This window comes from Fulvivirga ulvae (genome assembly GCF_021389975.1).
GTDB classification, from domain to species: Bacteria; Bacteroidota; Bacteroidia; order Cytophagales; family Cyclobacteriaceae; genus Fulvivirga; species Fulvivirga ulvae.
The window spans coordinates 2,444,902-3,367,647 of the sequence record NZ_CP089981.1 but is presented as its reverse complement, the minus strand read 5'-3'; the positions used below and the strand labels follow the sequence as shown (position 1 = coordinate 3,367,647).

817 protein-coding genes, 1 tRNA gene and 5 pseudogenes (2 of these 823 cut by a window edge) are annotated in these 922,746 nt (G+C 41.6%); 316 read left to right on the top strand and 507 right to left on the bottom strand.

Going from position 1 to position 922,746, the window contains the following annotated elements; translation table 11 throughout:
• The 8 genes from LVD17_RS14220 to LVD17_RS14185 all read left to right on the top strand — a co-directional run.
• Positions 1 to 163: the final stretch of a serine hydrolase domain-containing protein gene (locus LVD17_RS14220; protein WP_233767762.1), read on the top strand. Its footprint begins 2,750 nt before the window's first position; 163 of the gene's 2,913 nt are visible here — the last part of the coding sequence; its start codon lies beyond the left edge, outside the window; the stop codon is at positions 161 to 163.
• 12 nt (positions 164 to 175) lie between these two features.
• Positions 176 to 1,318 carry an N-acetyl-alpha-D-glucosaminyl L-malate synthase BshA gene (bshA, locus tag LVD17_RS14215; protein ID WP_233767761.1) on the top strand — a complete coding sequence of 381 codons (1,143 nt, stop codon included), beginning with the start codon at positions 176 to 178 and terminating at the stop codon, positions 1,316 to 1,318.
• 91 nt (positions 1,319 to 1,409) lie between these two features.
• Entirely contained in the window at positions 1,410 to 2,039 is a 630-nt protein-coding gene (locus LVD17_RS14210) for a sterol desaturase family protein (RefSeq protein ID WP_233767759.1), read from the top strand.
• Between the two features lie 463 nt (positions 2,040 to 2,502).
• On the top strand, positions 2,503 to 3,600 hold the full coding sequence (locus LVD17_RS14205; RefSeq protein WP_233767757.1) for a vWA domain-containing protein: 1,098 nt from the start codon (positions 2,503 to 2,505) through the stop codon (positions 3,598 to 3,600).
• Between the two features lie 22 nt (positions 3,601 to 3,622).
• On the top strand, positions 3,623 to 5,128 hold the full coding sequence (locus LVD17_RS14200) for a sigma 54-interacting transcriptional regulator (protein ID WP_233767755.1): 1,506 nt from the start codon (positions 3,623 to 3,625) through the stop codon (positions 5,126 to 5,128).
• A 5-nt stretch (positions 5,129 to 5,133) separates the two neighbouring features.
• Entirely contained in the window at positions 5,134 to 5,781 is a 648-nt protein-coding gene (locus LVD17_RS14195; protein ID WP_233767753.1) for an AlbA family DNA-binding domain-containing protein, read from the top strand.
• 141 nt (positions 5,782 to 5,922) lie between these two features.
• Positions 5,923 to 7,263, top strand: a complete 1,341-nt coding sequence (locus LVD17_RS14190) for a PhoH family protein (protein ID WP_233767752.1) — start codon at positions 5,923 to 5,925, stop codon at positions 7,261 to 7,263.
• A gap of 142 nt (positions 7,264 to 7,405) precedes the next feature.
• On the top strand, positions 7,406 to 8,230 hold the full coding sequence (locus tag LVD17_RS14185) for a DUF3298 and DUF4163 domain-containing protein (RefSeq protein WP_233767750.1): 825 nt from the start codon (positions 7,406 to 7,408) through the stop codon (positions 8,228 to 8,230).
• A gap of 901 nt (positions 8,231 to 9,131) precedes the next feature.
• Here the strand turns inward: LVD17_RS14185 and sucD are convergent.
• From sucD to LVD17_RS14165, 4 genes are all read right to left on the bottom strand, one after another.
• Positions 9,132 to 10,007: a succinate--CoA ligase subunit alpha gene (gene sucD, locus LVD17_RS14180; protein WP_233767748.1), complete on the bottom strand. Its 876-nt coding sequence runs from the start codon at positions 10,005 to 10,007 to the stop codon at positions 9,132 to 9,134.
• Positions 10,008 to 10,364: 357 nt separating this feature from the next.
• Positions 10,365 to 10,970, bottom strand: a complete 606-nt coding sequence (locus LVD17_RS14175; RefSeq protein ID WP_155174124.1) for a superoxide dismutase — start codon at positions 10,968 to 10,970, stop codon at positions 10,365 to 10,367.
• Positions 10,971 to 11,095: 125 nt separating this feature from the next.
• On the bottom strand, positions 11,096 to 11,545 hold the full coding sequence (locus LVD17_RS14170) for a nucleoside deaminase (protein WP_155174123.1): 450 nt from the start codon (positions 11,543 to 11,545) through the stop codon (positions 11,096 to 11,098).
• Positions 11,545 to 12,102, bottom strand: coding sequence for a hypothetical protein (locus tag LVD17_RS14165; protein WP_233767746.1), 558 nt, complete (start codon positions 12,100 to 12,102; stop codon positions 11,545 to 11,547). The genes LVD17_RS14170 and LVD17_RS14165 overlap by 1 nt, the downstream gene beginning before the upstream one ends.
• Before the next feature lie 84 nt (positions 12,103 to 12,186).
• Between LVD17_RS14165 and aspS the strand changes: the two genes are divergently transcribed.
• Complete coding sequence (gene aspS / locus LVD17_RS14160; RefSeq protein ID WP_233767744.1) at positions 12,187 to 13,932, top strand: aspartate--tRNA ligase; 1,746 nt, start codon at positions 12,187 to 12,189, stop codon at positions 13,930 to 13,932.
• Positions 13,933 to 14,015: 83 nt separating this feature from the next.
• Here the strand turns inward: aspS and LVD17_RS14155 are convergent, their stop codons facing one another.
• Together LVD17_RS14155 and LVD17_RS14150 are read right to left on the bottom strand one after the other, a co-directional pair.
• Positions 14,016 to 15,116, bottom strand: coding sequence for a fatty acid desaturase family protein (locus tag LVD17_RS14155; protein ID WP_233767743.1), 1,101 nt, complete (start codon positions 15,114 to 15,116; stop codon positions 14,016 to 14,018).
• A gap of 421 nt (positions 15,117 to 15,537) precedes the next feature.
• Positions 15,538 to 16,266, bottom strand: a complete 729-nt coding sequence (locus tag LVD17_RS14150; RefSeq protein WP_233767741.1) for a pyridoxamine 5'-phosphate oxidase family protein — start codon at positions 16,264 to 16,266, stop codon at positions 15,538 to 15,540.
• 85 nt (positions 16,267 to 16,351) lie between these two features.
• Here LVD17_RS14150 and pdxR point away from each other — a divergent pair, with 85 nt between their 5' ends.
• On the top strand, positions 16,352 to 17,818 hold the full coding sequence (gene pdxR / locus LVD17_RS14145) for a MocR-like pyridoxine biosynthesis transcription factor PdxR (RefSeq protein ID WP_233767739.1): 1,467 nt from the start codon (positions 16,352 to 16,354) through the stop codon (positions 17,816 to 17,818).
• Here the strand turns inward: pdxR and dnaA are convergent.
• On the bottom strand, positions 17,799 to 19,217 hold the full coding sequence (gene dnaA / locus LVD17_RS14140) for a chromosomal replication initiator protein DnaA (RefSeq protein WP_233767737.1): 1,419 nt from the start codon (positions 19,215 to 19,217) through the stop codon (positions 17,799 to 17,801). The genes pdxR and dnaA overlap by 20 nt on opposite strands.
• 267 nt (positions 19,218 to 19,484) lie before the next feature.
• Here dnaA and LVD17_RS14135 point away from each other — a divergent pair, with 267 nt between their 5' ends.
• The 4 genes from LVD17_RS14135 (at position 19,485) to LVD17_RS14120 (ending at position 28,023) form a co-directional block, all read left to right on the top strand.
• Complete coding sequence (locus LVD17_RS14135; RefSeq protein WP_233767735.1) at positions 19,485 to 20,645, top strand: methylmalonyl-CoA mutase family protein; 1,161 nt, start codon at positions 19,485 to 19,487, stop codon at positions 20,643 to 20,645.
• Positions 20,646 to 20,651: 6 nt separating this feature from the next.
• Complete coding sequence (scpA, locus tag LVD17_RS14130; RefSeq protein ID WP_233767733.1) at positions 20,652 to 22,778, top strand: methylmalonyl-CoA mutase; 2,127 nt, start codon at positions 20,652 to 20,654, stop codon at positions 22,776 to 22,778.
• A 67-nt stretch (positions 22,779 to 22,845) separates the two neighbouring features.
• On the top strand, positions 22,846 to 27,081 hold the full coding sequence (locus LVD17_RS14125) for a CHAT domain-containing protein (protein ID WP_233767731.1): 4,236 nt from the start codon (positions 22,846 to 22,848) through the stop codon (positions 27,079 to 27,081).
• Between the two features lie 114 nt (positions 27,082 to 27,195).
• Positions 27,196 to 28,023: an ion transporter gene (locus LVD17_RS14120; RefSeq protein WP_233767730.1), complete on the top strand. Its 828-nt coding sequence runs from the start codon at positions 27,196 to 27,198 to the stop codon at positions 28,021 to 28,023.
• Here LVD17_RS14120 and LVD17_RS14115 read toward each other — a convergent pair.
• From LVD17_RS14115 to LVD17_RS14105, 3 genes are all read right to left on the bottom strand, one after another.
• Complete coding sequence (locus tag LVD17_RS14115; RefSeq protein ID WP_233767729.1) at positions 28,018 to 28,863, bottom strand: hypothetical protein; 846 nt, start codon at positions 28,861 to 28,863, stop codon at positions 28,018 to 28,020. The two genes, LVD17_RS14120 and LVD17_RS14115, sit on opposite strands and share 6 nt — an antisense overlap.
• Positions 28,850 to 32,872: a DEAD/DEAH box helicase gene (locus tag LVD17_RS14110; RefSeq protein ID WP_233767727.1), complete on the bottom strand. Its 4,023-nt coding sequence runs from the start codon at positions 32,870 to 32,872 to the stop codon at positions 28,850 to 28,852. The genes LVD17_RS14115 and LVD17_RS14110 overlap by 14 nt, the downstream gene beginning before the upstream one ends.
• 112 nt (positions 32,873 to 32,984) lie before the next feature.
• Positions 32,985 to 33,908, bottom strand: coding sequence for a ComEA family DNA-binding protein (locus LVD17_RS14105; RefSeq protein WP_233767725.1), 924 nt, complete (start codon positions 33,906 to 33,908; stop codon positions 32,985 to 32,987).
• A gap of 234 nt (positions 33,909 to 34,142) precedes the next feature.
• Here LVD17_RS14105 and hemA point away from each other — a divergent pair, with 234 nt between their 5' ends.
• Together hemA and LVD17_RS14095 are read left to right on the top strand one after the other, a co-directional pair.
• A complete protein-coding gene (gene hemA / locus LVD17_RS14100) occupies positions 34,143 to 35,408 on the top strand; it encodes a glutamyl-tRNA reductase (RefSeq protein WP_233767723.1) in 1,266 nt (421 codons plus the stop codon).
• 82 nt (positions 35,409 to 35,490) lie between these two features.
• A complete protein-coding gene (locus LVD17_RS14095) occupies positions 35,491 to 36,255 on the top strand; it encodes a S1/P1 nuclease (RefSeq protein ID WP_233767721.1) in 765 nt (254 codons plus the stop codon).
• A gap of 42 nt (positions 36,256 to 36,297) precedes the next feature.
• On the opposite strand, the gene LVD17_RS14090 is transcribed toward LVD17_RS14095, so the two are convergent.
• From LVD17_RS14090 to LVD17_RS14065, 6 genes are all read right to left on the bottom strand, one after another.
• Entirely contained in the window at positions 36,298 to 37,263 is a 966-nt protein-coding gene (locus tag LVD17_RS14090) for a hypothetical protein (RefSeq protein ID WP_233767720.1), read from the bottom strand.
• Between the two features lie 219 nt (positions 37,264 to 37,482).
• Complete coding sequence (locus LVD17_RS14085) at positions 37,483 to 38,232, bottom strand: SDR family oxidoreductase (protein WP_233767719.1); 750 nt, start codon at positions 38,230 to 38,232, stop codon at positions 37,483 to 37,485.
• Positions 38,233 to 38,310: 78 nt separating this feature from the next.
• Positions 38,311 to 38,892 carry a TetR/AcrR family transcriptional regulator gene (locus LVD17_RS14080; RefSeq protein WP_233767717.1) on the bottom strand — a complete coding sequence of 194 codons (582 nt, stop codon included), beginning with the start codon at positions 38,890 to 38,892 and terminating at the stop codon, positions 38,311 to 38,313.
• A 397-nt stretch (positions 38,893 to 39,289) separates the two neighbouring features.
• The gene (locus LVD17_RS14075; protein ID WP_233767716.1) at positions 39,290 to 40,111 is read right to left on the bottom strand and encodes a M57 family metalloprotease; all 822 of its coding nucleotides are present in this window, start codon (positions 40,109 to 40,111) and stop codon (positions 39,290 to 39,292) included.
• Positions 40,112 to 40,278: 167 nt separating this feature from the next.
• Positions 40,279 to 41,061, bottom strand: a complete 783-nt coding sequence (locus LVD17_RS14070) for an exodeoxyribonuclease III (protein ID WP_233767714.1) — start codon at positions 41,059 to 41,061, stop codon at positions 40,279 to 40,281.
• A gap of 54 nt (positions 41,062 to 41,115) precedes the next feature.
• Entirely contained in the window at positions 41,116 to 41,949 is an 834-nt protein-coding gene (locus LVD17_RS14065) for an aminotransferase class IV (RefSeq protein WP_233767713.1), read from the bottom strand.
• Between the two features lie 139 nt (positions 41,950 to 42,088).
• Here LVD17_RS14065 and LVD17_RS14060 point away from each other — a divergent pair, with 139 nt between their 5' ends.
• Both LVD17_RS14060 and hpf read left to right on the top strand, forming a co-directional pair.
• Positions 42,089 to 42,235: a lmo0937 family membrane protein gene (locus LVD17_RS14060; protein ID WP_155173790.1), complete on the top strand. Its 147-nt coding sequence runs from the start codon at positions 42,089 to 42,091 to the stop codon at positions 42,233 to 42,235.
• A 27-nt stretch (positions 42,236 to 42,262) separates the two neighbouring features.
• On the top strand, positions 42,263 to 42,568 hold the full coding sequence (gene hpf / locus LVD17_RS14055) for a ribosome hibernation-promoting factor, HPF/YfiA family (RefSeq protein WP_155173791.1): 306 nt from the start codon (positions 42,263 to 42,265) through the stop codon (positions 42,566 to 42,568).
• A 173-nt stretch (positions 42,569 to 42,741) separates the two neighbouring features.
• On the opposite strand, the gene LVD17_RS14050 is transcribed toward hpf, so the two are convergent.
• From LVD17_RS14050 to LVD17_RS14035, 4 genes are read right to left on the bottom strand one after another with little or no spacing between them, the layout of a single operon-like run.
• Positions 42,742 to 45,126 (bottom strand): ABC transporter permease, encoded by a 2,385-nt coding sequence (locus LVD17_RS14050; protein ID WP_233767712.1) that lies wholly within the window; start codon positions 45,124 to 45,126, stop codon positions 42,742 to 42,744.
• A 37-nt stretch (positions 45,127 to 45,163) separates the two neighbouring features.
• Positions 45,164 to 47,590, bottom strand: a complete 2,427-nt coding sequence (locus LVD17_RS14045; protein ID WP_233767711.1) for an ABC transporter permease — start codon at positions 47,588 to 47,590, stop codon at positions 45,164 to 45,166.
• A gap of 20 nt (positions 47,591 to 47,610) precedes the next feature.
• Positions 47,611 to 50,001: an ABC transporter permease gene (locus LVD17_RS14040; protein WP_233767709.1), complete on the bottom strand. Its 2,391-nt coding sequence runs from the start codon at positions 49,999 to 50,001 to the stop codon at positions 47,611 to 47,613.
• A 36-nt stretch (positions 50,002 to 50,037) separates the two neighbouring features.
• Positions 50,038 to 52,470, bottom strand: coding sequence for an ABC transporter permease (locus tag LVD17_RS14035; protein ID WP_233767708.1), 2,433 nt, complete (start codon positions 52,468 to 52,470; stop codon positions 50,038 to 50,040).
• Positions 52,471 to 53,478: 1,008 nt separating this feature from the next.
• Here LVD17_RS14035 and LVD17_RS14030 point away from each other — a divergent pair.
• From LVD17_RS14030 to LVD17_RS14015, 4 genes are all read left to right on the top strand, one after another.
• Positions 53,479 to 54,072, top strand: coding sequence for a transposase (locus LVD17_RS14030; RefSeq protein WP_233767706.1), 594 nt, complete (start codon positions 53,479 to 53,481; stop codon positions 54,070 to 54,072).
• A 168-nt stretch (positions 54,073 to 54,240) separates the two neighbouring features.
• Positions 54,241 to 54,423, top strand: a complete 183-nt coding sequence (locus LVD17_RS14025) for a hypothetical protein (protein WP_233767705.1) — start codon at positions 54,241 to 54,243, stop codon at positions 54,421 to 54,423.
• Positions 54,424 to 54,783: 360 nt separating this feature from the next.
• Positions 54,784 to 56,157 carry a sigma-54-dependent transcriptional regulator gene (locus LVD17_RS14020; RefSeq protein WP_233767703.1) on the top strand — a complete coding sequence of 458 codons (1,374 nt, stop codon included), beginning with the start codon at positions 54,784 to 54,786 and terminating at the stop codon, positions 56,155 to 56,157.
• A 21-nt stretch (positions 56,158 to 56,178) separates the two neighbouring features.
• The gene (locus tag LVD17_RS14015) at positions 56,179 to 57,507 is read left to right on the top strand and encodes a sensor histidine kinase (protein WP_233767702.1); all 1,329 of its coding nucleotides are present in this window, start codon (positions 56,179 to 56,181) and stop codon (positions 57,505 to 57,507) included.
• Between the two features lie 148 nt (positions 57,508 to 57,655).
• Here the strand turns inward: LVD17_RS14015 and LVD17_RS14010 are convergent, their stop codons facing one another.
• A complete protein-coding gene (locus LVD17_RS14010) occupies positions 57,656 to 58,276 on the bottom strand; it encodes a CGNR zinc finger domain-containing protein (RefSeq protein ID WP_233767701.1) in 621 nt (206 codons plus the stop codon).
• 116 nt (positions 58,277 to 58,392) lie between these two features.
• On the opposite strand from LVD17_RS14010, the gene LVD17_RS14005 reads away from it, so the two are divergent.
• The 3 genes from LVD17_RS14005 (at position 58,393) to LVD17_RS13995 (ending at position 61,110) form a co-directional block, all read left to right on the top strand.
• Positions 58,393 to 58,644 carry a hypothetical protein gene (locus LVD17_RS14005; protein ID WP_233767699.1) on the top strand — a complete coding sequence of 84 codons (252 nt, stop codon included), beginning with the start codon at positions 58,393 to 58,395 and terminating at the stop codon, positions 58,642 to 58,644.
• 155 nt (positions 58,645 to 58,799) lie between these two features.
• Positions 58,800 to 59,282: a DinB family protein gene (locus LVD17_RS14000; protein WP_233767697.1), complete on the top strand. Its 483-nt coding sequence runs from the start codon at positions 58,800 to 58,802 to the stop codon at positions 59,280 to 59,282.
• Between the two features lie 76 nt (positions 59,283 to 59,358).
• On the top strand, positions 59,359 to 61,110 hold the full coding sequence (locus tag LVD17_RS13995) for an MASE1 domain-containing protein (RefSeq protein WP_233767695.1): 1,752 nt from the start codon (positions 59,359 to 59,361) through the stop codon (positions 61,108 to 61,110).
• On the opposite strand, the gene LVD17_RS13990 is transcribed toward LVD17_RS13995, so the two are convergent.
• The 5 genes from LVD17_RS13990 to tilS form a co-directional block, all read right to left on the bottom strand.
• The gene (locus LVD17_RS13990) at positions 61,107 to 61,751 is read right to left on the bottom strand and encodes a hypothetical protein (protein ID WP_233767694.1); all 645 of its coding nucleotides are present in this window, start codon (positions 61,749 to 61,751) and stop codon (positions 61,107 to 61,109) included. The two genes, LVD17_RS13995 and LVD17_RS13990, sit on opposite strands and share 4 nt — an antisense overlap.
• Complete coding sequence (locus LVD17_RS13985) at positions 61,748 to 62,158, bottom strand: DUF3052 domain-containing protein (protein WP_233767693.1); 411 nt, start codon at positions 62,156 to 62,158, stop codon at positions 61,748 to 61,750. The genes LVD17_RS13990 and LVD17_RS13985 overlap by 4 nt, the downstream gene beginning before the upstream one ends.
• A gap of 130 nt (positions 62,159 to 62,288) precedes the next feature.
• Positions 62,289 to 63,227, bottom strand: coding sequence for a malate dehydrogenase (gene mdh, locus LVD17_RS13980; protein ID WP_233767962.1), 939 nt, complete (start codon positions 63,225 to 63,227; stop codon positions 62,289 to 62,291).
• 187 nt (positions 63,228 to 63,414) lie between these two features.
• Complete coding sequence (locus LVD17_RS13975) at positions 63,415 to 63,933, bottom strand: Crp/Fnr family transcriptional regulator (RefSeq protein WP_233767691.1); 519 nt, start codon at positions 63,931 to 63,933, stop codon at positions 63,415 to 63,417.
• Positions 63,926 to 65,311 carry a tRNA lysidine(34) synthetase TilS gene (tilS, locus tag LVD17_RS13970; protein ID WP_233767689.1) on the bottom strand — a complete coding sequence of 462 codons (1,386 nt, stop codon included), beginning with the start codon at positions 65,309 to 65,311 and terminating at the stop codon, positions 63,926 to 63,928. The genes LVD17_RS13975 and tilS overlap by 8 nt, the downstream gene beginning before the upstream one ends.
• A 61-nt stretch (positions 65,312 to 65,372) precedes the next feature.
• Here tilS and LVD17_RS13965 point away from each other — a divergent pair, with 61 nt between their 5' ends.
• The 10 genes from LVD17_RS13965 to LVD17_RS13920 all read left to right on the top strand — a co-directional run bounded on the left by LVD17_RS13965 (position 65,373) and on the right by LVD17_RS13920 (position 75,247).
• A complete protein-coding gene (locus LVD17_RS13965; RefSeq protein WP_233767687.1) occupies positions 65,373 to 66,986 on the top strand; it encodes an OstA-like protein in 1,614 nt (537 codons plus the stop codon).
• 122 nt (positions 66,987 to 67,108) lie between these two features.
• Positions 67,109 to 67,819: a T9SS type A sorting domain-containing protein gene (locus LVD17_RS13960; protein ID WP_233767685.1), complete on the top strand. Its 711-nt coding sequence runs from the start codon at positions 67,109 to 67,111 to the stop codon at positions 67,817 to 67,819.
• Positions 67,820 to 67,927: 108 nt separating this feature from the next.
• Positions 67,928 to 68,740 (top strand): outer membrane protein assembly factor BamD, encoded by an 813-nt coding sequence (locus LVD17_RS13955; RefSeq protein WP_233767684.1) that lies wholly within the window; start codon positions 67,928 to 67,930, stop codon positions 68,738 to 68,740.
• Between the two features lie 21 nt (positions 68,741 to 68,761).
• Positions 68,762 to 69,085 (top strand): DNA-directed RNA polymerase subunit omega, encoded by a 324-nt coding sequence (locus LVD17_RS13950; RefSeq protein WP_233767682.1) that lies wholly within the window; start codon positions 68,762 to 68,764, stop codon positions 69,083 to 69,085.
• Between the two features lie 11 nt (positions 69,086 to 69,096).
• Positions 69,097 to 70,299, top strand: coding sequence for a bifunctional phosphopantothenoylcysteine decarboxylase/phosphopantothenate--cysteine ligase CoaBC (coaBC, locus tag LVD17_RS13945; RefSeq protein WP_233767680.1), 1,203 nt, complete (start codon positions 69,097 to 69,099; stop codon positions 70,297 to 70,299).
• Positions 70,292 to 71,185: a type IX secretion system protein PorD gene (gene porD / locus LVD17_RS13940; protein ID WP_233767679.1), complete on the top strand. Its 894-nt coding sequence runs from the start codon at positions 70,292 to 70,294 to the stop codon at positions 71,183 to 71,185. Before coaBC ends, porD begins: the two co-directional genes overlap by 8 nt.
• A 2-nt stretch (positions 71,186 to 71,187) precedes the next feature.
• Positions 71,188 to 71,403: a hypothetical protein gene (locus LVD17_RS13935; protein ID WP_233767677.1), complete on the top strand. Its 216-nt coding sequence runs from the start codon at positions 71,188 to 71,190 to the stop codon at positions 71,401 to 71,403.
• A 6-nt stretch (positions 71,404 to 71,409) separates the two neighbouring features.
• Complete coding sequence (gene recN / locus LVD17_RS13930; protein ID WP_233767676.1) at positions 71,410 to 73,065, top strand: DNA repair protein RecN; 1,656 nt, start codon at positions 71,410 to 71,412, stop codon at positions 73,063 to 73,065.
• 20 nt (positions 73,066 to 73,085) lie between these two features.
• Entirely contained in the window at positions 73,086 to 73,676 is a 591-nt protein-coding gene (locus LVD17_RS13925) for a hypothetical protein (RefSeq protein ID WP_233767674.1), read from the top strand.
• Between the two features lie 134 nt (positions 73,677 to 73,810).
• Positions 73,811 to 75,247 carry an SLC13 family permease gene (locus LVD17_RS13920; protein ID WP_233767672.1) on the top strand — a complete coding sequence of 479 codons (1,437 nt, stop codon included), beginning with the start codon at positions 73,811 to 73,813 and terminating at the stop codon, positions 75,245 to 75,247.
• Here the strand turns inward: LVD17_RS13920 and LVD17_RS13915 are convergent.
• Entirely contained in the window at positions 75,240 to 75,593 is a 354-nt protein-coding gene (locus LVD17_RS13915; RefSeq protein ID WP_233767670.1) for a DUF6249 domain-containing protein, read from the bottom strand. The genes LVD17_RS13920 and LVD17_RS13915 overlap by 8 nt on opposite strands.
• Before the next feature lie 830 nt (positions 75,594 to 76,423).
• Between LVD17_RS13915 and LVD17_RS13910 the strand changes: the two genes are divergently transcribed.
• Positions 76,424 to 76,981, top strand: a complete 558-nt coding sequence (locus tag LVD17_RS13910) for an RNA polymerase sigma factor (protein WP_233767668.1) — start codon at positions 76,424 to 76,426, stop codon at positions 76,979 to 76,981.
• A 2-nt stretch (positions 76,982 to 76,983) separates the two neighbouring features.
• Entirely contained in the window at positions 76,984 to 77,517 is a 534-nt protein-coding gene (locus tag LVD17_RS13905; protein WP_233767667.1) for an anti-sigma factor family protein, read from the top strand.
• A 78-nt stretch (positions 77,518 to 77,595) separates the two neighbouring features.
• On the opposite strand, the gene ahcY is transcribed toward LVD17_RS13905, so the two are convergent.
• Positions 77,596 to 78,897: an adenosylhomocysteinase gene (ahcY, locus tag LVD17_RS13900; protein WP_233767665.1), complete on the bottom strand. Its 1,302-nt coding sequence runs from the start codon at positions 78,895 to 78,897 to the stop codon at positions 77,596 to 77,598.
• Positions 78,898 to 79,183: 286 nt separating this feature from the next.
• Here ahcY and nhaD point away from each other — a divergent pair, with 286 nt between their 5' ends.
• From nhaD to LVD17_RS13885, 3 genes are all read left to right on the top strand, one after another.
• Positions 79,184 to 80,464 carry a sodium:proton antiporter NhaD gene (gene nhaD, locus LVD17_RS13895; protein ID WP_233767663.1) on the top strand — a complete coding sequence of 427 codons (1,281 nt, stop codon included), beginning with the start codon at positions 79,184 to 79,186 and terminating at the stop codon, positions 80,462 to 80,464.
• Between the two features lie 131 nt (positions 80,465 to 80,595).
• Positions 80,596 to 81,750 (top strand): hypothetical protein, encoded by a 1,155-nt coding sequence (locus tag LVD17_RS13890; RefSeq protein WP_233767661.1) that lies wholly within the window; start codon positions 80,596 to 80,598, stop codon positions 81,748 to 81,750.
• 25 nt (positions 81,751 to 81,775) lie between these two features.
• Positions 81,776 to 82,855, top strand: coding sequence for a trypsin-like peptidase domain-containing protein (locus LVD17_RS13885; protein ID WP_233767659.1), 1,080 nt, complete (start codon positions 81,776 to 81,778; stop codon positions 82,853 to 82,855).
• Between the two features lie 123 nt (positions 82,856 to 82,978).
• Here the strand turns inward: LVD17_RS13885 and LVD17_RS13880 are convergent, their stop codons facing one another.
• The 8 genes from LVD17_RS13880 to LVD17_RS13845 form a co-directional block, all read right to left on the bottom strand.
• Positions 82,979 to 84,049, bottom strand: coding sequence for a hypothetical protein (locus LVD17_RS13880; protein ID WP_233767658.1), 1,071 nt, complete (start codon positions 84,047 to 84,049; stop codon positions 82,979 to 82,981).
• Between the two features lie 220 nt (positions 84,050 to 84,269).
• Positions 84,270 to 84,608, bottom strand: coding sequence for a ribonuclease E inhibitor RraB (locus tag LVD17_RS13875; protein WP_233767656.1), 339 nt, complete (start codon positions 84,606 to 84,608; stop codon positions 84,270 to 84,272).
• A 230-nt stretch (positions 84,609 to 84,838) separates the two neighbouring features.
• Entirely contained in the window at positions 84,839 to 85,270 is a 432-nt protein-coding gene (locus tag LVD17_RS13870) for a DUF4262 domain-containing protein (RefSeq protein ID WP_233767655.1), read from the bottom strand.
• A gap of 182 nt (positions 85,271 to 85,452) precedes the next feature.
• Positions 85,453 to 85,938 carry a hypothetical protein gene (locus LVD17_RS13865; protein WP_233767653.1) on the bottom strand — a complete coding sequence of 162 codons (486 nt, stop codon included), beginning with the start codon at positions 85,936 to 85,938 and terminating at the stop codon, positions 85,453 to 85,455.
• Between the two features lie 538 nt (positions 85,939 to 86,476).
• Entirely contained in the window at positions 86,477 to 86,893 is a 417-nt protein-coding gene (locus LVD17_RS13860; RefSeq protein ID WP_233767651.1) for a hypothetical protein, read from the bottom strand.
• A 104-nt stretch (positions 86,894 to 86,997) separates the two neighbouring features.
• Positions 86,998 to 87,765, bottom strand: a complete 768-nt coding sequence (locus LVD17_RS13855; protein WP_233767649.1) for a hypothetical protein — start codon at positions 87,763 to 87,765, stop codon at positions 86,998 to 87,000.
• An 86-nt stretch (positions 87,766 to 87,851) separates the two neighbouring features.
• On the bottom strand, positions 87,852 to 88,145 hold the full coding sequence (locus LVD17_RS13850; RefSeq protein WP_233767647.1) for a hypothetical protein: 294 nt from the start codon (positions 88,143 to 88,145) through the stop codon (positions 87,852 to 87,854).
• 367 nt (positions 88,146 to 88,512) lie between these two features.
• The gene (locus LVD17_RS13845; RefSeq protein ID WP_233767645.1) at positions 88,513 to 89,196 is read right to left on the bottom strand and encodes an RHS repeat-associated core domain-containing protein; all 684 of its coding nucleotides are present in this window, start codon (positions 89,194 to 89,196) and stop codon (positions 88,513 to 88,515) included.
• 102 nt (positions 89,197 to 89,298) lie between these two features.
• On the opposite strand from LVD17_RS13845, the gene LVD17_RS13840 reads away from it, so the two are divergent.
• The gene (locus tag LVD17_RS13840) at positions 89,299 to 89,547 is read left to right on the top strand and encodes a hypothetical protein (protein WP_233767643.1); all 249 of its coding nucleotides are present in this window, start codon (positions 89,299 to 89,301) and stop codon (positions 89,545 to 89,547) included.
• Between the two features lie 103 nt (positions 89,548 to 89,650).
• Here LVD17_RS13840 and LVD17_RS13835 read toward each other — a convergent pair whose 3' ends face one another.
• The 5 genes from LVD17_RS13835 to LVD17_RS13815 all read right to left on the bottom strand — a co-directional run bounded on the left by LVD17_RS13835 (position 89,651) and on the right by LVD17_RS13815 (position 102,197).
• Positions 89,651 to 90,133 carry a hypothetical protein gene (locus LVD17_RS13835; protein WP_233767641.1) on the bottom strand — a complete coding sequence of 161 codons (483 nt, stop codon included), beginning with the start codon at positions 90,131 to 90,133 and terminating at the stop codon, positions 89,651 to 89,653.
• A 9-nt stretch (positions 90,134 to 90,142) separates the two neighbouring features.
• Positions 90,143 to 94,099: an RHS repeat-associated core domain-containing protein gene (locus LVD17_RS13830; protein WP_233767639.1), complete on the bottom strand. Its 3,957-nt coding sequence runs from the start codon at positions 94,097 to 94,099 to the stop codon at positions 90,143 to 90,145.
• A gap of 10 nt (positions 94,100 to 94,109) precedes the next feature.
• Positions 94,110 to 97,937 carry a DUF6443 domain-containing protein gene (locus LVD17_RS13825; protein ID WP_233767637.1) on the bottom strand — a complete coding sequence of 1,276 codons (3,828 nt, stop codon included), beginning with the start codon at positions 97,935 to 97,937 and terminating at the stop codon, positions 94,110 to 94,112.
• The gene (locus tag LVD17_RS13820; RefSeq protein ID WP_233767635.1) at positions 97,888 to 101,421 is read right to left on the bottom strand and encodes a hypothetical protein; all 3,534 of its coding nucleotides are present in this window, start codon (positions 101,419 to 101,421) and stop codon (positions 97,888 to 97,890) included. Before LVD17_RS13820 ends, LVD17_RS13825 begins: the two co-directional genes overlap by 50 nt.
• Before the next feature lie 470 nt (positions 101,422 to 101,891).
• A complete protein-coding gene (locus tag LVD17_RS13815; protein ID WP_233767633.1) occupies positions 101,892 to 102,197 on the bottom strand; it encodes a hypothetical protein in 306 nt (101 codons plus the stop codon).
• Positions 102,198 to 102,423: 226 nt separating this feature from the next.
• Between LVD17_RS13815 and LVD17_RS13810 the strand changes: the two genes are divergently transcribed.
• A complete protein-coding gene (locus LVD17_RS13810; protein WP_233767631.1) occupies positions 102,424 to 102,921 on the top strand; it encodes a helix-turn-helix transcriptional regulator in 498 nt (165 codons plus the stop codon).
• Positions 102,922 to 103,703: 782 nt separating this feature from the next.
• Here the strand turns inward: LVD17_RS13810 and LVD17_RS13805 are convergent.
• Positions 103,704 to 105,095 (bottom strand): tetratricopeptide repeat protein, encoded by a 1,392-nt coding sequence (locus LVD17_RS13805; RefSeq protein ID WP_233767630.1) that lies wholly within the window; start codon positions 105,093 to 105,095, stop codon positions 103,704 to 103,706.
• Between the two features lie 104 nt (positions 105,096 to 105,199).
• Positions 105,200 to 105,361: a hypothetical protein gene (locus LVD17_RS13800; RefSeq protein WP_233767629.1), complete on the bottom strand. Its 162-nt coding sequence runs from the start codon at positions 105,359 to 105,361 to the stop codon at positions 105,200 to 105,202.
• A 558-nt stretch (positions 105,362 to 105,919) separates the two neighbouring features.
• Here LVD17_RS13800 and LVD17_RS13795 point away from each other — a divergent pair.
• The gene (locus tag LVD17_RS13795) at positions 105,920 to 106,537 is read left to right on the top strand and encodes an SET domain-containing protein (RefSeq protein WP_233767627.1); all 618 of its coding nucleotides are present in this window, start codon (positions 105,920 to 105,922) and stop codon (positions 106,535 to 106,537) included.
• 113 nt (positions 106,538 to 106,650) lie between these two features.
• Here LVD17_RS13795 and LVD17_RS13790 read toward each other — a convergent pair whose 3' ends face one another.
• From LVD17_RS13790 to LVD17_RS13775, 4 genes are read right to left on the bottom strand one after another with little or no spacing between them, the layout of a single operon-like run.
• A complete protein-coding gene (locus LVD17_RS13790; protein WP_233767625.1) occupies positions 106,651 to 108,066 on the bottom strand; it encodes an aminopeptidase P family protein in 1,416 nt (471 codons plus the stop codon).
• A 19-nt stretch (positions 108,067 to 108,085) separates the two neighbouring features.
• Positions 108,086 to 109,090: a WD40/YVTN/BNR-like repeat-containing protein gene (locus tag LVD17_RS13785; protein ID WP_233767623.1), complete on the bottom strand. Its 1,005-nt coding sequence runs from the start codon at positions 109,088 to 109,090 to the stop codon at positions 108,086 to 108,088.
• Between the two features lie 2 nt (positions 109,091 to 109,092).
• Positions 109,093 to 111,315: a S9 family peptidase gene (locus tag LVD17_RS13780; protein ID WP_233767622.1), complete on the bottom strand. Its 2,223-nt coding sequence runs from the start codon at positions 111,313 to 111,315 to the stop codon at positions 109,093 to 109,095.
• 45 nt (positions 111,316 to 111,360) lie between these two features.
• Entirely contained in the window at positions 111,361 to 113,697 is a 2,337-nt protein-coding gene (locus tag LVD17_RS13775; protein WP_233767620.1) for a cache domain-containing protein, read from the bottom strand.
• Between the two features lie 250 nt (positions 113,698 to 113,947).
• On the opposite strand from LVD17_RS13775, the gene LVD17_RS13770 reads away from it, so the two are divergent.
• The 6 genes from LVD17_RS13770 (at position 113,948) to LVD17_RS13745 (ending at position 120,611) form a co-directional block, all read left to right on the top strand.
• Positions 113,948 to 114,505, top strand: a complete 558-nt coding sequence (locus LVD17_RS13770; RefSeq protein WP_233767618.1) for an acyl-CoA thioesterase — start codon at positions 113,948 to 113,950, stop codon at positions 114,503 to 114,505.
• Between the two features lie 113 nt (positions 114,506 to 114,618).
• Positions 114,619 to 115,350, top strand: coding sequence for a lysophospholipid acyltransferase family protein (locus LVD17_RS13765; RefSeq protein WP_233767616.1), 732 nt, complete (start codon positions 114,619 to 114,621; stop codon positions 115,348 to 115,350).
• Positions 115,340 to 115,627, top strand: coding sequence for an Asp-tRNA(Asn)/Glu-tRNA(Gln) amidotransferase subunit GatC (gatC, locus tag LVD17_RS13760; protein ID WP_233767614.1), 288 nt, complete (start codon positions 115,340 to 115,342; stop codon positions 115,625 to 115,627). Before LVD17_RS13765 ends, gatC begins: the two co-directional genes overlap by 11 nt.
• Before the next feature lie 5 nt (positions 115,628 to 115,632).
• On the top strand, positions 115,633 to 118,653 hold the full coding sequence (locus LVD17_RS13755; RefSeq protein WP_233767611.1) for a tetratricopeptide repeat protein: 3,021 nt from the start codon (positions 115,633 to 115,635) through the stop codon (positions 118,651 to 118,653).
• A 72-nt stretch (positions 118,654 to 118,725) separates the two neighbouring features.
• Positions 118,726 to 119,808 carry a glycine cleavage system aminomethyltransferase GcvT gene (gcvT, locus tag LVD17_RS13750; protein WP_233767609.1) on the top strand — a complete coding sequence of 361 codons (1,083 nt, stop codon included), beginning with the start codon at positions 118,726 to 118,728 and terminating at the stop codon, positions 119,806 to 119,808.
• 80 nt (positions 119,809 to 119,888) lie between these two features.
• The gene (locus LVD17_RS13745; protein WP_233767607.1) at positions 119,889 to 120,611 is read left to right on the top strand and encodes a 2-phosphosulfolactate phosphatase; all 723 of its coding nucleotides are present in this window, start codon (positions 119,889 to 119,891) and stop codon (positions 120,609 to 120,611) included.
• Between the two features lie 13 nt (positions 120,612 to 120,624).
• Here LVD17_RS13745 and LVD17_RS13740 read toward each other — a convergent pair whose 3' ends face one another.
• The 5 genes from LVD17_RS13740 to LVD17_RS13720 are packed head-to-tail and all read right to left on the bottom strand — an operon-like array spanning position 120,625 to position 123,110.
• Positions 120,625 to 120,951 carry a nucleotide pyrophosphohydrolase gene (locus LVD17_RS13740; protein ID WP_233767605.1) on the bottom strand — a complete coding sequence of 109 codons (327 nt, stop codon included), beginning with the start codon at positions 120,949 to 120,951 and terminating at the stop codon, positions 120,625 to 120,627.
• 22 nt (positions 120,952 to 120,973) lie between these two features.
• A complete protein-coding gene (dtd, locus tag LVD17_RS13735) occupies positions 120,974 to 121,426 on the bottom strand; it encodes a D-aminoacyl-tRNA deacylase (RefSeq protein WP_233767604.1) in 453 nt (150 codons plus the stop codon).
• Between the two features lie 12 nt (positions 121,427 to 121,438).
• On the bottom strand, positions 121,439 to 122,092 hold the full coding sequence (locus LVD17_RS13730) for an oxidoreductase (protein WP_233767603.1): 654 nt from the start codon (positions 122,090 to 122,092) through the stop codon (positions 121,439 to 121,441).
• Between the two features lie 41 nt (positions 122,093 to 122,133).
• Positions 122,134 to 122,547, bottom strand: a complete 414-nt coding sequence (locus LVD17_RS13725; protein WP_233767601.1) for a YkvA family protein — start codon at positions 122,545 to 122,547, stop codon at positions 122,134 to 122,136.
• Between the two features lie 41 nt (positions 122,548 to 122,588).
• Positions 122,589 to 123,110, bottom strand: a complete 522-nt coding sequence (locus LVD17_RS13720; protein WP_233767600.1) for a DUF7935 family protein — start codon at positions 123,108 to 123,110, stop codon at positions 122,589 to 122,591.
• A 136-nt stretch (positions 123,111 to 123,246) separates the two neighbouring features.
• Here LVD17_RS13720 and LVD17_RS13715 point away from each other — a divergent pair, with 136 nt between their 5' ends.
• The 7 genes and pseudogenes from LVD17_RS13715 to LVD17_RS13690 all read left to right on the top strand — a co-directional run bounded on the left by LVD17_RS13715 (position 123,247) and on the right by LVD17_RS13690 (position 129,688).
• Positions 123,247 to 123,825 (top strand): RNA polymerase sigma factor, encoded by a 579-nt coding sequence (locus LVD17_RS13715; RefSeq protein WP_233767599.1) that lies wholly within the window; start codon positions 123,247 to 123,249, stop codon positions 123,823 to 123,825.
• A 2-nt stretch (positions 123,826 to 123,827) separates the two neighbouring features.
• Positions 123,828 to 124,550 carry a tetratricopeptide repeat protein gene (locus LVD17_RS13710; RefSeq protein ID WP_233767598.1) on the top strand — a complete coding sequence of 241 codons (723 nt, stop codon included), beginning with the start codon at positions 123,828 to 123,830 and terminating at the stop codon, positions 124,548 to 124,550.
• Between the two features lie 533 nt (positions 124,551 to 125,083).
• Complete coding sequence (locus tag LVD17_RS13705) at positions 125,084 to 125,860, top strand: protein kinase domain-containing protein (protein ID WP_233767595.1); 777 nt, start codon at positions 125,084 to 125,086, stop codon at positions 125,858 to 125,860.
• A 114-nt stretch (positions 125,861 to 125,974) separates the two neighbouring features.
• Positions 125,975 to 126,589 carry a tetratricopeptide repeat protein gene (locus LVD17_RS13700; RefSeq protein ID WP_233767593.1) on the top strand — a complete coding sequence of 205 codons (615 nt, stop codon included), beginning with the start codon at positions 125,975 to 125,977 and terminating at the stop codon, positions 126,587 to 126,589.
• Positions 126,505 to 127,344 (top strand): annotated as a pseudogene (locus LVD17_RS28695) (tetratricopeptide repeat protein); the annotation flags it as partial. The gene LVD17_RS13700 and the pseudogene LVD17_RS28695, both read left to right, overlap by 85 nt.
• 42 nt (positions 127,345 to 127,386) lie before the next feature.
• On the top strand, positions 127,387 to 129,300 hold the full coding sequence (locus tag LVD17_RS13695; protein WP_233767592.1) for a CHAT domain-containing protein: 1,914 nt from the start codon (positions 127,387 to 127,389) through the stop codon (positions 129,298 to 129,300).
• Positions 129,301 to 129,367: 67 nt separating this feature from the next.
• Positions 129,368 to 129,688 carry a HesB/IscA family protein gene (locus LVD17_RS13690; RefSeq protein ID WP_233767590.1) on the top strand — a complete coding sequence of 107 codons (321 nt, stop codon included), beginning with the start codon at positions 129,368 to 129,370 and terminating at the stop codon, positions 129,686 to 129,688.
• Positions 129,689 to 129,690: 2 nt separating this feature from the next.
• Here LVD17_RS13690 and folB read toward each other — a convergent pair whose 3' ends face one another.
• Genes folB through LVD17_RS13675 form a run of 3 tightly spaced genes read right to left on the bottom strand, consistent with a single transcriptional unit; the run spans position 129,691 to position 131,784 of the window.
• Complete coding sequence (folB, locus tag LVD17_RS13685) at positions 129,691 to 130,047, bottom strand: dihydroneopterin aldolase (protein WP_233767588.1); 357 nt, start codon at positions 130,045 to 130,047, stop codon at positions 129,691 to 129,693.
• The gene (locus tag LVD17_RS13680) at positions 130,047 to 130,841 is read right to left on the bottom strand and encodes a DivIVA domain-containing protein (RefSeq protein WP_233767587.1); all 795 of its coding nucleotides are present in this window, start codon (positions 130,839 to 130,841) and stop codon (positions 130,047 to 130,049) included. Before LVD17_RS13680 ends, folB begins: the two co-directional genes overlap by 1 nt.
• Positions 130,842 to 130,866: 25 nt before the next feature.
• Complete coding sequence (locus LVD17_RS13675) at positions 130,867 to 131,784, bottom strand: WD40 repeat domain-containing protein (protein ID WP_233767585.1); 918 nt, start codon at positions 131,782 to 131,784, stop codon at positions 130,867 to 130,869.
• Between the two features lie 67 nt (positions 131,785 to 131,851).
• On the opposite strand from LVD17_RS13675, the gene LVD17_RS13670 reads away from it, so the two are divergent.
• Together LVD17_RS13670 and LVD17_RS13665 are read left to right on the top strand one after the other, a co-directional pair.
• The gene (locus tag LVD17_RS13670) at positions 131,852 to 132,484 is read left to right on the top strand and encodes a 4'-phosphopantetheinyl transferase family protein (RefSeq protein WP_233767584.1); all 633 of its coding nucleotides are present in this window, start codon (positions 131,852 to 131,854) and stop codon (positions 132,482 to 132,484) included.
• A 14-nt stretch (positions 132,485 to 132,498) separates the two neighbouring features.
• Positions 132,499 to 133,065: a redoxin domain-containing protein gene (locus LVD17_RS13665; RefSeq protein ID WP_233767582.1), complete on the top strand. Its 567-nt coding sequence runs from the start codon at positions 132,499 to 132,501 to the stop codon at positions 133,063 to 133,065.
• Here LVD17_RS13665 and LVD17_RS13660 read toward each other — a convergent pair.
• The 4 genes from LVD17_RS13660 to LVD17_RS13645 all read right to left on the bottom strand — a co-directional run bounded on the left by LVD17_RS13660 (position 133,062) and on the right by LVD17_RS13645 (position 137,549).
• Positions 133,062 to 133,922: a transglutaminase-like domain-containing protein gene (locus LVD17_RS13660; RefSeq protein WP_233767580.1), complete on the bottom strand. Its 861-nt coding sequence runs from the start codon at positions 133,920 to 133,922 to the stop codon at positions 133,062 to 133,064. The two genes, LVD17_RS13665 and LVD17_RS13660, sit on opposite strands and share 4 nt — an antisense overlap.
• A gap of 129 nt (positions 133,923 to 134,051) precedes the next feature.
• The gene (locus LVD17_RS13655; protein ID WP_233767578.1) at positions 134,052 to 135,677 is read right to left on the bottom strand and encodes an acyl-CoA carboxylase subunit beta; all 1,626 of its coding nucleotides are present in this window, start codon (positions 135,675 to 135,677) and stop codon (positions 134,052 to 134,054) included.
• 68 nt (positions 135,678 to 135,745) lie between these two features.
• On the bottom strand, positions 135,746 to 136,714 hold the full coding sequence (locus LVD17_RS13650; protein WP_233767576.1) for an MlaD family protein: 969 nt from the start codon (positions 136,712 to 136,714) through the stop codon (positions 135,746 to 135,748).
• A gap of 10 nt (positions 136,715 to 136,724) precedes the next feature.
• Positions 136,725 to 137,549 carry an N-acetylmuramoyl-L-alanine amidase family protein gene (locus LVD17_RS13645; protein WP_233767575.1) on the bottom strand — a complete coding sequence of 275 codons (825 nt, stop codon included), beginning with the start codon at positions 137,547 to 137,549 and terminating at the stop codon, positions 136,725 to 136,727.
• A 43-nt stretch (positions 137,550 to 137,592) separates the two neighbouring features.
• On the opposite strand from LVD17_RS13645, the gene LVD17_RS13640 reads away from it, so the two are divergent.
• Complete coding sequence (locus LVD17_RS13640; RefSeq protein ID WP_233767574.1) at positions 137,593 to 140,331, top strand: putative LPS assembly protein LptD; 2,739 nt, start codon at positions 137,593 to 137,595, stop codon at positions 140,329 to 140,331.
• Between the two features lie 92 nt (positions 140,332 to 140,423).
• On the opposite strand, the gene lysS is transcribed toward LVD17_RS13640, so the two are convergent.
• Together lysS and LVD17_RS13630 are read right to left on the bottom strand one after the other, a co-directional pair.
• A complete protein-coding gene (gene lysS, locus LVD17_RS13635) occupies positions 140,424 to 142,157 on the bottom strand; it encodes a lysine--tRNA ligase (protein ID WP_233767572.1) in 1,734 nt (577 codons plus the stop codon).
• 137 nt (positions 142,158 to 142,294) lie between these two features.
• Complete coding sequence (locus LVD17_RS13630) at positions 142,295 to 143,473, bottom strand: proline dehydrogenase family protein (protein ID WP_233767570.1); 1,179 nt, start codon at positions 143,471 to 143,473, stop codon at positions 142,295 to 142,297.
• Positions 143,474 to 143,659: 186 nt separating this feature from the next.
• Here LVD17_RS13630 and LVD17_RS13625 point away from each other — a divergent pair, with 186 nt between their 5' ends.
• Complete coding sequence (locus LVD17_RS13625) at positions 143,660 to 144,733, top strand: bifunctional 3-deoxy-7-phosphoheptulonate synthase/chorismate mutase type II (protein ID WP_233767568.1); 1,074 nt, start codon at positions 143,660 to 143,662, stop codon at positions 144,731 to 144,733.
• Complete coding sequence (aroB, locus tag LVD17_RS13620; protein WP_233767566.1) at positions 144,730 to 145,767, top strand: 3-dehydroquinate synthase; 1,038 nt, start codon at positions 144,730 to 144,732, stop codon at positions 145,765 to 145,767. The genes LVD17_RS13625 and aroB overlap by 4 nt, the downstream gene beginning before the upstream one ends.
• On the opposite strand, the gene LVD17_RS13615 is transcribed toward aroB, so the two are convergent.
• On the bottom strand, positions 145,764 to 145,940 hold the full coding sequence (locus LVD17_RS13615) for a hypothetical protein (RefSeq protein WP_233767564.1): 177 nt from the start codon (positions 145,938 to 145,940) through the stop codon (positions 145,764 to 145,766). The two genes, aroB and LVD17_RS13615, sit on opposite strands and share 4 nt — an antisense overlap.
• Positions 145,941 to 146,033: 93 nt before the next feature.
• On the opposite strand from LVD17_RS13615, the gene LVD17_RS13610 reads away from it, so the two are divergent.
• Positions 146,034 to 147,269: a 3-phosphoshikimate 1-carboxyvinyltransferase gene (locus LVD17_RS13610; protein WP_233767562.1), complete on the top strand. Its 1,236-nt coding sequence runs from the start codon at positions 146,034 to 146,036 to the stop codon at positions 147,267 to 147,269.
• Here LVD17_RS13610 and LVD17_RS13605 read toward each other — a convergent pair.
• The 7 genes from LVD17_RS13605 to LVD17_RS13575 all read right to left on the bottom strand — a co-directional run bounded on the left by LVD17_RS13605 (position 147,258) and on the right by LVD17_RS13575 (position 153,760).
• On the bottom strand, positions 147,258 to 148,043 hold the full coding sequence (locus tag LVD17_RS13605; RefSeq protein ID WP_233767560.1) for a helical backbone metal receptor: 786 nt from the start codon (positions 148,041 to 148,043) through the stop codon (positions 147,258 to 147,260). The genes LVD17_RS13610 and LVD17_RS13605 overlap by 12 nt on opposite strands.
• Positions 148,044 to 148,296: 253 nt before the next feature.
• Positions 148,297 to 148,821 carry a YfiR family protein gene (locus LVD17_RS13600; RefSeq protein WP_233767559.1) on the bottom strand — a complete coding sequence of 175 codons (525 nt, stop codon included), beginning with the start codon at positions 148,819 to 148,821 and terminating at the stop codon, positions 148,297 to 148,299.
• Positions 148,822 to 149,042: 221 nt separating this feature from the next.
• Entirely contained in the window at positions 149,043 to 149,567 is a 525-nt protein-coding gene (locus LVD17_RS13595) for a YfiR family protein (RefSeq protein WP_233767557.1), read from the bottom strand.
• Positions 149,568 to 149,776: 209 nt separating this feature from the next.
• A complete protein-coding gene (locus LVD17_RS13590; protein WP_233767555.1) occupies positions 149,777 to 150,301 on the bottom strand; it encodes a YfiR family protein in 525 nt (174 codons plus the stop codon).
• An 83-nt stretch (positions 150,302 to 150,384) separates the two neighbouring features.
• Positions 150,385 to 151,455, bottom strand: coding sequence for a M42 family metallopeptidase (locus tag LVD17_RS13585; RefSeq protein ID WP_233767553.1), 1,071 nt, complete (start codon positions 151,453 to 151,455; stop codon positions 150,385 to 150,387).
• A gap of 12 nt (positions 151,456 to 151,467) precedes the next feature.
• The gene (locus tag LVD17_RS13580) at positions 151,468 to 152,166 is read right to left on the bottom strand and encodes an SDR family oxidoreductase (protein WP_255702586.1); all 699 of its coding nucleotides are present in this window, start codon (positions 152,164 to 152,166) and stop codon (positions 151,468 to 151,470) included.
• Between the two features lie 4 nt (positions 152,167 to 152,170).
• A complete protein-coding gene (locus tag LVD17_RS13575; RefSeq protein WP_233767552.1) occupies positions 152,171 to 153,760 on the bottom strand; it encodes an acyl-CoA carboxylase subunit beta in 1,590 nt (529 codons plus the stop codon).
• Between the two features lie 168 nt (positions 153,761 to 153,928).
• Between LVD17_RS13575 and LVD17_RS13570 the strand changes: the two genes are divergently transcribed.
• On the top strand, positions 153,929 to 154,861 hold the full coding sequence (locus LVD17_RS13570) for a Ppx/GppA phosphatase family protein (protein WP_233767551.1): 933 nt from the start codon (positions 153,929 to 153,931) through the stop codon (positions 154,859 to 154,861).
• Positions 154,862 to 154,907: 46 nt separating this feature from the next.
• On the top strand, positions 154,908 to 155,984 hold the full coding sequence (locus LVD17_RS13565) for an Ldh family oxidoreductase (protein ID WP_233767549.1): 1,077 nt from the start codon (positions 154,908 to 154,910) through the stop codon (positions 155,982 to 155,984).
• Here LVD17_RS13565 and LVD17_RS13560 read toward each other — a convergent pair.
• From LVD17_RS13560 to flxA, 55 genes and pseudogenes are all read right to left on the bottom strand, one after another.
• Positions 155,981 to 156,505, bottom strand: a complete 525-nt coding sequence (locus LVD17_RS13560; protein WP_233767548.1) for a hypothetical protein — start codon at positions 156,503 to 156,505, stop codon at positions 155,981 to 155,983. The two genes, LVD17_RS13565 and LVD17_RS13560, sit on opposite strands and share 4 nt — an antisense overlap.
• Positions 156,502 to 156,792: an FtsB family cell division protein gene (locus LVD17_RS13555; RefSeq protein ID WP_233767546.1), complete on the bottom strand. Its 291-nt coding sequence runs from the start codon at positions 156,790 to 156,792 to the stop codon at positions 156,502 to 156,504. The genes LVD17_RS13560 and LVD17_RS13555 overlap by 4 nt, the downstream gene beginning before the upstream one ends.
• A 119-nt stretch (positions 156,793 to 156,911) precedes the next feature.
• Positions 156,912 to 158,186 (bottom strand): phosphopyruvate hydratase, encoded by a 1,275-nt coding sequence (gene eno / locus LVD17_RS13550; RefSeq protein WP_233767545.1) that lies wholly within the window; start codon positions 158,184 to 158,186, stop codon positions 156,912 to 156,914.
• A 6-nt stretch (positions 158,187 to 158,192) separates the two neighbouring features.
• A pseudogene (carA, locus tag LVD17_RS13545) lies at positions 158,193 to 159,294 on the bottom strand (glutamine-hydrolyzing carbamoyl-phosphate synthase small subunit).
• 126 nt (positions 159,295 to 159,420) lie between these two features.
• Complete coding sequence (gene rplQ / locus LVD17_RS13540; protein ID WP_233767543.1) at positions 159,421 to 159,999, bottom strand: 50S ribosomal protein L17; 579 nt, start codon at positions 159,997 to 159,999, stop codon at positions 159,421 to 159,423.
• A gap of 5 nt (positions 160,000 to 160,004) precedes the next feature.
• Positions 160,005 to 160,994, bottom strand: coding sequence for a DNA-directed RNA polymerase subunit alpha (locus LVD17_RS13535; protein WP_233767541.1), 990 nt, complete (start codon positions 160,992 to 160,994; stop codon positions 160,005 to 160,007).
• Between the two features lie 67 nt (positions 160,995 to 161,061).
• Positions 161,062 to 161,667: a 30S ribosomal protein S4 gene (gene rpsD, locus LVD17_RS13530; RefSeq protein ID WP_233767540.1), complete on the bottom strand. Its 606-nt coding sequence runs from the start codon at positions 161,665 to 161,667 to the stop codon at positions 161,062 to 161,064.
• Positions 161,668 to 161,692: 25 nt separating this feature from the next.
• Positions 161,693 to 162,085, bottom strand: coding sequence for a 30S ribosomal protein S11 (rpsK, locus tag LVD17_RS13525; RefSeq protein ID WP_155173961.1), 393 nt, complete (start codon positions 162,083 to 162,085; stop codon positions 161,693 to 161,695).
• A gap of 21 nt (positions 162,086 to 162,106) precedes the next feature.
• Positions 162,107 to 162,484, bottom strand: coding sequence for a 30S ribosomal protein S13 (gene rpsM, locus LVD17_RS13520; RefSeq protein WP_233767539.1), 378 nt, complete (start codon positions 162,482 to 162,484; stop codon positions 162,107 to 162,109).
• A gap of 5 nt (positions 162,485 to 162,489) precedes the next feature.
• Positions 162,490 to 162,606 (bottom strand): type B 50S ribosomal protein L36, encoded by a 117-nt coding sequence (gene ykgO, locus LVD17_RS13515; protein WP_002695078.1) that lies wholly within the window; start codon positions 162,604 to 162,606, stop codon positions 162,490 to 162,492.
• Positions 162,607 to 162,614: 8 nt separating this feature from the next.
• Positions 162,615 to 162,833: a translation initiation factor IF-1 gene (infA, locus tag LVD17_RS13510; RefSeq protein ID WP_009578730.1), complete on the bottom strand. Its 219-nt coding sequence runs from the start codon at positions 162,831 to 162,833 to the stop codon at positions 162,615 to 162,617.
• A 1-nt stretch (position 162,834) separates the two neighbouring features.
• On the bottom strand, positions 162,835 to 163,608 hold the full coding sequence (gene map / locus LVD17_RS13505; protein ID WP_233767538.1) for a type I methionyl aminopeptidase: 774 nt from the start codon (positions 163,606 to 163,608) through the stop codon (positions 162,835 to 162,837).
• Positions 163,609 to 163,614: 6 nt separating this feature from the next.
• Complete coding sequence (gene secY / locus LVD17_RS13500) at positions 163,615 to 164,928, bottom strand: preprotein translocase subunit SecY (RefSeq protein WP_233767537.1); 1,314 nt, start codon at positions 164,926 to 164,928, stop codon at positions 163,615 to 163,617.
• A gap of 2 nt (positions 164,929 to 164,930) precedes the next feature.
• Positions 164,931 to 165,377 (bottom strand): 50S ribosomal protein L15, encoded by a 447-nt coding sequence (rplO, locus tag LVD17_RS13495; protein ID WP_233767535.1) that lies wholly within the window; start codon positions 165,375 to 165,377, stop codon positions 164,931 to 164,933.
• 49 nt (positions 165,378 to 165,426) lie between these two features.
• Positions 165,427 to 165,606 carry a 50S ribosomal protein L30 gene (gene rpmD / locus LVD17_RS13490; RefSeq protein WP_305039634.1) on the bottom strand — a complete coding sequence of 60 codons (180 nt, stop codon included), beginning with the start codon at positions 165,604 to 165,606 and terminating at the stop codon, positions 165,427 to 165,429.
• 4 nt (positions 165,607 to 165,610) lie between these two features.
• Positions 165,611 to 166,129: a 30S ribosomal protein S5 gene (gene rpsE / locus LVD17_RS13485; RefSeq protein ID WP_155173956.1), complete on the bottom strand. Its 519-nt coding sequence runs from the start codon at positions 166,127 to 166,129 to the stop codon at positions 165,611 to 165,613.
• Between the two features lie 6 nt (positions 166,130 to 166,135).
• The gene (rplR, locus tag LVD17_RS13480) at positions 166,136 to 166,483 is read right to left on the bottom strand and encodes a 50S ribosomal protein L18 (protein ID WP_233767532.1); all 348 of its coding nucleotides are present in this window, start codon (positions 166,481 to 166,483) and stop codon (positions 166,136 to 166,138) included.
• Positions 166,484 to 166,491: 8 nt separating this feature from the next.
• A complete protein-coding gene (gene rplF / locus LVD17_RS13475; protein ID WP_233767530.1) occupies positions 166,492 to 167,049 on the bottom strand; it encodes a 50S ribosomal protein L6 in 558 nt (185 codons plus the stop codon).
• 12 nt (positions 167,050 to 167,061) lie between these two features.
• Positions 167,062 to 167,460: a 30S ribosomal protein S8 gene (rpsH, locus tag LVD17_RS13470; RefSeq protein WP_233767529.1), complete on the bottom strand. Its 399-nt coding sequence runs from the start codon at positions 167,458 to 167,460 to the stop codon at positions 167,062 to 167,064.
• A gap of 95 nt (positions 167,461 to 167,555) precedes the next feature.
• Positions 167,556 to 167,825 carry a 30S ribosomal protein S14 gene (rpsN, locus tag LVD17_RS13465; RefSeq protein ID WP_233767527.1) on the bottom strand — a complete coding sequence of 90 codons (270 nt, stop codon included), beginning with the start codon at positions 167,823 to 167,825 and terminating at the stop codon, positions 167,556 to 167,558.
• Between the two features lie 6 nt (positions 167,826 to 167,831).
• Entirely contained in the window at positions 167,832 to 168,392 is a 561-nt protein-coding gene (gene rplE, locus LVD17_RS13460) for a 50S ribosomal protein L5 (protein ID WP_233767960.1), read from the bottom strand.
• On the bottom strand, positions 168,385 to 168,732 hold the full coding sequence (gene rplX / locus LVD17_RS13455) for a 50S ribosomal protein L24 (RefSeq protein ID WP_233767526.1): 348 nt from the start codon (positions 168,730 to 168,732) through the stop codon (positions 168,385 to 168,387). Before rplX ends, rplE begins: the two co-directional genes overlap by 8 nt.
• Positions 168,733 to 168,734: 2 nt before the next feature.
• A complete protein-coding gene (gene rplN, locus LVD17_RS13450; RefSeq protein ID WP_155173949.1) occupies positions 168,735 to 169,103 on the bottom strand; it encodes a 50S ribosomal protein L14 in 369 nt (122 codons plus the stop codon).
• 1 nt (position 169,104) lies between these two features.
• Positions 169,105 to 169,362 (bottom strand): 30S ribosomal protein S17, encoded by a 258-nt coding sequence (gene rpsQ, locus LVD17_RS13445; RefSeq protein WP_155173948.1) that lies wholly within the window; start codon positions 169,360 to 169,362, stop codon positions 169,105 to 169,107.
• A gap of 7 nt (positions 169,363 to 169,369) precedes the next feature.
• Positions 169,370 to 169,564: a 50S ribosomal protein L29 gene (rpmC, locus tag LVD17_RS13440; protein ID WP_155173947.1), complete on the bottom strand. Its 195-nt coding sequence runs from the start codon at positions 169,562 to 169,564 to the stop codon at positions 169,370 to 169,372.
• Between the two features lie 5 nt (positions 169,565 to 169,569).
• Positions 169,570 to 169,992, bottom strand: a complete 423-nt coding sequence (rplP, locus tag LVD17_RS13435) for a 50S ribosomal protein L16 (RefSeq protein WP_233767524.1) — start codon at positions 169,990 to 169,992, stop codon at positions 169,570 to 169,572.
• Between the two features lie 50 nt (positions 169,993 to 170,042).
• On the bottom strand, positions 170,043 to 170,789 hold the full coding sequence (rpsC, locus tag LVD17_RS13430; RefSeq protein ID WP_233767523.1) for a 30S ribosomal protein S3: 747 nt from the start codon (positions 170,787 to 170,789) through the stop codon (positions 170,043 to 170,045).
• A complete protein-coding gene (rplV, locus tag LVD17_RS13425; RefSeq protein ID WP_233767521.1) occupies positions 170,789 to 171,184 on the bottom strand; it encodes a 50S ribosomal protein L22 in 396 nt (131 codons plus the stop codon). Before rplV ends, rpsC begins: the two co-directional genes overlap by 1 nt.
• A gap of 2 nt (positions 171,185 to 171,186) precedes the next feature.
• The gene (gene rpsS / locus LVD17_RS13420) at positions 171,187 to 171,465 is read right to left on the bottom strand and encodes a 30S ribosomal protein S19 (RefSeq protein WP_155173943.1); all 279 of its coding nucleotides are present in this window, start codon (positions 171,463 to 171,465) and stop codon (positions 171,187 to 171,189) included.
• Entirely contained in the window at positions 171,465 to 172,292 is an 828-nt protein-coding gene (gene rplB / locus LVD17_RS13415; RefSeq protein WP_233767519.1) for a 50S ribosomal protein L2, read from the bottom strand. Before rplB ends, rpsS begins: the two co-directional genes overlap by 1 nt.
• A gap of 13 nt (positions 172,293 to 172,305) precedes the next feature.
• Positions 172,306 to 172,593 (bottom strand): 50S ribosomal protein L23, encoded by a 288-nt coding sequence (gene rplW / locus LVD17_RS13410; protein WP_233767518.1) that lies wholly within the window; start codon positions 172,591 to 172,593, stop codon positions 172,306 to 172,308.
• A gap of 2 nt (positions 172,594 to 172,595) precedes the next feature.
• Positions 172,596 to 173,225: a 50S ribosomal protein L4 gene (gene rplD / locus LVD17_RS13405; protein WP_233767516.1), complete on the bottom strand. Its 630-nt coding sequence runs from the start codon at positions 173,223 to 173,225 to the stop codon at positions 172,596 to 172,598.
• Complete coding sequence (gene rplC / locus LVD17_RS13400) at positions 173,225 to 173,857, bottom strand: 50S ribosomal protein L3 (RefSeq protein WP_233767515.1); 633 nt, start codon at positions 173,855 to 173,857, stop codon at positions 173,225 to 173,227. The genes rplD and rplC overlap by 1 nt, the downstream gene beginning before the upstream one ends.
• A gap of 255 nt (positions 173,858 to 174,112) precedes the next feature.
• Positions 174,113 to 175,399 carry a flexirubin biosynthesis putative acyl-CoA ligase FlxY gene (flxY, locus tag LVD17_RS13395; protein ID WP_233767513.1) on the bottom strand — a complete coding sequence of 429 codons (1,287 nt, stop codon included), beginning with the start codon at positions 175,397 to 175,399 and terminating at the stop codon, positions 174,113 to 174,115.
• 21 nt (positions 175,400 to 175,420) lie between these two features.
• Complete coding sequence (locus LVD17_RS13390; RefSeq protein ID WP_233767511.1) at positions 175,421 to 177,091, bottom strand: C45 family autoproteolytic acyltransferase/hydrolase; 1,671 nt, start codon at positions 177,089 to 177,091, stop codon at positions 175,421 to 175,423.
• 18 nt (positions 177,092 to 177,109) lie between these two features.
• Positions 177,110 to 177,790, bottom strand: a complete 681-nt coding sequence (locus LVD17_RS13385) for a YdcF family protein (protein ID WP_233767509.1) — start codon at positions 177,788 to 177,790, stop codon at positions 177,110 to 177,112.
• Positions 177,787 to 179,307 carry a phytoene desaturase family protein gene (locus tag LVD17_RS13380; protein ID WP_233767507.1) on the bottom strand — a complete coding sequence of 507 codons (1,521 nt, stop codon included), beginning with the start codon at positions 179,305 to 179,307 and terminating at the stop codon, positions 177,787 to 177,789. The genes LVD17_RS13385 and LVD17_RS13380 overlap by 4 nt, the downstream gene beginning before the upstream one ends.
• Position 179,308: 1 nt before the next feature.
• Entirely contained in the window at positions 179,309 to 183,157 is a 3,849-nt protein-coding gene (locus LVD17_RS13375; protein WP_233767505.1) for a trifunctional MMPL family transporter/lysophospholipid acyltransferase/class I SAM-dependent methyltransferase, read from the bottom strand.
• A gap of 50 nt (positions 183,158 to 183,207) precedes the next feature.
• Positions 183,208 to 184,410, bottom strand: coding sequence for a DUF2062 domain-containing protein (locus LVD17_RS13370; RefSeq protein ID WP_233767503.1), 1,203 nt, complete (start codon positions 184,408 to 184,410; stop codon positions 183,208 to 183,210).
• A 5-nt stretch (positions 184,411 to 184,415) separates the two neighbouring features.
• Positions 184,416 to 184,787, bottom strand: coding sequence for an ApeI family dehydratase (locus LVD17_RS13365; protein WP_233767502.1), 372 nt, complete (start codon positions 184,785 to 184,787; stop codon positions 184,416 to 184,418).
• Position 184,788: 1 nt separating this feature from the next.
• Positions 184,789 to 185,382 (bottom strand): flexirubin biosynthesis protein LolB2, encoded by a 594-nt coding sequence (lolB2, locus tag LVD17_RS13360; RefSeq protein ID WP_502798396.1) that lies wholly within the window; start codon positions 185,380 to 185,382, stop codon positions 184,789 to 184,791.
• A 32-nt stretch (positions 185,383 to 185,414) separates the two neighbouring features.
• Positions 185,415 to 186,044: a flexirubin biosynthesis/transport protein LolA2 gene (gene lolA2 / locus LVD17_RS13355; protein ID WP_233767499.1), complete on the bottom strand. Its 630-nt coding sequence runs from the start codon at positions 186,042 to 186,044 to the stop codon at positions 185,415 to 185,417.
• On the bottom strand, positions 186,041 to 186,808 hold the full coding sequence (locus tag LVD17_RS13350) for a polysaccharide deacetylase family protein (RefSeq protein ID WP_233767497.1): 768 nt from the start codon (positions 186,806 to 186,808) through the stop codon (positions 186,041 to 186,043). The genes lolA2 and LVD17_RS13350 overlap by 4 nt, the downstream gene beginning before the upstream one ends.
• Entirely contained in the window at positions 186,805 to 187,809 is a 1,005-nt protein-coding gene (locus LVD17_RS13345) for a beta-ketoacyl synthase chain length factor (protein ID WP_233767496.1), read from the bottom strand. Before LVD17_RS13345 ends, LVD17_RS13350 begins: the two co-directional genes overlap by 4 nt.
• Complete coding sequence (locus tag LVD17_RS13340) at positions 187,806 to 189,002, bottom strand: beta-ketoacyl-[acyl-carrier-protein] synthase family protein (RefSeq protein WP_233767494.1); 1,197 nt, start codon at positions 189,000 to 189,002, stop codon at positions 187,806 to 187,808. The genes LVD17_RS13345 and LVD17_RS13340 overlap by 4 nt, the downstream gene beginning before the upstream one ends.
• A 5-nt stretch (positions 189,003 to 189,007) precedes the next feature.
• A complete protein-coding gene (locus LVD17_RS13335; RefSeq protein WP_233767493.1) occupies positions 189,008 to 189,262 on the bottom strand; it encodes a phosphopantetheine-binding protein in 255 nt (84 codons plus the stop codon).
• Positions 189,263 to 189,266: 4 nt separating this feature from the next.
• Positions 189,267 to 189,887 (bottom strand): beta-ketoacyl-[acyl-carrier-protein] synthase family protein, encoded by a 621-nt coding sequence (locus tag LVD17_RS13330; protein WP_233767491.1) that lies wholly within the window; start codon positions 189,885 to 189,887, stop codon positions 189,267 to 189,269.
• Between the two features lie 19 nt (positions 189,888 to 189,906).
• Positions 189,907 to 191,055: a beta-ketoacyl synthase N-terminal-like domain-containing protein gene (locus LVD17_RS13325; RefSeq protein WP_233767468.1), complete on the bottom strand. Its 1,149-nt coding sequence runs from the start codon at positions 191,053 to 191,055 to the stop codon at positions 189,907 to 189,909.
• 2 nt (positions 191,056 to 191,057) lie between these two features.
• Positions 191,058 to 191,483 (bottom strand): acyl-CoA thioesterase, encoded by a 426-nt coding sequence (locus LVD17_RS13320; protein WP_233767466.1) that lies wholly within the window; start codon positions 191,481 to 191,483, stop codon positions 191,058 to 191,060.
• The gene (locus LVD17_RS13315) at positions 191,483 to 191,926 is read right to left on the bottom strand and encodes a hotdog family protein (RefSeq protein WP_233767465.1); all 444 of its coding nucleotides are present in this window, start codon (positions 191,924 to 191,926) and stop codon (positions 191,483 to 191,485) included. Before LVD17_RS13315 ends, LVD17_RS13320 begins: the two co-directional genes overlap by 1 nt.
• A 58-nt stretch (positions 191,927 to 191,984) precedes the next feature.
• Positions 191,985 to 192,869, bottom strand: a complete 885-nt coding sequence (locus LVD17_RS13310; protein WP_233767464.1) for a lysophospholipid acyltransferase family protein — start codon at positions 192,867 to 192,869, stop codon at positions 191,985 to 191,987.
• Positions 192,869 to 193,117, bottom strand: coding sequence for an acyl carrier protein (locus LVD17_RS13305; RefSeq protein ID WP_233767463.1), 249 nt, complete (start codon positions 193,115 to 193,117; stop codon positions 192,869 to 192,871). Before LVD17_RS13305 ends, LVD17_RS13310 begins: the two co-directional genes overlap by 1 nt.
• Positions 193,118 to 193,134: 17 nt before the next feature.
• Entirely contained in the window at positions 193,135 to 194,355 is a 1,221-nt protein-coding gene (locus LVD17_RS13300) for a beta-ketoacyl-[acyl-carrier-protein] synthase family protein (RefSeq protein ID WP_233767461.1), read from the bottom strand.
• 15 nt (positions 194,356 to 194,370) lie between these two features.
• On the bottom strand, positions 194,371 to 195,096 hold the full coding sequence (flxB, locus tag LVD17_RS13295; RefSeq protein WP_233767460.1) for a flexirubin biosynthesis SDR family reductase FlxB: 726 nt from the start codon (positions 195,094 to 195,096) through the stop codon (positions 194,371 to 194,373).
• Positions 195,097 to 195,173: 77 nt separating this feature from the next.
• Positions 195,174 to 196,712 (bottom strand): flexirubin biosynthesis tyrosine ammonia-lyase FlxA, encoded by a 1,539-nt coding sequence (flxA, locus tag LVD17_RS13290; RefSeq protein ID WP_233767959.1) that lies wholly within the window; start codon positions 196,710 to 196,712, stop codon positions 195,174 to 195,176.
• A gap of 160 nt (positions 196,713 to 196,872) precedes the next feature.
• Between flxA and LVD17_RS13285 the strand changes: the two genes are divergently transcribed.
• Positions 196,873 to 198,108 carry an NAD(P)/FAD-dependent oxidoreductase gene (locus LVD17_RS13285; RefSeq protein ID WP_233767459.1) on the top strand — a complete coding sequence of 412 codons (1,236 nt, stop codon included), beginning with the start codon at positions 196,873 to 196,875 and terminating at the stop codon, positions 198,106 to 198,108.
• Between the two features lie 63 nt (positions 198,109 to 198,171).
• On the opposite strand, the gene LVD17_RS13280 is transcribed toward LVD17_RS13285, so the two are convergent.
• The 5 genes from LVD17_RS13280 to LVD17_RS13260 all read right to left on the bottom strand — a co-directional run bounded on the left by LVD17_RS13280 (position 198,172) and on the right by LVD17_RS13260 (position 202,987).
• Positions 198,172 to 198,771, bottom strand: a complete 600-nt coding sequence (locus LVD17_RS13280; protein WP_233767457.1) for a hypothetical protein — start codon at positions 198,769 to 198,771, stop codon at positions 198,172 to 198,174.
• A 129-nt stretch (positions 198,772 to 198,900) separates the two neighbouring features.
• Positions 198,901 to 199,557 (bottom strand): DNA repair protein RecO, encoded by a 657-nt coding sequence (recO, locus tag LVD17_RS13275; protein ID WP_233767455.1) that lies wholly within the window; start codon positions 199,555 to 199,557, stop codon positions 198,901 to 198,903.
• Positions 199,557 to 201,812, bottom strand: coding sequence for a type IX secretion system anionic LPS delivery protein PorZ (gene porZ, locus LVD17_RS13270; protein ID WP_441712287.1), 2,256 nt, complete (start codon positions 201,810 to 201,812; stop codon positions 199,557 to 199,559). Before porZ ends, recO begins: the two co-directional genes overlap by 1 nt.
• Positions 201,809 to 202,402: a thymidine kinase gene (locus LVD17_RS13265; protein WP_233767451.1), complete on the bottom strand. Its 594-nt coding sequence runs from the start codon at positions 202,400 to 202,402 to the stop codon at positions 201,809 to 201,811. The genes porZ and LVD17_RS13265 overlap by 4 nt, the downstream gene beginning before the upstream one ends.
• 258 nt (positions 202,403 to 202,660) lie before the next feature.
• Positions 202,661 to 202,987 (bottom strand): 2Fe-2S iron-sulfur cluster-binding protein, encoded by a 327-nt coding sequence (locus LVD17_RS13260; protein ID WP_233767449.1) that lies wholly within the window; start codon positions 202,985 to 202,987, stop codon positions 202,661 to 202,663.
• Positions 202,988 to 203,058: 71 nt separating this feature from the next.
• Here LVD17_RS13260 and LVD17_RS13255 point away from each other — a divergent pair, with 71 nt between their 5' ends.
• Entirely contained in the window at positions 203,059 to 204,069 is a 1,011-nt protein-coding gene (locus LVD17_RS13255) for a DUF8457 domain-containing protein (RefSeq protein WP_233767447.1), read from the top strand.
• A gap of 5 nt (positions 204,070 to 204,074) precedes the next feature.
• On the opposite strand, the gene rodA is transcribed toward LVD17_RS13255, so the two are convergent.
• The 9 genes from rodA to LVD17_RS13210 form a co-directional block, all read right to left on the bottom strand.
• On the bottom strand, positions 204,075 to 205,346 hold the full coding sequence (gene rodA / locus LVD17_RS13250) for a rod shape-determining protein RodA (RefSeq protein ID WP_233767445.1): 1,272 nt from the start codon (positions 205,344 to 205,346) through the stop codon (positions 204,075 to 204,077).
• Complete coding sequence (gene mrdA / locus LVD17_RS13245; RefSeq protein ID WP_233767444.1) at positions 205,346 to 207,157, bottom strand: penicillin-binding protein 2; 1,812 nt, start codon at positions 207,155 to 207,157, stop codon at positions 205,346 to 205,348. The genes rodA and mrdA overlap by 1 nt, the downstream gene beginning before the upstream one ends.
• Positions 207,154 to 207,675 carry a Rod shape-determining protein MreD gene (locus LVD17_RS13240; protein WP_233767443.1) on the bottom strand — a complete coding sequence of 174 codons (522 nt, stop codon included), beginning with the start codon at positions 207,673 to 207,675 and terminating at the stop codon, positions 207,154 to 207,156. The genes mrdA and LVD17_RS13240 overlap by 4 nt, the downstream gene beginning before the upstream one ends.
• Positions 207,675 to 208,553, bottom strand: a complete 879-nt coding sequence (mreC, locus tag LVD17_RS13235) for a rod shape-determining protein MreC (RefSeq protein WP_233767442.1) — start codon at positions 208,551 to 208,553, stop codon at positions 207,675 to 207,677. Before mreC ends, LVD17_RS13240 begins: the two co-directional genes overlap by 1 nt.
• A gap of 62 nt (positions 208,554 to 208,615) precedes the next feature.
• Positions 208,616 to 209,641 carry a rod shape-determining protein gene (locus tag LVD17_RS13230; RefSeq protein WP_155171317.1) on the bottom strand — a complete coding sequence of 342 codons (1,026 nt, stop codon included), beginning with the start codon at positions 209,639 to 209,641 and terminating at the stop codon, positions 208,616 to 208,618.
• Between the two features lie 82 nt (positions 209,642 to 209,723).
• Positions 209,724 to 211,247, bottom strand: a complete 1,524-nt coding sequence (purH, locus tag LVD17_RS13225; protein WP_233767440.1) for a bifunctional phosphoribosylaminoimidazolecarboxamide formyltransferase/IMP cyclohydrolase — start codon at positions 211,245 to 211,247, stop codon at positions 209,724 to 209,726.
• Between the two features lie 88 nt (positions 211,248 to 211,335).
• Positions 211,336 to 211,917, bottom strand: a complete 582-nt coding sequence (gene purN, locus LVD17_RS13220; protein WP_233767438.1) for a phosphoribosylglycinamide formyltransferase — start codon at positions 211,915 to 211,917, stop codon at positions 211,336 to 211,338.
• A 5-nt stretch (positions 211,918 to 211,922) separates the two neighbouring features.
• The gene (locus LVD17_RS13215) at positions 211,923 to 212,804 is read right to left on the bottom strand and encodes a geranylgeranylglycerol-phosphate geranylgeranyltransferase (RefSeq protein WP_233767436.1); all 882 of its coding nucleotides are present in this window, start codon (positions 212,802 to 212,804) and stop codon (positions 211,923 to 211,925) included.
• A 144-nt stretch (positions 212,805 to 212,948) separates the two neighbouring features.
• Complete coding sequence (locus tag LVD17_RS13210; RefSeq protein ID WP_233767434.1) at positions 212,949 to 215,393, bottom strand: TonB-dependent receptor; 2,445 nt, start codon at positions 215,391 to 215,393, stop codon at positions 212,949 to 212,951.
• Between the two features lie 259 nt (positions 215,394 to 215,652).
• On the opposite strand from LVD17_RS13210, the gene LVD17_RS13205 reads away from it, so the two are divergent.
• The 3 genes from LVD17_RS13205 to frr all read left to right on the top strand — a co-directional run bounded on the left by LVD17_RS13205 (position 215,653) and on the right by frr (position 217,534).
• A complete protein-coding gene (locus tag LVD17_RS13205; RefSeq protein ID WP_233767432.1) occupies positions 215,653 to 216,147 on the top strand; it encodes an acyl-CoA carboxylase biotin carboxyl carrier protein subunit in 495 nt (164 codons plus the stop codon).
• A gap of 75 nt (positions 216,148 to 216,222) precedes the next feature.
• Positions 216,223 to 216,927: a UMP kinase gene (pyrH, locus tag LVD17_RS13200; RefSeq protein ID WP_155170827.1), complete on the top strand. Its 705-nt coding sequence runs from the start codon at positions 216,223 to 216,225 to the stop codon at positions 216,925 to 216,927.
• 46 nt (positions 216,928 to 216,973) lie between these two features.
• The gene (gene frr, locus LVD17_RS13195) at positions 216,974 to 217,534 is read left to right on the top strand and encodes a ribosome recycling factor (protein ID WP_233767430.1); all 561 of its coding nucleotides are present in this window, start codon (positions 216,974 to 216,976) and stop codon (positions 217,532 to 217,534) included.
• 83 nt (positions 217,535 to 217,617) lie between these two features.
• On the opposite strand, the gene LVD17_RS13190 is transcribed toward frr, so the two are convergent.
• The 5 genes from LVD17_RS13190 to LVD17_RS13170 are packed head-to-tail and all read right to left on the bottom strand — an operon-like array spanning position 217,618 to position 222,380.
• The gene (locus LVD17_RS13190; protein WP_233767428.1) at positions 217,618 to 220,239 is read right to left on the bottom strand and encodes a DUF5686 and carboxypeptidase regulatory-like domain-containing protein; all 2,622 of its coding nucleotides are present in this window, start codon (positions 220,237 to 220,239) and stop codon (positions 217,618 to 217,620) included.
• 55 nt (positions 220,240 to 220,294) lie between these two features.
• On the bottom strand, positions 220,295 to 220,867 hold the full coding sequence (gene nadD / locus LVD17_RS13185; protein WP_233767426.1) for a nicotinate (nicotinamide) nucleotide adenylyltransferase: 573 nt from the start codon (positions 220,865 to 220,867) through the stop codon (positions 220,295 to 220,297).
• A gap of 40 nt (positions 220,868 to 220,907) precedes the next feature.
• Positions 220,908 to 221,495: a guanylate kinase gene (gmk, locus tag LVD17_RS13180; protein ID WP_233767424.1), complete on the bottom strand. Its 588-nt coding sequence runs from the start codon at positions 221,493 to 221,495 to the stop codon at positions 220,908 to 220,910.
• Positions 221,495 to 221,791 carry an anti-sigma factor gene (locus tag LVD17_RS13175; RefSeq protein ID WP_233767423.1) on the bottom strand — a complete coding sequence of 99 codons (297 nt, stop codon included), beginning with the start codon at positions 221,789 to 221,791 and terminating at the stop codon, positions 221,495 to 221,497. The genes gmk and LVD17_RS13175 overlap by 1 nt, the downstream gene beginning before the upstream one ends.
• 7 nt (positions 221,792 to 221,798) lie before the next feature.
• The gene (locus LVD17_RS13170) at positions 221,799 to 222,380 is read right to left on the bottom strand and encodes a sigma-70 family RNA polymerase sigma factor (RefSeq protein ID WP_233767422.1); all 582 of its coding nucleotides are present in this window, start codon (positions 222,378 to 222,380) and stop codon (positions 221,799 to 221,801) included.
• A gap of 243 nt (positions 222,381 to 222,623) precedes the next feature.
• Here LVD17_RS13170 and LVD17_RS13165 point away from each other — a divergent pair, with 243 nt between their 5' ends.
• Positions 222,624 to 223,346, top strand: a complete 723-nt coding sequence (locus LVD17_RS13165) for a lipopolysaccharide core heptose(II) kinase RfaY (protein WP_233767420.1) — start codon at positions 222,624 to 222,626, stop codon at positions 223,344 to 223,346.
• Here LVD17_RS13165 and LVD17_RS13160 read toward each other — a convergent pair.
• Entirely contained in the window at positions 223,326 to 224,813 is a 1,488-nt protein-coding gene (locus LVD17_RS13160; protein WP_233767418.1) for an ArnT family glycosyltransferase, read from the bottom strand. The genes LVD17_RS13165 and LVD17_RS13160 overlap by 21 nt on opposite strands.
• A 678-nt stretch (positions 224,814 to 225,491) precedes the next feature.
• Entirely contained in the window at positions 225,492 to 227,342 is a 1,851-nt protein-coding gene (locus LVD17_RS13155; protein WP_233767416.1) for a vWA domain-containing protein, read from the bottom strand.
• Positions 227,343 to 227,448: 106 nt separating this feature from the next.
• On the opposite strand from LVD17_RS13155, the gene LVD17_RS13150 reads away from it, so the two are divergent.
• Positions 227,449 to 228,021, top strand: a complete 573-nt coding sequence (locus tag LVD17_RS13150) for an RNA polymerase sigma factor (protein WP_233767414.1) — start codon at positions 227,449 to 227,451, stop codon at positions 228,019 to 228,021.
• Positions 228,014 to 229,465: an energy transducer TonB gene (locus LVD17_RS13145; RefSeq protein ID WP_233767413.1), complete on the top strand. Its 1,452-nt coding sequence runs from the start codon at positions 228,014 to 228,016 to the stop codon at positions 229,463 to 229,465. Before LVD17_RS13150 ends, LVD17_RS13145 begins: the two co-directional genes overlap by 8 nt.
• 27 nt (positions 229,466 to 229,492) lie before the next feature.
• Here the strand turns inward: LVD17_RS13145 and LVD17_RS13140 are convergent, their stop codons facing one another.
• Complete coding sequence (locus tag LVD17_RS13140; RefSeq protein ID WP_233767412.1) at positions 229,493 to 231,196, bottom strand: alanine/glycine:cation symporter family protein; 1,704 nt, start codon at positions 231,194 to 231,196, stop codon at positions 229,493 to 229,495.
• A gap of 202 nt (positions 231,197 to 231,398) precedes the next feature.
• On the opposite strand from LVD17_RS13140, the gene LVD17_RS13135 reads away from it, so the two are divergent.
• Positions 231,399 to 231,941 (top strand): hypothetical protein, encoded by a 543-nt coding sequence (locus tag LVD17_RS13135; RefSeq protein WP_233767410.1) that lies wholly within the window; start codon positions 231,399 to 231,401, stop codon positions 231,939 to 231,941.
• On the opposite strand, the gene LVD17_RS13130 is transcribed toward LVD17_RS13135, so the two are convergent.
• Both LVD17_RS13130 and LVD17_RS13125 read right to left on the bottom strand, forming a co-directional pair.
• Positions 231,938 to 232,684: a LytR/AlgR family response regulator transcription factor gene (locus LVD17_RS13130; protein ID WP_233767408.1), complete on the bottom strand. Its 747-nt coding sequence runs from the start codon at positions 232,682 to 232,684 to the stop codon at positions 231,938 to 231,940. The genes LVD17_RS13135 and LVD17_RS13130 overlap by 4 nt on opposite strands.
• 142 nt (positions 232,685 to 232,826) lie before the next feature.
• A complete protein-coding gene (locus LVD17_RS13125) occupies positions 232,827 to 233,948 on the bottom strand; it encodes a sensor histidine kinase (RefSeq protein ID WP_233767406.1) in 1,122 nt (373 codons plus the stop codon).
• 236 nt (positions 233,949 to 234,184) lie between these two features.
• On the opposite strand from LVD17_RS13125, the gene LVD17_RS13120 reads away from it, so the two are divergent.
• Positions 234,185 to 235,399: a carboxypeptidase-like regulatory domain-containing protein gene (locus LVD17_RS13120; protein ID WP_233767405.1), complete on the top strand. Its 1,215-nt coding sequence runs from the start codon at positions 234,185 to 234,187 to the stop codon at positions 235,397 to 235,399.
• A 295-nt stretch (positions 235,400 to 235,694) separates the two neighbouring features.
• On the opposite strand, the gene LVD17_RS13115 is transcribed toward LVD17_RS13120, so the two are convergent.
• From LVD17_RS13115 to LVD17_RS13100, 4 genes are all read right to left on the bottom strand, one after another.
• Complete coding sequence (locus tag LVD17_RS13115) at positions 235,695 to 236,687, bottom strand: bifunctional heptose 7-phosphate kinase/heptose 1-phosphate adenyltransferase (protein ID WP_233767403.1); 993 nt, start codon at positions 236,685 to 236,687, stop codon at positions 235,695 to 235,697.
• Complete coding sequence (locus tag LVD17_RS13110) at positions 236,687 to 237,898, bottom strand: pyridoxal phosphate-dependent aminotransferase (RefSeq protein WP_370688821.1); 1,212 nt, start codon at positions 237,896 to 237,898, stop codon at positions 236,687 to 236,689. Before LVD17_RS13110 ends, LVD17_RS13115 begins: the two co-directional genes overlap by 1 nt.
• A 195-nt stretch (positions 237,899 to 238,093) precedes the next feature.
• Positions 238,094 to 238,708, bottom strand: coding sequence for a recombination mediator RecR (gene recR, locus LVD17_RS13105; protein WP_233767401.1), 615 nt, complete (start codon positions 238,706 to 238,708; stop codon positions 238,094 to 238,096).
• A 134-nt stretch (positions 238,709 to 238,842) separates the two neighbouring features.
• Positions 238,843 to 239,118, bottom strand: a complete 276-nt coding sequence (locus LVD17_RS13100) for an ATP-dependent Clp protease adaptor ClpS (RefSeq protein ID WP_155168934.1) — start codon at positions 239,116 to 239,118, stop codon at positions 238,843 to 238,845.
• A 67-nt stretch (positions 239,119 to 239,185) separates the two neighbouring features.
• Here LVD17_RS13100 and LVD17_RS13095 point away from each other — a divergent pair, with 67 nt between their 5' ends.
• Entirely contained in the window at positions 239,186 to 240,649 is a 1,464-nt protein-coding gene (locus LVD17_RS13095; protein ID WP_233767399.1) for a sodium:solute symporter, read from the top strand.
• A 1,989-nt stretch (positions 240,650 to 242,638) separates the two neighbouring features.
• Here the strand turns inward: LVD17_RS13095 and LVD17_RS13090 are convergent.
• A complete protein-coding gene (locus LVD17_RS13090) occupies positions 242,639 to 242,977 on the bottom strand; it encodes an MGMT family protein (RefSeq protein WP_233767397.1) in 339 nt (112 codons plus the stop codon).
• A gap of 121 nt (positions 242,978 to 243,098) precedes the next feature.
• Here LVD17_RS13090 and LVD17_RS13085 point away from each other — a divergent pair, with 121 nt between their 5' ends.
• The 3 genes from LVD17_RS13085 (at position 243,099) to LVD17_RS13075 (ending at position 245,815) form a co-directional block, all read left to right on the top strand.
• Positions 243,099 to 243,941, top strand: a complete 843-nt coding sequence (locus LVD17_RS13085; RefSeq protein ID WP_233767396.1) for a universal stress protein — start codon at positions 243,099 to 243,101, stop codon at positions 243,939 to 243,941.
• Positions 243,942 to 245,207, top strand: coding sequence for a cation:proton antiporter (locus tag LVD17_RS13080; protein WP_233767394.1), 1,266 nt, complete (start codon positions 243,942 to 243,944; stop codon positions 245,205 to 245,207).
• Positions 245,208 to 245,380: 173 nt separating this feature from the next.
• A complete protein-coding gene (locus LVD17_RS13075) occupies positions 245,381 to 245,815 on the top strand; it encodes a bactofilin family protein (RefSeq protein WP_233767393.1) in 435 nt (144 codons plus the stop codon).
• Positions 245,816 to 246,007: 192 nt separating this feature from the next.
• Here LVD17_RS13075 and LVD17_RS13070 read toward each other — a convergent pair whose 3' ends face one another.
• From LVD17_RS13070 to LVD17_RS13060, 3 genes are all read right to left on the bottom strand, one after another.
• Entirely contained in the window at positions 246,008 to 248,149 is a 2,142-nt protein-coding gene (locus tag LVD17_RS13070; protein WP_233767391.1) for a T9SS type A sorting domain-containing protein, read from the bottom strand.
• Between the two features lie 406 nt (positions 248,150 to 248,555).
• Entirely contained in the window at positions 248,556 to 248,936 is a 381-nt protein-coding gene (locus LVD17_RS13065) for a hypothetical protein (RefSeq protein WP_233767389.1), read from the bottom strand.
• 130 nt (positions 248,937 to 249,066) lie between these two features.
• Entirely contained in the window at positions 249,067 to 250,539 is a 1,473-nt protein-coding gene (locus LVD17_RS13060) for an eCIS core domain-containing protein (RefSeq protein WP_233767387.1), read from the bottom strand.
• Between the two features lie 500 nt (positions 250,540 to 251,039).
• Here LVD17_RS13060 and LVD17_RS13055 point away from each other — a divergent pair, with 500 nt between their 5' ends.
• Together LVD17_RS13055 and LVD17_RS13050 are read left to right on the top strand one after the other, a co-directional pair.
• On the top strand, positions 251,040 to 251,261 hold the full coding sequence (locus LVD17_RS13055; protein WP_233767385.1) for a hypothetical protein: 222 nt from the start codon (positions 251,040 to 251,042) through the stop codon (positions 251,259 to 251,261).
• A gap of 10 nt (positions 251,262 to 251,271) precedes the next feature.
• Entirely contained in the window at positions 251,272 to 251,937 is a 666-nt protein-coding gene (locus LVD17_RS13050; RefSeq protein ID WP_233767383.1) for a hypothetical protein, read from the top strand.
• Between the two features lie 116 nt (positions 251,938 to 252,053).
• On the opposite strand, the gene LVD17_RS13045 is transcribed toward LVD17_RS13050, so the two are convergent.
• The 8 genes from LVD17_RS13045 to LVD17_RS13010 form a co-directional block, all read right to left on the bottom strand.
• Positions 252,054 to 252,674 (bottom strand): porin family protein, encoded by a 621-nt coding sequence (locus tag LVD17_RS13045; RefSeq protein WP_233767382.1) that lies wholly within the window; start codon positions 252,672 to 252,674, stop codon positions 252,054 to 252,056.
• A gap of 164 nt (positions 252,675 to 252,838) precedes the next feature.
• Entirely contained in the window at positions 252,839 to 254,620 is a 1,782-nt protein-coding gene (locus LVD17_RS13040) for a sodium:solute symporter family protein (RefSeq protein WP_233767380.1), read from the bottom strand.
• A gap of 12 nt (positions 254,621 to 254,632) precedes the next feature.
• On the bottom strand, positions 254,633 to 255,742 hold the full coding sequence (locus tag LVD17_RS13035; RefSeq protein ID WP_233767378.1) for an acyltransferase family protein: 1,110 nt from the start codon (positions 255,740 to 255,742) through the stop codon (positions 254,633 to 254,635).
• The gene (locus LVD17_RS13030) at positions 255,729 to 258,416 is read right to left on the bottom strand and encodes a family 20 glycosylhydrolase (RefSeq protein ID WP_233767957.1); all 2,688 of its coding nucleotides are present in this window, start codon (positions 258,414 to 258,416) and stop codon (positions 255,729 to 255,731) included. The genes LVD17_RS13035 and LVD17_RS13030 overlap by 14 nt, the downstream gene beginning before the upstream one ends.
• A gap of 45 nt (positions 258,417 to 258,461) precedes the next feature.
• Entirely contained in the window at positions 258,462 to 260,414 is a 1,953-nt protein-coding gene (gene nagB / locus LVD17_RS13025) for a glucosamine-6-phosphate deaminase (protein WP_233767377.1), read from the bottom strand.
• A gap of 14 nt (positions 260,415 to 260,428) precedes the next feature.
• On the bottom strand, positions 260,429 to 261,403 hold the full coding sequence (locus tag LVD17_RS13020) for an ROK family protein (protein ID WP_233767376.1): 975 nt from the start codon (positions 261,401 to 261,403) through the stop codon (positions 260,429 to 260,431).
• Positions 261,404 to 261,568: 165 nt separating this feature from the next.
• Complete coding sequence (locus LVD17_RS13015) at positions 261,569 to 263,104, bottom strand: SusD/RagB family nutrient-binding outer membrane lipoprotein (protein ID WP_233767375.1); 1,536 nt, start codon at positions 263,102 to 263,104, stop codon at positions 261,569 to 261,571.
• A 26-nt stretch (positions 263,105 to 263,130) separates the two neighbouring features.
• Complete coding sequence (locus LVD17_RS13010) at positions 263,131 to 266,310, bottom strand: SusC/RagA family TonB-linked outer membrane protein (protein ID WP_233767373.1); 3,180 nt, start codon at positions 266,308 to 266,310, stop codon at positions 263,131 to 263,133.
• 219 nt (positions 266,311 to 266,529) lie between these two features.
• On the opposite strand from LVD17_RS13010, the gene LVD17_RS13005 reads away from it, so the two are divergent.
• From LVD17_RS13005 to LVD17_RS12940, 14 genes are all read left to right on the top strand, one after another.
• Complete coding sequence (locus LVD17_RS13005; protein ID WP_233767371.1) at positions 266,530 to 267,636, top strand: sensor histidine kinase; 1,107 nt, start codon at positions 266,530 to 266,532, stop codon at positions 267,634 to 267,636.
• Positions 267,626 to 268,342, top strand: a complete 717-nt coding sequence (locus LVD17_RS13000) for a LytR/AlgR family response regulator transcription factor (protein ID WP_233767369.1) — start codon at positions 267,626 to 267,628, stop codon at positions 268,340 to 268,342. The genes LVD17_RS13005 and LVD17_RS13000 overlap by 11 nt, the downstream gene beginning before the upstream one ends.
• Positions 268,343 to 268,464: 122 nt before the next feature.
• On the top strand, positions 268,465 to 270,015 hold the full coding sequence (locus LVD17_RS12995; protein ID WP_233767368.1) for a hypothetical protein: 1,551 nt from the start codon (positions 268,465 to 268,467) through the stop codon (positions 270,013 to 270,015).
• A gap of 169 nt (positions 270,016 to 270,184) precedes the next feature.
• Complete coding sequence (locus LVD17_RS12990) at positions 270,185 to 270,571, top strand: tellurite resistance TerB family protein (RefSeq protein ID WP_233767367.1); 387 nt, start codon at positions 270,185 to 270,187, stop codon at positions 270,569 to 270,571.
• A gap of 66 nt (positions 270,572 to 270,637) precedes the next feature.
• Entirely contained in the window at positions 270,638 to 271,465 is an 828-nt protein-coding gene (locus LVD17_RS12985; RefSeq protein WP_233767365.1) for an alpha/beta hydrolase, read from the top strand.
• Positions 271,462 to 272,043, top strand: a complete 582-nt coding sequence (locus tag LVD17_RS12980; RefSeq protein WP_233767363.1) for a DJ-1/PfpI family protein — start codon at positions 271,462 to 271,464, stop codon at positions 272,041 to 272,043. Before LVD17_RS12985 ends, LVD17_RS12980 begins: the two co-directional genes overlap by 4 nt.
• An 11-nt stretch (positions 272,044 to 272,054) precedes the next feature.
• On the top strand, positions 272,055 to 272,567 hold the full coding sequence (locus tag LVD17_RS12975; protein WP_233767362.1) for a GNAT family N-acetyltransferase: 513 nt from the start codon (positions 272,055 to 272,057) through the stop codon (positions 272,565 to 272,567).
• A 101-nt stretch (positions 272,568 to 272,668) separates the two neighbouring features.
• Positions 272,669 to 273,256, top strand: a complete 588-nt coding sequence (locus LVD17_RS12970; protein WP_233767361.1) for a hypothetical protein — start codon at positions 272,669 to 272,671, stop codon at positions 273,254 to 273,256.
• A 163-nt stretch (positions 273,257 to 273,419) separates the two neighbouring features.
• Entirely contained in the window at positions 273,420 to 275,015 is a 1,596-nt protein-coding gene (locus LVD17_RS12965) for a class I SAM-dependent methyltransferase (protein ID WP_233767359.1), read from the top strand.
• A gap of 247 nt (positions 275,016 to 275,262) precedes the next feature.
• Complete coding sequence (locus tag LVD17_RS12960) at positions 275,263 to 275,448, top strand: hypothetical protein (RefSeq protein ID WP_233767357.1); 186 nt, start codon at positions 275,263 to 275,265, stop codon at positions 275,446 to 275,448.
• Positions 275,390 to 275,674 (top strand): hypothetical protein, encoded by a 285-nt coding sequence (locus tag LVD17_RS12955; protein WP_233767355.1) that lies wholly within the window; start codon positions 275,390 to 275,392, stop codon positions 275,672 to 275,674. Before LVD17_RS12960 ends, LVD17_RS12955 begins: the two co-directional genes overlap by 59 nt.
• 49 nt (positions 275,675 to 275,723) lie before the next feature.
• The gene (locus LVD17_RS12950) at positions 275,724 to 276,251 is read left to right on the top strand and encodes a GNAT family N-acetyltransferase (protein ID WP_233767353.1); all 528 of its coding nucleotides are present in this window, start codon (positions 275,724 to 275,726) and stop codon (positions 276,249 to 276,251) included.
• Positions 276,252 to 276,627: 376 nt separating this feature from the next.
• Positions 276,628 to 277,437, top strand: a complete 810-nt coding sequence (locus tag LVD17_RS12945) for a hypothetical protein (protein ID WP_233767352.1) — start codon at positions 276,628 to 276,630, stop codon at positions 277,435 to 277,437.
• A 6-nt stretch (positions 277,438 to 277,443) separates the two neighbouring features.
• A complete protein-coding gene (locus tag LVD17_RS12940) occupies positions 277,444 to 278,343 on the top strand; it encodes a patatin-like phospholipase family protein (RefSeq protein WP_233767350.1) in 900 nt (299 codons plus the stop codon).
• 156 nt (positions 278,344 to 278,499) lie between these two features.
• On the opposite strand, the gene LVD17_RS12935 is transcribed toward LVD17_RS12940, so the two are convergent.
• Both LVD17_RS12935 and LVD17_RS12930 read right to left on the bottom strand, forming a co-directional pair.
• Entirely contained in the window at positions 278,500 to 278,673 is a 174-nt protein-coding gene (locus LVD17_RS12935) for a pinensin family lanthipeptide (protein WP_233767348.1), read from the bottom strand.
• Positions 278,674 to 278,907: 234 nt separating this feature from the next.
• The gene (locus LVD17_RS12930; RefSeq protein ID WP_233767346.1) at positions 278,908 to 280,803 is read right to left on the bottom strand and encodes a sulfite exporter TauE/SafE family protein; all 1,896 of its coding nucleotides are present in this window, start codon (positions 280,801 to 280,803) and stop codon (positions 278,908 to 278,910) included.
• Between the two features lie 121 nt (positions 280,804 to 280,924).
• On the opposite strand from LVD17_RS12930, the gene LVD17_RS12925 reads away from it, so the two are divergent.
• A complete protein-coding gene (locus tag LVD17_RS12925; protein WP_233767344.1) occupies positions 280,925 to 282,160 on the top strand; it encodes a winged helix-turn-helix domain-containing protein in 1,236 nt (411 codons plus the stop codon).
• Between the two features lie 33 nt (positions 282,161 to 282,193).
• Here LVD17_RS12925 and LVD17_RS12920 read toward each other — a convergent pair whose 3' ends face one another.
• From LVD17_RS12920 to LVD17_RS12870, 11 genes are all read right to left on the bottom strand, one after another.
• The gene (locus LVD17_RS12920) at positions 282,194 to 282,637 is read right to left on the bottom strand and encodes a DMT family transporter (protein ID WP_233767342.1); all 444 of its coding nucleotides are present in this window, start codon (positions 282,635 to 282,637) and stop codon (positions 282,194 to 282,196) included.
• A 111-nt stretch (positions 282,638 to 282,748) separates the two neighbouring features.
• On the bottom strand, positions 282,749 to 283,291 hold the full coding sequence (locus LVD17_RS12915) for a YceI family protein (protein WP_233767340.1): 543 nt from the start codon (positions 283,289 to 283,291) through the stop codon (positions 282,749 to 282,751).
• 56 nt (positions 283,292 to 283,347) lie between these two features.
• Positions 283,348 to 284,064, bottom strand: a complete 717-nt coding sequence (locus LVD17_RS12910; protein ID WP_233767956.1) for a pirin family protein — start codon at positions 284,062 to 284,064, stop codon at positions 283,348 to 283,350.
• 833 nt (positions 284,065 to 284,897) lie between these two features.
• Positions 284,898 to 285,773: an AraC family transcriptional regulator gene (locus LVD17_RS12905; protein WP_233767338.1), complete on the bottom strand. Its 876-nt coding sequence runs from the start codon at positions 285,771 to 285,773 to the stop codon at positions 284,898 to 284,900.
• A gap of 133 nt (positions 285,774 to 285,906) precedes the next feature.
• Positions 285,907 to 286,074 (bottom strand): pinensin family lanthipeptide, encoded by a 168-nt coding sequence (locus LVD17_RS12900; protein ID WP_233767337.1) that lies wholly within the window; start codon positions 286,072 to 286,074, stop codon positions 285,907 to 285,909.
• A gap of 837 nt (positions 286,075 to 286,911) precedes the next feature.
• Positions 286,912 to 288,192 (bottom strand): acetyl-CoA C-acetyltransferase, encoded by a 1,281-nt coding sequence (locus LVD17_RS12895; protein ID WP_233767335.1) that lies wholly within the window; start codon positions 288,190 to 288,192, stop codon positions 286,912 to 286,914.
• 3 nt (positions 288,193 to 288,195) lie between these two features.
• Entirely contained in the window at positions 288,196 to 288,948 is a 753-nt protein-coding gene (locus LVD17_RS12890; protein ID WP_233767333.1) for an SDR family oxidoreductase, read from the bottom strand.
• Between the two features lie 44 nt (positions 288,949 to 288,992).
• Entirely contained in the window at positions 288,993 to 289,583 is a 591-nt protein-coding gene (locus tag LVD17_RS12885; protein ID WP_233767332.1) for a TetR/AcrR family transcriptional regulator, read from the bottom strand.
• Positions 289,584 to 289,693: 110 nt separating this feature from the next.
• A complete protein-coding gene (locus LVD17_RS12880) occupies positions 289,694 to 290,074 on the bottom strand; it encodes a VOC family protein (RefSeq protein ID WP_233767330.1) in 381 nt (126 codons plus the stop codon).
• Positions 290,075 to 290,086: 12 nt separating this feature from the next.
• A complete protein-coding gene (locus LVD17_RS12875) occupies positions 290,087 to 291,028 on the bottom strand; it encodes an SRPBCC domain-containing protein (RefSeq protein WP_233767329.1) in 942 nt (313 codons plus the stop codon).
• A gap of 2 nt (positions 291,029 to 291,030) precedes the next feature.
• On the bottom strand, positions 291,031 to 291,384 hold the full coding sequence (locus tag LVD17_RS12870) for an ArsR/SmtB family transcription factor (RefSeq protein WP_233767327.1): 354 nt from the start codon (positions 291,382 to 291,384) through the stop codon (positions 291,031 to 291,033).
• A 206-nt stretch (positions 291,385 to 291,590) separates the two neighbouring features.
• Here LVD17_RS12870 and LVD17_RS12865 point away from each other — a divergent pair, with 206 nt between their 5' ends.
• The 3 genes from LVD17_RS12865 to LVD17_RS12855 all read left to right on the top strand — a co-directional run bounded on the left by LVD17_RS12865 (position 291,591) and on the right by LVD17_RS12855 (position 293,725).
• Positions 291,591 to 292,178 (top strand): Crp/Fnr family transcriptional regulator, encoded by a 588-nt coding sequence (locus LVD17_RS12865; RefSeq protein ID WP_233767325.1) that lies wholly within the window; start codon positions 291,591 to 291,593, stop codon positions 292,176 to 292,178.
• 422 nt (positions 292,179 to 292,600) lie between these two features.
• Positions 292,601 to 293,338: an SDR family oxidoreductase gene (locus LVD17_RS12860; RefSeq protein ID WP_233767324.1), complete on the top strand. Its 738-nt coding sequence runs from the start codon at positions 292,601 to 292,603 to the stop codon at positions 293,336 to 293,338.
• 66 nt (positions 293,339 to 293,404) lie between these two features.
• Entirely contained in the window at positions 293,405 to 293,725 is a 321-nt protein-coding gene (locus tag LVD17_RS12855; RefSeq protein ID WP_233767322.1) for an MmcQ/YjbR family DNA-binding protein, read from the top strand.
• A 45-nt stretch (positions 293,726 to 293,770) separates the two neighbouring features.
• Here the strand turns inward: LVD17_RS12855 and LVD17_RS12850 are convergent, their stop codons facing one another.
• On the bottom strand, positions 293,771 to 294,217 hold the full coding sequence (locus LVD17_RS12850; RefSeq protein WP_233767320.1) for a pre-peptidase C-terminal domain-containing protein: 447 nt from the start codon (positions 294,215 to 294,217) through the stop codon (positions 293,771 to 293,773).
• A 26-nt stretch (positions 294,218 to 294,243) separates the two neighbouring features.
• Positions 294,244 to 295,287, bottom strand: coding sequence for a hypothetical protein (locus LVD17_RS12845; protein ID WP_233767318.1), 1,044 nt, complete (start codon positions 295,285 to 295,287; stop codon positions 294,244 to 294,246).
• A 276-nt stretch (positions 295,288 to 295,563) separates the two neighbouring features.
• Between LVD17_RS12845 and LVD17_RS12840 the strand changes: the two genes are divergently transcribed.
• The 3 genes from LVD17_RS12840 to LVD17_RS12830 all read left to right on the top strand — a co-directional run bounded on the left by LVD17_RS12840 (position 295,564) and on the right by LVD17_RS12830 (position 297,216).
• Complete coding sequence (locus LVD17_RS12840; protein WP_233767316.1) at positions 295,564 to 296,091, top strand: GNAT family N-acetyltransferase; 528 nt, start codon at positions 295,564 to 295,566, stop codon at positions 296,089 to 296,091.
• Between the two features lie 141 nt (positions 296,092 to 296,232).
• Positions 296,233 to 296,430, top strand: coding sequence for a pinensin family lanthipeptide (locus tag LVD17_RS12835; protein ID WP_233767315.1), 198 nt, complete (start codon positions 296,233 to 296,235; stop codon positions 296,428 to 296,430).
• Positions 296,431 to 296,817: 387 nt separating this feature from the next.
• Positions 296,818 to 297,216 carry a hypothetical protein gene (locus tag LVD17_RS12830; RefSeq protein ID WP_233767313.1) on the top strand — a complete coding sequence of 133 codons (399 nt, stop codon included), beginning with the start codon at positions 296,818 to 296,820 and terminating at the stop codon, positions 297,214 to 297,216.
• Positions 297,217 to 297,227: 11 nt separating this feature from the next.
• On the opposite strand, the gene LVD17_RS12825 is transcribed toward LVD17_RS12830, so the two are convergent.
• The 11 genes from LVD17_RS12825 to LVD17_RS12775 all read right to left on the bottom strand — a co-directional run bounded on the left by LVD17_RS12825 (position 297,228) and on the right by LVD17_RS12775 (position 309,034).
• The gene (locus LVD17_RS12825; RefSeq protein ID WP_233767312.1) at positions 297,228 to 297,914 is read right to left on the bottom strand and encodes a 3'-5' exonuclease; all 687 of its coding nucleotides are present in this window, start codon (positions 297,912 to 297,914) and stop codon (positions 297,228 to 297,230) included.
• On the bottom strand, positions 297,914 to 299,830 hold the full coding sequence (locus LVD17_RS12820) for a DUF294 nucleotidyltransferase-like domain-containing protein (protein ID WP_233767311.1): 1,917 nt from the start codon (positions 299,828 to 299,830) through the stop codon (positions 297,914 to 297,916). The genes LVD17_RS12825 and LVD17_RS12820 overlap by 1 nt, the downstream gene beginning before the upstream one ends.
• 27 nt (positions 299,831 to 299,857) lie before the next feature.
• Positions 299,858 to 301,753: an acetate--CoA ligase gene (gene acs / locus LVD17_RS12815; protein WP_233767309.1), complete on the bottom strand. Its 1,896-nt coding sequence runs from the start codon at positions 301,751 to 301,753 to the stop codon at positions 299,858 to 299,860.
• A gap of 21 nt (positions 301,754 to 301,774) precedes the next feature.
• Complete coding sequence (locus LVD17_RS12810) at positions 301,775 to 302,134, bottom strand: response regulator transcription factor (protein WP_233767308.1); 360 nt, start codon at positions 302,132 to 302,134, stop codon at positions 301,775 to 301,777.
• Positions 302,109 to 304,847: an ATP-binding protein gene (locus tag LVD17_RS12805; RefSeq protein WP_233767307.1), complete on the bottom strand. Its 2,739-nt coding sequence runs from the start codon at positions 304,845 to 304,847 to the stop codon at positions 302,109 to 302,111. Before LVD17_RS12805 ends, LVD17_RS12810 begins: the two co-directional genes overlap by 26 nt.
• Entirely contained in the window at positions 304,837 to 305,049 is a 213-nt protein-coding gene (locus LVD17_RS12800) for a hypothetical protein (RefSeq protein ID WP_233767306.1), read from the bottom strand. Before LVD17_RS12800 ends, LVD17_RS12805 begins: the two co-directional genes overlap by 11 nt.
• A gap of 3 nt (positions 305,050 to 305,052) precedes the next feature.
• Positions 305,053 to 305,238, bottom strand: a complete 186-nt coding sequence (locus LVD17_RS12795; protein WP_233767304.1) for a hypothetical protein — start codon at positions 305,236 to 305,238, stop codon at positions 305,053 to 305,055.
• A gap of 10 nt (positions 305,239 to 305,248) precedes the next feature.
• A complete protein-coding gene (locus LVD17_RS12790; RefSeq protein WP_233767302.1) occupies positions 305,249 to 306,940 on the bottom strand; it encodes a sodium:solute symporter family protein in 1,692 nt (563 codons plus the stop codon).
• Positions 306,941 to 306,945: 5 nt separating this feature from the next.
• The gene (locus LVD17_RS12785; RefSeq protein WP_233767300.1) at positions 306,946 to 307,206 is read right to left on the bottom strand and encodes a DUF4212 domain-containing protein; all 261 of its coding nucleotides are present in this window, start codon (positions 307,204 to 307,206) and stop codon (positions 306,946 to 306,948) included.
• A gap of 11 nt (positions 307,207 to 307,217) precedes the next feature.
• Positions 307,218 to 308,486 (bottom strand): porin, encoded by a 1,269-nt coding sequence (locus LVD17_RS12780; RefSeq protein ID WP_233767299.1) that lies wholly within the window; start codon positions 308,484 to 308,486, stop codon positions 307,218 to 307,220.
• 128 nt (positions 308,487 to 308,614) lie between these two features.
• On the bottom strand, positions 308,615 to 309,034 hold the full coding sequence (locus tag LVD17_RS12775; protein WP_233767297.1) for an IS1/IS1595 family N-terminal zinc-binding domain-containing protein: 420 nt from the start codon (positions 309,032 to 309,034) through the stop codon (positions 308,615 to 308,617).
• A gap of 472 nt (positions 309,035 to 309,506) precedes the next feature.
• Between LVD17_RS12775 and LVD17_RS12770 the strand changes: the two genes are divergently transcribed.
• A complete protein-coding gene (locus tag LVD17_RS12770; RefSeq protein ID WP_233767295.1) occupies positions 309,507 to 311,900 on the top strand; it encodes an ABC transporter permease in 2,394 nt (797 codons plus the stop codon).
• A gap of 1,293 nt (positions 311,901 to 313,193) precedes the next feature.
• On the opposite strand, the gene LVD17_RS12765 is transcribed toward LVD17_RS12770, so the two are convergent.
• The 3 genes from LVD17_RS12765 to LVD17_RS12755 form a co-directional block, all read right to left on the bottom strand.
• Positions 313,194 to 315,101, bottom strand: coding sequence for an adenylate/guanylate cyclase domain-containing protein (locus LVD17_RS12765; RefSeq protein ID WP_233767294.1), 1,908 nt, complete (start codon positions 315,099 to 315,101; stop codon positions 313,194 to 313,196).
• Positions 315,102 to 315,285: 184 nt separating this feature from the next.
• Complete coding sequence (locus LVD17_RS12760; RefSeq protein WP_233767292.1) at positions 315,286 to 316,176, bottom strand: cyclase family protein; 891 nt, start codon at positions 316,174 to 316,176, stop codon at positions 315,286 to 315,288.
• A gap of 58 nt (positions 316,177 to 316,234) precedes the next feature.
• On the bottom strand, positions 316,235 to 316,819 hold the full coding sequence (locus tag LVD17_RS12755) for a Crp/Fnr family transcriptional regulator (protein WP_233767290.1): 585 nt from the start codon (positions 316,817 to 316,819) through the stop codon (positions 316,235 to 316,237).
• A 577-nt stretch (positions 316,820 to 317,396) separates the two neighbouring features.
• Between LVD17_RS12755 and LVD17_RS12750 the strand changes: the two genes are divergently transcribed.
• Positions 317,397 to 319,730: an AAA family ATPase gene (locus LVD17_RS12750; RefSeq protein WP_233767288.1), complete on the top strand. Its 2,334-nt coding sequence runs from the start codon at positions 317,397 to 317,399 to the stop codon at positions 319,728 to 319,730.
• Between the two features lie 132 nt (positions 319,731 to 319,862).
• Here the strand turns inward: LVD17_RS12750 and LVD17_RS12745 are convergent, their stop codons facing one another.
• The 9 genes from LVD17_RS12745 to fabG (LVD17_RS12705) form a co-directional block, all read right to left on the bottom strand.
• Positions 319,863 to 320,138: a hypothetical protein gene (locus LVD17_RS12745; RefSeq protein ID WP_233767287.1), complete on the bottom strand. Its 276-nt coding sequence runs from the start codon at positions 320,136 to 320,138 to the stop codon at positions 319,863 to 319,865.
• Positions 320,135 to 320,350, bottom strand: coding sequence for a helix-turn-helix transcriptional regulator (locus LVD17_RS12740; protein WP_155172838.1), 216 nt, complete (start codon positions 320,348 to 320,350; stop codon positions 320,135 to 320,137). The genes LVD17_RS12745 and LVD17_RS12740 overlap by 4 nt, the downstream gene beginning before the upstream one ends.
• 929 nt (positions 320,351 to 321,279) lie before the next feature.
• Positions 321,280 to 323,739, bottom strand: a complete 2,460-nt coding sequence (locus LVD17_RS12735; protein WP_233767285.1) for a TonB-dependent receptor — start codon at positions 323,737 to 323,739, stop codon at positions 321,280 to 321,282.
• Positions 323,740 to 324,235: 496 nt separating this feature from the next.
• Positions 324,236 to 325,672 (bottom strand): hypothetical protein, encoded by a 1,437-nt coding sequence (locus LVD17_RS12730; protein ID WP_233767283.1) that lies wholly within the window; start codon positions 325,670 to 325,672, stop codon positions 324,236 to 324,238.
• Between the two features lie 3 nt (positions 325,673 to 325,675).
• Entirely contained in the window at positions 325,676 to 326,623 is a 948-nt protein-coding gene (locus LVD17_RS12725) for an alpha/beta fold hydrolase (protein WP_233767281.1), read from the bottom strand.
• A complete protein-coding gene (locus LVD17_RS12720; protein ID WP_233767280.1) occupies positions 326,620 to 328,116 on the bottom strand; it encodes an acyl-CoA synthetase in 1,497 nt (498 codons plus the stop codon). The genes LVD17_RS12725 and LVD17_RS12720 overlap by 4 nt, the downstream gene beginning before the upstream one ends.
• Positions 328,109 to 329,635 (bottom strand): sodium:solute symporter family transporter, encoded by a 1,527-nt coding sequence (locus LVD17_RS12715; protein ID WP_233767279.1) that lies wholly within the window; start codon positions 329,633 to 329,635, stop codon positions 328,109 to 328,111. Before LVD17_RS12715 ends, LVD17_RS12720 begins: the two co-directional genes overlap by 8 nt.
• A gap of 6 nt (positions 329,636 to 329,641) precedes the next feature.
• A complete protein-coding gene (locus tag LVD17_RS12710; RefSeq protein ID WP_233767277.1) occupies positions 329,642 to 330,634 on the bottom strand; it encodes a 3-oxoacyl-ACP synthase III family protein in 993 nt (330 codons plus the stop codon).
• 11 nt (positions 330,635 to 330,645) lie between these two features.
• The gene (fabG, locus tag LVD17_RS12705) at positions 330,646 to 331,389 is read right to left on the bottom strand and encodes a 3-oxoacyl-ACP reductase FabG (protein ID WP_233767275.1); all 744 of its coding nucleotides are present in this window, start codon (positions 331,387 to 331,389) and stop codon (positions 330,646 to 330,648) included.
• Between the two features lie 835 nt (positions 331,390 to 332,224).
• On the opposite strand from fabG (LVD17_RS12705), the gene LVD17_RS12700 reads away from it, so the two are divergent.
• The 5 genes from LVD17_RS12700 (at position 332,225) to LVD17_RS12680 (ending at position 335,658) form a co-directional block, all read left to right on the top strand.
• Complete coding sequence (locus LVD17_RS12700; RefSeq protein ID WP_233767274.1) at positions 332,225 to 332,791, top strand: imm11 family protein; 567 nt, start codon at positions 332,225 to 332,227, stop codon at positions 332,789 to 332,791.
• A 345-nt stretch (positions 332,792 to 333,136) separates the two neighbouring features.
• Positions 333,137 to 333,916, top strand: a complete 780-nt coding sequence (locus tag LVD17_RS12695) for an MlaE family ABC transporter permease (protein ID WP_233767273.1) — start codon at positions 333,137 to 333,139, stop codon at positions 333,914 to 333,916.
• Between the two features lie 3 nt (positions 333,917 to 333,919).
• The gene (locus LVD17_RS12690) at positions 333,920 to 334,705 is read left to right on the top strand and encodes an ABC transporter ATP-binding protein (protein WP_233767271.1); all 786 of its coding nucleotides are present in this window, start codon (positions 333,920 to 333,922) and stop codon (positions 334,703 to 334,705) included.
• On the top strand, positions 334,686 to 335,030 hold the full coding sequence (locus LVD17_RS12685) for an MlaD family protein (RefSeq protein ID WP_233767269.1): 345 nt from the start codon (positions 334,686 to 334,688) through the stop codon (positions 335,028 to 335,030). Before LVD17_RS12690 ends, LVD17_RS12685 begins: the two co-directional genes overlap by 20 nt.
• On the top strand, positions 334,978 to 335,658 hold the full coding sequence (locus tag LVD17_RS12680; protein WP_233767267.1) for an MlaD family protein: 681 nt from the start codon (positions 334,978 to 334,980) through the stop codon (positions 335,656 to 335,658). Before LVD17_RS12685 ends, LVD17_RS12680 begins: the two co-directional genes overlap by 53 nt.
• Before the next feature lie 2 nt (positions 335,659 to 335,660).
• Here LVD17_RS12680 and LVD17_RS12675 read toward each other — a convergent pair whose 3' ends face one another.
• The 5 genes from LVD17_RS12675 to LVD17_RS12655 form a co-directional block, all read right to left on the bottom strand.
• Positions 335,661 to 336,116 carry a pyridoxamine 5'-phosphate oxidase family protein gene (locus LVD17_RS12675; RefSeq protein WP_233767265.1) on the bottom strand — a complete coding sequence of 152 codons (456 nt, stop codon included), beginning with the start codon at positions 336,114 to 336,116 and terminating at the stop codon, positions 335,661 to 335,663.
• 4 nt (positions 336,117 to 336,120) lie between these two features.
• Complete coding sequence (locus tag LVD17_RS12670; RefSeq protein ID WP_233767263.1) at positions 336,121 to 336,633, bottom strand: YciE/YciF ferroxidase family protein; 513 nt, start codon at positions 336,631 to 336,633, stop codon at positions 336,121 to 336,123.
• Between the two features lie 197 nt (positions 336,634 to 336,830).
• Entirely contained in the window at positions 336,831 to 337,922 is a 1,092-nt protein-coding gene (locus tag LVD17_RS12665; RefSeq protein ID WP_233767261.1) for an adenylate/guanylate cyclase domain-containing protein, read from the bottom strand.
• Positions 337,923 to 337,993: 71 nt separating this feature from the next.
• Complete coding sequence (locus LVD17_RS12660) at positions 337,994 to 338,392, bottom strand: hypothetical protein (protein ID WP_233767259.1); 399 nt, start codon at positions 338,390 to 338,392, stop codon at positions 337,994 to 337,996.
• Between the two features lie 163 nt (positions 338,393 to 338,555).
• Positions 338,556 to 338,792 carry a hypothetical protein gene (locus tag LVD17_RS12655; protein WP_233767257.1) on the bottom strand — a complete coding sequence of 79 codons (237 nt, stop codon included), beginning with the start codon at positions 338,790 to 338,792 and terminating at the stop codon, positions 338,556 to 338,558.
• 269 nt (positions 338,793 to 339,061) lie between these two features.
• Between LVD17_RS12655 and LVD17_RS12650 the strand changes: the two genes are divergently transcribed.
• Together LVD17_RS12650 and LVD17_RS12645 are read left to right on the top strand one after the other, a co-directional pair.
• Positions 339,062 to 339,895 (top strand): universal stress protein, encoded by an 834-nt coding sequence (locus LVD17_RS12650; RefSeq protein ID WP_233767255.1) that lies wholly within the window; start codon positions 339,062 to 339,064, stop codon positions 339,893 to 339,895.
• Between the two features lie 142 nt (positions 339,896 to 340,037).
• Positions 340,038 to 340,517 (top strand): DUF1203 domain-containing protein, encoded by a 480-nt coding sequence (locus tag LVD17_RS12645; protein WP_233767253.1) that lies wholly within the window; start codon positions 340,038 to 340,040, stop codon positions 340,515 to 340,517.
• A gap of 271 nt (positions 340,518 to 340,788) precedes the next feature.
• On the opposite strand, the gene LVD17_RS12640 is transcribed toward LVD17_RS12645, so the two are convergent.
• From LVD17_RS12640 to LVD17_RS12630, 3 genes are all read right to left on the bottom strand, one after another.
• The gene (locus LVD17_RS12640; RefSeq protein WP_233767252.1) at positions 340,789 to 341,220 is read right to left on the bottom strand and encodes an SRPBCC family protein; all 432 of its coding nucleotides are present in this window, start codon (positions 341,218 to 341,220) and stop codon (positions 340,789 to 340,791) included.
• Positions 341,221 to 341,422: 202 nt separating this feature from the next.
• Positions 341,423 to 341,884, bottom strand: a complete 462-nt coding sequence (locus LVD17_RS12635) for a hypothetical protein (protein WP_233767250.1) — start codon at positions 341,882 to 341,884, stop codon at positions 341,423 to 341,425.
• A 375-nt stretch (positions 341,885 to 342,259) separates the two neighbouring features.
• Complete coding sequence (locus LVD17_RS12630; RefSeq protein ID WP_233767248.1) at positions 342,260 to 343,321, bottom strand: proline racemase family protein; 1,062 nt, start codon at positions 343,319 to 343,321, stop codon at positions 342,260 to 342,262.
• A 303-nt stretch (positions 343,322 to 343,624) separates the two neighbouring features.
• On the opposite strand from LVD17_RS12630, the gene LVD17_RS12625 reads away from it, so the two are divergent.
• Together LVD17_RS12625 and LVD17_RS12620 are read left to right on the top strand one after the other, a co-directional pair.
• Positions 343,625 to 344,386, top strand: a complete 762-nt coding sequence (locus tag LVD17_RS12625; protein ID WP_233767247.1) for a hypothetical protein — start codon at positions 343,625 to 343,627, stop codon at positions 344,384 to 344,386.
• Between the two features lie 59 nt (positions 344,387 to 344,445).
• Positions 344,446 to 345,282: a helix-turn-helix transcriptional regulator gene (locus tag LVD17_RS12620; protein WP_233767246.1), complete on the top strand. Its 837-nt coding sequence runs from the start codon at positions 344,446 to 344,448 to the stop codon at positions 345,280 to 345,282.
• Here LVD17_RS12620 and LVD17_RS12615 read toward each other — a convergent pair.
• From LVD17_RS12615 to LVD17_RS12575, 9 genes are all read right to left on the bottom strand, one after another.
• Entirely contained in the window at positions 345,268 to 346,302 is a 1,035-nt protein-coding gene (locus LVD17_RS12615; protein ID WP_233767244.1) for a UDP-glucose--hexose-1-phosphate uridylyltransferase, read from the bottom strand. The genes LVD17_RS12620 and LVD17_RS12615 overlap by 15 nt on opposite strands.
• Positions 346,299 to 347,483 (bottom strand): galactokinase, encoded by a 1,185-nt coding sequence (galK, locus tag LVD17_RS12610; RefSeq protein WP_233767243.1) that lies wholly within the window; start codon positions 347,481 to 347,483, stop codon positions 346,299 to 346,301. Before galK ends, LVD17_RS12615 begins: the two co-directional genes overlap by 4 nt.
• Positions 347,483 to 349,048 carry a sodium/sugar symporter gene (locus tag LVD17_RS12605; protein WP_233767242.1) on the bottom strand — a complete coding sequence of 522 codons (1,566 nt, stop codon included), beginning with the start codon at positions 349,046 to 349,048 and terminating at the stop codon, positions 347,483 to 347,485. Before LVD17_RS12605 ends, galK begins: the two co-directional genes overlap by 1 nt.
• A 15-nt stretch (positions 349,049 to 349,063) precedes the next feature.
• Positions 349,064 to 350,053 (bottom strand): aldose 1-epimerase, encoded by a 990-nt coding sequence (locus LVD17_RS12600; RefSeq protein ID WP_233767240.1) that lies wholly within the window; start codon positions 350,051 to 350,053, stop codon positions 349,064 to 349,066.
• A 14-nt stretch (positions 350,054 to 350,067) separates the two neighbouring features.
• The gene (lacZ, locus tag LVD17_RS12595) at positions 350,068 to 353,208 is read right to left on the bottom strand and encodes a beta-galactosidase, LacZ type (RefSeq protein WP_233767238.1); all 3,141 of its coding nucleotides are present in this window, start codon (positions 353,206 to 353,208) and stop codon (positions 350,068 to 350,070) included.
• A gap of 2 nt (positions 353,209 to 353,210) precedes the next feature.
• The gene (locus tag LVD17_RS12590) at positions 353,211 to 356,198 is read right to left on the bottom strand and encodes an aminotransferase class III-fold pyridoxal phosphate-dependent enzyme (protein ID WP_233767236.1); all 2,988 of its coding nucleotides are present in this window, start codon (positions 356,196 to 356,198) and stop codon (positions 353,211 to 353,213) included.
• A 2-nt stretch (positions 356,199 to 356,200) separates the two neighbouring features.
• Positions 356,201 to 358,210 (bottom strand): MGH1-like glycoside hydrolase domain-containing protein, encoded by a 2,010-nt coding sequence (locus tag LVD17_RS12585; protein WP_233767234.1) that lies wholly within the window; start codon positions 358,208 to 358,210, stop codon positions 356,201 to 356,203.
• Between the two features lie 109 nt (positions 358,211 to 358,319).
• Complete coding sequence (locus LVD17_RS12580) at positions 358,320 to 359,870, bottom strand: RagB/SusD family nutrient uptake outer membrane protein (RefSeq protein WP_233767232.1); 1,551 nt, start codon at positions 359,868 to 359,870, stop codon at positions 358,320 to 358,322.
• Positions 359,871 to 359,891: 21 nt separating this feature from the next.
• Positions 359,892 to 362,969, bottom strand: a complete 3,078-nt coding sequence (locus tag LVD17_RS12575; protein WP_233767231.1) for a SusC/RagA family TonB-linked outer membrane protein — start codon at positions 362,967 to 362,969, stop codon at positions 359,892 to 359,894.
• A gap of 277 nt (positions 362,970 to 363,246) precedes the next feature.
• Here LVD17_RS12575 and LVD17_RS12570 point away from each other — a divergent pair, with 277 nt between their 5' ends.
• The 4 genes from LVD17_RS12570 (at position 363,247) to LVD17_RS12555 (ending at position 369,288) form a co-directional block, all read left to right on the top strand.
• Positions 363,247 to 364,272 carry a LacI family DNA-binding transcriptional regulator gene (locus LVD17_RS12570; RefSeq protein ID WP_233767229.1) on the top strand — a complete coding sequence of 342 codons (1,026 nt, stop codon included), beginning with the start codon at positions 363,247 to 363,249 and terminating at the stop codon, positions 364,270 to 364,272.
• A 177-nt stretch (positions 364,273 to 364,449) separates the two neighbouring features.
• Positions 364,450 to 365,487, top strand: a complete 1,038-nt coding sequence (locus LVD17_RS12565; protein WP_233767228.1) for an aldo/keto reductase — start codon at positions 364,450 to 364,452, stop codon at positions 365,485 to 365,487.
• Positions 365,488 to 365,639: 152 nt separating this feature from the next.
• The gene (locus LVD17_RS12560; RefSeq protein WP_233767227.1) at positions 365,640 to 366,551 is read left to right on the top strand and encodes a helix-turn-helix domain-containing protein; all 912 of its coding nucleotides are present in this window, start codon (positions 365,640 to 365,642) and stop codon (positions 366,549 to 366,551) included.
• Between the two features lie 466 nt (positions 366,552 to 367,017).
• Positions 367,018 to 369,288, top strand: coding sequence for a zinc-dependent metalloprotease (locus LVD17_RS12555; protein WP_233767225.1), 2,271 nt, complete (start codon positions 367,018 to 367,020; stop codon positions 369,286 to 369,288).
• 118 nt (positions 369,289 to 369,406) lie between these two features.
• Here LVD17_RS12555 and LVD17_RS12550 read toward each other — a convergent pair whose 3' ends face one another.
• Positions 369,407 to 369,667, bottom strand: a complete 261-nt coding sequence (locus LVD17_RS12550) for a hypothetical protein (RefSeq protein WP_233767224.1) — start codon at positions 369,665 to 369,667, stop codon at positions 369,407 to 369,409.
• A gap of 469 nt (positions 369,668 to 370,136) precedes the next feature.
• Here LVD17_RS12550 and LVD17_RS12545 point away from each other — a divergent pair, with 469 nt between their 5' ends.
• Positions 370,137 to 370,763 carry an MCP four helix bundle domain-containing protein gene (locus tag LVD17_RS12545; RefSeq protein ID WP_233767222.1) on the top strand — a complete coding sequence of 209 codons (627 nt, stop codon included), beginning with the start codon at positions 370,137 to 370,139 and terminating at the stop codon, positions 370,761 to 370,763.
• 16 nt (positions 370,764 to 370,779) lie between these two features.
• Here LVD17_RS12545 and LVD17_RS12540 read toward each other — a convergent pair whose 3' ends face one another.
• From LVD17_RS12540 to LVD17_RS12510, 7 genes are all read right to left on the bottom strand, one after another.
• On the bottom strand, positions 370,780 to 371,463 hold the full coding sequence (locus LVD17_RS12540) for a hypothetical protein (RefSeq protein WP_233767220.1): 684 nt from the start codon (positions 371,461 to 371,463) through the stop codon (positions 370,780 to 370,782).
• A gap of 3 nt (positions 371,464 to 371,466) precedes the next feature.
• Entirely contained in the window at positions 371,467 to 371,907 is a 441-nt protein-coding gene (locus LVD17_RS12535) for a hypothetical protein (protein ID WP_233767218.1), read from the bottom strand.
• A gap of 46 nt (positions 371,908 to 371,953) precedes the next feature.
• Positions 371,954 to 373,927: a hypothetical protein gene (locus tag LVD17_RS12530; RefSeq protein WP_233767216.1), complete on the bottom strand. Its 1,974-nt coding sequence runs from the start codon at positions 373,925 to 373,927 to the stop codon at positions 371,954 to 371,956.
• 24 nt (positions 373,928 to 373,951) lie between these two features.
• Positions 373,952 to 374,521 carry a hypothetical protein gene (locus tag LVD17_RS12525; protein WP_233767214.1) on the bottom strand — a complete coding sequence of 190 codons (570 nt, stop codon included), beginning with the start codon at positions 374,519 to 374,521 and terminating at the stop codon, positions 373,952 to 373,954.
• Positions 374,522 to 374,614: 93 nt separating this feature from the next.
• Entirely contained in the window at positions 374,615 to 375,007 is a 393-nt protein-coding gene (locus LVD17_RS12520; RefSeq protein WP_233767213.1) for a hypothetical protein, read from the bottom strand.
• Positions 375,008 to 375,185: 178 nt separating this feature from the next.
• Complete coding sequence (lhpI, locus tag LVD17_RS12515) at positions 375,186 to 376,139, bottom strand: bifunctional Delta(1)-pyrroline-2-carboxylate/Delta(1)-piperideine-2-carboxylate reductase (RefSeq protein ID WP_233767211.1); 954 nt, start codon at positions 376,137 to 376,139, stop codon at positions 375,186 to 375,188.
• A gap of 445 nt (positions 376,140 to 376,584) precedes the next feature.
• Positions 376,585 to 377,895, bottom strand: a complete 1,311-nt coding sequence (locus LVD17_RS12510; RefSeq protein ID WP_233767209.1) for a discoidin domain-containing protein — start codon at positions 377,893 to 377,895, stop codon at positions 376,585 to 376,587.
• 314 nt (positions 377,896 to 378,209) lie between these two features.
• Between LVD17_RS12510 and LVD17_RS12505 the strand changes: the two genes are divergently transcribed.
• The gene (locus LVD17_RS12505; RefSeq protein WP_233767207.1) at positions 378,210 to 379,919 is read left to right on the top strand and encodes a tetratricopeptide repeat protein; all 1,710 of its coding nucleotides are present in this window, start codon (positions 378,210 to 378,212) and stop codon (positions 379,917 to 379,919) included.
• A gap of 123 nt (positions 379,920 to 380,042) precedes the next feature.
• Here the strand turns inward: LVD17_RS12505 and LVD17_RS12500 are convergent, their stop codons facing one another.
• The 3 genes from LVD17_RS12500 to LVD17_RS12490 all read right to left on the bottom strand — a co-directional run bounded on the left by LVD17_RS12500 (position 380,043) and on the right by LVD17_RS12490 (position 383,996).
• A complete protein-coding gene (locus tag LVD17_RS12500) occupies positions 380,043 to 381,710 on the bottom strand; it encodes a tetratricopeptide repeat protein (RefSeq protein WP_233767206.1) in 1,668 nt (555 codons plus the stop codon).
• Positions 381,711 to 382,045: 335 nt separating this feature from the next.
• Positions 382,046 to 383,713 (bottom strand): tetratricopeptide repeat protein, encoded by a 1,668-nt coding sequence (locus LVD17_RS12495; protein WP_233767204.1) that lies wholly within the window; start codon positions 383,711 to 383,713, stop codon positions 382,046 to 382,048.
• Positions 383,714 to 383,720: 7 nt separating this feature from the next.
• On the bottom strand, positions 383,721 to 383,996 hold the full coding sequence (locus LVD17_RS12490) for a hypothetical protein (RefSeq protein ID WP_233767203.1): 276 nt from the start codon (positions 383,994 to 383,996) through the stop codon (positions 383,721 to 383,723).
• Positions 383,997 to 384,007: 11 nt separating this feature from the next.
• Here LVD17_RS12490 and LVD17_RS12485 point away from each other — a divergent pair, with 11 nt between their 5' ends.
• Positions 384,008 to 384,418 carry a hypothetical protein gene (locus LVD17_RS12485; RefSeq protein ID WP_233767201.1) on the top strand — a complete coding sequence of 137 codons (411 nt, stop codon included), beginning with the start codon at positions 384,008 to 384,010 and terminating at the stop codon, positions 384,416 to 384,418.
• A gap of 190 nt (positions 384,419 to 384,608) precedes the next feature.
• Here the strand turns inward: LVD17_RS12485 and LVD17_RS12480 are convergent, their stop codons facing one another.
• Positions 384,609 to 385,145, bottom strand: coding sequence for a DUF4199 domain-containing protein (locus LVD17_RS12480; RefSeq protein WP_233767200.1), 537 nt, complete (start codon positions 385,143 to 385,145; stop codon positions 384,609 to 384,611).
• 144 nt (positions 385,146 to 385,289) lie between these two features.
• Positions 385,290 to 385,769, bottom strand: coding sequence for a response regulator transcription factor (locus LVD17_RS12475; RefSeq protein ID WP_233767199.1), 480 nt, complete (start codon positions 385,767 to 385,769; stop codon positions 385,290 to 385,292).
• A gap of 479 nt (positions 385,770 to 386,248) precedes the next feature.
• Between LVD17_RS12475 and LVD17_RS12470 the strand changes: the two genes are divergently transcribed.
• Entirely contained in the window at positions 386,249 to 386,488 is a 240-nt protein-coding gene (locus LVD17_RS12470) for a hypothetical protein (RefSeq protein ID WP_233767197.1), read from the top strand.
• A 47-nt stretch (positions 386,489 to 386,535) separates the two neighbouring features.
• Here the strand turns inward: LVD17_RS12470 and LVD17_RS12465 are convergent, their stop codons facing one another.
• The 6 genes from LVD17_RS12465 to LVD17_RS12440 all read right to left on the bottom strand — a co-directional run bounded on the left by LVD17_RS12465 (position 386,536) and on the right by LVD17_RS12440 (position 394,345).
• Entirely contained in the window at positions 386,536 to 387,264 is a 729-nt protein-coding gene (locus tag LVD17_RS12465) for an ankyrin repeat domain-containing protein (protein WP_233767195.1), read from the bottom strand.
• Positions 387,265 to 387,383: 119 nt separating this feature from the next.
• On the bottom strand, positions 387,384 to 388,085 hold the full coding sequence (locus tag LVD17_RS12460) for an ABC transporter ATP-binding protein (protein ID WP_233767194.1): 702 nt from the start codon (positions 388,083 to 388,085) through the stop codon (positions 387,384 to 387,386).
• Between the two features lie 23 nt (positions 388,086 to 388,108).
• Positions 388,109 to 389,476 (bottom strand): DUF3526 domain-containing protein, encoded by a 1,368-nt coding sequence (locus tag LVD17_RS12455; RefSeq protein ID WP_233767193.1) that lies wholly within the window; start codon positions 389,474 to 389,476, stop codon positions 388,109 to 388,111.
• 2 nt (positions 389,477 to 389,478) lie between these two features.
• The gene (locus tag LVD17_RS12450) at positions 389,479 to 390,924 is read right to left on the bottom strand and encodes an ABC transporter permease (protein ID WP_233767191.1); all 1,446 of its coding nucleotides are present in this window, start codon (positions 390,922 to 390,924) and stop codon (positions 389,479 to 389,481) included.
• A gap of 5 nt (positions 390,925 to 390,929) precedes the next feature.
• Positions 390,930 to 393,434 carry a TonB-dependent receptor gene (locus LVD17_RS12445; protein WP_233767189.1) on the bottom strand — a complete coding sequence of 835 codons (2,505 nt, stop codon included), beginning with the start codon at positions 393,432 to 393,434 and terminating at the stop codon, positions 390,930 to 390,932.
• Positions 393,435 to 394,066: 632 nt separating this feature from the next.
• Positions 394,067 to 394,345: a hypothetical protein gene (locus tag LVD17_RS12440; protein WP_233767187.1), complete on the bottom strand. Its 279-nt coding sequence runs from the start codon at positions 394,343 to 394,345 to the stop codon at positions 394,067 to 394,069.
• A 116-nt stretch (positions 394,346 to 394,461) separates the two neighbouring features.
• Between LVD17_RS12440 and LVD17_RS12435 the strand changes: the two genes are divergently transcribed.
• The gene (locus tag LVD17_RS12435) at positions 394,462 to 394,698 is read left to right on the top strand and encodes a helix-turn-helix domain-containing protein (protein ID WP_233767185.1); all 237 of its coding nucleotides are present in this window, start codon (positions 394,462 to 394,464) and stop codon (positions 394,696 to 394,698) included.
• Positions 394,699 to 394,924: 226 nt separating this feature from the next.
• On the opposite strand, the gene LVD17_RS12430 is transcribed toward LVD17_RS12435, so the two are convergent.
• Both LVD17_RS12430 and LVD17_RS12425 read right to left on the bottom strand, forming a co-directional pair.
• Positions 394,925 to 395,413 (bottom strand): STM3941 family protein, encoded by a 489-nt coding sequence (locus tag LVD17_RS12430; protein ID WP_233767183.1) that lies wholly within the window; start codon positions 395,411 to 395,413, stop codon positions 394,925 to 394,927.
• Positions 395,414 to 395,465: 52 nt separating this feature from the next.
• Positions 395,466 to 395,879 carry a hypothetical protein gene (locus tag LVD17_RS12425; protein ID WP_233767181.1) on the bottom strand — a complete coding sequence of 138 codons (414 nt, stop codon included), beginning with the start codon at positions 395,877 to 395,879 and terminating at the stop codon, positions 395,466 to 395,468.
• Between the two features lie 304 nt (positions 395,880 to 396,183).
• Here LVD17_RS12425 and LVD17_RS12420 point away from each other — a divergent pair, with 304 nt between their 5' ends.
• Both LVD17_RS12420 and LVD17_RS12415 read left to right on the top strand, forming a co-directional pair.
• Positions 396,184 to 396,747, top strand: coding sequence for a Crp/Fnr family transcriptional regulator (locus tag LVD17_RS12420; protein ID WP_233767179.1), 564 nt, complete (start codon positions 396,184 to 396,186; stop codon positions 396,745 to 396,747).
• Positions 396,748 to 396,996: 249 nt separating this feature from the next.
• Positions 396,997 to 397,386 (top strand): RidA family protein, encoded by a 390-nt coding sequence (locus LVD17_RS12415; RefSeq protein ID WP_233767178.1) that lies wholly within the window; start codon positions 396,997 to 396,999, stop codon positions 397,384 to 397,386.
• A gap of 44 nt (positions 397,387 to 397,430) precedes the next feature.
• On the opposite strand, the gene LVD17_RS12410 is transcribed toward LVD17_RS12415, so the two are convergent.
• The 3 genes from LVD17_RS12410 to LVD17_RS12400 all read right to left on the bottom strand — a co-directional run bounded on the left by LVD17_RS12410 (position 397,431) and on the right by LVD17_RS12400 (position 399,817).
• Complete coding sequence (locus tag LVD17_RS12410) at positions 397,431 to 397,946, bottom strand: RNA polymerase sigma factor (protein ID WP_233767177.1); 516 nt, start codon at positions 397,944 to 397,946, stop codon at positions 397,431 to 397,433.
• A gap of 132 nt (positions 397,947 to 398,078) precedes the next feature.
• Positions 398,079 to 398,942: an SDR family oxidoreductase gene (locus LVD17_RS12405; protein ID WP_233767175.1), complete on the bottom strand. Its 864-nt coding sequence runs from the start codon at positions 398,940 to 398,942 to the stop codon at positions 398,079 to 398,081.
• 152 nt (positions 398,943 to 399,094) lie between these two features.
• Entirely contained in the window at positions 399,095 to 399,817 is a 723-nt protein-coding gene (locus tag LVD17_RS12400; RefSeq protein ID WP_233767174.1) for a DsbA family oxidoreductase, read from the bottom strand.
• 294 nt (positions 399,818 to 400,111) lie between these two features.
• Between LVD17_RS12400 and LVD17_RS12395 the strand changes: the two genes are divergently transcribed.
• A complete protein-coding gene (locus LVD17_RS12395) occupies positions 400,112 to 400,471 on the top strand; it encodes a winged helix-turn-helix transcriptional regulator (RefSeq protein WP_233767172.1) in 360 nt (119 codons plus the stop codon).
• Between the two features lie 413 nt (positions 400,472 to 400,884).
• Here the strand turns inward: LVD17_RS12395 and LVD17_RS12390 are convergent, their stop codons facing one another.
• The 14 genes from LVD17_RS12390 to LVD17_RS12325 form a co-directional block, all read right to left on the bottom strand.
• The gene (locus tag LVD17_RS12390) at positions 400,885 to 401,688 is read right to left on the bottom strand and encodes an alpha/beta hydrolase (RefSeq protein ID WP_233767171.1); all 804 of its coding nucleotides are present in this window, start codon (positions 401,686 to 401,688) and stop codon (positions 400,885 to 400,887) included.
• Positions 401,685 to 402,746 (bottom strand): oxidoreductase, encoded by a 1,062-nt coding sequence (locus tag LVD17_RS12385; RefSeq protein WP_233767170.1) that lies wholly within the window; start codon positions 402,744 to 402,746, stop codon positions 401,685 to 401,687. Before LVD17_RS12385 ends, LVD17_RS12390 begins: the two co-directional genes overlap by 4 nt.
• 71 nt (positions 402,747 to 402,817) lie before the next feature.
• The gene (locus LVD17_RS12380) at positions 402,818 to 405,304 is read right to left on the bottom strand and encodes a glycoside hydrolase family 95 protein (RefSeq protein ID WP_306416003.1); all 2,487 of its coding nucleotides are present in this window, start codon (positions 405,302 to 405,304) and stop codon (positions 402,818 to 402,820) included.
• 1 nt (position 405,305) lies between these two features.
• Positions 405,306 to 406,109 carry a rhamnogalacturonan acetylesterase gene (locus tag LVD17_RS12375; protein ID WP_233767169.1) on the bottom strand — a complete coding sequence of 268 codons (804 nt, stop codon included), beginning with the start codon at positions 406,107 to 406,109 and terminating at the stop codon, positions 405,306 to 405,308.
• 5 nt (positions 406,110 to 406,114) lie between these two features.
• Complete coding sequence (locus LVD17_RS12370) at positions 406,115 to 406,855, bottom strand: rhamnogalacturonan acetylesterase (RefSeq protein ID WP_233767167.1); 741 nt, start codon at positions 406,853 to 406,855, stop codon at positions 406,115 to 406,117.
• A 36-nt stretch (positions 406,856 to 406,891) separates the two neighbouring features.
• Entirely contained in the window at positions 406,892 to 408,556 is a 1,665-nt protein-coding gene (locus tag LVD17_RS12365) for a glycoside hydrolase family 28 protein (protein WP_233767166.1), read from the bottom strand.
• 52 nt (positions 408,557 to 408,608) lie between these two features.
• A complete protein-coding gene (locus tag LVD17_RS12360) occupies positions 408,609 to 410,276 on the bottom strand; it encodes a glycoside hydrolase family 43 protein (protein ID WP_233767164.1) in 1,668 nt (555 codons plus the stop codon).
• Positions 410,263 to 411,237 (bottom strand): pectinesterase family protein, encoded by a 975-nt coding sequence (locus tag LVD17_RS12355; protein ID WP_233767163.1) that lies wholly within the window; start codon positions 411,235 to 411,237, stop codon positions 410,263 to 410,265. The genes LVD17_RS12360 and LVD17_RS12355 overlap by 14 nt, the downstream gene beginning before the upstream one ends.
• Positions 411,234 to 412,586 carry a glycoside hydrolase family 88/105 protein gene (locus LVD17_RS12350; RefSeq protein WP_233767161.1) on the bottom strand — a complete coding sequence of 451 codons (1,353 nt, stop codon included), beginning with the start codon at positions 412,584 to 412,586 and terminating at the stop codon, positions 411,234 to 411,236. Before LVD17_RS12350 ends, LVD17_RS12355 begins: the two co-directional genes overlap by 4 nt.
• Positions 412,583 to 413,908, bottom strand: coding sequence for a pectate lyase family protein (locus tag LVD17_RS12345; protein ID WP_233767159.1), 1,326 nt, complete (start codon positions 413,906 to 413,908; stop codon positions 412,583 to 412,585). The genes LVD17_RS12350 and LVD17_RS12345 overlap by 4 nt, the downstream gene beginning before the upstream one ends.
• 64 nt (positions 413,909 to 413,972) lie before the next feature.
• A complete protein-coding gene (locus LVD17_RS12340) occupies positions 413,973 to 415,505 on the bottom strand; it encodes a pectate lyase family protein (protein WP_233767158.1) in 1,533 nt (510 codons plus the stop codon).
• Between the two features lie 107 nt (positions 415,506 to 415,612).
• On the bottom strand, positions 415,613 to 417,253 hold the full coding sequence (locus LVD17_RS12335; protein WP_233767157.1) for a DUF5123 domain-containing protein: 1,641 nt from the start codon (positions 417,251 to 417,253) through the stop codon (positions 415,613 to 415,615).
• A gap of 22 nt (positions 417,254 to 417,275) precedes the next feature.
• Positions 417,276 to 419,075, bottom strand: a complete 1,800-nt coding sequence (locus LVD17_RS12330) for a RagB/SusD family nutrient uptake outer membrane protein (RefSeq protein ID WP_233767155.1) — start codon at positions 419,073 to 419,075, stop codon at positions 417,276 to 417,278.
• 23 nt (positions 419,076 to 419,098) lie between these two features.
• A complete protein-coding gene (locus LVD17_RS12325; protein ID WP_233767153.1) occupies positions 419,099 to 422,389 on the bottom strand; it encodes a SusC/RagA family TonB-linked outer membrane protein in 3,291 nt (1,096 codons plus the stop codon).
• 339 nt (positions 422,390 to 422,728) lie between these two features.
• Here LVD17_RS12325 and LVD17_RS12320 point away from each other — a divergent pair, with 339 nt between their 5' ends.
• The gene (locus LVD17_RS12320) at positions 422,729 to 423,772 is read left to right on the top strand and encodes a LacI family DNA-binding transcriptional regulator (protein WP_233767152.1); all 1,044 of its coding nucleotides are present in this window, start codon (positions 422,729 to 422,731) and stop codon (positions 423,770 to 423,772) included.
• A 30-nt stretch (positions 423,773 to 423,802) separates the two neighbouring features.
• Here LVD17_RS12320 and LVD17_RS12315 read toward each other — a convergent pair whose 3' ends face one another.
• Together LVD17_RS12315 and LVD17_RS12310 are read right to left on the bottom strand one after the other, a co-directional pair.
• The gene (locus tag LVD17_RS12315; RefSeq protein WP_233767151.1) at positions 423,803 to 424,096 is read right to left on the bottom strand and encodes a DUF3861 domain-containing protein; all 294 of its coding nucleotides are present in this window, start codon (positions 424,094 to 424,096) and stop codon (positions 423,803 to 423,805) included.
• Positions 424,097 to 424,169: 73 nt separating this feature from the next.
• Positions 424,170 to 425,477, bottom strand: coding sequence for a TAXI family TRAP transporter solute-binding subunit (locus LVD17_RS12310; protein ID WP_233767149.1), 1,308 nt, complete (start codon positions 425,475 to 425,477; stop codon positions 424,170 to 424,172).
• Positions 425,478 to 425,733: 256 nt separating this feature from the next.
• Between LVD17_RS12310 and LVD17_RS12305 the strand changes: the two genes are divergently transcribed.
• From LVD17_RS12305 to LVD17_RS12270, 8 genes are all read left to right on the top strand, one after another.
• The gene (locus tag LVD17_RS12305) at positions 425,734 to 426,396 is read left to right on the top strand and encodes a hypothetical protein (RefSeq protein WP_233767147.1); all 663 of its coding nucleotides are present in this window, start codon (positions 425,734 to 425,736) and stop codon (positions 426,394 to 426,396) included.
• A 127-nt stretch (positions 426,397 to 426,523) separates the two neighbouring features.
• Positions 426,524 to 427,033 (top strand): YfiR family protein, encoded by a 510-nt coding sequence (locus LVD17_RS12300; RefSeq protein WP_233767145.1) that lies wholly within the window; start codon positions 426,524 to 426,526, stop codon positions 427,031 to 427,033.
• 103 nt (positions 427,034 to 427,136) lie between these two features.
• Positions 427,137 to 427,529, top strand: coding sequence for a hypothetical protein (locus tag LVD17_RS12295; protein WP_233767143.1), 393 nt, complete (start codon positions 427,137 to 427,139; stop codon positions 427,527 to 427,529).
• A gap of 194 nt (positions 427,530 to 427,723) precedes the next feature.
• Positions 427,724 to 428,449, top strand: a complete 726-nt coding sequence (locus LVD17_RS12290) for a DUF2490 domain-containing protein (protein ID WP_233767141.1) — start codon at positions 427,724 to 427,726, stop codon at positions 428,447 to 428,449.
• Positions 428,450 to 428,487: 38 nt separating this feature from the next.
• Entirely contained in the window at positions 428,488 to 429,252 is a 765-nt protein-coding gene (locus LVD17_RS12285) for a carbonic anhydrase (RefSeq protein ID WP_233767139.1), read from the top strand.
• Between the two features lie 90 nt (positions 429,253 to 429,342).
• Positions 429,343 to 430,143 carry a carbonic anhydrase gene (locus tag LVD17_RS12280; RefSeq protein ID WP_233767137.1) on the top strand — a complete coding sequence of 267 codons (801 nt, stop codon included), beginning with the start codon at positions 429,343 to 429,345 and terminating at the stop codon, positions 430,141 to 430,143.
• 152 nt (positions 430,144 to 430,295) lie between these two features.
• Entirely contained in the window at positions 430,296 to 430,970 is a 675-nt protein-coding gene (locus LVD17_RS12275; RefSeq protein WP_233767135.1) for a response regulator transcription factor, read from the top strand.
• On the top strand, positions 430,967 to 432,235 hold the full coding sequence (locus LVD17_RS12270) for a sensor histidine kinase (RefSeq protein WP_233767133.1): 1,269 nt from the start codon (positions 430,967 to 430,969) through the stop codon (positions 432,233 to 432,235). The genes LVD17_RS12275 and LVD17_RS12270 overlap by 4 nt, the downstream gene beginning before the upstream one ends.
• A gap of 34 nt (positions 432,236 to 432,269) precedes the next feature.
• Here the strand turns inward: LVD17_RS12270 and LVD17_RS12265 are convergent, their stop codons facing one another.
• The 4 genes from LVD17_RS12265 to LVD17_RS12250 form a co-directional block, all read right to left on the bottom strand.
• Entirely contained in the window at positions 432,270 to 432,866 is a 597-nt protein-coding gene (locus LVD17_RS12265) for a hypothetical protein (RefSeq protein WP_233767132.1), read from the bottom strand.
• A gap of 171 nt (positions 432,867 to 433,037) precedes the next feature.
• Positions 433,038 to 436,373 (bottom strand): two-component regulator propeller domain-containing protein, encoded by a 3,336-nt coding sequence (locus LVD17_RS12260; protein WP_233767130.1) that lies wholly within the window; start codon positions 436,371 to 436,373, stop codon positions 433,038 to 433,040.
• 346 nt (positions 436,374 to 436,719) lie between these two features.
• Positions 436,720 to 437,373, bottom strand: a complete 654-nt coding sequence (locus LVD17_RS12255; RefSeq protein ID WP_233767128.1) for a hypothetical protein — start codon at positions 437,371 to 437,373, stop codon at positions 436,720 to 436,722.
• Positions 437,374 to 438,520: 1,147 nt separating this feature from the next.
• Positions 438,521 to 440,890 carry a T9SS type A sorting domain-containing protein gene (locus tag LVD17_RS12250; RefSeq protein WP_233767126.1) on the bottom strand — a complete coding sequence of 790 codons (2,370 nt, stop codon included), beginning with the start codon at positions 440,888 to 440,890 and terminating at the stop codon, positions 438,521 to 438,523.
• A 636-nt stretch (positions 440,891 to 441,526) separates the two neighbouring features.
• Between LVD17_RS12250 and LVD17_RS12245 the strand changes: the two genes are divergently transcribed.
• Entirely contained in the window at positions 441,527 to 444,895 is a 3,369-nt protein-coding gene (locus LVD17_RS12245; protein ID WP_233767125.1) for a ligand-binding sensor domain-containing protein, read from the top strand.
• Between the two features lie 243 nt (positions 444,896 to 445,138).
• Here the strand turns inward: LVD17_RS12245 and LVD17_RS12240 are convergent, their stop codons facing one another.
• Together LVD17_RS12240 and LVD17_RS12235 are read right to left on the bottom strand one after the other, a co-directional pair.
• Positions 445,139 to 445,486 (bottom strand): hypothetical protein, encoded by a 348-nt coding sequence (locus tag LVD17_RS12240; RefSeq protein WP_233767124.1) that lies wholly within the window; start codon positions 445,484 to 445,486, stop codon positions 445,139 to 445,141.
• Between the two features lie 252 nt (positions 445,487 to 445,738).
• Positions 445,739 to 446,749, bottom strand: a complete 1,011-nt coding sequence (locus LVD17_RS12235; protein WP_233767123.1) for a LacI family DNA-binding transcriptional regulator — start codon at positions 446,747 to 446,749, stop codon at positions 445,739 to 445,741.
• Between the two features lie 117 nt (positions 446,750 to 446,866).
• Between LVD17_RS12235 and LVD17_RS12230 the strand changes: the two genes are divergently transcribed.
• The 9 genes from LVD17_RS12230 to LVD17_RS12190 all read left to right on the top strand — a co-directional run bounded on the left by LVD17_RS12230 (position 446,867) and on the right by LVD17_RS12190 (position 456,558).
• Positions 446,867 to 448,474, top strand: a complete 1,608-nt coding sequence (locus LVD17_RS12230) for a UxaA family hydrolase (protein WP_233767122.1) — start codon at positions 446,867 to 446,869, stop codon at positions 448,472 to 448,474.
• A 36-nt stretch (positions 448,475 to 448,510) separates the two neighbouring features.
• Positions 448,511 to 449,290 carry an SDR family NAD(P)-dependent oxidoreductase gene (locus tag LVD17_RS12225; RefSeq protein ID WP_233767120.1) on the top strand — a complete coding sequence of 260 codons (780 nt, stop codon included), beginning with the start codon at positions 448,511 to 448,513 and terminating at the stop codon, positions 449,288 to 449,290.
• A 71-nt stretch (positions 449,291 to 449,361) separates the two neighbouring features.
• A complete protein-coding gene (locus LVD17_RS12220) occupies positions 449,362 to 450,210 on the top strand; it encodes a fumarylacetoacetate hydrolase family protein (RefSeq protein WP_233767118.1) in 849 nt (282 codons plus the stop codon).
• Positions 450,207 to 451,034 carry an amidohydrolase family protein gene (locus LVD17_RS12215; RefSeq protein WP_233767116.1) on the top strand — a complete coding sequence of 276 codons (828 nt, stop codon included), beginning with the start codon at positions 450,207 to 450,209 and terminating at the stop codon, positions 451,032 to 451,034. The genes LVD17_RS12220 and LVD17_RS12215 overlap by 4 nt, the downstream gene beginning before the upstream one ends.
• A 2-nt stretch (positions 451,035 to 451,036) precedes the next feature.
• Positions 451,037 to 451,819: an L-fucose dehydrogenase gene (locus LVD17_RS12210; RefSeq protein WP_233767114.1), complete on the top strand. Its 783-nt coding sequence runs from the start codon at positions 451,037 to 451,039 to the stop codon at positions 451,817 to 451,819.
• A 10-nt stretch (positions 451,820 to 451,829) separates the two neighbouring features.
• Positions 451,830 to 453,128, top strand: a complete 1,299-nt coding sequence (gene fucP / locus LVD17_RS12205) for an L-fucose:H+ symporter permease (protein ID WP_233767113.1) — start codon at positions 451,830 to 451,832, stop codon at positions 453,126 to 453,128.
• On the top strand, positions 453,125 to 453,454 hold the full coding sequence (locus tag LVD17_RS12200) for an L-rhamnose mutarotase (protein ID WP_233767111.1): 330 nt from the start codon (positions 453,125 to 453,127) through the stop codon (positions 453,452 to 453,454). The genes fucP and LVD17_RS12200 overlap by 4 nt, the downstream gene beginning before the upstream one ends.
• The gene (locus LVD17_RS12195) at positions 453,451 to 454,593 is read left to right on the top strand and encodes an alpha-hydroxy acid oxidase (RefSeq protein WP_233767110.1); all 1,143 of its coding nucleotides are present in this window, start codon (positions 453,451 to 453,453) and stop codon (positions 454,591 to 454,593) included. Before LVD17_RS12200 ends, LVD17_RS12195 begins: the two co-directional genes overlap by 4 nt.
• Before the next feature lie 156 nt (positions 454,594 to 454,749).
• Entirely contained in the window at positions 454,750 to 456,558 is a 1,809-nt protein-coding gene (locus LVD17_RS12190; protein ID WP_233767109.1) for a DUF2341 domain-containing protein, read from the top strand.
• A gap of 2 nt (positions 456,559 to 456,560) precedes the next feature.
• Here the strand turns inward: LVD17_RS12190 and LVD17_RS28690 are convergent, their stop codons facing one another.
• The 3 genes from LVD17_RS28690 to LVD17_RS12175 all read right to left on the bottom strand — a co-directional run bounded on the left by LVD17_RS28690 (position 456,561) and on the right by LVD17_RS12175 (position 458,428).
• Positions 456,561 to 456,878 carry an alcohol dehydrogenase catalytic domain-containing protein gene (locus LVD17_RS28690; protein WP_370688816.1) on the bottom strand — a complete coding sequence of 106 codons (318 nt, stop codon included), beginning with the start codon at positions 456,876 to 456,878 and terminating at the stop codon, positions 456,561 to 456,563.
• Between the two features lie 660 nt (positions 456,879 to 457,538).
• A complete protein-coding gene (locus LVD17_RS12180; RefSeq protein WP_233767105.1) occupies positions 457,539 to 457,961 on the bottom strand; it encodes a VOC family protein in 423 nt (140 codons plus the stop codon).
• 29 nt (positions 457,962 to 457,990) lie between these two features.
• The gene (locus tag LVD17_RS12175) at positions 457,991 to 458,428 is read right to left on the bottom strand and encodes a nuclear transport factor 2 family protein (RefSeq protein ID WP_233767103.1); all 438 of its coding nucleotides are present in this window, start codon (positions 458,426 to 458,428) and stop codon (positions 457,991 to 457,993) included.
• A gap of 188 nt (positions 458,429 to 458,616) precedes the next feature.
• On the opposite strand from LVD17_RS12175, the gene LVD17_RS12170 reads away from it, so the two are divergent.
• The 3 genes from LVD17_RS12170 to LVD17_RS12160 all read left to right on the top strand — a co-directional run bounded on the left by LVD17_RS12170 (position 458,617) and on the right by LVD17_RS12160 (position 460,328).
• A complete protein-coding gene (locus LVD17_RS12170; protein ID WP_233767101.1) occupies positions 458,617 to 458,994 on the top strand; it encodes a DoxX family protein in 378 nt (125 codons plus the stop codon).
• Between the two features lie 286 nt (positions 458,995 to 459,280).
• Positions 459,281 to 459,877: a superoxide dismutase gene (locus tag LVD17_RS12165; protein WP_305039607.1), complete on the top strand. Its 597-nt coding sequence runs from the start codon at positions 459,281 to 459,283 to the stop codon at positions 459,875 to 459,877.
• Position 459,878: 1 nt separating this feature from the next.
• A complete protein-coding gene (locus tag LVD17_RS12160) occupies positions 459,879 to 460,328 on the top strand; it encodes a tetratricopeptide repeat protein (protein WP_233767099.1) in 450 nt (149 codons plus the stop codon).
• A gap of 113 nt (positions 460,329 to 460,441) precedes the next feature.
• Here the strand turns inward: LVD17_RS12160 and LVD17_RS12155 are convergent, their stop codons facing one another.
• Together LVD17_RS12155 and LVD17_RS12150 are read right to left on the bottom strand one after the other, a co-directional pair.
• On the bottom strand, positions 460,442 to 460,939 hold the full coding sequence (locus LVD17_RS12155; RefSeq protein WP_233767097.1) for a heme-binding beta-barrel domain-containing protein: 498 nt from the start codon (positions 460,937 to 460,939) through the stop codon (positions 460,442 to 460,444).
• Positions 460,936 to 461,694, bottom strand: coding sequence for an SDR family NAD(P)-dependent oxidoreductase (locus LVD17_RS12150; RefSeq protein ID WP_233767095.1), 759 nt, complete (start codon positions 461,692 to 461,694; stop codon positions 460,936 to 460,938). Before LVD17_RS12150 ends, LVD17_RS12155 begins: the two co-directional genes overlap by 4 nt.
• A gap of 86 nt (positions 461,695 to 461,780) precedes the next feature.
• On the opposite strand from LVD17_RS12150, the gene LVD17_RS12145 reads away from it, so the two are divergent.
• Positions 461,781 to 463,211: an aminotransferase-like domain-containing protein gene (locus LVD17_RS12145; protein ID WP_233767093.1), complete on the top strand. Its 1,431-nt coding sequence runs from the start codon at positions 461,781 to 461,783 to the stop codon at positions 463,209 to 463,211.
• Positions 463,212 to 463,389: 178 nt separating this feature from the next.
• Here LVD17_RS12145 and LVD17_RS12140 read toward each other — a convergent pair whose 3' ends face one another.
• The 7 genes from LVD17_RS12140 to LVD17_RS12110 all read right to left on the bottom strand — a co-directional run bounded on the left by LVD17_RS12140 (position 463,390) and on the right by LVD17_RS12110 (position 468,180).
• Positions 463,390 to 464,388, bottom strand: a complete 999-nt coding sequence (locus LVD17_RS12140; RefSeq protein ID WP_233767091.1) for an aldo/keto reductase — start codon at positions 464,386 to 464,388, stop codon at positions 463,390 to 463,392.
• An 89-nt stretch (positions 464,389 to 464,477) separates the two neighbouring features.
• Positions 464,478 to 465,149, bottom strand: a complete 672-nt coding sequence (locus LVD17_RS12135) for a Crp/Fnr family transcriptional regulator (RefSeq protein ID WP_233767090.1) — start codon at positions 465,147 to 465,149, stop codon at positions 464,478 to 464,480.
• Positions 465,150 to 465,376: 227 nt separating this feature from the next.
• A complete protein-coding gene (locus LVD17_RS12130; protein WP_233767089.1) occupies positions 465,377 to 465,874 on the bottom strand; it encodes a GNAT family N-acetyltransferase in 498 nt (165 codons plus the stop codon).
• 164 nt (positions 465,875 to 466,038) lie between these two features.
• Entirely contained in the window at positions 466,039 to 466,695 is a 657-nt protein-coding gene (locus tag LVD17_RS12125; RefSeq protein WP_233767088.1) for a ClpP family protease, read from the bottom strand.
• A 5-nt stretch (positions 466,696 to 466,700) separates the two neighbouring features.
• Complete coding sequence (locus tag LVD17_RS12120; RefSeq protein WP_233767087.1) at positions 466,701 to 466,970, bottom strand: anti-sigma factor; 270 nt, start codon at positions 466,968 to 466,970, stop codon at positions 466,701 to 466,703.
• Complete coding sequence (locus LVD17_RS12115; protein WP_233767086.1) at positions 466,954 to 467,511, bottom strand: RNA polymerase sigma factor; 558 nt, start codon at positions 467,509 to 467,511, stop codon at positions 466,954 to 466,956. Before LVD17_RS12115 ends, LVD17_RS12120 begins: the two co-directional genes overlap by 17 nt.
• Positions 467,512 to 467,796: 285 nt before the next feature.
• On the bottom strand, positions 467,797 to 468,180 hold the full coding sequence (locus tag LVD17_RS12110) for a winged helix-turn-helix transcriptional regulator (RefSeq protein ID WP_233767084.1): 384 nt from the start codon (positions 468,178 to 468,180) through the stop codon (positions 467,797 to 467,799).
• Between the two features lie 102 nt (positions 468,181 to 468,282).
• Between LVD17_RS12110 and LVD17_RS12105 the strand changes: the two genes are divergently transcribed.
• Complete coding sequence (locus LVD17_RS12105; RefSeq protein WP_233767082.1) at positions 468,283 to 468,813, top strand: NAD(P)H-dependent oxidoreductase; 531 nt, start codon at positions 468,283 to 468,285, stop codon at positions 468,811 to 468,813.
• Positions 468,814 to 469,148: 335 nt separating this feature from the next.
• Here the strand turns inward: LVD17_RS12105 and LVD17_RS12100 are convergent, their stop codons facing one another.
• Together LVD17_RS12100 and greB are read right to left on the bottom strand one after the other, a co-directional pair.
• The gene (locus LVD17_RS12100) at positions 469,149 to 469,970 is read right to left on the bottom strand and encodes a hypothetical protein (protein ID WP_233767081.1); all 822 of its coding nucleotides are present in this window, start codon (positions 469,968 to 469,970) and stop codon (positions 469,149 to 469,151) included.
• Positions 469,971 to 470,137: 167 nt separating this feature from the next.
• Positions 470,138 to 470,614 carry a transcription elongation factor GreB gene (greB, locus tag LVD17_RS12095; protein WP_233767079.1) on the bottom strand — a complete coding sequence of 159 codons (477 nt, stop codon included), beginning with the start codon at positions 470,612 to 470,614 and terminating at the stop codon, positions 470,138 to 470,140.
• 681 nt (positions 470,615 to 471,295) lie between these two features.
• On the opposite strand from greB, the gene LVD17_RS12090 reads away from it, so the two are divergent.
• Complete coding sequence (locus LVD17_RS12090; protein WP_233767077.1) at positions 471,296 to 471,721, top strand: Fur family transcriptional regulator; 426 nt, start codon at positions 471,296 to 471,298, stop codon at positions 471,719 to 471,721.
• A 3-nt stretch (positions 471,722 to 471,724) separates the two neighbouring features.
• Positions 471,725 to 472,330 carry a class I SAM-dependent methyltransferase gene (locus LVD17_RS12085; protein ID WP_233767075.1) on the top strand — a complete coding sequence of 202 codons (606 nt, stop codon included), beginning with the start codon at positions 471,725 to 471,727 and terminating at the stop codon, positions 472,328 to 472,330.
• 2 nt (positions 472,331 to 472,332) lie between these two features.
• Here the strand turns inward: LVD17_RS12085 and LVD17_RS12080 are convergent, their stop codons facing one another.
• The 10 genes from LVD17_RS12080 to LVD17_RS12035 all read right to left on the bottom strand — a co-directional run bounded on the left by LVD17_RS12080 (position 472,333) and on the right by LVD17_RS12035 (position 485,661).
• Entirely contained in the window at positions 472,333 to 473,688 is a 1,356-nt protein-coding gene (locus LVD17_RS12080; RefSeq protein ID WP_233767073.1) for an MATE family efflux transporter, read from the bottom strand.
• Entirely contained in the window at positions 473,689 to 475,896 is a 2,208-nt protein-coding gene (locus LVD17_RS12075; RefSeq protein WP_233767072.1) for a DUF5916 domain-containing protein, read from the bottom strand.
• Between the two features lie 58 nt (positions 475,897 to 475,954).
• Positions 475,955 to 477,004, bottom strand: coding sequence for a succinylglutamate desuccinylase/aspartoacylase family protein (locus LVD17_RS12070; RefSeq protein ID WP_233767070.1), 1,050 nt, complete (start codon positions 477,002 to 477,004; stop codon positions 475,955 to 475,957).
• Positions 477,001 to 478,440, bottom strand: a complete 1,440-nt coding sequence (locus LVD17_RS12065; RefSeq protein WP_233767068.1) for a DUF3526 domain-containing protein — start codon at positions 478,438 to 478,440, stop codon at positions 477,001 to 477,003. The genes LVD17_RS12070 and LVD17_RS12065 overlap by 4 nt, the downstream gene beginning before the upstream one ends.
• Positions 478,433 to 479,869: an ABC transporter permease gene (locus tag LVD17_RS12060; protein WP_233767066.1), complete on the bottom strand. Its 1,437-nt coding sequence runs from the start codon at positions 479,867 to 479,869 to the stop codon at positions 478,433 to 478,435. The genes LVD17_RS12065 and LVD17_RS12060 overlap by 8 nt, the downstream gene beginning before the upstream one ends.
• 6 nt (positions 479,870 to 479,875) lie before the next feature.
• Positions 479,876 to 480,574: an ABC transporter ATP-binding protein gene (locus tag LVD17_RS12055; RefSeq protein ID WP_155173990.1), complete on the bottom strand. Its 699-nt coding sequence runs from the start codon at positions 480,572 to 480,574 to the stop codon at positions 479,876 to 479,878.
• 1 nt (position 480,575) lies between these two features.
• Entirely contained in the window at positions 480,576 to 481,784 is a 1,209-nt protein-coding gene (locus LVD17_RS12050) for a DUF4374 domain-containing protein (protein ID WP_233767064.1), read from the bottom strand.
• Positions 481,781 to 484,138: a TonB-dependent receptor gene (locus tag LVD17_RS12045; RefSeq protein WP_233767062.1), complete on the bottom strand. Its 2,358-nt coding sequence runs from the start codon at positions 484,136 to 484,138 to the stop codon at positions 481,781 to 481,783. The genes LVD17_RS12050 and LVD17_RS12045 overlap by 4 nt, the downstream gene beginning before the upstream one ends.
• A 122-nt stretch (positions 484,139 to 484,260) precedes the next feature.
• Complete coding sequence (locus tag LVD17_RS12040) at positions 484,261 to 485,178, bottom strand: hypothetical protein (protein WP_233767060.1); 918 nt, start codon at positions 485,176 to 485,178, stop codon at positions 484,261 to 484,263.
• Positions 485,179 to 485,184: 6 nt separating this feature from the next.
• Positions 485,185 to 485,661: a UCP032817 domain-containing protein gene (locus LVD17_RS12035; RefSeq protein WP_233767058.1), complete on the bottom strand. Its 477-nt coding sequence runs from the start codon at positions 485,659 to 485,661 to the stop codon at positions 485,185 to 485,187.
• 633 nt (positions 485,662 to 486,294) lie between these two features.
• On the opposite strand from LVD17_RS12035, the gene LVD17_RS12030 reads away from it, so the two are divergent.
• Complete coding sequence (locus LVD17_RS12030) at positions 486,295 to 486,780, top strand: hypothetical protein (protein ID WP_233767056.1); 486 nt, start codon at positions 486,295 to 486,297, stop codon at positions 486,778 to 486,780.
• A gap of 163 nt (positions 486,781 to 486,943) precedes the next feature.
• On the opposite strand, the gene LVD17_RS12025 is transcribed toward LVD17_RS12030, so the two are convergent.
• The 12 genes from LVD17_RS12025 to LVD17_RS11970 all read right to left on the bottom strand — a co-directional run bounded on the left by LVD17_RS12025 (position 486,944) and on the right by LVD17_RS11970 (position 498,021).
• Positions 486,944 to 487,102, bottom strand: a complete 159-nt coding sequence (locus tag LVD17_RS12025) for a nucleotidyltransferase domain-containing protein (RefSeq protein WP_233767054.1) — start codon at positions 487,100 to 487,102, stop codon at positions 486,944 to 486,946.
• A gap of 232 nt (positions 487,103 to 487,334) precedes the next feature.
• On the bottom strand, positions 487,335 to 487,565 hold the full coding sequence (locus LVD17_RS12020; protein WP_233767053.1) for a hypothetical protein: 231 nt from the start codon (positions 487,563 to 487,565) through the stop codon (positions 487,335 to 487,337).
• Between the two features lie 49 nt (positions 487,566 to 487,614).
• Positions 487,615 to 488,316, bottom strand: a complete 702-nt coding sequence (locus tag LVD17_RS12015; RefSeq protein ID WP_233767052.1) for a formylglycine-generating enzyme family protein — start codon at positions 488,314 to 488,316, stop codon at positions 487,615 to 487,617.
• A gap of 55 nt (positions 488,317 to 488,371) precedes the next feature.
• The gene (locus tag LVD17_RS12010; protein ID WP_233767051.1) at positions 488,372 to 489,862 is read right to left on the bottom strand and encodes a S41 family peptidase; all 1,491 of its coding nucleotides are present in this window, start codon (positions 489,860 to 489,862) and stop codon (positions 488,372 to 488,374) included.
• A gap of 118 nt (positions 489,863 to 489,980) precedes the next feature.
• The gene (locus LVD17_RS12005) at positions 489,981 to 490,223 is read right to left on the bottom strand and encodes a hypothetical protein (RefSeq protein ID WP_233767050.1); all 243 of its coding nucleotides are present in this window, start codon (positions 490,221 to 490,223) and stop codon (positions 489,981 to 489,983) included.
• A 142-nt stretch (positions 490,224 to 490,365) separates the two neighbouring features.
• Positions 490,366 to 491,526, bottom strand: coding sequence for a hypothetical protein (locus LVD17_RS12000; RefSeq protein ID WP_233767048.1), 1,161 nt, complete (start codon positions 491,524 to 491,526; stop codon positions 490,366 to 490,368).
• Between the two features lie 33 nt (positions 491,527 to 491,559).
• Positions 491,560 to 492,378 (bottom strand): ABC transporter ATP-binding protein, encoded by an 819-nt coding sequence (locus LVD17_RS11995; protein WP_233767046.1) that lies wholly within the window; start codon positions 492,376 to 492,378, stop codon positions 491,560 to 491,562.
• A 12-nt stretch (positions 492,379 to 492,390) separates the two neighbouring features.
• Complete coding sequence (locus LVD17_RS11990) at positions 492,391 to 493,275, bottom strand: ABC transporter ATP-binding protein (RefSeq protein WP_233767044.1); 885 nt, start codon at positions 493,273 to 493,275, stop codon at positions 492,391 to 492,393.
• Positions 493,275 to 494,372: an ABC transporter permease gene (locus tag LVD17_RS11985; RefSeq protein ID WP_233767042.1), complete on the bottom strand. Its 1,098-nt coding sequence runs from the start codon at positions 494,370 to 494,372 to the stop codon at positions 493,275 to 493,277. The genes LVD17_RS11990 and LVD17_RS11985 overlap by 1 nt, the downstream gene beginning before the upstream one ends.
• A 91-nt stretch (positions 494,373 to 494,463) precedes the next feature.
• Positions 494,464 to 495,846 (bottom strand): CmpA/NrtA family ABC transporter substrate-binding protein, encoded by a 1,383-nt coding sequence (locus tag LVD17_RS11980; protein WP_233767040.1) that lies wholly within the window; start codon positions 495,844 to 495,846, stop codon positions 494,464 to 494,466.
• A gap of 27 nt (positions 495,847 to 495,873) precedes the next feature.
• A complete protein-coding gene (locus LVD17_RS11975; protein WP_233767038.1) occupies positions 495,874 to 497,139 on the bottom strand; it encodes an alginate export family protein in 1,266 nt (421 codons plus the stop codon).
• Between the two features lie 186 nt (positions 497,140 to 497,325).
• Positions 497,326 to 498,021, bottom strand: coding sequence for a Crp/Fnr family transcriptional regulator (locus LVD17_RS11970; protein WP_233767037.1), 696 nt, complete (start codon positions 498,019 to 498,021; stop codon positions 497,326 to 497,328).
• A gap of 281 nt (positions 498,022 to 498,302) precedes the next feature.
• Here LVD17_RS11970 and LVD17_RS11965 point away from each other — a divergent pair.
• A pseudogene (locus LVD17_RS11965) lies at positions 498,303 to 499,610 on the top strand (S8 family serine peptidase).
• A 49-nt stretch (positions 499,611 to 499,659) separates the two neighbouring features.
• Here the strand turns inward: LVD17_RS11965 and LVD17_RS11960 are convergent.
• The 8 genes and pseudogenes from LVD17_RS11960 to LVD17_RS11925 all read right to left on the bottom strand — a co-directional run bounded on the left by LVD17_RS11960 (position 499,660) and on the right by LVD17_RS11925 (position 506,453).
• Complete coding sequence (locus LVD17_RS11960) at positions 499,660 to 500,241, bottom strand: dihydrofolate reductase family protein (protein ID WP_233767035.1); 582 nt, start codon at positions 500,239 to 500,241, stop codon at positions 499,660 to 499,662.
• Between the two features lie 56 nt (positions 500,242 to 500,297).
• Complete coding sequence (locus LVD17_RS11955; protein ID WP_233767034.1) at positions 500,298 to 500,780, bottom strand: SRPBCC domain-containing protein; 483 nt, start codon at positions 500,778 to 500,780, stop codon at positions 500,298 to 500,300.
• Positions 500,749 to 501,075 carry an ArsR/SmtB family transcription factor gene (locus LVD17_RS11950; RefSeq protein ID WP_233767032.1) on the bottom strand — a complete coding sequence of 109 codons (327 nt, stop codon included), beginning with the start codon at positions 501,073 to 501,075 and terminating at the stop codon, positions 500,749 to 500,751. The genes LVD17_RS11955 and LVD17_RS11950 overlap by 32 nt, the downstream gene beginning before the upstream one ends.
• A gap of 380 nt (positions 501,076 to 501,455) precedes the next feature.
• On the bottom strand, positions 501,456 to 502,088 hold the full coding sequence (locus LVD17_RS11945) for a LysE family translocator (RefSeq protein WP_233767030.1): 633 nt from the start codon (positions 502,086 to 502,088) through the stop codon (positions 501,456 to 501,458).
• A gap of 39 nt (positions 502,089 to 502,127) precedes the next feature.
• Entirely contained in the window at positions 502,128 to 503,000 is an 873-nt protein-coding gene (locus tag LVD17_RS11940) for a HEPN domain-containing protein (protein WP_233767029.1), read from the bottom strand.
• A 274-nt stretch (positions 503,001 to 503,274) separates the two neighbouring features.
• A pseudogene (locus tag LVD17_RS11935) lies at positions 503,275 to 504,405 on the bottom strand (IS3 family transposase).
• A 374-nt stretch (positions 504,406 to 504,779) separates the two neighbouring features.
• Positions 504,780 to 505,310, bottom strand: a complete 531-nt coding sequence (locus LVD17_RS11930) for an REP-associated tyrosine transposase (RefSeq protein ID WP_233767028.1) — start codon at positions 505,308 to 505,310, stop codon at positions 504,780 to 504,782.
• Positions 505,311 to 505,607: 297 nt separating this feature from the next.
• A complete protein-coding gene (locus tag LVD17_RS11925; protein ID WP_233767026.1) occupies positions 505,608 to 506,453 on the bottom strand; it encodes a hypothetical protein in 846 nt (281 codons plus the stop codon).
• A gap of 500 nt (positions 506,454 to 506,953) precedes the next feature.
• On the opposite strand from LVD17_RS11925, the gene LVD17_RS11920 reads away from it, so the two are divergent.
• On the top strand, positions 506,954 to 507,142 hold the full coding sequence (locus LVD17_RS11920) for a hypothetical protein (protein WP_233767024.1): 189 nt from the start codon (positions 506,954 to 506,956) through the stop codon (positions 507,140 to 507,142).
• A gap of 45 nt (positions 507,143 to 507,187) precedes the next feature.
• Here the strand turns inward: LVD17_RS11920 and LVD17_RS11915 are convergent, their stop codons facing one another.
• The 4 genes from LVD17_RS11915 to LVD17_RS11900 form a co-directional block, all read right to left on the bottom strand.
• Positions 507,188 to 507,652 carry a GNAT family N-acetyltransferase gene (locus LVD17_RS11915; protein WP_233767023.1) on the bottom strand — a complete coding sequence of 155 codons (465 nt, stop codon included), beginning with the start codon at positions 507,650 to 507,652 and terminating at the stop codon, positions 507,188 to 507,190.
• A gap of 169 nt (positions 507,653 to 507,821) precedes the next feature.
• A complete protein-coding gene (locus LVD17_RS11910; RefSeq protein WP_233767022.1) occupies positions 507,822 to 508,289 on the bottom strand; it encodes an REP-associated tyrosine transposase in 468 nt (155 codons plus the stop codon).
• A gap of 378 nt (positions 508,290 to 508,667) precedes the next feature.
• Complete coding sequence (locus LVD17_RS11905) at positions 508,668 to 508,901, bottom strand: hypothetical protein (RefSeq protein WP_233767020.1); 234 nt, start codon at positions 508,899 to 508,901, stop codon at positions 508,668 to 508,670.
• A gap of 252 nt (positions 508,902 to 509,153) precedes the next feature.
• A tRNA-Met gene (locus tag LVD17_RS11900) sits at positions 509,154 to 509,226 on the bottom strand.
• Positions 509,227 to 509,378: 152 nt separating this feature from the next.
• On the opposite strand from LVD17_RS11900, the gene era reads away from it, so the two are divergent.
• From era to LVD17_RS11880, 4 genes are all read left to right on the top strand, one after another.
• The gene (gene era, locus LVD17_RS11895) at positions 509,379 to 510,263 is read left to right on the top strand and encodes a GTPase Era (RefSeq protein WP_233767018.1); all 885 of its coding nucleotides are present in this window, start codon (positions 509,379 to 509,381) and stop codon (positions 510,261 to 510,263) included.
• Positions 510,264 to 510,292: 29 nt separating this feature from the next.
• Positions 510,293 to 512,941, top strand: coding sequence for a vWA domain-containing protein (locus LVD17_RS11890; protein WP_233767017.1), 2,649 nt, complete (start codon positions 510,293 to 510,295; stop codon positions 512,939 to 512,941).
• Between the two features lie 120 nt (positions 512,942 to 513,061).
• The gene (gene der, locus LVD17_RS11885) at positions 513,062 to 514,366 is read left to right on the top strand and encodes a ribosome biogenesis GTPase Der (protein WP_233767016.1); all 1,305 of its coding nucleotides are present in this window, start codon (positions 513,062 to 513,064) and stop codon (positions 514,364 to 514,366) included.
• A gap of 66 nt (positions 514,367 to 514,432) precedes the next feature.
• Entirely contained in the window at positions 514,433 to 514,669 is a 237-nt protein-coding gene (locus LVD17_RS11880; RefSeq protein ID WP_233767015.1) for a hypothetical protein, read from the top strand.
• A 241-nt stretch (positions 514,670 to 514,910) separates the two neighbouring features.
• On the opposite strand, the gene LVD17_RS11875 is transcribed toward LVD17_RS11880, so the two are convergent.
• Complete coding sequence (locus tag LVD17_RS11875) at positions 514,911 to 516,869, bottom strand: sialate O-acetylesterase (protein WP_233767014.1); 1,959 nt, start codon at positions 516,867 to 516,869, stop codon at positions 514,911 to 514,913.
• A gap of 112 nt (positions 516,870 to 516,981) precedes the next feature.
• A complete protein-coding gene (locus LVD17_RS11870; RefSeq protein ID WP_233767013.1) occupies positions 516,982 to 519,084 on the bottom strand; it encodes a cellulase family glycosylhydrolase in 2,103 nt (700 codons plus the stop codon).
• Between the two features lie 461 nt (positions 519,085 to 519,545).
• Between LVD17_RS11870 and LVD17_RS11865 the strand changes: the two genes are divergently transcribed.
• Complete coding sequence (locus LVD17_RS11865; protein WP_233767012.1) at positions 519,546 to 520,157, top strand: SprT-like domain-containing protein; 612 nt, start codon at positions 519,546 to 519,548, stop codon at positions 520,155 to 520,157.
• A 206-nt stretch (positions 520,158 to 520,363) separates the two neighbouring features.
• Here the strand turns inward: LVD17_RS11865 and LVD17_RS11860 are convergent, their stop codons facing one another.
• Genes LVD17_RS11860 through LVD17_RS11845 form a run of 4 tightly spaced genes read right to left on the bottom strand, consistent with a single transcriptional unit; the run spans position 520,364 to position 523,813 of the window.
• Entirely contained in the window at positions 520,364 to 521,578 is a 1,215-nt protein-coding gene (locus LVD17_RS11860) for an alpha/beta hydrolase family protein (RefSeq protein ID WP_233767011.1), read from the bottom strand.
• Positions 521,579 to 521,587: 9 nt separating this feature from the next.
• Positions 521,588 to 522,160: a hypothetical protein gene (locus LVD17_RS11855; protein WP_233767009.1), complete on the bottom strand. Its 573-nt coding sequence runs from the start codon at positions 522,158 to 522,160 to the stop codon at positions 521,588 to 521,590.
• Positions 522,147 to 522,968: an N-acetylmuramic acid 6-phosphate etherase gene (gene murQ / locus LVD17_RS11850; RefSeq protein ID WP_233767007.1), complete on the bottom strand. Its 822-nt coding sequence runs from the start codon at positions 522,966 to 522,968 to the stop codon at positions 522,147 to 522,149. The genes LVD17_RS11855 and murQ overlap by 14 nt, the downstream gene beginning before the upstream one ends.
• Positions 522,965 to 523,813 (bottom strand): N-acetylglucosamine kinase, encoded by an 849-nt coding sequence (locus LVD17_RS11845; RefSeq protein WP_233767005.1) that lies wholly within the window; start codon positions 523,811 to 523,813, stop codon positions 522,965 to 522,967. Before LVD17_RS11845 ends, murQ begins: the two co-directional genes overlap by 4 nt.
• A gap of 68 nt (positions 523,814 to 523,881) precedes the next feature.
• Between LVD17_RS11845 and LVD17_RS11840 the strand changes: the two genes are divergently transcribed.
• A complete protein-coding gene (locus tag LVD17_RS11840; RefSeq protein WP_233767003.1) occupies positions 523,882 to 524,658 on the top strand; it encodes a peptidase in 777 nt (258 codons plus the stop codon).
• A 201-nt stretch (positions 524,659 to 524,859) separates the two neighbouring features.
• On the opposite strand, the gene LVD17_RS11835 is transcribed toward LVD17_RS11840, so the two are convergent.
• On the bottom strand, positions 524,860 to 525,114 hold the full coding sequence (locus LVD17_RS11835; RefSeq protein ID WP_233767002.1) for a cytochrome b5 domain-containing protein: 255 nt from the start codon (positions 525,112 to 525,114) through the stop codon (positions 524,860 to 524,862).
• A gap of 71 nt (positions 525,115 to 525,185) precedes the next feature.
• Between LVD17_RS11835 and LVD17_RS11830 the strand changes: the two genes are divergently transcribed.
• Positions 525,186 to 526,412 (top strand): dipeptidase, encoded by a 1,227-nt coding sequence (locus tag LVD17_RS11830; protein WP_233767001.1) that lies wholly within the window; start codon positions 525,186 to 525,188, stop codon positions 526,410 to 526,412.
• Between the two features lie 179 nt (positions 526,413 to 526,591).
• Here the strand turns inward: LVD17_RS11830 and LVD17_RS11825 are convergent, their stop codons facing one another.
• Positions 526,592 to 527,266, bottom strand: a complete 675-nt coding sequence (locus tag LVD17_RS11825) for a hypothetical protein (protein WP_233766999.1) — start codon at positions 527,264 to 527,266, stop codon at positions 526,592 to 526,594.
• Positions 527,267 to 527,527: 261 nt separating this feature from the next.
• Positions 527,528 to 527,695, bottom strand: coding sequence for a hypothetical protein (locus LVD17_RS11820; RefSeq protein ID WP_233766997.1), 168 nt, complete (start codon positions 527,693 to 527,695; stop codon positions 527,528 to 527,530).
• A gap of 91 nt (positions 527,696 to 527,786) precedes the next feature.
• On the opposite strand from LVD17_RS11820, the gene LVD17_RS11815 reads away from it, so the two are divergent.
• The 7 genes from LVD17_RS11815 (at position 527,787) to LVD17_RS11785 (ending at position 537,303) form a co-directional block, all read left to right on the top strand.
• Positions 527,787 to 528,029, top strand: a complete 243-nt coding sequence (locus tag LVD17_RS11815) for a hypothetical protein (RefSeq protein WP_233766995.1) — start codon at positions 527,787 to 527,789, stop codon at positions 528,027 to 528,029.
• A 190-nt stretch (positions 528,030 to 528,219) separates the two neighbouring features.
• Positions 528,220 to 531,033: a carbamoyl-phosphate synthase large subunit gene (carB, locus tag LVD17_RS11810; RefSeq protein ID WP_233766993.1), complete on the top strand. Its 2,814-nt coding sequence runs from the start codon at positions 528,220 to 528,222 to the stop codon at positions 531,031 to 531,033.
• 25 nt (positions 531,034 to 531,058) lie between these two features.
• Positions 531,059 to 531,313 (top strand): DUF4834 family protein, encoded by a 255-nt coding sequence (locus LVD17_RS11805; protein ID WP_233766992.1) that lies wholly within the window; start codon positions 531,059 to 531,061, stop codon positions 531,311 to 531,313.
• Positions 531,314 to 531,402: 89 nt separating this feature from the next.
• Entirely contained in the window at positions 531,403 to 532,185 is a 783-nt protein-coding gene (dapF, locus tag LVD17_RS11800; protein WP_233766991.1) for a diaminopimelate epimerase, read from the top strand.
• A gap of 65 nt (positions 532,186 to 532,250) precedes the next feature.
• On the top strand, positions 532,251 to 535,595 hold the full coding sequence (gene secA, locus LVD17_RS11795; protein WP_233766989.1) for a preprotein translocase subunit SecA: 3,345 nt from the start codon (positions 532,251 to 532,253) through the stop codon (positions 535,593 to 535,595).
• 4 nt (positions 535,596 to 535,599) lie between these two features.
• Positions 535,600 to 536,109 (top strand): hypothetical protein, encoded by a 510-nt coding sequence (locus tag LVD17_RS11790; protein ID WP_233766988.1) that lies wholly within the window; start codon positions 535,600 to 535,602, stop codon positions 536,107 to 536,109.
• Positions 536,110 to 537,303: a M20 metallopeptidase family protein gene (locus tag LVD17_RS11785; protein ID WP_233766986.1), complete on the top strand. Its 1,194-nt coding sequence runs from the start codon at positions 536,110 to 536,112 to the stop codon at positions 537,301 to 537,303.
• Positions 537,304 to 537,362: 59 nt separating this feature from the next.
• Here the strand turns inward: LVD17_RS11785 and LVD17_RS11780 are convergent, their stop codons facing one another.
• On the bottom strand, positions 537,363 to 539,078 hold the full coding sequence (locus LVD17_RS11780; protein WP_233766984.1) for a Na/Pi cotransporter family protein: 1,716 nt from the start codon (positions 539,076 to 539,078) through the stop codon (positions 537,363 to 537,365).
• 216 nt (positions 539,079 to 539,294) lie between these two features.
• Between LVD17_RS11780 and LVD17_RS11775 the strand changes: the two genes are divergently transcribed.
• The 10 genes from LVD17_RS11775 to LVD17_RS11730 all read left to right on the top strand — a co-directional run bounded on the left by LVD17_RS11775 (position 539,295) and on the right by LVD17_RS11730 (position 547,601).
• Entirely contained in the window at positions 539,295 to 540,254 is a 960-nt protein-coding gene (locus LVD17_RS11775; RefSeq protein WP_233766982.1) for a PstS family phosphate ABC transporter substrate-binding protein, read from the top strand.
• 52 nt (positions 540,255 to 540,306) lie between these two features.
• Entirely contained in the window at positions 540,307 to 541,185 is an 879-nt protein-coding gene (gene pstC, locus LVD17_RS11770) for a phosphate ABC transporter permease subunit PstC (RefSeq protein WP_233766980.1), read from the top strand.
• A complete protein-coding gene (pstA, locus tag LVD17_RS11765) occupies positions 541,178 to 542,035 on the top strand; it encodes a phosphate ABC transporter permease PstA (RefSeq protein ID WP_233766978.1) in 858 nt (285 codons plus the stop codon). The genes pstC and pstA overlap by 8 nt, the downstream gene beginning before the upstream one ends.
• Before the next feature lie 15 nt (positions 542,036 to 542,050).
• Positions 542,051 to 542,803, top strand: coding sequence for a phosphate ABC transporter ATP-binding protein PstB (gene pstB / locus LVD17_RS11760; protein WP_233766976.1), 753 nt, complete (start codon positions 542,051 to 542,053; stop codon positions 542,801 to 542,803).
• A 57-nt stretch (positions 542,804 to 542,860) separates the two neighbouring features.
• Positions 542,861 to 543,538 carry a phosphate signaling complex protein PhoU gene (gene phoU, locus LVD17_RS11755; RefSeq protein ID WP_233766974.1) on the top strand — a complete coding sequence of 226 codons (678 nt, stop codon included), beginning with the start codon at positions 542,861 to 542,863 and terminating at the stop codon, positions 543,536 to 543,538.
• Between the two features lie 210 nt (positions 543,539 to 543,748).
• The gene (locus LVD17_RS11750) at positions 543,749 to 544,837 is read left to right on the top strand and encodes a Na/Pi symporter (RefSeq protein ID WP_233766972.1); all 1,089 of its coding nucleotides are present in this window, start codon (positions 543,749 to 543,751) and stop codon (positions 544,835 to 544,837) included.
• Between the two features lie 53 nt (positions 544,838 to 544,890).
• Positions 544,891 to 546,042, top strand: a complete 1,152-nt coding sequence (locus LVD17_RS11745) for a porin (protein WP_233766971.1) — start codon at positions 544,891 to 544,893, stop codon at positions 546,040 to 546,042.
• Between the two features lie 75 nt (positions 546,043 to 546,117).
• Complete coding sequence (locus tag LVD17_RS11740; RefSeq protein ID WP_233766969.1) at positions 546,118 to 546,462, top strand: phage holin family protein; 345 nt, start codon at positions 546,118 to 546,120, stop codon at positions 546,460 to 546,462.
• A 1-nt stretch (position 546,463) separates the two neighbouring features.
• Positions 546,464 to 546,862, top strand: a complete 399-nt coding sequence (locus LVD17_RS11735) for a hypothetical protein (protein WP_233766968.1) — start codon at positions 546,464 to 546,466, stop codon at positions 546,860 to 546,862.
• Entirely contained in the window at positions 546,840 to 547,601 is a 762-nt protein-coding gene (locus LVD17_RS11730) for a phosphoglycerol geranylgeranyltransferase (protein WP_233766966.1), read from the top strand. The genes LVD17_RS11735 and LVD17_RS11730 overlap by 23 nt, the downstream gene beginning before the upstream one ends.
• On the opposite strand, the gene LVD17_RS11725 is transcribed toward LVD17_RS11730, so the two are convergent.
• The 7 genes from LVD17_RS11725 to panC all read right to left on the bottom strand — a co-directional run bounded on the left by LVD17_RS11725 (position 547,587) and on the right by panC (position 553,286).
• Positions 547,587 to 548,510: an AraC family transcriptional regulator gene (locus LVD17_RS11725; protein ID WP_233766964.1), complete on the bottom strand. Its 924-nt coding sequence runs from the start codon at positions 548,508 to 548,510 to the stop codon at positions 547,587 to 547,589. The two genes, LVD17_RS11730 and LVD17_RS11725, sit on opposite strands and share 15 nt — an antisense overlap.
• A gap of 102 nt (positions 548,511 to 548,612) precedes the next feature.
• Positions 548,613 to 549,755 (bottom strand): acyl-CoA dehydrogenase, encoded by a 1,143-nt coding sequence (locus LVD17_RS11720; protein ID WP_233766963.1) that lies wholly within the window; start codon positions 549,753 to 549,755, stop codon positions 548,613 to 548,615.
• 90 nt (positions 549,756 to 549,845) lie between these two features.
• A complete protein-coding gene (locus LVD17_RS11715) occupies positions 549,846 to 550,541 on the bottom strand; it encodes a zinc metallopeptidase (protein ID WP_233766962.1) in 696 nt (231 codons plus the stop codon).
• A 15-nt stretch (positions 550,542 to 550,556) separates the two neighbouring features.
• The gene (gene rfaE2, locus LVD17_RS11710; RefSeq protein ID WP_233766961.1) at positions 550,557 to 551,042 is read right to left on the bottom strand and encodes a D-glycero-beta-D-manno-heptose 1-phosphate adenylyltransferase; all 486 of its coding nucleotides are present in this window, start codon (positions 551,040 to 551,042) and stop codon (positions 550,557 to 550,559) included.
• The gene (locus LVD17_RS11705) at positions 551,023 to 552,027 is read right to left on the bottom strand and encodes a lysylphosphatidylglycerol synthase transmembrane domain-containing protein (protein WP_233766959.1); all 1,005 of its coding nucleotides are present in this window, start codon (positions 552,025 to 552,027) and stop codon (positions 551,023 to 551,025) included. The genes rfaE2 and LVD17_RS11705 overlap by 20 nt, the downstream gene beginning before the upstream one ends.
• A 45-nt stretch (positions 552,028 to 552,072) precedes the next feature.
• Positions 552,073 to 552,423: an aspartate 1-decarboxylase gene (gene panD / locus LVD17_RS11700; protein WP_233766957.1), complete on the bottom strand. Its 351-nt coding sequence runs from the start codon at positions 552,421 to 552,423 to the stop codon at positions 552,073 to 552,075.
• A gap of 11 nt (positions 552,424 to 552,434) precedes the next feature.
• The gene (gene panC / locus LVD17_RS11695; RefSeq protein ID WP_233766955.1) at positions 552,435 to 553,286 is read right to left on the bottom strand and encodes a pantoate--beta-alanine ligase; all 852 of its coding nucleotides are present in this window, start codon (positions 553,284 to 553,286) and stop codon (positions 552,435 to 552,437) included.
• A 114-nt stretch (positions 553,287 to 553,400) separates the two neighbouring features.
• Between panC and LVD17_RS11690 the strand changes: the two genes are divergently transcribed.
• The 5 genes from LVD17_RS11690 to LVD17_RS11670 all read left to right on the top strand — a co-directional run bounded on the left by LVD17_RS11690 (position 553,401) and on the right by LVD17_RS11670 (position 558,524).
• Positions 553,401 to 554,207 (top strand): glycogen/starch synthase, encoded by an 807-nt coding sequence (locus LVD17_RS11690; protein ID WP_233766953.1) that lies wholly within the window; start codon positions 553,401 to 553,403, stop codon positions 554,205 to 554,207.
• Positions 554,191 to 555,612 (top strand): DUF4270 family protein, encoded by a 1,422-nt coding sequence (locus LVD17_RS11685; RefSeq protein ID WP_233766951.1) that lies wholly within the window; start codon positions 554,191 to 554,193, stop codon positions 555,610 to 555,612. The genes LVD17_RS11690 and LVD17_RS11685 overlap by 17 nt, the downstream gene beginning before the upstream one ends.
• 12 nt (positions 555,613 to 555,624) lie before the next feature.
• Positions 555,625 to 557,460 (top strand): glutamine--fructose-6-phosphate transaminase (isomerizing), encoded by a 1,836-nt coding sequence (gene glmS / locus LVD17_RS11680; protein ID WP_233766949.1) that lies wholly within the window; start codon positions 555,625 to 555,627, stop codon positions 557,458 to 557,460.
• Positions 557,461 to 557,578: 118 nt separating this feature from the next.
• The gene (locus LVD17_RS11675) at positions 557,579 to 558,151 is read left to right on the top strand and encodes a vitamin K epoxide reductase family protein (RefSeq protein WP_233766948.1); all 573 of its coding nucleotides are present in this window, start codon (positions 557,579 to 557,581) and stop codon (positions 558,149 to 558,151) included.
• 1 nt (position 558,152) lies between these two features.
• Positions 558,153 to 558,524 carry an SPW repeat protein gene (locus tag LVD17_RS11670; RefSeq protein ID WP_233766945.1) on the top strand — a complete coding sequence of 124 codons (372 nt, stop codon included), beginning with the start codon at positions 558,153 to 558,155 and terminating at the stop codon, positions 558,522 to 558,524.
• Position 558,525: 1 nt separating this feature from the next.
• Here LVD17_RS11670 and LVD17_RS11665 read toward each other — a convergent pair whose 3' ends face one another.
• The gene (locus tag LVD17_RS11665; protein ID WP_233766943.1) at positions 558,526 to 559,188 is read right to left on the bottom strand and encodes a 3-hydroxyacyl-CoA dehydrogenase family protein; all 663 of its coding nucleotides are present in this window, start codon (positions 559,186 to 559,188) and stop codon (positions 558,526 to 558,528) included.
• 49 nt (positions 559,189 to 559,237) lie between these two features.
• On the opposite strand from LVD17_RS11665, the gene LVD17_RS11660 reads away from it, so the two are divergent.
• From LVD17_RS11660 to LVD17_RS11630, 7 genes are all read left to right on the top strand, one after another.
• Positions 559,238 to 559,618, top strand: coding sequence for a RidA family protein (locus tag LVD17_RS11660; RefSeq protein ID WP_233766941.1), 381 nt, complete (start codon positions 559,238 to 559,240; stop codon positions 559,616 to 559,618).
• On the top strand, positions 559,615 to 560,088 hold the full coding sequence (locus LVD17_RS11655) for a hypothetical protein (RefSeq protein WP_233766940.1): 474 nt from the start codon (positions 559,615 to 559,617) through the stop codon (positions 560,086 to 560,088). The genes LVD17_RS11660 and LVD17_RS11655 overlap by 4 nt, the downstream gene beginning before the upstream one ends.
• Before the next feature lie 55 nt (positions 560,089 to 560,143).
• Positions 560,144 to 561,694, top strand: coding sequence for a glutamate--tRNA ligase (gltX, locus tag LVD17_RS11650; RefSeq protein ID WP_233766938.1), 1,551 nt, complete (start codon positions 560,144 to 560,146; stop codon positions 561,692 to 561,694).
• A 12-nt stretch (positions 561,695 to 561,706) separates the two neighbouring features.
• Positions 561,707 to 561,958 (top strand): hypothetical protein, encoded by a 252-nt coding sequence (locus LVD17_RS11645; protein WP_233766936.1) that lies wholly within the window; start codon positions 561,707 to 561,709, stop codon positions 561,956 to 561,958.
• A 2-nt stretch (positions 561,959 to 561,960) separates the two neighbouring features.
• Positions 561,961 to 562,731 (top strand): TIGR00266 family protein, encoded by a 771-nt coding sequence (locus LVD17_RS11640; protein WP_233766935.1) that lies wholly within the window; start codon positions 561,961 to 561,963, stop codon positions 562,729 to 562,731.
• A 959-nt stretch (positions 562,732 to 563,690) separates the two neighbouring features.
• Positions 563,691 to 564,923, top strand: coding sequence for an NAD(P)-dependent oxidoreductase (locus LVD17_RS11635; protein WP_233766934.1), 1,233 nt, complete (start codon positions 563,691 to 563,693; stop codon positions 564,921 to 564,923).
• A 44-nt stretch (positions 564,924 to 564,967) separates the two neighbouring features.
• On the top strand, positions 564,968 to 566,176 hold the full coding sequence (locus tag LVD17_RS11630; protein ID WP_233766933.1) for a Pycsar system effector family protein: 1,209 nt from the start codon (positions 564,968 to 564,970) through the stop codon (positions 566,174 to 566,176).
• Here the strand turns inward: LVD17_RS11630 and ppk1 are convergent.
• From ppk1 to LVD17_RS11615, 3 genes are all read right to left on the bottom strand, one after another.
• Entirely contained in the window at positions 566,145 to 568,235 is a 2,091-nt protein-coding gene (gene ppk1 / locus LVD17_RS11625; protein ID WP_233766931.1) for a polyphosphate kinase 1, read from the bottom strand. The two genes, LVD17_RS11630 and ppk1, sit on opposite strands and share 32 nt — an antisense overlap.
• Before the next feature lie 102 nt (positions 568,236 to 568,337).
• Positions 568,338 to 569,507, bottom strand: a complete 1,170-nt coding sequence (locus LVD17_RS11620; protein WP_233766929.1) for a hypothetical protein — start codon at positions 569,505 to 569,507, stop codon at positions 568,338 to 568,340.
• Between the two features lie 19 nt (positions 569,508 to 569,526).
• The gene (locus LVD17_RS11615) at positions 569,527 to 572,067 is read right to left on the bottom strand and encodes a TonB-dependent receptor (protein ID WP_233766928.1); all 2,541 of its coding nucleotides are present in this window, start codon (positions 572,065 to 572,067) and stop codon (positions 569,527 to 569,529) included.
• A 247-nt stretch (positions 572,068 to 572,314) separates the two neighbouring features.
• Between LVD17_RS11615 and LVD17_RS11610 the strand changes: the two genes are divergently transcribed.
• The 9 genes from LVD17_RS11610 (at position 572,315) to LVD17_RS11570 (ending at position 580,289) form a co-directional block, all read left to right on the top strand.
• Positions 572,315 to 574,885: a M14 metallopeptidase family protein gene (locus LVD17_RS11610; protein WP_233766926.1), complete on the top strand. Its 2,571-nt coding sequence runs from the start codon at positions 572,315 to 572,317 to the stop codon at positions 574,883 to 574,885.
• A gap of 139 nt (positions 574,886 to 575,024) precedes the next feature.
• Positions 575,025 to 575,426, top strand: coding sequence for a DUF4783 domain-containing protein (locus LVD17_RS11605; protein WP_233766924.1), 402 nt, complete (start codon positions 575,025 to 575,027; stop codon positions 575,424 to 575,426).
• A gap of 65 nt (positions 575,427 to 575,491) precedes the next feature.
• Positions 575,492 to 576,349, top strand: coding sequence for a carboxylating nicotinate-nucleotide diphosphorylase (nadC, locus tag LVD17_RS11600; protein WP_233766923.1), 858 nt, complete (start codon positions 575,492 to 575,494; stop codon positions 576,347 to 576,349).
• 109 nt (positions 576,350 to 576,458) lie between these two features.
• Positions 576,459 to 576,935, top strand: coding sequence for a YcxB family protein (locus LVD17_RS11595; protein WP_233766922.1), 477 nt, complete (start codon positions 576,459 to 576,461; stop codon positions 576,933 to 576,935).
• 67 nt (positions 576,936 to 577,002) lie between these two features.
• Positions 577,003 to 577,470, top strand: a complete 468-nt coding sequence (locus LVD17_RS11590) for a regulatory protein RecX (protein WP_233766921.1) — start codon at positions 577,003 to 577,005, stop codon at positions 577,468 to 577,470.
• Between the two features lie 80 nt (positions 577,471 to 577,550).
• The gene (locus LVD17_RS11585) at positions 577,551 to 577,997 is read left to right on the top strand and encodes a YHS domain-containing (seleno)protein (protein WP_233766920.1); all 447 of its coding nucleotides are present in this window, start codon (positions 577,551 to 577,553) and stop codon (positions 577,995 to 577,997) included.
• A gap of 86 nt (positions 577,998 to 578,083) precedes the next feature.
• Entirely contained in the window at positions 578,084 to 578,608 is a 525-nt protein-coding gene (locus LVD17_RS11580; protein ID WP_233766919.1) for a DinB family protein, read from the top strand.
• 146 nt (positions 578,609 to 578,754) lie between these two features.
• A complete protein-coding gene (locus LVD17_RS11575; RefSeq protein ID WP_233766918.1) occupies positions 578,755 to 579,663 on the top strand; it encodes an ATP-grasp domain-containing protein in 909 nt (302 codons plus the stop codon).
• A gap of 11 nt (positions 579,664 to 579,674) precedes the next feature.
• Positions 579,675 to 580,289, top strand: coding sequence for a LysE family transporter (locus LVD17_RS11570; RefSeq protein WP_233766917.1), 615 nt, complete (start codon positions 579,675 to 579,677; stop codon positions 580,287 to 580,289).
• Here the strand turns inward: LVD17_RS11570 and LVD17_RS11565 are convergent.
• Positions 580,281 to 580,895, bottom strand: a complete 615-nt coding sequence (locus LVD17_RS11565) for a DUF4230 domain-containing protein (protein ID WP_233766915.1) — start codon at positions 580,893 to 580,895, stop codon at positions 580,281 to 580,283. The genes LVD17_RS11570 and LVD17_RS11565 overlap by 9 nt on opposite strands.
• 92 nt (positions 580,896 to 580,987) lie before the next feature.
• Between LVD17_RS11565 and LVD17_RS11560 the strand changes: the two genes are divergently transcribed.
• A complete protein-coding gene (locus LVD17_RS11560; RefSeq protein ID WP_233766914.1) occupies positions 580,988 to 584,734 on the top strand; it encodes a hydantoinase B/oxoprolinase family protein in 3,747 nt (1,248 codons plus the stop codon).
• Here LVD17_RS11560 and LVD17_RS11555 read toward each other — a convergent pair.
• The 8 genes from LVD17_RS11555 to nirB all read right to left on the bottom strand — a co-directional run bounded on the left by LVD17_RS11555 (position 584,731) and on the right by nirB (position 597,343).
• Positions 584,731 to 586,158 carry a rubredoxin gene (locus LVD17_RS11555; protein ID WP_233766912.1) on the bottom strand — a complete coding sequence of 476 codons (1,428 nt, stop codon included), beginning with the start codon at positions 586,156 to 586,158 and terminating at the stop codon, positions 584,731 to 584,733. The genes LVD17_RS11560 and LVD17_RS11555 overlap by 4 nt on opposite strands.
• 70 nt (positions 586,159 to 586,228) lie before the next feature.
• Positions 586,229 to 589,744, bottom strand: coding sequence for a nitrate reductase (locus LVD17_RS11550; RefSeq protein ID WP_233766910.1), 3,516 nt, complete (start codon positions 589,742 to 589,744; stop codon positions 586,229 to 586,231).
• Between the two features lie 41 nt (positions 589,745 to 589,785).
• Complete coding sequence (locus tag LVD17_RS11545) at positions 589,786 to 591,138, bottom strand: NarK family nitrate/nitrite MFS transporter (protein ID WP_233766909.1); 1,353 nt, start codon at positions 591,136 to 591,138, stop codon at positions 589,786 to 589,788.
• A 127-nt stretch (positions 591,139 to 591,265) separates the two neighbouring features.
• Positions 591,266 to 591,610: a hypothetical protein gene (locus LVD17_RS11540; RefSeq protein WP_233766908.1), complete on the bottom strand. Its 345-nt coding sequence runs from the start codon at positions 591,608 to 591,610 to the stop codon at positions 591,266 to 591,268.
• A gap of 249 nt (positions 591,611 to 591,859) precedes the next feature.
• Positions 591,860 to 592,543, bottom strand: a complete 684-nt coding sequence (locus tag LVD17_RS11535) for a response regulator transcription factor (RefSeq protein ID WP_233766907.1) — start codon at positions 592,541 to 592,543, stop codon at positions 591,860 to 591,862.
• A gap of 1 nt (position 592,544) precedes the next feature.
• On the bottom strand, positions 592,545 to 594,341 hold the full coding sequence (locus LVD17_RS11530) for an ATP-binding protein (RefSeq protein ID WP_233766905.1): 1,797 nt from the start codon (positions 594,339 to 594,341) through the stop codon (positions 592,545 to 592,547).
• A gap of 105 nt (positions 594,342 to 594,446) precedes the next feature.
• Positions 594,447 to 594,824, bottom strand: a complete 378-nt coding sequence (gene nirD / locus LVD17_RS11525) for a nitrite reductase small subunit NirD (protein WP_233766904.1) — start codon at positions 594,822 to 594,824, stop codon at positions 594,447 to 594,449.
• Between the two features lie 23 nt (positions 594,825 to 594,847).
• Complete coding sequence (nirB, locus tag LVD17_RS11520) at positions 594,848 to 597,343, bottom strand: nitrite reductase large subunit NirB (RefSeq protein WP_233766903.1); 2,496 nt, start codon at positions 597,341 to 597,343, stop codon at positions 594,848 to 594,850.
• 194 nt (positions 597,344 to 597,537) lie between these two features.
• On the opposite strand from nirB, the gene cobA reads away from it, so the two are divergent.
• Together cobA and LVD17_RS11510 are read left to right on the top strand one after the other, a co-directional pair.
• On the top strand, positions 597,538 to 598,296 hold the full coding sequence (gene cobA / locus LVD17_RS11515) for a uroporphyrinogen-III C-methyltransferase (RefSeq protein ID WP_233766901.1): 759 nt from the start codon (positions 597,538 to 597,540) through the stop codon (positions 598,294 to 598,296).
• Between the two features lie 11 nt (positions 598,297 to 598,307).
• Positions 598,308 to 598,895 carry a DUF4202 domain-containing protein gene (locus LVD17_RS11510; protein WP_233766899.1) on the top strand — a complete coding sequence of 196 codons (588 nt, stop codon included), beginning with the start codon at positions 598,308 to 598,310 and terminating at the stop codon, positions 598,893 to 598,895.
• On the opposite strand, the gene LVD17_RS11505 is transcribed toward LVD17_RS11510, so the two are convergent.
• The 13 genes from LVD17_RS11505 to LVD17_RS11445 all read right to left on the bottom strand — a co-directional run bounded on the left by LVD17_RS11505 (position 598,892) and on the right by LVD17_RS11445 (position 610,246).
• Entirely contained in the window at positions 598,892 to 599,845 is a 954-nt protein-coding gene (locus LVD17_RS11505) for a S66 peptidase family protein (RefSeq protein ID WP_233766898.1), read from the bottom strand. The genes LVD17_RS11510 and LVD17_RS11505 overlap by 4 nt on opposite strands.
• Positions 599,846 to 599,860: 15 nt before the next feature.
• The gene (locus tag LVD17_RS11500; protein WP_233766897.1) at positions 599,861 to 600,397 is read right to left on the bottom strand and encodes an OmpH/Skp family outer membrane protein; all 537 of its coding nucleotides are present in this window, start codon (positions 600,395 to 600,397) and stop codon (positions 599,861 to 599,863) included.
• Positions 600,398 to 600,418: 21 nt separating this feature from the next.
• Positions 600,419 to 600,949: an OmpH/Skp family outer membrane protein gene (locus LVD17_RS11495; protein ID WP_233766896.1), complete on the bottom strand. Its 531-nt coding sequence runs from the start codon at positions 600,947 to 600,949 to the stop codon at positions 600,419 to 600,421.
• A 3-nt stretch (positions 600,950 to 600,952) separates the two neighbouring features.
• Positions 600,953 to 603,649 (bottom strand): BamA/OMP85 family outer membrane protein, encoded by a 2,697-nt coding sequence (locus LVD17_RS11490; protein WP_233766895.1) that lies wholly within the window; start codon positions 603,647 to 603,649, stop codon positions 600,953 to 600,955.
• A gap of 3 nt (positions 603,650 to 603,652) precedes the next feature.
• Positions 603,653 to 604,399, bottom strand: a complete 747-nt coding sequence (uppS, locus tag LVD17_RS11485) for an undecaprenyl pyrophosphate synthase (RefSeq protein ID WP_255702583.1) — start codon at positions 604,397 to 604,399, stop codon at positions 603,653 to 603,655.
• A 54-nt stretch (positions 604,400 to 604,453) separates the two neighbouring features.
• A complete protein-coding gene (gene porG / locus LVD17_RS11480; RefSeq protein ID WP_233766894.1) occupies positions 604,454 to 605,191 on the bottom strand; it encodes a type IX secretion system protein PorG in 738 nt (245 codons plus the stop codon).
• Position 605,192: 1 nt separating this feature from the next.
• Positions 605,193 to 606,278, bottom strand: a complete 1,086-nt coding sequence (locus LVD17_RS11475) for a DUF6089 family protein (RefSeq protein WP_233766892.1) — start codon at positions 606,276 to 606,278, stop codon at positions 605,193 to 605,195.
• 79 nt (positions 606,279 to 606,357) lie between these two features.
• Positions 606,358 to 607,230, bottom strand: coding sequence for an NAD kinase (locus LVD17_RS11470; RefSeq protein ID WP_233766890.1), 873 nt, complete (start codon positions 607,228 to 607,230; stop codon positions 606,358 to 606,360).
• A gap of 3 nt (positions 607,231 to 607,233) precedes the next feature.
• Positions 607,234 to 607,911: a CBS domain-containing protein gene (locus tag LVD17_RS11465; RefSeq protein ID WP_233766889.1), complete on the bottom strand. Its 678-nt coding sequence runs from the start codon at positions 607,909 to 607,911 to the stop codon at positions 607,234 to 607,236.
• Positions 607,889 to 608,656, bottom strand: coding sequence for an alpha/beta fold hydrolase (locus tag LVD17_RS11460; RefSeq protein ID WP_233766887.1), 768 nt, complete (start codon positions 608,654 to 608,656; stop codon positions 607,889 to 607,891). Before LVD17_RS11460 ends, LVD17_RS11465 begins: the two co-directional genes overlap by 23 nt.
• A gap of 44 nt (positions 608,657 to 608,700) precedes the next feature.
• Positions 608,701 to 609,273: an anthranilate synthase component II gene (locus tag LVD17_RS11455; protein WP_233766886.1), complete on the bottom strand. Its 573-nt coding sequence runs from the start codon at positions 609,271 to 609,273 to the stop codon at positions 608,701 to 608,703.
• Complete coding sequence (locus tag LVD17_RS11450) at positions 609,257 to 609,793, bottom strand: CvpA family protein (RefSeq protein ID WP_233766885.1); 537 nt, start codon at positions 609,791 to 609,793, stop codon at positions 609,257 to 609,259. The genes LVD17_RS11455 and LVD17_RS11450 overlap by 17 nt, the downstream gene beginning before the upstream one ends.
• Positions 609,794 to 610,246: a GatB/YqeY domain-containing protein gene (locus LVD17_RS11445; RefSeq protein ID WP_233766883.1), complete on the bottom strand. Its 453-nt coding sequence runs from the start codon at positions 610,244 to 610,246 to the stop codon at positions 609,794 to 609,796.
• 73 nt (positions 610,247 to 610,319) lie between these two features.
• Here LVD17_RS11445 and LVD17_RS11440 point away from each other — a divergent pair, with 73 nt between their 5' ends.
• Entirely contained in the window at positions 610,320 to 611,042 is a 723-nt protein-coding gene (locus LVD17_RS11440) for a pyridoxine 5'-phosphate synthase (RefSeq protein ID WP_233766881.1), read from the top strand.
• A gap of 203 nt (positions 611,043 to 611,245) precedes the next feature.
• Here the strand turns inward: LVD17_RS11440 and LVD17_RS11435 are convergent, their stop codons facing one another.
• Positions 611,246 to 611,983, bottom strand: a complete 738-nt coding sequence (locus LVD17_RS11435) for a head GIN domain-containing protein (RefSeq protein ID WP_233766879.1) — start codon at positions 611,981 to 611,983, stop codon at positions 611,246 to 611,248.
• A 128-nt stretch (positions 611,984 to 612,111) separates the two neighbouring features.
• On the opposite strand from LVD17_RS11435, the gene glyA reads away from it, so the two are divergent.
• From glyA to rpiB, 3 genes are read left to right on the top strand one after another with little or no spacing between them, the layout of a single operon-like run.
• Complete coding sequence (gene glyA / locus LVD17_RS11430; RefSeq protein WP_233766877.1) at positions 612,112 to 613,401, top strand: serine hydroxymethyltransferase; 1,290 nt, start codon at positions 612,112 to 612,114, stop codon at positions 613,399 to 613,401.
• A 39-nt stretch (positions 613,402 to 613,440) separates the two neighbouring features.
• A complete protein-coding gene (gene tatC, locus LVD17_RS11425; protein WP_233767952.1) occupies positions 613,441 to 614,256 on the top strand; it encodes a twin-arginine translocase subunit TatC in 816 nt (271 codons plus the stop codon).
• Positions 614,253 to 614,684: a ribose 5-phosphate isomerase B gene (gene rpiB, locus LVD17_RS11420; RefSeq protein ID WP_233766876.1), complete on the top strand. Its 432-nt coding sequence runs from the start codon at positions 614,253 to 614,255 to the stop codon at positions 614,682 to 614,684. Before tatC ends, rpiB begins: the two co-directional genes overlap by 4 nt.
• Positions 614,685 to 614,686: 2 nt before the next feature.
• Here the strand turns inward: rpiB and LVD17_RS11415 are convergent, their stop codons facing one another.
• Positions 614,687 to 616,084 (bottom strand): hypothetical protein, encoded by a 1,398-nt coding sequence (locus tag LVD17_RS11415; protein ID WP_233766875.1) that lies wholly within the window; start codon positions 616,082 to 616,084, stop codon positions 614,687 to 614,689.
• A gap of 217 nt (positions 616,085 to 616,301) precedes the next feature.
• On the opposite strand from LVD17_RS11415, the gene rbfA reads away from it, so the two are divergent.
• The 3 genes from rbfA (at position 616,302) to LVD17_RS11400 (ending at position 621,027) form a co-directional block, all read left to right on the top strand.
• Entirely contained in the window at positions 616,302 to 616,682 is a 381-nt protein-coding gene (gene rbfA / locus LVD17_RS11410) for a 30S ribosome-binding factor RbfA (RefSeq protein WP_233766873.1), read from the top strand.
• Between the two features lie 3 nt (positions 616,683 to 616,685).
• Positions 616,686 to 617,909: an FtsX-like permease family protein gene (locus tag LVD17_RS11405; protein WP_233766871.1), complete on the top strand. Its 1,224-nt coding sequence runs from the start codon at positions 616,686 to 616,688 to the stop codon at positions 617,907 to 617,909.
• A gap of 187 nt (positions 617,910 to 618,096) precedes the next feature.
• Entirely contained in the window at positions 618,097 to 621,027 is a 2,931-nt protein-coding gene (locus tag LVD17_RS11400; protein ID WP_233766870.1) for a DEAD/DEAH box helicase, read from the top strand.
• Here the strand turns inward: LVD17_RS11400 and LVD17_RS11395 are convergent.
• Positions 621,016 to 621,498 carry an Lrp/AsnC family transcriptional regulator gene (locus LVD17_RS11395; protein ID WP_233766868.1) on the bottom strand — a complete coding sequence of 161 codons (483 nt, stop codon included), beginning with the start codon at positions 621,496 to 621,498 and terminating at the stop codon, positions 621,016 to 621,018. The genes LVD17_RS11400 and LVD17_RS11395 overlap by 12 nt on opposite strands.
• Before the next feature lie 133 nt (positions 621,499 to 621,631).
• Here LVD17_RS11395 and LVD17_RS11390 point away from each other — a divergent pair, with 133 nt between their 5' ends.
• A complete protein-coding gene (locus tag LVD17_RS11390) occupies positions 621,632 to 622,882 on the top strand; it encodes a cystathionine gamma-synthase family protein (RefSeq protein ID WP_233766866.1) in 1,251 nt (416 codons plus the stop codon).
• Between the two features lie 84 nt (positions 622,883 to 622,966).
• On the opposite strand, the gene LVD17_RS11385 is transcribed toward LVD17_RS11390, so the two are convergent.
• Positions 622,967 to 623,836, bottom strand: coding sequence for a lysophospholipid acyltransferase family protein (locus LVD17_RS11385; RefSeq protein ID WP_255702592.1), 870 nt, complete (start codon positions 623,834 to 623,836; stop codon positions 622,967 to 622,969).
• A gap of 130 nt (positions 623,837 to 623,966) precedes the next feature.
• On the opposite strand from LVD17_RS11385, the gene LVD17_RS11380 reads away from it, so the two are divergent.
• Positions 623,967 to 624,773 carry an SDR family oxidoreductase gene (locus LVD17_RS11380; RefSeq protein ID WP_233766862.1) on the top strand — a complete coding sequence of 269 codons (807 nt, stop codon included), beginning with the start codon at positions 623,967 to 623,969 and terminating at the stop codon, positions 624,771 to 624,773.
• Position 624,774: 1 nt separating this feature from the next.
• Here LVD17_RS11380 and bla read toward each other — a convergent pair whose 3' ends face one another.
• Positions 624,775 to 625,491, bottom strand: coding sequence for a subclass B1 metallo-beta-lactamase (gene bla / locus LVD17_RS11375; protein WP_233766860.1), 717 nt, complete (start codon positions 625,489 to 625,491; stop codon positions 624,775 to 624,777).
• Positions 625,492 to 625,640: 149 nt separating this feature from the next.
• Between bla and LVD17_RS11370 the strand changes: the two genes are divergently transcribed.
• The gene (locus tag LVD17_RS11370; protein WP_233766859.1) at positions 625,641 to 626,144 is read left to right on the top strand and encodes a hypothetical protein; all 504 of its coding nucleotides are present in this window, start codon (positions 625,641 to 625,643) and stop codon (positions 626,142 to 626,144) included.
• A 29-nt stretch (positions 626,145 to 626,173) separates the two neighbouring features.
• Here LVD17_RS11370 and LVD17_RS11365 read toward each other — a convergent pair whose 3' ends face one another.
• The 5 genes from LVD17_RS11365 to LVD17_RS11345 all read right to left on the bottom strand — a co-directional run bounded on the left by LVD17_RS11365 (position 626,174) and on the right by LVD17_RS11345 (position 633,196).
• Positions 626,174 to 626,446: an acylphosphatase gene (locus LVD17_RS11365; protein ID WP_233766858.1), complete on the bottom strand. Its 273-nt coding sequence runs from the start codon at positions 626,444 to 626,446 to the stop codon at positions 626,174 to 626,176.
• Positions 626,447 to 626,456: 10 nt separating this feature from the next.
• Positions 626,457 to 627,110, bottom strand: a complete 654-nt coding sequence (gene deoC, locus LVD17_RS11360; protein WP_233766857.1) for a deoxyribose-phosphate aldolase — start codon at positions 627,108 to 627,110, stop codon at positions 626,457 to 626,459.
• 82 nt (positions 627,111 to 627,192) lie between these two features.
• Complete coding sequence (locus LVD17_RS11355) at positions 627,193 to 627,579, bottom strand: hypothetical protein (RefSeq protein ID WP_233766856.1); 387 nt, start codon at positions 627,577 to 627,579, stop codon at positions 627,193 to 627,195.
• Positions 627,580 to 627,682: 103 nt separating this feature from the next.
• Entirely contained in the window at positions 627,683 to 628,162 is a 480-nt protein-coding gene (locus tag LVD17_RS11350) for a thermonuclease family protein (RefSeq protein WP_233766855.1), read from the bottom strand.
• A 123-nt stretch (positions 628,163 to 628,285) separates the two neighbouring features.
• The gene (locus tag LVD17_RS11345; protein ID WP_233766854.1) at positions 628,286 to 633,196 is read right to left on the bottom strand and encodes a tetratricopeptide repeat protein; all 4,911 of its coding nucleotides are present in this window, start codon (positions 633,194 to 633,196) and stop codon (positions 628,286 to 628,288) included.
• Positions 633,197 to 633,595: 399 nt separating this feature from the next.
• Between LVD17_RS11345 and LVD17_RS11340 the strand changes: the two genes are divergently transcribed.
• Both LVD17_RS11340 and LVD17_RS11335 read left to right on the top strand, forming a co-directional pair.
• Complete coding sequence (locus LVD17_RS11340) at positions 633,596 to 633,964, top strand: hypothetical protein (RefSeq protein WP_233766852.1); 369 nt, start codon at positions 633,596 to 633,598, stop codon at positions 633,962 to 633,964.
• Between the two features lie 101 nt (positions 633,965 to 634,065).
• Positions 634,066 to 636,315 (top strand): TonB-dependent receptor, encoded by a 2,250-nt coding sequence (locus LVD17_RS11335; RefSeq protein ID WP_233766850.1) that lies wholly within the window; start codon positions 634,066 to 634,068, stop codon positions 636,313 to 636,315.
• Positions 636,316 to 636,386: 71 nt separating this feature from the next.
• On the opposite strand, the gene LVD17_RS11330 is transcribed toward LVD17_RS11335, so the two are convergent.
• A complete protein-coding gene (locus tag LVD17_RS11330) occupies positions 636,387 to 637,181 on the bottom strand; it encodes a LamG domain-containing protein (protein ID WP_233766849.1) in 795 nt (264 codons plus the stop codon).
• Positions 637,182 to 637,707: 526 nt separating this feature from the next.
• On the bottom strand, positions 637,708 to 639,102 hold the full coding sequence (gene lpdA, locus LVD17_RS11325) for a dihydrolipoyl dehydrogenase (RefSeq protein ID WP_233766847.1): 1,395 nt from the start codon (positions 639,100 to 639,102) through the stop codon (positions 637,708 to 637,710).
• Between the two features lie 267 nt (positions 639,103 to 639,369).
• Between lpdA (LVD17_RS11325) and LVD17_RS11320 the strand changes: the two genes are divergently transcribed.
• Entirely contained in the window at positions 639,370 to 639,705 is a 336-nt protein-coding gene (locus LVD17_RS11320; RefSeq protein WP_233766845.1) for a hypothetical protein, read from the top strand.
• A 146-nt stretch (positions 639,706 to 639,851) separates the two neighbouring features.
• Positions 639,852 to 641,198, top strand: coding sequence for a sigma-54-dependent transcriptional regulator (locus LVD17_RS11315; RefSeq protein WP_233766843.1), 1,347 nt, complete (start codon positions 639,852 to 639,854; stop codon positions 641,196 to 641,198).
• Here LVD17_RS11315 and LVD17_RS11310 read toward each other — a convergent pair.
• The gene (locus LVD17_RS11310) at positions 641,173 to 641,883 is read right to left on the bottom strand and encodes a response regulator (RefSeq protein WP_233766842.1); all 711 of its coding nucleotides are present in this window, start codon (positions 641,881 to 641,883) and stop codon (positions 641,173 to 641,175) included. The two genes, LVD17_RS11315 and LVD17_RS11310, sit on opposite strands and share 26 nt — an antisense overlap.
• Before the next feature lie 219 nt (positions 641,884 to 642,102).
• On the opposite strand from LVD17_RS11310, the gene fabG (LVD17_RS11305) reads away from it, so the two are divergent.
• The 4 genes from fabG (LVD17_RS11305) (at position 642,103) to LVD17_RS11290 (ending at position 645,515) form a co-directional block, all read left to right on the top strand.
• Positions 642,103 to 642,849, top strand: a complete 747-nt coding sequence (fabG, locus tag LVD17_RS11305) for a 3-oxoacyl-[acyl-carrier-protein] reductase (protein ID WP_233766841.1) — start codon at positions 642,103 to 642,105, stop codon at positions 642,847 to 642,849.
• A 240-nt stretch (positions 642,850 to 643,089) separates the two neighbouring features.
• Positions 643,090 to 644,067 (top strand): radical SAM protein, encoded by a 978-nt coding sequence (locus LVD17_RS11300; RefSeq protein WP_233766840.1) that lies wholly within the window; start codon positions 643,090 to 643,092, stop codon positions 644,065 to 644,067.
• A 110-nt stretch (positions 644,068 to 644,177) separates the two neighbouring features.
• Positions 644,178 to 645,140 (top strand): GyrI-like domain-containing protein, encoded by a 963-nt coding sequence (locus tag LVD17_RS11295; RefSeq protein WP_233766839.1) that lies wholly within the window; start codon positions 644,178 to 644,180, stop codon positions 645,138 to 645,140.
• 168 nt (positions 645,141 to 645,308) lie between these two features.
• A complete protein-coding gene (locus tag LVD17_RS11290) occupies positions 645,309 to 645,515 on the top strand; it encodes a hypothetical protein (protein WP_233766838.1) in 207 nt (68 codons plus the stop codon).
• Positions 645,516 to 645,541: 26 nt separating this feature from the next.
• Here LVD17_RS11290 and LVD17_RS11285 read toward each other — a convergent pair whose 3' ends face one another.
• Both LVD17_RS11285 and LVD17_RS11280 read right to left on the bottom strand, forming a co-directional pair.
• Positions 645,542 to 649,267 carry a metallophosphoesterase gene (locus LVD17_RS11285; RefSeq protein WP_233766837.1) on the bottom strand — a complete coding sequence of 1,242 codons (3,726 nt, stop codon included), beginning with the start codon at positions 649,265 to 649,267 and terminating at the stop codon, positions 645,542 to 645,544.
• 45 nt (positions 649,268 to 649,312) lie between these two features.
• The gene (locus tag LVD17_RS11280; RefSeq protein ID WP_233766836.1) at positions 649,313 to 650,203 is read right to left on the bottom strand and encodes an SdiA-regulated domain-containing protein; all 891 of its coding nucleotides are present in this window, start codon (positions 650,201 to 650,203) and stop codon (positions 649,313 to 649,315) included.
• Positions 650,204 to 650,300: 97 nt separating this feature from the next.
• Between LVD17_RS11280 and hemE the strand changes: the two genes are divergently transcribed.
• Positions 650,301 to 651,335, top strand: a complete 1,035-nt coding sequence (gene hemE / locus LVD17_RS11275) for a uroporphyrinogen decarboxylase (RefSeq protein ID WP_233766834.1) — start codon at positions 650,301 to 650,303, stop codon at positions 651,333 to 651,335.
• A 70-nt stretch (positions 651,336 to 651,405) separates the two neighbouring features.
• Positions 651,406 to 651,903 (top strand): hypothetical protein, encoded by a 498-nt coding sequence (locus LVD17_RS11270; protein ID WP_233766833.1) that lies wholly within the window; start codon positions 651,406 to 651,408, stop codon positions 651,901 to 651,903.
• Between the two features lie 41 nt (positions 651,904 to 651,944).
• On the opposite strand, the gene LVD17_RS11265 is transcribed toward LVD17_RS11270, so the two are convergent.
• On the bottom strand, positions 651,945 to 654,380 hold the full coding sequence (locus tag LVD17_RS11265) for an ABC transporter permease (RefSeq protein ID WP_233766832.1): 2,436 nt from the start codon (positions 654,378 to 654,380) through the stop codon (positions 651,945 to 651,947).
• 187 nt (positions 654,381 to 654,567) lie between these two features.
• A complete protein-coding gene (gene accD, locus LVD17_RS11260; protein ID WP_233766831.1) occupies positions 654,568 to 655,407 on the bottom strand; it encodes an acetyl-CoA carboxylase, carboxyltransferase subunit beta in 840 nt (279 codons plus the stop codon).
• 195 nt (positions 655,408 to 655,602) lie between these two features.
• Between accD and fbaA the strand changes: the two genes are divergently transcribed.
• Positions 655,603 to 656,676, top strand: a complete 1,074-nt coding sequence (fbaA, locus tag LVD17_RS11255; protein ID WP_233766829.1) for a class II fructose-bisphosphate aldolase — start codon at positions 655,603 to 655,605, stop codon at positions 656,674 to 656,676.
• Positions 656,677 to 656,753: 77 nt separating this feature from the next.
• On the opposite strand, the gene rplS is transcribed toward fbaA, so the two are convergent.
• The 4 genes from rplS to LVD17_RS11235 all read right to left on the bottom strand — a co-directional run bounded on the left by rplS (position 656,754) and on the right by LVD17_RS11235 (position 659,266).
• Complete coding sequence (gene rplS / locus LVD17_RS11250; protein WP_233766828.1) at positions 656,754 to 657,107, bottom strand: 50S ribosomal protein L19; 354 nt, start codon at positions 657,105 to 657,107, stop codon at positions 656,754 to 656,756.
• 386 nt (positions 657,108 to 657,493) lie between these two features.
• Entirely contained in the window at positions 657,494 to 658,168 is a 675-nt protein-coding gene (trmD, locus tag LVD17_RS11245; RefSeq protein ID WP_233766826.1) for a tRNA (guanosine(37)-N1)-methyltransferase TrmD, read from the bottom strand.
• Position 658,169: 1 nt separating this feature from the next.
• Entirely contained in the window at positions 658,170 to 658,694 is a 525-nt protein-coding gene (gene rimM / locus LVD17_RS11240) for a ribosome maturation factor RimM (protein WP_233766824.1), read from the bottom strand.
• A 5-nt stretch (positions 658,695 to 658,699) separates the two neighbouring features.
• The gene (locus tag LVD17_RS11235; RefSeq protein WP_233766822.1) at positions 658,700 to 659,266 is read right to left on the bottom strand and encodes a 30S ribosomal protein S16; all 567 of its coding nucleotides are present in this window, start codon (positions 659,264 to 659,266) and stop codon (positions 658,700 to 658,702) included.
• 314 nt (positions 659,267 to 659,580) lie between these two features.
• On the opposite strand from LVD17_RS11235, the gene LVD17_RS11230 reads away from it, so the two are divergent.
• Genes LVD17_RS11230 through LVD17_RS11215 form a run of 4 tightly spaced genes read left to right on the top strand, consistent with a single transcriptional unit; the run spans position 659,581 to position 665,962 of the window.
• Entirely contained in the window at positions 659,581 to 662,298 is a 2,718-nt protein-coding gene (locus LVD17_RS11230) for a 2-oxoglutarate dehydrogenase E1 component (protein ID WP_233766820.1), read from the top strand.
• Positions 662,299 to 662,322: 24 nt separating this feature from the next.
• Entirely contained in the window at positions 662,323 to 663,864 is a 1,542-nt protein-coding gene (gene odhB / locus LVD17_RS11225) for a 2-oxoglutarate dehydrogenase complex dihydrolipoyllysine-residue succinyltransferase (RefSeq protein WP_233766818.1), read from the top strand.
• 28 nt (positions 663,865 to 663,892) lie between these two features.
• On the top strand, positions 663,893 to 665,293 hold the full coding sequence (gene lpdA / locus LVD17_RS11220; RefSeq protein ID WP_233766817.1) for a dihydrolipoyl dehydrogenase: 1,401 nt from the start codon (positions 663,893 to 663,895) through the stop codon (positions 665,291 to 665,293).
• A 48-nt stretch (positions 665,294 to 665,341) separates the two neighbouring features.
• Positions 665,342 to 665,962 carry a rhomboid family intramembrane serine protease gene (locus LVD17_RS11215; RefSeq protein WP_233766816.1) on the top strand — a complete coding sequence of 207 codons (621 nt, stop codon included), beginning with the start codon at positions 665,342 to 665,344 and terminating at the stop codon, positions 665,960 to 665,962.
• Positions 665,963 to 665,991: 29 nt separating this feature from the next.
• On the opposite strand, the gene LVD17_RS11210 is transcribed toward LVD17_RS11215, so the two are convergent.
• The 8 genes from LVD17_RS11210 to rplU all read right to left on the bottom strand — a co-directional run bounded on the left by LVD17_RS11210 (position 665,992) and on the right by rplU (position 677,859).
• Positions 665,992 to 667,095, bottom strand: a complete 1,104-nt coding sequence (locus tag LVD17_RS11210) for a DUF4249 domain-containing protein (RefSeq protein WP_233766814.1) — start codon at positions 667,093 to 667,095, stop codon at positions 665,992 to 665,994.
• Positions 667,096 to 667,124: 29 nt separating this feature from the next.
• Positions 667,125 to 668,183: a DUF4249 domain-containing protein gene (locus LVD17_RS11205; protein ID WP_233766813.1), complete on the bottom strand. Its 1,059-nt coding sequence runs from the start codon at positions 668,181 to 668,183 to the stop codon at positions 667,125 to 667,127.
• 31 nt (positions 668,184 to 668,214) lie between these two features.
• Positions 668,215 to 670,875 carry a TonB-dependent receptor gene (locus tag LVD17_RS11200; protein WP_233766811.1) on the bottom strand — a complete coding sequence of 887 codons (2,661 nt, stop codon included), beginning with the start codon at positions 670,873 to 670,875 and terminating at the stop codon, positions 668,215 to 668,217.
• A 95-nt stretch (positions 670,876 to 670,970) separates the two neighbouring features.
• A complete protein-coding gene (locus tag LVD17_RS11195) occupies positions 670,971 to 672,260 on the bottom strand; it encodes a PKD-like domain-containing protein (protein WP_233766809.1) in 1,290 nt (429 codons plus the stop codon).
• 26 nt (positions 672,261 to 672,286) lie between these two features.
• Positions 672,287 to 673,744 (bottom strand): SusD/RagB family nutrient-binding outer membrane lipoprotein, encoded by a 1,458-nt coding sequence (locus LVD17_RS11190; protein ID WP_233766808.1) that lies wholly within the window; start codon positions 673,742 to 673,744, stop codon positions 672,287 to 672,289.
• A 19-nt stretch (positions 673,745 to 673,763) separates the two neighbouring features.
• On the bottom strand, positions 673,764 to 676,997 hold the full coding sequence (locus LVD17_RS11185) for a SusC/RagA family TonB-linked outer membrane protein (RefSeq protein ID WP_233766807.1): 3,234 nt from the start codon (positions 676,995 to 676,997) through the stop codon (positions 673,764 to 673,766).
• A gap of 283 nt (positions 676,998 to 677,280) precedes the next feature.
• A complete protein-coding gene (gene rpmA, locus LVD17_RS11180) occupies positions 677,281 to 677,538 on the bottom strand; it encodes a 50S ribosomal protein L27 (RefSeq protein ID WP_233766806.1) in 258 nt (85 codons plus the stop codon).
• Between the two features lie 9 nt (positions 677,539 to 677,547).
• Positions 677,548 to 677,859, bottom strand: a complete 312-nt coding sequence (rplU, locus tag LVD17_RS11175; RefSeq protein ID WP_155170314.1) for a 50S ribosomal protein L21 — start codon at positions 677,857 to 677,859, stop codon at positions 677,548 to 677,550.
• A gap of 256 nt (positions 677,860 to 678,115) precedes the next feature.
• Between rplU and LVD17_RS11170 the strand changes: the two genes are divergently transcribed.
• From LVD17_RS11170 to LVD17_RS11095, 16 genes are all read left to right on the top strand, one after another.
• Complete coding sequence (locus LVD17_RS11170) at positions 678,116 to 678,619, top strand: hypothetical protein (RefSeq protein ID WP_233766804.1); 504 nt, start codon at positions 678,116 to 678,118, stop codon at positions 678,617 to 678,619.
• A gap of 399 nt (positions 678,620 to 679,018) precedes the next feature.
• Entirely contained in the window at positions 679,019 to 680,014 is a 996-nt protein-coding gene (locus tag LVD17_RS11165; RefSeq protein ID WP_233766802.1) for a ribonucleoside-diphosphate reductase small subunit, read from the top strand.
• A gap of 39 nt (positions 680,015 to 680,053) precedes the next feature.
• Positions 680,054 to 682,435, top strand: coding sequence for a ribonucleoside-diphosphate reductase subunit alpha (locus tag LVD17_RS11160; RefSeq protein ID WP_233766800.1), 2,382 nt, complete (start codon positions 680,054 to 680,056; stop codon positions 682,433 to 682,435).
• Between the two features lie 179 nt (positions 682,436 to 682,614).
• Positions 682,615 to 683,883: an oligosaccharide flippase family protein gene (locus tag LVD17_RS11155; RefSeq protein WP_233766798.1), complete on the top strand. Its 1,269-nt coding sequence runs from the start codon at positions 682,615 to 682,617 to the stop codon at positions 683,881 to 683,883.
• A 4-nt stretch (positions 683,884 to 683,887) separates the two neighbouring features.
• Positions 683,888 to 684,739 carry a glycosyltransferase gene (locus LVD17_RS11150; protein WP_233766796.1) on the top strand — a complete coding sequence of 284 codons (852 nt, stop codon included), beginning with the start codon at positions 683,888 to 683,890 and terminating at the stop codon, positions 684,737 to 684,739.
• 1 nt (position 684,740) lies between these two features.
• The gene (locus LVD17_RS11145) at positions 684,741 to 685,958 is read left to right on the top strand and encodes an O-antigen ligase family protein (RefSeq protein ID WP_233766794.1); all 1,218 of its coding nucleotides are present in this window, start codon (positions 684,741 to 684,743) and stop codon (positions 685,956 to 685,958) included.
• Positions 685,951 to 686,655 carry a glycosyltransferase family 2 protein gene (locus LVD17_RS11140; protein WP_233766792.1) on the top strand — a complete coding sequence of 235 codons (705 nt, stop codon included), beginning with the start codon at positions 685,951 to 685,953 and terminating at the stop codon, positions 686,653 to 686,655. Before LVD17_RS11145 ends, LVD17_RS11140 begins: the two co-directional genes overlap by 8 nt.
• Positions 686,652 to 687,476, top strand: coding sequence for a glycosyltransferase family 2 protein (locus LVD17_RS11135; RefSeq protein WP_233766791.1), 825 nt, complete (start codon positions 686,652 to 686,654; stop codon positions 687,474 to 687,476). Before LVD17_RS11140 ends, LVD17_RS11135 begins: the two co-directional genes overlap by 4 nt.
• Positions 687,463 to 688,782, top strand: coding sequence for an O-antigen ligase family protein (locus LVD17_RS11130; protein ID WP_233766790.1), 1,320 nt, complete (start codon positions 687,463 to 687,465; stop codon positions 688,780 to 688,782). Before LVD17_RS11135 ends, LVD17_RS11130 begins: the two co-directional genes overlap by 14 nt.
• Positions 688,775 to 689,734: a nucleotidyltransferase domain-containing protein gene (locus tag LVD17_RS11125; protein ID WP_233766789.1), complete on the top strand. Its 960-nt coding sequence runs from the start codon at positions 688,775 to 688,777 to the stop codon at positions 689,732 to 689,734. The genes LVD17_RS11130 and LVD17_RS11125 overlap by 8 nt, the downstream gene beginning before the upstream one ends.
• Complete coding sequence (locus LVD17_RS11120) at positions 689,731 to 691,209, top strand: B12-binding domain-containing radical SAM protein (RefSeq protein ID WP_233766788.1); 1,479 nt, start codon at positions 689,731 to 689,733, stop codon at positions 691,207 to 691,209. The genes LVD17_RS11125 and LVD17_RS11120 overlap by 4 nt, the downstream gene beginning before the upstream one ends.
• Positions 691,193 to 692,002 carry a class I SAM-dependent DNA methyltransferase gene (locus LVD17_RS11115; RefSeq protein WP_233766786.1) on the top strand — a complete coding sequence of 270 codons (810 nt, stop codon included), beginning with the start codon at positions 691,193 to 691,195 and terminating at the stop codon, positions 692,000 to 692,002. Before LVD17_RS11120 ends, LVD17_RS11115 begins: the two co-directional genes overlap by 17 nt.
• A complete protein-coding gene (locus LVD17_RS11110) occupies positions 691,999 to 693,402 on the top strand; it encodes a B12-binding domain-containing radical SAM protein (RefSeq protein WP_233766784.1) in 1,404 nt (467 codons plus the stop codon). The genes LVD17_RS11115 and LVD17_RS11110 overlap by 4 nt, the downstream gene beginning before the upstream one ends.
• Entirely contained in the window at positions 693,395 to 695,128 is a 1,734-nt protein-coding gene (locus tag LVD17_RS11105) for an ATP-binding cassette domain-containing protein (protein ID WP_233766782.1), read from the top strand. Before LVD17_RS11110 ends, LVD17_RS11105 begins: the two co-directional genes overlap by 8 nt.
• On the top strand, positions 695,125 to 695,961 hold the full coding sequence (locus LVD17_RS11100) for a sulfotransferase domain-containing protein (protein WP_233766781.1): 837 nt from the start codon (positions 695,125 to 695,127) through the stop codon (positions 695,959 to 695,961). Before LVD17_RS11105 ends, LVD17_RS11100 begins: the two co-directional genes overlap by 4 nt.
• Before the next feature lie 185 nt (positions 695,962 to 696,146).
• Positions 696,147 to 696,590 carry an RDD family protein gene (locus LVD17_RS11095; RefSeq protein WP_233766780.1) on the top strand — a complete coding sequence of 148 codons (444 nt, stop codon included), beginning with the start codon at positions 696,147 to 696,149 and terminating at the stop codon, positions 696,588 to 696,590.
• A 54-nt stretch (positions 696,591 to 696,644) separates the two neighbouring features.
• Here LVD17_RS11095 and LVD17_RS11090 read toward each other — a convergent pair whose 3' ends face one another.
• From LVD17_RS11090 to LVD17_RS11075, 4 genes are all read right to left on the bottom strand, one after another.
• On the bottom strand, positions 696,645 to 697,043 hold the full coding sequence (locus tag LVD17_RS11090) for a YciI family protein (RefSeq protein WP_233766778.1): 399 nt from the start codon (positions 697,041 to 697,043) through the stop codon (positions 696,645 to 696,647).
• Between the two features lie 84 nt (positions 697,044 to 697,127).
• Complete coding sequence (locus LVD17_RS11085) at positions 697,128 to 698,150, bottom strand: glycosyltransferase family 2 protein (RefSeq protein WP_233766776.1); 1,023 nt, start codon at positions 698,148 to 698,150, stop codon at positions 697,128 to 697,130.
• Between the two features lie 212 nt (positions 698,151 to 698,362).
• Positions 698,363 to 699,475, bottom strand: a complete 1,113-nt coding sequence (locus tag LVD17_RS11080) for a glycosyltransferase family 4 protein (RefSeq protein ID WP_233766774.1) — start codon at positions 699,473 to 699,475, stop codon at positions 698,363 to 698,365.
• Positions 699,468 to 700,493 carry a glycosyltransferase family 9 protein gene (locus LVD17_RS11075; RefSeq protein WP_233766772.1) on the bottom strand — a complete coding sequence of 342 codons (1,026 nt, stop codon included), beginning with the start codon at positions 700,491 to 700,493 and terminating at the stop codon, positions 699,468 to 699,470. The genes LVD17_RS11080 and LVD17_RS11075 overlap by 8 nt, the downstream gene beginning before the upstream one ends.
• 395 nt (positions 700,494 to 700,888) lie before the next feature.
• On the opposite strand from LVD17_RS11075, the gene thrA reads away from it, so the two are divergent.
• The 3 genes from thrA to thrC all read left to right on the top strand — a co-directional run bounded on the left by thrA (position 700,889) and on the right by thrC (position 705,659).
• Positions 700,889 to 703,342, top strand: coding sequence for a bifunctional aspartate kinase/homoserine dehydrogenase I (thrA, locus tag LVD17_RS11070; RefSeq protein ID WP_233766770.1), 2,454 nt, complete (start codon positions 700,889 to 700,891; stop codon positions 703,340 to 703,342).
• Between the two features lie 10 nt (positions 703,343 to 703,352).
• Positions 703,353 to 704,300, top strand: a complete 948-nt coding sequence (locus tag LVD17_RS11065) for a homoserine kinase (protein ID WP_233766769.1) — start codon at positions 703,353 to 703,355, stop codon at positions 704,298 to 704,300.
• 72 nt (positions 704,301 to 704,372) lie between these two features.
• Complete coding sequence (gene thrC / locus LVD17_RS11060; RefSeq protein ID WP_233766768.1) at positions 704,373 to 705,659, top strand: threonine synthase; 1,287 nt, start codon at positions 704,373 to 704,375, stop codon at positions 705,657 to 705,659.
• A gap of 56 nt (positions 705,660 to 705,715) precedes the next feature.
• Here thrC and LVD17_RS11055 read toward each other — a convergent pair whose 3' ends face one another.
• The 4 genes from LVD17_RS11055 to LVD17_RS11040 all read right to left on the bottom strand — a co-directional run bounded on the left by LVD17_RS11055 (position 705,716) and on the right by LVD17_RS11040 (position 710,538).
• Positions 705,716 to 706,147, bottom strand: a complete 432-nt coding sequence (locus LVD17_RS11055) for a hypothetical protein (protein ID WP_233766767.1) — start codon at positions 706,145 to 706,147, stop codon at positions 705,716 to 705,718.
• Between the two features lie 325 nt (positions 706,148 to 706,472).
• Positions 706,473 to 706,937, bottom strand: coding sequence for a nuclear transport factor 2 family protein (locus LVD17_RS11050; protein ID WP_233766766.1), 465 nt, complete (start codon positions 706,935 to 706,937; stop codon positions 706,473 to 706,475).
• Between the two features lie 117 nt (positions 706,938 to 707,054).
• Positions 707,055 to 708,938 carry a mucoidy inhibitor MuiA family protein gene (locus tag LVD17_RS11045; protein ID WP_233766765.1) on the bottom strand — a complete coding sequence of 628 codons (1,884 nt, stop codon included), beginning with the start codon at positions 708,936 to 708,938 and terminating at the stop codon, positions 707,055 to 707,057.
• Between the two features lie 112 nt (positions 708,939 to 709,050).
• Entirely contained in the window at positions 709,051 to 710,538 is a 1,488-nt protein-coding gene (locus LVD17_RS11040) for a helix-turn-helix domain-containing protein (RefSeq protein WP_233766764.1), read from the bottom strand.
• Positions 710,539 to 710,645: 107 nt separating this feature from the next.
• On the opposite strand from LVD17_RS11040, the gene aceB reads away from it, so the two are divergent.
• Complete coding sequence (gene aceB, locus LVD17_RS11035; RefSeq protein WP_233766762.1) at positions 710,646 to 712,262, top strand: malate synthase A; 1,617 nt, start codon at positions 710,646 to 710,648, stop codon at positions 712,260 to 712,262.
• Between the two features lie 20 nt (positions 712,263 to 712,282).
• The gene (gene aceA / locus LVD17_RS11030; protein ID WP_233766760.1) at positions 712,283 to 713,578 is read left to right on the top strand and encodes an isocitrate lyase; all 1,296 of its coding nucleotides are present in this window, start codon (positions 712,283 to 712,285) and stop codon (positions 713,576 to 713,578) included.
• Positions 713,579 to 713,698: 120 nt separating this feature from the next.
• Here aceA and acs (LVD17_RS11025) read toward each other — a convergent pair.
• From acs (LVD17_RS11025) to LVD17_RS11010, 4 genes and pseudogenes are all read right to left on the bottom strand, one after another.
• Positions 713,699 to 715,607: pseudogene (gene acs / locus LVD17_RS11025) on the bottom strand (acetate--CoA ligase).
• Between the two features lie 153 nt (positions 715,608 to 715,760).
• Positions 715,761 to 716,504, bottom strand: a complete 744-nt coding sequence (locus LVD17_RS11020; RefSeq protein ID WP_233766758.1) for a ZIP family metal transporter — start codon at positions 716,502 to 716,504, stop codon at positions 715,761 to 715,763.
• A 62-nt stretch (positions 716,505 to 716,566) separates the two neighbouring features.
• Entirely contained in the window at positions 716,567 to 717,304 is a 738-nt protein-coding gene (locus LVD17_RS11015) for a class I SAM-dependent methyltransferase (RefSeq protein ID WP_233766756.1), read from the bottom strand.
• Positions 717,304 to 718,335, bottom strand: a complete 1,032-nt coding sequence (locus tag LVD17_RS11010; protein WP_233766754.1) for an FAD:protein FMN transferase — start codon at positions 718,333 to 718,335, stop codon at positions 717,304 to 717,306. Before LVD17_RS11010 ends, LVD17_RS11015 begins: the two co-directional genes overlap by 1 nt.
• A gap of 119 nt (positions 718,336 to 718,454) precedes the next feature.
• Between LVD17_RS11010 and ruvB the strand changes: the two genes are divergently transcribed.
• Positions 718,455 to 719,483, top strand: coding sequence for a Holliday junction branch migration DNA helicase RuvB (gene ruvB, locus LVD17_RS11005; RefSeq protein WP_233766752.1), 1,029 nt, complete (start codon positions 718,455 to 718,457; stop codon positions 719,481 to 719,483).
• Between the two features lie 102 nt (positions 719,484 to 719,585).
• Positions 719,586 to 720,527: a tRNA epoxyqueuosine(34) reductase QueG gene (gene queG / locus LVD17_RS11000; protein WP_233766751.1), complete on the top strand. Its 942-nt coding sequence runs from the start codon at positions 719,586 to 719,588 to the stop codon at positions 720,525 to 720,527.
• A 95-nt stretch (positions 720,528 to 720,622) separates the two neighbouring features.
• On the opposite strand, the gene LVD17_RS10995 is transcribed toward queG, so the two are convergent.
• Positions 720,623 to 720,808 carry a hypothetical protein gene (locus tag LVD17_RS10995; RefSeq protein ID WP_233766750.1) on the bottom strand — a complete coding sequence of 62 codons (186 nt, stop codon included), beginning with the start codon at positions 720,806 to 720,808 and terminating at the stop codon, positions 720,623 to 720,625.
• A 138-nt stretch (positions 720,809 to 720,946) separates the two neighbouring features.
• On the opposite strand from LVD17_RS10995, the gene LVD17_RS10990 reads away from it, so the two are divergent.
• The 5 genes from LVD17_RS10990 to LVD17_RS10970 all read left to right on the top strand — a co-directional run bounded on the left by LVD17_RS10990 (position 720,947) and on the right by LVD17_RS10970 (position 728,016).
• Positions 720,947 to 722,410 carry a BatD family protein gene (locus LVD17_RS10990; RefSeq protein WP_233766748.1) on the top strand — a complete coding sequence of 488 codons (1,464 nt, stop codon included), beginning with the start codon at positions 720,947 to 720,949 and terminating at the stop codon, positions 722,408 to 722,410.
• A 22-nt stretch (positions 722,411 to 722,432) separates the two neighbouring features.
• On the top strand, positions 722,433 to 723,512 hold the full coding sequence (gene aroC / locus LVD17_RS10985; protein ID WP_233766747.1) for a chorismate synthase: 1,080 nt from the start codon (positions 722,433 to 722,435) through the stop codon (positions 723,510 to 723,512).
• Positions 723,513 to 723,527: 15 nt separating this feature from the next.
• Positions 723,528 to 724,949, top strand: coding sequence for a dicarboxylate/amino acid:cation symporter (locus LVD17_RS10980; RefSeq protein WP_233766745.1), 1,422 nt, complete (start codon positions 723,528 to 723,530; stop codon positions 724,947 to 724,949).
• 62 nt (positions 724,950 to 725,011) lie between these two features.
• The gene (locus LVD17_RS10975; protein ID WP_233766744.1) at positions 725,012 to 725,596 is read left to right on the top strand and encodes a NifU family protein; all 585 of its coding nucleotides are present in this window, start codon (positions 725,012 to 725,014) and stop codon (positions 725,594 to 725,596) included.
• A 257-nt stretch (positions 725,597 to 725,853) separates the two neighbouring features.
• Positions 725,854 to 728,016, top strand: a complete 2,163-nt coding sequence (locus tag LVD17_RS10970; RefSeq protein ID WP_233766743.1) for a PAS domain-containing protein — start codon at positions 725,854 to 725,856, stop codon at positions 728,014 to 728,016.
• Here LVD17_RS10970 and LVD17_RS10965 read toward each other — a convergent pair.
• The 5 genes from LVD17_RS10965 to LVD17_RS10945 form a co-directional block, all read right to left on the bottom strand.
• A complete protein-coding gene (locus LVD17_RS10965) occupies positions 728,000 to 729,280 on the bottom strand; it encodes an RNA polymerase sigma factor (protein ID WP_233766742.1) in 1,281 nt (426 codons plus the stop codon). The two genes, LVD17_RS10970 and LVD17_RS10965, sit on opposite strands and share 17 nt — an antisense overlap.
• 77 nt (positions 729,281 to 729,357) lie before the next feature.
• Complete coding sequence (locus LVD17_RS10960; RefSeq protein WP_233766740.1) at positions 729,358 to 729,699, bottom strand: YciI family protein; 342 nt, start codon at positions 729,697 to 729,699, stop codon at positions 729,358 to 729,360.
• Between the two features lie 293 nt (positions 729,700 to 729,992).
• Complete coding sequence (locus LVD17_RS10955; protein ID WP_233766738.1) at positions 729,993 to 731,414, bottom strand: alpha/beta hydrolase family protein; 1,422 nt, start codon at positions 731,412 to 731,414, stop codon at positions 729,993 to 729,995.
• A 53-nt stretch (positions 731,415 to 731,467) separates the two neighbouring features.
• On the bottom strand, positions 731,468 to 732,838 hold the full coding sequence (locus LVD17_RS10950; RefSeq protein ID WP_233766737.1) for a SusD/RagB family nutrient-binding outer membrane lipoprotein: 1,371 nt from the start codon (positions 732,836 to 732,838) through the stop codon (positions 731,468 to 731,470).
• A gap of 12 nt (positions 732,839 to 732,850) precedes the next feature.
• Positions 732,851 to 736,063 carry a SusC/RagA family TonB-linked outer membrane protein gene (locus LVD17_RS10945; RefSeq protein WP_233766736.1) on the bottom strand — a complete coding sequence of 1,071 codons (3,213 nt, stop codon included), beginning with the start codon at positions 736,061 to 736,063 and terminating at the stop codon, positions 732,851 to 732,853.
• A gap of 25 nt (positions 736,064 to 736,088) precedes the next feature.
• Between LVD17_RS10945 and LVD17_RS10940 the strand changes: the two genes are divergently transcribed.
• Positions 736,089 to 736,274 carry a hypothetical protein gene (locus LVD17_RS10940; RefSeq protein WP_233766734.1) on the top strand — a complete coding sequence of 62 codons (186 nt, stop codon included), beginning with the start codon at positions 736,089 to 736,091 and terminating at the stop codon, positions 736,272 to 736,274.
• A gap of 38 nt (positions 736,275 to 736,312) precedes the next feature.
• Here the strand turns inward: LVD17_RS10940 and LVD17_RS10935 are convergent, their stop codons facing one another.
• Positions 736,313 to 737,233 carry a DMT family transporter gene (locus LVD17_RS10935; RefSeq protein ID WP_233766733.1) on the bottom strand — a complete coding sequence of 307 codons (921 nt, stop codon included), beginning with the start codon at positions 737,231 to 737,233 and terminating at the stop codon, positions 736,313 to 736,315.
• Positions 737,234 to 737,320: 87 nt separating this feature from the next.
• Positions 737,321 to 738,310, bottom strand: a complete 990-nt coding sequence (dusB, locus tag LVD17_RS10930) for a tRNA dihydrouridine synthase DusB (protein ID WP_233766732.1) — start codon at positions 738,308 to 738,310, stop codon at positions 737,321 to 737,323.
• Between the two features lie 125 nt (positions 738,311 to 738,435).
• On the opposite strand from dusB, the gene LVD17_RS10925 reads away from it, so the two are divergent.
• The 5 genes from LVD17_RS10925 to LVD17_RS10905 all read left to right on the top strand — a co-directional run bounded on the left by LVD17_RS10925 (position 738,436) and on the right by LVD17_RS10905 (position 742,415).
• Complete coding sequence (locus LVD17_RS10925; RefSeq protein WP_233766731.1) at positions 738,436 to 739,371, top strand: CPBP family intramembrane glutamic endopeptidase; 936 nt, start codon at positions 738,436 to 738,438, stop codon at positions 739,369 to 739,371.
• Positions 739,368 to 739,577 (top strand): putative signal transducing protein, encoded by a 210-nt coding sequence (locus LVD17_RS10920; RefSeq protein ID WP_233766730.1) that lies wholly within the window; start codon positions 739,368 to 739,370, stop codon positions 739,575 to 739,577. Before LVD17_RS10925 ends, LVD17_RS10920 begins: the two co-directional genes overlap by 4 nt.
• The gene (locus tag LVD17_RS10915; RefSeq protein WP_233766729.1) at positions 739,558 to 740,388 is read left to right on the top strand and encodes a phosphatidate cytidylyltransferase; all 831 of its coding nucleotides are present in this window, start codon (positions 739,558 to 739,560) and stop codon (positions 740,386 to 740,388) included. Before LVD17_RS10920 ends, LVD17_RS10915 begins: the two co-directional genes overlap by 20 nt.
• 71 nt (positions 740,389 to 740,459) lie before the next feature.
• Positions 740,460 to 741,734: a Glu/Leu/Phe/Val family dehydrogenase gene (locus LVD17_RS10910; protein WP_233766728.1), complete on the top strand. Its 1,275-nt coding sequence runs from the start codon at positions 740,460 to 740,462 to the stop codon at positions 741,732 to 741,734.
• A gap of 21 nt (positions 741,735 to 741,755) precedes the next feature.
• Positions 741,756 to 742,415: a phosphatidylserine decarboxylase family protein gene (locus LVD17_RS10905; RefSeq protein ID WP_233766726.1), complete on the top strand. Its 660-nt coding sequence runs from the start codon at positions 741,756 to 741,758 to the stop codon at positions 742,413 to 742,415.
• On the opposite strand, the gene msrC is transcribed toward LVD17_RS10905, so the two are convergent.
• Together msrC and ribD are read right to left on the bottom strand one after the other, a co-directional pair.
• Positions 742,412 to 742,894 (bottom strand): free L-methionine (R)-S-oxide reductase MsrC, encoded by a 483-nt coding sequence (gene msrC / locus LVD17_RS10900; RefSeq protein ID WP_233766724.1) that lies wholly within the window; start codon positions 742,892 to 742,894, stop codon positions 742,412 to 742,414. The two genes, LVD17_RS10905 and msrC, sit on opposite strands and share 4 nt — an antisense overlap.
• A gap of 5 nt (positions 742,895 to 742,899) precedes the next feature.
• The gene (ribD, locus tag LVD17_RS10895) at positions 742,900 to 743,919 is read right to left on the bottom strand and encodes a bifunctional diaminohydroxyphosphoribosylaminopyrimidine deaminase/5-amino-6-(5-phosphoribosylamino)uracil reductase RibD (protein WP_233766722.1); all 1,020 of its coding nucleotides are present in this window, start codon (positions 743,917 to 743,919) and stop codon (positions 742,900 to 742,902) included.
• A 131-nt stretch (positions 743,920 to 744,050) separates the two neighbouring features.
• Between ribD and prmC the strand changes: the two genes are divergently transcribed.
• Positions 744,051 to 744,929, top strand: coding sequence for a peptide chain release factor N(5)-glutamine methyltransferase (gene prmC, locus LVD17_RS10890; protein WP_233766720.1), 879 nt, complete (start codon positions 744,051 to 744,053; stop codon positions 744,927 to 744,929).
• Here prmC and LVD17_RS10885 read toward each other — a convergent pair.
• Positions 744,909 to 745,520: a hypothetical protein gene (locus LVD17_RS10885; protein WP_233766718.1), complete on the bottom strand. Its 612-nt coding sequence runs from the start codon at positions 745,518 to 745,520 to the stop codon at positions 744,909 to 744,911. The genes prmC and LVD17_RS10885 overlap by 21 nt on opposite strands.
• A gap of 114 nt (positions 745,521 to 745,634) precedes the next feature.
• Between LVD17_RS10885 and LVD17_RS10880 the strand changes: the two genes are divergently transcribed.
• A complete protein-coding gene (locus LVD17_RS10880) occupies positions 745,635 to 747,929 on the top strand; it encodes a TonB-dependent receptor (protein ID WP_233766716.1) in 2,295 nt (764 codons plus the stop codon).
• Here the strand turns inward: LVD17_RS10880 and LVD17_RS10875 are convergent.
• The 7 genes from LVD17_RS10875 to LVD17_RS10845 are packed head-to-tail and all read right to left on the bottom strand — an operon-like array spanning position 747,926 to position 754,177.
• On the bottom strand, positions 747,926 to 748,720 hold the full coding sequence (locus LVD17_RS10875; RefSeq protein ID WP_233766714.1) for a Rossmann-like and DUF2520 domain-containing protein: 795 nt from the start codon (positions 748,718 to 748,720) through the stop codon (positions 747,926 to 747,928). The genes LVD17_RS10880 and LVD17_RS10875 overlap by 4 nt on opposite strands.
• 18 nt (positions 748,721 to 748,738) lie before the next feature.
• Positions 748,739 to 751,276: a cytochrome c biogenesis protein CcsA gene (ccsA, locus tag LVD17_RS10870; RefSeq protein WP_233766712.1), complete on the bottom strand. Its 2,538-nt coding sequence runs from the start codon at positions 751,274 to 751,276 to the stop codon at positions 748,739 to 748,741.
• 22 nt (positions 751,277 to 751,298) lie between these two features.
• Positions 751,299 to 751,706, bottom strand: coding sequence for a cytochrome c maturation protein CcmE domain-containing protein (locus LVD17_RS10865; protein ID WP_233766710.1), 408 nt, complete (start codon positions 751,704 to 751,706; stop codon positions 751,299 to 751,301).
• Between the two features lie 51 nt (positions 751,707 to 751,757).
• Complete coding sequence (locus LVD17_RS10860) at positions 751,758 to 752,012, bottom strand: CcmD family protein (RefSeq protein ID WP_233766708.1); 255 nt, start codon at positions 752,010 to 752,012, stop codon at positions 751,758 to 751,760.
• Positions 752,012 to 752,668 (bottom strand): cytochrome c biogenesis protein CcsA, encoded by a 657-nt coding sequence (ccsA, locus tag LVD17_RS10855; protein WP_233766706.1) that lies wholly within the window; start codon positions 752,666 to 752,668, stop codon positions 752,012 to 752,014. Before ccsA (LVD17_RS10855) ends, LVD17_RS10860 begins: the two co-directional genes overlap by 1 nt.
• Before the next feature lie 13 nt (positions 752,669 to 752,681).
• Positions 752,682 to 753,344 (bottom strand): heme exporter protein CcmB, encoded by a 663-nt coding sequence (locus LVD17_RS10850; protein WP_233766704.1) that lies wholly within the window; start codon positions 753,342 to 753,344, stop codon positions 752,682 to 752,684.
• A complete protein-coding gene (locus tag LVD17_RS10845; RefSeq protein ID WP_233766703.1) occupies positions 753,341 to 754,177 on the bottom strand; it encodes a GNVR domain-containing protein in 837 nt (278 codons plus the stop codon). Before LVD17_RS10845 ends, LVD17_RS10850 begins: the two co-directional genes overlap by 4 nt.
• Before the next feature lie 154 nt (positions 754,178 to 754,331).
• Between LVD17_RS10845 and LVD17_RS10840 the strand changes: the two genes are divergently transcribed.
• From LVD17_RS10840 to LVD17_RS10785, 12 genes are all read left to right on the top strand, one after another.
• The gene (locus tag LVD17_RS10840) at positions 754,332 to 755,354 is read left to right on the top strand and encodes an NAD-dependent epimerase (RefSeq protein ID WP_305039606.1); all 1,023 of its coding nucleotides are present in this window, start codon (positions 754,332 to 754,334) and stop codon (positions 755,352 to 755,354) included.
• Positions 755,355 to 756,602: a nucleotide sugar dehydrogenase gene (locus LVD17_RS10835; RefSeq protein ID WP_233766701.1), complete on the top strand. Its 1,248-nt coding sequence runs from the start codon at positions 755,355 to 755,357 to the stop codon at positions 756,600 to 756,602.
• Positions 756,602 to 757,639, top strand: coding sequence for a UDP-glucose 4-epimerase GalE (gene galE / locus LVD17_RS10830; RefSeq protein WP_233766700.1), 1,038 nt, complete (start codon positions 756,602 to 756,604; stop codon positions 757,637 to 757,639). The genes LVD17_RS10835 and galE overlap by 1 nt, the downstream gene beginning before the upstream one ends.
• 12 nt (positions 757,640 to 757,651) lie before the next feature.
• Positions 757,652 to 758,524, top strand: coding sequence for a glucose-1-phosphate thymidylyltransferase RfbA (gene rfbA, locus LVD17_RS10825; protein ID WP_233766698.1), 873 nt, complete (start codon positions 757,652 to 757,654; stop codon positions 758,522 to 758,524).
• Positions 758,521 to 759,540 (top strand): dTDP-glucose 4,6-dehydratase, encoded by a 1,020-nt coding sequence (rfbB, locus tag LVD17_RS10820; RefSeq protein ID WP_233766696.1) that lies wholly within the window; start codon positions 758,521 to 758,523, stop codon positions 759,538 to 759,540. Before rfbA ends, rfbB begins: the two co-directional genes overlap by 4 nt.
• 111 nt (positions 759,541 to 759,651) lie before the next feature.
• The gene (locus LVD17_RS10815) at positions 759,652 to 761,187 is read left to right on the top strand and encodes an aldolase catalytic domain-containing protein (protein WP_233766694.1); all 1,536 of its coding nucleotides are present in this window, start codon (positions 759,652 to 759,654) and stop codon (positions 761,185 to 761,187) included.
• 184 nt (positions 761,188 to 761,371) lie between these two features.
• Entirely contained in the window at positions 761,372 to 762,607 is a 1,236-nt protein-coding gene (locus LVD17_RS10810; protein WP_233766692.1) for a sialidase family protein, read from the top strand.
• Positions 762,604 to 764,037 (top strand): hypothetical protein, encoded by a 1,434-nt coding sequence (locus LVD17_RS10805; RefSeq protein WP_233766690.1) that lies wholly within the window; start codon positions 762,604 to 762,606, stop codon positions 764,035 to 764,037. The genes LVD17_RS10810 and LVD17_RS10805 overlap by 4 nt, the downstream gene beginning before the upstream one ends.
• Positions 764,037 to 765,341, top strand: coding sequence for a glycosyltransferase family protein (locus LVD17_RS10800; RefSeq protein ID WP_233766689.1), 1,305 nt, complete (start codon positions 764,037 to 764,039; stop codon positions 765,339 to 765,341). Before LVD17_RS10805 ends, LVD17_RS10800 begins: the two co-directional genes overlap by 1 nt.
• Entirely contained in the window at positions 765,341 to 766,210 is an 870-nt protein-coding gene (locus LVD17_RS10795; protein ID WP_233766688.1) for a glycosyltransferase family 2 protein, read from the top strand. The genes LVD17_RS10800 and LVD17_RS10795 overlap by 1 nt, the downstream gene beginning before the upstream one ends.
• A 1,146-nt stretch (positions 766,211 to 767,356) precedes the next feature.
• Positions 767,357 to 769,705 carry a DUF1972 domain-containing protein gene (locus tag LVD17_RS10790; RefSeq protein WP_233766687.1) on the top strand — a complete coding sequence of 783 codons (2,349 nt, stop codon included), beginning with the start codon at positions 767,357 to 767,359 and terminating at the stop codon, positions 769,703 to 769,705.
• Positions 769,706 to 769,788: 83 nt separating this feature from the next.
• Positions 769,789 to 770,844, top strand: a complete 1,056-nt coding sequence (locus LVD17_RS10785; RefSeq protein ID WP_233766686.1) for an MraY family glycosyltransferase — start codon at positions 769,789 to 769,791, stop codon at positions 770,842 to 770,844.
• A 13-nt stretch (positions 770,845 to 770,857) separates the two neighbouring features.
• Here LVD17_RS10785 and cysQ read toward each other — a convergent pair whose 3' ends face one another.
• Positions 770,858 to 771,625 (bottom strand): 3'(2'),5'-bisphosphate nucleotidase CysQ, encoded by a 768-nt coding sequence (gene cysQ / locus LVD17_RS10780; protein WP_233766685.1) that lies wholly within the window; start codon positions 771,623 to 771,625, stop codon positions 770,858 to 770,860.
• Positions 771,626 to 771,706: 81 nt separating this feature from the next.
• On the opposite strand from cysQ, the gene cysC reads away from it, so the two are divergent.
• The 6 genes from cysC to LVD17_RS10750 all read left to right on the top strand — a co-directional run bounded on the left by cysC (position 771,707) and on the right by LVD17_RS10750 (position 776,885).
• Positions 771,707 to 772,309 (top strand): adenylyl-sulfate kinase, encoded by a 603-nt coding sequence (gene cysC / locus LVD17_RS10775; RefSeq protein ID WP_233766683.1) that lies wholly within the window; start codon positions 771,707 to 771,709, stop codon positions 772,307 to 772,309.
• 1 nt (position 772,310) lies between these two features.
• Positions 772,311 to 773,216 (top strand): sulfate adenylyltransferase subunit CysD, encoded by a 906-nt coding sequence (gene cysD / locus LVD17_RS10770; protein WP_233766681.1) that lies wholly within the window; start codon positions 772,311 to 772,313, stop codon positions 773,214 to 773,216.
• 61 nt (positions 773,217 to 773,277) lie between these two features.
• Positions 773,278 to 774,558 (top strand): sulfate adenylyltransferase subunit CysN, encoded by a 1,281-nt coding sequence (cysN, locus tag LVD17_RS10765; RefSeq protein WP_233766680.1) that lies wholly within the window; start codon positions 773,278 to 773,280, stop codon positions 774,556 to 774,558.
• 8 nt (positions 774,559 to 774,566) lie between these two features.
• Complete coding sequence (gene pheS / locus LVD17_RS10760; RefSeq protein WP_233766679.1) at positions 774,567 to 775,592, top strand: phenylalanine--tRNA ligase subunit alpha; 1,026 nt, start codon at positions 774,567 to 774,569, stop codon at positions 775,590 to 775,592.
• 2 nt (positions 775,593 to 775,594) lie between these two features.
• Positions 775,595 to 776,455: a 3-hydroxyacyl-CoA dehydrogenase NAD-binding domain-containing protein gene (locus LVD17_RS10755; protein ID WP_233766677.1), complete on the top strand. Its 861-nt coding sequence runs from the start codon at positions 775,595 to 775,597 to the stop codon at positions 776,453 to 776,455.
• Positions 776,448 to 776,885, top strand: coding sequence for a Rieske (2Fe-2S) protein (locus tag LVD17_RS10750; RefSeq protein ID WP_233766674.1), 438 nt, complete (start codon positions 776,448 to 776,450; stop codon positions 776,883 to 776,885). Before LVD17_RS10755 ends, LVD17_RS10750 begins: the two co-directional genes overlap by 8 nt.
• Here LVD17_RS10750 and LVD17_RS10745 read toward each other — a convergent pair.
• From LVD17_RS10745 to guaB, 11 genes are all read right to left on the bottom strand, one after another.
• Positions 776,882 to 777,856, bottom strand: a complete 975-nt coding sequence (locus LVD17_RS10745; RefSeq protein WP_233766672.1) for an AAA family ATPase — start codon at positions 777,854 to 777,856, stop codon at positions 776,882 to 776,884. The genes LVD17_RS10750 and LVD17_RS10745 overlap by 4 nt on opposite strands.
• A 44-nt stretch (positions 777,857 to 777,900) precedes the next feature.
• Complete coding sequence (locus tag LVD17_RS10740) at positions 777,901 to 779,244, bottom strand: peptidylprolyl isomerase (protein ID WP_233766670.1); 1,344 nt, start codon at positions 779,242 to 779,244, stop codon at positions 777,901 to 777,903.
• On the bottom strand, positions 779,228 to 780,112 hold the full coding sequence (locus LVD17_RS10735) for a peptidylprolyl isomerase (RefSeq protein WP_233766668.1): 885 nt from the start codon (positions 780,110 to 780,112) through the stop codon (positions 779,228 to 779,230). Before LVD17_RS10735 ends, LVD17_RS10740 begins: the two co-directional genes overlap by 17 nt.
• Positions 780,093 to 782,081, bottom strand: coding sequence for a peptidylprolyl isomerase (locus LVD17_RS10730; protein ID WP_233766666.1), 1,989 nt, complete (start codon positions 782,079 to 782,081; stop codon positions 780,093 to 780,095). The genes LVD17_RS10735 and LVD17_RS10730 overlap by 20 nt, the downstream gene beginning before the upstream one ends.
• Before the next feature lie 83 nt (positions 782,082 to 782,164).
• A complete protein-coding gene (locus LVD17_RS10725; RefSeq protein WP_155172556.1) occupies positions 782,165 to 782,584 on the bottom strand; it encodes an ATP-binding protein in 420 nt (139 codons plus the stop codon).
• The gene (locus LVD17_RS10720; RefSeq protein ID WP_233766664.1) at positions 782,581 to 782,919 is read right to left on the bottom strand and encodes an STAS domain-containing protein; all 339 of its coding nucleotides are present in this window, start codon (positions 782,917 to 782,919) and stop codon (positions 782,581 to 782,583) included. The genes LVD17_RS10725 and LVD17_RS10720 overlap by 4 nt, the downstream gene beginning before the upstream one ends.
• Positions 782,920 to 782,962: 43 nt before the next feature.
• Complete coding sequence (locus LVD17_RS10715) at positions 782,963 to 785,026, bottom strand: GAF domain-containing SpoIIE family protein phosphatase (RefSeq protein WP_233766663.1); 2,064 nt, start codon at positions 785,024 to 785,026, stop codon at positions 782,963 to 782,965.
• Positions 785,027 to 785,126: 100 nt separating this feature from the next.
• Positions 785,127 to 787,187, bottom strand: a complete 2,061-nt coding sequence (locus LVD17_RS10710) for a T9SS type A sorting domain-containing protein (protein ID WP_233766662.1) — start codon at positions 787,185 to 787,187, stop codon at positions 785,127 to 785,129.
• Between the two features lie 815 nt (positions 787,188 to 788,002).
• The gene (gene lnt, locus LVD17_RS10705; RefSeq protein ID WP_233766661.1) at positions 788,003 to 789,601 is read right to left on the bottom strand and encodes an apolipoprotein N-acyltransferase; all 1,599 of its coding nucleotides are present in this window, start codon (positions 789,599 to 789,601) and stop codon (positions 788,003 to 788,005) included.
• Positions 789,602 to 789,697: 96 nt separating this feature from the next.
• Positions 789,698 to 792,271: a T9SS type A sorting domain-containing protein gene (locus LVD17_RS10700; RefSeq protein ID WP_233766660.1), complete on the bottom strand. Its 2,574-nt coding sequence runs from the start codon at positions 792,269 to 792,271 to the stop codon at positions 789,698 to 789,700.
• Positions 792,272 to 792,451: 180 nt separating this feature from the next.
• Positions 792,452 to 793,921: an IMP dehydrogenase gene (gene guaB, locus LVD17_RS10695; protein WP_233766658.1), complete on the bottom strand. Its 1,470-nt coding sequence runs from the start codon at positions 793,919 to 793,921 to the stop codon at positions 792,452 to 792,454.
• Positions 793,922 to 794,061: 140 nt separating this feature from the next.
• On the opposite strand from guaB, the gene LVD17_RS10690 reads away from it, so the two are divergent.
• Positions 794,062 to 794,736, top strand: coding sequence for a septal ring lytic transglycosylase RlpA family protein (locus LVD17_RS10690; protein ID WP_233766656.1), 675 nt, complete (start codon positions 794,062 to 794,064; stop codon positions 794,734 to 794,736).
• A 229-nt stretch (positions 794,737 to 794,965) separates the two neighbouring features.
• Complete coding sequence (locus tag LVD17_RS10685) at positions 794,966 to 796,513, top strand: tetratricopeptide repeat protein (RefSeq protein WP_233766655.1); 1,548 nt, start codon at positions 794,966 to 794,968, stop codon at positions 796,511 to 796,513.
• A 7-nt stretch (positions 796,514 to 796,520) separates the two neighbouring features.
• On the opposite strand, the gene LVD17_RS10680 is transcribed toward LVD17_RS10685, so the two are convergent.
• Both LVD17_RS10680 and LVD17_RS10675 read right to left on the bottom strand, forming a co-directional pair.
• On the bottom strand, positions 796,521 to 797,267 hold the full coding sequence (locus tag LVD17_RS10680; protein ID WP_233766653.1) for a toxin-antitoxin system YwqK family antitoxin: 747 nt from the start codon (positions 797,265 to 797,267) through the stop codon (positions 796,521 to 796,523).
• 35 nt (positions 797,268 to 797,302) lie between these two features.
• A complete protein-coding gene (locus tag LVD17_RS10675; protein ID WP_233766651.1) occupies positions 797,303 to 798,697 on the bottom strand; it encodes a flavin monoamine oxidase family protein in 1,395 nt (464 codons plus the stop codon).
• 81 nt (positions 798,698 to 798,778) lie between these two features.
• Between LVD17_RS10675 and pnuC the strand changes: the two genes are divergently transcribed.
• Together pnuC and LVD17_RS10665 are read left to right on the top strand one after the other, a co-directional pair.
• Positions 798,779 to 799,435: a nicotinamide riboside transporter PnuC gene (pnuC, locus tag LVD17_RS10670; protein WP_233766650.1), complete on the top strand. Its 657-nt coding sequence runs from the start codon at positions 798,779 to 798,781 to the stop codon at positions 799,433 to 799,435.
• Complete coding sequence (locus LVD17_RS10665) at positions 799,399 to 799,971, top strand: AAA family ATPase (protein WP_233766649.1); 573 nt, start codon at positions 799,399 to 799,401, stop codon at positions 799,969 to 799,971. Before pnuC ends, LVD17_RS10665 begins: the two co-directional genes overlap by 37 nt.
• On the opposite strand, the gene LVD17_RS10660 is transcribed toward LVD17_RS10665, so the two are convergent.
• The 8 genes from LVD17_RS10660 to mazG form a co-directional block, all read right to left on the bottom strand.
• Entirely contained in the window at positions 799,958 to 800,617 is a 660-nt protein-coding gene (locus LVD17_RS10660; protein ID WP_233766648.1) for a lipoprotein signal peptidase, read from the bottom strand. The two genes, LVD17_RS10665 and LVD17_RS10660, sit on opposite strands and share 14 nt — an antisense overlap.
• Positions 800,617 to 803,916 (bottom strand): isoleucine--tRNA ligase, encoded by a 3,300-nt coding sequence (gene ileS / locus LVD17_RS10655; RefSeq protein ID WP_233766647.1) that lies wholly within the window; start codon positions 803,914 to 803,916, stop codon positions 800,617 to 800,619. The genes LVD17_RS10660 and ileS overlap by 1 nt, the downstream gene beginning before the upstream one ends.
• 20 nt (positions 803,917 to 803,936) lie before the next feature.
• Entirely contained in the window at positions 803,937 to 806,399 is a 2,463-nt protein-coding gene (locus LVD17_RS10650) for an efflux RND transporter permease subunit (RefSeq protein WP_306416001.1), read from the bottom strand.
• Between the two features lie 57 nt (positions 806,400 to 806,456).
• On the bottom strand, positions 806,457 to 807,800 hold the full coding sequence (locus LVD17_RS10645; RefSeq protein WP_306416000.1) for a deoxyguanosinetriphosphate triphosphohydrolase: 1,344 nt from the start codon (positions 807,798 to 807,800) through the stop codon (positions 806,457 to 806,459).
• Positions 807,801 to 807,810: 10 nt separating this feature from the next.
• A complete protein-coding gene (locus LVD17_RS10640) occupies positions 807,811 to 808,557 on the bottom strand; it encodes a zinc-dependent peptidase (RefSeq protein WP_233766646.1) in 747 nt (248 codons plus the stop codon).
• Between the two features lie 73 nt (positions 808,558 to 808,630).
• Positions 808,631 to 810,178: a glycine--tRNA ligase gene (locus LVD17_RS10635; RefSeq protein ID WP_233766645.1), complete on the bottom strand. Its 1,548-nt coding sequence runs from the start codon at positions 810,176 to 810,178 to the stop codon at positions 808,631 to 808,633.
• A 25-nt stretch (positions 810,179 to 810,203) separates the two neighbouring features.
• Positions 810,204 to 811,946, bottom strand: coding sequence for a sensor histidine kinase (locus LVD17_RS10630; RefSeq protein WP_233766644.1), 1,743 nt, complete (start codon positions 811,944 to 811,946; stop codon positions 810,204 to 810,206).
• A gap of 126 nt (positions 811,947 to 812,072) precedes the next feature.
• A complete protein-coding gene (mazG, locus tag LVD17_RS10625; protein WP_233766642.1) occupies positions 812,073 to 812,894 on the bottom strand; it encodes a nucleoside triphosphate pyrophosphohydrolase in 822 nt (273 codons plus the stop codon).
• Between the two features lie 83 nt (positions 812,895 to 812,977).
• Between mazG and LVD17_RS10620 the strand changes: the two genes are divergently transcribed.
• Complete coding sequence (locus tag LVD17_RS10620) at positions 812,978 to 813,208, top strand: hypothetical protein (RefSeq protein ID WP_233766641.1); 231 nt, start codon at positions 812,978 to 812,980, stop codon at positions 813,206 to 813,208.
• A 62-nt stretch (positions 813,209 to 813,270) separates the two neighbouring features.
• Here LVD17_RS10620 and LVD17_RS10615 read toward each other — a convergent pair whose 3' ends face one another.
• Both LVD17_RS10615 and LVD17_RS10610 read right to left on the bottom strand, forming a co-directional pair.
• Positions 813,271 to 813,732 carry a hypothetical protein gene (locus tag LVD17_RS10615; RefSeq protein WP_233766639.1) on the bottom strand — a complete coding sequence of 154 codons (462 nt, stop codon included), beginning with the start codon at positions 813,730 to 813,732 and terminating at the stop codon, positions 813,271 to 813,273.
• A 91-nt stretch (positions 813,733 to 813,823) separates the two neighbouring features.
• Positions 813,824 to 814,789 carry a calcium/sodium antiporter gene (locus LVD17_RS10610; protein ID WP_233766637.1) on the bottom strand — a complete coding sequence of 322 codons (966 nt, stop codon included), beginning with the start codon at positions 814,787 to 814,789 and terminating at the stop codon, positions 813,824 to 813,826.
• 185 nt (positions 814,790 to 814,974) lie between these two features.
• On the opposite strand from LVD17_RS10610, the gene glmM reads away from it, so the two are divergent.
• The 3 genes from glmM to LVD17_RS10595 are packed head-to-tail and all read left to right on the top strand — an operon-like array spanning position 814,975 to position 818,462.
• Positions 814,975 to 816,366 (top strand): phosphoglucosamine mutase, encoded by a 1,392-nt coding sequence (gene glmM, locus LVD17_RS10605; RefSeq protein ID WP_233766636.1) that lies wholly within the window; start codon positions 814,975 to 814,977, stop codon positions 816,364 to 816,366.
• A 7-nt stretch (positions 816,367 to 816,373) separates the two neighbouring features.
• Complete coding sequence (locus tag LVD17_RS10600; RefSeq protein ID WP_233766635.1) at positions 816,374 to 817,516, top strand: cysteine desulfurase family protein; 1,143 nt, start codon at positions 816,374 to 816,376, stop codon at positions 817,514 to 817,516.
• Position 817,517: 1 nt separating this feature from the next.
• Complete coding sequence (locus LVD17_RS10595) at positions 817,518 to 818,462, top strand: polysaccharide deacetylase family protein (protein ID WP_233766634.1); 945 nt, start codon at positions 817,518 to 817,520, stop codon at positions 818,460 to 818,462.
• A 72-nt stretch (positions 818,463 to 818,534) separates the two neighbouring features.
• Here the strand turns inward: LVD17_RS10595 and LVD17_RS10590 are convergent, their stop codons facing one another.
• The 6 genes from LVD17_RS10590 to LVD17_RS10565 all read right to left on the bottom strand — a co-directional run bounded on the left by LVD17_RS10590 (position 818,535) and on the right by LVD17_RS10565 (position 824,585).
• A complete protein-coding gene (locus LVD17_RS10590) occupies positions 818,535 to 819,494 on the bottom strand; it encodes an XdhC family protein (RefSeq protein ID WP_233766632.1) in 960 nt (319 codons plus the stop codon).
• On the bottom strand, positions 819,494 to 820,003 hold the full coding sequence (locus tag LVD17_RS10585; protein WP_233766631.1) for a hypothetical protein: 510 nt from the start codon (positions 820,001 to 820,003) through the stop codon (positions 819,494 to 819,496). Before LVD17_RS10585 ends, LVD17_RS10590 begins: the two co-directional genes overlap by 1 nt.
• Complete coding sequence (locus tag LVD17_RS10580) at positions 819,969 to 822,245, bottom strand: xanthine dehydrogenase molybdopterin binding subunit (protein WP_233766630.1); 2,277 nt, start codon at positions 822,243 to 822,245, stop codon at positions 819,969 to 819,971. Before LVD17_RS10580 ends, LVD17_RS10585 begins: the two co-directional genes overlap by 35 nt.
• Complete coding sequence (locus LVD17_RS10575) at positions 822,242 to 823,651, bottom strand: FAD binding domain-containing protein (protein WP_233766628.1); 1,410 nt, start codon at positions 823,649 to 823,651, stop codon at positions 822,242 to 822,244. The genes LVD17_RS10580 and LVD17_RS10575 overlap by 4 nt, the downstream gene beginning before the upstream one ends.
• A 9-nt stretch (positions 823,652 to 823,660) precedes the next feature.
• The gene (locus LVD17_RS10570) at positions 823,661 to 824,140 is read right to left on the bottom strand and encodes a nucleoside deaminase (RefSeq protein ID WP_233766626.1); all 480 of its coding nucleotides are present in this window, start codon (positions 824,138 to 824,140) and stop codon (positions 823,661 to 823,663) included.
• A gap of 184 nt (positions 824,141 to 824,324) precedes the next feature.
• Positions 824,325 to 824,585 (bottom strand): HTH domain-containing protein, encoded by a 261-nt coding sequence (locus tag LVD17_RS10565; protein ID WP_233766624.1) that lies wholly within the window; start codon positions 824,583 to 824,585, stop codon positions 824,325 to 824,327.
• Positions 824,586 to 825,175: 590 nt separating this feature from the next.
• On the opposite strand from LVD17_RS10565, the gene LVD17_RS10560 reads away from it, so the two are divergent.
• Positions 825,176 to 825,574, top strand: a complete 399-nt coding sequence (locus LVD17_RS10560) for a helix-turn-helix domain-containing protein (RefSeq protein WP_233766622.1) — start codon at positions 825,176 to 825,178, stop codon at positions 825,572 to 825,574.
• A gap of 112 nt (positions 825,575 to 825,686) precedes the next feature.
• On the opposite strand, the gene hemH is transcribed toward LVD17_RS10560, so the two are convergent.
• The 4 genes from hemH to LVD17_RS10540 are packed head-to-tail and all read right to left on the bottom strand — an operon-like array spanning position 825,687 to position 831,157.
• The gene (gene hemH, locus LVD17_RS10555; RefSeq protein WP_233766621.1) at positions 825,687 to 826,706 is read right to left on the bottom strand and encodes a ferrochelatase; all 1,020 of its coding nucleotides are present in this window, start codon (positions 826,704 to 826,706) and stop codon (positions 825,687 to 825,689) included.
• Positions 826,707 to 826,756: 50 nt separating this feature from the next.
• Complete coding sequence (locus LVD17_RS10550) at positions 826,757 to 827,278, bottom strand: YqaA family protein (protein ID WP_233766620.1); 522 nt, start codon at positions 827,276 to 827,278, stop codon at positions 826,757 to 826,759.
• 52 nt (positions 827,279 to 827,330) lie between these two features.
• A complete protein-coding gene (locus LVD17_RS10545) occupies positions 827,331 to 828,497 on the bottom strand; it encodes a hypothetical protein (RefSeq protein WP_233767948.1) in 1,167 nt (388 codons plus the stop codon).
• Between the two features lie 20 nt (positions 828,498 to 828,517).
• Positions 828,518 to 831,157: a PAS domain S-box protein gene (locus LVD17_RS10540; protein WP_233766619.1), complete on the bottom strand. Its 2,640-nt coding sequence runs from the start codon at positions 831,155 to 831,157 to the stop codon at positions 828,518 to 828,520.
• A gap of 161 nt (positions 831,158 to 831,318) precedes the next feature.
• On the opposite strand from LVD17_RS10540, the gene LVD17_RS10535 reads away from it, so the two are divergent.
• The 3 genes from LVD17_RS10535 to LVD17_RS10525 are packed head-to-tail and all read left to right on the top strand — an operon-like array spanning position 831,319 to position 834,095.
• Positions 831,319 to 832,527, top strand: a complete 1,209-nt coding sequence (locus LVD17_RS10535; protein ID WP_233766617.1) for a bifunctional alpha/beta hydrolase/OsmC family protein — start codon at positions 831,319 to 831,321, stop codon at positions 832,525 to 832,527.
• A gap of 51 nt (positions 832,528 to 832,578) precedes the next feature.
• On the top strand, positions 832,579 to 833,436 hold the full coding sequence (locus LVD17_RS10530; RefSeq protein ID WP_233766615.1) for a YdeI/OmpD-associated family protein: 858 nt from the start codon (positions 832,579 to 832,581) through the stop codon (positions 833,434 to 833,436).
• A complete protein-coding gene (locus tag LVD17_RS10525; protein WP_233766613.1) occupies positions 833,433 to 834,095 on the top strand; it encodes a DNA alkylation repair protein in 663 nt (220 codons plus the stop codon). The genes LVD17_RS10530 and LVD17_RS10525 overlap by 4 nt, the downstream gene beginning before the upstream one ends.
• Here LVD17_RS10525 and LVD17_RS10520 read toward each other — a convergent pair.
• The 12 genes from LVD17_RS10520 to LVD17_RS10465 form a co-directional block, all read right to left on the bottom strand.
• On the bottom strand, positions 834,064 to 834,720 hold the full coding sequence (locus LVD17_RS10520; RefSeq protein WP_233766611.1) for a class I SAM-dependent methyltransferase: 657 nt from the start codon (positions 834,718 to 834,720) through the stop codon (positions 834,064 to 834,066). The genes LVD17_RS10525 and LVD17_RS10520 overlap by 32 nt on opposite strands.
• Before the next feature lie 19 nt (positions 834,721 to 834,739).
• Positions 834,740 to 835,552, bottom strand: a complete 813-nt coding sequence (locus tag LVD17_RS10515; protein ID WP_233766609.1) for a hypothetical protein — start codon at positions 835,550 to 835,552, stop codon at positions 834,740 to 834,742.
• Positions 835,553 to 835,632: 80 nt separating this feature from the next.
• The gene (atpG, locus tag LVD17_RS10510; RefSeq protein WP_233766607.1) at positions 835,633 to 836,511 is read right to left on the bottom strand and encodes an ATP synthase F1 subunit gamma; all 879 of its coding nucleotides are present in this window, start codon (positions 836,509 to 836,511) and stop codon (positions 835,633 to 835,635) included.
• A 66-nt stretch (positions 836,512 to 836,577) separates the two neighbouring features.
• A complete protein-coding gene (gene atpA, locus LVD17_RS10505; RefSeq protein WP_233766606.1) occupies positions 836,578 to 838,158 on the bottom strand; it encodes a F0F1 ATP synthase subunit alpha in 1,581 nt (526 codons plus the stop codon).
• Positions 838,159 to 838,175: 17 nt separating this feature from the next.
• On the bottom strand, positions 838,176 to 838,736 hold the full coding sequence (gene atpH / locus LVD17_RS10500) for an ATP synthase F1 subunit delta (RefSeq protein WP_233766604.1): 561 nt from the start codon (positions 838,734 to 838,736) through the stop codon (positions 838,176 to 838,178).
• A gap of 1 nt (position 838,737) precedes the next feature.
• Entirely contained in the window at positions 838,738 to 839,238 is a 501-nt protein-coding gene (locus LVD17_RS10495) for a F0F1 ATP synthase subunit B (RefSeq protein WP_233766602.1), read from the bottom strand.
• A gap of 90 nt (positions 839,239 to 839,328) precedes the next feature.
• Positions 839,329 to 839,517, bottom strand: coding sequence for an ATP synthase F0 subunit C (atpE, locus tag LVD17_RS10490; protein ID WP_155171773.1), 189 nt, complete (start codon positions 839,515 to 839,517; stop codon positions 839,329 to 839,331).
• A 36-nt stretch (positions 839,518 to 839,553) separates the two neighbouring features.
• Positions 839,554 to 840,645: a F0F1 ATP synthase subunit A gene (gene atpB / locus LVD17_RS10485; RefSeq protein WP_233766601.1), complete on the bottom strand. Its 1,092-nt coding sequence runs from the start codon at positions 840,643 to 840,645 to the stop codon at positions 839,554 to 839,556.
• A gap of 112 nt (positions 840,646 to 840,757) precedes the next feature.
• Positions 840,758 to 841,144 (bottom strand): DUF6168 family protein, encoded by a 387-nt coding sequence (locus LVD17_RS10480; RefSeq protein WP_255702579.1) that lies wholly within the window; start codon positions 841,142 to 841,144, stop codon positions 840,758 to 840,760.
• 7 nt (positions 841,145 to 841,151) lie between these two features.
• Positions 841,152 to 841,394: an AtpZ/AtpI family protein gene (locus LVD17_RS10475; RefSeq protein WP_233766598.1), complete on the bottom strand. Its 243-nt coding sequence runs from the start codon at positions 841,392 to 841,394 to the stop codon at positions 841,152 to 841,154.
• Entirely contained in the window at positions 841,348 to 841,779 is a 432-nt protein-coding gene (locus LVD17_RS10470) for a bactofilin family protein (RefSeq protein WP_233766595.1), read from the bottom strand. Before LVD17_RS10470 ends, LVD17_RS10475 begins: the two co-directional genes overlap by 47 nt.
• 11 nt (positions 841,780 to 841,790) lie before the next feature.
• Positions 841,791 to 842,669, bottom strand: coding sequence for a M23 family metallopeptidase (locus LVD17_RS10465; RefSeq protein ID WP_233766593.1), 879 nt, complete (start codon positions 842,667 to 842,669; stop codon positions 841,791 to 841,793).
• Between the two features lie 203 nt (positions 842,670 to 842,872).
• On the opposite strand from LVD17_RS10465, the gene porW reads away from it, so the two are divergent.
• The 3 genes from porW to uvrC are packed head-to-tail and all read left to right on the top strand — an operon-like array spanning position 842,873 to position 849,553.
• Positions 842,873 to 845,449 (top strand): type IX secretion system periplasmic lipoprotein PorW/SprE, encoded by a 2,577-nt coding sequence (porW, locus tag LVD17_RS10460; RefSeq protein ID WP_233766591.1) that lies wholly within the window; start codon positions 842,873 to 842,875, stop codon positions 845,447 to 845,449.
• Positions 845,439 to 847,748 (top strand): penicillin-binding protein 1A, encoded by a 2,310-nt coding sequence (locus LVD17_RS10455; protein ID WP_233766589.1) that lies wholly within the window; start codon positions 845,439 to 845,441, stop codon positions 847,746 to 847,748. The genes porW and LVD17_RS10455 overlap by 11 nt, the downstream gene beginning before the upstream one ends.
• Before the next feature lie 20 nt (positions 847,749 to 847,768).
• The gene (gene uvrC / locus LVD17_RS10450) at positions 847,769 to 849,553 is read left to right on the top strand and encodes an excinuclease ABC subunit UvrC (protein WP_233766588.1); all 1,785 of its coding nucleotides are present in this window, start codon (positions 847,769 to 847,771) and stop codon (positions 849,551 to 849,553) included.
• Positions 849,554 to 849,605: 52 nt separating this feature from the next.
• On the opposite strand, the gene porN is transcribed toward uvrC, so the two are convergent.
• The 8 genes from porN to LVD17_RS10410 form a co-directional block, all read right to left on the bottom strand.
• The gene (gene porN, locus LVD17_RS10445) at positions 849,606 to 850,511 is read right to left on the bottom strand and encodes a type IX secretion system ring subunit PorN/GldN (protein ID WP_233766587.1); all 906 of its coding nucleotides are present in this window, start codon (positions 850,509 to 850,511) and stop codon (positions 849,606 to 849,608) included.
• A 17-nt stretch (positions 850,512 to 850,528) separates the two neighbouring features.
• Positions 850,529 to 852,115 carry a type IX secretion system motor protein PorM/GldM gene (gene porM / locus LVD17_RS10440; protein ID WP_233766585.1) on the bottom strand — a complete coding sequence of 529 codons (1,587 nt, stop codon included), beginning with the start codon at positions 852,113 to 852,115 and terminating at the stop codon, positions 850,529 to 850,531.
• A 53-nt stretch (positions 852,116 to 852,168) separates the two neighbouring features.
• Entirely contained in the window at positions 852,169 to 852,993 is an 825-nt protein-coding gene (gene porL / locus LVD17_RS10435) for a type IX secretion system motor protein PorL/GldL (protein WP_233766583.1), read from the bottom strand.
• 62 nt (positions 852,994 to 853,055) lie between these two features.
• The gene (gene porK / locus LVD17_RS10430; protein WP_233766582.1) at positions 853,056 to 854,129 is read right to left on the bottom strand and encodes a T9SS ring complex lipoprotein PorK/GldK; all 1,074 of its coding nucleotides are present in this window, start codon (positions 854,127 to 854,129) and stop codon (positions 853,056 to 853,058) included.
• 193 nt (positions 854,130 to 854,322) lie between these two features.
• Positions 854,323 to 855,279 carry a PorP/SprF family type IX secretion system membrane protein gene (locus LVD17_RS10425; protein WP_233766581.1) on the bottom strand — a complete coding sequence of 319 codons (957 nt, stop codon included), beginning with the start codon at positions 855,277 to 855,279 and terminating at the stop codon, positions 854,323 to 854,325.
• Positions 855,280 to 855,395: 116 nt separating this feature from the next.
• Positions 855,396 to 856,172 carry a uroporphyrinogen-III synthase gene (locus LVD17_RS10420; RefSeq protein WP_233766580.1) on the bottom strand — a complete coding sequence of 259 codons (777 nt, stop codon included), beginning with the start codon at positions 856,170 to 856,172 and terminating at the stop codon, positions 855,396 to 855,398.
• Positions 856,173 to 856,208: 36 nt separating this feature from the next.
• Entirely contained in the window at positions 856,209 to 857,357 is a 1,149-nt protein-coding gene (locus LVD17_RS10415) for a DUF4271 domain-containing protein (protein WP_233766579.1), read from the bottom strand.
• Between the two features lie 26 nt (positions 857,358 to 857,383).
• A complete protein-coding gene (locus LVD17_RS10410; protein WP_233766578.1) occupies positions 857,384 to 859,123 on the bottom strand; it encodes a BamA/TamA family outer membrane protein in 1,740 nt (579 codons plus the stop codon).
• A gap of 41 nt (positions 859,124 to 859,164) precedes the next feature.
• On the opposite strand from LVD17_RS10410, the gene hemW reads away from it, so the two are divergent.
• From hemW to LVD17_RS10395, 3 genes are read left to right on the top strand one after another with little or no spacing between them, the layout of a single operon-like run.
• A complete protein-coding gene (hemW, locus tag LVD17_RS10405; RefSeq protein WP_233766577.1) occupies positions 859,165 to 860,292 on the top strand; it encodes a radical SAM family heme chaperone HemW in 1,128 nt (375 codons plus the stop codon).
• A 2-nt stretch (positions 860,293 to 860,294) separates the two neighbouring features.
• Complete coding sequence (locus LVD17_RS10400) at positions 860,295 to 861,050, top strand: cyclase family protein (RefSeq protein ID WP_233766575.1); 756 nt, start codon at positions 860,295 to 860,297, stop codon at positions 861,048 to 861,050.
• Positions 861,051 to 861,080: 30 nt separating this feature from the next.
• A complete protein-coding gene (locus tag LVD17_RS10395) occupies positions 861,081 to 861,476 on the top strand; it encodes a hypothetical protein (protein ID WP_233766573.1) in 396 nt (131 codons plus the stop codon).
• Here LVD17_RS10395 and LVD17_RS10390 read toward each other — a convergent pair.
• The 15 genes from LVD17_RS10390 to LVD17_RS10320 all read right to left on the bottom strand — a co-directional run bounded on the left by LVD17_RS10390 (position 861,471) and on the right by LVD17_RS10320 (position 877,582).
• Positions 861,471 to 862,193, bottom strand: coding sequence for a LytR/AlgR family response regulator transcription factor (locus tag LVD17_RS10390; protein WP_233766571.1), 723 nt, complete (start codon positions 862,191 to 862,193; stop codon positions 861,471 to 861,473). The two genes, LVD17_RS10395 and LVD17_RS10390, sit on opposite strands and share 6 nt — an antisense overlap.
• Before the next feature lie 46 nt (positions 862,194 to 862,239).
• On the bottom strand, positions 862,240 to 863,280 hold the full coding sequence (locus LVD17_RS10385; protein WP_233766570.1) for a sensor histidine kinase: 1,041 nt from the start codon (positions 863,278 to 863,280) through the stop codon (positions 862,240 to 862,242).
• 95 nt (positions 863,281 to 863,375) lie between these two features.
• On the bottom strand, positions 863,376 to 863,621 hold the full coding sequence (locus LVD17_RS10380) for a hypothetical protein (protein ID WP_233766569.1): 246 nt from the start codon (positions 863,619 to 863,621) through the stop codon (positions 863,376 to 863,378).
• Positions 863,621 to 864,919, bottom strand: a complete 1,299-nt coding sequence (locus LVD17_RS10375; RefSeq protein WP_233766568.1) for an NAD(P)/FAD-dependent oxidoreductase — start codon at positions 864,917 to 864,919, stop codon at positions 863,621 to 863,623. Before LVD17_RS10375 ends, LVD17_RS10380 begins: the two co-directional genes overlap by 1 nt.
• Before the next feature lie 248 nt (positions 864,920 to 865,167).
• On the bottom strand, positions 865,168 to 866,040 hold the full coding sequence (locus LVD17_RS10370) for a substrate-binding periplasmic protein (protein WP_233766566.1): 873 nt from the start codon (positions 866,038 to 866,040) through the stop codon (positions 865,168 to 865,170).
• A 157-nt stretch (positions 866,041 to 866,197) separates the two neighbouring features.
• Positions 866,198 to 867,058 carry a substrate-binding periplasmic protein gene (locus LVD17_RS10365; RefSeq protein WP_233766564.1) on the bottom strand — a complete coding sequence of 287 codons (861 nt, stop codon included), beginning with the start codon at positions 867,056 to 867,058 and terminating at the stop codon, positions 866,198 to 866,200.
• A gap of 67 nt (positions 867,059 to 867,125) precedes the next feature.
• On the bottom strand, positions 867,126 to 869,984 hold the full coding sequence (gene uvrA, locus LVD17_RS10360; RefSeq protein ID WP_370688811.1) for an excinuclease ABC subunit UvrA: 2,859 nt from the start codon (positions 869,982 to 869,984) through the stop codon (positions 867,126 to 867,128).
• Positions 869,985 to 870,077: 93 nt separating this feature from the next.
• Positions 870,078 to 870,962: an aldo/keto reductase gene (locus LVD17_RS10355; protein ID WP_233766562.1), complete on the bottom strand. Its 885-nt coding sequence runs from the start codon at positions 870,960 to 870,962 to the stop codon at positions 870,078 to 870,080.
• A 45-nt stretch (positions 870,963 to 871,007) separates the two neighbouring features.
• Complete coding sequence (arsM, locus tag LVD17_RS10350; RefSeq protein ID WP_233766560.1) at positions 871,008 to 871,979, bottom strand: arsenosugar biosynthesis arsenite methyltransferase ArsM; 972 nt, start codon at positions 871,977 to 871,979, stop codon at positions 871,008 to 871,010.
• On the bottom strand, positions 871,979 to 872,797 hold the full coding sequence (locus tag LVD17_RS10345; protein ID WP_233766558.1) for a purine-nucleoside phosphorylase: 819 nt from the start codon (positions 872,795 to 872,797) through the stop codon (positions 871,979 to 871,981). The genes arsM and LVD17_RS10345 overlap by 1 nt, the downstream gene beginning before the upstream one ends.
• Positions 872,798 to 872,864: 67 nt before the next feature.
• Complete coding sequence (gene arsS / locus LVD17_RS10340) at positions 872,865 to 873,920, bottom strand: arsenosugar biosynthesis radical SAM (seleno)protein ArsS (protein ID WP_233766557.1); 1,056 nt, start codon at positions 873,918 to 873,920, stop codon at positions 872,865 to 872,867.
• A gap of 11 nt (positions 873,921 to 873,931) precedes the next feature.
• Entirely contained in the window at positions 873,932 to 874,267 is a 336-nt protein-coding gene (locus LVD17_RS10335) for an arsenosugar biosynthesis-associated peroxidase-like protein (RefSeq protein WP_233766555.1), read from the bottom strand.
• A gap of 134 nt (positions 874,268 to 874,401) precedes the next feature.
• Positions 874,402 to 875,370, bottom strand: coding sequence for a lytic transglycosylase domain-containing protein (locus tag LVD17_RS10330; RefSeq protein ID WP_233766553.1), 969 nt, complete (start codon positions 875,368 to 875,370; stop codon positions 874,402 to 874,404).
• A gap of 176 nt (positions 875,371 to 875,546) precedes the next feature.
• Positions 875,547 to 876,305, bottom strand: a complete 759-nt coding sequence (locus LVD17_RS10325; protein WP_370688832.1) for an LOG family protein — start codon at positions 876,303 to 876,305, stop codon at positions 875,547 to 875,549.
• Between the two features lie 365 nt (positions 876,306 to 876,670).
• Complete coding sequence (locus tag LVD17_RS10320) at positions 876,671 to 877,582, bottom strand: TIGR01777 family oxidoreductase (RefSeq protein ID WP_233766549.1); 912 nt, start codon at positions 877,580 to 877,582, stop codon at positions 876,671 to 876,673.
• Positions 877,583 to 877,810: 228 nt separating this feature from the next.
• Here LVD17_RS10320 and LVD17_RS10315 point away from each other — a divergent pair, with 228 nt between their 5' ends.
• Entirely contained in the window at positions 877,811 to 878,683 is an 873-nt protein-coding gene (locus LVD17_RS10315) for a DUF6340 family protein (RefSeq protein WP_233766548.1), read from the top strand.
• Between the two features lie 83 nt (positions 878,684 to 878,766).
• Here the strand turns inward: LVD17_RS10315 and LVD17_RS10310 are convergent, their stop codons facing one another.
• The 3 genes from LVD17_RS10310 to LVD17_RS10300 all read right to left on the bottom strand — a co-directional run bounded on the left by LVD17_RS10310 (position 878,767) and on the right by LVD17_RS10300 (position 884,556).
• Entirely contained in the window at positions 878,767 to 881,607 is a 2,841-nt protein-coding gene (locus tag LVD17_RS10310; protein ID WP_233766546.1) for a TonB-dependent receptor, read from the bottom strand.
• 185 nt (positions 881,608 to 881,792) lie between these two features.
• Positions 881,793 to 883,346 (bottom strand): beta-helix domain-containing protein, encoded by a 1,554-nt coding sequence (locus LVD17_RS10305; protein ID WP_233766544.1) that lies wholly within the window; start codon positions 883,344 to 883,346, stop codon positions 881,793 to 881,795.
• 217 nt (positions 883,347 to 883,563) lie between these two features.
• Positions 883,564 to 884,556, bottom strand: a complete 993-nt coding sequence (locus LVD17_RS10300) for an AAA family ATPase (RefSeq protein WP_233766543.1) — start codon at positions 884,554 to 884,556, stop codon at positions 883,564 to 883,566.
• Between the two features lie 212 nt (positions 884,557 to 884,768).
• On the opposite strand from LVD17_RS10300, the gene LVD17_RS10295 reads away from it, so the two are divergent.
• The gene (locus LVD17_RS10295) at positions 884,769 to 885,455 is read left to right on the top strand and encodes a metallophosphoesterase (RefSeq protein WP_233766542.1); all 687 of its coding nucleotides are present in this window, start codon (positions 884,769 to 884,771) and stop codon (positions 885,453 to 885,455) included.
• Between the two features lie 252 nt (positions 885,456 to 885,707).
• Here LVD17_RS10295 and LVD17_RS10290 read toward each other — a convergent pair whose 3' ends face one another.
• Entirely contained in the window at positions 885,708 to 886,253 is a 546-nt protein-coding gene (locus LVD17_RS10290; protein WP_233766541.1) for a TlpA family protein disulfide reductase, read from the bottom strand.
• Between the two features lie 233 nt (positions 886,254 to 886,486).
• On the opposite strand from LVD17_RS10290, the gene LVD17_RS10285 reads away from it, so the two are divergent.
• Positions 886,487 to 887,881 (top strand): ATP-binding protein, encoded by a 1,395-nt coding sequence (locus LVD17_RS10285; protein ID WP_233766540.1) that lies wholly within the window; start codon positions 886,487 to 886,489, stop codon positions 887,879 to 887,881.
• Positions 887,882 to 887,945: 64 nt separating this feature from the next.
• Positions 887,946 to 889,607, top strand: coding sequence for a response regulator (locus LVD17_RS10280; RefSeq protein WP_233766539.1), 1,662 nt, complete (start codon positions 887,946 to 887,948; stop codon positions 889,605 to 889,607).
• A 57-nt stretch (positions 889,608 to 889,664) separates the two neighbouring features.
• On the opposite strand, the gene LVD17_RS10275 is transcribed toward LVD17_RS10280, so the two are convergent.
• Both LVD17_RS10275 and LVD17_RS10270 read right to left on the bottom strand, forming a co-directional pair.
• A complete protein-coding gene (locus tag LVD17_RS10275) occupies positions 889,665 to 891,230 on the bottom strand; it encodes an alkaline phosphatase D family protein (RefSeq protein ID WP_233766538.1) in 1,566 nt (521 codons plus the stop codon).
• Between the two features lie 136 nt (positions 891,231 to 891,366).
• Positions 891,367 to 892,365: a DUF6268 family outer membrane beta-barrel protein gene (locus LVD17_RS10270; RefSeq protein ID WP_233766536.1), complete on the bottom strand. Its 999-nt coding sequence runs from the start codon at positions 892,363 to 892,365 to the stop codon at positions 891,367 to 891,369.
• Between the two features lie 145 nt (positions 892,366 to 892,510).
• Between LVD17_RS10270 and LVD17_RS10265 the strand changes: the two genes are divergently transcribed.
• The 4 genes from LVD17_RS10265 (at position 892,511) to LVD17_RS10250 (ending at position 896,362) form a co-directional block, all read left to right on the top strand.
• Positions 892,511 to 892,939, top strand: coding sequence for an RDD family protein (locus LVD17_RS10265; RefSeq protein WP_233766534.1), 429 nt, complete (start codon positions 892,511 to 892,513; stop codon positions 892,937 to 892,939).
• Complete coding sequence (locus LVD17_RS10260) at positions 892,939 to 893,241, top strand: hypothetical protein (protein WP_233766533.1); 303 nt, start codon at positions 892,939 to 892,941, stop codon at positions 893,239 to 893,241. Before LVD17_RS10265 ends, LVD17_RS10260 begins: the two co-directional genes overlap by 1 nt.
• 45 nt (positions 893,242 to 893,286) lie before the next feature.
• Positions 893,287 to 894,120, top strand: coding sequence for a DUF4846 domain-containing protein (locus LVD17_RS10255; RefSeq protein ID WP_233766532.1), 834 nt, complete (start codon positions 893,287 to 893,289; stop codon positions 894,118 to 894,120).
• Positions 894,121 to 894,220: 100 nt separating this feature from the next.
• Positions 894,221 to 896,362, top strand: a complete 2,142-nt coding sequence (locus tag LVD17_RS10250) for a PrsW family intramembrane metalloprotease (protein WP_233766531.1) — start codon at positions 894,221 to 894,223, stop codon at positions 896,360 to 896,362.
• 77 nt (positions 896,363 to 896,439) lie between these two features.
• Here the strand turns inward: LVD17_RS10250 and LVD17_RS10245 are convergent, their stop codons facing one another.
• Complete coding sequence (locus tag LVD17_RS10245) at positions 896,440 to 896,868, bottom strand: DUF4890 domain-containing protein (RefSeq protein ID WP_233766530.1); 429 nt, start codon at positions 896,866 to 896,868, stop codon at positions 896,440 to 896,442.
• Between the two features lie 240 nt (positions 896,869 to 897,108).
• On the opposite strand from LVD17_RS10245, the gene LVD17_RS10240 reads away from it, so the two are divergent.
• Positions 897,109 to 898,158, top strand: coding sequence for a sensor histidine kinase (locus LVD17_RS10240; RefSeq protein WP_233766529.1), 1,050 nt, complete (start codon positions 897,109 to 897,111; stop codon positions 898,156 to 898,158).
• The gene (locus LVD17_RS10235; protein ID WP_233766528.1) at positions 898,155 to 898,826 is read left to right on the top strand and encodes a LytR/AlgR family response regulator transcription factor; all 672 of its coding nucleotides are present in this window, start codon (positions 898,155 to 898,157) and stop codon (positions 898,824 to 898,826) included. The genes LVD17_RS10240 and LVD17_RS10235 overlap by 4 nt, the downstream gene beginning before the upstream one ends.
• 22 nt (positions 898,827 to 898,848) lie before the next feature.
• On the opposite strand, the gene LVD17_RS10230 is transcribed toward LVD17_RS10235, so the two are convergent.
• A complete protein-coding gene (locus LVD17_RS10230; protein WP_233766527.1) occupies positions 898,849 to 899,454 on the bottom strand; it encodes a hypothetical protein in 606 nt (201 codons plus the stop codon).
• On the bottom strand, positions 899,451 to 899,789 hold the full coding sequence (locus tag LVD17_RS10225; RefSeq protein WP_233766526.1) for a PadR family transcriptional regulator: 339 nt from the start codon (positions 899,787 to 899,789) through the stop codon (positions 899,451 to 899,453). The genes LVD17_RS10230 and LVD17_RS10225 overlap by 4 nt, the downstream gene beginning before the upstream one ends.
• A 215-nt stretch (positions 899,790 to 900,004) precedes the next feature.
• On the opposite strand from LVD17_RS10225, the gene LVD17_RS10220 reads away from it, so the two are divergent.
• The 5 genes from LVD17_RS10220 to LVD17_RS10200 all read left to right on the top strand — a co-directional run bounded on the left by LVD17_RS10220 (position 900,005) and on the right by LVD17_RS10200 (position 905,423).
• Complete coding sequence (locus tag LVD17_RS10220) at positions 900,005 to 901,831, top strand: fasciclin domain-containing protein (protein WP_233766525.1); 1,827 nt, start codon at positions 900,005 to 900,007, stop codon at positions 901,829 to 901,831.
• A gap of 75 nt (positions 901,832 to 901,906) precedes the next feature.
• Positions 901,907 to 902,917, top strand: coding sequence for a sensor histidine kinase (locus tag LVD17_RS10215; RefSeq protein ID WP_233766523.1), 1,011 nt, complete (start codon positions 901,907 to 901,909; stop codon positions 902,915 to 902,917).
• Positions 902,914 to 903,684 (top strand): LytR/AlgR family response regulator transcription factor, encoded by a 771-nt coding sequence (locus LVD17_RS10210; RefSeq protein WP_233766521.1) that lies wholly within the window; start codon positions 902,914 to 902,916, stop codon positions 903,682 to 903,684. The genes LVD17_RS10215 and LVD17_RS10210 overlap by 4 nt, the downstream gene beginning before the upstream one ends.
• Before the next feature lie 57 nt (positions 903,685 to 903,741).
• Positions 903,742 to 904,092: a hypothetical protein gene (locus LVD17_RS10205; RefSeq protein WP_233766519.1), complete on the top strand. Its 351-nt coding sequence runs from the start codon at positions 903,742 to 903,744 to the stop codon at positions 904,090 to 904,092.
• A 116-nt stretch (positions 904,093 to 904,208) separates the two neighbouring features.
• Entirely contained in the window at positions 904,209 to 905,423 is a 1,215-nt protein-coding gene (locus LVD17_RS10200) for an MDR family MFS transporter (protein ID WP_233766518.1), read from the top strand.
• 4 nt (positions 905,424 to 905,427) lie between these two features.
• Here LVD17_RS10200 and LVD17_RS10195 read toward each other — a convergent pair whose 3' ends face one another.
• A complete protein-coding gene (locus LVD17_RS10195; RefSeq protein ID WP_233766516.1) occupies positions 905,428 to 905,706 on the bottom strand; it encodes a DUF427 domain-containing protein in 279 nt (92 codons plus the stop codon).
• A gap of 101 nt (positions 905,707 to 905,807) precedes the next feature.
• Here LVD17_RS10195 and LVD17_RS10190 point away from each other — a divergent pair, with 101 nt between their 5' ends.
• On the top strand, positions 905,808 to 906,713 hold the full coding sequence (locus LVD17_RS10190; RefSeq protein WP_233766515.1) for a diacylglycerol/lipid kinase family protein: 906 nt from the start codon (positions 905,808 to 905,810) through the stop codon (positions 906,711 to 906,713).
• Between the two features lie 40 nt (positions 906,714 to 906,753).
• Here LVD17_RS10190 and LVD17_RS10185 read toward each other — a convergent pair whose 3' ends face one another.
• From LVD17_RS10185 to LVD17_RS10175, 3 genes are all read right to left on the bottom strand, one after another.
• On the bottom strand, positions 906,754 to 907,263 hold the full coding sequence (locus tag LVD17_RS10185; protein WP_233766514.1) for an RDD family protein: 510 nt from the start codon (positions 907,261 to 907,263) through the stop codon (positions 906,754 to 906,756).
• Between the two features lie 65 nt (positions 907,264 to 907,328).
• On the bottom strand, positions 907,329 to 907,898 hold the full coding sequence (locus LVD17_RS10180) for a class I SAM-dependent methyltransferase (RefSeq protein WP_233766513.1): 570 nt from the start codon (positions 907,896 to 907,898) through the stop codon (positions 907,329 to 907,331).
• Positions 907,879 to 908,748: a patatin-like phospholipase family protein gene (locus LVD17_RS10175; RefSeq protein ID WP_233766512.1), complete on the bottom strand. Its 870-nt coding sequence runs from the start codon at positions 908,746 to 908,748 to the stop codon at positions 907,879 to 907,881. The genes LVD17_RS10180 and LVD17_RS10175 overlap by 20 nt, the downstream gene beginning before the upstream one ends.
• A gap of 107 nt (positions 908,749 to 908,855) precedes the next feature.
• On the opposite strand from LVD17_RS10175, the gene LVD17_RS10170 reads away from it, so the two are divergent.
• Positions 908,856 to 909,389, top strand: a complete 534-nt coding sequence (locus tag LVD17_RS10170) for a DinB family protein (protein ID WP_233766511.1) — start codon at positions 908,856 to 908,858, stop codon at positions 909,387 to 909,389.
• A gap of 320 nt (positions 909,390 to 909,709) precedes the next feature.
• A complete protein-coding gene (locus LVD17_RS10165; protein ID WP_233766510.1) occupies positions 909,710 to 912,232 on the top strand; it encodes a M14 family metallopeptidase in 2,523 nt (840 codons plus the stop codon).
• Between the two features lie 21 nt (positions 912,233 to 912,253).
• On the opposite strand, the gene LVD17_RS10160 is transcribed toward LVD17_RS10165, so the two are convergent.
• The 10 genes from LVD17_RS10160 to LVD17_RS10120 all read right to left on the bottom strand — a co-directional run.
• Positions 912,254 to 912,520, bottom strand: a complete 267-nt coding sequence (locus LVD17_RS10160; protein WP_155174436.1) for an acyl carrier protein — start codon at positions 912,518 to 912,520, stop codon at positions 912,254 to 912,256.
• On the bottom strand, positions 912,504 to 913,136 hold the full coding sequence (locus tag LVD17_RS10155) for a TetR/AcrR family transcriptional regulator (RefSeq protein ID WP_233766509.1): 633 nt from the start codon (positions 913,134 to 913,136) through the stop codon (positions 912,504 to 912,506). The genes LVD17_RS10160 and LVD17_RS10155 overlap by 17 nt, the downstream gene beginning before the upstream one ends.
• A gap of 61 nt (positions 913,137 to 913,197) precedes the next feature.
• Positions 913,198 to 914,607 (bottom strand): efflux transporter outer membrane subunit, encoded by a 1,410-nt coding sequence (locus tag LVD17_RS10150; RefSeq protein ID WP_233766507.1) that lies wholly within the window; start codon positions 914,605 to 914,607, stop codon positions 913,198 to 913,200.
• Positions 914,608 to 914,626: 19 nt separating this feature from the next.
• Entirely contained in the window at positions 914,627 to 916,981 is a 2,355-nt protein-coding gene (locus tag LVD17_RS10145) for an efflux RND transporter permease subunit (protein WP_306415999.1), read from the bottom strand.
• A 47-nt stretch (positions 916,982 to 917,028) separates the two neighbouring features.
• Positions 917,029 to 917,646: an efflux RND transporter permease subunit gene (locus LVD17_RS28570; protein ID WP_306415998.1), complete on the bottom strand. Its 618-nt coding sequence runs from the start codon at positions 917,644 to 917,646 to the stop codon at positions 917,029 to 917,031.
• A 32-nt stretch (positions 917,647 to 917,678) separates the two neighbouring features.
• Positions 917,679 to 918,848: an efflux RND transporter periplasmic adaptor subunit gene (locus tag LVD17_RS10140; RefSeq protein ID WP_233766505.1), complete on the bottom strand. Its 1,170-nt coding sequence runs from the start codon at positions 918,846 to 918,848 to the stop codon at positions 917,679 to 917,681.
• A gap of 83 nt (positions 918,849 to 918,931) precedes the next feature.
• Positions 918,932 to 919,390 carry a GbsR/MarR family transcriptional regulator gene (locus LVD17_RS10135; RefSeq protein ID WP_233766503.1) on the bottom strand — a complete coding sequence of 153 codons (459 nt, stop codon included), beginning with the start codon at positions 919,388 to 919,390 and terminating at the stop codon, positions 918,932 to 918,934.
• A 174-nt stretch (positions 919,391 to 919,564) separates the two neighbouring features.
• A complete protein-coding gene (gene tpx / locus LVD17_RS10130; RefSeq protein ID WP_233766502.1) occupies positions 919,565 to 920,059 on the bottom strand; it encodes a thiol peroxidase in 495 nt (164 codons plus the stop codon).
• Entirely contained in the window at positions 920,059 to 921,969 is a 1,911-nt protein-coding gene (locus LVD17_RS10125; RefSeq protein WP_233766501.1) for a M1 family metallopeptidase, read from the bottom strand. Before LVD17_RS10125 ends, tpx begins: the two co-directional genes overlap by 1 nt.
• A 5-nt stretch (positions 921,970 to 921,974) precedes the next feature.
• On the bottom strand, positions 921,975 to 922,746 hold the 3' portion of the coding sequence (locus LVD17_RS10120; protein WP_233766499.1) for an AIR synthase-related protein. Its footprint extends 395 nt past the window's final position; 772 of the gene's 1,167 nt are visible here — the last part of the coding sequence; its start codon lies off the right edge, out of view — the gene reads right to left on this strand; it ends in the stop codon at positions 921,975 to 921,977.

Genomic DNA, 922,746 nt, shown 5'->3' with positions numbered 1-922,746 from the left:
CTGGGCGGATCCCGAGTTCAACCTGATTTTTGTTTTCTTGTCTAACAGAATTCACCCTGACGCAAATAATTCCAAACTAATCAAAAACAATATTCGTACAAGGATACAGGATGTGATTTACGAGTCAATATGGAGCTATGAGCAGCGATTTGATTCATATTAAAACCAAAAACAGATGAAAATAGGAATCGTATGCTACCCTACTTTCGGGGGTAGCGGTGTGGTGGCCACAGAGTTGGGAAAAGCTTTGGCCAAGGCGGGTCATAAGATCCACTTCATAACATATTCTCAGCCTACAAGGCTTGATTTTTTTAATGAGAACCTTTTTTACCACGAAGTAGACATCCGGTCTTACCCGCTTTTTGAATACCCGCCATATGAATTGGCACTCGCCAGTAAAATGGTAGATGTAGTAAAATATGAAAAACTCGATTTACTTCATGTGCACTATGCCATACCGCATGCCTCGGCAGCCTATATGGCCAAGCAGATATTAAAAACGGAAGGCATAAATATACCCATAGTCACTACACTTCACGGCACGGATATAACACTTGTAGGCAAAGACCCGTCATATGCACCGGTGGTAACCTTCAGCATCAATGCCTCTGATGGTGTAACTGCTGTTTCGGAAGATTTGAAAAAAGACACCTACCTGCACTTCAAAATACTCAAAGACATTGCCGTGATACCTAACTTTATAGACCTTGAACGCTTTAAGAAACAAAAGAAGGAGCACTTTAAAAGGGCCATATGCCCCAACAATGAGAAGTTAATCGTGCATACCTCTAATTTTCGTAAGGTAAAACGAGTTGATGATGTAGTGAGGATTTTCAACAAAATGAGACAACAAATACCTGCAAAACTATTGCTGGTAGGCGATGGTCCTGAACGAAGCAATATAGAGGCCTTGTGTCGTGAGCTCGGCACATGCGATGATATCAGATTTTTAGGTAAGCTGGAGGCAGTGGAAGAAGTATTGTCTGTAGCTGACCTCTTTATCATGCCTTCAGAAAAAGAAAGCTTTGGCCTAGCCGCCCTTGAAGCTATGGCGTGTGAAGTACCTGTGATCTCAACCAATGCAGGGGGTTTACCCGAGTTGAACATAAACGGTAAAACAGGGTTTCTAAGTAAAGTAGGCGATATTGATGATATGACAAAAAACGCTTTACATATTTTAAAAGACGATAATTTACCTACTTTTAAACATAATGCTCTGGAAAGAGCCAAAGAGTTTGACATTACTAATATAATGCCGATGTATGAAGATTTTTACAGGGACATACTCGAAGCTCAAAATGAGCCTCAGACGATATAATGAGCAACCTCAGTTATAAATTACCCTGTAAACTCTATTAAAAAAGATTTCTATAATTTAATTTTGACTAAAATTTAGATCTTAAAAAAAGATGGCTCAACCAGCAACTAAAAATAAACCAAGCAACAAGGGAACTACCACTTTATTTAAAAACCCAATCATAGAACGGTTATCCCGGACACACATATCAATACCGATTACATTATTTATATTATATTCCGGAGGGCTGCTTTACTGGAGTGTAATTAACACAGACCTTGCTGCAGGCACTACCATATCATTATTTTGTATAGGACTGCTGGCTTTCACATTGGTTGAATACCTTATGCACCGTTATTTATTTCATATGGCAACCTATACTAAACTGAGAGAAAAAATCCAATACAACTTTCACGGTGTTCACCACGATTTCCCAAGGGACAAAGACAGGCTGGCTATGCCTCCGCTGGTAAGTATTACTATTGCGACTTTGCTGCTATTCTTGTTCCGCCTTTTAATGGGTGATTTAGTTTTTGGCTTTTTACCGGGTTTCCTGATCGGCTATGCAGGTTATTTATTCGTTCACTATATAGTTCATGCGTATCAGCCGCCAAAAAATATATTTAAAACCCTGTGGGTGCACCACGGTATACATCACTACAAAGATTCGGAAAGAGCATTCGGAGTATCATCACCGTTATGGGATTATATATTTCGCACCATGCCTTTGAAAGGGAAGTAAATACAGGAGAAAAAATAAAAAAGCGGCTTCAATTCATATTGAAGCCGCTTTTTTATGCCTGAAATTAGGCTGGCATAAAACATTTTTATTTTAAGTCATCTAAAAAACATCAGAAGTTACGCTCGCAGAAAATTTATATCCTCTCCTCAACTCTTTCCGTTTTCTTTTCATTTTCCGGAGCCTTAGTATAAGTAGGACATGTAAAGGTAGAACACGCTGTAGACAATAAACCAGACACCACAATAAGTAATAAACATTTTCTCATATAAAATTCCATTTAGTCAGTTAATTCCTTCTCTCGCAAGTATAAAATAATTTTACAAAAACTGTGCTAAAGTATCCAAAGCTAATTTTCTTCGTTATATGAATAGGGTGACATTTTAAATAAAAAATGAGTACTGAAACAGAACGGACACCAATTTGGTTTTAATCCTGAGGTTTATTAATTATTTTCCCGCAACTCATGTTAGGACATCGATTTACAAATTATATTCCCAATCCGGAACAAGACGGATCAGATTTCGACAAACTGTTGGATATTTTTCTACAGCTAATTGTCATTACCGCAGGAGATGTTTCCGAAGCCCTTGCCTGGCTTAATAATCTTATCAATCAATACAACCTGACAAGTGATGGTTACGGAATGGGTGACTTCCTGGAAGACCTCAAAGACAAAGGATATATAAGTGACCAGACTCCTGACGGTAAATTTGAGATTACGGCAAGAAGTGAACAGAAAATACGCGCCAGTGCACTGGAAGAAATTTTCGGGAAATTAAAAAAGTCAGGAAAAGGAGACCACCGTACAAACTTTGGTGGTTTAGGAGATGAAACAACCACGGATAAACGTGAGTACCAGTTTGGAGATACCCTTGAGCAGCTTTCCGTTACAGATTCTTTGCGAAATGCTCAGATCAACCACGGTCTTGACAACTTCATGATGACCGAGCATGACCTGGAGGTTGTTGAAAATGAGTATAAAACCCAGACCTCAACGGTTTTAATGATCGATATTTCCCATTCGATGATCCTCTATGGAGAAGACCGGATAACACCGGCCAAAAAGGTGGCCATGGCTCTGGCGGAGCTGATTACAAAGAAATATCCTAAAGACACACTTGACATAATTGTATTTGGTAATGACGCCTGGCAAATTGAGATCAAAGACCTGCCTTACCTGCAGGTAGGCCCATATCACACCAACACAGTTGCAGGGCTGGAGCTTTCTATGGACCTGCTCAGAAGAAGGAAAAATACCAATAAGCAGATTTTTATGATTACGGATGGAAAACCAACCTGTCTGAAGCAGGGAATAAAATATTATAAGAACAGTTTCGGACTCGATCCTAAGATTATTAATAAAACCCTGAACCTTGCCAAACAATGCCATAAATTAAAAATACCTGTTACCACCTTCATGATCGCCTCAGATCCGTATTTAAAACAATTTGTGAGAGAGTTCACCCAGGTTAACCACGGTAATGCATATTACAGCAGCCTTAAAGGGTTGGGTGACCTTGTTTTTGAAGACTACCGAAGGAACAGAAGAAAGAAATTTTAACACGTTATAGCCGACTGATAAAATGACGCAACCCAATGACATTAAAACACTTGGAGCCTTAAAAAGCGCCGGGTATCGAAGCCGCTCCGTAAAACAGGAGCTGCGGGATAATCTTATTGAAAAAATCAGAGCAAAAGAAAAGGTATTCTCAGGTATATGGGGTTACGAAGAAACCGTGATCCCCGATCTTGAGCGCGCCATTCTTTCTATGCACGATATTAACCTGCTGGGCCTCAGAGGTCAGGCAAAAACCAGGATGGCCAGGATGATGGTAACCCTTCTGGATGAATACATACCAATAATTGCGGATTCAGAACTTAATGACGATCCCTTCCACCCTATTTCCAGGTACGGAAGAGATATCATTGCAGAAATGGGTGATGATACGCCGATAGACTGGCTGCACCGCGAAGATCGCTACTCCGAAAAGCTGGCCACTCCTGATGTATCCATTGCCGATCTGATCGGAGATGTCGACCCTATTAAAGCTGCTACACTAAAACTTCCTTACTCCGATGAGCGGGTTATACATTTCGGACTCATCCCCCGTTCGCACAGGGGGATATTCGTGATCAATGAACTCCCTGACCTGCAGGCAAGGATTCAGGTAGCACTTTTCAATATACTTCAGGAAGGTGATATTCAGATCAGAGGCTTCAAAGTGCGTATGCCTCTCGACATCCAGTTTGTATTTACGGCCAACCCTGAAGACTATACCAACCGGGGAAGTATTGTAACGCCGCTCAAAGACCGGATCGACAGCCAGATTATCACACATTACCCTAAGGACCTGAAGGTATCAAGAATGATCACTGAACAGGAAGCGCGGATAAAGCCTGAGCAAAAGGAAGCCGTGGAGGTAAACGACATTGCCAAAGATCTTATTGAGCAGATTGCTTTTGAAGCCAGAAACAGTGAGTATGTAGACGCTAAAAGTGGTGTATCTGCCAGACTTACCATATCAGCCTATGAAAACCTGGTAAGCGGAGCTGAAAGGCGTGCGCTGTACAATGGTGGGAAAACCAGTGTACGCATCTCTGATTTATATGGGGTAATACCATCCATAACGGGAAAAGTAGAGCTGGTATATGAGGGGGAACAGGAAGGGCCGGGGATAGTGGCCAACAACCTCGTAGGCAAGGCCATCAGAACCCAGTTTATTCACTTCTTCCCCAACCCTGAAAAAATAAGAAAGCAAAAGGAAGAAAACCCCTACAAACAGATCACTGACTGGTTTGGAGAGGAGCATACCCTGGACCTTTTGAATGACTTTAATAACCAGGACTATGAAAAGAAGCTAAACGAAGTACCCGGTTTAAAAAAGCTGATAGATACTTTTCACAAAGATGTTGATAATGGCACCAGGCTTTTCCTGATGGAATTTGCCCTGCACGGGCTCGCTGAATACAGCATGCTAAGTAAACATCAGCTTACGCGCGGATTGCAATTCAAAGATCTGCTTAGTGGCATGTTTACTATGTCTGGACCTGATGATGATGACGACTCTTCTCCTGATGATCAATATTAATATGGATGGAATTCAATGATATAAAAAGATTGGTAGCCGGAGGTGAATCAGAAACCGTAGAGTTTAAAAGAAAGGCTGCGCACCCTGATAAAATAGTAAAAGAGCTTGTAGCCTTTGCTAATACAAAAGGGGGCTATTTGTTGGTAGGTGTAAATGACGACGGCTCTATTCCCGGGCTGAAATTTCCGGAAGATGATGCTTATGCCCTTGATCAGGCTATAAACAAGTACTGCAAACCTTCCTTAAAAGTAAGGCAGGAAATAGTCCCTATTTCTGAAAAGCGTGCGGTGGTGCTTTACCATGTATCTCCGGGCAAAAAAAAACCTTACTATGTAATTACAGATTTTGAAACGAAGTGGGGACAAGCCTTTGTGAGAATAGATGACAAGAGCATAAAAGCCAGCAAAGAGGTACGCGAAATATTAAAAAGAGGTAATAAAAACAAGGGTGTCAAATTCAATTATGGAGAAAAAGAAAAAATACTCATTGACTACCTGGACAAGAACAAAAGTATAACCCTCAATGAATTTAAGAAGCTCGCACACCTGACTACCTACAGCGCTTCAAGAACACTGATATTGCTTGTACTGGCAAATGTCCTGTCAATTGAACCCAGTGATAAAGATGACTTGTATAGCTTAAAAGCAATATAAGATTCGCACTAAAATGATTGGAAAAAATAAGATAAAATATACCTTTATAAGAAGCTAAAAACTTTTAAAAAGCGATCTTCTCTTCTGTTAATAAAAGTTGGCTATTTTTAATTAGTATGATTCTCTAAATTTCTTTGGTGTATGGCTCAAGCGCAGAAAAATGAAAAGAAAATTTTTGTTCTGGATACCTCGGTAATCATTTTCGAACACAACTCAATCATGAACTTTGCCGAACATGATGTTGGCATTCCGATCACTGTTCTCGAAGAACTCGATCAGTTTAAGAAGGGAAATGACACCAAAAACTTTGAAGCAAGGGAGTTCATCAGGCTAATCGACAAGTTGGCCCAGGGGCAAATGCTACAAAACTGGAATCCTCTTAATGGCAAGGGTAAAGGTAATTTTAAAGTACTGATGCATGCCAGAAGTAAAGTTGATGCCAATGAGGTTTTCGATGAGGAAAAAGCCGATCACCGGATATTAAACTCCGCCCTTCAACTTCAGCAAGAGGCTAAGGGCAGAAAAGTAATACTGGTATCAAAGGATATTAACCTACGGCTAAAAGCTAAATCCCTGGGGCTACCCGCCGAAGACTACAATACCGGAAAAGTAAAAAACGTAAACTCTCTTTTCACAGGTAAAATGGTCTATGAAAGGATCAACCCCGAGAGGATCAATGAGCTTTACGAAAAAGGAAATTGTGAGGCCACTGATATATTGGGCTCACGAAAAATCCACAAAAACGGTTATTACATTTTAAAGAGTGGAAAGAAATCTGTTTTATCTTATTATAACCCGGTGCTGGACCGCATAGAACATGTTGAAAAGAGATCGGCTTATGGTATAAAGCCTCGAAATGCGGAACAGACTTTTGCCATTCATGCCATTCTTAACCCAAACATCAAGCTGGTTACTATGCAGGGAGTTGCAGGTACGGGCAAGACTTTAATAGCCTTGGCCGCAGCACTTGAACAGAAGCGCGACTTTAAGCAGATCTATCTTGCCAGACCCATTGTACCACTAAGTAATAAGGACATTGGCTATTTACCCGGCGATATTAAATCAAAGCTAAACCCCTACATGGAGCCGCTTTGGGATAACCTCAAGTTCATTCAAAATCAGTACCATGAATCTGACAAGGAGTACTCCAAGCTCACTGAAATGGTAAATCTGGAGAAACTGGTAATCACGCCACTGGCATACATCAGAGGAAGGAGCTTGTCCAACATTTGCTTTATTGTGGATGAAGCCCAGAACCTTACCCCTCATGAGGTTAAGACTATTATTACAAGGGCAGGTGAAAACACCAAGATCATTTTTACAGGTGATATCTATCAGATTGACACCCCATACCTTGACTCTCAAAGTAACGGGCTTTCGTACCTGATTGACAGGGTTAAAAACCACGATCTTTATGCACACATAACACTGGAAAAAGGTGAAAGATCGGAACTGGCTAACCTGGCCAATGAGCTTTTGTAAGCCAAAAGAATATTCCACGGTTTTACAAGTAAGTCTTCGGGCTTACTTTTTTATTTTATATCTTCCATTAAAAAAGAGTGAAAGCTCAAATTAACCAGCCCCAGTCTACTTAGCAAAACCGATAAATACAACTTTCTAATTTATGAAAACCACTTATTTGATACTTCTATTAGCATTGGCTGTCTTTTTAACAAATTGTGAAATCAAAAATGAACAACAAACCTCCGCAACTCAGGATACAGTTGAAGAAAAGTCATCGTTATATTATGAATTCACTTCATTCACAAAAAAATATGGTGATTGTAAAACCGATACTTCCGCATATTGCACCCGTATTAACTTAGACTATCCCATATTTAAATCAGAAGAATACCCTGAGCTTACTGACCAAATTAACCACGAAATACAGCAGGGTGTAACAGAGCTGGTTTTCCCTGACACAGCAGAAAATAAAAGCCTGGAACTCTTTGCCGACAGGTTTATAAGTGACTATAAAGAGATAAAGGAAGCCTTTGGAGACGCCTTTGGCTGGTATGCCTACCTGGACGGCAAAGTACTGAGAAATGACAGCATGGTAATATCAATAGAGCTGGCCGCTGATATGTATACAGGAGGTGCCCACGGCAGCTACTATTTACAGTACCTAAACTTTGATGCAGAAACGGGTAATAAAATAACCTTTGAATCACTGTTCATGCCCGGATTTGAAACCAGACTTAACGAGATTGCCGAACAGAAATTCAGACAGAAATACAACCTGAAGCCTGGCCAGGATCTGAGTGATGAAGGTTATCAATTCGAAGACGGAAAGTATTACAATGACAAGAATTTCGCCCTGCTTCCAAAAGGCATAAAATTTTACTACAACAGTTATGAAATAGCGCCATACTCTAAAGGTCCGTCAGAAGTGTTTGTAAGCTATGAAGCCCTGAAAGGCCTGCTAAAAGAAGATTTGTTGATGATGTGATCAGGTCTGAAAATTCCTGGCTTTTAATATCACATAATCTTTCTATTATCCCCATGTATCTGCTGCCCATCAATACTGGCAGCAGATAATTTGATACCGTAAGAAAAAGTACCTGTCAGGGGACAGGCACGGGGATAGAGGATAAGCATGGGGATAGGACATACAACGGGACGGAGAACAACCAACAAGACTATAACACGGCTTTACTAAACTTCCGAAAGTTTGGGAAAGCTTAACTGTTCAGTAGCACCGGCAGATGGATAATGACTGCGAACAGAGACAATTACCCGTGTTACCTCACCCTGCAGTATAGCTTGGACCTGAATTCCCTCGCCAACACGGAAATGGAATTTTATTACTACAACAACTTCAATTTTCACCCCATGATCTGTCCCATGCCAGATCATCTGCCACCCGTTCAATACTGCGAACAGATAATTTGATGCCAGAAGAAGGAGCCTGTCAGGGGACAGGCTGGGGTGGCAATTAACTTCTAGGGGCTGCTACTGCAATAATCCCGTAGGTATAAAATATTTGTAGAATAACCATTTAGACCAGATTGCCCCGTAGGGACAAAATAAACAAACCTTTATATCAATTCGCATGTGGGGAGCCTCCGCAGCTCCTCCCCTATTGATATTAGACCCTATAAGGCCGTTTTGAAGCACTTTCTATTGGCTCATGCCCCCTTTCCCATGATCTGTCCCCCGACAGATCATCTGCTGCCCGTCCACTACTGCAACAAACATTTGGTGTCGTAAAGAAAGTGCCTGGCAGAGAACAAACACTGGGGTAGAAAGTGCTGTCAGAGGACAGGCACTCTGGTAGAAATAACCTTCAATCCCTAAAACATAAAAAGCCGGACATTGCCGGCTTTTTATATGATCTATAATAATGTTATCTATTTATTCAGTGCTTTTAGCATGGTCTCTCCAATGTTTGCAGGAGATTCTACCACGTGAATGCCACACTCTCTCATGATCTTCATTTTGGCAGCAGCAGTATCATCAGCTCCACCGATAATAGCACCGGCGTGGCCCATTCTCTTGCCTTTGGGAGCAGTTTGTCCTGCGATGAAACCTACTACAGGCTTAGGGTTACCTTGCGCTTTAATCCACCTGGCAGCTTCTGCTTCGTAGTTACCACCGATTTCACCAATCATTACGATAGCATCAGTATCAGGGTCATTCATAAGCATTTCAACAGCCTGCTTAGTAGATGTACCGATGATAGGGTCACCACCAATACCAATAGCTGTAGAGATACCCAATCCTGCTTTCACTACCTGGTCAGCAGCCTCGTAAGTCAATGTACCCGATTTTGAGACTACACCAATTTTACCTGACTTGAACACAAAGCCTGGCATGATACCAACCTTAGCTTCTCCCGGAGTAATAACACCCGGACAGTTAGGCCCAACAAGTACCACATCTTTATCCTTGATGTATTCTTTTGCCATCATCATATCCTTGGTCGGAATACCTTCAGTAATGGCAATAATAACTTTAATACCTGCATCAGCAGCTTCCATAATAGCATCAGCCGCAAAAGCCGGTGGCACGAATATGATAGAAACGTCAGCACCTGCTTTTTCAACAGCCTCTCTTACGGTGTTGAATACCGGTTTGTCAAGATGGGTCTGACCTCCCTTTCCAGGAGTAACTCCACCAACTACATTTGTGCCGTACTCTATCATTTGCCCGGCATGAAAAGTACCTTCAGAACCTGTAAAACCCTGAACTATTACTTTTGAATCTTTATTTACTAGAACGCTCATGAATCGTGGATTAAAATTTGTGCAAAAATATAATATTATATGGCTTTACCAAAGTTAAAAGCGCCTGTGACATGCATTTAACATTCCGGCCGTAGTGCAGGAACGTACGCATAGTGTACGGTTTCGTTACACACAAGGCAATTATAATATTATAAAATACTGAAAATGAGACAATTATATATTTGGCATCACAATTGGAATAACTATAACCAAAGGTCAAAGCCTGCTTTATGAACCCCATAAGGCGGGCGCTCAAAATAAAGCAACAAATAGTTTTTTTAGATTTCAAGTCAATGCATAAAAAAGGAGCCGTCTCAAATTGAAGCGGCTCCTTTTTGGCGTTTCACTTAAAGAAACTTATTTCGCGTTAGCGTATCTTTTTGCTACTTCGTCCCAATTCACTACATTCCAGAATGCAGCTATGTAATCAGGTCTCTTGTTTTGGTAGTTCAGGTAGTAAGCATGCTCCCAAACATCAAGTCCTAAAACAGGTGTTCCGCCACATCCTACAGATGGCATCAGGGGATTGTCCTGGTTAGGTGATGAGCATACTTCCACTTTGCCACCTTTGTGCACACATAGCCATGCCCATCCGGAACCAAACCTGGTAGCGGCAGCGTTTGAAAACTCCTCTTTAAATTTATCAAAAGAACCGTAAGCGGCATCAATTGCCTCTGCCAATTCCCCTGAAGGCTTGCCTCCACCATTTGGAGACATCACAGTCCAGAAAAGGTTGTGATTGTAATAACCACCACCATTATTTCTAACCGCTCCGTTGTCTGAGTGATTAGCCAATATATCCTCAATGGATTTACCCTCCATTTCAGTACCTTTAATAGCATCATTTAATTTGCTGGTATAGGCAGCATGGTGTTTCCCATGGTGGATTTCCATGGTACGGGCATCGATATGTGGTTCTAATGCATCATGTGCATAGGGTAAATCAGGTAATTCGAAAGCCATAATTTTATTGGTTTTTTAGTTAAACATTTCTTTTTACTAAGTCTTATGACCAAAGATACACACCACGGGGTAACTACAAAATCGAATCGGTTAACTTCTGTTTATCATTACATTCGATTTATCTATCACCCTCTTAAACCTTTAAAGAAATCTGTCACCAGCAGGCCTGCCTCCTCAGCGTATGGCCCTCTGATAACCTTTGTTTTCGGGTGGATCATGGCCGGATTGATTACGGTGTACCCTCTCTTTTCATCAGCAGCAGCATAGATCAGTTTACCCAACTGCGCCCAATACAGAGCCCCGGCACACATACCGCAGGGCTCAAGCGTAACGTATAGGGAACAATCGGAAAGGTATTTTGTTCCAAGGTAATTTCCGGCAGCCGTCAAAGCCAGCATTTCGGCATGTGCCGTAGGGTCATTGAGTCGCTCGGTCTGATTATAAGCCCTGGCAATGATCCGGTTATCGGCCACTACCACAGCACCCACCGGGATTTCGCCCTCCTCTTTGGCCATCATCGCCTGTTTGAGGGCCTCTTTCATAAAATGCTCATCACTATGGATCGAAAGCCCCATCAAATTCCTCCTTTAACTTTGATACTGTTCATAATTTCCGGAGCTACAGGCTGCCATTTCTCTTTCAGTTTTATCGGACAGTTGAAGCTGAAAACAATGGTTTTACCATTCATAATAAGGTATTGAATATAAGTGTAGGTTCTCACAGGATCTTTTTTGTCCAGCGAGAACTGATCACCATTGATCCTTGATTCAAATTCAAAAACGATATACTGTTTTTTGTTAATGGTTTTGATATCCTCCTGGATCAGGTCAACCTTGTCATACAGGTTAAAAAGGCTTGCTTTAAAAAAGCCTTTGGCCATTTCAACATCCTGCTCTCTCCAGCGAGTGGCAGAAATATTGACACTTAGGTCAACCAACCTGGCACTGTTGGTGTAAGCTCCTATAGGGCTACGTACTGACGGGTAACGCTGTGCAATATCTTCGGGAGACATTGCGTAAAAATCCTCGGGCAGGGACATAGTTATATTCTCGGTTACCTTGGTTTTAACCATTTTATCCTGCACCGGAGCTGTCCAAAGGATAAAGGACAAAAATATCATCAGTTTTGACATATCTGTTATTGAAATTTATACCGTATCGTTTTCACTCAAAATTAATACCATTAACTTTGCGCCTCAAAATTAAAATAAATTAGCATGCTTCGAACACATACCTGCGGTGAATTAAGAATAAACGATGTTAATAATGAAGTAGTTTTATGCGGATGGGTGCAACGCGTAAGAGACAAAGGCAGTGTACTTTGGGTAGACCTCAGAGATAAATATGGCATTACCCAGCTTATTTTTGAAGAAGGAAAAACGGCTGATGATGTTTTTAAAATTGCTGCTTCATTAGGCCGTGAATTCGTAATAAAAGCTACCGGAACCGTAGTGGAGCGTCTTTCGAAGAATGACAGGATCACTACCGGAGACATAGAAGTAAGGATTTCAAATCTGGAGATACTCAACAAATCCAAGGTACCTCCATTTACCATAGAAGATGATACTGACGGAGGTGAAGACCTGCGCATGAAATACCGCTACCTTGACTTGAGAAGAAGTGTGGTTCGAAACAACATGCTCCTGCGCCACCGCATGATGCAGGAAACCAGGGCTTACCTGGACGGACAGAATTTTACGGAGGTAGAAACTCCGGTATTGATAAAATCAACTCCGGAAGGTGCACGTGATTTCGTTGTCCCTTCAAGAATGAACCAGGGAGAATTTTATGCCTTGCCTCAGTCACCACAGACCTTTAAGCAGCTTTTGATGGTATCAGGCTTTGATCGCTATTTCCAGATCGTGAAGTGCTTCAGGGATGAAGACCTGCGAGCTGACCGCCAGCCAGAGTTTACTCAAATAGACTGCGAGATGTCATTTGTAGAAAGAGAGGATATTTTGAGCACTTTCGAGGGGCTGGTGAGACACCTGTTTAAAAGTGTAAAGGGCATAGAGATCGGAGAGATAGACCGCATGAGCTACGACGATGCTATGAGACTTTATGGTTCCGACAAACCGGACACACGTTTCGACATGCAGTTCGTTGAGCTTAATGACCTTGCACAAAACAAGGGCTTCAACGTATTTGACAGTGCCGAACTGGTTGTGGGTATATGCGCCAAAGGTTGCTCCGAATACACCAGAAAACAGCTTGACGCACTAACCGACTATGTTAAAAGACCACAGATAGGCGCCAAAGGCCTGGTTTATGTAAAATGCAACGCTGATGGCAGCTTCAAATCTTCGGTAGATAAATTCTACGGACAGGATGATCTGCAAGAATGGGCCAATAAAATGGACGCCAAGCCCGGTGACCTGATGCTAGTGCTAAGTGGTGATAAAGACCATACCAGAAAAGCACTCAATGAGCTACGACTGCATATGGGCAATGAACTTGGTTTGCGTAACAAAAATGAATATAAAGTACTTTGGGTATTGAATTTCCCTCTGCTGGAGTGGGATGAGGACACAAAACGCTATCATGCCATGCACCATCCGTTCACCTCACCGGTACCGGAAGACCTGAATAAACTGGAGAGTGATCCGGGCGTGGTTAAAGCCAACGCTTACGACATGGTTGTCAATGGTGTGGAAGTTGGCGGAGGATCGATCAGAATACATGATAAGGCGCTGCAACAGCGTATGTTCAAGCAGCTTGGCTTCAGCGATGAAGAAGCAAAAGCCCAGTTTGGCTTCTTAATGGATGCTTTTGAATATGGAGCCCCTCCTCACGGTGGTATTGCTTATGGTTTTGACAGGCTGTGCTCGCTCTTCGGAGGGTCAGATTCCATCAGGGATTTTATAGCCTTCCCTAAGAACAATGCAGGACGCGATGTAATGATAGACTCACCGAGTACTATAAGCGAGGAACAGTTGAAAGAGTTGGGGATTGGCTTGAGATAGATTTGAAAAATCAGGTTATAAGAAAGCCCGGCAAAATAATTTACCGGGCTTTCTTATAAGAGATTAAACTATTAACCACTACTTCATGCCTTTACAGGCTGCATGACCATCTCACCCCTGCCAAACTTTTTAAGCGTTTTATAATGTGAAGCCAAGGCTCCTAAAAACGTGGGGTTTACATGATAAGGCACATCATATTTCCGGGCAATTCGCGCCACGATCTTTGAGATCTCCGGATAATGGATATGGCAAACATTGGCAAACAGATGATGCTCAACCTGAAAGTTCAATCCGCCACACAGAAATGTAGCAATAGGGCTTTTAGTTGAAAAGTTAGCCGTTGTTTGCATCTGATGTACTGCCCAGGACTCGTCTACTCTGCCTTGAGGGTCCGGCTCAGGGAATGAAGTGCCCTCCACCACATGTGCAAGTTGAAATACAAGTCCCAAAACAAAGCCCTCAGCCATGTGCATGATCAGGAAGCCAATCAAAAATTGCCACCAGGTTATATCCAGCACTATCAGAGGTATTACTATAAAAAGTGCATAATACAATGCCTTAAAGAAAAACAGGTTAAAATATTCAATCCTCGGGTGATTGGTATTATCGGTCTGTCCTATTTTTTTTTGAAAGAACTTGACGTAATCCTTTCTAAATACCCATGAAAGTGAAGCAAATCCATATAGAAAGAAAGCATAAAAATGCTGATACTTCATGATTGGTTTATGGTCATCCTGAGGAGACACCCTTACTAATCCCGGCGCTACATCCAGATCTTCGTCATGGCCGGGTATATTGGTAAAAGTATGGTGCACCTGGTTATGTGTGATCGTCCACACATAGGGATTTGCACCAATAATATAAAAGCTGCCACTCATTAACTTATTTATTCTGCGGCTCGATGAGTAAGAACCATGAATGGCATCGTGAGAAACGTTAAATCCTATGAAAGCCTGAACCATACCTATAAGAATTGCCAGGATCAACATTATGGACAGACTGAATCCTCCAAATAAGATTAACAGGTATAACCCTACTAAAGCCCCAAGGAAAAAAATTGATTTAGACACCATAGCTGTATTGGCATTTTTACTAATGTTGTTAGTCTTGAAATACTCTTCAACCTCCTGTTTTACTTCAGCATAAAATCCGGGTTGTTTTCTTCCGTTGAATTTAACTTTCATATAAATCTTTTAATGTAATTTTTTGACTCTCAACAGAACCTATTTTGGTTCCATCCCAAAAATTCGGCAATGACTCCAAACCATAAATCTAACTTTAAACCAACTGCAAACGAAGTAATTGTTCAACTTTCACACTAAGCAGTACGTCCAAGGTTCCTTTATAGTGTTTAACTGATTAATTTAGGTATTATTCTAATTTAATCATAAATAAGATTTGCATCGCCAGATCTTAGGAGGCAGTCGCTTAAGAATTGCTTTGAAAAGCCTGATCAATTTTAGCGGATGCGTATGCTATGTGCCAACAGCCTCTGTCAAAAAAACGTTCGTATTAATCCCTGTTGGATGAGCTAAAGAGATGAAAAGCAAAAAAAATCCCCACCAGACATATCTCTGGTGGGGACAGGTTTGATCAGGCATCTTTCTATTTGTACCATGACGCATTACTCAATGTATGTCCATTATCATTTCTGAAATAATCTGCCAGACTGAAGCCCTGATCGTTTGTAGAAACATATTTCCGTACTGAATCAGAAATTTTAACGTTCGGTTTTAGCAAATCATCTTTAACAGGACTCCCAATACCCATACCTAACGGAACCACACCGGCCCATATATCCAGGTCATAATCTTCCTTATCATCTTTAGGTGGGCCTGTTCTAATCTTTGCAGAAGCCTGCTCCATTTCAATAGCCAACACAGTGGTAGCTTTTAACTCGTTGGCATTTGGAGGCCTTACTTCTTGCCACCGGCCCTCGATCAGGTGTTCGGACATCACGTACAGGGCATGATCTTTATCCTCGTCAGCCACTACCCGGGCTGTACCAAACACCACAACAGATCTGTAGTTCATAGAATGGTGAAAGGCAGAGCGGGCCAGTACTAACCCGTCCACATGGCTTACAGCAAGGGTCATGGGCACACCCTCTTTAAGGTTTTTGATCATTCTGCTGGTAGTGGCTCCATGTATATACAGTTGATTTCCTTCCCTTCCATAAAATGTGGGGATAATCATCGGGCGCCCATCAACCACGAAGCTGATGTGACACAAAAAGCCTGCATCAAGTATTTCATAGACGGTTGACTTGTCATAATGGCCTCTTTCCGGGACTCTCTTTACCTTATTTCTGGTTGTTACTTCAAATTGCTCCATAAGAAATTGTGTTTAACTTTTGTAAAACTAACGACCAAACGGAGTATCTTTGGGTTCCATTTTTAAGTTATCAATGGGTCCGGTTATGTTTCCATGGAAAACAGTTATCAGGTTAGACGGCAGCTCAGGCACTCCCTTGTACCTGCAAATAACAAATGCCATAGTACGCGAGATCACCAGTGGTCGCCTGGCTAAAAGCACCAAAATGCCCGGCACCAGGGCTATGTCTGATACTTTAGTAGTAAACAGAAAAACCGTGGTACAGGCTTATGACGAGCTAATGGCACAGGGGTGGCTTGAGTCCTTTCCATCGCGTGGAACTTTTGTATCAGGGAAGCTCCCCATAGTTAAGCCTCATGTACTGAATGCCGATGAAAATACGACAGGCTCTGAAACATTGCGTATAAAATCGACCGGTTTTGCTAATTATAAGGTTAAGCCCAAACATACAATAGAAATCAACTCGGGCACACCCGACCCCCGGCTTGCTCCTATCGACTGGATATATAAGGAGTGTCGCTCATTATCCGGCAGCAGTTATGGTAAGCATTTTCTGAAGTATGGCGATGCCCGGGGCGACGAAAAGTTGCGAACCTCTCTAAGCCAATATCTCTCCGAAACCCGTGGCATGAATATCAGTAAGGATAATATCCTGATCACACGAGGGAGCCAGATGGGCATCTATATGATCTTAAATGTGCTCCTCAATGAAAACGACGTGGTGGTAGTAGGCCATAGCAGTTATGATTCGGCAGATTGGAGTATTGAGCATCTCGGGGGCAAATTGAAACGCATTGATGTAGATGAATACGGGCTCGATATTGGTGCATTGGAAAACCTTTTAAAAACTACAAAAGTGAGTGTGGTATACATTACCCCACACCATCATTATCCCACTACAGTTACCCTGTCTGCCAATCGGAGGATACAGCTGCTCGAATTAGCCTTGAAATACAATTTTGCCATTATAGAAGATGATTACGATTATGATTTCCACTACAGTAGCAGTCCGCTGCTTCCTCTTGCAAGCCTCAATCACCATGAACATGTCATCTATATTGGCTCTTTCAGCAAGATATTCGCTCCGGCCATCCGGATTGGCTATGTGGTGTCATCCCGTAGGATCATAGACGAGCTCAGCAAGATCAGGGGCATCATTGACAGACAAGGCGACCCGGTGATGGAGCATGTGCTGGCCCTGGCCATTGAAAACGGGGAACTTCAACGGCACCTAAAGAAAACTCTTAAAATATACCTTTTGAGAAGGAATCTGATTTGCAGGCTCCTAACAGAAAGGCTCGGTGACCATATTGAATTTAAAGTACCGGAAGGAGGCATGGCAGTTTGGGTGAAATTCCGTAATGGACTAAAACCTGATGCCAGAACTTTGATAGATGATTGTTTAAAAAAGGGAGTTTACCTCAATGTAAATCATGATTTTATTGATAACCTCAATGCCATGCGGCTGGGGTTTGCGTCTATAAATGAAGAAGAGATAAATGCGGCTATAGACATTCTGGCCGGGGCCATTATTACACCGCCCGCATCTTGAGCTTTTTCTTCAATTCTTCTACGGAGGCCTTAAATGAAGCATTGGTATCCATCATATCATTGACAGACTGTACAGCATGTATAACTGTACTATGATCGCGACCTCCAAAATGATAGCCGATGGCTTTTAAGGAATGGTTAGTGTATTCCTTTGAGAAATACATAGCTACCTGCCGCGCTATCACAATTTCCTTTTTACGGATCTTGTCTTTTAAGGAGGCTATTTCAACTTTAAAAAATTCTGCAACAGTCTTTTGTATGTAGTCAATACCTACTTCTGTTTCTATATCATGAACGATATTCTTCAGGGTTTGCTTGGCAAGTTCCAGGTCAATATCCACACGATTTAAAGAAGCATGTGCTATCAAAGAGATCAGTACGCCTTCCAACTCTCTGATATTGGTATCAACACTGTAAGCCAGGTATTCTATCACGTTTTCAGGTATGTATATACCATCCGACTGCATCTTACGCTGGATAATTGCCACCCGTGTTTCATAATCGGGCTGTTGCAAATCTGCGGTCAGCCCCCATTTAAACCTGGACAGCAGCCTTTCCTGCAAGCCTTTCAGGTCACGGGGAGGACAGTCGCTGGTCATCACGATCTGCTTACCAGCCTGGTGCAGGTGATTGAAGATATGAAAGAATATTTCCTGAGTTCTTTCCTTACCAGCAAGAAACTGTACATCATCTATAATGAGTATATCCACCTGCATGTAAAAGTTCTGAAACTCCTGCGCCTTATTGTTCCTCAGGGCGTCAATAAACTGATTGGTAAATTTTTCTGATGAAACATATAAGACAAAGCGATCAGAAAGATTATTCTTGATCTCATTACCAATAGCCTGTACCAGATGTGTCTTACCAAGGCCAACACCGCCGTAAAGCATAAGCGGGTTAAAGGAAGTTACCCCCGGCTTTTGAGCCACGGCATAACCCGCCGACCTCGCCAGCCTGTTACAATCACCCTCAATATATGAATCGAATGTATTATTGGGATTTAGCTGAGACTCCTGATACAGAGAGTCTACCGACTTCAACTGAAAAGGAGAAATATACTCGTCTTTACCATTACTGGCATTGTAATTTCTTGAAGGTGTGCGGTTTGGCAGGCTAACAGATAAAGGTGAGGATTTGCTGTTCCCCCTATCTACTATAACCGAATATTCCAGACGAGCTTTCGGCCCCATAACTGCTATAATAGCTTTTTTCAGTACATGCACATAATGTTCTTCAAGCCATTCGTAGAAAAACTGACTCGGAACCTGAATAGTCAAAATATCGTCCGCGCATTTTAAAGGCACGATTGGCTGAAACCAAGTGTTGAAACTTTGCTCCGCCACGTTATCCTTGATTACCCGCAGACAATCACTCCAAACCGTTTCGCAATCAATGTGCATGTATTGTAATTCTATAAGATTGGTAAATCTCCAAACCCTCTAAGAGAAAAGGGTAACAAATTTGTGAAAAAAATCACGAACATGAAAGCGCTCTATAGCTCTATTTTTCAAAGATTTTACACTTATTTTTCCCAAACCAATAAAAGAATACGAATTCTTTAAAATGTATAATTGAATTACCTACGCGGGTAATAATATTATCTTCGCTCACTTCTCATAAGTAATCCAAAACAATTAACTTTACCTTATAACCTTACATATATATTAATGAGTGAACGACAAGAAAATTTATTTATTGACTTTAAAAACTCTCCAAAAGAGGACTGGATAAAAAAAGCCACCTCTGACCTGAAAGGGGAAGATGTTTTTGAAAAATATAACTGGAATTTTAACGACAAAATCACCCTTGAGCCCTACTATGACGAAAGCGATCTGAAATCCATTAAAGGAATTGAAAAATTTCAGAACAGGCTTATTTTAAAAGAAAACCCTACGGGTGAGAACCGGTACTGGGAGAACCTCCAAAAAATAATTGTAAACGACTCTAAAGCAGCAAATAAGCAAGCACTGGAAGCCCTCAATAACGGTGCTGACGGCCTCATTTTTGACCTGACTCATACACAAAATGTCTTACTTACCGATTTGCTTTATGACATTTTATTAGACTATTGCAGTGTTTCCTTCGTAGTGGGAGCCGACTTTAAACAGCATTTATATAACTACACTGACTTAATTGACGATAGGGGCATCGATCACCAAAGTATATCGGGCATTATTTTTTTAAATGAGCCCAACCGGACCACTGGTAATTATCTCGAAGTATTCAAAGCTATCATTAATTTTCCCGGGCTGTCTCTGAACATTAGTTCCGGGGAAAAAGACATTTCAACCGCCATTGCCGACTTACTTCATACGGCTGTTTCGGTAATCAACACTTTGGATGCTGCTGAATTCGATATTCGTCAGATCACTTCAAAGATCTCTTTCAGTTCCCTGGTATCAAAAGACTACTTTGGTGAGATAGCTAAAACAAGGGCATTGAGGAGTCTGTATTTCCAGCTGAGCCACGCTTATAAAGCTGACGACTTTAACCCTGAAGACCTGCACATACATTGTGTTTCGCCTGCATGGGCAGAAGAAAAATATCAGCCTCATGCCAACATGCTAAAATCAACCACCGCGGCCATGTCTGCAATATTAGGAGGGTGCGACAGTCTGTTGACCGAGCCGGAAGACTATGGCAATACGCTCATGGTAAGGATCGCCCGTAATGTAAGTTCTATTCTAAAAGAAGAGTCTTATTTTAATAAAACCACTGATCCTGCCGCAGGGTCTTACTACCTGGAAGTACTTACCGATAAGCTGGCCCGGGAAGCCTGGCTTAAGTTTCAACAAAAAGTAAAACAGGAAAAAGAAAAGATACAATAACTCCATATGCAACCAGATTTTACCCATATAAAATATAATGAATTTACTCCAAAAAAGGAAAATTCACATCAGTCTACTACTACAGCATCTGCCGAAAAAATAGATATACAGTCATATTACTCAAAGAAAGATTTTGAAAAGCTTGAACATACCGGTTTCTCAGCGGGCATACCGCCTTACCTGAGAGGACCGTATTCAACCATGTATGCCGGCAGACCCTGGACTATACGCCAATATGCAGGTTTCTCTACAGCAGAAGAGTCCAATGCGTTTTACAGAAGAAACCTGGCAGCGGGCCAGAAAGGACTTTCTGTAGCATTTGATCTGGCTACACACCGTGGCTATGATTCTGACCATCCAAGGGTAGCCGGTGATGTCGGCAAAGCCGGGGTAGCCATAGATTCGGTGCTGGATATGAAGGTGCTCTTCGATCAGATCCCTCTCGATAAAATGTCTGTTTCCATGACTATGAATGGTGCCGTGCTGCCGGTGATGGCATTTTACATAGCTGCTGCCGAAGAGCAGGGTGTAAAACCTGAGCAGCTTAGCGGAACCATACAAAATGACATTCTAAAGGAGTTTATGGTAAGGAATACATACATATATCCTCCACTCCCATCCATGAAGATCATTGCCGACATTTTTGAATACACCTCCAGAAACATGCCCCGGTTCAACTCCATAAGCATTAGCGGGTACCATATGCAGGAGGCTGGTGCTACCGCGGACATAGAGCTTGCCTATACGCTGGCCGACGGAATGGAGTACCTCAGAACGGGAATTAATGCCGGTATGGACATCGATGTATTTGCTCCGCGCCTGTCATTCTTCTGGGCCATCGGCATGAACCATTTTATGGAAATTGCCAAAATGAGAGCGGGGAGGTTGCTCTGGGCAAAAATTGTGAAACAGTTTAACCCAAAAGATCCGAAATCAATGGCCTTAAGGACGCACTGCCAGACTTCTGGCTGGAGTTTAACGGAACAGGATCCTTATAATAATGTAACCCGCACCTGCGTTGAGGCTCTGGCAGCAGCATTAGGTCATACGCAATCATTGCATACCAATGCCCTGGATGAAGCCATAGCTCTGCCAACTGACTTTTCAGCCCGTATAGCTCGTAATACACAACTCTACCTTCAAAATGAAACCGGTATTACCCGCGTAGTCGACCCCTGGGGAGGCTCCTACTATGTTGAAAGCCTTACCGCCGAGCTTGTAGATAAAGCCTGGGCGTTGATTGAGGAGGTGGAAGAACTGGGAGGTATGGCCAAGGCCATAGAAAGCGGTGTACCCAAAATGAGGATTGAAGAAGCTGCAGCCCGAAAACAGGCCAGGATTGATTCCGGAAAAGATATTATTGTGGGTGTGAATAAATATCAAACTGATGAAGAACCGGACTTTGATATTCTGGAAGTGGATAACACCCGTGTGAGGAACCAACAAATAGAACGATTAAATAAACTTAAGGCTGAGCGTAATCAGGAAGAAGTTCAGGAATCACTTCGGGCTATAACAGAAACTGCGAAATCCGGCAATGGCAACCTGTTAGAGCTGGCGGTGGATGCTGCAAGAAAAAGAGCAACGCTGGGCGAGATTTCTGACGCCATGGAGGAGGTTTATGGTCGTCATAAAGCTACTATAAGATCAATATCAGGTGTATATTCAGGAGAAGCGAAAATGGACAACAACTTTAAAGAAGCTAAAGTACTCTCGGACAAATTTGCAGAAGAAGAAGGCAGAAGACCGCGAATAATGGTGGCCAAAATGGGTCAGGATGGCCATGACAGGGGGGCAAAAGTTATTGCTACCAGTTTTGCAGACCTTGGCTTCGATGTGGATATCGGACCATTGTTTCAAACTCCGGAAGAGGTGGCCCAGCAAGCCGCAGAAAATGATGTACACGTAATCGGAGCCTCCAGCCTTGCTGCAGGCCATAAAACACTGGTGCCTGAGTTGATCAATGCACTAAAAAAACTCGGCAGGGAAGATATCATGGTTATTGCGGGAGGTGTTATTCCTCCAAAAGACTATGACTATCTCTACAAAGCCGGAGTGAGCGGAATATTTGGGCCGGGAACAGTAATTGCCGAAGCAGCTAAGGACATCCTGAACAAATTATTGAAAAGCTAAAAAATTAATAATCTAAATCATTATATTTATATAGGAAAAACCTACCCTAAACTTAAATACACGTGTCATGGATTTTAATTTCAAAAGCTTGAAGACATGTATCGCCCTTGCACTTCTATTATCATTTTCTGTGGGTTATGCCCAGAATTGGGACAAATATCTCAACAAAGCTGATGCCCAATATGAAGAAGGCGACTATGTAAAAGCGAAGAAGACCTTAGCCAAATTCAAGAAAAAATTATCAAAAAAACTCGGCACCAATAACGAATACATGCCGCAATACTACCTTAGAGAAGCCCGGTTTAATTTGGCTGTGGGGGTACTTGTAGAGTTTGATAACAGCATTCAGCAGGCGCTGCAGGTCAGTATGGCTGTTAATGGAGAACATAGTGTAAAACATGCCAGAAACCAACTGGAAATAGCTGAGATCCTGGCACATTATGGCAACTATGTTAGTGCCCAGGAGCATGTAGAGGCAGCGGAGAAAACATTAAAATCGTCTGACCAGTTAGATGATAAAATGCAGGCACAAATAAATCTGACGCGTGCTGAAGTGCTCTCCGGGCAGGGTTATTACAGGCAGGCACTTTCGTTTATTAATAATCAGCTGGATTACTTCCAAAGCAGAGCGGTGCTGAAGGAGACTTATGTAGATGAATCAGGAAAACTAAAGACCAGGAGGCTTTCTGAAGAAGAGATAGGTGAGCGACTGGGTGACTACGCCACCTTACTGACCCTAAAAGCCAATACATTTCGAAAAAAAGGCAACTACAACAGTGCTGACAGCGCGTTTGTAAGGGCAGAAGAATGGATCAGTTCGAATCTGGGTAATACCAGTGTTTACTATATCAACAACCAGTTTTTACATGGCAAACTTCTGGTTGAAAATGGTATAGACGTAGAAAAGATGCCCAACAACATTAAGTTTGAAAAATCCTTATCAAACCTCAAAAGACAACACGAAGAATCGCATTACCTTGCTTTTGAACTTTTTGAGGCACTTTTAAAACAGTATTTGCTTAATGACAACAAAGCCAAATACCGTAATCTGAAGGTGGAGTATGAGAAGGCCATAAAGAGAAATTTCTCCAAAAGCAGCCTGCATTATCTCAACCTTGAAACCCTTGAATTTGACTCCAAGCTTGTTAAAGAAAGAACCAAAAATCTCGAAAACCAGGCCAATGCCATACTTGCCTCCACGCGGGCTCTCCCCAGAAACCACAAAAAGACCATTGATATACTGGATTTTCTGTACCGGCTGGCCAGACAAAACCAGAACTTTCTGGCGGCAGAAAAAAACCTCACTGATATCATAGAAATCAAGAAAGCATTGTATGGAGAAAACTCACCGGAATACCACCTGGCAAAAATTGAACTGGCGAATTACTACCTCGACTTTACCGACAAGATCAAAGAGGCCGAGAATATCTATAATGAAAGCTTCTTTAAAATCGTAAGCAAGGAGATCGACCCATGGCATAAAGATTATGTCAACATACTCAACCATATCTCTACTTTCTATGAAAATACTGATCAATATGCCAAAGCTTCTGCCACTCTTGACAAGGCTCTTGACGCTGCCCGCTCCAAATACGACGATCAGGATCCCGATTATGGTGTTGAGCTTAATGAAATAGCCAGGTTACAGATCAAACTGGGAGAGTACGACAAGGCACAGGAAAATATCAGCAAATCCACAGAAATACTGGAAAGGGAAAGACGTAATGAGAAGCGTGTAGCTGACTATGTCAACGCTATGGAAACAAGCGCCAAATTAAAAGCCATCCAGGGATTGTTTGATGATGCTGAAGAAACACTGGAACGATCCCAGAAGCTACTGACCAGGGCTGAATCTACTGTAAATTATAATGAGCTCAATGCTACCGAGGAACTGGCGAGTCTGTACATTACCCTTGGAAGGTATACCGAGACTGAAAGGCTTTTACAAAAGCTTATTACTACTTACGAAGTACGATATGGCCGCCAATCAAGAAAACTTGTTGCTCCTTTGGTTAACAAAGGCAGGTTAAAATTAATATCAGGTGAATACCCTGAGGCTGAAAAAACAGCCCAACGCTCACTGGCTATCGCGGAAAGTATTTTCGGAAGCAATTCTTCCAAAATGGCCCCTTCGCTTCTGCTGCTTTCGGAAATATATACAAGCATTGGTGATTACGATAAAGCCCAGGCCAACGTGGAGCGTGCAATTAAGATCCAGGAAGCACAATTTGGACGTCAACATGTAGATGTAGGTAATTCTATTACACAGCTTGCTCTCATTCGTTTTTATAAAGGTGACAACCTGAGAGAAGTGGAGAAACTGATGGACGAAGCCAAAAATATAATTGCCGGCAAATTGGGAAACCGAAACCCTCAGTACGCCAACATTTTAACAGAGCTCTCCAAAGTCTATATTTCCCAAAGAAGGTTCGATGAAGCCTTTAATGCCCTTACACTGGCTGAAAACATATGGGTATCAAAAGTTGGCCGTAGAAATAACATCAATGCAGCAAGTATTTATACTCTTACCGGTGATATCTATTACCTGCAACGCAAATTTGATCTTGCTGAAGAGAACTATGAGAAAGCCAAAAAGCTTTACGAAAAATTCTTTAATAACAACCATCCTGAATATGTGAAGATACTTTCCAAGCTAAGCAAAGTATACTATATGGAGGGTGACAGCCGCAATGCAAAAAAATTCATTGAAGAGGCACTGGTAAATTATGGAAACTTTATCCGTGATTTCTTCCCGGCACTGAGTGAAAGGGAAAAAGCCAAATACTGGAATACTATCAGGCCTGATTTCGAGTTTTACAACACGCTGGCCTTTAACCTGAAGGATACTGATAAAAAGGTTATTGGCTCAGTATATAACAACGCATTACTGACAAAAGCTATTTTGTTAAACTCTTCGATTAAGATCAGAGAAAGAATACTAACCAGCAGCGACGAAGAGCTTAAAAGTAAATATAATGACTGGCTGGCCAAAAAGGAGCACCTCACAAATGTACTTTCAATGAGCGTGGAACAGCTCACTGAAAATCAGATCGACCCTGTCGCACTTGCTCATGAGGTAGAGCAACTGGAAAAAGACCTGAGCCAAAAATCAGAGCTGTTTAGCTCAAGTTTCGAAGACAAAACTATCGTATGGCAAAATGTACAAAAGGCCCTCAAGCCTAACGAGATAGCCATTGAGATGGTAAGATATCGCTATTTCGACCATGTATTTACAGATTCAGTGGTGTATGCAGCCATTTACATCAAGCATGAAAAAGAGCAACCCGAGCCGGAAGTGGTGCTGATCAAAAATGGCCATGACCTGGAGAATAAATTATTTAAGTTTTACCGAAACAGCATCACTTTTAAGGTAAAGGACAGGTACTCTTATGACAATTACTGGGCACCGTTAAAAAACATTGCCGGTGCCTATCCTACCATTTACCTCTCTGCCGACGGTGTCTACAACCAGATTAACCTGGAGGCTATACCTGTCAGCGATGAGAAATATGTTATAGACAATTCGAATATCATACTGGTAAGCAACACAAAAGATATTTATCTCAGACAGGTAAAGACACAATTGGTCCAGGAAGAAAAAAGGGCCTCTATGTTTGGAAATCCGGCTTTTTATATGGCCTCTAATTCGGGTGATATAAATGCTCTGCCCGGCACAGAGCGCGAAGTGCGCGAGCTTAGAGACCTGCTAAGCAACAAAGGCTGGACCACAACCTCCTATATGGAGCAGGAAGCCAATGAAGAGCAAATCAAAAGGTTGGATAATCCAAAAGTCTTCCACATTGCCACGCATGGTTTTTTCACACCTGTTAAGGAATTGGAAACCTCGCAGGAGATCATGCAAAGTGAATCGGAGGCAGCTCAAAATCCATTACTTCGGACGGGTCTTTTGCTAACCGGTGCAGGAGATCTTTTGAATAAGACAGCCTACAACTATAATCTTGAAAATGGGATACTTACAGCCTATGAAGCTATGAACCTCAACCTTGATCAGACCGAGCTGGTTGTATTGAGCGCCTGCGAAACAGGACTGGGGGAACTGGCGGTAGGAGAAGGTGTATACGGCCTGCAACGTGCCTTTTTGGTAGCGGGTGCCAAAACCCTGATCATGAGTATGTTTAAAGTCGATGACCGGGCAACTCAATTGCTAATGACCAAATTCTACAAAAAATGGCTGGAGACTGGTAAAAAAAGGCAATCATTCATCGAAGCAAAAAAGGAACTAAGAACGGAATACCCTGACCCTATTTATTGGGGATCGTTTATCATGATAGGCCTGGATTAGCAGGTTTCTTTGCAAACAAGAAAAGCTGTTTCATGTTGATAGTACAGAGACAGCTTTTTTTATTTCTCCTGATTACATTGACTTTAACACCCTAAAAAAGCATTTTAGCACTCCATGGAACAGTCCAAAAATACATCAAAGCAAGGCTGGAAAGAATATCTTCATGAAGTAATTTTTGAAGCCGACACGTCCGAAGGCAAAGCTTTTGATGTCATATTGCTCGTAGCCATCCTGCTGAGTGTGATAGCCGTAATGCTGGAAAGTGTTTCCAGTATCAAAGCAGAGTATGGGGATATCCTTTATATTATAGAGTGGTTTTTTACAGCACTTTTCACCATTGAGTATATAGCCAGATTAGTGGTAATTACTAAACCGGGAAAATATGCCGTTAGCTTTTTTGGTATAGTTGATCTTTTGTCCATTCTACCTACATTTCTAAGCCTTATTTTTGTGGGGGCACAATCGCTTCTGGTCATTAGAAGTATCAGGCTTCTAAGGGTGTTCAGGGTGTTCAAATTAGCCCGCTTCCTGGGAGAAGCATCGCAACTGGCTTCAGCTCTAAAAGCCAGTCGGCCAAAGATCATTGTATTTATTGGAGCTGTCTTTGCCATGACAGTAGTGCTGGGTACTTCTATGTACCTCATAGAAGGTGGTGAAAATGGTTTTACCAGTATCCCCAAAAGTATATACTGGGCAGTAGTAACCCTGACCACCGTGGGCTATGGTGATATTGCTCCGCAAACTGTACTCGGTCAGGCACTCGCAACCCTGATCATGATACTGGGATATGGTATCATAGCGGTCCCAACAGGTATTGTTTCAGCAGAAATGAATAAAGTAAAAGACCTCCACCCGATCACAACACAAGCATGCCAACATTGCGGAGCCGAAGGCCACGACAGTGATGCAGCTTATTGTAAAAAATGTGGTGGAAGATTATAAATTATAATCCTTCTTAGAGAAATAGAAAAGCTTGCCCGTCTCATTTGAAGTCACAAAATCAGTGTCTGAGACAAAAACCAGTCCTTCCATTTGAGCACCACGTACAAACCTTAATGCTTTGTATCTACCTTTGAAGAACGTATTATCCTCAGATATTTTAAATAAATAGATGCGTCCATAACTCGCGAGGGCCAGAAGGTTACCCGACCTGTTGATGTCTGCTCCTGTTATAAGATTAGGCAGGTATAAGCTTTCTTCAGGGCTCACACGATATTCTCCCGGCTGGTCTGGTAAAATGTAGTGATTCACCAGCTTCTTACCTCTGTTCTTTGTAAATAAATGCAATTTACCGGCATGCCAGCACATGGCTTCTACATCATAATTCATCTGCTGCTTTTCGGGCGGGAATTGCTCCTGATCGCTGTAACTAAAGTGTATTTCTGAAGCCTGTTTATCGACAATATTGTATTTATAAATCACCAGGTTCCTTCGTCTGTTTGAATTATTTCCGAAATCACCAATATAATAGTTCCCTTTATCATCCTGTGTTATATCTTCCCAGTCCCGATTTCCGACTGCCACATAAAGGGTGTCTATAATGTTTCCGTTAAGGTTCAACACAAAAAGTGCGCTTTGGCCTCCACTGTCGTTATGGGTAATCAGTAAACTGTCCTGATAGGTTTCTAACCCGGAGCTCTCCGGGAAATTTTCAATAACACACAAGGCTCCCTTACTATATTCACCCCTATTGCCTTGAAACTCATCTGGTGCAGGATTAAATGTATTGACCAACAGCGATTTCAGCACTACCGCAAAACCGATCAACTTAAATTTCAACATTATGATGCGCTACGAATTTTAGTATTGCCTCCTCAACCTGCTCACGGTTATGCCAATATTCACGACTATAAAGACCTTTGAAATTCCAGTTTTTCTTGCTCAGGGTAAAGGGCGTATAAACATGCAGATCTTTGACCGAAATACTTTGGTAATAAAGATCATCATCAGTGATAAGCAAGCCGAGGTAATGGTTGCCATTTTTCACCGTAAGATCTCCAAAGGGCAACTCCTCTACCAACTGAAAGCCTTTGGGAACCGATTTACTCCACTCTTCAAGCTTTTTCTTCAGATACCATTCCGTGTGATGGTTCTTCTCCGGATAAGGAACGGCCTTAAAATTACCTTCGGAGACATCCCATGCATATTCAAGGTATGCCTTCAATAGTTTAGGGCCTTCATTCTTAGCGCCTTCTACTTTCAACTGGCCAGGCATGATGCTACTTACTATAATAATTTTTTCACGTGCCCTGGTAACAGCTACATTCAATCTGTTTTCTCCACTTACAGCATTAAGGTTACCAAACTGCATCATCATACGGCCACTGCTGTCAGGCGCATAAGCAGTTGAAAAGATAATAATATCTTTCTCATCACCCTGTACATTTTCAATATTCTTTACGAACCAGGTCGCAGGAATTACAATCTGCTCATCCATACACTTTTGATCCAGAATATCTATAATATGTTGCTGCTGACGTGCATTGAAAGTCACCACACCTACCTGCCTGGATGCATCGGTTTTTAAAACATCCACGAGTATATCAACCACCTTTACCGCTTCTTCATGATTGATGTTGTTATCCCATACTCCGTCGACCTTAATATACTTTATGGCCGGTTCATTCTTATTGACAACCTGATGATCAGGAAGTAACTTCAGATTGCCATCGTAAAAATGACGGTTTGAAAAATCTATCAGATCGAGGGATTTACTGCGGTAGTGCCCTTTTAGTTGCACGTTCATCAGATGGTGGCCGGCCAGCTCCAGCAATGAGTCCACTTCCAGTGCCGGATCATCATCTGTTTCTTCTTCGTAGCGCGCCTGATAAAGGTCATTGGGCCTTAGCTGCTTGTTATCTCCTGCTACCATCACCTGCCTGCCACGATACATTGCCGGGATACCGCGCTCAACAAAACACTGCGATGCCTCATCGAAAATTACCAGATCAAATATTTCCGTCATAGGAAAAATTGCAGAAACCGACTCGGGTGATGCCATCCAGCAGGGTATCAGCTGAAACAGTTCTTCATAATAATTTGCAATAATCTTTCTTAATGGCCATACCCTTCGTTTCTTGGTAGCCTGGTGGTAAAGATCACGGTAAGTGACCATATTATTGAGCCTGTTATATTCTACATTTTCATAAGTCCTCTCCCGAGCCCTGAGTAGCAGCATATCATTACTCACCATCAGTTTTTCCCTTACAAGGTTCTGCAGCTCGGCCTCCAGCTGTTGGAATTTGAGTGAAGAAACGGACCTCAAAACAGGATATTTTGTTTCTATATGTTCGATCCAGGATATTCGCAAACTATTCTGAAACAGCTTTTCAATGGAGTCCGGGCTATAGTCTTCAGCCGCTTCGATCACTTTATCGATAACCTGTATTTCCTGCCCTGTTAACTTTGTCCTTATCTTATCATATTCGCATAAAGCGTCAAAGTCCTTTCTCAGTATAGCCTTAAGTTTTTCCGCGAGCTCAGTATTCTGTGTTATATTGGTTATCTGGCTGTTTGTAAGGTATATCAGCCATTCTGCCTTTTTCAGTGGTATCTCCTTTATTACCGTGTAAAGCTCCTCAAGCTTATGTTTCAGTTCTTCATAGGTCAGCTTCTGCACGTTGAAGTACTCTTTAAAATTGCGAAGAGAGCTAAATATAAGCTTTGCCTTCACAGACAGTTTTTGCAGGTGGAACCAGTTTTGCAAATGTACTTTCTCATAGCTTTTTGGTACATCGGTCAGCCATTCTCTCTTCCTGATTTTGGTGAGATTATGTTCCAGGTTCAACCGGTTGTCAATTTTTTCCACCATGGTGTTAAACCCTTCCCGACTTCTCTTAAGGTTATTTTCCACCAATACACGCTTGATATAAAACTTGTCTTTAGAAAACAGCCTCCATTGAACAAGCCTAAGGAGACTTTTGCGTGCCACCATATTTCGTTGAAGCACTTCCTGAAACTTGCCTAACTGATCAGAAGGCAGACTTGTCTCAGGGCCGGTTCCCTTATAGCATTCCATCAGCACCCGCTCTGTATTGGATAGCCAAAGGTTGCTGGTTTCACTATCGGAGAAAGACATCATATGCTGGAAATACTCATATGTTTTCTTATTCTTCAATATTCCCAACATCTCCACCACATATTCCCTCTTATTCAATATGGTTTCACAGTCATCAAGTGTGAGCCTCGAGCCGGTGATTTGCTCCAGTTGATCAGCTATTTCTTCCTGATACATTGGTATTTCATCCAGTATTTGATTGAATCGCTGTAAATCGGCTACGGTAAAATTTTCAAAAGATTTTCTGTCGAGCCACTCATAGCCTGACCTGTTAAAAAGCTGGGCATAACCAGCGTAGTTTCTCAGACGGGTGATGAAAGACGCGAGCTCATCAAACTTAAAATGGGTATACTCCTGCTTCAGGTTTACGGTAGGCTCATCAATATAAGAGGTAAGGTAAAGCTCTTTTACAGCCACACCACATTCACTTTCATCGAATAGAGCGAATTTAAACTCCTCCATCTCTTCGGTGATCTGGTCGATCCTCCTGCTCACCTGCAGGAATTTTCGTTCCAGTTGAATGGCATCCAGGCCATTGTTCTTCATTTTATACTCGTCAAGACGCTCAATCTGGCGAGCTATTTTATGATAGATCTCTTTCCTGTCATTTCTGAAGTCATGGACCAGGCCCAGAAAATCTATCATTCCCTTTTCATCCATCCTGTCGTAAACCACATCAAGTGCAGCACGCTTCTGGCAAACCACCAACACTTTTTTTCCTATCGCTACATGATCCGCCACGAGGTTGCATATCAGCTGGGATTTACCGGTACCCGGAGGCCCTTGCACTACTATAGAGTTTCCTTTTTTAATGGCCTTGAGTGCATTCTCCTGGTAAGCATCCATTTTAAAAGGTGTAAAGGTCTTTTCTTCATCCACACTCTTTAAAAAGTAGTAGTCCGGCCCCTGCCCTTTTGATTCTTCATAAACAGACCGTGCCTGAAAAAACTCTTCAATATCTTTTACATGATTGTTTTCGATCAGATGCATATAGTCAGGCACCAGGTATGACCCTGCTTGCGGAAATATACCCAACACAGCTTCAGGGTACATCTTCAGCTCACCATCTTTTTCGTTCTTCTCAAAGTCAGGTTTCTTAAATTCCGTAAACCCGGTAAGCTCATCCCTGAAATTCTCCTGGTTGAAGTTTACTTCAATAAGACTATCCTTAAACAGTTGGTATAAAGATGTTCTGAAAATGGTACTATCCGTGTCAAAATCTTCCAGGTTACGATCCAACAGATCATCGGAAACAGGTACTTTGTTATAATGTGCGTAAGCAAGTAAGAACGATTTGTTCAGCGTAACCCCTGCATCGCGGCGCTGCTTGAGCTTCCATTGTTTATCAACTGCAGCCACTTCCACAGGAAAAAACAACACCGGACAGCGGATAAGCGTACCATCAGAAAGTTTTCCTCTCACAAATGGCCAGCCAATATATAAGTCTTTAGAGCCCCTTTCTTCATAAATGAATTGATCCAGTCGGGAAAGTTTCTTCAGTTTTCTGCTCATTCGGTTGGCATCCTCATCGCGGCTGTCCATTTGCGGGCCAAGGGTTACTGTCTTACCAGCAATCATGGATTCGATAATACTAAAAGAGCCCCCTTTGGTAATGAAATTGAAGTCATGCACATCAATAAACTGCTCCGCAGGCAAACGCAACAGAAGCAGAGATCTGTTGTTACCGGAAAGATTGGTAAGCCGCTTAAGATATGATTTTAGCAGTTCGTGCATTTGTTAGCTGTTATAGAATGAAAAATATAACAATTTCTATCGATTTTTAGAATCGCAAATTTATGAAATAAACCCAACACACATTCTGCCTAAACAGCGAAGTGATGAGTTTTTAAAATTCCAGGTAAGGAGAAATTTTAGCAATTACTAACGAGTCCAGCCTATGGATATTGTATAAGTCATTGACCGTGCGAAACTTACCGTGCTGATACCTGTAAGCAACAATAGCTGCAGCCTGTTTGTTCGATAGGTAGGGATGCGAAGCCAGTTGTTGCTCCGTAACATCATTTACAGGTAGGAGGCGAATACCCGTCAATGGGTCATTAATATAAGCCAGTGTGTCCAGTTGCTTAAGTATGGCATCGTTCAACCCCCAAACTTCTTTCAATTGATCTTTGCTCACAAAACCTCCCAGACTTTCCCTGTATCTGACTATTCTTCCTGAATAAACAGACCCAATGCCTTTTAATTGTTTAAGGGTGATGGTATCTGCCTCGTTCAGGTCAAAAGGATGATTTTTTTCTTTATTATCCCGTGTATGGGCAACTACCGGCAACCCACTTTCCTCTTTGGGTTTTTTCTTGTATACCGGTGGCAATTCCCTGTCTGCTGGCTGCCTAATGTTGACATAGTCCCTGATTCTGTCAAACGTCCTGGTGCTTAAACCATAAACTTTTTTAATGTCACCGACCTTATTAAACCTGCCACCACTGGCCAGGTACCTTTCCCAGTTATTTGCTGCTGCTTTGCTCACTCCCATCTGCTCCAGCTCCTGGGTGGAAACATAATTAGGGTCAAACATTTTATATCTGAACTCCTCCTTATCAGGTATAGCTGTATCAACCTCCATTTGCTCAATCAGCTCGTTTAGCCGATGCTCTTCCTCACTAAGATCCACCCTGTCACCAAGCAACCTCTTTATGGCTGAAGGTGCAAACACAAGGAAAAAAGCCAAAGGCAATAAAATAAGTAGTCCTGTGGATTCAGATTTTGATATACCGAATACACTACGTAACCACAGTTGAAACTTTATCATTATTATAACAGTTGAGCAGGTTATAATGATATTCTTTTATTTGACTAAAAGCCAACCCAATGCAAATTATTTGCGTAGGGGTGAGGAAAATAAGTTATAAAACTGATCATGGTCATATTTTCGACTCAAAAGTCATAATATATTTGTGGTTACTATTTGAAAACAATATAAATAGCAAGACTAATTTTCAAAGTAATTCTATACTAATTAAATTTGCAGGCGTAAATTATAGTGATGCAGGAAACATTTAAGGTACTCGGTTTATCATTTAAGAATACCCCACTTGAGATCAGGGAGAAGTTGGCACTGGATGAGGCACATGCCAAGCGATTAATGAAGTTCATGAATGAGTTTACACAGGCAACGGATGTCCTGGTGTTATCAACATGCAACCGCACCGAAATTTACTATAGCTGTAAGAAAGAGCTTACCAAAGAGATCTTACAGGGCATTAGCCTGATCAAAGGTATAGACACACCTATATCAGAATACTTTATTTCTTATAAGAAGCATAACGTTGCAGTAGAGCGACTGTTTAAAGTTTCCATGGGGCTTGAAGCTCAGGTTGTAGGAGACCTGCAGATATCAAACCAGGTAAAGAAGGCCTATCAATGGACTGCAGATGAAGACATGGCAGGGCCATTTCTACACAGGTTAATGCACACTATATTTTTTACGAATAAAAGAGTAGTGCAGGAAACTTCGTTCCGTGACGGGGCGGCCAGTGTTTCTTATGCCACCAAAGAATTAATAGAAGACATCACTTCCGAAATTAAAGACCCACGGGTATTGATATTAGGCTTAGGCGAAATTGGCAGGGATGTATGTCGTAACCTGGTTGACTCTAAGATCAGCCATGTTACCATTACCAACCGTACAGAAGAAAAAGCTATAGCCCTTGCAGGTGAATGTGGTTTCAAAACTGTTCCTTTTAGTACTGCCCTTGATGCTATTCAGAATGCTGACGTAGTCGTATCGTCGATCGCTACAGAAAGTCCTTTCATCACCAAAGAGGTAGCTGAAAAGCTTGAGATCCTGTCATTCAAATTTTTTATTGACCTGTCAGTGCCAAGAAGTATAGAGGTGTCTATTGAAGACATACCCGGTGCACTGGTCTATAACATAGATAACATTCAAAGCAAGGCTTCCGAGGCATTGGAGAAACGTACTGCGGCCATACCGGAAGTTGAGAAAATAATAGCTGAAGCTATACTGGAATTCAACGATTGGTCGAAGGAAATGATTGTTTCCCCCACAATCAAAAAGTTGAAAAATGCTCTCGAGGAAATCAGAAAAGAGGAGCTTGCCCGCTATTTAAAGAATGCCGACGCCAGAGAGGCAAAAATTGTAGACAAAGTAACCAAAAGCATGATGCAAAAAGTGATGAAGTTACCCGTGCTACAATTAAAAGCTGCATGCAAAAGAGGAGAGGCTGAAACACTTATTGACATACTCAACGACCTGTTTGACCTGGAAAAACAGCCAAACCAGGTTAAATAATCTTTATTATTTGGAATAAATGCGTTCTTCATGTGTTCAGGGTGAAGTATTTTACTTTCCTTTGCACCCTAACTTCTAAAACATGATAAGAAAAATCGCAATAATTTTATGTACCTTCTTGTCTCTCAACGTTTTCGGATGGGGCATGATAGGGCACCGCACTGTTGGACAAATTGCAGAAAACCATCTCAGTAAAAGAGCCAAGAAAAAAATTAATGAAATACTGGGCGGAGAATCTCTGGCCGTAGTGAGCAACTGGATGGACGATATCAAGTCTGATAATTCATATGACCACACACACGCCTGGCACTGGGTAACCATTCCTGATGGACAAACCTATGAGGAGAGCGAAAAAAATCCGGAAGGCGATGTGATCGCAACCATTGAAAGGCTGATCTCTGAATTAAAACAAGGCAACCTGCAAAAAAAAGAAGAAGCCGAAAAACTCAAGATGCTGGTACACCTTATCGGTGATATTCACCAACCTTTACACGTAGGTTATGGTGAAGATATGGGAGGCAATAAAGTGAAACTGGAATGGTTCTGGAACAGCTCCAACCTTCATCGAGTATGGGACAGCGACATGATAGATTCGAAAATGTACAGCTATACCGAATTGGCCAGCATTGTAGATAATGTAAGCAATGAGCAGGTTAAAACATGGCAATCTTCCAGTGTCCGGGACTGGGCAAATGAATCAATAGCTCTTAGAAAGCAGGTTTATGACATTCCGGAACACAAAAACCTTAATTACGAATACCGATACCATAACTGGCCAACCGTAAAGTTAAGATTAGCGCAGGCCGGCGTACGCCTGGCAGGAGTGCTCAATGAAATATATGGATAAAGGCAGAAGGCGGCTGATAAAATGCCCCCTTCTCACCCTGCTTTAAGTCACTATCCGCTTATAGTAAAATTTCTGATTGACATAATCCAGCACTATAACAAAATCCTGCAGGAAACCGGAGCCAATGGTACCGGATGCATCCTGCAACTCACGATTAGAGAACTCCCGCCTTAAAAGGAAAGACTCCACATCGTCAAAATTTTTGTCTGGCATTATCAGCCTCAGGCCCTTGCCTTTATAGCCCCGGATGGTTCCGTTTAGTCCACGGCCCACTTGACATCTATAACCTTTAGAGTCTTCCAGCTGCTGGTCTCCTTCCTTTAAAAATAGTATCATCTGGCGGGATGAACCTGTATCTACGTGAAGGAAAGCATCGCGTTCTACTTCGCCGACTCCCAGCCTGACTTTAATGTACGGCTTGGTATCTTTTATAATAAGATCGGTGGAGTAAAATCCTTCATTGACCTGGGGCCTGACAAAAGGTTCCGTTAAAGTTATAACCCTGTTAGGGTAATCAATTTTAACAATAAAGCGACTAAATATCTGATAGCCGATAATGCCATTGATAGACATACCATCTACATAGGGAAAAAAGTGCTTATCGTTAGTAACTACAATACCAATGCCCAGCCCCTGTATGTCTGAAACACATATTTTATTGTCCGGCGATAATTTGCCCGGCCTGTATTCCCGATGCCCATACCCGTTGAGCTTAACCTCCTTATCTGGCAACACCGTGAGCAATTTATTGTATCCCTCACCAAAAAGAATAAGTGACCGCCCTCCTGTATCAAGAACAAGGTTTACTTTTAAGTTATCATTGACCATTACCGGTATTACCACAAGATTTTCGATGAGCTTAAACCTGATAGTGGTTTGTTGCTTGTTGTTGATAAAGTTGAAGCCCGGATTGGAGGCAAATGCAAAGGAGGTAAAGATCAGAAAGGCGCAGGTAATGGCATGCCGCCTTAACCCGATGCCGGGTTTGTTTTTTGTTGTTTTGTACATGATTTTGTTGTTTTTGACCAATAGTCAAAGTACAAAATCTAATCGTTAAAAAAATCCCGCAAACAGGTGGGTTTTTAGTATTAAATCATCACCGGAAAGTGAATTGAACGGATGTAAGTTATGTCTATTGTTTCCTATAAATTTTTGAAAAAAATACCCGGAAGGTGATAACAGCCAACCGGGTAGTAGAAATACAGAAATACGCTTGAGACCTTTGTGTTAAACCATACTTAGACCGCCATCCACAACCAGCTCGGTACCATTGACAAAAGAGGCTTCGGATGAGGCCAGAAAAAGAACTGTTTTTGCCACCTCGTCGGCAGAACCGAACCTACCCAAAGGCACAAGTGAGGCAAAGGCTGTACCCATTTCTTCCACTTCTGCCTCAGATTTGCCCAGTTTACTGTAAATAGGAGTCTCTATTGGGCCGGGACTCACCGCCACAGAACGAATGCCCTTCTCTTTTAGCTCAGTAGTGAGTATACGTACCAAAGACCTCAAACCGGCTTTGGAGGCAACATATGCTCCTGTGTGTGCAAAACCTTTGGTTTGTGCAATGGTGGTATTGAAAATAACCACACCATCCTGATTAAGGTAAGGCAAAGCCTCTTTTACCAAAAAGAACGGGCCCTTCAGGTTGATGCCAATAACCTCATCAAATAGTTCTTCCGAAGTATGCTCTATAGGTTGAAATGGCGCTATACCTGCATTTGGAAATAAAATATCAATGTTTCCGAACTTTGCTAATGTGGTGCTGATCACCTTTTTGATGTCATCAAGTTTGCCCGCATCAGCATGTATGGGCAGCACTTCTCCTTCAATCTCTGACGCTGCCAGTTGCAGGGCATCTTCTCTCCGGCCCGTGATCACCACTTTTGCTCCCTCTTTAGCAAATAATTTGGCCGTTGCGAGTCCGATACCGCTATTAGCCCCGGTAATGATGGCTACTTTTCCTTTTAATTTTGTCATGATATAGATTTTTATTTGAAACGATTATTCCAGTATACGACATATTGATATGATCGTTTCAAATAAAATTAAAAAAAATTAGTTTAATGAAGTAATCACCTGATCCACAACACTATTGAGATCTTCTTTGGAGGTGGTTAGCATGCCGGTCAGGCGTAATCCTTGCAGACTTGTAAACAAATAGAGCGCGAGTTGATGGGCATTTTTATGTGCAGATATCTCTCCTTTTTCTTGTCCGGCCCTGATCAGGTCTGCAAAAGTACAGAGCAGAACCTGTTGATTGTTCAAAAGAAATTCCTGCACTTTTTTCTCTGTAGCAGAAAGCTCAGCTGTACAGTTGATCAGGTAGCAGCCCTTCCGGTCCTGGTCGTTTTCAATACCATCTACCAAAGCCGTAAAAAAAGAACGGATAGAGGCAATAGCTGAATTTTCTTTAAAGAGGTTGGCAAAAGCGAGTGTTTGCTCACGATCCTGGTAAAATTTCAGGGATTCAAGAAACAGCGAAAATTTATCGCCAAAGGAATTGTAAAGGCTCGATCGGTTCAAACCAGTCGCATCTACCAAATCCTGCATAGATGTACCGTGATAGCCCTTTTTCCAGAAAAGGTCAGTCACTTTGCGGATAATTTCATCCCTATCGAATGTAACGTTCTTCGGCATTGATCTTAATACATCTATTTTGGAATAATCGTTCCTTTATTCTATGCGCTTAAATTTACAACTAAAAAAGTCATTGGAAAACTCCAATTGGCCCTTCATGTCTGATAAACCATTTCCCGGCAGTCTGTTGGAGAAGACTCAGCGTGATTCTAAGGCAGAAATCTAATTATTTGCTGTATTTGAAACCAATTAGAAGACGCTTCATCAGTTCACGTAGAACGCCCTCCGACCTACAGCCGCGTCATCAAGAGAGAGTTCGTTTCGATGAACAATTCATTATCTATATCTAAATGAGGTATAATATGTTTTTAATACTCCAGGGTCGATACTACGCATAAAAAACTGCCTAAAACAGTTCAGTTGAACCATTTTAGGCAGTTAATATTGTTACTATCGATTAATATAGGTAATCCAAAGCAGTTTTGTCAGCGTTTGTGAAAGGCCTGCTTGAACCGTCAGTACAAGCCAACATCCATGATCCCTTCCCTGAAAGGTCCGCACCGGTTGGAGTACCAGGGATGTGGTTTGCACCTACACCACCGTCACCTTCGTTAGCAGCAGAACCTCCGCAGCTTATGCTTCTGTCAAAGAAGTCAGTATGCCGAAAACCGATGCAATGCCCCATTTCGTGAGCCATAATAGTAGCGATACCATCTACGCTAAGTCCGTACTGAGACTCAAGGATACCACTCATGTTGATAGTTCCGTAAGGATCTCCTGATGCTGTTGGGAAACCGGCAGAACCGAGAACACCTCTGCGCTCATCTCTTTTGCTCAATCTTTTGAACACGATGTCAGCATTGCTGCTTGAAGAAACTCTCTGGAAAGAGATAGTCAGGTTTTCGGCATTGTATCTTCTCATAGCTTCATCCAGACCAGCCTGCTCACCAGAGCTAAATCCTTTACTACCTGTAGGCATGTAAACATTGATCATTCTTGGCCCATTTACAAGATTATCAGTGCTGTACTGCTCTACGGCAGGAATGCTTGCTCCGGGACTCATTCTTTCAAGGTCGGCTGCAGTAAGATAGATATCGTTTTCTACAAGAAAACCATCTTCAAAATGCGAAACCCCATCAATGCTAAAGCCTAACTGAGTCAGCTTAGCAAGCACTTCTTCAGGTACATCATCACCAGGAGCTACACTTTCATTTTCACATGAGAAAAACACGCCGCTGGCCAACACTGCCAGTACCAGAAGAGAATTTAATCTTTTCATAATTATTTGGTTTAGGTTATTAATTCAAATCGGTCGCAATGTTGAAAAATCGTGTTTAAACTCAAAATATAATTTCAAAATTATTTTAAAAGTCAAAATATTATCTTGAAAAGATTAAAAACATAAAACAATAATCTTGTAATCAAAACTCTTCTTAACCAATGCTTTTAATATGTTGATTCTATTACCAATTCCACCGGGCAATGGTCTGAGCCTTCATACTCATTGTGAATCGCCGCACTCTTTACCTGATCAAGCAAACCACTCCCGACCAGAAAATAATCAATCCTCCACCCCACATTCCTCGCTCGTGCATTGAACATATAATTCCAGTATGAATATTTAATTTCTTCCGGGTAGAAATGACGGAAAGTATCCACAAAACCGTTGCTGATATAGCTGCTAAATCCATCGATCTCTTGCTGGGTGTAGCCGGCTGATTTGTTATAATTCTGTTTGGCCCTGGCGATGTCTATCTCCTGATGTGCAACGTTAAGGTCGCCACACAGAATAACTGGTTTCTTTTCTTCCAGAGCTTTGAGGTACTCCAGAAAAACCTCGTCCCACGTTTGCCTGTAATCCAGTCTGTTGAGACCCTGCCCGGAGTTGGGGGTGTAAACGTTCACCAGGAAGAAATCCTGATACTCCGCCGTAATCACCCTACCTTCCTGGTCGTGGTCATCATGACCAAGGTCATATACTACACTTAGCGGCTTCTTTTTGGAGAATATGGCCGTTCCGGAATAGCCCTTTCTTGCCTTGGAAGAATTAATGTAGGCATGGTACTCCGGCAGAAGCTGAGCAGCCGTTTTCACATCTTCGACCTGCGCTTTTGTTTCCTGCAGGCAGAATATATCCGGGTTCATCTTTTTAATATTTTCAATAAAGTCTTTCTTCAAAATGGCCCTGATGCCGTTGATATTCCAGGACACGAGTTTTAGATTACTCATAAAGTCTCTTTAGTATTTAGTTCAAAAAAATTGATACTATGAAATCCAAAGCAATCAGCCCTGCTTTATAAACTGCTCTTCAAACAGGCTGAATTGCTGCATAAGTTCTTTGGTGACGGCCCCCACTTTCCCATCACCGATAGTAAAGTCGTCTATGAGGGTAACGGGTAAAACTTTCTTTGTAGTACCTGTCAGAAAAGCTTCTTTGGCTGTACGCAGGTCATCTACAGATACAGGAGCCTCATGCACTTTGAATTTCTGCCGTGCCAGATCCAGCACCTTCCTTCGGGTTACCCCTTTTAATATGCTCCGGTCAGGTGTTATGATCTCATTTTGCTGATTTACGATGAAGAAATTACTCCTGGTAAGCTCGCAAACAAGCCCGTTGTGGTGGTACAGCACATCAAAGGCCCCCGCTTTGGCGATTTCCTTTTTCAGCCAGATACCAGTCATATAATTTATGGTTTTCACCTCAGGCAGCTCCCTTAAATAAGAATAGGTAATCAGCTTAATTCCTGTCCTGTAGCTTTCGTCAGGTGGAAATTTTATATGCTCCTGCGTGATGATAAGGTTGGGCGATCCTATACTATAACCATCAGGGGTATAGCCCCCGGTCAGTACAATCCTGATACCCGAAACCGGCATTTTGTTCGTCTCTATAAGCTGCCTGATTTTGACCTCCAGATCATGTTTATCAAAGGGTACTTCATCAAATACTTTTTTAGCAGAAAGAAAGAACCTCTCAAGGTGGTCGTCCATAAAAAGTGGGACATTGTCTTTAAGCCTGAAGAAATCAAAGATACCGTAGCCCCTGATAATACTGAGGTCAGATATACCGATTTTGGCATCCTCCCGCTTGATAAGGTCATTATTTACAAAGCAAAACATGACTGAAAATTAATGCTAATTGTAGAAATATTTATTACTCAGGGACTTTATTTCCACAACAAACCTACAGCCGTAGCCTGCTATATCTTCAATAAGCCCTATGGCATGAATCTGGCAATATCAACTAAAAGCTAATATTATGAGAAGCTGTTTAATTGTAATTATTATAGTCTTAGTAGTTGGATGGCTATTCGGGTTCTTTGCCTTCGACCTGGGTTGGTTCATCCACTTTCTGCTGGTAGCAGCAGTAATATTGCTTCTCTTAAGACTGATAGGAGGGCGCTAAATAACCACAAGATAAATTTTTTTTGACATGAAGACAGATATCCAAACCGTGGGATTTGATGCGAATCAGGAACTTTTAGATTTTGTAAATGACCGCATAAAGCATTTGAGAAAGTTTGAAACTCAAATAACAGGTATAGATGTATACCTTAAAAATGTTAAAAATGACCAAGATGAAACCAAAGTGGCTGAGATGAAGCTGTTTCTGCCGGGACCTACGCTATATGCGGAATATCAATCCGATAGTTTCAGGGAAAGCATCATGGAAACAGTAGATAAATTGAAAAAACAGATGAGGAAGCGTAAAGAGCTTCAAAACGAAAAGAGACCGTAAAAAAAAGGCTGTATCAAACCAGCAGGATCATAAGGTTGATAACCTATTCTGAATTTGATGCAGCCTTTTTTCAAAATTTATATTTCAAGCTTCTGCTTTTATATTTAAAGCTGAAAACAGTGAAGCAAAAGAATTGAAAATAAAGCCTGCCAACTGCTTCTGCCGATTGCTATTTATTCTGTCCTCAGCGTATTAACCGGATTAAGCAGCGCTGCCTTGACTACCCTGTAGCTCACTGACAATATCGCGATTATAACAGCCACCAAACCTGCTGTCAAAAATTCCTTTGCTCCCATTTCGAACCTGAAAGCAAAGTTATTGAGCCAGTCGTCCATCAGATACCATGATACCGGAATGGCAATAATGAAAGCCAGCAACACCTGAAGAACAAATGTTTTTGCAAGCAGCAAAAACAGGTCTCCAACTGATGCCCCAAGTACCTTTCTCACTCCTATTTCTTTCGTTCGCTTTTGGATGATAAATGAAGCGAGTCCAAATAATCCCAGGCAAGCTATGAATATGGTGATGCCTGCACCTATGGTGAATATATTACCGGCACGCTTGTCATTTTTATAAAATTGCTCCCACTGCTCGTCCAGGAAGTGGTACTCTATAGGGGTACCCTCATCGAAGCTATTATGTACCTCTGAGGCATGAGCTATAGCCTTTTCAACATGCCCGGGATCAAATTTTAGAGAAAAATAATCGATCTGCTGAAATGCGTTAGCTCTGTATCCCAGTACAAGCGGGGCAATTTCATTGTGCAACGACTCAAAATTAAAATCCTGTACTACACCTATAACCTTATACTGACCGTTATCAATTTTAATATACTTTCCCAGCGGGTCCTTCAACCCAAGGGCCTCCACGGCAGTTTCGTTAACCAGTACATGAAGGGAATCTTCTTTTACATTGCCCGTAAAATTGCTTCCCAAGGTCAGCGTCATTTCATAAACATCCAGCATATGCTCATCGAAGCCTATATAATTGGAGAACAGGGAATCTTCACTGTTATCGGGGGATTTAAGATATACTTCCCTCAGGTTTTTCCATTCTCCGGGTACTCGGGAAGATACAGCCACCTTGGTGATATAAGGAGATTTTGCAAATTCGTTTTTCATTGCGTCAAAGCGTTTTCTTACATCTCCGCTATTGATATCCACAACCAATAATTGCTCTTTGTTGAAACCAAGTGAACGGTTTTGGATGTAGTCCATCTGGTTGGATGCTACTATGGTGGCGATGATCATGATAATGGATAATGTGAATTGCGTGACTACGAGAATTTTCCTTAAGGCTACACTTCCCTTACCCGTGCTCATGCTGCCTTTCAATATATTGGCCGGTCTCAACCTCGACATCACAAGGGCAGGATAAATACCTGAAAGTAAACCGATAACCAGAGTGATGAAGAACAGCAACGCCAAAATGTTACCAAATGTCTCTGTATCGAACACAAAGCTTTTATCGGTAAGTACATTGAAATATGGGAGTAAAAGGTCAACAAGACCGATAGATAACGCCAGTGCTATTAGGGCAATGAAGGTGGACTCACTAAGGAACTGGATGATGAGCTGATACCGCTGCGCACCCGATACTTTCCTCATACCGATTTCCTTTCCTCTGTGGAGTGATTTTGCTGTAGCCAGGTTCATGTAATTGATGCAGGCAATCAGCAACATAAATATCCCAATACCTATAAAGATATAGATATAGGCTTTTTGGCCTTTTGTAGCTTCGCTGCTATATTCAATGGCCTGGGAACCGAAGTGTATATCATTGAGTGACTGTAAGTAGAAATTGCGGTTAGCCTCAGGCTCGAAGTACTTCTTTACAAATCCAGGTATGTTTGCAGCGAACTTCTCAGGAGAAGCCTTTTCGTCAAATACTACATAGGTATAGGCACCATACCTATTCCAGTCTGACTGGTATTCCCTGAAGAAATCATGAGAATAAGGCAGGGACGTTAATATTTTAACCTGTAAATGAGAATTCTGCGGCGCATTTTTCATTACTCCTGTAATGACATAGGCATCTTCCTGATCCAAGACAATCTCTTTTCCAAGAGGATCTTCATTTCCAAACAGCCGGCGAGCCCAGTCTTCATCGATCACCATGGAATTAGCCTTTGAGAGTGCTGTATTTCTGTCTCCTTTTACCAGTTGAAAATCAAAGACATCAAAAAAGGTAGAATCTGCAAAGAAATATGCCCGCTCTGCAAACTTGGTATCACCAATAGAAAAGTTGATGTGCCCCCCAAATTTGAATAACCTGGCAAACTGCCCTATTTCCTCATAATCAGTGGCCAGTGTTGGGCCTGTCGGTGGGCTGGTTTGCCCAAAATACCTGGCTTCTCCTCCTTCATCACCTATCTCCACCACACGGTATATCCTGTCCCGCTTGATGTGCATGGAATCATAGGCCATTTCGTCCATCACAAAAAGAAACAGCAGGCTACAGCAGGTAATCCCCAGGGTAAGCCCGGCTATGTTGATGAAGGAATAGGCCTTGTTTCTCACAATATTCCTTACGGCTATTTTAAAGTAGTTTTTAAGCATGTTGTTGTAAATTTATTTTGATTTAAGTTGACTGCTGTTATTCATTTCTGAGTACATCTACCGGATTGGCCAGTGCCACCTTCACTGACTGATAACTAACCGTAAGGATAGCAATGATAAAGGCAATAGCCCCGGACATTATAAATGCTTCGGCACCAATTTCCACGCGGTAGACAAAACCGGCCAACCATTGCCCCATACCATAGTAAATGACCGGAATGGCAATAAAAAGAGATATAAGTACCATAGTAAAAAAGCTCTTGTATTGTATGCGCATTAACTGCCTTACTGAAGCCCCGAAGACTTTTCTTATGCTGATCTCCTTTTGTCTTTTCTGTGCCGTGAACAAGGAAAGCCCAAACAGCCCTAAGCAAGCAATAATGATAGCAATAATAGCTGCGGAGAATATAAGTACTATGGCCTTTTGATCTGCTTCATATTTTGACCTCAGGCTCTGATCAAGCTCGGTATACTCCCAAGGGGTATCCTGCACCAACTCATGCCACAGATCTTCCATTCGATCAACCACTGCCTTGAAGCTTCCCGGCGACACGGTGACCATCATATATTCATAATTTTCTTCCTTCCGGTGCTGTAACATCAGGGGTTCAATGCCATAATGCAGAGACCGCTGGTTGAAATCTTCGATTACACCAATGACCCTAAAGCTAAAACGCTCTCCTGAAAAAGAATCGGTAAACACTTCCCTGCCTATGATTTCCTCGGGAGTATAGCCATAATCTGACACCGCCTTTCGGTTAAGGATCACATCGCTTTCATTTCCGGTAATGTCCCGTGAAAAGCTTCGGCCCGTAATCACCTGTAGTTTAAGGGTTTCCAGGTAGTCATAGTCCACACGATTGATGCCGGTAAGCACACCGTCACTGATGCTTTGCCCTTCGGCATAGACTCTCATATCGTTAAAAACCTGATCTCCAGGCAGGTAGCTGGCGGCGGTCACCTGGTTTACACCTGCAATGTTGCTCAGTTGCCGACGCATATTTTCATAATTGGCCTTGGCCGTAGAGGTGTTCAGTGGTACTATTATTTTTGAACCTGACGAAAAGCCTTTCTCATAGCTATTCATGTAATTCATTTGTTGTAACATAATGGTCACTGCCCCTATCAGCACAATGGAGATCACAAATTGAAAGACTACCAGGGCCTTTCTGAACATCTGTGCACCGCTACCTGCAGCTTCCTTTTGCTTTAGTACTTTGGCTGGTTGGTAAGCTGAAAGCAGCAGGGCTGGATAACTTCCCGAAACAATAGCGGTAAGGCCAAGTACAGCACCTATGGCAACTAATATATCCGGAGTAAGCACTGTAGACAGTACCAGCTCCTGCCCCATGAGGTAGTTGAAGAAGGGAAGCAATATATCCATCAACAAAAAACCAAGGACTGTTGCCAGGAGTATAAAAAGCACCACTTCCATAAAAAACTGAATGATGAGGGATGTGCGTTGGGCGCCAAGGGTTTTTCTAATGCCGATCTCAAGCGCCCTTTTCCCAGCTTTGGCAGTAGCAAGGTTCACAAAATTGACGCAGGCGATCACCAGGATGAAAAAACCGATCAATGAAATAATGCTAACCTGCTCTATACTGCCGTTGGTGCCCAGATCAAGATCAAACCCGGAATGCAGGTGGATATCAGGCACGGCGCTCATTCTAAGTTCTTTTGACCTGCCCATAGCCTTGAAATGCTCCGCACCACGCTTTTGAAGCACATCGTTTATTTTAGACTGCAACTGTGCGGGGTCAGTACCTTCTTTTATTTTGATATAAGAAAATATAAAGTTTTGACCTGCCCAGGTAGTTATGCCATTAATAAATTCACCCCAGCCGGGGCTGTTCATTGTCATGAAGAAGTTGGCATCAATGTGTGAGTTTGGTTGCCTGTCGGCTATTACACCTGTAACTTCATATTCATAAGGATCATCACCATTGATAATGGTTATCAACTGCCCTATGGCCGAGCTTTCTGCAAACAGCTTTTTGGCTATAGACTCTTTTATTACTACCGTACTTGGCCTATCCAGGGCAGTTTCCGGTGAACCTTCAACAAAATCATAGCTAAAGACATCAAAGAAAGTAGAGTCAACTATAAAGCCCCTGGTCTCATAAAACATCCTATCCCTAAAACGAAGCAGGTTCTTTTCTACCTGAGGCGGATTAACTACCCTCACCGCATTTTCGATTTCGGGCAGCTCTTCCTTCATCGCCCATACGATTGGTGGTGAACCTGTAGGCATGCCATCTCCGTCAGAACCGGGAAATACAGTATTTAGCCGGTAAAGGTTCTCCGCATTGTCATGGTGCTTGTCGTGGCTGAACTCATTATTGATGTAAAGGATCAATATCAGCGCACAGCTAATTCCCACTGACAGACCTGCTATATTTAAAAATGAGAAGGTCTTTTCTCTCCAGATATTTCTTAAGGCAATGATAATATGGTTTCGTAACATCTCTTTAAATTCTTTGGGTTCTACTCATTCCTCAATGTCTGCACCGGGTCTAGCATAGCAGCCTTTATGGTTTTATAGCTTACCGTGATAAAGGTCATTCCCAGGGTAATGACGAAAGTGATAATGAAAATATCAGGCTGGAGTGTCATCCGATAGGCAAAGCCTTCCAACCAGTAATTGCCGGCGTACCATATCAAGGGGATGGCTATAAAGTTGGAGGCTATCACCAATACAAGAAATTCTTTTGACAGCATACCTGCAATATTCCAGACACCTGCACCAAGTACTTTTCTCACACCTATTTCCTTGGTTTTGGAAATAATCATAAAAGAGATCAGCCCCAAAAGGCCAATTCCGGCAATAACAATGGTGAGCACAGCAAAAATGACCAAAACCTTCATAAGCCTTTGCTCAGCCCGATACTGTCTGTCAAACTCCTGGTCAAGGAAGAAATATTCGAAATTGTCGCCCGGAAAATGATTGCTCCAGCTATTTTTAATATCCGACACCATATCAGCAGTGTTTCCGGTATTAAAATATATGGCAAAGTACCTGCTTGCATCAGGGTTATAATCCATCACCTTAGGAGATATTTTGGTTTGAAGGCCAAGTCCGTGATAGTCTTTCACCACACCAATTACTGTTCCCTCAGGATACCCCGAGGGTGAAGTGATGCGTTTGCCTATGGCTTTATCGGGCGTTTCCCATCGCATTTCCTTCACAGCAGTCTCATTAATGATCACTCCTTCATCAAGCTCTGCCTTGCTGTCTTTACTGAAATTCCTGCCAGCAATCAGTTCCAACCTAAGGGTTGAAATATAATCCTCATCGATGGACATATATTCGGTCACCACATTTTCTCCTTCCGGAAACCCTTCCGGAAAAGCAACCTGCCCTGCCCAACCGGGCTTGCCCGGAAGTGCGTTGGCATAGGTAACCTGCTCTACAAAAGCATTTGAGCTAACGGAATGCTTAAATGACTCAAAAGTGTTCGCAGATGAAGCCTGGGTGCCATCTACTACCAGCACTTGTTCTTTGTTGAATCCCAGATCCTGATCCTGCATATAATCTAATTGACGCAGCACGATCAAAGTGCCTAATACCAGCCCTGCTGAAATTACGAATTGGAAAACCACAAGCATTCGCCTAAGCCTCACTCCTTTCCTGCCTGTTTGAAGTTTGCCTTTCAATACCTGGGCAGGCTTATAACCAGACATCACCCAGGCAGGGTAATAGCCTGACAATATTGAAACCGTCAGCACCAATACCAGCATGCACAAAAGATTAGCTGCACTAAAAAAGTCGGAGAAATCATATGACTTTGACATTAGACTGTTAAAAAGTGGCAGAGCCATATCTGCAATCAACATGGCCAGCAAAAAGGCACCAACCGTAAGGATAAATGACTCACTCAGAAACTGCCAGAACACTAACGACCGGGATGATCCCACAACCTTTCTCAATCCCACTTCTTTGGCCCTGTAAACAGCACGTGCAGTAGTCAGATTTACGAAGTTGGTGCAAGCCAGCAATATCACAAATATGGCAATGGCAGCAACCAGGTAAACCTGCGAAATGGAACCTTGGGGGCCAAAACCGTTTGGAACCTCAGACTTTAGGTAGACATCGTTTAACGGTTCGAGTTCAACATATAGTATCATCCCCATTTTCTGCAGCCACTCCCCCACATTGTCCATATAAATATTGCGCACCTTGGCGCTAAGAGATGCAAAATTAGCACCCTCCTTTAGCAGCACATAGTTATGCACATTGATGTTGCCCCAGCCACCACTATAAGTAAAGTTAGGATTGAGCTTCTCATAAGTAGAAAAGGATAGCAACATATCAAACTGAATATGTGACTGGGAGGGCACATCGGCGACCACGCCGGTAACAACAAAGTCGATACTATCTCCTATCGTAAGTACTTTGCCTACCACGTTTTCAGTATCAAAGTACCTGTTGCGTGTACTTTCCGTAATTACCACTGAGTATGGCGCCTCCAGTGCACGTTCCGGACTGCCCTGAATCATTTCGAAAGAAAAAACCCTGAAAAACTCCTCACTGGCAAAATGCATATTTTCATCATACTTTTTCCCATTGTGATTTACCTGTAATGCGTAGGCATTTCTGGTGTAAACCACTGCCTCCACCTCAGGAAATTCGGTTCTCAACTTATGTCCAATCGCCCAACCGTTCTGATCCATACTTTTCTCTCCCATATGCGTTACCACACGATAGATGTTATTCCTCTTGCTATGGAACTTGTCAAAAGAGAGTTCATCCATAACGAATATCAGGATCAAAATCCCAATACTCAGGCCCATCACCATGCCGGCAAGATTAATTGCTGTATAGGTTTTGAATCTTAACAGGTTTCGGACGGCTATTTTCAGGTAATTCTTTATCATGATTTAGTTTTTTAATTCGACAGCAACTTTTTATTCCTATTCGTCTTTTAGCACGTGAACAGGGTTAGTTCTGGCCGCCCTAATAGATTGATAACTAATCGTGACCCAGCCTATGAAGATTGATATGCAACCGGCCAGCAGGTAGGTGCCAACTCCGGGTGTTATCCGGTAGGCAAAAGTTTCCAGCCACAAGTTCATGCCGTAAATACTTATCGGCACAGAGAGTACAAAAGCTATAATGATCAACTTGGAAAGGTCTCCGGAAACCATAAAAAGGATGTCCTTCACCTCAGCTCCCAGTGCCTTGCGCACACCGATTTCTTTAAACCTTCGCTCTGCAAAAAACATCGATAAAGCATAAAGTCCGAGGCAACTTATGATCACGGAGATCACTGCGAAGTATTTGATCAGGTCAAAAGTATTGCTGTCAGCAGCGTATTGTCTGTCCAGATGGTCTTCCAGGGTAGAATATTCAAAGGGCGTATCAGGTAAGACCTGTTTCCAATCACTCTCCAGAGTTGAAAGCAATTGCTGATAGTTGTCAGTATTAACATCAAGCACAATGTTCGATGTTCTGCTTCCATAAGACAATTGAAATATCATAGGGTAAATCTCATCATGAAGGGACACCTGATGGATATCGTGTACTACTCCAACAATACGATATTGAAACTCCATATCACGAAAGTCGAAATAAAGCATTTCACCAATGGCCTCTTCAGGGGTATAACCCAACCTGTCTGCTGCTGTTTTGTTAAGTATGACTTTGGAAACAACTGTATCTCTTTCAGGGCCGTCGAAATATTTACCTGCAAGTAGCTCAATATCAAAAAGCTGAAAGTAATTGTGCTCAACAGGATTTCTATAGACCCTTACCGCATCGTCCATAGTCTGTCCTTTTTTGTAGACCAAAATATCGGAGAGTATTGGAGAACCGGGCACTGATTCTGCACCTGTAGCATTACTGACCTGAGCGTTTTTAGTAAACTTTTGTTTTAAAACCTGGTAACTGGAGGCAGCCTCATCAGTCGAGAGCGGAATTACTACTTTAGTATTTCTATCAAACCCCAGATCTTTACTTTGAATAAAATCAACCTGCTCTGAAATAACTATTATGGAGCTGATGAGGGCTATGGAGATCACAAACTGAAAAACAACCAATCCTTTCCTGAGCAATGCTGCGGTGCCTTTGTCTTTATTTTTGCCTTTCAGTACCTGGGCAGGTTTAAACGAAGCCAGGTAGAAGGCCGGGTAAAGACCTGCCAGCAAACCTGTAACCACTAAAAACATAAGGAGGTATTTGCCAATAGTCCATAAACTAGCTGACGTCAGGGCTATGGGATCGTTTACCAATTGGTTAAATACGGGCAGAGCCATTTCGGCAAAGAGGATGCTAAACAATAATGAGACGAACACGATGATAAACGACTCTCCTAAAAACTGGAGAATAAGTCCTTTGGAGGTCACTCCCATCACCTTACGGATACCAACTTCCAGCGCCCTGTTTCCAGCCTGGGCCGTTGCCAGATTGATGTAATTGACACACGCCAAAACAAGGATTAACACCCCGATCGTCATTAATACCTGTATAAAAACAAGGCTTTTCCCCTGAACAATGTCCATCTCAAAACCGGTCGATGTATGTACATCTTCAATAGGCTGGAGATGCATTTCCTTTGAAAAGCCAAGCTCTTTCATCTCGGCTCCACCGTTTTTCGTAAATATTTCGTGGATTTTTCCTTCAACAGCGGTAGCATCTGCCCTTGTATCGAGCTCCAGGTAAGTATAAACCAAGTTATTACCAACCCAATTGACATCAAACCGCTTAATGAATGGTTTCCATATTGTATTTTCCATTGAGATCACATAGGTGGGTTTCAAATGAGTGGGATAAGCTTCAGCGTCAAATACTGCCGTAACTTCATAGTCATGAACCCCGGTCAGGCTGTTCAGTTTGATCATCTTACCTACCGGCTCTTCACTACCAAATATCCTTTCAGCAGTCTTCTGTTCCAGCACTATAGCATTATGATGTGGAAATGATTGTGAGGCATTGCCCTTGACAAATTTATACTTCAGTACATCAAAGAAATCAGAATCCGTAACCACGCCTCCTTCAATATAAAAAGCCTCACCTTCATACTTAATAAGATCCTTACTGCCGAAAATAGCCGGGAGCAATACCCTGATCGAATTTTTTATTTCAGGTATTTCCGCATCAATAACAGGAGCGATAGGCACGGAGGATGAGCCCATATCAATTTTTTGTCCGCCTTTTTGAGACATGTGCGAAGTTATCCTCACCAATCTTTTGCCATGATGCTGATCATAGCTGAGTTGCTCCGATGTATAGAGGAATAAAAGCAGACAACAAGCCAGACTTACGGAAAGTCCTAAAATATTTATAGCTGCGAAAAGCTTGTTTCGCATAATATTTCTAAAGGTGATCTTAAGGTAATTTTTTATCATAGCTCCATTGTTTTCAAGAATCAGCTTTCCAACGATTATGCCATATACAAAAAAGCTAAAAAACAGTCATTTACAATGAAAATCATATCACAAAACCGCACAAGTGCCCACTCATAGAACATAAAAGTGCCCACTGATGGACACTTGTTTAAGTATTTTTTATCTTTTGTGATAGATTTGAGGAGAAGTGCGTGGTGGACTATAGGGCATGGCTTATCGCCTGATGGTAAGGTTGAAGGTTGGGAACGGCAAGCTTTACTAGTCCTTAAAGGCTTAGTAAAGCGCACAGGAAAATTCTGATATTTAAAATCTAAGGCTGCTTTACTAAACTTCTGAGAATTTGGTAAAGCTGGATGCTCAGAAGCACGATCGATGAATGGAGAGAAAGCAGGTGTGACTAAAGTTTGGTAAAGCTGGAATGTTCGGGGGCATGGGTTGAAGATCGAGAGGGTGAGCAGGTGTGGCTAAAGCTGGATGGCTACTGGGGAGCGGTCTTCTCCGAATGGTTAGGGCTAGTGGTTAAGAACGGTAAGCTTTATTAGTCCTTAAAGGCTTAGTAAAGCGCGCAGGGAAGCTCTGACAGTTAAAATCCAAGGCTGCTTTACTAAACTTCTGAGAGATTGGCAAAGCTGGATGCTCAGAAGCACGGTTGATAAATGGAGAGAAGGCAGATGGGAGCGAAAGTTTGGTAAAGCTTGAATGTTCAGGAGTACCGCACGAAGATCGAGAGAAGTGAACAGCTGCGTGGCTAGAGCTGGATGGTTACTGGGAGCGGTTTATCGCCTGATGGTAAGGTTGGAGGTTGTGAATGGTCAACTTTACTAATCCTTGGAGGCTTATTAAAGCGCACAAGGAAGTTCTGATATATAAAACCCGGAGGTGCTTTAACTAAACTTCTGAGAGATTGGTAAAGCTGGATGTTAAGAAACATTGATTGATAATTTAAGAGCCTAAAACATCAAATAGAAACTGAAATCCCTATTCACCTAATGATTAAAAAAAATAAAAATGAGAGATTATCACTCAAAGTTTGAGGAGGAAAAATACTATCACATCTATAACAGAGGTAATAACGGAGAGAACATATTTGTGAGTGATGATAACTATAAATATTTTCTTCGGAAATGGGGACAATATATAGCTCCTTTTACTCAGACACTGGCATATTGCCTGATGCCAAACCACTTCCATTTTTTTGTAAAAGTTAATCCTCAGGGATCTGGAAACGAAACTGAGGTTGATATTAATTTAGTACTTGAAAGTCAGTTTAAAAAGCTGTTTAGCAGTTATGCGCTTTCATATAACAAGCAACAAAACCGGCACGGAAGCCTTTTCGAAAAACGTTTTAAAAGGATTCAGGTCAATTCTGATGACTATTTTTCAAAAATCGTTCACTATATACATAACAACCCAATCCATCACCACTTTGTATCTGATTATAATGTTTGGAAATACTCCTCATTTAAGGCAATAACCTCTGACCGGCCGTCTTTACTGTCTAAGGATGAGGCAATTGATTGGTTTGGAGGTAAAGAAGAATTCTCTAAATTCCATGAGGTACAACTTGATTATGGAGAGATAAAGGATTTGATGGTAGATTAATGTGATATAGGATGGTTATTGTGAGCAGTTTTCTCCTAATGGTTAGGTCTGGAGGTTGGGAACGGCAAGCTTTACTAGTCCTTAAAGGACTAGTAAAGCGCGCAAGGAAGTTCTGTTAGTTAAAATCCGGGGTGCTTTACTAAACTTCTGAGAGATTGGTAAAGCTGGATGCTCAGAAGCACGATCGATAAATGGAGAGAAGGCAGATGGGGCGAAAGTTTAGTAAAGCTTGAATGTTCGGGGGTTGAAGATCGAGAGGGTGAGCAGGTGTGGCTAAAGCTGGATGGCTACTGGGGAGCGGTCTTCTCCGAATGGTTAGGGCTAGTGGTTAAGAACGGTAAGCTTTACTAGCCCTTTAAGGACTAGTAAAGCGCGCAGGAAAATTCTGATATTTAAAATCTAGGGGTGCTTTACTAAACTTCTGAGAATTTGGTAAAGCTGGATGCTCAGAAGCACGATTGATGAATGGAGAGAAGGCAGATGGGGCGAAAGTTTGGTAAAGCTTGAATGTTCAGGAGTACCGCACGAAGATCGAGAGAAGTGAACAGCTGTGTGGCTAGAGTTGGATGGCTATTGGGAGCGGTTTATCGCCTGATGGTTAGGTCTGGAGGTTGTGAATGGTCAGCTTTACTAGTCCTTAAAGGCTTAGTAAAGCGCGCAGGGAAATTCTGGCTTTAAGGTACTGGTAAAGAAAATAAGGAACTAAAAATTATGACGAAACAACAAGGGCGCATATTAATTGTTGATGATGATGAGATCATTTTGCTGACGGCGAAAATGTTCCTGGAGCAATATTTCTCGGAGGTAAATACCTTAGGTATTCCGAATAACATACCTGATGAACTACGCAAGCAAACCTATGATGTGGTACTGCTGGATATGAATTTTAAGCAGGGCGAGACCTCCGGAAAAGAAGGTTTGAAATGGCTGAAAGAAATCCTTGAGATAGCACCGGAAACCAGCGTACTACTCATGACAGCATACGGCGAAGTCAATCTGGCTGTGGAGGCAATGAAGGAAGGTGCCGTGGACTTTATTGTTAAACCCTGGCAAAACGAACGGCTTTTGGCTACTGTACAAACTGCTTTAAAGCTATCTGAACAGCAAAAGCAGGTGCGCCATCTCAAGTCGCAGCAGGAGATACTTTCCTCTTCGGCTGATCATCAGGCTGGTGACATTATCGGCAATTCCAAAGCTATAAGAGAGGTATTCACTATTATTAACAAGGTGGCAAAAACCGATGCAGACGTTCTTATTCTTGGTGAGAATGGTACTGGAAAAGAGGTAGCCGCAAGGGCCATCCACCGCCAGTCTAACAGGGCAGACCAGGTGTTTATCAGCGTTGACCTGGGTTCTATTTCTGAGAACCTTTTTGAAAGCGAACTTTTTGGCCATAAAAAAGGTGCCTTTACCGATGCCAAAGAAGACCGGACAGGACGATTCGAAGCAGCATCTGGGGGAACCTTGTTTCTGGATGAAATCGGCAATCTTTCACCGGCACTACAGGCCAAACTACTCACTGTGCTACAAAGCAGAAAGATCATAAAAGTCGGCACAAACCACCCTATAGAAGTTGATGTAAGGGTGATTTGCGCTACCAACAGCAACCTGCATAATATGGTCAACGAGGGTACTTTCAGAGAGGACTTGCTTTACCGCATCAATACTGTTGAATGTACAATCCCACCTTTAAGGAAACGAACCGAAGACATTCCATTACTTACCAAATACTTTTTAGAAATATATTGCAAAAAGTATAACAAGCAAAAGCTCTATATGCCGGAAGGTGTCATCAAAAGACTGCAGAAGTATAACTGGCCAGGCAACATCCGGGAACTGCAACATGCCATAGAGCGGGCAGTGATCATGAGCGATGGCAACGAACTGCAAAGCCGGGACTTTTCCCTTCCCGGAGATGTCCAAAAGGAGGAACAGTTGTTTGAAAACTATAATCTGGAAAATCTTGAGGCCTGGGCAATCAAAAACGCGATCAAAAAGTACAATGGCAACATCAGCCATGCTGCCAAAGAACTGGGGCTCTCTCGGGGTGCCATGTATAGAAGAATGGAAAAATATGGAATATAAATTGGCAAACCGGCAAGAGCTATGAGAAAAAGTTTCAGATACAATGTCATTTTCAGGGTACTGCTTATTACGGCGCTACTGGCTATGCTGATCTACTTCTTCCTTGTCAGCAAAAACTATCTCAGGAGCACATATTTTGCAATATTCCTGATAATAGCTATCGTTGAATTCATTTGGTATGTAGACCGTACCAACAGGGATTTTGCTGCATTTTTACTCGCCCTGCTTCAAAACGATTTTACCACTACTTTCTCAGAAACCGCCAAAGGAAAGTCATTCAACGAGTTACATTCGGCTTTCAATCAGATCACGCAAAAGTTTAAAACTATAAGCTCTGAAAAAGAAGTGCAGCATATTTACCTTGAATCACTCGTCGATCATGTCCGGGTAGGTATACTGAGCTATGATGAACAGGAGAAGATACATCTGATGAATGGCGCACTTAAAAGCCTCCTCCACAAGCCACAATTGCTCTACCTCAAAGGACTTGAGGGAACAGACAAGAAACTGCTTAAGGCCATACGCCATATAAAACCCCGGGAAAACAAGCTGGTTAAAATTAAAATAGCCAACCAGTTGCTGCAGTTGAGCCTCCATGCTTCTGAATTTAAGCTCCACGGACAATACTTTAAACTGGTATCTTTTCAGAATATAAAAAATGAGCTCGATGCCAACGAAATGGATGCATGGCAAAAACTAATCAGGGTGCTGACGCATGAAATTATGAATTCCGTTACACCTATTTCTTCTTTAAGCAGCACCCTATACGAGATTATTGAGAAAGAAAACAGAAACGGGTCACTTGACCAGGATACTATTCAAAAAGTACTGACAGGTTTGGATGCTGTAAAAAGCCGGAGTGCCGGTCTCCAGTCATTTACCGAAGCATACAGGAACCTTACCAGAATACCTCCCCCACACTTTAAAGAAGTACGTGTTAAGGATATGCTGGAAAGGATTGAAACACTTCTTAAACCTGACCTCAGAAACATTGATTTTCAAATAACCTATACGAAAGAAGACATCAAGATAATCGCCGACACTGACCTGCTGGACCAAGTACTCATCAACATCTTAAAAAACGCCCTGGAAGCTTTGGAGGAATCTGAAAATCCACGAATACAGATTGCCATCGATGGCCGTGACAAAGTTAAGATAACGATAGCCGATAATGGGCCGGGTATTGACGAAGATAAGATTGATCAGGTTTTTGTGCCTTTCTTCACAACCAAAAAAGGGGGATCAGGAATAGGCCTGGCTTTATCCAAACAAATCGTGAGGCTGCATAACGGCACTTTGCAGGTAGAATCCGTGCCCGGCCAGGGCACCTCTTTCATTATTGAACTATAACCAATCCCAGGTCCATCTGAAACACATAGGAAAATAAAGCTTGCAAGATGATAATTCAGCAAACCATGTTTTGTAGCTTGCCAGTAAATGCTGCCTGTCAAGCACAGAGGTGAAAAACTAAAGGTCTCCCTAAAATTCTGCCAGCCCTCTAATTCTGCTCTTCCTGCTTTTTCTTTCTGTAATATCTTTTGGCTTTTACTGCACTGCCACAGGCCTGCATATCGCACCAGCGCCTGCTGTTGTTCTTACTTTTATCAAGAAATACCCACCCACAGGCTCCACACTCCTTTACGCGGTTTAGCTTCCCTGACATTAACAGATCATAGGCTGACTTGATAACCGGATATAAAGGTTTTTTCAACTCCTTACCTTCCCAGTAATAGGAAGGCTCCTCGCCTGCACCGACATCAACACTTAATTTTGACAACGCCTCAGATAGCAGCTTATTAAATTTATCCTGCATGTCTCCCATAACCTGCTGCTGACGGATGATAGATATAAAGAGCTTATATAAAACCTCCCGTCCCTCTATGAAAGGCCTTAGAAGCTTATACTCTTTATCATTGTATCGAAGGTACGCTTCCCTTAACTGGTTTATATCCTCCGACGGTAAAGCACCCAGTTTACTGCACCATCTCAATACATCCTCATAGGTGCCTAAGTAATCTTCAGGGTCAGCAACAGTCCATTCATGCACGGTATTGATAAAATCCAGGCAAAGCCAGCCACCATGCAGGCTGATATTGTCGACGCTTCGTTCTTGTGTCATCACAACAAAGATAGCTACTATTGGGAAGAAATATTTATCACCGCCTAAACAGCTTTTGATAGTAATATTAAATTTTCTAATTTTATACCATCAAAACGAACTTTACCAGTAACACCATGATAACCAGAACATGGCACGGCATAGTGCCCACCACTAAAAAGGACAATTATCTCAACTACCTTCAACGTACCGGTCTACATGACTACTCCGGTACAAAGGGCAACCTGGGCCTGCAGGTATTGCAGAGGATTGAAGGCGACATCACCCACTTCTTATTGATAACCTTTTGGGATACAACGGACTCTATCAGAGCCTTTGCCGGAGAACAATATGAAAAGGCAAGGTACTACCCGGAAGACGCCGACTAATCTGCTGGAAATGGAGCCTTTTGTACAGCATTATGAAGTAATGGAAATGAGATGTTCATCACCTGATAAAGACTCATTAAAGCAACCTGCGACAGGATAAGGCATTGCTGCCACTTTTTATGACTTCAACATAGGGGAACTAAATCCGATCCACAATGAAAGAGATTATCAACAAAACCCTGATCCATGCGCTTGATGGCTATAACAGTCACCTCCCGGCCAAAGCTGTGCTGGAAGGCCTGACAGCAAAAATGGCCGGAGCCTCTTTGCCAGGTGCTCCTTATACCATATGGCAGCTCATCGGACACATAAACTTTTGGCAGGTACGCTTTATTGCACACCTCAAAGGTCAAAAGCTGACAGATGTACCCCTGCTAGAAGACGGATGGCCATGTGACAAATCGCCTGCGGATGAGGATGAGCTATGGGCAGCCATCCAGGCCCTGCTTGACGGAATCGAAGAGGCCAGGCAGTTACTTGAAGGCGGCGCAGACCTGAAACATCCGCCCAATTATGACAGCGGTTATGATGTAATCATCTCTATGGCCTCCCACCTTTCCTACCACCTGGGGCAGGTCATGACTCTGAGGAGAATGCTGGGTGATTACCCCCCTCCATCAGGTGGCTATATATGGTAGAGACAGGTGAGTAATACGCTGTTTACTTGAATAGTACAAAATTATTACTATATTTACCAGTTGTTGTACTATAGCTTTGGCAAATAACACTACCATGAATGCCATTTCATTAAAACCTTTTGCCACGCTGAAAAAAAGCAATGACCTAAAGATTGTCGTTGTTTCAGTTCTTTATTACGCATCTGCCCAGTTTGGTTTGTGGCTATCCTTTGGTGAGACCAAAACCATTCCCCTATGGCCTCCGGCAGGCCTGGCCTTAGCGCTGCTTATCATTCTTAAGCACCGAACCTGGCCTGCAATAACGATAGGGTCGCTTATTGCCGTTGCTATGGTGTTTCTCCATCTCGGTATTACTTTTTCATTTTCTGTGGTTATGGCGATGGTCATTATAGCTATAGGAAATACCCTGGAAGCACTTTTTGGCCATTTCCTTATCCGAAAGCTGATCAGGGTCCGCAACCCTTTTTTAAAAACGACACATGTATTTATCTTCCTTTTAGTCGCGTTGCTCATGTGTACATTGGGTTCAGGAATATCCATGCTTAGCATGTGGTCTAACCATATTATTACCTCAGAAGCAACCATCTCTACATTCTCCAGCCTGTGGCTAAGCAATGTGGTCAGTGTACTGATTATCACCCCATTTGTAATTTCATGGACTGCCAATTTTAAGATAGAGATCAACTGGCAGCGTATTGTTGAGGGTATAATTTTCATTGGTGCCCTGGCCCTGATAGTTATGTGCCTTCAATTAGACACTATCTCATCAACCATAGAAAAGTCCGTTCCGTTTTTAATTATGCCTTTCTTGCTTTGGTTAGGTTTCAGGTTTAACCTCCAAACCACCATGACCGGTATATTGATAGCCTCCCTTCTGGCCATATATTTCACCCTTCACAACGAAGGGCCTTTTGTGCTGAACACAGAAGCCAATTCCAGATTGATCCTTCAGGTGTTTATAGGGGTAATCAGTATCTCCACTATCATTCTTTATGCTACGGTGAACGAAAGAACCGTTGCCCAAAAGGCCATAGAGAAGTTCAACGAACAACTGGAAACAAAGGTAAAAGAGCGTACCCAGGAGCTGCATGACGAGATCCAGATGCGTAAAAAAATTGAGGAAAAAACAAGGATTTCAAACAGCAAGTTACGCAAGGCCAATATTGAACTCGACAATTTTGTCTACAGTGTTTCCCACGATTTACGCGCACCTATTGCTTCCGTACTCGGGCTGGTCAACTTGGCGAAAAAGGAAGAAGATATCACCATGATGAAAAAATACCTCGCCATGGTGGCCGAAAGTGCCGAACGTCAGGACACATTTATTAAAGATATACTTGACCTCTCGAGAAACGCAAGGCTTGAAGTAGATAGTGAAAGAATTGAGTTTGAAGAAATGATCAATGAAATTTTTGATCAACTAAAATACAGCTCGGGAGAAAAGCAAATACTAAAGGATATTGACATCAGGCAGGACGTGCCTTTCAGCTCTGATAAAAAACGGCTAAAAGTCATCTTCAACAATCTTATTTCCAACGCCATCAGATACAGTAACCACACTGACCCCTACATTAAAATAGATATTGCTGTGGATAATGTAACGGCAAGGATCAATATTAATGACAATGGCCGAGGCATACCCAAAGACCACCTGAAAAATGTTTTCAAAATGTTTTATCGTGCCACGGATGACAATGCCGGGTCGGGTTTAGGGCTTTATATTGTTAAGGAGACAGTTGACAAGCTCCGGGGTAACGTGGCACTAAATTCGGTTGAGAAAAAAGGTACTACTGTAAACCTGGAAATACCGAACCTGTCAGACAACTAATCGATGTAAGTATTCCGGTCAACAGCGTTGTAGAGCTGCTCCATTTCCCGGATTTTGGAGTCGTAACCATCTATTTCGTGGTAAAAGAAGCAGGTCATCAATGAATCCGTTGCCCTGTTACTTACCCTGAAACGAGACACTGTATTTCCTTCACGCCAAACGAGTTCATAATTTTCAAGTTTTTTGTTAAGCTCATAATATCCGCCATACCGCTGAACAATACTCCCACTGTCGAGTTGCTGCATGCTGTACTCATCGAGAGGTTTAAACCGTGAAAGTCCAAGGGAATCCAACAGAAAGTCAGAGACATCTCCTCTCACTTTGTACCGTAACTTAACCAAAGCCGAATCCATAAAGTAAAAAACAAGCTCCTCCACACTCGAACGCCCGATAGACATGGCAGGGTAATCTACTTTGTAAAAAATCAACCTGTGGTCAAAAAACTCACCGATGTTACGTGCTCCGCCTAAACTGAGGGCAGACATTTTTTCTTTCAACCCTACCTCTTTAAAGTTACCTTGTACCGGGTCATTGTTTTTCTTAAAATTATCCTTAGTGATTTCTAACCTGGCCTCTGTTGGCCGGTATTGGTTGCAGCCTGCTGTAACAAATACCATAATTAAAAGCAAAACTCTGTTCATCTGTCTTTTATTCGGTACATAAACTTGAGCCCTGACCATACCTCATCCACCGCACATATTTTAACATCTACCAGACCTGTATCCAGTCCGATGGCTCTCACTAAACTTTCATCAACTGTTGTGGGTACCTTGGATGCTTTTTTGGGCCACGAAATCCATAGGGTTCCATTCTTCTTCATCCGGCTTTTCAATACGGGGAGCCGACCCTTTAGCTCTTCGATGTCTTTCGTAAAAAAGTGGAGAAAATCGGCCTGCTCGTTTTCATCTGCCAGTTGTACATCTGGTAAATCGTCCAAAAGATTGAAGTAATAATCAGGCTGATTGATCAGCACCAACTTGTACCCTTCTTTTAGACCGAGCTTCTTTACAAGAGGGGTTTGGGAGTATCCGGCCATTGATTTGGGCATATTCTGTCTATTAATATAGCCTTATCAGACCAAATATAAAAGTAAGTAGTAAAAAAGGCCGCTTGAGAGTTACCCCAAGCGGCCTTCGAAGTTTTCATATGGAGAAATTACACACTCCATATGCTGTTAATTATTTTGAATTAAGCTTATCCAAAACCTCCATTACCTCTTTTACGTGGTCTCTGGAAGTGTTAAGAAGCGCCTTTTCTTCATCGTTAAGATCCAGTTCGATAATCTTTTCGATACCATTTTTACCCAGGATAACAGGCACACCAAGGTAGCAGTTATCTATGCCATACTCACCTTCGAGTTTCACACACACAGGGAATACCCTTCTCTGATCTTTTACAATAGCCTCAGCCATTTGAGCAGCAGCAGAACCCGGTGCATACCATGCAGAAGTTCCCATCAGTTTTACCAATTCACCACCACCGGTCTTGGTTCTTTCGATGATCGCATCCAGTTTATCTTTTTCGATAAGCTCTGTTACAGGGATACCACCTACTGTAGTATATCTTGGAAGAGGAACCATAGTATCACCATGACCGCCCATCAGCACTGCCTGAATATCTTTAGGAGAAACATTTAATGCTTCAGCAAGGAAAGCTCTGTAGCGGGCAGTATCCAATATACCGGCCATACCCATTACTTTTGTTCTTGGCAGTTTAGAGCTCAGGTGAGCCTGGTAAGTCATTACATCAAGTGGGTTAGAAACCACAATGATGATAGCCTCGGGAGAGTGCTTGACAACATTATCAGTCACTGACTTTACAATACCCGCATTGGTTTCGATAAGGTCATCACGGGTCATACCAGGTTTTCTCGGAAGACCCGAGGTAATCACAACCACATCAGAACCGGCTGTTTTTGAATAGTCATTTGTTGATCCGACAGTCCTTGTATCATAAAGGTTGATAGGTGCCTTCTGCCAGATATCCAGCGCTTTGCCTTCGGCAACACCTTCTTTAATATCTACAAGTACTACTTCATTGGCAATTTCTCTGTAGGCTAGTACATCAGCACAGGTAGCGCCCACATTACCTGCCCCAACTACGGTTATCTTCATAATTTTTTATATGATTTTGTATAAATGAATTGAATTATCACGGTGGGCAAATTTAATTAATCAATGTGACAAATTAAACTGTTCTTAAACTGTTCACAGTCGGAGCGTCCATAGTTCACGGTTAAGAAATGGAAACCATACCGAAATGACAAAATAATGAACTAAAAAACCATGAACGGAAAACGGAAAATCATCCCCGGTAAACCTGGCTCAGGTTAAAGAAGCCCAAGGAAGACTTGTATGCCTTGAAGAGATTAGAGTTGTATTCGTTATATATTTCGGCGAGTGATTCCAGCATTTTCACCTTAACCTTGGTATTGTTTTCAAATATATCGAAGATGTTGTCCTGGGGTATAACATAGAACTCAGCGGTTTCCGAACTCACAAATGCATTGAGCAGCCTTTTCGCGTCTTTTAAAAGGCAACTTTCGCCTAATGCCACACCGGCCTGTACCCGGGTGAGGCTTTCAAAGTCTTCGTTTACGTCTATATTAAGAGAGACTTCCCCTTTCTTGAGTAAATAAAGTGCATGGCTTGGATCATTTCTAAAGAAAACCACCTCATCCTGCACATATTTTCTCTCATGCATAAAAGGAAGGAAGAGTGACATCTGCTTATAATTCAGATTGGAGAACAACCTGATCTTTGCGAGAAATACGAACATGTTATGCTCCTGGGCCGTGAAAGTTTTTTTGAAGGGATTAATCATTCTGCAACATTACCATATTGAATATCCTTTTTGTGTCCGGGCGAACTTTGAACCGGTCATCTACACGGTGCCCGACTACCCATACCACCTCCCCTGCCGACTCAATAACACATACTCGTTCTTTCAAGTTTAAAGGAATTTTCTCATCTATCATAAAATCACTCACCTTTTTTTTACCTCTCATTCCTAACGGGCAAAAGGTATCTCCTATCTTCCATTTGCGCAGTTTAAGTGGGAAATTCAGCCTGTCAAAATCCAAACTGGCCTCATTTTTCTTCCTTAGCAAATGGTTAACATCATCTGACCGATAACACCTCAATTTAATCACTTTATTGCCGGCATACTCATCATGGGATTCAATATACTCCTCGCCAACCTCCCCTTTCAGAGGACTAATGATCAGGTGGGACCTGTCTATATTAAGCTGGTGACTCGCCGAAAGGAACACTTTACCCGCAAGTCCGTCCAGCCCGCCCAACACCTCCTGTACCTGCTGCCAGTTAAACCCATACGGTTTCAAAAGCTCCTCCACAACTGTCGCAGGCTGCCCGCCTATGGCTTCCTTAGGCACATATACATCTTCACCCTGAAAGGACAAGCCCTCGTTTCTCACCTGATGTACTTTCTGTATCAGCACCTTCTCTGCATCCTCCAGTCGCTGGCGGGTTTGAATGAAAGTAGATATTAATGAAGGGTTTATCTTTTTCAGCACAGGTATTACCTCATGTCGGATCAGGTTCCTGCTGTATTTCGTTGATTCGTTACTACTGTCTTCCCTCCATTGTAAGCGGTTATTTCTGGCGTAACTTAGAATATCATCTTTGGAGGCAAACAGCAAAGGGCGGATCAGATTATTCTGCTTGGGCAGAATACCCCGAACGCCTGAAATACCAGTTCCTTTGGTCAGGTTAAATAATACGGTTTCAAGGCTATCGTCCAAATGATGTGCTGTAGCGATATATTTGATACCATGCTCTGCTACCAAATCGGCAAACCATGCATAGCGCAAATCGCGGGCAGCCATTTGTGTAGAAACACTATGCATTGCGGCATAATTTTTGGTATCAAAAGATCGAACAAAACATGACACATTATTTAACCGGGCCAGTTCCCTCACAAAGGCTTCATCACTGTCGGATTCGATCCCACGAAGTTGGAAGTTGCAGTGGGCAATGGCAAAATTAAAACCAGCATCCTTGAATAGCCTAACCAAAACTATAGAATCCACTCCACCGCTTACTGTCAAAAGGACTTTATCACCTGTATCGCATAAATTATTGGTGGAGATGAAATCTAAAAAATCTTTAACCATCGGTGCACGGGCTTTTTTATTTAATTTTGAGGCTGCTAATGCAAATTGAAGAATGCCTACTGACAAACATATTAATTTTATATGATTAAGCATTCCGGCTGTTTGCTAAAATACCAGGATATAATAAATGAAAATAACACTTAAAATAGCACTAGTTATAGGATTGGCCATACTTTCCGGAAGCACAGGCTTTGCTCAAAAGAAGGTAAAAATGAAGCAGGCCGATAAACTATTTGGTGGTATCAATAAAGAAGGTGAGCGCTTCGACCGGTTCGTTGGTGATGTGATCTTCGAACAAAACGAGACTACTATATATAGCGACTCCGTGCATTTTTATAGCAAAAGAAACTACATGGAAGCTTTTGGCCATGTAAAAATTACTGAGGGCGACTCGGTGGTGATCACTGCAAAAAAGCTGATCTATGAGGGGGATAAAAAGGAAGCCAAACTCCGTGAAAATGTAGTATTTGTAAAAAAGGGCCGGGTTACACTATATACCGATTTCCTTGATTACTACAGAAACCAACAGGAAGCACGGTATTACAATGGAGGAAGGCTTGTAGACAGCACCAATGTACTAACCAGTAAAAAAGGGTACTATCAGGTCAATACCAATATGGCATCATTTAAATCAGATGTGGTGGGCAAAAATCCTGATTACACCCTGATGTCTGATACACTTCAGTATAACACTAAAACCAACATTGTGTACTTCCGGGCACCAACGGAGTTAACAGATGTGGAGGGCAATGTTTTTAACTACGAGGAAGGCCAGTATGATACCAAAATTAAAAAATCTGACCTGAACATCGGGCAAATCGAAACGAGGTCATACTTCCTAGAGGGGGACAACCTGTTCCTCGACGATCTTAGAAAATACTACAGGGCAGTAGGTAATGTGGAGATGATATCCAAAGAGCAGGATATAATAATAACCGGGGACCGAAGTTTCTATCAAAAAGATAAAGGAATAGCCAAAGTCTTTGGCCGGGCACTCATGAAAAAAATAATGGAACAGGATACCATGTACCTGACAGCAGATACATTGGTAGCCATCGAAAGCGACGATCCTTCTAAAAAAAGATTGCTTGCTTACAACAATGTGAAAATTTTCAAATCGGATCTGCAAGGCCGTGCAGATTCCCTGGCTTATGTAACTGCAGACTCTATTATCTATTTCTATAATGATCCCGTGTTATGGTCTTCCGGAAATCAGATGACAGCAGACTCGATCAATGTGGAGATTGCCAACAACTCCATTGACAAGTTAAATATGTCGGTTAATTCCTTCGTCATATCCAAAGATAGTATAAGTAACTTCAACCAGATCAAAGGGCGCACTATGGTGGCTCATTTTAACAAAGGCAACATTCAGAAGGTTGATGTCAATGGAAACGGGGAAAGTCTTTTTTATGCACTGGATGAAACGGAATCATACCTTGTGGGGCTCAATAAAATAATCTGCAGCTATATGTTGATCAAGTTTAAGGAAAACAAGGCAGATAACATTTCATTCTATATTAAACCTGAGGCCTCATTTATACCTCCACATGAAATCCGGGAGCCTCAGAAAAAACTGAAAGATTTTAATTGGCGTGAAGAAGAAAAGCCAGTAAAACAAGAAATGCTGGAAAGTACTATTCTGGCACAACAAAAACCTCAACAAACGATTGAAAAAGCTCCAAGGCAAACATTTGATGAAACCGGAATTTTAAAACCAGATAATAACGATAATGAGTAATTGCCAGATTCAAAAAAAGGTTACCAAAAACGTAAAACTTCGTATCTATTATAAATATTTTTACGTATCTTAAGTAATTACACGGCTACAACGCATTGCTATAAAAATTATTATGTGCTAATATGAAAATATTCCTACCAATGATATTAAGTTTTGTGATGATGTGCTTTGCGCACGCACAAAATTTTGAAGTCATTGATCAGTCTGGCACATTGAAAGGCAGTATCGGAGATGTAATTAAAGTTCCCATTAAAATAAAGAATAACTCCAACCGGCCTATCCAAATAATAGTTAAAAGACTGGAGCAGGTGATCGGGACCAGCCAGTCGAGCTACTTCTGCTGGGGCAGCGAATGTTATGCTGCTGAAACAAACCAGATGCCCCTCTCCAAAAAGCTGGAACCCGGCGAAACCTCTTCGAAATTCAAAACCGTACTTGAAACAGGACTGGTAGCAGGTTTCAGCACCGTAAAATATTTAATATATGACCGTGATAATCCTTCTGATGCCGTAGAATATGAGGTGACGTACACTGTCGAAGACCTGAATAACAAAAAGGCAATTTTCAGTTCTGATGAAGTCCATATCAACGACGTTTATCCAAACCCTGTAGTAGATTTTGCCATCATTGATTACAACCTGCTTCATGAAGATACCCATGCCAAAATTGTCATACACAATGTACTTGGAAGTATTATTGGCGAACATGAACTGGCATATTTGGAAACCAAGCTTAAAATTAACACCGAAGAGTTTAACCCCGGCGTTTATTTTTATACCTTATACATAGACAATGACGGGGTGATGACCAGAAAGCTTGTCGTCAGAAAATAAAACCTCTTAATTAAAACTACCTGTAAAAATCTTTCGTTATATACCCTGATTTTCGGGCAATGTCATTTTATTGCTTATTAACAATTACTAACCTATATTTGCACCCTTATGTTGAAACGGGTATTTTTTAAGCATTTTTTAGCTGCTTTTCTCATCTTTTCTCTGGTCTCTTGCAGCAAGTTCAGAAAAATAGAAAAAAGTGAAGACTGGCGTGTGAAGTACGACGCGGCCTTGAACTACTATGAAAACAAGGACTATTACAGGGCCGGAGCGCTTTTTGAGCAGATTTTACCTATTGTAAGAGGTTTGCCGGAGGGTGAGAAGGTTCAGTTCTATTTTGCTTATACTCAATATCACGAACAATTCTATTTACTGGCTTCGCATCATTTTAAAGTGTTTTATCAGACATACGCCAGAAGTGAGTTTGCCCAGGAGGCTCAGTTTATGCATGCCTATTCTTTATATGCCAACTCTCCGGCCTACAACCTGGATCAAACCAGCAGCATTGAAGCTGTGGTGGCTATGCAGAATTTCCTGAATAAATATCCTGAAAGCAAGTTCAGGGATGATGCCTCAAGAGTAATTAATGAAATACAGGAAAAACTGGAGCGAAAAGGTTACGAAAACGCAAAACAATATTATAAATTAGAACGTCATAAAGCTGCAGTTGTAGCCTTTGAAACTTTCAAAAATGACTTCCCCGATTCGAAATACAATGAGGAGATCGCATTTTTGAAATTCATGGCGCAATACAATCTTGCAACTAAAAGTATACTTTCCAAGCAACTGGAGAGGTACCGTCAGGCAAACGAGTATTATCTGGAGTTTATCGACCTGTATCCGGGTAGTGAATATCTGCGTGACGCTGAAAAAAAATATAATGACAGCCTGGAAAAAGTAACAGAGCTGGCTAAAAGATAAAATAACTTAATAAATATAACTATGGCTATTCAAGCATCTATTGTTACAAGAGATATGGACAAACTTTCGGCTCCAACCGGAAATGTGTATGAAAGTGTAGCAATCATTTCAAAAAGAGCAAGGCAAATAGCAGTAAACGTAAAAGAAGAGTTAAACTCCAAATTAGCCGAGTTTGCGTCTACTGTGGATAATCTTGAAGAGATTTTTGAAAACAGAGAGCAGATAGAGATCTCTAAGTTTTATGAAAGAATGCCAAAAGCGACCAATGTAGCTATCGAAGAGTTCGCCGAAGGAAAAGTTCTGTTCAGACGCAGAGAAGAGGAAGAAGGCGGCTTGCAACTTTAATCTGCTTCGGCATGCTCCAGGGGAAAAAAATTATATTGGGAGTATGTGGTAGCATTGCTGCTTATAAATCCGCTTTTCTGGTAAGATTACTAGTCAAAGAAGGTGCAGAGGTAAAAGTTATTATGACTGCCTCTGCATCTGACTTTATAACTCCTCTTACATTATCCACCTTATCAAAACATCCGGTTTATTCCCGTTTTATTAAAGACGATACCGGTCAATGGAATAATCATGTTGATCTGGGGCTTTGGGCCGACTTGATGGTAATAGCCCCGGCAAGTGCAAACACGCTGGCAAAAATGGCTCATGGCCTGTGTGACAATTTGTTGCTGGCCACTTATCTTTCTGCAAAATGCCCCGTATATGTAGCGCCTGCCATGGACCTGGATATGTATACACACCCCTCTACTCTGGGCAACCTTTCAATCCTTCGAGGATACGGCAACACAGTAGTAGATGCCGGACATGGCGAACTAGCCAGTGGCCTGGTAGGTCAGGGACGTATGGCCGAGCCTGAGGAAATTTTGAAGGAGATAAAGAGATTCTTCAATAAAAAAAAAGCACTGGCAGGTAAAAAAGTTCTGATAACCGCCGGCCCAACCTATGAAGCCATAGACCCGGTCAGGTTTATTGGCAACCATTCCAGTGGTAAAATGGGTTATGCACTGGCACATCATATGGCACTAAATGGCGCACAGGTTATATTGGTTAGTGGTCCTTCTCAACAATCTGTTAACCATGAAAACATTGAATTAGTTAAGGTCACTTCTGCACAGGAAATGTATGATACATGCGTGCGATACTTCCCCGATACAGACATTGCTGTGCTCTCCGCCGCGGTTGCCGATTATAAACCTGCACACACCGCCGATCAAAAGATCAAGAAAAAAACCAACTCATTAACATTGGAGTTGGTAAAGACGCAAGACATTGCAGCTTCACTGGGAAAATTGAAAAAAAATGGGCAGTTTACTGTAGGTTTTGCTTTGGAAACAGAAAACGAGCTGGACAACGCCCAAAACAAGATAAAGTCGAAGAACTTTGACCTTATCGTGTTAAATTCGCTCAATGATAAAGGTGCCGGATTTGGACATGACACCAACAAAATATCTATTATTGATAAACAAAATAATGTCCGCAATTTCGAGTTAAAAAGTAAAGCTGATGTAGCTAAAGACATTATTAACACAATTATAGAGGTAATACATGCGTAAATTAACCTTTACCGTACTATTTGTTTTCTCGCTTCTTCACTCAAAGGCCCAGGAACTCAACTGCAGGGTAACGATTAATGCAGACCAGGTTCAGTCATCTGACCGAAGAGTGTTTGAAGACATGGAAAATGCCTTCTCCCAGTTTTTGAACAATCAAAAATGGACAGATGACCAGTTCGAAAGCTTCGAGAGGATTAAATGCAACCTGATCATTACCTTGCAAGACCCAAAGAGTATTGGAAACTATGAGGCCACCGTACAAGTACAATCTGCTCGACCAGTCTATAACTCCAACTACGAATCCATACTTGTTAACTTTGCAGATCGGGACTGGCAGTTTGAATATGTGGAATCGCAGCCGCTGAATTTCAACCTTAATACTTTTAATTCAAACCTGACATCGATGTTGGCATTTTATGCTTATCTGATCTTAGGCATGGACTATGATTCGTTCAGTGAAATGGGCGGCTCTCCTTACTTTCAGAGAGCCCTGACCGTGGTAAACAATGCACAACAGGCCAATCGTCCGGGATGGAATGCTTTGGGAAACACCAGAAACCGTTACTGGCTGATAGAAAACCTCACCAATCAGCAGATGCAGGATATCCGCAAAGGCCTTTATAAATATCACAGGCTGGCCTTAGATACTTATGAGCAAGACAGGGACAAGAGCCGACAGCAAATACTTGAGGTATTGAAGAGTATCAAAAAGATAAGGGACATATACCCCAGTTCAATACTTATTATTAGTTTTCTGGATGCCAAATCAGATGAGCTGATCAACTTATTTTCGGAAGGCAATATCCAGGTAAGAAGAGAGGCTTTTGACATTCTTTCTACCATTGACCCTTCAAAAAGAAGTGAATACGAAAAAATAATAAAGTAATCGTGGCTAAACGTCAGTTAAGAATCTCCACTCATAACATACCTCAAAAGTGGCCGGAAATTTCGGGTAAAAAAGCTAATATTGTGCTTGGTAACGGGAGTGTTCTCATGGTAACACTTCTCAACCTGCAGGGCGACAGTCTGGAAGTTAAAAACATGAGACTTACCAAACAGGTTGTAGCACTGGACGGAATTTCTGAAATCATCATAGATTATTAAATCAGGATGCTAAAACATCTTCTAATCAAGAATTATGCGCTAATCCAACACCTGGAAATCACTCCATCAGCTAACCTGAATATCATCACAGGAGAAACGGGTGCGGGTAAGTCTATTATGCTTGGAGCAGTCGGATTACTGCTCGGTAACCGCGCCGACACCAAAACGCTGTTTGATGAAGAAAGCAAATGTATCATAGAAGGTCAGTTTGATGTTAGAAACTACAATCTGCAAAAGGCTTTTGATGAAGAAGAACTTGATTATGCAGAGGTATCTATTTTCAGAAGAGAAATAAGCCCCACCGGTAAGTCGCGTGCTTTTATAAATGATACGCCTGTAACATTAGATATACTCAAAAGGCTTGGCACCCGACTGATGGATGTGCATTCGCAACATGAGACGCTGAACCTCGGCAAACAAAATTACCAACTTGCTTTTGTGGATGCCTTCGCCGGCACTACCTCCCTGAGGCATGCATACAAAAAGGATTATGATGCTTATAAAAAAGCTCAGAAACACCTGGAGAAGCTCAAAGCCGAAAATGCGGAGATAAGCAAGGAAGCTGATTACAATACTTTCCTGCTTAATGAACTGGTAAAGGCTGACCTGAAAGCTGACGAACAGGCAGAACTTGAAGCATCCCTTGAAGTAATGGAGCATGCTGAGGAAATAAAAACAAAACTCAACGGCTCACTGGATGTCCTCTCCAACAGTGAATTCTCAGCCATTGACAGTTTACAACAGGCTAAGGTTTTCCTTGGTCAGTTGAGCAAGTATGGCAAAGGCTATTCATCACTTTTTGAACGTCTGGAAAGTTCCTTCATAGAGCTTCAGGATATCATCAGGGAGCTGGAAAAAGAGGAAGAACAGGTTGAGTTCAACCCCGAACAAACCCAGTTGATTCAGGAGCGGCTCAGCATGATCTATCAGCTTCAGCAGAAGCACCATGCAGGCTCTGTCGAAGAATTGATCAGCATACGGGAAGATCTTACCCTCAAAACTGACCGCTTCAACAGTATGGATGCAGAGATACAAAAGGCTGAGGCAGAAGTGGCTAAGTTAAAGGACGCTGCGGAGAAAAAGGCACTGGAGCTAAGTCAGAAACGTAATGCCGTATTCGTCAAACTTGAAAAAGATCTAGGCGAACTTCTGGCCCAGGTAGGCATACCGGATGCCACCGTAAAGATCACCAGCACCAAAAGTGAACTGACTGATAAAGGAATTGACCTGATCAACATTCTTTTCAGTGCTAATAAAGGTATAGCACCTCAGGAGCTTTCCAAAGTAGCTTCCGGCGGTGAGTTTTCAAGGTTTATGTTCTGTGTAAAGTACATACTGGCTCAAAAGATATCTCTGCCAACTATCATTTTCGACGAAATAGATACTGGTGTTTCCGGAGAAATCGCCCTGAAACTGGGTTCAATGATGAAGCGCATGGCACAGAACCATCAGCTTATTACGATCAGCCATCTGCCTCAGGTTGCTGCTAAAGGGGACAAACATTATTTCGTTTATAAGGACAGCTCATCAATAAAGGCAGAAAGTAAGATCAAAGCATTAGAAGAGCAGGAACGAGTCGAGGAAATAGCTAAAATGATCGGAGGAGATAAACCTTCAAGCGTTGCTTTTGAAAGTGCAAAGGAACTTATCAGCTCTAATTAATTTTTGTATATTTATTCCTTATGCAGGAAAAAGTCCCCGATATTATCGAAGGGTTCACCCATACGGAGTATCTCACGGTATTCAGTGCCATTATCTTTGGCTATGTGGGTGCAGAATATTTTCAGGGATGGGGTTCTATTATCAAAAATCGTAACCATATCCGTATTTATTGGCAGCACCTTCTATGGACTATTTTTGCCTTCATCATGTTTATTCAGAACTGGTGGGGTATATGGCCCAGAACAGCTGCCATTAACGAAAGCATATTCTTCTTCATTTATTCGCTGATCCCCATTTTCCTTTTCTACCTGATCAGTGTTATCCTCTTTCCTGATTTTAAAAAGAACGAAGAAGTGGACCTGAAAGAATACTTCTATAAGAATACCAGGTGGCTCTTCTCACTATTTGCAGTATATTTTATACTAACCATTATCAGCTCCTTTGTTTACAATGACATAGGGAATGTCTTCATTCAGAACGTCATTCGCTCTGGTGGTGTGATGTTGGCTGCAACTGCGGCATATTTTAATAGGAAGGTATGGTTACATGCCATATTTCTTGCCCTCGGCTATTTTATGCTGATACAGTTTTTTCTGGCATTGCCTACCTAAAAGAAAACAAGGCGCCAGGCAACTCTCTGGCTTCAATATCAATGACTTAAGTACATTCCATGGTTATGGAAAGTATCCGCCTTTTGCGCAAAACCATTTTTATAGTTAATTATGTCTTCTAAACCTGCTAAAAAATGAAAAGGCTTAATTGGCTATTAATTCTTCTCGGCCCCCTTATTTTCATTATTGTCTTACACTTTCAAGATTCTCAATACCTTACTCCTGAAATCTGGCGTGTTTTGGCCCTGACGGCCTGGATGGTCACCTGGTGGATAACGGAAGCGGTACCTATCCCTGTAACCGCCCTTCTTCCTATGATCATGCTGCCGCTGCTCCAGATCTTTAAAATTGCCGAGGCCACGGCTCCATATGCCAGCCCGATCATTTTCCTTTTTATGGGAGGTTTTATGATAGCCATTGCGCTGGAAAAGCACAACCTGCATTTACGTATAGCACTCAATCTCATCAAAATAACCGGCACCAGTGGCAACGGCATTATCCTTGGGTTCATGCTTTCCACGGCTTTGCTGAGCATGTGGATAAGCAATACAGCCACTGCAGTAATGATGCTGCCTGTTGCTACTTCTGTGATCAGCCTTCTTCTGGAGGGCATCAACCCTGATAAGGCTCACAAAAATTTTGCACTCAGTCTCATGCTCAGTATTGCTTATGCAGCCAATATTGGTGGAACAATAACCCTGATAGGTACTCCTCCGAATATTGTAATGGCAGGATACCTGAGGCAAATGCTTGGCTACGAAATGCAATTCAGCCAATGGCTGCTGATGGGCATACCTACGGGATTTTTGCTGTTATTAACTTGTTATTTCCTGCTTACCAGGGTGTTGTTTCCTAACCGGATGAAAAATATTGAAGGTTCCGAGCAGGTGATCATGAATAAGCTACATCAACTTGGTGCTGTTTCCAGGGAGGAAATGCTGGTGATGGGCATATTTGCTATAACTGCCATAGGCTGGATATTCAAATCGCAAATGAACCAGATTATAGGAAGTAACCTTCTTTCAGACACCACTATTGCTATGGCCGGTGGGGCACTTATGTTCATCGTTCCGGTCAATTTTAGCCGATCGAGCTCACTGCTGCAATGGGAAGATACCACAAAACTCCCATTGGGGATACTGATCCTGTTCGGAGGGGGTATGTGCCTTGCCAAAAGCCTTGAGGAGGTTGGGATTATCCAACTTATTGGCAATGCAGTAAGCGATTATCATGGCACAAGCCTGTTGGCACTTACTCTTGTAGTAACAGCAATTGTGTTGCTCATGACTGAGTTAATGAGTAACGTAGCTTTGGTCGCTATTTTTATTCCCGTGGTAATTGGTGTAGCCAATGGTTTGGATGTCAACCCTCTGATATTGGTGATCCCGGCTACACTGGCTTCGAGCTGTGCCTTTATGATGCCTATTTCCACACCTCCAAATGCTATCGTTTTTGCAAGCGGTCATATCCGTATGCGGGATATGATGAAAGCGGGGATCTGGCTAAACATTGTGGCCATCATCATACTGACAATGGCCACAAATTGGTTGGTAAACCTGATATTTATCTAGTCAGCCCCTCTTCACGGGCCTTTTTCTCTTCAATGATGTACGATAACCCCAGACCTATACCTCCAAATATGAAGAGCATGGAGAAATAGCTGAGTTCATTCATGTTGGTATTGGCATCTATAAAATACCCCACAATGAACCCCAGGCCTATCCCGATCAACAGCAGGGAGAACCTGAGCGGCCCGCTGGTATTTGCCCTGGATTTAGGCAGGTCTCCCGGAGACATTCCCTTTTCAATCATTGCGAGACGTTCTACATTGGTATATCTTCTTAAGTAAATGATCATAATTACCACACCTATGATGGCTATGATCGGAATAAAAATTGCAATAAATTCGATTTCCATTTTTTTGACCTTTTGTTAAACATTTGCCCCTTTGACGCGCCGGCTCCGATGCAGGTTACAACAATAAAAAAAAAAATTTGTCTATTAGCTCAACCCCACTCTATGACACATTAAAATGCACGGATCCTTTTCAAGAGATACCCGCAGGGAAGTAATGACGGGCGTGTTGCAAGATCCGTTACAGCCTAACATCTACCAAGTCATTCCACACGCAGCACAACGGAGATCAGGAATCCTCTTATTAGGTTTGCTGCAGAAATTTCGGTACTGCCTCTATCAGGGGATACTGAATATTTTCCATGAAGTTTGACGCCACAATTAAAGATTGTGCCTGCGAATGCCGTAGAGTCCTCTTCGAGAGACTCTACTGGGCGGTAAGACCCTAATGGGAAGTAGCTGCGGCTGAGAAGAGTTAAAACCAGCTGGCCTACTGTCACATTGAGGGACTACAAGGTGTTTAAGCATCCTGAAAAGAAACACCCGGAATTATTTGAAAGCACGGAACATCCTCCATTCTAATTTTTTCAAACTTTTGGAAGTTTAGTAAAGTTGCGATTCAGCTCTGTTAGCAGCTATTTTAAAGTTGAATTACCCATCAGAAAAGTAAATGTACAAATGTAGTTTAGCGCCTTAACAGCATTGAGGAGGAAGTTAGTAGTACACATCAGCCTGTTAGTGGAATTGCTTTAACAGGTATGCTTTTAGCTGAGGTTCAGATATCTTCTCCACTACTCAGTGAAAATTCAGGATGACAATGGGCCTGCCACGTATCCATTGAAAAAATTTAAAAATAGCTGTAACTTAAGTTGATTAACCTGCGTCAAAGCGGCGTGAAGAATTTGGATGATCTCATCATAATAGACAAGGTGCTGGGAGGCAAACGTGAACTCTATAATCAGCTTATAGAGAAGCATAAGAACTATGCTTTTACTATTGCCCTGAACATCCTGAACAACCGGGAAGATGCCGAGGAGGTCGCTCATGATAGTTTCATCAAAGCTTATCAAAACCTTGCCGGCTTTAACCGACAATCAAAATTCTCCACCTGGCTTTACAGGATAGTCTTTAATACGGCCATTACCTGTAAGAGAAAACAAAAAATAAAGAAAGAAAGCCTGGATACGGTGAAGTATACCTACTATGACAGCTCTGCTCCCGAGGTGGAGCTGCAGGATCAAAAAAGGTTTATTAAACAGGCGCTGGGAAAGCTCCCGGAAATAGATCGAAGTATACTTACGCTGTTTTATTTAAAAGATTTTTCGCTTGACGAAATCGCAGAAATAACCAATATGAGTTTTAATACGGCTAAAGTGAGGCTGCACAGGGCCCGAAAAAAATTAGCCGACGAAATGAAAACAATATTAAAGGAAGAGGCATTAAATTTATAGTTATGGAAAAGCCATTAAAAATAACAGACGAGCTGCTGCTGGATTATATAGACGGGTTATTGAGCAGAGAAGAAGCTGCCAGGGTCGAAAAGGCATGTGATCAGCCTCAGGTTGCTTCCCGGCTGGAGGAGCTCAAAAAGACCGACCAGCTACTGCTAATGACTGCGGCTCTGCAAACACCTTCAAAGAATTTCAGCAGTAAGGTAATGGCCAACCTGGATAAGCCCATAGCCAAAAGCGTAACTTATTCCAGAAAAAACGGGTTGATCATTCTTATCCTGGCTCTGCTAACCGTAATCGCCGGTTCATTGTACATGACAGAGAGCATGCTTAGTCTGGATATGTTTGATGCTGTCGACCTGCCTCAGATAGGGAACCTAATGGAAATGCCGGATGTTCAGCTTCCTGATAGTGTTAATTTAAAGATCATTACGGACGGGCTGCTGTTTACAGTATTGATACTTGCCCTGCTTCTGCTGGATAAGGTTGTTCTCAGACCATTTTTCAAAGGTAGAAGAACTGAAATGCAATATTGATTGAAATTCTGAGCAAAAACTAAAAAGGCTGCCCTTCAACAAGGCAGCCTTTATTTTTATCATCAGGAGAGTTCCCTATTAATACCTGTAGTAATCAGGTTTAAAAGGACCTTCTACGGTAACTCCGATGTATTTCGCCTGGTCTTCGCTAAGCTCTTCCAGCTCAACACCAATTTTTTGAAGGTGGAGTCTGGCTACTTTCTCATCCAGATGCTTTGGCAAAGTGTAAACTTTGTTTTCGTAATTCTCAGTATTGTTCCAGAGTTCAATCTGAGCCAATGTCTGGTTAGTAAATGAGTTAGACATTACGAAGGAAGGGTGACCGGTAGCACATCCAAGGTTTACTAATCTTCCTTCAGCCAAAAGAATTATATCATTACCATTTGATAATCTGTATTTGTCAACCTGAGGCTTGATCTCATCTTTTTCAGCATTTTTGTTCAACCAGGCAACATCAATCTCGTTATCGAAGTGGCCAATGTTACAAACGATGGTTTTATCTTTCATACTTTCAAAGTGACGTCCCACGATGATGTCTTTGTTACCTGTGGCGGTAACTACAATATCAGCTTCTTTCACCGCGTCATCCATTCTCTTCACTTCAAAACCGTCCATGGCAGCCTGAAGTGCACAGATAGGGTCAATTTCAGTAACGATAACCCTGGCCCCTGCTCCTCTCAATGAAGCAGCAGAACCTTTACCAACATCACCATAACCACCTACAACAGCTACTTTTCCGGCCATCATCACATCGGTTGCTCTTCTGATAGCATCTACGAGTGATTCTTTACAACCATACTTGTTATCAAATTTAGACTTGGTTACCGAGTCGTTCACATTGATAGCCGGCATAACCAAAGTACCGTTCTTCTCTCTTTCGATAAGTCTGTGAACTCCGGTGGTTGTTTCTTCAGAAAGCCCTTTGATACCCTGAACGTATTGAGGGTATTTATCAAAAACCATATTGGTAAGGTCACCACCATCATCCAATATCATATTGAGAGGCTGACCATCAGGAAAAATAAGGGTCTGCTCAATACACCAGTCAAATTCCTCAGCGTTCATTCCTTTCCATGCATAAACAGGAATACCTGCGGCCGCAATGGCAGCAGCAGCATGATCCTGAGTAGAGAATATGTTGCATGAAGACCAGGTAACGTCGGCACCAAGGTCCACCAAAGTCTCTATTAAAACTGCGGTCTGGATAGTCATATGCAAACAGCCTGCAATTCTGGCTCCTTTCAGAGGTTTCTCTTTTCCGTACTCTTCACGAAGTGCCATCAGTCCGGGCATTTCCGCCTCTGCAAGTTCAATTTCCTTACGGCCCCATGCTGCCAAAGAAATATCTTTGACCTTGTATTTTAATTTTTCCTCGATCATTATATTAGGTGTTTTATTTCTGTTTTACCAAATACAAAGGTACGATAAAGGTTCCAAAAGGACAATTTCGTAAAGGTCTAAGAAAGGCGATGCATTTCAGTTTAACAGCATACAAATAGTAACATTCTCACCCTCTTCGCATTAATCTCAAAAGCCACCCCGTTATTTTAACATATGATTAAACATCATAACACTTAGGTAACGGCGATTGTTACCTTTTAAGCCAATTCATCTAAGGTTACGGTAAGTGCCGTGCCTTCATTATCGTTTATAACAAGTTACCACTATGTACGATAGCGAATCAGTCCTCCTTATTAGCATTTTCATTATTGGTTTCACTGCCATTGCGTTCGAGCACAATCTCCAGGTCAACAAGAGCTGGATAGCCCTTTTCACCGGGTCCATCATGTGGATAGTTGTAGCTATTGGTGAAGACGAGGATCTGCTTAGGGAAGCCATGCTACATGAGTCTGCCGAAATATTTGCCCTCATTGTATTCCTTATGGGGGCCATGACGCTCGTAGAAATGATGGCACATTTCCGTTTTTTCACCTGGGTAGAATCCAAGTTGCTGATATTAAAAATATCTGACAGGCAGCTCTTCTGGCTGATGGGGCTTACTACTTTTATAGCATCGGCACTGTTGGATAACCTCACCAGCACACTGATCATGATCCAGATCGGCCGGCACCTTTATATCAGGAAACGGAACTTTGTGGTATATGTTATTAATATTGTGATTGCAGCCAATGCCGGGGGTGCCATGTCGCCGGTCGGAGATGTAACTACTATTATGCTATGGCTGGCCAGTAAGTTTACTGCCTGGCAAATTCTTTTTTATGGATTCATACCCTCAGTTATAGCATGGATAGTACCGCAGGCTATGTTAACTTTAAAAATAACCAATGAGGACCGCAAAAGCAGGGAAACTGAAGAAGTACTGCCCCTGCAGTGGAGTATTATATTTATTGGCCTTTTCACCTTTGGGTTTGCAGTGGTTGTTAACCTATTCCACCTTCCCCCTTTTATAGGTATTTTGCTTGGCCTTGGAGCCTGCGCAATTGTAATTGACTACCGCCTGAAAAAAGGAACACTTAAGAAAAGGGCGGGCCACATAGTAAACATCATCAAAACCATAGATATGGCCACCCTTAACTTCTTCATTGGTATACTGCTGGCAGTAGGCGCGCTCAACTACCACGGTGTATTGCGGGACGTTGCACTGTTAATTTTCGGAGATAACCCGGCCGCAAACCCTATGGCAATTATTATCGGACATACTTCACTGGGTCTGCTATCTGCTGTTGTGGATAATGTGCCGCTAACCGCTGCGGTTATTAAGATGCTTCCCGAAGGCATCACATTTACTTATTGGGTTTTATTAGCCATTACTGCCGGTACGGGAGGCAGCATACTCATTATCGGATCGGCTGCAGGAGTAGCGGCTATGGGCCAGGTAAAAGAGCTGACCATTGTCAGGTATGTGAAATTAGGCACATTACCCGCTTTCATAGGATATATGGCCTCAGTTGCATCGTGGTATTTGCTGTTTGGAGTTCATCTTTAACACTATATTTCATCAAATGCAATTATCACTATCACACATTTTTTTCAAAAAATCTTTATATTGGTGCGAGATAAATGGGAATTATATTTAAAAAATGATTCCTGATTTAAAATTTACAACAAACTAAACCAATGAACACATCTCCATCTTTTTATCATTCAGCCCTTGGAAAGACGGCTAATAAAATGAATGTAGGCTATTGGCCGAAAGTGCTGGAAGCTTATGACAACGGAAACTTTAAGGAAGCAATTACAGGTATCCTGAAATATATAGATCCTGACCTGGCCGGCAAAACAGGAAATGCCGATCAAACGGAATTTAATATTCCTCATGGGTCTGTTGTCGTAAATATTAAAATACAAAATGACCGGCTTCATGTCGAGGCACCTTTCATTAAACTTCAAAATGGCCCGGCAGTTCCCTTACTGCGTCAGGTGGCGGAGTTGAACTTCCACCCGCTTATGATGACAAGGATTATTCTGGACAACGACGATCAGCTTACCTTTCATTTTAGTTCGCCTCTTGGCATGTGTGAACCTTATAAAGTATATGATGCGCTTCGGGAGATCTGTGTCAATGCTGATAAATATGATGATCTGTTTATTGAGAAATTTCAGGCTGCCCGAATGCGGGAGCCTCAGATACAGCGATTTACCACCGATCAGTTAGATAAAACATGGCAGACCATCCAGGAGTATATCAAGGAGGCTGAAGACTATATTACCTACTTTGAAGGAAAGCGTTGGGATGCATTCCTTTATGATGTATTTCAAATACTGCTTATGAAAATTGATTTCTATGTCTCTCCTCAAGGTTACCTGAGGACTGAGCTTGAAAATGCCATCGCCGATCTGATGGGTCGCGACCCATACCCTGATCGTATCCACAGGGCCAAGACATTCCTCCAGAAACTTAAAAATTATGACAAGGACGAGTTCCTGGGCGATATTTATGTTATAGAGACGTTTGTGCCTTATAAATATACGTTTAACCTGCAAACGACAAGAAATAACTTTAAAAGAGGCTATGAAACTGCGCAGGACGAAATTAAGAAAGCGGACTACCTTGGCGCCACACTCACCCTTCTTAAAGATTTTTATAGTCTTTTCTATTACAATATGGTAGACGAGACGCCTAAAAACCTGATCACTTCTGCTTTGGAAAGGGCCGGAGGAACCTCATGGAATGATGCAGCTGCCATTTTAATGGAGGCTATGGAAACCATTATGAATGAGCAAAAGTATAATGCCCTTGCCGGAACTGATTCCGTGGCAACAGCCAGCTAATTGTCAAACCATTATTTAGATAACCATGAGTATAGAAAATATAAAATCAAACGTATATAAAATAATTACCTCCAAAGGAAGCGGAACGGGTTTCATATTGAAGGATAGAAATATATGGGTAACTAACTATCATGTTATAGCCGGAAACAGGCAGGTTACACTAGAAGACCACAAAATGAACCGCTATCTGGCCGATGTGATCTTCATTAACCCTGATGTTGACATCGCTTTTCTGGTGTCCGGACATGAAGCTCCTGATGCACAGCCCCTGGTTTACCAGACAGACAGAACAGTCAGCCACAGTGAATCTGTTTATGTGCTTGGCTTTCCGTATGGCATGCCGTATACCATTACTGAAGGAATAGTTTCTGCCCCCAGGCAACTGATGTCCGGCAAGCATTACATTCAAACCGATGCTGCTGTCAACCCGGGCAACAGCGGAGGCCCGGTGGTAGCAGCTGACGGAACTTTGATAGGTATAGCTACTTCAAAATTTCAAAATGCTGACAATATGGGGTTTGCCATTCCTGCAGCAGTGTTACATGAAGAGTTGGATTCCGTGAGTTCGCATACTGAAAAATCGATGGCATTGAAGTGCAGCTCATGTGCTGAGCTGATCACCACTCCTACGGAGTACTGTGCAAGCTGCGGTGTGAATATTGACCTCAAGTACTTTGACGAAATACCACTTACCGACCTGGCGCAGTTTGTAGAAGGAGCCATTTCCGGCCTTGGTATCAATCCCGTGCTGGCAAGATCAGGGGTTGAAGCCTGGGAGTTCCATCAGGGCAGCTCGCAGATCAGGATATTTACCTATAACAAAAACTACCTGTATGCAACCTCTCCGTTAAACAAACTGCCTAAAGGAAACCTGGAAGCTCTTTTGAAGTACTTGCTGAGCAATCCTGTTGAGCCGTATCAGCTTGGCATTTATCAAAACCAGATCTTTATTTCCTACAGGGTAGCCATTTCAGATCTTTATACTTCTTTCAGGGAAGAGATCAAAAAGAACCTGACGCAATTATCGCTCAAGGCGGATGAAATGGATGATTTCTTTATCAAGAATTACAATTGTGAGATGACGAATTTCTCTAAGGTAGAGTAGCGGAAAGAAAAAAGGTTACCTCAACAAAGTAAGCATATTCGGTACCTACCTGAGATAACTCCTAAACAAAAAGCTGAGGCCGCTGCTTTTGAAGCGGCCTCTTTTCTTTAGTTTTTGTTAAACTCACCACGCACTCTCTCCAATGTCATACCTGAAGCCAAAGCTGTAGTTTAGCGGCAGTGCATCCATCTGAAAAACGTGGTTCAGTTCACCATATAGTCCGAATCGGGAGCCCGTTTTGAGCTCAAAGCCCATACCCGGACTTAACCTTGGGTGAACTGTAAAGCCATCATCAATAAAACGATTGTCCCCACTGGTGGTGACATGCGAAACATCAATAAGATGCATCAGAAAATATAAAGTGCATTTTTCTTTCCTTACTGCATCAAGCTGGTAGTATAGATTCATGCTTGATACATTGGCTTTTTCTTCATCGTTGTACTTGTATTGGGAATGGTTAAAACCAAACTTAAGGGAGCTGCGCTTCTCTTTGGCAAAATAAAACTGAAAGCCGGCCATACCGCCTCCACCGACTACATCATCCAGCAGGAAAGTACCATAGTGTGAGTACTGCATAAAATACAACCAGTTAGGCTGGCGGCTCAAGGAGTTATCTGACTCCATAAAATATGAAACATCACCACGATTGTAGGCCTGGATCACCCTGATCAGGTCGGCTTCCTTTAATTTAATGTCTTTCAGCTTGCTAACCAGCTCCGGCCTGTCCGACATCAAAATAGTCAGCTGGCCAATGTACTTTTTATCATCCCGGTGATACGGAACATTGTCTCTTACTACTTTTACTTTGTTATTGGTCAGCAGGTGCATTTCGCCCTCCTTCTCTGCATAATACCTAAGCACATCCGACTTTTCCTCGCTGTATAAACTGATGCCTGTAGATTCAATGATCGATTGAAGGATCAAAGCTTGCCCAGAGGCTTTATCATAAACTTTAGAGACCAGCCTTCGTCCATTTTCCAGCACAATGTTCTCAACATCATTTGGAGAGTAGGTTTGCTTTCCTTGCCCGGCCTCCACTATAACTTTACCGGCTTCATCATAACTGTAGCGGATCAGCCCCTCTACCTTTTCACCATTTTTAAGAGTAACAGTTCCCCTGTCATTTTGCACCTGAGCCTCCGCCACATGAATACAGAAAAGCAAGACCATCAGAGCCAACACATTTAATTTCATAGTTCGATAAATTGAATTTTATTTAAGTATAAAAATTAACTAAAAAGTGATATTTGAATATTTTGCAAATAACGCCTTTTCAGCAATAGTAGTAACTTCGATTAAACATTTGTAAACAATAGATTTCACATTAATAGAGACCGACCGTTAATTGATGGTGAGTAACTTCCACGCTATTGAGATTATGGACAGTTGGCAAGCTCAATCTATTCGCATCAATTTATGGCTTCCATGTATCAAAGCCATCATAAAACATGCCCTTTTGAGTAATAGCCAGCTCATAAAATTCATTATTTCTTCTCATTAGGCTATTCACATTATGTTTCTCTACTTTTTCTACTTGTAAATAGTACTCTTGAACATTACTTCCTTCTTCCATTTCTGCTTTAAAAATATCTACAAAATCATAGCCCTTTGACTTTAATACTTCGGCAAAGGATTGGAGTTTTTTAAAGTCAAAGTCTATAAAAATGATATTCCCATAGTAATTAAAGCCGCTAGGCTTAGGGCCCTGTAAAGTAAAAAAGCCTCGTATTGCGACAAGGCTTCTATATTTCAATTCATCTTGGAAGTAAATTCCTAGGTTTCTAGTTTGCCGTGTCACAGACACTTTATTTCATTTACAAGTTCTTAGCCACCCTACCGGAAGACTAAGGACAGCTGGGAACATTTCCTGAGTGCATTTTCAAGGTTCTTGCATCCTGTAGCCACTGGTATCCCTTCTTTCCTTCCCTGACTGAGTCTGTTCTTGCCTCCATGTCCAAACAAAAAAATAATTTCACAAGCACTCTAATTATTGAATAAAATATCCTGATTAATAACCATTTCCGCTTCCCACGGAAAGAGGTTATCTCTATTAGGCCATGCACATTGTAGCATTGGAAAGTTATTACCCTTATAATACCAAAGAGCCTTCCCAAAGTACTCTGCATACTTTGATTTATCTACCAAACCAAAGTAACAGCTGTATCCTTCTATATAATCTACTGACTTCATATTGGAACTCATTCTTTTACCATTCTTTATATCTTCAACAATATGACTCAGGATCGGACAACTTATCTCTCGAGGCAAACCTGATATAACCAATTCGGGTACATTATATGTTCTATATAATCCGATTGTATAGGAAAATTGGTAGCTCTCACTTCCTTCAAACACATTGATAATGTGCCAACCATAAGATTTTATATCACTGACTATTTTTTCTTCGCTTGTCATTTTTTGCTTTTTTATGTACAATCACTTCTTTTCACGCAATCACTAAACTCCTCATTAGCATTTTCTTTTTGTTCTTCTTCATGCTGGATCAGTTGGAGTCTATAGTCATAAATGATAAAAACCCTGCATCTCTGCAAGGCTTTTCATGTAATTCCTCTAGGCAAAACCATTGCAAACTGAAACTACCTAACACCCATAATAAACGCGCTATCAGGTACCCAGTCTCCTTTTAATCTACTTAAACTGCCATAAGCAATAGCTCCTGAAATATCAAATTCCACATATATATAAGCAGAATCGCCAACAATATTTACTTCTTTAAACTCATAAATTGGTATGTTCATCGTATTCACTGAATCCTTTTCACTCTTAATTTCTAAAGTATCACCGCCTTGAATGTAAGGAGGTAACTTGCAATCATCATAATCACTATTAAAATCTATAAGAATAACCGCAAATACTTTTTTTACGTTTTTCAACCTTGAATATCTAATAAGATCAGGATTATTTAAAACTGTTTCAATCAACTTTTTCTTGTCTAAACATATTGAATCAAATTCTATATTAACCATCGCTATTGGCTTTTTCGAATTGATGTCTTTCTTATCATGAGTACAACATAAAAAAACAGAAAGTACTACTATAAAAATTAGACTGATATTTTTCATATATAAAATTAATCTACCTTATTAAAATCATCTCCATCCCATTCATACGTCCCTTCTTCCAGAGAATCAAAATTGTTAATAAATTAATTAACGGTTTTAGGTTTTTCTTAGCTTCCTCCTTTTTTCTTGCTCACTTTTATTTCTCAACCCAATTGTTGAGAAATTCCTTTAAATCAGCTTTCGAAATTACCTTACCATAAACCTCTCTCAAAAGTATTGTCACCGCAAGGAAAAAATAATGCCTAATCCCTATTCAGATAAGCTGCCGGGACAGTGCTTCCCGCATTGTTACCTGCTACCATCATACTATTATCATCCGCTCTGCTAAAAGCATTATACGTCGATTACTCGTAGGTATTTCCACTATTGGCTTCGCCAAAAAGCCCCAGCAACAGCCTTAGTAATGATGGGGATTGAATATCTCTACAGAATAAAGTAAAATATTAGTCTTACTTCTCCCGATGCTCATAGAAAAAAGCCCTGCATTTACTGCAAGGCTTTCTATATTTTATACTTTGAACCAGAATGGGCATACGTATCAGTAATTATGGGTAGTTAAGTAAAATACCCTTTCCATATATTTTTTATCCTCGACTTGAAATGGGAGTTTTTTTGGCGAAACAGTTATGTTATTCGCAATTATATTTATTAACTTTTCCATAAGTTGGTCATTAACTTTTACCGAATCTGATGAATAAAGTCTAATAATTGCATGTTCTTCTATGTCAATGACGGCATTGACCGAGATCAGCCTTGCATCTCTTAATTTTTTTCTTTCATTTTTCGTGAAATACTTTCTTAAATTTTTATTAACGAAGTCGTTTGGGTTCGGGTCAAAATAAACCAAATAATGATGATGATCAACAGAGTCTGATGCTGAAGAATCTTCTCTCTGCGCATAAACAACAGAGGAACTAATTAAGAATAGTAACAATAACGCTATAAAAAATCTCATTTCTTTACTGCTTCATAAATTTATCCCATACCAATGGTATGAAAAGATATTGGCCACCTCACAGAAAACGACCGACTGAAAGAGCTAATATAATAGCCTTAAAATCAATTTTTATATATATTAAACAGATCTGGATGTATTCTACTATTACTTAACTCATTTTCATAAATACCTTGAAATAACCAGAGATACGCAAAATAATCATGATTAACGTGAGGAATTCGAGGAGAGATTGCACGAAGAGGTACTTTTCCTCTAGTTAAATCTGTAAACCCATCTAAAATATTAAACTCTAAGTCCAATTTTCTGATATCTGCTGAAGTTCCGGCAAATATCGCATTCACCCTTCCTTCCTCATTATAAAATAGTTTGTCAACAAACAAGGCCTTTCCTGCCTCATAATATACGATACACTTAGTCTTTAGATTCTTATCTAGCACCATTACTGAGTGGATTTCGTTAAAGTCACCATTCCTAATTAAGTCAATTTCCGCATACGGCAGAAAATCACTTCTCGATCCTTTTAGCTTAAAACCAACGTATAAAATAATGCTATCATTTTCAATAAAAACCCCACGATTATCATAGACCTCATTACTTGAACCTATTTGCTCCTTCATAAAAAAAAAATTAGTTTCTCCTGACACTACACTATTAAAAATATAAGTGCTTCCATTATAGCCAATAGCGAAATTACCAGATTGGACTTTGGTCAGATCAAAATCAGTGGATAGCGAATCAACAAACCCGTTCTCTATAACTATAAAATTCTCACTCTCAGATAGAATATTCGGAAATTTAAGTTGCGAATATGCATTAGATTGACACATCATAAAAACGGCAATAGTTGCAATTATTCTTATAACTCTCATTATATACTCTATTTATTGGTAACACGTCATGGGTAAGTAAAAAGCCCTGCACATTGCAAGACTTTCCATTTTAAATTATTCCGGTGCTAGCTAGAGCCTCCCTCTTTCGATGGCTGTTTACAAATATTTTCTTCAAACCATTTGATCCACGCTTGAATATCTTTCAACATCTCATCTTTGGTCGAATAGACAGGTATTTCATAACTATTTACATTACTTTTTATTCCCGTAACTTCTTCAAGATATGTAATTGCCTCTTGTACTTTGTATAGTGATATAGGGTAGTTATCATAAGACAGTTGTACTTCTATTAATGCGTCTTGAAACTTTTCACATGTCTCTATATCACAGTTATCATCAAAGATACTGCATTCGTTCATGAGTAATCGATTGGAATGACACCCTAACAATAGGATGAACATTAAAATTGTAACAAGATATTTAATCCTATAATTTCTCATCCTTATTTATTTTTGGGCAGTCCTTTAGGTCTTCTCTGTTGAACCTTAATCACACCGCTAGTATGTTTATATATAACCGAAGTTTTGGAGCCATCTTTTTCTCTAAAAAACTGCCTTATGTTACTAGTCCCTTGATAAAATTCAGAATCCGTAATCTTTCCATTTGCCGCTCGCTTACCCATTCTAGTATTACCATTTACATCATTTTCTGCACTTACAGCTTTTCTATGAGAAGCATCATATCCTCTGCCTTTTGATTTTTCATGTTGTTCGGCTAACTCATGGATTAGCTTACCTTGGTAGGTTTACTATAATCAATTCCACTACCACCTTCATTAAACTGATCAATATCTGCTATATCTATTTGACTTTTATCAAAATCACCTACCTTAATATCAGCTTCACCAAAAACGACACCTACTTCAGTGTTATTTTCTTTATCGCTAATCCCATCACTTAAATGATTATAAAAAGCTTTGCCTTCATCAGTCATTTTACTAATATCTCCACCACCTTTTGTGGCCACAAGCGACAAACTTAATGTGCCCTTTTTTCCTTTAACATTTGAGAAACGGGCCTTAAACTGTCCCTGCAAGCCTTGATTTATAATACCCTCTAGCAGTTTAAGTTCCTTTTGAGTTACCCCCGAAAATATTTTGTCTCTTCCATCAGGATCAACAAACAAAATAGGATTGTTCAGTGTATAGTTATAAGGACTAACTACATCGTATTTATGAGCCATTGGATCTATCGCATTCCATTTACCAATCTCTGGCATATATATTCTGGCTCCAAAGTCATCCCATCCAAGTCCAAGATCATCTATTCGTTCTTTTCCTGAATATTTATAAACATTATCTTTCGCTGTCACCCTTTGATAGCTATTGAAAGTCAGCCCAAAAGGCCTATAATCATCCTTCTGCACTACATTACTCTCCGTCAGCACCACATTCATATCATCAAAGAACACTTAGTATGCACCTGCACAACTTTTGCCACTTCAAAAACTCCATCAGGGCAATTTAGCACTGCCCTAAGATATATTAATTTTTCTTTCAGTTGAAGTTTTCAGTTGAAGAAAGAAGCCTGGCAAGACCCTACCCAGGTGCTTTCTAAACTGGCCAACGCCCTGGATATAACTACCGATTATTTAATGAGTGGATCTGCCGATGAAGTGGCCGAAGGTAATATTTCTGATAAGGAACTTTTGTCCCTGTATAAAAAGGTAAATAACCTCTCCAATGAAAAGAAAAAGCTTGTTAAAGAGTTCCTGGGTGCCTTTGTCCTGCAATCTGACCTTCAGGAAAAACTAGCGCATTAAAAAAGCCTCGCATTCCTGCAAGGCTTTCTATTTCAGTTTATCACGGAAGTGACTTCCGCGCTAGAGGGGCTTTCAACTCATCATTAATTTGACTTATTAATACCTATGTCTCATAGATAACCTCTCCCTTATCATCAATGGATAGTAAAGTTACTTTCCTAATATCAACATCTATTTGGGTTCGACTAATGATACTTTTAACTTCCTCAGGCAAAACATCTATTGACAAAAGTTGCTTAGGGTAACTAACCAAATGATAGTCTCTATTTAAAAAGTCACCTGGGTAACTTTTATCAAAGGAATACACTCCTCGTTTTGACATCGAGAGAAAATCAGCTAAATACCTTTCTTTATCTTCATTTGTAAGCTTCACAAATTCATGCAACCTAGCATTTACCTGTACTGATTGATCAATTAAGGGTAAGCTTCTAAAATAAGAAGATAGCATATCCGTATCTTCTTTGTATGAAGATACGGAAACAGGAAGCAATCCCCCTCCAGATGCAAAATGAATGATTATACCATTGCTATCAATAGCAAACCAGTCTATATCTATGCTAGGTTGAATTTCTCTTGTATATTCCATAATAATGTTTTACTGCTTAATATTAAATATATCTTGACAATTTTGACAAGGAGTAATAACCTGACCTGTTCGTGGTCTAATAGCAGGAGTAAATTGAATATCTGAAGGCTTATAATATGGATTTTCTAGCAACAATTCATTTCCCGCACGAAATTCCCCACAACAACCAATAGTATTTCCGGCTCTTTTGGTTCCAACTCCACCAAGCTCATTTGCAGCTTTTTCCAATGAAGGAGCTATAATTGTAGGAGGCCCCGCACTTCTTGCTATTTTTGTTGCTCCATTAGGCAAACTAGCTCCAACAACTGTAGCAGGTGCCTGACCTGTTTTTTGCATCGCTGATGCAGTTGTGTTTACTTCCGTTTGTAGACCCTTCATTACATCATCTCCAAACCCAAGTTGACGAGCTAAGCCATCAGTAGCTACTATCAATGCTACATCAAAAACTAATTCACCTGCCTTTTCCGGATCATTAGAAGCTTCTACGAGTGTGTTTTCAACACCACTGGCAACTCCATCCAGAGTTCCTTTCGGATCCTTAAGAAAGCCCTTCACTGCTGCTTCGGCTTGATCAAGTACAGCTACAGGGTCGTCTAAGAACTTTTCAAATGCCTCCCCAGTTCTAACCAAACCGTTACCTATACCATCTGCAAATTTTTGTCCCGCACGCCTGTTATCCTCTGGACAAGGCTTATCACCACATGGCCCTTTTCCTGTTTCTTCCGGCAACATTCCATCAGGATCAATAAACCTAATCGGATTATCAAAGGCATAGTTGTAAGGCGAGTGCCGTCTCATCAGATCAGCCGCAGGATCAACATTTAAAAAGCGGCCTAACACTGGATCATAATGTCTGGCTTTATAATCGTAAACACCCCAATCAAGCCCCGTCTGTAATTCAAATCCGTTAAATTTGAACCTGTTTTCCTTGGCAGTAACTCTCTTAAAGCCTCCGGCTATTTGTAATCCATACGGGTAATAATCACTGGTTTCCAATACGTTGGACTCCGTGACCACCACCTTCATATCGTCAAAGAACACCGGCAATGGACTGTCGCTCTCATTGCTTAGGTAAATATAGGCAAAGCCTGCCTTGTCTACAACTACATCATTCAAGGCCACTAGCTCATGGCTATTGGCAGTTCCTTCTATTTGGGCATGCCCAAATTTGTAAGGGTTCATCTGTTCATCAAACAGGATGTAGTTCAGGTAGGCCGCTGGCCTCGCATCACCTGCATCGTTTCCGCTTACCAACATACCTGCTCCATCTGCCCTGCTAAAGGCATCATAAGTCGATTGCTCGTAAGTATTGCCACCATTTGCGCCTCCAAAAGCCCCGGCTACGGCCATCAGTACAGCATTGCCAGTCTGTAAGCCTCCATAATCTCCGGCTTCATAGTAGCCATACACCTGCATGTCCAGCTCATCGCCCGGGCCTACGGGTATGCTCAAGGCAGCCCCGGCGGAGATTTGGTTGTTTAACCCTATCACTTCATCGTCTCCCGCCACGTTGATGTCGCTATTGGCGGCATCGGCACTGGGAAACTTGACCCGTGTGTTATTTATACCACTGTATAGTTGCTCTTCCTCTGCAGAGGTCTCTGTTTCAAATCGGGCTGGGAAGTCTATTACTTTAGGCTTGGTGGTAAAGGTCAGCCTTGTATTTCCCAAATGGTCGCGCAAATGGTACTGATACTCAAACCCGCCTGTAATCTCATCGATCACCACCCTTCCTTCTTCATGTTGGATCATCGTCAGCTCACCGTCTTCATAGATCAGCTCTCCGAAATATCGGGTGCTTTTTGGTTCTTTGCCTTCCTCATAGACGACCTGTTCCTGTTTTACTCCCGTGGCATCGTAGCGGTAGAGGATGTAGTTATTGGCATCTTTCTCTACCCTTACCGGCAGGTTTAGGTGGTTGTAGGTGATGGTGACGCCTTTGTTCTTGTCCCTGGTCATATTGCCATTGGCATCGTATTCATAGTCGTCGCCCACAGTGTTTTTATCGGCAAAGCCTTCCCAGCCTGCGGCATCACTGACGGCCGTGAGCTGATTGCCGCCTTTGGCATAGCTGTAAGTCAAAGCATCTATAGTGCGCAGGTCTTCTTCTATCGATTGCCGGTTGAGGCTTTGGATGTTGCCGTTCAGGTCATAGTTGATATTATTTACACTATAGCCCCCTTGTGCCGACCCGGTAACCCAGCTTTTGTTGGTCTGGGTATGCCCCTGGGCATATTGAGCCGTTTTGATTCTGTTCATGGCATCGTAGCTGTAGGTGTACAGCTTTTCTTCCGCATCCCCATGGGCTTTCCACTTAATGGCCGATATGTTGCCATTATATTGCGGTTTGTGCGCCAGTGTGTTTTCAGTGGCTACAGCAGTTTTGGTTGTGGATGACACCACATTGCTGTAGGCTGAAAATTCCTGCCCGTTAGTGGCCCTTACGCGATAGTAATAGGTAGTGCCTCCGGTAAGTTTGCTGTCTTTATACTGACCTGCCCCACGAACGGTGGCAGCTACCCTGGCAAAGCCACCGGTTTCGCTTAGCGATCTTTCTATCTCATAGCTTATGGCGGGGTCCTGCGCTGCCCAGGTGATGAGGTTCTTGTCAAAGTCGGTGGCTATGGCCTGTACACCGGCAGGTATTTCAGGAGCCACCATTGCCTCAAAAGATATGGCCGATCCCCTGATCTCCCCGGAAGTATGGTAAATACTTACATCGACCATCAGCGGGCCGGCTGAAGGAACCTCCGAAGTATAGTAGGTAGTATCATTCTTTATGTATTCAATCGAAGTACCTGCCCTTTTGATCCTAAGTATGTCCCCGTCTTTAATATGACCTAGCCCCCTTTGGTTCTGGCCTTTCTCGGCCGCTACCAGACCATTAGTGCTACTGATTTTAAAGGCATAATCGATATTGCTGGTGGCATCGGTACTGTTTCCGGTGAGGCCGAAATAGCGCTCATGGCCGGTGGCATAGACGATAAACTCTGCCCACCCGTCTGTACCAGCCGGCAGTATTTCCACGGAAGTGGCCCCGCCATTGTCCGTGCCCCAGCCTGCGATTTTGCGCAAAGTATTATCCGCCAGTATCTCTACACCTGTAAGGTCGGTCCAGGTCACCGGAAAGCCTTCCCTTGCTGTGCTGCTTGTGGTCACGGTCAGGGCATTGCTGTAGGAGGAGTTGCCTCCTGGGTTATAGGCGTACACTCGATAAGTATAGCTGACAGCTCCTGCCACGGTGCCATCAGTGTAGCTGGTGGTGTTGGAAGGCAGGTTGGCTACCTGCTCGTAAGTGCCGGTGCCACTTTGTCTTTCTATTATAAACCCTGTTTCATCACTGGCATTATCTGCCCATTGCAGGCCTGCACTGTTTGATGTTACCGTTGTGCTTTGCAGGGCCGTTGGGGCATTGGGTGCTTCCACATGGGCTGCTCCAAAGTTGAGCGTCCCGTTCCTGATCTCACCATTGCTATGGTAGAGGGATACATCCACCCTCAGGGTGGTGGTAGATGGCACCTGGGAGGTATGGAAGGTGGAGCCGTCCCTTTTATATTCAATGGTGGTACCGGTACGCTCCACCCTTAATACTTCTCCGGCGCTTATGCTCCCGAAGCCTCCGCGGGAGACCCCGCTCTCCTGGACCACTATAGTGTTGATGCTGCTGATCTTGATGGCATAATCCATGTTTTTGGCGGCATCCACATTATTTTGGGTCAGGCCGAAGTAGCGTTCGTAGCCGGTGGGATAGACGGTAAACTCCGCCCATCCATCAGTGCCTGCCTGGAGTATTTCTGCGGAGGCTGCGCCACCATTATCGGTTCCCCAGCCAGCGGTTTTGAGCAGCGTGTTGTCAGGCTGAATCTCTACACCCACCAGGTCGGTCCAGGTGATGGGGTTCTGGCCATAGCTGTTATAACCGGTGAACAGCAGGAATATAAGTATGTATTTATTAAGGTTGTTCATGTCTTATTTTTTAATTCTCTACAGATACGCCATCAAGCAGATTGTTATACATCAGTTCCATACCAAACAGGTCTGTATTGGCATCATTAACGTTCACCCCGGCCTCTTCCAGCAGGGTGCTGTTGTTTACGCTTTGCAGCCATCCGCGGATGTTGTACCGGTAGTCTATGGACTGGTGAGGTGTACTGTTCTCGACGTGCAGGTTCTTCTCAATCAGTTCGCCCAACTCGTTGTATTGATTTTCGGCCAGCAGTACTTCCTCCTGTTCCTCATTGTTTTTGGTAAGCTTATGATACCCCCTCAGCAACCGGCCTGCATGGTCGTATTCATACCGCCTGTCTATCCGCAATGATTCATTTTGCCCTTTTGGATAGTAAGCCGATGTTGATAATACCCTTCCTGCAAAATCATAGGTGGTGGCATGGTTACTCAAAAGGTCTTCCGATTTGGTAACTGACAGGGTCACCCGGTATTTGTTGTCGTAGTAGGTGGCGGTAAGTACCCAGGGAGCATTGACACCAGTACCTTTTATTTTGCTGCCGGTAACCAGGCCCTTTACCCGTTTAAAGTAGGCTGAGGATGCCCTGTAGTCAAACTCCCCGCCGAACTCCGCCAGGTCCACAAATGAATAGTCGTCATAGTAGGTTGCCGTAAGGTAGGCATGGTTTTCCGCTACTGCCGGGTATGTGTTATTGGTATACCCGTGTACGGCAGTGCCGCGTTGCTCATACAGCACGTTCATGGCAGCCACTTCGGTCCGAAGCTGACCTGTCGTTTTTGCGCCCATATCTGTAATACCGGTCAAAACGGGCCGGTCGAGCTGGTCGTATTTGGTAAAAGCCCATTCATTCTTCCCGTCTGCACGTTGCTCTCCATCCTGCGTAAGCACCAGCCTGTCGCGAACATCGTAAACCATGTACACCCAATCGGCACCGGGCACCCTTTTCGCGATCATGCGTTGGCGGGCATCATATTTATACTGGAAAGCCCACTGGATCAGAAGGTCGTCATTGAGCGCACTACCTTCACTGATCGCTTTGCAGGCCATAGGTGGCAAAACAAATCTCAGATTGCCAAAGTCATCATAGATGTAGTAGGTATCCGCCCATGCTTCGGTCTGACCATTTTCATGGGCCTGTACCTTTTTCAGGATGGTTTTACCTTCCTTATCTGTATACTCGATCACCTTGTGTTTTTGCTCATCGGTGGTAACAATCTTGAAGAGCATGTTTTCGGCGTAGTATACTTTGGCTCCATTGATGTCTTTATACACCGGCTCATCATTCACAACGCGCCAGAGCAGCACTTCACCTGCCGCATTGCTCCATCTTGCGTTATGGATGCCTTTGTTACTGATCGTACCGGCCTCTCCTGTCCAGCTTTCTCCGGGCGCATGCTGCGTATTGGCACGTTGGGTAGGTGCCCGCTCTATTTCCGTAAATGCAAAAGGATAATATGAGCCTGCTACCGTCGCGGGCGAACCTGCATTGTAAAAGTCATGCTGGTCTGTATAAGGCAGGTTTTTTACATTACCGTCATTTGCCGAAGATTTGTAGGGCAGGTACGCCCGTGGCATATTGCCTGCGGCGTCATACTCCTGGGGCATTACAAGGTCAGTTTTCTGCGGTGTCGCCTGCTTATCCACCACTTGGATAGTCCGCCCCAGTCCGTCAAGGTACTGGGTGTTTTCTGCCACCTGGGCTATGTCATTTACATCGGTTACATTCTCCTTCAGGTAGGTGAAAGTCCTCACATAGTTGGGGTTGGTGATGGTTTTGCTGAGGTGCGGCTGGAGGTCGTATACTTCTACTGAGCTGCTGCCCACTTCACAGTTGTCGGAGTTGAGCGCCTTCAGTATGTATTTTCCCGGTTCGGTAACTGTTCTCGTTCCAGCTTCATTGTCGATCCCCTGATCCAGCCAGTAGTAATAAAATCCCGATAAACTATTGTTGGGCATCAGCCTGTATTCTGTATTAGAGATCTTGTCTACCAGGGGTACATTGGGCTGATAATAGTCTACAGGATAAGTCTGTATGGTAACGCTGCTTTCGTTGGTGCAGTTGTCGTCTGAGCGGGTATGCAAGGTAAATGTTTCTGTTTCCTGAATATTAACGGTCAATTCAGGCTCGCTGCCCACCGTTTCATTGGAGCTGTTTTCCCAATATACAACACTTGCCCCGGCAACATTGGCATTTAACGTAACCTGGCTACCCGGACATGCATATTGAGGGGCATCAATTATCTCAGCAGCAGGCACCACTTTGGGATTGGCTGTAACCAGTCTGGTATTTTCATCGAGGTTCCAGCAAAGGGTAAGGTTGTGTCGTGCCCTGAGGTAGTATTGCTTTCTGGCATCTGATTCCAGTACGGTGATCTGCTCACGGGTATCCGTGGTTTCAGTTCCCGTAGCAGATGTTTGCCAGTAGTAGGTATATTTTCCTGAAGACTGGGGCATACTTATTACAGACTGCCCGCATTGATTGTCAACCGTAGCACTGGCGACTTCCGGTCTGTCGTATACGTTGAAGGATACCGGGGATGCTGATAGCCTAAGTATTTGACCATTACAGCTTCCCGTATATTTTATCTTTCTAATAAATGATATACTCTTGTTTTCAGCATCCACGGGTAAATTCGCCGGCACATACAGATCAGGATTCGTTTGTCCTGAAATAATATAAGTTCCCGAATTGGTCGATATATACCATTCGTATCCCTCAAGGATACCTATACCACTGGTTATTCTGGCTGCACTTATGCTCTCAATATGACGGCCATTCGCCATGAACTCATTTAAGGAGCAGTAATTTCCACCACCACTTATTTCCCCGGGATCAACCGATGGGATAGTTGGGGCATGCACCGGCACAGTAGGAGTTTTCTCTTCAAAACACCTATATGGGTATTTGGTAGTGATTTTAGCATAGTAACTTCCTGGAGGAACAGCAATAGATCTCCCCGTACCGACCTTGTCATTCGTACTTGCATTATACCACTCTGCCTGAAACAAAAACTTATCGGCATCTTCAGCCGACATTAGATATAGCGTATATGTACCTCCGCATGCAGTACCTCCACGTAGTCCGGATATATCCGGGTAATATCTTTGTGCAGTCCTTCCAGTTGAGCGGGCACTCCACAGTCCGGTTTCAGTATCGTATGCCTGAAGATAAAATGTATTGGTAATATTGGATGGAGTAATCTCAATTTGAGTCTCAAAACCTCTGTTTATATTCTTATTTTCCGTACCTATTTGCCAGTACCAACGGATAGTGGATGATTCCGGAGAGCCATATCCGCGCTTCATATAATGCTTCATATCACCATTGCACTGCTCTAACTGCTCAGGCTGATACGGCACCTTCGGAGGTTGTATAATATCTATTTCCTTTTGCCCGGAGGCAATTCCTCCATTCAAATAACCCGTAGCAATAATCTTTCCTTTATCTCCCGTCCCCCATTTAACTGTTACCTCTTTACTATTTTGTGAAATTTTGGTACCACCGGTAACGTCCCATGTTCCAACAGTTCCATCGTGAACCCAGTATCTGGCAGTTGTGCCCGGCATCAGCTTCCATGATTTATCAGAATAAATCGCAAAGGTATAGGTCTCTCCACCTCCGCCTCCGGGGTCTCCTCCACCTCCGTCGTCAATAGGTGGGGCGGCTGTTTCCTGTGCATGGGCGAGTGTACACATTACTAACAGGGAGCATACAAGGCAATATTTTATATAGCTTAATATTTTCATGATTATTTCAGAATTCACATTAATGGTAGAGATCGATAATTTACTGGCCGGCATAGTGGTATTCATACTTCTGTATTGGCCTGTGTTCATGATCGGCAACACCAATCAGCCTTCCCAGGCCATCGTATGTGTAGTAAGAGGAGAGGTTATTGGCATCCGTTTTGGATAGAAGGCCTACACCCAGGTCGTAGGTATAGGTGGTCATTAAAGCTCCCGCCGGGTATACCCTGATCTCATCCAGGCGTGTTCCCGCACTGCTGATACTTCTGCTAAAATCGAGCTCACCACTAAATATCCAGGCCGAGCCATCCCAGTACCAGTAGCTCATTTTCAGGTTGCCCGTGCTGGCAGGGTTAAATGAAGCCGGTATGGAAAAACTTCCGCTGTTATGGTAGCGCTGTCCTGTTTTGGCATTTGCAGCATCAAGAAAGCCTGTTTCCTCAAAACTGGTATGGTATACCTGCTCTGCAGTAGCGTTCTTCACCTCTGCAATAGGCTCGGTCTGGTTATATCCCCAAAGGTATGCGGCCTCCCTGTCTCCCTTTTGCTCGATTTGCTCTATGCGGTGCGTCTGAGGGTTGTAAATAATTGAAGTTTCCAGTTCATGATCTGTCAGGTCAATCTGCGCAGGGTGATGGGTCAATGGCGGCTTCAGGGTATTGGACTGGTATCGGTGTACTTCCTGAGGCTGTCCGTAATCATTATAGTCAATAACCTGGCCTTCTACCTGGTTACCGTTAATCACCTTCTCTGTTTTTACAGGAACCCCTACTATATGTTTGTCCTTAAGGGTCTGCAACCCCGGAACAGTATAGTCATCCGGATACCTAATGTAGGTCTCACTGATATCCTTCTGCTCACCTATCTCACCTGATCTTTCTGTTTTTGTGTAGGTCAGTTGTAAATGCTCGGGATTATCATACTGGTAGTAGGTAATCTTTACGATCGGGTTGGCCCCGTTATCATCATAAAACGTCTCGGTGGAATAATCAAGGTAATGCCACCATGAAATATTGCCGTATTCCATGGCATTGATATTGTCAAGCTGGTAATGTAATACAATGGTCTGTCCTGCCGGAACATCGTGACAGGGAGAGGTCCATACCCGCCTCCACCTATTGTCAGAGTTAAAGGCTATACATCGCCACCCTCTTGTTCCTGTATGCAGCATATGATCATGATTGGTTATACACACATATCCATATATGCTTCTATCTGTACCATCACATGTAATGGTTAACTCCTTTTCGTGGCATATACCTTCTACTTTCTTCTTTGCTATTAACGCCGGAACTTCTACATAATGCCTGCTATCCTGCTCATAGTTGTTATGTTTCTCATAGAGTATCACAGGAATTTGATCACCGATCATTTTAAACTTCCTTGAAATCTTCAGAAGGCCGTGGTTCCACCCTATATTGGTATAGGGAGTACCCATAATGATATCTCCTTTCACCCTCCTGTTCTGGTTATTATGCTGGATGATAAACTTCTGTTCCTCACCGCCATACTCAAAATTCTCCCCATGGCTTACCGTAACATATTCGTAGGCAATATGCCCTGTACCGTTGGCATACAGGTCCTTCAGGCTGTTTGAATAAAGCATGGCCCCTCTACAGGTAACCTCGCAGGGATATTCATCGCACACAACACTTTCAGTAGCGGTGTAATAGGTGTTTTTAGGGTCAACGGATAGTTCGCCGGATGATTCACTTAATGAAGCTAAGGCCGCGTAATGAAATACCTTTACTTCTTCATGATTGGCACCAGGATCATAATTTGTGATCTTTTTTACCCGAAGCCCGCCTACGTTAATATTAGCCTCTACCTCATAAGATTTTTGGTCATTATAGGTCAGTGTAATACCTCCCGCAGTACATTCGCCAACTACCGTTACTTTTAATTCGTACTTTTTATTCGGAAGAAAAATCAGGTATTTATCAAACCCTTTACAAGGGATGCCGATAATAGGGTGCCCATCAGCATCAATCATGGGCGTATTATTCGTAACATTAGTAATCCAAAACAGGGCCTTGGCTTTCAAAGTATCACAACCTAGGTTAGGGTCTGCGAGACGCGGATCATAACTGGCTCCTCCTACAACGCGAATTCTCTGCTGATTGGGCATGAATATAGTTTCCGTAACCGTGTTTTTCCCTATTTCTCCCGGGCCCCCCATGGTTTTCAGTTCGATATTTACCGGAGTTTCATCAGTTACGGTTTTCTTGCTGTAAACTGTGTTTTGTTCATAGCTATACTCCGTGTAGCCTCCGGTCGGATAAGTGATTTTCTTAAGGATGCCTTTCTGGGTGGCAGCAGGGTTCACACCGCGGTCTCCTCCCCGGTCATCAAACAGGTCAGGCCTTAGGTTATCTTTCGGGAACAGGTACTCATTATCTGCTCCGTTAAAATACCCCCAATGGTCCTGGGAGTATGACAAACGGGCCGGCAAAGCATCTTTATCATGGTACTCAAAAGTGTACCGTTTGACCTGATCAAGCGGGTTCGGGCTTACCTCATCCACCCCCATCAAAAACAATCTCGGGTTAATGGAATATTCATAGTCAAATTTAAAAGTCTTTAGCAGTGCCCCTCCGGGCTTGTTCACCTCGATGCGATCAAGCTCGTAGTCCCCTGCAAGGTCAGCTCTTGGATTGGGAGAGTAAAAATTAACACTTCCATAGTTTGGCGAAGAAATACCCGATAGCCTCACCGCCTTCATCAGAAAACGCGATTCACAACGGTTGATAGATTCTCCGGGACAATGGCCCTGGGTACATCCCTCTATGCCGGTATTAATCCTAAGGGTTTGTGTTACACCCCCGGTGTAGCTGTATCCATAGGAGGTATATGTAAAGTTGATTTCCTCGCCGGTGGGATGAAGGATCCTGGTAAGGTAGAAAGCTGTCTCTTCCGGCAGGCTATACTCTTTTCCACAACCTGGACTGTTGGCTGAGGTTATGGTCAGTTCTGTTGCATTGGCCCCTCCGAAAAAGTATTGCACGCCATCAGTGGTAGTTACCTTAAACTCACCAGCTTCTTCATTGGGGTTTATTGTCCTTTCGATTTTTATGTTTTGATGGGGCATAACATGTACCACCCCCTCCCGGTCATAAATAAATTTTCCTGTATACCCCATAAAGTTGAATGCAAACAGATCGGGTTCGGTATCTATTTCACCATCCATGGCCTGCCTGAGATACTCAACCGTTTGTACATTGTTCTGAGCAATGTTGTCGGGGTAAGCCGGTGGTGCACTATCATCTGCCCGGCCTTTTACAATCCGGGTGATTACGCCGCCTGCGTTTAGCGACCAGCTGAGACCCACCCAGGAAGCTACCTGATCTACCTTGATACCATCAGAGTGGTAGCTCAGGGAAATGGGCACATTGATGTAGGTAGTGGAGTAATTATAAAGGGGCACATCAATACCTGGCACTCCGCTGGAAGCCACCGGGGGCATAAGGCCATACTTTCCAAGCTCCGCTGCTGTAGGTGCGGGAGGCAGGAATTCGGTATAAGCTGTTTCCTCCTGGGCCCTTAACGAACCACAAAAGGCAACAGATAAAGCCATAATACAGACTAAAATTCGAACCATAGACATGTTAATTGGATAAAAATAAATTGATTTATTCACAAAAATACGCATCAAGAATAATATAATTATTTTATAAATAAAAATTTAACATAAATAAATTAGATTACAATTTATTCATGATCAATTAGATAATCCCGGGTATGCAAAAAGACACCTCAACTTTTGTGTATTGCATAACAGGGGTCTTACGGTAACAGTAGTAACTTTTGTAAGAACTTGTAAACAAAAGCGTTAAAAACAGGCCGGTGGGGCTCCGACACGGTGCTGGAATAAAAAGGCTTTCTGCTATTGAGCAGAAAGCCTGATAAGCCAACAATATATTATTTTTAAGAAAACTACTAGTCCAAAACTATTGGAGAGGATAACAGAAGCATCATCTGGGAGATATGTATGTGCATATCCCCCACGATGACTTCAACCTAAACCCACTTTAGGGTTGCCTTTTTCTATATTAAAGAAGTGCTTTCGTCTGCTGTGAGCAGACTTTTCCGGAACTGGAGATTGATTTTCTCCCGCTTCAAAAGCCTGTTTTCGTTCTCAAGTTCCTCTAATAAATCTTTGAACCGCCTGTCGTAGTACGAAAGGCGTGCGTCTTCTGAAAGTCCGTCTCTCAACCGGGCATCGCCCAGTTTACTTATAAAATCTACGTTTGCCTCAAAGTACTCCTGGGCGATGGCATCCATTTTGGATGTCAGTTCTTCCATACTGTCAATAATCTTCTGGTAGTGCTCTGATTTGTCCTGCTTCTTCACGTTGTTGGTATTTGTAAGTTTAAGGTTAAAAGTTAAAATGCTGATTGCCTACACTTATCCTGAAGCGGATATAAACGAACCTGATTTTTCATGCTTTTTTAATTTCAACAGGCTCATAATCACCTGATTTTTAAGTTCTTTTTTTATATCTTTGACACTTCTTAAATGTGTAAAAAATCATAAACTTGATTTTTTTATCAAGTTGATATGCTAAAATAATCATATATTGACAAAAAAGTCAACTTTTGCCAGAAATTTTAGGTACTTCAGAGAAAAGGCGCACCTCGGTCAGGAAGCTCTTGCAGAAAAGATTGGCGTAAATGTGAGGACTATATCTGTTTATGAAACCGGAAAAGGATACCCAAAAGTTGACCTGCTCATTAAAATCAGCAGTATACTGAGTGTTCCGGTAGAGCACTTCTTTGCAGATAATCCGGAGCATGCAGGTCGCCCCGTAAAATCTTCATCCGCCGGTCTGTCTTTACCCGAAGGGAGCGATGCTTTTGAGACAGTGCAGCGGTATAGAAATGCCATTAAGGCATGTCAGCACTTAATTGAAAACGGAAATACAGAAGCTTGCCAGAGCCTGATCAACTCATTTATGTCGGCGGTTGACGAGTTGGAAACTACCTATATGAGAAACAAAGAAATAGAAGCCAAACTGCGGTATGCCACGGAACTGATCAGCTCCATAGCCAATGGTGGCAAGCCATTTAATAAGTAGACGAAAAGACTTTTGTTTTAAGAAATAATAAATCCGTATCCGCGAGATTTCTCCCGGATCAGAGATAGCGCATGAGCCGTTGACTACACTTTACTCGTGGCACCCAAAAATTGAGAAGTATCTACAGCACCTGACTTGTATGATATCATATGTGTGCACGCTGAATGTCGCAGAGTTCTCTCAATAGACACCCGCAAGAAAGTGCATGGGAATTGAAATAATGTATTGGCGAAAGCACGGATCAGGCGGAATTTCTGGGGAGACACGAACTTTTTGCTTCTGTATTTGACAGAAAGTGGTTAATAGCAATCGGCAAAAGCAGTAAGCAAATCTTGTTTCACGGGTAAGCTTTGCGTGGAGAGTTCTTGGTTTTCCGATTCACTCACTCCACTGTTTTAAGCATGATCCGAAAGTACGGCCGTATATCCCGGATGGAAAGGATTCCTGATACTTTCAACTAAAGTAGTAATAAAATCAACTTTCAATCATGAAAATTTAGGGAGGAGGAGGTTTAAAAACCATTATTATGACACAGATTATCTTCGTTTCAAAACACACAAAACGTAAGGGCCTTTCTGGATTCTACTCAGGCAAGCAATGTTATAATGGCAAATGTTTAGTAAAAATAAATGACCAATGGCAATCACAGCAAATCAATGCTTTGTACGCGCACGTCATAAACAATAGAAGGGAGCTACCGAAGTCATCCACCTCCCTATGAGCACTTTTAGAACAAGTGTAATGAAGGGTAATGAATAGTTTGATGTTTTATCTTAGGACGATTAATTAGGAATACTTTCAAGAACGTCCCTTACCTCAAGGCATACGTCCTTCCACTCGTCCCTGTTCTTTTTGGTCCTTCTGTAGTTGATGGTATAAACAAACCCAAGAATGGCGGCTATAATAAGTAGTATACCCAAAGACAAAGCAATGTTGCTGATCAGCTCTCTTTGCTCAACTTCCGCTTTCTTTTCTCTAATTTGATTGTCCAGTTCCAGAGAAAGCCCCAGGGCGGCCTGCAGCGATTTAAAGTTGGCCTTTTCCAAAAGCTCTTCTTCAAGCGAATCCTGCATACCGTCTACACTAAATGCCGTCTCGTACCTGGCAACACTTACCGGTTTACCTGAGTTTTGTAAAAACTTGTAGGACACTCTAATAAGGTCTATAGTCTCCTGAAGCGACTCATTAATTACATCTTTGTCGGCTATTTCAATAGCTTTTTCCAGATAAGCAACAGCCTCACTATGCATGCCCTGCACCTGGTAAAGCTTGGCTGTCATGTTATGGATATCAACTTTAACCAGATTGTTTTGAACATGTGATGATAATTCCAGGGATTTTTCCAGCCATCTCTCCGCTTCTGCATGATTACCCTGATCCATATAGGCCTCACCAATGTTAGCATAGGCTATAGCTTGCTTTTCTTCTACTCCCTCTCCGATCCCTATGTACTCCAATGAAAGCTGATAATTATGTATAGCTGCATTATAATCCGCCAGTTTATATTTTACTACACCAATCTGGTTATAAATTCTATTAAAATAGTAGTCCTGCCTTTCCCCTAACCCGCCTGTTAGTTCCAACGCTCTTTGAAAGTATTTATTCGCACCTTCGAAATCAGGATCTTGCTTAGAAAAACTACTAATACCCAAGTTAATATCAACCATAACCAGAAAGCGAGTATTTTTAGCCATCAAATAATTTTCTCTCGCCTTAGTTAAAAACTTGATTGCATATTCATAGTTACCCGTCTCCATAAAAACAACGCCGATATTGTTCAAAGCATCTGCTCTGTATATGGGGTCATCAAGGCTTGCGAAAAAGTCGATAGCCTCTAAATAATGAGCTACTGCATCCACATAATCACCGTCTCTATATGAGATAAGACCATTGGCATGAGAAACCCTACCTTGAAACAAATTATTGCCTGTTCGATTGGCTAAGATGGAAATATCTTCTAAATAAAGTTTAGCCTGATCAAAATTGCTTTGCCTGTCTATTTTATACAGCTCCCAATATGCAGCTAACTTTTGATCATCGTCATTATTGGAATTAATAACTTGCTCCAGACCTGCTTTATCAGTGGGTAACTCTAAATTATCTGGTTTTACACTTTCTTTTTCAGAACAGGATAGTAAAACAAAACTGAGTATTAGGGTATAGGTTAATTTCATTGCATTGGTTTTACGAAGTTTAAAGGTCGTAATTTATGGGCATTAAGGCGCAGTCTATTCGTCTCAATATCTTACATCCAAAAGTTTACTCACTTAATTATAGATTAGTTTCCTTGACTGTTTTCTCCTCCACTCCCCGTTGTGGCCTGACCCTCACTTCCATTTAATGGTTGTGGGATTATCTCTTCAGATTCGTCAGTACATGCAGAAAATCCTAAGCCAGTGAAAGTTATGGCGAATATGATTAGTAAGTTTCTAAGTCTCATAGTATTTGTGTTTTTTAATTAAAGCAAAAATAAACCTAAAATTGTTTAGATAATAAATGTTTATGGTCTCCAAAGTACTTCTGTAAAGTCTTAATGGCAGATTATGCAGTTTAATGAAACAAAGCCATTAAGCACAAAACTAGTCAGGAAAACAAATCACAATATGAGGAAAAAATGTGGTAAGAAGAAGTGGTTTAGGCGAAAAAAGAGTTAAAAACTTGCAAATCACCAATAAACCTTACATCAAAATTGATACAATGTAAAATTTAATTGATCAATTTATTAAGAAACCATGATATCTGACTCCCGAAACACCGGTGCTGATGGTGCTTTTTAAGAACGCTCAAATAAAGTGAATTTATTTCTCAACGCCAATTTAGCAAGGCTAAATTATTGTCACTTTTTTCAGCGGGACCAGCCCATTCCTTACTCATTTCCGCTTTTTAAATAACAAAACACCTTCTCTGCACCTTTAATAGTAAATAAGCAGCCCGGGGAACGGATATTAATTATTGGTCTCCCCTATTTGATAACTCAACCTTTTTCGTATTTTCAACTATGATACATCCGCATACTGAACTGAAATTTATCAGCAAAGAGATTGGCTACGGGGTTGTAGCCACGTCTTTCATTCCGGCCGGCACCATTACCTGGGTGCTCGACAGGCTGGATCGCGAATTTACTCCTTCGGAAGTTTCTGAAATGGAGGAATTCTACAAAAACATCCTGGATGTTTATGCTTACCGCAATGGTGAGGGCAACTTTATTTTATGCTGGGACAACGGGCGATTTGTCAATCACAGCTTCAACTCCAATTGTTTTACTACTCCTTATGATTTCGAAATTGCTGTCAGGGACATTCACCCCGGGGAGCAGTTAACGGATGATTATGGCTATCTCAACCTTTCCGAGCCGTTTCGTCCCTTTCCTGAGGGCACCCAAAGAAAGATTGTTTACCCTGACGACCTCCCCAGGTATGCCAAAGTATGGGATAAGAAGCTCATCAAGCCATTCCGGCTCATCCCTAAACTGGAGCAGCCTCTGCGTGAGCTCATCAGCAACGAGCTTTGGAACAAGATCAATAACATTGCCAGCGGCAAGGAGGAAATGGAGTCACTATTGACGATTTATTATACGGGAGAAGAAAGACTAAATGGTGTACAAAGCGCCGGTTAAAGCCTGAAGGGCCTGCTACTACATTTGCAGAGAAAGTTCTGATAGAATTTCTCTGCAAATGTAGCAGGCTCCCCGGCTCTCCCTTTTTGTAAATATGCCCTACCTTTGCCTGACTATACTTTAGCTATAACTTTTCCATTATTTACAGCTTCCTTTCTTACTTCTTCCACATCTCCTGATGATCTTACCAGTGGTTTGCCCAAAAGGTCACTTCCCGAATCCGTAATCACATAGTCATCTTCAATACGTATGCCCCCGAAATGTCTGTAGCTTTCAAGCTCGTTGTAGTTGATAAATTCTGCAAACTTGTTTTCAGCTTTATACATATCTATAAGTTCCGGAATGATATAGATACCCGGCTCAATGGTAACAACGTATCCTTTCTCAACGGCCTTACCCAATCTCAGCGATTTAAGGCCAAATTCTTTACTCTTCACGAGAGTATCGGTGTAGCCAATGTACTGCTCACCATAGTTTTCCATATCATGCACATCCAGGCCCATCAAATGGCCCAGCCCGCACTGGAAGAACATGGTGTGCGCACCAGCATTCACGGCTTCTTCTGCATTTCCTTTCATAATGCCTGCTTCCGTAAGTCCTTCCACCAGCTTCTTAGCGGCCAGCAAATGAATATCTTTAAAAACTGCTCCCGGCTTCAAAGCCTCCACAGCTGCCGAATGTGAGCTGTGTACAATATCATATAAAGCCTTTTGCCTTGCATCGAAACTGCCACCCACAGGAAAAGTCCTTGTCATATCCCCGGCATAGTTTCTTGGCGATTCGGTCCCTCCGTCAAACAGGAGCATCTGTCCTTCCTCAAGCTTATTGCCATAGTAGTGGTTGTGCAGGATGCTTCCGTTAATGGTCATGATTGGAGGAAAAGAAAGACTGACGTTATGCTCAGCCGCCGTTCTCATAGCTACTCCAACAAGTTCGTGTTCCTTCATGCCGGGTCTTGCGGCTTTCATTACTGCCAGGTGCATTTCGCTGGTAATGGTAGCCGCCTTGCCGATTTCTTCCAGCTCTTCAGCAGACTTTACGGATCTTTGCTGCGCTATGGCCTTAATTAATTCAACAGAGTAGGCCGATGAAGCTTCTGCAACACTTTTCGTAGTCCAGTTACTCAGTTTCACGGAGTGTTCCGGGCGATACGGAGGCAGGTACAACGTGGAAGTACTTACGTGCTCAGCTATACGGGATGTGGGCAGCACATCGGTAACGGCCACTTTTTCGGCAAGCTCGGCCAGCGAAGGCTGAGGACCTGTCCATACGATGTCATCAATACTTAATTCATTTCCAAATATAATCTCCCGATCATTGTCGATGTCTATGATTGCTGTAAGCCCGGGCAGGTTGAGCCCAAAGTAATATAGAAATGTACTGTCCTGACGAAAAGGATACCAATTATCCTTGAAGTTTATGCTACTTTCATCGTTACCTAATATCAGCACCACGCCTTGGCCCAGCTTTTTCTTCAGTGCATTTCGGCGATCTTTATACGTTTGTGAAGCAAATAGATTTATTTCCATAATTAAAACCCTTTTTTATTTAATCAATTTTCATTTTTCCAATTCGTCCTCCTGATCCGGCGGCCCAGACCACACCGTTGTTTCCGACGTCTAAGGTATGAAATCCCATACCATTTACCTTCATCCAGCTGCGACCGTTGTCCCCGGAATATTCGGAACCCGACGGTCCGGTTATCAGGATCATATCATTTACAAATCGCACGGCAGACCTAAATGGCATGCTGTGTCCTTCATAAACATTCCATGTGCTGCCATTGTCCTGAGAGTATATTAAATTTTTGTCTCCCATTCCTTCTTCGTCAGTGTAATCACCACCTACTGCTAACCCCATTCCGCTATGGGAAACGGCCATAGAGAAAATACCCAGCGATGGCTCACCCTGTAACATTGGCGTGTTGACTACTTCCCAGTTAGCCCCTTTATCAGCAGAATGAAATATACGTGCCACGGTTCCCCCGGTACCAATCCACACGTGATCTCCCTGTACCGTAATGTGGCTGCCACTGGCGGCAAAGCCATACTCGTTTTCCACCACATCAGGAAGGTTCGTAACCCGCTGCCAGGACTCTCCCGCGTCTGCAGTGGTCATCACAAACAATTTACCGTCTATAGGATCACCGGTCAAAATACCCTCCCGGGAATTCCAGAATGCTATACCATTAAAAAATCCTTTCGGAAATTTGTTTTCCAAAACCGTCCTCCATGTATTTCCCCCGTCCGTGGTTTTGAAAATTTTAGACTTATCGCCTTCTCCGGCACTCATTACAATCACCGTATCCGGGCCAAAGGCCTGAATGTCACGAAATTCGGCATCAGGAGCCTTGACAAGATCATAATACTGCCAGCTGCTGCCGCCATCTGTCGTTTTGGCCAGCACACTGTTGCTACCACCAACCCAGCAAACATTTTCGTCCACGGCAGCTATACCTCTGAGGGACGCTTCTTTTTCAAGAGTATATAACTGCCATGTAACACCGCTCCCGGCACTGAAGATCAAGGTGAGTATAAGTTGAAAGTAACTCATGTTTATTTAGGGCCGGCCGGCAAATGTGTTTTCAAATAATGAGTCAGGGTTTCTCGCAAATGCCGAGAGGTATTTTCCCCCTCGTATATGCCGTGCGAGCGATTCGGGTATGACATCAGCGAGAATAATTTATTGTATTTTACCAACTCATTGATTAACATCTCTGTGTGCTGATAATGTACATTATCATCGCCGGTGCCATGTACCAGTAGCAGGTCTCCTTTCAGGTTTTTGGCAAAGTTAATGGGTGATCCTTTTTCATACCCTTCCGGATTCACTGATGGTATACCTGAGTATCGTTCCTGGTAAATGTTGTCATATAATAATTGGTTGGTCACAGGCGCAACGGACATACCTACTTTATATATCTCCGGATATCTGAACATGGCATTTAAGGTCATGGCTCCACCTCCGCTCCACCCCCAGATGCCAATGCGGTCAGGGTCAACAAAGCTGTAATTATTAATTATTTTTTTTACCGCAGCTGCCTGGTCAGCTGATGAGAGTACACCTATCTGGCCGTATACGCTTTTTCTGAATTCCCTGCCTTTCGGCCCCGGCGTTCCCCGGTTATCGACGCTCATCACAATATAGCCTTGCTGTGTCAGCATCAAATGCCACAAATAGGTAGAGCCTCCCCAGCTATCTAACACTGTCTGGCTCCATGGCTCGCCATATACATAGAAGAGGACAGGATACTTTTTGGCGGGGTCAAAATCCACGGGCTTGATCATATAAGCATCCAGAGAAACTCCTTCACCAATATCAACAGTGAAAAACTCCATAGGCTTTTTATCAAGTGCATCTACTTTTTCCTTCAGTTTTTCATTTGAGATGAGGTTGCGAATAACTTTATGATCCGGCAGGGAAATAAGATTGGTTACCGGCGGCACCCCCGCTTTGGAAAAGGTATGTACGGCATATTTGCCATTAGGAGTTATATCGTACTCATGTGTACCTGCCTGAGCTTCGGGAGATATCCTTTGCTGTTTTGATTTGCCGGAAAGCTTTGTTCTGTACAAATAACGCTGAGTGGCGTTGGCAGGTGAAGCCATATAGTAGAGCCATCCACCTTTTTCATCTATCAGCATGATCTCTGTCATATCCTGCCCAGCCGGAGTGATGCGCTGTTCTTTCTTTCCATCGGCCGATATGATATATGCTGCTTTCCAGCCACTCTTTTCACTAACCCATGTGAAGTCCTGCCCCTTGTTCAGGTATTGAAAATCGTTGACCACATCAAGCCATGCAGTTTCCTTATCCTCATATATCACCTTTGTATTACCCATTTTTACATCTCCCCTGGTCACTCGGTTATGGTTCTGGGCTCTGTTCAGGTGCTGAACCAGAACTGATTCCGAATCGGGCGTCCAGATCATACGGGGAATATAATTTTGCCTGGGGTCACCCGACACGTGCATCCAGGTGGTAGGGCCTCCGGTCGCATTTACTATTCCTACTTTACATTCGGAAGGTGTTTCCCCCGCTTTTGGATATTGCACCGGTATGATCTGCGAATAGGCCGAATCGGTATTGTTGATCATATAAAAGTTGCGGATAGAGGTGGCATCAATACGCCAGTAGGCAATTGACTTACTATCAGGGCTCCACCTGAAACCATCCCGGCAGTCAAATTCTTCTTCGTAGGCCCAGTCAAAAGTACCATTGATGACCCTTTCACTGCCATCAGATGTTAGCTGAACGATTTCGTCTGAAGCCAAAGGTTCTACATAGATATTATGCTCTCTTACATAGGCCACTTTTTGACCGTCGGGAGAAAATTTGGCAAACATCAGTGATGAAGATTTTGCGTCCTTACCACCCAGCTTCCTGAGTGTCTTATTTTGTAAATTATACACCCAATAATCTCCCTTGGTATTATATCTCCATACTCTCTGCGAATTGGTAAATATCAACAGCCTGGATTTATCCGGGGACCAGTAGTAGTTCTCTACAAAAAGGGGTTGCCCGCTTCCCTCAGGAATAAGGGCAGAAGCTGGTATCAGTATGGTTTTCTCACCACTCACTGTATTGTATTTTACCAGATCCCGAGCTTCAGGGTGTGCAGCGGACTTTTCCAGCCTGATGTAACTATCACCATCATCAAACCAGCGTACTGGCCCCAGCCACTCAGGGCTGAATTCATACGCGGTAAATATCCTGTCCAGATCAAGTGTGGACTGAGACTGAGCTGATAAAGGTAAGATGATGGCTAGTATAGCCATACTGACAATGTTTCTGAAACGTGACATTAAATTGTAAATTGGTTGTTATAAAGACTCAAACTGTTCCTGGGTCAGCACATTGCTGTACTGGTCAATATTGGCATCCCGGGTTATTACGCTTACGTACCTGACTTCGCCGTGTGTATCCCTGATCGGGCTCATAAAATAGAACCTGAAGTTTTCACTATCCTTAAGCTGGCTCTTAATAGTAAACTGAAGTTGCTGCCCGCCAAGAACTTTCTCATAGTGCTTCTGCCACATATCTTTGTGACTTCCCAACTTCTCCAAAAGGTTATCTCCAACCCCCATTTCAAATTGGGTACCTTTGTAGCGGGCTTTCAATACATCGTTAATCAGCACAATACTATAATGCTTATCAAAAACCAGTACAGAGTCACCGGCCTGGTTGAGAATTACCTCCATGAGCATTTGATTTTGCTCTACCAGCTTCTGGGTACGCTTCATCTCTTCCTGGGTAGCTTCCATTTCTTCCATGTTTTGGCGCATTTCCTCTTCCTGCGCCCGCAACTCCTCTGACTGCTGCTGAGACTGCTCCAGCAGTATTCTGGTCCGCTGGTTGGTTTTTAAGGTGGAGATGGTTGAGGCAAGGCTTTCTGCAAGTTTCTCGACAAACTCTATTTTATATTCCGGCACTACTTCAAATGAAGCAAACTCCATAACTCCGAGAACATCTTCTTCCAACCTGATCGGCACAAGAAATACATGTGTAGGTGGCGCAATGCCCAGCCCGGAGGTAATATGTATGTAATCTGCCGGCAATTCTGTAAGGGAAATACGCTGCTTCTCTTTATAGCATTGCCCTACCAGCCCCTCGTCCAGGTCTACTCTTTTTTCGATGAATTTTCTTCTTTCATAAGCGTATGCAGCTACTAACTCAAGGTAGGTATTGTCTTCTTCGTCATTATTTATCACAAAAAGGCCCGCCTGGTTTACTCCTATATATTTGACCATCTCACTCACCACCTTGATATAGAACTCCTCCATTTCTCCCTCATTCAGCCTGAGTATTTCCGTAAATTTCGCAAGTCCGCGGTTCACCCAGCTTCGTCGTTCATCATCTATCTTGGATTCTTTGAGACTTTCACGCATAGCAATCAGCGATTTGCCCAAAATATCCTGCTCCCCCGCAGTTTCGTGCTCCATATCCAGGTTACCAGAGCCTATACTTTTAGCAAACTCTACTTTATTATTCAGGTCGTCTATCAGGGCATTGGCCGAAAGGCTTATTTCCCCCACCTCATCATCCGTAGGGTTAGGTACTTTTTTTGACAGATCTATATCACCCTGGGCAATCTCTTTGATCAGGGCATTAACCTTGTTTAGTGGCTTGGTTATATTATCGGATATCTTCCAGAGTACAAATGCAATGATAGCGATACCGAATATGGCAATCAGCAGAGACCTTAGCAGGCTGTTGTTCACATCTTTAAGTATCACATCTCTGGGCACAATTATACCAATAGTCCAGGGATAATATGAGTTACCTAGTTCTATTGGAGCAAAAGCAAGCAGATAGAGCTCACCGTCTTTGGCTATCTCAGTGTCTACCATGAATGATTGCCCATGGCTTATTTTGGCATCCAGCTCATGCCGGTCTACAATTTCCGGCGAAATCATTTCATCCAGTTTCTTGCCTATTAACTCTTGGTTGGGATGAGACACAAAAGTACCATTATTGGAGATCAGAAATATCTGGGATTGGTCAAAGGGCTTAAAGTCGGAGACATACTGAAAGTGCTCCAAAGAGATATCCACACCGCCGACACCTCCAAACTCTCCGTTAATAAGAACAGGCGCACATATAGAAGTTCCCAATACATCATTACGCTCGTCCCCGGCATCACTGTATTTTGTGTAATAATACGGGTCATTCACCTCTTCCCGTTTTTCCTGTTTGAGCCGCAAGTAGCTACTACCCCTTAAGTCGCCTTTGAGGTTTGCCGAATCAATAGCCGGCGGCCCCTGATGATAAAAGGTATATCGTTTTCTGCCATAGGGCAGGTTCCAGGTTGGCTCAAAGTGGCTTAGCTCTATACTCAGCCATGCACTATGATAGCTATCTTCGCCTTCAACAACACCTGACAGCATTCCTTTAATAAAATTTTCCCTTACTATGCCTAACGAATCTTTATAAACGGCTGCTGCATTGGCTATAGCACGCGATAGCCCGATATCTTCATTCATTCTTGCCTTCACTTCATTGGCCACTTCTTCTACATAGCTAAAAGCCAGCTTTTCATTATCCTCAATGGCCTGCTGTCTAAGACTAAAAATGATATATCCGATACATGCAAGAAAAATCACCGTCACTACCGGCATAATTTGCAGCAGTAGTTTGTATTTCAGTCCTCTTAATTTCACTTAGTATAAATTCTTTTAATCAGAAAATACGGTAATATAACTCTCAACTCCTTACATTCAAAACGATTTGCATTTTTCGTAATGAAGTTAGTTTGCATTACATCAGTGGAGTGAAATTAAAATGCTTGTCAGGTAATTTCACAGTAAACGGGACATGAATATGTTTAAATATTTTATGAAGGGGCAGGTGGCTGTGTAAAAGGTATAAAATAAAGTACCAGAATAAAAAAACTTATTCTATCTTCAAAACATGGAACATCCCGGACGTACTGTAAAGTATTCGAAAACAACCATTACAGAATTAATGATCCCCTCATATGCCAACTTCGGAGGCAAAATACATGGGGGCATTTTACTGTCACTTATAGATAAGGTAGCTTACGCATGTGCCTCAAAGCACGCGGGGAATTATTGTGTAACCGTCTCGGTGGATGATGTTGAATTTTTGCAGCCTGTAGAAGTCGGTGACCTGGTGTCTTTGCATGCATCAGTAAATTATGCCGGCAGAACATCCATGGTGGTTGGGATAAAGGTAATTGCTGAAAATGTAAAGCTTGGCAGTGTAAAGCACACCAACACTTCTTATGTAACCATGGTAGCCAAGGACGATGACAACAACCCGACAAAGGTGCCTCCCCTAGTACTCGAAGATAAGGAAGAGGTAAGAAGGTTTGTAGAGGCCCTGAAGAGAAAGGAGCTGAAGTTTTCGTTTAATGAAAAAATGGACGAAACTAAATCCTCGCTTAACCTTGACCAGGCACTCGATATTTTAAAAGATCAGCGCTGTGTCGTTAAGCTCAATAATTAGCATGATGGTTTAGCCCTCAAATGATATTAAACTCTTGTTAAATTTGCTTATCCTTACATTCCTTCATGTTTTTGGCAAAACGAATTATTAAAAAACAGAATCACTTTGGTTTAATGAAAATTATCAGAGGTCTACATGCGGCCTATGCTGTAGTTATATTCTCTCTAACTTTTTTAGTTTTTTTTCCTTTGTTATTGATCCCTGTAATATTTCCGGGACAGTTTCACCTGGTAGGTGTATTTAACCGGTGGTGGGCACGGGTATTTCTATCGCTTATCTTTATTCCCTATAAAAATGAATACCGGGCTGATCTCGATAAAAACAAATCTTACATTTTTTGTCCTAACCACTTTTCGTACCTGGATATACCGGCTATGGGCTTAAACCGGGTCAACAGCATTTTTGTAGGAAAAAGTGATATGGAGAAGATCCCTCTTTTTGGGTTCATGTATAAAAAATTGCATATTACGGTGAATCGTGACAGTCTGAAAAGCAGGTATGGCACTTTTCTAAGGAGTTGCCTGGCCATTGATGAAGGCAAAAGCCTGATGATTTTCCCTGAAGGTGGCATTTTCACTACTAACCCTCCTGAAATGACCCGTTTTAAAGATGGCCCGTTCAGAACTGCCATAGAAAAACAAATTGCTATTATACCCGTCACTATTCCTTATAATTGGATAATTTTGCCCGATTCGAGTTTTTTGCCCCGAAGGCATAAAATGAAAATAGTCTACCACGAGCCTATAGAAACTCAGGGGCTGACATTAGCAGATATGCCTGCATTAAAGCAAAAAACCTATGAAGTCATTAACTCAGAACTTAAAAGGTACCTGAATGAATATTGATAAAGATCTCTTGAATAAAATTGCGCATTTGGCAAGATTGGAGTTTGACGAAAATACTGCGGAGGAGATGATGGCGGATATGAGTAAGATCATTACCTGGGTGGAAAAGCTTAATGAGGTGGATACTGAAGGTGTTGAGCCTCTTACTACAATGTCACATGAAGTAAATGCTTTGAGAGAGGATGAACCAAAACCACACCTTAGCCACGAAAGGGCCTTAAAAAATGCCCCTCAGAAAGACTCCGATTATTTCAGGGTACCTAAGGTTATGGAGTAATAATTATGCAATCAATTTTTTTCTGGAAACAGTGGCCTGCCCCGTATAAACAGCTATACGTTGGGTTAATCCTACTTGCCTTTATTTGCCTGGGTTGGTTTGGCTATAATTACCTTTCAGGGCCCGACACCATACTTGGCTGGGACGTAATAGCCAAAACAGAGTATGTGAACGTACTAATAGACTCGTTTAAGACAGGTCCCTTCAGCCTGAACACCTCAGCAGACAATGCACTTTTTATTCAGCAATACAGCGGAAGCATACCAGATATAAACATCACTTCTTACTATGCAATGCTGATTATCAGTACAATTTGTATAGTCCTTTTACTAACGGTGGTAACCACACTCCCAAGATTCTGGTATTTTGCCGGTATCGCTTTATTTGCAGTGGTACTGGTCAATTTTAAATTTGAGTTGCTACTGCTTTTTGGGAGTGAAAAAAAATCGGGTCTTATTCTTGCCCTGGTGCTGTTTCTTCCGGCATCATATTTCTTCAACAGTATAAAGCCAAATACAAGCTTCCTGGTCAGATTAGCGTCTTTTACCGTTATCACTATTATTCTGGCCCTGGCTATCGCCCTGTTTGCCGGGGTTGAAACGCCTTTTCTCTATCTCGCTACTTATGGTGTGGCCAACCCGCTCATCATCAGCCTTATTTTTATACTTATTGTTGCTCATGAGATTGTAGCGGCTTTTATCTATCTGCTTACCAGTTCAGGTACCGGCACCAACAAAAATGCAATTTCTCATTTCTACATTATTACTACAATTTATCTGGCTAACCTGGTATTGGCATATCTGCATGAAACGCATGTCATAGACTGGAACTTCATTTATGTAAATCTTTTTTTGCTGCTCCTGATCTCTTCCGTTCTTGGAATATGGGGTTTTCGCCAGCGCGAAGAGCAGTATAAATATCTATTCAATTTCTATCCCTTTGGCGCCATAGCATTTATCGCCATGGCTATTTGCTGCTTTATTACCTTAAGCCATTTTATGGCTACATTCAATGACCCGGCCATAGAGGTGTTCAGGGATTTTATCATTTATTCTCATCTCGGCTATGGGGCTATTTTTGTGATATACATTACCAGCAATTTTCTTGATCCCCTCAAAAGAAATATGCAGGTATACAAGGTATTATACCGCCCGACGGCCATGCCTTATTTCACTTTCAGGCTGGCAGGGCTTATTGCCTTTATAGCTTTTGTGGCCAAGTCCAACTGGGAGGTTCCGGTAAACCAAAGCATAGCTGCCTACTACAATGGCATAGCCGACCTGCATCTGTATAACCGGGAAAAAAGCTTGGCTGAGACTTATTATGAGGAGGCTTCGATCTTTGGGTATAATAACCATAAATCGCATTATATGCTTGGCCAGCTTACCCTGAAACGCAACGATGACGTAAAGGCGGCTGTACACTATAAAGCAGCTATTGCCAAAAACCCTACACCCCAAAGCTATGTTAACCTGAGCAATATTTATATGGAGCAATCGCGGTTCTTTGATGCTCTTTTTGCGCTTAACCGGGGATTGGAGTTGTCACCAGACAATGGGGCTATACTCAACAATATAGGGCTGGCGTATGCAAAAACAAATATCATCGACACTGCTGCTTATTACCTCAATGAGGCTTATGAGCAGAGGAATACCCGACAGGCAGCAGGCTGCAATCTTTTAGCGCTCATCGCACAAAACGACATTAATATAAATCCTGATTCCGTGCTTAGCGGTTTTGATATTTCGAATGATAAAATATCTGTAAATAACAGCTTTGTACTAAAAAGCAAGGCCAGGCAACACTTTGAAAGGAATTTTCTTCCTGAAGATTCTTCGCTGACATTTCTTGATGCCTCTATAGTATATAACGGCGCATTTAATCAGCTTTTTGGTAGTGACTCTCTGCAAGTTGCCTTGCTTAATAAATATATCAGCCACGCTGGCAATCAGCACTTCAGCGAAAAACTTAAACTGGCACAGTACCTGAATCTTTATAAAAACCATCAGGTCTCGGAGGCTTTCAGAGAATTAAATTGGGTTGCCAATACCAGCACTTTCAATGCGGGCGAATATTTTAACCTGATCGGCTTATGGGCGCTGGAGCAGCAAGTGCCTTATGTAGCGGCAGATTATTTTAAATGGGCAGCAGACCGCAATTACAATAATGCAAAGTTTAATCTTGCAATTGCTTTAACAGAAGACCGGAGAATTAACGAAGCAAAGGCTGCCTGGGCAGAATTACTTCAAACAGGAGACAGCAAAGCAAAAGAGATCTCCCAAAATATGCTTGCTATACTTTCCACGACAGAAGAAGCTTATACCAATGCCTCCGACCAGCATAAGTACCTCTATCTCAGGTATCTGCTAGACTACGCTGATACCACAAAGTTTAATCGGCTAATAGACCAGGTGGAGAATACCAACTATAAAGGCCAGGCAATTCTTGATATGTCAGGTAAACTCCGAAGAAAGGACCTCGACGCTGAAGCTATAATTTATTATGCCAGGCTGGCAGGCATGGAAATCACTGACCCCACATTATTTGACAAGATTCAGTGGTATGAACTTAAAATGCTTGCTGCCCAGGGCAATATCCGGGGTTTATCCACTAAAATTAACCAGGGTGTGGAGTTTGACCGGGCACATACGCTTGAGAAACTTTATTTCACTGCATTGATCAATGAAGCTAACGGAGATACTACAAAAGCAACGCAAAATTATAAAGCCATTGCTTATAGGAACCCTTTTATGGAGGAGATGACAATAGCTGCAGCCAATTACCTGGGAATCAAAGACAAGTTTGAGGCATATAGCATTCTGCTGAACGGAATAGAAATTAACCCTAAATCAGTTAAGCTCCTAAAAGCTTATATTTTGCAATGTGCCCGGGTGCAACTCAATAATTATGCAGAGTTAAGCCTGGAGGACCTCAGACCTTTAATTCCTGATGAAGCGTACCGCATATTCGTCAATGAATACCAAACATTGGTTAAGAAAGTAGAAGAAGCCGAGCAAAATTTTTAGAAATTTGCAACCGATTTAATCAGTAGTTACAGAATTACTACCTTTGACACTTTAAAACACGACGATAGACTTATGGAATTAAAGAAAATCCAGCTTAATGATCTTCATGCAGGCCTTGGCGCTAAAATGGTACCTTTTGCGGGTTACAATATGCCGGTAAGATATTCATCCGACATTGAGGAGCACATGACCGTGCGCAACGGTGTGGGCATGTTTGATGTTTCCCATATGGGCGAGTTTATGGTTAAGGGACCAAAAGCTCTGGACCTGATCCAGAAGGTTACCAGCAATGATGCCTCAAAACTTGAAGACGGTAAAGCTCAATACTCATGCCTTCCTAATGACAAAGGGGGAGTTGTGGATGATCTGCTGGTTTATAAGCTAAAAGATGAGGAATATATGCTGGTTGTAAATGCTTCCAACATCGAAAAGGACTGGAATTGGATCAGCCAGCATAATACTGAAGGTGCAGAGATGGAAAATATCTCGGACAGCATCTCTTTGTTTGCCGTACAAGGGCCAAAGGCAACTGAGGTACTTCAAAAGTTAACCGAAACCGACCTCTCAGAGGTTAAATTCTATACATTTACTTATGGCGAGTTTGCCGGAGTAAAAGATGTGATCATGTCTGCCACAGGGTATACCGGTGCAGGAGGCTTTGAATTATATGTGAAGAATGAGGACGCTGAGGAGGTTTGGAACAGGATCATGGATGCCGGCAAGGCAGAAGGCATCAAGCCTATAGGCCTGGGTGCACGCGATACGCTGAGGCTCGAAATGGGATACTGCCTCTACGGCAACGATATTGATGACACTACTTCTCCTCTTGAGGCTGGCCTTGGCTGGATCACTAAATTCACTAAGGACTTCATCAATGCTGAAAACCTCAAAAAACAAAAAGAGGAAGGTGTTAGCAGAAAACTCGTTGGATTTAAAATGATTGACAAGGGTATTCCTCGTCATGATTATATTATCGAGGATGCTAATGGAAATGAAATAGGGAAAGTAACCTCCGGTACTATGTCTCCGGTACTTAACCAGGGCATCGGCCTTGGCTATGTAACAAAAGAATTTTCAACTCCGGGCAGTGAAATTTATATTGCAGTAAGAAACAGAAAACTTAAAGCTGAAGTTAACAAACTTCCGTTAATATAGAATAATATACCTTTCGATAGCATACCATGATAAGGCTGCATCCCCTACAGCTTTATCATGGTTAAAATAAATGTACCCATATGAAAACCATAGATGTCTGTCTTAGCCCTGACCTCATTCACCTGTTTGACGTCAAAAATAAAGTGGTAGTTGTAGTAGATATTTTAAGAGCAACCTCATGCATGACCACCGGCATGGCTTATGGCGTTAAAAGTATAAAACCATTCTCCTCACTGAACGAATGTGAGCAAATGAAGAGTAAAGGCTACTACATTGCCGGAGAACGCAATGGCGAAAAGGTTGAGCATTTTGACCTTGGCAACTCTCCCTTCGACTACATGAACCCAGAACTAAAGGGTAAAAGTGTAGCTGTAACCACTACCAACGGTACAGTGGCCATAGAAAAATCCCGGGAAGCCGATGAAATCGTTATAGGGGCTTTCCTGAATATCTCAGCTGTAGCCCGGTATCTGCGGGATCAGGAAAAGGATGTACTTATCTTCTGTGCAGGCTGGAAAGGCAAAGTCAATATGGAAGATTCACTTTTTGCCGGAGCTTTGGTTGAAAAGCTACAAAATGACTTCGCTAACGAGTGCGATGCTCCCTTAATAGTACAAGCTGCCTACCAGGATATGAGTCATAATTTACTGGCCCTGGTCCAAAGCTCATCGCATGCTAAAAGACTCCAGAAGCTCAACATCTATGAAGATATCGAATACTGTCTGAAACTGGATGAGTATGATGTGGTACCTGTGATCAGGAATGACGAAATTGTGCTTTTGAGGGAGCCTAGCGTTTCCTAATACACCTAACCGCTTATCTGAGCTTTTCATTGTTCTTATGGCGGTCTTTATCTCTGATATTCTTTTTCTCGAGGTTCTTTTTGAAGGCCTCGGTTAAGTCTATTCCTGTTTGATTGGCAAGACAGATCAATACCCATAAGACATCAGCCATTTCATCGCCCAGGTCTTTATGCTTATCTGAGTCTTTTTCCGACTGCTCTCCGTAGCGGCGGGCCATTATGCGAGCCACTTCCCCTACCTCCTCGGTCAGAATTGCGGTATTGGTAAGCTCGTTAAAATACCTTACTCCGGTAGTATTGATCCAGCGATCAACTATATCCTGTGCTTCTTTAATTGTCATATGCCGTTCTGTTCAATAGCACTTATTTCTTATCCTTTGTATCAATTATAATAGTTACAGGTCCGTCATTAACCAGTCCCACTTTCATGTCAGCTCCGAACTCACCGGTAGCGATGGTTTTTCCCATTTCTTCCTCTATCCTTTTAATAAACTTTTCATAAAGTGGTATGGCCACATCCGGTTTGGCAGCTTTGATATACGATGGTCTGTTTCCTTTCTTAGTGCTGGCGTGCAGGGTAAACTGACTAATTAACAACACATCTCCTCCCACATCCAGCAAACTTTTGTTCATAACTTCATTTTCATCTTCAAAAATCCTCATGTTGGCTATCTTGCGGCTAAGCCACTGAATATCCCCCTCATTATCCTCATCCTCAATGCCTAAAAATACCAATAAGCCTGTACCTATTTCTCCGTTTATCTTACCATTAATTTTTACTGAGGATTCCGATACCCTTTGTATAACTGCAATCATAAAAAGTATGTGTTAATATTTTTGAAGTTCCTTTGATTCATGAATAAACCTGCCTGTTTTATTTTGCCTGGCCATAGCAAACATTGCTCTTGCCACCTTCACAGAATCTATGGCTTTATACTTCTTAAGAGGCCCGACAAAGAAGAATCCAAATATGCTGAAGAAGACTTTCCCCAGTCCCTCACCCAACCTCATTTCGTTACGCTGCCCTATCAATAATGACGGTCTGAAAATATGATAGCATTTGAAACCCATAGAAGTTATGGCTTCCTCCACTTCGCCCTTAACCTTATTATAAAAAACAGACGATTTTGGATCAGCTCCCAAAGCGGAAATCAGCAAGAATTGTTGTGCTCCCCCGGCATGCGCAAGTTTAGCTATCTGATAAGTGTAATTAAAGTCAACCTGCCTGAATTTGGCCTTACTACCTGCTTTTTTCATGGTGGTTCCCAGGCAGCAATATACATCATCGGCCTTTATTTGAGAAGCATAGGTATCGAGGTTCTCAAAGTCAGCCAGAAGGTTTGTAAGTTTGTCACTTTTCTTTTCTACAGGCCTGCGGGCAAGCACGATCACCTTGTCATAATAGGATACTTCAAGGACCAGATCTAAAAGCTGATCACCAATCAGCCCTGTTGCTCCGGCCACCAATGCTGTTTTGCTCATTTAGTATTCTGATTTTGATGTGGTAACCAGGTCATCAGATGCTATTTACGTTCTGCTACCTTGTCTTCTTCCCAAAGGATGTACCTTTCTATTTCTTCCTTAAGGTTACTATAGACCCATACGATCACGGAAAAGTCATCGACCAAACCGGTTATTGGAATAAAGTCGGGAATAAGATCAATAGGAGTAACAAAGTAAACCAGTGCGGCTACCAAAAGTAATACGCTCTGCCACCGGATGTCGCGGTACTCTCCGCTTTTATAAGCCTTCACCATTCTGATGATCACTTTTATCCTGTCAATAAACTTGTTGTCTTTGAGCTTCTCAACGTCAATTTCTTTCAATTTTGCTCCTGAAGCTTTCATCAGGTTCAGCAGCCTTTCCTGGTTCTTTAATATGTTTGCTGCCCGTTGTTTAGCACTGTCAAAAAATTTATTACTATTTACATTTTCCATAAAATCAATTACATATTTAAGTGGTCAACGCAGGCCAGTGTTTAAAAAGTTTGTCTGATCTCATTTTTTACCTGTGTCAGCGCATGCTGGATGGGATCGAAATCCTTTTCTACAGCCATTTCAAAGATTTGCCTGGCTAAATCAATATTGGTAGCTTTTTCAGGCATTCTGTTGGTTGCTTCATTTACCATCACGATCAGGTCTTCCTTCGCCGATTTCACAAGTTCCCAGGCCTCTTCGCTCATATAAAGCTGTTGAGATACATTATGGTTATATTCTTCACGTATTTCATTGAGCAGTATTTGCTGAAATTCCCGTGCTGTATATTGCCCGTTATTCAGTCTTATAACAAGGTTATTTGGGGTGATCCGCTCAAGGAAAAGACACACCCTTTCATAGGCATGCAGTCGGTTTGGCAACACCGTTTCTATGCTCTTGCTTCTGATCTCCATGCGCTGTTTTTCAAGTTCCTTATCCAGAAATGACTTTACTACAAGGTACATGGCATAAAGCACCACTGCGGCAGGTATCAAAAGCTTTCCAAATTCTATTACAACTTCCATATATTCGTGTTCATTATTTGACTCTAAATTAATAAATTTAACCGCTGTTAAAACAATAATGACCAAATTGGCTTTGACAGCTTACAATTTTTTAACGTGTTTGTTGTTTACCTTTTTAAACTATCTGCACTAATAAGTGATCCATCTTGACAATGACCGTATAATTCAAAGACTTAAACAGGATGACTCGTCTTGCCTTGAGGATCTGGTGATTGCTTATAAAAGCTATTGTGTCAATGGTTTGAAGAAGAAAACCAGGTGCTCAGGTGAAGAGGCTGAAGACCTGTTTATTGATGCCTTGCTGGAATTGAGAGATAAAGTTCATGCCGGCAAACTGGATCATTTAATAAACGCCAAAAGCTATATCTTCGGTATCTGCTATAATATTTGGTTATCTGCACAACGGGAAAAAAGCAAAACGATCATTAGCTCAATTGATGCAGAAGGCTACTACGAACAGTACCTGAAAGATGATGAGCTCTCAGACCTGGACGATATGGAATATAAAGCTGAGCTCCTTAGCATCACCAACCGGGCACTGGAAACTATAGGTGAGAAATGTTACAGGATCATTAAATATTTTTATATTGAAAAAAGGAGTATGGATGATATAGCAGGCATCATGGGATTTGCAAGTGCAGATGTAGCCAAGACTTCTAAATCAAGGTGTTTTAAAAAGCTTGTAGAAAAAACAAAAGAGCTCGAAAAACTATAAGTATGCAAGAAGAAACCCATAGAGTACTTATAGATAAGTATCTGACCAATTCGCTTACCGAAAGTGAAAAGGGCAGCTTTATTCTTCTTCTGGAAGATCCTGAATTTAAAGAGGCGGTGCTTCATGAAAAGCGTGTGGTGGCCGCAATAAAAGCAAGTGAAAAGGCAAAATTAAAAGCCTACCTGAAAGGTATTTCCGCAAACACTCCCATATCTGAAAATCAAAACACCCGCTACTTTAAGAAATTATGGATAGCCGCCGCTTCTGTCCTTTTGATAGCCTCCATCGGATACTTTTTTTATATTTCCAATCAGCCCATCAGCAGCCAATTTGAAGAGTTCTACGAACTTTATCCAGCAGTGACCATCCAACGGGGAGAAGGTGAAGCAATATCCAATGCGCTGCAGTTATATAGTGAAGGAAAATATCAGGAGGCTGCAACTGAACTGGCTGTTTTCGCCAATCCCGATCAACCGGTCTACTACCTTTATCTAGGCAATTGCTACCTCCAGCTTGAAGAATCTCAAAAGGCCATTGCAGCTTTTGAAGCCCTAATAGAAGTAAGCAATGACTCTATTTTAACACAACATAGCCAGTGGTATCTGGTGATGGCATACCTCCAAAGCAATGAACCTGAGCCATTGAAGGCATTGCTGCATAAGATCATTGACCAACAGGGTATGTATACCGAACTCGCCAGTAAACTTTTAAATAAAATCGATTAGAAAAAATACCGGAAACCTTTACCTGACCAGTTTACCTTTCCTCATCAGAAGCACTACTGTAAAAACGTAAGTTCCTCTATAACAGTATGGCTATTAAATTTGAACAATATCTTTACAACATTGAAAGGTTGGACCAATTGATCAGGTTAAAATGTACCGGCTCACCTGAAGTATTATCCTCAAAATTAAGCATATCCCGAAGCACACTATACCGCCATCTCGAAATCATGCGGTTGATAGGCGCACCCATAACCTACTGCACAAAACATGAAAGTTTTGTATATGAATACCCGGTAGAATTCAACCTTGGTTTCTCTCCCAAATACCGGCCTCCGTTCAGGCGCACTTGCTACTCTTCTAAATGAATAAATACTCCTGTTGAGAGTCTCACATTTTGAGACTCTCAGGCATTATTCTTGCTAAAGAGCAACTCAAAAACTACATCAAGAAGCATGTTTACTTTTTGAAATCTTAGACACTACATTACAAATAACAGTAAGGCAATTAAACGGTTAATCAGTCACTAGTGGACAATGACAAGAAATATTCGGTTGAAGGACAATGCCCCATCCCTCTGCGGGCTTAGCAGGAACAAAATATACCAGATAGAGCCCATTCCATTTCAGCATACCTTAAACAGCTCTTATCTCACCCTTGCCAACCAAACTTTAGACAGCCCTTACATAATAAAATACTACAAAATAAAACATTTGCAGAAACAAGACCTGGTATATAGTATTCAGGAAAAGACAAAAGGTACAACTATGGATCAGTTAATGAGACACGGCTGCCCCTCCTATGAAGTTATAAAAGAAATGATCTTTAAGATATTGAAAGGGTTTGAGGTCATTCATGATGGCGGGATTTTACATAGGGATATCTGTATGAACAACATCTTTGTAGAGTTTACTTTCCCCTTTTTCACTCCAAAAATTACCAGCTTTAATTTATTCCGGCCCGTCTACAACAAAAGCCTCATGCTGGTCTCCAACCTAAAATACATGGCACCAGAGATTAAAAACTATGCTGATTATGACATTCGTTCTGAAATCTGGTCAATTGGCGCACTGGTTTACGATATATTGTGTACTAAATTCCAACCCGGCTTTGATACCGGGCTGAACCGGATATTTTCAGACAGCCCCCAAGAAATTAACCTGAAGATCATACCTTACTGTTTTAGAAACTTTATACAAGTTGCCATGGAAGATAATCCCTCCAAAAGGCCAGAAAGCCTAACCGAGCTTATTGAGGTTTTGCACCAATGTCTGGATGCCAGGGAAAAGGCGATATATAATGCGATTGGATAATTTTTAACTCTGGAAACCTTACATCAGGAACTAATATTAAGGGCATTAGTTAAATTTGCTACTATACATTTTACAGCTCTTTTAACCGATTGAGTTCACTGGTTCTCCTCTAACATGCTAAAAAACTATTTCCTCCCCGTAGTATTTTCTGTAGTTTCCCTTTATGCAACCACATCTTACGGGCAGGATGAATACACCGAAACCCTTCAATACCACTATAGTCACGCGCAATTCGATTCGTGTATTCAACTCATTAATAACCTTCTTCCAAAATATAAAAAAGACCTGCCTCAGAGAATAAAACTGCTAAACCTGCTAGGCAAAAGCTATGTACGCAATTATCAATATGATGAAGGACAGGAAGCTTATACTAAGGCTGCCGAACTTAATAAAGGAAGTATAAATGACTTGATTTCTAAAGATGATTATATAGCCAGTTTATTAGGAGTTTGTGATGTTTATGCTGCGGATTATAGATCTGATTTAATGGAGCCAATTATATCGGAACTAAAGTTATTTCTAAGTGATATGCTAGGTAGCACATATTATGGACACTATCTTTTCATCCTAGGAAAATATTATCGCCCAAATAACAGACCATTAGCGCAAAAGTTATACAGGCAATCTATTTCGTACATTCCAAAATGGAACGAATTATCGGTAATTGCTCGGTTATCCTTAGCAAATCTTTACATTTGGGCAGGAAACGATTCATCTTTTTTTTGTTAAATGAAAGCCATGGATTGATTACCCAGTTCTTTTCAGAGGATAATTTTCTTAAAGCAACATATTACAACTTTACAGGAGAGTTACTTAACGCCAAAGGCCACTATTATGAAGCAATAAAAGTGTTAAATGATAGTGCCTTAACTAATCTTAATTCAGCTAACACTGGAAATAAATATCTAGAAAGCGAAGCATATTATCACTTAGCTCAATCACACCGACTGCTTGATGACTATACTGAGTCCTTTCATTTTAATAAACAAAATTTAAAATTAAAAGAACAGCTTTTGCCCTCCAGACATTTTAAGATTGGGACAGCAAAGTTAGAACAGGCAATCTTATTCTATAGGATGCTTATGTTTGATAGATCAACTGAATCTATCTTTCAAGCAAGCCAGATTCTTAATTCATCATTATTTTTTGATTATTTAGGGCAATGCTATCTACTCAGAGCATTCATCGAAACAACTCAAAAAAACCATTTAACCGCTATTTCATACTACGATAGCGCAACGTTTTTGGTAAAGCCTTTTAATAACTTATCCATTATCCCTCATACTTCAAATCAAGCTAAGGCAGGTATCTATATGGAAATGAACAAGCCAGATACTGCAAAATATTTAATCAAGAAAAGTATAATGGGCCTCCATAAATACTGTACATCATGTTTATCTCTAATTACGGCTTATAGAATACAAGGTAAGATTTACCATCAAATAGGAGATTACGACTCTGCGAAAATGTTCTACGAAAAAGCTCTTAATATTTTAAATAATAATCGAGTTAAGCGAACTCATACCATGAGCAGACTTATTAACGCATATACAGACCTCGCACTAGATTTGAAGGAATTAAATCTTGCAGATAGTCTTCTTGCGCTTAATTTAGAAACCCCATCCATTAATAACTTATTTGACGATCACCAACAACGGATGTATGGTATGTCTGATATTGAAAGCTTTTACCGAGTTGGGAAACTCTTTTATTCTAAATATCAAAATGACAATGATTTGTTGAATCTAATAAAATCAAAAAAAGCTTTAGAACAGGCATTGAGTTTAGTTTATAACAAAAAAAGATTACGCTTCCAAGTTAATGATGAAATAGTAAAAAATCATCATTACTTCAAAGTAGCATCTCATTGCATTAAAACAACGTACTTTCTTTATAATAAAACCAATGAGACTTCCTATGTAAAAGACGCATTTATAATGTATGAACATATAAAGGGAGACAATATTCATTATGCTAAATGGAATTCTTCAGCTATAAAATTTGGTGAAATACAAGATAGTATTCGAATACAGGATGCACTGATTAGTAGACAAATTAATTATCTCCAATCCAAACTGGTTTCCTCTAAGATCAAATTCAGCCATAAAGAGATAATGAATCTTCAAAACAAACTGATTTCACTTAAGGATAAATATGATAGCCTAATCACTCACCTGGAACAAAACTACCCCGAATACTACAATCTCAAATACAACTTCAATGTACTGTCTATAGAAGAAGTACAGCAAAAATTAAAATCCAATGAAGCACTAATTGAATATTTTAATGGAGAAGACCAAACCTACGTCTTCACTATTACCAAATACACTGCCTCTTTCCAATCTATACCTTTGGTTGACAATAAAGAGATAGAAGAATTCAGAAAAGCATTAACACCAAATTTTGAGCAAAAAAATCCCTCACAAGCATATCGTGATTACACGAACTTGGCATATGAGCTCTTCAAAAAAATTCTGGCTACCCCTCTTAAAAATATTGACACTACAAAAGTAAATACGCTCAGGATCATACCCGATGGCTTGCTTGGTCTTGTTCCTTTCGAAACATTGATTACCCAGCCTGTCAATACTAAGGTAGATGACTACGGCAACCTGCCATACCTCTTCAAAAAGTATAACATTAGCTACGGCTATTCAGCTACTTCCATGTTCATGTTTAAGGATCAAAATCGGAAAATGAGTGCTTCGCAAGTTTTAGCTTTTGCTCCCTCTGAGGCCACTTCTTCCCCTTCAGCTAAAATAGCCAGCCTGGCTCCATTAAAATGGAACCTTCAGGAAGTACTTAATCTCAACAACTACTTCAACCACTATACTTCAACAGGAGATAAGGCTACAGAAGCTGCATTTAAAGAAAAAATCAAAGATTATCCTATTGCTCACCTGGCTATGCATGCCATTATTGATGATGAAGACCCTATGTACTCCAAGTTACTGTTTGCACCTTCGAAAGATACCCTGGAAGATGGTATGCTTCACACTTTTGAACTCTACAATATGCGGCTTAATACACTAATGGTAGTATTAAGCGCCTGCAATACCGGAAGTGGGAAACTTCAAAAAGGCGAAGGTGTTATGAGCCTCGCCCGTGCTTTTGCCTATGCAGGAAGCCCGTCGGTGGTGATGAGCCACTGGGCAGTAGATGATAAGTCTACCGCTGAGCTCATGAAGTACTTTTACAAACACCTAAGCAAGGGTGAGTCCAAAGATGCAGCACTACGACTGGCCAAATTAGACTTTCTGAAAAACTCTTCTCCCATCTACCACCACCCCTATTACTGGAACAACTTCGTAGTAATGGGTGACCCGGTTCCGGTGGTAGATGCTCCCTACTGGTGGAAAGTCATAACGTTTCTGTTCATCATCACGTTCTTTGCCATAATTTTAGGCATTTCAGACCGCCACAAAATACTAAAGCGCTGAAATTAATTTTAAGTTTTTTAAGTTTACAGAGTGGAAGTCAGAATAGAATTTTCTTACCGAAAGAGATATGATAGATAGCATTCAGCCTGTTACCCTTACAGACAAAGCCATAGATGAGGTTCGTAATATAATGACAACCAAAAAAATACCGGAAGGTTATTCCCTGCGCATTGGCATAAAAGGCAGCGGAGGATGCTCCGGCTTTAACTATCTGTTGGGCTTTGATAAAAAGAAGGATACTGACCTGGAATATGAGGTTGATGGAATCCCTGTAGTTGTCGAAAAAAAGCACACCATGTACCTATTGGGATTGGAGGTAGATTTTTATGAAGGTTCTGATGCCCGGGGCTTTACTTTTGTAAAACCTGAAGAAGAACAGGCAGGGTAATTTTACCTTTTCTTTTTTACCGTTATTGTGGCAGCTCTGCACAGTCCTCCAATGGGCGGGTCAAATTTTGAGAGGCTTATCTTTACTTTTTTTACCGCCGGAATTTCATCCAGCACCCTGTTTATCATCCTGTTTACCACGTGCTCAAGGAGCTTGGAAGGTTGCTCCATTTCATCCTTTACTATAGCATATAGGCGTTCGTAATCAACTGTCCCTTCCAGCTCGTCTTTTTTAGAGGCATGGTTAAAGTCAGTTTTTACGGTTATATTAACTTCGAATTTATTTCCTTTTTGTCTCTCTTCATCATAGTAGCCATGGTAGGCTTTGAAAAGTAAACCTTCGAGGGAGATCTTACCCATTACTCAATATCATCAAAAAATGAAGTGCTTTCTTTATTTTCTTTAGATTTCCGGGGCTTTTGGGGTTCTTCAACCGTATTTACTGCTACAGACTCCTCCTGTTCCGGTTCGTGCTGCTCTTGCTCATATGGGAGCTCATCCACTTTCTGTTCAACCTCAGGAGCCTTTTCAGGAGCTATGGCTTTATAGCTATTTTGTAATTTTACAGAAGTCTTGGCCGCTTTATCGACTGCTTCCCTTTTTACACGCAATAATTCAGCCTCCACATCAAATTTCTTGATCTGAGACTTTACCCTATCAACCTTTTGCAGGGCATCATTGGCAAAACTCTTGATATCAGAGATGAGATCGTCCTTAACGTTCTCCAACAGCCTGTATACCTGAGCCATACTACGAATCTGATCTTCCATTTCATCAATGGTGTTTTTAGACTTGATCTCCGCTTCCTCGATCATATCCTTAGCCTTACCTTTGGCGTCATTCAGAATGGCCTCGGCCTTCATTTGAGTTTCTCGCATATGCAGCTCTGCCGTCTTGGTGGCCTGATCTATCATACTGGCACCGGTATCTTCAGCTGTCTTCAGCGTTTTAAATAAAGAATTTTCAACTTCTCTTAGCTTTTCTACCTCTCTTTCAGAGGTTTGAAGTTTTATTTTAAGTTCCTTGTTTTCATCGATCAGCTTCTCCCACTCCTGAGACATTGTGACCAAAAACGCATTGACCTCATCTTTATCCAACCCGCGAAAAGCCTTTTCAAATGTTTTTTGGCGTATTTCTAATGGTGTAATCTTCATAATGTCATAATATTAAACCAACTTTTCAACTATTAAACTCAATATCCCAGACCGATATTGCCCTGTCATCACTGGCGCTCACCAATAAATCGTTGTACGAGGACCAGAGCAGTTTGTTTACAGAAGTCCCGTGCCCGGCATGCCTCGCTTTATCTATAACTTTCAACAACTTAAAAGCATGAGTATCCCAGATTTTTATGGACTTATCCATGCTACAAGTTACAAAATGTTTACCATCCGGACTAAAATCAAGGTTATTAATCGTATACATATGTGCCACAATGTCTTCCAACTCTATGTAACCCGCCTTGGCATCCCATATCTTCAGGTGTGCATCACGACCGGCGGTTACCAGGAGTTGACCATCAGGGGAATATTTAACAGTGAACACTGAATTTTTATGACCTTCAAGTTCTTTGATAAGCTGGTAATCTTCTAAATTGAATATCCGGACTTTATTATCGCTATACCCCACGGCCATTTCTCCATTTTGCTCATTAATAGCAATGGCTCTTGCACTTTTTGACGGGCCTTCAATCTTATAAATCACCCTCAAACTCGTCAAATCCACCACGGTAACCGTACCAGATGCATCACCCACATACAGGTGATCTCCGAAAGAGTTTACATCAAAAATAGCCTGATCAGTCATTTTCAATGATCCTACTTCCTTTTTGTTCTCCCAGTCTAACAAGTGTATTCCTTCATAGTTATGCCCGGCAATAAGAAGGTTCCTGCTTTTTAAGTAGTGAAGGGCATATACCGAATTGGGTAACTTGGCTATGAGCTGACCATTCTCTGATTCTTTCAGGTTCCAGAATACCACCATACCATCACCTGCTCCGGAAAAAAACAAATGATCATGCCCTGTTCTTTCCAGGGTATAAACACAATCATTATGACCAGTGAAGGTTTTGAGTTTGGAAACGTTAACTTTGCCCATCAATCGTTGTTTGCAAGTTAAAATCTGATTATAAAGCAAAGAAGCAAGTTTTCCAGTCAGTTATCAAATGCCGATACATAAAATAGAAGAAATAAATACAACCCGATACCTAGCGATATGGCATATTGAAGAGAGTATCGAAGAACTCACCATGCTGCTGGATCCGGCAGATACTGATAAAACTATCCTTGACAGCTTCCGAAGTGAGAAAAAGAAGTTTGAATGGCTGGCAGGCAGAGTCTGTATTAAAAGCCTTTGTAAGGTAATGGGCATCTATTACAAAGGGCTGACAAAAAATGCTAACGGCAAACCATTTCTTATAGAAAGCACAGCAGAGGTATCCATGTCCCATTCATACCCTTATGTGGCTGCCATAATTGACAGCATTGAAGATGTGGGCATTGATTTGGAACAGCCAAAAGAAAAACTTCGTAAAGTAGCTCATAAATTCTTGTCTGACCAGGAAGTGGCAGCAGCCAAAAATGATATCAATGCGCTTTGCATCTACTGGTGCGCAAAAGAAACCTTGTATAAAATTTGTGACCAACACATCAGTTTCAGAGAACAAATGGCGGTAAAGGATTTTGAATTGGATAGCCAAGGGTATACGGTTGGCAAAGTAATTGTAAATGATATCGTAAAAAGCTATAAATTAGAATTTAGAATAGAAAAAGATTATATTCTTACTTTCAATCTATAGTGAACCGGAATGTTATGAAAAATTTAATACTCGCAGGTCTTATTGCACTAACGGCTACTTCAGTCCTGGGGCAAAAAATTGACAACTTTACTTTAACTGATGTTAAAACAAAAAAGCAGGTTTCTCTGGCTGATTTTAAAAGTTCTAAGGGTGTTGCAGTCATTTTCACAAGCAATATTTGTCCGTATTCAGTTTATTATGAAGGACGTATTACACAACTAATTTCTGAATTTAAAAGCAAGGGAATACAATTCGTACTTATAAACTCGCATACTGAAGCCAAGGAATCAGAAGCAGAAATGGCCAATAAAATATCAGCCTGGGGTCTGGATGTACCTTACCTGGCAGATAAAGACCAAAAAGTACTTTCCCAGTTTGGTGCCCGTAAAAGTCCGGAAGTTTATTTATTAAAAAACAACGGTAGTTTTTCCGTTTTTTATAATGGAGCAATAGATAACAATCCCCAGGTAGCGACGGATGTTAAAGAGCAACACCTGAAAGAAAATATAAACATGCTTTTACAGGGAAAGCCGGCTAAGCCCGGAGGCCGTCCGATCGGATGTATGGTTAAGAAGGATTAAAGGCCAAGGTCATTACCTTTCGAAACCAACTGCAAAAGTGTTTTAATCTCTTCAGATTTAGAATGATCACCAATCTTGTCGAAAGAATTAACAAGATTTCTCAATGATCTGAGTACAATATCCTGGTTACTACAGGGCTGATAAAAGGTATCCTGCGGATTTATTCTAAGCTCGGCAATGTAGTTATCAATATCTTCCCTGGAGAAAATCAGTCCTCTGTTAAATGCATTGATATAGAACTGGCTGTAGTTCTCATTCTCCGGCTTAAAAGTAAGTATGAAAAGATTCGGCAAATTCACACCATATACAGGCATTTTTAACTTTTGCGCCACAAGCATATAAAGTACGCACAAAGAGATGGGGTTACCTTTTCTACCCTCAAGCACAACATTGATCATTGAATTTCCCGGTGAATGGAAATTTTTAGTATTTGCCCCAAATTTTAATTTGTTAAACAATACACTATTCAGAAGCTTTACCTGATCATATGGATGTATATCGGTTTTAAACTCCAGCCAGGCCTCATAGTAGATTTGCTCCAGGTCCTGCCTCAACTTCTGTAGTTCAAGATCCGGATACTGATAGGTAGCTACAAGCCACATTCCTTCCAGCAGGTCACCTTCCTCATCTTCAAACCACGCTGTAAGCTTACTTTTGAGAATGTCAAACTGGAGCACATGAATCAGGTCTTCTATCCTGCTCTGAACTAACGGATTAAGGTTACTCTCCCACTCTGTTTCGAGAAACGGAATGATCTCTTCTCCCAGTGAAATTATCTTTTCTTCAACATGAGAAATAATCTGAGCATCTTCATCATCCAGCAAAGATACCAAGGCTTTTAGTTCGCTTTCCTGCATATAGTATAATGAATGAAAGGGTTAAAGAATTAGCAATAATCTGCGTTCCTTAACCCGCCATTCCAAAATTTACTAATTTATTCTTTATTAAGTAATTTTTCCTCCCGGAACAATTCACCGTATCCTGCATCAGGTTTGAATTACTCCTACATTAAATTTCTCAACCGGAGCATGATTCGCTGCTTCAATTCCTGTAGAGATCACTTTCCTGGTCTCCAACGGATCAATAATACCGTCGACCCAAAGGCGTGCTGCCGCATAATAAGGACTTAGCTCCTCATTATATTTATCTGTTATTTCTTTTAGCAGGTTATCTTCTTCCTCCTTGGTAATCTCTTTGCCCTGCGCTTTTAAGGTTGCCACTTTAATCTGTAAAAGTGTCTTGGCTGCCGAGGCTCCACTCATTACTGCTATTTGGGCAGTTGGCCAGGCATATATCAGTCGTGGGTCGTAAGCTTTACCGCACATGGCATAATTACCGGCCCCATATGAGTTACCCATTACAATGGTAAATTTCGGTACTGTTGAATTAGCCATGGCATTCACCATTTTAGCTCCATCTTTAATAATTCCGCCATGCTCAGCCTTGCTACCCACCATAAAGCCACTAACATCCTGCAAGAACACTAGTGGTATTTTTCTTTGATTGCAGTTCATAATAAATCTCGCAGCCTTATCTGCAGAATCAGAATAGATCACTCCCCCCATCTGCATCTCTCCTTTTTTCGATTTAACCACTTTACGCTGGTTAGCTACAATACCAACAGCCCATCCATCAATCCGGCCATATCCACAAACTATGGTTTTGCCATATAACTCCTTATATTCATCAAACTCAGAGTTATCAACAAGCCTTTTGATGATCTCAACTGTATCATAAGGTTTTACACGGTCAGCAGGCAAAATACCATAGATCTCTTCCTGACTCTCCTTTGGTAAAGCAGCCTCTATACGATCAAAGCCCGCAATATCAGGATTACCTATTTTATTGAAAATTGATTTTATATAATCCAGACAGGCTTCATCGCTTTCAAACTTATTATCCGTAACCCCGGATATTTCGCAATGTGTGGTAGCTCCTCCGAGAGTTTCATTATCTATATCCTCTCCAACAGCAGCTTTTACCAGGTAAGAGCCTGCCAAAAAAATTGAGCCTGTCTTGTCAACTATCATTGCTTCGTCAGACATAATTGGAAGATAGGCTCCACCAGCCACACAACTTCCCATGATGGCCGCTATCTGCACAATGCCCATGGCAGACATTTTTGCATTATTTCTAAACTGCCTTCCAAAGTGCTCCTTATCAGGAAAAATCTCATTTTGCATGGGGAGAAATACGCCGGCACTATCTACAAGGTAGATAACAGGCAAACGATTCTCCATAGCAATCTCCTGCGCCCTGAGGTTCTTTTTGGCAGTAATAGGAAACCAGGCTCCGGCTTTCACAGTAGCATCATTGGCTACTATCATACATTGCCTGCCCTGAACATGACCAATACCCGTGACAACTCCCGCTGACGGACAGCCCCCTACTTCCTGGTACATACCTTCACCGGCGAGCACGCCCACTTCAAGGAACTCGCTCCCTTTATCAATCAAATAATCAATGCGTTCCCTGGCGGTGAGTTTTCCTTTCTTGTGGTGAGATTCTATCTTCTTCTCTCCACCACCCATTTGAGTTTTTTGAACTTTGGTTTTTAGCTGATATAATAGCTGTTTAAGACTATCTTCGTTTTTATTGAATTCTAAATCCATTCAATTTATGGGGTTTAAATTTTCTGCAATTTAGGTCATCAGGAAAAAAAATCAGCCTCTTACAGCACTTAGTTTTCTTTCTCTTCTTTTCTGGCTGCCTTTCTCCTGTCCCTGGCTATTTTCTCCTTACTCTTACCTAAAGGAGAGAAGAAGTGCTTCGGTTGAGTATCCATATGGATGAGCAGTTTATCCAGGTTCTCAACGGCTTTGTTAAGATTAACATACAGAGAGTCATTGTTAATGAGCTTGCCTAATGTACCATCATTATTTGCAAGCCGTTCAATAGCCTGATTCAATTTAGTCAAAGTAGCATTGGCTTCATTCACAGTCCGGTTGAGCTCGAGGCGTTTCAGAGAATCACTGAAAACAGTAAGGTTGTTTAGCATCGGACGGGTTAACTGCAAAGTAGTATTAAGCTCTTTACCCACCTGATCAAAAGTAGCAGTAATTTCATCAAGGTTTTCCTTTGTACCAGCTATGGTAGAATTTAATAGTATAGGTGTCTTTTGAAAGCCATCCATCATGCGGTTAAGTTTATCGCTGTTACCTGTAAGGTTATCAAGTATCGCATTGATCTTTTTAATAGTAACCTCCAGGCTATTGGCCACGGGCTGGGCGCTTTCTGCCAAAATATCAGCAATACCTCTGTCTAAAACAGCAATTATAGTGTCGCCGGGCTTATGTGGTTCCGTAATGTCGCCGGTACTTAAAAGGATAGATTTGTTACCCAGAAAGTCACCTGTAAGCGTAGCCATGGCCGAATCGCCAAGAATAACATCACCGCTAAGATCAAGCTCGACCAGAATTTGATTCTGTCTGTCCTGAAGAAGGGATATCCTACTTACCCTTCCCACCACAAAGCCATTGACAAAAACAGGATTGGAAACATTGAGACCGTCTACATTTTCATAGATAGCGTAGTACTTATCATTGGATGTAAAAAAATCTATGCCTTTAAGGTAGTTAAACCCTAAATAAAGGATGGCAATGCTAAATACCATAAACAAGCCAACCTTGAGTTCCTTTGATACCGTCACCTATTCGTTTTTAGTTTAATGATTCTATATCGTTTTTGTAATCTCTGAATGCCCTGAATATTCCTGAGGCTATATTTGCTTTAACTGATGAATTATTAAGTTCCTTTTCTTCTGCAGGGTTTGTTAGATAACCAATCTCTACCAATACACTTGGCATGGCTGTTCTCCACAATACCCAAAAACCTGCCTGTTTCACTCCCCTGCTTTTTCTTCCGGCCCTCGTACCGAACTGCTCTTCGATCTTGCTGGCCAGATACAAGCTATTTTCAATATATGCACTTTGAGTCAGTGAAAACAATATATGAGATTCGGGAGAGTTAGGATCAAAACCCTCATACTTTTCTTCATAGCCCTCTTCATAAAGTATTACGGAGTTTTCCCGTTTGGCTACATCAAGATTACCTTCTGTTTTATGAGGCCCCATAACGTAAGTTTCCGTACCATAGATACTGCTCCTGCTTACGGCATTGACATGAACAGATATAAATACATCTGCGTGATTTTTATTAGCTATGTGAGCCCTCTGTTCCAGCTCGACAAATTTATCATCCTTTCTGGTATAAATAACCTTTACATCGGGCAGATACTCCTGTATATACTTCCCTAACTGCAGGGAAACATCGAGCGCTATGTCTTTTTCTTCACTGAAAACACCGTGGGTACCAGGATCATGCCCTCCATGACCAGCGTCTATAACAACCGTCTTCACCGTAAAATCTGATCGTCTTTGCCCGCTTGAAGAAGTTAGCAAGGTTATTGCTAGGAGAAGGAATACAATGGCAATATTCTTCACAATCTTTCGCTTCTTAAAAGTTATTCCGATAACTTTACGCAAAATTGTAAATTTTTCTCTAAAACCGAAAAATAGGTTATATAAATTGGAATCATGCGGCTTTTCGAAGTATAGTTTACTTTGTTTTTTTTGGTTTTTCATCTCCATAGGTTACGCTCAAAATCCTGAACAAAAAATAAATTCCAGTAAGGAACTATTAGGCAAACAAACCTTAGCTGCTGACACTACCATTAACAGTGATAGCACAGCAATAGTTGCAGATTCTTTAGCTGCCGACTCAGTTGCTACTGCACAAGCTCCAGACAGTGACATTGAGACGACCATCAATTATTCTGCCAGAGATTCCATTAACTTTTCAGTTGATTCAAAGATCGTGAAGTTATATGGAGATGCCAAAATTGATTACGGAGCAATTAAGCTGGAAGCCAATCATATTGTAATTGATTACAACAAAAACACATTAACCGCTACGGGCCGCGTAGATTCTTTAGGGAGAAAAATCGGTTACCCTATATTCAAAAATGGTGCAGAGGTCTATGAAACTAAAGACATTACGTATAACTTTAAAACAGGCAGGGCAAGGATAACCGAGGTTGTAACCCAGCAGGGTGAAGGATATCTCCACGGCGAAACAGTATTTAAAAACTCTGAGAACGAGCTGTTTAGCATCGACAATTCATATACTACATGCGACCTGGCCCACCCTCACTACCGCATTAGGGCAAAAAGAACCAAAGCAATACCTGATGATAAGATAGTTTCTGGCCCTTTCCATTTAGAAATCAACGATGTACCAACGCCTTTAGGCTTTTTCTTTGGAATGTTTCCAGCCAAAAACGAAGCTTCATCAGGGATTATTATCCCGTCTTATGGTGAAGAAAGAAGACGCGGATTTTTCCTTAGAGGTGGGGGGTATTTCTTTGATATCAATGAGTATGTAAAGGCGACACTTCGCGGGGACATCTACTCCAAAGGAGGACACGGACTGGACCTGAACACTGTCTATAAAAAAAGGTATGCTTACAACGGTAATTTTAATTTTACTTACACAAAGCTCAAAACCTCGGACAATATTGAAGATAACAGTTCAGCAAACGACTACCGCCTTACCTGGAGCCACTCCCCTGAGTCCAAAGGTACCAGCAGGTTTTCTGCTTCAGTAAATGCAGCTACCTCTACCTATAACCAAAATAATTACCTGGGCTTTGAGGTTGACCAGGCCGATCAAAGGTTAAATAACTTCACCAGAAAATTAAGTTCCAATGTTTCCTACTCCAAAACCTTTCAGGGAACCCCGTTTTCATTGGGACTTAGCATGCGCCACAATCAGGACGTTTCCACAAGACAGGTTGATTTATTATTGCCTTCATTAAGCTTTAATATGGCTAACGTCTACCCTTTTAGGGGGAAATCAGGTGGGGCCAACACCTGGGTTGATAAGATCAACATAAGATACTCTCTGGCCGGAACCAATGAAGTAACGAACAATCTGGGAAGAATAGGATCTGATGCTTCACAAGACAGTATAGCGCCGTTTAATTTTGATACCTTTGGCACGTTTCTTAAAAACTCTGAGAAAGGACTTAAGCATACCATACCATTAAGCACTTCATTTAAAGTATTAAAGTACTTCACTGCTACCCCTTCAATCAGCTACGAAGAAAAGTGGTATTTTGAAAAGTTGCTTTGGGGGCTAGACCCGGACAACCCAAACAATGCCATAGTTGCAGACACCCTTGATGGTTTTAACAGGGTTTACACCTATAGTCTCAGCACTGGCTTTAATACAAGGCTTTACGGCACATATTTTTTCAAAAAAGGTCGTGTGAAGGCCATTCGACATGTAATGAACCCCAGCCTGTCTTTCTCATATCAGCCCGATTTTAGTGACAAGAGTTATGGATACTTTGACAGGGTAATAATTCAGGAAGGCGAAAGAGCCGGAGAGGAGATAGTGAAGTCAAAGTATCAGGGGTTTGTTTATGGCGGCCCCTCTACGGGTGAAAGCGGAACAATTGGCCTTTCCATTAACAACACATTGGAGATGAAAGTCGATTCCAAAAAAGATACCTTGGACCAGGCGGTCAAGGTGCCTATCCTTAACAATTTCGGGCTAAGCACATCATATAATATAGTTGCAGATTCCTTCAAACTATCCAGTATCAGCCTTCGCGCAAACACTTCGGTTTTTAACAAAAAACTTAACATTAACGTCAATGGTACTATCGATCCCTATGTTTACATTTTAGACAGTACTGGGATTAGTTCCAGTGACCAGTCTACTATATATTATCAGCACCGGATAGACCGGTATACCTGGAATAACGGACAGGGTATAGGTCAGCTTTCCAGTGCATCTATAGCCCTAAGTACAAATTTAAGTGCAAAAGGAAGGGAAAGTGATGCCAAAACAACAGACAGAATTAACGATTCGGCGCTCAACGAAGAAGACAAAAGGTTTCTGCTTAATGATCCGGGCAACTATATAGATTTTAGTATACCATGGAATTTACGTGTAAACTATAGCCTGAATTATTCGAAGCAAGGTTTTAAAGAGGCCTCCATTACCCAAACCCTAAGGCTATCCGGTGATTTTTCCCTAACAGATAAATGGAAAGTAACCTTTAATACGGGATATGACTTTGAAAAGAAAGATGTAACACCTACCACCCTGGGAATTTCCAGAGACCTGCATTGTTGGGAGATGAACCTCAACTGGACACCTTTCGGTGTTTATACAAACTATAACTTTGTGATTAGGGTCAAGTCATCCTTACTCCAGGATCTAAAGCTTAACAGGACAAGAAGCTTCTACGATAACTAGTAGGTACGGTCTGATAATGGCGAACACGGACAGCCATAAAAAAGAGCAGCTCTCTAAGAAAGCTGCTCTTTTAGACATATTCTTTAACAGATTCAGGCTTCAACCCATCCTTTCACCTCTTCGATATCAGGATTTTTAACATCATTTAGCTTCATTTTCTTTCTCATCCCGCAAACATCGTTAAAGAGTTTATTAGGATTTGACTCTTTTAGCTGCTTAATCGTAGTGATGCCTAATTTCTGAACGATCGGAATCAATTCTTCTCTAACACCAGCCTTCTTATAATCTTCAGTTGTTGCTACTTTAGCCTTCTTCTCAGGTCGTAACTGAGGGAAGAAGAGCACATCCTGAATAGAATTTGAGTTGGTCATTATCATGCTCAACCTGTCAATGCCTACCCCTAAGCCAGCCGTAGGAGGCATACCATACTCCAGAGCACGTAAAAAGTCCTCATCAAGTGTCATTGCTTCTTCATCTCCACGCTTACCTAGCTCCAGTTGCTCCTCAAATCTCTTCCTCTGATCAATGGGGTCATTCAACTCTGAGAACGAATTGCAAATTTCTTTACCATTGGCGATAGCTTCAAAACGCTCAACCAAACCTTCCTTAGTACGGTGCTTCTTTGCCAGAGGTGACATCTCCACAGGATAGTCAGTAATAAATGTGGGTTGGATCAACTGCCCTTCACACTTCTCCCCAAAAATCTCATCGATTAGCTTCCCCTTGCCCATTGTTTCATCCACAGGTACATTCAACTCCTTAGCGGTCTTCCGAAGCTCAGTTTCATCCATTTCAGAAATATCTATGCCGGTAAAATGCTCTATGGCCTCAAACATCGTAAAGCGCTTCCATGGTCTCTTGAAATCAAGCACATTGCTACCAACCTGTACCTTAGTGGTACCATGAAGATCCATAGCCACCTTCTCAATCATCTCCTCTACAAGGTCCATCATCCAGTTATAATCTTTATAGGCCACATACAGTTCCACCTGAGTAAATTCCGGATTATGAAACCTCGACATGCCCTCATTCCTGAAGTCCTTCGAAAATTCATAAACCCCATCAAAACCACCCACAATCAATCTTTTGAGGTATAACTCATTGGCAATACGCAGATACAAGGTCATGTCAAGCGTATTGTGGTGGGTCTTAAAGGGCTTGGCTGCGGCTCCTCCGTAAAGCGGTTGGAGTATCGGGGTCTCCACCTCAAGATAACCTCGTTCATTAAGGTACTCCCTCATGGAATTGACAAGCTTAGTCCTTTTAATAAAAGTATCTTTCACTTGTGAGTTGACAATTAAATCAACATAACGCTGCCTATATCTTAACTCAGGATCTGAAAATGCATCATGCTTTACAATATTTCCGTCCTCATCTTTTGTCTCTTTTACTATAGGGAGTGGTCTTAAAGACTTTGACAGTACTTTGAGTTCAGTAACATGAATAGATATCTCGCCTGTCTGCGTGGTAAAGACATAACCCTTCACACCAATAATATCACCAATATCGAGAAGCTTTTTAAATACTGTATTATAAAGATTTTTATCTTCACCCGGGCAAATATCATCTCGTCTTACATATATCTGAACCCGACCGGTGGAATCCTGGATTTCGGCAAAAGCAGCGGACCCCATAATTCTCCTGCTCATTAAGCGACCTGCAATGGAAATGTTCTTATAGTCAATCTTCTGCTTTTCATAATTTTCATGAATTTCCTTAGCTGAAACATTGACATGATATAACTCTGACGGATACGGATCTATACCCAGCTCTTCCAGTTTTTTTCTGGCATCTCGTCTTACGATTTCCTGTTCGCTTAACTGCATAGTATTATTAATTACCTTTAAAACTTAATAAGCCGCAAAGATAGATGAAAGATATCAGAAATGATATTGTTTTGTCCAATTGCACCTGTTCAGGGCATATAAAACGACCTGAAAGGTTGGGAAAGAATTCCTGTTTATCAGTCCTCTCTCCTTCTGAGTTCCTTTCTGATCAGAGATAATTCACGGCTGCTTTGACCTGCTACAGAAGTATTTTCTTCTGCACGCCTAAATAAATAAGGCATTACCGAATTTACCGGGCCATAAGGAACATACTTGGCAACATTATACCCTGCCTTAGCAAGGTTAAAAGATATGTTGTCACTCATTCCGTAAAGTTGAGCAAAGCACACTCTTGGATCATCATTATTCATGCTATGCTTCTCCATGAGCAGAGCCAGGTAGTAGTTGCTATATTCATTGTGAGAGCCACAAACCAGGCTTATTCTTTGTTTGTTATCAATACAAAAAACCAATGCCTGATTGAACTGGTTATCGGTAGCCTCCTTAGTTGGTTGGATCGGGCTTGGATATCCCATATCTTCCGCTCTCTCTCGTTCTTTTTCCATGTAAGCACCTCTTACCAATTTAGCACCCAGGTAGTAGTTATGCATGGCAGCATAATGGAAAGCCTTACGTAAATTGTCCAGCATATTTACGCGATACATTTGAAAAGTATTATAAACAATTGCTTTTTGCTGGTTATACCTCGCCATCATATCATACGCAAGCACATCAATGGCGTCCTGTATCCAGGAATCTTCTGCATCTATTAGAACAGGAACATCTGATTCATAAGCATATTTACAAACTTCATCTATACGATTTTTGATTCGTTCATAGGCGGCTTTCTCTCCTTCACTAAGTGCTGTGCCTTCCTGAATTTTTTGAAAAAGTGCTGAGCTACCTAGCCCTGTAGGTTTAAAAACGCAAAATGGAATATGTCTTGATTCTTTTGCTTTGGTGATAGTCCTTATAACCTCTTCTTTCGTATCATCGAAACAATGCTCATTCTCCTCCCCTTCTACCGAATAATCCAGTATAGTACCTATCCCATAGGTAGCGAGTTCATTGATCGTCTCCTGACTTTCTTCGATATTTTCTCCTCCACAAAAGTGATCAAAGACAGTATTCTTTATAATTCCTTTTATGGGGAGATGTAGTTTGAGTGCGAACTTCACCGAACCTGTAGCAATCTTAGACATAAAAGGATTATTAACTACAGAAAACATGAGGTTAGCTTTTCTTAGGGCTTTATTTGACTTGGCTTCAAAAGCTACTGAAGTATCGTCAAAAGAGATGTTAGATTTTAACTGCATAGGGGATTTTAAATTCTCGGCTACAAATATATAAATTAACCATTTACGTCCTGTTTTTTTATTTTTTAAATATCTTTAATCCATCAAAAAAGCGCTGGATTATACTAGTCTGACCCCGAACCGGACCAGGTCTGTCGAAACCGATTGCGGATCCGTACAGAAGGCCATAAATCGTACAGAAAAAAGATGAAAAAAGATGAATGGATAGGCAGGTTTCAGAAGCCGTGGATCATCGCAGGGCCTTGCAGTGCTGAATCTGAAGAGCAACTGCTAAAGACGGTGAAGGCGGTAGCTGCTCTGGGCATTGAAGTAATACGTGCCGGCGTATGGAAGCCGAGAACACGCCCAAACTCTTTCGAAGGGATCGGAATAAAAGCGCTGGAATGGATCCAAAGAATCAAAAAGGAGTGCAAGGTCAAATTCATTACTGAAGTTGCCAGTGCTCAGCATGTGGAACTTGCCCTAAAGTATGATCTGGATATGGTATGGATTGGAGCCAGAACAACAGTCAATCCATTTACGGTACAGGAGATAGCTGACGCACTAAAAGGAAGTACCCTTCCTGTTTTAGTTAAAAACCCGGTTAATCCCGATCTGGCCTTATGGATGGGAGCGATTGAAAGAATAGCAAATACAGGCCTTACTGAAATTGGAGCGATCCACCGAGGATTTTCTTCTTTCAGGAAGTCTAAATACCGCAACGAACCAGTCTGGCAGATCCCTGTTGAACTGAAAGCCAGCATCCCGCACATACCTCTTATCTGCGATCCAAGTCATATAGGAGGCAGCCGTAGTATGATCTATGATATTTCTCAAAAAGCACTTGATATGGGATATGATGGCTTAATGATAGAAACCCACCCGGACCCCGACAATGCTTTAAGCGACTCTAAACAACAGATAACGCCCGAGCAATTAAAAGATATAAAACACAAACTGAGAATAAGGCAGACTACTTCTGATAATGTATTATTCAAAACAAAACTTGAAGAATTAAGGAATAAAATTGACAGTGTAGATCACGATCTCATTGAAACATTATCGATCCGAATGAAACTGATAGAACAGATTGGTGAATATAAAAAAGAAAATAATGTAACTATATTTCAACTGGAAAGATGGAACGAGATCATTAAAACCCGGCCTCAATGGGCGGAAGCCCTCGATCTGCGCAAAGAATTTATTGAAGAAATTTATAAACAGATCCATTCCGAATCGTTAAGAAACCAAACAGAAATACTGAACAAACAAAAACCGTGACTTTAAACCATATTATTATTACCAGCAACACTCCGGAGACTATTAACAACATCCTTAAGCAGGAGAATTATAGTAAAATTGCAGTTTTAGTGGATGAGAATACATTTGCGCATTGTTATCCCACACTCAGAGACAACTTACCGGAACATACACTGATACAAATAAAAAGTGGCGAGATAAACAAAACGTTAGACACATGTACCCATGTATGGCAGGAATTGACAGATCAAAGTTTTGACAGAAAATCATTGTTGATTAACCTGGGTGGCGGGGTAATAGGAGATCTGGGTGGCTTCTGCGCCGGAACCTATAAGAGAGGTGTCGATTTCATAAATATTCCCACTACGCTACTCTCTCAGGTTGATGCCAGCGTTGGTGGTAAGTTAGGAATAGACTTTAATGGTTTAAAAAATCATATTGGCTTGTTTAGAGAACCTAAAAATATATTGATAGACCTGAACTTTCTGAGCACACTCCCAAAAAGAGAGATAAGGTCTGGTTTTGCTGAAATTATAAAGCATCATTTAATATCAGATAAAGCCGGATGGAATAATTTAAAAAGTAATAGTTTCGATAACCTGAACTGGTCTGCATTGGTACCACATTCAGTTCAAATCAAATATAAGATAGTGGCAGAAGATCCTTATGAAGGTGGTCTAAGAAAAGCTTTAAATTTTGGACATACCATTGGTCATGCAGTAGAAAGCTATTTGTTGAACAACGATAGAGCAATCCTGCACGGTGAGGCAGTCGCGGTGGGTATGATTTGTGAAACATACCTAAGTTTTAAGAGAAAACTAATTTCGAAAGCGGAATTACATGATATTACAGATTACATCCGTAGCATCTATGACAAAGTTCAATTATCAGACAAGGACAGAGAGCACATATGCGGCTACCTGATGCAGGACAAAAAAAACAGGGGCAGCAACGTTCTGGCTGCACTTCTTAATGGAGTTGGCAATGTGGAATGGGACCAGTCTCTTAGCAAAGAAGAATCATTGGACTCACTGGCCTTTTATGACAAGTTCTAAATATAAAATGCATCTGATTCGTCGTATTGATCGGTGATATTTGTATTTGGTTTTTCGTATTTTCTGGAAATGTATTGTCTGGTCTTTTTGCCAGTACGTCCCGTCGCTACCACTGCAAACACAGCTCCTGCGGCTAATCCAAGCGCTAAAGCCAACTTTCTTCTTATTCTCATTTTTTAGACAATTTTCAACAACTACTACATAAAGTGTACCAACTTATGTTTTTAAGCGATTTTCAATTAATATTGTTCTAAACAAATCTGCAAATGTCATTCAGAAATCATACACTTCAAATAGAGAAAAAAAGCACTATAGCTTCAACTGTTATTGAACTACCCGCATCAAAAAGCATTGCTAACAGAGCTTTAATATTAGACGCTCTGGCCGGAAGAAAGTCACACCTTACAAACATTTCAGAAGCACGCGATACTGAGACAATGCAAAGATTGCTGGGATCAGACACCCCAATCTGGGATGTACTTGACGCCGGTACTACCATGAGGTTTTTAACGGCTTATACAGCAGTTACCGAATCAAAAACACTTACTGGCACGAAACGCATGCAAGAGCGTCCCATCAAAATATTAGGTGACTCGCTAAGAGAATTAGGTGCTGACATTGAATATCTGGCAAAGGATGGTTACCCTCCTCTTAAAATAAATCCAATAAAAAGTCAACTGACAAATAAAATAGTCATAAGAGGAGATATTAGCAGCCAATATATCTCAGCACTTATGATGATAGCGTCAGCTCTTCCCAATGGCCTTGAAATTGAACTAACCGGGCACATCGGCAGTAAGCCATACATAACTATGACTTTGGCCGTAATGAAAGCATTTGGTATTGAGGCCAACTGGCATGACCATATCATACAAATTCCTCATCAGAAATACAAGGCCACTGACTATCAGATTGAACCTGACTGGTCTGCGGCCAGCTATTGGTACAGCTTTGTAGCGCTGAGCAGCGATGCCTATATTACACTTAAAGACCTGAAGGACAACTCCATACAGGGAGACCGAAAAATAGCCGATTATATGATACAACTTGGTGTGAACACTACGTTCACACATGAGGGCGCGGAGCTAACCAAATGTGAGCATCAACAGGACGTTGCATTTGACTTTACTGATTGTCCTGATATGGCGCAAACTGTTGCTGTTGTTTGCGCTGCCAAAGGAATAGCATGTGAAATGACCGGACTTGAGAGTTTACGCATAAAGGAAACTGACCGCATTCTGGCCTTGCAAAATGAACTCGCAAAATTTGGAGCTGAATTAAGGGAAGAAGCTGGCACATGGACAGTGGTACCATCCACTCATGAAATAAAGTCAGCTTTATTGGAATTTGACACCTATCACGACCATCGCATGGCTATGGCTTTCGCACCTTTAAGTACACTTACCTCCATAAGAATTAAAGATCCGGAAGTTGTCAAGAAGTCGTATCCCGGCTACTGGCGAGATATGACAAAAGCAGGATTTAAAATATCAGAGTTGTAACTGGTTAAAATATCCTACAGCCTCTATTAACCGGCTGCCATACCAGGAAAACATTTCACCATCTACTATGCGAATCTCAGCAGAAGGGCATATACTCTGAAATTTATTAATATGCTTGTCTTTGAAAGGGAAAGGCTCTGAAGATAAAAGGATGAGATCTGGCTGAAGTGATGCTATCTCATCCCAGGTTAACTCCGGATAACGATCCAGTCCTGCAGCCAGGTTTCTTAAGCCCAGCTTCACTATCATTTCATTGATAAAGGTATTGCCTCCAACAACTATATATGGGTTTTGCCAGATAAAATAAAGTACCTTTTTCGGCGTTTGTTTTTTCAGCTCTCTAAACCCATCAACAATTCTGCCTTGGATTTCAACTGCTTTGCTTTCAGTTCCGGTGATCTTCCCTAAGGATACTATCATTTCCAGCGCATCCTCAAAGGTGGCAATATCGCTCATCCAAACAGGATATTTCTCTCTGAGCTTTTCTATACCCTCCTTATAATTCTCCTCTTTGTTGCCGATAATGAGATCAGGTTGGAGGTTATCAATTTTAGCAAAATTAAATTTCTTGGTTCCTCCTATTTTTATTTTCTCCTTTACCAAAGAAGAGGGGTGAACACAGAATTTGGTAACACCAATGATCTGTTCATTCAAGCCAAGATCAAATAATAATTCTGTTTGAGATGGAACCAGGGATATGATCCTGGGATTGCGAGGTATTGTTACCTCGCAGCCCATTTGATCATAAGTCGTTTGAGATGGGACACCTTGCATAGCGCAAAGGTATCTCTTAGATAGGAATATTAAAAAATACCATAAAAGACTCGTTATGGTGTCCTACAAAAAGTAGGTATCGCAAATGGTAAAGGACTTGCCCTTACCATATTTAGTCAATCTCTTTATTTTTTCCACCTAGTTGTTTCCGACCTTCCACTAATGTTAAACCTAATCACCGAACCTTTTGCATTATCGGTAATATGAAAACATCGAAAACATAGAGATTAGCTAATCGATACCTGTTGTCCTTTTAAATCAGGATAGCCATGCTTGAAAGCTGACCTGATACCTTTAATCTTGAAGCTTCAATAGCTTTCTGATTAAGTTCAAATGCCAATTTATCATTGACCGTTCTGAAGTTGATGCCACTTCCTTTTTCTCCTAAGCCCGCTTTATCAGTGATCAGTAAAGTAGACGCTGAGGATACTTTGGATTTAATCGCATCAAATTCTTTGCTACTCCCTTTGGCTACATAGAGAATCTCACAATTGGAGATCTCAGCCAAAGAATTAAATTTCTTTACGGTAAACTTTTTGTTACCTCTAAGCTTTCCTCCATACCAAGAGTTCAAAGTCGCATACACCTCATCATCACCAATTACTCCGATAACAAAGGCGTCTCCTCCATTAGCTTCCGGCCACTGGATGTACTTGATAAAATTGTAAATCATCATCGAGTGGATTTCATGAATAGGTCGTTCCTGTGCCTGTACTGGCAAAACAAGAATAGCTGCTAAAAAAACAGGAAGTAAAACTTTAGTTGTAAACTTCATCATAAAAATAGTTTGTTTTATTACAACTACAACTTACAAACCCAGTGCCAAAATATTTCAGTCCAAAAAATAGCGTTAGAAGCCACCAAAACAGGTTTTATTGAAACACTGCAGTTTTGAACACCACTCAATTCATCCCAATCTGATAAAAATTTTACCACATTGGGAAAGAAAACTAAAGATTTGCATAAGTTAATGTAAAAAACTTACATACGTATAAAGCACTAAATTAACTTAGCAATAGAGGTAAGCTGACTTGACACTTTCAAATTAGCTGCATCAAGAGCTGACTGGTTCAACTCAATGGAAAGTTTATTTCCTTCTGTGACGAAGTTAATGCCACTGCCTTCTTTCCCAAGTCCTGGCTTGTCGGTGATCAACAAGGTAGAGGCCCCTCCAAGCTTGGCTTTGATATCATCGAACTGCTTACTGTTTCCCTTACCCACATACAGTATGTGACAATTCTGAATATCTGATGGTGAGCTGAATTTTTTAATAACAAATTTCTTATTCCCCCTCTCCTGTCCACCATACCATGTATTTAAGGTATTATAGACATCATCACTCCCTATAACTGCAACTATAAAATCCTGAGAAGGCTGATAACCGGGCCATTGGATATACTTCGTAAAGTTATAGATCATCATGGCATGAATTTCATGTATCGGACGATTTTGCGAGTATCCAAATAGTGGCACTAATAAAAATGCAAATAGCATTGCGCATGTAATAAATATTGATCGTTTCATACATTTAAAAAATTAAAAGATTCGCAAAATATCTATCAAAATAATAATGGTGAATCAAAAAATAGGCCGAAAAATATCTATAAGGTAATCATTTAAAATGACATTAACCAATTCTCATTTACACAAGCGTTTCCTAAAACTATTGATTTTCTAAAATAAAAAAGCCCAATAATAGATATTATTGGGCTTCACATAAGTATTATGATTTTCTAAATCAAAATCGCCATAGAAGTTAATTGACTCGAAATTTTCAAATTTGATTTCTGTATAGCCGCTTGATTTAATTCAAACTTTAACCTGTTATCTACTACTTTAAAGTTTATGCAACTTCCTTTTGCTCCTAATCCATTTTTATCAGTAACAGTGAGCGTTGATTGGTCTTGCACCCTGGCCTGCACTTCATCAAATTGATTACTAGCAGACTTGCCAATATATAGAAGTTGACAACCACTAATTTCCGATGGAGAGGTAAACTTTTTAATGGTAAATGTTTTATCTCCCCTGGTTTTGTTTCCATACCATGCATTTAGGGTGTTAAAAACATTGTCATCCCCCATAACTCCAATTACAAAATCACCAGAGTTCTGGTCACCAGGCCACTGGACATACTTTAAGAAATTGTATATCATCATAGAGTGCAGCTCATGCTCAGGCCTGTCTTGAGCATAAGTCCCTGCCGACATAGACATACCTATGATTACTAATAAAACATAGATGTTAAAAATCCTTCTCATTGATTTTAGGGCGTTTATATTTAAAAAAATGATCCACAAAGATAGTCAAAATCATAATTCGTAATGCCGAAATCAGCTTTTTCTCACATGATATACCTGAAGTCATGCCCGCTTTTTAGCTTTAACAGGAAGTGATACATGAGTTTTATTACGTTTTCAATATCATCTTTATGTGCAGTTTCTACAGTAGTATGCATATACTTTAAGGGTAATGATATTAACGCTGAAGCCACCCCGTCATTGGAATAAGCAAAAGCATCTGTATCTGTGCCGGTAGCTCTGGAGGCAGCTGCCCTCTGGAAAGGTATTTTGCTGTCATTAGCAACCTCTATTATCATCTTAAGCAAATTATTTTGTACTGCAGGCCCATAAGTAAGAACTGGCCCCTTGCCAGCCTTCTGCAAACCACTCTCAATCTTACTGTACATAGGAGAAGAGGTCTCATGACACACGTCTGTAACGATCGCAAGGTTAGGCTTTATTCTTTCTGCTATCATTTCTGCACCTCTCAAACCAACTTCCTCCTGGACAGCATTTACTATATATAACCCAAATGGGAGTTCTTTTTTCTCCTCCTTCAGCCTTCTGGCTACTTCAGCGATCATAAATCCTCCAATTCGGTTATCCAGGGCACGACCAACCAGAAACTTCTGATTTAATTCCATTAATTCGTCATCAAAAGTCATGACACAACCGACATGCACGCCAAGTTCTTCAACTTCGGTTTTACTTTGACATCCAACATCTACGAAAATGTTCTTCATCGATGGCTTCTCTTCATTTTCTTTATTCCTCACATGAATTGCCGGCCAACCGAAAACACCCTTCACAATGCCTTTATCTGTATAAATGTTAACTCTTTTTGAAGGAGCTATCTGGTGATCTGACCCACCATTTCTGGTCACATAAATATACCCCTCATCCGTAATGTAGTTAACAAACCATGAGATTTCATCTGCATGTGCTTCAATCACCACCTTATATTCAGCCTCAGGGTTGATTACACCAACAACAGACCCATAGGTATCCGTAAAATAACTATCAATATATGGTCTGATATATTCCAACCATATTTTTTGCCCTGATGACTCAAAACCTGTAGGTGATGAGTTGTTCAAATATTCTTCTAAAAATTCTTGACTCTTCTTATCCATTATCTAAATCTGTTAAACTGACCGTGTTAATCCTCCATCAATTTTGATATTCTGCCCAGTGATATAAGCTGCTTCATCTGATGCTAAAAAAGCTACAGTCTTTGCTACTTCTTTTACAGTACCTGCTCTCTTCAAAGGAATACTTTGAAGGATCTTGTCATCAACATCATAGCTATCAATAAACCCAGGAAGTAGATTATTCATTCTTATATTATCTCCAGCATACTTATCGGCATATAACTTCATATAGCTGCCAAGACCAGCCCTTAATACCGAAGAAATAGGAAAACTGGCGGACGGTTCAAAAGCAGCAAAAGTAGAAATATTTACAAAAACTCCCCCTCCCTGTCGTTGCATTATGGGCGTAACAAGCTTAGCCATTTTGGAGACATTCAAAAGCACTAGGTTCAGCCCATGATGCCAGTCCTCTTCAGATAATTCCAATAAGTCTCCCTTTGCAGGGTGGCCTGTATTGTTAATAACAACATCTATTCTACCAAACTCACCCAGTGTTGTATTTACCAGTTTCTTTAAATCTTCTTTCTCCGTCACCGAACCTTGCAAGCCCAATCCCCCGAGTTCGGCAGCCAGATCAATGGCACCCTGAGATCGTGACATTAGGACAACACTATAACCCTGATGAGAAAGTTCGCGGGCGCATGCCGCTCCCATGCCTTTTCCTGCAGCTGTTATTATTGCAACTTTACTCACTATATTAAAGGGGAATGTTACCGTGTTTCTTTTTTGGTAACGTTGCTACTTTATTCTCGAGCATTTTAAACGCCTTCATAAGCTTGGCCCTGGTTTCTTCGGGCATAATCACCTCATCAATATACCCACGATGCGCTGCTCTATATGGATTTGCAAATTTTTCCGTATAGTCATCGACTTTTTCCTGGAGTTTAGCCTCCGGATCTCCGGCCTCAGCTATCTCTCTTTTGAATATTATTTCAGCAGCTCCCTTAGCACCCATAACGGCAATTTCGGCCGTGGGCCAGGCATAATTCATATCTGCCCCAATGTGCTTGGAGTTCATCACATCATAGGCCCCACCATAAGCCTTGCGGGTGATAACAGTAATCCTTGGAACGGTTGCCTCACTAAAGGCATAAAGGAGTTTTGCACCATTTGTTATAATGCCGTTCCACTCCTGATCAGTTCCCGGCAAAAATCCAGGTACATCTTCAAGAACCAATAAAGGAATATTAAAACAATCACAGAACCTGACAAACCTTGCTCCTTTTGTACTGGCATCAATATCCAATACACCAGCCAGGGAGGCCGGCTGATTCCCTACGACTCCAATACTTCTGCCTCCAATTCTGGCAAAACCAACAACAATATTCTCAGCAAAATTCTTATGAACCTCCATGAAGCTATCAGTATCTACCAAGGCTTCTATCACTTCTCTCATATCATAAGGCTGGTTAGGATTATCAGGTATGATATCATTAAGCGCCTGTACAATCTCGTCCGAATCACTCTCATAAGCATCTACCGGAGCATCATCCTCACAATTTTGAGGCATGTAACTAAGAAGTTTCTTAATATCGTTAATACAGGCTACTTCATTGGGGCATGCAAAGTGAGTAACACCGCTTTTAGAGCTATGAGCACTGGCTCCACCCAGTTCTTCCGCTGTAACCGTCTCCTGAGTTACTGTTTTAACAACATTAGGCCCGGTAACAAACATGTAAGATGTATTTTCTACCATAAGTATAAAGTCCGTAATTGCCGGAGAATATACAGCTCCACCTGCACAAGGCCCCATAATAGCCGATATTTGTGGTACTACTCCGGATGCCAGCGTATTTCTGTAAAAAATATCTGCATAACCTCCAAGAGAAACTACTCCTTCCTGAATACGTGCTCCGCCAGAGTCATTCAACCCGATTACCGGAGCTCCATTTTTCATGGCCAAGTCCATGATTTTCACAATCTTCTCCGCGTGAGTCTCAGAAAGAGACCCTCCAAAAACGGTAAAATCCTGAGAAAACACATATACCAACCGGCCATTTACAGTACCGTAACCGGTAACCACGCCATCACCCGGGTAATATTCTTTATCCAGACCAAAGTCCTTACAGCGGTGCATCACAAACTTTCCTATCTCTTCAAACGAACCTTCATCAAGAAGCAAATGCACACGCTCACGAGCGGTTAATTTGCCCTTTTTGTGTTGAGATTCTATTCTTTTCTCTCCACCTCCAAGTAAGGCTTCTTTATTTTTATCCTTCAAAAGAGTAAACTTCTCTTTTTTGGTTGGTAATGTGTAGATAGGCTTTTTCTGTTTGTTATTCTCCATTCCTTGATGTTTTTATGAGAATTTCAAAGATAAATAAATTGGAACGGATTCAAGTGTTTATCAACTTTTTTCAACCAGCTATAAGTGTTTGGAAAAATATCTTCGTAGCATATTTGCTATGCCACCTGATTACTATTCATTTCTTTATATTTGGCTAATTTTTTTATTATGGAAGAAAACATTGGAATTATTGATTGCGGGACAAACACTTTCCATTTACTCATAGTCAGGCAAGATGACTCGCAGTTTCAGATGCTTCATAAAGAAAAAGTTTCCGTAAGGATTGGAAAAGGTGGCATCAATCAAAATCAAATACTGCCGGATGCCATTGAACGGGCGACAAATACAATCAGGCATTTTAGTGACATCCTGGATAAGTTTGCAACTGACCGGATATTTGCTTTCGCAACGAGTGCATTCCGCAATGCTGCTAATGGAGAAGAGGCCAGAAAGGCTATTTTGGATAAAACAGGCATCGATATTAAAATAATCTCCGGTGTAGAAGAGGCGGAGCTAATTTTCAGAGGTGTTAATTTTGCTTTGGACATTGGAGATAAGCCTGCACTAATTATGGACATCGGAGGAGGAAGTGTTGAATTCATTATCGGCCAACGTAATAAAATATTTTGGAAGCAAAGCTTTGAGATCGGAGCTCAGCGGCTCCTTGACCTGTTCCATACAACAGACCCAATACAATCTGAAGAAATAACGGGACTGGAAAATTACCTCAGATCAAACCTGGGTGAGCTTCTTGAACATATTAAAAAATATCAAACAGATACACTAATTGGTTCTTCCGGCACCTTCGATACACTAAGCGATATTTACTGCGAGCAAAGGAGTATTATAAAAGATGAAGATGCCAGTGAGGTCCCGCTGTCATTAGAAGGATACTTCAGGATACACCATGATCTGCTCACAATGACCAGAGATGAGAGAATGGCCATACCTGGTATGATAGAGATGCGGGTGGATATGATTGTTGTGGCTTCATGCCTGATCAATTTTCTGCTTAAGCAACACCACTTCCGTGAAATAAGAGTATCTACATATGCATTAAAAGAAGGTGTACTGGATCAGGTACTTGATGGGCATTTTTAAATTATACACTCGCATATTCAGATTATAATACTAATTTTGCCGCCTTATGGAGGAAATATTTTTAGTTGACGAACTCAGGGATTTTACCATCAACACCTTTCTGGCTATTGGCTGTTCACAAGAAGATGCAGAACTGGCCAGCGATGTACTTATTAAGGCGGATCTCAGGGGCATTGACTCACATGGCATTGCAAGGTTAATAGGTTATGTAAGGCTATGGGAGGCAGGCAGGATAAATCCCACACCAAAAATCAAAGTAGTCCATGAAACCCCAAGTACAGCTGTAATTGATGGTGACAGCGGGCTGGGATTGGTAGTGGCACCACAGGCAATGACCATTGCTATGGATAAAGCTGATAAAGTAGGTACCGGTTGGGTTTCCGTTAAAAATTCGAATCACTTTGGTATCGCTGGATATCATGCTATGATGGCGCTGGATAGGAACATGGTCGGCATGGCAATGACCAATGCCAGTCCATTGGTGGCACCAACTTTTGCCAAAGAGCGTATGTTGGGAACGAATCCAATTGCCGTATCAATCCCTTCAAAAGAGCAGCCGCCATTTGTAGCTGACCTGGCAACCACGACAGCGGCTAATGGAAAATTGGAAATCCTGCAAAGAAAGAATAGTGAGGCTCCCTATGGCTGGATACAGGACAAGGAAGGGAATCCCTCAAAGGATCCGCATGAATTGAAAAATGGCGGCGCTTTACTGCCTTTGGGAGGAGACAGGGAACATGGTAGCCACAAAGGCTATGCCCTTGGTTCCATTGTGGATATATTCTCCGCAGTATTTTCAGGGGCAAATTACGGCCCTTGGGCCCCTCCATTTGTAAGTTTCCTGCCATTATCAGACAATCCGGTGGGTGAAGGGTTGGGACATTTTCTTGGTGCTATGCGCATAGATGCTTTCAGACCAGCCAATGAGTTTAAATCTCATATGGATAACTGGATAGCCCGTTTCAGGGCAACGGAAGCCATAGAGGGAAAAAAAGTATTGATACCAGGAGATCCAGAAAGAGAAATGGAGGCTATTAGGTTAAAAGATGGTATTCCGTTGAATATTAATGTTGTGAAAGACCTTAAATCTGTAGCAAGCAAGCTGAAGCTCAAACAACTTTAGAAGGAGAAATAAACTCTGAATACCCAAGGTGAGTCATACGGACTGTCATTGCCGTATGTAAGATCATACATAGCTAATAAATTGATTGCACCTCTGTTACCTATGGGTTGCGATATACCACCTCCCAGTAAAAATCTGGTAGCACTATCCCTGTCATCCTGATCATCAAGAAGATTTGAATCAAAATTTATATAGTCGTACTCCGCTTGTGCAAAAAATTGATTAATACTGTAACGTGTGAAAACATTCCCTCCCCAAAGGTTATCCGATATATCGTAGTTTTTGAGTTTGATATACTGATAAGTAACTCCAACACCAGCGGACCATTGCTGGGTAATCATGTAACCTACAATTGGAGACAAAGAGATATTTGTTTGCTGATTACTCCCTGAAAAACCCAAGCCTCCTCCAAAGAATATACGTTCACTAAAGCTGGGGCTATTATCAAAATCCACATCTTTCTGAGCCAATGCCAAAGTAGCAAAGCCGCAAAACAGTATCAGGGTAATGAGTTTTTTCATTTTTCTTCTTCGACAACTACAAACAAATCTTCGGACTCTTTTTTCATATAATACTTCTCCCGGGCAAATTTTTCAAGCAACTGATCATTACTAAGCAATTCCTCCCGATCCTTTTTAACTTCCTCGATTTTCTGCAAATAATATGCCTTTTCATCCTCCAGGGTTTCCAGCTGATTCTTCAACTTTATTTGAGAAACCAGATCATTGGCGTCAATGAAGAGCATCCATATCAGGAAGAAAAAACTAAATAAAAAAAAGAAGTTCTTTGTGATTTTAGGGAGTTTCATAGCCACTGTAGTTAAAAAAATATATATCCTTAAGTTAAGAAGATTTTTTTGAAATATTAAAATAGAAAAAGGCTTCCTGTACACTATAACGTAACAAGAAGCCTTTAGTCTAATTATATTTAGAAATTTCTCCCAGGAAAAATAGCAGTTTCTCCCAGTTCTTCTTCGATTCTCAATAGTTGGTTATACTTAGCCATTCTATCTGATCTTGAAGCTGAACCGGTTTTAATTTGTCCGGTGTTTAAAGCTACCGCGAGATCAGCAATAGTATTATCTTCAGTTTCTCCAGAACGATGAGACATTACACTCTTGTAAGAATTCTGTTTTGCAAGATTTACCGTATTGATTGTCTCTGTTAATGATCCAATTTGATTAACCTTTACAAGAATTGAATTGGCAACTCCCTGATTGATACCCTCTTGAAGTTTTTTAACGTTGGTAACAAAAAGATCATCTCCAACCAACTGTACCTTTTTCCCTATTTTTTCAGTTAATTTCTTCCAGCCATTCCAATCATCTTCCTCCATACCATCTTCAATTGAAATAATAGGATATTTGCTTACCCATGACGCCCAATAATCAACCATTTCATCCGAAGATAGTTTTTGACCAGTTGAAGCAAAGTTGTAAACCTTGTTTTTAGTATCGTAAAACTCCGAAGATGCTGCATCCATAGCGATAAAAATATCTTCACCAGGTTTATATCCAGCCTTTTCGATGGCTTTCAAAACTACCTCAATGGCTTCTTCATTAGATGTAATATTAGGAGCAAAACCACCTTCATCGCCTACATTAGTAGATAAGCCTTTACCTGACAAAACTTTTTTCAGATGATGAAACACTTCTGTCCCCATTCTTAACGATTCAGAAAAGGTATCAGCTTTTACAGGCATCACCATAAACTCCTGAAAATCGATCGCATTATCAGCATGGCTTCCTCCGTTTAAAATATTCATCATAGGAACAGGAAGTGTATTTGCATTCACTCCTCCTATATATCTGAAAAGTGACTGGCCCGACTCTTGCGCTGCCGCTTTAGCAATTGCCAACGAAGTACCGAGGATAGCATTAGCTCCCAGTTTAGCTTTATTTTCAGTACCATCTGCTTCAAGCATGATCTTGTCCAGCAGATTCTGGTCATAAACTGAAAAACCAATCAGCTCTTCGGCTAAGATACTATTTACATTATCAACGGCCTTTAAAACGCCCTTGCCCATGTAAATCTTTTTATTACCATCTCTCAATTCTACAGCTTCATATTTACCAGTAGATGCCCCTGACGGTACAGCTGCTCTTCCCAGAATACCATTTTCTGTTACTACATCTACTTCTACTGTTGGGTTTCCCCGGGAGTCAAGGATTTGCCTTGCGTGGATACTTTCGATTAAACTCATGATCTATTATTTAGATTTTATTAATTCAACAAATTCATCAAAAAGATAACGTGAATCATGAGGACCAGGGGGAAGCCTCAGGATGATATTGTACAGAAAATGCCTTCCTACCCTTCACCTTAATGCCTGCTACTGTATGGTCATTCAAATGTATATGTGTTGCCTCAACTATTTCAGATGCTTTTACATCTTCCTCTGAAATAGAGAACCCATGATTTTGTGATGTCACTTCACAAAGCCCGATTGTCAAATTCTTAATTGGATGGTTCAGTCCTCGATGGCCGTGGTGCATTTTATAAGTAGATACTCCACAAGCCAGAGCTAATATCTGATGGCCTAGACATATGCCAAATAATGGTTGATTATCCGCCAGTATATCCTTTACTGTATCCACTGCGTATTGCATGGCCGCAGGGTCTCCCGGACCATTTGAAATAAAATAGCCATCCGGAGCCCAGGTTCTCATTTCTTCATAAGAACTTCGCGCCGGAAAAACTTTACAATAAACTCCTCTGGATGCAAGGTTACTCAATATGCTTGTTTTGACTCCTAAATCCAACACGGCCACCTTAATCGGGGACTTCTCGTCCCCAATAAAGTAACTTTCCTTCGTAGAAACGAGTGATGACAACTCAAGCCCCGCCATTGACGGAACTTTTTCCAATTCAGCCTGAAGATCCTCTCCCTTTAATTCAGATGAGATTATAGCATTCATCGCACCCTTACTCCTGATGTGCCTAACTAACATTCTAGTATCAATATCAGCAATACCCACAACTTCATTTCTCTCCAGATAGTCCTGCAAACTCTCCGTAGCTAATTTTCTACTGTATATATAAGAGTAGTCATTTACAACCAGTCCACTAATCTTTGGAGTGTCTGACTCCTGCTCCACATCAATAATTCCGTAATTGCCTATATGGCTATTGGTATTTACAATGATCTGCCCATAATATGAAGGATCGGTATAAATTTCCTGATATCCGGTCATACCGGTGTTAAAACAAATCTCGCCCCCACGGGTGCCGCGCTTCCCTATTGCACTCCCTTCAAATATTGAACCGTCCTCTAACAATAAGTATGCTTTGTCCTTATGTTGTAACTTCATTTGCATAATTTATAACTCCTATAGCCTTGGTATTTTTATTATAAGCTCTTAAAATTTGTTGTACAAAAATAAAAAAAGGGATCAGATATAAATCCAATCCCTTCAATTTTATAACAATTTTCAATCTCACTTTTCAGTTTTGCTTTCTTCAGTGTTCTCAGTATCTGACTCGTCAGTTTTAGTATCAGCCTTCTTCTCTTTCTTCGCTTCAGCTTTAGGTGCTTTAGCCTTTTTTTCCTCAACAGCACTTTCGCCAGCTTCCGCCTTAGCATCAGCAGATTTTTTACCCCCTCTACGACTTCTACGAGTCTTGGACTTTTCGACTTTCTCTCCACCAAGCAACAACTCATTATAATCTACAAGTTCGATGATGCACATATCTGCGTTATCGCCTAGTCTGTTACCTGTTTTTAAAATCCTGGTGTACCCACCCGGTCTGTCAGTTATCTTTTCTGCTACCTCATCAAATAAAGTCTTTACTGACTCCTTATCATTAAGATATGAGAAAACAACCCTTCTTGAATGAGTGGTGTCTTCTTTTGCCTTAGTCAATAAAGGCTCAACGTATTTTCTTAGAGCTTTTGCTTTAGCTACTGTTGTTGTAATCCTTTTATTAAGGATCAAAGATGTAGCCATATTAGATAGCATGGCTTTCCTATGAGGAGCTGTTCTGCTTAAATGATTAATTTTTTTCCCGTGTCTCATTTTTACTATTCTTCATCAAGTTTATACTTGGACAAGTCCATACCAAATGTCAAATTCTTGTCCTGAACCAACTGCTCAAGCTCAGCCAAAGACTTCTTACCGAAGTTTCTGAATTTCATCATATCGGATATTTCCAACCTCACCAAATCACCCAGTGTTTTAACATCCGCTGCTTTCAAACAGTTATATGCCCTTACCGAAAGATCCAGATCATTCAGAGAAGTTTTCAACAACTTCCTCATGTGTAACATCTCCTCATCCACTTGCTCGATTTCTCCACCCTTATCAGTCTCTAGTTCAATTGACTTATCTGAGAACAGCATAAAATGCTGGATCAAGATATGAGCAGCACCCTCTAGTGCCTTTTCCGGATGAATTGATCCGTCTGTTTCAATATCAAGTACCAGTTGTTCGTAGTCAGTTTTTTGCTCTACCCTGGTATTTTCTATACTATATTTTACATTCTTTATTGGAGTAAATATTGCGTCTATCGGAATATACCCAAATACTTGCTCAGATGGCTTATTTTCCTCCGCAGGTACATATCCTCTCCCTTTCTCGATCGTCAACTCAACTTCAAGGTCCACAGACTCATCAAGGTTGCAGATAACCAAATCCGGGTTTAGTATTTCAAAAGCCGACGTACCTTTCGCAATATCTCCCGCTTTCAATTCCTTCTGATTCTTTACCGAAATAGAAATCTTATTATCAAAAGACTCACCCACTTTCTTGAATCTAACCATCTTAAGATTTAAGATGATTTCGGACACATCTTCTACCACACCTTCAATTGTCGAGAATTCATGCAAAACACCTGGTATCTTAACACCAGTTATAGCATATCCTTCCAAAGAAGACAATAATATTCTCCTTAAAGCATTACCAATAGTAACACCGTAACCCTTTTCAAGCGGTTTAAAAGTGAACAAGCCGTGAAAATCATCCGCTTTTTCCATCACGACTTTGTCAGGCATTTGAAATGCTAAAATTGACATAGGTTTTTAACTTTTATAGTTATAGCCCGATACTTGTATAAGTACCAGGCTAATAATATTTTAATGATTACTTCGAGTAAAGCTCGACAATCAGCTGCTCATTAATATTCTCAGGAATTTCATCTCTCTGAGGCATAGCAACTAACTTTCCTACCATTTCACTTCCATCCCATTCTAACCATGGGTATTTCTTCACCCCATGTGTAGCCAGACTATCTGTAATTGTCTCTAAAGACTTTGATCTTTCCCGTACAGCTACAGTATCACCAGGTTTCAATGAATAAGAAGGAATATTTACTATTGATCCATTAACCACTATATGCTTGTGAAGTACCAGTTGTCGTGCCGCTCTTCTTGAAGGAGCGATTCCAAGTCTGAATACTGTATTATCCAATCTAGACTCAAGAAGTTGTAAAAGGATCTCACCTGTAATACCTGATTTTCTGGAAGCTTTATCAAAAAGATTAGCAAATTGCTTCTCCAAAACGCCATAAGTATATTTGGCCTTCTGCTTTTCCATTAACTGAATAGCATATTCAGACTGCTTCTTTCTTCTACCCCTACCATGTTGTCCTGGAGGATAGCTTTTCTTTTGCAGTGCTTTACTAGGGCCAAAAATCGGCTCATTAAATCTTCTAGCTACTTTTGCTTTCGGACCTCTATATCTTGCCATTATAAAATTCTTTTCTCTTTATAAATTATACTCTACGTCTCTTAGGTGGTCTACAACCATTGTGAGGTAACGGAGTCACATCCTTTATGGTTGTGATTTCTATACCTGTATTCTGGATTGTTCGAATAGCAGATTCCCTACCTGCACCGGGGCCCTTCACATATACCTCTACTTTTCTTAATCCCTGATCATATGCTCTCTGAGCACAGTCCTGAGCCGCCATTTGGGCAGCATAAGGTGTGTTCTTCTTAGACCCTTTGAAACCCATTTTACCAGCAGAAGCCCAAGATATTACCTGCCCTGAAGTATTAGTCAGCGAAATGATAATATTATTGAACGAAGCTTTTATATGAGCCTGACCAATAGCCTCAACAGCTACTACGCGCTTTTTTGCTTTATCTTTTCTTTTTTGTGCCATTTTGCGTTACGCTATTTTATCTTATTTCGTTGCTTTCTTTTTATTGGCAACAGTTTTCCTCTTACCTTTTCTGGTCCTAGAATTATTCTTTGTTCTTTGACCTCTAACCGGAAGGCTCTTTCTATGTCTCAAACCACGGTAGCACCCAATATCCATTAATCGCTTTATACTCATTTGTATTTCCGATTTCAGGACACCTTCTACTTTGAAGTTCTCGCTGATAATATTACGGATTGCCGTAGATTCATCATCTGTCCAATCCTGTACTTTTTTATCCCAGTCAACACCTGCTTCAGTTAAAATTCTCTGAGCTGTGCTTCTGCCTATACCAAATATGTAGGTAAGGGCAATTTCACCTCTTTTGTTATCCGGGATATCTACTCCTGCAATTCTTGCCATAGTGCTTAGCCTTGTCTTTGTTTAAATCTAGGATTCTTTTTATTAATCACGTAAACCTTTCCTTTTCTTCTGATTATCTTACAATCAGCGCTACGCTTCTTTACTGACGCTTTAACTTTCATTTTTTCAATTACTTATATCGATAAACAATTCGTCCTTTAGTCAAATCATATGGTGACATTTCCAGCTTAACCTTGTCACCAGGTAAAATTTTAATATAGTTCATTCTCATCTTACCAGAAATATGCGCTATTACTTCATGACCGTTTTCTAATTCAACTCTAAACATAGCATTAGAAAGCGCTTCGGTAATAGTACCATCCTGTTCAATAGATTTTTGCTTAGCCATATTAAAATTTAAAATTCTCTTCTATAAATTTATGTGTCGTTAGGATCTCCGTTCCGGTCTCAAATATAGCAACAGTATGCTCATAATGCGCTGAGGGTCTTCTGTCTGCTGTTCGAATTGTCCAGCCATCTGCCTCTTGCACTACATTCTTGGTTCCCAGGTTTATCATAGGTTCTATAGCTATAACCAACCCTTCTTTAAGCTTTGCCCCTTTACCTCGTTTACCATAATTCGGCACTTCCGGACCCTCATGAAGATCTCTCCCTATCCCATGACCAACTAACTCTCTTACAACTCCATACCCATACTGTTCGACATGATTTTGAATAGCATAGGCCAAATCTCCAATTCTATTGCCATAAACGGCCATTTCAATTCCTTTGTATAGTGACTCTTTTGTCACTTTCAACAATTGCATAACTTCCCTCGATACTTCCCCAACGGGATAAGTATAAGCCGAGTCACTGTGAAAGCTTTTATAATACACTCCACAGTCAACAGAAATTATATCTCCCTCCTTTAACTCATACTCACTCGGAAAACCATGAACAACATTTTCGTTCAGGGATATACATAATGATGAGGGAAACCCGTTATAATTCTTAAAGGAGGGAACCCCACCATGATCTCTTATAAATTCCTCCGCAATCTGATCAAGCTCTATGGTTTTCACACCCGGCTTAACCATTTTAGCCACTTCTCCGTGTGCCTTGCCAAGTATTAAAGCACTTTCCTTTATAAGTTCTACCTCTTCTCTGGACTTGTAATGAATCATTCCAGATTAAGCTGCAGCAATTTGAGAACGTCCTTTCACCTTACCAGACTTCATCATACCTTCATAGTGCCTCATTAGCAGGTAACTTTCTATCTGCTGGAGTGTATCCAGAATAACACCTACCATAATCAATAAAGAGGTGCCCCCGTAAAACTGAGCAAAGTTAGGACTAATTCCTGCCTTTACCGCAAATGCAGGCAAAATAGCTACAAGTGCAAGGAAAATTGACCCCGGCAACGTTATTTTTGTCAATACCTGATCTATAAACTCGGATGTCTGCTTACCTGGTTTAATTCCCGGGATAAATCCTCCGTTACGCTTAAGATTATCAGCAATATCATTAGGATTAACTGTAATAGCTGTATAAAAGAAAGTAAATAGCAATATCAATATGCCAAACACTAAGTTATACTGCCACGAGTAAGGATCAGAAAAGGTTGAACCTATATAAGATCCAACTTCGCTTTCTTTCCAGATTCCGGCTATTAAAGGAGGAATAAACATTAATGCCTGTGCAAATATAATAGGCATCACACCAGACGCATTAATTTTTAAAGGAATATAATCTCTTTTTCCTCCATACAATTTATTACCAATAACCTGTTTTGCATATTGTATTGGTATTCTTCTTACAGCTTGTGTGAGCATTACAACTGCCATTACAACAAAGAATAATGCCACAATTTCTAAAACAAACATCAAGGCTCCGCTCATTCCCCTTGACATTGCCTCACTTACCAGTGAGCCAGGGAATCTGGAGATAATACCAATCATAATCAGCATTGAAATTCCGTTACCAATTCCCTTATCAGTAATCTTCTCACCAATCCACATACAGAACATCGTTCCTGATACCAAGATAATCATAGATGATATCTGGAAAAAGGCCGGATCATACATAATTGCCTCAGCAGGAATAGTCGCTGCAAGATAGCCCGCTGATTGAGCAAGCGTAATAGCAATTGTAAGTACTCTCGTAATCTGTGTCAGGCGCTTCCTTCCAGACTCACCTTCCTTTTGAAGCTTCTGGAAGTATGGCACTGCCACGGTCAATAACTGAATAACGATTGAAGCCGATATATAAGGCATTATACCCAACGCGAATATGGAGGCTCTACTGAAAGACCCCCCCAAGAAAGTATTTAATAAATCAAATATTCCTCCTTGCGCTCCGCTGCCTAATGCATCCGGATCCACGCCTGGTAATACAATAAAAGACCCTAACCTAAAGATGATAAGGAACCCTAATGTATTCAGGATCCTTATCCGTAGATCTTCGATTGAAAATATGTTCTTTATGGTAGTGAAAAACTTCTTCATAATTATAGTTGAGTCACTTTTCCACCAGCAGCCTCTATGGCTTTAGAAGCCGATGCGGAAAAAGCATGAGCGGTAACATCTACTTTCGATTTTAACTCTCCTTTTCCTAATATCTTTATTAAGTCTTTCTTTGCAGCCAAACCATTTTCTACAATCAAATTAACATCCACCGCCGTTGCCTTAGTATCATCAACGAGTTTTTGAATTGTATCCAGATTGATCGCTTTATACTCAACCCTATTAGGATTAGTGAACCCAAACTTAGGAACCCTCCTTTGAAGTGGCATTTGCCCACCTTCAAAGCCGATCTTTTTTGAGTAACCAGATCTTGATTTGGCACCCTTATGTCCTCTTGTAGAGGTTCCACCTTTGCCAGATCCCTGACCACGGCCAACTCTTTTTCTTGTTTTAACAGAACCTTCAGCAGGTTTTAATGTATTTAATTTCATCTGTTATATTTTTTGCCTAGCGCCTGATTATCAGACTCGGAATATATTTTTAAACTTCAGTTACAGTAACCAAATGGTTTACCTTATTAATCATGCCGCTAATTTGCGGAGTTAATTCTACCTCTACAGACTTATCAATCTTACCTAAACCCAGCGCCTTAATGGTACGTTTTTGTCTTTCAGGCCTTCCAATTGTACTTCTAACTTGAGAAATTCTAACTTTTGCCATCATCTTAACCGTTAAAAACTTTAGATAAAGAAACCCCTCTGTCCTGTGCTACAGTGAATGCGTCTCTCATATTTGTTAGCGCATCAAAAGTAGCCTTCACCACATTGTGCGGATTTGAAGAACCCTTAGACTTTGCAAGTACATTATGTACGCCAGCACTTTCCAATACGGCACGCATAGCACCACCGGCGATAACACCTGTACCAGCTGATGCAGGCTTAAGAAGAACGAATCCCCCTCCGAACTTACCTATTGCTTCATGCGGCACGGTTCCTTTTATTACAGGTACTTTTACCAGGTTCTTTTTCGCGTCATCTATGCCTTTAGTTATTGCATCTGTAACTTCATTGGCTTTACCAAGACCGTATCCAACCACTCCGTTACCATCTCCTACAACCACAATGGCAGAGAAACTAAATCTTCTACCACCTTTAACAACCTTAGCCACACGTTTAATTGCAACAACCTTTTCTTTAAGGTCTATTTCGCTAGCTTTTACTGATCTTATATTACTTTGAGACATAATGCTTTAAAATTTTAGACCTCCTTCTCTGGCACCTTCGGCTAAAGCTTTTACTTTTCCGTGATATAGGTAACCATTACGATCAAATACTACATGTTCTATACCACCCGACTTTGCTTTTTCAGCAAGCTTAGTTCCTACAGATTTAGAAATATCTATACTATTTTTAGTCTCACCTAGTTCTCTTGAAGAAACTGCTAACAGCGTATGACCCTTAGTGTCATCAATAATCTGTGCGTAGATACCTTTATTACTTTTAAAAACAGAAAGTCTTGGTTTCTCAGAAGTACCAGAAATTTTATTTCTGATACCCTTCTTAATTCTAAGTCTTCTTTTGTATTTGTTAAATGCCATCTCCTTAATTATTTAGCAGCTTGTTTACCAGCTTTACGTCTAACTTGCTCTCCTACGAATCTTACACCTTTACCTTTGTAAGGCTCTACAGATCTCAGGCTTTTAATCTTTGCCGCCACCTGTCCAATCAGTTGTTTGTCACTTCCTTCAAGTGTAACAACCGGATTCTTTCCTTTTTCAGTTTCTGCCGAAACCTTTAATTCAGAAGGAACAGCTAGAAATATATTATGAGAATAGCCTAAACTCAACTCCAGAACGTTATTCTGAGCTGAAGCTTTATATCCAACCCCTACCAATTCTAATTTCCTGGTAAATCCAGAGCTAACTCCTTCTACCATATTGTTGATCAAAGAGCGATAGAGACCATGAAGAGCTTTATGCCTCTTCTGATCAGTTGGCCTTTCAACGGTCAACTCGCCTTCGTCTTCAACCAATTTGAAGGCAGGGTCTATTTTCTGTGTAAGCTCACCTTTCGGTCCCTTCACAACAATGTTTCCAACTTTCTCGTCAAAAGTGTAAGAAACACCGCTTGCAAGCTTTATTGGTTTTTTCCCTATTCTTGACATTGATGTTTATAATTAATATATGTAACACAAAACTTCACCACCCACATTCATATCTCGCGCTTCTTTATCTGTGATAACACCTCGAGATGTCGAAAGGATAGCCACACCCAGACCATTCAATACACGAGGTAATGAATCGGCTGAAGCATATTTTCTTAAACCTGGCTTACTAACTCTTTCAAGATGGAAGATAGCTGGTTTTTTTGAGTCAGGATTGTACTTCAAAGCTATTTTGATATTACCCTGATGGTTCGTTGTCTCTTCGAACTTATAGTTCAGAATATACCCTTTATCATGAAGTACTTTCGTCATTTCCTTCTTGATATTAGACGCAGGAATATCAACGACCCTATGCTTGGCCTTGATAGCATTCCTCAAACGGGTTAAATAATCTGCTATTGGATCTGTCATTTTCTTCTTTATCTAACGTAAAATTGCCGCCCGTATGAAACAGGCCTGCAAAGATACAGAACTATTTTCTTGAATAAAACAAAAAGAGAAACTTTTTACCAGCTGGCTTTAGTTACACCTGGAATCTTTCCATCTGAAGCCATTTCTCTAAAAGTAACCCTGGAGATACCAAACTTTCTCATGTATCCTTTAGGTCTACCCGTTAGCTTACATCTATTGTGTAATCTAACCGGTGAGGCATTTCGAGGTAATTTATCCAGTCCCTCGTAATCTCCTGCCTCTTTAAGAGCCGTGCGCTTAGCAGCAAACTTTGCTACTAATCTTTCTCTCTTTTTTTCTCTTGCTATAACAGCTTTTCTTGCCATAATATTTTATGATTTACTTGCGTTACTTGCGAAAGGCATACCAAACGCTTTCAACAGTTCGAAACTTTCCTCATCTGATTCAGCAGTTGTAACAAAAGTAATGTCCATTCCACTGATCTTATTTACTTTATCTATACTAATCTCAGGAAAGATAATTTGCTCCTTTACTCCTAAGGTATAATTGCCTCTACCGTCAAAACCTTTGTCATTAATACCCCTAAAGTCCCTAACACGTGGAAGTGCAATAGACATAAGTCTATCCATAAATTCGTACATTTTATCTCCCCTCAGGGTAACTCTTGCTCCAATAGGCATTCCGTCTCTTAACTTAAAGTTAGAGATTGATTTTTTAGCTTTGGTAGCCACGGCTTTTTGTCCAGTAATAGTGGTTAACTCCTCTATACCTGTATCAATTAACTTTTTGTCTGCCACTGCAGCACCTATACCCTTATTGATACACACTTTAACCACTTTAGGAACCTGCATTATAGACTTGTACTGAAACTTATCTTTAAGAGCAGGTACTATTTCCTTTTGGTATTTTTCTTTTAATCTCGGATTAGCCATTTTTAATAATTTCTCCAGTTTTCTTAGAATATCTTTGCAGCTTACCTTTGTCATCTGCTTTTCTTCCAGTTCTGGTGGCCTCACCAGTAGCTGGATCCTTCAACATTAAATTGCTAATGTGAATTGCAGCTTCTGTCTTCTCTATTCCACCCTCAGGATTTGTAGCGGAAGGTTTAACATGTTTGGTAACAATATTGACTCCTTCTACAACCGCTCGTAACTTAGAGGGAACCACCTCCAGTACCACACCCTCTTTACCTTTTGAATTTCCGGCGATAACTTTAACAGTATCTCCTTTTCTAATGTGTAGTTTGGGTTGTTTATTCTTCTTTCTTTCCATGATTATAATACTTCAGGTGCCAGTGAAACAATTTTCATGAATTGCTTTTCGCGCAACTCTCTAGCTACAGGTCCAAAAATACGTGTACCTCTCGGCTCATCATTCGCTGTTAATAATACAGCAGCATTATCCTCGAATCTGATGTAAGATCCATCTTTTCTTCTCACTTCCTTTTTCGTTCTTACGATTACCGCTCTGGATACCGTACCTTTCTTAAGGTTACTGGATGATAGTGCCGACTTCACTGATACAACAATTTTGTCACCAACTGAAGCATACTTTTTACCAGTACCTCCCAATACACGAATACAAAGAACTTCCTTTGCACCGCTATTATCTGCCACGTTTAATCTTGACTCTTGTTGTATCATCTTATTTAGCCTTTTCTATGATTTCAACTAATCTCCACCTTTTGTTCTTACTCAAAGGACGAGTTTCCATAATTCTTACGGTATCTCCAATACCACACTCGTTCTGTTCATCGTGAGCCGTAAACTTGGTAGTTTTCTTAACAAACTTACCATAGATAGGGTGTTTCTCTTTTCTAAGTACAGAAACAGTAATGGACTTCTCCATTTTGTTGCTGACAACCTGCCCTATTCTTTCTTTTCTTAATTTTCTTGACTCCATTTAAATGTTATTTAGCAAGTTCTTTAGCCCGAATTTCTGTTTTCAACCTGGCTATCAATTTGCGAGTTTCCTTTATCTTCATAGGATTCTCAATTGGAGAAATCTCATGAGCAAATCTCATCTTTCTGTATGCTTCCTGCTCACCCGCCAGTTTTTGCTTCAGTTCTTCTATGCCTAATGCTTTAATCTCTGAATTTTTCATCTTTATTATGATTCAACGTAATCTCTACGTACTGCAAACTTAGTTTTAATAGGAAGCTTCATTTGCGCTAATCTTAGCGCTTCCTGTGCCAATTCTTTTTTTACACCTCCGGCTTCAAAAAGAATTGTACCTGGCTTTACAACTGCTACCCAATATTCAGGAGCACCTTTACCTTTACCCATCCTTACCTCAGCAGGCTTTTTAGTAATCGGTTTATCAGGAAATATACGAATCCAAACTTGTCCTTCCCTCTTCATTGCTCTGGTCATTGCAATCCTTGCTGCCTCTATCTGTCTAGAAGTGATCCATCCTGGTTCTAGGGCTTTAATTCCAAACGCTCCGAAGGCAATTCTGTGACCACGCTGCGCTAATCCTTTTACCCTGCCTTTCTGTTGTTTCCTGAACTTAGTTCTTTTCGGCTGTAACATAATTTTATGACTTTAGATATGCGCAACAAGGTGCGCAATCACCTTATGACTTATTTATTTCTTCTACGTTTAGGACCACTATCTCCTCCGGCTCTTTTTCTTCCGCCTCTTCCGCCACCGCTACCACTACCACCAGTGTTAGCTACTCCTACATTCGGAGAAAGATCTCTCTTTCCATAAACTTCACCTTTGAATATCCATACTTTGATGCCTATCTTACCATAGACTGTATTGGCTTCACTTACGGCATAATCAATATCAGCTCTCAGAGTGTGCAATGGAATTCTTCCATCCTTATACTGCTCGGTACGCGCCATTTCAGCACCGCCAAGTCGACCTGATACCTTAATTTTTATACCCTGAGCTCCTACTCTCATAGCTGAAGCAATAGCCTGCTTCATTGCTCTTCTGTAAGAGATTCTAGCCTGTAATTGCTGGGCTACCGAATCCCCTACAAGTTTAGCGTCAAGCTCGGGTCTCTTTATTTCAAAGATATTGATCTGGACATCTTTACCTGTTAGCTTTTTCAGTTCTTCCTTGATCTTGTCAACTTCAGCACCGCCTTTACCAATCACTACACCAGGACGTGCAGTATGTACTGTTAAAGTAATTCTTTTTAAAGTTCTCTCAATGATAACTTTAGAAATACCACCTTTTGGGATACGAGCAGCCATATATTTTCTGATATTATGGTCTTCGATCAATTTATCAGAAAAAGTATTTCCACCGTACCAGCTGGAATCCCATCCTCTTACGATGCCAAGTCTTAAAGCAATAGGGTTAACTTTCTGTCCCATTATTTATCTTCTTTTTCTTTTTTCTTAGTATTCTTTTCTGCTTCTACTACAGGTGCCTTGCTGTCCAAAATCAGCGTCACATGGTTTGATCTCTTTCTGATTCTATGTGCTCTACCCTGCGGCGCAGGTCTTAATCTTTTAAGGATTCTTCCGCTATCGACATAAATCGACTTTACGTATAGGTCAGCATCCTCAAGGTCAGCATCCTGATTACTTTGTTGCCAGTTAGATATAGCTGATAGCAATAATTTCTCTAACCTGGCAGCACCTTGCTTAGGCTCAAATTTCAATATGTTTAATGCCTTATTCACTCTTTCACCACGGATAAGATCTGCAACAAGTCTCATCTTTCGGGGAGAGGTAGGTACATTTTTTAATTTAGCTACTGCCTCCATAATTATCTTTTACCTTTATCTTTTTTACCTACGTGTCCTCTGAAGTTTCTGGTTGGAGCAAATTCACCGAATTTGTGACCTACCATATTTTCAGTTACATACACTGGGATAAACTTATTTCCGTTATGCACAGCGAACGTGTGTCCTACAAAATCAGGAGAGATCATTGACCTTCTTGACCAGGTCTTGATCACAGATTTTTTTCCTGAATCATTCATGACATCGACCTTTTTCTCGAGTCTGAAATCTATATACGGTCCTTTTTTAAGTGATCTAGCCATTATTTCTTCTTACCTCTACTGATGATTAGATTATTTGAATATTTCTTAGGCGTTCTGGTCTTCTTACCCTTAGCATACAGACCTTTTCTTGATCTAGGGTGTCCTCCTGAAGACTTACCTTCACCACCACCCATTGGGTGATCAACAGGGTTCATAGCCACACCTCTGGTTCTGGGTCTCTTACCCATCCAACGGTTTCTTCCTGCCTTACCAAGTCTGACATTCATGTGATCGGAGTTAGAAACTGACCCGATAGTAGCCAAACATGTAACTAATATTTTTCTTGTTTCACCAGAAGGTAATTTGATAGTAGCGTATTTTCCTTCTCTAGCAGTAAGTTGAGCATAAGAACCGGCACTTCTGGCCATGGCTCCGCCTTTACCAGGCTTCAACTCTATATTGTGAATGATTGTACCTAAAGGAATCTTAGAAAGGGGTAGTGCATTTCCCACTTCCGGAGCCACCGACTCTCCTGATTTAACCTCTTGTCCTACCTGAATGCCTTCGGGAGCCAAAATATATGTCTTTGCCCCATCAGCATAGAACAATAATGCCAAACGAGCTGATCTGGTAGGGTCGTATTCAACAGCCTTTACAGTAGCAGGCACATCAAATTTATTTCTCTTAAAATCTACGATCCTGGTTTTTCTCTTATGACCGCCACCTATATAGCGCATGGTCATCTTTCCAGAATTATTCCTACCTCCGGATCTTTTGTTGGTTACAACAAGTGACTTTTCAGGCTCAGACTTAGTAATCTCAGTAAAGGCAGGAGCGATCCTGTATCTTTGTCCTGGAGTAACCGGTCTTAATTTCTTAATTGCCATCTCTTCTTAATGATTAAATTTCGCTGTAAAAATCTATTACTTCACCATCTGCTACGGTTACAATAGCTTTTTTGTATGATGGAGTTCTACCAGAAACTACTCTTGACTTAGTATACCTGGATTTCGATTTACCAAGATAGTTCATGGTATTCACGTCCTCCACGGTAACTCCATACATTTTTTCTACAGCCTTTTTAATCTCCACTTTATTAGCTTTGCGATTTACTACGAAACCATACTTGCCTTTTTCATTCAAAGCAGAAACTTTCTCTGTAACCAATGGCTTTATTAAAACACTCATTTCTATTTCTTCAATAAGTTATCAATCTTCTCTACCGAGCTCTCGCTTAGTATTAAATTATCAGCATGCAACACATCATAAGTGTTCAGACTATCTGCTGTCACTACTTTAGTGTTTTGTATATTTCTTCCTGACAATACAACATTTTTGTTGTTATCACCAAGTACCAAAAGTGTCTTTTTATCTCCTAAGGATAGAGCACCAAGCATTTTAAGATACTCCTTTGTTTTAGGAGACTCCAGAGTAAAATCCTCTATTATTGCAATGCTTTGATCTTTTGCCTTGTATGTCAACGCTGACTTTCTGGCCAGTTCTTTCAACTTTTTATTCAACTTGAAAGTGTAGTCTCTTGGTGTAGGACCAAATACGCGCCCTCCACCTCTGAAAACAGGTGACTTAATACTACCTGCTCTGGCCGTACCAGTACCTTTTTGCTTTTTGATCTTTTTAGTAGAACCACTAATTTCGGCTCTTTCTTTTGACTTGTGTGTACCTTGTCTTTGATTGGCAAGATATTGTTTTACATCAAGATAGATCGCGTGATCGTTTGGCTCGATACCGAATACTTCTTTAGAAAGGCTTATCTTCCTTCCCGTATCTTCACCGCTATATTTTACTACTGAAATGTCCATTACTTCTCGAGAATTACAGTTGAATTATTTGCCCCTGGTACAGAACCACTCACAAGAATTAAGTTCTTCTCAGGTATGATTTTCATTACTTGAAGGTTGATAGCCTTAACTCTGCTACCTCCAGTTCTTCCAGCCATTCTCATACCTTTAAATACTCTGGCAGGATAAGAAGCACCACCAATAGAACCCGGAGCCCTTAATCTGTTGTGCTGACCGTGAGTACTTTGTCCGACACCACCAAAACCGTGTCTTTTAACAACACCTTGGAAACCTTTACCTTTAGATGTACCTATTGCATCAACGAAGTCGCCTTCAACAAACACATCCCCAACTTTAATTTCCTGTCCAAGCTGCACACCTCCCTCGAACTCAACCCTGAAGTCCCTAAACTCCACAAGATCTGTTTTAGGTGTAGTGTTAGCATTCTTAAAATGCCCTAACAATGCCTTTGGAGTACTTTTCTCCTTACGTTCTCCAAAGCCCAACTGAACAGCTTTGTACCCATCAGTCTCCTCATTTTTTACTTGTGTAACAACACAAGGACCAGCCTCTATCACCGTGCATGGGACATTTTTCCCAGAGGCACTGTAAATGCTAGTCATTCCGATTTTCTTTCCTATAATACCAGACATTTTAAAATCTTTATAAGCGTACTTTAGCTATAGCTCTCACGGTTTTTCCGCAAAAGGACTGCAAAGATAGTAACTTAAAGCGAGTTACCAAATACTAGTTATTAAATTTTTTAAAGAATAATATTTGGGCGTGGTATGGCCTGCCTTACTTTACTACGAGGGTGCAAAGATGCGATAAATGTTTAAATATGGCAAGTGTTATTTTCGAAGCATCTTAAATAATTAGTTTAAGCGTTAAAGCCAGTAGGGAAGTATTTAACGCCGGTTATCAATAAATTTAACAGGCTTTCGACTGGTCCTGGTGTAAATGAGCTCAAGAATTTTAGACTCAGGCATCTCTACAAGCTCAGGAGTCACTCTCAACAGGGCCTTAAATTTATCTGCAAGCCCCCTGCGTTCATAATTAATTGACGCACTATATCGAATAGTAAGTACATCATTTCCATATTGATCAGCCGATGCCAGCACCTGGTAGTAACTAATACCGGTATCGTTATCAAGCAGATCAAATATAGCGGGAGGATAGCATGTAGTACCTTTGTATTTTATCAATTGGTTTTTTCTACCTACTACAGGGCTTACCCGTGAAGTATTGCGCCCACATGAACATGACTCTTCCAACAACGCACACATGTCTCCTGTCTTAAATCTTAGTAAGGGCATCGCCTCCACCCCTAAGGTTGTAACCGTGAGTTCTCCTACGGTACCGGCTGGAACAGGTTGATTCCTATCATCAAGAATTTCAGCTATCAACAATTCCGGATGTAAATGCCCACCTTTGCCTGCTGAACATTCAGTAAAGGCAGCTGCCATTTCTGTAGAGGCATAGGTAGAGTAAAGCTCTATATCCCATTTGGAGGTAATCTTTTCACCGAGTGCATTAAAGAAAAGATCATTTTTCCTAATGGGCTCTCCTATACATATAGCTTTTTTGACTGAACTGTTTCTAAAATCTATACCCTCTGCTTCTGCATATTCGATCAGTTTGATCAGAAAGGATGGCACTACAATAAGTGCAGTTGGTTTAACTTCCAGAATGGTTTTCCACTGCAACTGCGGCAAACCGGGCCCTACTCTTATCATCCCTGCCCCCAGTTCTCTTGCTCCAAGTGCGTAGGCAAGGCCCGCCATAAACTGACGATCCAACGTAGTGGTCAGTTGATATATCTCATTTTTATCTCCCCCAGTACAAGCAAGTGATATGGCCTCGTTGTAGCTGAGCCTTCTAAGGTCCCCGTCGGTCAAAGGAATCGTTACTGCAGCTCCTTCTGTTCCTGAAGTGTTGCAATACTCCACAATTTCGGCTGGTTCCACACACCAGAAATCCCGTTGATAAGCTTGCAGGTGGCTTTTATCCGTTGGCGGAATATTTCTTAGAGCCTCAATAGAGTTAATAGATTCAATATCGATATTATACTTCTCAAAATGGCGCTTATAAAACGGAGAGTTCTTGCTTACATGCAGGAGCAATTTTTTAAGCTCTTTCAACTGGTGATTGGTTATCTCTTCCTTTCCCCTGCTTTCTAATGGAGGTATACTCATAGCATAATTACCTTTAACGAATTATAAGTGTTGCATACATTCCTTTAAACCTTCCTCAATATGCTTTCGCTCACTTTGTTTCGCGATCTCCAGATCCAGCGCAATATTATAATATTTTTCAGCCTCTTGCCAAGACCCAATACTTTTAAAGTAATCTCCCAAATAGTAATATGTTAAAAAACCTTTTGGATTGCTCTTTATAAAACCATCTATTTCCTTCTCTTGTAGTTTAGTACCTTCTCCTTTTGCAAGGTACTTTTGAATCCTGTCTTTTATATTTACAAAGCTGGTATACCTCCTATAGCCTTGTGAATCTAAAAAAGGATCTGCTGCAATGCTTAGAGAATCAGTATAAGTAAAAAAATCTCCTTCTGAGGTTTTAAAAATCTCATTGAGATCATAGGCCACATACTCTCCCAATTGATAAGGCGGCGCAGATACCCATACTATCATTTCCTCCGGGGAAAAGATAACTGAATGGTGTGCGATAAGTTGATTAACTGCTTTTTCATTGGCCAGACCAATGTCCTCTCCATCTAAACCTTTTTTATCCCTCAATAAATGAACTGCCCTTGTCGGGGTAAGGGGCTCTAGTGAATCTATTAGTTGGTGAACGCGCTCATACCGGTAATCAGATACTCCTTCCTGCAAATAGTCCTGGTTAAGAGGATCATTTTTAAGTTCATCACTTTGAAAATGATTCGTAACGATCATTTCGCTGTCATCCTCTTCATAAAGTACTGTTACCTCCGGGGTTTTCTCAATCAGTGCGGCTCTTCTGTCCTTCTTCGAGCCTATCAGGAAAGTCTCAGCCACGAATGAGTCATAGGATTTTGCAATAGCATAGGCCTCATCAATCGTTGATGCATATTGTAATATTTGCCTGGCAATAATAGAAACCGGCGTTTTCCCCTTTGAAGGAATAGCCGATTTGGCCGAGTTTAATGTTACAGTTAGTCCCTTTTCATTGATTCCTGAAACAACACCACTAAAACAAGCCCATGTAACTGACATGAATTGATAGCCTTGGTCCGGGTTATAAAAAGCTACCATTCTATCTTTTGCGAACTCTTCCCCAAAATAAAAATCGAAATTACGACCTATTAGCAACTTACCATTCTCAGATTTATCACCTTTGACTACAAAAGAGGTACATCCGACGAGATTCATATTTTGCAAGGCATGGCCGATATCATGAGCGGCATGATAGCTAAGCCCCCTGTGATATTTTGGGGAGATATAATCGAAAGAGTCGGCCATGTACTGCGATGACCCATAAATTTCTTTCAGGTATTCATCCGGAACGTACTCATCAAGGTCTCGATGAAACCATCCTACGACATATTTAAGGAAATTAAGATATGAAGATGATGGCACTCTGTTTTCAATTTCCGAAATAAAGGAACTTTCTTTTTCTGCCAGCAACCGTTGCGCTAAGGCTCCAAAAGCAAGCCCACGTGCATAGGGTTCTCCATGAACATAGAGTTCCCAAACTCCTTTATCATTTTTACGTAGCCAGCTTCCGTCACTGGTACCGAAATGATTTTCCCCTATTTCTTGAACCCTAATATAATCTTTCTCCTGTCCCTCTGCCAATGGTGACGACATACGAACATTTAATACATACGTAACCACCGCCGCCAACAGCAGTAACACAGGTATAATGAGTAGTATCTTAATTCTTTTCTTCATCAACAATATTGATCCGTTCTAATCTTCATATTGGTCTTCAATATTCCCTCCCAAGGTGCCCCTAAATCTTTGCCAGAAACTTTCCCGCTCCGGGAGAGCCTTAAAATTATGCTTAAGTGCAACTTCGGGATCGATCTTTACATCCGCAAGATCCATTTGCTTAAGCACTGTATACTGTATGGGAAGATATTTCATTTTAAAATGCTTGTCCTCTGCATACTGTTGCAGTAAGAATGACTGAACAGGGTCTGTAGCCAGAGCTATTTTTTTAAAGCCCTTAGCACTTGCAAGCTTATATGAATAAAATAAATTTTCAGTGCTGTGCTCGGCTTTTGTCTCAGCAAAAATCATGCTTTCCGGCACACCTAATTTAATGGCATACTGCTTCATGATCAGGCTTTCTATATAGGGTGAGTACACTGCACTTCCAGAATAAATGATATGTTTTACATACCCTTGCTCCCACAGATACTTTGACCAATAGATCCGTGTTTTCATGATATCATGCCACTGATCTTCATAGGGATAGCCCGGGACTATAATCGCATCATAAGGAGCCTGAGCCACAGCATCGTTATATTCATCTTTTGTGGCTTTTCTTAGGTAGAAAAAAAGTATAACAATAACTATGAGGACGACCAGGTGAAGCGCCAGAATGACTTTAGTTATTTTATTTTTAAAAAAACGTTTTATCATCATTCTTCCTTGGTAGATTCAATAACCTTGTTCATCAGGTAGTGGTGTCCTAGTATCTCAGAACATGTAGTAATAGCTCCAATGGTAACACCAAGTACTCCGTGCATATTAAGGTTCTGGCCTGTAAGTAAAAGATTTGGAACCTTTGTTTTAGGCGAAATAAACGATTTCAAAGGATTTTTGTAATCTTTTTTCACCCCGTAAAGCGACCCGTCTTTGGTACCTATATAGTCTCTGTAAGTGAGTGGTGTAGAGGTATAGTATGCTTCCGTGTTCTCCCGTATATTTGGAAACTTCTTCTCCAGTTCATTAAACAGTATCTGTGCTTTCTCTTCTTTAAACGTTTCATATTCTTCTCCGCGATCAGATTTTTGCGATACAGTGTTGAAAGTATCGGCCCATTTGCTGGTTTCTTCGAAGTGCATGTATGCCATCATAATAATACTATCGGCATATTTATCAGCTTTACTCGAAGCACTGCTAAAAATGGCATAACCAGTAGGCCAGTTATCTTCATATTTGGCTCCTATCCAGACATCTGGGTCTATAAAATGATAGTAATTACAATTAAAGTTAGGAACAGTCCCTTGTTTGGGGACTATGTACAAAATGAATACAGAAATGGAGTTCTCAAGGCTGTTAATTCTCTTCCGGTAAGCTTTTCTTATCTTCCCTTCTTCTACCATATCAAGTGTAAGCGACGGATGAATATTGGAGATAAAAGTTTTTCCGCCGAATTTCCGTCCATCGGCAAGAACAACATGATCTACTTCATCTCCATCAAAGACAAAATCAACAACTTCTGCATTTTTCAGCACTCTCCCTCCATTTTGACGAATATTTCGCGACAGGAGTATGGCTATCTGCGAACCACCATCCACACACTTCCAGGAGCTTTCAATATATGAGTTGACCACTAAGGCATGAACATATAGTGGAGTTTTATCTCCTTCTCCTGCGTACAACAAGTTAGTACCTGCCAATATCATTTGCAACCGCTCGTTAGAAGTACATGAAGCTATGAAATCACGGGCATTGGTATCGAGAAAAGGGGCATCATTAAGTTGCCCGTTCATAGGGCGGACATCATACATGGGAAACTTACTGCACACTTCCCTTATCTTATCACAATATTTGACTATTCCTTCTCTTTCATCCGGAAAGTAGCTGCTCATGGTTTCTATAAAGTTATCGTATCCCTGGGCATATCTGTATTCAGTATTATCACCTTCAAAGGTCACTACATCGAAGCCATTCATATCCATGCGTTTAAGCTTCAGGTCATCCATGATATTCAGAAATTTGAAATACCTATAAAGGTTCTGACCTTTACCCAAGCCTCCTATATAATGTATACCCGTATCGAAAATGCGTTTGTTCCTGGAAAATATCTGAAGGTTTCCGCCCAGCTGCTTATTCTTTTCCAGGACCAGTACGCTATACCCTTCCCGACTCAGTATGGTACCACATTCCAACCCTCCCAAACCACTTCCTATGATGACTATATCAAAATTTTCCATTTCAATTCTGGGTTAACACAAAAATTGTGTTCGATGTTCGCCTGGTATGATCAATTACCTCAAGCTTAAAATTATTTCTTTGCGCAAATTTTTCTATCATATCTGATGAGATGAAATTCAGATCATTTCTTGTCTTATTGAAACCGCTACCTGTTGAAAAGATCTCGGTCAGCTCAGTTCCTTTATGGCGATTTTTTTTATTCGAATCTCCATCTCTTATAATCAGTTTGCCCCCTGCATTCAGGTTAGCTACCATTTTATCCAGGAGTATTCCCTGTTCTTTCACGGTCAGATAGTGCAGTACATCACTAACGATAAATACGTCAGCATGTCCAAAATCAATATTAAGTACATCTCCATGTACAAAGTTTATGTTTGATGGCTTTGCAGGCCCGTTTTGTGCAACAGATATTTTTTCCTGATCGTAATCGACTCCAAGTATCTGGCGTTCTTCGCTACTGTAGCCCAATGCGTATGCCATCGGACCATAACCACAGCCGAGGTCTACGATCAGTGCGTGCTTTGGCACAAGATCATGAAATACTCTATATCCACCTTCAAGCTTATATTTAATTTTAATATACCATTCAAGAACAGGACCTTTAAATATGTAGTTTTTAAAAATAGCTTCCCTGAAAAAATCCGGAGACTCCTGCTGCTCTCGCAGCATTCTATACTCAGTCTTAAAATACGCGCTAATCTTCTTGGTTCTTTCCCGATAGCCTAAGCCAAAGTTTTCATCGTAATGGTCAATTCTAGGAAGAAATTTCACCGTTATATCCGTATTCTTAAGATAGAAGTCATCACCACGAGGCATGGCAAAGCTGGTACCATGCAAAATTACAGGCTGAATATCGAGCTTAAAGTGTTCGGCCAGAAAAAAGGCTCCTTTATGGAAGCGCCCTACATCGGCTGTTCTGGATCTGGTGCCTTCGGGATAAACAATGATTGAATAACCGTCATCCAATATTTTTTTAATCTTGTCAAGCTGATTTTCCAATCCTTTTGAAGCCTGTATAAAATCTGCATACTGAACTGCTTTACCAAATAATGGAGAATTATACACCCAATCATTTGTAACCATTACCACTTTGGGGTTAAACATCAGCAACAGCAGGATATCCATAAATGAATGGTGATTGCTGATTATGACGGATGGCTTGTCAAAATTTATATTATCCCTGTCGATAATACTTTTGCGAATATTGACCATTACATTTATTACCAGTGAGCAGAAGAAACGAATTAGTTTATGAAAGTAGTAATTACGTTTTCTTTCCTGGGGCCAGGAAACTTTACAAACTCCACGGGCAACATAAAGCATAAGGCACCCAAAAACGAAACATAAAAATGCCATGGTGGTTCGAAAAAAGGATGCGAGCGTAAAGGGTATTACATGCTTCCGCTTTCTACGAAGAATGAACAGGTCATAGAGCATATGCTCAACCGTAAAGGTGATAAACACTACAGAAAAAATACCGATAATAGCCAGGAAGGCAATTGACTTCAGTGCAGGATGTTGTGCAAATGCCAGAACTCCTATACCCAGTAAAGTCGTTACCATTGACAGGATGATTGATTTTTTATATGAGGTAAGGTTATCAATGCCATAAGCATATTGCTGAGTTAGGCCACGCATAACGAATATGCTGTAATCTATGCCCAAACCAAATATAAAAGTGCAAATGATGATGTTAACGATATTGAAGGTAAGTCCCAGCCACCCCATTAACCCCAAAACCCAAAGCCAGCTCAACAAAATTGGCAGAAAAGCGATAAGTGTCAACTCCAACCTGCCATAACTAATAAGTATGACCAGAAAAACGACTATCAGGGAAATATTGACGAGATTGCTAAAATCTTCTTTGAGAAGTTCTACCAGTTTATTAGTGAGGTAGGTTTTGTCGAGTATAATGATATCAGGGAGCTTTGAGAGGGTTTTTAAAACCGCGGGTTTGTTGTTCTCTGATAAGGCAATAGTAGATAACACGGATACACTACTATCAGCATTTTTTATAATAAGGTCGCTACCTGTCACTGATAGAATGGTTTCGATATCTTCCTGAGATATTTCCGTGTAGCTTTTATCCAGCACATTGGCGAATGCAGAAAATGTACCTTGTCGAAAACCATAAACTTCTGATGCTTTATTCAGGTTTCTGACTACGCTGTCTGCATCATGCTTTTCCCAAAATTGCTGCCAATTTCCCAGGCCTTCTTTCTGACGTTCTGGTGAGGGTATGATGTTGTTCAGTGTATAGAAATCAAAAATGGAATCCTGCTCCTTCAGACGCTCCATTTCTTCCAAAAGCACCGTATTGGCTTGTAAGGCTTCACTGAGGTCATTCCCATTAAAAGCTACATAGATGTTGTTCTCTGAGAAGTTAGAAATGGCGTTGATCTTTTCCTGGTAGCTATCCAGATGGTCTGGCATATAATTAAGTTTGAGCATATTATTCTCAAAGGACACCTGCCTCCAGGTGAAGAGGCTTACTACTGACAGCATCACAAGAATTACTACAGCCCAGGTCTTTTTATAAAGCTGGTATCCTGCCAACCAGCTAACAGCCTGCTCAACAAAATTTTTGGTTTTCCGGTCTATTCCCTTCTGGCTTGGTCTGATCATGTGAGGAAGGAAAACCAGCGTATAAAAAACTGCCCCTAAAACACTGACTCCGGCAAAAATGCCAAGGTCCTGCAAAGCAGTCGACCTGATGAACACTAATGACAGAAAAGCACACGCTGTGGTAACACTACTCATCAGTAGTGGAATGGACAAGTCCTTAAACAGAGCCTGAACGTCCTTCTCTTTTTTATAGTGTGTAAAAAAATGCAATGCATAATCAATAGTAATACCGAGTAAAACCGACCCTACTCCCAATGAAATAGCTGAAACCCTATCTCTGGTCACTGCTAAAAATGCAATGGCCACTATTGCACCGAATACTCCGGGCGTAACCACTATTAAAAAGGTACCGGCGGTTCTGTAAAATAAGGAGATAAACACAAATAACGCCGCCAGTGCGAGACTCACGGTAATGTATATATCAGTCTTTATCCTGTGGGCATTTGCCACGGCCACTGCTGCGGGCCCAAAATATTCAACTTTAATTAATTCATGGGTTGTCTCGAACTGTTGCTTCAACTGGTTAATCCCTTCAATCAGCCGGCTATTGTTAGAGGTTTCATTTGGCGGATTATTTAGAGCTATAAAGAATACCAGGTGGAGGTTATCGGTGGTAACTATATGGTTTTGGTAAAGGGTAAAGTTGTTATCCAGTTGCTGATCGCGCATTCTTTGCAGAGGAAATGACGCCAATCCCAGAGGATCTTTGATCAGCATTTTTGTCACTATTCCCACCGGCGACAGCAGTTGTTTATAGGTACGTCTGACAGACTCCTCAATAGCCTCCTTTCCGATCCTGTTTTCTATTTGTCTATAATCTTCGCCCTGCAAATAAAAGGGAAGGTTGCTATAGTAATAGTCATACATTTTCTGCATCTGCTCATCAGGTACTTCTCTGATAATTTCGGAGATGAACTCTGAATAACCAATATTCAGGGAATCAGAAAATGCTTTTGCCAACAACACCAATTGATCCGGATCAGCCAAAGACGAATCATTGTAATACAAATGCACAACCAACCGGTTATTAATCTCAAGGCCTTCAAAAACTTTATTGACTTCGGTGACCTGCTCATCCCGGGGAATTATATTAGCTATATTTTCTTCAAGACGTATGGTGGTAGCCAGATAAGTAGCTCCTGACAGAAACAAAGTCAAAAAAATAAAGGACCCGACCTTATAAGCTCTAACGAATTTATATATCTGATAAAACAACTTTGACATTCAGTAAAATGGAGGCTATTTAGTCTGGCGACAAATGTAATCAGATTTTCTTACAGGCTGGTAAAGCTGTCGCCTGCTTCGCTTTTAAAAGGTCTTCTTACCATAAAGTACAGAAGGGTAAGCAGCCATGCCAGTATTCCCATGGCTAGTGCCAGCACGATTGCTCCTACAACGTATTGCACCAGATTGGCTTTGATCATATCATATGTTATGCCTGAGTGAAACAAAAGGTCATCTCTTGGGTTATCAACAAAAAAAGCACCCAACTTATAGCTGGCATAAATCACCACCGGAATCATCGGGGGAATGCTTATGTTCGCCGCAACTATAAATAGCGCCTTGTTAAGCTTCATTAAATGAGATAATGCCAGACCAACTATCATTTGGTACCCCCAGATGGGGAAGATGCCCATAAAAACCCCGAAACCGATTGAAAGGGCCTTTACCCTAATGGGCTCATCTTTGTTAAACAGGTTCTTTTGTGCAAATTTCCTAATATTTTCCCTGGTCAATGATTTTATAAACCGGAAGGGTATGTAATAAAGCACCGCTAATATGAAAAACCATGTATTTAGGATACTAATCCTTGTAAAGTCTGTAAAAGGCCTGAAATGGGATATCCGTTTTTTACCTGGTTCGTAGTGCACCCGAACAGGTATATTTTTGACTGTTATGCCCTTCCAGGCTGCTTTAACGATCACTTCGACTTCAAATTCAAAGCGGGAGGTCATATACCTGATCCCCTGCATCTTTCTTATGGGGTAAAGCCTGTAGCCGGATTGTGTATCTGTTAATTTTAATCCGGTATCGACATAAAACCAAAAATTGGAGAATTTATTACCAAAACTACTTTTACCAGGTACATTTTCCTGGTCCATATTCCTGGCACCGATTACCAGGCTGTTTGGCTCTTTCTCTATTTGCTCCAGAAATCCAGGCAGATCGTCAACAAAGTGCTGCCCATCGCTATCGATAGTAATGGCATAGTGATAACCTTTACTTAGGGCATATTTAAAAGCATTTTTTAAGGCTGCCCCTTTTCCCTGATTTTTACTGTGGTTTATTACCTGTATGCGGTTATTAAATGATCTTAGGATTTCTGGTGTATCATCGGTGGCTCCATCATTAACAACAATTACATTGGAAGAGTATTTAAGCACACCGGTTATTACCTGAGACAGTGTACCGGCATTGTTGTATGTAGGTATTACAACACAACATTTGTGTAACTGAAACAATGATTGGTAATTCATAATAATCACTTCAGTTCAAACAGGCCCTTGAATTTAAAATTGGCTTCTCCGTTTTCTAAAAATGTACTGGCCGTAACTATTAGTCCTTTTGGATCTGCTTTGGTAATTATATCAAATTTTAGCCGGTTATCCAGCGTCGGATCTACCAGTTTTACATATTTAATATTTGTTCCTTCCGATAAGAAGTATGATCTACCTGTTTCCTGATTCAAAATTTCCTTGAGCATTTCAAGAAGGCAAACACCCGGCAGCACGGGCTGCCCTGGAAAGTGACCTTTAAAAATATTATGATCAACATTTAACTCCGCATTTACAGTGTAGTGACCTTCCCGGTTACGTTCCACTTTATCAAGTGTATATAAATTTCCTTTGAGCATATTATCTTTCCAGTAATTTCATTTCTATCTTCATTTTAATATGGCGGTGGTTCACACATATTTCATCCGGAACAGGATCACTATTTATATAGAAAAATGAAGCTTGGGTCTTTAAAAATGTAAAGGCATTCTTGGTTTCAGCTTCTCTTACCTTATTATCATTGGTTAGTTTAACCTTTATCGTATTAGGCCCTTTTATTTTATAGCCATCATTTATTTCTTTTACTTTTTCAGGATCTTGTAAGTCTGTCAACAGCATAATACTAAAGTCTCTGGCCATTATTTTTTTGATAACGGCACGTTCCATCCCTTTTGGCACTTTGTTCCACGTCAGTTCTCCATCCGTTAGCAAAAAATCCATTATTGAAGGCCCCAATTTCGATAAAAGCACTACCCTATATGCTTCTCCTTCCTTTTTCACTACCATTAAACCACTGAAACTGTGCTCTTTATAGGAGAAAGCAGTGTTATAGATCAGGCCGTTTTCTGCATGGTTAATGTAGGGCTTCGGCAATTGACCTTTCTGGGCCTGAGCCTTTACCATAATATGTAAACATACAATTGTAAGAAATAGAAAATGCTTATTTAAAACCATGACTATAGATCGTGAGAAGCTTCTGCTGACACTCACTGGAATGAAAACTCACTATCGGGAATTGACGAATTTATTGTTTTACTGTGGAAGGTTATTAGTGTGTAATCCCCTTCATGCTCAAAAAGCTGAATTTTATTAACAGTATAATCGCTTTTTTCAAAATACACATCAATCTGTTTTATATAACTTTTCAGCTGTTCTTCCTTAGGGCTGAGCCTGGCTAAATATAACTTATTATTCTCCAGATAAGAAATATTGAAGCGTTCTTCCTGTAAAACATTACCCTGAACACTATTTATAATAAGATCATTTAATTCTTTGAAGATTTTGCTATTCTTTATGTCAAACGAATTCACCTTACCTTCGTCATTGATCTTGATCTTCTCTCCGTTAAGAAGGATGGCGTAGTTGTATGGACTGGTGTATGACCATTTCAAAAGATCAGGCTTTTTGAAGTGCATTGTGCCTGACGATTCTACCGTATTAGATAAAATGCTCAGGTACTTGGACTGATCAAATGAAGCCTTTATTGACTTCGTGTTTGCTGCCATTTGCTCTATTCCCTTTCTGAATTCTTCAATATCTTCCATGCGTTGAAAGTTGTCGTTCTGAAGCAACAGAGAGAATGGAGCTATCAGCAAGTATATTAGCAGTTTACTCATTGTCTGTCAAATTTAAATATTTCGTCAATAGTGACGCATTTATAGTTTTTCTTTTTAGCATGTAGCAAAATTGCTTCCAGAATTTCCGGAGTTTGTTCCCTGTTATCATGTAGCAGTATGACTGATCCGGGCTTTATTTTTGGGATAACCCGTTTAATAATCTTTTCATGATCAGCGCCCGAGGTATCAAACGACCGTAAATTCCAGCCTATCACCTTCATGCCAGTAGCTTTTACAGCAGCAGCTATTGCGGGATTGGTAACTCCATAAGGAGGCCTGAAGTAATCTATGGTTCTGCCGGTAGTATCCGTGATCAATGCGTTTGTCTTTTCAATCTCGGCAGCAATGCACTTCTTACTAAAGAGGCTAAAAAATTTGTGATGAGAGTATGAATGATTTCCAACCACATGTCCCTCATCAACTATTCTTTGAGCTATTTTCGGATTTTTTTCCAGATGTTTACCAATTAAGAAAAAAGAGGCTTTCGACTTGTATTTTCTTAATATATCCAGAACACTTTCGGTAAACTGGTGTGGCCCATCGTCAAAGGTTATGGCAATTTTATTTTCAACATCTTCCGGCGAAGTGAAAGCAGGTATAAATATATTATACCGCATAACAGAGGAACCGATAACCAGAAATGCAACAAACGCTATGGAGGTGATAACATAAAATACCCAGTGTACAGGCAGGAAATAGTCCAGTAAAAAGATACTGGCTATTATCACCATGAATACTGTTCGCGCTAGTGCAAAGGGCATCATAAAGACAATAGGGATATGGTGTGGTTCTCTCCTTTGTAATGGTTGTATATCAGCACTTTGCTTAATGTACCTTGGTGAGTGCCTGACATCAGCGTATCTGAAAAAACACATTGCTTGCGGAGCATCTCAGCGCCTAAATTATAGGCATATGCCGAGGCAGTAAAGTATTCCCCTGTAACCTTTTTAAATCCCACTACCGGTATATCTTCAGCAAATGCAGAGATTAAATTTTCATAATAGGCATCCGGGCTATTTTCATCAAAACCAAGTACCAGAGCACCTATTTCATTTTTATAGAGACTATTTCTGGTCAAAAAGTCATCCAGCACTTCTGTCACCTCCTCAGGAGAGAGGTCTCTGAAGTTAGCCATATTTTCAATGCAAACAGAATTCTCCCGCCCGGAGGCTGAGATCATAAAAAAACAGGCTCCCTCCCCGAAAGGAATTTTATTGTCGCACCCCATCTTTTGCAGTATATGGTGTACTTGCGGGGTCATTTCGTCAGCTCCACCTAGCAAAATATGGTTAGCCCCCTCATGGATACGCAATATGGCATCGAACAGAGCATTTTCAAATGAGTGTCCTCTGTTAACATAGGTAAAATTGTCGTTAGAGCACTGCAGCATCAGTGCCAGCTGTCCTGCAATGGTGTTATGCGTAGACTGAATAAAGGCTGTTGGCGATAGCAAACCTTCCCTTTCATTAATTATTTCACTAAGAAATTTTTCGGTATCCTTTATACACCCCAGGCCAGTGCCCACCACTATGGCATTGGGCTGTTCTATACCTGCTTCTGTAAGTACACGATTTCCGGCAGCTACACTCATTTTTATGATCCGGCTCATGCGACGTGCAAGCTTTGGGTCTATTACATGTTTATAATCAGGTTCCAGCGCAACCAGGTAAGGCATCTCTGAGGATTGCCAGTTGACCAGATACTTTTCCAAATCAAAAGTATCCTGTGGTGTAATGGCCGATGATGCTGTGATATAAACCTTCATGAAATATTTGCAAAAATAAGTGATGAGCAATTGCCTCCAAATCCGAATGAGTTGGAAAGCACATATTGTATCTTCATAGAAGCGAGTGAAGTAACAGGAGGGTTTATCACATTCATTGCCTTAGAAAGGTTCAGGTTTGGGAATGCCATCTGATGTTGGATGGCCAGCAAAGAAAAAACCGCTTCAATGGCTCCTGCTGCCCCAAGGGCATGTCCTGTAAATGCTTTTGTTGAGCTATAGACAGGTATACCCTCTTTAAAAACTTCCTTAATGGCACGGCTCTCCGAAAGATCATTATTGGCAGTGCCGGTACCATGGGCATTAATATAGTCTATTTTCCCTGGTGCCATGTCAGCCATTTTAAGTGCTTTTTTCATTGCCAGCAAGGCTCCTTTTCCTTCCGGTGAAGAGGCCGTCTGATGGTAGGCATCATTAGCATTGCCATACCCCGTAAGCTGTGCAACAGCCCTGCCTCCCCTGTTCCGGAGAGATTGCTCAGATTCCAGTACGAGAAAGGCTGCTCCTTCACCCAGGTTAAGACCCTGTCTTTCTTCATCGAATGGCTTACAATGGGTTTGATCCAATATTTTCAGACTATTGAACCCATTTAATGTGAACAATGACAATGCATCTGAACCTCCTGCTATTACACAATCTGCCATACCTGACCTGATCATCCTTCCGGCATTCATAATAGTATTGGCAGAGGATGAGCACGCCGTACTAATGGTTTGCAATGGCCCTTTTAAACCTAGAGTATCGGCAATTTTGGCTGTTGAATAGCCACAATCATGCCCCTGAAAGGATGATTTGAAATCTATATTTCTGCCTTGTTGCAAATCACGGCAGGCAAGCTCTGATATGTCCATACCTCCCACGCTGGTGCCGTTGATCAATGAGGCACTCCTCAACTTCGCCGGCGTCAGGCCGGCCATTTCCAATGCTTCCCGGGCTGCCAGTACCCCCATCAATGCAGTTCTGGATAGGTTTTTATGCTTTAAGCCAGCCAGCTCAGTCAATTCTGCATTTGATACTTTCAGTTCTCCAACCGGCATATCCTTATGGGAGGTATCCAGAAGTGAGGGTGCGCTTATACCACTATTCGAAGATTGCAGGGCACTTAAATTGCTGCCCACCCCTACTCCAAGAGCCGAAATAATCCCATATCCGCTGACGTAGACCTTTGCGTGCACTTTGTTTATTTTTTATTTTTCTCTATATAAGCTGCTATGGTATTGATAGATTGAAAAACCTCTCTGCCATCTTCCGGATTCTCTATTTTAACGCCATAATTTTTTTCAAGTAACACAATCAGTTCTAGAGCATCAATAGAATCAAGTCCCAGACCATCCCCAAACAGCGGCTCATTGTCATTAATGTCTGCTACATTCACATCTTCCAGGTTCAAAGCTTCTATTATAGCTGTCTTTAGATTTTCTTTCAGTTCTTCCATTTAATTAGAATATAATTTGATTGAAATTTTTATCAAAGCCACGGGACAGTGGTGCATTTGTATTCTTTTGGCTACTCACAAGATATAATTCTCCAACATAGGCATCATCCGAGTAGTTTACAAAGCCTGTAATGCAATAATGGTACTGCTCCTCTTCAAACAGTTGCCGTACATAGGTATACAAAAAAACAGCATCCATCCGATCCATCATAAAGCATGTATTCTCTCCTGTAATCTTATACCGTATGCACATTTCGCCAAGCATAATGTTGGGAAGTGTATAGACAAACACTGCCGGACTGGGAAAATAGTTGTCCCTGTCAGCAATAGATTGATAATGCCGTTTATCAGAGCTGAGGGAAGCCGATCTATTTCCCAAAACAATGGCCACCTTATCGCCGTTCCAGTTTTCGATATGCGTGGTTAGCAGCTCGGTGCCCAAAAATGCAAGCTGGCACAATTCATCCATTTTGAAGAATTTCGGATATTGAATTGAAAGATACCTGTACAGTTCCTTACCAAAAAGATTAAAAGGATGTTTTCTGTCATTACTCAAAACAAGCTCTCCATTGGCCTGAGCTGAAGCCGGTGTAATTATGCTATGAGCCTGTATTTGAAGTTTCATCTGACTTTTAGTTACTGTTTTAAATACTTTTGTATACTACCGCAGCATTGCACCCTCCAAAACCTGACGTGGTTTTTAAGATGTATTCACATCCCCCAATTGCGTTCATTTCAGTAATTACGTTCAGATCTTTAGAGGTTCCCGCTGCCTGAAATCCTTTTGACGCAATCAGTTCGTTTTCTCTCATTTGTTTAATAGCTATGATGGATTCAATTACTCCGGCTGCTCCCAATGTATGTCCGAAGTAGCCTTTTAAGCTATTTAATGGTATGTTGCTCATGCCAAGCGCATCAAACGCTATAGCTTCCATTTCGTCATTAAATACAGTAGCAGTACCATGCGCACTGATATAGTCGATATCTCGTGCAGTAATATCTGCCTGGTTCAATGCACGTTGTACAGCTAATTTTAGTCCTTCACCGGTTCTTGAAGGTCCCGAAATATGGTTGGCATCATTGGATTGCGATCCTGATAAAATTCTGCTGACCTGTTTTTTCTCTTTAGCAAGTTCAGCATCACGCGTTATAATCATAGTTCCGCAAGCTTCTCCAAGCGAGATGCCTTTCCTCCGGGTATCGTATGGTCTGCAAGGCTCGTCACTAATGGCTTTAAGGGATTGAAAACCGCTCACAACAAATTCACTAAGCATATCGCCACCTGATACAATAGCGTGATCATATTGCCCGAGCTCTATGAGTTTTTTAGCAGTAATAATGGCGGACAATCCTGAAATACATGCATTTGAAACAACAATGGGTGAATGTGGCAGCTCAAATTGAGAAGCAATTGTCCGGGCCATAGTCATCAATTCTGACCGTTTTTTATCTACCAGTCCTTTATAGTTATCTGACAACAGGTCTATATTCCCTTTTGTGGTAGAGACTACCAGCAGTGTTCGTTTCTTGTCGAGATCATGAGTATGGCTGAGTGCATCGGATATAGAGTGGATAAACAATTGTTCCAGAAAGGTAAAGTCACTTTCCTCGGAGATATGGATTGTTTTCTTCTGATCTGCATTCAGGGCAGCACCGTAAAATGGTTCAGGGTAATAGGTACTGTCGTCAACCTTGGCAATACCTGAAATACCTCCTCTGCATGCCTTATAGTTTGCAGCTGTGTCCGCGCCTAAGGGACTGACAATATTATCCGCGACTGAATAAACTTCCATAATTACTTCAGGCTAAGCACATCCCAGCGCTCTTTCCAGTGTTGAAAAAAATCCGGGACCGTTAACTGCAACTGATGTTGTTTATTTAAAAAAACCTGCTCAGATCTACCTGTAGCATATACTTCTTTGCTGTCGGCATGGTAAAGTTTATACTCAAAAATAATCTTCGCTGCGGGAGAGTTTACAAAAGTAGTCTCAAGCATAACAGGATCATTGTATTTTACGGGCCTCTTGTAATTACAATCTATTTTCACAATCGGTATTAAAAAGCCGTGGTCTTCATATACATCCAGGTAACCGAGGTTATAGGCTCTCCCAAAGCTTTCCCGTCCGTCTTCAAAATATTTAATATAATGACCATGCCACAGGATGCCCATACTATCAATTTCATTAAACCGTACTCTTATTTCGGTTGTATCTTTTAGCATTAATTCTTGTCTTCTTCGGGTTTAATAAAAATTCTAAGTTCGCATTCAGCTATGGTAATTTCATTTCTATCATAGACCCGCGCCATGGCTATCTGCATATTCATTACTTCGTTCACAATCTCTATCGAGGTACAGATATTGGTTCCTATAGCTGGTAATCTATAAATTTTGAGACCTTTAACCGAAGCTATAAACCCCACAGGGGCCATTTTTTGTAATGAATGAGCCTGAATGCCTGCAAACAACGCCGCTGTCTGCGCCATATTTTCAACAAGTCCACCTTCCTGCAAACAGCCTTCGCTAACTAATAAGTTATCTTCTGTAACTTTCAATCCTGACACCAGCGATTTTTTATCATAGCTGTAAAGGGAAGATACCATTACAAACGGTGGACGCTGTGGTATGTATTTAAAAAGCTCGTTTCCTTCTTCCAGTGCTGTCATATTTTTTAAAATTTCAGCTTGCAGAGTTATCAAGCTACGGCTTACAATTTAGAGATTATTATTCAACCACTGCACCTTTTACATCATCACTCCAAAAGTCATAGTAATTAAACCACTGTAAAGGTGACTGCCTTAGCTTTACTTCCAGATTTTCCACGTACTGATCGAGCAGTTGCTCAGCCGTGCACTCTGCCCTTTGGATTGGAGTAGCTGAAAGATGGTATGTTTTACCTTGACCACGTACGGCATAGGCAAATGAATAAGGCACTTTAAGCTTGGTCGCAATGGTAAACGGGCCAAGCGGGAAAAAAGCACTTTTATTCATAAACACCTTTTGAGCCACTCGCGCCCCGGAGGTAAACCTATCTCCATGCATACAAATAACCTCTTTATTACGCAAAGCCGTATTAATCTTGAAAATGTGTGACAGGTCATTCTTTATGGCAATAATGTTCACTTTCCTGTCTCTCATGACCTGGTCAAGATATTTTTTGATCTTTTCGTGTTCAGCTTCATAGATCAAAATATTGGTTGTAAGCTTTATTTTATCAAGCAAAAAGCCGGCGATCTCCCAGTTTCCAAGGTGTGCACTGATCACTACACCTCCTGTTTCCTTCAATGTTTCGAGGTGCTCCACACCGTCAAAAGTATAATTAAATTCACCTGATTTACCTGAGCCAATGGCTACTTTATCAATGAGGGTCTGTCCAAAAATGTAGTAACTTTTGTAAACAGCCAGACAGGCTTTCAACCTGGTGAAGCCCACAATATGCCTGAAATAGCTATAGATAGCTGACGTTGATTTGGGAGCAAACATCACGTAGTAACATGCCACTATTCTCAAAAGAACATATGCGGCACCTACCCCTGACTTTTTAAGAATATAAATGAAAATCTGATAACCCAGAAGGCCACCACGCGTTTTGCCCTTCCAAGACGCCATTACGCAGCCTCGGCTTTCTGAATTACGTATTCGTAGAAATCCTGAAAAGTATTAATACCTACAAAGTCCTCGGGATTTACCTTAAAACCAAAATTGCTTTCAATCTCCACCACAAGATCAACATAGTCAAGGCTATCCAGATCTAATGTTTCTTTCAAATTAGCTTCAGGTTCTATTACTTCAGGTTCAACCTCAAACTCATCCACCAGGAATCCATTTATTTTCTCAATGATCTCTTCTCTATTCATCGCCGTTTCGTAAATATTTAGTCAAATTTTTTGATGATTAAGCTGGAATTTGTGCCTCCAAATCCAAAAGAATTCGACAAAAATAAATCAAAATCCTTTTCCACAACATCAAAAGCAAAGTTTAAATCTTTTAGTTCATCATCAGGATCGTGAAGGTTGATGTTTGGAGCAATAAAACCATTTTGCATCATAAGCAGCGAGTAAACCACTTCACTGGCTCCGGCCATCCACATTTCATGGCCAGTCATAGACTTGGTCGAGCTCAGGTAAGGCTGCTTATCTCCAAAAACCTGCAGTATTGCTTTCCCCTCGTTCAAATCACCGGCCAGAGTAGATGTAGCATGGGCATTTATGTATGCAATATCAGCGGCCCTAATGTTAGCCTGCTGCATAGCCATTTCCAGTGAGCGCGCCGGACCCTCTACGTTTGGATGTGAAATATGATCTCCATTGGAGGAAAAGCCATATCCTATGATCTCTCCTAATATTTTTGCACCTCTCTTTTTGGCTGACTCCAGGCTTTCGATAATTATGGTTGCCGCCCCTCCGCTAGGCACCAGCCCATCCCTTTTCTTATCAAAGGGCCTTGAAGATGCCGAAGGATCCGTTTCTTGCACTGAGAAAGTGCCCAAACCATCAAAACTTCCCATAGAATGGTAGTTTACTTCCTGGGCGCCTCCGCATATAACTTTATCCTGCATACCGCTTTTTACCATCATATATCCCAGCCCTATGGAGTGAGAGCCACTTGCACATGCTGCGCTTACAGTAAAGTTTATTCCTTTTAATTTGAAAATGGTGGCCAGATTCATAGTTACAGTACTATTCATAGACTGAAATATTGATCCACTGCCAATTAAGGTAGTATCTTTTTTTACCCGAAGCGTGTCTACCGCCTCAATACATGGTTTGGCAGAACTGTCATTTCCGAAGATGATCCCAACGTTTTCATTAGCCAAAAACTCCTCATCCATGTTGGCCAGCTTCATTGCTTCTATGGTTGACATGTAAGCATATTCACCCTGTTCAGCCAGGCCAATGCGCTGTCTGCGGTTGAGCATTTCCTTTAGTACTGGTCGTTCAACGATACCAGTTAGAGAAGACCTAAACCCTAAATCTTTTCGTTCGGGGTCTGTTCCTATACCGGACTTGCCCTTATATAAAGAGTCTCTAACCTCTTCAAGATTTTTCCCTATACACGAATAAATACCTATACCGGTAATAACTACCCTGTTCATTTAAACTGAATCTGATTAATACAGACCTCCATTAATTGATATTGTTTCTCCTGTGATATATGAGGAGGCATCTGATGCTAAAAATCCTACTACTTTTGCTACTTCCTCCGCTGTTCCAAACCGACGCATAGGAATCATAGATTTATATTCCTTTTCGTCAATACCCTCAGTCATTTCTGTCTTAATAAAGCCCGGCGCTACTGCATTAACAGTAATGTTTCTTCTGGCAACTTCCTGGGCCAGGGCCTTTGTAGCTCCAATTACCGCCGCCTTGGCTGCCGAATAGTTTGTCTGCCCGGGTAAACCTTTAAGACCTGATAATGACACTACATTGATAATCTTACCATTTTTGGTCTTAACCATTTCCTGTAAAACACTTTTGGTAACATTATAAAAGCCTCCCAAACTGGTATCAACCACATCATCCCACTCTTCATCCTTCATCCAGATCATAAGGTTGTCCTTCTTGATACCGGCATTGTTCACCAGCACTTCAATTTTTTTGTCAGCGTTGTTCTTTTGCCACTGTCCCAGCACTTCATTGGTTTCTTTTCTATCCGCTACATTAAAAGGTATAAGTTCAGCTACTCTGCCTGCTTCTTCCACTGCTGCTTTCACTTGTTCTGCCGCCTTTTTATTTGAGGCGTAGTTGATCAAAATGTTATACCCCTGCTCTGCCAACTGAATGCAAATTGCTTTGCCGATACCACGGGAGCCGCCCGTAACCAATGCATATTTCATAGACGTGATTAATTCAAAATCGTCTTTTTCAAACGATTTGCAATTTATTCATATAATTTTTCACTTCCAATAATGAATTAAACCTTCAGTAAAGAATTTTCCATCATAAACTCTTTCACTTTTCTCAGGTCATTATAAATAGGATAATCACCGCTAAACTCAGGTATTATCTCTCTTATCTCGCTATATATCTGCTTGCTTTGCATAGACAATCCCCCAGTCTTTTTCAAATAATCCAGGGCCTGCACTATGGATATAACCTCAATGGCCAATACCTCAAATGTGTTTTCAATGACTTTTTTAGCACACAAGGCAGCATTTGCTCCCATGCTTACAATATCCTGATTGTCATTATTGTTGGGTATACTATGTACATACATTGGGTTAGATAGCATCTGGTTTTCTGCTGTTGTGGAGGTTGCTGTAAACTGTACTCCCTGCATCCCAAAATTAAAACCGAGTTTGCCCAAATTCACAAACGGACTAAGCACGCCGTTTAACTGGGGATTCATCAGGAAATTCAATTGTCTTTCGGCAAGCATAGAAAGTTTGGTTATGGCAATTTTCAGTTTATCCATTTCAAACGACACATAGTCTCCATGAAAGTTACCACCATGAAATACATTGCCGCTTTTCGCATCCACAATTGGGTTATCGTTGGCTGAATTAATTTCTTCCACCAACAACTTCTGTGCCTCAATAATAGTTTCGTAGATAGCTCCTAATATCTGAGGTACACAGCGCAATGAATAGTACTCCTGAACTTTGTTACTGATTATCTCTTCCTCAATGTGCGTATTATAAAGTTGCTTTTCACGTTTTCTGATATATTTACTATCAGCCATACCTTCTCGCATCAGCCTGGCGATATGTTGCTGCCCCGAATGCTTCTTTGTATTGTTCAGTTCGGCCGAAAAATAATCATCGTAAGAGTCGACCATTTCGCATATCATGGCAGATATGCCCACTGACCACTCAATAGCTCTCTGCGCATAGATGGCATTGATTATACCTATACCTGTCATTACACTGGTACCATTCATCACTGCCAGTCCTTCCCTGAGCTTAATACTCATCGGTGTGATACCAAGCTCGTCAAACACCTCCGAAGTGGATCTGCGCTGGTTATTATATACGACCTCTCCTTCTCCTATCATGACCAGGGCAAGGTGTGCCAGTTGAACAAGGTCTCCGCTGGCCCCAACGCCTCCATGTTCAAAAATAACAGGAGAAATATGGTTGTTCAATAAGTCTATCAGTATTTGAGTAGCCGAAATATTTACTCCGGAATACCCAAGGGACAGGGTGTTGAGCCTGGCAAGCATTGAGGCCCTTACATAAACAGGATCAAGGATATCACCTAAACCGGAGGCATGACTGCGAATAAGGTTAAATTGAAGGTCTTTTTGCTCCCCTTCGCTTATTTTGTATTGCGCCATAGGACCAAAACCTGTATTAATCCCATAAATCACCTTGTTTTTCGAAAATTCGCTAAGGAATGCGTAGCTGTCGTTGACAATGTTTCGTGCCTCCTCTGACAGTTCGACTTTTTCCGTTTTAAAAACTGCTTTTTCTATATCAGCGAGCGTTAATGCTCCCAAACCTATTTTTACCATCACTCTGAAACTAAATTTTTACAGTTTTAAAACTTATTGAGAAACTAATATTTTCTTTGTGCAAGAAATCACAAAACAAATTATTAAGCTATTATTAAACAAAGTTTTATATTGGTTTTTTATGATTGGTCAAGGCCTTTAGGATTAAAGTATTACTGGTATGAATGATTTGGAAACAGAGGAAAAAGTAGATGTGCTTGTAATAGGGGCCGGGCCTTCAGGTACCGTAGCTGCAGCTATCCTGCAAAAGAAAGGGCTCCATGTGAAAATAGTAGAAAAGCAGAAATTTCCTCGTTTTGTAATTGGTGAAAGCCTGCTCCCACGTTCTATGCACAACTTTGAAAAAGCAGATTTTATAGATGTTATTGAGCAGGCCGGTTTTCAGAAAAAATACGGAGCCAAATTTGCCGATAAGCATGAGATCTGCGACTTTGATTTTGCCAGCCAGTTTTCAGATGGCTGGACGTGGACGTGGCAGGTAAAACGTGACCGGTTTGACCATATACTAGCCGAAGAAGTGATGAGAAGAGGCATCTGCCTTGATTACGAAGCAGAAGTGACTGCTGTCAGATTTAATCAGGACGGATCTTCCGTAACTACAGTTGAAAAAGCAGGCTGCACATCTGATATCCGGGCGCGGATCATTGTGGACTCCAGTGGTTATGGCAGGGTGCTACCACGGCTATTAGATCTGGATCAGCCTTCCGGGCTGCCAGAGCGAAGTTCTTTTTTCTGCCACGTAAAGCCGAAAGAGGTTTCCGATGACAAAGAAAGAATGCGTATTATCATCATTGTCTATACCAATGATGTATGGGGCTGGGTAATTCCTTTTGCCGATGGCACTTCATCGATAGGTATTGTAGGTTCCCCTGAAGGCGTTCACCGGTATGAGGGCTCAAAAGAAAAGCAGATGAGAAAATGGATAGCTGAGATCCCGGCACTTAAAGAACGCTTCACTGACTGTGAAATGGTATTTGAACCCCGAACCATTACAGGTTATGCATCGGCAGTAAAACAACTTTATGGTAACGGTTATGTATTAACAGGCAATGCTTCCGGCTTTGTTGATCCTATTTTCTCATCGGGTGTAACACTGGCAACTGAATCGGCAGCTCTGGCGGCAGAGCTGATCTCTGAGCAACTGGCCGGGAAAACCATAAACTGGGAAAAGGATTATGCTCAATACATTCTGGGTGGTGTTGATGTCTTCAAAACTTTTATTGAAGCCTGGTATGCCGGTGACCTGCAAAAGATATTTTTCAGTAACAGCCCTAATGAAAAAATTAAGCAACAGATCTGCTCCGTACTTGCCGGCTACGTATGGGACTCTGGCAACCCGTTTGTAAAAAAACACGACCGGGCACTAAGTAACTTGGTAAAGGTCGTTTCCTATTAAAACCTCTCTCACATAGTTTCGGTGAGAGGGTGGTCCTTTAACAATTAAAATATCAAACAGCACCTATTTATCTCTTTTATAGGGCTTTTGATCAGCTTTAAAGTCTTCGCCGCTCTCATTCATGGTATTGTAGATTGTGCGTGCCCAGTAGTTTCTAAAGCCAAACCCCCGGGCATCTGTAGTGTAACTTTTATTCCAAAGGATTTCTTTACTGGCAATATCAAAAAACACCACATAGATGACAGCTGTTTGCCTGTATTTATTCAGTGACTCAACAACGTAAACTAACCCAAGACCTTCATCAGATTTCTCCAGATCATAATCTTTTATGATTTCCTGAAGCTTGCCTTTTTCAAATTGGTAGCTATCATTAATTACCAGTTTATCTACATCAGGTATATCGTTTCTTCTGTCAACAACACTTAGGTCGGTAATCTGCCTCGATTTGTAATAAGCTTCTTGCAGGTCATATTTATCAGCTTCTGCCAGTACCAGCTCATTCCATGCATCAAAGTACTTATGTTTCACTTCGTAAGGTTCATTGAAGCCATCGCGGCCAATGCACTTTACATGGGAGTAGTCAAGGCCGCACCATACAAATTCAGAGCTTTCGTATAAAAGCGCTTTGCCAGACTGGGCCTGAACAACTACAGAAAGGAGCAAAAAGAAGTATATAATAAAACTTTTTTCATGACATGTATAATTTTATAAATTAAATACATCAAAAATATACACAATATTACATATACATATCCACTCCTATATGAAATTTAATTTAATGAATTCGGTTTGTTACAGAACTTCCTGAAGAACTTTGATAGAATTGATCTCTTTCAAAGAATCGACATTAGTCTGAAAAAACTTAATAATGTGATCCAGCATTTTTCTTCTTGAGCTGTTATTGAGCCTGGCAGAATCTTCATAAGAATTATCCATCAATTCATTGACTAAAAATGCTTCCTCTGCATAAAAGACATCAAGAAAATCTGAGCTTTCAATGCCAAACCCTAGGTATTTGGAAAGCTTAAGCATGAATTGAAGGTGAAAATTCTGATAATTGGTTTCCAGGTGATCCAATATTTCTATAGAGCGATAAATAAACTCAAAAAGATCATGCACTTCGCCTTCTTCCTTCACGCACTTATAGAGTATCTCTGCTATAAACATGGCAATGGCAGTTTTTCTAACATCGGTCTGTATGGTCTGAAAAGGGCTACCACATTTTACTTCTGAAATTCTATTAATATCGGCCGTCTCTTTGTAATATACTACAAGGTCCAGCAATGTCAGTGGCTGATAGAGGGCTATCCTGCCTTTGGAAGATTTGCTTCTGACACCATTAACAATATAGGTTTGCAACCCAAACTCTTCTGTAAATACCTTGGCAATGATCGATGTATCGCGATACTTGAAATATTTGAATACTATACCCCGAGTCTTGTGAAGCATCAGTTAATTACTGCTATTTTGCCTACAAAAGTATCTTCACCATCTTCGGAAGCACTAAATACAAGGTAGATGCCCGATTCGGCCCTGTTACCATTGTAGTCTGAAACATTCCACGTAGCCGTACCTCCATTGGCTTGCATTTGCCAGATCAGCTTACCAGATATATCCGTGATCTTTACTACTGCATCTGAGGCCAGACCCGATATACCCACTGTACCATTAAAATCTTCCGTTACAGGGTTAGGAAATATTTTAACATCAGAGTGCTCCTCCCTCGCCTCCGTAGCAGTGCCTCGGTACGACACTATACCCTTGTTTGTAGCAAAGAAGACCTCTCCCGTTTCTGTATTTATCTCTATATCAAAAACCCTATTGTCAGGAAGTGGGCTATTGCTCTGGTCAAAATGTAATATCTGCTCATCAGCGGCATCGTTAAACAGCCACGCTCCTTTGGTTGTCCCTATCCATTTGCGATTGCCACCGTCAATTTCTATACAGAGTACATCCTCATTTCTGAACAGCAAACCATTTTCAAAAATGGGCTCAACAGCATCAACATTTCCCTCAAGCACTTCTGAAGGCAACGTAAATACTGATACGCCGTCATTGGTACCTACCCAAACCAACCCCTCTTTGTCTAATGCAAAATCATAAACCCGGTCTCCTTTTAAACCACCATTGTTGGTAACGTCCGACAGGAATCTATATTCATTTGTTTCAGGTTCGAAAACCAGTATACCCCCTTCAACAGTTGGGTCAATGATCATCCAAACCTGATGATTTACTATCATTATCTTTATAGGATAACTGGCGGCTGTAAGGTTCAAGTTATAGGAGGCCCAATTGCCATCTTTATCAAGGAAATGCAGTGGGTAAGCTGCGCCATAGTTAAGTACCCATAAGCCTCCATTGGCTTTTGTCAAAGCAGGAATGATAACGCGCCGTTCAGCGACGCTAAGGTTTTCCAGAGGGCTGTTTATCTCATCAATAATGGTACTTTCTCCATTATTTGTAAGTTTCAAAAGTCCGTAACCTGCAGAAGCGAGGAACAGGCTACCAGAGCTTTCCTGATATGCTCCGTCTACTATATCCTTAAACTCAGGTATTGTATAATCAATGCCAGCGATGTTATAGTTTTGCCAGGAATTCCCGCTGAAAATGTAAAAGCCAGCATCACTTCCCATCGGATTCATGCCGGAAGCATATCCTCCGGGAAAAGCATAAATGGAATTGTTAAACTGCCCAAAACGAAAAATTTCGTTCTTATAAGGGCCATTTAATTCAAGGGACTGAAACGCTCCGGTATAATCGGTGATAAGTCCGTTTTGAGCATCAGCAATCCATAGGTGCCCCTCCTGATCGTTAATAGCCATGCTTACAACCGACAATAAGTCGCTCTGAACAGAGGTTTGCTGAAGTGACAGAGAAATGCCTGTAAGGGCTCCGCTATGAACAATCAATGCCTGCTGATCATTAGATGAAGCTTCACTAAAATCGGCACCCATCAGCAAGCCGGTAGCCTGCCAAATATCCTCGTACTTGTATAGCTGGTCTTCGTCTATACCTGCCAATACAATATTATTCAAAGAAACAATGATTTGGATCGGGGAAGCAGGTATACCCTCTGCAATGTCAAATCTTTTCCAGTTTTGGTAATCCAGCAAATTGGTACCATCAATAAGATTAGCCGCAAGCACTCCTTCCTCCGTAGCCAGAAAAAGACTGTCATTCAAAACAGTACTTTGGTTGATCTTCAAAGGTTCTGCACCTGCACCTAACTCTCTATAGGTCTCCGTAACCTCAAGTCTGCTCAGGTCAAATTTTAACACACCATAATCAGTGGCTATGTAGGCAAATGACTGAAAGCTGGTAATATGATTGATTCTTTTTGAACCTATAATCTGTGACGTGGAAGTAAGATCAAGGCTAAATATTTCATTGCCCCGGATCACATCAAGGTTACCCGAACCATAGCCTATTAAAAGCTGCGATGTGGAGTGATCAAAATACAGCGCTGTAATATCCTCAGCCTGCAAGCCATCGATCTTTGATAGTTTTGTAATACTATTATCGTCTTTATCAAAATAGAAAAGACCGCTCTCAGCAGAAGCAAATATTCTGTTTTCTGCCTCAACAACATGTTTTAAATTATAGTACGCGTAATGGGTGCGCCAGGTACCAATGGGAATATCATTTTGACCCAACCCCATGCGCCAAATTATAACACAGAAAATAAATAATACTATCCTGCTCACTGGTTAGATTTACGGTCTTTCATTCCTTCGAAAAAGCTCCTTCTGCTTCTGGCTTCATACTGTTGTTTTTCGCCTAATAAAACTTTGCCCTGATCGTCTGTCAACCTGAATGAAAAAGATGCAATCTCACCAGACCGGGCACATATGGCATGTACCTTGGTAACAAATTCTGCTACAGCAAGCAAGTTGGGCATAGGGCCAAAAGGTTTCCCTTCAAAGTCCATGTCCAACCCAGCTACGATAACACGTTTGCCGCTGTTTGCCAGTTTATTACATACTGTAACGATCTCTTCATCGAAAAACTGAGCCTCGTCAATGCCTACTACGTCGCAATCGCCGGCCATGAGTATAATGTCATCGGCAAAATCGACAGGCGTGGACCTGATCGCATTTTCGTTATGGGATACTACATCACTTTTGTGATACCTGACGTCAACGGCAGGTTTAAATATTTCAACCTTCTGCTTTGCTATAAGCGATCGGTTTAATCTTCTTATCAATTCTTCGGTTTTCCCGGAAAACATACACCCGCAGATCACCTCAATCCACCCCGTTTTCTTGGCTTTACCAAAATTAGGCTCTACAAACATTCTTCAAAAATAGTAATTAGATACGAGACTTGGGATATGGGGCCGGGGTTTTGATGCGAGAGCCGGGATTTGCATGTTGGTTAGGTGGGAAGACCGGAGTATTGTGACAGACATGGTTAGCAGTGAGCGGTGTTTGGTAATCGGTGTGATTTGCGGGTTGGCTATTGGGAGGAAGACGGGAGTAATGGTGACCTGAGGGTTGGTAAACTGAATGATGAAGAGAAAGCAGTTAATGGCAAACAGGAAATGGTAAACAGACTAGTCTGAGTATTTCATATGGGGTAGTTTGCTGGTTTCGGGGACTTTAATAACAATCTCCCCTTTTTCGACTATGCACTGGCAGGTTAATCTTTCGTTGGGTTTTAGTGCGTTCATATCTGCAAAGCGTTTTTCGTGTGTAGTGAGGGGGCCGAGGTTTTCTTCGCCTTCCAGGATTATGGCTTTACAGGTAGTGCACCTGCCTTTGCCACCGCAGGCATGCATCCAGTCGACAAAATTATCCTGCAGTATATTCAATATTGATTCAGGCGCTTCGTTGCCTGAAATGATTTTGTTATCGAGATTTTTGATAACGATCTTGGGCATATTTGCTAACTTTATAAATGTATTTGCCAGACAAAGGTAAAAACGATAATTGATTAGGGTAATTGAAAAGTATGGAAAATAATCTCAATAATAAGGGAATCGAGGACTATTGTAACCGGTTCTGTGAAATTGTAGTCAGTCAACATTTTAATAATAACCAAACAATCTCCGGTAAGGAAATACTGGAACTTCAGGAAATAAGGCAAATTAATTTATTCGTAATCAAATACTTACTTTCTGAGTGGACAAAGGAAGTCGCCAGACTCAAAAGTCCGTACTTCAATTACGATGCCCCCGAGGCCAAGGTAGCCCTCAAAGAATTTATGAACATCCTCTCCAGGCATATTTCAGTTGAAAAGAAATATTTTATGCCTTTGCTAAAGCAAGCTACAAGGGATACACTGCTACTGATATTTTCTCCGTACGATTATTATATGCATCTCATTCATGACCCTGAGCAGCAGGAATTATCCCTTAAGGAGCTAAAAAGGATGTCGAAATATGTGAAGATCAACAACAATTTGCTTCAGGCTCTTATAGGGAAAATAGAAGATCAGGGTTATCAGCGAATCTCTGAAGAGAAAGCCGGCAAACTCCTTAATGAGGTGTTTCAAAACATTCAGGAAAGCCCTGCGGATACGGATGAGTATATTGAAATCTTCTCCAGAACTTTGCCTCTTTCAGAAGCTATTGTCTACGGCGAATCTTCTAAAGTAAATGCTCCTGCTCAAACTACCAATTCCCTGTCGAGGGAAAGGCCTGTAAATGAAATAACGGAAGGTACTGTATCCACTATTAATGACAAGCACTCTGCCGAACAAAAACCTACTATCGCCGACAGCCACCGTAACCAGAAGATTGAAAGCATCAGAAGACATATCAGCATAAATCAACGGTTTATGTTTATCAACACACTGTTCTACGGTGATGAGGAGACTTATAACCGGGCCATTGATTATCTGGACAACTGTGAAGACAAAAGATCTGCCTCATTATATCTTGCTTCGGAATACCCGGAATGGGACAAAGAAAGCGAAGAGGTAGGCGAATTTATGGAGCTTCTGGAAAAGCGGCTTTCATAGCCGCCTTACCTTACCAGCACCTGCATTCTGTGTGCATCAAGTTTCAGAAAGATAAAAATGAGTATGGTAAATCCAATGAGTGATGACCCTCCGTAACTAAACATAGGCAGGGGAATACCAATAACCGGGAATAAACCTATAGTCATACCAATGTTTACTGCAAAGTGAAAGAATAAAATACATACTACGCTATATCCATACACTCTGGCAAATCGCCATTTTTGTCTTTCTGCTATAAAAATGAGTCGCAACAGCAAGGTCACAAACAGCGAAATCAATATAAAGCTGCCAATCCAGCCGTGTTCCTCACCAATCGTACAGAAGATAAAATCGGTACTTTGCTCTGGCACAAAATCGAACTTCGTCTGGGTACCTCTCAGGAATCCCTTACCTGAAAAACCTCCACTGCCTATAGCAATTTTTGACTGAGTTACGTTCCAGCCATATCCCAAAGGATCAGCATCTGGATTGATCAGCGCTTTGATCCTGTTCTGTTGATGTGGTTTCAATACATCTGAAATAACGTAATCAACACTTTTTATAACACCTGTCACTAACAAAGCTCCGGCGACAACAAGTGTTATTCTTTTCGGTGTTCTTTTACCGAAGAAAATAATAAGCAAAGCAATAGATACAATGCCTATATATAAATACAAATGATTTGGAACAAGTAGGGTCAGAATAAAGATAATACCAGCGGCCGTTCCCAACAAAAGCAACATGGGAGACATACCCTCTCTAAAAAAAACAAAAAGAAAAATGGAATAGACCATAGCGGTACCTGTATCCCCTTGCAACATAATCAATACTACAGGAAAACCAATGATACCAAACAGGATGGCCTGATTTTTCAGATGATCCATTCGAAAGCCACTCGTACCTATAAATTTAGCGACCGCCAATGCTGTAGCAAACTTGGCAAACTCAGAAGGCTGAAGTCTGAAAGCACCGATCTCGAACCACGACTTGGACCCTGCCACTTCCCGGCCAAACACCAGAACGAAGATGAGTAAAAACATTACTCCTCCAAAAATGAAGTAGCCGAAGGTATCATAAAATTTAAAGTCAACTACTAAAATAGCTATGATCAACACCACTGAAGCAGCAATAAACATCAACTGCCTTCCACTATTCAGGGTAGTGCTAAAAATATTCTGAACGGCTGTTTCATCATAGACTGCCGCATATATGTTCAACCAACCCAGTATCACGATCAGGAAGAACAATAAAACAGTTGCCCAATCCAGCTTACTTACTATACTATCCGATCTTCTCACTATAAAAATTCTCCTTTCTTCACGTATTCCTCTATATGAGGCCGCTTGGTTTCACCCAACAGGTATTTTTCTATCATCAGGCTGGCAATTGAGGCTGCTGCCCTGGCACCCTGCCCGGCGTCTTCTACATACACCGAAACGGCTATTTTGGGATTATCTTTGGGCGCAAAGGCTATAAAAACCGAATGATCTGGCAACGGATCATTTTGAACTGTTCCTGTTTTTCCGCATACTACAATATCCCGTAACTGTGCCCGGTATTGGCCGGTCCCTGATTCTACCACCTTGGCCATGGCCTCAACGGCTATTTCAAAATGCTCAGGAGAAACTGATGTATAGTGCTTTTTTGCATACTTCGGAAGGGGTTGACCTGTCTCCCCAACAGATCTTACAAGGTGCGGGATATAGTAGTAACCTCTGTTTGCGACTGTTGCCGCAAAATTTGCCATTTGCAGCGGCACTACAAGGTTTTCTCCCTCTCCAATAGCGATGGAGTAAATATTTGAATATTTCCAGGGCCTGTTATTGTAGGCACGGTCATAATAAGAAACACTAGGTACCATTCCTGACTTCTCGTTGGGCAAGTCTATTCCCAAAGGCGCACCCAAACCGAAACTTTCGATGTGCTTGTGCCATTTGGCTAATCCAATACGTGTATCTTCATATGTATCCTGCGAAAGCTCTTGATTAACAACGCGTTTCATTACAGTATAAAAATACGGGTTACAGGAGTGTTTAATGGCTCCCACCAGATCTTCGTACGAATGTGGCCCATGGCAGCCAATTATGCCCCTGTTACAGGCTATCCTGGTGTGTCTGTTTACTACGCCTTCCTCTAATGCCACCATAGCCTGAACTATTTTGAAAATCGAACCGGGACGGTATTGCGCCATTAAAGGACGGTTAAACAAGGGCTTCATTGTATCCGCACTGATGGAAGCGAAATTCTCACTGTAATTTTTACCCGTAAGCTGCTTAGGATCATATGATGGCCCGGACACAATCGACAATATCTCTCCTGTAGCAGGCTCAATGGCCACTATACTTCCTGCTTTGCCCTCCATCAGTTTCTCTCCATATCGCTGCAGGTCGATATCCACGGTAGTTATCAGGTTTTCTCCAGGGATGGCAAGAGTATCATATTTACCACCTTCAAAATCGCCCTTCTCTATACCCCTTACATTCCTGATCTTAAACTTCACACCCCTCTTGCCCCTGAGTTGCTTTTCATAGTAAGCTTCTATGCCGCTTTGGCCAATATAATCGCCCTGCCGGTAGTAATTAAGTGTATCTCTGTCCAACTGCCGCTGGTTGATCTCGCTGACATACCCTAATGCGTTGGCCATTACGGGATATGCGTATGCCCTGGTCGTTCTTGCCTGAATATCGAATCCTGGAAAATCAACCAGGTAGTCTTCCACACGGGCCAAATCGGTATTCGAGAGCTGCTTAATAAAGATATTGGGCTTAACATACGAGAAGCCTTTTGTTTTGGACATCTTCTCGTACTTACTTTTGAATTCTTCGGGAGTAATATTAAAAAGTTCGCAAAACTGTAATGTATCCAGTTTGGCAACTTCCTTGGGGGTAATGGTCAGATCGTATTGGGGAGTGTTATAGACTATAAGCTTGCCGTTCCGGTCATAGATCAAACCTCTGTAAGGGTACTCTACTATACGGTGAATAATATTACTGGTAGCAGCCTGCGCATATTTATCGTCCAACACCTGAATGGAAAACAGTTTGATCAGAAAGATTATCGCAACGACAATCACTATCAACTGTATTACATTCTTACGTGAATCGTTCATAGTCCTCTCCTCTTATTATAAAACAGGTATTGTGTAATCAGAATTACGGCGAAAGTAAACCATGTACTAAAAAAAGCTTTGGATAGTGTAAAGCCAAACAATCCAAAACCTGCAGACTCAATAAAAAACAACACACAGTGGTGGAGAAAAATTAGTGGCAAAGCGTAAAAACTAAACCATTGCCAGCCATTCAACCGGACTGTAGGCATCGAGCCTGTGTCATAGCCTCCCTGCGGTGTAAGCAGGTTGAGCCAGTAGTTCCTTATAAACATTATAAACACGCACGATGCTGCATGAATTCCCAGACTATCATAAAAAATATCAACTGATATACCAAGAATAAAACCCAGGGTCATTAAGGTTAGTACACCGGTCTCCACAGGCAATACAAGTAAAAAGGCCACATACAAGAAGCAAAAAGACTTATCAAAAAGCACAAGGTTTTGAAGCAGAAGAACCTGTACTAATACATACAGAAAGAAAGAAATGATTTGTAATATAAGTCTCCTGTTAAGCATTAAAATATTTCCGCGTTAGTTTCCAAAGAATCTTGTTCCGTTTTAAGGCTATTTTTGATGAGGTACACATAGGATAGCTCATTCAAGTCGCTGGCCAATGATATGGTGATGTCGTAAAAAAGAGCATCTTCACGAACCTCTACTTCTTTTATTAAACCTATAGGTATACCCTCGGGGAATATTGCATTGTAACCAGAAGTAACTATAGTATCATTCACCTGAGGTTTTACATGACGGGGAACATACATAAGCTGCGCAATATAGGGATCTATTCCACCCCACTTTACTGTAGCCAGATCACCGGTCCTTTTTACTTTGGCCGAAACCAGCACATCTCCATGCAGAATAGAGGTAATCACAGAAAAGTGTTTCGAAACAATCTTTACTTTGCCAACCACACCATCGTTACCAATAACGCCAAATCCCGGCTCTACACCATCAACTGCCCCTTTGTTTATGGTAATATAGTTATTAAACCTCCGCGTTGAGTTGTTAATGACTTTAGCACTAAAGTACTCATATTTTCTAATGACAATGCTGTCTGTTTCAGGGATGGTAACGCTATCTGCTTCAGACAGGGTGCTGTCGTTTACCTGGCTTATCTGAACCTCAACAAGCTTTTGATTAAGCTGCTCAAGCCTCTCTTTTAAATCTGCATTCTCCCGGGCAAGGTCAGTATTAACCTTTGCCAGACTGAAGTAGTCCGATATATTACCTGACGACTGAAGTAGCCCTGCCGCCAGCCTGTTTGAAGAATTAAAGAATTTAGCTCCCTGATAATTGTTGTTTTGTATAATAAACCAACTACAAAGTATCTCTAGGAAAAGAAATGTCAAGAACGCTCTGTATTGATAAAGAAACAGAAATAATCTTTGCATTTACCCCGTGTTGATCAAAAGTCAAAAAATTTTAGTTAGCCTAACTACCAAACAAACAACAATTATGTCATTAGTACTGCTTTGAAAGAATTCAGATTCTTAAGTGCGTGCCCTGTACCTCTTACCACAGCTCTTAACGGATCTTCAGCAACGTGAATAGGCAATTTTGTTTTCAAGGCAAGTCGTTTATCCAACCCTCGAAGCAACGCGCCACCACCTGTTAGATGGATACCGTTATCATAAATATCTGCTGATAACTCGGGTGGAGAGATCTCCAAAGCTTTCAGAACAGCCTCTTCAATTTTAGACACCGACTTGTCAAGGGCAAATGCTATTTCAGAGTAAGAGATCTTTATTACTTTAGGAATACCCGTCATCAGGTCACGGCCTCTTATTTCATAATCTTCAGGGCCGTCGTCAAGCTCAGTAAGTGCAGAACCTACTTCTATCTTCACTTTCTCTGCAGATCTTTCACCGATCAGCAGGTTGTGTTGTCTACGCATGTAGTCAAGAATGTCGCGGTTAAACGTATCACCCGCTACACGGATAGACTGGTCGCAAACAATCCCTGAAAGTGCTATTACAGCAATCTCAGTTGTTCCTCCTCCGATGTCAACAATCATGGAACCTACAGGCTGTTCGATGTCGATACCTATACCTATGGCTGCTGCAATAGGCTCATGGATCATATAAACTTCTTTGGCTCCGGCATGTTCCGCCGAGTCACGCACAGCTCTTTTTTCAACCTCAGTAATACCTGATGGTATACAGATCACCATACGGTGCGAAGAAGGAAATAATTTCTTACCGCTATCGATCATTTTGATCATTCCTCTGATCATATGCTCGGCAGCATGGAAGTCAGCGATCACGCCATCCTTTAACGGACGAATGGTCTTGATATTCTCATGTGTCTTCTCATGCATCTGCATAGCTTCCCTGCCAATAGCCAATACTTTGTTTGTATTTTTATCGATGGCTATTATGGAGGGCTCATCTACTACTATTTTGTCTTTATGTATGATTAGGGTGTTAGCTGTACCGAGGTCAATGGCTATATCACTAGAAAAAAAATCGAACAATCCCATGTTATGTTGTCAAATGGTTAGGCTTATCAATAAGTGGAAATTTACAAATTAGTTTCTTTTTAACTTGCAAAATTACATTTTTTTAATGTTTGAAATGGCGTATTCCGGTAAATACCATAGCCATGTTGTTTTTATCACAAAAATCAATGGAATCCTGATCTTTAATAGAACCTCCTGGCTGAATCACCGACCTTACCCCCTCACTGTAAGCGATCTCCACACAGTCCGGGAAAGGAAAGAAAGCATCAGAAGCCATAACGGCACCATTAAGATCAAAACCAAAAGTTTTGGCTTTGTGAATGGCCTGCTTCAGGGCATCTACACGTGAGGTCTGGCCTACACCGCTTGCCAGTAGCTGACCATCCTTTGCCAACACTATAGTATTGGACTTGGTATGTTTGGCCACTTTACTGGCAAAGATCAGGGCTGATTTCTCTTCTTCAGCAGGAGCTTTCTTTGTCACTACCTTAAGGTCCTCCAGTGCATCTGTTTTCAAGTCCCTGTCTTGTTCTATTACTCCGTTTAGCAGGCTTTTATATTGTTTTTTTGTATTCAGTTTATATTGTTGTTTCAGCAATATCCTGTTTTTCTTTTGCTTAAGTACCTCCAGGGCATCTTCTGTAAAATCTGGAGCAATCAAGATCTCAAAGAACAACGAATGCATAGCTTCCGCCGCATCTTTATCCATAGTTTTGTTGGTGATCAATACTCCTCCAAAAGCCGAAACGGTATCAGCTGCGAATGCTCTTTCATAAGCCTCCTTCACTGTGCTGCCTGTAGCCACACCGCATGCATTGGTATGTTTAAGTATAGCAAAAGCAGTATCGTCAAACTCTTCAATTAACGAAACTGCCGCGTCAATATCAACAAGATTATTGTAAGAAAGTTCTTTGCCATTGAGTTTCTCCAGCATTGAATCAAGGTCACCGTAATATGCGCCCTCCTGGTGTGGGTTTTCGCCATACCGAAGTACTTTTTTATCTCTCAGGCTTTGCTTAAAGCTACCTACCTCACCGTTGCCATTGAAATAGTTGAAAATGGCTGAATCATAATGAGAGCTCATATCGAAGGCTTTAGCCGCGAACAGCTTCCGGTCAGTCAGTTCGGTAGCTCCTTCTTTTGCTCTTAGCAATTGCTCAACATCAGTATATTGTTCCCGTGAAGATACGATGAGTACGTCCTTAAAATTTTTAGCTGCTGCTCTGATCAAAGAAATACCCCCAATATCAATTTTTTCTATAATATCCTGTTCAGATGCACCAGAAGCTACGGTTTCTTCAAAAGGATACAGGTCAACAATCACTAAGTCTATACTGGGTATTTCAAACTCATCGGCCTGTTTCTGATCATCATCCAGCTCTCTTCTGTACAAGATACCTCCAAACACTTTAGGGTGTAATGTTTTTACCCTTCCTCCAAAAATTGAAGGATAGCTGGTTAAGTCCTCCACAGCTGTTACTTCCACGCCAAGGTCTTCAATGAATTTCTGAGTACCTCCGGTTGAAAAAATCTGAACATTGTTTTTCGCAAGTAGCCTGACTATCGGCTCAAGATTGTCCTTGTAATAAACTGATATTAAGGCCGATTTGATCTTCTTCAAAGACATGAGTTATATTTAGTGATTGAGAGTTGATAGATACCCCTGATCTATCTCTGTAATATATCCGGGCATCCGAAATTTTCAAGCTGCAAAATTATAAATTTTTAATTGAATTATTAATCACTGATTCTATTACCTGCGGATAATGTTGGTATTCTAACTGATGCACCTTATCAGCGACCGTTTCGGCAGTATCCTCTTCGGTGACAGGGCATTTAGCCTGAAAGATAATTTCGCCTTCATCATACTTATTATTAACATAGTGAATACTGATACCGGTCTCTCTCTCTCCTGCAGATTTTACAGCCTGATGAACATTATCTCCGTACATCCCTTTACCTCCGAACTTCGGAAGAAGGGCGGGGTGAATATTGATGATCCTGCCAGGATATGTCTCTACCAAATTTTCAGGAACCAGCAGAAGGAACCCGGCCAGCACCACGAAATCTATCTGATATTCTCTCAGTATGTCAAGCACTTTATTAGTATTCCTCAGATCATCTCTGCTGAAGGCTACAGCGGGTACCCGAAGCTTCTTTGCTCTTTCCAGCACATAGGCTTTGGGGTTATTTGTGAGTATAAGGCTAACCGTAATTTGATTGTTGCTCCTAAAATATTCGGTGATTTTCTCGGCATTGGAGCCGCTACCTGAAGCAAAAATGGCGATTCTCGTCATATTATTTATTTAAACACAACCATGCTTAATATCCCAAGGAACATGATTAATTTACAATAGTTACTCAAATAACTGAAGTCCTTTATTGTGTCGGCCCTGGAGAGCTTGTAGGCCATAAAACCTAAGGGAACAATTAGTAGTAAGCAAAAAAGTGTCATTTCTTCTCCCACAAATATATAAGCTAAAAAGCTAAGGCCTGATAAAAAAGCCAGAGATAGCACATATATAACATTTTTTGTTTTCCTGAGCCCATAAACCACCGGCAAAGTCCTGCAGCCGAAAGTGGCATCTCCTTTCAGATCTTCCATGTCCTTTATTATCTCCCGGATAAGCGTAAACACAAAGGAAAAAAGCGCATAGGCCACCACCAGCAGGTTACCCGACTGAAAAAGTATTTCCACAATGTAGATAGACAGGCCCGTTAATATAGCTACTACAAAATTTCCTATAAAGGGCATCCTTTTTAACTGGTTGGAATAAAGCCAAAGAAGGAGTGCCGACGCAAAATTTATTGCACCTATTTGCCATGAAAGCAGAAAGCCTAAGCCGATGCCTGTAAAATTAAGTACCGTATGGGCAGCCATTGCCACCCGTCTCTTTAAAACCTTGCCTACTACTACACGATGGGGCTTATTGATAAGGTCGATCTTAACATCATAATAGTCATTGATAATATATCCGGCTGCTGCTATCAGTACTGAAGATAACGAAAGTAAAAACAGCTCGTGATGCAATAAATAATAGCTTATATTTTTAGAAGAATCAATTAAAAACGAGGCTGTAAAATACTGGGCGAATACTATGATCAACAAATTCCAGAAGCGGGTAAGCTGGATGAACCCTGATAAGGAGAAGTTATTTGGTTTATAACGTGAGGATGGTACCATCAGGATCAGTTTAGCATGGCAAAGGTAAATCCTGATCAGTACTATTACAATAGATGGGATTTGTATTTAACGTTTCTGTGTTTATCGTTCACAAAGCATGCTTCCGAAGTCTCGCGACTTCGGAAGCATGCTTTGTCCCAATGATTAAAACCTCAAAGCTACAGAAGCCAGGAAGTTTCTCGTGGCTTGTGGATAATAGTAATTCTCCCTTACTACATAATCCGGTCCGCCCTGATAGCCAAAAGTATAACCGTTTGAAGCATAAAGCTCATCAAATATATTATTCACCTGGAACGTAAAGGCCATATCCCTTATAAAATCTGTATGTAAAGTGTACATCAACCTCAAATCATTCACAAAATAAGCATCTATGGCCCGGTTATCGTTTGATGTATTATCGAGATATTGCTTACCCACGTACTTAGAGAGTAAGGACAGCTCAAGTCCTTTTACAGGGAGAAGAGTGATTTGCGATCCGGCTATAATATCAGGTGAAAAGGCAACATCTGTATCTTCATATTCATTTTCTATAATATTGTACTCATCAAAACCGGCCCCATAGTCGTATATGATCTCATTGAACGAACCTACCTTGTTTTGACTAAAAGTGGCATTTGCCATCACCCTGAATCGCTTTGATATATAAAACTGCCCCTGGATCTCTACACCTGTTCTGTAGCTGTTCTTAACATTAGTTCGCAGGGCGCTACCTACATCGTTTAGCTCTCCGGTAAGTACCAGTTGATTTTTATAATCCATCAAGTAGTAATTGGCCTGGAGTTGATAATTAGCAGCCCTTTTTCTAAATCCTGCTTCAAGATTTCTCAAGGTTTCGTACTCAGGCCTTGTTGGAGCATCAATAAAATCGCTACGTACCGGCTCCCTGTTTGCAATGCTGTAAGAAGCGTAGAAATTACTGTTTGCATCAAGTGAGTACACCAATCCAAACTTCGGATTGAAAAAATCATAATTTGCAGAAATGCCCAGCAAGCGTTGATCATTGTCAATCCCGGCTATGTCATATCTTACATTGCGGTATTGCAGGTCTCCGAAAGCGCTTAAGCTGTTTGTTATCTGATAGTTGACTTTTAGAAAAGTGTTAAAATCATTCTTATCACCGGTATTATCGTAGTACCTCTCTTCGATAGAGGTGCCTGCTGCAAATTCCGCCCATATGATCTCGCCAAAGTGATCACCTTCATAAATGTTGTATGCACCTCCCAAAACAGCATTCCATCGCTCCTTCTGATACTCAAATGAATAGGTAAAACCATAGAAGTCATTGTCAAGCCACCTTCTTCTGATCAGATCAGTTGATGTAATGGTGGTATCACCAACAGTAACATTGGGCAAACTATAGTCTTCAAAATCGGCATCCTCTCTGAACTGCTCGTAATACCCACGGCCATAAGTATAATGCAGAGATACATTGGCTGTAAAATCCGGCATTAATAGCTGAGATACATGCAGTTGATAATGGTCTTGCTGGTAATCGTCCACCTCGTCCTCATACATGTACCAGTTAAAGGTTCTCCCTGCTGTTCTAAGGTTTTCAGCCAGTGCATCGCTAACTCCATTGTTGGCAATCACGGCCTCTATTCCTTCGGCATCATTTTCAAGAACTGCCTCTGGCGTACCATACCACGATTGATACGTACGTTCCTTTCCTCCGAATATTATGGCTTTCACCAGAATTTTTTTACCATAAAACCCTCCTGATAAGTAGTAAGAATTCAGGTCAGAAGTGGCTCTGTCTATGTAACCGTCAGAAGTGATCTTGGACAGCCTGCCGTTAAATGTCCATTTATCATCAATAAGACCTGTACCAAAACCCAGTGTATGCCTCCACGTGTCAAATGATCCAAAAGAGTTGATCACTTCCCCATAAGGTTTTTCCTGTTTGGTGTTGGTTTGCAGATTTATCGTTCCTCCAAAAGCTCCTGCTCCATTGGTAGATGTACCTACACCTCGCTGTATCTGTATATTTTCTGTAGAAGAGGCAATATCAGGGATGTCTACCCAGAACACCCCTTGAGACTCGCTGTCGTTTAGCGGCACACCATTGATTGTTACGTTGATCCTGGTGGCATCACTTCCCCTGATCCTCAAACCCGTGTAGCCTACTCCAGCCCCTGCATCAGATGTAGTGACTAGTGAAGGCGTCCAGTTAAGCACAAATGGCAGATCCTGACCGAGGTTATTTTCTTCTATTTCTTCCCTGTTTACCACTGTAAAAGTCGTGGGTGTTTTATCATTGGCCCTGGTAGCTGAAACTATCACTTCGTCAGTCATGTAAACATCTGGCGTTAAAACAACCTCCAGGTCCTGATCGTCGGTAACATCCAGTTCCTGCTCATAGGGATCATAGCCAATGAATGTAACCTTCAGCAAGTATTGCCCTTCCTTAACCTCACCAAACGTAAACCTCCCCTGTCCATCTGCCGGCACTGCTTTTTCCTCTAAGAACACATTAGCCGCAGGAAGTACTTCACCGGTATCAGCATCCTTAATGGTACCCTTAACCACAAACTGTCCATGCGACACATAGGACGACAACAGCAATAACGCTGCAATAATCAAAACCCTCATTTCTCAAATTAATTATATCGTTAAACAAGTCCGGAACAGGGGATTCCCGGATCATTTTAACATACCTCCCTACGCCAGCATTACCTGGATCAGGTTTCGACCCATATTTTCAGGTCTTGGGTATAATCTCAGCCCGTGTGTTTGGGCACCCCTATTTAAATGCAAAGTTACCAAAAAGTGGTTATTATCTCAAATAATGATAAATTCGTCAGGTAAAACCGCAGAGCCCTTTTATCTTTGAGCCATAGCCTTATAAATTATGTATAAAGTAAACGTTAACGATAATAGTTTTGAAGTAACACTTAAGGATGGCCAAATAGATATTGACGGTCAGCCTTTTGAGTGGGACATTGCCAGGATCAACGACCAGTCGTACCACATCATTAAAGACAGTAAGTCATACCGTGCTGAAGTAGTAAATGCTGACTTTAAGAAAAAGAGCATTACACTTAAGATCAATGGCAGCAAATATGACATAGAGCTCAAAGACAAATTTGACCTGCTTCTGGAAAAGCTGGGAATGGATGTTGCTGCATCAGCTCAGATGAATGATGTAAAGGCTCCGATGCCGGGGTTGATCTTTGAAATCCAGGTGGCTGAAGGAGACGAAGTAAAGAAAGGCGATCCAATAATGATCCTTGAAGCCATGAAAATGGAGAATGTGATCAAGGCAGACGGTGATGGTGTGGTAAAGTCAGTAAAGGTTAAAAAAGGAGATAGCGTAGAAAAAAATCAGGTGTTGGTCCAATTTTAATATTCACGCCTAAAATATTCATTTATCCCTGTTATATTTGCAGCAATTTAAACCAAAATAATCTTCCTATTTTCAATGAGATATAAACGGATATTACTGAAGCTAAGTGGTGAGTCTTTAATGGGGTCAGGGCAATATGGCATAGATCCTAACCGATTGTTGCAATATGCAAATGAAATTAAAGCAGTAAAAGAAAAAGGGGTTGAAATTGCTATTGTGATTGGCGGCGGCAACATCTTTAGGGGTGTAATGGCAGAAGCTGCAGGTATCGAAAGGGTACAGGGAGATTATATGGGCATGTTGGCTACAGTTATTAATGGCATGGCCCTGCAAAGTGCGCTTGAAGGTGTAGGTCTTTACACAAGGCTTATGTCCGGAATAAAGATGGAGCAGGTTTGTGAGCCGTTCATCAGAAGGAGAGCCATAAGACACCTGGAAAAGGGTAGAATTGTGATCTTCGGTGCCGGCATTGGTAACCCTTACTTCACTACTGACTCAACAGCCAGTCTCAGGGCCATAGAAATTCAGGCCGATGTGGTGCTAAAAGGAACTCGGGTAGATGGTGTTTACACCGCAGATCCAGAAAAGGATCCTACCGCTGAAAGGTACTCAGAACTATCGTTTCAGGAGGCATATGAGAGGAACCTAAACATTATGGACATGACCGCCTTTACTTTATGCCAGGAAAACAACCTGCCCATTATTGTGTTTGATATGAATAAACCGGACAATCTGCTGAATATTCTTCATGGAGAAAATGCCGGGACTTTGATAACCTAACTTTGACCCATTTCTTATACTTAGAAAGATAATCTAGACAAAAACCATGGAAGAAATTAACATGTACCTTGACGAGGCCAAGGATTTGATGAATAAAGCCATTAAGCATGTAAGCAGCGAACTTGTAAAGATCAGGGCCGGAAAGGCTGCCCCGAATATGCTGGAAGGTCTAATGGTTGCATATTATGGAAACCCTACTCCGATCAATCAGGTAGCCTCTATTACCACTCCGGACGCCCGGACTCTTATGATCAAGCCCTGGGAAAAAAATGTAATACCTGAAATTGAAAAGGCTATCATCAACAGCGATCTCGGACTTAACCCTCAAAATGACGGAGAGCAGGTAATCATCAATGTACCTCAACTTACTGAAGAAAGAAGGGTCACGCTTGTAAAACAAGCTAAGCATGAAGGTGAACAGGGCAAAATCAGTATCAGAAATATAAGAAAAGAAACAAATGACAACCTTAAGCAACTTCAAAAAGAGGGTGTATCTGAAGATGAGGTTAAAAGAGCTGAGGACAAAGTTCAGACTTTGACAGATGAGTTCAACAAGAAAATCGACGAGATACTAACCAAGAAGGAAGCTGAGATCATGACAGTTTAGATTAGTATTGAGATATCAGATATGAGTATTGAGATTAGAGCCGCTTTTAGCGGCTTTTTTCGTTATCGGAGTGCACTCCTTTGCTAAAAAATATCCTCAAAATTTGTGGCAATACCAATCCTCACTCCAAAATCCTGATATTTTCCATCATAAAAGGAGGTGACCGCTTCCAGCCTGAAGACCCGCAGAATGTAGTTAATACCATAACCCAATTCCGTATACCCGGAGCTGGTGGTAACATCATTGATGAGGTAATTGGTAAAAAAGCTTTCCCTGACACCTGATAATCTTACCAAAGGCATCCGCGTGATCAGAAACTTGCGAAATTGGTAGTGAAGGCTGCCTGCAAAATACTCTTCATTGGTACTAAAAGTGTAATAATCCAACATTCTGAAGCTACCAACAGGATCTGTCGTTACAAATGGTGTCCTGTTGCCAAGAAAATGCTTATAATCCATGAAATACATTTTATCATTATTAAGAAATGTACCGGCCTTGAGCATAACATCCACCTGACCCCTTATACCAATATCAAAGTCATATTTAAAGCCCAGTTCAAGCATATCATAATCAACATCGCTATCAAAAGCTCCGGAAATTCCCTTTTTATAGTTTAACTGAAAGATAGGTGACGACTTTTCAATTGCGGATTTCTTTCCGTTATATATCCTGTATTTCACAAATGGTTTATACTCAAAATTCACCCCTGCTGTTAATGCTCGGTGCTCAGGGAAAGACGTAACCGGCATGGACAAACTAAACGGAGCGTTAGGAGTAAAACCCTCTCCATCAATATCAAAAAACCTGTAATCCGTATTATTGTATAATTCACTACGCTCGGCTAATTGTGCATTTAGCCTCATAGCAAGCCTACTATTGAGCTTCTTTTTATAGGTTAATTCCAGAAAATCCTTCTCATAGATCTTCATATAATTACGTTCCAGAAACAACGTCATGAGGGAGTTAACATACCTGTTGATAGGTTCATCGTCATTATACTGGTTGATATATCTACCAAAGGAAAATAAAATATCACTTCGCGTGTCAAATTCACCGAAACCGTATTGCATATCAAACTTTCCAGAAAGCTGTTCTCTTGCAAACGCATAACGCGCAGTAGGTTTCAGGCTTATCCAGCTTTTATTATCAAAGGTCTTAGTGAAAGAAATCGCATAATCAATGTTAAAACCTTCCACCGTATTGTAATTGGTACCTAAAAGCGGTGTATGAATTTGCAAATGTGTTTTATCTGCCAGTTTATAGGTATTTCCGACAATTATATCCTGCAAATGAAATCCTTTTCGCTTACCGGTTTTAAGTGTATCGCCTTCACGCTCCATCCTTTCTACATTAGCGAGGCTGTCAGCAGTTGCATAGCCCTTCTTCTCAGCCTGAGTCAACGGTACTGGTCTGATACCAGCCCAAAATACAGAATCCTGCTTATACGCCATAGAATCTACTTTGAAAGTCCTGTTTGAAATCACCTCAGGCTCCCTCTGCCGTTTAAGCTCCATTTTTTCATACTCCTTCATTACTTTTCGGAGCTGTTTCCTAGTTACCTCCTGGCCTGAGGTAAGCATTTCCTGTATTTCACTCGTCTCTTCCTCTTTTACCTGCTGCTCCAGCTTTTCAGCCAGTTCTTCCTCTACATTCTCATCTATGACCTCTATTTCCATATCCAGGTCGGGGTTAATTTCTACCTTGTAATCACTAACTGTAGCCAGATAATCACCCATAAACTCGAAACCCAACACTTTGCCCTTAACATGAAACTTATGAGTTACGGGCAGCCACACACTCTTCTCTACAGGCTCGTAAAATTGCTCGATACGAAAATTAACACCAAGCTTTGTTACTTTTAGATCCAGGCTATAAATACTCCAGTAACCCTCCACAATGTTGATGTACCCTTCAAAAACATTGTCACCTCTTGACCGTGGTATAACTTTTATTTTACTCACCTCAAACCCCTGGTCGCGGTAGGTACCATCATACACAAAACGGTAATAGGAGAAGGCTTTTGGTGATAATGGGGAAACCGACTTCGCCACTTCCGGTTCATAAAAAGATCCGTTGACATAGGCATTCGGGTCAGTATCGTTATTATCGCCCTGTGTGTATATTGAGATTACTTTTTCGTTGTAGATATTGGGTCTGATATATTCAATATCACTAACCGACTCTGTAATAAAAACCCTATCCGGGTCAAACCCCTCTTTTTCAAGCGTCCCTTTCATGAAAAAAGGGTAGTCAGTTAATTGTCCTGTGCCCTTGATATAAACACGCGCAGTATACTTGTCTACCTGCTGCGTATGAAATTTACTTTTGGCAATAGCTTTCCGCATGATGGTATATGCCGGATCCTCCTTCCCCGCAAGAATTTCAATGTCCCTGAGCAGCATTACCTGGGTTCGTAACTCAACATCAAGCTCTATAAAGTCATTTTTAACCTTGACTTCTTTCAGCAATGACTCGTAGCCAACATATTGAAATATTATCTGATAGTTACCAGGGGGCAGCTGTATCTCGTATCGCGCATCGGCATTGGTAGTGGTACCCGTCCCAAGTTCTTTCACATAAATTGTAGCGAACGACAACAACTCTCCGTCATCACCTTTTACAGTACCTTTTACACCTCCCGCATGAACCAAAACCGCATTTAAAAGACATAATACAAGCAGGGCAAGTAAGGATTTACACTTCATGAACTTTATTTTGATATCAGAAACACTAACCAATGACGAGATAAAGGTAATAATGTTACAAATAAAACTTTTTCCCCCGAATCATCTCTTCAACGCTGTCCGGCACAAGATATTTAATAGATTGTCCTTTTTTTACACAATTTCTGATAAAAGTTGCAGATATATCCAGCATGGGCGCTTCAACCATTTTTACATTTGGATGATCATTAACTTCCGAAGGCTTCGAATCTGGCCTGGGGTAAACATACAGACCATATTGATCTAGGATTTTATCATGGTTTTTCCATTTGGGGAAGCGTCTGAGATTATCCTCCCCTATGATTAGCTTAAATGAATAGTCAGGGTGTTTTTCAGTGAGATATACCAGGGTGTCGATGGTATAGCTGGGCTTGGGCATGTTAAACTCAATATCTGTAGCCCTGAGGCTATAATTGTCAAATATGGCTGAATTCACCATATCAAAGCGATCAAACTCGTGTAGAAGTGATTTTCTTTTTTTAAATGGATTTTGAGGCGATACAACAAACCATACCTGGTCAATGTCCGTTGTTTCCACCATTACATTAGCAATGATGAGATGCCCTATATGAACCGGATTAAATGATCCAAAAAACAAACCAATCTTCATGTAAAGGGTTTTCTTTGACGAAAATAAAGCTTATTGAAGCTTAAATGGCTTCTACGTCTGAATTAATAAAATTACTGACTAATTCTTCTGCTTTTTTCAACGATTCTTCAAGATCCTCATTGACGAGGGTAACATCGAATTTATTTTCAAATGTCATCTCAAATTTTGCTTTAAATATTCTTTGAGACAGGCTGTTTTCCGTCTCGGTCTGTCGATCCATAAGACGCTCTTTAAGCTCATCAATTGAAGGAACCTTAACAAAAACTGCCAGAGCTTTATCTCCAAAATACTGTTTTAAATGTAAGCCTCCTTTAACATCAACATCAAAGATCACATGCCTGCCTTCCTTCCAGATTCTTTCAACCTCCGACTTCAGGGTACCATAGAAGTTTCCGGCATATACCTCTTCCCATTCTATAAACTCATCGTTGTCAATCTTGTGCTTAAAATCCTCGGGGGTGAGGAAGTAGTAATCTTTACCATTTTCTTCATTTCTCCCGCGCTTATCCCTGGTGCAGGCGGATATAGAAAATCCTAACTTAGGGTTGGTGGCCAGTAAATGTTTTACAATAGTAGTTTTACCCGATCCGGACGGAGCGGAAAAGATAATAGCTTTACCGTTATGCATTATTCTTCAGCGCCTTGAAATACTTTAGACTTAATTTGGTCTACAAGGTCACTGGGAACCTCTTTATCGTAACATTTTTGCCTGATCAGATCTTTTATAGCCTTATCAACATTGTAAATCTCATAGTAAGGCATGCAATTTTCAATATGTTTTTTGAAATATTCCTGCTCTTTAGGACCGGCTTCTTCATCAAGAACCAGATTGAGGATTTTCAGACACTCCTGATGGTCTGGTCGAACGTCCTGTGCGTTCTTTGATGGACTTTCGTCAAATGAATCTGTAGAGGATAATCCCATAAACTATTTAATTTTTGTATCCCATTTTTTTCGCGTAATCACTGAGTCTCTCTTTCAAGAGGTTTCTCGCTCTGTGAAGTCTGGATCTTACTGTACCAATGGGAATATCCAATATCTTGGCCATCTCATCGTACTTAAACCCTTCCAGGTCACAAAGAATTATCACTGTCCTAAAATCGACATCCAGGGAATTCAACGCATTGGAGATTTCATCTCCAATCATATCCTGCACTGTCTCAATGCGTAAATCCGTGGTTATAGATTGATCAACATCTTCGGAGTTATAAAAAGTTTCAACCTCCTGATAATCTACTTTGGAAGGTTGCTTACTTTTCTTCCTAAAGTCGTTAATAAAGCTGTTTTTCAGTATTCGAAACAACCACGCTTTGGCATTAGTTCCTTTTTCAAACGATTCAATAAACCTGTAAGCCTTAAGATATGTATCCTGTACAAGGTCTTTAGCATCGTCTTCATCAAAAGTTAATCTGTAGGCAAAGTTATACATTGAGTCAATGTGCGGAAGAAACTCCTTTTCAAAGGTTTTTTCCTTTTCCATTTGCGAATAACTTTGTCTTCTAGTCTCGGACATTGGGTCAAAAATAATAATTATGAATTAATTATGGTCTAATATCTTTTATTACTTTCCTATACGTAAACTATTTCTTTTTGTGTCTTATATATACGTAATTAAATATGAAAAGGGATGCCTCATGTCACGTTTCAGACACTTTGTCCATAATGAGAACAATAAAAGAACTATTTAGTTAGATGTACCCCGAAATTAGAAAGTATTACGGGAACTGAAAATGACCAGAATCATTAGCTTTGCCCGATGAAAATCACGTCACATATTTATGATAATGACCAGTGGAGAATCCTCAGTTCATCTGAAAATCTATCTCTCTTTGAGGTCATTGCTCAAAAAAAATATGTACTGATAACCGTTCTGAAACAACACCACAGAAGTCTGGTCTATCATATTGAGGCCCGCAACAAAGCATATGTACTGAAAGTACCTTTGGAAAAAAACAAAAAGTGGTGGATCAGGTTCACCACACTGTTTCGCGATGGTGAAGCTTTCAAAAATATTAAAGGGATGCTCAAGTATGAAAAACTCGGGCTGCATACCACAAAGCCCGTTATGGCTGCTGAAAAACGTAAATCAGGGATGGTAACGGACTCATGGCTGCTGTATGAATACCTGGATGGAGAGCCCTGCCTTGACCATGAAGAATATTATCCTTTGGTTATAAATGAGTTAAAACTGATCCATCAACGTGGCTACCTGCACGGAGATCCTCAGATACGTAATTTCTTGTACAAAGAAGGAAAGATCTTTGTAATCGACAGCAACCCGAAACCTGTTGGACCTACGGGTTTTTCCCGTGCCTATGAATTCGCTTATCTTAGAAAAAGTGCTCCGGGTATAGAAAAGTACTTCGGTGAAATCAATTACTGGTGGCTTTACCGGATGGCTTTTTGGTATGACATCTATGAGAGAAAATTTGTACGGACCCGACGAAAAATAAAGAAATTACTTCTTCTTAAGGATTAGGTACTCTTCTGTTCTAAAGTATTCTTTGAAGTAAGGGTTGTCATTTATTTTCCAATCTTTAAACCAAGGAAAGTTCTTGTCATTTTTTCTTTTGGTACTTATGATAATATATTCCATTCCGAAGTCTGAGGCCATCATCATTACTTCTTCCTGCAAAAGTTTACGCTTCTCCTGATCTTCAATATACTCATATGTTTTAAAAGAGTGTATTTTATAATCGTCTATACCATTATAAATAAATTCCCACGGTGCAAGTATCATAGAACCTGACTCAATTTTGGCAAGTATCTGCTCATGCGAAGCAACGAAATCATTATTTTTCTTAAAAATCGTGGCAAATGCTAGCCCCGCGAAAACTAAGTGCGCAATAAAGGCCAACATAATTATAACTTTCGCAAACCCTCTTTTTGAATCGTGTAATTGATAAATAACCAGCCCAATAACCATAACCATAAATGGCATGAGGTACACCAGGTATCGCGGGCTATGACCGCTCGTAAACACACCGATGGTGATTATCAGAGTAATTGTATATGCCAATAACCTGTAATATTGTTGCCTTAACTGCCTAAACCCCACAATGAGTGTCAATATGAAAAGTCCGCTGATACCCCATACATCCTGATCCCAAAAGTATCGCTTGTGCTCATTAAGCAATCGCAGTATGTTATTCCAGATTACACCTAAAATTCCTCCTTCGATTTTCTCTCCAAAAGTATCCTGGTGAGTTGGCCAATGCTGCATTTGATATCTATACGTCTCAATATTATCTATGCTCCATAGGCCTATGGAATAGATAGAGCACACAAGTGCAGTTATTATTGAATAAGCAATCAACCCCTTCCATTGTCTGAAAAACAATAAAAATAAAAACCCGGCGATAGGAAAAACGACCGCATTAAGGTGAGTAAGAAAAGCCAGTCCGGAGAAAAGCCCTCCAAGAGCATAGAAGGATACCTTTTTGTTATCGAATGACTTATACAAAAAAACAAATGACAAGAATCCCAATGTCATAACCATCACTTCAGGCCTGAACATAAAACTCCTATGGATCAACTCTGGTATGGCTAAAAACAGCAAGAGTATCAATAGCACTGATTGATTTGATTTCTGAAGGTAATGTTGTACGAAGCGATAAATGAAATAAATACAGCTTAAAAAGAGTATGAATATAAAGGTTTTAAATACATAAACATTCCAACCGAAGAGTAAGATAAGTAGAGCTCCGACCCAAACGAATAGCTTATGAAAGATGAGCATGTTACTGGTCCAGTTAAACACTCCCGGCATGCTCTTCAATTTCACATTTCCTTCTTTCACGAGCCAATAAGCCTGCTCTCCGAACCACGGCTCATCTTGCTGAAGATACCTGTGGTAAAGACTTATTAAATACAGAATTGCGAGCAAGCTTATTATACTTATCAGGAACTTCCTTGAAAAAAAAGTATTGTAAAATCTTTCGATCATAGGAAAGTAATACATTTAGGCTCTTATTTTTTGATTAATTCATATTATGTGGATTTTGCAATTATGAGAAATTATTTCGCAAAACCCTTTGCCTGGGGAACGGTTTTATTTTTAGTAATTGTGTTGATACAGCTTATGCTGTCACTTGATAAAAATGACGGCCTGCGGATTTACCCAATTGACGACACATATATACGTATGGCTATTACCAGAACTTCGTCGAATTCGGGCAATGGGGAATAAGCAAATACGAGTCCTCCTCCACATCTTCCTCTCTTTTATTGCCTGGTGATGTAAAGGTAAATGAGTGGTAATAAACAAGGCGGTGTTCCTACCGGTGTGACCTTCATCTAATAATCGGAATATCCTAAATCCATTTCCGCGCACTATATGTTCATATATGAACAAATTCAATTAATGATATTGCCAATATCACTGATTAGCCCACAAAAACCAGACTTTTTATTTCTGGCACGCTAATAGTAGATAGATCAATGAAACAAGTCAAAAACTGAATTTTATTTAGGTTAATTTCAAAATTTATCACACAACAAAAGAGCGCTAAAAAGTTAGCGCTCTTTTGTTTTAGATATGTCCCTGGCTTATTTACACCCATTAAACTCTTAGTTTACACGGAGTTGAAATATCAGTGTCCTCCGGAAATTTGACTTGGTCCGTTTATTTTCTCGCCAACAACAGTCCGGATTTCACCAGGTTGATAAATTCTACCCTGTAGCCTTCGGGATCCTTTCCTTTGGCAGATTGGGCCATTTTAATTACATCATCGTAAGTCAGATTGCCTTTGAACTCAGAATCGCGGAGTAGCATACCGAAGCCGGCAACTGCGGCAGACCAGCGGAAATTGTCAGAAGTTTTATCAATGGCCATATGACTATCCATTAAAGCATGTGTAATTAATTTACTTTGGTCACCATCAGGCTGCTTATACCTCAGCTTTATGGTCATCAATTCCTTTGACTTCATGGCTTCTGTAGAAATTTTACTTTCCTGGTATTTCAGATCATCTATAGGGTCAAATTGGCTGTCGACACCTACCGGGATAATCTCATATAAAGCGGTTACCGTATGACCGGCCCCTAACTCACCGGCGTCTTTCTTGTCATTATTAAAATCTTCGTTTTTCAATGCCCTGTTTTCATAGCCGATCAGGCGATAAGCCTTCACTTTTGCAGGATTAAACTCTACCTGGATCTTCACATCTTTTGCTATAGTAAATAGTGTTCCTCCAAACTCATTGACGAGTACTTTCTTAGCTTCCAGGATGTTGTCGATGTAAGCATAATTGCCATTACCCTTGTCCGCTATGGTCTCCATTTTGGAATCTTTGTAATTGCCCATTCCAAAACCAAGCACTGTGAGAAAGATGCCGTCATTACGTTTTTCTTCAATCAGTCTTTCCATTTCGGCATTGCTTGAGGCTCCTATGTTAAAGTCTCCATCCGTTGCCAGAATGACCCTGTTATTTCCCCCCTTCTTGAGTTGCTCCTTAGCCACTTTATAGGCCAGTTGAATACCGGCACCCCCTGCAGTAGAGCCACCGGCCTCTAAATTATTGAGTGCATTGAGTATGGTTTCTTTATTGTTGCCGTCGGTGGATGGCAGCACCAGCCCTGCAGCCCCGGCGTAGACCACGATGGCTACATTATCCTGAGGTCTAAGCTCATCAATAAGTAACTTGAATGCAGATTTCAGTAATGGCAATTTATTGGCAGCATTCATAGACCCTGACACGTCGAGCAGGAATACCAGATTTGAAGGAGGCAGGTTCTTAGTAGGTATTTTTCGGCCCTGCAAGCCTATATGTACCAACTTATGCTGACTGTTCCAGGGTGCAGATGATATTTCAGTGTTTATGGAAAAGGGATCGGTGCTTTCCGGTTGTTTGTAATCATAATTAAAATAATTAACCATCTCTTCGATGCGAACTGCATCCTTAGGGGGAAGCTGGCCATTATTTAAAAATCTTCTCATATTACTATATGATGCCGCATCTACATCTATCGAAAAGGTTGACAAAGGATTTTTCAAGGCTCCGTGAAAAATATTTTCATGTATGGCATCATATTCCTCAGTGTTATGAACCGGGTAGTTTTCTGCCTTGTACATCATAGGCGCCGCACTCATGTCCTCCGAACGACTGATGGCATACCCCAAAGCCTTCTTTTCTCTTTCTGCCTTTCTCTTGTTTATTACTACTACCTCTTCAAGTTTCCTTACATCAGCCTCCAGCGTCACATTTATCTCAGTCTTTGAGCCTACCTTAATTTCTTCCGTTACATAACCTATCATAGAAAAAACCAGTGTCGGGACAGCATCTGCCACCTTTAAACTGTAGTATCCATTTATGTTTGTTATGGTTCCTGTAGTTGATCCTTTGGCCACTACATTAACACCTGGCAGGGGGTTTCCATCTTCGGCAGCAGTCACTGTCCCTGTTATAATCCTGTCCTGAGCACACATCACCGACGACACGATGAGCAACATGATAAATATTCCGATCCTTTTCATAATTTTTAAATTTTGGTAAAAACTTCACTATCATGATGCAGGCATTTTCCGAATTCCATAAACTGTTATGATTTTTTTTTAGATTAGGATCTTAGTCACTGTTTAGATGTCACATTCCCCGGCCTCACATACCGAAGAGCAAAAACTCATACGCCTGTATAAGCAGACGGGAAATATGGAATATGCCGGAAAGCTTTTCAACAATTATATGCACCTGGTCTATGGTGTCTGCCTGAAATATCTAAAGAACAGAGAAGAAAGCCAGGATGCCGTAATGCAGGTTTTTGAGAAACTTACGGAAAGCCTTAAGAAACACGAAGTAGAGAATTTTAAAAGCTGGTTATATGTTCTGAGCAAAAATCACTGTCTGATGAAACTCAGATCTAAAAAATACCAGAGTGAAAGAACTTCTATGGATATTTCGGAAGTGAATATGGAAAACACTCTGATGATGCATCATAATAATGAGCCGCCCCTGGAAGATGACCTGAGCCGGCTGGAAAAATGTATAGAAGAGTTACATATTGAACAGAAGCAGTGTGTTCAGTTGTTTTATCTTGAGAGTAAATCTTACAAGGAAATAGAGCTGCTTACCCGGTTTGAACTAAAAAAGGTGAAAAGCTATATTCAGAATGGCAAGAGAAATTTAAAGAACTGCATGGAAAGAAAAAGTGAGTAATAGAAAAAACGATATTGGAAGCACCCTGTCCCCGGAGATCATTGAAAAATATCTTAACGGAGAGTTAAGTCACAAGGAAATGCATGAGGTAGAAAAGCTCATGCTCAACTCCGACTTTGATGCAGAAGCTATGGAAGGTTTTGAAGAGACAGGCACATCGACCATGCAGGGGGATCTAAACTTAATCAGGGAGAGACTGAATAAGCAAGTTAAACCAGAGCAAAACACTATACCATGGCTCAAAATAGCGGCTTCAGTGGCTTTGCTAGCCATTACTACTATGGTGCTATTCAATACAGAGCTCTTTAAATCTGAGCAACAATTAGCCAAAGAGGAAGCAAGTCCGACCTCTAAAGCTAATGAAGGTGAAGGTGAAGGTGAAGCCGAATCCCAACCCGTTGAGGATAGCCTGGTTGCGCTCAACCAACAAGAAAAAATGCCTGAAGAAAACAAAACAAGTACACCCTTCTCAGCAAATAAAGACAAACCTATTGAACAACCTGTAATGGACATGGCTTCCGAACCATTGGCCGAAGCAAAAGAAGAGCAGGCTGTTGGACTGGCAGGCGCTGAAGATGATCAGGACATAGCTGAAGAGATTGATGCCATAGTTTACGAAGAGTTGGAAACTGAAATACCAGAGGAAGTGATCATAGATAAAGCACCCGCTTCTGACATTGAAGACCTGCAGGGTAAAGTGGCGGGTGTGCAGGTTACTGAAAATGCAAGAGCCATGTCAAAAGCCAAAAAAGCTGAGACAAAGGAGATCGAAGCTGAAAGCAGAATGACCCTTCGCGGTGCTTCGAGTGAGAGAACAGCCTCCCGGAACATAAAAGGCCAGATAACTTCATCTGAAGATGGAACCGGATTGCCTGGTGTAAACGTGATGGTGAAAGGTACTACAACAGGCACTATAACCGACTTTGAAGGGAATTACACCCTCAACCTTCCGCAAGGTATAGACCCTACGTTAGTAGTTTCTTTCATTGGGTTAAGCCCCAAAGAAGTTGACGTTTCTGGTAAAAATATAGTAAACATTGAACTGGAGCCGGATATTGCCCAACTTTCAGAAGTAGTGGTAACAGCTATGGATGTGGAGAGGGAACAAAGATCATTGTCTCATTCAATGCAGACAATTGAATTGGACAAAGATAAAGATGAGAGGGCCGATATTGTGCCTGCCAGCCCTGACGGAGGCAAATCATCATTCAAAGATTATCTGCAGGCTAATGCCAAACCTATTGACGGACAAGATGGCAAAGTTGTCGTTGAGTTTGTGGTTACCACTGCGGGTAAGCTTGACAACTTCAGAATAGTAAAAGGCCAGAATGAAACTCTGAACAATGAAGCCATTCGCTTAATCAAAGAAGGCCCCAAATGGAGCCCTGCTTTGCGTAACGGTATCCCTGACCAGGATAAGGTCAGGGTTAAAGTTAAGTTCTAGTTTCTTAAAGCCTGACGGCCCAACCCCTTATTCCGGAGTTTTTTCACCTGGCCAATCCTTTTTGAAGTCGATCCAGTATTCTTTCACAGTGCGCTTCATTTCCCCATGTAATAATAGAATACCGGCCAGGTTTGGCAGGGTCATCAGTGCTATGGTTATACCTGACAAAGTCCAGATAATAGTGGTATCGGCAAATGATGCAAGGAAAAATCCTATCACATATAGCAAGCGGTAATAAATAATGTATTTGCTGCCAAAAAGATAAGTCGTTGCCCTATCTCCATAGTACGACCAGGAAATGGCTGTAGAAAAGGCAAATAGTACCAGCCCCAGCGATACAATATACTGTCCCCAGTCACCCAGGAAACTTCGCTTAAAGGCCTCAATGGTAAGTGGTGCACTATGTACAAGTGACTCCCCTTCAAAAACAACGGCACGGTTCGGGTCAATAACGTCTCCATTTACCACCTCAAGTGTACCGGTATAAGGTCCGGCGGCATTATACACTTTTACATTATCAGCTATTGAGCGTGCATGTACCAGGGTAACATCACTCACAACCACACCATTCTCAATCACCAGATCTCCGGTATACTGGGTCATCGCCTCTCCTTCAACAAGATATTCATATAGCCGCTGTCTGTCTTCCGGCTTAGTTTCATCAAATCTTGAGGTAAGGACATCAAGTTCAGTGTATTCGAACTGGTTTGGCATCTTATCCTTCCATGCTCCCGAAGACAGCAGTACCAAACCGGTAAGTGTACAGATAATAATGGTATCGATAAAAGGCTCAAGTATAGCTACCATACCTTCGGATACCGGTTCATGAGCTTTTGCTGCCGCGTGTGCAATAGGAGCAGATCCCTGACCAGCTTCATTGGAAAACAATCCTCTGTTTACACCTCTGTTAAAGGCAAAGGCAAGGTTAGCCCCGAGGAATCCTCCGACAGCCGCCGATCCTGTAAATACATCAGAGAAAATAGATACTACTGACGGCCAAATGTTCTCATAATTTGTTGCAATAACAGCAACAGCTCCAATGAAATATATAATTGCCATTGAAGGCACCAGCTTTTCTGTCACTTTTACAATACGGGTTATACCGCCAAGAATTACCAGTGCCAAAATCACGGCCAGAATAGCTCCGGTAATCCATTGTTCTATACCAAAAGAAGTAAATACCGAACTCGCAATCTGATTAATCTGAGGCAGGTTACCGGTACCAAATGAAGATAAAATGGTGGCAAACGCAAATATAGCTCCCAGCCAGGCAAGATTGAGTTTCTTTCCAAAAAGCTTAAACTCGGCATTCTTCATATAGTACATCGGACCACCCGCGATAAGTCCGGTTTCGTCCTTTTCTCTGTACTTATGTGAAAGAGTAACCTCTACAAATTTTGTTGTCATACCCAAAAAGGCCGTTACCAGCATCCAAAACAATGCTGCCGGGCCTCCAAGATGTATTGCCAGTGCAACCCCACCTATATTACCGGTCCCTACCGTTCCCGACAAAGCTGTGGCAAGTGCCTGAAAGTGAGACGCATCACCCTCGTCACCTTTTCTGTCAAACTTACCTTTTACTATCTTTAAAGCATGACCAAAATATCGAAGCTGAGGGAAGCCGAGATACACTGTGAAGAATAATCCTGTTCCTAAAAGGGCATATGGGAACCAAGCGGCGCTACCAATGTAGCTGTCAATAAGAACAAGAATATCGTTGAGGGTCTGCATAGTTTATTTATTTCGTTTTTTTACACGGATGGCAAATCTAATAAATTAATTATGACGGCAAAACCGTTTTTATTTGGCGATTTGCAATCCGGCCCAAACGACAGGACAAAAGTTTTAAATTCAAAAAGCAAAAAAAATCGCTCCTAAGCTTAACTTTGCAAAATTTTAATCGTTTGTAGAATTTATCTACTCAGTATTATTAGTGAAAAATCTAGCCTTAATTATTTTTATATTTTTTGTCGGTGGAGCTTCGTTAACGGGCAGCGCTCAGTCATTAGATGAAATCAAAAACATCAGAAATGAGTTATTTTATACCGATTTCAACTTTGACAAGTGTCAGAAGTATTATAATTATATCGTGAGCCTAAAAGACAAATCACCACTTGTTCAGGCTTACCAGGCAGCGGCAGAATCGCTTATGGCAAAGCACTCCTGGAATCCACTCAGTAAATTTTCGTATTTAAAAAATGCCCAGGAACTGCTTAACGATGCTGTTGATGCAGATGAGGAGAACCCTGAAATTCGCTTTTTACGATTGTATATTCAACGAAGCATACCATCATATATGGGCATGAGCAATGACATTGCAGAAGATAAGGCTGCCATACTTACACACCTGGACAAACTGAACGTAGAGGAGTTGGGGCGTGATATAGCCAATTATATTGCCTTGTATATGACAGCCCCTGATCTTACCACAGCAGTTGAAGCCAGTCTGATCAAAAAGAAACTGGAAGTTAACTAAACTACTTTTTTGCGGATTTGCTTGGCGTAGGTCCTGCTTACAGGGAAGCTTTTTCCATTCTCCATTTTCACGATCAAACCTCCGTTAAAGTGTTTTTCTATTTCCTTCAAATAGTTAAGGTTGATGATTGTAGAACGGTGTACTCTGATGAACACATCCGGATTAAGTTTTTCTTCCAGCTTTCCTATACCAGATGAGCTTAAATACTGATCGTTCTTGGTTGTTAATATGGTGTAATCACCCGAGGCCTCAAGATGTACAATATCTTTCACTTCAAGATTAAGTAGTTTTTCTGATTTCTGCACAAACAGATGGCTTGAGTACTTGCTCTCCTCTCCACTTGATTTAATATTCATCAGGAGGTCTTCAACATTGGTCTGTTCGGCTTTTATACGCTCCGTTGCTCTTTTGATGGCCAACTTAAAGCGCTCCTCATCAAGAGGTTTAAGTACATAATCTACTGCATTTTTATCAAAAGCCTGAATAGCATACTGATCATAGGCCGTTGTGAAAATGACATAGGGTTTATGAGTGATTGCCTCTAAAACGTCAAACCCATCCATTCCCGGCATCTGCACGTCAAGAAAAATCAATTTTGGCTTCAGCTTATCAATTTTCTCAACGGCATCTTTCCCTTTTGAGCACTGGCCAATAACCTCAACCTCAGGGTAGGGTTCCAGAAATTCTACCAGCAGGTCACGGGCTAATTTCTCATCATCTATAATCAGGCAATCTATTTTCATGGTGTTATTTTTTTTCTTCAATGGGTTTATTCAGGGTCAAATTGGTAAGAATATTCTCTTTTCAAATCAGAATCTGTCAGTTATTTGAATATTCAATAATAGTCGTTAGGTTATAAATTTGTTAGTAAATCTCTTAAAGTAATCAGGCCGACACTGCTTCAAATTCTCTCTTAGGTTCCACTCTCTGCTCCTCCTGTTCAGGGGGTAAAATGAAGCTAACCGTATAGCCATCCTGGCGTGCATTAATGTGCAAACCTGCATATTTTCCATAAATACTTCTCAATCTTTTATCAGAATTTTTGAGTCCCACACCGGTAGATTTGCCATCCAAAACTTTCTTGGCATTTACTCCCAGGCCATCGTCCTTTATTTCAAAATATATCCCCCCGCTTATCCTTCTCACCATAAGCTTAATCGTACCACCATCATCTTTAGGCGCTATGCCATATTTCACTGAGTTCTCTACGAGCGGCTGTAATACCATTGGAGGAATACCTACGCTAAGACAGGTGGGCTCCACATCCAGTTCAAATTTCAAACGGTCGCCAAATCTCACTTGCTGAATTTTGATATAATTTTCTATAAAGTCAAGTTCGTGGATCAATCTTACTTTATCTCCCGAGTGGGAATCAAGCGCATACCTGAATACATCAGATAATTGAGTAATTACTTTACGGGCTTTTTCCTTGCTGGTGCTAATCAGCGTACTGATAGAGTTCAGGGTATTGAAAAGAAAATGGGGATTGATCTGAGACCTGAGCAAGGAAAGTTCCATTTCCTTATTTTTAAGTGCCAGTTCACTCTTTTCCTGCTCTTCCTGTCTCAGGCTCTCAAAATATTTGATGATATAATAGACGGCAACCGTTATCAGGTACTGATCATAAATCCTCATGGCATCCCAGCTAAGCAGGTCCAGCATGTACTCCTTCCAATCATCGAAATACACCAACCCATCCAGGTAATAATCAAAATAGTAGGACAAGTAGCTGATGCACATAAAGTAAACGAACACGCCAAACAGGTGTCCAACAACCTGGACCGGAACTTTGAATTTAAACAGCCAGTTGGTATAAATGAAAGTAAGACCAACAAGTATACATACAGTTTCGAAGAGATAGAAACCATTCCATAAAACAGAGGTAGTATAAGGCCTGAAAGCCTGCCACTCAATAATGGAACTTACGGCGTAGTTGATGGCATACCACCCACAGATAAGCAAATAAGCTATCTTCCAAATCTTCGGTATCTTCTCAATTATAGTCAAAGGCTACTGCTTTTATTTTACTAATTTAAGCATTCAAACTTATATTAGAGATGATTTAAAAATTTCTTTGAGTATACATTTTAAGAAAAAGACACGTTAATTAAGAATAATTTTAAATTAAAAACGTATTATTCCTCTTTGAAAAGGTTATCATAACAACAAATATTGACAAAGTGCGGTTTCGTTCACATCTTTGATCTTTAAAGTCCGTCACGGCTTACAAACAAATCAACTATATGCGGCTTTTATGTCTCACATTATTTTTATGCGTTATATATTTTTTTGCGCATGCCCAGTCTACGATTACAATTTCGGGGAAAATTGTTGACAGGGAAACAAGTGAGCCATTAACTTTTGCCTCTATAGGTATAAGAGGCAAACCCATTGGTACAGTCTCAAACGCTATTGGCGAATTTGACTTCCACATACCCTCCAATCTCAAAAACGAAGTGCTTGTCATAAGTATGCTGGGCTACGAAAACATGGAGGCACCAATAAGGAACCTCCTTCGAAAGGATACTGTAATATTCGGGCTCAACAAGGCTGTTCAGATGCTGGATGAAGTAGTTATTCATGACTCCCTCAATGGTGGAGATATTGTGAGTATAGCACTCACCAGAATAGAAGAAAACTACCCGATGACTCCGTTCTTGCTGGATGGCTTTTACAGGGATTTGAAAAAAGTAGGCGGAATATATTTTTCCCTGCTGGAAGCCGCTGTAAAAATATATGACGAAGATTATAAAGAGCCACGTAATAAAAACCGGTTAAGGGAGCGTGTAGCGCTGATGGAAGTACGCAAAAGTCTTGGTTACAATAACAAGTTCACTAAATATTTTGATCAGAGCAATCTGCTTGAAGAATTGTTGTTGCATAACAATGTCAGGTACAGACAGTTTCCTTCTGAACAGGTATTTTTTGACAGCTTCAAAAGGTTAAGAACCTCTTACTATAATGGTCATAGAGTTTTTGTTGTCTCAATTGATGCTGATTATCACTTAAAGCTTTACATAGCTACTCAGAACTATGCTATTATAAGAATGGAGTTTGAAAGAAACTATAATGATGCGGTCATCAGGAGAAAGAAAAACCTCGTGAGTAAATACATAAGTGATAAAAAGGTAATCGATTTTAAAGAGTATGGTGGCAAAATGTACCTGAACTATATGAACCTCACCTCGAAGATCAACTGGTATGATGAAAATACGAATAAATTGAAATTCGAAACTGAACTATACCAGGAACTACTGATTAACAAGGTACATCCGGATCCGACAGAAAGAATAGGAAGTACGCAGAAGATGAAAAGATACGGACTTCAATACCAGGATGAAAAGTATAATAAAGAGTTTTGGAATAACTATAATGTCATAAAAGACACTCCACTGGACAAGGAAATAGTCAGGGACCTTGAAAAACTGGGGAATCTTGAGGAGCAATTTGAATATTAATCTTAAAATCCGACAGCTCGTCGCCGTTTATTGCCAACTGTCGCATCCACCTTTCCATTCCCGATCAAAATGGCGTACTTAACATCAATTAAAGCCAACTATAGACACGAAAATACCCCAAAGGCCCAGGTGCTTTTGGGGTATTTTTTTATTCACTGTTTATAATCCACTCATGGCCAAACAACTATTTGTCAAACACTGAGGCAAAAGCTGGTGACTCCCGGAAATTCCGCCTGATCCCTGCTCCGTTTACAGTTCACTGATTCACAGCTTACCGGTTTTACCAATATTATTATTACAACCAGTTATGTTTTTTGGCTTCTTCTAACAGGGCTTGTTTTTCTATGGGCACCACACCTATATGCTCACACACCAGTCCGCCTCCAAGATTGGACAGCGCGGCAATGAGAAAAGGTGATAAATTTAAAGCAACGGCTATGGCGGCAATACTGATCACTGTATCTCCTGCACCTGACACATCTGAAATCTCCCGCACATGCGCAGGTATCAGGTGCTTCTGTCCTCCATACTGAATGTATACACCTCTTTCTGAAAGCGTTATCAGGCTTCCCTCACTACTGAGTTTCGTCGTCAACATCTCAACCGAACGTTCTATTTCAGCCTGGTCATTCTTTTCAAAGTCGACTTTTAAGCCTTCTTTCAACTCCTTCAGGTTGGGCTTAAATAATGTTACCCCTTTGTAGCTAAGAAAGTTGCGTTTCTTCGGATCTACCACTACAGGTATACTGCTATTTCTTGCGAGATCTACCGTTTTTTTGATAAGATTTTTGCTGATAACGCCTTTGTCGTAATCTTCGAAAATAACTACATCGGCAGTTGGAAGCACTTTTTTGATCTGCTTCCATACATTTTCCTCTTCCTGTTTACTTAGTAGTTTGTCTGTTTCTTCATCTACGCGCACCACATGCTGATGAGTCGTCATGATACGGGTTTTAACCGTTGTAGGGCGCTCACTGCTTATCACGATACATTCTGAAGAAATATTTTTTTCCTGCAGTCTTTCAATGAAGCGTTTACCATTGTCATCATCTCCTACCACGGCACATAGGATCGGCTTTGCCCCAAGTGACTGGATATTGAGAGCAACATTGGCGGCCCCACCTAATCTGAAGTCCCGTTTCGTGGCCCTTACCACAGGAACGGGAGCTTCAGGAGATATTCGCTCTACAGCCCCCCAGATGTAGGCATCCACCATCACATCACCTATAATCAGCACCTTTAGCTGATCGAAGGCCACAAATATCTCATCAATGGATTTAAATTGCATTAAGACAGTTCACTTAAGGCTTCTTTTATTCGTTTCAACGCCTCTCTCAGTTCCTGCTCTGATGCGGCGTATGATAACCTTACACAGTCAGGGTCTCCAAAAGCCTCTCCGGTAACCAGCGAAACATGAGCCTTCTCAAGAATATACATACACAGGTCACTGCCATTGTTGATTTTCAGCTCTCCGGCAGATTTACCAAAATAAGCACTCACATCAGGAAAGAAATAGAATGCTCCCTTAGGCATATTAGTTTTGATACCCGGGATATCCTGTAGAAGTTCATATACTAATTGTCTTCTTTCGTCGTAAGCCCTGGTCATCTCCCTGGTCGGGCCAAGATCACTGGTTAATGCTGTAAGTGCAGCCCTTTGAGCAATGGAGCAGTTAGCAGATGTGATCTGTCCCTGCACTTTATTACAGCCCTTAGCCAGCCATAGTGGCGCACCGATATAACCAACTCTCCACCCTGTCATGGCAAAGCCTTTTGCAAAGCCATTCACGGTTACGGTACGATCTACCATCCCAGGGAGTGAAGCTATGCTCACTTTATCTTCGGTATAGTTGATATGCTCATATATTTCATCGGCAATAATTATGAGATTATCATGTTGCTTAATCACTTCGGCAATATCTTCCAATTCTTTTCTGGTAAATACAGAACCTGTAGGATTACAGGGGGAAGAATATATTACAGCTTTTGTTTTATCGGTAATAGCGTCTTTCAATTGTTGGGCCGTCGCCTTGAAGTCATTTTCTATACCTCCTTTGATAAATACCGGCTTTCCTTCTGCCAGCTCAATAAGCGCTGAATAACTCACCCAGTAAGGAGAAAAAACTACAACCTCATCTCCGGGGTTAAGCAAAGCCAACATCACATTGGCAATAGATTGCTTCGCTCCATTGGAAACTACAATGTTCTCAGCTTTGTAGTCTATATTATTTTCATCCTTTAGCTTCCTGGCTATTGCTTCCCTTAAATCCTGATAACCCGGCACCGGAGGGTAGGCAAAATATTTACCTTCATCAATAGCCCGTTTGGCTCCCTCTTGTATATGTTTAGGGGTCTTAAAATCGGGTTCTCCGAGGCTAAGACTTATAACATCAATACCCTGGGCCTTAAATTCACGGGCCTTTGCCGCCATCGCGAGTGTGGCGGACTCTTCCAGATTCATAATACGATCTGATAATTGGAAGGTCAATAATTCACTCATTTTTTCTTTTATTTTGAAAACGAGCCAAAATTATAGATTATACTATTCACTTACCACAAAATTGAAATACTTTTAATATCAGGACATTTATATGTACATCATTCAAAATCAAGCGGTTTGAACATGTTATGGTTGCGAGAAGTACAATTTTATTTGAAAAATACCAAAAACAGCAACGCAGAACACCGATTGCAATCAATCCTGCTGGTAGGCCGTCCTGCTCAGGATACTCCTCCCAAGGGTAATTTCATCGGTATACTCCAACTCTCCTCCAATAGGTATACCTCGTGCAATGGTGCTTATTTTTATACCAAATTCTTTAAGCTTTTTGGTAAGGTAAAAGGCCGTGGTGTCACCTTCCATGGTAGGGCTAAGCGCAAATATAACTTCTTTAACCTCTGGCCTGCTACTTTCTATACGTTGCAGGAGTTGCTCTATATTAAGCTCTGAAGGACCTATACCCTCAATGGGAGAGATCACTCCTCCTAAAATATGGTAAAGCCCGCTGTACTGAGCGGTATTTTCAATGGCTAAAACATCCCGTGTATCCTCCACAACACATATGAGCGACCGGTCTCTTCTATGGCTCGCGCATATATTACATATCTCCTCATCTGAAATATTGTGACAATCTTTGCAGTACTTGATCTTGGTTCGCAGCTCAGTAAGGGCCTCAGAAAGCTCCATGGTAGTGGCTTCGGGCTCTTTCAACAAATGTAAAACAAGTCTTAAAGCAGTCTTCTTCCCTATCCCAGGTAGTTTCGAGATCTCTCCAACCGCATTTTCAATTAATCTAGAGGGGTATTCCATATCTTACCTCAAAGATATGTAACAAGGGGATAAACAAAAAGATTATCACAGTCCTGAATTATAAACAAAAATGTTACCGACCTCGGGAGAGGCCTCAAAGAAAAAAATGATTGCTACACTTCTGTTGTAGGTAATTACACTACGCGGGCATCGATACCTTCATCGCAAATAGCCTCCTGCATGGGCTTGAGCGTTTTCAGAAGGCCTCGCTTCACTGAACATTTGCCTCTAAAATGAATTATGTAAGCACATTGCTCAGCCTGCTCCACAGAATGATTACATACACGAACCAAAGTATCAATCACATGATCAAATGTATTCACATCGTCATTGAACACCATAAGGTCCTTGATATCTGCAACATCATCTAAAACTTCAACAAGTTCTTCTTCTTTATATCCGAAATCCATATAGAGCCTTAGTTTGTTGTCAAAAGTAAAAAAAAATTACAACTTTAGCCGGAATATTCCACGATTTATGACTCCTACTTTAGTAATAACTGTAATTGCTGTCTATTTTGCTCTGCTAATCACCATTTCTTTCACTACTACACGAAGAAGCGACTCGAGCACTTTCTTTACGGCCAACCGCCAGTCGCCCTGGTACTTAGTAGCATTTGGTATGATTGGCGCCTCATTGTCTGGTGTCACGTTCATCTCCGTACCGGGATGGGTTGCTGACACTCAATTTTCCTATATGCAAATGGTATTGGGATACCTGCTTGGCTATTTGGTGATTGCCACAGTATTGATGCCGCTGTACTACAGGTTAAATCTGATCTCTATTTACGGGTATCTTGAGCAACGTTTTGGGTTTTGGTCTTACAAAACAGGCGCATTCTATTTTCTACTTTCAAGGGTGATCGGATCTTCCTTCAGGCTTTTCCTCGTCGCTGGTGTTTTACAGATTTTCTTATTTGATGCCTGGAATGTGGATTTTTCCGTAACCGTACTGGTAACTATCGTGCTCATATGGCTTTATACTTTCCGCGGTGGCATAAAAACCATTGTATGGACAGATACGCTTCAGACTTTGTTTATGCTATCTGCAGTGGGCATAGTGATTTACCTCATCAGCCAGGATCTTAAACTGTCTCTTGGCGACATCCCGGCAGTGATCAGTGAAAGTGAGTATTCTCAAATATTCTTCTGGGACTGGCAAACAGGTAAAAACTTCTTTAAGCAATTTTTTGCCGGTGCTTTTATAGCCATTGTAATGACGGGACTGGATCAGGACATGATGCAAAAGAACCTGACTTGTAAAAATCTTGGGGAAGCCCAGAAAAATATGTTCTGGTTTTCGGTGATCCTGGTATTCGCCAACCTGTTTTTCCTGTCAATGGGGGCACTACTGTATATGTATGCCAACAGCAATGGCATACCTCTCCCTGAAAGAACAGATGACCTTTTCCCTATGTTGGCACGCGATCATTTCAATGTTATTGCCGGTATAGTCTTTCTATTGGGAATAATCGCGGCCGCTTATTCAAGCGCAGACTCAGCCCTCACAGCACTTACCACTTCATTTTGTGTAGACTTTCTTAATTTCAAAGAGCATGAAACTACTCTGGAGCTTCAGCATAAACAAAGAAACACAAGACTGATGGTACACCTGGGATTTTCAGTGGTTATGTTCCTGGTCATTATACTTTTTAAAGAAATAAATAATGAAGCTGTAATAAAAGCCGTATTTACCGCTGCCGGATATACCTACGGACCATTATTAGGGTTATATTCGTTTGGCTTATTTACAAAGCTTCAGGTCAGGGACTATGGTGTACCTGTTGTATGCCTTCTCTCTCCCGCTCTTTCTTACTGGATCAGTGAAAACTCGGAGGAACTTCTGAACGGTTATAAATTTGGCTTCGAAATCCTGATCGTGAACGGTGGGATCACCTTCCTTGGGTTATTGATGCTATATAAAAAAAGAAGCCGTCCCTAACCAGGGGACGGCCATAGACTGCTCTCGTTAAACCAACTAAAAACGAGTATTACAGCTTTCTTTTTCAACCTAACCAATTTAGCAGTTGCAACGCATATGCCAGAAGCAAAAGCTCCATTCAACAGGCAAAAACAAGGGTTATAACCAGTTTTTACATCCCAAAAGGAGAAAATTGTCCCGAAATGACGTCGCTCAATTAAATATCCTGATGATCATATTTGCAGCATTCTTAATCTAAATACTCCGAAAATTGAGACAATAAAAAAGCCGCCCTTTACCAGAGAGCGGCTTTCGACTGTTTGCTCGTTAAAACCAACTAAAAACGAGTATTACAGCTTGTTCAACCTAACCGATAAATTTGATTACAACACCTGTGCCAGTCATAGTTTCCTCCCTAAATGCCCTTGAACGAGCTTTCCGGGGCTTCACACGATCCAATAAGAGAAAATTGTCCCGGGATGGGTCTTGATAGTGCAGGTTTTCGATCTCTGTAACTGCTTTGTCCATAAAAAGATCAGGTTCTTGGGAGAAAGTAATTTTTCGACTCCCTTGTTTGAGTGGTAGCTGCTAACAGCAATAGACAAAAGCAGAGGGCCCGCCAGTATAAAATAGTAGTAGACACGATTTACTGATTTTCAGCGATCAACTTGACGAGTCAAGATTTTCACTTTCAGATTCGCTTACCCGACAGGCTTTTAGCTTGGCCCATAAAGATCTGGAATAATCAGGGGGGCTTTCCAAAAACAAAAAATCCTCTGGAGACCTGGCTCCAGAGGATAATTCGTTGTCTATAGTTGGCTTTAATTATCACTAAGGTAACAGGTGAGAACAAATATTGAAAGTGCCCATCGACCAAGCACATATTATACTGTTAAACTACTGATGATGAAGGTAGATTAACTACTGCTGATTAAACTGAGTATAGGGATTACACATTAACTCAAGTTTTAAGTACTATATGATCAGTACATTTTGAACCAGCGTTTGAGGGATATCTTGCTTATTTGTAATCAACAAGCAGATTGTAAACCAGGATTAAAAACTATAGGTGTGGGTTGCCGATTTCTGCGAGCTTATGTAGCAAGCCACATTTCCGATCCGTTACATTGACAGGTTCGACTGAATCCAATACGGCAATAAAAAGAAGGGCCATCCCTAACCAGAGGACGGCCCAGCCGTACATGCTAAAACCAACTAAAACGATTGTACAGCTTTACTTTTCAACCTAACCGAACAGGTGTTATTCAACCGGCATGCCAATCAAATAAACGGCCTGTATTATAAGGTCAGGGGCTTCTAATATATTCGTTGCTCTCTCAATTAGAGAAGTAATTCCCAAAACAAGGCATATGCCTGCGGTTGCTCTATCCCAGGGCAAATCAACTAATTAGACCTATTCATTAAATGCAACAACCTCAAAACTAATAATTTATAACCGGTAAATCATCAGGCAAGCCAAACAAAAGTTAAAAAACAGGGATATAGGATCAAGTCGGAATTTCTAGGGAGACACTAACTTCTTGCCTCTTTGACAGGCAATTGTTAATAGCAATCGGCAAATCAAGATAAAATAGCAAAGTGCAATTTTATCTTGTTTCACTGGTAAGCTTACGATGAGAGTTCTTGTTTTTCCGGTTGACCCGTGAATACCCTAAAAAAAAGAAGCCGTCCCTAACCAGGGGACGGCCTAGCTGTACATGCTAAAACCAACTAAAAACGAATTTATACAGCTTTACTTTTCAACCTAACCATTCACTTTGAAAACAAGTAATATGCCAAACTTATCTTTCTAATAAAATATGTCTTAACATGCATGTTTAAACATATTTTAGCAATTTATGATTCCCTCTACGGGATTTTCGTCTCCTGCAAGGAACATATCCTTTGCAATAAAATGTGCTTTTAAAGCTGGATTGACTTGCCGCCTGGCTTCATGAATAAGTTACAAAAAAATAAATTATTGTGCTATCAAAAACAGGCTAAAATTACTCAGATAGCCAGCTCTACTGAGGGATCCCAAAATTTGGTATTGAAATCTACCACTTTGTCATTTTCGATCTTAATATCTTCAGATTCCAGCAGTCGCTGCATTTTACCAGGGTCACTAAAATGGCTCTTTCCTGTAAGCAGACCTTCACGGTTGACCACCCTGTGTGCCGGCACGTCCTCCATGTTGTGTGCGGCATTCATGGCCCAACCTACCATACGCGCACTACCTTTTACGCCCAGGTATTTGGCAATGGCTCCATAGCTGGTTACTCTTCCTTCAGGTATAAGTTTTACAACCTCATACACGTTTGAAAAAAAATCCTTATTCCCGGGCTCCATATGCGCAAATGAAATTAAATATTTTGACGACCATTATTTTTAGACTATTTTAAAAAGCCAAAAGTCCTGCTAAACTTAGCATAGCTTATTGCAATAATAAATTCATTTTAATAAAACCGCAATGTTCCACAAAATAGCCATAGCGATAGCTTTCTCTCCGAGGCTTCAGACCTTGCTCGCCGAGGCAAAGCGAACCCAGGAGCTATTTAACGCTGAATTGCTGCTTATCCACGTGGGGACACATACGGATAAGGACGATCAGTTTATGCAGGAAAGCCTGCGCCAGGCCGAACTGAACAACGATCGTGTGCATGTGGTATGGGAGTCGGGAAACCCTGCAACGGAAATACTTGCCGCCTGCCGCCGTGAACAGGTAGACCTCCTGGTGGCCGGTGCACTTAAAAAGGAAGACTTCATTACCTACTACCTGGGATCAGTTGCCAGAAAAATACTACGAAAAGCTGACTGCTCGGTGTTAATGATAACCGAACCTTCCGCTGAAAGCAACCCCTTTGAAAGGATTGTAGTACATGCTGAAAACAGTCCTTATGCCATAGATGCCATAAAGGCCGGTGTGTATGTTGGAAAATTGCAGAAAGCTAAGCAGCTACATATAGTCCGCGAAATAAAGCTTTATGGTTTGGCAATGTCGGTAAGTGGCGAATTAACCGAGAATGAGCTATCGGAAACACGTAGAAATATGGTTAACGATGAGATACAAAACGTTGAAAAAATATTGGCTGATATGGACACTGAGGGGCTAAAAATCAATGTCAAGGTTATGTCTGGCAAATCTGGGTTTGAACTGGCCAAATTCTGTGCCCGGGTGGATGCCGATCTCCTGGTGGTTGGCTCTCCGCACCGTAAGCTGGGAATTTTTGACCGGATGTTCCCCCATGACCTTGAATATATATTCGCAGACCTGCCCTGCGATTTACTCATTTTACACCCAAGAAAAAAATAAATGGATAAGCTTAACCATAGCGAAGTTATCAATTTACTTATACAACTAGGGGTCATACTTAGTTTTGCAAGGCTTATGGCTGAGCTTGCGCGTAAGTTTAACCAGCCCGCTGTAGTTGGTGAGATCCTTGCCGGAATTATACTGGGCCCCACCATACTGGGCAATGTAAATCCTGAAATTTTTGCTATGCTTTTCCCTACCACCGGCGCATCGGCGGTCGTTTTGGATGGCTTTGTACAAATCGCAGTGGTACTGTTGTTATTCATAGCCGGCCTGGAAGTTGATCTCCATATCGTCTGGCAACAGGGTAAGCAAGCTCTTTCGGTGAGCATGATGTCGCTGATAGTGCCGTTTGTAGCCGGTTTTATTATTACCTGGTTCTTTCCTGATCTTTTTGGCTACACGGAAGAAGGAAAAAAGCTGGTTTTTGCCATGTTTATCGGCACCATGATGGCTATTACAGCTTTGCCGGTGGTAGCAAGGGTTTTGATGGATTTGGAAATATTTAAAACCCGTATGGGCATGCTCATTATTGCTTCGGCTATGATCATCGACCTTCTTGGCTGGATCATTTTTACGGTTATTCTAAATATGATGGGCAATGCTTCGGAAACACTCAGCCTTGGACGCACTATCTGGATCTCCATTGGTTTTACTATATTAATGCTTACAGCCGGTAAGGGGTTAATCAACAAAGCATTACCCTGGATTAATAAAAGACTGGCATGGCCCGGTGGACTTCTCTCCCTTTCCCTGGCTCTGTGCTTTCTCGCCGCAGCCTTCACGGAGTACGTAGGTATACATAGTATTTTCGGCGCATTTATTATGGGTGTAGCCCTTGGAGACTCCAAGCATCTGTCGGAACGGGCCAAAGAGATTATCCATCAGTTTATCAACAACATTTTCGCTCCTCTATTTTTTGTATCCATAGGCCTTGGTATTGATTTTATATCCAGCTTTAACTTACAAATTGTACTGGTACTGCTGGTCTCTGCGTTCATTTTTAAAATCTTCGGGGCCACACTTGGAGCCAGAATGGGTGGCCTTTCTAAATACGATGCTTTTGCGGTTGGCTTTGGTATGAATACACATGGAACACTGGAAGTAATACTGGCAGCAATTGCCTTACAGGCCGGTTTAATTACTGATGAAATATTTGTCGCCATACTGGTGCTGGTTGTGGCTTCAATACTGGCCTCGGCTCCTTTGATGAAATATTGCCTGCAGCTTGATACCTCAAAGAAAAAGGATTCGCTTAACGGCTAATAATGAACATATGCCGAGTATAAAATGTTACTCAATTAGTATCACTAAAACATTTTACTCAGTTAAATATCTTTATCATCTGCCATTTAAACATGAATAATGTTATTGACAGAGTAGAGCTGGATTAAGGTTACCCCATTAAATACATTTGTAAATATTTAAAAAGCATGTCTATGTTTAAGAATCAGAAAGATGATAAAGTGACCCAGGAACTTGTTAATTCCAACAACATTATTGGCAAGGGGAGCACTTTTAACGGAAATATAGATACCTACGGCAATCTCAGGGTAGAGGGACGGATAATAGGCAATGTTCGCTCAAAATCTAAAATAGCCGTGGGGCAGTCAGCTGTTATTGATGGTAATATTCTGGCTCAGGTTGCCGAACTGGAGGGTGAGGTGAAAGGATCAGTGGAAGTAACTGATGTTCTTATTTTAAAGCCAACTTGTAGTATCTCGGGTGATATTATTGCTAACAAATTAGTGGTAGAAGCCGGGGCCAAATTTGACGGGCAATGTAAAATGGGAACAGCAAAAAATAAAGTTGATTTTGAAAACAAGCCTGATGATGACAGGAAACCGCCATTAAAAGCTGCAGGAAACGGCTAATCAAAATTTAAAATAATCACACGTTTAGCAATGAGGCTGCCTTTCGACAGCCTCATTTTTTTGGATCAAGCTGAAACCTGCAGAGTAAACGGTTCCGAAAAGCCGGCAACGCAATCACTCAAATTAGCACCCTCATTGCTATTTTATCCGGATTTGTCAACCGCTTTTGCCGATTGCCATTTTAACAGGTGCTTACTTTACTACCATTCGTCTAACCACCTTCTGGTTCCTGGTACTTACTTCATACAAATAAATGCCCGGCTTCAAATCATCTATACCGACTTGCAGGGCATAAATGCCTGCTGCTTGCCTGCTTCCGGCCAAAACATCCTTTACTGCATTGCCCTGAAGGTCTACAATTGACACATTAACCTCTGACTCTTCTGCCAACACATAGTGGATTGTAGTTTGTCCATCAGCCGGATTTGGATAGTTTCCAATCAGTAAAACAGGCTGCTTTTTAACTGATGTAGAAAATGCCTGCTCAGGAGCACTTTCTCCGTACCCATTCGTTGCCGACATGGGGGATGAGGCTTTGTTTAGACGGGTATCCCCACTCTTAACATACCAGCTTTCGCCGTTTTTCTGCCCTGTAGTAATAGTCTTAACATCATCTACATAATACCAGTCTGCCTGGGCTTTGTTGCTATTTACGGTAAGCACAAAGTAACCATGCTGTTTCAGGTCGGTGTTTTTGATGTGAGGGTTAAACAAACCTACGAGCCACGTCAGGAAACCTTCTGAGATGCCGATAAACTCATCGAGATTGCTTGAGGTAATACTGGGAGTAACAAACTCCACTGCCGCAGAATTTTTCTTGTTGAAGGTATAGCTAAAGAAAGATGTGGGCAGGTCAGAAGCCAGCGTCATATGGATATCGCCGGTTAAAAACACAACGTTCTGCAGCTTTTGATCTTTAATATAACTCAACAGACGCTCACGTGAGTCTTCATATCCGTCCCAGGTGTCAGTCAAAGGTATACCTTTCAGAGGCATGAGCAGCACCTGGTTGGCTACAACCTTCCATTTGGCATTGGAAGTTTTCAGGTTGTTTTCAAGCCACGAAAACTGCTCTTCGCCCAAAAGCTGACGATCAGCCGCCGTTCTCTGGTCAGCCTTTGGCTTTTCCTCTTCGGCTTTGTATGATTTGATCACCAGATCCTGAACCTGCTGAAACTCTTCTCTCGTCTCAAGCTTTTTGATATCAGCAACTGACAAGTTTTCAGCCGCCCATTTAGAAAGTGTTTCTATCAGATAATTGTACTCTTCATCTGTGAGGTTCTTCCTGATGGAAGCAGGTAAAACATCAGAGAGATATTCTTCGTAATCCCTGGCGGTTTGCAGGTCCCTGTTTTTAGTGGCTTCCCTTTTTATACCCAGCAGGCTGTCTTTTTGCTTCTCTCTGCCTTCGATTCTGGTATCCAGTAAAATCAGGTCTACAAGGTTGCCATAGTTGATCTTTCTGTAGACCCTGTTAGGTGCTGATGACCGCTCTCTGATGGGCATCCACTCAAAGTAGGCCTGGTAGGCATTGTTTTTTCGGGTTTCCCAGTCACCTTCTTCTTCCTGGTGGTTTTCTGCGCCACCCACCCAGGCATTATTAGCAAACTCGTGATCGTCCCAAATGGTGATGAAGGGCAGTTGTTTATGGACCTTTCTGAGCTGAGGGTCCAGGCGGTAGTATGAATACCTGATCCTGTAGTCCATCAGGGTTACAATTTCATTATCGGGCATATGCCCTCTGCCTAACTCATCCTGACCAAAGCCACCGGTTTCATACTCATAGATGTAGTCGCCAAGGTGAATTACCGCATCAATGTCATTGCGCTCAGAGATACGTTCGTAGGCATTGAAATAGCCATCCTGGTAATTAGAGCAGGAGACTACTGCAAAGCGCAACTGATCTGCATTGCCGGAAGGCGCAGTACGTGTGCGGCCTACGGTTGAGTTGGCTCCCAGAGCGGTGAAATAGTAGTAATAGGTGGTAGCCGGTGCCAGCCCGGAAACGTCCACCTTCACGGTGTAGTCCCTGGACACATCTGTGGTTACTGATCCGGAACCCACGATGTCTGTCATGCCGGGTGTTGAAGACACGAGCCAGTTTACTGTAACCGGACCCTCCTCATCAGGGGTCACACGCGTCCAGATGATCACCCGGTCCTGTAGTGGATCGCCTGATGCCACTCCGTGATAGAACGGTTTCAGGGCTGGATCAAGGTAGTCCTCGATACCGGTAGCTGATTGGCGTGTAATGGGGATCAACTTGCTTCCTGACTGGGCATAAAGGCCTGCCGCAAAAAGGGCAAGCCAGAAGATTAATAGAATTTTTTTCATGGTTTTAGGTTTGTTTGAAAATTCGTTTACACCATGAAAGTAGAGGTTAGCGAGTAACTCTATTGCAAGCCTATGTTTTGTTTAAATGAAGGAATTGTGAACAGAATGGGAGGGATTGATGGTGAGTGGATTTGGTTTTTTTAGGGGTATTGACTTACGGTTATAGGGGCTAGTTTACAATTTAACTTTTGCTTTTATTGGCCGTGTCACAAACACTAGAGTTCATTTAAAAGTCAGCAGTCACCCTACGGAAGACTACTGACAGGAAAGTGCTTTCTAAAACTAGCTAATCGAGCGGACACTCTATTTCATGATAGGTCTTAGGATCGCTGCGCTAAACCTAAGACCAGGTTAGGATGCTCTATTTTATTTGGGGCTTAGAATTGTTGCGCTAAACTTATAGCTTTTATCGAGCAACTCCCGAATCCTCACCCTCTACGAAAACTGTATCAACAGGGTGTATGCAAGCGCCTCCAAATGTAACGGCAAAATCGGGGGCATCTGGCTGGGGTGGCTGCTCTTGATGATAAATGCCGCGGACATGTACTAGTTTCCCTTCATACTTCTTCATTTCTTCTGCAGATCTTTTGGATTGCTCATGCCAAAATGCACCAAGGAAAGGCCCATCTTCCTCTTCACCTTCCATCACTATTCTAACCAAAACATTTCCTCCGGCAGCCTTTTTATTGGGGTACGGGTTATATAGCTGGTACTTGCCCACAATCTCTACTTTCTGTCCATCCTTCTGCTCAAGTTCCTTGATCGTGGTATATGTTTTACTTTCCATGTTCTGTGTATTTATATTACAACCTGATAATAGGATGATAAGAAAAATTACCTGTAGCCTACTCAAGGATTGATATATCAAACTCAATGTCATAGCAATTGTTTATGAAATTTGTTCCTTATACTCCTACCTACTGAGTTGAGGCAGCCATAGTTGTGTTGTTTTTTCCTGCCTCGCCCACACTTCCTTCGTTTTTCTCATGAAAGGTCTGCCCTTTTTTGGAAGCAGGTCCATAAGTCTCAAAATACCAGTCCTCATCCTTTGTATCGTAGGTAGTGCCACTTTTCGCAAAATTTTCCAAGGTGATCCTATCGTGGCCGGCCACCATGATCACTCCGCCCCAATGAAAATTAAAGCCTTTCGTTGTAGATTTATCGTCTCTTCTCGAAACAAAAGCCTCCCCTACACCAGGGGCTGCATATTTATTGATACCATATTTTTTATCAAACGCCTCTCTGGCCTTATCACTCTTTTTGAGGTAAGCCTTTCTAGCCTCATCCGGAGTACTCCCCAAGCCTGCCTTTACCAGAATTTCATCCCTGAATACCGCAGGGTTTTTACTGCGTGAGGTTTTCCCCTTACCTCCCGTTGACTTATTGTACAGACCATAAGGGGAGGTGTCAGTGCCTGTCTTCCCCATGACTTCCCGGGAAGACCGACCGCAATCTGCCCAAAAATTCTGGGTTCCGGAGACCGAGTCCGACGCCTTAATTTTTGGTTTGACGTTGTGCAAGGTTTTAATAGTTCCTCCTTCCGGCGGGGTACCTTTAATCGTCTTTGTACCGGCTGATATCTCAATGCCCGAGCCTTTAGCCTTTAAAATATTATTGGACCTATCAATCAAGCTTTTGTGGGCATAGGCCTCGTGTGAATAATCATTGCTGGTTACCGCCATACCATTGTCACTCACCCTTGCGCTGGATCCCAGGTTCCATTCTCCGCTCTTTTGTTTGCTTTTGGGGATATCAGTATACCTTTGGACAATATTGCTTCCCTTACTGTTTGCACTTTGGGTAAACGTACCCACTGACTTGCCACTTGCAGCCTTGTTGCCCATCACATCTGCCTCCCGCTCTAACTGAGGGTCATCGTTCACCATCACGCCTTTGGCCTGGACGGTAGGACTAACCCTACCCTGCTTCTGTTGTACTACATGTGTTAATTCATGCCCAATCAACTCTAGTCCCGACTTGCTGTCCGGATTAAACTGTCCCGGAGCAAAATGCACATCAGTACCTTGCGTATAGGCTAATGCACCAAGATCAGAAGCCTTGGACGAATTTTGATGAACTTTCACATCAGAAAAACTCTGTCCAAATGATCTTTCCATGGGAGTTTTGATGTTATCAGGCAAATTCCCTGTAGTGATGGGGTTGGCATTAACATCAGAGGTGGCTCCTGCTTTTCTTTGCACACTGTGATCATCATCCTTCTCCTCATCTCCTGTTTTCTGTTGAACAGGGTGAGCCGATGAATTAAAAGCAGCCGTCCCTCCCACATTCCACTGCCTGGAATCAGGAAAATGGTTATCCTTATTCCGGTTATCCTGATTAAGTTTTGAAGTTTGCCCAAACTGTTGGTTCTGCGAAAGGTTATCTCTCATATCGAATACTTGGAAACGAATATAACATATGAATTATGACATAAAAGTTTTTTGGCCATTAAAATACAATGCACCTCCTCGATAAATTCCTCTTCAAACATTTTCTGCTGGCATTTTAAACTCCCGAGGGTATACACCCCCTTTCTCTAGCCGAAAAACTAATCTGCAATTGAGTTTAAAGGTAGCCCGGCCCTAGTTATGTTGTCAATACCCAACCTTGGGTATTTTAAATGAAAATCAGCAGAATTTCACTTTCATTGGCCGTGTCACAGACGTGGATTGGTTTGGGAACAAAAGCAATTGAATGATCAAGATTTAGAATTTTACTTCTGTCCGTAGTCATTGTCTACTAAGGAAGCTTTTTATGTGGGCTAATTTGAGGAACTCTGTTCTTTCACTTTGACCGGAACACATAAAAAAACTATTCTCAAGTAATTATCAGCCCGACGCAACCGTTTTATATAAAATTTTGTTTATTTTGAAGTACAAAGTTTTTTAATATGAAAATTGTTGAGCCATTATCTTTAACGATTGCCAAAACTCTTGCAGACTTGCTGGAGGATAGCGTTTCAAGCATAAGCCTGGATGTACTGGCCTATAAACTTAATGCAGCGTCGGGAGATGTACGGAAGGTGGTTGAAAACTTTTCCCAGAAAGGACTGGTTCGGTTAGTGGACAATCAAATTTACCTTACCGAAGAAGGCCAGTCTAAAGTGGCATAGTCATCTTCCCATGATATTCGAAAACCCTTATCTACCTTACCTACTTACCTTTATTGCCGCCTACCCCATCTCAATGCTTGAGTATGGGCACCGCAAGTTTAGAAAAAATTACCTGCTCTTATTTAAAATATCCATTCCCTTTCACCTGTATGGTATAGCACATGGACTGCTGGCGACATTCATTTATTGGGTGCTATTCAAAAAGAATTTACTTCCTGAGGGAGATGTGGCAGCTATACTTAACCCGCTGACCATCGGCTTAGGGATAAAAGGTATTACCAACCTCAACTTTTACAATATTGTATCTTCCAAAGGTAAGGAGCAGCCTGATGAAAAGGTTCAGATCATACCTGTCGGCCCAAAACTGGTGATGGATTCTATCGAAAAGTATTGTGAAACTTTGATTGAGGATAATCATGACCACTACCTCGATGCCTATATTCACAAGTCTATTGAATCATTAAAGCAAATCCCTTCTGCCACCATTAGCCAGGAAATTCAGAAATATCTGCCGCATAGCCTGCCTAAAATTGTGAGGGAAACCTTTATGGAAGAGGTGAGGCAAAGCATCGGGGATAATAAGGGTGACTTATATTTTGCCATGAGGCTCTTTGCCAATCAATATGGTCTTAACCGCTATAAAAAGTTTGTGACCCACATTACCAGAAAAAGGTAATGAGGAGCAGGGCAGAAATTTGGCGATCCGATCAAAAACCATTAACCTCGTGTTACTGAAGTTTCTCTGCACCAGCCCCTCATTTAGATTCTCAATGCTCCTGAACTAAGCCTTCACTAACGCATGTTAAAGGCCAGAAAAACCTGGGCGACAGAGTTTTTAGCATCACCTATCAGGTTTTCCGCTTCATCACTGTCGGCAATTTTGTTCAGTCCGTAGTTATACCTCAGCCCGATACTAATGGGGTTAAAGTTCAGGGCCAGACCACCGGCAAGTCCGTAGTCCCACTTCTTGTAGTCATCGCGGTCAAGCTCTTCATATCCATCGCCAAAGTCTCCCTCCGTGGAAGTGCTTACACCCACGAGGTAGCCAAAGTATGGTCCGAAGTGAATATCGGCATCATCACCTAACTTAAATGTAGCCAATACGGGGATATCAAGATATCCGAGGTTAAATTTATTCTCTCCTTCAAAGCCAAGTACATCATACTCTGCTTTTGCTCCTTTGGTGGAATAATTAAGCTCAGGCTGAATTCCAAACGCAGGGGTAATCATGAGTTGTGTGTAAATACCAGCGTGAAAGCCTGTTCTTACATTCTCATCTTCCACATCATCTATATAAAGGTTACTTAAATTCAAACCTCCTTTTATACCTCCGCGTGGAGTCTGGGCCTGCGCAAACGATAAGCCTGCTAAAACCAGTGCCATTGAAAGTATTGTAATTTTAAATTGGTTCATAGTTATTAATATTTGATTTCCGGAAAAACTCAATGAAACAACTATGCCATATCTCCAAGACTTATTCGTAATCAGCAATTAGCCGTATTTTTATCATCTCGGAGCAAAATATGTTTTGAAAAATGAGTAAACGTTTACCCATGATGTGGGTCTAATCTACAGCTTCAACCTGAAAGTTTTTTCCACATCACCACCAGCCACACGGCACCTGCAACGCTGACCACACTCAGTACCATGGCAGGCATGATGTTCTGGTAGATCCAATACCCAGAGGCAAAGAGGGCACAGAATACGGTAATACTTCCTATGAACACACTCAGTATTTGCAAGCTCAGATTATGCTTCACCTCGGGAATGCTGATGTTGTCACTTTTGGCTTTTTTCACTACCGACTCCCAGCCGGGGCCTGCAGGTCTGACTTTCAAATAAAATTCCCTCAATTTCTCCTTGCTGGTAGGCCGGGTCATCAGCGTGGCGATAAGCCATATTATAGTAGTAATGATGATCCCGAGTAGCAGGCGGTAATGATTAGGAATAGGTTCAAATCCCAGCCCTTCATGGATGAACTCAAAATATATGGCGATGAAAAATGATGCCACCATACCGGCCAGCTCCGTGTAGGCATTGATCCTCCACCAGAACCAGCGCAAGATAAAGATCAACCCTGTACCTGCACCGATGGTGAGAAGTATCCTGAAAGCCTGAATGGCGTTTTCCAGATATAAAGCCAGAATTGCGGCAAAAACCATAAGCAAAACCGTGGAAAGCCGCCCCAGATTTACCATTTCTTTATCCGATGCTTCGGGATTGATAAACCTCCTGTACACATCATTGACCACGTAAGAAGAGCCCCAGTTTAGGTGCGTGGAAATAGTTGACATAAAGGCTGCAATCAATGAAGCGATAACCACACCTAACAGGCCGTGTGGCAAATAGGTAAGCATAGCCGGATAGGCCAGGTCATGCTGCACAATGCCCGGCTCAAGGTGAGGGAAGGCAGCCTGAATGGATTCCAGCGTAGGAAATACCACTATAGAGGCCAGAGCGATGATGATCCACGGCCAGGGTCGCAGGGCATAGTGTGCGATATTGAAGAATAAAGTTGCCCCGATCGCATGCTGCTCATTTTTGGCAGACAGCATTCTTTGTGCGATATATCCACCTCCTCCCGGTTCAGCACCGGGATACCATACGCTCCACCACTGCACAGCAAGCGGTATGATAAACAAGGGGATCAGGGTTTCAGTATCATTAAAATCTGGGAGGATATTCAGCTTGGGGATTACTGCCTCGTGGGAGAGCATATTGGCCATACCGCCTACTTCAGGCAGGTTTACAATAACGTACGATGCCCACACAGAGCCGATCATAGCAATGATAAACTGTACAAAGTCGGTGATCAGAACCCCTTTAAGCCCACCCAAAGAACTGTAAATCACCGTAACCACGGAAGCAATCAGCAGGGTCTGGACCGGTGAAAGGTTAAGCAGCACCCCTCCTATCTTGATGGCTGCAAGGCAAACTGTAGCCATGATCATGATGTTGAAAAACACGCCAAGGTAAACGGCACGGAACCCCCGAAGGAAAGCTGCGGCACGACCGCTGTACCTGAGCTCATAAAACTCAAGATCGGTGAGCACTTCGGACCTTCGCCAAAGTTTGGAGTAAACAAATACGGTAAGCATACCGGTGAGCAGAAATGCCCACCACTCCCAGTTGCCGGAAACACCATTCTGACGGACAATGTCAGTGACCAGGTTTGGGGTATCGGCAGAAAATGTGGTAGCCACCATGGATACACCCAATAACCACCAGGGCATGTTCCGCCCCGATAAAAAGAATTCGGATACACTGGAGCCGGCCTGGCGGGCAACTACTATTCCTATTACCAACGAGATTACAAAAAATGCAACTACGGAGATCCAGTCAATGGTTTCTAAAATCATGAATAGGGGATATTAAACTTTGATAATAATATTTCTTTTGTACAAAACCCATGTAGGGACAAACATCAATAAGGTAAAGAGCAGGGCATAAATGAAAGAGGAAAAATAGGCATCACCAAAAATGGAAGTCACCCCACCGTAGAGCCACTCCTGGAGGCTTCGGCCTTCTGATACCGGTATGGCGACCAGTAAGCTGGCCAGCAGCATAGACAGTACATAGACGAAGATGGCATTCATCCCAAAAGCTTTAAAGGGCTCCCAATATTTACTTCGGTGCATTTTTACGTCGAGCAACCAGTACAGGAATGCCAGAAAATGTATGGCTATACCTCCTGTATACAGCACATAGGAGCTGGTCCACAGGCTTTTGTTGATAGGAAACAACAGGCTCCAGAAAAGGGCTGCCACTATCAGCAGGTTTGCTGAAACAAATAGCCTGATGAGCTTCTCTTCCCTGCTCAGATCTGCTCTGCTGATCAATTGACCGGTGAGCATGCCTGTTATTCCTGTAACAATAGCCGGAAGTGTGCTTAATACTCCTTCGGGGTCCCACGTTTTGGTCACTGCCCACATATGCCCTTGCAGGAGCAGCGAATCTACCCATGCCGCAAGGTTGGCACCCTGTTCGAGGCTGCCGGTACTTACTCCCGGTACAGGTATAATAAGGAACATGAGCCAATAAACAACTAAAATAATACCTCCGATTGCTATCTGTGTCCTGCGGTTGGTTTTCAGGAATATAATGGCACAAACGAGGAATACTACGGCGATTCTCTGGAGTACTCCGGGGATTCGCAGTTCATACAGGTCAAAGTATGGGAACGCATTCAGGAAAAGCCCTATGAGAAAGAGGACGATGCTCCTCCTGACCACGTTCAGGATTACTTTCTTATGGTTTTCTGGCTGACTTGCCACACGGCCTAATGAGAGGCAAATGGCAACACCTACTATGAACAGGAAAAATGGAAATACCAGGTCAGTAAGTGTACAGCCATGCCAGGTCGCGTGTAGCAATGGGGGATATACCGCAGACCATGACCCCGGATTGTTGACCACGATCATGGCTGCTATGGTTATTCCCCGGAACACGTCCAAAGAAAGTAATCTGCTACTCTTGCTCAAATGAAGTCCGCTCCTTAAAATTTTTGTCTACAAGTACCAATTTGGCAAACCCGGCCGGCATATGAAAAACGGGAAGATTCATATAGTCAAAATAGCGGTACTGCTGATATACATCGTCCCTGTCATTTACACAAAGGTCAATGCCCATCACCAGCTCATCCTTTGGTGCTTTGCCTATCTCTTTCCAGCTTATGGCCACTTCTACCTGATAGCCCTGGTCTTTATCGGAAGGGTCGTTTACCGTACCCGATACTTTTACTGCGGTTTTGGCATTGCCATTCCAGCCGTTGTTGTACTCACCATTTTTTAAACTTCCACGGTCATCTATGATGGCATTCAACACGTTGACATGGTATGCCAGATCATCATCTTTCCACTCTTTACTTCGGTCAAAGTCTGTATCGAGTAGGAACTCTATACCGTCGTCCATATGCAGGCCTTCTTTGTCCCGTGAATTGGCCAAAGCCTGCAAATTAGAATTATCAACTTTAAAGGCAAAATACAGGTTCTTTTTATCCCATTTGATAGCGAAGTGACAGGTATCGTTCCAGTTCAGGTGTTTGGCAGGAACGAAATAGTTCCAGGTTACATCGTTCCAGTCAGAAAAATCACCGTCTACGGTAACATTGTTTTCTGCCCGGTATGCCGCCAACACACCAGCCTTGCTCTTAACCAATTGCGTGATGGAATTCACCACCTGCAGGTCAGTTCTTCCTCCCTGCTCCCGGCTTTGCTCCAGTTTGGCCAGGGCACTATGATAGCTATTGAGCTGGCTCATGATATCTCCTTCCTGCAAGTCGCCTTCCAGGGCATCCAGGCCGATTTTGGCTATGGCAGACAAGTTGGCGGAAAGATCTTTGATAGACCAGAGTACAGGAGATTTGGCAATCACAGGCGCTAATTTCTCATGGTTTGCACTCCATAACTGAAGCCATACTTTAATTTCTGCTTTGGCTTCGTTATTGCCATTCAGATAGTCTGTTACTGACTGGTTGAATACCCTTGCGTCCGGTGCATCGGCAATGGCCGCATCAGCAAAAAGCACAAACGGAGAATAAGTTTTATATACTGCGCCTCCGGGGTTTCTTCGGTAGCCTTTCAATGGTTCCACCACATTAGAGAGTACTTTCAGGGCTTCTATATCAGCCTGACGTGCAAGGTTTCGCAGTATTACATCGCGGTTCCTGATGTGGGTAAGTCCATGCTCCTCAAGCAAAAAGCTGATCTCTCCCATTCTTTCATACATGCTTTCAACATCCCTTAGCTCAGCCGGTGACCATAACCGCTCTGCAATGGCAGCAGTCCTTGGCCAGATCCGGGAGTCCACCGTGGTAGGTGTTACCAATTCGCTCCACATGGTAGCCTCACCGCCCAGCACATTCTGCTTTTGCTCGTCTGTAAGCGCTGAATTTGCGGGTATGGGATCATTGAGATAGTGCTTGTAGGCAGGCTTCATCAGGTCAATATAGTATCCGTTGGAGAGGATGGTTTTGTAGCCCTGGCTTGCCGCCTTGGCAAGTCCTTCCTGACCTCTCCATGAATGGATGATCGCTGTTTTTGGCAGATCAGGTTGTAAAATTTCGTCCCAACCGACCATTTTTTTATTCTGCTTGTCCAGCACTTTCAATAAGCGTTTATTGAAGTAGGTCTGCAGCTCATGGTTGTCCTTTATGCCATGCTTTTTCATGAACTTCTGAATGTCCTGGTTCTGGTCCCAGTGATGCCCTTCGTTCTCATCTCCACCGATATGAAAATAAGGATCAGGGAACAGGTTGGACATCTCGGCAAAGAGATTGCCAAGCACCTCATAGGTCTTTTCAATTGTCGGGTTGAGGGTTGGATCAAAGATACCTGAGTTCCTTTCTATGGAATACGGGCCGGGCGCACTGGCCAGCTCGGGAAATGCCACCAGCCAGCTTGTGGCATGGCCGGGCACATCAAATTCCGGATAGACTCTGATGCCCAGTTCATCCGCATATCGAATAATCTCCCTGATCTCCTGCTGTGTAAAATATTTACCATCAGAGGCTTTTTCATGAAATTGAGGATAGACTTTACTCTCTACTCTAAATCCCTGATCATCAACTAGGTGCAGATGAAGTACATTCATTTTAACTGCTGCCATGCCGTCAAGATTTCGTTTGATAACGTCCATAGGGTGAAAATGCCGGGCAACATCAATCATCAATCCTCTCCATGGGAAGCGTGGCTGGTCTTTGATTTCAACAGCCGGGAAGTAATATCCATCATCATCAGCTTTAAGCAGTTGAAGAAGTGTTTCCATACCGCGTATAGCTCCTATGTCATTAGCTGCGGAGAGTATGATCTGATTATCACCCACAGTTAATTCGTAAGACTCATCTTCCCCAAACCTGACCTCACCGGGGCGTTGTGTTTTGATTACCAGGCCTGCTCCTTTTTTTGGCTCCGGGGTTACGAATTCCTGCGTAAAGAAAAAGCCTGTTTTCCTGTCCAGCCTCCGCAACATCCGGGTTGCCTGGGCAAACAACCTTTCATGAGCTTTACCCTCATGAGCAATGGTAAAATCTTTATTTAACCTGAACTTACCCTCCCTGATCTCCACACTGGCCGGGTAGGGCATAAGCACCAGGTCATTTTGGGTGACGCTATCTGTGCCCGAGAAACCTAACCCAGAACCCAGACACAGTAACATCACGATTAAACTCCGTTTTATTTTCATCAATCCTTCAGTCTACATTTAAAATTTATACCTCTTAAAGCCTTCTATCGCCTCATACTCCGGCAGGCCGAGCTTGTCGTAAAGCGTTGCCGTAGCATGGTTTCTGTCCTCTGCACGCATCCAGAACTCCCTGGGGTCGGAGCCTGGAAAGAGGGCTGTATCTTTTTGCGACTGGTGCTTAAATATCGCTTTGCGTTTTCTGGTTAGTTCGCCTGGGCTCAGGGGCACTGCCATTTCTATATCGTTGGTATCCCACTCCTGCCATGCACCTCTGTAGAGCCACACCCAGCAGTCTTTCATCCACTCTTCTTCTTTCAGTCTCTCTATGGCCTCAAAAATTGCGGTGAGACAAACGCGGTGCGTACCGTGCGGATCGGAAAGGTCTCCGGCGGCATATACCTGGTGAGGCTTTATTTCTCTCATCAGGTCCATGATGATAGAGATATCTTCTTCACTCAAAGGTTTCTTTTTAACCAAACCGGTTTCGTAGAAAGGCATATCCAGAAAATGTGCCTTGTCATCAGTCAGCCCTACGTATCGGCAGCCGGCTTTGGCCTCACCTCTACGGATCAGGCCTTTGATAGCCTGTACCATTTTACTGTCCACATCGCCTGGCTTTTTATTTTTAATCGTCTCAACGATGTTTTGATAAATGCTTTTTCCGTCCTGATTGCTGATATCATATTCATCATTAAAATCCCGGAAGAAATCTGCAAAACGGATTACATCTTCATCAAAAACAGCAATGTTTCCTGAAGTTTGGTATGCCACGTGCACGTCATGTCCCTGATCTACCAGCCTTATGAAAGTACCTCCCATGGAGATCACATCATCATCGGGGTGAGGGCTAAAGATCAATACACGTTTTTTAGCAGGGTTGGCTCTTTCAGGTCTGTGGGTATCATCTGCATTGGGCTTACCTCCGGGCCAGCCGGTAATGGTATGCTGTAACTCATTAAAGATCTGAATATTGATATTGTAAGCCGGGCCATGCTCTGCTACAAGGTCACTCATACCATGGTCATTATAATCACGGTCAGTGAGCTTGAGTATAGGCTTTTCCAGCTTAAGACCCAGCCATATTACAGCTTTTTTGGCCAGGTAATTGTCCCATTTGCAGGTTTTCACCAGCCAGGGTGTTTTTACGCGGACAAGCTCGGCTGCTGATCCGTCATCAAGTATGAGGGTGGTATTGGGGTGGCTTTGCAGATAGGTTGCGGGTACTGTATCGGTAACTTCGCCTTCTACGGTACGACCGATAATTTTAGCCTTACCCTCTCCCCAGGCCATGAGGATGATTCGCTTTGCATTCATGATCGTGCCTACTCCCATGGTAATAGCCCTTCTGGGCACATTTTCTTCGCCGAAGAAATCGCTGGCAGCATCCAGACGGGTGATGTGGTCAAGGGTGATCAGCCTGGTTTTGGAATTGATATGCGACCCCGGTTCGTTAAAACCTATGTGCCCTGTTCTACCGATTCCAAGGATCTGCAAATCTATTCCTCCCAGGTCTTTGATCATTTGTTCGTATTGCTGACAGAAAGACTCCACAAGCTCATATGGGAGCGTTCCGTCAGGTATATGTATATTTTCTCTGTCAATATCGATATGGTCAAATAAATATTCATTCATGAACCTCACGTAGCTCTGTAATGCATCGGGCTCCATGGGAAAATATTCGTCCAGATTAAAAGTTATGACATTTTTAAAACTTAAACCATCCTCTTTATGCAACCTTACCAGCTCGTTGTACACTGAAGTAGGTGAAGAGCCGGTAGCAAGTCCTAATACACAATGCTCTCCGGCAGCCTGCTTTTTTCTGATCAGCTCAGCTATTTCATGCGCTATCGCTAATGAAGCCTGAGTAGAGTTATCAAAAATCTCCGTATGTATTTTTTCAAACTTTGTTTTTTCTGTTAATCCGACAGGTTGATGTGCCAGATTTCTATGTTCTTCCAGTGTTTTTGCCATTTCTTCTAGTTTTATTAATTTACGATTGCCATCTGATCTTCAAGGTGCTCCCATACCAGTGCCCCTCCTCCCAATACAGCCATTTCATCATCTTTCAGTGCCGAAGGAAGCAGTACAACCGGATCAGGGTATGTGTTATAGAGATATTTTTTGATACTTTCGAGTGTTGGTTCGAGCAACAAGGAGCCTGCATTGGCCACACCTCCTGCAAGAAAAATTGCTTCAGGGTTAAACATAGCCACCATATCGGCAAGCTTATAACCAAGAATATCACCGGTAAACTCCAGTACCAGCGAAGCCATTTTATCTCCGTTAAGAGCTTCCTGACCAATAACTGTAGGAGTTAGCTGACCGGAAGGTATGGACCTTAACGAGGAGTCTTCCTCATATTTGGACAGGAGTTTCATGGCCGTACGTACTATGCCTTTGGCGGAGACGTACGCTTCCAGACAACCTTTTTTACCGCACTGACATTCCCGTCCTCCAATTTTTGCTGAGGTATGCCCCAGCTCACCGGCTACATCATTCTGTCCATGCATTAGAGCTCCTGACATATAAATACCACACCCCAGGCCAGTACCTATAGTGACTGAAAGGAAATTGTTCATATGTTTGGCTGCTCCAAACTCCTTCTCTCCGACGGCAGCCAGGTTGGCATCGTTGGTAACGATTACCGGTATATTAAAATAGTTTTGCAAATAACCACGAAGGTCTACAGGACTTTTCCAAAGCAGATTGACTGCGCCTTCAACAAGCCCTGTAAAGTAGTTGGCTTTTGGTGCTCCTATGCCAATGCCCAAAATTTCTCCCTGCTGCCCAAGGTCAGCCACCAATTGATTGATATTACTACTCAACGCCTCAAGAAAAGCATCTTCATCCGGAAAATCCCGTGTGGAGAACCTCGACTTGGTCAGAATCTGACCATCACGGGTTACTGCTCCCAGTTTAGTACTTGTGCCGCCTACATCTATACCTACTGCTATGGCCATTTGACTTTGTTTTTCTTTGTTTATTTTTTGATCCAGATTCACTCGCCTCCGGGCAAAATTTACCCTACCCAATTTTTGGGTTACACTGAGTGGCTGAATAGAATCTTTACAGATATCTATTCAGCTTACTCAATGCGACAAGGAATATTTTTGATTACCGGGTTATCAGTCTACGTCCCACCACACGCCGGTTGTCATCAAGTCTGGCTTGCCTCCATTTGCTGCTGCCACATTATCGGCATTCAGCGTTAGTTCGGAAGTAGGGTACACCAGCCTGGAAGGCACGCTGCCATCAGTTAAGTTAGACAGGTATTGTGCGCCAACCTGGTCAGGGATCAAATTGGTCCTTCTTACCAGTGCCCATGCTTCATAACCATTGTTGAGCAAGGCCAGCCAACGCTGTCTCCACACTTTTTCAAGATTTTCTTCTGTAGTTCCTGCCAATGCAGCTATTGGTTCTGTTGTTATAAAATTATCCGCATCAGTACCATCAACACCAGCGTAGCTCATATGTGCTTTTATACCTGACTGATAGAGGCTTTCCGCATCTCCGGCAAACCCAAGCAAAGCCGCTTCAGCCTGCAGGAAGTACGACTCTGCTGCAGTGATGATATAAGCAGGTACAGGGTCGTTCTTTTCTTCACCTCTTAGCAGTCCTGTTGGTTTCGATACGTAACCGTATTTGGGAGGTGCTACCAGATTAGGTTCAAGTCCCACATATACTCCCGGTACGCTATCTGTTACCATAGCTATTTGCTCAAGCCTGGGGTCATTGTTGTCTTGCAGGATGTTTACAACCTTATCACTCAATACCCAGCGGGCCTGATTGTATTCAAATGAATACCATACATCTTCGTGCCCACCCATCAACTCGTTAGGATCGCTCAGGAAAAGTCCTTCCTGGGCTCTATGGAAAACCGCTTCGTTACTTTCATCAATTAAAGGATTAGCCAAAGCATCGGTGATCACACCATTTATGAAAGCACCTTCACCGGCGGCCTCAAATGCATCTCTGGAACGCAGTGCCATCCTGAGTCTCAGGGTATTGGCAAATGCTATCCAGTTGGCAGGGCTGCTTTGATAGAGAAAATCACCTGTTGCAAATGAAAGTTCAGATGCTCCCTGTAACACATCCATCTGAGCACCAAGGTCTTCTATGATAGCTTTGTATATATCCTTTTGAGCATCATAGGTTGGTTTGTATGCTACCTCTGATCGAGGTTTGATCACATCAGTATAGGGTATGTCTCCGTACATATCGGTCATTTTCTGATAGAACCATCCTGAGATAATCTTCACTACAGCCACTTCCTCTTTGTCCTCTTCAGGGTCCAAAAGTTCACGAAGGGCATTAAGGTGACCGGCTACTTTTATGTTGGATGATTCCCAAACGTTATCTGTCCAACCCTGGTTATTGGTGTAGGCTGTACCGGGAAACCATGCCATATCTGCAAAGTTGTACACGTAGTGGTGAGCAAACTGAGAGGAATAAATGATATTTCCCCTCCAGGTGATGAACCGTGGCTCACCAAATGCATAGATCTGAACCGTAGCCATCACACGTCTGGGTGATGCAGTATTCGGGTCGATTCCATTAGGGTTTGAATTGATCTCCTCAAAGTTTTTGTCACATGATGTGATCAGGAAAAGTGAGAAGAAGAATACAGCTCCTTTTATGATATTAATATTTAATCGTTTCATAACTTTCTAATTTTTAGGTTCCTCACTTAAAATTCCACTGTTAACTGAAATCCATGACTTCTCGTTGGAGGAAGGCCATAACTATCAATCCCTTGCAGGTTACCACTGCTAAAACTTGATTCGGGATCGATATTGTCTGTTTTCTTATGAAGGATTGCCAGGTTTCTGGCCACATAGCCTATTTTCACTCTGTTGATGAAAGTGTTGCTCAACAGGTTTGAAGGCAAAGTATAGCTTAGTGACAGCTGTCGTAGTTTCACATAGTCAGCATCATAAACCCATGCTTCGGAAATACCACCCAGTCTGCCCCAGTAAACGTTAGGGTCTACACCTCTTGCCGCTACGGTAGGGTCAAGGGTTCCTCCTTCGTTGCCATCTGCATCTACTACAGTTGCGCCTGCAGGCACCATAATACCGTTGCCTCCGGAGTAGTACTCTCTACCCTCAAGTGTTTCCTCAAGTACACCAAGGCTGTGCATGTCATTTTCAGTCAGTGAATAAAGCTGACCACCTGCACGGATGTCGATAAGGAAGCCCAGGTTGAAATTTTTATACGTGAAGCTGTTGTTGATACCTGCCAGGAAGTCGGGGTTGGAGTTACCAATTACACCTACTTCACCGATTACTGGCAATCCATCCTGCCCATAAACTATGTTGCCATTGTCATCGCGGGTATAGGTAGAACCTACCAGGTCTCCATAAGGCCTGCCAGTGCTGGCAAACACCTGGATGCGGTTATTGAAATCACCGCCCAAACGCAGGTCTTCCAGATCATACTCCGGCGCCAGGCTCAGCACTTCAGACTCATTTTTAGAGTACGAGATCCTGACATCCCAGGTGAAGTCTCCTTTTTTAATGGGCTGACCGCTCAAAGCAAGCTCAATACCTTTATTCTGGATTTCACCACTGTTAACCACTACAGTCTCACTTCCGGTGGTTTTGGAAATACCCACATTAAAGATCTGATCTTTGGATTTAGAGTTGTAATAAGTCAGGTCAAGACGTAACCTGTTGTTAAGGAAGCCGAGCTCTGTACCAAATTCCACGGAAGTGGTTTGCTCAGGCTTCAGGTTCGGGTTTTTCAGGGAAATACCATACTGGCTGCCTTCATATGGAGTAGAGCTGCTTTCATTTCCATAATAAAGGAATACTTCTCCATTGTAAGTGTCCTGGGAAATGATGTAGGCATTGTACAGGTTGTACGGCGTGGTACCATTACCTACCTGTGCCCAACCTGCTCTCAGCTTCGCAAAAGAAAGGAAACCCCCATCAAGGTTCAACATGTCGCTAAGTATGGCCGTGGCGGTAACAGATGGGTAAAAGAATGAGTTATTATCAGAAGGAAGCGTTGAAGACCAGTCGTTACGGCCGGTAGCTTCGATAAATACCACATCCTTGAACCCAAGCTGAAGTGAACCAAAAACAGAGTTTACTTTTTCATCGCTCTTGAGGGTGCTTCCCACTTTGTTCTCAAAGTTGTTGATCGACTTTAAGCCGGGTGCCACCTGGTCGTTGGCGATGATAAATGTGCGGTCACCAAAAATACGGTTCTGGCTCACGCCTATGTTTGCCCCCAATGAGAACTGCTCACTAAGGTCTTTGCTTATGTTTATGATCGCATCGTAAGTACGTCTGGTTTGTTTTGAGTTCTGCACCGTCATGGTACCATCATAAGCCTGTGGGTTCGCACCGATAGGGCTGATATCCTCTACATCAAAGACCGAGTAGTCCTGAGAAGCTCTTAGCTGTAAGTTAAGCCAATCAGTAAAATCATATTTCAGCGTAATAAGCCCAAGGTAATGGTCACGGGTATCCATGTTCAGCTCCCTGTCTGCCAGGTAGAACGGGTTGATACCGTAACCCCAGTTGTTGGACTCGTAGGCTCCGGGAAGACCCGGAATTGGCGATGCAGCATACTTTTCTGCCACATCGGCACTGATACTTCTTGGCTTGAGCAAAAACCCCTGCATAGGGTTGAACCTGGACTCACCAAACTCAAGGCGGTTAATTGCGTCGGTTTTGGTGTAAGTCACCTTGCTGTCTACATAGAGCTTGTCGGTGATGTTTGATCCCAGTCTCAGGTTAAATGAATTTCTTTTGAATTCAGAGCCGGGGTTAATGCCTTTATTGTCCAGGTTGGTGTAGCCAAGTCTGAAAGTTGCTTTGTCATTTCCTCCACTTATGGCCACAGAGTTGGTAGCCGTGACTCCGGTGCGGAAAAAGTTATCGAAATCATCTCCGGCTGCGGCGTAAGGAACCGTACCTTCGCCGTCAAACCTGGGTACCTGAATTGAGGGGTTGATCGCCGGCCCCCAGCTTCCTACGGCGTCGATATCATGGACGGCCTGTTGCTGGGCACCATCATAGCGACCCTGGCCATACTCATTCTGAAAGTCAGGATCGATCAGCGGACTTTCGAAAGTCAGGTTTGAGTTCAGTGTTACGCCTATTCCTTTTCTGCTGATCCCTCTTTTGGTAGTGATCAGGATTACACCATTTGCACCCCGGGAACCATACAGGGCAGCGGCATTCGGCCCTCTAAGTACAGAGATAGACTCTATATCTTCAGGGTTGATGTCCTGAATTGGAGAACCATAATCTTTGTTACCAGAGAAGTCGGCTCCTTCGCCTTCGCCACTGTTGAGCACCGGCACACCATCTACTACGAACAGCGCCTGGTTATCGCCAAGTAGTGATGAGTTACCACGGATAACCACACGGGTAGATGACCCGGGACCTCCATTGGTCTGTGAGATCTGCAAACCGGGCACTTTACCCGAAAGAGAGTTAACGAAGTTTACTTCCTTAGCCTGGTTAAGCTCCTCTCCTTCTACTTCTGAGACTGCATATCCCAGTGATTTCTGTTCACGTTCGATACCCAGAGCGGTAACCACAACTTCTCCAAGCTGGGTAACGTCCTGCGCAAGTGTAACATCGACCACCGAGCGATTGCCTATATTAACTTCCACGGTTTTATAACCAATGAAAGAAAATATCAACTCGGAATTTTCTTCCGGAACTTCAAGGCTGTACGCCCCGTTTACGTCACTTGTGGTACCAATGCTGGTACCTTTCACGATGATATTCACTCCTGGTAGCGGAGAGTTTTCTGCTTCATCGACGATCTTACCGGAGACCTGTCGCTGAGCCATTACGTTTAATGTAAGCAGCGGCACCAGTAAGCCAATTAGTAAAAACTTTTTCATAAATATTAGGGGTTGATTCTGAACCTCAATTTGACACCGAATCGACGAAAAATAAAGTTTAAGACCCTTTATTAGCTGAATGGCAGTAGTTTATAGCTGTTTGGTAGTAATTGGTATACGGAGAGAAATGCTGCCTGCAGGCTATCGGCAAAGGCGTGGGATTAATACCGAAAAAATTAGTATGTTTATTTATAAGACATCACAAAAGTACTGAAACTGATGGAGGCATTTACCATATCATCGAGCGAAAAGGAGGGCACTGCGGACATAAAGAAGGCTGTGATCAGGTTTGTAAAAAAGCCTTTGGTATACCACCTGGTTTTCTGGATCGGATATTTCCTGTTCAATACTTTACGATGGGGAAGCTACTTCGATGATTATTGGTATTCGCTACGTTCAAACCTGGTCGAGTTTCCCATTCACATCATACTTGTATATATTAACCTTTACTACCTGCTGCCACGGTACATCCCCAACAGGCTTCCTAAATACCTTGTATTACTATTCTTTGCCATATTGGTAATGTCACTGGTGCGTATAGTACTCAATTACCAGTTTGTGACTACGGAGGTGTGGCGCGAGTCGGTGATCAAGGAGCAATCACTGTTTGGCTTTAATTACATTATCGCTGTTTTTATCGGGGAGCTGTATGTGGTAGGGCTCACCACCGCCATAAAGCTTATCATTGACTGGGTGAGGACCCAAAGACGGGCCAGGGAACTTGAACGAAGAAATCATGAAACGGAGCTTTCATTCCTCAGGTCGCAGGTACAGCCGCATTTCTTTTTCAACACTTTAAACAACCTTTATTCACTTACACTGGATAAGTCAGACAAAGCACCGGAAACGGTATTGAAGCTTTCTGACCTGATGAGTTATGTTATTTATAAAGGTAAAAATAATAAGGTCAGCCTTCCCGAAGAGGTCACTCACATCCAGAATTACATCGATCTCGAACGGCTGAGATATGGCGATAACCTGATCGCTGAGATAAATATATCGGGAAACATCCAGGGTAAGTTTATTCCGCCACTTATTCTTATGCCTTTTGTGGAAAACAGCTTTAAGCATGGGGCAAATTATAAAAATGGCGCCATACCCATAAGCATTAACCTTAGCCTTAATGGCAATGTGCTTTATTTTAAAGTAAAAAACAGCAAAGGCAGAAGCAAATCGAGCCATGAGCAAAGTAGCAATTCGGGTATTGGCATTCAAAACACCCTGAGAAGATTGGAATTACTATATGATAAAAACTTCAATCTTGATATCATTGAGGACGAGCGAACTTACCAGATTTCACTAAAAATAACACTTGATGAAGATTAAATGCCTTATAGTGGATGACGAGCCTCTGGGTATCAATGTGATAAAAAGGCACCTGAAAGGCTTTGATGATTTTGAAATTGTAGCCTGCTGTAATGATGCCATGGAGGCTTTCCAGGTATTGAAGAGCAATAGCAAGATCCACCTCATGTTTCTTGATATCAACATGCCTGAGCTGAGTGGCATAGACTTCATCAAGAGCCTTGACACCAAACCGCTGGTAGTGATCACTACGGCTTACCGTGAATATGCGGTGGAGAGTTTCGAACTTGACGTATTTGATTACCTGGTAAAACCCATTGCTCTCTCACGCTTTGTGAAGACAATAGATAAAGTCACTGAGTATTATCGCGCCCTCAATCCTTCGAAAGGCAGGGTACAGGAAGAAAACGACTTCATATTTTTAAAAGTCGACAAGAAGATCGTCAAGGTGTTCTTTTCGGAGATTCTCTATATTGAGAGCCTCAAAGACTACGTGAGGGTTGTCACCCAGTATGAAAACCTGATCACTCACCACAACCTGCGGAGTATTACTAAAGCACTCCCTGCCAATAAATTTTTACGTATCCACCGCTCTTATACTGTAGCTATGGATAAGATCAGATCGCTCGAAGGCAACAATGTGGAGGTGCAGGATAAAAAGCTACCTATTGGCAGAAATTATCAGAAAAAAATCAAGAAGAAAATACTTAATGAGGGGAATTATTGACCGTTCATATTATTCATTCATCTATCACTTCTACAGATAATCTAAAACTCATATATTAGGGCTCCCCTTAGAAACAATTCATTTCTAAATTTGTAGTTATCAGAAGGAAACAGTCTATTTTGATGAGAAATATTTTAATTCTGTTTATGCTTGGCGGCTTCCATTTGGCTAGTGGGCAAACCACGCCTTACTTCGTATTTCCGGACGATTTTGCCTGGAACGTGATCGAAGAGGGTGATACCCTGGCTTTTGATCTGGCAATAGAACCGGGAGGCACAAAGAGCTATCTCTATTCTATCTATGGAGATCGCGGGCTGTCATTGCATTTTGATTCGCTCGGCAGCTTCTTCTGGTCTCCGCCCTATGACCTTGTGGACAGGGTGCGTGAAAAGGAAGAGTTCAGTGTGATCTTCGAGGCTGTATCCAAAGACGGTAAGAAAATAAGGAAGGAAGTGCCATTTACCGTTCTTCACAAAAACAGGCCTCCGGTTGTAGATGAGTTGCCCGTTTTCTATGTAAAGCAATATGCTGTTAATGAATTCAACCTTAACCAACTCAACCAAATCAAAGATCCTGATGAAGACCCTATTGTGTTTAAGCCGATATTATCTGAAATGCCTGAGGGAGCGGAACTGACAGAGCTGGGTACATTCAGCTGGAAGCCATCGAGGAACCAGTTCAGGGCTTTGCGGCAAAAACCTTTAAGAGTACATTTTATTGTGCAGGACCAACCTGAGAAATCCGAGGTTACAGGTACATTGGTAATTGCTCCCACACAGCTGGACCTTCCCCCTGAAATTTCCATGGTGCCCAATGATACACTTATTACTATTGATGAAGATGAAGTACTAAACCTGAATTTCTATGTTTCTGACCCGAACGGTGATGATAATATCAAAGATGTAGGCTTTGTCTCTAACGATATGCGTGTACCTAAAACTTCGCTCAAACGAAATACCACAACTCAATGGGAATTTACCTGGGTCCCAAACTATGATTTTGTAGGGGAAGCAGAAAACAGCAGCATCGTAGAGCTGATCTTTTATGTAATCGACGAGTCAAATAAAAGAGCAGAAAGGGCACTGAATGTCAAAGTAATGGATACGGAGAACCTGGAGCAAAAAGATCAGAGGCTATACAGCAAATACAGGAGTATGCTCTTACAAACTATGGACCTCATTGATCAGCTGGATGAAAACCAGAAAAGGCTAAACAAGCAACTGAGGCAGGCAAAGAAAGGGAAAAGGAAACGATCTATATTAAATGCCTCGCTTGGTGCCATTACCGGGGTGTCTCCTGTATTTATGGAGGATGACAGCAAAGACTATGTTACAGGTGTTGGAGGCACCGCTGTAATGACCCTTGGTACGCTGGAAGCTACAGAGGTATTGGGACGTTCCAAAGATGATATCATGGACAAGCTCAAGCTGAATATCGACATCAGGAACCAGTTACAGGCAGAGGGTGACCAATTCGCACGACAATACGCACTTAAATCACAGCGCAGAGACAAGAATTTTTATGTCGATATTGATAAGTTAAAAGCACAGCTCAATAACAAGAAAATGATATTGCTGGAACTGGACGCCGGGTGGGAAAATCCAAATAAACCTACGGACAAAAATATCCGCAAGAAGTTTCCTGACTTTAACAACGAGGGTTTTGAGGAATAGAGATTAAGGGGCAAATCCAAATCATTGGCAGGAACACAACTTTTCGATATTACTATTAGGCTACAAAATACTCAAAGTTGAAACTTTTATTTTTTATTGGGGTTACTAAAATAACATAAACCTGATATAGATCAGAAACATTGTAGTTGAACCCCTAAACATACTTATAATGAGCCTTTTGAGTATTTTTGAGTCAGATAAAGATGGTCGAAGGAAAAGCCATATTAAAAACCTGATCACTGTAGCTATGGCAGATGGTCATCTGGCTGATGAAGAATGGGCACTGCTCTCCCGCGTGGCACATCATTTAGGCATGAGCAGCGAAGCAATTCAAAATATTAAAAATAATCCGGAAGAAGTAAAATTTATAGCTCCTAAAAAATACGAAGAAAAGCTTCAGCAAGTGACTGACCTTGTGGCCGTAATGATGGTCGACGGTGATGTGGACAAAAAGGAGCTGGAGTTATGCAAAAAAATAGCACTGAAACTTGACCTTCTACCCCGTGTGATCAGCGATATGATCGATAATGCTTATAACGAAATCAAGGCTGGCTAAAATTCCAAAGCCAGCTTACCTGTCAAATTCATTTTTCTAATACAAAGCTTAAAGTTATATTGCTTCATGACCGAAGCAATAACTTTAAAAACCAATGATAAGCTCCGGTTGCAGGGACAGTTATGGTATCCTGCAACAAAACCAAACGGTGTAATATGCCTTGTTCACGGATTTGGAGAACACATTCTTCGATACAACCATGTTGCTCAGGCTTTTAACGCAGCAGGTTATGCCTTTGCCGGCATCGACCTGCGAGGCCATGGAAAGTCCGGAGGCAAGCGGGGCCATACCCCTTCCTATGATTACTTACTAAGTGATCTTCAGCTATTTGTTGATACCATTAAAGAGAAATTTACCAATCTTCCGCTATTCCTTTATGGACATAGTATGGGTGGTAATATAGCTGTCAACCTGCTGCTTAGGAGTAATAGCCAGCCGTTTGAAGCAGCGGTGATTACTTCCCCCTGGCTCAGGCTCAGGTTTGATCCCCCAAAAATAAAGGTAGCCATGGGCAGGCTGGTACGCAAGATCTACCCCGGATATTCCGAACACAACGAGTTAAATCCTGATCACCTGTCTCGGGATACAGCCGTGGGCAAGGCCTATGAGGAAGACCCGCTTGTAAACCATAAAATAACCACAGAAACCTATTTCTCGATAGTAGAAGCCGGAGAATGGGCGCTCCAAAATGCAACTCCAATACCCATCCCAGTGTTAATTATGCATGGTTCGGATGATCCTATTACCTCGCCGGAAGCTTCTGAAAAGTTTGCCGGAAAAATGAATGCAGAGTTCAGGCTCTGGAAAGGTATGTATCATGAAACTCATAATGAAATAGGGAAAGAAGAGGTAATCGATACTATTGTGCAATGGACTAAAGGCCGCTCACTATGAAAGTAGGTATACTGATATTCAACGAAGTTGAGGTTCTTGATTTTGCGGGCCCTTTTGAAGTTTTTTCACTGGCCGAGGCCCTGGACAGGACAAAGATATTTGATGTAAAACTTGTAGGACAAACATTGCAAACCATAAAAGCCCGTAATGGTATGCAAGTGGTGCCCGATTGCAGTTTTGAGGATCATCCGCGGTTTGATATCATTATCATTTCAGGAGGCTATGGAGCCGAAGAGATCGAAATCAACAACCCGGTAATGATCGAATGGATCTCAAAACAATACAGTAATGTTAAAATTATGGCTTCAGTTTGTACGGGAGCATTTTTGCTGGCCAAGGCCGGCTTGCTTCAAAACAGAAAAGCTACCACTCACTGGATGGATCTCGATCGGCTGGAAAATGATTTTGAAAATATCGAAGTGATCAGAGGCGTTAAATATGTGGACCAGGGTAAGGTGATAACGTCGGGGGGTATATCTGCTGGAATTAATATGTCTTTTTATCTTATCAAAAAGCTGGCAGGTGCTGATATTGCCAACAATACAGCCAGGAGAATGGAGTATGACATTATTATTTAACAAATATGGAGATGCAAACACCAGTAATAGAATCTGAAAAAATAGCGCTGATCGGCACTGTTGAAACCGATCTGGATTTTGTCACTGCTCTTGAAACTCACCCTCAAAACAGGAGCTATGTAATGATCTATACTAAGGAGCAGCATCTTGAGGTAATTGCAAGTGCTAATGAGCAGCACCTGATTATCATAGAAAAGGGAACTAATGAAAAAGTCGGATTTGTTATACTGGGAGGACTAAACAACCAACATAATTCCCTCGAACTCAGACGTATAATAATTGACAAAAAGGGTAAAGGACTGGGAAAAGAGACATTGCAACTGATCAAAAAATACTGTTTCGAAATACTTCAGATGAACAGGCTTTGGCTGGATGTTGTGGATGACAATCAGAAGGCCATTTACATCTACGCATCGGCCGGATTTAAAAATGAAGGACTTCTCAGGGAAGCCGTTATTTTTGATGACAAGTATAAGAATCTGAAAATCATGGCAATACTAAAAAGCGAATATTCGACAGAATAAAAAGATGGCTCAAATTTTGTCTTGGTCAGGTTACAATCAGAGAACTTATTGAATCCATACTGAATTTACAAAACTATTAACAAGCTTATAACCAACTCAATATGAAATTGAACAAGCATTTAAAACCTGGTTTAACCAATGCTATATTTATCACCCTATTTTTGTCATCATTCACGCTTTCGTTTGGCCAGACAGTAAATAGCAACTGGCAACAGGAATTGTCGCAATCCCTGGAAGCGTTTATTGGCTGTGAGAGCTCAGGGGGTAACAACCAGTGCTACAAGTATCTCGGGCAATCGGTCAATACTGTTTACAAAGTCAATGACTTTTATTCGAAAGAAAGCGGAAGATATATGTTCCCCAATGAAATTGCCGACTTTGTTAGCAATGGTGGCAAATGGGAAATTATCGGACATGCCTATGACAAAGATGCACTTAATAAGGCCCAGGATTATGCTAACTCAAAAAAAGCAACCATTGCTGTTTACAAGGCAGCCGACGGCCAGGGCCACGTGGCTTTGATCCTGCCCGGCGACCTTCAGGCTTCAGGTTCATGGGGTATAAAAGTGCCCAATTCTGCTTCATTTTTTTTAAGCGACTACCAGAAATCCTATATCGGTAAAGGCCTTTCTTATGCCTTCACTAAAGACATGCTGAAAGATGTAGTGGTTTACGGCAGAAAGTACTAATAAAAAAATTCAACGCCTCTCCTTATTCTATTAAGGCTTTGCGATAAGCTGTATGAATAACGGGAGGTATTTTTTATTCTTTTACCAAAGAAAGCCTCACCATATTTAAAGGTCTGTATATTCTAATGCTTATATTCGGCGGAAATATAAGCTGAATATCATTATGTACCTTTTCATACCCGGTCGCCACCACATACTTACCGATTTCCAATTTAAGTACCTGTACAAACTGGTCAACACTGGCCTCCACGCTGTAAAAGATGTAAATGGCGAAACGCTTCATTACAATGAACCGGTGGAAGCCATCATATTTGCAGTTACCTCTGCCAACCACGCCGGCACCAAACGAAATCCCATTCCCTTTTACCTGCGGGCTATGATGATCCAGGAGTTTTCAAAAGACCTGCCTGTACCCTGCTATGTCTATGGCATTGATGATGTGGGGATACTCGAAAATTTTGCTGCCTACACCCTAAAACAGGTAAAGCACCAAAGGGATCAGGCACTCCAGCTCACCCCTGAAAACACGCTGATCGTCTGCTCCACGCCCGTGATGAACATGTACGAAGCAATAGGCTTCAAAATACTACCCGCCGAACTTCAAGACAGGAAGACCCAGAAATTTCATGCGCCTTTGCCCTGGGATGTTGTAGATCTGATCGTTGCCAATAACACATGGGAATCTGACGATGAAATTATTGATAAGCTGCACATATCCAGCTACAAGCTCTGGAAGAACTACAAACTGGGACAAAAAGTACAGATCATACTCAACGACCCGATCATCGGTGACGATGGGGACATCACAGAATCACGCGACTATGGCAGCTATGTGCGCCAGATGGATGAAATAGCAGAAATAAAGTACAAGGATACTGCTGCTTACATCCAGCCCGGTAAAATTGGTGACATCGGTTGCGCTGTGGGTTCATGGCTAAAGCAGGCCAGTGAAGATCCCAAACTGCGGGAGTCTGATTTCTATGGCATTGAGGTAGCCCGGCAGCTTTTTGACATCTGCAACCAAAGAAAGCATAATGGCGAGTTTGGCAACCCCAATGTGTTCTTTGCCCAAAAGAATGCCGTAACCTCTCTGGTATTTGAAGACAGCTCTATGAACACCATTCACACCTCCTCACTCACCCATGAAATAGAATCATACGGTAGCCGGGCCGACCTGCTCAGCTTTATCAAAAACAGGTACAAAGAACTTGAAATGGGCGGCGTATGGATCAACCGTGATGTAATCGGCCCTGAGGATGGTGACACCATGGTTTATATGCTGCTCAACCAAACCGATGGCCGTAACGACAATTTTGAAAAGGAGTTTGACAACACTACCGACCTCTGCGATTACCTGAATGGACTCTCAACGTTTGCCCGCTTTAAGCGGTTTGCCAAAGATTTCAGAAAACATGAGAACGACCAGATCCCGTACGAAACCAAAACCATAGCCGGGGAAACGTACATCTACCTCAAACTAAAAGATGCCGCCGAATACATGCTCACCAAAGACTACACCGACAACTGGCAAAGCGAAATGCACGAGCGCTTCTGCTTCTGGAGCATCACCGACTGGAAACAAAACCTCGAAGAAGCCGGATTCAGAATAGAAGAAAGCTCAAACGCCTATACCAACCCCTGGATAGCCCAAAACAGGTTTGAAGGCAGGGTGACGTTGTTTACCAAGGAAGATGATAATTTGAAGGAACGGCCTCACCCACCGACTAATGCGTTGATTGTGGCGAGGAAGGTTGGGTAGGTTTTGGAATATTGGGATTAGTTATATCAAGACCTGTGTAGATATACCAAGTAGTGTAGGTTGAGGATATCATACCATTGTACTATATTCAATAATTGAACGGACGCTCAAGAACATAATGGATCCGTAGCGGACACTACGACCAAGGTGGGGTAACTGGCACGGCGTTACCACTACTACACCAATAACTACACCTCCTCTCTCCCCGCCAGAGTATACCTACGATACCCACGGTAACATAACTTCTATGCCCCACCTCGCCTCCATGAGCTGGGACTATGCCGACAGGCTACAAAGCGCCAACCTTGGGGAAGGTGGAACGGCCTACTACACCAATGACGCCGGGGGCAACCGGGCCAGGAAAGTCATTGAAAATGGCAGCATTAAAGAGGAACAGATTAACCAAATCGCTTTCAAGATTAGGCTTGGATGATGGTGGATTATATGATCTTGATATTTTAACTATAATATCCCAATTAATGGGCATTCAAGATGATAAGCTATCTGATACATTTTCAGATATTTACATTCATTTTATAAATGAGGGTGATCAGGTTACTACCTTTGAATTGGAGGGTAAAATTTCTCTCATTGCCACTCAATGCTATGAGATGTTGAAAACCTTAGTGGAAATAGAGATTCTTCTTGGACGTATTTAAAAGTACTACCTTCGTTTATGCTGAGCAGTAATTCACCAAATAAAAGGAAATGGCTCGATTTCAGGAAATAGAAACCGACAGGTTATTTTTACGGCGATTAAAGACCTCTGATTGGGAAATGGTTTCTTATCTCCGGTCAGACGAGGCGGTCAATAAGTTTATAAGCAGGCCAAGTGCCAGGTCAAAGGCAGAAGCACTTGAGTTTATTTCAAAAATTACTGGTGGAAGTAATGGTCAGGAGTCTTATTACTGGGTGCTCACTGAGAAAGGTTCCGATACCATGATAGGCAGCATCTGCCTATGGAACTTATCTGAGGATGGGGCAACTGCTGAAGTGGGGTATGATCTGAGTCCTCAGTTTCAAAATAAGGGCTTCATGAGTGAGTCTATTCGGGCTATTTTAAAGTTCGGATTTAACACGTTAAATCTGGATGCGATAGAAGCCTATACTCATGAAAAAAATGAAAGTTCAGTCAAACTACTTAAGCGAAACCGGTTTATCCTCCTTAAGGATAGAAAAGATGAGCATAACGCAAACAATATAATTTTTAGAATTGAGAAAATTAGCCGGTTATAGTTACCAACACGTCATATTCTACAACCTCAATATATAATTGACAACTTTAGCTATCCGCGTAAACCTATTCAAGTTTCGTAGGTTTTCATTCTCATTACCCACCCTATAAAAATTGATTTACACAAGCAGGAGCGTAATACCCGGCCGCAGGAAGATGTAGACAACAGACAATCAGTAGATTATATCAATTAAATGAATTAAAAATGATAGTCTTGGTTTCAAACCTACTACCAAAACAGGTTGACAACCCCAAACAAATACATCTAAAAAATCTGGCACATAACTTAAAACATTCTATATTAACTAAACCAGGAAGAAATTCACTTTGAATTAAGTATGGAAAGGCGATAATGCTGATTTCATTTACATTTTAAGCATGACACTCTCAACCATTAGAAATACCTTATTTATCTCATTTACTCTTTCCTTTGGAGTGCTCAATGCCCAAAACTGCAACAAGCTCTCCGCGGAGGAATGGACCGAAGTACAGAGCTATGCGAGCAGCATTGTGCCCGTGGTTTTGTATAAGCTGTACCCTGCCCCGGCCAATGATGCCGAAAGAAAAGTAAGGCTGGATTCTCTGAAAACCCGTGATTATACAGCCTATGTGCAACTGGTCAATGGCATCAAAAGCTTTATAGCCAGCACCACGCCGGATCAGCAAACCTGCTTTTACAGTGTGGCGGGTAACGAGGCTGTGCTGGAATGGGTAGGCTACATTTATCGCAATGATGCTCCTGAAACCCAATCGCTTTCCCCGGAATTTCAAAAGGGCTGGGGCATACTGGCCGAGTGGAACCAGGGAGCGCTTAACCCGTTTCAGGATGATGAGGCCTACCTCCTCACCCTCAAAGGGCTGGTGGGCTATACATTTGCCAAAGAGCGATCGGGTGGGCATCTGCGTCTGCTTGCGGGGCCTTCCATGTACTACTCGGGACAGGACACACAATTTTTACTGACAACGCGGGCTGAGATACGCTTAAAGGATCTTCAGGCTGCCCCCGTTTCCCTTGGCGCTATAAAATTCATTGCTGAGGGCAGCAATGACATAAATGGCCTTTGGGTATTCGGGCCTGGTGTGGGTGTTGAACTTCCCAGTTTCGGTGTTCAGTTTTTGCACCTGTGGCACACTGATGCGGTTAACAACCATCTTGAAATCGGGATTTCATATCGATTTATAAACTGATAAAAAATGAGAAGAGTTTTAATTACAAGTGGTGGTGGAGCCAAAGGTGCCTTTACCGTAGGAGCACTGTCTCACATGTTTGACAACAACATCGCCAATTTCGACCTCATCAGCGGTACCAGCACGGGTTCGCTTATTGCTGCTTTTGCTGCGGCCGGGGATATCGACACTTTAAAGGATGTGTACACTAATGTAACCGATAATGATATCATCGCCACAACCAACCTCGTAAGGCAGCTTCAACAAGGCAACCCATATCTGCTGGACAGCTACCCTTTGGTCAAACTGATCAATGAAAAGGTGACGGATGCTGTTTACCAAAAGATCATGGCCGGCAATACTACTTTATGCCTTACTGCCGTAAGCCTGCAAACAGGCATCCCGACTATTTTTGCCACTAAAAACATAACCGTCCCTCCGGGCTATCAGCTCAAGCTCATTCAAAATATCCAGCAACTGAAAAATGCCATGCTCGCCAGCAGCAGCCAGGGAGGCTTTTTGCCACCGGTAAGCATCGACGGACAGCAAATGATAGATGGCGGGCACAGAACGGTGATCCCAACTGCGGCAGCTATAGCCCAAAACCCGGATGAGGTGGTGGTACTCAGCAACAATCCCCGAAATATATTTCCTGGCAATCCCGACTATACCAGTGTTATCGATACCATTCTCAGGGTGATATCAATCTTCATCCAGGGTGTGCGTGAAAATGACTATAAGCTGCTGGATGATTATATAGCCAGAAGCCAGAAGAAGGTTTTCTACATTGAACCTGATACCGACCTGGATGAGCAAAATCCTACCGGCCTGAGGTTCGACAGGTTTTTAATGACCTTGTGGAGAAGTCAGGGTGAGCAAAAGGCCAGACAGATACTGGCTGCAGGTGGTAATCCGGGTGGGGTTTGATGAAGTTTATGGTATTCTGTTGGGGAAAGAACATGGCTGGGGTGCTCCTAGGGGCAAATTTCTAATATTCTGTCAGGGGACAGAACAAGGGGGTAGGGACAGAACATACCTGCTCCCCGTGCTGTTCCCGACAGAACACGCTTGACAAAGCGTCCCCTACTCACAGTAGAAAAACGAACAACCTCTTTTTGTTAACTCAGGTGGAGTACACTGTGGCGTACAGGTATTAATTCCCGATCCTCCTTTAACGGTATGTACATTGTCATCCTTTATGTTGGTGACAAAGCTTTTCACATTTAACGCTTTCAGGTTTAACTTTTTGTTTTTCATAGTTAGGTTGGTTATGGTCAACATTGATTTACTTGATTGAAGAGTTCTTATAGTTCGGATCATAAAACCTGTGGAGTGAGTAAATCGGAAAACAAGCTTACCGGTAAACAAGATAAAACTGCGGTTATTGCTATTTCACCCAGATTTGCCTACTGCTTTTGCCAATTGCTATTAACAACTGTCCTTTCAAACACAGAAGAGAAGTTAGTGTCTTCCCGTAAATTCCTCCTGACCCTATATCTCTGCTTCCTGGGGTGATCCTGATTTACTGATGCCCAACTTTTTCAGCACAAAATTGATCGAACCTACACCCAGATAACCTCCTATAAGGCTGATCACAAAAACACTGAAAGCATTGAGCAGAAAGTCCGGGGCATAATCGATAATATCAAAAACTATAAAAGCCCAGTAGAGCACCATGCCGGTAAACAACCCGGTGAAAATCCTCCATTTCTTGGTTTTATCACCTTCGTGAAAATAAGATATAAACCCACCTACCAGCCCACCGGCTATGCTGGCAATGATGATGAGGATGGGCCACGTAACTACCACCGTATTGTTGTTGGTATACAGGTTACTGGAAACAGCCCGCACCTTTGCCGTACCAATAAAGCTTTTAGGAGCAAACTCCGCTTTGCTTTCAAAGTGGTTGGGTTGAATGGTAAAGCTCTGCGGGGTAACCTCACCTCCACCCTCACTGATCTCAAGGCTGACCTGCCACGGTGTTTTTACCGTTAGCGCGGCACTGTCTTCATCCAGCAGTCTGACCAGTATGTCTGATTTTTCAAGGAAGTGGATCGATGGCGGGCTGCTAATGCATTGTATATAAGTCACAGGTGGTACAAACCGGATTTTAACGGTATTTACTACTTCAATGTCCGGGGTGGCCACAATTTGAAGCTCCACATCTTCCTGATCTTTACTCACCAGCTTCACAATGCCCGGCTCCTCTCCTTTCACAACCAGTTGTTGAGGGTAAACCCGTCCATAACTGGGAATAATATTGAGCCTGACGCCATTAGGGTACATCCCGGCATCATCGAAAAGAAACAGACTCACTTCGGCGCTGTCCTTGCCATTGGCTTTGAAGCTGCGGCTTTGGGCCAGCACCTTTATGAATGACTGATTTTCCGGCTGAAACATGGCCAGCCTTACCTGATATTCGTCGTATTTGTTAATGATCAGGCTGCCAAACCTAGGGGTGACCTTAAGGAACAATGACCCCGAATAAAGCTCGGGGTGTACCGCTTCCAATTCAAATATGCCCTCTTCCTTTAAAATAACCGAGGTTTTCACTATGGACTGACCTTTATTAAAGTGCACAGTTTTAATCCTGGAGTTCTTCTTCACGCTGTTAAAAAGCTCTACGTCCAGCTCTTTGGGGGCACCAGCCGGATCATTATTATCATTGACAAGCCCAATTGAAATGTGGAGGGTGTCCCCTACCTGAGCTATGCGCTTCTGCCTTTGGAGATGTACTACAATTTTGGTAGGTATACGCTTTCTGATGCTCATTAGCGAATCCTGCCTTACTTTGATCTTTTCCGGCAGCACAATTTCCTCTGCTTTTATGGCCTGCTGCTGAACCTGTTGCTGGGTGAGGTTATTATTTTCAATATCGGCTATGATGTGAAATCCTAATGCAGGTTCATTTTCAGAGGTTTTATCACCCGGCTTGCTGGTCATCACCATCTGATTTTGCTCATAATTCATGGTTACGGGCAGGCGCACTTCTTTACTGGAAATAGAATCATCATATTCAAAACGCCCCAGTAAAGTATGGGTAGTGCCTTGCTCCGGGTTTTCCGATTCTTCTACACGCTCTATCTTAAATTTATTTGGCAGCTTTTGGGCAGCCACCTGTGAAGTGCTCTGGAACTGCAACGTATCTACCTTCGACAGGTTCAGGTTGATATATCCTCCGGAAAGTTTTCCTTCCCTGAAATTGAAGCTTCCGTCTTCAACACCTATCACTCCGTAGCTGGCAGAGTCCTTTCCAAACCAGATACCTTCACTGGCTTGTTGATCAATTTTTACGTTTACCTCATCATTTGCTTGTTCAGGGCTGCCACATCCTGCCATCAACATCAATATGATGATAAAAATATGGGTTGGGGCATTGGTTTTCATAGCATAAGCGTATGGTTCTGAATACAAGCTAATGAATTATCCTTTTAATTTAAAATCAATCATTGAGGTAAAATTACATCATGAATAAAATGAGCAATATTTTGTATGGTCAAATTTATTTATGGAGAAATCATACTCAGCCGCAAACAATATCACCTGCTTTTCGTATTTTGCTGGTATGAAACCAGTTAAAACAATTACAAAGACAGAAGCCAGAAACCTTGTTATTGATGCACAGCTCTTCCCTCACAATGGAATAAGTTCGCTCGACGTTATCCGCAAACTCGGCTATGTGCAGATAGACACGCTGGCTGTTGCTGAAAGGTCTCATCACCATATATTTCATACGAGGAATACTGCATACAAACAGGATGAACTGATGCAAATGGTAAGGGAAAAGCAGGTTTTCGAGTACTGGAGCCATGCAGCATCCTTCCTGCCCATGGAGGACTATCGCTACAGCCTGCTAAAAAAGCAGGAATACGCCCGGGGCAAATCTCACTGGTTTCGCCAGAATAAGAAAATGACTTCGTACGTGCTCGACAGAATAAAAGCGGAAGGGCCACTGCAATCTAAGGACTTTAAAGACAGCAATCATACCTCTGGTGCCTGGTACAACTGGAAACCTGCCAAAGTAGCCCTTGAGCAACTTTTTATGGAAGGCAGGCTCATGGTGGCAGAACGGATCAACTTTCAGAAGGTCTATGATCTTGCGGAACGGGTCCTACCTGCTAACCTGGACATATCCATGCCTGCCAAAGAGGAGTTTCATGAGTATCTGATCCAAAGGGCTCTTTCAGCTCAGGGAATTGCTTCGCTACCGGAGATCACCTACCTGAGGAAAGGGCTTAAAACCCACGTTGAGAAAGCCTTGAATAAAATGATCAGGAAAGGTATAGTGCAGGCTGTTAGTGTAGAAGGCAGCAACCAAATCTACTTTACCTTAACTGATCTGCCTGATCATAAAACCAACGATACGGCACATATTTTATCACCCTTCGACAACCTGATCATTCAGAGAAAACGCACACTCGAGCTTTTTGACTTCGACTATCAGTTGGAGTGCTATGTGCCGGAGAAGAAACGGAAGTTTGGCTACTACTGCCTGCCCATACTTTATCATGACCAACTGGTTGGCAAGTTTGATCCTAAGGCAGACAGAGCCACTGGGGTATTTACTGTTAAATCTTTTTGGTTTGAAAATGGTTTTGAGCCAGACGAACGTTTTATAGACGCCTTTTCTCAGAGCCTTGCCCGCTTTGTTGCTTTCTGTGGTTGCAAAAAACTGAAGATACTCAAGTCGCGGAATCATCCGGTTTTAAAGGAGATACAACGGCTGGTAAATGGATTGCTTTAGCCTGAACTGTAAACGCCTTGTGACTCCAATCCTTTAAAAATTCCTGATCAATACAACGCCTGAAACAATGAGCAAAATACCAACGATCCGTTGCCAGTTGATGGTGTGAACAGGGATACCCAGCAAGCCAAAATGGTCCATAGCAAGGGAAATGCCTAATTGGCCGGCAACTATCAAACCGAAAGTAAGTGCTACTCCTAACTTGGGAGCCAGAATAATGACACTGGCGACGTAAAACGCTCCCAACAGTCCTGCAACCCAGACACTCCAGCTCACCTGCCGTGCATAGGTTATACCGGACAGGTCTGTTCTCGCAAACATGATGTAAGCAAAAAGGCCAACAGAACCTACCACAAAGGATATAAATGTTGCATAAACCGGGTCGCCTACAGCTTTTCCCATTTTACCATTTAGAGCAGCTTGTATTGGCAGTACCGTACCGGCGATCACTGCAGAGAACATAAGGAGTAATTTCATCGGGATAATTTTTGAAAATACAAATTAAAGAAAGGGTGCGGACAAGTACTTAGAACTAACGTTAAATCTACATCAAACAAATTTACGGCGTCCGCACCCTATGCTTTTAAACTAGTTAAGGATGAGTTGTACATTCAGATCAAGCCTGATCTGGTCGCCCACCACTATGCTTCCTGCCTCTGTTACTGCACTCCATTTCAGTCCAAAATCTTTCCTGTTTATTTTTCCGGTGATCTCAAAACCTGCTTTGGTATTTCCGTAAGGATCAACCGCCTGGCCATTGAATAACACATCCAGCTCTACTTCTTTAGTGATATCCCTGATGGTCAGGTAGCCCTTCAGCTTGTACTCATCTTCACCTTCTGTGGTAAGTGATGATGAAATGAATTTAAGCTCAGGATATGCTGCCGCATTAAAGAAATCATCAGATTTTAAGTGACCGTCCCTGTCACTGTTTTTAGTATTGATGCTATCAATTTTGGCACTAAATTCTATTTCAGCATCCTTGAAATCATCATTTTCTGATTTTACCGTACCGGAAAACTCATCGAATGAACCGGTAACGGTAGACACCATCATGTGCTTTACTTTAAAGTGAACTTCTGAATGGGCAGGATCTATAGCCCAGGTTTTAACTAATTGTGTTGTTTCCATTTTAATAATATTATGCAAGTGAATATTGATTGTCTGTTTATAATTATTTATGCTCCTTATTCATCGATCATCGGCACTTCCATAAGCAATACCCTGGCATCACTATCGGCTGTTACAGTCAGTTGATCAAGCTCTGTAAGACCATAACCATCACGCCTGTTTAGTACCTGGCCATTGATAGTTACATCGCCTTCAATTACAAAGGCATAAACTCCATTGCCAGGCTTTTTGATGGTGTAGGTGTCTTGCGTACCGGCCTCAAAATCACCCAGATGAAACCATGCATCCTGATGTATCCACACGCCCTGGTCATCAGGGTTTGGCGATAATATCTGATAAAACTCGTTTTTCTTTTTCAGGTCAGCAATGGAGATCTGGTCATAGCGCGGTTTTACATCTTCCTGGTTTGGGAATACCCAGATCTGAAATAATTTTACCGCTTTGTCTTCATTCTTATTGTACTCACTATGAAGGATACCGGTTCCGGCACTCATCACCTGTACATCTCCCTCTTTGATCACTGTACCATTGCCCATGCTGTCTTTGTGCTCCAAATCTCCTTCAAGAGGGATGGTTATTATCTCCATATTTTCATGAGGGTGTGATCCAAAACCTCTCCCTCCGGCAATTTGATCATCATTCAAAACCCTGAGGGCTCCAAATTGAATGCGTGTGGGATCAAAATAATTAGCAAAGCTGAAGGTATGTCGCGCCAATAACCATCCGTGGTTGGCGTATCCTCTGGTATCTGCTTTGTGTAATACGGTTTTCATTGTTTTCTCCTTCTTGTTTGGTAAATGATTGAAGCCAACTTGCTTTGTGAGCCGGTCTTCTTTAGATGACATCGAAAAAGCTTTGGTGAAGCCAAGTGACATTAAACCTAAAGCCAGCATCGATATAAACTTTTTCCTTTTCATCTTTTTTGTTTTGTTCTAATAGAGAAAACGGCAAGAGGCCTAAGGAGGGTATTACAAAAATGTCGGGTTGGACTATAGAAATGTCGGAAGTTTGTGTAGTTTACTATTTACGAGTTCATGGTTTACCGGTTGAAAACACCCCTATAATCCCCCCAATGCTGTTAAGTTAAGGCCGGATTATATTTATGCATGGTTTCGATTAAGTAAATATGCAAATTAAAAAAACGTACATTCCTATCCCAAAATGCCTGCATGTGTGCCGAAATAGAGCTGTATTCTATGGTCAGGCTCTCCTATGGCACATATTTGCTTTTCCTTTTTCTATAAATACTATGACCTTGCAGGACACCAGGCCGTATTGTCGTTAAAATTAATTAGGAATCCCTTCTGCGGCGATAATCCCGTAGGGGTAAAATATTTGTAGGAACAGCCATTTAGATCAGATTGTCCTGTAGCGACAAAACAAGCAGGCCTTTGAATAACCATTGCAACCCCTCAAGGGATAGTAGTGTCGTAGAAATATTCAAAATTCCAATTCTTTTACAAATCCCCTTTTACCGTTTACTATTTACTGTTCACTATTCACCACCTACCAAACACTCCCATCTTCCGACTTCGGTCTTCCGTCCTCCAACCTAACCACACTACAAATCAACCGATTACCGATTACTGCTTACCAAAAAACCCATCTAAACCTCATGCTGCTTCCTGAACTCAAGCGGGGTGAGGCCAGACTTTTTCTTGAAGAAGGTGTTGAAGTGCAGTGGCTCTTTAAAACCTAGCGAAAAGGCAATTTGCTTCACGGTCTCATGGGTATGGATGAGCAGCCGCTTGGCCTCGCTGATGATGCGGTCGATGATGTATTCCTTGGCTGTACAACCGATAGTGTCCTTTACCACCTGATTTAAATGTTTTGGAGTAAGGAAAAGCAGGCCTGCATATTCTGAAACCTTATGAAGGTTTCGAAAGTTTTCTTCAACCATCTTCCTGAAATCAATGAGCACGCAGGAGGTAGCCGAGGTTTCAGGCGGCCTGCTTTTTTCGCACAGGTTCACACATTCTATTAAAAACAGCTTGAGCCAGGAACCTACGGCCTCTTCTTTGTAGTTATTCTCCTCTTTGAATGAGGCATAGAGTGCATCAATGATTATCCCCAACGAAGCCTTGGTCTTTTCATCCAGATAGACAGGCGGACTGTCGCTGTAGCTTTTAAACAGGTTGATCTTCAGAATAAAGTCCTGCGATATACTACTGGCACTAAGAAAATCAGCAGAAAAGGAGATCACCCAGCCTTGTGGACGCTTCGGTGTATCAATCTGATGGATTTGACCCGGACTAATGAAGAACACCTGATCATCTTCAATATCATAAGTATTAAAATCGATCAGGTGATGTCCGCGGCCGCGCTGTACCCAAACGATAGTATAAAAGTCATGACGGTGTGGCTCTACAGTTTTTCCGCTGATATTATCATAGATGGCCTCCATCTTCTCGATATTGAAAAACCGGTTAGGGTGCTCTTCATTTTGGAGGTGGTAGACTTTTATTAAGGGGTTTTCTTTCATTAGCTATGTTCCAGGATCATGGTATTTAATTATACTAAAGTAATCGATGAGAGAATACTATTAAACAGCAAAACTAAAAAAGCCCGGCATTGACCAATCCCGGGCTCGTGATTATGTTAAACATCGTTTGTTGCTATAAAGAACAAATATCTACAGAAAAGCATGGCTCATTGGAGTCAGGGCACACATTACTTTTGGGTACTTTTTGCCCACCAACTATAGTCTGCCTGGATGGTTTTTCCAGATTTGTAACAAAACTTTTAACTCTCAGGTCGCTCAGGTTGATTTTTTTGGTTTTCATAAAATATTGGTTTTTGTTCCGGCCCTGCATTTTTTAAGACCTGCAGGACATAAGTCTGTATGATTGAGCTTAAATTTTAGTTACGATTCTTGTCGGAGGGGTATTCAGCACTTGCTTTTGAGAAACCGTATCTTTACCCCCTGAGTGCCTTATGTAATTGTTATTAGCAATTTCATTACCTACAATATAAGAAATTCAGAACCAAAGATCTGATTTTCACCCTGAAAGGCTATAATAAAGATCTTATGAATCATGCTCTATTTCTGGCAATACACTACTTTTCGGAAGGTGCATATCACTGATTCCCACAAGTTCAAAACACCCTATAATCCCTCCAATGCTATTACGTTAAGGCCGGATTATATATTACTTTCCCAGTGTAGAGTCTCTCGAAGAGGACTCTACGGCCTTCGGAGGCACAATCTTTCATTACGGCAGGAGACAGAGAGGCGATGCGTAGAAAGGTAGCAATCTCTGCTTTAAGGTATAACCCTCAGCCGGTGTTGCCGAACAGTAAAGCTTTAGCAAACTTTCAAAGTTTAGTAAAGCCGCAATTTAGCTCTGTAAGCTGTCAGTAAATTTTATCAACCAAAAAGTGCGCATTGCCGTGGCCTACGTCTTAACCTAACAGCATTGATAGTCCCCTCAAGAGGATAGGAGTACCGTAGAATGTTGAAAATCCCGATTCTTTTAAAACCGTTTCAGTTTTACCGATGTACACACTTCAATTCCACCAATTACCAAACACTGATCACCGGTTACCGAGCCCACTCCGGTCTTCCGTCTTCCGACTTCTAACACACCCCGTTGAAATTTACCGATTACCTGATTATTATTTTACTTCTCCATAATCATAGTCACTCCCTGACCTCCGGAGGCACAAACGGAGATAAAGCCGCGGCCTGAGCCTTTTTGGTTCAGCAGTTTGGCCATGGTAGCTATTAACCGGCCTCCGGTAGCAGCAAAGGGATGCGCAGCAGCGAGGCTGCTTCCTTTCGTGTTTAGCTTGTTTCTGTCAATGCTTCCCAAAGGTTTGTCATAGCCAAACTTCTTCATGAATTCTGGACTTTCCCATATTTTGAGGGTGGTCAATACCTGTGCGGCAAACGCTTCGTGGATTTCATAGAAGTCAAAATCCTGGAGGTTTAAATTCGCCTTTTGCAGCATCCTGGTGGCCGCATGTACGGGAGCCATCAACAGGTTATGCCGCTCATTGACAAATTCAATGGCTGCCACTTCCGCAAATGAAATATATGCCAATACAGGCAAGTTGTGCTCCTTTGCCCACTGCTCGCTGGCAAGCAAAACGCATGAAGCACCATCGGAGAATGGTGTTGAATTTCCGGCAGTAAGTGTACCGTTGAGCGGATCAAATGCAGGCTTTAAACGTGCCAGCTTCTCCATGCTGGTGTCCCTTCTCATGTTATTGTCGTGATCCAGGCCCAGGTAAGGAGTGAGCATATCATTGAAAAAACCTTCATCGTAAGCTTTCGCCATCTTTTGGTGGCTCTCCAGCGCAAATTTGTCCTGGTCTTCCCGGCTTATATCATAGTGCTTTGCAGAAATTTCTGTATGGCCCCCCATGGACAATTTGGAGCGTCTCTCATCGATGCCTGGCGCAACAGGCACCAGATGCTTTGGCCGAATTTTCAGAAATTGCTTCAGCTTACCGCCAAAAGACTTTGCTTTACGTGCTTCAAGCAATATTTTACGCAAAGGTTCGCTGACCACTACGGGGACATTACTGGCTGAGTCCACACCTCCGGCAATGCCCACATCAATCTGTCCCAGGGCTATTTTATTGGCTATATAAATGGCGGCTTCCATTCCGGTAGCACATGCCTGCTGTATATCGCATGCAGGTGTAGCCGGGTCAAGTGATGTACCCATTACACTCTCGCGCATCAGGTTAAACTCACGGGTATGCTTGATTACAGCTCCACCGGCCACTTCTCCCAACCGCTGGCCCTGGAGCTCATATTTATTGATCAGGCCTTCCAGTGAGGCTGTCATCATCTCTATGTTGCCAACATGTGCATAAGCAGTATTGTGCCGGGCAAAGGGTATCCGGTTATACCCGACAACAGCTACTTTTCGGGGTTCTTTATGTATTAGCATATTTTATTTATTTAAAAATGACTGATTCATCGCCATTAAGGCCTCCTGAGGTGATTTACGGCTCAACGCGCTGATCTGGGCAGTAGCTCCCACATGTATTTCGTACTGCTCATTTTTAAAGGCATTCAGCAGATCCTCTGCTACAAGTTCAGGAGAAATACCGTTTTCACCTCCTATTTCTTTGGAGAAATCTGTATTGACCAAAGGAGGCATCAGTTCAAATACTTTGACAGAAGTATCCCTGGATAGAGCTAGTCGCAGTGACTGGGTGTATGAATGCAGGGCCGACTTACTTGCAGCGTAAGTTGACATTATGGCAGAAGGAGCAAAGGCAACCACCGAAGATACGTTTACAATAGCTGCCTCTTTTTGCCTTTTAAGTAAAGGCAACAACTGCTCATTTAGCCTAATTACAGAAAGGTAGTTGGTGAGAATTTCCTCACTGGCAATTTCAAAATTGTTTGTACTTTCAGACAAATTATGCAGAGCTGCTTTCCCTGCATTATTAACCACAACATTAAGTTCGGGAAACTCATCATTAAGCCTTTTTACGAGCTGCTCAACCTGATGTGCATCAGTAACATCAAAAGGTATCGCTACTACATTGTCAAGCTGTTTTGATGCCTGCTCAAGTCGTTCCTTATTCCTTCCGGTAATAATTACTTTATTCCCGCCAGACACAAAAAGTTTGGCAATTTCGAAGCCGATCCCTGCGCTACCGCCGGTTATCAGCACTGTGTTATTCGTTGTTTTCATAAATATGATTTTATACCGATCGGTATATTTTTGTTTAAAATTTTTTATTCCAGGTCGTAGATCATTTTTCGGACTGATCCCATGATCATGTTCAGATACTCGACTTTGCCCGTTACTTTAGATATCATGACAGCGCCCTCCACCGTAGCAAAAATGGTAAGTGCCGCCTGCTCTACATTTATATACTGTCTGAATTCCCCATCTGACACTCCCTTTCGGATGAGAAAGGAAATTCTATTTTTCCAGTCGATAATTGCCTCTGCCGCTCTCTCACGTAGCTCAGGGTGTGTATCATCAGCTTCTACTGCTGTATTGAGCATGGGGCATCCGCCATGGGGGAAGGAACGTTGAAGCACATTGTCCAAATAAACCTCTGTATAAGCGAGTAACTGCTCCCTGGCTGTACTATATTTGTCCATTTCAGACTCAATAAGTTTGTTGGCCAATTGCAGGTTGTGGTCAAATACGGCCAGGGCCACCGCATCTTTATTCTTGAAGTTATTGTAGATACTTCCCTTGGTAAGACCAGTGGCCTTTTCCATATCACTCAAACTGGTTCCGATAAAACCCTTGGTATTAAATATGCCGGCCGTTTTTTCGATGATATGCGCCTTGGTTCGCTCTGTCTTTGACATTTCTTAAATAAACTTATCCTTAATATATACCGATCGGTATATATCAGACAAACGTATCAACTTATGATAAAGTTACAAAGCGATTGAGGTAGATAATTTGCCTAATGCTTTCAGGGCATTTGATGTAGTTGAATATAATTGCCGCAAGTATCGTCAAATATGGCCTCCGTTCCCCATTCTGTTTTGGTTGGCTCCTTTGTAAACGCCACTCCTAACTCCTTTAAGCGCTGGTATTCGTTCTGAATATCATCTGTCTTAAAAACGATGCACGGCAGCCCGGCTTTGCGAAGTTCCGTCTGGTAGTTTTGGGCTATCGGGCTATCGTTGGGCTCAAGAAGCAATGTAGTTCCTTCCGGATCTTCAGCTGATGCCACAATAGCCAGATAATGCTCGGGCATATACATTATTTTCACAAAGCCCAATATCTCAGTATAGAACTTAAAGGCTTCTATGGGATTATTTACAAAAACACTGGTCATTCCAATTTTCATAAGCAATAATGTTTAAAGATTTTCAAGATATTGTTTCAGCGATCTGCCAATGATGTCTTCCCAGCCACCCACAAAGTTCTCTCTGGCAAGATCAGGATTGCTTTCGGGGAAGGTTCCTAGTCCAGTATGCGTAAGTTTCAGCTTCGTCTGGCCCTCGAGGTCGAAGAGTTCAAAGGTCACAAAGGAGTTACCCGCATACCCGTCGTATTTCCAGCTATACTGTAGTTTCTTGCCGGGTACTACTTCAGTAACCTCACAAAGATGCAGGTAGCACTTTTCTTCAGTACCTCCTTCAAATTGAAACTTAAATCCCACCTGAGGTTTAAAGTCCTCTAGGTCAAAATACCATTCCTTCATCTTTTCTTTGTCAGTGATAGCGCTCCAGACTCTATCTATAGGAGCATTGTAAGTCCGTTCGATCACCACCGGCTTATACCTTTTCAGTTCAGGAAAATCATCATAGGCTATCCGGCCATAGGCTTCCTGAATTCTTAAGTGCGCAGGGTCATTCTCTTCAGTTCCGAATGGGTAGAACTTATCGTTTCCTCCCAACATATCTTCCAGTCTGTCAAGCAGGGAGTGAAATCCTGCCGGTGCATTTATGGCGTATTCACTGCTCAATTTACTGTAAGTGAGAACCAGTCTGCATCGGTGATCACCTATTGGTTCCAGCTCCCATACGGCCAGCTCTCCTTCCCAGGTATACTCGAAGCGTCGTGGCGGCTCTACCTTAATTATTTTGCCAAAGGTCTTCGTTGCTGCTTCATCCCTGAATTTAATGGTGATATCAGCGCCTTCCGTTAGCTCCATTTCAAAATCAGTAAACCATATTTTGAGTTTTTCCGGGTTGGTTATGGCATCCCAAACCGCATCTATGCTATAATTAAGCTCTCTTTCGAACCTTACCTGAAAGCCATCAGACTTTTTTGTTATTTTACCCTGATCTCTATTCATTATTATTTTGATTTTCGTTTTGAGTTCGTCTTTGCTTTCTGTTCTCCATGGGCCTCACGTTCCAGAAAGTTTTCCAAAGCATCCAGCTTCTGCGTCCAGAAAATTTTAAATTTCTCCGTCCATTCGTGGACTTCACTCAGCTTATCCAGCCGTGCCTGACAATATCGCTCCCTACCTTGCCGCTTAATAGAGATCAACCCACATTCCTCCAAAATCTTGACATGTTTGGATATGGCCGGGCGACTCACATCAAACTTCTCCGCGACCGCATTCAAGTTGAGCGGTTTGTGGGCCAGTATATTTATTATCTCCCGTCGTGTGGGGTCAGCAATTGCCTGAAATACATCTCTTCTCATCCCTTTCGTAACCATTTGGTTACAAATATAAAAATGTAACCGAATGGTTACAAATTTTTACGGTTCTTTTTTATTGATCCCTGTAAAGAAGCCTCAAGCTAACTTTACCATAACAGGTGCTTCAACGAACCGATTTTCGGCCTGATTGAGAGGGTGCATTTCAGGGTTAAGCCAAAGTTTGTTATCTTTCCTCAAGCGAGTATTTTATGAAAGAACTTCTCCTCCAAACCGTCCGTACATTAACAGAACTGCCTCCGGAGCAGGAAGAAAAGCTTTTGGTTATGGCGAGAAACTTATCGGTTACTAGAGGAGAGCATTTTATTCGTGAAGGACAGGTTCCGCGTCAGTTTGGCTTTATTGGCAATGGTTTATTCCGTTATTACTATGTAGACGATAACGGTAATGAGTTTACGAAGGGTTTTTTCCCCGAAGGCAGGTTTTTAAGCTCTTATAGTGCCATGACCCTAAACAGGCCTTCTTATTTCAATATTGAAGCGCTCGAAGATTCAGAGATTATCACTTTCGATTTTCAGCAATGGAAAAGCCTCTCAGCCGGACACCCCTGCTGGAGCACTTTCCTTGTGGCTATTTTGGAAAAAGCTTTTATAAAAAAAGAAAATCGTGAAAGGGAGTTCCTTTTACTTGATGCAGAAGCTCGCTATCGTTCCTTTCTGAAAGAATACCCCGACCTTTCCGACCGAGTGAGGCAGCACATGATAGCCTCCTACCTGGGCATTACGCCGGTAGCACTAAGCCGGGTTCGGAGGAAGATGGGTATGGCGCATGCCACTTAGAATATCCTTTCTTACGGCTTCAGACAAAAGTTTCGACCGTCAGCAGGAACATAGGTGGCTTAGGACGACCCTCAAACCTTATCTAACTTGCAATGTTCATGGACTCCGATCTATAGAATTATAAAAACTAATGCTTCCGGATTTAAGAAAAGCTTTTAGTCTTCAGTTTTTCAACGTGTAAGTACTTGCAATTCCAGTCCTGAAAGGAAGAAATCTTGCAATAGGTTTTACCAAACTTTCGGAAGTTTAGTAAAGCTGCCACTTAGTTCGGTTCGCTACTGGTTGGGTCAGCTTATCATAATCTCACCAATGAATGTCGCTTTTTACACAAATCACTAAGACTTCCATATTTTTTGGTTGTGTTAACACAGGTTAATGACATTGGTGTATTTCATGCTCTATTTTGAAGAAAAAAGAGCGATATGAAATTAAAGAATAACACTATTCTGATTACCGGGGGCAGCTCCGGCATTGGCCTTGAACTTACCAGAAGGCTTCACGAAAATGGTAATACGGTATTGATATGTGGCCGCTCAGTGGAGAAGCTTGAGCTTGTAAAAAAAGAAATGCCCGCCGTTCAGGTCTATCCGTGTGACCTCTCCGATCCAATCCAAAGACAGGGGTTGTACAACTGGGTGGCAAATAATCATTCTTCCTGCAATATATTGATCAATAATGCAGCTACTGTACACAAAACAAACTTTTTGGCAGATGGAGAAATGATAGAAAAGACCGAAACCGAAGTGCAAACAAATTTCATTGCTCCTATTGTACTCATCAAGTTGTTTTTGCCCTTGCTGATGAAAAACAGGAACGCAACCATCATCAATATTACGACCGGGCTTATTTACGCTCCCAGGGCCATTTACCCTATTTACAATGCAACAAAGTCTGCCTTACATGCTTTTACCCGGGTACTCAGGCATCAATTAAGGGCCGAACCCGTTAAGGTTTTTGAAGTCATGATGTCGGCAGTGGATACGCCATGGCACCAGGGAGACCCGCCAAAGATGGCGATTTCTCCTCAAAAGGCTGTGGATGAAATGTTGCGTAAACTGGAAAAAGGGAAAGAGGAAATCAAGATTGGTGGTGTTAAAATACTCTACATGCTCTCCAGGATTGCTCCTTCATTTGCTTTTAAAAAGATCAATCAATTGTAGCATGTCGTAAATTTCCAAGCATGTCCCGATACTGCTTAGTATCTTAGTTTTAAACTTGAAGAGTGTATGGTTACAATAGATATTTTCAGGGAAATGGCTTTAGCTTTTCCCGGTACGGAAGAAGCCCCTCACTTCGACAGGGCTGCATTTAAGGTCATAAAAAGGAGAATTTTTGCGACGCTTCATGAACCAAGCCATACGGCGAACATTAAGCTAAATGAGGTAGATCAATCGGTGTTTTGTGAGTTTGATGCGAAGGCTGTATATCCCGTGCCCAACAAATGGGGCCTGCAGGGCTGGACTACCTTTGAGCTTGGCAAAGTCCCCCGGGAATTGCTGCTGGATGCGCTGGATACGGCCTATAAGGATGTGGTGAATAAAAAATAAATACCGGGCTTTCACCCGGCATCCAAATGCTATTATGCTTACTTATCAAAGATCAGTGATAGTATATGTATCTCCTGCTTTGTTGATCTTAAGATATCGAACTACAAGTCCCTTATCTGAAGCTAACAATGAACTTTCGTATAGCTTGTTTTCCGAAGATCCTGCACTGCTCACGTAAAGTGAGTAGTCCAAAGCAGCCGAGCCGGCATAATATTCCACTTCAACATAGTAATCTCCGTCGGCAAAAAAATCCTCTATCCTGACGGTTTCAAAAGATGAACCTTCCGAAGAATCTACCTCGCCATTATCCTTTAAAAGAAACAGGTCCAGGTCTGCATCTGCCTGAGCCTGTGTAGAAGAGCCTCCGGTTGACCATTCCAGCGTAATTATCAACCCGTTAGAGCTTTCAACTACATTTTCGGGCAATTTTTCTTCGTCAGAACCACATGCCGCAAGTCCGATAAAAACTAAAAATAAGTATAAGTATTTCATTATATTAAAAAGTCAAAATGCATCAATTAGATTGAGTTAGGAATACGTCCTGCATTGATTTCAAAACGCTCTTTACGTCCTTCAAGGAAAGACTCAGCATAGTTATCAATAGCCCTTTTATTTATTTTCTCCTCAGCCATAGCTTTTACCTGCTCTGCTTTCTCAAAATCCGACATCATGGCATAAGCCAGGAAAATATTGTTATACAGCGCCTCAGTAACTTTTTTGTTAATTCTGGTCTTTTTGCTCTCCAGATCACTTTCGGCAATGGCTTTTTTCCAGATCACAATGGCTTCTTCCATTTTAGCATTAAACGCATCGCTAAACACTATATCGTTCTCAGATATTTCTTCTAAAGCCAATTTTGCTTTTCCCCAGGCTTCATCGATATCATCATACTCAAATGATTTGAATTTCTTCACTGTCAGAAATTCTGTATATAAGGTATTCGTCCTATAGGAGAAAAATTTATCAAGGGTAAATCTCAGGTCACTTACGTTTTTATTTAACAGGTCCGTTCTTAACTTACCTTGTACAGACTTGTAATTTGAGTTCCACCACTTGCTAAGCTCTGAAGAGGTTCTGTACTCACTACTTTTATATCTTGACATCTGATTTGAGTTATTTGAAAACTCAGAATAGAATTTATCAACTTCCCCGGGAAGGGTCAGCTCAAAATACAGTGGATACTTATATTCAAAAGTGAGATAGTGATAAGTAACAGAAACTTCCTTGTCGTCTCTTTTTTCTTTTTTCACAACTGTCTCAAAATTTACTTCACTTTTATAATAGGTCTCCAAACGGACCAATAGTTTCGCTCCCTGATCAGTGGTCTTTTCCAAATGACCAATGTTTGCCGCCGACCCTATTTTATTCAGGGTTTCGGTCTTGCTGTCGCCACTATAGATATAACCCAGGTCTGTTTCTACATAATACTGAGTGATTTCTTCCGGAAGCGGCTTCAACGGTAATTGAGTGTAAGTTACTTTTGTTTTTTGCTTGTCCAGGTTCTGCGCATTTGACAGGCCTGCAACGAATACCATTAGAAATAAAAGGATGGTGGACTTCATGATTAATTAATTAAAAGGTTTTAAAAAATGGGCGGGTAATATGTTATATATTTTTTAATATCACAATAAAAAATTACAATATCAGTCAATTATTTATACGTTATATGCGATAAGACTCAATATTCTGAAAGGATATCTAGATTAATCAATACTTTTAAAAGTGCACTTAAAGTGCATTATTGTGCTTTTTTTGGACTTTTTTAGCTTTGATGCATTTCATCTGTCAGGTTAAAAGTTTAATTTAAAACCTGATTCCCTTAATAACCTCAAATCATCATGAACTCCAGTGATATAACCATCCGACCTGTTGAAACAGCCGATGTAAAAGCACTTCGGGAGATAGGCCGGACTACCTTCACAGAAGCTTTCGGGCCTGCCAATTCTCCTGAAAATCTGCAAAGATACCTTGACAGCAAGTTTAGCCAGGAAGCGTTAGCAGAAGAGATTAAGACTTCTGATTCAATGTTCTTTTTTGCTGAATACGACAGTCAGGCGATTGGTTATTTAAAGGTCAATTTCGGGAATGCCCAAACCGAAAGCATGCCGGAGCACACGATGGAAATCGAAAGGATCTATGTGCTGGCAAAATATTATGGAAAGGGTGTGGCAAAACTACTGTTTGATAAGGCCATGAGTTTAGCGAGGGAGAGAAACAGTGCCACTGTGTGGTTGGGGGTATGGGAAGAAAACCCAAGAGCCATTAAATTCTACGAAAAGAATGGCTTTGTGGAGTTTGACACGCACTCCTTCATTCTCGGAGATGATGTGCAGACGGACATTTTAATGAAACTGGAACTCACATGACCGTTTAAAAAAAAATCTCTTTTTCATGGGTAACAAAAGTGAAGAGGCATTGATCTAGCCTTGATTGCCGGGTAAAACCGGTCATATCAAGCGGAAGCCGAAAAGCTATCAGAGTAGGCAACATTAAAAACCCTATTAAACATGAAAAAGTTAAGTTTAAACCAACTGAAAGTGAAAAGTTTTGTTACCGCTGTTAATGATGGTAACAACCCTCAAACAATTAAAGGAGGAATTTCCGGAGGAGCTTGTGTACCTGTGGAGGCTTACCCTATTGATATTGAATGGGCCCTCGGCACCCGGGGTGGCTGTACGCACTGGGAGAACATGTGCAACGGTTAAACTTTTGCCCGACCTGTTTTGCAGGTCGGGTTTTTAATTTAATGAGGTCAATTTTAAATAGCCGCTTTTATTATTGTTATTTTTTTAATAAAAAATTAAACAAAAAATACCCTTATTTAAGTTTCTTTAAATAGCCTAACCCCATTTCAACAATTGTTACCGCTATAGTGTAGGCATTTTTTTACCATCCTTGCAACCCCTGATAAGCTTAGCGTTTAGAAGCATCGATCAAAGGCCCAGCTTTCCTAGTCCTTAAAGGCTTAGGAAAACTTCTGTAGATTGCAATTGCCATTATTTCGAACTATTTCAGGGAAATGAATATATTGTTATTAATGGATCCGTTCCAAACTTTATTCTTTACTGAAATCACTTAACATAGTTATAAGATTGAGTAAGCTCAATGAAAAAAAAGCATTTAGTCATAAGCATTGGATACCTGCTGTAATAGTATTAATTACTGGATATAGCATTTATTTTTTCATTTCCGACAACCGAAAATCATCTCAATGGACTTACGAAGATGGTCAGGTTATTATAAACCAATGTCTGAAAGATGCAGGGGAAATGACCAGTAATTACCCTGAGTTAACTGAAAATTACTGTCGCTGTTCAATGGTTAAAATAAGAAATAAATTTTCAAGAGAGGAGTATATTGAGATTGTTGCGTTATCATTAAAAGATCAATCCAAACTACTGTCTCCCGTTTTTGAAGATTGTTTAAATGATTACAAGAAAAAAATTGAAGAAATCCGCAGACATGGTACTATTGGAGTGTTTAGGCCTTAAGAGTTTGAACGCTACCTTATAAAATCCCCCACCCTCTTCAATCCCCGCCGTCTTAGTTTAGGGAGTAGTCTGATCAATAACTCTGCTGTAGAGTAGGCATCGCCCAGGGCGGTGTGGCGCTCTAACGGATCAATGCCATACCTGCCCATCAGCGCATCAAGGGTGTAGTCTTTCGGATTGGTGGCTGTGCTGCTCATGCGGGGTTGCTCCAGTCTGATGGCCAGTTGTGCTGTATCGAGTAAAAGGTTTTTTATTTTCAGGCCGGGATAATACTTATTCAAAACATTATTGACCATGGATATATCAAAATCGATGTGGTGCGCCACGAGCACGGCATCTTTGATGTAATCCAGGAAAACTTCTATCACCTCCTCCGGTTGCAGGCCTGTATCGCTTTGCCGTTTGGTGATGCCATGGATTGCTATGTTTTCCGGTCTCACATCATCGCCCCAGGCCACGTAGCAGTCCAGGGCTGAGCTGACTTCTATTTGGTTATGGGTACAACTTACAGCGCTTATAGAAAGTAGTCTGGCTTCTTTGACCTCCAATGACGTAGTTTCCGTATCAAAAACCACAAACCTGGCTTTCTCGATAGGTACTTTCTGATCGATATCCCTGCAAGCTTCCATGTATGACCTTGCAAATGGAGGCAGATCACCTGAGGGAGTTTTTCCAAATATTTTAGAAAGCAGGCCCATCAGTTAAAATAGCTGAGCTGATAACGCAATTCAAGCATTTGCTGGAGCTGGTAAATAGGTTCGAAGGTATTTCTTAAGATTTGTCTGTCAAGCTTACCCAGATTTTCTATGGAAATGAACCGCCCCGAATCATGGTGTGTAAAACCATTGAGTGCCCTAATCCTCATCAGGTATTCGTATGAGTCTGCCGCAGCGTGATATAGCTCCTTTCTCTTAGGTTCCTCTCTGGCCAAAAGGTGGTAGCGGGCCACGGTATTCATTTCATCAAGCTGGCCAATATCCAATGAAAGTACTCTTGCAATATCCACAAACGGCATCATCGCCCGCGCCTTAATGTCAAACTCATCCTGATGCTCTCCTGACCTTTCAACAACCAAATTTTTAAAGAAACTCAGCGGTGGCGGATTTTTAAGGGCATTTTTTGCGAGGAAATTAAGAAAGATGCTTTCTTCCAGGACTTCCTTTTTCACGTGGTCTTTCAGTTGCACCAGTAATGCCTCCGAACCATAAACCCGGCGGTAGTCAAAGAAAATGGTCGATAGCATCAGTGCTTTTTCCTGAGGTTGTCTGATCCATCCGGAAAAGTACTGCTTCCATTCACTTAAAGGCTGGCACCATTGGGGGTTGCCCGCCATCATATCAGCCGGGCAGTATTCAAATCCAGCCTCTGCCAACATATCATTGGCCTTGCTGCCCAATTGCAGGAAGTACTGCTTCACCTTTTCTTTATCCTCAGTACTGCCATTTACATCTTCATAAATGATGGCATTGTCCTGATCAGTGCGGATCAGTTGCTCTGAACGGCCTTCGCTCCCCAGGCTGATCCATGCGAAATCAACCGAAGGAGTACCTGATGTTTTCTGCACTTCCTGTAGCGCTATATCAATCACTCTACGGATCAGCGCATCGTTGATATGTGTGGCCAGGGATGCGGTTAAGCTTATGGATACCTGCTGTTCCAGGTAAAACCGGATCAGGTCATCTGCCTGGTTGCGCAGGTCAATTAGCTTTTGCAGGGTTGGCGCCTCCTCTATCGCATAAACCAGTGCAACAGGATGGTTTTGATGTGCCGCCATCAGGTCACGCTCACTGAGCATGCCTATTGGTTTGCCATCAGTAGTTATGCATATATGCCTGATCTTATGGCGAAGCATTTTTAACAAATAGTTAGAAAGGGGCTGCCCCAAAGGCATGGTCACAACGTCGGTCGACATGATATCACTTACAGATGCGTCAATGCTTGCTTTGCCCGTACTTACTTTTTCCCGAAAGTCAGTGTCGGTAACAATGCCTGCAAGCTCACCATTGACATGGCACAGTACCATCGATCCTATCTTCTTATCGGTCATGGCAGTGGCCACTTCCTTTATGGTCTTGTCTGGAGACATCCACACCAGTTCTCCGTGAGTCTTTTCCAGTGGGCGATTCCAATTGAGCAGCGATCCGGAATCCTGATAAGGAAATCTTTTTGTGGTATGGGTATCCAACAATCCGGCCTGACCACCGGCAAGTCCGGCAGCGAAGAACATGGCTATCTGACTGTGGTTTTCGATCAGTGGCTTAAAAAGGGCTACAGGAAGGGCATAAACAAGGCTCTCTTCGGCACTTCTGGCACGAAAAACATAGGGGTTGCCACTCAGCATGGCCCTGACCCCGAAAAGGTCGCCTTCATCACAAATATCTACCAGCACTAAAGCATCATCCTCCTGCCTCTCCAGGTGGATCACACCTTCTTTGACTACAAAAAGATTTCCCGAGCCTGCTTCTCCCTGCCTGAACACGTAGTCTCCCGATTCAAAATGGCATACCACTGCTTCCGAGGAAATACGGTAAAGCTCCTCCTTAGACAGTGATGTAAAAGGAGGATACTTTTTCAGAAAATCAGCTATCCTGGAGGCAATGGTGTTAGCAGCCATTTCTTTCGGGATTTTAACCCTCAATACTTACCGGGCACCTTCGATAATCTCTTCTACAATCTCAGGGTTGAGCAATGTTGAGGTATCGCCCATATTGGCTGTTTCACCCGTGGCAATTTTTCGCAATATCCTGCGCATGATCTTACCTGAACGCGTTTTGGGAAGTCCCGGCACAATCTGTATTTTATCGGGTTTCGCAATAGGCCCGATAATTTTGGTTACGGTCTGCCTGATCTCCTCGATAAGGTTAGCCTCGGAGCGGCCTTCCATGTCGCAGATCACGTAGGCATAAATACCCTGCCCTTTAATATCATGCGGGTACCCGACAACTGCAGACTCGATCACTTTAGGGTGTTCGTTGATTGCATTTTCTACTTCGGCGGTTCCCATTCTGTGGCCTGAAACGTTGATCACATCGTCTACACGGCCTAAGATCCTGTAGTAGCCGTCCTCATCGCGCTTCACGCCATCACCGGTGAAGTAGTAGCCCTTAAATGATGAAAAATAAGTTTGTCTGCACCTTTCATGATCCCCATAGGTAGTCCTTAGCATGGATGGCCATGGAAATTTAATGCATAGGTTCCCTTCCACACTGTTGCCGGTGAGTTCCTTGCCATCGTTATCAAGGATAGCCAGTTGGATGCCCGGTAAAGGTAGCGTGGCGTAGGATGGTTTTGTAGGCGTAACACCGGCTATGGGTGAAATCATAATACCACCAGTCTCCGTTTGCCACCAGGTGTCGACGATCGGGCATTTACCTTTACCTATGTGATCATGGTACCAGTGCCAGGCTTCTTCATTGATAGGCTCACCCACAGTACCTATTACTCTCAAAGAATCCAGCTTATAAGGTTCGATGGGTTCTGTACCATAGGCCTGCAATGCCCTGATGGCCGTAGGAGCAGTGTAAAACTGGTTCACTTTGTGCTTATCACAAATGGCCCAGAAGCGCCCGGCATCAGGATAGGTGGGCACGCCTTCAAACATTAAAGTGGTGGCTCCCGCCAGCAACGGTCCATAGACGATATAGCTATGGCCGGTTATCCAGCCGACATCAGCGGTACACCAGTAAACATCTCCCTGGGAGTATTGAAAAACATTCTGGAAGGTGTAGGTAGTATAAACCATATATCCTCCACAGGTATGTACCACTCCTTTGGGCTTGCCCGTAGACCCTGAGGTGTAGAGGATGAAAAGCATATCCTCCGAATCTACAATTTCTGCTTTATTCTCTGTACTCACTCCTTCAACTGCCTCATGCCACCAGATATCCCTGCCTGATTTCATGTTCACATCCTGTCCTGTTCTCCTGAGCACTATCACCTTTTCAATACTTTCGGTTCGCTCTACGGCTTCATCAACCACTTCTTTTACAGCTATTTTTTTTGCCCCTCTGAAATTGCCATCAGAGGTCAGCACCATTTTGGCTTTACAATCACTGATACGGTCGGCAAGGGAGGTAGCTGAAAAGCCGGCAAAAACTACAGAGTGTACCGCTCCGATCCTCGCACACGCCAACATGGCCACGGCTGCTTCTGGCACCATCGGCATATAAATGATCACCCGGTCACCTTTTTCTACTCCTCTGGCTTTGAGCACATTAGCAAACTGACAGACCTGCGCGAACAGTTCTTTGTAAGTGATTGTTCTCACCTCCTCATCAGGATTGTTGGGTTCCCAGATAATGGCCGGCTTGTCTCCAAGGGTATAGAGGTGGCGCTCGAAAATGTTTTCTGTAATGTTGAGTTTGGCATTGGTAAACCACTTTACATCCGGACCTTTGAAATTCCACTCAACTATGCTGTCCCATCTTTTTTGCCAGTGAAAAGAGTCTGCTATGCGAGACCAGAAGTGCTCAGGGTCTTGCACACTTTTAGCATATTCGTGAATATATCCGCTGAGGGTTTGTATCTTATTGCTCATAATTTGAAAATTTTAATTTATTCAGCCTGCCAGTTCATTGACTTTATCCACCAGTTTTTTGGTAGAAAAGGGTTTGGTCATATAGAAATCCGCACCGGATTCGTATCCTTTCAAGACATCCTTTTCCTTGCCCTTGGCAGATAAAAATATCACTTTGGCTCCAGGCTGTTTTTTATTTTTAATATAACTGCATACCTCATAGCCATCTACCTGAGGCATCATAATATCCAGCACCACTATGTCCGGTTCCTCCTGGTCAACAATTACAAGGGCTTCTGCGCCGTCTCTCGCTATAAATACCTCATAACCGTTCTTTTTCATCAAAAACTCCAATGACATAATGATATTTGGCTCGTCATCCACTATTAGTACTTTCTTCATCTAACTGCATTATTCCTGGTATTTTAAAGGTAAATACGGCTCCGTGCAGCCCGTCGTTTTTTACCCATATTTTACCATCGTGTTTTTCAATTATTTTCTGACAGATGGTTAAGCCAAGACCACTACCCTCTTGTTTTTTCAGTGTCTGGTTTTTATCCTGATAAAAGGCCTGGAAAATGAGCTCTTTACTTTCTTCAGTTACTCCGGGGCCGTTATCCATTACCGCTAACTCAACCGATCCGCCATCTTCACTCGTTAAAATAGTAATTTCTCCGGCTTCCTGGTCACAAAACTTGATTGCATTTGATACCAGGTTAAGAATAACCTGGATCAATCTGTCTTTGTTTCCTTTGATTAGTGGCAGTTCAGCCTGTAGTTCAGTCTTTAAGACAATTCTTCGTCCAAGGATGAGCTGCTGGATCGAATTTAAAGATTCTTTGACTACATCATTAAGACTTAGTGTGGAAAGGGACAACTCCAGCTGTCCGCTCTCCATTTTTTCCAGATCCAGTACCTGATTGATCAGCCTTTCCATGCGCTGGGTCTCCTCTACAATGATGGAGAGGAACTGGCTGCGCTCTTCCTGGTCAAGGTCACTGTTATCATGGAGTATCTCTGACAAAGCCCTGATAGAAGTGATGGGCGTGCGCATTTCATGGGTTACAGTGGAAATGAACTCATCTTTCAACTGATCTAACTGTCTGAGCTTTTCGTTGGCCTCCCTGAGCTTTTCCGTAGCCTCCTGCAATTGCCGTGACTTTATGGTAAGTTCCTTATTGTCAGAAATATATTGCTGAGATTCTCTGAGTATGCTAAACACTTCCGATATGTCCACCGCTTTTTCTTCCTTTACCACGGAAGAGATCAAAACACGGGCTGAGGTAGAACCAACCACTCCTGAAAGCAGGTTTTCAGCGTAGTTAACCGTTCTGTAATCGGCTTCCAGCAGCTCTTCATTGATATCATTTCTGAACATGAACCGCTTGAAGGCCCTTTCGGTACGTTCGATCCCCAGAAACTGGGCCAGCAGGTTTTTGATATCTGCCAGGAAGGCCTTTCCTTTCCAGACCACTGAACTCTCATAGGAGGAGGAGTACTTAAAGATATCGACAAATATCTCAGCCTGATTGATCTCCTGGGAAGTCCTTTTGGTGGTCGCTGACACAATCAGGTAGGTGAACAGGTTGAACATAAGACTCCAAAACAGCCCTCTTACAATGTAGCTCATGGATGATAACCCAAGGAAATCCTGCGGACTGAGCCACTGAAGACCAAAAATACCTTTAACAACAAAGTCGGGCGGCACAACTCCTGTATTAACTATAGTAGGTATTACCAGGGTATAAAACCAGATTACAAAACCCACAATCAGGCCGCTGAACGCCCCTTTGCTATTGCCGGCTTTCCAAAATATGCCTCCAAGAATGGCCGGGGTAAACTGGGCCACGGCCACAAATGAGATCAACCCAATGGATACGAGGGAGAACTGCTCACCAACATACTTAAAATACAGGTAGGCCAGCAGTAGCATCAACAAGATCATGTATTGCCTTCCTCTCAGTACCACAAGGTTTAGTTTACCCTCAAATGACCGGGACAACCTCCTGCTTTTGATAATCGTAGGGGTAATAATGTGGTTACTGATCATGATGCTCAATGCCGAAGTGGAAACGATGATCATGCTGGTGGCAGCTGAGAACCCTCCGAGGTAAATAAAAATGGCCAGAAATTGCTGATCATAAGCCAGCGGAATGGCCAGCACATAGGTATCGGCATCAATGGACTGCCCTGCAAATATCATTTTACCTCCCAGGGCAATGGGTAGCACAAACAGGTTGATAAACAGCAGGTAAAGAGGGAAAAGCCACATGGTTTTTCTTAGGTGACTTTCATCCCTGTTTTCCTTAACTGCCACATGAAACTGTCGCGGCAAAAAGAGAAAAGCCATAGCCGATAACATATTCAGCCACATCCAGTCACCATATTCGCTCTGGTTAATAGTGGTTAGCTGATCATAATCCGGCAAAGTAGCAGCAGCAGTAAATACATCCTCAAAGCCATCAAATATACCATAGGTAACAAAAATACCTACAGCCAGAAAAGCCACCAGCTTAAAGGTAGACTCAAAGGCTATGGTGGTGATCAGACCAATATTTTTCTGATTGGCATCAATGTTCCTCACCCCGAAAATAATGGTAAAGGCTGCCAGCGCTATGGTAATGTAGAAGGCAGTATCCTGAAAAAACCACAGTGATACACTATGAGCCATTTGCTCGTTGGCTAATATGGCAAAGCTGTTTGAAATGGCTTTGATCTGTATTGATATGTAAGGCAATACACCTAAAAGGCAGAATATAGTTACAAATGCGCCTAAGGAAGCTCTTTTTCCATACCGGGAAGTAATAAAATCAGCCAGGTTGGTAATGCGGTGTATTTTACTGATCCTGATGATCTTTCTCAGAATGATCCAGAAAACCGGAGCAAGCAAAATTGGGCCTACATAAGTGGTGAGAAAATCCAGTCCCTGGTTGGACGCACGCCCTACGCTACCATAATAAGTCCAGGCTGTGCAATATACGGCCAGCGACAATGCATAGATGTAAGGAGACTTTAGCCACCTCTTCTCTGCATTTTTTTCCGCCCAGGCAGCTATTAAAAACAGCAGAACAAGGTACATGAATGATAGTATAATTACCAGCCACTTAATCTCCATCTTCCTTATCTCTGAGGTATTTCGTGCTTACCCTGAACGAAACAATTATAAGTAACAACCAGACGATGAGAAAATAAAAAAGTAGCATCGGCACTCCTGAGACGGCCTGCCGGGTATTAAATATTTCTATCAATGGGTAGTGGAACAATAGAAAAAATAATACAAACATGATAACAAGTACCGATGCTGCTTTTCCCTTCATGTATTACTCCTTTAAAGTAAGAAACCCGATCTTAAACAGGCCCCATAGCAATGCCAGTGAAAAAATTCCCAGCCCGATGGAGGCCATAAAGCCCACATTGTAGGCAGATTCAAAATAGAATCTGCCTATCAAGGTAAGGGTTCCGTAAATACTAATGAAAAGTATGGATATATTTTTGTTGAGTCTCATGATCCGTCAATTAATGGTTCTGGGCCTCTCCTGCACCCCTGGGGAACCTTATATGGTCTACAAGTTCCTGCACCTCCTGAGGTGGAGCCTTGGTCAGGCTGCTAACGGTAATGGATACAGCAAAATTTACCAGCATACCTATGGTACCAAAACCTTCAGGAGATACGCCAAACCACCAGTCGGCAGACGTGGTGTCACCGAACAGGTTAAATTTAAAGATCAGCATGTACAATAGGGTAATTCCCAATCCGGAGATCATACCTGCAATGGCGCCTTCCTTGTTCATCCGCTGATAGAATATGCCAAGGATAATGGCCGGGAAGAAGGAAGCTGCCGCCAACCCAAATGCCAGCGCCACCACCGCTGCCACAAAGCCCGGGGGATTGATACCGAAATAGCCGGCAATAACCACTGCCACCACGGCAGAACCACGTGCTACCCACAGCTCGTTCGAATCCGAGATGTCCGGTGCAAATTGTTTCTTTATCAGGTCATGAGAGACGGAAGTCGATATTACCAGCAGCAAGCCCGCTGCAGTTGATAAGGCTGCTGCCAGTCCTCCGGCTGCTACCAGAGCCACCACCCAGTTGGGCAGGTTGGCTATTTCAGGGTTAGCCAGTACCATAATGTCTCTGTCTATTACAAGCTCGTTTTTCTCAGCATCAGCCACATACTGTATTACACCATCCTCATTCTTATCTGTAAAAGTCAGCAGGCCGGTCTTTTCCCAGTTACTAAACCAACCTGGCATAGAAGCATATTTTTCATTGCTTACGGTCTGGATCAGGTTAGTGCGGGCAAAGGCTGCCACTGCAGGTGCTGTAGTGTATAAAATAGCAATAAATACTAATGCATACCCTGCCGAGATTCTTGCGTCACTCACTTTAGGCACGGTAAAGAATCTCACAATTACATGAGGCAGCCCTGCAGTACCTACCATAAGGGCAAATGTTATAAAAAAAACATCTATCAGAGCTTTGCTTCCATCAGTGTAAGCTGCAAATCCGAGTTCCTCATGCAGACCGTTCAATTTGTCAAGCAAGTAGGTTTCACTGCCATTGATGGTACCTCCAAAACCCAATTGTGGTATAGGGTTATTGGTAAGCTGGATGGAAATAAAGATAGCCGGCACCATAAAGGCAAAGATGAGAATGACGTATTGTGCTACCTGAGTATAAGTAATGCCCTTCATCCCGCCCAGCACGGCATATATGAACACGATGAACATACCAATATAAACACCGTTATTAATATCAACCTCAAGGAAGCGGCTAAACACAACACCAACTCCTCTCATTTGTCCGGCTACATAGGTAAATGAAACGAAGAGTGCGCACACTACTGCCACTGTTCTGGCTGTATTGGAATAATACCGGTCACCTATAAAATCAGGTACGGTAAATTTTCCGAACTTCCTTAAATACGGGGCCAGCAACAAGGCCAGGAGCACGTAGCCTCCCGTCCAGCCCATGAGGTAAACGGCTCCATCATAACCGGCAAAGGAAATAATACCTGCCATAGATATAAATGAGGCCGCCGACATCCAGTCTGCTGCTGTAGCCATACCATTAGCCAATGGAGGTACACCGCCACCGGCAACGTAAAAATCTTTGGTAGAACCGGCCCTTGACCAGATTGCTATTCCAATGTAAATCGCGAAGGTTGTCCCCACGATAATATATGTCCAGGTTTGTACATCCATGATTATTATTCTTTTTCGTCTACATCAAACTTTTTATCCAGTTTGTTCATCAGCGATACATACACAAATATCAAGATGACAAACACATAAATGGAGCCTTGCTGGGCAAACCAGAAGCCAAGAGGAAAGCCGCCAATCCTGATACTGTTTAATGCATCGGCGAATAAAATTCCTGCCCCGTAGGAAACTAAAAACCAGATAATTAGCAGCACCACAAGGTAAAGAAGGTTGCGCTGCCAATACGCTTTCATTTTTTCTTTGTTCATAGGTTTAAATTTTAGAGGAAAATATGAGTTTGGAGCACGAGGCCATTTATCCGGTCCGGCTCGGCTCCGGTATAATTTGATAATGTAGAACTATATTCAAGAGTGATTTTGGCGCTATGACCATTGAGGAAAAAATTAGCTCCCAGCTGGAAAGTATTCCCTGCCTCTTCGAAAGCTTCAAAATCACGAGTACTATAGGCCAAATAAGGCATTAATCTGAATTTTTCCGAAAATTCCGGAAAAAGATAGCCTGCATGAGCATATACCGATGACCCGGTACCATAGGTAGTACCGAGATTATAATTTTCACCATAATCAAAATTGTAATAGGCGGCATAGGCATTGATAGCACCTTCTCCAAGAGGAGCATCGTAAAATGCATCGACCGAAAAGTGCGTTACATCATTACCAGAGAGGTTACCTGACGCATCGGCAGTTACGGTACCATCGGTGTGGTTGAAAAATCCCGCCCCTATATTGAAGACGGTTTTCTTACCCAGATAAGAGCCTACACGGTAGGGAAGCTTGTTAGACTCCTGGTCGAGAAACTGATAGTCAAAATAACCAGTGACGATCATGCCGGCATCTTTACCCAGCAGCTGCCTTCCCGAATAGGTGATGGTGTTAGGTGCAGGCTCTGTTGTAGACCCCAGGGCATTTACAATAGGCTCATTGACGGCTACGGAATAGTTTAATGCGCCAAACCGGCCTTTTGCATAAACTCCCAGGTGCCGTGCAAACTGATCGGAAAGACCAAGCTGAGCCCAGGCCTGACGATAGTTGTCCAGAGTCATAAAGTTTAGCGTACTCGCACTGGTAAGTCTGCTCAGTCCGTTCCAGTAGTGCAGGCCTGCTCCCACATACAGCGATTCGTTTGTGGAAACTTTAAATTCCGTCCAGGCACCATGCAAAAATAGTTGTGGTCCGTCACTGGCCCGTGAGTCACCGATGGGGTCAGCATTGCTTCCGGTAAGCGAGTTAAGCCCAAAATGGGTCAGAATAAGAAATCTTGGAGAAATTTGTGCATAGGCCAGGAAACGTGATCTCCTTATTCTCATGGTAAAACCCTGACTGTCATCATCAAGGTTTCCATCTTCGGCCCATATCTGATGCCAGGTGATGAACCTGATGTACTTTTGACCACTCTCATCCAGCTTAAGCGTCATGGGTTTATAGGAGTGGTCTGTTTCATTTTTCTCTTCTTCCTGAGCATATGCTATTACTGGTAAGAGTAAGGATAATAGCATCCACCAGAAGGTTAGGTCATTAATCTTCTTCATAGGGTGAAATTTTAGTTTCGTTTTTAGTAAGGGTTAAAGACGGCCGTCTAAAATTTCATTGAAGATTAATTTTGGAATTTTTACGGGTAAAACTGTAAAAAGGAATATAGTTTTGGTAACTACTATAGTTAATCTTTAAAACGCTCCCATTTAATAAGCATAAATTTATCTCCAAGCTCTGTAATTAACATGCCAGAACCTCCTATATTAGACGGTTTGGAGATAAATTCCTGTAGTTCCTGATGGTTAAGTATCTGGTAGGCAGGCCTATAGTCATAGCGTTCCGGAGCCTTGATATTATACTTTCTGACCCAATTCATTACAGAGACGTGGCTGACCCCAAGCAACCTCTCTATCTCTCTGAGACTGACCCCTTCCAGGTACAACTGCAATGCCTTGATGACATAGTAATCGTCAATTTTCTTCCCTAATTTATTGATAGTAAAGTAGTAAGAGCATTTTTTACAATGGAAGCGCTGGCGGTTATTTACCACACCACTTTTGATGATCTTTTGCGATCCACATTTGGGACATTGCGGGATATGCATAACTATATCAAGTTAGCATAAATATATTTATTTAGCAAGAAATTAAGTTTTTGCCAGAATCGTCTTCAAAAGTAAACGGTGTAATGATAAACTATAAAAAGCGAATGGCCTCAGTCCCAGGATGTCCTGAACCAACTTTATTTCGGATTTGACAAGCTAAATACTTCCCCCAATTAAACCTCTGCCCCGTATTGTACTTCCTTTGTGAGGGACATCTGCCCTGAACTTTAAAAGGCCCTGATGATCAGTTAACAGTAAATGGTGATCTGGTTTATACAATCTCACCGGAGCTTGATTCCGTGCAACCTTCTGATCCAGATTATTTGTTAAAGACTTCAGAAAACAGAACTACTGACCTCGTTTTATATTAATCACCAGCCTTAAATACCTTTAGCCGTTTACATAATTTGCTTTGTCACTTACTTGATTTTGATGTAAATAGTCATAGTCAAAACTCAAAAAACAACACGCAATGTTTAAAAATTATTTTCTCACGGCTTTGCGCTCTCTGCGCAAGAGCAAAGTATTTACATTTATTAATGTTATCGGATTGGCCATAGGTATGGCTTGTTGCCTGGTCATTTTCATCTATGTGAAAAATGAGCTGAGCTACGATGATTTCCATTCCAAATCAGACAGGATATTCAGGTTTTATACCATTGACGAAGCCCTTGGGGTTACCAGCAACAATGTCGGGATCACCGAACCGGTAATGCCTGCCGCAGCCAAAAAGGAGATACCAGAGATTGAAAACACGACCCGTATTCTTACTCAGGGCAGGCTTCGTGTGGAAGTGGGAGATGATTTCGTCTACACGGAAGATGCTAAATCCGTAGAATCATCATTCTTTGAAATATTTGATTATAAGCTTTTAGACCCCGCTGCCGCAGAAGCATTTAAAGAACCAAGAAAAGCCATCCTTACGCAGGCTATGTCGAAGAAGATATTTGGTGATGAGGCGGCTTTGGGCAAGGTACTCCAAATCAATGACCAGGACTGGGAGGTGGTCGGTCTTATGGAAGATAACAGGCAAAACAGCCATTTGAAGCTGGATTTGCTGCTCTCACTCTATCCTTCACTGGCCGACAGCAGCCTCGCGCAGTACCTCGATTCATGGCAAGGCCTGGGTATGGTTGGTTATGCGGTACTCAATGACGCTTCTTCCGAAGAAACAGTTGAAGCCAAACTAAAAGACCTGGCACTGAAAAATGATGCACCGGAGTTTTGGGTTCCCCAACTACAGCCGCTGGAAGATGTTCACCTTGACTCCTCGGGCATTTTGTTTGATGGCTACAACGAGGCCAAAGGAGATATCACCTATGTTTATTCATTATCCGCAGTGGCCTTTTTCGTACTGCTTATAGCGGCATTTAACTTTATGAACCTGGCTACAGCTCAGTCGTCTTCCCGCGCAAAAGAAGTTGGTGTACGAAAGGTACTTGGGGCTTTCAGGTACAATCTTATCTGGCAGCACCTGGGCGAGTCTTTGCTCATCTGCTCAATGGCCGCAGTATTGGCCGTTTTGCTTGTGCTACTGTTGGCCCCGTATATTGACCTGAACATTAACACGAGCCTCACAGACTTTATTTTCGGCAGACCCGATGTTTATCTGACCATAGCAGGAGCTACTTTAGCCATTGGCATTTTGGCCGGCCTCTACCCCGCTTTTGTGCTTTCGAAATTTGAGCCCGTGAAAATCTTGAGAGGGCGGTTTCAAACCAGCAGGAGTGGCATTCTTTTAAGAAAAGTGCTGGTTGTAGCACAGTTTGCAGCTTCCATTACCATGATCATAGGCACCTTATTGATCTACCAGCAATTACAATTTATTAAAAACAAGAGCCTGGGATTTGACAAAGAGCAAATTGTCAATTTTCAGATGAATGACCCCGGCATGGAGCAGAGTATGCCTGCGTTCAGGGAGCGGTTAATGCAGTTCGATAATGTGGAGGCGGTAAGCACGTCATCCAATATGCCCGGCAGAACTTTCGGGCGTACTGGCATTACTCCCGAAGGCGCTGCTGATGATGAGCAAAACTGGATAGTAAGTGCCCTTTCGTTTGACGAGCATTACCTTAATGTAATGGGAATGTCGGTAGTAGAAGGACGTAATTATTCCCCGGAGTCAGGCACTGACCAGCAGGAAGCCATTATCGTCAACGAAGCATTGATAGAGCAGATTGGCTGGGAAGACCCAATAGGTAAAAAGCTTAGGTTTGGCAATAATTCGGAAAGAACCATCATAGGAGTGGTCAAAAACTTTCATTTTGCTTCTATGAAACATAGCATAGAGCCGCTGATCATGTTTTATAACCCCAATGCCAATAGCAACCTCTCTGTTAGGATCAAGGGTGATGTGAGGGAAGCTATGAATACCATTGAGAAAGAATGGAGTACTACTTATGCCCAGTACCCTTTTGAGTATCAGTTCTTTGATGAAGAATTTGATAACCTCTTCAAGAATGATGAAAACTTCTCCGAGTTAATTACCGGCTTTACCTGGCTGGCTATTTTTATTGCCTGTCTGGGGCTCTTTGGCCTTTCTGCATACATGGCAGAGCAACGCACAAAAGAAATCGGGGTACGAAAAGTGATGGGATCAAGCATTTCCCAGATCGTGCAGTTGCTTTCCAAAGAATTTGTACTGCTGATCATTCTTGCTATGGTAGTAGCCTGGCCCGTGGCCTTCTTCGCCATCAAAAGCTGGCTGGGTGATTTTCAGTACAGGATCGACCTGTTTGCCTTTGAGAATATAGCCATTTTCCTGCTTTCAGGAGCCATTGCCCTGGGTATAGGCCTGCTTACGGTGAGCTACCAATCTATAGTGGCCGCCATGGTAAACCCGGTGAAATCACTGAGGAGCGAGTAGGAGAAATTACTATACGGATGATTATTTTGATGCTGCCTCGGTGGGCAGCATCATTATTTTTTATTTATATCACAATGCCTTCTCAAGTAGCAGGATACAGCAAATACGCACTTTTTTGGTTGATACATTTAATCGCTGCTTACAGAGCTAAATTGCGGCTTTACTAAACTTTGAAAGTTTGGTAAAGCTTTACTGGTCGGTAACAATGGCTGAGGGTAATAGCCTTAAAACAAAGGTTGATACCTTTCTGAGCATTGCCTCTCCCGGTAATGGTCGCCTGCCATAATTAAAGATTGTACCTCCGAATGCCGTAGAGTCCTCTGAGAGAGACTCTACTGGGAAGTATTTGGTTGATAAATTTAATGATAGTGTACAGAGCTAAATTGCGGCTTTACTAAACTTTGAAAGTTTGGTAAAGCTTTACTGGTCGGTAACAATGGCTGAGGGTAATGGCCTTAAAACAAAGGTTGATACCTTTCTGAGCATTGCCTCTCCCGGTAATGGTCGCCTGCCATAATTAAAGATTATACCTCCGAATGCCGTAGAGTCCTCTGAGAGAGACTCTACTGGGAAGTATTTGGTTGATAAATTTAATGATAGTGTACAGAGCTAAATTGCGGCTTTACTAAACTTTGAAAGTTTGGTAAAGCTTTACTGGTCGGTAACAACGGCTGAAGGTAATGGCCTTAAAGCTGAGGTTGATACCTTTCTGAGCATCGCCTCTCCCGGTAATGGTCGCCTGCCATAATTAAAGATTGTACCTCCGAATGCCGTAGAGTCCTCTGAGAGAGACTCTACTGGGAAGTATTTGGTTGATAAATTTAATGATAGTGTACAGAGCTAAATTGCGGCTTTACTAAACTTTGAAAGTTTGGTAAAGCTTTACTGGTCGGTAACAATGGCTGAAGGTAATGGCCTTAAAGCTGAGGTTGATACCTTTCTGAGCATTGCCTCTCCCGGTAATGGTCGCCTGCCATAATTAAAGATTATACCTCCGAATGCCGTAGAGTCCTCTGAGAGAGACTCCACTGGGAAGTAGATCTTTTCCTACCTTGATAAAGGAGATTATCTCTTTAAATTGATCTACCTGTTCTCCGTTTATCGCTTTAAACTCCCCTATAATCCCCTCAAGGGGATAGTAGTGTTGTAGAAACATTCAAAATTCTAATTCTTTACAAACCCGTTCACCATTCACTGGTTCACCACCTACCAAACGCTTCCGTCTTCCGGCTCCAGACTCCTGACTCCGGTCTTCCGACTTCGGTCTTCCGTCTTCCAACCGATCACCAACAACTAAATCACACTCCACGTCTCCACAGGCTCAAACCGGCCTTTGATATGGACAGCCTTGAAATCAGGAAGTACATCGGGTTTGGAGGTGAGGTTTTCATACACTTCGCGGGAAACCAGAAGCTGCACGCCAAACTCTTTGGTGAGCTGCTCTATTCTTGCGGCGGTGATAACCGGGTTACCGGTAATGGAATATTGCTTACGGCGGGCGTTGCCCACATTGCCAACTACCACATCTCCGGCATGTAAACCAATGCCTACCCTGATGGGAGGAAGGATGTTTTGAGCAGCGCGGCTTTCCAGTTCATTGATAATGCTTTTGGCCGACTCAAAGGCATTGTCGCAGTCATGTTCAGTAGAAACGGGTGCGCCGAATGTGGCCATGAAACCATCCCCGAGCAACTGGTTGATCACGCCATTATGCCGCTCTATGATATCAATCATGAACCCGAAGACATCATTTTGGAATTGGATGATCTCTTCCGGAGTCTTGTTCTCCACAAACGGAGTAAAATTTCTGATGTCCAGGAACATAACGCAGACAAACCGCTTGTCGATCCTGTCGTTTTCTGCCGTGGTGATCAGTGCATTGGCCACCGCTCCGGATACCTGCTGTCCCAGGAGGTTGCGGATATTCTTTTCGGCTTCGGAAAGCTGGTTTTGGGTGGTTTCCAGGTCATGGTAAGCACTTTGAAGGCGTCTGTGGTTGCGGCGTTTCATATTGTACATCAGCCAGAGCGCAATGGCCAATGCAGCCAATAGTGAGGCACCGATGATCAGCATATTGCGAAACTCTGCCTCCTGCTCCATGGCAGCCTCGTTTTCAGAAAGCCTCATGCGCTGGATCTCTTTTTCCTGTTGCAGCAGCTTTATTTCCCGTTCCTTGTTCTCATTATAGTTGATCTGCTCCAGCAGGGCCAGCTCCTTTTCCTGTTGCTGTTTTTCATAAGCCCGTTGCAAGGCCACATACTCCTTATAGTACTCCAACGACTTTTTAAAATCCTTCTGAGCTTCCATTTGATCAGCCAGACGTTTGAATTTATCCTGCGGAAGTTCGGGGGAAGCGAAGTGGGTAATGTTCGTTTTTTTATCCAGGGCAGAAGGAGAGAGCTTGGATACTTCCTTTTCGATGGTCTCCAGTTGGGCGATGCGTTTCTTGTTCATCATCACCTGCAGCGTATCCTCTTTGATGCCTGCCTGGTCATTGATCTTTTCGTAATAGTTGATAGCCGTTTGGTACTGGCCACTTTTTTCATAGAGAGAGGCCACATGGTTCATGTAAAAGTAAACCTCTTCACTGTCACCCTGGTCTTTGTACAGGTTGATGGCCTTTTCATATTGCTCAATAGCTTTGATGAAGTTCTCGTTTTTTTCATGGTAACGGGCCAGTTTGAGTGTAGTGGAAAGGCCCATGTTTTCCGTGACGGATGACACCTTGCCACTAAGGTCCATATTGTCCAGGCTCTTTTTAAGAAAGACACCTACCGCTGAGCGTTCGGCTGTTTTATCCTCAAGTTCTTCCAGATAAATCAGCGTTTGCCCCGCTTTTTCGTTGTCTATCAGGTCAATATCTGACAGCACTTTGTCTAAGTATTCCCTGGCTTTGGCGTATTGCTCCCGTTTAAAATAAGCCCGTCCCAGGTAGTAGTATGAGACCGGCTTCAGGTAAAGTTCGTCTTTGGTTATGAGCCTGTTGTTGCTATGAATGATGTTTTCGGCCAGATCACTGGCCTCCCTCGCATACTTAAGCTCCTTTTTATCATTTGTGTTGTGCAGTTGCTCTATTAGCAGGTGCAAAGTGATCAGTTTTTCCTTTCCATATTGGCCTGATAATACCGATTCCAGCGAGTCCCTTTGAGCGAAAAGGGATAATGATAAGGTAAGGCAGATCAGGGTAAGGATGGCTTTCATGTAAGAGACTTTTTACGAGGAAAAGGCCTGTTTAGTTCTGAGGAAAGTATTTTATCTCACCGAATGATCAATTCGCGAATCGCGAATTGACATTAAAACTTTTGACCATATTCCATATTCCGATAGGGAATAATATCAAAACCAGCAGTGATCAGATGACTCCAAAGCCATCCGATCACTTCCCTTATCGCTTAAGCTTCGCCATTGCCCTCACCGGGAAGGTGCCCACTCCTTTAAACTTTGGAGGAATGGCGCTAAAGGTAAAACCATCATCCGGCAACAACTCCAGGTTGCAAAGGTGTTCTACGATCAGGATTTCTGCACCCAACAGAGCGGTATGAACAGGTCGGCTTTTGCCGCGGGTATCATCAATGTTGAGAGAGTCGATACCAACGAGTTTTACATTACAGCTTACCAGGTATTCAGCGGCTTCCTGGGTGAGGTAGGGGTTGTATTCGTAGTAGCTTTCGGTATTCCAGTGCTTGTCCCAGCCGGTGTGAATGAGCACGGCCCGGTTTCTCACCTCATAGTTTTGCAGGTGCTCCCGGGTTATGGCTTTTGACTTGTCGTGCGGCACCCTGATTACTATGCCATCAAGGTCAGTGAAGGCTTCTAATGATACTTCCGAAAGATCTTTGCCGTGTTCGTAGCGGTGAAAAGGACAGTCAATGTACGTGCCGGTGTTTGAGACCATTTCTATTTTACCGATCTGGAATTCCGTGCCTTCTTCATAGATATCTTTGGATGCCTCCCGGCTGAGGTAGTCGCAGATAACCGGGGCGGGAAGGCCTTTGTAAGTCACTAACCCGTCTTCGATGGTATGGCTGAGGTCGATGAGTAGCGGCTTGCCTGTGTTTTGGTCGATGGGTTTTCTTTTGTGAGGTTCGGTGATGATCTCCTTGTTGAGTATGCGGGTTTCACCCACCATAAGCAGGCGCATATCTTCGATGATATAATCTGCCAGTTCCTTGTCACTGATATCATTGCCAGCAATATCCAGCCTGAAATCTTCGCCTTTGATGCTGCCGCCATTGGTGAAGAAAAATTCAAAATCAAATTTTACTCTTTTGTCCATCGTTTTTTGGTTTAAAGTAAAGCTGTGTGAAGCAATATAGTCATTGATCTATGTTAATCTATGCCAGCTTCCCTGACCTGATCCGGCTCAAGGATTCGGCTTGAATACCCAGGAAAGAAGCAATGTGATACCCGGCAATGCGATCCTCTACTTGTGGGTATTGATCGATCAGGTTCAGGTACCTTTCCCTGGCGGAAAGCTGTAGAAACTCACTTTCGCGCCGGCATTTTTTGATGAATTCCTGTTCGAAAATATGTTTGCCCAAAGCATACCAGCAAGGGTTGGTTTTGCAATACCCTTCCAGCAGCGTTTTGGGAATAACTGTAACCATGGCCGGCTCTAACGCCTGGATGTTGAGCGAAGTTGGGGTCTCCAGCAAAAAGCTTGTAAAAGCCCCTGCAAAGCTGTTTTCAAAGAAGAACTCTGTATTCATCTCCCGATCCTCAACCTCCAGAAACGTACGGAAGATCCCTTCATTTACAAAATAGATATTCGGGCACCTATCGCCCGCTTTGATCAGAAAATCGGATTTAGCCACCTGCGTGACCGACAGACTTTTAACGAAAGCATCGATCTCAGCCGTGTTGCCAACGATGTTTTGCAGGGCTTCCTTTAATTGCCAGTTCAGTTCACTTTGGGTCATGGTCAAATGTACTTTACTTGCGTAAGAATATCGCAGTTTACAGTAGCATCAGTAATAATATTAATGCGCTAACACATCAGCTTAAGCACTAAGAGTAGACTCTGTTTACGAGTGTGACCATTAAACTGACTTGCTGCTATTAGGTATTTTTACTCAATTTTATAGGTAAAAATACCTAACGGCTGATAATGGTAAAGCTCCATTCCGCACCATCAACCCTGTTTTCTACTTCCACCCCTCACATGAGCCTCAAAATGTTATCTGCCCATTCACTATTTTGAACAAACTGCCAAAGTGCAGATGGTGCAAAATTTTCGGATTGATGGTCTTTCGGAAAGTAATTTGTGCTGTTGGGAAAGTTTATTGGGGTGGGGGTAGTGGAGGTGGTTTATTTGTTTTTGAATGTTTTAAAGTTTTGTGTAAATGGAAGTTACGTGGTAATTAGGGGTTTTAAACATGCGTGCAGTGCGGGTATATCCTATAGATGACGGTGTTTTTGGTTGTTATAGGCAATGATAAAAATCGCCACCATAATCTGATAATGCAATGATTACAAAGTTAAAGTCAATAAATAACCTTGCGGTTTTTCAAAACTTCAGTTGGGACACAAATATTCGAGACGAGGGTTTTATTTAAACCCATAAATATTCTTTACGGACGTAATTATTCTGGCAAAACGACTTTATCAAGAATCGTCAGGGCATTAGAAACAGGTATTATTTCCGAGAAATATGAAAATCCTCAATTTGAAGTTTGCATTAAAGGCTTAGCAGATGCAACACAGGATAATTTAGCAACGTACGGCAAGAAAATCAGGGTATTTAACGAGGATTTTGTAAAAGAGAATCTTCGATTTATTGTTAATTCAGATGATAGTATTACCCCATTTGCAATAATTGGAGGAAATGCAACTATTGAAAGTGAAATTCACAAACTTAGGGATGACTTAGGGAATAATGAAGATGGTGAGGAAAGTGGATTTTATCTTGAACTAAAAAATGCTGCTTCAATAGCAAGTACAGCGCTACAAACTTATCATGCTGAAAACAATCAATTAGAACAGCAACTAACTTCTAAAGCACTGGATAGAAGCACAGGTATAAAATACAGGTCAGAGAGGTTTGGTGACCAAAACTACACAAAAGCAAAACTTACGATTGATATAGAATCTGTTTTAAAAGGCTCATTTCAACCTCTTACAGATGATGAAGTGACAATAAAATCTAACTTACTGTATGAAAGAGCGAATCCTGATATTAGAGCAATTGCTAAACCGAATTTAGATTTATATACCATAAATACAAAGGCTAAAGTCTTAGTCACCAAATCAATTAGTAGCTCTAACAAAATTGAACAACTTCTAAAAGATGCAATTTTAAATCGTTGGGTTAAAGAAGGTCGAGCATTACACAAAGATAAGCTTGAACAATGTTCTTTTTGTGGTAATGATATATCAGAAGAGAGGTGGAAAGAACTTGAAAGTCATTTTGATGAAGAATCTGAGAAACTGGAAAAGGATATTGAAGTGTTGATTGCTGAAATAGTAACTATAAAACATAACGTTGATACTCAATTACAGTTTAATAAAGATACTTTTTATTCAAAGTTTCATTCAGACTTAGAAAGGCTTATTGTCCTAAGAAACAACATTTCTGATAGAATAAAATCCGAATTAAATCGAATTATGAAGGCCTTAGAAAGCAGAAAAAATGACCTTCTTAATCCAAACCCATATATTGACATAATTGATAATAGCAAACGTCTTGAGTGGTGTTGGATAATTTTTGAAAGTTTTAGAACTCAAGCGAATGATTATAGCAATTCATTAGAAAATGAACAAAGTGAAGCAAAAAAATTATTGAGATTACGAGAAGTAAGCGACTTTGTTAAAATAATACAATTCACAAATGTGAAGGCAAGAATTCAAGACTTAAAAGAGACTTCCGATAAAGAAAGTCGAAATAAACAAGCAATAGAACAAAAGATCCATCAACAGATTGCACAAATCGAAGATAAAGAACGCTTAATGAATGACGAAGAAAAAGGAGCACTAAAAGTAAATGAATACCTAAACAACTTCTTTGGTCACGACTTTCTAACTTTACAAGCGTTAGAAGAAGCCGATAAAAAAATACGATTTGAAATTGTTAGAGACGGGAAAAAAGCCCATCATTTAAGTGAAGGGGAATGCAGTTTAATAGCATTTTGCTATTTTATGGCTAAACTAGAAGACGTTGAAACAAAAGGCAGTAAACCAATTATTTGGATTGACGATCCAATTTCAAGTTTAGATAGTAATCATATTTTTTTTGTTTATAGTCTTATCAATGCTGAAATTATAGCAAAGGAAGAATTCGAACAAATTTTTATTTCTACACACAATCTTGATTTTCTAAAATACTTGAAGCGATTACCGAGTGCGTTAAATAAAAATAAATCAGCATACTTTTTAATTTCAAGAGAAAATGAAAATAGTATAATACGTATTATGCCTCGATATTTAAAAGAGTATGTTACTGAATTTAATTTTCTATTTCATCAAATTCATTTATGTGCAACAGCTGATGCAGATGATGAAAGGCGACACAATTTGTTCTATAATTTTGCCAACAACACACGGAAATTTTTAGAAGCGTTTCTTTATTATAAATACCCAAATGCTACAGACCAAATTGAAAAGCTGACAAAATTTTTTGGAGACAATAGACAGGCTTCAGCAATGACTGACAGAATAAATAATGAATTTTCTCATTTAGAAGGACTATTTGAAAGAAGCATGACACCAATTGACATACCTGAAATGAAAAAAACAGCTAAGTTTATATTAGATAAAATAAAAGATAAAGACAACGAACAATATGAAGCATTACTTTTGAGCATAGGTGTTGAAATTGAGACAGAACAAGAATAAGCAACACCCATAATAGCACCTTTCCCTGATACGCTACGGGCCCAGCATATACTAGAGCGTCCGCTCAAGTATTCGACAATGTGTTGACCTCTGTTAAATGGAGCACTGCTAAAAAACAGCCCTCCCTAAATTTTATGACTCTAGCTCAATCCGGTCAAAGACTTCCCACAAGATTTTTAAATCAAAAAGAGCAGACTTTTCTTCCCCATTGAAAGGTATATCAGAATGGTAGAGTGCCAGATCATGGATCAATCGCAAAGATTTTGAGAACTCTGAAACACCATGAAACATGATGTAATCCAGAAATTCAGCCTGAGAGGGCAATAGAGACTTTTGAATTTTTGATACTTGTCGGGCATCAACCGCTGTGTCTGCCGAATTACCTTTCAGGTCAGTTGGATAAATCACTTTTGCTTTGTAGGGTATAAAAGCTCCCTGACATCAACATTCAGTACGGCGGCAATTTTGATAAGGGTTTCAAGGGAAGGTTGCATGTCATTGGTGCACCAGCGAGAAACAGTCGTTCTGTTTTTCTTAACTTTTTCAGCCAGCCATTTGTTGGTCCTGTCTTGCTCAGCCAAGACTACTCGTATTCTATTGATTTGCTTTTTAGAGGTCATTTGAATCGTATTACTATATTTTAATAGCGATACAGTCAAATTTAGTTCATTTCAATGTTGTTGATAATTCATATAATTAAGCTATATTTGAATCGTATTACACAACTTATGATTCGTATTAAATTGCATTAATACTAAAATACGTATTGAATAATTAATTTAATTTTTTTGAAATGGACAGAAAATATTCTCAGGAGGAGGTAAATCAGCTTCTTTCTTTACAGCTTGATAACCTGAATGCTATGCACAATTTACTGGGTTTAATAAAGCATCAAAACGAACTCCTAATTCAGGTAATTTCCAGATTGAATCAATTGGATAGTTAAAAGATATCTTTGTTAGTGTAGCATTATATATTCTTGAGTGTTTGCTTCCTTGGCTGTAGCCTTTGTTATTAGGAAGTTGTAAACGGGCAACTCTCTGGTTTTGAAGAGCCAGAAATTGACGTTGTCTTATTAGGTTCTGTATCTATGATAAGGGGACCGCTTCCTCCCCGAAAGCTTTCGGGGCATGCTGTGGCTCGTCGCGGTGACGATCGTAGGTACAGCCTGCCTTGAAAGCTTTCCAAGGGACAAAGTGGTCTCCCTATTACCCTAGTCTATTGTCTATTATACAGACACCATAGATCGATCCATTTTCCTGCAGGCCTATCGTTTTGGACATGAGATCCCAATAAAAAGTATTGTGCTATGCCCTGAATAATGTTTAACTGGCCCTTATCATTCTTATCATACCGCTGAGCTTTTACGCTACACTCTATAGGCATCAGGCTTTACCTCCAAAAAAGTAATATTGAAGATTTGCCCCGGCTGAAGGCAGCGTGTGCTACTTATTCTTGTTTTTGTTTTCAAAAGTAAAGCCCGGCATCACCCGGGCTTTTAACTCCAATGTCAGTCAGAGTGCAACAACAAATTATGAATTTATCTTCGTCAGAAACTTGCCTTTACCTCAAGGGAATATAGCCTGCCAATGAACGGTGAGGCAGTGAACTCTCTGAATTCCGCATCAAAAAGGTTAGTTACCTGTCCGGAGACTGTAAACACTTTGTTGATCCTGTAACCGAGGCCGAGGTCTACATTGACAAAACCTCCCAGCGGGCCATAATTCCAGGTGTCGGCGCTTCGGGCATTTTCCTTTATCGGCACACCGCGGTACACGAGGTCCTGGGTTTTGGCAGCGATCTGGAAGCTGGAGAAATAGTCGTACTCCTGTACCCAGCGGGTAAATAAGGTGCCAAACCACTTTTCTGAGCTGTAGTTAAAACCAATGCTGGCTTTGTTTTTTGGCGTATTGACCAGCACATCAAGCTTATTTACTTCACCATCTTTATTGAAATCGTTTGCAGCCAAATCATCTTTATCAACACTGTAATCGAAGTAAGAATAGTTAACTGTAGCGCTTAATTGATCAGTAATGGCATAGGTAAGGCCGAGGTCGGCGCCGTAGGTATTTACTTTTCCGAAATTCACGTAAGTGGCTACCAAACCACCATACACGCCATAGCCACTTTGTACCTGGCTTATCGGCATGCCACCCCTTTCGGTAGCCACGCCCACAACCGTTACAGGGCTGAGGAAATCCTCGGAAATGTTGTAGTATGCATTGACGTCGATAAACAATTTTTTAGGAGCGAGCTGGCCTTTGTAGCCCAGTTCAAAAGTCTGGATCTTCTCTACTTTCTGCTTCTCTACCGTGGTGCCATCGGCCAGCGTAAAGCCTTCTGCATTGCCCAGTATCAAACCGCTAAAAAGGTCGCCGTACATATTGAGTATGGTAGGTGCGGCAATACCCTGGCCGTAAGTCAGGCGCCATGAGCCCAAAGTGCCTGTCCTTACGATTCCCGCTTTAGGGATGAAGTTAAACCCATAAATTTCATGGTTGTCGCCCCGGAAGGCAACCACCGTTTTTAAGGTTCCTCCAAATTTTTTCTCCACCTGACCGTAAAAGCCAATCTGGTCAACCTGGATGTAGTCATCCTCATTTTGATCGAGGAGGTAAGTGCCTTCGCTGTTGGCCAGGTCGCGCTGCCATTGGCTGCCTGCCACAATTTCGAACTCGCCAAAGGTGTTGTTATATTGCAGTTCGGCATTATAGCGCTGAGAATCATCGATAAACAATGCCCCGGTGGAGTAGGAGTGCTCTCCTCTTGCCTCTGCATCGGAAAGCCCGGCATCGAGACCTGAATAATAGGCTTTGGTCCGGTCATCGATGGAGTAGGTGTCCTGCGTTTTACTGGTGCTCATGTATGCCTGGGCAAACCACCTTGGCGAGGTATAGCGCAGGTGGAACTGGTTGATCTTCCAGTCTATGATCTGGTTGCGGCCCACATTGGTAGGGGCAAGGTAAGTGCTGTTGCTTCCGCTGTAGCTGAGTATGAGGTCAGCGTCTTCTTTTACGCTGTAGTACAAGGCGGCTTCTCCTCTCAAAAAGCTGAAATCATTGTCCAGCTCCAGCTCTTCGTAACCTTCCTTGACACCGTCCGGGCCGGGATTACCGTTGGCATCCAGCCTGTCGATGTAGACAGAATCCACGAAGTCAAACTCCTCACCACGGGTATATTCGCCAGTTATTTTAAAAGCAAATTTATCGTTGATCACCTGGGCATGCCTGGCCCTGGAGGTGAACATGCTCTGGTTCCCGGCCCCGAGCGCTATGGTTGTGCCTTCCGATGTTCTGGGGTCTTTGGTGATGGTGTGTACCAGTCCGTTGTGGGCATTGGGGCCATAGAGTGCAGCGTTGGGACCAAGGATTACCTCTACACGCTCTACGTCTTCTTTCACCTGCGTAGTTAGTGGCCCGAAAGGCAGGCCTGTAGCTACCAGGGTGGCATAGCGGCCATCGTTGAGTTGCAGGTTTTTAGCATTGAAGTTGCTGTTAAAGCCGCGAATATTGACCCCGGTGCCTACTACCCCGGAGCGGATGAAGTCAACACCTTTTACCCTGGCAAGTAGCTCGCCGGGGTTAAACGAGGGCAGTTCTTCAATTTGCTTTGAGGTGATAAGCTCTACAGTAGCTGGGGATTCGGTGATTTTTTCTGCCCGCCGGGTGCCGGAGATCACTATCTGGTTGTTGAGCATGAGGAGTGACTGGCTTAAAGTGATCTTACCAATATCTGTCATGCCGCTGCCCACTTCTACCTGTTGCTCGTAGTTCTCATAGCCGATGTATGAGATCTGCAGGGTATAAGTTTGAGGTGAAAGGTTGCTGATCGTAAAAGAGCCATCTACATCAGTAGTAGCGCCTGTGGTAGTGCCTTCGATAATAATGCTTGCACCGACCAGGGGATCGCCGGTAACATCTGTTATTTTTCCTGTGATACCGCCTTGTTGCGCCAAAGCCGGGAGTACCGCCTGTAAGGTTATGAACGCAATGATCACTAATTTCTTCATAGTTGTAAGGGTTTTTAATGACTTAGTAATTAAACCTAGTCAAATACCTATATCCCTGACATTTTGCATGAAAGATACCATGGGCTGACTTAAAAGGGTTAATGAAGTATAAATATTTTTAACTATTTGATAATCAATTTTTTATATTGTAAAAAAGTACCTTCGACTTTCTTAATCATACAGGTCAATATTTGAATTATCCGAAGAATATTAATTTCCGCATCCAGTAAGTTACAAACCACCGGACAAGATAAAGCCTGACGGGTTCAGGTACAAACAATGGGCTATCCTTCATTTTTCTGATGGGATAATTTGTTTAGAACAGTAATGAGCAGAACGAAATGGCGGCTTTACTAAGCTTCCAGAAGTTTGGTAAACAACCCATCACATCCCCTACCCCGGTGGCTCGTCCCCCGACAGCCACCTTTAAGCTCGTACGATGGCGTCTTACGAGGGCTGGTGTTAAGGTTGTGAAAAAAGGGTAACCAGATGACAGTCAGTTTGATGGTGCCTCAAAAAAAATTTGTGATTTTATTTTATCAATAAGGTGAGGAATGTGATTTTTTAAGTCTTTGAAAAGGTCTTTGACAATGGCGGACTTGTGCCTGTTATTGGAAAATGAATCTACGGTAGAGTTCATAGATTCGATCAGGGATTCATCGCTCATGCGGCCCTCCATATAGCGCGATACATCATAATACCACTTTACTGTGGGCAGGTAGGTAAGCTTGCGTTTGTCGGCCTCGTCCCTTTGAAGGAGCTGGTAGCGTTTGCATACCGTAATTACTTTTTCATACTTCTGCTGCAACATCAGGGCCCGCAGGTAAGCGGTGAAGAAAATGTACCACCTTTTATGGAGCACATGGTCTTTGTTCATACGCAAAAAGCTTTCGGCAAAAGCTTCACTATCTGAAGGTTGACCGTTGAGATTGAGGCACTTCATGTAGAAGGCCACGAAACCAATCTTGCTATGAAAGTTATTGGAGCTCCTCATCTCCGTCATCGACTCCCGCATCAGGTTCAGCGCTTCATCAATCTTGCCCTGGCGTAAGAGTATAGCGCTGAAATTGTTTAAATACTGTAAATGGTCGCTGTTTTTTTGGCGGATGGAGAGGTAGCCATATTCTTCGGCCTGCTGCGACACATCAAACTTAGAGTGCAGCATGAGCCTGTTGGCGTAATAGTTAAATAGTATTCTGCGTGTGTAAAATTTGCCATCCTTCAGCATTTCGTCCAGGTCATCATAGACGGTTTTCAGCTTGTCGAATTCCCGGTAATTAAAATACATGAAAGTGAGGCGGATCACGGCCAGGAAACGGCTGTTGCCATCAAGCTCCTGATTGTAGAATACGGATTTGAGCCAGTCTTCCCAGCAGTTGGATTCCGTGCGGTTAGAGGCGTAGTGGTCGATAATATCTTCCGTGGCCTGGTGCAGCCTTTCATTGATGTCACGGGCTTCTTCATACGCTGCTTTATATTTTTTCACAAATTCATTGACTGCTTTGTGGCTGTCGTAGCTCAGCCGGATCAGCAGAAAATGCCTGAAATTAAGTGCCAGCTCATAGAACTTCATGAAATTGTAAACGGGATGCTCGTAGTTGCTGATCTTTCGAAGTAGCTCTCGTTCTTCTTTCGGAGTGATGGCATCCGTCACTACCTTCCTGTTGATCTCATTGATCCACTCAAAGTCAATGTCCACATCTATAGCCTCAAGCTTTGCCAGAATCCATTTTTTGATGTTTGAGTACTTTCTTTTGTCAATGGAGGGGTCGAAAGGCAGCGCTTTGGTACTGTCGCTACTATTTTCAGCAATCAGTTTTAAGATGGAGAGCTTTTCGGGGTCTTCAAAATTCTGTACTTTCAGCAGGTATGAAGCCTCATGCGGCAGTACGTTTTCGGCAAATTCGGTAAACTTTTTCAGTTTCGGTTTCACGGCTCACTCCTTCAGAAATTGATTGATGATATTACTCAAATTTATCGGTTTTTCAAAGGGTGCCATATGGCCGCATTCGGGAACCATAGCCAGTTGGCTGTCCGGGATTTTTTCTGCAGCAGTCCTGGCTATCTCTTTTGTGGTCAAATCCTTATGCAGTATCCGGTTCGGGATGAGGTTGTCGTTTTCACCGTAAACAATAAGGGTTTGTTGCCGGATATTTCCAAGCCGGTCAAAAACAGGTTCGTTCAACATACCCTGCACACCTCCGGCCACAGTGTTGCAATAATCCATGAAGTCAGTCGCTGTAGCCATTTTCAGCCTGTCTTCAATCATAAATTCTGTATCAGGCGGAACTTCATAAAAATTAAGTCCATAATTATACCTGACCTGTTGCTCGTTGGCCGATGCTACAGCCCGGGCAGTAAAGAAATTACCAAACCACTGCTTATGCTGTTCATTAAAAGTTTCTATTCCGGCAGGAGCAATTAAAATGAGCTTATCACCATAATCGGGATACTTCAGGGCATATGTCATAGCGATCTGGCCGCCCATGGAATGGCCGCAAAGCACCGGGTCATCCAGTTTGAGTTGAGAAGTGAACTTTTGCAAAACAGTGGCATAAAATGACATGGTAGAAGGGTAATCACCCTTGGAAGAGCGTCCGTAGCCCGGCAGGTCTATAGCTATGCATCTGTACTTTTCTTTTAGCTCTTCAATCAGCTTGTCCCACGAAGGCAGGTATGTGGCCAGGCCATGAACGAACAGCAGGGTTTCATCGCCTGCACCTTCATCCACATAGGCAATCTTCAGGCTGTCAATATCCATGTAGTGGGTTTTGTATTTGTAAGGGCTGATCAGTTCGCTGATCTTTTTAGCAGGTTCCGTTTGCGCATGCAAGCCAATAGCCATAAGCATAAGTAGGTTTATAAAGAGCGTGAACTTTATCATAATACTAAGCTTTTGAGGGCTTTTTTGTTAATTTTTCCTGTATCGTTTTTAGGCAGGTCTGCAATGAACTCAAAGTACCTGGGCACCTTGTATTTGGCTAAATGCTCTATGCAGAAATCCCGGATTTCGGTTTCTGTAGGTGTTTTCCCAGGTTTGATGGCAATAAAAGCCTTGCCTACTTCGCCCCATTTTTCATCTTTCACACCAATCACGGCAGCTTCATTGATGGCGGGGTGCGACAGCAGTACCCTTTCTACTTCGGCCGGGTATACATTTTCACCCCCGGAGATAAACATGCTTTTGCGCCGGTCTACCACATAGAGGTAGCCCTCCTCATCCCGTTTCATCAGGTCGCCGGTATGGAACCAGCCGTCACTGATGGCATCCCGTGTTGCTTCGGGGTTATTCCAGTAGCCCGGAGTCACCAGGTTGCCTCCGAGGCAAAACTCACCGATCTCGCCGGGCTTTACCTCATCACCACTTTCATTCACAAGTTTGGATTCCACATAAAAGTTAGGCCTGCCGATTGACCCGATCTTCCTTTCGGCGTCGTTGTGGTGCAGTGAAGTAATGTTCGGGCCAACCTCCGTAAGCCCATAACCCTGTCGTATTTTAATACCCTTTTTGTGCCACTGATGAATCGACTCTAAGGGCAGCGCTTCACCACCGGATAGAAAATACCTGATGGCTGAAAGGTCAGCTTGCTCAAATAAAGGCGATTGCAGCATCATTTTGAGGGTAGTAGGTACCCCCCAATAGATAGTGGCCCGTTCGCTTTCCAAAAGGCTCAGCACCTGGTCAGCATCAAACTTGTTCATCATGCCGATGGTAGCCCCTTTATGCAGCAGCGGTGTGATCAGTACATTCCACCCTCCGGTATGGAAGGCGGGCATGCAGTTGATCGTAAGGTCGTCAGATACAATATCCAGGCTTAGTGCTGTATTTACACTGTTCCAGAAAAGCATGCGGTGCGTGTAGAGGGCACCTTTAGGGAAACCTGTAGTCCCGGAAGTGTACAGGATGAAAAGCGGGTCGTCAAAATCAATGGACGGATCAGTAATGTCTGTTTTGTAAACCCGGCTTTTTACCTGATCCACCAGTTTCCGGGTATCTGTTATAGCCGTCTGGTTATTGGCCGTAATTTGCATTACAAGCGCTTTGAACTGAAGCTCATAGAGCACCATTTTAGGAGTGCAGTTGCTGATCAGGTAGTCTATCTCCCTTACGGAAAGCCTGTAGTTGACCGGCACCAGAATAATACCCGTTTTTTGAGCTACAGAGAAAAGTGTAACATACAATGACGAATGCTCGGCTATCACCATTAGCCGGTCACCTTTTTTAAGGCCGTATTCACTTTTCAATATATCCGCAAGCTTCAACGCATTGTCGTTGAGTTGCTGGTAAGTTAGCTCCTGTTGTGAGCCATAATCTTTTAACGCAACTTTGTTTGGGCTATAAATGGCCCATTTACCTATCCAGTCGAGATTATGCATTTTGTGCCAGTGTCTGTCTGTTAAACGATTTACTAAAGATCAGGTGCAATACCACCCCGGTGATCAGCGAAAATATGATCGCAAAAGTGGCAGCTATTGCAGGGTTATTGACCGGCTCCTTCATGTAGCTTGTTATTTGTCCGTAGTATACGGCAAAATGCACAAGGATCGCAACTGCCGAAGAGGCAAAAACTGTTTTCAACGATACATTGCTGAAAAATGTACCAAACAAGACCGGAACAAAAGCCGCTGAAAAATAGGCATATACACCGTTTTGAGCAAAGATGGCTACGCTCAGGTCGGGGTTGACCAGTTGATTGTACGACAACCAGTAGCTGGCTATAGCCAACAACAGTATTACTAATCGATTGATCCTGATCTGGTTGTTGTCCGACTTTAAGGCAGATGACTGACCAAAAACCGGTAAAATTAGGTCAGTGGTGATCGTAGCGCTCAGAGATTGGATCAGTCCTTCCAAGGTGGATAGACCTGCCGAAATCAGCCCTAAAACCACAATAATGCCGAGGTACACGGGAAATTTGCTTACTACATATGCCGAAATTAACCCATCCATGGGCATGCGCTGGCCGTTTGCTGACAGGTCAGGGAAATAAAGACGCACATAAAGCCCGGTAAATACCACAAAGAAGAAAACCACCAGTGCAATGATGCCTATGGTCAGGTATTTATTTACATCTTTATTCTCTTTGAGCAACAGGGATTTGGTGATGATATGGGGCTGGCAGACGATGGCAATGCCAATAACCACCTGGCAAAAGATGATCTCGAAATAGTCCCGGAAAAGGAAGCTTTCCGGATTGGTAGTTTGGGTCAGGTTGCTGTCAATGTCATTGAGCTTTGCCAAAAATCCTGAAACACCATTTTCAAAATACTCTACCCCTGAACCCAGCAGGATAAAAGCTACCAGCAACATAATGCCTGCCTGGATCGCATTGGTGTAAACCATAGAATTGGCCCCGCCAAACATCATGTAGCCGAATACAAATGCCACCACTGCCAAAAGCACATAGGCCGGATCCAGGTTGAGCGATTTGGAAAGCACCTGGGTAAGGCCTACGCAGATAAGTACAATGAAGGTGATCAGCAAAAGGGATAGAATAGCAAAAAAGATCCTGTATGAGCGGCTTTCGTACATTTTTCCCATCCATTGCGCCATGGTCAGGGCTTTTACGCTGCTGCCATATTTTTTAAAGCCTTTGGTAAGTATGATCAGCGAGCCAAATATGGCAATAGGCATGACCATTCCAAACGAAATAAATCCGCTGATGCCATACAGGGCAATAAATCCGGGGTTGATAATAAAGGTAGCTGCGCTGGTCATGGATGCGGCGAGCGCCAGACCGACAGCATAAGGGGAAAACCCTAAATTGCCAACCGCATAGTCGCTGATACTTTTTGTTTTCAATGCGCCGCGGATCACCAAAGTCAGGATCATTGCCATATAGGCAATGACCAATATCCAGGTGCTTAGTACGTGATTATCCGATGCCAATCCCATAACCTATCAATATTTAATAGCTGCTGAGGCAAATGCCAGGCCTCCTCCTGAACCGACCAGCATGATCAGGTCACCCTTTTTGATCTTGCTTTTGCTGATGGCATCATGCAAGGCCATCGGTATGCATGCTGATCCTGTATATCCATACTTGTCCATGATCTTATGCGCCTTTTCCCGGCTTACTCCGAGGTTGTCCATCGTTTCATCAATAGAGTTGAAATTGAGCTGCGTTACCAGAAACTGGTTGATATCGTCAGGTTTGATGCCCATTTCACTGCACATTTTCAAGATCATATCCGTCCATATTTCCGGGTTAAGCTCTTTCGGGAATTTATGAACAAATTTTAATTTATGGTCATTAGTGGCCAGTGCACCCTCATCAACCGGCTTCTTTGTGCCACCGCTATAGATGCCCATCCACTCATTGTATTCACCCTTGGTGTAGAGCTTCGAAGTGATAAATCCCTGCCCGTTACTGCTTTCACGGGCTGATAATACAACCGCCCCGGCCCCATCGGCAAACAAGGTAACAGTTTTTTTGTCATTCATATTCAGGTGCTTGCTCATGGCATAGCCGCCTACGATCAATATGTTGCTGTACCGTGCATCAGCCTGTATGTATTTGGCAGCCACGTCAAAAGCTGTTACAAATCCCGCACAGGCGGTATTCAGGTCGAATGTGCCTGCTTTGTCTGCGCCTAAGCGGTGCTGTAAAATGGCTGCAGTAGAAGGAGAAATAAACTCCGGCGTATCCGTAGCCACAATGATCAGGTCAAGGTCAGTAGCTTTCAAACCAGCATTTTCAATGGCCTCCACGGCTGCATGCTCACAAAGGTCTGCCACAGACTCCCCCTCAGCACACCACCGCCGCTCATGGATGTTTACATTTTGCTTTAGCCATGAGTCTACATCTTCATCAAGCAGCTCGTTGAAATATGCGTTAGGGATTTTTCTTGCCGGTGCATAGGAGCCCGTTCCGGTAATTATTGCCTTTCTCATAAGTCTTTTTTTTAAATAGTTACCGCTCCGTCCACACTGATCACTGCCCCGCTGATGAAGGCTGCCTCATCAGATGCCAGAAAGGCATAGGTATTGGCCACATCCTCAGGGGTGCCTAGCCGCTTTAGGGGAGTTTTGTCGATCATCAAATTGATTACTTTCTCCGGTATGGTTTTGACCATTTCGGTGGCAATGAAACCAGGGGCTACCGCATTTACGGTTATGTTGTGTTTACCCAGCTCCTTGGCCAGGGTCTTGGTCATGCCGATAACACCGGATTTGGTAGCAGCATAGTTGACCTGCCCGAAATTACCATACAGCCCGACCACAGATGACGTGTTGATGATGCGTCCGTAACCTTTATCAATCATTTGCGGGATTACCGAGCGGGTACAGTTAAACACGCCTGTAAGGTTTACGTCAATGACCTGTTGCCATTCATTGTAGGTGATCTTTTTAATGGTTGCGTCTCGCGTAATTCCGGCATTGTTGATCAGCACATCTATTTGCCCAAATTTCTGAATAGTGGCAAGTGTGGCCTGCTCCACTTCTTCCGGATTTGTGGTGTTGACCTTCATAAAGTCGGCTATGGAGCCATTGCTCCTGACTTCGGACAGCGTGGTCTTACCCTGCTCTTCGTTAACATCCCAAATGACCACGGTAGCGCCATCGCGCAAAAACCTGCTTACGGCAGACTTGCCAATGCCACTGGCGCCTCCGGTGATTACAATTACTTTATCTTTAAATCTTTTCATGAACACGGTTTTAACTTCTAAAGCCAAATTATCGGTTCACAAGAGCAGGCCGGTTGTGGTTTTTAAAATAGTATGGGTAGACTATTGGGGATTTATTATTTTCATATGCCTTTAACTTGCTTATAATCAATGTATTGATTTATTATTATGGGGTTGCGACTTTTCCTTCTTCATGGTCTGTTCTCTGACCACGATCAGCGTGCCTGTCCTGAGTAGGAGGCGGTAGGCAAATTGGTGTCCTGTAAGTTGGAAGTAGAAAGATCGGTGACCGAAGTGGACTCGGTAACCGGTGATCGGTGTTGGGCAATCGGTTGGAATGATGAACAAGTAAACGGAACGAGGTGTAATAAAGAATTGGGATTTGAATATTTCCACATCTCTGACTATCCTCCTGAGGGGATTATAGGGGTGTTTTAACCTACAAGCAGTGACCGGAAAACAGTAAACACAAAATCCTTTTATCCGTCTCGTTATTGATGCTTTTTGACCGGCCATATTAAGATTGTGCCTCTGAATGTCGTAGAGTCCTCTTCGAGAGACTCTACTGGGAAATGGTTTATAGTCTGAAGTCTTGAGTCCTGAGTAATGAGTCCCACTACTCAAGACTATCGCTACTTACGAGACATGCGTCATACCACCACCTGACCAACATCAAGGCAATCTTCGGGTTTGCTTCTCAATTATTGAGAAATTGAGAGACGTTTTCCTTTATTGATCATTTTTGATAATATTAGATCTTTAACCGTAGTTACCGATAGTGAAGGAACACGTTGAAACATAACGTTGACTTATAAGTGTCAAGATTATTATGGAACTATATTGCTGGGTACAAAAGATGAATGATCCTGAGCTTGCTGAAATTAGTAAGTGCTCTGAATTACTTGAAGGAAGGAGGTACAATTTATCCTGGGGAATACAATCTAAGGATTGGATGCTTGAAAAAATGGAATTTCAGCTCGATCCGGACTCTGGAGTAAAAATTACCGACAGCATTCCCAATACGCTTGGATTAAAGATAGTTTCAGAAAAATTAAAGTTGATCTTGGAAGAAACTGCTCTGAATATAGAGTTTTTTGAAGTAGATATCAGGGATGCAAAAGGAAAGTTGGTAGAGAGTACATATTATATTGCAAATCTCCTTGATGTGGTTGAATGTATGGACCTCAAGAAGTCCAGGTATAAGAGGTCTATACTTAAGGAATCGCATATGGGACGGATAGACTACTTGGCCATCAGGGAAAAAGCTATTGAAGAGAAAATATCAATTTTCAGATTGGCCGAAATGCCGCGACTTCATATTTTATCGGAGAAGCTGGGTATTAAAATTAAACGCCTGGAAGGATGTACGGGAATGGATTTTATTGGTGTGGAAGACTTTAGCAGCGTTACCTATTTTCTATAGTCTCTAGCAGATCAGGCAATTATTTAATAAAAACGGAGAGAATTTTGGAGGCAAATAGTATTGGTCCTACGTTTTTATTGTTACTAAAGAACTTGCAGTTGATATAAAGAATAACGGCTGTACGGGTATACAATTTATACCCATTTCTGATTATAATTCTATCAACCATTTTTAACATCTCCTGTTTTTGGATTTATCAGATTGATTATAAATCAATTAAAATATTCTCTTGATAAGGCTGACAGAAAAAGTCGTGGATATGACATGCATCATACCACCACCTGACCAACATCAAGGCGATCTTCGGGTTTGCTTCTCAATTTTATTATTGAGAAATTATATGTTATGGCCGATCTGTTCTCAATATTTAGTAAAAGCGAATTTCTGCGGGAAGTTGGCCATATAGCCAAATTTGCAGGAAGGTTTTTTAGTGAAGGCTTTCAGCCCCGGTATGAATTTCGTGAATTTATCCGCCAATGCTACTGGGTTGGGTACAAATCATTACCACTTGTAGGCATTACGGCATTTATCATGGGGCTGGTGCTTACCATTCAATCCCGGCCTACGTTGGTTGAGTTTGGTGCGGAATCCATGCTGCCCAGTATGGTGGCGATTTCCCTTGTCCGCGAAATATCTCCGGTGATCACCGCCCTGATATGTGCCGGCAAGGTTGGCTCGGGAATGGGAGCTGAACTGGGTTCCATGCGGGTAACAGAGCAAATAGATGCTATGGAGGTATCGGGCACCAACCCGTTCAAATACCTGATAGTCACCCGCATACTAGCCACTACACTTATGCTGCCGGTGCTTTCAAGTCTTTCCAATGCAATTTCGTTATATGGCGGTTATCTGGGTGTAAACATCCGGGGAGCAGTGAGCTGGCATTTATACTGGTCGCAGGTGTTTGATGCTTTGAGCTATGGAGACCTGGTGCCCTCTCTGGTAAAAACCTTCTTCTTTGGTTTTGCCATTGGCCTGATCGGCTGCTACAAAGGCTATTATTCTACCAAAGGCACCGAAGGTGTCGGTCGCTCCGCAAACTCGGCTGTAGTTGTGGCATCGCTGCTGGTATTTATTATAGACCTGATCGCTGTTCAGATTACTGACCTTTTAAACCTTACCTGATCCATGGAATGCCTGGCAGTTATAGAAATAGATAAATTGAACAAGTCATTTGGTGATAACCACGTGCTGAAGGATTTCTCTATGAAGCTTTATAAAGGAGAGAACCTGGTGGTACTGGGCAAGTCGGGTTCAGGTAAGTCGGTGCTGATCAAGTGCATTATTGGACTGATGGATCCTGACAGCGGCAGGATCAAAGTGCTGGATAAAGACATCAGCGAATACAACAGGCAACAGTTGGATAAAATGAGGGTGAAAGTAGGCTTTCTTTTCCAGAGCAATGCTTTGTACGACTCCATGACTGTACGTGAAAATCTGGAGTTTCCGCTAAGGAGGCACTGGATGAAGGAGACACAGGAGAGGTCGGAAGTAGATGCACTGGTTATGGATGCCCTGGAGGATGTGGGGCTGGCACATACCGTGGACATGATGCCGGCAGAACTTTCCGGGGGTATGCGAAAAAGAATAGCCCTCGCACGCACGCTGATACTGAAGCCTGAAATAATATTATACGATGAGCCTACAACAGGGCTGGATCCGATTACCGGAAGGGAGATCAGTGAACTCATTCTTGATGTACAGGAGAAATATAACGCGTCCTCTATCATTATTTCCCACGATATGAACTGTATCAGCATCACCTCAAACCGGGTAGTGATGCTGATCGACGGGAAATGCTACGAGGAAGGTAAGTTCAGCGAGCTAAGGAAATCCAAAGATGAAAAGGTTCGCAATTTTTTTATTAGTGATAGCAGTATAAAAGACAGAAAAGATGAAAACCAAAGCTATTGATAATGCCAAGCTTGGGCTTTTTGTGCTTGCAGGCCTGATGTTCCTGATCTTCTCCCTTTACATGATAGGGCGCAACAGGAATTTGTTTGGTTCCACATTTACCATACAAGCCAGCTTTCAGAATGTAAATGGCCTTACACCGGGCAACAACGTCCGGTTTTCCGGTATTGATGTAGGCACAGTAAGGGAGATAATCATTGAGAGCGATACTTCTATACTCGTCACGATGGTTATTGACAAAAAAGCCAGACAGTATATTAAAAAAGAATTCGGTGGCATCGGTAGGCACAGATGGCCTTATGGGAAATCAGCTTATAAACATTAATTCCGTAAGAGAAAAAGCCGATCCGGTTGAAGAGGGCGATAAGATCTACTCTGAACAGCCCATTGAAACAGATGCGATGCTGCGTACACTGAATACCACCAATGATAATATTGCAGTAATCACCGGTGATCTGAGAAAAATTACCCGTAAAATAAACAACAGTAATAGTCTGTGGCAACTATTATCCGATACACTCATGGCTAAAGACCTGAAGCAGGCGGCAGTTAATATCAAAATGGCCGGTCAAAATGCATCTGATGCAGCCCGTGAAGTTGCCTATCTTGCCAGAGATATCAAGCAGGGACAAGGGCTTGCAGGCACGCTTATTACGGATACTGCCCTTGTTTCGAACCTGAAAGGTAGTTTGTCAGATATTCACCGGGCAAGTGAGGAAACCGCCAAAGCTGCCAATGACCTGGGAGAATTGCTACAAAAGCTTAAAGAAGGTGAAGGTACGGCCGGGGCTTTGCTTTCAGATACAGTCGTGCTGCATAAGCTCAATCAAAGTCTGGAAAACATTGAAGCAGGTACGGCCCGATTCAATGAAAATATGGAAGCCATGAAGCACAACTTCCTGTTTCGCAGGTACTTTAAAAAGCAGGAAAAGCTGAAGAAGAAAGGGAAATAAAATTAATTCCCGCTCTTTTCAAACCTGCCTGTTTTCTTCTCTACTTTTATGCGGTAAACTATAGGTTTTTTCTCCTTTTCCACTATCTGGGGGATTGTAGCTGGCCGCTGTGAATAGGTTGTTTCACTGGTCCTCAAAGGTCCGATGCGATCCTGAAGTATCTGAAGGCCTTCTCTTTGTAACTTTTGATCTTGTAGCTCTTCATAGGTCCCCCAAATGATAGCACAACGCCAGTTGGCCAAATTATCCATGGCTTCTACCTCAAAGCATACCTCGCCGTTCACCCGCATCATGTCAATTTTTTTACCTTCTTTTGAGTGCGCATAAATATAGTGACCATCAAATACGTAAGTCACGGGCACAACAAAAATATCACCGTCAGCATAGCACCCGATCCGACCGATTACCTGGCTGAATAGTAAGTAGTCGATTTGTCTGTCTGTTAGATTGCCCAGCATGTTTCTATATTTTATTGTTGTACTCCTCCGCTTTGATATTTACATCAAGCACGGCTATTTGCGATAGGTCAGCATGTGTTTGCTTTTCCCAGTTCAATACTTCTTCAAGCAAAGCTGAGGCAGTATCCAGCTCCAGTTCCCATGAAAATACCAGTGCGGTTTCGTATCCGGCCATTTTGTAGTAATTGATATTTTTCAGGCAGGAAACCAACAATATATCCTTCATTTCTCCTGGTATCGTTGCTTTAAGCACCTGCTTCATACTATTAATCAGTGCATCAATTACTTTGTCCGTACAGCGACCTGGTTCTTTCATGAGATAGCTATACGTACGATTCAGTTTGAGCAGTTTGTCTCCACTGCTTTCACGATATTTTAACAGTTCGCTTTTTAAAGCTGGCGAACTCACTTGCTCAGTGCATTGTAGCATTGCACTTTGCAGCTTCTTTTCAGCGCTATAAAGTTCATTCAGTTTATAGGCTAATGCCTCGGTCAGGTTTGTAATAGTTGCATTCATTGTCATTTTAATTTTATATAAAATTAAGCGTCATATAGAAAGATGACGATGACAAACCTTCATATACTTAAATGATAAATGTCATGAATCAGGTCCGCTCCCGCAGTCATTCGGAGGAAAGGAAGAACCCACTCAAGGAGGCTACTGCTGCCCGTTCAGTTGATGCAAGCAACAGGGTTAGATACTTCGCAAACTTTCTAAAACACGGGCCTAAGCGTACTCAGAGCAATCTCCCTGGATTTTCCCCTGAGCTTAATAACTCCAAGAGGTTCAGAAGTGTACCGGTCAGATAGTATCAGTTCCTTCAATATGTTGGAGGATGCCAATATCTCCACATTAAGTTCCTTGCACATACTTTGTATTCTTGATGTGGTATTGAGAACATCACCTGAATAGGTAATGTCCCTTTTAATAATCCCGATCTCTCCGGCTACGACGCGGCCGCAGTGTAAGCCGGCTTTGAATGTAGGTACAAGGCCATAACGCCGGATATATTTTTGCTCTTTTCTTTTCATTACCTGCTTCATATCAAAGAAACACTTCAGGCAATGAGCATTTTCTATTCCCTCTTCAAGTGTCCAGGCTACAACGACTTCATCGCCTACGTACTGGTAAATGTTGCCCATATTATTTATTATGGGATCGGTAATATCCGAGAAAAAATCCTGAAGCAGCGCATGGTAGGTTTCATCACCCAACTCTTCGGCAATAGCAGTGGAGGAGTTCAGGTCCAGGAACATGAAGATCCTCTTCTCCTCTTTAGGCGTATTGTACTTGCCACGGATGATGTTCCAGAAAGTGCCCTGCCCGAATTTGCTGCTGACCTGGAGCAATAGCTGAGTTATTGCCACTATAAAGATCCAGACCAGGGCGCTTTTTAATGGGTAGCTGTCAGTAACAAATGCTTTAAAAGCGGATTGAGAAACAGGGTCAGACAAGGGCAGTCCTGTCTGACGTGGTACAATGACCGTGGCCAGCAGCAAGGTAATAAATATCATAACGAAAATAAAAAATAAAAGCACCGCCATAATAGTATATCCATAGGGCTTATCGCGATACTTTACGTTGACAAAGAAAACCAGAAAACTGCCTCCAAGCATGGAGCCGATAAAGCTTGAAATCAAATTCCTGAAAATGCCTTCTGCCAGTGAGTATTTATCAGAAGTACCCAGAGACTGACTGGTATGCAGTACCAGGTGATCATAAACAGCTATAACTACACCAAGTGCCATCCAGATGACGGTGAGAATAAAAAATTGTTTAACCTGGAGCTGAGTGGCTCTTTTCATTGTACAACTGTGCTGATTTGCCAATCTAAATTACTCCATTTTAGTATTGTTTGGCAGGTGGAATTGATAAATCACAGTTTATTTGCCTTATTCGGTAAAATTTTGAGCAGGAAAGATAGAAAGAATACAAAAAGCAGCACAAGTGGCCACCATTGACCTTCTGCCATGTTATAGTTGTACAAAACAGTACTCACTGGCTGCCTGAATATCCATAACCCTAAGATGAATTCAAATAGTACAGTGAGAGATACCCATACAACCCCGTGAAGAAAAGCATCTTGGGTACCGATCAGGTCAAGCTTGTGGTGTATAACCACCCCGTAAATCAGTAGTATAACCATTAATGTGATCGCCGAGACCTGATGCGCCAGAGGTTCGCCGAGAGATTCTCCGTAAACTGCGCCCCGGATGATTCCGTTGATCATTCCTAAAACCGGCATAGGGAGCCAATATATTATGATACTTTTCATCTATATTAATTTTACCTTCCAGAATTCAGGTAAAAATTCAAATTCATGGGCCTGCGTTATTTTTAATTTTAAGTATGCCAGGGCTCTTAGTATAGATTTTTTGGCCGAAAGAATTTCACGCTATACGTTCATCAATGTTGAGGTTTCTACTTCCGATAATTTTTTAGCCTTTAAGCTCTTCTATAATCAGTGCGTTTTGATTGTTGTAGTGTAAAAAGGCTTCCTTCATAACCACAGTCAGTTCTTCAAAAAGTAATGAGTTGTTGCCGATAGTTATTAAACGTTGAAATGAGATATCAAATTCCAGCCAGCTCTTCTTCAGTTGAACATAATACTCATATAAGGTATCGTTAGCTGTATTGTCAAAATCCTTAAGGTCGTGGTGTATGTCCTTGAGCAACTTTCTTCAATACGTTTTCCAGCATGTTCATGGCATAAAAGAAAAGACCAATACCCGCAAGAAACCTCCAGACTTCGATCATAGCTCAGTTGTCATTTTCAAAAGACAAAGGAAAGGTAAAATAACCGGTGTGAAATAAACATGACATAAGTCATAGGAGCTGTTGACTCGGCTCATACCGAAAGCATGAGTATGGTTCTAATTTTATACTCTGACCGATATAATAGAGTCTACAGAATGGATAGTAAATCTAAATAAACCCTATACCCATGAAAAATATTCTTGTACCTGTCGATTTTTCAGCATTCTCTTTCAATGCAGCCAGAAAAGCGGTATTCATAGCAGAAAAAACCAATGCTGAGGTTCACTTGCTTCATGTGGTAAATGCACCCTCAGACTGGAACAGTATTTCGTTGCAGGCACAGCAGGAGTTTCCTGAAGTGGAGGCCCGTGTGGTAGAAGCTGAAATGAAAATGGAGAAACTGCTGAATGATGCCATATTTGAAAGGAGCAAAGTGAAAACCTATGTGCAGGGAGGCACCATCTATGAGGTTATTACTGAGTTTGCCAGGCACCGTAAGATGGACCTGATTACCATTGGAGCACATGGAGCAGATGAGACTAAAGAATTATTTGTGGGTTCTACTACTCAAAGGGTTATCCGTATGGCCACCTGCCCTGTATTATCGGTGAAGAAGAACTCGGAACTGAAATCCGTGGATAGAATATTGTTTCTTTCCGATTTTGAAGAAGACATTTCCAATGCTATAGAGACCATCATACAACTGGCAGAGATAATGGCCGCCAGTGTGGAACTTTTATATATAAACACACCGGCTAACTTTACCGATACGGAAACAGCTGAAGCCCGGATGTCAAAATACATACCCAAAGCATCAAAGGTTAAATTTCAATCTTTTATCTATAACGACTTCGACAAAGACAAAGGTATGCTGGCATTTATGAAACGAAACAAGCCGGATCTCATCACGATGATAACGCATGCCCGTAAAGGTAAACCGGCGTATTTACTTAGCATGACTGATACTATTGTTTTTCATGCGGACATTCCAGTGCTCAGTATGGTATTGAGGAAGCCGTAGTGCTTTTATTTTCATACTGATTTGAATTGAACCGGCTGTCGTTCGGTGGAACCTGCAGGTCACCCCATGGCCATAAGTAAATCAGCAATTTTCGGGTCGTATAACATTTCCAAAAAGCAGAATTTTGTAAAAAAGATCGGTTATGTACACATTTAAAATTGTACCCTTAGATAAAACGTTTGTTGATAAACTTAAAAGAGAAAGAACTGATGCATTTGGTATTGAAGTAACGGAAGAGATCGCTGCGGGTACTGGACCATGCAGGTTGTCATTAAAACCGTTCAAGCCTGGTGTGGATAGACGGTTATTATTTTTGCATTCGCCTTTTGAACAAAATAATGCCTTCAATCAAAGTGGGCCTGTTTTTGTAAATGCAGCTGATGTAGAACCTTACGCCGATGTTCATAAATTCCCAAAAGAAATCAAAGCCGACCCCGTTAATTTTCCTCTGACCCTGATCGGGTACAATACTGCTCAACGTATGGTGTTAACAAAGCTCGTGGGAACCAATGATGTAGATGTGCTGATCAGTGAAATATTCGAATCAACCCTTGATGTAGAGTACCTGCATGTCCGGAATGCTGAGGCGGGCTGTTATATCTGCAAAGTAGAGCGTGTATAATATTGTGGATCATGCAGAGTTTCTGCGGAGACCCTAAATTTGCACCTCTTTACTGACAGACAGTTGTTAATAGCAGTTGGCAAACTCGTGTTAAATAACAGTAGGAGTGGTTTGCTGATTATCAGTCGTAAGCTTCACATTACATGTTTTACTTTTCAGATCCGTTTACTCCAAAGTTTTCATTTTGGTCCGAGATGTTCAGGTAGGTGTTAAGTAAAAAGAGGGTGCTTTTAGTGAGTCTCACCCTCTTTCTCTAAGCAAAGGAAGTGGTTCACTTCCCTTTTGCTTCGACGTATTTTTTAAAGTTATCCAAAATAGCCTGCCACCCATCTCTCTGCATTTCTATTGGATTTTCCCCTTCAGCTTCAAAAGTTGTGGTCACCTGGGTTTTGCCATTTTCCTCTTTGAACAATACACTGACTTTTCTGTCATCTTCCAGTGTATACCTGATCAGCTCATTGGTTTTTACTTCATCATAGATGCCGGCAAAATCAAAGCCCATGCTGCCATCTTTGGCCTCCATGCGGGATGTGAATTTTCCCCCCACGCGAAGATCGTTGGTAGCTGACGGTGTGTGCCAGTCTTCACTGGGGCTGTTCCACTGGATAATGTCTTCGGGAGTTGTCCATAACTTCCATACTTTTTCTGCCGGAGCACTTATTGAAGCTTCTACAGTAATGTTGGTTTTTGCTTGCGTAGTCATGAGGTCTGTTTTTTTAAGTTTTAATTTATTGCTTTTGATAATACAAACATAGCAGGAGTCTCATAAAAACCACTTGCGTAAAAACGGCAAATCGAGGGGTGGTTTGCGCCAGTCATAACCCGTATGGTAAAGCATACAATAATGGTAGGAAGAGCTTTTGCAGGCGCTTTACTAATATGCGCCGGCCGGCAGGGCCGAAACTTTAAAAATCCATGTGTTTACCACGCACAATTTTCCTCACCAACAGCGCCATAGGAATACCTATAACAAAAACATGTACCAACAAACCTATAGTTATTTGATATAGATTACTCGGATAAGTACCTATTAATGAAAGTGGAATAACTACGTAGTTCATAAACAGCCAGATCCAGATACCGTAGATACCACCAAATAATACTACCGGTCGCAAAGCCTGACCATATCGTTTATAAAACTGGTAGAAGATACCGGTAGCTGTAACAGCAATTATAAAATGAATAATTATGCCCAGAATAACAGGGAGGGTTTCCGCTTCATAGGCAGCCTTGCCCAACAGGCCACTGGATATGTACTTAAACACACCCCTGGGCTGTACACCTAAACTGACATATGCATTGATGCACGCCGCTGCACCATCTAATAAACCCACGAAGAGTCCTGCAAAAAGTATTTTCTTTGCCATAGTTATATATAGTAATCAAGTAAAAACAGGTCGGGTAGTTCTGACAAAGATTTTTGGTATCATTAAATGATACCAAAAAGTAATGAAATAAAAGATAGTAGTTTTTTTTATAAGATGCACATAGTCAGGTATTTTTCGACGATTTTCCAGTTTGGACGGGTGATTGTGGGCGGAATTACAAAACAACGTCAAAAGACACAGCGTGTTTCTCTAACGATAAATATGAAAAGTCTGAATTCAGTAAAAATTAAAAGAGTTTGTACAGGGTATAAAATTGACCTGCACTACCCACGTCACCTTGAGAAAGTGTAAGTATGACGACAGCAACATTTTAAAATTTGCTTAACAGAAGATGTAGTCTGAAGAAACTCCGTACTACCGCAATAAAAATCCTTCCTGAAAAGGATCATCAGGATCAAGATAGAATTCATTTTGCCCGCTAATATGGGCTGTACCCCATACTTCGGGTATTACGGCATCATAAGGGCCAAATTTTATTATACTAGTCACTTTCCCTGTGAACCGGCTCCCGACGATACTCTCAATAGTCATAGATTCTCCCTCCTTCAATATCCCCTGCTGATGATGTAAAGCCATTCTTCCTGAAACACCTGAACCCGTGGGTGAGCGATCTACCTCTCCATCGGCAAAAACGCATACATTTCTGCTATCAACTCCGGCAACGGGGGAAGTATCCATGAATATAGTTCCGTACAGAAATCCAAGATCAGCCTCAAAGGGATGCTCTATTTTCAACCCGCTATTAATAACAGCCTGCTTTATCGCCCTTCCTGCTTCGATAATTTCAGGATAGTTTTCAGGTATTAATTCAATACCTGCATTTTGAGCATCAACGTAGGCATAAAAAGCCCCTCCGTATGCAATATCCATTTTTAACTTACCCATACCTTTTACGTCGATTTGTACATTGTCAGCCAGTACAAAGGAAGGTACTCCGTGGAAACCGGTAGCTATCACTCTCCCCTCCTCCACCTGGGCATATGCCCTCACCAATCCACAGGGCGCCTCTATATTGATGCTGGTTATTGGCTCTTTGATCTCTACCCAACCCATTTCCACAGCCAGCTTTGTCAACGCTATTACAGCATGACCACACATGGTACTGTAACCTTCATTGTGCATGAATATTACAGAAAAGTCAGCTTCCTCATGAAAGGGAGGGAGCATAATACATCCATACATATCTGCATGGCCGCGAGGCTCAAACATCAAAAGTTTTCTCAGGTGATCGTAATTTTCTTTCACATATCTTCTGTTTGCCAGAAGGCTGTCGCCTTCCAACGATGGGAAACCATCGACAACCACACGCAAGGGCTCTCCACCGGTGTGCATTTCTATGGTTTTAATGGCAGACCAGGTTGCTGGTCTCTTAAAGCTCTTCAAGTCCTTAATTCTCTGAAATGTACTGCTGCTCATATTCCTTTTTAACTACTGATATATCCGATTTAGGAGGTTAAATTAGCAAGAAATCACCATCTGATTTTCCTCTATTTAAACTTTGACTGATATGATTTTAACTTATTCCGTATCAAGACTATGTTAATTAGCAGAGTTCTCTGCCAGGAAAGATTTTTTCAATAATTACTTTATTGTTTTATAACTCGGAATCATCCACATTGAAGGTACTTCCTCCTTTATTCTCTTTCTTTAATTCCTGTTCGCATTTATACAATTACAGCTACATGACCCTGCCTTTATTTGTATAAAAATCAAAATGTTATGAGAAACGTCCTGATTATGATATTACTGATTCTGGTTTCTATGTCTGCCTTCAGTCAATCCGGAGATGTTAGTGGTGAAGCTGCCTATATTTTTGCTTACTACCCAAAAGAAAATGCGAAAGAGCTTTTTGAGACGGGGTATAAAGAGCATTTGGAATGGCACAAAGAGAAGCAGGACCCATTGGTTTGGTATGCATGGTATGTACAAAGCGGCAACAGGCTGGGGATGTTCATCGATGGTTCATTCGGCATATCACATAGTGCTTTTGACAATCGGGTTGATCCGGCAGGTGATGGCAAAGATTTCGCTCAGACTACCGCGCCTTTTGCTGAAAGTGTATTCCGACAGGTTTATGCTCTGGACAGATCACTCAGTACTGCCTATTTGCTTGAAGATCACAAGCCTTCAGGAGCTATTGAAGTATTTCACATTACTGTACACCCTGGCAAAGAAATGATCTTTGAAAAGGCCATGAGAACATTGAAGGAAGCCGCGGTCAAACAAAAAGCCGTGCCTGAATATACGCTTTACAAACTACTCTCCGGTGGTGAACATGCGGGATACCTGATGATGGTTCCCAGAAAAAGTTTTGCCTCGTTTGACCAACAGATATTATCCATTGCTGATCTCAGTCAACAGGTTTTATCAGGAAGTAAGGCACTGGAGGCAAATAATCACATATCCACTTCTGTCAGGAAAATTGAAAGTGAAAGCTGGAGCTACAGGGCTGACATGAGCGTTATCCCTTCTGGCAGATGAGCTAACCTTACGCTAAAAATTCACGTTGGAGGTTAGTGAAGCACATAACCTCCGGCACCATGATCTACCAGGAAATTACGCCTTCTGCTGAGCTGCTCCCTTACATCAACTGTTATTGGGTTATTGAGGATGATGACCAGTCGGTGCTCAAAGATGTGTCGTTTCCGGATGGTTGTGTGGAGTTAATTTTCAACATGGGCGTGCCTGTATTCCGAGCACCAGATCATCAAAATTTCAGTAGAAACCCATCTATAGAACTCATTGGTCAAATGAGCCGGTCGTATGCCATTCAGTCTCAGGGGTGCAGGTCCATGCTGGGCATCAGGTTCTATCCGCATACTGTACGAAGCTTCTTCCCTATAAAAATCTCCGAACTGACTGACAGGGTGATCAACCCAAATGCAATCTCAAAAATATACGACCTGCTATTTCAGGAGATTGCAGAAACATCTGACCTGAATAGCCAGATCAATGCTATTGAGTCCTTTCTCCTAAAACAGATCCGCCCGGAACCCTACCGTCGTAAACTTAAAATTGTGGATCACGCCGTGAAGCACATCCTGATGCGTAAAGATAAAAGTGATCTGAATATGATCTTAAGTCAGTGCGATATCAGTGCCCGATATCTACAAAAGCTTTTTGACGAATATGTAGGTATAAGCCCTAAACTGTTCATGAAGATCATCCGGTTTCAACAATCCTTCAAATACCTGAATGAACCTCGCGCATCACTTACCTCTGTGGCCTATCAATGTGGTTATTTTGATCAATCACACTTTATCAGAGACTTTAAAGCACTTTCCGGCAAGCTTCCTTCTCAGTATACAATGGAGGCCCATCCATACAATGAATTTTTCCTGAAGGAAGCCAGCCGGTCATACTTATTTGATTATTGATTGGTATACACTTACCAACCTTTGGGTACTCTCTTCCGGTGTTATATCCCGCTGAGGATTACCCAACATCTCAAAACCAACCATAAATTTCCTGACAGTTGCTGACCGCAGCAATGGTGGATAGAAATGCATATGAAAATGCCACTCAGGATATTCCCCACCATCTGTAGGAGCCTGATGGATACCTGCCGAATAGGGAAACGATACATCAAATAACCCGTCGTAGGTCCGGGTAAGTAACCCAAGGGCTTTTGCAAAATCCACCTTTTCCTCCTCGTTCATTACTCCCAGATGTGGTATAGCTATTTTACTAATTATCATGGTTTCAAACGGCCACACCGCCCAGAAAGGTACCAGCACCACGAAGTGATCGGTTTCAATCACTATGCGCTCATCCTTTTTAAGCTCCTGGGTAAGATAATCTGAAAGTAAAGTGCGGCCATGCTTCTCAAAATATTGCCGCTGCATGATCGTTTCTTTTGCCGGTTCATTAGGCACAGTCTCCGTAGCCCAGACCTGACCGTGAGGATGAGGGTTGCTACACCCCATCATCTCCCCCCTGTTTTCAAAGATCTGCACATAGCTGATGCCCGGTTTAGCCCCCAGCATCATATATTGTTCAGCCCAAACGTCCACCACCTTCTTAATATCATCAATAGCCATTTGGGATAACGTCAGGCCATGATCCGGCGAAAAACAAACGACCCTACATATGCCCTTTTCTGATTTGGCTGTGAACAAGTCATCTTCAAACGAAACCTGCTCATCGCTAAGCAGGGCAGGGAAATCATTGTCGAATACGTAGACCTCCTTGTAATCTGGGTTGATTACCCCTCCAACTCTTTCATTACCGGGACACAGATAGCACCCCGGATCATACTGCACTGATGATTTATCTTCTTTCTTCTCGGTCTTACCCTGCCACGGACGTCTGGCCCTGTGTGGTGATACCAAAACCCACTCTCCGGCCAAAGGGTTATACCTTCTATGCGAAGTCTCATTAAGTCTTGATATATTCATAATGAACTTTTGGTATTTACACACTCCGAAACAGCAGCCTCACTTGTACCCTCGGCTGGCGCCACCTCATAGATCTCAGGCATAATTTCAAAACGCTGCTGATAGGCATCACTAATTGCCTGTATGAAATCATCTTTATAGGTATTCTCAACAATATTTATAGTACACCCTCCAAAGCCCCCGCCCATCATTCTGGCTCCAACGACCTGAGGCTTGTTAATAGTAAAGCCTATCAGAAAATCCAGTTCCGGGCAACTTACCTTATAAGTTAGCGCCAGACCGTAATGCGAATCGTAGAGGTTTCTGCCAAATCCGGCTACATCGCCTTTTTGCAGTTGATCGCAACTCTCAAGTACGCGTAAATTCTCTTCAATAACGAACTTACAACGGTTGAAAACATTTTCTCCAAGTTCAGGAAGAAGGTGCTGCAACATAGGGAGTTTCACATCTCTCAGGCTTTCAACTTCAGGGTAATGAGCTTTAATGATTTCCACTCCACGAAGACATTCTTCCTTTCGTGTGTTGTAGGCAGAAGTAGCCAGTGAATGGCTCACAAGCGAATTGCAAAGTATAATACAGTAGTTGTTTAGCTTCAATGGGAAATAATAATACTCCAATGACCGGCAATCGAGTCGTAAAGCATGATCTTTTTTGCCCATTACATTGATAAACTGATCCATAATACCGCACTGGACTCCCACAAACTCGTTTTCTGCTTTTTGCCCCATTTTAATGATCTCTACAGGCTCAATGCCCAGCGAGAACAGCTCATTTATGGAGAATATGAGTCCACACTCCACGGACGCTGATGACGAAAGACCTGCTCCAATAGGAATATTACCTCCGAATACAATATTGAACCCGTGAACTTTATATCCATTCTTTTGAACCTGGTCTACTGCCCCGATGAGGTAGTTTGCCCACGATTTATCCGATGGTTTTATATCATCCAGTTCAAAGGTTACCGTTTCATCGAAGTGTTTGGAGTATACATTACAGGTCCGGGTGCCGTTTCCTGATATCGCGAAATAAGTCTCTTTATTGATCGCTGCCGGTAGTACAAATCCACCGTTATAGTCTGTATGTTCACCTATCAGGTTGATCCTTGCCGGAGATCTAACCAACAAATCCGGCTGACCATATATATCTATAAATGCCTTGTGTATTTCGTGTGCTTCCATTACCAAAAAATGATGTATAAAACTGCAAGTATTAACATAATGCCCATGGCCAATGCGTTGAACCATGGTGAAGTCGAGAATAGTCCTTTCTCCAGATTGATCGCTTTAGGTGATGCCTTTCCTGCCCCCAGTGAAACCATTATCATCAAGGCGGAAAGCAAGAGAAATACTACCCCCATTTGATCAAGAAATGGCATAGACGGGAACACGAGATCAACGAAGATGCTAAATGGCACTGAAGCGATGGCAGTCCACAATGCTCCACTTGCTGAAGCTCGCTTCCAGAACAAACCAAACATGAACAATACCACAATGCCCGGGCTGACATATCCTGTGTATTTTTGGATAAACTGGAATACCTGTTCTTCACCCCCCAATAAGGGTTGAGCCACAACTACGGCGATAAGCATAGCCACCAAACCTACAATACGACCAACGGTAACTAAATGGCTCTCGGAAACCTCCCTCTTGAGTGATGGTTTGTAAAGATCCATGGTAAAAATGGTTGCAGTACTGTTCATCATAGAGCTTAGCGATGACAGGGCCGCTGCAATCAGGGCTGCAAAAGCCAGCCCTTTGATACCAGTAGGTACAAGATTAGCCAGTAACCAGGGGTAAGCAGCGTCATATCTCTCTATATTTGCGCCAAGTACAAAAGCTGCAATACCTGGTATTACCACTACCATAGGAATCAGTAATTTTAAATATCCAGCAAATGCAAGTCCTTTTTGGGCTTCACCAATACTCTTGGCAGCCAGTGCTCTCTGGATAATGTACTGATTGCACCCCCAATAACTCAGGTTGGCAATCCACATACCCCCTACCAGCACGGAAATACCCGGAAGGTCTTTATAAAAAGGGTTGTCGGGAGAGAGGATCATATCAAACTTCTCAGGAGCTTTTTCAAGCAGAAGAGAAAGGCCTTTTAAAGCTCCTGCTCCTTCACTTACCGCATCAAGTGCCAGGTAAGTGGTGATCAGGCCTCCGAATATCAGGAACACGACCTGCACGACATCGGTCCAGGCTACCGCTTTCAAACCTCCGTAAATAGAGTAAGCAACTGCCATTACTGCCAGGCCAATGATTGACTGCCACATGGTAATGCCCAACACTACCGTCAGTGCCAATGACGAAAGGTATAGCACTGTGGAAAGGTTAACGAAAGTGTACAGAAATACCCAGAATACAGCCAGCACGGTCCTTATGCGCCCATCGTAGCGTTGTTCGAGTAGCTGAGGCAGAGTAAAAATACCTTTCTTTAAAAATACAGGAAGAAAAAACTTGGCTACGATCAGCAGGGTAAGTGCAGCCATCCACTCATAGGTGGCTATACCCAAACCCAGGGCAAAGCCGGAACCTGACATGCCAATGAATTGCTCTGCTGAAATGTTGGAAGCGATCAGAGATGCTCCGATAGCCCACCAGGGCAGCGATTTGCCAGCCAGAAAGTAGTCGCTGGAATCTTTGGTGTGCCCCTTCTTTTCCCGGCTGACCCAATACCCAATAAATATGATCAGGCAGCCATAGGCAACGAAAATAATGATGTCGATGGTCGATAGATTCATTACATTTTTGTTTGTTTAGAAATTGATTAAAGTATCTGGTATAGAAAATTTGTCAAAACTAACTTCTATACCATAAGCAAGACTTAGCTCCACTCCAGGGGCAAGAGTTATGAGTCCAAGTCCATTATTAAAAGCATTTGCTGGACACGTTACCGGTTCAACTGCAATGCTGTTTCTATTATATGGGGTATATACCTGAAGGTAATTGTACCCGTCGGTTCCCGTTTGTTGCCAAATGTCAACTGCCATTTTCAACTTGGGGTATGCCAGGGTAAAAACTGCCTTACCAGTATTGTTTAATTCAAAAGCATCATCAAACTGTTGCTTTCCAATCCGACGAAAATCGCTGAATTTTCCGTCTTCTGCAAACTTCATGTTGGGTATCATGTCATGAAGTTCCAATTGTTTGTCTGCACGGAACCTGATATACATATCATCGGTTAAGGGATGGGTGTTAAAAACAGGGTGCCAGCCATCACCAATCAATATTTCCCGGTCATCAGTATTCTTAATTTCAGTGGTGCATGTCAAGCTGTTATCCCTGTTGAACCGGTACTCTATTTCCATGTGATATTTAAATGGATAGCCCGGATTGAATGCATCATACACATATCGATAGCGTAATCTACCTTCATACTCATCGGCCCCGCTATTAATCAACTCAAAGGGAACATTGTAGAGTAAACCGTGGTGAGCATGGCCTTCTTCCAACAGGTTAATACCCAACTGATAATTCTGACCTTTAAAGGTGTAATTACCTGCTTTTATCCTATTGGGAAATGGCGACAACTTGCATCCCTTAAAAGTATGGGCAATATTGTTGACCAAATCATTTTCATTTTCATACCCATCAATCAACGGAAAATAGCTATCATCGGGCAACCTGACATTAAAGGCATTGAGCATAGCACCGCAAGATGGGATAACACCAATGTATTCTCCAGAATCCCTGTTCAATAATATATGGTAAGCTCTTTCCCCGAATTTTCCTTGCAAAAACTCCATCCTGTTAAGCTTAGTTAATGGCCGACCATAGGCTCTATGACAAACTTAAAAGTGTAGGGTCTGGCGGGTATGGTATACTCCTCATGTACCAACCTTCCCCAGGAAGTGTCTCCCCCTACGCCCATCTGTTTATGATCTATATTAAGTGTAATAAAGTCGCGGGGGATAAGGTCAGCCCCGTGCTTTGAAGGTACTGGTACCAGACCTGACGCAGAGGATGCTCCTTGGGCAGCAGCCTGAAATTCCAGGTCTTCCGGATCAAGCTGCCACGCACTGGCAGAAAAAATCAGTTCAGATGAAATTCTTAAACCTGTTCCCTTATCATCGGTAAGCTTCAACCAACGAAGGTCTGTTTTATTCCCGGTCTCCTGTGGGCGGGAGTATTTGTGCAACTGATCCCAAACCCTGCCCTGATATATTCCTATTTTTCCTGAGGTTTTTCGATCCCAATAGGTTTCATGAGGGCCACGGCCATACCACTGCATATTATGGTATTTACCGGATAAGCGGGTTTGAAAACCAATTTTTGGCAAGTTGGGGAGCCCCACCTCCTCTGGTGTAAATGCCATCTGTATTTCTACTTTTCCGCTTAGGTCTATGCCATAGGTAATGGTATAACTTACTGCCGGCTCCCCGCTTTTAAAACTCGCTATAATATTAATTTTGGTTCTGTCCTTTTTTACCTGATAATCAATTAACTTACTTTTTGACCAGGTATTTTTCCAAATGACTGCCCATTCCTGCATATTATTGCCAAGATCATTATCCGTGGGAGGCCTCCAGAAATTCGGCTTCAGGGACGATAATAACAGCTCGTTCCCATTCAATTCATAGCTTGTGAGCAACATCTGCTTCTTATCAAATTTTGCGGTAAATCCGTTACCACTCACGGTTACAGCATTCCCTTTTTCGGAAACAGAAAGTGCACCTTCAACTGGTCCCTGAGGTTCTTTGATGTTAGAGCCTCCCAGATAAAACTGATCCCAGGCAACCTCATGACCTATAGGGATCAGCGGTACTTCTGTATTTTGCAAAGCACTTATGGTAATGTAGTATTCCGCATTAGGTGATGACAAAAGGTCATTGACCGGAATAAAGAACGTTTTCTTTTGCCTTGCCGGTACATTGGGCATAGGGACCACACCACTATTTACGGGCTTACCGTTTGCCAGCAGCTCCCAGGTAAGGGTATAGTCGGACAGGTCCTTGAAGAAATTTTTGTTGAACACTTCGAATTTACCTGTTTTGGCATCTGTCATTGAAAATTTAATGGGCTGATAAACCTTTTTCACTTCGTACAAATGCGGGTGCGGCTCACGCTTTGGATTCACCAGACCATTATTCAGAAAATTACCATCTGTTGGCAGTCCCGGGTGATAATCGTGTCCATAGGCATAGTATGGTACACCCTGATCATTTACATACTCCAGTGACTGATCGACCCAGTCCCATATATAGCCTCCTTGCAGTACCGAGTACTTTTCTATCACATCCCAATAATCCTGAAGGTTGCCTACGGAGTTACCCATGGCATGGGCATACTCGATCATGATCAAAGGCCTGTCCGGATTTTTGGCAGCATAGTTCTCCAGTTTTGAAATTGATGGATACATCGGGCAAAAGATGTCTGTATACCTTTCCAGTTCGGCAGGCTCATACTGAACAGGCCTGCTGTCATGGGCTTTCAACCAGTCATAAGTCGCTTCAAATACTTTTCCATAACCAGCCTCATTGCCTAACGACCAGATGATGATCGAAGGGTGATTCTTATCTCTATGGAACATGCGCTGGGTTTTGTCCATGTGTGCCGGCAGCCAACTCATTTCATTGCCTATCTGGGTTTCTGCGCTATTGGCCAATGGGTGGCTTTCAATGTTGGCTTCATCGATCACATACATTCCATATTTATCGGTGAGCTCATACCAGTATGGATTATTAGGATAATGGCTTGACCGCACGGCATTGATATTATTTAGCTTCATTAGTCTGATGTCGTTTTCCATGCTGGCTTTGGAAACCACATGCCCGGTATGGGGATCAGTCTCGTGGCGGTCAACACCTTTGATGTATATTGGCTGACCATTTACAAGTAGCTGGCCGTTTTCTATCGTAACGGTGCGAAAACCCAGCTGATCTGTGATTACTTCCTGTACCGTATTTCCGTACTTGAGACTAATAATCAGGGTATACAGATTGGGTGTTTCTGCTGTCCATGGACGAATGTTTTCTATGACACTTTTAATATTGACTTGGTTCGAAGAAGCAGCATTTAGTACTATTTTTTGCTGTCTTTCCAGAACAGGCTCATACTCATTGTCATTATCCAAGAGTTTAATATCTGCTGTAACCGTCTTTTTTTCTGAAGTGTAATTTTTTAGCTCTATGTCCAGAGCAAGGTCTCCTGAAGTATAATTATCGGTTAGCGAGGTTCTGGCAAAAAAGTCGTAAACATGCACTTTGGGAATAGCATAAAGGTATACATCGCGCTCTATGCCGGAGAGCCTCAGCATGTCCTGACTTTCGATATAACTGGCATCGCTCCACCTGAAAACCTGTAAAGCAATACGGTTAGTACCTTTTTCCAGGTATTTTGTGATGTTAAACTCTGCCGGTGTTTTTGATCCCTGAGAGTAACCAACCTGCTCTCCGTTTACCCATACATAAATAGCAGAGGTAGCAGCACCTATGTGTAAAATAGTTTCACGATCGCTCCAGTTCTCACTGATCTCAAAAGTTCTGAGATAGGACCCCACGGGATTGTAGTCATCCTGCATATCAGGCCACTCTGCTTCAAAAGGGTACTTTTCATCCAAATAGATAGGGTGGTCGTAGCCCTCAACTTCCCAGTTTGATGGTACGGGGATCAGGCTCCAGTCACTGGCATCGTAATCACTTTTATAAAAATCCGGAGGGCGATCTGCCGGCCTGATGGCAAAATTAAATTTCCAAAGTCCGTTTAAGGACTGGTAATAGGGGGATTCCTCCGGCCTGTCTTTCAGTGCCGACTCCAGGCTGCCATAGGGAAATAGTGTGGCATGGGGAGCCTCTTTATTGATCTGAAATACCTGGTGGTTCTCCCAGTCGTGCTGTGCCTTAAGCGAAGTGTTTACTGTTAAACCTAAAATCAGAGCGATCCCTGCAAAATACCTGTTCATGTTCATGCTTTTAAAAAATCTTCCTTAAATACGTCTTCAAGTTGTTTCATAAAAAATGCTATATCTTGCTGACTGATGCATATTGGTGGTTTGAGTTTCAGCACATTGTTATCCGGGCCATCCGTACTCATCAGTATACCTTTTTCTTTCATTCTGTTGGCCAGATAGGTCGCTTCCTTTGTAGCGGGTGTAAGCCCACGAACCAACTCAAATCCTGAAAACAATCCATGTCCGCGCACGTCACCGATGATCGGGTATTGCTTTTGCAAAGCCTTGAGCTCGTCCAGCAGTAAGTTACCCATTTGCAGAGCATTTTGCTGCAATTTCTCTTCTCTAACTACCCTGAGCACAGCCCGGCCGATGCTGCATGAGACCGGATTACCTCCGAAGGTATTGAAGTACTCCATGCCGTTATTAAACTGATCGGCCACCTCTTGCGTACATACCACTGCGGCCAGTGGGTGTCCATTGCCCAATGGCTTACCGATGGTGACTATATCAGGCTGAACCCCCTGGAGCTCAAATCCCCAGAATTTCTCTCCCACACGACCAACACCCACCTGTACCTCATCAGCAATACAAACTCCACCTTCCCGATGAATCAGTTTATATATTTCAGCCAAATAACCTGTAGGTAGCACAATCTGACCTGCACAACTGAGTATACTTTCTGCTATGAAGCCTCCTACCCGGCCACCTTTACTTGTGATGGTTACCAGAGCATCTTTAACATGGGCAATATACTTTTGAAATTGGCCTGACTGTCCCTGGTAAATACCCCGGAAGTAATCCGGCGCAGGGATAACATGTGTATGCTCAGGTGCTCCTTTACCTCCCTTGCCGTCAAACTTGTAGCTGCTGATGTCTATGCATCCGCCGGTATTGCCATGATAACCGGATTCCAGCACAATCATATGCCGCGACCCGGTACATGCCTGTACCATGCGGAGGGCCAGCTCATTGGCCTCGCTGCCAGAGTTAACAAAGTGGCATACTTTCAGATGCGACGGTAGCGTAGCCAGTAATTCTTCTGCAAAAAGCGTTATTTCCTCGTGTAAATAGCGCGTGTTGGTATTCAAAACAGCGATTTGCCTTTGCCCTGCTTCTACTACGGCCGGGTGTTCGTGCCCTACGTGGGCCACGTTGTTGACCATGTCGAGGTATGGCCTGCCTGTAATATCAAAGAGATGCTGTTTATAGCCCCTTATTATATGAAGCGGATCATTGTATGAAACGCTCAGGGCCTTGCCCAGGTACTTGTCCCTCTTTTCAATGATTTTCTGCTTACCAGTATTTATTGTAGCGCCACTTTTCCATTTAAAAAAAGGGGATGGATCAGGACAAATCTGACTCCAGACATTCCACTCGTCTGATGAAGCTGTAGCCGGGAAATTCATTTCGTATCCCAGCAGGTCATAAATGATCTGGAAATGAAGGTGATGGAGCCTGACCCCATGTACACCTTCAGATCCGATCTTAGCGATTAAAACCCCCTGCTTAATCGCTTTTCCTTTGACAACATCTTTAATACTTGAGGTAGACAGGTGTTTGTATAGTGTAAAGAAAGGAATACCTTCTACTTTATGGGATAATATGATAGTTGCCTCATTTCCTGAACGGAGCACTGAGTGTACCACTCCGTCATAAGCTGCCATTACTCCCCGGCTTTCAAAGCTGAAAAAATCAACCCCTAAAGCCCGTGCTTTGGGAAGAAAACCATCATCAGTTCTTTTCTGATATTCTGATGAATTGTAAAAAGGACGTACCTCTCCATATCTGCCATATCCAATAGTATGGTCAGCATCTTCAAGTATTCTTTTGATCCTGAGATCAACTCTTTCTTTTGATGCGTAGTTATAAGCGTTGCCCAGTTTTTTCGACCCCACTGAAAGGTCAATGTTATATATATTTTCTTCAAGGCCTTTGATTACCGGAGCAAATGAAACCTTATCAGGAGAAAGTGATTTTCCCGGCCGGGCATTCCATCCGCAGGCAGAACGAAAGCTGTAATGAATAAAGCTCTTGGGAATATTTTGTAGTTTGTACAGCAGCTTCCACGCTGGTTTTTCACTGATAGATAAATACTCGTTGTCGGGATTTTCCTTCTTGTTTAACATAGACGCGGTGACACTGATGATCAACCTTGCCCCTATAAGTGTTAAAAGAGCCTCTACTTCAGTCTCTGTCAATGCCCTCCAGCTATGGAAACCTGAGATCACATGGCATGCAGCATACACTGGATCTTCTTTATCCATCATGGCATAGGCCAGGGTTATAGCCAGTTCATTAACTGTATAAGTATATATGGCATCCCCAAAGTCAATAATGCCTTCAACTACAGCTTTTTCGAGATGTTCAGAGACCAGAATATTATAGTCGTTGATATCATTATGGGTTACGCTTTTCCTCAGAGATCTCAGTAAAGGTTGATTTTCTTCGAAGAGATCATAAAAGTAGCGGATAGTACCTGCTTCCTTTTCAGTGGGAAACTGTTCTAGGTGTTCCTTAACCCAAAAAGCCTGAGCCGGATCCCATTTATAAGCTCTGTGTGCTCCTTCGTGGTCAAAACCTGACAATGCCTGGCTCAACTCTGCACTGGCTATCCCCAGGCTCGTCAGGAGCTTAGCGCTGTGCGGCTTTACGTAAGCAAAAAGCCTTCCGGGCACCCAGGTCAGCAGTCTGATCAATCTGGTTTCTCTATCAAATATGATGGTTTCCATTTCATTACCAGACAGGCTTCTGACTACATAGGGCAGTTTAAGCATGGTACATTCTTTGACATGTGATAACATGGCATTTTGGAATTGAATGCTTTCAAAGTCTGCTTCATCAGATATTTTTAATGTATAGCATTCTCCAGAGTCGGCTATGACATAAAAATTTAAATCTACCTCCCCTTGTAAAGGGTGTATTTCGCCAGTAATGCCATAATGCTCCAGAAGGAGGTTGCTTACAGCACCTGAAACTTTTCTGTCTTCTTTTAACAACATGCTTAATTTCGCTCTTTTACCAATAGTAAAATATGTGCAGCAGACCAGCTAAAATGCCTGGCATTAAGGCCTTTCCCGCTTACAGGGTGATAATTTTCATAAATGGGCTCTCCCCTTACCTTAAGCCCTTCAGCATTATTCAATATTTTATCTGTCAGTTGATCTGCTTCCTCATTCAAGTCATATTTTCTTAAGCCGGCTATGGCAAAATATGCCTGATCCAGCCATACAGGCCCCCTCCAATAGCCTTTTTGTGGATTAAATTTTTCATGTGAGGCATCGAGGGTCGGCAAAGGCATGTAAGTGTTAAAAGCAGATGAATCCATAATCTGTTTCATTACACCTGTGGCTTGTTCTTTCTCGGCTACACCAGCCCACACAGGTATCCAACCTTCAGGGCCTTTTACATTTATCTTCTGAGTTGTCCCTATCTGCACATCATAGTAATAACCGGATGCCTCGTCATAGAATACATTGTTGATTTGAGCTTTCAATGCCTTAGCTTCTTTCTTTAGTGTTTCTGAAGGCAGTCCGATGATTTCAGATAGTTTTGACATGTAAAGTTTCTCCGCATACAGGTAGGCATTCAAATCGACTGACTCCTGATTGAGCGACCAGGCTTCCCTAGTATTTTTCAATAAGTTGGCGCTGTCAAACCGGACTGCATTGTCCATGCCTGACTCCCATGCTGCTGCGATGCGAGTGCCGTCTGTAGAGCCATATTCACAAAGACCGTTCTGGTCATGGTCACGGTATTGGTACCACCAGCGATGGTATTTCTCCAGTTTGGGATACATCTCTCTTACAAATGCGGTATCGGTGGTTGCCTTGTATATTTCATAAATCGCCCAACCGGAAAGCGGCGGTTTGGTATCCCTCCAGTTATGTTTTTCGATCAGAGTGTCTCTGAAAATGCAGTCTGCAATCATACCCTGTTCATTCTGGTAATCGTACATGGCTCTGATCTGGTCTTTGGCAAGGTCAGGATTAAACATTACTGCAGCTACAGCATGCTTCCACGAGTCCCATGCCCAAAAACCATAAAATCCTCTGTATGCGTATGATGGGAAAAAGCCCTGATGTTTCAACTCTCCTCCGGCCCTCCTCCAGTTATTGGTTAGGGTTTCCAGTGTCTTTACAGCTATCAGTTTTTCTTCTTCTGTAGTAAGACCTTGTGTAACCTGGTCAACATACTGTTTCCACCGTTGGGTATTGGCCTCAAAGTAGTGCCCCGGATCCTTTAAGGCCGAAGTTATTAAAGGCTCCTCAGCCTGAATTTCTTCTTCATTTCCCAGTGTATGTACCTGGGCTAAGGTGACTTCATCCTGTAATGTTATATCCTCTGAAGTTGACATCACGTAACTTCCAGAATCAATGGTAACGGATGCTTTAAGAGAGGGACGAATCACAAAATATTGATTATCGTCTATTTTATACTGAATCCCTTGATTTTCTTGCAGCGAGAGAGTGACATTATCCAGCCAGGTTTTGCCTTTCCAGGATATCCCAAGTTTTACCGGTGTCTGACTTTCATTGATGATGTGGGTCTGAATCAATGCAGTGGCAGATGAAATAAAAATGAGTTTTTGCTCTACAGTGATCTGGCCTACGGTAAATCGTTGTTCCAGGTGGCCGGGATAATAGGCGGATGCAAAGTTTGATGCATCACCGAACGAAACGCTGTGACCATCCAGAAATATGTTCATTTCGCCCAATGGGCCAAGCCATCTACCATTATTTACAGTCATTAAATAAGGACCGGCAAAGGCTCCTGAAGGCTCCGGTGATATCGCGTAACTGTGCCATGCACCCAGATCGGAAAAACTGGAAACGCTATTATCCTGCCCCGATTGCGGGATTCCTTTTACATTAAGAATGTCTGCAAAATGCTCCTGTGGCTTACCTTTAGTACGTTTTGCAGTTTCATCATTTTTGCAGCTTAGCAGGGTCAAAAATGCAGCTGCAATAGTTAAAGTCAGGAGTTTTACAGGTATGCTACTTAAATTTTTCAATTTGGGCTCTGATTTAAATGTCTGTAATAAAAGGCGTATCCGGTGCTTTACAACTTCACCTGATACGTCCTTTTATCTAATCTAACCTAAACAAAACTAATTCGTGTTCTTAATTGCTCCCAATAGCCGTATTGGTCTGTAATTCTGATAACGGTACCGGAAGGTATGCATGACTGACCGCACTAAACCCTGTTCTTCCGGCTGCCTGCATCGCTTCATCCAGCATTCCCCAGCGGCGAAGATCAAAGAATCTCACCGACTCCAGAGTCAGTTCCATAGTCCTTTCATGAATAATCTGCGCTTTGACTTCTGCCTGTGTCGCAGCTGTAGTGGAAGGCATGTTGCCATGTACGTCCCTTATCTGATCAATAATGGTAATGGCTCCGGGTGTATCACCTGTTTCATTCAGCGCCTCAGCATACATAAGCAGTACGTCTGCATATCGCATCAGCACCACGTTCACGCCCACGTAGGAGTTATCCCAAACATAGTTGGGCAACCATTTTCTGAAGTAAGCATGATTGTCGTAGGTGCTTCCGTACTGGGTGGTCATCAGCTCATCCCATGTAGATCCCTGCATCTCGTTGGTGCCGGGGTCGTTGAAATAAGGATCTCTGAAATAAACAGAAGCATAAAGTCTGTTGTCGTACAAACCGTTGCTGGCTATCATTCCTTCACTTTTCATCTCATTTACCAGTGCCATTGTGGCTTCTATTCCACCCCAGCCTCCGATTGACCAGTCGCCAACAAATGCATGTAATCTGGTGGCGTTCCATGAGGTAGCGTCTCCACTTTTGAACTGTAGCTCAAAGATCGACTCCTGATTGTTTTCATTTTCACCGTTGAAGTTGCTTACAAAATCAGGTTCAAGGGCATAACTGCCTGCCGTTCCTTCTACAATAGGCTTAAAAGCTGCTACAGCATTATCAAAGTCATTGCTTTCTGCCGAGGAAGGATCGCCTGCCTTATACATGTATGCCTTGCCGAGGTAAGCCAATGCCGCTCCCTTTGTGGCCCTTCCGGGTTCGGTGTTGCCCACAATATCTAACATTTCTGCCGCAGTGGTGAAGTCCTCAATTACAATGCCCCATGCCTCAGGTCTTGTAGAAAGGTCCTTGTCAAGGGTTTGCTGTGTTATGGCTTCTGTTCTCACCACGATCTTTTCAAACATGGTAAGTAGCTTAAAATGGTAGTATCCTCTCAGGAATGTGGCTTCGCCGATAATCTGCTTTTTCTCAGCATCCGAAATTTGATCGGGTGTCATTTCGCCTACTTTGCTGATCACCTGATTAGCAAAGTTCAAGCCTTTATAATTAGTCGACCAGATTACGTCTACAAAAATGTGGGCATTGGTATAATCAAAATTAAATATGGACATCCAGTGCGCATAGTTCGTAGCATCGGGGCCGGGCAAGGCATAGTCGCTCCTGAAGTATTCCAATACGGGGCGACCTTCCTGCCAGCCGTCCCAGAAGTTACTCCTAGATTCAAGTTCAGAGTATGCCGCGGTCAATCCCGAACGGGCATCTTCGGCATTTCTCCAGAAGTTCTCAGACGTAAGCTGGTCTGGTGGTGACTGCTGTATGAATTCGTCGTCATTGCAGGAGGAAGCGGCTACCGCCAGTAATCCTGCTACAACCAGTTTATGAAAATTTTTCATGTTCCAAATATTTTAAGTGTTCTAAAATTGAACCTGAAGACCAAAGATTACTGACTTGTATTTAGGATACAGATCCAGGTCCAACCCTCTTGATAGTATGCTTCCGCCAACTTCGGGGTCAAGTCCCTCGTACTTAGTAAAGGTGAACAGGTTCTGCCCCGTCACATATAATCTCACGCGGTTGATCTTGATGTTTTCAAGTAACTCTGAAGGTACCGAATAGCCTAGTTGCACGGTTTTTACCCTGAGGTAATCCCCATCTTCCAAAAATCTTGTTGAGGCCCTGTTGTTTCTGTTGGGGTCTCCCAATATAGCTCGAGGCATATCGGTATCGGGATTTTCAGGTGTCCAGGCATTCAATGTTTCTGTCCTGAAATTTCTGCCGGTGTCCATGCTCAACAGCCTGAAGTTGTTACCGTTATAAATCTTATTACCACCTACTCCCTGAAGGAAAACATTGATATCGAAACCTTTATATTCGGCAGAAAGGTTAATGCTATACTCAAATTTCGGGATGGCTGTACCCTGGTAGATTTCGTCATCGGCATCAATAACTCCATTTCCGTCCTGGTCTACAAATCTTATATCTCCGGGTTGAGCATCTGGCTGGATGAGCTGACCATTTACACTATGTGCTTCTATCTCGGCCTGGTTTTGGAAGATTCCATCAGCCACCGGCAGGAAGTAAGCTCCCGGCTCATAACCCACCCGGGTCTGGTTTACAAAGTGGTCGGAACCAAACAAGAGTCCGGTACCATAAAGCACCTGGCTTTCATTGCTTAGTTTAGTTACTTCACTGTTGATAGTAGTAAATGTTGCAAAGGCACTGTACTTAATCTCTTTGTCATTGTTTCTATACCCCAACTCAAACTCAAAACCGCTGTTTTGAAACTCCCCAACGTTTACCACTGGGTTTCTTACTCCGGAAGAAGGTGACACTTCTTTGGTGATCAGCAGATCTTTGGTGGTACTTCTGTAGTAATTGATAGCTCCGGTAAGGCGTGACTCCATTGAGGAAAAGTCGATACCAAAGTTTGAGGCGATGTTGGTTTCCCACTGCAAGTCATCATTTTGCAGGTCTCTGGCAATACTTCCCTGGTATGATGTCTGTGGGTTCCCAAATACGTATCCGCCATTGTCCTGGCTTTTACCCTGGGCTATCAGTGCTACATAGTCATAGTATCCCAATGCACTGTCATTACCTGCCTGCCCCCAGCTATATCTAAGCTTAAGGAAGTCAAAAATGGTCTGATCTTTCATAAACCCTTCATCTATGATCTTCCAGCCCAGTGCAAAAGAGGGGAAAACGCCATACTTGTTGTTTTTACCAAATCTAGAGCTGCCGTCGCGACGCACACTGGCCTGGAACAGGTACTTGCCATCATACGCATAGTTGACCCTTCCAAACTGCGATACCAGGCTATACTCTGCATTGGTGCCGCTACCGGAATAAGTGCCATCATTGAAGGCATCCAGGGTGTTAAAATTGGGGTCTAGTATAACGGCGGGGACTTTATCTCCATTCTCATCGAGCTTGTATCCTTCAGCCTGAACATAGGTTTCTTTAAACGGTTCGTTAATTCTTTGGTATCCAGTGAGAAGTTCAAAGGCGCTTTTGCCTATTTCGAACTTGTAGTTTAAAGTGTATTCCTGGTTCAGTCTTCTGAACTCGCTGTTATATTCTGAAACAAAAGAGTATTCGTTCTCGGGGTTGTCGTCAATGTCTCTCACCTTAAAAGGTGGGTGAAAGGCATACGAATAAGTAGCAAGATTAGCCAAGGCAAAATTGGCGTTGGCATGAAGGTTTTCAATGATCTGATAGTTGAAGCCTACATTACCTAAGAAATATTTCGTCCTGGTATAATTGTCGATAAGCGCATCTTCACCTACGGGGTTGCGGTGGTCAGGCAAGTCGCCATCTCTGTAACCAAAGCCAGAGGGTTTTGAATTGTCAAATACGGGGATCAAAGGTGAAATAAAATAGGTTTCACGAACGGAGAATTTATGTTGCTCCCTGTAGGTTTCACTATAAGTAAGGTTCGTATTGACCTTTAACTTATTATACTTAAGCCCTACGTTAGCATTCAAACCTTTTTTGTTGAATTCGGAACCGATCAGAATACCGGTTTCGTCGGCCAGGTTACCACTCAGGCTATAATCAATATTTTCACTTGCACCACTTATACGAACGTTATACATCTGCAATGCTCCTTCCCGATGGGTTTCATCAACCCAGTCTGTGTTGATATTGGATGGGTTTTGCAAATACTGAGGCAATGCGACTCCGGCATTTTCATACATTTGTGTATGTACTTTTCTATAGCCCTCGGCATCCAGCAGCTCCATTTCGTTTCTAACAGTATTGATGCTGTAAGATGACCCGATCTCGATTTGAGGCTTGCCTTTTTTCCCTTCTTTGGTGGTAATGATGATGACACCATTTGCTGCCCTGGTACCGTAAATAGCACTTGAAGCCACATCTTTAAGCACTTCGATAGACTCAATATTGGCGGGATCAATGTAGTAAGGATCGGCCTGCACACCATCAATGATGTAAAGGGGCTGATTGTTTCCAAAACTGCCAATACCTCTGATAGTAACATCTACCGCTGCACCAGGACTTCCTGAAGATTGGGTTACATTAACTCCTGAAACCCTTCCCTGTAATGCTTCTGTAGGGTTGGGAGTAACTACTTTGGTGATATCCTCACTTTTTACTGTACTGATAGCACCCGTTACATCACTTTTTTTCTGAGTACCATAACCCACAACCACAACTTCCTGCAATTGCTTGATATCCGGGGTAAGGGCAACATCAATCACTGATCTTGCACTCACAGATACCTCCTCCTGCACATAACCGATGAAGCTGAATATAATGCTCGCTCCTTTACTTACCCTTAATGAGTAATTTCCATTAGCATCTGTAATGGACCCGTTTGAGGTGCCTTTTTCCAGCACCGTCACTCCCGGCAATGTTGCACCACCTTCTGCATCGGTAACTACTCCGGTTACTGATATTTCATCAGTATCCTGAGCGCACACGTTTGCAGTAACAAGGCACAACAGGGTAATACATCCTAGTATAAATTTTTCCATTAGTAAATAATTTTTGATAAAACATAGCAGTGGTAGCATCTAAAAAAGATGTCACTGTACGATGATAGATTGGCCAGATCTAATGAGTTCACTTATGAAGTGATGTTTGAATATTGGCATTCATAAATTGATTTACAAGGATTTAGCTGGTCGAGAATGAAGAAAACGATTCCGGTAACGATTGCAGAAATTATTTTATCTTTGGATAGAACACTAAAAGTTCAGATTATTAAATAATATTCGCTTTTAGATTTCTTAACAAACGGGCTTCAAAATTATGGGGAAAGGACAGGTAACGATCAGGGATATTGCATTAAAACTCAACATTTCAATTTCTACAGTTTCTAGGGCAATGCGCGGCATGGCTGATGTTAACCCGGAAACCAAGAAAAAAGTACTGGAAATGGCCAGTCAGCTTAATTATGAACCTAACCTGATAGCACAGAGCCTGCGTATCAACCGTACAAACACTATTGGTATTATAGTACCAGACGTTGAAGTACATTTTTTCAGTTCTATTGTGAGTGGTATTCAGGAAGTGGCCTCTGAGGTTAATTACAATGTTCTGTTCTGCCAATCGAATGAAAACTATCAAACGGAGCTCAACAACCTCAAAACGCTTATCGCCAGCCGTGTAGACGGACTACTGATCTCGCTTTCGAGGGAGACTGAAGATATGGAGCATTTGCTCAGGGTGCAGCGAAAAAATATCCCATTGGTTTTGTTTGACAGAATAAGTGACGACATAGATACCTCCAAAGTAAATGTGAGCGACATGGATGGAGCTTTTAAAGCTGTAAAATATCTGGTAGATACCGGGTGCAGAAGAATAGCTTACCTTGCCGGCCCGAAAAACCTGGCAATAAGCAACAAACGTATGGACGGCTACTTCAAAGCCTTACGGGTCTGTGGCATTACTCCCGATGAAAACCTGATTGTACACTGCAACTCACTTAGAGATGATGCCGGTAACGCAACTGATAAGCTGCTGGCCCTTAAAGAAAAACCAGATGGAATATTCTGTGTCAACGATCCCGTCGCACTTCAGGCGATGCAGGTTGTTAAACAACACGGTTTCAAAATTCCGGAAGACATTTCGATCATTGGCTTTACTGACGATCCGGTCTCTGCCCTGGTGGAACCTGCTTTGACTACTGTTGCGCAGCCCTCACATGAAATGGGCAAATGCGCTGCCAAACTTTTAATTGATCAGATCAAAGGGTATAATGGTGCCTCAAGGACTGTAACACTGGATACCAAATTGGTTTTGAGGGGTACTACCAGGGCTCTAAGGGAGACTTGATTTGTAGCTTGCTGAAATAGTAAAGGGATGATCGCTAAGTGGTGATCTGGGAAGTTAACTGGCGCTAACAACAATCCACATTAAGTATTCCATCATTTTGGCTTCATACTTCCTCAATCCGGCTACGAACCTCAAGTAACTGCACCTGACCTTTGTATCTCACTAAACAAAAAAGAGATGCAAAAAAGGAAATTAAGAGATCTGGAAGTATCTGCGATCGGTTATGGGTGTATGGGGCTTAGCATGGGATATGGGGAAGCTCCCGGAAAAGATGAATCGCTCCGGTTAATCCGTGCAGCCTGTGATATGGGATGTACCCTTTTTAATACCGCCGAATTTTACGGCGTTGACGGTGTAAATGAAGAATTGCTGGGCGAGGCTTTAAAAGGCGTAAGAAATGATGTGGTCATATCCACCAAATTCTGGATACCGGGAAAATGGGAAGGCACCTCAAAGCAATTAATGCAGGAGCTGAGGACTCGCCTTGAAAACTCGCTGAAAAGACTCAATACGGACCACATTGAGCTATACACCCAGGCGCGGGTCAATGACAGCATTCCATTGGAGGATGTTGCCTATTGTATGGCTGAGTTTATCAAAGAGGGTAAAATTGGTGGTTGGGGCTTGTCGCAGGCCAATGCTGACCAGGTTCTGCAAGCACATTTGGTAACTCCGCTGACCGCTATTGAAAGTGAATATTCTATGATGGAGCGGACCTTTGAAAAGGGGGTACTTCCGTTATGCAAAGATCAGAATATTGGCTTTATGGCTTTTTCTCCTTTGGCCAATGGTTTTCTATCGGGCAAGGTTGACCCGCAAACTGAGTATACAGGTATTGATGCCAGAAGGGTTATATCACGTTTTTATAAAGAAAATCAAATCGCCAATCAGCCATTACTTAGTCTGCTCCGTCAGTTTGCTGAGGCAAAAAATGCAACGCCTGCACAAATTTCACTGGCATGGATGCTGCATAAGTATGACTTTCTTGTTCCTATTCCCGGCTCGCGTAAGCTTGACAGAATCTCTGAGAACCTGCATGCCACGGATGTTGTGTTATCAGACGATGAGTTCAGCAAAATAGAAACGGAGCTTGCCAGCATTGAAATTCATGGCAACCGAACCGATGAAGACATTGCAAAACTAAGGGCGATCATTGCCCGGGAATCCGCCTCCAGCGATACCTCCGGCCCCTTTTCTAGGGACTGGCAGGCGTAAACCTGAAACGTGCGGCCTTAAAAGGGGAGGATGGCGGCTACTTATTTGGCTTGCCAACCTCTCCTTTGATTGCTTTTATTTTCTTATTTTCGGAGGGATATCTGATCTCCAAACGGAAAATGGTCATAACATTATCAGATAATGAATAAGTGATGAATACACCCAGAAAGTTTGAATCGCTGTCTGATTTTCACAGAGCATTTGGCTTGCCTCAGCCATTGCATCCGTTGATAAGTTTTGTGAATATGGAAGACATTGTTATTCCAGCCGATGTTTTTGATCACTTCATTCTGGACTTTTATAAGATCGCCTACAAGACCAATTTATGCGGACAGGCCAGGTATGGTCAAAATTATTATGATTTCGGTGAAGGTGGATTGATTTTTACTTCTCCATACCAGGTTTTTGAAACCCCTAAAAGCTCGGGTACAGGGTATATTTTTTTTATTCATCCGGATTTCCTGCTCACTTATCCATTAGCAAAAAAGATCAAACAATATGGCTTCTTTTCATATGCCGCCAATGAGGCATTGCATTTGTCAGCTCATGAAAAGGAAACGATTATGTCCATCTTTAAAATTATTGATGATGAGCTGCAGGCGAGAATAGATAAGTTCAGTCAGGACGTGGTCATATCTCAAATCGAGTTATTATTAAATTACAGCAACCGGTTTTATAACCGCCAGTTTATTACACATAAGGCCGTTTATAATGATTTACTGCAAAAGGTAGAGGAAACTTTAGATCACTACTTTCTCCATTCCAAGCCATTAAACGAAGGATTGCCCACAGTCCAGTACCTGGCTGATCAGGTAAATTTATCTCCAGGCTACCTTAGTGACCTATTGCGCTCGCTTACAGGGCAAAATGCCCAACAGCATATACATAACAAGCTGATATCAGCCGCCAAAGAAAAGCTTTCGATTACAGATGATACGATCTCAGAAATAGCCTATACCTTAGGTTTCGAGCATCCGCAGTCTTTCAGCAAATTTTTCAAAACAAAGACTAATTTTTCGCCCTTGCAATTCAGACAATCATTTTATAGTTCAGGAGAACTCTGACAGGGTTTTGAACCCTGTCAGAGTTCTCCTGAAGCTACAGGCAATGCACGCTCTTCACACAATTTTTACAATTTGATAATAGTCTATAAATATCGGTTAAGAAAGTATCAACTCTGCTCAATAATTACTCATAAATTGTAATCATATTTAATACAAGTTCAATCTAAACCAATAAAAGACCAATGATTACAATAGTGTTTACTCCTACTTAACTTTGCTAATACAGCGTTTTCAAAGTTTCACGTTAATCATTTGACCAGGCTCAAATTAATAGTTACCTGGCCAGGATAGTGTCATACCTATTCTGCTTTTGCAAGCTTTTTCTTGCTGCAAAGTAGCAGGGTTCATAAAACCTCCAATTGTCTATAGTAGCTTAATATAGCCCGGGAATATTTCGGACTCGTTAATCTATTGCCAATACAGCAACAACCTAGACCACAAATTTTAACCATCAACACGAACACCTATGAAACAGAAACAACCTTTAATCGTAATTTTACTATGCCTCTTAAGCTTAGGGGCTTTTGCGCAAATTGACCCCGGTGCGCTAAAATGTAAGGCATCGGAAATGAACAAGCAAATACTGCAAGCTTCACCGGAAGCCATGCAGGAATATCAGAAACTGGAAGAGTTTACCAAAAGCTATGTAAAGCAGCTTCGCCAAAACAAAATTGACCACAATGAAGCACTGATCGCAAGCCCGACTTACATCATACCCGTAGTGTTTCATGTATTCGGCACAAACTTCGCTGGCTCTACGGTAACACAAGCTAAAGTGGAGCAGGCTCTTCTCAAGCTTAATGAGGATTTTCAGGGTTTGAACAGCGACTTCAATACAGTGGACAGTCAGTTTGCTGGAATAAAACAATCTTTAAGCATTGAATTCAGGCTGGCCAAGATTGACCCCAACGGAAATTCGACTACAGGAGTGAAGTTTTATGGTGCACTTAATGGTTTTGGAAACGGTGGTGGCTATGATTCTCAAATCCAGCAGTATGCCTGGGACAATTACAAGTACATGAACGTCTATATTCAGCTCGACTTGTATAACGACGGTTCCACCACCAACTCTGGTGTAGCCTGGTACCCTAACACCTACATGTCGAATAACAATACTGCACGTGTGGTTTATAACGGGCGTTATCTCCATGGCAATACAAATGACGAATTTGCTTCAGTACTGACTCATGAATTTGGTCATTGGCTTAATCTGATCCATACTTTTGAAGGAGGATGCTCCTCTCCTAACGATCAGGTATCTGACACGCCGGCAGAGAACTCAAGTACGTCAAATGGTTGTTCCCCGGCCACTAATTGCTACGGACAATATATCAACTATGAAAACTATATGGGCTATAACGGAGCCAGCGGATGCTATAAAATGTATACACAGGGACAGGTTAACAGGATGCTTGCTGCACTTCAGCATCCGGCGAGACAACCGCTGTGGCAGGAATCTAACCTTATAGCAACGGGTACCTCTGATGGTGGCGGCACCACGGTAACAGCACCTTCCGGTTTATCAGCGACAGCTGCGTCATCATCACAGATAAATCTCACCTGGAATGACAACTCCAACAACGAAACCGGTTTTGCCATTGAAAGGGCTTCTGGTGGTGGAAGCTATAGCACGATTGCCAATTTAGGCGCAAATTCGACTTCATACAGTAATACCGGCCTGAGTGCAAGTACTACTTATACCTACAGGGTAAGGGCGTACTCTGGCAGCACCTATTCATCGTATTCCAATACATCATCGGCTACTACCTCCGGAGGAGGAACTTCTTATTGTACTATTTCAGGCAATGCATCTTATGAATATATCAATAAGGTAAATATCGGGAGTTTCTCAAATACTTCAGGCTCCAATTCAGGATATGGCAACTATACTTCACAAACAGCCTCTCTTGCAGCTGGAAGTAATGTTAGTGTTGTGCTTACCCCTGGTTTTTCAGGAAGTTCATATCGCGAATACTGGTCAGTATGGATTGATTATGACAAGGACAATACGTTTGAAGCTTCCGAACTGGTCATCAGCGGGCTTAACGGGACAGGGGCTGTATCTGGCAATTTCACGGTAAGCTCCACTGCCACGGGTACAACAAGAATGCGCGTGGTAATGAAATACAACAGTGCACCCACTGCTGCCTGTGGAAATATAGGAGACGGAGAAGCAGAAGACTATACAGTTACTTTTTCTGGTTCATCAAATTCGCTTGCAACACCGGGTAACATTCGCTCTGCAGGCACCTATGCTTCAGGGTTTTATGCCGGGTGGGGATTGGTATCGGGAGCCACAGGCTACGATGTTCAGCTATACTCCGGGTCCTCATGGCAAGCCCAGGGTACTTCTACAACTTACTATTTGTGGATCCCTAAGCAGGGATCTACAACCAGCTATACCTTTAGAGTAAGAGCAAAAAATAGTAGCGAAACCAGCGCATGGAGCAATTCCTTTACGGTAACTCTGCCTGCTGCCGGCCCGGATCCGTCAGGGTTAAGCCCCGATAGCTTCTCTGTATACCCTAACCCAAACAAGACGGGCCTACTTTCCTTCAATATTCCTTATACCGAAGGTGAAGATTATGTAATCAGCATATACGATGCACAAGGCAAACTGGCTGACCAGGTGAAAAACAGAAATACTCATACTATTTCACACCTGAAAAAAGGACTCTATTTAATTAAATTCAGCCAGGGTTCTTCGGAAGTTACCCAACGGCTTGTGATCGAGTAAAATTAATTATTCGGATTTGGAAGCCCTCTGCTTACCTTGCCAGGTAAAGCAGGGGGCTTTTTCTGTAAGTGTAACGCAGCCAGGGGTTCTTCTGTAAAAGGCTATCCCTATTTTCATGCTACCCCTGCGACTCATCAAACAACCTGGCCTTTCGAATAATCTCTTCAGGGGAATCCTTCGAAGGTTCTATTTTATGTGCTCCCTGTAAAAGATAAATTTGCTCTAACCAATGATTTTGTTGCCGCATCAACTGTTTCTGTTCCTTCTGATTTTGCACTATGGTATCAACCTTCCAATACCATAGCATAAATGCGCGCATTAAGAGAAAAAACAAGAAAGCTATTACTAAAATGATAATCCCATAGAATAGTGAGTCCATAACGATAAGTTTTTCTTAAATCTCCTCAATGTAGCTGCTTCACTGCTCCCTGCCCAACAGCTTTTCCCAAACATCCAAATTACTTTCCGAACGAGACCCCTTTCTCAATAATGATACTCTCTATACTTTGACAGCCTTTGTTAATCAAATAAAGTAAAGGCTTCCCGGGTTGAGAGGTCACGCAATATCCCGTAGCGCCTGGAATGACACGTCCAGCTATCTGCAATCAGGTGTTTTGACTATGAAATTGAGTAAAAACATGTACTGTTTCCCAAGGCCTTCAAAGTATGAAGCACCACGATAAGCGATATTGCTATTATCATCAACTTCGTGATCAAAAAGTAAATTTTTTAGCCTTATTTTTTGTAAATTAAGTAGTAGAGTCTTGGGGTGCCGGTTACTGCTTTTGCCAATTGCCAACTGGTTGTTACATTGTCATCTCAATACTGGAACATTAATACTTACTAACATGAAATGGACATATCAAATTGCTCAAAAATCAAAGGCGGCGGTGGCTCTGGGAATTATTTTTTTTATTATGCTCATAACCAATATTATTGACAAAAGGCACTTCTCTGCATTACAGAAGGCATTTACTACTGTATATGAAGACCGGCTAATGGTTGAAAACTATATTTATAAACTCTCTGATCTGTTCAACCAGAAAAAAATACTGATAGAAAAAAATGGTGAGTTGTCAATCCGGCTCGACAGCTCCATACAGCAGCTTATATTGAAGTATGGAAAGACTCAGCTTACAGCGGATGAGGCTGTATATTTCAAAAGGCTAAAAGCTGATATTCAGCAGTTAAATATGCTTGAGCAGGAGTATATTTCTTCTCCTGAGACTGGCGTCATCAGCAGTATAGAGCAGCACCATAAAAGCATATCAACGCACCTGGGGCTACTCTCGGACATTCAACTTGCAGAAACCAGGAGGATACTTAAAGATTCCGATCAGCTCATAGCCAGCAGCAATTTCAATTCGTACCTGGAGATCAGTTTTCTAATCGTTGTTGGTTTGCTGGTTCAGGCATTAATTTATACCTCAAAATCTTTAAAACCGAGGTTCAGACAGAACAGTCAGTTGAACTGAGTGAAGGGGCTTCAGGTTACCTGTTCAAGGCTTCGAGCTCTCCGCGATTGCCAAGCTCGGGATAAAAAGTATTGATAAATCCGTAGTTGGCGTAAGACTGTTTCATTTTAGTGCTGTCTTTCAGCATATCGTGCTTTGCACTCAAAAATTCTTCAATCTCACCCTGTTCATTCTCCATCATAAATGTTGAAGCAGCATCTATGTACAGGTCCTCAATAAATTTGCGCAATCTCAATTTTTTGAACTGAACCTCCGAAGTTACTAACGTGATATCAGCCACTTTTATATTTTCATCAAAAGCTGTACAATTCATACACACTAACCATCTGCCTTGAGGTACCAGACGATATTTCAAAGTTATTTCCTTTCCTGCGAGGCTTTCAAAGCCATCGGCATCCGTAAAGATCAGCGTATCACCACGGGTTATCCTTACCCTCATCACAGTGGTGAGGTAGTCTGAGGGCATAAGCAACTCCTCCCGGACGGATAAAATCAATGCCCGGGTTGTGATGAAGTCCAGGTCAGCCTCAATATCAGTAGAAACGTTTTGTTGAGTAGGCTCATTAACATCAATTTGCTCAACGGAGTCAGTTATTACCGTCCCTTCAACAGATGTTTCATAAGTTGACGCTTTCTGACATGAGAAACCTGCCGATACAAGCATAAAAAAAAGAAAACAGGTAGTTTTTTTTCGAATCATAGGTTACAGCATTTTCTGATAGATTTCCTTCAGATAATATTCCAAAAGGTTTTTCTTCATTAAGTCGATATCCTCATTATAGATATTCAACAGATACACCCGGTTTTCATCATCATTATGTTCAGGAAGATGTGTAGCACTGTTTTCCCTGTCACCTGCCTTAACTACCCTTAATGTATAATATTGTATTTCACTAGAAGGGTCGTATATGGTTATTTCATTGAACTTGTCATAATCAGGATTGCCTGTAAATAGCTTTACATTTTCAGGGTTGAGGAAGATATCAAAATTATTAAACCGGTAGTGTGGGTTATTGCTATCAATATTCCTGTAAGTTTTCCTGTCACCATTGGCCAAAATGAAACGCTGTATTTGCTCAAATTGCTGCACGGAAACATGCTCCGTAATATTCACATATTTATTATGGGACATTGTGAAGTTCATTGATAGGAGTGTAATAACTAAGATTTCTGTCACCGGTTGTCATCTTTTAGCTCCAGGCTATTTTTTCACGATTTCTGAGTACATCCTTTCTCTCTTCCCAGGCTTCAAACACTGCTTCGGGACTCATTTCCCTGAGGTGCTTCCATTTTATCTTCACATCCAGGTAATAGTTTTCACTGATCTCGTCAAAAAAGCTCAGGGTATCGCTTAATAGTGTATAAAGCTTATCAAAAGCCCTGATTTGTGGTATTTGTATCAGCTTTTTAATGTGCTCTTCCATGCCGAGTTCAAATAAAATAAGGGATTTGACAATATGGTACAGGGCTGCTTCTTCATCTTCTTTCAGCAGGGCCAGTCTTATCCTCAGCATTACCGGTGAGGAGTACATTCCATCTCCCTGCTCTTCAGAAGTTGCCGCCAGTGCTTCCAGCTCTTCCATCGCAGGTTTCATAATATCAGCAGGATGCACATAGCACCGTTCAAGGTATTCGGTGTAATGCATAAATACAGATGGGTTACTCTCAACCAAACTGATGTGGCCTTTGTAGCATAGCGTAGCCTGATTACGATAGTTTATTGCCTGCTCATTATCATTTTCAAAAAAGAAGATGTCGGATATATCCTCCAGGGCTGAAGCTTTGTAGTAGACCTCAAACGGTGTCTCTCCAATTTGCTCTATCAATCGCTGAAAATGTAAAACGGCGATTTCCAGTAAATCGATGCGTTTGTATTTATTACCTTCGGCATGGAAAAAATGTCCGATTTCCGTGAGCTGCATCCTGGTGGTTTTTTGTTTTTGCCATTGCCGGGCCTCATCGAGCCAGTACAGGTAGTCTTTTTCGGGAAAAAGGCTGTCGTCCATATGGTACCACTCCATATGGTCCCGAAGTCTTTTGAATGCCATAGCTATATTTACTGCAACAGCATGCGTGCTGTCATCCAAAGAAATACCGAGTGCCCTGAATTTAATTAACTCGTCAGATCTAAGCGCATGCCATTGCTTATACCGATCTTTAACATCAGCATCCGAGAGGCCTTCAAGCTTATTGCTTCTTCTGACATCGTAGGGAATATGGATCAATTGCAGGTATAAAAACCAATCACCTTCGGCAGGATCAAGGGTAATGGATGTGTTGATAAATTCCAGGGCGCGATGCCAGTTTTTATCATCAAAATGCCGGTATTCACATAGCATATTGTTGACCATTGCCAGCTGACGATAGCTCTCCTGCTGATCTTCCATGGCTTCCAGCATATTGGCCTGAATAGCTCTCTCTGCCTCATTAAAGTAATGCTCAACTTCATCGGCGTGGTTGGCTACGGCATCTTCCAGCAATATCATATAGGCCCTGCTATAAACATCCCATTGCTTCTTGCCCAATAGCATACTCATTTTTTCTGCTATGGGAAGCAATAAGGATATCCCTGCATCGGTAAGTTTTCCACAGGCAAAGTCATAATCCATTTCGCTGAATACCGAGAGGTATCCTTCCATCGCAAGGTTTTCTTTATCGCTCTTTGAGCCAGACTCCATATACCGTGCATACAAGTTATCCAGACCGTCCAAATCCCACCGGCCTGCCAGCCTCCTGATGCGGCTATGAGCAAGGCCCTTCTCGGCGTCATCATCATCAAGAAAGTAATTATTGACTTGTACATGGTCTATATTGCCCATGAGATTAGGTCCCAGCGCATGCTGGAAATACTCCTCTTCAAAACAATATGCAGTGAAGTAAACATGGAAATTGTCGTTCGCTTTCTGCTCCTTTTGAGTCTGTATGAGCCGGATATATCCTTGCTCATCCATGTATTCAATATAGCTATGGGCATTCTCCTGTTCGTCTTTTTGATATTTTGTAATAGCATAAACGGGAAAATTTCCGAAGGTGAGAGTTTTCAGCGTCAGACCATTGAGACCTGCATCTTTTAGCCGGCTTAAATACTCATTGATTTTTTCACTGCTCAGCGAAACAGCTACTACGCTCCTTTCATTTTCATAGTGGATTTCAATTACCTGCATTACATTCGCAAATTATCAGATGGCTCACTTTATCTCCACCCATTGGTTCTCTTCATCAAATTCACAATCAGGAAACGGTTGCGGCAAAACAACATATGTGCCTTCCAGCGGTTCTGAGGGTTCACCTGATTTTTTATTTACAATATAGTGACGAAAAGCCGTTTCGCTATTAGTATTGACATAATAATTCTCATCATCTTCGGAAATCTCATGATTCATATACGAATAAGGCAATCCTAAAAGCTTTTTGAGGTATGATATGGTTTGCTGCTGCTCCTTATCGGGCACAAAAAAATTATTCTGATAAAACCAATCATCAAAGGGCGAGACCTTCTTGCCGAGCAATGCTACGGAGATATCATATTCAAGGTAACTGCTTTCGGGAATATAGCGCATAAGCCTTCTGAATTTCACCTGAACGTCCTTGCTATTCACCCAAACTGAGGCTTCATAATCTTCGGGAAAGATCCGGAAGTCAAGCTGCTTATCCATTATCAGGTCCCAGGCCATTTGTATAAGTGCCTGCTTGCCCATCGACACGAGTTTATTAATGTCTTCCTGCATAGTTTCGCTTGTTGAAAGTATGTAATCCATAGATTAGAGAAGGGGAAGCCCCAACAGAAGCATTCCCCTTCTAAATTATTATAATTCAGATCATTAAAGCCGATACCAGTATATTTTTTTTAATTAAAGTTGGCCCTCCACATAGCTTGCAAGCTGCGAGTCGGAGTAAGCACTGAAAGAATCTCCAACCAGTTTTACCTTCAGGTCAAACACATCACCGTTGAACTCCATGGCTATATCATCGGCATTTTCGATGTTGGTAAGCTTAATGGCGCTCATTTTCTCCTTAAGGGCTTCTTTACCCATATCATCAACACAAATCTTCTTCAGGAAACCTTTCAGATCGCTAAACACGATGTCCAGCCTCGAAAGTGGGTAAGTATCGTAGGCTGTAAAAGTATTCCAGTCAATATCCACCTTGATGTCGTATCCTGCGATGTCTTTAATTTCTGACTCAAATGTTGGTAGTTTGTCATTTTGGATTTCTTGAGCAAGGCGTTTTTCTGCTAGTCCCATAGTTGTAAATTTTAATTTGTTGTTTTTTATACAAATCCAAATGTACTTAGGGAAGCAGGCGGATAAAACACTAGTTTTAAGGGTTTGAAGAAATCACTAGAAATAGTGATAAGATTGTAAACCAGCATGTTATGGATCAAATTCAAATATGGTGGATTCAATACCAAATGCTTTCAGTCTAATGAATTTTCCCTAAATTTTCCTTTATCAGCATGGCGGCAACCAGATCTTCAATGGCATGCCCCACTGATTTAAAGCATGTTATCTGATCATCAGAGCTTCTTCCGGCTTTGCTCCCGTTACACAGCTCTTTCAGTTCTGCCTTTATATCTTCCTTGTCAATTACTCCTTCCCGCAAAGGAATAACCAGATCGCCGGTCTCTTTCAATGCACCCTGGTAAGTATCTACATAGATACATGCCCTTTTTACAACGTTGTCATCAGCCTCCCTCATATCAGGGCGATAAGCACCTACCAGGTCAACGTGCTGACCGGGCCTGAGCCATTCTCCCAAAATAAGTGGCGTTTTGCTAAGTGTTGCACAGCTTACTATATCAACCTCGCCTATGACCTCCTCAATAGAGTCAATTGCAGTATAAGATGAACCCGGCAGGCTGATCTCACTGCATAACTGTTCTGCTTTGCTAACATCACGTCCCCATACAAACACTTTGCTGATCGGCCTGACTGCACGATGGGCCATAATCAGATGCGGGGCAAGTGCGCCTGTACCGATCATAAGCAGGCTGTGGCTGTCCTTGCGGGAAAGAAACCGGGAAGCCAGTGCAGACGCTGCCGCTGTTCTACGCACCGTTAGTTCTTTCGCATCCAGTATTAACTCCGTCTGGCCCGTTGTAGCATTGTTAAGAATATACAGTCCCTGGATTGACGGTAAGTTATAAAGATCATTAAAGGGTGAAACCGATACCATTTTTACTCCCAATGATTCGCCCTCAAGCCACGCCGGCATTAAAAGTAACGTGGATTCCCTGTCTTTACCCGGAACGGTATAGTCATGGTGATGACGCATGGGAGCACGGACTTCAAATCTTTTAAAGGCTTCGTGCAGTTTGTCTACCAGGGCGTCAGGCTGAAGTGTTTTTGCAATGGTATGGCTATCTATAAATTTCATATATGTATAAGGGTGTTTATCCGCGATCATATCAAGTTCGTTGCAATCTGCATTGATATGATCAGAGAGTTTAGAGTTTTCTGATTGTACCAGGTTTATCAGTGACCAAATTAGCACGAACCAAGCGTCTACCTTATTACTATCTAAACAGATTTCAATACTATTTTAACTTCCCCGGCTGAACCGGCAGTGTATTAAGTTAAGGTTTTTGATTCGATTTTACGTCACTATCAGCCGGGCGCATTCAAGGCCGCCCGATATATTTCCAACAGCAATAAAACCAAGGGGTTAAAAAACAAAGATAGACGGGCACCGGCTGAAGTAAAGGAGAAGCCTCAACGCATAGCGGAAAACAAGAGAAACTCACCATGATGCATCATGAAATAAAAAGTAAGGTTGTACCAAAGCCCAAAAGACTCCGGCACAACCCATACACACCGACTAATTAATTTCCATTAACTTCAAATTCCACTATCCTGGTGTAGTTATCTATGCCCGGATCGGTGATCAGCAATGCCACATACCTCGCAGTGAGGTTGACCGTATAGGTATTGCTATTGGCCTGAGCACTGTTATTGGCATTTACAATAGTGTACCATGGCCCCGTAAAAGAGTTGCTGTACTGGATCTGGTAAGCCCGGGTATTTGACGAGACAGGCTCTCCTACACTACCGGCATGAAAGACTTTAAATTCTTTGATGTTGCGCAGGGAACCCAGGTCAAGGGTCATCCAGGATGTTTGAGTACTTCCGTTGCTTACCCATTTGGTATAGCCGGTATAGCCTCCGTCATAGGCCTTGTTACAATCGTATTGACTGCTGTATGCTGAGCTTCTGTCACAGTTTATGGCACTTCTGGCCCAGTTGGTCATTGTTCCGCCGCCTCCGATATCCGGGCAGTTACCAACACTTGAACCTAAGCCTCCCAGTATGCCAATACGGCTGTTTTGCGTGGCAGGAGGGTTCACATCATAACACGGCCAGTTGCGATAGTTAAAAACTTCTATATGAAGATGGCAGCTCCCCCAACAGTTGTTTCCATTGGGATTACCGGTAGAGAATGTAGTACCTATTTTTACCGGTCCGTTAAGGTTTAGCACTGTACCTACACTATACACCACATCGCTGGCCAGGTGTGCATATAAAATCCAGCCGAGTTGGTACTCCACACCATTATAAACTCCTATAATCTCCCATTTCTGGGTATATCCTCCCTGGTTGTACCCACCGCTTTTGCAGGCATAGCCAAACTCCAGTAACCTGGCCTTTAACGACTGGGGTGCCTGTCCTCCGGGGTATTGTATGGCATTTACGTCAAGGTATACATTTTTGTGGCAGGAAATAAAGTTGCCAAAATCAGCCACGGAATTGCCGTTATCCAGCCAGAAGTCTCCTGACCAGTCACCATACCAGTATATGCCATGTGCCGGAGGGCCCCAGTAGCTTGTGGTTTCCGTTTTTCCGTTATAAGGGCTGTTTACTGAGACTGCCAGGCCATAAGGATTATCTGTCCGCCCTGTTGGTGATTTTTTATCTCCTTTATAATAGTCGCTTTCAACGCTTTCGATCAGCAGGTCTTCATGAACCGGAGCCGGCGGCTTGTTATCTCCTTCCCCGCCTCTGTCCCCAGGCAGTACCGACGTAGCTCCATCCAGATGATCTCCGGGCTGCTCTCGGTTAAGGTCACCTTCCTGTTCACTACACGACGCCAGCAGCATACACATAGCTGCAATTGCACTCTTAAATAGATTTTTCATAATGAAGTTGGTTTAGTTTAAAAATTGGTTTTGAAAATCAATCGAAACGGTTTGTGGTAATAACCTGCAGCGAAACACGGGATAACATGCCGGATTTAGAAAAAAAGTACTAGGACATTACTAGTACTGACCCAAGAAAACCTTGTTAAAAGAGGTAAAACATGGCGAAAGAGGTAATAAGCATGACATCCTTGGGTATTTTCTGTCTTATGATAGATACAGGCAGGGAAAAGCAGGTACGCTAATGGAATAGTCCCGTAATTGTCAACGCATGCTAAATAAAATTAACCCTAAACCTACCCCTGAGTTTCAAAATGAAATTAACTTACATCCTATGTTTGTTGTTTATAGTTTCCATCCCTGCTGCCGGCCAAAGTCAAAAGGACAGTCTTTTGGCTGCCTTGCCTACATCCACCGATACCGGCAGGGTACTTATCTATCATGAGCTGGCCAGGCTATATAGCCATGGGTCTACGGATTCAGCCCTCCATTATACCAACCTGGCACTTTCGGAAAGTGAAAAAGCGGACTATGAAGGTGGCAGGGTGCGTTCTTACTGGATCTTGGGATTGTTGTATTCCAACCAGGGAGATTTTCCCAGGTCAATAGCGTACTGCAAAAAGACGCTACCTCTTCTTAAAGACAGCCTTCAGATCGGCAGTGTGCTTAACAATCTTGGAGGAGCATATTTTGACATGGGCGCCTGGGACGAAGGTATTAAATATTTTATACAGTCGCTCCGTATTAAGGAAAGGCATGGTGCGTCAAAACGGCAGTTGGCAGCAGCGTATCAAAACCTGGGTGCGTGCTATCAGACAATTGGTGACCTTAATGCAGCACTACGCTATTCTCATGACGCTTATAATCTCTATGGCGAAATTGACAATAAGCTTAAGCAGGGAGATGTAATGATGAATATAGCCCTCATCTACCAGGGGCAAAACAACATACTTCAGGCAAGGGAGGCCTTCTCCAAAACAATCACTTTACAGCAAGAGATCGATAACCTTAAGGGGCTTTCCAATACCTACAGTGGTGTGGGGGTGCTGATGCATTTGCAGAAAGAGTATGATAGTGCATTATACTTTCTAGGGCAATCTCTCAATCTTGCCGACTCCGTGCAGAATTATCATTATACAATTATGTCCACGGTCAACATTGCCGGAGTCTGGTATGACAAAGGTGATTACCAAAAGTCGATAGACCTTACTAAATCGGCAATTGCCGGACTTGACTCTTTACCTGCCCTCAAGTTGCTGAGAGATTCGTACGAGATCCAGGCCAAAGCATATGACAAGCTGGGAATGGTAAGAGAAGCTCTAACCAGCTATAAGCACTTCTACAATGTGCGGGACAGCCTGCTTAATAAGGAGAAGCTCCAGGATATTCATGAAATGAAGCTGCAGTATGAGACTGAAAAAAAGGAGATTACGATGGACAAACTGAAGGCCGAGATCCTGGCCAAAAGGGCTCAGGCCAGAACATCTGCATTTATGGCGCTGCTTTGTTTTCTGGGCATTGTAGCACTGGTATACATCCTATACCTTCGCTCAAAGTTGCATAAACAGCGGCTGGCAAGGCTGGAAGCTGAGAAAAAGCAAAAGCAATATGAACTGGAAATGAAGGAGCAGGAGCTATCCGGCCTTAGTATGAACATGCTGGTAAAAACGAATACTCTCAAGCTTATCAAGGAAAAAATATCCAATGCCAAAGGTTCTTATAACGCGGAAGCTATTAAGGCCATAGATAACAACCTGAAGTTTGATAAGGAATGGGATGTGTTCAAGTTGCACTTTGAAAAAGTACATCAGGGATTTTTTGACAGACTTTCCAAAACCTGCCCTAACATCACTCCCAATGAGCAGAAGCTATGTGCTTATCTAAAAATGAACTTTTCGACCAAAGAGGTATCCAAGATTGCCAATGTATCAGTAAGTGCAGTAGATAAGTCACGGCAGCGGCTCAGAAAAAAGCTCAATATCGACTCAAAGGAAAATCTGGTATCGTTTATTCAGGGAATATGATCGCTGCTTCGCAACTATTGAGCTGCCTTTAAAAGGCTGGTATATGGGAAAGCCGGAGGGCAGAGGGTATATGATTTCTCAGAGTGGCCTCCTCTACGCCTTCTGAATTCCGACGGGTTATTTCTAATCTTCAGAAATACTGGCATGAAGCTGGTCCAGAATATCTTCAACGGATTCATTTTCACCAAGTTCCAGTTTCTTCTTCAGTCGATGGCGTGATTTTTTTACGCTTTCCGGTGTGATCCCCAGGATTGACGCCGTTTCTTTTATAGTCAGTTTCATTTTTATTAAAGCAGCCTGACGTATTTCCGCCGTGGTCAGGTTAGGGTAATGATACCTTAACGAGGCCATGAAATTTGGGTAAACATCTTCAAAAGCCTTCTTAAAATTTTCCCAGTCGTCATCTGTTACTATGTTAAACTGAAGTACCCTGTTAAACTTTTTGATCTTCACATCGTGGGTTGCATTTTGCTTAAAAATCTGCAATTCTTTATTAACCTTTTCTACCAGTTCAGATTTTTCCTTCAGGTTGCGTACGCTATAATTCAACAATTGCCTTTTATTCTCAAGGCGCTTTTTCATAAGCAGATGTCTTCTGTTAAAAATCAGAAACCCGATGATCAACAGGGCAACCAAAACACCGATCAGGGCATTTCTTCTTAATAAATTCGCCGTATGACGTTCATCAATAATCTCCATATTGAGCTTATGCTTCATTCTTTCCATGGCCTTCACATTTTCCACATTCTTCAGGCTATCATGAAGGTTTATATACTTGGCCTGGTATTCATAGGCTTTTTTATAGTCGCCCATGCTTTGAAGCGCCGAATGGAGGCGTTCGTAGCAATCTGAGATGTCGTGTTTTGAACCTGCAAGACTGGCAAAATGCAGCGCCTTTTCTGCTGATACCAGTGCCTCCTGAGGATGCTCCTGGGCCAGGTAGATCGCACTCATTACGCAATGAACACGAGAAAGAAGAATAATGCTTTCTTTTTTGGTAGCGTACTCAAGGGCTAACTTTTGATACTCCAGGGCCTTATCAAGTTCACCCTCTTTATAGTAGAGCTTGCCCATAGCATTATATACGCTGCCTAATCTGATTTCAATATTATCCTCTTTTGCCAGTTTAAAGGCTTTATTGTAATATTCGAGGGCCAGCGCATTGTTTTCGACATCAGCATGGATATAAGCGATGTTTTCTAATAACAGCCCCTCCATGTATCTATCCTTTAACGATTGCCATAAGATGAGCGATTGCTCATAATACTCCAGGGCCTCCTTATCCTGGTCAAGGGATTCATGAACAAGCCCCAGGAAATTATAGCATTTGGCCATCCTTTGTATGTCGTTACTTTTCTTACACTTTTCCAAAGCATCATACAGGTACTCCAGAGCCTTCAGGCTATTTCCTGAATGATCATAATGATATGCCAGCACAAAATCCACCTCGATTAGCCCCGTGGAATAGTCTGCTTTTTTTGATATTTCCACTGCCTCGTTAGTATACTTAAAAATCTCACCTGTGGAGTAATATGTCTGAATGTTGGCCATTTCAATAAGTGCATTGACTCTGACCGTATCCTCGGCGGGCAGTCCTTCCAAAACTATTTGCATGCTATCGATCTCGCGAATGTACTTCTGCGAAATAACAGGGGGACTATAAAAACAACAGGCTAAAATTAAAATTATGGCATTGGACACGGTAATTCTATCCAATAAACACTTCACTTTGGAGATATAAGATGGTGCAGTACTACTGCTGTTTTGATGGAGCGTAATCAATATTTTCATTTAATTTAAAAAAGTATCCGTTGTGTTATCAACACACTTTCCAAAAAACCACCTCTAGAGGTAATTAGCTAATTATTAGTAATAAATTCAAGTAAAACCAGCTTTATAATTAGCTGCCCTAATGCCTGCCAAAACCCCCTCCGTTTTGGTTGACAGACTTTTCTTACCCCATACCATAGTCAACACCCTGTTTCCGGAAATGGTTTGTCTGCTTCCATACAGCTAACCATAGCGCTGGTTCCCGGCTTGATAGGGGGCCTTGCAAGAAACTACGGAAAACACGGGATGTCCGGCAGACAATAATAAAACGTTCTTCACTGCTGATCAAATCCTGATTAATCCATGGAAATACTGGCATGCAGGCTATCCAATACTTCTTCAACGGATTTGTTTTCATTCAGATCAAGTTTCTTCTTCAGACGATGTCTCGATTTTTTCACACTTTCCGGTGTGATCCCCAAAATCGAGGCTGTTTCCTTTATAGTCAGCTTCATTTTAATTAAAGCAGCCTGACGTATCTCAGCCGTAGTGAGGTTAGGATAATGATACCTTAGCGAGGCTATGAAGTTGGGGTAGACATCTTCAAAGGCTTTTTTGAAATTCTCCCAGTCGTCATCCGTTACGATATTGAACTGAAGCACCCTGTTAAACTTTTTGATCTTCACATCATGGGTAGCATTTTGCCTAAAGATCTGCAGCTCCCTGTTAATCTTATCCACCAGTTCCGACTTTTCCTTGAGGTTGTGAATGCTATAGTTCAACAATTGTCTTTTATTCTCAAGACTTTTTTTAATCAATAAATAGCGCCTGTTAAAAATCAGTGAAACTATTATCATTAAAGCTACCAGCACTCCAATTAAAACATTTCTTCTTAATACGTTTCCTTTATAAACCTCATTCACAAGTTCAATCTCGTGCTGAAATTTCAGTTGTTCTATGGCTCGTATATTCTCCAGATTTTCCAGACTGTCATTTAGGATGAGGTACTTTGATTGGTAATCATAAGCCCTCTCATAATCACCTAAATTTTGAAGTGACAACTGTAAGCGCAGATAACTTTCTAATATTTCATACTTTGAGCCTGACAACCTGGCCAGGTGCAGGGCCTTTTCAGCCGAGGAGAAAGCCTCCTGAGGTTGATCCATATGCAGATAGGTTGCACTCAATAAACACAATACCTCTGACTGCAATCTGGTGCTTTCAATTTTTATGGCGTACTCAATCGCTGGCTGTAGATACTCCAATGCTTTTTCGAGGTCTTTATGGCGGTAATAGAATTTTCCCAAAGACCTGTATACGGTTGCTAAACGTCGCTCCAGATTATGCTCTTCAGCCAGATTCAATACCTGATTATAGTACTTGAAAGCCTGAGCGTCATCCTTCTTATCAAAATAAATATCTCCTATGTTTCCGAGAATCAATGCCTGCATGTTGGGATTCTTCTTTAAATCCCAGTAAGCGAGTGATTTGTTATAGTAAATTAAAGCCTCAGTATACTGTCCAAGGGATTTGTAGATATAACCCAAAAAATTGTGGCAGTCGGCCATCAAGCTCTCATCCTGCTTTTTTACTGAAGCATTCAGGGCTTTAAACAGATACCGCAGGGCTCTTGAATTTTCTCCATTATTCTCATAATAATATACATAAGCAAAACAGGCATTGATTATACCGGTGTGATAATCCAGACGCTCAGATAGTTCCAGTGCTTCCCCGGCATATTTTAATACCTCATTTGTAGAATTAAAGGTCTGCAGCCTCGCCATCTGAGTGAGTGCATAAGCTCTGCTGGTATCTTCTTCGGGTAATTCTTCCAAAACTTTTTTAATGCTATCTATCTGATGCAGGTAATGCTGTGCATCAGCCGCATGATTATGAAGATAAAAAGCCAGTATGAGTAAAATGGGTTTGGGCCTGACAACTCTATTTAACAAATACCTTGCTTCTATAAGGCAGGATGGTGCAGAACAACTGCTTTTTTGATGGAGCGTAATCAATAGGTTCATTTAATTTTTAAAAGAAATAAGTTGCGTTATCAACCCAACTTGCCAAATGCTTACTCAAAGGTAAGTAGGTAATCATTAGTAATACATGGAAATAAAAACCAGCATTATAATTGTCCACCTTTTTGTCCACCAAAAGCTCTACCTTTTTGTCTACCCCTATTTTTTGCACCTCTTGAGAGGAACGTCTAACATCGAGAAACGGTTGAGCCTGATCCCCTACCAGTGGTTTACTGCAAGTAAGTTGCACGGTACGAGTCACCAGCTTAAGCGATATAATATCCAAAGAAGAAAAACATGTTTAATCAATACCTTGTCGCGAAGGATTATCTCAACATTGACTACGATGAACGGAGTCATGCAATTTTTGTAACGTGGCTGGCGCCTGCCGGACAAGAGTTTTTTAAAAAAGGTATGATGGAGGTAACGCTTGCCTTAAAGCACTTCAACACAACCAAAGTAATTTGGGATACATGCCAATTGGGTATTTTGTCACGGGAAATACAAGATTGGCTGGCTAATATCTGGATATACGAGGCTATAAAATCCGGCTACATGTATGCGGCCTTTTATATACCCAATGACTTTTCTGAGCGGTTACCTTCAGGTGAATCTATGGCTACTGATATAAATAACTGCGCCAGGGCCCGAAGAGCCGACTTTTTTGACAACATAGAGCAGGCCAGAAGCTGGCTCCAACAATTCTAGAGAAACCATAACCGATTAAAATGAAATCACCTGAAAGACTGGGACTGCTGACCTTTCTAATTCCTGTTATCGGAGTTTTAATAGCCTTACTGCTTTTTTACATTATTGGTAGTTGAATAAAAAGCTTCCAGAAGGTGTGCCTCAAACCCGGGATACCTGCAAACTACAATACTATACACCGGTCTGTTTTTTATTTCGATACTACTACCGCGTCAGGCTTCTTCTTTAAGATCAGCGAACTGATGAAGGCAATGACAAGGCCCACAGGCAGCACCTCGGTATAAGAGATAAGCACAACAAAAAGCGGGCTTTTGTACATCTCCTTAAACTGATTCATCTCTGCAGATTTTGCCTCAAGATCCGCAGAAGTTGCTCCGTCTGCGACAGCCTGATGTAATACGTGCGTGATATACTTGTCTATAAAATCAGGAACAAATATATAGTAGTAAAACAACCAGACCACTACATATATGGTCGACCCGACCAGAGCAATTAAAGCGCTCATTTTAAACGCCTTACCAAATGATATCACTCCGTTAAGCTGTTTGTCCCGGTAATTTTTGACGCCAAAAAAAGTAAGAGAGAAAACAATGATCATGGCAGCGTACCCCATAAGCTCGTTGCTCATAAATTCGGGGTTATTGTATGCCAGGTTAACCATATAAACCATATTGCCGGCGAGAATAGCACCAAGCACCAAACCAAAAATTAATACATTCCTTTTCATATGTTTATAATTCAATTTTAACAGGCTTACGGATAGTCACACATAAGCCGAATACTTACGAAACAAATTTAATATCAACAAGCGCCTGTACCGTTCATACTTTAGTACCAAAATGCACAAATTCATACCAAAGTATGAGTTTGCCTATGCCGTTAGTTTTAACCTGTTAGCCTTTTCTATTGCCTGGGTTCTGTTCTTCACTTCCATCTTAACAAAAAGGTTAGACACATGAGTCTTAACTGTGCTAAGTGACAAAAACAATCTTTCGGCGATTTCAGCATTGGTATTACCCTGAGCTATCAGCTGCAGTACTTCATATTCACGGGTAGTCAGGTTCAGCTTCTTTAGTTCGGCTTCATCTATTTCGTCATCTTCAGGTCTGTTCCGGTAGATCTCTTTTTCTACCACCACTGTCCTTACTTTGCTTCTGGCTAGTTGAGTAGCCACCCACACGCCTAATATGGTAAAAAAAATTGCTATGAGACCGGTATAAAGATCCAGCGAGTTATCGGCAATCAGGTATTTCCATTGAAGCCATTTAAGTATAAAGACCATGAGGGCCATGGATACACCATATATGATGATGTATTTCGATTTAAGAAATATTTGCTTTATGCGACTCATGGGTCAATTTCAAATTCGGATCTGAGAATAACCAATGTAAGCAAATAATGCTTTTTTTGGTAGTGGATTATATTTTCACCATCAACCCTTTGTATTGAAAGCCGTCTCAGAGCCTCTTCCGGCACCAGAGCCAAGGATCACTTTTGCCCGGCCTCCTCAAGCGTCTGCTAACACTAGCGGAATCAAAGTACAGATCAACCGATAGCAGGCTTTCGTCAATTGAAAACAGCGATTCGTCAATCCCTTTCCATTTTTGCCTGCCGGGAATGGTAAATTTACAGTATCGATTATTGGCGGTCAAAAAACTAACAGGTTTGCAGATCACCATCGGAGTCATTTCATGAATAAAGGTTCCGGAGTTTCATACTCCGGATTTCAAAATGCCAGTTCGCAGGAATTAATATCAGGCATCAACCGAACCCTGCATCAGGGGCAAATAAACCCCTTAACCAACCATTTTTAACCTAACTAAAGTAATAATGAAAAAGAAAAAATTAATCCTGAAAGAGTTAAAAGTAACCAGTTTGGTTACGAGTTTTACGCCGATGGGCAAAGAAGCGGAAACGGTAAAAGGTGGGGCTCAAATTCCCAGAAGCACTGTTTGTACAGTAACCAATGCGCTGGCCTGTCATACTTCACCTATTCATTGTGATTTTGCCACGGCCAACACATGCACTCAAACGCATTTTCCTTTGTGTCTGCCACTAGACCTCGGATAATGAAGCTGCCTGACATGGATACTCGCCCATGTCAGGTTACTTCTATTTTATTCAGGCAAATAATCTCCTATCAGGTTCCAGTCCATAGCATTGCCCCAGCCCTGACCATGATCGCTTACATTTTTGAACTTATGCCCTTCAGCTATTGAAAATTCTCCAAAGGCCAGTAATGACAAAATACGGCCTGGTCTCAAATGCTCGCTGGCCCAGCTTAGCGGTGAATCTCCGTGAGCATCACGCGACTGTTTGTCAGCACCATTTTCAATTAAGAAGCGGATGGTTTGCTCATCGGCGTAGGCTGCCGCTCTATGAAGTGGCGTTTCCCCTTTGGTCCTCACATCTCTCATAAATGCACCTGTTTCCAGACCGGGAATCGTTTTTTTATTAACATTTGCCCCTTTTTCAACCAGTAGTTTCACCACATAGAAATAATAGGGACGCCCGGCTTTTGCCAGTGCATTGTGAAGCGCGGTTTCATGGGTCTTGTCCACATGATAGTTTACATCTGCTCCCTGATTGATCAAAAAATCACACACTTTCCAATGTCCGAAGAAGGCTGCATTACCCAACTCATCATTAATATTTATACTTTCCAGTGTGCCTCCACTTTCCATAACTGCCCTCAGCCCGGTTACATCATTATAATAAACCAGCCATTGCAGGGGTTTTATTCTACCCTCAGTGAGCAGCTCTTTCCAATTCTCTTTCCTGATCAACTCTAAAATAAAGTCTGTCCTGCCTCTGCTGATCAACTCCAGTATTTTTGATGTTTCCATATCCGGTTGCTTTTAGCCTAACATGAAGTGGTGCCCGCAATAAGCCTCACTAAGTAAATATCGGATTTTTATCGCAAGATTTTGCATTACCCCATCAGCCTGCCCTGAAGGGCACCGGACTAGTTATGCATGTGCCTGAGATATAACTTCTCCAGGTCCTGAAAACTAACGTCATCAGACTTGAATTGCTCCACCAGTACGCCCTCTTTCATAATACCGATATGTGTCCCGGTATCTTTTGCCCTGAACAGGTCATGGGTAGCCATCAAAGTAGCCACACCTTTGCCTTTCATTTCAAGCAGCAGTTCTGAAAATTCATTACTGGCTTTAGGATCAAGTCCGGAGGTAGGCTCATCAAGCAGGAGCACACTGGCTTCCCTTGCCCTGGCCAGCGCTATCCCTACCTTTTGGCGCATGCCTTTGGAGTAGCTACTCACACGCCGGTGAATAAATGCCTTTTGTAATCCTGACTGCTCAAGGAGTCCTTCCAGCTGCTCCCGGGAGTAGCGCTTTCCTCCCAAACCGCAGAAAAAGTCCAGGTTCTCCAGCCCGGTTAAATTGGAGTAGAGCATCAGGTTTTCCGGGATATAGGCCAGTACTTGCTTGGTTTCACCGGGGTATTGGGTTACATTCATCGAGTTAATGGCTGCCTCGCCGGTAGTAGGCTCAATGAAGTTGAGGAACAAGTTAATGGTAGTAGACTTGCCGGCTCCATTGGCTCCTAACAAGCAAAATATATCACCTGCCTCCACAGACAGGTTGAGCGCATTAAGGGCAGTAAAATTGCCGTATTTTTTAGTGAGGTTCGTTGCTTTCAGCATATCTAATTTTTTTTGAGTTGTCTTTAAACCAATGATCCGGGACTACGCCACTTTGATCTTTTTAAATTAACTGCTGCCAGTATGAAGAAGGCAGCTATGAATACCAGCAAGGGCAATATGGCACGAGCCCAGTTTATCTCAGGATTTTCAGAGAAATACTCCGGGGTAAATTGCTGCCAGTCTACAGTATTTACCGATGCTCCTTCAAATATTTTAGGGTAGAAGTACATTCTCACCTTTTCATGGAAGGCCTGGGTATGATCCAGAAACTTCATATGGTTTGCCAGACTACTCCCGGCCAGATTATTAAATAATAGCTGGGTATGCATGGTTGGCATGAAGAGGGCCGCCGTATTACTGGCCTTTTCTCTTTGCATGATCTTTTCGCGCATAGCTTCACTCTGTTGGCGCGACTCATCATCCCCCATTTGTTGCATGGCATAATACCAGAGCCAGCTAAAATTATCGTCCGGCAGGGTGTATTTTTCAAATTGTGGGTAATGGGCATAGAATTTATCCATTGTTGGCTTCTTGTCCATATCCCACTTTTCATGGTAGCCGTCCCGCTGTTTTACCATGGTGCTCAAAGCCTCAGGCACCGGGTACATGTTGGCCACAAAGTTATTTACCGAAGCCGGTAAAAGTATGGCCAATACTACCCATAAGGAGAGCAGCGTAAGCGCATTGAAGCTCGAATTGCGCTGCCATGATACCACCCAAAAGCACAGGGCCAGCCAGAAGGCCAGATACATAAAACCGAGTACTGCAAAGGCCATCAAAGTTTCGCTGAAAGAAAGAGAAAGCTCAACAGCAGCAATACCAAACAGCAGCAACAGTGCAGCCAGTATAAGTAATGCCCTTACAGATAGTTTTTTTAATAAATAGCCCCGAACAGACTTTGATTGAATAGCCACCAGCCTCCAGGTTCCTTTCTCTTTTTCTTCAGAGAGCAGGTCATACGTAAAGGCAATGATGAGCAGGGGAAAAAGGTAAATGATCACAAAGCCAAAATCGAGGTTGCCAGATTGCAGGCTTGTCGGGTTGTAAAGGTCAGTATCGTACCGCTGCCCCTCAAGGTTGCGAATGGTTACATTTTGAATGCTGGCATTTACATCTCGTTGCCCTATAGACAATGCCGTCAGGTTATCCGGTGAATTGATCAGGGCAAAACGCAGATAGTAGAGTAGCAATCCCATTTCCTTATCAATCCAGTTTACATTTCGGGCTATATGTTCCTTCTGATGTGTAGTAACTTCGGCAATTGCCTTTTCCTGCTTTGCCAGAAACTGCTCTCCTATAAGAATGCTAACCACTCCCAGTACAAGGATCAGCAGAGTAGTGACCATAACCGTTTTTGAGCGAATGAATTGTTTTAATATCAGTGAATACATGGTTAGATAGACTTTACTTTTTTAGACAAATAAACAAGGCCTCCAATAGAAGCTACAGACCAGCTTACAAGGGATATTACTGACCACCATTCGCTACGGAGCGCTGTACCTATGGAGGTGAACTTATATTTAAAATCTTCGAATTCCTTCCAATGCTCCCGGTCGATAGTATGTGGCTTATCATCCGGCCCCGGCTTTTTGTTGCTGATCAATTCCATTTGCAGCTCGTTCATCTTCTGTGCCAGCCGGTACCGGTACGCCTCTGCCTGCTTTTGAAAATCTATATATGATTCAAAATCAGTTCCCGAAAGGGCCATAGAGAGGTTTTTGATAGCTATATAGGGATTAACGGCTGCTGCAAACCGGGTAATACCATTCTGTTTTTTATAGGTCTGTAGCAGCTCCTTAAGATGATCATTATATATATGTGTACTTAATTTTTCACCTTCCCGCATCACAAACCCGCTGTAGTTAAAAGGCAATTCTTCTACAGAGCTGACCTGATGCGCCTGTAAAACCGAATCTTTCAAGTGCTTAAAATGCGGATCATCAGGGTTATGGCTATCTCCGGCCTGAATAAGCTCTTTTTCAATACCAGATTCAAACTCTATCTTGGAAGGTGAGGTGTAAAAGTAGCTACCCAGTGCCTGTGTGGTTCGGGGCAACACGATAAAAAAGAACAGCCAAACTGCCAGCAGCTTGACCAGAGCATCTTTGGATGATCTGCTAACGGCAGAAACCAAAACGGTTATAATGCTTATGATCAGGTAGAATACCAAATAGCCGGCAAATATACCCGCATACCTTAACCATATATCAGCCGTAAGCCCTCCTTCCGCAGTGGTAAGCAGTAATAACATTACCAGTACCACCGGAAGAAAAAAGAGCATGGCAAGCCCCAGTAAGCTCAGCGATTTGCCGATAAGTATTGCTTTCCAGCCCGCACCCTGGGAGAGGATGATTTTCAAGGTGCCATTTTCCCTTTCTACAGCCACAGCTACAAATCCCAGAAAGAAAATAACCAGTGGCAGGATAATCTGCAATATCATGGCCATGCTTATCTCACCGAAACGCAGCAATCCGGTAGAGAAACTCGCTTCGGAGAAGTTCACTGTATTTTGCTTGTGTGCTTCGAGAAATACGGCATTGCCTGTAAAGCTCTCCAGCCCAAAGTCAAACATGCTGAGGGCATGCTTGAGCCTGAAAGCAAATGAACCATAATGAGCCATTCGGTGCGGGTGTTTATCCGGATTACCTTCCCAACTCTTCCGGGCCTCCTGCTGATAGTGCATCCGGATATCATTGTGTGTTGAGTAACTTTTCCATCCACTGTAAGCAGCATATGCTACCACCAAAACCATAATGCCTATTACCGGAAGGATGGCTCTGGTTCTGAAAGTGTTTAGCCAAAAGTGCTTTGCGATGAGTAAAACTGATCCTCTTTGCATAGTATTTAAAAATTATAAGTCGCAGTAATCATAAAATTTCGCGGTGCGCCTGGAAACAGGCGCAGGTAATTTTGAGCGCCGATCCAATAGGTCTTGTCCAGTACGTTGTTGACATTCAGAGCCAACTGCATATTCGTTTTTGCCGGGTTATAATATATCGCCATATCCATGATGGTATATGCCGGCACAGTAAAGTCGCGGGTAAACCATGGGATCTTGCTTCCGCTGTATTGAAGCCCGGCACCTATTCCCAGGTCCTTTAAAAAAGTGGAGCGGGGGAAATCGTACCGCGCCCAAATGTTGGCACTGTTTACAGGTGTGTTCTCTTTGCGTTTTCCGTTAAGGCTTTCATCCTGATCTGTTACGATACGGGCATCAATATAGCTGTAGGAGGCATTAACCTGCAGGTTAGATAAAATATATCCTGCTAAATCCCATTCAAAGCCACGGCTTCTGTCAGCACCTCTTTGCACCAGCGAATCAGGAAAAGCGGGAAGGTTAGCATTGATCAATATGTTTTTCTGATTGATCTCATAAAATGCCACACTCATAGTAACTCGCCTATTGAAAAATTCACCCTTGGCGCCCATTTCTTTCAGATCACTAATAAGTGGCTTGAAACGAGCCGGTGAATTAGGGTCCCAGAAAAAGGCTCCTGTATTAGGCATAAGCGTAACCGTATTTGACTGCGGCTGATACCCTTCCAGGTAGGTAGCATAAACATTGACCTGAGGTGCAACTTCGTAACTAAGTCCTACTCTTGGAAGCCATGCTTCATTGGTAAACTCACTTTCGTTGGGGGCTTCGTAGTTGGTAATATCTTTAAACCATTCCCTTCTCAGGCTGAATAATGCCAAAAGTTTGCCCAGTTTTAATTGTTCCTGCACATAGATGGCATGCGTAGTGGTAAGCGCAGAGGGTACGGCTATACGTGAGTTAATCACATAATCCTGCACGTTTTTAATGGTGTATTGCGGATTGGCAAGATCAAAATGATCAACATTGGGTTTGGGTAATACCTGGCCGTCTATGGTTATAGTCTCATAAGCATCTGCATTGGCCGGGTCAAAGGACGAGGTAGCCGTACCATCTTTTAGCAGATAACCACGCGCAGAGTTTTGTCCTCCGCCTTTTGTTTTATGCCAGCGACTGACATCATATCCTACCAGTAACTGGTTAGAAACCTTGCCGAAATCAAAATCAAAGTTCAGGTATGAGTTCAGGTTATCAGTGTCCCAAAACTGCTGGCGCTGTATAAACCTCATAGCCGCCAGGCTGGTGACAGGCTGGTTATTGATGTCCACGGCAAAACCATTGGTAGTCCTGTGTTCCTGCAAGTCTTCCGACCAGGTTTGTTTCATATAGGCTGTATTGAAACTGATCTTATCACTGAACTTGTGGGTAAAGTTGGTCATGATCATGAACTCCTTCGAGATGAAGTAATCATTGGAAGCACCTAAATTTAAGCTGATAGGCGTGCTATTCAAGTCGGTTTTACCTGCAACAGCGCCAAAAATAGGCTGTCCACGATCCAGTGTCCCTGTACTGTTGCTATAAATCATTTCAACATTGATTGCTGTTTTGTCATTAGGGATATAGCTAATGGATGGTGCAAACAGCGCGGCATCATTCGTAACCAGGTCACGGTAAGATTTTGCTTTTTGCAAAGCACCATTGATCCTGTAAAGCAAAGTTTTGGATTCATTCAAAGGCCCGGTAAAATCCAACGCAGCACGTATTGTACTGAAGCTGCCTGCGCCCAGACTGATGGACTTGCGCGATTCTGCCAGCGGTTTTTTGGTAACCATGTTAATACTCCCGCCCGGATCAACGGTGGAAAAAGTAACGGAGGCAGGCCCTTTCAATACCTCCGCACGCTCTATATGAGAGGTAATGGGCTGCAGGAAATAATATTGACGGGTACGCATACCATTGATGATCTGCCCCTCTTCGTTTTGACTGATACCCCGGATATTGTATTGATTGTAGTAGCTTGAGGGAGCTACTCCACTCACGATCTTGACGGCATCGGCCAACTGAAAAGCCTGCCGGTCTGCAATCAGCTCTTTGGTAACTGTAGATACTGACTGTGGGAGCTCCTTATTTTTAATAGCGGTTTTTGTGGCCGAAAATGAATAATCGCTATTGTAATCATGCTGTAACCTTCCGAGTATTTCAACGGTTTGAAGTTCCTGCGCAAGCTCATTGAGTAATATAGTTCCCAGATCATAGGCTTGATATTCTGTAAATGCATAGGATCTTTTGAAAGTTTCATAACCCATAAAGCGCACTTCAACCTCATAGGTACCGGTATCGGCCAGTTCGATGGCAAAAGCTCCGGATTGATCAGTCGTTGTTCCTGATGTTTTATTATTACCGCTTAACTTAACTGTCGCCCAGGGCACAGCATTTTGCCGGGCATCCACTACGGTACCTGTAATGCTTATTTGGGAGAATGCCTCGCCGAAAAAAAATGTAAGCAGAAAAAGGCATAGTAATTTTTGTTTCATTTCAATAATCCTGATTATTAGTGTCTATATATGATATATGATGATCATTCGTCGCTGATAGATGCAACAAAGTTGCATATATAGATAATTAATAGTTTACTTGCAATAGAGTTGCGTTTAAAGTGTTTATTAATCAGATAGTTGGTCAGGAAATTTTTCAGCCTTTAGATCTTAAAACCACAAAAGACGATGTCAACACCTACTTTACTAAGTCTCAAAGGATTAGTAAAGCTACCATACCCTCCGCACAAGCCCGACTAAAAAACAGTAACCCGACAAGGAGCTGCCGGTAATTCACTGCTTCATAAAAGGTCGCGTGGTAGGTCTAGTCATCCGATGAGGTCATTTAATTTGATAATACTATCGAACGGGTACAACTATCTTCTCGGACACTCATCGGATGACGGCGTGATGCGCGCCATGTCTCCCGAAGATATAGCATAATCAGGATGGATCTTAAAATCACAACACGATGTTAAAACCTGCTTTACTAAGCCTCAAAGGATTAGTAAAGCTTACCATACCCTCCGCACAAGCCCGACTTAAAAAAAGTAACCCGACAAGGAGCTGCCGGTAATTCACTTGCTTAATAAAAAAGTCGCGTGGTGGGGTTAGTCATTCGATGAGGTTATTTAATTTGATAATACTATCGAACGGGTACTGCTATCTTTGTTCGGACACTCATCAGATGACTTTATATCTTCAGCAGCTATTTGCAAAAATTCCATTAAATAATGTATATCCGCAGCCATTTGATTAAAGTTGGTCGGAAGCAATTCTTTATCCACATTTATTAAAAACTGAAAAAAGATGTATTGAATTGTTGTCTGCAATTTATCCGGGGGAATAAAACTGAAAAGACTCTCCAATTCTCCTATGATCGCCTGATTAATATAATTATCGTTTTTCATTTATAACTGTTTATGCCATCAATATTTTGTTGAATCAAAATTAACAATATTACAGTTATATACAACCGATTGCAAACAATCATATCAAATCAATCAGTTGCTTGTAATTTCCGGCCATGGATAAAAGGGTTAGAAAGTCTAAAATACCTCAGGTAGTCGTTGAGCTTGGAATGAGGATAGATGCAATAATCAAAGAAAAAGGCTTAAAGCAGAGGGATGTTGCCCATGATGCCGGATTGGATGTCGAAAACCTCAGAAAGTACATTAAAGGAAGGCAGGAAATGAAAGTAAGCACAATGCTGAGAATAGCTGAAGCGCTGGAAGTAGAGGTTGCAGATTTGTTTATGGGGTAGGTAGTGCCTGAGGCTTCCGGTTTATGTGTCCCCATTATTAGTAAAAAACACTGTGCGGGTTGGCGAAGTGGCCAGTCATCCGATAAGAGGGGAATGCAAAATAATTTATAACCTGCCCTCACAGCGTTTCAGATTGAGTAAACTCATCGGATGACTGACAGTTTTGTGTTCTTTAAAAACGCTACCCGTTATAAGGAAAACTCTTTATACTAAAAATCAACAGCCATTAGTTAGCAGATTGCCAGTATTTGATCAAGTCCTCCTGTAATTGATGTACATTACATTCGAGTTCGCACGCTGTAAGGAAGACAATCAAATTACCGGTAACTTCATCAGTGGAGCCTTTTAACACCATAGCCGATAACTTTTTTTGAATACGCTTTTTATACTTCTCCGGGTTGGAAAGAGCCAGTGTGACTAACAAATCTCCGCCTATTTTTTCCAGACCTATTTGGGTGATGTCCTTCCAGCTAATGAGGCCAGCTGCTTTACTCATAGAAGTAACCTTTGCCTCAATCCCTTCGGCACTTATGGTAATAAGCGGAGAAGGATCATTGAATTTCAAAAGTATTCTAATCAGATAAACAACAAAAAGAAGAATAAAAAAGGCTGAAAAAATCATCCCTTTAGTATGGTACTCTCCTGAAATAACCCCAGCACTATATATAAAAATCAGGGATAAAGGAATCAATGAGCCTCCGCAAATCAAGATCATCTTACGCATCTTTTTTTTGCTTCTGAATAATTTCACATTTTCAACCATCATACTATTTACCCCAATTCACATTCAGGTTGTTTTCCTCTGCAAACGCCTTTCCCTTCATTATTAATTCTCCATAGAGTTCTTCATATTCAGGTATATATTTTTCCTCAATAGACTTTAAAAGGGCAATTTTTTCTTCTTTAGGAGCGTGGGTATCACACAGCCTGGCATAGGCACTATATTCATTCTGGTAGGCACTGAGGCAAAGCCCATATAGTTGAATTGATATATCTTTTATTTCCTTAGTTTTTTCTGTAGTCGACAGCTCTTTTATATCAGCTATAAGTTTTTCCATCCATTGTATTTTGGCATTTACAACTTCCTGTGCCTCATCACCTTTCAATGTTGCTCCCTGATGTGCCACACTGCTTTTCTCCAGGTACTCTCCAAAGATCTCCGGAGGAAACTGGTTAACCATATTACTGTTTAGCACTGTCTTTTGAAAAAACTTGTCTGGTGAGGGATTATTACTACATGAAACCACCGTCAACATCAAAAAAAGAAAGGACATGGTGGCTAATAAATCGGATTGGTGTTTTTTAATTGATCTCATACTTATATCTAAATTTTCGTGCGAATATAATGCTAAAACTAAATTTACATACGTTTAAAAGAATATTTTTAAGTTCGGGATATTCCAACTATCCAGGGTCAGGAAAACTTAAGACAGGTAAGGCTATAATATTTAACTTTGCTGTGTTTTCACACCTATCCACCATACCATGCACTACATACTGAGGAAACATATAGAAAAAGTAATGCCACTTACTGATGAAGAGTTTTCATTTGTGTTTTCTCATTTTAGTCATAAAAGCTATAAAAAGCGTCAGTACCTTATCCGGGACGGAGAACTTGCAGAGCATGTTTACTTCGTAGTTTCCGGGCTTTTGAAACTGGAATACGTTGACATGTCTGCAAAACAGCATATTGTGTCATTTGCGATGGAAGACTGGTGGGAGACTGATTTTATGGCATTTTTCAATGAAACCAAAGCTACCATGTCACTGCAATGTATTGAGGATACGGAGGTGCTTTGTATGTCACTGGCTGATTATCATAAATTATGTACCGGTTTGCAGAAGATGGAGCGATTCTTTCTTGAAAAATCTACCGCAGGGCACATTGCTTCGCAACAACGCATACTTTCCTTTCTTACTTCCAATGCCAGGGAGCGGTATGAGCAACTGCTCCGGCAATATCCTTCGCTGCTCCAAAGGGTACCCAAGAGCCTGCTGGCTTCCTATCTGGGCGTTTCGCGAGAAACGCTCAGCAGGCTTTTTTCTTAAGTTTTAAAAAGTGCTATTTATAACAAGCCTATATCTCCGTTTCTTATCTTGTGCATCTTATCGCTCGTTGATATATAAGCTTTGGCAAACCTTTTGGAAGTTAAGTAAAGCTCAATTGGTTTCAGGTAGCGGTCCATGCTGAAACTGTGAGGTTTGTCACGCAACAAATACACAAGGTACTTTCACCTTTACAGTACAAAATTTTTTAACTGTTGTGCCTGTAGAGGTACAACCTAAAAGGTAAGATCAATGGAAAAACGAGTAATTAATCCCTGGAAATGGCAGGATGAACGCAGCTATGTACAAGCTGTAGAAGTAAAAAGAGCGGAAAGCACACTCTACTGCTCGGGACAGGCTGCAGTGGATGCCGACGGTCAGTCAAGTACCGGTGATATGAGAGCACAACTCATCGAGGCGATCCGGAACCTGGAGCAGGTCATCAATGAAGCCGGGTACGATTGTAAGAATATTGTGAGGCTCAATGTTTTTACTACTTCTACCGAAGAGCTTTTCTCCTGCTTTGATATTTTTCAGGCTTGGGTAACCAAGCATGACATCAAACAATCGAGTACTTTACTGGAAGTAAAGGGACTGTTTGAAACGCTTAAGGTGGAACTGGAAGCTACCGTTGTTAAATAGTGATTCTAACTTCAGCAAACCGGTTATGGTATGATTTGGCTATATCATAACTGGTTTAATTTCAATTGTTCTTTTAAATGACCCCTGGCTTTTGACAGGCAGTCTCGCGAAGCACTCAAGGAAATTCCTAACATTTTAGAAATTTCAACATGTCCGTACCCTTCAATTACAAATAAGTTGAAAACCATCCTGTGCAGTGGCGAAAGTGAACGAATTGCTTCAATAGGTTTACCCATATACGCTTCAATCATTCCGCTGCCATCATGGCCATTCCTATTGTTTTCATGATAGTGGTCAACACATACACGGATCAAAATAAGCCTAAACCGTTCTTTTACCATCAGCAAATAATCGGTATGTCCGCTTATGTCTGTCGTATGCAGGCTCCGGAGCAGATTTAAAAAGCCTTTATTAATGAGTTCCACACACGTTCCGTCATTGGCATACCGGTAGCAAATGCCCATAGCAAAGCCATGAAGCTGACGGTATAGCTCCTTCTGACACTTACGGTCATTGTTAATGCAACCCTTAAGCAAGTAAGTAATATCGTGACCAGCCATATCTGGTTTGGGTTATGCTACATTTCCAGTCAGTTAAGTGGGGCGGGATGTCTTAACTTGAATACGTGAGCATTAGAAAATATATGCCTGCATAACGACAGCATGCAGGCATTATTGGTTTATATTCTTTAGTTATTTGCTATATACTCCTTTCAAAAATCCTGAAAGCGTCTCAGGTTTACGACCAAGTATTTCTTCCAGAGTATCTTCCGTACTTTCAAAGTCATTGTTTTTCATACCTGCGGCAAACAGTACCGACATTTGTACTATGCCCTCAGGCAGACCAAATTGTTTAAGTGTAGCTTCAAACTCCTTCGGATCAGGGCTAATGTAAGCCACTTCTTTACCAGAAAGTGCAGAAAGCTCACGGGCAATATCCGCGAAAGAAACTGCTTCTGAGCCTGTAAGTTTGAATGCTTTGTTCTCCACCCCTTCACCTGTCAGAAGCAGTGCTGTGGCTTCCGCCAGATCTGCTCTGGTAGCAAAGGCAACTTTACCATCCCCGGCAGGGAAGTAGACTCCGGTATCAAACACTTGCTCCCCCATAAACATAGGTGTGACCTCAAAATAAAGTGTATTTCTGAGGAAGGTATAGGTAAATCCGTTTTCCCTGATATAGTCTTCGGTTTGGAAGTGGTCTGCCAGTAATGGCTTCAGAGGTGAGGCATTAATGTCCTTCATAGCCACTCCTGTATAGAAAATATGCTTTACACCTGCTTTCTTAGCAGCGTCAACGGCATTTTTGTGCTGTTGCAGGCGCTCATTGAAATCGCTGGATGAAATAAGTAATAATTTGTCAACACCCTTAAAGGCAGCTTCCATAGAGGCCGGGTCATGATAGTCTCCTACGCGCACGTCCACACCTTTGGCTTTAAGATCGCCGGCTTTCTCAGCATTGCGCACCATGGCAGCTATTTGCGATGCTGGTACTGTTTTCAATAGGTTTTCTATTATTAACCCTCCTAAGTGCCCTGAGGCTCCTGTTATTAAAATCATAATTATTATTGTTTAGTAATTTTCCAGAAATGTCTGCCGCCGGAAATCCTGACCACTACAACCTGACGTCCCTGAGTTTCTCTCATCTTAATCTTATCAGGGAATCAAGCATCCACTCTCCGGTGGTTGGTTTTCACGAAGGCTTTTAAATTTTATTGGCATTCTCCTTTGGGTGAGCAAACCGCACCATCCTGGCTTTCGCCTTCTGAGTATTCTTTTTGCCAATTTTCAAAGGCACTGCTCAGCATGCGGGCAAAATCCGTTACCGGCATGGCTCCGCTAAATGAAGCCTTTCTGTTTATTATAAAGGATGGCACTCCCCTGACTCCCAGGTTTTGGGCCACTGAAATGTCTTTATCTACCTCGGCAGCATACTGGTTGCTTTCCAGCACCTTTCTCACCGGCCCCTCTTCCAGCCCTACCTCCAGAGCTATCTTGAGCAAGGTGGCATGGTCTTCTATATTTTCACCATTCGTAAAATGTGCCTGAAAAAGCCTCTCTTCCATCTGATCATCTAAACCGACGGATTGAGCGTATTGGATCAACCTGTGGGCATCCAGAGTGTTTGCCCATACCAATCTGTCCATGTTGTAGGTAAGCCCTGCTCCTTTGGCCATAGCAGTCACCCGCTCGCTCATCATTTTTGCCTGGGCTACAGTGGTACCCAGGTGGTCTGCCAGGGCCTGATTGTTATCCATACCTGGTGTATGCCTGGCATGAGGGGTGATCTGAAAACTTCGCCAGTTCACCTCGATTTTTTCCTTATGTGGAAATTGTGACAATGCAGTTTCAAAATTGCGCTTGCCTATGTAGCAAAACGGACAGGCGATATCTGACCAAATCTCCACTTGCATCTTTTCTTGTGCTACTGCCATATTTAAAATATTTCGTTTTTCGTTTGTTTAAAAAATTGGATATTCGCTCAAATACCTCAGTTTTTGTTTATCCTTTTCAATATTTCAAATGTACGGAAGCGCAGGTTACCAGGATATATTTGTTACCTATTGGTAACTAGTTACTAAAAAGTAACTATCTATATTTTTTCTTGATTTTACAACCTGTTAAATTGCAGTTCAGGTGACAGATAATTTGCCTGAGAGACGGATTTTAAAACTTTGAGCTATAAAATGCTCCATTTTGATACTCAATACCACTAATTAAAAACAGACATGAAGAAGAAAGCAGCGTCAGAATTACCCACGCAGTGCAGAATCCTGATCCAGGGGGTGAGGGACACGCAGGATTTATTGAATGGCAAGTGGAAAACCCCGATCATCGGTGCTTTATATTACCGGGGCAAAATGCGGTTTATGGAATTGCGCAGGGAGCTGGACGGTATTGCGCCCAAGATGTTGTCGCAGGAGCTGAAAGACCTGGAGATGAACCACCTGGTAACCCGGACTGTCTACAATACCATGCCTGTAACTGTAGAATATGACCTTACGGAATACGGGAGAAGCCTGAACTCCATCATCGATGCTATGGGTAAGTGGGGTATTAAGTACAGGGAGCAAATGTTGAAGCTTTAACGATATGTGCGTATTAAAATGACGCAGAGTCCTCTTCCAGAGACATCCGCTAGGAAGGTCTAAAATGACGCGGAGTCCTCTTCGAGAGACATCCGCTGGGAAGTAAGAAAACTCACTCTTAACTTATACGACGTCACCCCAAACGCAGCGCTGCGGAGATTTGAGGTTCCTTGATTAATTGTGCTGCAAGGAGTTTAGGCATTGTCTGATTCCTGTTACCCTAACTGCTTTTACATTTCAGCCACTCGTGATTGATCCGGGGGATACCTTATTTAAAAACCTTATTCAGAAAATCTACCGTATAGTTCAATGTTGGTTCAAACCACGGATGGACAAGCCAGAAGGAATGGGGTGTACCTTCTATAGTATGTACTTCGTTGTAGATCTCATGTTCATTCAAAATCCTGACCACGTCATCCCGGCCTGCGTGGAACCTGGGCTGGGCACTGTTTATGAACAAAACGGGTGGCGTAGAGCTGCCTGTATATTCGAGGGGGGGAAGCCTCTTTCCACACCTCTGGGACTTCGCTTTTATAACCTCCCAGCCATTTAGCTGCATATTTTCCTTCTTCGGCCTCAGGGTGGACAAAGGATACGATGCCATCTATATTGACTATAGCCTGTACCGTGCTGGTATGCTGCAAATTTCCTTCGGTGCCTTCCAGCTTTTCTAATTCACCGGTCACACCCAACAGTGTTGCCAGTTGCGCTCCTGCCGAGCATCCCAACGTGGCTATTTTGGTGGTATCAAGTTGATAAGCCTCTGCATGGGCACGCATCCAGCGGATAGCGGCTTTGAGGTCATGAACGGCAGCAGGATATGGCACTTCCGGGCTTAGCCTGTATTCCGGCACTACCGCCACATACCCCTGGGCAGCCAGATGCTGCGCCATGGGCACCTGATTGGCTTTTTCCCCTGAACTCCAGCCTCCACCAAATATCAGCAGCACTCCGGGATACTTTTTATCTCCTTTATGCGCCGGATAGAAGACATCCACGGTAAGCTCCCTCCCTACATTTACATAGGGCACGTTGTAGGTCTCATCAACACCTTCTAGCTTCTGCGGCGCGATGGGCGTTATTTCCGGGTGATACTTTTTTAGCTTGAGATATGCACTTCGGATGGAGTACGAGGTATCCCTGGGATAATCATGCTGGGCATGGACCTGAACGATGGTTAACAACAACAGTAGGGTAGGACAGTACTTTTTTATCATGCCTGATAGGTTATGGTGCGCTGCTCTTCATGGCTTTTCATGGCCAGTTCAATAATACGAATGGTGTTTCTTCCTTGCTGCGGCGTTACCTGGAGTTCTGATCTACCGGTAATAGCCTCAAAGATATTTTCGTAATAAGCCGGATAATTGCCATTTACACTTTCCGCCGTTTCCCGATGGTCTCCCTGCTCATCCTGATAGTTGATGGTGCCCCACTGGCTTTCCGGCTCCTGCCCCCAGTCCTGATCTTCCAACGATTTTTCTGCTTCATTGAGCGTGGCTTCCTGAACATCCAGGCCATACTTAACAAAAGAGCCCTGGGTTCCCAGTAAAATGTATTTGGGCAGCGGCTCTTTAACCAGCATGCCGGATTTGATGGTTACTTTAATGCCTGAGTAATGTAATATCAATTCAAAGTTGTCTATGATATGGCTGTTATCCCGCTGTACATTCATAAAGCAGGTCACTGCTTCGGGCAGTCCAAAGAGTACCTGTGCCTGATCGATCAGGTGAGAACCCAGGTCGTACAATAAACCGGTACCTAAAGAGCCTTCCTCTTTCCATGTACCAGGCTTTATGAAATTCCTGAACCGGTCGAAATGGCTCTCAAATTCTACTAAACGACCTAGTTTGCCACTATCCAGCACTTTCTTTACTGTCAAAAAATCGCTGTCCCATCTGCGGTTTTGATAGACCGATAGTACTTTCTGACTTTCATTGGCCAGTTTTATCAGTTCATCCGCCTCTGCTGAGGTAACGGTGAATGGTTTTTCTACTACCACGTGTTTATCTGCTGATAGCGCTGCATGAGCCAGTGAATAATGTGCACTGTTGGGAACGGCCAGCACTACAAGGTCTATCTCAGGAGCATTGATAATGAGCGAGGCATCGGATACGATTTCAGCCTGAGGATATCTGCTTTTTGCAATTTTGATATTTTCTTCCCGTGTTTCCCTTATACTGACCAGCTCAAGGCCCGTAACATGATCTATCAAAGGTGCATGGAATACACGGCCTCCCATGCCATAACCTATTAATCCTACTTTAATGTTTTGCATATTGCTGATGTTTATCGTTCAGAGGCTCTTCCCTAAGGATTTTCTAAGGTATAAGTTTTTGTTGCATTTTGTTAATCACCCTTAAAATCCCTGCGGTACAGCACGTAGGTTTTCCCTTTCTCTGTAGGCAGGTCATAGAGGAATGTCCCGGGAGCAGCTATTTCTGTAATTTCGGCCTTATTGCTGATCAGAGGTTCTTTCACTGCCGGCTGTACAAAGAATGGGTTTGAATTATTCCCTGAAGCTTCCTTCAATTTTCCTCGAGCCAATTTTAAGGGGCTCGTTGCTCTTAACCTGCAATTACCTCCTAATGTGGATTGAATTACCAGTTTCTCAATTTGTCCTTGCTTCCATGAAACATCAACAATGAAACCTCCCCTTGCCACTAACCCTGAAACCTCTCCTTCTTTCCAAAGAGCGGGCAGGGCAGGGAGTAGAAACAGCGCTCCGTCGTGGCTTTGCAGCAGCATTTCGGCGATGCCTGCGGTACATCCAAAATTACCATCTATCTGAAAAGGCGGGTGGGCATCGAGCAGGTTGGGATATGTACCTCCTCCATTGGTTTCTTTATCTTCCCCGGCAGGCCTCAACTGGTCGGTAATAAGCTTAAAGGCCCTATCTCCCTCCAGCAGGCGGGCCCAGAGATTAACTTTCCAGCCCATTGACCAACCGGTAGAAATATCGCCCCGGTGTATGAGGGAGGTTTTGGCTGCGGCAAACAGGTCAGGCCGGGTGAAAGGCGATACCTGATTGGAAGGATATAAGCCATATAAATGCGATACATGCCGGTGCTTGTCATCAGGTCTGTCCCAATCGGCAAGCCACTCCTGCAACTGGCCGTACTGCCCGATCTGCATGGGCGGCAGGTTTTTAAGTTTTAGTTTTACCGTATCGGCAAGGCTTTCATCTTTATGAAGTATTGCTGCCGCATTTAAAAAATTGGAAAACACATCAAATACCAACTGATTGTCCATAGTATTGCCCGCAGCCAGTGATGTGCCTCCGGGATGCTTGTTTTCGGGGGACATGGAAGGTGTAACCACCAGCCAGTGATGGCTGGGTTCTTCCTGTAATACGTCCACATAAAAGAGTGCTATTCCTTTTAATACCGGGTATACTTCTTCGAGGAACCCGGTATCTCCTGTGAACAAATAGTGTTGCCATAAATGCTGGGTTAACCACGCACCACCCATGGGCCACATGCCGTAAAAGGCCCCGTCTATGGGGCCGGTGATCCTCCATATGTCGGTGTTATGGTGCATGTTCCACCCTCTCGCCCCATACATTTCATGTGCGCTTTGCTTTCCGGTAACTGACAGGTCTTTGATCATGGAGAAGAGGGGCTGGTGCAGTTCTGACAGGTTGGTGATCTCGGCAGGCCAGTAGTTCATTTCGGTGTTGATATTTACTGTATACTTGCTGTCCCACGGCGGTGCGATCTCCTGATTCCATATGCCCTGAAGATTAGCGGGCTGTGTGCCGGGCTGAGAACTGGAGATCAACAGGTAGCGACCAAACTGGAAGTACAGGGAAACCAAAGACAAGTCCTGATGCCCGGCGAAGTTCTTTAGCCTTTCATCAGTAGGTTCATCATCATGGGTATCATTACCCACACGCAAGCTCACCCTGTCAAAGTACTGCTTATAATGGCGGATATGGTCTGCCTTTATTTGCATGTAATCTTTTTCCATTGCCTTTGCCAGGAATTGCCTGGCCGTCTCCATTTCATCCCCGCTTATATCATTATACCGTTTGAAGTTGGTGCCCATAGACAGGTAAAGGGTTACGGTATCAGCTTTTTCTATAGCTACCTGATCATGCCTGGTTACAAGTTTACCTCCTTTAATTTCCGGCTTAACAAGGGCTTCAAACCGGATTTTACCTTTCTTATTATCCTGATCCCCGGAAGTGCCCGACAAGGCCAGCATCCCTCCCATGACCTCTGTCGAATACTTTTCGTGAGGACTATCAAGGCTTAGGTTGCAGCTAATACTTCCCGGCTTATCGGCAGTAATCCTGACCACAATAACCTGATCGGTAAATGAAGAAATTATTTCACGGGTATAGTTAGTCCCGCTCAGCTCATAAGAAACCTTGGCTACGGCGTTCGAAATGTCCAGATCACGGTAGTATTTCTTTACTTTTTCGTGTCCGGGAAAATCAATATATAAATTGCCAACGGGCTGATAAGGCATACCATAATTATTTTCAGCAGGGGCGTGGCGTGGTACTTTGCTCATCAGCAGGTCCTGCGCTTCTTTATACTTACCTGCAAACAGTAATTCACGTACTTGTGGCAATACCTCCTTAAATCCGGCAGGGAGGTTATTCCCCGGCTCACCTGCCCAAACTGTTTCTTCATTGAGTTGCAGTTTTTCTCTGCCAGGGTGGCCAAATACCATGGCGCCGATCCTGCCATTGCCGATGGGTAAGGCTGCATTCCAATTTTCTGCCGGTTCGTCATACCAAAGCTTAAGGGGTTCTTTTGGCTGCGCAACACTCCACGTAAGGGCAAGGCCTAATAGTATACTTAGAACTGTCCTCTTTTTACTAATCAAATCAACCCCCTGATTTTAAGTCTCTTAACCCATCAAAAACCAATTGCGCCACTGCTTTTGCTCCTTCCGGCTGGAAATGGGTATTGTCACGCTCTCCTTCCGGGTATGCTTCATATTTACCGGCCGGGAGGTTCATAAAATAGTTATTGGTAACATATTCCTTTCCTTTGGCAGTAAAGGCATCAATAGAGCGCCGGGTAAGGTCTATTACCTGCACGCCGTACTCTTTAGCCACATCCTTTGCGGCCTGCGGGTAGTCACCATGTACATTCTCCAGTTGACCATCCTTCCAGGGATAATTCCGGTTTACCGGGGTGAGCACTATGGGTATGGCTCCTTTCTGAAGTGTCTGTGTGATGTAGAGGCGCAGGAATTCTTTATATCCTTCTATATTCACATAGCGCTCCGGCTTATTTTCTGCGGCGTCATTATGGCCAAACTGGATCATCACTATATCGTTCTTGTTCAGGTTATCATAGACGCTTCTCCATCTTCCTTCCTGAAAGAATGTGCGGGTGCTTCTTCCTCCTCTGGCCCTGTCGTCTACCACAACACTATCTCCCCGAACAATATGTTTTAACTTTTTCAGGCTGTCAACTGCCATAAATGGCTGAAATACCTGCCCCCAGCCGGTAACAGGGTACCTGGTTTTCATGTAGTCTTTTCCTTCATCATAGTTATCGCTATAATCAGCCACGGTAGAGTCACCAATCAGATATATGGTAACTATTTCTTGTTTGGCCAGAAAGGATGTCGCCAGCAGGCCGAGGGTAATAACCAGTATTATTCTTTCTTTGGTATTCATGAGGGTCAGTCTTTTAAGTATTGGACTAATTCAGGCATTTCGCCACGCATCTCTTCCACCACAAGGTCGCACACTCTGAAAGCGCCGTATGGAGAGAGGTGGGTATTATCTTCTTTACCGTCAGGCAACGACGGGTACTCTCCCGGGTTGATGTGAAGAAAAAGCTGCTTTGAGCTCTCCTCTCCATAGCTTACCAGCAGTTTGCGTGTTTTTGCCTCCAGATCAAGTAAGGGTACTTTTTCTTCTTTGGCCACCTGCCGTACTACATCCGGATATTGACCATGAGTATCAACCAGATTTCCCTTTTCGTCAAATTCCCTACGTACGATAGGCGTTGCAAGAACCGGCTTCCCTCCTTTGGCACGGGTATCTGCTATATACTTCTTCAGGTTGGCCCTATAGGCAGTATCGGGGTCAGCATAGCGCTTAGGATCCATTATTTTTTGATCGTTGTGCCCGAACTCAATGATCACATAATCTCCGGGCCTGATCAGTGACAACACCTTATCCCAGCGGCCTTCATCCATAAAACTTTTCGTACTTCGCCCATTGACTGCATGGTTATCTATGCGTACACCTTCCTTCAAATACAGCGGAAATACCTGCCCCCAGCCTTTTTCCGGATTCCCATCTTTGAATGGCTTATCAGCCACCGTAGAGTCGGCCACTAAAAATATCGTGATTTCATCATCCTGCAACAAAAAAGCTAACGGACTAAATAATAGCAGCAGTATGAATGTTTTCATTATCTATATGATTTTATAAAATAAGTATTGGTCAGGTTAGCGAAGTTTAACAGCCTTCTTTTTCACTTCGCTACCCAACTGGATCTGATCTTTGTTTATCTCCTTTTTATTAAAATGGATATTCTCAGAGGTATTACCCAATACCCGCACCGCCGGTTTGTTCCCCTCAGCGTATTCAAGATTCGAGATATCCAGATTGGTACCGTTAAAAATGGTAAGCGCATTGCCTTTTTCCTGCATCACTTTTACATTTTTAAATGTTATCTGATCAGAGTCTATGATAGTAATTCCATTTTTTGCTTCGAGTAAGGCGTTTTCAAGTGTTACATTTTTAAGTTTCATTTCCGGGAGCCCCTGGAATAAGGCCGCAGTACCTGAACCTGTAGCGGTAATATCCTTCATGTAAATGTTTCTAAATGAAGGTGTTTCCTCCGTAACGGGCATCGGCTCCTGATCTGTCTCGGCAGCCTCCTGCCCTTCTTCCAGTATGGGCGACTGACCTCCATAAAACATATTGAACCTTATAGCTTCAGTAGGAATATCGATCATATCGATATTGGAGATATAAATATTCTCCACTATACCTCCGCGACCACGGGTACTTTTAAACCTGAGCCCTACATCTGTACCTATAAAAGTGCAGTTGGAAATGTGGATATTCTTTACTCCACCGGACATTTCACTACCTACAACAAAGCCTCCATGTCCGTGATATACCGTATTGTTTTTTACGATCACATTCTCGGTAGGTATGCCACGCTTACGGCCGTCTTCATTTTTGCCGGATTTGATACAAATAGCATCATCACCCACATCGAAGGTATTATTATAGATCAATGCATTTTTACACGACTCAAGATCGAGGCCGTCACCATTCTGCGAATACCAGGGGTTGCGGACGGTCAGGTTTCTTAAGATAACATCTTCACACATCAGCGGGTGGATATTCCATGCAGGTGAATTCTGGAAAGTGGGACCATCCAGCAAAACCTTCCTGCAATTGATAAAACTTACCATTACGGGTCGCAAAAAGTCTTTTACGGCTTCGAACTCCTCGCGTGTTTCATATGGGGGCACATTAAAATTATTTACCAGTTTCTGGGCCTTCTCATAGGCCTCAGACGGGTACCAGACTTTACCGTCTTCACTTACTACACCCCCTGACTTCAACAGCTGCCCCCATTGGGTCGGTGACATCTTGCCCTTTTTCACCGGTCTCCAGGCATCTCCTGAACCATCAATAATCCCTTTGCCGGTAATGGCAATGTTTTCCAGATCTTTTCCATAGATCGGTGACTGACAGCGGTAGGTATCCAGGCCTTCGAAGCTGGTTCCTATAAGTGGGTATTTGCTTTTATCTTTACTGAAAACAATCAGTGCGCCGTGCTCTACATGCAGGTTGATGTTACTTTTGAAAACAATAGGGCCAGTCAGCCATATACCTCTTGGCACAATAAGTTTGCCTCCACCTTTTTCAGCAAGAGCGTCGATAGCCCGGGCAAAGGTCTGGGTGTTGTCAAATATGCCATTACTCACGGCACCGTAATCTTTAATACTCACCACATGGTCAGGAAAGGAAGGGGTGGCGACTTTGGGCATGTCAAATTCAATCCCTGCGTATATTTTTTCCTCCTGACTTCTCCCCTGATGGTATGAAAGCACCAATAGCAACATGAATGCTCTCAATATATTCTTTTGCATATGCATAGTCTCTTTGTTGTAGTAATAGTCTTGTATAAATTATTTCTTGCTCCTATTTCAAAGGAGTTACTCTGAACCAGTCGTAGTCGGCATATCCCGAGTCATTGATCTTATCCTGCCTTACGGCGAATATACCCACTTTTGCACCTATCCAGCGCCCAGGCACTGCGGTAAACTCTTCACCTACAGGTTTAAATTTCCTGCCATTTTCACTATAGCTGAACTGGCACTTCGCACCGGCCCGAACTTCTAACCTGAAGTAAGCTTCATTACCTTTAAGCTTTGTAATGATCTCCTGCTTTTCTTCGTTACCATGCCTTACGTCGTTCGCCGTGGTAAAAGCCACATAGAGGCCGTCTTTCTTGCTGACAAGACTGATATGTGCATAATCTTCTCCCATAACCAGCAGGCCTGTCTGCTCATTCTCCAGTTCTTCATTAGGGTGGAAGGTCAATTGGGTTGTAACTGCAAACTCCAGCGCAGGGAACTTCTGCAACAACAGGTTGGGTGCTCCCCATAAGCTTTTTGCGCCTTCGGGCAATTGATCTGTGTAAAGCCTGAGCTTTCCGGCGGCGGCGTTGGGAAATGCCCAACCAGCTTTCGGATTGGCATGCCACTGCCATTGCACCCCCAGCCTGTTGCCACTAAATTCATCTGTATCAGGAGGGGTTTCTTTGGAGTAACTCTTACCAACATTCGGTTTTTTGTAGATCATTACGGGCTGCCCTTTGCCATCACCGTCAAGGTCTTCACCGATCACCGGCCAGTCGTTTTTCCAAACCATGGGTTGCAAATGCACTATGCGGCCATAGGCTTCCCTATCCTGAAAATGTGCAAACCAGGATTCGCCTGATTCCAGTTCGACCCAGCCTCCCTGGTGTGGGCCGTTAATGGCTGTATTGCCCTGATCCATCACAATACGGTCTTCATACGGGCCATATACATTTTTGGAACGCAACACGGTTTGCCAGCCTGTGGGCACTCCACCAGCCGGGGCAAAGATGTAGTAGTAGCCGTTCCTTTTATAAAACTTAGGGCCTTCCATAGTGGGGTGGTTTTCATGACCATCAAATACTATGGTACCTTCATCTAGCAGCTTTGTGCCATCCGGGCTCATTTTATTGACCACCAGCACACTTTTTATTCCTGCGCGACTACCGGCAAAGGCATGCACGAGGTAAGCATTGCCATCCTCATCCCAAAGGGGGCACGGGTCTATAAGTCCCTTGCCTTCCTGCACCAAAACGGGCTCTTCCCACGGCCCTTCAGCTTTTTTAGCCTTCACCATGTAAATGCCAAAATCCGGGTCGCCGTAGTAGATATAAAATTCGTTGTTATGATAGCGAATGGAAGGGGCCCAAACGCCATTACCATGTTGCGGCTTTGAGAAATGATCAAAAGGAGCCTGCCTATCCAGCGCATAGCCTATCAGCTTCCAGTTAACAAGATCTTTTGAGTGTAGTATGGGTAGCCCGGGAATAGCATTGAAACTGGATGAGGTCATATAAAAGTCATCCCCCACTTTACAAATGTCCGGATCAGAATAGTCTGCGTATAGTATCGGGTTTTTGAATGTTCCGTTGCCCTGGTCTGCCACCCATACTTCGGAGAGGTCGTTATGCTGACCAAAGCCTGTATGGCCGGTTGCAAAGGCCACGGCAAATAATAGTATTGCTTTAAATAAGTTGTTGGTTTTCATATGCACTTCAGTTCTCCACATTGTCATTAAGTTTTTGGTTGGGGTTCCAATCTTTAAATATCATTTCTAAAGTAAATTTCTCAAGATCATCTTCAGCCAGTTGGTGAGACCATTCCACACGGGCGCCTTTTGCCGCCCCGGGCCCGGATGAATTATACTCGGCGTAGAAGGTCGTATTTTCTGCCTCCGGTTTGTTCCAGTTGTGCCATCCTTCAGGCTTGATGTGCCTGTCCATTTCGCAATTGATGAATACGGTTTGGGCATAAGGTCTCCAGGGTCTTCCGAGGTATACACTTTTCTCAGGAGCATCTCCTGTTAATTGGCAGTTAATAAATACAAAGCCATAATCCGAAGTTTGCTCTGTAGATGCCGCCGTAATGTAGCTCCCTCCTTTTTTTGAAAAGATCTCGCAGTTTTCAAAAACGGCAGTTGACCATCCGAAAATAAAATCGGTTGTACCTTCTATATAGCAGTTTTTGTAATACTGCCTGCTATCCTTGCCATGTGGATAAAGTGTATCCTGAAAACCAAGGAAACGGCAATTTTCGAATATCACTTTGTCTCCATCGATGCGCACCGCTACGGCTTGTCCTACAGGGCCTGAGGAATTTTCGAAGGTGATGTTTCGAGCTGTAAAGCCTTCTCCAAAAACAAAGAAACCCGATGACCCTGAGGTACCGATCTCTTCTCCAAACCTGTTAATCCTGGAAGCGTAATCGTCATAGGTAATGATCGTCTTGCTCACATCCTCGCCAATGAAAGTAACATTGGTTTTGGAGGCGGGAAGAATTAGTTTCTCCTTATATCGACCATTTTTAATAAAAATGCGGGTTTCATTCTTTCTCAGGTCAGGCACTGCATTGATGGCTTCCTGTATGGTTTTGAAATCCCCGCTTCCGTCACCGGATACTACAAAATCGTATTCTGCCCCGAATAAGGACGCAGAAATAAATAAAAATAAACTGCTCAGGATCAACTTCATTCGCTCTGGCTGTTTATAACCTTATCATACTCCAGCGAGGCCATAATAAACGGGCCAATGGCTTTGGGATCATTGTCCCTTTTTTCTTCATTGATGTAGTACTCGTAAGTGCCACTTCTGTAAGGATCGCCTCCCAAACCTGCAACTGCACATACCTGGGTAATGCTTACGGAGCCATCATCTTCAGTTTTTATAAGATTTTTAAGCAGCCCCTCGTAAGCCTCAATACCATTTTTTTCAAACTTTTGGTCGAGATAGCCATTTTCAACGCCTTTTAGCAAAAAGTAAGCAAACATAGATGAAGCAGATGCTTCGAGGTAGTTCCCCTCTTTTTCACCCATATTCACTACCTGATACCATAGCCCCGTAGTATCCTGATACTTTACCAGTCCGGCAGCCATTTTGTTGGCAATGTCAACAATCATTTGCCGCTTGGGGTGGTCTTCAGGCATATAATCGAGCACATCAACCAGAGCCATGGCGAACCAGCCCATACCGCGCCCCCAGAAGTTCGGGGAAAGCCCGGTTTCCTTATTAGCCCACTCTTGCTCCCTGCTTTCATCCCACCCATGATAGTAAAGTCCGGTTTCAGGATCGTAGGCGTATTTATCGATCAGGTAGATCTGATTGGCAACATCGTCGAAAAGTGCGGGTTCATTAAAATCCGCAGCATATTTTGCCAGGAATGGTGAACCCATGTAGATGCCATCCAGCCACATTTGATGTGGATACCTCTTCTTGTGCCAAAAACCTCCTTCGCTGGTACGCGGGTGCTCTTTCATCTGATCCCTCAAAGTATGGATCGCTATTTTATAGTTCTCTTTACCGGTTTCTTTATACAGGTCGATCAGAAATTTGCCCGGATTTACCCTGTCGATGTTGTAATCGGTTTGTTTGTAGGTTTTTATCTCACCTTTGGCGTTGATCATGGAGTCTGCATAGGCCACGGCGTAGTTATAATATTTTTTATCTCCTGTAGCTTTCCACAGTTTCAAAAAAGAGGTGCAAACCAGCCCATTGGTATACTCCCATTTAGGCTTTGGCCTGAAATCCAGGTACTGAGCATCAGGCGTTCTTTTCATTTCCGAATCGGCCATTTTTACAGCCATCTCCTTGCCGCTTGCTTTTGCACTTACCGTAGTTGCCGGCACCTCCGCTTTCACCTCTTCTTTATCCTTATCGCCTCCCTTACCTGAGCATCCTGTCAGAAGCACCCCTGACAGCATAATGACGGACATAGCTCCAAATCTCTTTGCTTCTCGAATTAATCTAAACTTCCCCGGTTGCGGGAATACATTGCTTCCTGTCTGCATATTTTGAGTTGTTCTGGTTTTTGATATTTCTATCACTTCACTAGTTGGTTTAAATAAACTTCTATATTGGTGTATTCATTGTCAATGGTGTATTCAACTGCATCGTTACCGTTTGTATGGTTCAGTCCATGTTTCGCTTCCCATTTATCGGGCATCCCGTCCTTATCGCTATCTTCCTGAGGTTTTTTCGTTTTGAGTTCAGGCCAGCCTCCTACATCTTTTTGAGAATCAATAATACCATTATTAAAGCTGGCCTTGCCTTTTTTCACCTCTTCTACGATTCTTTTATCCACGGCATCTCTGCAATGGCTTGCTCCTGCACCTGCCAGAACAGACTCATAGGCTTCTTCGGCTGTTTGCATATTTAAAGGAATGACCTCGAAAGGCTCTTCTGCTTTGGTACTCTCCGGGTTTTCGCATTGCACTCCTCCCGCCCAGTTGTTTTCTGTTACTTCTTCACTACCTGCCATATAGTTTCCATGCACATAAAATTTCCCGTATGGTTCGCTGGGGTTTATTATCCTCGCGGTAACCGACTTTTTAGTGGCAGGTCCGGGCTTGAAATAGTTGTTAACCATATTATACCTGCCTTTTTCGCCTCCATAAACACTATTATGACCCCAGTTATAAATTACATTGTTCCTGAAATCCACAAGTTCATCAGCGCTGTTGGGTGTTGAAGATGAGCCGCTAAACCTTGGATTACGGCTGCTATGGTGTGCTATAAGGTTATGATGGAAGGTGGTCTTTTCCCCACCCCAAATTCCGCCATACCCATGAGCACCTTTTTTGTGGACCGACTGACTCAGGCTTTCCGAAACTATGCACCACTGTAACGTAAATTCGGAGTTTCTATAAAAAGAGGCACATTCATCGGTCGACCAGCTCACTGAGCAATGGTCGATGATAACATTTTTATTTCCTCTGCCTTTGAAGGCATCATCTTCAACTTTCTTTTGATCCCCTAACCGGAACCGCATGTAGCGGATGATCACATTATCGGCACTGATCCTGACGGGGTAATTCTTGATGCATATACCATCTCCCGGTGCTGATTGTCCGGCTATGGTAACGTCGCCGTTGTCTACAGGCAGGTCTGATTCCAGGGCTATATTACCGGAAACAGCAAAGGTAATGATACGCGGGCCTTTTGATTCAACAGCCTCTCTAAGGCTTCCGGGGCCGGCATCATTAAGGTTGGTTACAATCAAAACCTTGCCTCCACGACCTCCGGTTGCATACTTCCCAAAACCTTCTGCTCCGGGAAATGACAATTGCTGTGCATTTATTGCGGATGCAGAAAAAAGAGACGTGATAAACAAAACGGTTGTTAATATTTTTAATCTATTCCAGTTCATTTACTCTACCTTCTAAATATTACTTCGTTAACTACTCTTCTTGTCAAACCAGCTTACACGCTTATCATTTTTGTCCGCTGGTTATTGCAGATACCAAACTGTTCAGATAAACCTCAATATTTTCGTAACCGGTGCTGAGGTCATGGTCATTGGCTTCAAATTCAGCAGGGTTAAGCCCCATTTGTGTTTTCCATGTATCAGGCATTCCATCTCCGGAAGTATCTATGGGAGAATCTTCAGAATTTAAAACAGGCCACCCGCCTACATCACTTTGTGTATCAATAATGCCGTTGGTGCTACCATTAGAACCTTCGTAAGTGTAGTTTCCGTTTTTAACGTCGTTAATGATATGTTCATCCACTGCATCCCTTACCAGCGAGGCCCCGCCGAAACCTAGTACTTTTTCATATGCTACCTCTGCAGTATGGGTGTTTACATTATTCTGGATATCAAGTGGTGCACTCAGGCGCATGTTTGTTTTATCCTCTTCTGAAACGGTACCATAGCTGCCATGAAAGTGAGCATACACGCCATGCGTCCAGTTATCATTTGTAGCCTGTGTGCTTCCATGTATATAGTTTCCATCTATGAAAAATTTGCCCCAGATATCGTATACGTCGGTACCTTCCACCTTATTCTTGTCGATAGAAACAATCCTGTCATTTTTAGAACCCGGGGTGGCCGGACCGGCTTTGTAGTAGCAGTTAACAATATTTACATTCATGGCTTCACCTCCGTAGGTGCTGTTACCACCCCAGTTGTAGATGACATTGTTTCTCAAATCTACAAGATCGGTGAGCGCGAATGCATCGCCGGCCGCCTCCCCAAGTCTTGGGTTCCTGCTATCATGATGGGCCAGCAGGTTATGATGGAACGAAGCATACCTGCCTCCCCATATACCCCCATAGCCATGGGCTCCTTTATCATGAACTGAATTTCTCAGGCTTTCGCCGATTACGCACCACTGTACGGTAGTATTCTCATTGGCATAAAACGACACACACTCATCCGTTGACCAGCTCATAGAGCAATGATCTATAATAATATTTTTATGGAAGCGACCTCCCAGGGCATCTCCTTCGGCCTGGGCTTCATCACCCATTCTGAACCGTACAAACCGGATGATTACATTATCGGCGGCAATTGTTACGGGATAGTTTTTAAGGGTAATGCCATCTCCGGGTGCGGTTTGCCCTGCTATGGTTACATCGCCATTTTGTATCTTTAGCTCTGAGTTCAGAGCGATGATACCGGACACTTTGAAAAGAATGTACCGCGAACCACTGGTTTGGATGGCTGCTCTCAGGCTACCCGTGCCGGAATCATTGAGGTTAGTCACATAGATCACTTTGCCTCCACGGCCTCCAGTGGTATTTCTTCCAAAACCTTCAGCGCCTTCAAACGCATAGGCCACCTCATTTACAGGAAGCGAATCCTGCTGCTGAGTGGTTGTATCAGGATCGGGATCAGGATCAGTTACCGAAGTGGTATCCGAACCGGAACCTGGCCCGGGGTCAGAGTCGTCACCTCCACAATTGACCAGAAAAATGAAAAAGGATAGGGCGAAAATTAAACATAGTTTATTGAACGATCTCATGGAATGTAAAATGATTTAAATGATCTAACTAATGAAGAGCCTTCCTGACAAAATTTAAGATGCGGTCATGCTAATGACCGCATCTCGTACAATATGAAGAAACCTAACTATAGTCCGGACCTCCATCTGGGGTCTCCTGCGCTATTTGCAGCAGAGAAGCCTTTGTCTTTAATGTTGTAATCCATATTTTCTCTATCTACCCAAAGGTCATCCGCAGTGCCACTGTAAATGAATGATGGGAAGCCTGCAATGTCATTTCCGGAAAAGGAGAAATCAGAAGGACTCCATGTGTTGATGATATCGAAAGTAGTGGAGCCAAGACCTTCAACACCTTTTACAGAATAAACTTCAGCCCCACTCATATCCCAGCCAGGCCCCCAAATGGTATTATGAATTTTTATGCCCCCAGTCACATTATTCTTGCCATCACCTCCTCGCCATCTGAACATTTGGCGACCTGCTTCAGGAGCCTGGTCTATGGTACAGCTCTCAATAGTTATAGAACCAGTATTTGTTCTGCTTGCCAGGAAGTATTGAAATTTGGAGAATGTTGAGTTTTCAAGTAGAACATCTCCAGCCGTCCAGCCATCGGTGTCTACATAAAATGCAGCATATCCATTAATGCTATCAGCTACAGAATTCACTATTGAATATTTGTCAACAGTACCAATACCTCCTTTGATTCTTGTGATACCTCTGTGGGAGTGAATTTCGCAACCTTCAAACTTAATTTCGCCAATAGAGCCTGATACAGAAATATTAAAAACATAGCCACCAGAAAAATCTCCATGAATGGCCACATTTTTAAATACCAAAGAATCTATTGTTGCTCCGTCCGTTATATCATAATTACCACTAGACGTATTGATGAGTGGTAAAGCAGGAGTAAAACCATAACCGCTTATGATCAATACAGAACTATTAAAGGCATATCCATTGGCCTGATAAACCCTACCTGGCTCCACTATCACTACTGCACCATCCTCAATATCGCCAAGTGTATCGGCCAGAATATCCTCGCTTTCAATCCCTGAAAGGTCATAGACAGGGCGGTCGCCGAATTCCAAAGCTGGTTTGGTAGTATATACTTCCCATCCCCGTAAAGTCTCCCCTGAATAAATGGCAATTTGATATGTAGTAACAGGTGTCAAATTATTAACAATCGCCTCATTATCGTCTATTTGTTCCTGAGTTAGTTCAATATCAAATAATGGAGTTTCCAGCCTGAGGTCATTGATAGCATATACTCTCACTCTATCGATTAAATCTCCTGAAGTGGACCAGAACACTCTGGCCCTGGTGTCGGTGACATCAAACTGAAGGTTTGGTGCCCCTTGATTTGAAGGATATTTTTGTGTTCTTACTGCCCCCAGATCAGATGACTTGCTATCATACTGCGGGTCTGCTGCATGAGCTGTTGCACGGACCTGATAGATGGTAAACCAAAGCAGCTCTTCACCTACTGTTGTCTCATTGATCTCTACATAGCTGGTATCAGCATCAAATGTATAATCTATGGTTTTAAAGGTATCACGGCTAACTTCAATGGTATAAGATATTGCCTCCTTTAAGTTACCTATATCAGCAATGATCGTATTGCCTTCCGCATAGAGCTTCTCATTTAAAACGGGCCTGAATAACCTGGTTTTTTCAAATACCTCCTCATCATCATTGCAGGCGAACATAGCCAGCATGCCCAACAGGAGGATACCTGATGCTTTATAAATATTTGATTTGATATTTTTCATTGTATAATATTTTAAGTTCTTATTAGAAGCCATAGCCGTCATTTTGCAATACGCCCTGGCTATTGTCTATGCCAATGGTCGGTATCGGAAAAATATATCTAACAGGGTGCGTATACCTTGCCCAGTCTTTAGTAATCCACTGCTGATAACTATCAGGCTGGTTCAAATCAATCAGGGCCTCAACCCAATCTCTTTGCCTCCAATTATCAGGATCCGGAGGGGCCACGTTAGAATAAAGATCGTATATGACCAATGTTCCATCCGGCTCATTTCTTACATACAAATATTGTGGCATATCACCACTACCTGCTTCGTCAGCCATTTTTTTAAGGCCGGCAACTGTTTCCTGTACTTTCTCTGAATAAATGTTCCAGCGAATAAGCTCATATTTTCTAATCATCTCACCTCCAAACTCCCAGGCTCTTTCATCCACAATGGCCTCGAAAAAAGACTCTTTACTGGCCGAAGCGGTATTGATGTAAGTATCGACTTTCTCTGCCCATACAGAGTCCGGAAAAGCTCTTTGTCTTACCCGGCGCAACATTTCCTGAGCCTGCCCTGTAGGGCCGTTGAGTTCGTTTTCAGCTTCTGCATACATAAGAAGTACATCTGCATATCTCAGCATAGGCCAGTTTATACCGGTGCCTTTTGATGTATTACTTCCGGGAGCTTTTTCCAAATAAGTGCGACTCCATTTGCCTTGAGAAATTCCTTTATTATTTAAATCTATCAGCTCCTGCGGCTCCAAATCTTCCTTCGTCGGAGTCTCATTCGGATATTCATATAGTGCGCATGTCACATCCCTTCTTTGGTCTGCCCTGTCAAAAGAGTAGAAGTATGTGAGTGGTATTTTCATATAATTATTTCCTGATCCATAGGGGCCACTATAAACTCCCACACCTATATTCCAACCCACGTCTCCCTCACCAATGGCAAAGGGGACTTCAAAAAGTACATCTGCGTTAACAGGATTAATAAATTTTGACTGGTTTAGAAATACCTGCCGATAGTCCTGAGGCAATTCACGGTCTTTTAGTTGTATCAGCTTGCCGGTATATTGACGTGCCGTGTCGTAATAGGCCAGGTAATCCGAAGCCCTGTCCATAGTCATATCAGGTTTCAAAAACCAGCCACCTCTTTGTAATGAAAGGCGGGCGATCATGCCCAGTGTATACTCACGATTTACCTGCTCAATACCAAAAGGTGCTTCATCGGCCCAATACATCCCCTCTTCGGCTTCAATCATATCATGGATCACGGAAGACAATATCACGTTGCGATCTTCTTTAGGCAGGTTGAAGTCTACCCCAATTTTAGGAGCTTGGGTAATAAACGGTACGTCTCCAAAATAGAACGTAAGTATGCTATACCAATAAGCACGCAGTGTATATGCTTCTCCTAACAGATGACCCATATCAGCAGCAAGCACCTTATCATCCGAATTGTATGCTTCGCTAGCCAGAATACCTTCAATAGCGATATTAGCATCTCTTATAGCTTTATATCCGATATCCCATACATAATCAAGGTCTCCATTGTTTTCCTGGGCATTGAGGTCCCATATCTGATAACGGGCACCGTCACTGCCCCAACCACTGCTATGTTCAATGTCAGTGTTGCCTGTCATATTATTAGACAATCGCGACCTGAAACCATCATGGCTAAAGTGGACGTAAATGGCATTTACTCCTCTACGGGCGTCTTCCGCATTTGAAAACACATACTCACTATCAAAGGTTGACAACGATTGCGGCTCCAGATAATCATCGCATGAAGCGGTTATCAGAGCTGCCATGGCCAATATTAAATATCTAAATTTCATATCTCTGTAATTTTTTGCGACAATTAAAAAGTAATATTCACACCTACGGTATATGACCTGCTTCTTGGGTATGATGAGTAATCTACTCCAGGAGTCAGTGCAGAGTAAGAGCTGCTTCTTGTGGTGCTCACTTCAGGATCAAAACCTGAATAGTTGGTCCATAAAGCCAGGTTATAGCCTGTCGCATATATCCTGACCTGCGACAGTTTAACTTTGGAAATCAGATCAACAGGTAGTGTATAGCCCAGTGTCAATGTATTGAGCCTGATGAAAGATCCGTCTTCCACGGCCCAGTCAGTAAGTACTGCAGTGGCGGTGCCAAATGAATTATTACCACTCCACATTGACTTGCCTTGGTTCATATCTCTTAGTTGCTCAAGATCTGTTACCACTTCTCCAGGTGTACCGGTATATGCACCGTCAACATCGATATAAGTAAATCGATTGTCAGGGCTCATGGTATTCAGCATATTGCCATAAGTAGTGCGGTAGTATTGGTTATACTCTATTTTACCGGTATTGTAGATGTCATTGCCATAAGACCAGTTGAAGAATATGGAGGCATCAAATCCCTTATATCTGGCATTAAACCCAAAACCTCCCTGGGCCTTGGGAAGGGCGTTACCAATTACCCTCCTGTCTTCGCTGTCGATCTCTCCGTTTCCATCAGCATCTTTTATCTTCATGTACCCTGGCCTTAAAGAGTTAACTCCAATTGTAGCACTGTTGTCCACCACTCCTTCCTTAAGTATGTAGGTATCCGTTGCCTCATCATAACTTTCAAAGTCATCTACAGTATACATACCGTCATTTTCATAGCCATAAATTAAGCCGATAGTCTCTCCCACACGCAGCAGGAAATCATTTCTGTCTTTGAGATCGGTACCTGCCCAGTTAGACTGAAAGAATCGCTCGTCAGTACCATCCAATTCTTCTATTTTGCCTTTATTCATACCAAAGTTAATATTGGCTGAAAGAGAGAAGTCGTTATTATCAATAATGTAGCCTTCCAGTCCCAGCTCAATACCCCGATTGGAGGTACTGCCGATATTGTCCCACTGAGTTTGGAACCCTGAAATAGGTGAGATTGCCTTATCCAGTAAAAGATCATTTGTGGTATTATAATATGCATCAAAACTACCAGTGACACTGGCTTTAAAAAGGGAGAAATCAATACCGGCATTTCGGCTAACTGTAGTTTCCCAGATCAGAAAAGGGTTATATAAAACATCTGATGATGGTGAGTAATAAGTATTATACTCGTTGCCAAATCCAGGACCGTTGTCATTGGAGGGTGAAAACAGGAACCTCGATGCCGTTCTGTCTACTTTGTCATTACCAATTTCTCCATAGCTTACCCTTAATTTCAATTGGTCTACGAAAGTAACATTAGACATGAAGGCTTCTTCGGAGATTTTCCATCCAAGGGCCACTGCAGGGAAGAAACCTACACGCTTATCCTTCGCAAACTTGCTATTGGCATCTCTTCTGAAAGTAGCTGTTAATAAAAACCGATCGTCCCACTGATAGTTTACCCTTCCAAAAAATGAAAGTTTGTTATCTTCAGTAAATTCTTCTGACGAATAGAATAACTGACCTTCACCCAGTTGCATGTTGGCAAACATTTCTTCAGGGGTAATGGACACCCTGAATTCTTCCTGGCGTACAAAAGAGCTTTCGCCTCCGTTAGAGTTAATTTCGTGGCCTACTAAAAGATCCAGTTTGTGGCGACCCAGGTCTTTGAAGTTGTAACCTACAGTATTGTACCATCTGTATGACCAGCCCTGGCGCTCTTCAATCGTTCCTAAAGGCAGGCTGCTTCCTTCCTTTTGCGATTCTCCGGTCAGTGGGCCGTAAAATCTGAGTCTTTCTCTGAAATTGGTTTGTCCGTTGGCTACTGTTGTAAATGTAAGGTTGTTGGTAGCCTTCCAGGTAAGGCCTCCGTTGAAGGCATAGTTTTTATCCGTTTGCTTGCGCCAGTCCTGCTCGGCCAGCTCTGCGGGATTGATCATACTTAACAGGAAAGACTGGTAATCATCACTGGCATCGATTGCATTAAGATCGATATCAAGTTCGTCGGCAATGCCGTTGACAGGGCGGGTAGTGATGGCATCCTTAACTCTAAGCTGAGAGCTTCCGGATGTACCCGATCCGTTCGTTATTGAATAGGTGATACGAGAGCCAAAATCAAATGAAAGTTTGTCGGAAATATTCTGATTTAACTTCAGGTTGGCCACATTTCTTTCATAACCGGAGCCGGAGATGAGCCCTTCCTCATTATTGTTGGTAAGGCTAAGCGAAATCCTTGTATTCTCAGAACCACCGCTAAGGCTTACATTGTGATACTGAGAAAACTGACCTCCGCCAAAAAGTTCGTCTTGCCAGTCTGTTCCGGCTTTGTTTTTATACAGTTCAAGGTCATCATACTTACCAAAATACTTTTCAAAATTCTCCACATCGGCCTCAGACTTTAGTTTGGCTGTTTCATAATTAGCCATTACATAGTCGTAAGGAGACAAAACCTCATACTTGCGGTTTTCAGGCAGATGTTTGTACTTGGCAAAACCGTTGTAGTTTACTGATACTCTTCCGGCCTTGGGTTTCTTGGTGTTGATGATGATAACGCCATTGGCAGCACTGGCTCCATAAATAGCAGTAGCCGCGGCATCTTTAAGTACGTCAATACTGGCTATGTCAGTAGGAGGAATATCGCGTATGCTGCTCATGATAAAGCCATCCACCACATATAAAGGAGAGTTATCCTGCGTCACAGAGCCTCCGCCTCTTACACGGATCACAATTTCGGCATCGGGTGAGCCATCAGTCGTCTGAACCCTCACACCGGGCAAACGACCGGTAATCGCTTCTGCGGCACTGGCTACAGGTATTTTTTGAAGGGTTTCTGCTGAAACCGAGGCAACAGATCCGGTAAGGTCAGATCTTTTCATGGTTCCATAGCCAACATCTACAATCTCTACTTCGGCAAGCTGCGTGACATCCTCCTCCATAGTAATGTTAAATGAAGTCTGGTTTCCAACGCTTACTTCCTGAGACTGCATACCAATAAATGAAAATACGAGGGTGGCATTTTCACTAACGCTGATCTTAAATGCGCCCTGGATATCGGTGACTGTACCATTGGAGGTGCCTTTCTCTACGACCGACACACCCGGCAGCATCTCACCGTCCGCGGCCTTAACTGTTCCGGAGGCAGTAACGCTTTGGGCGTAGCTGATCACAGGGCCAAAAATGGCAACTCCTGTAAGGATCAGGACAGTTAATGATTTCTTTAATAGGAGAGTAGTTTTACTCATAGTGTAGTGAGGTTTTAGTGTTCAATCTTGCAAAATATGTGCAATCGATTGCATATTAAGAAATTATTATTCTTTTTCAAAATCAAAATCTGATTTTCTTTCCAAAACATACATTATATATTATATGAATCCATTTTTACCAAATATTCTATTATTTACGCCTGAAAAGTTGATATAGCATTATGCACAATAACTGAATACTTTTTATAAATTGCACAATCGTTTGCTCAGAATTCATTTAATGAAGACATTTTGCCTTACGTGCTTCCCATACAATGATTATCTATAAAAAGTCTTTAGTAAGATTGAAAGTATTTTAGCTTCTAAACAATCAGGTTAATGGCAGCAAAAACCACCATTCATGACATTGCATCTTACCTCAATACAACCGCCTCTACGGTTTCGAGGGCTTTAAATAATAATCCCAGAATAAGTAAAAGTACGCGCGAGGCAGTGTTGGAGGCCGCCAAAAAGTTGAATTATCAACCCAACAACATTGCCGCAGCACTTAGAAACGGTAAAAGCAATCTTATAGGAGTAATTGTACCTACAGCAGACAGGGCATTCTTTTCATCAGTGGTTAGAGGTATAGAAGAGGTTGCTAACCGCCTGAACTATAAAATCATAATATGTCAATCGTATGATGACCATGGTAAAGAAATCCAAACATTAGAGGCCTTAGTCAATGCCCGTGTTGATGGTATAATAGCTTCCTTTGCTAAAGAGACTACCAATTTTGAACATTTTCAAGCTCTGCTGAATAAAGAAATCCCGATCGTTCTGTTTGATCGAAGTACAGATCACCTGAGGGTAAACCAAGTAATGATAGATGATTACCAGGGGGCATATACTGCGGTAAGCCACTTAATTGAGGAAGGCTGTAAACGGATAGCTCACTTTACCAGTCCCGTGAAAATAAGTATTTACAGGGATCGTCTCAGAGGATATACAGATGCTCTGAAGGACAACAATATACCTGTCGACGAACACCTCATAATAGAAAGCAACCTGCAACTCGAAGGTGGCAGGCAAAGCATGTTGCAGCTTTTGGAAATCGAAATGATGCCTGATGCCATATTTTCGGCCAGTGACTATGGTGCTATGGGAGCTATGCAGGTGTTAAAAGAAAGGAAGATTAAAATACCCCAGGAGGTTGCTCTTGTGGGTTTTTCCAACGAACCCTTCACTTCCTTTACTGACCCTACGTTAACCACTGTAGACCAGCTAAGCCTTACCATGGGGCACGTTACCGGCGAGCTGTTTTTTGATCATTTAAATAACTTGGTCAACAATACTCCCCGCCGAACCCAAAAAACGGTGCTACAGCCAAAACTTATTATAAGACAGTCTTCACTGAAATCTTCCTTGCAACATAGCCATTAGCCCGATTATCCGGATTTAGCAGGGTATTACTCAGCTACTCTTCAGTTTTTTCATAAACTCTCCAAAAGCCGGATTTAAAATTTCAAAAAGCGGATGCTTTCTGTTTTTTAGCATCACCTCACCGAACAGCTTTAAACCCACAGCAAATTCAACTGACTGGTTTTCATTTCCAAAAAGATTCTTCTCTTTCAGGATTTCCATGATATTAAATATTTCATCATGATTTTCAAACTCAAATTGTACTGGTGGCTGCAACACACCATCTTCCTTTGCCAGCGATAGCTGTTCAAGGGTGAGTCGATATTTATTGGTTCTCTTTGCCATTATTTATTGTATTTGTTAAAAACAGGAAAAAACTACAGGCAGATTCTCATCCGCCAGCACGCCCCTTTATACTCTAAATATCTGCTATTTCATAACTATTCTTTAGCTCAACCTTCGATTCCAGATACTGAATAGTAGATTGGGTTAGCAATAAAAATATAATAAAAGCACTGTTGGCGCTGATCCGTTCTTTGATGAGCAACTGGAATACATCAAACCTGATCTGTAATAATTCTTCCAACAGCAACTTCCGTTCATCAGGAGATACGCTCTTATAATAGGATTTATTGCTAATAGAGATCACTTTAGTATAATATTCATCTATCTTATCTTTCCTTCTTTGCTTAAGTTTATGATAGGCAGTAGAGGCCGCACCTGCCGAAATAGCCAGAACCGAAACGAGCACTCCTACCAACTCTGCATATCTCTCCCAAAAGGTGGGCTGGTTACGATTCAAGTAAGCTTTGCTACCGGCATGTAAAGGAAATAGAAAAGTGTGGCTGTCAAAGTCATCGTTGAGCAGGGCAAATTCGAAATTGTCGCGTGCCAGCCGTGCCTTGGAGCTGAAAATAGCCTCAACCATGTCGTAGATATCATCCGAATCCGTTTGCTTATTGCTGATCAAAACATCGTAGACTGCCAAAGTCCGGACCGGGGTTCCCGAAAGGTTGTCAAAAATGCCTTTCGGAATGGTAAACGGGATCGCCTGGGAATATCGAAGGCAAAAACCGTCAATAACAGAACCATACTGATAGTCGTCGGCGTTGAAATCATAAATCTTCAGGCCATCTTCCCATTGCATGATCTCGTTGATCTGCGGGCTGTTGAGCGAAGACAGGAGCATAATTACATCGGCGCTTTTCACGGCACGGCGCAAAGTCTCTGTTTCCCCGTGCTTCTTTACACGGCGAGCCCGTGAAGGCACCAGCTGTAGCATATCCAGAAAGCTCTCAATAAGCTGTTGCTCTTCATCCTTATCAATTATAAAAACTACATTACCGTGTGCCAGAAGAGAATCCAGGGTGTGCTCTTCTCCTTTGTAGAGCGTTAAAAGTACCTCCGGAAACAGCGGCATCACTGTCCGGATGTTGGGGTAGGAATCATCGATGGCAATTGAATTTTTGACCAGGGCCATATCTTCTGATCCTGAGTTGATTTTATCCAGGATAGACCGCTCCTGCCAGGTGGTATCCACTTTTACCGACATTTTAGTGCCTGTATCTTCCAGTGACCTTTGCAGTGCCCCTACTATAGATTTACCGGCTTTACCGGAATCCTCTGTATGCTCAGAAATAATGGTAAAGGAGTTGTTTCTGCCGCAGCTCAGGTGAAGGGATGAAAGTATTACAAAAAATGATACCCAAAAGTAATTCTTACACATTAATCCTAGTTAGTTTAAGGAATACAGGCCAGTTTCGACCATCATTATTTTCCGCCTCAAATCAATTCATAGAATTTAAATAAAATCTGAATTTTTGTATGAATGTAAAAAAATAACATGTTTTTTTTAGGATGGCCGACAATAGTTCAGTGGCGTGATAAACCATATGTATTAAATGACAGTTCTGTACACGGTTTCTATTGGGGACTCTTTATTATTGTGCTTAACTCTTTAAACAATCAAACATTACAGCAGCATGAGTGTCGAAAATTCACTGGCTTTATATATTCAGGAAAAGGTAACAGAGGCTCTGGAAAAGATTGTCCGGCTGGAAAAAGAAGAAATTTATGCGTACTCATTCTTATATGATTATGAAGATGGTGACAATGAAAACTGGCCTGTTTTGGTTTTTAGCTATAACACCATAGAGCATTACAGCAAGAAAATCCCGGAAAAATGTGATGGACAGGATAGCAGGTCTCTGCTTGGTTTTTTGAGTTCGATAGATGAAGAAGGGGCTGAATCCGTCTTTGATTTATTAAAACCGGACGAGCTGGACGTGAAGTGGAATTATACCTACTGGCTGCAAAATAGTATTTTGGAAGTTGGTACAAAAGAAGATACTACCGGACGTGAACTGGTAGAGAAGTGGACCAGGGCATTAGGGCTTTATTTTACGGAGGATGAATTGGCGAAAAATATGGAGGCCTGCCTTGAAAGGGGTAAGAAAATAAGAGAGCATTTTGTCGAAGTGCTTGTCGGGGTAGTCCGGCAAATGCATAAACACCATGAATTATCCGTGCCTGTTATAGTCCATAATTTTGAATACCATAAGCAGGTGGCAAAGCAAAACCTGGAGGCCAATGGGCAGAATTTGTCAAGAGAATTTGTTGAGTGGATTGAACGAAAATGGGCATAAATGACCTCTCCGGTACTTTTGTCGGCGCATGACAGATTTTTTTAACTAAATTTTTACATCCGCTGGAAATTCAGATTTTTTTCAGAATCGGTTCTTTTTATTGCACCGTAATCAATGAGTTACAGCTATGAAAAAAGGAATTGTTCTGATGATCTTTCTTTTGAGTGCATCTCATATATGTAACTCTCAGACCGATGAGCATTTGGCTAAAGCACTTTACTTGTTGGATATTACAAAAAATACGGCTTTTGCTGAAAACCCTGGTGACGCTTATACCATTACGGTTATAGGTAGCTCGCCGGTATTCAATATGCTACAGCGCCATACGGCTCATATGCATATTCTTGGCCTGCCTGTTAAGCTGAAGCAGATCGATGATTTGACACTGCTAAAATCTTCGCAGATGGTATATTTATCTGAGAACAAAAGTGATATACTGAAGGCCTTGTTAAAACAAACGTCGGGTCAGCCGGTAGTGATAGTTGCCGAAGAAGCGGGACTTCACAAAGCTGGTGCAGCATTTAGCTTTGTGCTGTCGGATAACAATAAATGGCAGGTAGATGTAAATGAAGCTTCGCTTGCCGAAAGAAGGATTCAGTTATCTAAAAACCTGAATGAAATTATTCATCAGGAGTAAATAAAGCCGAATACATTTAAGTAAAGCAGGTATCCCCATTACATGTTGCACTTAATACTGATTTTAGAAACCTACCCGAGAGTAGGTCAAAAGTATTATGAACATGAATATGGTATTTTTTTCAAAAATTTTCAGGTGCGGGATGTTGTTAGTTGGCTTTTTAACAGCCATTACCTTCTCTTTTGGCTCCCCCGCCAAGGCGGCAATTCATGGCAGTGATGATGACCTGAGCCGTTCTCAACAGACACTGGCCGGATACCAGCAATTTACCATTGATGAGCAGGCCCTGCATATACTCAACAGTCATTTTGATATAGAAGAAAGTGCTGAGGAAGATCTTGATAATGATTTTAACACAACCTTCACAGGTTACAAAACCTCTGGTCAATATTTTGGCTTAAGGTCAGGTTTGAATACCGGGCCAGGTATCCTTTTGCACCCGGTCCGGTATTATGTTCTTTATTGCTGCCCAAAAATTCCTTCATTACATTCCTGACACGGCGATTCCTTATTGAGGGCCTTATGATTTCCCTTTAAAGGGATTCCCCGGCTACTCGTTCAAAGACCCATAATCAACCCTGCCACGCAGGGCAATATTTCAAGCCTTTCACCAAAAGGTGCTGGCTGATGATGCAATTCATAGCCATGCTATACATACAATTTTCGAAATAATTAAAAGATAAAAAGCAGATGAAATTTTATTCAACTATTCTATTGCTGTTGATTGGCAGCACTTTATATGCACAGGAAAACACTTATCACAAATCAAGCGCCTGGTTTTCGGCTATTGGTGATGTTCACATCAACACTAAGTTCTATGGCAAAACAGAGGTGCATGTCAGAAGGACAGGCTTTACCGACCACTGGCAACAGCTTCTGGTACGCCCTTCAATACATTATAAGCTAAATAATACAGTAGACTTTGCTGTCGGGTACACTTTTATAAGAAACTACTCCTATGCACCATACAGTACCCCAATTGACAAGAATGAAAATAATATATGGCAGCAAGTCACACTAAGCCATACAAGTGGTAAAGTGAAGTTCAAGCACCGGTTCAGGTATGAGGAGCGGTTTATCGATAAGGTTGCAGAAAAAGACGGACACCTTGAAGTAGATGGTACATCCTACACTACCCGATTCCGCTATCGTTTCACCACTTCGATTCCCCTGGTAAACATTGGGGAAAAGCATGAATTATCTGTCCAGGTTTTTGATGAAATATGGCTCAACCTTGACGACGACAGGGTTTTACCCGAAAGGCTTAACCAGAACTGGTTCTATGCGGGCCTGGCCTTCGAGGTCAACCCTAAAGCATCTCTTGGTATAGGCTATCTCAACGACCACCTGGCGCTTTCAGGAAATGACTTTGAAACCAACAATATATTACAAACTACGATATCATATCATTTTTAAATAACTATAAATTTTAATTACAAACAAAAAACAGTTTTATGAAACACAATTTTTTAGTATTAATTGCCATTTTTTGCTTTGCAGCATCATGTAGCAATGATGACGACAAGGTTGCGTATGCTGAAGAGTGGAGCTATGACGGAGAAACCGGACCTGACTACTGGGCGGAAATTGAACAGGAAAGTGAGTGCGGTGGTGCATTTCAGTCTCCCGTAGATATTTTGCAAACACAAACTGACAGCACATTGCAACCGCTGGACATTCATTACGACGCAGGCATAAAGATCAGCAATGTAGTGAACAATGGCCATACGGTTCAGTTCAATTTTGAGTCTGGCAACTATATCACTCTCAACGGTGAAAAATACGAATTGAAGCAATTCCATTTCCACGAACTTTCAGAGCACACAGTCGGGGGTGTACATTTCCCTATGGAGATACACCTTGTACATGTGAGTGATGCAGGAAAGTATGCTGTGCTGGGCGTACTGACCGAGGAAAGTGCCACGGAGATTGAGCAGTTTGATTTTCTTGACAACTACCTGCCATTGGCCGTGGAAGAAAGCAAGACGGTTAACAATACCTACGATATAAATAAGGTACTGCCTGCCGGAAGGCAATACTTTACATATACTGGTTCTTTAACTACTCCTCCTTGTACGGAAGCCGTACAGTGGTTCATCTTTAAGACGCCTGTTGAAGCTCCGGTGAGCCTGATAGAGGACCTTCGTGATGCAATGCCTGCCCACAATTACAGGCCAACGCAACCGCTCAACGGAAGGATTGTAAAAGAGTCTGTATAGTAAAAGAACTAAAAATATAATGGTTAGGGCAAGATATGAGTTGCCTGGCCTAGTCTTACAATTAAAATAACGATGACAATCCTGATTTTTATGAAACGCAATTTTTTAATACTGATCGCTGGTTTTGTTTTTGCAACATCATGCAGCACTGAAAAGAAACAAATAGAGGAACAACAGGAAAAGCAAGCCTCTGCCGCAGAGGCAGGTGAAAAGAAAGAATGGAGCTACGGTGGGGAAACCGGCCCCGACCACTGGGCAGAATTTGAAAAGGGCGACTGTGGCGGTAAGTTTCAGTCACCGGTAGATATCCTTCAAACGGAAACGGATAGCACACTGCAACCTCTCGATATCCACTACAGCAAGAGCACAAAAATCCATGAAGTGGTAAACAACGGTCATTCAATCCAATACAATTTTGATGCGGGAGACTACATCACACTGAATGGCGAAAAATATGAGCTAAAGCAGTTTCACTTCCATGAGCTTTCAGAGCACACCATTAAAGGGGTACACTTTCCTATGGTTATTCACCTGGTACATGTAAGTGAAAGCGGAAAATACGCCGTGTTCGCGGTAATGGCCGTAGAGAGTGAGATCAACAGCCCCGCATTTCAGTTCCTTGATGGCTACCTGCCTCTTGCCGTGGATGAGAAGAAGGGTGTTAATGCTACTTTTAACATGAATGATGTTATCCCTCAGCAAAAGCAATACTATGCATATACCGGATCACTGACTACTCCGCCATGTACCGAAGGGGTGCAATGGTTCATTTTCAAACAGCCGTTGAGTGTTTCTTTAAAAATGATAAACGACCTTCGCGAATTAATGCCGGTCAACAACTACAGAAATGTTCAGCCTCTTAACGGAAGAGTTATTAAAGAGTCTTTGTAAATTGTGTTTAGTTTGAATAGCGGGAAAGGCATTTAGTCCTTTCCTGCTGTTTATATCTGATTTTAAGCCTTCGGGCACATGAAGTGAATAACAGTGTTGATTTAGACAGCTGAAAAATTAATTATTTGTAAATTACCCATTGATCTTGTACAGTGAAAATTTTGATTGTTGAAGACGAAGAAAATCTGGCTAAAAGCATAGCCGCCTACCTCAAAAGCGAAAGTTTTCTATGCGAATGCGCTTCTACTTTCCCTGAAGCCCTGGAGAAGATAAGTGCTTTTGACTATGATTGCATTCTGCTCGATATCACACTGCCGGGAGGAAGCGGGCTACAGCTGCTACAGGAGCTTAAAAAGATGAACAAAACGGATGGGGTGCTGATTATCTCTGCCAAAAATTCCCTGGATGACCGGCTGAAAGGGCTTAAACTGGGAGCCGACGATTACCTGCCCAAGCCGTTTCACATGGCAGAGCTGGGCGCTCGGGTACATGCCATAGTACGGCGACGTAAGTTTGAGGGTAACGACATTGTGAAGTTCGAAGAGATTATGCTCGACCTGTCAGCAAAGGTTATACATGTAAATGGTGAAAAAGTGCCTTTAACCAAATCAGAATTTGACCTGCTCCTGTTTTTGATCTCTAATAAAAACAGGGTGGTTTCCAAAATGGCCATAGCGGAACACCTCACGGGTGACGATGCCGATATGATGGACAGTTTTGATTTCATTTACGCCCATATTAAAAATTTAAAGAGGAAGCTGACCGCAGCCAGATGCACGGATTATATCAATACCGTCTACGGCCTGGGCTACAAATTTTCAATATGAGACTCCTTCAAAAAAGCTTTCGCAGCCAGATCATATACAAACTGTTGCTGGTACTGCTTAGTATACCGCTATTCATAGCATTTATAAGCTATATTATTGAAAATGAAGTGGATGACCTGCTGTTGCTTTATCGTGACGAGTTCATCGATCATGTAAAGGACCTGGAGTACCTGGAGCATCTCGAAACCGATCTTGTAGTGCTTAACAATGTAGTGCATGAAATAGACCTTGTCGAATTTAGCGATGCTCCCTATCAGGATACTTTTGAAACAATTTATGAATATGACAGTATCCACGACCAGACCCACCCTTTTCGTACACTTACATCCAAGGTATTAGTGAAGGGCAAGCCTTACCTGCTCACTGTACGTACCTCTATTGTTAATAATAAAGGGCTCATACTAACTCTTGGAGTTGCCCAGGGCCTGCTGGCCATAGTGCTGGTAACAGGCCTGGCTCTGATCAATCGTCACTTGTCACAAAAGCTATGGAAGCCATTCTATAAAACACTTAATGCACTAAAGGCATATAAACTGGACAAACACAAGGAAATAAGCTTTGAGCCTACGGAAATCTCCGAATTCAGTGATCTCAACAAAGCTGTAGAGCGCCTAACAGAACGAAACAGAAAAATATTTCTTCAGCAAAAGGAGTTTATAGAAAATCTCTCACACGAACTTCAAACACCGCTGGCCATACTTCACTCTAAAGTAGATATGCTTATGCAAAGCCCCGACCTTAGCGAAGAGCAGTCCTTGGCCATACAGGACCTCGTGCAGAGTCTGCAGCGCCTTACAAAACTCAATAAAGGACTGCTGTTGTTAAGCAAGATTGAGAACCATCAGTTTACTGAAACCGAGACTTTTGATGTTTCTGAACTGGTAAGCATATTGGTTTCGAACATAGTTCATCTGGCAGACATGCGTGGCATCAACATTTCCAGCCATTTGAGTACACTGAATATCAATGGCAACAAAACCCTGGTAGAAGTGCTTGTAACCAACCTGATCACCAACGCCATACGCTATAGCGATCCTGGTGGTGAAGTCACCATCACTACCCATAACGGCATATTTACGATCACCAATACGGGAGCTCGTTTAAAGGTTCCCCTAGAGAAGTTATTCAACCGCTTTGCCAAAGGCTCAGAACATAAAGGCACCGGGCTGGGGCTGTCCATAGTAAAGAGAATCTGCGATACCAATATGTATGAGTTGAAGTACAACTATAGTAATAATACACATTGCTTTTCCGTCGTATTTTAATACCGACAGATAGATATATATTTTAAAAAAATGATCAGTTTATAGCACTTTCCAGCTCTTGGGGAAGCATTTCCGGATCCAGCAGGCCCTTTACCTTATAGGCAGCCACAGGTTGGCAATTACCATGAAGTGCCACGCGGATGAAAGCGTTTAATCTTTTGCTCATATTGGCTCTTTCGGCCCAGCCTGCCCGTGCTTCCATATCTCTTGAGCCCACGGGGTATGGGCCATACTTTAGCTCTGTCAGTAGCATAAAGAACTTTTGATCATCGTTTAAATTGCTGTTCCTCCAATCTTCAAGCGAGCCTGTATAGTCGGGCAGATCAGCCTGGTAATCTTTTGTGTAAGAGAACTTCAGGCTCCGTAAGGCTGAATTCCATGTAGATCTTGCTGCCGGGTATAGCGCTTTAAGCTCATCCGGCAGGTTTCCGTATTTCTCTTTAACTTCTTTAAGGTCGTTGATGATCCCCCCGCTGGCATGTTGGTTGAATATCTTTATGCCATAGTCGCAATCAGAATATCCCGTGGTAACTGGCGCCATAGCCTGAGACCCGGAAGAGTCGGATGTTTGGTTATTTACTTTACATCCACTCCAGGATAATACAATGCACAGGGCTAAAAGATGTTTCATGGGGCTCATTGTACTTTAACGTTTATCAGGTTAGTTGATTTACATTTTAGTTTTGAAAAATAACCAATACTTCCTGAGCAGCACAATTTCTGTGGGATTACTTTTAGTTACTCCCGCCAATTTACTGGCTATCAGATGGATACTTAATTTGGTTTTACCAGCTATTTTATTTTAAATAGTTTGAACCACCGGGGTGACCGGCAGCCTGATTGTAAAAGTAGTGCCCTCACCGTAATGGCTTTTGACAAGAATTTTACCATGATGCCTGGCTATGATACCATATGATATTGACAGCCCGAGGCCAGTACCCTGTCCGACATCTTTAGTAGTAAAAAAGGGATCGAATATTTTGTTCAAATGTTCCTGAGAAATGCCTTTCCCGGAATCTTCGATTTTTACGACCACATGGTTATCTTCAGTGCTGGTAGATATCCTGATCATACCCGGCCCATCTATAGCCTGTATGGCATTGGAGAGAATATTCATAAATACCTGGTTGATCTGTCCCGGGTAACACTCTATTTCGGGCAAGTCACCAAAATCCCTAACCACCTCTATCCTATTTTCCAAACCACTCTTTAAAATTACAAGTGTGGCTTCTATTCCCTCATTAATAGATGCCCGCTTCAGATTGCCTTCATCCAGACGAGAAAAGCTCTGGAGACTTTTGACAATCTCCCGGGTTCGCACCGCTCCGTCTTTAATACCGCCAAACAGATGTTCTATTTCTTCCAGCAAATCTTCAAATGCTATTTCTTTTTCAAACTTCTCAATTTCGTCTACAGACGCTCCCGCACGGTATCGGTTAAGCAGTGCCAGTATATCTTCATAATCTACCCGTAGGGAATCTATCCCGGCAGACACAAAGTTTACAGGGTTATTGATCTCATGGGCCACTCCCGCTGTCAGCTGGCCCAGTGATGCCATCTTCTCCGACTGTACCAGCTGCGTCTGGGCCTCCTTCAGCTCATGAAGAGCGTCATTGAGTCGCTCATTATGTGCTACTACACGCTCCTTTTCCTGCTTCAGTTCCCTGGTTTGCTTATCCACCTGTTTTTCAAGCAGCTTTCTTGCTTTTCGGAGGTTCCGCAGGCGTAATTGAAAAATAATGACCACAAGCAAAACAGCAGCAACAATCAACAAAGTATAAAACCAATAGGTCTGCCAGAACGGTGGTACAATAGTCACTACGATGGAGGTACCCTCTTCATTCCATACACCATCATTGTTAGAACCCTTTACCCTAAAAGTATAAGTTCCCGGTGGTATGTTGGTGTAGGTCACAAATCTCCGGTGTTCAACATTATACCAATCCTCATCAAAACCTTCCAGCATATAAGCATATTCGTTGGCTTCAGGGCTGGTATAATTCAATGCTGCAAATCCAAATGAAAAAACGGACTGATCATATGAAAGTGCAATTTCGTCTGTTTCGGTAATATGCTTTTTCAGAGGAGAGTCTTCGCCGATCGGTACGGGCTTATTGAAAATCTCAAAGCTGGTAATTACCACAGGCGGAACATCCAGATTGTCGCGAATGCTATCAGGATGGAAAATATTAAACCCGTTTATACCTCCGAAACACATTTCCCCCGACTGTGTTTTATAATAAGCTCCTGCGTTAAATTCATTGCTCTGCAAGCCATCGCTTGCATCAAAGTTTTTAAAAACCTCAGCCCGAGGGTCAAACTTTGAAAGGCCTTTGTTGGTACTTAGCCATAAATATCCGTTGCCATCTTCCAGAATACCGTAGATCACATTATTGACCAACCCATGCTGCTCCTGATAGGCTTTAAAAGTACCTGTGGTTTTGTCAAACTTGTTCAGGCCGTTGTTTGTGCCCACCCATAATATACCGTCGTCACCTTCATGCAGAGCGTATATATTGTTGTTGCTAATGCTGCCGGTCACTGTCGGGTCATGTTTGTAATGGGTAAACTTCCCGTTTTTGATATCAAAACGGTTAAGACCTTCTCCGGTACCCAACCACATGATATCACCATCCATCAGCATACTCCAGACAAAATCATTGCTCAAGCTGCTGTCATCGGCCTGATCATGCGTATAATGTATAAATTTGCCCGTTGATCTGTCGAATTTTTTTAATCCACTACCTAAAGTAGCTATCCATAAAAAATCCTTTTCTGCTTCTCTAACCCTCCAAACGTTCCATACCCTTTTGCCGGGTTTGTCGGGATCATCGTGGTAATATGTAAGTTCTCCTGTTTCTTTATTCAGCTTTCCAAGGCCTTCGCCGTTTTTACCTATCCAGATGCTTCCTGAGTTGTCTTCAAAGCCAGACCATATGGTTTTACGGTTGGAGGCGCTTCGCTCATACTCCGGGCTATAGTTTCTCCACTGTCCCGACTCCCTGTTGTAGCTATTGAGCCCCTGGTCCGTTGCTACCCATAGGAGGCTGTCACTGTCTTCAAAAATATCCCAGGCAGTACTGCCACTCAAACTGTTTTCATCACCCGTATGCTCATAATAAGCCCTGAAATTCTGTCCCTGACCATTGGTTCTGTTTATGCCTCCGGCCTGCGTGCCCAACCATACATAGCCGAGCCTATCAATATACACTTCAACAATGGCATTATCGCTAAGGCTGTATGGATCCTGATTGTTTTTCACATAATGAGAGAATTGTTTCCCATGACTATCAAGACCGTACAAACCTCCTCCCATAGTGCCAAACCATACTTTGCCCTGATTGTCCTGAGAAATGGAAAATATATGGTTTTCAGGTACATTAGGTCGATAATCCGGATGATAATGTGCTGTAAACTTTTCCTTTTCAGGGTCAAAGCTGTACAACCCATGTGCAGTGCCCAGCCAAATTGTCCCTTCATCCCTGTTAATAAATAGCGATATCAACTGGTTGTCGTTATACTTCAGACCATCTCCCGCGTCAAAAGTATAAGCAACCAATCTGCTTGTCGAAGGGTCAAAGCACTTTAATCCGCCGACAGTAGCCAGCCAGAGGTTGCCTTTGAGATCTATACCTATATCATTGATAAAATTATCACTTTGGGCAGTGGAATCAGTTGAAGTTAGATCATACCTGTCAAAATTGTCGCTGTCAGAGATATATTTATTCAGCCCGGCCGGCGTTGCTATCCATATATTGCCCGAACGATCTTCAGCAATGCCATTAATCATGTTATTGCTCAGGCTATTACTATCTGTTAAATTATATCTGTAGCTGACAAATGTTTGGGAATTTTTATTGAAGCGGCTCAGCCCATATTTTGTGCCTGCCCATAATCTGCCTCTACTATCTTCAAACAAATCGGTGACACGATTAGAACACAGGCTTCCGGAATCGGCCGCATTGTGTCTGTAGATGGTAAATTCATACCCGTTGTACTTATTCAGACCATCTTCAGTGGCAAACCACATGAAGCCTCTGCTATCCTGAATAATGGACTGTACCGTCACCTGGGAAAGACCTTCTTCCCATGAAATGTGTTCAAACCGGGTATTATCACCCTGTCCCTGTAACTGCAAAATTGAAAGCAAGTATAAAATAACAAAAGCAGATAAAAAGAGTGTGTATTTTCCTAAGTTCATAAAAAATCAATCCCTGAAGGGAATCAAATGCAAAAACTGACCTGACAAGGCCGTCGTAGAAAAAATTGAGTTAAGATCAACTGCAATGATAGCAAAGGTAAGGCGACCTAAGCAATGTATTTTTGCCCATTTGCTTTCGCATGTACTTTATTGTGAGAAAGATACAAGTATTGATACCTAGATATGCATATTGGCAGAAAGCCGCCTCAAGAGTAACTTGAGCGGCCCTTTTCCATCACTAAAAATCCCTTAAAAGTCCCTGCGACACATCACGAACCGGAAACTATGACAATGGGATAACCTTGCCAGTGGCCTTAGCACTACCATTTCCTGCAGTACCCTGATCAGCCAGCATTCTGTATTGTGTGGTTCCCTTTTTGGAGCTAATCTGACCCGCTATTGTATACAACTGCAAATCACCGGATACACTGTAATCGTTTGCAGTATTGTCAATAGTGAAATCAAGTTCAACGTGAGACATTTTTTGTGCAGCCTGGAACATTTTATCAATAATAGTACTGATCTGATCCTCTGTTAATCCAAGCGATTTCATTGACCTGTCAACCCTATCATATGAAGCCTCGCCACCACCTGACAGGAAGCCAAAAAAGCTAAGATTTGCAGAAGCATGAATACGCTGATAGGACTCAATTTTTGACTTTTCGCTGGCAGCCAGCATATTCATTACCATACCGTTGAGCTCGCTAATATCGGCAGAGGTTAGAGCCATCACCTGGATTTTAGCTTTTAAGGTTCCCTTTGTGTGTGCAGGAACAGTGTAAGCCAAACCGGTGAATGAGCCGGTACCAACGGATTCAACGGAAAAACCGGATTCTGCACCTGGTTCAGCAGCTGCAAAATTTACCGTAGATGGAAAATGAATTCTCAAGTGCGTTGCACTTGTTTTTTGGGGAGATAGATTCGTTTCTACTGACATAATAGTTAAATTTTGTGTTGCCTAAATGCGCAACGTTATACAATTTATTAAATAAATAGTTACAATAATTTAACGTAGAATATCCAGTACGGAAGCAATAGATACTACCATATAAAGAATCTCAGATCTGACTTAACCGCACATTAATTCTAATCAAATCCCATGATCTTAAATCAATATTCAGACTTGCAAAGACAGTTTCTTTTCCCGGATTGTTTTAATTAAAATTAGTCAATTAAATCATCAATTAAAACTGATTTTAGTGGCTTAAGCACTAAACATGACAGTTTTTTTCTGTTAAAGCACTGGACAAGAGCGTAGTAAAATTATTGACATATGTGCGTTTTGTTAGTAGGTTAAACAAATACCAAAAACCTCTATTCATTTTGATGTCGTACCCATAAATAAACTGGTATGTAAAACATAAAAATCAAAAACACAAAAATCAATTAAATATTAAATAAACACAATATTGATGGTGGTTTCGCAAAATTACTCTATCTTTGGTGACAATCCCGCTCGTTGCTCCGGCTGAAAAATCTAAAAAGCAAAAAAAGTCCGGTAACTGACCAGCCTTTAATTTTCAGTTACGTTCACAACTATCGTTGACTTTTTCCTTCAAAAATTAACATTATCAGCATATAAGGCACATGTACCAGACTTGAGTATAGAGATTTGAGTATTGAGTAACTTAACCGCAGCTTTACTAAACTTCCAAAAGTAAAGCTTGGCTGATTGGTGGCAAGGGCAAAATTTAATTACTCTTAAAATGAATTGATTACCAGAACCAGCTTGTTATGGCTGGCAATGCCGTGACGGCATCTCGTAATGAAATAGTCTTTTCGATCAGCCCTTGAGGTGTAGTTGATATTTAGGTCAGGCAAGACAAGCCATGAGCTCTCTGTTAGCTTGAGTAGCACCTCGTTTCATCACCGGTTATGGTTGATTAAATTATCTGGGTACTTAAATATTGTAAAAATCATGAATGATTCCTTTAACGGGATTGTAAATTTTTAATCTATTTAACATTTAAAAGCACGCCTACTACAAGCGGCTGAATCAGGTTCAAAGTCTGGTGGAGTCACAAAAAAAGCCCGAGCTTCCCAGCTCAGGCTTTCAAAAAAGACGAATTTACTCTCCTAATCGTCTACTGCTTTACTATTTTCTGATATACTTTTCCTTTTTCTGTTTCCAATGAGACTATATAAACGCCATCGGGCAGACCGGATACGTTGGCGGAGATACGGCCTTCACTGGTGGCACCGGTAGTGCGGAAGTACTCTTTGCCTTCCAGACCGGTAATTTTAAGGTCCCATTGCCCTTCAGCTTTTGCAAAGTTGACATGGATAATGTCCAGCGCCGGGTTAGGGAAAATGCTCATTTCGGCTGCGACAAAACCTTCTTCGCCCTCATCGGCAATTTCAGGCACCTGACCGGAAGAAGACCTGGCTGTGGCCTTGGCCATAGCCGCTGTCGTACAGTTGCCTTCATGGACGAGTACATTTCTAAAGTAGGAGTTGTTGCCACTTCCTGCATCATTGTCGTTGGAGAAGAATAGCCGGTTAAATGTACCAGTATAGAAGTCACCTACCGGAATGCTGTAGCTCACCCAATTGGTACCAGAGTAGTTATTGTAATTGGTAATACCCCAGTTCTGCGTACCATGCACTTGAAACGTGGCATCGCTGGCTGTATTGGCATCCGTATCGAAACCAATCCCGTGAATCTCTCCTTCACTGGTACTGCGGAATTCAAACTCCAGTATGGTATTGGCCGTCACGGTATAATTCAGGGCTATTGACCTCCACGTGTTATCCTCTAAAAGTACGGTGGCATCATCCAGCACGGTATAGTTACCGTCATCCGCAACACTGTAAGAACTGAACGTTACACCGGTAAAGCTGATCGTTTCACAAGTAGAACCACCATCTGCTTCTTTAACCGCAACCTGGTCTATGGCAATATCGCTGCTCCAGCTGCTTCCAGTTGTGCCTCTGAAACGTATGGAAAGCCCACTGGAAGAGGGAAGGTTCACCGATGCACTTTGCCAGGCCGAGCCTTGATTTCCTGAAACCGACCATGCTGTAGACCAGGAGCTGCCACCGTTAGTACTTGTTTCTACCACGAGGTTACCCATAGATGTACCTTCCATGTGGTAAGAGAAGGTCAATGAAGGTTGTGACAACCCTGATACATTAAAGCATGGCATATTGATAAGTGCGGTTTTGCCGGGGTACCCGGAGCCGGAAGCTTCTACATACAGGTAATACGATCCATTGGCTGCGGAGGCAGGGCCAGTACCGCTGGAAGGTGTACCGCCCGAATCACGTGTCCAGTCAAGATCATCACCACTCTGCTGCGACCAGGCACCTATACCACTTTCAAAACTTTCAGTATAGGGAAAGGAACTGATAGTGGTAGGACATGGATCCGGAGGCGTAGTGTCCAATCCCATGGCATTCCAAAATTCGGCTACCCTGGCATTGGTACCAGAATTGCTTCCGCCGGAAGAGCCGCAGCCGCCATGTGTATGTACACCAATGGCGTGTCCCGTACTTTCATCGATAACCGGAGAGCCCGAGTTACCTCCCTCAGTATCTACCGTGTAGTAAAGTTTTGTACTGGTAGAGCTCGAGTAAGGCCCTGAATGCGTTTGTTGCGTTTGGTTCCTTGTGCCCGAATCCACACCGAAACCGGTAATCCTGATGGTACCGGCACTATTGACTTGCTTTACGTCAAATGATTTTCCCTGAGCATCAATAGCTGTGAGACCGGTCTGGCTGTTGGGGGATGTTTCAAATACTGCCCAGTCTAGGCTCCCGTCCACTACGCTGGTGATCGTATACTGGTCGCTCGGTGCAGGGTGCACGATGCTACCGTTGGAATTGGACTGTGGTACATTGAACTCGAGCACCTGCATGCTGCTACCCGTGCAGTGCCCGGCTGTTACCATCTTTCCATTCTTGATGATCCAGCCTGTACATCCCACAGGCACAATACGTCCTATGGCAGCATCTGCGGAAGGTATTCTGTCGTCTGTAGGGCCACATTGAGATAATGTACCCACCTCAGGTTCTCCGGCATCCACCTCTTTAACAGAAATAGAAATATCAGCTCCACCTTTGGAAATAACTTCAATCCTTACCTGGTCTCCATTGAAGTAGGCACTGCTGTTGCTCCATTGTGCCATTTTTGCGGCATCCAGTACCTGCACGGCACCGTCAAGCAAAGAGGTAAGCCTTACATAGCTTTCGCTACCCAGGTTTACATTCTCAAAATAAAGACGAAGCCAGGTAGCACCGGGTATTTCCACAATATGATCCCGCTCCTGACGTAAGGTTGTTGGGTCTTTATCTCCCTGCTCTAAGTAATTCCACGCATAGGAGACCTTTTTCATACTCAAAGGCTGCTGAGCATGAACCGTAGACGAAAAGAAAAAAACGAATAAAATCAAGGCCACTGTAAAGGAGAAAAATACATAAGCCCTGAGCTTTAGGTTAAAATAAAGCTTTTTCATAATTGTTGGTTTTAGGTTTGGTTGAGCGGTAATATTAGTGACATCCCTACAGAAAAGCGGTGAAAACATAACTGGAAAGTCACATGAGCAATATTTGGAGGTATAACCTTCCTATAGCCGTACTAAGCACCGCAATTATTCAATCACGATTACTTCAGTTAACAGGCTGGTAAATGGCCGGGGGATGGGTGGTTTCAGGCAGAACATATCTCAGCGCTTTCCATAGCAGGAAAAGTGACTTGTGTAACCTTAGAAGGGTAAAATCTGTCAGCAAAAAGTGTAGCCCTGTTAGTTGACTTTGCACCATGCATCACAACGAGTCCAACTTAGCCCTGACAGGTTGATGAGACTTCGGCTGGTGCAGATCTTCTGACACAGAACAGTAAAACTCTATCAACTTTTTCCGAAGGTATACGTAAAGTAAAATCTGTCTGGCCCGGTTGGTTATTCTTATTCATAGGATGATTTCCCAGAGTCCCCCATAAGGCACGATTCACCACCTCGTGATGTTTATAATAAGAAATTGATAATGAATAAATAACCGGGGTTTTTAATGATAAAATTAAAAGTTAAATTAAGTAAGATTTGAATCCTTTTGTTTTCCTGCTGTAAACTAACCCTCAGCGGATTTACCACATGAGAACAAGTTGCTGTTCTGGCACTTACAGAACAAAAAAGGTTTCGGGAAGCGAAATGAATAAAAAACATCATATTGTATATCTTCTAATTGCCTTCTTACAGGCAACAACTGTGGTGGCCCAGTTCAGCCTGGAAAAGGTCAAGTTTAGCAGGCCCAATGAAGGCACTGAACTTCAAAGCTCCTCGATTACTTGCATTTTTCAAGATTCGAGAGGGTTTATATGGGTAGGGACGTATGATGGTTTAAACCGGTTTGACGGTTATGAATATTCTGTTTACCGCAACCACCCAAACGACTCCAACACATTAGAAAGAAATTCCATTTTACACATTTATGAAGATCGGGAAGGGACTCTGTGGGTTAGCACATCCAATGGTGGGCTGCACACTTACGATAGGGAAAAAGACCGCTTTAGCCGCGTTAAAATCTGTACCCAGGACTGCGAGGTAAGCCAAATCACAGAAGATGCAGACAAGAACCTGTGGGTTACAGGCATAAGATGGCCGGTGGCTTTTGCAGCAAAACTGGATCGTAGTACTGGTAAATGGCAGCATTACGACATTATCAACTCCATGCGTCCGGTATCTTCATTTATTCCGGCAGCAGCTAAAAACACCTTTTGGATAGGAGTGAGTACCATTGGTTTTTTCAAATGGAACGCCGATACCAACTCCACGATCAGTTATCAGCCTGACAACTCTGATCCAAATAGCATAATCAGCAACGAATTTAACCATGCCATCGAGGATGTCCATGGGAATATATGGATTGGCACAAAATACGGCCTGAGCAAACTTGACACTACCACTGGTAATTTTACAAATTATACTGTACAAGCCGATGACCCCAAAGGGCTACGGGTCAATAATATCCTGACCCTTTGCGAAGATGAAAATTACATCTGGATGGGAACAGAAAACGGCGGCCTCAGCCGCCTCGATACCAGGGCGAATACCATCAGGACATTTATTAATGATAAGCATGATCCCAGTTCCGTAGTGGATAATTCTATCCATGCCCTTTACCGGGACAAACAAAGCCGTATATGGGTTGGTACATACTCGAGGGGACTATGTGTATATGATAAATTAAAATATAAGTTTTCGGAGCTTGATGTACCTCTGGAAAACAATGTTGTGAATGCTATCAGACAAGATTCAAAAAAACGTATTTGGCTGGGCACCGAAGAAGGTGTAGTGATGAAGGATCAGGATAAAGTATATCATTTCCGGCATATAAGCCCCAAAGAGGGGCTTGCGACAGACCCGGTAATATGTATCTATGAAGACAAAGAGCACCAAATGTGGTTTGGCACATGGTCAAAAGGTACAAGCAGGTATGATGAAGTAAAAGGTAAGTTTATCAATTACTTTCCTGATAAAAATAATCCTGAAAGTCTTTCCGATCCTAATGTATTTTCCATCTGTGAAGAGTCAAAAAAAAACAGGATGCTCTTCGGTACCTATGGAGGGATCAATTTACTCGAAGATCGGGATAACGGTATTTTTAAGACCCACACAACAGGTATTGAGTTCAACAATTATGTCCGGATCATATATGAAGACAGTCAAAATACCATTTGGGTAGGTACCATAGAGGAGCTAACCTGGTATAACCCTGATACGGGTGAAATAACACGCTTTGGCGGTCATCTGAACAATGGCGCCAGTCTGGTAGGCGGGCTTGTGTGCAGTATCACCGAAGACAAAAAAGGAGGTGTATGGGTTGGAACTACAGAAGGCTTACACCTGATCATCGATAAAAAGCTTGTAAAAAAGTACACTACAGAAAACGGACTTCCCAATAACGTTATTAACGGTATACTGGAAGATGACCACGGGAACCTCTGGCTAAGCACCAATGAAGGCATCGCGCGTTTTAACCCTGAAGACGGTTCTGTTAAAAAATATGATATCAGTGATGGTTTGCTAAGCAATAGCTTTAAATCTAACTCCTTTTTTAAAAATAGTGATGGATGGATGTTTTTCGGGGGCACCGGGGTAAACGTGTTCCATCCCGATAGCCTGAACGACAATCCGTATACTCCACCGGTTTACATCACCGGGTTAAAATTATTCAACCAGTCAGTCTCCATTGACGATGATACAGGCATTTTGCAGCGCAACATAACCGAAACCCGGAAGATCACTTTGCCCCACAGATACAACTTTTTCTCGATCAGTTTTGTAGGCCTTAACTTCACTTCAACCAATAAAAACAAATATGCCTATAAGCTTGAGGGTTTTGACAGGGAATGGAACTATGTAGACGACCAGCGAACAGCCACATTTACCAATCTGGATGCCGGTACATATACCTTCAGGGTAAAGGCCTCTAACAATGACCAATTATGGAACGAAGAGGGCGCATCTCTAACCATACACATACTCCCTGCGTGGTGGCAAACCTGGTGGGCCAGACTGATTGGAGCTACCTTATTGATAGGTGCTACCATACTATATTACAGACTGAGAATGAGCAGTATCAAAAAGCGCAATAAGCTGCTGAAAAGGATGGTAGATGAAAGAACAAAAGCACTGATGGCCAGCCAGCGTACCATCGAGGAACAAAATGAAGAGATAAAACAACAGAATGAGTGGCTTGAATGCGAAGTAAAAAACAGGACCAAAGCCCTGGTGGAATATAGCCAGCAACTGGAGCAGTTTGCATTTATGGCAGCGCACAACCTGCGGGCTCCTATTGCCAGGATACTCGGCCTGGGCAGGTTGTTTAAGTTGACAGGCGAAAATAAGGTTGAAGAAGCCAAAGAGATATCTGAAAAACTGGTTAGAGCCACTAAGGAATGTGATCAGGTGGTAAAAGACCTGTCCCTCATCCTGGATATTAAAAGAAACAATACGGCTGTAGTCAGTAACATTAATATCAGGGACGAAATGGAGCTGATCAAAGACCATTTGAGTAAAGAGATAGAGGAGACCAAGGCCCGCTTTGAAGAAGACTATTCAGCCTGCACGCACATCAATACTGTAAAATCTTACTTTGAAAGTATACTCATCAACCTCATAAGCAATGCCATAAAGTACAGGCATCCGGACAGGGCACCAGTGATCAAGGTGAACACTGATATCAAGAGTAACTTCATGTGCCTCTCAATAACTGATAATGGCGTGGGTGTAGACCTCTCTACGGCGAGGGATAAACTCTTTACATTATATTCCCAATTTCATGAGCATGCGCAAGGCAAAGGTATGGGATTATACCTGGTCAAAACACAAACTGTTACACTGGGAGGATATGTTGAAGTAGACAGTGAAGTAGACAAAGGCACTACTTTCCGGGTTTATTTCAAAGTCAAACAAAAAATGGAAGAACAGATCGTGCAAATTACTGAAGATAAGGCCTGACTAATTGGTGAGTATTGATGAAGGCGGGTTATATACGCTAACACTCAGTTTAAATTTTACAAGCATAATCAAACCTGTACCGAATATGACTAGGTTATGGGTGAGACTGATTGGCAACACCTTTCTAACCGTAGTCTTGTATTTGGTATCCTGGGCCTGGTAAGAAGCCTCTTTAGAAATTACAGGCACTTCAAAATCAAAAGGTCACCTCATTTTCACTTTTCAATCCTGCTACTTTTAAGTTCAGCATCCATTTTCCATATCACCACTCGGCATGGTGAAAACAACTGCTCCCTGCCTGAACGCCTCACGCTGATCGCTTTCGGCAGGCTGTATAGTGGGTGTACTATGGGAATGATCGCTCATAGCCATCATAGGAGTCATGGTAATGGAGGCATTCTCAATAAGGGCATCGTCGGATGCTTTTTTTAGTAAAAAGCACAATTCATTATAGCCCGAAAATGACGTTTCAGGGCTGTAGACTTCAATTACAAGGTCGGCATCCTTCACCACCTGTTCGTGCAGTAGCTCAAGACCGGAAGTATCGGCCGTTATTTTCGGGTCGGCATCTTCTGAGCAGGTCGAAAACAATGCTATGGCAAATGCGATGACCTCGTAGCCGACCCAAATAATGGGCAGCGCAAGGGAATAAGGTAACGATCCGAATATCGTTTATCCAAAGAATGCCTTGTTTTAACCGCTTCACTGTAAATGCTGAAATTTCAATTCTCTACAAAGACGTACCCTGCAACATTAAAAAACATGAGCCAGATCACATTTACTTATGTCTTTTGGTCAGCCCAGGGTTTACTTGGATTGTAGGTTACGTACAGCCGGCCATACCTATCTCGTAGTGCCCCTCAACACCAATTCAGGATTAATCATTATCTTCTCACCATCCACCGACTCATTTTTTTTGATGATTGATATGAGTTTTTGAGCAGCCAATCCTCCCATTTTCTCACCACCATGTTGCACGGTTGAGAGCTGGGGTGTCATGTAAGTGGCTACAGGCTCGTCTGAAAAGCCAATCACGGAAATGTCAGCAGGAATTTGCTTGCCCAGCATTTGCAGCACATTCACAGAATAATTAGCTACATAATCATTAAAAACAAACAAGCCATCAAGTTCAGGATGTTGTTTGAGGGCCTTTTCTAAAAATAGCGCGATCGACTCCCTGTCAAATTCATAATAGTGGATCAAGGTTTCTTTTACGGGCATACCTGCTTCTTTGAGTGCATCCAAATACCCATAAAGTCGGTTGTTGCTGTTATTGAGGTTAATGCTGGCGGTAATATGGGCAATACACCGGCAGCCTGAGCTGATCAGGTAGCGTGTTGCATCGCTGGCCGCCTGATAGTCATTGGTGACCACTTTAGGCACAGGCAGGAAGTTGGCCACTCTGTCGAAGAAAACGAGGGGGACCTCATACCTCAGCAACTTTTGAAAATGTGTGAAGGCATTGGTTTTCATGGAAATGGCGGCCAATACGCCATCAACCCTGTACTTAAGGCATTGCTCTATAGCCCTAACCTCCTGCTCGATGCTTTCAGCCGTATTGAACAGCATCATTTCATAGCCCGCCTGCTGCAACACGGGTTGTATGCCTGCTATAACCTTGGTAAAAAAGTGTATCGAAAGGTCAGGTACAATAATGCCGATGATCCCGCTCTCCCCTTTACTGAGCCGGTGTGCCACCGCATTGGACTGATACCCCAGGCGCTCGGCCAGCTCCACAACCTGTTTGCGCGTCTTTTCACTGATGCGCGCATGGCCGTTCAATGCCCTCGAAACTGTGGAGTGTGAGACATTAAGTTGACTCGCTATCTCAGCAATCGTCACATATTTACCCATACTTAAAGATACTGCGCACACGTGTGCGCAACAACTAAACTATCAATAAATTGACTATGACCGTTTTAATATCTTAATATGTAATCCCTGAAAACTCCGCTATTGAACATAAAGCACATGGAAAAGACACAATTCATACAGGTTGACAATAAGGACAATGTACTGGTGGCCCTGATAGACCTGGCTCCGGGAGAGGTTTCTTTTGAAGGCTCAAAAATAAGGCTTGCAACAGCCGTTCCACAAAAACACAAGTTCCTTATCTCCGACCTTAGTAAAGGCGAAAAAGTGATCATGTACGGCGTACCGGTAGGCAAAGCCAATACAGACCTCAGGGCCGGTGATCTGCTTACCACCGAAAATATCACTCATTTTGCCGATCCTATAACCGTGGATAACCGAACCGCTTACCACTGGGAACAACCTGATGTGACGTCTTGGAAAAACAGGACTTTCAGCGGTTATCACCGCCCTGACGGCAAGGTAGGCACGGCCAATTACTGGCTTTTTGTGCCTTTGGTTTTTTGTGAGAACAGAAACCTGAAAGTTATTGAGGAAGCTTTGATCAAGGCTTTGGGTTATTATCGACCCAATAAATATGAAGCGCTTGTGAGCGAAAAATTGTCACTGGCTGTTCAGCAATCCGCACCTGCTAAATCGCGGGTATTTGAAAACATAGACGGGATCAGGTTTCTCTACCATCAGGGAGGCTGTGGTGGCACCCGGCAAGATGCTGAGGCTTTGCTGAGATTGCTGGCAGGTTATGTAAACCACCCCAATGTGGCAGGTGCAACCGTGCTCAGCCTGGGATGTCAGCATGCACAAATCAGTTGGTTTCAGGAAATCCAAAAAGAGCTGTATCCGAACACACAAAAGCCCGTGCTTTATTTCGAGCAGCAAAAAATGCCTTCCGAAGAGGCTTTGATCTCAGAAGCCATCGATCAGACCCTGGATGCCTTGAAGGAAACAAACACCATCACCCGTCAGCCCGCCTCTTTAGACAAGCTGGTAGTGGGGCTGGAATGCGGAGGGTCTGATGGCTTTTCCGGCATATCGGCCAATCCGGCAGTAGGGCATGCTTCTGACCTTATAACTGCATTGGGCGGCTCTACCATATTGAGTGAGTTCCCTGAGCTAAATGGCGTTGAACAAAACATTGTTGACAGGTGCACTTCTACGGCTCTTGCCGAAAAGTTCGTAACTATTCAGCGTGCCTACGAATCGCAGGCCAGATCAGTCGGCTCAGGCTTTGACATGAACCCCTCTCCGGGTAATATTAAAGATGGCCTGATCACCGATGCCATAAAATCTGCTGGAGCTGCAAAAAAGGGAGGAAAAGCACCCATCAGTGATATTCTGGACTACACTGAGCCTGTTACCAGAGCAGGTCTCAACCTTTTATGCACCCCCGGCAATGATGTGGAGTCAACTACAGGTCTCGCTGGTTCAGGAGCTAATATAATCCTGTTTACCACGGGACTGGGCACACCTACCGGTAACCCGGTCACCCCTGTAATAAAGATCTCGACCAACAACTCCTTGAGTGAAAAATTGAGTGACCTGATAGATGTAAATGCCGGAGAAGTCATTTCCGGCACTAAAACGATCGAAGATGTAGGCGAGGAATTATTGGAAAAAATTATTGCCGTGGCCAGCGGTGAAGAAACGAAGGCCATGGCTTTGGAGCAAAACGATTTTATACCCTGGAAAAGAGGCGTGTCCCTTTAAACATGACACTCTTAGTTGATAAGAAAGCAATAAGGCATGAAAAAAACATTTGATCTAACTGGAAAGAAAGCCATCATTACCGGTGGCGGGAGTGGAATAGGCCGGGCCATAGCCATTATTTTAGCTGCCCATGGTGCAGAAGCCCACATTCTCGATATTGATGAAACTTCCGCTGAAAAAGTGGTTAAGGAAATAGAAGCCGAAAATGGCAAAGCCAATAACTGGAAGTGCAATGTGGCTGATGCCGGAGACGTGCAGGCCGTATTCCGGAAAGCACTGGGAGGAGCCGCACTGGACATACTCATCAATAACGCGGGCATAGCCCATGTTGGCAATGTACTGAATACCTCGACAGAAGATTTCGACAGGATCTGTGAGGTCAACATCAAAGGTGTTTTCAATACACTGAAAACCGGCGTCGAAGCTATGAAATCAGGTGGTGGAACTATCGTCAACCTGTCTTCGGTGGCTGCTCATGTGGGAATCTCTGACCGGTTTGCATATTCTACCAGCAAAGGTGCCGTACATGCCATGACGCTTTCTGTAGCCAAAGACTGCCTGAGCTATGGCATTCGCTGCAACAGCATCTCTCCAGGCAGGGTGCATACGCCGTTTGTAGATGGATTCCTTTCCAAAAACTACCCCGGAAATGAGAAGGAAATGTTTGATGCACTTTCCAAAACCCAGCCGATCGGCCGCATGGGAAGGCCTGATGAAATAGGCTCACTGGTACTTTATCTATGCTCTGATGAAGCCGCTTTCATTACGGGCAGTGACTTTGCTATTGACGGCGGCTTCGTGACTTTGAATACTTAAGTATTTACTCTGACAGGTTTTTGAAACCTGTCAGAGTAAATACAATACTAAATTTTAGAACAACATAAAAAATGAAATTAATAAGATTTGGAGAGGCTGGCTCTGAAAAACCAGGTGTGGAACATGAAGGTGTACGATACGATGTAAGCGGGATAGTAAGAGATTATGACGAGGATTTTTTTACCGAAGGAGGCATTGCTACTCTGCAGGAAAAATTTGATCCGGCCACTACTTCCAGGATAAGCGATGAGGTAAGACTCGGCGCCCCGGTAAAACGTCCGGGCAAGATTATTTGTATCGGGCTCAATTATCAAAAGCATGCGGCTGAGAGTGGCATGGACGTGCCGAAAGAGCCGGTAGTGTTTTTCAAAGCATCGTCATCCATTGTTGGGCCAAACGACAATATTGTTATCCCTAAAAACAGCAAAAAAACCGACTGGGAAGTAGAGCTGGCCGTAGTGATCGGCAAGAGGGCCAACTACGTAAGCAAGGAAGAGGCTTTGGACTACGTGGCCGGCTATGTACTGCACAACGATGTCAGTGAGCGCGAGTTCCAGCTTGAGCGTGGCGGCCAGTGGGTAAAAGGTAAAAGTTGCGATACATTTGCTCCGCTGGGCCCGTATCTGGTCACCAAAGACGAAGTTGAGAACCCAAACAACCTGAACCTCTGGCTTACACTGAATGGCAAAAAGGTACAGAATGGAAATACCAATGATTTCATTTTCAATGTGCAGGAGGTGATTGCTTACCTGTCGAAGTTTATGAGCCTGATGCCAGGAGATATTATTTCCACCGGCACACCAGAAGGTGTTGGGCTTGGTTTCAAACCACCGGTATACTTGAAAGCCGGTGATGTGGTAGAGCTGGGTATTGACGGGTTGGGAAGTTCAAGGCAGGAAGTAATCGACTGGCAGGCATGAGAATAGACGCTCACCAGCATTTCTGGCAGTACCACCCGGTAAAAGAGGGCTGGATCACGGACGACATGCAGGTGATCCGCAGGGACTTTATGCCTACGGACCTCAAACCGCTGCTCGACGAGCATGCCCTTGACGGGTGTGTGGCCGTGCAGGCAGACCAATCGGAAAATGAAACTCTTTTTCTACTGGAACTGGCCGCTACCCACGATTGGATCAAGGGTGTGATTGGCTGGCTGGACCTGCAAGAACCTGACCTGGAAGAGCAATTAGCCTATTTCAAAGCAAACAAACATTTCAAAGGTGTCCGGCACATCCTCCAGGCCGAACCAAAAGGGTTTATGACTTCAAATCGTTTCGTTGAGGGCGTTAAAAGCGTTGGGAAGCATGGGCTGACCTACGACATACTGACCAACGAAACCCAGCTTGATGACGTCCTGGAATTGGTCAGGAGCCTGCCTGCCATGCCTTTGGTGATCGACCATATCAGCAAACCGGATATTAGGAAGCAGTCCTTCGACCATTGGGCCAAGTATATGAAAATACTCAGTGAGTATGACCATGTACACGTAAAGCTATCCGGCATGGCTACTGAGGCTGACTGGCAGCATTGGACAGAGCAGGACTTTATGATCTATTTTGACTTTTGTCTGGAACATTTTGGCCCAAAGCGGCTTATGTATGGTTCCGACTGGCCGGTATGCCTTGTGGCCGGCAGTTATGGCCGTATCATCGGAGCACTGCAATCGGCCGTCTCTGTCCTCAGTTCTGAAGAGCAGGATTGGATCATGGGAAAGACAGCCTCAAATTTTTATAAACTAACGTAATTATGGATCTAAATTTAAAAGACAAAGTATTTATTGTTACCGGAGGCGCTAAAGGAATTGGAGAAGCCATTGTTTTGGAGCTTGCCCATGAAGGTGCTGTCCCTGTCATTGTAGGACGGTCAGCCAATGCTGCAGAAAAAGTTCAACAGCAGATCATCTCCCGGGGAGGCCGGTGCCACGTGATCAATCAGGAGTTGGGAGAAGAGGATGTATGCAAACAGATAGTAGATGAAACCGTTGCCACTTTTGGCAAAATTGATGGAATCGTGAATAATGCCGGTGTTAATGATGGTACAGGATTGATCAATGGCAGCCCGGCAAAATTCATGAAGTCACTCATGACCAACCTTTCACATTATTACGACCTTGTACACTATGCGGTTGACCACTTAAAGATCTCCAAAGGATCAATTGTAAATATAAGCTCAAAAACAGCACTTACTGGTCAGGGAGGCACCTCGGGCTATGCTGCAAGTAAAGGCGCCCAACTGGCGCTGACCAGAGAGTGGGCTGTAGAACTTGCCCCTTTTGGCATCCGTGTAAATGCCATCGTTCCGGCAGAGGTAATGACACCTTTATACCAAAGCTGGATCAGTACTTTTGATAACCCGGAGGCTAAGCTTAACAAAATCATAAGCAAAATACCACTGGAGCAAAGGATGACGACTGCTGAAGAGATCGCCTCAACAGCAGTGTTCCTGCTATCAGAACGTAGCTCTCACACCACGGGCCAGTGGCTAATAGTAGATGGTGGCTATGTTCACCTCGACCGTGCAATAACCTAAACCTATGAACATGAATAAACCACCCTTAGTATCAAAAAAGATATTGCTGCCTTTTATTCTTATCACATCGCTCTTTGCTCTCTGGGGCTTTGCCAACGCCGTGACAGACCCTATGGTGACTGCTTTTAAAAAAGTGCTTGAGCTAGACAATTTTCAGGCCTCTCTGGTACAACTGGCTTTTTATGGAGGCTATTTCACTATGGCGCTGCCAGCGGCCTTGTTCATCCAAAAGTACTCTTACAAAACAGGGATCATTATAGGGCTGAGCCTCTATGCCCTGGGCGCTTTATTGTTTTACCCGGCAGCCGTTACGGAGCAGTTTGCATTCTTTTTGGCGGGGCTATATATTCTCACCTTCGGGCTGGCCTTTCTGGAAACCACAGCCAACCCCTACATTCTGGCCATGGGTGATAAAGTTACAGCCACTCAGCGTCTGAATCTGGCTCAATCATTCAACCCGGTTGGCCTGCTCGGAGGTCTGTTGGTTGCCCAACAATTAGTATTAAAAAAACTTCAATCAGATAATGTCGATTTCTCTTCACTGTCTGATTCTGCAAAAGCGGCCGTCACCACGGCTGACCTCATGGTAATCCGGACACCCTATGTAGCCCTGGGACTGGGCGTAATACTGATCCTGGTATTGATTGTAGCCAGCAAAATGCCACGGGTCAAATCAGGAGACCTCTACCAAAGCCCCTGGAAAACGATCAAAATACTTGTAAAGAAATCAAAATATGTGGAGGGTGTGATTTCTCAGGCATTTTATGTAGGTGCTCAGATCATGTGCTGGACCTACATTTACCATTATGCGGACACAATTGGCATCAGCGATGAGGAAGCAGGCAACTATCAGTTTATTGCTTTCATTTGCTTTTTTTTCGGCCGCTTTTTCTGCACATTCCTTATGAAATATATCAACTCCGGAAAATTGTTAACAGCCTTTTCTTTAGTAGCTCTTGGCTTGTCTTTAGGCACCATATTCCTCACGGGTATAGCAGGGTTGTATTGTCTGGTGGCTATTTCATTTTGCATGTCGCTGATGTTCCCGACCATTTACGGCATTGCACTGGATGGCCTCACCGAAGATGAATCAAAGATCGGTGCCGCGGGTTTGGTCATGGCCATTGTCGGTGGGGCATTAATGCCTACCTTACAGGGCACAGTGCTTGACCTTGGCGGGGCCGGATATGCAGACATCAGGATCTTAGGAGTTCCGGAAGTAAGTTTTTCTTTTATTCTTCCTGCGATATGTTTTGCGGTAATTGCCCTCTATGGCAAAAGAGTAACTATTAAAACCGCTCAGGCATGAAACGCTACTGTCTCACGCTTGATCTGAAAAATGACCCTGAACTGATAGCCCGGTACATTGAATACCACCAACAAGTGTGGCCGGAGGTGATCAGGAGTATCCGTGATTCGGGGATTCTGCAAATGGAAATTTTCCATATCCATACCAGGTTATTTATGATCATGGAGGTGGATGCTTCCTTTACTTTTGAAAAGAAACGAAAGATGGATGCAGACAACCCCAAGGTTCAGGAATGGGAGACTCTGATGGATCAATATCAGCAACGACTGCCTTTTGCCCAGACAGATGAAAAATGGGTACTCATGGAAAAAATATTTGAATTATGAGCTTTGATACACGATATCCTGCTATTGAAGACCTAAGGAACAGGGCTCGCAGGAAAATCCCCCGGTTTGCCTTTGAGTACCTCGATGGAGGCTGCAATGAGGATGTAAACCTTGACCGGAATACGAGGGAGATCAGGGATGTGCAGCTTATCCCCAGGTACCTTTCCAAACATACCATGTCCGAAATGAAGACTGAGCTGTTTGGCCATACTTATGATGCACCTTTCGGGATTGCTCCGGTAGGGTTGCAAGGGCTGATGTGGCCCAAGGCTCCGGAAATACTGGCCAAAGCGGCCCATGAACATAATATTCCGTTCGTTCTCAGCACGGTTACCACTATGAGCATTGAACGCGCCAGTGAGCTTACGGAGGGCAAGGCCTGGTTTCAGTTGTACCATCCCGCAGAAAACAGACTCCGTGATGATATGATCCGCAGGGCTGAAGCCGCCGGGTGCCCGGTGCTGGTACTGCTTTGTGATGTGCCCACTTTCGGCTTCCGTCCCAGGGACATCCGCAATGGGCTGGCCATGCCTCCGAAAATGACGCTGTCCAACATCCTCCGGATTATGGGCAAACCGGAATGGGCGCTACGTACGCTAATCAACGGACAGCCCAACTTTGAAACATTAAGGCCTTACATGCCCAAAGGGCTAGACCTGAAACAGCTCGGCAAGTTTATGAACGACACCTTTTCAGGTAGGCTAAATGAAGAAAAAATCGCTCCTATCCGTGACATGTGGAAGGGCAAGATTGTGCTGAAAGGCGTGGCCTGCGAAGAGGATACCGAGCAAGCCATTAAACTCGGACTGGATGGTATCATTGTGTCCAACCACGGTGGCCGCCAACTGGATGCCGGGCAGTCGACAATAAAACCGCTTAAGACCATTGCAGAGAAGTACGGAGACCAGATCAAGGTGATGATGGACAGTGGAGTTCGTTCCGGCCCTGATATTGCCCGTACACTGGCAACAGGCGCTTCATTTGCATTTCTGGGCAGAACGTTTATGTACAGTGTAGCTGCTCTGGGCAGTAAGGGTGGCGACCATGCCATTTCCCTGCTCAAAACACAGTTGCAGCAGGTAATGGAGCAGGTTTGTTGCGAACGGGTGCAGGATTTTGGGCGGTTTTTGGAGAGGTAAGTGCAGAGTGTCTCCATTCACCTGCGTGTCAAAATGATAATATTATATCTCCAAAAAAATAAACAGCTAACAAAGCGGCAGCTACACTTAAATATATTAAATTGTATAATCAAAAAATACAAATTATAATAAGTAACAGGATTGAACATTTGCGTAATGAAATATAACTCAGGCAGATTAATAGTAAAGCTTAATGGTAATCACAGCCGAATCAATGCATCCGACCAGCATAGCAACCTACCCAAAACAGGTAATTTCCTGTATTTTACCTCCTCCATTGCGATTGCTGTTGATCGTATGAAGTATCTTTTTCCTGTTATAGTATTCCTGACCTTTATTAATTTTCTTCAAGCACAACCCGTTGGCTACAGTTATGCGAAGAAAATAACGATTCAGAGTTCGCAGGTTTCAGGGGGAGCTGATCTTGTAGATTTCCCTGTATTGATATCTGTCACTGATAACGACCTCAGGGAGACTTCAAGCGGTGGGCATGTAACCAATGTAAATGGGTATGACATCATCTTTACTACAAGTGATTGCGGTACCTTGCTCGATCACCAGATTGAACGTTACGTTTCCACAACCGGAGAGTATATTGCCTGGGTGAGAATCCCAACATTGAGTGCATCTTCAAACACCGAAATCCATATGTACTATGGTAACAATAGTATTTCCGGTGACCCGTCACTTAACAGCGTTTGGGACAGTTCCTATAAAGGAGTCTGGCACTTTAACAATGATGTTACTGATTATACATCAAATGGGAGTAACCTGACGGATAACTCCACGACAAATCTTAATGCAGGTAAAATAGGAAACGCAAGAGATTTAGATAATAATACAAATATTCTTAGTTCCAGCACTGCAGGCAAATACCTTCTCATGTCTAATGGCTCTTTCTCGGGAGTTACAAATTTCACATTTGAAGGGTGGGTTTACTTAGATAGAAGTAATACGAACTGGGAACGTGTTTTCGACTTTGGGCAAAATACCAATGTCAATTTTTTTCTTACCCTATCGAATAGCACGGGAAGCCCAGCTAATACAAATGCCAGAATTACTCTTACCGGAAATAGCGGAGAACAGGGTGCTGTCGTTACCAACACAACAAATACAGGAAGCTGGATCCACTGGGCCGTTGTTCTGAATAACAGTGCCTCTACCATGTCTATTTATCGAAACGGGTCATTGCTGGGAAATGCGACGGGTGTCTCCTTAAGCCCTCAAGACCTGGAAGCTTCTACAGCTAACTATTTCGGACGATCCCAGTATGCAGCCGATCACTATATTGATGCTAAATTTGATGAGTTCCGTATATCAACGACGCAACGTACAGCCGGATGGGTTGCCACTTCTTACAATAACCAAAATACCCCTTCTTCCTTCTATTCAATAGAACCGGAATCTGTCGCCGAGAGTTTGTGTGCAACACTTCCCGTAGAATTTTTCGATTTTTCGGCAAGACCGGAAGGGTCAAGTATTAAACTACATTGGATAACCGCAACCGAGATCAATAATGACTATTTTACAGTAGAACGATCGGTTGATGGTATAGTTTGGCAGGAGTTAGCATTAGAAAAGGGTGCAGGCACCAGTCATAAATTAAAAGAATATACCGTGTATGACACCCGTCCTAACCCCGGTGAGTCATATTATAGAATTAAGCAAACCGATTATGACGGTTCTTTCACTTATTCCATTTTACAACGAGTGAACTTGTCATTATCAAATATATCCATCTATTATATTCAAGCACAAAAAGAACTTATTATTGACCTGGGCATAACAGAATTATATTTAACTGTGTCAATATTATCTGCTATTGGTGAACCTGTTGACATACCTATTATAAATACTTTGAGCAATAGAATTACTTATGATGCATCTTCATTGTCAAAAGGTATGTATGTAGTACGTGTAGTTACTCCTCAGGGGGTGAAGGTACAGGGGCTATTAATCAGGTAACCTTAATAGAGTATCGCATGGAAACCAACAGTGATTGGTTCCACCAAGGCCAATTGCACATAGTTTAAATCTTCTTCAACCAGTACTTTTTGCCAGGGAATAGAGATATATCCGGCCATTCCTCCGTCTCGCTGAACACTAAGGGTCTGGTTGTACCTATATGCATTGAACCTTTTTTGTTTACATGATGTGCACTGTCCGCAATTGGTGTATGGCTCGACAGTAGCCCGTTGCCCTGTTTTGAAAGATTGTGGTACGCCTGGACCTGTTTTTTCGATAATAGCTGATATTTCGTGTCCTGGAATTCGCGGATACTCCACAGGGTTTTTACCGGGATAAGTACTAAGGTCAGAGCCACAAAACCCCACATATTTAATATTAAAAGAATCTCGTCCACACCGATTTGCGGAATTTCTCTTTCCACAATCTTCATCTTTCCGGTTTGTGTTATTTCTACAGCTCTCATTTTTCCTGTTACTAAGTTTGTACACTTTCTCTGAGTGCTCGCCTTATTTCTAATGCTTTACTTGAACAACACCTGTTATTTCGTATTTTTTGACTAAAGACAAGCTTGCTTTGGCATATGACCAGCACGTTTCAAATACAAACTAAGGTATTATTTATCCAGCCGAATGAGGGTTCTTTATGTATTCAGAAAGGGGACTTAATGATTTATTTCTCGCTATAAAGTATTTAGCGTACAAAGGTAAAATGCCAAATTCTTTTTACCGGGTTACTATTCTTCGCTCTAATCACTAAGGTCTGCCATTTTCATTTTATCCTCTTCATAAATGTCAAACATGATATAGTAAGGATTGCGATAAACAATACTTTTGGCCAAACCAGAAGGTAGCATTAAAACTAATTTTATCTGGTGTTTAAAATATGTAATCGCCGGCCGCTAAGCTTGCCGATTATTGTCACCCCCAGATTCAAAAACAGTTTAGATTAACACGTTTAACAGTATCCATAATAAACACCTACCCCTTACCTGCATTAAAAAATACATTGAATTTATGCCCATCCGGGTCGGCAAAGACAAAAACATAATAGCCATTTTCATCGTAGTATTCCTTCTTGTCCTTTTTGGGGTCGTATAGTACGGTTCCTCCTGCTTTTTTCACTTCCTCTACCCACTTGTCCACTTCATCCTTGCTTTGAGCAGAAAGTGTAAAGATGATCTCATTTCCTTTGCTTAGGTCTGCCAATTCCCCTTCCAGATTGGATTTAAGGTGTTCGCTTTCAAAAAAATGGATTACAAAATCATCATCTCCTATCACAAAACTTGCCAGCTCTTTGGTAGAAGGAGGACAGTTGGGCTTAAATCCTAATTTCAGATAAAATTCCCAGGTCCTTTCAACGTTACTTACGGCCAAATTTGCCCAGATCTTTTTTGGATTCATTTTCTTCTTTTTTTTGAGTTATAAGGTAATCATTTCGTGCCAGGCTTACTGGTTTGAATGCAATATGACGTAATGGATCGTATCAAGCCCTGATCGTCAAACAGGTATACATCACAAGCCTGGACATATGATACCGTTAAGCCATCCCTGATAAATTCTCCTGAACCATTCACGGCTACTTTATGGCCATCCTCAATAATATTGAAGGTCTCAAACCGGGTAGTGACTGTCCGAAAATAATTTTCAACTTCTCTGCAATTTCTGATAATTGCCTCTTTGCCGTTGAAATAGTTTTCACCCACAACTTCCCATGTAGCATTCTCCGACAGGTATTCAAAGGTCTTTTCAAAAAGGCCGTTGGAGAATGCAGCTATTATTTCTGTTTTTGACATATTGTTCTCAGGTGTTACCATTAATTGCCATTCTTTGATTTCCTGGCTAAGGTCAGCCATTTTATCCACTTTCATCGATGGCAAGCACGACATAATGAGGGTCAATTACGACAAATGCCTGCTAAGGCCCTGCCCAAAAACCACATCTATGCCCTACTTTTTCCTGTTTAGCTTTCTCATTGAATATAAACATCACTAACTTTTCAATAGAAAATACGTTCAAATCCATCATTACAGAAATATTTTAAACCAACAATAGAAAAATGAAGAACAAAATTTTACTAGTCCTCACCATCCTGTTTGGATTGATGATGGTCAACTCGGGCCTGAACAAATTCTTTAATTACATGCCTATGCCGGAAGATATGCCGGAGGAAACCATGAAGATATTTGGTGCATTTATGACTATAAAATGGTTAATGCCATTAATCGCCCTGGGCGAAATAGTCGGAGGAGTTTTAATAGCCATACCGAAAACAAGAGCCTTGGGTGCGATTGTTATTTTCCCCATCATGGTCGGTATCGTTGTTCACCACCTCACCCATGATCCCGCAGGTGTTGTGATTGGCCTCATCCTCTTTCTTATCAACATTTGGGTGATTATTGAAGAAAAGAACAGGTACATGCATATGATAAAGTAGACTACCTCAAATTACTGACAATTAATACCAAGCCACCCGGAATTCCGGGTGGTATTTTGCCACTTCTCCCCCACAAAGCACAAGTCCCTTCTCCGTAATAACCGAAAGCATACTTTGCTGACTTTAATTGGCAGCACCGCAACTTTTGATATTATATTTTAGATTAGTCTAAAAATATTATTTTATATATCTAAATAATTTTTATATGTTTGTCAAAATAAAGTCAGGGCCGGAGCCATCTGAGGCCGGTTAGAGAAAAACATGTAAACGTAAAAAACAGGAAACAATGAAAATTGAATTAAGACTTCCACAGCTTCCATATGAAAGAAACGCACTCAATCCTATAATCACTGAGGAAACATTCGATTATCATTATGGAAAGCATCACTCCGCCTATGTAAACAATCTCCAAAATTTAGTTAAGGATACGTCAATGGCTGACAATAAGGTGGAACAAATAATTGTTGAGGCTTATCATAATGGGGATTCCGGTTTATTTAATAACGCTGCTCAGCATTGGAACCATACCTTTTTCTGGCATTCCCTGTCTCCCGATGGCGGTGGCCATCCAAACGGAAAAATAAGAGAATTGATAGAGCGCGACTTCAGTTCCTTCGAAAAATTTAAAAGTCAGTTCTCGGAGACAGCAATCAGGCTATTCGGTTGTGGTTGGGCCTGGCTTGCTCAAAACGAGCAGGGCTCCCTGGAAATAATTCCTATGAAAGAAGCCTCTACGCCTCTGACCGACGGGAAAGCTCCAATCCTCACGCTTGATGTGTGGGAACACGCCTACTACATTGATTACCGCAATGCCCGGCCAAAATTCGTGGAAGGCTTTTGGGATATCATCAACTGGGATTTTGCCAACGAGAACCTGAAATAAAATGAGCGATACCTGCGTAAAACATATCGAAGACTTTTGGAAAAATAAAACCAAATCGTCTACTGAGTTATTCAACAAAGGGAGCTTTGAAGAAGCACTGGAAGGTTATCAGGAAGCGTTGTACCGGGCGGAAGTCCTGAACCATAATTTCTCCAACTGTCTTCGTGTGGGTATACCGTTTATTCAGGTTTATGTCATATCCTGTAATAACCTGGCAAATACCTACGAAGAAATGGGGCAACTGGAAGAAGCTGAGAAGATGTTGAAGAGGGTGATTTACTATCTTCTGCATATGGCTGGTAACGATACTCTCAATATAGAGGAGATACAATCAGAACTAAAAAGGGCATCTCTCTGCTACGTTCGGTTTGCGGATGAGAACCACTTTGGTAAGGTAGAGCATGGGCAACTTTTGGATGAGTTAAAAGAAAAGTTTTGTAAAATCAGTTGAATAAGCTCCGGGGGCAAAATGTTTTAGCCATTAGTCAGTCACCTGGAGCAAACCAAAGCCCGGGACGTCAAAAGCCCGGGCTTTAACAGAAGTTTCGCATTATTAGTCCGGACCTATACCTCCTTCTTTAGGCTGGCCTGCAGGTGCAGAGTGATCTGTTGAACTTTCCCGGTAGACATTTTCATGTCGTAGTCAAAAGTTTTGTCAGCATCATTAAGTCGCCATACTCTGGCAGATTGCATCATTCTGATGTCGTTGATAATCTGCAACGATTCAAAAAGCAATTCATGGCCTTCAGTGATTTCCTGTACGCTTTCGAGCTTCAGCAGTTCACACCTGCCACTGTTTTGGGCACTGTTAAGAAAACCATTGAGGTCGGCATCAAAGTACAGAAAGCCTGACTCCCAATGGCTGGCCCTGAAACTATGCTCTCCCTGACTTCTTACCCATGTTTTTTGTTCAAAGTGGGTAAGCATCCTTGCAGGGTCGCCCCTGAAGATAAATTCCTCTTTATATATAAAGTCAGGGATGGTGGGAAACATGCCTCGTCCCTCGCCCTTCCAGTTTCCCTCCAGCAAACTTATAATATGATTTATGTGATTGTGCATCATAGGTCGGCTCTGTGTATAGAGGTAGCAGTACTCTGTGCCGAAGCCAGTATAGTCATATCAGAGACCTGAACCCGGGAAGGCCTGTTGAGGCAAAAAAGCACAGTTTCTGCAATATCTTCGGCCACTAAAGGAGAAAATCCCTGGTAGACCCTGGCCGCCCGATCAACATCTCCTTTAAATCGAGTAGTTGAAAAATTGGTGTTAACAGCACCTGGGGCAATATTAGTTACCTTTATACCTCTTGGTACCAACTCATGTCGTAAGCTTTCACTTATTGCCTCCACTGCCGCCTTTGACGCACAATAAGCCACCCCTTTTCCGTAGGGCTGCTTACCCGCTACTGAACTGATATTAACCACATGACCACCTTTGCTTTTCATTAGATAAGGTATGACCATCCTGGTAATATAAAGCAGGCCTTTAACGTTGACATCTATCATTTGATCAATGTCAGCGATGGCTGAATGATCCAGTTCATCCAACCCATGGGCACCTCCGGCATTGTTGATCAGTACATCTATGCACTGAAATGCCTCTGGCAAATTCTTTATAATTTCCATCAATTGGTCAGTGTGCCCAATGTCAAAACATAAAGTATGCACATTAACATGCTGCGAAAGCTCATCCTTTAACAGGTCTAACATAGGCTGATTCCTTCCGCAGAGTACGAGATTGTAACTGTGAGATGCAAGAAGTATGGCACATGCCTCTCCGATTCCTGATGTTGCGCCGGTGATAAATGCAGTTTTTTTCATTGTTTTTTAAGCAAAATTAGAGCCTCACCCAAAAATAAAACAGATACAGTTTTATATATTTGAAGCATATCAGATAATCTTGTATCGTGTTTAAATATGAAGATATAGCCCGTACCATTGAGGAACAGATTCGCTTAGGCGTGCTGAAGATAGGTCAAAGGTTGCCATCAGTCAGAGAGTTGTGCAAAGAAAGAAATGTAAGCCCTTCATCTGTTTTCAAAGCATACTATGCCCTTGAGGCAAAAGGCCTTATTGAAGCCAGGAACAGGTCAGGATATTATGTTAGCTTACATCCTTTATTGGAAAAGAGGGATACACAGAAAAAGTCCGATGAACCTCAGGAGTCATTTTATCCGACTTCCCGGGACACAGGAGAGATCATCAATTCAGTAGAACGGGCCAAGTTACTGCCCGATAAGGTTGTGCTGGCAAACGCTACACCTTCGAACAAAATGCTGCCGATTGGCAAGCTCAGGAAGTCTGCACGTGAAATCCTGATCCAATATGGTGATAACCTGCTGAAGTATGAGGATGCATCAGGGATGGGACCACTTAAAAACCATATCGTTATTCAGGCATCAAAGTGGGGAGGCCGGTTCAAGCCAGAGGATGTTGTAGTCACCTCCGGCTGCCTGGAGGCTATCAACCTTTGCCTGGATATACTCACCAACAACGGGGATAATATTTTGATAGATCCTCTTAATTATTTCAATATACGGGAATTTTTGACCGGTAAGCCGGTGAATATCTACACCTTTCCATTCAATACACCAGATTTTGATGCTGAGGCTTTTGAAAAAACCATCTCGGAATTTAATATCACGCTATGCCTGGTATGCCCTAACTTTCACAATCCAACAGGGATTTCTATGGCTGATCATCATAAAAAAAGACTGGTGGAAATTGCCGGAGCTAAAGGGGTAAATATCATCGAAGACGACGTGTATGGTGACGTTTATTTTGGCACCAGGCGTCCTTCTACATTAAAATCCTATGATCGTTTTGGTTGTGTCTGCTACTGCTCGTCTTTTTCGAAATCCCTGGCTCCGGGTTTCAGGGTAGGTTATTGCTTAACCGAAGCCTATGCCGACAAACTTGCCCGTGCCAAAAGGTTGCTATCATTGGGTACAAGCAGTCTGTCTCAAGCTGCTTTGGCTGATTTTATGCGCACCGGCCGGTTCGATTTGCACTTAAAAGCTCTTCGAAAACAACTACACATGAACCTTCTAAAATATGGGGACGCCATTATAAGGTATTTTCCACCTACGGTGAAGTTCAATGTGCCGGATGGAGGTTTTGTCCTATGGTTAAGGTTTCCGGCTTCCGTAGATGGCTATGAGTTTTTTAAGGAATCTTTGAAATCCGATATTGTAGTTGTACCCGGACAGATCTTTGCTCAACATGGTACTCACACTAACTATATTCGCCTGAGCTATTCAGAGCCATTTGACGAGTTAATCGAGCAGTCCGTGAAAAGGCTTGGTGAGCTGGCTTATAAAATGATTGACGAAAGTTGAGACTATAAACTTATTTTGGTGCCTATTCCACTTATAAAAACAGGATAATGGAGATATCGTTTGGTTTAAACCTTAAGTTACAAATAAACCCAAATCCACCCACCCATGAAATAAGCGTTCTTTGCGTACAAGTTTAACCGCAAAGAACGCCAGGAACCCGCAAGGACCATAACATATTCTACCTTTCTCCAACCCAGTGCGGGTAAATGGGGGCTTGCTTGGTGATCAGATCCAGCTCTTCAAAATCAGCTTCTGGAAGTGTCCAGTCTGCTGCCTCAAGGTTATCTATCAATTGCTTTTCATTTCGGGCTCCTATTACCACATTGGAAACCGTTGGGTTTTGGAGCAGCCAGTTGATGGCAACTTGCGGAATGCTTTTGCCATGTTCATTAGCAATTCGCTCCAGAACGTCCACAACATCGAAAACGAATTCATCATCCACAGGGGGCGCACCCGTATCACCGCCTGATTTGATCCTGCCATCCTGCATAGATTGGTTTCGTCTGATTTTACCGGTCAGTCGCCCCCAACCAAGTGGGCTCCATACCATAAGCCCAATGTTTTGATCTCTCAAAAGTGGCATCAGTTCCTGTTCATAGTCCCGGCCGATCAGTGAGTAATAGCCCTGGTATACGATGTATTTTTCAAGGTTTAACTTTTCAGAAATGGATAGTGATTTCATTAATTGCCAGGCAGCAAAGTTCGAGCAACCGATATAGCGCACCTTTCCGCTGGCTATCATATTATCCAAAGTTCGTAAGGTTTCTTCCACAGGAGTTTCACTGTCGAAGCCATGCATAAAGTACAGGTCGATATAGTCTGTTTGCAATCGTTTAAGGCTATCTTCCAAAGCTTTTACCAAATGGAAACGGCTGGAGCCTTTGTCGTTGGCACCGTTGCCCATCTGAAAAGTGGCCTTGGTCGATATGATCGTCTGCTGCCTCCTTCCCTTCAAAGTCTTACCCAATACAATTTCAGAGTCTCCCTGCGAATAAACATTGGCCGTGTCAAAAAAGTTAACACCTCGATCTAAACTGATGTCTATTAGCCTTGAGGCTTCCTCTACATCGGTCTTACCCCATTTTCCGAAAAATTCGTTGGTACCGGCAAATGTGGCTGTACCATAGCTGAGCACAGGCACTTTTAATCCTGAGTTTCCTAAGTTTCTATATTTCATAACCGTCTAAATTTTATATAGCAAAGCTCTGCTATGTAAACTCAGAATAACAGGAGGTTTATCACGGATTTGCTGTGCGATTTGTCACACTAGGCCACGGCCATCCGGCTCAGGGTTTCCCTGCTCACCCCTAAAAAGGATGCTATCATTGTTTTAGGCACACGTTGCATGAGCCCCGGATATTGTTCCAGCAGGTTATGATACCGGTCCTGTGCTTTACTGCTGATAAAGCAGAGAACCCTCTTTTGCAGCGCAATATACCCCGCAGTAGTTTTAACATGGAAAAAGTGCTCAATTTGCGGGAGTTGCTTACAAAGCAGAAGCTTGCTTTCCAGCGTTAAACCATAAGTAGTAGTGTCTTCCAGACAATCAACCGTAAACTTGGAGTGAGTTCCATAATGAAAGGCTTCCAGATCGGTAATCCACCAGTTTTCCATAGCAAACTGTACTATGTGCTCTTTGCCATCAGGAGTAACCCTGGCTGATTTCATTAAACCCTTTACAATAAAAAAATTATACTTTACCGCATCACCCTGATCTATCACAATTTGGTGCTTCTTAAAAGTCCTCAGCTTAAAATGCGACAGCACGAGGGCAAATTCTTCATCCGTAAGTTCGATAATTTCTTCCAGGTGTTTTCTTAGAGTTTCTTTCATCGGTGAGATTGCCTGTTTCTCTGTGGAAACGGTCATGTAGGAGTAAATGTTAGATTTTTCCCGCCCGGCATTGGATATCCATGCTACTTCGAAGACAACAATCATTGCTCAACAGGACCGCTACCATGTTTAACATATTTCAAATAATGTTTCTTGCCTCTTTCCCAATGATAAGTTAACCTTTAAAGACCTGCCTGAAGGCATATATATTTTACATCAACGCTCTTTTGAAACAAGGTTTGTGGTAAAGAAATGATGTCAAATAAGCCTTTTTAAACAAACAGCTGCGGAGCCTTTTTGCAAGGGCTCCGCCTGAAAGTCCGTTGGCTCTACTACAATTCTTTTTCGTACAGATTGCTTACTGATAGTGTCACCTCTTTAATCCCCACCTTCTTAAATCCTTGTTTTTCGTAATAGCCGCACAGCTTGTGGTTTTTGGAGTCCGCATCAAGCCTCAAATATTTACAACCTTCTGCTTTTGCTCTATTTTCAACTTTTTCGAGCACATCCCTTCCCACTCCTTTTCCTCCATACTCCTCTTTTACAACCAGGGAATGAACATATAAAGCTTTATCTTTTTGCTCGCCCCAGTACAACCAATCCTCCTCTAAAATTCTGACCATGCCGATTAATTCGCCTCCGGATTTAACGAAAAAGAATTCGTTATTCCTGATCCCTTCTTCTACCCATTCCACCTTTTCTGCAGGTGGATTTTTCCAGTATTGCCAATGGTCAATATTCATACTGGCAATCTTTTCAGCGGCCTCCTTAAATAAGTTCAGCACAGTGTGCTTGTCGTCAGTCTTTATGGGAATAAAGTCAATAGTCATGAGATGATGGATTTAAAACTATTTTTTAAAGACCCTAATTTATTCCAACTAATGAATATCCTCACACGAAGTGACCGATAAATTATCCACCTTAAACTCAAGGCTTGTTTGATATATCTCATATACTTCAGCATCAACAGAAAACGCTGCCATCCTTAGTTTTATCACTTCTGCGCCGCCTTAAGCATTAAATTTACCCCTGGCCTGGACTTGTTTAAAATGACTATATCGCTGGCATCACCCAGTATTTCATCTACTATACCGAAGTTTTTGGCCTCCTGGGCATTTAAGTATTTGTCACGAATGAAAAAATCTTCGATCTCCTGCCACGTATGGCCGGTGTGTTTGCCCATTAGATGAAATATTTGCGTTTGGAGACGCTCTTGCTCCTGGGTGGCGATCCGGACATCCTCCGTATAGCCTTTGGCTCCACCTCCCGTGGGGTGCATATGGATCGTGGCATGGGGGAGAGCAAAACGTTTGCCCTTCTCTCCGGCACTTAACAAAAATGTACCCATACTCCCCGTAAAGCCTACAGAATAGGTCGATACTGAAGCCGTCAGCATTTTCATCGTGTCATAAATGGCCAGGCCGGCATATACCTCCCCTCCCGGGCTTTGGATGTACAGGTTGATGGGCTGTTTCGGGTCTACACTGTTCAGGTACAGCAACTGCGCAACTACAATACTCGCAACAGACTGGTTTATAGGGCCTCCCAAAAAAATGATGCGTTCTTTCAGCAAAAGGCTGTAAATGTCATAGGCACGGTCTCCTCTGCCGGAGTTGTCTATTACCATAGGTATTACGTTAGCTTCTATCATGAGTATTATCTTGGTTTAAACAGTTGATAAATTTTTCTCCGGAAGTTCAGCTTATCCGGCTGGCTGAAAATTTTCTTGTGTAGGGCTTCTAATTCTTCTTTCAATTTCTCCCGGTGATACATCTTAATCAGCCGGTATGTTTTTTTCTGAAAATAAAGGTCCCTTTTTAGCGCAGCGTCTACAGCAATCCTGGCCTCAAATAAGAGACTGTCGGCAGGTGAAAGCCTCCCGTTAAGGTATTCTTCTATCCACCTTGTATTATTCCGCGAAGTCATCGTAGGTCATTGATTTGGTTTTTACAGTATTCCTCACTTTTTCGAGGCATTTATATTTTTGCACACTGACCGAATGTTCGTGTGAATAGCCTAATTGCCCGGCAATCTCTTTTATGGACATTTCCTGAAAGTAAAAAGCACGCAATAAATCCAGGCACCGCTTCCCCGCTATCTTTAAAAAGTTAAGCAACCGGCTGCTGCTTGCAGTTAGGAAGTAATCATCAGGGATCTTAAACTCGTTCTCCATATTGCTTAATGACGTATTGTGCACGTCTTTCCGGTATTTTCTTATCCACAAGTGTTTTGCAATGCCTACAATATAGGCCTGGTCAGATTTGATGACACCTACAGGGTCATGAGTAATTTTTTCCATGTAAATCACCAGGGCATCATGAAAAATGTCTTTGGCATCTTCAAATGAACCCCCGGCTGAGCTGATAAATTTTGCCACAACAGGAAAAACCCGCTCATATATTTCAGCCATTTCGTCATTGCCGGCTATTGTCTCAATTACATCATCTGCTTTTTCAAGTACTTCCATGAGAATGTTGCTTTTTATTATAAGTGCATTTTGCTTCCGAAATATCACCCGGAAGCAGGCTCAAAATAGACATCGACGATAGTACCAGATAACAAATCCAATCGCTGTCACGAACAACGCAACTAATCCATGTGTCATCGGTTTACATTCATCAGGATGACAGGGATAAAAATTGGATGATCCTAAAACATTAACGGACCTAAAACAAAGCTGAATAAAATTAGAAGAACAGCTTTCCATTCCCACATAATTCCGAAAAAAAGCAAGCACAAAAACCCATGCTACTCAGGGCTCAATGTTTTTTCCAACCAGCTCTAATGATTTCTTATGCTTCCTCCCCCATTTTTCGAGTTCACGAATTATTGGTTTTAGCTCATATCCAACTGAGGTTAATTCATATTCGACCCGAGGGGGCACTTCTGCATGTACAGTCCGTTTTACGATCCGGTCTTTTTCTAATTTTCGTAATTGTAAGGCCAACATTCTTTCTGTAATATTTGGCAGACATTTCTTTAATTCTCCATACCGGAGCTTCCCATTGATTAAATAGCAGCAGATAGCCAGTGTCCATTGTCCTCCTATAATGTTTGAAGCATAGACTTCTAAGCAGTCGTTCTCCAAGGCCTGTTTGTTCGCAAAATTTGTAGATGTTTCCTTTATTTTCGTCATTAACTTACATTTTTTATAGTACCATACAATAGGTTGTCAGCTTAGAGGTTTAACGTATTACCCATTACTTTTGGATTCAATAATTTTAGTTATAAGCACATTATGAAAACATTAGTAATTGTAATTCATCCGAATATTCAAGATTCAGTTATCAATAAAAGGTGGATTGATGAGTTGAACAAATACCCGGGAAAATATGATATTCATCAACTGCATGAGGTTTACCCTGAGGAAAAGATTGATGTGCAGGCAGAGCAGAGGCTGATAGAGCAATACAGTAAAATTGTATTTCAGTTTCCCTTTTATTGGTTCAATTGCCCTCCGTTTTTCAAAAAATGGCTGGATGAGGTGCTGGCCTATGGCTGGGCTTATGGCAGCAAAAGCGGGTATAAGGTTGCCGGAAAGAAAATTGCCCTGGCACTATCCGTTGGCATAGATGAGCACGAGTATAGCACCACCGGCAAATACAAATATACAATGGAGCAGTTGACCACACCATTTGAACTTACTTTTGAATACATAAAAGCTGATTATCAACCGTTATTTGCTTATTATGGCATTGAATTAAATGCATCAAGCGAATGGGTTGAAAAAAGCGTTCCGCTGTATATTGATTTTTTAGAATCCCTGTAGTGAGCATATAGCCTTGCTCCAAACCCAATGAGTGGAGAGAAATAGTAAAGAGATTCCTCATGTACCCTACAATTCCCCGTCATCCTGAATTTTCTTTTTTGTGCGCTTGAAAATTACTACCGGACTTCAAAGAAAATATTCAGGATCTCCGGGATCGGGAAGTGCCTGAACCATGGACTGCGCATTTAATCAGGGTTGGAGATAAGGGAGATCTAAGGTACTGATGGTAAGATAAATCACGGTGATACAGGCCTTTCTTTAATGTCCAATACGAGTAATATCAGAGTAAAACATTTGTCAGTTTTGATTTCATAATCACAAAACCTGAACGAACATTATATTTCATAAAATTCCTTCAGTACGATATTCTTGTCTTTGCCTAGCCGTTTTAATTCACTCAATATATAATACCTATGCATAAACCCGCAAAGAACCACAATTCGTTTGCCTTGATTTTGCTTAGAAACGGCCATTATATTTTTAGCCATGGTCTGGTTTCTTAAGTCCCAAAAGTCACCAGCCAGCCGATAGCCATCACGATAGCTTATATCCTGGCCGTCAGGTTTAGTGTGAAAGGTGGTGGCAAATTCATCTCTTTTATCAGTGACCTGTCGCAACATCTGGTATTGATAGTATTGACGCTTTGCACAAATGCTATCCGTGGCAGGGTTATTAAAGTTTTCTGGTGACTTGGAAGCTAACACGATCAAAGGCTCTATAAGTGCCTGATATTTATTCACTATTGCTGCTTCATCAGTAGAAAGTAAATTTACCTTATTGAGGCTATCCAGTAATTTAGTGGTGAGGCCATCTGTAGGTCGCGATCCTATATTGATCCTATATTCATTGCGGCCTTCAAATTCATATGGGCGCAATTGAGTGTCAGGATATTTTTCGACATACATGGCAGAGGCTTGCGTTTCGTTACTGTTGAGGTCAACATTTATATATTTAAAATCAGGAGTGAAAGCTGAAGAGTCCAATTCTCTCAGTATAAGGTCGGGCTTCACATCTTCCAGTATGCCGAAAAGGATATCCGGATTAAAATTAGGCTCTGGTTGATGTAGGGTACCAATAACAATGATTTCAGTAGGCTTTTCTGTTTGGCATGAGAGCATTGCGGTGGCAACAAACAGGGCTATTAATATTCTATTCATGTTAGTATTTAGTCACTAAATTTATTCACAGCCTGTAAGGTAATTTTTTCTTTACGTTAATGAAAGAGAAAATTAGCAGCTATAAGCCCTGATTTTAAGGCCTTGAATCCTAAGGGGAAGAACCCTTAGAGGTGGTAAAGAATCTAAAGGCTTCAGGTTATAATAATTTATTTCTGATATTCAATTTTATTAATACGCCATACAAACTTAGCTGCCGGTGTTTGCACTATAGCCTCATCTCCTACCTCTTTATTTAGCAGTGCCTGCGCCATGGGAGAGTCCATTGAAATGCAATCTTTAGCGCCTATAAGTTCTTCGTAGCCCACAATGCGCAAACGCTTTTTCATGCCCTTATCATTTTCAATTTCTACCCAGGCCCCAAACATCACTTTGCCTTCCTGGTGAGGATGATAGTGTACCACTTTAAAATTATCGATGCATTTGCGCAGATACAGAACGCGCCTGTCGATTTCGCGTAGTCTTTTTTTATTATAATGGTAATCCGCATTTTCAGACCGATCACCAAGGCTGGCTGCCCATGAAACTTTTTTTGTAGTTTCCGGTCGCTCTACTCGCCAAAGATGATCTAACTCCTCCTTTAGCTTTTCTAATCCTTCAGGGGTTATCAGCATTGATCTCTTCATAGTCCGCTAAGCTTTTACATTGCGATGCAAGAGAAATGAAAATCATCCAATTATCCAAGATTTATAAAGAGTTGTGAGGGCCATTCTTATCACCGGCCTATAGATATAAAAAGAAAAAGCAGCTCAAAGGCTGCTTTTACGTTGCTGTAGAGGGAGGATTCGAACCTCCACGGAGCGGTTAGTACTCAAAGTGTTATTGGATACTTTACAGAATTTATCCCGTGACCTCCACCCCCGAGACCGGAGGGCATGTCTGCCAGTTTCATCACCCTACATTATATTCGATCGTTATCGATAGTTCAAAGGTAGCCAAACGATCATTTAATTCAAATTTTCATAAAGTTATGAGCAAATATTTATCTATTTTTTAGTATTTGTGTATTATCATTATTTAATTTATAATATTGACATACTTATCAGGCGTGTTTTTGTGAAATTAATAATGCGGGTATAGGTCTGGCGGTTTAGAGCCGTGTGAGTAAGTAGATTTCTTCATCCTGGTCAGTGTCATACGGACCATTATTCGCTGCATCTTCACCTGAACAGGCTTAAGCAGACAATCTGCTCATACATTTCTACGCTCAAAGCACGCTTATGCCCAAATAAGTCCTATATTAGCCGTGTTTATGCAAACTGAATCTACAGACATTGTGTTCTGGTATAAAACATCTGGAGAATATAATGGATAATAAACGCATCATAGAAGACCTCCTGAAATCGCACGGGTTAAAGAAAACACCTATCAGATTAGAGATGTTGCAGTTGTTTTTCAAATATGATTTTGCATTGTCGGCAAGTGACCTTGACACCCTCATGAAGTCTGGACATGACCGGGTAACGGTGTACAGGGCCTTGGCATCATTTGAAGAACACGGGATCCTGCACAAGGCGTCGGAAGACGTACAGGGCATTAAGTATGCTATGTGTAGCAGTGGTTGTCCTGATGAGGTTCACACAGATATGCATGCTCACTTCACCTGCGACGAATGCCATCACACCTACTGTCTCGAGGATGTAAAAGTCCCGGAGATAAAAGTCTCTAATAACTATGCTATCGACAGGGTCAATTACACCCTTAAGGGCACTTGCAAACAATGTAAATCCTGATCTATGGCCGAAAACTGGAGTGGGCATTACAAGCACCTCAACGAAAAGACACCTCCAGCCGCTATGCTGTCTCGCGCACTGGCCGCCTTTCAACATGAACATGCAGACCATGGCGATAAACTATCGCTGGACCTCGGGTGTGGCAATGGCATAGATACCCTGGCCATGCTACAAGACCACTGGCATGTTACGGCCATAGACCGTGAGCGCCTCGCTTTGGAAGCTGTGGAAAGGCTTGCCGAACCGGAATTAAGGGAGCGCCTGGAAACCCGGTGTATCGACTTTGCCAAACTAGATGCCCTTCCTGTATATAAACTGGTTAATGCCACTTTTAGCCTCCCGTTTTGTCCGCCTGCCCGATTCTACCATTTGTGGAATGTTATCTGCAATGCTATTTCACCAGGAGGCAGGTTCAGCGGCCAGTTTTTTGGTGTGCGGGATTCCTGGAGTACTAATCCTGAAATGACTTTTCACACCCGGAAAGAGGTGGAAAAGCTTTTTACAGGATTTGAAACAGAGCACCTTGAAGAAGTGGAAAAAGAGGGTAAGTTAATTTCAGGACAACCCAAATACTGGCATGTTTTTCATGTAGTAGCCAGAAAAATATAAGCTTACCCTGCGCTTAATCCGGCCTGAGGGCTTAGCTTTTTCAACTCCCTTCGTAAAAGCAACTGCACAACTATGGCATAGGCCATGTTTTCAATGGCCAGTGCATAATAAATACCATCAAGCCCAACCATAACAGACAACAGCAGAACCAATGGTACAAATAAAATAAGCTGGCGAGCTACGGGTATGGTGGTAGCCAACTTGCCCTTACCGGTAGCCTGAAAAAATATAATTCCGGTAGACGCTACAGGAAGCCATGGCATAGCCAGAAATATAAGCCGAAGATTATTCAATTCGCCCTGACTTAACATCTCTCCGGGGATCATAAGTGAAACCACCGACTCGGGGAATATGATGATTGGCATAAGCAGCAAGAGTATGAGGCCAATGGCACCCAGTCGAAACGTCTTTATAGCATCCATACAACGCTGCCACTTATCTGCACCATAGTTAATACCGACTACCGGCTGCAAAGGCTGCAATAGCCCCATAGCAGGCACCGAAACAAAAGAAAACAGCCTGAATGCCGCACTGAAAAATGCGATATCATGGTTACTGCCATACGCAGCTACAAGCCTGAACAGGAAAAACTGTCTCACCACATTGGACAATTGCATAGACAGGGATGAAGTGCCTACACTGATCACATCTTTGATAATGTCCCGTTCAATACGAACTCTGAAACGACCGGTACTGAATGATGATCTCCCCCTGACAAAGTACCATGAAGTAAGCAGGCTATAAACAGCCATACTGAGCACGCTGCCCCAGGCAGCCCCTGCCACACCCATAGAAAAACCAGTAATGAACAGTGGCGTGGCCATCAGGTTAAGTACTACGCTTATCATGGTGTAGTTCATGGCTTCCTTTACCTTACCTTCCGCACGGATCAGTCCATTGGCTGACAGCCCGTAGATACTAAAGAAAATACCGCATGTATAGGCCCAAAAGTATTCCTTGCCTGCCTCCAGTACTTCTCCTTCCCCTCCCATCAACGCCACTAATCCATCAGTGAACAACAGTCCGGCTGCCATTAATATCCCTGAAAAAAGGAGGGAAAGCGCCAACAGGTTGGGAATTACTTTACGTTGCACTTTGATGTTGCCTGCTCCTATGGCGCGGCTCAATACAGAGCCTGAGCCTGTCGCAATAAACCCGGTAGCGGCTGAAATGATAAGTGTAAGCGGAAATAAAAGACTAACACCTGCAAAAGCATCCGCCCCGACCAGGTTCCCCATATAAACCGAGTCTATTAATGAATTGACCGAGATCATGAGCATCCCCAGAATACCGGGAGGTGAAAGTCTCAGTGCAATCTTCCATAGGTTATCATTTAGCAGGTCAGGTCGGTTGGTCATTTAAAACTGCTTTAAGAAAGTGACTTTACCGATTACCTGTTGCTCTGCGAAGGGTTGTTCAAGCCCCTGAATACGCGTATCGTTAAATACCAGGTATATGAACGATAATGGCCTGTACTCCCAGCTCCCCCGGATGTTCCACCTGCCTTGCTCATCGAACGAATTGTACTGGTAAAATGCCGAAAGTTGTACTCTTGGGTTGAGGGCAAACCGTGCTCCAAGAGTAGTGAGATGAGTCTCCAGGTTCTCTTTTTGCTCACCCAGATCGTTCAACTTATTGTATTCGTAGTCAGCAGTAAATGCCATATGAGGTATGGGAGCAAACCTAACTCCACCATTGGTGGTGATCTTCTTTCCGTTATAAAAATCACCCCAGCTAAACGATCCGGATACGGACAGCTTTCTCGACTGGTCAGAGTTGTATTTTACCTGGTGGTTGGTATAGTAATACTCATCGTGGGCTATGGATATCCCCAGCGGGGCAAAATCAAAATTTATATTCTGCCAGGTGGGATAGATCGCATATTCAAAGAAACTGCCATTAGTAAAAATGATGTAAATGGGGAACAGGTAGATGTTTGCCTGTTGAAAATTTCCGGGATCACTGGCATCGTGATAGTAATTAAAAAAGGCTCCGGGATCAAAACGGCGTATCCACGGAACATTCTTCGGCCTCCATATAAAGTAGCCCCCCGGGTTATGCCTGATCACATTGTTTTGGTAAACGAAACCCATGTCGGGATTATAGTCTTCGGTCACAAAGTTGGTAAGCCAGCCCAGGTAGAATTTATTGGCAGAATAGCTGGCAAACAATTTACCGGCCAGGCCAAGGGTATCACTGGAGTTGTCCCTCGAGCCGGAGAGCATGTAGGTAACGGTCAGCTCATTTTTGGGTCTTATCAGACCGTCAACTGTCAGGGTGGTGTTGTTGCTCTGGCTCACACCTAATTCATCGGAGTGCTCGTCCTGCCGATGAGTGACCATAATTCCAATATTGTTTTCCTGTCCGTAATTCTGCAGGTACCTGGCAGCGCCAAAGCTGGCCGCCGGGGAGTTGCCTGTTTGTGCCTGGTGAATGTATAACCCGGCTATGGACCGTTGGTCGTCTCGCATAGTGTATCTTACACCTGCATCGATTCTGGCAGGTTCGGCATTAAAATTACCCTGTAAGCCTATGGTACGGCTAAAAAATGGTTTAATGGACGGGTCTCCCGCCCCTGCCCATATACCGGAATTCTCCAGGAAAAACTGTCTTCTTTCAGGGAAAAATATATTAAACCTCTCCAGGTTGTTTACCGCCCTGTCCACATCGGCCTGGGCAAAATCGGTGTTAAAAGTCAGGTCCAGTACCGATCGCGGATTGATGGCCCATTTCACATCGCCTCCCAGTTTTACATCACTATCAGAAGTGTTTTGTCCTGCAGCTTCTCTTTCGTCATATTGATATAAAAAATAAGGTTCCACCCGAATGTTAGCACTTGGCTCAGGCACCTTAAGTCCTTTTAAACTGGCTGCATAGGTCATCCGATAGGGAGAAAACGACTGTGGTATAGCTGGAAAAACCGTATGTTCATAATCCCTGCGGGCCAGCCTCGTGAAGGTGAGACCCCAGGTAACAGAGTCGGTCTGGCCGGGCCGCTCGTAGCGTATGGACTTAAAGGGAATGGCAAATTCGGCGTAGTACCCCGAATCTGTCTGGTGCGTCCTCACAGACCAGAGGGCATTCCAGTCATTATCAGTATTGTTGTCATTAAAATTCTGGAGGTCGCGCTGGTTCCCGTATGGCGTGGTCTGAAATGACACGCAGTACTGTTTCAGGTTTTGAGGGTCGAGCTGAATGCCGAAATTGTCGTTTTCCTGCCAGTCAAAGTCCCTTCTCAGGTCCTGTACACGGATACCTTTCTTACCGAGGGAATCTGCGCAGAATACCCCCAGATACAAATGCTTTTGATCATAGAGCAGGCGTACGTTAGTCCGGTGCTTAAACTCACCTCCCTGCCTGGGCTCAATCTTAAAAAAATCATTGACGGTCGGAGCATTTTGCCAGTCCGCTTCTGACAATTTTCCATCAATTTTTATGTCAGCATTAGCCGGCACCGCCTCCACTTCGACAGGAGCCAGCGGAGGGGGAAAATTCTGATTGTCCATCTGAGCATGCATTGTAAAGGACAATGCCATCATCATGATCACCAAAAAGGGTAGTTTCATAGTTATTAATGGGTTATAATCGACCAATCTGATTACTGATCAACTTATATGGGATAATTCATTTATTACTTTCAATGCTACCGATCACCGCTACGGTCTCACCTTCATTGACCGGCGGTGTACCCAAAATGATCAGCACCACACCGCTCTGATCAGCGTATATATCCTGAAGACGATTTCCGAAAAAGTCAGTGATATAGCCCAGGTGCATACCTTTGACCACATAATCCCCGCTCGTTTTGGCAGCGTAGAATATACCCTTGTGATCGCTGCTCAGGTATGACCTTTTTTTAATTACTGCAATAGACGGTGTGACCAGCGGCTGACCTTCCAGCATTTTGAGCTGTTTAAGCAGGCTTTGCACACCTTTTACAACTTGCCCGACCTGTTGCTCTTCTGACCTACCCAGCCCGCCACACTCTATGTCCATAGCCGGGATACCGGCCTTAAAAGCTTCGGCGGAGCAATAGGTACTTGGCCTGGCTGTTTTTCCGGTAACATTGAAAACCACTATATGGTCAAAGCCCATATTAGTCGCCATTAACCTGCCTTTTTCCGAGATTTCCGGCATATCATCGCTGTGGTAGTAGGCCGTATATGGCATAAGGTCTTCAGGGGCGTCACCCGCATGCATATCGAGAAAGTAGTCACATTTACTGATTACTTCCCGCGAGATGAAGTCCGCAATGCGTTCGGTAATGGTACCTTTTGCATTTCCCGGAAATGACCTGTTCAGGTTTTTGCCATCTGCCGGGTTCAAAAAAGGAGTCCTCCCCAGAAAGGCACCCGTATTGGCTACCTGCACCAGTATTACTGTTCCCGAAAGTTGGCCGGGATCGATTTTATGTGTCAATTGCTGACCTGCCAGTATAGGCGGGTATTCGTACCCGTGCACCCCTGCCGTAATACCTAAAACAGGCCCTTCACTTGCGCCATGAAAGATAGTTACCGGAATGGTAGCCTTGTTTTTCCCGTCAGAAAGCTCTACCAATTCGTGCGTTTTTGTGCCCGGTTTTAATGCTTTTCCATAGAAGGTAAAGGGACTTTGAGCGGCCACCTCTCCTACGGCAATAGCAATACCTGCTATCCAAAGGACATATTTTCTCATATCAGGCTCTTCTTTTTAATGGTCACCAGCCCGGCCAGAGCAAACAGGATGGTCAAAAGTGCAATTTGAAAAATGATGCCGGTAGCAACCGTGTACCGGTCAATGCTTTTTTCCATATGGAATGCCGGTAACTTCGAGTAGTCCTCGCGGTGGATGCGCTGGTCCCAAAACAGCTTTTGAAAATAGAAGTCTGTGATTTTCTCATGGAACATGCCGAGAGCATCCTGAAAGCGTAAAAAAGTGTTCAGATCGGTATGTACGATATGAGTGAACACATCCTGCATACTTACCGCAGGGTTAACCCAGTGGAAACGATTGGCCAGTATATTCCTCTTCCTTACCTGCTCGTTGTATCGGTCCACCTCATGCTGGCTTTCAATATCTTTTAAAGAGGTATAGGCTGCATAAGCTTTGGCGAGCCTGTTGTTGTCGATCAGGCTATCACTTCCCGCCAATTCAGGTTTATGGGCCAGAAATTCCAGGATAACCTCTTTTGTTTCCTGCTCATCATTCTCATTTTCCAGACCGGTACGGCGCGTAAGCCCTGCCAGTTCAGTACTACTCAGCGGGTACCTCGTGGTAACTACAATATTAAGTACCGAAGGAATAACGATAAGGAAAAATAACCAGCAGCCAGCAGCTGTTATAGCGTTAAAAGGTGAGTTTCTGCGGTAGCTAACGATCAGAAATAACAAACTAAACCAAAACGCATTATAAATAACCACACCTAAGATCCATAACAGTGCCGGCAACTGGTTTTCTTCTTTAAGCACACTACCTGACGTGAACAGCCCGATCAGGGACATTAACAGGGCCAATCCGGTAATCAGGGTAAAATAAAACAGCAGGCGTACTATAACTATTCTGCTGATGCTGATTGACTGGATATACAAAAGAGGAAGTGTGCCATTCTCCTTTTCTCCTGAATACAGGTTATAACAAAAGGCAATGATCAATAACGGAAATAAATAAACAATGACGAATGAAAGATCGAAGTTACCGGCCAGCAGATTGACCGGGTTTGCAAGCTCGTTTTCAAACAATTGATAATGCAGGCTCATCCCTGTAAGCCTGTAGTAATAGCGAAAAAGATCTCGCTGCCCGATAGCCAAAGCGGCATAGTCGTGTGGTGGCAAAATAGCATGGTAGCCATGTCTGTACCAGGCAAAGGCAGGCTTGGAAGCTATGTCGTGGTTTTGCTCCTCCTGCATAGTCTCCGGCTCACCTTTAAAGCTGGCCAGATAGGTACCAAATTCACTTTGCTCCAGCTCCATGACCTCCTTAATGACCTCACGCTGGGCATTGATCTCTGTTTGCCCGTAGTAGATGGCATATACACCAAACAGGAAGGTGACACCGACCATAAGTAACTGGAACCTGTTTCGAATGAATGAGACCCATTCGTAGCGGATCAACGTTTTGATAGCCTTATCCATGTATTGGTTTACTTTTTCGGTTTGAATAGTGAAGCAGGAGGATAACGAAAGTGGTCCATCCTACTATGGAGATCATCTCCAGCTTATAGTGTTGTAATATTTCAAAAGCAGAAGGAGTGATATAGCTGAAATCTTCAATTTCATCCCAAAGCTCCCGGGTGGCTTTGTACTCATAAAATTCACCGTACCGCGAGTTTTGGGCCATATCGTTGTTCATCTTACGCACAAGTTCCCTGCGGTAGGCCTCCACTTTGTCTTCAAAATCTATAGCAGTGTACAGGTCGGTGGCCGACAATGCCATGGAGAGGTGCTGTATGGCCAGGTATGGATTGAATATACTGGCTATACTGCCCATATTGTTTTGCCTGTGAAAGATATTTCTGAGCTTGTCCCAATGGATATCATACACCATGTTACCGTACTCCTCTCCGGCCTGCATGCTCACTCCTTCGAAGTTGAATGGCAATTGATGCAAAGAATCTACGTCATACCTGGTGAGATACTCCTTTTCAAGCCTGGCACGCCTCACCGAGCCGGGTGTCTCCCCGTCAATACCCTCACGAATATCTTTTTGAATGGCCTCTTTAAAAGCCCGCATGGAAGGTAATGTATAAAAGCTCTCACTCAGGTTAGCCACGGCCTTTGGCGTAAGGATGACCAGAAATATCCAGCAAGCCAGCAGGGTAAGTAGAGCATTTCTACCCGTGGCCGACCTGAGGGATACCCATACCGACAGTGAAAGAAAAATAAAAATGTAGAGCGAATAAATCAATACGAGCAATACCGTTCTTACCGATACATCGGGCACGACTGCTGAGGATAAACTCAAACTGGATAGCACGAACATGCCAGCTATGTAAGGCGCGAGAATAACTATAAGCAATATGCAGTAGGCCAGCACCTTACCCCATGTAATAGATGCATAAGAGGCACCCTGACTGAGTAGTAGCTTGAGGGTGCCTGTTTCTTTTTCTTTGGTGTAAGATGAGAATGCCAGAAAGATGATCAGCAATGGCAGCAGTACATAGAGTACGAGGGCTGCACTAAGCTCGCCAAAGCGGATCATACTGCTGTAGTCCTGAGCCGGACGAAACATAAATTCATGCTGGTAGTGTGCCTCCAGGTAAATAGACGTGCCGGTATAAGTATCCAGGCCAAAATCAAAAACACTGAGGATAGTTTTCGGTTTGAACACAAAAGTACCGTAGTGCGCGGCTATGTGGGGATGCTTATCCCCCTGCCCGAGCCATTCCGTTCGTTTTTCTTCCTGTTTTTCAGTTATTATCCTGCTTTGCTGGCGGTACGACACGTAGCCACCATACAGGGCTACGCCGAGTAGCAGCAAAATGATGATCCCGAGGGAAACTACCAGCCGCTCACGCAGGGCAATTTTTATTTCTTTTCTGGCTATGGAAAGTAAATTTCGCATGGTCTGTTAGTGCATATGTTTGAGGTAGAGCTTTTCAAGATCATGAAAGCTCACATCTTCCGATTTAAAATCCTCTATCAATATCCCTTGCTTCATAATACCAATGTGTGTCCCGGTATCTTTCGCACGGAAAAGGTCATGGGTAGCCATTAATGTGGCCACTCCTTTCTCCTTCATGTCCAGCAACAGCTCTGAAAATTCGTTACTGGCTTTCGGGTCAAGTCCTGATGTGGGTTCATCGAGCAAGAGCACCCTGGCACCCCTGGCCCTGGCTAACGCTATACCCACCTTCTGGCGCATACCTTTAGAGTAACTGCTTACCCGGCGGTGGATAAAATCAGGCTGCAAACCGGACTGCTTCAAAAGTTCCTCCAGCTGCTCTTTGTCATAATGCTTTTTGCCCAGGCCGCAGAAAAAATCCAGATTCTCCAGACCAGTCAGATTGGAGTAGAGCATCAGGTTTTCGGGTATGTACGAAAGCAACTGTCTCGTTTCCTTCGGGTGCTTGGTTACATCCATAGCATTGATGGTGGCCTGCCCGGCATCAGGCTCTATAAAATTCAGGAACAGATTAATCGTGGTGGATTTCCCTGCTCCGTTGGCTCCCAAAAGGCAAAAGATATCACCGCTCTTAATACTGAGGTCCAGCCCGTTAAGCGCGGTAAAGTCGCCATAGTTTTTTGTGAGGTTTGTAGCTTCGAGCATCTCAGTTCAATTTTTGCAACCCTGTGATATAGCCTCCTGTTGAGGTAAATAATTTGGTGGCACTGTCTGATGACAAGCCATACCGGTAAATCGCATTTTCATCGTTGGTAGCAATAGAAAAGAGTACGCTCTGGCCGCTCTCCTCATGCATGATCATACTGCGTGACCCATAGGTTACAGGCAATCCCGATACAGCACCCTCGCCGGCCTTACCTTCAAGATCTATTTTGTAGTATCTGAATTGTGGCTGGCCGATGGCATATTCCCAGAAGTCACTCTCGTCTTCTACCCTGGCAGTAAAGGACTGGCCGGAGGAAGTACGGTAGATACCTATGCAAATGTTGCCTGTTGCCTCCTCAAGGTTGAAGAAGTAATCCTGATCAAAAGTGGTCTCTCCGTTGTTGATCCTTAAAACACCACTGGGGCTACTACCTCCCGCATTGGTAGTGCCCAGGGCCTGTACATAAATATCTCCGTTGGAAGTTTTCACCATACCCGAATTGGGACTTTGGCCTCCAAATACCATCCCCGTTCTGCCATCGGCTATTATTTTTTCTACCTGGTTGGTCGACAGGTCAATCACCGCCACATAGGCCGAATCGTTGACAGGTACAAAGTTGTTTTCATAGTGCACACCCATAAATAGCTTATTGTCCCGCTCCAGCATATCCAGGTAGTAAGTACGCGTTGCTTCCGGCACCCTGCCTGTAACCGCACTAAGGGATATTTCATCTTCTATGCGCATAGTGGCAGGGTTGAAAATGATCAGTTTGGAAATACCTCCTGACACAGTCCCGTAGGCTACAGTTTCACTCACAAAATGTAACGTAGAAAAGGTATTGGCTCCGGGCACCACTATCCTTTCTTCCTCTTCCGGAAGGCCTTCGCTGTTGAAAGTGTACTTTACGAGGTTGGCCGGAGCGCCAAAAGGTGTTGCAAACAGGTGGTTCCCATAAGCTACAGTGCTCGCACTTCCGGTAAGTTCAATTGCATTGCTGTTGTCAACCGTCGAAAGGTTAAGGCCTTCAATGCCCTGAATATAGGTAGTTACATCTGGCCATGCGCCGCTGACTGTGGAAACAGCATAATTTACCTCCGTATCAGGTGTGGCAGCAGGGCCATCGTCATCAGAACAAGCCACACATGCGAGAGCCGATAGAAAAAAGAAGGCTGCCCTGTGATGCCATAGATTAAAAAAGTGATTTTTCATTTGTTGTTTTGGTTAGTGTTTATAAAAGTTCTTAGTGTGAGATAAAAAGCTCTTCCCGGCCGCTGTACGCTAAAATTGTCGTAGGCTTTGCGATCAAAAAGATTTGTGAACTCCAATGCCACGGATAATTTGTTTTCGGGCAGGCTATAGGATACCCCCGCGTTTTGTATAAACTGCTCTGGAACAATGTTCTTCAGCTCCTTTCGCCCATCCACTGCCCAGAACAGGTAAAAATCATGCACATAACCTGCCGACCACCATGCGGAAAAGCTGTTTTTACTGCCCAAAATATTCTCTTTGGTGAAGCGTACTTCTCCATTGCCAAACAGGTAAGGAATGTTGGGGAGCCTGGCATCGAAATAGCGGTTATCAACCGACCCTGTAACTTCCCTGGATGACCTGTTTCGAATATCCTGATAAGTAGCATTGGCCTTTACGGACAGGAAGGTAAAAGGCCTGTACTGCACTTCTGCCTCTACTCCCTTAACCATAGCTTTAAGCAGGTTTTGGTACTGAGCAAAGAACTGGGAAGTCCTGAGCCAAATAATGTTATCGGTAAGCCGGTAGAAGCCGTTCAGCTCTGCGGTGAGCTTGCCGGAGGTAAACTGCACGCCTGCATTGGCATTATGGCTTTGCTCGGGTTGCAACGATGGGTTGGGCTTTACCATGGTAAAATCACCAAAAAGTTCAAACTCATCCGGTAGCCGTGTAGCGTATTCATATGAGGCTTTGGCCAGGATCTGACTGGTGAAATTGTATTTTATGGATTGGGAAAAACCAAAGTTTGATATGGACTGACTGTGAGGCAAAAACTCCATATTCTGAATGGAATACCCCTCTGCGTTGAAAGCAAAGTGTTTCACTGCTGTGTAGCTGGTTAGCCCGTTAGCAAAAACATGCTCATAAGCCAGCCCCACAACATTCCTGACCAGCTCGGTTGGGTTGCTGTAGTAGTCTTCTCCGTAGAAACCGGCAGCTATCGGGTCTTCCCCCACGCGCCTGAACCACGAAGAAAGCATGTTGAGTGTAAAGCTGCCCTTGCTCCATGGGTTAAAGGTAATATTAAGTCTGCTGACGGCATTTTTAGAAGTCAGGTCCAGCAAATTCCCGGAAGTAGATATTTCCCCGCCATCAGTGCGTCTGTGGTTTGCCTCCCCATCCCAGGTGTAGGCATTCAGGGTGGTATCCTGAAAATAACCTGATGTGAAATTGGCCCCTCCGTACCATTTGAGACCAGTTCGCGGCAATATAGACTGCTTTTCATACTCCAGGGAAACTCCGGTGGTTGACTCTTCATAAATAGCCTCTCCATAGGGTTGAGACATGATGGCATTGTGTTGAATATTATCATCCAGCCCGGAATACCTCATGCTGAGCACCAGCCGGTCAGCATAGCTTTTATTGTAAACCCCTGCATTCAGGTTGACCAGATAGTTAGTAAACTTGTCGTGAAAACGCCTTACCCGGGCAGGCTGCGGATTACCGCTGGCATCCGGGATCTCCACATCGATCTTATAGTCATTGTCCGAATGGTTGTAAAATGACGAAATACCTAAAAAGGCTTGTTTATCAGTGTTTACCCATTGGCCGTTGAAATTGACTTTATGGGTATTAAATGAGCCGACCGAGTATGAGGCATCCAGATAGCTGATATACTCTTTTCTTGAAATGATGTTGATACCCCCGCCAAGGGCATCGGCTCCGAGATCAACCGGCACTACACCCTTATACACCTCAATCCTCTTCATCATATTGACCGGCAAAGCATTCAGCCCAAAACCTGAGCCGAAGTATGACAGAGGTATGCCGTCAAGGAAAAATTTCACCTGCTTACCGGACATACCATTGATATAAACCTGCGCGTCACTTCCAAAGCCACCGGTCTGGCGCACATTTACGCCCGAGATCTGCTTGATGACATCGCTGGTATTGATATTTTTCGAATAGAAATCCCGCGTATCCAGAACTGCAACGCTGGCTACGCTTTCCTGTAGCTCCTGCCCTTCTGTTTTTCCGGTTACAGTCACTTCATTAAGCTCCGTAACCTGCCCTACCAGAGTTATTTTAATGTTCAGGTCATGCCGGGTGCTGTTTATCGTGAGGGTTCTTTTTTGAGGTTCAAAACCGATGTAAGAAAGGTTTAGCTCATATACTCCGGGTGCCAGTTCTGCAAACGTAAACTGACCGGCCTCATCGGTTATGGCACTTTTACCGGCAGTGGAAAGCTCGACATACACACCCGGTATGGCATCGCCTTTTTCATCCAGCACTACGCCGGAAATAGTTGCCGCGCGTGCACCGGAAATAGCCGGGCAGGCTATGAATAGAATGATATATGTACAAAATCGAATCATATTTAAATGCAACTATGTTGCAAATATAAAATTAATACACAAACGCAAAACGTTTGCGTTTGAAATATTTATAGAAAATGCCGTAACAGGCCGGGTTTCAGGATGAATGGATCCTTCTCCACTTAATCAAAGGACACCTCGCGGATCAGCCCTTCTGCTGCCATTCCGTCAAGCAACAGTTTTTCCTCATCAGACAGGCTGGTGGTATTGATCAAGCCATTTGCTTTTTCCCACAGCAGTTTGTGTTCTTCTTTGAGTGCATAGGCTTCCTCTGCATCTTTTTTAAATAAATAGACGCTTCCATCTGCTTTGGTTGCCTGCGGTACACTTTGGTTTCTCAGCAAAAAGCCCGATGGACCGGATTGGAGTGGTATGATCTGCCTTTCCTCATTGTAAGCAAGATAATTAACCGGAGCATTCAGTTTAATGGTCGTTTCCTGTAAAGGCAGGATTTCAAAAACCTCAACTTCCGCATGCATTTTGCCCTCGGGCAGCGGGTGGCAACCTATTACTTTTACAGGGGTACGCTCTTCAGAATGGTTAAATACTATGGCTTCCGATGTACTCTCCACGATCCGCTCAAGGGTCACTTTCTCGATAAAAAAGAAATCGTCAGCAGCTGTTTTGGAGTGCCTCACTTCACCCCCGCTATGTACCTCGGATATCAGGGTGTATTTCCCGGCCGGTGCATCCTCAGGTACATGATAGGTGAAATAGTAGTGCCGTCCCGACTGTATATTTTGCAAGATCTCAACCAGCTTTTCCGTTTTATGCTGGCCGCTCAGGTAATCGGCCACGATCATCAATGGCAGGTTTTTATTGAGGTATTTTAACTTCTTTAAATCGCTGTTTTGAGGCTCGACCGGGTCGGGCAGGCCAAGTACGTGCTTTTCAAAAAGTAAGGTTTCCTTCCCTTTTGGATCCCTCACCCCGATCCTTACCAAGGGAAATACATGCACATCTTTCAGATGGGCCGTGTTGAAATTCCAGTGGATGGTAACCGTACTGCCGGGCACGGAGCGCTTGGGAAATATACTCATGGTGTTTTACTTTCTTAATATCTTCAATTGCTCTTTGCTGTATTTGACCGGGTACTCTTCAAACCACTTGGTCACGGTATCTTCACCAAGGTGGTCGTAAGTAACGGAAATCAGCTTTTCAAGCTTTTCCAGGTATGCCTGCCTGACGCTATCGGGATCGGCCAGCATGGATCTCTTTCGATCTTCCTTCTCCTGCTTCCGGGCCGGAACATGGTGGAAGTACTGGTTAAAATGCTTTTGGCTGAACTCATGGTACTCAGGCGTAAACAAGATCATATTGTGCCACATTTCATCGATGATGAGCAGGTCGTCGGGTATAAAAACGCCGGGAATCTGGCTGATATACAAAAACTTTAAGGTTTCCCTCAGTATATCCCGTGCCTCATCTTCAGTAACATCATACATATCAAGAAACCGTGATAGTACGTCTTCATTCTCGTACTCAAGTAGTTCCTCTAGCTGGTTTTTCTGTAAGGTTTCCATAAGGGGTTGAACTAGGTGATAGCAGCAGCATGCATCAAGCACACTGCTGCATGAACATCAAAAATTACAGTGTAGAAGTGCAGTGACCACAGTTGCTGCAATGTGTGCCTCCTACGGCTTTTGTTGCTTTGTCAGCCAATATTCTGGAGATTAAAGCTTCTTTGTTGGTTTTCATAATTTTGAAAATTTTGGTTAATACCTACTCTTTCGAAGGTTTTCGGCTTACCCTTTACTATTGCAACAGTGTTGCATATATAATCATCACACAACTCAAATGCAACATAGTTGCTTTTAAATATTTGGCGATTTTATCCCGTAGATATATTGGGCTAAATAGCTACATCATGGTAAGCAGTTGATTTCTAAAAGGTTGAAGTTTATTCTGATCAATAATTTCTTCAGTTTGATAATATCACTACTGTCAGTACTTCTTGACGGTTAAGCTTTACCAAACTTTCGGAAGTTTAGTAAAGCCGCTGCTTAGTACTGTACGCAGGTATTCTAATCCAATTTGACACGAAAGCTAAAGCTAACTCCAGGCTGATCAACAATTATCTTAAAATCAGAAATAACATAACGAAACAGACCTGAAAAGAATCAAGATTTCTATATTAGCAATAAACCATAACAGTTATGAAGAAACTGACCATAATATTCATTCTCTCTGTGGTATTCGACCTTGCTCAGGCGCAGGAGGTAAGAAAAAATGTAGTGTATTCTGAATTTGCAGGTGCCATGGTGGCCGGAATTGGCCTGGGCTATGAACGATACATACCTGTTTCTCCAAAAATCAATATTACAGGAAGGGCTGGCGGTGGACTCGTGCGATCTTTTACGGAGTTTTCCCCGCATATTGGTGGCAGCATTTTGTATGGCAAGCGATCATCTTTGGAAATTGGGGCCAATGGAATTTTTAATTATGATCCCGAAGTAATGGAAGACTCTGATTCTATTGACCCTGACCACAGCCAGGAGGCCTTTCAGCTATTGATGGGATACCGGTATAAAAATGAGGACAATGGTATTATGTTCCGGGTCTTTTTGGTGCCACCCATCGGAAAATTTGCCAACCTTTTTGGAATACCTTATGCAGGTTTGTCTTGGGGTTATGCGTTTTAAAATCCATCGATTTAAGCACTCTCGAAAGCCTGAAGTTATAACACGTCAGCTTCTTGTGGTTCATAATAAAGAATAATTGCACCTCCGTCAAAGGTCTTGGTTTTTATGAGCTTTAGAGTCATCCTGTCATTCATATTTTCGAATAACGGCATACCTTCCCCAACTACCCTTTCTCCAAATACATATCCTCAACCCAATTTCCCCGGGCATAGCTACCGAAGAGGATGACCATCTCTAAGCCCTTGTAAGCCTGCAATACGTCTGTAAGTAGATATAGCTCTTTTTGTTTCTCTTCGGGCAGGTGTTTTAGTAATTCGCTCACAATACAAGTTTAAAAAAATATTTGGGTATGTGAGTTAATAATTACTATAGTTCTCTTTTCTGTTTTGGAGACTTTGAGCAAGCCCAGGCCATGGGTGATTTCATCAAGGGAGGTTCGTGTCTCAGAATGTTCTGTGGCTGCATCAGAACCGCATAATAGTATTTGAAGTGAGAGATGGGGCAAACGAACACTTTCGCCAGAATGTGTCCTCATTGAAAAATAGTAAGTGTCCTTATAAAGGCATGGCAAGCTTAATTCCTCGGCCATTCAATTCTTTCTTGGGGATCTCTTTATTAGAGTAGGCAATAACGTCCCTCTTAGCTGCTATAATTTTTTTAGCTGCCTCAATAACTTGTTCCTTATTTGACTTTTGAGGTTTCATGATACAAAAATACAAAATTGCGATAAGTTGATCCAGCATTACTACGAAGGTATATACAATACGTGCAATAATAATTATCATAAGACTTTCTTCTGTTTTTTAAGGATTTAGAAACTCTAGTAACAACGCCTTAATTTGTCAAATTCCTCGCAACCCTAAACCCCAAATCATCAATCTTAAAAGAAAAAGGGTGGCTTCTCCTCCGGGTAGTTGCCATCACACTTCTTTCCTGATCGCACCAGCCGCCTCCACGAAATACACGGTATGATCCGTAGACGGTTTCGTCGTAAATGTCTGTACACCATTCCCAAACATTGCCGAGCATATCATAAAGCCCCCATTCGTTAGGTTGCTTTTGCCCTACTTCATGGGTTCGGTCACCGGAGTTCTCTTTCACCCAGGCTATTTCATCCAAAGCTCCATACCTGATTTGTTTAGTTCCTGCCTGACAGGCATACTGCCACTCGGCTTCCGTTGGTAGTCGAAATCCATTGGCTTTTGGGTCAAATTCCACATTTTCCGTTGATAAATTAACTGTGTAGCATTTGGTTTTCCCTGCTAATGCTGATAATCTATTGCAAAAATTTACTGCGTCAATCCAGGCAACGGTCTCCACTGGCAACCTTTCCCCCTTAAATGTTGATGGGTTTTCGCCGGTGATTGTTTCGTATAAATCCTGGGTTATGGGATATTTGGATAGCTCGAAGGTCTCGATTTTGGATAGCCAGACTTCCTTTCTTCTGTCATCTCTCATTTCAACCGTACCGGACGGAATAGTGACAAACAACGCGTCAATTGATTCTTTACCTATGTTTTTGTTTATCGTCTCCACCGCTTTTTATAGCTGCTAACGTTTTACTTTCGCTCACGTTACGCCAATGCTGTCACTACAGTTCTTTTATTTTTTCAATAGCAAAGTTTAGTTGTGCATCCCGGTGGTTCATAAAGTCCTCATAAGTCTGTACGACCTCAAAGTCGGGGATTATTCCATCTCCCGGTTTTTCATCGTGCAATTCCTCCACATCCTGCTCAAGGTCAACAATAGAAAATGTCAAGTTAAGTTTAGAGTTGGGCAGCTTGTAAGTCACGGGGATATGTCCTGTATGGCCGTAATAACCACCCAAAGTCTCCTCTCCTATCACTACAGTATTTTCATCACTCTTGACCATACTCGCAAATAGTGAACCTGCAGAGGCTACAAAAGGGTCAATCATTAAAATCAATTTCCCATTAAAAGCATTTTCCCTGGGTTCCCAAACCTTATTGAAAGATTCGTTTTGATAATACCTGCCGTTTCTGAAGATAGAATGCTCCTCTTTAAGTTCCAGCGGAAGCTCATCAATATCATCATCCGCATAGTGTTCGCGAAATGGAATGTCCTGAAAAATAGTAAATGCTGATTTGTTTTCCCTGAAATTTCTTTGGGTCAGGTATGAATACAGAAGGATATCGTTTGGATCGTTACCACCGCCATTGTCGCGGATATCAACGATTAACTTTTCAACCTTTTGTTTTTTAAGGGTGGTAAAAACCGAATCCAAAAAAAATGCATACTTTTTATGCCCTTCCGAATCCGGGCCTCCCATGCCGAAGGTGTGCACATTTAAAAGGCCGGTATTGATGCTGTCCAGGAAATAAAAGCTGTAGTCTTCATCCATCCTGCTTTCAAAGTCTTTAGAATGCCGCTCTTTATAGTTTTTATAAAAAATGGCATAAGGCACGCTTTCAATTTTTTCTTTCCGCGTTTCTCCACTACCCCTTTCTCTGTATTCGACCGTGAAATAGTCCTGCTCACCGATGGCAAGGTAAATATAGAAAGCGAGCCAATCTGTAGCTATGTTTGCGTATTTGCCGGTTTTGTTAAAGCCGTCCGTACTTGCATACCGGGAAATAAGGGAGGAAAATGCTTCGCCACTGATGCCGTTTACATCAACGATTTCACTTCCATTAGCTATTTGCCCATATTCAAGGTTGGTATACAACTTCCCTTCGATGTACTTGAGCGGAATAGGAAAGAATATTTTTTGCTTATTCAAATGCTTGTCCAAAGAGTCGGGGTAGGTTAATGAATTGTGGCTACTTCCTGTATAATCAATAACGTCCCACAGGATATTGTAAAACTCCCGATATGATAAATTATCTACCAACCTTTGTTTGTTCGCCTCAAACACACTATCTATTTCATTTTCAGAACGATACTTATAAAGTCCGGCGTTTGCTTTCCTGAATATTCCTTCAAACAGTTCATAGTCTTCCAGCATTTTCTGCTTTGAGAGGGAGTCATTTCCGGCTGTTTCAGGTTTTTCACTGGCCAGTTTACAGGAAGCCAGCACCAATAAACCCGACAGCAGGATAAATTTTGCAATGTCTTTCATCATGTAGTTTGGATAGTAGCCAATGGTAAGGGCATAGAGCAGGGTACTGCAATAATTTTGCCTCTGTAGCTATGCCCTATAGCCATTATTGGGTAACGTTTTAATTAGCCTTCCAAGTTATTTATTTCATTAAACATCCAGCAGCTATACCCAAAGATTTTTTCCTACCTTCTTCCAACTGATCGTTTACAATTTCATATAGGACAAGCTGCAGTTTCCATAAAGTCAAACCTACCTCTTCCGGTACGGAGAGGGCATTCCAGCCTACGGGCCTTTGCCGGGTGAGGTGATATACAGCAAGGTGCAACCTCTGCTTAAGGCTATTAACCTCAGCCGGTATTACAGAACGGTAAAGCTTTACCAAACTTTTGGAAGTTTAGTAAAGCCGCAATTTAGCTCTGTAAGCTGTCATTAAGTTTATCAATCAAAAAATACGTATTTGCCGAGTTCTACCGACTTAACAGCATTGATAGAGTTGACAGCACTAAGCTTTGTGTTACTGGTTGTTATTCCTCTATTTGAATTAACCTGCCGTTATTTTCTGATAAAAATATTCTGTCGTTAATAATCATTAAATATTTTGGGAATATCTTTTCCGGGTTTCCATCTATTTCAGTTTCTACTTTTTCTCCCGAAACCATAACAGATTTCACTGCTTTAAACTTTGCTGTTTTTTTACCAAATCCATTAGTCCACCCAAAATAGAATTCGTCTTTTGATTTTTGCACAGCAGACAGGTTTCCCCAGCATATTTCCTTGTCGTCCGTAAATCGATTAACCTTAGGTTTATCATTAAACCCGGCAAAAGAGCTGATCCATACTCCCCGATCACGTGTTTCCCTCTTTATCTTCCCATTGTTGTATGTCCAAAGTAAGAAATAACCATTTTCGCTCATCTTAAAAAAATGTAAACGGGCCTTCTCACCATTTTTTTGGCCTCTGGCTGTTATATTTTTAGATAGCATTTTTTTGGTTAGTATATCAAACTCACACAAATGAAGTTCCTTAAAATGGAGGTTAAAGGCCAGTAATAGTTTGCCGTTTTCGCCTACCTGAATTTGATATTCCACACAACCATGTAAGCTAAAAGGAGTTTCTATCGCATCAAATTCTGGTAATTCGTCATGCTCAGTTACGGCAAACGCCAATTGCGATTTAATTTTGCCAGAGGTGATATTTACCTCCACTTCTTCGGCATGCTGAGGTGGAAATTTGTGGATAGCAAACCAATACGTTTTTCCATTGTAGCTTATAGATTTTATTTTACTATAAAACTGATCCTCCCAAAACTTAAGAGGTGTCATTTGTATGGTTCCTGAATCTCCAATGGTTATAGCATACCACGAAGGCCTGAATTCTACAATCGCATAATTGATAGAATCCTTGATGAATCGCTTTTCAAAACGAATCTCGGTATTTAGCATAAATGCCCGCTGATCATCTCCAGTGATATGAAAATTTGCGTATTGAGGCATGTCGTCAATAACAGGTAAATCAACATCATCAAGCAAATTCAAATTCTCGTCAATATGAAGCAGTGCCGCCTGGTTAGCTTTTTTGCAATAGCAAATTAATAATCCATATGCTGTTTGGATTGAAGAAAAAATGTCCAATGTCCCATGTGGGAATAGTCTGCCTGACTCATTTTCTAATATTCGCAGTGTCATCTTCAAGTTCAAAGTACACTGCGAATATATACTTTAATGATTAAGAAAATTCAGCAAATAGCCCCTATAGTCATAGTAGTCGGGGTGCTCCAGCACGTCTTTACGGTTTCTCGGACGCTCGATCGGGATCACCAGCTCATCGCCAATTTTGGCGTATGGCCCACTGGTCATCATGATTACCCGGTCCGCCAGGAAGATGGATTCATCTACATCATGGGTGATGGCCACTGCCGTGATCTGCTCTTTCTGCCAGATCTCAAGCAGTACATCCTGAAGCTCCCCACGGGTGAGTGAGTCCAGCATGCCGAAAGGCTCATCCAGGAGGAGTACTTTGGGCTTCAGTGCAAAAGCCCGGGCAATGCCCACTCTTTGTTGCATGCCCTGCGAAAGGTCAGTAGCCCTTTTGTAAAAATCGTTGCCCAGGCCAACCTTGTCCAGATAGTATTTGCAGATATCCTCTTTTTCTGCCTGGGATGCTCCGGGGAACACCTGTTTGACGCCTATCATTACATTTTGCAGGGCAGTCAGCCAGGGCAAAAGGCTGGGTGACTGAAAAACAACCGCCCGGTCGGGGCCGGCATCCCTTACCACATCATCATCTACGAGGATCTGCCCGCCGCTAATCTCATTTAACCCGGCCATCATGGTCAATAGTGTTGATTTGCCACATCCGGAATGCCCGATAATGGAAACGAACTCTCCCTGCCTGATGGAAAGCTGCAAATCATCGAGCACTACATATTCCCCTTTTGGAGTAGGATATACTTTTCGCAGATCCTTACAGACAAGCATTTCCGGGCTAAGTACCGGCTCTGGCATATACGATATTACTTCTTGCAGTTGTGTTTGCATGGTCTGAGGGGTTTAAAAGTATTTGACTTTATCTTTCTTCTTCTTTCTGCCGAAAATGACTCTTCCCGGCATGGTAGGTTTGAGGTCAGGCAGGATGTATTTCTGATCGCTCACCTGTCTTCTTGTGGCACCTACCTCAATCAGGTATTCTAAAATGTCATTTCTCAACCTTTTGTACTGAGTGTCTTTGTTGATGTTGGTTACGTCCCGGGGGCGTTCAAATGGCACCTTAAACTCAGGCCCCAATGTCGCCTTAGGACCGGGAGTCATAGGAATGATGCGGTCAGCCATCAGTATACCTTCATCCACATCATTGGTGATCAATATGGCGGTTTTCCTGTCCCTGCTCCAGATCTTGATGATCTCCTCCTGGAGTGAGCCCCGGGTAAGGGCGTCCAATGCACTCAAAGGTTCATCCATCAGCAGCATCTCAGGGTTCATGGCCAGTGCCCGCGCTACGGATACCCGCTGGCGCATACCGCCGGAAAGCTCAGATGGCTTTTTGTCTTTAGCCGCAGTTAAGTTCACCATTTCAATGTAGCTCAAAACGTGGGCTTCATTCTCCGATGACGACATTTTTGGAAACACCTGATCTACCGCCAGTTTCACATTGCTGTACACCGAAAGCCATGGCAGCAGGGAGTAATTTTGAAAAATGACACCCCTGTCAGGCCCGGGGCCGGCAATGGGCTTACCTTTAAGCAGCACCTCACCGGCATCCGGAAATATCAGTCCGTTGATCAGGTTGATGAGCGTAGTTTTGCCACTTCCGGAAAACCCTACGATAGCTAAGAATTCCCCTTCCCTGACACTCAGGTTGATGTCTTCGAGTACATCGATCCTGGAAGAGCCGGCACCGAAGGATTTCGAAACGTTATTCAGTTCTAATATGGCCATTATGCTATTCCTTTATTGAAACTCATCATATTTTGCACACTCAGCATGATGCGGTCCAGCAGGAAGCCGATGATACCGATCACGAACATAGCCACGATGATCTTGGCATTGGAGTCGTTCGCACCATTCTGAAATTCTTCCCACACAAAAGACCCTAACCCCGGGCTTTGTGCCAGCAGTTCTATAGCTATCAACACCATCCAGGCAACCGATACAGTGATCCTAAGGCCGGTAAAAATGAGCGGCAATGAAGCTGGAAGTACGATTTTGAATATATTCTGGCCGATGCTGAGTTTCAGTACTTTCGCCACATTGATATAGTCTTTATCTACACTGCTTACTCCCATGCTCGTATTGATCAGCGTAGCCCACATGGCGCAGAGACCCACACTGATGGAGGAAATAATGAATGATTTGTCTATGCCTGGATCAGTGATGACCGTTTTCACGATCATAAAAACCAGTAGCAACCAAACCACCGGTGAGACCGGTTTGAAGATCTGAATCAGCCAGTTGAAAGAAGTTCTCAAAGAAGCGCTCAACCCGATGACGATCCCGATGGGCACTGCTATAAAAACTGCCAGTAAAAAACCGGCAGCCACTGTCTTTAAGCTTGTCCCGATCTGGTCAAGGAACGACGGCCTGCCGGTGTAGGTGATTGGGGCCAAGCCCTGAGCTTCCCTTTCAGAATTGGTATCTGCTACCCTGGCCTTGAAATCAGCTTTTTTCTCGCTAATGCTCAGGTGATCTTGCCACAATGCCTTAAAAGCCGTATACACCTGTGCTGGTGATGGCAGGGTATTGGGCTGGCAGGAAACGTCTCCTGACTCAATACATTTCTGCATGGCCAATGCTGCTGCTTCTCCCTGGTCTGCCCTCACCTTTTCGATCCTCGATTCAGCTTCGCTGTTGTACAATGCTGTAGCTCCGGCATACCAGAAGGCTATAAACAGGAAAATGGACAGGAGCGGAAGTAAAGCTTGTTTAAAAAATAATTTGCCGTTTTTGGCCGGTTCCTCTCCGCTGAATATCCGGATCAGGGGTTCTGTAAAACCCAGACCGATCGTTTTTAATGTTTTAATGGACTTGTCCTTCATGGCGTTGGTATTTATGAAGTGATAATTGAACTCAGGTACTGGTGCGAGGGCCGGTCAGACCAAACCCTCAGGCACCAACGCCTATTTGTGTTTAAAGGCTTTCGTCTTTATTTCCGATTTTGAAGCTGTTGATATACCCTATCGGATCTTTAGCATCATAAGCAGTACCGTCAATAAAATCACTGGTGACTGGCTTATAACCATCTGTATCAGGAATGTCTGCGGCATCTATTTTACCTTCTTTCACGAGAAGATCAGCAGCCTCTTTCCAGATATCCGGTCTGTAGATATCTTTGATGGTAGTGTGGTACCAGTCTGCTGGTTTACTTTCCGGGATTTGTCCCCACCTTCTCATCTGGGTCAGGAACCAGATACCATCGGAGTAGAACGGATAGGTGGCATTGTACCGGTAGAATACGTTGAAATCAGGCATGCTTCTCTTATCTCCTTTTTCAAACTCAAAGGTTCCGGTCATAGAGTTGGCTATCACTACCGAATCGGCACCTACATAGGCCGGCATGGAGAGTATGCCAACCGCTTTTGGCCTGTTACCGGGAGTATCCAGCCACTTGGCAGCTCTGATCAATGCTTTGGTGACAGCAATTGCGGTATTAGGATTCTCTTCCACAAATTTCTTCGTCATCACAAATACCTTCTCGGGGTTGTTTTTCCAGATGTCATAGTTGGTTGTCACGGGCACACCAATTCCTTTAAACACTGCCTGCTGGTTCCACGGCTCACCTACGCAGTAGCCATAGATAGTTCCTGCTTCAAGGGTTGCCGGCATTTGGGGTGGAGGCGTTACGGAAAGCAATACGTCTGCATCTATCTGCCCCTGTATGTTGTCTGCTGTGTAGAAACCGGGGTTAATCCCTGCTGCAGCCAGCCAATACCTGATCTCATAGTTGTGCGTAGATACCGGGAACACCATGCCCATTTTGAAGGGCTTACCGGCATTTTTGTAATCTTTCACTACTGGCGCCAGGGCATCCGCCTTGATGGGGTGTATGGGTTTGCCATCGGCATCTGCCGGCACATTGGGCTTCATGGCAGCCCACACCTCATTAGATACTGTGATCCCATTCCCGTTAAGGTCCATTGAAAATGGCGTAACCAGCTCTGCCTGGCGACCGAAACCTGCCCCGGCAGCAATTGGCTGACCGGCAAGCATATGCGAACCATCCAGTTGGCCATCGATCACTCTGTCCAAAACATTCTTCCAGTTAGACTGTGCCTCGATGGTTACAAATAGTCCTTCATCTTCGAAGTAGCCCAGCTCTTTGGCAATGGCCAGAGGTGCCATGTCGGTCAGTTTGATGAACCCGAAGGTTAGCTGTGGTTTTTCGATCAATAGTTTAGGGCTTGATTCTGTGGTTTCCTGAGCAGTTGCTTTGTCTTTGGAACTTCCTCCTGTGCAAGCGGTCCAGATAACAGCCATGATCAGGAGGGCTGCAGTATTTTTTAAGATTCTCATTATGAATATGTTTTTAATGGTTATCGATTATTTTGAAGTGAACAGGGTTGGCTTAAAGGTGATCATTGTCCATGCCCAGCATTGCAGGGCACCTTTATCACCACCTCTCAGCGCTTCCATGGTATCAGTAGCAAACATTTGCGAATAACCCAGATTCCAAACCACTCCACCTTTTAGTTTCTTTGTGAACACCAGGTCTACTTCTGTACCCATGGCCTTGCTAAGCTCAGTTCCATCTTCAGCAAGCTGAGTAGAGCCAGTTAGGAATTCGTGTATGTGGGCGTTTAGGGCGCCTCCTGCCACTTTGAAGCTTGTTTTCACATAGATATCAGTTACTCCGACAGAGCCATTGGCCGGCCCTACGTAGAAGTAGTCCATGAAGCCATTGTGTGCGTGGTTGGTACCAAAATCAGGGCTGAAAGCCGTAACATCCGTTGATGTGTCGTCATCATCCTTACCTGAGACATATTCCACTCCCAATGTCAGTGGAGTTACAGGGGTTTCAACAGTGGCGTTGATGCCAGCCAACAGTGCATTGACTGTGTTGTTGTTTAAGTCGCCTGTCTGATAGTAGAAATCGCCGGCCAGTTTAACCCCACCTAATTTTTTTGACCCTACAAATCCGAAGGTTTGCTTGTATGAAACGGTAGTGTCCGCATTTTGATAACCGGCATTGAATGCAAGCAGGGAAACAGACCCGTCGGTAATTGCCTTATTGAACCATGCGTACTGAAAGGTTTTGTAGCTGCCGCTCACTGAGTAGTATCCAGCTCCAGGGGCTTGGAGAAAACCGGGCTCGGGCACATCGTCGTCCTGGTTATAAGCGAACCCGAGGTGTAATTTTGATTTTCCCTGCTCATAAAGGAATAGCAGGGCATCATGTCTACGGCCTTGCTGCGCCCATTCCAAACCACCAAGAAACCTTTGGTTGTCATAGGAAATGATCTGACGGCCTGCTTTTACGGAGAAAGCATTAGTGAAATAGTATTGCCCCCATGCTTCGCTGATGAAAGTTTTACCATATTCTTCCTTGAAGATTTGTGAGGTCTCTCCCCATATGCGAATGTCCTGAAAAGCGACTCTGAATTTGATAGTCGAATCTGCGTAATCCAGATAAAGACGTGATCGCTGCTCGGTAAAAAAGGCAGGATCTTTTGCTTCATCCGTTAAAGTCTTGAAACCGTTACGGAGCTCGGTTCGCGGACGAACTTCAGCAGTGACAGTAACCTGTGCCCTGGCACTGTAGTATCCAAGGGCAAGAAAGAGCGCTGTTAAATAGATCAGTTTTTTCATGTCTTCTAATGTTATAAGCTTTGTTTGATACGCAGTTGATTACGTATAAATACGTAGTTTATACAAACCTATGGACAATCGTTTGAATTGTTTGTGTATCAAAGACAGGAACAAACAGCTTTTTAATACATAAAAAAACCTGCCAAATGGCAGGTTTTAAAATTAAAACACTTGAATTGCAGAAACTTAACTATTAATGAAGTAGTTATGCTCCGAAATTTCATTACTAAGTATTTCTACGTTTTTTATCACAATATGCTTCCCCGGGGTTTCAATAAGGCCTTCTTTTCTAAGGGCAGACAGGGTTCTGATGACCTGCTCTTCGGTAGTTCCTGCAAAGTCTGAAATCTCCCTTCTGGATAATTGCAGGTTGAGTATATCGTTGGTCCTTCCGAACTTTCTGTTGATATATAACAACACATCGATCACTTTTTCCCGAACAGTCATCTGCGCAAATTTCTTCACTTTGCTCTCACTCCGGTTGAGTTCTTCGGCATAAAATAGCATCAGATCATAGGTAAGCAAAGGGACTTCCATGAGCATTTCCTTAAGAATATCGTTCGAGAAATTGCAGAGAACTGCATTTTCGAGGGCTACAGCATTTATCTGATAAGTGAGGCCTGTACCGAAACCGCGGTGCCCGATGGTTTCTCCATGGCCTGTAAAGCGGACAATCTGCTCCTTGCCGTTGAATCCGGTTTTGGCAACTTTGACCTTTCCTTCCTGCACAAAATATAAGCCATGTACCGGTGATCCTTCTATGATAAATGTTTGTCCTTTCTTGCATCGAATGGTGGATTTACGCTCCACAAAAGATCTTAATTTCTCATTAAGGTTTCTTTTGATGATGCAGTGGTTATTGTGGCAGTTGAAGCAATCCATAAGTCAGTAATTTACGTAAAAATACGTAATTATTTATACAAATGCTATCTGATGCTACCCTCGAGTTTCCGAGGGAAATACCATTGCTCTCTAAAGAGATTTATGTGTAGCTACACTATAAATTTGTGATCTGTAAAACCCTCGCAAGACTGTGCGATCCAAATACCGTGAATTATTTTCTATTCCGCACATGTGCACAAATTTTTTACTATTGAACATCAGCATTTTAGGAAAAGATCAAATAAAAACAAACGCAACATAGTTGCAATTACACAAAAAATATGATTTATTGCCAACCATTATTTCAACCAAACCTAAATATTACTATTATGAAAAAAACCAAATTTTTATGGGCTGCGGCCATGATGTGCGGAATGGTATTTTCCTGTAACGAACAGGAGTCTCCTGCACTGGAAGACAAATTGGTCAATGATGCTGTTAGCGCAGACCAGCTAATCCCCGACCAGTACATTGTTGTGTTTAAGGGTGATGCCATGACCTCAGGCAGGCTTAATGAGCCGACATTCACAGACCGGACTGATAAAGTAGCCTACTCCAGGGAAGCAACAGCCAAAGCTAAAGAGGAGCTAAGTGGATTTTACCGCGAAAAGGATATACGTCCTGCCCAGGTAAAAGCCGAATTCACCTCTGTGTACAGTGGCTTTGTGGCAAAACTGGATAAGAACAAGCTCGCCCAATTGCAAAATGATCCAAGGGTAGATTTTATTGAGCAAGACAGGGTAGTAGAGCTGGACTTTGAAGTAGAGGCTGTTTACACTGCGGACGAACTTCCTAAAGACTTGAGTAATGGAAGGGAAGCTGCACAAAGCACTACCTGTGCCATCCAGAATGCCGGCGGTGCTGGCGATGGTACCGGTGGCAATACGTTCATCTGGATTGTAGATACCGGTATAGACCTGGATCACCCCGACCTGAACGTAAACACTACTTATTCCAGGTCTTTTGCTGACTCCAGCCCGGATGATGCCAATGGCCATGGTACACACGTGGCTGGTATAGCTGCCGCCATTAGCAACAGTTATGGTGTAGTAGGTGTTTCAGCAGGAGCTACCGTGGTTGCTGTAGATGTACTGGGTACAGGCTCTGCCAGCACTTCAACCATTATAAGTGGTATGGATTACGTAGCTTCCAATGATATTTCCGGCGACGTGGTTAACATGAGCCTCGGGCCACGCAGCAGAACAGGCTGCTCCAGCTCCAGCGCTTACAGAAGCGCATTGGAGAGACTGAATGATCAATCTCTTATTGCTTTAGCTGCTGGTAACTCTTCAGACGATGCCCAGTATTACGATCCTGCATGTCATAACCTGAGTGGGGTTTAGACAGTTGCATCTATGACGTGTAGCGGTTCATTTTCATCATTTTCAAATTACGGATCTCCGGTTGACTGGATCGCGACAGGCAGCAGCGTAACCTCTACATACAGAGGTGGTGGCTATGCTACTTTGAGCGGAACATCCATGGCTTCACCGGTAGTAGCCGGCGTTCTACACGAAAGAAGCGGCGCTCCGCGACAGTGCGGTAGTGTAAGCTACGGAGGATTGACTTATAAAATAGCCTGCCGTTAAGGTTTATTAAAACCCTTTTTAAAAGCTCTCCCTGTTTTGGGAGGGCTTTTTACCTGTCAACCATATAATTCAGTTCCGTTACTCCACAAGTAAATTGCTGGGTAGCAGGCAAAAGCTTTAGGTTTATTTTGTCTTTGATATTTGCAAACAAGGGAACACCTCCTCCCAGAACAATTGGATTAACAAAAAGCCAGAAGCCATCAATTAAGTGCTGCTGCATAAGTGAATGTGTTGCTGTCGGGCTGCCAAAAAGGAAGATATCTTCATAACCTCCATCATTACGTTGTTTTAGTTCGTTTATTCTGTCTGAGAGGTTATCGCTAATAATTTCAGTACTTGTTAAACCCTCTGCTTTCATGGTTTTTGACAACACAACTTTACGGATCTTACTATACCATTTCGAATGCTCAATGTCGTGTTTGGTTGCGGTGGGCTTGTCTCCTGCAGTAGGCCAGTAACTTTCCATCATCTGATAAGTTACTCGTCCATACAAAGCCGTGTCGCAGGGGTTTATGCGCTTGCCTACGTAATCAAAAATTTCTTCATCAACCTTAATCCAGTCCATTTCGCCGTTTGGTCCTGCTACAAAACCATCAAGCGATACATGCATAAATGAAATTATCTTTTTCATATAGGTTTATTTCTAGTTGCTAGTCAAAATGATTTGCTTGATCCATTTGCTGAACCTCAGGCCTGATGCTGTTTTAAATATTGTGAAAGCCGCTCCATGTTTTGAACAAGGCCAACATCTGCTTTGAATGCCCTTATGGCTTCTTCTTTAGTAGGTACAGAATCAAAAATATTTTGCCAGACGACCTTTGTAGAGTCACCTTCCGGAAAGAGCTGTACAATGAGGGTAAATTTTGGATGTTGCCTGTGTTCCATTACGATCCTTTCCAGGGGCTTTACTTCCAGGTAGTAAAAGACATTCACAAAATCTGTCCCGTCCGGGGCGTGCATTGTAAAATCCCATATCCCTCCTTCTTTTACTTCCATTTTTCTAATGGTGTTGGTAAAGCCTTCAGGGCCCCACCAAACTTTAATGTACTCAGGAGTGGTCAGGACTTTCCAGAGCAGTTCGACAGGAGCGTCGAATATCCTGGTTATTTCCATTGATCTGTTACTGATGTCTTCCATTTTATTTTCTTTTGTTTTTCCCTTGTAGTTCATCTAAGAGGTTATCCAACCTGTCAAGCCGACTATTCCATAGTGCTTTGAATGGTTCAAGCCAATCAGCAACTTCCATTAGTTTGTTTGCTTCGAGGTTGCAATAGCGCTCCCGTCCTTCCTGCTCAATGCTTATTACCCCACATTCCTGTAGAAATTTAACGTGCAGAGACACGGCCTGTCTTGTCATGTCAAATTGTTCTGCAAGGGCATTTACTTTTTTTCTTTCTTTGGTAAGCGACATTAATATCTGCCTCCTGGTCGGGTCAGCTATTGCCTGATATACATCTCGTCTCATAGGGTATCTGGATAACTTTGAGCAAGTTATTCCTTGCACATTTAATACGCAAGTCATTGCTTGCTTAAATTTATATTTTAGTTTGGTTATGGGTTAAACAAAGCAGTCATGCAGCCCAAACTGAAACAGGAACTGCCCGGGCTAAATCAGGCCGCTTGTGATATAAAAGTGCTCGTAGAATAAGCATAATTTAGGAGTGGATATAAATAAAAAAACCGATCACTTCTGATCGGTTTTTCTTAGCCTCTCATGGGCAAATACCGAACCTTTTACTCCCTGATTGCACAAAATCGATGTTTTTGAAAAGCTGCTATGGTAAAATTTCTCTTCTATAAATAGCTCTTACAATAAAGTGCTAAACCCGTGACCCTACAGAGAGCTCACTTTGCCTTTGTCAATGCCATTTTCACGGCAAGCCCGGCCAATACAGACCCCATAAACCATTTTTGAACTCCCATCCAGAGTGGATTTTTCGAGAACCAGACCGCCATTTTGGCAGCGAATAGTACAATCACGAAGTTGACCGTAAAGCTTATCATGATCTGGATTGCACCCAGTTGAAAACTCTGACTTAAAATGGACCCATGTTCAGGTTTTATAAATTGCGGAAAAAATGAAAGATAAAAGACCGCCATCTTGGGGTTCAGCACATTGGTCATCAGCCCGATATTAAACAATTTGAGCGGTTTGCTTGCCTTAAGATTTCGATTTGCATCAAAGATTTTGGCCTTGGACCTTACAGAATTATAAGCCAGGTAGAGTAAATACCCAACGCCAAGAAACTTGACCACCATAAAAGCATAAGGGATAGCAAAAAATATGGCAGTAAGGCCAAATGAGACCATTAGGATATGAAACAAAAATCCGCACATGACCCCGAAAAGAGATATTATTCCGGCATCTTTCCCTTGTGATAATGACCTGGAGATTAAATAAATCATGTTTGGCCCGGGCGTAAGCACCATAATCAATGCGGCTAATGCAAATAGTAGTAGATCGTTAATGGGTATCATATTTCTGTTAGTTATTTTTTAGTCAATGCCCTCAATACTCTATTCCCTCTCTCCGATCTGCTCTATCTTTTCAAGGCAAATTTCTTCAGTTAATTGCTTTAGCTCCTCCACCCTGGCGGCTAAATACTCCAAATCACTTTTCGTGATGTGGTACTCCTTCATTTTATAGCGGGCATCTATATATGCTCTTTTCAGCAACTCAAACAACCGCTTGCTTTCGTTGGTGGACTTCGGGAATACATCAAATCTTTTGTCGCACATTTCCACTTTTATCCCCAGGGTTTCCAGATTATGGTCCTTGGGCCGGTAGTCGGTAAATACCAGCAAGATGGTGGTGTAGTAGCGCTCTACGGCTTGGTGGAGTAAGAATGCTGCCTGATGCAGTTTATTTCGGTTTAAATCAAAGTTGAAAGTTTCATAAAAATCATTCGCACTTTCAAACCACTGGTCATAGTACTCCTGCGCCTTCTCCTGATATTGCTTTGCAGTGAGCCTTTTAGGTGAGGTCAGTTTGTGTTTGCCTGTGTCGTAGAGTACTATGCCTTCTTCTTTAATGTCTTTAAAAAAGTAGTTGCCAATGCTTAATGCCTGGTTGAGGTGCTTTATGCCATGAAATATCATGCTTACCGGGGTAGTTACCTCTCCGGTTTCTATGAGCTGGCTTTTTACCTGCTCTTCTATCTTAACTTTGAGTGAGAAGTTTTCATGCCGCAGCACTACCAGCAAATCAAAATCGCTCCGGTATTCGTAAATAGTGTCATTTTCTACATAGCTATCCTCAACCCAATCCCCTTTGGCATAGCTCCCGAAGAGGATCAGCATCTCTACTTTGTCCATACCGGAAATAAGCTCAGTAAGCTTTTTCAATTCTTCTCTCTTGTTCTCCGGAATATTTTCTACCGTATCGCTCAAACGTCTGGATTTATTTAAGCCTGAAAGTTAATAATTATTATAGTTCTTTTTTGCTGTTTTTTTGGCAGGTAATGGTTATGCTGAAAGGGTGTGGGGGAAATGGATATGAACATGAAGTTTGTAGCAAATTCAGCTTAAATCCTAATATTCGGCCAGAATATCTATAATTAAGAGTTATACAAACATTGAGCTACTATCATAACGGTAAATTATTTTTAATCATTGTTATTGTAAGCCCCCCGGTTTTAGGACTACATAAAAATATAAATTTCTATTAATTATTATTATAGTAGGTGTTAATTGTGGGTAACTCGATAGAGTTATCCACTGTTAACGCCACCTGTGCATATTGTACAGGACTCTTATCATTTAAGCTTTCATGTGGCCTCACAAAGTTGTAATCATACATCCAATCTTCAGTGGCTTGTCGTACTTCATCTATAGAATCAAACACATAAGCATCAAGCACATAGTTTCTATAGGTACGATTCAGTCTCTCAACATATGCATTTTGAGTAGGCTTACCTGGTTGAATATAAATGAACTCTATTGCATGCATACGGCTCCATTCTTGTGTTAATGCCGCTATAAATTCTGGACCGTTATCCATACGTATGCGCGAAGGTTTCCCTCTGCGTTTAATTAAGTGATTTAAAACCCACACCACTTTATTGCTCTTTAAAGAATAATCGATCTCTACATGCAAAGCTTCTCGATTAAAATCATCCATAACATTGAAAGAGCGGAATTTACGCCCATTGAATAAGGCATCACTCATGAAATCAATAGACCATGTATGGTTAAGTGCAGCAGGCACCTCCAGAGGTTCTTTTATTCTTGCTGGCAATCTCCTCTTTACTTTCCTGCGCAAGTTTAAACCCAACGCTTTATAGATACGATGAACTTTCTTGTGATTCCATTCATTACCCTCATTTCTGAGGCGATTAAATGCTTTCCAAAAACCTTCGCGAGGAAATTGCTCAGCTTTGCCTTCAATGCTGATATTATAGGCTCATCATTCTTAATAGACTGATAATATATACCGATTTGGCTAGATTTAGCACACGGCACGCCCTGCTGATGCCACAGTTCAGTTCATTCTGTACTTCTTTAACGAGCTGCTTTTTATGACAGGGCTTTAAAGCTTTTTTTCTATAATCTCTTTAGCAAGTTTGAGATCAAGGGCCAGTTCAGCATACATATGTTTTAACCTTCGGTTTTCTTCCTCAAGGTCCTTCAACTTGCGAAGCTCTGAAGCTTCCATTCCGCCAAAACGCTGACGCCATTTGTAAAATGAAGCCTGGCTAACGCCGTGTTCACGACTGATCTCTGCTGCCGTTTTTCCTGCATCAAACTCCTTTAAGATGCTGGCAATCTGCTGGGGTGAAAATCTTTTCCTTTTCATAAAAACAGTTCAAATTTAAGTTGTTTTCTCTACTTTTAAACTGTCCTATTTGCGGGGGTGCTTACACATAAAATTGCTTCCCATAAACTATACACTCATTTAAAAATGAAGTTTAAAGCTAGTCAATACCAAATCACTTTGTCAATACCCAACCTTGGGTATATTGAGAGAAAAATAATGATAAGATACAGAAGATTTAGACAGATATTAAGATGTTAAAACACCCCTGTAGTCCCCTCAAGGGGACAGTCGCAATACATGAAAGACTCTGGTTTATCGTTATGCGTACAGGAACTTTATGACTGGATGAAAATCCAGCTATTCGGGATTTGTAATCCCGAAGCCTTATCGTAGGATTTGTAATCCGACACCCCTCAACCAAAAACATTCAACTCCAGCCTTCCCTTACGAACTCCATAAAAATCTCCAGCACTACTCAACAAATAATCTTCTTCTTTTTCCACAACACCTGCCTTTACAGGATTCATATGGATATAACTGACTTTGGTATCGTAAAATTCAATGCTCATTATCTCTTCTCCATGATAGCCTTCTTCCCAGAACCAAACTCTATTATTGTACTTTAAAACGCGCAACAGCCATTCTCTTCTACTCTCTTTGTTGTTAGCTTCAATTGCATTATATATTGCTTTTGATGTATACTTTTTCAAATCCCTGATTACATCGCTAAGATTTTCGTTTTTGGCTCGTATTATTAAATGGCAGTGGTTACTCATCACAACCCACGCATATATTTCAAGGCCTTTTACCTTTTGACAATGCTTTAAACTGGCCAACAAAATATCTACATAATCAGGACGTGTAAATACATCTACCCACTGATGCACTGTAAATGTCACATAATGTACAGCCCCCTGATCTCGAACTACATATGCATATCCCATACTGCTAATTTAGTAAGCCACGCTAAAAACCCTACTAACCATTTTTTTATTATGTATGTGTGTATCTGTGTCGCGTTGCAAACGCTACGATAGGGCTTCGGCATTACAAATGTCGAAGAGCTGGATCGGTTTTAGTATGAAGCACAACGCCTGGCTATGATGAGTGGGAATTAGAAAGCACTAACTTCTTCATCTGCACCAAGCCACACCGCTTAATAAATTTACAATTAGTGGCGGACTTTCCAAGTGCCACCAAAGTATCCTGATCCATGAAACCCAATTCATTCATAGCCGATGTTATAGCCATGTTTTCTTTCTCAGCGTCTTCAGTTTCAGTTTTGTTTGTATAGGACCATGCTCTGCCACAAGTTCTGGTTGGTTCTCTATGTGATCGGAAATGTATTTCCAGTGGACGTAGCTTTTATAATCCTTTTCATGGTTGTAAGATTTTTTAGCATCAAGTGATCCAATAACGGTCAAGTTGACTTCACTTGCCTTAAAATGGGGAGCCATATACCAGCTAATTAAAGGATGGTCTTGATATGTATCGCGTGACGCTTGTTGTTTTGAAATCAGGATGTTAGCCTTTTCAAAAAACTCAATTGTAGGAGGTTCTTCCGAAGCGTAATCACATAGAGCAATTAAGTTAAGTCCGTATTCAGTTTGTTCCTCAGACTCAAGAACAAAAGCTGCCCCAAATGATCCGTTAGAAAGTCGGACACTTAGACAATCGCCTTTTTTAAAAACAGAATCTCTGAAAACTTTCTTTTTCCTTCTTTTCAGATTCTTCTTCTCGGAATTAAGTTTTTCCAGAAGTTTATCCAGAACCTTTTGTCTTTTGGTTAGCTCGGATTTTTCTGCTCCAAGCTCCTTCCAAAGTTCAATGTCAGTTCCAGATTCAACAATCTGTGTTATCCGTTCCAAAAGCTCTGGTTCCAAGGATTTGCATTCCCACTGACAAAGTGCCAAAGCAAACCAAAAGTTGTTGGCATCCTCCCTATCGTTGACGATCTCTTGATTTGAGTTGACAAGCTTCTGAGTTATCTCAGTTGGTTCAAGTCCATCATTGTAGAGTTCAAAGAATTCATCTTTGATGTCCTCGAATATGTCATTTGAAGATATTCCAGTTCCCCAGTTTCCCATTTAATAATGAATTTGATCGTAGCACAATTGGCTATAACAATTGAATATATGCAACGTTGCACATACACACATTATATCATTTTACAGTAAAGTACTGTAATTCATTCCACTAAGAGACGACAAACGTTTAGTTTACAAACGACTAAAATCAGATATTAAGTACTTTACTTTAATCATTTCACTCACCCATCAACTCCAGATCTTCCCAACCACATAATTTACTTTCCGAAAGTCATCTCTACGTTTGTATACAAACCTTAAAGCTAGTGAATGTTGTTCATTTTAGCCTTTACTTGTTCGTAAGCTTCAATAATTTTGTGTCGTGCCCGTTTGAAGTCTACAGGACTCCTTCCTGCTAAAGACTGGTGTGGATGCCCATGATTGTACTTCTCTCTCCATTGACCACAGGATCTGCAACTGCGATAGACTCTCAAATATGTACGCATCCAGTACATCTTCCCTGAATTGGCATCGGCTGCGATTTCAAGCAAAAAATATCAATGAAAGAAAATACTCCTGACCCGAAAAATATAACCCTTTATGCCAGCATTCCATGGGGTGAAAAAGATTTTATCGAGAATATGGAGCCTTTCCCAAAAACCGGTATGTCATTTGCCCTTGACAGTTTGAGAAATGACAGTGTGCCATTTCGTCAAAGTTTTATAATTACTCATAACGTTCGTATATAATGCGTGTGGGCAGACCAAATTAATTATCAAAGTCTGCGGCATGATTTATATGCATTTTACCGGCGCCGTTCCTTTACTCTCTAATTCTTTTAATAGTTCAAACAAAATGTACGTTCCGTTTTTAGATTGCCCCCTCTCTTTTTCCACAAACCCTTTTTGTTTATAGAAGCTTACTGCTTTTGCGTTATTTTCTTCGCATTTCAGTCTAATTGGCAACCCAATTTTATCAATCGTAGTTTTTAATAATTCAGTCCCAATATTTTTATTATGATATTTTTCATCGACATACAAATGATGAACAAAATTGTCAGCAACCCATACAGAAACAAATCCAACTAACAATTCATCGTCAAGAGCTACCAAAATATACTCACCATCCGTTTCCTTTTCAAAATCAGACAGTTTGAATTGCGATGGTTCAATCCAGGAAAAAGTTGTCAGCCTTGTTTTTAAAAATAGATTTCGCAAAGCATCTATGTCCTTCTCTCTACTTTCAATAATTTGTATCATTTTTATTATTATGCTTTTATAGCTTGTTAGAGTTCTATAGAATTACCTGGATATTCCAGCTATTCGGAATTTGTAATCCCGAAGCCTTAATCGTAGGATTTGTAATCCGACACCCTCAACCAAAAACATTCAACTCCAGCCTTCCTTTACATAAAATCTCCGGCACTACTCAACAAATAATCTTCTTCTTTTCCACAACACCTGCCCTTACAGGATTGATACGGATATAATTGACTTTGGTATCGTAAAATTCAATGCTCATTGTCTCTTCTCCATGATAGCCTTCTTCCCAGAACCAAATTCTATTATTGTACTTTAAAACAAGCAACAGCCATTCTCTTCTACTCTCTTTGTTGTTAGCTTCAATTGCATTATATATTGCTTTTGATGTATACTTTTTCAAATCCCTGATTACATCGCTAAGATTTTCGTTTTTGGCTCGTATTATTAAATGGCAGTGGTTACTCATCACAACCCACGCATATATTTCAAGGCCTTTTACCTTTTGACAATGCTTTAAACTGGCCAACAAAATATCTACATAATCAGGACGTGTAAATACATCTACCCACTGATGCACTGTAAATGTCACATAATGTACTGCCCCCTGATCTCGAACTACATATGCATATCCCATACTGCTAATTTAGTAAGCCACGCTAAAAACCCTACTAACCATTCTTTTATTATGTATGTGTGTATCTGTGTCGCGTTGCAAACGCTACGATAGGACTTCGACATTACAAATGTCGAAGAGCTGGAGTCCTTAATTATCACAAGTTCTTGCCCCCTACAGGTAGTCCAAGTTGATACTGCAAAAATGACTATTATTAACTGTTTCATCTTATGCTAAATTACCAGCAACGTCCGTATATGGTTGCGTGTGTACCAAATAGGCTATAAGATACCAAAATAGTAAATCCCGGCTATTCGGAATTTGTAATCCGACACCCCTCAACCAAAAACATTCAATTCCAGCCTTCCTTTACGAACTCCATAAAATCTCCGGCACTACTCAACAAATAATCTTCCTCTTTTCCACAACACCTGCCCTTACAGGATTCATACGGATATAATTGACTTTGGTATCGTAAAATTCAATGTTCATTGTCTCTTCTCCATGATAGCCTTCTTCCCATAACCAAATTCTATTATTGTACTTTAAAACAAGCAACAACCATTCTCTTCTACTCTCTTTGCTGTTAGCTTCAATTGCATTATATATTGCTTTTGATGTATACTTTTTCAAATCCTGATTACATCGCTAAGATTTTGGTTTTTGGCTCGTACTATTAAATGGCAGTGGTTACTCATCACAACCCACGACATTGCTATTATGCATTTGACAACGAGTGCCCTCAAATTACTCTAATATAGCAACTTAACCTATGATCCTCTCTCATGTAAGCTTATCGCACTCAAAGGATTTGAGTATAAATACCTGATTATCAGTTGAATAAAAACAAAAAAGCCGATTACTTTTCAGTAATCGGCTTCGTAGTAGCGGGAGCAGGACTCGAACCTGCGACCTTCGGGTTATGAGCCCGACGAGCTACCAACTGCTCCATCCCGCGATATATTTTTAAGGTCTTTTTATCGCTATTTTTTCAAGGGTAGTAGCACTCTTTTGTGCTTTTCTTTATCCCCCTTGCTGAATTGGACTACAAAAGTAGATGGAAGATATTTAAAAATCAAGTACCTTTGCAAAAATAAATTTAAAACCTTCATGTCAAGCACTCCTCACAAGGCCGGATTCGTAAGTATTATTGGTAAGCCCAACGTAGGCAAATCTACCCTTATGAACCAATTAGTGGGGGAAAGGCTCTCCATCATCACCTCCAAAGCCCAGACAACACGCCACAGAATAATGGGAATTTTAAGTGGAGAAAATTTTCAAATTGTTTATTCCGACACCCCGGGAATTATAAAACCCGAGTATGAGCTGCACAGTTCCATGATGAAATTCGTCAGCTCCTCACTCGAAGATGCCGATGTGGTTTTGTTCATGACAGACATCTACGAAAAGTTTGATGAAACCCTGGCCGCACACCTGGAAAGGATCGATGCTCCCATCATTTTCATCCTCAATAAAATTGATCAGGCCAAAGGCACCCAGAGTGAAGATAAGCTTACCTACTGGAAAGAGCTGGTCAAAGCCGATAAGTACCTGATGGTCTCGGCCCTTGAGGGCCTGGGCATTAATGAACTTTTTGATGCCATCATCGAACTCATGCCAGAGCACCCGGCCTACTTCCCTAAAGATGAGCTTACAGATAAGCCGGAGAAATTCTTTGTAGAAGAAATAATCCGTGAGAAGATATTTATAAATTACAAAAAGGAAGTACCTTATAGTACCGAAGTGGTGGTAACGGAGTTTAAGGAAGATGAGACCATCATACGGATAAGGGCTGAAATATATGTAGAGCGCAAAAGCCAGAAAGGCATTATCATTGGCAAAGGAGGTGAAGCCCTGAAAAAGGTCGGGATCCAGTCCCGGGCAGATCTGGAGAAATTCTTCAACAAACAAGTCCATCTGGAGACGTTTGTAAAGGTGGCCGAAAACTGGAGAAAGCAGGAGTTGAGCCTGAAAAGGTTTGGATATAAAAAATAACCGTCAATTATAAACAAACTTGCCCCTCAATGATGAAAGTATTTTACTTCTTTCTATCTGTTTTCCTGTCTTCCATCTGGGTACCGCTCCGGGCCCAGTCCATCTCCCACCAGACCGCAGGCGCCCTCAATGCTTATACAGAAGTAACCAACAAAAGTGTTGAGCGCCTCACCGAAGCCATGAGTTGCCTGGAAAGCTTCCGACAGGCCGTCACGCTCTATGCAGAACGCAGGCATGATTACAATTTCAGAAACCACAAATCTGCCTGTATTGATTTTATTGACGACTACTACCTGCAAAATCAAAAAACAAAAGCAGCACAACTTACAGCCAGTGACAGGGCAGCCCTGAGCCGGCCTTACGATGCTATGCTCAAAGTTTATGGCACCATCGTTGAAAAGTGCCGCGAAATAGAAACATACGTCAACCTCGAGCATTATACCATAGACGCGGACATGGCCTGGGCAGAAGGCAAGCTGAGGGAAATTCAAAAGGAATACGCCAATTTCAGAACCGCTAAGCACAAGCTGGATGTAACCATTGATGATATTTACAGAAAATACCAGTCTTACAACCCCGGTAACATCCACCATGTGGTTGAGCAGCGCATGAGGGATGCTATGCAACTGGAATCGGAAATGATGGATTTATGGGCCTACAACCTGACACCAAAAATTCCGGTCAATGGTATTCCAAACGCGATGGTGATCCGGAACCTCAACCTGATCGACTCTATGTTTCGCTGGTCAGGGGTCCCGAAAGTAAGTCTGTATTATAAAAATTTCGTACACCAGATGTACCACGGGGCGCAAAGCTCCAAACGCTACTGGCTTGACAGGAACATCTACGAAAACCAGCTCTCCGATAACCATGCCAACTCCGGCTACAAAGCTTTTCTCAACGACCTGAATAGCGCGTTATCCTTTTTCAACAGGTTCTGCACCAGTAATGACGATTTCAGAGGCATTGCACTGACGGCCTACTGCCCTGCCTTTGTATTGCCTGACAAACCGTTTGAGCCTAAAGTTGAGCCTGTAAGCTATGATACCCTTACTGTAAGTGAAATCACTCCGATACCTGCAAACATGGAGATATCTCCCGAAACAGCATTTGCGCTTAACAGCTATGTAGAGTTTATCAACAATGCCGTACGGGTAAGTAAAAATATACCCCATGTCTGCATTAATTATAACCATGCCCTCAACAATGCTTTTCATGCACAGCGAAACCCCTCCAGGTTTAACTATAGTTATCCCGACATTCCGCTGTCATATTACGAAAGTGCACTATATAACAGCAAATACATCCCGGAGCACTACCGCAATACGCTAAACAGGCAGGCAAAACAGATCTGGCAGATCTTTGATGAACTGCAGCAGTCGTTAAAGCAGCTAGAGCTGATCACTTATGATAAGGCTGATGTCAAACCTGTTTATGAATTTATCTACAGCCGCCTGAAGAGGATTTCATACCTGGTCGATCAGTTCAACCGGCAAACAGATGCGCTTTACAGCAAAATAAAAACCATCTATGACAGCTATCCCAAAGACATGGCTGACCCATGGATGAAAACCGGCACGGACATGACGGCCCTTATGGACGAGAGCAGGGCCATTGTAGAGACCATGTATAGCTACATCAGGGACAGCTCGGGCGTGTTGCCATCAACAGACAGCCTTAATCACAAAGCCACGGCAGCCTATCTCAACAAGCACAATAACCTGGACGGCATCAATGCTGGAAAATACGGAACATCATCGGGCAACATTGAAAGGTATTATAATGAAATTATCGATGGTGCCCGGAAATTAGGCCAACTGTCTCAAACGGGTTTTGCTGCCAACCCCTACAACGACAGCCGAAGGGGTACCTCTCCTTCCTACACTTATCAGGAATTTGTATATAAGTATAACCACCTGATCGAGTTCTATTTCGATAACCTGGTGGAAATACCTGATGCGGAAATACCGAAATCGGAGTTCTTCAACCCTTATGTTGATTTTGAGCCGGTATCGCTGCTGAAGCACCAGAAAAAAATGACTTTCTATTCGTTTATCCCTCCTGAGGGTATGGGCAGCCAGGGAGATGAGCCTGAGGTTGCACAGGTGGATGAGTTATATGTTTCAATGGAAGGGTTTGCGGTCAACCACCTGGTTTTGCTGCTGGATGTTTCATCTTCCATGAGTGATGAAAATAAGCTGCCACTGCTCAAAAAATCACTGAAACGGCTGCTGAGCATCATGCGCGAAGAGGATAAAATGTCGATCGTTATTTATTCGGAAAATGCGAGAGCCGTATTAAAGGGTGCTTCCTGTAAGGACAGAAAGGTGATGAGAGAGCTTGACAAACTGAGTTCATCTGGAACCACACATATTAAAGACGGTGTTGAACTGGCCTATAAAATGGCTGAAAAGTTCCGAATAGAAGGTGGCAACAACAGGATCATACTGGCTACGGATGGTCAGTTCAATATTCCTGAATCCCTTTATCATCTGATCAGCGAACAGGCTGAAAACGATATTGTGATGTCTGTTTTCTATTATGGCAATAAAAATTTAATGCCTGAAAAAGTAGCTAAGATGGCTGAGGCGGGCAATGGAAAATTTTCACATGTTACCACTGAAAACACCGACCTGGTGCTGGTGAAAGAGGCTAAGGCCAAGCGGTTAGGAAAGTAAGAGAAACTGTAAAAGTATTAAACAAGTAGATAATTAATTAGAGATTAGGGTTTGGAGTTGTTAGTTTCGCAGTTACATTTTTTTAGTAACGCCTGTTAATTACTCCCAATATAAAAGGATATGGCAAATATAGTAGCTATAGTAGGACGCCCCAATGTAGGTAAGTCGACGCTTTTTAACCGCCTGATAGAAAAGCGGAAAGCAATCATGGATGATGAAAGTGGGGTAACCCGGGACCGCCACTACGGGTATGCCGAATGGACGGGCAAGCATTTCACGGTTATTGATACGGGTGGTTATGTCACCGGCTCCGAAGACAAGTTTGAGTCGGAGATCCGGCACCAGGTAGAGCTCGCTCTCGACGAAGCTACTGTAATCCTTTTTATGGTAGACAGCTTTGCAGGCCTTACCGATCTGGATAAAGACTTTGCCAAGGTTTTGAGAACGTCTAATAAACCCATCTACCTGGTAGCAAACAAAGCGGATACAACGGAGCGTATCCATATGTCAAGTGAATTTTACGCTTTGGGCATGGGTGATGTTTACCCAATCTCTTCTGCCAGTGGCTCGGGTACCGGTGAGCTGCTTGACAAAGTAGTGAAGAATTTTGATGAAGGTGAAGAAAACCCTGAAGAAGGCGTGCCCCGCATTGCTATCCTGGGCAGGCCTAATGTCGGAAAATCGTCTTTCCTTAATGCTTTACTAGGCAAAGAGCGTACAATAGTAACTGATGAAGCCGGCACTACGCGTGACTCTATAAATACACACTATAAGCTGTATGGAAAGGACTTTATACTTACCGATACCGCAGGTATCCGCAAGAAATCCAAGGTGAAGGAGGACATAGAATTTTACTCGGTACTCAGGTCTATTCAGGCTTTACAGGACAGTGACGTCTGTATTTTCATCATAGATGCAGAAAGAGGCCTGGAGGCTCAGGACATGAGCATTATCAGCCTGGCACTAAAATACAGAAAGGGTATCATGATCATGGTAAACAAGTGGGATCTGATAGAGAAGGAAAACAACACTGCAGAAAAGTATAAGAAAGCCATTTTGCAGAAATTAGGTCAACTTGATTACATTCCAATTATTTTTACATCGGTAGTAAAAAAGCAAAGAATATTCCAGGCGATCGAGAAAGCTATTGAGATCTATGATAACAGAAACTCAAAAATCTCCACTTCAAAACTTAACGAAGCCATACTTCCTGAAATAGAAAATAATCCTCCACCTGCCATAAAAGGAAAATATATTAAAATAAAGTACATCACTCAGTTATCCGCCCAAACTCCGGCGTTTGCTTTCTTCTGCAATCTGCCGCAGTATATTAAAGCCCCGTATGAGCGGTTTTTAGAGAATAAGATCAGGAAGAACTTTAACCTGGAGGGCGTACCAATTCGTCTATTTTTCAGAAAAAAATGACATGGATTTGACCTTTACATGTTTTTGTATCTATATTTACTGCTTCAAATCAAAACCTGTGAAAAAATGAAAAAACTATTGACATTATTTTTAGCTCTAGGATTCACTTTCGCATTTGTTGCTTGTGGTAACAATGCATCAACTGAGGAATCAGCAGAAGAAACTACTACTGAGGAAGTTGTAGAAGAGTCTACTGAAGAAGTAGAAGAAGCTGCTGAAGATGTAGAAGAAGGTGCTGAAGAAGCTGTAGAAGAAGTAGAAGAGACTGTAGAAGAAGTTGATTCAGTTGAAAACGCTGAGTAATTTTCTTTGAAACTCATAAGAAAGGGCTTTGGGAAACCAAGGCCCTTTCTGTTTTTAGACCTATCTCAAATGTGGGCACATCATACACGCGGCAGTAAATCTGCGGAGCAAATGGATTTGAAAAATGAACATGCAAGGTGAAGCTAGTTATTGAAAATCAGTAAACCGCGTCTATCAATATTTTGAGTTCTTGCACCCCCACTTTACCCTTAATAATCACACCTAAAATCTCAATACTACTCTACTCTGTCCCTTTCCAATCATCAGTCCTGAAAGGTACGGCAGGCAGTCCTTCAAAGTTTATGAGGTTGCTCACCGGATTATCAGCCCACGCATAGCGTACAGATTTGGGTGATTTTACTTTATCAGCATAAACCACCACTTTATCTCCGTCAATTTCAGCCTTCGCCCAGTAGAATTGCTTATCCTCTCCGGCAACGGCGAAGCCAGTTACCTCTTTGCCATCTTTTGTTGTCAACCCAGAGCCGGTATGCGTAAAGCTAATCCGAACTTTATTTCCCTCTGTTTTAAAACTTTTGTATTGAGGACCTGAGGCTATAATATTTTGTTTATACACAAGCTTATTTGCGATTAAGGCCAGCCGCCGCCCTACTTCCTGTTTGTTTAGCGGATGAATATCATCAGCCTCACCAATGTCGATAATGCAGGCCATACCTGTATTGGGCAAGGACAATGTCATCATTTGGGCTTCCCTTAGTTCTGCCCAGTCGCTCTCAGATGGCTGAGGTTTTACCACTTGGAAATTGGCCAGCTGCACAAATAGAAAAGGAAGGTCGCCCTGCCCCCAACGGGCTCTCCAATCCTGTATCATCATTGGAAACAATGTCCGGTAATCATAGGCAGCCTCCACATTGGCTTCTCCCTGATACCATATAAACCCTTTGATGCCATAGGGAATAAGCGGATTGATCATTGCATTAAATAGTACTTCCGGATAATAGTGATAGTTCAGTATTTCAGGCAATGCCGGCTCAAGATCCTTTTTGTACAGCCACGTTCCTGCCAAAGAAATTCTGGAAACGCTGTCAGTAATATATAATTCACCCGCAGGAGGGTTCACGCCTCCACCACCCCACAATACAGCCATTCTTACGGAAATGGTATTTTTCCCATTTTTCACAAGCACGGCAGGAATGGTATAGTAATGTGTTGGGTTGGCATTCCAAATATTCTTGCAGATTTGCGTGCCATTGAAATAAAGTGAATAATTCATTTCAGGATGCCCCAGGTTAATAGTCAAATCTTTTTTGGTGAATGATTTCGGTAACATTACTTTTTTCCGAAGCCAGACCATCCCATTGTACTCAGCCATGCCAATGTCCCGGAACACACCCGGCATATCAATTTCATTCCAGTCAGAATCATCATATTCCGCCATAGGAATCACCTGATCTGTATTGTTCCTGGGCTGATATAAGATTTCCCAATAACGGACTGAATTGAGGCTATCGGTAATAAAATGATCATAGGTTAGTGTATCGTTGCTTAGTGTGGCTGATTTGGTAATGGGTGAAGTAAGCAGCTTTTCCCGGCTGGTCCACGACTCTACCGGTGTTCCTCCCCAGGTACTTTGGATGATACCTATCGGAACGTGTTGATCCTGATGTATTTTTCGTGAAAAATAATATGCCACGGCTGAGAGTTGCTTTACATTGGTAGTATCGCAAGCCTTCCATTGCCCGGAAGAAATATCAGTTTGTGGAGTTAATTTTTTGTCGTGTTCTACGAATAGAAAACGTATGTTGGGATAGTTTGCTTTTGCTATTTCACTTTCAGCATCCTGCGCCTGCTGCACCTGCCATTCCATATTCGATTGTCCTGAAGCCAGCCAGACATCTCCGATCAGAATATTGCTTAACTCAATGGCTCCATCTGCTTTTCCCTTTTCATACAACTTGAGAGTATAAGGCCCTCCGGCTTTGAATTTCGGAAAATCCACTCTCCATTTTCCTTCCTGATCAGCTTTTACGGTCACCTGTTTCCCTCCCAGCTCCGCCACTATAAGCACACCCGGTGCTGAACTTCCCCAAACAGGAATTTTCATATCTCGCTGTAAAACCATATTGTCCCCAAATACTTTGGATAAAGTGATCTGCGCATAGCACCGCGCATGAAAAATAAAGAATAGTATAAAGGATAAAGTGGCTGTTCGTAATAGTAATCTGTTTGTTACTGACATATGTAAAAAAAATTAAATGAGCCCTGAAAACCCAAAAACAAAATTTGGTCTATCACTTATAAGAAGCAAAGAATGGCAGGGATGCACGATCTGCCATCCTTTACTTCGCTGTTTATCTAACGATTAGTTTTTTAGTCAAATTAGCTTTTCCAGAAGTAAGCTTTACAAGATAAACCCCTGCTTTAAGGTTAGTATTTATATCAAATGTTCCGCTTCTCTCGGCTACATTTTCATACACCTGTCTGCCCTTGTTATCAAAAACATGAATAGTTGCATTTTCCATGGCTTTAGGAACAGTAATGGAAAAGTTTCCTTCCCGCGATGGGTTGGGATAAATAACGATATCAACAATCTCTTCCACGTTTGATACACCTGATTCAGCCTGGGCTGTCCTGGCTGATGAACTGCCAGTGGTAGCATAGCTTATATACCCATTGCAATTCAACCATTCGCTGTTAGAGCCTCCACAACTGCTATTTTGCCACACACCAGTATTGGTTGACTGGTTTTCTGACTGATAGGTTGTTCCTCCAACGGTAACATAATCTATCTGTACATCCCTTCCTCCGTTATCATTGGTAAAATGAACAGATACTGCCCCGTTTCCCGAAGCAGTGTAGTTAGCGTATGATGTACCCAGTGTCCAGGTGGCGACGGTTTGGCTGCCAACACGTAATTCAATGGTTTCATCTCCCTGGGTTCCCCGGGCTCTTACTACAATGGAAGACGCACTGCTGTTGATAGTTACTTTAAAAGTATTTGTACTGCTACAGCCTGCGGTATTAGTGTAGGTAGCGACATAATCACCTGCCTGGTTGGATTGTATGTTAGCAATGGTCACCTCGCGTGTAGTAGCACTAAAGGAATTGGGACCGCGCCAGCTCCAAGATCCTCCCCGGGTGGGTTGCGGGCCAAATTTTACGCTACCTCCTGCATCAAGGTTTGCGCTGGATGTTTGTGCCCATGGTCCTCCGTTTAGCTGAACATAGGGTGTAATCTGTGTGGGAGTACAGCTTCCCGCAGCACCTTCCATAATTGCATCAAGATTGCCCTGATCAACCACTGCTCCGGTACTGCGGTTAAACAATCCAAATTCGGGCTGACCATGATCCCAATACACAGGAATCATACCATGGTCAATAGCGGACTGAACTACATATTTGTGATAATACTCCCGGGATGCGATATGAAGTGACTCTTCCGGAATACCGGAACGCTTCTTAGCGGCAAATTCACCTATAATAACCGGAATACCCTGATCTACAAACTTAGCCTTCATCAATCCGAACCTTTCATCCACATGGCTTTCTTCTCCCCAGTTGGCGTTTCTGGAAGTATTTGTGGAGGAGTGATAACCATTGCCCCAGTAGTAAAACACATTACCCCAGCTTTCATCATTGTCCATCAGGCAAAATTGATAAGGGTCATAGTAATGTACTTCCACCATCATACGGTTGGCTATCTGATCGGTAGGCAGGGTATTCATCAGCTCATTGGTCGTGCCTATATCTGTTTTTGGCCCTTGCACGATCAGTGTCCGTGAGCTGTTGTTTCCACCTGTTGCACGCACTGCATTAACAAAGGTTTGGTGGTATGATAACAATACCGACATACCTGTAGCATCCTCCACGCGAGGCTCATTGGCACTGGCAAAAAGCAGATGCTCGTTATAGGCTTTGAAATAATTGGCTATTTGCGTCCAGTAAGCATTCTGTTTCACATTTACGGCCTGCTGCTGTGCCGTAGTCACGTTCTCTTCGAGCCATCCATTGTCCCAGTGAATGTTGAGGATCACGTACAAATCGTTGCTGATACAATAATCAACCACTTCTTTCACCCTGGCCATCCAGGCTGCATCGATTTGATTGTTACTCTGGTTGGCATACTGATCCCATGAAACGGGAAGGCGTACGGTATTGAACCCGGCAGCTTTCACACTATTGATAAGCTGCTGGTTTGCCATGGGGTTGCCCCAGCTGGTTTCCCCTCCAATAGCTTCCAGGGTATTTCCGAGGTTCCAGCCGACTTTCATATTGGCGGCTACCTGCTGCGCAGTTGGTAACTGGGAGTAAACGGTAAGGGACATCATTACACCACATACAAGAAGTATAAAACTTCGCCGGCTATTGACAAACATCTTCAGCCTGGACTTAAAAACGTCGGTGCTTCCAGATTTCGGAAGCACAGATAATTCATAGGAGTTGATTTTAATCATTGGTCTATAGGTTTATGTTGAACATTAAAACTCAGAAATCGTTTGCAGGTATGGCTTAAAAAAAGCAGGTCACTAAACCTTCTATAATTAAAATAACAAGCAGAAAATCAGGTTAATCATGCTGTAGTCCGGGCGGTAAGAATCCCTTTCTTATATGCCATGAGGTGCCTTGAGTCTCTTGTAAGTCTCAAAGTCAGAACAATGCCGTATCGTAAGGTCTTTAAGCTCGTCCTGAATATGCTCTTCTATTCAGCCAATCCACACTGCTAATTTATTCTTTATTGATTCTGAGGGGGGTATGCAATGTTTCGGATAAGGGATGTGGATGTTATATTTTAGATTATTTGGACATTTCAGAGATTTACGACAGCGAAACTTTGACCCTTTTCAATAAAAAATGAGAAAAGCCTGCAGTCTGGCCTATTTCAAAAAAACAATTATTTTTGAGGAGTTTTTTGTATATGAGTGAAGCACGCTTTAAGTCCGCAGTTCAGAAATTTTTACCAGAGCACTCCATTGACTATTGCTATAAGTTATGGGTGGAGCATGGCTTTACTTTCAAGATCAAAAACAAACGTGCCTCCAAGCTTGGGGACTACAGGTATGATCCTAAACTCAAGCTGCATGTAATCACTGTAAACAACGATCTCAATCCTTATTCTTTCCTGATCACTTACATTCATGAAGTGGCGCACCTGGTGACGTTCAGCGAGTACAAAAGAAGCGTACGGCCGCATGGTACAGAATGGAAAAACAATTTCAAGAAACTGATGCTCCCGATGATGAGTAATCATATTTTTCCTGATCAGGTATTGAGGAAACTGGCACAATACTTAAAAAACCCGAAAGCCTCCTCCTGCAATGACCATCAACTGATGAGGGCACTGCAGGAGCATGATGAAAACAGATCGGGCGTAAGCCTGAGTGAAATTTCCGCAGGCCAGCTTTTTAAGTTTAGGCAACGGGTCTTTAGAAAGGAAACCCTCCGAAGAACACGGTACGTATGCTGCGAAATTAAAACGCAAAGAAAGTACCTTATTTCAAAGGTTGCCGAAGTAGAACCTGTTGGATAGATATGAGTAATTGAAGTTGGAAGCCGGGAGTCAGAAGACCGAAGCGTTTGGTAGGTGGTGACCAGTAAACAGTGAATGGTAAACGGTAAAACGGGGTTTGTGAAGAATTAGAATATGGCGGTTTGGTAAAGTTTTTATGGCGTGTGCTTTCCTAAGCCTTTAAGGATTAGGAAAGCTAGTTAATTACCGTAACGATAAAGCACGAATTACTTTAAAGCCTCAAACCTGCCTAGCACATCTTGAAGGTAGGGGAAAAACCCTGATCCATGATCTGCTCCTTCAATAGCAATAAATTCGACGGTTGTTGAAGAGGCTCCGGCTAATATTAAGTTTTCGTAAGTATCAATCGAGTTTTGATAAGGTACAGTCACATCTGCCGTACCGTGATACATAAACATCTTATTTTGTGGCACCCAATTATCGACGCTATTCTCTTCAAATGCTGCACGGATATCAGCATATTTAGGGTCCGTATCTACATTATTCAGGAAATCCGGTGCTATAAAGTCTGCTACCACAGTATCTAATTTATTGTTAATAGAGCCACCGGACATGGTACCATCGAAGTAGCCAGGAATCTCCGAAGCGTAAGGCTCCTGAAAAAAGTCTGACAGCGGCTGGTTCCATCCATAGGTATTTTTGAACGAAAGTGCCACGTAGGCCATATAATAAGGCTGGTGGTAAACCTCCTGTGAAAAGAAATATTCTTGCATGCCCTTTAAGTCATATCCTCCCGCAGCAGGTGCAGAGGCTACCAGTTCAAAACCTTCCAGGCCGTCTTCCTCTATTGCTTTATGAGTGGCCATAGTAGCAAATCCTCCCTCTGAATAGCCCGACAGAAAGGCCTTACCGTTAAACTTATAGCCTTCGAGATATGCAAGTTCCCTGGCAGCAATCATCATGTCTGTAATTGAACTTGCCGTAATATCAGCACGATAATAGGGGTGTAGTATGTCACTTGAGCTGCCAAATCCGATAAAATCGGGGATGAGGAAAATATATCCTGCACTGGCAACGCTGGCCAGGAAGGTGTAGGTCTGTGTATCTACGGTCGGTGCATCACTATGCTTTACCATGGTGCCATGCTGGAAGCTCATCATAGGTACACTCTCCCCGGTCTCCGGAAAGGCCACCAATCCGGAGGCTATAATCTCCTGACCCAGATAATCTGTTTTATAGGTAATAGTGTAAATGCTAATATCATAATTCAGATACGCTGCCAACTCAGGATAGCCTGCAATATTAGCCAGCGTGACCATTTCTTCTTTCGACCTCGAAAATAATGCCTCACTATTTTCAAGTTTGACGATCTCCGGGGCAATTTCACCATCATCATCGCCACCGCAGCCAGAAAGGAAAAGGAGTAATAATGTGAAGACCGAAAATGTCGAATAGGAGTAAAAGCTTCTGAATAATTTCATCTTTTGGTATTAGTGTAAGGATATTCTTCTCTGTATAAGCTGATTCACCAAAAGGAAGAACCTTTGAGGGCTCAGCGTACGCCATTTATCAATTTGCAAACTTCCTCCCATATTCACAAAAGAATCTACATTGAAGTTCTTGAGCTCGTCCTGCACAAACTGAGGAAAGTTAACCGCGGCAATCCACCCATCCTCCACCTCCTCAAACCACTCTTCGTAGTAGCAGTCGTCCGAACCGTGGAAGTTGAATATATTTTCACCTATTAATATGTATTTGTTGACACCTTCATGCAGCAGGGCTTCTATAACATTGCGTTTGAGGTGCATGATATCATTATTGATGGTATCATTCCACTCCCCGATAAACTCGATGATGGCAAACCCCTCATCATAGTCTGCATACAATATTTTCAGATAGAGAGTCTCCGAGCCCATAAAATCCCAGGCGGGATCGATATAGTAACCATAAATATTTTCGGAGTACAGGTCAAAATTGTACTCTTTCCCATGAAAGGGAGATCGTTCATCTTCTGCCGGATTATATAAATGAAGCCACCGGTAGTATGGTTCAATCTCGTGCATTCTTCCTGATAAAATCTATTACTTTCCTCACTGACCCATGTTCTTTCAAAAGCACTTCTGCCTCTTCACGACCTATTGATAGTTCTTCCATCAACATGCGCGTGCCCCTGTCGACCAATTTATTATTACTTAACTGCATATCGACCATTTTGTTTCCCTTCACGCGTCCCATTTGTATCATCACGGTGGTGGATATCATATTCAGTACAAGCTTCTGGGCGGTACCTGCTTTCATGCGGGTGCTGCCTGTCACGAATTCAGGTCCTACGACCACCTCTATAGGAAAAGTTACCGAACCGGCCAGCTCAGAATCCCGGTTACAGGTGATGCACCCGGTTACAAGTCCGTGCTCTTTTGCTGTTCTCACCCCTCCTATTACATAAGGCGTTCTGCCAGAGGCTGCAATGCCGATCACTACATCTTTATGATTGATCTGGTGCTCCTGCATGTCTTTCCAGGCCTGCTCGGTGTCGTCCTCGGCAAACTCTACTGCCTTGCGGATAGCCTGGTCACCACCGGCAATAATACCAATCACTACTCCGTGTGGCATACCAAAAGTCGGAGGTATTTCAGAGGCATCGACTATACCAAGACGGCCGCTGGTTCCGGCCCCAATGTAGAAAAGACGACCTCCTTTTTTGAGCTGTTTCACTATTTCCGGTACAAGCGCCTCGATTTGAGGCATGGCACGCATTACAGCCTTGGGTACAGTGGTATCTTCATTATTAATATTTATCAAAATGTCTCTAACAGACATCTGCTCAAGGTTATCAAAGTTGGAGGGTGATTCGGTGGTATTGGTATTCATCGCATTACACTATTTTGATGATATAAAGTCAGTCCGGCGATTGGGCTCTCCACAATATTCCTGACAGTTATGCCTCTGTCATTGGCCACTTGCCTCAATATGTTACTGTAGTAAAAAGCTACTGATCCGGTAAAATGTACGGGTAACTGCCGGTATTGATCATACTTTTCAATATTCTTCTCAAAAAACAGTTCGAAACCCCGGTACACCAGCCTGTAAAGCACCGGATGCTTGATGTTCTGGAAGATAAATTTGGAAAACCCTGCCATGTACCTTGCAGGAAAGGGCTTTTGGTATACATGTTCAAGAATGGTATCCCTGTTCAGGTCAAAGCGTTTGATCATTTTGCTTTCAAGTTCATCGCCCAGTTCACCCCGGATAAAAGAACCCAACAGCTTTTTACCCAGCCAGGCACCACTACCCTCATCTCCCATAATGAACCCCAACGAAGGGACATTGGAAGTGATACTGTTGCCATCATAATAGCACGAATTTGCACCTGTACCGAGAATACAGGCTATCCCCGGATCATAGCCGCACAATGACCTGGCAGCTCCCATTAGATCATGATCAACGGTAATTAAGGCATTGGGAAAAGCCTCTTCAAAAATGGTTTTCAGTGTCTGTTTATTGGCGGCCGAAGAACAGCCTGCGCCATAAAAGAACAATTGATGCACAGGATCTGAAATCTTTGGCTTTAAAGATTCCATGATCTCCGCCTTTATATTTTCAGCTTTTTGATGATATGGATTAATGCCAAGCGACTGAAACTGCTGAATATTCGTTTCTGCGTCAATCAACCTCCAATCGGCTTTACTTGCCCCGCTATCGGCTATCAGGATCATTTTATCGATAAAAATTTTGTCTTCAAATATTTATTACGTACCATAAAGGTCTTACCAATGACTAAGTTATGAAGATTAACCTTTTGAAATACTTTGCGGCATTAAGTTTAATCCTTTTTTCAATATTCATCGGCGGATGTAGCGATGATGATGAAAATGAAGTAACCAACAACCCATCTAATAATCAGAATGTCGGGGTATCAGCCAATGACCTTCTATCATCAGAAACTTATAATAACCTGATCATTGAAATACAGTATGCTTCCGGTTATGAGCCATCCGCTGCTGCAATAAATAATCTGAAAGCATTTTTAGGACAACACCTCAACAAATCTAACATCACTGTGGTCACCAGTGAGATCAGTGCTCCCGGGCAGGCTCAATATACGGTGAGTGACATCAGGGCCATTGAAGATAATAACCGCACGCAATTTACAAGTGGGAATACCATCGCCACTTACTTCTTTTTTGCTGATGGAGGCTATAGTGAGGATACTGACAATTCCAAAGTGCTGGGCATTGCCTACCGGAATACATCAATGGCCTTATTTCAGAAAACTATCAAAGATAATTCAGGTGGCCTCGGCCAGCCCTCAACAAGTTTGCTTACGTCAACAGTTATGAACCACGAATTCGGTCACATCCTCGGCCTCGTCAATAATGGAACTCCGCTGACCACCCAGCATCAGGACACAGCACACGGCCACCACTGCAATGTCGAAGACTGCCTTATGTACTGGACCGCTGAAACTGGCGCCGGAATTACCGATCTCCTTGGCATGAGTTCCCCGCCCACACTCGACACGCAATGCATCACTGACCTTAAAGGAAATGGAGGGAAGTAGGGTTGCCGGGGGCTGGTTGCTGGTTTTCTGGGGGATTAGTAACTGGGGCTGGTATCTAATGGCTGAGGGACTGGTTACTTAAAAGGAACCAATTTTGCCTACTTCCTTTGCCTGGTGCCGACTGAATCTTCCGATTACTGATCACTGGTCACCGAAACACCACCAATTCCTCGAATCCGGCACCGAACTGTCCACTAACTACTAATTTGGAAGTGGAGCAAGTTTCCCTACTGCTTTAAACTTGTCAAATACATTCTCGTTATGAGGGGCATCAGCGAGTTCTTTGGTCAGGTCCTGGCCAGCCCAGTGTTCATAGTGTTTACCATCTCTCCAAAGTTTAGATTTAGTGACATCATAAATGATACCTCTGTAAGCAATCCATACTTCTTCTTTATCCTGACCGTTTCTCAGGGCTAATTGGCCGGTTGTATAAAAAGGTAAGTTGCCTGACTCCACTATTAAAAGGTTAATTGATTATTTTGCATAACTTTCAAAGTTAGAAAACGCAAAACAAACATAACCAGCTAATGAAAATTATCAAACCAATATTATTTCTGTTGGTCATCCTGATGGGATGTCAACCCGGGCAAACCGAAGAATCCACTGAAATATCTGATGCCGACCTTCAGATAAGGGCCAATGAGCTGGCTCATAAATTCATCATTACGGATGGCCATATTGATCTGCCTTACAGGTTGAAAGAGGATAACTTTAATATTGAATCTGATAAAGAGATACTTATCAAAACGGAAAAAGGTGACTTCGACTACGAACGAGCAAAGAAAGGTGGCCTTGACGCTCCGTTTATGTCTATCTATATTCCGGCCTCTTATCAGGAAACTGGCGGAGCTAAAGAGCTGGCTGACAGCCTTATAAATATGGTAAGGTCAATTACACAAGCATATCCTGACAAGTTTGCCATTGCAACTTCTCCTGAGCAGGTTAAGGAACAATTTGCATCGGGTAAAATCTCTCTGCCTATGGGTATGGAAAATGGAGCACCAATAGGTGACGACCTCAGTAATGTAGCTTATTTCCACCAGCGTGGCATCCGGTACATTACCCTCACACACTCTAAAGACAACCTGATTTGCGACTCCTCTTATGACACTACCCGTACATGGAATGGACTCAGTGCTTTTGGACGTGAGGTAGTCAGTGAAATGAACAATGTAGGTATCATGATCGATGTTTCACATATTTCTGATAGCACTTTCTATCAGGTCATGAAGCTGAGCAAAGCTCCGGTTATTGCCTCGCATTCGTCATGCAGGCATTTTACGCCTGGCTTTGAACGCAATATGTCAGATGAGATGATCAAACTATTGGGTGAGAAAGATGGTGTTATCCAGATCAACTTCGGCTCTACTTTCCTGGATCAGCGGTCGCGTGATGTGAGGCAGCATATCACTGATTACCTCCAGTCAAACAACCTTACCCCCGAAGATTCTGCTGCTAAGGCATACATAGCTAGCTATTCCAAAGAGAACCCAATCTACAGCAACGTGCAGAAGGTGGCTGACCATATTGACCAGGTGGTGAAAATAGCAGGTATTGACCATGTTGGTCTGGGTTCTGACTTTGATGGTGTTGGGGATACACTTCCTGAAGGGCTGAAAGATGTGTCTCATTACCCTAACCTGATCTATGAATTGCTCAAAAGGGGCTATTCAGAAGAAGATATTGAAAAAATATGTTACAAGAATGTGTTCAGAGTGTGGGAAGAAACCGCCAGGGTAGCCGCTTCTAACTAAACGGTAAATTTTCACATGGCTTGAGAGCCAAAATATTTATGTGTAGACTACAATTTATCTAAACAAGAGTTAGGTAGCACCAAATAATACCTGGTGCTACTTAACTATTCTTAATTTATCCTTTTAAAACTGCAGCGCTTTTCCGGACCTGTCAATTCTCTTGTTTCTATGTCAGCTGCTTAGAACTTACCAAACTTCAACGTCAGAAAGTAATTTAACTTCTCAAATTCATTGGCATCTGAAGCCAGCAATTTCAGATCTTCGGTAAATCTTTTAGAAATACCGCAATTTATCCTGAAGTGCCGGGATACATTCAGCTCCAGCGCCACCCCGGGCTCCACATACCAGAACACATCCTCATCAATGATCTCCTCGTCACGATCATAGTCCTCTTCCCAGTCATCGTGCAGGCCAAGCCAACCCGCACCGCCAGCCAGAGGAAAGGTGACATGCACAACCTGGTTGGAAAAGATAATAGGTTCTAAAAACATACCTCCGTAGCCTCCGAGGAGTACTGCATTCCTTCCCGGCACGATATTATCAAACTCTGCGGTGGGTATTACCCCATAACCCTCAAAGCCAATGGCCAGGGTACGGTTGATGATCCATCCGGCCCGGAAACCACCCATTACGAGTATCTTGTCCTGAAACTCCGAGCTCTTGAATGATACCGCTCCAAAACCTCCGGAATGATAACCACCACCTCCGGATAATGTCCTTACCTCGTCTCTTTGGCGCTTAAATTCAGAAACCGTAACCTCTTCATAAATAGTATCGCGCTCATAGTAATAGTCCTGGGCATAGGTTGCAATGCCCATAAAAGAAATGGCAGCAACAATAAGTATTCTTCTCATTTGTGATATAGGTTAAAATTAGGAGTGCAAACTTTAATATTAAAGCCAAAGCTTGTACTGCTTACACCACAAAGACATGTATGACGGTGAAGGGTTTCCATTTGTAATTCATATTGTTTAAAAAACCGTCTGTCCCTGATAGCCTGTATTTGGCCACTACTTCTGATCTTCCGATTAACCTTTGCGTTAATACTCTTACTAAGATTTAGAATGATGGAATTTCAAAGAAAATATTATAAAGTCACCAGTATAATTATAATATCACTCTTTATGGTTTCTGTAAGCTATTATCAGCAAATATGTCTGCAGCACATCTCTGCCATAGCCCGCAAATACGTTCCAAAACATGCCGCTATCATGGTAAGCCCATCTTCTAATCAAATACCCTTCTCGAAAGCTGCTGCTATCTACTGCACTGGCAATAGCCATGAAGTAAAGGATTATGGCTCCTTGAAAAAAATTTAGAAAAGTCTCAATCCGCTGTTGGCAATTGATAAAATCCATTAATTTGGTGGCTCGTATGTTTGGCCTATTCAAAAAGAAAAAGCAGGAGCCGGGATTGCCAGTTTTAAAAGATCTGGAAAATACGCCGTTGGCAGAAGGTGATTTTGTAGAAGCCCTGAGGTATGACTTGGGTAAGTGCAAGTTGCTGGTGATTGATAATGCCTACGTCTATGAATCAGTGGCTACGGGAGAAACAGTAAGCTGGCTCAAAATGATAGATGCTTCCACAGAAAATCAGAAGGTGAAAAAAATAATTTAAATCATCTTTAAACTGCTCTTAGTCACCCATATTCAATCATTTTCGGGAACCCGGTGGATTTAAGGAAATTAAAAAATCCTGATTAAAGGAAGCCCCTACCCGCATTACATTTTTATTCTATTCATTTTCCTATAACTTTGTGCCAATTTATACAAAAGTCATTCATTTAACTCTACACAATCACCATTAAATGCCAAGAGATAGAAGCATCAGGTCAGTTTTAATTATCGGAAGCGGGCCTATTGTCATCGGTCAAGCATGTGAATTCGATTATTCAGGTTCTCAAGCATCACGTTCGTTAAGAGAAGAGGGAATAGAAGTTATTTTGATTAACTCTAACCCGGCAACAATCATGACCGACAAGGTCACCGCAGATCACATCTATCTTAAACCTCTTACCAAGCAGTCAATCAGGGAAATCTTACAAAAGCACAATGTAGATGCCGTACTTCCTACCATGGGAGGGCAAACTGCATTGAACCTGGCTATCGATTGTCAAAAAGCTGGTATTTGGGAGCACTTCGGTGTAAAGATCATAGGTGTTGATATTAACGCAATAGAAACCACGGAAGACAGGGAGAAATTCCGGCTTAAAATGAACGAGTTGGGTGTTCATGTCTGTAAAGGAGAAACAGCCACCTCATTTCTTCAAGGTAAGGAAATCGCCCAGGAAATTGGCTTCCCGCTTGTTATCAGGCCATCTTACACGCTGGGGGGTTCCGGCGGTGGTTTTGTCAATACACCGGATGAGTTTGAAAAAGCACTTACCCACGGATTACATACCTCGCCTATTCATGAGGTACTTATCGAGCAAAGCATTCTGGGCTGGAAAGAATATGAACTGGAATTGCTTAGAGACAGCAAAGGTAACATTATCATTATCTGCTCAATAGAGAACTTTGATCCGATGGGTGTACATACGGGAGACTCCATCACCGTAGCCCCAGCCATGACACTACCGGATACTGTATATCAGGAGATGCGTAACCTTGCCATCAAAATGATGAATGGTATAGGTATGTTCGCCGGAGGTTGCAATGTCCAGTTTGCGGTTAACCCTGAAAATGATGATATCGTGGGCATTGAGATCAACCCCAGAGTATCAAGATCATCGGCCCTTGCATCAAAAGCAACAGGCTACCCCATAGCAAAAATTGCTGCAAAGCTGGCTATAGGCTACAACCTTGATGAGCTTAAAAATGCAATTACAGGTACCACATCCGCATACTTTGAGCCCGCACTTGACTATGTGATTGTTAAAATACCTCGCTGGAACTTTGATAAATTCCAGGGTTCAAATAAAAAGCTTGGCCTGCAGATGAAGTCTGTTGGTGAAGTAATGGGTATCGGAAGAAATTTCCAGGAAGCCCTGCAAAAAGCATGTCAGTCCCTTGAAATCAAAAGAAACGGACTAGGAGCTGATGGCAAAGAACTGACAAAACAGCAGGAGATCCTCGAAAGTCTGGAACACCCGAGCTGGAACAGACTTTTCCATATCTATGATGCCTTCAAGCTGGGAATACCATTTAAAACTATTCAGAACCTTACTAAAATAGACAAATGGTTCCTTATCCAGATCGAAGAACTGATCGTTTTGGAAAATGAAATCTCAAAATATACTATAGATAATATCCCCGCGGCCCTGCTTAGATCAGCCAAAGAAAAAGGCTACGCCGATCGCCAGTTAGGCCACCTCATGAATTGCTGGGAGAGCGAAGTTCGCAGTAAGCGAAAGGAGTTGGGCGTCAACAGGGTTTACAAACTTGTAGATACCTGTGCAGCCGAATTTGAAGCTCAAACACCATATTACTACTCTACCTTTGACCAGGAAAATGAATCGAAAATTACTGACCGGAAAAAGATAGTAGTTTTAGGGTCAGGTCCAAACAGGATAGGTCAGGGTATTGAATTTGATTACTCTTGTGTGCATGGCATTTTGGCAGCTAAAGAGTGTGGTTATGAGACTATCATGATCAACTGCAACCCCGAGACAGTTTCTACAGACTTCGATGTAGCTGACAAGCTATATTTCGAACCTGTTTTCTGGGAGCACATTTATGATATCATCGAGCATGAAAAACCTGAAGGTGTAATCGTTCAGCTTGGCGGACAGACAGCACTAAAGCTCGCCGAGAAACTCGAAAAGTATGGCATCAGGATTCTGGGCACTAACTTCCAGTCACTTGATCTTGCTGAGGACAGAGGTAGTTTCTCCAACATTCTGAGGGAAAACGATATACCTTACCCGCAATTTGGTGTGGCTGAAGATGCTGAAACCGCTATTGAGCTGTCAAAAGAGATCGGGTTCCCGCTGCTTGTAAGACCTTCTTACGTATTAGGTGGCCAAAGCATGAAGATCGTGATCAATGAAAAAGAACTTGAATCACACATTATTGATATTCTCAAAAAAATACCAGGTAACAAAGTATTGCTTGACCACTTTCTTGATGGAGCTATAGAAGCTGAAGCAGATGCTATCTGCGATGGAGAGGATGTACACATAATCGGCATTATGCAGCACATAGAGCCGGCAGGTATTCATTCCGGAGACTCCTATGCGGTGCTGCCTCCTTATAACTTGGGAGACTTCGTGATCCGCCAGATTGAGGCGTATACTAAAAAGATAGCACTGGCACTTAACACCGTAGGTCTTATCAATATACAATTTGCCATTAAAGATGATAAGGTATATATCATTGAGGCCAACCCAAGGGCATCCCGTACGGTTCCATTTATTTGCAAAGCATATGATGAACCATACGTTAACTATGCTGTTAAAGTAATGTTAGGTGAAAAGAAGGTTAAAGACTTTAAATTTAACCCTAAAAAGCATGGTTATGCCATTAAGGAACCGGTGTTCTCATTTGATAAATTCCCTAATGTAAATAAAGAGCTTGGCCCTGAGATGAAATCTACCGGAGAAGCCATTTATTTCATTGATGACCTGATGGACGACTATTTCCTAAAAATATACTCTGAACGAAACTTATATCTGAGTAAATAAGTATAATAATAAAAAGAGTAAAAATATGTTGAAATTTCTGATTATTGCGTTTCTGATAGGGTTTCTGTTTTTCAAACTTCTGGGTCTTTTTTTCAGGATTCTCATTGGAAGATCAGCAGCTGACAGATCAGGAGGAAGGGCATACCAAAATCAGCAATATCAGTCCGGAAGGAGCAACGACGGGAATGTAAACATTGATTATGTTCCAAAAAATGGCTCAAACAAGTCACCAAAAGCTTTTAAGGGCGGTGAATACGTTGATTATGAGGAAATAAAATAAATTATATCAAAATTGTTATTTTAGACCCCGTTTCGGTCCGCCAAAATCTGGCAATTTCCGAAACGGGGTTTTTCATTTTAGTATAGCACATGGATAATATCAAATTTTATAAATATCAGGCTACAGGTAATGATTTCATACTCATTGACAACCGCAGTACGCAGCACCGCTTTTCTTCAAAACAGATACAAAAACTGTGTGACCGTAAATTTGGTATCGGTGCAGACGGGCTGATCCTGATCCAGGACCACGACAACTATGACTTCGAAATGGTTTACTACAACCCGGATGGCAGTCAGAGCCTTTGCGGAAATGGCAGCAGGTGCGCTGTAAATTTTGCCAGTTATTTGGGGATAGTCGACAAATCAACGCGTTTTCTGGCCTATGATGGTGAGCACCTGGCAGAAATCCTTGACAATGAAGCTGTAAGATTAAAAATGGCTAATGTACAAAATGTCAGGTTAATGGCAGATGGTATGTTTATTGATACGGGCTCACCACACCTGATCAAGTATGTGATCAATGTAAAGAATTACAGGGTGTATGACGAAGGAAAAGCCATCCGCAACGGCGGATTATTTAAGGAGGCCGGAGTAAATGTGAACTTTGTTGAAATTACGGGCAACTCGGAAATCTTCGCCAGAACTTATGAAAGAGGTGTTGAAAATGAAACACTTTCCTGCGGCACAGGAGTTACGGCTGCGGCCATTTCTGCCAGTCATAAAGGTCTTGAAAGTCCGGTTACCGTCAATACCATGGGAGGAACACTGGCGGTAGAATTCAAAAAGCAAGATGATGGCAGTTATTCTGAAGTTTATCTTATAGGACCCGCAGAAAGAGTTTTTGAAGGCGCCATTGAAATGCCAGTGTAATAGGTAAAAGATTTAATTAAAAACACCTTAACTTTAAGGTCGAAAGATAGAAAACAGGAGCGACTATGTTAAATTTTATTGCAAAGATATTCGGTACAAAGTCTGAAAAAGATATCAAGACTTTGATGCCTCTGGTTGACAAGATCAACCAGGAATATGCTCAGTTTGCGAGCATTAGCGATGACGAACTAAGAAATAAGACCACAGAAATACAAGAACAAATAAATGCCTCGCTTAAAGGCATTGATGATCAAATAGCTGCGTTACATCAAAAAATTGAGGACAACCCCGATCTTGACATTCATGAAAAGGAAGAGGTTTTCTCCGAAATAGATAAACTGGAAGAGAACAGAAACAAAGAGCTTGAAAAAGTTTTGATGGACGTGCTTCCTCCCGCCTTTGCCGTAGTAAAGGAAACTGCCAGAAGACTTAAAGAAAACAAAAAGCTGGAAGTAACCGCTACAATGCATGACAAAACAATCGCTGCTGAAAAATCAAATGTAGAAATACAGGGAGAAAAAGCCATCTGGCATAATAAATGGCTGGCCGCGGGTACCGAGGTAACCTGGGAAATGCTACACTATGACGTACAGCTTATAGGAGGTATCGTATTACATCAGGGGAAAATCGCCGAGATGGCTACCGGTGAAGGTAAAACTCTTGTAGCTACTTTACCGGCATTCCTCAATGCCCTGGCTAAAAGAGGTGTGCATGTGGTAACTGTTAACGACTACCTCGCAAAAAGAGATAGCGAGTGGATGGCCCCTATATTTGAGTTCCACGGCCTAAGGGTAGATTGTATTGATAAGCATGATCCAAACTCAGACGCCAGAAGGAAGGCCTATCTTGCAGATATTACATACGGCACCAATAACGAGTTCGGCTTCGATTACCTTCGGGACAATATGTCCCGCGACCCGCAAGAGCTTGTACAAAGAAAGCATCACTACGCCATGGTCGATGAGGTTGACTCCGTACTTATTGATGAAGCCAGAACACCACTGATTATTTCGGGTCCGGTACCAAGAGGTGATGAACATGAGTTTTACGACCTCAAGCCAAGGATCAATAAACTTGTAGAGGCACAAAAGAAAGTTACCTCCCTGTTTTTGGTGGAAGCCAAGAAGCTTATGGCTGATCAAAATGAAAAAGAAGGAGGTTTAGCGCTTTTCAGAGCATACCGGGGGCTTCCAAAGCACAAACCGTTGATCAAATACCTCAGCGAACCGGGTATCAGGCAAATTCTGCAGAAAACAGAGAATTTCTACCTGCAGGATAATCAAAAAATGATGCCAGAGGCAGATGAACCTCTATATTTTACTATCGATGAGAAGCACAATAGCATAGAACTTACAGAAAAAGGTATAGACCTCATCACTGGTGAAGGAGAGGATCAAAACTTCTTTATTATGCCTGACATTGGTACTGAAATCGCTCAACTGGAAAAGGATGAGCAAATGACCGATGAAGAAAAAGTGGCCAAGAAAGATGAGATCGTTAAGGATTATGCTGTAAAATCTCAGCGCATACACTCTGTCAATCAGCTTCTGAAAGCCTACACACTGTTTGAAAAGGATACGGAATATATTCTCGTAGATGGGAAAGTTAAAATCGTAGATGAACAGACAGGTCGTGTAATGGAAGGGAGGAGATACTCTGACGGTCTTCACCAGGCGATAGAAGCCAAGGAGAATGTAAAAGTTGAAGATGCTACCCAGACGTATGCTACGGTAACTTTACAAAATTATTTCAGGATGTACCATAAACTTGCCGGTATGACTGGTACAGCCGAAACTGAAGCTGGTGAATTTTGGGAAATTTATGAGCTGGATGTAGTAGTAATACCTACAAACAAACCTATCGCAAGAGCAGACAAGCAGGATATGGTTTACAAAACAGTTCGGGAGAAATTCAATGCCGTAGTAGATGAGGTGGTAAGCCTGACCGAACAGGGCCGCCCGGTACTTGTAGGTACCACTTCTGTGGAGATTTCCGAATTGCTGAGCCGAATGCTTAATATGAGAAAGATTAAGCACCAGGTACTTAATGCGAAACAGCACCAGAGAGAGGCAGAGGTTGTGGCTGAAGCCGGAAAGCCCGGTACTGTAACCATTGCTACAAACATGGCAGGTAGAGGTACCGATATTAAGCTTTCCCCTGAATCCAAAGCCGCCGGCGGTCTTGCTATTGTAGGTACGGAAAGACATGAATCCAGACGTGTAGACAGACAGCTAAGAGGTCGTTCAGGTCGCCAGGGAGATCCGGGTTCATCGCAATTCTTCGTTTCCCTGGAAGACAACCTGATGCGGATGTTTATGCCTGAACGTATAGCGCGTATCATGGATAAACTCGGCTTACAGGAAGGAGAAGTTATTTCTCATTCTATGGTAACCAAATCCATTGAGCGTGCTCAGAAGAAAGTGGAAGAAAATAACTTCGGTATAAGAAAAAGGCTACTGGAGTATGATGATGTAATGAACTCTCAAAGAGAGGTGATTTATAAAAGAAGAAGAAACGCCCTGTTTGGTGAGCGACTTCAGCTTGATATCATGACCATGCTCTATGATACGTGCGAAGATATAGTAGTCAATACAAAAGGTGGTGAGAACTTTGAAAGCTTCAAACTCACTGTACTCGGAGTGTTAGGTATTGACTTCGAAATTTCCAAAGAGGATTTTGAAAGGATTTCTGCAGAGCAATTAACTGACAAGCTTTACCACCAGGCTTACGAGTACTACAAGCGGAAAAACAAAGGAATTGCGGAAAAGTCTCTGCCTATCATTAAAAACATAGATGAAACAAGGGGAGCCAACATTGAGAACATCATGGTGCCATTTACTGATGGCAAAAAGCAAATTGGTGTGGCCGCTAACCTAAAAAAATGTGTACAGACCGAAAACGCTGAGTTGGTAAAAGCAATGGAAAAAATGGCAACCCTTGCCATTATTGACCAGTTATGGAAAGACCACCTGCGAGAAATGGACGACCTGAAGCAAAGTGTCCAGAATGCCGTTTACGAACAAAAAGATCCTCTTTTGATCTATAAATTCGAAGGTTTTGAGCTTTTCAAACGGTTTATTGCCAAAGTTAATGAAGAAACTATCTCATTCCTTGTAAAGGCAGATATCCCTATTCAAGAACCTGAGCAGGTACAAGAGGCACGATCTCAGAGAAGACAAAAACTACAGGAACAAAAAGACGAATCGCGTTCGTTACTAAGTGGCGGTGGCAATGCACAGGCCAACAGACCTCCGGCAGAAAAAACCATGCCTCTTAAATCAGAAAAGATTGTAGGTCGAAATGATAAAGTTACTGTCCAGTATATGGATGGTCGCATTGAAAAAGATGTAAAATTCAAAAAAGTAGAGGAAGATATCAGAAATAACAAGTGCGTATTAGTTGAAGATTAATTTTATGATCAAACCATTAGCATACTGTCTAGTTGTCACAATAGTAGTGTTTGGGTGTAAAACAAGCTCGGTTACGACTTCTGCCGATACTGAAAAGTATAAAGAAGACCTGTCGCAGCTACGCCCGAAATATGAAAAGCCGGAAATAAATATTGATTCCGCTTCTACAGAAATGGTCACGGATTATAGCGATGTCACTCCTTCGCACGATGTAACAGCTAAATTGAATGCCGTGCTGGACAGTATTGACGTACTTAGGAAAGATGTCAGGTATATCGATGGTTTTACCATTCAGGTTTACTCGGGTACCAACAGCGAGGAGGCGCGTCTTTCAAGGGGGAAGGTGTACTCTATACTCCCCGAATCCAATCCGGAATTGAAATTTGATGAACCGAATTTCAAAGTGAAAGTAGGGAAGTACTATTCAAGAATTGAGGCCAGAAAACCTTACGCACAATTGAAGAAAAAATTTCCCGGTGCTATTATTATCCCTGAAAGAATCTATCTTCACTAAATGTCACTAAAACAACAAATAAAAGAGCTGGCAGCCCGTAATGCCGGTGAGATTGTTAATATCAGGCGTCACATCCATGCCAATCCTGAACTATCTTATCAGGAATACAATACAGCTAAATATGTGGCGGAACAGTTAAAAGCCATAGGTATTACGCCCAGGGAAGGCGTTGCTGAAACAGGCCTTACCGCTGTTATTGAAGGTCGAAACCCCGAATCAAAAGTACTGGCGCTCAGAGCTGACATGGATGCTCTGCCTATACTGGAGGCTAACAATGTAGAGTACAAATCGAAAAATGAAGGTGTAATGCATGCCTGTGGGCATGATGCTCACACATCTTCATTACTTGGATCAGCAAAAATACTCCATGAACTCAAAGATCAGTTTGAAGGTTCCGTAAAGCTTATTTTCCAACCTGGTGAAGAAAAAAACCCGGGAGGTGCTTCTTTGATGATTAAAGACGGAGCACTGAAAGATCCTGCACCGGGTTGTATTTTTGGCCAGCATGTAATGCCACTGATCCCTGTTGGAAAGGTAGGCTTTCGCGAAGGCATGTATATGGCAAGCTGCGATGAGATCTACCTGACCGTAAAGGGTAAAGGAGGACATGGTGCTGTTCCTGAATTGACTGTTGATCCTGTACTTATTGCCTCTCATATTATAGTTGCGCTTCAGCAGATCATAAGCAGGAATGCAAGTCCCAAAACACCTACTGTGCTGTCATTCGGAAAAGTAATCGCCAACGGAGCGACAAACATTATTCCCGATGAGGTAAATATCGCAGGTACCTTCAGAGCTATGGATGAAGAATGGCGGGCTGATGCTCATAAGAAGATCACCACTATGGCTGAAAACATTGCAACGGCCATGGGAGGTAGTTGTTATGTTGAGATATCAAAAGGCTATCCCTTCCTGGTTAACAATCCGGAAGTTACCAGGCAGGCACGAGCTTCTGCAGAAGAATTTCTCGGAAAAGAAAACGTTGTTGACCTTGAACTTTGGATGGGAGCTGAAGACTTTGCTTATTATACACATGAGGTGCCTGCATGTTTTTACAGGCTGGGAACCAGAAATGAGGCCAGAGGCATTACCTCATATGTCCACACTCCTACTTTTGATATCGATGAAGATGCTTTGGAAATTGGGGCAGGCATGATGGCATGGATTGCCTTGAGCAAGCTACATAATATGTAAAATAAATATTGTGCTTTTTTCAATTATAGGAGGGCCTGACACAGCTACAGGCTCTCTATTTAAGCGTTCACCATATCCTCTTCATCCTTAGCCAGCTCACCCGTAACAGCCTCAGACACATTAATAATATGATCTCCAACACGCTCTAAAAGGTTATAGAGGTCGGAGTATACAATACCACTCATAATGTCATAATCACCCTTTTCAATGTTTTTGAGATGTTTCTTTCTGAGTCTGTCCCGTTTTTTATTAATAGCAGCTTCTTGCTCAACGGCCTCATTTAAACTCACTTGATCATAATCCATGTTTAAATTATCCATCATCACCGTGAAAGCTTCATCGATAAGCTCAAACATCTCTTGTAGGTTCTTCACCTGGCGGTCAGAGAACCAAGCATCACTTTCATTTTTTCTTTCAATGGCCAACGACATCTGGAAGAACAAATCCCCAATCCTTTCCAGATCATTGATGATAGATAGCATCCCTCGTAACCTCAACGAAGATTCACTACTTAAGTTTGAGGTCGATACTTTGGACAAATAGTCAGCTATCTCCAACTCTACTCTATCAGTAATTTCTTCATACTTTTTAATACGTTTCATCAATTTAACCCGGGCTTTTACCTTCTTCTTCACAATCAACGCCTGTACAAACCCCGACATCCTTGATGTGAGCTCGGCAAATTTTGCAATCTCCTTTCCCGCCTCTTCCAGAGATATTTCAGGAGTGGACATAATAGGAGTGCTAATGTACTCCAGTCTAAACTCTTCATCTTCACCTCTTGATGTAACAAACTTCACAACAAAATTTGAGATATGCTTAACAAACCAGATCAAAAGCAGGACATTAATAATGTTAAATGTAGTATGAAAAATCGACAAAGAAACAGGAACAGCCTCCGGGGTATCAAAAGGAGATACATTATGATATTTTGTCATGTAAGCATCGATACCATTAAGAAATAACGGAAAAGCAAGGAGCATCCACACTACACCGAATATATTAAATATGAAATGCGCTCGTGCCGCTCTTTTAGCATGAATATTACCTACAAGCGCAGCTATATTAGCGGTAATAGTCGTACCAATATTCTCACCCAAAACCATAGCAGCTGCGAGATCAAAAGATATCCATCCCTGATTGGCCATCACCAGTGTCAATGCCATGCTCGCACTTGAGGACTGTACCACCACGGTTAATACTGTTCCAATAGCAATAAACAATAATGTAGATAAAATACCAGCATCAGTATAACGACTTAAAAACTCAAGCACTTGTGGGTTGGACTTTAAATCCGGAACAGCCCCCTTCAATGCCTCTAGTCCCATAAACAGCAGAGCAAAGCCTATAATAACCTCGCCCCAAGACTTCCATCTGTTTTTGGAAGAAAACAATAGAGGGAAACCAAAAGCTATAATAGGTAAAGCTACTGCAGCAATTTTTACCTTGAAACCAACAATTGAAATAATCCAGGCAGTGATAGTAGTACCAATATTAGCCCCCATGATTACACCTATAGACTCTACCAGTGAAAGTAGTCCGGCATTTACAAAACTTACTACCATCACAGTTGTAGCGGAAGAAGATTGGACCAGAGAGGTTAGCAGGAAGCCTGTCAACACACCCATGAAGCGATTTGAGGTCATAGCCTTAAGTATCTGCCGCATTTTCCCGCCAGCCACTTTTTGGATGCCCTCACTCATTACCTTCATACCATAAATGAAAAATCCCAACGATCCTACGAGCGTGAGAACATCGAAGAAGTCAAATTTCATAGTGCAAATTGATAAAGTTCAAAACCTGAGCGATTTAAAACTAAACCACTGATCAAATGTTATAAATTTTGAAGGGGCAAATTAATAGAAATTATTGAGAGAATAGAAGTTTTATGTTTCTTTTAGTTAACATAAACTTAACATTAACTTAATATGAAATATCCTTGGCTCAATAGGCTTAAAGGTAATTTTGCGAAAATTTTAAACAAAAAAAGCATGAAATTCAAGGCAAATTTAATCCTTATTCTATTTGCAGGAAGCTTCTTATTTTCTTCTTGTGGTCAAAAACAATCCAATTCAGAATCTGAAAATCAAATCGACGGAGAAGTAAAAATTGATGGTTCAAGTACTGTTTACCCTATCACTGAAGCTATTGCAGAAGAATTCAGGGCCGAGCAACCCAATGTGCAGGTAACTGTTGGGGTTTCAGGAACCGGAGGGGGCTTTAAAAAGTTTTGCCGTGGAGAAATTGACATTAATGATGCTTCAAGGCCAATAAAGGATAAAGAAAAGGATGCTTGTACCGGTGAAAATATAGATTTTGTAGAATTAACCGTGGCTTATGATGGATTGGCAGTGGTTCTTAATCCCGAAAATGATTGGGTTGACCATTTCACTGTTGAAGAGCTTAAAAAAATATGGGAGCCTTCTGCCCAGGGCGAAGTAACAAAATGGAGCCAAATCCGAGCCGAGTGGCCTGATGAAGAATTTAGCCTTTATGGTCCCGGGGTTGCTTCAGGAACTTATGACTATTTTACTGAAGCTATCGTGGGGGAAAGTGGTTCAAGTCGTGGCGACTATACAGCCAGTGAAGATGACAACGTGCTGGTTCAGGGAATTTCAGGAGATAAAAATGCCATTGGGTTCTTTGGACTTGCGTATTTTGAAGAAAACCGGGATAAACTGAAGCTTGTACCTGTGAAAGATGGAAGTGAACCTGTTTTACCGTCTTTGGAAACTGTAAAAAGCGGAGAATATTCACCACTTTCCAGACCTATCTTTATTTATGTAAACAAGGGGGCAGCCAACAGGCCTGCAGTAAAGGCTTTTGTTGACTTTTACCTTGAGTCTGCCCCGGAGCTTGTTCAGGATGTAGGATATATTCCTCTTCCAGCTGATGAGTATAAAAAAGAAAAATCTGAGTTTGAAAACTTCGTTCAGACAGCAAAGCAATAAATAATTGAAATTGTGCCAGGCTTACAGGCCTGGCACATTACTTTAAACTATTTTGAAAAATACCGGAGAAAAAATTATTGAGGGCGCTTTGGCATTTAGTGGTCTCATTACAATTCTCACCACCTTAGGAATAATCTGGGTATTGGTATCAGAGTCGTTCAGCTTTTTCCAGGTGGTGTCGGTTACCGACTTTCTCACTGATACGGAATGGACTCCCCTGTTTACCCAAAAGCATTACGGAATATTGCCTTTGCTTACCGGAACATTCCTCACTACAGCTATCGCTATACTGACGGCCATGCCCATAGGGATTGCCATAGCCGTGTATTTGAGTGAGTATGCACCTAAAAATTTTCGAAAAAGCATTAAACCTGCCCTTGAGGTGTTGGCAGCAGTGCCTACCGTTGTATACGGCTTTTTCGCTTTAACCGTGGTAACTCCATTTTTGCAGAATATTGTCCCTGATCTGGGCAGTTTCAATGCATTGTCAGCCGGACTTGTGATGGGCATTATGATAATACCAATGATCTCATCTTTAAGTGAAGATGCTCTGCACGCATTGCCTAAATCGTTACGTGAAGCCTCATATGGAATGGGAGCCACACGTTTCCAGACAGCTTTTAAAGTTGCGGTACCTGCTGCTTCATCGGGCATCATTGTATCAATTATACTTGCAATAGCAAGAGCTATTGGTGAAACTATGATCGTAGCCATTGCTGCAGGTCAGCAGCCTATACTGACACTAGACCCCAGGGATGCTGTTGAGACCATTACCGCCTATATTGTTCAGGTAAGCCTTGGAGATGTACCGCACGGATCACTGGCTTACAAAACAATATTTGCCGCAGGTATTACATTGTTTATTTTCACGTTTGTCCTCAACAACATCAGTTTTTGGATAAAGAAAAAATACCAGGAAAAGTATGACTAAGCTTAATCAAAACAGAATCATAGACTCTGCTTTTAAATACTTCGGTATTTTCTGCACTTTCTTTGGGTTGATAGTTCTGGCCATATTTATTTTTAATATTCTGGCAGAAGGCCTTCAGCGCATAGACTGGGATTTCCTAACAAACCTGCCATCAAGAAGGCCTGCCAAAGCAGGTATATTGACTGCATGGACCGGTACGGCGTGGATATTGGGTTTAACAGCAATTATTTCCATCCCGCTGGGAGTAGCTGCTGGTGTATATCTGGAAGAGTATGGCAAAAAGAACAGACTGGCCTCCATCATTGAGATCAACATTGCCAACCTGGCAGGTGTTCCTTCCATTATTTATGGACTGCTGGGACTGGAGATATTTGTCAGAACCTTGAATTTTGGAGGCAGTCTGCTAGCAGGTGCTTTTACTCTCGCGCTGCTCATATTGCCGATTATAATAGTAGCCACCAGAGAAGCGCTTAAAGCTGTCCCTAAATCGTTGAGGGAAGCTTCTTTTGGAATGGGCGCCACGAAATGGCAAACCATCTGGTATCAAACACTTCCTGCAGCCTCAGGGGGCATTTTAACGGGTATCATACTTGCTCTATCTCGTGCAGTAGGAGAAACAGCACCTCTGATCGTTATTGGTGCATTGGCGTATGTTCCGTTTGTAGCTACTAATCCAATGGATGAATTTACCGTGCTGCCAATGCAGATATTTAACTGGGTATCAAGACCGCAGCATGGATTCGTTATTAATGCAGCAGCTGCAATAATCATATTGTTACTTATTACCTTTATTATGAATGGAATAGCCATCTATTTGCGAAATAAATGGCAGAAAAAAGTAAACTGGTAAGTTTATACTATAAGAATGAAACACATTGAAGCAAATAATGTCAACGCATACTATGGAGAGAACCATGTGTTGAAAGATATTTCATTAACCATGAAAGCAAATACCGTCACAGCTTTCATTGGCCCTTCCGGTTGTGGAAAGTCTACCTTCCTCCGGTGTCTTAACCGCATGAATGATTATATCGAAAGTTTCCGAAAAGAAGGCGATATTTTTATCGAAGGTAAAGATATATATGACAAAAAAGTCAGAGTAGAGGAACTAAGGCAAAAAGTGGGCATGGTATTTCAAAAGCCCAATCCATTCCCAAAAACTATCTTTGAAAATGTAGCTTATGGACTAAAAATACAAGGCATTAAAAATAAAGATATATTGGAAGAAGCTGTTGAAAAATCACTTAAGCAGGCCGCACTTTGGAATGAAGTAAAAGATTCTCTGCACAAGTCAGCCCTTTCTTTATCCGGTGGCCAGCAACAGCGGGTATGCATTGCGAGAGCTTTGGCAGTAGAACCATCTACACTTCTTATGGACGAACCTGCCTCTGCACTGGATCCTATTTCAACAGCTAAGATCGAAGATCTAATCGCAGAACTAAAAGAGAACTATACAATAGTTATTGTAACTCATAACATGCAGCAGGCAGCCAGGGTTAGTGATAAAACAGCTTTCTTTTACATGGGAGATCTGATCGAATACGATAAAACAAAAGAGTTATTTACAAATCCTAAGCACGAGAGAACGGAAAATTATATTACAGGAAGATTTGGGTAATAAGAATTATTTCAATTAAACTCATAGACTCAACAACAACCTATACGCTACAGATATATGTCACACTTAGATCCGGAAATAGACTCATTAAAAAATACGCTCCTGGAAATGCTGGAGCTTGTAACATCACAATTGGTTAAATGCAAGGAAGCCACTTTCAATGCTGACGCTGATTTGGCCAAAGAGGTTATCTCTATGGAAAAAAGAGTAAACTCACTTGAACTGGCTATAGATAAACGGTGTGAGAATATTTTGGCCCTCTATAACCCTGTGGCAACTGATCTTCGCTTTGTGCTGGCCGCCTTTAAAATCAGCAATGATCTTGAACGTATAGGCGATAATGCGGAAGGCATAGCTAATTTCCTGTTTGATGTAATGGAAAAAGCCGAAGATGACATGATTGAGAAGTTTAAACTCAACATGATGTATGATGTGGCTATTTCCATGCTACACGACATGGAGGAGGCCATGGAAAATGAAGACACCAAACTGGCCAGAAAAATATTTAAAAAAGATGATCAGCTAAACGAAAACAATAAGAATGCATCAAAGATCGCTGCTGACCTGATACAGAAATACCCTAATAAGATAAAACTTATCCTTAAGTTATTCTCTATTGTCAGAAAACTTGAACGAGTCGGGGATTTGACAAAAAATGTAGGAGAAGAGTTGATTTTCCATATAGAGGCTAAGGTATTGAAGCACAAGAAAGATCAAAAAAAGAAAAAAAAATGATTGAAATCGATTCGTGAAATAAGAAGACCAGCCTCATAAATAATGTTGCTGGTCTTTTTATTTAGAACTTATCACGAACATTTAACAATTACTTAATATTCTGTAAATGTTTGAGATATATAATAAGTATACTTTTGCACCCTCATTTAAGCTCTCCCTTCAGATTTGACTAGAATCATCACAGATACGTTAATATCAAAACGATGGCTTTTGATAAGGATCGCGATAATTATCGCATCAGTATTTCTTTTTTTATTCTCCATAGACCTGATGAGCGATTCATTCAGGCACCTCGGGAAGGAAGCCATTGACTCCATACTCAAAGCAGCATCTAATCCGTTCATCGGTCTATTTATAGGGCTGTTAATTACAGCACTAATACAAAGTAGTTCTACCAGCACAACCCTGATTGTTGCAGCAGTCGCGTCAGGATCTATAAGTCTGGCTGATGCCGTACCTATGATCATGGGGGCAAATATTGGCACCACAATTACCAGTACAATCATTGCGCTTAGCTATATTGGCAACAGGGAGCAATTCAGGCGAGCACTTTCCGCAGGAGTTGTACATGATTTTTTCAATATTCTGGTAGTACTGATTCTTTTTCCCCTTGAGCTGAAATACGAATTTCTATCCTCAATTGCCGATACCATTTCCTCTACACTAATTGGAGTTGACACAACAAATGCTATCAATCATTCTCCTTTTAAATTGATTGATTTCACTCCCATAACGAGCTTTTACACCTCTATAATTGATATTGCCTTAATTAACCTTGTGTTCTCCTTCATTTTACTATTTGCCTCTATAAAAGTCCTCTCAAAGATTATATCAAAGCTGCTTATTGGAGAGTCTGAAGAAAAACTTCAAAAATATATATTTACAAATACCGGCATGTCCTTTTTCTGGGGTACATTCCTTACTTCAATTATCCAATCAAGCTCGATAAGTACATCGCTGGTTATCCCTTTTGTAGCAACGGATAAGATTTCCCTGAGAAAAATAACTCCATTCATAATAGGAGCTAATGTAGGAACAACCATAACCGCTTTTATAGCTGTATTTTTTAAATCTTACGAGTTGGTAAGTATAGCCATAGTACACCTGACCTTTAACCTCATAGGTGTATTGATCTTTCTGCCATTCCCTTGGTTTAGAGAAATACCTATCAGAATGGCGGAAAAGTTTAGTGAGCTTGCTTCCAACTACAGGTTCACGGTAATCATTTACATACTGTTGATATTTTTCATTATTCCTTTCTGCCTTATCTATTTCAACAAAGGATTTGAGAGCTTATGAAACACTGATTCTCATTTAACAACTCATACATACAATTAAACTCATACACTATCATGAACAAGTTAAAATATGTTCTGCTAACATTAATTTTTTTTCCTTTATTATCCGGAGCCCAGGACACAACCTCCAACAGCTTTGGCAAGGGTATTCAAATTGTTGCTAAAGATTCATCATTTAGTATGAAGTTTAGCACGAGATTTCAGACGCTATACGATGGCGGTCTGAATCTTGAAACAGATAAATGGAATGACCAGCTTATGATCAGAAGGGCCAGACTTAAGTTTGATGGGTTCGCCTACGACCCTCGGCTGGAATATAAAATTGAACTGGCGGTAAGCAACCGAGATAACGGGAAAGTAGCTTCAGAGTCCAACCTTGCCGCCAATATCGTACTTGATGCCGTGCTGAAGTATCAGTTCGCTCCGGGCTGGGAAGTCTGGTTTGGACAAACCAAATTACCCGGCAACAGAGAGCGGGTAATATCTTCACAAAAGCTGCAATTTGTAGACCGAAGCCAGGTAAACTCAAAATATAATATTGACAGGGGACAGGGTATTCAGATACACCATGAGCATACCATGGGGAAAGCAGTTCTTAGAGAAATTGGATCCATAGCCATGGGGGAAGGCAGAAACCTTACTATTGATAATATAGGCGGCTACGAATATACAGGAAGAATAGAATATCTACCATTTGGTAAATTTACAGGCAATGGTGATTATTTTGGCTCTGATCTCAAAAGAGAAAAAACGCCCAAATTATCCATTGGAGTAACCTATGATCAGAATAATAATGCGCCAAGAGAGCGTGGCTTTGCCGGTGACTTCCTGAGTGAGCACCACGACTTAAAAACATACTTTGTAGATGCCATGTTTAAATACCAGGGATTCTCAAGTATGTTTGAATATGCAGACAAAAGGACCGATGGCTCTCCGGTAACCTCAGAAGGTGCATTCTATACCGGCACAGGCCTGAACTTGCAAATGGGATACCTGTTTGATAACAACTTTGAAATAGCCGGACGATATACGGATATTACTCCGGAAAAGGTTACTGGTTATGAAGCCATCACCGAACTGACATTAGGTGTTTCAAAATATTTTGCAGGTCACAGTTTAAAAATCCAAAGCGACCTGACCCATGTAAATAACGAATTCAGCGATGATGAGCTACGATACCGCTTTCAGGTAGAACTAGCCTTCTAAATGCACTTTGAGTAATCCTGCTATTTTGCTTATCTTGGCTCAAAAATCAAAAACGTGGGTGAGAAAAAAGGATTTATGAGCTTCTTTAAACTGGATAGTTTGTTTGATCATTTAACCGCTTTTATCGAATCTAAAGTGGACATTTACAAGATAGAGCTGCGCGAAGAGGCTTCCAAAGCACTATCCAGGCTGATGGTAGGATTACTTTTATTTAGCCTTGGCTGGTTTTTTATCATGTTTCTCAGCCTGGCAGCCGGATACTATTTCAGCACACTTCTGGGAAGCTTTTTTTATGGTTTTCTGATCATTTCCGGAATTTATTTGTTACTCTTTACGCTGGTGTTTCTGCTTAAGAAACAACTGGGACTGAAAGAATTTTTTGACAAACAAATAGAAAATTGGCTAAATTCCGACAAATAATATGATACCTGAAGCTGCATCAAATAAAAGGAAAAAAGAAGATCTGGAGCACGATTCTCAAAAACACCGAGAAGCATTTGAACATGAGTTGTCTGAAGTTGTGGACAAAACAAAACGTATTGCCACTTCTGTACTGGTCATCGGAGGTAGCTTTGCTCTCAGCTATTACCTCATTAAAAAACTAACCGGCAAAAAAACTGTCAAGAAAATTAAAATGCAGAAAGACACAGGAGGAGTAAATGAAATGGTTATTCAAAAGCATCCTTCCGTATTTTCAACTGTTGGAAATGTTATTTTAACAGAAATGGCTGTATTTTTACTGGGTATTGCTAAAGAAAGGTTAATAAACTATATCCAAAACCTCAATTCCAGGGAAGATGAAGATTCTAAAGACGCTTGAAGAAAAAACTCAAAAAGGACAAAAATCTTTAGCCATACTTATTGACCCGGATAATGTTGAGGATATATCTTCCATCAATAGCTTACTAAATCTTGCCAAGGAGTGTTATGTTGATTACTTCTTTGTCGGAGGTAGTTTGATCACCAACAATAATCTGGACAGGATTATCAAAACCATTAAATCCAGCTGTGAAATACCGGTTATATTATTTCCCGGCAGCAATATGCATCTTGATCTTAGCGCTGATGGCATATTATTTCTCAGTCTGATTTCCGGCCGAAATGCTGATTTGCTGATAGGACAACATGTGATAGCAGCGCCAATTTTAAAAAACAGCGGCATAGAAGTTCTGCCTACAGGCTATATGCTTATCAACTCTGAACGAACCTCTGCTGTTTCCTACATGAGCAACACCTCCCCTATACCGCCGGATAAATATTCAGTAGCGGCATGTACCGCCATGGCCGGAGAAATGCTGGGACTGAAACTTATCTTCATGGATGCCGGAAGCGGTGCCAATGAAGCGATAACCCAAAAAATGATCAGCCAGGTAAAAAAAGTTATTGATGTCCCGCTGATAGTTGGTGGTGGCATTGATTCTGCAACAAAAGCCAAATCGTCCATAGAAGCAGGGGCCGATATGATCGTAATTGGAAACGCCATAGAAAAAAACCCCAATCTGCTGATTGAGGTTTCTGAAAAGATTTATGATTTTAACAGATCTTTAAATATTCATTAAAGTCTCTCTCTTTCTCATTTTTCCTGCCGGTATACCATACATCATCTTAAACCTTCTACAGAAGTAAGCAGTATCTTTGTAACCACAGGCACGTCCGATATCCCTGATGCTCATTTTGGTAGTCCTGAGTAGCTTTACAGCATACTCCATACGCTGATATTCAATATAATCCTGAGGATTAATACCTGTCAGCGTTTTAAAATACTGTCCTACATAGTCTTCGGAGACATCTGCTACATCTGACAGGGTTTTATTAGTCAGCTCGCCTCCAAGATTATCCTTGATGTACTTGAAGAGCTTTATCAAACGAGGGTCTTTGAAGTAGGTACTGTTAGTGGCCATCTGCTCCACGAATAGTCTCTTTTGCAGGATATGACGGATAACCTCTACAACAAGTAATTCTGTTTTTAGCTTTACCACTCGCTGGTTTCCTTCAAGCCTGGTTTCCTGTTCTTTAACTATATCATAGATGGTACTGTTTACTCTGGAATTTTCCAAAGTAAATGCAGGTATATCTAAAGCACTAAAGAAATTAACCGTATCAAACACTTTGGTCTCAAAGACAATGGATGTAAAATCAGCCACCGGTACGCCAGAGATGTCTTCCGGGTTGGTCTTGAAATATTCTGTTTGCTTATAACTAAATTCTTCCAGAGATAACTCAGGACTTCTATCATCCACCTCACCAAATGACAGAGGCGTATACCTCATGGCAGGGATAAATAGCGCATGACCTTCTTTTAACAACTCATTATCCTTACCAAATCTGACAATTCCTTTTTTAAGGATAAGAATTGTGTTTTCTGTTTCTTCGTAGTCCTTAATGGTAAAAGGGTGTGATACTTTTATATTATTGGACTTTACAAACTTAATTCCTAAGGATTCAATTATTTTATTGTAATCTTCCATCACGTTACTGTATTAAATCAACCCCAAATATAAAGAAGTTCAACCAAATAATCATGCACTTTTCCAAGTTACATATAATTTTTTTTAGAATATAGGCGAAAATTAGTTTTTAAGCAATTCACGGGCAATTACAATCTTCTGAATCTCAGAGGTTCCCTCATATATTTGAGTGATTTTGGCGTCACGCATCAATCGCTCTACATGGTACTCCTTCACATAACCATATCCTCCGTGTACCTGAACTGCCTCCACAGTAACATCCATTGCAACCTTAGATGAGAATACTTTTGCCATAGCTGCAGCTTTAACATAATCCTTACCCTGATCTTTTAATGCAGCTGCATTTAAACATAAAAGTCGCGCCGCTTCAATCTGCGTAGCCATTTCTGCCAATTTAAACTGGATAGCCTGATGCTGGGCAATAGGCTTACCAAAAGCCTTGCGCTCCTGAGCATATTTCAACGCCAGCTCATAGGCGCCTGATGCAATACCCAGAGCCTGCGAAGCAATACCTATACGACCTCCGTTGAGCGTAGACATTGCAAAATTAAACCCAAAGCCATCCACACCTATTCGGTTCTCTTTAGGTACTTTAACGTCAGTAAACATTAAAGAGTGTGTATCAGACCCTCTAATTCCTAATTTATTTTCTTTTTTACCTACAACGAAACCATCCATTCCTTTTTCTACGATCAGAGCATTAATCCCTTTATGCTTCTTTTCCGGGTCGGTCTGGGCGATTACTATATAAACTCCGGCACTATTACCATTGGTGATCCAGTTTTTAGTACCATTGAGCAGGTAATAATCACCTTTGTCCTCGGCAGTTGTACGCTGGCTTGTTGCATCAGAGCCTGCTTCGGGCTCAGACAAACAAAAGGCACCTATTATTTCGCCTGTAGCAAGTTTGGTCAGGTACTTTTGCTTCTGCTCCTCGGTACCGTATTTCTCTAGTCCCCAGCACACCAATGAATTGTTTACTGACATCGCAACTGAACACGATGCATCTACTTTTGAGATTTCTTCCATGGCCAGTACATATGAAACAGAGTCCATGCCACCGCCGTTATATTTTGGATCTACCATCATTCCCATAAAACCCAACTCACCCATTTTCCTGATTTGTTCGGCCGGAAATTTTTGTTCTTCATCCCTATCAATTACTCCCGGAAGCAGTTCATTTTGTGCGAAGTCACGCGCAGCAGCCTGAACCGCTCGTTGTTCTTCTGTCAATTCAAAGTTCATTGTTTATACCAGTTTAATTTTTATAAAAAAACAGAGGGTTGTTATGCATGCATAACAACCCTCTAAATTACAAATTTTCTCGTATTTTACTTAATCTCTGCTACCCAAAAACATACTGATATAGTAAAGCAAGGTCACCAACGAAGCTACTGCGGCCACCACATATGTCATCGCGGCCCATTTGAGCGCATCTTTGGCCATGCCGTGTTCAGCTGAAGTAACTATTCCTCGCTGCTCAACCCAAGCCAATGCCCTTTTACTGGCATCAAATTCGACGGGAAGGGTTACAAAAGCAAATAAGGTAAACACCGTGTAACAGCCGATAATGATCAGCAACGCCAATTTAAAAGGAATCAGTGAAGGAAGCAGAAAACCTCCGAACAGCATCATCATGAAAATAACGTTCATGATCTTTCCGCTTGCGTTTTGAACCGGAACCATAGCAGATCTGAATTCCAGCATGCTATAGGCCTTGGCATGCTGAACAGCGTGACCACACTCATGAGCGGCTACCGCCGCCGCTGCGGCATTTCTACCATAATAAACAGCCTCACTCAGGTTAACCGTTTTGTTAACCGGGTTATAGTGATCAGTAAGCTGACCTTCAACTGATGTTACCTTTACATCGTGAATGCCATTGTCTGTCAGCATAAGCTGAGCTATTTCAGCTCCCGATAAATTTTTATTCAGTGGTATCTGCGAGTATTTTTTAAATTTACTCTTCAGTCTTGAACTAACCGCAAAACTGATGATACCGAAAACAATCATAATGATTATAATTCCCATATTCTTCTCCGATATCTAACTTTGTTTTTTTATTTTTTCTATAATATTTGAAGTGGAAAAACCTTCTACCAAAGCGATGGTCTCCACCTTTCCTCCATTAGCTATAACAATATCTGCGCCAACGATATTCTCTGCCAAATAGTCATTTCCTTTAACGAGAATGTCAGGTTTTAGTTCTTTTATCAGTTCATAGGGAGTATCCTCATCAAAATAGGTAAGGGCATCTACGAAAGCCAGGGAGGCCAGCAACCGCGCTCTGGCATACTGATCATTTAGGGGCCTGTTTTCTCCCTTAAGGCGCTTTACTGAAAGGTCTGTATTTAAGCCCAGCACCAGCTTATCACCACGTTGACGGGCTTTTTCAAGATAATCAACATGCCCCAGGTGGAGAATATCAAAACAGCCATTCGTAAAAACGACTTTTTTTCCTTCCTTCTTCCAGCCTTGTACAATTGAGTGCAAGCTATTCCGGTCTACGATCTTATTTTTTGTAGATTTCAATTTTCTTTTTAGATATCTGGCTCAGGAATAAAGACAAAGCTCCTACAACAATAATAACCAAAGTTTGCCATCCATGAAATATGAAAGTAAAAGGTACGGCTTTTTCTTCTGGTATTGAGTAGAGGATTACGAGCCCCAAGGGCACAAGTATATGAAAGCTGCCCGCACCTCCAGGCAACGGAATGGCCATAGCAATACCGCCTATTACAAATATGGTAAGGGCTGCAAGAATGCCTAAATGAGCTGTTTCCGGAAAGGCCAGCATCACGAGGTACATCATCAGGTAATAGCACAGCCATATCAATAAGGAATAAACTATAAACAATACCCGTTTTTCCAGCTTAAAAATACTGGTAACACCACTTTTAAGGCCCCTCATCATGCCCCTAATTTTTGACATGTAGCGCAGTGCGAGGTATCGCTTGCTGTTAAAAATATACCTGATCACCAGAACTACTGCTATAACAAACACAATGCCCCCAACCAGTAAGGTATAGGAAAAGCTCGAACCACGGTCTGACGATGTAAGTCTCCTGATCTCATCAGACTGAAAGAAATAAAGCAGGTTATCCAGCTCGATAAAAAAAGCCACTGTCAGAAGAATGATCAGGAAAATAAGGTCAATGATTCTCTCCATTACCACGGTACCAAAAGAAACATCTACCGGAACCCTGTGTAACCTATAGAGGTTATAGCACCTGGAAACTTCGCCACCTCTGGGAATAGCCAGATTAATAAAATACCCGACCATTACCGACATAAAGCTATGCCCCAGTGAAATATGATGCCCTAACGGTTTCAATAGTAGCTTCCACCTTTCGGCTCTTAATACGTGACTGAAAATTGCAGCGAAGGCTGACAAAAAAAGGAAGGGTTTATTAGCGGAATCCCAGGTTCTGAGTATAAAATCCCACTTACTCTCCCCATTCGACACCTGGATATTCTGAAAAGACAGCCATAGCAAAAAGGCCGTAACGCCAAGCATAATTATATACTTAACAGTATTTTTTATTCCGGAAGCCATGTGAGATTATTGCAGAAGTTTATTATCTGCGTCTGGGAATATAAGTGTAGGTTCAAAGGTTTTGGCCTTCTCAAAGTCCATGATAGCATAGGAGATGATGATTACAATATCGCCAACCTGAGCTTTGCGGGCTGCAGGGCCGTTCAGACAGATCATACCGCTACCCCGTTCACCTTTTATGATATAGGTTTCTAACCTTTCACCATTATTCACATTTACGATCTGCACTTTTTCCCCCTCTATCATATTGGCGGCATCCATCAGATCTTCGTCTATGGTTATACTACCCACATAATGTAGTTCAGCCTGAGTGATTTTCACACGGTGGATCTTCGATTTTAAAACTTCAATATTCATCGATCTGAATTTCAGAATTCTAAATTAAAAATTTCATTGTCAATTAACCTGACTCCGTCGACATAGCCAGCCACGCACAGCGCAACATTTTTTCCACTTAAATTGTTCTCCATGAATTCTAATGTTTCAGGGTTAACAATTTCAAAGTATTCCAGTTCTACCCCTGCCTGATCAATGATGGCAGTCACTTCTTTCTTTACCCGCGGCACATCCATTCTGGACTTGAGCATCTTCTGTGCCTCGCTAAGTGTCCTGTACAATATCACTGCTTTGCCTCGGCCTTCTTCTGTCAGCCTTTTGTTCCTTGATGACATAGCCATTCCGTCTGCCTCCCGCACTATAGGAATACACTTCAGCTGCACATTATAGGAAAGGTCCCTCACCAATTGCTTTATAATCAAATACTGTTGAAGGTCCTTTTGCCCAAAGTATGCACAATGTGGAGCTACTATATTGAATAATTTAGAAACAATCAACCCAACCCCACTGAAATGACCGGGGCGGAATTTCCCTTCCATCACCTGATCAAGTCCTGCAAAGTTAAAGCTTATTTTGGGTTGTTCCGTGTAAATTGTACTATCATCGGGGCAAAATAATACATGACAGCCTGCTTCTCGTAATAAACTAATATCCTGATCAAGGTTTCTCGGGTATTTCTCAAGGTCCTGGCTGTTATTGAACTGGGTAGGGTTAACATATATACTGCAAACGGTAATATCATTGTCAGCCTGCGAAGCCTGGATCAACGATAAATGACCTTCGTGCAATGCCCCCATGGTAGGCACCAGGCCTATTTTTTTACCCTGGAACTTATGTTCATTGAGGTGTTGTTGTAAAGGAGCAATATCCCTGTAAATCTCCATCAGAATCGTTTAAAAGGATCGCAAAACTATGTTTTTCAAAAGATAATATCTTGAAAAGTGCTAAAAATTTTGTAATTTTGTGGTCTTATTTTAGGCAAACAAATCTCTACACATATGTCAAAACTTCGTATTCTTTATGTAGCCAGTGAAATCAATCCTTTCTTACAAACTTCCAAAGTAGCAGAATTTGTCAGAAAGTTGCCACAGGCTATGCAGGAAAAAGGGATGGAAATCAGAATACTGGTTCCGAGATTCGGCTTGATAAATGAAAGAAAGAACAGGTTGCATGAAGTTGTCAGACTTTCAGGGATCAATATTGCAGTAGGTGAGGAAGAAAAACCTTTAATTATTAAGGTGGCCTCTATACCTAATGCCAAATTACAGGTTTATTTTATTGATAACGAAGACTATTTCCACCGGAAATACGTTTTCCACGATAAAGAAAATAACTTTTATGAAGATAACGACGAAAGAGCAATATTTTTCTGTAAAGGCGTTATTGAAACTGTGAGGAAGCTTGGCTGGGCTCCTGATATTGTTCATTGCAATGACTGGATGACTAGTTTGATACCTTTATATTTAAAAACGACATACAAAAATGATCCGTTATTTAAGGATACCAAATCTGTCTTTACTACGTATAACAATGCATTCAGCCATAAATTTAATGGTGATCTGATAGAGAAAGTTAAAATGATCGATATCGAAGATAGTATGTTAACAAACCTTTTATCAGCAGATTACTATGGGTTTATCAAATTGGGTCTTGAGTTTTCCGATGCAGTCATAAGAGCTGAGGAAGATCAAACACTTGATGGCTTATTTGAAAAATTCCCTGAAGAAAAGAAAATCGAAACAATAGAAAAAGACGAAAATTTTACGGACTCTTATTACAATTTATATAATGAACTTGTGGGTTAGAAGATCAGGGCTGATACTACTATCAGCCCTGACATTTTTTTCGTGCGAAGAAGAATTAAGCACAGTTGGTCTCCCCCCCGAAAATGATTTGGGGATTTTTTTTGTCGATGTACCGTTAAACGATAAGGTTTCTCAGATATGGGTCGATAATATTTATTCAAGAGCTACAGGCAGCATTATTGTCGGTAGCTATCAGGATGAATACTTCGGACACATGGAAGCCAGGAGCTTTACTGAACTCACCTTACCTTCTGAAAATCCAGGTAAGAACTTTTCGGGAACAGCCACACTCGACTCCCTCGTTGTGGAAACCAGAATAAGGGGAATATATGGTAGCAATGTAAAAAACACATTAAATAAAATAGAGATTTATCAGCTTACCGACACTATTCCTGTCAAGGATCAAACTTATACGATTGCTTCAACCCAGGCTTTAGGAGCGAAGCTTGCCGAAAGTGAATTCTATATCTATCCTGACTCCCTGGGTCTAAAATTCGAAGATTATGTTGAGGACGTACAAAACCTGACCCCAAAGGACAGTTCAGACAGAGAGAGACTCTTTGATAGCAATGACGAGTATATTTACCGGTCTGCATTTCAGGTCAATGACACCTATGCACTTGAGTTTTTCAATAGGCTCAAAAATCAGGATGCTGCCTTTAGCAGTGCCGAAAATTTCGCAGATTATTTTAATGGTATGGCATTTGTTTCCACTGTTTCAAATAGCGCTGTTCTAACCTATGGAGTATCCGATACAAGAATGGTGCTCTACTACTCGGAGACGGACAGTCAAGGCAACACCTCTCAAGAAGAACTGGTTTTTGGAGCATCTGCAACCATCAACTATAATAATATTGAACCCAATAAAAATGTAGGGTGGAGTGGCTCTGATTTTGATGACCTTTCAACATTTTATGAGCCTTATGTCACCAGTACCAACCTTGCTTATGTTCAAAGTGGCACCAACTTACTTATGAAGATTGACCTGTCATCTATGCAGCAATTTGCCGATACAATTGACAGCCCGGTTATTCAAAAAGCTGAATTGATATTCTCCGGTATAGTTGATGCGGATGAAAACACACCTCCACCGGCAAATATGCTATACTACCTCACAACTACAGATAGTCTGGCGAATAAGAATTACCGTGTTGGAACCTTACTAAGCAATACGGGTGGTACTGCTTCCGTAACCTATAATTCGGAAGATAATGAAATCAGAAATGACATTACTTTGTCTTTGCAAAACCTCCTTTATGAAGAAAACTACAACCAATTGATACTGGCGCCCGTGAGGGTAATAAATGGTGCATTTTTACCTACAGCCAGTTCTGTCAGCAGGCTGGTTGTTTATAAAGACAATATGCATTTACGATTCTACTACTCAATACCAGATAAGAAATAAATATAATTTGATATGTGCGGAATAGTTGCCTATGTAGGGCCCAGACAGGCTCATGAGGTTATCATTAAAGGACTTAAAAGATTAGAATATAGAGGTTATGATAGTGCAGGTATAGCTCTTCTCAACGGAGGCCTGAACATATACAAGAAAAAAGGCAAAGTATCTGACCTTGAAGAACACCTGTATGAAAATAATCTAAACAGCAATATCGGCATTGGCCACACACGTTGGGCGACCCATGGAGAGCCTAATGATGAGAATGCTCACCCACATTACTCTCACTCGAAGAAGCTGGCCATTATACACAATGGGATCATTGAAAACTACAGCTCACTTAAACAGGAGCTGATCAATAAAGGCCATACTTTCGAAAGTGAAACAGACTCGGAAGTTTTTATACACTTTATCGAGGATATTCAGGAAAATAATGACTGCTCATTAGATGAAGCAGTACGATTGGCACTTACCAAAGTTGTTGGAGCGTATGCAATAGTGATCATGTCAAAAGACGATCCTAATTTGCTGATTGCAGCAAGAAAGGGTAGCCCTCTCGTAATAGGTATTGGCAAAGACGAATTTTTCCTGGCTTCTGATGCCACACCTATTATTGAATATACCAATGAAGTGGTGTATCTCAATGATTACGAAATAGCCGTAATTGACAATAATGAACTAAAGCTCAAAAACACGCAGGATGTAGTTTCTACGCCGTATATCCAAACTTTGGACATGGAGCTGGAAGCCATTGAAAAGGGTGGGTATGAGCACTTCATGCTGAAAGAGATCTTTGAGCAGCCAAAATCCATTGGTGATTGTATGCGTGGCCGCTTAAATGCCAATGAAGGAAGACTGGTATTAGGTGGTATCAGGGAATATGCCAATAAACTGGTAAATGCTGACCGCATAGTAATAGTTGCCTGCGGAACTTCATGGCACGCAGGTTTGGTGGCAGAATACTTTATTGAAGAGTTTTGCAGAATACCTGTAGAAGTAGAATATGCCTCCGAGTTCAGGTACAGGAATCCTATCATAAATGAAGGGGATATAGTATTTGCTATTTCTCAGTCAGGCGAAACCGCAGATACACTTGCCGCTATCGAACTGGCCAAGTCCAAAGGTGCCATAATCTTCGGAGTGTGTAACGTGGTAGGCTCATCTATTTCAAGAGTTTCGCATGAAGGTGCGTACACCCATGCCGGTCCTGAAATCGGGGTTGCCAGCACAAAAGCTTTCACTGCTCAATTGACCGTTCTAAACATGATTGCCCTTAGAGTAGCCCATAAGAAAGGAACAATAACCGAGAGAAGGTATCATGAATTATTAGTTGAGCTCGAAAACATTCCTGCCAAAGTAGAAAAGGCCCTTAAACTGGACAATCAGATCAAAGAAATTTCCGAAACTTTCAAGGATGCCCGTAATTTCCTTTACCTGGGCAGGGGCTATAATTTCCCCGTTGCCCTGGAAGGTGCGTTGAAACTGAAAGAGATCTCATACATCCACGCAGAAGGATATCCTGCAGCAGAAATGAAGCATGGACCAATTGCCTTGATTGATGAGGAAATGCCTGTCGTTGTAATTGCAACAAGGGACAGCTCTTACGACAAAGTAGTTTCCAACATACAGGAAGTAAGAGCACGAAAAGGCCGGGTAATCGCTGTGGTTACTGAAGGTGATGCTCTTATACCTCAAATGGCAGAATTTGTAATAGAGGTACCAAAGACTGATGAAGCACTCATGCCAATGGTTTCCGTAATACCTTTACAGCTATTGTCATACCATATAGCTGTAATGAGAGGTTGCAATGTTGATCAGCCCAGAAATCTGGCAAAATCAGTAACAGTAGAATAACACTACTAAGAAACATTTATGAGGCTACCCTATTCTTCTGGGTAGCCTCTTTTTTTATAGTAAGAAACCGGGGCAAATAACAAATTGTCGTGCTGATTAGTTAATTCATAAAAACAGCATGGCCATAGACAAGAAAGATATTCCGCCTATTCCCCCTGGCTGGGATTACAACCCCGCCTCCTGGAGCCAGCGCATTCCCATTATAGTACTTGCAATTATTGGAATGTTCATTGCTCTCTATCTGGGGCTTTATCAGCTGGACATTATCAACTCGGTATGGGAACCCTTCTTTGGTGACGGAAGTATTACCATACTCAACTCAAAAGTGTCTAATGTACTACCTATACCTGATGCCATCCTCGGAGCCATTGGTTATTTTATTGATGCCTTGACAGGTGTGATCGGAGGTACCCGCAGATGGCGTACGATGCCCTGGATAACAATTGTATTTGGTTTTGCCGTTGGTCCGTTGGGTGTGGTAAGCATTATGCTGGTTGTATTTCAGCCTGTATTGTTTGATGCATGGTGTACTTTATGCCTTGCATCAGCGGTTATTTCAGTTGCCATGATCGGCCCTGCTATGGACGAAGTATTGGCAAGCCTTCAATATATGCAGCGTGTTAAACGCTCAGGACAATCTACCTGGAAAGCTTTTTGGGGAATAAAGGAAGTGGTTTTAAAAGTAGCATAATATGTGGGCACTGGTGATTAATATAATTCTCGGCTTATGGATTATGGCCTCCCCGGATATCTTAAGTTTTGCTGATCCTGTTGCAGCCGATAACAACCACATTGTAGGACCGCTGATTATAACCTTTGCATTTACGGCTCTTTGGGAAGCCACAAGAACTGTTGGGAAATGGAATATTCCACTCGGAGCGTGGCTTTTCATCGCTCCATGGGCACTTTCATTTGAAGATAAAAATGCTCTTGTCAATGATATGATCATTGGAGCTGTTGTTTTTCTTCTTTCCTTTGTAAAAGGAAAGATCACTCAGCATTTTGGCGGTGGTTGGATTGCGTTATTTAAGCGTAACCCTGAGCACATTCAAAAAACAAAGTAGCTTAGCTAACCCCTAGCAAATATTCTTTCTTAAGCAACGGACAAATCTTATACCTTTCATCTTTAGTATCCTCATAAATGGCCTCCAGAGTTTCATACACATGGTGTATCCCTATCAGATTGAGCCATTCAAAAGGCCCGAAAGGATAGTTGGTTCCCAGCTTCATCCCGGAGTCAATATCTTCCCTCGAAGCGGTTCCCTCCTGTACAACATAAAAGGCTTCATTGATGATCATAAAGATTATCCTGGGAGTAACCATTCCCACACGGTCATCTACGAGCTTATATTCCGTATTAAGAGACTCAAATATTTTATCCGGTACGTCCTGTCCATTGTTCAACATGCTCACTTCAAAAACTTCACGATTAACAAAGGTAGGCAGACCGTTAAACCCAAAAATATTTCCCGCTATCGGACCGTTTAAAAATATAAGCTCCGCCAGACTGATCTTCACTGTATTAAGAAAAATAACAGCATTTCCCGGGTTCTTATAGCATTCGAAATGATCAGGGTTTTCATCAACAATGAAATCAAAAACCAGATCCTTTTCACTTAAAAATCTTGGAGATGTAAGTTGCGATAGAAAAGTGTATTCATGGTTGTCAGAAAACTTCTCTTTAAACTCTAAAAAATTTTCCTCCTCCCCAATTATTAATATTTTCATAATTTGCAGCTTTAAGGCAAAAATAGATATTAATATAAAAAATGTCAGTATGAACCGAATAATTGTCAACAGTAAAAAAGCACCTGCCCCAATTGGCCCATATAGCCAGGCCGTAATGGTCAACGATACTCTGTATGTATCCGGACAAATAGCGATAGATGCCGAAAGTGGGGATCTTCTTACCAGCAATATCGAAGTTGAAACAGAACAGGTAATGAAAAATTTGAGTTATATTTTATCAGAAGCAGGACTTGATTTCTCCAATGTGGTTAAGTGTAGCATCTTCGTTTCAGATATGAGTAACTTCCAGCTGATCAACTCCATTTATGGCAAATACTTCCTTCAAAACCCTCCTGCCAGGGAAACTGTAGAAGTGAGCCAATTACCTAAGGGCGTAAACGTAGAGATATCTTGCATAGCGGTTAAATGACGCTGATACCTCATAAAAATGAAACTTTGGTTGCCCCTATTACGGCATTACAGGCCATTAGCAGGCTGAGCTTCGTTACTCAGCCTGCCAGCCTCAATGAATCAAAAGAAAATCCGGATATCCTATTTGTCGGACATATCAGCAAGTCATCCTTCCGTATTTCAAGAAAAGTCAATTACCCACAAAATTATCTGCCAATTATAAAAGGCCGAATTGAAGGATCCAGCAGAGGATGCATAATATTTATCAAATACCGACTATTTTTCAGCTCTACTCTATTTTTTACATTCTGGACAAGTATGACATTCCTGATAGGGCTGTTTTTTATTATATTCCCCCGGGAATACTTATACGCTGCCATTGCTTTTTCTTCAGGCATGGCCAATTATACTGTGACCCTGCTTAACTTCAACAGGCAGGTGAAGTTAAGCCGTGCAACCTTGGACAAGGCGCTAAAGATGGACACTTAGCTATTATGCTAATGTAACTTTTCGTAATTTTGCAGCCCTAAATCAATCAAAAAAGATGGATAAAGAAGTTCGTGTCAGGTTCGCTCCAAGTCCTACAGGAGCATTACATATTGGTGGTGTGAGGACCGCTTTGTACAACTATCTGTTTGCAAAAAAACACAACGGCAAAATGATCCTCCGTATTGAGGATACAGACCAGAACAGGTTCGTGCCGGGTGCTGAAGAATATATCAAAGAATCATTGGAGTGGATAGGCATTATTGCCGATGAAAGCCCTTATGCCGAAGGTGCTTACGGTCCTTACCGGCAGTCTGAAAGAAAACACATGTATGCCGAATATGCACAAAAGCTTATTGATGAGGGTAACGCATATTATGCTTTTGATACTGCAGAAGAACTTGATGCAATGCGCGAGAGATTAAAGGCTGCACGTGTCGATACTCCTCAGTACAATGCCATCACACGTATGCAGATGAAAAACTCACTTACACTTTCTGAAGAGGAGGTAAAGGAAAAGCTTCAAGCCGGTGAGCCATACGTAGTCAGGCTTAAAGTGCCCCGAAAAGAGGATGTAAGGCTGAATGATATGGTACGTGGCTGGGTTATGGTACACTCTTCTGCCATAGACGACAAAGTACTGATGAAGTCAGATGGTATGCCCACTTACCACCTTGCTAATGTTGTGGACGACCACCTGATGAAGATCACCCATGTAATTCGTGGTGAGGAATGGCTACCTTCTGCACCTTTACATGTGTTGTTATATAAATTTTTAGGATGGGAAGATACCATGCCTCAGTTTGCCCACTTGCCGCTACTACTCAAGCCTGACGGTAACGGTAAGCTCAGTAAAAGGGACGGGGACAAACTTGGTTTCCCGGTATTTCCAATTCATGGTGCATTTCCTGGCAAGGATGGCGCAGCGGAGACTTTCCACGGCTTCAGAGAGGATGGTTACCTACCCGATGCCTTGCTCAACTTTCTTGCGTTTCTAGGCTGGAATCCTGGCACAGAACAGGAGATATTCTCTTTACAAGAGCTCATTGATGCATTTACTGTTGAAAGAATAGGAAAATCAGGGACAAAATTTGACATTGACAAAGCCAAATGGTATAACCAGCAGTATATTAAAGTTAAGCCTGCTACAGAGCTAAGCACATTCCTCATCAAAGACCTTGAAGCCAATGGAATAGCTATTGACAGCAAGAAGGTAGAAAAAGTGTGTGAGGCCATGAAGGAGCGTGTAATTTTTCCTGCCGAGTTTTGGACAGAAGGAAAATTTTTCTTCATGATGCCAGACAGCTATGATGAAAATGTGGTTCGCAAGAAATGGACTGAAGAGGCAGTTTCTGTTTTGGAAGCCTACAGAGAAGCCGTATTAAAGGCTGATAAGCTCACCTCAGAGACCTCAAAGGAAATTTTAAATAACATATTAGACGAAAAAGGCGTTAAAATAGGACAGGTGATGCAGGCAGTTAGGTTAGCCATAACCGGCAAAGGCGGAGGTCCTGACTTGATGGAGATCATCGAGATCCTGGGCAATGCAGAAGTGGCTGACAGAATACAGAAAGCTATTGATACATTGCCTGTTAAGCAAGTCAATTAAACCTTAAGCGCCATGTCTAAAAAGGAATCAAAAAAGAAAAAGAAGAAAACTCAACCAAAGGTAAACCCGGAACTGGAGGGCTTTAATATTGAAATTGATTCCTTTGGTGAAATAAAAACCAACTTTAATATAGATCGCATCAACGAGTTTCTTAACAAGAATGTAGAAGACAAGAAGCTTGCTGAACGCGATGATTATGATGAATTGAAGTCTGAGAAATCCAGCAAAAAGAACAAGAAAAAAGGTAAAGACGAAGAAGAATAGCAATGAACTCCCACGAAATCGACTATGAAATTAAAGGGGAAAGTATTCAAATCGTTGAGGTAGAGCTCGACCCTAATGAAACTGTAATTGCTGAGGCCGGAGCCATGCTCTACATGGATGACGGTATCACATTTGAAACCAAAATGGGTGATGGATCCGAACCTAACCAAGGTCTATTTGGCAAATTACTTTCAGCAGGTACCAGAGTACTCACAGGTGAGTCTTTGTTCATGACCCACTTTACTAACAGGGGAGCCAACAAATCAAAGGTTGCATTTTCGGCTCCTTACCCTGGCACTATAATACCTGTTGATCTGGCCGCAGCTCCTGAAAATTCCTTAATTGTGCAAAAAGATGGCTTTTTGTGTGCAGCATTGGGCACAAAAATGACCATCGCTTTCAATAAACGTCTCGGATCCGGCCTTGTAGGTGGTGAGGGTTTCATTTTACAAAAGCTCCAGGGAGACGGAAAAGCCTTTGTACATGCCGGTGGAACAGTTATAGAAAAGCAACTGAACAATGAGGTGCTAAGAGTAGATACAGGATGTGTGGTGGCTTTTGAGCCTTCCATTGATTTTAATGTTGAGTCTGCAGGTGGGTTAAAATCAATGTTGTTTGGAGGTGAAGGTATATTTCTGGCTACATTAAGAGGCACGGGTAGGGTTTATTTACAATCTATGCCTATCCGAAAATTGGTCCAGGCCCTTGCCCCATATGGTAAAAACAGAGGTAAAGAATCCAGCTCTATTCTGGGTAACTTTTTGGAGTCTTAAAGTGCGTCTGCGCTTTTCCTACAACACTAAAGCTATTTTAGTTTAAACAAATTGAACTCACTCAGGTAACATAACAGGTCAAACTATTAAAATTATCCGCAAATAAATTACTTTCTTTCCCTCCCCATCTAAGTCATTTTTATCTAGAACCTTAATCAGGAATGAAGAAAAAAATCAATGGAGATGACCGCCTACATGTTAAAAATGAAGGTAGTTCTCAATTAAAGGGAAAGCGTATTTACAAAATCATTGACAATTGCAGTGGAAATTTTGGTTATTACTTTTAGGATAGAGCAACAGGGGATTCTGGGATCTGCCAAGAAACAAAATGTATACCTGTTAGAGTAATACGCCCCGGAATCAAACTGATTACCGGGGCACTTCCGTTTTGCATATGAAAACTTGTCTTTTTTTATTTGTCAGTATCCTGACTACTTCATGTTATCAAAATCAAATTGCTATTCCACTTGATAAAACGGTAAAAACCGATCGTTATCTACATGGTCCCTGTCAGAATTTGATCACCATTATCAAGAAAATATTTCACTAAATAGAAAATTCATCAGTTATCATCTTATTGTTAATCCAACAACTAACGAATTGCTTTTAACAGATGCACACTTTAAAGCGGCTGATTTTGTTAGTGATAAAAATCAATTTAAAGTGTTGTATAGATCAAAACAAAAATGATTCGTTGGATTCTGAAGATGAAATTTTTATCACTAGCCTTCTTGCCGATTCAGTTCCAACATTAGGAAATTTTGATTTTATAACCTATCCTGATGGTGCCTTTTTGAAATGATGGCACGCTGAATTACAATCATATATTTCCCGATCACATTGCTTATATTCTAGACACTTTTTAAGAACATTGCTATTCTGGTGTACTTTCGTATTTAGGGGACCTAAATAAATTATATATTTGCCATCGTGTAGAAAATTTAAGCACAGCGCAAACGATGGAAAACGTGAAATTAGGCATTATTAAAGAAGGCAAAGTACCTGTCGACAGAAGAGTACCATTAACACCTGCTCAGGCAAAAGAGGTAGAAGAAAATTTTAAAAATGTAAAGGTAGTATGTCAGTCCAGTGACATCCGTTGCTTTGAAGATGATGAGTATCGCCAGAATGGCATTACTTTATCTTACTCCATTGATGATTGTGATGTTTTAATGGGGGTTAAGGAGGTGCCAATTGACAGCCTTATCCCGAATAAAACCTATTTTTTCTTTTCACACACTATAAAAGAACAGCACTATAACAGGAAGCTGCTTCAAGCGATCCTGCAAAAGAATATCAGGCTAATAGATTATGAGACTCTCACCGATTCAAGTGGAACACGTATTGTGGCATTTGGTCGTTATGCAGGTATAGTAGGTGCTTATAATGGTATCTGGGCCTATGGAAAACGTTATAATCTCTTTGATTTGAGAAGGGCCCATGCTTGCTTCGATCTGGAAGACTTGAAAACAGAGTATGCCAAGGTTTCCCTTCCGCCAATAAAGATAGTTTTGACCGGTGGAGGCCGAGTTTCTAAAGGCGCTATGGAAGTGCTTAATGGTATGGGGATTCGCAAGGTGACTCCTGAAGAATTTCTTAAAAATGACTTTGATACAGCTGTATACTGTCAGCTTGATACCTGGGATTACAACAAGCCTAAAGACGATGGCGAATTTATTCGTAATGATTTCTACACCAATCCTCAGAACTATGAAGGAGATTTTCTGAAATATACTAAAGTTGCTGACTTGCTTATTGCAGGTGCCTACTGGGATCCGCGGGCTCCTGTTCTCTTCAGACGGGAAGATATCATGGAGCCTGATTTTAAGATCAGAGTAATTGCTGATGTTACCTGTGACATCGAAGGCTCCATTCCGTCAACAAAACGACCATGTACCATAGCGGAACCTATTTATGACTATAATCCGCAAGACGACAAAGTAGGGGCACCTTTAATCAGCGAGGGAAATATCACCGTAATGGCGGTAGACAATTTGCCTTGCGAATTACCCAGAAATGCCTCTGAAGACTTCGGGCGTGAGCTCGTGGATAATGTACTGCCCCACCTGTTTGGCGATGATACCGAAGCTGTAATCAAAAGGGCAACTATAGCTGAAAATGGGGCCTTGACAGAACGCTACAGCTACCTGCAAAATTACGTAGACGATAAGACGACTGCCGGAACTCCTTAATATGTAGTAAAATTTGAAACTATTTTTTATTACATTTAGGAGATATGTTTATAGAAACCGAGCTAGTTAAAAGGTCAAAGAAGTATGCTGAAAAGGTACTGGGCAATCTTCCGAAAGAGTATAGTTATCATAGCCTGACACATACCCAGGAGGTAGTTGCTGCTGCAGAAGAAATTGGCAATGAAATAGGTCTTTCTCCGGAGCAAATGGAATTGGTAATTGTTGCCGCGTGGTTTCATGACGTAGGTTATAAGTGTGGCTTCAAAAACCATGAAGAGGAAAGCGCCAGGCTGATGCGGGAGAAATTAGATGAGTTCGGGGTGGACCCTGAGAAAATAGCAGAGGTGGAAAAAATAATTAAGTCCACCCAAATGCCGCAATCACCGGAAGATGAGCTTTCCAAAGTGATGTGCGATGCTGACCTGTATCATCTCTCTACCGACATCTATTTTGTCAGAAGTGAAGAGCTTCGTCAGGAACTGGTCAACGTTTGTGATGAAAAGATACCTCCTAAAGACTGGGTAAAAAAGAACCTCAAATTTCTAAGTACTCATAGGTACTTTACAGCATACGGACAAAATACTTTAGAACCCAGGAAGCGGAGCAATATAAAGAAGCTACAGAAAAAAAAGGACAAGAAGGTGGATGCAGAATATACCCAAAAGCTTGAGAGTCAGATCGAAAAGCTAAAGCTGAAGATAGAGAAAAACAAAATCATGAAACCGGACAGAGGTATAGAAACCATGTTTAGGATCACCTCTAAAAACCACCTGACACTTAGCGCTATGGCTGACAATAAAGCCAACATTATGATCTCTATCAACTCTATCATTTTGTCGGTTTTAGTTTCAGTACTTTTTCGAAAGTTTGAGGATTATCCGAACCTTATCATCCCTGGAATGTTGCTGGTTGTGGTCTGTCTTGTAACTATTGTATTTGCAGTACTGGCTACCCGGCCAAACGTATCCACCGGTACTTTTACCAAAGAGGATATCATCAACAAAAAGACCAACCTGCTCTTTTTTGGCAATTTCCATGGTATGGAACTCGAAAACTACATGTGGGGCATGAAGGAAATGATGAAGGACGCAGACTTCCTCTACGGAAGTATGATCAAAGACATCTTCTTTTTAGGTATAGTACTCGGCAAGAAGTACCGGATGCTCCGAAAGTCGTACAATGTGTTTATGTTCGGCTTTATTGCAGCTATTCTTTCCTTTGTTATTGCAATGGTGTTTTTTCCGGTTCACTAGCGCTTACATTCTCAAGTGCTTTAAGCCATTTGTAGAAATCCACCTGCGCCTGAATTCCGGTTTCTTTATTTTTTACCCGGATATTCTGAAGGTTTTGATTGATGTAACAGGCCTTGGTATTATCTCTCAACTGAAGATCCAGCATTTTCATTACCTCTTTCTTCAGGTTTTTATTTAGAATGGGAAAAACAACTTCTATTCGGTAATACAAATTACGCTTCATCCAGTCAGCAGAGCCCTGATAGAGGTTTTCTACCCCGTCATTATAAAAATAAAACACCCTGGAATGCTCAAGGTAGCGATCTACTATACGCCTTACGGTAATATTTTCGCTCAATCCTTCAACTCCGGGACGCAGGCAGCAAATAGCCCTGATGATCAAATCAATTTTAACCCCGGCCTGACTCGCTTCATATAGCTTGTCAATCATGATATCATCCTGTAAATTATTTAGCTTTAAGATGATATAGGCCTTTTTCCCTTCCCTGGCATGCGCTATTTCACGATCAATCATTGACGTAAACCGATCGGTAATGTTGAACTGAGAAACGAGCAGCTGCTTGAAGGGAGAAACCTCTTCTTTTGTATAAAGATATTCGAACACCCGATCAAGCTCTTCTGTCATTTCTTTATTACAGGTAAGTAAAGCCTCATCAGCGTATATAGTTGCAGTTTTTTCGTTGAAATTTCCTGTACCAAAGAAACCATATCGTTTAAGCGATCCGTCCTCCTGTCTTCTGCAAACCAAGCCTACTTTGGCATGAACTTTCAGGCCGGGTATGCTGTAAATTATTTTAATACCTGCCTTTTCCATTTTCTCAGCCCATTTTAAGTTGTTTTCTTCATCAAAACGAGCCTTAATCTCAACGAAAACGGTTACTTTCTTCCCATTATTGACGGCACTGATCAATGCATTGCTTATAAAGGATTCTGGTGCAATACGATAGAAGGTCACCTTAATTTCCTCAACATGGGCATCAAGTGCCGCTTCGTTGAAGAACCGTAAAACATAGTCGTAGTTGTGATACGGGAAGTGTAGCATTACATCTCCCTGATCTATAGCATTGAAGACTGAAGGGTTTTCTTCCAGGCATGTCTTCCTGATAGGCTCCAGAGGTTCATTCTCAAAAGCAGGCTTTCGAGGATTTTGCAGACCAAAAAGATCATACATGTTGTGATACCTACCCCCAGGAACAAGATCGTCTTCCTCAAGATTAAATTTCTCCACAAGGAACGCCAGCATCTCACGGGGCATGGCATTATCGTATAGAAACCGCGAAGGTACGCCCAGGTTTCTCTTGTCAATTTGCTTTCGGATTTTCTTAACCAAGTCTCCCGAGTATTCGTCCTCAATATTAAGATCTGCATCCCTATTCAGTTTAATGGAATAACAGCCTTTTACGTCATGATTGGGAAAGAGAAAATCCAGATTTTCCCTTATGATATCATCAATTGCTATATAGTAAAAGAATTCATTGGCCTTTGGAAGCTCAACAAACCTCGGCAAATGATCTGTAGGGATATTAAGGTGAGCATAATCCGTTTCACCGGTAAGCTTATTTTCCAGCGAAATCGCAAAGTACAGCGCCCTGTTGTCCAGGTATGGAGCCTTACTTTTTTCCCCTGTCATAATAACAGGCTGGAGATAAGAAAGGATCTTACTTTTAAAATAATGTTCTACAGCTCTTCGGTGCTCCCTGATAATAGGCTCATTTCTATAAAGGATTATTTTATTCTTCCTAAGCTCCGGAAGAATCATCTCCTTTTTTATCCGTCCAAATTCTTCCTGTTGAAGATTAACTTCATCCAGAATTTCCTGCAACAGCTTTTTGGGGCTTATTGTAAATCGCTTGTTTATCTTTTTCTTATCTATGTCAACAATACTCCGGAGAGCGGCGACTCTTACCCTAAAAAACTCATCTAGGTTAGAAGAGTAGATGGCGAGAAATTTTATTCTTTCATAAAGAGGAACACTAGCATTTGCGGCTTCCATTAACACCCTCCTATTGAAGGAAAGCCAACTTACATCACGATCAAAATATTTACTGTTGTTCATCATCAAATCTCATTTTCAAAACGCAACGCCCGTAACCAATGTTTAAATTAAACAAAAAAAGCTACCTATTTCGATAGGTAGCTTTTTTTGTAGGAGCTTTATACCTTATTCTTCAAACAAAACATATTCACCACCCTGTCCGATAACATACAGCTCGCCAGTACCTGCACCTGGCTCCCAGGTAGCATAAGTAATCAAGAATTTTTGCCCATCAACAGGAGGGTACAATTCTGTCAAATAATTGATTAATGACTCCTGGATGAGATCTGCAGTCCACAAAGACAGATCATAATTTTTGTAGGAAGTCATACTTGTAGCTCCATCAGGGTTGCTTTCTGTATAACCTTCCGCAATAGCCAGATAATCAGCAGCAGTTAAAACAAACTGAATAGTATTATCAGCAATCCATTTTGTTCCATTGTGCGCGAACTTCAAGGTTCTAGGCATAACATCTTGCTGAGGAACCCAACCTTCTCCGTTATGGATAAATACAGCAAGAAAATCTTCGAAAACTCTGAAATCATCTTCTTCATCATCAGGGGTGTCATTATCATCTACATAGGTGTAGGTAAACACTGAAGCACGAACATCTCCATCTTCTCCAAACGGATATAGCTCATTGAACAAAAATGCTATTCTTTCTCTGGCTAACGAACGGCTATCAAAGTTTGTGAAAGCCTGTCCCATGTAAGCATAATCTTCTGCTGTAGGCTCATAAGTCAACATCCATTTATCAGTATAATATACCAGCTTGCTCTCTCTCTCCTCAGACACGTCACCATTGCGGTAATCATAGGTTAAAGTAACAACATCTTTATTCTCTGGTGTTGTATAAAGGTATTCAACTGCTTTAACGATATCACTTTCGCTGGTCAAATAAGTACTGTCAGTGCCCAACAGCCTGTCAGGGTGATTCTCGCCAATGCTATCATACTCCGCTTCAGTTAATGATAAGTCTGCCTCATCATTAATTCTGATTGGGTTATAGATATCATAGGTAACCAAAATACTTGAACCATTGCCAAGCTGTGGATACAATCTTTCTAAAATCAATGGAATGTATGTTTTGGCCTCGTCTTCAGAATCAAAGCTACCATATTCCGCAACTCCTTCTTCCGAAAGAAGCTCGTAATCATCATCTGTTAAGGTTATTTCGAGTGTTTTGGCAATTGATTGCTCCGACTTTATCTCATCAATTTCATCTTCCAAAGGGTCACAAGACCACATAAAGCCTGCGGCAATGATCAACCCTAATATTACTTTAATATTTTTCATAGCTAATCTTAATAAAAAATTAGAAGTTTATTTTTAAGCCTAGGTTCCAGTTTCTTCCGTATCCATAGTAAACACGAGAGTTAGCAGCGTCTCCACCATCGTTAGCGTCAGCTACATATTCAGTATCAGCCAGATTATAGATGTTTCCATATATTGAGGCTTTAAGATCTCCGATTTGAAGTTTATATGTTAAGTTCAGATCGAAGATACCATAAGCGGGAACCTGCCATGCATCAGCTACATTCTCAGAGGTTCTTGAAGTAGGGTCAAAAGATGCATATAGATTGTCATAGTAGTTATAATCTACTCCAATGGTAATATTTTCATCAGCAGAGTATTTCACACCAAAAGCAGCAGTAGTTTGAGCAGCATCACCAACTTTCAGATCATCAATGAAAATGTTAATGGGGTCGCCAAGTGGATTACCATCTTCATCCTCTATTCTTACGTTCTGAACATTATTTTGCCATCTCCAGTCACCCACTGACAACATTCCAGTAAAGGTGAAGTTCTTAATCCCCTTGTACAAGGCATCAACCTCAACTCCCTGGTGCAGGGCATCAATTCCGGTGATATTGGCATAGAACACCTGACCTCCATTGCTTAACGACCTTACAGAAGCTTTGTCTAACCACTGAGTTCTGTAAATGTTAACATTAGCCGTGAAGTTCGTCTCTCTATATCCGTATCCGATCTCGGTACTCATGATCTTTTCATTAACAGCATCCTCGTTAGCAGCGTTTGAAGTTCTGCTTAGGAATACGTTTCTGAAGAAAGGAGCCTTCTCGAAATACCCAACATTAGCAAAGATGTTGTGGTTTCTTGTCAGGTTATAGTTAGCTCCACCCTTGATTTGATATCCAAAAAATGATATATCCTCTGAATCTTTGTTATCAGGTGTTTCTTTGAAATTCTCAACTCTTGAGTAAGAAGTATTTGAAGCAGCCAATGAAAGAAATGTAGAAAGCTTATCCTTAGTATACTCGAACTGACCAAATACACCTTCCCAAAGTACTATACCATCATAGTTGTAGTTGTACTTATCACCTTTCTTAAGAATTCTGTTTGGATTATTGATATCGTCATTGTTCAACACATAGTCAGCACCAAGTAGGTCTGTGATTTCGTAGAAGTGACTTCCTTTGTAGTATCTGAAATCCAGACCTCCTAAAAACTGTAGATTTGAATTGATATCATATTTTAATGAAGATAATACACCGTACCACTTGTGGTCGTTTCTTGATGCTCTTAACCAAGCAAGAGCGTTTCCATCAACAGTATTTTCATTTTGCTCTACAAAATAATCTACATCTATAGGACCATACTGTCCTCCGGTTCTTACACTTTTATCAAATGTACCACCGGTACCACCGCCACCGCCGGTACCAAATGAAGCATAGGCAGCTGTAGATATTTCAGCTCTATCGCTCAATGTCCAGTAATGGTTCAAAGATAGCTGCGGCTTATGATAGAAGTTATCTTCTACATGAAGAACTTCTCCGTTTTTGTACCCCCAATCAGGGTTATATTTAATACCGCTAGGGCTCTCTTCATAATCTATTAATAAACTATTTGATTCTCTTTGTCCATGTCTTTGTTTAGTACCTATTGCAGTAAATGTAACTTCGTGGTCATCGTTAATCTGCTTGGCAATATTGGCATAGTAAGAGTACCCTAAAAACTCAGTTCCATCTACATATCCATCTCCCTTAGTTCTCGCACCGGAAAGAGTAAATGCCCAACCATTTTCAGACAATCCAGAATTTAAACTAAAACCTACTTTAGAATAAGCATCATTACCCGTTGCAACGTATACGTTACCACCCTTTTCAAAATCAGTAGCTTTTGAGATGATGTTAATTGTACCTCCAATAGAGGGCACCGCCACTTTAGAAGCTCCCAGACCTCTCTGTACCTGCATTGATCTTGTAGCATCGGTTAAACCAGCCCAGTTTGACCAGTAAACATTACCATTTTCCATGTCATTAACAGGAACTCCGTTAATTAAAACAGCAACGTTCTCATCATTAAAACCTCTTATGTTTACTCGGCCGTCTCCGAAACCTCCACCAGATTTAGTGGCATAAATTCCAGGTGTAGACTTTAAAATTTCAGGAAATTCCTGGCTACCAATCTTTGATTCAAGCTCAGCTTGCTTTATGGTTGACACGGCAACAGGAGTCTTTCTGTCGACGGCAACCGAAGCAATAATTTGTACTTCCGCCAAACCAATTGCGCTTGAGCCTAATCCCACGCTACCGATATCGGTGTTTAATCCCTCATTTACTGATACCTGGATTTCTTTGTCGGCAAAACCTATAAATGAGATCACAATAGTTTGTGATCCTGTATTTACATCACCGATCTTAAATTCTCCACTTACGTCAGTTACTGACCCTTTGGTGGTTCCTTTCACGCGTACATTAGCACCAATAAGGACATCCCCATTGTCTTCATCAAGTACTTTACCGCTAATTGTCCCCGTCTGGGCAATAGCAGAAAAGCTGACCATCACAAAAAAAGCGATGACAATAACTCCAAATCGTAAAGTTTGTTTCATTCCTTGTTTTAGGTTTGTTAAAAATAGTTTTTGTGTTTAGATTATCTTCAGCATCAAAATGCGGTTGCAAATGTATGACATTATTTAACTAGCTGTCTAAGAGGCAATTTTATTTTAATGAAAAGAAACTCCCCCTATGTTAAGTTATTGTTAAGTAATTGGTAGTGAAGGGCAAAGAGTTTGTTAACTTCACTAAAATTCAATGGTTTTATGGCAATACTCTTTGTCTTGCAAAAAAAATGAATTTATGAAAAAAATACTAGTATTAGCGGCTATAATTAGCACGTTGATCTCTCTTGTTCATGCTCAGAAGTTTGGTTTGAAATATTACCTTCCTCAACAGGCATCATATAACCCCGAAATACCTACTCCCCAACAGGTGATAGGCCATGAAATTGGTGAATGGCATATCAGCCATGACAGGTTGGTCAATTATATGTACAAGCTTGCTGAGGCTTCGGACAGGATACAGATAAAAGAATATGCTCAGACCTTTGAAGCACGCCCATTGCTGATCCTGACTATCTCATCTAAAAAGAATATAAGCAATATTGAAGAGATAAAAGGAAAGCATGCTCAGTTAGCAAATTCAGAAACGTCAGGACAGCTGGATCTCAGAAATATGCCAGCCGTGGTTTATATGGGTTACAGTGTTCATGGCAATGAAGCCAGCGGTAGCAATGCCGCACTTCTGGTAGCCTACCACCTGGCAGCGGCGCAAGGCTCCGAAATAGAAAAGCTGCTGGATGAAACTGTTATCCTTCTTGACCCAAGCTTTAACCCGGACGGTTTGCAGAGGTTTTCGGGGTGGGTCAATTCGAGGAAAAGTCATAATATATCTGCCGACCCTAATAATATGGAGCAGAATGAAGCCTGGCCTGGAGGCAGGACTAATCATTATTGGTTTGACCTTAACCGGGACTGGTTACCTGCGCAGTTACCTGAATCCCGGGGAAGGGTAGCGCTATTTCATGAATGGAAACCAAATGTACTTACTGACCACCATGAGATGGGAACTAATTCTACATTCTTTTTCCAACCAGGAATACCCTCCAGAAACAACCCTCTGACACCAAAAAATACTTATACGCTGACCAGTAAAATGGGTGAGTATCATGCTAAGGCCCTAGATGATATCGGTTCGCTATATTACACCAAAGAGAGTTATGATGACTATTATTATGGTAAGGGCTCAACGTATCCTGACATCAACGGAGGAGTAGGGGTACTTTTTGAGCAAGCAAGCTCCCGCGGACACGCTCAGGAAAGTATTCATGGTATTCTGGAATTTCCGTTTACAATAAGAAACCAGGTCACCACAAGTTTTTCCACATTAAAGGCTGTCAATGAAATGAGAGCAGACTTTTTGGAACATCAAAGAAACTTTTATCAGGAAGCAGCTCTGGAGGCTCAGAAGGATCAAAACAAGGCTTACATTTTTGCTTCCAAAGATGAATATCGCAGCTATCATCTTGCTCAGCTTATATCCAGACATCAGATCAACATCTATCATCCTAAAAAGCCTATGGAAGTTAATGGTTTCAGTTTTTCAGCAGATCAGCTTTACGTGGTGCCATTGAGCCAGCCTCAATACCGGTTAATAAAGGCAATGTTTGAGACCCGCACTGAATTTCAGGATAGTTTGTTCTACGATATTTCCACCTGGACATTGCCACTTGCATTCGGTATGGAATACGAGGTATTAAGTGCCAAGACTTTTAACAACAATCTCCTGGGACAACCATTTAGCGCGGAACAAAAACCAGCGGGAAAAATAATAGGACAACAATCACCTTATGCATATGCATTTGAATGGTATGGATATTATGCTCCTAAACTATTGAATGAGCTTCTTAAAAGGGGATACAGCCTTAAAGTTGGTAACGAAGTGTTTAATGGGGCTGATGGGAAGCAATTTGCCAGAGGGTCAATAATAATCCCAGTCGGCATACAAGATAAAACCAGCGACGCTATTTATAATACTTTATCTCAGCTTGCCATAGAAACGGGCATTGATATCTATGCCTTAACTACAGGGCTTGATTATAACGGTGTGAGTCTTGGAAGCAGAAGTTTTGACAAGGTACAGAAGCCGAAGATTATGATGCTGGTTGGTGAGGGTGTCACTCCATATGATGCCGGTGAGGTGTGGCACCTGATGGACCAACGCTATGACATAGACCTTTCTCTCGTCCCGATCAACGAATTTAGCCGCATTGATATGGATAAATACAATACACTTATCATGGTCAATGGGCGATATAATGATATTTCGACTCCTGCAAAGGACAAGTTAAAAACATGGCTGCAAAACGGTGGTACTATCGTTGCAAGTAAAAATGCATTGAAATTCCTGGCCTCTTCCGGATTCGGAAAGTTTGAATTCGAAAAGCTAAGCGACAAAGACTCTCTTACCATAAGAAAATATGCCGACATCAGTGAAACCGAGGGGGCCAGGGAAATCGGCGGTGCCATTTTCGAAACTAAAGTAGATACCACCCACCCTCTGTTATATGGCTACTATAAGCCAACACTCCCTATTTTCAGAAATAGCAGATTGTTTTTAAAAAAAGCCGATAACTCATTCGCTAATCCAATACTTTATTCAGATTCACCGCTGTTAAGTGGTTACATTTCCAAGGGTAACCTTGATTTACTAAAGGGCACATCAGCGGTTGGTATAAGCAACTATGGTAAAGGAGTAATAATTGGTTTTACGGATAACCTCAACTTCAGGGCTTTTTGGCATGGCACCAACAAAATATTTATGAATGCCGTTTTCTTCGGTCCTAACATTAATCGTGCTGCCGGCCGGTAGAAATTAAAATCAGTAAAGCCAGCCATAAATGGTACACGATGTTGCTTGTATTAGATTAATGTGCTAATTTGAAAATTAATTGTATCACCGCAGTTTGGCATAATTTTAGTCTCGACTTCGGTGTTAATTAACCACAAATATGAAATTCAGAACGGGAAGAATATTGTTAAGTGTCGCTTTTGTGCTTTTAATTACAAATCTTGGCTTTGCACAGGGGGAAATTATCAATGATGTCAAAGAAGCTATTAAAACGGGTAGCTCAAAGGAAATTGCAAGGTTTTTAAATCAGAGTGTGGATGTAACGCTTGATGGCAACATGCAGAGTTACAGTAAAACCCAGGCAGAATATGTACTCAAAGACTTTTTCAAAAACAACCCGCCATCCAGCTTTACCATTGTCCATCAGGGAGCTTCAAAGGGAGGTTTGCCTTACGCTATAGGTCAGTATATTTCTAAAGGAGAAACCTATCGGGTGTGGGTAAGAATTAAAGATACCGGCAATAAATACCTGATCCATGAGATCAGTTTCATAAAAGAATAGCATAAAACGGACCATTTAACATACCATAAGCACTGTTTAATCAGTGCTTTTTTTATTTTTGCAAGATGGAATTAAGCTATTTGTCTGAGCAGGCGATTCATAAATTTGTAACAGAAGCGTTAAAAGAGGATGTGGGCGACGGCGATCATTCTTCTTTGGCAGCCATTCCGGCTTCAAGCAAGAGTAAAGCTCAGCTTTTAATTAAGGATGACGGCATCATTGCAGGTATTTCTTTAGCAGAAAAAATCTTTAACCAGTTTGACAATACATTAAATGTCAAAACCCTGATTAGCGATGGAGAAAGCGTTAAAAAGGGCGATATAGGTTTAACCGTGGAAGGCTCAGCCAGATCCATCCTGACATGTGAGAGGCTGGTGTTGAACTGCATGCAGCGCATGAGTGGCATCGCAACCTACACATATGAAATGATGGCTCTGATAAAAGGGACAAAAGCCAAACTTCTGGACACCAGAAAGACCACACCAAACTTCAGGCTTGCAGAAAAATGGGCGGTAGCCATAGGAGGCGGCACTAATCATCGCTTTGGCCTTTACGACATGGTCATGCTCAAGGACAACCATATTGATTTTGCAGGAGGAATAGAAAAAGCAATAAAAGCAACCAGGCAATATCTTGCCGAAACCGGCCGTAATCTCAGAATCGAGGTGGAAACCAGAAATCTTCAGGAGGTGGAAGAGGTTGTAAACGTGGGAGGGGTTGATATTATTATGCTCGACAATATGATCCCATCAGTAATGAAGGATGCCATAAAGATTATAGACGGGAAATATCAGACCGAAGCTAGTGGTGGCATTACCGAAAGGAACATCAGGGAGGTGGCTGAATGTGAGGTAGATTTTATATCTGTCGGTGCACTGACTCATTCAGTTAAAAGCATGGATATCAGTCTCAAAGCCGTATAGAATTGAAAGGCAGGAAAAATATCATATTTACCTTTTTGGAGGTTGTATTGTTCACTCTAATATTCATTTCATTTTTTTATCATTGTTCTTAAATAATTCAAAATAGATTATGATCGTAAAAACTAAGAAGTACAAACTTGAAAGTGGTACTTATATTAAACTGGCGTTAAAAAATGTACTAAAGCAGCAATGGTGGGTATTTTTGATCGCACTGGCCATATGTGCAGGATATTTATGGATCCCAAATATGTGGTGGCTTATCGGTGCAGGCATAGCACTGGTACTTTACGTACTTTTCTGGCTTATCCAGTTTGCCGGTGTTACTCAGCTGGAGCAAACCAAAATGCTCTTTGAAAAACTGGCTTACGAGATCAACAGCCAGCAGATATTGGTAAAACTCAACGCCAAACAGGGAATGCCTATTAAGTGGGATCAAATTAAAAAAGCTAATGTAGCCAAAGATCACTTCGTTTTAGTAGTTAACAAGGCCCAGCTTATCCACTTACCTTACAAAATATTCAATAACGACAACGACAGAAAGTTTGTTGAAAGCATACTGAAACGAAAAGGCCTGATAAAATCCTAATTCCTTTCACCGTTCACTGTTTACCGTTTTACAGTGAGCAGGAAACTCTATAAACAGTGAACGGACCATGAAACCCAAGCGTACTTTAACGGTAAAAGAAGCCAAACTGAAGGCTGCGGATTATTGCGCTTACCAGGAAAGGACCCAACAACAGGTTCGTGATAAGCTATTTGACCTTGGTCTTAGTAACGACGAGGTTGAAGATGTGCTTACTGACCTGATCACTGAGGGTTTTATCAATGAAGAAAGGTTTGCTATCAGCTATGCCGGTGGTAAATTTCGAATGAAAAAATGGGGCAGGGTTAAAATCGCCCATCACCTTAAAGCACTTAAAATATCTGATTACTGTATTAATCGCGCCCTGGCAGAAATCGATGAAGATGATTATCGGACAGGGTTAAAACTACTTCTGGAAAAAAAACGGGTAACTGTAAGTGGCGAAAATCAATTCGTCATAGGTAAAAAATTAGCGGCTTTTCTGATACAAAAGGGATATGAACCAGAGCTGGTCTGGGATCTTATTCGCGAATTGTAATACATTATACCAAATGTATTGCAGACGACAGTATAACAGGTTTGTGCAACCCTGGTCAATGCTTGACAGTTCAATCTCATATGAGATCCATAATTACATTTATCATCATAATTATTGCAGCGGGAAATGGTTTTTCGCAGGACAATAAACATTTTAACACAAAAAAGGGTGTTGCAATAGAGGGATATGACCCGGTAAGCTACTTCAACAACAGCCCGCAGCAAGGGAAGGAAGCTATCAGCCATATATACAGAGGTGTAACGTATTTATTCTCTACTGAAAAAAACCGTCAAAAATTCATCAATGCCCCTGAGAACTACATCCCCGAATACGGAGGTTGGTGTGCATATGCCATAGGTGATAATGGTAAAAAGGTGAAGATAGACCCTGAGACCTATAAAATCAAAGATGGAAAGCTTTACCTTTTCTATAATTTTGGTGGTTACAACACACTTAATGACTGGAACATAGATGAGACTGTACTGCTTAAATCGGCAGACGCCAACTGGAAGAAAATCACCCAATAACCCCATGTAATTACCATTTGAAGAAAAAGATATGCTTCTCAAGCATAATTCTTGCTATCTTTAATTCTTTGATTTATTTGAAAAAGATGAAATTAATTCGTGCTTGTAAAGATATTCTCGACCAATTGGCCGGTGTGGTCAGAGAAATAAGAGATGAGGACTTTAGTAAACAAGTACCAACTTTAAACAACTCTACCATAGGTCAGCATATCCGCCACACGTTGGAGTTCTTCATTTGCCTGAAAAACAATAGTGCTTCCGGCATTATTAATTATGACAATCGTAATCATGATCAACTCATTGAAACTGATAAGCACCTTGCTTTAAATACAATAAATGAACTTTCAGTTTTCTTTACTGCCAATAGCGAGAATAAGCCACTAAAACTGGCCGCAAACTATTGTTTAAATAATGATCAGACGGAATTGATAGAAACCAATTTTCTCAGGGAACTGGCTTACAACATTGAGCATGCGATCCATCATATGGCAATTATAAAAATCGGCGTGAAGGAAATAGCCCCTTATATTGAACTTCCACCACATTTTGGTGTAGCGGTTTCAACCATTAAGTTTCAAAAAAACAGGCTGCCTTCGACCACTCGGGTATAGTTATAAACTAAGTTATGCGTTGGTTTAGCAGATTGTGGCGAAGTAATTTCCTTATTAGGGCCCGCAGTTGGGAGTATTGGCCATTTCAAATAGTCTATCTTCCTATTTTTGGTTATTGGGCATGGTTATCCATTAAATCCCGATCCATGTTTTTCTTTACGGCCTCTAATCCTGGTATAGAAAATGGTGGGCTACTAGGCGAATCTAAATATAAAATATTAAATAAGATACCCGCCAGCCTGGTTCCTAAAACTTTATATTTCTCTCCCGAAACCTCTGTAGACGCTATTTTGGAGAGAATGGCAGATGCGTCATTGTCATTCCCGATCATCTGTAAACCGGATATTGGAGAGAGGGGTTGGCGGGTCGAAAAAATAATGGATAGCTCTGTGCTAGCTATCTATTCAAATCGCAGCACTACGAGCTTCCTGGTTCAGGAATATGTAGACCTGCCTGTAGAAGCAGGAATCTTTTACTACAGATACCCGCAAGAAACGCGGGGAACGGTTAGCTCCGTGGTTCTAAAAGAAATGCTTAGGGTCACGGGCAATGGTAAAGATTCCTTAAAAACACTTATACTGGCCAATGACCGGGCCAAACTCCAGTGGGCTACACTATGTATCAAGTTTAAGGATGAACTTGATCTTATACTCAAACTTGGGGAGGAAAAAGAACTGGTAAACATCGGCAATCATTGTAAGGGCACCAAATTTCTCAATGGCAACTATCTTATTTGCGATGGGCTTGAAAGAACGTTTGACAACATATGCAGTCAGATTGATGGCTTCTTTTACGGAAGATTTGATCTTAGGGCGGCCTCTTTTGAAGACTTAAAAATTGGAAAAGTTAAAGTAATGGAGCTAAACGGGGCCGGTGCAGAACCATCGCACATTTACCATCCGGGTTTTTCGCTAAAGGAAGGCTATCGGGTTTTGTTTCATCATTGGAAAGTACTTTATGAGATCAGCAAGGCTAATCATAAGCTGGGAGTTCCTTATCTTTCCGTCAGGCAAGGCTGGTCAGAGTATAAAAGAATAAAGGCCATCGGCAGGTAAATGCATTTTTATTGACACTAATTTTTCTAATAGCATTCATTTTCAGTTTCTTAGGTTCTATCCCCCCGGGGTCTATCAATCTGAGTGTAATACAACTTTCTCTGGATGGTAAACTCAGTGCAGCATTTCGGTTTGCCCTTGCAGCTGCCCTTATTGAGTTTCCATACGCATTTATCGCGGTGCAATTTGAAGGGTGGATCACCTCGTCGCCCGTGATCATTGATAACTTCAAACTTATTGCTGCATCAGTCATGATCATTTTAGGAGTTATTAATTTATGGCCCCGTAAAAAATCACCCTCTAAAATAATGGAAGCAATTCGTAACAGCGGATTCAGAAAGGGAGTTGTTATCAGCTTATTAAACCCGCTGGCCATTCCTTTCTGGGTTGGTATCACGGCATATCTCAACCATCAGGGATGGATCAAACTTGAGTCTGTAGATCAGGTATTTATTTATGTATCGGGAATTTCCGTTGGCACCTTCTTTCTTCTGGCCTTGCTGGCTTTATTGGCCAAAAGGCTACGGCCCCTGATTGCAGAAAACGAACTCATTAAAATAATACCCGGTATCGTTTTCCTGCTACTGGGCTCGTATGCTCTTCTCCAGCACTTCGGGTTATTCTAAGTTAATTTTAACCTCCTCCACCCGGGTAATAAGCACAACTTTATGTCCACTGACCTGCTCCAACAAGGGCTTCAAAATAATTTCTGCATTTTCACGGGTTTGCTCCAGTATTCCGGAATTTAGCGCTGAAGCTTTAATTTCCCTCTCAGCATGCTTATATGCTTTTTGAATGAATTCCTTTTCATTCTTCATAGGATTAGTCTGCAGAGAGTAAATACGGGTATTCTCCATGTCCAGCTTGTAATAGCAAATTTCCGGAGACGGCAGGTTGATGTACAGTGTATCATCCTCCAGCACCAAGTCACTCTCCTTTATTTTTGTAAGATCAATGCACCCTACGGCATGGCCTTCGCTGATCAGTGCTATTTTCGAATCCGGCCCCAACTTAAACAATCGAAAATATTCTTTGCTAACCTCGGTCACTTCAGTTATTTCCTTGAAATTATACTTTACCAACTCCAGCTTTCCCAGAGCTTCCACCTCCTGGAGTATGGCACTCCGGTTGATAATAGTCTCTATTTTCTGATCTGACTTATAGGTGATATACACCCATGCACCCAGAAGGATAATAACCAACCATGGAAATAACTTTATAATCAATCGCATTTTTCTTAACTATTTGCTGTCGTTCTAAATTAATAATTATAAGAAGGATATTTTGTTCAGCCCTTGTTATCTTTCTATCAAAGTCGACAGCTATGTGGCAAATTTCTATAGACACCGGAGGGACATTCACTGATTGCCTGGGGCTTTCCCCGGAGGGGCAGCTTAAGAGGCTAAAAATTCTCAGCAGCAGCAATTTAAGAGGTTTGATAACCCAACAAGTGGCGCCCAACATACTTAAAGCCAACTTTAACTGGCACATTCGGGAGGATATTTTTGAGGGTTTTGAATTTGAAATTCTCGAAAGCAAAGAACGGTCAACTATCCAAAGTATCGACTTTAATGAGAGCATTATAAAATTACAGTCTCCCGTAAAAATGGAACGGACAGCTAAATTCCAGATTTCTTCAAACGAAGAAGTTCCAGTACTTGCTGCACGTCTTCTTACCTCAACTCCATTGAAAAAGCCCTTACCCGCCTTGAGCATGAGACTTGGCTCTACAAGAGGAACCAATGCCCTGCTTGAAAGAAAAGGGACTGATGTACTATTTATTACCACCAGGGGCTTTAAAGATCTTATCCGTATAGGAAATCAACAACGGCCGGAGCTTTTTGCTTTAAATATTGTAAAACCCAGGCCTTTGTATAAAAATGTTATAGAGGTCAACGAAAGAATAGACAGAGACGGTAACATACTGCAGGAAACCGATGAATATAACCTGAAACAGAAGTTATCAGCCGTACCAGAAAATATGTCTGTTGCCATAGCATTGATGAACAGCTACAAAAATCCTTGCCATGAACAGCAGCTTGAAAGGTTATTATTGGATATTGGTTTCAAATATGTTAGTTGCTCTTCTTCGCTATCGGGCAATATCAAAATTTTGCCGAGAGCGGAAACCACAATAGCTAACGCTTATTTGTTACCTATCATTAGTAATTATATCCGGGGTATTGAAAAGCACATTCGCAAAGGTAAGCTACATGTAATGACCAGTGCCGGAGCCGTGGTAAATGCTGACGTTTTCACTCCAAAAGATAGTCTTTTAAGTGGTCCTGCGGGTGGCATTGTTGGTGCCAAAACAGTAGCAGAAAAATCAGGCTTTCATGAAGTACTCACTTTTGATATGGGGGGCACGAGTACAGATGTAGCGGTATACAACAATGGTTATGATTATCAATATGAAACCAAGGTAGGGGATGCCCATATTCTGAGCCCATGCCTTTCTATAGAAACCATAGCGGCGGGAGGTGGGTCAGTCTGCTCATTTACCAAGGGGGTGCTTACCGTCGGGCCTGAAAGTGCCGGAGCTATGCCAGGTCCTGCCTGTTATGGTGCAGGAGGCCCTTTAACCATAACTGATCTTAACCTACTCAGTGGGCGGTTAGTAGAGGGTAACTTCAGTATTCCTCTGAATAAAAAACATGCTGAACGTGCTTTAAAAAATGTTATTGATGAACTGCGTGCACAAGGAGCTGAACCTGACGAAGCTGAACTTCTAAACTCATTTCTGACGATAGCCAACGAAAAAATGGCAGAAGCCATTAAAAAGGTGTCCGTAAGGAAGGGTTATGAACCTAAAAACTATACACTGGTAACCTACGGCGGAGCTGGCGGACAGCACTCCTGTGCCCTTGCAGAGCTTTTGAACATCCAATCTATCCTCATTCCTTATGATGCAGGGCTGCTTAGCGCATATGGCATTAGCCAGGCAGATATTGAAGCTTTTGCCGAAAAGCAATTATTGACCGGTTTAAATGCTGCATTGCCCGCTATGGATAAAAGATGGAAAGAGTTACAACAACATGCTTTTACCAAACTGGAAAAACAAGATGTGGAGGCCAAAAATATACATGTGAAGAAAAAGTTGGCTTATCTGCGCTATCGCGGGCAGGAAAATACTGTTGAAATAGAGGTAGAAGCCGGATGCGATTATTATCAGGCTTTTAAAAATTCCTACAAAAAAATTTATGGACACTGGATCGAGGGACAATCAGTGGAAGTGGAATCCATTAAACTCATAGCTTCATCCAAAAAGGCAAAGGAAGATGTGACTGACAGAAGTATTACCAAATACACTCCTAAGGCTAGCGGAAAACAACAATGCCTGACAAATATTGGCTGGCAAGAAGCACAAACCCATGTATGGGAAGAGTTGAAACCAGGGGCCACCATCCAGGGACCAGCTATTGTGGTCAGTCAGAATTGTACCGTTTTTATCGAAGCCAACTGGCATTTTTTATTAGATAAAAACAACCATGCGATCATGAAAAGAACTTCCGGCAGCTCTGATCAAAAAGAAATTTCAACTCCTGAAGCCGCAAGTATTGAGCTTTTCAAAAACAGATTTATCGGCATAGTAGAAGAGATGGGGGCTTTGTTGGAAAGAACTTCATTTTCTGTTAATGTTAAGGAAAGGCTCGATTTCTCCTGTGCATTGCTGGATGCCAATGGCGAGCTAATTGTAAATGCTCCTCATATTCCCGTGCATCTGGGCAGCATGGGTATTTGCGTGCGGAAGGTAAAAGAGAGTATGGCAATTGAAGAGGGTGATGTTGTTATCACAAATCATCCTGCTTATGGAGGTTCTCACTTGCCTGATATTACACTCATCAGTGGTGTGTTCGAAAATGGAGAGCTTGCGGGCTATGTAGCCAACAGAGCGCATCATGCCGAAATAGGAGGCAAAACGCCTGGCTCTATGCCCACAGATGCTACTCAACTGGATCAGGAGGGGGTGATAATTGAACCTATGTACCTGGCAAAAAAGGGAAGCTTTTACTGGGATGACATTAAAGATCTGCTTACTCAGGCTCCTTATCCGTCGCGTGCAGTTGATGAAAACATTGCTGATCTTAAAGGTGGTGTAGCTGCGCTTCAGGCTGGAATAACTGGTTTAAAAAACCTATGCTCCGCCTATTCAGCATATGCCGTCAAGGAGCATATGCATATGCTAAAAAGCTATGTGAGCAGCAAGCTGCTACAAAATGTAGAACCATTGTTCGGTCAAACTTTTACCGCTGCAGAAACTCTGGATGATGGAAGTCGTCTCCAGGTTTCCATTAATATCAACGAGGATAAAATAATCTTTGATTTCACTGGCACGAGTGAAGTGCATCCTAAAAATCTCAACGCAACCGAAGCCATAGTTAGCAGTGTGGTGCTTTATGTGCTGCGCCTGCTTATGAATGAAGACCTGCCTTTAAATGAAGGCCTTCTTCAAAAAGTCGAAATGAAGATCCCCACATGCATGCTTAGCCCCAACTTTGAGCACCTCTCTTTGCCACCTGCTGTGGTTGGTGGCAATACTGAGGTCAGTCAACGGCTCACGGACACCCTGCTAAAGGCACTCAAATTATCTGCCTGTAGTCAGGGTACTATGAACAACCTCCTGTTTGGCGATGATAGCTTTGGTTACTACGAAACCATATGTGGTGGCACCGGTGCAGGAAATGGCTTTCATGGGCAGGATGCCGTACACCAGCATATGACCAACACTCGCATAACTGACCCTGAAATTATGGAATGGCGCTATCCGGTAAGGCTGGATAAATTTGAGATCAGGGAAAACTCCGGTGGCAAGGGGCATTGGCTTGGGGGTAATGGCATTATCCGGGAAATAACCTTTCTCAAACCATTGGAAATGACAATTCTTTCACAGCATAGAGTACAAAGCCCGTACGGCCTTGAAGGTGGTGAAGATGGCAAGTGTGGTAAGCAATATATAATAACCAATAAGGGTAAGGTGGAAATGCTCAATGGCATTGATAGCAGAAAACTACATACGGGCGATAAACTCGTAGTTGAAACGCCCGGAGGAGGTGGTTACGGAAAATTTTAAGCCGGTAACGGATGTTTTTCATAAAGCGCTTTACCACCACCGCAAAGCGAACATTTATAATCATCAGGAAGCTCATCAAACGGTGTGCCTGCTACTATACCCCTTGTTTCATCTCCATACTCCTCATTATAAAGGGTCATACAGTTTCTGCATTGGTAAACGTTTGCGTGTTTTTCTTTTTCCTTATTTATAGAAGATGAGGGTTTAATTGCCACATTTTCTTCAAGACTTTCGTAATAAAGGTGGCTCAGCTCTATCAGCAATGGAGCAATCACATCCTTGACCACGCCCTTTGCATAGTAATTATACTCCATAGAATTAGGGTCGAAATTCTTCGAATATAATATGTTAAACATATCTTCATTTTGAAGGTCCTGTTCTATGACAATGGAGGTAAAGAGTGTAATATCATCGGTAGTTTTAATAGTAAAGGTTAATCCATAGGTACTGATATCTTGTTGATCAAGAGTACGTACCAGGTGGTTTTTTAATTCCAGAGCGTCCTGGTCAAGGGCTGGAAGATGCCAGTTCAGCTCCAATGCAGAATGCCGCAGGTTCATGCCAAATTTACCCATTAGCTTTTCCCAACCTATTTTATATTTCTCAAAAATCCCTTTGATCACAAAGGATTTCCATGGAGTCAGACTTAATTTTCCTACACCCGTTGTCAGGCAACGCTCGCAAATGGCCTTTAGGATATGGATATCAAATTTGTTGTTTCTCCAGTATAGCCCGAGCCAGTATTTGTCATCCGGCATCCTGTTCATCCCTTCATAATAGGGAAAGTTAGTATCCGGAAGCACAAGGTTATCCGTAACAGGCTGCGTATTTATACTCAGGTTACCCATTACCTCATCATATACCTGCTGATAACTAAAATTGTTTTTCACTATTTCCATTTCCTCCAGCTTCAGGGAAAGTTTTGCAATATCTTCGCTGTAGACCAATAAAGGAAACTGCCAGGGTTTTGACTGTATTTCGGAAAATCTCAAATACAAGTACCAGAAATTCTCTTGATTAGATGCAAGAAAGTTAATTTGACCAGTAAAAAGAGGCACCAGACTCTGGGATGGGTCAACAATGTTTATCCTTAATTGAGGAAGATAGTTAAAGCTGTCGAGTACATAATGATAAATATGTGAAGCCAGCCACTTTTTACTCGGTAGCAGATCAAGTGCTACAAATGAACTGGCTATGTTTTGGTACCTGAAAGTATCAATTTCATAAGGTGTATGGATGCTTTCAAATGCCTTATCGAGCAACTCACGGCTTGGTTCCTTAACAGAAAAAAGAATATCCTGTCGTGATCCGAAGTGTATAAATGAAGCACCCAAAGACTGGGCTAACCCTGTAATCTTTAATAAATCTCCGGGTGAGATTATCCCTCCTTTTACAAATACCCGTACCAATTCCCGAAGCTTCATATTTAATTAGTAATTTTTAATGCTCTGTTTTATAGTATGTAAAAGTAATGTTTTTGTGTATACTTTAAATTCACTCAACTTCTGACTTTACAAGGGTGCTTTCAAGGATTCGCTGAACTTCAGGTTTGCAACTTCCGCACCCCAGACCTGCTCCGGTTTTTTGACAGACTTCATTTAGTGACTGGCAGCCTTCTGCGATAGCCTGTTCAATATTTCCTTTGCCCACATTATTGCAGGAGCAAACCAATTTCCCAGATACCGGTTCAGGTTGTTTGTTAGACCTTAAAAGCTGCATTCGCTTTTCAGAAAGTTCAGTACCGCTGTCTATTAGTTCCTTAAACTCTGCAAACTCAAGTTTATCGCCCATAAGTATTGCCCCTACTAGTTTGTCACCTTTTACAATGCATTTTTTGTAGTACATCTGCGACCTGTCCAGAAATATAATCTCGTCATAGTCTTTGGCATGGGTAGGCACTTCAGGGATACCTATAGAACAAAGGTCAAGATGAGAAAACTTCAGGATATTCATAGAAACCGACCCTTTATAAAAGGCTGACAGGTCTCCGGAGATATACCTGGCACAAATATCTGCCTGCTCTTCTGCAGCGGCAGTTATGCCATTCAGTCTTTGTTCAAATTCTGCAATTTCACCCAGGGCAAAAATGCTGCTGTCGCTGGTTTGGAGATAATGGTTAACGACAATACCACGACCACAATTCAAATTGGCCTCTTTGGCCAGCTCAATATTTGGCTTAGTGCCTATGGCATACACCACAGCATCACAGTTCAGGGATTTACCGCTTTGCAAATTAATTTCCAGACGCTTGCTGTCTTTCAGTAAACCTATCTGTTTTACCTGATCATTGGTATAAACAGTGATATCCATATCTTCAACATACTGCCGCAATAGTGAACTGGCAGTAGGATCAAGCTGCCTCTCCATTAGCCTGGAGCCTAGCTGTACCAATGTAATATTGACATTCATTTCCCGAAGCGCTGCTGCTATTTCAAGACCCAGCAATCCGCCACCTACCATCAATACATGTCCTTCCTTACCCAGATGGGCTTTCAGATCATCCGCATTTTGTCTGTCGCGAATAGTAAATACTCCAGGCAGGTACATAGGTGCATCAGGAGGAATAAAAGCACGGCTACCCGTAGCCAGAATCAGCAAATCATATGCATGCACTTTGCCATGCTGATCGGTCACTGTTTTGCTTTCCCTATCTATTTTGGCAATAGAGTTTGACAAATGAAGGTTAACATTGAGTTTTTCAAGCTCTCCATATTCACATTTCAGCAAATCTTCCCAGGCCTTGGTTTCATTAACATATTCTGGCAAAAGCACACGGTTGTAAAATGGCCAGGGTTCACGGGAGAATACATGTAACTCATCGGCCTTGTTTCGTTGACGATAAGTATGGATAAAACGATAAGCAGCGGCTCCCGCACCAACAATGACTATCTTCTGCACAGGTTTTTTATATTGCTTAACATCTACAGCCGAAAATTTGAATCCTGGCTGTTTTGAAACCGGGTCTATCCTATCATCTGTCAAATTGTTGGCTCTCCCAAAATCTCTGCCCAACTGTTTCCCCCAGTGCATTGGCAGGAATACTACTCCTTGTTTTATGTTGGATGTAATTACTGCATTCACCCTTACCTCACCACGATGGTTATGGATTATTACCGGGTCTCCGTCACCAATGCCCCTGACGGCGGCATCGTCCGGATGCAGTTCCAGAAAGGGGTTAGGCCGGTGTTTGCTCAGTTTATTGACCTTGCCCGTTTTAGTCATGGTATGCCACTGATCCCTTATGCGGCCGGTTGTAAGTATCAGGGGATAATCAGGCGACAAGGGTTCCGCGGCTATACCCAGGGCATTGATCTTGATCTGAGCCCGCTGATTTGGTGTGTAAAATTTATGATCAGTAAAAAGTCTGGGTGTACCAATATGTGTCGGATGGTATACAGGCCACTGTATTGTACCTTCTTTTTTTAACCTGGAGTAGCTCAGGCCTGCGATATCTATGCTGGAACCCCTGGTAAGCTCACAGTACTCAGAATAAATTTCTTCCGCACTTTTAAAATCAAACCCATGGAATCCCATGGCTCGTGCAAAGCGCAAAATAATCTCACTATCCGGAAGAGCGTCACCAGGTGGCTCAATAACTTTGGCCAAATAACTTATCCTTCTTTCCGAATTGGTCATAGTACCTTCCTTTTCTAACCATGAAGCTGCCGGAAGGAGCAAGTCGGCATATTTTACCGTATCGCTGCGTTCAGAGATATCCTGTACCACTACAAAACTGGCCCTGGAGAGTGCCTCATCTACAAGTTTTGCGTTGGGCATACTTACCGAGGGGTTAGTACAAATGATCCAGATCGCTTTCATCTTGCCATCACGAAGAGCTTCGAACATTTTAGTTGCCGTAAGCCCGGGCTCTTCTCTGATTTTATCTACCTTCCAAAAGTCGGCCACTTCCTGGCGATGCTTTGGGTTAGCCAGATCCTTATGAACTGCGAGTAGGTTTGCCATACCTCCTACTTCCCTTCCCCCCATGGCATTAGGCTGACCCGTTAGTGAGAAAGGACCGGAACCCGGCTTACCGATGTGCCCTGTAATAAGATTCAGATTCAGCAAAGCCAGGTTCTTATTTACTCCCTGGGTACTCTGATTCAAACCCATGGCCCACATTGTAATAAAACCTTTTGACCTGCCAATATAATTGGCTGCAAGCTTGATTTCGTCCACAGAGACCCGGCATATAGCAGCCGACTCCTTTAGCGTCATTTTCATAACCTCCTTTCTGTAGAGGTCAAAACCATCAGTATGATTGAGTATGAATTTCTCATCAATGTGGCCGTTAGCAACCAGACATCTGCCAATCGCATGGAACAATACCATATCAGTGCCCGGCATGATCTGCAGATGCAGATCAGCAGACTGACAAGTGTCCGTCACCCTTGGATCAACGACAATGATTTTAGTATCGGGGTTTTTAGTTTTATGTGCTTCAAGTCTTCTGAAAAGTATAGGGTGGCACCAGGCCGGATTTGCCCCGGCAATTAAAAAACAATCGGCAAGCTCAATATCCTCATATGCAATGGGCACCGAATCTTCACCAAGCGCCTGTTTGTACCCGGCTACGGCAGAACTCATACAGAGCCTGGAATTAGTGTCAATGTTATTGGTACCCAGGAAACCTTTAACCAGCTTATTCACCAGATAGTATTCCTCGGTAAGGCATTGCCCTGAAATATAGAAGCCAACGGCGTCAGATCCGTGCTGATCTATCAATGTTTTGAAAACTTTGGCAGCCCGCAGGAAAGCAGAATCCCAATCCGTCTTCTCTAACGGATAGCCTTTGTTGCCCCTCATGTGGGGATACAACAGCCGGTCGGATTGGTCCATGGCTGTATAATGCAGGTTCATACCTTTGGAACAAAGCATACCCTTATTTACGGGGTGGTATTGATCCCCGCTTAATTTTAAGCGGTCTCTGCCGTTACGCGTTATCTCAATACCGCACCCTACCCCGCAATAAGAGCATGTTGTTTTAAAGGTCTGTTTTATATCTGACATATAACTTGGTGTTGCTTACATAGGAATTCTGAGTGTACCCATTATGCCATAGCAGCAACTGGCTCCTCCTGATCAACCAGAGATTCGTCCAATTCCTTTTTAACTTCTTTTTCAGTTTGCACGGAAAATCTAACCAGAAATGACATGAATGATACGGAGCTGACAATTATGCCCAGAATTAAAAATGAGTCTGTCCATTCCAGACCTGTCAGTTCTTTCTTAAAGAGGAACATCCCGGCTACTGCCCCGGCATTGCCACCTGCGCCCACAATGCCCGATACCGCACCCAGAGCTTTTTTATTTATGAAGGGAACTACACTGTAGGTTGCCCCTTCACTCATCTGTACAAAAAGGCTGAATACAAGTAATGACCCAATTATTGTAGGGATGGTACCCATTCTGGAGAAGAGAATTAAAGTAAGACCTTCAACAAACAGTACCATAAATAACCATCTGACCCTACCGGAAAGCCCGGAACCTTTTCCGAACTTATCGCCTATCATTCCTCCTAGTGAACGGGCAAAAATGTTCATCAAGCCAAACACCCCGGCAACAATACCTGCTGTAGTCAGATCCATATCGAAGTAATCGTAGAAATATAAGGCAGCCTTGGAGTTAACAATCAGCTCCACACCGAAACATGCTCCGTAAATGAGGAACAATACCCATACGCGGTGGTCTTTGCAAGCTTCAAGAAAGGCCGATCCGGAACCATCTTCTTTTGATCTTTTGCCACTGGCTGTTAGCTCGCTGTAATTTCCTTCCGGAGTATCCTGTGTAAACTTCAAATAAATGATGCCCATAACAAACAAAAGCATACCTGGCGCTACCATTGCATACCTCCAGGCCAGATGCTCCGTTCCAAAAATTGCCAATGCTCCGGCAAATACAAACGGCATGACCTGCTGGGTTACTCCACCACCAAGATTACCCCAACCGGCCGTTGTAGCATTTGCTGTGCCCACTACATTCGGAGCAAACATCACGGAAGTATGAAACTGGGTGATCACAAAAGAGGCTCCAACGGTTCCGATCAACATTCTGAACAAAAGGAACTGCTCATAATTCTGAGACAAGCCAATGAGCATTACCGGGATCGAACCTAACATCAGCAGCCACGAGTATGCTATCCTTGGTCCTATTTTATCACATAGCCAGCCAATGATCAGCCTCATAAAAACTGTGGAGGCAACCGCAATCATATTAGAAGTTACTATCTGATCAGTTGTTATCCCCAGATCATCCCTTACAATAGACAGCATAGGTGCGATACCAAACCACCCAAAAAAGCAAAGGAAAAAGGCCATCCATGTAAGGTGGAATGTCCTCATCTGCGGAGTGTTGAAACTTCGCAATTTGATTTTTGTAGCTTTACCGGATTTCATATTTTTCATAATTTTTTCGGTTTAGAGGTCAGGTTTTACTTTTCAAATATTTTTGGCTCAATGGTCACAGCACGGCCCAGGGCCCATGTGTGCGGCTTGCTGTGCCCATGAGAGATCTCCAAAAATTCGCGGAGTGTCATATTCCAACTTCTGTTATACAGAACTTCTCATCGAGGTTGTACTGGCCCCATGCCTCGTACAGACCAAAAAATGAATTGTCGGATTTATAGATTTGACCAGTTACATCCCAAAGACGAGCATCCTGAACAGAAATACACAATGAAAGTTTTTCATTACTAAAATCGAAATACAAACGTGAGCGCTGCTCGACAAAAAAGGCCGGAGTATCACCTTCAATATGAAGGCATTTAAATCCATTCCTAAATTCTGACCCTGGCCTTATCTCCCCGGTGATTTTCAACGGTGCCCAGGCCGAACTGCTAAGCATGACAACGATAAAACTTAGATAGAGCTTTCTCATAGCTGACAATTTGCAAGTTTTTATACGTAAATATACGTATAATAATTACGTAATTGCAAATTTAAATAAGTATAAATACGTAATAAGAATAGAATCATACGTATCCCCTGCTATACATTGGTCTTAATGCTCGTTCAGCCCAAAAAAATAAGTGATCAGGTAAGGCCCAGGTAGATATACCCTTCGGCTGTTGGTAGACGAAACGCTGATTTCAGAAAATATAAGCGAATAAAGTCGCTATGATGCCAGCTATACGCCTATTTCCTTTTTAAGAGAAGCGTCATTGCCTACCTTATGCAACAGTTCGGCAATATTACTTACTTCTAACTTTTTCATAATATTAAACCGGTGGGTTTCGATCGTCCGTACGCTCTTTTGCAATTCGTCAGCTATCGCCTTATTGGAAAATCCTTTATAAATCATATGGAGTATCTGACGCTCCCTTTTAGTTAATTGATAATCGCTGGAATCATTGAGTGATTCATCGGCAGGAGGGTTTTTTCTGGCAGATAAGTAATGGTTGACCAGAATATCTGAGATGTCTCCACTAAAGTACTTGTGCCCTTCCATAGTGGAGTGGATAGCTTTTACAAATTCCGGTTTGCTGGTATCTTTTAGCAGATAGCCATCCGCACCACAATCTATGGATTTAATAATATATTCTTCATCATCATGCATGGAAAGTACCAACACCCGGGTAGCAGCAAATTCTTTTTTTACACGGGCAGTAGTGTCTATACCATTAAGTACCGGCATACGTATATCTACAATCAGTAAATCCGGCCTCAGCTGTTCGACCATATCAATGGCTTCTTCACCATTTGAAGCCTCTCCCACAACTTCGATATCTCCTTCGGTTTCAAGCAAAAGCCTGATCCCTTTCCTTACAATTTCATGATCGTCAGCCAGTATAACTTTAATTGTATCTCCCATTTTAATCCAAAGGCAGTTTAATTACAATTCGTGTTCCTTTCGCATGCCTCGAAAATAACTCAAAATTACCATTTATAAAGGCTGTTCGCTCTTTCATATTGAATATCCCATGACCTGAGTTCTTAAAGTGACCTGAGTTTATCAACTTTTCATAGTCAAAGCCCTTTCCATTATCCTCAATAACAATTTTAAGTACTTTGGTATCATGTTCAAAGGTAACCCGTATGGTTTTGGCAGAAGCATATTTTATTGCATTATTTACCCCCTCCTGGATTATCCGGTAGAGATTGTTTTCAATATGCTGATCAAGGCGGTTTACAAAGCTGGTTTTATTCTCAAATATAACATCAGGAGCAGATAGCCTGTCCACCTCCTGACAAAATTTTTTGACCGCAGGAACAATACCAAAATCACTCAGACTGCTCGGTGTAAGGTTGAACGAGATTCGACGAACCTCTTTTAAAATGCTTTTCATTAAATCCCTTGTATCTTCCAGCCGCTTTTTGGTGTGCCGGGAACTGGAAGGAGTTATAGATTCCAGGCTAAGCTTTAAAGCTGTCAGCATTTGACCAATGCCGTCATGAATCTCTCTTCCAAGTCTTTGTCTTTCTTCTTCTTGTCCTTCAAGGATCAATACCGACCTGTATTGCTGCTCGCGTACCCGTGCCTCTATTTTTTCCCTGTTTATTTCCCACGAGCGCACACGGGCCTCTTTTATTTCTGTAATATCCCTTGCTATCAGTTTGTGTTCTATATTATTTTGATATTGAACCGGAATAATATAAAGTTCCAGCCAACAAAAATCACCGCCACCATTCATTAATTTGATCTCACCACTCCAGGTCTGCCCCTCGTTAACAATATTTAACAGGCCTGTAATGAACGTTCTGTTATAATCATTACTTAGAAGCAGTGACCTGATTTCATCAGGAGCCACTTCGTACTCCAATAATCTTTTAAAAGCAGGGCTAAAAAAAATAAACTCACCATGCTTATCCATGGTAGCATATAGGGCAGGTACTTCCGGCTTAAGATTGACGGCCTCCAGTTCCTGGTATGACTTAACGAGCTCCTCATAGACACGACTCATCTCACTGGCCATCTTAATGGACTTTTCCTCTGAAATGACAAGCTCTGCCACTGTTTGTCGGACGTTTCTGGCTATAGGCCTGAATATAAATATTAATTCCACCAAGATGATTGTCAGCGATACGATTAGCAGTAAAATCTCTACCTTACTAAGCCTCGTAACTTTTGCCTGGGCCTCACTGTCATATTGAAAAACAATCTTATCCATACCTTCCAGAAATGGGCCTTCATGCAAAAGAATATTTCTGATATGAGGCTCCAGGATATCATCAGGCACACTGTCTCGCTTTTTTATGGCATTAATAATTTCTCGAGTACTTCCCACTATCGCAGCATAGTGGGGCTCAATATCACGGAACATACCAATAACTTTCTCGGAATTATCACCGGTTAAACCCAACTCACTATTCCCGGAAAGCAATCCGAGATGCGAATCTACCCATAGGTTCAGCGCAACCTCCAGGTCTTTCAAATATGTTTTGACCAATGTCGGGTCATGTTGGTTTTTGACCTGTAATACAATCTTGGATATTCTCTGGCTAAGCATTCGCTGCCGGCCGGCAACATTTACTATTCTGGAATCGTCCTGTTGTTTGTCAATGTAATTTTGAATAAAAAATTGACTCACAACTATACTAAGCGCGATACATGAAAGCGCAATGAGATAGAACCAACCCAGTTTGTCAAATTTATTTTGCTTAACCATCATAGAAAGGCCATTCACCGGCCTCTACATAAAAAATTTACACCTGATAAAATTTAGGCAAAATTTACGAAGATATACTTAAATCATACGTAGATTCCGGATATGTTTTCATTCCTCAAATCCAACGTATACATACCCGTTTTCTACCTTTACCGGATAAGTCGCCAGGTTACATTCACTTCCGTTCAGGTTTTCACCGGTTTTCAACGAGAATGTTTTTTTGTGATATGGACATGCTATTTTAGGCGTATCTTCCTGAGACCCAATCATACCTCGTGATAAAATCATCTGCATTTTATGTGGGCAAAGATTTTGAGTGGCATACCATTCCTTTCTTCTTGCAAAGTTAAATACAGCAATCTGCAGGCTTCCATAACTAATACATGCACCTCCATTCAGTGGAAAATTTTCAATATGGCCAGCCTGAAACCATATTTTCACATTAGAATATTCAACCGTCTTATAAAGCTCAAGTGTCTCAATCATAATTCCGTATTGTTAATAAATAATTATTTATGGTCCGCAACCGGTACCTTCTGACCTCTGAGTATTCCGAATTTTTGCGTAGGATCAGGTAAATCCGAATTAACAAAGTGACGAAATTTAGCTCTGTGATTAGGATCATTTACTACTTCTTTCCATTCACATTTATAGGTACTTACCATGACTTTCATTTCTTCCTCAAGCTGCTCCCCTATGCCCAATGAGTCGTTGATCACCACATCTTTAAGGTAGTCAAGCCCTCCATCCATCTTATTCAACCATGTAGAGGTTCTGTTTAATGGTTCAGCTGTTTTTATATAGAACATCAAAAAGCGATCTAAATAGCGTATACAAGTTTCCGAATCAATATCTGTAGCCAGCAATTTAGCATGCTGGGGATTCGCGCCACCATTACCACATACATATAAGTTCCAACCTTTTTCCGTAGCTATAATCCCGAAGTCTTTACTTTGGGCCTCCGCACATTCCCGGCGACAACCGGAAACTGCGCCCTTTATTTTGTGCGGGGCCCTTAGTCCTTTGTATCTGTTTTCTACTTCTATGGCAAAAGACACGGAATCATGTAATCCATAGCGGCACCATGCGGAACCCACACAACTCTTTACCGTTCGTAACGCCTTTCCATAAGCATGGCCACTTTCAAATCCTGCCTCAATCAGCTCCTCCCAGATAGCGGGCAGTTGCTCTATGCCGGCGCCTAAAAGATCTATGCGCTGCCCACCTGTGATTTTAACATATAAGTCATATTTTTTTGCTACCTGCCCCAGTACTACCAGCTTTTCGGGAGTAATTTCCCCTCCGGGTACCCTTGGTATTACCGAATAGGAGCCACCTTTTTGAATATTTGCCAAAAATTTATCATTGGTGTCCTGAATAACCTCCTGCCTGGTGATCAGGTCATTCCAGATACTGGCAAACATGGAAGCCACAGCAGGCTTGCAGGTTTCACACCCGTCCCCTGCCCCAAACTGGTCAAGCAGTTCATCATATTCTTTTATGCCATTGATTTTTATCAGATCGAACAATTCCTGACGGGTATAATCAAAATGCTCGCAAAGCACTTTTCGTACCGTTTTGCCCATGGATTTCAGGGTTTCATTAAAGATATCAGCCACCATGGGGGAACACGCTCCGCATCCGGTACCTGCTTTGGTACAGGTGCGAACTTCGCCTATATTTTCAAGGCTCTGTTCTTTAATTGCATCAACTATTGCTACCTTTGTTACATTCTCGCATGAACATATCTGAGCATCATCAGGCAGATCCACAATAGCACCTCCGGGGGAATCTCCGCCACGGCCTCCTAATATCAAGTCTTCGGGTTGAGGCGGTAGTGCCAGGCCATTCTGCATTACCTGGCATAGCATGTTATAATCGCTGGCATCTCCCACTAAAATACCTCCCAATAGCCTCTTACCATCAGGGGAAATATTGATTCTTTTGTAGCAGCCACCGCTTTTATTTTCGTAAGTGATCGGTAAGCATTCCGTGCGTTCTCCAAATGCGTCCCCAAAACTGGCCACATCAATTCCTATCAGTTTCAGTTTTGTAGACATATCGTTACCGGCAAATTTGCTCTCAGAAGCACCTGTTAGCTGGTTCACCACGACCTCAGCCATATTATATCCTGGTGCCACAAGCCCATAGATCTGATTATTATGTAAGGCTACTTCGCCAATGGCATAGATGTTCGGATCGCTGGTTTGCATCCGGTCATTAACGATAAGCCCTCCTCTTGCCCCTGTCTCCAGTCCGCATTTTCTCCCTAGTTCATCTCGAGGCACAATGCCACATGAAATTACCAGCATATCAGTTTCAAGAACACTCCCATCAGAAAACTCCAAGGCGTCAATCTTGCCATTTCCTCTAATAGCAGACGTATTTTTACTGAGGTGAATACCAATACCCAAGGCCTGAAGTTTCTCACTCAGCATCTGTGCACCTTGCTGATCCAACTGTCGTGGCATCAGTCTGGGAGCAAACTCAACAACATCAGCTTCCAAACCCATATCCATTAATGCCTTTGCAGCCTCTAACCCCAGCAAACCTCCCCCTAATACAGATGCTTTTTTGATTTTGGCGCCGTAGCTGATAATATTCTCCAGATCCTCAATAGTTCTATATACAAACACTCCGTTTTTATCCACTCCCTGTATAGGAGGAACCATAGCGCTGGATCCGGTGGCTATTATCAAAGTATCATAGTCGGCGTTGTGCCCGTGCATTGTATGTACGGTTTTATTCTGCCTGTCAATAGATACAACCAGCTCACCGATACGAAGATCAATTGCATTCGATTTGTACCAGTCCATACCGGCCATCACTAAACTATCCGCTGATTTTTCAGCAAAATATTCACTTAAATGTACCCGGTCATAGGCAGGAATATGCTCCTCCCCGAATACCGTAATCTCCATTTCCGAAGGTGCAGCTTTCTCACGAAGCTTTTCGCAAAACTTATAACCGACCATTCCATTTCCAATAACAACTACCTTTTTCATCTGGCTCTTGATTTTAAGGTTAGATGGATACCTGCGGTTCAATTTAAATGTCATAACATAAACTTAAGCGGAACATCACAGGGTCCAATCAATAATTAATTACGTAAAAATACGTAATTTAATATTTTAAAAACAAGATAAAATACGTACTTTTATTTTAATCAAAAATCATTACTACGCAAAAGTGTAAATAAATGGGAAAATTAATTTTGGTAGGTGCAGGGCCCGGAGACGCTGATTTGATAACCCTAAAGGGCCTTAAAGCACTAAAAAATGCAGATGTGGTTCTATATGATGCTTTGGCCAACAGCTCTCTGCTTGAGTATTGTAAAGAAAGTTGCATAAAAATTTACGTAGGAAAAAAAGCTGGCTTGCATCAGTATCAGCAAATCTATATCAATGCCATGATAGTGGATTATGCAACCCGTTATAATAACGTTGTTCGCCTGAAAGGGGGTGATCCGTTTGTGTTTGGACGTGGACATGAAGAACTGGAGCATGCTGAACAAAACGGGATCGAGGTAGAGGTAATTCCCGGCATTAGCAGCTCACTGGCAGTTCCAGCAACAAACCACATTCCTTTAACCAAGAGAGGTGTAAATGAAAGCTTTTGGGTAGTTACCGGAACCACCTCAAATGGCTCCTTTTCTAAAGACATGGCATATGCAGCCCGATCTTCAGCCACCGTAGTTATACTGATGGGAATGAAAAATCTCAAACTGATCACTGAACTTTTTAGCTATTACAGGGATGAATATGAACCTGTAGGGATCATACAGAACGGGACCCACAATAATCAGAAAGAAGTCTTTGGATACCTGGGAAATATAGTTAGCAGGGCAGAAGATTTGCAAATAAAGTCTCCGGCTATTATTATTATAGGACAGGTAGCAGCATTTAAAAGCCGCTCGGCAAAGTACAAAGGTATTAGCCTTATACCTGAAGTCCATTAAAAAATGTAACCATGACCAGATTTTTAAAGGTAATAGCAGCTATAGATGACATCAACAGGCAAGACCCAAGGCTAGAATTGCATAATGGAGAACATTTCCCAAAGGAATACCTGTACAGTTTGCGTATGAGCCAGATGTTGCAATTGTACGATAAAGATGCTGATGAACTACTAAAAATTGCCGCACACGGCCAGCATATCAAAAGATGGATTATACCCCGAAGTGACTACTCTATGGATCGTAAAGGTTATTTAAGCTGGCGAACACAACTTAAACTCATGCACGGGTCGTTGTTAAGAGATATCATGCAAACGCATGATTACCAGGAAAAAGACACTGAAAGTGTCGTAAATATGGTGATCAAGAAAAAATTAAAATCAGACGAGCCCACGAAAAAGCTTGAAGATGTTGTCTGCCTGGTTTTTTTACAATACTATTTCAAAGATTTCGCGACACAGCATCCAACTCAAAAGGTACTTGATATTCTCAGAAAAACCTGGAATAAAATGTCCGTTAAAGGGCGGGCATTAGCCATGGAGCTGGATATTTCAGATGACAGCAAGAAATTGATTTCAAAAGCCCTGACAGACAGCGATTAAACAGCATCGCGCAGCCTCACTGTATCTTTCAGAACTTCAAGATGCATTTTTCTGCCTAAAGGTATAGCCAAATTTCTGGCCTCATGCCCAACCGGAAAATTGTAGGCCACGGGTATGTCTAATTCTTCAAGATGAGCTGCTATTAAATCCAACACTGATTTGCCAAAAGGTATTTGTGTATCCTTCATCTGAGAGAAATCTCCGACAATAACCCCTGCAAGATTTCTCAATTTCCCTGACCTGCTCAGCTGCATAAACATACGATCAATTTTATACAAATACTCATCGATCTCTTCGAGTATAAGTATCTTTTTATCTGTATCAATTTCAGTGGGTGTGCCTAAGCTTTCCACAACCAAGGAGAGATTACCTCCCACTATCTCTGCTGTACAGGCTCCTTGCTTATTCTTAGCATTGAAAGCTATTTCGTAATCTACCATACCTTCAAACAGAAGCTGTCTGAGTGAAGAAAGTGACTGCTCCACTCCCATGTAATTATATTGTACAGGCATAAGGCCATGTATACTTTCTACTTTCTTGCGATTTAAGGCCAGGTGCAAAGCGGTAATATCACTGAACCCAATCACCCATTTTGGTTTACTAACGATATTACTAAGGTCCAGCTGATCAATAACACGTGTCATGCCATAACCTCCCCGCGCACAGAATATCGCTTTAATATCAGGATCATCTAACATTCGCTGCAAATCCTCCCTTCTTTCACTATCGGTTCCAGCAAAGTAACCTGCTTTGGCAAACAAAGCATCTCCCCTGATTACTTCCAGCCCCCATGAGCCGAAAATCTCAAAAGCTTTTTCCATTTGCATTTCAGTTATTACTCGTGAAGGAGCCACAACCCCCACTTTATCTCCTTTTCTTAATGATTCTGGTTGTTTATGCATACCACTAAAATAAAAAAGCCCTTCCAGTTTGGAAGGGCTTTCGCTCAATAGTATTTAATTTTATTAATTTGAAGAAGGGGTGATTCCCATTTTCTTCAATACAAGATCACTGATATCATATTTCTCATCAGCGTAAAGAACCACATCAATTCCTCCTACCTGACCGTTAAGTACATAAGCATATCCGTTTTCCTTTGCTACTGCTTCAATATTATTTCCCACTTTAGTATAAAGAGGCTGCATTAAGTCAGTTGATTTCTTTTGCATAGAGCTTTGTGCATCCTGCTGGAACTTCTGTATTCTTTGCTCGAGCTGTGCCAATTCCGTCTCCTTCTCCTGTCTTATGGCATCAACCATGGTAGCAGCACCTTGCTGATAGGCTTGCAACTTTTGTTGGTATTCCTGGTACTTAGCCTGTAGCTGGTTCTGCAACTGGGTGTTGTGGGCTTTTAGTTCAGACTCCACTTGCTTTGCTTCAGGCATTTCGCTCAAGATGTAATCTACATCAGCATAGGCAATTTTCAATGCAGACTGTGCCTGAACGGCCGCCAGACCAAAAAAAGTAAGTGCTATTACCGTTAATAATAATTTGTTTCTCATGGTATTTATTAATTAAACATTTTACTTAATTACATCATTCGGGTCACCAAGACCTAATTCCTCCAGCACATAGTCTGTATAATCGTGCCTGGGATCTGTATATATCATAACAAGATCTCCAGCCTTATCAAACATAATGGCCAGCCTTTGATCTTTGCATACTTTTTCAATAGCATCAAAAACCTTGTCCTGCACCGGCTTTACTAATTCTTTCTTTTTCAGAAAAAAGAGTCCTTCAAAACCGAATATCTTCTTTTGATATTCCTTCAGTTCATCCTCCCTTTTCTTTATCTCTGCCAAACGATCCTTCTTCATCTCCGCGGTAAGCAGAACCTCTTCCGCCTGCAGTTCATTATACATTGATTCTATTTTCCCTGACATCTCTTTTATCTCCTCTTGCCATCCCTTGGAAAGTTTATCAATCTCCTGCTGAGCCTCTTTATACTCAGGCATTTTGTTCAGCACATAGTCGGTATCAACATAGCCAAACTTTTGCCCATAAACATTAGCAATCGAAAATAGTGCCAGAAAAAAAACCAATATCTTTTTCATACTTTATCGTATTTGTTGACCAATCGTAAAATGGAACTGCGGCCCACTTCTTTCCGTCGCACCGGGCAGGGTATCAAATCCGTATCCCCAGTTAACACCGATCAACCCAAAAGCTGGCATGAAAATCCTTGCCCCAAAACCCGCAGACCTATAGTTTTCAAAAGGGTTAAACTCTTCGTATGAACCAAAGTTATTTCCTGCCTCTCCAAAGACAAAGCCATAAATAGTAGCTGCCTGACCCGTTGTAACAGGATATCTAAGTTCCATAGAGAATTTATTATAAACAATACCACCTCTTATTGCATTAACATCGGTACTGGTGTATGGTGGCGTAATAGAGTTATTCTCATATCCCCTCAAACCAATAACTTCAGTTCCCAATAAGAAGTTCTGCCCGGCCAAACCATCACCACCAACGTAGAAGCGCTCAAAAGGTCCGACGCCTGCCTCGTTAGAGTAAGAACCTATGTATCCAAAATTAGCTTTCGCTTCCAAAACCAGCTTACCAATTGGGTTCAGGTAGTACTGGGCATCAAACATCCATTTATGGTATTCGATCCACTTGTATTTCTCAGCGGCAGAAACATTATCATAATCAAGATTCCTCCAAAGAGAATAAGGGGGGGTAAATGTTGCACTTAATGATATACTCGATCCATTGGTAGGGTACATCGGGTTGTCAATACTATTTCTGGACAGGGTCGTGTTGAATGCAATACTATTGGCATTTCCGTCATCGAAGCCCAATCCTCTTGTTCCGTAATTATCTAACTCATAAACAAGGTAGGAAAGTGAATTGGTCAACGTAAAGTAATTATCAGGCCATTCCAGTCTTCGCCCAAGGCCAACCGTTACACCCTTAACGCTAAGGGAGGCATTAAAATCACCATAAGAAGGGAAGTACTCATTGCCATTTGATGCATCTCCATCTCTATCTTCAGCAACTCTTTGTCGCTGTATGGAATAGTTAAGGCTCACCGAGAGAGAATTAGGTTTCTTGCCTCCCAGCCATGGTTCTGTAAACGAGAATGAATAACTCTGATACTGACGGCCGGTTGCCTGAACTCGCATTGACAATCTTTGGCCATCACCAACGGGTATTGGAGTAAACTTACCTTTAAGCATATTGCGCAACGAGAAGTTGTTAAGCACAAGACCCAAAGTACCCACGAAACCTAACTGGCCTCCCCAACCTCCGGATAACTCAATCTGGTCACTTGATTTTTCAACAAGCTTCCACTCAATATCCACAGTACCATCCGCAGGGTTAGGTAGTGGGGTTGGCGAAATCTGCTCCGGATCAAAGTACCCCATTTGAGCTAAACGCTGTTGTGTCCTTATGATGTCAGTTCTGCTAAATTTCTGTCCGGGTATGGTATATAGCTCTCTGCGTATTACATGATCTCTGGTACGATCATTACCCGAAATAATAATATCTTTAATAGTTGCCTGTTCACCTTCATAGATTCTCATCTCTACATCAATAGAGTCTCCATTAACAGCAACCTCAACCGGAGTAACTCTAAAGAACAAATACCCATCGTCCATATAAAGGCCACTAATATCCGGCCCTTTAGGGTTAAAGGTTAGTTTTTGATCAATAAGCTCTTTGTTATAAACATCTCCTTTTTCTATTGCAAGTATCTTATCAAGTGTTTCACTTGTGTGGACGAAGTTTCCTGTCCATATGATATCCCCAAAATAATATTTGCGACCTTCATTTACCTTAATATCTATATTGATGGAGTTATCATCGTGGCGATAAACAGAGTCATAGACAATTTCTGCATCCCTGTAACCTTTTGAATTATAAAAAGCTATAATCGCATCTTTATCTACTTCATAGTCTGATTTAATAAACTTAGATGAGTTAAAGAAGTTGAGTTTAATATTATCATTGATAAATCCTTTCAGTTCTTCTCCTGAAACATCATAAGAAGAGTCAACAAAACTCTTTACATTGGATGGATTCACACCTATAACAAGCTCGGCAGCTCTTTTAAATAAAGAAAAACGAATCCTTTCATGAGTAGATTTCATTTTTTTCTTTATTCTGTTATCAGCGAATTCTTCGTTGCCAATTATATTAATTTTATTAATCTTAACCTTGGATTTGGGATTCACTACTATTTTAAGTTTCACTCCATCCCTGTTAACAGTGTCTTCCTGCTGAATAACTTTGACATCTGCATTCAGGAATCCCTTATTCACATAGTGGTTTTTCACGGTTAACTCCGTATTTCTAATGATGGCATCGGAAAGGATCCTCCCTCTGATCAGGTTAAGGTCCTCTCTAAGTTCAGACTCTCTACCCTTTTTCACACCCTCAAATGTAAAGCCGGTTAGCCTTGGCCTTTCGCTAAGTTCAATATTCAGATAAATCTGATCTTCTTCAATTCTGTCAATTGTTATACTAACATTACCGACTAGTCCGTGCTTCCAGAGTTTGCGAATAGCACCGCTAATGTCATCTCCCGGCACCTTGATTTTATCTCCCACCTTCAACCCTGAAAGCGAAATAAGTGCATTTTTATCTAATACTTTCAGTCCGGTAACTTCTATGCCTGCTATCACATATTCCTGCGGGTTAGAATAGTTTAGCCCACTATCATCCTGGACATTGCCTCTCTTTCTGAATTGGGCATTCAGAGAAGTGGCTATAAAAAAACAAAAAATCAAAAATACAGATACTCTTTTCATTAATCAGGATTTCACTTGTTCACTAATTCGACCAAACCTTCTTTCTCTCTTTTGATATGAAATAATCGCCTCATGCAGGTCTTCCTTCCTGAAATCGGGCCACAACTTTGTTGTAAAATATATTTCCGTATATGCGATTTGCCATAATAAAAAGTTACTGATGCGCATTTCTCCACTGGTTCGGATCAACAGCTCAGGATCAGGAATACCACTGGTTCCCAAATATGACTCAAAAACAGGGTTGTCAATATCTTCAACATCCACACTTCCCGATTTTACATCATTTGCCAAACGTTTAACTGCTTCCAATATTTCCCAACGGCCACTATAACTTAATGCTAGTACGAGGGTCAGCCCTTTATTGTTTTTGGTGAGTTCCATGGCCTCCATCAGCTCTTTTCTACATCCTTTTGGAAGTGTATCAATGTCACCTATGGTAGCTAACCTTACATCATTCTTCTGTAACGTCTTTAATTCCTTTTTAATTGTAGATACAAGTAATTGCATAAGTCCGGTGACTTCTTCTACAGGGCGCCCCCAGTTTTCGGTGGAGAAGGCATAGAGGGTCAGGTATTTTATACCTAGTTCAGCACAGCCTTCCGTAACATCCCGAACGGCTTTAATAGCATTCCTATGCCCGAAAATTCTGGCCGCACCTTTATTCTTAGCCCACCTTCCGTTACCATCCATTATGATGGCAATATGATGAGGCAATGAATCCATTATAATATTTTCATTAGATATAGACACAGGGATGCAAAATTAACCCGATTTATGTAAAAATGCTTATTTTATATCCCCTTTTTACCTTCTTCGGTAATTTTTCTTATACGGACTGGAGGGGCATGGTATGGTATAGAAAGAATAAGTGAGGCTTACTCCCATAAAATAGTATAAATCATTATCAAATTTATTTCCGTATTGATAATCCTTAATGGTTCCATCTCCACTACTTACGTTATCCAAATAATCAAAAAACGTTTTTCTGGCACCAAATTCCGCACCTAGATACCATTTTGGGTTAAGCACATACTTAAAGCCAAAACCAAATGGTACAGCCGGTTGTACATTACTATACTCTTCTGGCTTTTCAGATTCTCCGGAAACACCAAATATTGCAAACCCACCAAAGAAGTAAGGGGTCCAGCGAAGGAGTGTTGATTCATCTCTCCACTTCAGAAAGTGATATTCAAAAACTGTTGACGCCTCAAATAAAAAAATGTCAAAACTATGATCTCTGTTCTCAGCAAATGGGTCTATAGGAGTTTTCTCATCACTACCTGCCAGTTTTCCGGCTGTAGCAGCAATCCTAAAACTCACAGCCTTACTGATGTTTGATCTAAAAAAGACAGTACCTGCCGGCTTAATGGACTTCAGGTTAATGCCCCTGGATAAATCTCCGGAATACTTAAAGCCCCCTAACCCGAAGCCTATTTCCGTTTCCTGAGCCATAGCTTTATTGAATACAATCAGCCATATAAATACAAAAACGGGAAAGCATAGAAGTGCTTTCCCCGAAATATTTAAAATATTGTGCTTCATATTATCTGAATTTCGCTCTTCTAAATGTAGCCCCTATTATAAATGCTACTTTAATAGACGTAACGAAATAAAGGTCGTTTTCATTTTTGTTGCCCCGAACATTTTCCGGATGTTCAAAACCATAGCCGGCTATTTTAGACTCTCCGTTTATAGTTACTCTGTTATTGTATATCTCTTGAATGTTAGGATTATCAAGCGCTCTCGGCTCATTGGACACTGATGCTTTATCCTCCTGAGAAAGGTCTGCCATCAGTCTTGCAAGCTCATTATCGCCAAATACTCCGGGATCAACATAATTCTGACTAACATCATCCAGGTAATCAGTGAATGTATATCGTACACCACTTTCGAATGACAGATCCAGCACCTGATTCAATCTATAGCGAATACCAATACCCAAAGGGATAGCGAATTGAAATTTGCTGTAAGGCTCTATTCCTGCATTAGCGGCAGTTGGATCCAGATCTGCATATTGACCTTCTGTGCCCAGGGGTTCCAAATCTACCCAGGTGCCTGCTTCAGGCAATCCACTACCTTCAGGCACAAAAGCCTGGGGATTATGATGGAAAATTGATAAACCTGCATAGGCATATGGAGTCCATTGAACCCTGCTTATGTACGATGACTCATTTTTAAAAAGGTCAAACATGGCCACCACAGTCAGCTCTTTTATCCTATTGCGGAAGTGCAGATTACGAATATACCTGAATTTTGCATCTTCATCATTGGGATCAGCCGACTCAAAATCATCTCCTCTGATGGTACCATACGTAAATGATGCCCTGAGTGTATAAAACGGACCAAATCTATGTCCCCAAAAAACTCCAATGCCCGGACGGGTAAAAGACACATCAGTACTTGCCTTATTGGATAAAGGTGCTAAATCACCGAAGTAGTTAAATGCATTTACTGAAACACCCAGGTAGTTGTAGCGCTTTTCCTTACCAAACCATGTTTTCTTACCTCTGAAATTTGAGATCCTCTTATTGTTTTTTCGTATTTGCTTTCTTTTAATCTGTCCATAAACAGAATCCATCCCTGCAAAGAGAATCATGAAACATATCAAGCCGACAAAAATTCTTTTCATTTCAAAGCATTTAGCAAGTCTAATAGTAAGTAATACTAGAAATCAGACAAAAGTAAACATTAATTTTACAAACAAAAAATCAGTTTCTTACATCGAGTCCCCAATTCAGTTTTTGTCGTAGAGTTTTAAAATAGTTATTCTCTTTCAATTTTACCAGCTTCGCTTTAAAATCTTCTTTAACTACTTTAAGTCTTACTGAATCATCTACAACTTCAAATCTTGAATCGAGTGATATAAGAAAGTTCTTGCTTCTACCTTCAATGGTAAAAGATAATTCTGAGTCATCAGGCACAACAATCGGCCTGACTGTAAGGTTATGGGGGCTTACTGGTGTAATTATAAAATTATTAGACTGTGGAAGCACCAGCGGTCCTCCACAACTTATGTTATAGCCTGTAGATCCCGTAGGGGTTGATACTATGATTCCGTCGGCCCAATAAGAGTTAAGGAACTCACCGTTAATGTAGGCATGTACAACTATCATAGAAGATGTGTCTTTCTTCAGGATCGTAAAGTCATTTAATGCAAAATTAAGTCCGTTAAAAAGTCCATCAGATTTCAGCTGTATCAGCGTGCGTCGGTCAAAATCATAATTCGATGCAAAAAGACAATCTATGGCATTGCTAACATCCTGCTTTGCCGTAGTGGCAAGAAATCCAAGTCTGCCAGTGTTTATTCCCAGCAGTGGCACTTCTGTTTTTCCTACGTGAGTCAAAGCTTCCAACAAAGTACCGTCTCCCCCTAAAGTTAGCATAAAATCCAGATAGTCCAGATTATCCTTTTCCCCGTAGGTTGAAACATCCCCGGTTTCAATGTGGTTTTTCTTCAAATGATCTATAAAGACTTCGGAGACAATAACCTCAGCCTTGCGCTTATTGAGCTCCCGAAAAACCTCTTTTATGTAAGGGACTGTCTCTTTATCAAACTCCTTGCCGTGAATGCCAAACTTCATATATCAAATGTCGAGATACTTTAAGAGCATGTCGATCTTGCCCTTTTCTTCATCAAGTACCTTGGTTTCCTGAAATCTTGCAATAAGTTTATATCCAAACCTCTCAAGCGTAGCCACTATGGGGGTAAGGTCAAGTCTGTTAACTTTTAAGGTTAACTTTAGCTTGGACGGATCCAGCTCATCTTCTTTTATGCTACTGCTAAGAATTTTTGCGTTGTTCTCTTCAATTAATCTGCTGATCTCTGCCAAAGAATAGTCAATCTGATTCATAGACAATACCAGTATACCACCCGGAATCTGAATGGCCGCCGACTGTGCGAAGGAAGTTATGGTATCCTGTACTGTTATAACGCCGATGTACTTTTCCTGATTATCCAATACACCAACCATTTGCACGCTATTATCCGAAGCTATTTTAATAACATCATAAAAGTGAGAACTACCATAGACAACACACCGCTTGGCGATAAGATCAAAGTCTGAGATGCTTTTTTCCGCATCATTGGCCTCAAGTATCAAATCTTCAGATACAAGGCCAAGAAACTTTTCATTCTCCACTACCGGCAGTTGATTGCACCGCAATTCTTCCATCCAGAGTCTTGCTTTCTTAGCTGAATCCTTTGGTTTCAATGGCGGGATCATATGGTTAATCAACTCCTCAGCTATCATCACGTTTAGCATCTAAAAATTTATTTAGTATATCATTAAATTTTTCAGGGTGTTCCATCATTGGCGCGTGACAGCATTTGTCTATAAAATGAAGCTCAGAATTTGGAATAAGTTTATTGAATTCATGCGCCACCATTGGTGGAGTTATTGTATCATTAAGTCCCCAAACAAGTAATGTAGGTTGTTGTATTTTTTGTATTTCCTTTGCCATATTATGTCGTTGAGCTGATTTGGCAATAGCTACAATCCTCAAACACTTAGGAATACTTTTTGTTGTCTCAAACACTTCATCCACCAACTCCTTTGTTGCCGTTGCCGGATCATAAAAAGTATATGCTACTCTTTCCTTTATGTAATCATAGCTGCCCCGTTTGGGGAAAGAGCCTCCCATAGAGTTTTCAAATAGCCCTGAGCTACCGGTCAGGACAAGGCTTTTTACCTTTGCGGGATTACTAAGCGTATATATTAACCCTACATGCCCCCCTAAAGAGTTCCCAATCAATGTCATATTGTTAAGATTCTTTAAGGACACAAATTTTTCCAGAAAACTTTTTAACCCTTCCAGCCCGGCCTGCTTCAATGGCATATCATAAATAGGGAGCAGCGGTATGACTACGCGATATTTTCCCTTAAAACTATTGACTACACCTTCCCAATTACTCAGTGCACCAAACAAACCGTGAAGTAACAACAATACTTCACCTGAGCCTTCATCGATATACTTAAATTCTTTTTCTTCTCTTATAGTTAGAGCCATATTTGTGTTAATGTGCTTGCTACAAAGTAAACAAAATTGAGCAATTATACTGCTATCTGATTATAAGTTAGCCAATTTTTTAAAATATCTAACCCGTATTCTGTCAAAGCAGCTTCGGGGTGAAATTGAACACCCCATATTGGCAATTCTTTGTGTCTTAATGCCATGATTTCCCCGTCGTATGAACGGGCTATAACTTTTAAATCTCCTACATTTTCATGTTCAACGATCAGAGAATTATACCGCACCACATTTATGCTTTTGGGCATACTTCTGAAAATAACATCTTCCTCCAGTGCGACTTTTGAAATCTTGCCGTGCATGGGTTTGGTTGCTTTGATAAGCCGGGCTCCAAAAAATTCACCTATGGCCTGATGGCCGAGGCAAATACCAAGTACAGGCAGCTTGTTATGGTAGTATTTTAAAACTTCCATAAGGTTACCAGCCTTTTCAGGAATCTCTGGTCCCGGAGATAAGACTATTCCCTGATAGTTGCCGGAAATGATATCCTTTATTCCCACATTGTTGCGTATCACTTCGCACTTTATACCCAGTTGCTGAAAGTAATCAACAAGGTTATAGGTAAAGGAGTCAAAATTATCAAGAAGTAGGATCACCCTGCAACATATTTTTTATGGTATCGAACAGATCATGAGCAAACGGGACCAAGGCCGAAAAATGTTCCACCACTGCCGGGGCAAAAGGCAAAATATAGGGGTATAACCACGATTCTTCGGTGTAGAGATGAGGGATCTCCATTCCAAATGAACTACTCAACCACAGTATTATGCTTATACCAAATGCCCATTTTACTACCGAAAGAATGGCTCCCGCCAGGTTATCAATAGATCCAAGCAAGGTCATATCAACCACCTTTTTAACGAGTTTTCCCAGAAGGTTAACCAGCAAAATGATTAATATAAAAATGAGAACAAATGCCACATATGGCAGCAGTTCACCGCTTATATCGAAATGCTGATCAAGCAAGTCCATACCCCAATGGAGAAGCTTAAAACCTCCGATTATCGCCAGAATAAAAGCCAAGATGGCAATTACCTCGAGTAAAAACCCTTTTTTAAATCCACGGTATGCACCAAAGGCCAATGCCACAAGCAAGATAATATCAAGCGTATTCAATTATTTAGTCAAAAGTTCTTTAACAATACCGGAAATCACTTTGCCGTCAGCTTTACCCGCAAGGTCCTTAGTAGCAACTCCCATTACCTTTCCCATATCCTGAGGACCAGCAGCCTTAACAGTGTCAATGATTTTTTTCAACTCCTCCCTGATTTCCTCCTCAGACAACTGCTTCGGTAAAAACCTATTAATTACTTCTAACTCGAAAAGTTCCTTGTCTGCAAGATCGTTACGGCCTTCCTTCAGATACAGGTCAGCCGAATCCTTTCTTTGCTTTGCTGCCTTGGTTAATAATTTAAGCTCTGCATCCTCAGCAAGGGCAGTTCCTGCACTTTTTTCAGTTTCTGCCAGCAATATCGCTGATTTAATTGATCTCAATGCTGTTAGCTCATCCTTCTTTTTAGCAAGCATTGCTTTTTTTATCTCCTGATCAATTGTTTCTTTCAGACCCATATGGTTAGTGTTTAAATTTCAATTTGTTAATTTGCAATAAATGATAGCAAAGTTATAAATATTCAAAAAAGGAATGACCCGGTTAAGTGTAAATATCAACAAATTCGCCACCCTGAGAAATGCAAGAGGAGGTAACAACCCCGACGTAATCAAAGTAGCACTTGATTGCGAAAGGTTTGGAGCACAGGGAATTACCGTTCATCCAAGGCCTGATGAGAGACATATCAGGTATAATGATGTTGTTGAGCTGGCAAAAGTAGTAACTACTGAGTTTAACATTGAAGGGTATCCTGATGACCGCTACATGGAGCTTGTAAAAAAGGTAAAGCCTGCTCAGGCTACTCTTGTTCCTGATGGACCGGACGTATTAACCTCGAATGCGGGATGGGATACTATTAAAAATGGATCATTTTTAACAGAAATTATTTCAGATCTAAAAAAAGATGGGATTCGAACTTCAATTTTTGTAGACCCTATACAAAAAATGATTGAAGGAGCCGCTAAAATTGAAACTGATAGGATAGAACTCTACACTGAGGCATACGCGCGAGGCTACCATAGTAATAAAGAAGCTGCCATTGCTCCTTACCTTAAAGCCGCTGATCTCGCAAAAAACCTGGATCTTGGTTTAAATGCCGGTCATGACCTTGACCTCGATAACCTATCTTATCTGAAAGAAAATATCACGTATCTCGATGAAGTATCTATAGGTCATGCGTTGATTTGCGATGCGATATACTACGGCCTTGAAAATGTCATTCAACTGTATTTAAGGCAATTAGGCCATTACCGATAAGATAGCGGAATTTAAAGCTTATAGCATCTAATGACCTGAAACGACATATCTACCATGGACAGACTCGAATGGTTCATCTTTGGTCAGAGTTTTCTCAGTTTTACCCGACGAACTCGAAGAAATAAGCCGGATGTTCAACGGTTAAGGCCCGCGAGCCGGGCCTCTAGTGTCAGAGTGGAGTAAAAAAGCAGGAAGAGGATCTTTTAAATATCCTCTTCGTTATGCTCTTCATCTTTAACAACGGTTCCCAAGCCCGAAATATTTGTATTTACTTCCTGTGGGTTTCCGCGATAACTTATTCCTCCAACACCGCTAACCGTAGCTTCAAGTTTTTCCTTAACTGTGACTGCAGCTCCCCCGACGCCGCTGATATCCACTTTACTTTTTTGGCTTATCAGGTCATATGCTTCCAATCCTCCGGCACCACTCATTTGAATGTTTTGTTCCGTTACATTACCTGCAAGCTCCACAGCGCCTGCACCGGAAATATTAATTTTGAGTGCCTTTAACTCTACTTCAAGATCAATAATACCCGCACCGGACATTTCCAGACGGAGGTAATCCCCTGAAATTACATTCTCACTTTTTATCACAGCAGCTCCACTGGTGTTGATTGCCATAAGTTTTACATAATCAATATAAAGCTTGATTCCTTCTTCACTTTTCAATGTTACTTCATTTGAAATTTCAAGTACATCGCCCTGCTGATCTATTTTTATAAACTCGTGCAGATTTTCATCCGCAACAATGGTAAGTCCCGGCTTTTCCGCTTTCTTTAGAAATACTTTATAATTCCCACCTATTTCTATCTCCTTAAAATCATCAATCTCCTTCTGTTGAGAAGTTATACGGCCATTGCCTCGCTCCTGTCTGTAATCATCGCAGTTAGACAAAAACAGGAAACTGAAAATTGCAAAAATGTATATGGCTGGTTTTTTCATGGTTTGTTGTGTTTCGGCTAAAATTAAAAAAATTGTTTCTTAATCGGAATCACCTCTTACAATATTGGTTATATCTCACACATACACTATTTTTGAGCTTCCATTTTCACACCTCTATAAATAATATTATGCAAAGAGATACGCTTATATTTGATCTGATCAACAAAGAAAAGCAAAGACAACAATCCGGGATTGAATTAATTGCTTCAGAAAATTTCACATCACCTCAGGTAATGGAAGCCATGGGCAGTGTGCTTACTAATAAATACGCCGAAGGCTTGCCCGGCAAAAGATATTATGGAGGTTGCGAGGTTGTGGATGAAGTTGAGCAATTAGCTATTGACCGTGCAAAAAAATTATTTGGCGCTACCTGGGTCAACGTACAGCCTCACTCGGGGGCACAGGCTAATGCCGCAGTTATGCTGGCCACACTTAACCCGGGAGATAAAATTTTAGGTTTCGACCTTTCTCATGGTGGCCACCTAACACACGGTTCCCCGGTTAACTTCTCAGGGAAACTATACCAGCCTACCTTTTATGGTGTGGATAAAGAAACCGGCCTTATAGATTGGGATAAAGTAGCTGAAACTGCAAGAAAGGAAAAACCCAAAATGATCATCTGCGGTGCTTCTGCGTATAGCCGTGACTGGGATTATGAAAGCCTGAGAAATACTGCTGACGAAGTAGGTGCTTTGTTGCTTGCAGATATTTCGCACCCATCAGGTCTTATCGCCAGGGGTTTACTTAACGACCCTCTAGAGTATTGCCATATCGTAACCACCACTACGCATAAAACCCTTCGCGGACCGCGCGGTGGTATGATCATGATTGGCGAAAATTTTGATAACCCGTGGGGACTTAAAACGCCGAAAGGTGAGGTTAGAAAAATATCATCACTTCTTGACTCCGGTGTATTCCCGGGAACCCAGGGTGGTCCTCTTGAGCATGTTATAGCTGCAAAGGCTGTTGCATATGAAGAAGCACTTAGCGAGGAATATCTCAACTACGTAGTGCAAGTGAGCAAAAACGCCAAGATAATGGCCAGGCAATTTGTAGATAAGGGATACAAAGTAATCTCAGACGGTACAGACAATCATATGATGCTCATCGACCTGCGATCCAAGGATATGACTGGTAAACTGGCTGAAAATACATTGATTAAAGCTGATATTACCATCAACAAAAACATGGTTCCTTTTGACGACCAGTCTCCCTTTGTTACCTCAGGTATGCGCCTGGGTACAGCAGCGGTTACTACCAGGGGCATGAAAGAGGATGATATGGTGAAAATAGTTGATTTCATCGACAGGGTTTTGATGAATCATAGTAATGATGATGAAATCAGTACTGTTAAAACTGAGATCAACAACTGGATGAATAGTTTTCCTCTTTATAAAGAACAAGTTTCTGCAGTTTAAAACGTGACAAAACATCTGGATCAAGGGGTAGAGAAAGAGATGTCTTTTATAGATCATCTCGAGGAGCTGAGGTGGCATCTTATCAGGTCATTGATTGCTATTTTTGCAATTACAATCGTTGCTTTTATCTCAGTGGACTTTGTTTTTAATACAGTCATACTTGGGCCTGCCAAGCCAGACTTCTGGACATTCAGGATGCTATGCAAGCTGGGCGACCTGATCAACTCTTCAGCACTTTGTATTGAGGATATACCTTTTAAGATCCAAAGCAGGCAAATGACGGGGCAATTTACTATGCATATTACCTCGTCATTTGTCATTGGTATAATTGTAGCTTTCCCTTATGCTTTCTGGGAATTCTGGAAGTTCATCAGCCCCGGATTGCATATGAACGAACGCTCTGTAAGCAGAGGCGCTGTGTTTTCAGTCACCGTCCTTTTTACATTGGGCATCATGTTCGGTTACTATATTATGGCCCCTCTGTCTGTTAACTTTCTAGCCAACTACCAGGTCAGTGAGTTGATATATAATGAGTTTGATATTACCTCCTATGTAGGCACTGTAACTACTCTTGTACTTGGAAGCGGTATATTATTTCAACTACCAATCGTAGTTTATTTCCTTTCAAAGATAGGTATTGTTACACCGGCTCTGATGAAGGCCTACAGGAAACATTCCATAGTTGTCATACTTATTTTAGGTGCTATGCTGACACCACCTGACCCTTTAAGCCAGATATTGATAGCGTTTCCGTTGTATGGACTCTATGAATTCAGTATCTTGATATCAAGTTCAGTCCTCCGAAAGCAGCGCAAAAAAGAACTATTAGAGGAGAAAAAATATACACAATCATGAGTAAAATAGCTATCGGCGGAGACCATGCCGGATACGAATATAAAAGCAAATTAGTTGCGTGGCTGGAATCAAAAGGCCATACTGTAAAAGATTTTGGCACCCATAATGCCGATTCAGTTGACTACCCTGATTTTGCCCACCCTGTATCTTCTGCTGTAGAAAGTAAGGAGTATGATCGTGGTGTACTTGTCTGTGGCAGCGCCAATGGCGTAGCTATGGCAGCTAACAAACATCAGGGTGTACGTGCGGCAATATGCTGGCAAACAGAGCTTGCTGAATTGGCCAGGCTACACAACGATGCCAACATAATATGCATCCCTTCAAGGTTTGTGAACTATGACCTCGTAGAGCAGATGACGGAGGTTTTTCTTTCGACTCCTTTCGAAGGTGGAAGGCATCAGAAAAGAGTGGACAAAATAGGCTGCTAACCTTACTTCAGAATATAAATATTGCCAGCCCTTTTATCGTATCTGGATTTCAGGGCTGGTAACTTTTCAAATACCGGAGACATTACTCCATGCTTATCAATAATGACCTCAGGAAAGTCACCTGAAAATCCTTTTTGGAGAATAGTAAGGTTGTCATAATATTCCGGGTTCCTGAACAACTCTTCGGACAACTGCCAGTTGAGAAAAGGGGTGGCAGGATAGGCGTTTAAATAGGGAGCCATATCATAATCCAGCACCAGTATACGCTTATCAACATATTTATCTACCTTTCTCACCAAATAATCGTCATAGTGCAGCAATTTGGCACTGTAGAAGAAATCAAAAAATGTACCGAGATTGAAAAGTATAACAGAAGCAAAAAGAACCTGAAAAGCAATTTCGGCCATCCACCTTTTCTTTATCAGCAATAAATAATGACTTAGAAAAAAGGCCGCCGATGGAACAAAAACCATAAAAGTATTAGGCGCAAATACTCCACTCAAGAAAACGAAACCAATGGAAAATATAATCCAGACAAACATCACCTGGGTCAGCCTTACCTGGTAGTTAGTAAACCTGGCGCGCTGATTAATCCTTACAAAAGCCAGAATGAGCAGAAATATAGGGACTGAAAATAGAATAAGGATCTCTCTGAACGACATATACTGCTCAACTTCGTAGTTCAGCAGGGGATCGAGAAAATTGTAAATGAAAACGGTCAACCGCCCTTTAAGCAGGAAATAGCATGCAGCAAGCATCATAGGTATGGAAAACCCAAAAAGTATTAAGATATAGCGCCGCGCCACCGTACCAGTGAATATGCCAAATACAAGCAATGCAGCAAAACCAAAAATGATATTGGGGAGATAAAATAAGTATGCAATGCCCAAATAGAGGCCAATATTCAATATCATTTCATCCTGCTTGGCCCTGAATTCAATGTGGTTAAAGATATTATTCAGTGCAAGTAATAGAAATGTAGTACCCATCAAAACCGGCGTGAGTGTAATAAAGTCGAAAAAGAAGGACATTAACAAGCCATAGATGAGGCCGGGAATATAGGTGTTTTCGTTGTAAGCTTTGTTAAGCAACAGCAAACGATTGAACACCAGGCACTGAAATGCCACAAGCACCAACGCTATTATCTGATACGCCAATTGTGAACGTCCGAAAAGGAAATCAATTACCATATATACCGAGGCGGACAGTGGGGCAATGTTATCCCAGACACCTTCGTAAAGCGTAGCGCCATCATTAAGCATTTCACCTACCAGCATATAATTGAGTTCAGGAAGGGTAAGAGCATGATCATTAAGCATGATCGGCAGTCGGAATGCCAAAAGCACCAAAAATATAATGATCAGCCTGTATGGATCGTTTATTCTAAAGTAGTTTAACAAGATTCATCCGGTTTTATGGGGTGCACGAAATTAAGCGAATCTTAAGATAACATGGCCATTATCAATGGCTAAATTGAAATTATGATGCCTCATTTAAATTGATACCACGATTTGTGCTTCACTTAAACTTACCAAACCCGTTCAAAATAGATCGCTCTACAGTTGAAAATTAGCTTACACAAGTAAAAAAAGTAAATTTAATCGGATATTTGCAACTATGAATGAAAGTAAAAGACAGCAAAAATTTTCGAAGTTAATCCAGCGTGATCTTAGCGACATATTTCAGAAAGATAAGATGGGTATTTTTGCTAATACATTTGTTACGGTGGCCGATGTTACCATAAGCCCCGACCTGAGCATAGCTAAAGTATACCTCTCGATGCTTATGGTGAAAGACAAGGAATCTATGCTTGATAAAATAGGTCAACACAAAAGCGAAATAAGAAGAGATTTGGGAAATAAAATCGGCAAGCAGGTAAGAATAGTACCCCAACTAAATTTTTACATAGATGAGGTCGAGGAAAAGGCTCAGAAAATTGACAAATTGATTGATGACTTAAACATTCCGCCTGAAGATAAGGAGGGCGAAAACGAATAATTTTTGAACCTGCCTCTTTTCATAGCGCGGAAATATTTCTTTTCGAAAAGAAAAAGAAACTTCATCAATGTGATCTCTGTCATATCGATGTTGATTGTAGCCATATGTACAGCTGCATTAATCATTGTGCTATCCGTTTTTAACGGTCTCGAAGGCCTGTTGAGGTCGTTATATGGCTCATTCGACCCTCAGATCAAAATTGAAGCCGTAAAAGGCAAGTCGTTTATCTTTTCTGACAGCCTGTCTCTGGCTATCAAAAGTGTGGAAGGGGTTGGTATCGTAACAGAAGTCATAGAAGATTACGCATATGTAAAGTATCGAGATGCTGACATGGTAGCCACTATAAAAGGAGTTAGCGAAAACTTTCTGGAACAAAAACGTATTGATACAGCCATTGTCAGTGGTGAGTTGAAGTTGCGAGAAAATGACATCAACTATGCTATAATAGGCCGTGGTGTACAGTATAATCTGTCCATAATGCCAGGCAGTGATATATACCCGCTTCAGGTCCATTATATAAAAGATGTGAAGCCGGGAAGCATAGACATCAGCAACCTTTACAGCCGCCGGAATATTTTGCCGGGTAGCGTTTTTGCAATAGAGAAAAATTACGATGAAAACTACATATTCGTGCCTCTCGAATTTGCCCGCGACCTGCTTGACTACGGCAACAAGCGCACTTCACTTGAAATAAAGGTTAAAGCTGGCTATAAAATTCATACTGTGGAGCAACATTTATCCGAAAAGTTGGGTATTGGCTTTAAAGTTTTAGATAATGAGGAGCAACATGCGGATCTGTATAAGCTGCTAAACCTTGAAAAGCTCTTTGTATTTATCGCCTTCTCCTTTATTATGGCGGTGGGTTCTATTAATATTTTCTTTGCCCTGACTATGCTGGCCATAGACAAAAAGAAGGATATATCAATATTATACGCCATGGGAGCAGGCAATCGCCTAATTCGAAGCATCTTTGTTTCCGAAGGGGCGATTATTTCTCTTGGTGGTGCTGCTTTAGGCTTAGTACTGGGTGGCCTGATCTGCTGGCTTCAGCAAACTTTTGGTATTGTTTCAATGGGAATGGAAACCTCTGTTCTGGAAAATTATCCCGTCGAAATGAAAGTTACTGATTTCATTTACACGTCCCTCAGTCTCATCTTTATTACCCTGATAATTTCCTATCGACCGGCAGTAATTGCCACCAGATATAACTCTCTCGAAAACCTGTGATGTGCAAGTTTTCTAACGAAATATTAACGTATTAATAACATAAATAACGCTTTCCGCGTTATAGACCATTGATCCGTAGAAAAAATTCTTTTACCGGCCATGTTAGATATTGATCGATTTAGAATAAAAAAACCTCTATAAAATGATGTTTTTTTCTTAATTTGCGGGTTCTGTTTGTATACTAAAAATGAAAATATCAGCAGCCCAACCATTTCAAATCATATACTCGTTATATGAGCACGAATATCTTGGATATATATTCGAGTCATTCGTGGTGCATCTTGACGACAAAGGCAAACTAACGTTACAACACCAAAACATCTCTTCTAAAAACGCGAAGGAATTTGCTTCCCGATTGGATAATACAGATTATGAGCTTATAGAGTTGATGGATCAAATGCAGCAGGAAGCCGTCATCAAGCATTTCAATAAAAAGAATGTTAAACCGGAAGAATTTTTCCCAAAGGTATATGACAATGGCAAAAACAATGACATTCTAAAAACAGAGATAGAAAACTACCTCGAAAGGAGAAGATCCAAAATACTTGAGAGAATTCAGGGCAAATGGCTGTATGAAATGGGCAATGACGGAGAGCCTGCCTGGAAAAAAATTGAAGTACTGGAGCAAAAAGCGACTGTACTGTTTCACTTTAGAAGAAACGAAGAGAATACGCACTATTTCCCAACCATTAAGTATAATGGCGAAAAGATAGATTTTCAATACAAGGGTGCTTACATCATTTGCAAAAGTCCGGCATGGATGGTGCTTGAAGGCAAGTTATACTCCTTCGAAAAAGATGTCGATGGCAAAAAATTAGCCCCATTCCTTAATAAGAAATTTATAGTAATCCCTAAAAACGTAGAGGAAACTTACTACAATAAGTTTGTTGCTCCGCTTATCGCGTCCTTTGACGTTTATGCCAAAGGCTTCGAGATCAACAGCGAACGCTACAATCCTATCCCTATACTTACTATTTCGGAGCTGGCAGGAAGTGGCACGAGTATGTCTCTATTTGGTGAAAATGGTAATGGTCAGGCCACCGAAGAAAACGAGAAAATCCTGCTGGAGCTATCTTTTCAATACGGTCCTTTTAAATTCAAGGCAAGTAATATAGGGCCTGTGAGCGTATCTGTTGATAAACAAGGAGACAGCTATACTTTCCATAGGGTGACCCGTAAACTGGATGACGAAAAAGAGATCATTCAATTTATGACAAATTCGGGGCTTCCGGTACGAAATTCAAAAGCTGCAATATCAAAAACTACAGCTTTTGCATGGTTAGATGAATACAGAGAAGAACTGGAGCTCCGCAAATTTATTATAGATCAAAAGGGTCGGTCATCCAAGAAGTACTTTATTGGTGAGTATAAAATCAGCGTTGAAGTAAGGGAAAATATTGACTGGTTTGATATTCATGCCGTAATACAGTTTGGAGACTACGAAATCTCATTTAAAGAGCTTCGTAAGTTAATAAGCAAGAAGAAGCTTGAAGTGGAGCTTCCAAATGGCGAGATTGCTGTAATACCGGAGTCGTGGCTCAATGAATACTCAGAGCTGTTTGCGTTCTCTGAAGAAGATGAAAACGGCGATCCTAAGCTTAAAAAGCACCACCTTGCTTTGGTTCAGGATCTGGAAAATGGCAACCTGGCCAAAGTTACCATGAGCAAAAAGCTCGAATCGCTGAAAGGTTTCGAGACTATCGAAGATGCGCCTATACCCAAAAACTTTAAAGGGAAGCTGCGTCCATATCAGCTTGCCGGCTATAACTGGTTGCATTTTCTTAATCAATATAAGTTCGGAGGCTGCCTTGCCGATGACATGGGTCTCGGTAAAACTGTACAGACCCTGACTATGTTGTTGTCGCAGAAAGAATCCGGGGCACAGGGTGCTTCTCTGCTTATTATGCCTACTTCGTTGGTTTATAACTGGGAAGCGGAGGCTAAGAAGTTTACACCAAAGCTAAAGGTGTTCACTTACACGGGTACCAACAGAGATAAAAATCCGGAGAAATTTGCCAAGTATGATGTTATCATTACATCGTATGGTATAGTAAGGCTCGATATTGACCTGCTTACGGATTATTACTTCAATTATGTAATTCTGGACGAGTCCCAGGCTATAAAGAACCCTGCATCCAACATAGCAAAAGCAGTAAGACAGCTTAACTCTCGCAGCAGGTTGATCCTTACCGGTACCCCTTTGGAAAACAGCACCATGGACCTATGGTCTCAGATGAACTTTATTAACCCCGGGCTTCTGGGCTCACAATCTTTCTTTAAAAATGAATTTCTCAACCCTATTGAGAAAAAGAATGATGAGGAAAAAACCAGGAAGCTTAATGCTATTATTAAACCTTTCATTCTACGCAGACACAAGTCTCAGGTAGCCACCGAGCTTCCTGAAAAGGTAGAAAACGTTCAGTATAGCGACCTTACTCCTGCCCAGGAAAAAGAATATGACAAGGTAAAATCTTACTATAGAAATAAGATCCTTGAAAACATTGAAATGCAAGGGCTTAATAAGTCGCAATTGCTTTTACTTCAGGGCCTTACCAAACTCCGCCAAATTGCAAATCACCCTAAAATGGTAGATCTGGAATATAACGGAGACTCTGGTAAAATGCAGGATGTGATACTGAAATTAGACAATGCTATTCGTGATGATCATAAAATTCTGATTTTCAGTCAGTTTGTTAAGCACCTGTCTATCCTGGCTGAGCATCTTAAAGAAAAGAATATTGATTTTGCTTACCTTGATGGATCTACAAAAGACAGACAAGCGCAAGTAGAGCGTTTCCAAAATGAATCTACACTGAAGGTATTCCTGATTTCTTTAAAGGCCGGTGGACTTGGTCTAAACCTTACCAAGGCAGATTATGTCTTTATTCTTGACCCTTGGTGGAACCCGGCTATTGAAGCTCAGGCTGTTGACCGGGCTCACCGTATCGGTCAGGAAAATAAGGTGTTTACCTATAAATTTATCTCCAAAAATACGGTAGAGGAAAAAATACTGGCACTTCAAAAACATAAACGAAAACTAGCCAGTGAGTTGATTACAACTGAGGAAAGCTTTGTGAAGAGTTTGTCCAAAGAGGACATCGAATCTCTACTCTCCTAAGGTATAAGCGGTAGTGGATTTAAGCACGGACATGGCAAAAGAGCTATGGATGGTAGCTACCCCTTCAATTACCGAGAGTTTTTTGACGGTAAACTCCTGGTAGGCATTCATATCTTTGACGGCTACCTTGAGTATATAGTCATATTCGCCTGCCAGGTGAAAACATTCAAGAATCTCTGGTATATTGAGTATTCGTTTTTCAAAAACCTGGAGGTTGGGTAATGAATGCTTTTCAAGTTTTACCATACAAAATGCAATAAGCTCCCTGCCGATTTTTTCACGGTCGAGTATAGCCACATATTTTTGAATAACACCTGTTCTTTCGAGTCTTTTGATACGCTCGTAAACAGGTGTTACTGTGAGATTTAATTCAGATGCCAGCTCCTTATGCTTCATTTTGCCATCGCGTTGAAGCAGACTCAGGAGCTTTAAGTCCAGTTCGTCCAGTTTAAGAAAAGATATATTTTCCATAAAAAACAAAAGCTTAACGCCGCAACAGAAATATAATCTACTAAACTACAAATAACAGAAATATATTCTAGCTCTATTTACTTATAAAGAACAAAAAACTACATTCGGAGCTAAATTAAAATATAAAATCTGAATGAATCTTTCTCCTGAAAGCTTAATGATGTCTTATGGTTACAAACCAGAACTTTCTGAAGGAGCCATAAAATGTCCAATATTTCAAACCTCCACCTTTGTATTTAAGAATGCTGAAGAAGGCAAAAATTTCTTTGAGGTGGCTTATGGCCTTCGTGAAAAACACCCTGATGAAGAGCTGGGCCTTATCTACAGCAGACTGAATAATCCTGATCTTGAAATTTTAGAAAACAGGCTTACTCTATGGGACAAAGCAGAAGATGCAGCCGTTTTTGAAAGTGGGATGTCTGCTATAAGCACCACGCTCCTGGAGTTTTTGAAGCCGGGTGATCTCATATTGTATTCCAGTCCGGTTTATGGTGGCACAGATCATTTCATTTCTAAAATACTTCCGTCATTCGGTATCCATACTCTGGGCGTAACGGCATATGACTCCAAAGAAGAAGTTCTGGAAAAGCTTAAAAAACATGAGCATGGAAATAAGCTGGCGTTTGTTTATCTGGAGACTCCTGCTAATCCAACGAATGCGCTTATTGATATCGGTATGTATAAAGAGGTTGCAAAACTGTATTCCACTGACACAAAACAGGTGTATATGGCAGTTGACAATACTTACATGGGACCGTTGTGGCAACATCCGCTGGAGCATGGCGCCGATCTGGTTATATATTCAGCCACCAAATACATAGGCGGACATAGCGATGTAATTGCCGGAGCCTGCTTAGGCTCAAAAGAGCTGATAGGCCGTGTCAAAGTGCTACGCACATTTCTGGGTTGTATGGCCGGCCCCTGGACTGGCTGGTTGCTTATGAGAAGCCTAGAAACGCTAAAAGTAAGAATGGACCAGCAAGCAGAAAATGCTGCAAAAGTAGCTGAGTTTTTAAATCATCACCCCATGGTGGAAAAGGTGTATTATCTGGGAAATATCACACCGGAAGACAGCCGACAGTACGAAATCCATCAAAGACAAAGCAAAAGCAATGGAGCCATGGTATCTTTCGATATCAAGGGCGGAGAAAAGGAAGCCTTTAAGTTTTTGAACAGCATGAAACTTATTAAGCTGGCAGTAAGTCTCGGAAGCACTGAAAGCCTGGCAGAACACCCTGCTACTATGACTCATGCTGATGTAGACCCTGAATTAAGGAAAAAAATGTCGATTACGGATAAAATGATCCGGCTGTCAGTGGGTGTTGAAAATTATAAGGACATTATCTGGGATATTGAACAAGCTCTGGAAAAAGTAACTACCTAATAGTTGGCCTAAACCGCCGAAGGAGCCCGCGCAATGCGGGCTCCATTTTTATTTTGAAGGATAGTTCTATGTATATGGATCAACCTAATCGATTTCCTCTTCTTTCCTTAGCTTCCAGCGCTTATGAGACCACAGATATCCAGCCGGATCTTCGATTACCAAAGCTTCCGTAGCCTTGGCATAAGCTTCCAAAATAGAATGATCTGCCTTTTCATAGGGGGGCTCTGTTAATTTTACCAGCTCTACTGTATAATATCCTCTTTTTACTCTGTTAACTTTAAAAAAGAAGGTAGGATACTTCGCTACTTTGGCTATTTGTTCCGGTCCCAAAAAAAAAGCTGTTTCCTGATTCAGAAAGTTAGTCCAATATTTCTGAGATTTTCTTCTGGGAGATTGATCTGCCACTATTCCAAGGGCTCTTAACCTTTCCCTAGATTTAAGTACGACACGAAGTATATTGCTTTTCTCGACGGGCTGACCTCCAAATCTGGATCGTGTTTTAAGCATAAGATCATTAAAGCTATTACTTGAAAGCTTCTGATAAACAGCATCCACAGGAAAGGGAAGTACAATACAGCCTGTAAGCAAGGCCCATTCCCAGTTAAACTGGTGTGATGCAATAACCAATATTGATTGGTGTCTGTCAGCATATGGCTGAACATCGGGTAAATTGGTAAACTTCACCCTTTTTATTAGCTCTTCCTCTGTAATAGTGAATGCCTTCAGGGTTTCCATAGTAAAGTCCATAAACCTACGGTAAAACTCTTTCGCAATTACCTTCACCTCATCGCCCGGCATATCCGGAAACGAATTTCTGATATTAGTAATTACCACTTGTTTTCTATAACCTGTCAGGTAGTATACAACCACGAACATTATATCCGAAAAGATGTAGAGCAACCACATGGGCAGCCGGGAAAAGAGCTTTAATATGATCATAATATTTAAAATCAGCCAAAAATAGGCAATTCTGCAAAAGATGGGTTAAATAAAACTTAATCTATTATTTTAGCAGTACTTAACTTCGCCATTTTTTTGGCAGGCAGGAAATCCCTTGCTCAATACCCATAAACCAAATTGTACCATGCATAATAAAGTAGTAATAATAACTGGCGGATCTTCCGGAATAGGGAAGGCTCTTGCTGAAGTTTTTGGTAAAAACGGGTCAAAGATTATGATCACGGGCAGAAAAAAAGAGCCATTAGACCAGGCTGTAACAGAGCTTAAGGATCAGGGTATTGAGGCAATAGGTTTTCAGTCGGATGTGAGTAAGGAAGAGGATAACAAGCGAATGGCAGAAGAGGCCCTGCAGCGCTATGGCAGGATTGACATTCTGATCAATAATGCCGGCATATCCATGAGAGCCCTGTTTGAAGATGTAGACCTGAATGTGGTAAAGCAGGTAATGGACATCAACTTCTATGGTGTACTTTATGCAACCAAATATTGTCTGCCATCTATATTGGAAAACAAAGGTTCAGTGATCGGAATTTCTTCAATCGCCGGATTTCGTGGCCTTCCGGGCAGAACAGGCTACTCGGCTTCAAAATTTGCCTTGCAAGGTTTTCTTGAAGTACTAAGAACTGAGATGCTTAAAAAGGGCGTCCATGTATTAACAGCCTGTCCGGGTTTTACTGCATCTAATATCAGAAAATCTTCGCTTACGGCGGATGGCTCTCAGCAAGGCGAGTCTCCCCGGAAAGAAGAAAAAATGATGACAGCCGAGGAGTGTGCCAATCACATTTACAAAGCCACCAAAAAGAGAAAAAAGCACCTGATCCTGACTGCTCAAGGTAAAATGACTGTTTTTCTCAACAAATGGTTTCCCGGCCTGATGGATAAGATGGTTTATAATGTAATGGCAAAGGAGGAGAACTCACCTCTTCAATAGTCTACTTATAACTCAGTAGCTTCAGAGTATTTTCTATGGCACCCGGCGCATGATCACCATGTCCTGGAATAACCATTTTAGGTACCGGAAAGCGTTTTCGCATGTTTTGAATACTATTCGCCCATGAGTCAAGGTCAGCATCCTCGATATTACCCAGATCCCTGGCCCCGCTACTTTTAATAAAACACCCTCCGTAAAGCACATCGAAAGGAGCAATATAAACTACTGTATTATCAACCGTATGCCCGGCCCCGGGGTAAAATACATTAACTACATAGTCTCCCAAACTCAGTGTTATTTCCTTTTCGAATATTTTCCTGGGTGCCTCAAAACCACGTTTCAGCGCATATACTTTTGTAAGCTGGCTACTTACTGTTTTTATATTCCTTTCATGAAGGGTAGCTATTCCTCCGATCCTGTCGTTATGGGCATGGGTGATCACTACTGCGGCAACCGGTTTACCTATTTCAACTTCTATCCAGTCAAGCAACTGCGTAGTTTGATCGTTGTCCCAGGGCGAATCAATCACCACAACGCTATCATTTGCTTCCACGATGAGCCCATTGGCCGACACCTTATTACCCTCATATTGAGCATAGGAGCGGTAAAGGTATAGACCACTATCTAATTTTGTAACGTCAATCTGGTAAGCACCTTCCTGGGCATAGCTGTAGGCACTAAACAGGACAAGGCACGAAATAATCAGTAACTGTCGCATATGGTTAAGTCTTATAAGTAAAATAGGATTTATGTACTTTCCATCAAAGAGTGATGTAATATAATCCCCTCAATTATACGATCATTTCTGTTTTTTTAATCTCATACTTGCAAAGAAACTATTATATTTGTCCATTCAAATATTTAATAATGATTCAGAAATATTTTCCGCTGGATAAAAACTATATACTTGAAAAGGCGCAGCTTGATATGGAGCAGCATCTTATCGTGTATTTAATAGATTTTGCTAAGAAGTTTTATCTGGATCAGTTTAATCCGCTCGGGCTCGAAGACGACACAGTAAAGCGTATTAAAGCTCATAAAACTGAGTTCACTGATCGTCTAGAGGAATTTTACCGCAACCTTGCCGGTGTTTACCGATATAAACATGGCAATAATCAGCTGGAGTTTCTTTTTGACGGAAAAGATCATTATGATAAATATACAGCCGACTGGATTACCACATATGAGGAGTGGCTGGTGGATTTTTGTCTGCGACCTAACTTTTTAAAAGCAGTGCTCGAGCTTACGGTTTTTTACCCTGAAGGTCGCAAGGCGGAGCTTGCCGAGAACAGAATGAGAGCTTTCATTCATCAGCATTTTGAACTCAAGATCTATAAGTATAAGGGTATCATTAAGATGAAAATCGCTTAGCCTAAAACCTCCTGAATATTTCAACTCATTTAGCGTTCTATTTCGAACTTGGTGAACTTCCTAAGTTCGCCTGAAGATTTAACCTGTACTTCCTCTACTTTTGCTTTATCAGGGCCGATCCTGCACCATGATACAAACTCATTAAGTTTGTCAAGTCGTCCCTCCGCTTCAATGTATACACTACCGTCGGGTTCATTGCGCACATAACCTGTGATGCCCAGGTCATAGGCCTTTTTACGCGTATGCACTCTGTAAAAAACCCCCTGCACCTTGCCTAAAACCTTGATGTTAAAGTGCTCCATAGTTTTTTGTTTACTTTGCTTCGGCCAATATTTCCACTCCGGAAGATGTACCTATTCTATCAGCCCCGGCCATCACAAGCTCTACGGCCTGCTGATAGGTTTTGATACCTCCCGAGGCCTTTATTCCAACATTTGAAGGTAATATTTTGCGCATTAGCTCTATATGCTCAACTTTAGCTCCTTCTCCGGCAAAACCGGTTGAAGTTTTCACGAAATCAACTCCTGCATCCGCACATATTTTGCATGCTGTTTCTATCTCCTTTAAAGATAAATAAGCCGTTTCTATAATAACCTTTACCAGCTTATAACTATCATGGATAAGGTTACTACATTTGGCCAATTCAATTTTCGTCCACGGTAATCCGGTTTTGAAGGAAGATATATTCATGACAATATCCAGTTCATCAGCACCATCCCTCATAGCCAGTTCTATCTCCTGGATTTTTGTTTCTGTCATGTTATACCCCAACGGGAAACCAATAACTGTTACCAACTGAACATCTCTGTTGCCAATCTCTCTGCTAGCTTTTTTAACCCAAAAAGGAGGGACGCATATACCTAAGAAATTATTCTCAACAGCCTGATTTACAAGCATATCAACATCTCCGGCAACGAAAGTTGGTTTCAGATTGGTTTGTTCAATGAATCGATTGAGGTTATTCATTGAATCTAAGATAAGAAATAGGTACCGTTAAACATTGCTCCCCGCAAGTTCAATGTATCATTTTTTTGTATGCTAGTCTATATTAATGGACGATGCCACACTCTTTACAAAATTTCCTCTTACTCGGCTTACGCTTTTTGGGTTTGTTTTTGTGTCCAAAATATGAGGGATCAGAATATTGAGGTTTCTCCATTTGCCTCTGCATTTTTCGCTCCTTTTTGGCATTAGCTTCCATGCGTTTGGCAAACTCTTCTCTCTTTTCTTCGAGCGTCTTGTTGTACTTGGTACTGTAGGACTTTTTACTTTTTTTGCTACTTTTCCTAATAGGGGCCTTTACTTCTTCAGGAGCAAAGGGTTCAAATGCATTATCAACGGGTTGTTGTTTATCTTTAGACTTCTTGGCTTTCTGCGCATTAGCATTAAAGCTAGCACCTAAAAGACATATCAGAATGACTAACACAAATCTCATAACAATCTCTTTTATTCATTCAGTCTATAAAACTGAAAATTAATACTTTTTATTGTGCTTGACTACAATAAACTGCTAAGCTACAGATATGTTCAAATATAGGTTATCGACCTTTGGGAGCCATCATGGTTTGTTGTCTTCTGTAAATCCAGGGAGGTGTAGGGTCCTCATTTATCCATAAGCCACTTTTATTTGTTCTGGCAGCCTGCTGTAAGCTTGCCAGCACCTCGTTGCTCTCTTCTCTGGCCCAGGCCAAGCCATTTTTTAACAGCTCATGATGCAGCAGTTTTCCATTGTTTAAAGTTACCTGTCCAAGCTTATTCCCCCATCGGTCCTTGCCCTTAAGTTCAACCATAACTCTTTTCTTTAATGTAAGTTTCTCGGTGAATTTCTTAGCTTCCTCTGCAAATTCCTGCCCGGACTCCGGACAGTCAACTTCGCTGAGCATTATCTTAACAATCTCCTTCTCCGAATCAAGAATCTCTATGGTATTTCCGTCGATTACACGTATCACTTTCCCTGATATGGTTTCCGGCATTTCAGTATTAAAAACGAAGAAAAAAGGAATAAAAAGTTTAATCATGATAAAGTATTATCTGGTAGAGGTATATACGTAAAGGAAGGTCCAGGTAACAGAATTTCTAAACATAGTGCCCGGCAAACTTACGGCTACCGGGCATATGTGAAAATAACTTTATGACTTCTTTTAATTACAGTACTGACCAATAAAATAGGAAGCTTTTTTATCTCCAAGTTCTACTGCTGTCCTCCAGCTCTCACAGGCTTCTCCCCCGCGATCAAGCTGGTATAAAATATTGCCTTTTACTTTGTGGTAAGATGCCTCTTTGCCATTTAACTCAATAGCTTTATTGATTGACTCCAGTGCTCCACCCACGTTACCTGATGATACGGTAACATTCGCAAGATGAAAATGTGCGGCATCGTCTTCCGGGGTAAGCTTTACCACCTTTGCGTAATCACTTATGGCACCTTCGTAATCTTCAGCCTCCTCCTTTAGGTATGCCCGGTTATAATATGCATCTGCATTATCAGGATCTTTCGATATAACATCGTCAAGATCATTGGATGCAGCACGTATATTTCCCAAATAAAGATTGGCTCGTGCGCGATCCATATACACTGATGCATCTTTCTTACCTGCATTCAGCGCATTTTGCAGGTCGGCTATAGCCCCTTCATAGTCCTGTGTTTCCATCAGCGTCCTTGCTCTGTGCTGGTAAGTTTCACCACTTTTATTACCTGCCTCAATGGTTTTGTCAAAATAGGACAGGGCTCTCACATATTCCTGCATATGGTAATATGATTCTGCTAAGTAAAATATAGTCTCTCCATCAGGCTTTTCCTCTAGTTTTTCATACCTGGATAAATCCTTAGCTGCCGCCTCATACTTTTCCTGTATGAAGCTGGCCTTGCCTCTGTTCTCATAAGCTCTCGCGTAGTTACCATCAACTTCAATGGCTTTGGTATAACTATCAATGGCCTGATCCAGGTTATCTGCTAACTGGTAGGCCTTGCCCTTGTTATTAAAAATAACTGGGTTTTTCACACCTTTTGCGATCGCCTCATCATAGTCCTTAATAGCACTTTCATAATTTTTAAGCCTGAACCTGGCATTTCCCCTGTGAAAATATGCCGAGCCATAATCGCTTTTGGCACTAATGGCTTTATTCAATGCAGAAACAGCTCCCTCAAAATCATTTGATTCATATAGTGAATGGCCCAGGTTATGGAATACTTCTGCCTCAGAAGCTCCCATCTCCACGGCCTTTTTAAGGTCTGTAGCAGCAGCTTGATACTTTTCCAGTTTATATTCGGCAGCACCTTTATTAGCATAAGTCTGCACATCTTCTGCTCCCATCTGGATGGCCTTCTCAAGATTAGCTACAGCTTTTTCAAAGTCTCCCTTATAATATTGAGCATTACCCAAACCATAATAAAGCAACATATCATTTATACCTAAAGAATGGGCTTTATCCAGAGCGGTGAGTGCACCATCATAATCCTGAGTCTGGAATTTCGATACCCCCAGGTACAGATACTCTTCTTTACCTCCCTGGTTAGCATCTATAATTTTATTCAAATCAGCTATGGCTCCTTTGTAGTCCTTTGAAAGGTATTTAGCGGTACCTCTATTGAGCAAAGCAACATTATACTCTGGCTTAACCTGAAGGGCCTTATCAAAGTCACCAATTGCCTCTGACAGTTTATTGGTTAGCATTTTAGCTTTCCCTCTATTGTTGTAAACCAGCTCGTCTCCAGCTCCCAGAGCTATAGCCTGGTCATAGCTCTTAATGGCCTGATCATACTGTTCGAGCCTGAATTGTGCATTACCTAAGTTGTAGTAAACTTCATTTTCTTTCGACCCTTTGGAGACTGCCTTTTGCAAATTGCCTGCTGCCTCTTCATAATTTTTTAGCTCATACTGCGCTATACCTACTTTCGCATACAGGTCTGCATTTGCCACTCCCGATTTCTCAGCGCGGGTAAGGTCATCCACCGCTCCCTGATAATTTTTCAAATTATACTTGGCAAGACCTCTTTTTTCATATATCGCGGGAGATTTTTCTCCAAGCTCTTCCGCTTTATCCAGATATCCAGCCGTTTTTTTAAAATCACCCTGATCATAGCTTAGCAAACCGCTATACACGTATACCTGTGCATCCTTAGAACCTTCCTGAATGGCCTTATCGAGGTACTTTTCCGCCTCTTTTTTATTCCCAGTTTCGTAATAGGCCAATCCCAGCATTTTAACCACCTCTTTGCTTTGCCCTGAGGCTTCCTTGGCTTTTTCCAGATCTGCTATTGCTCCGGAGTAATTTTTAAGTTCAAATCGGGCAGTTCCACGGTTGAGCAAGGCTTTTCCATAATCCGATTTCAAGGCGATAGCCTTATCAAAATCATCAACGGCTCCCTGGTGGTTCTTGAGAAGAAGCTTGGCCTTACCTCTGTTGTTTAACACCACCGGATCATCAGCTTTTACAGCAACCGCTTTATTATAGGCGGCAATTGAATTTTCCAGTTCATTTCGTGAATAGTATATATCACCTAATGACTTAAACGTCTCGTAATCCGCAGACCCCAGAGACTCCGCCCTTTTAAAATCTTCAAATGCTCCCTCTACATTGTTTGTAGCGTATCTTGCCGCACCACGATACTTGTAGAGATCATTGCTTTTTACACCTCCATCCAATGCCTTCGTTATATATTCATCAGCCTTGCCAAAGCTCTTGTTACCATAGGCCGATACTCCCAACATCTCATAAACCTGTGGAGTGGCAAGACTGGCTTCTTCGGCTTTTTGTAAATAAGAGTAAGCCTCTTTGTTTCCTCCTGTCTTATATAGTGCTATACCAAGTTTCAGGTTCAGGTCATCACCAGTGGCACCTCTTTGAACGGCCGACTTCAGGTCAGTAACAGCTCCCTGAAAATCACCGGTATTAAAACGGGCTATACCTGTTTTTTCATAAATACCGGCATCCGAACCTCCTGATTTTTTAATAGCTTCATAATCCGCAATAGTTCCCGGCCAGTCTTTGGCCGCAAACTTTGCTTCTGCCCGGTTTTCCAGTGCCTTGCTGTAATCTCCCTGGAGAGCGAGGGCTTTATCAAAATCAGCAATAGCCTCATTATACTTCTGTAGGTTGAATTTAGCTTTACCCCGGTTATTAAAAACTACAGCGTCAGAAGCATCAAGCGAGATGGCTTTATCATAACTGGCTACAGCATTTGCGTATTCCTCTTTTTTAAATTGCAGATTACCCAGGTAATGATATGCATTATAATCCTTAACTCCCTTGGATATAGCCTGTTGCAGATCGGCTATGGCTCCGTCCTCATTCTTCAACTCATACCTTGCCAAACCCCGGTACAGGTAGCTGTCTACATCAGCGCTGCCTTTACTTATGGCATCTGACAATGTGGTTTCGGCCGCGTTGCAGTTCTTATTAAGAAAGTACGATTTTCCTAATTTGGCACTCAGGTCAGAGGCAACAACGCCAGCACGCTGAGCCTGCTCATAATAAAGAGAGGCTTTCTTATAGTCCTCTTTGGCAAACCATGCATTACCCAGGTAGTAAGTCAGCTCTTGAATTTTACTTCCTCTTTGCACCGCACTCTCCAGGTCCTTTATGGCGTCATCATACTTGCCCTGCTTGTACATTGCTATACCCCTTCTGGCAAAATTTTCGTCTGTTACTTTGCCGGCTTTGATCAGCGCATCGTAATCATTTACTGCCTCCTGCCACTTCTCCAGTTTGAAAAATGCCTCAGCTCTATTCTCAAGCGCTTTATCATAATCTGCTTTGAGAGATAGTGCCTGATTATAGTCTTTAAGGGCTTCCTGATGCTTATCAAGGTTAAATTTTGATTTTCCTCGATTGTTAAATATTACGGGGTCGTCAGCTTCAATAGCAATAGCTTTATCGTAGCTGGCTTCTGCCAAATGATATTCTTCTTGCTTAAACTGTAAGTTCCCCAGATAGTAAAAGGCTTTGTAGTTTTTTTGCCCTTTGTCAGTGGCTTGTTTCAGATCCTGATAGGCCCCATTATCATCCTTTAACTCATACCTTGCCAAGCCGCGATACAGGTAATTTGCCGGATCATTGTTCCCTTTATTGATCGCAGTAGTAAAGGTAGTTTCTGCCGCAGAGTAATTATCACTAAGAAAGTATGCCTGTCCGAGCTTTGCATTAAGATCAGCAACTTCCGCATTGGCTCGCTGGGCCTGCTCATAGTAAAGTGCCGACTTTTTATAATCTTTCTTCTCAAAATAGATATTGCCGAGGTAATAGGTCAGTTCAGGTATCTTACTGCCCCTTTGGATCGCACTTTCCAGATCCTTTGCCGCCTCGTCGTAATTTTTCAATTGATATAAGGCTATACCCCGCCTGGCAAAGTTCTCATCTGTTACTTTTCCTGATTTTATCAATGCATCATAATCTTCAGCGGCTTCTTTCCACTTTTTTAATTCATAATATGCCTCTGCCCGGTTCTCCAAAGCTTTATCGTATTTAGCATCAACAGCCAACGCTTTATTATAATCCTGAACGGCCGCATCATAATTTTTTAAAGTAAACTTAGCTTTACCCCTATTATTAAATAATGTAGCATTACTATAGCCCGCTTTTTCGGCCTGATCATAGTATTTTATGGCGTCCTGATAACTGTCTAACCGGAATTTAGCATTCCCAAGATTAAATAAACCCTCAGGCTTATTAAAGCCCATATTAGCAGCCTTTTCCAACTCGCTGGCTGCTCCCTGATAATCTTTCTGCTCATATTTTGTTAGTCCTCGATATCCGTAAAGTTCGGGGCTATCGATTCTGGCTTTAACCGCATCGTCAAAATCAGCAGATGCTTTGTCATAATCTTTGGTTTGATAATAAGCTATACCTCTTTTAACATACACTTCATTGTTGCCGAACTTCGAATTGATCAATTGTGAATAATCCAGTATAGCGCTTCGAAAATCTCCTTTTTCAAGCTTTTCATTAGCTCTGACATATGCTTTTTCAAGAGCTTCGTCTCCCTGAGCCAAAGTAGTGGCTATAGTAAGACAAAATAATACCGTAAAGAGTAAATAAACATGCTTATTCATATGCTATTAAAAAAAATTGGCGGATAGTAAAGTTATTAAAATAAGGCTTTATACTATATTAATTTACAAAAATCATCATTAAAAGCACTGATCTGTAAATGAGTATATCACCAAAAAAATCGATATATCAATCAAATTTCCTGATACCTCAAACACCATAGCCCAGTCAATCATTCGGCTGACCATTAAAAAGTGCTGCTGCCCCTATTCCAAAGCATAAATTAAATATAGAGGGGTGCAATTTCTAACCATAAAGCTGTTATTAGTATGTATTTGATATTACAGTATCGTTAAAAGCATAAAATATTTAGCAAGTTGCACCTGTACAAACTTTGAACTTGGCACCAAGTACACTAAAATTGCAAATGCAGCCCCATGAGTAAAAGATAGTCTTATTCCTTGAGAAACATTATTGCCATACCACTTTTCTTATTTTACTCAGGTTCCTTTATGGGATATGGTATATTCACTATTGTGCATGACACTTTACACCAGATCCCTAATATCATACATCATCACACTCATGATCATCATCACCACCACGTTGAAGATCATAGTAAAGCTTTCGAAAAGTTAAAAGATATTGAGAACAATGATTCCCCTGTTCACTCTCCATTAAAAATTATATTCCTGCTCAACTACGTAACCGAAAATGGTGTATGGATATTTACAAATTCCGGCACTGATGTCTCCTTCTCGGGCTATGTTCAGGACATTTCAAAAACGCACAAACTCGTTCCTCCTACCCCTCCTCCCATTCTGTCATAAATCACAAAGAGCAAATACTAATGCTTCAAAGGGCAATTCAAAGCTTGTATAGACAAGATTAGCACTTTACTGCCTGATTATTAATGCTTTAAATATAAATTATGACAAAAATCAAACTACTAATTCTGGTAGCTGTGCTTTGCTATTGCCAGAATCTTTATGCCCAGCAAATATTTAGCGGGCAAATATATAACCATCAGGGTGAGCCATTACCCGGAGCCAATATATTAGTTGGTAACGGAGCTGGTGCCTCAGCTGATGCCTTCGGAAACTTTAAACTAAAATTGCCGGCTGGTACTTTTACAGTGTCTGTGTCCTATATCGGTTATAAAAGTCAACAGAAGGAAATAGAAATAACAGACAAAGAACTAAACCTGGACTTTTATCTACAACAAGGAAATATTGAGCTGGCCGATGTGGTTATTACTTCTGAAGAAGTCAAAAATCTCAGTTCCATATCTGCCTATGACATAAAGCTGCGTCCCACGGAAAGTTCTCAGGACGTACTAAGGCTTGTTCCTGGCCTTTTTATTGCCCAACACGCAGGTGGTGGCAAGGCGGAGCAGATATTTTTACGTGGATTTGATATTGACCATGGTACAGATATCAACCTGACGGTAGACGGGATGCCTGTAAATATGGTATCGCACGCCCATGGACAAGGCTATTCTGACCTGCATTTTGTCATACCAGAAACCATTGAACGCGTAAACTTCAACAAGGGGCCTTACTACGCAGATCAGGGTAACTTTACCACAGCAGGATATGCAGCATTCAGTACCAGGGACAGGCTCGATAGCAGCATGATTAAACTGGAAGGTGGACAATACGGCACCTTAAGGAGTGTGGGTCTCATCGATCTGTATAACAAACAGAAAAATGGGAACCGTGAAAACCTGTATCTCGCTTCTGAGCTATATCTTACCGATGGGTATTTTGAAAGTCCTCAAAATTTTTCGCGCATCAACATTATGGGTAAATACACCGGATATTTTGATAACAAAAGATTACTTTCAATATCAGCCTCTCGATTTACAAGTAAGTGGGATGCCTCTGGTCAGATACCTGTAAGAGCAGTAGAAAGTGGACAAATAGGTCGGTTCGGAGCTATTGATGATACAGAAGGTGGGGAAACCAGCCGTACAAACCTGAACATAAGATATAATCTCGATCTCGGTAATGATGCAAACCTTGAACACCAGGTTTTCTTTTCCAGCTACGATTTTATGTTGGTTTCCAATTTTACTTTCTTCCTCAATGACCCCGTAAACGGAGACCAGATCACACAATCGGAAAACAGAAATATTTACGGGTATGCCGGCACATATACCAAGGAGGGATTTCTGGGAAACCGTAACCTTACATCTAAGGCGGGTGCAGGGTTCAGGTATGATGATGTTAATGACATCCGACTATCTCATACCCTAAACCGCAGGGAGGTACTGGATGATCTGGCCAAAGGAGATATTGATGAGACTAATGTATACGCCTACGTTAGTGAAACCCTCGATATTACCCCCGTGTTTTCCATTAACGGAAGCTTACGTTATGATCATTTCATATTCAATTATGTAGATGCATTGGCCAGCACTTATGAAAGGCAAGGTGAGAGCGAAGGTGTATTCTCTCCAAAGTTTAGTGCAACATATAAGCTAACACCTAAAATTGGTCTTTTTGCCAAAGCAGGTATTGGCTTTCACTCTAATGATACCAGGGTAGTGGTAGCACAAAGTGGAAAGGACGTATTACCAAAAGCCTATGGTTTCGACTTTGGAGGCATTTACAAGCCTGTGCCTAATCTGTCAATCAATGCAGCCATATGGCAACTCAATCTTGATCAGGAATTTGTATATGTAGGTGATGAGGGCATAGTAGAACCTAGCGGAGAAACCAGGCGAAGGGGACTGGACTTATCCTTCAGATATCAACTATTACAATGGCTTTACCTTGATGCGGATTTGAATTTCACTGATCCGGAAGCGGTTAATGAACCGGAAGAGGCCAATCATATCCCACTGGCTCCGACTTTCACGAGCATTGGAGGTGTAAGCTTTAACATGAAAAATGGAATTAACGGAAGCCTGCGATACAGGTATATGGATGACAGACCAGCCAACGAAGATAACAGCATCAAGGCGGAAGGGTATTTTCTTTTGGATGCTACCTTAAATTATACTCGTCCAAGATATGAGGTGGGGTTTTCCATAGTAAATGTCCTGGATAGTGAGTGGAAAGAGGCACAGTTTGATACAGAATCACGCCTGTTTAATGAAACTGCCCCTGTATCGGAAATACATTTTACCCCTGGAAGCCCACTATTTGCAAAGGCAAGTCTCAGCTTTTTCTTTTAGGGTTTCGTAGTTTTAAAAATACGGCCATTTCCTGGAAACAGAAATGGCCGTATTCTTAAGACAATTTTTTGCTATTTAGCCTGATCTGAGCCAGCTCGAAGGTCATATAGAGCCCTAACTTCTTTCGGAGTTATTGCCCTGTTGTATATGTACATTCCATCAATTGTTCCCTTAAAGTCATAATCTTCCTGACACCAATTAGAGTGTCCAATGAAATTCTCATTTCGTACAACATTGGCAACCGGATGCCCATCAGCCTTTTCAGCCGCCAATTCCCCATTTACATATATCTTCATTTCTCCCGTAGGACTAACTGTAGCTGCATAAAACAAAGTCTCACCATTGACTATTGCGTCACGCGCGATAAGTCTTCCTTTTTCGCGATTAGTTAAAGAGTCAGTGTCTATCCAACTGGTTAAAACCAGATCGGCAGAACGTGCCAGGCGTGACAGTGTAATATTCATTCCACCGTTTTCGCCCCATCCGTTACCAAAATCGACAATTCTTTCGTAGTAACGTTCTTCTTCCTGAAATTCTACCCAGGCTGCTACGGCAAAACCTTTATCCCAAATGGGGTCGAGTGTATCCAGTTTGATATAATCCCCACCAGGCATTCCACAACCATTATCTTCATCAGTGGTGTTAAAGGTATACTTTGTTCCGTCAACTACGGGGTTACCAACTACTTCAAATGCAATCCCTGTTGAGTCTGAGGGGGTCGCAAAAGTTAAAGAGGGCGTAGGCGGATCAACTATTTCTTCCTCTCCGGGGTCGGCAGATGGGTCGTCTTCCTCTGAGCAGCCGGCTATTGCTACAGCCAGTGCCAGGCACAATATCCTGAGTGTGTAAACATGTGATTTCATCATATTAATAGTTTATGTGAGTTAAAACATCTATGTCTTAATCCTTGGGCAACTTTCACACCCAAACTCACCTATTAAATTCTGAAACCTGTAAATTGATATAGCACTATCAAAGTCTATAACCCAAAACCGAGAAGATTAATTCACGTAATTTTTAATTATTAATAAGCTGTCCTCTCACAGATTGACTGATTTTACTAATTAATTAAACTTAAAAGCGGCGCATTAATCGAACATTATCAACGCATTAGTTTTTAGGAAGGACAAGATTACAAACATATTTTTTGTTCAATTAATCAACACATTGGGGAATTAATTAACCAAAAGGGGGTATATGGCGGGGCACAAATTGGGAATGTTTCGGACCCTTCACCGGTTGATCAGCCGGGATATGCTTTGTGGATTAAAAAATAGAAAGGGACTGTATCAAAAGTTAAAGGCTTAAATATGCACTTGTCAATAGTCGGCAGACATGACACCCGCCCCCTAACTTAAGACCAGTCCCTTTCGGGTAATAATTTTTATCAAATTATATATGAATCACTTCATCATACGCTGCTGCTGCTGCTTCCATCACTGCCTCCGACATGGTGGGGTGAGGGTGTACAGCTTTTATGATCTCATGACCGGTTGTTTCCAGTTTCCTCACAGCCACAATTTCTGCAATCATTTCAGTAACGTTAGCTCCTATCATATGGGCGCCCAGCAATTCGCCATATTTAGCATCAAAGATAAGCTTTACAAAACCATCCTTGGCTCCTGCGGCACTGGCTTTACCTGATGCCGAGAATGGGAATTTACCCACTTTAAGCTCATAACCGGCTTCCTTAGCAGCAGCTTCCGTGTACCCAACCGAGGCTATCTCGGGGCTACAATAGGTACATCCCGGTATGTTGTTATAATCAAGAGGCTGAGGGTTTTCTCCGGCTATTTTTTCAACGCAAATGATACCTTCAGCCGAAGCCACATGTGCCAGGGCAGGCCCATGTACAATATCTCCGATGGCATATACGCCAGGTATGTTAGTTTTATAATAATCATCAACGATTACCTTCCCTTTATCTGTAGCCACGCCAATATCCTCAAGGCCTATGCCTTCAAGGTTCGTAGAGATACCTACTGCAGAAAGTACAACATCACAGTCTATTATCTCATCACCTTTTTTCGTTTTTACGGTAACCTTACAGCCTTTACCTTTGGTATCCACATGAGTAACTTCAGAGCTGGTCATTACCTTCATACCGGCTTTCTTGAAATTCCTCTCAAGTGCTTTTGAAACCTCTTCGTCTTCAACAGGGACAAGCCTAGGCATAAACTCTACAACCGTTACTTCGGTGCCTATAGTGTTGTAAAAATATGCAAATTCCACCCCGATAGCTCCTGAACCAACTATTACCATTTTTTTAGGTGCCTTATCGAGAACCAAAGCCTCTCTGTAGCCTATGATGTTTTTGCCATCTATAGGCAGGTTAGGTAACTGCCTGGAGCGGCCACCAGTGGCAACGATAATATGATCTGCGCTATAGGTTTCTGTTTTGCCATCCTCAGCAGTAACTTCTATTTTCTTACCGGCCTTTAGTTTACCAAAGCCCATGATAGCATCGATCTTGTTCTTTTTAAACAAGAACTGAATACCTTTGCTCATACCATCGGCAACACCTCTGCTTCGCTTCACCATGCCATCCAAATCTGCCTTGGCATCTTTTACACTGATTCCGTAATCAGCGGCATGTGATATGTATTCAAAAACATTAGCACTTTTTAATAGCGCCTTGGTAGGAATACAACCCCAGTTAAGACAAATACCTCCCAAAGACTCCTTTTCCACAACCCCAACTTGTAATCCCAACTGAGCAGCGCGAATAGCGGCAACATAACCACCAGGTCCACTACCTAATACTAAAAGATCATATTTCTTTGACATGTTATAACGTGTTTTAATTTCCTGTTTAATCGTGGGATTGCAAATTTAATCGAAATGGCCTTAGAAAAAAATTTGCTTTCCAGATAGCACCTGGAGCAGTCTACACAGGTACACATCATTTTGTAGGAAAATGCCACAGCCTTCTTCCATTCCCCAATACCGGAAAGAATTAAAATACTGAATACCAGAGCATTATATAATAAAATAAGGTTTGGCACAATTCTGTACCTGATTGTAATAAATGAATTTTTAACCAAAACGATTATAATGATGAAACTGACCAAAATATTTATAGCCGCATTTGCGCTTACTTTTGCAGCCATTGTATCAACCCAGGCTACTACTTCAGAAGTTAAATCGGCTGATGAGGTTGTTTTGAAAATTGACCCTAAGAAAACTGAAATAACACCGTCTGAACTTCCTGCATCTATCAAAGATGCTATTATGGGCGGTGAATTTGCCAAATGGAATATTGCCAAGGTTTATAAAATCACTTACTCTGACGATAAAGAAAAGGTGGAATATGAGGTTCACTTCGCCAATGAAAAAAAGCAAAAGCAGATAAAAGTGTACAATAAAGATGGTGGGTTGATTGAAGACTAACAGGATGGTTTAGTCTTTCAACAGCCAATAGCACTTCTTTAACTCCAGAAAGGCCCGCTTTAACAAGTGGGCCTTTATTTTTGTTAGCTTATAGATCACATTTGCCCCTGGCAAACCGTTAAGCTTTAACAAAGTAATAATTAATAATGGCAAGTATTTTAATAGTTGAGGATGATGTTTCCTTTGCAACCATGCTAAAGGGGTTTCTTGTAAAGAACAGTTTCGAGTGTGACAGTGCCTCTAACGGCATGATGGCCTTACGAAAGCTCAATGAAAAATCTTTTGACATCATACTCTCAGATCTTAAAATGCCTGATCTGGATGGGCTTGATCTTTTAAAGGAAATTAAAAAGAAGGATCATGACTGTGCCGTTATTATTATGACAAATTACGCTCACATCAAAAGTGCCGTCAAGGCTATTAAGCTGGGGGCCTTCGAATATATTGCAAAACCAATCAACCCTGACGAGCTGCTAAGCATCATCAATAAAGCCCTGGTCAAAAAATCGGCAGAGGAAGCACCTCCGGCTCCCGCAACTCAAAATTTTGAATTTGTAAACGGACAAAGCCCTGATTTCCAACGGATAATACAGCATGTAGGGTTGGTGGCGGAAACTGATATGTCGGTATTGATACTTGGTGAAAGCGGTACGGGCAAAGAATATATTGCTCGTCTTATTCACCAGAAAAGCAAGCGCAAAGATAAACCTTTCGTTTCGATAGATTGTGGAGCATTGTCGGAAAACCTTGCTGCCAGCGAGCTTTTCGGGCATGTAAAAGGAGCTTTTACAGGAGCTATAAACGACAAAGACGGCCAATTTAAGCTGGCAAATGGAGGAACATTGTTTTTGGATGAGATTGGCAACCTATCTTATGAGGTGCAGGTAAAACTCCTTCGCGTATTGCAGGAAAGAAAGGTTCGTAAGGTTGGCGGAACCAAAGATTTTGATGTCGATGTGAGACTTATTACAGCAACTAATGAAAATCTTAGCCCGGTAGCATCCGCTGACAGCAATTTCAGAGAGGATCTGTTTCACCGGATCAATGAATTTCAAATTAATATACCTCCACTCAGACAACGGAAACAGGACATTGAGGTTTACGCGAGGTATTTTCTCGAAAGGGCCAATCGTGAACTTAACCGAAGTGTCAAAGGCTTTTCTAATGAAGTAATGGATGTATTTCTAAACTACGACTGGCCGGGAAACATCCGGGAATTAAAAAATATGGTGAGGCGGTCTGTTTTATTAGAGACAGAAGAATATCTGAGTTCTGATAACCTTCCGGAGCTAACCGCAGAAAACAAGTTATCGTCAAACAAGGAATTTAGCCCGCCCAAGGACCTAAAAACACTTGCCATCCAAAGTGAAAAAGCCCTGATTGCGCAGACACTGAAAGATGTGAAGTTTAATAAATCAAAAGCAGCCAGGATTTTAAAAATTGACCGCTCTACATTATACAACAAAATCAGGAAGTATGAGTTGGAGGCGTAGTGTCTTTAACTTGTTTCCTTATACCATTAAGTAATTTATCAGAGTAATACTCTATCTGTTGAAAATGATCTGTTATTTGTCTTTTACTCATGCCAGAGGCGCTAAGCTCCAGTTTTTGTAAAAGCTTATTCAGCGAATCCTGATCGTAGTATGATACTGACGAAAGCATTTTATGCGCGAGGTTTTTGATAACCCTTATATCAGCACTATCTATTTCTGACTTTAACAGAAGAAGATCTTTTTCATAGTTATCAATAAAAGTATTCACATAGCTCACCAGCAACTCCTGATCTCCACAGGCAAACTTATATACTTTACTAAGGTTAATTCTATCTTCTGTTTTTACCAGCAAACCCTCAACCTCTTTGATATCCTCATTTTTTAAAGGCTTTTCTAGTGATAAGTTTGCTCCTGATACTTCAACCGCCGAGGCGCTGAGCACTACCACCGGAATAGCGTTAATGGACTTTATGCTTCTAATCAGTTGCTGAGGCTCGTGCCCGTCAACATTCAGGTCGGTAACTACTATGTCATACTGCTTTTCCTTCATGGCTTCTATAAGATCTGAGTAGCTTGAGAAAGCTTCCACGGAAAATCCGGCATTTTCAAACTGCGCCTGCACCATCAGTCGGGTAAACTCGTCATCCTCGAGATATATTATTCTTTTTTTACTATCTGTCATCATTCAAACCCAACCGCAAAAATCAAGCCTTTGTAAGCAATTCATCACTTCATTTTTGTCGGTGTTGTTTCTTTTATTTTTCTTTGGATCACCAAATGGGTAAAATATTAGTAAAGCCAATAAAAACACCTTTTTTTAAATAAATCATTCATTATCATAAAAGATTAAGCATGTGCCGAACCTCGGTCAGTCATGTAAATCATTAAAAAGCCAATTTATACCATGAAATTATTAGAAGGAAAAACCGCACTTGTAACAGGAGCCTCAAAAGGCATAGGGTACGCCATTGCTCATAAATACGCCGAACAGGGTGCCAACATAGCATTCACTTATCTATCCAGTGTTGAAAAAGGTCAGGCTCTTGAAAAAGAGCTTCAGGAAAAAGGCGTTAAAGCCAAAGGTTACCGTTCTGATGCTTCGGATTTCGCTGCTGCAGAGCAGCTTATTAATGACGTGGTAAGTGATTTCGGTTCTTTGGATATCCTGGTAAATAATGCCGGCATAACAAAGGACAACCTTCTGTTAAGGATCAATGAAGCTGACTGGGATGATGTAATCAACATTAACCTGAAGTCTTGTTTCAATACCGTAAAGGCCGCAACCAAAACTATGATGAAACAAAGAAGTGGTTCGATCATAAACATGACCTCAGTTGTAGGCCTGAAAGGTAATGCCGGACAAACCAACTACTCTGCTTCTAAAGCAGGTATTATAGGTTTCACCAAATCTGTGGCTCTTGAGTTAGGGTCAAGAGGTATACGGTCTAATGCTATCGCTCCCGGCTTTATAGAAACTGAAATGACTGACAAGCTTGATGAGAAAACGGTGCAGGGCTGGAGAGATGCTATTCCTCTAAAAAGAGGTGGTAGTCCCGAAGATGTAGCTGAAGCTTGCGTTTTCCTTGGCTCTGATATGTCGTCGTACATTACCGGTCAGGTGATCCAGGTTGACGGTGGCATGTTAACGTAATGAGTATTTTTGAAATTCTGATCCTTTTTACGTTTGCAGGAGTGGTAAAAGCCATTACCGAAATCATAAACTATAGAAGGGAACGGAGGCAGGTTAAAGAAGAAATAAGACAATTTGAGGAGAGACATCCTGGTCGATAACAATGCAAAAGCCGTACGAAGATACGGTTTTTGCATATCTAATGGCTTCAGGATTTCCAGACTAGTTGTCATGTTGAAGGAGATATAGTAACTTCAAATTATGAGGCTCATTTCACATCCTGTACTATGTAATTACTATGTCACGTACAGGTGCAATGCGCGATGTGGCTTTTGTGATATCTGGGAGCGCCCATCCCCATACATCGACATTCAAACTGCGGAAACTAATTTTAAAGACCTTAAAAGGCTTGGTGTAAAAGTTGTTGATTTCACGGGAGGAGAACCACTGTTGCATCGCCAGATCGATAAGCTATTAGCGTTAGCCAAAGACCATGGCTTCATTACCACACTTACTACCAACTGCCTGCTTTATCCAAAATGGGCGGAACAGCTCAAGGGAAAGATCGACATGCTTCATTTCTCGCTTGACTCGCCCGATAAAGAAGAGCACAACAGGTCAAGAGGTGTAGCCTGTTATGATTTCCTGATCGAATCGATTGCTAAAGCCAAACTATTAGGTGAAAAGCCTGATATACTTTTTACAATATTTGAAACCAATGTCCACCAAATTGAGGACGTGTACAACAACATCTGCAAACCCAATGGGCTTGTACTGATCCTCAATCCGGTTTTTGACTACCATGAGGTGAGTACTGGTGAGAGGCTGTCTGATTCAACTTTACTAAAACTTCAAGAATGGGCCAGAAAGCCCGGCGTTTATTTAAATGAGGCCTTTATCCAATTAAGAAAAGATGGAGGCAATCATGTAAATAAACCGGTTTGCAAGGCAGGAAGCTCTACCATAGTTATCTCTCCGGAAAATGAGCTTGTGCTACCATGTTACCACCTGGGAATAAAATCATTCGCTATAAATGGCAATCTCTACCAGGTTTACAAATCCGAGGAAGTACAAAAACTGATTTCACTGGAAGGCAAATTTCCTCAATGCGAAGGTTGTACCATCAACTGTTACATGCAACCTTCCTTCGCAGTGGAGCTTAATAAATATTGGTGGAAAGCACTGCCCAGCACCATCAAGTATAATCGCATGAAAGGAACCTGGAAGCAGCTTCTTTGAAAATATCCTGAAAAAAATCCGGCACTCAAATTTCTACTGACATAGGGCTGTCACCCATAGCTACTTTCTTTGCTCTATAGAAAGCAAAAGCTAATTTAAAAATATTGATAATGACATCGTTAGAATATCCAAAGCAAGAGGCAGCTATAGTTAAGATCGTAATATATAAAGTAAAGCATCACCACCCGGATGATTTCGAAGAAGTACATAGCCTTATACGTTCTGAGATTGAAAAGTTTCCGGGTTTTATGGAATACAGGACGTTAAAGGCAATGAGTAATGATCTGTTGTTTATTGATCTTGTAAAATGGAGCTCTCCTGATTCTGCTAAAGCTGCAGCAAACAAAATAAACCACATGAAGGAGTTTGTACCTTTAATGTCTGCCTTTGATGACATACTCATTATGGATGCCTTTGAACTATTTACGGATGAAGTTTTCAGGCACCGCAGAAAGCCGGACCTGTTTAAGAATGATTCTAATTATTACAAAGTCACAAAAGAACCGGTGCTTATTGAACTTGATCCTACAAATTATTTATCAATACAAGGGGTAAGCGCTCCTGACAACCGTAGATTTACGGAGGCATTAGAAGCAGTGCATGCTGTAGCCTGTCATTTAAAATTTACCAGCAAGGCTGCAGGCAAAGACTTTGTAGTCTCTAAAATAGAAGAACAATGGTGGGTTGAGTCTGATGTACCTTTTAATGAAGCTCCACGGGAAGACTGGTACTGGAACATTCTGATTCGTCTGCCTGAATTTATAACATCAAATAACGTTGACGAAGCCGCAGCAGAAGTTATAGGCAAAAACAACATTATGCTGGCCAGTGAAGTTCAGTTCATTACTCTTAATGAAGGCAAAAGTGTACAAGTTCTACATGTTGGCCCTTATGGCACTGAGAAGTCAGCCATCGAAAAGGTAACAAGCTTTATCCACGAGAACAGACTGCAAGTAAATGGCCATCATCACAAAATTTATATTTCTGATCCGAGAAACACTCCCGAAAGAGAATTAAAAACGATTATAAGATACCCGGTTTGCATGGCACCAAAATCAGTCATGGCTCACTAGATTTCAGAGGTAACCCCGTGATCAGAATTTTTTTTGTTAATTCACCGACAAATAAGTCAATTCGTCGATCAAACCCGTAGAAGAGAATGAAAAATTGGGTTATTTTAAGATAACGGCAAATAAAATACTGACCATGGTCGTTACTAGTTCTACAACCCAAATAAAACCATGCAAAACGAAAAAAAAGAAATCAAATTGAAAAGGGCCCTGATACTGGGGAACTTTTATAACAAAAGTGTTCGTATCGTTAAAATCATCAACGAAGGGTATGAAACCATTGTCGACACTATTGTAGGTTTAAAGCAGGACATAGTTTTAACCAAGGGAGGCTTATCCATTCCCAAAGCTTCTATTAAGACCATATATCAGCTTTAGGGTTTAAAGAATAGTCAACTGCATTCTTAAAACATAAAACCTAACCGGATATAGAAAAGAGTTTCTTCTTCGGAGTGGCCGACCTCGGCTGACAATACAGCCGTATTGAATGGAGCAACCCATAAACCGCCTCCGTAGCCATGATGCCACAGGCTGGAATCTTCACCGTCCAGCCAAACTCTTCCTATATCGTTAAAAGCCAATATTCCCATACTGGCAGGAAATATGTACGTACGGAAAGAGAATAAATTCCAGCGTACTTCAAAATTGTTATAGAGTTTGCTATCACCATAAAACCTTGTTTTGCGGTATCCGCGTAGTTCTGATTTACCATCCAGGACCTGAGCCTGATAGAATTCGTAATCCCCGAAATTGCTTCCGGCACCAAAACGCGTGGCCAATGTAAATGACGACGGCAACCTGAGTGTGTAATAAAAAGCCAGCTCTGAATTGAAGGATGAAAAGGTCTTTTCTGCATGGCTTATCCCGGTCAGTACAGATGCTTCATTGCTCCAGAAAACACCCGCGGTAGTCAATTGGGCACTATTACGTTTATCAAAAGTCAGGTTTATCGCACCTCCTGTATAGCTTTGGTAAACATCAAAGTCTACCGTACCGGTAGCATTGTTAAAATCATTTATGAAGCGGTCGTCATCATCAGTATCTTCAATTTCAACGGACTGAAATTTATGAGAGATGGAAAAAGTGGCAAACCCTCCTACTTTCTTGTAAAGGCCTATATCAGACGACATCTCCTGAAAGCGCAGCCTGTAATAACTAATAGGTCGCCCCACATTCGTTACCTCGTCAATATCCTGATTAAACTCGGACTCATTGCCTAAGCCAAAAAAGTTATTTACATAATTTGGCTGTTTCACACTAAGTTTAATATTTAGGTTCCAATCACTTACCACATCCGTAAAATCACCTGTATACCGGAAATCATATGAAGAAGTTTTTAATGCATAGCTGGCGAGTAGCATATGCCTGCTCTTATAGGGCTCTTTCCGGAAACCATGCGCAGTGTACATAAAGCCTCCCCCAATGAAAAGGCCATCATCAGGGTTTAGATTACCCGTAACCAGTGGCATCAGCATATCATATTTAAAGGCTTTGCGATCATAGCGATTCACCTCCGGGCTGTCCGACAAGCGCCTCTTGCTTTCACTACTAAATTCAAACTCATTGCCGAGCTTTGTATCATAAAAAACGTTCTTTCGTCCCCAACCTGCTACATGTGACCGATCCTTTATTATATCTTCATCCTCTCCCCCGATAACTCTTACTTTAATGCCTTGCTTACTATCTCCTTCAATTAAAAACTCATCTTCTCCACCTAAACCATAAAGCCTTATCTCCCTGGTTTCATTTAGTTTAAAAAGCCGGTCATAAATCTTTTTCTTTTTATCACCATCCTTCTTCATTTTTCGAACCACTACATGTACATCTCCGTTTTCAAGTCTTTTTACATGAAAATATTCATGCTTATCACTGCCAGCTATATCCACCTCCCTGGCCAAAAACAAGTAATGTTCAATGGCATATTTCTCAAGGTTATCTCTTCTGGCCTTGATCTTTGCCCCAACTTCTTTCCCATGCAGGGCATAGATAGAATCTGGCCACTGACGGATAGCCTCGTCAATTTTTGCATCTGTTAAGCTATCCTGGATACCGTGAGCAATAGTCACCCAATCTTCCCGGGAAAGCCCTGTAAGAAATGAACGGTCAAAATATCGTGCATTAAACATAAAGCCTGACGGCCATCTTACATCGTAGTCAAATCCTTCCAGTTTCGGCAAGGCCCATTTTCTGCTTACGAGACCAGGCAACAGCCCTTCATTTACAAAGAATGCCTGATCACGATCGCGCGGAACGGGCCTGTAAATATCTCCTTTCTCATCTTCCTTTTTAAACCTTGCCCATCGCCACTGGTCATCGTGACGATCCCAATCTCCGATAACCAGATCAAAAAGCCTGGATTTCAGCGTAAATCTTTGATCCACTTCATTATCATTATCTTCCATGAGCTCATTTAATACTTTCGAAGTACTAACGATCTTTTCAGAATTGCCAAAAAAAGAAGCATCTGACCAGTCATCATCCGGTCTTTCTTCATAAAGGGCAAGTGTATTTGCAAATGTCTTTTGATATTCACCAAACCGGGGATCATCCGGAATATAAACCAGTTTAGGATTGGTATGATAAATACCTACCGCATCTGCAAGATGTGGGATCACAAATGCTCCATACGGGTGAGCTGCAGATATCTGATCCTGTACGAGGTCAACAGCAAAAGTCTCCCTTAAAAAGGCTGGCACGGCGTTTTCAGGATACTTTTCAATAGACCTCAAAACATATTGTTTACCGTTGGAAGCTTCAAGCCGCAGTGATTTGGTTTGCATACCACCCCCACGCTGCACAATCTGTAAGCCCCCGTGCTCAGTACCAATATCAAAAACAGGAACTTCTATTTTCTGCTTCCACTCTGCCCTGTAGTTTTCCCCCATCAGCTTTTTACCAAACCTTTTTCTGGTTCCATACTGGTTGCTGGCATTTGCAACTACCACGCTATCTTTAAGGTCAAATTTACGTTCAAACTCTGCGGTGGTAAGCTTGGGCTGAAAGGGCCTTTTAAACAGTATCTTTTCAAAAGATAGCTCCCCGGAAGTAGTATCACTTTTAGCAGGCTTCCAATACTGAACTCCAACTTCGCCATTCTTATAAAAATTAAGCCGTGCGAAACCATTTACGGACTCCGTGTATTCCGCAAAGCCCTTCGTTCGTACATATTCGGTTTTACAACCCGAGCCGCTTACAATGTAGTGAATACTATCCTTGTAAATATATTCCAGCGCATGTTCATGTCCTGAAACATGGATAAGGCCAGGATAATTGTCAAAAATATTGACCATGCTATTTCTCATATCCCTGTATTTAGGATGTGAAATGTCCTGAATATTGCCGAAGACCTTACGAAAGAACGGATATATAGAGCCTACAACAGGCAAAGGAATATATAGCTGTGGCGCCAGTTCTGTCAGTGGGAAAAAATGATCCTTGACGGTATTAAATCCGCCGTGATTGCCATAAGAGTACATAGGGTGGTGAGTGGCTACAATAATTTTCTTCTCAGGGTTTCTCTTGATTATATCATTCATTAATTGCAACACCTCGATAGGATTACCAGTAGGGCAATCCCCCTGTTGCTCATTGGGCTTGTCCCATCCATGCAGAAACCATTGTGTATCAATAATTATAAGTTCCACCTCCTCGTTAAGGGCAACAGCCACTGGTCCGGGACAACCATTATCAGGCAGAAAAACGTTGCTACCTGCTGCTTTCCCCTCAATATAATCCTCCTGATTTTGCACATAAGACCATCCGTAGCTTCTTCCCTGAGCCCAATCATGGTTTCCGGGAATAAAAAAGTACTTCCCCTCATAATCGGTTGTTAGGGACAATTGTTTATCAATGGCCGCTTCGGAGGCTTTCCGGTCAAGACTATATTCAGGAGGCATGCCTTTCGGATATAGATTATCACCCAGAAATATTAAGGTGCTGTTCGTCCCGGCCGAGTCAAGCTGCCGTTTGAGTACCTCAAAGATTTTCTTCTGTCCGGGAGTAATTTTACCGGCATCACCTACTAAAAATACAGAATAGGTTAAGGTATCAGCAGAGTTTGTTTGACTATAACTATTAAGGCTTAAAAATAAACCCAAGCCCAAAACCCCAAAAACCAATATTTTTTTCATAAAAGTGCGGTTGAAGTTAAAAATTAGCCAAATCCATTTTAACTTCTAATAAGACTTATAACTAATTTTAAAAATTTTACCTCTGGCTCCATCTCCTTCGCTGGAAAGATACATGGTACCATCCGGCGCAAAACATATACCTTCCAGCTGCCTGTAAATATTACCATCCAACCGGACAACCTCTTTAAGCTTAAAATCAGGAGACAAAACCACCAGCACTTTGTCGGCAGAAAGCCAGTATATATCGGAATTCAACGGGTGAACAGCGATGGCAGATGGGTCAAATCCGTGTATTTTGTTAAAAAATTTTCTCTTTTTAATAAAAGCTTCAATCTGTTCTTCTTCGATATGAAAAAGTGGCTCATTGGCTATTTTCTTTTCTTCGATAATATATTCATATACAGCTTTACCCTTAACTTTTTTATCATTGATTTCCCCCTTACCCTTGCAGGCAATCAACAACTTACCGTCCAAAACCCCCAGTCCTTCAATATTATTGCTAGAGGAAAGGTCGGTATCTGTTTCATCGGCCTTTACTTCTTCAGCATCAGAAATTTGGAATGAAAAAATATCGCCGTTGCTTTTTACCACATATACATAATTGCCAACTACTTCAACACCTTCGTAATCTCCTCCTTTTGCAAACTTTATTTTACGTTCAACCTCTCCGTTTTGTGCCTTTAGTACATAGACGTAACCCCGCTCATCTTCTACAGCCACAAGACGTTCGTTATTCAGAAGGGCAAGGCCTGAAATTTCCTCAAGATCGTAATGAAGAGAATATTTTTCATCTGGCGCATACAGCTTATACGGAACCTTGTGGTGGTCATAATCCATATAAACACTATCAGGAGCAGTATTTGTAATACTATTGCAGTTGATAGAAGACAGGGCTAAAAATGAGAAGACAATACATGTAAAAATCAGGTGTTTCAAAACGTCGGTGTTTGGTTTTCAACAAATTTCCAGAAAAACAGTTTGACAAAAAAATAGTCCATATTTTTATTAGTTATCTGTAGCAGTATCTTTGTGCATGCATTTAAAAAATGACCTTATTCTTCGCACAATCAAAGGCGAAAAAACAGAGCGTACTCCTGTATGGCTCATGCGTCAGGCCGGACGAATATTACCAGAATACCGAGCTGTAAGAAACTCCTTATCCGGATTTAAAGAGTTGGTAGAAACCCCCGAACTGGCTGCCGAGGTTACTATTCAACCGGTTGACATTCTTGGGGTTGATGCTGCCATTATATTTTCAGATATTCTGGTTATCCCGGAAGCTATGGGACTTCCCTATGAAATGATTGAAAAGAAGGGTCCACGCTTCCCTTCCACCATAAAATCGGCAGCTGATCTGAAGAAAATAAAAGTTGCCGGGGCCGATGATATCAGTTACACATTGGAGGCCATTAAAATAACCAAAAGAGAACTACACGGAAGAGTTCCGATAATAGGATTTGCAGGCGCACCATGGACTATATTCGCTTATATGGTAGAAGGAAGTGGCAGCAAAACTTTCTCTAAAGCACGAGCCATGCTTTACACCGATCCTAATATGGCCCACCAACTACTGCAAATGATAACTGACAGCACCATTAATTACCTAAAAGCACAAATAGCAGCTGGTGCTGATCTGGTTCAGATATTTGATTCATGGGCCGGTATACTATCACCCGTACAATATGAGCAGTTCAGCCTTAAATACATAAGTCAAATCTGTGATGCTATTACAGAAGTACCAAAAACTGTATTTGCCAAAGACGCCTATTTTGCAAGAAAATTGCTCAGCCAAATTAACTGTAACACAGTAGGCCTGGATTGGTGTATGGACATCAAAGAATCGAGACAGCTGTTAGGGGAAAATAAAACGGTGCAGGGCAATCTGGACCCATGCGTGTTATATGCAGATGAATCACGTATACAAGAAGCCGTAAAAACCATGCTGAATGAATTCGGCCCTCAACGACATATTGCCAATCTGGGTCATGGAGTATATCCCGATACCGACCCCGGAAAGGTGAGACTATTTGTAGATACTGTAAAAGAATATAGTACAAAAATTCGTTAAATTTATTCTCTTTCTTCCTGATACTTTTTAATAAAATAAGATTAACTTGTCTTTAGTTAATTATAAAATCATGAAGAAAACCTTACTTAATCTCATCATTTTGCTGTCTGGAACTGTACTTTATGCACAAGACAAGGCAGTTCATTATAAGGAATTACAAAAACATTTACCGGAATCACTGGCAGGCTTTACTGCCGAAGGTGACCCTGACGGTAATATGTTTGAAATGAATGAAATGTCGTACTCTTCAGCTATGAGGGAATATAGCAAAGGAGATTCCTTTTTGACAATTACGATCATGGACTATAGGGGCGCCGCCTCTATTTATCAGGGCACCACTATGGCGTGGACTGGCAATATGGCTTATGAAGATGAAGAGCAGAAGGCACACAGTGTTACTATTAATGGTATGAATGGCTGGTTCAGCTACAACAAAGCCGACAAGGAATCTACGCTTATTCTCGGAATTAACGGCAGGTATTTGATAACCATCAATATCACTGATAATGAAGATGAAGATTTGGCTGAAGAAATATCCAGGGCTTTAAACTTAAAATCCCTGCCCTAAGCAAAATTAGAGTGACTGCTTCTGTCTATGGCCAGAAACAGTTACTCACTCCTTAGTGACTTAACAGGATTAACAGTAGCTGCCTTTATAGCCTGATAGCTTGTTGTAAGCCAGGCAACAATCAATGCCGAGAGGCCAGATATAATAAACACATCAGCTCCAATGGAAGTTTTATATGCAAAAGCCTCCAGCCACTGGGTCATAAAATACCAGACTACAGGAACAGCCACGAACATAGCCAGAACGATAAGCTTGCTAAAATCCTTCGACAGAAGCAGCACCACACTCGCAGCAGAAGCTCCCATTACTTTCCTCACACCTATCTCTTTAGTACGTAAACCTGCCATATAAGACGCCAGCCCAAATAAACCGACGCATGCAATAATTATTGCCAAAACTGAAAACAGGCCAAGCACGCTGCCTGAGCTTGCTTCATTTTTGTACTGTTTGGTTAACTCCTCGTTCAAAAATGAATATTTAAACGGCTCCTGGGGAACAAACTCCTGCCATTTACTCTCAATAGCCGCTATGGTTTCCGAGAGTTCTCCTTCTCTGATGCGTATCGATATGAACGCTACGTTATTGAGACCATTCTCATCGCTCATAAGCACGAAAGGGCTTATTGCATCCCTGAGTGTCATATAATGAAAATTACGAACGACTCCAATCACCTCAAACTTTCTAATTAAGGGAGTATCTCCAGGTACTGTATTCGTTAGCTTCATACCAATAGGGTTTTCTCCAAGAAGTTCAGCCGTCCGCTCATTGACAACCACCGATAATGAGTCGTTGAAATTTTCTGAAAATCCGCGCCCCTGAACAATTTCAAACCCCATTGTTTCACTGTAATGATCATCCAGTTGCATTGCATTAACCGTAAGCACTTCAGAGGCTCCGGGAGGCATAAACTGAATGCCGAAGTACTGATTTACAGGCAGAGATCCTGACCCACCCACCGATAAAACCTGCGGAAGGTCTCGAAGCTCATCCATAAATGTTTTTTGCTGAGTATCAAGAATGTTAGCCCGCTCCAAAATCATCACCCGGTCCTTGTCAAACCCCAGATCCTTACTTTTTATATAAGTTAGCTGATCCCATACAATCAGCGTTCCTGCTATCAAAAAAATAGAGATGGCAAACTGAAACACAACCAAGCCATTTCTAAACCATGCAGTGTTCTTATTGGTTAAGATGTTTCCCTTAAGCACCCTCACCGGATTGAATCCCGACAGGACAAAAGCGGGGTACGTGCCAGCCAGAAGCCCAACCATGATGGCAAATAATAGAACCACAAGTACGTTTGCGGAACTAATCTCCAAAACAAGATTCTTTTCTAATAACGTATTGAAGTACGGAAGTGCCAGATAAACCAAAACCAACGCCATAACAGTGGCAGCAAGCGCGATAATGACCGACTCCGTGATAAACTGGCCTATTAATTGACCCCGGGCGGATCCAAGGGTCTTCCGAATACCAACTTCCTTAGCTCGTTCTGTCGATCTTGCTGTAGATAAATTCATAAAGTTTATACATGCAATAATGAGTATTAACAAAGCAATGGAAGTGAAGACATAAATATCATAGATATTACCACCTGCTGCAAACTCCCCTTGATATTCTATAGGATGCAGATGAATATCCTCAAGTGGAATAAGCGTATAATTATAGCCATTACCAGCGCTGACATATTGTTCGTAGCTCATATTGAGATTACTTTCTATTTGTGGGGCGGCGTAGCGTTTTACCATTCCGGGAAATTTACTTTCCAACTGCACTGCAGAAGTTTCAGGCTTGAGTTTCAAATAAGTGTGAGTGGTAAATGAGACAAAATTTTCATTTTGAAATATAAAAGGAAGGCTCCTCAAAGATGTAACAAAATCAAATGTCAGGTGTGAGTTCTCTGGTATGTTTTCGATCACACCAGTCACCAAAAATTCGCCAAAATCCGTATTTAGAGTTTTTCCCAAAGGGTCCGATTCGCCAAAATACTTAGCCTCTATATCCCGCGTAATCACTACACTCTGAGGCAGGGAAAGCGCCTTATTAAGATCACCCTTGATTGCGCGGAAACTAAACAGATCAAAGAAGGTGGAATCTGCTGCTATAAAGTTATTTTCTTCGAAAACCTTCTCATTGCCAGCGTCATCACTATACCGAACTATTATTGGGTTATTAGCACCTCCAAATACCCGCGTGGCGTTAATAACTTCAGGAAAATCACTTACCAATACATCGGAAAAAGAGTGAGGTGTAACCGCATAGTTGGTTTTATGATCAGGATAGAGCCTTTCCAATACAAATTTGTAGATCTGGTCTGAATCCTTATGAAAATCGTCATAGGAGAGCTCATCCTGAACATTTATTACAATCATAAGACAACTTGCAACACCGATAGACAGTCCTGCTACATTTATGAAAGTGTATATCTTATTCTTTAGCAGGCTTCTCAGAGCTATTTTAATATAGTTACGAACCATGGCATTAATCTTTAGAGTAAATATAATTACCCGATTTCAATACTATAAGTTACAAATAAACTATCAACAGCGTTTATAAGAAGACATATAACAGCTCTTACCCACCATAAAAGAAACCTATTAAACAAAAAATCTCAGCCAGCGTACGCTAACTGAGATCCTCAAATCTATAATTTTATACAAATTTCTATTGAAGCATTTTAAGCAAAATAGCAAGTTTGCTTTTCAAATTTCTTCTGTCCACAATAAAATCCAGGAATCCGTGCTCCAGAACAAATTCTGCACTTTGAAAACCCTTAGGCAGGTCCTTGCCAATGGTCTCCCTGATCACCCTCGGTCCCGCAAAACCAATCAAAGCACCTGGTTCGGCTATATTGAAGTCACCCAACATGGCATAAGAGGCTGTTACTCCACCGGTTGTAGGGTCGGTAAGCAATGAAATATATGGTATTTTCTCTTCGCTAAGCAGTGCAAGTTTCGCTGAAGTCTTTGCCATCTGCATTAATGACAGGCCTGCCTCCATCATTCTGGCGCCTCCCGATTTGGAAATCATCAAAAATGCAATCTTTTCCTTAAGAGAATGGTCAATAGCCCGAGCAATCTTCTCGCCCACTACTGAACCCATAGAACCTCCAATAAAATTAAAATCCATACAGGCAATAGTGATGTCGATCCCGTTAAGCTTGCCGTATGCAGTACGAACAGCATCCTTAAGGTCAGTTTTGGATTGAGTTGCCTTTATTCTATCAGGGTAGGGCTTGCTATCTGTAAATTTAAGCGGATCGGCAGATTCCATTTCAGGATCAAGCTCGGTAAATTTGTTGTTGTCAAAAAGTATTTCAAAATACTCTCTGGATCCTATTCTTGCATGGTAGCCATCTTCCGGGCTTACATATGCATTATTTTTCAACTCTCTGGTGTGAACAATTTTGCCACTTGGAGTCTTAAACCAAAGCCCATCAGGAGCCTCTTTTTTAGCTTCTGTCGGAGTTTGAATACCTTTGTCTTTTCTTTTGAACCAGCTCATTAGGTTAATTTTATATGTATCAATCCTTTACAGGATATGACTAGTCAATATAAGTAATATAATCATTGCAAATATCTACAGTATCGGTCAGCTTTCAAAAATTAGCCTTAAGAATGTGACCAACTTGAATTATTTAGTTTATTTGCAAGGCTTTTAAAGCTAATTATTATTATCTAACCTATAAAAGAATAAAAAATGTCCGCTTCACAATTTAAAGCCGGAGTCTTGACCGGTGATGATGTTCAGAAACTTTTCCAGTTTGCAAAAGAAAAGCAATTCGCCCTTCCCGCGGTAAACGTAGTCGGCACAAACTCTGTTAATGCAGTAATGGAGACCGCCAGCGAATTGAATTCTCCGATTATTATCCAGTTTTCTAACGGAGGTGCGAGCTTCTATGCCGGCAAAGGGCTGTCTAATACAGACCAAAAAGCAGCTATTGCCGGAGCCGTTTCTGGCGCACACCATGTTCATATGCTTGCCGAGCAATATGGTGCAAGAGTAATACTCCATACCGATCATGCCGCGAAAAAGCTTCTGCCATGGATTGATGGTATGCTAACTGCCGGCGAGGACTTTTATAAGGTACATGGCAAGTCACTATACAGCTCTCACATGATTGACCTTTCAGAAGAGTCATTGGAAGAGAACATTGAAATCTGTAAACGATACCTCGAACGCATGAGCAAAATGGACATGACTCTGGAAATTGAGCTTGGAGTTACCGGTGGTGAAGAAGACGGTGTTGATAATACAGGAATAGACAGTTCTAAATTGTATACGCAGCCTGAAGAGGTGGCCTATGCATATGAAGAATTAAGAAAAGTCAGCGATAAATTTACCATAGCCGCCGCATTTGGAAATGTTCATGGCGTGTATAAACCCGGCAATGTAAAGTTGACACCTGTTATCCTAAAAAATTCGCAAGACTATATTCAGAAAAAATACAATACCAGCGAAAAACCAGTTGATTTCGTATTCCATGGAGGTTCAGGCTCTACAGTGGAAGAAATCAGAGAAGGTATTTCATACGGAGTTATCAAAATGAATATTGACACGGACCTGCAATGGGCATATTGGGACGGCATCCGCCAATACTATCAGTCTAATGAAGGGTATCTGCAAGGACAAATAGGAAACCCTGAAGGCGACGACGTTCCTAACAAAAAGTACTATGACCCTCGTGTTTGGCTTCGTAAAGGTGAGGAGACATTTAAAGCACGCTTGAAAAAGGCCTGCGAGGACCTTAATAACATTGATACGCTTAACTAAAACGCTTACAAACCTTTAAATAAAAAAAGATCGTCAAATTGACGATCTTTTTTTATTCATTAACTAAGTAGAAGGGATTACAATTTCTCTTTGATCCTTGCTGCTTTACCTTGTCTTCCTCTCAGGTAATAAAGCCTTGCTCTTCTTACTTTACCTCTTCTCACCACATCAATTTTTTCGATACTAGGTGATAAAATAGGGAATATTCTTTCGATACCAATACCATTGGAAACCTTTCTTACTGTGAACGTCTCACCGTTAGAATTTGGATGTCTCCTTTGTATTACTGTACCCTGGAATTGCTGGATCCTTTCTTTGTTACCCTCAGTAATTTTTACGTGTACGTTAACAGTATCTCCAGCCTTGAAAGAAGGGAATGAAGCTCTTCTCTCGTTGTTTTCTGCTTCCAATGATTTGATAATATCGTTCATGATTTCTATCGCTAAAAAGTCTCTGTTCCAAAAATCGGACTGCAAATATAATAATAATTTTATAAATACACGATACCATGTTAAAAATATAAAATGTATTAAAATATTTTTGTTTAATTATTGCTTGTCAAAACTGAACAATCCATCTCCTCTATAGTTTATTAACCAAGAAGGAACTTACAATATACGATTCGCAAACTTTATAAAAACCTGTAGTTTTGAAAGGCTATTTAATGTACTTGACTAAGGTTATAAAACAGAAATCCTTAATTACCTAAACAAACAATACAAAAATAGCTGAGGTGGTTGGACTCAGGGCCTTCAGAGTTACACAGGTATTACTCTAAGGCCCTTTGTTTTTTTAAGCATACAAGAAAGTTTCAAAGCTATTTAAGCAGATTCGGCCTTCTTTTCCTGGTTCTTTCTACTGCCTGATTAAAACGCCAGTCCTCTATCTTCTTTTCATGACCTGAAAGCAGGACTTCCGGCACCTCCATACCTTCAAAACTGGCAGGTCTCGTATAAACAGGCGGAGCCACAAGGTCGTCCTGAAATGAGTCAGTCAATGCAGAGGTCTCGTCAGACAAAACCCCCGGAAGCAAACGGATAATAGCGTCGGAAACTACAGCTGCGGCCAACTCACCACCGGACAAAACATAATCACCAATACTAATTTCCCTGGTCACAAAATGCTCTCTGACTCGTTCATCAACACCTTTGTAATGTCCGCAAAGTATAATTATATTTTCATACAATGAAAGTTGATTAGCCATACTTTGGGTGAACTGCTCGCCGTCAGGACTCATATATATTATTTCATCATACATCCGCTGAGATTGTAAATCTCGAATGCAGTTAGCGATAGGTTCTATCATCATCACCATACCAGCACCGCCACCAAAAGCATAGTCATCAATTTTTTGATGTTTATCGGTAGAGTATTTTCGTAAATCATGAATACTAACCTCTACAAGGCCCTTCTTCTGAGCGCGCTGCAGAATCGAATCAGAAAACGGACTGTCTAACAAGCGAGGCAGACATGTAATGATATCTATTCTCATATTATTCTAAGTAAACGTCCAGCAGCCCCTCGGGAAGATTAACGTTGAGAGTTTTTTTCTCATGATCAGCTTCGCCAATGATTTCATTATTGATAGGAATCAACACCTCCTTTCCATAATGATCAACCGCCAGCAGGTCCTGATTGGGGGAGGTGTAAACGTTCATTATAGTACCTATATCACCCGCCGTCACGTCTATTACATGGTATGAAATAACCTGATGATAGTAAAACTTATCTCCCTTCAATTCAGGAAGCATGGTAAGCGGTAAAAACAAGCCTCTGCTTTTTAGATCATCTGCTTGCTCTGCCGTGGTGACATCCTCTAGTCTAACAATGGCCTTATTCCCTTTAATAGAAATGGACTCAATAAAAAAAGGAACCAGTTTATCATTTATTTCAATGAAAACTGATTCCAGTTTCTGATATTCATGTGGATGGTCTACATCAAGTAAAATGCTAACCTCTCCACTCAAGCCATGCTTCTTGATGACGTAACCAAGTTGGAAACACTCACCAATATTCATAGCTATTATTCTCCTTTATTCTCTTCTCCTTCCGCAGGAGTTTCGCCTTTAGGTTCTTCAGTAACCTCAGCCGTTTCTGTTGCCTCTTCCTCAGCCTTTGGAGCTTCTTCCTCAACCACGTTTTTCTTCTTCAACGCTTCAGCTCTTGCTTCTTTCACTTTAGTTTCTGCTTCTTTTCTGGCTTTGGCGCTAGCAGCAGCTTCCTTGGCTATTTTATCTTTCTTAGACTCGATCTTAGATTCTTTCTCGTTCAACCAAGCTTCGAATTTCTTGTCTGCCTCCTCTTGCGATATAGCTCCTTTATTAACTCCGATTTGAAGGTGCTTTTTAAGCATAATTCCACGGTAGGAAAGCATCGCCCTTACTGTATCAGTAGGTTGCGCTCCGTTCATCACCCAATGGAAAGCTCTCTCTTCATTCAAATCAATAGTTGCAGGATCAGTATTCGGGTTGTATCTACCGATCTTTTCAATGTAGCGACCATCTCGTGGTGCTCTCGCATCTGCTACGACTACATCGTACAATGCTTGTTTTTTGCGACCTCTACGGGCCAATCTGATTTTTACTGCCATTTTTATATTTGGTTTCTAAAACTACGGATCACGTCCGCCCTTTAAAAGACTGCAAAGATAAGGTTTATTTTTGAAATAATTCACATAACACAAAAAACAAAGGGGGAGTAAGTTACTTTTTCACATAGGGCTGGAGTTGAATCTAAGGAAAACAAATACGTTTATTAAACGTTTCCAATGATAATCAGAGAAAGTTGCTCTTAAAATAATTGTAAGTATCTGAAAATGAGACAAATTCGCAAAAACGAATAAACGGTTTTTTAATTGTATATATCTTACCTACATTTGTTTTACAATTTCACAAGAACAGACCCATGGATAAATATTCCTACATTTCCAACGCTCACGGCCACTATCTGGATGAGCTTTATCAATCTTACAAGCAAGATCCTTCATCGGTAGACCAGTCATGGCAGAAGTTTTTCGAAGGTTTTGAGTTTTCCCTCCAAAAGTTTGGCGAAAACGGACATGCCACCTCTGAAGAAATCTCCAAAGAGACACAGGTGCGTAACCTGATTCATGCATACCGTTCAAGGGCACATTTGAAATCTGACACCAACCCGGTACGTAAACGGCGTAACCATAACGTAACACTATCTTACAAAGACTTCGGTTTGTCTGACAGTGACCTGAACAAAGAGTTTGAAGTAGGTAGTGAAATAGGGCTTGGTAGGGCCAGTCTGAAAAAGATTATTGAAACCCTTGACAAAATCTATTTGGGGCATATAGGTTTTGAGTACATGCACATCCGTGACTCGGAAATATTGGATTGGTTTAAAAGGAAATGTGAAAAGGAAGCCCTTGATACCAACCCTGACAAAGAAACAAAGCAAAGGATGCTTAGCAAACTCAATGAAGCCGTAGTATTCGAGAATTTTCTCCATACAAAATTCCTTGGGCAAAAAAGATTTTCCCTGGAAGGAGGGGAGAACACCATCCCTGCACTTGATCAAATCATACATTATGCTGCAAATTTTGATGTAAAGGAAGTGGTAATAGGCATGGCTCACAGGGGCCGTCTTAATGTGCTTACTAACATCATGGGCAAAACATACGAAGAAATATTCAGTGAGTTTGAGGGTACCACTGACCCTGACCTGACTATGGGTGATGGTGACGTAAAATATCACATGGGTTATTCCAGCCGAATTAAAACAGGGTCTAATAAGGACGTGTATGTAAAGCTTACACCGAACCCTTCACACCTTGAAGCAGTGGATCCAGTAGTACTAGGTTATACCAGGGGCCAGATAGATGACGAGTACCATGGAGACAGTAAAAAGGCTATGTCGATCCTTATACATGGAGATGCAGCAGTAGCAGGCCAGGGACTTGTTTATGAGATAATTCAGATGTCAGAACTTGATGGTTATACTACCGGCGGAACCATACATTTTGTAATAAACAACCAGGTAGGATTTACCACTGATTATGACGATGCCAGATCAAGTATTTACTGTACCGATGTGGCTAAAATTATAGATGCTCCGGTACTTCACATCAATGGGGATGATCCCGAGGCTGTAGTGTTTGCATCCAAGCTGGCTGTAGAATACAATCAAAAATTTGGCAAGGATATTTTCCTTGACTTGCTATGCTATAGAAGACATGGCCATAACGAAGCTGATGAGCCGAAGTTTACACAGCCAAAACTCTACAGTCTTATTGCCAAGCACCCTAACCCAAGAGAAATCTATGTAAAGACACTTATAGAACGTGGTGACATAGATGAAGAAAAAGCGAAAAAATTAGATAAAGAATTCAGAGACCTGCTTCAGGACAGACTGAATGAAGTGAAGCAAAAGCCACTGCCATACAAACCTCAAAAAGTGGAAGAGGAATGGCAACAATTACACAGGGCTAAACCTGAGGATTTTGACGAATCTCCTGACACTAGCATTGACCAGAAAGTAGTTGACAAGGTAGCAAAAGCTCTAACATCACTCCCTAAAGGCTTTAAACCTCTAAAGCAAATAGATAAGTTAATTAAAGACCGAAAAGTTAATTTCTTTGAGAAGCATGAACTAAACTGGGCTGATGCCGAATTGCTGGCTTACGGATCTCTATTAACCGAGCAGAAACTTGTAAGGATGTCGGGGCAGGATGTCAAAAGGGGTACATTCTCTCACAGGCACTCCTTCGTTTTCGATGCAAATACTAATGAACCCTATTGCAATCTTAATCATATTGAGGAAGGCCAGCAGAAATTTCAAATCTATAACTCCTTACTTTCTGAGTTTGGTGTTTTAGGTTTCGAATATGGCTATGCCATGGCCACACCAAACGCGTTAGTTCTCTGGGAAGCACAATTTGGAGATTTTGCAAACGGAGCTCAGGTAATGATAGACCAGTTCATCACAAGTGCTGAATCCAAATGGCAGCGCATGAATGGCCTTGTCATGTTGCTTCCTCACGGTTATGAAGGGCAGGGACCAGAGCACTCTAATGCCAGACCGGAGAGATTTTTACAGCTTGCTGCTGAGGAAAATATGATTGCTGCTAATTGTACTACTCCGGCAAACATATTCCATTTGCTTAGAAGACAAGTAACCTGGAATTTCAGAAAACCTTGCGTAGTATTCTCTCCGAAATCACTATTGAGACACCCGAAGGTAGTATCTCCAATAACGGATTTCACCCATGGCAAATTTCAGGAAGTAATTGATGACAGTTATGTAACTAAAAAATCGGTTAAGCGAGTACTTCTTTGCAGTGGTAAAGTTTACTATGATCTGCTGGAAGAGCAGGAAAAGGAAAAAATTAAGGACATTGCCATTGTCAGAATTGAGCAGCTATATCCTTTCCCTAAAAAGCAGTTGGAGAAAGTGCTGAAGCAATACAAAAACGCGGATCTATACTGGGTACAGGAAGAACCTTCTAACATGGGCTACTGGTGGTTTATCATGCGTTTCATGGAGGGCACTAAGCTGGAGTTAATCTCCAGAAAGGCCAGCGCCTCTCCGGCAACAGGTTATGCCAAAGTACATAAAATAGAGCAAGCTCGTATAATAGAAAAAGCATTTGACAAGTAATAACACATTAAAAAATATATTCCGATGAGTTTAGAAATCAAAATTCCTGAAGTAGGTGAATCAATCACCGAAGTAGTTATCGGCTCGTGGTTAAAAAGCGACGGAGACTATGTAGAACAGGACGAAATCATTGCTGAAATTGAAACTGACAAAGCTACTCAGGAATTTCCCGCAGAAGCTTCGGGCGTGTTACGCATCAAAGCCAACGAAGGAGATACAGTTGCTGTAGGCGCTGTAATAGCCGAGATCGATACCGATGCCAAAGCCGGCGGTAAAAGTGACAACTCTTCCAAAGAAAAAACTGCTGACTCCGGCTCTTCCAATGGATCCGGGGAAGCCAAGAAAACGGGAGAAATAAAAGAAATGCATGTTTCCGAGCTTGGAGAGTCAATCACTGAAGTTACACTCGCCTCATGGTTTAAAAAAGATGGTGACTTTGTTGAACTTGATGAAACTATTGCTGAAATCGAGTCTGATAAGGCAACATTCGAACTACCTGCCGAGGCCAACGGAATACTTCGCACAGTTGCTAACGAAGGAGATACTCTGGAGATAGGAGCCCTTCTATGCAAGATAGAAGTTATGGAAGGAAAGCCTTCCGGCACAACTTCTTCCACATCTCAGGAGAAAAAAGCTGAAAGTCAATCAGCGCCCGTATCCGATGAAAAAACTTATGCAACAGGCCACCCGTCTCCTGCTGCCGCTAAAATACTTGAAGAAAAGGGGATCAGCGCAAAAGATGTAAAAGGTACCGGAGTAGACGGACGTATCACAAAAGAAGATGCTGAAAAAGCTCAAAAGGCTACCCAACCAGCAGCAAAAGAAGCTTCTAAACCGGCCCAGACCAGCGCAAGTCCTTCAGGGGCAAGAGATGAACGCAGAGAAAAAATGACAAACCTGCGTAAAACTATCTCCAGACGACTGGTAGCTGTTAAAAATGAAACGGCAATGCTTACTACCTTTAACGAGGTAGACATGAAACCGGTGATGGATCTCCGTAAGAAGTACAAAGACCAGTTTAAGGAGAAATATGGTGTGGGTCTGGGTTTTATGTCATTCTTCACCAAGGCATGCTGCCAGGCTCTCAGAGAGTGGCCTGCGGTAAATGCTGCCATTGATGGCGAAGAAATAGTGTATCATGATTACTGTGATGTTTCTATCGCTGTTTCTACACCAAGAGGACTTGTGGTGCCTGTTATCAGAAATGCCGAATCAATGGACTTCCAGGGTATTGAAAGCGAAATCATCAGGCTTGCAGGCAAAGCTCGTGATGGTAAGCTAACTATTGATGAAATGAGCGGAGGTACTTTCACTATTACTAATGGAGGTGTATTCGGTTCAATGCTTTCAACCCCAATCATAAATGCTCCTCAATCGGCAATATTGGGAATGCACAACATTGTAGAAAGACCAGTGGTTATCAATGGTGAAGTACAGGTCAGACCTATCATGTATGTTGCGCTGTCATACGATCACCGTATTATTGACGGCCGAGAGTCGGTAAGCTTCTTGGTAAGGGTAAAAGAACTGCTTGAAGATCCGGCTCGCTTAATGTTGGGCGTATAAATAAAACTTTAGTTTAAAACATATTAACATGCAATACGACGTAACAGTAATTGGCTCAGGGCCAGGTGGATATGTTGCTGCTATCCGCTCTGCACAGCTTGGCTTCAAAACAGCCATTATTGAAAAGTATAACACCCTTGGGGGAACATGTCTGAATGTGGGGTGTATTCCATCCAAAGCATTGCTGGACTCCACAGAGCACTATCATAATGCTATTACGCATTTTGGAGAGCACGGTATTGAGATAAGCAAACCGAAGGTGAACTTAAAGCAAATGATTGACCGAAAGGCCAGTGTTGTAAAGCAAACCTGCGATGGCATCGATTTTTTGATGAAGAAAAATAAAATAGATGTTCACCATGGAGTTGGTTCGTTTGTAGACAAGAACACTATTAAAATTACTCCTGAAAAGGGTGATGCCAAGGAAATAAAAACTGACAAAGTAATCATTGCAACAGGTTCTAAGCCAGCAGACCTGCCCTTCGCTAAAATAGACAAAAAGCGGGTTATCAGTAGTACAGAAGCTTTGGAGTTAAAGGAAATACCCAAGCACCTGATCGTAATTGGCGGTGGAGTGATAGGCATGGAGCTTGGCTCTGTCTATGCGCGAATTGGCTCTAAGGTTACCGTAGTAGAGTACATGGACAGGATTATACCTACAATGGACGGAACGATGGGCAAAGAATTAACCCGGGCTACCAAAAAGTTAGGTATAGATTTTAAAGTGAGCCATAAGGTTACCTCTGTAGAAACCAAGGGTAAGGAAGTCCTGGTCAAGGCAGAAGATAAAAAGGGCAACACCGTTGAAATTAAAGGTGACTATTGTCTTGTGGCCATTGGCAGGAAGCCTTATACTATGGGCCTTGGGCTGGAGAACGTTGGCGTTAAAACTGACGACCGTGGCCGAATAGAGGTTGACAACCACCTAAAAACCAACATTGACAATATCTACGCTATAGGAGACGTGGTGAAAGGCGCAATGCTTGCTCATAAAGCAGAAGAAGAAGGTACCATGGTGGCCGAACAGTTCGCTGGCCAGAAACCTCATATTAACTATCGTCTGATACCAGGTGTGGTCTATACCTGGCCTGAGGTGGCAAGTGTAGGCTATACAGAGGAGGAACTTAAGGAAGAAGGAAGACCCTATAAAACAGGCTCGTTCCCTTTTAAAGCGCTGGGCAGAGCCCGAGCAAGTATGGATGTAGATGGTCAGGTAAAGGTTCTTGCTGATAAACAGACTGATGAGATTTTAGGCATTCATATCATAGGGGCAAGGGCAGCTGATATGATAGCAGCCGGAGTTACTGCCATGGAGTTTAGAGCCGCTACCGAAGATGTATCACGCATGTCGCACGCTCACCCTACCTATATGGAGGCAGTGAAGGAAGCTTGCCTTGCCGCAACAGCCAACAGACCAATTCACATTTAAATAAGATATGCCCGGAATACAGATTCCGGGCATTAACTTCTCCAGTCTATGTCCGTGACTTTAATACTCGTAATCATCACTGTACTTACCAGTCTTTATGCCTGGAATAATCAGGATATTCTAAGGAAATGGATTTTCAATCCGTATAGTGTAAATGAATACAAGCAATACTACCGCTTCATTACCTCTGGATTTATCCATAATGATTTTATTCACCTGCTCTTCAACATGCTCGTACTCTGGATGTTTGGTGAACAGGTTGAATATGTCTTTGCCGCTATCTACGGTACATTAGGAAAATTTATTTTTGTTGCACTTTACATTTTAGGTATTATCGTTTCAGATATTCCTACTTATCTCAAGCACAAGAATCATGCTTATTACAATGCTTTAGGTGCTTCAGGAGGGGTGGCTTCTGTATTGTTTAGCTTCATACTTTTTGCCCCTGCACAAAAGTTATATTTATATGGTCTCATTGGACTTCCTGGCATTGCCTGGGCTGCGTTATACATATTATATTCTGTTTACATGGGAAAAAGGGCCGGTGATAATATAAATCACGATGCCCATCTTTACGGAAGCTTATTTGGAGTTGTTTTTACGATATTAGTTTATCCTAAGATAATTCCTCATTTCATTGATCAGCTAAGTAATTTTAGTTTATTCTGAAAGTAGTAAGCATACCCTTTACTCTCTGTCTATCTGATCCACCATTCCGGCTTCTCCAATGAGGGAGTGCCATTGGGATATCCAAGGCAATCTTTACATGGATCAATCTCCCCCATAGCAGGAGGACCGTAAGGTTTGAGACACTCTTCAAGTAAGTGATTATTTACAGGGTAAGAAAGATCGTATATGTCAAAGTACCATCTCCTGGCCTGTTCGGACGCAATCCAGAAATATCCCACTACCTTTTTATTGCTCTCAACACTGGAAATATTTGTTTTTAAATTATAGGGAGGCTTATCAAAGAAGGCCCCTGATGTTGCCTGTTCCTGTAATTCGGAAAAAAAGTAATAATCCTCTTTGCTTAGCAAATATTGCCTGACCAGCAGAGAAAACCTTTCGAACAGTCTTTCATTTCCATGTGTTTCCATAAAAAAAAGGGAATTTGAGTACCCCCCAACATAATCTTCCTGTAACGTATAACTTGACAAATATGTGTTACTGCGTATCCAGCATGTTTTATTAACATAAGGCCTCAACGGTACAGTATACTCCCAAATAGGTTCCGTATGCCATTTGTAGTATCGGGGCTCATGGCCTTCGTTTTTCGGTATATCCACTTGTAAGGAAATACCTTCTACAGTTCTAACCTTTTTCTCACCGGCCACAATCTCATAAACTTCCTTCGATAACTCTTTAAAGGATATTTCTCCCATTTCCTGTTCTTCCACTTCTGGCAGGCCAAGCCACTCTGACTCAAAAGTGTCTCCGTCCGATATGGATATCAAAAGCTTATATTTTACACCGGGTCTTGCTGCAAAATCTTCATTTTGCAGGACATATTCACCCCCACTAACCTCATTGTATAACCACCCTTTTTCCTCATTGGAGACTAGCTGTACCGTTGCTCCGGTAACAGCTTCTCCTCTCTTATTTGTCACATCACTTGTATAGCTTAGCTTAACATTAAAGTAACGGCCATCACTCGGGTATGCCTTAGATTGATTATATGAGATGTCCGTAATAAACCCCTCAACAACTAGTGTGGGGGCATCATTCTTAATAACAAATTCATATGGCTCAATGCACCCAAAAACAATGGTAAAAAGCAATGCATAAAAAAACCTAGTACCCATATCTTATTAAATTACACTAAATGCGACTTTTATTTATCCCACCAAACAGGTGGCTCCTCACTTGGGTTTCCACTGCCATAAGCCATACAGTCCCAACATAAAGGTCCTTTATCAGTAAGAGGATTTAAACAATATTCTTCAATACTATTTTTAAGGGTATATGAAAGATCTCTCTGACTAAAGTACCACCGCGTAGCCCTTTCCTTAACTACAGCAAAGTACCCATTTACCCTAACACCGCCTTTCGCTTTTATATTAGATTGTAAATTATAAGGCAGAGCGTCACTTAGAGAAGAATTTGTTTGCTCTTGAATATCACTCATGAACTGGTAGTATCCCTTGTTAACGATAAACTGCTTCACTAAGAGCGAGAAATCCCAAAGAAAGCGTTCATTACCAACTGTCTCTATAAAAAAAAGCTTCTTATCATAACCTCCAACATTATCTTCATGCAGCACAAAACCGGATAAGTACACATCGCTGCTTATCCAGCATGTTTCATTTACCGGAGGGTGAAGGGGGGCTTTGAACATCCAAGTAGGTTCGAATTTCCAGAGATAGTAGATTGAATTTTGAGTTTTATTATCAGGTAGACCTATTTTAAGATCAATACCCTGCACTTCCCGGATAACTTCTTCCTGGCCTACATATTTGTATGCAAGTTCTTTGGTTTCTTCAAATGACACTCTTCCAACAGGTACTGGATTTATGCTCGGCATTGCCTCCCATTCGCTTTCATATTGTTCTCCGTTGGCAAGTTCTATAACCAACCGATATCTGCTGTCAGCCAAAGCTTTAAAACCATTATCCAGCAGTAAATACTTCCCTTCTTGCCTCTCTGAGTATACCCACGTTGACCCACCTTCGCGTTCAAGTGTGACAGTTGCTCCCGTCACTGCTGCACCTCTACGGTTAGTCACATCGCTGGTGTAGCTGAGCTTTACATAGAAATACCTGCCATCACTGGGATATTCTAGCGTCTCATCATATGAAGCATCAGAAATAAATCCTTCTACCACAAGTACAGGGGAGCCATCATTGATTACAAACTCGTATGGCTCAATGCATCCGCCAATAAGCAAGATCAATAAACAAGCTAATAACCTCCGGAACATCTCTTTAAAAAGTGAAGTTATATGATATCGAAGGAAATGCACTTCCCAAAACTGAAAGCTTACTGGCTTTACCATACCTGTCAAAAAAGATTGAATAGGCGTTATTCCTGCTGTACACATTGAATATAGATATTATCCATTCTCCCATAAATCTTTTGTTCTTCCTTGGCTTATCCTTTATGGTTAACGAAAGGTCCAGACGATGATAGTCCGGAATCCTATATTCATTTCTTTCCGAATAGTTCAGAACTGACAAATATGCATCATAGGAAAATTTAGACACCGGTATCGTAATTGGTCTGCCTGTACTATAGCTGAAGTTTGTTGAAAATGTCGTTCTCGCACTTAAACGATAATTGAATATCAGAGAAAGGTTATGCGGTTGATCGTAAGTAGCCGGGTAATAATCTCCCTGGTTAATCACTTTCGTCTCATGCAGGTCAGAATCAAACTTTCTTAAACTTCTGGAAAATGTATAAGCAACCCATCCATTAACTGTACCCTGATTCTTCTTCAATAAAAACTCTACACCATATGCCAATCCTTTACCTGAGGTAAGACCAGCCTCTAATGAAGGATTTAGTGTTATATCAGCACCCTCAATGTAATCTATAGAGTTGGATATCTCCTTATAAAAGCCCTCCACAGAAAGCTCATACACATTGTCCTTAAAATTCTTGAAAAGTCCTAACGAAAACTGATCACCCATTGCAGGCTTCAGATAAGGGCCACTGGCAACCCAATAATCCTGTGGAGTAGTGGAGGTAGTGTTGGAAATGAGATGGAGATATTGATAACCCCTATAATAACTGGCCTTAAGTGAAGCGCTCGGCGACAGCAAATATCTTAATGAAACCCTCGGTTCAAAACCTCCATAAGTATCAATAACTTCTCCATTGCTATATACCAATGTATCGCTAACCGTCGGATATCTTCCGTTAATGTTGGAGTAATCAAACTCATAAATTTCATCTCTACCCAATCTCATAAATTGGGAATACCTCAAACCTGCTGATAAGGAAAATTTATCTGATAATTTAATATTGGACTGTATATAAGCCGCTGTTTCCAGAGCCCTTTGATCATTCATGTCAGAGGCAATTGCATTATTTCCGTCTTCCAAAGGCTTAAGTTTTCCAGGCTCAATAACAACACCCTCACCTTCCAATCCAGCTTGTAGCTTTACTACATCACCTTTATTATAGTTTAATTCAGCTTTTAATCTAATGTTATTGATAGCATTATTATATGTAAAACCATCAATAGGGTCTGGGTTTTCAACCTTACTCAGATAATTACTGGTTGCCAAATTTAAAGAAGAGGATAGAGCCTGATTAAAAGTATGATCCCAGCGTATTGAAGCATTAGTAGTCTCCCAGCTAAATGTTGAGTCACTAGCCAACCTAAACCCATCGCTACTTCTGTATCCAGAAATGGTTATAAAATTGTTTTGATTTATTGTTTGAAAAATCTTGGCGGTTACATCATAGAACTCTGCCGAGCTATTCTGTAGTTGTATATCATCAGTAGCTTTTAATAACCAATTGCTATAAGAAATTCTGCCACCCAGTAAATATGAAGATTTACTTCTTACAATGGGTCCTTCAACAGTAAGTCTACTGGATACCAGACCGACACCACCTGATACCTTATGCTTACCAGCATCGCCATTCCTAAGCTTTACATCTAACACTGAAGACACCCTACTACCAAAATTAGCCGGTCCCCCACCTTTATAGAGTACGACATCACTAACCATATCCGGATTAAAAGCTGAAAAGAACCCAAACATATGAGCAGGATTGTATATAGTAGCCCCGTCTTGTAAAATTAGATTTTGTCCGGTTTCTCCACCTCTCACATTGAATCCTGACGATAACTCGCCCACCGTACTTACTCCTGGTAAAGTCGTCAAACTCTTAATAGGGTCAACTTCCCCTAAAAAAGTTGGCAAAGATTTAATAGTCTCTATGCCCAGTGCTTCTACACCAGTAAGTTCACTGGTAACATTCCTATCGATTCTTTCCGCGGTAATTGTTACTCCCTCCAACTCCTTGGACTCCGGAAAAATAGAAGATTCCACAAGCTGTTGATCACCATAAGGGCTAAATGCTATAATCAAAGTAGTAGTTTCGTAACCAACAAACCTAATATCCAATTTGTAGGTATCTGGCGATACATCAAAACTGAACTTACCATTAACATCGGTAAGAGCTCCCTTATTTATCGCAGGCAAATAAACCTGAGCACCAACTATCGGATCACTGCTCCCAGCGTCAGTAACAACACCCTCCAGCGTTACCTTGCCTTCCTTATTGCTTTTAATCGCAACATAATTATCCTTACGTTTTCCAAACTCCTCTCCAAGATCCTTGTCTACTATGAAAAGAATATTATCATGAGTTTTCACTACTTTGTACTGTATCAGATAGTATTCAAGATAATCTATGATTCTGGTTCTTTCCTGAATACCATTAACTGTTAAAGCCTGGATTTTCCTTTCGTCAAAAATAAAATCTACATTATGCTTCTTCTCAAGACTGAGTAAAAAATCTGAGAAAACCTTACCATTATCGGAGGGCTCGACAAAAACATCCTTAAGGTTCTGCGCCTGTAGCGAAAGCCCGCATAACCCCATTATTAAAACAAGAATTTTTCTTTTCACTGCGTCATGTCCAATTGATTGGCACAATAATAAAAAAAGCCATCCCAAAATCAGCTTTTGGAATGGCTTTTTATATGAATGGTAATATTTATTGGTTAATTCACAGTAAAACTATCCATAGCAAGAGTACTAATATTGCCTGCTGGATCACTTACTACCAGATAAACATCATAATCACCAGCGTCAAGAGATAAAGAAACTAAAGCAAAGTTATTAGCTTGAATCACCTCTACACCGGAGGCTATGCCTTTTTCAAAATCATCAAGACTCGTTGGTGCTGCAGCGCCATCAGGATAAATAGTGTACCAGCCTATGCCTGGAGACCCGAAAGTTCCATCTATTACAGCAAAATATAAGTCCACATATCCTGTATTGGGCTCAATAAGCCAATCCACTGTAGGGGCAGTATTATCTACAATTAATTTATACGACAGAAGTTCAGACGTATTACCAGCGAGGTCGGCAATGTTAGTAATTGCTACTTCAACCTGTCCATCTCCTCCTCCGTTTACGATATAATCGTAAGTATAAACCAATGGATCATCCGTAGCCTCCAAAGTATCAATAGCAGCAGTAACACTTCCATCAAATGAGATCAACAAAGAGCTATCCGTAGCGGGGTCTGCAGCCATAACCATTTCACTAAAAGTTACAGTAATGGTAACAACAGTACTATCATTTGCCAATAGTGTTGAGTAGTCAATGGTTGCAACAGGTGCTGTATTATCAACTCTATAAAGTTTCACAAATGCACTATCAATATTTACACCACCGTACGCGGGAGTCGATTTAATATCCTGAAACAGTGCTTCAGGAGTTCCACTTCCTGCACCCGCCGTATAAATTGCATAGTAAGAGTCCTCATCCATTTTTACCAATGGACCTAACGTACCTGACACGAAAGGATTACCCCCATTAAATTGAGTAGAGTCTGAAGTATTCATGGCAAAGCTTGGATCCGCAGCTAATGGAGCTGCAAACTTAAAGAACACTGTATCAGCCTCACCGCTTCTCAAAACTCCGGCGCCATTATATGATACAGTTACAGCAGGCTCAGTTTCAGCCACAGTAACCGAGAATGTGCCTGTATCAGTTCCGTTAGTTACTGTAATAACAGCATCACCAACTTCACCGAAATCTACAGTAATCGTATTACCTGTAGCGCTACCACTTATAGTAGCAGGACCAGAAACAGTCCAGGTATATGAATCTGGGCTAGTAAAATCTCCAATAGTATATTCATGGGTAGACTCAGGTCTAACCTCACTTGATCCTGCTATATTAAGCCTGAAAGGACCATTAAAAGTTGAGTCATCGTCACCACAGGCCGTAAAAAGTACGGCCGTGATGAGTGACAATATAAATATCGATATTCTATTCTTCATTATATTATTCTTTTTTAGAGTTCAGATTATAATACGTCCCAGAAGACTTTGGTAGAAACATCATCCCCACCTATAGCAGCACCAGCTTTAGCATACTCTTCGCCATTTAACTGAGCCTCTTCAAGAGGGTATGTAAACCTTAAAGGTATATCGCCAACGGTCATTCCCGGAGGTGCATTAAAACCGTCGAAATCTAACCTTCTCCAAGTAGTCCATCCTTCAAATCCCTGGTTGTAAAGAGCGAGCCACATCTGAACACCAATTTTTTGTCTCCAATCACCAGGAGCTGAAGCATAGGCAACATCAATTTGAGATATATAAGAAGAAGATCCCTCTGCTCCCCACTGATCAAAAGAAGCCATAATACCTGAATTATAATAGTCGGCTGCAGCACTAGAGCCACTACTAACATTATATCCGCCTCTTTCAGCAGCTTCAGCTTTCAAAAATTGAATCTCAGCATAGTTTAAAATGACGCCCTTCAACTCAGGAGTATGAAGTATGTCTCCCACCTGAGTAAACCCAGAATAATTATTAGCATCACCGTAAGTACCACCTTCAAATACCCCAGCACCAAGGTTTTCTCTGAAATAAACTTCCCTCCTAGGATCATTTAAAGTGTTCATTTTATCAACAATGGTGTTAGCAGCTACAAAATCTTGTCTTCCACTAAGTACCAAATCTTCATAGATCGGGCTGGTATTTGGAGAAGCACCATAATACGTCATAGCTGCATTATCATCGTTGCTGGTGAATACACCTGCAGATAAAGCCGCGTTAACAATGGTTACTGATGCCGACTTATCCACATCAGCAAGCCTCATACCCATTCTGAATTTCAGAGAATTAGCAAACTTAACCCAGTTGCTCATTTCACCTTCATACATAGGATCTTGCTCAGTAGGAAACCCTGCTGCACCAGCATCAATGGCTGCGGTTGCGGCATCCAGATTAGAAACAATGCTATTATAAATAGTTCTTGCATCATCATATGCCGGACTCAAATTGTCAGGGTCAAGAGCTTCAGTATAAGGTATATTCCCAAAAGCATCTACCATGACCGAATAAATATATCCCTGCATTATATCTATACAAGCAATTCTATTTTGCAGAACTGCTTCAGGCAGCCCTGTTACACCAGATTCGATCTGTTCCTGAATTAACCCCTTGGCATTTTTCAAATTGCTAAGCGACTCACGATATCCATTCCTCCAGAAGTTTCTTGGAATAGATCTACCAGTTAAGTTATACTGACTCTCATCAGGATAGGTGGTTTGCGCCCAGTACTGAGCATATAGGTTAAATGGATTGTTGTTAACACTGATGCTAACCATCATATCCACCGACTCGCGTAATGCTCTTGTAAACAAAGATGTAGGATCAACCTCAGCCGGATTTCTTTTGTCCGTGTTAAGATCCTCTAATCGATCATCACACCCTACAAAAAAGAGGGTAAGAAGTGATATATATAGTAATTTTCTCATATCTCAATAATTCTAAAGATTAAAATTCAACTTCTACCTTGAAGCCCATAGTACGTACGGTAGGGTAAGAGCCGGATAGATATCCTTGAGCAGCACCTACACCTAATCCTGACTCAGGGTCTGCGTATGGCACATTTTTATGAATAATCCATAGGTTTCTACCTACTAATGAAAGGTCTACTCTATTTGCAAATGACTCTGTAATGCTAGAAGGCAGACGGTAAGATAATGAAAGCTCTCTAAGTTTTACATAGGATGCATCGTAAATGGTAAGAGCACCTGGGTTACGGGTAGCATTTCCCCAATAGAAAGCTCCACTATAAGACGTAGCGTCAGCATAAGTTGTATTTGCTTCACCAGTTTCTGTTACTCCTGGATTCAATACACCACCTCCCTCAGAAACAGGACTTCTCAAAGGAACACCTCTGTCATTATTTCCTACTGTATTAGCAGTTAAACCGGTTCCCTGACCATAGTGCATATCAAGAGAGTAAACATCTCCACCTTTTTGAATATCAACAAGAAAGCCCAAGCTTAATCCTTTATACGAAACAGTATTATTAATACCCATTACCCAATCCGGATTAGGGTCACCAATAATCTGATCGGCGACAGCTTTATAATAACCACTTGAGTTTACTACTTTCTCTCCATTAAGGTATTCAAACCCTGTTCCTCTTAATACTCCGAAAGGTTCTCCTACCGTTGCGTTGGCAGATACACCACCCTGGAAGCTTTGGAATACATAATTATTAGCTCCTGCAAGCAATTCAATTACTTCACTTCTGTTTCTTGTATAGTTAATAGTTGTATTAAACTTTAGGTCATCAGTCCTAACAATGTCTCCACCAACAACTAATTCTATACCTCTGTTTTCAATGTCACCAGCGTTTACGTACTTTCTTGAATAACCAGTAGTTGATGAAATATCAATACCTAGTAACTGATCAAAAGTATTTCTCTTATAATAAGCAACATCTACATTAAGTCTGCGATCTAAACCTGTGAATTGCAAACCAAATTCAATCTCCTCAGTTTCTTCAGGCAAAAGGTCTTGGTTATTTTTAGTATATGGCAAACGAGTAAGAATGGCATTACCAAAATTATCTTCACGCAGGTAAACATCGTTCACTCTTAATGGTCTTGTATCGTTACCCACTGTACCATAGCTGGCACGCACTTTACCAAAATCCATCCAATCCAGATCGATCAACTCTGAAAACACAAAACCTAAACCAACAGAGTAATAGTTATACTGATTATTGTCTACTGGCAAGGCAGAAGAAATATCCGTTCTATAGTTAGCATCCAAGTACACGAAGTTTCTGTAGCCTACATTAGCATTGGCAAAGTATCCGTAAACTTCTTTCTCCCAAAGATACTCATAAGGAAATGGGTTTGTTGATACTGAATTGCTTAGGGAGTACAATCCTGGTACAGCTAATCCACCGCTGGTTGAAGCCTGACTGTAATCATAGTTTTCCTTTCTTAAGTTGAAGCCGATAAATCCTGCCAAAGAAACGTCATCAGTAAGTTGCTTATTTGCAGATAACATGGCGTTATAATTGTACTCAGCACTCTCAATGTTGGTTCTTTGATACCCGGAACTTTCATCTGTAAGGTTAACTCCAAAACCTGTAGCGATACTACCAACTGCTCTTCTTTCTTCCCTTACTTCAGTATAAGAGTCAATTGAAGCCGATACATTTGCACTTAACCAATCAGTGAACTGGTAGCTTAAACCGACTTTGGAGAGCGTACGATCTCTGTTATCTGAGTTGTAGTTCTCATATCTAGTCCAGTAAGGGTTATCCCAATAAATTGGTTGCAATGGGTTTGTGTAGTCTGCAGGGTTCCATGTATAGTTACGGTGTGTTTGATGATAAATATCTTCAAGCGCTTTAACATCAACGTTCACCTGCCACCACTGACGGAATTGCGTCATTAGGTTATCGCTATAACCAGTTGAGAAACGACCTACCACATCCTGAATGTTGTATTGGAACATTATATCAGCGGTTAGCTTATCAGTCAGCTTTGAAGATCCTGTAAAGTTAATAGTATGCTTAGTCATTTCACTATTAGGAAGGATGTCCTCCATATCCAAATTTGTGTAGCTCATACGGAAGGTAGTCTTTTCATTACCACCGGCAAATGCTATACTATTATTCCATGTAGTTTGTGTTTCAAAGAAATCAACCGGAGTATTTTCCGCCGCTACCCAAGGACGTTTTTGGCCAAAGTTTGGTGACTCAGGCACAAAAGAATCCCAATGATACACATTAAGGTTTGGATTAAACTGTCCTCCATAAGAACCATCTTCTGTAGTAGGTACAATGTAGTCAATTACACCATCGCCATCTATATCTTCCTCTTCGAAGTACCCATTATCTCCGTAATATTTACCGTAGCCAGCACCATACTGATCCTGATATTCGATAAATGTATCCTTATTGATCTTACCGATAGTGACACCACTAGTGAAAGTCACACCAATACCTTTTCTTTTGGTACCCTTCTTTGTTGTAATTAAGATTACTCCATTCTGTCCCCTTGAACCATACAAAGCTGTAGCTGCAGCACCTTTCAGCACTGACATTGAAGCAATATCTTCAGGATTGATGTCAGCAGCCGGGTTACCATAGTCATAACCATACCCACCTGCCTGCTGATTAGCAGAGTTATTAGTTTCGTTACTTACAGGAACACCATCAATTACGAATAAAGGCTGGTTGTTACTGAACGATGAGTTACCACGAATAGTGATGTTGGTAGAACCTCCCATAGTGTTGTTAGTTCTAACCTGTACACCGGCAACTTTTCCGGATAGTGAGTTAATAAAGTTAGATTCTTTTACTTTGCTAACAGCATCGGCCTCCAGAGTTTGCTGAGAGTAGCCTAAAGAAGCCTTCTCTCTCGAAACGTTAAGAGCCGTTACAACAACTTCACTAAGTTGTTTAACATCTGATGCCATTTGCACATCAATCACTGATCTGGAACCCACTTCAACTTCCTGAGTCTCCAAACCAACAAATGAAAAGATCAAAGTGCCTCCTTCGGAAGGAACACTAAGTTTGTAATTGCCATCTATATCGGTAACGGTACCGGTAGATGTCCCTTTTAAAATTACGTTCACTCCAGGAAGAGTAGAACCGTCATCCAATGACGTAACCTTCCCAGAAACAGTCCTGTCCTGACCCCATGTAATAAATGAGACCAAGAAGAAACTCATAAATAGTAATAGTTTCCTCATAATTAGTTGTTTTAAGGTTATTATTTAGAACAGAAATCCCCCCATCTGGGGTATGATCCGCCAAGATAAACCACAAACAACGAAAAACAAAATAATATTTCTACATAAATAGTGTAATAAGGCGAATATTGGGGCATTTTCAATAATTGGAACATTTAATATGTAAATACCACAAAATGAGGGATAAACGTGGCAGTAATTATTCTGATCGAAGGGGGTTTTTAACAATAAAAAAAGCACGAACGACTGTCCGTGCTTTCCATATCTTAGTGAGACAAGCCCTTTAGGCTTCCGCTTCTACCGAAACAAATGATCTGTTGTTTCGGCCTTTTTTGAAGGTAACGATGCCATCAGTCAGCGCAAAAAGGGTATGATCCTTACCAATCCCCACATTCTGACCGGGATGATGCTGAGTTCCTCTTTGTCTTACGATGATGTTTCCGGCAATTGCCTTCTGTCCACCAAAAATCTTAACGCCAAGTCGTTTACTTTCCGACTCTCTACCGTTTCTCGAACTACCTGCTCCTTTTTTATGTGCCATGGTGTTTTCTTATTTTGAAATGTTCTCGATTAAAACCTTAGTAAATTCTTGACGGTGACCGTTTCTTTTCTTGTAGCCTTTCCTTCTTTTCTTTTTGAAAACCACAACCTTGTCACCTTTAACATGTCCCAGGATCTTACCTGCTACTTTAGCACCTTTTAGTAATGGTGCACCTACTTCGACCGTTTTGTCATCACCAAACAACAGAACTTTGTCGAACTCAACGGAAGCGCCTTCTTCGCCGTCCATCTTTGGAGCGTATACGAATTGGTCTTTTGTTACTTTGAACTGCTTTCCGGCTATGTCAACTATTGCGTACATGTAACTTTGAATTTTTTGAAAAATGGATTGCAAAGATAATTCAATATTCTTAAATATCAAACCCTTTATCCAATTTCGAAAAACACTTAATATACATACTCCAGCAAACATGAAAATGTAGCTATATATTAAGGTGTCACAACATAAATTATATAGACCTACATTTCAGCAGCTTGGATTGCTTGCTTGCATCGCTTGACTTGCTTGAAATTTTGAGATATATTGCTAAAATATTATTGAGAAGAGTTTTCATGTAATGAAAATTAATGTTCCTGAAAAATATGCCGAATTATATCTGAAAGCTCTAAGTGAGAAAAAAAAATTGCTGGAAGCCAAAATAGAAGATTTCAAAAAAGAGATTGAAGAAATAGATAATCACATCAGCGCACTGACAAGTTTATCAATATTTCAGGATAATCCCTCCTATGCACCACCGCGATGGGAAGCAAAAGGCTACCAGGAAGAATGGCCATGGACAAAAAAAATATCTCACTATCAGGAAGTTACGTTGAAAATATTTACCTCTTCAGAGGTTGTAGACTACATTCTGCGAAAAGAGCCCAGGCTAACAAGAAGCAAGGTCCGCAGTTCTATCTCTGCCGCCCTTTCCAACAAACACAAATCTGGCACGTATATAAAATTTATAGACCCGATTACAAGTATTACCTATTACGGACCCTCTGCCTGGTTCATAAATGAACATGAACCAGAATTTAACCATGTGCCTGATGATTTAAAAGAGCGACTATTTGGGAAGTAATTTTCATGTAAGAAAAATATGCTTTTAACATTGCCTCCGGCATGCCTGTTCCGCTTGAGTCTGTGGAAAACTTTTTATTTTTTTTCGAACCCTCATTTTTGGCCAATACAGCATAAGTGATGATTAAAAATTGTATTATAAAAACCTGACAATCAGATGCTTAAAACCAAACTCTGTACTGCCTTGCTCACTCGGTCACCTGACTTTGATTTTACCGCTCATTTATTAATATTTGTATGGCCTAATGGCTGTTATCAAAGCCGAATAGATGCCCGTTAATTCCTTGTAATTTTTGGGCAAAAAATCAACTAAAATTAACATAATCAGGAAAACTTTTTTGAGTTTACCTGTTATCTCTTTAGGTCAGATGTTTTCAAATTTTAAAAATTGAGTGATAAGATGAGTGATAATGAAACTGGAGCTGTAGAGCCAATTCTTAAAGAAAATAAAAATCGCTTTGTACTGTTTCCCATAAAGCATGACGATATATGGGAGTTTTACAAGAAAGCCGAAGCGAGTTTCTGGACCGCAGAAGAGATTGACTTAAGTCAGGATATGAGAGACTGGAATAATTTGTCAGATGGAGAAAGACACTTTATTTCGCATGTTCTGGCTTTTTTTGCCGCCAGTGATGGTATTGTAAATGAAAACCTTGCGGAACATTTTGTTGCAGAGGTGCAATATACCGAAGCCAAGTTTTTCTATGGCTTTCAAATAGCTATAGAAAACATTCATTCCGAAACTTATTCGCTTCTGATTGACACTTACGTAAAAGATGCTGGTGAAAAGGACAAACTTTTCAATGCTATCGAGACTATGGATTGTGTTAAGAAAAAGGCTGACTGGGCTTTACGATGGATTGATGAAGGGAGTTTTCAGGAAAGGCTTGTTGCATTTGCTGCAGTTGAAGGAATCTTCTTTTCCGGAAGCTTCTGTTCTATCTTTTGGTTGAAAAAGCGAGGCCTGATGCCCGGATTAAGTTTTTCAAATGAACTTATATCACGAGATGAAGGCTTGCACTGCGACTTCGCCTGCTTGATTTATAATAATCATGTAGTAAACAAGTTACCTAAAGAAACGATTATCAATATTATCAAAGATGCTGTAAGTATTGAGAAAGAATTTGTCACTGATGCTCTGCCTGTAAGTCTGATAGGCATGAATGCTGACCTCATGTGCCAATACATTGAATTTGTTGCTGACCGATTATTGTTAGAGTTGGTAGGTGAAAAGGCATATGGAGCAACAAATCCTTTTGACTTTATGGAAATGATTTCCCTGCAGGGAAAAACTAACTTTTTCGAAAAGAGGGTTGGAGATTATCAAAAAGCTGGCGTAATGAAAGGAAATAAAGACGATGACGCTCCAAAATTCTCATTAGATGAAGATTTTTAATTTTTTTAAACTTATTCGTAACCCCAAAAACCCCATGAGATGCTAGTAATAAAAAGAGATGGAAGACGGGAGTCCGTGAAGTTCGACAAAGTAACGGCCCGCATTGAAAAATTATGCTATGGACTGGACCTCAACTACATTGAGCCGGTTGATATAGCAAAAAAGGTGATCAACGGTATTTATGATGGAGTAACAACAGTAGAGTTGGACAACCTGGCAGCAGAAACAGCAGCCTCATTGACAACTAAACATCCTGATTTTGCCTTACTGGCTGCCAGAATAGCAATTTCCAACCTTCATAAGGTTACAAGCAAGTCCTTTTCGAACACTATGAAAAGGCTCTACACTTATGTAGATCCTAAAACAGGAGAAAATGCACCGCTACTTTCTAAAGAAGCATATGGGGTTATCAAGAAACATGCGGCATTATTAGATTCATCGATCATTTATGATCGTGATTTTAGCTATGACTACTTTGGGTTTAAAACATTGGAGCGCTCTTACCTGATGAAAATCGATGGTAAGATTGTGGAAAGGCCACAGCACATGCTCATGAGGGTTGCTGTTGGTATCCACATGGATGATATAGAAGCCGCTATTGAAACTTACAACTTACTAAGCGAAAAGTGGTTTACCCATGCTACTCCTACTCTTTTTAATGCAGGTACTCCAAAACCTCAGCTCTCCTCTTGCTTCCTGTTGACTATGCAGGATGACAGTATTGACGGTATTTATGATACATTAAAACAGTGTGCCAAAATATCTCAATCAGCCGGAGGAATTGGTTTAAGTATTCATAATATAAGAGCAACAGGTTCATATATTAAAGGAACTGGTGGGGTTTCCAATGGTATTGTTCCTATGCTTAGAAACTTTGATATGACAGCTCGCTATGTTGATCAGGGTGGTGGAAAGAGAAAAGGTAGTTTTGCCATTTATCTTGAACCATGGCACGCCGATATATTTGATTTCCTTGACCTGAAGAAAAATCACGGCAAGGAAGAGCTTAGAGCAAGAGATCTTTTCTATGCTCTATGGATTTCAGATCTTTTCATGAAGAGAGTAGAAGACAATGACGTTTGGTCACTATTCTGCCCTAATGAAGCTCCCGGCCTTTCTGAGAGCTATGGTGATGATTTTGAAAAATTATACACAAAATACGAAAGAGAAGGTAAATACAGAAAGCAGGTAAAAGCACAAGACCTTTGGTTTGAAATACTTGAAGCTCAGATAGAAACAGGTACACCTTATATGTTGTACAAAGATGCTGCGAACAAGAAATCTAACCAGAAAAATCTGGGTACCATAAAGTCAAGTAACCTATGTACAGAAATCATGGAGTACACTGCTCCTGATGAGGTTGCGGTATGTAACCTGGCATCTATTGCCTTGCCAAAATTTGTTACTGAAGATGGTAAGTTCGACCACAAAAAGCTTTACGAGATTACAAAAGTGATCACCAGAAACCTCAATAAGGTGATTGATATCAACTATTACCCTGTTGAAGAGGCAAAAAAATCAAATCTCAGACATAGGCCAATAGGTATAGGTGTACAGGGACTAGCGGATACTTTCCTGATGTTGAAGATGCCGTTTGATTCTGATGAAGCCCGTGGTTTAAACAAGCATATTCACGAAACGATCTATTTTGCTGCAATGACAGCTTCAATGGAACTTGCAAAAGAGCATGGTCCATATGAAACCTTCAAAGGTTCACCCGTATCTAAAGGAATATTCCAGTTTGACATGTGGGGTGTAAGCCCTGATTCCGGAAGGTGGGATTGGGACAGCCTTAAAAAAGAGGTCAAGAAAAGTGGAGTAAGAAATTCATTGCTTCTGGCACCGATGCCTACTGCATCAACTTCTCAGATACTGGGAAACAATGAATGCTTTGAGCCATATACTTCAAATATCTATACCCGAAGAACTCTTTCAGGAGAATTCATCATTGTAAATAAGCACTTGATGAAAGATCTGATCGGCCTTGGTCTTTGGAATGATGGCATGAAAAACAGACTGATAGAAGCAAACGGTTCTATTCAAAATATACCTGAGATCCCTCAGCACATTAAAGACCTTTACAGGACAGTGTGGGAAATCTCACAAAAAGCAATTATCGATATGGCGGCTGACAGAGGTGCATACATCTGCCAGAGCCAGAGTATGAACGTACATATTCAGGATCCAAACTTTGGAAAACTTACTTCTATGCACTTCTATGCGTGGAAGAAAGGCTTGAAAACTGGTATGTATTATCTTAGATCAAAAGCTGCGGCTTCTGCGATTCAGTTCACGGTTGATAAGTCTGCCAAACAACAACCTGCTGCAAACCAACCTGTAGCAACGAATGAAGATCAAAAGCGCGCAGACATGGTCTGCTCACTTGATAATCCCGATGCATGCGAAGCATGTGGAAGTTAATTTTAATGTTAATGTCTAGTTGGTTTTAATTTGAAAGCCTGGCTGTGGTGGCCAGGCTTTTTTTATTATGTGACCTCTCTATCACGTCCGCTCACATTTTAACTTCACCTTTTATCTCCCTGATAAACCTCAGATAATTTAATTATCTTAACCACACCTGTTAATATCGTGAAGAAGAAATGTTTCGGAGTAAACTATTACTTAAAAATTTTACCTGGCTTTCTATTTCCCAGGGAGCCAACTTTCTAATCCCTCTGATTATATATCCCTACTTACTACGGATCATCGAGATTGAAGAGTTTGGACTTGTAGCATTTGCACAGGCAGTAGTAAGTTATTTTATCCATTTAGTTGATTATGGCTTTTCTATTTCAGCAGTACGCGAAGTATCCTTAAACAGGAATAATACGAATAAGATCTCCAAAATATTCAGCAAGCTATATTTCACAAAAATCACGCTGTTGCTGGCAAGTTTTTTGGCTTTTTACCTGTTAGTGATCTTCATTCCGGCATGGAGCAATTACTCACTGCTCTTTTTATCCAGTTTTTCAATTGTTATTGGGCAAATGCTTCTTCCAACCTGGTTTTTCCAAGGGATAGAAAGAATGAGTAGCGTAGCGCTGATGAATATTATTTCAAAAGCATTGTTCACTGTATTTATTATTTTATTCATCAATGGAAGTAATGATTTTATGTGGGTCAATTTCTATTTAGGAGCAAGCCAAGCCCTGGTAGGATTAATTGCAATATGGATAATTCTGGTTAAGTACGGGGTTAAGATCATTTACCCATCTTCTTCACTCATTATAGATCAGCTTAAGGTGAACAGGTCTATATTTTTGTCGATGTTTTCGACTTTTATAGCTGGCAATTCAAACTTGTTAATACTTGGTTTCATAGCCGACCCTATAAGTACGGGTTATTACGCCATTGTTGAAAAAATACTTTTGGCAATCCGCGCTCCTGCGGTATTGTTATACCAAACCATATTTCCAAAGGTATGCCTGCTAGCCGAAAAGTCTTTTGATCAACTTATCTCATTTCTCCAAATTATTGTCAGACTGAGCTTGATAGGCTTTATACCTATGTGGATAGTTGTTTACATCTTTACTGATGACATAGTACAATTATTCTCGGGAGAGTACCTGAAACAATCCTCACACTTGCTTAAGATCGTCAGCCTCATCCCATTACTGGCTGCATTAAGTATTCCAGCAACACAGACAATGCTGGCATATAACTTTAAAAGAAGCTATGCCAATATCACGATCGGGGGAGCCATTTTCAATATTACAATTAATATAATCCTAGTTTCAGCTTTCTCAGCTTACGGCAGTGCCTTTGCAGCCTTAACTACAGAGCTATTTATCACCTTTATGCTATTTCTAAACTTAAGGTTATTTCATAGGGAGCATTCAGTATTTGGCGTATTCGAACTAAGCAGGTAGCAAGATGACCACAGAAAAAAAACTTACTAATGACATACTGGCAACCATAGTCCTTTATAATACGTCCCTTGAGCAGTCACAGACATTCCAGTCACTTTCGAAGTCATTATTATATTCGTCAGACCATCTGGAAATTTTGGTTTACGATAATTCTCGTGATAAAATGTATACTGGGAAGAAATACAACTCATGGCATATCCACTATTACCACGATCCGGCAAACAGTGGTGTTAGCAAAGCATTTAATCATGGTGGAGCCCTAGCCAAAACACTCGGCAAAAAATGGCTGCTATTACTGGATCAGGATACACTTTTCCCTAGGGAGGCTATTAACATTTATGCTAATGCTCTAAAAGAAAATATGCCAGGTTTACTTGCTCCATATCTTTTTTTTAAACGAAAATTAATAAGCCCCTTTAGCATAAAATCGGGAAAGGGGAGAATAATAAATTATATACATCCCGGAAAATACTCTTTGGATCAAATTATGCCTGTCAATAGTGGGCTGCTTATAAATGTTGAGGATTTTTGGTCTTGTGGAGGCTATAATGAAAGCTTTCCTCTTGACTATAGCGACTTTGCTTTTATTGAAAGGTACAGAAAAATATGCCCTGATTTCAAAGTCATTAACCTCGAATGTGAACATCAATTTTCCGGTCTTGATCATGCAGGAGATAAACAATCTGCATTGAAGCGGTTTGAACATTTCTGCAACTCTACTTTAAGATATAAAAGAGAAGTAAGCCCTTATTTAAAAAGTAGTAAATTAATAATAAGAAGAGCCCTTAGGCTAAGTATCGCCTACAAATCAATAAGTTTTTTAAAAATAGCTATTATGACTATTAGCAAAAAATGAGATGAAAGCCCTGGGCATCATATTACTTCAAATTATACTTCTGGAGCTTATACTTGGCGGAGGTGGCAGGTTTACCGCCGTTGGACCAGTAAGCCTTAGAATGATCCTGTTTGGAATCGCTATAATATATACAGCTCACAGCTTATGGAAACAAGAAAAAATCAATAGTCAATACTCAGCCTTAGTTTTGGCCTTCATTATTGTTACCGTTATTTCTGTATTAATAGGTAATTCTGTTAAAGCAGATAGTAAGCTCATATTTCAAGATGTAAAACCCCTTTCTTATTTTCTAATCTTGCCATTTTTTGCCTTAACTATTCAGGACAAAAGTTTATTAATCAACATATCCAAGCTTTTTATTTATGGCTCTTTATTTCTAAGTATAGCTTATCTGATTACAATTATTCTTATGAATGGGGGAATTATCCCCTTTAAAAAATTCTATGCGCTTACTTCTCCAACAGAAGAGTTTTTTTACCGAGGCGAGCTGGCATTTTTCTATAAAGGATTTATTTTTTTAAGTATAGGCTTAATTTTCGTCTATTTTATAAAGCCCAAACACTGGGCAATAATGGCTGCCATTATCATTTGTGCTATTATACTCACCTTTACACGAGGTTTTATATTTGCCCTGCTCTTAACAGGATTTACATATCTTCTAATACATTCCGTGCCTTTAAAACTAAAATTGCCGTCGCTCTTGGTTTTGTTAATAGCCACAATAGTTTTAGTCTACTATGGTAATGACATATACTCCAATGTCAGCCGTGTAATATCAAAAACTGAGATAAGCTCCGGTTTTACCCGTCAGTTTGAACCTGATAAGCTTTTAGGTAATCGTGAATTTTCCGATAGTGAGAGAAAGAAACAATTAAATCAAGTATTAGAACGCACAACGATAGCCTCTGTATTCCTTGGCCACGGATTTGGTATTGGCGTACCCGTCCGTCCGGTACACATGGAGATCTCTTATTTGGAGATTTTTCACAAGCAAGGACTATTAGGCCTACTCTTTTGGGGTACTGTATTCTTGATGCTCACTAAAAAGTTTCAAGCTTCAAAGTTTAACCAATCTCCATATTCAAGCGCTTTTTACTTTGGCTCATTATTTATTTTTTTTCAATCCGCCACCAATCAATATTTCAATAACCCTATAGGTATGTCATTTATTTTGGTTGCCTTGGTATGCCTCGATCTAACTTCAAAAAACGATGGCTAAGATATCGGTTTGCCTGGCTACACATAATGGAGAAAAATACATTCGTGAACAAATAGACTCAATTCTTCCACAATTAGGTATCCATGATGAGATAATTGTTTCAGATGATGGGTCAGAAGACACAACCATTTCGATTTTACATGCGTACCGGGATAAACGTTTAAAATTAGTTGACTGCGCTTCGAAAAACAGCCCCATAAAAAATTTCGAGAATGCGCTTAACCATTGTACCGGTGAGATAATCTTTCTCTCAGATCAGGATGATCTATGGCTTGCCGGAAAAGTTAAAACTATGATACAGGCTCTGGAAAAATTTGATTTGGTGCTAAGTGACTGCTACGTTGTAAATGAGGAATTACAACCGATGCACTCTTCACTATTTGATATTAACAAAGCACGTCCAGGATTTTGGAAGAACTTGTGGAAAAACAGCTATACGGGCTGCTGTATGGCCTTCAATCGAAAAGTACTGAGCAAGGCTTTGCCCTTCCCTAAGGACATACCCATGCACGATCAGTGGATAGGGCTGGTTGCCGAGTTGTTTTTCAAGACTGGTATAGTTGATACAAAACTGAGCCTTTATAGGCGACACGATAATACCACAACACAAACAGGAGATAAAAGTAACTATAGTTTACTATCCAAAATAAAATTTCGATTAAAGCTATTGAAAAACCTAATCCACCTATACCCATGAACCTCACAGCTTCCATCGTTGTATATAAGAATGATCTGCACATTCTAGAAAACACAATTAATAGTTGCCTGAAAAGCTATCATGACATTCATCTCTATGTCATAGATAACTCACCGGAAGATCATGCCAGAGTGCTTTGCAAGGATCCCCGAATAAGTTACATCTTTAATGGTAGAAACTTGGGATTTGGAGCTGCCCATAATATTGCATTAAGAGAGGTGCTGCACACATCAACGTATCATATTGTCGTTAACCCTGATGTGTATTTTAATGAAGAAGTTATTCCGGAAATGCACAAATTCATGGAGACCAATCCCGATATAGGTTTATCCATGCCCAAGGTGCTTTATCCTAATGGAGCTCTTCAGCATTTATGTAAATTACTCCCTAAGCCACACAACTTGATCTACAGACGTTTTTTGAGTTTTTATAAAGCTTTTGAAAAATATGATCACCTGTATGAGATGCGATTTACGGGTTATGATCAGGTAATGGACGTCCCTTTTCTTTCAGGGTGCTTCATGTTTCTCAGAACAGCCTCTCTGAAAAACACTGGCCTGTTTGACGAAAAGATATTCCTTTACACAGAAGACATAGATTTAAGCAGAAGAATACATCGGTCCTACCGTACAGTATTTTTCCCAAAAGTGTCAATCTTCCACTATCACGAAAAAGGATCCTACAAAAAACTACACCTGTTATTATACAACATTCAAAGTGCAGTTAACTATTTCAATAAATGGGGTTGGTTTATTGATAAGGAACGAGATCAGATTAACAAAAAAATACTATTAAACTACCTGGCAAATGATCGGTTTTAAAAATATACACCGACAGCTTTTTGTAGTCTTTACGGTGCTTTCCGTTGTTACTCTGCCATTCTCTATAAAGTTGTGCAGTATATCCATTGCTCTACTTACAACCAATTGGCTTATTGAAGGAAACCTAAGATCAAAATGGAAAATAATAAAGCATAACAGGTTGATATGGGTACTTTCCGGATTCTATATTCTCCACGCCTTCGGCATGTTGATCACCGAAGATATGAGTAGTGGTCTTTATGACCTTGAAAAAAAACTCTCACTTTTTGTCCTACCTATTGTAATGGGTACTTCTGAAAGATTGTCAACCAAAGAAATGACAACTATTTTTTACACCTTTATCATAGCGTGTCTAATCGCTGTCATTGTAAGTCTGGTATTTATAATTCTCTCAGGACATAATATTACTGACCCGGAACACCTGAACTTTGATTTCGTAAATAAGGATAAATTCCGGGATTCTTTTTCTGGCCCTGCCGAAACATGGAACCTGCTCTCATATGTAGGCTTTGGCTCTTTTCTTGGCATTCACCCAACCTACTTCTCTTTATATATCGCCTTTGCTGTCATACTTTTTGTTTGGCGATTCAAAGATCTCTTTCAAAACTATGGATATGTTATTAAGATACTTTCCACTATTGTATTGCTGATACTACTAACGGCACTGATTTTCCTTTCATCCAGAATAGTCATTTTCTCCTTCTCTTCCTTATGTATTTTACTGTTGGGAAATTATTTCTTTCGCAAGCAGAAGTATTTGCGCGGAGCTTTGTATTCCTGTGCTTTTATTTCAATTATACTTTTATTGATTTATATTAACCCCGTAACCTATTTCAGGGTTATTCAAGAACCACTTAACACTGGTTTCAAATACCCTTCTACTGATCAGCATTGGAACTCCTGGAACTTAAGATTACTACAATGGAAGTCTTCCCTTAAGATTATAGAGAGTAACTGGTTGACAGGAGTTGGCCCCGGGGATTCACAGCAATACCTAAACCAAGAATATGATAAAATTGGACTTGGCATATTTCAATCCGACTTCAATGCCCATAATCAATATTTACAAACGACCTTAGACCTAGGTATCCTTGGGTTCTCGTTTCTGATATTGTCATTTTTTTACCCGGTAATAAAATCTGGGAATAATCAAAACACTTTATTCCTGTCATTTCTATTTCTTTTTGGCGTGTGTTGTCTTTCAGAGTCAATGCTAGAAGTACAAAAAGGTGTGGTGTTTTATAGTCTTTTTAATTCACTACTGATTTTTCATGTTTTGCCCCTTAAACCAGAAAAGTATGCCTGAACCTGCCCATACCTATAACCTGTCCATAGAAAGTCAGCTATCAGATGACTTGCTTAAAACTCTATTGTATTTTGATGTTTTCCAGTACCCTCTTACAAAAGATGAGTTACTGTTCTTTTGTCCTGCCGCTTGCGAAGATGCCCAGGTAGACCTGGCGCTGGTAGAACTTATTGACAAGGGAATGATATATAAGTTTGAGCGGTTTTATTCATTGCACAATGCACCTGCATTAGTAGAAAGAAGGCTTGCAGGCAATAATCTTGCGACACAAAGGATGAAAACTGCTAAACGAGTATCCCGGCTCATTTCATGGTTTCCTTTTGTACGGTCGGTGATGCTTTCGGGGTCTATTTCCAAAGGCTATATGGACAAAGGTAGTGATCTGGATTTCTTCATCGTCACGGCTCCGGGTAAACTTTGGATCACAAGAATGTTCCTTGTTCTTTTTAAAAGAATATTTCTTTTCAACTCTCATAAAAACTTCTGTGTCAATTACTTTATTGACACAGAGAACCTGGAAATTGAGGAACAAAATTTATTTACAGCAATTGAATCAGTAACATTAATTCCAACTTATGGAGAAAATTGTTACTATGAATTCTGGACTGCCAACCAATGGGTACAAAATTATTTTCCGAACTCAGCCCCAAGGGAAACAAATACAATAAGGAATGGTAACGCCCTGATCAAGTCTTTCTCTGAAAGACTATTCGACAACCGACTGGGAAATGCAATTGATCAATATTTCATGAACGTGACCTTGAAACGCTGGAAGCAGCTCTTCGAAAAGCGGTTTTCGAAGAGGGATTTTGAGGTAGCCTTTAAAACAAAAAAATATGCATCAAAGAACCACCCAAGGTTCTACCAGAAGAGTATACTGGATAAATATCAGGACAAGATTAGAGAGTTTGAAGAAAATTTTAATATAACCCTTAGCTCACCGCTAAAATGAAAAAAGTACTTTTTACCCATTCATTCTTTTATAAACTTGATTACAAGCAATGGAAGTTCAAGCAGCCGTACCCTCCATTAGGGACTCTCTTTGCGGCTTCATTGTTACGCGAGAATAATTATTCAGTTTCCTTATTTGACACTAATCTCAGAGATTCTCCCCATGAAATACTTGAGGCATTGGAAAGGGAAATGCCCGAGTACCTTGTCATTTATGATGACGGCTTTAATTATCTTACCAAAATGTGCCTTACCAATATGCGTGAGGCTGCCTTTGAGATGATAGAAATCGCCAAAGGATTTGGTTGTACCATTGTAGTTTCCAGCTCCGATGCCTCTGATCACTATGAAGAATACCTTGATCATGGCGCTGATTTTATAGTAATCGGTGAGGCTGAAATGACTTTACTGGAACTGCTCAACGAAATTCAGAAGCCTACACCACTTATAGAAACTGTAGTGGGCTTAGCTTTTCAAAATAATAGCCAAACACATTTAACCGGTAGCCGGCAGGTTCTACGTGAACTCGATATTTTGCCTTTACCGGCTTGGGATCTCGTAAATATTGACGAGTACCGGCAAATATGGATAGAGCATCACGGCTATTTTTCCTTGAACCTTGCCACTACAAGAGGGTGTCCTTATAAGTGCAACTGGTGTGCTAAACCAATTTACGGGAACAGGTATAATACCAGGTCTCCGGAAAGAGTAGTAGAGGAAGTTGAGCTTCTAATAACGAAGCACAAGCCTGACCATTTTTGGATATGTGATGACATATTTGGTTTAAAACCAGGATGGATCCAAAGTTTCCGGGACTTACTAAAAGAGAAAAACCTGCAAATCAAGTATAAGATCCAATCACGTGTTGACCTGCTACTTCAGGAAGACACTATTGATGCCCTCGCTGAATCTGGTCTCGAAACTGTTTGGGTAGGTGCAGAATCTGGCTCTCAGAAAATACTTGATGCTATGGATAAAGGCACAAAGGTTGAACAAATTGGTGAAGCCACAAAGTTATTGCAGCAAAACGGCATTAAAGTCGCATTTTTCCTGCAATTCGGATATTTGGGAGAGACCAAAGAAGATATAAAAAAAACAAAAGACATGGTACTTAACCTGATGCCTGATGAAATTGGCATTTCAGTTTCTTACCCGCTACCGGGCACCAAATTTTATGACAAAGTAAAACTGCAATTGCAAGACAAGGCTAACTGGACTGACTCCGATGACCTTGACACCATGTTTTCCAGTAGTCAGGATAGGGATTTTTACAGGAAACTACCACGCTATATTCACAAGTTATACAGAAAGAAGCGTGGAATTATGAAATTCAAAGAACTGCTGCGGCATCCCCTAAGGGTAAATTATAAAAATTTAAGGCCTGTTTTAGCTACCTTGTATTATATACCGTCCATTGTGATGGATAAACTCAGGTTACGAAAATATGATTCTTTCCGGGATGATAACTGCTTTTGACCATATTGCTGCCACTTATGATGATGACTTTACCCATGGCTCCATTGGAGCATTGCAGCGCCAGAAAGTATGGGATTACCTGGAGAAAGCCTTACCCGACAGGCCTTTATCAATCCTGGAGCTTAATTGTGGCACAGGAGAAGATGCCGTTCACCTGGCAGGACAAGGCCACAGTGTTTTGGCAACAGATCTGTCCGAAGAGATGATTTCAGTTGCCAGGGCTAAGGCTCAAAAAATGGGACTGACTCAACAGACTACCTTTATTCAGTGTAATATTAGCAGCATCGCACAGGCAGACTTTAATTCGAAATTTGACCTTATCTTCTCAAATTTTGGAGGACTCAATTGCGTAGATGCTATGAGTTTGCAAAACCTCAGCAAAGTTGCCGCGCGATTATTAAAACCAAATGGCAGGTTTATAGGGGTAATCATGCCGGCTTTTTGTGTTTGGGAAAGTATTTACTTCCTATCAAAGCTTCAAGTAAAAAAAGCTTTCCGAAGAACCAAAAGAGGCCCCTTGATGGCTCCCATTAATAAAGAGCAAGTTGAAACGTGGTATTACACTCCAACACGAATAGAAACTATGTTCCGAAGAGAGTTTAAACTTGTTGGATTGAGGCCGGTAGGTTTCTTTCTGCCGCCATCATACTTGGGAAATTTTTTCAGAAACAAACGGCGTCTGTTAAACAAGCTGGATTCAATGGAGGATAGAGTTAATGCTTTCTCCCATTTATCAAATTATTCAGATCATTATTTGATTGATCTGGAATTAACAAAAACCACTTCAGAATGAAAGTGCTGCTTACACATGGTTATTTCCTTAAAGAGGATGAAAAAGAGCAGGCCATTCTCAAGCCCTATCCTCCATTGGGCATCCTTTATATTTCTGCATTTCTCGAGCAGAGCGGTATAACGACTGAGGTTTTTGATTCAACATTTTCCGAAAAGCGTTTGCTAAAAGCCCATTTAATAAAGGAAAAGCCTAAATACCTGGCTATTTATGTTAACCTGATGACAAAGGTCAATGTGCTGGAGATCATTCGTTTTGTTAAAAACTCGGACGAGCTAAGCCACACTAAGGTTATTTTGGGCGGACCGGAAGTGACTTATAATACCGATGGTTTCCTGAATCACGGAGCTGATTTTTTGGTTATCGGAGAGGGGGAGGAAACCATGCTGGAACTGGTGACAAGCCTGGAGAACCAGCCGGAGCAAATTCCCATGATCGATGGGATCGCTTACAAGGATCAGGAGGGAAATAACCGTACGACCTCCAAGCGGACCAAAATAAAAGGTATAGACCAACTTCCCATGCCGAACAGGCAGGCTATTGACCTTCATAAATACCTCGATCTATGGAAAAATGCGCATGGATCAAATGCCATTTCCATTAGTACCATGCGCGGTTGTCCCTATACCTGCAAGTGGTGTAGCCGTGCGGTTTACGGGTTGAGTTACCGAAGACGATCCCCGGTAAAAGTTGTTGACGAACTTGAATGGATACAAAAGACCTATAATCCGGATACGCTTTGGTTTGTGGATGACGTTTTTACTGTCAGCCATAAATGGCTGGAAGAGTTCAATAGCACATTAAAAGAAAGAAATTTAAAGATCGCTTACGAGTGCATCACCCGTGCTGACAGGATGAATGAAGACGTGATCAGAATGATGAAGGAATCAGGGTGCTTTAGGGTTTGGATAGGTGCAGAAAGCGGCTCTCAAAAAGTCATCGATCTCATGGATCGCAGGGTGGATGTACAAAAGGTGCGTGAAATGATCATACTTGCCAGAAAGCATGGTATCGAAGCTGGTACATTTATCATGATCGGCTACCCCGGGGAAACCGAATCGGATATTGAAGAAACCATTCACCACCTAAAAAGCTCAAACCCTGACCATTTTACTATTACTGTTGCATACCCCATTAAGGGAACGGAGTTATACCAGGAAGTTGAGGCACTGCAAACAACAGAACTGGAATGGAGCACAAGCTCAGACAGAGATATAGATTTTGAAAGAACTTATTCCAGGGACTATTATGGCCACGCTTTGAGACGGGTCATCAGTGAAGTCCATTATTTCAAAAACAAGGAGTCCGGAAATATTACAGCCGCAGCAAAGTTCAAGATCAAATCGCTTTTATCCAAGGTTGGTATGAAATGGGAAAAAATGAAATATATAAACCATGCTTAATCTCTGGGTAAGTGTTAAAAAGACATATCATATTATCCCTGATTGCTTTAAGAAACAGGCAATATGGTCATTATTTTTAACACTTTTCAATGGCCTGCTTGACATCATCTCCCTAGCGGCGATCATACCTATAATCCTTATTTTCATTAATCCTGAACAAATTACAGGTCACTCCATACTAGCCTCCCTCTACGAGCAGCTTGATATTCATAGTGAATTCAACTTTCAAATAATTGCGCTGTCAGCTCTTGTCGCCTTGTTTCTGGTCAAGAATCTGGTGAGTGTCTGGGTGAACTATTACATTTCAAAATTGACTTTCGATATTTCAACGAACTTGTCCAGGAGATCACTACAGCATTTTTTTAGTCAAAACTACCTTGAGTTCACGAAGTCTAACTCCGCGATTGTGAGCAGAAAAATAAAAACCATTCCCCACGATTTCGCCAGCTATATGCTTACGCCACAGCTAAACCTTATCACTGAATCAATAGTTGCCGGTATCATAATAGCAGGCATTTGCTTGTACAATCCTGTTATCTGCATGCTTTTAATAGCAGTGATGTTACCCATACTTTTTACCTGGAAGTGGTTTAAAAACCAACATCTTCAACATATAGAAGAAGATTTCAGAAATACTTATCCGGTCAGCCTCAAATATTTACTACAAGGTGTAGATGGCTATATTGATGTCAAAATCTATCAAAAGGAAGATTTTTTCATTGAGAAATTCATAGGGCTGAAGCATCAGATGAACAGGAACTACGCCTACCTCAAAACCGCATCATTTCTTCCTGCCAAATTCCTTGAGGTTATTCTGGCCCTGAGTATTGCCCTTATATTTGGTTATTCATTGTTTTTTGAGCTAAGTGGCGGGCTTGTACCTCTTCTCAGCCTGTTTATTGCAGGCTTCTACAGACTTTACCCTTCTACTACAAAAATTATTAATGCACTAACAAACATTAAAGTCTACAACTATGTGCTGGAAGAATTAAACATCGATGAGCATGATGCTCCGGCAGACAAAAATGAAACTCTTAATTTTAATAACCACGTACAGTTACAAAAGGTAAGCTTCAAGTACCCGGGAAAAGAGCCTTTATTTGACAATTTGAGTCTTGAGTTTATGAGGGGGCAGTGTATTGGAATCAGTGGTGCATCGGGCTCCGGGAAAACTACTTTGATTAAATTACTTACAGGATTGATCACGCCGGATTCTGGCAGAATATATATTGACAATGAACAACTGACGGAAAATAATAAAACAGGATGGCTGGCACACATAGGCTACCTGCAACAACAGCCGGTGATTATTGATGCGACCCTGGAAGAAAATATTGCCTTTGGTGAACATGAAGTAAACACAATCAAATTGAATGATGTGATCCGTAAGGCAAACCTGGAAAGTTTCATTAACTCCTTACCTGACGGCTTAACAACACAACTGGGAGAAAACGGTGTACAGGTTTCAGGCGGCCAAAAACAGAGGATAGCACTTGCCCGGGCTTTATATAGGAATTCCGAGCTTTTTATTTTTGATGAGGTCTCCAATAACCTCGACAAAGCCAACTTACTTGAAGTGCGGACTTCTATAAAGCGGCTTCTGGCTTCAGGTAAAACGGTAGTGGTGATTGATCATGATCTTACTTTGCTTGAAATAGCTGATAAGATATGGAGAGTTACAGATGGACAGGTCCATGAAACCACTTTAAAAGCCGATGTTCTATGAATAGGAGTTTGATCAAAAAACCTGTCAATGCCAGCCGTCGTATGGTCTTTCGCATTGAAAAGTGGTTTTATAAGATCGGCCTGTTCAATACTCAACAGCTAACATTTCCTGACTTTTTATGTATTGGCTCTCAAAAGGCAGGCACTACCTGGCTTTATGAAAACCTGCGATGTCACCCGGAGTTATTTCTGCCCGACAGAAAAGAATTAAACTATTTTAGCAGCAAGTACCGGTTTTATGGATTGCCGTTAAGTGCATACAGCGACTATTTTAAAGCTGCACAGGGGGTTAAAGGTGAAGTCACCCCATGTGCTAATTTACCTCTAGGGCGAATACGGTTTATTAGAAACATAATCCCAGACCTGAAGCTGATACTCATCATCAGAAATCCCATTGATCGCATGTGGGCATCTGCCTTGATGTATTTGGTAAGGGCTCAGAAAAAGCATTTTGAAGACATAAAAGATGAAGAGTTTTTTAAACTCTTTAATAATAAGGACCTTTTCTCCAGAGGTGAGTATACCAAAATACTGAAAAACTGGAGAAGTGTTTTCCCAAAAGAGCAAATTCATATTTGCTTTTATCATGACCTCCTTAATGACCCTAAAGCATTTTTAAAAGAAATCTTTCTCTTTTTAAATATATCTGATCAGGTTGATTGGGACCGTTTTCCGGTGAGTGACACCTTCAATAAAAGCCCTGATCACGCTTTGCCTGCGCACATCAAAACGTATCTGGAAAATTTATATAAGCAAAGCCTTGAGGAATTTGAAGAAGAATTTCCTAAGGAGGTTGGATATTGGCATAGTGATTTTAACCGCAAGGGACGCTAAGTTTTATGCAAAGGGCACTAAGCAATTTGCATAGATACGGACTCCATTGGAGCGCATTTCAAACTAATTCTTCCGAGATAATTACAATTAATAATTTGTAATTTAAAATCTAAGGTTACATTAAGTCAATCGGAAGTATGCATAGCATCTAATTATTTCATAAAATTTTTTAATTATTATTTGCAATGGATACAAATCAGGTACTAGACCAGGGATTGACTCCAAGGGATGGAGCAGCCCAGGTGAAAATTAATTTAGCCAGCGCCGGACAAAGGATTGGAAATTATGTTATTGATACAATTGCTTATTATATTCTCTTAATTGTCTTTATTTTTATTTTGGGTTTTCTGGGCATACTAGACGATTCCCCAATCCTCATTTACCCACTTGCTTTTGGGATAATTTTTGGGTACTACATCATTATGGAAGCTACTTTTGGTAAAACCCTAGGCAAATTTGTTACAGGCACAAAAGTGGTAACTGAAAATGGAGAGAAGCCAAGTGCAGGTGCCATTGTAGGGCGTACTTTTTGCAGATTGATACCTTTCGAAGCATTCTCCCTTTTAGGCTCTCAGGCTATTGGATGGCATGATTCCATCCCTGGCACACGAGTTATCCGTGACAGGTAAATTGACAATACCGTGTCCTGTCCCCCGACAGGACACCCATTTGATGCCCGTTCTCTACATTAATACCACCTTAAAAGGGTGCACTTCCGCCTTCATCAAACCGTTTTTTACTGCAGGGTCATTACTCATCAATGCAGCTGCTTCTTCCTGGTTTTTGGCTTTAAAAACGACAATACCAAAATTATTCTTGTTGACCACATCATAGTCTGTACGACCTACAAAGAAAGCCTGCCCGGTATCATGAAGTTCCTTGAGGTAATTGAAGTGGCTGTTGGCAATCATAGTGACCTCATCAGTCCAGTTTGCTTCATCCTGATATTCAGGTAAGAGGGTCAATATATAAATGTAATCTTTCATCTCTTCATTGACATTTTCGCCATTATGTTGGCAAAGCCCTTCCAAACAGCCAGCGCACATTGCTGCTAAAAACAAGCATCTTATTATCACTGCCATAGGATTGTTGTTAAAAATGAACATATCAATTTAGCTTTTTTTGACAGGCCAAATCCACAGTCTTACTGATATATTTTCTAAGACCTAAATCTCCAATTCCAGCACCTTTTGTCCCTGACCAGCTGCCCTCCCATACGGATTGCAGTTACCTATTGCCTGTCTTAGCACTTGCTTTGTAGCATGCCTGAAATCCGGTTTATTTCTAAACAGTAACAAGTTGCCGAAAAGAGACCACACAAACCATAACCTGTGCCACCAGCTAAACCGGGGATATTTTCTTAAAAAGTAATCCAGCGCCACCAACCGGCGGTAGTATGTGGTAGCACTTTCCAGCCTGTTTTCCTGGCTTTGATGATGATAAGCTTTTGCAGCGCACACTACGTTAACAGCTTTCTTATCGGGAAACCCCATGGCAACGCCATAATTATCTCCTATCCCATGTGGGTCGAGCACCTCATCATAGGGAGAGTTAATGAGCCATTCCCTCTTTATAATGCTGGCACCAAGTCCATAGACCGATGTTCGGAAAACCGGAGGCTGAAAGTTGGTAATTAATGGCCAGCCAGCCCAGGACAACGAGTTTCCCCTGCCCTGGTAGTACCATTTGATAATCTTATAAAAAGGCTTCTGCCATATCCGCGTACTCATGCAACTGATATCGCCCCAGACTGACTGCTGGAATACAAATGCGAAAAGCAGCCTTCCAAAGCCAGATGGTGGATAGCTGTACTCCCAGCCATCACTACCTTTTTGCAGTACAAGGCCCGATGCAGCGCCTAATTTATCTTCTTCTAAATGTTTCATCAATATAGACACATAGTCTTCAGGGAGATTGATGTCGTCATCACATAAAAAAACATATGGGGAGCTGGCCTTCTGTACCCCTATATTACGCTGGATGCAAACCGAAGGTGTGGAATTCAGGTATTGGATGTTCAGTGAAGGAAATGCCTCTGCCAAGGCTTCCATTTTCATCCTCTTATCACTGGAATCCACCACAATTATTTCTTTCAGAGGGTAGGTCTGCTTTGACATATCTTCCAGAAGGCGCATCAGACTTTCAGACCTGTTTCTGGTAGGGATAACGACACTTAATTCAGACATCATAACGACACAGAGCTAACAGGTAATAGAAATTGAACATTCAGGCTTTCGGGTTCCCTAATCACCTCAGCCATTCCTTTAAGAATATACTTGCACTTACTGTTCAGGTAAACCGGGACAAAATCGTCATAACGGAGTACAGACGTTAATTTATCATTATAGCCAGTAGGATTTTTTTCACCTGTTATATCCGTATTGCCTCGTAACATCAACAACTATTTTATGTGGTTATTATAAATGTCCGCAAACCTGTTTACAGTAAAATGAATATCATGAGCTTTAGCCCATTCATAAGCCCTTTGCACTGTAGATTTCCAATATTTCTCATCGGCAGCAATTTGCAGCACCTTTTCTGCAAGGCCTTCAAAATCCCCCGGCGTGACAGAAACAGTCTCGTATTCAAGATCTGAGATCATACCGGTTTTCGTACCAGCGACCAGTACTTTGCACGCCGCAGCCTCCACAGTGACCACGCCCTGAGCTTCATAGAGAGATGTATGCATCATAGCATGTGCCCAGGCAAAATATGCAGGCAAATCTGTATTCTTTACCGGCCCAAGAAAGGTTACGCTATCCTCAAGATCCAATTCCGAACATAATTTTTGAATTTTTCCATTGAGATAATCTGCACCGGCAATTTTCAGGTGGCAATCCAGCTTGTCACGGATCAACCGAAACGCTCTGAGCAGAGTCTCCTGATCTTTAACCTCGGTGAGATTGGCAACATGCAGGAAATGAAACGGAGGGCTATAAACTTTATTTGTCGGAGTAAAAATACTGGTATCTACACCGGTAGGAGTCACCTGAATATCTTTCTTAAAACCGTACTTCCTGAGCACGCTTGCCTGGAAATTAGTAAGAACAGTTACCTGATCGGCTCTCTTTAGCGTACTTAAAAGCCACTTTTTTTTATTTGACTTCAGCAAATATCCGTAGGCAATAGCCCCTACTTCTGCCGTTTCCCCTCCCCTCAGGCTTACAACTGACGGACGCATCAAAAGCTTACCCAGAAGTACTGCCAACGTACCGGAAGCTCCTCCCCATATACCGTGAAAAAGATCATAGCGATCCTTTAAATGATCTCGCCAGATCATAAAACTTAAACGCAGCATCCTTGAAAGTGCTGATTGTTCCCGCGTTGCAGTGATGGCTTTTAGCCTGAAATTATCGGGTTTATAATCAGGGTTTACAGAAATCAGCGAATAAACCGTGACCTCAAAATGTGCTGATAATCCATTAATTAAATTGACCAAAGCTGGCAGGCCTTGATTGTAAAATCCATTACTCACACCGCCCGGAACAATTATGGCTATCTTTTTCCTACGCATACTGTAGTAATTTCTTGGCCTCATCCAGAACTATTTCCGGGGTATATCTTGTGAGACACCGTACATCTCCAAACTTGCACTCCGCAGCCATACACCCTCCACATTCCATATCTGCGGAACTCAAGCATATGGAGTGCTCTCCCAAAGGCCTTGACCGGTCACTAATTGACACACTATACAAAGCAATTGTAGGCCTGCCTGATACCCACGCCATATGCATGAGACCAGAATCTTCGGATACGATCAAAGACACATACTGCAAAATGGCAAAGGCGGTGGCCGGAGAGGTCTTCCCCACTAAATTAATCAGGTTTTCCCCTAACTGTTCCTGCAAGTAGTCAGCCTTTTCCCTTATTCTATCAATGCCTAAAATAAGAAATTGCGCGTCGGGATATTTTTTTAAAAGTAATCGGCCAAACTCAGCATAGTAATCTATCGGCCAGTTTTTTGAGGGTGTAAAACCTGCGGGGTTCAGCGCTATAAGTTTTCTCCCTTCGTACCAACCGGCATCCTTTAGAAGGGCAATACCCTTAGACGGATCGGTTATATGAATATTAAAATCCGGAGAAAAATCCCCCAGGCCTATATTTCTTATTGTATTCTCAGTTCTTACACCGGCCGGATTGTACGAATGCTTGTCAAATTCACTCCAGGAGGCAGGTGAAAGTAACTTCCGTATTATCTTACTTATTCTATTATTTTGAAGGTCTACTACAATGTCGTATTGCTGACTTCGCAGTTTAAGCGCCAATAGTAAAGCATAAACAGCCTGTTTTCTGGTGTTTCTTCCCCCCTTCAAAGTATAAACATTAGAAAACAATTCTATTGAATTTGGAATAGGGTCTGTTTCCTCACGAGTCACAAAATCTATTTGTGTATGAGGCAGGCATTTTTTCAACCCTTGAATGTAAGGAAAGGTGATTACCATATCACCCATAGCCTGTAGTCGAATGAAAAGCACCTTTTTTGGAGCTTCCCCGGACAACCATGGACGATATTGTGCCTTTTCATTCATCATTTAAAATTAAATAAAAGATTAGCGGAAGCAACTTACTGAAGCACCTCTAATTCAATCTGGTAAAATCTCAGCGACTACTCCTGTACGGAAAAAAAATGTAAAGGGTTTACTGACCGCAATCGAGTGCGGAGAAATTTTCTCATTTATTTATTTGACTAATAAATATTTCATTCTACTTTTACCCCAACAACACGAATTTAATCGTAGTGCAAAAGACAAATAACATATATTCTTTGGCTTCTGGCAATCCCGCCCCAGGATTGATCGGCACTACTATTATTACCATTACCACAACCCCGTAGGGGGTTTATACTTACATACCACCGTAAGGGGCTGGGCTCCGATTTTTCTTAAAAGTTAATTATCAAATTTTCAACGCCATAAATTAGTTATTTATGCAAGTCTTAAAATTTGGAGGCACTTCTGTAGCTTCCGCTAAAAACATCGCATTAGTAAAGAATGTAATCTTCGAAAAATCTTCTTCCAACCAGATCATTGCAGTCGTATCTGCTTTGGGAGGCATTACCACACAATTAGTCAACTGTAGTGCGATGGCTGCCACGGGCAATGCTGAGTACTTAAAAGAACTCGCCCAGGTAGAGCAAAAGCATATTAAAACTGTTCAAGAGCTCATCCCATTGAAAAAGCAGAGCAAAACAATGGGGAAGGTAAAGGTATTGCTCAACGAGCTGGAGGATATCTGCAGAGGCGTGTTTCTTATCCATGAACTCACGACCAAAACAAGCGATAAGATCCTCAGCTTTGGAGAAAGGCTGTCATCTACCATTATAGCCGATTACTTCAATGACATGGAGCACAACACTTTTTTGGCTGATCCGCGGGATTTTATCGTTACCGACAGCAACTATAGCCGAGCGGAAGTGAACTTTGAAAAGACTAATACCAAAATCGCATCTTACTTCAAAAACGTAAAGGAAAAACTGATCGTCTGCCCAGGTTTTATTGCAGCATCAGAAGATGGCGAAATCACTACACTGGGACGTGGTGGTTCAGACTATACTGCAGCCATAATTGCTGCAGCCCTGAACTCTCCTGAATTAGAAATATGGACTGACGTGAGCGGCATGATGACTGCAGACCCACGACTGGTTTCTTCAGCCTATGCCATTGAGGAAATTTCCTACGAAGAAGCCATGGAGCTGTCACATTTTGGGGCAAAGGTGATATACCCTCCTACCATCCAGCCGGTACTGGAAAAGAATATCCCAATACACATAAAAAATACATTTAAAAAAGATGATGTGGGCACCGTCATTAAGCAGGCATCAGCTACCAATGGCAGCCTGATCAAGGGACTGTCTTCTATACAGAATATTGCCCTATTTAACCTATCTGGCAGCGGCATGGTAGGCATACCCAATTTTTCTCACCGCTTGTTCAGGGCCTTGTCTACCGCAAAGGTAAATGTGGTCATGATCACCCAGGCTTCATCTGAGCATACCATATGCGTGGGGATAGATGCCGGGGACGCAAAGAAGTCACAAGCGGCCATTGAAAATGAATTTACTTATGAACTGTCAACCCACAAGATAAACCCGGTGCAGATAGAAAAAGACCTGGCCATAATAGCCCTGGTAGGTTCTAACATGAAGGAAAAAGTGGGCGTGAGCGGTACTATGTTCAGCGTATTGGGACAAAATGGCATTAATATCAAAGCCATAGCACAAGGCTCTTCAGAAAAAAATATTTCGGTCGTAATCTATGAGCGGGAAGTAAAAAAGGCCCTGAACAGCTTACACGAGAGTTTCTTTCTATCTGAAAAAAGACGTATCAACCTTTTCATGATAGGAGTTGGAAATGTTGGAGCCGCCCTTATAGAGCAGTTGCGTAAGCAAAAGCAGTACCTCAGCCAGCACCATCACATTGACCTGAGAATAGTGGCTATGGCCAATAGCAAAAAAATGCTATTTCAGGAAGGAGGCATCAACTTCAAAAACTGGAAAGAAAGTCTGATGGAAGATGGCGAAGCTATGAAAGTCGAAGACTTCCTCCAACAAATGGAGACGCTAAACCTGCGTAACAGTATTTTTATTGACAATACGGCCAACGCCGATATTGCAGGTCTTTATAAAAGGGTACTTAAAAAGAGTATTTCAGTAGTTACTCCCAATAAAATTGCCTGCACAAATTCCTATCAGGATTATCTGGAGCTTAAAAAGACGGCATTGCTGTACAAGGCCAAATTCCTCTTTGAAACAAATGTAGGGGCAGGCCTTCCGGTAATCAACACACTTAACGACTTGATCAAAAGTGGTGATGAGGTTCTAAAAATAGAAGCGGTACTGTCAGGAAGCCTGAATTTTATATTCAACAATTTCAACAAAGAGGCAAAGTTTGCCGACATAGTAAGGCAAGCCCAAACTGAGGGGTATACAGAACCTGACCCGCGCATTGACCTTAGTGGGGTAGATGTAAAACGAAAGATATTGATCCTGATCCGTGAAAGCGGTCTGGATATGGAAATAGATGATATTCCTGCACAGGCTTTCATCCCTGAAGACTGCATGAATGCACCGTCTATCGATAAGTTTTTTGAAAAACTGGAAGAGCACGAAGAAGTATTTCAGCAATTGGTAAAAAAGGCAGAGAAAGAAGGTAAGAAGATAAAATACGTGGCCTCTTACAACAAAGGAAAGGCTGAAACAGGTTTACGTTTTGTAGAAAAATCGCACCCGTTTTATAACCTGGAAGGGAAGGACAACATTGTACTTTTCACTACCAAACGATACCCGGAACAGCCGCTGGTCATCAAAGGTGCCGGTGCCGGTGCAGAAGTAACTGCCTCAGGGATATTTGCTGATATAATGAGAATCGCTAATGCCAATTAATGTTTATGCCATGGAAAAGAAAATAAAGGTATTTGCTCCGGCCACTGTTGCCAATGTTGGACCCGGATTCGATATTTTCGGTCTGGCACTGGAGGGTATCGGAGACGAACTGGAAGTAACCTTAAGAGATGACAGTGCCATTAAAATTCACCCGATAGAAGGTTATGAAAACCTGCCCACTGACCCTGACCTGAATGTAGCCGGGGTAGCCATTCAGGCGCTGCTTAAAGAATTAGATTCTCAACAAGGGTTCGAGATCGTGATCAGGAAACGCGTGATGCCTGGCAGTGGCCTGGGCTCCAGTGCCTCAAGCTCAGCCGCAGCAGCCTACGCCGCCAATGAGCTATTGGGTAGCCCTTTCAGCAAAAAAGAGCTCGTACGTTTTGCCATGGAAGGTGAAAGGGCCACCTCAGGCAAAGCCCATGCAGACAATGTAACACCTTCATTGCTTGGTGGCTTTACGCTTGTCCGCAGTTATGGGCCACTGGATGTAGTCAGCATTCCTTACCCTAAAGAGCTGCATATCGCAGTGGTCCACCCTCAAATTGAGGTGAAAACGGCCGACTCCAAGCGCATTCTGAAAAGGGAAGTATCTCTGGAAATGGCCATCAGCCAGTGGGGCAATGTAGCAGGGCTTGTGGCCGGACTGGCCAGTGGAAATTTTGACCTGATTGGAAGATCACTGGAAGACCATATTGTTGAACCCATCCGTTCCGTACTGATCCCCGGATACGCAGGGGCCAAGCATCAGGCCATTGCTTCAGGGGCATTAGGTTGCAATATTTCAGGCTCAGGCCCGTCTATCTTTGCACTCACCGAAGGCAAGGCTACGGCTGAGAAAGTGGCCCGGGCTTTTGATGAATATTATACTGACCTGGGCATTGATCATAAAGTCTATGTTTCAGGTATCAATGCCGAAGGAGCCAAAACGATCAATAAACTGGCCGAAAAGGTTTAAACATAATTTTAAAGCTATGAGATGTTAGCTCTCAATACCTGATACTAATATCTCAATACTAAAGATACACTAATGCAGTACTATAGCACTAATCATAAAACCCAACCCGTAAGCTTTAGAGAAGCTGTAATCAAAGGTTTACCCGATGATAATGGCCTGTTTATGCCTGAGCAAATCCCGGAGCTTCCCAAATCATTTTTCAATAGCCTGTCTACACTCAGCTTAGCCGAAATTGGATACAACGTTGCCGAGTCCTTTGTGGACGAAGATATACCCGGCACAGCTTTGTATGACCTTATAGAGGATACCATGGGCTTTGAAATTCCGGTCAATGAAGTAGAAAAAGACATTTATGCTCTGGAGCTCTTCCATGGGCCTACCCTGGCTTTTAAGGATGTCGGGGCCAGGTTCCTGGCCCGTTGCCTGAGCCATTTTTCAGGTAGCGAAGCTAAAAAGGTGACCGTTCTGGTAGCAACTTCCGGCGATACAGGTAGTGCTGTAGCCCATGGTTTTTTGGGAGTTGAAAATGTAGATGTAGTGATCCTCTACCCAAAAGGCAAAGTAAGCAAGCTGCAGGAACAACAACTCACCACTTTAGGGCAAAACATCACTGCCCTGGAAATTGACGGCACATTTGATGACTGCCAGCGCATGGTTAAGAGCGCCTTTTTGGATAAGGGGTTAAATGAAAAGATGCAACTTACTTCTGCAAACTCGATTAACATTGCCCGGTTAATTCCGCAGTCCTTCTACTACTTCTGGGCCAAGGCACAACTACCGGACAAAGACTTGGTGTTTTCGGTACCCAGCGGTAATTATGGAAATCTTACCGCAGGACTATTGGCCAAAAAAATGGGCCTGGATATCAAAGGTTTTGTAGCCTCATCCAATATCAATGATGTGGTGCCCAATTATCTGGCTTCAGGTAAGTTTAATCCTACCGCATCAAAGCAGACGATATCCAATGCCATGGATGTGGGCAACCCAAGCAACTTTTACCGGATGCTTGACCTTTACCAGGGCGATTGGAATAAAATAACAGAAGAAATAAAGGGCTTCAGTTTCACCGATGAGGAAACACGTGCAGCCATGAAAGAGGTCTATAAAAACACGGGCTATACGCTCGACCCTCATGGAGCAGTAGGTTATCTAGGCCTTAAAAACTACCTAAAAGATCATCAGGCAACAGGTATTTTTCTCGAAACTGCACATCCTGCAAAATTCAAAGATGTAGTGGATGAGGTTATTGGAAATGTTGATGTACCCGAAAGGCTGGCCCAGTATATGGATAAACAGAAAAAGAGTATTGAAATGGGGTGTGAGTTTGAGGAGTTGAAGGAGTTTTTGATGAAGAGGTAATGACACATGGTTTTAGTGATTGGATGACTTCGGGGTCATCTGATCACTAAAGACATCTATTCAATTCTTTTATAGATTACCGTTGATTCGGTTGGATCGACACTACCGCTAGAAAGACCAATGGTATTCTTATCTATAAACTGTACCCTAAATTCGACAGAAGAACTTAAACCATATAGTGAAAATAGCTCACGGCCAATTTTCTTTTCTGTTAAACGAAATTGATATTTAGAGCTTCTGGTTATTTCTGAAACCCAGACATCGTCAAGCTCAGAAAAAAGCTTAACATACTTATTTTCATTTAGTTTGGAGATCTTTCCTTTAAGCCTATTATTATCTTTGATAATCGTAATCCGTATCCCATCAAACATTTTACGTCCTTTTAGTTCCCAAACACCTACAAACTGATCTTCGGGGACATGATCATATTTTTCAGAGCAACTGAATGAGAAAATCAATAAACAAAATGCTAGCGCTATATACTTCATATTAATACTTTAGTCAGCAAAGTAAGAATAATGTGTTTAGCAAAAGAAATAAAATGGCTAAAATCAATATATCCGGATATGCTTCAATAGCCTTATGAGCTTTACTAATCCCGTAAGAATAGCCTTAGAATTAGATTGTTACAAAACTCTAACTTTAAAATAATTGAAGCTCTCTCAAGTTACCACTTTAAGCTCATTCCTGGATATTTATGAGCTTTAAACTAAGGTTTAGTGAGCTGTATTTTTTTTGATAAAGAGGTGATGACTGATCGTTTTAGTGATCGGATGACTTCGGAGTCATCCGATCACTAATTTATAAGTGTAATTACTTCGGCTGAATCTGAGCCACAAAAGTCTGTCTCATTATCTTACCATCCTGAACTACAAATGAGTCGGAACCCAGTGGTACGTTTAAGGCCGGGGTCTCGGCATGCCAGACAATATAGGCCACATCTTCCTCCACATGCTGGATGTCAATCTCGAAAACTGTACCATCCACCGGAAAGGCCGGAAGCAGGTTTTCATAGTATGCCTCTATCTCATTTAATCCAATAAATACTCCTTCCGGAGTCACCAGAATAGATGATTCAGTGTAATCATCCAAAATGCGGTCAACATCCCTTAATCCGAAACCAATCAAATGGTTTTCAAGAACTGCGGCTGTTATTTCCGGGTCCACCAGAGGGCCGCAGGGAGGTTCTCCATCCGGAGGCAGCGGATGGTCATCGTCGCAGGCGAAAAATACGCAACTCAACAGCGTAACCAGCAGTGTGTAAGCGAAGGTTTTCATAACATTTCAGGTTTTAGTGATCCTTACAAACTCCAAAATATTTTACTTCATCAAAAACCATAAAACCACAAAAAGGTACTTACATAATATAAGTGCCTTTTTGTGAACACTTTAGAACTACTCTATCACCAGGCGTTGGTCCTTTGGATATTTCACTTCATACTTCAAATCCACTTGCTTGTTGTCACCCGGCTCAAACTTAAGCTTCCAGCGAAGGGTACCTGTAACTTTGTTGTACTCCGCTTTAGATGACTCGAGCAAATCAACTGTTATCTCTTTATTAGTGGCTACCGGCACCTGATCTTCAATGGTGATATTGATTGGTTGTTGCTTTTTATTTCTGACCTTAATTTCAAAGCCAACCAATTCTTTTCGGTTACTTCCGATAAACTGGGCTGAGCTTAAGTCATTTACCTTTTCCCGTGTGATAACAATATTTTTATCACGACCCAGAGAAATATTTAGGGTGTCTTTTACATTGCGGGTATCCAGTACCGTCTTTCCTATAAACTTACCTTCAAAAAATAAATTGGCCTCTCCCGCAAGAAAATTGTAGCCATCCCAGTCCGTTACCTGGGCCTTAAGAAATGCATCCGTATCCAGCTTAGGCACAGCATAGTAATGGTAAGTAGCTGGCAGATCATAAGCCACCATATCTACGGTTTGGTTTCTTCCATCTGATTTGATTGTATAAGGGTCATCAACTGTAAATTCCAGTGTTGTTTGTTTGATAACAGCGGTTGCGGCTATCTCCTTTTTAACTTTTGGTTTGTATTCGTAAGATGAACGTGAACTATAGCCCGCCGCTCGACTACTTAGACCTGTAACTACAACTTCCGACAACTGTTGTGTATCCTCATACATAGCCACATCAATCACTGAGCGCTGCCCTATACCTATTTCCTGGCTTTCCATCCCAACAAAGGAATAAACTATGGCTTGGGCATCCTGCGTAAGTGGCAGTTGATAGTAACCGTCAATATCAGTAACAGTGCCTACGGAGGTGCCTTTGATGACCACATTCACACCGGGAAGCCCCATACCATCTTCACCAACTACCCTGCCCGAAACCTCATTACCTGCAACGGAATAGGTTCCTATTTGCCCTTGTCTTCCATAATCATTATATGCCACACGGTTGTTGAAGTTCAGGTACCAGGTGGAAAGGTTAGGCGCAACACTGCTCTGGCTTGGGTCTGCATTGCTAAATGTAAGTTTTACCCTGTCCCAATCTTCCCCGGTATTCTGGTGTACGTTAGCTTTGTACGTAACCTCAACGGGCTTAAGCACATTTTCAGCTCTGATATCATAAGAGGGCATCCAGCCTGCTTCCTGTACCAGGTAAGTCAGGATAAATTTAGATTTTAAAGTGGTTTTGGCCGATACCTTTACCAAAACTTCCCGGACCGGTTCTGGTCTTTTATTGCTAAGCTCCGTTAATTGAGCATTTACCTTGCCCTGCTCGTCCTGCAAGGTTTTTATTTTCCTCACCAACTCCAGCTCTTTCCCTTTTATCTCAGCCAGTCGTAAGCGGTAATATTCCGCAGCTTGTTTAAGTTCATCTATATTTACGCCATTATCCGTTCCGCCAATGGCCTTATTGCTGATCAGTAAAGATTCCTCCTCCTTATATACCTCCAGCCACACTTCGTGGTCAGCTATCTGCTCTTTCAGCTTATCCCTTTTAGCTTCCAGAGCTAAAATTTGTTCTGACTTCGTTCTTTCATCCAGGTAGTTGAGCCGGCCAGAAACCGCCAGCACTTTTAAACCACCATTAAATGCCTTTACCTGGATGCTTCTTTCCTGAATATTGACAGGAAGATTACCTATTACAAGGGTTGTATTTCCCGATGGTACCGTGACATCAAAGCTCCGGGTAACCTGCGCCCCTTGCAGGTAAACGGTAACTTCTGATATTTTGGACATCACCGGTTGCTCCTCACCCTGGGCAAGCAAGCATGAAGAAATGAATAGAAGGATTGCGGTACAGATAATTTTCATAATACTAAAGGTCAATGTGAAACATGTTTAGTATTATGATGCAATTATATTACCGATTCCATAAGGTACGCTATTTTTTAATCCATCAGCTTAGCACATCAAATATTCAGCATTATTTTTCCAGAGTGTCTAATGCGTCTATTACATCTCTCTGATTTTCCTGGTACCCGATATGGTAAGGTGGGGCTATGCGATCACCGCAATCCGTAAGTGAACAACGCTCGCAGGTAGTGTTCACCACTTTGGTTACGATATCCGGATCATCAATAAACTTGATCCTTTTGCGCAGGTTGTTGTCAATATATACGCCTATGGTGACACTCATACTTTCATTGGAATTGGAAACATTCGGAAAAGCAATAGTCAGGCAGAAATACTCATTGGGTGTCTCGTGGTATCGTGAGATTTGGGCACCGGCAATAACTGGTACTTCCTTTTTAAGGCGGTGCATACTTCTCAGCTCCTTGATCAGGCCAATGGAGATCCACCGCCTGCAATAGTGCTCATTCAGGCTGTTCGCATGCGGATTATGCGCCCTGGATAAATGAAGCTCCTTGGTCAGCTCGTAAGATGAAAAATCATCGGTACCAAGAAACCTGAGAAAGAACAGGTTTTTGATTCCAAAATATTTGGGTAAAATGTTGGTGAGTCGCTGCATCAACATCTCGGGTGTAGCATTGTATTTGGTGATGAATGACAGTAATTGATTACCATCCCACTTTTTATTTTTAGCAAACTCCCTTACATCTGTTACCACGGTATCCTCATCCATTAGTAAAGCCGCAGAAAAGTATGAAGCTTTATAATTATTGAGTAATGCTTCAAAGTTATAGCTTCTTTGCGGAGGTGTTTCCATCGGCCTCTCTTTTAGCTTTAGGTATTGAAAACCTATTTCACGACCAAGCAGAAAGCACTCCTGAGCATCCGTCAGCTCATTGTTGAGCAACAATCTTTTCCCCTTGCTTTTATAGTAAGAGCGCAAATGCCTCAAAGCACCGAATTCCGGCAACTCTTTACGATCAACGAATATGCCATAGTTTTCCATGAGCACATACTCAAGCTGCTCTTTTGTGACCGGTATGGTATTAATACTTTTATTGGCCTCTCGAAAATCTTTTACCGCCTTTTCAATTTCAGGAAAATAATTGTCATGCATCTCCTGGTATGAACGAAGTGCAGCATAGTAGAAATGCTCCTGGTTCATCTCATAGTTGCGGGAGATCAACGAAATGGAACTGATAAACGCATTGATTTTTTCCGGTGATACGGAAATAAGTTCTATAATCTTTTGGGCATCCAACCCGAATATGTGCAGAGGGAATTCTTTAAAAAAATCAGACTGCAACAAATTGATCACGGGCTGCAATCTTTTGGACACTTTTAAAGAGACGAGGTTGTCGTAAGACTCACCCAAAGCCTCCGCCAATTGCATGATCTTATCCCCTTTCGGATATTTTTTCCCCTTCTCTATCTCACTTAAATAAGAAATTGAAAGTCCTGTCTTCTGCGCTAGTTCCTGAAACGAAAGTCCCTTCTCAACGCGTAAATCGCGGATTTTAAGCCCAAAGATGTGTTTGAGCGAAAAGTTTTCATTGGCCATGATTCAAAGGTAATTAAAATTTGTGTAAAATTTCTTTTAGCGAAATTTCGCTATTAATGAAATTTTACTGATATTCGTATGACACAACGATTTAAACCCCTGTAATTATGATTGAAGAATTAACCACCAAAGCCTACAGCCCACCGGAAACCATGCACCTTAACGCAGGTTTTGAAGAGGCATACGCAGAGATCCTAACTCCGGAAGCATTGAAGTTTCTTTTCACTCTGCATGAAAAATTCAATGGACGCAGAAAGCTACTCTTACAAAAAAGGGTCGAGCGCCAAAAAGAAATCGACAATGGTGTCATGCCGGATTTTCTTGAATCAACCAAAGCCATCCGCGAAGGTGACTGGCAGGTTGCCAGACTTCCCAAAGACTTGCTGGATCGCCGTGTGGAAATCACCGGACCGGTGGAAAGGAAAATGATCATCAATGCGCTTAACTCAGGAGCAAAGGTATTCATGGCCGACTTTGAGGACAGCAATACGCCTTCATGGAAAAACAACATTGAAGGACAGATCAACCTTCGGGATGCAGTAAATCGTACTATTGAATACAAACACCCTAAAACGGGTAAAGCTTATACATTAAATAGCGAGGTGGCCACCTTGTTTGTAAGACCAAGGGGCTGGCACCTGGAAGACAAGCACATTACGATCAAAGGTGAGCCGATCAGCGGAAGCTTGATGGACTTTGGCTTGTACTTCTTTCACAATGCCAAAACCTTAATCAACAATGGCTCAGGTCCGTATTTCTATTTGCCAAAACTGGAAAGCCATTTGGAAGCCAGGTTGTGGAATGACGTTTTCGTTTATGCCCAGGATTATTTAGGCATCCCACAAAAAACCATTAAAGCCACTGTATTGATCGAAACGATACTGGCAAGCTTTGAGCTTCATGAAATCCTTTTTGAGTTGAAAGACCACTCTGCAGGACTCAATTGCGGAAGATGGGATTATATATTCTCATTCATTAAGAAATTTCGCAATAAAGCGGGTTTTGTTATGCCCGACCGCTCGCAGATCACCATGGGAGTGCCCTTTATGAAAGCCTATACACTTGCTGTAATCAAGGCCTGCCATAAACGATGCGTACATGCCATGGGTGGTATGGCTGCGCAAGTACCGATTAAGGAAGACCCGGAAGCCAATGAGGCCGCTCTTGACAAAGTACGAGCCGATAAAGTTAATGAAGTCAGAAATGGTCATGATGGCACATGGGTAGCACACCCGGGACTTGTTAAAGTGGCTGAAAACGCTTTCAACGAATATATGCCCACACTGAACCAGATACATGTAAAGCGCAATGATGTGATAATCACCGCTGAGCAGTTGCTGGAAGTGCCCAAGGGTACCATAACAGAAAATGGACTGAGGACTAATATTAATGTTGGCATCCTCTACATCGAAAGCTGGCTGAGGGGCAATGGCGCAGCAGCGCTCTACCACCTGATGGAAGATGCCGCTACGGCAGAGATCTCTCGCACCCAGATATGGCAATGGCTTAAAAACGGCGCCACACTGGATGATGGAAGGGTGATTACAGAAGACCTGTACGAGCAATTGAAAGCAGAAGAGCTTGAAAAGATCAAAGCCTACGTTGGCGAGGAAAACTATAAAAACGGAAGATTTGACCAGGCAATATCCATTTTTGACAAACTCGTAAAATCGGATGATTTCAAAGAATTTTTAACAATACCAGCATATCAATTAATCGACTAAACCCCTAAATTTTTAATGTTATGAATAACGCAGATCAAATAGAGAACCTATACAGCGACTGGATGTCGAACCCAAGATGGAAAGGTGTAACAAGGCCCTACATTCCTGAAGATGTATTGCGCTTAAGAGGTTCAGTAAATATAGAATATACGTTGGCGAGGCTGGGAGCAGAGAAGCTCTGGAAAAGGCTTACTACCCAGCCTTTTACCGCCGGTCTTGGAGCGCTGACGGGCAACCAGGCTGTACAGGAAGTTGCTGCCGGTCTTGAAGCCATTTACCTGAGCGGCTGGCAAGTGGCGGCTGATGCCAACCTGGCCGGTCAGATGTACCCGGATCAATCCCTTTACCCGGCGGATTCCGTGCCCAACGTGGTAAAAAGGATCAACAATGCCCTGATGAGGAGAGACCAGATCCAAAGCGTAACCGGCGAATCCGATATAGACTGGATGGTACCGATCATTGCAGATGCTGAGGCTGGTTTTGGAGGCAACCTCAATGCCTTTGAACTGATGAAAGCCATGATTGAAGCTGGTGCAGCAGGTGTTCACTTTGAAGATCAGCTTTCCTCAGCAAAAAAATGCGGACACCTTGGCGGTAAAGTACTGGTTCCTACTCAGGAAGCGATCAATAAACTGGTTGCCGCACGTTTGGCTGCCGATGTGATGGGTACACCTACATTACTCATAGCCCGAACCGATGCAGAGGCGGCCAATCTGATCACCTCTGATGTAGACGGCAGAGATCACAAGTTCCTGACCGGACAGAAAACCTCCGAAGGGTTCTTCCATGTTAAGAACGGACTGGAGCAAGGCATTGACCGCGCGTTGAGCTATGCACCTTATGCTGACCTGCTTTGGATGGAAACTTCCAATCCTGATCTGGGCATGGCAAGCGAATTTGCACAAGGCGTGAAGGAGAAGTACCCTGATCAAATGCTGGCTTATAACTGCTCTCCTTCATTTAACTGGGCAGCCAAACTAAGCGTGAAAGAGATGGAATCGTTCAGGGAAAACCTTGCAGAAATGGGTTATAAATTCCAGTTCATTACTCTGGCAGGTTTCCATGCCCTGAATACAGCGATGTTTGAGCTATCCAAGGCATACAAAGAAAGAGGTATGGCCGGTTACTCCGAGCTGCAGGAAAGAGAGTTTGCATTGCAACAGCACGGTTTCAATGCTGTAAAACACCAGGCCTTTGTTGGTACTCAGTATTTTGATACTGTTCAGAATATTGTGCAACAAGGCAACTCTTCCACCACTGCCATGAAAGGCAGCACCGAAGAGGACCAGTTTGAAACTGCAAAAAAAGCAAGTTAATACGTTAATAACCACAACCTAAACACAAAACCGCCTGACCGGGATACGGTCAGACGGTTTTTTCTACTCTCTGGTAGCCGTCTGGCCTTTTGGTCAGGCGGTTTTTAATTGGAATATATCTTACACGGCTTCCTTAGCAGCTCCTTCAATAATTTCCTCTACTACATCAGGATTAAGCAGTGTTGAAGTATCACCCATATTGCCTGTGTCACCCGTGGCAATTTTTCTTAATATTCTACGCATGATCTTACCGGATCGTGTTTTTGGTAATCCGGATACAATCTGAATCCTGTCCGGCTTGGCAATAGGGCCGATGATTTTGTTTACCGTTTCCCTTATTTCGTTTTTCAGATTTTCTTCCGACCTGCCTTCCATATCGCAGATCACATAAGCGTAAATGCCCTGTCCTTTTATATCATGAGGATAACCTACAACGGCCGATTCCACAACTTTAGGATGTTCATTAATAGCATTTTCAACTTCAGCCGTACCCATTCTGTGCCCTGAGACATTGATGACATCATCTACACGGCCCAGTATTCGGTAATAGCCATCTTCATCTCGTTTTACACCATCACCTGTAAAATAGTAGCCTTTGAAGCTGGAAAAATAAGTTTGCCTGCATCGCTCATGGTCTCCGTAAGTGGTCCGTAAAATAGACGGCCATGGGAATTTGATGCATAAGTTCCCTTCAACACTATTTCCTTTTAGCTCTTTGCCTTCATTATCGAGAATAGCCAGTTGCACCCCGGGAAGCGGCAAGGTAGCATACGAAGGTTTTGTTGGAGTAACTCCCGCAATGGGCGATACCATAATACCTCCGGTTTCTGTTTGCCACCAGGTATCTACTATCGGGCACCTGCCTTTACCAACGTGGTCGTGGTACCAGTGCCAGGCCTCTTCATTGATAGGCTCACCAACGGACCCGATCACTTTTAATGAATCCAGCTTGTAAGGTTCCAACGGCTCCGTTCCAAATACCTGTAATGCCCTGATGGCTGTTGGGGCCGTGTAAAACTGGTTTACCTGGTGCTTATCACAAATGGCCCAGAACCTTCCGGGATTAGGGTAAGTAGGCACCCCTTCAAACATCAAAGTAGTAGCCCCCGCCAATAGCGGCCCGTATACGATATAGGAGTGTCCTGTTATCCAGCCAATATCGGCAGTACACCAATAGACATCTCCTGAATTATATTGAAATACATTTTGAAAAGAATAAGTGGTGTACACCATATAGCCTCCACAGGTATGCACCACTCCTTTAGGTTTTCCGGTAGACCCCGAGGTATATAGGATGAACAGCATGTCTTCTGAGTCCATTACCTCCGCTTTATTCTCCTTTGACACGCCCTCAATGGCATCGCTCCACCAGATGTCCCGACCATCTTTCATGGTCACTTCCTGTCCGGTGCGCTTCAATACGATTACCTTTTCAATCGAACTCGTATTTTCAAGGGCTTCGTCCACTACGTTTTTGACCGCAATTTTCTTTTCTCCTCTAAAATTACCATCAGAGGTCAGCACCATTTTAGCTGCACAATCTTCGATACGATCGGCAAGCGACTTGGCCGAAAAGCCGGCGAATACGACTGAATGTACAGCACCTATTCTGGCACAGGCAAGCATGGCAACAGCAGCCTCAGGAACCATAGGCATGTAAATTATCACACGATCTCCCTTTTCAACGCCCTGCCCTTTCATGGCATTGGCAAACTGGCAGACCATTTCATAAAGTTCGCGATAGGTAATAGTTCTTACGGCCTCCTCCGGATCATTAGGCTCCCAGATTATGGCAGGCTTATCGCCCAGCAAGAACAGGTGTTTTTCAAGGAGGTTTTCGGTAATGTTAAGCTTGCCATTGACAAACCATTTCACATCTGGTTTTTCGAAGTTCCAGTCAACGACCTGGTCCCACTTTTTTATGCCAGTAAAAGGAATCTGCTATCCTGCCCCAGAAATTGTCAGGATCCTGAACACTCTTTTGGTATTCGTGGATGTAGCCACTAAGTGTCTGAATTTTGTTGCTCATAATTTACATGAATTCGGGTTTAAATAAATAGACCATTCCTTGTCGCTCCATACTAAGTTGCAAAAAATCATCTCATTTGAAAAATGATTTGGGCAGCTTAGCAGCTACATGTCTAAAAATTAACCCCGAATACTCCGGCGATCGGAGCAGGCACTAAAAGAAATACTCAGCAGAAACAGCCACTAGAGAACCTAGTATACCAACCCCCAGTTTCTTAGCATTAAAATGATGATCGACACTGCTTTCAAAAACAATAGTAGTGGAGATATGCAGGAAGTTACCGCTCACAATGGCAAAAAGGATGGTAAACGCTTCGTTGGAAAGCATGTTGTTCTCTACATAATAGTCGCCTATCAACAGACCCAGCGGCGATGCAAGGGAAAATAATACGAGGAATAATACAGCCAGGTTCCTCTTTTTCACCTGACACATCAGAATAGACATCAAGGCAAATGCAGCAGGCGCTTTATGAAGCAAAATTCCAAATAGCAATGAATTTGACTCATGATGCTCATGCAATGCACTCGGATGGGCCAGCAATGAACCTTCTAAAAATGCATGTACCGACAATCCGAAAAGCACTAAGATAGCTGAACTTGCCTTATGTTCATGTCCTTCATTATGCTTATGCACATGGCCGTGCTCTACGCCAGAGGTGAAGTACTCCAGCACTTGCTGAAGGAAAAAGCCTACAAGAATGAAAAGACCAATCTTTGTGGGATTTTCTGCCCTTGAGAATAGCTCAGGCAGGATATGGATGATGGTAACGGCAAACAAGTATGCCCCCGCAAACACCAAAACCAGTTTATATTTTTTATCCTTTATTCCCGGAATCAAAAATGTGGACAATCCGGCCAGTAAGGCTACAAAAAATAGGATCAGAAGATTAAAAAGCATGGGTATATTCAGATTCGGCAGCAAAGATATACAACAATGTTGCACTTACATGTCTCTGACAACTATTTTTTCACTACAAATATCATCCTTTCAGAGTGCTCAGGATCGTAGGCATTGAAGTGGTAGTCCCCAAAAATCTCTATGAGTTGCAAACTGGCTCTTTTGAAGTAGCTCAAAAACTCTACACGCCTGATGGCTTTTACTTTCTCCTGATAATGGTACTTATGACCGTTGTCTTCAAATCGAATATCCTTGAGGATATAACCATCTTCACTAAATTGCTTTGTTATCTGAAAGGTAATACCTTCAATCGTCTTTTCTTCTGAAGGTACCAGGTTATGAACCACTTTATACGGATTCAAAAAATCAATGAGCAGCTTCCCGTCAGGTTTCAGAGCATCGGCCGCAACCTGAATGGCCTGAGCATTCTCCTCATCTGAATCAAAATACCCGAAACTGGTAAACATATTCAGAACAAAGTCAAACTCATTTTCGGCAAAATCATGCCGCATGTCCTGAATAAAGAAATGCAGCCTGTCGTTTTCATACTGTCTGGCATGCTCAATGTTCTGCGCCGACAGATCTACCCCCACCACATCAAACCCTTTCTGATTGAGGTAAATGGAGTGTCGCCCTTTGCCACAGGCAAGATCGAGGAGCTTATGGTCTTTGGAGAAATGAAAGTATTCTACCAGATTGTCGATAAACTCCTTGGCTTCATCATGGTCTCTGTGTTTATATAAAATATGATAATACGGCGAATCAAACCACTGCCCAAACCATTCCTTTATTGCTGTCATTATTCCACTTCTTTTATGTGAGGCTTAATACCTGCCGTAGCATAAGCCTTTCTGTTGCCGGCAGCATCACTATATATTAAGTATCCGTCCAATTCAGGGTTAGCTTCCAGTATTTCAATTGCTTTTTCATGCCCGAGTACCATAAACGCCGTGGCCAGTGCATCGGCCGTCATACAATCCCCGGCAAAAACTGACGCACTCAGCAACGGGTGCCTGATTGGGAAACCAGTAAATGGACTGATAGTGTGAGAATATTTAACTCCATCAACCACATAATAATTAAAGTAATTACCCGAAGTTGCCATTGCCCGGTTTTCAATAGCTACCGTAGCGGTATAAAACTGGCTGATCTGATCAGAATCCGGATCGAGAACACCTATATTCCATAATTTTCCGGTTTGGAGATTTTTACCTTTGGCCACCACTTCCCCACCTATTTCCACAAGCATGTTTTCAATACCTTTGTCTTCAAGATAGTCGGCTACAATATCCACCCCATAGCCTTTTGCAGAAGCACTGAAGTCAAGTTGCACACGTGGATCTGTTTTCATCACCATCTCCCTGTCAAACTCTACCTTATCAAACCCCACAAACTGCATCAGCGAGTCTATATAAGCACTGTCATACTTCATTTGTTTGTCAGGCCCAAACCCCCACGCATTGACCAATGGCATCACGGTTGGATCAAAGGCTCCTCCGGTAAGATCATATACTTTTTTACTATTAACCAGCACCGGCTCAAAATAAGGACTGTCAAATTTAAAGGCCGTATCCCTGTTAAACTCTGATATTTCAGAATCGACTATATAAGTACTCAACGCTTTATTAAAGCTTTTTAATAAAGAATCTACCTGCTTGCTGAAATCCCTTTTCTGCTCATCAAAATAGGTGACGTTGTAGGTTATAGGCCCCATGGTTTTGCCAGAGAAATGAGCCATGGGCACCTGCTGAGACTGACGGTATTTCCAAACCAGAAACACAGCCGATACCAGCACCACTGAGTAAATAATATTTTTATAGCGAAGACTCATGTATACAAAATTTGGCGCTAAATTAATGAAATTGCCTAGGGTAATGTGTACTTTAGAGGCATTAATTGCGGATAATTTCTAAATTCAAAAAGTCAATTTGACTTATCGGAAAGTAATATATGCGAGAAGATTATTTAAGCGGAGACGGAGAAGGCTTAAGCCCGGCTGAAAAGGAGATAGAAAAAGCATTAAGGCCATTGAGCTTTAGTGACTTTACGGGCCAGAGCAAAGTGGTGGAGAATATTAAAATATTTGTGAGGGCGGCTCAGAAAAGAGGGGAATCACTCGACCATGTTTTACTACATGGCCCTCCGGGACTGGGAAAAACTACTCTTTCGCATATTATAGCAAACGAACTGGAAACAAATATCAAGATCACTTCCGGCCCTATTTTGGACAAACCCAGTGACCTGGCCGGATTACTTACTAACCTGGAAGATCATGATGTGCTTTTCATTGATGAGATCCACCGGCTAAACCCCATCGTGGAGGAATATTTGTATTCAGCCATGGAGGATTTTAAAATCGATATCATGCTGGATTCGGGACCAAGTGCCCGTACAGTACAAATATCCCTGGCTCCTTTTACCTTAATAGGCGCTACTACCCGTGCCGGATTATTGACCAGTCCGCTCAGGGCACGCTTTGGGATCAACGCCAGGCTGGAATATTATGACGCTGACCTGCTTGCCACTATTGTTCAGCGCTCATGTGATATATTGAAGTCTCCTATTACTACGGAAGCTGCCTACGAAATAGCACGCAGGAGCCGGGGCACCCCCAGGATAGCCAACAACCTTTTAAGAAGGACCCGTGACTTTGCTCAAATCAAAGGCGACGGCACTATCACCATGGAAATAGCGCAGATGGCATTAAAAGCCCTTGATGTAGATGAGCATGGCCTGGACGAAATGGACAATCGCATTCTGTCTACGATCATAGAAAAATTCAAAGGTGGCCCGGTAGGCTTGTCAACCATTGCTACGGCTTGTGGGGATGAGGCAGAGACTATTGAAGAAGTTTACGAACCTTTTTTGATCCAGGAGGGATATATCAAAAGGACATCAAGAGGACGTGAGGCAACAGAGCTGGCTTATAAGCATCTCAAAATAGTACCTCCAGGGAGAGCCCGAGGCCTTTTTGATTAACACATGGTCATTTTCGCTGATTTTAGTCTCACCGGAACGGTACAGGCCTAGTCTGTGTTATGCTGCCAACTGAATCAAAATTCAGCATGTAGCCATACAATAATGAATACTTCAAAAAATACTGCACTAATAAAAAATAAAGCTCGAGAACTGGGCTTTATGTATTGCGGTATAGCCAAAGCTCAGTTTTTAGAAGAGGAAGCCCCACGGCTGGAGAAATGGCTCAACCAGGGCATGCATGGCAAAATGGGCTATTTGGAAAACCACTTCGAGATGCGGTTAGACCCCACAAAATTGGTTCCCGGTGCAAAGTCTGTAGTAACTCTCCTCTACAACTACTATCCGCAGCAGGATCTCGCTAAAGATGGTTCTTACAAAATCGCCAAGTATGCGTATGGCAAAGATTATCACTTCGTGATCAAAGATAAGTTAAAGGATTTCATGTCTGCCATACATGAAGAAATCGGTGAGGTTGATGGGCGTGTGTTTGTGGACTCAGCCCCTGTAATGGAGCGTACCTGGGCACAACGGGCGGGAGCAGGCTGGATCGGTAAAAACAGCCTTTTACTTAACAAGCAAAGTGGTAGTTTCTTTTTCCTTGCAGAACTGATTCTGGATTTGGAATTGGACCACGATGGGCCGGTTAAAGATTATTGTGGCACCTGCACGGCCTGTATGGACAACTGCCCTACGGATGCCATTCCTGAACCTTACGTGGTAGATGGGAGCAAATGTATATCTTACCTGACAATAGAGCTCAAAGAGTCAATACCGGATGAGTTTAAAGGAAAGTTTGAGAACTGGGCATTTGGCTGTGACATCTGCCAGGATGTATGCCCCTGGAACCGGTTTTCAAAGCCTCATCATGAGCCGGCTTTTGAACCGCACGAGCAATTGATATCGATGAATAAAAAGGATTGGGAAGACCTGACACATGAGGTTTTCAGCGAAATATTCAGAAAGTCAGCAGTAAAAAGAACCAAGTTTGAAGGATTGAAAAGGAACATTTCTTTTGCCAAAAATTCGGAGCGCTCCAGTGATTGAGTTTAAAAGTTCGGATCAACGCAAAAGTAGTTTAAAAACCAACAAAAAACCCCGGCAGGGCCGGGGCGTAATCGGGGTATATGAAATGTTTAAGTTTAAACCGTTACGAAACATCTCTGTAAGACCGTTTCATGCTTATCGTTAAACTGTGCGTAGCACCAGTTTTTTAATTCGCGAACCTCATCAGCTACTAATGTTTTAATAGCCTTTTTTAGTTCTTTTTCAAACAGCCTTGGATCAAAACTCACCTTGCTGAGGATAGTCTTTACGTATTCTAACATAAGCTATTTTAAATTTAAAATTTCGTGTAAAACAAGTTTATCACATTCTGCAACCATTAATATACAAATTAGTTACGGCTTTTAAAAGATTGCCATAAATTTGTACGTTAGAAAAGTAATAAGGTTCAACAAATTACTATGGGTTTGATATACAGAAGCTTACGATTTTCTCTGTTGATCCTGGTCACGGCTTTTGCCGGCCAATCGCTTCAGGCACAGGAAATAAGTATTACTTTAGGTCCGGATGAGATTGGAGAAAACCAGGCCTGGACAATCACAATTACTGCTTCCAACGAGAGACTGAAAAGCTACGGCGATTTTCCTGAAATTGAAGGATTCCGTATGCGTGGTACGTCATCATCATCCAGCACGCAGATCATCAACGGCCAGATCTCTTCGTCGCAGAGTGTGACTATGACTTATGCCCCAACAGGCCAGGGTACTTTTACCATAGATCCATTTCAGATCAAGATTAACGATAAAATGTACAGCTCTCCAGGCAAAAGTGTAAAAGTAGGCCCACCGGCAGAAAGGCAACAAAGGAATGATCCTTTCAGAAGCTTTTTTGATCATGACCCTGCAGACAGCTTTTTTGGCAGAGACGAAAAAACCGAGTTTGTAGACATTAAAGAAGACGCTTTTTTAGCGCTTACAACGGATAAACAGAGTGCATATGTTGGCGAGGGTGTCACCACTACGCTTTCTTTTTATGTGGCTGATAACAATCGCGCTCCTCTCCAGTTTCACGACCTGGGAAAACAGCTTTCGGATGTATTGAAAAAGATTCGGCCTGAGAATGCCTGGGAGGAGAATTTCAACATTGAGAATATTAACGGTGAGCCTATATCCATTAATGGCAAACGCTATACGCAATATAAGATTTATCAGGGGGTGTTCTATCCTCTGAATGCAGAGGATATCAGGTTCCCTTCTGTGGGTCTTGAAATGATTAAATATAAAGTAGCTAAAAACCCGTCATTTTTTGGCCAGAACCGTAAAGAAGATTTTAAGACTTTCTATAGCAAGCCCAAAACTGTGCGGGTAAAAGAGCTGCCTCCTCATCCCCTCAGGGAGCAGGTGGCTGTAGGCGATTACCTCCTCGATGAAAGAATAAGCTCCGGCGAGCTGGAGACAGGCCAGAGTTTCTCGTACCAATTCAATGTATATGGAGAAGGTAATATTTCGGCTATCAATGAGCCAAAGGTAGATAGTGATGAAAACTTTGATTTCTATGATCCGAACATCAATCAAAACATTAACCGTCGAAATAATCACGTGACAGGCTCAAAGTCATTCAGCTATTTTGGCATTCCGAAAGAACCTGGACAGTATAATTTAAAGGATTATTTCAAGTGGATCTTCTTCAACCCCAAAACCCAAAAGTATGACACTTTGATGTCATCACAGAGAGTAACGGTTACTGGTGAAAGTAAAAAGAATGAATCTATCCAGTCCAATGACCTGGGGTCATTTTATGACAGAATAGAAGGGGGGAACAATCAATTAAAAAGTACCGACAGCTTTGAATGGATTAAAATCTTTGCCAACATTTTAATTTTAACTATGTTAGCGACCACAGCAATCATCATTTTTAAGAAATAAACCTACCAACACGGTAAAAAAATTGGGAAATTCTTACGGCACCTTATTTAAAATATCCACTTTCGGGGAATCTCATGGCAAGGCACTCGGGGTCATCATAGATGGCTGCCCTGCCGGATTGGATATTAACGAAGACTTCATTCAGCAGGAGCTGAACAGAAGGAAACCCGGACAATCCAAGATCACGACGCAAAGGAAGGAAGATGACACTTTCGAAATTCTCTCCGGTGTTTTTGAAGGGAAGGCAACAGGTACACCTATCTGTATTGTAATCCATAATAAGGACGCAAAAAGCAAAGATTACTCCCACATAGCTGATAAATACAGGCCATCGCACGCAGACTACACCTATGATGTGAAGTATGGTGTGAGAGATTATCGTGGAGGCGGCAGGAGCAGTGCCAGGGAAACTGCAGCGCGTGTAGCTGCCGGTGCCGTTGCCAAGATGATGCTGGAAAAACAAGGTATTAATATCTCGGCTTACGTTTCCCAGGTTGGGGACATCAAATGCCCGGATTATCCTTCATTGGACCTCAGCCAAACCGAAAGCAATATAGTCCGTTGCCCTCATGCTGAGACAGCCGATCAGATGATCAGCCTGATCGACGAGATCAGGAAAAGCCAGGATACTATTGGCGGCATTGTCACCTGTGTAATTAAAAACACTCCGGCAGGACTTGGTGAGCCTGTTTTTGACAGGCTCCATGCCGAATTGGGCAAAGCTATGCTCAGCATAAATGCCGTAAAGGGTTTTGAGTATGGCAGCGGGTTTGAAGGTGTGAAAATGCGTGGCTCGGAGCATAATGACGCATTTTATAAAGAGGGCGACAAAACAAAAACCAGAACTAACTATTCCGGAGGTATTCAGGGTGGTATTTCCAATGGAGAAGACATATATTTCAATGTAGCATTTAAGCCGGTGGCAACTATCATGCAGGATCAGGAGAGTATAAACGCTCAGGGTGAGGCTGTTACGGTTAGCGGCAAAGGCAGACACGACCCTTGCGTAGTACCGAGAGCCGTACCTATAGTAGAAGCCATGGCCGCCCTGGTAATCGCTGATTTTTATTTGATAAACCAAACGGCTAAATTGCGCGACTAATTTTTAGCGACTTTTATGAAGAATTTACCCCTACACATAAAAATTATCATTGGTCTGGTGGCCGGTATTATCTGGGCTTTTATCTCCAGTTATCTGGGCTGGAATGAATTCACCATTAATTGGATAGACCCACTTGGCCAAATATTTATTAAGCTTCTTAAGTTTATAGCCGTTCCCTTGGTATTATTTTCCATCATCGGAGGTGTATCCAGCCTGAGCGATATGTCAAAGCTGGGAAGGCTGGGTGCGAAAACACTCAGTTTGTACCTGTTGACTACCGTTATAGCTGTTGGCATCGGCTTGGTACTGGTAAACCTCATTAAGCCAGGCACATTTACTGACGAAGCTCAAAGGGTAAAAAACAGGATATCTTATGAAAAATGGGTCCAGGACACGCCGGGTGTTCCCCAACCTAAAGATGGGAGGCATTTCCTTACAGATCCCCAGTACAGGCCTCTGGTCGAAGAAGTAACCAGTGCCAAAGAGCTCGAAAACATTGACGAAAAGAGTGCCGGTGTTGAAGATAAAATGGCTGCAGCTGAAAAAACCAAAGAGACCAGCCCTTTACAGTTTCTGGTAGATATCGTTCCGGACAATATAGTAGGCGCCATATCAGATAATGGAGCTATGTTACAGGTGATATTTTTTGCCATCTTTTTTGGTATAACTCTGGCACTCCTGCCGGGTGAAAAAGCCAAACCGGTAATTGACTTTGTTAATTCGGTAAATGAGGCTTTCCTGAAAATGGTCGACCTCATTATGAAGATTGCTCCATATTTCGTTTTTGCGCTTCTGGCAGGTGTAATTGCTAAAATGGCAGATACTCCAAGGGAGGTGTTCGAGATTTTTAAAGGTCTCGGGTCATACTCCGTTACTCTGGTTATTGGCCTCTTCTTTATGGTCTTTGTATTCTATCCGGTTATCATAACAATATTCATCAAAAAACTAAGCTACAGGGAGTTCTTTAAGAACATCAGCCCTGCTCAATTTCTCGCTTTCTCTACCAGTTCAAGTGCAGCCACTCTCCCTGTAACTATGGAATGCATAGAAGAAAACATGGGTGTATCTAAAAACATAAGCAGCTTTGTGCTCCCCATTGGCGCTACGGTAAACATGGATGGAACCAGCTTATACCAGGCAGTAGCAGTTATATTCATGGCACAATTGCATATGGTGGACCTTTCTCTTGGCCAGCAGTTGACCATTGTGCTTACGGCAACATTGGCATCCATTGGTTCTGCTGCGGTACCTAGCGCAGGGCTGGTAATGATGATCATTGTACTACAATCTGTTGGGTTAAACCCGGCATGGATTGCAATCATTTTCCCTGTAGACAGGATACTTGACATGTGCAGAACAGTGGTAAATGTTACCGGTGATGCCACAGTATCTACACTTATTGCGAAATCAGAAGGAGAGCTACCGAAATACAGTTGATATTGACTACAGAATGGAACCTTTATAAATAAGGTACGTTCTCCTAATTAAATATTGAAGTTATGGAAACAAAGAACATAGATAAGCGGGTTGTTAATCTTTACATGGAGTCTAATCCTAACCCGAATTCGTTAAAGTTTGTTGCAAATTTCATGCTTATGCCTGATGGTGTTAGTTATGATTTTCCTAATGAAGCATCAGCTTCAGAAGCGCCTCTTGCCAGTGAGCTTTTTAAGTATGACTTTGTGGATCGTGTATTTTACATGAGCAACTTTATAACGGTTACTAAAAAAGAGGAATTTGCGTGGGAAGAAATAAAAGACCAGATCAAACAACACATCCAGGCCTTTCTTGAGTCAGGAAAACCAATAATAAAAGACACTATACAGGATGAGCTATTCGATGAGAATGATTCTGAGACAGTGAAAAAAATTAAAGGCATATTAGATGAGTATATCAGGCCCGCTGTAGAGCAGGATGGTGGTGCGATATCATTCCACTCGTATCATGAGGGAGTTGTGAAGGTATTGCTGCAAGGTTCATGCAGTGGTTGCCCATCGTCAACAGTCACGTTAAAGGCAGGAATCGAAAATCTTTTAAAAAGAATGCTTCCAGAGGTAACATCAGTGGAAGCTGAAGGAATATAGCGAATTAATTTTCCCATGACAGGAGGCTATTTCAATAAAATATGAAATAGCCTTCTTTTTTATCCCTCTGTTGACTTTCTGATTGCTAAGGTTTTATATAATCCGTCATAAAAAACAAAAGCGTTTTGCTTTAAAATTAATCCTCTGAGTAAAGAACTACCGCCTATCACAAATTGTAATTATCTACAAGTCTGACTATATTACACGGCAAAAAAATTATTAGATTACAGTCTATTTTTTAAACGTAAAGCGCAAAAATGGAAGGAACTGAGAAGATCTCCGCAGAACAACTGAAATCATTCCACAACAAAGTAAATGAAGAGGCCGATTCCATTATCAATTACTTCATGGTAGGCTATTTTTTATTTGGTCTTTTTTTATCCATATTTTATTCTACCTGGGCTTTTGGCCTCATCATGGGGGGAATATCACTCGGACTTTACTTTCTGGCCAAGTCTTTCCTTTCCGGAAGTTTAATATTCAGGCTGATTGTAAGTTTCCTTTTTTGGAATTTTGGCATGCAATTCATCATTCAGCTTCATGGAATGTACGAAATGCATTTCTTCTACTTCGTCTCCTTAACGGTATTGCTGTTCTATGAAGACTGGAGAGTATTGCTACCAGCGGTGATCTACGCCATTATGACCTTCCTTCTTCTTTTTTATCTGCAGCTGAGCGGTTCAGAATTTAATTTGTACTTTGAAAATGTTCCAGCTCTTAGTATTAAGCATGCAGTGCTACATATAGGGATTTTGTGTTTATATGCAGGTTTGTGTATGCTCTGGTCTAATTTACAAAGAAGGCAGACAAAGTACGCTGGTGTAAACTTTCTTCAGATGGAAGAACAGTTAAAATTAATGGATACCAATATCCACTTTGCAGACAGCATAAGCCAGGGAAACCTTAGTGCGAATTATGGAGCTGATAAGGCTGATCGCCTGGGGGAATCGCTGATGAACATGCGAGCCAGCCTGATAGAGGCATCCGAAAGAGAGGCTAAAGAGAAATTTGTGAATGTTGGCCTGGCCTCAATTGGTGAGATACTGAGAAACAATGCTGATAATCTGGATGTACTATGCGACAATGTTATTGAAAAGCTTGTGAACTATATGAAGGCCAATCAGGGAGGTATATTTATCCTCAACAAGGATGAAAACATGGACGAGACCTATCTGGAATTAATGGCCTGCAGAGCGTATGAAAGAAAGAAATACCTGGAGAAACGAATTGAGGTAGGCCAGGGACTTGTTGGGCAAGCTGCCATTGAGAAAGAAACCATTTACATGCTTGATATCCCCAAAGGGTACCTGAATATTACCTCCGGGCTGGGGCTTGCAACACCAAACAGCCTGCTGATCGTACCTTTAAAGTCTAATGAAGAGGTGGTCGGGGTTATAGAGATGGCTTCCTTTGAAAATTTCAGCGATACTGATATTGAGTTTCTTGAAAAAGTAGGCGAGAGCATAGCTTCAACAGTTATCAGTGCAAAAACCAACCAGACAACTAAAGAGTTACTGGAGCAGAGTAGGCAAATGACAGAAGAGATGCAGGCTCAGGAAGAGGAGATGCGTCAGAATATGGAGGAAATGCAGGCTACCCAGGAAGAAATGGCCCGTACGCAGAAAGAACTCTCAGCGAAAGAAGCAAACCTCAATGCCCTGATCAACAATACGACTGATTCGATAATTACGATTGACAGGGGCTACCGAATCGTGGTCATGAATGAAGTGCAGAAAGAAAGATATCGTGGAACACAATATGAAGGACTTCAGGAAGGAGCCAATGCTCTCGATATGTTGGGAAGTGTTCGTGACGAGTGGAAGGGATACTACGACAGAGCTATGTCAGGCGAAAGACTCGACTTTACCATTAAGAGTTCAGTGAAAGGAGAAGATGCCTGGAGGGAATATTTCATTAACCCTATTAAAGAAAAATCCGGCAACATCATTGGAGCATCTATCTTCTCGAGGGATGTAACGGACAAGAAGAGAATGGAAGTTGAGCTTAAGAAAAAAGGCTTTGTATTAGATGCCATGATCAATAGTACTACCAACACTTATTTTGCAGTAGACGCCCAATATAAAGTCATACTCGCAAATAAAGTTTTACGCGAACGCTTCAAAGAGCAGGGCATTGTATTAAATCCTGGAGATAATATACTTGACAAGATGCAGGGTGAGGCCAGAAAAAAATGGAAAGAGCGATATGACAGGGCCCTGAAAGGTGAAACCTTTAACATTGAAGAAACAAGGGAATTAAAAGACAGAACCTTATTTATAAGTGTACACTGCGACCCTATTCGAGATGGGGATGGTGAGATTATTGGTGTTTCTGTAGTATCGCGCGATATTACTGATCAGAAAGAAGCAATGGACAAGGTAGAGGAACTTTCCGCAGAAATAGCTAAGCTGAAGCGGTAGAGATAGTAAGGATCTTTATTTTTTGTTCAAGATATTCTCTTTCAATATTATTCTTTGTTAGTGTCTTTGCTCTTGTATAATCTATTATTACATTGTGAGGTTGACTATCTTTCTCATATAAAAAGGCCCTGATAGAATAAAACAAATAGGATTCTTTTAGTGGTGCTTTCAGGTCGAGCCTCTCAAGTTCAGCCAGTGCTACTGAAGGACCATTGGCATAACAGCTGGCCACAATACGATTTAACGATGCTATAGCGTTGGGCCTGAGGATAAGTAGTGTATCATAAAGTTTGAGGATCTCGACCCAGTTAGTTTCTTCAAAAGAGTTGGCAAATGAATGGCAGGCAGCTATGCTGGCCTGTAGATGGTATTCACTTATACTGCCTGATTTCGTTGAAAGCGATAAATGATAATTTCCTATGGCAATTAGCTCGTGGTTCCACTTCTTTCTATCCTGGCTTTCAAGTGTTAGCATTCTCCCGTCGGCATCAATCCGACAATTGAATCTGGAGGCCTGAAAACACATAAGTGCCATAAGCGCATTAGCTTCCGGTTTGTCAAACTTAGGATTATCAGTAATGGTTTTGTTTAATCGAATAGCCTCCAGGCAGAGGTCTTTGCGTATGAGCTCTTCATTTGAAATGGAATTATAACCTTCGTTAAATAACAAATAAATAATCTTCAAAACATTATTTAGCCGTTTATCAAGCTCCGAATCTGGCACTTCCAACACAATATCATTTTTCTTGAAATTACTCTTTGCCCTCGTATAAGCTTTAGCCACGGCATCTTCCGTTTTCATCAATGCCCTGGCTATCTCCGCCTTTCCAAAACCACCCAAGATCTTAAGCACTAAAATTATTTGACTCTCTGGCGAAATTGACGGATGACAGCAGGCAAACATCATTTTCAAAAGGTCATCATTAAACTGTGAATCCATTGATTGGAATTCAACCTCATAGTGTTCAGAAGTCCGCTCTTTAATGATTATTGTTTTGGAATCGAAGTTTGTTTTTCGTCGTAACTGATCAATAACTTTATTGCGTGCCACTCTTAGTATCCAGGCAGAAGGTTCTTTGGGAGTTCCTGTAAATGACCAGGTTTTCATAGCCTGTACAAGGGCATCCTGAACAGCATCTTCTATTACCTCCAGCCTTTCTTTTCCAAACGATTTAATGAGGAAAGACATGATCCTTCCCGACTCATGTCTAAAAAAATGGTCTACAACTTCTGCCGGTCTACTTGAAGGTATATGGTCTGTCATGTGTTGTAATTTAAGAAAAAATAAAAAAGAGGCACCTTCATCAAGTGCCTCTTCAGTATTAAAACTTTTTCAAAAAATTACATTGACATAATTTCCCTCACTTCGGTGGAGCCTTCATGTTCGAAAATCGGGCATTGCTTTGATATTTCAACTGCATGATCCAGGTCTTTGGCCTTTACTATAAGATAACCACCAACTACTTCTTTACCTTCGGTGAACGGGCCGTCTGTAATTACCTCACCTGCCTTTTCTACCACTTTGCCTTCCTGATTTAGTGGCAGACCGCCAACCAGTGTACCTTCATTTTTCAAATTCTCCATCCAGGTCATCCATTTCTGCATATGAGCCTGCCATGCTTCGGGAGATTCCTGTGCTCGACGAGCGTCTCCTCCTCTGAATAAATACATAAATTCTTTCATCTGTTATTAGTTTTAAAGTGTATAAATATTGGATTCATTTAGATTTACAAAGTGTTGGTTTTTTATCCATTGGACAATATTTTATCTACTCTACCCTGATTCGGAAAAGGAAGACCTTGCCCTGATTCGCAAAGTGCTTTCAGACTTCTGAGAAACATAGCCTAATCAAAGCTACATTGTGAAAACATCCTAAGTGTTTAATATCAGGCATATTATTCTAATTTAATGGGTCATTTCAGTAATGACGATCAGCCTGAAAGGAAAAGGACATTAGAAGAGAAAAAAATTAGATTTTATTTTAAGAGGTTCCGGATCTTTTCATGATCAAGCATATGGGTAAATGCAGTATCTCTTTTTATAATTTGCAAAGGAATACCATTGCGATACTTTTTTACTGCTTCGAGGTGTTTTACGACCCTCTCAATATCTCCGGTTTGAGCAAAAAGTTTGGCCAGGCTCCAATGCCCCCAGGTACTTTCAGGCTCTACATAAAGCCATATTTCATTTAAAATGATAGCCAGTTCATAATCTTGCCTGGCAGCATATGTAAAACTGGTCTCAGCACTTCTGGCCCATATCATATTGAGTATACGAAGCGCCATGTTACTTTTGTATATATCCTTCTTTTGCGATAACCGCTTAAACCCGTCTATTTCGTTTTTCCACCAATCCATATTTTTCAAAGTAGAGTCGTTACCTGTTTTAAAGCGGGTGAAGATAAGTTCAGTAAATGCCTCACCTATTACAAACCTGTATTCCATCTCCAGATCACTTGTTTTTTCGCTGTTTCGCTGCTGCTTTTTATAATCTTTATTCTCTTCAATAGATAAAATAAGCTGATTTACCTCCATTAAATCAAAATGGCCTCTGAAATTTTCTTCCAAGCTCCTGTAAACCCTAAGTGCCTCCACCATGTCATGGACCTGATAAATACTATCCGCACGGTTTTTGACCAAATGAAATGCCTTTTTTATAGAAAAGAACGGACTTGTTTTCATTTTCTTTTTATAGGCCTGAAATTCAAGCCAGTACAACGATTCTTTTAAAAATGAGGCTGGTGGCCATTGATGCCCGTTAGGAAAGGTAATGAGGTTATTGGTTATTCCTTTTTCATTCAGGTCATCAGCTACTTTCAAATGCTCCTGATAATTCATGTCCTGATTCCCTACGAGAGCGCAGTAAACAAACTTACTTTTTGCAGAAGGTTGATATTGGGATACATTTGGATAACCTGCTCCACAAGCTATTACACCTGCTATTCTGCCTGTAATAACTGCTACTGAGGTGGCTATTCTGGAACCTCCGGAAAACCCTGACACATAAACACGCTCCGGATCGATTGAAAACTTATTAAATACATCTAAAAACATGGCGTCGGCAGCATCAAAAGCAACTTCCCAGGAGCCATTGCGGGAATTATTTGAGCCTACCAGAATGTACCCTAACTCTTCTGCTCCAGGCTTAAATTTACTTACAGGAAGTTCACCTCTGGCAGCTGGTTCAAAAATAATGATTACAGGCCATTGGTGCTGAGGATCGTAATAGGAAGGTAGGTATAATGAATAAGTTTGAGTACTGTCATGAGCACACCAAACCGTATCTGTCACCTGCCCTTTCGGATAGCCCTGGGCATAGGTGTTAACCACCTTCAGCTGCAGAATGATGATAATGAAAATACAAAGTAAAAAGAGTTGACTGGAAATGACACGTTCCATAATTATAAAAAAGGGATTGCCATACGACCGGCAACCCCTTTTATTAGGTCAAATTACTCATCCCACCATACAGGTGTCTGTAAATTGGGTGTTTTTATAGGAAGGTTTGACAGATTCAGCAATCTTTCTTCCTGAGGGTATGGCAGCCTTCTGGGTATTTCTCCATTAGTATTAAAGGCATTGGTACCTCCTGCTACAAATTCCAATGCAGGGTAACCTGTTCTTCGGTAATCATTCCAGACTACAATGCTCTGAGAGTATGTAGCAATATACTTCTCATCAATCAGTACCTCCAGCTTATCTGCTGCCACAGTCCACCTCGCATCAAGATCTGCCTGATAAGCTACAGGTGTACCCGAGCCGGTAATTTTATTAAAAGATGCATTAACAGCTTCGTCTAATGCTGCTTTGGCAGCAGCCTCGTCGGGGGCAGCTTTCATTAAGTGCGATTCGCCTTCAATGAATTTCACTTCAACATAGCTCATAAGCACCACTGGCGCGGCGCTTACCGTATAGTAACCGTTAGCTCCCTCACCAAGCTCAAAAATATCATTAATGAACAAAGCCTCCCGGGTATCATCGTCTGAAAACGCGTTAATGAAGTATTCTCCCATCTTGATATTTCCCGCGCGACTCTGACTAAACTGATACTGAGGGTTGGTTTCATTGGCACCTGAGCCAAAGTACATCTCAAAATCTTCACTATTCGATGAAATCACATCAGGAAGCATAGCCAGAGCATCATCATAAGCTCCAGCATCTCTTTTAGCCATTTGGAAAGTATATCTCATCTTTAATGAATGCGCAGCAGCAATCCACAAGTCAAGATCGCCTCCGAAAATCTGGTCATCAGAACCGGGGCTACCACCGGCGCTTTCTGCAGCGCTAAGTTTTGCAATGGCATCGTCCAGTAAACCCGGAATGATAGTGGTATAAAGCTGCTCCTGGGTATCGTAGGTAGGTGTAAAGTTCCCTTCGTCTCCTCCAAAGGCACTGGTATATGGTATATCCCCAAATGCATCGGTAAACGTACCTATTCCGGCCGCCATCAGAACTTTTGCAACACCCTCATAATGAGGCGCATTCTGCTCCTGAGACTTTTTAATAATTACATTTATGGTGTTCAGAGAATTATGATACATTCTCTGCCAAACACCATCCATATCTGCGTCTCTGATCAGATACTTGTAATTATCAAGCTGCTGGGCATTTATTCCCTCAAACTGCTGTGTAAGCAGCCCACTTATCCTTACCATCTCCCCACCTATGGCCCATGAAACTGCCGCTTCGCCTGAGGGCAATAGCGCAGACATAGCAACATCAGTAGGTACTGCCGGATCCACATTAGTATCTCCAAACTCGCAGGAGGTCACTGTTGCGAAGGCAAAACATATGATGAATAATTGTTTATATATCTTTTTCATAATTATCATGCTTTAAAAAGTGAGATTAACATTCACGCCATAGCTTTTGGTATTGGGGTTATTGAAATAATCATAACCAATTACGTTGCTGGAATCTCCTGTTAAGTTGGTTTCAGGGTCAATACCTGTGTAATCCGTAATCAGGAAGAGGTTCCTCGCTGTAAACCCAATATTTACAGCACTAAACGGCAACTTGCCCAATGCGCTTGCAGGCAGGCTATAGCTCAATGAAATATCCCTCATTCTTATCCACGAACCATCTTCTATGGTAAGCTCAGTCAGGTTTACGAATCCATAGTTTTGATAATAGTTGGTACTGCCATCGGTACCTCCTTTAACCACCTCAATGTTATTTGGAGTTGAAGTAGGAGTGATAGAACCATCAGAGCCAACCTCTCCGAGTACCCCCGGGAAAATAACTCTCTCGTTTCTATCAAGGGTTTCCTCTCCTACACCGAAATTGTTCAACACGCCTTTGGTTCCATTGTATACATCCCCTCCTTCTCTGACATCAAGCAAGAAGCTAAGCGTCAGCCCTTTGTAGCTAAAGGTATTTCTAAACCCAAGCTGGAAGTCAGGGTTCGGATCACCAACAATTCCCTGTGTAGGATCTTCAAATGGCATACCGTTATCAGGGTTAATTACCATTTGTCCATTCTCATCGCGCAAGAAGCGGCTACCAAAGAATATTCCGAAAGGCTCTCCCTCAGCAATGCGCTGTGTGCCGAACGGATCTATGGTGATAAACGGAATTCCCTCGGCCAGTTTTTCAACCTTATTTCTGATACGGGTAAAGTTTACTCCTATATCATATGTAAAAGCATCATTATCAATAATACTCGCGGTAAGTGCAGCTTCTATACCTTTGTTGCTTAATTCGGCTGAGTTTACTGCCCTTTGCTGCCACCCGCTCGCACTAGGGATTGTAATATTTAATATTGCATCCGTGGTAGTAGCGTTAAAATAAGTAAGATCTAAACCAATTTTTCCATCCAGAAACTGTAGATCTGTACCAAACTCTATTGTAGTAGTAGTTTCCGCCTTCAGCTCGCTATTACCCAATAAAGAATTAGGGTTAAATGCGTTTAAGCCCAGGGCCGGGAAGATCACCCCCTGAGGAGTGGTCCATCCATCACGAACTCTTGATTGTACAAAACCATTGTTGGTAACAGCAAACGGAGCATCATTACCCACTTGTCCCCATGAAGCTCTTAGCTTGCCATATGAGAAAAAGGTGCTGTTGATACCAAAGGTCTGCGTAAAATCCCAACCTATACTTGTAGCGGGATAAAAGAAGGAGTTATTCTCTTCAGGAAGTGTGGAAGACCAGTCGTTTCTACCGCTCAGGTTTAAGAAAAACTGATTGTTATAATTCAGGGTAATTGTTCCGAATAGTCCGTAAAGTTCCCTTCTTGTAACACCTTCAGATACATTAACTGAGGTGGCACTGGCTATATTGAAAAAACCTGGTGAGGCAAGTCCCTGCCCGTCAATACGGTTGATATGAATATCTTTATTGTAATAGTTATGACCTATCGTTGCATTAAAATCGAACTTCTCGGAGAACTGTTTCTTAAATGTAACCAGGAAATCGGAGTTAATGTCCTTACTGCGAATAGTCATATTTATAACCTGTCCTACAGGCACGCTGGATGAGTTCACATCATTTCTGAATATTCTGTCATCACCATAGGTGTCTATTCCCAGTCTGTAAGTTACATTAAGCCAGGGAGCTGCATCATATGACAACTGTGTGTAACCAATAATCCTGTTTACCTCATCTGTAGTAAAGTTCTTGTTTACAGTAAAGTATGGGTTATCATAAATACTTCCTCCACGATAGGCCCTCTGGGATCCATCCTCAAAAATGTACCCGGCACTATTATCAAAAGAAGGAGAAGTACGCAAAAGACCGAGCATAACACCGGAGGTGTTAGATCCATTCTGCACCCTCTGACCTCCCGACTGAATATAGTTTGCCGACAAAGTAGCGGTGAAGTTTGTAAAGAGTTCAGCACTTGTTGTTGCCCTGAAGCTGGTTCTGGCAAACTCACTGTTAGGCATAATACCCGTTTGATCCAGTCGTCCGACCGAGAAGAAATAGCTGGTTTTTTCAGTACCTCCGGAAACACTCAGGTCGTGTGTCATATTCGAGCCATCTTCAAAGAAATCTTCGGCATTGTTATAGGACTGGGTCACTCTATTGGTAGCTCTAGGATCACTGGCCGGCACTATTAGTCCGTTAGGATCCCAAACTGAGGGTTCGTTGGCATACCTCAGGCTGGAGATTAACGGGCCCCAGCTCAAGCTTTGCGTAGAGCCTGTCATGGCCGCCTGAAAGGTAGGAACACCCCCCTGTACCGACCCCTGTGCGTAATCAGTTTGTAAATCAGGAAGTTTGTTTACCCTATCAATAGTATAGCCAAACGAATACTTCACTCTGGCAGCAGAGTTTCTGGCACCCTTTTTTGTGGTAATAACCACTGCACCATTGGCGGCACGGATACCATACAGAACTGTTGCAGCCGGACCTTTCAAAACAGTTAATGAGGCCACATCTTCAGGGTTAATGTCAATGGCACGGTTAGAGTTGGTAACACCACCTGATCCCAGGTTAGAGACATCATCTTCGGGAGAATCAAATGTGTTAAATGTCGAGTTATCAATTGGAACCCCATCAATTACGAAGAGTGGGCCATTGCTTCCCTGTACGGATTTGTTTCCCCTGATCCGGATCTGGGCAGCAGCACCCGGAGCCCCGCCAGAGCTTGTGACCTGAACTCCTGCCACTTTTCCACTTAAAGCAGCTACAAAGTTATTCTCACCCGACTTTCTGACATCCTCTGCATCAACATTCTGAATAGAATAGCCAAGTTCACGTTTGTTAGCTTCAATACCAGCAGCCGTTACAACCACTTCACTGAGTTGTGTAATATCTGTAGTAAGAGCCACATCAATAACTGACCGGCCAGATACCTGAACTTCTTCAGTTAAGAATCCGATAAATGAAAACAGTAGCTCTGCCTCATCCGGAACCGTAATTTTATAATTACCTTCATAATCTGTAATCGTTCCGGTTGTAGTACCTTTGACCAGAACGTTTACTCCCGGCAGTGCACTGCCGTCCTCTTCAGAGGTTACTTTACCGGATACTACCCTCTCCTGGGCCCATGCCACAGGTATAGATAGTACCACAGCAAAACACAATAGTAAAATCTTCTTCATACAATATTGGTTTAATTGAGAATAAATGAAAACCACAGACCGGGACAGGCCCGATACTATGTATGATGAAGGTATGAAGGCTTATAATAGCATAAATCACCCATTTTGGCTGAAAAAGCAGACTTATAATGGTTATAAAAATTATAGCTACTTCTCTAAACTGAAGGCTTTTCTTAGATATTTAGAGAACTACAGGAACTTTATCCCTTAAAACGAGGGATAAAAAACACAAAAAAATCCTCCGGTTTTTCAGGACTCTCCCTGATCATCGGGCTTTTTTGCAGCTTTATTTCTATTGGCCAGGTACACCCCAAGGGTGATCAAAACCAGGCCAAGATAATGTCCTGCATAGAGTCTCTCTCCATCCAAAAGCCCCCATAAAACTGCAATGACCGGAATCAGATAAGTCACCGAGCTGGTAAAAATAGGAGAGGTGATTTTCACGAGTTGATTAAATAAAATAAGTGCAACGGCAGTTCCCAATACTCCCAGCAAAACGACCGCACCCAAAGAGAACAAGGCTCCTTCTGCGGTTTGCACTTTCTGCATGAAACCAGTAAACAGGAATAGATAAGATATAGCTATAGGCCCAACTATCATTAAGGATATACTGGTTATGGTTCTGGCTGTAAGGTCTGGTATTTTGAACTTGATCAGGTTAAGATTTGCCCCGTAAAATATAGTAGCAAGCACCACATAAAGACCATATAAATTAAACTCTGAGGTATCTCCTCCTGAGCCGGCAAGAATAAGCGCCACTGTTCCCAAAAAACCGGTAATCAGACCTATGGCAGTTTTGGCGGTAATTTTTTGCGTAAAAAACAATGCGCCGAGGATCATAGTAAAAAGTGGTGTAAGGGCATTAATAATTCCAGCAACAGAGCTGGGAAGGTGAGTTTGCGCTTTGGCAAATAGAAAAGCGGGCAGAAAGCTTCCAAACATACCTACGGAAAACAAGTACAACCAGTGTCTTTTGTGCAGGCTCTTTAGTCTGCTGATGGCAAAAGGTGAAAGGAATAACGATGCGGAAACAATTCGGATCGCCCCTACTTCGCCGGCAGAATAGACATCCAGCCCACGTTTGATTAAAATAAATGAGCTGCCCCAGATCAAGGCAAGTACTAACAGGAGCCCCCAAGCCAGAAGGTTAGGGTTGTTTTCTTCAGTCATTAGATTGCGAGGGTTTCAATAGTAGAACCAGATGTTTCTTCACAAAGGTAAGGGTGCTGATAATGGATAAAAACCCAAAAATTGCTATTACGCGTAGGCTTCTACAAAAGTTTCGCCGATTTCATCTAAAATACTGATTAGTTCTGTATGTGACTCTGACTCCACCAGTCTCGTTCTAAATGGTTTAAAATTAGGAATACCTCTAAAATAGTTGGTATAGTGCCTTCGCATTTCAAAAATGCCTGTAATTTCCCCTTTCCACTCCACAGAAAAATTAAGATGTTTTTTAGCTACCGCTACTCTGTCAGCCATAGCTGGTGCGGGTAATGTAGTACCCGTTTTAAGGTAATGTTTGATCTCATTGAAAATCCATGGATAGCCAATAGCGGCTCGGCCTATCATAATGCCATCAACACCATACTTATTTTTATATTCCAAAGCTTTTTCAGGAGAATCAATATCACCGTTTCCAAAGATAGGAATATGAATATCGGGGTGATTTTTTACTTCGGCAATCTTTGTCCAGTCAGCCTCTCCCTTATACATTTGTTTACGGGTGCGACCGTGAATGGTGAGCGCCTTAATGCCTACATCCTGTAACCGTTTAGCAACCTCTACAATTTTTATTGTGCTGTCGTCCCAGCCCAGCCTTGTCTTTACAGTGACAGGGAGAGAGACCTGCTTAACTATCTCTTCGGTCATTTTTTGCATTTTCGGAATGTCGAGCAGAATGCCTGCACCAGCACCTTTACATGCCACTTTTTTTACAGGACAGCCATAGTTGATATCCACCATCTCCGGCTGTGCTTCCTCGGCAATGGCTGCCGCCTCTCTCATAGACTCTATCTTATCCCCGAAGATCTGAATGCCGATAGGGCGTTCGTAATCGTAAATATCAAGCTTCTGAACGCTCTTTTCTGCATTTCGGATAAGTCCTTCGGAAGAAATAAACTCCGTAAACATAAGGTCTGCACCATTTTCTTTGCATACTGCCCTAAACGGTGGATCACTCACGTCTTCCATGGGGGCAAGTAACAAAGGGAATTCACCTATCTCTACATTTCCTATCTTAACCATTGACCTAATACTTATCTTTACCGAACTGATTTTAAAATAAACTGTAAATTTACGTCAAATGAGCAATACAAAGCAAGCTCTGAAAGGTTATGGTCGAGCTTGCCGTTACTTATTTACTCTTTATTATGGATAAATTCGACAATAATATACATCTGTCAGAAGGCAGAAGTTCCGCAGCTTCTGCAATTTTTATATTTGGTCTGGCATTGCTCGGGGCTATTATTGGGTCTCAATTAGGAATGTTTTTATCTATCCCCTTTTACCCGGGCTCTCTTATGGAGATGGCAGAAGCACTCGCAGACCCTACCGGAGACCCTGCGTTAAGGATTCCATTGTTCATTAGTCAGGGATTCGGCACGTTATTGGGAATGATCATCACACCATTTATATATTTAAAAATCCGAGAAAAAAAGGACTTGAGTATATTTTTCAGTAAGCCTGTGGGTTGGGTACCTATTGGGATGACGTTTGGAATTGTGATGGCTTTTATGATAGTAAACTCATTATTTATTGAGTGGAATGCCAATATTCATTTCCCTGAATTTATGAAGGGGTTTGAGGAATGGGCACGGGAAAAGGAAGATGCACTGGCTAAGATCACCCTGTTTATTACAAAATTTGACGGGCCGCTCGATCTCGCTATTGCTTTCTTCGTTATTGCAATACTCGCTCCTTTGGGCGAAGAGCTGCTGTTTAGAGGATTTATTCAGAACGAACTACATACAGCTACGCGAAACATCCATGTTGCCATTTGGGTATCGGCAATACTTTTTAGTGCCATTCATATGCAGTTCTTTGGTTTCGTCCCCAGGTTGCTATTAGGTGCACTGTTCGGCTATTTGTATTATTGGTCAGGAAATTTATGGGTACCTGTCACGGCTCATTTTATCAACAACGGCTTTACCGTAGTGGTACTTTACCTTCATCAGCAGGGGTTTATAAGCTTTGATATAGAAAATACTGAGTCAGTACCTTTGTCTGCTGCTTTAATATTCACTATTATTACCGTTGGACTATTATACTATTTCAGGAGTTATTTTTTGAGAAAGCAAGTTAAATGAAAGGATGGCAAAAAGTATTTGAAACTGATCAATCCTACCATGCAGAAATAGTGAAGGATGTACTCGAAGATAACAATATCACTCCTGTCCTCATTAATAAAAGAGACTCATCCTTAAATAACTTTGGACAATATGAAGTACATGTAGCGTCTGAGGATGTGTTACGTGCGCTACAAATAATAAAAAATGACATCAATTTTAAATAAGTACAGTAATTTAACACAACGGATCATTGCAGCCTTGGTTGGCGCATTAATTATTATCAGCGGAATATGCTACAGTGAATGGACCTATTTTATCATTTTCATTTCAATTTGCACCGCCACTCAACTGGAATTTTATAAGCTGGTGGGCCTGGACGGAATGCTTCCGTTGAAAACCTTTGGTACATTCTGCGGACTTTGTATTTTCTCTTTATCCTTTTTTATAGAAAGCGGAAGGATTCATTCCAAGTACTATTTCGCCATTTTTCCGGTGGCAACACTGATATACCTGATCTATTTGTATAAGAAAAAAGAGGTTAAGCCCTTCAGGGGAATAGCTTTCACTTTTCTGGGTATATTATATGTTGCAATCCCCTTTTCATTGCTTAACGTGGTAGCTTTCTTTTCCGGTGAATATACATTTGAACTTATCCTGGGCTCTTTGTTGATACTTTGGGCCAATGATACCGGCGCATACTTTGCCGGTGTAAGGTATGGAAAAAGGAAGCTATTTGAGAGGGTCTCACCAAAGAAATCGTGGGAGGGTAGTATTGGAGGCCTGCTTTTGGCCCTGGCAATGGCATACGGACTGCATTATACAACCGATGTACTGATGCCCTGGCAGTGGCTCTGTGTGGGTTTCATCATTATAATAGGAGGCACGTATGGCGACCTTGTAGAATCATTATTTAAAAGAAGCATAGAAATCAAAGACTCAGGCAGATTGATACCGGGGCATGGAGGATTCCTTGATCGTTTTGACGGACTCCTGCTTTCAGCCCCTTTCATTACTACTTTCTTGAAAATCTTTTAAGTATTTGCCACTTTGAATGATATATATTTCTTTAAATTTGCAATCGTTTTAATAACCAAAAAACAAAACATATGGGTTATATAGAGCCTGCACCCCTAAAGGACGAAAAGAATCCTTTTGAAGCAATGATGTCGAGATTTCACATTGCTTCTCAAATACTTGGAATTGACGACGAGGTCTACAACGTTTTAAAATCTCCTGCCAAGCAAGTTATTGTTTCACTGCCTATAACCATGGATGACGGTTCTATCCGCGTATTTGACGGATACAGGGTTATCCATTCAAATATTTTGGGACCCTCAAAAGGTGGAATCCGTTTTGACCCGGGTGTGAACATTGACGAGGTAAAAGCTTTGGCTGCCTGGATGACCTGGAAATGTGCTGTTGTGGATATTCCTTATGGCGGAGCTAAAGGAGGCATTCAGTGTAATCCAAGAGAAATGTCGTCAGGAGAGATTGAGCGTTTGATGAGAGCGTATACCCTATCAATGGTCGAAATCTTCGGACCTGACAGAGATATTCCTGCCCCTGATATGGGAACAGGACCAAGAGAGATGGCATGGTTAATGGATGAGTATTCAAGAACCCAGGGTATGACCATCAACTCTGTAGTAACAGGCAAACCTTTGGTACTTGGCGGATCATTAGGTAGAACAGAAGCCACAGGCAGAGGTGTAATGGTCTCCGCATTAGCGGCTATGGAAAAGCTAAAAATCAACCCTTACAAAGCTACCTGCGCCGTACAAGGCTTTGGAAACGTAGGCTCGTTCGCTGCTCTTTTACTGGCCGAACGCGGTGTAAAGGTGGTAGCCATTAGTGATCTTTCAGGTGCTTACCACAATGAAAATGGTATTGATATTCAGGCTGCCATTGATTATCGAAATGGCAACAATGGAACACTAACCGGCTTCCCCGGTGCAGAAATGATCGGTGGCGATGAAATATTAGGATTAGAAGTTGATGTACTGGTGCCTGCGGCAACTGAGGATGTGATCACCTCACAAAATGTGGAAAACATAAGAGCAAAGCTGATTGTTGAAGGAGCAAACGGACCTACATCCGCAAAAGCTGACAATGTTATCAACGATAAAGGCATTATGGTAGCTCCGGACATCCTTGCCAATGCTGGTGGTGTTACTGTATCGTACTTCGAATGGGTACAAAACCGACTGGGCTATAAGTGGACAGGTGAGCGTGTAAACAGACGTTCTGACAGGATTATGAAAGATGCGTTTGATAATGTATACAATACTTCAAAGGAGTATAACGTATCCATGAGAATTGCAGCTTACATAGTTGCCATAGATAAAGTAGCTAAGACCTACAAATATCGTGGTGGTTATTAATTGTAAATAAAGTTTTTAGCATTGAGCATACATAAAGAAGGACGGGTTTTATTAGTAGTACTGCTGATCATACTGACGATTATCAACGTCATGGTCTATTTTGGTTTTCCTGATCAACCCATTGTTTTCAGGCTGGTTTTAGGAGTAACTATTGTACTCTTTCTGCTCGTCCTTCAGTTTTTCAGAAACCCAAGAATCATTACCCCTGTCAATGACCGGCATGTAGTGGCTCCTGCCGATGGTAAAGTTGTAGTGATTGAAGAAACTACAGAAACGGAATACCTTAAAGATAGGAGGATTCAAATTTCAATATTCATGTCGCCAGTGAACGTACATGTTAATAGAATGCCCGTAAAGGGAGTTGTAGAGTTTTTCAAATACCACGCCGGCAAGTACCTTGTGGCCTGGCACCCCAAATCAAGCACTGAAAACGAAAGGACTACCGTAGTGGTAAAAACCCCTAAAGGAGTATCTATTTTGATGCGACAAATTGCCGGCGCACTGGCCAGACGCATTAAATGGTATGTTAAGGAAGGGGAGGAATTTGAGCAGGGGCAGGAATTCGGTTTTATCAAATTCGGTTCCCGAGTAGACGTTTTCTTACCCCTTACAGCCAAGGTTAAGGTAGATATTGGCCAAAAGACCAAAGGAGGAATGACAGTTTTGGCCGAGCTAGATTAAAGCTTGGCCTCAATTAATTTCATCAATTTCTCCAGGTAGACCTTATCTGTCTCATCAAAATCATTTAGCTTATCACTATCCACATCAAGGATAAGTACCACCTCATTATCTTTAAAAGCTGGTAAAACAATCTCTGATTTTGAATCTGAGCTACAGGCAATATGTCCGGGAAATTCATCTACATTAGGAACAAGTACTGTCTCTGCTTTTTCCCAGGCTGTACCGCATACCCCTTTACCCTTACGTATTCTCGTGCAGGCTATAGGCCCCTGGAAAGGCCCCAACACCAATTCATCATTCTTCACAATATAAAACCCCACCCAAAAAAAGCCCATCCCATACCTCAAGGCTGCAGCTATATTTGAGAGGTTAGCCACCAAATCACTCTCGACAGAAATTAACCCTTCAATCTGTGGTAGCAGAGATTTATACTTTTCCTGTTTATCCGCACTCGTATTTACAATTAATTCTTCAGCCATTTTTTTTAGTTTTTATATATCAGCAATTTATCAGTATCGATCATCTCTTCTGCGACAAGCCCGGAAATGGCCGGTGCTTTAATACCTTCCTTAAATTTGGTTTGGGAAATAAACACTCTTGCCTCGTCCCACATATCTTTTTCGATCAGCAAATTTAATAATTGCGCCCCTCCTTCAACTATTATGGAACGTAAACCATGTTCATAAAGATTTAGAAAAAGAGCCTCAAGAAAATTAGTCTCGGACAGTTTTACGTATTGCAATCGCTTACTTGCCTGACCCGACAGCAAATTATAACAAATGGTAGGCTGCGAACCATCGAATATTTTCAGGTTCTTTGGTAATCTTAAATTTCGGTCTATAACTACCCTGACCGGATTTCTCCCGGACCAATCGCGCACATTTAAACCAGGGTTATCATAATAGGCGGTATTGGTACCGACCATTATACTATCCTCCTCAGCCCTCCATTTATGTACTAGTTTCCTGCTGGTTTCATTGCTAATCCACTTTGAATCATAATTCTTTCGGGCAACAAAGCCATCTTCCGTTTCGGCCCATTTGAGTATAATGTAAGGCCTCTTCTTTTTTAGTCCTGTAAAGAAGCGCTTATTGATTTCCAGACCTTCACGTTCCAATACACCTGTAACCACCTCTATACCGGCCTCTTCAAGTTTTTTAATTCCTTTCCCTCCAACCAGTGGATTGGTATCCATGTTTGAGATGACCACTCTTTTTACCCTATGCCTCACCAGGAGGTCCGAGCACGGAGGTGTTTTTCCGAAATGAGCACAAGGTTCCAGGCTTACATATACAGTACTTTCCGGCAACAAGCTTTTATCTGCCACACTATTGATGGCATTAACCTCAGCATGGGCATCGCCATATTTCATGTGCCATCCCTCTCCTATTACTTTATTATGGTGAACAATTACACACCCTACCAGCGGATTAGGACTAACGCTACCTAAACCCAGAAAGGCCAAATCAAAAGCCCGTTGTATAAAGAGTTCATCGTTATGCATGTGGCGGTTAGATCACTTTATGCTACCCCTGCACAGGACCGGATCAACATAAATATTTTTTTATAGCTAATTAACTAGATTTGTATTAACCTTACAATGTTAACAAACTCACCACTCATTATAAAATCATCATGTCCCGCAATATTCCGGACTCGTCCAAGAAGCTTTTAAAATATATCACAGACGAAATCCAGCTGGAAGAAAGTACCGAAGAGGTTCTTAGTATTGCTTATATGATCATGGAGCATGTTTTTAACCTGGATAAAGCAGAAATTATACTTGACAGATCCATTAATGTGGCTAATTCAAAAGCTAGGGAACTTAATGAATTTATAAAACGGATAAATACTCATGAGCCTGTCCAATATATCATCGGCCAAACGGAATTCTACGGGCGTGAATTTAAGGTGGATAAAGGTGTATTGATACCTCGTGGGGAAACGGAAGAGCTGGTTCACCTGATTATTAATGAGAATCATGGTAAAAGAATCAAGTTGCTGGATATTGGTACCGGAACGGGCTGTATACCGATTACGCTATTAAAGGAGCTGAGAGGCTCCAGGGCCTTTGCTATAGACTATGACCCTCGCGCAATGAAGGTTGCCAGGAAGAATGCAGAACTACATAAAGTACAGATTGAATTCTTACTTATAGATATCTTAAATGAACCTATACCAGTCCAGTCCCTGGATGTTATTGTAAGCAACCCTCCATATGTAACGGAAAGCGATAAGCTACTTATGAAACCTAACGTACTTAAATATGAACCGGCTATGGCGTTATTTGTTGAGGACTCAGACCCACTATTATACTACAGACGAATTGCTGAGCTGGCCAAAAGTACTTTGAAGGAACACGGTATACTCTACTTTGAGATCAATGAACGATTTGGAGAAGATGTTCAGGCACTGCTGGAAATTATGGATTATTCAAAAGTTCAGGTGATCAAAGATTTGCACGGCAAGGATAGAATTGTGAGAGCATCAAATTCAGTCAATGTGCTCTCCTAACCAAAAAGGATGATCAACACTGAATGTAATCATACCCTCTGTCAACAAATTTATCACAAGAATATCTTGCTTCTTATGTTGCCTGATATGTGAATCAGTGTGTATAATAGCATGCTCCTTTTCAGCTAGTATAAAAGTACTGCCCTTTGTCACCCACTTACTAAACTGACCCGTGTGACAGCATATCCATTTATAGTCAGTATCCCAAATGACTATAGTTGGCAAAGCCGTTTCAGCCAACCAGTTTCTTAGAGCTTCAGGTACTTCCCCAATAATGTGAACAGCTTTACAGTCCTGCTCAGCCAGAAAAGATATTCCTTGTCTTATCCAATCCGGATTGTCCTCTTCAACCGAAATAATCTCAACAGGCATCTGAAAGCCTAATATATTCCTGAAGTTATCACGCAATTCTTTCGTGCAAAGTACCGCATCAATTTTAATACCCAGACTTATAATCAGTTCAACGGCCTCCTGAACTACAATTACTTTAGGGCTCCATTCTAAAAGCTGAAGCAATATATCCTCTTTTACCGGATCGATTATAAACACCGCAGGCTCCTGATCTTCTCTAACAAAATGATGTGACGACATAGCTCAAATCTACATAAAAGAAGTTACAACGATCAATTTTTAGGTTAACCTAATAATTATTTTTTGTATATATAATTAATTTATTAAGTTTGTAGTTATAAAATATTTTGATTTATGAAAAGAACATTTTTACTATTAACTCTTATACTGTGCTTCAAGATTTCCTTAGGACAACAACAGGCTAGCATTCATGGACAAATAAAAAATGAAGCGGGAGCAATTCCCGGAGCCACAGTACAAATACCGTCTTCACAAACCGGAGATGTGGCAGACGCTCAGGGGCGTTTTAGCTTACCCAACCTGGATCCGGGAGATTATAAGTTGGAGTTTAGGTCCATCGGCTATAAGCCAGTAGTAAAAACTGTAAATGTCGCCGCAGGACAAAGCCTGGAGCTTAATATTACGCTTGAGGAAAATAGTCTTGGTCTGGATGAAGTCGTAGTGACGGGGACAATGAAACCTACTTTTGTAAAATCATCGCCTGTTAAGGTAAGTGTCGTTACTTCTGAATATTTCAATACATTTACGCCCGCGGCAGCCTCTTCCGTTGTAGAGGGTATCAAGCTGGTTAATGGAGTTCAGGAGGTTGTTGCTTGCGGAGTATGTTTCACCAACAGCATCAGCATAAACGGTCTGCCAGGGCCATATACCGCTGTACTTATGGATGGTACACCTATATATGGCAACCTGGCTTCTGTCTATGGTCTAAATGGTATTCCAAGTATGATCATAGATAGATTTGAGGTTATAAAAGGCCCGAGTTCCACACTATATGGCTCGGAAGCCTTAGCAGGAGTAATAAACATTATCACCAAAGATCCTGAGGATCAGCCACTGCTTTCAGTTGACCTTATGGGTACCTCGCACCTCGAATCATTTGGCAACTTATCAGCCGCCCCGTCAATTGGTAAATCAAATGGATTTATTGGTCTGAATTATGCTTATATCAACGATTTTGATGACAGAAATAGTGATGGTTTCGGAGATATGGCTAACCTGGACAGGTATTCATTATTTACTAAATGGAACATTCATCGCCCAAGCAATAAGAAATTTACGGTAGCCGCAAAATACTACTATGAAGATAGAAGAAACGGGGTTGAAGAGTTTTTGACTGACCGAAACTACCAGGAAATACGCGGTAGTGATGAAATTTACGGTGAAAGCATCTACACACACCGCGCTGAGCTTTTTGGCACATATGAGCTTCCCTCTAATGCCAACCTAAAAATCGACTATTCCCTGAGTCAACATTTACAGGACAGCTACTATGGAGCCGATTATTACGAAGCAGAACAAGGAATTGCCTTTGCGAATTTTATTTGGGACAAACAATTAAATGATCACTCCATACTTGCCGGTATTACTTCAAGATATCAGCATTACGATGATAATACAGTGGCTACTATAAATTCTGGTACTGGCAAAAATTCACCAGATAATCAATTTATTCCGGGTATTTTTCTACAGGATGAATGGGCTGTATCTGAAAAATTATCGCTTTTAACAGGAGGTAGACTCGATCACTACACATCTCATGGGGCAATTTTTTCACCTCGTGTCAATGCCAAATATAAACCCGGCAAATGGACTACTTTAAGAGCTAATTTTGGAACCGGTTTTAGAATAGTGAACCTGTTTACTGAGGATCATGCTTTTATTACAGGACAAAGAAGTGTAGAGATAGTAGAAGAGCTTAAACCAGAAAGATCACTTAATGGAACCCTTAACCTCAACCATGTATACTCCATAGGTAAAAGTCAGGGGACGGTGGATTTTGATGTGTACTACACCTACTTTTCTAATAAAATAATACCCAACTATGATGATCCTAATAAAATTATCTATGCGAATACAGATGGTCATGCAATCACCAAGGGTATAGGTATAAATGTAACACATGACTTTTATTTCCCTCTTGCAGTAAATGTGGGGTTCAATGTACAGGAAGCTACTCAGACAGAGCCCAATGACGAAGGTACGCTTGAAACCACTTCTATAGAGTTTGCCCCTGAATGGAGCGGTGTAATCACAGCAAATTATACCTGGGCACAACCCAAGATTAATATAGCGTATACCCTAAGGCTTACAGGCACAATGGCTCTGCCCGCTGTTTATGATGTAGGATCGGATGGTGAACCATTATCTGAGCCGCGATCAACCACTTCCGAGCCCTATATGTTTCATAACATTCAGTTTTCCAAAGAAATATCCAAGGCCTGGTCTGTTTATGGAGGAGTACAAAATCTATTTGATTATGTTCAGCCGATATCGCCACTCACCGGATTTAATGACCCAAATACACCTACGGGCTTTAGTCCTTACTTTGATACCGCATACGCCTATGCACCCATCCACGGACGCGAGTTTTATTTGGGGGTAAAATGGAATCTGTCAAAAGCACGTTAATCCTGAGGATAACTATCGATAATGTGTTGAGAGACGATTTTATAAATTTCAGCTACGGCTTCATTCTTGTTCAAAAACTCCATGTGTTTGTCAAGTGTTTCAAAATCATGCCTCCGGGCCGGGCCAGTCTGAGACTTGCCTGGCCCAAGCTCAAAGCTTTTATTGATGGTCTCTGCTATCAAAGGATGAAGCAAATCAAAATCCAGCTTGCTACCTGATAAAATATCCTCAGATATTTTCATGAAATGGTTAACAAAATTACAGGCAAAAACAGCCGCAACATGTAGTGCTTTACGGTCTCCTGAATTTACGTGTAGAACCTTCCTGCTTATAGCCTTGCCCATGGTAAAAAGCAGCTTCTCAGTAGCCGAATCTTCAGCTTCTATACATATGGGCACATGGGTGAGATCTACCTTTTTTTGTTTACTAAAAGTTTGTAGGGGATAAAAAACGCCAATGTGTTCACTGGCAGCGTAAGAGAGCAGATCGATAGACTTAGCTCCTGATGTATGTAGTAAAATAGCCTGCTCCGGCAGAATTATTTCACGTGCGATCTCCGAAATGATATCATCAGGAACTGCTATAATAAAATATTGGGACGGACTATTCGAGAAATCATATCCTTCATTAACCTCAGCCTGATAGAGCCTGTTCACCAAAGCCCTGGAACTCTTTGGAGACCTACTGCAAACCTCTTTAACCGGGTATCCTGCATTATCCAGTGCAGGAGCCAGATGCCATGCTAAATTACCGGCGCCAATAAAAGAAACATAATTGTTATTTAACATCATGCCAGGGTTATGTTCAAACTACTCCATTCCCTTTTCGCGCATCTTTTTAAACTCACTATATCGCCGGTTAATGGCAATACCAAAACCGACCATTAGCAATAGTGTACCGAGCCACAGAACATTTATGAGCGGTTTTTCCATAGCTTTTAGCACTACCCAATCCTTTTGTCTGGTATTGGCTCCAATAGCCATGCTGTTTTTTTCCGGATAGATATTTAATAGTGTCAGCTTCAATCCAAGGTCACTAACTTCATCAGAAATGCGCCCTACCATGCCATTTTTTATTAAAAAAATCGGCTGTACTACGTATTCCGCTTCTTCTCCCTGAATAGTAACAGTAGCTTTAACAGCAACATCTTCATTATTAAGCTCTACACCTTCTACTTCAGGTATCCTTTCTAATTTATCTACTCTCGCCACATAATCGTTCACGAAGAAGTTTTCCTTCGGAGATACTTCAAACTCCTCCATATCGCTCCATTCCATTTCATTATTAGGGTCTCTAATAGAAGAAACATGAGTATACAGATCCTTGTCAAATCCTCTTTTGATATCAGGTGAAGCAAGTAAACCGCCCATAGATTCATTTACCTGAGCACGAGGATACAGGGTAAACTTCTCACCCTGCTTATTGGTATATTCTATTTCGTAGTACGTATTTTCCGGAGCAATCTCTATGGTATCATTTTTCTCAAAAATCACCTCTCCGTCAGCTACAATATCTCTCTTGGCAATAACCATATGTGGCAAGCCTGTTTGTCTTATATCATTTCTGTTGATGTAGCTCGATATATCAACCGGCTCGAGCCTCTCTCCCTTATATTTCAGGCTATAATCAGCCATCTCTTTCGGCTCATTGATAAATAGCAATAAGTTCTCATTATTGAATTCGGTTGACGATTCTTTTGAGATTAGCATCCCTGTTGTATTAAGGGATACTACTTTGGAATACCCGGCTGAAAACATTATACCTATTAACATCAAGCCTACTCCTATATGTGTAACCGCTCCTCCGGATAACTTTGGATTCTTCTTTAATACGTTAAAAAGAATTTTGGCATTTGCCACCACTGTATAGACCCCTGCAAGCAGCAGCATAATATATATTGGGTCTGCGACATTCTTAATTACCACAATAATTGTTGTAATAATTAAAGTAAATACAATTGGAACCGTAAGGCTGCTCCACAACTGCTCCTTTTTCATATTCTTCCACCAAAAGAATTGCCCGGTACCTGAAAGTAGGGCTACACACACTGCAAACCACAATTGAAACTTGGAATAGAAAGCAATTTGATCAGCAGGTGGAGCTATGTTTGATACACCACCAAAAAGTTCTACTATGCTATTCCAAACGGGAATAGATGTAGGTATCAGGACTTGGAAGCCCATCAGACATAAAACCAAAGCCCCAATAAAGATCCAAAATTCCCTTGAGTAGGTAGATGCTTCTTTCTCAGAATAAGGCATTTCCTTCCACCTTACTACTGCCAAAATGATTGATCCTAATGTGAAAAATAAAAGATAAATAAGCAATTGCCCTGATAGTCCAAGGTCCGTAAAGGAGTGTACCGAAGAATTCCCTAATATGCCACTCCTTGTTAAAAAGGTAGAGTATAAAATTAGCACAAAAGTAGTAACAACCAATACTATGCTTGCTTTGAGCGCCGTGTCACTGTTTTTAAAAGTGATCATGGTATGAATCGAAGCTACCAGAAATAACCACGGTACATAGACAGCATTTTCTACCGGGTCCCAGTTCCAGTAACCGCCAAAGTTAAGCGTTTCATAGGCCCAGTATCCGCCCATCAAAATTCCCAGCCCCAGAATAGCACCTGAGAATAGTGCCCATGGCAGTGCCGGCCTGACCCATTCGCGGTACCTTCTTTTCCAAAGCCCTGCAATACAGAAGGCAAATGGAATGACTGTGGTTGCAAAACCTAAAAATAAAGTCGGAGGGTGTATCACCATCCAGTAATTCTGTAACAGGGGGTTAAGTCCGGTTCCGTCTTTAGGCACAAAGTTGGGTTGTTCCTTAAAAATCGGAGCATCGATTGCATCTCTTAATAAGATGAAAGGTGAACTACCCAATTTTACGCTCACACCAGGTATTACTACACCCAGGATCATTGATGCCAGAAATACCTGGACCAATGAAAACACTGTCATAACAGGAGCCTCCCAGAATTTATTGGTCAGAATAACAATTACACCCAGTAAAGCATGCCAGAATAGCCATAATAGAAAGCTTCCTTCCTGTCCTTCCCAAAAGCACGAGATCATATAATGAGTAGGAAGTCTTCTGGAGGAATGGCTCCAGGCATAGTGATACTCGAAGTAATGATTATATATGATATAGAAAAGGCTAAAAACTACGCCAACAACAGCAACAGTGTGGAGGTAAAACGCCACCCTCCCATTTATCTTCCAGGATTTTTCGTGTGATAACTCTTTGGCCTGTGAGGCCTTAAAATAACAAAAAGCTGAATATAACGCGCTTATAAAAGCTAGAATAACAAAAAGGTGACCAAGGCCACCAATAAACTCATGTATCATAAAAATTATGCATTTTTCCTTTTCACATTTCCGCCTTTACAGTGTTCTCCTGATATTTTGAAGGACATTTCATTAAAATTTTTTCCGCTACAAAAAGATCGTTTTGATATGCACCAATAACCACAACCTTTTCTGATCTTTGAAAGTCCGTAGGCATGGGCTCATTATAAAAAACCTTCTGTTCCCTCTTATTGTCATCTACCATGATAAATGAAAATGACAGTTTATCAGCAGAAGGTTGGATGCCAATAATTTCACCACTTTCTTTTTTTAGCTCTCCAACAACATGTATGCTACTTTCGTTGCCATTAAGAGCCATTTCCTGAGCTGTATCGAAAGTTACGTAAGAACTTGCATCACCTGCAGTTGTGATAATGATACCAATGGCAGCTGCTATAATAACGATACCGATAATGTGAGAAGTTTTCATAAGCTTCAATGATTGATCAAATACTTTACAAAGTTAGGTTCAAAATGGTTTCTAAGTATCATTATTTAATAACTGTTTCTCTATCCTGCTTACTTTTTTGTCAATTACAATTAGATACGCAACCAACCCTCCAAGAATAATACATATTACCCCGGTCAGGACATATATTTTTCCTTCTTCACGGAACCTGTCCGCCATTTCAACTTCTTCATTTGCATAATCGCTCTCGGTAATTTCTATTTTATCCTGAGCATTTACAAAAAATGACGCCAGGCAGAGAATCAGCAATAGGCCAATCTTTTTCATCAATCTATAATTTGTTCAAGTTTTCTAATACGTACTCTCAATGTCGCTACCCAGACTCCCAGCATTGTCCATCCAATTACAGCGGGGTAAAAAACCATCCTCAACCGGCTGTCCAGATCATAGGCATTGAATCCAGGATTCCCCCCATTGCCGGGATGGAGCGAATCAGTAAGTCTGGGAAGTATAAATAGAAGGGGGATAAGGGCGAAAAATGCGAAAATATTATAAACAGCACTTATTCTAGCCCGTTGTTCATCATTATCCAGCGAGCCTCTGAGAATGAAATAAGCAAAATAGATAAGTAAGCCAATGGCTGCACCATTCTGTTTAGGGTCTCCACTCCACCAGTCTCCCCAGGTAAATTGAGCCCATAGCATACCGGTAAGTATGCCAAGCATGCCAAAAATCACACCAACATTGGCAAATTCAATGGCAAAATCATCATACGACCTATTAGAACGTAAAAGATAAAGAATAGAGTAAGCCACTGATACCCCTAACATCAGTATCATCCCAAACCACATAGGTACGTGAAAATATAGTGCCCGAATAGTCTCATTAAGAATGACTAATCTTGGTACTTCAAATAAAAGTCCGCCTACAACAACATAGAGAAGTAGTAGAACCGTTAATATTTTCCACCACGGTTTACGCATAAGCCCTTAAAAATTAGCTGCGCCAAAGATACGGGAATAAGAGATAAGAAACCGCCCCGACTATTAGATTAATTGCCAGCAGAGTTAGCATTTCATCAAAGCTTGCACTTCTTTCGATACCATCAAGGGCATTTTTTGATATTTTTATAACCATAAGTAACATCGGCAAAATTACAGGGAAGCCCAGAATGGCCATTAGCGTCTGATTATTATTAGCTTTTGATGCTATTGCAGAGATCATTGTTAACGCCGAAGAAAAGGAAATTGCACCCATAAGCAAGTTTACTACAAAAAGTAGAGGGTCCTGGATTGGATTGCCAAGCACAACAGCGTACATTGCAAATCCAAGCATAGCTAAAACTAGCATTAAAATAGCATTATAGCATATTCTGGCAATGATGAGCGTTTGTGGTTTAATAAGCCAATAGTAGTATAAGAACTTTCCCTCTTTTTCCTGAATAAAGCTTTTGGCTACAGCATTAATGGCTGTAAACAACAGAATTATCCAAAACAATGCATTCCACGTAACCGGATTGAGTTGATTGGCTTTGACATTAAAACTCAGATAACAGATAAAAATGGTACTCACTAAGTATAATAGAATACCATTAATGGCATAGCGCTGACGCCACTCCAGGAGTACTTCTTTTTTTATAAAATTTATTACTCCATTCAAGAATGGGTCCTTTCGTATTGTTTTAAATAGCTATTAAATTCTCTGCCAAAGGCGATAAACAGACTTATTAAAAAACCGATTAAGCCCCCTACTGCAACTGAGAAGACAGGTCTTGGGCTCACTGGACGTTGATAGGCATCAAAATCTTCGACTATTTCTACTGCCTGGTTAAATTCCAGTTCTTCTTCTAACTGTTGTTTTTGTTTAATAAGTTCTAAAAGCGCGGTGTATACTTCCCCGGGGTTCATCAACACAACATTGTCTTTGTTAAAATTTTCGGATTGATAAAGTCCTCTTTTCAGACTATCAATCTGGTTAATTTCCTCATCCAATTTGGCAATAAAACCTGCGTACTGCTCACTTTTTAAATCTATCCTTTTTTTAACATAGGTATTATGGGAAAGATAGTGCAACATTCCTTCTTCCAGTTCAGACCAATGATCATTTGAAAAAGACTCAACTTTAATCACGTAGAAAGCATATTCTAGTTTTTTATCTGCGTTTTCATCCGTAGGCTCAATTTCCACACTCTGAATATACTCCGCAACCTTGGTTGAAAGGTTAAGTTTTTGAGCTAAACCTTTATAATTATTTTCCTTAATAAGTTGAGTAAGGTTCTCATTGATTACCTTCAGTAAAGACTCGTTCAAAACAGTAGCCCTAACTACTATTTCACTCTGATAAACAGCTGGTTTGAGATTGTAATACAATAACCCAAGCAAAAGCCCTACTATTGTTAGCAAGGCAATAGTAATCTTATTTCTCAGAAAAATATTTTTTAGCTTAACGAGTAGTTCTGTTAGGTCAATCTCATCAGTTCCTTTTTCCGACATATCTGTTTTTATCTAATTTAATTGCAAGTTTATTAAAATAAACTAAAGAGTTCTAATGCTCTATATAATTATTACATTTGTGCCAAAATTGACCTCGTTTTGTTGAGCATAGGTTAAGTTATTTAGGTTTTAGAGTAAAAATTTACATATATATATGGATTCAATACTGGTTACAGGGGCAGCTGGTTTTATTGGCTTTCATCTTTGCAAAGTTTTATGTAATAAAGGGTATAAAGTCACCGGCATAGATAACCTCAATGACTACTATGATGTTAACCTGAAAAAATCAAGGCTTAGTATTCTGAAAAAAGAAGAGAATTTCAATTTCCAAAAATTAGATCTTGTAGATCAAGAAGGCATAGAAAAGCTTTTTAAGACAGGCAACTTCTCTTATGTGATAAACCTGGCTGCCCAGGCTGGCGTTCGTTACTCCTTAACAAACCCAAGGGCATATATAAAAAGCAACATTGACGGTTTCCTCAACATTCTGGAAGGTTGTAGACATAGTGATGTTAAGCATTTAGTTTATGCATCATCAAGCTCTGTCTACGGGGCTAATACGAAAATGCCTTTCTCTGTCGAACATAATGTAGACCATCCTCTATCATTATATGCAGCCACAAAGAAGTCTGATGAATTGATGGCACACACCTATTCCCATCTCTACAACCTACCAACAACCGGACTTCGTTTCTTTACTGTTTACGGCCCATACGGGCGTCCTGATATGGCTCTTTTTTTATTTACCAAAGCCATAATTGAAGGCAAACCTATTGATGTATATAATCATGGCAAAATGTTAAGGGATTTTACCTATGTTGATGATATAGTTGAAGGGATTGTAAGGCTAATACCAACTATCCCCTCCGGCAACCCTGATTGGGATGGAAATAAGCCTAATCCATCTGATAGCTTTGCTCCTTATAAAATCCATAACATTGGCAATAATCAACCTGTCGAGCTAATGGAATTCATTAATGCCATTGAAGACGCATTAGGAAAAACTGCTATTAAAAACATGATGCCTATACAACCAGGTGATGTGCCTTCAACATATGCAGATGTTGATGCATTGACAAAGAGTGTAGGGTTTAAACCTAATACCGCTATTAAAACAGGGATTCAACAGTTTATAACTTGGTATTTAGACTATTATAAGATCAAAAATTATAAATAAATGAAATTAGGAATTATAGGGCTCGGTTACGTTGGCCTTCCATTGGCGGTTGAATTTGGAAAGGTACTTGATGTAGTTGGATTTGACATTAACAAGAAACGCATAAATGAACTTTTAAATGGTGAAGACAAAACACTAGAAGTAGGTAAAGAAGAATTATCTCAAGCAACCCGATTAAGCTATACCTCAAATGTTGCAGAACTTGAATCAGTTGATATTTATATAGTAACTGTACCTACGCCAATTGACCAATTTAAAACCCCTGACTTAACACCGCTAAAAAAAGCAAGTGAAACAGTCGGCAAAGTTTTGTCTAAGGACAACATAGTTATATATGAGTCAACCGTGTTTCCTGGTTGCACTGAAGAAGTTTGCGTACCCATTCTTGAAAAAGTTAGTGGTCTTAAATACAACAGTGATTTTTATTGTGGATATTCACCAGAAAGAATAAATCCAGGCGACAAGGAGCATAGATTAAGCTCTATAAAAAAAGTAACAAGCGGAAGTACTCCTGAAATTGCAGAAAAAATAGATCAATTATACGGCACAATTATTACTGCCGGCACCCATATGGCTTCATCAATCAAAGTCGCTGAAGCTGCAAAGGTTATAGAAAATTCTCAGAGAGATCTCAACATTGCTTTTGTGAACGAATTAGCAATGATTTTTGACAAAATGAATATTGACACCCATGAGGTGCTTGAAGCTGCGGGGACAAAATGGAACTTTCTCCCATTCAAACCAGGGTTGGTTGGAGGACATTGTATAGGTGTAGACCCATACTACCTGACTTATAAAGCTGAGAGTTTGGGTTATCATCCACAGGTAATTCTATCCGGTAGAAGAATTAATGACAATATGGGTATATATGTTGCCAGTAAAGTCATTAAATTAATGACTAAGAAAAATAACCCTATAAACAATAGCAATATACTTGTATTAGGCGTTACATTCAAAGAGGATTGTCCTGACATCAGAAATAGCAGGGTAATTGATGTAATCCGTGAATTGGAAGGCTTTGGTGCAAATGTTCATGTATACGACCCCCAGGCTGACATAGAGGAAGTAAAGCATGAGTATGGACTTACCTTAATATCAGAACCGAATATAATTTACAATGCTATAGTACTTGCTGTTGGGCATAAAACATTTAAAGCTATAAACCTTAAGAACATTTCAAACGAGGCTACTGCCATTTATGACATAAAAGGTTTTTTTAGCAAAGAAAATATAACGGCGCGACTATAATGGAAAAAGGAAAAATCATTGTTACCGGAGGAGCCGGTTATATAGGTTCCCATACATGTGTCGAACTTATTAATGCCGGCTATACGCCGGTAATTGTTGATAACTTTTCAAATTCTGAAAAATTTGTAATAGACAGGCTTGAAGAGCTCACAAAAGCAGAAATTCATTTAGAGGAGGGAAATTGTAACGATCTAAGCTTTTTAAAATCTGTATTTTCCAAGCATAGTGGGATTCAAGGAGTTATTCATTTTGCGGCTTATAAGGCAGTGGGGGAATCTTCGTCCAACCCTATTAAGTATTATGAGAACAATCTCGTATCTACTATTAACCTGCTTAAAGTGATGGAGCATGAATCGGTTAATAACCTTGTATTTTCATCATCCTGTACTGTATACGGACAGCCTGATATTTTACCTGTAACTGAAGAGTCTCCAATAAAGCCTGCTGAATCACCGTATGGCCGTACTAAGCAAATTTGTGAGGACATTATCTCGGACTTTTGTAAAGCTAAAAGTCACTTCAAGTTCATTTCTCTAAGATACTTTAATCCTATTGGAGCTCACCCATCTGGCTTAATAGGTGAACTGCCTATAGGCGCGCCTAATAACCTTGTTCCGTATATTACACAAACTGCCGCGGGCATGAGAAATCACCTCACTATTTTCGGAGATGATTATAATACAACAGACGGCACTTGTATCAGGGACTATATACATGTAGTTGACCTGAGTAAAGCCCACATTGCTGCCTTAACTAAAATGGTCATAGGTAACAATATACAGCAAAAAGAAGTTTATAATATCGGCACAGGAACTGGGCACTCTGTAATGGAAGTGGTGAAAGTTTTTGAAAAAGCAACTAAGCAAAAATTGAACTTTGTCATTGGAAAAAGAAGGGATGGTGACGTTGAGAAGGTTTTTGCGGATGTTACAAAAGCTCAACATGAATTAAACTGGAAAACCGAACTTTCTCTGGAACAATCACTAATAGATGCCTGGAACTGGCAAAAAAACATATCAAGTATAGAAACCCATTAAATACCAAATATTGTGAAAGGAATAATACTCGCAGGTGGCTCTGGCACAAGGCTTTATCCCCTTACCAAAACCATTTCAAAACAAATGTTGCCCATATATGATAAACCTATGATATATTATCCTTTGTCTGTTTTAATGCTTGCCAATATAAAGGAAATACTAATCATAACAACCCCTGAAGACTCAGAAGATTTTAAGAACCTGTTATCTGATGGCTCTCAGTTGGGTTTAGACATACAATATGCTGTGCAGCCTTCTCCAGACGGTCTGGCTCAGGCTTTTATTATTGGTGAAGATTTTATTGAAAATGACTCTTGCTGCCTAATACTGGGAGATAATATTTTCTATGGTTATAATTTCTCCAAAACATTGATACAAGCAGCTCAAATGCAGGACGGGGCTACTGTATTCGGTTATTATGTTAAGGATCCGGAAAGGTATGGAGTTGTAGAGTTCACCGAGGACAACCAAGTGGTATCCCTTGTGGAAAAACCCCAAAATCCAAAGTCAAACTACGCTGTAACCGGATTATATTTCTATGACAACACGGTTGCAGAAAAAGCTAAGCAAATCAAACCATCATCACGTGGTGAACTGGAAATAACTGATTTGAATAATATGTACCTCAAAGAAGGCAGTCTTAGAGTTGAATTATTGGGTAGAGGTATGGCCTGGCTTGATACCGGAACACATCAAAGCTTACTTCAAGCTTCTAACTTTGTAGAGTCAATTGAGGAAAGGCAAGGGCTTAAAATAGCTTGCCTGGAAGAAATTGCATTCAGGAAGGGCTACATTAGTAAAGCACAGCTAATAGATCTCGCTCAGCCGTTATTAAAAAACCAATATGGACAATATTTGACAAAAATAGCTGAAGATAAAGTATGAAAAATATATTAATAACCGGCGGTGCCGGATTCATTGGATCCAATTTCGTTCCATATTTTCTAAATAAATATTCTGAGTACAATCTAATCAACCTGGATAAACTAACTTATGCTGGTGACCTTGTAAATTTAGAGGAAGTAAAATCTGACGATAGATATACATTTGTTCAGGGAGATATTTGTGACAGGAGTTTAATTGAAGAACTTTTTAAGCAGTACAACTTTCAGGGAGTTATCCATTTTGCAGCTGAATCGCATGTAGACAACTCCATTGAGGGACCTGAAGCATTCATCAACACAAATATCAATGGCACATTTACCTTAATTGATGTTGCTCGTAAATTCTGGATGAATGCCCCTTTCGAGAAAAAGAATGAATTCAAGGAAGCACGCTTTCATCATATTTCCACCGATGAAGTTTATGGCACTCTTGGAGAGACAGGTTTTTTCAAAGAAACTACGCCGTATGCTCCAAACAGTCCATACTCTGCCTCAAAGGCTTCCAGTGACATGCTGGTAAGGAGTTATTTCCATACCTATGGCCTAAATGTTGTTACAACTAACTGCTCCAACAACTACGGTCCTAAACAGCACGATGAAAAGTTAATACCTGTAATTATTCAAAAAGCCCTGAATGGTGAAAACATCCCTATATACGGCGACGGGAAAAATATAAGAGATTGGTTGTATGTACTGGATCACTGCAAAGGCATTGATCTTGTCTTTCACAAAGGCAAATCAGGAGAGACATATAATATTGGAGGAAGAAATGAGAGAAATAATAATGAAGTAGCTAATACAATTTGTGAAATACTTGATAAAAAGAGCCCAAGAAAAGATGGGCTATCGTATAAATCGCAGATTACTTATGTAAAAGATCGTGCTGGCCATGACAGACGATATGCTATTGATGCCTCTAAAATAGAAACTGAACTAGGTTGGAAAGCAGATGAGAATTTTGTCACAGGTATTGAAATAACTGTTGAATGGTTTCTACACAAATATTATAATTATTAAAAATGTTAACAGAATATTTATTCCAAAATTCTACTGTACAAGCAAGTGATTAATTTTGTCTTTACATCCTAAACTCCGGCTAACTAAACATAAACTGATACAATTTATATTATGAGTATAGAAATTTTAGATTGCACACTCAGGGACGGTGGATATTATACAAACTGGAATTTCCCACAAGACCTCAGCGAAAATTACTTCACAGTCCTTAATACTCTACCCATTGACTATATAGAAGTAGGATATAGAAGTACACCTATGGCATTCTATTTTGGTGAGTATTTCTATTGTCCTGAATATTTATTAAAAAGAATTAAAGAATTGTGTCCTAAGAAGAAATTAGCAATCATTCTTAATGAAAAAGATACCACTTCTGAGGATTTAGATTATCTCCTAACTCCATGCAAAGGAATAATAGACTTGGTTAGAATGGCTATTGACCCTGCTAATTTTGATCGCGCAGTAAGTTTGGCAAAACAAATCAAAAACATGGGATTTGATGTGGCATTTAATGTCATGTACATGTCCGAATGGAAAAACAATCCAGCTTTCCTTGACAAGATTCCAAGTATAAATGGATTAGTCAGCTTCTTCTATATGGTTGATTCTTATGGAGGAATATTACCTGATGAAATAAAAGAAATCACAAAAATCGTACAAGAAAAAACAAATACCTCTCTTGGGTTTCATGGACATAATAATCTTGAAATGGCCTTGATAAATAGTTTAACTGCTATTGAGTGTGGGTGTAAAATTATTGATTGTACCATAACAGGTATGGGCAGGGGTGCTGGTAACTTGAAGACTGAACTTCTCATTACATATCTTGCATCCAAGGGATTAATTAATGCTCAAGACAATGGTCTTAGTGATCTGGTTTCAAATTTTGAGTATTTACAAAAAGAGTATGAATGGGGAACTAATTTGCCGTACATGATTTCTGGAGCTTATTCTCTTCCCCAAAAAGATGTTATGTCATGGATAAGCAAGAAGAGGTATTCAACTAGCAATATTATTAATGCACTAAACAACAGAATAAATAAATCTAATGACACAACAAAACTTCAACCATTAAAAAATATTAAACAAGATCAAGCCATCATTATTGGAGGAGGAACCTCTGCATCTTCTCATTTTAACGCTATCAAAGAGCTGGTTCATGAAAACCATAACCTGACAATTATCCATTCTAGTACCCGGAATATTACCGCCTACAATACAATAGAAACTGAACAGTACTTCTGTTTACCTGGTAATGAAGCATACAAATTGACTAAGTATAAGTCTATCTTGTTATCAAATGATTACAAGTTTGTATACCCACCTTCACCTAGACAAATGGGCACTTATTTACCGCCCTTTATATCCGATGATGCCTATGAATTAAATGAAATTAATATTGTAGAAAAATATAAAGACAGCCCTCTAGCTATTGCATTACAAACTGCTATTGAATTGGGGTGCCAATATATAAACTTAGTCGGTTTTGACGGGTATTCTGATACAATAGATACAACTCAATTTGAACTAACTCAAGAGAACCAATATATTATCGACTCCGCAAATAAACTTATTAAACTGACATCATGGACACCAACAAGATATAAAAATATTAAGGTTGTTTCAATCTATAGTTTGCTTAAATAAACATCTATAGTTTGCTTAAATAAACAATTGAGAAGTGTTGATCCATTATATTATAACATCCCGAGAGTTTACTAAAGAGTTAATTGCTCTTGCATGCAATAAAAATAAATTTTAGCATGTAGAAGTGTCAACATTAAAATACTCTAGAAACTACTAATACAAAAGAAGCATAAAGGTTATACTAATGAAAGCCTTAATAAGTAATACCACATTATTATCCTTAAAAGTTTTAATGTTAGAAAGGTACAATCTATTGTTTATATGTATAGTTTATTTATTCTCCATATCCTGTACGGATGAGCTAGATAGAGTACTTCATGATCCTAATGATACTATTGCTTTACACCCCCCATCAATATATTTCAACATCAATGATAGTTCTCAAAACTATTTAAGATATACAAACCGTCTTTGGCAAGGCATACCTAGCATTGAAAGAACAAAAGAGGGTGTACTATGGGCAGTATGGTATAGTGGTGATGTAAATGAAGGAACGGACAATTATGTTACTGTCTCAATGAGTAAGGATGACGGTCTAACATGGCAGAAAAATGCAATTATAATTGAGCCTGAACCAGGTGTTAGAGCTTTTGACCCAACGATTTGGTATTCAGAAAAAGATCAGCATTTGTATATCTTTTGGACTCAGTCATATGAATTTTGGGATGGTAGAGGTGGTGTTTGGTATATAAGATCTCCAGGGTTAAAGTCTGAGGAAGACCATTGGTCAACTCCGAGGAGGATATATGATGGTGTAATGATAAACAAGCCAATTCAATTACTTGACGAAAGAATACTGCTTCCTGTTTCCATTTGGGGAGATATTTACCCTGGGGTTCATCATTTTAAACCCCCTCATCCGGAAATACAACATAAGGCCGGAGTGAATGTAGTAAGCACCACAGATTTTAATAAATTTCACCTTGAGAGTATAATTAAAGTCCCAAAAGCTATCAAAGAAGTTGATGAACCGCAACTAGTTGAAATAGATAAAAATGTTATTCACGCCATCCTCAGAACAAAAAAAGGAACATTCTCATCAACTTCTTTTGATAATGGATACAACTGGTCACCGCTCTCTTCTATAGATTTACAGCCCACCACAAATTCTCGGTCACATATTAAAAAACTCCGTTCTGGAAATTTTCTATTTGTTCAAAATAATAGTTTGGTAAGAGAAAAGTTAACTGTTTATTTGTCAAGAGACAAAATGAAAAGTTGGGAGTCACTAATAATAGATGAGAGAATGGGAGTCTCATACCCAGATGTAGCTGAGGGTGAGAATGGAAATTTGTATGCAATCTATGATCGAAGCAGATCGTACGCCAAAGAAATCATTCTCTGCAGATTTAATGAGAAAGACATAATTACAGGTAATAAAAACGGGATCTCCTGTAGTATTATAGATAACGCTAGATGAATTTAAATAAGCTTTTCCTCAGGCTAATAAATTCAGCCATTGCAATGACATGGGGCAGTTTTCTAGCTCGAGCTATAAATATTATTGTCCTCCTGCCTCTAATTCTTTCCTCCTTTTCCTCCCAACAAACCAGCATTTGGTTTCTATTTTTGACAATATTCAGCATTCTTCAACTTGCCGATATAGGTTTTACTCAATCCTTTAGTAGGGCGATATCATTTGCAATGGGTGGAGCCTCAGAGATCAAGGATTTAAGGACAATAAAAGTAAGTCCCCAACAAGCATCTATGCCAAACATCGACCTTGTTTCAAAGCTGTATGGTTCAATGAAAAGAATATATCTATGCTTAGCATTACTTTCATTTATTCTTATCACTGTATTGGGGACTTGGTCATTAATAAAACCAATAAATGATCTTGACATCAAAGAAGCCGCCTGGATATCTTGGGGTATAATTTTAGTGTCCGCGCCAATTTACATTTATGGGATCTTATATACGACGTACCTTATGGGTACAAATAATATCGCTCTTATCAAAAGATGGGACATCATAACCAACATCTGTTCCGTGCTAGGAGGCTGCCTAATCATATTGGCTAATGGAGGTCTTCTGATGTTAGTAATAAATAATCAATTTTGGCTAATTATCATAGTCATACGGAACTCACTACTATGCCGAAAACACCAACTTCGTAATAAAGTCAACCATATTAGTCAGTTCAATTGGAATATTTTCCATCAAATTTGGCCAAGTTCTTGGCGAAGTGCCATTGGTATTATTATGAGCTATGGAATTGTACAATTCTCAGGAATCTATTACGCACAATTTGAAAACTCGCAGGAAGTAGCATCTTATTTGTTAGCTCTTAGGATCATAACGATATTATCTGACTTCTCACGAGTACCATATTATAGCAAGTTACCATTGTTAGCTATTTTAAGAGCAAGAAATGAATTTAAAGAGCAATTAACCGTCGCTTCTAAAGGAATGATATTATCATATTGGATACTTGTAATTAGTATAATAATAATAGCTCTAACATCTGATTTTTTTATTGGCCTAATAAATAGTCAATCTCCCTTTGTAAGTAGATGCTTGTGGATAACTATGGGAATTGGTGTTTTTTTAGAAAGATATGGGGCTATGCATATTCAATTGTACAGCACTACAAACCATATTATTTGGCATAAGGCAAATGGGATATCAGGATTGATATATATAGGATTTGTAATAATTGCTTTTAATGAATTAGGGGTATTTGTTTTTCCAGTAGCTCAAATTGTTAGTAACTTAGCATTTTATAGTTGGTATTCAGCGCATTACTCCTTAAAATCATTTGAGTTAAACTTTTTTACCTTTGAAAAAAAAGTAGCTATTCCTCCTGCTTTAGTTCTTTTTATTTTTGGAATCTATATTTGGTTTATGTGATGTATAAAATCTATTTCTTCGAAAACGACCTCGCTTCATTTTATGAGCTCAAAAAAAATAACAAGAATTTAGTTGCCATTAAATTTGATTCAGGGGAAGGACTTCTGACAAAATTTAACCATTACATTAACGTTGAGAATGAAATTTTTGTTGAAGAAAGTATCTTGAATTCCATAAAAAAAGAGTACCCCAATACAATAACCGGCTTTAACTTAATACCTGTAAAATCAAAAACAAACATTCCTTCTAGGGATACTTCAACAAACTTTTTCATTTCAAACGATACTCATGTTTATTTATTCAAGAATATACTGAAAGAGTTAAACCCCAAGAATTACAATGTACTTAATTCAATGTTAAAGTTTGAGAATGCATCAACAGCACTTAATAATCTGCACATTAAGTATCAAAATTTTAAGTTTTTCCCTTCTAAAGAAGACTTAAAAGAACAATTGGTAGTCTCAAATGATTGGGGACCAGTCGAGAGACTTTTAATTTATCATTTCAAAAAACAAAACCTACCAACTTATTGCCTTCAAGAGTCTATAATAGATTTTAATGACTATTTAAGAAGAATGGAATGGTGCGATTATCCAATTTTTCAAGGTATTGTTTCTTTAAAATCAGTGGTACGCGATGTAAATTTTATTGGAGGAAATCCAAGATACGAAGTAATTGAATGTATACCACGGCCATCTACTAATCGTGTAATGATTAACGTTAACTTTACTTATGGTATTTTTGAGGAAGTCAGAGAAAGTTGGGTGAGTGATATTATAGACGTAATGAATGTTAATAAAGTAGAGTATATAATATCTCAACATCCAAGAGACTTGGGCGATATGAGTAAGTACAACTGTGTTAAATCGGGTGCTGCAATAGTACATAAGACGTTACAAGAGAGTTCCATTCTAATTTCCAGATTTAGCTCTCTAATTCATGAAGCAATTGCAATAGGCCGCCCCGTAATATATTACAATCCCCATGGTGAGCAAATGAATTACGATTTTGAGCCAGATGGGCTTAATATTATCTCAGCAAGTAATAAAAGGGAACTCACATATGCCATACAGGCATTATCCATAAACAATTATGGTTCTACCATAAATAAAACTTTTCATAAAAATTATCTAGCACGTCATATTGGTATAACAGAAGAAAAAAAACCCTCGACTAGGATAGCCGAAATATTAAAGAGTAACTACATTCATCAGCCAATAACTGACAACCGCTTGTCACTTAAAATCAAAGGGAGAATTTTGCGCTCCTACATGAAGTATTTATTAAACAAAATCAATGGTTGATGCTACTAAATAAAAACTTAGATGTCTCTATTGTATCTGCGAACTATAATAATGCGCCATACCTTGAGGTTTTTTTAAACAGCATATTAGAATCAACGTATTTGCCAAAAGAAATTATTATTGTTGACGATAAGTCAACAGATAACTCTTTAGACATTCTTTCCAAATATTCTATGTCTTATGACATAATAACTGTTATAAAATTAGAAAATAATCAAGGCTTTGCAAAGGCTCTTAATATAGGGCTAGAAAAAGCAACAGGGAAATATGTAGCAAGGATAGACCCAGATGACTGCATGCATCCGCAGAGAATTGAAAAGCAATATTTTTACCTTACAAACCATCCCTCTATAACCGCAATTGGGAGTAACGCATTTTATTTCAAACACTCAATTAAAAATCAACTTTTCAAATCAAATTTCCCGGTCAACACTCAAATTATTCATGATAGGTACTTAAAAGGCGAACACGGGTTACTGCACGGCACCGTAATGATCAAATCTGACATAATTAAATTATATCAATACAGACAAAAAAATGTACCAGCAGAAGATTATGATATTTTCAGCAGAATATTGAGAGATGGACACATTTTTTTTAATTTTAAGGAATGCCTTACAGGGGTTAGAATACATTCAAATAGCGTCTCAAATAGTTTACCATATAGTACAATAAAAAAGACTTATGATCTAAGAAAGGAAATATTTAATAAAAGCACTCCAAAAATAAAAATCTTCATTATGTATTTTCACATGAAGTTTTATAGAAAATACCTTTTTGAAGACAATAAGGTAAAAGCTATTTACTATTTAGTAATTTCCTCAATTTTTAGACCTGATAAAGTGTTTAGGAAATTTAAAATATGGTAATGAAAATAAGCTTAACTAAAGCCAATTATTACGTTGTTTTAATAGCATTATTTTTTGATTGTTTAATTAATTACTTCACACATGTTCCTATATTATTTCCAACATTAGGAATATTATCTTTCATTATTACTACTACGTCAAAAAATATATTTTTTGTTTATGTAATAATAATTTATTTCGCATGTACTTTCTTAAAGGCTCTGGCTATATACGGATTCTATGTAAGCAATTTAGAAGTATTAAACATTATCGTTTATATAGCCTTTCTATCCTTATACAGTAGGAATCTCAAATCGCTGAATCCTAAACACTCCATCCCTCTTTTCCTTATATCCTTGATTCTATTGGCACCAAGCATTCTGGGAATAAATGCCGGAGAACTAGTCTCTACAATTAACGCAAGTGTTTCTCGTGAAGAAATTGAATACCTGCGTAGCTACAATAATGGTCTTTTCAGAATACCTCAAACAGCATCATATATATTTGGTTTTTTGTTTGTGTATTTTTTACAATGCAGTAATCGAAAAATAAATAGATACTTCATTAGTTCTATATTAAGCCTTAGTTTATGTGTATACATAGGGGCAAGAACTATCCTGGTCGCTTTTATGATTGCTGTGATCCTTTATTACTTCAAACCGAAGTATATTTTACATTTCATTGTTACAGCCCTCTTGTTTATTTTATTTATATTAAATATAGACTTATTCTTGGAAGTAACTTCAGGTTCCGTTCTGTTTCAATATGTCTCTTTCTTTTACTCATTAACCAATAACATCACTGGGTTGTCACGAATTCTCATTTGGACATCATGGTATAAAGAAATTATCGATTTTTCCTTTCTAGAGATTTTATTTGGTAAGTCTTTTCATCTGTCACTTGAGGCAAACTTGAATAGGTTAGGAATACCAATTTGGTTTCATAATGATTTTTTTAGTATTATGTATTCATATGGATTGGTTGGTTTATTTCTATATTTATATTCATTTATTTGGTTGTTCTCTACTTATAAAACGTCCATTAAAAATAATATCTTCACCTATATTCTATTTATGACAACCATACTAAGCGCTTTCTTTAATGGGTTTTATTATTACCTAACTCCTTTACTATTATTTATACTGTTCTTATCCATCAAAAAGAGTCGTGAACAATCTGCTTAAAAAAACAACTACAATAAAGGAAGTAGTAAATAAAGTGGGCAAATGGACAATAGTAGCTTTTATTATTGCTTTGCCATTTTCAATGCTTACTACTAATCTTTGTCTTGTGATTCTACTCGTTTTAGGAGCAGTAAACTACAAGAGTTTTAACTATAAGAACTGGTTGTTTTTTGCTTATGCTCTTTCCTTTATATGGATTGTAGTTGGCCTTTTCTATTCCAATAACCTGGATATTGGCATCAAAATTATAGAAAGACGGTTTTCGTTAATTGCTATTCCATTTATCCTTTTTTCAGGGATATTCAAAGCCTCTTATTTAAAAGAAATTAAAATAGCACATGTTATTTCCTGCAGTATAGCAATGCTCATATGCATTGGTGAATCCATATATCAAAACTACACTGAAATAATTACATTAAGTAAAGCATATACTTACTTAAATCCCTGGTACTTTTCCAACGAACTTCTGGTTAATCCATTGAATATACACCCTACTTATTTAGCCATGTACTGTGGTTTATCACTCTTTTTTATTCTATCCTATTTGATCTCGTCTGTTAACTTTGGGGTTAAAAAGATTCTTCTCATCATTTTGTCCTTACTCCAGTTCTATTTTATAATCATGCTTTCATCTCGTACTGCCATTTTTGCAGTTAGCATCGGGATTATTTACATTTTTATTAAACAGTTCAACAGGTATAAATTTGTTATTGCAGCCTTATCCTTTTTTATAATAGCTTCACTTATAGGACTAAATATACGGTACAATAAGGTAAATCGCATAAGAGTTATTGAAGCACTGGACTTCTCTAAATCCTTCTCCGAAAATAGATTTGGAGGAAGATCACTACGCATTAATATGTGGAAAGCTCTTCTCGACTGCATGGATTTTAACCCATGGCTAGGAATGGGTACAGGAGAGGTTCAGCCTTATTATAACCGTGCTTATGAAAGAAACAATTTGCAAATTGCTGCAGAATTACAATATAATGCACATAATCAATACATAGAAGTTTTTATGTACCATGGGATAATTGGTCTCTTCTTCTTTTTGTTTGTTCTCTTTGAATCGACGAGAAAAGCTTTGATATGTAAAGATTATGTTTTTACATCATTCCTCATTCTCATTTCACTTATATTTGCAACTGAATCGGCCCTTCATCTACACAAAGGGATAATGTTTATTACATTTTTTAATATTGCCTTCTATTTGAGAAACCGTTCAAAGACTATATCAATTAAATCTGATTTGAAAAAAAGAATTGCAGTGATTGGAACCGCTGGCATCCCAGCAAAATACGGAGGGTTTGAAACTCTCGCAGAATGGCTAGTCAAAAGCCTAAATCAAAAGTTTGATTTTACCGTTTATTGCAGCTCATTTCACTATAAGCAAAAACCTAAATACTTTCATAACACTAAACTTGTATATTTACCTGTTAATCCTAATGGAAAATCTAGTATCTTATATGATTCTTTATGTCTTATCCACTGTTTAAATAAATCAGATGTAATACTTATTCTTGGTGTCAGTGGAGCTTTTCTAATACCAATCATTCGAATTTTTAGCTCAAAAAAAATTATTGTAAACATTGATGGACTAGAATGGAGAAGAAACAAATGGGGAAAACTTGCAAAGATATATTTAAAGCTACAGGAACAATTGGCGGTTAAATATTCACATAAGATAGTGGCTGATAATTTGGGAATTCAGAAGTATGTTAGTAGTAAATATGGCCGAAAAAGTAATTTGATAACATATGGAGGAAGCCACGCCGAAGGTCACAGTTTAACCATTAAGACCTGTAATAAATATGGAATTAAACAAAAAAAATATGCATTTTCAGTTTGTAGAATTGAACCCGAAAACAATATCCATATAATTTTAGAAGCATTTTCCAAAGTTACTTCTTATAAACTCTTAATTGTTGGAAACTGGAACTCAAGTAGCTATGGAGAAGCGTTAAAGGAAAAATATAAAAATTGTGACAATATACTAACGATTGATCCCATTTACGACCAACATGATCTCAATGAATTAAGGAGTAATTGTTGTATATATGTTCATGGACATAGTGCAGGTGGCACAAACCCTTCACTAGTGGAAGCCATGTGGCTTGGGCTTCCAATATTGGCATGGAATGTAAATTATAACAGATTCACAACTCAAAATAAAGCTTTATATTTTAATTCAACGGACAAATTAATATCGCTTTTGCAGAGCTTAAAAACTCAAGCGGAGCTTGATTTAATTGGTAAGAATCTTCAATTGTTGGCCTATCAAGAGTACTCATGGGAAAAGATTGCTAGATTATATAGTGAACTTCTAAAATAGATTGAGTTCTTTAGGGAAGCTATCCATTATATCTTTTTAAGATTTAGATATTTCCTTACCTTTGCGCATCTAATAAACCCTAGATGACTTCGATTACATTAGCAATAGCTACATCATTCATCATTACTTTTTTGGTGATCCCGGTGATCATCAAGTTTTCGAGAAAGAAAAAAAAGATGATGGATACCCCGGGAAGAAGGAAAATTCACAAAAAAACAACCCCATCACTGGGCGGCATAGCCATTTTTCTGGGCTTTTTTGTATCTCTTGTTATCTGGATGCCCATCGACGGTTTTCAGGATTTTAAGTTCATTCTTGCAGGGGTTTCTATAATTTTTGTTGTAGGTATGAGGGATGATATTGTTCCTCTCAAGCCTATTTACAAACTAATAGGACAGCTCATTGCGGCCTCAATGGTAATCATACTTACTAGCACAGGTCTGCATTCCTTTTATGGACTTTTTGGTGTTTATGAGTTACCGGAATTTGTAAGCTACCTACTTACTATCTTTACCATCATTGTTGTCACCAACTCCTTCAATCTTATTGACGGGCTTGATGGACTCGCAGGTACAATTGCAACGATAGCCTTATCTACATTTGGTATATGGTTCTTTTTGGTAGGAGAAACATTAACGGCTCTGCTTGCTCTAAGTATGGTTGGTGCGGTGGTCGCCTTCCTAACATTTAACTGGGAGCCTTCAAAAATATTCATGGGAGATACCGGAGCCTTGGTAATTGGCTTTCTATTCTCTGTTCTTGCCATCAATTTTATAGACTTTAACTATCAACTCCCTAATACAAGTCCATATAAATTTGAAGCTTCTATTACCACCGCAATCTGTATTATTATTATCCCTTTGTTTGATACACTAAGGATTTTTATCCTCAGGCTATCCAAAAAGCAGTCTCCGTTTACACCGGACAAAAACCATATGCATCATGCTTTGATGCGCCTGGGTCTTACGCACTCCCAAACGGCAATTGCACTGGGAGCACTAAATATAAGTTATATTGTTTTGGCTATTGTTTGCTATAAGCTTGATGATGCAATCTTTCTACCCCTTATCCTGGTATTTTCAATCATTCTTAGCTTAACTCTGGACTTCCTGATCATCAGGAAATTAAACAGATCTTAATCTTAAAAGCATCTTAAAAGCCCAGGCACAAGAAGCTGCCGTTCAGCAGATTTTCTTTATTGTAGCTAAAAACTTCCGGTCCTGTTCCCTTTAAAACCTTGCCTCCTGCACTTTCAAGTACCGCCTGTCCGGCCGCTGTGTCCCACTCCATTGTAGGGCCATGCCGATAATATATATCTGCCTTTCCTTCAGCTACCATGCAAAATTTAAGCGAGCTACCCACGGAAATATCATTAACCACATCATACTGCTCCAGTACGCCTTCCTCCTCAGGGGATGCATGTGATTTACTTCTTACTGCAATTCTTTGTCCGGTGGAATTATTAACTTTTAGATCGGCTCTCTCTCCTTTCTCGACTTTATAGGCACAATCCCCCTTAATACCGACATACAAGCTGTCATGTACGGGCGTATAGATAAAACCTGCGACGGGCGAGTGTTTATGCATTAAAGCAATATTTACTGTAAACTGTCCATTTCTGTTGATGAACTCCTTTGTTCCATCCAGAGGGTCGACCAACCAGAAATATTCAAAGTCCTTTCTGTCCTCATAGTTAAGCTGATCTCCTTCTTCAGAAATGATTGGAATATCAGGATACAACTCAAGGAGTCCTTCCATGATCACTTCGTGTGAAGCTTTATCCGCAAGTGTCAGTGGCGAATCATCCTTTTTATAGTCAACATCGCCTGCCAGCTCAAGGTCATTATATATTTTTAATATGGCTTTTCCTGCTTTACGTGCCAGATTGATAAGTTCTTCTTGCTGTATATAAATTTCCATAAAACAAAACTACACAAATGTGCGGCTCATTTATATATTATATTAATTAATTGTATTTTTGCCACTCAAATTTTCGTAAAAATGGCTGAAAACATACACCCGATATTTGACTCTATACTGAGCACCAACAAAAAGGAAGGGCTTTTAAAGCAACACTCTCTGGTGATATGGATGGTTGGCCTTTCCGGCTCCGGCAAAAGTACTATAGCCCGTGCACTTGAAAATAAACTGCACAGTGAAGGGTACCTAACCGCCTTACTGGATGGCGACAATCTCAGAACCGGGATAAATAATAACCTGGGATTCAGCGAAGAAGACCGGACAGAGAACATTCGACGAGCTGCTGAAGCCTCAAAACTATTGGCCAGTAATGGTGTTATTACGATTTGTTCCTTGATCAGCCCTACTGCGCAAATCAGGACAATGGCAAAAGATATAATAGGAGATAAGTATTGTGAAGTTTTTATTAATTGTCCGTTAGAGGTTTGTGAAAAAAGAGATGTAAAGGGCTTATATGCGAAAGCAAGAAGAGGGGAAATAAAAAGCTTTACCGGAATCGACTCTCCTTTTGAACATCCGGAAAATCCCGACGTTGAGTTAAATACTGCAGATAACTCTGCAGAAGAAAATTTGAACGAACTTTTAAAATATATTCTTCCAAAAGTAAAATATAGCAAAGCATAACATGAGGGCCTATAATCTAACACACTTAAAAGAACTGGAAGCGGAAGCAATTTATGTTATTCGCGAGGTAGCTGCACAATTTGAAAATCCTGCCATCCTTTTTTCTGGTGGTAAAGACTCAATAACCGTAGCCCACCTTGCCCGCAAAGCATTTTTCCCCGCTAAGGTTCCATTCCCTTTAGTCCATATCGACACGGGACACAACTTTCCTGAAACTATTGAATTCAGAGACAAATATGTTAAAAAACTAGGAGTTGAGCTGATAGTAGGTTCTGTTCAGGAATCTATCAATGAAGGCAAAGTTGTGGAAGAAAAAGGGTATAATGCAAGCCGAAACGGACTACAAACCGTTACCCTTCTCGATACTATTGAAAAGTACAAGTTTGATGCTTGTATTGGCGGAGCACGCCGTGACGAAGAAAAGGCAAGAGCTAAGGAAAGATTCTTCTCTCATCGTGACGAATTTGGGCAGTGGGATCCCAAAAACCAGAGACCTGAGCTTTGGAATATTTTTAACGGTAAAAAACATTTTGGTGAGAACTTCAGAGTCTTCCCGATCAGCAACTGGACAGAAATGGATGTATGGCAATACATTTTAATGGAGAATATTGAATTACCATCATTATATTTTGCCCACGAACGCGAAGTTTTTGTTCGTGACAATGTCATTATGGCTGACTGCGACTTCATCCAAAAGAAAGATTCCGAAAAACCTTTTAAAAAAGTGGTCCGCTTCAGAACTATCGGAGATATGACTTGTACCGGAGCAGTAGAGTCCGAGGCATCTACTCTTGAAACAATCATTACTGAAGTGGCTGCTACCAGACAAACAGAAAGAGGTACCCGATCAGATGATAAAAGGTCAGAAGCGGCAATGGAAGATCGTAAAAAACAAGGATATTTCTAATTCAAGGGTTAACCCCATATTTAACCAATTATCGCTATTAATTTAAAACCTTTATAATCAAATGAGTGTGAATAACGGAGACTCAAACGGATACCTTGACATGGAATTGCTACGTTTTACAACAGCCGGAAGCGTAGATGATGGTAAGAGTACATTGATAGGTCGACTTTTATATGATTCTAAATCCATATTTGAAGATCAATATGAAGCTATTGAAGAATCCAGCAGACGAAAAGGTGATGCCAACGTCAATCTGGCATTGCTAACTGACGGACTGAGAGCTGAAAGAGAGCAGGGCATTACTATAGACGTGGCTTACAGGTACTTTGCCACCCCTAAGAGAAAGTTTATTATAGCCGACACTCCGGGACATATCCAGTATACCAGAAATATGGTTACCGGTGCTTCCACAGCTAACCTTGCCTTAATTTTAGTTGATGCACGAAATGGTGTTGTTGAACAAACACACCGCCATACATTTATTGCTGCTCTTCTGGGAATACCTCACGTTGTATTCTGTATCAATAAAATGGATCTGGTTGATTATGATGAAAAAGTGTACAACAAAATAAAGGATCAGATTGAGTCATTTTCTTCCAAGCTAGATGTAAAAGATATCAGGTTTATTCCCATCAGTGCATTAAAAGGTGACAACGTGGTTAATGAATCTGAAAACACTCCATGGTACAAAGGAGGAACGTTACTCTATTTGCTTGAAAATATTCATATTGGAAGTGACCACAACCATATTGACAGTCGTTTCCCGGTACAGCATGTTATTCGTCCTCATTCTGATAAGTACCATGACTATCGTGGCTATGCAGGTCGAATAGCTGGAGGAATATTTAAACCCGGAGATACTGTAGCAGTCCTGCCATCTGGTTTTACTTCTAAAATAAAGAGTATAGAAGTCTATAATCAAAAGCTTGAAGAGGCTTTCCCTCCGATGTCAGTAACTATGCAACTGGAAGATGACATTGATATAAGCCGTGGAGATATGATCGTCAGGGAAAACAATAAACCTAATGTAGGTCAGGATATTGATGTAATGCTGTGCTGGATGAATGCAAAACCATTGGTTGCCAATGGAAAATATGCTTTGAAGCATACAACCAGTGACGCCAGATGCATGGTGAAAAACATTCACTACAAAATGGATATCAATACTTTGCACAGAATAGAGGATGACAAAAACATAAGTATGAATGACATTGCCCGTGTAACACTGCGTACAACAAAGCCTCTGTACTATGACAGGTATAGTAGAAATAGAATTACCGGAAGCGTTATACTTATAGATGAGGCCACCAACGAAACTGTGGCTGCAGGAATGATCATTTAAAACAGGATATGCAGGAAAAAGTTGAAGCCATATTAAAGGAGGTTGAAGCCGCTGAAGCTAAAAATCAGGATGAGTTAGAACAATTCAGACTGAAGTTTATAAGCAAAAAGAGTGTAGTCGGAGATCTTTTTACAGAACTAAAAAATGTGCCTAATGACCAGAAAAAGGCCTACGGCATGAAAGTCAATGAAGTAAAGCAGGCCGTTCAGGCTAAGTTTAAAGCATTAATTGACAATTTGGAGGCCTCAGGCAAAGGTGGAGTGTCGGATCATGAAGACCTGACTTTACCACCGGCAGGACATACATTAGGCAGTATGCACCCCCTGACATATGTTAGGAACCAAATAATTGAAATTTTTGAAAGGATAGGTTTTAATGTAGCCGATGGCCCAGAAATTGAAGACGACTTCCATAATTTCACAGCTTTAAATTTTCCGGAAAACCATCCCGCACGGGAAATGCAGGATACTTTTTTCATTGAAAAAAATCCTGATATATTACTGCGGACGCATACTTCCAATGTGCAGGTAAGGCTTATGCAAAAACAAAAGCCGCCCATACGATCTATAATGCCTGGACGCGTTTATCGCAATGAAGCGATATCTGCGAGAGCACATTGTGTATTCCATCAGGTTGAAGGCCTTTATGTGGATAAAAACGTAAGCTTTGTAGACCTAAAACAAACACTTTATCACTTTGCAAAAGAAATGTTCGGTAAAGACACTAAGGTCAGATTCCGTCCGTCGTATTTTCCTTTTACTGAACCCAGTGCAGAGATCGATATCTCCTGCCAGATCTGTAAGGGGGATGGTTGCCAGCTATGCAAGTACACTGGCTGGGTCGAAATTGCCGGTTCAGGTATGGTAGACCCTAACGTCTTGGCCAACTGTGGCATTGACCATGAGGAGTACACCGGTTTTGCTTTCGGTATGGGCATTGAACGTATTTCTCAGCTAAAGTTCAGGGTAAATGACCTCCGATTATATACAGAAAACGATGTTCGGTTTCTAAAGCAGTTTTCAACTCTACATTAACTATGGATACTACTGCTGATATCAAGAGTATAGCCATTATAGGTGCAGGTACCATGGGTCAGGGCATAGCTCAAATAGCTGCCATGGCAGGATATAGAACCGTCCTTTTCGATATCGAAAAGGACGCACTTGAGAAAGCATTAAAATCAATAGAAAAGAACCTTGAAAAGGGTATTGAAAAAGGAAAAGTCACTCAGGAGCAAAGAAAAACTGCACTGGGGAATATCTCTGCTGTTACAGATCTTGATGAGGTCAAAGCAGACTTTATTATAGAAGCCATAGTAGAAAGGCTTGATGTCAAGCAGAAGGTATTTGCCGAATTGGAAAGAATAAATTCCAAAAAGACAATATTGGCCTCTAACACCTCATCCATCCCCATCACACAAATAGGAGCAGGGCTTAAACATCCGGAACGCTTTGTGGGGATGCACTTTTTCAACCCCGCTCACATTATGAAGTTGGTGGAGGTAATTTCAGGAGCGGCAACAGATGACAAAACAGCTATGCTTACAAAAGAGCTTGCTGAAAACCTGGGAAAGGTTGCTGTCATGGCAAAGGACTCTCCGGGTTTCATCGTTAACAGAGTGGCAAGACATTTTTATGTAGAGGGATTGAAAGTACTTGAAGAAGGAGTAGCTGGCATGGAAACAATAGACACACTGGTACAATCATCAGGGTTTAAAATGGGGCCATTTCAGCTTATGGACCTGATTGGTGTAGATACAAACTTTAGCGTAACTACGTCTATGTATAACTCTTTTTATCAGGATGCCAAATTCAGACCCAGCAGAATTCAACAACAGAAGGTAGATGCAGGTCATCACGGAAGGAAATCAGGGAAGGGCTTTTATAATTATGAATAATCTGAAACTTGTTTTCTTTTGGATTATCCTAATAGCGTCTTCCTGTAATGATTCTCCTTATAGAGAAGAGATTCCATATGCCTCCTTTCCAGATATTTATATTCAGTTAGATCTTCCTGAATTCAATGACCTATCTGTTGACGGAGGTTATGTTTTATTAAGCGAAGGAGTCAGAGGTATCATCCTATACCGCGAGAATTCTACAACATACCACGCCTTTGAAAGAAATTGCTCATACAGGCCATATGAAGCCGGTTCTACAGTAAACGTCCATACTTCTGAGTTGTATATGACAGATCCGTCTTGTCAATCTTCATTTAGCTTTACCAACGGCTATCCCACTGGCGGACCGGCTCAATTTCCTTTAAGAGAATATCAGGTAAGCCTAAACAGAAGAACACTCACCATTACTGATGAGCCTGTCAATTAGTTTGATTTAATAAGGTTATCGATAATGTCATCGATAGATATTCCTTCAGCCTCCGCTTTAAAATTTCTTACAATCCTGTGCCTGAGAGTCGGTTTGGCGACGGCTATTACGTCTTCAATATCCGGTGAGTACTTACCATTAAGCAATGCATTGCATTTAGCCCCAACCACAAGGTATTGAGAGGCTCTTGGACCAGCTCCCCACTCCAGATAATCATTGGCAACCGGAGCCGCCTTATCAGTATTAGGACGGGTTTTATGAACTAATTTAACTGCATACTCTATTACATTATCTGCAATAGGCACTTTGCGTACCAGATGCTGAAAATAAATAATTTCATCGCCCGTAAGCACATGTTCAACAGTCGCTTTTACATCTGATGTTGTACTTTTCACTATATCAACCTCCTTATCATAAGCGGGATAGTCAAGAAGTACGTTAAACATGAATCTGTCTAACTGGGCTTCCGGAAGCGGATAGGTACCTTCCTGTTCTATAGGGTTTTGAGTGGCGAGCACAAAAAATGGTCTTTCCAGATCATACTTCTGCCCGGCAATAGTGACAGCATATTCCTGCATTGACTCGAGCAATGCGGCCTGGGTTTTAGGTGGAGTCCTGTTAATCTCATCGGCAAGTACAATGTTTGCAAAAACAGGGCCTTTGATAAATTTAAAATTACGGTCTTTATCCAGTGTCTCTGCTCCCAAAATGTCAGAAGGCATTAAATCAGGAGTAAATTGTATTCTGCTAAATTTTAAGTCAAGAGCTGATGAAATAGTTTGTATCAGAAGGGTTTTAGCCAAGCCAGGCACACCTACCAGTAAGCAATGTCCCTGGCAAAATATTGAAGTCAATAGCAATCTAACAACTTCATCCTGCCCGATGACTACTTTGCCTATTTCTGCAGATAATTTTTTATATGCCTGATGTAAAGCATCGGCAGCTTCCACTTCTGTACTAAATTCTTTCATATATGCATTTTGCTTGTTTTACGGTACTAGTGTATTAAGGTTTGTCAATTCATAATCCCGCAATAATCATATGCTTCATCAATACTAATGAATACATCTTCCCTGGCATTGTTAAACCAATCATTCAGTGCTTTGGACTTCTTTTGGTTCAGGGCTGCAGCCTGTATCTTTTGCCAGTCATCATTCAGGTTGGCCTGATGAGGCTTTACTTTGGATTTATAATACAATATACGCACTGCCTCTTTTCCACCATCAGTTCTAAACTTAATCGGTTTACTGATTTCCCCGACTGTCATGCTGTCAATGGTGAAAAAAACTACGGGATCAAGATCTTCCACGGATACCCTTGTACCTCCCAAATCGTCCATAAAAAAGCCTCCGTTACCTGCAGTGTAGGAGTCATCCGAATGCTCTTTGGCAGCCTTTTCAAAGGTAATACTGTCTGCCTGTATTTTGGTTTTCAAACTATCAAGGAAGCTTTCTGCTTCTCTCATATCAGCTTCAGAGGGTTCGGCCATCAACAATATGTGCCGGCTGTTATATTCATTACCCCTTCTTTCCAGCAGTTGAACAATGTGTACACCAAATTGGGTTTCAAACGGACTGGAAATTTCATTGGGCTTCAGTTTTAAGGCAGCAGCCTCAAACTCCGGTGCCATTATACCTCTCCTGGCAAACCCAAGATTACCTCCATATTTAGCACTCCCAGGGTCCTGAGAATATTCCTTGGCAAGAGCCTCAAAACTCTCTCCGGCTACTATCCTCGCTCTAATATCGTTTAACTTTTTCTTAGCAGCATCTATCTGACCTTTACCCACTGCGGGTATCTTTACGATCTGAGCCACTTCTACTTCCGTTGAAAAATACGGGAGGCTATCCTGAGGTATGCCACTAAAAAACTTTTTTACCTCTGCAGGAGTAACTTTAATCCCCGCAGTTATTGTTTCCTGCATTCGCTGTACTACCAGTTGCTCCTTGATCTGATCACGAATATCAGCCTGAAACTCTTCTACTGTCTTACCATAGTACTCCTCAAGCTGCTGCTCTGAGCCACCATACTGTGAAAGGATCATCTGCATCCTTCTGTCAAGATTATTGTCAACCTCTGCATCGGTAACTATTACAGAATCGATTTCGGCCTTGGCCACCATAAGCTTTTGGCTGATAAGCTGAGCCAATATTCTACATTTAGCATCCGGAGTTGCAGGATTTCCATTGGCAAGATAGTTAAGGTAGGTAGTCTCCAGGTCAGATTTCAATACAATGTAATTATCAACTTTTGTAATAATCTTATCCACGACCACTCCACCTTCCTGAGCTTTCAACAATAATGGCATAAACATCACCAGCCCAGCCGACAATAACCCTGATTTAATTATAGATTTCAAATTCCTGGTTTTTAGTTGCTCTTTCATAAACATCCTCTTCAAGCTGTCTGGCCAGCTCTACCTTTCTCTTATTTATAATAATATTTTTAATGCCCTCTTTAACAAACTCTAACGGAGACACATTATCGGATATGCGGTATTCTTCTATCCTCAAAAAGTACAAGTATTGATCATCAGATTGTTCAATGTAATTCTGGTTTTTCAAAAATTGTACCTTATTTGGAATTTCTGCCAGAGGCGAATTTTTAATAACTTCATCAAAAACCATCCATACTGAATCGTCAAGCTGATATTGTGTCGCATAGCTTAAGCTATATGAATTCAACTCCTCTTTATCTTCTTCGCGGCTTGATAATAATAACGATTTTACTTTTTTAGTTTTTGGAGCTCCTTTGGGTAGCTTTATAAACTTACCACGGATAATGTTTTGCTTGAGTATGAAATTATCAATATTCTCCTTATAATATTTCTCAATCTCCTCATCAGTCACTTCTGTATCAAGGTTTTGATTCACGTAGTAAGACTGATACTCATAGCCCATCAGGCTATACCTGTAGTCGAGCATTTTTCTTTCTATCTCAGCTTCGTCAAACTCTATCTTTGTTGCTGCCTCTTGTATAAGAAGTTGTTTTCTGATCCAGTTATTTACAAATCTTTGCACTCGCTCTGTACTGTCTTCTTTGCTCATGCCTGCGGGCGCAATACCCTCAAGATCTTCAGGATAAAGGTATTGTTCTCTCACTCTCGCCACTGGATCACTGGTGTTACCTGCTTCCTGAGAGTCTTCTTTCATTTTTATCAGATCACACCCAGATAGCAAGATCACTATCAATACAAATGTAATATGGCTACTTTTCCAGCTTCTCATAAATATAATTTAATCCACTGTCATTAATATCTACAGGGTACTTCTCCTTTAGCTCTTTTACCCACAGCTTCTCCAAATAGTTTTGGTAATCAGATATAACCAAACCTTTAACTTCCTCAAGCTTCTTAGGGGCAGGTTCTAAGATTTCTTCCACCCAGACCAAATTATATCTGCCTGATCCATCTACCCTATAAATACCAGGCAACCACTCCACCTGATCAACAATGTGATTATCACCTTTTTCAAAAATTCCCTCAGTGACCTGTAAAGTTAATGCAGTTTTGTCGTTATACTGCTTTTCTAATGCCTTTTTAGACAAACTCAAGGAATCATTGCTTTTTATAAGTTTTTCAATTTCTTCAAGCACGTCCTCATTATCAGAATTATAGACGGTAGCTTTAAGTCTTTGCTCCCACTGATACTTGTTTTTCTGATTTTCGTAATATGCTTTTAAGCCTGCAGTATCCTCAACAGCTTTATTCCATACTTCCTGCTCCATAAGTTCAAAAAGGAGAATCCCTTCCCGATATTCGTTTACAAGCATCCGGTAATCCATGTATTTGTCCTCCAGATGATTCTCCTCATAGGATATAATGCGATCATCAGTGTAATTATTGTATTGTAACCTCATATAAACTTCAGGAGAATGGGAGTTAGGTCTTTGCTCACGTTTTAAGTGTTTAAAAAAATCTCCTACGGTATATTTTTCCGTCGCTATCCTGAAAAGTACATCATCAAGTATCTCATGGCTATCAGGAAAATCCCAGCTCCCCTTATTTAATGTGCTGTCAGCAAAACTCAATATCTCTTGTGTAGCACTAGTTTCTTCAAAATTGTTTTCCTTTCTTAGCCTTTCAATAAGTACCTTTTTGTTCAATTCAGCCCTTGAATCACGATCAATTCTTGACTTTATAGAAGGTTCCATTTCCTTGAAACTCTCAAGGGGAAGTTTTTTCTCCAATCTTATAATATGCCAGCCATATGGGGTCATAATAGGGTCTGAAATATCGCCGGGCCGGGATAATGCAAAAGCCGCTTCCTGAAAAGAATAAGGCATTTGCCCAACCTTAAAAGGTTTTAACAGTCCGCCAGAATTTTTAGTATTTATATCCTCGGAAAACTGCTTGGCGAGATCCTCCCAATTTACACCTCCTACTGCCTGATCGTATATTTCAAAGATTTTATTTCTGGCTTCAAGAGAATCGGCCTTATTGGGTTTAATCCTGATCATGATGTGTGAAACCTCCACACTACCTTGGCTTGGCCGTTTATCCAGGACCTTAACTATATGATAACCAAATTTGGTTCTTACGGGCTTGGAAACCTTACCCTCTTCCGTGTTATATGCTGCCGACTCAAAAGGATATACCATTTGAAAAGATGTGAAGTAGCCAAGATTACCATTGTTCATTTTAGCTGAGGGGTCGTCAGAATACTCCCGCGCTAATTTGCCAAAATCAGTTCCATTGATGGACTGTTCCCTGATTTTGGAAATTTTATTATAGGCTTCCAGGGTATCTGCAGGAGCCGCCTGTGGGTCCACCTGAACCAATATATGGGAAGCATTTATTTCTTCCTTGTATCTTTGATACGCTTCGGCAATCAATTTCTCCGTAACCTGGTTTTCGGTAAGGTAAGGCTTTTTCAACTGCTCCTTGTAGGTTCCAAACTCTCGGATAAAGGCCCGGGTGGTGTCCATCCCACGACTCTTGGCTTCTGCGATTTTTAGTTTGAATTTGATATAAAGATCCAGGTAATCCTTAATGTCATCATGTGTAAAGGCACTATCATTATTTACATTATTCTTTCTGTATACATAGGCAAATTCATCCGTATAAACAGACTCTTCACCAACATCAAATAGTTTCATGGATTTGACAGGGATGTCATCCTGCCTGATACCGGAAACATCGGATGATGCCTTACAACCAACTATTAGAATAAGTATAAACCAAATACGAAACTTCATCTCCAAGAATAATTTAGAACCATGCAATTTTAATAAATTAATAGGAGAAAATGGGGATATGATAAAATAAGTAAAATGTGAGGCTAGTTGATATGTATCTTTTTAACAAGTCTGCATACGTGTTTCTTCTTGTCTGAATAAATCTGAATATCGTCCATAATCTTTTTAACCAGAATAAGACCAATACCTCCTTTTCGCTGTTTCTTTATGATGTCCTCTAAAGTTGGTTCCTGGTATTCATTGATATTGAATATTTCCGCTTTATCGATTATATTGAAGATCAACCCCTTGTCTTTATCAACATTGATCTCAACTTCTATGGATTCCTTTGGGTTGCAGCAATGTGAATGGATGATCAGGTTAGCACAGACTTCATCGATGGCAAGCACTAAAGTACTAACATCGACTTCAGAAAGCCCATGCTTGTCCAGCACCTCTTTAACGAAGCACCTTATCTCCTTGAGCATTTCCTTCTTACACGGCACTTTATAACAGTACTTCATCCTAGCAGAGCTTTTGCTTCTTCCTTTGTTCCCTCTATTTTTAACAACTGATCGAGGCCTAAAATTTCGAAAACATTTGCAACCTTATCATTCAAACCAAAAATCACAAGATTGATATCATTTCGTTTAAACTCCTCGATATACGACATAAACACGCCTAGTCCGGCGGAAGATATATATTCAAGAGAGGTGCAATCGACCAGAAACTTTTTCTTTCCACTTTTCACTGCTTCATTGATAGCGTTATCAAGTTCAATGGAGGAACTGGCATCAACTTCCCCGATTATCACTATAACGTCATAGCCTTCTTCCTGTAACCGTTTTATGTCAACCATAATTGTTTTACGTATTTATTAGACTTATGTTCATTAATACAAATCAATTAAATTTGATGATCAGGGTGGTATAATCATCATCTATTGACTTTGTACCTGTAAACTCATAAAGTTCATTTATTAATCTCTGTTGTATTTCCTGTACACCCTGATCACTTACCTTTTCAATGAATTTTTGCAAGCGGTCGTATCCAAATTCAACACCTTGAGCATTCTTTGCTTCCGTGACACCGTCGGTATAGAGTACAACTATATCTCCGGTTTTATACTGAAAGGCATTGGTTTGAATATAATTTCCAAATTCACCATTTCTTAAAATACCTAGTCCAAGTCCTTTATTCTGAAAATAGGTGCCCTTCTTTAGTTGGGCATCAAAAAACAAAGTAGGGCAATGGCCCGCTCTGGCAAATTCCACTGTTTTAGTAGCACTATTGATTACAAAATAGGAAGTGGTAATAAAAGAGGCTTTGTCAAGACACTGGCTTAATGCCTTGTTGGCTTTCTCCAGAAACTCTTTTGGCGAAAGGTCAAGCTGCGCGAAGCTATGAAAAATCCCTTTCATCTGAGACATGTGAAATGCCGCAGAAGTTCCTTTACCTGAAACATCGCTTATAATTAGTGCTATTTTGTTCTTATTAACCCGGTAGGTGTCATAATAATCACCTCCAACTTCATCAGCCGCCTCGGAAAATGCCACCAAATCATAATCTCCGTCGTGATCCAACTCCTTAGGTAAAAGGCTACTTTGTACCCTCTTGGCAATTTTAAGCTCTTCCTTATATCGTTCATTTTCAAGAGCCTCGGACAAAAGCCTGAAATTTTCTATTGATATCCCAGCCTGATTAGTAAAGGTATCGATGATCTTTGTCATCTCTTTATTAAATCCATCACTTACATCCTTAAGTAGGGCAAGGGTGCCTAATTGCTGATTTTTGACGTAAATAGGAAATGCAAGAATGGACCTGAACCTTGATCCTTTCAGAGTTGAAAGGTACTTATTCAGGTTTATGGTTTTATCACTACTTTGATCGAGTATACCTCTTACATTATTGTCACTGATATGTTGTTTTATATTTTGTATCTCTTTAACTGAAATTCCCTGTGTATAAAACTGGTTATTCTCCCCTGGCCTGATAATCTCGATCCACGCTGCATCAGCAAAAACAGTACTTACGGCGCTTTCCAGTAAAATATCATACACGCGCTCCTCATTCTGCTCTGTCTGAATAGATTGACTAAGTCTTTGAAAATTAACTACCTCTTCAAGTTTTTGTTCGAAAACGGATGATGTGGGCAGATTAAATAATATTACCAGCAGAGAAAATAGTGCATATATAAAAATGAAAGCTATAAGCGCGATTATAAAAACATTATTCCTGAAATCAGCAAACTGAGTTGTAGATTCCCCTATATCGTCAGCCAGATTAAAAAGGGTAAAGGTGAAATATCCCAAATAAAACATGGCCAGCGCTATAAGTAATATGCTCTTCCATTTTTGCTTGAAGTTCAGATAGGCTACCCATTTCATGTTGGCAGACAGGAAAATCCCCATCAATACAAGCAGAGCAGAATAGTACTCTTCCAAATCCTGAACTGCCGGTACAGGCAAAACATTGTATAATAAACTAAATAGTAAAGAGTACTCAAATATTTGCCAGGCGGTTAACAAAAATTTCGACTTTTGATAAAGGATCAGTCTTTTCCAGACTATAAATGTGGAGATCAGAAAAGCACAGATAAGCCCTAAATTGGACAGATAGATAAAGTCAAGGAAAATGATATTCTCAGCCAGCTTTGTACTACCAAGAAGATTTAAAAACAGCCGGAAGAACAAGGATACAATGGTGGTGATCAACCCCGTTACAAATACCTTCCACAGAAGATCTACGAAGTTAATGCTTTCTGCTTTTTCTATCCGGTACTTGTAAAAAACAAAAAGAGAAAGGATGAAGAGGCTGAGCATTATTGGCGGAACTTCCCTGCCTATACCCGGCTTCAAATTGTTAGTGGTGCTAAAAACAATAGACAAATCACCAAATACCAAGACCACCCACGTGATAATGGCCAGCAATGTGGTGAGCCGTATGATTGCTTTCTTGCTTAGCATATTTCAAAAACGCCTTGAAGATAGTAAATTATATTATCTCGTATAATAAGAAAGCCACTTTAGGTTCTAAAGTGGCTCTCAAATATGGCTATTTTAAAAATTATCTCACACTAAACTGCTTTGTAAGTGGCCTGGCAGCATTCACACGTACAGTATAGACTCCTACAGGCAACTTCTCCTGAAAATCTAAAACTACCTCGCCGGAGCTCTCAATAAGAGCCTGTTGCTGATGTACAATCTGCCCTTGAGTATTATATACTAAAACTGCAGCTGCCTTTTCTGAAACCAAACCTGTAACCCGAAGTGTAAGTTGATCTCCCTGGTTAGGAACGGGATACATGTTTAACTCTGCAGTATCTGAAACTGAATTATTATTTACTTTTATGATATCGGAATATGTAAAAGTACCGTCAAAATCTGTTTGCTTTAACCGATAGTATGCAGTTCCTCTGACCGGATTGTTGTCATAATATCTGTAATCATTTCGCTCCTCAGTTGTACCCTTACCTTGTACCGTATTCAACACTTCAAAGTTTTCAAGATCGGTTGTTCTTTCAAGTGTGAAGTAATCATTGTTAAGTTCAGAAGCGGTAGCCCATTCCAGCATGGCCGCATCTCCATTCATGCTTCCTTTAAAGTATAGCAGTTCCACTGGCAAAGTACCTGCTCCACCTTCTATTCCGAATGGAGAAAAAGAAGAGATGTTAGTAGCAGTCATTGTGTAAGTCCCTGACCCAGTGGCAGCACCTGACGCCATAGTTTCCCATTGTGATCCGTCGTAGTGTATTACTTTAACATCTATAGGAGAAAATCCACTGAGTTGATCTGCATCACTCCACTGAAAGGTTAGTGCGACATCAGAGCCACCAATTACTTCCTCATCAATATACCACGTCTTATTTACAACATCAGATGTTTGAGCAGTACCAGAATAACCTCCATCGTAGACCACTGACGCTAATCTTACAGAATAATTATCGGCCGTACCTGAGTTGTTGATCACAAGCGGGGTGTAACTTGACGCACTTGTACCTATTGGGAATAATACATTACCTGTACGACCACCTGTCCCAATACCATTTTGAATCAGCTTACCTGTCCCATTGGTTATAATATACCTTGAAGAAGAAGCATTGGAGATTGTTGCGGAGCTCCCTATGATAAGATCAGAGTTATTGAGCGCCAGTTTTCCACTTGATAGCGTTAGCGTGCCGGTAACAGCTGTTCCACCTTGTAGTTGCTTAGTTCCTGAACCAGAAATTACGAGATTAGTATAGGCTATAGGTAGTATCTGTTGATCTCCGGTTCCTGCATATACCACTGTACCGTTGGTTGACATTACAGCAGACATATCAGGATCGGGGGTTCCTCCCGTAAAAAGCCAGTTCCAGGTGCCTCCGCTTCGGTTCTCAAAATCGCAGAGCAAATCTATACCAGTAAAATTACCATATTGATTGACTATACCGTAGTTATCTACAATGTTAGCGGCCCCGTTAAAATTAATATCTCCCCCGATAGTTAATGTAGCTCCAACATTATTTTCTACACGGTTGCCGGAATCCAATATTCCACCGGTTTTTAAATCACCGGTTATGGAAATACTTCCATTATTCTCCAATCTTGATGAATTAGCGCTTAGTACAATATCTCCTTTGACGACAAAACTCCCTGTAGAGTTATTGGTTAACCTTGAAGAATTATTTTCAAAAATAAGGTCATTATTCACATCCACGTTCCCAGCTCCAGTAATCACAATACGCCCATTATTAGAACTTAATAAGAAATCTTCACTAACAGTAAGCTTTCTGCTACTTTGAATGGTAACGGTGTTTGTACCACTACCAACCTCAAAGTATGCCGCAGTAACAGACCTGTTAACGGTGAGACTTGCACCATTGGTCAAATTAATTGATGCAGGAGAAAAGGCAGGATTACTACCAATAACAGGAGCATTGGTATAATTGCTAGGGTTGATGATAACCCGATCCTGATTATCAGGAAGTGCTCCCCAGTTACCACTGTAATTGGACGCCTTGTTCCAGTCTGAGTCAGTGCTACCTGTCCAGGTAACATTTCCGGTAGGCCAGCATGCGTAAGACTGGCTATGCGCAGCCAGTTGAAAAATCGATAGGAGGATAATTGCTTTTACTAGAGTCTTCATAATATATGGGGTTTGAAGCAAGTTCGTGTAACAAAAATCTAATCAGTATTTACTTTTTTTTGGATTTCCATCTTTAAGTCTCTTGTTACACCTAAGTATGTTTTTCCTGTTTTTTGTCACTTTCACAAACTCTCTTTTTCCATACTTCAAAGGATTTGCCACTTATGCCATATATCAAAAAATATATTTTAATCCCTGAGGCATTCTTCAATTATTGATATATAAATTATTGATAATCAGATGATTATACAAGGATTAAGTTTGAATACACATATGACAGTAAAATTCACCTAACGAACATCTAACCTCAAATTATTCCCAAAAAGGGATGAAAAAAATCATATTGAGACAAGAATCAGTGCTTGTTTCTGAATCGGGCAAATGTCAAAACCGATGTTGATGTATGATCTTTTAACCAAAAGTCAAAGTTTACTTCCTGTGCCGGAAACAGGAAGAATTATAACGCATGTAAAATTATAACCTTTTGATAACCAAATAGTTAAATCTCTTAGGTGTCATCCCTGATACCCTTCAGGGTATCCCCTGAAAACCCTTAGAAGGTAGGGGTTAGCTTTATAATCAGGGTAATGTTAAATTGTAGAAAATCCGGTGTGGGAGGTTTGATTTATTAGGCTAAAACGACGGCCCAAAAAGGTAGCACATTCGGGCATTTAGCCTAGAAGTCCTTGAATATAAAAACCAGAAGTCGCCCAATCATATTGAAACGTCCTCATCATCAAGAAATGGAAAGGCGGAGTTATTCCTGAGTAGCATGGTTACAGCTAATTTCAGGATACAATCGGATCTGTTTTATTTTAACGTGAACGCATTTTCTGCCACATTATAGCGACAGGAAAAAATATTGCTAACAGGATCGTGTTTATCAACCCAAGCCAGTCTTTAGCGAAAGCATATAGTGTATTATTATTCAGCAAACGAACCTCGTCTATCATAACAACCTCTTCATCCCATGAAGTAATCTTACGTTTTAACCCCGATTTACTCACAAACATTGATTTACCAGTCGTTGCACAGCGCACCACATCTCTACGCAAGGAAGCAGCCACGGTAGAAGCATATTGTGCATTCTGCAGATAGCCGGAAGTATTTCCTGCCCAACTGTCATTAGCTATTACAGCCATAATATTTGCGCTGTTGTTTACAAAGTGAGTAGCATACCCCGGAAAAAGGGCATCAAGGCAGATAAGGGTTCCGATACGCATCTGCTTATATTCAAAAACATTCACTTCATCATCCTTCTCGTAGCTGTTTTTAGCCTGGTTAAGCTGGAGTTTGAATTTTTCAAAAAATGATAGCTGCTCAAGATAAGGTATCCTTTCCATAAAAGGTACCAGATTATTCTTCATTTGTACTTGTGTAGCCTTATCGTGAGCTATAAGCATGGCCCCGTTATAAGCACTAAAATACCTGCCATCACCTGTGGGCAGGGCAGATGAGGGTGCAATAGCTTTACTATCGAAAAGCTTAAACCCGATAAACCCAACCAGTATAGGGGCATTAATCTCCTTGGATATTTTTTTGATCTCCCTGATAGCCGGTTGTTCATCAACATTGTTTAATACCAAAGGAGCAAGAGGGGACGTTCGCAGGTAACCCTCTGAAAGCACAACTAAGTCCACATCTTTTCCCTTTAACGGAAGCAGCAGCCTTTGCAGGGTACCAACTTGTCGCTTTAGGCTGTTTTTATCCAATACCTCATATGGGTCGGCATTGCTTTGCACAATAGCTGTTTTTATAGAGGCATTTCTTTCTCCTCCCTGTGGCTGCGGGTATAAGAGCAGGTTTGTCAGTATCAGGATGGTAATAACTCCAAGGGTCATTGACAAATTGCGTTTAAAACTCACGCTTCCATATGCTTTAATAACATTAAAAAACATGACATTAAGCAATACAATTACTAATGAACCCCCAAGATATCCTGTATATTCATAAAACTGAATAAACCATGGCATCGGGCTCAGACCAAAGCCAAGATGCAACCAGGTAAATGCCAATTGCCAGCTGCTGTGCAAGTATTCATAGCTAACCCATATTAAAGGCAGCAAATACCAGATATACTCCTGAGCGATCTTATTTTTCGCCCAGGCAAATACAAGAAATGGCAAACTTTGAAAAAATGGTATCAATATCCATGCAATTGCGATAATGATAAAGCCCTGAAGGTCAATTCTTGTATTGCCAATCCAGTACATGGTACCAACAGTCCATATGAAAAAAGTCAGGTAAGCATAGGCCCAAATCTTCTTAATTGACGCTTGCTTGTCTATAACGAAAAATAAGGGGATGAATGCTATAAAAAGTAGGGGAGTCAATGAAAAGGGCGGCCATCCAAGTATGAGTAATAAACCCGATAGAGCACATTTGAAAATACTACTGTTTAAAACATTTTTCATAGATATGGGGATATTCAACAAATAACGATATCATATGTAAAAAACAAAACCCACTTTTATCAAGTGGGTTTATTATTTGCAAAATAAATTCTGATCTTATTCCACCACAAAGTACCTGCTGACGGGTTCGGGCATGTTAATTTTAATCAAATACACACCACGAGATAACTTTCTTTGAAAATCCAGTTTTATTTCGGGGCTTTCAGTATTTAAAATATTTTGATAAACGGTTCTTCCTTGAATATCAGTTATGTGGAGGGGTACTGACTCTACACCCGACAGATCCATCATGGAGAGGGTTATACTCCGACCATCAGAAGGCACGGGAAAAATTTTTAATGATCTTTCTGATTTACCTTCATAATCAACTTTTACTAAACGTGAATAGCTCGTAGTACCATCATAATCAGTTTGTTTTAACCTGTAGTATGAAACGCCGGCCAAAGGACTATGATCAAATGTTAAATACTCACTTTTCACATTGGTTGTTCCCTTACCGGGTATTATTTCTATCTCGTAAAAATTATTAAGGTCAGAAGATTTTTCAAGAGTAAAAAAGTCGTTATTAAGCTCGGTAGCAGTTTCCCACGCCAACTTTACTTTGTCATTAGCCAGCCGGGCGTCAAAATAAGTAAGCTCAACAGGAAGCGGGCCATCACCTCCCTCTATACCGAAAGGAGAGAATGAGTTCACTCCTGAAACAGATACATTGTAAGGATCAGCCCCCGAAGCGGATGTATTTCCTATAGCTTCCCAAATAGATCCGTTATGATGTAGAATATTAACATCCGTTCTGTTAAAACCACTGAGTTCATTACCGGAGTTCCACTGAAATGTGAGGGTTGCATTTGAACCTCCGGCCACCGATTCGCTGATAAACCAGGTTCTGTCCACCACCTGAGCGGTAGCGGCAGTACCGGTAGCACACCCTCCTTCTTCATAAATGCCAGAACAAATCCGTACACTGAAATTATCTGCTGTTCCTGCGTTAGTGATAGAAACCGGTGTGTAGCTGGTTGTATTTAATCCTACGGGAAAGGAGATGCTTCCTGCCTTGCCTCCGGCACCTATATTATTCTGTACCAAGGCGCCATTTCCATCAGTGAGTATATAACTGCTGCTACTGCTCCCACTTATTGAAGCCGAATTGCCAAGGCTAAGGTTGAAATTACCTAAGGAGATGTACCCGGCATTCATATACAGAACTCCGCTTACATTGGTATTCGCCTGTAATGCTTTACTGCCCGATCCGTCAATTGTCAGGTTGTTATACAGCACCGGAATTACAAGTTGATCACCAAAACCTTCATATTCAAAAAGCCCCCCCGCAGAAAATATGGTATTGACATCTGTATCATAGGCTCCTACATAATACCAGGCCCAGGTGCTTCCCCCTAAATTGTTAAAATCACTGCCGGTATCAATATTAACAAAGTTTCCATATTGGTTAATTATTCCGGAATTGTCGATGGTAAGGTTTCCGTTGTTGAGGTCTATATCCCCTCCAATATCTATTCGCCCTGTATTACCAAATAAATTTCCAGTGTTGCCTGCTGTGAGTGTAAAGTTATTAGTAAGGAAAATCGTACCATTATTAGTAAATGTGGCATTGTTAGCATTAAAATCAATCTCGTCGCCGATGGTCATTGTTCCCGTAAGACCGTTGGTTACAGTTCCTGAAGATCTAAAATTGAGACTGGTCGTAAGATTTATATTTCCATCACCACTGATTTCCAGATCATTTGAACCAAACATATAAACCCTGTCAATATCAAAAGTACCTCCACTATTTATCACCAGCTGACTAGTGCCAGATCCCCCCTCAAAATCAAGGTCTGCGGCACTTTGACCATTTTCATCAAAAACACCTCCGCTATTAACCGTGAAGATTCCGTCAGACATCATATTTAGCTCTATATTATCATCAGTAAACCGTAGTGTTCCGGTATTGTCGATGGTCACATCATTGACGGATGCATCCTGACCAAGATCAATGATCATACCTCCGCCTATATTTACCCGGGCGGTTTCGTTAGGTACACAACCGCATGATGCTCCTCCATAACCAACTCCTGACCAGGCAGAACCATCATCCCAATCACCACTAGCGACCGAATATAAGGGAGTAGAAGTCGCAGCCTGTACAACTACATTATCGATTGTATGATATTCATTATTATTTAGAAATCTCACCACAATTTCCAGACTGCTGCCCGATACTGTGGTAGTAGCAGTAGCGCTTGCAAAATTGCCACTGAAGTTTCCGAATATTGTTTCAGGGCCTCCATCTAATCTATAATATACTCTTACATAATCACTTGATTCGGAATCGCTATACTCGAGCGCATCGACTGAGATTGAAGTACTTCCCAGAATGGTAAATTGTCCGGTAGACCAGACGGCCTCGGTACCCACGGAAAAAGCTGTTAAATCCTGAAAATCGGCATCAACAGCCAAAGAGCCGGAAGAGCCTTGAATCGTAGTCCAGGGGGAGTCATCACTATCACTTGTGGCTCCATTGGGTTGCGTATTAAATCTCTCAATATAATAATCCTGAGCCAGAACTAAGGCAGGTGCAAAACCTGCAATTAAAGAAAAACAAAACACTACGCTAAAGTTAGCGGATCTGATCCCGTGTTTTACGGTACGATTTTTCTCAAAAAATTTCATTTTATGGGGATATGTAGATAAAAGGTTGACTATTAGTTAAATACAAAAACCAATCATTTGGTAACTCCTTTACAGTATTACCAAACGGTCAAAGCAAAGAATTTTTCCTTTGCTTTGACGAGGGTATATCTACGAAATATATGAAATTTTAAGCTATTTACCGCAAAGAAGCAGCAAAAATTATCTGCTATAGTTAGGAGCTTCGCGGGTAATAAATATGTCATGGGGGTGGCTCTCCTGTACCCCGGCAGCAGTAATTTTTACAAATTTAGCATCCTGAAGTTTATTGATTGTAGCGGTACCACAGTAGCCCATGCCCGCTTTCAGTCCGCCTATAAGTTGATAAAGTACTTCTGATACCAGACCTTTATAAGGAACACGGCCAACAATACCTTCCGGGACTAGTTTCTTAATGTCATCTTCTGCATCCTGGAAGTACCGGTCTTTTGAGCCTTCTTCCATAGCTTCAACTGAGCCCATTCCCCGGTATGACTTGAATTTCCTTCCTTCATAAATGATAACTTCTCCCGGAGCCTCTTCAGTACCTGCCAGTAACGAGCCAATCATTACGCTGCTAGCACCACCTGCCAGGGCTTTTACTACATCTCCTGAAAAACGAATACCTCCATCTGCAATCACTGGTATGCCACTTCCCTTTATAGCTTTAGACGATTCGTAAACCGCAGAAAGTTGTGGTACCCCTACTCCTGCTATTATTCTTGTAGTGCATATACTACCTGGACCCACACCTACTTTTATTGCATCTGCCCCTGCTTTCACCAAAGCTTTAGCTGCCTCTCCTGTTGCTATATTACCCACTATCAGATCGAGTTCAGGATATGCATTCTTTACCTTTTTGCATGCATCTATCACACCTTTGGAGTGGCCATGAGCAGTATCTATACTAATTACATCGACACCTGCTACTTTCAACCCTTCAATTCTTTCAAGAATATCAGGCGTTACCCCAACAGCTGCACCTACCCGCAACCTGCCGTATTCATCCTTACAGGCATTTGGTTTGTTTCTCTTTTTCAAAATATCCTTATAAGTAATTAAACCTGTCAGGATTCCATCCTTATTAACTATTGGCAGTTTTTCAATTTTATGTTTCTGAAGTATATCTTCGGCTTTTTCAAGTCCTATATTTTCTTCTGCAGTGATAAGATCATTTTTGGTCATGATCTCGCTCACAGGAGTACTCATATTCTTATGAAACCTCAGATCGCGGTTAGTGATAATTCCGATAAGCCTTTTGTTTTCATCTATCACCGGGATACCTCCGATTTTATACTCTCGCATTATATGTTCTGCATCCTGAACATTGGAGTTGATATTAAGTGTAATAGGATCCAGTATCATACCGCTCTGTGATCTCTTAACTTTTCTAACCTGCTGAGCCTGAGCCTCCTTAGACATATTCTTATGAATAAACCCAAGGCCGCCTTCCAGGGCCATGGCTATGGCCAGCTCTGCTTCCGTTACTGTATCCATTGCTGCGGATACCAAGGGTATATTTAATCGAATATTTTTGGTTAAGTATGTAGAAGTGTCGGTATCTCTTGGAAGTACTTCAGAATAACCTGGCTGAAGAAGCACGTCATCATAAGTAAGTGCCTCAAAAATAAATTTGGAATTGTCTAGGGACATAGCAAATAAGCGTTTATGTTATTTGCCGGACAAAACTACGGAGATTCACTAATATAAAAAACGAAACTATTAGAATAAATTTAGCCCTGAAATTGTGCATCTCGATAAATGCTTCTAGTTTAACACAAATTTTTTATCGCATGAGGTTAGTTTTACTTTTTATTTTTTGCCTACAATCTTTCCTATATGCTCAGGAAGAACACGGAAAGGCATCTTTTTATGCTGACAAATTTGAAGGTCGCTCTACTGCAAGCGGAGAAAAGTACAGGCACACCAAGCTTACTGCTGCACATCGCACACTCCCATTTGGCACCAGTGTAAAAGTTACGAATCTTGACAATAATAAGTCTGTAACAGTTCGCATAAATGACCGCGGCCCCTTTGTTAAAGGCAGGGTGATTGACCTTTCAAAATCTGCTGCTCAGAAACTTAATTTTATCCGTCAGGGTACTGCAGATGTCAAAATAGAGATTGTAAGTGTAGAAGATGCTAAAGTTGAAAACATAGAGCCAGATGTTGTAAGTCTACCTGAAAATGTCAAATACTATGGTCTGAAGATGGATACTGTCGAAAGAAGTGGGTTTGGAGTTCAAATTGGCAGTTATAGAGATATGGAAAACCTCATGAATACTGCAACAAATCTGAAACCTGCATATGCCAGGGAGGTAACCATAAAACAAAGAATGGTAGATGGCGCAAAAATATACTCGTTGATAATAGGCCATTTCCATAAGAGGGACGAAGCTGAAGCATTTAAGAAGAAAGTTCAAAAAAGACATCCTGGCAGTTTTATTATTGATTATTCATTATTCTAACTGGATGCAGGTTTAACATAAGCCAGGAGCTTCTGTCATGTATTTAAGAAAGTGTGATAACGGCCTGAATACTTACAAGAAAGCCTGATATGAATTATCTGTCCATAGGGTTTCTTTTGTATCGCCCCAACCAGGCCCTAATCCAACTTTCTTTCCAAAATAATAAAACCTCTGTCCTGGATTTTAATATTAAACTTTAATTAGCTTATTTAGGTTGAGTACAAAAGAGATGAAGAAGTTATTTTATTTTTTGCTGTTCACAATAGCTACACCCGCTGTTAGTCAGGATTCCCTGGTATATTTTAATGACATAAGTTTTAGCTCTGATTTTGAGGCTCTTGCATTTAAGGAATATTTCAACCAGGGCAAACGAAACTATCTTGCTTTGTTTTTGGCTGCCAATCCGGATATGACAAATAGTACTTTTGAACAATATCATACTATCTATAAGTCAAAGATCAATAATATTGATCTTGATAAACTGAACAAAAAGAGAGCAGATAAAAAGATCAAGGCTTTGTATGAAGATGTACATGAGCTGTTTTTGACCAAGTATGAAATTCAAAATGACTTTAGCAGTATTTTTTCCAAGGGCTATTATAATTGTGTCTCCGCTTCTGCTCTGTATGGTATTGTCTTCTCTGAGCTTGATGTTCCGTACATTATAAAAGAAAAGCCGACGCATGTATACCTTGTTGCTTACCCCGGATCTGAAAAAATATTGGTGGAATCCACCGATCCTGACGGAGGCTTTATTGTCTCAAGTGACCGATATAAGGAAGCATTTGTAAAACAAATGACCCAAGCCAAGCTTATAAGTGCTGAAGAGGCCAAAAACAAGTCAGTAACTCAGCTTTTTGACGAATATTACTTTTCTGATCCGGATATTACCTTAAAAGAACTAGTTGGAATACAATATACTAATCATGCTTTATATGCTCTCGAACAAGAAGATTACGAAAAGGCTTTCCAACTACTCGAAAAGGCCTATTTCTTTTATCCAGCCAACAGGGTGGTTACACTACTGACCGCCGTGAATATCGATGTAGTTCAGAAGTCCGATTACAGTAATCCTAAGGACGTAACAAATCTTGCTAAACTGGCCAGGTATAGCGATTATGGTATTTCGTATGATATGATATTGGGCGAGTTCAGCCGAATCAATAATATCTACCTGATCAATAAAGGGGATGCTATCACATACGAAAAATATTATAAGCACCTGGCATCCTTATTACATGATAAAGAATTGAAACACGCTATTGGTTATCTTTATAACTATGAAAGGGGACGGATACTCTATAATCAGGGAAAATATAACGAAGCTCTTGCTTTTTTTAATCAGGCTTATGAGTTAAAGCCGGAAAACCTTGAAATAAACAACGCTATGGTATCTACGATTGCTCAGAGCCTGAGGTTTGAAAGTAATAACAGCCTGATTATTGAAAGACTCGAAAGCTATGGTCAAATGCACCCTCAACTTATGAGCAATAATGTATTTAAGAGTATGCTGGTAAGCTCTTATCTCATACAGTGTGGCCAGTCTTATGATTTGCAGAAAATCAACGAAGCGTCAAAATACAGGTCTTTATTTGAAGAGAATTATTCACCTGAGCTCAATATTGATGCAACGAATATTGGCCGGGTTTACTCACTAGCTGCCATCTATTATTTCAGAAAAGGTTATACAGCCAAAGCAGTTGGCCTTATATCCAAAGGCCTTGAATATGCTCCTGGCAATTATGAGCTGCTTATGAGGCAAAAAATGATTAAGTAGGAGCCGATTATCCCCTGTTTTCTATAGCAAGATTATACTTCTTCTCCAGCACAAAGGGATTACCGAGTTTAGTCTCAACTACAGCAATGATGTTAAGTTTATCCATTGTAAACATACCCGGACCAATATTGTACTTAAGGTCAAGTACTCCGGGTCTCTGTGGTTCAACTTTCATAGTTCCTTCCATAATACATCCATTACTATCCAGATCACCCAGATAGTATGTTACTTTTCTGGAGTTATCTGAAATGGAAATCCTAAGTATAAATTCATTGGATTTGATCAGGTTATTAATTTCCGTAACCACTATTTTAGGATAATTCTTTTTAACATCTCCGTTTAGCAGGTATTCCTTTAGCCCTTTACAAACCACACCTTTATTATAAGGTACTTCAGCGGCCAGTCTCCCATCCATACGATACTTTTTGCGAATACCATGGATCTTACCATTGTTGTATGGTGTAACCTGATAAGGTTTCCCATTTTCGTAGTAGGTAGTAACATCTCCATGTTTTATATTATTTACATATGTAATCTGCTGGCGTAACTTGCCATTTTTGTAGTAGCTTTTTGCCAGCCCGTTCTTCTTGCCTCTCTTAAAGTTTATCTCCGTTTTCAAAGAACCATCTGCACGATATTGTTGCACCAATCCCTCCTTTTTCTTTTTCCCACTTTTAGTTTCTTTTCCCTGCTGATCACAGGCTGCTGCACTCAACAAAAGAATAAAAAAGAATAAATAGATTGATTTGTTCATGTTTATAAAATTCAAAGTTTATGCCTGTATTCTTATTACGATTGCTCTTCCTGAATATGGGTTATAATACTTTGAGCTGTAACTGCACCGGAGTCGAATGCTCCATCCAGTGTACCGTATTTCACACTTGTAGCTTCTCCGGCAAAATACACCCTGGCGTTTATGTCTTGCGCCAAAGTTATCCGGTCCTCATCCGAACCTCCGATAAGGGGGTAAGAATACCCTCCTTGAATATTTTCATCACTGGTCCAGTCCATTTTTATCAATTCACTGATATCATTGTTCAAACTTGCCTTTCCTTCAAATAAATTATCCAGATCATTCAGAATAGCTGATTTCAAATCCTCATCATTCAACACCCTCAATGCATCGGCATCCTGACCGAATGCCTCTATCATCAGTGTCCGGTTACTTACACTAAGCTCCTGACCTATGCTGGTATATACCGGCACCAGATCCCCTCCGTATATCATTAATGTGTTTTGTCCCCAGAAGTTTTTATTGAACTTGATGAATATCTTGATGGCTGCATCCATACCAATTCGGCTCAGAGCCTCTGCTTTTGAATCCGGTAACGACGGCACAAAAGATATCCTTTCGCTTTTCAAAATGGAAACGGGTACTGTCATTACAACTTTACTTCCCGAAAAGCTACCGTTATTTGTTTGTACGGTAACCTCTTCACCACTATAATCAATTGATGTAACATTAGTATTTAACTGAACGCGTTCAATCAGGTGGTTAAAAACAGAAAAGAATATGTCCTCTATGGGATTATTAGCCAGAGCTATCGACTTACCATTTGTAGGTAAATTGAGTGAGCTTTTGACTCCATTGATACCAACCTTACCTATATCTGATCCAATCGGGTCTGCTACCTGGCCTTCAATGAATCTATAAACAGATGAATCGAGCCCTGCATCCTGAGCTGCCTGGAGAATTGTTTTGTCATCTCCGCTATAGGCTGGTATATTATTGACAAAATTCTGAGCTGCCACAAAGTCCGTGTGGTTTTGCAAGTCAGAGGCTGGCACTGTCTGACCATTGAAGAAAAAGATATTCTCCCGGCCTGTACCCACCTGAACCGTATTTAAATTTAAATCTTGTATACGTTGAAGAAAAAGAGAGTCCTGACTCCTTAAAACGTCCGCACCAAGCTCTACAGGGAAATCCGCAAATGACCTGACTGACTTGACCCTTCCGCCAATTCTGTCTCCCGCTTCAAGTATAACTACATCAATTCCCTGGCTTACGAGTAAATCCGCCGTATAGAGCCCGGCTGCCCCGGCACCTATCACTATCACCGTACCATCATAGTTAATGGCAGGCTTAGGGTCTTCGTCATCTTTACATGAGGTAAGGAACGAGGGCAAAAACAAACCGGCTGAAGCACCTATTCCTATGCCTCTGATAGCTTTTCTTCTATTCACATCAATCAGGTTAAAATTATTGCCAGTCAGACTGCTGCTAAAATAATAAATAAAAAAGATATATTTGCCGCTTCCGCTATTATGGAAAGTATACTGCAGCAAACCATAGAATACATCACTTCAATGGATCCCTACGAAGCAACGGGGTTGATCTTTGGTTTGCTGGCTGTAATATTCCTGATCAAAGAAAATATACTCACGTGGCCATCCGGAATAATTTATGTGCTGGTGTCGCTTGTAGTATTCTGGAGAGAAAAACTCTATGCTGATTTCGCACTGCATATCTTCTTTTTAGTGCTTAACATTTATGGTTGGTGGTATTGGGTCAGAGGAAAAAAATCACCTGACCGTGAATCCCCTTTAGATGCTGCTCCGGATCAATCCCAAGCTAAGGAAGTGCCTGTCACACATGCCTCTTCAGGTGTATTGACTGCGTTGATACTTATTTCAGCTATGGGTATCTTTCTTATGGGTTTTCTTCTGGAAAGTTTCACGGATGCCTCACTTCCATACTGGGATAGTGCTACCACTATGCTGAGCTTGGCTGGTATGTGGCTTACCGCAAGAAAGAAGATTGAAAACTGGCATTTTTGGTTTGTGGTTGATGTATTGGCTACAGGTGTTTATTATTATAAAGGCATACATTTTTATTCAATATTGTATTTGGTATATATAGGTTTAGCGGTTTCAGGATATCTGGCATGGAGAAAGACGATGAGAGTACAGACAAGTCTGTAAAAAAGGTAGTGGTAATTGGACCCGAATGTACGGGTAAGTCAACGTTATCTTCAAAACTGGCTGAGCACTATAGCACCTGCTGGGTAAAGGAGTATGCCAGACGGTATATCGATGACCTGAATCGCCCATATGAGGCCGATGACCTGCTTGCAATTGCTCAGGGCCAATTGGCAAATGAAGACCGATTAGTACTTAAAGCCAAAGACCTGCTCATTTGTGATACTGATCTTATCGTTATTAAAATATGGTCAGAATTCAAATACGGTTTCTGCCATCAGGAAATACTACATGCAATAGAGACCCGCCGGTATGACCTCTACCTTTTAACATATATCGACCTTCCCTGGGAGGAGGATCGTCAGAGGGAAAATCCTCACCTTAGAAGCTATTTCTATGATCTTTTCAAGAGCACGCTTCAGGAACTTAAGGTTCCATTTGTAGAAATTAAAGGTGAATGGCCTGAAAGAAAGCAAATGGCGATTAAAGCCATAGATAACATCCTTACCCCTCCGGCAGGCTGTATTAAGAAACAATAACCTCTTTGCTCTCTTTATCCGAATGATCCCCCTCCTGAGGAGAATCGGTAATGGTGTTTTCGTTATCCTTATCCTTAAAAAACTTCTTTTGAAGGATAAGGATCAGTACAACACCTATAAAAATAGATGAGTCTGCAATATTAAACACCGGGCTGAAGAACAGGAAGTAGTCTCCACCTACCAATGGAAACCAATCAGGGTAATATCCATCAAATAGCGGAAAGAAAAGCATATCAATCACCTGACCATGAAACCACGGTGTCGGAGATCCTTCAGGCGCATTATCAAGCCAAACTCCATAAAAAGTACTGTCTATTACATTTCCGACTGCTCCTCCCAGAATCAGTCCCATGCACCACAGCAATCCGGACTTTGCCTTCTTTTTATACAGGTAAAAAATATAGTAGCCTATTCCCACCATGGCCCCTAATCTGAACAAAGTTAAGAGGAGCTTTCCATACTCATGGCTCGATTTAAGGCCAAAGGCCATACCCGGATTAAGCAAATAATGAAGCTTAAACCATTCTCCGAAAACATCTATCTCACCCATGGTACCCATTTCCATATTGAAATGAACAAGTAACTTCACTACCTGATCGAGGACAATAACACCCAGGGCCAGCAAATAATATTTATATAGCTTCATTATGCTTCAATTTTTACTCTGAGCTTGTGCTCATCCATCTCCAATTCATTTCCGTCGCTCAGCTTATCAAGTATATCCAAAGATAAGGCCTGGGTTTCATTACAAATATATTCTCTATTCGCCTCCAATGCTGAGTTGACCAGGTCCGTATTTTTTTCAATATTGATCTTTATTTTATCCTGCACTTCCAGCCCCATATCCTTACGCATATTTTGTACCCTGTTCACAAGATCACGAGCTATACCTTCCTTACGCAAATCATCGGAAATAGTAATATCCAGGGCTACAGTGAGCCTTCCTTCCGATGCTACCGACCAACCGGGAATATCCTGATAGTTGATCTCCACATCCTCCAGTGTTAATTCAACGGTGCTGTCGTTCAACTGAAGTTTTAACAGATTTTTGTTTTCCAATATTACAATATCATCTGCCGGAAGCTGATTGATCTTAGCAGCAATTTCCTTCATTTTAGGACCATGCTCCTGACCAAGTTTTCTGAAATTAGGCTTTATATTTTTAACCAGCACGCCGGATTCGTCGTCAACAAATTCTATTTCCTTAATGTTCACCTCTGAGAGAATTAAGTCTTCTACTGCACTTACTTGTCTTTTAAACTGATCATTTATTACAGGAAGCAATATTTTTGACAGCGGCTGGCGTACTTTTATCTTATGCTTCTTCCTTAAAGAATGTACCAATGAAGATACATTCTGCGCAAGCGACATTCTTTGTTCAAGGTCAATGTCCACCACAGCCTGATCCATAGCAGGAAAATCGGCAAGATGAACCGACTCGGTTGATTCAAGTCCGGTAACTGCATTGAGGTCCTGATAAAGCTGATCCATGTAAAACGGTGCTATAGGTGCACCAAGTTTTGCGATAGTCAAAAGGCACGTGTACAATGTTTGATAAGCTGCCTTTTTATCATTATTGTATTCTCCTCTCCAGAAACGCTTTCTGTTTAACCTTACGTACCAGTTACTCAGATCGTCGATGGTAAAATCCTGGATCAACCGGGCAGCTTTGGTAGGTTCATAATCCGCATAAGCAGCATCAACCTTGGCTATCAGACTATTTAATTTCGATAGTATCCATCTGTCACTTTCGGTCCTTTCACTAGCGTCTACATCTCCTTCTTCATAATTAAAGCCATCGAGGTTAGCATAAAGGGCAAAAAATGAGTAAGTGTTATGCAATGTTCCAAAAAACCTTCTCTGCACTTCTACCACCCCATCCATATTAAATTTGAGATTGTCCCAAGGATTGGCGTTAGAGATCATATACCATCTTGTGGCATCTGGCCCATGTTCAGCAAGCGTCTTGAACGGATCTATGGCATTACCCAACCGTTTGGACATTTTGTTTCCATTTTTATCTAATACCAGACCGTTGGCTATTACATTTTTAAATGCCACGTTATCATACAGCATCACTGCAATGGCGTGCAATGTAAAGAACCAGCCTCGTGTTTGATCAACACCTTCGGCAATAAAATCTGCAGGGAAGTTTGCATTGAAAACATCTTTATTCTCAAATGGGTAATGCCACTGTGCATAAGGCATAGCTCCCGAATCAAACCATACATCAATAAGATCCGGCTCCCTGAACATTTTTTGTCCGCTATCACTAACCAGCACCACATTATCTACATATGGTCTGTGAAGATCAAAGTCATCCCCTATTGATTCTGACATGAACCCTGCTTTGATTGACTTTTCAACCTCTGCTTTTAGCTCCTCCATAGAGCCAATGCATTTTTCTTCTGCCCTGTCCTCAGACACCCATATAGGTAAAGGTGTACCCCAGAACCTTGATCTTGAGAGGTTCCAGTCCACCAGGTTTTCAAGCCAGTTTCCAAAACGGCCAGTGCCCGTAGACTCGGGCTTCCAGTTTATGGTCTTGTTCAGCTCTACCAGTTTATCTTTCATAGCCGTGGTTTTAATAAACCACGAATCCAAAGGATAGTATAGAACAGGCTTATCCGTTCTCCAGCAATGTGGGTATGAGTGCTCGTATTTCTCTACTTTAAACGCCCTGTTCTCTTCTTTTAGCTTAATGGCTATCTGTACATCAAGTGATTTTTCAGGTGCTTCCCCATCTTTATAGTACTCGTTTTTGACGTACATACCAGCAAAGTCCGTAATCTCCTTTACGTAGCGACCTTGCTTATCCACAATTGGCATAGGATTACCCTCTTCATCCTTTACTAGTATTGCTCCAATGCCTGCCTGCTTTGCCACACGTTGGTCATCAGCACCAAAGGTTGGTGAGATATGCACTATGCCTGTACCATCTTCTGTACTTACATAGTCACCGGGTATTACCCTAAACGCAGGTCCGTCAGCGGCCACATAAGGAAGTAATTGCTCATATTCAATCCCTATCAGATCACTTCCCTTATGTTCTGCTACAATCTCGTATGGGATGAGCTTATCACCCTCCTTAAAATCTTCAAATGTTATATCTTTTGCCTTGGCATTAAAGTATTCACCCATTCTGTCTTTAGCGAGGATCACCTTAATTTCCTCAAAAGTATATGGGTTATAGGTTTTCACTTTGACATAATCGATCTTCTCACCTACTGCCAAAGCACTGTTACCTGCCAATGTCCATGGAGTAGTTGTCCAGGCCAGCAGGAATGTGTTGTCTTCATTTTTAAGTTTAAACTGTGCAGTTACTGTAGTATCTTTTACATCACGATATGTACCTGGCTGGTTCAATTCATGAGAACTTAATCCTGTACCAGCAGCAGGCGAATAAGGTTGAATAGTGTAACCTTTGTACAACAGGCCTTTGTCATAGAGTTTTTTAAGGAGGTGCCACAAAGTCTCCATATAATCACGGTCGAACGTCACATAGGGATTGTCCAGGTCGACCCAATAACCCATTTTCTGGGTCAGGTCATCCCACTCATCCTTATATTTCATTACCGTTTCCCGACACTTCTGATTGTATTCTTCAACGGAGATCTTTTTTCCTATATCTTCTTTGGTGATCCCCAGCTCCTTTTCTACCTGTAGTTCTACGGGCAGGCCATGGGTATCCCAGCCACCTTTACGCTTTACCTGAAAGCCTTTTAAGGTTTTATAGCGACAAAATATATCTTTTACCGCCCTGGCCATCACATGGTGAATACCCGGAGTACCATTTGCTGATGGCGGCCCTTCATAAAACGTGAAAGTTTCCTGCCCCTCGCGACTGTCTACTGATTTTTCGAATATCTTGTTTTCCTTCCAATATTCCAGTATTCTATCGGCTACCTCGGCGTAATTGAGCCCTTTATACTCTTTGTATTTCACCTTTAATCTCCTTTATGTATTTATGAATTAATTTTGTCAGAAATATCGCTTTTCTCAACTGATCCATCCCCTTCAACTCTGATCAGGTCAAGGTTAATTTCTTCGTCCTCGTCTTCCTGATAAAAGCCGTCATCATACTGTTCTATTAACGGGTGCGAATCTTTTCTGCGTTTACCATCATCAAAGGTCATGAGCAGGGATGGTAATAATATTAAATTGGTGAACATCGCTATTAACAAAGTTACGGATGTCAAAATTCCTAATGCAACGGTACCACCAAAGCTTGATCCTGCAAAAATCACAAAGCCTGCAAACAGGATGATAGAGGTATACATCATACTCGCTCCCGTTTCCCTCACACTTTTGCTCACAGCCACGGGCACAAAAAATTTATTGGCAAATAACTCCTGTCTGTATTTTGCCAGAAAGTGTATGGAGTCATCAACCGATATACCAAATACAATGCTGAATATGAGTGCTGTACTCGGCTTAAGTGGGATACCCGCAAACCCCATAATTCCTGCAGTAATTACCAGTGGAATTATATTGGGGATGATAGAGATCAGTATCATTCTCACATTGGCAAAAAGGAAGCCCATAATTATTGAAATGAGAACAAAGGCCAGGATCAAACTCATTCTCAGATTTTTAATCAGGAATTTATTCCCTTTAATAAACAATGGCGAAGTGCCCGTAATATCTACAGTAAGTTCTGTTCCGGCAAATACAGAATCTACCTCCGGCTGAATAACATCATTGATCAGAGAATCCATTTTATGCGAACCTATATCAGCCACTTGCATGGAGATTCTCATCTTTTGTAATGTAGAGTCCACAAATGAATTGAAGAGGCCCGTACTATCATTCTGCCCTTTCATATATGGCAAAATAAAGTTGCTTTCTCTTCGGTCCGGAAGGCTATACCTCGCCGGATTATTATTATAATAGGCTTGCTTGGAGGCTTTGACAAAGCTTACAATAGAAACAGGCTTGGATATGTCACGATTTGACTCCAAAAAAGCCTCAAACTCGTCTATCTTTCTTAATGTCCGGACGTCTATGACACCTCTGCGTTCATGCGTATCCACTACTATCTCAAGAGGCATAATGCCACTAAAGTTCTCTTCAAAAAAGGCCAGATCGCGCTTAATTTCACTATCCGCTGGCAAGTCATCTACCATATATGATATCGCCTGGATCTTTAAAGCGCCTAACACTGATACCACAACCAAAATCAGGGTCACACCATAAATGTAACTCCTGTGCCTGTGGATGAGTAAATCCATTTTTGTAAGTGCGAAATCAAGGCTCTTAAACTTCAAATGTTTAAGTTGTTTGCCTCCTGGTGGTGGTAACCATGAAAAAACCGCAGGAATTAAAATTATACTTACCAGAAAAGTAGCCATGATATTCAGTCCGGCTACAATTCCAAACTCCTTAAGTATAACAATGTCAGTGGAAGCCAGTACTAAAAAGCCAATGGCTGTTGTAAAATTAGTTATCAGGGTTACAAGGCCGATTTTACGTACCACTCTGCTTACGGCCATGATCTTATTACCGTGCTTCTCAAACTCCTGATGGTACTTGTTTAACAAATAAACAGCATTGGGGATACCTATAACTACGATAACCGGAGGTATCAGCCCGGTTAAAAGGGTTATTTTATAATCAAACAGCGCGAGTGAACCCAGAACCCACACTACCACAACAGCAATGACCGTGATTGGGAATACCACAGCATCCCAGGTTCTAAAGAAAAGAAATAGTATCAACGCGGTAACTGCTATTGACAGAAAAAGAAATATCTGCATTTCGTTACGCACTTTCCCCGCCACTACCGACCGGACAAAAGGTAAACCTGCATAGTGGAGTTGTATATCTGTATCACTTTCAAAAGCAGTTCCTGCATCAACTATTTTCTGGGTTAGTTCCAATCGTTTCGGGGAGTTAACTACTTCTCTGTTGATAGAGACCAGTACAAGGGTAGCTCCATTCTCCTCGTTGATGAGTCGGCCACTATAAAATCTCTGATCAAAGGCTACCTGCAGCAGGCTGTCAAAAGCTGCCTTGCTTTCCGCCGGCCCCTGAAATATTTGCTTAAGCACAAATTTACGCTCTGCGGTATCCTTCTCCAGTCGCTGTACAAGAGGCAACGAGAGCACATCATTCACCCCTTCGAGATCTGCTATCACCAGGCTCAGCTCCCTTAGTTTTTCAAAGTTTTCAGGGGTATATACACTGCTATCTTTAATTCCAAGAGCTACCAAATTACCGTCTTCACCGAATTGCTGCTTGAACTGCTGAAAAATCACCATATCAGGATCATCTGACGGTACAGTTTTGGCGAAATCGTAACTCATCTCTGCATTTTGGGCATGATACCCCATAAACGCTGTAATTGCCACCAGCAATAGCACCAGCAGCAATCTGAATTTTATGATTATATGAGCAAGTTTAGTCCACATGTCGAAATAAGACCACAAAGGTAATCATTTTAGGTTTAAAGTATAATTTTAGCAACTAAACCTCAGGGCTCCTAATTAACTGTTGGGAAGCGATATTCCTTTGATTTTTCGGAACAATGAAATCGCATGGCTATCAGTCATTCCGGAAACAAAATCTATACAGCTCATCAATACCTGGTACATGTCTGATTCTTCTGATATCTCCCGCCTTACTTCCGGCGGCATCAACCTCAGAGCAGACTGATTTTTCTTTGAAAAATCAGTACCGTTTAACTTTTCATGAGCTGCTGTTACAAATACCCCCAGCAGCCCCGGCAACACTTCAAAGCCTGCAGCTTCTGTTTCCATTACTGTGCGAGCTCTGTATATTTTCTCTATCGACAGACTTTCGATCTCCTGTAAAACAGGCGTAGAGTATATAGTATCAGTCAACGCAGTATCAAAACTTCCCGTAAGGAGATTTTCTTCTTCATCCAAAAACAATGTGCAGCTTTCTTCTATTAATGTTCCTATGGATAAAGCGCGCAATGTTCCTATCCTTTCATCAGGACTTTCTATTCGTTCCAGCTTTTTCTTGTCAAATTTTTCTCGAAGTATACCAGCATAGAGATCAACGGTATCATCATAGCTCACCAAACCAAGCCGGCACCCATCTTCAAGGTCAATCAGTTGATAGCAAATATCATCTGCGGCCTCCACGAGGAAGGCCATGGGGTGACGCGACCATACATAATCATCATATTTTATCAAGCCCATATCATCAGCCATAGCCGAGAACAACGAACTCTCAGACTGAAAAAAACCATATTTTTTCTGGCTTCTTCGCTCTTTATTACGGTTTTCTATCAGTGATTTACGCGGATATTTGCTAAATGCTGCCAGGGTGGCATAAGTCAGTTTCAGGCCCTGGTAGCGTTCTTTATTTAGTATGCGGAATCCCTGAGCATTACCTTCAAAATTGGTTAAATCCTGCCATTGCCAGTCGGTCACATAACTTTTAAGATGTTTCCCCTGTTCATGGCAACGGAAGAATTCAGAAATGGCATCTTCTCCTGAATGTCCGAACGGGGGATTCCCAATATCATGTGCCAGAGAGGCCGCCGCCACAATAGCTCCAAAATCATGGACGGAAAACTTGGCTCTAAGACCTTTGTGACGTTCCAAAAGTACCTGCCCTGCTCTTTTGCCCAGTGTACGCCCAACACTGGAGACCTCAAGACTATGTGTAAGCCGGGTATGTACAAAATCGTATTCGGGAAGCGGGTGCACCTGAGTTTTATCTTGCAGCCTCCTGAACGGGTGAGAGAAAATAATTCTGTCATAATCCTGCTCAAAGGCACTCCTGCTTACATCATGCTCCTTGGGCTTTTCGCCCGACCTCCGGTTTGATAACAGTTGTTCCCAATTCATGGTGCTCATAATCAATATTTTAACGTAACTTATATAGTTCTGCCGGGTCTTGGTTCAATAAGGTAGATAATGTCTTGTATAAAAGTGGCAATGAACCTCTAAACTCCACTGGTTTTTCAAAAAAGTATTCCAGAGCAACGGCAAAAAACTCATGTTCATTTGTGCCGGCATAGCTTCTAAAAAAGTGTGGCTCACCCCTCCGTAACCTGGAAATCTCCGAAGCAGCAATTTTCCCAAAGACATAAAGGCTTTCTGCATCAAGGAAATCGAATTCGCTATTCCTTATCCTGTTTTCGAAATGTATGGCATGAGCCATTTCATGGATACCTACATTAAAACTGTCTGTCGGGTCGGCATAGCCATCAACGAAGCTTTTCCATGAAAGAATAATAGCCCCCATCCTTGGGTTAACCTCACCCACATGATACATTTTATTTATTGTGGAATAGTAGGTGTCAGGGTAGATCAGTATTTTATCAAAATGAGTGAGGTATATCTGCGGTAACCCAAAAGTAAGCTGTGTAGCTGCCGCAGATATAAGCACTTTCATTTCATCAGTAACTTTTGAAAAGCCTCTGGATATAAATCGCTTTGAATGTATAAATCGGAGTACTCTCTTCTGAAATTTTTGCTTGTCAGCCAGAGGTAATACATTGTAATAAGCAGAGTACTTCTGCAAAATGTGACGGTATTTGACAGGAAACACACGGTATCTTGTAGCAACACTCAAAACATCTCCCTGAAAAAGCAGTGTCATTTTTCTCATTACGAAGAACATTGATACAACCACCACAAGTAAAAGTAATGTGACCGGCACAACTGCTGAGAAACCTTCCAACCTATCCGATCTGCCTAAGTAACCCTGTAAGCGATACCAACTCTTCTATTCTACCTTTTAGTTCAGATATATCTATTCTTTCCTGCCTGGCTGTATCACGGTCTCTTAAGGTCACTGTATTGTCTTCCAATGTCTGATGATCAATGGTAATGCAATAGGGAGTACCTATAGCATCTTGCCTTCTGTACCTTTTCCCAATAGTATCCTTTTCATCATATTGGCAGGCAAAATCATACTTGATCTTATCCAGTATTTCTCTACCCTTCTCAGGCAGTCCATCTTTTTGCAACAACGGCAGCACAGCTACTTTTGAAGGAGCCAGGGCCGCAGGAATTTTCAAAACGGTACGCTCACTACCATCCTCAAGCGTTTCTTCGGAATAAGCGGAAGTAAGCACGGCAAGGAAAAGCCTGTCTAAACCTATTGATGTTTCCACCACATAAGGCACATAACTTTTATTCTCCTGATGATCAAAGAACTGCAGCTTTTTTCCGGAGTACTCCTCATGAGCCTTCAGGTCAAAGTTCGTACGGCTGTGGATACCTTCCAGCTCCTTGAATCCCATTGGAAAATTAAATTCAATGTCGCAGGCGGCATTGGCATAATGTGCCAGGTTTAAATGATCATGATATCGATAATTGTCTTCCCCAAGTCCCAATACTTTATGCCATTTCATGCGATGTTCTTTCCAATGTTCATACCATTGCATCTCTTCGCCCGGCTTTACAAAAAACTGCATTTCCATTTGCTCAAACTCCCGCATTCTGAAAATGAATTGCCGCGCAATAATTTCATTTCTAAAAGCTTTACCGATCTGGGCTATTCCAAACGGAAGCTTCATACGGCCTGTTTTTTGCACATTCAGGAAGTTAACAAATATGCCCTGGGCAGTTTCAGGACGTAAATATATTTTGTTAGCACCTTCGGCTAAAGATCCCAGTTCAGTAGAGAACATAAGGTTAAACTGCCTTACATCTGTCCAGTTTTTTGACCCTGAAACAGGATCGGCAATACCCAGTTCCTCAATTAGCGCCTTTAGTTGATTAAGATTGCCACTTTCTATTGCGGCTTTCATCCTTGAGTTGATCATATCGATCTCCTCGTTGTATCTAACTACCCGGTCATTTGTAGCTACAAACTGTTCTTTATCAAATTTATCTCCAAATCGCTTTGCTGCTTTTTCAACCTCTTTGCTGATCTTGGCTTCTATTTTGGCGATATATTCCTCAATCAGTACATCAGCGCGGTATCTTTTTTTGGAATCCTTATTATCGATCAAAGGATCATTAAAAGCATCTACATGCCCTGAAGCTTTCCAGGTGGTAGGGTGCATAAATATAGCAGCATCAATGCCCACAATATTTTCGTTCATCTGCACCATTGATTTCCACCAATAGCTCTTTATATTATTCTTAAGCTCTGCTCCATTCTGACCATAGTCGTAGGCCGCGCCTAGTCCGTCATAAATTTCACTTGAAGGGAATACAAACCCGTACTCCTTAGCATGAGCAACTATTTTCTTGAGTAAATTATCGTCTTGATTAGCCATGGGCGCAAAGATAGTAAAATGATTTTTATGCGATAGTTTCTTTCTCAATAGTATCCGCAATCCGCTCAAGTGGCAGCTTAACGATAAAGGACGTGCCTTTGCCCTTTACAGAGTTAACCTTGATCTTGCCTTCAAGTTTGTCCGCCATTTCTTTAGCAATATAAAGACCAAGGCCAGATCCTTCGGACTTTTCGGTGGCCCTGAAAAACATATCAAATATCCTGTCCAGTAGTTCTGGTTCTATACCATCTCCGTTATCTCTTACTACTATTTCCAATTCATGCCCTTTGTTATCTGCCGTTATCTCCACTCTCGGGTCGGGCTGATCTATATTATGGTATTTAATGGCGTTGGCAATGATGTTATTCAAAATTATTTTCAACCGGCTACGGTCTCCCTGAAATGTAATATGCTCTATACCACCATATATAATATTTATCTGTTGAGAGTTTTCAAAATATTGCAGGTTCTGAATGGCCTCTTTCACAATATCAATCAATACTATCTCCTCCCTTACCACACTCAGGCGTGAGTTGCGGGAGTAGTCGATTATATCTGCAATAAAGCCGTTCAATGTGTTGATCCTCTCTTTCATCATTTCCAAAAATGTATGATGCTCCTCCGGGTTTTCTGATAACTGTGCAATATTGATAAGACCTAGCACCGAACTGAGTGGTGCTCTGAGATCGTGTGAGGTACTGTAAACAAACCGATCAAGTTCTGCATTAGTTTTTTCAAGCATCAGGTTCTGCTCATATACCTTCTTTTCCGCCTGTTTTCTCTCTGTAATATCCATAATAGATCCTACCATTCTCAACGGGCGCCCGTGCTCGTTCCACTGAGCCTGACCGGTATCAAGAACCCAAAGGTAGGAGCCATCACTTTTTTTAAAACGGCACTCAACCCTGAAAGGAAGTTTATTTTTCAAATGAGCTTCCATATGGTCGCGAAACCTGGCCCTGTCATCCGGGTGAATTACTTCAAGAAATCTTTCACTGGTCAGGTCACTAACATAGTCTTTGGTATAACCGAGTAAATTGGCAAGAAAAGACGATATATAGAGTTTATCATTGACAGCGTCCCAATCCCAAATACCAGCACCAGAGCCCTGGAGAGCCAGCTCAAACCTTTTTTTACTGATGATCAACTCCTCGGACGAGGCCCGAAGCTCCCGCTCGTTTTTCATAAGATTTTCTTCCGACTTGGCATTGATCCTTAATAAAAAGCTGATCATAAAAATCGCAGTGATGCAGCTCACTGCAAAGTTGATCACAAAATTGAGACTAATTTGTTCCGCAGGAAATTCACTCTTAGCCAAAAAATCAACGTCAAATGAAAATGATATAAAGAAAAGGCTAATAGACAATGCTGAAAAGAGATAACTTACAAGCCTTTCATCATAACCAAACAAGGTAAAGGCCCCAATTACACAGGGTATAAAGAATATGAAAGAAGCTGTTCCGGATGGCTCCATTTCAAATGTACAAAATACTGCAAGGTTGGCCACAAGTAGTATGCAAACCTTAGCTACCACATAATGCCCCCGCCTGTTTAGAAAAAATGTTAAAATTGAAACACCTATAAATACATAGTATACGAATAGGGCTGAATGGGTATCATTCAGAAGATCAAAGGCCATATAAAAAAGCCCCACCGCCAGGCATATCATGCTGATTTGCCCTGTAAGAATTACTCTTTTGTACAGGGACCAGGACTCAATATATTCATTTTTTTTGATGAAGAAGTTTCTGAAGCGGAAGCCTTTCATGGAGAGGAATAAACATGTGGAGATATTTAACTAACCATAAATGTAATTCAACCTTCCCAATTTTCAAATAAGAAACCTCTTTAAAGTCCTAATTCTAAGATAATTATATAGTAAATATCTATATCACTAATGCTGCTTTGCTTTCTCCCAATATTCATCCATCTCAGCAAGAGTCATATTGCCAATGGATTTCCCATCTTTGGCAGATTCGCGCTCCAAAAACTGGAAACGCTTTATAAATTTTTTATTGGTTCTTTCCAGTGCTTCCTCAGGGTTGATATCAATGAATCGGGCATAATTAATTAACGAAAAGAGCAGGTCGCCAAACTCCTGCCCGGCCTTTTCCTTATCTATTTCTTCCGCACTCTCGGCGTTAAACTCTGCTTTGAATTCCTGCATTTCTTCTTCCACCTTTTCCCATACCTGCTCTTTTTTCTCCCAATCGAAGCCTATTCCTCTGGCTTTTTCCTGTATTCTCATAGCCTTGATCAGGGCAGGTAAGGATTTTGGTACGCCTCCCAATACTGAAGGGTTTTTATTTCCTTTTTCCTTAAGTTTTATTTTTTCCCAGTTGGCCTTAACCGTCTGCTCATCTTCTGCCTCCACATCACCATAGATATGCGGGTGGCGTTCTATCAGTTTGTCGCAAACTCCATTCAGTACATCAGTGATATCAAAGGCTTTCTTCTCAGAAGCTATGCGCGCATAAAACACATTGTGCAGCATCAGGTCTCCGAGTTCTTTTCTGATCTCGTCCAGGTCGTTTTCTATAATGGCATCGCTTAGCTCATATGTCTCCTCAATGGTCAGGTGCCGAAGTGTTTCCAGGGTCTGTTTCTTATCCCACGGACAGTTTTCTCTCAGCTCATCCATAATGGTAAGCAGCCTGTCAAAAGCTTCAAGCTTTGCTTTGCGGTTAGGGTCAGGAGTGGTTTTTATATCCGGCATTCTTACTGGCTTTTTAGAAACTTTAAAGGTAATACACACGTTTTGATAACGAATGGCTAAATTTGCAAAAAAATAGACAAACCATGACTACTTTATTACTGGGAATAGGTTTCATAGCACTCTTTTTCGGGTTAATGTCCGTTAGGCTGTTATTTATAAAGAATGGCGAGTTCAAGGGTACCTGCGCTTCACAAAACCCTTATCTTAATAAAGAAGGTGGCACTTGCGGTTACTGTGGCAAAAAAGTGGGAGAGGGCGAAAACTGCGGAAACCCCGACTCCGAGGTCAACAAGGTAATGGCTAAATACAGTTAAGCAGCAAATAAAAAATCCCTGACCTTCGGCCAGGGATCCCAAAATTATAATTTCATTTTTAATTATTCTTCTGTAGGTTCTTCTGTTACAACTTCAGCAGTCTGGCAAACGTTTTTTGCATTTTCGAGTTGTGCCTGAAAGTAGACCAGTTTTTCATCTACTGCTGAGAGGTAGTTCTTAAGCTCAGTAACTTCTTCATTTTGGACAACTTCTGTTACATTTTGTTTCAGGGAATCCAATTTTGAGGTATTTTCTGTCCATTCTGTCTCAAAAGCAGCCCAGTCAGTACTGATTTTCTCAAAAACGATTGCCTTGACCGAGTCAGAAACAGTAGTATCTGCCTGGCAAGTCTCAAATAGGGCATTAAATTGCTGATGCCAGTTCATGGCAACTTTACCGACGCTATCATAAGCTACCTGCAAAGAATCAACAGATGCCTGATACGCCTTCTTTTCTTTGTTTTCACAAGACATCACAACTACCATCATGGCTCCAGCCACCACGGTAAGAACGATTTTTTTCATTTTAATTAATAGTGTTAAAATTTGTAATGCAAAATTATGTGGCGGAAGGATACGTTGTTAGATTTACGAAATAATTATTTTTTGGATTCTACTATCCGCGTTGTAGAAGATACCACAGATATGTCAGGTATACCAGTATAAACAATATACCTTCCCACCTTACAATCCTGGCTCCTTTACCAACAGCCACAGCAAAAAGCAGCAAAGCACTTGATATAATGATCATAATAATATCCGTATTACTGGCAATATCAAATGGTAAAGGCCTGATCAGGGCACTTACACCAAGTATCCATAGCAGATTAAAAATGTTAGAGCCGACAACATTGCCGACAGCTATATCAGTATTGCCCTTATATGCGGCTACTGCCGAAGTAAAAAGCTCAGGTAGAGATGTGCCAATGGCTATAACTGTCAGCCCGATGAATGTTTGGCTGAGCCCCATTTCACCTGCTATTTTAACGGCCCCTGTTACCACCCACTCTCCTCCAAAGTAGAGGCCGATCAATCCGATTGCTATTAATATGATTGATTTTGGTATTGAATCCCTTGACACAAACTCTTCTTCAGGTGCCGAAGCTTCCAGGTTATTGCGGTGTACAGCATATATGTACCCTATAAACAATGAGAAAAAAACCAGCAAAATACCTCCGTCAAGCCGGCTAAGTGTAAGAGTATCAATATCGGAAAACAATGCGGCATTTGCCAAGAAACCTACTAAAAGGGTTGCTATGAGTGAAAAAGGGATCTCAGAAAAATAAATATTCCTGGTGATAGGCAGAGGCCTGATCAGGGCACTGATACCAAGAATTAAAAGTATATTGGCAATATTACTCCCGAAAATATTTCCTATGGCTATCTCAGGATTGCCTTTAACACTGGCTGTAATATTGACCAATAACTCTGGCAATGACGTTCCAAATGAAACAATTGTCAAACCAATGATCATTTGGGAAATTTTAAATTTTACTGCTATGGAAGAAGCTCCCTCCACAAGTAAATCCGCCCCTTTGACTAAGGCCACAAAACCAAGCACAAACAACACGTAAGTGATCATATTCTTATCTTAATAAACTGTCGAATATAGTAAGAAAAAACATTATATAATGTAAGGCTTTATATATTATTTACTTTTCCACATCAAGGATCCACTAGCGGTTATATTATAAATAATGTTTATTTATTATAATCTTATAAACCCTGAAATTCCTAAATTTGCAAAGGAATTAAAGCTTAGAAATCGTGACGTTAATTAAATCAATATCCGGGATTAGAGGAACCATTGGAGGTAAAGCAGGTGAAAGTTTAACACCTATAGATATAGTGAAGTTTGCCGCTGCATTTGGCACATGGGCCAAAAAAAAGACCGGCAAATCAAAAATTATCATCGGCAGGGATGCCAGGATTTCTGGTGAGATGACCAGTAATCTTGTGTCAAATACCCTTATAGGCCTTGGATTGGATGTAGTAGATCTGGGGCTGTCCACAACACCTACAGTAGAAATAGCAGTGCCTGAGGAAGATGCGGCAGGTGGAATTATTTTAACGGCCAGTCACAATCCTATTCAATGGAATGCTCTAAAGTTATTAAATGATAAAGGAGAATTTATTTCCGGCGAAGATGGTGCTGAAGTACTGAAAATTGCTGAAAAAGACAGCTACAAATTTGCCGAGGTATTATCACTAGGCTCATATAGCAAAGATGACACCTACATCGATAAGCATATTGAAAAAATACTGGCACTCCCACTGGTAGATACTGAAGCCATAAAAGCTAAAAACTTTAATATTGCAATTGATTGCGTAAACTCTACCGGAGGAATTTCAGTACCAAGGCTATTGAAGGCTTTAGGGGTAGAGCAGGTTCAGGAATTTTATTGCGACCCGACAGGGCACTTCCCCCATAACCCTGAGCCTCTTCCTGAAAACCTGAATCACATATGCCGGGAAATAGAAAAAGGGAAATTTGATTTAGGTATAGTAGTAGATCCTGATGTTGACCGTCTGGCACTTATCCAGGAAGATGGAAATCCTTTTGGCGAAGAGTATACGTTAGTGGCCGTTGCAGATTATATACTTTCAAATACACCCGGCAATACTGTCTCCAATTTGTCATCTTCAGTGGCATTAAAGCTGGTTACCGAGAAAAAAGGAGGCACTTACAGTGCCTCTGCGGTAGGTGAGGTGAATGTAGTTGAGGAAATGAAAAAGACCAAGGCTGTAATTGGCGGAGAAGGAAACGGGGGTATTATATATCCTGAATTACACTATGGGAGAGACGCCTTAGTAGGTATCGCTCTTTTCTTGTCACATCTTGCAAAATCAGACAAGCGAGCATCGCGACTCCGAGCATCGTATCCTAATTTCCATATTTCCAAAAACAAAATTGAACTTACCCCTGAAATCAACGTTGACGAAATATTAAAGGAGATACAGAAAAAATACTCTTCGCAGAAAGTTAATACAATAGATGGCGTTAAAATAGAGTTTGGTAATGAATGGGTGCATTTGAGAAAATCAAATACCGAACCTATCATCAGGATTTATTCGGAGTCTGATTCTGAAGCTACTGCCGAGCACCTGGCCAATAAGCTTATCTCGGATATTAAAGACATTATTACTGCTAAAGTATAAGTGCATTATGAACGTTTATCTTGACAACGCTGCTACCACTCCCCTTGACGCTGAAGTATTTGAGGCTATGAAGCCTTTTCTTATGGAGAACTATGGCAACCCTTCGTCTATCCATGCTCATGGAAGAAAAGTAAGGTCAGCCATTGAGTATGCAAGAAAGCAGGTTGCAGAGCTTTTAAATGCCTCCACTGGTGAAATATTCTTTACTTCAGGGGGTACCGAAGCCGACAACACCATTATCTGTTGCGGTATAGAATCATACGGACTAACTCATGCCATTACCTCCAGGATCGAACACCATGCCGTCTTACACACAATGGAAAATCTACAAAAGCAGGGGAAAATCAAACTGAGCTTTGTGGAACTTGACGAAAAAGGCCATATAATTCCGGATCATCTGGAAGAATTACTTAAAAACAATCCCCGATCTATGGTATCGCTTATGCATGCGAATAACGAAATCGGGAATATTAATGACCTGGATCTTATCAGTTCAATCTGTCGCAGGCATGATGCCATCTTTCATTCGGATACTGTTCAGACTGTAGGTCACTATAAGCATGATCTTAAAACCCTTGATATTCAGAGCATAACGGGTGCTGCTCACAAGTTTCACGGGCCAAAAGGCGCTGGATTTCTATATATCAGAAAGGATAGTAAGATCACTCCTTACATCCATGGAGGTGCTCAGGAGAGGAATATGCGTGGCGGAACTGAAAATGTGTATGGCATAATCGGCCTGGCCAAAGCACTGGAGATCGCATACCGCGATATGGAAGAGCATCAAAACTATGTTCAAGGGCTCAAAGACCGGATGATTTCCAAGCTTAAAAACAGCATTGAGGGAGTGGGATTCAATGGAGACTCAGCAAATGCGGAAAAAAGTCTTTATACAGTACTTAATGTTTGTTTGCCACAGTCCAATGACAATGACATGCTACTGTTTACTCTTGATATTAATGGGATATCCGCTTCGGGAGGCAGTGCCTGCTCAAGCGGGGCCAGTACAGGCTCGCACGTTCTGACGGGCATAAAAGCAGACCCTACCCGTGGCGCTGTGCGGTTCTCTTTTAGCAAGTACAACAAACCCGAGGAAATTGATTATACCGTGGAGAAGCTGTCAGAGTTTTATAAACAAGTTGAAGCCTGATATGCTTAGAATACTTCTCTCTGTTATATGTTGGGCCGGCATTACTACCATTACTTTCAGCCAGGCCCAAAAGCAAATGGTGGTTACCGTTGATGATCTGCCTTACATAACGAACAAAGAAGATACACTCCAACACATTTATATTAATGAAAATATAGTAAGACACCTTGTAGATTACAAAGTGCCAGCTATTGGGTTTGTTAATGAGTCAAAGCTGTTTGTTAATGGCAGGCTTTCTGATCCTGAGGTGAAAAATATTGACCTTTGGGCCAGCAACGGATTGGAGCTGGGTAATCATACATTCTCACATTTTGATTACAACCAGCTGACCACACAAGAATTCTTTGATGAAATAAAAAGGGGAGAGCGCATAACCAAGAGCATTTTGACAAATTATGGGCAGCGCATGCAATACTTCAGACACCCGTTTCTTCATCGTGGTGATACCAGAGAGAAGGTTGATTCATTGGCCAGTTACCTCAAAGACAATGGATATACCGAAGCTCCGGTGACTATTGACAACTCCGAATACATCTTTGCCAGCGCTTACCGAAAAGCTGATCAGGCAGGTGATGATGATATGAAAGAGAAAGTTGCTAAAAGCTACCTCACCTATATGGTTGAAAAAACCAGGTATTACGAGTCCATCTCCGGCAAGATGTTTGAAAGAAATATCCCTCAAATCCTGCTCATACATGACAATCTCCTCAATGCTGACTACCTGCCCAAGCTGCTTGACCTTTTTAAAGCTGAAGGCTATGAGTTTATATCCCTGACCCAGGCCCTTAAAGATAAAGCTTACCAAAGTGAGGATAAATATGTGGGCAAAGGTGGAATTACCTGGCTACATCGCTGGGCTATAACTCAGAAGAGACCCCCGGAGTTTTACCAGGGAGAACCCAAATGCCCTGAATTCGTGCAGGAGTATGTGGGGATAAGTGAATGAACCTTTAATCTCCACGTTGTGGTCTGGTGGTAGGAGGACAGCTTAACATAGTTTTCTTCCAGACCTTTTATATTAACGTGTACTATTCTTAACCTCAATAATCTCCGCAGCTATACTTACTGCTATTTCATCAGGCGTTTTACTTTTGATTTGTAAACCAATGGGAGACCGGACATTTGCCAATTGCCTCTCAGTTATGCCTTCTTCCCTCAACTCTTTATACAGCGTCCTGACTTTTTCTCCACTCCCCATCATACCCAGATATTTAAATTTTTTATCAATCAAACGCTTCAGCACTTTTTTATCAGTTCTGTAACCAAAGCTGGCTATCACCACATAAGTATCCTCTCCTTCTGATATATAGTTTTCTATCTTATTATAATCAATAACCGATGTTTTATGTGCATACTCGTTTTGTTCCAATGTATTCAGGCCTTCCCGATCATCCATCACTACTACATGAAAACCCAAATTTCTCATTAACCGGGACAGCGCAAGCCCAACATGCCCTCCACCAATAATATAGAGCGTACTTTTAAATCCAATTTGCTCCTTATAACTCCAACGGTTTTTGCTATAAAGTATATAATCATACTGACTGGACAATATTTGTTCAGGTAAAAATTCCGGTCCTTTCTCTGTCAATAAAAGTACTCCTTTCCTGTTCTCCTCAAAGGTTTTCAAAAGTTGCTCTATCCATCGGACATCATTTTCCTGCAAATAGTAAAAAGCTATAGTTTGCTCTCCTGAACATATCATCCCTGATCTGTCATGTGCCTCTGCCCGGTGTACTTGGTATTTTATAAAGGGTTTAGAAAGATCATTACTGTCGTGTAGCAGCGACCTTGACAGCTCTACCAGCTTGTGCTCCATGATGCCGCCTCCGATTGAACCGGCCATCTCACTTCCGGGAGCAACTATCATTTTGAAGCCTTGACGACCCGGGCTGCTCCCGCTACTGTCAAGCACATAGAGCAGTACGGCTTTTTGGTGTTTTGCTAAAAGGCGATATGTATGACACCAGAAATCCATCAGCTAAACCAGGCCGTACTCATGGCATAGTAGATGGCCATTAATGCTGAGAATATAGCACTGGCCATAAACCGCCACCTGAGGTTAATTTTATTTTGGATCAGGTAGTTGGCAATAAATGAAATAGGCACATTCACTAAAAAAGAATAAAAGGCGATGCTGAGCATTGAATATAAGGATATCTGGAGTAACGGCATCATCGATATTTTGATAAAGAACACGTGCCGGGCTATCCATAGCGGATTAAAATAAAGCAATGCCAGTAATGTTTTAAACAGGCTCTTTCTTATTCCTTTATAGGCGGCTGTCTTACTATCTATCCATCTGAAATAATTGGGAATTTCAAATGCATATAATGTCGCCCCCACAATTACCATCACAATTAACCTGATCAGACTAAACTCATTTAACAGCAGAGCGGCTATGGTATCTCCCGTACAATATATCAGGCCACCACGTAATATATTTGACCTTTTATACTCCAGGGACAGATACATTGGCCTTCTCATATAGCCCCTTCAGCACTTTTTCCGGTGTAAAAGGCGCATCAAATTTCAAGTGATAGTCAGGGTTATAGGCCCTAACGGCATTTTGTATGGCAAAGTATGCTCCCAGTCCGTACATCAGGGGCGGCTCTCCCACAGCTTTAGATTTATTAATTGCCATTTCATGACCACCGGTTTCCAGGGCCTCCACTTGTATTTCTTTTGGCACAGAATAAATATCGGGTATTTTATAAGTAGATAAGGCATTGGAAAGCAGTCTTCCTTCTTTATTGTATTTCAATTCCTCCATAGTCATCCAACCTATACCCTGTACTAACCCTCCCTCAATCTGCCCGAGGTCAATGCTTTCATTCATGCTTTTACCAAAATCGTGAATAAGCTTTACCGTATCAAACTCATAGGTGCCTCTGATACAATCTACTGTTACAATCAGAATAGCTGTACCATAAACATGGTAAGCAAAAGGGTGGCCCTTCTCTCTGGTTTTATCAAAATGTATAACAGGTGTGGCATAATGGCCATTTTCTGTAAGGCAAACCCTATCCAAAAATGCTGCCTGCACCAGTTTTTCCCAGGTAAGTTCAGAAGGCTTGCCCTCACAATAAACCAGATCATTCTTTAGAATTATGTGCTTAGCTTCGGCTTTCAACAGTTTTGCCGCGGTTTCTTTCAGTCTATCAAGAAGTTTGTCGCAGGCGATTTGTAATGCCTTACCATTGAGGTCTGCCGTTGAGCTTGCTGCAGAAGGTGAAGTATTGGCTACTCTTGTAGTATTGGTTGTTTCCAGTTTTACCTTAGCCGGATCAATGGCAAAAGTGCTTGCGGCTACCTGCAACATTTTAGTATTTACTCCCTGCCCCATTTCGACAGCTCCGGTACTTACACCTACACTGCCATCACTATAAATATGCACCAGAGCACGGGCATTGTTCATGGCAGTATTTGTAAATGAAATCCCGAAGCAAACGGGTTGCATGGCCATACCTTTTTTCAGATGCTTGTTGCTGGTATTAAAGTCCTTAATTTCTTTATTAAGAGATTCCAGATTAAATTTATCACAGGCTTCCTTCCAGGTACTATGGGCTTCGGCCTGCTCTGCAATTTGTCCATAGGGAAATTCATCTCCGTCTTTTAAGAGATTCTTTTGTTGGATTTCATAAGCCTCCACACCAAGCTCTTTTGCTGCTTTGGCTATTGCAGACTCTATAACAAACATCCCCTGCGGGCCACCAAAGCCTCTGAAAGCCGTATTGGGAGGAAGGTGTGTTTTACAACTATACGCAGTGGCCGTAACGTTTGGAACATAGTAGCTATTGGTGGCATGAAAAAGAGTACGCTCCATAACGGCTGGCGAAAGATCTGCTGCTGCACCTGCATTCTGATAAAAAGTGACTGCATAAGCACATATTTTGAGATCTTTGCTCAAACCTATCTTAAAATCAGAGCGATAAGGGTGCCTTTTACCTGTCATACGCATATCATCCATTCGATGCAATGCTATTTTTACAGGTCTGTTTAACAACATAGTTCCCAGTGCGGCCATTACGCCCCAGGCCGTAGCCTGATCTTCCTTTCCTCCGAAACCTCCGCCAAGCCGGGTCACATCTACTTCTACCTTGTTCATAGAAACTCCCAATACTTTAGCTACAGTTCTTTGGACGGCTGTCGGTCCCTGGGTGGAAGAGGCTATTCTTATATTACCATTTTCCATCAGATACGCATAAGCTCCCTGAGTTTCTATATATAAATGTTCCTGCCCTTCTGAATCTGCTGTGCCTTCAAAGATGTAATCGCACTGTTTCCAAGCCCTCTCCACTTCGCCAAGCTTAAAAGTCCTCGGAGGAAATATTAAACTTCCTTTTGCTTTGGCCTCCTTCGGATCAACAATGGGTGGGAACTCCTCAATATCAATTTTAATCAGTTTTCGAGCCTGCCTTGCGGTGAATTCACTCTCCGCAATAACCAGGGCTATTGGCATACCCCAAAAATGGATTTCATTTTCAGCAAAAAGAGGCTCATCAGAAAATATTCCTCCTATTTGATTTTCTCCGGGTATATCCTTGTAAGTCAGTATTTTAATCACACCCGGCAATTGCTCAGCCTCTGAGTAATCAACACTTTTGATTTTGCCATGAGCACACGGTGCATCAAATACATCCCCATAGAGCGTGCCAACCCTTACCGTGATATCATCAAGGTATACAGACTCACCCCTTACATGTCCTTTTGAATCAATATTTTTCATACCAACACCTCCATTTCAAATTTCTCAGGGAACAGCTCAATAAAATGTGCAAAAAACAATTGCCTTAACAACAGTGCTTTGTATTCCCGGCTTCCCCGAACGTCACTAATTGGTGAAGTATCCTCACTCAATAGGCCAGTAGCCGATCTAATATTTTCAATGGTCAACTCCCTGCCTTCCAGGTAAGTGCAGATTTTAGTTAAGTAAAGAGGAGTAGGGCCTACACCCCCTGCAGAAGCATGAATTTTTTCTATAAATCCACTTCTTAATTTAATACGTAATGCAGCATTCACACTGGCTATATCCAGGTACTTACGCTTGCTGACCTTTTCAAAATTGAAGTAGGTATTATTATCAGGCAGATCAAACTCAATCCCTTCTACTATCTCTCCCTCTTTAAGATCCAGTATTTTATAGCCCTTATAAAAATCACGGAGCTTAACCTCTCGTGATAGTTGACCATTTTTATTCAGGATGAGGGTACTATCAAGGGCCAGAAAGAATATGGTCAGATCACCAATAGGAGAGGCATTAACAAAATTGCCGGCGAGGGTACCCATATTCCTGATTTGGGTGGATGATACCAGCTTCAAGTGTTTTCTTAAATTTGGAAAGAGATTGTTAAAGTCTTTTGACTCCATCAGATCACTCACCGTAACTTCCGCTCCCAATAAACATCGACCATCTTTTATGGTAATGGTTTTCAGGGTTGACAAATCATAGAATGCATGAACATCACCGGTAACAAGGTCATCCGGCCGCTGTACATAGAGGTCAGTGCCTCCTCCAACTTTTGGCAAACCCTCCTCATAGCCATTTGGTGATTGATTTACCAACTTCATAGCAGCCAGTTTCTTTGGAATATCCAGAAAATACTCAGGGATAAACTGCTCATTCACAAGCCAGCTAATATGATCATTAATATCCCTTTTGCTTATTTTTTCAACTACCCGTGCCGTAGCCCTTTCAATTGATTTATAACCTGTGCATCGGCAAATATTTCCATCGATAGCGCTGATTCCGTCATCATAGTTAGGCAACCCCTCAGACAGACAATATCCTGATAGGGACACAATAAAACCAGCAGTACAGAAGCCGCATTGGGTACCACCTGTCTCTACAAAAGCCTGCTGTACAGGACTAAGGGTTTTCATGTTAAGGCCCTCAATGGTTACCACATGCTTGCCTCTGGCGTTAGTCAGTGGCGTTATGCAAGAAGTCATGGATCTGTAGTTTACCTTGCTGCCCTTCAATTCGCCAATCAAAACCGTACAAGCTCCGCAGTCTCCTTCTCTGCAACCAATTTTTGTTCCGGTCAGATGGTTATCGTATCTGATGAAATCCAGAAGAGTCATACCACCCGGCTTATCAGTCTTTATTATTCTGTTATTAAGAATAAACTCCATACCTGTTGTTTAGTATTCTATTTTACCCGAACTCTCAGACCATTTCTGAAATGCAACAATGGCCTCATCTCTCAGCATCTGCTCTGTAAAAAGTTTCCTTTCTGACACAGGTCTGTCAAGTTCTTCGTAAATAAACTGATCATCAAAATTGATATCAGCAGCGTCGCTTTTTGTGTTGGCATAGTATATCTTATCAGGGCGTGCCCAATAGATAGCTCCCAGACACATCGGACATGGCTCGCAACTGGTGTATATTTCGCACCCTTCCAACTGAAAGGAGCCAAGGACTTCGCAAGCCTTACGAATGGCCACCACCTCTGCATGTGCCGTCGGATCATTGGTGGATGTTACCTGATTTGATCCCCGGGCTATTATTTTGCCATCCTTTACAACAACAGCTCCAAACGGGCCGCCGTTCCCTGTTTCCACATTCTCAATGGAAAGCCTAATGGCCTCACGCATCATTTCATTTTTTTTCTCATCGTCCATTATACTAAAATAAGAAATTTATGAAAGGTATGTGAAAGATTTAGAATGTTACTCCACTTTAAAGCTCAGATCTATTGCGACGTAATAGCGGTAAAGCAAGTACGGCCTTTGGCGGAGTATACAACTATCTACTTTACAGGGAGGCAGACACATGCCAATTGTAAAAAGAAAGAGAAAGCAGGTCTCAGTCGTTATCTTCGTGCTGTACCTCATAGCGTAAGGCACTGCTGACAAATGTTGCTACAAACTCCACCTCCTGATCATATATGTAACTTTTCCTTATCCTTGAAAAGGTAATAGGCGCTCCGCGGTCCTTCATCCATTTGAGATAGTTAAAAACACTTCGTTTGGAGATGCCCAGTTTTTGCGCCAGTTCTGCGGCATTACCTGTTGAACCCTGACGTATCTGAAGATCAAGACGTTCTATTTTTTCAATAAAATTCATGGCTGGTTTATTAAATAACTTGTTTACATCTTGGGGCGATTCTCGGAAAGTATGCAACCCGGGGGTTGCTGGGAGTGTAAGTCAGGTTTCAGCTACTCCAGGGGGTTTAGCCACTGCAAATATTTTCTCTGCATATAAATGCTGGTCGAGTCAGGAGCATGAAGGTATATTCTTTTTTGTTTGTGCATAGGTATAGATATTTAATGATTACAAAGTTTGGCAAGCGTCTTAATTTATGTGTTCTGCAGATAACCGAACACTGGACCTGATCGGGTTATAAACATCCGTTGAATGAAAATAAAGCTTTTAAAGCGGGCAGACTGTTGCAGGGTAAGCTTGGGCATAACCTTCCCTGAACAATAAAAAACTATATGCTTGAGAGTATGAAAAATGCAATTCATGAGTACCCTGTATTGGGCAGGAGATAGTGGTTCCGGGCACGGATCATAAATATTACTGTTAAACATAGCTGATTTTACTTACTTTTACAGTGCAAATTAATTGCGCTATCGAAAAAGCTTAATATTATTTTGTAATGTAAATTGAAAATTTAGTCTAAACAAATTTAAAACACAAAGTAACTCTATATTGTGAAGAATAAAAATATTATAGGAGAGAAAATCGCCTTCTATAGAAATGAATTACGACTAAAGCGCCCCACCTTTATCACCAAATTAAATGACATGTTAGGAAGTAAATATTCGCCTCAGGCATTATATTCCTGGGAAACCGGCAAAGCCATGCCCCCGGCTGACCTGCTTCCTCCTCTTGCAAAACTCCTAAATATCAGCATCTTGCAGTTGTACAGTGATGCTGAAATACAGGAAACCGATGAGCTCCTTGACAAGATTGACCTGCTTACAGAACAAGTTGAAAAATTGGAAAAAGAGGTTGATCGGTTAAAAAAGGAAAATTATAAACTTGAAGGTAAATTGGAGGCTTCAAACTCCATTTTACAGGATATGATTGAAAATTATAAAAAGAAGTAGCAGAACAACGATCTGAACATCATTGTTAAATCAGGCATTAATCCACCTATTATAAATATATTGGACTAATAGCCTGCAATGTTGTAAGGCAGGGATTACCAGGAAAGAAGGGTTACCGATTAAGAATTAAGTCTTTTAGACATTCTACCCATAGCGGGTGGTCGTTTAGGCTTTCAACCAATTGGACCTTCTCTCCGCCATGCTCTTCAAATATTTCCTGATATTCGTCTCCTATCTCAATGATAGTTTCAAGACAGTCAGCGGTAAATGCAGGAGAGAAAACGAGTAGCTTTTTAGCTCCTTCCTTGCCTTTTTGTTCTACTATTTTATCCGAAAATGGCTCTAGCCAGTTCTTATCCAGACGGGACTGAAAGCAAACAGTGTACCTACTTTCATCAAGTCCTAGTTTTTCCGTTAAAATACGCGTAGTGGCGTAGCATGTTGCCTTGTAGCAATACTGGTTTTCTTCGGTAATGTTGCTCTCGCATTCATGCCCTTCACACACTCCGTTGTTGTAGACCTTATCCACCTGCCTCACAGGCAAACCATGGTATGAAAACAATATATGATCATACTCATCAAGGTTATATTTACTGGCGCGGTCAAGTATAGCCTCTATAAATAGCGGATGATCATAGTATTGGCTAATAAACTTAACATCGGGAATTACCCACCATTTCTTTATCTCATCCATAACAGCCTCAAGAGCTGACCCTGTAGAGGCCGAGGCATATTGAGGAAACATGGTAACCACTACAATTCTTTGATAGTTACGTTTCCTCATTTCTTCTAAAACCGAAGGTATGCCCGGGTTCTTGTACCTCATGGCCAGATGAACGGTATAGTCATCTCCCAATTCCTCATCGAGCATGTGTCGCACCTTTTCACTATAATATAGCAAAGGCGATCCCTCGTCTGTCCAAAGATCCTTATATATCTTAGCTGACTTGGGAGCCCTGAAAGGAACAATAATCAGGTTGACCAAGATTTTTCTTAATAACCAGGGTATGTCTATTACTCTTGGGTCATTCAAAAACTGGGAAAGGTAGGACCTGACATTTCCTACAGAAGGGCTATCCGGTGTACCAAGATTTATAAGTAAAACACCTGTTTTTCCATTAATTGAGTTCATAGGCTGTGGTAAAAAACGAGTCGCAAAAGTAAAGGTAAAATGCGACTTGCTTAAATATTAGCCTGATAAATAACCGTCGAATATGCCGCGAACCTGACGAAACGTACAGAAGCGATTAACAAGAATCGGTAAAAGTTGTAACGCGTAGCACCCATTAACATACAAATCGCAGAAAATGGAACTGGCGTAACTGCTGCGACGATAATAAGAAACCCTCCATACCTGTTCAAGGTATTTTGATATCTTTTAATATATCGCTGAAAAATGTTTCTTACCGGGCCCAGATCCTTCAGCCGGGAGCCAATAAAATAACCCAACACACCGGCGGAATAAGAAATAAGGGCAAGCAAAGCTACATTAAGCACGTAGGTATCAAAAGCACCATTTTTTATCGACCAGATCATGAACAGCTCCGGAGGAATAATACCAAAAACTACTTCAGAAAAAATAAAGACGGTATAAACTATGAAGGGCCATCGCCCAATGTAGTCCATAAAGGCATCAAAGGCGGTATATTTCTGAAGCAGGATGTAGGCCACAACTATCACGGTGAGAGCAATAAGACCCTTCATCAGATTCTTCAAGAAAAATCTGGATCTATAGTTAAACAGGCTCATAAAAGCTTTATTGAATCGGGCATCTTTTGAAGGGTTTGCTTTCATCAAACAGTTTGCGATAGGTTATATGGGTTTTAACGATATCGCCCCCTACTTGTTCCACCACCCGGATCATCTTTGGGTTAAAATCTCCGATCCAGTTCATTTCCAGATCATCGTATCGTTGATAGTCCTTTTGTACCATTTGAGCGGTGGCCATCACCAATGCTCCTTCAAGACCTTTACCCTGATGCTCAGGTACAATACCAAATACAAGCCCGAGCATTTTATTACAGCTTTTCGTCCATTTATGATATAAAAACTTAAGTTTTCCCAGCAGATCAAGCTTCCCGTTAACGTGCTTGAATATCTGGTTTACTTCGGGAAGGTTAATATAAAAAGCTACCGGTTCATCTTTGTAGTAGCCATACCAGATAATTTTCTCATCAATGATAGGCTTCATTTGTTTAATCAGATTTTTAGCCATCAGTGAAGATAGTTCGGCTACACCCTTATGCCTGGCCCATGCTTTATTATATACTGTTCTGAAGTCCTCCGTATATTTGTCGATTTTGCTCAGCTCCATATGTCTGAAAGTATAGCCGGGTTCTTTCATCACCTTTTCTGCTTTCTCCATAAGTTTTGCAGAAAAAGGAGCTCTCACCTTACGGCCAAAGGTATACTGCTGAAAGTAATCCTGAAATCCATAAGCTTCAAATAATTCCCTGTAATACGGCAGGTTATAGTTACAGCAATAGTTGGGTTCTATATTATAACCGTCTACCAGCAGACCCCACCATTTATCGCGTTCGCCGAAATTAACCGGACCATCCATAGCTTCCATACCTTTACTTTCCAACCATGATCTGCCCTGATCGAAAAGCTTAAATGCCGCCTCTTTGTCGTTGATACACTCAAAAAAACCAATGCCTCCGGTAGGCTGATCGTTACCTTTATCAACTGTCTTTCTATTGACAAATGCGGCTATCCGGCCGATGATTTCACCTTTATCGTTTTCAAGTAACCAACGTACGCATTCCCCATGCCTGAAGGTTTTATTTTTTTCCGGATCAAATACACTATCTATATCCTTATCCAACGGCCTTATCCACTTGGGCTCGTTTTTATAAAGCTTTACAGGGAATTGGATAAATTTTTTAGCTAACAGTTTAGAGTTTACCTCAACAATCTTCATCATTTCGCAATAATAAGAGATTATTTCTCATTTTCGCGTTCTAACCATGCTTCTTTGCTGTTTGGAATCGTGATATCAAAAAACGTACCTTGCTTGGGCTTGCTTTCAACCCTTATTTTACCACCAAGTTTTTCTATGGCATTTTTCACTATATAGAGCCCGATACCGGAACCTTCCGAGTACTCAGTAGCACGATAAAACATCTCAAACACCTTTGGCAAGGTATTCTTCTCAATGCCTATTCCGTTATCCCTAAATTTGATATTTGCCGACTTATCAGTGATGTTAATATCAATTGCCACATAAGGATTGTCAATATCCGGATTTAGATATTTTATGGCATTGGAGATAAGGTTTCTGAATATTTCATTTATCCGCCATCTGTCACTATAAAAGGGTCTGGAAGAAACTCTGGTTTTTATATCAACCTTATGGGCATTCGGCAGATAACTGAGGTCCGTAAAGCAATTATCAATTATCTGTTTAAAGTTGATAGGGTCCACCATAATAGCCAACTTCAGGTTTTTGGAGTGACTCAATACATCATTGATAAAGAGATCCAATTGCTTGACACGGTTTTCTATAAGCCCGATATATTGAAGAAGGTCATCATCATTATCCTGGTGCTGGGCAAGGTTTACCAGCCCCAGAATAGAAGATAACGGAGCGCGAAGATCATGAGAAACCTTGTAAACAAAATTATCCAGCTCGTTATTCCTGACCTGAAGCTCATTCTCGGCTTTTGTCCTGGCTGTTATGTCTACGTAGATACCATAAATTCCGATGGTCTTATTGTCCAGTGTTACGGGCACTCCATAGATTATCACTGGTACGAGGCTGCCATTTTTATGAGTCCGGTGAGACTCCAGCATTCCTACTTTCCCACTTACAGTAAGTAAATTAATATCAATAGCCTCCTGATGAAGATCTTTTGGTACCAAAATGTTGTTAAGCTGATTACCTATTATATCATTGATAGAGTAGCCAAACATATCCTTGAACCCCTGATTCATCTGGATTACCCTATGCTTTTCATCAAGCAATACTATACCTAAAGGAGAGTTTTCAAATAATTGAGTAAACAGTTGCTCATTGCGCTGGATCAGCAGTTGAGCATTTTTCTTCTCATTGATATCTAGGTAGGTTCCGGAAGCCTTGGTGACTCTTCCTTTTTCATCTCTCTGCACTGCCCTTCCTTTGTCCAATATCCACCTATAGCTTCCACTTTTGGTTTTGAAACGGTATTCTGCTTCAAAATATTCAGTTTCTCCTTTAAGGTGCCCTGTCAATTTCTCCTTGACACAAGGCAGGTCTTCAGGGTGGATAAGTTTTCCCCAATCATCAAACTGAAGCTCTAACTCATGATGGTCATATCCGTATTTGGCTGCCCATGCTTTGTTAAAAATAGTTTTTTTATCTTTCAGGTCCCATTCCCAAAGGCCCAGTTCAGCGCCGCGAAGGGCCAGTTGCAATCGCTCTTCGGAAAGCTTATATCTTTTTTCTACTTCCTTTTTATCCGTAACATCCAAAAGTAATCCATAGCGGATAATACTACCATCTTTTTGCCTGGTTGGGCTTGATTTACCTTCAATCCACTTTTCTTTACCGTCCACGAGCACACGGCCTTCCCACTGCCACTCCCTGTTCTGCCTGTTGGAATCTCCGGATGTCATTAAAAAATCGTCCAGATCCTGCGGATGGACTAATTTATTTAGCAGACTTGCATCTTTCATGATCTCCTCAGGAGAAAAGCCGAACATCTCATTACACCCCTGACTAATATATTTAAACCTGGAACCACCGTCAGCCTGCTCTTCATATTCATAGATTACTCCGGGAAGCCCGAGAGTAAGCATTTGAAATTTAAGATGTGTATCGGTCAATATTTCTTCGGCCTGCTTCTGAAAAGTTATATCCGAAAGCACCATCACAACTTCCTCAACTTCTCCAAACTCATCCTTTATAGGAAAAACATGACCCTTCACGTACTTTCGTTGCCTTAAGCCAAGACGGCGTATAGAAGCAGTATCATAGGGATTATAAGCAATAGGTGGTATTTCCGTAGCCTCTCCTAAAAAGGCCTTTTGAATGAAGACTGTGAGGCCGAGCTCTTCAAGTTGTTCATCTTCAAAAATATTGTAGTATTTAATTACAACATCGCTCATACCTTTGGTCGCCCCCCAAAGGTTACTATAAGCTTTATTGAAATACTTTGGCGTACCATCAGGCCTGTAAATAGCAGTTGCAATCGGGGATTCCGCAATCAGCGGACGAAACTTACTTGGTCGCTCTGTAAGCTCTGTTTCCCTGAGTATAACCATACAACCGTTACCTTCCCACTCAGAAAGCCTGACCGGTGAGAAACTCGGCACCACATAGGTTGAAGATACATTACCCGAAATGGTGTAGCTTTTTTTGGCTACTGATGGTTTGGCAGCCATCGCCTTTAGGGCCAGCATCTTAAAATACTGATCACTAAAGACAGGGGCAACATGGCCCAGCTCTTTACTAACAGCTATTTCTCTTTTGATACCAAACAACTCATAACACCTTCTATTCCAAGCCACCACACTAAAGTTGCTATCGAATATAAAGATCGCTTCCGCATTCTCCTCTATGAAATCATTCAATATGAAGCGATCCGTACTTAATTCATTCATAATCATTGTAAAGACAACTGGTCAACTCCGCAAGTTAACGTTTTCCCGAGTAGATTCCATATGCTTGTAATAAAATTGCATATCTAAGGAGAATTTGTACGCGTTAAGACATCTCAACGCAACCATATTTTGTAAATTCAGGTTAAAATCACATCGCTGATATGAACTCCAAAAAAGTATCTTTCAAAAACGCAAAAGGACAGCAGCTTTCCGCTCGCCTAGAGCTGCCAGTGAGCGGAAAACCAGCAGCATACGCAATTTTTGCCCATTGTTTTACCTGCTCAAAAAATCTTTCTGCTGTTATAAACATAAGCAGAGCGCTCACTTCAAATAAAATTGCCGTTTTAAGGTTTGATTTCACTGGATTGGGTGAGAGCGAGGGCGAATTTTCCGAAACTAATTTTTCATCAAATGTTAGCGATTTGGTAGCTGCATCAGAATATTTGTCCTCCAACCATGCAGTACCCGGAATACTCATTGGTCATTCATTGGGGGGAGCGGCTGTACTGGCATCAGCTTCTTCCATTGCCAGCGTAAAAGCAGTTATTACCATAGGGGCACCAGCTGACCCACCACACGTAAAAAAACTATTTAAGGAAAGCCTGGAAGAAATAAAATCAAAAGGTGAAGCCACTGTTTCTATTGGCGGTAGGGATTTCAGAATAAAAGACCAGCTCTTGTATGACCTACAGGAAGCAGACCTGAAAAATAGCATAGGTAAACTAAAAAAAGCTTTACTGATTATGCACTCACCGCAAGACACTGTGGTAAGTATCGATAACGCGCAGAAAATATATGAAAGAGCCCGTCACCCGAAAAGCTTCATTACACTTGACGGCGCCGACCATTTGATATCCAGCAAGGAGGATTCTATCTACACCGGAAATGTAATTGCTACCTGGGCCACGAGATATATCGACATGGCCGTTGACGAACCTTTATCTACGGATAAGCAAGTGATATGTCAAACGGGGGATGATGGCTATATAACCCAAATTCAGGCAGGTGGCCATCCTCTTATAGCAGATGAGCCTACCTCCGTTGGTGGCAATAACCTTGGCCCGACTCCATATGACCTGCTGGTGTCCGCTCTGGGTGCCTGTACAGGAATGACCTTGCGTATGTATGCCGATCGCAAAAAATGGCCATTGGAAAAGGTACACGTTCACCTTCAGCACAGCAAAATCCATAAACAGGATTGTGATAATTGCGACAACGATGAGGCAAAGCTCGACCTGATTACAAGGGAAATTGAACTTAGTGGCGATCTTACAGATGAGCAAAAGGAAAGATTGCTTGAGATCGCAGATAAATGTCCTGTGCATAAGACCTTACATGTCGGTGTGCAGGTAAAATCTGTACTCGTGTGATAAAGACTGGTACTCAATTATATTTTTAAAATAAAAAACTTTTCTTGTCTAATGTCTGAACTAATAAAAAAACTTAAATACCAGCAAAACGCAAAAGCACTAATATTTGATCTTCCTGATGAGGTAATTATTGACATTCCTCACGATAGTCAAGTTACAGCAAGCGGGTATGAGTTTATAATTGTCTTCGTACGCAAGCAGGAGGATCTGGCATTCAGAATACCTCCCTCTCTGGCGGCAAGTGATTATAATTCGACTTTCTGGGTAGCCTACCCTAAAAAGAGCTCCTCTATAAAAACAGATATTAGCAGAGACAAGGGTTGGGATGTATTTACTACTATAGGGTACCGCCCTGTATCGCAGATAAGCATCAATGATACCTGGTCAGCCCTGAGATTTAAGCCTGCCGAAAAAGTAAAGGCAAGCCCACAGGCAAAAACACAAACTTTTGAAGCAGCAATACAGGGAGCACCTGATAACTCCGGCGGTGCGTGGGTACAAATACCATTTGATACTGAAGAAATTTTTGGCACGAAAGGACAGGTTAAAGTAAAAGCTACATTTGACGGACACCCCTACCAGGGCTCAATCGCCAATATGGGTAGTGGCCCCATACTTATCATTAAAAAAGAAATAAGAAAGGCAATAAATAAAAGTACAGGCGATAAAGTGTTGGTAACAGTAGAAGAAGACCGAACCGAACGTAAAATAGACCTGCCAGAAGAGTTAGAAAAACTCCTGTCTCACAACCCGGAAGCCAAAGTATTTTATAATAGTTTATCGCATACTAACAGAAAGGAATATGCACAGTGGATATCCTCAGCAAAACGCCAGGAAACCAAGGACAAAAGACTTGCGGAAACACTACATAGACTTAATAATGGTATCAAAAATCCATTCCTGAAATGACATATGCCCGTGAGTTAAGAGAGTATTTTAAGCCGCATGCTGACAAATCAAAGGCCTTTGCCATGAAGAAATATCTACGAGGAAACTTCGAGTTCTTTGGGATTCAGACACCGCTACGCAGAAACCTCGCACGACATTTCTTGAAAAGTCACGGACTTCCATCCATCTCAGAATTACATCAGATGGTTGTAGAGCTATGGACATTACCTGAGAGGGAACTGCAATTAACAGCTATGGATATATGTGAAAAATTGGCAAAAAAAGTGAGTGAAGATCACATTACAACTCTGGAATATATGCTTACCCATAAGCAATGGTGGGACACCGTGGACCTTACTGCTGCCAACCTTGCTGGTAAATATTTTAAACTTTACCCTGAAAACATCAGCTCTTTTATTCCCAAATGGCAACATACTGAGGACTTTTGGCTTAACAGATCCGCCATACTATTTCAATTGAAGTACAAAAGGGATACAGATACAGCCTTGTTGGCCGAAACTATCTTAAGCCATACCAGTTCCCGTGAATTCTTTATTCAAAAAGCTATTGGCTGGGCCTTACGAGAATACTCCAAGACCAATCCTGAATGGGTCAGAGCATTTATCCAAAACAACCGGCTGGCTAATCTTAGTGTGAGGGAGGGAAGTAAGCACCTGTAGCCAGACATCCCGGCTTTTTGTATATATCACTTCTTATCATACCATTATAAAAATACTTGTGCTTTACAGACTTATAGCCCTTCTCATGCAAGTAATCTTCAAAATTAAGTAATTGATTCCCCTCCAGTCCGGCCGTTACCCTAAAAAACAGATACATTAGTTTAATTAGCACCTTCTGCCACCACATATCTGTTCTCACAAAATCCGTTAACAACCACACACCGTTTTTGCCGATAAGCAAGGACACCTCCTGCACCACCTCACTAAGCCGGTCTGCCGGAAACACATCCAGAAAAAAGTTTGTAATCACCACATCAAAATCACCATCATTCGAAACAGCTTCGTGAGTGTCCTGAACAAAATCAACAACGATGGTTCTGAAGGGTAACTTCTTCTTAGCCCGTTTCATCATAGCTGATGATGGCTCGACATAGGTAATCTTTAATGATAGCCTGAGCTTATCCAATTCCTGAAGAATAAAGCCCGTTCCTCCTCCTAATATTAATACTTTACTTTCCTTCGTAATCGAGTATAATAAACTGGTTTGAGCCTTTTGTATTGACTTACCAAAAACAACTCTTGCGAGCGTATCATAAACGAATGCTACAGAATTAAAATTGGCCATCGCAAATAAACATCCTTAGCTATATCAGTATAGCGAAAAGTGGCATACAGAAAACCGCATCTCCCACCAGCCGATATAAAGAGACCCTGATATAAAACCTCCTAAAAAACACTACACTGCCCATTAAAGTAATCATGGGCAATAAAATCATTTCAAGCTCAAAAAAACGGCTTACGTTTAAAAGGATCAAACTTAACACAATCTGGAAAGTAACAACAACTTTAAGCAGGCCATGGGAGTGATCAACACCTAGTATCCGCACCAGAGAAGGGGAAAAGTCTCGTTCATCCGAATCAATTTCATAAACTGCAAAAGTAAGAAGGTTTGTAAATGCCAGCATGACAAATTGAACGAACACGATGGATACGTCCCGCACATCGAAACCTTGCGCGATACTTAATGCCGGGAGTAAAATCCCGACAGAGTAAAGGATAGCAATGGTAATTTCTTTATGATAAGACGACTTAAGTCTTAGTAAATATAGCATCAAGAAATAGCCCAGTACGAAACATGACAAGGCAACGCCCCACATTACAGTTTCTCCGGGTATTGTAAACACCAAGAAAGCCGCGGCCAACAGCATCAAAATGCAGATAACAGTCAGCCATTTAAAGTTCTTTTGATGAAAGCGGTGTCTTTCAGTACTGGCCATATGAGGAATATTTCGGGCGTCATTCAGATGGTCAAAGGTATAAATCAACCAGACGCATATCCCAAGAAGTAATGTTGTTGCCCAATGTAGATCCGTTTCAAAAAAGTCGGCGAGGAACATCGAGCAGATACAGGCCCCTGCAACTACGTCAAGACTGAGGATGTTAATGTACCTGTACAATTTTTGTAAGATGGTAAAATGAAAAGAGCGAATCAAAAAATGATCCGCTCCGCACTTATAAAATCTATAATGAATCCATATTAACCGAGCGCCTCTGCACCTGCTACAATCTCAAGGATCTCCTTGGTAATAGCCGCCTGACGTGTTCTGTTATACGTAAGTCTCAACTCCTTTAAAAGCTCCCCGGCATTATCTGTTGCCTGATCCATAGCCGTCATCCTTGCTCCATGCTCAGCAGCGTTACTGTCAAGGATTGCTTTATAAACCTGGACCTTCAACGATTTAGGAATCAGGTCCTTCACTATCTCATCTCTTGAGGGCTGATATATATAATCTACCTGAAACTTATCATCTTCACTCTTTTCCGGAGGGAGCACAGGTAAATATTGCTCTACCCTCATGATTTGAGTGGCAACGTTTTTAAATTCGTTATATACCAGATCTACCCTGTCGTACTTGCCTTCCACAAAGCGCTCCATAGCATATTCCGAAGCCTCTACACTCTTTTCGAAAGATACCGGAGAAAACATATCCCAGTAATCCGTAATTACATTATAATCTCGTTTAACGAAGTAATCACGGGCCTTTTTTCCGATAGCCAGTATAGTAACATTACCTTTATCAAACTGAGACTGATAATTCTCTTTAATATGTCTGTTAACAGCTTTAAATATATTACTGTTAAAAGCACCACATAATCCTTTGTCAGATGTTACCACCAGGATAAGCACTCTTTCAATGGCTCTCACCTCAGAAAACTGGCTTTCTTCATTATCACCTCCCTGAGAAGATAGATTTTGAAGCATGGCATTCAGCTTTTCAGCGTAAGGCCGCATCTGGGTAATATTATCCTGAGCCCTTCTCAACTTTGCCGCAGCCACCATTTTCATGGCTTTTGTGATCTGCTGAGTGGATGTAACAGACTGAATTCTTCCTTTTACCTCTTTTAAATTCGCCATTTTGTCGAATCAAGTTTTAACACCGTCAGATCAGTTTATGCTGACCTGACGATCTTGTATATTTTATTAGTGAGAGTATTCTTTTGCAAGGTCTTTAGCCACATTAGCCAAAGTATCGGTAGAGCTGTCTTCAAGCTTTCCTGCTCTAAGCGAGTCAAGTACATCCTTATGCTTATTTCGAAGCATATCCAGGAAGTTACGCTCAAATTCTCTTACTTTATCTACAGGCACATCATCAATCATACCCTTAGTTGATACATAAATGATAGCCACCTGCTCTTCTACAGATACCGGCGAATACTGAGCTTGTTTAAGAATCTCAAGGTTTCTTCTTCCTCTCTCGATTGTAAGCTTAGTAGCCGCATCAAGATCAGATCCGAATTTAGCAAATGCTTCAAGTTCACGAAACTGTGCCTGGTCAAGCTTTAAAGTACCTGCCACCTTTTTCATAGACTTAATCTGAGCATTACCACCTACTCTGGATACAGAAATACCCACGTTAATAGCAGGTCTGATACCTGAGTTGAAAAGATTTGTTTCAAGGAATATCTGACCATCAGTAATGGAAATTACGTTTGTCGGGATATAAGCTGAAACATCACCAGCCTGAGTTTCAATGATGGGAAGGGCTGTTAGTGAACCTCCTCCTTTTACTTTACCTTTAAGAGATTCAGGCAGATCGTTCATAGCCTGTGCAATGCCGTCATTTTGGCTGATTTTAGCAGCTCTTTCCAATAATCTTGAGTGAAGATAGAATACATCTCCAGGATAGGCCTCACGTCCAGGAGGTCTTCTTAGAAGAAGCGAAACCTCACGATATGCAACAGCCTGCTTTGACAAGTCATCATAAATTACAAGTGCAGGCCTACCAGTATCTCTGAAGAACTCACCTATAGCAGCACCTGTAAATGGAGCAAAGAATTGCATAGGAGCGGGATCAGCAGCAGAAGCAGAAACCACAACACTATAATCCATAGCACCAGCTTTTTCTAATGCAGAAACAACGCCCGCCACGGTTGAAGCCTTCTGACCTACAGCAACGTAGATACAGAATACAGGCTCACCTCTCTCATAAAACTCTTTTTGGTTAATAATGGTATCTATCGCTACAGCGGTCTTACCTGTTTGACGGTCACCAATGATCAACTCTCTTTGACCTCTTCCGATCGGAATCATTGAGTCAATAGCTTTGATACCCGTCTGCAAAGGTTCGTTTACCGGCTGCCTGTAGATTACTCCGGGAGCCTTTCTCTCCAAGGGCATCTCAAATGTCTCGCCTTCAATCGGCCCTTTACCGTCGATAGGGTTACCCAGTGTATCAACCACCCGGCCTACCATACCATCACCAACCTTGATAGATGCGATTCTTCCGGTCCTTTTAACAGTGTCCCCTTCTTTAATATCTTTATAATCTCCCAAGAGTACGGCACCCACATTATCCTCTTCAAGGTTTAGTACCAATGCTCTCAAGCCGTTTTCAAACTCCAGAAGTTCTCCTGATTGTGCCTTTGACAAACCATAGATACGGGCAACACCGTCACCTACTTCTAGTACCGTACCTACTTCTTCGAGCTCGGCTTCGGTTTTAGCACCGGAAAGTTGCTCTCTTAATATCGCTGAAACTTCGTCTGGTCTTACGTTAGCCATCTTTATTTTCTCTTAAATTAAAATTCTTTGATATATGGGTTTTGACTGAACTTAAGTTCAAGTGCTTTCAATTTACTCTTTAAGGAATCATCAATCTGACGATCACCTATTTTCAAAACATAGCCTCCGATGATGTCTTTATCTACAACTTCTGCCAGTTCCACAGTGTTTTTCGAAGATATTTTCTTTACGAGATCTTCAAATTGAGTACGCAACTCCGGAGACAATGGCACCGCAGTAGTTACTCTGGCCACCTCTATTTTCTTTAATAAATTATACTGGCTATGAAACTCCCTGGCTATGGAAGGTAGTATCCCTTCTCTGTTCTTCCTTGTAATGATATCGAAAATAGCCATAGTAAGATCATTCACCTTGCCTTTGAAAACCTTCTCCAAAATAGACCTTTTCTTATCATGCTTAATAATAGGATTCTTAAGCATTAGGGTAAACTCACGGTTCTCCTTACAAAGCTCATGAAAAGACAGCATGTCTTTATGTACTTCTTCCAATACACCCCTTTCATCTGCTAATTCAAGCAATGATTTGGCGTATCTTGATGCTGCTCTGAATTCTGACATTTTAGTTCAGCTTAACGTCGTTAATAAAATCTGAAATAAGCTCCTTTTGAGCACCTTCTTCATCAAGCTTTCTCTTCAGAAGCTTCTCTGCCACCTGCAATGAAAGTTCAGCCACGAGTGTTCTTACTTCAGCCATTGCCGCCTGCTTTTCAACCTCTATTGCCGCCCTTGCGTCAGCTATCATTTTATCAGTTTGCCTGGTTGCATCATTTTTTGCTTCTTCTCTAATACCATTGGCGACTGCTCTTGCATCCTGTAAGATCGTATCCCTCTGCTGTCTGGCTTCATCCAAAAGTTTCTCGTTATCTGCTTTAAGATGAGCCATTTCCTCTTTAGCTCTTTCAGCAGAGTCAAGAGCATCCTGAATAGATTCTTCCCTGATTTTCAAAGACTGAATGATGGGCTTCCAGGCAAATTTTGCCAATAAGAAAAGAAGAATCAGAAAAATGAACGCTTGCATAAAGAACAAGCCTGGCGAAAAGTCGTTGAGCAACTGATCCATTTTATATATTTTAGTTTTTTGTTTATTCTATTTTTTTAAGAAACACACCTTGCGCCTATCGCAACAAGGTGTGTTTGCAAGTCTTCTGCATTATTGACCCAAGATCAAAGCACCAAATGCCAGACCTTCTAATAACGCACCAATAATAATCATGGCAGTTTGAATTTTACCGGCTGCCTCAGGCTGACGAGCAATACCTTCCATTGCTTTACCACCTATCTGGCCAAGTCCAATTCCACCACCGATTACGATTAATCCTGCTCCAATTAAATTGTACATGTGAATTGATTTATATAATTAAACAAAAATTCTCTTTTAGTGATGGTCATGCTCTTCAACTGCCATACCAATGAACAACGCCGACAGCATTGTAAATATATATGCCTGAAGAAAGGCCACCAATACTTCTATAATTGTGATAAACAACGCCAACGCCAATGACATCCCTGTTGCTGCTACCGGCCCAAACGTTGCCTTCATGGTAATTGTCAACGCAATAAGACTCATCACAACAAAGTGTCCTGCGGTAATATTCGCAAACAAACGAATCAGTAGGGCAAATGGCTTGGTCAGCATACCTAATACCTCAATAGGCATAAGGATAATCTTCATAGGTACCGGAACTCCGGGCATCCAGAAGATATGCTTCCAATAATCTTTTTTACCACTAAACTGTACTATTATAAATGTAAACAATGCAAGACAAACAGTTACAGCTATATTCCCTGTAACGTTGAAACCAAGTGGCGTAAGCCCCATAAGGTTCAATATCCATATATAAAAGAAAGCCGTAAGAAGGAAAGGCATATATCTTTCATAATACTTCTCTCCAATATTTGGCCTTGCCATCTCATCCCTCACATAAATAACCAGAGGTTCAAGTACTCTTCCAACCCCGGTGGGTATCGATCTTTTGCTATAGCTTTTCGCCAAAGAACCAAAAAGATAGATTAAAAGAAATCCTGCAAATAGCATTCCTACTACATTCTTTGTAATAGAAAGGTCTAAAGGCCTTGCATTAGTCGGGTGATGCTCTTCATCAAAAGAAAGCTCACCTTCCGCATTGGTTTTATATATCTTACCATGATAAACCGTGTAATAATTGCCGTTTGATTCGGCAACAGTTGTGCCATGGTGAAACTTTGATGACATAAATACGTGTAAACCATCATCCCAAAGAATTACGGGAAGAGGAAAACCTATATGAGTGCCTGACTCACCCAATGTAAATAGGGTAAAATCATGAGAATCTTGTAAGTGGTGCTTTATATAAGCATTTATTTCCTCCTGAGTGTCTACGGCACCGCCGTGGCTCTGTTCTCCTTCGCTGCTTGCAGATGCAAAAGCCAGGTTAGAGAAAAATAACAATGTCAGTATTGATAAAAGGCTTGTAATTTTTTTGGACATCACCATACTTAAAACGAATCCGTTATAAATTTGGGTGCAAAGCTAAGCAATTCTGGATAAGATCAACCTTTTTTTGTAATTGTTTTTTCTGAAATTTCGGGGTTTCCAACGTTTACGCTTGTTGGGAATTCATCAGACGTCCGCAATAGATTGCTTCAAAAATCAAAAACATAAACATAGGAACCACGACAGATAATCTTTCGGTCATATTCAACTCGTTTGGTCCAAAGATGGCCGATTTAAATACTAGTACAAAAACACCTATTTTGATAAATACAGAAGCAAGGTAGGCATAGCCTACCTGGGAAGGCAGCCTTGTATACAGAAGTTCCACAGAAAGGCAAATAATAAAGCATGCTATAAAATGAAAGATATACATACCGGATATGGAAAAAGTTACCACCTCGCCAATATAATCCAATGTATACATATGAGATACATACAGAATAACAGAAATCATTATTACGAATAGGGTGAATGAAAGTAGCCTCTTAATCATTTAAATATTAACTATCAGAGTTGGATTTGATAACCTGGCGTATTACCATAACAGTAGAAAGGAGTACGGCTATCAATGTAATTACTTTTGTATAAAGCTCGGATGTGTTCCCGGTTTTTGTATCAATGTATGAGCCCAGCAGGCTTCCCAGATATATAGTTACAGCCATTTGAATGGCCAAACCTGAGTATTTGATAAAGCCATTATACTGCTTTGGCTCCCTCTGGTTTGAAGGTTTTGGCTGTTCCATTCTCCCCTATTTTTATTTCCTTCACTGACACTCCCATTTTACAGCCTCCATTAAATGTAGCACCTGATTCCACAATAAGCTTTGCCGTTATGATATCACCGTGAATTACCGCGGTAGGCTTGAGTATTAGAATATCTGTTATTTCTATATTACCTTTCAACTCTCCTTCAACTTCGGCATTCTGAGCAAGTATATTGCCTTCAACATGTGATGATTGCCCGAGAGCTACTTTAGATTTAGTTTTTATGTTACCAACTACCTTGCCTTCAATCCTGATATTACCAAAAGTTTCTATATTACCTTGGAGTACAGTGCCCTTACCTATTATATTGCTGGAATTGCTTATTTGCTCTGCAACCTTATGACTTTCTTTTGAGTTAAACATGGTCTTTACATTTAAAAAGTTACAAATTCTTCAGGGTTAACCGAGTTTCCATTATTCCACAATTCGAAGTGTAAGTGAGGGCCATCTGTTAAATCGCCAGTATTACCAATTATTGAAATAATTTCCCCAGCATTTACAAAACTACCAACTTTTTTTAATAGTTCAGCATTATGCTTATAAACTGAGATCAGATTCCCACGATGCTGAATAGCAATGACATAGCCCGAATCCTGAGTCCATGATGACATGATCACTGTTCCGTCAGCTACGCTCTTTACAGGCTCATTTTTCTTCGCCACAACATCAACACCAAAGTGGCCTTCTTTCACATTATACGGAGCAGAAACAAATCCTGAAATTGGCGAGAAGAAGAACATTTCCTGTAGGTCACTATAAGCACCACCTGCATTAAGATTAAGCAGTGAAAGATCGGTTTGCTCAAACTCCTGCCGAAACTGAGAATCAATAGGAGATAGTTTACTTACATCCGCAAGCGCCTGCCCACTGGCGACTTCCTGATCAGAATTACCCGGAGATTCATAGTCTTTATAAACCCTGGAGGTATCTCCACTTAAAACTCTCTGAAAATTCCTGATAAACCGATCTTTTTCATCTACTTCCTGAGCTAAAGAATCTACCTTGAGTGTTAACTCATATAGATTTTTATTAGCTTCAATCTGCGCATGTCTCGGATCAAACCACTGCGCCAGCAAGGTCTTAACCAGCAGAAGGCTGAGCGCCATCAAAACTATAAATACGGTCACGGTTAGAAGTATTACCTTTGCATAGGTAAAACTGAAGGTTGATTTTTCAGCAAAGTTCTCCTCGTTTCTTATGATAAGCAGGTAGCGGTTAACCAACCAACTCGAAAGTGTCTTTCTTGCCTTCAATTTGCTGCGGATTAAATTTTGGGGAACAAAAATAGATATTATAAACGATTATTGTATTAATTAACTTAATTTTTACGTTTTGTTCAGGAATACTCATTATTAATATTTTCTAATATAAATTACCAGAAAAAAATAATGATCTTTATTGCAAATTTTTAATTAAGTGGACGTTCATTATTGAAGTTTAACGAATAAAGAATACATTGTTACGTTTAAGATACCATTTTTTTTACATATCTATTATTACCGCCGGCCTGCTGGCTTCTTGCTCCGCCGAGCGTAAAAACATTCTTAGCAAAACCTATCACAATACTACCGCAAGGTATAATGCATACTTCTATGCCAAAGAGAACATTAGGGAAATAGAGAAGGTTCTTGATGACAGTTACGACAATGACTATAATGATATTCTAAATATCTACCCCGAAATAGACTCCGTTTTAGCAAAAACATACGAAGACAAAGTAGAGGAGTGTATCAAAAAAGCTTCTATAGCTATTCAAAGACACAAAAACAGTAAATGGGTTGATGATAGTTACATTTTAATAGGCCTTGCACGATTTTATAGTACTGATTATGTAAATGCAATAGAAACATTTAAGTATGTAAATACCAAAAGTGAAGACCCTGACGCAAGGCATCGTGCTCTTGTACACCTGCTCCGAACTTTCACGGATTATAAGGAGTACAATAATGCCACCTCCGTTTCTGACTACCTGAAAAAAGAAAAGGTGAATAAAAACAACCAGAAGTTTCTATATATCAACCGGGCACACTACTATCAGATTCAGGAAGACTACGACAATATGGTGCAAAACCTGGTAAAGGCGGCTCCCATTTTAAAGAAAAAGGATGGCAAAGGGAGGATTTACTTCATCATAGGCCAGGTTTACCAAATGCTTGGTTTTGATGCTGAGGCTTTTAACTATTACAAAAGATGCATAGCCAGCAACCCTGAGTATGAGCTTGATTTCCATGCTCGTTTATACATGGCTCAGGTTACAGAATTGGGAAAATCAAGTGACCTGAAAAGTGCCCGAAAGCTTTTTAAAAAGCTGTTGAAAGACAAAAAGAATAAGGAGTTCAAAGATAAAATTTACTATGAGATGGCTGCATTTGAAATGCGCCAAAACAACCTTGAAGATGCCGTTAAATACCTTAAAGAGTCCGTGAAGGCCAGTACGAACAATAACCGGCAAAAAGGACAATCTTATCTGAAATTAGGTGAAATCCATTACGATAGTTTAAGAAAATATGAACTGGCAAAGGCTTATTATGATAGTACCATTACAGTGCTTCCTAAAGACTACGAGAACTATGAACTAATTAAGGAGAGGCAGGAAGTATTATCCGATTTTGTCAAACAGTTAAACACAATACATCTTCAGGATAGTCTCCTTGCCTTGTCTGAGATGGATTCGCTAAGTATACGCAAGCAAATTGATGAATATATAGCTGCAGAAGAGGAACGCAAAAAGCAAGAGGAGGAAAAAGAAAGAAAACGCATAAGACGAAATACCTTTAATCAGCTGCAGGACAATACAGGATTTAGTTCTACCAGCTGGTATTTCGACAATCCCTCGGCCATAGCGATGGGTCAAACAGAATTTAAAAGAATTTGGGGGGACCGGCAACTGGAAGATAACTGGCGAAGGTCAAATAAAGAAGCTGAACAGGATTATGAGGAAGTGGCAAAGGATAACACAAACACTTCTCCCGATACCGAAGATATAGAGGTAGGAGAGGAAGACCCGGAAACAGTGCTTACGGCACAGGCAGAGAAAATGTATAATCAGATACCTTTCTCAGCAGAAGCTAAAGAGAGAGCTCTCACTGAAATCGAAGAAGCATATTATAACCTAGGAAATATCTATTATTTCAATCTTCATGAAGAGCCAAATGCAGCTACCTCCTTTGAGACTTTACTTCGAAGGTTCCCTGAAACAAAGCATGAGCCAGAAGTGCTTTACCACCTCTACCTGATTAATAAAAGTTTGGGCCGAGATACGGAAAGATATAAAAACAGGTTATTGTCGCAGTATCCTAATACTACATATGCCAAGCTTCTGGCTAATCCGAATTATACTGAGGAAAGCACAGCCGCCAATGAACAGCTAAAAAAAGCGTATAAAAAAGCCTATGAATTGTTTGGCAGCGAACAGTATACGCAAGCATTAGATGTTATAAACCAGGCAATGAATGACCATCAGGAGACGGTTTTTACACCTCGCCTCAAGTTGCTTAAGATCCTCATAACAGGGAAAACGGAAGATGTTAACCTGTATCAGTACCAACTTACCGAATTTATAAAAGAGCACCCCGATAGTGAAATCACCCCATATGCCAAAGAACTATTGACTGCTTCTGAAAACTTTCTAAAAAAGCAGAGACGACTTTTAGGAACTGAATTTGTAAAGTACTTTGATCAGGAGCACTATTTAGTAGTGGTATATGATGCCGGCAAAGGCCTTACAGATAGAATTTACCCGCTCATTGAAGCTTATAACAACTCCGAATTTGATGAACAGAACCTAAAAACCAGCAACCTTATACTGGATGAAAACCGGTCAATCACAATGATTACATCTTTTGGAGGTCAGCAGGAGGCTCTACAGTACTTTAGAAAATTTGTGAGTGAAGATGTAATTTCAGAGAAAACTCAGAACTCAAAAATTTATAAATTTGTAATCACCAAAGATAATTTCAACATCTTTTATCAAAGTAAAGATTTAGAAGCCTACTTAAGGTTTTTTGATAAGAATTATAAAAATGGACTTTAAAGAAACTCTCAATAAAAAAAGTAAGGGCTATAGAATTTCAGTTATCGCCCTGCGTGTATTCTTAGTTTGTATTATATTATTGTTCCCAATTTATATCTGGTCGGTGAGTACTGATCTTTTTGGTCTGTACGGAGGTATGCCTAGTTTAAAAGCACTTGAAAATCCCGAAAATGACCTTTCATCCGAACTCATCTCATCAGATGGTGTATCTCTGGGAAGGTATTTCAGATTTAACCGAAGCCAGATTTCATATGATGACCTTTCACCTGACCTCATAAACACATTATTACTTTCTGAAGATCATCGTTTCTATGACCATTCCGGAATGGATTTCATTGCTTATTTACGAGTAATAAAGGGAATACTTACGTTTAACTATGCCGGTGGGGGAAGTACGATTACACAACAACTTGCCAAAAATCTTTACACTCAGGATGAAGAACTCGAAGGTACAATAGCCTCATGGGGCAGGTATCCCAAACGTATTGTTGAAAAAACCAAAGAATGGATCATCTCGGTTTATCTTGAGCGTAATTTTACCAAGGAAGAAATTATTGCCATGTATCTTAACACCGCGGAATTTGGCAGCAACTCTTACGGAATAAAAACAGCCGCAGAAACCTTCTTTAATAAGAGCCCTGCAGAATTAAATATACAAGAGTCAGCGGTACTTGTCGGCCTGCTTCAAGCCGTAACTCGCTTTAACCCCGTAAGAAACCCGGAAAATTCCCTTAGTAAAAGAAATGAGGTGCTATACAAGGTGCATAAACATGGGTATGTAATTGACACTCAAGAAGAATATGATTCTATAAGTGCACTTCCCATAGAGTTGGATTATGATGTAGCCAACCAAAACAAGGGGTTAGCGACATACTTCCGAACAGTTATAAGGAGAGATCTCATGGATTGGTGCGAAGAAAATGGTTATGACCTTTGGGAAGATGGTTTGAAGATTTACACTACCATAGATAGCCGTATGCAGGAGTATGCCGAGCTGGCTGTTAAAGAGCACATGGCCAATCTTCAAAAAGTTTTTGATGAGCATTGGAAGGGAAGGAATCCATGGATAGATGATAGAGGCAGAGAAATTCCAGATTTTCTTGAAGACAGGTTCAAAAGAACCGAACACTACAGAGCGTTAGTAAGAAAATATGGCACAGGTTCCGATTCAATAAAAATAATGATGAATAAGCCCAAGCAAATGAGTGTATTTACCTGGGGGGGAGAAAAGGATACCTTACTCAGCCCACTCGATTCAGTAGCTTATTATAAAAAATTCTTACAGGCAGGGCTAATGTCGATGGATCCACATACCGGTCATATTAAAGCATGGGTCGGAGGTGTAGATCACAAATTCTTTAAGTATGACCATGTAAAACAAGGTAAAAGACAGCCAGGATCCACCTTCAAGCCTTTTGTATACGGAGCTGCCATAGAACACGGCTATCCTCCATGCTACAAAGTACGTGATGTCATGGTTACATTCCAGGTACCCGGTGACCCTCCAACATGGTCACCACCTAACTCAGATGGCACGTATGGTACGGGTGAGGAAATGACTATCCGACAGGGTATGGCCAGATCTGTCAATACTATTACCGCATATCTCATGAAGGAGATCAAACCTGAGAATGTGGTTGATTTTGCCAAAAGGGTCGGTGTTGAAAGCCCGTTGGATGCTGTTCCTGCATTATGTCTGGGTGTAAGTGATGTTTCCATTTATGAAATGGTTGGAGCGTATAGCACATTTGCCAACTTAGGCATATACACTAAGCCCTATTACATTACACGAATAGAAGATAAAAATGGCAATGTCATAGAAAACTTCGTCCCCAAAACGCGGCAAGCCATTAGCCAGCAAACGGCTTACAAAATGCTCTATATGCTCAAAGGTGGTGTGGAAGAAAGAGGGGGCACATCTGTAGGTATAGATATGGAACTTAGGATCAATAATGAAGTAGGTGGTAAAACAGGGACTACCAACAATGCCTCAGACGGCTGGTATATGGGTGTGACCAAGGATCTCGTAACTGGTGTATGGGTTGGTGGAGATGAACGAAGTATACATTTCAGAAACTGGTACTTAGGGCAAGGAGCCAAAACCGCCCGTCCTATATGGGAAAAGTACATGTTACAAGTATATAACGACAAGGAGTTGGGTTACGGAAAAGGTTCTTTCCAAAGACCCGTAGGGGGCGTAGATGTAAGTCTTGATTGTAGCAGATATGGCACCACTTCAGATTCAGATAGTACTGAAGTTGAAGATAACCCTGTCTGGAATGAAGGTGATTTTCGCTAAATATTAGTACGGACTACTAAATGCAGATACCGCGACACTCGGTAGAGGAAAGAAATTCATTACCAAACTCACCTGGCGTATATAAGTTCTTCAATAAAGATGAGGAACTTATATACGTTGGGAAAGCAAAGAGTCTGAAAAAAAGGGTTGCCAGCTACTTCAGCAAATCCCATCAGCTCAATAGAAAAACAAAGAAGCTGATCTCCGAGATTGTGTCCATGGAATACACATTGGCCAATACCGAATTTGATGCGCTGCTTCTTGAAAATAATCTAATCAAAGAAAATCAGCCCAAATACAATATTCTGCTAAAGGATGATAAGACCTATCCCTATATCTGTATTGTAAATGAAAGGCTACCACGCATTATTTCAACCAGGACATTTGACCCTACATATGGTGAATATTTCGGCCCGTTTTCAAGTGTAGTAGCCATGAAAAACGTACTGGATCTTTTAAGAAAGCTGTATTCGATCAGAACATGTAAATTCAACCTGTCTGAAAACAACATATTAGAAGGTAAATTTAAGGTATGTCTGGAGTACCATATTGGAAATTGCAAAGGCCCATGCGAGAATCTTCAAACCAAAGAAGATTATGACAGTGAAATAGAACAGGCCCGGAACATTCTGAAGGGAAACCTTTCAGTGGTAAGAAGCTATTTCAAGCAACAGATGCTAACCGCCTCCGAAAACCTTGAGTTTGAACTGGCCCAACGATTTAAAGAAAAAATTGATTTGCTTGATAAATTCCAAACGAGATCAACAATAGTAAATCCAAAACTATCAGAGCTAGATGTATTCTCTATAGTCAGTGAAAAACAGTCCGCCTTTGTTAATTATCTTCAGATCAAAAATGGGGCTATAATTTTGGCCAAAACTGTTGAAATCAAAAAGAAACTGGAAGAATCTGACGAAGATGTACTTAGTTTGATATCCGTAGAGCTTCGTGATCGTCATGGCAGTAATAATAAGGAAATAATATCCAATATTGTCCTTACGTTAGAAGAGGATGTAAACAATGTAATACCCAAAATAGGGGATAAGAAAAAACTGCTGGAACTCTCTCTTAAAAATGCGCTTGAGTATAAGAAAGACAGAATGAAGCACTCAGGCAAAGAGAAAAAGAACGAGACACTTCTCCAACTAAAAATAGACTTGAAGCTTCAGGAATTACCGCAGCAAATAGAATGCTTTGATAATAGCAATTTGCAAGGAACAAATGCGGTTGCCTCAATGGTATGCTTCAAAGATGGGAAACCTTCAAAAAAAGATTACCGGCATTTTAACATTAAAACAGTCGAAGGGCCGGACGACTTTGCTTCTATGAAAGAGATTGTCTATAGACGATATAAGCGGCTCTTAAGCGATAATCTTCCCCTGCCCCAGCTCATAGTGATAGACGGAGGCAAAGGTCAGCTAAGCAGTGCCTGTGATGCTCTTAAGGAACTCAGGTTATACGGCAAGATACCAATCGTCGGTATTGCTAAGCGCCTGGAAGAAATATATTTCCCCGGTGATTCAATACCCATACACATTAGTAAAAAATCTCGGTCACTTTTTCTACTTCAAAGAATACGGGATGAGGCTCATAGATTTGCTATAACATTTCACCGACAAAAACGCAGCAACGCCAGCTTTAATACTGAGCTGGAAACAATTAAGGGTGTTGGCAAAAAAACGACCGACAGGCTTTTAAAAGAATACAAATCAACACGTAAAATCAAGGCCTTGTCTAAAGAGGAGCTTATCAGGTTCTTAGGAGAAAGCAAAGCAGAGCTTGTATACAATTACTTTCACAAATAAAAGAAGCTGCTCCAAGATTGAAGCAGCTTCTTTATATATTAACTTTCAGTTTTTAGTATTCCCAAAGGTTATGCTCTTTTTCCATTAGCTGCATCTCCCACCATTCTGATGCCATAACTGCCTCCATACGGTTTTTGTACATGTCAACTATAGGATCATCATCCGGATTCTCAAATTTAAACAGAGAAGCTCTGAATAACCTTAAATCGAATGCATCAGCGAAATTCTTATTTTCAGCGCTGTTGTATCTGTTAATCCAGATCGCACTCTCAGGGTGCTCTTTAAACAGTTTGTGCAAATCCTTATACTTAAGAACTACCAGTGGTAGCTGCACACCATCAAGAGTTTCTGAACCAGGGATGATAAGTTGCAAAGACTGTGGCTTATGATAAAGTCTGGATCTTCGCTTGTCAAAAATCACATCCTCCATCAGCATAAGCAAACTGATTTGTCTAGGTAAGAAAAGTATGGCATCACCTACGCCGGGTGTCTCTTCCCAATCATCAGGAGATTCAGACGGAACAGATGTTACCTCATCAAATATGGCTGAGTAGACAATACCGTTATATTTAACCTGATCTCCTTCATAGTACTCAACGCCAGGCTGCCATGCATCAATTTGCAAACCTTCCTGGTAAACAAGTTTACCCATGAACTCATCCTTACTCATTTTAGTAGTTAGAGAATCATTAACATATAAGTCAGAAAGCTCACCAGACTTGATCGCATCCAGGATAAAGCCTGTAATTTCTCCTCCTCTTGCGAAAAAGCCCTTATTTTGCTTTTCCTTCAAATCGATAACTCTCCACACCCTTCTTTTGAATAAGTGCTCATATCTTGCAATAGGTTCAATTGAATTGGGATTATATTGATCCAGTTCACTCAATTGAGCATAGGTTGCGGGTGTTGCTAAAATTCCTACTAAGACAACAAGGATATATTTCTTAAACTTTATCATTTCACACCTTATATTTATTAATCAATCGGAATACTATAAATAGTAGTTGCCGGCTTCACTCTTTCGTTTTCACCTTGATAAGTTCTTCTGGTAACATTTTCTATTTTAACAATAAGATTATCACCTTTTCTGAATAAACTCCTCCAGGCTCTCAAATCAATGTTCTCAGAAGTAAAATCCTCAGCCTTAATTTGTCTGCCTGCTCTCGCCAACTTTACATTCACTTTAGACACTCTGTAGCGGGCATCTTTTGGCACCTCTCTGGCAAAGTTTTCATCGGGTTCTGCGCTAACCTTGATTGTAGTTAAAGCCGCAGCCGTTATACCCTGCTCAAAATCAACAGGTCGGTTTCTTGAAGATATTTCAATGTTAGGCGGCGGAACCTTCTTTACATCAAACGTCTCTGTACCTAAAACATTGCCTCCATTACTAACTGTTAATTTAACTTTACTTCTACCTTCCGGTATTACTGTAACTAAACCAGTTCTGTTTCCTTTGACAACTTTTGCACCTGATGATGAGAAAGAAGGATTATAAGCAGTTCCTAATGCAGGGACCTGAATGTCCAGTTCGTTACCGCAGTTCATATACAAAGCTTGCAATGCTGCAGACCTCACCTGGATAACAGGCTTAACCACAAAGTACTTATGATCAATAGTGTAAGTAGAGTCATTAAGCGTAATCTGTGCCTTGAATGACTGCTCTGACATCAACGTTTTTGGATCATAATTTCCGGCTTTAGCTGAAAATTTAACTTTACCATACTTAATGCCGTGCTCATTCTGCTCTGCGGGCACTTCTTTTCCATTGTACATAAAAGTTGGATCCATACCGGTAGCTGCCGCTGTGATAAATAGATCAGCTTCAAAATCCGCTCCTGCAGCCACAACATTTGATGTCGGCCTGATTAATGGAACAAGTTTATCAAATTCTACGTCTTTGGCTCCAACCTGCTCTGCCAGGTTCTCAAGAGCCCTCGCCTCGTAGTTTAATACTTCTGTCTCCAGATGGCTTATTGTAGCCATACCTGCTGCTGTCGGAGTGTTACCAAAATAATACTCGGAAAAAGTCTTATTCTTTTGGTTCTCATCGTTTTTAGCTATTTCTATATCCTTCGCATCTTTAGCCAAAGGGGAAAACTGGTTACCAGTTAGACTTTCCAGTTGCTTAGAATAATCGTTTAACTTTTTCTTGAGTGTTTCTCCTTCTCCTTTCTGGATCATGTAATTACCAACAATATCATAATCCTTAGCTCCTATAAGCTGATTATTTTCATCACGTCCACCTGTAATCTCAACCATTTTTTCCCTTAGGGCACTCATATAGGTCAACGTCTCGTTGGTCAACTCTTTTACTTTTTTCGCCTTATCTAAAGCCGCTTTATCCGCAGCTCTATCTCCCTTGTTTTTAACCTCGGTAGTAATTGCTGATAATGTTTTTGTATTTTTTTCAGCCATTTCCTCACCCGAACGTCTAAGGGCTTCATCGATGAAGACAAACTTCTCTAGTACCGCATTACTTACCTGCAACGCTAACAGCGCAGTAAGAACGAGGTACATCATACCTATCATCTTCTGTCTTGGGGTTTCTTTTCCACCAGCCATGTTAGATTCGTTTTGTTAATGAATAAATCATAAATTCTTACTATTAAACCCTTTTATTGATTAGGGTTTCCTCCACCTCTCATAGCAGTAAGCATACTTCCGTATACTTTATTGAGAGAAGTCAGGTTACCAGTCAGTTTGTCAAGCTCGTTGGCAAACGACTTTGTTTTTTCACCTGCCTGTGTCATTCCTTCTAAAGCTCCGGCCATATTAGTATAAAACTTGTTCATAGCTTTAACGTGGCTGTCAGCATCCTTCAATTCCATTTCATAAACAGCGTTCAACGCGCTAAGATTCTTAGTTACATTTTGTACCTGTGTGTGATACTCTTTTGAATCTTTGGTGGCGTCTGCCATTGCTGACATCGCCTGAGCTGTTGTAGCGTAAGATTTATTCATTTCCGACAATGATTGTGAGGCGGTTTTCACATTTTTTGCATAGTCGTTTGTTGCAACGGCAGCATCTGCCAAATTTGACATTTTAGATGCGGAGTCCGCCATATTTCTCATTCCCTTTCCAAGGCTTTCTATAAGTTCAGGACCTATTTTAGCCTTCTCCATCATTTTGTCAAGCTCTTGTGATGGAGAAACTCCTGGTTTATTAGAGATTCTTGGAGCTGTGGCTGCTCCTTCATAGTCCTCTGCTAACTCAGGATAGACTTTAGACCAATCTGGTTCTGCGTGTGGTGGTTCAAAAGCACTTAAGAAGAAAATGATAGCTTCTGTGGTCAAACCTATCATTAGCATTTGATTAGCTCCTTCCAAATGCAGAATTTTAAACATTGCACCTATAATTACTACTGCAGCACCTATACCATAAATCTTGGGCATTATGGTCCTAAATAGAAGTTCTGCAAATCCGCCTTTTTTTCTACTCATTGTCTTAAGGTTTTAATTTTAATGAAAGTTAATTTTAATGTGTTTGATAATAAAAATCAAATTTAAAATTCGGTTCCTGATGATCTTCCTAAATGAGTCATAGCATTACGGAAACCAATATATGCTCTGACTGAATCTTTGAACTCAAAAGTCCTTGTTCCTGTCTCCAGATAATATGCAACATCCTTCCACGAGCCTCCTCGTATAACCTTCTTAGGTAGGATATCCGGATCATACTTTGTACTATTTGGATCAGTTCTTTTATCGATGAATTGAGGGTTCAAATCCCAGACTGTTGGTACAGAAACAGGGCTGAAATCATCAAGACACCATTCCGATACGTTACCGGCCATGTCGTAAAGCCCGTAGTCGTTCGCAAAATAAGATGCAACTGGTGCTGAATATGCAAAACCATCGTCATAGAAATTACCTCTGCCTGGTTTGAAGTTGGCAAGCATACATCCTTTTGAGTTTCTTATATATGGATTACCCCAAGGGTACTTCGCCATATCTCTTCCTCCTCTTGCAGCATATTCCCACTCTGCCTCATTGGGAAGCCTGAAAGAAGGCATGGGCACCTCTCCTATACTTCTTCTGAAGTCAGCCCAATATGCAGTTCTCCATTTACTGAAATAAACTGCTGCTTCCCAGTTCACACCCACTACCGGGTAATCATCATAACCGGGATGCCAGTAATAGTAGTCCTGAACCGGGTCACCCATGTGGTGTGCAAAATCTCTGACCCAAACAGTAGTATCGGGATAGTAATCACTCATGATTTTATCCTCACCCAATACACTTACAGAGTCTTCGAGCAGATGATTAATGAACTGACGATATTCATTATTTGTAATTTCGGTATCATCCATATAGAATGACCCGATTGTGATCTGTTTGTTGAAGTTGATCTGTGTTGACGCAGGATCTTCATCAGCCTGCCCCATGTGAAATGTACCGGCAGGGATAGGAACCATACCATAAGGTAGCGTCATAACCCAACCTTCTCGTCCGGGCACACCAACTAGCTCGCCCTGATCTCCTCCGCCGCCACCGAGGCCTAAGAGTCCACAACCTCCTAATATTGCTGGTGCCAACAACAACAATGAGTAGAGGAATCTTCTTGTAACTTTACGCATAACACTTTTCTTTAAAACCTTTAACTTAATTAATTTAAGTTAAAGCCAACCATGTTTGTTTAAATTTGAAGTGGAAATATATAAAAAAAATTCTATTTAAAATCTTTCAATAAGAGTTTTTAAAACCACCGTTATTAATATAGATATTTTACAAATTGAATAAATTCTTATTAAAAGCAAAATCTTTTTATTCTTAATGTCTGAATCTTGGGGTGCGGATAACCTTTTTGCCACTACCAGGATTCACAGGCAATTGATAACTCAATAACACTTCATGAGTTGTAGGTTGCTTCGCATCCTGATCTTTTACTACATAACCAAAAGAGTAGCCAAAACTTAACGACTTATCCTTCAAAAAATTGTAGCCCAACAAAAGATTTATGTCATCTGACTGCCTAAATGACAGGCCTCCCCACAACTGGTCCTTATAATAAGCCATACCGCCTAATATAAAACTGTATTCATTAAAATCGGTCTGTACAAGAAATGATGGTGATAATTTAACATCAAAATTCACTTCATATATATAACCAAAAGTTAAATAAGCATGATTCTCAAGTGCATTTCTAACCACATCAACTCCGAAGTCGAATTCAGACTTAAGAATATGATTCATGCTAAAGCCTGCATAATACTTCTCAGATCGGTAATATACACCCAGGGCCATATCAGGCCTTACCTGAGAATCTGAGCTTTCTATGATAACGGGATCTCCTTCATCAATCGGCCTGTACTGCCCCTTATCTATAGATTGAGAAAATACCCCTGCTCTGATACCAAAACTCAATTTGGAATTTTTAATTCCTAAATGATAAGCGTATGAAAGCTGGGCTTCAAGATTATTAACTGGTCCCAGGTTATCATTAACCACGTGCGCCCCAAAACCACTCCTATATCTATAGATTGGAGTTGTCATACTAAAAACCTGGGTGTTAGGTGCCCCACCATCATCAAACGATGATTTATACCCAGCCCACTGGGTACGATGAAGCAAAGTCAATTGCGTAATACCCTCTGTTCCTGCAAAAGCAGGATTATAGTAAAGGGCGTTTTTCATATAAAATGAAAATTGCGCATCTTGTTGGGCGTTTGCAGCGTTAAGGCTAAAAAATAACGCCCCTAACCATATATAAAAAATAACTCTTCGCATATCTATAGTCAAAAGCAGTCTTAAATATAAGTTATTTTTGACAATAGATTCAAGAATTTTGCGTTAAAAGGACAAAGATTCCGGATGATTTACCAAATAGGAAAATAAACCCCGGATTATTTGATGCCATTCGCCTTCTTGATGTACAACTCTATTGCCCCTGTCATAGAGGGCGCATTTGGTAATGGTGCCTCTATATCCAGAATCAGATCTGCGTCCTTTACAGCCTTAGCTGTTGTCGGACCAAAAGCTGCTATTCTCGTATTGTTTTGCTTAAACTCAGGGAAGTTGACTAAAAGCGAATTGATACCAGACGGGCTAAAGAAAGCCAGAATATCATAATACACATTTTCAAGATCCGAAAGATCACTAGCTACCGTACGATAAATAATAGCCTCACTATAATTAAACCCATTCTGACTCAGGAAATCTGGTATATCATTTTTCCTGATATCCGAACATGGGAATAAGTACTTTTCGTTTTTATGCTTTTTTAATATCTCCAGCAGATCTGTTGCCGTACGATGTCCTGTAAAAATTTTTCGCTTTCTGATGACGATATATTTTTGCAGGTAGTTAGCCGTTTGCTCTGAAATGCAAAAGTATTTCATATCAGCTGGCATTTCTATTTTCACTTCTTCACAGATTTTGAAGAAATGGTCAACAGCATTTCTACTGGTAAAAATTATAGCCGTATGTTTCAGGATATCAATCTTTTGCTGCCTGAACTCTTTAATAGATACCGGGTCCACCTGAATAAATGGCCTGAAATCTACTTTTAGGTTATACTTTTCCGCCAACTTAAAGTAAGGCGAATTTTCATCACTAGGTTTTGGCTGAGAAACGAGGATGCTCTTTACTGGACGCATCCTATCTTTCACTTGATCGGTCATAACTTCACTCAACAGTTACTCTTTGCTCTTAGTAAATCAGAATGGTTGATTTAATCCTAAATAAAGAATAATACCAAACGGTATTACTTCAGTGCCGCAAAGGTATGAAAATAAATGTAAAGTTTTGTATGAGGCTGAACTCAATAATTTAAAAAACAATATTACCACCCTTAATCCTAGCAGGATCAATATAATGTTGATAAATATAGCATAGTAACCTTCCGAAAAAATTCCGAATCCAAAGTAGGAAAGCACCAATACAAGTAAGGCACCTGTAAAAATGATCAGGCTCATTCTTATATAATTGAAGTAATGAGACACTGCAAAGCCTCCCAGCTTAAAGAGGGACGACATATTGTTGATTAACAAATATTTAGAAAAAAACCACCCCATAATTAACAAAGATAACTGTAACCATTTCCACATGCTATCCCAATAGCCATCGGGGTTAAATATGCCTGCTTCGACATGAATGCCTGATTGATAAACAATCAGCAATAATACCAGGCCCACCATGAAGCTAAGGTAGAGATATATTAAAAGGTTAATCTGATTCAATGGCCTGCTCTTAAACAAATTTTCGTCACTTTCCCTTAAGGAAAAAGCCTTGCCTGCTTTGAAAAAATCAGACAGCATCCTGGGGAAATAGTTATACAATGCAGCTAAAAAGGCCCATATCAAAATCAATGCAGTAATAGCGAAATTATAAAATGGATGAAATTCACGTGTCTTTATAATAATTGTGTTTTCGGCAAGGGGTTTATCTGATTTGCTATATTGTACTACCCGTGTAAATACAGCAAAGGGGTCCAGATTTTTGTTATATACTGTAAAATGCCACTTATCTGAACCAAAGATTTGCTTAAGGCTATCAATATCATAAGATTGCTTATTCATTATGACTCCTATCATTCTATTATTGATAAAGAAAGAAAACCCTTGTCCACCACCAACTTGTAGTATGCTGTTGTGAAATTCTGATGGAGCTACATCAAAATGTATTGTCCGACCTCTGAAAGAGGTCCTGTCTACCAAAGGAAAGTAACTTTCGCTACCTTCATCATAAAAATACCAGTCATGGGACAGATCCCTCACTACGGTTGTATCTGTACCAAAAGACTCCAAAGGGGACACCATAGATATCAAATAAAAAAATGTATAAATATATAGTAGTCTTTTTCTCACGCTTATCAAGATTTAGCTGCAATTTATCAGAATTTAGCTATATAACCGAAATGAAATTTTGAAAGACGAGTACTGAGTTCCTGATTTTCTGATTTACCGACTGCATATACCAAGCTCACTATGCCTGCTTTAGTGGCAAAACTTATGCCTGCTCCAATCCCCAAAGGATAATCAATCATACTATTTTCACCAAGATCGAAATACATATAGGATTGATCATAGAAGACGAACAAGGATGAGTTTTCATCAAAATGTAACTGAAGCTCAACATTGGAAAGCAGATAGTCTGAAGCGAAAAAAAAGTTTTCATTAAACCCCCTCAGGCTCCTTAAACCTCCTAATCTGAACAGGTCGTTTTTGAAAAGCTGATCATTAATAATCTTACCTCCTTTTACTCTTTGATGAAAAACAAGCAACTTGCTAATTGGTAAATAATATTGATAATGACCTTCCAATTGATATTGTACTGTATTGAGCTCAATCCCATCATATATTTCAGAAGGTAATGATACATTTTTTCTGATCTTCTTGGTACCCACTGCTATCTCTATATATGTACTCATGCCAGATCTTCTGTTTACTTGCTCATTGAAACTATTCGCGCCGTAGCCTATACCGTAATAGTTAAGGTTAAAGTCATTGACTTCCGGCAGACTTAAAATGTCCTCAAGCCCTTCTGTACTTAATAACCTTGAGGTTTTCAACCTGGTAAAAAATGTAACGTTGCTTGCCGAAATCTGATAATCAAATCCAATAAATGCATTTCTGTTAATAAAAGTAGAATCCTCCTTAAGGAGTTCATAAGAGGTATTTAAATGTAGTGGTGATGCCAGCATGTTAGGATGACGGTATGCAATATGCAGAAACTGCGACAATGGTTTGAGCCTCTGCCATTCAACGTCAAGCCGCTTGCCACTATTAAAAAGGTTAGTTAAGGAAAGGTCGAATTGTCCTGTTACCAATAGCTTACCGTCATTCTGTGCATTTGGCAAAATCCCCACTACACCATCAATACGATTAGCGTTGATATTTTTAAGGGTTAGCATTACAGTGGCCTGACTATTTTGAAAAGTGACCTCAACCGGAGCAGCCAGTTCTATAAACCCAAGTTTATTTATTCTTGAGGCTATTTTATCAAGCACTCCCTGGTTAAACACTTCACCCGGTCGCATTTCAAGATAGCTCATCAGCCATTTTATTTTGACCTTGTCTGTACCTTTAATAATAAGGGAATCATAGGTGATTAAAGGACCACTTGTATAATTTAATACGGACTGAATAGTATTGTTGACTACGGTAATTGAATCAAGCTTCACGGAAGCAAAAGGATAACCGGTATTTTCACTCTGCCTGACTATTTTGTTAAATAACCTTGCCAGCTCACCGAACTTAAAAGGTTTGTTGATATAGAACCGTTCTCTATAACCTATTTTGCTCAGTAACACTTCGGGCACAGAGCCCTGCTGCAAGTAAGCCCAGTAATATTGCTCACCAGCATTGACTCCTACTCTAAAAACATTATTGGAGAAATTAGCTCGTGTGGTTTCGGCCCTGAGATAACCCCTGGAATAAAGACTGGCAAGTAACTTATTGGTTTGACTTATTACCTCTAAAGAATCCGTAACCCGTTGTTGCAATGGCTGGAATTCTTCAACTATGTCAAGTGTTTTATCAGAGCCCAGAAACTGTAATGTATAATTCTGCCCGTGACATAAGTTAATGGCTGATAAAAAAAAGAAAGTGCTATATATTAGTTTCCTTACCAAATAAATAAAATTTAATTTTAAGCTGACTTAATTATAACGATTTGGCTGGTATATATCTACATGTTCCGTTTTGTAAACAAGCTTGTTATTATTGTGACTTCCATTTCAGCACTAATCAGAAGTATGTTAGGGAAATGGTAGAGGCACTGTGCACCGAACTAAAGCTACAGAAAGACTACCTTCAACAAGATCCGATAAGCACCATATATTTTGGAGGAGGAACACCTTCTCTTTTGACAGGTGAACAATTGAAAAAACTTTTGGATATAATTAAAGCCAATTATGTTATTGCTCCATCTCCGGAAATAACCCTTGAGGCTAATCCTGATGATCTTACGGCGGAAAAGCTGGAGATACTTTATCAAACGGGGGTTAACAGGTTAAGTATTGGTATCCAGTCATTCAATCCAGCTGTTTTGAATTATCTGAACAGGGCCCATAGCCAGCAGCAGGCATTAAAATGCTTTGAAGATGCTCGAAAATCTGGGTTTGATAATATAAGTATAGACCTAATTTATGCAATTCCTGCGGATAACCATGAAAACTGGCACAGGGATCTGGATCAGGCTTTGGCATTACAGCCTGAGCATATATCCTCATACAGTCTCACTATAGAACCCAGAACCACTTTTGGCACCTGGTTGTTAAAAGGGAATATTCCACCTATTGACGAAGAGTTTTCCGCTGCTCAATTTGAAATCCTGCTGGAGCGCCTTTCTCATTCCGGGTACGAACAATATGAGGTATCCAATTTTTGCAGACCCGGATATCATTCCAGGCATAATTCAGGCTACTGGAAGCAAGAAAAGTATTTAGGAATAGGACCAAGTGCCCATTCTTATGATGGTGTAAACCGCAGGTTCAACATTAGCCATAATCCAAAATATTTGAAAGCCATTGCCCATTCTGAAATTCCGTATGAAGCCGATATTCTAACTAATGAAGACAGGATCAATGAATACCTACTCACCACCCTACGGACCAAGTGGGGTGCAAATCTTGAAAAGTTAAAAAATGAGTGGAGCTATGACCTTCTTGCTGATCAACGGGAATACCTGGACAGACTCCTCACCAAGAGTTATGCTATAATTGACGGAAAACATCTTAAATTAACCCGTAGTGGTTTATTACTGGCAGATAAAATATCTTCAGACCTATTCAAAATTTAGATATGAAAGCGTCTTTTATTATAAATGCGAAAGTCTATGAGGCGGATCTTACTAATCCTTTGGATATATCCATTCCCCTTAATGCGGGCAGCGATAATCCAAATTGCTATTACGCAGCTCCGGTTAATTTTGAAACTATTCGGTCAGGAGACTTCATTGGTAGCGTAGCATTGGGAGGAAGTGTAAATTATCAGTCAATTTCTATTACCCCACATGGAAACGGGACTCATACCGAGTGTTTCGGACACATTTCGTCTGATCAGGGAGCGACATTAAACAAATGCCTTAAAAGATACCACTTTAGCGCACAGGTTATTACTCTCCCTCCAACACAAAAACCCAATGGGGATTTGGTAATTAGTTTTGAGGATTTTCAAGCCGTATTTCAGGAAGGTATAGAGGCTATTATTATCAGAACCTCTCCAAATACTATTGAAAAGCTTCATCGTCAATACTCCGGCACCAATCCTTGTTATATGGATAGCAGAATTGCAGAGTTGCTATGCCAAAAGGATGTAAAGCACCTACTCATAGACTTACCGTCTGTAGACAGGGAGGTCGATGGAGGGGAGCTTAAATCGCACCGGGCTTTTTGGAATATGAATGGTAATATCCGAAAGGACTGCACCATTACAGAACTGATTTACGTAAACAATGATATACAAGACGGGTTGTACTTACTCAATTTACAAATCACAAGCCTTGAAGCTGACGCGAGCCCTAGTAAACCTGTACTTTTTAAAGTTAAGGAATATTAGTTTTTAAATTTTATTTTACTTTTTTTGCTAATGAAAATTGACCCCATGACCAGCGAAGAAAAGAAGGCTTATTTACTACTTAAATCTGTAATTTTTCACTATCACGGATTAGATGAAAAAGAGCGTCAAAATTTGCAGGAAACTGCCCTTGAAATTGACGGACTGGAAGAGTTAAAGTGGGCTAATGAATTCATTGCAAAGGATTATTTTAATTCTTTTGATCGCGCACGTGAATATTTGAATGGTATCATTGGAGATTACCCTCTTGAAAAAAGGGTGTTTTATATTGACATGGTATGGAAGTCAAACAGTTTGAAAGGTTATGTAACTGAGCTTGAAGCAACCGCCATGTTAAAACTAGCCCGAGACTGGAATGTAGAAGCCGAGCTTATGGAGATCGTTAAAAGGATCTCCGGTGGGTCATAGGCTCATCATTTCTTTAAACTTCGCTGCCTGCCTTCTACTTACCTCTACCTTATCTCCACCTCGTAGTCTTACCATAAGGCCGCCATTGAACCATGGCTCGATCCCCTCGACCCAACTCAGATTGACGATGTGTTTACGGCTTGCCCTGAAAAAATGCCTTGAGTCCAGCTTTTCATCCAGCGCATTTAATGACTTATGGATCATCGGACGGTTATTATCAAAGTAGACCTTAATGTAGTTACCGTCAGATTCAAACAGTCTGATATTGGACAGGCTAACAAACCAGCATTTATCTCCATCTTTTACAAAAACCTGATCATCAAGTGTAAGTTTTTTTTCCGGGTGCCTGCCAGAAGTATTTGCCGCCTGATGTTTAGCCAGTAATTTGTTTATGCTTTCATTCAGACGTTCTGTTTGAATTGGCTTCAATAAATAATCAAGAGCATTTACTTCAAATGCTTTTAGTGCAAATTCATCATATGCTGTGGTAAAAATTACCTGAGGCACATTATCGAGCATCTCAAGTAGTTCAAATCCTGTTTTACCCGGCATTTGAATATCAAGAAATAAGAGATCCGGATTCAGGCTATTAACCATTTCCAAGGCTTCGTCTGCATTGGCAGCCTCACCAACAATATCAATCTGACCATAATCCTGAAGCAGATTGGTTAATTCCTTTCTTGCTAATCTCTCATCATCAATAATTAGTGCTTTCATATGTTCCAATTTATTTTGAGCATTATTTTTTAACGCTAACCGGCATTTAATTCCGTTTTGGAATAACCAGCTCCGTCAATACAATATTCTTAGACTCATTTTTCACCGTTAAATGGGCCTCTCCTCCATATAATAATTTAAGCCTTTGCCTGGTATTTCGTAGCCCTAACCCTCCTTTAGTTTCAGCTTTAGCCCCATTAACGGATTTAAAGTGTCCGCTGTTTCTTATCTCTATTTTTAATTGAGAATCGGTGACAAAAGTTCGCAAATCAATGATACCACCCTCTTTCAATTTTGATATACCATGCTTTATGCCGTTCTCTACAAGTGTCTGTAGCATCAACGGAGGAACTAAGAATTTATATGATTCCCGGTGAATTTCAAATTTCGTTCTTAGCCTTTCTTCGAACCTGATACTTTCCAGACCAAGGTAATCCTTCACGGTTTTTAGTTCATCTTCAAAATTAGTTAGCCTTTTTTTATCAGAAACCAATGAGTTTCGCAAAATATTGGATAGCTGCGTAATAGCATTTTTTGATTTAACCGGATTTTCATCTACCAAGGCTCTTATACTATTCAAGGCATTGAAAATAAAATGCGGATTGAGCTGTGATTTAAGGTTGTTGAGTTCGATTTCGTTAATAGCAGCTTCATGTTGTAATGACAAGTTGTATCGCTCAAAGTAATGATATATAAAATATAGTACTGACCACAAAAAGAAGATCAAGGCATAGACCATGGTAAGTCCAACCACATTATTTATTTTCCACACCTGAGGGTTAAACATACCCAGTGGAAAGCTTATGAGTACACGAATAAAATAGACGGTCAGGCCCAGACAGAACACAGCTAAAAGAACCCTGGGGATCAATTTTGCCATGTTAAAAGCCAGCCAGCCCCAATTAATGATAAACCGCCTGAACAGATGGGTGATGAATAGGAAAGTAACAGCTTCGAGTAACCAGAATATTACCTGGGAACTCTTTAGCAACTGACCCCCAAGGATTATAAATCCCAAAATCTGCACGATAGCAAATAAGAGCCAGCTTCCTATTTGTAATGACCAATATAACTTTAGTTTATTCACTTAGTTTTTAACACTATCAAAAAAGTAAATTTACTTAATACCAGCATTAAAAATTACGTTTTTTTATCAGTGGGTCGAAAAGAACACTAGCGGAATTATCCGTCTGTTCTGATCAAAAACAGGAATAGAAAAACCGCGAGCAAAATAAAAACCCATGAAAAAACATTAAGCAGTGTTTTTTGCTTTGGAAGGGCTTCTCTCTTTATCAGCCCCATGGTTATAAAAGCAAGCCCCGCAGATATGTACATAGCGGCCTCCCAGTATTCCTTAATGTATATCTGATAAAAAGAAAAGAGTAGCATGAGTCCCCCTACAAAATATTGTATTCCCGACTTATTCATTATTCTTTATGATTGTTACGATGCCTTGGAATGAACCTTCTGATAATAAGCCTGGTCCCTTTGTCATAAGTGAAATAATTCCATACCCAGTTGCTGAATACTATTAACCGGTTCCTGAAACCTATGATAGAGATAAGGTGTACGAACATCCAGATCATCCAGGCAAAAAGTCCTCCAAACTTAAGTTTTCCCAAATCTACAACCGCCTTATTCCGACCAACAGTTGCCATAGAACCTTTGTCTTTATATGTAAACGACTTTAAAGGTTTTCCTTCAAACATTCTTTTGAAATTGCCTGCCAGATGATCGCCCTGCTGTATGGCTACAGGAGCCAGCATAGGATGTCCATGCGGATATTCCTTCGACTTCATAACGGCTATATCACCTATGGCATAAATATTTTCGTAACCTTCAACCTGATTGTATTCATTAACAATTAACCGGCCTCTCTCCACCGAGCGTTCGTTGATACCATCAGGAAAGTTACCCTGAACTCCTGCGGCCCATATCAGCGTTTGGGTTTTAATTTCTTCACCATTATTCAGTTTTGCAACCACACCATCATAGGAGGTCACTAAGGTGTTTAATTGCACATTGACATCAAATTTTTTAAGGTATTTCAGTGCTTTCTTTGAAGCAAACTCTGACATTGCTCCTAAAAGACGCGGAGCCCCTTCCAGCAGAATGATATTCATCTGATCAAAATCCAATTCAGGGTAGTCGGAGGGAAGAATATTTTTCTTGAGCTCACCTAACGCCCCGGCCACTTCAACACCTGTAGGCCCACCTCCTACAATGGCAATATTCATCATAGATTCAAGCTTTTCCGGATCATCGGTAATATTTGCAGCCTCAAAGTTCTGAAGAATGTGACTACGGAGATCCAACGCCTGAGGTATTTGCTTTAAAGGGAAGGCATTAGCCATAATCGACTCATTACCAAAATAATTTGTCTTCGAACCTGTAGCTATCACCAGGTAGTCGTAGGACATTTCGCCTATTTCAGTTTGAATGCTTTGACTTTTTGTATCCACGGAATAGACTTCCCCCATCCGAAAGATAAAATTCTTTACTGGCTCCAACTGCTTTCTCAAAGGATCAGCTATAGAGTCAGGTTCCAGGCCGGCAGTAGCCACCTGGTAAAGAAGAGGCTGAAAAGTGTGGTAATTATTACGGTCAAACAAGACAATCTGAAGAGGAGCCCTGGCCAGCTTCTTAACTAATTTAATACCTGCAAAACCTCCGCCAATAATGATTAAACGTGGATTCTTAGACTCTGGCACCGGTATATTCTTCATCGTAACTAATAGCTAATGGTGGTAAAAATTGCCGGTGTAATATTAGCTTATTGTAACTAAATAAAAGAAGAAAACCGGATAGATTTAGAGGGTACGCTTTTTTATTATTTAAAGGGAACTCTTTTATACAAATTTGGCTTTTTAAGATAAGCAATAATTCATAGTTGATAATTTTCAAGGTTTTGGTTGAATGAAAAAGTGCCGCTGTCGAGCGGCACTTTTACTTTTACCATAGAAAATATCCTGTCTTATTTCTTCAAAGTTTCAAAGAATTTCATAGCACTTTGGCCCAAATTATCTGCAATTATTTTTTTGTACTCAACACTGGTAACAAATTCATTGCTCATAAACTCATCCAGTAACGAAGCCCAATCATTACTTTTTGGTATTATTATTCCGAATTGCTCAGTACTTTCATCGCCACCAGGGTGTCTTTTTACAGGTTGCCTATTCTGTATAGCCTCAAAATAATACGTAAAATCTACATTGGTAAACTTCTTTGGGTCAGCAACAATAGCGTCCATGGCTTTGCCAAATGAGGTGACATACTCTACTTTAAGGCCTGGATAATATTTGGACTTGATATCCTTCACCCATTTTTCATTAGTTGAATTTTTTATAGTAACTACAGTCATCCCGGCAAATTTTTCAGCAATCTCACTTATACTGTTCAATGTCGGTACGGAGTTATGAGTCAGCACCATTCCAATATTGGTTATATAAGGCGGACTGAAGTTATATATCCTTTTTCTTTCTTCGGTTATTGTAGTGTTGCTCAAACCAAATACACCACCCCGGGCTTGTTTAACCTCTTCCAGAAACAGTGTGAAATTATTAGGATCTTTGCTTTGGTAAGTTACGTTGACTTCAATATCCTCCTTCTTTTCAACATATTCTTCAAACTTATTCATTAAGTCTACAGTGATGCCTGTCATCTTACCATTCTTTTTTGAGGAAAACCCGGGAGATTCAGCATAGGTGAATACCCAGTTTGCTGACCCTTTCGACTTTGCTGTCGCATAGGTATCTCCCTTAAGCTGGGCAAAAAGTAAGGATGTATTTAGCAACAAACCGAGTACTATAGCGCACTGAATTTTTCTTTTGTCAACAAGATGGTTCATAATAATTAATAGTTAGAAAGAATTTAACCTATAATAATCATGAATGAATCAGGCAAATCAAAATGTTTTAAACAAATTCAGTGTGCTCAGTGCCGTATTTATAAAATTTGCACTAAATTATATAACTTATCTATAGAGATTTCTAAGTATGAGCCAATTAGTGTTTTATAGTCTCAAAAAATTTCATTGCGCTTTGCCCCAGATTATCGGCTATGATCTTTTTATAGTAAACACTTTCAAGAAACTCCGAACTCATAAACTCTTCCAGCAACGGGTCCCAGTCATTACTTTTTGGCATAATTATCCCAAATTGCTCGGTATCGATATCACCACCCGGATGTCTTTTTATCGGTTGTCGGTTTTGGATTGCCTCAAAGTAATAGGTAAAATCAGCATTTGTAAACTTTTTAGGATCCTTCATTACATTTTGCATGGCCACGCGTGTTGAAGGCACATATTCTATTTTTAAAGCAGGGAAGTACTTGTTTCTAATATCAGTTAACACTTTTTCATTAGTCGAATTTTTGACGGTTACTGCTGTCATACCCGCAAAAATTTTACTGATATCCGCAACATTGGCTAGTGTAGGTACTGAATTATGAGACAATATCATGCTAATATTGGTAATATAGGGCGGACTGAAAGTATATGTCTTCTTTCTTTCTTCCGTAATGGTGGCACTCGTTAAACCAAAAACACCGCCCTTGCCTTCTCTAACCTGTTTCATAAACAATATAAAGTCATTTGAGGCACTGCTCTCATAAGTGATATTCACCCTGATATTTTCTTTTTGTTCCACAAATTCTTTGAATTTATGCATCAGATCAAATGTAATGCCTGTCATCTTGCCATTGACTTTAGCTGCAAATCCCGGCGCTTCAGAATATGTAAATACCCAATTGGCCGTACCCTTTGCCTTTGCCTCAGCATAGGTGTCTCCTCTGAGTTGCGCAAAGCTATTGAGATATATTGTTTGAGATAAAATTAAAGCAAGACATAGTTTCAAAAATTTGTTCATTATGTATAGGATGGTTTAAATGGATTAGTCCGAAGTTTATCCCATTATAAACACAAAATCAAGCTTTTTATGATAATTCATCCTTTAAAAATCTGGCTGTATAGCTTTGGTCATTCTTAGCTACTTCTTCCGGGATACCGGAACAAACGATTGTTCCTCCACCATTTCCGCCTTCGGGGCCTAAGTCAACTATATGATCGGCAACTTTGATCACATCCATGTTATGCTCTATGATTAACACTGTATTGCCTTTGTCAACCAATCGGTTAAGTACATCAAGTAAATGCTGAATATCCTGGAAATGTAAACCGGTGGTAGGTTCATCCAAAATATACAATGTTTTTCCAGTATCCTTTTTTGAAAGTTCAGTGGCAAGCTTCACCCTTTGAGCTTCGCCTCCGGATAAAGTAGTGGCATGCTGACCTAACGAAATGTAACCGAGGCCAACATCATTCAACGTTTTAATTTTTCGGAGTATTTTTGGCTGGTTTTCAAAGAATTCAACTGACTCTTCTACAGTCATCTCAAGTACATCTGATATAGATTTCCCTTTAAACCTCACTTCCAGTGTTTCACGGTTGTATCGCTTTCCTTTACAGGTTTCGCAAGGTACATGTACATCTGGCAGAAAATCCATCTCTATCAGTCGTAATCCGGCGCCTTCGCATGTTTCACATCGTCCTCCCTTAACATTAAAAGAAAACCTACCAGGCTTATAACCACGAATCTTTGCTTCTGGGAGCTCGGCAAATAATGCCCTTATATCTGTAAAAACTCCGGTATAGGTAGCAGGGTTAGATCGGGGTGTACGGCCGATAGGGGACTGGTCAACCTCTATCACTTTATCCAGATGCTCCAGCCCTTTTACTGATTTATAGGCTAATGGCTCCCTTCTGGACCTGTAAAATTTCTGATTGAGGATAGGGAACAATGTATCGTGGATGAGGGTAGATTTTCCACTACCAGATACTCCTGTAACAAGAGTCAGTGTACCTAAAGGAATCTCAAGGTTGACATTTTTTAGGTTATGTCCACTTGCTCCGATAAGCTTAAGTTTTTTTCCATTGCCTTTTCTTCTTTCTGAAGGCACTTCAATGTTGCGCTTACCCTTGAGGTAATCAGCCGTAGCGCTACCCAGTTCCAGGAAATCATCCGGTGTGCCCTGGGCAACTATATGTCCCCCATGACGACCTGCCCCGGGTCCGATATCTATAATATGATCAGAAGCAAGCATCATATCTTTATCATGCTCTACCACTATTACCGAGTTACCAAGATCTCTAAGATCTTTAAGAGCTTTAATAAGCTTCACATTGTCCCTTTGATGAAGACCGATACTTGGTTCATCCAAAATATAAAGCACACCTACAAGCTGGGTACCTATCTGCGTAGCAAGCCTGATACGCTGAGCTTCCCCACCTGACAATGTTTTTAATGGCCTGTTGAGGTGCAGGTAGTCAAGTCCAACATCTAACAGAAAACCAATCCTTTTTCTTATTTCCTTGAGTACCTCAGCCGCAATTTTATTCTGTTTATCAGAAAGCCGCAGTTCAAGGCCATCAAACCAGCTCCATAAAGTTTTGATGTCATATTCCGCAAGCTGAGATATATTTTGATTATCGATAAGAAAATGTAAGGCTTCTTTTTTCAGCCTGGCCCCATTACACTCAGGGCATGTAACCGACACGGTAAAATCATTTATCCATTGCTGTATCTTATCAGAACCGCCCTCGCGCTGCTTCTCCAAAAACTTGATAATGCCCTCAAACTTGGTATTCCAGTCTGTACCGGGGTATTTGACTGATTTTACTGCAACCGGAACGGAATCTCCATACAGCAAAGTTTTCAGAACATCTTCCGGAATATCCCTGATAGGTGTAGTCAGGTTTACCTTATATCTTTTCAGGATGGCTTCTATTTTTTTAAAAATCCAGATATCCCTGAATTCGCCCAGGGGCAATATTCCTCCCCTGCTTATGCTCAGGGATTTATCAGGAATTACCGATTCCTCAGTTATTTCTTCAATAACTCCCAGCCCGTTACATTTTGGACAGGCACCATAAGGAGAGTTAAATGAAAAGGTATTTGGGGCTGGTTCGTCATAGGATAGCCCGGATTTCGGATCCATTAAATATTTTGAGAAATGATATATCTGGTTTTCCTGATCCAAAAGCATCATTATACCCTCACCTTGTTTTAATGCAGTTGCCAAAGACTGGCTGATCCTATAACGGTCATTTTGATCAACAACGATCCGGTCAATAACTACTTCAATATCATGGGTTTTGTATCGATCAACCTGCATCTTAGGCACTAATTCCTGAAGCTCGCCATCCACACGCACCCGGGAATATCCACTTTTTCTTATCTGCTGAAAGAGTTCTCGATAATGCCCTTTACGCCCTTTCACTACCGGGGCTAGAATAGTGAGTTTCTGCCCGTCATAAGCTGATAGAATATGGTCAAGAATCTGGTCCTCAGACTGCCGCACCATTTTCTCTCCGGTGGTATAAGAAAAAGCTTCCCCTGCCCGGGCATAAAGTAGCCTCATAAAATCATAGATCTCAGTAACTGTACCTACCGTAGAGCGAGGATTCCTGGAGGTGGTTTTTTGCTCGATGGAAATTACCGGACTTAATCCATTGATCTTGTCAACGTCAGGCCTCTCCAGATTGCCAATAAAAGAGCGCGCATAGGCACTAAAGCTTTCCATATAGCGGCGCTGCCCCTCTGCATAAATCGTATCAAAGGCCAGTGAAGACTTTCCGCTTCCGCTAATGCCCGTGATCACCACCAGCTTATTTCTTGGAAATGTAAGGTTTACATTCTTGAGGTTATGCTCCCGGGCGCCCAATATCTCTATACTGTCATAGCCAGTTATATCGAAGTCATCCCCTTGTTTCATTACATCCGCATCAGTGATCATAGGCTATGGTGAGTATTGTTTAATAATCTACAAAATTGGACTTTAGATTGTTTATATCCAACTTCTTTAAAACAATCCGAAACAGGAAACAGGCTAAGGAATAGAATAGCCTCTCACAAGCTCAAGAAGCTCAAACCAGTCTTCCCTGTCAAGGTCAGCGGCCAGGGATTCTACCGAAGACCTGACTCTTTCCGGATTCATAGTGCCTATAACGGGAATTATACCACATGGATGCTTTAACAACCACGAAAGAAGTAAATTCCCAGTTTCCACATTGTATTTGGTAGCAATTCGTTGTACTTCCTGATTTCCAACCAAAGACATCACATTATCCCGACCACCCAAAGGCGACCAGGCCATAGGGTTGATATTATGGGTCATCAGATAATCCAATGTGCCATCAAACATAACTTCACTTTTAAACAGGGATATCTCTATCTGGTTAGTGACCAATGGCTCATCGCTGTACCTGGATAGTAGTTCAAATTGTGTGTTAGTAAAGTTTGAAACACCGAAGTGCAGTACTTTGCCCTGCTTTTTTAACTGACTAAAAGCTGCACTAACCTCTTCAGGCGGCATAAGTGGATCAGGCCTGTGGATCAGCAACAGGTCAATGTGATCCGTTTGGAGATTTTTAAGTGATTGCTCAGCAGAATTGATGATATGTTCTTTCGAGGTATCGTAGTGCTTAATACGGTGGACGGGCCTTTCATCTGCAATAAGCTTAATACCACATTTGGATACGAGTTGAATTTTATCCCTCATCCCTGCATTTTGTTTCATCCAATCGCCAAAAATACTTTCGCAGGTATAGCCTCCATAAATATCGGCATGATCAAAGCTGGTTATGCCGACATCAAGGGCAGCATTGATTAATCCCTCAAGTTTTGCCTGAGTCAATTCATTGATATGCCATTTACCTAATACAAGAGAGGAAAGCTTTAATGAAGAGTTTGATATAGTTCTTAGCTGGGTCATTAGTTAATATGTGGTTATTTCAAGTGCGATTATGCGCAATTAAGATTAGCAGCATCCGCCACCGTCGTAAAAATAAGTTGAGTTTGAGATAAAAATATCGTCCCTATCAAGAGCTGCCAATGCACCGGCTGTTTTGTCACAAACCGCCAGGGGCTGATTGGGCATCAGAATGTGACCTTTTTTATCATCAAAATATTCATCCATACCATAGTAGATGGCCGTTTTACCCGTAAAGATACATGGGCCATCTTCCGGCATAGGGTCTTTAATGGCGCATACCTCTACGCTTTCTATGAAAATGTTTTCTGTAGTATCATAGTGTTTTGGTGATAGGATACGATACGGCCGCTTAGCACGTACCTCTACTGTACCAAAGCCTATATCGGTAATCATTTGGATATAATCTTTTAGAGGCAATGCACCACTAAGACATAACGCTCTCAGGCGCTCATCCCTTTGGAGATTTTCAGGCATTTGCTGATCGCAAATGGGATCGGACAATACCAATCTGCCATGAGGCTTTAGTACCCGGTACATTTCAGTCAGAGCTTTTTTAAGATCTTCTTTAGTAAAAATATTGAACAGGCAATTTTGCGCGGCCACATCTACAGAGGCATCTTCTACCGGCAAGTCAAGCGCATCTCCTTTGCGTAAGTCAATATACTCCGACCTAAACCATGGGTTCTGCTTCTCAGCTTCCTTGAAGTTTTCACCGCTCGCTTGTAGCATTTCATCCACTACATCCAGACCTATGACCCCGGCTTTACGTCGGCTGAAATAGGCAAACTGCAACAGCTCCATACCTCCACCTACACCTACATACAGAACTGTTGGATCATTGACCAGGTCACGAGGATTTACAGTACTGCCACAGCCGTAGTTCATGTCCAGCATCTTTTTAGGGATTTGTAGTTCCGGAAGTTGCCAAACCGGTGTGGTGGTACAACAGAGGCCTACATCAGGGTTTTCTGCGGCTTTTTTGTAAACATCTTTGGTCGTTTGTAAATAAGTCTCCATTACAATCGCGTTATCAGTTCTATATACAGTTCAGTCAGTTTTGGCTCAGCTTTGCCCGCGGCTTCTATAATTTCTTCTATATTGATCGGCATCAGGTTGTCCGGATCACAGTCATCTGTAAGCACGGATATGGCACAACATGGTAGACTCATATGGTTGGCTACTATCACTTCTGGCACGGTAGACATACCTACTACATCGGCACCAATATTTCTTAAAAATCTGTATTCTGCCCTGGTTTCAAGATTGGGACCGGATACAGCCACGTAAACGCCTTTGTTGAGAGTAATGCCTTTTTCAATCGCAATGTCTTCCAGCGTTGCATTTAGTGCAGAATCATATGGATTGCTCATATCTGGAAACCTGGGACCCAACTCATCGAGATTAGGACCTATCAGTGGGTTATCAGGTAGCAAATTAATATGGTCAGTCAGCAACATCATATCTCCTTTCTTCCAGTCAGGGTTCATGCTACCTCCGGCATTGGATACCAGTAAATATTCGATACCCAATAGTTTCATAACCCTGACAGGGAAGGTAACCTGCTTCATATTATAGCCTTCATAAAAGTGGAACCGGCCATGCATAGCTATCACTTTTTTCCCGTTTACTTCTCCATAAATCAGCTTTCCGCTATGAAACTCTACAGTTGCTACAGGGAAATGGGGAATGTCTTTGTAGGCTATTTCTTTTTCTACTTTTATCTTTGAAACAAACTGATTTCCCAGGCCGGTGCCCAGAATTACACCTACCTGAGGATCAGCGAAGCCTTTTTCCTTTAAAAAACCTGCCGTTTCCTTTATTTGGTCAATTGTCATTATAATAGTTTTTTGAACGGGGGTTCCCCGCTGGTTAAGTGCCTGTAAATTTAGCTAACGTGGATTATTATGCAACTGTACCCTGACAGCTTGAGCCCGCACCTGCAGTGCATCCATAGCAGTGCTGACTTATGGCAATATGACGGTTTTCAAGATTCTCAAGATTAAAATCATTGATATGCTGACCAGCCTGCTTATCTACTTTTAACCCCAACATTTGGTTAAAATCACAGTCATACATGTAGCCGTCATAATCAACAGAAATGGTATTGCGGCACATAACGCCTTTAACCGCAGCCGGATTAAAAGAGTTAACCAGTTTTTCCATATACTCTTCATAGTTCTCCGTCCTGATCAGAAAATCAAGGAACCGGCTTATAGGAAGGTTGGTGATGGTAAAAAGGCTATTAAAATCTATTCCGTAGTGGTTTTTCAGCTCCTTCTTGAAATCACGCTCAAGTTCTGCCTGGTTGCCCGGAAGGAATGCCCCGCCCGGATTGTAAACCAAATCAAGGTATAAGCCTGATCCTTCTTTGCCATACCCCACGGCATTAAGCATTTGCAATGCCTCAATCGACTTAACAAATACCCCTTCCCCTCTCTGACGATCAGTTTTATCGGGCTGATAAAACGGCAGGGAAGAAACTACCCTCACGCCATTTTTCTTAAAGAATTCGGGAAGGTCATGGTACTTAGGGTTGGCAAGAATTATAGTCAGGTTAGAGCGAACTATTACTTCTTTAACACCTACTTTATGGGCCTCTTCAACAAACCATCTGAAATCAGGATTCATTTCAGGAGCACCACCAGTGAGGTCCAGGGTGTGGATATTGGTTTTGCTCATAATGTCAAGGCACCTCTGCATGGTTTCCCGTCCCATTATCTCCTTCCTGTCAGGCCCAGCATCTACATGGCAGTGCTTACAAACCTGGTTACACATATAACCCACATTCACTTGAAAGATCTCTATGTTTGTCGGCTTTAGCGGAAACTCGCCAAGTGTATCAATTTTTTCTCGGAATGTAGGGAGCTTGTCACTTCCAAAAATGCCATTGGACAAAAACCTTAGCTGTTCCTGTCCACTGGCAAGGGAGTGATTTTGTGACCTTAATGTTTTTATCATGCTATAGTATTTTACATGCTAAGCTTCTTGACTTTATTCATCATCTGTACGCCATGAACCAGTGAAGCTCCTCCACGAATGGCTGTGGTAACATGCACGGCTTCCATCATCTGCTGCTCAGTAGCTCCTTTTTCGAGCGAATCGGAGGTGTAAGCGTCAATACAATAGGGGCATTGTACGGCGTGGGCAACTGCCAGGGCGATCAGGGATTTTTCCCGAGCGGTGAGGGCTCCATCTTTAAAAACGTCTCCGTAATAATCAAAAAATTTTTTGGCCAGTTCTGGCTGAAAGTCTGCTACATCTCCAAATTTTTTTAGGTCAGCGGGGTCGTAGTAAGTTTTTTCCATCGTAAGTATTGTTTTCTAAGTCTCATAAAATTAACGCATAACAGTGTATGAAGTTTGATGAACTTCCGTTTAACTGTCAGGCTTGTCTGCACTGAGACAATTATACAAAACTTGCAATGGAACCTCTGCTATTGCTATGGGTTTAATGGTATGGCTATGCGGTAAGTTTTATCTCTTTTTACATCAAGGTGATCCTCTCTCAACCATGGGTTATGCCTTTTCAATAGCTTATAATTTATACCCTGATCTTTAGAAAAGGCAACAAGGTCTTTAATATCATGGTCAATTTCAACATATCGTAACTCTTCAGGGTCGTATAAGTGCCTCTTATCAATGTTAAAACCATATTTTTTAGGGTTTTCAATAATTTCCTTAATCGCAAGAATTCTAAAAACATACCTGGAAGTTTCTTCATTAAGCAGAAGATCATAGTAGGAGTCTACCTTCTGATTGTCCAGAGCTCTTTGCAGGCCAGCCATACCTCTGTTATATGAGGCAGCAGCATTTGTCCAGTTATTAAATTTTCTATGTGCTTTTTTCAAATACTTACATGCTGCTTCCGTAGCTTTTAACGGATCATAGCGCTCATCAACTTCTTTCGTGATTTCCAGCCCGTTCTCCTCACCGGATGACTCCAGAATTTGCCAAAAACCTACCGCATTGGCCGGAGATACGGCATTAACGAAGCCCCCTTCAATGGCGGTCAGGTATTTAAAATCATCAGGAATACCGTTTTCGGCCAATATTTTCTCGATTTGAGGTAGCCATTGGTGGGCTCTTTTCATCAAAAATATAGTACTACTATGCCAGTAGGTATTGATATGCAACTCTCTGTCCAGCCTCTCCCTTACATCGGGTATTTCCAGTGGTACGCGTTCTCCGGCAAAAAACAATTCCTTTGGAAGTTCTAATGAAACTGCATTGAGATAGCCAGCGTATTCTCCGGCGGGCGGATTGTCAACTTTGTAAAATGCGTAGTTCTCCTGCTGCTGCTGAGGAACAGCATGTACAGCGGATCTTTGAGATTGCTCACTGTCATATTTAATGTAGGAACATATCAATATGAGGGCAAGTAAAGAAATGGCGTGAGGAAAGTATTTCATATGTGTGGGAGTTAAAAAAGTTTCAGACTACAAAACATCTAATGTGGCCAGAACAAAAATAGTTCCACTGCCAGACACTTCTCAAAAAATAAAATTCGGGAAAAGTCTCAATCCCAATAAGAGAAAACTGCATCAAGTCTGAATCACAAAATCCAGACTTGAAATATAAGCAATAATTAGAAGTTAGGGGATAGCATGTACTTAGAGTAGAAGTCATCTATGGCGTCCACCGCCTCCGCCTCAGTTTCAACCAACTTAAAGAGGTTAAGATCTTCTTTATGTACATTATTCGCGGCATTCAACATGGTATCCTTGATCCAGTCGATAAGTCCGCCCCAATACTCTTTTCCAACCAGCACAATCGGAAATTTGCCAATCTTTTTAGTCTGTATCAGGGTAAGTGCTTCAAAAAGTTCGTCCAGGGTGCCAAATCCACCCGGCATTACTATAAAGCCCTGAGAGTACTTGGTGAACATTACCTTACGTACAAAGAAGTAATCAAATGTTATGAGCTTATCAGGATCAATGTATTCATTACCTTTTTGCTCAAAAGGAAGTATGATGTTAAGCCCAACAGACTTTCCCCCCTCAGATTTGGCTCCTTTATTTGCAGCTTCCATAATTCCCGGCCCACCACCGGAAATAACTCCATAGCCATGTCTTACCAGTTTAGCTGCTATGTTCTCGGCCATTTTGTAATACTTGTGATCATCGCGGGTCCTGGCCGAACCAAAAATGGTAACACAAGGACCAATTTTTGCGAGTTTTTCAAAGCCTTCCACAAACTCTGACATGACCTTAAAGATAACCCAGGAATCATAGCTTTTAATTTCATTCCAATCCTTCTCTTCAAAAGCCCGGACAATTTTTTTCTCCTCCTCGGTAAGATCGTCTATATTCTTTATATTATCCAGTTTGGTCTTTTTTGCATTCATCTCTTTCATCTGTTTATTATTTAAATGACTAAAGCGGGAACATCAAGAGCTCTATTAAGAGGCAAAATGATTATTCCTTATAAATTTCACGTTCAAGATCAGCCCCCTTTTTGGGCAGAGTCACATCTGTATGCAGCAGATATTATAAAGCGCTTTTACCTAACTGAATACGTAACGCCTTATTCATTATCTGATGCAATCCATTCATAATCCAGTAAATAAGTTATTAACTAACTCTTTCCACGGTTGTGGGCCTGAATACCTTCAGGGGCTGGATAAAATTTTGCTCGTTTGAAAAGCATATTTTTTCAAAACAGCCGCTAAACTTAAAAAATATTATAAGAGTAAAAAATGTTTTGCTTGCATTAATTCTTTAAAAGATCATGAAGAGCTTCCTTTATTTCAGGATATTTAAATTTAAATCCTTCTGATTCAATCTTTTCTGACGAAACCCGGTTACTTCCCAGGAGCATGCCTGCCATTTGCCCCAGCACCAGTTTGAGTGCAAAGCCAGGTACGGCAGGAAGAAAGAACGGCTTACCCATGACCTTGGCTATTGATTTCGTTAGGTCTCTATTTGTAACCGGATTTGGTGCAACGCCATTGTAAGGACCATTCATATTTTCGTTTTCTATAGCGTGGATGAAAATGTTGCAAAGATCATCGATATGTATCCAGCTCATATATTGGTCACCACTTCCAAGAGGTGCTCCCAAACCGAACCTAACGGGCTTTCCTATCTCCTTCAATGCCCCGCCCTGATTGCTTAGTACCACCCCCACCCGGATTTTCACTACCCGGATACTCAATTCAGTCATCAAATCTGCTTCTGCCTCCCATGCCTTGGTTACCGTAGCCAAAAAGTCATCTCCAAAACGGCTTCCTTCCTTTTGCCACCTGTCACCATTATCAAAGCCGTAATAGCCTATTGCAGATGCTGAAATAACCGTCTTTACTTGATTAGGATGATCTCTTAAAGTATCCTTTAATAATGCTGTAGACCTTGTGCGGCTCGCTAAAATGACTTTTTTTCTTTCATCAGTCCATTTCTGTTCTGCAACACCTGCACCTGCCAGATGAATAACATAACTGACATCATCAAATGCCCGGGTATCAATGGTTTTTTTGGTAACATCCCAGGCAAAAGCCTCAACATCATTAACTTTTCCTGGCGATCGGCTTAAATACCTGACTCTATAACCCTTTTCTTGCAACAACTCTGTTAACCTGGAACCTACCAGGCCGGTGCCACCTGTTATAAGGACATTTTTACTCATATTTTGACTCATGAATTAAAGCTAAGTACAACTAACAAAACGGCTTAGATGACATAAGGTTATTATGCCTGAGTAATTTTAAGAGATGATCCCAAACCAATATTCACACTGGCTGTCTAAATAATTTTATCTTAAAATGTGATTTTGATTTGAATTTTTTAAACGAAATTGGTCTACTAAACCAACCACAAACCGATGCGCCCAATACCTGCATTAATTATTTTTTGCATGCTTGCTTCATGCAGTACTATGGTTCCTGTAAAAAAAACTTCGTCTCCCGATATTCGGTTACCATTGGGTAAAAAAGAGTTTTTGTTCATCAGCAAGTTTACTGCCGATAGTTTGCCGTTTAGCAACGACAACAAGGTCGAAGTTTTCCGGATGGGCTACAACAGTTTTGTTCGTGGTCTAAATGCAGGATATGATAGCAGCAGGTACTACAACATCACTCACCTGGACAGCCTGGTGGTGAGGTATGCCGCCACCGAACCCGGACCCCCGATAAGCAAAGAGAAAGTGAGGGAGGCCTGTTTGGAGCACAATGCAAATTATTTTCTCAGCCTGAATGCTTACAACTTATACTTTGACCAAGAGGTAGAGGTAGTAAAACAAGAGGACGGCACCAAGGATAGAACCGCTTATTATGACCTGGTGGTGGAATCTTATATTACCATGTATGACAAAGACGGAGAGCAGCTACACCAATTCCATGATGAGCGGAGAATAGAACACGATAAACGCTCTGTAATCAGTGGCTTGCTGGCAGTGGGACCTTCAATGGGGAAGGCTGATAAAAATGCTGTGATTATTTCTACCGAATTGGGAAGGGGTTTTATTCAAAAGTTTTACCCACGAGCCTATTTTGAACAACGTCAATTTTATCATACTAAGGTATTTAAAAGTGCATATAAAGCCTATCTCATGGGAGATTGGGATACTGTGGAAGCCGAACTGCTCAAGCTTACGGAATCATCAAAACCGGAAATAGCTGGTAAGGCGGCCCACAACCTTGCGGTACTGTATGAGAATATCAACCGGCAGGATGATATGGAGTATTGGAGGGATAAGGCGAGGGATTTGTTGGGGGAGAAATTATTCTGACATTGCCGCAAAAACTCCTGATAACATAAAGTAGCAAAAGTCACTTATCAGGTGACTTTTGCTACTTTAATGAGTATCTCAATTTAGAAATTATAGCTATATTTTATCGTAAATGTTCTACCTGTATCAAACGACGTAAATATTTGCTCATCTGCTTTATAATTTTTCCAAACTTGATCTTTCGAATCTCCAAGAATGTTATCTACTCTCAATGTAAGTTGAGACTTTTTGCTTGCGCCTATCTTTCTTGATGCATTTAGGTTAAGGCTATGGAAAGGTTTAACATATACATCTGGCACCTGTCCTACACCAACAACAGCCAGGCTCTCGCCTTGAACATTATAGGATAAGTTAAAATTAGTATTTCCTTCTTCATCAGAAAAATTAAGGTAAGTGTTGATCAAAAATGGGGCTTGGCCAGCCATAACTCGATCTTCATCAACATCTTCACCCGTTCTGGCCTGCTCTACTCTTGACTCAAATTCAGAAGTAATTTCTCCTGTCACTCCATCTTCTAAAACTACAATTTCAGTCATATCAACTTTCGAAGCTGCCAGAGTCACATTTGTACCAGCTGAAAGCCCTTCTATGAAACCTAGCCTTTTCCTACCTTCAATTTCAATACCATAAACCTGGCTCCCTCCTATATTCCTCCAAGTAACCTCGGTAGGTTCTGTCTGAAAACGAACCATCTCAATATGACCTGAGAACTTTTTATAGAACCCAGAAACTGCAATCATTTGGTCTCTGCCAAAGAAGTTCTCTACCCTCAAATCAAAGTTATCCACATCTGTTTGCTCCAAGTCAATATTTCCGCTGTATCTAATACCAGTAATGGGGTCTAGAATTTGAGCTATAGACTTTTCTCTAAATGAAGGACGCGCCACAGTTCTACCATATGAAGTTCTAATATTCATATCATCAGTCAGGCTAAACACAAAGTTTACAGAGGGCAAAAAGTTTAGCTCATCCAGAGTCCTTTCATCATCGTATACGATGATCCCAGAGTTATCCTGACCTGTATAATTCATGTAAGCCTGTTCTACTCTCAATCCAAATATGGCTCTCACACTACTGTGTAAAAATATGTCACCCATACCATAAGCTGAGTATACAGCTGATCGCGCATCATAATTGTTTGCTGCTTCATATCCTCCCTGAATATATGTACCTTCTTCAGTTTGCGCATTCCAAATATTTTCTTCTTGAAGCAGATAATCCGGATTATTTTGAACGATACCCTTATTTTGCAGTGAAAATGCATATGTTTCAAATTCTCTCCACTTCAATAGCGCTGCTGCTCCAAATTTCAGTTTGTTATTATCACGAAACTCATAGGTAGCATCAATTCGTGCACTCTCATTATTTTCATTCATATCTCTCCAAAATCGACTTACTCGGCCTCCATCACCTCCATCAATTGAATATAGTGGCTGGCCGTCTTCACCAACCTGATCCACCTCAGCAATAAGGGCCTCTCTATAATCAGGATCATAAACCCTGGCCCATGTGAATGTATTATTCCACTCCAATGATATTTTATTGAAGTTATGTTTTCCATAAATTGATGGACTTGTTATAGATCGCTGCGAATATGTTAATACATCCTGATAGGCAGTCTGACCAGTCTCCTCAAGATCCCTGGAGATTCTGCTGGTTGCTTCTACTACAGCGTTTTGAGTCCTAAAAAATGTCAAGCCCACCTCATGCCTGTTGGTTTTAATGGCTCCTGTCAACAAAGAACTCCAAAGTATATCATTTCTCCCTAAATCCCCATTTCTAATTCTCTGTGCATCCAATTGATATATGTCTTTGTTGGCATCTTTAAAATAATACCCCCATTCAGCATCTTCATAATATTCATACTGGTTTTGATAGTTAAGCACCAGTCCATATCCTAGTTTATAATTTCCCTTATCAAGCTGATTTCCATGATTAATTGAAAAGCTCGTATTCAAAAAGCTATTTTTTCTGATAGCATCCATATTAGGATCCAGACGTTTGGTTGCATCAATGGTTGGCCCCGGATTAGTAGCAATATTAGGGTTTTCAAAAGATGATGTCGGATCATCGAGTGGTAACTCTCTGGTTCCATCGTCAAAGCCAAGTAAATCGGTTTTTCCCCCTTCGTATGACAAGAAGTCTCCGTTTAAATTCATTTTTGGGTTATACCCAAAGCCTAGTGAAACTGAAGTTGTTTTTTCCTCAGGAAAACTTTTGGTTTCAACATTCACAGTACCTCCTGTAAAGTCTCCGGCAAGCTCCGGTGAAAAAGTTTTATATACAATAACATTTTCAAGAACACTAGTTGGGAACAAGTCTATCTGAACGTCATTTCTATCGGGGTCCAAACCAGGTATGCTCATGCCATTTAAAGTGGTTCGGTTATATCTGTCTCCCAAACCTCTTACATAAACGTATCTTCCCCCTTGTATAGAAACTCCGGTAACACGCTTAATGGCACCAGAAAGATTACTATCACCAATTTTTCGAAATGTTTGTGATGACATCCCATCCAGCACATTAGCTGATTTCTTCTGTAAGGTGAGAATTGCTGCTTCTGAATCTTTAATTACTTCTGCAGTTACCACAACCTCAGCAAGTTGCTCAACATCTGTCGATAAAGTAATATCCATTGTATTAACCTGACCTGCTACAATTTCTACATTCTCAACAGTTTTAGTTTGGTACGAAACAAACTGAAAAACTATTGTGTGTGTACCTGCATCTAAAGGCAAGGAATAATTGCCTTCAAAATCCGCAACTGTTCCAGTGGTTGTTCCTTGTCTGGAAACAGTGGCTCCAATAAGCGCCTCTCCCGTTTCTCCATCGATTACTTTACCTCGCAAATACCCCTTCTGAGCTAATACAGATGCTGTAAGTGCGACATAAAATAGGATAAAAGTAATTGAAAATTTTCTCATTTGTTCATTGTAAAATTTGTTGCAAAGGTAGATTTTGACAGGCAGAGGTAGGGAATATGTAAATTACCAATTGTTTAACTTTATGTTTCCTTAAGATACTTTGCTTAACATATACTTAACATAGGATGCCTGAATACAAAAAAGGCTCTGCCGCATGGCAGAGCCTTTTTTGTATATTTTAACAATTACAGCAGTTCTGAAATTGAAGCATAAGACCAAGCGTCAAATACTGTAGCATCAGAAGCTCCTGTAGCAGTTGCACTTGACACTTTTCCAGCAGCAGAAGTTTGATACGACGCAGGAACATCACATGCATCCTCATCATCTCCATCATATACCGACACTGCAGAAAACTCAACAGTAGTGAAAACCAGATTATCACCGATCACGTTGGTATAAGCGTCAGTCTTATCCGCACATGAATTGTCAGGATCGAAGCTAGCTCTGATTTTAATAGTAGCTCCACCAGTGAAACCAGAATATTTTACATTATTAACTGTTCCTTGCGCTTTAGATTTGAAATCTGCAGCAAATCCACCTCCATCTACAGATGTGATCGTTCCGTTCTCTATTGTAAATTTACCAGTAGAGTTTTCTGAACCTTCAGGACCATCAATTTCAAGACCTTCGTCTGAACTGGCAGCAGTACTGGTATATACAAGAAAGTTACTTACGGTACCAGAGTATGCCTGATCAACATCAATAGCATCATCACCAACAGTGTAGACCAACAAGTTACTTAGGTTTACAGATCCTCCGAAGAACTCAACTCCATCATCATAGTTGGCAAAAATCTCTATGTGAGAAATTGTAGTACCAGAACCAACACCACCTAATGTCAATCCATTGATATCATTACCTGCTACGGCATCGATAGTAGTACCTCCATGCCTGATAGAAACATATTTTAAGGTGCCTCTATTATCATCTGCAACATCACCACCATACTGACCAAGAGGCTCAGAGGCAGGAACTCCCTCAATTTGAGCAGTTGTACCTGCATCAGGAGAAATAGGTGCATTTCCTAGGATTACAACACCACCCCAAAGTTCATTATCATTTGCATCAAGATTAGAACCTATTTTCTGTCCTACAGCGATGTTATCAGCAGTAGCTGTAAAGATAATAGGATTATCAGCAGTACCCTCTGCATCAATCATACCATCTCTTGCAATCATTAGAACAGAAGCATTTGTTCCTTCCCCTGGACGGCCCTTGATGATGGTTCCAGGCTCGATGGTCAAAGTAGCACCATCAGTTACAATAACTCTACCTGCAAGTTCCCAAATACGATCTGCAGTTAAAGTTTTGTTAGCTGTGATCAAACCAGAAAGTACTTCATTTGGAAGTGGCTCAGGAGCATCACCAACGCTTAATACATGAGTAAATACCTCAGTATCACCATCAGCATCAGTAGCAGTGAAAGTGAATGTAATGTTTGAATCTTCGTCAGCCTCTACAGCAGTGTAAGAGAAAGCCCATGTGGCAGAAGTCTCTCCAGTGTAAGTCTCGGCATCAAATGCAGCGCTACCTTTGGTAACAGCCAAAGCAGCAAGGCCATCCGGGGCCTCCAAGGTAACTGTACCCGTGTAAGTTCCTAAATTGTCAATAGAAGCAGTGGCAGGGATCCCTGTAATGGTTACACCATTATCTGCTACAGGATCGTCGTCATCATCACCACAAGAAGAGAGGTAGAACATCACTCCAAATGCAGCTAATAGTGATAAAACTTTTTTCATTGTGTAATAGAATTTGAGTTTTAAATAGATTTCTCTTTTTCAATTGTGGCTCAAAGGTGGGTAATTAGTGTTAAGTCAAGCGGATGCTCGTATTATCGATTTGTTAAACAATATGAAGTTATTTTTACCCTAATATTAAGCGAGGGCTGCCATTTCGGAATGACAGCCCTCGCTTATTGGGTACAATTTAAATAAACAGCTATTTCGGGAATATTAACTAATTGTTAATAGGCACTTTATTCAAAATGGAATTGATGATCTTATAGGTGCTAACATTATCAGCCTCAGCCTCATAGTTAAGGATAATCCTGTGATTCAGCACATCGCCTGCCACTTCTTTGATGTCTTCAGGCAGCACATAGTCTCTGCCTTCAAAGTATGCAACCGCCTTGGCGGCAAGATTGAGGTTGATGGAAGCACGAGGGGAAACACCAAACTGAATGTACTCTGCTTCTTCATTCAACCCGTATGACCTGGGGTCGCGGGTAGCATATACAAGCTCTACAATGTATTTCTCCAGAGACTCTGATATTGAGGTTTGGTTAATTTCATTGCGAATAGCAAAAATATCCTCTTTGGTCAGCACTGTATTTACAGTATAATCAAAGCTCATGTTCGAGATCCTTCTCATCACCTCCAACTCTTGTTCTTTGGTTGGATAATCAACATGTACCTTCATCATAAATCTGTCTACCTGGGCTTCCGGCAGCGGATAAGTACCCTCCTGGTCTACAGGGTTTTGTGTTGCCAGTACAAGAAATGGCCTGTCCAGTTGGAAAGTAGTCTCACCAATAGTAACCTGCTTTTCCTGCATAGCTTCAAGAAGAGCTGACTGAACCTTGGCGGGTGATCTATTGATCTCATCTGCCAGGATAATGTTGGCAAAGATGGGGCCCTGCTTAACTTCAAATTTGGCAAGCTTCTGATTATATATCATGGTACCGATCAGGTCTGCCGGCAACAGGTCGGGGGTAAATTGTATTCTTTGAAAATCCAGATGTAGCACCTTGGCCAGTGTGCTTACTGTCAGTGTTTTAGCTATACCAGGCACACCCTCCAGCAAAATATGGCTCTGTGTAAATAAACCTATCAAAAGCCGGTTGATCATGGCCTGCTGACCCACTACTACCTTTCCTACCTCCGTGAAAACCTGCTTTATTTTCTCCTGATGTTCTCTCTTCTGATCAATTGTTGTTACTGACTCTTCCATTCCTAAGATTGGTTAATTCCAAAAAACTCGCAGATAAGCTGTTTTGCCCATCTTTCAGTATTTTAACTATCAACTGTAAAACTATACAATAATATATATTTCAACCGAAAAATTTTATAAAGGGTTATCCCTATCCAATAATCGGTTGATAAATATGCATGTTTACTCGATAATATTGTTAACTTATACCTTCTTGTTTTGTTGTTAAAAATATGAAGCAATTTGTTGTCGGAGACATCCATGGTGCCCATAAAGCGCTTGTACAATGTCTGGAGCGATCTTCATTTGATTATGAAAATGATCTGCTGATCTGCCTTGGGGATGTCTGCGATGGGTGGCCTGAAACCAATCAGGCTATTGAAGAACTACTCAGAATCAGGAACCTGGTATTTATATTGGGTAATCATGACCATTGGGCGCTCGAATGGGCTACCGGAGGTGATGCCAATGATATATGGTTGAGCCAGGGTGGAGCGGGTACGGTAAAAAGCTACCCGGAAGGTATGCCAAAATCCCATATTGACCTGCTTCAAAGTGCTCAATACTACCATCTCCATGAAAATAAATTGTTCGTACATGCCGGGATAGTTCCCGAAGTACCCCTTGAAGTACAAGGTCCCAGCACTTTCCTATGGGACAGAGGCTTGTACCGGACGGCTATGGCCCGTAGGATAAATGGAAACCAAGAAAGAATCACTCCTTATGATGAAGTCTACATTGGACACACGCCTATCCATAAATATAATGACAAGCCTATAAGGTCTTGCGAGATTTGGCTGATGGATACCGGGGCAGGCTGGGATGGCACCCTTACCCTTATGAATATAGACACCAAGGAGATGTTTATTAGTGATAAGGTAGATACAATGTACCCGCCGGGAAGCGGAAGAGTAAAATAAGGATCAGACAGAATTTCCCGGGAGACACTAACTTTTTCTCCCCGGTATTTGACAGACTTGTTCTCTTAATAGAATAGCAGTTGGCAAACTGGCATATGATGACAATAAGCACGTTTCTTTGATTTTCAGTGAAAAGCTTCACATTGCATGTTTTATTTTCCGACCCATTTGCTCAATAGTGTCAGCTGGGGCACAAAATAAAGGGTGACCGAAATGATCACCCCTCACACTTATACTTATCTAAAGTTTTTACTACTCCAATAAAGCCTCTATCTCGGACATTTTATCCTCTGTGTACTTTCCTGAAGTGGCATATATGATCTTCCCTGATTTGTCAAGTACAAAGAAGTACGGTACATCTTTTTTCTCAAATTCGAGTGCTTCCTTGTATGGCTTAAGTTTGCCTTTATAAAAAAGGATATAAGGCAGTAGCTTAGGATCGATGTTTTTCAGCGCTTTGTTTTTGGCAGTGCCAGTGGCTGCTGCATTGATACCTGTAAACATGGGGATAAAATAAACATTGACATCATAACCGAATGAAGAAAACAAGCCGGTATCTTCCCTGATGAATTTATTATAAACCGGACTAAACCAGGTATTCAGGTCATCTTCTGATTTCTTGGAGTAAGCCATACCCAAGAGGGTATACTTGCCTTTGGTGTCCTCCGGAAGGTTAACGACGGCATCTTCAACAGTTTCAGCTTCCAAAGCAGGGAAGTTGTTGCCTACCACCTGAGCATCAGCAGTATAGAATAATGCAAATGACAGTAGTGACAGAATGGCTAATTTCAGTTTCATGTTATTTGATGGTTTTTTAATAATGATAATGTTCTGAATTATATTACAAATTACGAAAAACCATGCCAGATACAATATTCCTGTTAGGCAGACGACGATAAGTAAAGTTGTAATAACCTTTAAGACAGATTGATGTCCGCCAAGTATTATTTAGTGGCAGCTCTGCTCTGGATACCAGATACTTTCCTTAGCTTTAAATTATAAAACTTAATTATGGCCTGATACGCTTCCACATGGATACGAACCTAATTCAACAACTTCAGCAAATTGAAGCGCTGAAAAATGTTCCGGTCAATCAGTTACAGTGGCTTCTGTCGAAAGCAGAATGTCGTACTTTTAAAAAAGGAGATTATGCTTTCAAAAAGGGGGACCCGATTGATAAAATGCATATCATCCTCAAAGGCAGCTTTATTCTGAAAATAGATCAGAATGGACAGTACAGGATTATCGGGTCGCTTGATGAGCAAACCATTTCAGGGACCTTGCCATACTCCAGAGCCAGTACGGCTACCGGCACCGCTGAGGCCACTTCAGACGCATCAGTTGTAGCCTTGGACAAAAGCTATTTTCAGGAGATGATCCATGATCACCATGAACTGACTACCGCTCTTGTACATGTGATGAGCACTCGAATCCGTCAGTTCACCAAAATGCAGCAGCAAAACGACAAAATGATGGCGCTGGGAAAATTATCAGCCGGACTTGCGCATGAATTAAACAACCCGTCTGCCGCTGTGGTCAGGAGTGCCCAAACATTGCGCAAGCATTTGTCCTTATTGCCGGAAAATTTTAAAAGTGTTATTGCCATAAGAATGACTGCTGAACAGGTAGACTTTGTCAACAATATTCTTTTTGAAAAAATAGGCGATGGCATAAAAGAATATGGGCTTATGGACAAAACCGGGAGGGAAGACGAAGTAGCGGAATGGCTGGAAACTGTTGGCTTTGAAGATGGCTATGAGCTGGCAGACAATTTTGTTGATTTTGGATTTGAAAGCAGTGATTTTGATAACATAGCCAAGCATGTGCCTTCTGATGACTTAAAAGCAGTATTAGGCTGGCTCAATCAGGTGATGACCACAGAAAAGCTGGTGATGGAAATAGAAGATGCCTCTCAACGCATCAATGACCTTGTATGCTCTGTTAAAAGCTATACTCATATGGATCAGGCAGTGGAGAGGCAGGAGGAGGATATCCATAAAGGAATAAACAATACCCTCGTGATGCTTAACCATAAGCTAAAAAAGGCCAACGTGGAAGTCATTAAAAAATATGAATACAACCTGGTGAAACCGCACATATATGTAAGTGAGATCAACCAGGTATGGACCAATTTGATTGACAACGCCATTGATGCCCTGGAGAATGCTGACGAACGTAAATTAGAGATTGAAACTAAGCAGGATGGGGACTTTGTGAAGGTCACGGTCAGTGATTCAGGCACGGGTATTCCTGAAAATGTAATTGACAGCATTTTTGATCCGTTTTACACTACCAAGGCCGTAGGTAAAGGCACGGGCCTTGGGCTGGATGTTGTCCGGCAGATAATCAATCAGCATAATGGAACTATTAAGGTAGAATCAAAACCTGGAAGAACTGTATTTAAAGTTTGTATTCCTATTCGTTAGCGGTTACGATTCACTGTTCTTAGTTCACTGTTCACAATTTATAGTTACAGTTTTTACAGTTACCATGAAAAAACCAATAATATTTGTTCTTGATGATGATACCTCCGTGCTGAGGGCAGTTGTGCGCGATTTAAGGGAAGAGTATAAAAGAGAATACAGGATAATGGCGACAGAATCAGCAGAGGAGGCGCTAAAAGCACTAAAGGACATCAAAAATAAGGGTGAAACCATTGCCTTGTTCCTTACAGATCAACGAATGCCTGAAATGCTTGGGGTGGAATTTCTGGAACAGGCCAAAGAATTTTTCCCTGACGCCAAAAGAATTCTGCTAACGGCTTACTCTGATACGGAAGCAGCTATCCGGGCAATCAATGAGGTACAACTGGATTATTACCTGATGAAACCATGGGACCCGCCGGAGGAGAAGCTTTACCCGGTGGTGAGCGACCATCTGGATGCCTGGCAGGCTTCTTACAGACCGGAATTTCAGGGCATAAAAATCCTGGGCTATCAATGGTCGCCCCGATCGCACATGATCAAAGACTTTCTATCTGGCAACCTCATCCCATACCAATGGATGGATATGGAAGCGAGTGAGAAGGGCCAAAAGCTAATGGAGATCAATAAAATTGATACCAAAGACCTGCCTGCTATCTTTTTTGAAGACGGAAGCCTGCTGCTCAACCCTGACCTGCCGGATGTTGGCCAGAAAATGGGTATGCAGGGAATTGCACAACAGAAAATGTACGATGTCACCATTATAGGTGCTGGCCCTTCCGGGCTGGCAGCGGCAGTGTATGGTGGCTCTGAAGGTTTAAATACCTTGCTGATAGAAAAAAGGGCTCCGGGAGGACAGGCAGGAACCAGCTCTCGTATTGAAAACTATCTGGGCTTCCCCAAAGGACTCAGTGGCGCAGAACTCTCAAGGCGTGCCATAACCCAGGCTACAAGGTTTGGTATTGAATTTCTATCTCCGCAGGAAGTGGTGGAGATTACCTTAAAAGACAACTATAAGATCGTAAAGCTTGCCAATGGCAATGAAATAAACACCAAGAGCATCATCATTACCACCGGAGTGGATTACAGGCAGCTGGAAGCCGAAGGTATAAACGATTTCACCGGAGCCGGCATCTATTATGGCGCCGCTACTACAGAAGCCCATGCCTGCAAAGACAAAGATGTGTATATCGTTGGCGGAGGGAACTCTGCAGGTCAGGCAGCCATGTATCTGTCTAACTTTGCCATGAATGTGTATATCCTGATCAGAAAACCGGACTTGAGCAGTTCTATGTCCCAGTATCTGATAGACCAGATCAAAGCCACCGAAAACATTCATATTCTAGGGCATACTGAAGTTTTGAAGGCTCATGGGTCTGACCGTCTTGAGGCCGTTTCACTCATCAATCATAAAACAAAAGAAGAAAAGCGGGTGAATGCAGGTGCATTGCTGATCTTTATAGGTGCGAAACCTTATACAGACTGGATCGGCCTGAACATCATCAAGGACGAAAAGGGGTTCATCGAAACGGGTAACTCCCTGCAAAAGCATGATACTTTTAAGAAATCATGGAAAATGGAGCGTGAACCTTTCCTTTTGGAGACCTGCAGCCCGGGCATATTTGCAGCGGGTGATGTTCGCTCAGGAGCCATGAACCGCGTAGCAAGTGCCGTGGGTGAAGGTGCCATGGCCATTAAGTTTGTTCACGAGTATCTGGCTGAAATCTAGTAATGGAATAGACCTCCAAGGTTTTTGATCCTTGGAGGTCTTAAGCTAAATTTAGATTTACTCCTCAAAAAGCAAATGATGCGTGCCGCTTTTAACGGTTACAGACTTACCCAGCTCTTCCTTGTTACTTGGCTTTTTAACAGTCTCCACAAAGTAAAAATTTGCTTTAGCTTCGTCAGGATATAACGATAGCACCAGGTAGCCATGATCGCGAAGGTTTGAGTACTTCAAATGTGGGTTTACCGGTGTATTGGTTATTTTCTGCTCGTGGAGTTTCACGGAATCAACCGGGAAGCGCTCATCAGAATTGCTGGAATTGATGCTGGTAGTACCAAACTCAACGGCAAATGCACCCTGACCGGAAATGGGGTCATAATCACTAAACGGATTGACGGTAACTTCAAAAGCGAATGCAGAATGGGTATCGCCGGTTACGAACACAACATTCTCAATTTCATTGCTTTTTATAAATTCAGCAATTTTCTTTTGCTCTACAGGATAACCATCCCATGAATCGAGGTTGATATTAAAGGTCGGGCGCCCCCAGTTGAGGTATGAGTAAATTACCTGGTTGCCAACAACCTTCCATTGTGCATTAGTTGTTTTTAACCGGTCTTCGAACCACTGCATTTGTGTATTGCCAAGCATTGCTCGATTCTCATCTTCAAAGGTAGGATCCATTACGCTATCTACAGGAGCTGTCCGTGCCTCCAATCGCTCATCGAGCATAATAAGCTCAGCCAGTTCTCCGTATTTAAAGTTTCTATACAAATGATTGGATGGCCTTACGGGAAGCCACTCGTAGTATGCTTTTCTAGCTGCTTCCCTTCTTTCAGCATATGGGCCTTCGTCAGGCTGGTGGTTCTGGGCTCCGTCCGTATAAGAGTTGTTAGCGATCTCATGATCATCCCATATGGTAATGAACGGATGGTTTTGATGTGCAGCCCTCAAATCAGGATCCAGCCTGTACTGAGAATAACGCAACCTGTAATCTTCTAAAGATATGATCTCATATTCAGGAAGATGGCTCCTCTGAAGTGTAGTATCCCCATAGCCCCCGGCTCCATATTCATAAATGTAGTCACCAAGATGGAGCACGGCATCTATATCATTGCGCTCTGCAAGCTTTTTATAGGCATTGAAATATCCCCACTCGTAATTACTACAGCTTACTACTGCAAATTTAAGGCTGTCGACCATGGACTCCGGGGCCGTATTGGTACGGCCTATTGGTGAAACAGCGTCAAGGGCTTTAAACCTGTAAAAATATTTAGTATCAGGCAGGAGCTTGTCTGCATCAATTTTCACGGTATAATCATCATCCGGGCTTGTAGAAACTTTACCCGAGTTAACTATATTCTTAAACTGCTCGTCTGTTGAAATTTCCCAGTCCACTTCTATCGTTTTTAATGAATCTTCCGGTGTTACCCTTGTCCAGATAATAACTTTATCCGTAAGCGGATCGCCGGAAGCTACTCCGTGATAAAAGGGCTTTAAACTGTTGTCGTAATATTGTGCAATACCATCTTTCGGCAGTTTTGGAAGTTGCTCTTCCTTAGTTTTCGATGGTCCGCAGGCTGTAATGAGTGCGATAAGTAAAATAACTGATTGATAATGCTTCATGTAATGCAATTTATAAACCGGGTGATTTTTTGCCGGCAATTTGCATGAAATTTAACATATATCAGTTACTTCCATATTAAGGGCAGATGAATTTTTGCTCAATGGCCTGATGAAAAAGCCTAAAAGCCTTGCACGCTTATTTCAGGTACATCTTTTTAGGAGGAACTATAAAAAGGCCAAACTTTACATATGGCGTGTCATCGGCGGTGAGATCAATGACTGCATCTTTACGCCCGTCGCCAGGTTCGGCCAGGAAGTAGCGCAGGTTTTTGGATAGCCCCATATCAAGGCCAAGCCATAGCCAGTCGTGCACTTCATGCTCGAAGCTCAGACCAAAATTGATATCGGATTTACGCAATGTGAGGCCGTGGTTCTCCTCTGACAATACAGCATTGTTGACCGCATAGCGCCAGCCTTTTACTTCTGTAGATGCAGTAATATAAAACTTCTCATTGGCCCTGTAGCGTAGTGCCGCCTGCTTTGGAAGATTCAGGTCAAGCGTCCATTTGCTGCTGAGCCTGCGCTCATAGCTTACCAATGGGTACACCTGTGCCCTGCCAAGAGTGTATGACATCATGAGGCCGGCACCAATCTTTGTGCGCTTATTTAGTTGCTTGCTGTAGGCAATGTGCGTGTAATACTTCCCGGTATTTTTATTCAGGACAATTTCGTCACTTTTTATCTCTCCTCCGGCTATTACCGTAAGTTCCCGGGTATCATCCAGCGACTTCTGAAATAAGAATCTCGCACCCAAACTGGTAAAGCTTCTCCTTTCTATATGGTCATAAAGTTCATAGTGCTCCGGTGAGTCTTCAAAGTCCAGTACAAAATTATGCCGGTCATATTTGAGTTGGATACCAAACAGTTTGGAGTCCTTCATTACAAGAGGTATACCCAGGCGCAATTTAAGCTGGCTATCCCGCTCTACTTCAGAGCTTGAGTTTCCGAATTCATCAGAAGTGCAATAGGTATTGTATTCGCCTAGTGTATTGTAGCTAAACTCTGCAATTTTGGGCCTGTAGGGGATGGCGATTACTTTGTCAAGCTCAGGTGCTTCTTCTTTTTCTACCTGTGCATTGACCACTGCAAAGCAAAACAGTTGTAGAATAAATACAGTACTAAAGATTTTCTTCATAAACTGACTTTATAAAGTGCCTAAACTGCCGCCGCTGCCATTAAGTTCCAAGAAGGCATTTTACAAAAATAAATAATTTCTAAATACAATTCATATATGAATTTATCGAGAAAAATTGTAAATAGTAGGCTTAAAATAAATTACCATGTCTCAGAAAACCTACCCAACGCTACCCACGCGTGTTAAAGCGCTTATGGCAGATGTTGTAGTGCTAATGGTCTTAATGATTTTCACCACATATTTGTTTTCGAGCTTTGACCATATTTCTGATAATTCCCGAATGATCGCGTTCGTATTTATTTTTTATTTATATGATCCGTTATTTACGAGTGCATTTGGCGGAACGCTTGGGCATTACCTCTTGGGGGTGAGGGTAAGGAGAGAAGATAAGCCGGAAAAAAAGCTATTGTTTCATATGGCGCTGCTACGCTTCATATTCAAATCGCTTTTAGGCTGGCTGTCACTGCTCACTGTCACAGAAAATGATAAAAAAAGAGCCATTCATGATTATCTCGCACAGTCTGTAGTGGTACATACGAAGGAGTCGGTAACCGTGCAACCTGTAGCTGAATAATGCATATCGTAGCATGGAATTATAGGACTTCACCTGCTCATAATGCAGATTTCGAACATGAATATGGGCCGAAAGGATCCTGGGCAACATTTTTTCGCATTTCACGGGCATATCAAGGTTCATTCTTATACAAACTGACAGAGGTGCCAGATACGTATATGTTGTTGGATACCTGGACTTCACAACAGGCTTATGAGAACTTTCTCGAAAGCAATAAAAAAGAATATGCAGAGTTAAGTAAAAAGCTGGAGCACCTTTATTTGCAGGAGGAAAAAACAGGAACTTATCAATTGATTGAATAGCAGCACATGAAAACCCGATTTGTATTATTAATAACCTGCTCTCTCATGTTTCAGGCCTGTGGACAAACAGGTGGCAACAGTCAGGCAACTGCCGGAAGCATAGGAGACGACCATACCGAAAAACCAATAATTAATACCGAAGGCAATACTCTCGAAGCAAGAATAAACACACCGGACGGTTTTGAGCGAGTTCCGGTTGCTGAAAAATCGTTTGGACAGTACCTCAGGCAACTGCCTTTAAAACCGGACGGCACTATGGTAAGGTTCTACAACGGGCTTCCCAAACCTAATTTCAATGTTTATACCGCCGTGGTCGACCTTGAAATAGGGGAACGTGACCTCCACCAGTGTGCGGATGCCGTTATACGGCTAAGGGCAGAACACTTATGGAACCAGAAGGAGTATGACAAAATACATTTCAATTTTACCAACGGTTTCAGAGTGGATTATTCCGAATGGATGAAGGGCAAGAGAATAGCAGTAAAGGGAAATGATGTGTCGTGGTACCAGGCAGGTTCGCCATCAAATACCTATAAGGATTTTTGGAAGTATATGGAGATCATCTTCAGCTACGCAGGTACTTTATCTCTTGCAAAAGAACTGAAACCTGTTAAAACGGACCATTTGCAGATAGGTGATGTATTTGTACAGGGCGGCTCGCCCGGCCATGCCGTCATTGTAGTTGATGTGGCCACCAGGCCTGAAACAGGGGGAAAAATATTTTTACTGGCACAAAGCTACATGCCGGCCCAGCAAATACAGATCCTTAAAAACAGAAATGAAGACATCAGCCCATGGTACTCCGCCGATTTTGGAGAAGTGCTGGAGACACCCGAATGGACATTTACTAATAAGGATTTGAAAAGGTTTGGGGAATAAAGCCCAGTCTTAAAAAAGATTTGAATAAAAAATCACTCAGATAAGCAGCAGCTAGAATAAAACAATTATATTAGCAATTTGTATCTATTCAATATTGCTGATGTTTTTTATTCTTTTGTTCCTCCTTTTAGCAGGAGCTTATATTTACTGGAAATTTTCAACTACATCTGACCCAAAAGCTTTGCTTAAATCCCCGATGTCCATTGCGGCCATTTCGAGCATTACTTTTTTAACCATTTGTTATCTTCTTGTAGAGCAACTGCCAACTCCCAAACCTATAGAAGTAGTGAGCGTCTATAACCCTCAGGATAGTGTGCGTGATGCAGTAAAACATGACCTGAAGTTTGAAGGGTTAAATGATTATGTCAATAACCTAGCTTACCAACATGAATTTATTACCACATATATGGCCTTGCCAGATTACTGGGAGCTAAGCGATGGCCACCATTATAAAGAGGTCGAGAAACTGCAAGAGTGGTACACCCATCAGTATAGCAATGGAGACACTACGCTGGGGGCGTTTGGGTTGGGGATAATTCACTTTCTGGAAAACGACTATGCTGAATCTCAAAATTGGCTGAATAAAATATCCCAAACATCAATACCTTATTTAAATTACTACCTGGGCAAAATATACGAATCCGAAACTCCAGAGCAATCAGACGAATACTTTTGGAAAGAGCTCGAAACTTCAAGCAGTTACTTTGGCAAAACTGTTGGCCTTCTAATTATTAAGTATACCAAAAGTAAAAATTACACGAAGCTTTATGACCTGCTCAACTATGGCAGTGCCTCGCAATACTTTTCTTATTCCCTGAGACGACAGACCTATTTGTACGATTTACAACCGGTTCAATATTTTATTTGGTCATTAGGTACCATATTTGAGCCCATTAAGCTGATGGGCCTGATGGCTGCCCTGGTCATTGCCGCTGTATGGCTGATCTACCTGATCCGGCTGGACATCTTTAATCCTGACAAAATTGTATACTTCATATTGATGTTATTCTCAGGCATGCTTTCGGTGTTGGGGGTTCTGCTAATAATTGACATGAAGAATATTTTCCTGAACTGGGAAATGGACGGCAGTTTTTTCGGAGACCTCTTCTATGCCATTTTTGCGATAGGTGTACCTGAAGAACTGGTAAAAATATTCCCGTTTATTCTGCTTGCACTATTTACAAAAGTGCTTAAAGAGCCTATTGACTATATTATCTATGCCTCCGCATCTGCACTTGGTTTTGCTTTTGTAGAGAACCTGCTCTATTTTCAGGATGTAGCCGGTGGCATCATCCACGGTAGGGCATACATGTCAGTGGTAGGTCACATGATGGCTACATCGATTGCCGCATACGGCTTGGTCATAAGCCGGTTCAAAAATAATGCTTATCACCCAATATTGGCTTTCGCTATTTCCTTTCTGATAGCAAGTGTGGTGCATGGTCTGTACGATTTCTTTTTGTTTCAGAAGCTTGTTTTACTGTTTATCCTGTTTTTTATCTTTATTGTACAGGTATGGATCATCATGATCAATAACAGCCTCAACAATTCCTCCTTCTTCGATTATAAAATGGTATCCAAAGCTGAGGGTTCGCGCTTATTCCTAACCCTGGCCCTGACGTTTATTTTAGGCATAGAGTATATCATGGTGGGGTGGAATTATGGCCCCACAGAAGCTCATGACGCTCTGGTTGGGAGTATCTCCTCGGCAGGATTACTGATCGTATTTTTCGGCTCCAGCCTCAGCACCTTTAACCTGGTGAAGGGATACTGGAGGGATGTTTACTTTAGTAGCAGAGAGAAAAGGGGATATGGCACATTGCCCCAGTCCAAGCTGCTCACAAGTTGGTTTTTGCTTAACTCCATAAAGGCCCACAATTATGTAGGGATTCATATTTACATTGAAAACGATCCCTATAACCCGGCATTAACTGACCTGCTTGCCGAGCCTGTTTCAGGCATAATCATTGACAGGGTAATCCTCTATGAGGAAAATGATCCTGACCCACATTGGTTCCTGGTTAAACTGGATTCCGAATTGCCTCTGGCAGATCGGGAATCATCATATGTACTCATAAAATTGCGATATCAGAACGAGTCTTTAAAGTATGAGGATGACCTATACTCTTACTTCCGGACAATTCCCGACTTGCAACTATTGCAAAATAAAAATGTATCTAAAAATTTATTTGATTCTCATGGGTGGATAAAAATTGGCAAGTTAGCCCCGGTAAATACTTAATATAATTTAACGAGTGATGAAAAGGCCATCCGAATTCCCGGATGGACTTGATCCAATAAACCTAAACCTTAAAACGACTACTTATCTTTATTCCTGTCTCCGTGTCTGCCTTTATGCGGATGGCCTCCTCTATGCCCTCTGGGACCATCGTGCCTCGGGTGAGTCACCATATGCTCTAAAAGTTTTACATACTGTTCCTGGCTAAGCACTTCTTTGTATGTAGCCAGCTTTGCTTCATGAAAGCCCTGCATTTTTTCCTTTCTTGCTTCACGTTCCTCCTTATTCTCTTCGCGAAAAGCCTTCATTTGCTCGAAGTGCTCCACACTGGCCTCTTTGAGCTTTGCCTTTTGATCTTCAGAAAGGTCAGGTATAGCCTCTCCAACCCGCTCTATTTCCCGTTCCGACATTTTCTCCGGATCCCACTCTTTTCTGTCCATATCTTGTGCAAATGCCACTGTAACGCCTAACATGAACATTACAGTAAATAATAATCTTGAATTTCTCATTTTTATTCTTTTTAGTTCCTGAGTACATCAACGGCAAAAATCAGGCTTTTGTGCCGGGCTAATTAATGTATTCAATCAACAGCCGGATATTTTCAACGAATGGAAAAGTGCAGGCTGCGAAAGCCGGATTTTGGCTGATACAAGGGGTATGGAATTACATAAAGGTGACGTTGGTTGAAAAAACATGCCTTTACATTGAAACTTAAACCGCTCGTAGCCTCAAAAAATGTAGATTAGTATATGGCAAATCAACGTATTCAGCTTATAGCCTTGTCCGTTTTGTTATGGATAGGCTATTTACTAATTCATTATTATTTCCTCTCATTTCCCTTTGATGCCGAAGCTTCTATCATTCTGGCCATCAGGATAGTAGCCATACATGCGATATTGTTTTATGTGAACTACCTTATACTGTTGCCCAAGCTTCTGGAAAGGAATAGGTATGTCGGCTACTTTCTCTCTCTGGCAGTATTGATAGTTTTTACCTACATCCTGTTCTCACTTTCAAATGAACTGCCTTTTGTTCATGATGCATTGGAGACCGGCAGACACCGGAGATTTCATGGTGCTCCAAGGTTGGAGCGTGCATTCAGAAGCCGGATATTTATTAACAACATTATCTCTTCCCTCGCAGTATTGTTCATAAGCTCTACCTACTGGACGATAAGAAGGAACCAGCAAAGAAAACAGCGTGAGGTTAACCTGATGAATGAGAACCTGCAAACGGAAATGAAGTTTTTAAAGTCCCAGATCAACCCTCACTTTTTATTAAATGCCATGAATAACATCTATTACATGGCCACCACAAAGGGCGAGAAAGCGCCGGATATGATCATGAAGCTCTCAGAAATGATGAAATATGTGCTTTATGAAACCAATGCAAAACAGGTGCTGCTCAGCCGGGAGATAAATTATATTAATGATTATATTGACTTTCAACGCATCAAATTTGAAAAACAACCTGACATAAGGGTTGATTTGTCAGCGGTTGATGGCCATAAAAATATCAGCCATATGATACTGATCCCTTTTATTGAAAATGCATTTAAGCATAGTAATCTGGATGATGACACTGGCTTTGTAGAGATTAAATTATCCACCTCAGGACAAACACTCCAACTGCTGGTGCGCAATACGGTCGGCAAGGCTGCCACAAAAGACAAAACCGGCGGAATCGGCCTTGAAAATGTTAAAAGAAGACTGGAGTATCTTTATGCCGGTAAATATGAATTAAACATCCGGGGAAAGGGAGATGTATTTAGTATAGACCTAAAGCTAGAGCTAAAATGAACTGCATTGTAATAGATGATGAGTTTCCCGCACGTGCTATTATAGAAAGTTATATTTCGAGGATCCCATACCTTACCCACCTTCATAGTTTCAAAAACCCGGTAGAGGCGCTGGACTTTTTGAAGAAAAACAAGGTCGACCTGATGTTTGTCGACATCCAGATGCCTGAACTTACAGGTACTGAATTTTTGCGCTCCCTGCAAAACAAACCCGCTGCCATATTCACCACCGCTTACCCTGACTATGCCCTTGAAGGTTATGAACTGGATGTGATTGATTATCTCGTTAAACCCATTTCTTTTGAGCGGTTCCTTACAGCTTCGGAAAAAGCCCATAAGAGAATTGAGAACCTGCCAAAGCAAACCGAAAGCTATTGGATAGTAAAGGCTGACCATAAAACCCACCGGCTCCGATACTCCGACATTAACTACATTGAAGGCGCCCGTGAATATGTTACTTACCACTTAAAAGAAGGAAAGCTGATGAGCCTGGAGGCCTTGAAAAACCTAGAACAAAGCCTGCCAGACAATTTTATCAGAATTCACAAATCTTATATAGTCAACAAAGACAACATCAGTTCCAAAGGAACCCAGTGGATAACCGTGGCCGGCAAAGAGTTGCCTGTTGGTAAATCTTATAGGCAGCAGGTTAGAGACCTTACGCTGTAAGCTCACTCAATACTTTTTTTTATCAGGATGATTTTCTATACATGGTAAAAAAGAGAAAAGGGAGAAATCCAGCTATAAAAATGAAAGCTCCGAGTATTAACATGATGTTGGCTCCCTGTAAATGAAGAACTTTGAATAGAGCGGCTATACCGGTAATAATTGCCGAAGTAGCACCCAAAATAATTTTTAAGCGCTCTGATAGTGCTTTTGAGATGGCTACCTTATATCTGTCAAAGGCCACAAATGGAATAAAAATCAGCAGCAAAGTAAGAAAGCCCGATATAAATAACTGATTACCTCCGGCCCAATGAAGTAGTTTAAACAAAACACCGGCAGCCAAAGCCACCGAACCAATAAATCCGATAAAATACGTTAGTTTTTTCATGATTATTATTCGTTTAGAGTTTAGTAAAAACACTGTTTGGTACTCGATCTCTGCAAGCCCGTCAGGTGCCAGTTCCCTGACTGCATTTTCCAACATCTGTTCAAATGGCGTATCTGCAGTTCGCTGACTTTCAATCACACAACACAAATGATCTACTAAGTCATCGCATAGTGTTGGCCGCTTTACACCCTGCGCCTCCACAAATGCCCGGATCATCTCTTCCTGTTGTTCTGTTAGCTTCATATGGTTCCTGCTTGTGGAAAAATAATTTTATTCAACGTCATCATAAAATCTTTGAGTTCTTCGAGATAAACCACTTTTTCTTGCTTCCCCTTTTGAGTCAGATAATAGTATTTCCTCACTCTTTTTCCCACATACTCTTCTTCATACGATAACAATCCATCTTTACTCAACTTTTGTAAAGCCGGATAGAGGGAGCCATCCTTTAGTAAGATTTTCTCATCAGAAAGCTCTTTAACCCTCTGAAAAATCTCATAACCATACATGCGCCCATTTTCTGCCAACAAATTGAGAATAATGACCGAGAGGGTCCCTTTTAAAAGTTCTTTTGAATACATAGAACAAATATACATAGAATTACAATACCTCATAATTCTATGTATTATTTTTTTTGAAATTGTTCCCGCTACCTATGGTGATTTGACACCATTCACTCCTAACAGATACACCTCACTCCTCAAAAGCTACACTCCACTCCATAAGGCCGTGACACCTGTCCGGGAGGGCCGTTAAAACGATGAAAAAACCAAATGTTCATCTAAAAAATAAAACTATGAAACTCGTTAACTACTTATCAGGCAAAGGGATCTATTCCGTGCTTTTGTTATCCATGCTTCTGCTTGTTTTTACCGGATGTGGGGATGACGATGATGGAGGCAATCCCGAGCCTCAGTATATTGTGGATGTGGCCATTGCCAATGGTTACAACACACTCGCCGCAGCACTTACCGAAGCTAATCTGGTGGATGATCTGCAAGCTACAGGCCCTTTTACCGTATTTGCACCTACCGATGCTGCTTTTGCAGCCGCAGGTATTACAGCCGATAACGTCGGTGATGTTGAAAACCTCGAAGCCATATTGCTCTATCACGTTGTAAGCGGCGAGGTAATGTCATCCGACCTGACCACAGGCGATGTAGCCACACTCAACGGGGCCACAGTTGCCATAGATGCTTCAGCACTGACCGTAAATGGCGCCAATATCAGCGCTCCTTTTGATGTTGAAGCAAGCAATGGTGTTATTCATACCATTGATCAGGTGCTACTGCCACCACCACCTTCTATTGTACAAATTGCCCAGGCCAACTCAAACCTTAGCATATTGGTAGAGGCGCTTACCAAATTTCCAGATCTTGTCAATCTGCTGAATGGTGATGGCAGTTTTACCGTGTTTGCTCCTACCAACGCTGCTTTTGCCGATTTGCTTGGAGTGATCGGCCAGAATGAACTGGATGATATTCCCGAAGATGTATTGAAAAGAGTGCTTCAATACCATGTAATTGCAAGTGCAGCGCTTGCATCTTCTGACCTAAGCGACGGACAAATGGCTGCTACTGCATTAGGTAGTGACGATGAGGTAACCATCAGTATATCAGGAAGCGATGTGATGGTTAACAACGCCAACGTGACAACGGCAAACATTGAAGCAAACAATGGAATTATACATGTAATTGATGCAGTGCTTGTACCTTCCCTGGAGACAAGTATTGTCAATACGATAGTAGAACCTGCATATTTCAATAAAGACTTTAGCATACTTACCGCAGCCGTTGTGAAAGCAGAATTGTTAGAAACATTGATCGACGGAAGCGCTAATTACACCCTTTTTGCGCCAAACAATGAGGCTTTTGAGGCTGCAGGAATAACATCTCTGGATGGTCTGGACAAAGCTACTTTGACACCAATATTGACATACCATGTTTTAGGAACGGAAAATTTTGCTTCTGACCTGCCATCTACAGCAGGAGGTTTCGCTACTGCCATAGGTACATTAAACGGTGATTTTTATCTTACCAACAATTCAAATGGTGTATTCATTAATGGAAATTCACAGGTCGTTGTTGCTACGGAATCGGGAGAGGCGCTAGATTATAGCAATGGTGTAGTACATGTGATCAACCGGACCTTGCTACCTGAGGATAGCGATGACATTGTTGCTATCGCTCAGGCCGCAGGGTTTACAGACCTGGCCGCCGCACTTACCGAGGCCGGATTGGTGTCCGCTTTGCAAAGCCCTGAGGGACCTTTCACGGTATTTGCTCCAACAAATGATGCATTCCAGGCTCTTTATACCGCTTTGGATGTAAGTGGTCCTGCTGATGTGGATGATACTTTACTGGCGGATATCCTGCTTTATCATGTGTTGAGTGGTCGCGTATTTTCATCTGATCTCACAGACGGCCTGGTGGCAACTACACTTTCTGATGCCCAGGATCCGAGTGATACGAATATAACAATCAATGTAGGTGATGACGTATCCCTTACCGACTACGATCCGGATGTTGCCAACCCCACTGTTACAAGTACCGATGTGCTGGCTACAAATGGTGTAATACATGTTATTGATGCCGTGCTACTTCCTGTAGACACTGCTCTGTAAAAATGCTTATGAAAGGGGCGGCAGTATGCCGCTCTTTTCATAAATTAAACCCTCTTACTTTCATGTTGTGAACCGATGTTTGGAATTAAGTACCGTTACATTTTTATTTTATTGCTGGCAGCATACTCCTTCCTCAACATACTTTTTACGGAAGGGGATAAGCTGTTTGGCTTTGTGCTTAACCCTTTTCTCTTTTTCGGTATACTTCTATGTATAGTTTTTCTGATCTGGGAAGGCAACAGAGTGCTTTCTACATTTGCAATGAAATGGCAGTTCAGGAAATTCCATCCGCTTTTTGTTTTATTCGGCCTCAGCCTCATCAATGTGCTGTTTATTGCTTTTCTGGTTACGCTTGGCTTTGAGATATTTAAAGGTGCATCCATCAATGAAGTACTCACCTTCAAACTTGCATTGGGCTTTGCATTCAGGGTCAACCTGTTTTTGCATAGTATCAATGCCATTGTGTTTTTTGTAAATCAATACAAAAATGCTCAGCTGGAAACGGAAAGATTGAAGAAGCAGAATGCCGAAGCCCGGTTTGAAGCCCTTCGCAACCAGATCAACCCTCACTTTCTATTCAACAGTTTCAATGTGCTTTCCTCTCTGGTGCATAAAGATGCTGACACCTCCTCCAGGTTCATAGAGCAGCTAAGCAATGTATACAGGTACCTGCTTTATAATCAGGAAAATAAGGTAGTCAGGTTATGGGAAGAGCTTACTTTTATTGAATCTTACATTTTCCTGCTCAAAATGAGATTTAAGGAAAATCTAAACATTGTAAACACTATAGATGAGAAGCACAAGTCAAAATATATAGCACCTGCTACTATGCAGCTTCTCATAGAAAATGCCATTAAACACAACATAGTTTCGCGAGCCGAACCCCTGACGATCAAGCTTCGCAGCAATAATGATTATCTGATTGTGGAAAATAATGTCCAGCTAAAGCCTGTAAAAGAGCCTTCTACACAGCTTGGGCTAAAGAATATCAGAGAACGGTATGATTATTTGTGCGGAAAGGATGCCTTGATCGTCCAGTCAAATGGCAATTTTATAGTTAAGGTCCCTTTAATCGAAATCGAATGAACGTACTCATTGTAGAAGACGAAGAACTTGCTGCTGAGCGCCTCGAAGAGTTGGTAAAACAATACAATCCTGATATTTATGTCCTGGAGAGGATAGATACGGTAAAGGATACAATAAAATTCATTCAGGAGCGTGAACATGAAACTGACCTTATTCTTTTGGACATTCAGCTCGCCGATGGCAAAAGTTTCGAAATTTTTGACAGGGTACGATTTTATACCCCGGTGATCTTTACTACGGCATATGATGAGTTTACTTTAAATGCTTTTAAACTAAATAGCATTGACTACCTGCTCAAGCCTATCAAATATGAAGCGCTCAAGACTGCGTTGGAAAAATTCGAACGGCTCAAGGAAAATCAGCGTGTACCCATTATTGACAAGAAGCTGATCAGCACCATTCTCCGCGAAAGTGGCAAGACCTACAAAAAGCGCTTTCTTGTAAAATTTGGTAAGCGCATGCAGTTTAAAAATGCCGAAGAGATTGCTTACCTGTACGCGGAAGATAAGATCTGCCATATTGTTGAAAAAGTAACCTGCAAGCAATACATCATAGACCACACCCTGGAAGAGCTGGATGACGGGTTGCTTGATCCCCAGTCCTTTTTCCGGATCAACCGGCAATTTATTATTAACATTGATGCCATTCGTGAAGTAAAGAGCTATTACAATAACCGCCTGGAGGTTATCCTGAAAATTCCTTGTGAGGAAAAGCTTATTGTGAGTAGAAAAAAAGTGAAAGATTTTAAAAACTGGCTCAACACTTAAACATTTTCATGACAAAGCTGTTTCGTAGGTTTAGTAAACAAAACCTACTTAATCAACATGTTACGAAGCGCATTTCTAATCTTACTGCTCTCACTACTGACCTTAACCACATACGGACAGGAACGTTACCCTGGCCTGGACACACTAAAGCAGGAGGTACTGGCCCTGCAGGCAGATGTTGACAACATACACCTGAATCTGGAAAAATCTAAGTCAAAATTCCAGAGAGGTATATTGGTAGCTACCCTGGGATATACTGTAACCATTGCAGGAGGCCTTATGCTTGGCAGGGAAAATGATGAATTGGGTCAGGGTCTTCTGATAGCCGGTGGTGTTACTGGAGTTGTAGGCACTTACATGCTGGTAGATGCCTTCAAATTTCTTGGCAGGACACGGCGTCGGCCTTAGCTGAGGTGTGTAAGCAGCATCCCCGTTTTTCGCCTTTGCCCGCTCAAATAATATCGTGTAAATAAGCAACCGCCAGCTACGTTAAGCGTAAGCAATAATATTTTAAACGGGCAAAAGTGACAAAGATCCTGAACCTTTATAAGCAGGCTTACGGCGGGTTATCCGAACCAGCCTGGATGCTGGCCGTAGTGATGCTCATCAACAGGGCAGGCTCTATGGTGTTGCCATTCCTGAGTATTTACCTCACGCAATCCCTTAAATTCGAGATCAGGGAAACTGGTATTGTGCTGGCTTCATACGGGTTAGGAGCAATGGCCGGCTCATTATTAGGAGGCTGGCTGTCAGACAGGATCGGCAATTTCCTTGTACAGTTCCTTAGCCTGGTTTTAGGAGGTATATTCTTTCTGTTTCTTCCTCTCATCACCGAGTTTGAGTGGCTTACAGTAGCTGTATTTCTGGTAAGCATGACGGTAGAGTCACTTAGGCCGGCAAATACGGCATCCATTGCTTCTTATTCCAAACCGGAGAACCTAACGCGTTCATACTCGCTCAACAGGATGGCCATCAACCTTGGCTTTTCTATTGGCCCTGCCCTTGGAGGTATCCTGGCTTCTCATTCTTACGAGCTTCTTTTTTATGCAGACGGCCTCACCTGTATTTCGGCCGGAATATTTTTCTTTGTCTATTTCAGAAACAAAACTCCGAGAAAGGTAAAAGAAGTACCTCATGCAAGCAAGGCACTGAAGGATAAATCACCCTATCTTGACTATTCATTTTTACTCTTTGTATTGCTTGTGGCCGGTTATGCGATGGTATTTTTCCAGCTCTTCAATACTATTCCTATATTCTACCGGGAATCCCACCATTTATCAGAAGGCACCATAGGGATTCTGCTCGGGCTGAATGGGCTTATCGTGTTCCTTTTCGAAATGATCCTCGTGCATCATTTTGAAAAGAGGGTAACCATTAGGAAAATGATTGTAATCGGAACATTCCTTTGTGGTGTGTCTTACGCCGTGCTGAATGTCGCTGGTAGCATTTCCCTGCTCATTGCGGCCGTTATCCTGTTAAGCTTTGCTGAGATCATGGCCATGCCTTTCATGGTTACCCATGTAATCAACAAAGCAGGCAAAGGTAACCAGGGAAGTTACATTGGGCTATATTCGCTAGCCTGGGCCTCTGCATTTACGCTTGCCCCATTTTTGGGTACGCGTGTAGTTGCCGGAGCCGGTTTTGACATACTCTGGTGGAGCTGTACCGGTATGAGCATTTTGCTAAGCCTGTTGTTTTATTTCAGTTTGAGGAAGAAGGTTAAACGAGCTCAAAGCTAATCTATTATACCACTTCAACACCTTTCCAAAAAGCTATTCTACCTTCAATGGCCTTGGCTGCTTCCTTTGTCTCCGGGTAATACCAGGCTGCATCCTTATTTGTATCATTATTGACCTCCAGCGTATAATATGATGCCGTTCCTTTCCAGGGACAAACCGTATTGGTTTCTGATTTCTTCAAAAATTCCTTTTTCACCGCTTCTGCAGGAAAATAGTGATTTCCCTCGATCACTATAGTGTCATCACTCTCTGCAATAGTTTCACCGTTCCAAATAGCCTTCATAGATTTTCATTTGATGGATTGTAAATATAGTGAGTTAACAAAAAAATCTATTGTCTGTTTACCGACACCTGTATACCTTTATGGGTTAACCTTAAAATAAGATGTTAAAGATTGGCTTTGTTGTAAATGGTAAGAAAGGGAGGCAAAAACGTCTCCAACAGGAATTTAAAAAGCTGAGCCATACAAGTCAGCATCTGGATATAGTAATAAAGGAGACCTCGGCCATAGGAGATGCCACAGTCATTGCCATGACCCTGGCTGATTCCGGCTGTACTCACATAATAGCAGTGGGTGGGGATGGTACTTTAAATGAAACCGTCAATGGTGTAAAAAAATCGACCAAACCTCATTGCAACGTGGGCATGTTGACTTACGGCACAGCCAATGACTTCGCAAGAACCATTCAGGCACCGAAGTCACTCAAAAAACTGTTGCAGTTGATAGAAAAGGGAAGCTCCAAAAAGCTCGATCTGGGGCTGATCGAACAGAAAGTAGGTGACCTGATATATACACGGTATTTTATCAATATTGCAGATCTTGGCATTGGTGCAGAAGTTGTTAAAAGGGTAAACAGTTCATCAAAAATTCTAGGGTCTGAGATTACTTTCTTTGCAGCCATAGTCAGAACTTTCTTTAGCTACAGCAATCAGCCTGTATTATGTGAAGCTGATAACTGGGTGTGGGAGGGCAAGATCAATTCACTGGTAATTGCCAATGGCAGATATTTTGGCAGTGGCCTGTGCATAGCGCCTGAAGCTGACCCTTGCGACGGTAAATTTTCTATCATGTTATCAGGAGATATAGGTTTGTCCGATTACCTGAAAAATGTAGCAAAAATCAGAAAGGGAAAAGTACTGGATCACCCGAAGGTAGAATATAAGATAGCGAGAAAACTAAAAATTACGTCCCCGTCATTAGGTTGCTTTATTGAGGCTGATGGGGAATTTATAGGTGGGGTGCCTGTAATAGTGACCGTTGTGGATAGAGGTATAAATTTTATTTGTTGAAAAAATGCTCCGGTGTTCACCGGAGCATTTTTATTATTTATTACTTCTTCACTACGAGTGTTCCGGCCAACATATCATGCAGGGCCTGTTTCTTTTCTGTGAACCCTGCCATTATATAGCCTATTGCTAATATTAAACTGGAAATTATTTTACCAAAATATCTTCCTGTTGCCTGACCAAACCCAATCCTGTTGCCCTCCATATCTGTTACAACAAGACCAAGGGCCATCTTGCCTATGGTGGCCTGCTTACTACTTGATTCCATCAAGGCAAAGTAAAGCCAATAAAGTACAAGGCTGATAAGCTGGATAACGATAATCGAACCAGAGAAGATACTAGCCATTCCCACCATCTCTTCCTCTGTCATAGTGCCGGATGAGAATGAATTAAAAGTCCCCAAGCCGAATAATCCTAAAAGCGGGGAAATAATGATCCAGTATGCAATAGACAGAATAATTGCATCAAGGATATAGGCGACAAACCTAAGCCAAAATCCTGCGTATTCAACCGGACGCTGTTCGGTTACTGGTGAATCTAGTGTTGCTTCCATAATTGTTTTAGTAAGTTTTGATTGGCAAACAATCTATAAATTATTATTGAAGATTCAAAAATATTCTAAGATTTGGAGAGTACAAGTGTTGCCATGGAACGTTGACCTTCTACCAATACTGTTTTTATAGGCTCCACTTTTTCAAAGCCTGAACTGTTTACAAGCCTGTCGATATCTTCCGGGGTAAGTAAATAGCTGAATGAATCATCATCCGTTTTTTCCAGGCCAATAGTAGAGGCCATCCTGATGAAAAGGATACCTTGCTGGTTGAGCACCCGCTTTAGTTCCTCTATCATTTCATAAAACGCATCACGATCCTGCGCAAAATGCAGAACAGCACTACAAATTATGGTGTCAAAAAAATAGTCTTTCCAGGGTAGCATTTCTAATTTACCATCCAAAAAATGGTCTTTAGGAATTGTTTTATGCATCATGTGCAGCATTTTGATGGCCAGAGGGTTGCTATCTATCCCATAGACATCATAGCCGTTGTTAAGGAAGTACAGCATATTCCTGCCCTCTCCGCATCCTGCATCCAAAACCCGCTTTTTCCCATCAAACCGGCCCTTTAGAATCTGGTCAAGTAAATAAATGTCAATATTGCCAACTGCCTTATTAAGCTCCGAGTAATGCATGCTTTAATGATTTATCAAATTCCTGCCGCCCACAGTCTATGAGTTCCTTGCTTTTATAAAATTCAAAGGTACTACAAGTCTCCCTTGATATCCGAACAACAATATCGGGACGACTGTGTTCAATAATATATTCTGAAATTCTGTCTTGCATAAGGTCCACAGACTTTGCCACCAATTCAAAATAGCTAAGCCTTTTGACCTTGTTATTGTTTTTAGGAAAGATGCTGTTCCATTTTTCAATCAGTGGTGCAAAACGTCCCTTGTCATCCATATTCTCCTGAGTATCAGGTTTCATGCAAGGTACAGCTGCATTAGCGTCAGACACCACAACAATGTCATTCTCCGACCGCTTCACATGTGCTATGGGTATAGGGTTGAGTACCCCCCCATCAACCAGCTCCACTCCGTCAATAACACTGGGCTTGAGTACCGACGGAATGGCCGCAGAAGCCCGCAATGCTGTGAAAAGGCTTCCGGAATTAAAAACTACTTCCTTTTTATTAACAATATCAGTTGCAACAGCAGAAAAGTCTATGTCGAGATCTTCAATATTACAATCATCGATGAACGATTTCATTTGGTTAAAGACGCGCTCACCACGTACAAAACCCTGCGTGCTCAGGGTGAAATCCATCAACTTAAAAACGTCGATCTTATCCAGGTTACAAACCCACTCTTTGAACTCAGGTAGTTTCCCGGCCGCATAAACGCCTCCTATTACGGCACCCATCGAGCTGCCTGATATCGACTTGATTTCATAGCCTGCCTCAAGTACCGCTTCTATAACACCAATATGCGCTACACCACGGGCTCCTCCACTTGATAATACAAGTGCTGCTGTTTTTTTCATAGTACTGCATTTTTCAATGTACCAAAATACACCAAACAATTACGTAATTTTCAAATATCCGGGTACTACCGCAAGTCAAAATCAATATATTTAATACCTTGGCATATATGGATAAAAAAATACTTACCTATTTCAAGAGGCTGGAAAAGTCAAAGCACAACCTGCTCGCACTGGTTGATGACGTGCCCCATGAGAAACTCAACACCAAACCTGCTGAAGGAAGATGGTCTATTGCGCAGGTGTTGTACCATATGAAAGAGGCCGAAAAACTGCCATTGGCCTATATGAAGAAAAAGACGCTTGATCCCAACGCTTTGTATCCATCCACGCTGAAGCAACAGTTTAGAAGCTATTTGTTACAAATCTCTCTTTTCCTCCCGCTAAAATTTGAAGCCCCGAGAGTGGTAAAAGACGGAATCCCTGAAGAAATACACCTTAAAGAATTGAAAAAGGACTGGGAGATTGTAAGAAAGGACATGCAGGCATTTCTTGAGAACCTGGCCCCGGCACTGTATAGCAAAAAAATTTTTAAACACCCCAGGATAGGTATGATCAACATTAAACAGACCATGGATTTTTTCCAATCCCATTTCGACCATCACGTGCCACAGGTGAAGGGGCTTTTGGCAAAATCAAAATAAGCACTGGCAGCAACCATTAATTTGATCAAAAATTGAAAATAAGATACATTGATTGATCTTATTTTCGGTTTTTATGTCAAATAAGAAAAAATACACTTTTCCATATTCTTAAAATAAGACATCCAGACTGAATGAAATGATAGTGTTCAAATAATAAATTTTGGATGGCTCATTTTGCTTCCTGGCAGAAGTTGCCAGTGGCGAATGATGTGACAAGTCTCACACCTTACCTCCAATTACACCGTCTAATAACCTCTATTCAAAATAAATATGCTTTATTGACTGACTTTATATAGCTTTAATAGCGAAATATTATTTATATGAAAAAAATACTGGCTTTAATAGGCATTCTGTCAATCTGCTCCACAGGTTATACACAAAGCCTGCAATCTCCCGATGAGTTTTTGGGCTATGAATTAGGTGCACGGTTCACTCGTCATCATAAAGTGGTCGAATACTTCCGGCACGTTGCAGAATCATCAACTAAAGTAAAGCTACAGCAGTACGGAGAGACTTACGAGCACCGCCCTCTGATCATGGCTGTAGTCGCTTCAGAAGAGAACATGGCGAGGCTTGACGAAATTAAGCAAAACAACCTTAAACGATCGGGGCTCATAGATGGGTCTTCGTCCGGTGATAAAACAGCCATCGTATGGTTGAGCTATAATATTCATGGCAATGAGGCTTCTTCCATAGAAGCTGCGATGAAAACCATTCATGCACTTGTAACCGAGGAGCGTGCCAAAGCATGGCTGGAAAACACGGTTGTGATTATCGATCCGTGTGTAAACCCTGATGGCAGGGATCGTTATGCCAACTTTTACAATCAATATGGTGATAAGTATTTCAATCCCAATGGTGATGCTATTGAGCATCACGAGCCTTGGCCAGGAGGGAGACCTAACCACTACTTGTTTGACTTAAACAGGGACTGGGCATGGCAAACGCAGGTGGAGTCGGCAAGCAGGGCAGAGGTCTATCACCAGTGGATGCCTCATGTGCATGTAGATTTTCACGAGCAATATGTAAACAACCCTTATTACTTTGCCCCGGCGGCAGAGCCTTTTCATGAAGTGATCACTCCATGGCAAAGGGAATTCCAGACCATTATCGGAAAAAACCACGCTAAGTACTTTGATGCCAACAACTGGCTGTATTTTACCAAGCAGCATTTTGACCTGCTTTATCCCAGCTATGGAGACACTTACCCTACCTACAATGGTGCTATAGGCATGACTTACGAGCAGGCAGGCCATGGCTATGCAGGTTTGGGCATCATAACAGAATATGGAGATACACTAACACTGAAAGACCGGTTGCTGCACCATTTCACAACCGGAATATCTACCGTGGAGATCACTTCTATGCACGCCGACAAGGTAGTCAATGAGTTTGAAAAATACTTTGAGCAGAACGAAAAGAACCCAAGCTCAAAATACAAGGCCTATGTGATCAAAGCTGATAACAACATCGATAAGATCAAAGCATTAACCGGGTTCCTGGATAAGCAACACATCACTTATGGCACGACCAATCAGCGAAGAGCTTTGAATGGCTTTAGCTACAGAAGCAATCAAATGACCTCTGTAAGTATGGGTGGCCAGGATCTGGTAATCAGTGCTTACCAGCCCAAGTCACGTCTATTGACTGCCCTGTTTGAACCTGTTGTTAAACTTTCAGATACACTTACCTATGACATCACTGCGTGGTCCCTTCCCTATGCGTATGGCCTGGATGCGTATGCGTTAACTGACAAGGTAGATATTGCAGGGAAATACGAGGTGCAAAAGCCGCAGACAGGTAAAAGCACTGACCATGTCTATGCTTATATTCTCAATTATAAAAGTCTGCAAGACGCAAAATTTTTAGCAGCCCTACTCCAGAAGGGCATAAATGCCAGGGTAACGCACAAACCTCTGCAAATAGAAGGTGAAAATTTCTCCAGAGGTTCCATAGTAATTACCCGAAGAACCAATGAGAGCTTTGGCGGCAGCTTTGACCAGATCATTGGTGAACTTGCCAATAAGTACGACAGGAATATAGTTGCCGTATCTACTGGTTTTGCTCAAAACGGAGTTGATCTGGGTTCCGGAGATGTAGCCAGGGTAAATATGCCTAAAGTAGCGGTTTTGGCCGGGGAGCAAACCTCATCATTAAATTTCGGAGAGATCTGGCACTTCTTTGAAAGACAACTGGAGTATCCGGTCACCAATATCGGCACAACATATTTTGATAATGTGGATCTTTCAGACTACGATGTATTGATCGTTCCCAATGGATATTACAGTCTGTTTAGCGAAACTACTCTGGCAAAAGTAAACACCTGGATAAGGGGAGGTGGCAAAGTAATCGCTATAGGCAATGCTCTTAATTCCTTCAAGGACAAAAATGGTTTTGGGCTTAAAGAATACGCCTCTGATAAGGAGAAAAAGGAAGATGAGCATAAGCCAACCCTCGAGGAGCAATTGCGCAACTATGCAGACCAGGAGCGTGACCAACTCAGCAATTCCATTTTCGGGGCTATTTTCAAAATTGACCTTGACAACACTCACCCACTGGCCTATGGCTATGATAAGGCCTATTTCACATTAAAATCTGGTAGCCAGAATCTGGCTTTCTTAAGTGAAGGTGGTAATGTAGGTGTTATTAAGGGAGAAGCAGAACCAATAAGTGGGTTTGCCGGTTACCGGGCGACTAAAAAACTCCAAAACAGCCTGGTGTTTGGTGTAGAAAATATTGGCAGCGGCCAAATCGTTTATATGGTAGACAACCCTCTGTTCCGAGGTTTCTGGGAAAACGGAAAGCTTCTGTTTGCCAATGCCGTTTTTATGGTAGGAAACTAACAATAATAAATCCCGGCTCAACTAAGAGCCGGGGTTTATTACTGTATCAAGGTAATCTACTATATCACCAATGGTTTTTATTCCGGCCATATCTTCATCTTTAATCCGGATATTAAACCTTACTTCCAACCGGAAAACAAGATCCGCCAGATCAAGTGAATCCAAACCTAAATCCTTAAGCAAGTCGCAATCCATGGAGATTTCCGACTCCATGATACCTACGTCCTTTGTTAGAATGTCCCTTACCTCACTAAGTATCCTGACTTTGTGCTCAATTAATGTTTCCATACTCTTTCTTCAATCTGCTAATTAACTCATCATACACCCCCATTTTTTCTGAATTCACTATGCCGCGGGTGTTATTAAAAATAATGTCTCTTCCCATACCTGCTATTTCATCCTGGCTTCCATGGTTGATCAGGTCCAGACGACCGAACAGAATTTCTTCCAGACAGTAGAGCTGGAGCTTCACATACCTTTCAATATTTACCCCCTCTGCTATCCAGCCCTTTTCGTTGCAATCCTTGACAAACGTTATCATCGAATCAGCCAGGTCATGTCTGAAACTGTCATAATCAGAGACTGACTCTGGAAAATACTTCCTGACCTCATAAATAAATGAGGAACTCAACTTTCGAATATGCTGAAAGAAGCGGTGCTGAACTTTGACTAGCGCAACCAAAGGACAACCTTCCTTCGGTGCAACTTCGTCAATCTCCAGCCTGGCATTCAGGAGAAAACGACCTGTCATGGCCTTTATCAATTGCTCCTTATTCAGGTAAAGCTCATAAAAGTGCTTCCTTGAAATCGGAGTCGCAGCAACAATATCATCAATAGTTACTCGCTTTGGCCCATATTTCAGGAAAAGCTCAAATGCAACTTTTTCAATAACCGCCTTCATCATAAAAATTCCTTCCAACTGAAAGGCACTGAAGGGGCATTTCCCCCACCAGTGCCACTATAAACTACAAATCAACCTGTTTCCATCCTCCGCCAAGTGCCTGATAAAGATCAACTATGGCGGTAAGCTTTCTATATTTTGTATCTATCAGGTTCAACTCTGCTGATAGTTCATTATCCTTTGCCGTCAATACTTCAAGGTAGCTGGCATAGCCATTGATCAACAGTTCTTCCGAGAACGCTACAGCATCGCTTAGGGCATCACGCTGCCTGAGCCTCAAGTCATACTTTTCATCTTCTGCCGTAATGGTAACCATGGCATTGCTCACTTCCTGGCCCGCATTTAAAAGCGACTTCCTGAAATTCAGCAATGCCTGCTCCTGCTCGGCTTTGGATATCTTGTACTGTGCTTTAATCTTGCCCTGGTTAAAAACAGGTTGCGTTAAACCCCCAACTATGGTTGCAAACAATGACCCTGTATCAAACCAGTTATCAAACTCAATACTTTGAAAACCACCGGTTGCCGAGAGCGTCAGTGAAGGGTAGAACTGGGTACGGGCTACATTTGTCAACTCAAATGCCTGCATTAACCCAAACTCTGCTTCGATTATATCCGGCCTGTTCCTGACAAGCTGTGCAGGCAGCCCTATATTCATATCTACCTCCAGCTCCTGGCTTTCAAGTACACCACGATCAATAGGTTGAGGCGCTATGCCCAACAGCATACACAAAGCATTCTCAACGATCTGCACCTGCTTTTTAAGGTCAGCCTCAAGAATTTGAGCACCATAAAGCTGGGCTTCCGTCTGCTTTACCGAAACGGCTGTCTGCTGCCCTGATTCTTTCAGGCTCTTCATCGTCTCAAGGCTGGAAGTCCTGTTTTCAACCGTCTCCTCGGCTATTTTAAGCTGGGCATCCAGTGCAAGTAACTGGTAATATGTAGCAGCAACAGAGGCAATTAACTTCGTCTGTACTACCCTGTATGCTGCCTCACTCTGCATATAAGCAGCATAATAAGCCCTTTTATTGCTCCTGATCTTACCCCAGATATCTGCCTCCCAGGAAAGGTCGGCAGCCAGTTGATATTGATCTATGCTTCCGTTAAAGAAAGATCCAAACTGGCTATTCTCAGCAAGCTCCTGGTGTGTAACACTCGCACCAACACCCACTGAAGGCAAAAACTCAAGCTTCTTTTGCTTAAAATAGGCCTGTGCAGCTACTATTCGCTGCGCAGCTATGCCCATATCCTCATTATTGGTCAGTGCATCACTTATGAGTTTCTTAAGCTGATCATCAGGGAACAAATTCTCCCAGGGTATATCCGCCAGGGTGGTAGAGTCTGATGTTGTAAAATTTTTATACAAATCCGCAGTCTCTATCTCAGGACGATCATATTTCTTGGTTGCCAGGCAGGATGATAAAACAACTGTTAATATCACCCCGGACAATCCCGTATATATATTTCTTATTTGCATTTTGTTTTCTTTTTTAGAATTATTCTGCCAATGCTTCTACTGTCTGCTTTTGATGGCCATTGCTTTTATATGCTTCGGCGTCATCTTCCTGAGCCATTCTACCGCTGATCTTTTCCTGTAAGCCCTGGAATATCACGAACAGTACAGGAATTACAAACACGCCGAATATGGTGCCGATAAGCATACCGCCTACAGCTCCCATACCAATGGACTGGTTACCCACGGCACCTACTCCGGTAGAGAGTGCCAGTGGCATTAGACCTAGAATAAAGGCAAATGAGGTCATAAGGATTGGCCTCAACCTGGCTCTGGCACCATCTATAGCAGAAGCAGCCAGACTCATTCCCGCTCTTCTTCGCTGTATGGCATACTCTACAATAAGGATAGCATTCTTCGCCAGCAAACCAATCAACATGATAAGGGCCACCTGGAAGTAAATGTTATTATCAAGACCAGCCAGGTTAACAAACGCTATGGCTCCGGCCACTCCCACGGGCAGTGAAGCAATAACCGAAAGGGGCAATATATAACTCTCATACTGCGCACTTAGCAGGAAGTAAACAAAAACAAGGCTCAGCAAAAAGATGAGTATGGCTTGGTCTCCTGTTTTCACTTCTTCACGTGTAATACCTGAAAATTCAAAAGTATAGTCATTAGGCAGCGTTTGGGCGGCCACTTCCCTGATGGCATTTACTGCATCACCCGAGCTGTAACCAGGGTTGGCCTTACCGTTGATGGTTACAGCATTTAACATATTAAACCTGCTCACCACCTCCGGTCCATAAACCCGCTCCATGTTCACAAACTCACTGATGGCGACCAACTCTCCCTGGACATTGGTCACATATACACCGTCCAGAGATTCGGGTGTGGCCCGGTCTTCCGGCCTGGCCTGGATCATTACCCGATATTGCTTTCCGAAACGGTTAAAGTCAGTAGTATACAAACCACCATAATAGCCCTGAAGGGTGTTAATGATCTCATTTACAGAAAGACCGGCCTCCTTGGTCTTCTCCACATTGATGTCCATTTTATACTGCGGGAAATTAGGATTGAAGGATGAAAGTGCATATTGCACCTCCGGCCTTGCATTTAATGCTCCCAAAAATTGACCCATAGTACCTGCCAGCTCATGCCAGTTAGCTGTTCCCTTGTTTTGCAACCTCATCTCAAACCCATCAGCGTTACCAAAACCCTGCACACTCGGTGGAGTAAAGAAAAGTACCCTGGCGTCTTTAAAGTGGGCTGTCTTGGCAAAAAGCTGGCCCACTATCGCCTGCACGGATTCTCCATCTCCCTTTCTTTCGTCCCAATCTTTAAGACTGACTACTGAGAAAGCATAGGAACCACCATTTACACGGTTCAGCAAACTAAAGCCTACAATATTCATTCTTGCATCCAATATATCCATAGATGCATATATTGAATCCAGCTCTCTCACCACTTCCTCTGTTCGCTCCAGTGTAGTACCTGCCGGCATGGTAACGTCAGCAAAGATTATCCCACGATCTTCATTAGGAATGAAACCTGAAGGAGTAGTCCTGAAAAGTACAACAGCTATAGCCACGAATACCACTAACCCAACGATGGCGACGGCTTTTCTCCTTACAAGGAACCTTAATGAGTGGATGTATTTATCGGTAACGGTGTTAAATGCTGTATTGAAAGCACCAAACAATCTGGCTTTCACACCTTTTTTATGGGTTTCAGAAGGGTTGTGAGGTTTTAGGAGCAAAGCACAGAGTGCAGGGCTCAGTGTAAGGGCATTTACCGCTGAAATCACAATGGCAATAGCCAGTGTAAGCGCAAACTGCTGATAAAAGACACCGGCAGGGCCTGTCAAAAATGACACCGGAATAAACACCGCTGACATAACCAGTGTAATCGAAATAACCGCGCCTGTAATTTCGCTCATGGCCGACAGGGTGGCTTTTTTAGCAGATTTCGCCCCTTCATCTAACTTGGCATGTACGGCCTCCACCACTACAATGGCATCATCCACTACGATACCGATCGCCAGAATTATGGCAAATAAAGTAAGCATGTTGATAGAGAAACCAAATAGCTGTAGGAAGAAGAAGGTACCTATAATAGCTACCGGTACTGCTATGGCCGGAATTAATGTCGACCTGAAATCCTGCAAGAAAATGAACACCACTATGAATACCAGGATAAAGGCCTCAACCAGTGTTTGGATAACATGGTCGATAGAGGCATCCAGAAAGTCCTTGGTATTATAAGGGATTACATAGTCCAGCCCTTCAGGGAAGGTCGTCCTGTTCTCTGACAGTACTGACTCTATCTGCTTGATGATCTCCTGGGCGTTCGATCCTGAAGTCTGGAATATACCCACGGCCACACCTTGGTTACCCATGGCTATGTTCTTTGTACCGTAGTTGAAAGCTCCCAATTCTATGTCAGCTACTGAATATCGGAGGGCATAAGATTATAAGCCGCCATTTTCTCCGGTTTGATCCAGATCCTCATGGAGTAGTCTTTAGATCCAAATACTGTAACCTGACCTACACCTTTGATCCTTTGCAACTGGGGCACCAGGTTGATCCTGGCATAGTTTTCCACGAAGGTCTCGTCATAGTTGTCATTATCCGAAAACAATGAGAAAAACATCAGAGCACTATTCTGGCTTTTTTGGGTTGTAACACCTGTTTGCAAAACTGCCTGAGGCAATTTACTATTGGCTTTGGCTACCCGGTTTTGTACGTTCACCGCTGCGATATCCGGATCTGTACCCAATTCAAAATAAACACTGATATTGGCGGCGCCATCATTACTGGCGGTAGAGGTCATATAAGTCATCCCTTCCACACCATTAATTTCCTCCTCAAGGGGAATTACCACACTGTTTAGTACGGTTTCTGCGTTAGCACCAGTATACACCGCCTGCACCTGTACAGTAGGCGGAGCTATTTCCGGGTACTGCTCGATCGGCAGGGATGTTAAACCCAGGATCCCTATTATAGTAATGAGAATAGAGATCACTGTAGAAAGTACGGGACGTTCTATAAATTTCTTTAACATGATATCGTTTTGTTAATGTATATGATGCAGCCCTACTCTGCTGGGGCTGCTGATGCAGTTGAAGTTGAAGAACCTCCGGCTACGTTGCCTCCCTCAGGTGTTATCTTCATGCCATCTTTAAGCTTGTTTGCTCCGGCAGTAACTATCCTGTCTCCTTCATTCAGACCTGACTTAATTATAAAATCTTTTTCAATGCTTGTGACTACTTCCACAGGTATAGGCTTAACAGTATTGTCTTCACCTACCACATAGACCAGCTTCTTGTTTTGCATTTCAAAGGTTGCATTCTGAGGAACTCTGAATACATCCTTATGCACAACAGGGAATTTAATTTCTCCACTGCTTCCACTTCTAAGCAAAAAGTCCGGATTAGGGAAGGTTGCCTGAAGTTGAGTACTGCCGGTGCGGGTATTTACCAGACCATTAATTGTTTTGATTTCACCTTTATGCTCATATTCAGATCCATCTATCAGCACAAGCGCCACTTCGGGTAGCTCATCTACCAGACTTTTGGTTTTGTCTGACTTAAACTGTCTGTTGATAGCCAGCAATTGCTTTTCATTGAGTGAAAAATAGGCTCTTACCTTGCTAATATCTGCCACAGTGGTTAGTGGCTGGGCCTCATTACGACCTACCAGGGCACCAACTTTATAAGGAATACTTCCCAAAACCCCTGATACCGGACTTTTTAGGTAAGCATAACCCAGGTTTTCTTTACTATTATTATAATTGGCTGTTGCCTGGTGTAGTGCTGCATTGGCTGCAGATAAATTGCTTTCTGCTGTTGCCAATTGCTTTTGGCTTACGATATTCTTTTCAACCAATGGTTTTAGTTTATCAACTTCCAGTTTGGCAGCTTCCACATTGGCCGCCGCCGCTGCAATAGTAGCTTTCGCCGCACTGGCCTGCTGCTCCAGTTGATCTGCATTGATCTTAAAAAGTAGTTGCCCTTCTTTAACCCAATCACCTTCCTCCACGTATATTTCCTCTATAAACCCATCGATCTTTGGCCTGATCTCAACGTTTTGTTCACCCTCTATACTCGCTGCATAGTTTGTATAAGAAGTAACGTTCTGTTTTGAAACAGTATTTACAGGAAATGGTGGCGGTCCTGCCGGGCCCTGAGCCTGTTGCTCTTGTTTTCCACATGCCGCAAATACTACCGACAAAATAATGGCTCCGTAAATAAATTTTCTTTTCATTGTTTGCGTTTAATTTTTTTACTTTTTAACTTCCTGCTATTACTAGTTAGTTCTGTACTTAAAGAACTAATACGAGAAAAAAATTATTTGGTTTTACTTTCCCACTCTTTATAAAGCTTCGGAAGCTCTTTTCCCATATACTCTAAAAAATTCACAAAGTCTTTTATGGCCCTATTAAATTCTTTGGTTTCTTTAGTTCGATGTTTAAGGATCTCTTCAAACATTTTAGACCAGCTGCACTTTTTACAGAAGCTATCCATAATGTGATCTCTCCAAAGTTCAATTTTAGATTTAAAATAACGCTTTCTATCACCAGGTTTGGTGATATACTCGACTCTATCCAACTTAATAGCTATATTCAGCGCGTTGCTGGTCGCGCTTTTGCTTAAATTCAGCGTTTCCCTGATCTCATCAAAAGTAAGCTCTACTTTGTCACTGACCAACAAAAGCCCCAAAACCCTGGCCACAACGGGGGAAAGGCCTTCAGATTCATGCATCAAACCGATCTTCTCTACCAACTGTTTCTGTTCATTATTCAGCATAATATACTCTTTATGGTTTATGCAAAAGTAATAAGTTTTTTTAGTTCTGCAAAAAGAGAACTAAAATATTTACCTTAATTTATCTTCAAAAGATTATTGATAGCTTGAAAAAGGGATTGGTAAGGCAATATAAACAAGAGGAATGAAAATCTCATTCCTCTTAATAAATTTAAATTATGATATCAGGGCTGCGTCATAATCGGGTTCATCCACTATTTCGCTTACCAGTTCCGAATGTACTACAGTTCCATTTTCATCAATAACAACAACAGCCCTGGCATTGAGCCCGGCAAGCGGACCATCCTCAAGCTGCACCCCGTATCTTCTGGCAAAGTCTGTATTTCTAAAGTCGGAAAGCGACATTACATTTTCTATACCTTCAGCTCCGCAAAACCGTTTATGAGCAAAAGGCAAATCCTTTGAAATACACAATACTACAGCATTATCCAAAGAGGCAGCCTTCTCATTAAACTTCCTCACTGACGTTGCACATGTAGAAGTGTCAATACTTGGGAAGATGTTCAGTATTATTTTGCGTCCTTTAAGTTCTGACAGTGTGACTTCCGACAGATCTGTGTTTGTAAGTTTAAAATCAGGAGCTGTAGTCCCCTTCTCCGGCAATTCGCCATTGGTATTTACCGGATTACCTTTAAGTGTTACTCTGGCCATTAGTTTTTAGTTTGGTTTTGTTCTGTCCAATTTAACATTGCATCTATTGTATTTGTTGCCACAAAATGATAGTTAGGCCTTGCTTTTTCATAAATAGTCATAGCTCGTTTTTTGCCCACTTCAGTTTTTATTAATTCACCATAGAGTGGCGTCAAAAACTTTCTTCGTCCCGTGTTCACAAGGAAATGTTCCAATTTGAAATAAGCAGGTTCATAGTTATGCTTAATAGCCTGTAACAACCATGCCATCAGCACTTCAGAGTTGCCGGTTTGTGTAAAGCCAAACGTCTTATCCAACTCCGCCAAGCGATCATTATTAAGCTCAACAGGTAAGGCCCTTACAAAGTGTAGCCATTCATGGGAAGACCACTGGGCAGTATCCAATCGGCTGGCAGGAGTTCCGGCCACAAACTTTTCGACCTGCTTATCTACATTGGCAAACCTTTCTGACTGAGGTGCTGGAGCATCCTCAGGAAGACCAGGCTGATAGATCCACTCTTCTATTTTTACTTTGCCTATGTTTACCCGCTCTTTATCCAGCAGATTTGTCTGTAATTGCTCTATGAACTGTTCAGTAGTCATTACCTTGAATGCATTTTTACTGAAATAATCTTTTAAAAATGCATCAAACTTTTCCCTGCCTACCTGTTCCTCCAGGTATCTTAAAAACAAATAACCTTTATTGTAGGCAATGGAAGTAACTCCTTCATCAGGATTTCTACCTTCCAGTTCAAGTTTCAGACGGGTATCCTGTTCATTATTGTCATTAGTTATGTCCTCTATTTCTGCCTTTAGATCCTGGGCGGCTAGAGACGCGAGCATTTCCGAGTAATCACGACCGTAAAGCTTTTCCATGATACGTTGCTCAAAGTAAACCGTGAAACCCTCATTGAGCCAGAAGTCGTTCCAGGTGGCATTGGTCACCAGGTTTCCTGACCAGGAGTGGGCAAGTTCATGTGCAACCAAAGAAGTAAGCGACCTGTCGCCTGCCAGTATGGTAGGTGTGGCAAAAGTCAGCCTTGGGTTTTCCATACCACCAAAGGGGAAGCTAGGAGGCAGTACCAGCAGGTCGTAACGGCCCCACTGATAAGGGCCATAAAGCTCCTCGGCAGCAGTTACCATCTCTTCTAGCTCACCAAATTCATATTTGGCATCATCAATCACTGATGGCTCAGCATATACTCCTGTTCTGGGGCCTATTTCAGCAAATTCCAGATTACCTACGGCAAGTGCCAGCAGATAGGCAGGAATGGGCTGATCCATCTGAAATTTGTAAACACCACTCTCATTTTTTTTCTGAGGGTTTGAAGCACTCATCAGTGCCAGCAGGCCTTTAGGAACCTCAACTTCGGCTGAGTAGGTAAATCTTATGCCAGGTGAATCCTGAATGGGAACCCAGCTTCTGGCCAGGATCGCCTGCGACTGGGTGAACAAAAAAGGATTTTCCTTTCCGGCCGTCTGAACCGGAGCCAGCCACCGCAAAGCCTCTGCATCGGAAGAGGTTGAATAATAAATATTGACCTTCTTTGTATCAGGGGTAATTTTGATGGTTAGCGGACTGCCCATCGCGTCGGTTTTCTGACCAATTTCGTGTGTCGTTTTTTCCTCCTCATCACCCAGAGTCACGCTATCCACTTTCAGGTCTTTAGTATCAAGGGTGAGCTTTTCTGCACCTTCACTATTTTCAATGGTAAGTGTAGCTTTGGCTTTTATGTTTTTTTCTTCAAAACTAACTTTTGCCTTCCAGTCCAGGTGTTTAACTACTGATTCTTGCGGACGGGCGTAGCTATGAGGGTCTTCTATTTTCATGGTTTCTGAAGTCTTTTCTTCCTGGTTTTCCTTCTTTTCCGGCTGGCAGGCCGAAATACCTATGGTAAGTGCCAGTAATGAATACAATAACTGTTTTAACATATCTTTTAATTATAGATGAATTCTCCTTTCGGACTCTTGATAGTCACTTGTTTTTTATCTGAGGCTTCCACCCGCCCGATGATCTGTGCATCTATTCCAAAGCTTTTGGAGATGGAAATCACTTCGGCGGCATGCTCTTCTTTCAGGTAAATTTCTAACCGGTGCCCCATGTTAAATACTTTATACATTTCCTTCCAATCGGTACCGCTTTCTTCATGAATAATGCGGAACAACGGAGGAACCGGGAACAGATTATCTTTAATTATATGCAAATGATCTATGAAATGAAGTACTTTGGTCTGTGCACCTCCACTGCAATGCACCATACCATGGATATGCTGGCGATGATTTTTAAATACTTCTGCCATCACCGGAGCGTAGGTACGGGTAGGCGACAACACCAATTTTCCCACATTCACCGGTGCATCATCGACAGTATCGGTAAGCTTATATCCCCCTGAAAACACAAGGTCTCCGGGCACATCCGGATCAAAGCTTTCAGGGTACTTTTCTGCATAAATCTTATTGAACACATCATGACGAGCCGAGGTAAGTCCATTGCTGCCCATACCGCCATTATATTCTATTTCATATTTGGCCTGCCCGTAAGAAGTCAGGCCTACAATTACGTCGCCTGCCTCAATGCGGTCATTGTTGATCACATCTTTGCGCTTCATTCTGGCTGTAACCGTGCTATCAACTACTACTGTCCTTACCAAATCACCAAGGTCAGCAGTTTCTCCACCTGTACTGATGATGTTAACACCATTGTCCCTT

Coding starts and splice junctions, on each gene's coding strand:
- bshA (WP_233767761.1), top strand. CDS start 176: ATGAAAATAGGAATCGTATGCTACCCTACTTTCGGGGGTAGCGGTGTG.
- LVD17_RS14210 (WP_233767759.1), top strand. CDS start 1,410: ATGGCTCAACCAGCAACTAAAAATAAACCAAGCAACAAGGGAACTACC.
- LVD17_RS14205 (WP_233767757.1), top strand. CDS start 2,503: ATGTTAGGACATCGATTTACAAATTATATTCCCAATCCGGAACAAGAC.
- LVD17_RS14200 (WP_233767755.1), top strand. CDS start 3,623: ATGACGCAACCCAATGACATTAAAACACTTGGAGCCTTAAAAAGCGCC.
- LVD17_RS14195 (WP_233767753.1), top strand. CDS start 5,134: ATGGAATTCAATGATATAAAAAGATTGGTAGCCGGAGGTGAATCAGAA.
- LVD17_RS14190 (WP_233767752.1), top strand. CDS start 5,923: ATGGCTCAAGCGCAGAAAAATGAAAAGAAAATTTTTGTTCTGGATACC.
- LVD17_RS14185 (WP_233767750.1), top strand. CDS start 7,406: ATGAAAACCACTTATTTGATACTTCTATTAGCATTGGCTGTCTTTTTA.
- sucD (WP_233767748.1), bottom strand. CDS start 10,007: ATGAGCGTTCTAGTAAATAAAGATTCAAAAGTAATAGTTCAGGGTTTT.
- LVD17_RS14175 (WP_155174124.1), bottom strand. CDS start 10,970: ATGGCTTTCGAATTACCTGATTTACCCTATGCACATGATGCATTAGAA.
- LVD17_RS14170 (WP_155174123.1), bottom strand. CDS start 11,545: ATGGGGCTTTCGATCCATAGTGATGAGCATTTTATGAAAGAGGCCCTC.
- LVD17_RS14165 (WP_233767746.1), bottom strand. CDS start 12,102: ATGTCAAAACTGATGATATTTTTGTCCTTTATCCTTTGGACAGCTCCG.
- aspS (WP_233767744.1), top strand. CDS start 12,187: ATGCTTCGAACACATACCTGCGGTGAATTAAGAATAAACGATGTTAAT.
- LVD17_RS14155 (WP_233767743.1), bottom strand. CDS start 15,116: ATGAAAGTTAAATTCAACGGAAGAAAACAACCCGGATTTTATGCTGAA.
- LVD17_RS14150 (WP_233767741.1), bottom strand. CDS start 16,266: ATGGAGCAATTTGAAGTAACAACCAGAAATAAGGTAAAGAGAGTCCCG.
- pdxR (WP_233767739.1), top strand. CDS start 16,352: ATGTTTCCATGGAAAACAGTTATCAGGTTAGACGGCAGCTCAGGCACT.
- dnaA (WP_233767737.1), bottom strand. CDS start 19,217: ATGCACATTGATTGCGAAACGGTTTGGAGTGATTGTCTGCGGGTAATC.
- LVD17_RS14135 (WP_233767735.1), top strand. CDS start 19,485: ATGAGTGAACGACAAGAAAATTTATTTATTGACTTTAAAAACTCTCCA.
- scpA (WP_233767733.1), top strand. CDS start 20,652: ATGCAACCAGATTTTACCCATATAAAATATAATGAATTTACTCCAAAA.
- LVD17_RS14125 (WP_233767731.1), top strand. CDS start 22,846: ATGGATTTTAATTTCAAAAGCTTGAAGACATGTATCGCCCTTGCACTT.
- LVD17_RS14120 (WP_233767730.1), top strand. CDS start 27,196: ATGGAACAGTCCAAAAATACATCAAAGCAAGGCTGGAAAGAATATCTT.
- LVD17_RS14115 (WP_233767729.1), bottom strand. CDS start 28,863: ATGTTGAAATTTAAGTTGATCGGTTTTGCGGTAGTGCTGAAATCGCTG.
- LVD17_RS14110 (WP_233767727.1), bottom strand. CDS start 32,872: ATGCACGAACTGCTAAAATCATATCTTAAGCGGCTTACCAATCTTTCC.
- LVD17_RS14105 (WP_233767725.1), bottom strand. CDS start 33,908: ATGATAAAGTTTCAACTGTGGTTACGTAGTGTATTCGGTATATCAAAA.
- hemA (WP_233767723.1), top strand. CDS start 34,143: ATGCAGGAAACATTTAAGGTACTCGGTTTATCATTTAAGAATACCCCA.
- LVD17_RS14095 (WP_233767721.1), top strand. CDS start 35,491: ATGATAAGAAAAATCGCAATAATTTTATGTACCTTCTTGTCTCTCAAC.
- LVD17_RS14090 (WP_233767720.1), bottom strand. CDS start 37,263: ATGTACAAAACAACAAAAAACAAACCCGGCATCGGGTTAAGGCGGCAT.
- LVD17_RS14085 (WP_233767719.1), bottom strand. CDS start 38,232: ATGACAAAATTAAAAGGAAAAGTAGCCATCATTACCGGGGCTAATAGC.
- LVD17_RS14080 (WP_233767717.1), bottom strand. CDS start 38,892: ATGCCGAAGAACGTTACATTCGATAGGGATGAAATTATCCGCAAAGTG.
- LVD17_RS14075 (WP_233767716.1), bottom strand. CDS start 40,111: ATGAAAAGATTAAATTCTCTTCTGGTACTGGCAGTGTTGGCCAGCGGC.
- LVD17_RS14070 (WP_233767714.1), bottom strand. CDS start 41,061: ATGAGTAATCTAAAACTCGTGTCCTGGAATATCAACGGCATCAGGGCC.
- LVD17_RS14065 (WP_233767713.1), bottom strand. CDS start 41,949: ATGTTTTGCTTTGTAAATAATGACCTTATCAAGCGGGAGGATGCCAAA.
- LVD17_RS14060 (WP_155173790.1), top strand. CDS start 42,089: ATGAGAAGCTGTTTAATTGTAATTATTATAGTCTTAGTAGTTGGATGG.
- hpf (WP_155173791.1), top strand. CDS start 42,263: ATGAAGACAGATATCCAAACCGTGGGATTTGATGCGAATCAGGAACTT.
- LVD17_RS14050 (WP_233767712.1), bottom strand. CDS start 45,126: ATGCTTAAAAACTACTTTAAAATAGCCGTAAGGAATATTGTGAGAAAC.
- LVD17_RS14045 (WP_233767711.1), bottom strand. CDS start 47,590: ATGTTACGAAACCATATTATCATTGCCTTAAGAAATATCTGGAGAGAA.
- LVD17_RS14040 (WP_233767709.1), bottom strand. CDS start 50,001: ATGATAAAGAATTACCTGAAAATAGCCGTCCGAAACCTGTTAAGATTC.
- LVD17_RS14035 (WP_233767708.1), bottom strand. CDS start 52,470: ATGATAAAAAATTACCTTAAGATCACCTTTAGAAATATTATGCGAAAC.
- LVD17_RS14030 (WP_233767706.1), top strand. CDS start 53,479: ATGAGAGATTATCACTCAAAGTTTGAGGAGGAAAAATACTATCACATC.
- LVD17_RS14025 (WP_233767705.1), top strand. CDS start 54,241: ATGCTCAGAAGCACGATCGATAAATGGAGAGAAGGCAGATGGGGCGAA.
- LVD17_RS14020 (WP_233767703.1), top strand. CDS start 54,784: ATGACGAAACAACAAGGGCGCATATTAATTGTTGATGATGATGAGATC.
- LVD17_RS14015 (WP_233767702.1), top strand. CDS start 56,179: ATGAGAAAAAGTTTCAGATACAATGTCATTTTCAGGGTACTGCTTATT.
- LVD17_RS14010 (WP_233767701.1), bottom strand. CDS start 58,276: ATGACACAAGAACGAAGCGTCGACAATATCAGCCTGCATGGTGGCTGG.
- LVD17_RS14005 (WP_233767699.1), top strand. CDS start 58,393: ATGATAACCAGAACATGGCACGGCATAGTGCCCACCACTAAAAAGGAC.
- LVD17_RS14000 (WP_233767697.1), top strand. CDS start 58,800: ATGAAAGAGATTATCAACAAAACCCTGATCCATGCGCTTGATGGCTAT.
- LVD17_RS13990 (WP_233767694.1), bottom strand. CDS start 61,751: ATGAACAGAGTTTTGCTTTTAATTATGGTATTTGTTACAGCAGGCTGC.
- LVD17_RS13985 (WP_233767693.1), bottom strand. CDS start 62,158: ATGCCCAAATCAATGGCCGGATACTCCCAAACCCCTCTTGTAAAGAAG.
- LVD17_RS13975 (WP_233767691.1), bottom strand. CDS start 63,933: ATGATTAATCCCTTCAAAAAAACTTTCACGGCCCAGGAGCATAACATG.
- LVD17_RS13965 (WP_233767687.1), top strand. CDS start 65,373: ATGAAAATAACACTTAAAATAGCACTAGTTATAGGATTGGCCATACTT.
- LVD17_RS13960 (WP_233767685.1), top strand. CDS start 67,109: ATGAAAATATTCCTACCAATGATATTAAGTTTTGTGATGATGTGCTTT.
- LVD17_RS13955 (WP_233767684.1), top strand. CDS start 67,928: ATGTTGAAACGGGTATTTTTTAAGCATTTTTTAGCTGCTTTTCTCATC.
- LVD17_RS13950 (WP_233767682.1), top strand. CDS start 68,762: ATGGCTATTCAAGCATCTATTGTTACAAGAGATATGGACAAACTTTCG.
- coaBC (WP_233767680.1), top strand. CDS start 69,097: ATGCTCCAGGGGAAAAAAATTATATTGGGAGTATGTGGTAGCATTGCT.
- porD (WP_233767679.1), top strand. CDS start 70,292: ATGCGTAAATTAACCTTTACCGTACTATTTGTTTTCTCGCTTCTTCAC.
- recN (WP_233767676.1), top strand. CDS start 71,410: ATGCTAAAACATCTTCTAATCAAGAATTATGCGCTAATCCAACACCTG.
- LVD17_RS13925 (WP_233767674.1), top strand. CDS start 73,086: ATGCAGGAAAAAGTCCCCGATATTATCGAAGGGTTCACCCATACGGAG.
- LVD17_RS13920 (WP_233767672.1), top strand. CDS start 73,811: ATGAAAAGGCTTAATTGGCTATTAATTCTTCTCGGCCCCCTTATTTTC.
- LVD17_RS13915 (WP_233767670.1), bottom strand. CDS start 75,593: ATGGAAATCGAATTTATTGCAATTTTTATTCCGATCATAGCCATCATA.
- LVD17_RS13905 (WP_233767667.1), top strand. CDS start 76,984: ATGGAAAAGCCATTAAAAATAACAGACGAGCTGCTGCTGGATTATATA.
- ahcY (WP_233767665.1), bottom strand. CDS start 78,897: ATGATCGAGGAAAAATTAAAATACAAGGTCAAAGATATTTCTTTGGCA.
- nhaD (WP_233767663.1), top strand. CDS start 79,184: ATGTACGATAGCGAATCAGTCCTCCTTATTAGCATTTTCATTATTGGT.
- LVD17_RS13890 (WP_233767661.1), top strand. CDS start 80,596: ATGAACACATCTCCATCTTTTTATCATTCAGCCCTTGGAAAGACGGCT.
- LVD17_RS13885 (WP_233767659.1), top strand. CDS start 81,776: ATGAGTATAGAAAATATAAAATCAAACGTATATAAAATAATTACCTCC.
- LVD17_RS13880 (WP_233767658.1), bottom strand. CDS start 84,049: ATGAAATTAAATGTGTTGGCTCTGATGGTCTTGCTTTTCTGTATTCAT.
- LVD17_RS13870 (WP_233767655.1), bottom strand. CDS start 85,270: ATGACAAGCGAAGAAAAAATAGTCAGTGATATAAAATCTTATGGTTGG.
- LVD17_RS13865 (WP_233767653.1), bottom strand. CDS start 85,938: ATGAAAAATATCAGTCTAATTTTTATAGTAGTACTTTCTGTTTTTTTA.
- LVD17_RS13860 (WP_233767651.1), bottom strand. CDS start 86,893: ATGAGATTTTTTATAGCGTTATTGTTACTATTCTTAATTAGTTCCTCT.
- LVD17_RS13855 (WP_233767649.1), bottom strand. CDS start 87,765: ATGAGAGTTATAAGAATAATTGCAACTATTGCCGTTTTTATGATGTGT.
- LVD17_RS13850 (WP_233767647.1), bottom strand. CDS start 88,145: ATGAACGAATGCAGTATCTTTGATGATAACTGTGATATAGAGACATGT.
- LVD17_RS13835 (WP_233767641.1), bottom strand. CDS start 90,133: ATGGAATATACAAGAGAAATTCAACCTAGCATAGATATAGACTGGTTT.
- LVD17_RS13830 (WP_233767639.1), bottom strand. CDS start 94,099: ATGAACAACCTTAATAAATACATACTTATATTCCTGCTGTTCACCGGT.
- LVD17_RS13825 (WP_233767637.1), bottom strand. CDS start 97,937: ATGAACACAGGCCAATACAGAAGTATGAATACCACTATGCCGGCCAGT.
- LVD17_RS13820 (WP_233767635.1), bottom strand. CDS start 101,421: ATGGCTTTATCTGTTGCCTTTTGTGGTTCGTTAAGGGCCCAGGAGGAA.
- LVD17_RS13805 (WP_233767630.1), bottom strand. CDS start 105,095: ATGAAATTAACCTATACCCTAATACTCAGTTTTGTTTTACTATCCTGT.
- LVD17_RS13800 (WP_233767629.1), bottom strand. CDS start 105,361: ATGAGACTTAGAAACTTACTAATCATATTCGCCATAACTTTCACTGGC.
- LVD17_RS13795 (WP_233767627.1), top strand. CDS start 105,920: ATGATACATCCGCATACTGAACTGAAATTTATCAGCAAAGAGATTGGC.
- LVD17_RS13790 (WP_233767625.1), bottom strand. CDS start 108,066: ATGGAAATAAATCTATTTGCTTCACAAACGTATAAAGATCGCCGAAAT.
- LVD17_RS13785 (WP_233767623.1), bottom strand. CDS start 109,090: ATGAGTTACTTTCAACTTATACTCACCTTGATCTTCAGTGCCGGGAGC.
- LVD17_RS13780 (WP_233767622.1), bottom strand. CDS start 111,315: ATGGCTATACTAGCCATCATCTTACCTTTATCAGCTCAGTCTCAGTCC.
- LVD17_RS13770 (WP_233767618.1), top strand. CDS start 113,948: ATGGAACATCCCGGACGTACTGTAAAGTATTCGAAAACAACCATTACA.
- LVD17_RS13765 (WP_233767616.1), top strand. CDS start 114,619: ATGAAAATTATCAGAGGTCTACATGCGGCCTATGCTGTAGTTATATTC.
- gatC (WP_233767614.1), top strand. CDS start 115,340: ATGAATATTGATAAAGATCTCTTGAATAAAATTGCGCATTTGGCAAGA.
- LVD17_RS13755 (WP_233767611.1), top strand. CDS start 115,633: ATGCAATCAATTTTTTTCTGGAAACAGTGGCCTGCCCCGTATAAACAG.
- gcvT (WP_233767609.1), top strand. CDS start 118,726: ATGGAATTAAAGAAAATCCAGCTTAATGATCTTCATGCAGGCCTTGGC.
- LVD17_RS13745 (WP_233767607.1), top strand. CDS start 119,889: ATGAAAACCATAGATGTCTGTCTTAGCCCTGACCTCATTCACCTGTTT.
- LVD17_RS13740 (WP_233767605.1), bottom strand. CDS start 120,951: ATGACAATTAAAGAAGCACAGGATATAGTTGATCGCTGGATCAATACT.
- dtd (WP_233767604.1), bottom strand. CDS start 121,426: ATGATTGCAGTTATACAAAGGGTATCGGAATCCTCAGTAAAAATTAAT.
- LVD17_RS13730 (WP_233767603.1), bottom strand. CDS start 122,092: ATGAGCAAAACAGCATTGGTGGCCGGAGCAACAGGGCTGATTGGTGAT.
- LVD17_RS13725 (WP_233767601.1), bottom strand. CDS start 122,547: ATGGAAAATGTAAATAGTAATAAATTTTTTGACAGTGCTAAACAACGG.
- LVD17_RS13720 (WP_233767600.1), bottom strand. CDS start 123,110: ATGGAAGTTGTAATAGAATTTGGAAAGCTTTTGATACCTGCCGCAGTG.
- LVD17_RS13710 (WP_233767598.1), top strand. CDS start 123,828: ATGCAAGAAGAAACCCATAGAGTACTTATAGATAAGTATCTGACCAAT.
- LVD17_RS13705 (WP_233767595.1), top strand. CDS start 125,084: ATGACAAGAAATATTCGGTTGAAGGACAATGCCCCATCCCTCTGCGGG.
- LVD17_RS13700 (WP_233767593.1), top strand. CDS start 125,975: ATGCTAAAAAACTATTTCCTCCCCGTAGTATTTTCTGTAGTTTCCCTT.
- LVD17_RS13695 (WP_233767592.1), top strand. CDS start 127,387: ATGAGCAGACTTATTAACGCATATACAGACCTCGCACTAGATTTGAAG.
- LVD17_RS13690 (WP_233767590.1), top strand. CDS start 129,368: ATGATAGATAGCATTCAGCCTGTTACCCTTACAGACAAAGCCATAGAT.
- folB (WP_233767588.1), bottom strand. CDS start 130,047: ATGGGTAAGATCTCCCTCGAAGGTTTACTTTTCAAAGCCTACCATGGC.
- LVD17_RS13680 (WP_233767587.1), bottom strand. CDS start 130,841: ATGAAGATTACACCATTAGAAATACGCCAAAAAACATTTGAAAAGGCT.
- LVD17_RS13675 (WP_233767585.1), bottom strand. CDS start 131,784: ATGGGCAAAGTTAACGTTTCCAAACTCAAAACCTTCACTGGTCATAAT.
- LVD17_RS13670 (WP_233767584.1), top strand. CDS start 131,852: ATGCCGATACATAAAATAGAAGAAATAAATACAACCCGATACCTAGCG.
- LVD17_RS13665 (WP_233767582.1), top strand. CDS start 132,499: ATGAAAAATTTAATACTCGCAGGTCTTATTGCACTAACGGCTACTTCA.
- LVD17_RS13660 (WP_233767580.1), bottom strand. CDS start 133,922: ATGCAGGAAAGCGAACTAAAAGCCTTGGTATCTTTGCTGGATGATGAA.
- LVD17_RS13655 (WP_233767578.1), bottom strand. CDS start 135,677: ATGGATTTAGAATTCAATAAAAACGAAGATAGTCTTAAACAGCTATTA.
- lysS (WP_233767572.1), bottom strand. CDS start 142,157: ATGCAGTTAAGCGAACAGGAAATCGTAAGACGAGATGCCAGAAAAAAA.
- LVD17_RS13630 (WP_233767570.1), bottom strand. CDS start 143,473: ATGCAGTTAAAATCTAACATCTCTTTTGACGATACTTCAGTAGCTTTT.
- LVD17_RS13625 (WP_233767568.1), top strand. CDS start 143,660: ATGAAAAAAGATGAATGGATAGGCAGGTTTCAGAAGCCGTGGATCATC.
- LVD17_RS13615 (WP_233767564.1), bottom strand. CDS start 145,940: ATGAGAATAAGAAGAAAGTTGGCTTTAGCGCTTGGATTAGCCGCAGGA.
- LVD17_RS13610 (WP_233767562.1), top strand. CDS start 146,034: ATGTCATTCAGAAATCATACACTTCAAATAGAGAAAAAAAGCACTATA.
- LVD17_RS13605 (WP_233767560.1), bottom strand. CDS start 148,043: ATGCAAGGTGTCCCATCTCAAACGACTTATGATCAAATGGGCTGCGAG.
- LVD17_RS13600 (WP_233767559.1), bottom strand. CDS start 148,821: ATGATGAAGTTTACAACTAAAGTTTTACTTCCTGTTTTTTTAGCAGCT.
- LVD17_RS13595 (WP_233767557.1), bottom strand. CDS start 149,567: ATGAAACGATCAATATTTATTACATGCGCAATGCTATTTGCATTTTTA.
- LVD17_RS13590 (WP_233767555.1), bottom strand. CDS start 150,301: ATGAGAAGGATTTTTAACATCTATGTTTTATTAGTAATCATAGGTATG.
- LVD17_RS13585 (WP_233767553.1), bottom strand. CDS start 151,455: ATGGATAAGAAGAGTCAAGAATTTTTAGAAGAATATTTGAACAACTCA.
- LVD17_RS13575 (WP_233767552.1), bottom strand. CDS start 153,760: ATGGAGAATAACAAACAGAAAAAGCCTATCTACACATTACCAACCAAA.
- LVD17_RS13570 (WP_233767551.1), top strand. CDS start 153,929: ATGGAAGAAAACATTGGAATTATTGATTGCGGGACAAACACTTTCCAT.
- LVD17_RS13565 (WP_233767549.1), top strand. CDS start 154,908: ATGGAGGAAATATTTTTAGTTGACGAACTCAGGGATTTTACCATCAAC.
- LVD17_RS13560 (WP_233767548.1), bottom strand. CDS start 156,505: ATGAAAAAACTCATTACCCTGATACTGTTTTGCGGCTTTGCTACTTTG.
- LVD17_RS13555 (WP_233767546.1), bottom strand. CDS start 156,792: ATGAAACTCCCTAAAATCACAAAGAACTTCTTTTTTTTATTTAGTTTT.
- eno (WP_233767545.1), bottom strand. CDS start 158,186: ATGAGTTTAATCGAAAGTATCCACGCAAGGCAAATCCTTGACTCCCGG.
- rplQ (WP_233767543.1), bottom strand. CDS start 159,999: ATGAGACACGGGAAAAAAATTAATCATTTAAGCAGAACAGCTCCTCAT.
- LVD17_RS13535 (WP_233767541.1), bottom strand. CDS start 160,994: ATGTCAATTTTAGCATTTCAAATGCCTGACAAAGTCGTGATGGAAAAA.
- rpsD (WP_233767540.1), bottom strand. CDS start 161,667: ATGGCAAGATATAGAGGTCCGAAAGCAAAAGTAGCTAGAAGATTTAAT.
- rpsK (WP_155173961.1), bottom strand. CDS start 162,085: ATGGCACAAAAAAGAAAAGATAAAGCAAAAAAGCGCGTAGTAGCTGTT.
- rpsM (WP_233767539.1), bottom strand. CDS start 162,484: ATGGCAAGAATTGCAGGAGTAGATATCCCGGATAACAAAAGAGGTGAA.
- ykgO (WP_002695078.1), bottom strand. CDS start 162,606: ATGAAAGTTAAAGCGTCAGTAAAGAAGCGTAGCGCTGATTGTAAGATA.
- infA (WP_009578730.1), bottom strand. CDS start 162,833: ATGGCTAAGCAAAAATCTATTGAACAGGATGGTACTATTACCGAAGCG.
- map (WP_233767538.1), bottom strand. CDS start 163,608: ATGATTCATTACAAGTCCAGAGAAGAGGTAGAACTTATAAAGGAAAGT.
- secY (WP_233767537.1), bottom strand. CDS start 164,928: ATGAAGAAGTTTTTCACTACCATAAAGAACATATTTTCAATCGAAGAT.
- rplO (WP_233767535.1), bottom strand. CDS start 165,377: ATGAAATTAAATACATTAAAACCTGCTGAAGGTTCTGTTAAAACAAGA.
- rpmD (WP_305039634.1), bottom strand. CDS start 165,606: ATGGCAAAAGTTAGAATTTCTCAAGTTAGAAGTACAATTGGAAGGCCT.
- rpsE (WP_155173956.1), bottom strand. CDS start 166,129: ATGTCTCAAAGTAATATAAGATCAGTAAAAGCTAGCGAAATAGACCTT.
- rplR (WP_233767532.1), bottom strand. CDS start 166,483: ATGGCATTTAACAAATACAAAAGAAGACTTAGAATTAAGAAGGGTATC.
- rplF (WP_233767530.1), bottom strand. CDS start 167,049: ATGTCAAGAATAGGGAAAAAACCAATAAAGCTTGCAAGCGGTGTTTCT.
- rpsH (WP_233767529.1), bottom strand. CDS start 167,460: ATGACAGATCCAATAGCAGATTATTTAACCCGTTTGAGGAATGCTATC.
- rpsN (WP_233767527.1), bottom strand. CDS start 167,825: ATGGCAAGAAAAGCTGTTATAGCAAGAGAAAAAAAGAGAGAAAGATTA.
- rplE (WP_233767960.1), bottom strand. CDS start 168,392: ATGGCTAATCCGAGATTAAAAGAAAAATACCAAAAGGAAATAGTACCT.
- rplX (WP_233767526.1), bottom strand. CDS start 168,732: ATGGAAAGAAAGAAGAATAAACAACCCAAACTACACATTAGAAAAGGA.
- rplN (WP_155173949.1), bottom strand. CDS start 169,103: ATGATACAACAAGAGTCAAGATTAAACGTGGCAGATAATAGCGGTGCA.
- rpsQ (WP_155173948.1), bottom strand. CDS start 169,362: ATGGAGTCAAGAAAATTAAGAAAAGAAAGAATAGGGCAGGTTGTCAGC.
- rpmC (WP_155173947.1), bottom strand. CDS start 169,564: ATGAAAAATTCAGAGATTAAAGCATTAGGCATAGAAGAACTGAAGCAA.
- rplP (WP_233767524.1), bottom strand. CDS start 169,992: ATGTTACAGCCGAAAAGAACTAAGTTCAGGAAACAACAGAAAGGCAGG.
- rpsC (WP_233767523.1), bottom strand. CDS start 170,789: ATGGGACAGAAAGTTAACCCTATTGCTTTAAGACTTGGCATCGTAAGA.
- rplV (WP_233767521.1), bottom strand. CDS start 171,184: ATGGAGGCAGTAGCTAAATTAAAAAATGTACCTACCTCTCCCCGAAAG.
- rpsS (WP_155173943.1), bottom strand. CDS start 171,465: ATGGCTAGATCACTTAAAAAAGGACCGTATATAGATTTCAGACTCGAG.
- rplB (WP_233767519.1), bottom strand. CDS start 172,292: ATGGCAATTAAGAAATTAAGACCGGTTACTCCAGGACAAAGATACAGG.
- rplW (WP_233767518.1), bottom strand. CDS start 172,593: ATGAGTGTTTTAATAAAGCCATTGGTTACAGAGAAAGTTTCTGCTTTG.
- rplD (WP_233767516.1), bottom strand. CDS start 173,225: ATGGACATTTCAGTAGTAAAATATAGCGGTGAAGATACGGGAAGGAAG.
- rplC (WP_233767515.1), bottom strand. CDS start 173,857: ATGTCTGGTATTATAGGAAAGAAAATCGGAATGACTAGCATTTACAGT.
- flxY (WP_233767513.1), bottom strand. CDS start 175,399: ATGAGTATACCTCCATTAGAAAGCAGGGGAAAGGAAGAGATAACCAAT.
- LVD17_RS13390 (WP_233767511.1), bottom strand. CDS start 177,091: ATGAAGAAAAGAATTAAGATACTACTCATTATACCTGTGTTACTGCTG.
- LVD17_RS13385 (WP_233767509.1), bottom strand. CDS start 177,790: ATGATGATAAAACGTTTTTTTAAAAATAAAATAACTAAAGTCATTCTG.
- LVD17_RS13380 (WP_233767507.1), bottom strand. CDS start 179,307: ATGGAAAATTTTGATATAGTCATCATAGGAAGTGGTTTGGGAGGGTTG.
- LVD17_RS13375 (WP_233767505.1), bottom strand. CDS start 183,157: ATGTCAAAGTTGTTTTATCAGATATATAAATTCGTTAGAGCTTATAAG.
- LVD17_RS13370 (WP_233767503.1), bottom strand. CDS start 184,410: ATGAATTACCAATCATTGTTTCAGTTACACAAATGTTGTGTTGTAATA.
- LVD17_RS13365 (WP_233767502.1), bottom strand. CDS start 184,787: ATGCTCAAAGGAAATTTATATACACTTGATAAAGTGGAACGTAACCGG.
- lolB2 (WP_502798396.1), bottom strand. CDS start 185,382: ATGGTTTTAAATAAGCATTTTCTATTTCTTACAATTGTATGTTTACAT.
- lolA2 (WP_233767499.1), bottom strand. CDS start 186,044: ATGAGTAAACTGCTAATATACTTGCTGATAGCTCCATTCTCTCTGTTG.
- LVD17_RS13350 (WP_233767497.1), bottom strand. CDS start 186,808: ATGATGCCCTTTGCACTAGCGCGAACAGTATTCATGGTGATAATAGCC.
- LVD17_RS13345 (WP_233767496.1), bottom strand. CDS start 187,809: ATGAAGGTTTATATCACAGCATCATCGGCCATTACACCACAGGATACT.
- LVD17_RS13335 (WP_233767493.1), bottom strand. CDS start 189,262: ATGGAAGAACTGAAAGAAAATCTAAAGACAGCTATAATAGAAGCTTTG.
- LVD17_RS13330 (WP_233767491.1), bottom strand. CDS start 189,887: ATGAAACTTCAAATACAGGCTCATAGCATAATTACACCGGCTTCAGCT.
- LVD17_RS13325 (WP_233767468.1), bottom strand. CDS start 191,055: ATGGAAGTTTATTCAGTCGCGGATAATATTGTCAGTCCCTTAGGCGCG.
- LVD17_RS13320 (WP_233767466.1), bottom strand. CDS start 191,483: ATGCTAAAAGATACAACCGAAATAAGAGTACGGTTTAATGAAATTGAT.
- LVD17_RS13315 (WP_233767465.1), bottom strand. CDS start 191,926: ATGACAGCACTGGAAGAAGGAAACGAGCTTTTTAAATACATACCACAG.
- LVD17_RS13310 (WP_233767464.1), bottom strand. CDS start 192,869: ATGGCGTCTTGGAAGGGCAAAACGCGTGGTGGCCTTCTGGGTTATCAG.
- LVD17_RS13305 (WP_233767463.1), bottom strand. CDS start 193,117: ATGAATAGAGAAGAGATCATTGAGAAAATAAATGGATTCCTGGTGGAT.
- LVD17_RS13300 (WP_233767461.1), bottom strand. CDS start 194,355: ATGAACAGGGTAGTTATTACCGGTATAGGTATTTATTCGTGTATAGGG.
- flxB (WP_233767460.1), bottom strand. CDS start 195,096: ATGAAATATGCATTGGTTACGGGCGGCTCCCGTGGTATCGGCAAAGCA.
- flxA (WP_233767959.1), bottom strand. CDS start 196,712: ATGGTAAAAATAGGTTTGGGAGCATTAACGCTCGCTGATATAGAAAAA.
- LVD17_RS13285 (WP_233767459.1), top strand. CDS start 196,873: ATGAATGATTTGGAAACAGAGGAAAAAGTAGATGTGCTTGTAATAGGG.
- recO (WP_233767455.1), bottom strand. CDS start 199,557: ATGCTTCACAAGACTCGGGGTATAGTATTCAAATATTTCAAGTATCGC.
- LVD17_RS13265 (WP_233767451.1), bottom strand. CDS start 202,402: ATGTTTGTAGAGCCTAATTTTGGTAAAGCCAAGAAAACGGGGTGGATT.
- LVD17_RS13260 (WP_233767449.1), bottom strand. CDS start 202,987: ATGCCCAAGATCGTTATCAAAAATCTCGATAACAAAATCATTTCAGGC.
- LVD17_RS13255 (WP_233767447.1), top strand. CDS start 203,059: ATGGAAAATAATCTCAATAATAAGGGAATCGAGGACTATTGTAACCGG.
- mrdA (WP_233767444.1), bottom strand. CDS start 207,157: ATGAACGATTCACGTAAGAATGTAATACAGTTGATAGTGATTGTCGTT.
- LVD17_RS13240 (WP_233767443.1), bottom strand. CDS start 207,675: ATGCTTAACAGGAGACTTATATTACAAATCATTTCTTTCTTTCTGTAT.
- mreC (WP_233767442.1), bottom strand. CDS start 208,553: ATGCAAAGATTATTTCTGTTTCTTTATCAATACAGAGCGTTCTTGACA.
- LVD17_RS13230 (WP_155171317.1), bottom strand. CDS start 209,641: ATGGGATTGTTCGATTTTTTTTCTAGTGATATAGCCATTGACCTCGGT.
- purH (WP_233767440.1), bottom strand. CDS start 211,247: ATGTCTTTGAAGAAGATCAAATCGGCCTTAATATCAGTTTATTACAAG.
- purN (WP_233767438.1), bottom strand. CDS start 211,917: ATGACGAGAATCGCCATTTTTGCTTCAGGTAGCGGCTCCAATGCCGAG.
- LVD17_RS13215 (WP_233767436.1), bottom strand. CDS start 212,804: ATGGTACCATCCTCACGTTATAAACCAAATAACTTCTCCTTATCAGGG.
- LVD17_RS13210 (WP_233767434.1), bottom strand. CDS start 215,393: ATGAGGGTTTTGATTATTGCAGCGTTATTGCTGTTGTCGTCCTATGTG.
- LVD17_RS13205 (WP_233767432.1), top strand. CDS start 215,653: ATGTATAAAGTAAACGTTAACGATAATAGTTTTGAAGTAACACTTAAG.
- pyrH (WP_155170827.1), top strand. CDS start 216,223: ATGAGATATAAACGGATATTACTGAAGCTAAGTGGTGAGTCTTTAATG.
- frr (WP_233767430.1), top strand. CDS start 216,974: ATGGAAGAAATTAACATGTACCTTGACGAGGCCAAGGATTTGATGAAT.
- LVD17_RS13190 (WP_233767428.1), bottom strand. CDS start 220,239: ATGAAGTGTAAATCCTTACTTGCCCTGCTTGTATTATGTCTTTTAAAT.
- nadD (WP_233767426.1), bottom strand. CDS start 220,867: ATGAAGATTGGTTTGTTTTTTGGATCATTTAATCCGGTTCATATAGGG.
- gmk (WP_233767424.1), bottom strand. CDS start 221,495: ATGCATAACGGTAAAGCTATTATCTTTTCCGCTCCGTCCGGATCGGGT.
- LVD17_RS13175 (WP_233767423.1), bottom strand. CDS start 221,791: ATGGGATTATCCTCTACAGATTCATTTGACGAAAGTCCATCAAAGAAC.
- LVD17_RS13170 (WP_233767422.1), bottom strand. CDS start 222,380: ATGTCCGAGACTAGAAGACAAAGTTATTCGCAAATGGAAAAGGAAAAA.
- LVD17_RS13165 (WP_233767420.1), top strand. CDS start 222,624: ATGAAAATCACGTCACATATTTATGATAATGACCAGTGGAGAATCCTC.
- LVD17_RS13160 (WP_233767418.1), bottom strand. CDS start 224,813: ATGATCGAAAGATTTTACAATACTTTTTTTTCAAGGAAGTTCCTGATA.
- LVD17_RS13155 (WP_233767416.1), bottom strand. CDS start 227,342: ATGAAAAGGATCGGAATATTTATCATGTTGCTCATCGTGTCGTCGGTG.
- LVD17_RS13150 (WP_233767414.1), top strand. CDS start 227,449: ATGTCACATTCCCCGGCCTCACATACCGAAGAGCAAAAACTCATACGC.
- LVD17_RS13140 (WP_233767412.1), bottom strand. CDS start 231,196: ATGCAGACCCTCAACGATATTCTTGTTCTTATTGACAGCTACATTGGT.
- LVD17_RS13130 (WP_233767408.1), bottom strand. CDS start 232,684: ATGAAAATAGATTGCCTGATTATAGATGATGAGAAATTAGCCCGTGAC.
- LVD17_RS13120 (WP_233767405.1), top strand. CDS start 234,185: ATGCGGCTTTTATGTCTCACATTATTTTTATGCGTTATATATTTTTTT.
- LVD17_RS13115 (WP_233767403.1), bottom strand. CDS start 236,687: ATGCAATTTAAATCCATTGATGAGATATTTGTGGCCTTCGATCAGCTA.
- LVD17_RS13110 (WP_370688821.1), bottom strand. CDS start 237,898: ATGAGTGAATTATTGACCTTCCAATTATCAGATCGTATTATGAATCTG.
- recR (WP_233767401.1), bottom strand. CDS start 238,708: ATGGAATACCCCTCTAGATTAATTGAAAATGCGGTTGGAGAGATCTCG.
- LVD17_RS13100 (WP_155168934.1), bottom strand. CDS start 239,118: ATGGATTTCGGATATAAAGAAGAAGAACTTGTTGAAGTTTTAGATGAT.
- LVD17_RS13095 (WP_233767399.1), top strand. CDS start 239,186: ATGACTCCTACTTTAGTAATAACTGTAATTGCTGTCTATTTTGCTCTG.
- LVD17_RS13090 (WP_233767397.1), bottom strand. CDS start 242,977: ATGGAGCCCGGGAATAAGGATTTTTTTTCAAACGTGTATGAGGTTGTA.
- LVD17_RS13085 (WP_233767396.1), top strand. CDS start 243,099: ATGTTCCACAAAATAGCCATAGCGATAGCTTTCTCTCCGAGGCTTCAG.
- LVD17_RS13080 (WP_233767394.1), top strand. CDS start 243,942: ATGGATAAGCTTAACCATAGCGAAGTTATCAATTTACTTATACAACTA.
- LVD17_RS13075 (WP_233767393.1), top strand. CDS start 245,381: ATGTTTAAGAATCAGAAAGATGATAAAGTGACCCAGGAACTTGTTAAT.
- LVD17_RS13070 (WP_233767391.1), bottom strand. CDS start 248,149: ATGAAAAAAATTCTATTAATCTTCTGGCTTGCCCTTTTTGCGGCAGGC.
- LVD17_RS13065 (WP_233767389.1), bottom strand. CDS start 248,936: ATGGAAAGTAAAACATATACCACGATCAAGGAACTTGAGCAGAAGGAT.
- LVD17_RS13060 (WP_233767387.1), bottom strand. CDS start 250,539: ATGAGAGATAACCTTTCGCAGAACCAACAGTTTGGGCAAACTTCAAAA.
- LVD17_RS13055 (WP_233767385.1), top strand. CDS start 251,040: ATGAAAATTGTTGAGCCATTATCTTTAACGATTGCCAAAACTCTTGCA.
- LVD17_RS13050 (WP_233767383.1), top strand. CDS start 251,272: ATGATATTCGAAAACCCTTATCTACCTTACCTACTTACCTTTATTGCC.
- LVD17_RS13045 (WP_233767382.1), bottom strand. CDS start 252,674: ATGAACCAATTTAAAATTACAATACTTTCAATGGCACTGGTTTTAGCA.
- LVD17_RS13040 (WP_233767380.1), bottom strand. CDS start 254,620: ATGATTTTAGAAACCATTGACTGGATCTCCGTAGTTGCATTTTTTGTA.
- LVD17_RS13030 (WP_233767957.1), bottom strand. CDS start 258,416: ATGTTACTGTGTCTGGGTTCTGGGTTAGGTTTCTCGGGCACAGATAGC.
- nagB (WP_233767377.1), bottom strand. CDS start 260,414: ATGGCAAAAACACTGGAAGAACATAGAAATCTGGCACATCAACCTGTC.
- LVD17_RS13020 (WP_233767376.1), bottom strand. CDS start 261,403: ATGGCCATAGCAGTAGGTATAGATGTAGGCGGCACAAGTACTAAACTG.
- LVD17_RS13015 (WP_233767375.1), bottom strand. CDS start 263,104: ATGAAACGATTAAATATTAATATCATAAAAGGAGCTGTATTCTTCTTC.
- LVD17_RS13010 (WP_233767373.1), bottom strand. CDS start 266,310: ATGAAAAAGTTTTTACTAATTGGCTTACTGGTGCCGCTGCTTACATTA.
- LVD17_RS13005 (WP_233767371.1), top strand. CDS start 266,530: ATGGAGGCATTTACCATATCATCGAGCGAAAAGGAGGGCACTGCGGAC.
- LVD17_RS13000 (WP_233767369.1), top strand. CDS start 267,626: ATGAAGATTAAATGCCTTATAGTGGATGACGAGCCTCTGGGTATCAAT.
- LVD17_RS12995 (WP_233767368.1), top strand. CDS start 268,465: ATGAGAAATATTTTAATTCTGTTTATGCTTGGCGGCTTCCATTTGGCT.
- LVD17_RS12990 (WP_233767367.1), top strand. CDS start 270,185: ATGAGCCTTTTGAGTATTTTTGAGTCAGATAAAGATGGTCGAAGGAAA.
- LVD17_RS12985 (WP_233767365.1), top strand. CDS start 270,638: ATGACCGAAGCAATAACTTTAAAAACCAATGATAAGCTCCGGTTGCAG.
- LVD17_RS12980 (WP_233767363.1), top strand. CDS start 271,462: ATGAAAGTAGGTATACTGATATTCAACGAAGTTGAGGTTCTTGATTTT.
- LVD17_RS12975 (WP_233767362.1), top strand. CDS start 272,055: ATGCAAACACCAGTAATAGAATCTGAAAAAATAGCGCTGATCGGCACT.
- LVD17_RS12970 (WP_233767361.1), top strand. CDS start 272,669: ATGAAATTGAACAAGCATTTAAAACCTGGTTTAACCAATGCTATATTT.
- LVD17_RS12965 (WP_233767359.1), top strand. CDS start 273,420: ATGTACCTTTTCATACCCGGTCGCCACCACATACTTACCGATTTCCAA.
- LVD17_RS12960 (WP_233767357.1), top strand. CDS start 275,263: ATGCCCCACCTCGCCTCCATGAGCTGGGACTATGCCGACAGGCTACAA.
- LVD17_RS12955 (WP_233767355.1), top strand. CDS start 275,390: ATGGCAGCATTAAAGAGGAACAGATTAACCAAATCGCTTTCAAGATTA.
- LVD17_RS12950 (WP_233767353.1), top strand. CDS start 275,724: ATGGCTCGATTTCAGGAAATAGAAACCGACAGGTTATTTTTACGGCGA.
- LVD17_RS12945 (WP_233767352.1), top strand. CDS start 276,628: ATGACACTCTCAACCATTAGAAATACCTTATTTATCTCATTTACTCTT.
- LVD17_RS12940 (WP_233767350.1), top strand. CDS start 277,444: ATGAGAAGAGTTTTAATTACAAGTGGTGGTGGAGCCAAAGGTGCCTTT.
- LVD17_RS12935 (WP_233767348.1), bottom strand. CDS start 278,673: ATGAAAAACAAAAAGTTAAACCTGAAAGCGTTAAATGTGAAAAGCTTT.
- LVD17_RS12930 (WP_233767346.1), bottom strand. CDS start 280,803: ATGAAAACCAATGCCCCAACCCATATTTTTATCATCATATTGATGTTG.
- LVD17_RS12925 (WP_233767344.1), top strand. CDS start 280,925: ATGGAGAAATCATACTCAGCCGCAAACAATATCACCTGCTTTTCGTAT.
- LVD17_RS12920 (WP_233767342.1), bottom strand. CDS start 282,637: ATGAAATTACTCCTTATGTTCTCTGCAGTGATCGCCGGTACGGTACTG.
- LVD17_RS12915 (WP_233767340.1), bottom strand. CDS start 283,291: ATGGAAACAACACAATTAGTTAAAACCTGGGCTATAGATCCTGCCCAT.
- LVD17_RS12910 (WP_233767956.1), bottom strand. CDS start 284,064: ATGAAAACCGTATTACACAAAGCAGATACCAGAGGATACGCCAACCAC.
- LVD17_RS12905 (WP_233767338.1), bottom strand. CDS start 285,773: ATGAAAGAAAACCCCTTAATAAAAGTCTACCACCTCCAAAATGAAGAG.
- LVD17_RS12900 (WP_233767337.1), bottom strand. CDS start 286,074: ATGAAAACCAAAAAAATCAACCTGAGCGACCTGAGAGTTAAAAGTTTT.
- LVD17_RS12895 (WP_233767335.1), bottom strand. CDS start 288,192: ATGCTAATACATAAAGAACCCCGAAAAGTAGCTGTTGTCGGGTATAAC.
- LVD17_RS12890 (WP_233767333.1), bottom strand. CDS start 288,948: ATGAAAACAACGAATAACACAGTGCTGATAACCGGCGGTAGCGCAGGG.
- LVD17_RS12885 (WP_233767332.1), bottom strand. CDS start 289,583: ATGTCAAAGACAGAGCGAACCAAGGCGCATATCATCGAAAAAACGGCC.
- LVD17_RS12880 (WP_233767330.1), bottom strand. CDS start 290,074: ATGAAAATTGGAATGACCAGTGTTTTTGTAAATAATCCCATAGAAGCC.
- LVD17_RS12875 (WP_233767329.1), bottom strand. CDS start 291,028: ATGAATAGAGATCAGGGTAAAATAACAAAAAAGTCTGATGGCTTTCAG.
- LVD17_RS12870 (WP_233767327.1), bottom strand. CDS start 291,384: ATGAGAAGAGATGTATTTCAGGCAATTGCTGACCCCACACGACGGGAG.
- LVD17_RS12865 (WP_233767325.1), top strand. CDS start 291,591: ATGAAAGAACTTCTCCTCCAAACCGTCCGTACATTAACAGAACTGCCT.
- LVD17_RS12860 (WP_233767324.1), top strand. CDS start 292,601: ATGAAATTAAAGAATAACACTATTCTGATTACCGGGGGCAGCTCCGGC.
- LVD17_RS12855 (WP_233767322.1), top strand. CDS start 293,405: ATGGTTACAATAGATATTTTCAGGGAAATGGCTTTAGCTTTTCCCGGT.
- LVD17_RS12850 (WP_233767320.1), bottom strand. CDS start 294,217: ATGAAATACTTATACTTATTTTTAGTTTTTATCGGACTTGCGGCATGT.
- LVD17_RS12845 (WP_233767318.1), bottom strand. CDS start 295,287: ATGAAGTCCACCATCCTTTTATTTCTAATGGTATTCGTTGCAGGCCTG.
- LVD17_RS12840 (WP_233767316.1), top strand. CDS start 295,564: ATGAACTCCAGTGATATAACCATCCGACCTGTTGAAACAGCCGATGTA.
- LVD17_RS12835 (WP_233767315.1), top strand. CDS start 296,233: ATGAAAAAGTTAAGTTTAAACCAACTGAAAGTGAAAAGTTTTGTTACC.
- LVD17_RS12825 (WP_233767312.1), bottom strand. CDS start 297,914: ATGGGCCTGCTTTCTAAAATATTTGGAAAAACTCCCTCAGGTGATCTG.
- LVD17_RS12820 (WP_233767311.1), bottom strand. CDS start 299,830: ATGGCTGCTAACACCATTGCCTCCAGGATAGCTGATTTTCTGAAAAAG.
- acs (WP_233767309.1), bottom strand. CDS start 301,753: ATGAGCAATAAGATACAAACCCTCAGCGGATATATTCACGAATATGCT.
- LVD17_RS12810 (WP_233767308.1), bottom strand. CDS start 302,134: ATGAAGAAAGTACTAATAGTGGATGACGAGCCAAATATCATTATGTCA.
- LVD17_RS12805 (WP_233767307.1), bottom strand. CDS start 304,847: ATGGAGATTAAGTGGCTGGTAATTATACTATCATTCATGTACCTTGTT.
- LVD17_RS12800 (WP_233767306.1), bottom strand. CDS start 305,049: ATGAAGGGAAAAGCAGCATCGGTACTTGTTATCATGTTTGTATTATTT.
- LVD17_RS12795 (WP_233767304.1), bottom strand. CDS start 305,238: ATGAGACTCAACAAAAATATATCCATACTTTTCATTAGTATTTACGGA.
- LVD17_RS12790 (WP_233767302.1), bottom strand. CDS start 306,940: ATGGATGTACAAACCTGGACATATATTATCGTGGGGACAACCTTCGCG.
- LVD17_RS12785 (WP_233767300.1), bottom strand. CDS start 307,206: ATGAACAAAGAAAAAATGAAAGCGTATTGGCAGCGCAACCTTCTTTAC.
- LVD17_RS12780 (WP_233767299.1), bottom strand. CDS start 308,486: ATGAAGAAGATTAATGACCTAACCTTCTGGTGGATGCTATTATCCTTA.
- LVD17_RS12775 (WP_233767297.1), bottom strand. CDS start 309,034: ATGCATATCCCGCAATGTCCCAAATGTGGATCGCAAAAGATCATCAAA.
- LVD17_RS12770 (WP_233767295.1), top strand. CDS start 309,507: ATGTTTAAAAATTATTTTCTCACGGCTTTGCGCTCTCTGCGCAAGAGC.
- LVD17_RS12765 (WP_233767294.1), bottom strand. CDS start 315,101: ATGAAAGCCATCCTTACCCTGATCTGCCTTACCTTATCATTATCCCTT.
- LVD17_RS12760 (WP_233767292.1), bottom strand. CDS start 316,176: ATGGACAAAAGAGTAAAATTTGATTTTGAATTTTTCTTCACCAATGGC.
- LVD17_RS12755 (WP_233767290.1), bottom strand. CDS start 316,819: ATGACCCAAAGTGAACTGAACTGGCAATTAAAGGAAGCCCTGCAAAAC.
- LVD17_RS12740 (WP_155172838.1), bottom strand. CDS start 320,350: ATGACCTCTAAAAAGCAAATCAATAGAATACGAGTAGTCTTGGCTGAG.
- LVD17_RS12735 (WP_233767285.1), bottom strand. CDS start 323,739: ATGAAGAAATTAGTGATCATTGCGTTCATAACCTTACAGGCGGTACTC.
- LVD17_RS12725 (WP_233767281.1), bottom strand. CDS start 326,623: ATGATAAAGTTCACGCTCTTTATAAACCTACTTATGCTTATGGCTATT.
- LVD17_RS12720 (WP_233767280.1), bottom strand. CDS start 328,116: ATGCATAATCTCGACTGGATAGGTAAATGGGCCATTTATAGCCCAAAC.
- LVD17_RS12715 (WP_233767279.1), bottom strand. CDS start 329,635: ATGGGATTGGCATCGGATAATCACGTACTAAGCACCTGGATATTGGTC.
- LVD17_RS12710 (WP_233767277.1), bottom strand. CDS start 330,634: ATGAGAAAGGCAATAATTACCGGAACGGGCTCCTATGCACCGGCAAGA.
- fabG (WP_233767275.1), bottom strand. CDS start 331,389: ATGAAAAGATTTAAAGATAAAGTAATTGTAATCACCGGAGGCGCCAGT.
- LVD17_RS12700 (WP_233767274.1), top strand. CDS start 332,225: ATGAATGATCCTGAGCTTGCTGAAATTAGTAAGTGCTCTGAATTACTT.
- LVD17_RS12695 (WP_233767273.1), top strand. CDS start 333,137: ATGGCCGATCTGTTCTCAATATTTAGTAAAAGCGAATTTCTGCGGGAA.
- LVD17_RS12690 (WP_233767271.1), top strand. CDS start 333,920: ATGGAATGCCTGGCAGTTATAGAAATAGATAAATTGAACAAGTCATTT.
- LVD17_RS12685 (WP_233767269.1), top strand. CDS start 334,686: ATGAAAACCAAAGCTATTGATAATGCCAAGCTTGGGCTTTTTGTGCTT.
- LVD17_RS12675 (WP_233767265.1), bottom strand. CDS start 336,116: ATGCTGGGCAATCTAACAGACAGACAAATCGACTACTTACTATTCAGC.
- LVD17_RS12670 (WP_233767263.1), bottom strand. CDS start 336,633: ATGAATGCAACTATTACAAACCTGACCGAGGCATTAGCCTATAAACTG.
- LVD17_RS12665 (WP_233767261.1), bottom strand. CDS start 337,922: ATGAAAAGAGCCACTCAGCTCCAGGTTAAACAATTTTTTATTCTCACC.
- LVD17_RS12660 (WP_233767259.1), bottom strand. CDS start 338,392: ATGAAAAGTATCATAATATATTGGCTCCCTATGCCGGTTTTAGGAATG.
- LVD17_RS12650 (WP_233767255.1), top strand. CDS start 339,062: ATGAAAAATATTCTTGTACCTGTCGATTTTTCAGCATTCTCTTTCAAT.
- LVD17_RS12645 (WP_233767253.1), top strand. CDS start 340,038: ATGTACACATTTAAAATTGTACCCTTAGATAAAACGTTTGTTGATAAA.
- LVD17_RS12640 (WP_233767252.1), bottom strand. CDS start 341,220: ATGACTACGCAAGCAAAAACCAACATTACTGTAGAAGCTTCAATAAGT.
- LVD17_RS12635 (WP_233767250.1), bottom strand. CDS start 341,884: ATGGCAAAGAAAATACTTTTTGCAGGACTCTTCGTGGGTTTATTAGAT.
- LVD17_RS12630 (WP_233767248.1), bottom strand. CDS start 343,321: ATGAGCAGCAGTACATTTCAGAGAATTAAGGACTTGAAGAGCTTTAAG.
- LVD17_RS12625 (WP_233767247.1), top strand. CDS start 343,625: ATGAGAAACGTCCTGATTATGATATTACTGATTCTGGTTTCTATGTCT.
- LVD17_RS12620 (WP_233767246.1), top strand. CDS start 344,446: ATGATCTACCAGGAAATTACGCCTTCTGCTGAGCTGCTCCCTTACATC.
- LVD17_RS12615 (WP_233767244.1), bottom strand. CDS start 346,302: ATGAATATATCAAGACTTAATGAGACTTCGCATAGAAGGTATAACCCT.
- galK (WP_233767243.1), bottom strand. CDS start 347,483: ATGGAAGCACACGAAATACACAAGGCATTTATAGATATATATGGTCAG.
- LVD17_RS12605 (WP_233767242.1), bottom strand. CDS start 349,048: ATGAATCTATCGACCATCGACATCATTATTTTCGTTGCCTATGGCTGC.
- LVD17_RS12600 (WP_233767240.1), bottom strand. CDS start 350,053: ATGGAGTTTTTGCAAGGAAAATTCGGGGAAAGAGCTTACCATATATTA.
- lacZ (WP_233767238.1), bottom strand. CDS start 353,208: ATGAACAGGTATTTTGCAGGGATCGCTCTGATTTTAGGTTTAACAGTA.
- LVD17_RS12590 (WP_233767236.1), bottom strand. CDS start 356,198: ATGTTGTTAAAAGAAGACAGAAAAGTTTCAGGTGCTGTAAGCAACCTC.
- LVD17_RS12580 (WP_233767232.1), bottom strand. CDS start 359,870: ATGAAAAATTTTCATAAACTGGTTGTAGCAGGATTACTGGCGGTAGCC.
- LVD17_RS12575 (WP_233767231.1), bottom strand. CDS start 362,969: ATGGAAAAATTTATACTAGGATGTATTACCCTGTTGTGCCTTGTTACT.
- LVD17_RS12570 (WP_233767229.1), top strand. CDS start 363,247: ATGGGGAAAGGACAGGTAACGATCAGGGATATTGCATTAAAACTCAAC.
- LVD17_RS12565 (WP_233767228.1), top strand. CDS start 364,450: ATGCAAAAAAGGAAATTAAGAGATCTGGAAGTATCTGCGATCGGTTAT.
- LVD17_RS12560 (WP_233767227.1), top strand. CDS start 365,640: ATGAATACACCCAGAAAGTTTGAATCGCTGTCTGATTTTCACAGAGCA.
- LVD17_RS12555 (WP_233767225.1), top strand. CDS start 367,018: ATGAAACAGAAACAACCTTTAATCGTAATTTTACTATGCCTCTTAAGC.
- LVD17_RS12550 (WP_233767224.1), bottom strand. CDS start 369,667: ATGGACTCACTATTCTATGGGATTATCATTTTAGTAATAGCTTTCTTG.
- LVD17_RS12545 (WP_233767222.1), top strand. CDS start 370,137: ATGAAATGGACATATCAAATTGCTCAAAAATCAAAGGCGGCGGTGGCT.
- LVD17_RS12540 (WP_233767220.1), bottom strand. CDS start 371,463: ATGATTCGAAAAAAAACTACCTGTTTTCTTTTTTTTATGCTTGTATCG.
- LVD17_RS12535 (WP_233767218.1), bottom strand. CDS start 371,907: ATGAACTTCACAATGTCCCATAATAAATATGTGAATATTACGGAGCAT.
- LVD17_RS12530 (WP_233767216.1), bottom strand. CDS start 373,927: ATGCAGGTAATTGAAATCCACTATGAAAATGAAAGGAGCGTAGTAGCT.
- LVD17_RS12525 (WP_233767214.1), bottom strand. CDS start 374,521: ATGGATTACATACTTTCAACAAGCGAAACTATGCAGGAAGACATTAAT.
- LVD17_RS12520 (WP_233767213.1), bottom strand. CDS start 375,007: ATGGGACTAGCAGAAAAACGCCTTGCTCAAGAAATCCAAAATGACAAA.
- lhpI (WP_233767211.1), bottom strand. CDS start 376,139: ATGAAATTTATAGATAGCCATACCATTGCAAAAACACTTCAGCCTGAC.
- LVD17_RS12510 (WP_233767209.1), bottom strand. CDS start 377,895: ATGAAAAATCTATTTAAGAGTGCAATTGCAGCTATGTGTATGCTGCTG.
- LVD17_RS12505 (WP_233767207.1), top strand. CDS start 378,210: ATGAAATTAACTTACATCCTATGTTTGTTGTTTATAGTTTCCATCCCT.
- LVD17_RS12500 (WP_233767206.1), bottom strand. CDS start 381,710: ATGAAAATATTGATTACGCTCCATCAAAACAGCAGTAGTACTGCACCA.
- LVD17_RS12495 (WP_233767204.1), bottom strand. CDS start 383,713: ATGAACCTATTGATTACGCTCCATCAAAAAAGCAGTTGTTCTGCACCA.
- LVD17_RS12485 (WP_233767201.1), top strand. CDS start 384,008: ATGTTTAATCAATACCTTGTCGCGAAGGATTATCTCAACATTGACTAC.
- LVD17_RS12480 (WP_233767200.1), bottom strand. CDS start 385,145: ATGAAAAGGAATGTATTAATTTTTGGTTTGGTGCTTGGTGCTATTCTC.
- LVD17_RS12475 (WP_233767199.1), bottom strand. CDS start 385,769: ATGAGTCGCATAAAGCAAATATTTCTTAAATCGAAATACATCATCATA.
- LVD17_RS12470 (WP_233767197.1), top strand. CDS start 386,249: ATGAAAAAGAAAAAATTAATCCTGAAAGAGTTAAAAGTAACCAGTTTG.
- LVD17_RS12465 (WP_233767195.1), bottom strand. CDS start 387,264: ATGGAAACATCAAAAATACTGGAGTTGATCAGCAGAGGCAGGACAGAC.
- LVD17_RS12460 (WP_233767194.1), bottom strand. CDS start 388,085: ATGCTGAAAGCAACGAACCTCACTAAAAAATACGGCAATTTTACTGCC.
- LVD17_RS12455 (WP_233767193.1), bottom strand. CDS start 389,476: ATGTATTCACTGATATTAAAACAATTCATTCGCTCAAAAACGGTTATG.
- LVD17_RS12450 (WP_233767191.1), bottom strand. CDS start 390,924: ATGCAAAGAGGATCAGTTTTACTCATCGCAAAGCACTTTTGGCTAAAC.
- LVD17_RS12445 (WP_233767189.1), bottom strand. CDS start 393,434: ATGAAACAAAAATTACTATGCCTTTTTCTGCTTACATTTTTTTTCGGC.
- LVD17_RS12440 (WP_233767187.1), bottom strand. CDS start 394,345: ATGAAAAACGATAATTATATTAATCAGGCGATCATAGGAGAATTGGAG.
- LVD17_RS12435 (WP_233767185.1), top strand. CDS start 394,462: ATGGATAAAAGGGTTAGAAAGTCTAAAATACCTCAGGTAGTCGTTGAG.
- LVD17_RS12430 (WP_233767183.1), bottom strand. CDS start 395,413: ATGATCTTGATTTGCGGAGGCTCATTGATTCCTTTATCCCTGATTTTT.
- LVD17_RS12425 (WP_233767181.1), bottom strand. CDS start 395,879: ATGGTTAACCAGTTTCCTCCGGAGATCTTTGGAGAGTACCTGGAGAAA.
- LVD17_RS12420 (WP_233767179.1), top strand. CDS start 396,184: ATGCACTACATACTGAGGAAACATATAGAAAAAGTAATGCCACTTACT.
- LVD17_RS12415 (WP_233767178.1), top strand. CDS start 396,997: ATGGAAAAACGAGTAATTAATCCCTGGAAATGGCAGGATGAACGCAGC.
- LVD17_RS12410 (WP_233767177.1), bottom strand. CDS start 397,946: ATGGCTGGTCACGATATTACTTACTTGCTTAAGGGTTGCATTAACAAT.
- LVD17_RS12405 (WP_233767175.1), bottom strand. CDS start 398,942: ATGATTTTAATAACAGGAGCCTCAGGGCACTTAGGAGGGTTAATAATA.
- LVD17_RS12400 (WP_233767174.1), bottom strand. CDS start 399,817: ATGGCAGTAGCACAAGAAAAGATGCAAGTGGAGATTTGGTCAGATATC.
- LVD17_RS12395 (WP_233767172.1), top strand. CDS start 400,112: ATGAAGAAGAAAGCAGCGTCAGAATTACCCACGCAGTGCAGAATCCTG.
- LVD17_RS12390 (WP_233767171.1), bottom strand. CDS start 401,688: ATGATAAAAAAGTACTGTCCTACCCTACTGTTGTTGTTAACCATCGTT.
- LVD17_RS12385 (WP_233767170.1), bottom strand. CDS start 402,746: ATGCAAAACATTAAAGTAGGATTAATAGGTTATGGCATGGGAGGCCGT.
- LVD17_RS12375 (WP_233767169.1), bottom strand. CDS start 406,109: ATGAATACCAAAGAAAGAATAATACTGGTTATTACCCTCGGCCTGCTG.
- LVD17_RS12370 (WP_233767167.1), bottom strand. CDS start 406,855: ATGAAAACATTCATACTGCTGCTATTATTTAGTCCGTTAGCTTTTTTG.
- LVD17_RS12365 (WP_233767166.1), bottom strand. CDS start 408,556: ATGCAAAAGAATATATTGAGAGCATTCATGTTGCTATTGGTGCTTTCA.
- LVD17_RS12360 (WP_233767164.1), bottom strand. CDS start 410,276: ATGTGGAGAACTGAAGTGCATATGAAAACCAACAACTTATTTAAAGCA.
- LVD17_RS12355 (WP_233767163.1), bottom strand. CDS start 411,237: ATGAAGTTGATCCTGAGCAGTTTATTTTTATTTATTTCTGCGTCCTTA.
- LVD17_RS12345 (WP_233767159.1), bottom strand. CDS start 413,908: ATGAACTGGAATAGATTAAAAATATTAACAACCGTTTTGTTTATCACG.
- LVD17_RS12340 (WP_233767158.1), bottom strand. CDS start 415,505: ATGAGATCGTTCAATAAACTATGTTTAATTTTCGCCCTATCCTTTTTC.
- LVD17_RS12335 (WP_233767157.1), bottom strand. CDS start 417,253: ATGAAAAATATCAAATCAAATATTTATAAAGCATCAGGTATCCTCCTG.
- LVD17_RS12330 (WP_233767155.1), bottom strand. CDS start 419,075: ATGAAATTTAGATATTTAATATTGGCCATGGCAGCTCTGATAACCGCT.
- LVD17_RS12325 (WP_233767153.1), bottom strand. CDS start 422,389: ATGAGTAAAACTACTCTCCTATTAAAGAAATCATTAACTGTCCTGATC.
- LVD17_RS12320 (WP_233767152.1), top strand. CDS start 422,729: ATGGCAGCAAAAACCACCATTCATGACATTGCATCTTACCTCAATACA.
- LVD17_RS12315 (WP_233767151.1), bottom strand. CDS start 424,096: ATGGCAAAGAGAACCAATAAATATCGACTCACCCTTGAACAGCTATCG.
- LVD17_RS12310 (WP_233767149.1), bottom strand. CDS start 425,477: ATGTGTAAGAATTACTTTTGGGTATCATTTTTTGTAATACTTTCATCC.
- LVD17_RS12305 (WP_233767147.1), top strand. CDS start 425,734: ATGAGTGTCGAAAATTCACTGGCTTTATATATTCAGGAAAAGGTAACA.
- LVD17_RS12300 (WP_233767145.1), top strand. CDS start 426,524: ATGAAAAAAGGAATTGTTCTGATGATCTTTCTTTTGAGTGCATCTCAT.
- LVD17_RS12295 (WP_233767143.1), top strand. CDS start 427,137: ATGAATATGGTATTTTTTTCAAAAATTTTCAGGTGCGGGATGTTGTTA.
- LVD17_RS12290 (WP_233767141.1), top strand. CDS start 427,724: ATGAAATTTTATTCAACTATTCTATTGCTGTTGATTGGCAGCACTTTA.
- LVD17_RS12285 (WP_233767139.1), top strand. CDS start 428,488: ATGAAACACAATTTTTTAGTATTAATTGCCATTTTTTGCTTTGCAGCA.
- LVD17_RS12280 (WP_233767137.1), top strand. CDS start 429,343: ATGAAACGCAATTTTTTAATACTGATCGCTGGTTTTGTTTTTGCAACA.
- LVD17_RS12270 (WP_233767133.1), top strand. CDS start 430,967: ATGAGACTCCTTCAAAAAAGCTTTCGCAGCCAGATCATATACAAACTG.
- LVD17_RS12265 (WP_233767132.1), bottom strand. CDS start 432,866: ATGAAACATCTTTTAGCCCTGTGCATTGTATTATCCTGGAGTGGATGT.
- LVD17_RS12255 (WP_233767128.1), bottom strand. CDS start 437,373: ATGTCAGTAGAAACGAATCTATCTCCCCAAAAAACAAGTGCAACGCAC.
- LVD17_RS12250 (WP_233767126.1), bottom strand. CDS start 440,890: ATGAAAAAGCTTTATTTTAACCTAAAGCTCAGGGCTTATGTATTTTTC.
- LVD17_RS12245 (WP_233767125.1), top strand. CDS start 441,527: ATGAGAACAAGTTGCTGTTCTGGCACTTACAGAACAAAAAAGGTTTCG.
- LVD17_RS12235 (WP_233767123.1), bottom strand. CDS start 446,749: ATGGGTAAATATGTGACGATTGCTGAGATAGCGAGTCAACTTAATGTC.
- LVD17_RS12230 (WP_233767122.1), top strand. CDS start 446,867: ATGGAAAAGACACAATTCATACAGGTTGACAATAAGGACAATGTACTG.
- LVD17_RS12225 (WP_233767120.1), top strand. CDS start 448,511: ATGAAAAAAACATTTGATCTAACTGGAAAGAAAGCCATCATTACCGGT.
- LVD17_RS12220 (WP_233767118.1), top strand. CDS start 449,362: ATGAAATTAATAAGATTTGGAGAGGCTGGCTCTGAAAAACCAGGTGTG.
- LVD17_RS12215 (WP_233767116.1), top strand. CDS start 450,207: ATGAGAATAGACGCTCACCAGCATTTCTGGCAGTACCACCCGGTAAAA.
- LVD17_RS12210 (WP_233767114.1), top strand. CDS start 451,037: ATGGATCTAAATTTAAAAGACAAAGTATTTATTGTTACCGGAGGCGCT.
- fucP (WP_233767113.1), top strand. CDS start 451,830: ATGAATAAACCACCCTTAGTATCAAAAAAGATATTGCTGCCTTTTATT.
- LVD17_RS12200 (WP_233767111.1), top strand. CDS start 453,125: ATGAAACGCTACTGTCTCACGCTTGATCTGAAAAATGACCCTGAACTG.
- LVD17_RS12195 (WP_233767110.1), top strand. CDS start 453,451: ATGAGCTTTGATACACGATATCCTGCTATTGAAGACCTAAGGAACAGG.
- LVD17_RS12190 (WP_233767109.1), top strand. CDS start 454,750: ATGAAATATAACTCAGGCAGATTAATAGTAAAGCTTAATGGTAATCAC.
- LVD17_RS12180 (WP_233767105.1), bottom strand. CDS start 457,961: ATGAATCCAAAAAAGATCTGGGCAAATTTGGCCGTAAGTAACGTTGAA.
- LVD17_RS12175 (WP_233767103.1), bottom strand. CDS start 458,428: ATGAAAGTGGATAAAATGGCTGACCTTAGCCAGGAAATCAAAGAATGG.
- LVD17_RS12170 (WP_233767101.1), top strand. CDS start 458,617: ATGAAGAACAAAATTTTACTAGTCCTCACCATCCTGTTTGGATTGATG.
- LVD17_RS12165 (WP_305039607.1), top strand. CDS start 459,281: ATGAAAATTGAATTAAGACTTCCACAGCTTCCATATGAAAGAAACGCA.
- LVD17_RS12160 (WP_233767099.1), top strand. CDS start 459,879: ATGAGCGATACCTGCGTAAAACATATCGAAGACTTTTGGAAAAATAAA.
- LVD17_RS12155 (WP_233767097.1), bottom strand. CDS start 460,939: ATGATGCACAATCACATAAATCATATTATAAGTTTGCTGGAGGGAAAC.
- LVD17_RS12150 (WP_233767095.1), bottom strand. CDS start 461,694: ATGAAAAAAACTGCATTTATCACCGGCGCAACATCAGGAATCGGAGAG.
- LVD17_RS12140 (WP_233767091.1), bottom strand. CDS start 464,388: ATGAAATATAGAAACTTAGGAAACTCAGGATTAAAAGTGCCTGTGCTC.
- LVD17_RS12135 (WP_233767090.1), bottom strand. CDS start 465,149: ATGATTGTTGTCTTCGAAGTAGCATGGATATCCAATGCCGGGCGGGAA.
- LVD17_RS12130 (WP_233767089.1), bottom strand. CDS start 465,874: ATGACTATTGACTTTATTCCCATAAAGACTGACGACAAGCACACTGTG.
- LVD17_RS12125 (WP_233767088.1), bottom strand. CDS start 466,695: ATGATAGAAGCTAACGTAATACCTATGGTAATAGACAACTCCGGCAGA.
- LVD17_RS12120 (WP_233767087.1), bottom strand. CDS start 466,970: ATGACTTCGCGGAATAATACAAGGTGGATAGAAGAATACCTTAACGGG.
- LVD17_RS12115 (WP_233767086.1), bottom strand. CDS start 467,511: ATGGAAGTACTTGAAAAAGCAGATGATGTAATTGAGACAATAGCCGGC.
- LVD17_RS12110 (WP_233767084.1), bottom strand. CDS start 468,180: ATGACGAAAATAAAGGAAACATCTACAAATTTTGCGAACAAACAGGCC.
- LVD17_RS12105 (WP_233767082.1), top strand. CDS start 468,283: ATGAAAACATTAGTAATTGTAATTCATCCGAATATTCAAGATTCAGTT.
- LVD17_RS12100 (WP_233767081.1), bottom strand. CDS start 469,970: ATGAATAGAATATTAATAGCCCTGTTTGTTGCCACCGCAATGCTCTCA.
- greB (WP_233767079.1), bottom strand. CDS start 470,614: ATGAAGAGATCAATGCTGATAACCCCTGAAGGATTAGAAAAGCTAAAG.
- LVD17_RS12090 (WP_233767077.1), top strand. CDS start 471,296: ATGGATAATAAACGCATCATAGAAGACCTCCTGAAATCGCACGGGTTA.
- LVD17_RS12085 (WP_233767075.1), top strand. CDS start 471,725: ATGGCCGAAAACTGGAGTGGGCATTACAAGCACCTCAACGAAAAGACA.
- LVD17_RS12080 (WP_233767073.1), bottom strand. CDS start 473,688: ATGACCAACCGACCTGACCTGCTAAATGATAACCTATGGAAGATTGCA.
- LVD17_RS12075 (WP_233767072.1), bottom strand. CDS start 475,896: ATGAAACTACCCTTTTTGGTGATCATGATGATGGCATTGTCCTTTACA.
- LVD17_RS12070 (WP_233767070.1), bottom strand. CDS start 477,004: ATGAGAAAATATGTCCTTTGGATAGCAGGTATTGCTATTGCCGTAGGA.
- LVD17_RS12065 (WP_233767068.1), bottom strand. CDS start 478,440: ATGGATAAGGCTATCAAAACGTTGATCCGCTACGAATGGGTCTCATTC.
- LVD17_RS12060 (WP_233767066.1), bottom strand. CDS start 479,869: ATGCGAAATTTACTTTCCATAGCCAGAAAAGAAATAAAAATTGCCCTG.
- LVD17_RS12055 (WP_155173990.1), bottom strand. CDS start 480,574: ATGCTCGAAGCTACAAACCTCACAAAAAACTATGGCGACTTTACCGCG.
- LVD17_RS12050 (WP_233767064.1), bottom strand. CDS start 481,784: ATGAAAAATCACTTTTTTAATCTATGGCATCACAGGGCAGCCTTCTTT.
- LVD17_RS12045 (WP_233767062.1), bottom strand. CDS start 484,138: ATGATTCGATTTTGTACATATATCATTCTATTCATAGCCTGCCCGGCT.
- LVD17_RS12040 (WP_233767060.1), bottom strand. CDS start 485,178: ATGAGTATATTTCCCAAGCGCTCCGTGCCCGGCAGTACGGTTACCATC.
- LVD17_RS12035 (WP_233767058.1), bottom strand. CDS start 485,661: ATGGAAACCTTACAGAAAAACCAGCTAGAGGAACTACTTGAGTACGAG.
- LVD17_RS12030 (WP_233767056.1), top strand. CDS start 486,295: ATGAAGAAACTGACCATAATATTCATTCTCTCTGTGGTATTCGACCTT.
- LVD17_RS12020 (WP_233767053.1), bottom strand. CDS start 487,565: ATGATAATTATTATTGCACGTATTGTATATACCTTCGTAGTAATGCTG.
- LVD17_RS12010 (WP_233767051.1), bottom strand. CDS start 489,862: ATGATGAAAGACATTGCAAAATTTATCCTGCTGTCGGGTTTATTGGTG.
- LVD17_RS12000 (WP_233767048.1), bottom strand. CDS start 491,526: ATGACACTGCGAATATTAGAAAATGAGTCAGGCAGACTATTCCCACAT.
- LVD17_RS11995 (WP_233767046.1), bottom strand. CDS start 492,378: ATGCAAACACAACTGCAAGAAGTAATATCGTATATGCCAGAGCCGGTA.
- LVD17_RS11990 (WP_233767044.1), bottom strand. CDS start 493,275: ATGGCCATATTAGAACTGAATAACGTTTCGAAATCCTTCGGTGCCGGC.
- LVD17_RS11985 (WP_233767042.1), bottom strand. CDS start 494,372: ATGAAGGACAAGTCCATTAAAACATTAAAAACGATCGGTCTGGGTTTT.
- LVD17_RS11980 (WP_233767040.1), bottom strand. CDS start 495,846: ATGAGAATCTTAAAAAATACTGCAGCCCTCCTGATCATGGCTGTTATC.
- LVD17_RS11975 (WP_233767038.1), bottom strand. CDS start 497,139: ATGAAAAAACTGATCTATTTAACAGCGCTCTTTCTTGCCCTTGGATAC.
- LVD17_RS11970 (WP_233767037.1), bottom strand. CDS start 498,021: ATGGATTGCTTCAACTGCCACAATAACCACTGCATCATCAAAAGAAAC.
- LVD17_RS11960 (WP_233767035.1), bottom strand. CDS start 500,241: ATGAAAAAGATAATTTCATTTATGCATGTATCGCTTGATGGTTTTGTA.
- LVD17_RS11955 (WP_233767034.1), bottom strand. CDS start 500,780: ATGAACTACAAGGGAAAAACAAAAGAAAATAAAATGGAAGACATCAGT.
- LVD17_RS11950 (WP_233767032.1), bottom strand. CDS start 501,075: ATGAGACGAGATGTATATCAGGCAATAGCTGACCCGACCAGGAGGCAG.
- LVD17_RS11945 (WP_233767030.1), bottom strand. CDS start 502,088: ATGATACCCATTAACGATCTACTACTATTTGCATTAGCCGCATTGATT.
- LVD17_RS11930 (WP_233767028.1), bottom strand. CDS start 505,310: ATGGGATATGCATATGTAGTTCGAGATCAGGGGGCTGTACATTATGTG.
- LVD17_RS11925 (WP_233767026.1), bottom strand. CDS start 506,453: ATGGGAAACTGGGGAACTGGAATATCTTCAAATGACATATTCGAGGAC.
- LVD17_RS11920 (WP_233767024.1), top strand. CDS start 506,954: ATGAAAGAAAATACTCCTGACCCGAAAAATATAACCCTTTATGCCAGC.
- LVD17_RS11915 (WP_233767023.1), bottom strand. CDS start 507,652: ATGATACAAATTATTGAAAGTAGAGAGAAGGACATAGATGCTTTGCGA.
- LVD17_RS11910 (WP_233767022.1), bottom strand. CDS start 508,289: ATGGGATATGCATATGTAGTTCGAGATCAGGGGGCAGTACATTATGTG.
- era (WP_233767018.1), top strand. CDS start 509,379: ATGTCAAGCACTCCTCACAAGGCCGGATTCGTAAGTATTATTGGTAAG.
- LVD17_RS11890 (WP_233767017.1), top strand. CDS start 510,293: ATGATGAAAGTATTTTACTTCTTTCTATCTGTTTTCCTGTCTTCCATC.
- der (WP_233767016.1), top strand. CDS start 513,062: ATGGCAAATATAGTAGCTATAGTAGGACGCCCCAATGTAGGTAAGTCG.
- LVD17_RS11880 (WP_233767015.1), top strand. CDS start 514,433: ATGAAAAAACTATTGACATTATTTTTAGCTCTAGGATTCACTTTCGCA.
- LVD17_RS11875 (WP_233767014.1), bottom strand. CDS start 516,869: ATGTCAGTAACAAACAGATTACTATTACGAACAGCCACTTTATCCTTT.
- LVD17_RS11870 (WP_233767013.1), bottom strand. CDS start 519,084: ATGATTAAAATCAACTCCTATGAATTATCTGTGCTTCCGAAATCTGGA.
- LVD17_RS11865 (WP_233767012.1), top strand. CDS start 519,546: ATGAGTGAAGCACGCTTTAAGTCCGCAGTTCAGAAATTTTTACCAGAG.
- LVD17_RS11860 (WP_233767011.1), bottom strand. CDS start 521,578: ATGAAATTATTCAGAAGCTTTTACTCCTATTCGACATTTTCGGTCTTC.
- LVD17_RS11855 (WP_233767009.1), bottom strand. CDS start 522,160: ATGCACGAGATTGAACCATACTACCGGTGGCTTCATTTATATAATCCG.
- murQ (WP_233767007.1), bottom strand. CDS start 522,968: ATGAATACCAATACCACCGAATCACCCTCCAACTTTGATAACCTTGAG.
- LVD17_RS11845 (WP_233767005.1), bottom strand. CDS start 523,813: ATGATCCTGATAGCCGATAGCGGGGCAAGTAAAGCCGATTGGAGGTTG.
- LVD17_RS11840 (WP_233767003.1), top strand. CDS start 523,882: ATGAAGATTAACCTTTTGAAATACTTTGCGGCATTAAGTTTAATCCTT.
- LVD17_RS11830 (WP_233767001.1), top strand. CDS start 525,186: ATGAAAATTATCAAACCAATATTATTTCTGTTGGTCATCCTGATGGGA.
- LVD17_RS11825 (WP_233766999.1), bottom strand. CDS start 527,266: ATGAGAAGAATACTTATTGTTGCTGCCATTTCTTTTATGGGCATTGCA.
- LVD17_RS11820 (WP_233766997.1), bottom strand. CDS start 527,695: ATGGCTATTGCCAGTGCAGTAGATAGCAGCAGCTTTCGAGAAGGGTAT.
- LVD17_RS11815 (WP_233766995.1), top strand. CDS start 527,787: ATGTTTGGCCTATTCAAAAAGAAAAAGCAGGAGCCGGGATTGCCAGTT.
- carB (WP_233766993.1), top strand. CDS start 528,220: ATGCCAAGAGATAGAAGCATCAGGTCAGTTTTAATTATCGGAAGCGGG.
- LVD17_RS11805 (WP_233766992.1), top strand. CDS start 531,059: ATGTTGAAATTTCTGATTATTGCGTTTCTGATAGGGTTTCTGTTTTTC.
- dapF (WP_233766991.1), top strand. CDS start 531,403: ATGGATAATATCAAATTTTATAAATATCAGGCTACAGGTAATGATTTC.
- secA (WP_233766989.1), top strand. CDS start 532,251: ATGTTAAATTTTATTGCAAAGATATTCGGTACAAAGTCTGAAAAAGAT.
- LVD17_RS11790 (WP_233766988.1), top strand. CDS start 535,600: ATGATCAAACCATTAGCATACTGTCTAGTTGTCACAATAGTAGTGTTT.
- LVD17_RS11785 (WP_233766986.1), top strand. CDS start 536,110: ATGTCACTAAAACAACAAATAAAAGAGCTGGCAGCCCGTAATGCCGGT.
- LVD17_RS11780 (WP_233766984.1), bottom strand. CDS start 539,078: ATGAAATTTGACTTCTTCGATGTTCTCACGCTCGTAGGATCGTTGGGA.
- LVD17_RS11775 (WP_233766982.1), top strand. CDS start 539,295: ATGAAATTCAAGGCAAATTTAATCCTTATTCTATTTGCAGGAAGCTTC.
- pstA (WP_233766978.1), top strand. CDS start 541,178: ATGACTAAGCTTAATCAAAACAGAATCATAGACTCTGCTTTTAAATAC.
- pstB (WP_233766976.1), top strand. CDS start 542,051: ATGAAACACATTGAAGCAAATAATGTCAACGCATACTATGGAGAGAAC.
- phoU (WP_233766974.1), top strand. CDS start 542,861: ATGTCACACTTAGATCCGGAAATAGACTCATTAAAAAATACGCTCCTG.
- LVD17_RS11745 (WP_233766971.1), top strand. CDS start 544,891: ATGAACAAGTTAAAATATGTTCTGCTAACATTAATTTTTTTTCCTTTA.
- LVD17_RS11740 (WP_233766969.1), top strand. CDS start 546,118: ATGAGCTTCTTTAAACTGGATAGTTTGTTTGATCATTTAACCGCTTTT.
- LVD17_RS11735 (WP_233766968.1), top strand. CDS start 546,464: ATGATACCTGAAGCTGCATCAAATAAAAGGAAAAAAGAAGATCTGGAG.
- LVD17_RS11730 (WP_233766966.1), top strand. CDS start 546,840: ATGAAGATTCTAAAGACGCTTGAAGAAAAAACTCAAAAAGGACAAAAA.
- LVD17_RS11725 (WP_233766964.1), bottom strand. CDS start 548,510: ATGGAAGATTACAATAAAATAATTGAATCCTTAGGAATTAAGTTTGTA.
- LVD17_RS11720 (WP_233766963.1), bottom strand. CDS start 549,755: ATGAACTTTGAATTGACAGAAGAACAACGAGCGGTTCAGGCTGCTGCG.
- LVD17_RS11715 (WP_233766962.1), bottom strand. CDS start 550,541: ATGGGAATTATAATCATTATGATTGTTTTCGGTATCATCAGTTTTGCG.
- LVD17_RS11705 (WP_233766959.1), bottom strand. CDS start 552,027: ATGCTTGGCGTTACGGCCTTTTTGCTATGGCTGTCTTTTCAGAATATC.
- panD (WP_233766957.1), bottom strand. CDS start 552,423: ATGAATATTGAAGTTTTAAAATCGAAGATCCACCGTGTGAAAATCACT.
- panC (WP_233766955.1), bottom strand. CDS start 553,286: ATGGAGATTTACAGGGATATTGCTCCTTTACAACAACACCTCAATGAA.
- LVD17_RS11690 (WP_233766953.1), top strand. CDS start 553,401: ATGTCAAAACTTCGTATTCTTTATGTAGCCAGTGAAATCAATCCTTTC.
- LVD17_RS11685 (WP_233766951.1), top strand. CDS start 554,191: ATGAACTTGTGGGTTAGAAGATCAGGGCTGATACTACTATCAGCCCTG.
- glmS (WP_233766949.1), top strand. CDS start 555,625: ATGTGCGGAATAGTTGCCTATGTAGGGCCCAGACAGGCTCATGAGGTT.
- LVD17_RS11675 (WP_233766948.1), top strand. CDS start 557,579: ATGGCCATAGACAAGAAAGATATTCCGCCTATTCCCCCTGGCTGGGAT.
- LVD17_RS11670 (WP_233766945.1), top strand. CDS start 558,153: ATGTGGGCACTGGTGATTAATATAATTCTCGGCTTATGGATTATGGCC.
- LVD17_RS11665 (WP_233766943.1), bottom strand. CDS start 559,188: ATGAAAATATTAATAATTGGGGAGGAGGAAAATTTTTTAGAGTTTAAA.
- LVD17_RS11660 (WP_233766941.1), top strand. CDS start 559,238: ATGAACCGAATAATTGTCAACAGTAAAAAAGCACCTGCCCCAATTGGC.
- LVD17_RS11655 (WP_233766940.1), top strand. CDS start 559,615: ATGACGCTGATACCTCATAAAAATGAAACTTTGGTTGCCCCTATTACG.
- gltX (WP_233766938.1), top strand. CDS start 560,144: ATGGATAAAGAAGTTCGTGTCAGGTTCGCTCCAAGTCCTACAGGAGCA.
- LVD17_RS11645 (WP_233766936.1), top strand. CDS start 561,707: ATGTCTAAAAAGGAATCAAAAAAGAAAAAGAAGAAAACTCAACCAAAG.
- LVD17_RS11640 (WP_233766935.1), top strand. CDS start 561,961: ATGAACTCCCACGAAATCGACTATGAAATTAAAGGGGAAAGTATTCAA.
- LVD17_RS11635 (WP_233766934.1), top strand. CDS start 563,691: ATGGAAAACGTGAAATTAGGCATTATTAAAGAAGGCAAAGTACCTGTC.
- LVD17_RS11630 (WP_233766933.1), top strand. CDS start 564,968: ATGTTTATAGAAACCGAGCTAGTTAAAAGGTCAAAGAAGTATGCTGAA.
- ppk1 (WP_233766931.1), bottom strand. CDS start 568,235: ATGATGAACAACAGTAAATATTTTGATCGTGATGTAAGTTGGCTTTCC.
- LVD17_RS11620 (WP_233766929.1), bottom strand. CDS start 569,507: ATGAAAAATATTAAAGTAATATTAGGGTTGATCATTGCCGCAGGCTTT.
- LVD17_RS11615 (WP_233766928.1), bottom strand. CDS start 572,067: ATGAAACAAACTTTACGATTTGGAGTTATTGTCATCGCTTTTTTTGTG.
- LVD17_RS11610 (WP_233766926.1), top strand. CDS start 572,315: ATGAAAAAAATACTAGTATTAGCGGCTATAATTAGCACGTTGATCTCT.
- LVD17_RS11605 (WP_233766924.1), top strand. CDS start 575,025: ATGAAATTCAGAACGGGAAGAATATTGTTAAGTGTCGCTTTTGTGCTT.
- nadC (WP_233766923.1), top strand. CDS start 575,492: ATGGAATTAAGCTATTTGTCTGAGCAGGCGATTCATAAATTTGTAACA.
- LVD17_RS11595 (WP_233766922.1), top strand. CDS start 576,459: ATGATCGTAAAAACTAAGAAGTACAAACTTGAAAGTGGTACTTATATT.
- LVD17_RS11590 (WP_233766921.1), top strand. CDS start 577,003: ATGAAACCCAAGCGTACTTTAACGGTAAAAGAAGCCAAACTGAAGGCT.
- LVD17_RS11585 (WP_233766920.1), top strand. CDS start 577,551: ATGAGATCCATAATTACATTTATCATCATAATTATTGCAGCGGGAAAT.
- LVD17_RS11580 (WP_233766919.1), top strand. CDS start 578,084: ATGAAATTAATTCGTGCTTGTAAAGATATTCTCGACCAATTGGCCGGT.
- LVD17_RS11575 (WP_233766918.1), top strand. CDS start 578,755: ATGTTTTTCTTTACGGCCTCTAATCCTGGTATAGAAAATGGTGGGCTA.
- LVD17_RS11565 (WP_233766915.1), bottom strand. CDS start 580,895: ATGCGATTGATTATAAAGTTATTTCCATGGTTGGTTATTATCCTTCTG.
- LVD17_RS11560 (WP_233766914.1), top strand. CDS start 580,988: ATGTGGCAAATTTCTATAGACACCGGAGGGACATTCACTGATTGCCTG.
- LVD17_RS11555 (WP_233766912.1), bottom strand. CDS start 586,158: ATGAAGCTTCGGGAATTGGTACGGGTATTTGTAAAAGGAGGGATAATC.
- LVD17_RS11550 (WP_233766910.1), bottom strand. CDS start 589,744: ATGTCAGATATAAAACAGACCTTTAAAACAACATGCTCTTATTGCGGG.
- LVD17_RS11545 (WP_233766909.1), bottom strand. CDS start 591,138: ATGAAAAATATGAAATCCGGTAAAGCTACAAAAATCAAATTGCGAAGT.
- LVD17_RS11540 (WP_233766908.1), bottom strand. CDS start 591,610: ATGAGAAAGCTCTATCTAAGTTTTATCGTTGTCATGCTTAGCAGTTCG.
- LVD17_RS11535 (WP_233766907.1), bottom strand. CDS start 592,543: ATGGGAGATACAATTAAAGTTATACTGGCTGACGATCATGAAATTGTA.
- LVD17_RS11530 (WP_233766905.1), bottom strand. CDS start 594,341: ATGATGGTTAAGCAAAATAAATTTGACAAACTGGGTTGGTTCTATCTC.
- nirD (WP_233766904.1), bottom strand. CDS start 594,824: ATGATTGAGACACTTGAGCTTTATAAGACGGTTGAATATTCTAATGTG.
- nirB (WP_233766903.1), bottom strand. CDS start 597,343: ATGAAAAAGGTAGTTGTTATTGGAAATGGAATGGTCGGTTATAAGTTT.
- cobA (WP_233766901.1), top strand. CDS start 597,538: ATGGGAAAATTAATTTTGGTAGGTGCAGGGCCCGGAGACGCTGATTTG.
- LVD17_RS11510 (WP_233766899.1), top strand. CDS start 598,308: ATGACCAGATTTTTAAAGGTAATAGCAGCTATAGATGACATCAACAGG.
- LVD17_RS11500 (WP_233766897.1), bottom strand. CDS start 600,397: ATGAGAAACAAATTATTATTAACGGTAATAGCACTTACTTTTTTTGGT.
- LVD17_RS11495 (WP_233766896.1), bottom strand. CDS start 600,949: ATGAAAAAGATATTGGTTTTTTTTCTGGCACTATTTTCGATTGCTAAT.
- LVD17_RS11490 (WP_233766895.1), bottom strand. CDS start 603,649: ATGAAAAGAGTATCTGTATTTTTGATTTTTTGTTTTTTTATAGCCACT.
- porG (WP_233766894.1), bottom strand. CDS start 605,191: ATGAAGCACAATATTTTAAATATTTCGGGGAAAGCACTTCTATGCTTT.
- LVD17_RS11475 (WP_233766892.1), bottom strand. CDS start 606,278: ATGAAAAGAATTTTTGTCGGCTTGATATGTTTCATGATTCTCTTTGCA.
- LVD17_RS11470 (WP_233766890.1), bottom strand. CDS start 607,230: ATGAAGTTTGGCATTCACGGCAAGGAGTTTGATAAAGAGACAGTCCCT.
- LVD17_RS11465 (WP_233766889.1), bottom strand. CDS start 607,911: ATGCTAAACGTGATGATAGCTGAGGAGTTGATTAACCATATGATCCCG.
- LVD17_RS11460 (WP_233766887.1), bottom strand. CDS start 608,656: ATGGCTCTAACTATAAGAGAAGAAAAAGAATTTAAGTATATCGATGAA.
- LVD17_RS11445 (WP_233766883.1), bottom strand. CDS start 610,246: ATGGGTCTGAAAGAAACAATTGATCAGGAGATAAAAAAAGCAATGCTT.
- LVD17_RS11440 (WP_233766881.1), top strand. CDS start 610,320: ATGACCCGGTTAAGTGTAAATATCAACAAATTCGCCACCCTGAGAAAT.
- LVD17_RS11435 (WP_233766879.1), bottom strand. CDS start 611,983: ATGAAAAAACCAGCCATATACATTTTTGCAATTTTCAGTTTCCTGTTT.
- glyA (WP_233766877.1), top strand. CDS start 612,112: ATGCAAAGAGATACGCTTATATTTGATCTGATCAACAAAGAAAAGCAA.
- tatC (WP_233767952.1), top strand. CDS start 613,441: ATGTCTTTTATAGATCATCTCGAGGAGCTGAGGTGGCATCTTATCAGG.
- rpiB (WP_233766876.1), top strand. CDS start 614,253: ATGAGTAAAATAGCTATCGGCGGAGACCATGCCGGATACGAATATAAA.
- rbfA (WP_233766873.1), top strand. CDS start 616,302: ATGAATGAAAGTAAAAGACAGCAAAAATTTTCGAAGTTAATCCAGCGT.
- LVD17_RS11400 (WP_233766870.1), top strand. CDS start 618,097: ATGAAAATATCAGCAGCCCAACCATTTCAAATCATATACTCGTTATAT.
- LVD17_RS11395 (WP_233766868.1), bottom strand. CDS start 621,498: ATGGAAAATATATCTTTTCTTAAACTGGACGAACTGGACTTAAAGCTC.
- LVD17_RS11390 (WP_233766866.1), top strand. CDS start 621,632: ATGAATCTTTCTCCTGAAAGCTTAATGATGTCTTATGGTTACAAACCA.
- LVD17_RS11380 (WP_233766862.1), top strand. CDS start 623,967: ATGCATAATAAAGTAGTAATAATAACTGGCGGATCTTCCGGAATAGGG.
- bla (WP_233766860.1), bottom strand. CDS start 625,491: ATGCGACAGTTACTGATTATTTCGTGCCTTGTCCTGTTTAGTGCCTAC.
- LVD17_RS11370 (WP_233766859.1), top strand. CDS start 625,641: ATGATTCAGAAATATTTTCCGCTGGATAAAAACTATATACTTGAAAAG.
- LVD17_RS11365 (WP_233766858.1), bottom strand. CDS start 626,446: ATGGAGCACTTTAACATCAAGGTTTTAGGCAAGGTGCAGGGGGTTTTT.
- deoC (WP_233766857.1), bottom strand. CDS start 627,110: ATGAATAACCTCAATCGATTCATTGAACAAACCAATCTGAAACCAACT.
- LVD17_RS11355 (WP_233766856.1), bottom strand. CDS start 627,579: ATGAGATTTGTGTTAGTCATTCTGATATGTCTTTTAGGTGCTAGCTTT.
- LVD17_RS11350 (WP_233766855.1), bottom strand. CDS start 628,162: ATGATTAAACTTTTTATTCCTTTTTTCTTCGTTTTTAATACTGAAATG.
- LVD17_RS11345 (WP_233766854.1), bottom strand. CDS start 633,196: ATGAATAAGCATGTTTATTTACTCTTTACGGTATTATTTTGTCTTACT.
- LVD17_RS11335 (WP_233766850.1), top strand. CDS start 634,066: ATGACAAAAATCAAACTACTAATTCTGGTAGCTGTGCTTTGCTATTGC.
- LVD17_RS11330 (WP_233766849.1), bottom strand. CDS start 637,181: ATGATGAAATCACATGTTTACACACTCAGGATATTGTGCCTGGCACTG.
- lpdA (WP_233766847.1), bottom strand. CDS start 639,102: ATGTCAAAGAAATATGATCTTTTAGTATTAGGTAGTGGACCTGGTGGT.
- LVD17_RS11320 (WP_233766845.1), top strand. CDS start 639,370: ATGATGAAACTGACCAAAATATTTATAGCCGCATTTGCGCTTACTTTT.
- LVD17_RS11315 (WP_233766843.1), top strand. CDS start 639,852: ATGGCAAGTATTTTAATAGTTGAGGATGATGTTTCCTTTGCAACCATG.
- LVD17_RS11310 (WP_233766842.1), bottom strand. CDS start 641,883: ATGATGACAGATAGTAAAAAAAGAATAATATATCTCGAGGATGACGAG.
- fabG (WP_233766841.1), top strand. CDS start 642,103: ATGAAATTATTAGAAGGAAAAACCGCACTTGTAACAGGAGCCTCAAAA.
- LVD17_RS11300 (WP_233766840.1), top strand. CDS start 643,090: ATGAGGCTCATTTCACATCCTGTACTATGTAATTACTATGTCACGTAC.
- LVD17_RS11295 (WP_233766839.1), top strand. CDS start 644,178: ATGACATCGTTAGAATATCCAAAGCAAGAGGCAGCTATAGTTAAGATC.
- LVD17_RS11290 (WP_233766838.1), top strand. CDS start 645,309: ATGCAAAACGAAAAAAAAGAAATCAAATTGAAAAGGGCCCTGATACTG.
- LVD17_RS11285 (WP_233766837.1), bottom strand. CDS start 649,267: ATGAAAAAAATATTGGTTTTTGGGGTTTTGGGCTTGGGTTTATTTTTA.
- hemE (WP_233766834.1), top strand. CDS start 650,301: ATGCATTTAAAAAATGACCTTATTCTTCGCACAATCAAAGGCGAAAAA.
- LVD17_RS11270 (WP_233766833.1), top strand. CDS start 651,406: ATGAAGAAAACCTTACTTAATCTCATCATTTTGCTGTCTGGAACTGTA.
- LVD17_RS11265 (WP_233766832.1), bottom strand. CDS start 654,380: ATGGTTCGTAACTATATTAAAATAGCTCTGAGAAGCCTGCTAAAGAAT.
- accD (WP_233766831.1), bottom strand. CDS start 655,407: ATGAGCTGGTTCAAAAGAAAAGACAAAGGTATTCAAACTCCGACAGAA.
- fbaA (WP_233766829.1), top strand. CDS start 655,603: ATGTCCGCTTCACAATTTAAAGCCGGAGTCTTGACCGGTGATGATGTT.
- rplS (WP_233766828.1), bottom strand. CDS start 657,107: ATGAACGATATTATCAAATCATTGGAAGCAGAAAACAACGAGAGAAGA.
- trmD (WP_233766826.1), bottom strand. CDS start 658,168: ATGAGAATAGATATCATTACATGTCTGCCTCGCTTGTTAGACAGTCCG.
- rimM (WP_233766824.1), bottom strand. CDS start 658,694: ATGAATATTGGTGAGTGTTTCCAACTTGGTTACGTCATCAAGAAGCAT.
- LVD17_RS11235 (WP_233766822.1), bottom strand. CDS start 659,266: ATGGCAGTAAAAATCAGATTGGCCCGTAGAGGTCGCAAAAAACAAGCA.
- LVD17_RS11230 (WP_233766820.1), top strand. CDS start 659,581: ATGGATAAATATTCCTACATTTCCAACGCTCACGGCCACTATCTGGAT.
- odhB (WP_233766818.1), top strand. CDS start 662,323: ATGAGTTTAGAAATCAAAATTCCTGAAGTAGGTGAATCAATCACCGAA.
- lpdA (WP_233766817.1), top strand. CDS start 663,893: ATGCAATACGACGTAACAGTAATTGGCTCAGGGCCAGGTGGATATGTT.
- LVD17_RS11215 (WP_233766816.1), top strand. CDS start 665,342: ATGTCCGTGACTTTAATACTCGTAATCATCACTGTACTTACCAGTCTT.
- LVD17_RS11210 (WP_233766814.1), bottom strand. CDS start 667,095: ATGGGTACTAGGTTTTTTTATGCATTGCTTTTTACCATTGTTTTTGGG.
- LVD17_RS11195 (WP_233766809.1), bottom strand. CDS start 672,260: ATGAAGAATAGAATATCGATATTTATATTGTCACTCATCACGGCCGTA.
- LVD17_RS11190 (WP_233766808.1), bottom strand. CDS start 673,744: ATGAGAAAATTACTATATATATCACTTCTTACCCTCTTTTTTGTAGGG.
- LVD17_RS11185 (WP_233766807.1), bottom strand. CDS start 676,997: ATGAGGAAACTATTACTATTTATGAGTTTCTTCTTGGTCTCATTTATT.
- rpmA (WP_233766806.1), bottom strand. CDS start 677,538: ATGGCACATAAAAAAGGAGCAGGTAGTTCGAGAAACGGTAGAGAGTCG.
- rplU (WP_155170314.1), bottom strand. CDS start 677,859: ATGTACGCAATAGTTGACATAGCCGGAAAGCAGTTCAAAGTAACAAAA.
- LVD17_RS11170 (WP_233766804.1), top strand. CDS start 678,116: ATGAAAATTAATGTTCCTGAAAAATATGCCGAATTATATCTGAAAGCT.
- LVD17_RS11165 (WP_233766802.1), top strand. CDS start 679,019: ATGAGTGATAATGAAACTGGAGCTGTAGAGCCAATTCTTAAAGAAAAT.
- LVD17_RS11160 (WP_233766800.1), top strand. CDS start 680,054: ATGCTAGTAATAAAAAGAGATGGAAGACGGGAGTCCGTGAAGTTCGAC.
- LVD17_RS11155 (WP_233766798.1), top strand. CDS start 682,615: ATGTTTCGGAGTAAACTATTACTTAAAAATTTTACCTGGCTTTCTATT.
- LVD17_RS11150 (WP_233766796.1), top strand. CDS start 683,888: ATGACCACAGAAAAAAAACTTACTAATGACATACTGGCAACCATAGTC.
- LVD17_RS11145 (WP_233766794.1), top strand. CDS start 684,741: ATGAAAGCCCTGGGCATCATATTACTTCAAATTATACTTCTGGAGCTT.
- LVD17_RS11140 (WP_233766792.1), top strand. CDS start 685,951: ATGGCTAAGATATCGGTTTGCCTGGCTACACATAATGGAGAAAAATAC.
- LVD17_RS11135 (WP_233766791.1), top strand. CDS start 686,652: ATGAACCTCACAGCTTCCATCGTTGTATATAAGAATGATCTGCACATT.
- LVD17_RS11130 (WP_233766790.1), top strand. CDS start 687,463: ATGATCGGTTTTAAAAATATACACCGACAGCTTTTTGTAGTCTTTACG.
- LVD17_RS11125 (WP_233766789.1), top strand. CDS start 688,775: ATGCCTGAACCTGCCCATACCTATAACCTGTCCATAGAAAGTCAGCTA.
- LVD17_RS11120 (WP_233766788.1), top strand. CDS start 689,731: ATGAAAAAAGTACTTTTTACCCATTCATTCTTTTATAAACTTGATTAC.
- LVD17_RS11115 (WP_233766786.1), top strand. CDS start 691,193: ATGATAACTGCTTTTGACCATATTGCTGCCACTTATGATGATGACTTT.
- LVD17_RS11110 (WP_233766784.1), top strand. CDS start 691,999: ATGAAAGTGCTGCTTACACATGGTTATTTCCTTAAAGAGGATGAAAAA.
- LVD17_RS11105 (WP_233766782.1), top strand. CDS start 693,395: ATGCTTAATCTCTGGGTAAGTGTTAAAAAGACATATCATATTATCCCT.
- LVD17_RS11100 (WP_233766781.1), top strand. CDS start 695,125: ATGAATAGGAGTTTGATCAAAAAACCTGTCAATGCCAGCCGTCGTATG.
- LVD17_RS11095 (WP_233766780.1), top strand. CDS start 696,147: ATGGATACAAATCAGGTACTAGACCAGGGATTGACTCCAAGGGATGGA.
- LVD17_RS11090 (WP_233766778.1), bottom strand. CDS start 697,043: ATGGCAGTGATAATAAGATGCTTGTTTTTAGCAGCAATGTGCGCTGGC.
- LVD17_RS11085 (WP_233766776.1), bottom strand. CDS start 698,150: ATGATGTCTGAATTAAGTGTCGTTATCCCTACCAGAAACAGGTCTGAA.
- LVD17_RS11080 (WP_233766774.1), bottom strand. CDS start 699,475: ATGCGTAGGAAAAAGATAGCCATAATTGTTCCGGGCGGTGTGAGTAAT.
- LVD17_RS11075 (WP_233766772.1), bottom strand. CDS start 700,493: ATGATGAATGAAAAGGCACAATATCGTCCATGGTTGTCCGGGGAAGCT.
- thrA (WP_233766770.1), top strand. CDS start 700,889: ATGCAAGTCTTAAAATTTGGAGGCACTTCTGTAGCTTCCGCTAAAAAC.
- LVD17_RS11065 (WP_233766769.1), top strand. CDS start 703,353: ATGGAAAAGAAAATAAAGGTATTTGCTCCGGCCACTGTTGCCAATGTT.
- thrC (WP_233766768.1), top strand. CDS start 704,373: ATGCAGTACTATAGCACTAATCATAAAACCCAACCCGTAAGCTTTAGA.
- LVD17_RS11055 (WP_233766767.1), bottom strand. CDS start 706,147: ATGAAGTATATAGCGCTAGCATTTTGTTTATTGATTTTCTCATTCAGT.
- LVD17_RS11050 (WP_233766766.1), bottom strand. CDS start 706,937: ATGAAAACCTTCGCTTACACACTGCTGGTTACGCTGTTGAGTTGCGTA.
- LVD17_RS11045 (WP_233766765.1), bottom strand. CDS start 708,938: ATGAAAATTATCTGTACCGCAATCCTTCTATTCATTTCTTCATGCTTG.
- LVD17_RS11040 (WP_233766764.1), bottom strand. CDS start 710,538: ATGGCCAATGAAAACTTTTCGCTCAAACACATCTTTGGGCTTAAAATC.
- aceB (WP_233766762.1), top strand. CDS start 710,646: ATGATTGAAGAATTAACCACCAAAGCCTACAGCCCACCGGAAACCATG.
- aceA (WP_233766760.1), top strand. CDS start 712,283: ATGAATAACGCAGATCAAATAGAGAACCTATACAGCGACTGGATGTCG.
- LVD17_RS11020 (WP_233766758.1), bottom strand. CDS start 716,504: ATGCTTTTTAATCTTCTGATCCTATTTTTTGTAGCCTTACTGGCCGGA.
- LVD17_RS11015 (WP_233766756.1), bottom strand. CDS start 717,304: ATGACAGCAATAAAGGAATGGTTTGGGCAGTGGTTTGATTCGCCGTAT.
- LVD17_RS11010 (WP_233766754.1), bottom strand. CDS start 718,335: ATGAGTCTTCGCTATAAAAATATTATTTACTCAGTGGTGCTGGTATCG.
- ruvB (WP_233766752.1), top strand. CDS start 718,455: ATGCGAGAAGATTATTTAAGCGGAGACGGAGAAGGCTTAAGCCCGGCT.
- queG (WP_233766751.1), top strand. CDS start 719,586: ATGAATACTTCAAAAAATACTGCACTAATAAAAAATAAAGCTCGAGAA.
- LVD17_RS10995 (WP_233766750.1), bottom strand. CDS start 720,808: ATGTTAGAATACGTAAAGACTATCCTCAGCAAGGTGAGTTTTGATCCA.
- LVD17_RS10990 (WP_233766748.1), top strand. CDS start 720,947: ATGGGTTTGATATACAGAAGCTTACGATTTTCTCTGTTGATCCTGGTC.
- LVD17_RS10980 (WP_233766745.1), top strand. CDS start 723,528: ATGAAGAATTTACCCCTACACATAAAAATTATCATTGGTCTGGTGGCC.
- LVD17_RS10975 (WP_233766744.1), top strand. CDS start 725,012: ATGGAAACAAAGAACATAGATAAGCGGGTTGTTAATCTTTACATGGAG.
- LVD17_RS10970 (WP_233766743.1), top strand. CDS start 725,854: ATGGAAGGAACTGAGAAGATCTCCGCAGAACAACTGAAATCATTCCAC.
- LVD17_RS10965 (WP_233766742.1), bottom strand. CDS start 729,280: ATGACAGACCATATACCTTCAAGTAGACCGGCAGAAGTTGTAGACCAT.
- LVD17_RS10960 (WP_233766740.1), bottom strand. CDS start 729,699: ATGAAAGAATTTATGTATTTATTCAGAGGAGGAGACGCTCGTCGAGCA.
- LVD17_RS10955 (WP_233766738.1), bottom strand. CDS start 731,414: ATGGAACGTGTCATTTCCAGTCAACTCTTTTTACTTTGTATTTTCATT.
- LVD17_RS10950 (WP_233766737.1), bottom strand. CDS start 732,838: ATGAAAAAGATATATAAACAATTATTCATCATATGTTTTGCCTTCGCA.
- LVD17_RS10945 (WP_233766736.1), bottom strand. CDS start 736,063: ATGAAGAAGATTTTACTATTGTGTTTTGCTGTGGTACTATCTATACCT.
- LVD17_RS10940 (WP_233766734.1), top strand. CDS start 736,089: ATGAAAACCACAGACCGGGACAGGCCCGATACTATGTATGATGAAGGT.
- LVD17_RS10935 (WP_233766733.1), bottom strand. CDS start 737,233: ATGACTGAAGAAAACAACCCTAACCTTCTGGCTTGGGGGCTCCTGTTA.
- dusB (WP_233766732.1), bottom strand. CDS start 738,310: ATGGTTAAGATAGGAAATGTAGAGATAGGTGAATTCCCTTTGTTACTT.
- LVD17_RS10925 (WP_233766731.1), top strand. CDS start 738,436: ATGGATAAATTCGACAATAATATACATCTGTCAGAAGGCAGAAGTTCC.
- LVD17_RS10920 (WP_233766730.1), top strand. CDS start 739,368: ATGAAAGGATGGCAAAAAGTATTTGAAACTGATCAATCCTACCATGCA.
- LVD17_RS10915 (WP_233766729.1), top strand. CDS start 739,558: ATGACATCAATTTTAAATAAGTACAGTAATTTAACACAACGGATCATT.
- LVD17_RS10910 (WP_233766728.1), top strand. CDS start 740,460: ATGGGTTATATAGAGCCTGCACCCCTAAAGGACGAAAAGAATCCTTTT.
- msrC (WP_233766724.1), bottom strand. CDS start 742,894: ATGGCTGAAGAATTAATTGTAAATACGAGTGCGGATAAACAGGAAAAG.
- ribD (WP_233766722.1), bottom strand. CDS start 743,919: ATGCATAACGATGAACTCTTTATACAACGGGCTTTTGATTTGGCCTTT.
- prmC (WP_233766720.1), top strand. CDS start 744,051: ATGTCCCGCAATATTCCGGACTCGTCCAAGAAGCTTTTAAAATATATC.
- LVD17_RS10885 (WP_233766718.1), bottom strand. CDS start 745,520: ATGTCGTCACATCATTTTGTTAGAGAAGATCAGGAGCCTGCGGTGTTT.
- LVD17_RS10880 (WP_233766716.1), top strand. CDS start 745,635: ATGAAAAGAACATTTTTACTATTAACTCTTATACTGTGCTTCAAGATT.
- LVD17_RS10875 (WP_233766714.1), bottom strand. CDS start 748,720: ATGATGTTAAATAACAATTATGTTTCTTTTATTGGCGCCGGTAATTTA.
- ccsA (WP_233766712.1), bottom strand. CDS start 751,276: ATGATACATGAGTTTATTGGTGGCCTTGGTCACCTTTTTGTTATTCTA.
- LVD17_RS10865 (WP_233766710.1), bottom strand. CDS start 751,706: ATGAAAACTTCTCACATTATCGGTATCGTTATTATAGCAGCTGCCATT.
- LVD17_RS10860 (WP_233766708.1), bottom strand. CDS start 752,012: ATGAAAAAGATTGGCCTATTGCTGATTCTCTGCCTGGCGTCATTTTTT.
- ccsA (WP_233766706.1), bottom strand. CDS start 752,668: ATGCGTAAACCGTGGTGGAAAATATTAACGGTTCTACTACTTCTCTAT.
- LVD17_RS10845 (WP_233766703.1), bottom strand. CDS start 754,177: ATGTCGGAAAAAGGAACTGATGAGATTGACCTAACAGAACTACTCGTT.
- LVD17_RS10840 (WP_305039606.1), top strand. CDS start 754,332: ATGGATTCAATACTGGTTACAGGGGCAGCTGGTTTTATTGGCTTTCAT.
- LVD17_RS10835 (WP_233766701.1), top strand. CDS start 755,355: ATGAAATTAGGAATTATAGGGCTCGGTTACGTTGGCCTTCCATTGGCG.
- galE (WP_233766700.1), top strand. CDS start 756,602: ATGGAAAAAGGAAAAATCATTGTTACCGGAGGAGCCGGTTATATAGGT.
- rfbB (WP_233766696.1), top strand. CDS start 758,521: ATGAAAAATATATTAATAACCGGCGGTGCCGGATTCATTGGATCCAAT.
- LVD17_RS10815 (WP_233766694.1), top strand. CDS start 759,652: ATGAGTATAGAAATTTTAGATTGCACACTCAGGGACGGTGGATATTAT.
- LVD17_RS10810 (WP_233766692.1), top strand. CDS start 761,372: ATGAAAGCCTTAATAAGTAATACCACATTATTATCCTTAAAAGTTTTA.
- LVD17_RS10805 (WP_233766690.1), top strand. CDS start 762,604: ATGAATTTAAATAAGCTTTTCCTCAGGCTAATAAATTCAGCCATTGCA.
- LVD17_RS10800 (WP_233766689.1), top strand. CDS start 764,037: ATGTATAAAATCTATTTCTTCGAAAACGACCTCGCTTCATTTTATGAG.
- LVD17_RS10795 (WP_233766688.1), top strand. CDS start 765,341: ATGCTACTAAATAAAAACTTAGATGTCTCTATTGTATCTGCGAACTAT.
- LVD17_RS10785 (WP_233766686.1), top strand. CDS start 769,789: ATGACTTCGATTACATTAGCAATAGCTACATCATTCATCATTACTTTT.
- cysQ (WP_233766685.1), bottom strand. CDS start 771,625: ATGGAAATTTATATACAGCAAGAAGAACTTATCAATCTGGCACGTAAA.
- cysC (WP_233766683.1), top strand. CDS start 771,707: ATGGCTGAAAACATACACCCGATATTTGACTCTATACTGAGCACCAAC.
- cysD (WP_233766681.1), top strand. CDS start 772,311: ATGAGGGCCTATAATCTAACACACTTAAAAGAACTGGAAGCGGAAGCA.
- cysN (WP_233766680.1), top strand. CDS start 773,278: ATGAGTGTGAATAACGGAGACTCAAACGGATACCTTGACATGGAATTG.
- pheS (WP_233766679.1), top strand. CDS start 774,567: ATGCAGGAAAAAGTTGAAGCCATATTAAAGGAGGTTGAAGCCGCTGAA.
- LVD17_RS10755 (WP_233766677.1), top strand. CDS start 775,595: ATGGATACTACTGCTGATATCAAGAGTATAGCCATTATAGGTGCAGGT.
- LVD17_RS10750 (WP_233766674.1), top strand. CDS start 776,448: ATGAATAATCTGAAACTTGTTTTCTTTTGGATTATCCTAATAGCGTCT.
- LVD17_RS10745 (WP_233766672.1), bottom strand. CDS start 777,856: ATGAAAGAATTTAGTACAGAAGTGGAAGCTGCCGATGCTTTACATCAG.
- LVD17_RS10735 (WP_233766668.1), bottom strand. CDS start 780,112: ATGAGAAGCTGGAAAAGTAGCCATATTACATTTGTATTGATAGTGATC.
- LVD17_RS10730 (WP_233766666.1), bottom strand. CDS start 782,081: ATGAAGTTTCGTATTTGGTTTATACTTATTCTAATAGTTGGTTGTAAG.
- LVD17_RS10725 (WP_155172556.1), bottom strand. CDS start 782,584: ATGAAGTACTGTTATAAAGTGCCGTGTAAGAAGGAAATGCTCAAGGAG.
- LVD17_RS10720 (WP_233766664.1), bottom strand. CDS start 782,919: ATGGTTGACATAAAACGGTTACAGGAAGAAGGCTATGACGTTATAGTG.
- LVD17_RS10715 (WP_233766663.1), bottom strand. CDS start 785,026: ATGCTAAGCAAGAAAGCAATCATACGGCTCACCACATTGCTGGCCATT.
- LVD17_RS10710 (WP_233766662.1), bottom strand. CDS start 787,187: ATGAAGACTCTAGTAAAAGCAATTATCCTCCTATCGATTTTTCAACTG.
- lnt (WP_233766661.1), bottom strand. CDS start 789,601: ATGAAAAATGTTTTAAACAGTAGTATTTTCAAATGTGCTCTATCGGGT.
- LVD17_RS10700 (WP_233766660.1), bottom strand. CDS start 792,271: ATGAAATTTTTTGAGAAAAATCGTACCGTAAAACACGGGATCAGATCC.
- guaB (WP_233766658.1), bottom strand. CDS start 793,921: ATGTCCCTAGACAATTCCAAATTTATTTTTGAGGCACTTACTTATGAT.
- LVD17_RS10690 (WP_233766656.1), top strand. CDS start 794,062: ATGAGGTTAGTTTTACTTTTTATTTTTTGCCTACAATCTTTCCTATAT.
- LVD17_RS10685 (WP_233766655.1), top strand. CDS start 794,966: ATGAAGAAGTTATTTTATTTTTTGCTGTTCACAATAGCTACACCCGCT.
- LVD17_RS10680 (WP_233766653.1), bottom strand. CDS start 797,267: ATGAACAAATCAATCTATTTATTCTTTTTTATTCTTTTGTTGAGTGCA.
- pnuC (WP_233766650.1), top strand. CDS start 798,779: ATGGAAAGTATACTGCAGCAAACCATAGAATACATCACTTCAATGGAT.
- LVD17_RS10665 (WP_233766649.1), top strand. CDS start 799,399: ATGGAGAAAGACGATGAGAGTACAGACAAGTCTGTAAAAAAGGTAGTG.
- LVD17_RS10660 (WP_233766648.1), bottom strand. CDS start 800,617: ATGAAGCTATATAAATATTATTTGCTGGCCCTGGGTGTTATTGTCCTC.
- LVD17_RS10645 (WP_306416000.1), bottom strand. CDS start 807,800: ATGAGCACCATGAATTGGGAACAACTGTTATCAAACCGGAGGTCGGGC.
- LVD17_RS10640 (WP_233766646.1), bottom strand. CDS start 808,557: ATGAGAAAAATGACACTGCTTTTTCAGGGAGATGTTTTGAGTGTTGCT.
- LVD17_RS10635 (WP_233766645.1), bottom strand. CDS start 810,178: ATGGCTAATCAAGACGATAATTTACTCAAGAAAATAGTTGCTCATGCT.
- LVD17_RS10630 (WP_233766644.1), bottom strand. CDS start 811,946: ATGAAAGGCTTCCGCTTCAGAAACTTCTTCATCAAAAAAAATGAATAT.
- mazG (WP_233766642.1), bottom strand. CDS start 812,894: ATGCCGGATATAAAAACCACTCCTGACCCTAACCGCAAAGCAAAGCTT.
- LVD17_RS10620 (WP_233766641.1), top strand. CDS start 812,978: ATGACTACTTTATTACTGGGAATAGGTTTCATAGCACTCTTTTTCGGG.
- LVD17_RS10615 (WP_233766639.1), bottom strand. CDS start 813,732: ATGAAAAAAATCGTTCTTACCGTGGTGGCTGGAGCCATGATGGTAGTT.
- LVD17_RS10610 (WP_233766637.1), bottom strand. CDS start 814,789: ATGATCACTTACGTGTTGTTTGTGCTTGGTTTTGTGGCCTTAGTCAAA.
- LVD17_RS10600 (WP_233766635.1), top strand. CDS start 816,374: ATGAACGTTTATCTTGACAACGCTGCTACCACTCCCCTTGACGCTGAA.
- LVD17_RS10595 (WP_233766634.1), top strand. CDS start 817,518: ATGCTTAGAATACTTCTCTCTGTTATATGTTGGGCCGGCATTACTACC.
- LVD17_RS10590 (WP_233766632.1), bottom strand. CDS start 819,494: ATGGATTTCTGGTGTCATACATATCGCCTTTTAGCAAAACACCAAAAA.
- LVD17_RS10585 (WP_233766631.1), bottom strand. CDS start 820,003: ATGAGAAGGCCAATGTATCTGTCCCTGGAGTATAAAAGGTCAAATATA.
- LVD17_RS10580 (WP_233766630.1), bottom strand. CDS start 822,245: ATGAAAAATATTGATTCAAAAGGACATGTAAGGGGTGAGTCTGTATAC.
- LVD17_RS10575 (WP_233766628.1), bottom strand. CDS start 823,651: ATGGAGTTTATTCTTAATAACAGAATAATAAAGACTGATAAGCCGGGT.
- LVD17_RS10570 (WP_233766626.1), bottom strand. CDS start 824,140: ATGGACGATGAGAAAAAAAATGAAATGATGCGTGAGGCCATTAGGCTT.
- LVD17_RS10565 (WP_233766624.1), bottom strand. CDS start 824,585: ATGAATTTTATTGAAAAAATAGAACGTCTTGATCTTCAGATACGTCAG.
- hemH (WP_233766621.1), bottom strand. CDS start 826,706: ATGAACTCAATTAATGGAAAAACAGGTGTTTTACTTATAAATCTTGGT.
- LVD17_RS10550 (WP_233766620.1), bottom strand. CDS start 827,278: ATGAAGGGTCTTATTGCTCTCACCGTGATAGTTGTGGCCTACATCCTG.
- LVD17_RS10545 (WP_233767948.1), bottom strand. CDS start 828,497: ATGAAGATTGTTGAGGTAAACTCTAAACTGTTAGCTAAAAAATTTATC.
- LVD17_RS10540 (WP_233766619.1), bottom strand. CDS start 831,157: ATGAATGAATTAAGTACGGATCGCTTCATATTGAATGATTTCATAGAG.
- LVD17_RS10535 (WP_233766617.1), top strand. CDS start 831,319: ATGAACTCCAAAAAAGTATCTTTCAAAAACGCAAAAGGACAGCAGCTT.
- LVD17_RS10530 (WP_233766615.1), top strand. CDS start 832,579: ATGTCTGAACTAATAAAAAAACTTAAATACCAGCAAAACGCAAAAGCA.
- LVD17_RS10525 (WP_233766613.1), top strand. CDS start 833,433: ATGACATATGCCCGTGAGTTAAGAGAGTATTTTAAGCCGCATGCTGAC.
- LVD17_RS10520 (WP_233766611.1), bottom strand. CDS start 834,720: ATGGCCAATTTTAATTCTGTAGCATTCGTTTATGATACGCTCGCAAGA.
- atpG (WP_233766607.1), bottom strand. CDS start 836,511: ATGGCGAATTTAAAAGAGGTAAAAGGAAGAATTCAGTCTGTTACATCC.
- atpA (WP_233766606.1), bottom strand. CDS start 838,158: ATGGCTAACGTAAGACCAGACGAAGTTTCAGCGATATTAAGAGAGCAA.
- atpH (WP_233766604.1), bottom strand. CDS start 838,736: ATGTCAGAATTCAGAGCAGCATCAAGATACGCCAAATCATTGCTTGAA.
- LVD17_RS10495 (WP_233766602.1), bottom strand. CDS start 839,238: ATGGATCAGTTGCTCAACGACTTTTCGCCAGGCTTGTTCTTTATGCAA.
- atpE (WP_155171773.1), bottom strand. CDS start 839,517: ATGTACAATTTAATTGGAGCAGGATTAATCGTAATCGGTGGTGGAATT.
- atpB (WP_233766601.1), bottom strand. CDS start 840,645: ATGTCCAAAAAAATTACAAGCCTTTTATCAATACTGACATTGTTATTT.
- LVD17_RS10480 (WP_255702579.1), bottom strand. CDS start 841,144: ATGATTAAGAGGCTACTTTCATTCACCCTATTCGTAATAATGATTTCT.
- LVD17_RS10475 (WP_233766598.1), bottom strand. CDS start 841,394: ATGGAACAGCCAAAACCTTCAAACCAGAGGGAGCCAAAGCAGTATAAT.
- LVD17_RS10470 (WP_233766595.1), bottom strand. CDS start 841,779: ATGTTTAACTCAAAAGAAAGTCATAAGGTTGCAGAGCAAATAAGCAAT.
- LVD17_RS10455 (WP_233766589.1), top strand. CDS start 845,439: ATGGACTTTAAAGAAACTCTCAATAAAAAAAGTAAGGGCTATAGAATT.
- uvrC (WP_233766588.1), top strand. CDS start 847,769: ATGCAGATACCGCGACACTCGGTAGAGGAAAGAAATTCATTACCAAAC.
- porN (WP_233766587.1), bottom strand. CDS start 850,511: ATGATAAAGTTTAAGAAATATATCCTTGTTGTCTTAGTAGGAATTTTA.
- porM (WP_233766585.1), bottom strand. CDS start 852,115: ATGGCTGGTGGAAAAGAAACCCCAAGACAGAAGATGATAGGTATGATG.
- porL (WP_233766583.1), bottom strand. CDS start 852,993: ATGAGTAGAAAAAAAGGCGGATTTGCAGAACTTCTATTTAGGACCATA.
- porK (WP_233766582.1), bottom strand. CDS start 854,129: ATGCGTAAAGTTACAAGAAGATTCCTCTACTCATTGTTGTTGTTGGCA.
- LVD17_RS10425 (WP_233766581.1), bottom strand. CDS start 855,279: ATGCGAAGAGTTATTTTTTATATATGGTTAGGGGCGTTATTTTTTAGC.
- LVD17_RS10420 (WP_233766580.1), bottom strand. CDS start 856,172: ATGACCGATCAAGTGAAAGATAGGATGCGTCCAGTAAAGAGCATCCTC.
- LVD17_RS10400 (WP_233766575.1), top strand. CDS start 860,295: ATGAAAGCGTCTTTTATTATAAATGCGAAAGTCTATGAGGCGGATCTT.
- LVD17_RS10395 (WP_233766573.1), top strand. CDS start 861,081: ATGAAAATTGACCCCATGACCAGCGAAGAAAAGAAGGCTTATTTACTA.
- LVD17_RS10390 (WP_233766571.1), bottom strand. CDS start 862,193: ATGAAAGCACTAATTATTGATGATGAGAGATTAGCAAGAAAGGAATTA.
- LVD17_RS10380 (WP_233766569.1), bottom strand. CDS start 863,621: ATGAATAAGTCGGGAATACAATATTTTGTAGGGGGACTCATGCTACTC.
- LVD17_RS10375 (WP_233766568.1), bottom strand. CDS start 864,919: ATGAAGAATATACCGGTGCCAGAGTCTAAGAATCCACGTTTAATCATT.
- LVD17_RS10370 (WP_233766566.1), bottom strand. CDS start 866,040: ATGAACCATCTTGTTGACAAAAGAAAAATTCAGTGCGCTATAGTACTC.
- LVD17_RS10365 (WP_233766564.1), bottom strand. CDS start 867,058: ATGAACAAATTTTTGAAACTATGTCTTGCTTTAATTTTATCTCAAACA.
- uvrA (WP_370688811.1), bottom strand. CDS start 869,984: ATGATCACTGATGCGGATGTAATGAAACAAGGGGATGACTTCGATATA.
- LVD17_RS10355 (WP_233766562.1), bottom strand. CDS start 870,962: ATGACCCAGCTAAGAACTATATCAAACTCTTCATTAAAGCTTTCCTCT.
- arsM (WP_233766560.1), bottom strand. CDS start 871,979: ATGGAGACTTATTTACAAACGACCAAAGATGTTTACAAAAAAGCCGCA.
- LVD17_RS10345 (WP_233766558.1), bottom strand. CDS start 872,797: ATGACAATTGACCAAATAAAGGAAACGGCAGGTTTTTTAAAGGAAAAA.
- arsS (WP_233766557.1), bottom strand. CDS start 873,920: ATGATAAAAACATTAAGGTCACAAAATCACTCCCTTGCCAGTGGACAG.
- LVD17_RS10335 (WP_233766555.1), bottom strand. CDS start 874,267: ATGGAAAAAACTTACTACGACCCCGCTGACCTAAAAAAATTTGGAGAT.
- LVD17_RS10330 (WP_233766553.1), bottom strand. CDS start 875,370: ATGAAATACTTTCCTCACGCCATTTCTTTACTTGCCCTCATATTGATA.
- LVD17_RS10325 (WP_370688832.1), bottom strand. CDS start 876,305: ATGAATGCAAAAAAGACCAAACTGGATAATATAAAGAATATAGACGAT.
- LVD17_RS10320 (WP_233766549.1), bottom strand. CDS start 877,582: ATGAGTAAAAATGTCCTTATAACAGGTGGCACCGGCCTGGTAGGTTCC.
- LVD17_RS10315 (WP_233766548.1), top strand. CDS start 877,811: ATGCTTGCTTCATGCAGTACTATGGTTCCTGTAAAAAAAACTTCGTCT.
- LVD17_RS10310 (WP_233766546.1), bottom strand. CDS start 881,607: ATGAGAAAATTTTCAATTACTTTTATCCTATTTTATGTCGCACTTACA.
- LVD17_RS10305 (WP_233766544.1), bottom strand. CDS start 883,346: ATGAAAAAAGTTTTATCACTATTAGCTGCATTTGGAGTGATGTTCTAC.
- LVD17_RS10300 (WP_233766543.1), bottom strand. CDS start 884,556: ATGGAAGAGTCAGTAACAACAATTGATCAGAAGAGAGAACATCAGGAG.
- LVD17_RS10295 (WP_233766542.1), top strand. CDS start 884,769: ATGAAGCAATTTGTTGTCGGAGACATCCATGGTGCCCATAAAGCGCTT.
- LVD17_RS10290 (WP_233766541.1), bottom strand. CDS start 886,253: ATGAAACTGAAATTAGCCATTCTGTCACTACTGTCATTTGCATTATTC.
- LVD17_RS10285 (WP_233766540.1), top strand. CDS start 886,487: ATGGATACGAACCTAATTCAACAACTTCAGCAAATTGAAGCGCTGAAA.
- LVD17_RS10280 (WP_233766539.1), top strand. CDS start 887,946: ATGAAAAAACCAATAATATTTGTTCTTGATGATGATACCTCCGTGCTG.
- LVD17_RS10275 (WP_233766538.1), bottom strand. CDS start 891,230: ATGAAGCATTATCAATCAGTTATTTTACTTATCGCACTCATTACAGCC.
- LVD17_RS10270 (WP_233766536.1), bottom strand. CDS start 892,365: ATGAAGAAAATCTTTAGTACTGTATTTATTCTACAACTGTTTTGCTTT.
- LVD17_RS10265 (WP_233766534.1), top strand. CDS start 892,511: ATGTCTCAGAAAACCTACCCAACGCTACCCACGCGTGTTAAAGCGCTT.
- LVD17_RS10260 (WP_233766533.1), top strand. CDS start 892,939: ATGCATATCGTAGCATGGAATTATAGGACTTCACCTGCTCATAATGCA.
- LVD17_RS10255 (WP_233766532.1), top strand. CDS start 893,287: ATGTTTCAGGCCTGTGGACAAACAGGTGGCAACAGTCAGGCAACTGCC.
- LVD17_RS10250 (WP_233766531.1), top strand. CDS start 894,221: ATGTTTTTTATTCTTTTGTTCCTCCTTTTAGCAGGAGCTTATATTTAC.
- LVD17_RS10245 (WP_233766530.1), bottom strand. CDS start 896,868: ATGAGAAATTCAAGATTATTATTTACTGTAATGTTCATGTTAGGCGTT.
- LVD17_RS10240 (WP_233766529.1), top strand. CDS start 897,109: ATGGCAAATCAACGTATTCAGCTTATAGCCTTGTCCGTTTTGTTATGG.
- LVD17_RS10235 (WP_233766528.1), top strand. CDS start 898,155: ATGAACTGCATTGTAATAGATGATGAGTTTCCCGCACGTGCTATTATA.
- LVD17_RS10230 (WP_233766527.1), bottom strand. CDS start 899,454: ATGAAGCTAACAGAACAACAGGAAGAGATGATCCGGGCATTTGTGGAG.
- LVD17_RS10225 (WP_233766526.1), bottom strand. CDS start 899,789: ATGTATTCAAAAGAACTTTTAAAAGGGACCCTCTCGGTCATTATTCTC.
- LVD17_RS10220 (WP_233766525.1), top strand. CDS start 900,005: ATGAAACTCGTTAACTACTTATCAGGCAAAGGGATCTATTCCGTGCTT.
- LVD17_RS10215 (WP_233766523.1), top strand. CDS start 901,907: ATGTTTGGAATTAAGTACCGTTACATTTTTATTTTATTGCTGGCAGCA.
- LVD17_RS10210 (WP_233766521.1), top strand. CDS start 902,914: ATGAACGTACTCATTGTAGAAGACGAAGAACTTGCTGCTGAGCGCCTC.
- LVD17_RS10205 (WP_233766519.1), top strand. CDS start 903,742: ATGTTACGAAGCGCATTTCTAATCTTACTGCTCTCACTACTGACCTTA.
- LVD17_RS10195 (WP_233766516.1), bottom strand. CDS start 905,706: ATGAAGGCTATTTGGAACGGTGAAACTATTGCAGAGAGTGATGACACT.
- LVD17_RS10190 (WP_233766515.1), top strand. CDS start 905,808: ATGTTAAAGATTGGCTTTGTTGTAAATGGTAAGAAAGGGAGGCAAAAA.
- LVD17_RS10185 (WP_233766514.1), bottom strand. CDS start 907,263: ATGGAAGCAACACTAGATTCACCAGTAACCGAACAGCGTCCGGTTGAA.
- LVD17_RS10180 (WP_233766513.1), bottom strand. CDS start 907,898: ATGCATTACTCGGAGCTTAATAAGGCAGTTGGCAATATTGACATTTAT.
- LVD17_RS10175 (WP_233766512.1), bottom strand. CDS start 908,748: ATGAAAAAAACAGCAGCACTTGTATTATCAAGTGGAGGAGCCCGTGGT.
- LVD17_RS10170 (WP_233766511.1), top strand. CDS start 908,856: ATGGATAAAAAAATACTTACCTATTTCAAGAGGCTGGAAAAGTCAAAG.
- LVD17_RS10165 (WP_233766510.1), top strand. CDS start 909,710: ATGAAAAAAATACTGGCTTTAATAGGCATTCTGTCAATCTGCTCCACA.
- LVD17_RS10160 (WP_155174436.1), bottom strand. CDS start 912,520: ATGGAAACATTAATTGAGCACAAAGTCAGGATACTTAGTGAGGTAAGG.
- LVD17_RS10155 (WP_233766509.1), bottom strand. CDS start 913,136: ATGATGAAGGCGGTTATTGAAAAAGTTGCATTTGAGCTTTTCCTGAAA.
- LVD17_RS10150 (WP_233766507.1), bottom strand. CDS start 914,607: ATGCAAATAAGAAATATATATACGGGATTGTCCGGGGTGATATTAACA.
- LVD17_RS10145 (WP_306415999.1), bottom strand. CDS start 916,981: ATGGGTAACCAAGGTGTGGCCGTGGGTATATTCCAGACTTCAGGATCG.
- LVD17_RS28570 (WP_306415998.1), bottom strand. CDS start 917,646: ATGTTAAAGAAATTTATAGAACGTCCCGTACTTTCTACAGTGATCTCT.
- LVD17_RS10140 (WP_233766505.1), bottom strand. CDS start 918,848: ATGAAAAGAAAATTTATTTACGGAGCCATTATTTTGTCGGTAGTATTT.
- LVD17_RS10135 (WP_233766503.1), bottom strand. CDS start 919,390: ATGCTGAATAATGAACAGAAACAGTTGGTAGAGAAGATCGGTTTGATG.
- tpx (WP_233766502.1), bottom strand. CDS start 920,059: ATGGCCAGAGTAACACTTAAAGGTAATCCGGTAAATACCAATGGCGAA.
- LVD17_RS10125 (WP_233766501.1), bottom strand. CDS start 921,969: ATGTTAAAACAGTTATTGTATTCATTACTGGCACTTACCATAGGTATT.